At 61.5% G+C, this 922746-nt stretch carries 808 protein-coding genes, 5 tRNA genes, 8 pseudogenes and 3 riboswitches (2 of these 824 running past the window's edge); of the genes and pseudogenes, 310 read left to right on the top strand and 511 right to left on the bottom strand.

Translation table 11 applies throughout. The features are described 5' to 3' along the window. Window positions 1-1189, top strand: partial view of an ABC1 kinase family protein gene (locus BDB13_RS13845; RefSeq protein ID WP_094274903.1) — the 3' portion only. The gene continues 149 nt to the left of window position 1, outside the view; 1189 of the gene's 1338 nt are visible here — the last part of the coding sequence; its start codon lies beyond the left edge, outside the window; the stop codon is at window positions 1187-1189. An 8-nt stretch (window positions 1190-1197) separates the two neighbouring features. Here the strand turns inward: BDB13_RS13845 and BDB13_RS13840 are convergent, their stop codons facing one another. Then, window positions 1198-1503 (bottom strand): WhiB family transcriptional regulator, encoded by a 306-nt coding sequence (locus BDB13_RS13840; RefSeq protein WP_441347191.1) that lies wholly within the window; start codon window positions 1501-1503, stop codon window positions 1198-1200. 454 nt (window positions 1504-1957) lie between these two features. Further along, window positions 1958-4075: an ATP-dependent DNA helicase UvrD2 gene (locus BDB13_RS13835; RefSeq protein WP_094274901.1), complete on the bottom strand. Its 2118-nt coding sequence runs from the start codon at window positions 4073-4075 to the stop codon at window positions 1958-1960. 94 nt (window positions 4076-4169) lie between these two features. Here BDB13_RS13835 and BDB13_RS13830 point away from each other — a divergent pair, with 94 nt between their 5' ends. Further along, window positions 4170-4436, top strand: coding sequence for a mycoredoxin (locus BDB13_RS13830; protein ID WP_441347233.1), 267 nt, complete (start codon window positions 4170-4172; stop codon window positions 4434-4436). A gap of 3 nt (window positions 4437-4439) precedes the next feature. Here the strand turns inward: BDB13_RS13830 and nudC are convergent, their stop codons facing one another. Continuing rightward, window positions 4440-5336 (bottom strand): NAD(+) diphosphatase, encoded by an 897-nt coding sequence (nudC, locus tag BDB13_RS13825; protein ID WP_094274900.1) that lies wholly within the window; start codon window positions 5334-5336, stop codon window positions 4440-4442. 27 nt (window positions 5337-5363) lie between these two features. Then, entirely contained in the window at window positions 5364-6431 is a 1068-nt protein-coding gene (locus BDB13_RS13820; protein ID WP_094272149.1) for a potassium channel family protein, read from the bottom strand. Window positions 6432-6525: 94 nt separating this feature from the next. On the opposite strand from BDB13_RS13820, the gene BDB13_RS13815 reads away from it, so the two are divergent. Beyond that, window positions 6526-6927 (top strand): DoxX family protein, encoded by a 402-nt coding sequence (locus BDB13_RS13815; protein WP_094272148.1) that lies wholly within the window; start codon window positions 6526-6528, stop codon window positions 6925-6927. Here BDB13_RS13815 and BDB13_RS13810 read toward each other — a convergent pair. Then, the gene (locus BDB13_RS13810) at window positions 6924-10304 is read right to left on the bottom strand and encodes an ATP-dependent helicase (RefSeq protein WP_094272147.1); all 3381 of its coding nucleotides are present in this window, start codon (window positions 10302-10304) and stop codon (window positions 6924-6926) included. The two genes, BDB13_RS13815 and BDB13_RS13810, sit on opposite strands and share 4 nt — an antisense overlap. Beyond that, window positions 10305-13646, bottom strand: a complete 3342-nt coding sequence (locus BDB13_RS13805; RefSeq protein ID WP_094272146.1) for an ATP-dependent helicase — start codon at window positions 13644-13646, stop codon at window positions 10305-10307. It abuts the gene before it with no gap. Window positions 13647-13701: 55 nt separating this feature from the next. Here BDB13_RS13805 and BDB13_RS13800 point away from each other — a divergent pair, with 55 nt between their 5' ends. The 3 genes from BDB13_RS13800 to BDB13_RS13790 are packed head-to-tail and all read left to right on the top strand — an operon-like array spanning window position 13702 to window position 16546. Continuing rightward, window positions 13702-14487: an alpha/beta fold hydrolase gene (locus BDB13_RS13800; RefSeq protein ID WP_094274899.1), complete on the top strand. Its 786-nt coding sequence runs from the start codon at window positions 13702-13704 to the stop codon at window positions 14485-14487. An 11-nt stretch (window positions 14488-14498) separates the two neighbouring features. Then, window positions 14499-14798: an MGMT family protein gene (locus BDB13_RS13795; RefSeq protein WP_094272145.1), complete on the top strand. Its 300-nt coding sequence runs from the start codon at window positions 14499-14501 to the stop codon at window positions 14796-14798. Window positions 14799-14812: 14 nt separating this feature from the next. Next, entirely contained in the window at window positions 14813-16546 is a 1734-nt protein-coding gene (locus tag BDB13_RS13790; protein ID WP_254922814.1) for an NTP transferase domain-containing protein, read from the top strand. Between the two features lie 13 nt (window positions 16547-16559). Here BDB13_RS13790 and BDB13_RS13785 read toward each other — a convergent pair whose 3' ends face one another. The 9 genes from BDB13_RS13785 to BDB13_RS13745 form a co-directional block, all read right to left on the bottom strand. Next, the gene (locus BDB13_RS13785; RefSeq protein WP_094272143.1) at window positions 16560-17192 is read right to left on the bottom strand and encodes a maleylpyruvate isomerase family mycothiol-dependent enzyme; all 633 of its coding nucleotides are present in this window, start codon (window positions 17190-17192) and stop codon (window positions 16560-16562) included. Further along, window positions 17152-17928 (bottom strand): sirohydrochlorin chelatase, encoded by a 777-nt coding sequence (locus BDB13_RS13780; protein ID WP_254922813.1) that lies wholly within the window; start codon window positions 17926-17928, stop codon window positions 17152-17154. Before BDB13_RS13780 ends, BDB13_RS13785 begins: the two co-directional genes overlap by 41 nt. Further along, complete coding sequence (locus tag BDB13_RS13775; protein WP_094272141.1) at window positions 17894-19033, bottom strand: uroporphyrinogen-III synthase; 1140 nt, start codon at window positions 19031-19033, stop codon at window positions 17894-17896. Before BDB13_RS13775 ends, BDB13_RS13780 begins: the two co-directional genes overlap by 35 nt. After that, the gene (gene nirD, locus BDB13_RS13770) at window positions 19030-19425 is read right to left on the bottom strand and encodes a nitrite reductase small subunit NirD (protein WP_094272140.1); all 396 of its coding nucleotides are present in this window, start codon (window positions 19423-19425) and stop codon (window positions 19030-19032) included. The genes BDB13_RS13775 and nirD overlap by 4 nt, the downstream gene beginning before the upstream one ends. Window positions 19426-19490: 65 nt before the next feature. Then, a complete protein-coding gene (gene nirB, locus BDB13_RS13765) occupies window positions 19491-21992 on the bottom strand; it encodes a nitrite reductase large subunit NirB (RefSeq protein ID WP_094272139.1) in 2502 nt (833 codons plus the stop codon). Next, window positions 21989-23455, bottom strand: a complete 1467-nt coding sequence (locus BDB13_RS13760) for an FAD-dependent oxidoreductase (protein WP_094272138.1) — start codon at window positions 23453-23455, stop codon at window positions 21989-21991. Before BDB13_RS13760 ends, nirB begins: the two co-directional genes overlap by 4 nt. Beyond that, window positions 23452-25590: a molybdopterin oxidoreductase family protein gene (locus tag BDB13_RS13755; RefSeq protein ID WP_094272137.1), complete on the bottom strand. Its 2139-nt coding sequence runs from the start codon at window positions 25588-25590 to the stop codon at window positions 23452-23454. Before BDB13_RS13755 ends, BDB13_RS13760 begins: the two co-directional genes overlap by 4 nt. Next, window positions 25587-26987 carry an MFS transporter gene (locus BDB13_RS13750; protein WP_094274898.1) on the bottom strand — a complete coding sequence of 467 codons (1401 nt, stop codon included), beginning with the start codon at window positions 26985-26987 and terminating at the stop codon, window positions 25587-25589. The genes BDB13_RS13755 and BDB13_RS13750 overlap by 4 nt, the downstream gene beginning before the upstream one ends. A 131-nt stretch (window positions 26988-27118) precedes the next feature. Continuing rightward, window positions 27119-28351 carry an MFS transporter gene (locus BDB13_RS13745; protein ID WP_094272136.1) on the bottom strand — a complete coding sequence of 411 codons (1233 nt, stop codon included), beginning with the start codon at window positions 28349-28351 and terminating at the stop codon, window positions 27119-27121. A 95-nt stretch (window positions 28352-28446) separates the two neighbouring features. Between BDB13_RS13745 and BDB13_RS13740 the strand changes: the two genes are divergently transcribed. Further along, complete coding sequence (locus tag BDB13_RS13740; RefSeq protein ID WP_094272135.1) at window positions 28447-29112, top strand: FadR/GntR family transcriptional regulator; 666 nt, start codon at window positions 28447-28449, stop codon at window positions 29110-29112. Between the two features lie 19 nt (window positions 29113-29131). On the opposite strand, the gene BDB13_RS13735 is transcribed toward BDB13_RS13740, so the two are convergent. The 3 genes from BDB13_RS13735 to BDB13_RS13725 are packed head-to-tail and all read right to left on the bottom strand — an operon-like array spanning window position 29132 to window position 32279. Continuing rightward, on the bottom strand, window positions 29132-29983 hold the full coding sequence (locus BDB13_RS13735) for a TIGR02569 family protein (RefSeq protein ID WP_217902124.1): 852 nt from the start codon (window positions 29981-29983) through the stop codon (window positions 29132-29134). A 47-nt stretch (window positions 29984-30030) separates the two neighbouring features. Next, entirely contained in the window at window positions 30031-31218 is a 1188-nt protein-coding gene (gene moeZ, locus BDB13_RS13730; protein ID WP_094272133.1) for an adenylyltransferase/sulfurtransferase MoeZ, read from the bottom strand. A gap of 20 nt (window positions 31219-31238) precedes the next feature. After that, on the bottom strand, window positions 31239-32279 hold the full coding sequence (locus BDB13_RS13725; RefSeq protein ID WP_176459719.1) for a DUF3152 domain-containing protein: 1041 nt from the start codon (window positions 32277-32279) through the stop codon (window positions 31239-31241). Window positions 32280-32562: 283 nt separating this feature from the next. Between BDB13_RS13725 and BDB13_RS13720 the strand changes: the two genes are divergently transcribed. Continuing rightward, complete coding sequence (locus BDB13_RS13720) at window positions 32563-33225, top strand: TetR/AcrR family transcriptional regulator (protein ID WP_094272131.1); 663 nt, start codon at window positions 32563-32565, stop codon at window positions 33223-33225. An 81-nt stretch (window positions 33226-33306) separates the two neighbouring features. Here BDB13_RS13720 and BDB13_RS13715 read toward each other — a convergent pair whose 3' ends face one another. Beyond that, entirely contained in the window at window positions 33307-33537 is a 231-nt protein-coding gene (locus BDB13_RS13715) for a DUF3107 domain-containing protein (protein WP_094272130.1), read from the bottom strand. Window positions 33538-33654: 117 nt separating this feature from the next. Next, complete coding sequence (locus tag BDB13_RS13710; protein ID WP_094272129.1) at window positions 33655-34350, bottom strand: ferritin-like fold-containing protein; 696 nt, start codon at window positions 34348-34350, stop codon at window positions 33655-33657. A 426-nt stretch (window positions 34351-34776) separates the two neighbouring features. Between BDB13_RS13710 and BDB13_RS13705 the strand changes: the two genes are divergently transcribed. Beyond that, window positions 34777-36360, top strand: coding sequence for a DEAD/DEAH box helicase (locus BDB13_RS13705; RefSeq protein ID WP_094272128.1), 1584 nt, complete (start codon window positions 34777-34779; stop codon window positions 36358-36360). Between the two features lie 9 nt (window positions 36361-36369). Next, window positions 36370-37572 carry an Rv3212 family protein gene (locus tag BDB13_RS13700; RefSeq protein WP_094272127.1) on the top strand — a complete coding sequence of 401 codons (1203 nt, stop codon included), beginning with the start codon at window positions 36370-36372 and terminating at the stop codon, window positions 37570-37572. A 3-nt stretch (window positions 37573-37575) separates the two neighbouring features. Here the strand turns inward: BDB13_RS13700 and BDB13_RS13695 are convergent, their stop codons facing one another. Further along, window positions 37576-38373 carry a ParA family protein gene (locus tag BDB13_RS13695; protein WP_094272126.1) on the bottom strand — a complete coding sequence of 266 codons (798 nt, stop codon included), beginning with the start codon at window positions 38371-38373 and terminating at the stop codon, window positions 37576-37578. A gap of 71 nt (window positions 38374-38444) precedes the next feature. On the opposite strand from BDB13_RS13695, the gene BDB13_RS13690 reads away from it, so the two are divergent. Both BDB13_RS13690 and BDB13_RS13685 read left to right on the top strand, forming a co-directional pair. After that, a complete protein-coding gene (locus BDB13_RS13690; protein WP_441347190.1) occupies window positions 38445-39041 on the top strand; it encodes an acid phosphatase in 597 nt (198 codons plus the stop codon). Window positions 39042-39068: 27 nt separating this feature from the next. After that, the gene (locus BDB13_RS13685; protein ID WP_094272124.1) at window positions 39069-39548 is read left to right on the top strand and encodes a GNAT family N-acetyltransferase; all 480 of its coding nucleotides are present in this window, start codon (window positions 39069-39071) and stop codon (window positions 39546-39548) included. Window positions 39549-39573: 25 nt separating this feature from the next. On the opposite strand, the gene BDB13_RS13680 is transcribed toward BDB13_RS13685, so the two are convergent. Then, window positions 39574-40047, bottom strand: a complete 474-nt coding sequence (locus tag BDB13_RS13680; RefSeq protein ID WP_094272123.1) for a hypothetical protein — start codon at window positions 40045-40047, stop codon at window positions 39574-39576. A gap of 41 nt (window positions 40048-40088) precedes the next feature. Here BDB13_RS13680 and BDB13_RS13675 point away from each other — a divergent pair, with 41 nt between their 5' ends. Both BDB13_RS13675 and BDB13_RS13670 read left to right on the top strand, forming a co-directional pair. Continuing rightward, window positions 40089-41045, top strand: coding sequence for a diacylglycerol/lipid kinase family protein (locus BDB13_RS13675; RefSeq protein ID WP_094272122.1), 957 nt, complete (start codon window positions 40089-40091; stop codon window positions 41043-41045). A 253-nt stretch (window positions 41046-41298) separates the two neighbouring features. Further along, window positions 41299-41553, top strand: a complete 255-nt coding sequence (locus BDB13_RS13670) for a WhiB family transcriptional regulator (protein ID WP_003940950.1) — start codon at window positions 41299-41301, stop codon at window positions 41551-41553. A gap of 162 nt (window positions 41554-41715) precedes the next feature. Here BDB13_RS13670 and BDB13_RS13665 read toward each other — a convergent pair whose 3' ends face one another. Continuing rightward, window positions 41716-43218 carry a sensor histidine kinase gene (locus BDB13_RS13665; RefSeq protein WP_094272121.1) on the bottom strand — a complete coding sequence of 501 codons (1503 nt, stop codon included), beginning with the start codon at window positions 43216-43218 and terminating at the stop codon, window positions 41716-41718. Window positions 43219-43226: 8 nt separating this feature from the next. Further along, window positions 43227-43442: a biotin/lipoyl-binding carrier protein gene (locus BDB13_RS13660; RefSeq protein WP_007731208.1), complete on the bottom strand. Its 216-nt coding sequence runs from the start codon at window positions 43440-43442 to the stop codon at window positions 43227-43229. 127 nt (window positions 43443-43569) lie between these two features. Here BDB13_RS13660 and BDB13_RS33800 point away from each other — a divergent pair, with 127 nt between their 5' ends. After that, window positions 43570-43644 (top strand): 50S ribosomal protein bL37, encoded by a 75-nt coding sequence (locus BDB13_RS33800; protein ID WP_095413260.1) that lies wholly within the window; start codon window positions 43570-43572, stop codon window positions 43642-43644. Between the two features lie 89 nt (window positions 43645-43733). Here the strand turns inward: BDB13_RS33800 and rsrA are convergent, their stop codons facing one another. Both rsrA and BDB13_RS13650 read right to left on the bottom strand, forming a co-directional pair. Further along, complete coding sequence (gene rsrA, locus BDB13_RS13655; protein ID WP_094272120.1) at window positions 43734-44015, bottom strand: mycothiol system anti-sigma-R factor; 282 nt, start codon at window positions 44013-44015, stop codon at window positions 43734-43736. Further along, the gene (locus tag BDB13_RS13650; RefSeq protein ID WP_441347232.1) at window positions 44012-44755 is read right to left on the bottom strand and encodes a sigma-70 family RNA polymerase sigma factor; all 744 of its coding nucleotides are present in this window, start codon (window positions 44753-44755) and stop codon (window positions 44012-44014) included. Before BDB13_RS13650 ends, rsrA begins: the two co-directional genes overlap by 4 nt. A 142-nt stretch (window positions 44756-44897) precedes the next feature. Here BDB13_RS13650 and ybaK point away from each other — a divergent pair, with 142 nt between their 5' ends. Together ybaK and BDB13_RS13640 are read left to right on the top strand one after the other, a co-directional pair. After that, the gene (gene ybaK / locus BDB13_RS13645; protein ID WP_094272118.1) at window positions 44898-45392 is read left to right on the top strand and encodes a Cys-tRNA(Pro) deacylase; all 495 of its coding nucleotides are present in this window, start codon (window positions 44898-44900) and stop codon (window positions 45390-45392) included. A 59-nt stretch (window positions 45393-45451) separates the two neighbouring features. Further along, window positions 45452-46165, top strand: coding sequence for an SIMPL domain-containing protein (locus BDB13_RS13640; RefSeq protein WP_094272117.1), 714 nt, complete (start codon window positions 45452-45454; stop codon window positions 46163-46165). Here BDB13_RS13640 and BDB13_RS13635 read toward each other — a convergent pair. Further along, window positions 46162-46914, bottom strand: coding sequence for an SOS response-associated peptidase (locus tag BDB13_RS13635; protein ID WP_094272116.1), 753 nt, complete (start codon window positions 46912-46914; stop codon window positions 46162-46164). The two genes, BDB13_RS13640 and BDB13_RS13635, sit on opposite strands and share 4 nt — an antisense overlap. A gap of 49 nt (window positions 46915-46963) precedes the next feature. Between BDB13_RS13635 and aroA the strand changes: the two genes are divergently transcribed. Both aroA and rsgA read left to right on the top strand, forming a co-directional pair. Then, entirely contained in the window at window positions 46964-48271 is a 1308-nt protein-coding gene (aroA, locus tag BDB13_RS13630; protein ID WP_094272115.1) for a 3-phosphoshikimate 1-carboxyvinyltransferase, read from the top strand. Next, window positions 48268-49257, top strand: a complete 990-nt coding sequence (rsgA, locus tag BDB13_RS13625) for a ribosome small subunit-dependent GTPase A (protein ID WP_094272114.1) — start codon at window positions 48268-48270, stop codon at window positions 49255-49257. The genes aroA and rsgA overlap by 4 nt, the downstream gene beginning before the upstream one ends. A 61-nt stretch (window positions 49258-49318) precedes the next feature. Here the strand turns inward: rsgA and BDB13_RS13620 are convergent, their stop codons facing one another. From BDB13_RS13620 to BDB13_RS13595, 6 genes are all read right to left on the bottom strand, one after another. Beyond that, window positions 49319-50560 carry a fatty acid desaturase family protein gene (locus BDB13_RS13620; RefSeq protein ID WP_094272113.1) on the bottom strand — a complete coding sequence of 414 codons (1242 nt, stop codon included), beginning with the start codon at window positions 50558-50560 and terminating at the stop codon, window positions 49319-49321. 123 nt (window positions 50561-50683) lie between these two features. Next, window positions 50684-51946, bottom strand: a complete 1263-nt coding sequence (locus tag BDB13_RS13615; protein WP_094272112.1) for a fatty acid desaturase family protein — start codon at window positions 51944-51946, stop codon at window positions 50684-50686. 24 nt (window positions 51947-51970) lie between these two features. Continuing rightward, complete coding sequence (locus BDB13_RS13610; protein ID WP_094272111.1) at window positions 51971-53089, bottom strand: ferredoxin reductase; 1119 nt, start codon at window positions 53087-53089, stop codon at window positions 51971-51973. A gap of 102 nt (window positions 53090-53191) precedes the next feature. Then, window positions 53192-53686: a DUF6912 family protein gene (locus BDB13_RS13605; protein ID WP_094272110.1), complete on the bottom strand. Its 495-nt coding sequence runs from the start codon at window positions 53684-53686 to the stop codon at window positions 53192-53194. Window positions 53687-53726: 40 nt separating this feature from the next. Continuing rightward, the gene (locus BDB13_RS13600; RefSeq protein ID WP_094272109.1) at window positions 53727-55136 is read right to left on the bottom strand and encodes a WS/DGAT/MGAT family O-acyltransferase; all 1410 of its coding nucleotides are present in this window, start codon (window positions 55134-55136) and stop codon (window positions 53727-53729) included. Next, entirely contained in the window at window positions 55130-55540 is a 411-nt protein-coding gene (locus tag BDB13_RS13595; RefSeq protein ID WP_094272108.1) for an HAD-IA family hydrolase, read from the bottom strand. The genes BDB13_RS13600 and BDB13_RS13595 overlap by 7 nt, the downstream gene beginning before the upstream one ends. Before the next feature lie 108 nt (window positions 55541-55648). Here BDB13_RS13595 and BDB13_RS13590 point away from each other — a divergent pair, with 108 nt between their 5' ends. Beyond that, the gene (locus BDB13_RS13590) at window positions 55649-56200 is read left to right on the top strand and encodes an Rv3235 family protein (protein ID WP_254922812.1); all 552 of its coding nucleotides are present in this window, start codon (window positions 55649-55651) and stop codon (window positions 56198-56200) included. A 61-nt stretch (window positions 56201-56261) separates the two neighbouring features. On the opposite strand, the gene secA is transcribed toward BDB13_RS13590, so the two are convergent. The 18 genes from secA to BDB13_RS13500 all read right to left on the bottom strand — a co-directional run bounded on the left by secA (window position 56262) and on the right by BDB13_RS13500 (window position 76711). Further along, window positions 56262-59102: a preprotein translocase subunit SecA gene (gene secA, locus BDB13_RS13585; protein ID WP_094272106.1), complete on the bottom strand. Its 2841-nt coding sequence runs from the start codon at window positions 59100-59102 to the stop codon at window positions 56262-56264. 131 nt (window positions 59103-59233) lie between these two features. Beyond that, window positions 59234-59914 (bottom strand): ribosome hibernation-promoting factor, HPF/YfiA family, encoded by a 681-nt coding sequence (gene hpf, locus BDB13_RS13580; RefSeq protein ID WP_094272105.1) that lies wholly within the window; start codon window positions 59912-59914, stop codon window positions 59234-59236. 175 nt (window positions 59915-60089) lie between these two features. Further along, a complete protein-coding gene (locus tag BDB13_RS13575) occupies window positions 60090-60791 on the bottom strand; it encodes a ComF family protein (protein ID WP_176459576.1) in 702 nt (233 codons plus the stop codon). 46 nt (window positions 60792-60837) lie between these two features. Beyond that, a complete protein-coding gene (gene lpqB, locus BDB13_RS13570) occupies window positions 60838-62631 on the bottom strand; it encodes an MtrAB system accessory lipoprotein LpqB (protein ID WP_094272104.1) in 1794 nt (597 codons plus the stop codon). Beyond that, the gene (gene mtrB / locus BDB13_RS13565) at window positions 62628-64373 is read right to left on the bottom strand and encodes an MtrAB system histidine kinase MtrB (RefSeq protein WP_094272103.1); all 1746 of its coding nucleotides are present in this window, start codon (window positions 64371-64373) and stop codon (window positions 62628-62630) included. The genes lpqB and mtrB overlap by 4 nt, the downstream gene beginning before the upstream one ends. Then, a complete protein-coding gene (gene mtrA, locus BDB13_RS13560; protein WP_094272102.1) occupies window positions 64370-65047 on the bottom strand; it encodes an MtrAB system response regulator MtrA in 678 nt (225 codons plus the stop codon). The genes mtrB and mtrA overlap by 4 nt, the downstream gene beginning before the upstream one ends. Before the next feature lie 113 nt (window positions 65048-65160). Beyond that, the gene (locus BDB13_RS13555) at window positions 65161-65805 is read right to left on the bottom strand and encodes a dTMP kinase (protein WP_094272101.1); all 645 of its coding nucleotides are present in this window, start codon (window positions 65803-65805) and stop codon (window positions 65161-65163) included. Window positions 65806-65881: 76 nt separating this feature from the next. After that, window positions 65882-67360: an adenosylhomocysteinase gene (gene ahcY, locus BDB13_RS13550; RefSeq protein ID WP_094274896.1), complete on the bottom strand. Its 1479-nt coding sequence runs from the start codon at window positions 67358-67360 to the stop codon at window positions 65882-65884. Window positions 67361-67445: 85 nt separating this feature from the next. After that, on the bottom strand, window positions 67446-68066 hold the full coding sequence (locus BDB13_RS13545) for a TetR/AcrR family transcriptional regulator (protein WP_094274895.1): 621 nt from the start codon (window positions 68064-68066) through the stop codon (window positions 67446-67448). Window positions 68067-68099: 33 nt separating this feature from the next. Continuing rightward, the gene (locus tag BDB13_RS13540) at window positions 68100-68282 is read right to left on the bottom strand and encodes a rubredoxin (protein ID WP_094272100.1); all 183 of its coding nucleotides are present in this window, start codon (window positions 68280-68282) and stop codon (window positions 68100-68102) included. Continuing rightward, on the bottom strand, window positions 68279-68464 hold the full coding sequence (locus BDB13_RS13535) for a rubredoxin (protein WP_094272099.1): 186 nt from the start codon (window positions 68462-68464) through the stop codon (window positions 68279-68281). Before BDB13_RS13535 ends, BDB13_RS13540 begins: the two co-directional genes overlap by 4 nt. Next, the gene (locus tag BDB13_RS13530; protein ID WP_094272098.1) at window positions 68461-69702 is read right to left on the bottom strand and encodes an alkane 1-monooxygenase; all 1242 of its coding nucleotides are present in this window, start codon (window positions 69700-69702) and stop codon (window positions 68461-68463) included. The genes BDB13_RS13535 and BDB13_RS13530 overlap by 4 nt, the downstream gene beginning before the upstream one ends. Before the next feature lie 110 nt (window positions 69703-69812). Next, on the bottom strand, window positions 69813-71309 hold the full coding sequence (locus BDB13_RS13525; protein ID WP_094272097.1) for an amino acid permease: 1497 nt from the start codon (window positions 71307-71309) through the stop codon (window positions 69813-69815). Window positions 71310-71419: 110 nt separating this feature from the next. Further along, complete coding sequence (locus BDB13_RS13520; protein WP_094272096.1) at window positions 71420-72346, bottom strand: cation diffusion facilitator family transporter; 927 nt, start codon at window positions 72344-72346, stop codon at window positions 71420-71422. 29 nt (window positions 72347-72375) lie between these two features. Beyond that, entirely contained in the window at window positions 72376-73593 is a 1218-nt protein-coding gene (gene manA, locus BDB13_RS13515; RefSeq protein ID WP_094272095.1) for a mannose-6-phosphate isomerase, class I, read from the bottom strand. Then, window positions 73593-74687 carry a tobH protein gene (locus BDB13_RS13510; RefSeq protein ID WP_094272094.1) on the bottom strand — a complete coding sequence of 365 codons (1095 nt, stop codon included), beginning with the start codon at window positions 74685-74687 and terminating at the stop codon, window positions 73593-73595. Before BDB13_RS13510 ends, manA begins: the two co-directional genes overlap by 1 nt. 114 nt (window positions 74688-74801) lie before the next feature. Next, complete coding sequence (locus tag BDB13_RS13505; RefSeq protein ID WP_094274894.1) at window positions 74802-76175, bottom strand: phosphomannomutase/phosphoglucomutase; 1374 nt, start codon at window positions 76173-76175, stop codon at window positions 74802-74804. Window positions 76176-76312: 137 nt separating this feature from the next. Next, entirely contained in the window at window positions 76313-76711 is a 399-nt protein-coding gene (locus tag BDB13_RS13500) for a DUF3499 domain-containing protein (protein WP_169632734.1), read from the bottom strand. 80 nt (window positions 76712-76791) lie between these two features. Here BDB13_RS13500 and BDB13_RS13495 point away from each other — a divergent pair, with 80 nt between their 5' ends. Further along, window positions 76792-77280, top strand: a complete 489-nt coding sequence (locus tag BDB13_RS13495; protein ID WP_094272092.1) for a metallopeptidase family protein — start codon at window positions 76792-76794, stop codon at window positions 77278-77280. Between the two features lie 136 nt (window positions 77281-77416). Here the strand turns inward: BDB13_RS13495 and BDB13_RS13490 are convergent, their stop codons facing one another. After that, window positions 77417-77680, bottom strand: coding sequence for a WhiB family transcriptional regulator (locus BDB13_RS13490; RefSeq protein WP_165826358.1), 264 nt, complete (start codon window positions 77678-77680; stop codon window positions 77417-77419). Between the two features lie 395 nt (window positions 77681-78075). Here BDB13_RS13490 and cofD point away from each other — a divergent pair, with 395 nt between their 5' ends. The 3 genes from cofD to BDB13_RS13475 are packed head-to-tail and all read left to right on the top strand — an operon-like array spanning window position 78076 to window position 80968. Beyond that, the gene (gene cofD / locus BDB13_RS13485) at window positions 78076-79068 is read left to right on the top strand and encodes a 2-phospho-L-lactate transferase (protein ID WP_094272091.1); all 993 of its coding nucleotides are present in this window, start codon (window positions 78076-78078) and stop codon (window positions 79066-79068) included. Continuing rightward, on the top strand, window positions 79059-80411 hold the full coding sequence (locus BDB13_RS13480; protein ID WP_094272090.1) for a coenzyme F420-0:L-glutamate ligase: 1353 nt from the start codon (window positions 79059-79061) through the stop codon (window positions 80409-80411). The genes cofD and BDB13_RS13480 overlap by 10 nt, the downstream gene beginning before the upstream one ends. After that, window positions 80408-80968 (top strand): NUDIX hydrolase, encoded by a 561-nt coding sequence (locus BDB13_RS13475; protein ID WP_094272089.1) that lies wholly within the window; start codon window positions 80408-80410, stop codon window positions 80966-80968. Before BDB13_RS13480 ends, BDB13_RS13475 begins: the two co-directional genes overlap by 4 nt. On the opposite strand, the gene BDB13_RS13470 is transcribed toward BDB13_RS13475, so the two are convergent. Genes BDB13_RS13470 through rfbD form a run of 4 tightly spaced genes read right to left on the bottom strand, consistent with a single transcriptional unit; the run spans window position 80959 to window position 84656 of the window. Beyond that, entirely contained in the window at window positions 80959-81732 is a 774-nt protein-coding gene (locus BDB13_RS13470) for an SGNH/GDSL hydrolase family protein (RefSeq protein WP_094272088.1), read from the bottom strand. The genes BDB13_RS13475 and BDB13_RS13470 overlap by 10 nt on opposite strands. Before the next feature lie 32 nt (window positions 81733-81764). Continuing rightward, window positions 81765-82844 carry a sugar phosphate nucleotidyltransferase gene (locus tag BDB13_RS13465; RefSeq protein WP_094272087.1) on the bottom strand — a complete coding sequence of 360 codons (1080 nt, stop codon included), beginning with the start codon at window positions 82842-82844 and terminating at the stop codon, window positions 81765-81767. Continuing rightward, window positions 82841-83758, bottom strand: a complete 918-nt coding sequence (locus BDB13_RS13460) for a glycosyltransferase family 2 protein (RefSeq protein WP_094272086.1) — start codon at window positions 83756-83758, stop codon at window positions 82841-82843. Before BDB13_RS13460 ends, BDB13_RS13465 begins: the two co-directional genes overlap by 4 nt. Window positions 83759-83768: 10 nt before the next feature. Beyond that, a complete protein-coding gene (gene rfbD / locus BDB13_RS13455) occupies window positions 83769-84656 on the bottom strand; it encodes a dTDP-4-dehydrorhamnose reductase (RefSeq protein WP_094272085.1) in 888 nt (295 codons plus the stop codon). Between the two features lie 66 nt (window positions 84657-84722). On the opposite strand from rfbD, the gene BDB13_RS13450 reads away from it, so the two are divergent. Together BDB13_RS13450 and BDB13_RS13445 are read left to right on the top strand one after the other, a co-directional pair. Beyond that, window positions 84723-86255: an LCP family protein gene (locus BDB13_RS13450; RefSeq protein WP_094272084.1), complete on the top strand. Its 1533-nt coding sequence runs from the start codon at window positions 84723-84725 to the stop codon at window positions 86253-86255. A 20-nt stretch (window positions 86256-86275) separates the two neighbouring features. Continuing rightward, window positions 86276-86989, top strand: a complete 714-nt coding sequence (locus tag BDB13_RS13445) for a TIGR03089 family protein (protein WP_094272083.1) — start codon at window positions 86276-86278, stop codon at window positions 86987-86989. Window positions 86990-87004: 15 nt separating this feature from the next. Here the strand turns inward: BDB13_RS13445 and BDB13_RS13440 are convergent, their stop codons facing one another. The 7 genes from BDB13_RS13440 to BDB13_RS13410 form a co-directional block, all read right to left on the bottom strand. Then, on the bottom strand, window positions 87005-89452 hold the full coding sequence (locus BDB13_RS13440; RefSeq protein ID WP_094272082.1) for an ABC transporter permease: 2448 nt from the start codon (window positions 89450-89452) through the stop codon (window positions 87005-87007). Beyond that, on the bottom strand, window positions 89449-90252 hold the full coding sequence (locus BDB13_RS13435) for an ABC transporter ATP-binding protein (protein WP_094272081.1): 804 nt from the start codon (window positions 90250-90252) through the stop codon (window positions 89449-89451). Before BDB13_RS13435 ends, BDB13_RS13440 begins: the two co-directional genes overlap by 4 nt. Window positions 90253-90344: 92 nt before the next feature. Beyond that, window positions 90345-91037, bottom strand: a complete 693-nt coding sequence (locus BDB13_RS13430; protein WP_094272080.1) for a response regulator — start codon at window positions 91035-91037, stop codon at window positions 90345-90347. Window positions 91038-91058: 21 nt separating this feature from the next. Next, window positions 91059-92240 carry a sensor histidine kinase gene (locus tag BDB13_RS13425; protein WP_094272079.1) on the bottom strand — a complete coding sequence of 394 codons (1182 nt, stop codon included), beginning with the start codon at window positions 92238-92240 and terminating at the stop codon, window positions 91059-91061. An 18-nt stretch (window positions 92241-92258) separates the two neighbouring features. Then, the gene (locus BDB13_RS13420; protein ID WP_094272078.1) at window positions 92259-92636 is read right to left on the bottom strand and encodes a hypothetical protein; all 378 of its coding nucleotides are present in this window, start codon (window positions 92634-92636) and stop codon (window positions 92259-92261) included. An 8-nt stretch (window positions 92637-92644) separates the two neighbouring features. Next, window positions 92645-93163, bottom strand: coding sequence for a 5-(carboxyamino)imidazole ribonucleotide mutase (gene purE / locus BDB13_RS13415; protein WP_094272077.1), 519 nt, complete (start codon window positions 93161-93163; stop codon window positions 92645-92647). Next, window positions 93147-94412 carry a 5-(carboxyamino)imidazole ribonucleotide synthase gene (locus BDB13_RS13410; protein ID WP_094272076.1) on the bottom strand — a complete coding sequence of 422 codons (1266 nt, stop codon included), beginning with the start codon at window positions 94410-94412 and terminating at the stop codon, window positions 93147-93149. Before BDB13_RS13410 ends, purE begins: the two co-directional genes overlap by 17 nt. A gap of 121 nt (window positions 94413-94533) precedes the next feature. Between BDB13_RS13410 and BDB13_RS13405 the strand changes: the two genes are divergently transcribed. Continuing rightward, window positions 94534-95082: a GtrA family protein gene (locus BDB13_RS13405; protein WP_094272075.1), complete on the top strand. Its 549-nt coding sequence runs from the start codon at window positions 94534-94536 to the stop codon at window positions 95080-95082. Window positions 95083-95088: 6 nt separating this feature from the next. Here BDB13_RS13405 and BDB13_RS13400 read toward each other — a convergent pair whose 3' ends face one another. Genes BDB13_RS13400 through BDB13_RS13380 form a run of 5 tightly spaced genes read right to left on the bottom strand, consistent with a single transcriptional unit; the run spans window position 95089 to window position 99229 of the window. Further along, window positions 95089-96408 carry a sensor histidine kinase gene (locus BDB13_RS13400; protein WP_094272074.1) on the bottom strand — a complete coding sequence of 440 codons (1320 nt, stop codon included), beginning with the start codon at window positions 96406-96408 and terminating at the stop codon, window positions 95089-95091. A 15-nt stretch (window positions 96409-96423) separates the two neighbouring features. Continuing rightward, window positions 96424-97104 (bottom strand): response regulator transcription factor, encoded by a 681-nt coding sequence (locus tag BDB13_RS13395; RefSeq protein WP_094272073.1) that lies wholly within the window; start codon window positions 97102-97104, stop codon window positions 96424-96426. 37 nt (window positions 97105-97141) lie between these two features. After that, window positions 97142-97711 (bottom strand): PH domain-containing protein, encoded by a 570-nt coding sequence (locus BDB13_RS13390; RefSeq protein ID WP_094272072.1) that lies wholly within the window; start codon window positions 97709-97711, stop codon window positions 97142-97144. 35 nt (window positions 97712-97746) lie between these two features. Beyond that, entirely contained in the window at window positions 97747-98322 is a 576-nt protein-coding gene (locus BDB13_RS13385) for an HdeD family acid-resistance protein (protein ID WP_094272071.1), read from the bottom strand. A gap of 52 nt (window positions 98323-98374) precedes the next feature. Continuing rightward, entirely contained in the window at window positions 98375-99229 is an 855-nt protein-coding gene (locus BDB13_RS13380) for a biotin--[acetyl-CoA-carboxylase] ligase (RefSeq protein WP_094272070.1), read from the bottom strand. A 116-nt stretch (window positions 99230-99345) separates the two neighbouring features. On the opposite strand from BDB13_RS13380, the gene BDB13_RS13375 reads away from it, so the two are divergent. From BDB13_RS13375 to BDB13_RS13325, 10 genes are all read left to right on the top strand, one after another. Beyond that, window positions 99346-100986: an acyl-CoA carboxylase subunit beta gene (locus BDB13_RS13375; protein WP_094272069.1), complete on the top strand. Its 1641-nt coding sequence runs from the start codon at window positions 99346-99348 to the stop codon at window positions 100984-100986. Beyond that, entirely contained in the window at window positions 100983-101324 is a 342-nt protein-coding gene (locus tag BDB13_RS13370) for an acyl-CoA carboxylase epsilon subunit (protein ID WP_094272068.1), read from the top strand. Before BDB13_RS13375 ends, BDB13_RS13370 begins: the two co-directional genes overlap by 4 nt. Window positions 101325-101338: 14 nt before the next feature. After that, window positions 101339-101980 carry a Maf family protein gene (locus tag BDB13_RS13365; protein ID WP_094272067.1) on the top strand — a complete coding sequence of 214 codons (642 nt, stop codon included), beginning with the start codon at window positions 101339-101341 and terminating at the stop codon, window positions 101978-101980. A 254-nt stretch (window positions 101981-102234) separates the two neighbouring features. Beyond that, a complete protein-coding gene (locus BDB13_RS13355) occupies window positions 102235-103137 on the top strand; it encodes a sulfurtransferase (RefSeq protein WP_094272065.1) in 903 nt (300 codons plus the stop codon). Beyond that, complete coding sequence (locus BDB13_RS13350) at window positions 103134-103550, top strand: SufE family protein (RefSeq protein WP_094272064.1); 417 nt, start codon at window positions 103134-103136, stop codon at window positions 103548-103550. The genes BDB13_RS13355 and BDB13_RS13350 overlap by 4 nt, the downstream gene beginning before the upstream one ends. Before the next feature lie 7 nt (window positions 103551-103557). After that, window positions 103558-104970, top strand: a complete 1413-nt coding sequence (locus BDB13_RS13345) for a condensation domain-containing protein (RefSeq protein ID WP_094272063.1) — start codon at window positions 103558-103560, stop codon at window positions 104968-104970. A gap of 143 nt (window positions 104971-105113) precedes the next feature. Beyond that, window positions 105114-106910, top strand: a complete 1797-nt coding sequence (locus tag BDB13_RS13340; RefSeq protein ID WP_094272062.1) for an acetyl/propionyl/methylcrotonyl-CoA carboxylase subunit alpha — start codon at window positions 105114-105116, stop codon at window positions 106908-106910. An 83-nt stretch (window positions 106911-106993) separates the two neighbouring features. Continuing rightward, window positions 106994-107422, top strand: coding sequence for a DUF1707 SHOCT-like domain-containing protein (locus tag BDB13_RS13335; RefSeq protein ID WP_094272061.1), 429 nt, complete (start codon window positions 106994-106996; stop codon window positions 107420-107422). A gap of 3 nt (window positions 107423-107425) precedes the next feature. Beyond that, window positions 107426-107767, top strand: coding sequence for a hypothetical protein (locus BDB13_RS13330; protein ID WP_094272060.1), 342 nt, complete (start codon window positions 107426-107428; stop codon window positions 107765-107767). Beyond that, a complete protein-coding gene (locus BDB13_RS13325; protein ID WP_094272059.1) occupies window positions 107764-108114 on the top strand; it encodes a VanZ family protein in 351 nt (116 codons plus the stop codon). Before BDB13_RS13330 ends, BDB13_RS13325 begins: the two co-directional genes overlap by 4 nt. On the opposite strand, the gene BDB13_RS13320 is transcribed toward BDB13_RS13325, so the two are convergent. Next, complete coding sequence (locus BDB13_RS13320; RefSeq protein WP_094272058.1) at window positions 108111-108911, bottom strand: tyrosine-protein phosphatase; 801 nt, start codon at window positions 108909-108911, stop codon at window positions 108111-108113. The genes BDB13_RS13325 and BDB13_RS13320 overlap by 4 nt on opposite strands. 104 nt (window positions 108912-109015) lie before the next feature. Between BDB13_RS13320 and uraD the strand changes: the two genes are divergently transcribed. From uraD to BDB13_RS13290, 6 genes are read left to right on the top strand one after another with little or no spacing between them, the layout of a single operon-like run. Beyond that, window positions 109016-109534 (top strand): 2-oxo-4-hydroxy-4-carboxy-5-ureidoimidazoline decarboxylase, encoded by a 519-nt coding sequence (gene uraD, locus BDB13_RS13315; RefSeq protein ID WP_094272057.1) that lies wholly within the window; start codon window positions 109016-109018, stop codon window positions 109532-109534. Beyond that, window positions 109531-109860 carry a hydroxyisourate hydrolase gene (uraH, locus tag BDB13_RS13310; RefSeq protein WP_094272056.1) on the top strand — a complete coding sequence of 110 codons (330 nt, stop codon included), beginning with the start codon at window positions 109531-109533 and terminating at the stop codon, window positions 109858-109860. Before uraD ends, uraH begins: the two co-directional genes overlap by 4 nt. Window positions 109861-109868: 8 nt before the next feature. Beyond that, the gene (pucL, locus tag BDB13_RS13305; protein ID WP_254922810.1) at window positions 109869-110801 is read left to right on the top strand and encodes a factor-independent urate hydroxylase; all 933 of its coding nucleotides are present in this window, start codon (window positions 109869-109871) and stop codon (window positions 110799-110801) included. Next, a complete protein-coding gene (locus tag BDB13_RS13300; RefSeq protein WP_094274891.1) occupies window positions 110798-112153 on the top strand; it encodes an 8-oxoguanine deaminase in 1356 nt (451 codons plus the stop codon). The genes pucL and BDB13_RS13300 overlap by 4 nt, the downstream gene beginning before the upstream one ends. A gap of 7 nt (window positions 112154-112160) precedes the next feature. Further along, window positions 112161-112970, top strand: coding sequence for an FAD binding domain-containing protein (locus BDB13_RS13295; protein WP_094272055.1), 810 nt, complete (start codon window positions 112161-112163; stop codon window positions 112968-112970). Next, the gene (locus BDB13_RS13290) at window positions 112967-115657 is read left to right on the top strand and encodes a molybdopterin-dependent oxidoreductase (RefSeq protein WP_094272054.1); all 2691 of its coding nucleotides are present in this window, start codon (window positions 112967-112969) and stop codon (window positions 115655-115657) included. The genes BDB13_RS13295 and BDB13_RS13290 overlap by 4 nt, the downstream gene beginning before the upstream one ends. On the opposite strand, the gene lat is transcribed toward BDB13_RS13290, so the two are convergent. Then, window positions 115647-116978, bottom strand: coding sequence for an L-lysine 6-transaminase (gene lat, locus BDB13_RS13285; protein ID WP_094272053.1), 1332 nt, complete (start codon window positions 116976-116978; stop codon window positions 115647-115649). The two genes, BDB13_RS13290 and lat, sit on opposite strands and share 11 nt — an antisense overlap. Before the next feature lie 66 nt (window positions 116979-117044). Beyond that, window positions 117045-117500 (bottom strand): Lrp/AsnC family transcriptional regulator, encoded by a 456-nt coding sequence (locus BDB13_RS13280; RefSeq protein WP_094272052.1) that lies wholly within the window; start codon window positions 117498-117500, stop codon window positions 117045-117047. A 39-nt stretch (window positions 117501-117539) separates the two neighbouring features. Between BDB13_RS13280 and hglS the strand changes: the two genes are divergently transcribed. The 5 genes from hglS to BDB13_RS13255 all read left to right on the top strand — a co-directional run bounded on the left by hglS (window position 117540) and on the right by BDB13_RS13255 (window position 126734). Further along, window positions 117540-118802 carry a 2-oxoadipate dioxygenase/decarboxylase gene (gene hglS / locus BDB13_RS13275; protein ID WP_094272051.1) on the top strand — a complete coding sequence of 421 codons (1263 nt, stop codon included), beginning with the start codon at window positions 117540-117542 and terminating at the stop codon, window positions 118800-118802. Then, a complete protein-coding gene (gene amaB, locus BDB13_RS13270) occupies window positions 118799-120304 on the top strand; it encodes an L-piperidine-6-carboxylate dehydrogenase (RefSeq protein WP_094272050.1) in 1506 nt (501 codons plus the stop codon). Before hglS ends, amaB begins: the two co-directional genes overlap by 4 nt. A 64-nt stretch (window positions 120305-120368) precedes the next feature. Continuing rightward, a complete protein-coding gene (locus BDB13_RS13265; protein WP_094272049.1) occupies window positions 120369-121373 on the top strand; it encodes an acyl-CoA dehydrogenase family protein in 1005 nt (334 codons plus the stop codon). A gap of 15 nt (window positions 121374-121388) precedes the next feature. Further along, window positions 121389-125909 (top strand): ATP-dependent helicase, encoded by a 4521-nt coding sequence (locus tag BDB13_RS13260; RefSeq protein WP_176459575.1) that lies wholly within the window; start codon window positions 121389-121391, stop codon window positions 125907-125909. A 33-nt stretch (window positions 125910-125942) separates the two neighbouring features. After that, the gene (locus tag BDB13_RS13255) at window positions 125943-126734 is read left to right on the top strand and encodes a DNA-formamidopyrimidine glycosylase family protein (RefSeq protein ID WP_094272047.1); all 792 of its coding nucleotides are present in this window, start codon (window positions 125943-125945) and stop codon (window positions 126732-126734) included. On the opposite strand, the gene BDB13_RS13250 is transcribed toward BDB13_RS13255, so the two are convergent. Beyond that, complete coding sequence (locus tag BDB13_RS13250) at window positions 126721-127290, bottom strand: TetR/AcrR family transcriptional regulator (RefSeq protein WP_094272046.1); 570 nt, start codon at window positions 127288-127290, stop codon at window positions 126721-126723. The genes BDB13_RS13255 and BDB13_RS13250 overlap by 14 nt on opposite strands. A gap of 50 nt (window positions 127291-127340) precedes the next feature. On the opposite strand from BDB13_RS13250, the gene BDB13_RS13245 reads away from it, so the two are divergent. The 4 genes from BDB13_RS13245 to BDB13_RS13230 all read left to right on the top strand — a co-directional run bounded on the left by BDB13_RS13245 (window position 127341) and on the right by BDB13_RS13230 (window position 130410). Next, window positions 127341-128282, top strand: a complete 942-nt coding sequence (locus BDB13_RS13245; RefSeq protein WP_094272045.1) for an oxygenase MpaB family protein — start codon at window positions 127341-127343, stop codon at window positions 128280-128282. 17 nt (window positions 128283-128299) lie between these two features. Next, window positions 128300-128836 (top strand): hypothetical protein, encoded by a 537-nt coding sequence (locus BDB13_RS13240; RefSeq protein WP_094272044.1) that lies wholly within the window; start codon window positions 128300-128302, stop codon window positions 128834-128836. A gap of 79 nt (window positions 128837-128915) precedes the next feature. Continuing rightward, on the top strand, window positions 128916-129515 hold the full coding sequence (locus BDB13_RS13235; protein ID WP_254922809.1) for a serine/threonine protein kinase: 600 nt from the start codon (window positions 128916-128918) through the stop codon (window positions 129513-129515). Further along, window positions 129505-130410, top strand: a complete 906-nt coding sequence (locus tag BDB13_RS13230; RefSeq protein WP_094272043.1) for a hypothetical protein — start codon at window positions 129505-129507, stop codon at window positions 130408-130410. The genes BDB13_RS13235 and BDB13_RS13230 overlap by 11 nt, the downstream gene beginning before the upstream one ends. Window positions 130411-130415: 5 nt before the next feature. On the opposite strand, the gene BDB13_RS13225 is transcribed toward BDB13_RS13230, so the two are convergent. Together BDB13_RS13225 and BDB13_RS13220 are read right to left on the bottom strand one after the other, a co-directional pair. Next, on the bottom strand, window positions 130416-131159 hold the full coding sequence (locus tag BDB13_RS13225) for a 3-hydroxybutyrate dehydrogenase (RefSeq protein WP_094272042.1): 744 nt from the start codon (window positions 131157-131159) through the stop codon (window positions 130416-130418). Beyond that, the gene (locus BDB13_RS13220; RefSeq protein WP_094272041.1) at window positions 131156-132532 is read right to left on the bottom strand and encodes an MFS transporter; all 1377 of its coding nucleotides are present in this window, start codon (window positions 132530-132532) and stop codon (window positions 131156-131158) included. Before BDB13_RS13220 ends, BDB13_RS13225 begins: the two co-directional genes overlap by 4 nt. 139 nt (window positions 132533-132671) lie before the next feature. Here BDB13_RS13220 and BDB13_RS13215 point away from each other — a divergent pair, with 139 nt between their 5' ends. Then, window positions 132672-133628: a LysR family transcriptional regulator gene (locus tag BDB13_RS13215; RefSeq protein ID WP_094274889.1), complete on the top strand. Its 957-nt coding sequence runs from the start codon at window positions 132672-132674 to the stop codon at window positions 133626-133628. Here BDB13_RS13215 and BDB13_RS13210 read toward each other — a convergent pair. Beyond that, a complete protein-coding gene (locus BDB13_RS13210; protein WP_094272040.1) occupies window positions 133601-135208 on the bottom strand; it encodes an HNH endonuclease signature motif containing protein in 1608 nt (535 codons plus the stop codon). The two genes, BDB13_RS13215 and BDB13_RS13210, sit on opposite strands and share 28 nt — an antisense overlap. A gap of 87 nt (window positions 135209-135295) precedes the next feature. Beyond that, window positions 135296-136543 carry an MFS transporter gene (locus BDB13_RS13205; RefSeq protein ID WP_094272039.1) on the bottom strand — a complete coding sequence of 416 codons (1248 nt, stop codon included), beginning with the start codon at window positions 136541-136543 and terminating at the stop codon, window positions 135296-135298. Between the two features lie 113 nt (window positions 136544-136656). Between BDB13_RS13205 and BDB13_RS13200 the strand changes: the two genes are divergently transcribed. After that, window positions 136657-137607 carry a LysR family transcriptional regulator gene (locus tag BDB13_RS13200; protein WP_094272038.1) on the top strand — a complete coding sequence of 317 codons (951 nt, stop codon included), beginning with the start codon at window positions 136657-136659 and terminating at the stop codon, window positions 137605-137607. Here BDB13_RS13200 and BDB13_RS13195 read toward each other — a convergent pair. Beyond that, complete coding sequence (locus BDB13_RS13195) at window positions 137604-139346, bottom strand: glycerol-3-phosphate dehydrogenase/oxidase (RefSeq protein ID WP_094272037.1); 1743 nt, start codon at window positions 139344-139346, stop codon at window positions 137604-137606. The genes BDB13_RS13200 and BDB13_RS13195 overlap by 4 nt on opposite strands. A gap of 103 nt (window positions 139347-139449) precedes the next feature. Between BDB13_RS13195 and glpK the strand changes: the two genes are divergently transcribed. Beyond that, complete coding sequence (gene glpK / locus BDB13_RS13190) at window positions 139450-140940, top strand: glycerol kinase GlpK (protein WP_094272036.1); 1491 nt, start codon at window positions 139450-139452, stop codon at window positions 140938-140940. Here glpK and BDB13_RS13185 read toward each other — a convergent pair. Both BDB13_RS13185 and BDB13_RS13180 read right to left on the bottom strand, forming a co-directional pair. Then, entirely contained in the window at window positions 140937-142121 is a 1185-nt protein-coding gene (locus tag BDB13_RS13185; protein WP_094272035.1) for an aminotransferase-like domain-containing protein, read from the bottom strand. The genes glpK and BDB13_RS13185 overlap by 4 nt on opposite strands. Window positions 142122-142287: 166 nt before the next feature. Then, window positions 142288-143691, bottom strand: coding sequence for an NAD(P)H-quinone dehydrogenase (locus BDB13_RS13180; protein ID WP_094272034.1), 1404 nt, complete (start codon window positions 143689-143691; stop codon window positions 142288-142290). Window positions 143692-143868: 177 nt separating this feature from the next. Between BDB13_RS13180 and BDB13_RS13175 the strand changes: the two genes are divergently transcribed. Then, the gene (locus BDB13_RS13175; RefSeq protein WP_094272033.1) at window positions 143869-144339 is read left to right on the top strand and encodes a gamma-glutamylcyclotransferase; all 471 of its coding nucleotides are present in this window, start codon (window positions 143869-143871) and stop codon (window positions 144337-144339) included. On the opposite strand, the gene BDB13_RS13170 is transcribed toward BDB13_RS13175, so the two are convergent. The 4 genes from BDB13_RS13170 to BDB13_RS13155 form a co-directional block, all read right to left on the bottom strand. Beyond that, window positions 144336-145397 carry a hypothetical protein gene (locus BDB13_RS13170; RefSeq protein WP_176459574.1) on the bottom strand — a complete coding sequence of 354 codons (1062 nt, stop codon included), beginning with the start codon at window positions 145395-145397 and terminating at the stop codon, window positions 144336-144338. The two genes, BDB13_RS13175 and BDB13_RS13170, sit on opposite strands and share 4 nt — an antisense overlap. Window positions 145398-145475: 78 nt before the next feature. Further along, window positions 145476-146639 carry a M20 family metallopeptidase gene (locus BDB13_RS13165; protein ID WP_094272031.1) on the bottom strand — a complete coding sequence of 388 codons (1164 nt, stop codon included), beginning with the start codon at window positions 146637-146639 and terminating at the stop codon, window positions 145476-145478. Next, on the bottom strand, window positions 146636-147796 hold the full coding sequence (locus BDB13_RS13160; protein WP_094272030.1) for a M20 family metallopeptidase: 1161 nt from the start codon (window positions 147794-147796) through the stop codon (window positions 146636-146638). The genes BDB13_RS13165 and BDB13_RS13160 overlap by 4 nt, the downstream gene beginning before the upstream one ends. A 12-nt stretch (window positions 147797-147808) precedes the next feature. After that, window positions 147809-148507 (bottom strand): enoyl-CoA hydratase/isomerase family protein, encoded by a 699-nt coding sequence (locus BDB13_RS13155; RefSeq protein WP_094272029.1) that lies wholly within the window; start codon window positions 148505-148507, stop codon window positions 147809-147811. A 67-nt stretch (window positions 148508-148574) separates the two neighbouring features. Between BDB13_RS13155 and BDB13_RS13150 the strand changes: the two genes are divergently transcribed. Together BDB13_RS13150 and BDB13_RS13145 are read left to right on the top strand one after the other, a co-directional pair. Then, entirely contained in the window at window positions 148575-149360 is a 786-nt protein-coding gene (locus tag BDB13_RS13150) for a purine-nucleoside phosphorylase (protein ID WP_094272028.1), read from the top strand. Between the two features lie 158 nt (window positions 149361-149518). Then, entirely contained in the window at window positions 149519-150937 is a 1419-nt protein-coding gene (locus tag BDB13_RS13145) for a phospho-sugar mutase (protein WP_441347231.1), read from the top strand. A gap of 10 nt (window positions 150938-150947) precedes the next feature. On the opposite strand, the gene upp is transcribed toward BDB13_RS13145, so the two are convergent. Continuing rightward, on the bottom strand, window positions 150948-151571 hold the full coding sequence (gene upp / locus BDB13_RS13140) for a uracil phosphoribosyltransferase (RefSeq protein ID WP_094272026.1): 624 nt from the start codon (window positions 151569-151571) through the stop codon (window positions 150948-150950). Window positions 151572-151656: 85 nt separating this feature from the next. On the opposite strand from upp, the gene BDB13_RS13135 reads away from it, so the two are divergent. From BDB13_RS13135 to BDB13_RS13115, 5 genes are read left to right on the top strand one after another with little or no spacing between them, the layout of a single operon-like run. Then, window positions 151657-151971 carry a type VII secretion target gene (locus BDB13_RS13135; protein WP_254922808.1) on the top strand — a complete coding sequence of 105 codons (315 nt, stop codon included), beginning with the start codon at window positions 151657-151659 and terminating at the stop codon, window positions 151969-151971. After that, window positions 151968-152945 (top strand): C40 family peptidase, encoded by a 978-nt coding sequence (locus BDB13_RS13130; RefSeq protein ID WP_094272024.1) that lies wholly within the window; start codon window positions 151968-151970, stop codon window positions 152943-152945. The genes BDB13_RS13135 and BDB13_RS13130 overlap by 4 nt, the downstream gene beginning before the upstream one ends. Window positions 152946-152953: 8 nt before the next feature. Beyond that, window positions 152954-153301, top strand: coding sequence for a hypothetical protein (locus BDB13_RS13125; RefSeq protein WP_094272023.1), 348 nt, complete (start codon window positions 152954-152956; stop codon window positions 153299-153301). 17 nt (window positions 153302-153318) lie between these two features. Further along, window positions 153319-153597 (top strand): YbaB/EbfC family nucleoid-associated protein, encoded by a 279-nt coding sequence (locus tag BDB13_RS13120; protein WP_254922807.1) that lies wholly within the window; start codon window positions 153319-153321, stop codon window positions 153595-153597. Window positions 153598-153644: 47 nt separating this feature from the next. After that, window positions 153645-154880, top strand: coding sequence for a primosomal protein (locus BDB13_RS13115; RefSeq protein ID WP_094272021.1), 1236 nt, complete (start codon window positions 153645-153647; stop codon window positions 154878-154880). A 78-nt stretch (window positions 154881-154958) separates the two neighbouring features. On the opposite strand, the gene BDB13_RS13110 is transcribed toward BDB13_RS13115, so the two are convergent. The 3 genes from BDB13_RS13110 to BDB13_RS13100 are packed head-to-tail and all read right to left on the bottom strand — an operon-like array spanning window position 154959 to window position 157747. Beyond that, the gene (locus BDB13_RS13110) at window positions 154959-156044 is read right to left on the bottom strand and encodes an adenosine deaminase (protein ID WP_094272020.1); all 1086 of its coding nucleotides are present in this window, start codon (window positions 156042-156044) and stop codon (window positions 154959-154961) included. Window positions 156045-156054: 10 nt separating this feature from the next. After that, complete coding sequence (locus BDB13_RS13105) at window positions 156055-157350, bottom strand: thymidine phosphorylase (protein ID WP_094272019.1); 1296 nt, start codon at window positions 157348-157350, stop codon at window positions 156055-156057. Next, window positions 157343-157747 (bottom strand): cytidine deaminase, encoded by a 405-nt coding sequence (locus tag BDB13_RS13100; RefSeq protein WP_094272018.1) that lies wholly within the window; start codon window positions 157745-157747, stop codon window positions 157343-157345. The genes BDB13_RS13105 and BDB13_RS13100 overlap by 8 nt, the downstream gene beginning before the upstream one ends. A 254-nt stretch (window positions 157748-158001) precedes the next feature. Between BDB13_RS13100 and sdhC the strand changes: the two genes are divergently transcribed. From sdhC to BDB13_RS13080, 4 genes are read left to right on the top strand one after another with little or no spacing between them, the layout of a single operon-like run. After that, the gene (sdhC, locus tag BDB13_RS13095) at window positions 158002-158406 is read left to right on the top strand and encodes a succinate dehydrogenase, cytochrome b556 subunit (RefSeq protein WP_169637068.1); all 405 of its coding nucleotides are present in this window, start codon (window positions 158002-158004) and stop codon (window positions 158404-158406) included. Between the two features lies 1 nt (window position 158407). Then, the gene (locus BDB13_RS13090) at window positions 158408-158866 is read left to right on the top strand and encodes a succinate dehydrogenase hydrophobic membrane anchor subunit (RefSeq protein WP_094272016.1); all 459 of its coding nucleotides are present in this window, start codon (window positions 158408-158410) and stop codon (window positions 158864-158866) included. A 15-nt stretch (window positions 158867-158881) separates the two neighbouring features. Beyond that, the gene (gene sdhA, locus BDB13_RS13085) at window positions 158882-160633 is read left to right on the top strand and encodes a succinate dehydrogenase flavoprotein subunit (RefSeq protein ID WP_094272015.1); all 1752 of its coding nucleotides are present in this window, start codon (window positions 158882-158884) and stop codon (window positions 160631-160633) included. Further along, window positions 160633-161400 (top strand): succinate dehydrogenase iron-sulfur subunit, encoded by a 768-nt coding sequence (locus tag BDB13_RS13080; protein WP_094272014.1) that lies wholly within the window; start codon window positions 160633-160635, stop codon window positions 161398-161400. Before sdhA ends, BDB13_RS13080 begins: the two co-directional genes overlap by 1 nt. Window positions 161401-161458: 58 nt before the next feature. Here BDB13_RS13080 and BDB13_RS13075 read toward each other — a convergent pair whose 3' ends face one another. Next, on the bottom strand, window positions 161459-162031 hold the full coding sequence (locus BDB13_RS13075) for a dihydrofolate reductase family protein (protein ID WP_094272013.1): 573 nt from the start codon (window positions 162029-162031) through the stop codon (window positions 161459-161461). A 105-nt stretch (window positions 162032-162136) separates the two neighbouring features. On the opposite strand from BDB13_RS13075, the gene BDB13_RS13070 reads away from it, so the two are divergent. Next, window positions 162137-163429, top strand: coding sequence for a D-alanyl-D-alanine carboxypeptidase family protein (locus BDB13_RS13070; protein WP_094274888.1), 1293 nt, complete (start codon window positions 162137-162139; stop codon window positions 163427-163429). Window positions 163430-163432: 3 nt separating this feature from the next. Here the strand turns inward: BDB13_RS13070 and yhjD are convergent, their stop codons facing one another. The 7 genes from yhjD to BDB13_RS13035 form a co-directional block, all read right to left on the bottom strand. Then, window positions 163433-164488 carry an inner membrane protein YhjD gene (gene yhjD, locus BDB13_RS13065; protein ID WP_094272012.1) on the bottom strand — a complete coding sequence of 352 codons (1056 nt, stop codon included), beginning with the start codon at window positions 164486-164488 and terminating at the stop codon, window positions 163433-163435. A gap of 33 nt (window positions 164489-164521) precedes the next feature. Continuing rightward, window positions 164522-165556 (bottom strand): tryptophan--tRNA ligase, encoded by a 1035-nt coding sequence (gene trpS, locus BDB13_RS13060; RefSeq protein WP_094272011.1) that lies wholly within the window; start codon window positions 165554-165556, stop codon window positions 164522-164524. A gap of 26 nt (window positions 165557-165582) precedes the next feature. Further along, window positions 165583-166077 carry a barstar family protein gene (locus BDB13_RS13055; protein WP_094272010.1) on the bottom strand — a complete coding sequence of 165 codons (495 nt, stop codon included), beginning with the start codon at window positions 166075-166077 and terminating at the stop codon, window positions 165583-165585. After that, complete coding sequence (locus BDB13_RS13050) at window positions 166077-166595, bottom strand: ribonuclease domain-containing protein (RefSeq protein ID WP_094272009.1); 519 nt, start codon at window positions 166593-166595, stop codon at window positions 166077-166079. Before BDB13_RS13050 ends, BDB13_RS13055 begins: the two co-directional genes overlap by 1 nt. A gap of 9 nt (window positions 166596-166604) precedes the next feature. Continuing rightward, the gene (locus tag BDB13_RS13045) at window positions 166605-167450 is read right to left on the bottom strand and encodes an exodeoxyribonuclease III (RefSeq protein WP_094272008.1); all 846 of its coding nucleotides are present in this window, start codon (window positions 167448-167450) and stop codon (window positions 166605-166607) included. A 25-nt stretch (window positions 167451-167475) separates the two neighbouring features. After that, window positions 167476-168615: an MFS transporter gene (locus BDB13_RS13040; protein WP_094274887.1), complete on the bottom strand. Its 1140-nt coding sequence runs from the start codon at window positions 168613-168615 to the stop codon at window positions 167476-167478. A gap of 232 nt (window positions 168616-168847) precedes the next feature. Further along, the gene (locus BDB13_RS13035) at window positions 168848-170071 is read right to left on the bottom strand and encodes an NADP-dependent isocitrate dehydrogenase (RefSeq protein ID WP_094272007.1); all 1224 of its coding nucleotides are present in this window, start codon (window positions 170069-170071) and stop codon (window positions 168848-168850) included. A 305-nt stretch (window positions 170072-170376) separates the two neighbouring features. Continuing rightward, window positions 170377-170520, top strand: a riboswitch (SAM riboswitch). Window positions 170521-170660: 140 nt separating this feature from the next. Here BDB13_RS13035 and BDB13_RS13030 point away from each other — a divergent pair. Together BDB13_RS13030 and metX are read left to right on the top strand one after the other, a co-directional pair. Further along, on the top strand, window positions 170661-171956 hold the full coding sequence (locus BDB13_RS13030; RefSeq protein ID WP_094272006.1) for a bifunctional o-acetylhomoserine/o-acetylserine sulfhydrylase: 1296 nt from the start codon (window positions 170661-170663) through the stop codon (window positions 171954-171956). After that, window positions 171953-173089, top strand: coding sequence for a homoserine O-acetyltransferase (gene metX / locus BDB13_RS13025; RefSeq protein WP_441347189.1), 1137 nt, complete (start codon window positions 171953-171955; stop codon window positions 173087-173089). The genes BDB13_RS13030 and metX overlap by 4 nt, the downstream gene beginning before the upstream one ends. 4 nt (window positions 173090-173093) lie before the next feature. Here the strand turns inward: metX and BDB13_RS13020 are convergent, their stop codons facing one another. Beyond that, window positions 173094-174029 carry an RCC1 domain-containing protein gene (locus BDB13_RS13020; protein WP_176459573.1) on the bottom strand — a complete coding sequence of 312 codons (936 nt, stop codon included), beginning with the start codon at window positions 174027-174029 and terminating at the stop codon, window positions 173094-173096. Between the two features lie 265 nt (window positions 174030-174294). Here BDB13_RS13020 and BDB13_RS13015 point away from each other — a divergent pair, with 265 nt between their 5' ends. Together BDB13_RS13015 and BDB13_RS13010 are read left to right on the top strand one after the other, a co-directional pair. Continuing rightward, window positions 174295-176127 (top strand): DEAD/DEAH box helicase, encoded by a 1833-nt coding sequence (locus BDB13_RS13015; protein WP_254922806.1) that lies wholly within the window; start codon window positions 174295-174297, stop codon window positions 176125-176127. Next, window positions 176127-176702: an SWIM zinc finger family protein gene (locus tag BDB13_RS13010; protein WP_094272003.1), complete on the top strand. Its 576-nt coding sequence runs from the start codon at window positions 176127-176129 to the stop codon at window positions 176700-176702. The genes BDB13_RS13015 and BDB13_RS13010 overlap by 1 nt, the downstream gene beginning before the upstream one ends. Before the next feature lie 8 nt (window positions 176703-176710). Here the strand turns inward: BDB13_RS13010 and BDB13_RS13005 are convergent, their stop codons facing one another. From BDB13_RS13005 to BDB13_RS12995, 3 genes are all read right to left on the bottom strand, one after another. Next, complete coding sequence (locus tag BDB13_RS13005; RefSeq protein WP_094272002.1) at window positions 176711-176995, bottom strand: DUF3017 domain-containing protein; 285 nt, start codon at window positions 176993-176995, stop codon at window positions 176711-176713. Window positions 176996-177000: 5 nt separating this feature from the next. Further along, complete coding sequence (locus tag BDB13_RS13000; RefSeq protein ID WP_176459572.1) at window positions 177001-177858, bottom strand: bifunctional methylenetetrahydrofolate dehydrogenase/methenyltetrahydrofolate cyclohydrolase; 858 nt, start codon at window positions 177856-177858, stop codon at window positions 177001-177003. Between the two features lie 142 nt (window positions 177859-178000). Then, window positions 178001-180988: a helix-turn-helix domain-containing protein gene (locus BDB13_RS12995; protein ID WP_141210640.1), complete on the bottom strand. Its 2988-nt coding sequence runs from the start codon at window positions 180986-180988 to the stop codon at window positions 178001-178003. An 866-nt stretch (window positions 180989-181854) separates the two neighbouring features. On the opposite strand from BDB13_RS12995, the gene BDB13_RS12990 reads away from it, so the two are divergent. Further along, window positions 181855-186558, top strand: coding sequence for a DUF7507 domain-containing protein (locus tag BDB13_RS12990; protein ID WP_176459571.1), 4704 nt, complete (start codon window positions 181855-181857; stop codon window positions 186556-186558). An 85-nt stretch (window positions 186559-186643) separates the two neighbouring features. Here BDB13_RS12990 and BDB13_RS12985 read toward each other — a convergent pair whose 3' ends face one another. Continuing rightward, window positions 186644-187249: a pentapeptide repeat-containing protein gene (locus BDB13_RS12985; RefSeq protein ID WP_094271998.1), complete on the bottom strand. Its 606-nt coding sequence runs from the start codon at window positions 187247-187249 to the stop codon at window positions 186644-186646. A 42-nt stretch (window positions 187250-187291) separates the two neighbouring features. Beyond that, the gene (locus BDB13_RS12980; protein ID WP_094271997.1) at window positions 187292-187951 is read right to left on the bottom strand and encodes an excalibur calcium-binding domain-containing protein; all 660 of its coding nucleotides are present in this window, start codon (window positions 187949-187951) and stop codon (window positions 187292-187294) included. A 118-nt stretch (window positions 187952-188069) separates the two neighbouring features. Between BDB13_RS12980 and BDB13_RS12975 the strand changes: the two genes are divergently transcribed. Further along, a complete protein-coding gene (locus BDB13_RS12975; RefSeq protein ID WP_094274885.1) occupies window positions 188070-188534 on the top strand; it encodes a tRNA (cytidine(34)-2'-O)-methyltransferase in 465 nt (154 codons plus the stop codon). Window positions 188535-188538: 4 nt separating this feature from the next. On the opposite strand, the gene BDB13_RS12970 is transcribed toward BDB13_RS12975, so the two are convergent. Further along, window positions 188539-189447: a LysR family transcriptional regulator gene (locus tag BDB13_RS12970; protein WP_094271996.1), complete on the bottom strand. Its 909-nt coding sequence runs from the start codon at window positions 189445-189447 to the stop codon at window positions 188539-188541. A gap of 90 nt (window positions 189448-189537) precedes the next feature. Between BDB13_RS12970 and BDB13_RS12965 the strand changes: the two genes are divergently transcribed. Beyond that, a complete protein-coding gene (locus BDB13_RS12965) occupies window positions 189538-190623 on the top strand; it encodes a TDT family transporter (protein WP_254922805.1) in 1086 nt (361 codons plus the stop codon). Between the two features lie 13 nt (window positions 190624-190636). Here the strand turns inward: BDB13_RS12965 and BDB13_RS12960 are convergent, their stop codons facing one another. From BDB13_RS12960 to BDB13_RS12935, 6 genes are all read right to left on the bottom strand, one after another. Next, entirely contained in the window at window positions 190637-190948 is a 312-nt protein-coding gene (locus tag BDB13_RS12960; RefSeq protein WP_094271994.1) for a rhodanese-like domain-containing protein, read from the bottom strand. Between the two features lie 104 nt (window positions 190949-191052). Then, on the bottom strand, window positions 191053-194367 hold the full coding sequence (locus BDB13_RS12955; protein WP_094271993.1) for an error-prone DNA polymerase: 3315 nt from the start codon (window positions 194365-194367) through the stop codon (window positions 191053-191055). A 122-nt stretch (window positions 194368-194489) separates the two neighbouring features. After that, window positions 194490-195260 (bottom strand): (2Fe-2S)-binding protein, encoded by a 771-nt coding sequence (locus tag BDB13_RS12950; RefSeq protein WP_094271992.1) that lies wholly within the window; start codon window positions 195258-195260, stop codon window positions 194490-194492. Continuing rightward, window positions 195257-196027, bottom strand: a complete 771-nt coding sequence (locus BDB13_RS12945; protein ID WP_094271991.1) for an ABC transporter ATP-binding protein — start codon at window positions 196025-196027, stop codon at window positions 195257-195259. The genes BDB13_RS12950 and BDB13_RS12945 overlap by 4 nt, the downstream gene beginning before the upstream one ends. Before the next feature lie 17 nt (window positions 196028-196044). After that, window positions 196045-197085, bottom strand: coding sequence for a FecCD family ABC transporter permease (locus tag BDB13_RS12940; RefSeq protein WP_094271990.1), 1041 nt, complete (start codon window positions 197083-197085; stop codon window positions 196045-196047). Beyond that, window positions 197082-198092 (bottom strand): ABC transporter substrate-binding protein, encoded by a 1011-nt coding sequence (locus BDB13_RS12935; RefSeq protein WP_094274884.1) that lies wholly within the window; start codon window positions 198090-198092, stop codon window positions 197082-197084. The genes BDB13_RS12940 and BDB13_RS12935 overlap by 4 nt, the downstream gene beginning before the upstream one ends. A gap of 117 nt (window positions 198093-198209) precedes the next feature. Next, window positions 198210-198382: riboswitch (cobalamin riboswitch) on the bottom strand. Window positions 198383-198479: 97 nt separating this feature from the next. Here BDB13_RS12935 and BDB13_RS12930 point away from each other — a divergent pair. Genes BDB13_RS12930 through BDB13_RS12920 form a run of 3 tightly spaced genes read left to right on the top strand, consistent with a single transcriptional unit; the run spans window position 198480 to window position 202876 of the window. Continuing rightward, entirely contained in the window at window positions 198480-200600 is a 2121-nt protein-coding gene (locus tag BDB13_RS12930; protein WP_094271989.1) for an MMPL family transporter, read from the top strand. A gap of 50 nt (window positions 200601-200650) precedes the next feature. Further along, a complete protein-coding gene (locus BDB13_RS12925) occupies window positions 200651-202633 on the top strand; it encodes an SDR family oxidoreductase (protein ID WP_094271988.1) in 1983 nt (660 codons plus the stop codon). 15 nt (window positions 202634-202648) lie between these two features. Continuing rightward, complete coding sequence (locus BDB13_RS12920) at window positions 202649-202876, top strand: PLD nuclease N-terminal domain-containing protein (protein ID WP_094271987.1); 228 nt, start codon at window positions 202649-202651, stop codon at window positions 202874-202876. Here the strand turns inward: BDB13_RS12920 and BDB13_RS12915 are convergent. From BDB13_RS12915 to BDB13_RS12905, 3 genes are read right to left on the bottom strand one after another with little or no spacing between them, the layout of a single operon-like run. Continuing rightward, the gene (locus BDB13_RS12915; RefSeq protein WP_094271986.1) at window positions 202869-203756 is read right to left on the bottom strand and encodes a sucrase ferredoxin; all 888 of its coding nucleotides are present in this window, start codon (window positions 203754-203756) and stop codon (window positions 202869-202871) included. The genes BDB13_RS12920 and BDB13_RS12915 overlap by 8 nt on opposite strands. A gap of 24 nt (window positions 203757-203780) precedes the next feature. Continuing rightward, a complete protein-coding gene (locus BDB13_RS12910) occupies window positions 203781-204362 on the bottom strand; it encodes a YdeI/OmpD-associated family protein (RefSeq protein WP_094271985.1) in 582 nt (193 codons plus the stop codon). Between the two features lie 9 nt (window positions 204363-204371). Next, window positions 204372-204875 (bottom strand): hypothetical protein, encoded by a 504-nt coding sequence (locus BDB13_RS12905; RefSeq protein ID WP_094271984.1) that lies wholly within the window; start codon window positions 204873-204875, stop codon window positions 204372-204374. Window positions 204876-204963: 88 nt separating this feature from the next. Here BDB13_RS12905 and BDB13_RS32940 point away from each other — a divergent pair, with 88 nt between their 5' ends. Both BDB13_RS32940 and BDB13_RS32935 read left to right on the top strand, forming a co-directional pair. Further along, entirely contained in the window at window positions 204964-205281 is a 318-nt protein-coding gene (locus BDB13_RS32940; protein ID WP_254922803.1) for an alpha/beta hydrolase, read from the top strand. Beyond that, window positions 205263-205811 (top strand): hypothetical protein, encoded by a 549-nt coding sequence (locus tag BDB13_RS32935; RefSeq protein ID WP_254922802.1) that lies wholly within the window; start codon window positions 205263-205265, stop codon window positions 205809-205811. Before BDB13_RS32940 ends, BDB13_RS32935 begins: the two co-directional genes overlap by 19 nt. On the opposite strand, the gene BDB13_RS12895 is transcribed toward BDB13_RS32935, so the two are convergent. From BDB13_RS12895 to BDB13_RS12875, 5 genes are all read right to left on the bottom strand, one after another. Further along, window positions 205784-207361: an HNH endonuclease signature motif containing protein gene (locus BDB13_RS12895; RefSeq protein WP_094271983.1), complete on the bottom strand. Its 1578-nt coding sequence runs from the start codon at window positions 207359-207361 to the stop codon at window positions 205784-205786. The genes BDB13_RS32935 and BDB13_RS12895 overlap by 28 nt on opposite strands. 111 nt (window positions 207362-207472) lie before the next feature. Beyond that, window positions 207473-208429, bottom strand: coding sequence for a R2-like ligand-binding oxidase (locus BDB13_RS12890; RefSeq protein ID WP_094271982.1), 957 nt, complete (start codon window positions 208427-208429; stop codon window positions 207473-207475). Between the two features lie 66 nt (window positions 208430-208495). Continuing rightward, on the bottom strand, window positions 208496-210157 hold the full coding sequence (locus BDB13_RS12885) for a sulfatase-like hydrolase/transferase (RefSeq protein ID WP_254922801.1): 1662 nt from the start codon (window positions 210155-210157) through the stop codon (window positions 208496-208498). Between the two features lie 72 nt (window positions 210158-210229). Beyond that, window positions 210230-210985 carry an alpha/beta fold hydrolase gene (locus BDB13_RS12880; protein ID WP_094271980.1) on the bottom strand — a complete coding sequence of 252 codons (756 nt, stop codon included), beginning with the start codon at window positions 210983-210985 and terminating at the stop codon, window positions 210230-210232. A gap of 35 nt (window positions 210986-211020) precedes the next feature. Then, window positions 211021-211674: a maleylpyruvate isomerase family mycothiol-dependent enzyme gene (locus tag BDB13_RS12875; RefSeq protein ID WP_094271979.1), complete on the bottom strand. Its 654-nt coding sequence runs from the start codon at window positions 211672-211674 to the stop codon at window positions 211021-211023. A gap of 85 nt (window positions 211675-211759) precedes the next feature. Between BDB13_RS12875 and BDB13_RS12870 the strand changes: the two genes are divergently transcribed. Continuing rightward, window positions 211760-212212: a MarR family winged helix-turn-helix transcriptional regulator gene (locus tag BDB13_RS12870; RefSeq protein ID WP_094271978.1), complete on the top strand. Its 453-nt coding sequence runs from the start codon at window positions 211760-211762 to the stop codon at window positions 212210-212212. 14 nt (window positions 212213-212226) lie between these two features. On the opposite strand, the gene BDB13_RS12865 is transcribed toward BDB13_RS12870, so the two are convergent. Then, on the bottom strand, window positions 212227-213780 hold the full coding sequence (locus BDB13_RS12865) for a DNA polymerase Y family protein (RefSeq protein WP_094271977.1): 1554 nt from the start codon (window positions 213778-213780) through the stop codon (window positions 212227-212229). After that, window positions 213777-214562 carry a hypothetical protein gene (locus BDB13_RS12860; protein WP_094271976.1) on the bottom strand — a complete coding sequence of 262 codons (786 nt, stop codon included), beginning with the start codon at window positions 214560-214562 and terminating at the stop codon, window positions 213777-213779. The genes BDB13_RS12865 and BDB13_RS12860 overlap by 4 nt, the downstream gene beginning before the upstream one ends. Before the next feature lie 227 nt (window positions 214563-214789). Here BDB13_RS12860 and BDB13_RS12855 point away from each other — a divergent pair, with 227 nt between their 5' ends. Continuing rightward, window positions 214790-215989 (top strand): serine/threonine-protein kinase, encoded by a 1200-nt coding sequence (locus BDB13_RS12855; RefSeq protein WP_094271975.1) that lies wholly within the window; start codon window positions 214790-214792, stop codon window positions 215987-215989. On the opposite strand, the gene BDB13_RS12850 is transcribed toward BDB13_RS12855, so the two are convergent. After that, window positions 215979-217382 (bottom strand): FAD-binding oxidoreductase, encoded by a 1404-nt coding sequence (locus tag BDB13_RS12850; RefSeq protein ID WP_169637899.1) that lies wholly within the window; start codon window positions 217380-217382, stop codon window positions 215979-215981. The genes BDB13_RS12855 and BDB13_RS12850 overlap by 11 nt on opposite strands. Beyond that, window positions 217382-218221 (bottom strand): class I SAM-dependent methyltransferase, encoded by an 840-nt coding sequence (locus tag BDB13_RS12845; protein ID WP_094274883.1) that lies wholly within the window; start codon window positions 218219-218221, stop codon window positions 217382-217384. Before BDB13_RS12845 ends, BDB13_RS12850 begins: the two co-directional genes overlap by 1 nt. A 122-nt stretch (window positions 218222-218343) precedes the next feature. Here BDB13_RS12845 and BDB13_RS12840 point away from each other — a divergent pair, with 122 nt between their 5' ends. From BDB13_RS12840 to BDB13_RS12815, 6 genes are all read left to right on the top strand, one after another. After that, on the top strand, window positions 218344-219021 hold the full coding sequence (locus BDB13_RS12840; RefSeq protein WP_094271973.1) for a winged helix-turn-helix transcriptional regulator: 678 nt from the start codon (window positions 218344-218346) through the stop codon (window positions 219019-219021). 106 nt (window positions 219022-219127) lie between these two features. Next, entirely contained in the window at window positions 219128-219697 is a 570-nt protein-coding gene (locus BDB13_RS12835) for a M15 family metallopeptidase (protein WP_094271972.1), read from the top strand. Window positions 219698-219699: 2 nt separating this feature from the next. Further along, window positions 219700-220341, top strand: a complete 642-nt coding sequence (locus tag BDB13_RS12830) for a phosphatase PAP2 family protein (RefSeq protein ID WP_094271971.1) — start codon at window positions 219700-219702, stop codon at window positions 220339-220341. A 55-nt stretch (window positions 220342-220396) separates the two neighbouring features. Then, window positions 220397-221092, top strand: a complete 696-nt coding sequence (locus tag BDB13_RS12825) for a winged helix-turn-helix domain-containing protein (RefSeq protein WP_094271970.1) — start codon at window positions 220397-220399, stop codon at window positions 221090-221092. Further along, the gene (locus tag BDB13_RS12820) at window positions 221089-222483 is read left to right on the top strand and encodes a sensor histidine kinase (protein ID WP_094271969.1); all 1395 of its coding nucleotides are present in this window, start codon (window positions 221089-221091) and stop codon (window positions 222481-222483) included. The genes BDB13_RS12825 and BDB13_RS12820 overlap by 4 nt, the downstream gene beginning before the upstream one ends. A gap of 234 nt (window positions 222484-222717) precedes the next feature. Further along, window positions 222718-223920 carry an MFS transporter gene (locus BDB13_RS12815; RefSeq protein WP_094271968.1) on the top strand — a complete coding sequence of 401 codons (1203 nt, stop codon included), beginning with the start codon at window positions 222718-222720 and terminating at the stop codon, window positions 223918-223920. Here BDB13_RS12815 and BDB13_RS12810 read toward each other — a convergent pair. From BDB13_RS12810 to BDB13_RS12800, 3 genes are read right to left on the bottom strand one after another with little or no spacing between them, the layout of a single operon-like run. After that, entirely contained in the window at window positions 223917-225362 is a 1446-nt protein-coding gene (locus tag BDB13_RS12810) for an MFS transporter (RefSeq protein WP_094271967.1), read from the bottom strand. The genes BDB13_RS12815 and BDB13_RS12810 overlap by 4 nt on opposite strands. Window positions 225363-225419: 57 nt before the next feature. Next, complete coding sequence (locus BDB13_RS12805; protein ID WP_094271966.1) at window positions 225420-226079, bottom strand: LuxR C-terminal-related transcriptional regulator; 660 nt, start codon at window positions 226077-226079, stop codon at window positions 225420-225422. Next, window positions 226079-227401, bottom strand: a complete 1323-nt coding sequence (locus tag BDB13_RS12800) for an ATP-binding protein (protein WP_094271965.1) — start codon at window positions 227399-227401, stop codon at window positions 226079-226081. The genes BDB13_RS12805 and BDB13_RS12800 overlap by 1 nt, the downstream gene beginning before the upstream one ends. A 93-nt stretch (window positions 227402-227494) precedes the next feature. Here BDB13_RS12800 and BDB13_RS12795 point away from each other — a divergent pair, with 93 nt between their 5' ends. Together BDB13_RS12795 and BDB13_RS12790 are read left to right on the top strand one after the other, a co-directional pair. Beyond that, window positions 227495-228838 (top strand): PspC domain-containing protein, encoded by a 1344-nt coding sequence (locus BDB13_RS12795; RefSeq protein ID WP_094274882.1) that lies wholly within the window; start codon window positions 227495-227497, stop codon window positions 228836-228838. Beyond that, window positions 228835-229065 carry a hypothetical protein gene (locus tag BDB13_RS12790; RefSeq protein WP_094271964.1) on the top strand — a complete coding sequence of 77 codons (231 nt, stop codon included), beginning with the start codon at window positions 228835-228837 and terminating at the stop codon, window positions 229063-229065. The genes BDB13_RS12795 and BDB13_RS12790 overlap by 4 nt, the downstream gene beginning before the upstream one ends. Window positions 229066-229137: 72 nt before the next feature. Here the strand turns inward: BDB13_RS12790 and guaA are convergent, their stop codons facing one another. The 4 genes from guaA to guaB all read right to left on the bottom strand — a co-directional run bounded on the left by guaA (window position 229138) and on the right by guaB (window position 235427). Continuing rightward, complete coding sequence (gene guaA / locus BDB13_RS12785; protein ID WP_094271963.1) at window positions 229138-230709, bottom strand: glutamine-hydrolyzing GMP synthase; 1572 nt, start codon at window positions 230707-230709, stop codon at window positions 229138-229140. An 83-nt stretch (window positions 230710-230792) separates the two neighbouring features. Continuing rightward, window positions 230793-232535: a GMC oxidoreductase gene (locus BDB13_RS12780; protein ID WP_094271962.1), complete on the bottom strand. Its 1743-nt coding sequence runs from the start codon at window positions 232533-232535 to the stop codon at window positions 230793-230795. Between the two features lie 172 nt (window positions 232536-232707). Next, on the bottom strand, window positions 232708-233847 hold the full coding sequence (locus BDB13_RS12775; RefSeq protein ID WP_094271961.1) for a GuaB3 family IMP dehydrogenase-related protein: 1140 nt from the start codon (window positions 233845-233847) through the stop codon (window positions 232708-232710). A gap of 56 nt (window positions 233848-233903) precedes the next feature. Further along, on the bottom strand, window positions 233904-235427 hold the full coding sequence (gene guaB / locus BDB13_RS12770; RefSeq protein ID WP_094274881.1) for an IMP dehydrogenase: 1524 nt from the start codon (window positions 235425-235427) through the stop codon (window positions 233904-233906). Between the two features lie 245 nt (window positions 235428-235672). Here guaB and BDB13_RS12765 point away from each other — a divergent pair, with 245 nt between their 5' ends. Beyond that, window positions 235673-236077 carry a DUF5319 domain-containing protein gene (locus BDB13_RS12765; RefSeq protein WP_033231326.1) on the top strand — a complete coding sequence of 135 codons (405 nt, stop codon included), beginning with the start codon at window positions 235673-235675 and terminating at the stop codon, window positions 236075-236077. Between the two features lie 98 nt (window positions 236078-236175). On the opposite strand, the gene BDB13_RS12760 is transcribed toward BDB13_RS12765, so the two are convergent. From BDB13_RS12760 to BDB13_RS12750, 3 genes are all read right to left on the bottom strand, one after another. Then, window positions 236176-237102, bottom strand: a complete 927-nt coding sequence (locus BDB13_RS12760) for an anti-sigma-D factor RsdA (RefSeq protein WP_094271960.1) — start codon at window positions 237100-237102, stop codon at window positions 236176-236178. Next, window positions 237095-237673, bottom strand: a complete 579-nt coding sequence (locus tag BDB13_RS12755; RefSeq protein WP_094271959.1) for a sigma-70 family RNA polymerase sigma factor — start codon at window positions 237671-237673, stop codon at window positions 237095-237097. The genes BDB13_RS12760 and BDB13_RS12755 overlap by 8 nt, the downstream gene beginning before the upstream one ends. A gap of 170 nt (window positions 237674-237843) precedes the next feature. Then, the gene (locus tag BDB13_RS12750) at window positions 237844-238644 is read right to left on the bottom strand and encodes a hypothetical protein (protein ID WP_254922800.1); all 801 of its coding nucleotides are present in this window, start codon (window positions 238642-238644) and stop codon (window positions 237844-237846) included. Window positions 238645-239287: 643 nt separating this feature from the next. Between BDB13_RS12750 and BDB13_RS12745 the strand changes: the two genes are divergently transcribed. From BDB13_RS12745 to BDB13_RS12730, 4 genes are all read left to right on the top strand, one after another. Beyond that, the gene (locus BDB13_RS12745) at window positions 239288-239584 is read left to right on the top strand and encodes a WhiB family transcriptional regulator (RefSeq protein WP_094271958.1); all 297 of its coding nucleotides are present in this window, start codon (window positions 239288-239290) and stop codon (window positions 239582-239584) included. A gap of 191 nt (window positions 239585-239775) precedes the next feature. Beyond that, window positions 239776-240438, top strand: a complete 663-nt coding sequence (locus BDB13_RS12740; RefSeq protein WP_094271957.1) for a fasciclin domain-containing protein — start codon at window positions 239776-239778, stop codon at window positions 240436-240438. Between the two features lie 72 nt (window positions 240439-240510). Next, the gene (locus BDB13_RS12735) at window positions 240511-241134 is read left to right on the top strand and encodes a sigma-70 family RNA polymerase sigma factor (protein WP_094271956.1); all 624 of its coding nucleotides are present in this window, start codon (window positions 240511-240513) and stop codon (window positions 241132-241134) included. A gap of 1 nt (window position 241135) precedes the next feature. Then, window positions 241136-241867 carry an anti-sigma factor gene (locus BDB13_RS12730; RefSeq protein WP_094271955.1) on the top strand — a complete coding sequence of 244 codons (732 nt, stop codon included), beginning with the start codon at window positions 241136-241138 and terminating at the stop codon, window positions 241865-241867. A 68-nt stretch (window positions 241868-241935) separates the two neighbouring features. On the opposite strand, the gene groL (BDB13_RS12725) is transcribed toward BDB13_RS12730, so the two are convergent. Together groL (BDB13_RS12725) and groES are read right to left on the bottom strand one after the other, a co-directional pair. After that, on the bottom strand, window positions 241936-243546 hold the full coding sequence (groL, locus tag BDB13_RS12725; protein ID WP_094271954.1) for a chaperonin GroEL: 1611 nt from the start codon (window positions 243544-243546) through the stop codon (window positions 241936-241938). Window positions 243547-243639: 93 nt separating this feature from the next. After that, a complete protein-coding gene (gene groES / locus BDB13_RS12720; RefSeq protein WP_003940763.1) occupies window positions 243640-243939 on the bottom strand; it encodes a co-chaperone GroES in 300 nt (99 codons plus the stop codon). Between the two features lie 231 nt (window positions 243940-244170). Between groES and BDB13_RS12715 the strand changes: the two genes are divergently transcribed. Further along, complete coding sequence (locus BDB13_RS12715; RefSeq protein ID WP_094271953.1) at window positions 244171-245886, top strand: TIGR03767 family metallophosphoesterase; 1716 nt, start codon at window positions 244171-244173, stop codon at window positions 245884-245886. Here the strand turns inward: BDB13_RS12715 and BDB13_RS12710 are convergent. Next, on the bottom strand, window positions 245876-246442 hold the full coding sequence (locus BDB13_RS12710) for a potassium channel family protein (RefSeq protein ID WP_094271952.1): 567 nt from the start codon (window positions 246440-246442) through the stop codon (window positions 245876-245878). The two genes, BDB13_RS12715 and BDB13_RS12710, sit on opposite strands and share 11 nt — an antisense overlap. A 159-nt stretch (window positions 246443-246601) precedes the next feature. Here BDB13_RS12710 and BDB13_RS12705 point away from each other — a divergent pair, with 159 nt between their 5' ends. Further along, window positions 246602-248131, top strand: coding sequence for an Hsp70 family protein (locus tag BDB13_RS12705; RefSeq protein ID WP_094271951.1), 1530 nt, complete (start codon window positions 246602-246604; stop codon window positions 248129-248131). 2 nt (window positions 248132-248133) lie between these two features. On the opposite strand, the gene tsaD is transcribed toward BDB13_RS12705, so the two are convergent. The 7 genes from tsaD to BDB13_RS12670 are packed head-to-tail and all read right to left on the bottom strand — an operon-like array spanning window position 248134 to window position 254628. Then, window positions 248134-249171, bottom strand: a complete 1038-nt coding sequence (gene tsaD / locus BDB13_RS12700; protein WP_094271950.1) for a tRNA (adenosine(37)-N6)-threonylcarbamoyltransferase complex transferase subunit TsaD — start codon at window positions 249169-249171, stop codon at window positions 248134-248136. Further along, a complete protein-coding gene (gene rimI, locus BDB13_RS12695) occupies window positions 249168-249659 on the bottom strand; it encodes a ribosomal protein S18-alanine N-acetyltransferase (RefSeq protein ID WP_094271949.1) in 492 nt (163 codons plus the stop codon). Before rimI ends, tsaD begins: the two co-directional genes overlap by 4 nt. After that, window positions 249656-250351 (bottom strand): tRNA (adenosine(37)-N6)-threonylcarbamoyltransferase complex dimerization subunit type 1 TsaB, encoded by a 696-nt coding sequence (tsaB, locus tag BDB13_RS12690; protein ID WP_094271948.1) that lies wholly within the window; start codon window positions 250349-250351, stop codon window positions 249656-249658. Before tsaB ends, rimI begins: the two co-directional genes overlap by 4 nt. Before the next feature lie 52 nt (window positions 250352-250403). After that, on the bottom strand, window positions 250404-250886 hold the full coding sequence (gene tsaE / locus BDB13_RS12685; RefSeq protein WP_094271947.1) for a tRNA (adenosine(37)-N6)-threonylcarbamoyltransferase complex ATPase subunit type 1 TsaE: 483 nt from the start codon (window positions 250884-250886) through the stop codon (window positions 250404-250406). Continuing rightward, complete coding sequence (locus BDB13_RS12680; protein ID WP_094271946.1) at window positions 250876-251931, bottom strand: alpha/beta fold hydrolase; 1056 nt, start codon at window positions 251929-251931, stop codon at window positions 250876-250878. The genes tsaE and BDB13_RS12680 overlap by 11 nt, the downstream gene beginning before the upstream one ends. Further along, window positions 251928-253133: an alanine racemase gene (gene alr / locus BDB13_RS12675; protein ID WP_094271945.1), complete on the bottom strand. Its 1206-nt coding sequence runs from the start codon at window positions 253131-253133 to the stop codon at window positions 251928-251930. The genes BDB13_RS12680 and alr overlap by 4 nt, the downstream gene beginning before the upstream one ends. Before the next feature lie 55 nt (window positions 253134-253188). Continuing rightward, window positions 253189-254628: an NAD(P)H-hydrate dehydratase gene (locus BDB13_RS12670; protein ID WP_094271944.1), complete on the bottom strand. Its 1440-nt coding sequence runs from the start codon at window positions 254626-254628 to the stop codon at window positions 253189-253191. Window positions 254629-254668: 40 nt separating this feature from the next. Here BDB13_RS12670 and BDB13_RS12665 point away from each other — a divergent pair, with 40 nt between their 5' ends. Then, on the top strand, window positions 254669-255037 hold the full coding sequence (locus tag BDB13_RS12665) for a plastocyanin/azurin family copper-binding protein (protein WP_094274879.1): 369 nt from the start codon (window positions 254669-254671) through the stop codon (window positions 255035-255037). Between the two features lie 60 nt (window positions 255038-255097). Here BDB13_RS12665 and glmS read toward each other — a convergent pair. Continuing rightward, a pseudogene (gene glmS / locus BDB13_RS12660) lies at window positions 255098-256959 on the bottom strand (glutamine--fructose-6-phosphate transaminase (isomerizing)). Window positions 256960-257092: 133 nt separating this feature from the next. On the opposite strand from glmS, the gene BDB13_RS12655 reads away from it, so the two are divergent. Continuing rightward, window positions 257093-257932, top strand: coding sequence for a poly(ethylene terephthalate) hydrolase family protein (locus tag BDB13_RS12655; RefSeq protein WP_094271943.1), 840 nt, complete (start codon window positions 257093-257095; stop codon window positions 257930-257932). Window positions 257933-258197: 265 nt separating this feature from the next. Here BDB13_RS12655 and BDB13_RS12645 read toward each other — a convergent pair whose 3' ends face one another. From BDB13_RS12645 to eccCa, 9 genes are all read right to left on the bottom strand, one after another. Continuing rightward, a complete protein-coding gene (locus BDB13_RS12645) occupies window positions 258198-259553 on the bottom strand; it encodes a hypothetical protein (protein WP_176459570.1) in 1356 nt (451 codons plus the stop codon). Between the two features lie 35 nt (window positions 259554-259588). Next, entirely contained in the window at window positions 259589-259906 is a 318-nt protein-coding gene (locus tag BDB13_RS12640; protein ID WP_094271940.1) for a hypothetical protein, read from the bottom strand. Between the two features lie 134 nt (window positions 259907-260040). Continuing rightward, on the bottom strand, window positions 260041-261405 hold the full coding sequence (gene glmM / locus BDB13_RS12635; protein WP_094271939.1) for a phosphoglucosamine mutase: 1365 nt from the start codon (window positions 261403-261405) through the stop codon (window positions 260041-260043). A gap of 141 nt (window positions 261406-261546) precedes the next feature. After that, window positions 261547-262059: a 30S ribosomal protein S9 gene (rpsI, locus tag BDB13_RS12630; protein ID WP_094271938.1), complete on the bottom strand. Its 513-nt coding sequence runs from the start codon at window positions 262057-262059 to the stop codon at window positions 261547-261549. Next, a complete protein-coding gene (gene rplM / locus BDB13_RS12625) occupies window positions 262056-262499 on the bottom strand; it encodes a 50S ribosomal protein L13 (RefSeq protein ID WP_094271937.1) in 444 nt (147 codons plus the stop codon). The genes rpsI and rplM overlap by 4 nt, the downstream gene beginning before the upstream one ends. Before the next feature lie 346 nt (window positions 262500-262845). After that, window positions 262846-263142 carry a WXG100 family type VII secretion target gene (locus tag BDB13_RS12620; protein WP_094271936.1) on the bottom strand — a complete coding sequence of 99 codons (297 nt, stop codon included), beginning with the start codon at window positions 263140-263142 and terminating at the stop codon, window positions 262846-262848. Between the two features lie 120 nt (window positions 263143-263262). Beyond that, the gene (locus BDB13_RS12615) at window positions 263263-263568 is read right to left on the bottom strand and encodes a WXG100 family type VII secretion target (protein WP_094274878.1); all 306 of its coding nucleotides are present in this window, start codon (window positions 263566-263568) and stop codon (window positions 263263-263265) included. Between the two features lie 242 nt (window positions 263569-263810). After that, window positions 263811-265304: a type VII secretion-associated protein gene (locus tag BDB13_RS12610; RefSeq protein WP_141210638.1), complete on the bottom strand. Its 1494-nt coding sequence runs from the start codon at window positions 265302-265304 to the stop codon at window positions 263811-263813. Continuing rightward, entirely contained in the window at window positions 265301-269242 is a 3942-nt protein-coding gene (gene eccCa / locus BDB13_RS12605; RefSeq protein WP_254923020.1) for a type VII secretion protein EccCa, read from the bottom strand. The genes BDB13_RS12610 and eccCa overlap by 4 nt, the downstream gene beginning before the upstream one ends. Between eccCa and BDB13_RS32930 the strand changes: the two genes are divergently transcribed. The 4 genes from BDB13_RS32930 to mycP all read left to right on the top strand — a co-directional run bounded on the left by BDB13_RS32930 (window position 269160) and on the right by mycP (window position 272438). Further along, window positions 269160-269333: a hypothetical protein gene (locus tag BDB13_RS32930; RefSeq protein WP_254923069.1), complete on the top strand. Its 174-nt coding sequence runs from the start codon at window positions 269160-269162 to the stop codon at window positions 269331-269333. The two genes, eccCa and BDB13_RS32930, sit on opposite strands and share 83 nt — an antisense overlap. 239 nt (window positions 269334-269572) lie before the next feature. Then, window positions 269573-270529, top strand: coding sequence for a type VII secretion integral membrane protein EccD (eccD, locus tag BDB13_RS32925; protein ID WP_254923019.1), 957 nt, complete (start codon window positions 269573-269575; stop codon window positions 270527-270529). Next, on the top strand, window positions 270457-271029 hold the full coding sequence (gene eccD, locus BDB13_RS32920; protein WP_254922799.1) for a type VII secretion integral membrane protein EccD: 573 nt from the start codon (window positions 270457-270459) through the stop codon (window positions 271027-271029). The genes eccD (BDB13_RS32925) and eccD (BDB13_RS32920) overlap by 73 nt, the downstream gene beginning before the upstream one ends. A 17-nt stretch (window positions 271030-271046) precedes the next feature. Then, window positions 271047-272438, top strand: coding sequence for a type VII secretion-associated serine protease mycosin (gene mycP / locus BDB13_RS12595; RefSeq protein WP_094271933.1), 1392 nt, complete (start codon window positions 271047-271049; stop codon window positions 272436-272438). 30 nt (window positions 272439-272468) lie between these two features. Here mycP and eccB read toward each other — a convergent pair whose 3' ends face one another. Then, complete coding sequence (gene eccB, locus BDB13_RS12590; RefSeq protein ID WP_094271932.1) at window positions 272469-273932, bottom strand: type VII secretion protein EccB; 1464 nt, start codon at window positions 273930-273932, stop codon at window positions 272469-272471. Window positions 273933-274044: 112 nt separating this feature from the next. Here eccB and eccE point away from each other — a divergent pair, with 112 nt between their 5' ends. After that, a complete protein-coding gene (eccE, locus tag BDB13_RS12585) occupies window positions 274045-275724 on the top strand; it encodes a type VII secretion protein EccE (protein WP_094271931.1) in 1680 nt (559 codons plus the stop codon). Here the strand turns inward: eccE and BDB13_RS12580 are convergent. Both BDB13_RS12580 and BDB13_RS12575 read right to left on the bottom strand, forming a co-directional pair. Continuing rightward, window positions 275712-276268, bottom strand: a pseudogene (locus BDB13_RS12580) (NADPH-dependent FMN reductase). The gene eccE and the pseudogene BDB13_RS12580 overlap by 13 nt on opposite strands. A 10-nt stretch (window positions 276269-276278) precedes the next feature. Beyond that, window positions 276279-276857: a TetR/AcrR family transcriptional regulator gene (locus tag BDB13_RS12575; protein ID WP_094271930.1), complete on the bottom strand. Its 579-nt coding sequence runs from the start codon at window positions 276855-276857 to the stop codon at window positions 276279-276281. Between the two features lie 57 nt (window positions 276858-276914). Between BDB13_RS12575 and BDB13_RS12570 the strand changes: the two genes are divergently transcribed. Next, window positions 276915-278057, top strand: a complete 1143-nt coding sequence (locus tag BDB13_RS12570) for an acyl-CoA dehydrogenase family protein (protein ID WP_094271929.1) — start codon at window positions 276915-276917, stop codon at window positions 278055-278057. A 91-nt stretch (window positions 278058-278148) separates the two neighbouring features. Here BDB13_RS12570 and truA read toward each other — a convergent pair whose 3' ends face one another. The 32 genes from truA to rpsJ form a co-directional block, all read right to left on the bottom strand. Beyond that, complete coding sequence (gene truA / locus BDB13_RS12565; protein ID WP_094271928.1) at window positions 278149-279033, bottom strand: tRNA pseudouridine(38-40) synthase TruA; 885 nt, start codon at window positions 279031-279033, stop codon at window positions 278149-278151. A gap of 5 nt (window positions 279034-279038) precedes the next feature. Continuing rightward, window positions 279039-279557, bottom strand: a complete 519-nt coding sequence (gene rplQ / locus BDB13_RS12560) for a 50S ribosomal protein L17 (protein WP_094271927.1) — start codon at window positions 279555-279557, stop codon at window positions 279039-279041. Window positions 279558-279586: 29 nt separating this feature from the next. Then, complete coding sequence (locus BDB13_RS12555) at window positions 279587-280648, bottom strand: DNA-directed RNA polymerase subunit alpha (protein ID WP_094271926.1); 1062 nt, start codon at window positions 280646-280648, stop codon at window positions 279587-279589. Between the two features lie 123 nt (window positions 280649-280771). Next, window positions 280772-281377: a 30S ribosomal protein S4 gene (gene rpsD, locus BDB13_RS12550; RefSeq protein WP_094271925.1), complete on the bottom strand. Its 606-nt coding sequence runs from the start codon at window positions 281375-281377 to the stop codon at window positions 280772-280774. A 24-nt stretch (window positions 281378-281401) separates the two neighbouring features. Then, window positions 281402-281815 (bottom strand): 30S ribosomal protein S11, encoded by a 414-nt coding sequence (gene rpsK / locus BDB13_RS12545; RefSeq protein WP_094271924.1) that lies wholly within the window; start codon window positions 281813-281815, stop codon window positions 281402-281404. After that, window positions 281815-282189, bottom strand: coding sequence for a 30S ribosomal protein S13 (gene rpsM, locus BDB13_RS12540; RefSeq protein ID WP_033231363.1), 375 nt, complete (start codon window positions 282187-282189; stop codon window positions 281815-281817). Before rpsM ends, rpsK begins: the two co-directional genes overlap by 1 nt. A gap of 249 nt (window positions 282190-282438) precedes the next feature. Continuing rightward, on the bottom strand, window positions 282439-282552 hold the full coding sequence (rpmJ, locus tag BDB13_RS12535; protein ID WP_094271923.1) for a 50S ribosomal protein L36: 114 nt from the start codon (window positions 282550-282552) through the stop codon (window positions 282439-282441). A 90-nt stretch (window positions 282553-282642) separates the two neighbouring features. Next, on the bottom strand, window positions 282643-282864 hold the full coding sequence (gene infA / locus BDB13_RS12530) for a translation initiation factor IF-1 (RefSeq protein ID WP_003418601.1): 222 nt from the start codon (window positions 282862-282864) through the stop codon (window positions 282643-282645). A gap of 340 nt (window positions 282865-283204) precedes the next feature. Further along, window positions 283205-284002, bottom strand: coding sequence for a type I methionyl aminopeptidase (gene map / locus BDB13_RS12525; protein WP_094271922.1), 798 nt, complete (start codon window positions 284000-284002; stop codon window positions 283205-283207). Next, the gene (locus tag BDB13_RS12520; protein ID WP_094271921.1) at window positions 284002-284547 is read right to left on the bottom strand and encodes an adenylate kinase; all 546 of its coding nucleotides are present in this window, start codon (window positions 284545-284547) and stop codon (window positions 284002-284004) included. Before BDB13_RS12520 ends, map begins: the two co-directional genes overlap by 1 nt. Continuing rightward, window positions 284544-285863 carry a preprotein translocase subunit SecY gene (gene secY, locus BDB13_RS12515; RefSeq protein WP_094274877.1) on the bottom strand — a complete coding sequence of 440 codons (1320 nt, stop codon included), beginning with the start codon at window positions 285861-285863 and terminating at the stop codon, window positions 284544-284546. The genes BDB13_RS12520 and secY overlap by 4 nt, the downstream gene beginning before the upstream one ends. Window positions 285864-286103: 240 nt before the next feature. Beyond that, window positions 286104-286547, bottom strand: a complete 444-nt coding sequence (rplO, locus tag BDB13_RS12510; protein WP_094271920.1) for a 50S ribosomal protein L15 — start codon at window positions 286545-286547, stop codon at window positions 286104-286106. A 2-nt stretch (window positions 286548-286549) separates the two neighbouring features. Further along, window positions 286550-286729, bottom strand: a complete 180-nt coding sequence (gene rpmD / locus BDB13_RS12505; RefSeq protein ID WP_003940751.1) for a 50S ribosomal protein L30 — start codon at window positions 286727-286729, stop codon at window positions 286550-286552. Next, window positions 286729-287400, bottom strand: coding sequence for a 30S ribosomal protein S5 (gene rpsE, locus BDB13_RS12500; RefSeq protein WP_094271919.1), 672 nt, complete (start codon window positions 287398-287400; stop codon window positions 286729-286731). The genes rpmD and rpsE overlap by 1 nt, the downstream gene beginning before the upstream one ends. 31 nt (window positions 287401-287431) lie before the next feature. After that, complete coding sequence (gene rplR / locus BDB13_RS12495; RefSeq protein ID WP_094271918.1) at window positions 287432-287839, bottom strand: 50S ribosomal protein L18; 408 nt, start codon at window positions 287837-287839, stop codon at window positions 287432-287434. 1 nt (window position 287840) lies between these two features. Continuing rightward, the gene (gene rplF, locus BDB13_RS12490) at window positions 287841-288380 is read right to left on the bottom strand and encodes a 50S ribosomal protein L6 (RefSeq protein ID WP_094271917.1); all 540 of its coding nucleotides are present in this window, start codon (window positions 288378-288380) and stop codon (window positions 287841-287843) included. 14 nt (window positions 288381-288394) lie between these two features. Then, complete coding sequence (gene rpsH, locus BDB13_RS12485) at window positions 288395-288793, bottom strand: 30S ribosomal protein S8 (protein WP_094271916.1); 399 nt, start codon at window positions 288791-288793, stop codon at window positions 288395-288397. A gap of 350 nt (window positions 288794-289143) precedes the next feature. Continuing rightward, a complete protein-coding gene (locus BDB13_RS12480; RefSeq protein ID WP_033231372.1) occupies window positions 289144-289329 on the bottom strand; it encodes a type Z 30S ribosomal protein S14 in 186 nt (61 codons plus the stop codon). A 4-nt stretch (window positions 289330-289333) separates the two neighbouring features. After that, entirely contained in the window at window positions 289334-289900 is a 567-nt protein-coding gene (rplE, locus tag BDB13_RS12475; RefSeq protein ID WP_094271915.1) for a 50S ribosomal protein L5, read from the bottom strand. A 1-nt stretch (window position 289901) separates the two neighbouring features. Beyond that, window positions 289902-290219: a 50S ribosomal protein L24 gene (rplX, locus tag BDB13_RS12470; RefSeq protein ID WP_094271914.1), complete on the bottom strand. Its 318-nt coding sequence runs from the start codon at window positions 290217-290219 to the stop codon at window positions 289902-289904. After that, the gene (gene rplN, locus BDB13_RS12465) at window positions 290219-290587 is read right to left on the bottom strand and encodes a 50S ribosomal protein L14 (protein WP_003940951.1); all 369 of its coding nucleotides are present in this window, start codon (window positions 290585-290587) and stop codon (window positions 290219-290221) included. The genes rplX and rplN overlap by 1 nt, the downstream gene beginning before the upstream one ends. Window positions 290588-290928: 341 nt before the next feature. Beyond that, window positions 290929-291210 carry a 30S ribosomal protein S17 gene (rpsQ, locus tag BDB13_RS12460; RefSeq protein WP_094271913.1) on the bottom strand — a complete coding sequence of 94 codons (282 nt, stop codon included), beginning with the start codon at window positions 291208-291210 and terminating at the stop codon, window positions 290929-290931. Further along, complete coding sequence (gene rpmC, locus BDB13_RS12455; RefSeq protein ID WP_094271912.1) at window positions 291207-291443, bottom strand: 50S ribosomal protein L29; 237 nt, start codon at window positions 291441-291443, stop codon at window positions 291207-291209. Before rpmC ends, rpsQ begins: the two co-directional genes overlap by 4 nt. Beyond that, window positions 291443-291859 (bottom strand): 50S ribosomal protein L16, encoded by a 417-nt coding sequence (rplP, locus tag BDB13_RS12450; protein ID WP_094271911.1) that lies wholly within the window; start codon window positions 291857-291859, stop codon window positions 291443-291445. The genes rpmC and rplP overlap by 1 nt, the downstream gene beginning before the upstream one ends. 3 nt (window positions 291860-291862) lie before the next feature. After that, entirely contained in the window at window positions 291863-292669 is an 807-nt protein-coding gene (rpsC, locus tag BDB13_RS12445; protein WP_094271910.1) for a 30S ribosomal protein S3, read from the bottom strand. After that, on the bottom strand, window positions 292669-293073 hold the full coding sequence (rplV, locus tag BDB13_RS12440; protein ID WP_094271909.1) for a 50S ribosomal protein L22: 405 nt from the start codon (window positions 293071-293073) through the stop codon (window positions 292669-292671). Before rplV ends, rpsC begins: the two co-directional genes overlap by 1 nt. Beyond that, window positions 293070-293351 (bottom strand): 30S ribosomal protein S19, encoded by a 282-nt coding sequence (gene rpsS / locus BDB13_RS12435; RefSeq protein WP_003940820.1) that lies wholly within the window; start codon window positions 293349-293351, stop codon window positions 293070-293072. Before rpsS ends, rplV begins: the two co-directional genes overlap by 4 nt. Before the next feature lie 13 nt (window positions 293352-293364). Continuing rightward, window positions 293365-294201, bottom strand: a complete 837-nt coding sequence (gene rplB, locus BDB13_RS12430; protein WP_094271908.1) for a 50S ribosomal protein L2 — start codon at window positions 294199-294201, stop codon at window positions 293365-293367. A 39-nt stretch (window positions 294202-294240) separates the two neighbouring features. Then, entirely contained in the window at window positions 294241-294546 is a 306-nt protein-coding gene (rplW, locus tag BDB13_RS12425; protein WP_033231379.1) for a 50S ribosomal protein L23, read from the bottom strand. Next, on the bottom strand, window positions 294543-295223 hold the full coding sequence (rplD, locus tag BDB13_RS12420; RefSeq protein WP_094271907.1) for a 50S ribosomal protein L4: 681 nt from the start codon (window positions 295221-295223) through the stop codon (window positions 294543-294545). Before rplD ends, rplW begins: the two co-directional genes overlap by 4 nt. Further along, complete coding sequence (gene rplC / locus BDB13_RS12415; protein WP_094274876.1) at window positions 295220-295876, bottom strand: 50S ribosomal protein L3; 657 nt, start codon at window positions 295874-295876, stop codon at window positions 295220-295222. Before rplC ends, rplD begins: the two co-directional genes overlap by 4 nt. A gap of 17 nt (window positions 295877-295893) precedes the next feature. Next, window positions 295894-296199, bottom strand: coding sequence for a 30S ribosomal protein S10 (gene rpsJ / locus BDB13_RS12410; RefSeq protein WP_003938093.1), 306 nt, complete (start codon window positions 296197-296199; stop codon window positions 295894-295896). A 513-nt stretch (window positions 296200-296712) separates the two neighbouring features. Between rpsJ and BDB13_RS12405 the strand changes: the two genes are divergently transcribed. The 5 genes from BDB13_RS12405 to BDB13_RS12385 all read left to right on the top strand — a co-directional run bounded on the left by BDB13_RS12405 (window position 296713) and on the right by BDB13_RS12385 (window position 301769). Then, window positions 296713-297189, top strand: coding sequence for a hotdog fold domain-containing protein (locus BDB13_RS12405; protein ID WP_094271906.1), 477 nt, complete (start codon window positions 296713-296715; stop codon window positions 297187-297189). Between the two features lie 226 nt (window positions 297190-297415). Then, a complete protein-coding gene (locus tag BDB13_RS12400; protein WP_254922798.1) occupies window positions 297416-297817 on the top strand; it encodes a chorismate mutase family protein in 402 nt (133 codons plus the stop codon). Next, window positions 297814-299928, top strand: coding sequence for an aminodeoxychorismate synthase component I (gene pabB / locus BDB13_RS12395; protein ID WP_094271904.1), 2115 nt, complete (start codon window positions 297814-297816; stop codon window positions 299926-299928). The genes BDB13_RS12400 and pabB overlap by 4 nt, the downstream gene beginning before the upstream one ends. Before the next feature lie 5 nt (window positions 299929-299933). Further along, complete coding sequence (locus BDB13_RS12390; protein WP_094274875.1) at window positions 299934-300809, top strand: prephenate dehydrogenase; 876 nt, start codon at window positions 299934-299936, stop codon at window positions 300807-300809. Window positions 300810-300818: 9 nt separating this feature from the next. Next, window positions 300819-301769 (top strand): diiron oxygenase, encoded by a 951-nt coding sequence (locus tag BDB13_RS12385; RefSeq protein ID WP_094271903.1) that lies wholly within the window; start codon window positions 300819-300821, stop codon window positions 301767-301769. Window position 301770: 1 nt separating this feature from the next. Here BDB13_RS12385 and BDB13_RS12380 read toward each other — a convergent pair whose 3' ends face one another. Next, window positions 301771-302694, bottom strand: a complete 924-nt coding sequence (locus BDB13_RS12380) for a glycosyltransferase family 2 protein (protein ID WP_254922797.1) — start codon at window positions 302692-302694, stop codon at window positions 301771-301773. Window positions 302695-302976: 282 nt separating this feature from the next. On the opposite strand from BDB13_RS12380, the gene BDB13_RS12375 reads away from it, so the two are divergent. From BDB13_RS12375 to BDB13_RS12355, 5 genes are all read left to right on the top strand, one after another. After that, entirely contained in the window at window positions 302977-303966 is a 990-nt protein-coding gene (locus BDB13_RS12375; protein WP_094271901.1) for an ATP-binding cassette domain-containing protein, read from the top strand. After that, the gene (locus BDB13_RS12370; protein ID WP_094271900.1) at window positions 303963-304826 is read left to right on the top strand and encodes an ABC transporter permease; all 864 of its coding nucleotides are present in this window, start codon (window positions 303963-303965) and stop codon (window positions 304824-304826) included. Before BDB13_RS12375 ends, BDB13_RS12370 begins: the two co-directional genes overlap by 4 nt. Next, complete coding sequence (locus BDB13_RS12365; protein ID WP_094274874.1) at window positions 304826-305677, top strand: ABC transporter permease; 852 nt, start codon at window positions 304826-304828, stop codon at window positions 305675-305677. Before BDB13_RS12370 ends, BDB13_RS12365 begins: the two co-directional genes overlap by 1 nt. A 146-nt stretch (window positions 305678-305823) precedes the next feature. Next, a complete protein-coding gene (locus BDB13_RS12360) occupies window positions 305824-306876 on the top strand; it encodes an alpha/beta hydrolase (protein ID WP_441347188.1) in 1053 nt (350 codons plus the stop codon). Window positions 306877-307029: 153 nt separating this feature from the next. Beyond that, window positions 307030-308733, top strand: a complete 1704-nt coding sequence (locus BDB13_RS12355) for an amidase (protein ID WP_094271899.1) — start codon at window positions 307030-307032, stop codon at window positions 308731-308733. On the opposite strand, the gene BDB13_RS12350 is transcribed toward BDB13_RS12355, so the two are convergent. The 10 genes from BDB13_RS12350 to BDB13_RS12305 form a co-directional block, all read right to left on the bottom strand. Beyond that, window positions 308723-314545, bottom strand: coding sequence for a non-ribosomal peptide synthetase (locus BDB13_RS12350; protein WP_094271898.1), 5823 nt, complete (start codon window positions 314543-314545; stop codon window positions 308723-308725). The two genes, BDB13_RS12355 and BDB13_RS12350, sit on opposite strands and share 11 nt — an antisense overlap. A 213-nt stretch (window positions 314546-314758) precedes the next feature. Then, a complete protein-coding gene (locus BDB13_RS12345; protein WP_094271897.1) occupies window positions 314759-328438 on the bottom strand; it encodes a non-ribosomal peptide synthetase in 13680 nt (4559 codons plus the stop codon). Window positions 328439-328559: 121 nt separating this feature from the next. Then, window positions 328560-357197 carry a non-ribosomal peptide synthase/polyketide synthase gene (locus tag BDB13_RS12340; protein WP_141210637.1) on the bottom strand — a complete coding sequence of 9546 codons (28638 nt, stop codon included), beginning with the start codon at window positions 357195-357197 and terminating at the stop codon, window positions 328560-328562. Between the two features lie 488 nt (window positions 357198-357685). Beyond that, window positions 357686-358336: a 3-oxoacid CoA-transferase subunit B gene (locus BDB13_RS12335; protein WP_254922796.1), complete on the bottom strand. Its 651-nt coding sequence runs from the start codon at window positions 358334-358336 to the stop codon at window positions 357686-357688. Next, window positions 358333-359088: a CoA transferase subunit A gene (locus BDB13_RS12330; protein WP_094271895.1), complete on the bottom strand. Its 756-nt coding sequence runs from the start codon at window positions 359086-359088 to the stop codon at window positions 358333-358335. The genes BDB13_RS12335 and BDB13_RS12330 overlap by 4 nt, the downstream gene beginning before the upstream one ends. Further along, a complete protein-coding gene (locus BDB13_RS12325; RefSeq protein WP_094271894.1) occupies window positions 359085-359918 on the bottom strand; it encodes an HpcH/HpaI aldolase/citrate lyase family protein in 834 nt (277 codons plus the stop codon). Before BDB13_RS12325 ends, BDB13_RS12330 begins: the two co-directional genes overlap by 4 nt. Continuing rightward, window positions 359915-360400, bottom strand: coding sequence for a MaoC family dehydratase (locus BDB13_RS12320; protein WP_094271893.1), 486 nt, complete (start codon window positions 360398-360400; stop codon window positions 359915-359917). The genes BDB13_RS12325 and BDB13_RS12320 overlap by 4 nt, the downstream gene beginning before the upstream one ends. Then, window positions 360397-361560 carry an acyl-CoA dehydrogenase family protein gene (locus tag BDB13_RS12315; RefSeq protein WP_094271892.1) on the bottom strand — a complete coding sequence of 388 codons (1164 nt, stop codon included), beginning with the start codon at window positions 361558-361560 and terminating at the stop codon, window positions 360397-360399. The genes BDB13_RS12320 and BDB13_RS12315 overlap by 4 nt, the downstream gene beginning before the upstream one ends. Beyond that, complete coding sequence (locus tag BDB13_RS12310) at window positions 361560-363590, bottom strand: acetyl-CoA carboxylase biotin carboxylase subunit (RefSeq protein ID WP_094271891.1); 2031 nt, start codon at window positions 363588-363590, stop codon at window positions 361560-361562. Before BDB13_RS12310 ends, BDB13_RS12315 begins: the two co-directional genes overlap by 1 nt. 5 nt (window positions 363591-363595) lie before the next feature. Further along, window positions 363596-365215 carry a carboxyl transferase domain-containing protein gene (locus BDB13_RS12305; RefSeq protein WP_094271890.1) on the bottom strand — a complete coding sequence of 540 codons (1620 nt, stop codon included), beginning with the start codon at window positions 365213-365215 and terminating at the stop codon, window positions 363596-363598. Between the two features lie 98 nt (window positions 365216-365313). Between BDB13_RS12305 and BDB13_RS12300 the strand changes: the two genes are divergently transcribed. Continuing rightward, window positions 365314-365913 (top strand): SACE_7040 family transcriptional regulator, encoded by a 600-nt coding sequence (locus BDB13_RS12300; RefSeq protein WP_094271889.1) that lies wholly within the window; start codon window positions 365314-365316, stop codon window positions 365911-365913. A 53-nt stretch (window positions 365914-365966) separates the two neighbouring features. Further along, window positions 365967-366695 carry a GTP pyrophosphokinase gene (locus BDB13_RS12295; protein ID WP_094271888.1) on the top strand — a complete coding sequence of 243 codons (729 nt, stop codon included), beginning with the start codon at window positions 365967-365969 and terminating at the stop codon, window positions 366693-366695. Between the two features lie 155 nt (window positions 366696-366850). On the opposite strand, the gene BDB13_RS12290 is transcribed toward BDB13_RS12295, so the two are convergent. The 4 genes from BDB13_RS12290 to BDB13_RS12275 all read right to left on the bottom strand — a co-directional run bounded on the left by BDB13_RS12290 (window position 366851) and on the right by BDB13_RS12275 (window position 372385). After that, window positions 366851-367111 carry a GlsB/YeaQ/YmgE family stress response membrane protein gene (locus BDB13_RS12290; RefSeq protein WP_094271887.1) on the bottom strand — a complete coding sequence of 87 codons (261 nt, stop codon included), beginning with the start codon at window positions 367109-367111 and terminating at the stop codon, window positions 366851-366853. A 133-nt stretch (window positions 367112-367244) separates the two neighbouring features. Further along, window positions 367245-368606 carry an outer membrane protein assembly factor BamB family protein gene (locus BDB13_RS12285; RefSeq protein ID WP_094271886.1) on the bottom strand — a complete coding sequence of 454 codons (1362 nt, stop codon included), beginning with the start codon at window positions 368604-368606 and terminating at the stop codon, window positions 367245-367247. Next, window positions 368603-370036 (bottom strand): hypothetical protein, encoded by a 1434-nt coding sequence (locus BDB13_RS12280; RefSeq protein ID WP_094271885.1) that lies wholly within the window; start codon window positions 370034-370036, stop codon window positions 368603-368605. Before BDB13_RS12280 ends, BDB13_RS12285 begins: the two co-directional genes overlap by 4 nt. A 114-nt stretch (window positions 370037-370150) precedes the next feature. Continuing rightward, on the bottom strand, window positions 370151-372385 hold the full coding sequence (locus BDB13_RS12275; RefSeq protein WP_094271884.1) for an MMPL family transporter: 2235 nt from the start codon (window positions 372383-372385) through the stop codon (window positions 370151-370153). A gap of 200 nt (window positions 372386-372585) precedes the next feature. Between BDB13_RS12275 and BDB13_RS12270 the strand changes: the two genes are divergently transcribed. Then, window positions 372586-373971, top strand: coding sequence for a hypothetical protein (locus BDB13_RS12270; RefSeq protein ID WP_254922795.1), 1386 nt, complete (start codon window positions 372586-372588; stop codon window positions 373969-373971). Window positions 373972-374027: 56 nt separating this feature from the next. On the opposite strand, the gene BDB13_RS12265 is transcribed toward BDB13_RS12270, so the two are convergent. From BDB13_RS12265 to BDB13_RS12235, 7 genes are all read right to left on the bottom strand, one after another. Beyond that, a complete protein-coding gene (locus tag BDB13_RS12265; RefSeq protein WP_094271882.1) occupies window positions 374028-375140 on the bottom strand; it encodes an NDMA-dependent alcohol dehydrogenase in 1113 nt (370 codons plus the stop codon). Window positions 375141-375169: 29 nt separating this feature from the next. After that, entirely contained in the window at window positions 375170-376669 is a 1500-nt protein-coding gene (locus BDB13_RS12260; protein WP_094271881.1) for an aldehyde dehydrogenase family protein, read from the bottom strand. Between the two features lie 107 nt (window positions 376670-376776). Then, window positions 376777-378444, bottom strand: a complete 1668-nt coding sequence (locus tag BDB13_RS12255; protein ID WP_094271880.1) for a sigma-54-dependent Fis family transcriptional regulator — start codon at window positions 378442-378444, stop codon at window positions 376777-376779. 3 nt (window positions 378445-378447) lie between these two features. Then, the gene (locus BDB13_RS12250) at window positions 378448-380085 is read right to left on the bottom strand and encodes an AMP-binding protein (protein WP_094271879.1); all 1638 of its coding nucleotides are present in this window, start codon (window positions 380083-380085) and stop codon (window positions 378448-378450) included. Between the two features lie 306 nt (window positions 380086-380391). Next, window positions 380392-406671, bottom strand: a complete 26280-nt coding sequence (locus BDB13_RS12245) for a non-ribosomal peptide synthase/polyketide synthase (RefSeq protein ID WP_141210636.1) — start codon at window positions 406669-406671, stop codon at window positions 380392-380394. A 582-nt stretch (window positions 406672-407253) separates the two neighbouring features. After that, on the bottom strand, window positions 407254-408603 hold the full coding sequence (locus BDB13_RS12240) for an MFS transporter (RefSeq protein WP_441347187.1): 1350 nt from the start codon (window positions 408601-408603) through the stop codon (window positions 407254-407256). A 217-nt stretch (window positions 408604-408820) separates the two neighbouring features. Continuing rightward, window positions 408821-409366, bottom strand: coding sequence for a hypothetical protein (locus BDB13_RS12235; protein ID WP_094274870.1), 546 nt, complete (start codon window positions 409364-409366; stop codon window positions 408821-408823). A 205-nt stretch (window positions 409367-409571) separates the two neighbouring features. Between BDB13_RS12235 and BDB13_RS12230 the strand changes: the two genes are divergently transcribed. Beyond that, the gene (locus BDB13_RS12230) at window positions 409572-410450 is read left to right on the top strand and encodes a glycosyltransferase (RefSeq protein ID WP_094271877.1); all 879 of its coding nucleotides are present in this window, start codon (window positions 409572-409574) and stop codon (window positions 410448-410450) included. 3 nt (window positions 410451-410453) lie between these two features. Here the strand turns inward: BDB13_RS12230 and eutC are convergent, their stop codons facing one another. The 17 genes from eutC to mftA form a co-directional block, all read right to left on the bottom strand. After that, window positions 410454-411227 carry an ethanolamine ammonia-lyase subunit EutC gene (gene eutC, locus BDB13_RS12225; RefSeq protein WP_094271876.1) on the bottom strand — a complete coding sequence of 258 codons (774 nt, stop codon included), beginning with the start codon at window positions 411225-411227 and terminating at the stop codon, window positions 410454-410456. Beyond that, complete coding sequence (locus BDB13_RS12220) at window positions 411227-412636, bottom strand: ethanolamine ammonia-lyase subunit EutB (protein WP_094271875.1); 1410 nt, start codon at window positions 412634-412636, stop codon at window positions 411227-411229. The genes eutC and BDB13_RS12220 overlap by 1 nt, the downstream gene beginning before the upstream one ends. Continuing rightward, entirely contained in the window at window positions 412633-414126 is a 1494-nt protein-coding gene (gene eat / locus BDB13_RS12215) for an ethanolamine permease (RefSeq protein ID WP_441347230.1), read from the bottom strand. The genes BDB13_RS12220 and eat overlap by 4 nt, the downstream gene beginning before the upstream one ends. 111 nt (window positions 414127-414237) lie before the next feature. Continuing rightward, window positions 414238-414813, bottom strand: a complete 576-nt coding sequence (locus BDB13_RS12210) for a DUF779 domain-containing protein (protein ID WP_094271873.1) — start codon at window positions 414811-414813, stop codon at window positions 414238-414240. 49 nt (window positions 414814-414862) lie between these two features. After that, window positions 414863-416386, bottom strand: coding sequence for an aldehyde dehydrogenase (gene adh, locus BDB13_RS12205; protein ID WP_094271872.1), 1524 nt, complete (start codon window positions 416384-416386; stop codon window positions 414863-414865). Between the two features lie 119 nt (window positions 416387-416505). Further along, entirely contained in the window at window positions 416506-417819 is a 1314-nt protein-coding gene (locus BDB13_RS12200) for a transcriptional regulator (protein ID WP_094271871.1), read from the bottom strand. A gap of 77 nt (window positions 417820-417896) precedes the next feature. Next, a complete protein-coding gene (mftG, locus tag BDB13_RS12195; protein WP_094271870.1) occupies window positions 417897-419363 on the bottom strand; it encodes a mycofactocin dehydrogenase MftG in 1467 nt (488 codons plus the stop codon). Beyond that, a complete protein-coding gene (mftF, locus tag BDB13_RS12190) occupies window positions 419360-420757 on the bottom strand; it encodes a mycofactocin biosynthesis glycosyltransferase MftF (RefSeq protein ID WP_094274868.1) in 1398 nt (465 codons plus the stop codon). Before mftF ends, mftG begins: the two co-directional genes overlap by 4 nt. A 70-nt stretch (window positions 420758-420827) precedes the next feature. After that, window positions 420828-421520, bottom strand: a complete 693-nt coding sequence (gene mftE, locus BDB13_RS12185) for a mycofactocin biosynthesis peptidyl-dipeptidase MftE (protein ID WP_094274869.1) — start codon at window positions 421518-421520, stop codon at window positions 420828-420830. 121 nt (window positions 421521-421641) lie between these two features. Beyond that, window positions 421642-422880: an HNH endonuclease signature motif containing protein gene (locus tag BDB13_RS12180; protein ID WP_094271869.1), complete on the bottom strand. Its 1239-nt coding sequence runs from the start codon at window positions 422878-422880 to the stop codon at window positions 421642-421644. Window positions 422881-423034: 154 nt separating this feature from the next. Then, window positions 423035-424984: a mycofactocin system FadH/OYE family oxidoreductase 2 gene (locus BDB13_RS12175; protein ID WP_094271868.1), complete on the bottom strand. Its 1950-nt coding sequence runs from the start codon at window positions 424982-424984 to the stop codon at window positions 423035-423037. Next, complete coding sequence (locus tag BDB13_RS12170) at window positions 424984-425805, bottom strand: mycofactocin-coupled SDR family oxidoreductase (protein WP_094271867.1); 822 nt, start codon at window positions 425803-425805, stop codon at window positions 424984-424986. The genes BDB13_RS12175 and BDB13_RS12170 overlap by 1 nt, the downstream gene beginning before the upstream one ends. Then, window positions 425802-427727, bottom strand: a complete 1926-nt coding sequence (locus BDB13_RS12165; RefSeq protein WP_094271866.1) for a mycofactocin system FadH/OYE family oxidoreductase 1 — start codon at window positions 427725-427727, stop codon at window positions 425802-425804. Before BDB13_RS12165 ends, BDB13_RS12170 begins: the two co-directional genes overlap by 4 nt. Before the next feature lie 26 nt (window positions 427728-427753). Beyond that, window positions 427754-428929 (bottom strand): pre-mycofactocin synthase MftD, encoded by a 1176-nt coding sequence (mftD, locus tag BDB13_RS12160; RefSeq protein WP_094271865.1) that lies wholly within the window; start codon window positions 428927-428929, stop codon window positions 427754-427756. Between the two features lie 38 nt (window positions 428930-428967). Continuing rightward, window positions 428968-430182, bottom strand: coding sequence for a mycofactocin radical SAM maturase (mftC, locus tag BDB13_RS12155; protein ID WP_094271864.1), 1215 nt, complete (start codon window positions 430180-430182; stop codon window positions 428968-428970). 95 nt (window positions 430183-430277) lie between these two features. Continuing rightward, window positions 430278-430565 carry a mycofactocin biosynthesis chaperone MftB gene (gene mftB / locus BDB13_RS12150; RefSeq protein WP_094271863.1) on the bottom strand — a complete coding sequence of 96 codons (288 nt, stop codon included), beginning with the start codon at window positions 430563-430565 and terminating at the stop codon, window positions 430278-430280. After that, window positions 430550-430645 carry a mycofactocin precursor MftA gene (gene mftA / locus BDB13_RS12145; RefSeq protein WP_072782308.1) on the bottom strand — a complete coding sequence of 32 codons (96 nt, stop codon included), beginning with the start codon at window positions 430643-430645 and terminating at the stop codon, window positions 430550-430552. The genes mftB and mftA overlap by 16 nt, the downstream gene beginning before the upstream one ends. A 103-nt stretch (window positions 430646-430748) precedes the next feature. Between mftA and mftR the strand changes: the two genes are divergently transcribed. Beyond that, window positions 430749-431348: a mycofactocin system transcriptional regulator gene (gene mftR, locus BDB13_RS12140; protein WP_094271862.1), complete on the top strand. Its 600-nt coding sequence runs from the start codon at window positions 430749-430751 to the stop codon at window positions 431346-431348. Between the two features lie 12 nt (window positions 431349-431360). Then, window positions 431361-432185 carry a mycofactocin oligosaccharide methyltransferase MftM gene (gene mftM, locus BDB13_RS12135; protein WP_094271861.1) on the top strand — a complete coding sequence of 275 codons (825 nt, stop codon included), beginning with the start codon at window positions 431361-431363 and terminating at the stop codon, window positions 432183-432185. Between the two features lie 23 nt (window positions 432186-432208). Here the strand turns inward: mftM and BDB13_RS33565 are convergent. Next, window positions 432209-432277: pseudogene (locus BDB13_RS33565) on the bottom strand (DUF4287 domain-containing protein); the annotation flags it as partial. A gap of 38 nt (window positions 432278-432315) precedes the next feature. Next, window positions 432316-432741 (bottom strand): DUF6314 family protein, encoded by a 426-nt coding sequence (locus BDB13_RS12125; protein ID WP_094271860.1) that lies wholly within the window; start codon window positions 432739-432741, stop codon window positions 432316-432318. A gap of 87 nt (window positions 432742-432828) precedes the next feature. Between BDB13_RS12125 and BDB13_RS12120 the strand changes: the two genes are divergently transcribed. From BDB13_RS12120 to BDB13_RS12110, 3 genes are all read left to right on the top strand, one after another. Next, window positions 432829-433299, top strand: coding sequence for a MaoC/PaaZ C-terminal domain-containing protein (locus tag BDB13_RS12120; RefSeq protein WP_094271859.1), 471 nt, complete (start codon window positions 432829-432831; stop codon window positions 433297-433299). Further along, window positions 433296-433811 carry a hypothetical protein gene (locus tag BDB13_RS12115; protein ID WP_094271858.1) on the top strand — a complete coding sequence of 172 codons (516 nt, stop codon included), beginning with the start codon at window positions 433296-433298 and terminating at the stop codon, window positions 433809-433811. The genes BDB13_RS12120 and BDB13_RS12115 overlap by 4 nt, the downstream gene beginning before the upstream one ends. Before the next feature lie 341 nt (window positions 433812-434152). After that, entirely contained in the window at window positions 434153-435208 is a 1056-nt protein-coding gene (locus BDB13_RS12110) for a ferredoxin--NADP reductase (protein WP_094271857.1), read from the top strand. Here BDB13_RS12110 and BDB13_RS12105 read toward each other — a convergent pair. Both BDB13_RS12105 and BDB13_RS12100 read right to left on the bottom strand, forming a co-directional pair. Beyond that, a complete protein-coding gene (locus tag BDB13_RS12105; protein ID WP_094271856.1) occupies window positions 435192-436445 on the bottom strand; it encodes a glycosyltransferase family 87 protein in 1254 nt (417 codons plus the stop codon). The genes BDB13_RS12110 and BDB13_RS12105 overlap by 17 nt on opposite strands. 35 nt (window positions 436446-436480) lie before the next feature. Continuing rightward, on the bottom strand, window positions 436481-437224 hold the full coding sequence (locus BDB13_RS12100) for a DNA alkylation repair protein (protein ID WP_094271855.1): 744 nt from the start codon (window positions 437222-437224) through the stop codon (window positions 436481-436483). Window positions 437225-437573: 349 nt separating this feature from the next. On the opposite strand from BDB13_RS12100, the gene BDB13_RS12095 reads away from it, so the two are divergent. From BDB13_RS12095 to BDB13_RS12085, 3 genes are all read left to right on the top strand, one after another. Then, complete coding sequence (locus BDB13_RS12095) at window positions 437574-438344, top strand: SDR family oxidoreductase (protein ID WP_094274867.1); 771 nt, start codon at window positions 437574-437576, stop codon at window positions 438342-438344. Window positions 438345-438375: 31 nt separating this feature from the next. After that, window positions 438376-439407 carry a zinc-dependent alcohol dehydrogenase family protein gene (locus BDB13_RS12090; RefSeq protein WP_254922792.1) on the top strand — a complete coding sequence of 344 codons (1032 nt, stop codon included), beginning with the start codon at window positions 438376-438378 and terminating at the stop codon, window positions 439405-439407. 181 nt (window positions 439408-439588) lie between these two features. Next, window positions 439589-439954, top strand: a complete 366-nt coding sequence (locus BDB13_RS12085) for an SPW repeat protein (protein WP_094274866.1) — start codon at window positions 439589-439591, stop codon at window positions 439952-439954. An 11-nt stretch (window positions 439955-439965) separates the two neighbouring features. On the opposite strand, the gene BDB13_RS12080 is transcribed toward BDB13_RS12085, so the two are convergent. Beyond that, the gene (locus tag BDB13_RS12080) at window positions 439966-440733 is read right to left on the bottom strand and encodes a glutamate racemase (protein WP_094271853.1); all 768 of its coding nucleotides are present in this window, start codon (window positions 440731-440733) and stop codon (window positions 439966-439968) included. Window positions 440734-440775: 42 nt separating this feature from the next. Continuing rightward, window positions 440776-441954, bottom strand: a complete 1179-nt coding sequence (locus BDB13_RS12075; protein WP_254923017.1) for an NAD(P)/FAD-dependent oxidoreductase — start codon at window positions 441952-441954, stop codon at window positions 440776-440778. Window positions 441955-442138: 184 nt separating this feature from the next. Here BDB13_RS12075 and BDB13_RS12070 point away from each other — a divergent pair, with 184 nt between their 5' ends. Genes BDB13_RS12070 through BDB13_RS12050 form a run of 5 tightly spaced genes read left to right on the top strand, consistent with a single transcriptional unit; the run spans window position 442139 to window position 444643 of the window. Beyond that, window positions 442139-442603 carry an Asp23/Gls24 family envelope stress response protein gene (locus tag BDB13_RS12070; protein ID WP_094271852.1) on the top strand — a complete coding sequence of 155 codons (465 nt, stop codon included), beginning with the start codon at window positions 442139-442141 and terminating at the stop codon, window positions 442601-442603. After that, a complete protein-coding gene (locus tag BDB13_RS12065; RefSeq protein ID WP_094271851.1) occupies window positions 442600-442932 on the top strand; it encodes an Asp23/Gls24 family envelope stress response protein in 333 nt (110 codons plus the stop codon). The genes BDB13_RS12070 and BDB13_RS12065 overlap by 4 nt, the downstream gene beginning before the upstream one ends. A 1-nt stretch (window position 442933) precedes the next feature. After that, window positions 442934-443113, top strand: coding sequence for a DUF2273 domain-containing protein (locus BDB13_RS12060; RefSeq protein WP_094271850.1), 180 nt, complete (start codon window positions 442934-442936; stop codon window positions 443111-443113). After that, complete coding sequence (locus tag BDB13_RS12055) at window positions 443100-444083, top strand: DUF6286 domain-containing Asp23/Gls24 family envelope stress response protein (protein ID WP_094271849.1); 984 nt, start codon at window positions 443100-443102, stop codon at window positions 444081-444083. Before BDB13_RS12060 ends, BDB13_RS12055 begins: the two co-directional genes overlap by 14 nt. Further along, window positions 444080-444643, top strand: coding sequence for a hypothetical protein (locus BDB13_RS12050; RefSeq protein ID WP_094271848.1), 564 nt, complete (start codon window positions 444080-444082; stop codon window positions 444641-444643). The genes BDB13_RS12055 and BDB13_RS12050 overlap by 4 nt, the downstream gene beginning before the upstream one ends. A gap of 135 nt (window positions 444644-444778) precedes the next feature. On the opposite strand, the gene tuf is transcribed toward BDB13_RS12050, so the two are convergent. The 14 genes from tuf to BDB13_RS11980 all read right to left on the bottom strand — a co-directional run bounded on the left by tuf (window position 444779) and on the right by BDB13_RS11980 (window position 460630). Then, complete coding sequence (gene tuf / locus BDB13_RS12045; RefSeq protein WP_094271847.1) at window positions 444779-445969, bottom strand: elongation factor Tu; 1191 nt, start codon at window positions 445967-445969, stop codon at window positions 444779-444781. A gap of 133 nt (window positions 445970-446102) precedes the next feature. Next, the gene (gene fusA / locus BDB13_RS12040; protein ID WP_094271846.1) at window positions 446103-448205 is read right to left on the bottom strand and encodes an elongation factor G; all 2103 of its coding nucleotides are present in this window, start codon (window positions 448203-448205) and stop codon (window positions 446103-446105) included. Window positions 448206-448410: 205 nt separating this feature from the next. After that, entirely contained in the window at window positions 448411-448881 is a 471-nt protein-coding gene (gene rpsG, locus BDB13_RS12035) for a 30S ribosomal protein S7 (RefSeq protein ID WP_003941856.1), read from the bottom strand. Next, the gene (gene rpsL, locus BDB13_RS12030; RefSeq protein ID WP_094271845.1) at window positions 448881-449255 is read right to left on the bottom strand and encodes a 30S ribosomal protein S12; all 375 of its coding nucleotides are present in this window, start codon (window positions 449253-449255) and stop codon (window positions 448881-448883) included. Before rpsL ends, rpsG begins: the two co-directional genes overlap by 1 nt. 365 nt (window positions 449256-449620) lie before the next feature. Beyond that, window positions 449621-450145 (bottom strand): DUF3558 domain-containing protein, encoded by a 525-nt coding sequence (locus tag BDB13_RS12025; RefSeq protein ID WP_094271844.1) that lies wholly within the window; start codon window positions 450143-450145, stop codon window positions 449621-449623. After that, window positions 450145-450648: a DUF3558 domain-containing protein gene (locus BDB13_RS12020; protein WP_094274864.1), complete on the bottom strand. Its 504-nt coding sequence runs from the start codon at window positions 450646-450648 to the stop codon at window positions 450145-450147. Before BDB13_RS12020 ends, BDB13_RS12025 begins: the two co-directional genes overlap by 1 nt. 120 nt (window positions 450649-450768) lie before the next feature. After that, the gene (locus BDB13_RS12015; protein ID WP_094271843.1) at window positions 450769-451398 is read right to left on the bottom strand and encodes a TetR/AcrR family transcriptional regulator; all 630 of its coding nucleotides are present in this window, start codon (window positions 451396-451398) and stop codon (window positions 450769-450771) included. A gap of 29 nt (window positions 451399-451427) precedes the next feature. After that, a complete protein-coding gene (locus BDB13_RS12010) occupies window positions 451428-452213 on the bottom strand; it encodes an enoyl-CoA hydratase family protein (RefSeq protein ID WP_094271842.1) in 786 nt (261 codons plus the stop codon). Window positions 452214-452226: 13 nt separating this feature from the next. Beyond that, window positions 452227-453387 carry an acyl-CoA dehydrogenase family protein gene (locus BDB13_RS12005; protein WP_094271841.1) on the bottom strand — a complete coding sequence of 387 codons (1161 nt, stop codon included), beginning with the start codon at window positions 453385-453387 and terminating at the stop codon, window positions 452227-452229. After that, on the bottom strand, window positions 453384-455372 hold the full coding sequence (locus BDB13_RS12000; protein ID WP_094274863.1) for an acetyl/propionyl/methylcrotonyl-CoA carboxylase subunit alpha: 1989 nt from the start codon (window positions 455370-455372) through the stop codon (window positions 453384-453386). Before BDB13_RS12000 ends, BDB13_RS12005 begins: the two co-directional genes overlap by 4 nt. 8 nt (window positions 455373-455380) lie before the next feature. Next, window positions 455381-456979, bottom strand: coding sequence for an acyl-CoA carboxylase subunit beta (locus tag BDB13_RS11995; protein WP_094271840.1), 1599 nt, complete (start codon window positions 456977-456979; stop codon window positions 455381-455383). Then, complete coding sequence (locus tag BDB13_RS11990) at window positions 456976-458124, bottom strand: acyl-CoA dehydrogenase family protein (protein ID WP_094271839.1); 1149 nt, start codon at window positions 458122-458124, stop codon at window positions 456976-456978. The genes BDB13_RS11995 and BDB13_RS11990 overlap by 4 nt, the downstream gene beginning before the upstream one ends. Further along, entirely contained in the window at window positions 458121-459842 is a 1722-nt protein-coding gene (locus BDB13_RS11985; RefSeq protein WP_094271838.1) for an acyclic terpene utilization AtuA family protein, read from the bottom strand. The genes BDB13_RS11990 and BDB13_RS11985 overlap by 4 nt, the downstream gene beginning before the upstream one ends. After that, window positions 459839-460630, bottom strand: a complete 792-nt coding sequence (locus BDB13_RS11980) for a TIGR03084 family metal-binding protein (RefSeq protein ID WP_094271837.1) — start codon at window positions 460628-460630, stop codon at window positions 459839-459841. The genes BDB13_RS11985 and BDB13_RS11980 overlap by 4 nt, the downstream gene beginning before the upstream one ends. Window positions 460631-460741: 111 nt before the next feature. On the opposite strand from BDB13_RS11980, the pseudogene BDB13_RS11975 reads away from it, so the two are divergent. The 3 genes and pseudogenes from BDB13_RS11975 (at window position 460742) to BDB13_RS11965 (ending at window position 462974) form a co-directional block, all read left to right on the top strand. Beyond that, a pseudogene (locus BDB13_RS11975) lies at window positions 460742-461541 on the top strand (crotonase/enoyl-CoA hydratase family protein). Further along, window positions 461538-462413, top strand: a complete 876-nt coding sequence (locus BDB13_RS11970) for an EamA family transporter (RefSeq protein WP_254922791.1) — start codon at window positions 461538-461540, stop codon at window positions 462411-462413. Before BDB13_RS11975 ends, BDB13_RS11970 begins: the two are co-directional and overlap by 4 nt. A gap of 42 nt (window positions 462414-462455) precedes the next feature. Beyond that, window positions 462456-462974 (top strand): gamma carbonic anhydrase family protein, encoded by a 519-nt coding sequence (locus BDB13_RS11965; protein ID WP_094271836.1) that lies wholly within the window; start codon window positions 462456-462458, stop codon window positions 462972-462974. 49 nt (window positions 462975-463023) lie between these two features. On the opposite strand, the gene BDB13_RS11960 is transcribed toward BDB13_RS11965, so the two are convergent. From BDB13_RS11960 to BDB13_RS11940, 5 genes are all read right to left on the bottom strand, one after another. Then, window positions 463024-464010 carry a pirin family protein gene (locus BDB13_RS11960; RefSeq protein WP_094271835.1) on the bottom strand — a complete coding sequence of 329 codons (987 nt, stop codon included), beginning with the start codon at window positions 464008-464010 and terminating at the stop codon, window positions 463024-463026. A 41-nt stretch (window positions 464011-464051) separates the two neighbouring features. Continuing rightward, window positions 464052-465143, bottom strand: a complete 1092-nt coding sequence (locus BDB13_RS11955) for an LLM class flavin-dependent oxidoreductase (protein WP_094274861.1) — start codon at window positions 465141-465143, stop codon at window positions 464052-464054. A gap of 143 nt (window positions 465144-465286) precedes the next feature. Further along, complete coding sequence (locus BDB13_RS11950) at window positions 465287-466828, bottom strand: DHA2 family efflux MFS transporter permease subunit (RefSeq protein WP_094271834.1); 1542 nt, start codon at window positions 466826-466828, stop codon at window positions 465287-465289. Then, complete coding sequence (locus tag BDB13_RS11945; protein ID WP_094271833.1) at window positions 466825-467295, bottom strand: MarR family winged helix-turn-helix transcriptional regulator; 471 nt, start codon at window positions 467293-467295, stop codon at window positions 466825-466827. Before BDB13_RS11945 ends, BDB13_RS11950 begins: the two co-directional genes overlap by 4 nt. A gap of 89 nt (window positions 467296-467384) precedes the next feature. Next, window positions 467385-468350 carry an NADPH:quinone oxidoreductase family protein gene (locus BDB13_RS11940; RefSeq protein ID WP_094274860.1) on the bottom strand — a complete coding sequence of 322 codons (966 nt, stop codon included), beginning with the start codon at window positions 468348-468350 and terminating at the stop codon, window positions 467385-467387. 412 nt (window positions 468351-468762) lie between these two features. Between BDB13_RS11940 and BDB13_RS11935 the strand changes: the two genes are divergently transcribed. The 8 genes from BDB13_RS11935 (at window position 468763) to BDB13_RS11905 (ending at window position 478260) form a co-directional block, all read left to right on the top strand. Next, a complete protein-coding gene (locus tag BDB13_RS11935) occupies window positions 468763-469473 on the top strand; it encodes a GAF and ANTAR domain-containing protein (RefSeq protein WP_094271832.1) in 711 nt (236 codons plus the stop codon). 34 nt (window positions 469474-469507) lie between these two features. Further along, on the top strand, window positions 469508-470659 hold the full coding sequence (locus BDB13_RS11930; protein ID WP_094271831.1) for a glycosyltransferase family 4 protein: 1152 nt from the start codon (window positions 469508-469510) through the stop codon (window positions 470657-470659). A 121-nt stretch (window positions 470660-470780) separates the two neighbouring features. Next, on the top strand, window positions 470781-471635 hold the full coding sequence (locus BDB13_RS11925) for a glycosyltransferase family 2 protein (protein ID WP_094271830.1): 855 nt from the start codon (window positions 470781-470783) through the stop codon (window positions 471633-471635). Between the two features lie 2 nt (window positions 471636-471637). Next, the gene (locus BDB13_RS11920; protein WP_094271829.1) at window positions 471638-472813 is read left to right on the top strand and encodes a glycosyltransferase; all 1176 of its coding nucleotides are present in this window, start codon (window positions 471638-471640) and stop codon (window positions 472811-472813) included. Next, entirely contained in the window at window positions 472810-474741 is a 1932-nt protein-coding gene (locus BDB13_RS11915; RefSeq protein ID WP_094271828.1) for a hypothetical protein, read from the top strand. Before BDB13_RS11920 ends, BDB13_RS11915 begins: the two co-directional genes overlap by 4 nt. Next, the gene (locus BDB13_RS11910; protein WP_094271827.1) at window positions 474738-475697 is read left to right on the top strand and encodes a hypothetical protein; all 960 of its coding nucleotides are present in this window, start codon (window positions 474738-474740) and stop codon (window positions 475695-475697) included. Before BDB13_RS11915 ends, BDB13_RS11910 begins: the two co-directional genes overlap by 4 nt. Continuing rightward, window positions 475694-477004, top strand: a complete 1311-nt coding sequence (locus BDB13_RS32080) for a lipopolysaccharide biosynthesis protein (protein WP_176459569.1) — start codon at window positions 475694-475696, stop codon at window positions 477002-477004. The genes BDB13_RS11910 and BDB13_RS32080 overlap by 4 nt, the downstream gene beginning before the upstream one ends. Further along, window positions 476944-478260 (top strand): glycosyltransferase family 4 protein, encoded by a 1317-nt coding sequence (locus BDB13_RS11905; protein ID WP_176459568.1) that lies wholly within the window; start codon window positions 476944-476946, stop codon window positions 478258-478260. Before BDB13_RS32080 ends, BDB13_RS11905 begins: the two co-directional genes overlap by 61 nt. On the opposite strand, the gene BDB13_RS11900 is transcribed toward BDB13_RS11905, so the two are convergent. The 4 genes from BDB13_RS11900 to BDB13_RS11885 are packed head-to-tail and all read right to left on the bottom strand — an operon-like array spanning window position 478221 to window position 486527. Continuing rightward, window positions 478221-479228, bottom strand: a complete 1008-nt coding sequence (locus BDB13_RS11900) for a glycoside hydrolase family 6 protein (protein WP_094271825.1) — start codon at window positions 479226-479228, stop codon at window positions 478221-478223. The genes BDB13_RS11905 and BDB13_RS11900 overlap by 40 nt on opposite strands. Further along, window positions 479225-483406 carry a non-ribosomal peptide synthetase gene (locus BDB13_RS11895; RefSeq protein WP_176459567.1) on the bottom strand — a complete coding sequence of 1394 codons (4182 nt, stop codon included), beginning with the start codon at window positions 483404-483406 and terminating at the stop codon, window positions 479225-479227. The genes BDB13_RS11900 and BDB13_RS11895 overlap by 4 nt, the downstream gene beginning before the upstream one ends. Continuing rightward, on the bottom strand, window positions 483403-484626 hold the full coding sequence (locus tag BDB13_RS11890) for a cytochrome P450 (RefSeq protein ID WP_094271823.1): 1224 nt from the start codon (window positions 484624-484626) through the stop codon (window positions 483403-483405). The genes BDB13_RS11895 and BDB13_RS11890 overlap by 4 nt, the downstream gene beginning before the upstream one ends. Beyond that, window positions 484626-486527, bottom strand: a complete 1902-nt coding sequence (locus BDB13_RS11885) for a non-ribosomal peptide synthetase (RefSeq protein WP_094271822.1) — start codon at window positions 486525-486527, stop codon at window positions 484626-484628. Before BDB13_RS11885 ends, BDB13_RS11890 begins: the two co-directional genes overlap by 1 nt. A gap of 312 nt (window positions 486528-486839) precedes the next feature. Between BDB13_RS11885 and BDB13_RS11880 the strand changes: the two genes are divergently transcribed. Continuing rightward, on the top strand, window positions 486840-487535 hold the full coding sequence (locus BDB13_RS11880; RefSeq protein ID WP_094271821.1) for a GAF domain-containing protein: 696 nt from the start codon (window positions 486840-486842) through the stop codon (window positions 487533-487535). Here BDB13_RS11880 and BDB13_RS11875 read toward each other — a convergent pair. From BDB13_RS11875 to BDB13_RS11860, 4 genes are read right to left on the bottom strand one after another with little or no spacing between them, the layout of a single operon-like run. After that, a complete protein-coding gene (locus tag BDB13_RS11875) occupies window positions 487469-489361 on the bottom strand; it encodes a putative bifunctional diguanylate cyclase/phosphodiesterase (protein WP_094271820.1) in 1893 nt (630 codons plus the stop codon). The two genes, BDB13_RS11880 and BDB13_RS11875, sit on opposite strands and share 67 nt — an antisense overlap. A 30-nt stretch (window positions 489362-489391) precedes the next feature. Further along, window positions 489392-490303 carry a hypothetical protein gene (locus tag BDB13_RS11870; protein ID WP_094271819.1) on the bottom strand — a complete coding sequence of 304 codons (912 nt, stop codon included), beginning with the start codon at window positions 490301-490303 and terminating at the stop codon, window positions 489392-489394. Beyond that, the gene (locus tag BDB13_RS11865) at window positions 490303-491523 is read right to left on the bottom strand and encodes an Rv1355c family protein (protein ID WP_094271818.1); all 1221 of its coding nucleotides are present in this window, start codon (window positions 491521-491523) and stop codon (window positions 490303-490305) included. The genes BDB13_RS11870 and BDB13_RS11865 overlap by 1 nt, the downstream gene beginning before the upstream one ends. Then, window positions 491504-492130, bottom strand: a complete 627-nt coding sequence (locus BDB13_RS11860; protein ID WP_094271817.1) for a hypothetical protein — start codon at window positions 492128-492130, stop codon at window positions 491504-491506. Before BDB13_RS11860 ends, BDB13_RS11865 begins: the two co-directional genes overlap by 20 nt. 399 nt (window positions 492131-492529) lie before the next feature. On the opposite strand from BDB13_RS11860, the gene BDB13_RS11855 reads away from it, so the two are divergent. Next, on the top strand, window positions 492530-493288 hold the full coding sequence (locus tag BDB13_RS11855; RefSeq protein ID WP_094271816.1) for an acyl-[acyl-carrier-protein] thioesterase: 759 nt from the start codon (window positions 492530-492532) through the stop codon (window positions 493286-493288). Here BDB13_RS11855 and BDB13_RS11850 read toward each other — a convergent pair. Beyond that, entirely contained in the window at window positions 493285-493500 is a 216-nt protein-coding gene (locus BDB13_RS11850; protein ID WP_094271815.1) for a hypothetical protein, read from the bottom strand. The genes BDB13_RS11855 and BDB13_RS11850 overlap by 4 nt on opposite strands. Before the next feature lie 71 nt (window positions 493501-493571). Between BDB13_RS11850 and BDB13_RS11845 the strand changes: the two genes are divergently transcribed. After that, window positions 493572-494069, top strand: coding sequence for a SixA phosphatase family protein (locus BDB13_RS11845; protein ID WP_094271814.1), 498 nt, complete (start codon window positions 493572-493574; stop codon window positions 494067-494069). Between the two features lie 157 nt (window positions 494070-494226). Here BDB13_RS11845 and BDB13_RS11840 read toward each other — a convergent pair whose 3' ends face one another. From BDB13_RS11840 to rplJ, 15 genes are all read right to left on the bottom strand, one after another. Beyond that, window positions 494227-498183, bottom strand: coding sequence for a DNA-directed RNA polymerase subunit beta' (locus BDB13_RS11840; RefSeq protein WP_094271813.1), 3957 nt, complete (start codon window positions 498181-498183; stop codon window positions 494227-494229). A gap of 117 nt (window positions 498184-498300) precedes the next feature. After that, window positions 498301-501807: a DNA-directed RNA polymerase subunit beta gene (gene rpoB, locus BDB13_RS11835; RefSeq protein ID WP_094271812.1), complete on the bottom strand. Its 3507-nt coding sequence runs from the start codon at window positions 501805-501807 to the stop codon at window positions 498301-498303. Between the two features lie 439 nt (window positions 501808-502246). After that, window positions 502247-503086 carry a hypothetical protein gene (locus BDB13_RS11830; protein WP_094271811.1) on the bottom strand — a complete coding sequence of 280 codons (840 nt, stop codon included), beginning with the start codon at window positions 503084-503086 and terminating at the stop codon, window positions 502247-502249. Window positions 503087-503158: 72 nt separating this feature from the next. Beyond that, window positions 503159-503821 carry a hypothetical protein gene (locus tag BDB13_RS11825; RefSeq protein WP_094271810.1) on the bottom strand — a complete coding sequence of 221 codons (663 nt, stop codon included), beginning with the start codon at window positions 503819-503821 and terminating at the stop codon, window positions 503159-503161. A gap of 105 nt (window positions 503822-503926) precedes the next feature. Then, complete coding sequence (locus BDB13_RS11820) at window positions 503927-505174, bottom strand: MCE family protein (protein ID WP_094271809.1); 1248 nt, start codon at window positions 505172-505174, stop codon at window positions 503927-503929. Next, window positions 505171-506445: an MCE family protein gene (locus BDB13_RS11815; RefSeq protein ID WP_094271808.1), complete on the bottom strand. Its 1275-nt coding sequence runs from the start codon at window positions 506443-506445 to the stop codon at window positions 505171-505173. The genes BDB13_RS11820 and BDB13_RS11815 overlap by 4 nt, the downstream gene beginning before the upstream one ends. Further along, window positions 506442-507689 (bottom strand): MCE family protein, encoded by a 1248-nt coding sequence (locus BDB13_RS11810; RefSeq protein WP_094271807.1) that lies wholly within the window; start codon window positions 507687-507689, stop codon window positions 506442-506444. Before BDB13_RS11810 ends, BDB13_RS11815 begins: the two co-directional genes overlap by 4 nt. Further along, a complete protein-coding gene (locus BDB13_RS11805; protein ID WP_094271806.1) occupies window positions 507689-508684 on the bottom strand; it encodes an MCE family protein in 996 nt (331 codons plus the stop codon). Before BDB13_RS11805 ends, BDB13_RS11810 begins: the two co-directional genes overlap by 1 nt. Continuing rightward, window positions 508681-509760: an MCE family protein gene (locus tag BDB13_RS11800; RefSeq protein ID WP_094271805.1), complete on the bottom strand. Its 1080-nt coding sequence runs from the start codon at window positions 509758-509760 to the stop codon at window positions 508681-508683. The genes BDB13_RS11805 and BDB13_RS11800 overlap by 4 nt, the downstream gene beginning before the upstream one ends. Further along, a complete protein-coding gene (locus BDB13_RS11795; protein WP_094271804.1) occupies window positions 509757-511118 on the bottom strand; it encodes an MCE family protein in 1362 nt (453 codons plus the stop codon). The genes BDB13_RS11800 and BDB13_RS11795 overlap by 4 nt, the downstream gene beginning before the upstream one ends. Continuing rightward, window positions 511115-511975, bottom strand: a complete 861-nt coding sequence (locus tag BDB13_RS11790; protein WP_094271803.1) for an MlaE family ABC transporter permease — start codon at window positions 511973-511975, stop codon at window positions 511115-511117. Before BDB13_RS11790 ends, BDB13_RS11795 begins: the two co-directional genes overlap by 4 nt. 5 nt (window positions 511976-511980) lie before the next feature. Further along, entirely contained in the window at window positions 511981-512775 is a 795-nt protein-coding gene (locus BDB13_RS11785) for an MlaE family ABC transporter permease (protein WP_094271802.1), read from the bottom strand. A gap of 9 nt (window positions 512776-512784) precedes the next feature. Beyond that, window positions 512785-513906 carry an ABC transporter ATP-binding protein gene (locus BDB13_RS11780; RefSeq protein WP_094271801.1) on the bottom strand — a complete coding sequence of 374 codons (1122 nt, stop codon included), beginning with the start codon at window positions 513904-513906 and terminating at the stop codon, window positions 512785-512787. 254 nt (window positions 513907-514160) lie between these two features. Further along, window positions 514161-514541, bottom strand: coding sequence for a 50S ribosomal protein L7/L12 (rplL, locus tag BDB13_RS11775; protein ID WP_094271800.1), 381 nt, complete (start codon window positions 514539-514541; stop codon window positions 514161-514163). Window positions 514542-514619: 78 nt separating this feature from the next. Then, window positions 514620-515213 carry a 50S ribosomal protein L10 gene (rplJ, locus tag BDB13_RS11770; protein WP_094271799.1) on the bottom strand — a complete coding sequence of 198 codons (594 nt, stop codon included), beginning with the start codon at window positions 515211-515213 and terminating at the stop codon, window positions 514620-514622. A 474-nt stretch (window positions 515214-515687) separates the two neighbouring features. Here rplJ and BDB13_RS11765 point away from each other — a divergent pair, with 474 nt between their 5' ends. Beyond that, complete coding sequence (locus BDB13_RS11765; RefSeq protein WP_094271798.1) at window positions 515688-517298, top strand: MFS transporter; 1611 nt, start codon at window positions 515688-515690, stop codon at window positions 517296-517298. A gap of 62 nt (window positions 517299-517360) precedes the next feature. On the opposite strand, the gene rplA is transcribed toward BDB13_RS11765, so the two are convergent. The 11 genes from rplA to BDB13_RS11710 all read right to left on the bottom strand — a co-directional run bounded on the left by rplA (window position 517361) and on the right by BDB13_RS11710 (window position 522441). After that, window positions 517361-518080, bottom strand: a complete 720-nt coding sequence (gene rplA, locus BDB13_RS11760; protein WP_003941982.1) for a 50S ribosomal protein L1 — start codon at window positions 518078-518080, stop codon at window positions 517361-517363. A gap of 114 nt (window positions 518081-518194) precedes the next feature. After that, a complete protein-coding gene (gene rplK, locus BDB13_RS11755) occupies window positions 518195-518629 on the bottom strand; it encodes a 50S ribosomal protein L11 (protein WP_094271797.1) in 435 nt (144 codons plus the stop codon). A 63-nt stretch (window positions 518630-518692) separates the two neighbouring features. Then, window positions 518693-519556, bottom strand: coding sequence for a transcription termination/antitermination protein NusG (gene nusG, locus BDB13_RS11750; protein ID WP_094271796.1), 864 nt, complete (start codon window positions 519554-519556; stop codon window positions 518693-518695). Window positions 519557-519639: 83 nt separating this feature from the next. After that, window positions 519640-520131 (bottom strand): preprotein translocase subunit SecE, encoded by a 492-nt coding sequence (secE, locus tag BDB13_RS11745; RefSeq protein WP_169632636.1) that lies wholly within the window; start codon window positions 520129-520131, stop codon window positions 519640-519642. Between the two features lie 31 nt (window positions 520132-520162). After that, window positions 520163-520235 (bottom strand) — tRNA-Trp (locus BDB13_RS11740). 184 nt (window positions 520236-520419) lie between these two features. Beyond that, window positions 520420-520845 (bottom strand): (3R)-hydroxyacyl-ACP dehydratase subunit HadB, encoded by a 426-nt coding sequence (gene hadB / locus BDB13_RS11735; protein ID WP_094271794.1) that lies wholly within the window; start codon window positions 520843-520845, stop codon window positions 520420-520422. Beyond that, entirely contained in the window at window positions 520832-521317 is a 486-nt protein-coding gene (gene hadA, locus BDB13_RS11730; protein WP_254923016.1) for a (3R)-hydroxyacyl-ACP dehydratase subunit HadA, read from the bottom strand. Before hadA ends, hadB begins: the two co-directional genes overlap by 14 nt. 156 nt (window positions 521318-521473) lie before the next feature. Further along, complete coding sequence (rpmG, locus tag BDB13_RS11725; RefSeq protein ID WP_094271792.1) at window positions 521474-521641, bottom strand: 50S ribosomal protein L33; 168 nt, start codon at window positions 521639-521641, stop codon at window positions 521474-521476. Between the two features lie 61 nt (window positions 521642-521702). Then, window positions 521703-521775 (bottom strand) — tRNA-Met (locus BDB13_RS11720). Between the two features lie 44 nt (window positions 521776-521819). After that, a tRNA-Thr gene (locus tag BDB13_RS11715) sits at window positions 521820-521892 on the bottom strand. A gap of 466 nt (window positions 521893-522358) precedes the next feature. Further along, window positions 522359-522441 (bottom strand) — tRNA-Tyr (locus BDB13_RS11710). Between the two features lie 224 nt (window positions 522442-522665). On the opposite strand from BDB13_RS11710, the gene BDB13_RS11705 reads away from it, so the two are divergent. Continuing rightward, window positions 522666-523157 carry a YajQ family cyclic di-GMP-binding protein gene (locus BDB13_RS11705; protein ID WP_094271791.1) on the top strand — a complete coding sequence of 164 codons (492 nt, stop codon included), beginning with the start codon at window positions 522666-522668 and terminating at the stop codon, window positions 523155-523157. A gap of 68 nt (window positions 523158-523225) precedes the next feature. Here the strand turns inward: BDB13_RS11705 and htpX are convergent, their stop codons facing one another. Both htpX and BDB13_RS11695 read right to left on the bottom strand, forming a co-directional pair. Next, window positions 523226-524089, bottom strand: coding sequence for a zinc metalloprotease HtpX (htpX, locus tag BDB13_RS11700; RefSeq protein WP_094274859.1), 864 nt, complete (start codon window positions 524087-524089; stop codon window positions 523226-523228). A gap of 128 nt (window positions 524090-524217) precedes the next feature. Continuing rightward, the gene (locus BDB13_RS11695; protein WP_094274858.1) at window positions 524218-525267 is read right to left on the bottom strand and encodes a polyprenyl synthetase family protein; all 1050 of its coding nucleotides are present in this window, start codon (window positions 525265-525267) and stop codon (window positions 524218-524220) included. 104 nt (window positions 525268-525371) lie between these two features. Between BDB13_RS11695 and BDB13_RS11690 the strand changes: the two genes are divergently transcribed. Beyond that, a complete protein-coding gene (locus tag BDB13_RS11690) occupies window positions 525372-526634 on the top strand; it encodes a geranylgeranyl reductase family protein (protein ID WP_094274857.1) in 1263 nt (420 codons plus the stop codon). Here BDB13_RS11690 and BDB13_RS11685 read toward each other — a convergent pair whose 3' ends face one another. Genes BDB13_RS11685 through menD form a run of 4 tightly spaced genes read right to left on the bottom strand, consistent with a single transcriptional unit; the run spans window position 526635 to window position 530627 of the window. Continuing rightward, the gene (locus BDB13_RS11685) at window positions 526635-527333 is read right to left on the bottom strand and encodes a demethylmenaquinone methyltransferase (RefSeq protein WP_094271790.1); all 699 of its coding nucleotides are present in this window, start codon (window positions 527331-527333) and stop codon (window positions 526635-526637) included. It lies immediately after the preceding gene. Between the two features lie 37 nt (window positions 527334-527370). After that, window positions 527371-528516, bottom strand: a complete 1146-nt coding sequence (locus BDB13_RS11680; protein ID WP_094271789.1) for a glycosyltransferase family 4 protein — start codon at window positions 528514-528516, stop codon at window positions 527371-527373. 57 nt (window positions 528517-528573) lie between these two features. Beyond that, entirely contained in the window at window positions 528574-529017 is a 444-nt protein-coding gene (locus BDB13_RS11675; protein WP_094271788.1) for a DUF3592 domain-containing protein, read from the bottom strand. After that, window positions 529014-530627, bottom strand: coding sequence for a 2-succinyl-5-enolpyruvyl-6-hydroxy-3-cyclohexene-1-carboxylic-acid synthase (gene menD / locus BDB13_RS11670; protein ID WP_094271787.1), 1614 nt, complete (start codon window positions 530625-530627; stop codon window positions 529014-529016). The genes BDB13_RS11675 and menD overlap by 4 nt, the downstream gene beginning before the upstream one ends. 55 nt (window positions 530628-530682) lie before the next feature. Here menD and BDB13_RS11665 point away from each other — a divergent pair, with 55 nt between their 5' ends. Together BDB13_RS11665 and BDB13_RS11660 are read left to right on the top strand one after the other, a co-directional pair. After that, window positions 530683-531285 (top strand): flavin reductase family protein, encoded by a 603-nt coding sequence (locus BDB13_RS11665; RefSeq protein WP_094271786.1) that lies wholly within the window; start codon window positions 530683-530685, stop codon window positions 531283-531285. 49 nt (window positions 531286-531334) lie between these two features. Continuing rightward, window positions 531335-532186: a siderophore-interacting protein gene (locus BDB13_RS11660; RefSeq protein WP_094271785.1), complete on the top strand. Its 852-nt coding sequence runs from the start codon at window positions 531335-531337 to the stop codon at window positions 532184-532186. Window positions 532187-532236: 50 nt separating this feature from the next. On the opposite strand, the gene BDB13_RS11655 is transcribed toward BDB13_RS11660, so the two are convergent. From BDB13_RS11655 to BDB13_RS11645, 3 genes are read right to left on the bottom strand one after another with little or no spacing between them, the layout of a single operon-like run. Further along, window positions 532237-532683: a DUF6918 family protein gene (locus BDB13_RS11655; protein ID WP_169632687.1), complete on the bottom strand. Its 447-nt coding sequence runs from the start codon at window positions 532681-532683 to the stop codon at window positions 532237-532239. A gap of 48 nt (window positions 532684-532731) precedes the next feature. Next, window positions 532732-533727: an o-succinylbenzoate synthase gene (locus BDB13_RS11650; protein ID WP_094271783.1), complete on the bottom strand. Its 996-nt coding sequence runs from the start codon at window positions 533725-533727 to the stop codon at window positions 532732-532734. A gap of 1 nt (window position 533728) precedes the next feature. After that, on the bottom strand, window positions 533729-534373 hold the full coding sequence (locus BDB13_RS11645) for a PaaI family thioesterase (protein WP_094271782.1): 645 nt from the start codon (window positions 534371-534373) through the stop codon (window positions 533729-533731). An 83-nt stretch (window positions 534374-534456) separates the two neighbouring features. Here BDB13_RS11645 and BDB13_RS11640 point away from each other — a divergent pair, with 83 nt between their 5' ends. The 8 genes from BDB13_RS11640 to BDB13_RS11600 all read left to right on the top strand — a co-directional run bounded on the left by BDB13_RS11640 (window position 534457) and on the right by BDB13_RS11600 (window position 540437). Further along, window positions 534457-535350: a 1,4-dihydroxy-2-naphthoyl-CoA synthase gene (locus BDB13_RS11640; protein WP_094274856.1), complete on the top strand. Its 894-nt coding sequence runs from the start codon at window positions 534457-534459 to the stop codon at window positions 535348-535350. A 19-nt stretch (window positions 535351-535369) separates the two neighbouring features. Further along, the gene (locus BDB13_RS11635; protein ID WP_094271781.1) at window positions 535370-535759 is read left to right on the top strand and encodes a VOC family protein; all 390 of its coding nucleotides are present in this window, start codon (window positions 535370-535372) and stop codon (window positions 535757-535759) included. 258 nt (window positions 535760-536017) lie between these two features. After that, window positions 536018-537202, top strand: a complete 1185-nt coding sequence (locus tag BDB13_RS11630) for an inorganic phosphate transporter (RefSeq protein WP_094274855.1) — start codon at window positions 536018-536020, stop codon at window positions 537200-537202. Window positions 537203-537217: 15 nt separating this feature from the next. Next, window positions 537218-537481, top strand: coding sequence for a hypothetical protein (locus BDB13_RS11625; RefSeq protein ID WP_094271780.1), 264 nt, complete (start codon window positions 537218-537220; stop codon window positions 537479-537481). Between the two features lie 55 nt (window positions 537482-537536). Then, on the top strand, window positions 537537-537869 hold the full coding sequence (locus tag BDB13_RS11620; protein ID WP_094274854.1) for a DUF3349 domain-containing protein: 333 nt from the start codon (window positions 537537-537539) through the stop codon (window positions 537867-537869). A 4-nt stretch (window positions 537870-537873) separates the two neighbouring features. Further along, a complete protein-coding gene (locus BDB13_RS11615) occupies window positions 537874-538179 on the top strand; it encodes a DUF3349 domain-containing protein (protein ID WP_094271779.1) in 306 nt (101 codons plus the stop codon). Next, on the top strand, window positions 538176-539315 hold the full coding sequence (gene menE, locus BDB13_RS11610) for an o-succinylbenzoate--CoA ligase (protein WP_094271778.1): 1140 nt from the start codon (window positions 538176-538178) through the stop codon (window positions 539313-539315). The genes BDB13_RS11615 and menE overlap by 4 nt, the downstream gene beginning before the upstream one ends. Window positions 539316-540023: 708 nt before the next feature. Next, a complete protein-coding gene (locus BDB13_RS11600; protein ID WP_094271776.1) occupies window positions 540024-540437 on the top strand; it encodes a hypothetical protein in 414 nt (137 codons plus the stop codon). A gap of 85 nt (window positions 540438-540522) precedes the next feature. On the opposite strand, the gene BDB13_RS11595 is transcribed toward BDB13_RS11600, so the two are convergent. Genes BDB13_RS11595 through BDB13_RS11585 form a run of 3 tightly spaced genes read right to left on the bottom strand, consistent with a single transcriptional unit; the run spans window position 540523 to window position 545233 of the window. Then, window positions 540523-541263 carry an ABC transporter ATP-binding protein gene (locus tag BDB13_RS11595; protein WP_094271775.1) on the bottom strand — a complete coding sequence of 247 codons (741 nt, stop codon included), beginning with the start codon at window positions 541261-541263 and terminating at the stop codon, window positions 540523-540525. Beyond that, window positions 541260-543980 (bottom strand): branched-chain amino acid ABC transporter permease/ATP-binding protein, encoded by a 2721-nt coding sequence (locus BDB13_RS11590; RefSeq protein WP_094271774.1) that lies wholly within the window; start codon window positions 543978-543980, stop codon window positions 541260-541262. The genes BDB13_RS11595 and BDB13_RS11590 overlap by 4 nt, the downstream gene beginning before the upstream one ends. A 26-nt stretch (window positions 543981-544006) precedes the next feature. Then, window positions 544007-545233, bottom strand: a complete 1227-nt coding sequence (locus tag BDB13_RS11585; protein ID WP_141210635.1) for an ABC transporter substrate-binding protein — start codon at window positions 545231-545233, stop codon at window positions 544007-544009. Between the two features lie 336 nt (window positions 545234-545569). Between BDB13_RS11585 and BDB13_RS11580 the strand changes: the two genes are divergently transcribed. Together BDB13_RS11580 and BDB13_RS11575 are read left to right on the top strand one after the other, a co-directional pair. After that, window positions 545570-546577: an ATP-binding cassette domain-containing protein gene (locus BDB13_RS11580; protein ID WP_094271772.1), complete on the top strand. Its 1008-nt coding sequence runs from the start codon at window positions 545570-545572 to the stop codon at window positions 546575-546577. Beyond that, window positions 546574-547395, top strand: a complete 822-nt coding sequence (locus BDB13_RS11575) for an ABC transporter permease (RefSeq protein WP_094271771.1) — start codon at window positions 546574-546576, stop codon at window positions 547393-547395. Before BDB13_RS11580 ends, BDB13_RS11575 begins: the two co-directional genes overlap by 4 nt. A 7-nt stretch (window positions 547396-547402) precedes the next feature. Here BDB13_RS11575 and BDB13_RS11570 read toward each other — a convergent pair whose 3' ends face one another. Continuing rightward, window positions 547403-550627 (bottom strand): AfsR/SARP family transcriptional regulator, encoded by a 3225-nt coding sequence (locus tag BDB13_RS11570; RefSeq protein WP_254922790.1) that lies wholly within the window; start codon window positions 550625-550627, stop codon window positions 547403-547405. A gap of 37 nt (window positions 550628-550664) precedes the next feature. Between BDB13_RS11570 and BDB13_RS11565 the strand changes: the two genes are divergently transcribed. Then, window positions 550665-551534, top strand: a complete 870-nt coding sequence (locus tag BDB13_RS11565) for a 1,4-dihydroxy-2-naphthoate polyprenyltransferase (RefSeq protein WP_094271769.1) — start codon at window positions 550665-550667, stop codon at window positions 551532-551534. Here the strand turns inward: BDB13_RS11565 and BDB13_RS11560 are convergent, their stop codons facing one another. The 4 genes from BDB13_RS11560 to BDB13_RS11545 form a co-directional block, all read right to left on the bottom strand. Further along, window positions 551535-551915 (bottom strand): phage holin family protein, encoded by a 381-nt coding sequence (locus BDB13_RS11560; RefSeq protein WP_094271768.1) that lies wholly within the window; start codon window positions 551913-551915, stop codon window positions 551535-551537. Between the two features lie 32 nt (window positions 551916-551947). Continuing rightward, window positions 551948-552685 carry a lysophospholipid acyltransferase family protein gene (locus BDB13_RS11555; protein WP_094271767.1) on the bottom strand — a complete coding sequence of 246 codons (738 nt, stop codon included), beginning with the start codon at window positions 552683-552685 and terminating at the stop codon, window positions 551948-551950. A gap of 75 nt (window positions 552686-552760) precedes the next feature. Further along, window positions 552761-553861, bottom strand: a complete 1101-nt coding sequence (locus BDB13_RS11550; RefSeq protein ID WP_094274853.1) for a PLP-dependent cysteine synthase family protein — start codon at window positions 553859-553861, stop codon at window positions 552761-552763. Next, window positions 553861-554247 carry a DUF4229 domain-containing protein gene (locus BDB13_RS11545; RefSeq protein WP_094271766.1) on the bottom strand — a complete coding sequence of 129 codons (387 nt, stop codon included), beginning with the start codon at window positions 554245-554247 and terminating at the stop codon, window positions 553861-553863. The genes BDB13_RS11550 and BDB13_RS11545 overlap by 1 nt, the downstream gene beginning before the upstream one ends. A gap of 236 nt (window positions 554248-554483) precedes the next feature. On the opposite strand from BDB13_RS11545, the gene BDB13_RS11540 reads away from it, so the two are divergent. Then, entirely contained in the window at window positions 554484-554696 is a 213-nt protein-coding gene (locus BDB13_RS11540; protein ID WP_094274852.1) for a BldC family transcriptional regulator, read from the top strand. A 176-nt stretch (window positions 554697-554872) separates the two neighbouring features. Further along, on the top strand, window positions 554873-555079 hold the full coding sequence (locus BDB13_RS11535) for a hypothetical protein (RefSeq protein ID WP_094271765.1): 207 nt from the start codon (window positions 554873-554875) through the stop codon (window positions 555077-555079). 19 nt (window positions 555080-555098) lie between these two features. On the opposite strand, the gene BDB13_RS11530 is transcribed toward BDB13_RS11535, so the two are convergent. The 7 genes from BDB13_RS11530 to hemL form a co-directional block, all read right to left on the bottom strand. Then, entirely contained in the window at window positions 555099-556541 is a 1443-nt protein-coding gene (locus tag BDB13_RS11530; protein ID WP_441347229.1) for a nucleotide-binding protein, read from the bottom strand. Between the two features lie 420 nt (window positions 556542-556961). Then, window positions 556962-557927 (bottom strand): c-type cytochrome biogenesis protein CcsB, encoded by a 966-nt coding sequence (gene ccsB / locus BDB13_RS11525; protein WP_094271763.1) that lies wholly within the window; start codon window positions 557925-557927, stop codon window positions 556962-556964. After that, window positions 557924-559588 (bottom strand): cytochrome c biogenesis protein ResB, encoded by a 1665-nt coding sequence (resB, locus tag BDB13_RS11520; protein WP_094271762.1) that lies wholly within the window; start codon window positions 559586-559588, stop codon window positions 557924-557926. Before resB ends, ccsB begins: the two co-directional genes overlap by 4 nt. After that, window positions 559585-560418 carry a cytochrome c biogenesis CcdA family protein gene (locus BDB13_RS11515; RefSeq protein ID WP_094271761.1) on the bottom strand — a complete coding sequence of 278 codons (834 nt, stop codon included), beginning with the start codon at window positions 560416-560418 and terminating at the stop codon, window positions 559585-559587. The genes resB and BDB13_RS11515 overlap by 4 nt, the downstream gene beginning before the upstream one ends. Next, a complete protein-coding gene (locus BDB13_RS11510) occupies window positions 560415-561026 on the bottom strand; it encodes a TlpA disulfide reductase family protein (RefSeq protein ID WP_094271760.1) in 612 nt (203 codons plus the stop codon). Before BDB13_RS11510 ends, BDB13_RS11515 begins: the two co-directional genes overlap by 4 nt. Beyond that, window positions 561023-561682, bottom strand: coding sequence for a histidine phosphatase family protein (locus BDB13_RS11505; protein ID WP_094271759.1), 660 nt, complete (start codon window positions 561680-561682; stop codon window positions 561023-561025). Before BDB13_RS11505 ends, BDB13_RS11510 begins: the two co-directional genes overlap by 4 nt. Before the next feature lie 53 nt (window positions 561683-561735). Then, window positions 561736-563061 carry a glutamate-1-semialdehyde 2,1-aminomutase gene (gene hemL, locus BDB13_RS11500; RefSeq protein ID WP_094271758.1) on the bottom strand — a complete coding sequence of 442 codons (1326 nt, stop codon included), beginning with the start codon at window positions 563059-563061 and terminating at the stop codon, window positions 561736-561738. A 110-nt stretch (window positions 563062-563171) separates the two neighbouring features. On the opposite strand from hemL, the gene BDB13_RS11495 reads away from it, so the two are divergent. Together BDB13_RS11495 and BDB13_RS11490 are read left to right on the top strand one after the other, a co-directional pair. Continuing rightward, window positions 563172-563519, top strand: coding sequence for a hypothetical protein (locus BDB13_RS11495; protein WP_094271757.1), 348 nt, complete (start codon window positions 563172-563174; stop codon window positions 563517-563519). 33 nt (window positions 563520-563552) lie between these two features. Next, entirely contained in the window at window positions 563553-565514 is a 1962-nt protein-coding gene (locus BDB13_RS11490; protein ID WP_094271756.1) for an acyl-CoA dehydrogenase family protein, read from the top strand. Between the two features lie 39 nt (window positions 565515-565553). Here BDB13_RS11490 and BDB13_RS11485 read toward each other — a convergent pair whose 3' ends face one another. After that, a complete protein-coding gene (locus BDB13_RS11485; RefSeq protein ID WP_094271755.1) occupies window positions 565554-566579 on the bottom strand; it encodes an ABC transporter permease in 1026 nt (341 codons plus the stop codon). 109 nt (window positions 566580-566688) lie between these two features. On the opposite strand from BDB13_RS11485, the gene BDB13_RS11480 reads away from it, so the two are divergent. Then, window positions 566689-567276, top strand: coding sequence for a TetR/AcrR family transcriptional regulator (locus BDB13_RS11480; protein WP_303396282.1), 588 nt, complete (start codon window positions 566689-566691; stop codon window positions 567274-567276). Between the two features lie 108 nt (window positions 567277-567384). Here BDB13_RS11480 and BDB13_RS11475 read toward each other — a convergent pair whose 3' ends face one another. From BDB13_RS11475 to BDB13_RS11430, 10 genes are all read right to left on the bottom strand, one after another. After that, window positions 567385-570849, bottom strand: a complete 3465-nt coding sequence (locus BDB13_RS11475) for a beta strand repeat-containing protein (RefSeq protein ID WP_094271753.1) — start codon at window positions 570847-570849, stop codon at window positions 567385-567387. 333 nt (window positions 570850-571182) lie between these two features. Continuing rightward, a complete protein-coding gene (locus BDB13_RS11470) occupies window positions 571183-572058 on the bottom strand; it encodes a TIGR03619 family F420-dependent LLM class oxidoreductase (protein ID WP_094271752.1) in 876 nt (291 codons plus the stop codon). A 129-nt stretch (window positions 572059-572187) separates the two neighbouring features. Then, window positions 572188-573801, bottom strand: coding sequence for an ABC transporter substrate-binding protein (locus tag BDB13_RS11465; protein ID WP_094271751.1), 1614 nt, complete (start codon window positions 573799-573801; stop codon window positions 572188-572190). Between the two features lie 118 nt (window positions 573802-573919). Further along, on the bottom strand, window positions 573920-574981 hold the full coding sequence (locus BDB13_RS11460) for a DUF1214 domain-containing protein (protein WP_094271750.1): 1062 nt from the start codon (window positions 574979-574981) through the stop codon (window positions 573920-573922). Between the two features lie 35 nt (window positions 574982-575016). Then, window positions 575017-576162 (bottom strand): sulfotransferase family protein, encoded by a 1146-nt coding sequence (locus BDB13_RS11455; RefSeq protein ID WP_094271749.1) that lies wholly within the window; start codon window positions 576160-576162, stop codon window positions 575017-575019. A gap of 17 nt (window positions 576163-576179) precedes the next feature. Beyond that, window positions 576180-576971, bottom strand: coding sequence for an SDR family oxidoreductase (locus BDB13_RS11450; RefSeq protein ID WP_094271748.1), 792 nt, complete (start codon window positions 576969-576971; stop codon window positions 576180-576182). Continuing rightward, on the bottom strand, window positions 576965-577324 hold the full coding sequence (locus BDB13_RS11445; protein WP_094271747.1) for a nuclear transport factor 2 family protein: 360 nt from the start codon (window positions 577322-577324) through the stop codon (window positions 576965-576967). Before BDB13_RS11445 ends, BDB13_RS11450 begins: the two co-directional genes overlap by 7 nt. 25 nt (window positions 577325-577349) lie before the next feature. Then, a complete protein-coding gene (cysN, locus tag BDB13_RS11440) occupies window positions 577350-579251 on the bottom strand; it encodes a sulfate adenylyltransferase subunit CysN (RefSeq protein WP_094271746.1) in 1902 nt (633 codons plus the stop codon). Next, window positions 579251-580156, bottom strand: coding sequence for a sulfate adenylyltransferase subunit CysD (cysD, locus tag BDB13_RS11435; RefSeq protein WP_094271745.1), 906 nt, complete (start codon window positions 580154-580156; stop codon window positions 579251-579253). The genes cysN and cysD overlap by 1 nt, the downstream gene beginning before the upstream one ends. Then, the gene (locus BDB13_RS11430) at window positions 580153-580896 is read right to left on the bottom strand and encodes a 3'(2'),5'-bisphosphate nucleotidase CysQ (protein ID WP_094271744.1); all 744 of its coding nucleotides are present in this window, start codon (window positions 580894-580896) and stop codon (window positions 580153-580155) included. The genes cysD and BDB13_RS11430 overlap by 4 nt, the downstream gene beginning before the upstream one ends. Window positions 580897-581185: 289 nt before the next feature. On the opposite strand from BDB13_RS11430, the gene BDB13_RS11425 reads away from it, so the two are divergent. Beyond that, complete coding sequence (locus BDB13_RS11425) at window positions 581186-581797, top strand: TetR/AcrR family transcriptional regulator (RefSeq protein ID WP_094274851.1); 612 nt, start codon at window positions 581186-581188, stop codon at window positions 581795-581797. Window positions 581798-581810: 13 nt separating this feature from the next. On the opposite strand, the gene BDB13_RS11420 is transcribed toward BDB13_RS11425, so the two are convergent. The 11 genes from BDB13_RS11420 to BDB13_RS11370 form a co-directional block, all read right to left on the bottom strand. Then, window positions 581811-582092 (bottom strand): metal-sensitive transcriptional regulator, encoded by a 282-nt coding sequence (locus tag BDB13_RS11420; RefSeq protein ID WP_094271743.1) that lies wholly within the window; start codon window positions 582090-582092, stop codon window positions 581811-581813. A gap of 31 nt (window positions 582093-582123) precedes the next feature. Next, window positions 582124-582396: a hypothetical protein gene (locus BDB13_RS11415; protein ID WP_094271742.1), complete on the bottom strand. Its 273-nt coding sequence runs from the start codon at window positions 582394-582396 to the stop codon at window positions 582124-582126. Beyond that, window positions 582389-582886 carry a hypothetical protein gene (locus BDB13_RS11410; protein ID WP_094271741.1) on the bottom strand — a complete coding sequence of 166 codons (498 nt, stop codon included), beginning with the start codon at window positions 582884-582886 and terminating at the stop codon, window positions 582389-582391. Before BDB13_RS11410 ends, BDB13_RS11415 begins: the two co-directional genes overlap by 8 nt. After that, window positions 582879-583316: a hypothetical protein gene (locus tag BDB13_RS11405; protein WP_094271740.1), complete on the bottom strand. Its 438-nt coding sequence runs from the start codon at window positions 583314-583316 to the stop codon at window positions 582879-582881. Before BDB13_RS11405 ends, BDB13_RS11410 begins: the two co-directional genes overlap by 8 nt. A 31-nt stretch (window positions 583317-583347) precedes the next feature. Then, window positions 583348-583974 carry a hypothetical protein gene (locus BDB13_RS11400; protein ID WP_094271739.1) on the bottom strand — a complete coding sequence of 209 codons (627 nt, stop codon included), beginning with the start codon at window positions 583972-583974 and terminating at the stop codon, window positions 583348-583350. A gap of 51 nt (window positions 583975-584025) precedes the next feature. Continuing rightward, window positions 584026-585000: a porphobilinogen synthase gene (gene hemB, locus BDB13_RS11395; protein ID WP_094271738.1), complete on the bottom strand. Its 975-nt coding sequence runs from the start codon at window positions 584998-585000 to the stop codon at window positions 584026-584028. Window positions 585001-585081: 81 nt separating this feature from the next. After that, on the bottom strand, window positions 585082-586644 hold the full coding sequence (locus tag BDB13_RS11390; protein ID WP_094271737.1) for a uroporphyrinogen-III synthase: 1563 nt from the start codon (window positions 586642-586644) through the stop codon (window positions 585082-585084). 60 nt (window positions 586645-586704) lie between these two features. Then, complete coding sequence (gene hemC, locus BDB13_RS11385) at window positions 586705-587661, bottom strand: hydroxymethylbilane synthase (protein WP_094271736.1); 957 nt, start codon at window positions 587659-587661, stop codon at window positions 586705-586707. Continuing rightward, window positions 587658-589016, bottom strand: coding sequence for a glutamyl-tRNA reductase (locus BDB13_RS11380; protein ID WP_094271735.1), 1359 nt, complete (start codon window positions 589014-589016; stop codon window positions 587658-587660). The genes hemC and BDB13_RS11380 overlap by 4 nt, the downstream gene beginning before the upstream one ends. Next, a complete protein-coding gene (locus BDB13_RS11375; protein WP_094271734.1) occupies window positions 589013-589903 on the bottom strand; it encodes a redox-sensing transcriptional repressor Rex in 891 nt (296 codons plus the stop codon). Before BDB13_RS11375 ends, BDB13_RS11380 begins: the two co-directional genes overlap by 4 nt. A gap of 140 nt (window positions 589904-590043) precedes the next feature. Beyond that, complete coding sequence (locus BDB13_RS11370; RefSeq protein ID WP_094274850.1) at window positions 590044-590304, bottom strand: glutaredoxin family protein; 261 nt, start codon at window positions 590302-590304, stop codon at window positions 590044-590046. A gap of 201 nt (window positions 590305-590505) precedes the next feature. Here BDB13_RS11370 and BDB13_RS11365 point away from each other — a divergent pair, with 201 nt between their 5' ends. Next, a complete protein-coding gene (locus BDB13_RS11365; RefSeq protein ID WP_094274849.1) occupies window positions 590506-591501 on the top strand; it encodes an HAD family hydrolase in 996 nt (331 codons plus the stop codon). A 43-nt stretch (window positions 591502-591544) separates the two neighbouring features. Here BDB13_RS11365 and BDB13_RS11360 read toward each other — a convergent pair whose 3' ends face one another. From BDB13_RS11360 to BDB13_RS11330, 7 genes are all read right to left on the bottom strand, one after another. Next, window positions 591545-592579: a lysophospholipid acyltransferase family protein gene (locus tag BDB13_RS11360; protein ID WP_094271733.1), complete on the bottom strand. Its 1035-nt coding sequence runs from the start codon at window positions 592577-592579 to the stop codon at window positions 591545-591547. Then, window positions 592576-593724 (bottom strand): NAD-dependent epimerase/dehydratase family protein, encoded by a 1149-nt coding sequence (locus BDB13_RS11355; RefSeq protein ID WP_094271732.1) that lies wholly within the window; start codon window positions 593722-593724, stop codon window positions 592576-592578. The genes BDB13_RS11360 and BDB13_RS11355 overlap by 4 nt, the downstream gene beginning before the upstream one ends. A 257-nt stretch (window positions 593725-593981) precedes the next feature. Then, complete coding sequence (locus BDB13_RS11350) at window positions 593982-594083, bottom strand: 30S ribosomal protein bS22 (protein ID WP_003402602.1); 102 nt, start codon at window positions 594081-594083, stop codon at window positions 593982-593984. Window positions 594084-594327: 244 nt separating this feature from the next. Next, window positions 594328-594564, bottom strand: a complete 237-nt coding sequence (locus BDB13_RS11345; RefSeq protein ID WP_094271731.1) for a helix-turn-helix domain-containing protein — start codon at window positions 594562-594564, stop codon at window positions 594328-594330. A 126-nt stretch (window positions 594565-594690) separates the two neighbouring features. After that, entirely contained in the window at window positions 594691-595506 is an 816-nt protein-coding gene (gene proC, locus BDB13_RS11340) for a pyrroline-5-carboxylate reductase (protein ID WP_094271730.1), read from the bottom strand. A 35-nt stretch (window positions 595507-595541) separates the two neighbouring features. After that, complete coding sequence (locus BDB13_RS11335) at window positions 595542-596387, bottom strand: thioesterase family protein (RefSeq protein WP_094271729.1); 846 nt, start codon at window positions 596385-596387, stop codon at window positions 595542-595544. After that, complete coding sequence (locus BDB13_RS11330) at window positions 596387-597031, bottom strand: MerR family transcriptional regulator (RefSeq protein ID WP_094271728.1); 645 nt, start codon at window positions 597029-597031, stop codon at window positions 596387-596389. The genes BDB13_RS11335 and BDB13_RS11330 overlap by 1 nt, the downstream gene beginning before the upstream one ends. Window positions 597032-597167: 136 nt before the next feature. On the opposite strand from BDB13_RS11330, the gene BDB13_RS11325 reads away from it, so the two are divergent. The 4 genes from BDB13_RS11325 (at window position 597168) to BDB13_RS11310 (ending at window position 603143) form a co-directional block, all read left to right on the top strand. Beyond that, the gene (locus BDB13_RS11325) at window positions 597168-597785 is read left to right on the top strand and encodes a TetR/AcrR family transcriptional regulator (RefSeq protein WP_094271727.1); all 618 of its coding nucleotides are present in this window, start codon (window positions 597168-597170) and stop codon (window positions 597783-597785) included. A gap of 154 nt (window positions 597786-597939) precedes the next feature. Beyond that, on the top strand, window positions 597940-599406 hold the full coding sequence (locus BDB13_RS11320) for a wax ester/triacylglycerol synthase domain-containing protein (RefSeq protein ID WP_094271726.1): 1467 nt from the start codon (window positions 597940-597942) through the stop codon (window positions 599404-599406). A 3-nt stretch (window positions 599407-599409) separates the two neighbouring features. After that, window positions 599410-601713: a glycerol-3-phosphate 1-O-acyltransferase gene (locus BDB13_RS11315; protein WP_094271725.1), complete on the top strand. Its 2304-nt coding sequence runs from the start codon at window positions 599410-599412 to the stop codon at window positions 601711-601713. Next, the gene (locus BDB13_RS11310) at window positions 601710-603143 is read left to right on the top strand and encodes an HAD-IB family hydrolase (protein WP_094271724.1); all 1434 of its coding nucleotides are present in this window, start codon (window positions 601710-601712) and stop codon (window positions 603141-603143) included. Before BDB13_RS11315 ends, BDB13_RS11310 begins: the two co-directional genes overlap by 4 nt. Before the next feature lie 54 nt (window positions 603144-603197). On the opposite strand, the gene BDB13_RS11305 is transcribed toward BDB13_RS11310, so the two are convergent. From BDB13_RS11305 to BDB13_RS11295, 3 genes are read right to left on the bottom strand one after another with little or no spacing between them, the layout of a single operon-like run. Then, window positions 603198-604034: a sugar phosphate isomerase/epimerase family protein gene (locus BDB13_RS11305; protein ID WP_094271723.1), complete on the bottom strand. Its 837-nt coding sequence runs from the start codon at window positions 604032-604034 to the stop codon at window positions 603198-603200. A 7-nt stretch (window positions 604035-604041) separates the two neighbouring features. Continuing rightward, window positions 604042-605175 carry a hypothetical protein gene (locus BDB13_RS11300; RefSeq protein WP_094271722.1) on the bottom strand — a complete coding sequence of 378 codons (1134 nt, stop codon included), beginning with the start codon at window positions 605173-605175 and terminating at the stop codon, window positions 604042-604044. Further along, window positions 605175-606125, bottom strand: a complete 951-nt coding sequence (locus BDB13_RS11295; protein ID WP_094271721.1) for a Ppx/GppA phosphatase family protein — start codon at window positions 606123-606125, stop codon at window positions 605175-605177. Before BDB13_RS11295 ends, BDB13_RS11300 begins: the two co-directional genes overlap by 1 nt. 66 nt (window positions 606126-606191) lie before the next feature. Here BDB13_RS11295 and BDB13_RS11290 point away from each other — a divergent pair, with 66 nt between their 5' ends. Next, window positions 606192-606977, top strand: coding sequence for a hypothetical protein (locus BDB13_RS11290; protein ID WP_094271720.1), 786 nt, complete (start codon window positions 606192-606194; stop codon window positions 606975-606977). Between the two features lie 68 nt (window positions 606978-607045). Here the strand turns inward: BDB13_RS11290 and BDB13_RS11285 are convergent, their stop codons facing one another. The 7 genes from BDB13_RS11285 to BDB13_RS11255 form a co-directional block, all read right to left on the bottom strand. Further along, complete coding sequence (locus BDB13_RS11285) at window positions 607046-607735, bottom strand: response regulator transcription factor (RefSeq protein WP_094271719.1); 690 nt, start codon at window positions 607733-607735, stop codon at window positions 607046-607048. Next, window positions 607732-608964: a sensor histidine kinase gene (locus BDB13_RS11280; protein ID WP_094271718.1), complete on the bottom strand. Its 1233-nt coding sequence runs from the start codon at window positions 608962-608964 to the stop codon at window positions 607732-607734. Before BDB13_RS11280 ends, BDB13_RS11285 begins: the two co-directional genes overlap by 4 nt. 162 nt (window positions 608965-609126) lie before the next feature. Continuing rightward, complete coding sequence (locus BDB13_RS11275) at window positions 609127-609882, bottom strand: phosphoglyceromutase (protein ID WP_176459712.1); 756 nt, start codon at window positions 609880-609882, stop codon at window positions 609127-609129. 84 nt (window positions 609883-609966) lie between these two features. After that, window positions 609967-610473 carry a YbjN domain-containing protein gene (locus BDB13_RS11270; RefSeq protein ID WP_094271716.1) on the bottom strand — a complete coding sequence of 169 codons (507 nt, stop codon included), beginning with the start codon at window positions 610471-610473 and terminating at the stop codon, window positions 609967-609969. Further along, window positions 610470-611828, bottom strand: a complete 1359-nt coding sequence (gene mshA, locus BDB13_RS11265; protein WP_176459566.1) for a D-inositol-3-phosphate glycosyltransferase — start codon at window positions 611826-611828, stop codon at window positions 610470-610472. The genes BDB13_RS11270 and mshA overlap by 4 nt, the downstream gene beginning before the upstream one ends. A gap of 12 nt (window positions 611829-611840) precedes the next feature. Next, the gene (locus tag BDB13_RS11260) at window positions 611841-612668 is read right to left on the bottom strand and encodes an alpha/beta fold hydrolase (protein ID WP_094271714.1); all 828 of its coding nucleotides are present in this window, start codon (window positions 612666-612668) and stop codon (window positions 611841-611843) included. After that, window positions 612614-613840: an MFS transporter gene (locus BDB13_RS11255; protein WP_094274848.1), complete on the bottom strand. Its 1227-nt coding sequence runs from the start codon at window positions 613838-613840 to the stop codon at window positions 612614-612616. The genes BDB13_RS11260 and BDB13_RS11255 overlap by 55 nt, the downstream gene beginning before the upstream one ends. A gap of 111 nt (window positions 613841-613951) precedes the next feature. On the opposite strand from BDB13_RS11255, the gene BDB13_RS11250 reads away from it, so the two are divergent. Genes BDB13_RS11250 through BDB13_RS11240 form a run of 3 tightly spaced genes read left to right on the top strand, consistent with a single transcriptional unit; the run spans window position 613952 to window position 616202 of the window. Next, window positions 613952-614725, top strand: a complete 774-nt coding sequence (locus BDB13_RS11250) for a PIG-L family deacetylase (protein WP_094271713.1) — start codon at window positions 613952-613954, stop codon at window positions 614723-614725. A 56-nt stretch (window positions 614726-614781) separates the two neighbouring features. Next, complete coding sequence (locus tag BDB13_RS11245; protein WP_094271712.1) at window positions 614782-615174, top strand: PaaI family thioesterase; 393 nt, start codon at window positions 614782-614784, stop codon at window positions 615172-615174. Then, window positions 615171-616202 (top strand): tocopherol cyclase family protein, encoded by a 1032-nt coding sequence (locus BDB13_RS11240; protein ID WP_254922789.1) that lies wholly within the window; start codon window positions 615171-615173, stop codon window positions 616200-616202. The genes BDB13_RS11245 and BDB13_RS11240 overlap by 4 nt, the downstream gene beginning before the upstream one ends. Here the strand turns inward: BDB13_RS11240 and BDB13_RS11235 are convergent. Continuing rightward, window positions 616168-617037, bottom strand: a complete 870-nt coding sequence (locus BDB13_RS11235) for a LysR family transcriptional regulator (RefSeq protein ID WP_094271711.1) — start codon at window positions 617035-617037, stop codon at window positions 616168-616170. The two genes, BDB13_RS11240 and BDB13_RS11235, sit on opposite strands and share 35 nt — an antisense overlap. 70 nt (window positions 617038-617107) lie before the next feature. Here BDB13_RS11235 and BDB13_RS11230 point away from each other — a divergent pair, with 70 nt between their 5' ends. Then, window positions 617108-617449 (top strand): YybH family protein, encoded by a 342-nt coding sequence (locus tag BDB13_RS11230; RefSeq protein ID WP_094271710.1) that lies wholly within the window; start codon window positions 617108-617110, stop codon window positions 617447-617449. Between the two features lie 11 nt (window positions 617450-617460). Here the strand turns inward: BDB13_RS11230 and BDB13_RS11225 are convergent, their stop codons facing one another. Beyond that, window positions 617461-618723, bottom strand: a complete 1263-nt coding sequence (locus BDB13_RS11225) for an ROK family protein (RefSeq protein ID WP_094271709.1) — start codon at window positions 618721-618723, stop codon at window positions 617461-617463. 320 nt (window positions 618724-619043) lie between these two features. On the opposite strand from BDB13_RS11225, the gene BDB13_RS11220 reads away from it, so the two are divergent. After that, a complete protein-coding gene (locus BDB13_RS11220; protein WP_094271708.1) occupies window positions 619044-619361 on the top strand; it encodes a sulfatase-like hydrolase/transferase in 318 nt (105 codons plus the stop codon). Between the two features lie 48 nt (window positions 619362-619409). On the opposite strand, the gene BDB13_RS11215 is transcribed toward BDB13_RS11220, so the two are convergent. Beyond that, window positions 619410-620552: an RNA-guided endonuclease InsQ/TnpB family protein gene (locus BDB13_RS11215; RefSeq protein WP_094271707.1), complete on the bottom strand. Its 1143-nt coding sequence runs from the start codon at window positions 620550-620552 to the stop codon at window positions 619410-619412. Window positions 620553-620629: 77 nt separating this feature from the next. Between BDB13_RS11215 and BDB13_RS11210 the strand changes: the two are divergent. Both BDB13_RS11210 and BDB13_RS11205 read left to right on the top strand, forming a co-directional pair. Continuing rightward, window positions 620630-622294, top strand: a pseudogene (locus BDB13_RS11210) (sulfatase-like hydrolase/transferase); the annotation flags it as partial. A gap of 15 nt (window positions 622295-622309) precedes the next feature. Next, complete coding sequence (locus BDB13_RS11205) at window positions 622310-623059, top strand: SDR family NAD(P)-dependent oxidoreductase (protein ID WP_094271706.1); 750 nt, start codon at window positions 622310-622312, stop codon at window positions 623057-623059. Here BDB13_RS11205 and BDB13_RS11200 read toward each other — a convergent pair. The 4 genes from BDB13_RS11200 to BDB13_RS11185 all read right to left on the bottom strand — a co-directional run bounded on the left by BDB13_RS11200 (window position 623049) and on the right by BDB13_RS11185 (window position 627744). Continuing rightward, complete coding sequence (locus BDB13_RS11200) at window positions 623049-623795, bottom strand: ESX secretion-associated protein EspG (protein ID WP_254923013.1); 747 nt, start codon at window positions 623793-623795, stop codon at window positions 623049-623051. The two genes, BDB13_RS11205 and BDB13_RS11200, sit on opposite strands and share 11 nt — an antisense overlap. A 2-nt stretch (window positions 623796-623797) precedes the next feature. After that, window positions 623798-625336 carry a hypothetical protein gene (locus BDB13_RS11195; RefSeq protein WP_141210634.1) on the bottom strand — a complete coding sequence of 513 codons (1539 nt, stop codon included), beginning with the start codon at window positions 625334-625336 and terminating at the stop codon, window positions 623798-623800. Between the two features lie 134 nt (window positions 625337-625470). Next, window positions 625471-626667 carry a L,D-transpeptidase gene (locus BDB13_RS11190; protein ID WP_094271703.1) on the bottom strand — a complete coding sequence of 399 codons (1197 nt, stop codon included), beginning with the start codon at window positions 626665-626667 and terminating at the stop codon, window positions 625471-625473. A gap of 33 nt (window positions 626668-626700) precedes the next feature. Next, window positions 626701-627744 carry a UDP-N-acetylmuramate dehydrogenase gene (locus BDB13_RS11185; protein WP_094274846.1) on the bottom strand — a complete coding sequence of 348 codons (1044 nt, stop codon included), beginning with the start codon at window positions 627742-627744 and terminating at the stop codon, window positions 626701-626703. Between the two features lie 74 nt (window positions 627745-627818). On the opposite strand from BDB13_RS11185, the gene BDB13_RS11180 reads away from it, so the two are divergent. The 3 genes from BDB13_RS11180 to BDB13_RS11170 are packed head-to-tail and all read left to right on the top strand — an operon-like array spanning window position 627819 to window position 629672. Continuing rightward, the gene (locus BDB13_RS11180; RefSeq protein WP_094271702.1) at window positions 627819-628316 is read left to right on the top strand and encodes a DUF2505 domain-containing protein; all 498 of its coding nucleotides are present in this window, start codon (window positions 627819-627821) and stop codon (window positions 628314-628316) included. Between the two features lie 60 nt (window positions 628317-628376). Further along, window positions 628377-628877 (top strand): DUF2505 domain-containing protein, encoded by a 501-nt coding sequence (locus BDB13_RS11175; protein WP_094271701.1) that lies wholly within the window; start codon window positions 628377-628379, stop codon window positions 628875-628877. Window positions 628878-628883: 6 nt separating this feature from the next. Beyond that, on the top strand, window positions 628884-629672 hold the full coding sequence (locus BDB13_RS11170; RefSeq protein ID WP_094271700.1) for an SAM-dependent methyltransferase: 789 nt from the start codon (window positions 628884-628886) through the stop codon (window positions 629670-629672). Window positions 629673-629742: 70 nt separating this feature from the next. Here the strand turns inward: BDB13_RS11170 and BDB13_RS11165 are convergent, their stop codons facing one another. Continuing rightward, window positions 629743-631182 (bottom strand): Ig-like domain-containing protein, encoded by a 1440-nt coding sequence (locus BDB13_RS11165; RefSeq protein WP_094271699.1) that lies wholly within the window; start codon window positions 631180-631182, stop codon window positions 629743-629745. 170 nt (window positions 631183-631352) lie between these two features. Further along, the gene (locus BDB13_RS11160; protein WP_094271698.1) at window positions 631353-631937 is read right to left on the bottom strand and encodes a type IV toxin-antitoxin system AbiEi family antitoxin domain-containing protein; all 585 of its coding nucleotides are present in this window, start codon (window positions 631935-631937) and stop codon (window positions 631353-631355) included. Window positions 631938-632064: 127 nt separating this feature from the next. Here BDB13_RS11160 and BDB13_RS11155 point away from each other — a divergent pair, with 127 nt between their 5' ends. Next, a complete protein-coding gene (locus tag BDB13_RS11155) occupies window positions 632065-632832 on the top strand; it encodes an LmeA family phospholipid-binding protein (protein WP_094271697.1) in 768 nt (255 codons plus the stop codon). Here the strand turns inward: BDB13_RS11155 and deoC are convergent. Further along, window positions 632829-633494 carry a deoxyribose-phosphate aldolase gene (gene deoC, locus BDB13_RS11150; protein WP_094271696.1) on the bottom strand — a complete coding sequence of 222 codons (666 nt, stop codon included), beginning with the start codon at window positions 633492-633494 and terminating at the stop codon, window positions 632829-632831. The two genes, BDB13_RS11155 and deoC, sit on opposite strands and share 4 nt — an antisense overlap. Before the next feature lie 64 nt (window positions 633495-633558). Here deoC and purU point away from each other — a divergent pair, with 64 nt between their 5' ends. Then, window positions 633559-634446 (top strand): formyltetrahydrofolate deformylase, encoded by an 888-nt coding sequence (gene purU, locus BDB13_RS11145; RefSeq protein ID WP_094271695.1) that lies wholly within the window; start codon window positions 633559-633561, stop codon window positions 634444-634446. On the opposite strand, the gene BDB13_RS11140 is transcribed toward purU, so the two are convergent. The 6 genes from BDB13_RS11140 to BDB13_RS11115 all read right to left on the bottom strand — a co-directional run bounded on the left by BDB13_RS11140 (window position 634443) and on the right by BDB13_RS11115 (window position 639662). Continuing rightward, window positions 634443-635474, bottom strand: coding sequence for an alpha/beta fold hydrolase (locus BDB13_RS11140; RefSeq protein WP_094271694.1), 1032 nt, complete (start codon window positions 635472-635474; stop codon window positions 634443-634445). The two genes, purU and BDB13_RS11140, sit on opposite strands and share 4 nt — an antisense overlap. Window positions 635475-635523: 49 nt before the next feature. Continuing rightward, entirely contained in the window at window positions 635524-636438 is a 915-nt protein-coding gene (locus tag BDB13_RS11135) for an AurF N-oxygenase family protein (protein WP_094271693.1), read from the bottom strand. 106 nt (window positions 636439-636544) lie between these two features. Continuing rightward, complete coding sequence (locus BDB13_RS11130) at window positions 636545-636838, bottom strand: DUF2516 family protein (RefSeq protein ID WP_094271692.1); 294 nt, start codon at window positions 636836-636838, stop codon at window positions 636545-636547. 94 nt (window positions 636839-636932) lie between these two features. Beyond that, on the bottom strand, window positions 636933-637784 hold the full coding sequence (locus tag BDB13_RS11125) for a heparin-binding hemagglutinin (RefSeq protein ID WP_094271691.1): 852 nt from the start codon (window positions 637782-637784) through the stop codon (window positions 636933-636935). Window positions 637785-637807: 23 nt separating this feature from the next. Next, window positions 637808-638284, bottom strand: coding sequence for a helix-turn-helix domain-containing protein (locus tag BDB13_RS11120; protein WP_094271690.1), 477 nt, complete (start codon window positions 638282-638284; stop codon window positions 637808-637810). A gap of 106 nt (window positions 638285-638390) precedes the next feature. Beyond that, the gene (locus BDB13_RS11115; RefSeq protein WP_176459564.1) at window positions 638391-639662 is read right to left on the bottom strand and encodes a DUF445 domain-containing protein; all 1272 of its coding nucleotides are present in this window, start codon (window positions 639660-639662) and stop codon (window positions 638391-638393) included. Window positions 639663-639813: 151 nt separating this feature from the next. On the opposite strand from BDB13_RS11115, the gene BDB13_RS11110 reads away from it, so the two are divergent. Both BDB13_RS11110 and BDB13_RS11105 read left to right on the top strand, forming a co-directional pair. Continuing rightward, entirely contained in the window at window positions 639814-640548 is a 735-nt protein-coding gene (locus BDB13_RS11110; RefSeq protein WP_094271688.1) for a TetR/AcrR family transcriptional regulator, read from the top strand. Between the two features lie 34 nt (window positions 640549-640582). Further along, on the top strand, window positions 640583-641437 hold the full coding sequence (locus BDB13_RS11105; RefSeq protein WP_094271687.1) for a polyphosphate kinase 2 family protein: 855 nt from the start codon (window positions 640583-640585) through the stop codon (window positions 641435-641437). Between the two features lie 2 nt (window positions 641438-641439). Here BDB13_RS11105 and BDB13_RS11100 read toward each other — a convergent pair whose 3' ends face one another. Continuing rightward, window positions 641440-641661: a hypothetical protein gene (locus BDB13_RS11100; protein WP_141210633.1), complete on the bottom strand. Its 222-nt coding sequence runs from the start codon at window positions 641659-641661 to the stop codon at window positions 641440-641442. Window positions 641662-641828: 167 nt separating this feature from the next. Here BDB13_RS11100 and BDB13_RS11095 point away from each other — a divergent pair, with 167 nt between their 5' ends. Next, entirely contained in the window at window positions 641829-642362 is a 534-nt protein-coding gene (locus tag BDB13_RS11095) for a DUF2231 domain-containing protein (protein WP_094271686.1), read from the top strand. A 6-nt stretch (window positions 642363-642368) separates the two neighbouring features. Here BDB13_RS11095 and BDB13_RS11090 read toward each other — a convergent pair whose 3' ends face one another. Continuing rightward, a complete protein-coding gene (locus BDB13_RS11090; protein WP_094271685.1) occupies window positions 642369-642788 on the bottom strand; it encodes a DUF6292 family protein in 420 nt (139 codons plus the stop codon). 122 nt (window positions 642789-642910) lie between these two features. On the opposite strand from BDB13_RS11090, the gene BDB13_RS11085 reads away from it, so the two are divergent. Further along, window positions 642911-644179, top strand: a complete 1269-nt coding sequence (locus BDB13_RS11085) for a glycosyltransferase (RefSeq protein WP_094271684.1) — start codon at window positions 642911-642913, stop codon at window positions 644177-644179. Window positions 644180-644229: 50 nt separating this feature from the next. Here BDB13_RS11085 and BDB13_RS11080 read toward each other — a convergent pair whose 3' ends face one another. Beyond that, window positions 644230-644688, bottom strand: coding sequence for an STAS domain-containing protein (locus BDB13_RS11080; protein WP_094271683.1), 459 nt, complete (start codon window positions 644686-644688; stop codon window positions 644230-644232). A 393-nt stretch (window positions 644689-645081) separates the two neighbouring features. Here BDB13_RS11080 and BDB13_RS11075 point away from each other — a divergent pair, with 393 nt between their 5' ends. Together BDB13_RS11075 and BDB13_RS11070 are read left to right on the top strand one after the other, a co-directional pair. Continuing rightward, a complete protein-coding gene (locus BDB13_RS11075) occupies window positions 645082-645513 on the top strand; it encodes an ATP-binding protein (protein WP_094274845.1) in 432 nt (143 codons plus the stop codon). Continuing rightward, on the top strand, window positions 645510-646304 hold the full coding sequence (locus tag BDB13_RS11070; RefSeq protein WP_094271682.1) for an RNA polymerase sigma factor SigF: 795 nt from the start codon (window positions 645510-645512) through the stop codon (window positions 646302-646304). The genes BDB13_RS11075 and BDB13_RS11070 overlap by 4 nt, the downstream gene beginning before the upstream one ends. Window positions 646305-646318: 14 nt before the next feature. Here BDB13_RS11070 and BDB13_RS11065 read toward each other — a convergent pair whose 3' ends face one another. The 4 genes from BDB13_RS11065 to aceA all read right to left on the bottom strand — a co-directional run bounded on the left by BDB13_RS11065 (window position 646319) and on the right by aceA (window position 652183). Next, window positions 646319-647359 (bottom strand): NAD(P)-dependent alcohol dehydrogenase, encoded by a 1041-nt coding sequence (locus BDB13_RS11065; protein ID WP_094271681.1) that lies wholly within the window; start codon window positions 647357-647359, stop codon window positions 646319-646321. A gap of 69 nt (window positions 647360-647428) precedes the next feature. Next, window positions 647429-649735, bottom strand: a complete 2307-nt coding sequence (gene metE, locus BDB13_RS11060) for a 5-methyltetrahydropteroyltriglutamate--homocysteine S-methyltransferase (RefSeq protein WP_094271680.1) — start codon at window positions 649733-649735, stop codon at window positions 647429-647431. A 90-nt stretch (window positions 649736-649825) separates the two neighbouring features. Beyond that, window positions 649826-650722 carry a 3-hydroxybutyryl-CoA dehydrogenase gene (locus BDB13_RS11055; RefSeq protein ID WP_094271679.1) on the bottom strand — a complete coding sequence of 299 codons (897 nt, stop codon included), beginning with the start codon at window positions 650720-650722 and terminating at the stop codon, window positions 649826-649828. Window positions 650723-650893: 171 nt separating this feature from the next. Next, window positions 650894-652183: an isocitrate lyase gene (aceA, locus tag BDB13_RS11050; RefSeq protein ID WP_094271678.1), complete on the bottom strand. Its 1290-nt coding sequence runs from the start codon at window positions 652181-652183 to the stop codon at window positions 650894-650896. A 606-nt stretch (window positions 652184-652789) separates the two neighbouring features. Between aceA and BDB13_RS11040 the strand changes: the two genes are divergently transcribed. Genes BDB13_RS11040 through fmdA form a run of 3 tightly spaced genes read left to right on the top strand, consistent with a single transcriptional unit; the run spans window position 652790 to window position 655121 of the window. Further along, a complete protein-coding gene (locus BDB13_RS11040; RefSeq protein WP_254922788.1) occupies window positions 652790-653494 on the top strand; it encodes a hypothetical protein in 705 nt (234 codons plus the stop codon). 51 nt (window positions 653495-653545) lie between these two features. Then, a complete protein-coding gene (locus tag BDB13_RS11035; protein ID WP_094271676.1) occupies window positions 653546-653833 on the top strand; it encodes a zinc ribbon domain-containing protein in 288 nt (95 codons plus the stop codon). A 28-nt stretch (window positions 653834-653861) separates the two neighbouring features. Next, window positions 653862-655121: a formamidase gene (fmdA, locus tag BDB13_RS11030; RefSeq protein WP_094271675.1), complete on the top strand. Its 1260-nt coding sequence runs from the start codon at window positions 653862-653864 to the stop codon at window positions 655119-655121. A 26-nt stretch (window positions 655122-655147) separates the two neighbouring features. On the opposite strand, the gene BDB13_RS11025 is transcribed toward fmdA, so the two are convergent. Next, a complete protein-coding gene (locus BDB13_RS11025) occupies window positions 655148-655789 on the bottom strand; it encodes a vWA domain-containing protein (RefSeq protein WP_176459563.1) in 642 nt (213 codons plus the stop codon). A 137-nt stretch (window positions 655790-655926) separates the two neighbouring features. Between BDB13_RS11025 and ramB the strand changes: the two genes are divergently transcribed. After that, entirely contained in the window at window positions 655927-657339 is a 1413-nt protein-coding gene (gene ramB, locus BDB13_RS11020) for an acetate metabolism transcriptional regulator RamB (RefSeq protein WP_094271674.1), read from the top strand. Window positions 657340-657346: 7 nt separating this feature from the next. On the opposite strand, the gene BDB13_RS11015 is transcribed toward ramB, so the two are convergent. The 9 genes from BDB13_RS11015 to BDB13_RS10975 form a co-directional block, all read right to left on the bottom strand. After that, the gene (locus tag BDB13_RS11015; RefSeq protein WP_369597449.1) at window positions 657347-658369 is read right to left on the bottom strand and encodes an alpha/beta hydrolase; all 1023 of its coding nucleotides are present in this window, start codon (window positions 658367-658369) and stop codon (window positions 657347-657349) included. Window positions 658370-658502: 133 nt separating this feature from the next. Further along, the gene (locus tag BDB13_RS11010) at window positions 658503-659522 is read right to left on the bottom strand and encodes an alpha/beta hydrolase (RefSeq protein ID WP_094271672.1); all 1020 of its coding nucleotides are present in this window, start codon (window positions 659520-659522) and stop codon (window positions 658503-658505) included. 68 nt (window positions 659523-659590) lie between these two features. Next, window positions 659591-661219 (bottom strand): class I adenylate-forming enzyme family protein, encoded by a 1629-nt coding sequence (locus BDB13_RS11005; protein WP_254922787.1) that lies wholly within the window; start codon window positions 661217-661219, stop codon window positions 659591-659593. Window positions 661220-661243: 24 nt separating this feature from the next. Continuing rightward, on the bottom strand, window positions 661244-661948 hold the full coding sequence (locus BDB13_RS11000; RefSeq protein WP_094271670.1) for an ABC transporter ATP-binding protein: 705 nt from the start codon (window positions 661946-661948) through the stop codon (window positions 661244-661246). Then, the gene (locus tag BDB13_RS10995) at window positions 661932-662726 is read right to left on the bottom strand and encodes an ABC transporter ATP-binding protein (protein WP_094271669.1); all 795 of its coding nucleotides are present in this window, start codon (window positions 662724-662726) and stop codon (window positions 661932-661934) included. Before BDB13_RS10995 ends, BDB13_RS11000 begins: the two co-directional genes overlap by 17 nt. Next, entirely contained in the window at window positions 662723-663727 is a 1005-nt protein-coding gene (locus tag BDB13_RS10990; RefSeq protein ID WP_094271668.1) for a branched-chain amino acid ABC transporter permease, read from the bottom strand. The genes BDB13_RS10995 and BDB13_RS10990 overlap by 4 nt, the downstream gene beginning before the upstream one ends. Continuing rightward, window positions 663727-664602, bottom strand: a complete 876-nt coding sequence (locus BDB13_RS10985; protein WP_094271667.1) for a branched-chain amino acid ABC transporter permease — start codon at window positions 664600-664602, stop codon at window positions 663727-663729. The genes BDB13_RS10990 and BDB13_RS10985 overlap by 1 nt, the downstream gene beginning before the upstream one ends. A 15-nt stretch (window positions 664603-664617) precedes the next feature. Then, window positions 664618-665802 carry an ABC transporter substrate-binding protein gene (locus BDB13_RS10980; protein ID WP_094274842.1) on the bottom strand — a complete coding sequence of 395 codons (1185 nt, stop codon included), beginning with the start codon at window positions 665800-665802 and terminating at the stop codon, window positions 664618-664620. A gap of 117 nt (window positions 665803-665919) precedes the next feature. Continuing rightward, complete coding sequence (locus BDB13_RS10975; RefSeq protein ID WP_094271666.1) at window positions 665920-666663, bottom strand: TetR/AcrR family transcriptional regulator; 744 nt, start codon at window positions 666661-666663, stop codon at window positions 665920-665922. Window positions 666664-666938: 275 nt separating this feature from the next. On the opposite strand from BDB13_RS10975, the gene urtA reads away from it, so the two are divergent. From urtA to BDB13_RS10930, 9 genes are all read left to right on the top strand, one after another. Beyond that, window positions 666939-668204: an urea ABC transporter substrate-binding protein gene (gene urtA, locus BDB13_RS10970; RefSeq protein ID WP_094274841.1), complete on the top strand. Its 1266-nt coding sequence runs from the start codon at window positions 666939-666941 to the stop codon at window positions 668202-668204. Between the two features lie 49 nt (window positions 668205-668253). After that, on the top strand, window positions 668254-669138 hold the full coding sequence (urtB, locus tag BDB13_RS10965; protein ID WP_094271665.1) for an urea ABC transporter permease subunit UrtB: 885 nt from the start codon (window positions 668254-668256) through the stop codon (window positions 669136-669138). Beyond that, entirely contained in the window at window positions 669135-670244 is a 1110-nt protein-coding gene (gene urtC, locus BDB13_RS10960; protein ID WP_094271664.1) for an urea ABC transporter permease subunit UrtC, read from the top strand. Before urtB ends, urtC begins: the two co-directional genes overlap by 4 nt. Continuing rightward, entirely contained in the window at window positions 670241-671053 is an 813-nt protein-coding gene (gene urtD, locus BDB13_RS10955) for an urea ABC transporter ATP-binding protein UrtD (RefSeq protein ID WP_094271663.1), read from the top strand. The genes urtC and urtD overlap by 4 nt, the downstream gene beginning before the upstream one ends. A gap of 3 nt (window positions 671054-671056) precedes the next feature. Further along, a complete protein-coding gene (gene urtE / locus BDB13_RS10950; protein WP_094271662.1) occupies window positions 671057-671749 on the top strand; it encodes an urea ABC transporter ATP-binding subunit UrtE in 693 nt (230 codons plus the stop codon). A gap of 1 nt (window position 671750) precedes the next feature. Continuing rightward, window positions 671751-672461: a GntR family transcriptional regulator gene (locus BDB13_RS10945; protein ID WP_094271661.1), complete on the top strand. Its 711-nt coding sequence runs from the start codon at window positions 671751-671753 to the stop codon at window positions 672459-672461. 279 nt (window positions 672462-672740) lie between these two features. Further along, window positions 672741-673730, top strand: coding sequence for an LLM class flavin-dependent oxidoreductase (locus BDB13_RS10940; protein WP_094274840.1), 990 nt, complete (start codon window positions 672741-672743; stop codon window positions 673728-673730). A 10-nt stretch (window positions 673731-673740) separates the two neighbouring features. Continuing rightward, on the top strand, window positions 673741-674904 hold the full coding sequence (locus tag BDB13_RS10935) for an MFS transporter (RefSeq protein ID WP_094271660.1): 1164 nt from the start codon (window positions 673741-673743) through the stop codon (window positions 674902-674904). A gap of 36 nt (window positions 674905-674940) precedes the next feature. Further along, the gene (locus BDB13_RS10930; protein ID WP_094271659.1) at window positions 674941-675474 is read left to right on the top strand and encodes a carboxymuconolactone decarboxylase family protein; all 534 of its coding nucleotides are present in this window, start codon (window positions 674941-674943) and stop codon (window positions 675472-675474) included. Between the two features lie 117 nt (window positions 675475-675591). On the opposite strand, the gene BDB13_RS10925 is transcribed toward BDB13_RS10930, so the two are convergent. Both BDB13_RS10925 and BDB13_RS10920 read right to left on the bottom strand, forming a co-directional pair. Further along, window positions 675592-676830, bottom strand: coding sequence for an HNH endonuclease signature motif containing protein (locus tag BDB13_RS10925; protein WP_094271658.1), 1239 nt, complete (start codon window positions 676828-676830; stop codon window positions 675592-675594). Between the two features lie 112 nt (window positions 676831-676942). Then, window positions 676943-677518 carry a TetR family transcriptional regulator gene (locus BDB13_RS10920; protein WP_094271657.1) on the bottom strand — a complete coding sequence of 192 codons (576 nt, stop codon included), beginning with the start codon at window positions 677516-677518 and terminating at the stop codon, window positions 676943-676945. 70 nt (window positions 677519-677588) lie between these two features. Between BDB13_RS10920 and BDB13_RS10915 the strand changes: the two genes are divergently transcribed. After that, window positions 677589-679208, top strand: a complete 1620-nt coding sequence (locus BDB13_RS10915) for an MFS transporter (RefSeq protein ID WP_094271656.1) — start codon at window positions 677589-677591, stop codon at window positions 679206-679208. Here BDB13_RS10915 and BDB13_RS10910 read toward each other — a convergent pair. Both BDB13_RS10910 and BDB13_RS10905 read right to left on the bottom strand, forming a co-directional pair. After that, complete coding sequence (locus tag BDB13_RS10910) at window positions 679205-680710, bottom strand: MFS transporter (protein WP_254922786.1); 1506 nt, start codon at window positions 680708-680710, stop codon at window positions 679205-679207. The genes BDB13_RS10915 and BDB13_RS10910 overlap by 4 nt on opposite strands. Before the next feature lie 30 nt (window positions 680711-680740). Next, window positions 680741-681592 carry an SDR family oxidoreductase gene (locus tag BDB13_RS10905; RefSeq protein WP_094271655.1) on the bottom strand — a complete coding sequence of 284 codons (852 nt, stop codon included), beginning with the start codon at window positions 681590-681592 and terminating at the stop codon, window positions 680741-680743. Between the two features lie 116 nt (window positions 681593-681708). Between BDB13_RS10905 and BDB13_RS10900 the strand changes: the two genes are divergently transcribed. Next, a complete protein-coding gene (locus tag BDB13_RS10900; RefSeq protein WP_094271654.1) occupies window positions 681709-682119 on the top strand; it encodes a winged helix-turn-helix transcriptional regulator in 411 nt (136 codons plus the stop codon). 86 nt (window positions 682120-682205) lie between these two features. Here the strand turns inward: BDB13_RS10900 and lpdA are convergent. Further along, window positions 682206-683608: pseudogene (lpdA, locus tag BDB13_RS10895) on the bottom strand (dihydrolipoyl dehydrogenase). 49 nt (window positions 683609-683657) lie between these two features. Then, window positions 683658-684644 carry a dipeptidase gene (locus BDB13_RS10890; protein WP_094271653.1) on the bottom strand — a complete coding sequence of 329 codons (987 nt, stop codon included), beginning with the start codon at window positions 684642-684644 and terminating at the stop codon, window positions 683658-683660. A 237-nt stretch (window positions 684645-684881) separates the two neighbouring features. Here BDB13_RS10890 and BDB13_RS10885 point away from each other — a divergent pair, with 237 nt between their 5' ends. The 3 genes from BDB13_RS10885 (at window position 684882) to BDB13_RS10875 (ending at window position 689322) form a co-directional block, all read left to right on the top strand. Beyond that, entirely contained in the window at window positions 684882-685946 is a 1065-nt protein-coding gene (locus tag BDB13_RS10885; RefSeq protein WP_094271652.1) for an alpha/beta hydrolase, read from the top strand. A 181-nt stretch (window positions 685947-686127) separates the two neighbouring features. Continuing rightward, complete coding sequence (locus tag BDB13_RS10880) at window positions 686128-687192, top strand: alpha/beta hydrolase (protein ID WP_094271651.1); 1065 nt, start codon at window positions 686128-686130, stop codon at window positions 687190-687192. A gap of 81 nt (window positions 687193-687273) precedes the next feature. Further along, window positions 687274-689322 (top strand): prolyl oligopeptidase family serine peptidase, encoded by a 2049-nt coding sequence (locus tag BDB13_RS10875; RefSeq protein ID WP_094271650.1) that lies wholly within the window; start codon window positions 687274-687276, stop codon window positions 689320-689322. On the opposite strand, the gene BDB13_RS10870 is transcribed toward BDB13_RS10875, so the two are convergent. Beyond that, window positions 689300-690133 carry an alpha/beta hydrolase family protein gene (locus BDB13_RS10870; RefSeq protein ID WP_094274839.1) on the bottom strand — a complete coding sequence of 278 codons (834 nt, stop codon included), beginning with the start codon at window positions 690131-690133 and terminating at the stop codon, window positions 689300-689302. The two genes, BDB13_RS10875 and BDB13_RS10870, sit on opposite strands and share 23 nt — an antisense overlap. 45 nt (window positions 690134-690178) lie before the next feature. Further along, window positions 690179-691093, bottom strand: a complete 915-nt coding sequence (gene ppk2 / locus BDB13_RS10865) for a polyphosphate kinase 2 (RefSeq protein ID WP_176459562.1) — start codon at window positions 691091-691093, stop codon at window positions 690179-690181. Window positions 691094-691230: 137 nt separating this feature from the next. Between ppk2 and BDB13_RS10860 the strand changes: the two genes are divergently transcribed. Then, on the top strand, window positions 691231-691434 hold the full coding sequence (locus BDB13_RS10860) for a PspC domain-containing protein (RefSeq protein ID WP_094274837.1): 204 nt from the start codon (window positions 691231-691233) through the stop codon (window positions 691432-691434). Window positions 691435-691564: 130 nt separating this feature from the next. Here BDB13_RS10860 and BDB13_RS32075 read toward each other — a convergent pair whose 3' ends face one another. From BDB13_RS32075 to BDB13_RS10850, 3 genes are all read right to left on the bottom strand, one after another. Beyond that, window positions 691565-691708 carry a hypothetical protein gene (locus BDB13_RS32075; protein ID WP_169635181.1) on the bottom strand — a complete coding sequence of 48 codons (144 nt, stop codon included), beginning with the start codon at window positions 691706-691708 and terminating at the stop codon, window positions 691565-691567. 63 nt (window positions 691709-691771) lie between these two features. Then, the gene (locus BDB13_RS10855) at window positions 691772-691960 is read right to left on the bottom strand and encodes a hypothetical protein (RefSeq protein WP_094271649.1); all 189 of its coding nucleotides are present in this window, start codon (window positions 691958-691960) and stop codon (window positions 691772-691774) included. A gap of 341 nt (window positions 691961-692301) precedes the next feature. After that, window positions 692302-693747, bottom strand: a complete 1446-nt coding sequence (locus tag BDB13_RS10850) for a wax ester/triacylglycerol synthase domain-containing protein (protein ID WP_094271648.1) — start codon at window positions 693745-693747, stop codon at window positions 692302-692304. A gap of 462 nt (window positions 693748-694209) precedes the next feature. Between BDB13_RS10850 and BDB13_RS10845 the strand changes: the two genes are divergently transcribed. After that, a complete protein-coding gene (locus BDB13_RS10845) occupies window positions 694210-695007 on the top strand; it encodes an IclR family transcriptional regulator (protein WP_094274836.1) in 798 nt (265 codons plus the stop codon). Window positions 695008-695011: 4 nt separating this feature from the next. On the opposite strand, the gene BDB13_RS10840 is transcribed toward BDB13_RS10845, so the two are convergent. Beyond that, window positions 695012-695551 (bottom strand): VOC family protein, encoded by a 540-nt coding sequence (locus BDB13_RS10840; RefSeq protein WP_094271647.1) that lies wholly within the window; start codon window positions 695549-695551, stop codon window positions 695012-695014. A gap of 764 nt (window positions 695552-696315) precedes the next feature. On the opposite strand from BDB13_RS10840, the gene BDB13_RS10835 reads away from it, so the two are divergent. Further along, window positions 696316-697155 (top strand): DUF559 domain-containing protein, encoded by an 840-nt coding sequence (locus BDB13_RS10835; RefSeq protein WP_094271646.1) that lies wholly within the window; start codon window positions 696316-696318, stop codon window positions 697153-697155. Between the two features lie 289 nt (window positions 697156-697444). On the opposite strand, the gene groL (BDB13_RS10830) is transcribed toward BDB13_RS10835, so the two are convergent. From groL (BDB13_RS10830) to BDB13_RS10820, 3 genes are all read right to left on the bottom strand, one after another. Continuing rightward, window positions 697445-699067, bottom strand: coding sequence for a chaperonin GroEL (gene groL / locus BDB13_RS10830; RefSeq protein ID WP_094274835.1), 1623 nt, complete (start codon window positions 699065-699067; stop codon window positions 697445-697447). A gap of 245 nt (window positions 699068-699312) precedes the next feature. Further along, a complete protein-coding gene (locus BDB13_RS10825) occupies window positions 699313-699870 on the bottom strand; it encodes a DUF6764 family protein (protein WP_094271645.1) in 558 nt (185 codons plus the stop codon). Window positions 699871-699950: 80 nt separating this feature from the next. Continuing rightward, window positions 699951-700736 (bottom strand): HAD-IIA family hydrolase, encoded by a 786-nt coding sequence (locus BDB13_RS10820; RefSeq protein WP_094271644.1) that lies wholly within the window; start codon window positions 700734-700736, stop codon window positions 699951-699953. Between the two features lie 80 nt (window positions 700737-700816). Here BDB13_RS10820 and BDB13_RS10815 point away from each other — a divergent pair, with 80 nt between their 5' ends. Further along, on the top strand, window positions 700817-701965 hold the full coding sequence (locus BDB13_RS10815) for a PucR family transcriptional regulator (protein ID WP_094271643.1): 1149 nt from the start codon (window positions 700817-700819) through the stop codon (window positions 701963-701965). A 1379-nt stretch (window positions 701966-703344) separates the two neighbouring features. Further along, the gene (locus BDB13_RS10805) at window positions 703345-704844 is read left to right on the top strand and encodes a wax ester/triacylglycerol synthase domain-containing protein (protein ID WP_094271641.1); all 1500 of its coding nucleotides are present in this window, start codon (window positions 703345-703347) and stop codon (window positions 704842-704844) included. A gap of 1079 nt (window positions 704845-705923) precedes the next feature. On the opposite strand, the gene BDB13_RS10800 is transcribed toward BDB13_RS10805, so the two are convergent. Next, window positions 705924-706427: a hypothetical protein gene (locus BDB13_RS10800; RefSeq protein ID WP_141210632.1), complete on the bottom strand. Its 504-nt coding sequence runs from the start codon at window positions 706425-706427 to the stop codon at window positions 705924-705926. A 1462-nt stretch (window positions 706428-707889) separates the two neighbouring features. Here BDB13_RS10800 and BDB13_RS10795 point away from each other — a divergent pair. Beyond that, window positions 707890-709143 (top strand): NAD(P)/FAD-dependent oxidoreductase, encoded by a 1254-nt coding sequence (locus BDB13_RS10795; RefSeq protein ID WP_094271639.1) that lies wholly within the window; start codon window positions 707890-707892, stop codon window positions 709141-709143. 96 nt (window positions 709144-709239) lie between these two features. On the opposite strand, the gene BDB13_RS10790 is transcribed toward BDB13_RS10795, so the two are convergent. The 3 genes from BDB13_RS10790 to BDB13_RS10780 form a co-directional block, all read right to left on the bottom strand. Continuing rightward, window positions 709240-709941 carry a Fic/DOC family protein gene (locus tag BDB13_RS10790; protein ID WP_094271638.1) on the bottom strand — a complete coding sequence of 234 codons (702 nt, stop codon included), beginning with the start codon at window positions 709939-709941 and terminating at the stop codon, window positions 709240-709242. Continuing rightward, window positions 709938-710153, bottom strand: a complete 216-nt coding sequence (locus BDB13_RS10785) for an antitoxin VbhA family protein (protein ID WP_094271637.1) — start codon at window positions 710151-710153, stop codon at window positions 709938-709940. The genes BDB13_RS10790 and BDB13_RS10785 overlap by 4 nt, the downstream gene beginning before the upstream one ends. A gap of 111 nt (window positions 710154-710264) precedes the next feature. Continuing rightward, window positions 710265-711689, bottom strand: coding sequence for an amino acid permease (locus BDB13_RS10780; protein WP_441347186.1), 1425 nt, complete (start codon window positions 711687-711689; stop codon window positions 710265-710267). A 304-nt stretch (window positions 711690-711993) separates the two neighbouring features. On the opposite strand from BDB13_RS10780, the gene BDB13_RS10775 reads away from it, so the two are divergent. Then, window positions 711994-712461 carry an SRPBCC family protein gene (locus BDB13_RS10775; RefSeq protein ID WP_094271636.1) on the top strand — a complete coding sequence of 156 codons (468 nt, stop codon included), beginning with the start codon at window positions 711994-711996 and terminating at the stop codon, window positions 712459-712461. A gap of 51 nt (window positions 712462-712512) precedes the next feature. Here BDB13_RS10775 and BDB13_RS10770 read toward each other — a convergent pair whose 3' ends face one another. Continuing rightward, window positions 712513-713181 carry an NADPH-dependent F420 reductase gene (locus BDB13_RS10770; RefSeq protein WP_254923012.1) on the bottom strand — a complete coding sequence of 223 codons (669 nt, stop codon included), beginning with the start codon at window positions 713179-713181 and terminating at the stop codon, window positions 712513-712515. A gap of 57 nt (window positions 713182-713238) precedes the next feature. Here BDB13_RS10770 and BDB13_RS10765 point away from each other — a divergent pair, with 57 nt between their 5' ends. The 7 genes from BDB13_RS10765 (at window position 713239) to BDB13_RS10735 (ending at window position 720729) form a co-directional block, all read left to right on the top strand. Then, window positions 713239-713640 (top strand): winged helix-turn-helix transcriptional regulator, encoded by a 402-nt coding sequence (locus tag BDB13_RS10765; RefSeq protein ID WP_094271634.1) that lies wholly within the window; start codon window positions 713239-713241, stop codon window positions 713638-713640. Window positions 713641-713734: 94 nt separating this feature from the next. Further along, complete coding sequence (locus BDB13_RS10760) at window positions 713735-714124, top strand: winged helix-turn-helix transcriptional regulator (protein WP_094271633.1); 390 nt, start codon at window positions 713735-713737, stop codon at window positions 714122-714124. 123 nt (window positions 714125-714247) lie between these two features. Further along, window positions 714248-715180, top strand: coding sequence for an arabinofuranosidase (locus BDB13_RS10755; RefSeq protein WP_094271632.1), 933 nt, complete (start codon window positions 714248-714250; stop codon window positions 715178-715180). 128 nt (window positions 715181-715308) lie between these two features. Continuing rightward, window positions 715309-716022, top strand: coding sequence for a phosphatidylserine decarboxylase (locus BDB13_RS10750; RefSeq protein ID WP_094271631.1), 714 nt, complete (start codon window positions 715309-715311; stop codon window positions 716020-716022). Further along, complete coding sequence (locus tag BDB13_RS10745; protein ID WP_441347185.1) at window positions 716019-716918, top strand: CDP-alcohol phosphatidyltransferase family protein; 900 nt, start codon at window positions 716019-716021, stop codon at window positions 716916-716918. The genes BDB13_RS10750 and BDB13_RS10745 overlap by 4 nt, the downstream gene beginning before the upstream one ends. Before the next feature lie 21 nt (window positions 716919-716939). After that, window positions 716940-719096 (top strand): AAA family ATPase, encoded by a 2157-nt coding sequence (locus BDB13_RS10740; protein WP_094271630.1) that lies wholly within the window; start codon window positions 716940-716942, stop codon window positions 719094-719096. A 10-nt stretch (window positions 719097-719106) separates the two neighbouring features. After that, a complete protein-coding gene (locus BDB13_RS10735; RefSeq protein WP_094271629.1) occupies window positions 719107-720729 on the top strand; it encodes an amidohydrolase in 1623 nt (540 codons plus the stop codon). An 88-nt stretch (window positions 720730-720817) separates the two neighbouring features. Here the strand turns inward: BDB13_RS10735 and BDB13_RS10730 are convergent, their stop codons facing one another. From BDB13_RS10730 to BDB13_RS10715, 4 genes are all read right to left on the bottom strand, one after another. Then, entirely contained in the window at window positions 720818-721726 is a 909-nt protein-coding gene (locus BDB13_RS10730; RefSeq protein WP_094271628.1) for a hypothetical protein, read from the bottom strand. A 316-nt stretch (window positions 721727-722042) separates the two neighbouring features. Continuing rightward, window positions 722043-723065: a DUF2804 domain-containing protein gene (locus BDB13_RS10725; protein WP_094271627.1), complete on the bottom strand. Its 1023-nt coding sequence runs from the start codon at window positions 723063-723065 to the stop codon at window positions 722043-722045. Next, window positions 723062-723814, bottom strand: coding sequence for an isocitrate lyase/PEP mutase family protein (locus BDB13_RS10720; protein ID WP_094271626.1), 753 nt, complete (start codon window positions 723812-723814; stop codon window positions 723062-723064). The genes BDB13_RS10725 and BDB13_RS10720 overlap by 4 nt, the downstream gene beginning before the upstream one ends. 43 nt (window positions 723815-723857) lie before the next feature. After that, window positions 723858-725138 (bottom strand): cytochrome P450, encoded by a 1281-nt coding sequence (locus BDB13_RS10715; protein WP_094271625.1) that lies wholly within the window; start codon window positions 725136-725138, stop codon window positions 723858-723860. Between the two features lie 129 nt (window positions 725139-725267). On the opposite strand from BDB13_RS10715, the gene BDB13_RS10710 reads away from it, so the two are divergent. The 3 genes from BDB13_RS10710 to BDB13_RS10695 are packed head-to-tail and all read left to right on the top strand — an operon-like array spanning window position 725268 to window position 728663. Further along, on the top strand, window positions 725268-725882 hold the full coding sequence (locus BDB13_RS10710) for a TetR/AcrR family transcriptional regulator (protein WP_094271624.1): 615 nt from the start codon (window positions 725268-725270) through the stop codon (window positions 725880-725882). Window positions 725883-725908: 26 nt separating this feature from the next. Then, entirely contained in the window at window positions 725909-727294 is a 1386-nt protein-coding gene (locus tag BDB13_RS10705) for a hypothetical protein (protein ID WP_094271623.1), read from the top strand. 28 nt (window positions 727295-727322) lie between these two features. Then, window positions 727323-728663, top strand: coding sequence for a hypothetical protein (locus BDB13_RS10695; protein ID WP_254922784.1), 1341 nt, complete (start codon window positions 727323-727325; stop codon window positions 728661-728663). Here BDB13_RS10695 and BDB13_RS10690 read toward each other — a convergent pair. Next, the gene (locus tag BDB13_RS10690) at window positions 728620-729033 is read right to left on the bottom strand and encodes an NUDIX hydrolase (protein ID WP_176459561.1); all 414 of its coding nucleotides are present in this window, start codon (window positions 729031-729033) and stop codon (window positions 728620-728622) included. The two genes, BDB13_RS10695 and BDB13_RS10690, sit on opposite strands and share 44 nt — an antisense overlap. 180 nt (window positions 729034-729213) lie before the next feature. Between BDB13_RS10690 and BDB13_RS10685 the strand changes: the two genes are divergently transcribed. Genes BDB13_RS10685 through mnhG form a run of 6 tightly spaced genes read left to right on the top strand, consistent with a single transcriptional unit; the run spans window position 729214 to window position 735460 of the window. Beyond that, complete coding sequence (locus BDB13_RS10685) at window positions 729214-732048, top strand: Na+/H+ antiporter subunit A (RefSeq protein ID WP_094271621.1); 2835 nt, start codon at window positions 729214-729216, stop codon at window positions 732046-732048. Beyond that, window positions 732045-732650, top strand: a complete 606-nt coding sequence (locus BDB13_RS10680) for a Na(+)/H(+) antiporter subunit C (protein ID WP_094271620.1) — start codon at window positions 732045-732047, stop codon at window positions 732648-732650. Before BDB13_RS10685 ends, BDB13_RS10680 begins: the two co-directional genes overlap by 4 nt. After that, the gene (locus tag BDB13_RS10675) at window positions 732647-734284 is read left to right on the top strand and encodes a Na+/H+ antiporter subunit D (protein ID WP_094271619.1); all 1638 of its coding nucleotides are present in this window, start codon (window positions 732647-732649) and stop codon (window positions 734282-734284) included. The genes BDB13_RS10680 and BDB13_RS10675 overlap by 4 nt, the downstream gene beginning before the upstream one ends. Further along, window positions 734281-734850 carry a Na+/H+ antiporter subunit E gene (locus BDB13_RS10670; RefSeq protein WP_094271618.1) on the top strand — a complete coding sequence of 190 codons (570 nt, stop codon included), beginning with the start codon at window positions 734281-734283 and terminating at the stop codon, window positions 734848-734850. Before BDB13_RS10675 ends, BDB13_RS10670 begins: the two co-directional genes overlap by 4 nt. Then, a complete protein-coding gene (locus BDB13_RS10665; RefSeq protein WP_206042285.1) occupies window positions 734850-735119 on the top strand; it encodes a monovalent cation/H+ antiporter complex subunit F in 270 nt (89 codons plus the stop codon). Before BDB13_RS10670 ends, BDB13_RS10665 begins: the two co-directional genes overlap by 1 nt. Continuing rightward, window positions 735116-735460 carry a monovalent cation/H(+) antiporter subunit G gene (gene mnhG, locus BDB13_RS10660; RefSeq protein ID WP_094271617.1) on the top strand — a complete coding sequence of 115 codons (345 nt, stop codon included), beginning with the start codon at window positions 735116-735118 and terminating at the stop codon, window positions 735458-735460. The genes BDB13_RS10665 and mnhG overlap by 4 nt, the downstream gene beginning before the upstream one ends. On the opposite strand, the gene BDB13_RS10655 is transcribed toward mnhG, so the two are convergent. The 5 genes from BDB13_RS10655 to BDB13_RS10635 form a co-directional block, all read right to left on the bottom strand. Continuing rightward, a complete protein-coding gene (locus BDB13_RS10655) occupies window positions 735426-736715 on the bottom strand; it encodes a phosphatase PAP2 family protein (protein ID WP_254923011.1) in 1290 nt (429 codons plus the stop codon). The genes mnhG and BDB13_RS10655 overlap by 35 nt on opposite strands. A 185-nt stretch (window positions 736716-736900) precedes the next feature. Next, window positions 736901-738025: a glutamate--cysteine ligase gene (locus BDB13_RS10650; protein ID WP_094271615.1), complete on the bottom strand. Its 1125-nt coding sequence runs from the start codon at window positions 738023-738025 to the stop codon at window positions 736901-736903. Between the two features lie 88 nt (window positions 738026-738113). After that, on the bottom strand, window positions 738114-738818 hold the full coding sequence (gene sodC, locus BDB13_RS10645; protein ID WP_094271614.1) for a superoxide dismutase[Cu-Zn]: 705 nt from the start codon (window positions 738816-738818) through the stop codon (window positions 738114-738116). 143 nt (window positions 738819-738961) lie between these two features. Further along, on the bottom strand, window positions 738962-739540 hold the full coding sequence (locus tag BDB13_RS10640; RefSeq protein WP_094271613.1) for a LytR C-terminal domain-containing protein: 579 nt from the start codon (window positions 739538-739540) through the stop codon (window positions 738962-738964). 90 nt (window positions 739541-739630) lie between these two features. Continuing rightward, the gene (locus BDB13_RS10635) at window positions 739631-739978 is read right to left on the bottom strand and encodes a DUF3263 domain-containing protein (protein WP_094271612.1); all 348 of its coding nucleotides are present in this window, start codon (window positions 739976-739978) and stop codon (window positions 739631-739633) included. A 215-nt stretch (window positions 739979-740193) separates the two neighbouring features. Between BDB13_RS10635 and BDB13_RS10630 the strand changes: the two genes are divergently transcribed. The 3 genes from BDB13_RS10630 to BDB13_RS10620 are packed head-to-tail and all read left to right on the top strand — an operon-like array spanning window position 740194 to window position 742489. Continuing rightward, entirely contained in the window at window positions 740194-740796 is a 603-nt protein-coding gene (locus tag BDB13_RS10630) for a peptide deformylase (RefSeq protein ID WP_094271611.1), read from the top strand. Between the two features lie 3 nt (window positions 740797-740799). Beyond that, window positions 740800-741669, top strand: a complete 870-nt coding sequence (locus tag BDB13_RS10625; RefSeq protein ID WP_254922783.1) for a GNAT family N-acetyltransferase — start codon at window positions 740800-740802, stop codon at window positions 741667-741669. Window positions 741670-741685: 16 nt separating this feature from the next. Then, on the top strand, window positions 741686-742489 hold the full coding sequence (locus tag BDB13_RS10620; protein ID WP_094271610.1) for an exodeoxyribonuclease III: 804 nt from the start codon (window positions 741686-741688) through the stop codon (window positions 742487-742489). A gap of 5 nt (window positions 742490-742494) precedes the next feature. On the opposite strand, the gene BDB13_RS10615 is transcribed toward BDB13_RS10620, so the two are convergent. Beyond that, the gene (locus BDB13_RS10615) at window positions 742495-742848 is read right to left on the bottom strand and encodes a GNAT family N-acetyltransferase (protein WP_094274828.1); all 354 of its coding nucleotides are present in this window, start codon (window positions 742846-742848) and stop codon (window positions 742495-742497) included. Window positions 742849-743006: 158 nt separating this feature from the next. On the opposite strand from BDB13_RS10615, the gene thiD reads away from it, so the two are divergent. Continuing rightward, entirely contained in the window at window positions 743007-743849 is an 843-nt protein-coding gene (gene thiD, locus BDB13_RS10610) for a bifunctional hydroxymethylpyrimidine kinase/phosphomethylpyrimidine kinase (RefSeq protein WP_094271609.1), read from the top strand. On the opposite strand, the gene BDB13_RS10605 is transcribed toward thiD, so the two are convergent. From BDB13_RS10605 to BDB13_RS10590, 4 genes are all read right to left on the bottom strand, one after another. Next, window positions 743846-744622, bottom strand: coding sequence for an adenylate/guanylate cyclase domain-containing protein (locus tag BDB13_RS10605; RefSeq protein ID WP_094274827.1), 777 nt, complete (start codon window positions 744620-744622; stop codon window positions 743846-743848). The two genes, thiD and BDB13_RS10605, sit on opposite strands and share 4 nt — an antisense overlap. Window positions 744623-744764: 142 nt before the next feature. Further along, window positions 744765-746168, bottom strand: coding sequence for a M28 family metallopeptidase (locus tag BDB13_RS10600; RefSeq protein ID WP_094271608.1), 1404 nt, complete (start codon window positions 746166-746168; stop codon window positions 744765-744767). Between the two features lie 71 nt (window positions 746169-746239). After that, window positions 746240-747415, bottom strand: a complete 1176-nt coding sequence (locus BDB13_RS10595) for an MFS transporter (RefSeq protein ID WP_254922782.1) — start codon at window positions 747413-747415, stop codon at window positions 746240-746242. Beyond that, window positions 747412-747987: a Chromate resistance protein ChrB gene (locus BDB13_RS10590; RefSeq protein WP_254922781.1), complete on the bottom strand. Its 576-nt coding sequence runs from the start codon at window positions 747985-747987 to the stop codon at window positions 747412-747414. The genes BDB13_RS10595 and BDB13_RS10590 overlap by 4 nt, the downstream gene beginning before the upstream one ends. A 166-nt stretch (window positions 747988-748153) precedes the next feature. On the opposite strand from BDB13_RS10590, the gene BDB13_RS10585 reads away from it, so the two are divergent. From BDB13_RS10585 to BDB13_RS10575, 3 genes are read left to right on the top strand one after another with little or no spacing between them, the layout of a single operon-like run. Beyond that, window positions 748154-748483, top strand: coding sequence for an ArsR/SmtB family transcription factor (locus tag BDB13_RS10585; protein WP_094271606.1), 330 nt, complete (start codon window positions 748154-748156; stop codon window positions 748481-748483). A 25-nt stretch (window positions 748484-748508) separates the two neighbouring features. Then, window positions 748509-748901, top strand: a complete 393-nt coding sequence (locus tag BDB13_RS10580) for a DUF3703 domain-containing protein (RefSeq protein WP_094274825.1) — start codon at window positions 748509-748511, stop codon at window positions 748899-748901. Continuing rightward, window positions 748894-751065 carry a heavy metal translocating P-type ATPase gene (locus tag BDB13_RS10575; protein ID WP_094271605.1) on the top strand — a complete coding sequence of 724 codons (2172 nt, stop codon included), beginning with the start codon at window positions 748894-748896 and terminating at the stop codon, window positions 751063-751065. Before BDB13_RS10580 ends, BDB13_RS10575 begins: the two co-directional genes overlap by 8 nt. Before the next feature lie 171 nt (window positions 751066-751236). Here BDB13_RS10575 and BDB13_RS10570 read toward each other — a convergent pair whose 3' ends face one another. From BDB13_RS10570 to thiO, 5 genes are all read right to left on the bottom strand, one after another. After that, window positions 751237-752007 (bottom strand): ABC transporter permease, encoded by a 771-nt coding sequence (locus BDB13_RS10570; protein WP_094271604.1) that lies wholly within the window; start codon window positions 752005-752007, stop codon window positions 751237-751239. After that, window positions 752007-752957 carry an ABC transporter ATP-binding protein gene (locus BDB13_RS10565; protein ID WP_094271603.1) on the bottom strand — a complete coding sequence of 317 codons (951 nt, stop codon included), beginning with the start codon at window positions 752955-752957 and terminating at the stop codon, window positions 752007-752009. Before BDB13_RS10565 ends, BDB13_RS10570 begins: the two co-directional genes overlap by 1 nt. A 107-nt stretch (window positions 752958-753064) precedes the next feature. Beyond that, on the bottom strand, window positions 753065-753817 hold the full coding sequence (locus BDB13_RS10560) for a thiazole synthase (RefSeq protein ID WP_094271602.1): 753 nt from the start codon (window positions 753815-753817) through the stop codon (window positions 753065-753067). After that, complete coding sequence (gene thiS, locus BDB13_RS10555) at window positions 753810-754025, bottom strand: sulfur carrier protein ThiS (protein ID WP_094271601.1); 216 nt, start codon at window positions 754023-754025, stop codon at window positions 753810-753812. The genes BDB13_RS10560 and thiS overlap by 8 nt, the downstream gene beginning before the upstream one ends. After that, complete coding sequence (gene thiO, locus BDB13_RS10550) at window positions 754022-755101, bottom strand: glycine oxidase ThiO (RefSeq protein ID WP_094271600.1); 1080 nt, start codon at window positions 755099-755101, stop codon at window positions 754022-754024. The genes thiS and thiO overlap by 4 nt, the downstream gene beginning before the upstream one ends. 171 nt (window positions 755102-755272) lie before the next feature. Between thiO and thiE the strand changes: the two genes are divergently transcribed. Continuing rightward, window positions 755273-755965 carry a thiamine phosphate synthase gene (thiE, locus tag BDB13_RS10545; RefSeq protein WP_094271599.1) on the top strand — a complete coding sequence of 231 codons (693 nt, stop codon included), beginning with the start codon at window positions 755273-755275 and terminating at the stop codon, window positions 755963-755965. 195 nt (window positions 755966-756160) lie between these two features. Then, window positions 756161-756289: a hypothetical protein gene (locus tag BDB13_RS32910; RefSeq protein ID WP_254922780.1), complete on the top strand. Its 129-nt coding sequence runs from the start codon at window positions 756161-756163 to the stop codon at window positions 756287-756289. Window positions 756290-756543: 254 nt separating this feature from the next. Here BDB13_RS32910 and BDB13_RS10540 read toward each other — a convergent pair. Next, a pseudogene (locus BDB13_RS10540) lies at window positions 756544-756999 on the bottom strand (NUDIX hydrolase); the annotation flags it as partial. Window positions 757000-757153: 154 nt separating this feature from the next. Between BDB13_RS10540 and BDB13_RS10535 the strand changes: the two are divergent. The 3 genes from BDB13_RS10535 to BDB13_RS10525 are packed head-to-tail and all read left to right on the top strand — an operon-like array spanning window position 757154 to window position 761809. Then, window positions 757154-758518, top strand: a complete 1365-nt coding sequence (locus BDB13_RS10535) for a hypothetical protein (protein WP_094271597.1) — start codon at window positions 757154-757156, stop codon at window positions 758516-758518. Window positions 758519-758571: 53 nt separating this feature from the next. After that, window positions 758572-759507, top strand: coding sequence for a glutamate ABC transporter substrate-binding protein (locus BDB13_RS10530; RefSeq protein WP_254923010.1), 936 nt, complete (start codon window positions 758572-758574; stop codon window positions 759505-759507). A gap of 7 nt (window positions 759508-759514) precedes the next feature. Next, window positions 759515-761809, top strand: a complete 2295-nt coding sequence (locus BDB13_RS10525; RefSeq protein ID WP_094271595.1) for a serine/threonine-protein kinase — start codon at window positions 759515-759517, stop codon at window positions 761807-761809. Between the two features lie 4 nt (window positions 761810-761813). On the opposite strand, the gene BDB13_RS10520 is transcribed toward BDB13_RS10525, so the two are convergent. The 6 genes from BDB13_RS10520 to BDB13_RS10495 form a co-directional block, all read right to left on the bottom strand. Continuing rightward, window positions 761814-763007, bottom strand: coding sequence for an acetate/propionate family kinase (locus BDB13_RS10520; protein ID WP_094271594.1), 1194 nt, complete (start codon window positions 763005-763007; stop codon window positions 761814-761816). Further along, complete coding sequence (pta, locus tag BDB13_RS10515; RefSeq protein WP_094271593.1) at window positions 763004-765088, bottom strand: phosphate acetyltransferase; 2085 nt, start codon at window positions 765086-765088, stop codon at window positions 763004-763006. The genes BDB13_RS10520 and pta overlap by 4 nt, the downstream gene beginning before the upstream one ends. Window positions 765089-765205: 117 nt before the next feature. Continuing rightward, window positions 765206-766219, bottom strand: a complete 1014-nt coding sequence (gene fgd, locus BDB13_RS10510; protein ID WP_094271592.1) for a glucose-6-phosphate dehydrogenase (coenzyme-F420) — start codon at window positions 766217-766219, stop codon at window positions 765206-765208. Window positions 766220-766334: 115 nt separating this feature from the next. After that, window positions 766335-766682: a YidH family protein gene (locus BDB13_RS10505; RefSeq protein WP_094271591.1), complete on the bottom strand. Its 348-nt coding sequence runs from the start codon at window positions 766680-766682 to the stop codon at window positions 766335-766337. Next, entirely contained in the window at window positions 766679-767152 is a 474-nt protein-coding gene (locus BDB13_RS10500; RefSeq protein ID WP_094271590.1) for an RDD family protein, read from the bottom strand. Before BDB13_RS10500 ends, BDB13_RS10505 begins: the two co-directional genes overlap by 4 nt. Further along, window positions 767153-767866 carry a hypothetical protein gene (locus BDB13_RS10495; protein ID WP_094271589.1) on the bottom strand — a complete coding sequence of 238 codons (714 nt, stop codon included), beginning with the start codon at window positions 767864-767866 and terminating at the stop codon, window positions 767153-767155. Window positions 767867-767980: 114 nt separating this feature from the next. Between BDB13_RS10495 and BDB13_RS10490 the strand changes: the two genes are divergently transcribed. Then, window positions 767981-768934 (top strand): alpha/beta hydrolase, encoded by a 954-nt coding sequence (locus BDB13_RS10490; RefSeq protein ID WP_094274824.1) that lies wholly within the window; start codon window positions 767981-767983, stop codon window positions 768932-768934. A gap of 108 nt (window positions 768935-769042) precedes the next feature. Here BDB13_RS10490 and BDB13_RS10485 read toward each other — a convergent pair whose 3' ends face one another. The 9 genes from BDB13_RS10485 to BDB13_RS10445 are packed head-to-tail and all read right to left on the bottom strand — an operon-like array spanning window position 769043 to window position 778067. Then, on the bottom strand, window positions 769043-770185 hold the full coding sequence (locus BDB13_RS10485) for an LLM class flavin-dependent oxidoreductase (RefSeq protein ID WP_094271588.1): 1143 nt from the start codon (window positions 770183-770185) through the stop codon (window positions 769043-769045). Further along, a complete protein-coding gene (locus BDB13_RS10480; RefSeq protein ID WP_094271587.1) occupies window positions 770182-771006 on the bottom strand; it encodes a DUF1684 domain-containing protein in 825 nt (274 codons plus the stop codon). Before BDB13_RS10480 ends, BDB13_RS10485 begins: the two co-directional genes overlap by 4 nt. Beyond that, the gene (locus tag BDB13_RS10475; RefSeq protein WP_094271586.1) at window positions 771003-772373 is read right to left on the bottom strand and encodes an NtaA/DmoA family FMN-dependent monooxygenase; all 1371 of its coding nucleotides are present in this window, start codon (window positions 772371-772373) and stop codon (window positions 771003-771005) included. Before BDB13_RS10475 ends, BDB13_RS10480 begins: the two co-directional genes overlap by 4 nt. Before the next feature lie 19 nt (window positions 772374-772392). Continuing rightward, window positions 772393-773511, bottom strand: coding sequence for an LLM class flavin-dependent oxidoreductase (locus BDB13_RS10470; RefSeq protein WP_094271585.1), 1119 nt, complete (start codon window positions 773509-773511; stop codon window positions 772393-772395). Window positions 773512-773535: 24 nt separating this feature from the next. Continuing rightward, window positions 773536-774183 carry a GNAT family N-acetyltransferase gene (locus BDB13_RS10465; RefSeq protein WP_094271584.1) on the bottom strand — a complete coding sequence of 216 codons (648 nt, stop codon included), beginning with the start codon at window positions 774181-774183 and terminating at the stop codon, window positions 773536-773538. Continuing rightward, complete coding sequence (locus BDB13_RS10460; protein WP_094271583.1) at window positions 774180-775295, bottom strand: FAD-dependent oxidoreductase; 1116 nt, start codon at window positions 775293-775295, stop codon at window positions 774180-774182. The genes BDB13_RS10465 and BDB13_RS10460 overlap by 4 nt, the downstream gene beginning before the upstream one ends. A 9-nt stretch (window positions 775296-775304) precedes the next feature. After that, window positions 775305-776276: an ABC transporter substrate-binding protein gene (locus BDB13_RS10455; protein WP_094271582.1), complete on the bottom strand. Its 972-nt coding sequence runs from the start codon at window positions 776274-776276 to the stop codon at window positions 775305-775307. Window positions 776277-776310: 34 nt separating this feature from the next. Beyond that, window positions 776311-777096: an amino acid ABC transporter ATP-binding protein gene (locus tag BDB13_RS10450; protein WP_094271581.1), complete on the bottom strand. Its 786-nt coding sequence runs from the start codon at window positions 777094-777096 to the stop codon at window positions 776311-776313. Further along, a complete protein-coding gene (locus tag BDB13_RS10445) occupies window positions 777093-778067 on the bottom strand; it encodes an amino acid ABC transporter permease (protein WP_094271580.1) in 975 nt (324 codons plus the stop codon). Before BDB13_RS10445 ends, BDB13_RS10450 begins: the two co-directional genes overlap by 4 nt. A 172-nt stretch (window positions 778068-778239) precedes the next feature. Beyond that, window positions 778240-778334, bottom strand: a riboswitch (SAM riboswitch). Between the two features lie 201 nt (window positions 778335-778535). Between BDB13_RS10445 and BDB13_RS10440 the strand changes: the two genes are divergently transcribed. From BDB13_RS10440 to BDB13_RS10430, 3 genes are all read left to right on the top strand, one after another. Beyond that, window positions 778536-779303: a sulfite exporter TauE/SafE family protein gene (locus tag BDB13_RS10440; protein ID WP_094274823.1), complete on the top strand. Its 768-nt coding sequence runs from the start codon at window positions 778536-778538 to the stop codon at window positions 779301-779303. Window positions 779304-779340: 37 nt separating this feature from the next. Then, the gene (locus BDB13_RS10435; RefSeq protein ID WP_094271579.1) at window positions 779341-780159 is read left to right on the top strand and encodes an HAD-IIA family hydrolase; all 819 of its coding nucleotides are present in this window, start codon (window positions 779341-779343) and stop codon (window positions 780157-780159) included. A 105-nt stretch (window positions 780160-780264) separates the two neighbouring features. Beyond that, a complete protein-coding gene (locus BDB13_RS10430; protein WP_094271578.1) occupies window positions 780265-782016 on the top strand; it encodes an alkaline phosphatase D family protein in 1752 nt (583 codons plus the stop codon). A gap of 68 nt (window positions 782017-782084) precedes the next feature. Here the strand turns inward: BDB13_RS10430 and BDB13_RS10425 are convergent, their stop codons facing one another. The 3 genes from BDB13_RS10425 to BDB13_RS10415 form a co-directional block, all read right to left on the bottom strand. Further along, window positions 782085-783308, bottom strand: a complete 1224-nt coding sequence (locus BDB13_RS10425; RefSeq protein WP_176459560.1) for an O-succinylhomoserine sulfhydrylase — start codon at window positions 783306-783308, stop codon at window positions 782085-782087. Then, complete coding sequence (locus tag BDB13_RS10420; RefSeq protein WP_094274822.1) at window positions 783305-783724, bottom strand: rhodanese-like domain-containing protein; 420 nt, start codon at window positions 783722-783724, stop codon at window positions 783305-783307. Before BDB13_RS10420 ends, BDB13_RS10425 begins: the two co-directional genes overlap by 4 nt. Window positions 783725-783787: 63 nt before the next feature. Next, entirely contained in the window at window positions 783788-784213 is a 426-nt protein-coding gene (locus BDB13_RS10415; RefSeq protein ID WP_094271576.1) for an Rv0361 family membrane protein, read from the bottom strand. 229 nt (window positions 784214-784442) lie between these two features. Here BDB13_RS10415 and BDB13_RS10410 point away from each other — a divergent pair, with 229 nt between their 5' ends. Together BDB13_RS10410 and BDB13_RS10405 are read left to right on the top strand one after the other, a co-directional pair. Continuing rightward, complete coding sequence (locus BDB13_RS10410) at window positions 784443-785837, top strand: FAD-dependent oxidoreductase (protein WP_094271575.1); 1395 nt, start codon at window positions 784443-784445, stop codon at window positions 785835-785837. Between the two features lie 190 nt (window positions 785838-786027). After that, on the top strand, window positions 786028-786882 hold the full coding sequence (locus BDB13_RS10405; RefSeq protein WP_094274821.1) for an amidohydrolase family protein: 855 nt from the start codon (window positions 786028-786030) through the stop codon (window positions 786880-786882). Here BDB13_RS10405 and BDB13_RS10400 read toward each other — a convergent pair. The 4 genes from BDB13_RS10400 to BDB13_RS32070 form a co-directional block, all read right to left on the bottom strand. Continuing rightward, window positions 786786-787268: a DUF456 domain-containing protein gene (locus BDB13_RS10400; protein WP_094271574.1), complete on the bottom strand. Its 483-nt coding sequence runs from the start codon at window positions 787266-787268 to the stop codon at window positions 786786-786788. The genes BDB13_RS10405 and BDB13_RS10400 overlap by 97 nt on opposite strands. Next, window positions 787265-788500 (bottom strand): formate-dependent phosphoribosylglycinamide formyltransferase, encoded by a 1236-nt coding sequence (purT, locus tag BDB13_RS10395; RefSeq protein ID WP_094271573.1) that lies wholly within the window; start codon window positions 788498-788500, stop codon window positions 787265-787267. Before purT ends, BDB13_RS10400 begins: the two co-directional genes overlap by 4 nt. Before the next feature lie 89 nt (window positions 788501-788589). Further along, window positions 788590-790005: a GGDEF domain-containing protein gene (locus BDB13_RS10390; RefSeq protein WP_094271572.1), complete on the bottom strand. Its 1416-nt coding sequence runs from the start codon at window positions 790003-790005 to the stop codon at window positions 788590-788592. A 239-nt stretch (window positions 790006-790244) separates the two neighbouring features. Further along, complete coding sequence (locus tag BDB13_RS32070) at window positions 790245-790394, bottom strand: hypothetical protein (RefSeq protein ID WP_169636047.1); 150 nt, start codon at window positions 790392-790394, stop codon at window positions 790245-790247. 512 nt (window positions 790395-790906) lie between these two features. Between BDB13_RS32070 and BDB13_RS10385 the strand changes: the two genes are divergently transcribed. From BDB13_RS10385 to BDB13_RS10375, 3 genes are all read left to right on the top strand, one after another. After that, window positions 790907-792640, top strand: coding sequence for an ABC transporter ATP-binding protein (locus BDB13_RS10385; RefSeq protein ID WP_094271571.1), 1734 nt, complete (start codon window positions 790907-790909; stop codon window positions 792638-792640). Next, the gene (locus BDB13_RS10380) at window positions 792637-794751 is read left to right on the top strand and encodes an ABC transporter ATP-binding protein (RefSeq protein ID WP_094271570.1); all 2115 of its coding nucleotides are present in this window, start codon (window positions 792637-792639) and stop codon (window positions 794749-794751) included. The genes BDB13_RS10385 and BDB13_RS10380 overlap by 4 nt, the downstream gene beginning before the upstream one ends. Before the next feature lie 124 nt (window positions 794752-794875). Then, on the top strand, window positions 794876-795976 hold the full coding sequence (locus BDB13_RS10375; RefSeq protein ID WP_094271569.1) for a CaiB/BaiF CoA transferase family protein: 1101 nt from the start codon (window positions 794876-794878) through the stop codon (window positions 795974-795976). A 55-nt stretch (window positions 795977-796031) separates the two neighbouring features. Here the strand turns inward: BDB13_RS10375 and BDB13_RS10370 are convergent, their stop codons facing one another. Together BDB13_RS10370 and yczR are read right to left on the bottom strand one after the other, a co-directional pair. After that, entirely contained in the window at window positions 796032-797120 is a 1089-nt protein-coding gene (locus BDB13_RS10370) for a methyltransferase domain-containing protein (RefSeq protein WP_094271568.1), read from the bottom strand. 75 nt (window positions 797121-797195) lie between these two features. Beyond that, window positions 797196-798671: a MocR-like transcription factor YczR gene (gene yczR / locus BDB13_RS10365; RefSeq protein ID WP_094271567.1), complete on the bottom strand. Its 1476-nt coding sequence runs from the start codon at window positions 798669-798671 to the stop codon at window positions 797196-797198. A gap of 61 nt (window positions 798672-798732) precedes the next feature. Between yczR and BDB13_RS10360 the strand changes: the two genes are divergently transcribed. Then, window positions 798733-798963 carry a hypothetical protein gene (locus BDB13_RS10360; RefSeq protein WP_094274820.1) on the top strand — a complete coding sequence of 77 codons (231 nt, stop codon included), beginning with the start codon at window positions 798733-798735 and terminating at the stop codon, window positions 798961-798963. 33 nt (window positions 798964-798996) lie between these two features. Beyond that, window positions 798997-799470, top strand: a complete 474-nt coding sequence (locus tag BDB13_RS10355; RefSeq protein WP_094271566.1) for a 5' nucleotidase, NT5C type — start codon at window positions 798997-798999, stop codon at window positions 799468-799470. Window positions 799471-799522: 52 nt separating this feature from the next. Here the strand turns inward: BDB13_RS10355 and BDB13_RS10350 are convergent, their stop codons facing one another. Next, window positions 799523-800812, bottom strand: coding sequence for an adenylosuccinate synthase (locus BDB13_RS10350; protein ID WP_094271565.1), 1290 nt, complete (start codon window positions 800810-800812; stop codon window positions 799523-799525). A gap of 392 nt (window positions 800813-801204) precedes the next feature. On the opposite strand from BDB13_RS10350, the gene BDB13_RS10345 reads away from it, so the two are divergent. The 4 genes from BDB13_RS10345 to BDB13_RS10330 all read left to right on the top strand — a co-directional run bounded on the left by BDB13_RS10345 (window position 801205) and on the right by BDB13_RS10330 (window position 803491). Then, window positions 801205-801813, top strand: a complete 609-nt coding sequence (locus BDB13_RS10345; RefSeq protein WP_206042659.1) for a hypothetical protein — start codon at window positions 801205-801207, stop codon at window positions 801811-801813. Further along, a complete protein-coding gene (locus tag BDB13_RS10340; RefSeq protein ID WP_094271563.1) occupies window positions 801810-802580 on the top strand; it encodes a site-2 protease family protein in 771 nt (256 codons plus the stop codon). Before BDB13_RS10345 ends, BDB13_RS10340 begins: the two co-directional genes overlap by 4 nt. Before the next feature lie 86 nt (window positions 802581-802666). Further along, window positions 802667-803158, top strand: coding sequence for a GNAT family N-acetyltransferase (locus tag BDB13_RS10335; RefSeq protein ID WP_094271562.1), 492 nt, complete (start codon window positions 802667-802669; stop codon window positions 803156-803158). Between the two features lie 9 nt (window positions 803159-803167). Further along, window positions 803168-803491, top strand: a complete 324-nt coding sequence (locus BDB13_RS10330; RefSeq protein WP_094271561.1) for a cupin — start codon at window positions 803168-803170, stop codon at window positions 803489-803491. Between the two features lie 68 nt (window positions 803492-803559). Here the strand turns inward: BDB13_RS10330 and BDB13_RS10325 are convergent, their stop codons facing one another. Further along, on the bottom strand, window positions 803560-804798 hold the full coding sequence (locus BDB13_RS10325; RefSeq protein WP_094271560.1) for an HNH endonuclease signature motif containing protein: 1239 nt from the start codon (window positions 804796-804798) through the stop codon (window positions 803560-803562). 118 nt (window positions 804799-804916) lie between these two features. After that, on the bottom strand, window positions 804917-805408 hold the full coding sequence (locus BDB13_RS10320; RefSeq protein ID WP_094271559.1) for a winged helix-turn-helix transcriptional regulator: 492 nt from the start codon (window positions 805406-805408) through the stop codon (window positions 804917-804919). A 57-nt stretch (window positions 805409-805465) separates the two neighbouring features. Between BDB13_RS10320 and BDB13_RS10315 the strand changes: the two genes are divergently transcribed. Then, window positions 805466-806881 carry an MFS transporter gene (locus BDB13_RS10315; RefSeq protein WP_094271558.1) on the top strand — a complete coding sequence of 472 codons (1416 nt, stop codon included), beginning with the start codon at window positions 805466-805468 and terminating at the stop codon, window positions 806879-806881. On the opposite strand, the gene BDB13_RS10310 is transcribed toward BDB13_RS10315, so the two are convergent. Then, window positions 806878-807534: a class I SAM-dependent methyltransferase gene (locus tag BDB13_RS10310; RefSeq protein WP_094271557.1), complete on the bottom strand. Its 657-nt coding sequence runs from the start codon at window positions 807532-807534 to the stop codon at window positions 806878-806880. The two genes, BDB13_RS10315 and BDB13_RS10310, sit on opposite strands and share 4 nt — an antisense overlap. A gap of 249 nt (window positions 807535-807783) precedes the next feature. On the opposite strand from BDB13_RS10310, the gene BDB13_RS10305 reads away from it, so the two are divergent. Continuing rightward, entirely contained in the window at window positions 807784-808725 is a 942-nt protein-coding gene (locus BDB13_RS10305) for a DUF808 domain-containing protein (RefSeq protein WP_094271556.1), read from the top strand. On the opposite strand, the gene BDB13_RS10300 is transcribed toward BDB13_RS10305, so the two are convergent. Then, window positions 808711-809676, bottom strand: coding sequence for a helix-turn-helix transcriptional regulator (locus BDB13_RS10300; protein ID WP_094271555.1), 966 nt, complete (start codon window positions 809674-809676; stop codon window positions 808711-808713). The genes BDB13_RS10305 and BDB13_RS10300 overlap by 15 nt on opposite strands. A gap of 64 nt (window positions 809677-809740) precedes the next feature. Between BDB13_RS10300 and BDB13_RS10295 the strand changes: the two genes are divergently transcribed. After that, window positions 809741-810205, top strand: coding sequence for a pyridoxamine 5'-phosphate oxidase family protein (locus tag BDB13_RS10295; protein ID WP_176459559.1), 465 nt, complete (start codon window positions 809741-809743; stop codon window positions 810203-810205). On the opposite strand, the gene BDB13_RS10290 is transcribed toward BDB13_RS10295, so the two are convergent. The 3 genes from BDB13_RS10290 to BDB13_RS10280 form a co-directional block, all read right to left on the bottom strand. Then, window positions 810195-811124, bottom strand: a complete 930-nt coding sequence (locus tag BDB13_RS10290) for a cation diffusion facilitator family transporter (protein ID WP_094271553.1) — start codon at window positions 811122-811124, stop codon at window positions 810195-810197. The genes BDB13_RS10295 and BDB13_RS10290 overlap by 11 nt on opposite strands. 92 nt (window positions 811125-811216) lie before the next feature. After that, window positions 811217-812362 (bottom strand): FUSC family protein, encoded by a 1146-nt coding sequence (locus tag BDB13_RS10285; RefSeq protein ID WP_094271552.1) that lies wholly within the window; start codon window positions 812360-812362, stop codon window positions 811217-811219. Next, a complete protein-coding gene (locus BDB13_RS10280; RefSeq protein ID WP_094271551.1) occupies window positions 812349-812765 on the bottom strand; it encodes a DUF3151 domain-containing protein in 417 nt (138 codons plus the stop codon). The genes BDB13_RS10285 and BDB13_RS10280 overlap by 14 nt, the downstream gene beginning before the upstream one ends. A 129-nt stretch (window positions 812766-812894) precedes the next feature. Here BDB13_RS10280 and BDB13_RS10275 point away from each other — a divergent pair, with 129 nt between their 5' ends. Then, the gene (locus BDB13_RS10275; protein ID WP_254922779.1) at window positions 812895-813614 is read left to right on the top strand and encodes an Rv0361 family membrane protein; all 720 of its coding nucleotides are present in this window, start codon (window positions 812895-812897) and stop codon (window positions 813612-813614) included. Between the two features lie 79 nt (window positions 813615-813693). On the opposite strand, the gene fbaA is transcribed toward BDB13_RS10275, so the two are convergent. Beyond that, a complete protein-coding gene (fbaA, locus tag BDB13_RS10270) occupies window positions 813694-814731 on the bottom strand; it encodes a class II fructose-bisphosphate aldolase (RefSeq protein ID WP_094271550.1) in 1038 nt (345 codons plus the stop codon). Between the two features lie 231 nt (window positions 814732-814962). Here fbaA and BDB13_RS10265 point away from each other — a divergent pair, with 231 nt between their 5' ends. Both BDB13_RS10265 and BDB13_RS10260 read left to right on the top strand, forming a co-directional pair. Further along, window positions 814963-815724, top strand: coding sequence for a VTT domain-containing protein (locus tag BDB13_RS10265; RefSeq protein WP_094271549.1), 762 nt, complete (start codon window positions 814963-814965; stop codon window positions 815722-815724). A 31-nt stretch (window positions 815725-815755) separates the two neighbouring features. After that, window positions 815756-816418 carry a DedA family protein gene (locus BDB13_RS10260; protein WP_094271548.1) on the top strand — a complete coding sequence of 221 codons (663 nt, stop codon included), beginning with the start codon at window positions 815756-815758 and terminating at the stop codon, window positions 816416-816418. 17 nt (window positions 816419-816435) lie between these two features. On the opposite strand, the gene BDB13_RS10255 is transcribed toward BDB13_RS10260, so the two are convergent. The 6 genes from BDB13_RS10255 to BDB13_RS10230 form a co-directional block, all read right to left on the bottom strand. Further along, a complete protein-coding gene (locus BDB13_RS10255; RefSeq protein ID WP_094271547.1) occupies window positions 816436-817560 on the bottom strand; it encodes a glycoside hydrolase family 76 protein in 1125 nt (374 codons plus the stop codon). 64 nt (window positions 817561-817624) lie between these two features. Next, the gene (locus BDB13_RS10250) at window positions 817625-818305 is read right to left on the bottom strand and encodes a TrmH family RNA methyltransferase (protein WP_094271546.1); all 681 of its coding nucleotides are present in this window, start codon (window positions 818303-818305) and stop codon (window positions 817625-817627) included. Next, window positions 818305-818907 carry a DUF6636 domain-containing protein gene (locus tag BDB13_RS10245; protein WP_094274819.1) on the bottom strand — a complete coding sequence of 201 codons (603 nt, stop codon included), beginning with the start codon at window positions 818905-818907 and terminating at the stop codon, window positions 818305-818307. The genes BDB13_RS10250 and BDB13_RS10245 overlap by 1 nt, the downstream gene beginning before the upstream one ends. A 67-nt stretch (window positions 818908-818974) precedes the next feature. Beyond that, complete coding sequence (locus tag BDB13_RS10240; protein ID WP_094271545.1) at window positions 818975-819757, bottom strand: SDR family oxidoreductase; 783 nt, start codon at window positions 819755-819757, stop codon at window positions 818975-818977. 3 nt (window positions 819758-819760) lie between these two features. Next, a complete protein-coding gene (locus BDB13_RS10235) occupies window positions 819761-820471 on the bottom strand; it encodes a lysoplasmalogenase (RefSeq protein WP_094271544.1) in 711 nt (236 codons plus the stop codon). Between the two features lie 87 nt (window positions 820472-820558). Next, a complete protein-coding gene (locus BDB13_RS10230) occupies window positions 820559-821239 on the bottom strand; it encodes a lysophospholipid acyltransferase family protein (RefSeq protein WP_094274818.1) in 681 nt (226 codons plus the stop codon). A 114-nt stretch (window positions 821240-821353) separates the two neighbouring features. Here BDB13_RS10230 and BDB13_RS10225 point away from each other — a divergent pair, with 114 nt between their 5' ends. Further along, window positions 821354-821797 carry a MarR family winged helix-turn-helix transcriptional regulator gene (locus BDB13_RS10225; RefSeq protein WP_094271543.1) on the top strand — a complete coding sequence of 148 codons (444 nt, stop codon included), beginning with the start codon at window positions 821354-821356 and terminating at the stop codon, window positions 821795-821797. A 41-nt stretch (window positions 821798-821838) separates the two neighbouring features. On the opposite strand, the gene pyrE is transcribed toward BDB13_RS10225, so the two are convergent. The 5 genes from pyrE to clpB form a co-directional block, all read right to left on the bottom strand. Beyond that, a complete protein-coding gene (gene pyrE / locus BDB13_RS10220; RefSeq protein WP_094271542.1) occupies window positions 821839-822372 on the bottom strand; it encodes an orotate phosphoribosyltransferase in 534 nt (177 codons plus the stop codon). Window positions 822373-822426: 54 nt separating this feature from the next. Next, the gene (locus tag BDB13_RS10215; protein WP_094271541.1) at window positions 822427-823227 is read right to left on the bottom strand and encodes an SDR family NAD(P)-dependent oxidoreductase; all 801 of its coding nucleotides are present in this window, start codon (window positions 823225-823227) and stop codon (window positions 822427-822429) included. A 49-nt stretch (window positions 823228-823276) separates the two neighbouring features. Next, window positions 823277-824173: a hypothetical protein gene (locus BDB13_RS10210; protein WP_254923007.1), complete on the bottom strand. Its 897-nt coding sequence runs from the start codon at window positions 824171-824173 to the stop codon at window positions 823277-823279. 97 nt (window positions 824174-824270) lie between these two features. Beyond that, entirely contained in the window at window positions 824271-825146 is an 876-nt protein-coding gene (locus BDB13_RS10205) for a DUF3824 domain-containing protein (RefSeq protein WP_094271540.1), read from the bottom strand. A gap of 155 nt (window positions 825147-825301) precedes the next feature. Further along, on the bottom strand, window positions 825302-827854 hold the full coding sequence (gene clpB / locus BDB13_RS10200) for an ATP-dependent chaperone ClpB (RefSeq protein ID WP_094271539.1): 2553 nt from the start codon (window positions 827852-827854) through the stop codon (window positions 825302-825304). Window positions 827855-828081: 227 nt separating this feature from the next. On the opposite strand from clpB, the gene BDB13_RS10195 reads away from it, so the two are divergent. After that, complete coding sequence (locus BDB13_RS10195) at window positions 828082-829260, top strand: FAD-binding oxidoreductase (protein ID WP_217902123.1); 1179 nt, start codon at window positions 828082-828084, stop codon at window positions 829258-829260. A 19-nt stretch (window positions 829261-829279) separates the two neighbouring features. Continuing rightward, on the top strand, window positions 829280-830026 hold the full coding sequence (locus BDB13_RS10190; protein WP_094274817.1) for an FAD-binding oxidoreductase: 747 nt from the start codon (window positions 829280-829282) through the stop codon (window positions 830024-830026). Here the strand turns inward: BDB13_RS10190 and BDB13_RS10185 are convergent. Then, window positions 830020-831189, bottom strand: coding sequence for a globin domain-containing protein (locus BDB13_RS10185; protein ID WP_094271537.1), 1170 nt, complete (start codon window positions 831187-831189; stop codon window positions 830020-830022). The two genes, BDB13_RS10190 and BDB13_RS10185, sit on opposite strands and share 7 nt — an antisense overlap. 236 nt (window positions 831190-831425) lie before the next feature. Here BDB13_RS10185 and BDB13_RS10180 point away from each other — a divergent pair, with 236 nt between their 5' ends. Further along, window positions 831426-832601, top strand: a complete 1176-nt coding sequence (locus BDB13_RS10180) for a nitric oxide synthase oxygenase (protein ID WP_094271536.1) — start codon at window positions 831426-831428, stop codon at window positions 832599-832601. An 87-nt stretch (window positions 832602-832688) separates the two neighbouring features. On the opposite strand, the gene BDB13_RS10175 is transcribed toward BDB13_RS10180, so the two are convergent. After that, complete coding sequence (locus tag BDB13_RS10175) at window positions 832689-834263, bottom strand: AMP-binding protein (RefSeq protein ID WP_094274816.1); 1575 nt, start codon at window positions 834261-834263, stop codon at window positions 832689-832691. Between the two features lie 150 nt (window positions 834264-834413). Next, complete coding sequence (locus BDB13_RS10170) at window positions 834414-836627, bottom strand: arylsulfatase (RefSeq protein ID WP_094271535.1); 2214 nt, start codon at window positions 836625-836627, stop codon at window positions 834414-834416. A 347-nt stretch (window positions 836628-836974) separates the two neighbouring features. On the opposite strand from BDB13_RS10170, the gene BDB13_RS10165 reads away from it, so the two are divergent. From BDB13_RS10165 to BDB13_RS10140, 6 genes are all read left to right on the top strand, one after another. Further along, on the top strand, window positions 836975-837529 hold the full coding sequence (locus tag BDB13_RS10165; protein ID WP_094271534.1) for a hypothetical protein: 555 nt from the start codon (window positions 836975-836977) through the stop codon (window positions 837527-837529). A gap of 73 nt (window positions 837530-837602) precedes the next feature. Further along, the gene (locus tag BDB13_RS10160) at window positions 837603-838790 is read left to right on the top strand and encodes an alpha-hydroxy acid oxidase (RefSeq protein WP_094271533.1); all 1188 of its coding nucleotides are present in this window, start codon (window positions 837603-837605) and stop codon (window positions 838788-838790) included. A gap of 124 nt (window positions 838791-838914) precedes the next feature. After that, the gene (locus BDB13_RS10155) at window positions 838915-840090 is read left to right on the top strand and encodes a Rieske 2Fe-2S domain-containing protein (protein ID WP_094271532.1); all 1176 of its coding nucleotides are present in this window, start codon (window positions 838915-838917) and stop codon (window positions 840088-840090) included. A gap of 42 nt (window positions 840091-840132) precedes the next feature. Beyond that, on the top strand, window positions 840133-841314 hold the full coding sequence (locus BDB13_RS10150) for an acyl-CoA dehydrogenase family protein (protein WP_094271531.1): 1182 nt from the start codon (window positions 840133-840135) through the stop codon (window positions 841312-841314). A 16-nt stretch (window positions 841315-841330) separates the two neighbouring features. Further along, window positions 841331-842242 (top strand): biphenyl-2,3-diol 1,2-dioxygenase, encoded by a 912-nt coding sequence (gene bphC / locus BDB13_RS10145; RefSeq protein WP_094271530.1) that lies wholly within the window; start codon window positions 841331-841333, stop codon window positions 842240-842242. A gap of 179 nt (window positions 842243-842421) precedes the next feature. Beyond that, window positions 842422-843204 (top strand): IclR family transcriptional regulator, encoded by a 783-nt coding sequence (locus BDB13_RS10140; RefSeq protein ID WP_169636440.1) that lies wholly within the window; start codon window positions 842422-842424, stop codon window positions 843202-843204. A gap of 40 nt (window positions 843205-843244) precedes the next feature. On the opposite strand, the gene BDB13_RS10135 is transcribed toward BDB13_RS10140, so the two are convergent. Beyond that, window positions 843245-843931, bottom strand: a complete 687-nt coding sequence (locus tag BDB13_RS10135) for a PadR family transcriptional regulator (protein ID WP_094271529.1) — start codon at window positions 843929-843931, stop codon at window positions 843245-843247. A gap of 225 nt (window positions 843932-844156) precedes the next feature. Between BDB13_RS10135 and BDB13_RS10130 the strand changes: the two genes are divergently transcribed. From BDB13_RS10130 to BDB13_RS10120, 3 genes are all read left to right on the top strand, one after another. Then, entirely contained in the window at window positions 844157-844657 is a 501-nt protein-coding gene (locus BDB13_RS10130) for a flavin reductase family protein (RefSeq protein ID WP_094271528.1), read from the top strand. A 118-nt stretch (window positions 844658-844775) separates the two neighbouring features. Further along, entirely contained in the window at window positions 844776-845162 is a 387-nt protein-coding gene (locus BDB13_RS10125; RefSeq protein ID WP_094274814.1) for a nuclear transport factor 2 family protein, read from the top strand. Then, window positions 845162-845407, top strand: a complete 246-nt coding sequence (locus BDB13_RS10120) for a hypothetical protein (protein WP_094271527.1) — start codon at window positions 845162-845164, stop codon at window positions 845405-845407. The genes BDB13_RS10125 and BDB13_RS10120 overlap by 1 nt, the downstream gene beginning before the upstream one ends. A 141-nt stretch (window positions 845408-845548) precedes the next feature. On the opposite strand, the gene BDB13_RS10115 is transcribed toward BDB13_RS10120, so the two are convergent. From BDB13_RS10115 to BDB13_RS10100, 4 genes are all read right to left on the bottom strand, one after another. Then, a complete protein-coding gene (locus BDB13_RS10115; protein ID WP_094271526.1) occupies window positions 845549-846934 on the bottom strand; it encodes an HNH endonuclease signature motif containing protein in 1386 nt (461 codons plus the stop codon). A 113-nt stretch (window positions 846935-847047) separates the two neighbouring features. After that, entirely contained in the window at window positions 847048-848277 is a 1230-nt protein-coding gene (locus tag BDB13_RS10110; RefSeq protein ID WP_094271525.1) for an MFS transporter, read from the bottom strand. A 180-nt stretch (window positions 848278-848457) separates the two neighbouring features. Then, on the bottom strand, window positions 848458-850335 hold the full coding sequence (locus BDB13_RS10105; protein WP_094271524.1) for an Ig-like domain-containing protein: 1878 nt from the start codon (window positions 850333-850335) through the stop codon (window positions 848458-848460). Window positions 850336-850441: 106 nt separating this feature from the next. After that, window positions 850442-851896 carry an Ig-like domain-containing protein gene (locus BDB13_RS10100; RefSeq protein ID WP_094271523.1) on the bottom strand — a complete coding sequence of 485 codons (1455 nt, stop codon included), beginning with the start codon at window positions 851894-851896 and terminating at the stop codon, window positions 850442-850444. A gap of 385 nt (window positions 851897-852281) precedes the next feature. On the opposite strand from BDB13_RS10100, the gene BDB13_RS10095 reads away from it, so the two are divergent. Next, window positions 852282-853157 carry a LysR family transcriptional regulator gene (locus BDB13_RS10095; protein WP_094271522.1) on the top strand — a complete coding sequence of 292 codons (876 nt, stop codon included), beginning with the start codon at window positions 852282-852284 and terminating at the stop codon, window positions 853155-853157. On the opposite strand, the gene BDB13_RS10090 is transcribed toward BDB13_RS10095, so the two are convergent. The 3 genes from BDB13_RS10090 to cobF all read right to left on the bottom strand — a co-directional run bounded on the left by BDB13_RS10090 (window position 853150) and on the right by cobF (window position 856085). Continuing rightward, window positions 853150-854016 carry an Fpg/Nei family DNA glycosylase gene (locus BDB13_RS10090; protein ID WP_094271521.1) on the bottom strand — a complete coding sequence of 289 codons (867 nt, stop codon included), beginning with the start codon at window positions 854014-854016 and terminating at the stop codon, window positions 853150-853152. The genes BDB13_RS10095 and BDB13_RS10090 overlap by 8 nt on opposite strands. A gap of 67 nt (window positions 854017-854083) precedes the next feature. After that, a complete protein-coding gene (locus BDB13_RS10085) occupies window positions 854084-855265 on the bottom strand; it encodes a GGDEF domain-containing protein (protein ID WP_094271520.1) in 1182 nt (393 codons plus the stop codon). A 79-nt stretch (window positions 855266-855344) separates the two neighbouring features. After that, the gene (gene cobF, locus BDB13_RS10080) at window positions 855345-856085 is read right to left on the bottom strand and encodes a precorrin-6A synthase (deacetylating) (protein ID WP_094274813.1); all 741 of its coding nucleotides are present in this window, start codon (window positions 856083-856085) and stop codon (window positions 855345-855347) included. 37 nt (window positions 856086-856122) lie between these two features. Between cobF and BDB13_RS10075 the strand changes: the two genes are divergently transcribed. The 5 genes from BDB13_RS10075 to BDB13_RS10055 all read left to right on the top strand — a co-directional run bounded on the left by BDB13_RS10075 (window position 856123) and on the right by BDB13_RS10055 (window position 860266). After that, the gene (locus tag BDB13_RS10075; protein ID WP_254922777.1) at window positions 856123-856923 is read left to right on the top strand and encodes a thymidylate synthase; all 801 of its coding nucleotides are present in this window, start codon (window positions 856123-856125) and stop codon (window positions 856921-856923) included. Between the two features lie 2 nt (window positions 856924-856925). Continuing rightward, window positions 856926-857432 carry a dihydrofolate reductase gene (locus BDB13_RS10070; RefSeq protein ID WP_094271518.1) on the top strand — a complete coding sequence of 169 codons (507 nt, stop codon included), beginning with the start codon at window positions 856926-856928 and terminating at the stop codon, window positions 857430-857432. An 88-nt stretch (window positions 857433-857520) separates the two neighbouring features. Next, window positions 857521-857847 (top strand): cupin domain-containing protein, encoded by a 327-nt coding sequence (locus BDB13_RS10065; RefSeq protein ID WP_094271517.1) that lies wholly within the window; start codon window positions 857521-857523, stop codon window positions 857845-857847. A 25-nt stretch (window positions 857848-857872) separates the two neighbouring features. Continuing rightward, window positions 857873-858568 (top strand): hypothetical protein, encoded by a 696-nt coding sequence (locus BDB13_RS10060; protein ID WP_094271516.1) that lies wholly within the window; start codon window positions 857873-857875, stop codon window positions 858566-858568. A 27-nt stretch (window positions 858569-858595) separates the two neighbouring features. Then, a complete protein-coding gene (locus BDB13_RS10055) occupies window positions 858596-860266 on the top strand; it encodes a sensor histidine kinase (protein ID WP_094271515.1) in 1671 nt (556 codons plus the stop codon). A 1-nt stretch (window position 860267) separates the two neighbouring features. On the opposite strand, the gene BDB13_RS10050 is transcribed toward BDB13_RS10055, so the two are convergent. The 6 genes from BDB13_RS10050 to cycA form a co-directional block, all read right to left on the bottom strand. Beyond that, window positions 860268-860900, bottom strand: coding sequence for a response regulator (locus BDB13_RS10050; protein WP_094271514.1), 633 nt, complete (start codon window positions 860898-860900; stop codon window positions 860268-860270). Window positions 860901-860951: 51 nt separating this feature from the next. Beyond that, entirely contained in the window at window positions 860952-861839 is an 888-nt protein-coding gene (locus BDB13_RS10045; RefSeq protein ID WP_094271513.1) for a universal stress protein, read from the bottom strand. Window positions 861840-862228: 389 nt separating this feature from the next. Continuing rightward, window positions 862229-863269, bottom strand: a complete 1041-nt coding sequence (locus BDB13_RS10040; protein WP_094274812.1) for an LLM class F420-dependent oxidoreductase — start codon at window positions 863267-863269, stop codon at window positions 862229-862231. Window positions 863270-863422: 153 nt separating this feature from the next. Beyond that, a complete protein-coding gene (locus BDB13_RS10035; protein ID WP_094271512.1) occupies window positions 863423-864316 on the bottom strand; it encodes a universal stress protein in 894 nt (297 codons plus the stop codon). 262 nt (window positions 864317-864578) lie between these two features. Next, window positions 864579-865358 (bottom strand): M23 family metallopeptidase, encoded by a 780-nt coding sequence (locus BDB13_RS10030; RefSeq protein WP_094271511.1) that lies wholly within the window; start codon window positions 865356-865358, stop codon window positions 864579-864581. A 122-nt stretch (window positions 865359-865480) separates the two neighbouring features. Continuing rightward, window positions 865481-866944: a D-serine/D-alanine/glycine transporter gene (cycA, locus tag BDB13_RS10025; protein WP_094271510.1), complete on the bottom strand. Its 1464-nt coding sequence runs from the start codon at window positions 866942-866944 to the stop codon at window positions 865481-865483. Between the two features lie 142 nt (window positions 866945-867086). Between cycA and BDB13_RS10020 the strand changes: the two genes are divergently transcribed. Beyond that, window positions 867087-867803, top strand: a complete 717-nt coding sequence (locus tag BDB13_RS10020; protein WP_094271509.1) for an HAD family hydrolase — start codon at window positions 867087-867089, stop codon at window positions 867801-867803. Window positions 867804-867869: 66 nt separating this feature from the next. Here BDB13_RS10020 and BDB13_RS10015 read toward each other — a convergent pair whose 3' ends face one another. Continuing rightward, entirely contained in the window at window positions 867870-868187 is a 318-nt protein-coding gene (locus BDB13_RS10015; RefSeq protein ID WP_094271508.1) for a WhiB family transcriptional regulator, read from the bottom strand. Window positions 868188-868366: 179 nt separating this feature from the next. Between BDB13_RS10015 and BDB13_RS10010 the strand changes: the two genes are divergently transcribed. Then, window positions 868367-869551 carry an ROK family transcriptional regulator gene (locus BDB13_RS10010; protein WP_094271507.1) on the top strand — a complete coding sequence of 395 codons (1185 nt, stop codon included), beginning with the start codon at window positions 868367-868369 and terminating at the stop codon, window positions 869549-869551. On the opposite strand, the gene BDB13_RS10005 is transcribed toward BDB13_RS10010, so the two are convergent. Further along, the gene (locus BDB13_RS10005) at window positions 869548-870348 is read right to left on the bottom strand and encodes a crotonase/enoyl-CoA hydratase family protein (RefSeq protein ID WP_094271506.1); all 801 of its coding nucleotides are present in this window, start codon (window positions 870346-870348) and stop codon (window positions 869548-869550) included. The genes BDB13_RS10010 and BDB13_RS10005 overlap by 4 nt on opposite strands. A gap of 220 nt (window positions 870349-870568) precedes the next feature. Here BDB13_RS10005 and BDB13_RS10000 point away from each other — a divergent pair. Next, window positions 870569-870641, top strand: a tRNA-Arg gene (locus BDB13_RS10000). 172 nt (window positions 870642-870813) lie between these two features. Continuing rightward, entirely contained in the window at window positions 870814-871776 is a 963-nt protein-coding gene (locus BDB13_RS09995) for a formylglycine-generating enzyme family protein (protein ID WP_094274811.1), read from the top strand. A 7-nt stretch (window positions 871777-871783) separates the two neighbouring features. Here the strand turns inward: BDB13_RS09995 and BDB13_RS09990 are convergent, their stop codons facing one another. Then, window positions 871784-872701 carry a TauD/TfdA dioxygenase family protein gene (locus BDB13_RS09990; protein ID WP_094271505.1) on the bottom strand — a complete coding sequence of 306 codons (918 nt, stop codon included), beginning with the start codon at window positions 872699-872701 and terminating at the stop codon, window positions 871784-871786. A 45-nt stretch (window positions 872702-872746) separates the two neighbouring features. After that, window positions 872747-873391 (bottom strand): TetR/AcrR family transcriptional regulator, encoded by a 645-nt coding sequence (locus tag BDB13_RS09985; RefSeq protein WP_094271504.1) that lies wholly within the window; start codon window positions 873389-873391, stop codon window positions 872747-872749. Window positions 873392-873599: 208 nt separating this feature from the next. Between BDB13_RS09985 and BDB13_RS09980 the strand changes: the two genes are divergently transcribed. Continuing rightward, entirely contained in the window at window positions 873600-875936 is a 2337-nt protein-coding gene (locus BDB13_RS09980) for an arylsulfatase (protein WP_094271503.1), read from the top strand. 66 nt (window positions 875937-876002) lie between these two features. Here BDB13_RS09980 and BDB13_RS09975 read toward each other — a convergent pair whose 3' ends face one another. The 4 genes from BDB13_RS09975 to BDB13_RS09960 all read right to left on the bottom strand — a co-directional run bounded on the left by BDB13_RS09975 (window position 876003) and on the right by BDB13_RS09960 (window position 879865). Then, complete coding sequence (locus BDB13_RS09975) at window positions 876003-877469, bottom strand: DUF4153 domain-containing protein (RefSeq protein WP_254922776.1); 1467 nt, start codon at window positions 877467-877469, stop codon at window positions 876003-876005. 93 nt (window positions 877470-877562) lie between these two features. Continuing rightward, complete coding sequence (locus BDB13_RS09970) at window positions 877563-878558, bottom strand: sensor histidine kinase (RefSeq protein ID WP_094271502.1); 996 nt, start codon at window positions 878556-878558, stop codon at window positions 877563-877565. Further along, window positions 878555-879235: a response regulator transcription factor gene (locus BDB13_RS09965; RefSeq protein WP_094271501.1), complete on the bottom strand. Its 681-nt coding sequence runs from the start codon at window positions 879233-879235 to the stop codon at window positions 878555-878557. Before BDB13_RS09965 ends, BDB13_RS09970 begins: the two co-directional genes overlap by 4 nt. A 114-nt stretch (window positions 879236-879349) precedes the next feature. Next, on the bottom strand, window positions 879350-879865 hold the full coding sequence (locus BDB13_RS09960) for an NlpC/P60 family protein (protein ID WP_094271500.1): 516 nt from the start codon (window positions 879863-879865) through the stop codon (window positions 879350-879352). Window positions 879866-880119: 254 nt separating this feature from the next. Here BDB13_RS09960 and BDB13_RS09955 point away from each other — a divergent pair, with 254 nt between their 5' ends. Then, a complete protein-coding gene (locus BDB13_RS09955) occupies window positions 880120-881097 on the top strand; it encodes a serine hydrolase domain-containing protein (RefSeq protein ID WP_094271499.1) in 978 nt (325 codons plus the stop codon). Between the two features lie 34 nt (window positions 881098-881131). Here BDB13_RS09955 and BDB13_RS09950 read toward each other — a convergent pair whose 3' ends face one another. Further along, window positions 881132-883408, bottom strand: a complete 2277-nt coding sequence (locus BDB13_RS09950; protein WP_094271498.1) for an ATP-dependent DNA ligase — start codon at window positions 883406-883408, stop codon at window positions 881132-881134. Between the two features lie 95 nt (window positions 883409-883503). Between BDB13_RS09950 and BDB13_RS09945 the strand changes: the two genes are divergently transcribed. Beyond that, entirely contained in the window at window positions 883504-884412 is a 909-nt protein-coding gene (locus BDB13_RS09945) for an ABC transporter substrate-binding protein (protein WP_094271497.1), read from the top strand. Here BDB13_RS09945 and BDB13_RS09940 read toward each other — a convergent pair. From BDB13_RS09940 to BDB13_RS09890, 11 genes and pseudogenes are all read right to left on the bottom strand, one after another. After that, complete coding sequence (locus BDB13_RS09940; RefSeq protein WP_094271496.1) at window positions 884409-886064, bottom strand: substrate-binding domain-containing protein; 1656 nt, start codon at window positions 886062-886064, stop codon at window positions 884409-884411. The genes BDB13_RS09945 and BDB13_RS09940 overlap by 4 nt on opposite strands. 113 nt (window positions 886065-886177) lie before the next feature. Beyond that, window positions 886178-886608: pseudogene (locus BDB13_RS09935) on the bottom strand (type II toxin-antitoxin system Rv0910 family toxin). Between the two features lie 70 nt (window positions 886609-886678). Then, a complete protein-coding gene (locus tag BDB13_RS09930; protein ID WP_094271495.1) occupies window positions 886679-888316 on the bottom strand; it encodes a solute symporter family protein in 1638 nt (545 codons plus the stop codon). After that, entirely contained in the window at window positions 888313-888675 is a 363-nt protein-coding gene (locus BDB13_RS09925) for a DUF485 domain-containing protein (protein WP_094271494.1), read from the bottom strand. Before BDB13_RS09925 ends, BDB13_RS09930 begins: the two co-directional genes overlap by 4 nt. A 150-nt stretch (window positions 888676-888825) precedes the next feature. Further along, window positions 888826-890577 (bottom strand): sodium/solute symporter, encoded by a 1752-nt coding sequence (locus BDB13_RS09920; protein ID WP_094271493.1) that lies wholly within the window; start codon window positions 890575-890577, stop codon window positions 888826-888828. A 10-nt stretch (window positions 890578-890587) separates the two neighbouring features. After that, window positions 890588-890959: a hypothetical protein gene (locus tag BDB13_RS09915; protein ID WP_094271492.1), complete on the bottom strand. Its 372-nt coding sequence runs from the start codon at window positions 890957-890959 to the stop codon at window positions 890588-890590. Beyond that, window positions 890956-891732: a LytR/AlgR family response regulator transcription factor gene (locus tag BDB13_RS09910; RefSeq protein ID WP_094271491.1), complete on the bottom strand. Its 777-nt coding sequence runs from the start codon at window positions 891730-891732 to the stop codon at window positions 890956-890958. The genes BDB13_RS09915 and BDB13_RS09910 overlap by 4 nt, the downstream gene beginning before the upstream one ends. Before the next feature lie 78 nt (window positions 891733-891810). Beyond that, window positions 891811-893028: a sensor histidine kinase gene (locus BDB13_RS09905; RefSeq protein WP_094271490.1), complete on the bottom strand. Its 1218-nt coding sequence runs from the start codon at window positions 893026-893028 to the stop codon at window positions 891811-891813. Further along, window positions 893029-894267 carry a lipase family protein gene (locus BDB13_RS09900; protein WP_094271489.1) on the bottom strand — a complete coding sequence of 413 codons (1239 nt, stop codon included), beginning with the start codon at window positions 894265-894267 and terminating at the stop codon, window positions 893029-893031. Beyond that, window positions 894264-895925: a Na+/H+ antiporter gene (locus BDB13_RS09895; protein ID WP_094271488.1), complete on the bottom strand. Its 1662-nt coding sequence runs from the start codon at window positions 895923-895925 to the stop codon at window positions 894264-894266. Before BDB13_RS09895 ends, BDB13_RS09900 begins: the two co-directional genes overlap by 4 nt. A gap of 94 nt (window positions 895926-896019) precedes the next feature. Continuing rightward, entirely contained in the window at window positions 896020-896211 is a 192-nt protein-coding gene (locus BDB13_RS09890; RefSeq protein WP_094271487.1) for an antitoxin, read from the bottom strand. A 204-nt stretch (window positions 896212-896415) separates the two neighbouring features. On the opposite strand from BDB13_RS09890, the gene BDB13_RS09885 reads away from it, so the two are divergent. Continuing rightward, window positions 896416-897555 (top strand): diguanylate cyclase domain-containing protein, encoded by a 1140-nt coding sequence (locus tag BDB13_RS09885; protein WP_206042557.1) that lies wholly within the window; start codon window positions 896416-896418, stop codon window positions 897553-897555. A 14-nt stretch (window positions 897556-897569) separates the two neighbouring features. Here BDB13_RS09885 and BDB13_RS09880 read toward each other — a convergent pair whose 3' ends face one another. Genes BDB13_RS09880 through BDB13_RS09870 form a run of 3 tightly spaced genes read right to left on the bottom strand, consistent with a single transcriptional unit; the run spans window position 897570 to window position 902033 of the window. Beyond that, window positions 897570-900086, bottom strand: a complete 2517-nt coding sequence (locus BDB13_RS09880) for an HAD-IC family P-type ATPase (protein ID WP_094271485.1) — start codon at window positions 900084-900086, stop codon at window positions 897570-897572. A gap of 56 nt (window positions 900087-900142) precedes the next feature. Further along, a complete protein-coding gene (locus BDB13_RS09875; RefSeq protein ID WP_094271484.1) occupies window positions 900143-901258 on the bottom strand; it encodes an MBL fold metallo-hydrolase in 1116 nt (371 codons plus the stop codon). A gap of 43 nt (window positions 901259-901301) precedes the next feature. Continuing rightward, on the bottom strand, window positions 901302-902033 hold the full coding sequence (locus BDB13_RS09870) for an enoyl-CoA hydratase (RefSeq protein WP_094271483.1): 732 nt from the start codon (window positions 902031-902033) through the stop codon (window positions 901302-901304). Between the two features lie 113 nt (window positions 902034-902146). On the opposite strand from BDB13_RS09870, the gene BDB13_RS09865 reads away from it, so the two are divergent. From BDB13_RS09865 to BDB13_RS09840, 6 genes are all read left to right on the top strand, one after another. Further along, window positions 902147-903247, top strand: coding sequence for an NAD(P)-binding domain-containing protein (locus tag BDB13_RS09865; protein ID WP_094271482.1), 1101 nt, complete (start codon window positions 902147-902149; stop codon window positions 903245-903247). A gap of 224 nt (window positions 903248-903471) precedes the next feature. Further along, window positions 903472-906339, top strand: a complete 2868-nt coding sequence (locus BDB13_RS09860; RefSeq protein ID WP_094271481.1) for a HAMP domain-containing sensor histidine kinase — start codon at window positions 903472-903474, stop codon at window positions 906337-906339. Beyond that, entirely contained in the window at window positions 906336-906752 is a 417-nt protein-coding gene (locus BDB13_RS09855) for a roadblock/LC7 domain-containing protein (protein ID WP_094271480.1), read from the top strand. Before BDB13_RS09860 ends, BDB13_RS09855 begins: the two co-directional genes overlap by 4 nt. A gap of 5 nt (window positions 906753-906757) precedes the next feature. Next, window positions 906758-907132, top strand: coding sequence for a DUF742 domain-containing protein (locus tag BDB13_RS09850; RefSeq protein ID WP_094271479.1), 375 nt, complete (start codon window positions 906758-906760; stop codon window positions 907130-907132). Then, complete coding sequence (locus tag BDB13_RS09845; RefSeq protein WP_094271478.1) at window positions 907113-907700, top strand: GTP-binding protein; 588 nt, start codon at window positions 907113-907115, stop codon at window positions 907698-907700. Before BDB13_RS09850 ends, BDB13_RS09845 begins: the two co-directional genes overlap by 20 nt. 44 nt (window positions 907701-907744) lie before the next feature. Continuing rightward, entirely contained in the window at window positions 907745-908536 is a 792-nt protein-coding gene (locus BDB13_RS09840; protein WP_094271477.1) for an MHYT domain-containing protein, read from the top strand. On the opposite strand, the gene BDB13_RS09835 is transcribed toward BDB13_RS09840, so the two are convergent. Both BDB13_RS09835 and BDB13_RS09830 read right to left on the bottom strand, forming a co-directional pair. After that, a complete protein-coding gene (locus BDB13_RS09835) occupies window positions 908537-908917 on the bottom strand; it encodes a DUF5313 family protein (protein ID WP_176459558.1) in 381 nt (126 codons plus the stop codon). A gap of 11 nt (window positions 908918-908928) precedes the next feature. After that, window positions 908929-909393: a MarR family winged helix-turn-helix transcriptional regulator gene (locus BDB13_RS09830; protein WP_094271475.1), complete on the bottom strand. Its 465-nt coding sequence runs from the start codon at window positions 909391-909393 to the stop codon at window positions 908929-908931. 129 nt (window positions 909394-909522) lie between these two features. Here BDB13_RS09830 and BDB13_RS09825 point away from each other — a divergent pair, with 129 nt between their 5' ends. Continuing rightward, on the top strand, window positions 909523-910668 hold the full coding sequence (locus BDB13_RS09825) for an NADH:flavin oxidoreductase (RefSeq protein ID WP_094271474.1): 1146 nt from the start codon (window positions 909523-909525) through the stop codon (window positions 910666-910668). Window positions 910669-910736: 68 nt separating this feature from the next. Here the strand turns inward: BDB13_RS09825 and BDB13_RS09820 are convergent, their stop codons facing one another. After that, window positions 910737-911585, bottom strand: coding sequence for an aldo/keto reductase (locus BDB13_RS09820; protein WP_094271473.1), 849 nt, complete (start codon window positions 911583-911585; stop codon window positions 910737-910739). Window positions 911586-911701: 116 nt separating this feature from the next. Between BDB13_RS09820 and BDB13_RS09815 the strand changes: the two genes are divergently transcribed. From BDB13_RS09815 to BDB13_RS09805, 3 genes are all read left to right on the top strand, one after another. Next, window positions 911702-912298 carry a class I SAM-dependent methyltransferase gene (locus tag BDB13_RS09815; protein WP_094271472.1) on the top strand — a complete coding sequence of 199 codons (597 nt, stop codon included), beginning with the start codon at window positions 911702-911704 and terminating at the stop codon, window positions 912296-912298. Between the two features lie 65 nt (window positions 912299-912363). Next, on the top strand, window positions 912364-913995 hold the full coding sequence (locus tag BDB13_RS09810) for an ABC-F family ATP-binding cassette domain-containing protein (protein WP_094271471.1): 1632 nt from the start codon (window positions 912364-912366) through the stop codon (window positions 913993-913995). A gap of 148 nt (window positions 913996-914143) precedes the next feature. Beyond that, window positions 914144-914983 carry an aldo/keto reductase gene (locus BDB13_RS09805; RefSeq protein ID WP_094271470.1) on the top strand — a complete coding sequence of 280 codons (840 nt, stop codon included), beginning with the start codon at window positions 914144-914146 and terminating at the stop codon, window positions 914981-914983. On the opposite strand, the gene BDB13_RS09800 is transcribed toward BDB13_RS09805, so the two are convergent. The 3 genes from BDB13_RS09800 to BDB13_RS09790 form a co-directional block, all read right to left on the bottom strand. Next, window positions 914976-915548 carry a TetR/AcrR family transcriptional regulator gene (locus tag BDB13_RS09800; protein WP_094271469.1) on the bottom strand — a complete coding sequence of 191 codons (573 nt, stop codon included), beginning with the start codon at window positions 915546-915548 and terminating at the stop codon, window positions 914976-914978. The two genes, BDB13_RS09805 and BDB13_RS09800, sit on opposite strands and share 8 nt — an antisense overlap. Continuing rightward, window positions 915549-915962 carry a VOC family protein gene (locus BDB13_RS09795; protein WP_094271468.1) on the bottom strand — a complete coding sequence of 138 codons (414 nt, stop codon included), beginning with the start codon at window positions 915960-915962 and terminating at the stop codon, window positions 915549-915551. A 76-nt stretch (window positions 915963-916038) separates the two neighbouring features. Then, the gene (locus BDB13_RS09790) at window positions 916039-916473 is read right to left on the bottom strand and encodes a hypothetical protein (protein ID WP_254922775.1); all 435 of its coding nucleotides are present in this window, start codon (window positions 916471-916473) and stop codon (window positions 916039-916041) included. A 120-nt stretch (window positions 916474-916593) separates the two neighbouring features. On the opposite strand from BDB13_RS09790, the gene BDB13_RS09785 reads away from it, so the two are divergent. The 7 genes from BDB13_RS09785 to BDB13_RS09755 all read left to right on the top strand — a co-directional run. Next, on the top strand, window positions 916594-916890 hold the full coding sequence (locus BDB13_RS09785; protein WP_094271467.1) for a helix-turn-helix transcriptional regulator: 297 nt from the start codon (window positions 916594-916596) through the stop codon (window positions 916888-916890). Further along, entirely contained in the window at window positions 916883-917416 is a 534-nt protein-coding gene (locus BDB13_RS09780) for a hypothetical protein (RefSeq protein WP_094271466.1), read from the top strand. Before BDB13_RS09785 ends, BDB13_RS09780 begins: the two co-directional genes overlap by 8 nt. Before the next feature lie 54 nt (window positions 917417-917470). Continuing rightward, the gene (locus BDB13_RS09775; protein ID WP_094271465.1) at window positions 917471-918367 is read left to right on the top strand and encodes an ABC transporter ATP-binding protein; all 897 of its coding nucleotides are present in this window, start codon (window positions 917471-917473) and stop codon (window positions 918365-918367) included. Further along, a complete protein-coding gene (locus BDB13_RS09770; protein ID WP_094271464.1) occupies window positions 918364-919557 on the top strand; it encodes an ABC transporter permease in 1194 nt (397 codons plus the stop codon). Before BDB13_RS09775 ends, BDB13_RS09770 begins: the two co-directional genes overlap by 4 nt. Window positions 919558-919612: 55 nt before the next feature. After that, window positions 919613-921112, top strand: coding sequence for an acetyl-coenzyme A carboxylase carboxyl transferase subunits beta/alpha (locus tag BDB13_RS09765; protein ID WP_094271463.1), 1500 nt, complete (start codon window positions 919613-919615; stop codon window positions 921110-921112). Further along, complete coding sequence (locus BDB13_RS09760) at window positions 921109-922203, top strand: hypothetical protein (RefSeq protein WP_094271462.1); 1095 nt, start codon at window positions 921109-921111, stop codon at window positions 922201-922203. Before BDB13_RS09765 ends, BDB13_RS09760 begins: the two co-directional genes overlap by 4 nt. Window positions 922204-922310: 107 nt before the next feature. After that, window positions 922311-922746, top strand: the start of a protein-coding gene (locus tag BDB13_RS09755) for a propionyl-CoA synthetase (RefSeq protein WP_094271461.1). Its footprint extends 1499 nt past the window's final position; the window shows 436 of its 1935 coding nt (coding positions 1-436); it begins with the start codon at window positions 922311-922313; the stop codon falls past the right edge of the window.

The following is a 922746-nucleotide window of genomic DNA, read 5'->3' as shown; positions in this document are numbered from 1 at the left end:
CGCCGAGCAGTTGTTCGCAGTTCTCGGGGAACTCAAGGGCGGCGCCATGAAGCTCGGGCAGGCCCTCAGCGTCATGGAGGCGGCAATTCCGGAGGAATTCGCCGAGCCGTACCGCGAATCATTGAACAAGCTCCAGGCCGCCGCTCCGCCGCTCCCCGTCAAACAGGTTCACAAAATGTTGGACCAGCAGCTGGGAACGAAGTGGCGTGAGCGATTCCAGTCGTTCGACGACACCCCCACCGCATCGGCCAGTATCGGACAGGTCCACCGCGCCGTGTGGTCGGACGGCCGCGACGTAGCCGTCAAAGTGCAGTACCCCGGCGCAGATGAAGCTTTGCGAGCCGATCTCAAGACCCTCGGCAGATTTGCCGGCCTCTTCGGCTCGGTGATGCCGGGCGTCGACGTGCGACCGGTCATCGAAGAGTTCACGGCGCGAACGGAAGAAGAACTCGACTACCGGATCGAGGCCGACAACCAACGGGCCTTCGCGAAGGAGTTCGACGGGGATCCTCAATTCGTCGTTCCGCGTGTCGTGGCCAGTGCGCCGAAAGTTGTTGTCACCGAATGGATGACAGCCACACCTCTGACCAGGATTATCGAAAGCGGAACACCCGAGCAGCGCAATGCAGCAGGCGCGCTCCTCGCCGAATTCCACTTCGCCTCACCGGCGCGAGTCGGACTACTTCACTGCGATCCGCATCCCGGAAACTTCATGCTCCTCGACGACGGCCGCTTGGGCGTCATCGACTTCGGTGCTGCGGCGCCGTTCCCGCACGGCTTGCCCACAATTCTGGGAACCATGGTCCGTCTGGCCGTCGAGGAAAGATTCGACGAACTCACAGAACTGTTGCGCGCCAACGGGTTTGTCATTCCCGGACGCACGGTCACCGACCAGGAGATTGCCAATTACCTGCGTCCGTTCACCGATCCCATTCAGACCGAGTCGTTCCACTTCACACGATCATGGCTGCAGCGAGCCGCCGGAACTGCCACTGATCTCAGCAGCGCGCAGTTCCGTACGGCCCGAGCGCTCAACCTGCCGCCTGAATATCTGATGATCTTCCGGGTTCTTCTCGGCTCGGTGGGCATCTGCGCCCAGTTGGACGCGTATGCCCCGTACATGGAAATCCTGACTCGGTGGCTGCCGGGATTCGCGGATCCTGTTATCGAGGAACCGGCCGCCGAATAAGCGCCAATTCACGCACACACCAACTGCTTACGCGGTCGACCCCTCGGCCTCTTACGTGCGATGACGGACCCCTGCTCGAGAATTTCACCGCCCCAGACACCCCAGGGCTCAGCGCGGTCGATAGCTGCGCGTAGACAACGAGACCGGATGGGGCACTGCGCGCAGAGCGCCTTGGCTTGCTCGAGTTCTGTCGGGGACTCGGCGAACCAGAGGTCGGGGTTGGATGCCCGGCAGGGCAGGTCGCGGCGGGTGGAAGCGACCTCGATAAAAGTTACGGAATTTTCGGATGTCCCTGGGTTTGTCTGCGTAGACAACTCGGTCTCCTGGTGCTCGGATGCGAAACGTGTGTCGCAAAAAAATGGGTTCGATGGACGCGAACCTGAGCCGAGCCGGAAGCCCCGAAATGGGCGATCCAACAAAAAGGCCACGGTCCGCATAAGTGCGGGTCCGTGGCCGTAAGTGAACGGGTGGGTCCTTACCGAGAAAAACCTCGATAGCTTCGGACCACGGACGGTGCAGCTGCTAGGAAGCGCAGGCGCGACGCATGTTGCGCCTTGGCCGCTGCTTCGGGCCGCACGGGGGCGGCAACAGCGAACTTTGCGTGAGCGCACGCTTCATAGGAAATCAAGTTCGTCATTTTTGCCACCTCCATTTCTATTCGGTCCGGATAATTTCTGCGCACGAGTTTCCCCGTAACGCTGGAATCCAGACTAGAGAACTCCGTGAATCTGCACAACCTATTTTTGACCTGCGGTTATTCAGGGACAGCTACTGCTTTCCCTTGATGACCGCCAGGACGTCTTCACCGAAATTCTCGAGTTTCTTCGGCCCGATGCCCGGAATCGCAACCAACCCGCGGTTGTCCTGCGGTCGCTGTTCGGCAATCGCGGTCAGCGTGTTGTCGCTGAACACGACGTACGCCGGCACCTTCAGTTCCCGCGACTTGTCCAGACGCCAGGCTCGCAAGCTCTCGAGCAGTTCGACGTCGATGTCGGACGGGCACTTCTCGCATCGGCCCAGCATGGTCGACGACGTTCCGATCAGCGGTTTTCCGCAGATCCGGCAGCGCGGACGCTTCTTGTTCGACGCTGCCGGAGCAGCAACACGCGAAGCCGGCGAGTCTTCGGGGATCAAACCATTGAGGAAACGGGAGCGTCGACGCGATTTGCGGCCGCCCTCGTTCCGCGCCAATGCCCACGACAAGTGAAGGTGCTCACGGGCGCGCGTCACACCGACGTAGAGGAGTCGACGCTCTTCTTCCACCGCGACCTCGTCGGGGGCCGAATTGGAATCGCCGAGCACATGTTGGATCGGCAGGGTTCCGTCGTTGAGGCCGACCAGGAACACCGCGTCCCATTCGAGGCCCTTGGCCGCGTGCAGTGACGCCAGGGTGACACCTTGCACTGTCGGTGGGTGCCGCGATTCGGCACGCGCTGTGAGCTCCTGCAAGAGACCCGGCAGCGTGAGTTCAGGTTCGTGGACCAACTGCTCCTCGGTGAGTGCCACCAGAGCCGTCAGGGACGCCCAGCGTTCACGTGCCTGGGTGCCCGACGGTTCCTCGTTGGTGAGCCCGAGTGGCGCCAGCACAGCGCGGACCAACGCAAGAAGACCGGTGCCGCTGTCTGCCCCGTCGGGTAGATCGTCACGGTTACCCGCCTGCCGCAGGGCGGTTACCGCTTGGCGGACCTCGGTACGGGTGAAGAATCCCTCGCCGCCGCGCACCTGAAACGGTATGCCCAACTTGGTCAATGCTTGCTCGTGCACTTCGGATTGTGCGTTGATCCGGTACAGAATCGCGATCTCGGCTGCCGGCGTGCCCGCCGCGATCAGACGTTTGACCGCACGAGCGATACCGAGAGCCTCGGACGGCTCGTCGTTGAACTCCGCAAACTCCGGTTCCGGACCCGGCGCCCGCTGACCGATGAGTTGCAAACGGGTACCCGCGATACGCCCACTCGCGGCGCCGATGACGCGGTTGGCGAGTGAGACCACTTCGGGAGTCGATCGGTAGTCCCGCTCGAGCCGGACCACCGTCGCCTCGGGAAACTTCCGCGAGAAGTCGAGAAGGTAGTTCGGGGTGGCGCCGGTGAACGAGTAGATGGTCTGGTTGGCGTCGCCGACCACAGTGAGATCGTCACGGTCACCGAGCCACGCGTCGAGAACTCGCTGCTGCAACGGGGTGACGTCCTGGTACTCGTCCACTACGAAGCATCGGTACCGCTCGCGGAACTCGTCGGCTACCGACGAATGCTCTTCGAGCGCCGCCGCTGTGTGCAGCAGGAGATCGTCGAAGTCGAGCAGCATGCCGTCCTGGCCGCGCGCCTTCAACTCTTCGTAAGCCAAGTAGACCGCAGCGACCTTCTCGGGATCAACCGGAGCTTCACGGCGAATCTTGGCGATGGCGCGTGGATAGTCCTCCGGCGCGATCAACGAAGCCTTGGACCACTCAATCTCGCTCGCGAGGTCGCGAATACTTTCGGAACTGGTCGGCAATCCCACCCGAGCCGCGGCGCTGCTGACAACCGAGAACTTTCGGTCCAGCAGCCGCCACTCCGAGTCACCGACCACCTGTGGCCAGAAGTACTTGAGCTGCCGCAGTGCTGCAGCGTGGAAGGTGCGGGCCTGCACTTGCGGGCCACTGCCACCGACACCGAGTTCACGCAGACGACCACGCATCTCACCGGCCGCACGGGCCGTGAATGTCACGGCCAGCACCTGTCCGGCCGACACATGTCCGTCGGCAACCAGATGCGCGATCCGCCGGGTGATGGTGCGGGTCTTGCCTGTTCCGGCGCCCGCAAGAACACAAACCGGGCCGCGCGGAGCGAGCACGGCGGCTGATTGTTCGGGGTCCAGTCCGGTGTCCGCAGGCATGAGCACCATCATGGCAGGAAGGACCGACACGTCCGTCGGCCTGCCCACCACGATGTGGGGAAGAGAACACCCTCGATTGCGGAACAACAGCCGCAGTCATGGTGTTATAGGCGCCGTGACCACTACCGAAAATGCACCGGCCCTAACCATCTACTCGACGACGTGGTGCGGCTACTGCCGCCGCCTCAAGACTCAGCTCAACGCGTCGGGCATCGAGTACACCGAGATCGACATCGAGAACGATCCGGCTGCAGCCGAATTTGTCGGCAGCGTCAATGACGGCAACCACATCGTCCCGACCGTGAAGTACGCCGACGGAAGCGTCGAAACGAACCCGTCGCTCAATCAGGTGAAGGCTGCACTGGGGTTGTAGTGGTTATTTGACCCAGCTTTCGAGCATGCCTCGCGCAATCGAGATCGAGCCGGGCAGGAGCAACGGCGCATCGGCGTCGGACGCCCAATCGCCCAACTCGAGAGCCGCGCGCACCTCGTCTTTTGTGAACCAGTTTCCTTCGGCGATCTCGCCGTCCGCGAACACCAGCGGAGCGGCGGGGTCGCCGATTGCCGTGAACCCCAACATCACCGAGCGTGGGAACGGCCACGGCTGACTGCCCAGATAGCGCACGCTGTGGACGTCGACGCCCACTTCTTCCTTGATCTCACGGACCACACACGTCTCGAGCGACTCCCCGGCTTCGACGAAGCCGGCCAAGATCGAAAACCTGCGCGGTGGCCACGTCGGCTGCCGCGCCAGCAAAACGCGATCCGCGCCGTCATGCACCAGGCAGATCACTGCGGGGTCGGTGCGGGGAAACTCTTCATGTCCGGTAGTCGTGGAAATGCGCGACCACCCGGACATCGTCGGCTCGCTCGGAGCCCCGTCGATCGCGCTGAATCCGGCACTGTCGTGCCAGTTCAGAATGGCGATCGCGCCGGTCAACAAACCTGCGTCGGCGTCGTCGAGAGTTCCGCCCAACACCCGCAGATCCGACAACGCACCGGCAAGCAAGGACACCCGTACGGCCCAGACGTGGCGGTTGTCCCGAATGCCCAGGAACACCGCGCCGCGAACCGGTTCCGCGCCGAGTTCGGTGGCTTCGCCGAACACCAACTGTCCGTCCGACGCCTTGACCTGTCCGCGCGAAGTAACCCGCAGGAGCAGCGCGTCGCTCCAACCACCTGTCAGCGCAGCTTCGTCAGACCGCAATTCTTCGGCGCGGCCGACGCTCGAACGGGATAGCAACGGCGTTTCGGTCAGCTGGAAGTCGTTCACGCTCACGACATTACTGCGCGGTTCTCATCAGTTCGCGACGCGTCGGATGTAGAGCAGTCGATCTTCCGCTTCGATAGCGTCGACCTCGGGTGTACCCACGCGGACCAGTCGACCGTCGCGCACGACTCCGAGCACGATGTCCGAAAGGTGGCGCGGTGATCCGCCGACCTCGTCGCGTTCGACGGCTCGCTCGGCAATGGCGAACCCGGCCTCCGGCGTGAGCAGATCTTCGATCATTTCGACGACAGTGGGTGTGGTCGTAGCGATGCCGAGGAGTCGACCCGCCGTCTCCGAGGAGAGGACCACCGAATCCGCACCCGACTGACGCAGCAGGTGTGCGTTGTCGGCTTCTCGAATAGCCGCCGCGATCCTGGCCTTCGGGGCGAGCTCACGGGCAGTCAGTGTTACGAGTACGGCCGTATCGTCGCGGTTGGTCGCCACGATGATCGAGGCCGCGCGCTGGGCTCCGGCGAGGCGAAGCACGTCGGACTTGGTGGCAGAACCGAATACCGTCACCAGTCCCTTTGCCTCGGCAACGTCCAGTACTGCCCGATCGGTGTCCACGACCACGATCTCGGATGCGGAGACGCCGTCACCGATCATGGCTTCGATAGCCGTGCGACCCTTGGTGCCGTAACCGACGACGACGGTGTGATTACGCACTTGCTGCCTCCAACGCTGAATTTTGAACGCCTGACGCGAACTCTCGGTCAGAGCTGAAAGTGTGGTGCCGACCAACACGATCAAGAAGAAGATTCGAAGCGGCGTGATCAACAGGACGTTGACCAGGCGCGCCGACGGGGTGAACGGCGTGATGTCGCCATACCCCGTCGTCGAGAGTGAGACCGTTGCGTAGTAGATGCAATCGAGGAGCGACAGTTCGTTGTCCTGTGCGTCTCGATACCCGGCGCGATCGATGTACACGATCACAACGGCCGCAGCGAGCGCACCGAGCGCGATCAGCACTCGCTTGTAGATGGCTCGGAAGGGGCTGGTCTGTAGCTGCGGAATCCGCAGCACCCCGACAAGGGCGAAATCAGGCTGATCGGATAGGGCTTCCGACCTGGTCAAACGCGCCCGGATTTTACCGGCCATTCTTCGTCTCTCTCACTAATACTTACGCAATACCGATACGAACGTCGGGTTTACAGTAGTGGCACCGAAAGCTGCCGTGAGGCAGGGTGGAGAAATGTCATCCTCGAGTTCGACATCCTCAGTCAGCCAAGCTGCTGCACTTCGACTCTCCGCACTTCTCCTCGGTGCAGGAACAATGCATTTTGTTTCCCCCTCGTTCTTCGACAGCACCGTTCCCCGGCAACTGCCCGGGCAGGCGCGCACGTACACCCAGGTATCGGGCGTCGCGGAACTCGCGATCGGTGCGGCCCTGGCAATTCCGAAGACCCGCAAACTGGGAGCTGGTCTGGCCGCCGCACTTTTTGTGGCCGTATTTCCCGCCAATGTTCAAATGGCCGTCGACTGGAACCGGAGTAACAAGACCTCGACAATGCAGAAACTTGGCTCGATCGCGCGCTTACCGCTTCAGATCCCGCTGGTGACCGAAGCACTGAAAGCGCGCCGCAACGCCGGCTAGTCATCTCCCCCGGCTTCATCGCGGGCACCGGCTGTGCGGATGAGGTGCGCGAGCGCTTCGCCGTCCGGCAGGTTCTCGGGCGCAATGGTGCGTCCGGAGCGCACGTAGTGGAACGCCGCGCGCACCTTGTGCAGCGGGAAGACTTCCTTCCGTCCGGAGGCCCGGGCGCGTGCCGACATCAGTTCTCCCCACGCCACCCGATATGCGGCCAACTGCATGACCACGGCATCTTCGTTCGCGGCCGAGGGTTCTGCACCCGTCTTCCAGTCGATGACTGTCCAGCCGCCGTCTGCGTCTGCAAACACCGCGTCGATTCGGCCGCGCAAAACTGTTCCGGCGATGGATGTTTCGAAAGGAACTTCCACCTCGACGGGACTGCGATTTGCCCACGGAGAGCGCAAGAACGCGTCTTGCAGCTTGACCAGATCTGTCTCCGGTCCGGCACCGGTGTCGGCGGCACCGGGCAACTCATCCAGGTCGAGCAGTCTGGTCGCACCGAAACGTCGTTCAATCCAGGCGTGGAACGCTGTACCGCGCCGCGCCAGCGGGTTGGGTGGATACGGCAACGGTCGACGCAACCGCGCCGCAAGCTCATCCGGGTCGGCCTTGAGATCGACCAACTGGGTTACCGAAAGCTGGGCGGGGAGAATGACTTCGGCTCGCGCATTCGCTCGCGCCTCACGCTCTGCCAGAAGGACCTCGACGTCGGCCGCCCAGTTCTCGGGGTCGTACTCAGGCTCACTGTCGGGGTCGGTCTCAGTCTCCGCGGGCGCCTTGAGAGCCGCCAACACTGCCGCAGCACCGGCCTCCACCGCGCCGCGCCGGGAACCGAGTGGATCCGGTGGCCATTGCGCGGTTCGCGGCGTCGAAGCCAACGGATTCTCGGTGTCGGGCTCGGGATCTTCGGCCCACGTCTCCACAACACCGATGTCCGGGTTGTCGGTAACCATCTGGTGCAGTTCCGCCAAAAAGTCCGACGGCCCCTTGGGGTCGGATCCGGACTCGGCCCAGTGATGGGCCGAAATAAACAGTGCTCGTTCAGTTCTGGTCAATGCGACATAGAACAGTCGGCGATCCTCGTCGAGTCTGCGATCCCCGAGCGCCTGCTTGTGCGCACCGATCGCATTCTGGAGGTCCTTTCGGTTGTAGACATTCTCGAGATCGAGCACCGGCACGCCGTCAGCCGAATCGGCGTCGACGGCGCGGTCACCGCGCAATGACGGCGGCAATTCGGCGAGCGCGCCGAGCCAGGATCCGGAAGCCGTGGACGACGGGAATACTCCGTCACTGACGTGCGGGACGGCAACCACTTCCCATTCCAGGCCTTTGGCCGAGTGCACCGTCAGAATCTGCACACGATCCGGCGCGACCTCCACTTCGCCTGGTGTGAGCCCCTTTTCGATCTGTTCGGCGGCGGCAAAGAAGGACAACATTCCGGTGAGATTGGCCGTCGTCCGAGTGGCGTAGTTCGCGACTACGTCGGCAAATGCGTCGAGGTGCTCGCGGCCCGCGGTGCCCAGCACTCCCAGTCTGGTCCGAGCGCCGGCTTCGATTCCGATGCCCAGTACCCGCTCGACTTCTGCCACCAACTCGGTCAGTGGTTGCCCGATGCGCTCACGCAACGACGCCAACTCTCCGGCTACTGCGTTGATCCGTGCGTACCCGAGTGCCGAATAGTTTTCTGCAGCACCCGGATCCGAGATCGCGTCCACCAGTCCGGCTTGTTCGGCCTGCTCACCGGGAAGCGAATCCTGCACTGCCTCTGCCAGTGCAGCCGAATCCGTGACGGCACCCGCGGTGCCGTAGCCGGCCGAGATCGCAAGTTCCTGGGACCGCTTCGACAGTGCCGCTACATCTTTAGCGCCAATCTGCCAGCGAGCTCCGGTGAGCAACCGTACCGCGGCACTGCCGGCCAAAGGATCTGCGACTACCCGAAGCATGGCGATCACATCGGCAACTTCGGGGGTGTGCAGGAGTCCACCGAGTCCGACAACCTCCACCGGCAACCCGGCGGCGCGCAACGCTTCGGCCAGCGGCGCCGCGTCGGCGTTTCGGCGAATCAGAACCGCGGCCGTCGGCGGTGGCCTGTTATCTGCGCGCGCAGCCTCGTACTGCTGCGCAATTTTCTGCGCCACCCACAGTCGTTCCTGCTCCACGTCATCGAGCAATGCGAGTCGAACATCGCCGGCGACCGCCCCCGGCCTCGCGCGCAGTGTGCTCACGGCAACCCCACGTCGACGCAGCGGCGCGGACGAGCGATTGGCAAGCTCGAGTGCCTCGGGTGGATTTCGCCAACTCGTCAACAGTTCGAGAGTCGGGGCGGGGCTTCCGTTTGCGAGCGGGAAATCTGTGGCAAAGCGGGGCAGATTTGCCGCCGATGCACCGCGCCAACCGTAAATGGACTGCATGGGGTCGCCGACGGCTGTCAACGCCAACCCGGCGTCGGTTCCACCGCCGAACAGTGAGGACAGCAGTACTCGCTGAGCGTGTCCGGTGTCCTGATACTCGTCGAGCAGCACCACCCGGAAGCGTCCCCGCTCGGCTTCTCCGACCTCGCGGTGCTCGGACGCGACACGCGCTGACAACGACATCTGACTGCCGAAATCGAGTGCTCCCTCCCAGCGCAGTGTCTCGGACAACCGAGCAACGAGCGGCAGGAGTTCGATCCGCTTGTGCTGCACTTCCAGATATCCGAGTAGTTCCTGGCTGGGGCCACCGCGTTGTTTCGGCCCGGCCGGCAACGTGTGGATCAGCTTGTCGAGGTCTGCGTGCGCTCCGCGCAGTTGGTCCGGATCGACCAGATGTTCGGCAAGCTGACCGGCAAGTGCCAGAACGGTTTCCGTGATCGATCCCGGATTCTTGTCGGTATCGAGATCGCCGTCCCAACCACTGACGACGCGATGCGCAACCTGCCACAATTCGGTTTCGGACAGGAGCGTCGCGGAGGGTTCGATGGGCAGTAGGAGCCCGTGTTCGGATAACAACCGCCCGGCGTACGCGTGATAGGTGCTGACTTCAGGCTCACCAGCGAGGATGCGCGCGCGCACTCCCCCCGCTGGGTCGAGCGCCCGCAGAACATCCGATCCGGCAAGCCGCGCCAACCGCTTGCGAATACGGGCGGTGAGCTGCTGCGCCGCTTTTCGGGTGAACGTCAAACCCAGCACGGCTTCGGGATCGACAAAACCGTTGGCGACCAGCCAGACAACGCGAGCCGCCATCGTTTCGGTCTTGCCGGCACCCGCACCGGCAACGACGAGCGTAGGTCCGAGCGGCGCGGCAATGACCGCGGACTGCTCGGGCGTCGGTGGGTGCTGCCCCAGGGCAACCGCAAGATCGACGGGATTGATCTTGGGTCGACGCGGCTTCTGCGCTGCCATTTAGGAACTCACCTGTCGTCCTTCGTCGTGCGCCGGGCAACTGGAGCGGACCGGGCAGTGCCGGCATCCGTCATTGACCCGGGCCAGATACTGCGGCCCCTGCGTTGCGGCGGCGGCGTTGTGGATGACGTCACGCCACATCTCGACAGCTTCAGCGGTGAGCGGGGGTTGGACACGCTGCGACGCACCGTCCTTCTTATTGGACTTGGCAACGAACACCAGTCGAGCACCGCCCGGTTGCGCGGCGGGTTCGCCGTCGATCGCACCTTCGGCCGCTGCCACCTGATACGCCGCCAACTGCGCGTGCGACTGCGCGGCCTCGTTGGTGACGGGATTTCGTGCGGTCTTGACGTCGACGATCACCGGGCGCCCCTCGGTGTCCCGTTCGAGGCGATCTATCCGGCCACGCAGTTTGACGGCCGGTTGACCTTCTTCACGAGGTTCGAGGATTCCCTCGACCGCTACCTCCACCCCCACTTCGGTGAGCTCACCGCGCGTTGCGTTCATCCACGCGGTGAACGTGGACAACATTTCGCGGGTTCGATTGAGTTCGCGGCGGGAATACCACTGCGAACCGAGATCGATGGATTCCCAAGCATTTTCGAGGGCCTTCTCCACCTGGTCGGGCGGAATACGACCGGCGAGCGCCTGGACCAAAGTGTGCACCAGAGTGCCCGCAATGGCATGCGTGTTGTCCCCGTCGGAGCCGCCGTGACGCTCGAATACCCAGCGGAGCGGGCATGTTTCGAGTAGTTCGATGGTGGACGGCGAGAGTGCGACCGGGCCGTCCTCGGGCTGCCACAACGGTGCCACCGTGCTGGGCGGCGCCGTTCCGTACCACTGATCGGGGTGTGCGCCGCGTACTCCGGCCGCGGCGAGGCGCGCCAATTGACGCGCTGCGCGGGCATGCTTCTCGGGATCTCCGTCAGCGAGGTCCAGGTCGCACACCACACTGCGCAGTTGCGCCACCAGTGCCGGCAAGGACAACACCCGGGTATCGCCGGGTTCGGGCGCCACCACGGCAACCTCACCGAGACTGTCGTCGAACTGATCACCGCGCAGCAGTTCGTCGACAAAGCGTGACGGCACCAGATCGGTATCCCCCGAAGCGGATTCGACAGCCGTGACCAGTAGCCGACGACGAGCGCGGCTGCAGGCCACAAGAAACAGTCGACGCTCTTCGGCCAGCAGCGGTGCGGTTCTCGACAACCGTTCTTCGGCCGAGTCGCTGCCGTCGGAGACTCCGTTTATCAGGTCGATCAACGCCTCAGTCCGCAGGAGCGACCCGCGCGCCCGCAGGCTCGGCCAGAGACCTTCCTGAACACCCGCTACCGCGACCACAGCCCATTCACGTCCCGCCGCCGCATGGGCGCTGACCACGGTGACTGCGTCGGGAGCAATCACCGAACGACTTCGTGAATCCGTCGGGATCTCCTGGCTGGTGAGATAGTCGACAAACCCCGCCAGTTGCGAACGCGGTAGTCGATCCACGTAATTGGCCGCTGCATCGAAGAGTGCAACGACGGCGTCGAGGTCACGATCAGCTTGCGATCCGATCGGGCCACCGCGCGCCGACGCTGCTGCCCACCGGCGTTCGAGCCCTGTGGCCTGCCACGCCGCCCACAGGATTTCCTCGACGCCGAGATTGCGTTCGAGGGGCACGCGGGCTTTGCGGAGCACGGACATCACTCGTTTGAGTGCAGCCGATTCGACATCGGTGAGCTTTGCAGTCAACCGCTTGGACTGCGCGCGGTCCTCGTCGATAAGGATGAGCCGCAACAGTTCGGCAGAATCGCGATCGTTTCCGGCTGCCAGTTCGACGCGGCGCAGTCCTCGACGCAAACGTCGCAGGGTAACAGGCTCGGCCCCGCCGATGGGTCCGGACATGAGCGCCAAGGCGTCGTCTCCGGTGAAGCCGTCCCGGCCCAGGGCCCGCAGCAACAAGAGGAGTCCGGATACGCCATGCTGACGGGCCAGCGGCAGTTCGGTGGCTGCTGTCGTGACGGGCACACCGGCCGCGAGCAGCGCGCGTCGAAGCGGCGCCAAAGTGCGTGGTACCGAACGCACGATGACGGCCATGTCGGACCACGGGATTCCGTCGAGGAGATGCGCCCGCCGAAGGGTATCCGCGACGACTGCCGCTTCCTTTGCCGTGGTTCCCAGAACCCGGACGGAAGCGTGCGCCGGGTTTTCGTCGGACAGATCGGCCGGCACTGCAATTCTGTGGGCGAGGTTGCCGGGTAGCCGGGCTGCGATTTTTGCGACGATCGACGCGACGTCCGCGTTGTTTCGATATGTCGTCGGCAGAATGATCGCGCGCTCGCCTCCGCGATCAGCCAGATCGAGCAGGAACCGCGAATCTGCTCCTCGGAAACCGAACACCGATTGGTCGGGGTCGCCGGCGATCACCGTGGTGCCGGTACCCGTTCCGATCAGCCGAACCAGTTGCGCTGCTTGCGGATCCAGATGCTGCGCGTCGTCGACCAGAAGATGACGGATACGAGCACGCTCGGACCGCAGTAGCTCCGGATCGGTGGCGAAAGCCGTGAGCGCCGCGCCGATCAGCTCGGCCGCATCCAACGCCGGTGCCGTCGCCTCCGGCGCTTCGACGCCCACGGAACCGCGAAGCAGGACACCCTGCTCGTAGGCCTCGGCAAATTGTCCCGCCGCCACCCACTCCGGCCGGTGCCGCTTCTTGCCCAGTTTGATGAGATCTTCCGGACCAAGGCCACGTTCGTTGGCACGCAGCATCAAATCGCGCAGTTCGACTGCAAACCCGTTCATGCCGAGCGCAGGACGCAACCGCTCGGGCCAGTACTGCGCTCCGTCCTCGATATCGCCGCGCAGCATCTCGCGCAGCACCGAATCCTGCTCGGCTCCCGTGATCAGGCGCGGCGGAGCATTGCCGTGCGCGGCAGCCTGCAGGCGCAGCACTGCAAAGGCGTAGGAGTGGACAGTGCGCACCAGAGGTTCTCGGGTGGCCTGCGGACCCCGTTCCTGCTCGAACCCGAACAACCCAGCGGTGATCTGCTCCCGCACTGCCGTCGCGGCCCGACGCGACTGTGTGAGGACCAACACCGACTCGGGATCCTCTCCGCCGGAGATCTTCGCGACGGCCAGATCTACGAGCAGTGAAGACTTGCCGGTGCCCGGTCCACCCTGGACCTGCCACGGATTCCACGAAGTGCCACCGAAGGCCTGCATGAACGGGTCGTCGGCAGGTTCGACGAACAATCGCGCCGTGTCTTTGTCCCAGGTGCGCGGCGGTAGCGTCGGCGCCGCTCGATGCACCAACCGCGCCCGCGGGATGGTGGATTTGCTGCGCACCGACGTCTCACTCACTCAGGCATTCCATCAGAAGGCACCGACAAGTCATGCATCGTCGGCGTCGGGCAAGATTGATCGTGTGACTGCTCTCCATACCTATCTCTACGGCCCGTCCGGTGCGCCGGAGATCCTCGCGTTGCACGGCCTCACCGGCCATGGCCGACGCTGGCAGTCGATGGCCGAGAATCAACTTCCCGATGCCCGCTGGATCGCGCCGGATCTGCGTGGTCACGGCCGTTCCACCTGGGCGCCGCCGTGGAACATCGAAGCTCACGTGGCCGACCTCGTCGACACTCTCAACGAACACGCAGCGGGTCCGGTTCTGGTAGTTGCGCACTCGTTCGGCAGCGCCCTTGCGTTGCATCTGGCAGCGACAGCACCCGATCGGGTCCGTGGACTCGTACTGCTCGATCCAGCGATCGGCCTCGACCCCGATTTTATGGGTCGCATCGCCGAACTCACCATCGGATCACCCGATTACACCGACGCCGCGGAGGCCCGATCGGAGAAGATCCATGGCTCGTGGGGTGAGGTTCCCACCGAGGTATTGGACGAGGAGTTCATCGAGCATCTCGTCCACCTCGACAACGGCCGCGTCAACTGGCGACTGTCGACACCGGCCGTCGTCACTGCCTGGGGAGAACTCGCCCGCCCGTTGGTGCTACCGCCGAGTTCGATGCCGACGGTCATAGTCCAGGCCATGAAGGTGCAACCGCCCTACGTCACCGCCGAATTCCGCAGCGCCATGACCGATCGTCTCGGCCCCAATTTGACCGACGTCGCTTTCGACTGCGATCACATGGTCCCGCACGTGCGCGCCGACGAAGTGGCCGCGTTGATCCGCAAGTTGCTCTGAGGACTTCCGTCATGGCTGCCACTACCGACGAACAGATCGAGGAAGTTCGCAGACTCATCGCCTCGATACCGGCCGGACGCGTCGCCACGTACGGCGACATTGCCGACGCCGCCGGTCTGTCCAGCCCGCGGACGGTCGGGTGGATCATGCGGACCGACTCGTCCGACCTCCCGTGGCATCGGGTCCTGGGAGCATCGGGAAAACCCGCCGCACACTTGGCCCACCGACAAATCGCGAAGCTGGAACTCGAAGGCGTACCGATCAAAGACGGCCGAATCGACATGTCACGGGCGCGGCACAACTTCCGATGAGGCAGCATAGGTACATGCCTTCAACGTGTGCGATCGTTCTGGCCGGCGGCCGGGCGAGCAGGATGGGCGGTGTCGACAAACCCGGACTGGTGGTTCACGGTCGCAGACTTCTCGACATAGCTCTCGCTGCCACAGCACATCTCGACATGACCGTCGTGGTCGGACCCCATCGCGACGACCTCGACGCCTCGATCGTGCAAACCCAGGAGTCGCCGATCGGCAGCGGACCGGTCGCGGCTATCTGGGCCGGCATCACTGCCGCGGACATACCCGAAGACGCTGTTGTTCTGGTTCTGGCCGCCGATCTTCCGCATCTCCGCCGTGACACCGTCGATGCCCTGATTGCCGCAACGTCGCCATTGACCTCGGTGACCTGCGCGGTGGACGAGAACAATCGAACCCAATTCTTGTTGTCCGCCTGGGTGTTTTCCGAATTGCGTCAGCGAATCTCCACTCTCCGCGACGGTGCCGGACTGGACAATCAACCGATGAAAAGACTTGTTGCCGACGGTTTTTCGACGCTTCCGGTAGCCGGTACCGCAGATTGCGACACTCCCGAAGATCTCGAGCGTGCGCGCATGTTGCCTCGCTTGACCATCGCTGAGGCTCGCGCCGCGATCCTGGACTCCTTGACGCCACTGCTCCCCCGCCAAGCAAATCTGGCCGCCAGCCTCGGTGCAACTCTCGCCGAACCGCTTGTCGCCCAGAGCGATTTGCCGCGTTCTGCAGTCTCGGCGATGGACGGATACGCCGTCGCCGGTGAGGGCCCCTGGCGAATCCTCGAAGAAGTTCACATTGCCGGCGCGGAGGGCTCCCCCGAACTTGCCGACGGTGAAGCAATCCGCATCGCAACAGGGGCACACCTTCCCGTCGGCGCAAGCGCGGTCATTCGCGACGAACATGTTGTCTCCGAGAACAATCCACCGCTACTGACGCGTCTTCCCACTGCGCCGCTGCGCAACGACGCTCGTCCCCGCGGCGAGGATTGGAGCGTCGGATTCACCATCGCTCCCACCGGCACCTCGGTGACTCCGGCACTCGTCTCGGCAGCTACCAGCGGCGAAGTGTCCGAAGCACTGGTTCGCGGCCCGGTGCGAGTGTCTGTCGTAACTACCGGTGACGAGATCCGCAGATCTGGTCCGCTCCGCGAAGGCCAGACGCGCGATTCCATCGGCGCAATCATGCCGGAACTCTTGTCTCGGTGCGGGGTGCAGTGCCTCTCCGACACCCATTTACGCGACACCGCAGACGGTTTCGAAACAATTCTGACTGCAGAAGACAACGCCGATCTCATCGTGCTCGTGGGGGCGACCGGCGGCGGCGCTGCCGACGAAATGCGCTCCGCTCTGGATCGTCTGGGTGCTCGGATCGTGGTGGGCCGAGTCGCCTCGCGCCCCGGCGGTTCCCAGGTGACGGCCGTCCTCCCCAACGGAAAGGTGGTGCTCGGCCTCCCCGGTAATCCCTATGCCGCGGTAACCACTCTGTTGACAACGCTCCCCACTATCGTGAGTGCACTGACCGGGCGGACACCACTGCCACCACTGCTGGGAATCATCGCGAATGCGTCGGAGGTGAGTTCCGATGCTGTACGAATACTTCCGGTAACCCAATCCGCCGACGGCCGTTGGTTTGCCGACCCGTCGGTGCGCACCGCGCATCTAGCAGCACTGATCGGTAAGCGAGCGTTTGCGCTGGTGCCCGCGTCGTCGACCGACAATGCACTGGCCGAACTTGTACTTCTGGGCTGATGACGCTCCAGAGTCAATACGGCCAGGCCGGCAGTTTCGGCAGCCCGGGCCGTGGCGGTCGCCCGATCAACCACGCGAGGGTCTCGGCATCCGAGAGCGAGGGCACCGCCACGTTGGGTGCCGCCGCCTCGAGGGCTCCCAATTGCCGGGCCAACGTAAACTCGACGTACTCCGCCGGCCAGTCATGACAGGTGTATCCGACGTCGAGATCGGTCAGATGGATTTCGATCTCGTTCCAGCGCAGAATCGGTAGATCGTAAGCCGTCACAGGCTTGCGCCAATTGACGGGCGTGTCCAATCGATCTGCCGGCACTTTGGCCAGCGCCTCGACCAGCCTCGCGCCGGAGAATCGGTAGTCGGCGGCCAACAGTGATGCCGGGCGATCAGCACCCTCTTCGATAGCAGCGTTCCGCGCCGGCGGTCCACCCGGATACATCTCTGCGGGCTCACCACTGTGCACGCCGACGACAAATCTGTTGAGCGCGTCCGCATTCCGCGACAGATGGGTAACCACGTGCCCCCGGCTCCAGCCGGGAAGTGCAGAAGGCTCCCGTGCCCGCGAATCGGTCAGTTCGCCGATGAGAACCTGCGCCTTTGCGTCGGACTCACGAACCGCTGCGACCAGGTCTGCATACGTCTCCGTCATATCCGCGATCGTAGCGCGAAGTGTTCTGCAATGCCGGTTCTCGCGCCGCGACGTACCGGCTCACAACAAGGTCCACCACTCCGGAGTCCACTCCGAGCGGCCGGGTGACGCCGTCGGCGCCAGCAGCGGACAATCGCTCGTGAAAGAGCCCGTGCGCCAGCAGATACGACGCGATGAACACTCGCCGAGCGCCTCGAACCCGTGCCGCTGCAACAACATCGGCAACTTTCGGCACACCGGTCGCGATGTACCCGATATCTACCCGCGATCCTGCCGCCTCGGCCAGCATCAGCGAGGCTCGCTCGACATCACGTAGTGCACGCGAATCGGAAGAGCCTGCGGCAGCAAGGACTATCGCGTCACCGCGCTGCCATCCGGCTTCGTACAACCGGCGCAACATAACGCGCGCAAGCGCCGGATCCGGCCCCAGCGCGGGTGTCACCGTTACCGATCGGTGTCCGCTGGCATCGACTTCGCGTCGAACATCGGTGTGGACGTGGTAACCCGATGCCAGGAACGCCGGCACCAGGATGGCATGCCCCGCAATGTCGCGCAGCACCTCTGCCGGTGAGGGCCCGAGAACATCCACGAAAGCCACTCGGGTGAGACCGACCTGTGCGGTCACTGCATCGGCAAGCGCGGCAACCATATCCACTCCCCGTGCACTACGCGTGCCGTGAGCAACCAGTACCAGGACGTCGTTACTGCACGCCGTAATGCGCTGGATCGAGTGCAAGTCGATAACCTCGTTTCACAACAGTTTGAACAGCTTTGGGAGCGCCGAGACAGACGCGAAGGCGAGCGACCGCAGTTTCGACGGCGTGGGTGTCTCCACGACTGCGTGGAAGAGCCGCCAGAAGATCGTCACGTGAGACCACATGACCGGGCTTGGCACTGAGGGAACGCATCAGTGACATCGCGGCCGGAGACAGTGCGCGAATCTCACCGTCGACAACAACACAATTTCCACGAACACTGAGTTCGTGCTCACCGGCTTGAATTCGGTTGGCGCGCTGTGGAAGTTCGTCCACGATATGCCGCGCGAGGGCGCCCAGTCGAGCTCGCACCGGCGCCGTGGTCGGAACGTTCAGTGCATCCAACGGCGCCGACGTCACCGGCCCCACACACATGGCACTCACCCGTCCGCGCAATGCCTCGAGGACCTCTCCCCGTCGGCCGGTGTCGTCTGCCCGCATCAGCAACGACGCGACCGCCGGTGCACTGGTAAAGGTCACCGCGTCGATCCCGCCGACCACAATTGCGTCGATCATCCGGTCCAGGAGGGTTGAATCCTCCGGCGGTTCCCAGCGATAGACCGGTACCGCGATGACATCCGCCCCGGCGTCCCGCAGCGCCTGACAGAAATCGGGAACGGGCTCCCACTCGGTGGTAGCGCCGTGAAGTTGAACCGCCACAGTCTTTCCCGAGACACTTTCAGCCAGAAGATGTTCGAGGACCTCAGCCGAAGACTCGGACGCCGGAGACCATTCTTCACGCAGATCGGCAGCACGTATTGCGCCGGTCGCTTTCGGACCTCGAGCCAGCAGACGTGCCGAACGCAGTGCCGCGCTGAGATTTTCGGCCTCACCCCAGCCGTCAGCAGCCTCGAGCCAGCCCCGAAATCCAATTCCGGTGGTAGCAACAACGATCTCGGGCGGATTTGAGATGATCTGCTGCGTCACCCGTTCCAGCTCCCGATCATCCGCGAGCGGAATGATTCGAATAGCCGGCGCAAACATCACGTCTGCGCCGCGCCGGGTGAGCAGGGACGCAAACTCCTCGGCGCGACGCGAAGCCGTGATTCCGACGGTGAATCCCGCCAGTGGCAAGTCGTCACTCACGAGAGAGTTTCAGGAATGCGACCAGTGCTGTGCACTTGCACTACGCCGGCCCAGACACGAATCTCGTAGACCGGCAACGACACCGAATCGTCGTCCAACGACCGCCCGTCGATCAGTGAAAAGGCTTGCTTGAGTAAGGGTGACACCACAATTGGCTCACCGTCGCGGTCACCGACCAGTCCGCGCGACATCACTGCGGCCCGGCCGTACGGATCGAAGTTGCTCACGGCGCGCAAGGTGCCGTCTTCGAGTCGGAACAGTGCCACCTGCTCACCACCGCGAAGCAACACTGCAACTCCACGCCCCGGAATCAGGTGACTCAGCGGGCACGCCGACGTCCATTCGAGTCGCTCTGAATCCAGCTTGGCGATCTGCGCATCGATGACACTCATCAAACCCCTCCTTGTGTTCTGATTTCTTTCTACGGGTTCCGTGTTTCCCGCGGGTTACGCAGTTATTACCGGCGCGTGGGGATACTCGGCATGCCCATCAGCACGGGAACCTTGCGAACTCCGGTCTCGTCGAACACAACCGTCGGGTCTGCTTCATCGGGTGCATTGACAAACGAAACGAACCGCGACAGCTTCTCCGGATCACCCAACACACCGGCCCATTCGTCGTGATAACCCTCGACGTGCTTGGCCATCAGAGCCTCGAGTTCCTCGCCGATCCCGAGACTGTCCTCGCAGACAACCGCCTTGAGATGGTCGAGGCCGCCGTCGAGTGACTCGACCCAGGGCGCAGTGCGCTGCAGGCGGTCCGCCGTGCGGATATAGAACATGAGGTAACGGTCGATGTACTTGACCAGAGTGACGTCGTCGAGGCCACCAGCGAGAAGCTGAGCGTGCTTGGGTGACTGTCCGCCGTTGCCACCCACATAGAGGTTCCACCCGTTCTCCGTCGCGATGATGCCGACGTCCTTGCCCCTCGCTTCGGCGCATTCCCGAGCACAACCGGATACCCCGAACTTGATCTTGTGCGGCGAACGGAGGCCGCGATAACGGTTCTCCAGATCAACGGCCATTCCCACGGAGTCTTGTACTCCGTATCGGCACCAGCTCGAACCGACACAACTCTTGACGGTGCGCAGCGACTTTCCGTAAGCCTGACCGGATTCCATCCCGGCATCGACCAGCCGCTTCCAGATTGCCGGCAACTGCTCGACGCGGGCACCGAACAGATCGATACGCTGACCGCCGGTCACCTTGGTGTACAAGCCGAAATCGCGTGCCACCTCACCGATCACGATGAGCTGTTCCGCAGTGACCTCGCCGCCGGGCATGCGCGGCACCACCGAATAGGTACCGTTCTTCTGAATGTTGGCCAGGAAGTGATCATTGGTGTCCTGCAACGACGCCTGCTGGCGGTGCAGGATGTGATCAGAATCCGTGGATGCCAGAATCGACGCGACGACGGGCTTGCAGATGTCGCAACCGGCACCCTTGCCGTACTTGGCGATCAGGGCCGAGAACGTCCGTGTCTGCGTCGACTGAACGATCTGGAACAGCTCGGCCCGCGACTGCCCGAAGTGCTCGCACAGTGCCTTCGACATCACGACGCCGGAATCTGCCAGCAATTGCTTCACTGTCGGAAGGCAACCGCCACAGGTTGTTCCCGCCGTTGTGCATGCCTTCACCGACGCAATGTCGCACGCGCCGTCGGCAATTGCACTACAGATCGCGCCCTTGGTCACGCCGTTGCACGAGCACACCTCGGCATCGTCCGGCAATGAACCCGCACCGAGCTTTTCTCCGGCCGGCGAGATCAACGTTGCCGGATCACCGGGTAGCTCACGACCGACCAACGGGCGCAACGACGCATATGCCGACGCGTCACCCACCAGGATTCCACCGAGCAGAATCTTCGCGTCGTCCGAAACCACCAGCTTGGCATAGGTACCCTTGGCTGCGTCGCTGAGAACAACTTCGAGAGCGCCGGGTGACGTTGCCATCGCGTCACCGAAACTGGCGACGTCGACGCCCATGAGCTTGAGCTTGGTGGACATGTCGGCGCCGGGGAAATCTGCTGCGCCGCCGAGCAACCGGTCTGCCACAATCTCGGCCGTCGTGTACCCGGGAGCGACCAGCCCGTAGCAACGGCCCTCCACAGCAGCGCATTCACCGACCGCGAAGATATGGTCGTCGGACGTCTTGCAGCCCAGATCGGTCAGGATGCCGCCGCGCTCACCGACGCCGATGCCGGCGTCTCGGGCCAGCTGATCACGAGGGCGCACGCCGGCCGAGAACACGAGCAACGACGCATCGATCGTAGTTCCGTCGGACAGTTCGACCACGATTCCGTTGTCGGCCTGCGTAATTCCTGCGGTTCCGACTCCCGTGTGCACATTCAGCCCGAGTCGCGTAACGAGCCGAGCGAGCAATGCGCCGCCTCCCTCGTCCACCTGCATCGGCATCAGCCGAGGATTGTGTTCGACGACGTGCGCCGTCATTCCCATCAGCGAGAGTGCATGTGCCGCTTCGAGACCGAGAAGACCGCCACCGACCACCACGCCCACGGCGCCCTGGCCGGCTCGCTCGGATGCTGCGCGAATACCGTCGAGGTCGTCGAGAGTGCGGTAGACAAAACAACCCTCGCCGTCATGCCCCGGAACTGGTGGGACAAACGGGTAGGAGCCCGTAGCCATGACGAGGGCGTCGTACGCGAGCACGTTGCCGGCTGACGTCGTGACTGTGCGCGCATCCTTGTCGATCGACACGGCACCCTCACCGACACGAAGATCGACCAGAGCATCCCCCTCGTAATCGTTTCCGGCCAAAGCCAATTCCTTGGGATCCCACACTCCGACGTACGACGACAAACCGACGCGGTCGTAGGCTGCATACTTCTCGTCGCAGAGGACGGTCACCGACCAACTGTCGGCGTCGTCGCGCGAACGCAGAGCCTCGACAAAGCGGTGTCCGACCATACCGTGTCCGATGACAATGACGGATTTACTCATGCCGCACCTTCTTCCTGTGTTTCGCGAGAGTTGTCGGGGCTAACTGGGTCTGCGGCGCTCAGCCATTCGCAGATTCCCGCGACGGACGAACTGCAACCGCCACAGCCGGTGGTTGCCCGGGTCGCCGAGGCCAGCGCTGCTTCGGATCGAGCACCGGCCTTCCAGGCTCTGGTCAGATCCGTTTTGGTGACCGAGTTGCATCGGCAGATCACAGCCGAGCCCGGCATACCCGACGGACTGGCCAGTTCAATCGGGCCAGTGGCTCCGCGCCCGGTGAGGAGCGCGATCCGGTCCGGAGGGACGGGAAGTTGAGCGTCGAAAAGCTGTGTAAGAGTGCCTACTACATCGGGGACACCGAGCAGCAACGCTCCGACGATGCGCTCACCTTTGACCACGATCTTGGCGTAGCTCCCCCGGCTTGCATCCGCGAGCGTGGTGACTTCGACGTCGAGACTGTGCATCGTTGCACTGACGTCGCCCATCGAGGCGAGGTCGATATCGTGCGCCTTCAACCGGGTCAATGTCGGAGTACCGCTGTAGCTTGCCTTCGGATCGGCGCCGGTCAGCAGATCAGCCACTACTGCAGCCTGCTCCCAGCCGGGCTGAACCAGGCCGTACACCTCGCCGCGATGTTCGGCACACTCACCGATCGCGCGAATTCCGTCGACATCAGTGCGGAGTTCGTCGTCGACCAACACTCCGTAACCTACTGCCGCACCGGCCTGTTGCGCCAATTCGACGCACGGCCGAATTCCCGCCGACAACACCAGAAGATCTGCGCGAAGCTGACTTCCGTCGTCCAGAACCACGCTGTCACCGGAGAACTCCGAGACCCGCCGACCGAGTACCACCTCGATACCCACGCCTTCGAGGGTCCGGGTGAGTACTGCGCCGCCGTCAGAATCCATCTGGCGTTCCATCGGGAAGTCCTTGGGATGCACCACAGTTACGTCAACTCCGCGCATCCGAAGCCCGCGGGCGGCTTCGATTCCCAACAGCCCGGCGCCAAGTACCACTGCCCGACTTCCCGGCGTCGCGGCTTCGGTGATGCGAGCACAGTCGTCCAGGGTTCGGAAAGTTGCAACCCGGGAAGCACATTCGGCAAGACCGAGCACGGGAGGAATGAAGGGACTACTGCCGGTGGCCAAAATCAGCTCGTCGTAGCCGATTGCGGCGCCGTCGCTGCAGGTCACCGTCCGTAGGTCGGGATCGATTGCGGTAACCGCAGTACCGGCGCGAACGTCGATGCGTGCGCGCGCCCACCATTCATCGGTCTTCAACCGCGTATCCCGGGCAGTGATACTGCCCGCCAGGACATTCGAGAGGAGAATGCGGTTGTAGGGAGCGTGATCTTCTGCACCGATCAAGACGATGTCGAGAGCCTCGGCATCCATGCGACGACGCAACTCCTCCGCCACCCGCGACCCCGCCATGCCGTTGCCGACGATCACTACGCGCTTCATGGTTCACCGACCGGTTCGAGACGAACAGCGCATACCTTGAACTCTGGCATCCGACTCGTGGGATCGAGCGCGGGGTTGGTCAGCAGATTTGCACGCGAATCACCGGCGAAATGAAATGGCAAGAACACGGTGTCCAGGCGCATGCTGTCGATGCACCGAACTGTTGCTTCCATCCGTCCACGCCGACTGACCACGCCGGCCTGATCTCCGTCCGAAAGTCCCACCCGCCGAGCGGTATCCGGATGGATCTCGACGAACATGTCTCCCGCAGCCTTGACGAGTTCCGGGATCCGACGGGTCTGAGCACCCGACTGATAGTGCGCCAGAACTCGTCCCGTTGTGGCGACCAGCGGATATTCCGCATCCACTGTTTCGGCCGGTCCACGGTGTTCAACCGCGATGAACTGGGCCCGACCATCCTGTGTCGCAAAGGAATCCAGGAACAAGCGCGGAGTACCCGGATGATCCTCGCTCGGGCACGGCCAGTGCAGTGCTTCACCGGCGTCGAGGCGGCTGTAGCTGATTCCGGAGTAATCGGCGATGCCACCGGCCGACGCGCGGCGCAGTTCCTCGAAGACTACCGCCGGTGAGGTCGGGAACCGCTCCGTCGGCTGACCCAACCGCCGTGCGATCTCGGACCAGACGTGCAATTCACTGCGCGGCCCCTCAGGAGCGTCCACCGCGCGGCGCCGTCGCAACACGCGACCTTCGAGACTGGTGGTGGTTCCCTCCTCCTCGGCCCACTGCAACACGGGCAGAACAACATCAGCCATTGCTGCTGTCTCCGACAGAATGAAGTCCGAGACCACCAGCATGTCCAGGGCCTTCAACCGATCTACGACGTGCCCTGCTCGGGGCGCCGATACCGCCAGGTTCGCTCCGTGAACAAAAAGAACTTCGGGACCGCCCGGTTGGCCCAAGGAATCGAGCAGTTCGTAGGCGCTGCGACCCGGCCCCGGAAGATCATCGGCTTCGATTCCCCACACCTTCGCAATGTGTTCGCGGGCAGCAGGATCGGCGATCTTGCGGTAGCCGGGCAGTTGGTCTGCCTTTTGCCCGTGCTCACGGCCGCCCTGCCCGTTGCCCTGCCCCGTGATGCAGCCGTAGCCACTGCCGCGTCGGCCCGGTAGCCCGAGCGTCAAAGCCAGCCCGATGACGGCGGACACGGTGTCCGTGCCGCTGGCGTGCTGTTCGGTGCCGCGGGCCGTGAGGATGTACGAACCGGAATCGGATTGTTTTGCTTTCCACAGCAATTCGACGGCGCGCCGCATCTGACTCACCGGCACACCGGTAACCCGCTCGGTGCGCTCCGGCCACCACTGCGCAGCAGCAAGCCACGCGTCGTCGAACCCGGTTGTACGAGCATCGATGTACTGGCGGTCGACGCGGCCGTCGATCACCGCCAGATGCATCAGACCTAATGCGAGAGCCAAATCTGTTCCGGGACTGAGTTGCAGGTGCAAGCCTCCCCCACTCAAGGCTCGCTCCACGGTTGCCGTTCGGCGAGGATCTGCGACGATCAATCCTCCGGCAGCAATTGCCGAATTCAGATGCCCGACCAGAGGCGGCATGGTCTCGGCGACGTTGGCACCGAGAAGAAGTATCGCTTTTGCCGAGGTCAGATCACTCACCGGAAACGGCAATCCCCGGTCCAAGCCGAAACTCTTGATCCCGGCCGCCGCGGCCGAGGACATACAGAACCGGCCGTTGTAATCGATATTCGCGGTCTTCACTGCGACTCGGGCGAATTTGCCGAGCATGTAAGCCTTTTCGTTGGTCAGACCACCACCTCCGAAGATTCCGATCGCATCAAGACCACTACGTACCTGCGCTGCCTGGACGCCCGATACAACTCGATCGAACGCCTCCTCCCAACTGGCAGGGCGAAGTTCCCCGTCCGTGCGAATCAAGGGACTGGTCAGTCGATCCGGAGTCCGCAGCAATTCCACACTGGTCCAGCCCTTTTGGCACAACCCCCCACGATTGGTCGGGAAGGAGCGCCCGTCGACCGTAGTCGATCGAGCCGGAACGGACGCCGAATCATCACGCGTGAGCGTCATCGCACACTGAAGTCCGCAGTACGGGCAGTGTGTCGACGTCGCGACGAGTAGATCTCCGGAGATGGTGGTACTCATGCTGTGACCGAAACTTTCTGCTCGTCCACGTCGGTGGTCAGGCTGGACGGCTTGCGCAGGAATACGAACCAGGTCACGGCGATGCACGCAATGTAGAAGGCCAGGAATACCCAGAACGCCATAGTCGCGGACTTCGCGGGACTGCTGTACGACGCGCGGAGCACCAGGTTGATTCCGACGCCGCCCAAACCGCCTACGGCACCGGCAAATCCGATGAGAGCGCCGGAAATGCTGCGCGACCACATTGCTTTCTCAGCGCGATCCATGTCATCGAAGCTCTGAGCTTTTGCCTCGAAGATTGCCGGGATCATCTTGTAGACGGAACCGTTGCCGAGGCCGGAGAGCAGGAACAATGCGATGAATCCGAGTACAAACGTGACCATGATTCCAGCGCTGGCGACGCCGGCAGTGTTGTCGTCCATCGTTCCGGCCGTCACCAGGACCGATGCCGCGAAAGCCATGCCGACAAACGTCCACATCGTGATCTTGCCGCCACCGATACCGTCGGCCAGTTTGCCACCGATCGGACGGGCAATGGATCCGAGAAGCGGCCCGATGAAGGCGATCTGCGCGGCGTGCAGCGCTGCCTGCGCCGGGGTAGCTCCGCCGGCGAGGAAGTTGATCTGCAACACCTGACCGAACGCGAAGCTGAAACCGATGAAGGAACCGAACGTGCCGATGTACAGGAAGCTGATGACCCAGGATTCGGAGAACTTCAGCGCCTTGCCCATCGAGCGCAGATCGGATTTCTGATTGCCCAGGTTGTCCATGAACAGTGCGGCGCCGACTGCAGCGGCCGCGATGAACACGAGGTAGACGGCGCACACGATCCACGGCGCGCGGTTGCCGACGGTGGCGATCACCAGCAGGCCGATCAGCTGGATCATCGGAACACCGATGTTGCCGCCGCCCGCATTGAGGCCCAGCGCCCAACCCTTGAGTCGCTGCGGATAGAACGCGTTGATGTTGGTCATCGACGACGCGAAGTTGCCGCCGCCGATGCCCGCCGTAGCCGCCACCAACATGAAGGTGGTGTACGACGCACCCGGATTCATCATCAAGTAGAGCGTGAGAAGTGTTGGTACGAAAAGGAACAACGCGCTCATGACGGTCCAGTTGCGCCCGCCGAAACGTGCGGTGGCAACGGTGTACGGAATGCGGAGGATCGAACCCACCAAGGTGGGAACTGCGACCAGGAAGAATTTTCCGGCCGCGTCGATGCCGTAGATCTCGGTCGGCATGAACAACACCATTACGGACCAGATGGACCAGATCGAGAAGCCGACGTGTTCGGCGACGACCGACCAGATCAGGTTCCGCTTCGCGATGTCCTTGCCACCGGATTCCCAGGCTTCGACGTCCTCGGCATCCCAATGCTCGATGTAATGACTCACCAGGGCCTCCTGAATATGTGGGAGACCCAAAGGTAGAAAACTGTTATTGCGCCGGTGCTGCGCGGCGTCACCGCAACGTCAATTGATCCTCACCCGGCAACATGACGGGTTGTGAGAACAAATTGACACGCGAATTAGCCGGCAGCGTGCCACGAATCTTCGAGCATCCGCGGCTTGCACGCCTGGTAAGCGCCGATCAGCACGACAACAACAGCTATCAGGAGTAGTCCGAACGGCGCTGCGTATCCATCCGTTGCGTCGTGGAGAACGCCGAACAGCAACGGACCGAGGCAGGCCACGGTGTATCCGACACCCTGGGTGAATCCGGACAGTGCGGCGGATCCGATGTGTGAGCGGGTACGAAGGTTGATGAGGGTGAGCGCCATCGGGAAGGTACTCGGCCCCAGACCCAGGATGACGACCCAGACGATGGGCGCGCTCATCGGAGCGAAGTACAGTCCGGCAAATCCGATCAGGTAACACACGGCGCAGGCAACAACGACCGGGAACGGGTTCGACATACGCGCGCACAGCGTCGGAGCTCCGAAGGCCGCGATCAGACCCATAACCGAGAAGACTCCGACCATTGTTCCACCGAAGGCGTCACTAGCGCCGGCGTCGCCGAGGATCGAAGGAATCCACGTGAACATCGAGTAGGTGATCAGCGAGGTCATACCGAACATGCCGGCCATGCCCCACGCAACGGGCGAACGCCAGGCTTGCCCGCGGGCCGGCGCAACGGCGACGGCATCCACTGGCGTATCCAACGCTGCCCGACGCGAGCGCGCGAGAGTGATCAACCACGGCACCGCAGCGGCAAATCCGAAGGCCGCCCACCAGCCGATCGAGAATCGCCACCCGAAGGCTTCGGCAACGGGAACCGCCACGAATGCCGGCACGATGGTGCCGATCTGCACCGCCACGATGTACACCGAACTCATCGTCGCGAGACGATCCGAGAAATAACGCTTCACCAACGGCGGAATGACGACGTTGCCGATTCCCATACCCGCCAGGGCGAGCGCGGACAGTGCCAGCAAGGACCACGTCTGATTCATCATGGCGCGCAACAGCATTCCGGTGCCGGCCATCAGCATGGCCAGCAACGCAGTACGTTCGAGCCCGATTCGTTTCGCGATGGCCGGAGTAATCAGCCCGAAGATCGCGAACATCAATGTCGGTACCATGCCGAAGACTCCGACGACGGAAGCCGAGAACCCGATCTCCGCGCGGATCTGTTCCGCGAGCGGCGAGAATGAGGTGACTGCGAGTCGCAGGACCAGCGCTGACATCGCAATGGCCGCAAATACGAGCAGACGGCCATGTACGAGGGAGCGGGGTTCGGTTCTCGAAAGTTGAGCAGTCACCGACAAATCATAGGATGACCGGATGAACTCACACAAGGGAGGTAATGTAGACCACAGTCCACATCAGACGCACCGATAATCCGAGGAACCACCACGTGCAACCCGTTCGCCGCGCAAGCCTCATCTCGCAGGTCACCGAACAACTCCGCACCGAAATCAGAAGCGGAACCTGGCCGGTCGGATCGAAGATTCCCACCGAACCCGCGCTGTCCGAGCTGACGGGCACTGGCCGGAACACGGTCCGTGAAGCGGTTCAAGCCCTGGTTCACGCCGGAATGCTGGAACGTCGCCAGGGATCGGGCACGTACGTCGTCGCGACGTCGGATCTGGGCGGCACACTCGGCAATTACTTTGCGGGCGCCCACGAGCGTGACGTTCTCGAACTGCGACGCGCCCTCGACATCACGGCCGCATCGCTGGCAGCAGTACGTCGCAACGACGACGACATTGCCTCACTCACCAGCCTTCTTCGTGCCCGCGCGGCGACGTGGGAAGGAAACGACATAGCGGCAGCCACCGTGGCCGACGTGGCGTTGCACCGCGCCATCGTCGCAGCCAGCCACAACACAGTTTACCTGGAGTTTTACGACTCGCTGCTGCCGATCATCGAAACCACGATTCACCAGCACATCGATGCCACCGGCGAGGGCTTCCATTCACGTCACGAAAACCTGGTTGCCGCCGTCATCGCCGGCGATGCGAGTGCAGCCTCCGATGCTGCTCGCGATCTCTTCGAAGGTCTGGTCGCCGACTTCAGTTGAAGCTGAAGATATCGACTGACTAGAGCAGCAAACGCACGATGTCGGAGGTTCGGGCCAAGCCGGGAAAGGCATCCGATGTGGAACGCGGATGCAATACGTGAACAGCGAGTCTGAACATGACCGCACGCAGAAGCATCTGCGGCCACTCCGGCAGGTCTTCCCAACGCCCGACCAGTGCCTCGTCGGCTCCGCCCCAGGAAATTGCGTCGACAACAGCCACAGCGGCAGCCCAGGCCGCCGGTCGCCAATACGGCGTGATGTCCGTAATGCCCGGAGCCATGCTGCCTGAGAAGAGAACCGTGCCGAACAAATCGCCGTGCACCAATTGATCGGGGCTGTGAACGGGCTTGCGCAGTGTGGCCAGGCCCGCGATCAGTTCGAGGCTCTTGCGTCCGTCGGGCGACGGCGACTCGAGTTGCTCGACGCCCTTCGCGATACGCAACGGAACGGTTTCCCACGCCGCACGATCCGCGGCGACAAAGACGTCAACCTCGGCCCACGGCGGGACCGGCGGCTGAGCGAGGAATCTGGGACGCTCGAGCGAAGCTGTCGCAGCGTGCAACCGACAAGACATGGACACAACCTCGTCATGACGAGGTTCAGGCGTTCCGACGATGAAAGTATCTGCGCGCCAACCTGATACAACGTAGCGGCCATCAGTGGATCGAACAGGGCGAGCCAAGCGCACACCGTCGACTTCGAGGTTCTCGCGCACTTTTGCCGACCAGGCGGCGCGCGCATGGTCCGCAACGGCAGAGAGAACGACGTCTCCACACAACCAACCGCCGTCCCAATCCGCACCGAGTGGGATGGGCTCTACTTCGCGGAGGCCGAAGGTGGAGCACACGTGCTGGGGAGGTTGGCCTGTCACCGCTCCAACGCTACCGGTGCAAGTCCGTCAGATCCTGCAAGGCACGCCTAATACACCGGGAGAGAAGTATCGACCTGGTTTGCCCAGGCAATGGCACCACCCTGCAGATGGACGGCATCCGCGAACCCCGCACTCTTGAGAACAGCGAGCGCCTCGGCCGATCGAATGCCGGTTTTGCAATACACAACGATCTGCTTGTTCTGCGGCAACGACGCCAGCGCTTCACCGGAGATGATTCGATCCTTGGGAATCAGAACCGCACCGGGCAGATGCATGATGTCCCACTCGACGGGTTCCCGCACGTCGACGAGTTCCAACTCCTGACCACTGCTGATCAGCTGCTCGAGTTCCTTGGCGGTGATCGTGGAACCGGCAGCAGCGTCACTCGCCTCCTCCGACACGACGCCGCAGAACTCGTCGTAATCGATGAGTTCCGTGACCGGGATCCGCTTCGGATCACGCTGGAGCCGGATCGTGCGGAACGTCATGGCCAGAGCGTCGTACATCATCAGGCGTCCCAGCAACGGTTCACCGATACCCGTGATCAGCTTCACGGCTTCCGTGGCCATGATCGACCCGACAGTTGCGGGCAGAACACCGAGCACGCCGCCCTCCGCACACGACGGCACCATGCCCGGCGGCGGAGCTTCGGGATACAGATCCCGGTAATTGAGCCCGAGACCGCCGGGTGCGTCTTCCCAGAACACCGAGACCTGACCTTCGAAGCGGTAGATCGATCCCCACACATACGGCTTGCCGGCAAGCACCGCCGCGTCGTTGACCAGGTAGCGCGTCGCAAAGTTGTCGGTGCCGTCGAGGATCAGGTCGTACTGCGCGAACAATTCGACGGCATTGGTGTTGTCGAGTCGGAACTCGTGTAACCGCACATCGATGTGCTCGTTGATCTCGAGGATCGACTCGCGCGCACTGACGGCCTTGGACCGGCCGACGTCGGACCGCCCGTGAATGACCTGACGCTGCAGGTTCGACAGGTCGACCTCGTCGAAATCCACGATCCCGATCGTGCCGACACCCGCGGCCGCCAGATACAGCAGTGCCGGCGAGCCCAGACCACCGGCGCCGATAAACAACACACGAGCGTTCTTGAGTCGCTTCTGACCGGTCACGCCCACATTCGGAATGATCAGGTGCCGGCTGTACCGGGCAACTTCTTCCCGGCTCAACGCAGCGGCAGGTTCCACCAAAGGTGGCAATACGACGGGTGTTGCAGACACCGAAAAACTCCTGGATCTAGTTACGCTCGGGGATACGGCCACGGGTTGAACCGGCACGTCAGTCCGTTCATCGGCACTACGCCCTCCGGATCCAACTTCGCAATGTCGTTATTGGCCGTCCCGAAGGACTGCTGCATCATGATCGGCGCCAAACCACCTTCGGTCTCACAGGGCTGATGCGCTGCGTAACCGATGGCATGGCCGACCTCGTGGTTGATTTGATACTGACGGTACGAACCGATGTCGCCCTGGAATGCAATCGCGCCGCGGACCCATCGAGGCTCGTTGAGCAGGACACGATCCATGCTCGGGTTGTAGCAGGAGCCCTCGAGTTCGATCTCGTAACCGCAACCCTCCCGAATGGTCATCTGCGACGTCAACGAGATGCGGAAATCGGGTGATCCGGAATCGATTCGACGGAATGCAACCTTCGGATCATTAGTCCAACTCTTCGGATTGGCCAAAGTCTGATCGACCATCCGACCATAGGACTCGTCACCCCCGAATCCTGCAGTGTCGACGCCGTCCTCGATTTCGACGGTGTACGTGAATTCACGCTCGGTGCCCTGCCCGACCTTGCCGGTAATCCCCGGAACTAGGTGCCAGGTACCGCCACCGGTAACCGCAAACGGTCCACCGTCCGGAAGCGCACCCGACGGGACCGACGCCGCAAACTTTCCGTCAGCCGCCGGTGGTGCCCCGATGACGTTGGTCCCATCGGTGCTGTGCGCGAGGTCAGCCGTCGCCGAAGTTTTCGACGACGAATCATCGACGTCCGTACGCAAAGCGTCGACGGTCACGAAGATCGTCAGAATCGCGAGCACCGGGATCGCATACGCGCGCCATCCGTAGGTCGCGACGAACTTACCGAGTCGGCTCTGTTTCCGAGCGCCCCGATCCGGTCGCGGATTGCGCGGGGTCCGGCCCACTTCACGTTTGGTGGGATCCCATTGAGCACGGAGCGGTTGATGCGAAGCGATGCCGCGGTAGTCACGTTGGCCGTACATACGGCCGTCGCCTGAATCGGAATGTTCAGGGTTCTGCGTAGTTTGTCCACGCATGCGCGGTCCCCCTGGGTCAGTCACGCCTCCAGAATCTCACATTCCACGAGCGGCGGTCCCAGACCGACCGAAACGTGCTGGCAGGGGCGTGTCAGATGTGCCCTCCACCACAAGACTGCGACGCAAGTATCGCTGGTCGAGACAGAAAAAACGCATCAGCGCGACACACGGTATCGTTCATGCAGCTACGGCCGGTGTGACGGAGGATACTGGCGAGTACGCATACGCGACTCGACGGTCCGCGCGGCAGCCGAATTTTACTTTTGCTCAGATTGGAAGCGACATGACAGAACTCGCGGATCGGACCGACTCCGATCGCGGTACAACGGCGGGTAAGCCTGCTGGTACACGCCGCAGCACCCGCCTTCCGCGAGATGCGCGCCGCCTTCAACTCCTCGCTGCAGCCAGCGAAGTTTTTGTCGCCAGCGGCTACCACTCGGCCGGTATGGATGAAATCGCGGAATGCGCCGGCGTCAGCAAGCCCGTCCTGTACCAACATTTCCCCGGCAAGCTCGAACTGTATGTAGCAGTTCTGCAAAGCTACGTCGACAGCCTCATCTCCGGCGTCCGCCAAGCCTTGCGATCCACCACCGACAACAAGCAGCGTGTGCGGGCAGCCGTGCAGGCCTTCTTCGATTTTGTCGACAACGACTCCCAGGGCTTCCGCCTGGTCTTCGAGTCCGACATCATGGGCGAGCCGCAGGTACAGACCCGCGTCGAACAGGCCACCGAAGCATGCGTCGACGCAGTATTCGACCTGGTCAGCCATGATTCCGGCCTCGACCCCTACCGCGCGCGGATCCTGGCCGTCGGCCTGGTCGGCGCCAGCCAGTTCACCGCACGCTACTGGCTCGAAGCCGCTCGCCCGATCCCCAAGGAAGAAGCCGTCGAAATCACGGTTTCCTTGGCCTGGGGCGGCCTGTCGCGGGTACCGCTGCACTCCTGATCAGCTTCTGATCTGCTTCTGCAAAACAAGAATGGCGGGCAGTCTTCGCGACTGCCCGCCATTCTTGTCTTGCTTTGCGTGTCAGACGGTAGGTGCGAACCCGACCTTGCGGATATCGGAAGGACCGATCTCCACATACGCAACACGGCTCGCCTGCACCAGGAACTTGCGGCCCTTGTCGTCGACGAGTGAGAGAACCGGCTCGCTGCCACCGAGGACGCTCGAGACCAGCGCCTCGACCTCGTCGGGGGTCTGTTCGCTGTTGACGATGAGCTCACGCGGGCTGTCGATTACACCGATCTTGACCTCCACGGTCAACCTCCGAACTGTTCGTGAAATACATCAGCTGTCCTGGCCAGGCTAGTGCAGCATCACACCGACACGCTCGCTGCCGCGCTGTGCCCACAGCGAACAGGCGCGGAGACCGGCTCAGACCAGGCCGAGAGTGGCCATGCGCTCCGCGTGCTTAGCCTGCATGCCGTCGAACAATGCCACCACTCCGTTGAGGTCCCCGGATGCCGAGATCACCAGGTCGGTGAGGTCTTCACGCTGCGCGAGAACGAACTGCGCCTGCGTGATCGCCTCGCCGAGCAACCTGCGCCCCCACAACATGAGGCGGTCCTTGACCCGCGTGCTCCCCTCCACCGCTGCCCTCACTTCGAGGACCACGAATTCGGAGTGACCTGTCTGCGACAGCACGTCCTCGACGATCTCAGCCACGTCGGTCGGAAGTGAATGGCCGATCTCACGGTAGAAATCCGCGGCAATTCCGTCGCCGACGTATGCCTTCACCAACGATTCCAGCCACGTCGACGGCGTCGTCGACGCGTGGTAGTTGTCCAACGCCCGGACGAAAGGATCCATGACCTCGAAAATGTCGTGGCCACGCTCGGTCAGAGCAGCCGACAACGTTTCGAAGTGAGCCATCTCCGCCGCAGCCATACTGGCAATAGCGACCTTCCCGTGCAGCTCAGGAGCCATCTGAGCGTCTTCCGACAGCCGGTAGAATGCCGATATCTCGCCGTACGCGAGTACCGCGAACAAGTCGATGACACCCGGATGATCGGAAGCCACTCGGGCTTCCGTACCGGTGTCTGTCGAAGCATCAAGATCGTGTGCGCCCATGGTTACGAACTCTAATGCCACGACGGCCGACCGGCCGGGCAAGCTGCCCGGGACTGCAGCGTGATCTAGGCCATGCTTTGCCGAGAGTGTGCCGGGCGCCAGTTACAATGGGTTCGGGAGTTCGCTAGTTTCCCCCGCTCTTACGCTCTGACGTCGGCCGGGATGACCTTTTCGACGCGACCCCCACGGTTTCACGTAAACCACACGGTTCCACGTAAACCAACCAGATAATGTGCGCGCACCTGCATCGAAGGTTGTTGCCCGCTTCGCCGAGACTTCACGGACGGCATCAGAAAATTAAGTCCGCGAACTCTTCGAGCTGAGGCGTAGGCATGGCCGACGAACAAGAGGGCATCGACTTCGGCCGATTTACGGCCAGGCCCCTTACCTTGTGCGTGCGTACCGCCACAAGGAAAGGCCAGTCCGCTGAGCAAGATCACGATCGACCACGAAGACGAAGCAACCGAGAACACAGTTTCGGTCCAGCTCGACGACACCCATGTACCCCCGACGTTCGCCGAACTCGGCGTGCGCGACGAAATCGTCCGCGCCCTGAACGAGATCGGTATCGAACGCACCTTCGCCATCCAGGAACTCACTCTTCCGCTGGCTATGGCCGGCGATGACCTCATCGGTCAGGCCCGCACCGGAATGGGCAAGACCTTCGGTTTCGGCGTTCCGCTGCTGCATCGCATCGTCACTGCCGCCAACGGCACGGCTGCTCTCGACGGCACGCCGCGCGCCCTCATCATCGTCCCGACCCGTGAGCTGTGCATCCAGGTCGCCCGCGACCTCGAGAACGCCAGCAAGTACCTCCGCGTCGGCGATCGCGGCCTTCAGGTTCTGCCGATCTACGGTGGTCGCCCCTACGAAACTCAGATCGCGGCTCTCCAGAAGGGTGTCGACGTCGTTGTCGGCACACCCGGACGCCTGCTCGATCTCGCCAACCAGTCGCACCTGATCCTGGGCAAGGTCGGCGTACTCGTGCTCGACGAGGCCGACGAAATGCTCGATCTCGGATTCCTGCCCGATATCGAACGCCTCATGGGAATGGTCCCCGACAAGCGTCAGACGTTGCTGTTCTCAGCAACCATGCCGGGCCCGATCATCACGCTCGCTCGCACCTTCCTGACGCAGCCGACGCACATCCGCGCCGAGGAAGCCGAATCTTCGGCCGTCCACGACCGCACCAGCCAGCACATCTACCGTGCCCACGCCCTGGACAAGGCCGAAATGGTTGCGCGAGTACTGCAGGCCGAAGGCCGCGGTGCCACCATGATCTTCACGCGCACCAAGCGGACCGCCCAGAAAGTCGCCGACGATCTCGCGGAACGCGGTTTCTCGGTCGGAGCCGTTCACGGTGACCTCGGTCAGATCGCCCGCGAGAAGGCGTTGAAGTCCTTCCGCAACGGCAAGGTCGACGTGTTGGTCGCCACCGATGTCGCCGCGCGCGGTATCGACATCGACGACGTCACCCACGTCATCAACTACCAGTGCCCCGAAGACGAGAAGACCTACGTGCACCGCATCGGTCGTACCGGTCGCGCCGGACGCACCGGTATCGCCGTGACACTGGTCGACTGGGACGACATCCCCCGTTGGCAGCTCATCGACAAGGCCCTGAGCCTGGGCATTCCGGATCCGGTCGAGACGTACTCCAGCTCGCCGCACCTCTACGAAGAGATGGCCATCCCGGCTGACGCCAAGGGCACCGTCCGCAAGCCCAAGGCCGCCGAGCCTGCTGCCGAAAAGAAGAGCAAGCCTGCCGCGGCAGCAAGCTCCGACTCCGACAGCTCCGAGGAAAATGCTGCTCCGAAACGGACCCGTACTCGTCGTCGTACCCGCTCCGGCGGCGAAGGTGCCGACGCAGCACAGTCCGGAGCGACCGCAACGGCAACTGCAACTGCTCCCGCCGCTACCGGTGATGCAGCCGCCGACGACGCCTCCAAGCCGCGTCGCCGTCGCCGTCGTCGCCCCGTAGCAGCCGGTGCGGCGACCGCCGCAGAGTAAGCTCCCCATGTGCTGGCACCGGAACGGCGAACTCGCTCAGATGTAATCGTTGCTCTCGGTATCGCGCTGGCCGTGATCGTGGCGGTGACCGTGGTGTGGTTGCGCAGTGATGCGCGCGGAACCACCTCGGTCACCGCTGACACGACTCTCCCCCCGCTGGCAACGTCGGTGGTATTACCCGACGTACTCAGCGCGGTCTGGGAATTTCCGAGTGCAGATTCGTCCTCCCCCATCGCCGCCGGGAACGCAGCCGTCACGGCAGACGGCAACGATGTTGTGGGGCGTGACCCCGCAACCGGTGACGAAGTGTGGCGCTATTCGCGCAACATCCCGCTGTGCGGTGCAATCGAGACCTGGGATCGCGTTGTCGCTGTGTATCAGGACAGTCGCGGATGCTCACAGGTCACGTCACTGGTCGCCGATACCGGCGCACGCAAAGATCAACGCAACAGCGACGCCGATGCCGCGGTGACGCTGTCCGCCGACGGCACCTACCTCATCTCACGCGGTTCCACTCGTCTGGAACTGTGGCGCTCCGATCTGGTTCGGACACTCGAATACGGCCGCGTCGACGCCCCGGTCAACCCCAAGAAGCAACCACGGTCTGGCTGCGAATTGCTCGGCGCCGCTTCGAGTTCCAGCCGCCTGTCCGTTCTCGAAAAATGCCCGGATGACGCGTCGAACCGCCTGACGGTGATGAATCCCGCTCCCAAGGACGCCCAGGAACCCGAAGAATACGGGTCCGTTGTACTTCCTGATTCCACCGGCGCACGTATCCTGGCCGTCTCCGGCGAGAAGACCGCGGTCTACCTCCCAGCCGCCAACGGAACACCTTCTCGGATAAGCATTTTCGACGGAAACGGCGCGGGCGTGGTCGACTACCCTGTCGACGGCGTCATCCCCGAGAAATCCACCGTGAACGCCGACAAGAACGCCATCACCTGGTGGACCGGCACCCAGACGATCAATCTCCGCACGAGCGACCTGTCCCCCACCTGGATTGTCGCGGGCACCGCCGGCCCCGGAACAATGGTGTCCGGGCAACTACTCGTCCCGGTGCCGAACGGGATCGCGATGATCAATCCCGCCGACGGCACCGTCTCCCGCATGATCGGCGTCGACCGCGGTGACGTCACCATGCCCGTCGTCATCGCCGCCGCCGGCGACACCATCCTCGAACAGCGCGGCACAACCTTGGTCGCACTGCGCTAGCGACTAGAGCGCGAGATCAGGCACGAAGGTTTCGACTTCGCTTCCCGCCCAATGCTTCACGAGGTTGGCAGCAAGATCGCGATACGCGTCGGCACCCTTGTTCTTACGGCCCGCCAGCACCGTTGCACCGGACGCCGACGCCTCCGCAAACTTCACTGTCCGCGGGATAGGCGGCGCAAGAACCGGCAACGAGTAGCGGTCGCTGACATCTGCGAGAACGTCACGGCTGTGCGTAGTTCGTGCGTCGTAGAGCGTCGGCAAGGCACCGAGCAGAACCAGATCCGGATTGGTGATGGCCTGCACTTCACGAACCGTGCGCAGGAGTTGCCCGACGCCTCGATGTGCGAGCGTCTCGCATTGCAACGGAACCAGAACCGACTGCGCGGCCGTCAAACCGTTCAGTGTCAGGACACCCAACGACGGCGGGCAGTCGATGATGACGACGTCGTAGTTTCCGAGCAACGGCGACAGCGCACGCTTGAGTGCGAATTCTCGGCCGGGCCGCATCAGCAGCAGTGCTTCAGCCCCCGCCAGGTCGATGGTCGCGGGCAGAAGGTCCATACCGTCGGCCGTGGTCAAGACTGCGTCAGCAGCATCGATGTCACCGGCCAGAACTTCGTTGACCGAACGCTCGAGCCGATCAGGATTGTGGCCGAGAGAGAACGTCAGACACCCCTGGGGATCAAGATCCACCACGAGCACCCGTTGACCGAGCGCGGACAAAGCCGCACCCAAGGAGGCGACGGTCGTGGTCTTTGCCACGCCGCCCTTTTGATTCGCCACTGCGAGAACCGTCGTCACAAAGAAGATCCTTACGTATTTCGAGCGGAGAGGCGAACAGTACACGCGGTCGTCCTGCAATGATGGTCTACATGGACTTGAATGCACGAGTCGTTCTGATGCGTCATGGCGAGACGGAATGGGCACGCACCGGCAAGCACACCGGCCGCACCGAAGTCCCGCTCACAGCGCTCGGCGAGATCCAGGCCACAGCGACGGGCAACCGCATTCGCAGGCTCGATCTTCGTGATCCGATGATCCTGACCAGTCCCCGCCTACGTGCCCAACGCACCGGCGATCTCGCCGGCCTTCCCGAAGACCGGACGTGGGATGCGTTGTCGGAGTGGGACTACGGCGATTACGAAGGACTCACCACACCCGAAATTCGGCGAAGCGTTCCCGACTGGACCGTGTGGACGCATCCCTGCCCCGGCGGTGAGCACGCCGATGAGATCCATGCTCGGACTGACATGGTTCTTTCTCTCGCACAATCACAGTTGGCCGAGCGTGATGTCATCCTGATCGGACACGGACACTTCTCGCGGGCCCTGATCGCACGCTGGCTCGAACTTCCGGTCAGTGAAGGCCGGCGATTCGCGCTCTCCCCCGGCGCCTACTCGGTACTCGGATACGAACATGGTGCGACCCACCTACTTCACCACAATGTCCCGCCACTAGCCGAAGGTTGAAATCTCCCGGGTAATAGGATCCGTTCCATGATTCGACGCGCCACGCCCTCCGATGTCCAACCGATCACGGACATGATCTACGAGTTGGCCGACTACCAGAAGGCTCTCGACGAGTGCACCGTCAAGCCCGAGCAGATCGGCGAAGCCCTGTTCGGTGATGCGGCGTCAGCTTTTGCACACGTGGCGGTTTCCGACGACGGCGACGTCGTCGGCATGGCCCTGTGGTTCCGAAATTTCTCCACGTGGGACGGCGCACACGGCATCTACCTCGAAGACCTGTACGTCAAGCCGAGTCAGCGCGGATCCGGGCATGGGAAAGCGTTGCTCGCCGCATTGGCAAAAGAATGCACGGACAACAACTACACACGCTTGTCGTGGTCCGTTCTCAACTGGAATACGCCGTCGATCAAGTTCTACGAATCACTCGGCGCCGACGCGAAAACCGAGTGGACCACCTATCGCCTGACCGGCGAGCATCTGGGTGCACTGGCCGACGAAGCACTCTAAAGAAGCGCGGTAAAGCGCTACAGAGTCAGTCGTCGTTCTTGTTCTCGCGCTCAGCGGCATCGTCGACGGTGTCGGTTGCGGTCTCGTCCGCGAAATCCCCGTACTCTGCCGCCATCCACTGGGAGGTGGGCGGAGAGAACAGGAATACCAGCGTGGTCAGAACGACGCCGCCGAGGACAACACCGAGAAACACCTGATGCGAGTCGGTCAGCAGCGACCACGCCACAGGAAGTAGCAGAAGCTGAGCGACGACGCTGATGGAGCGTCCCCAGCGGCGACCGGTGAGCAAGGCAATGCCGGCAGCGAGCACAGCGCCGCCGAGAATGGCGACCCACGCGGCAAAACCGTAGCCGTTGGTCACGCTCTGGTCATGACCCATCAAGCCACGAATCACAGCTACGACGGCGAAGCCGACGGCAACCAGTCCTTGCAACGTCACGAGGGCACCCGCCCACTTGACTGTATTGGGAAGGGCAACGGGGCTGGCAGTATTCGGCACGAGACCAGCCTAGAACACGACACCGGATAGGCTCATGCCCCGTGCGCGCACTGCTGATCGTCAATCCCAATGCCACCTCGACCACTGCTGCCGGTCGAGACCTCCTGGCTCACGCCCTCGAAAGCCGGGTGCGACTCACTGTGGAGCACACGACTCACCGTGGGCATGCTGCCGAACTGGCTCGGCAAGCGCATGAAGACGGCTTCGGATGTGTGATCGTGCACGGCGGCGACGGCACCGTCAACGAAGTGGTCAACGGACTTCTCGGTTCTCCGAACCCCGCGTCGATGAAAGCTGTGCCCATCGGTCCCATCCCGACCGTCGCGGTTGTTCCGGGTGGATCCGCCAATGTTTTTGCCCGCTCGCTCGGCATCGCCGCCGACCCCGTCGATGCCACCAACCAACTCATCGACCTGCTCTCCGAACGGACGCATCGGCGCATCGGTCTCGCCCACGCCGACAACCGCTGGTTCACGTTCAATGCCGGAATGGGTCTCGACGCCGACGTCTGCGAGGCCGTCGACGCAAGTCGTAAGAACGGCGATCCGGCAACCCCGGCTCGATACGTACGAACTGCAATTGCCTCCTTCTTCCGCTCGAAGCGAGCGGAACCCGCACTGACCGTCCGGCTTCCGGATCAGGACCCGATTGCGGGCGTCCACTACGCATTTGTCTCCAACTCGAGCCCGTGGACCTATCTCGACTCCCGTCCCGTACACACCAATCCCGGAACAACTTTCGACTCCGGACTCGGCCTCTTTGCTATGACGAGCACCAAAGTCCTTCCGTCCCTACGGGTTGTCCGGCAGCTGCTCGCTCGTGGCGCGGAGCCCAAATCGAAAGTCCTTGTCCGCACCGACAACGTCCCGCATATCACCATCGAATCGTCGCGGCCGATCGGTTTACAGATGGACGGCGATTACATCGGACTTCGCCACACTGTCGAATTTACCGCCGTACCGGATGCGCTCGAGGTGTACGCACCACTCCCGGAGTGATTCACAGAACTCCACTGACCTGCAAGAACAGTCGATTTTTGTCGGCGCCCGCAGGTAAAATCCGGATGGCGGCAAGGTAGCCAGGCGGTACGTCAACAATTAGTGAGTTGGCACACGAACCTGTCCAAATCTATTGACATACCGTGAGTTCGTGAAAGCATTCACAAGTAACAGTGCGGAAACATTGAATACGCACACACAAACTCATTGGTACCAAACGGTGTATTCACACCCAGCTTAAGGAGCGAAAAGGATGGACTGGCGCCACAACGCAATCTGTCGCGACGAGGATCCCGAACTGTTTTTCCCCGTGGGAAACAGCGGACCGGCCCTCGCCCAGATTGCCGATGCCAAGGTTGTCTGCAACCGCTGCCCCGTCACCGCTGAATGCTTGTCCTGGGCTCTCGAGTCCGGTCAAGATGCAGGCGTGTGGGGCGGAATGAGCGAAGACGAGCGTCGCGCACTCAAGCGTCGCAACGCACGGACTCGTGCACGCACTTCTGTCTAGGTAAGAACCGAAACGTTCTTCACCCCGACGTTCGACGCGGTGCGTAGGCAGCCCCTGCCACCGCTCGAAGACGACAGCCCGGCACACCATGGTGCCGGGCTTTTTGTCTGCCCGAAAACTCTTTCGATCGATGAATCAGTAACGCGCACTCCGCTGACCACGTCAGTAACGCGCACTCCTCCGTCCGAGTGGTACGCGCAATACCGCGTCGGTACCCCCGCCACTGCCCGGATGCAATCCCAGGGAGCCACCCAACTCCGCTCCCAGCAGAGTTCGCACGATCTGCAGGCCCAGGCGGTCGGACTTCTCGAGATTGAATCCCGCCGGCAACCCCCGGCCGTTGTCGTGAATGATCACGTCGAGCCACCGCGCCGATCGCTCGGCACTGAGCGTCACCGTGCCCTCCATACCCGGATCGAAAGCGTGCTCGATTGCGTTCTGCACCAACTCCGTCAACACCATCACCAGTGGTGTCGCACGTTCGGCAGAAAAGACTCCGAAGCTCCCCTCACGCCGAATCGTCACGGGTGCACCGACTCCCGCCACGTCGGAAAGCATCGGAACCAACCGGTCGATTACCTCGTCGAGGTTGACTTCTTCGTCCACCGACATCGACAACGTGTCATGTACCAACGCAATGGAACTGACGCGTCGGACCGATTCGGTCAACGCCTGTCGTGCTTCGTCGTTGCTGGTGCGACGAGCCTGCAAACGCAGGAGTGCCGCAACGGTCTGCAGATTGTTCTTCACTCGATGGTGAATCTCGCGAATTGTTGCGTCCTTGCTGAGCAATGCCCGATCGCGACGCTTCACTTCGGTGACATCGCGAACAACGACAGCGGCACCCACATGTTGACCGCCCGGCTTGAGAACCAATGCACGCAGCAGCACCGTGGCACCGCGCGCTTCGATCTCCATCCGTCGACCAGGCTTGTCCGCCAACGTATCTCGAATGTATCCGGCTACTTCCTGAGATTCGAACGGGTCCGTAACCAACACTCGCGTCACCGCGGCGAGATCCTGACCGACCAGATCCGAACTCAAGCCCATCCGGTGATACGCGGACAACGCATTCGGGCTCGCGTACACAACCGTGCCCTCAGTGTCGAGCCTGATGAAACCGTCGCCGGCACGTGGACTGGAGTTGGTGTCCGAACGCGACTCACGAATCGGAAACGTACCGTCGCTGATCATCTGGCACAGGTCCGCCGCGCAATCGAGGTACGCCACTTCCAACGGACTCTGCGCACGCTGATTCGACAGGTTGGTATCGCGGCTGAGTGCGGCGATGACGCGACCGTCCAACCGCACCGGCACGGCTTCACGGCGCGGCGGCATACCCTCACGCCAGTCGACGTCTTCGGCTCGGACAACACGCCCTTCGATCAACGCACGTAGCACCTGAGGGTGCTCCGACTCCGACACGACAGTCCCGACGGCATCTTCCGGGAAAGCCGTCGACGCCGTCGTCGGGCGACAATGCGCAACACAGATGATCGAACCGGCCGACTCGGATTCCTCGGATTCGGTGGCGACCCACAACAGGACGTCCGCGAAGGACAGATCCGCCAGAAGTTGCCATTCGCCGACTATGCGCTGAAGGTGATCGACTGCCGCACCGGGCAGGTCGGTGTGTTCGGCCAGCAGGTCACTGAGTGTAGACATCGCTGCGCTTAGGAGATCACTGCGATCAGGTCACCCTGCTGAATGACGTCGCCTACCTTGACGCCCACGGTGGTGACTGTCCCCGGAACTTCTGCCAAGACCGGGATTTCCATCTTCATGGACTCGAGGATGACCAAGGTGTCACCGTCGGCCACCACGTCTCCTTCGCTCACGACCACCTGGTAGACCGTCGAAACCATCTCGGCGCGCACGTCTTCTGCCATCGTGAACCTCACTTCGTCTTAAAACCAGTGGTATCGCGTCGCCGGAACACCCGATCGACCTGCCAATGGAACCACACCCGCGAGGGCGTGAAAGAATGATGCGAAAGAAACAGAAGGGAGACCAATCATGGGTAAGCGCGGTCGTAAGAAGCGTAGCCGTAAGGGCAACAAAGCAAACCATGGCAAGCGTCCAAACGCCTGACATGTAATGCAGCAAACGACAAGGGTGGGGAAGCAATTACGCTTCCCCACCCTTTGTCGTTATGCCCTACTCAGACGCCCACTGACCGACTAATTGTCTGTTTCGGTAGTCGTTATGACGATGGTGCGCCGCAACTCGATGGTGAGCCGCTGACGCAGGCTTTCGGGTGCGTGGTCACCGCCGCACTTGCGGCTGATCAAGCTCTTGACCTTCTCCTCGATCCCGTAGGCCGCGAGGCAGGATCCGCAATCGTCGATGTGCCGCTGCAGACGCGCCCGACTGGCGTCGTCGCACTCACCGTCGAGCATCAACCACACGTCAGCGATAACTGCCGAGCAGTCGAGCCGTTCGAATTCGTCCTGCGTGCTCATCGAGTGACACCTTCCGCCTCGGCAGCGGCATCCGTGCTCGAGACACTGGTGCCGCCGCGGTTGAATCCGCGTTCCTTCGCGACATCGGCGAGCAATCCGCGCAACTGCTTCCGCCCACGATGCAGCCGTGACATCACTGTTCCGATCGGCGTGCCCATGATCTCTGCGATTTCCTTGTACGGGAATCCTTCGACATCGGCGTAGTACACCGCCATCCGGAATTCTTCGGGAAGTGCCTGCAGCGCCGCTTTGATGTCGTCGTCGGGAAGCGCGTCGAGAGCCTCGACCTCGGCCGAACGCAGACCGGCGGAGGTGTGCTCCGCCGTGGCAGCCAATTGCCAGTCGGTGATTTCGTCGGTCGGATACTGCGCCGGCTGGCGCTGCTTCTTCCGGTACGAGTTGATGTAGGTATTGGTGAGAATCCGGTACAGCCACGCCTTGAGGTTGGTTCCGTCACGGAACGAACGAAAAGCGGTGTACGCCTTGACGTATGTCTCCTGAACCAGATCCTCGGCATCAGCAGGATTGCGCGTCATGCGCAGCGCAGCACCGTACAACTGATCGAGCAGAGGCAACGCGTCGCGCTCGAAACGCGCGATCAACTCGTCCTGGCTTTCGGGCGTTTCGGATACCGCAGCGTCAGAAGGTTCGCTGACCTCTGGCTGTTCATCCTTGGGCCGGTCGTGTTCCAGCACTCTGATCCCTTCGCTCGCCGTAGGGATCAAGGTTACCGCCAACACAAGTTCCGACCTATGGGCCGGTAGTGGCTCCTGCACAGCCAGCACGGTCGCTCCTTCGATAGTCCAGGGTGATCAACCAGTACCAACACAGCTCGTCCCGACTCTGTTCCCGCGTGAGTCAGCGCCCACATAGAGTGTCCGAATGGCCGGAACCGCGACCCCTGCGACCACACTCCTCGAGAAGACGAAGACGCCACACCACATCCACAGCTACGACCACGATCCTCGCGCCGAATCGTTCGGCGACGAAGCCGTGGCAGCGCTCGCGTCGTCAACCGGCGTCGAAGCTGCGCAGATCTTCAAGACCCTGGTCATCAAACTCGATACCGGCAAACTTGCAGTCGCGGTGCTACCGGTCCCGGCCAAGTTGTCCCTGAAAGCCGCTGCCGGCGCACTCGGCGCGAGCAAAGCCGTCATGGCAGAACGCGCCGACGCCGAACGCTCGAGCGGCTACGTCTTCGGCGGCATTTCCCCCTTGGGTCAACGCAAGAAGCTGCCGACCGTCATCGATTCCTCCGCACTGAGCTGGGATCGAGTTCTGTGCAGCGCTGGTCGACGCGGACTCGAAATCGAGCTTGCTCCACACGATCTCGGCAATCTCAGCGAAGCAGTTTTCGCGGAGATCACCGCCGGCTGACACTCGAGATCCACTCGTTTTGCCCCATTCCCACTAAACGGGCAGTACGGTCTGAAATCATGCGGACAACACGACGAACAGCGTTTGCCCTCCTGACAGCGACTGCGGCACTGACCGTTTCACTGACTGCCTGCGGAAGTTCCGACACTTCGGCGAAGGAAGTCACCGTCGTCGGGACCGGCGAGGTTCGCGGGGCTCCGGACATCTTGACCGCCGTCATCGGTGTCGACGTCGGTGCGCCCGACGTCAGCGGCGCGGTGTCACAATCGAACGAGAAAGCGCGCGCGATGATCGACGCAATGGTCGCTGCGGGCGTGGCTACCGACGATATCCGGACGAGCGATCTGTCCATCCAACCGCAGTACGACGCAGGCGGCGTAAACCTGACGGGCTACCGCGCAATCAATTCGGTCCGGATTATCGTCCGTGATCTGGGCAAAGCATCGGGCGTACTGGACGCGGGAATTGCCGCCGGCGGCAATGCGGCCCGTCTGAATACCGTCGCCTTCGACATCGACGACGATTCCAAACTCCTTGCCGATGCTCGCACCCGCGCTTTCGAGGACGCGAAGACCCGAGCCGAGCAGTACGCGGACCTGTCCGGCACATCGCTGTCGAACGTCGTCACCATCACGGAAGCTCACAACACCACGGGTAACCAGAACATGGACACCAATTCCATGATGCGGAGCCCCAGCGCCTACGACATGGTTCTCGCTCCCGGCACCCAACAGGTGTCCTTCGAGGTCACTATTACCTGGGCGCTGAGCTAAAGCAGGCTGATCTGCTCTCCGGCACGGTCGACGTCCGGCTCGATCAACTCGCGTCCGTTGTTCTTGACGCTGTTGACCAGGGGCCGGACTCGATCGATCTCGATTCCGGAAAACAGATCGGGAATCGGTTCGAGTAGCGCCGGGTCTGCGCCGTGATCCGGGTCGAGCCACGCTGCCCAGCGATCACGCGGCAGGGCCAGCGGCATCCGGTCGTGGACCTGTTCGAGGTGGCCGAGCGAATCGACGGTGACAATCGAGCAGCTCAGGACCGGATCCGCATTCTCAGCGGCCGGATTCCGCCATGCCGACCACACCCCGGCCATGAACAGCCTCGATCCGTCCCCGGGGTGCATGTAGTACGGAATCTTTGCGACCTTCTTGCCGCCCTGCGGTTCGGTCTGCCACTCGTACCAGCCGTCCATCGGAACCAGGCATCGTTTGTATTTGAATGCCGTCCGAAAAGCCGGCTTCTCGGCCAGTGAATCGGCCCGCGCATTGAACAGCACCGGGCCCTTGCCGAGTTCCTTGGTCCAGGACGGCACCAAACCCCACCGCATCTGCCGTATCCGCTTGACTGCATCACTGTCGGGATTGTCCCGGTCATGACGCTCGACGACGGTCAGCACCGTGGTCGTGGGAGCGACATTGAAGTCCGCCGACGCCTCCGACGAATGGTCCGTCTCGTCGAGCGCATCAAGTTCGACAGCCAAGCTCGCCGGGTCCGCTGTGGTCGCATACCTTCCGCACATGACACCCAGAGTGGCACGGTTTCGACCATTCCCCCACTGATAAGAGAAGATGGACCCTGTGAGTCTGAGTCTGTGGAGCGCCCCTCTAGCCCAAACGCCGATCGACGCAGTGGTGACGCTGCCCGGATCGAAGTCCATCACCAATCGAGCCCTGATTCTGGCGGCTCTGGCGGACGGTCCGTCCACGCTCACCGGCGCTCTCCGCAGCCGTGATGCGGACCTCATGATCGCAGCGCTGCGTGATCTCGGTATCGGTATCGAAGAAGCGGGCAGCCCCAGCACCTTGCGCATCACTCCCGGACCGCTCCGCGGCGGAGACGTCGACTGCGGGCTCGCCGGCACGGTCATGCGTTTCCTCCCGCCCCTGGCCTCCATGGCCGACGGCGTCGTTCGCTTCGACGGCGACGAGCAGGCCCGGACGCGGCCGCTCGACACCATCCTCGAGGCACTGCGCGGATTGGGCGCACAGATCGAGGGCGACGCCCTCCCCTTCACCGTGACCGGCACCGGTTCTCTGCGCGGCGGAACCGTCACGATCGACGCTTCCGGTTCCTCACAGTTCGTCTCCGGACTACTGCTCTCCGCTGCCGCATTCGAGGAAGGCGTCACCGTTCAGCACAGCGGCAAGCCTGTCCCGTCGATGCCGCACATCGACATGACCACCTCGATGCTCCGCGAGGCGGGCGTGTCCGTCACGACCCCGGCCACCGGCGGCGAGGCTGACACCTGGCGTGTCGAACCCGGACCCGTGCGCGCAGTCGACTGGGCCATCGAACCCGACTTGTCCAATGCCACACCGTTCTTGGCGGCAGCAGCAGTTACCGGCGGAACCGTCAGTGTTCCACTGTGGCCGTCGTCGACCACTCAGCCCGGCGATGCGATCCGCGAGATCCTCATCTCGATGGGAGCCGACGTCACTCTTGCCGACGGCATCCTGACAGTGCGGGGCCCGGAAACGTTGCGCGGCATCGACATCGATCTGCACGACGTCGGCGAACTCACCCCGACGGTTGCGGCGCTCGCAGCACTCGCCGAGGGAACGTCTCACCTCCGCGGCATCGCCCACCTTCGCGGCCACGAGACGGATCGCCTGGCCGCACTCGCCGACGAGATCAACAAGTTGGGCGGTTCCGTCACCGAAACCGAGGACGGACTGACCATCGTTCCTGCGAAACTTCATGGTGGACAATGGCTCTCGTACGCAGACCACCGCATGGCCACGGCCGGCGCCATCATCGGCCTGGTGGTCGACGGCGTCGAAGTGGATGACGTCGCGACAACAGCAAAAACGCTGCCGGGCTTCGAGGGCATGTGGACCGACATGCTCGATCACTCCGCACGTAAGGCAAGCTTCTGAGTAAGCGGCAGTACGACGAGTCCGACGTCCGGGTCCGCCCCGGCCGCGGATCACGCCCCCGTACCAAGACTCGCCCCGAGCATCTGTCCGCCGAATCGGGGATGGTGGTCTCCAAGGATCGCGGCCGCTGGGGTTGTGTCCTGGGCGGTGACCCCAACCGACTGATCGTGACGATGCGTGCCCGCGAACTGGGCCGCACACCGATCGTCGTCGGCGATCAGGTTGACATCGTCGGCGATCTGTCCGGAAAAACCGATACCCTCGCTCGGATCATCCGAGTCTCCGAGCGCTCGACGGTACTCCGCCGCACCGCCGACGACACCGACCCCTTCGAACGGATCGTGGTCGCCAACGCACAGCAGCTGCTGATCGTGGTGGCCCTGGCTGATCCGCCGCCGCGCACCGGCTTTGTCGAACGCGCACTGGTCGCGGCGTACGTGGGCGGCCTGACGCCCATCGTGTGTCTGACCAAGAGCGACCTCGAACCACCGGAAGAATTTGCCAGTACGTTTTCCGATCTCGATATCCAGGTTGTTGTTGCCGGCCGCGACGATCCGCTCGACGAACTCACCGCAATCTTGAACAACAAGCTGACGGCACTGATCGGCCACTCGGGCGTCGGCAAATCGACGCTGGTGAATCGTCTTGTCCCCGATGCGAATCGAGCAGTCGGCATCGTCTCCGGCGTCGGCAAAGGTCGTCACACGTCGACGCAGTCGGTGGCACTCCCCCTGGCCGGTGGCGGTTGGGTGATCGACACACCGGGCATCCGCTCGTTCGGTCTCGCCCACATCTCCCCCGAGAATGTGGTGGCGGCGTTCTCCGACCTTGCAGCACAGATCGAAGACTGCCCCCGAGGGTGCACGCACCTCGGACCCCCGGCCGACCCCGAGTGCAAGCTCGATCTACTCGAGGGAAAATCCGCCCGGCGAGTTATCGCGGTGCGCCAACTCCTCGAGGCGATCAAGTCCAACGACCAATACTGAAAAAACAGCCCGACATCGCCTTGTGCGATGTCGGGCTGTTTTCTTCGGATTGTGAAGCGGATCAGCGCAGGCCGAGCAGGCTCCGCAGCTTTCCGCCCTTACGCTTACGGGCGATGGCACTCTTGAGGCCACTGGCGCGGCCGGTGACCGGATCGACCGTCAACGTGGCGTTGCCCTCGAACATCAACTCCGACGCCGTTTCCGGAGCGTTGTCGACGGTGTCCTTGAGGTACTTGTTGGGCAGTGAGAGCTTGGCGATGGTGCGCCACGACTTGCCGTACTGCACGAGGAAAGGCCCCGTGGTGTACGGCAGGTCGTACTTGTCCGTGAGCTCACGAACCTTGACCGCGATGTCCTTGTAGCGATTACTCGGCAGGTCCGGGAACAGGTGATGCTCGATCTGGTAGCTGAGGTTGCCGGACATGAAGTCCATGGCCTTGCCGCCGTCGATGTTTGCGCTGCCGAGCATCTGACGCAGGTACCACTGCGCCTGCGACTCGCCGTCGATGTCTGCCTTGGTGAACTTCTCGGCACCGTCCGGGAAGTGTCCACAGAAGATGATCGCGTTGGTCCACAGGTTACGAATGATGTTGGCGGTGAAGTTGGCACTGAGAGTGCTCTTCCATGCCGGGCCGGTCAGTGCCGGGTAGACGACGTAATCCTTGACCAGCTGCTTGCCGATCTTCTCGCCCACCTCACGCAACTTACGACGCGTGTCCTCCATGTCGGTGCGACCCTTGGCCGCCTTGCCGAGCTCGAGGTGCTGAGCCGCGATACCCCACTCGAAGAAAAGAGCCAGGAGCGTGTTGTAGGCGATGTTGCCGGCATTGAAGGGCTTCCACCGCTGGTCACGCGTGACACGGAGCAGTCCGTATCCGACGTCGTCGTCCATGCCCAACACGTTGGTGTACTTGTGGTGCAGGAAGTTGTGCGTCTGCTTCCAGTGCGCGGACGGGCCGTTGACGTCCCATTCCCACGAGCTGGAGTGGATCTCCGGATCGTTCATCCAGTCCCACTGACCGTGCATCACGTTGTGGCCGAGTTCCATGTTCTCGATGATCTTGGCAACGCCGAGAACGCCGGCACCGAGCAACCAGGCCGGCCGCTTGCGGCTGGCGAAGAGGATCGCGCGACCGCTGACCTCGAGGGAACGCTGCAACCGAATCACGTTGCGCACGTAGCGCGCATCCTTCTCGCCGCGCGAATCTTCTATGTCGCGGCGGATCGCATCGAGTTCACGACCGAGCGCTTCGACGTCAGCTTCGGTGAGATGCGCATATTCCTTGACATCGGCAATCGCCATCGGAAGGCCTCCTGGCAGTAAGTTCGGCTACAACGAGCAAGTTCATATCGAACGAAATCGACACGACCTACTGTAGCGTAAGTTACGGCACCGTAGGTTAGGTTTTTCCCGATGTAATCTATATCACTTTTTGCGCTTGGGCATGCGAGAACGCGCTTGCGACTTCAGAGCCGTCAGCAGTCCGACGCGCTTTCCCGTCACCGGGTCCGTGCGTAGATCTTCGACCATTGCCATTGCCGCGTCCTTGAATCCCGACTCGCGAAAGCGGAGCTCCGACGACGTCTCGGGCGCACGGTCCGACGTCGCGATCAACCACGTGTCCGGCAGGGCCAGCTTGTGAATGGTGCGCAAAGCCAGCAGGTACTGCTTGAACAACGAACCGGTTGTGTACGGGAGATCGAACTTCTCACACAGTGCCCGCATCTTCACGGCAATCTCCGGATAGCGATTGCTCGGCAGATCCGGGAAGACATGGTGTTCGATCTGGTAACTCAGATTGCCGCTCATCAATCCCATGAGCTTGCCGGAGTTGAAGTTCGCACTGCCGAGCATCTGACGCAGGTACCACTCGTGACGAGTTTCCTGTTCGAACTCGGCAACCGTGAACTTCTCGGCGCCGTCAGGGAAATGGCCGCAGAAGATCACGACATACGCCCACAGATTGCGGACCAGGTTGGCAGTCGCGTTGGCAGTGAGAGTCGACTTCCATGCCGGCCCCGTCAGCGCCGGAAACAGTACAAAATCCTTGCCGACCTGATGGAAGATCTTGCGCGCGAAGTCTTTGTTCGCCTGCGAGTTCAACTGCCCCTTCGCGGAGCCTTCCAACTTGGACGCCGCCGTGAGGTCATGCAGGGCGATGCCCCATTCGAACGTCGCCGCCAGAATCACGTTGGCAACGGGCTGCAGAAGGTTGATCGGCTTCCACGGCTCGTCCCGCGTCATCCGCAAGATTCCGAAACCCAGATCGTCGTCCATACCGACGACGTTGGTGTACGTGTGATGCTGATAGTTGTGAGCACGCTTCCAGTGCTCCGACGGCCCCGTCTGATCCCACTCCCACGAGCACGAGTGGATCTCCGGATCGTTCATCCAGTCCCACTGCCCGTGCATCACGTTGTGCCCGAGTTCCATGTTCTCGATGATCTTGGACAAGCTCAGCAAAGCTGTACCGGCCAACCACGCCGGTCGATACCTGCTCCCGAACAGCGCCATCCGGCCGCCCAGCTCCAACGCTCGCTGGACCCGGATGACCCGACGAATATAGCGAGCGTCCCGAATTCCTCGGGAGTCTTCGATATCGAGTCGAATCTGATCAAGTTCACGCCCGAGCGCTTCGACGTCAGCTGCAGTGAGGTGCGAAAACTCTTTGATGTCGGTGATTGCCACCGTGGTCCTCCGGGTGCCTAGAAGCTATGCGTCAAGCGTACAGTCGCCCGCGGCGGCTGAGATGCACGTTTGTATACGTTCACCTTCGACGTGCTGTTTTCCCGAACGCAGATCGATCGCATGGCCGGAAACGAGCGGCACGACGCACGTTTGGCAGATACCCATTCTGCAACCGAAAGGCATCAGGGCACCGGACTTCTCACCGGCCTCCAGGAGGGTCGTCGCACCGTCGACGGTGATGGTCTTGCCCGACTTCTCGAACGTGACCGTTCCACCGTCGGCTTCGGCGTCGATACGGGAGACCGCAAATCGCTCCATATGGAGGCGGTCGTCGATCCCCTCCGCCTTCCAGACGTCCTCGATCTCGTCGAGCAACGGCAACGGACCGCACGCCCACGTCTGGCGTTCACGCCAGTCCGGGCACACTTGATCGAGCGAACTCAGCTTGAACTTTCCGTCGCGGCGAGTGAGCTGAACCTTGCTGACAAAATCCTCGTGCTCGGCATGGAGGGCCGTCAGTTCATCGGCGAACATGACATCGGACTCCGTCGGAGCGGAGTGAATGTGCATGACGTCAGGCAACTGCCCACGACGGTTCATGGTGCGCAGCATGCCCATGACCGGCGTGATCCCACTGCCGGCGGTGATGAACAGAATCTTCTCCGGCGGCGGGTCCGGCAACGCGAAGTTGCCCGACGGCGTTGCGAGACGGACGATCGTGCCCGACGGGACAGCGCCACCGACGAGGTGACTCGACAGGAATCCCTCGGGCATCGCCTTGACCGCGATGGAGATCTTCTTGTTTTCCCAGTTGGGCGGGGACGTCAGGGAGTACGACCGCCAGTGCCAGCGGCCGTCGACATGCAAGCCGATACCGATGTACTGGCCCGGCTGGTAATTGAAGTCGAATCCCCAACCCGGCTTGATCACGATAGTGGCCGAATCCTGGGTTTCCGGGCGCACCTCGACGATGCGGCCGCGCAATTCCCGGGCCGACCACAGCGGATTTGCCAGGTGAAGGTAATCGTCGGGCAGGAGAGGCGTCGTCAACCGCGCCGCTGCACCGCGCAGCAGATTGAGCTTCGACCGCGCTGCCGGAACTACCGACGCTGCCGGTGCCTCGATCCAGTCCTTCAGACCCATCAGACCTGCCACCTCTCGCTTAGAGATCCCACCGAAATCACTGCCTACGGTACCGTAGGTTACCAGGTTACGGTACCGTAGGTTACTCCAAAGTAGTAAATTTCAGAGCAGGTCGAGCAAGAACGGCAATTCCTGCACCGCGTACCACGCCAATTCGTGGTCTTCCGCGTCACCGAGAGTGAACTCGGCATCGGCGTCGCCGAGATCCGCCGCATCGACAATTCCGGCAGCACGCTCGATGTCCGGTTCGGCCTGGGCGAGGTCAACGTGCACCGATGCCACCTGCGCCATTGTGACCGGACCAGCCAACCGCACCACCGCGTCGTCGAGATCCGGACGCAACTTCACGTCCTCGACGTCAGCCGCAACCACCGCTCGACGGAACGTCACGTCCCCCTCGGTGCCGGCGATCAAACGCAACGACGCCCGCGCTGCCTCACCCATCGCGACCTCGGCCAACTCGTCGTCGTCACCCGCCGCATAGGCCTCACGCAGCGCCGGAGTGACGGCAAACGCCGTTCGACTCATCGGGTCGAACTCCTGATCGGCCACCAACCGCTGCAAGATTTCCACGGTTGCCGGTACGTACACCCTCATGAGACCACCTTCATCGAAAGACGACGCCGAGAAATACCACTCACCGACTGGCGTCAGTCAACTCCTCGAGAGACTCGAAGATCAACGAACGCACCACGTCGACGTCCGACATCGCGTCACGGTCGGCATTCAAACCGTAGTAGACGTTGCCGTCATAGGACGTCAGGGCAATGCTGAGTGTCTGATTTTTCAGCAACGGCGACACCGGATACATATCCTCCATCCGCGCTCCACCGAGGTAGAGAGGGAACTGTGGACCCGGCGCATTCGTGATCATGAGGTTGAACATTCGCTGCGACAGATTGCCGGCCGCGCGTGAACTCATCGCGTGCAACGTTGCCGGCGCAAACCCGGACATCCGCACCAAGGTCTGAGCCGTCACCCGCCGGCCCTGACGAGCAAACGCCTCAGTCGCATGAGCAACATGCGACAACCGGACCACCGCATTGGGCTCACCGACCGGCAGGTCGACCAAGAACGACGACACATGACCCGGCGCCTGCGGATCCGGAGCGTCAGGATTGTTCGGTCCATCGGTGTACACCGACATCGGCACCATCGCGCGAACGATACTTGCCTCGGTAACCGGCTCACCGCGCGAGAGCAGCCAATTCCGAAGTGCACCAGCGATAACCGTCAAGATCACGTCGTTGATCTCGCACCCGTACTTCGCCCGGATCCGGCGATAGTCGTTGAGCGACGTCTTGGCCACGGCCAGTCGACGGTTACGGGAAATGGGCGCATTCAACGGACTGCTGGGGGCCACCTGGGCAGCCGTACGCACCACTGCCGCGACCTTCCCCAAGGCACTGACCGCCTCCGTCATCGACGTCGTCATGTCGCCCAACGCGGCCCGTGCCCGGGCCACCCCTTCGCCCGGACTGGTCACCAGGTCAGCGACCGCACCAACAAGCAACTTCAGATCACTCGGCGGCAGAGCGGGCATCCATAATTCCTCGGCGCCGGGCAGGCGGATCTCCTGTTGATCGAAGAGAACCTGGCTGATCTCGAGTGCGGACTCTCCGTCGACCAAAGCGGAATGCGACTTCGTGAAAATCGCGAATCTATCGTCGGACAAGCCCTCGACCAGGTACATCTCCCACAGTGGCCGAGTATTGTCCAACGGCCGAGAAATCAGCCGGGCAATCAGATCGTTCAACTGCTCCGCAGTTCCAGGCTTGGGTAGCGCTGACCGGCGTACGTGATAAGTGATGTCGAAATCGCGATCATCGACCCACACGGGGCGCGCCAATCCCAGCACTACCTCGCGTACCTTCTGCCGGTACCGCGGCACCAGGCTCAGTCGCTCCTCGACCAGTCGCAACAACTCGGAATGATCGATCCCGGTCCCCGACTGACGGAAAACACCCAGAGAACCCACGTGCATGGGTGTGCTCCCGGCTTCGAGAAAATAGAACGCCGCGTCCTGCGTCGTCAATCGATTCACCACGGCTGATCCAATCCAAGCAGTATCGACAATTCCTCGATCGTCGTCTCGGGATCGACATGATGGACCCCGACCATGCCGACGGCCACAGCGCCCCGGACGTTCACGGCCAGATCGTCGACGAACACGCACAGTTCGGGCGGAAGACCCAGCCGCCGCGCGGCCAGGTGGTAGATCGCGGCATCCGGCTTGGCCATCTCCACATCACCGGACAACACGACATCGTCCACGAGCACTCCGTCGCCGAGATCCCGCAACCACGCAGCACTCGATCCCCCCGGATCATTGCTCACAATCCCCGTCGCGATACCCGCGCTCCGGGCCCGGCGCACAAGCGCACTCAAGCCGTCCAAGTCCGACCCCGGACCGAACAGCACTCCACCCACGTCCAACAGAAGTCCCCGCACGCGATTCACATTAGGTGGCCAGGGTGATCCCTGCGACAACACCGGCCGATTAGTGTCATACTTCTCACCATCGCTCAGGGGAGCGACCATGTCTGGGGGGACAAACAGGTGAACAGCATCGAGATCGACTACAGCTCGCACGGGTTTCTTCGGCCTGCACCGCGCAGCGAACCAGCCGCTGATTCCGTCACGATCAGGCGTCCGTCGGCGCGAACCGAACGGGTACTGGGCAGCCCACGCAAGACGCCGCACAACGGCACTTCCGGCACCGACGCCGCACCGTCTCGCACCTCATCATCTCGGCCCGCAAGTACCGACACAGTCACTGCGGACCCCGTTGCACCCGGCGCCGACATCTTCTGGAACACGTCGTTGCGCCTCGTACTCGAAGTGCTCGATCAACGACGAAACCCCCGGCACCTCAAAGCTCTACTATCCCCCACCGTCCTGGAACTCGTACGGCGCCTTGCCATTTCAGATAATCCGACCCGCGACCTCGGCACCGCCCGAACCCACCGGACTCACGTGCACGCAGCCTCACCGAGCGCAGCCGAAGTGTGCGCCACCTATCAACGCGGCAACCGAACCTTTGCCATCGCGGCCAGAATCGAGAACACAAACGCAGAAGGCTGGATAGTCACCGCACTACACGTGGTGTGACTATCCAGCCTTCCGAAAATCGGTTTCCGGCAATCAGTTTCCGGCAATCAGTTTCCGGAAATCAGCGCTTCCGCTTGGACTTCGGCGCCTTGGTGCTCTTCGACTCGGTGCGTGCGGCCTCGCGACGCTCACGGCGCGAAACTCCATCACCGGAATCATCTGCCGCGTCCCGCGTGGCCTTTGCCTTACCGTCCTCGTCGGGACCGGAGTACGTCAGCCGCGACGGACCGGTGTCGTCGAGTCCCTTTGCGCGCAACGCCGACGGCGCTGCCGTGCCATTGGAACCCGCCGCATTTTCCTGCGTCGGCAAGGGCTTCGGTGCGGTCGCCGATGCCGCTGCAGCACTGCCGGCCGTGACTGAAATACCGGTGGACGGCTGCGCCGGAGCAGCTTCGACCTGCAAGTTGAAGAGGAATCCCACGGACTCCTCCTTCAAACCGTCGAGCATGCCGATGAACATGTCGTAACCCTCACGCTGGTACTCGACCAACGGGTCACGCTGCGCCATCGCACGCAGGCCGATGCCTTCCTTCAGGTAATCCATCTCGTAGAGGTGCTCACGCCACTTGCGGTCCAGCACGGACAGGAAGACCCGGCGCTCGAGCTCGCGCATACCGTTCTCGCCGGCGATCGCGTCGATATCGGCTTCGCGCTTCTTGTACGCCGCATGAGCGTCCTCGAGCAGCGCGGTTCGCAGGTCGTCACGGCTGAGATCACTGTTGATCCCGGCGCCGTCCTCCCCGGCCAGCTTCTTGTGGTCGATCCCGACCGGGTACAGCGTCTTGAGGGCCGTCCACAGCTGTTCGAGATCCCAGTCCTCGACGTAACCCTCGGCCGTGGCACCGTCGACGTACGCAGTGACCACGTCCGTGATCATCTGCTCGACCTGACCCTCCATGTCCTCACCTTCGAGGATCTGGCGACGTTCCTTGTAGATGACGGTGCGCTGCTGGTTCATGACCTCGTCGTACTTGAGGACATTTTTACGGATCTCGAAGTTCTGCTGCTCGACCTGAGTCTGCGCGCTCTTGATCGCCTTGGAGACCATCTTCGCTTCGATCGGAACGTCGTCGGGCAGGTTGAGACGCGTCATGATCGACTCGAGCGCAGAACCGTTGAAGCGGCGCATGAGCTCGTCACCGAGGGAGAGGTAGAACCGGGATTCGCCCGGGTCGCCCTGGCGACCGGAACGACCACGAAGCTGGTTGTCGATACGACGCGATTCATGGCGCTCGGTGCCCAGCACGTAGAGACCACCGGCAGCGCGCACCTTCTCCGCGTCTTCCTTGACGTCGGTCTTGACCTTGACCAAGATGTCGTCCCACGCCGCCTCGTATTCTTCCGGCGTGGTGACCGGGTCGAGGCCCTGGCTACGGAGCGCGATGTCGGCGATGATGTCCGGGTTACCGCCCAGCACAACGTCCGTACCGCGACCAGCCATGTTGGTGGCAACCGTCACCGCGCCGGATCGACCGGCCTCGGCGATGATGGTCGCTTCCTTCTCGTGGAACTTGGCGTTGAGAACGTTGTGCGCCACACCGCGCTTGGTGAACTGCTTGGACAGGTACTCCGAGCGCTCGACGCTGGTGGTACCGATCAGAACCGGCTGACCGTTCTCGTGCCGTTCCACGACGTCGTCGACAACTGCGTCGAACTTGGCTTCCTCGGTCTTGTAGATGAGGTCGCCGTTGTCGACACGAATCATCGGACGGTTGGTCGGAATGGGGATCACGCCGAGGGTGTACGTCTGGTGCAGCTCAGCTGCCTCGGTCTCGGCGGTACCGGTCATGCCGGACAGTTTTTCGTAGAGCCGGAAGTAGTTCTGCAGGGTGATCGTGGCGAGAGTCTGGTTCTCGGCCTTGATCTCGACCTTTTCCTTGGCCTCGATGGCCTGGTGCATGCCCTCGTTGTATCGACGACCGACCAACACGCGACCGGTGAACTCGTCGACGATGATGACCTCACCGTCGCGGACGATGTAGTCCTTGTCCTTGTTGTAGAGCTCTTTCGCCTTGATGGCGTTGTTGAGGTAACTCACCAGCGGCGAGTTGGCAGCCTCGTACAGATTGTCGATGCCGAGCTGATCCTCGACCAGTTCGACGCCGGCTTCGTGCACACCGATCGTGCGCTTGCGGATGTCCACCTCGTAGTGGACGTCCTTCTTCAGCAGCGGCGCGATACGCGCGAACTCGCTGTACCACTTGCTCGAACCGTCGGCGGGGCCGGAGATGATCAGCGGGGTACGGGCCTCGTCGATGAGAATCGAGTCGACCTCGTCGACGATGGCAAACGCGTGGCCACGCTGGACCAGATCGTCCAGCGAGTGTGTCATGTTGTCGCGGAGGTAGTCGAAACCGAACTCGTTGTTGGTGCCGTAGGTGATGTCGCAGGCGTACGCGACCCGACGTTCGGCCGGCGTCATGCCGGACAGGATCACGCTGGTCTCGAGTCCGAGTGAGCGGTGGACACGGCCCATCCACTCGGAGTCACGCTTGGCGAGGTAATCGTTGACTGTGACGACGTGGACGCCGTCACCGGCGATCGCGTTGAGATACGCGGGCAGCACACAGGTCAGGGTCTTGCCCTCACCGGTCTTCATTTCCGCGACGTTGCCGAAGTGCAGGGCCGCTCCACCCATGATCTGCACGTGGAAGTGCTTCTGATCGATCACGCGCCACGACGCTTCACGCGCCACGGCGAATGCCTCGGGGAGCAACTCGTCGAGGGTCTCGCCAGCGGCATAGCGCTCGCGGAATTCGACGGTCTTGGCCTTGAGTTGATCATCTGTCAGGCCCTCTACCTCGGGCGACAGCGATTCGACATGGTCAGCAATGTGCTTGAGTCGCTTGACCATGCGACCTTCACCAACACGGAGCAGCTTCGATAGCGACAGCGACGGCACAGTCTTGTTCGTCCTCAATCTTCGGCAACAAATGGGCTACACAGTGAAATCCGGCCGAAGTCCGAAAACCCCGGCCGGATTCCATGGTAGGCGCTAAGGCCGAGTTGCGAGGCAACCCACCTATAGATCGGTCATGTCAGGCGTATCAACCCGTAGTCGAACGCATGCCGACGGTAGACGACGGACGGTTTATCCGACTCCTTGTCGTGGAAGAGGAAGAAGTCGTGTCCGACCAATTCCATCTCGTACAACGCATCGTCGATCAGCATCGGTTCAGCCGGGTGGTCCTTCACTCGCACTACCTGGCCGGGACCGTCGTAGGCCTCGAGTTCCTGGCCGTTGAGCGAGATATCCGTCTCCATCGTCGGCGCGGTTTCGAGTGCGAGCGGCGCCGTCGCTTCGGAAACCGAAACCGGGCGCTTGTCGCCGTAGCTGACGCGCTTACGGCCCTTGGTGCGCCTTAGTCGATTCTCGAGTTTCGCGATGACAGCCTCGAACGCCGCGTAGAAGCTGTCGGCAGAGGCTTCTGCTCGCGCTACGGGACCTTTGCCTCGGGCCGTGATCTCGACGCGCTGAGCGGTCTTCGACTGCCGCGGGTTGCGCTCATGTTGGAGTTCGACGTTGAAACGAAAGATGGAGGGGTCGAAGTGTTCGAGTCGCGCCAGTTTGTCCGAGACATAAACTCGGAAGTGATCGGGTATCTCGACGTTGCGTCCGGTCAGGACGATGTCGGATTTCGGAACGGCGGATTTTTCGGAACGCTCGGTGGTGGCGTCCTCGATGAAAAACGAGGCTTGCGAAGGGGTCGTCACTCGTACCTCCCAATTACGGCTCCGCCCAAAGTTGGGCGGCAGCAGGTGTTTCAAGTACCGAGAGGGGATCCGCCCGGCACCAGGATTGAAGTACCACCTCCCACCTGTATTTTCGGGTGTGTCGCCGACGCTAGTACGTAATTCGCGCGAGTGCCACTGTTCGCCTGAAATTCATTCAAACGCCCGCAACAACGAGTGCGAAGGTTGTCCGGATTCCGTGTTGGCCGAGCACCCGAATCGACTCTGCCGCAGTCGCTCCCGTCGTCAGAACATCGTCGAGAAGGACCACGTCGACGTCTCTGCCCGCCAGCTCGTCCAATGCCACCGTGACCGAGATCCCTCCCGCCACATTGGTAGCTCGGTCCGCGGCCGACAGCCCTACCGAATCCCGGACGCCACGTGACATGACCAAACCCGACCGAACCTCGCCGCAGTCCGTCGGCAGGGCACCGACCGCTGCGCGCGCGATCTTTCGGACCGGATCTCCACCTCGAGAACGCGCGGCCCGCGAGCGCGACGGCGCCGGAATCAGAACCACGGGCCGCTCGGAATCGAAATCAAGCTCACCCCACCGGTTGAGACACGTCATCGCAGCCGCCACCGCAGCTCCCAGAGGCCCGACGAGGTCTCGTCGGCCACGTTCCTTCATCTCGATCACGCTGCGGCGCCTCGGGCCGCTGTAGCGCCCGAGCGCCCACGCCGGCACCCCGGGATCGACTCTCGGAGTCAGTCGGATCGGATGGTCCCGAAGCTCGCCGGCACACGTGTCGCACCACTGCTCGCCTGGCCTGCCGCACCCCCCACATTCTCGTGGCAGGACAAGATCGAGCGCCGCACCGCCCAGTTTTCCCAGATCACGAAACGCGAATTCCCCCATGGACGGGAAGTCTGAGGCACGGCACCGACAGATGCCCGCCGACCATTCAGCCGGGCAGTACCGGAATTGCCTTCTGCCCCGTCAAGCCCGGCACTTCACGCCACAACCGGTCGCCGGCCGGATCGTTGTTGTTCAACTGGAACACTGCCCGGGCGTCGGCAACGTACTCGGTGGTCGGTGAAGCATCCACGGATACCACCGGCGCTGTGAGATTGCCTCGGGGCAACGAGTCCATTCGGGAACCGTCGATCGCGACCTGTACAACGGGAACGTCAGAATTGTTGCGCGCAATCACAACGGTGTCACTGTTGCTCCAGTCCAATGCGAGCGCAGAACTGCCCAGACCCGGAGCCACTGCCCGCGGGCTGGTGAGTGCAAACACACCACTCGGCATCCTCACCACGACCGCTAGGTACACCTTGCCGTCGATGATCATCGCCGCCCGCACTCCGTCTCGTGAAAGCCTGAGTTCGGTGATGTTCGAACCCAACGGAATCAAGGCGCCCACATCCACATTCGTCACGGATGCGCGGCCGGTAGTGGGTTCGCGCACCACACGAACCACGGTATTGCCGTTGACTGCCACCCAGATCGCATTGTTGTCCAATTCCCACGTCGGCCGCGTAATGGCCGGCGCTTCGAGCACCGGCACCCCGCCCTCGGTGTAGGGCCCGAGCGCCAACGAGAACCGCGTCGCGGGATCGGGTTTTGCCGTATCGGCGACGGCGGCGACGGTCTTGCCGTCCCGGGACAAGGACGCCGACACCAGATTTCCGGCGTTCCCGGCGAACCCGGGTACGGGAATCACGCCTTGCTCGGTGACACTGACCAGAGACCCACCGAGCAGCGCGTGCAGCCCGACCGTGGCACCGGCAGTGGCGAGCGGGTTCGTGGACGCCACATCGGCCGTCGTCCATCCGTCCGGATGGGCCGCGTCGAGCGGCTGCCCGCCCACCAGCAGAACGTACGGACCGGAGATGTCGGCACCGGCCAACGTCCAGATGATCTGCGACGCAAACAATCCGCGGGTCGCATCATCCATCGAGCGATCGGCCGGATCCTCCGGATCGATCCGGAAATCGATCCGGACGCCGCCGAGACCGACACCGACCTGACCTGTTCTGCCGTCAGCCTTCGTTATCGGTCCGATCACGGACACCCCGGAACCGAGTTCGTTGCGGACTGCGGCGGCGAGCTCCAACTTGGGTCCGTCGATCAACAAGCCGACCAACTGGGACGCCATCTGATCCTGAGACCCCGAAACCCACCGCAGATCCGGAACCATGGTCTGCCCGCTCGGATCGGGGAAGTACAACGACTTTCGTTGATACGCACCGAGGAACGCCGGTTTCTCCATGATCACACCGGACGGGAGATCACTGATCCGCCACTGGCCGTCGACCAGTGTCAGCGTCATCTTGGATTCGTAACTTCCCTCTTCCGAAACGTACACACCGCCGGGTTCGAGGCGTCCGACCTTGTTCCCCCGAATCGTGTAGACGGCTTCCTTGTCGGTTCGCGATTCGGAGAGCGTGTCGACTCGGTCGACGATGGTCGCGCTGGCCGCGTCATCCCATTTTGCCGACATCGCGGGAGCCAGGTACTGCCGCGCCGCAAGATGCCGATTCGATGGATCGGTGCTGGCTTTCGCGAAGTCCCGCAACAACAAATCGGGCTCGCGGCCCTCGGCCGGAGGAGCGATCGACGTTCCCGGCGCCACTGTGGCAAGGGTCCCGATCGCCTGCGGTGACGACGAGTCAGGCAGGCTCGCACACGCCCCGGTCAACAGAACCGCGCTCAGCATCACTGCGAGCACACCGCGGCGAAGATGATTTTTCATGAACGCTCGCCGCCTTGCGAACCGCTTCGAGAGTCCTGCTCGTGGGGAGTGGGAACGGACGAGGTGACGTCGCCGACCTCTTCTGCGACGATCTCTTCTGCGACCATGTCCGCTGCAGAGGGTGACCTCACGAACTTGGTTGTGGTCGGCTTCAAGGGAAGTGGACTGGACACCAGTTTCTTTCCCCGCACCCGAGGCAACGTCAGACGGAAACACGCTCCGACGCCGGGCTCGCCCCACGCCTCCAGTTTGCCCTCGTGCAGATTCGCGTCCTCGACGCTGATTGCCAAGCCGAGTCCGGTACCGCCACTGCGGCGTACCCGCGACGGATCGGATCGCCAGAACCGGTTGAACACAAGTTTCTCTTCACCCGGACGCAATCCGACGCCGCTGTCTCGAACGATGAAGGCCACGGCATTGTCGTCGGCGCGCAAGCGGAGCAGGATGGGTTTCCCTTCACCGTGATCGATGGCGTTGGCCAGTAGATTCCGCAGCACTCGTTCCACTCGTCGCGGATCGACGTCGGCGATGACCGGCTCGTCCGGCATATCCACGATCAGCTCGGTGCCGGATTCACGGGCGAGATGGCGGACCGTGGACACCGCGGCACGCGCACACATTCTGACGTCGAGCTGTTCGGACGCAAGTTCCGCGACACCGGCGTCGTGACGGGAAATCTCGAGCAGATCGGCCAACAGCCCCTCGAACCGATCAAGTTCTGCAACAAGCAGTTCCGACGACCGACGAAGGATCGGATCGAGGCTTTCGCTGCCGTCGTGGATGAGGTCGGCGGCCATCCGAACCGTCGTCAGCGGAGTGCGCAGTTCGTGACTGACATCCGAAGTGAAGCGTTTCTGCAGATTGCCGAACTCCTCGAGTTGCGTGATCTGCTTCGAAAGAGACTCCGCCATTTCGTTGAAAGACATTGCGAGACGAGCCATGTCGTCTTCACCACGAACCGGCATCCGCTCCTTGAGTCGGCCGTCGGCAAACCGCACGGCAATCCGCGACGCCGATCGAATGGGCAACACAACCTGTCTGGCGACCAGTAGCGAAATCGCTGCCAGGAGGACCAGCAGAACTGCGCCACCGATCAACAGCGTGCTGCGCACCAGCGAGAGACTGCGGTCCTCACTTGCGAGCGGAAACACGAGATACAACTCGAGATTGGAGATCGACGACGCCGTCGGACTTCCGATGATCAACGCCGGGCCCGAGTAACCGCCAGGATTCGCGACTGTCGCGAATTGGTACGCGATCTGACCGTTCTGGACGAACTCACGTAGGTTCGCGGGAATCTGTTCGGCCGGGCCGGCAGAAGTCGGTTGCCGCGGCCCGCCACCTTGCACGATGAGAACCGGATCGAACGTACCCGCAGAACCAGATGCCTGACCGGCAGGTTGATTGCGACTGGTCAAACTCGACGCCGCGCTCTCGAGTTGCGCTTCGAGATTGCCGTCGGCACCGGCCACTTGATCTTCGACGATCCCCCGCGCGCGATCCATCTCCTCCGTCGCCGCAGTGATCTTCGCTTCGAGAAGCCTGTCGGTGATCTGGCTGGTGAGAACAACACCCAGAATGACGATGACGATCAACGACAACGACAGCGTCGAGACGACCACTCTCAACTGAAGCGAGCGTCGCCACGTGTGAGCGAGGGTGTTACTCAGCGAGTGACACCACCGCAGAAATGGCGTCAGCCACCGATTAAGGCGGCGACGCCATCGAGAGACACCGCTCACGGCGGTCCGGCCTTGTAGCCGACACCCCTCACCGTCAGAACCACTTCGGGATTCTCGGGATCAGTTTCGACCTTGGCGCGCAGACGCTGAACGTGGATGTTCACGAGCCGGGTGTCGGCAGCGTGGCGGTAACCCCACACCTGTTCCAGGAGGACCTCGCGGGTGAACACCTGACGCGGTTTCCGGGCGAGTGCGACCAACAGGTCGAATTCGAGTGGGGTGAGCGAGATCTGTTCACCGCCGCGGCTGACTTTGTGTGCCGGTACGTCGATGACGACGTCGGCAATGCTGAGCAGCTCGGCAGGCTCGTCCTCGGTGCGTCGTAGTCTCGCTCGAACGCGGGCGACCAGTTCCTTGGGCTTGAACGGCTTCATGATGTAGTCGTCGGCCCCGGACTCGAGGCCCAGCACGACGTCGACGGTGTCGGTCTTGGCGGTGAGCATCACGATCGGAACACCGGAATCCGCCCGCAGGACCCGACAGACGTCGATACCGTTCATGCCCGGAAGCATGAGGTCGAGCAGAACGAGGTCGGGGCGAGTCTCACGCACTGCTGCGAGCGCCAGGGTTCCATCGCCTACAACGTAGGGATCGAATCCCTCACCACGCAGCACAATCGTGAGCATCTCGGCGAGTGCCGTGTCGTCGTCGACAACCAGAATCCTTGGTTTCATGTCCCTATCGTTGCATCTTCGAGTGGTGAATCTGTCTGTTACGTGACTGTGCGGCGTGCCGCGCGTTTCCCTCTACTGTGCCGGAAACTTCCGATTCACGCTCTGATCGCGATTCATCGCGTGAAATCGGCCAGTTTTCGAGCGAGATCGGAGGGGTCCGTGTCGGGGCCGATGACCCACCACGGCGACACCCATTCGGTTGCGGCCAGCTGTGAGTAGAGCGCGCCCGTCCGGATTTGCAGCTCCCCGTCACGCTCGTAGGCATCGCGCTCGCGGGTGGCATCCTCAGCCTCACGGCCGCGGGCTCGCTCCTCCGCCAGCGCTACCGGAACATCGAGGTACAACTGAAGGTCAGGCGCCGGCAGTCCCAGCCGGTTCAGTTCCACATCACGTACCCACTCGACCATTTCACCGTCGACGCCCTGATGCATCCGGGCCGCGTTATACGCCGCGTTGGACGCCACGTAGCGGTCGAGCAGGACAATGTCGTTGGCGTTCAACAATTCCGAGATCTGCGATGAAGCACCGGCCCGGTCCAGAGCGAACAGCACTGCCATCGCATTCACCGAAGCAGCGAGGTCACCGTGGGCACCCTTGAGCGCCTCGGCAGCAAGGTCAGCATGGATGGATTGCCCGTAACGGGGAAAATCGAGGGTCGCTATCGAAGTGCCGGTCCGCCTGAGCTCGTCGACGACCTTGCCGATCAACGTCCGCTTGCCGGCTCCGTCGAGCCCTTCCAACGCCACAAGAATTCCCACGCCGAAAGCCTATCCCCCAGCCCGCAGACGCGGACCGGGGGACGGTGAGAGAACTACTGCGTTGGAACGGACCAGCTCAGTAGCGGTAGTGCTCCGGCTTGTACGGGCCTTCGACGTCGACGCCGATGTACTCCGCCTGCTCCTTCGAAAGCCTGGTCAACGTGCCACCGAGTGCCTCGACGTGGATCTTCGCGACCTTCTCGTCGAGGTGCTTGGGCAGACGGTAAACCTCGTTGTCGTACTCCTCCGGCTTGGTCCACAGCTCGATCTGAGCGATGACCTGGTTGGAGAAGCTGTTGCTCATCACGAACGACGGGTGCCCCGTCGCGTTTCCGAGGTTCAGCAAACGTCCCTCGGACAGCACGATGATCGAGTGACCGTCGGCGAAGGTGAACTCGTCGACCTGCGGCTTGATGTTGATCCGCGTGACCTCACCGGACTTCTCCAGGCCGGCCATGTCGATCTCGTTGTCGAAGTGACCGATGTTGCCCAGGATTGCCTGGTGCTTCATCGCCTTCATGTGATCGAACGTGATGATGTCCTTGTTGCCGGTGGACGTGATCACGATGTCGGCCCAGCCGATGGCCTGCTCGACGGTCTTGACCTCGAAGCCGTCCATCAGTGCCTGCAGAGCGTTGATCGGGTCGACCTCGGTGACCGCGACGCGAGCGCCCTGGCCACGAAGCGCCTCGGCGCAACCCTTGCCGACGTCGCCGTAACCACAGACGAGAGCAGCCTTGCCGCCGATGAGAACATCGGTGCCGCGGTTGATGCCGTCGAGCAGCGAGTGGCGGGTGCCGTACTTGTTGTCGAACTTGCTCTTGGTGACCGAGTCGTTGACGTTGATGGCCGGGAACGTGAGTTCGCCGGCAGCGGCAACCTGGTACAGACGCAGAACGCCCGTGGTGGTCTCCTCGGTGACACCCTGAACCGACTCGGCAATGGCAGTCCACTTGCCCTTGTCAGCCTCGAGCGACTGACGCAGCAGAGCCAGGAAGACCTTGTGCTCGTCGGAATCCTGATCGTCGTCCGTCGGCGGCACAACGCCGGCCTTCTCGAACTGCGCGCCCTTGAGCACCAGCATGGTGGCGTCGCCACCGTCGTCGAGAATCATGTTGGCGGGCTCGCCCGGCCAGGTCAGCATCTGCTCTGCTGCCCACCAGTATTCTTCGAGCGTTTCACCCTTCCAGGCGAAAACCGGAACGCCCTTGGGCTCCTCCGGCGTACCGTGCGCGCCGACAACGATGGCTGCCGCGGCATGATCCTGCGTCGAGAAGATGTTGCACGAGGCCCAACGAACCTCGGCGCCGAGCGCCGTGAGCGTCTCGATCAGAACTGCGGTCTGAATGGTCATGTGAAGCGATCCGGAAACGCGAGCGCCCTTGAGCGGCAACACATCTGCGTACTCACGACGCAGCGCCATGAGGCCCGGCATTTCGTGCTCGGCCAGACGGATTTCCTTGCGACCGAACTCGGCCAGCGAAAGGTCCGCTACTTTGAAGTCGATTCCGTTGCTGCTATCGGCCACGGGTGTTGCTGAAACTGAGGTCGTCATCTGCCTCTCCTGGTTGACGTGCATACTCCGCTCAAGGCTATCCGCTCAACACCCCGATAAGCACACCAGCGTGATCCGACGAACCTCACAACCCGCCGCGCGCACCACGTGCGACGTCGATGAACGGCCCCAGCAACGTACCCAGATCCTCCGCCACGGACGCCCCGGACTCCGGCGGCATCGAAATGTAGCTCAGCCCCAACCGCGCAACTGCCCTGGCCAGAATGCCTGCATCGGCTGCCGACGCCTGGATCCAGCCCCGTTGAAAGCTCTCCGCGAGCCGCGCCGACGCCCGATCGATAATGACCGCACTGTCGGTGGTGATCAGCCGGAGCAGATCGGGTTTCGCCTCCCCCGTCAGCAAAGATTGCACCAGAGGATCAGACGCGCTCGAGGCGAAGAAACTGCCGAAGCCTGCCATGAGTGCGGCAACGCTGCGGCCTTCATTGGCGACCATCGCCTCATCGACGGCGTCGACGAACCCATCGGCCAATCGCAGCGCGTAGGCCTCCGCCAATCCCTGCCGTGACCCGAACTCGTTGTAGAGCGTTTGCCGACTGACTCCGGCGCGCTTCGCCAGCACCGTCAGAGTGACCTCGGACCAGTCTTTCTCGGTGAGAAGCTCGCACATCGAGTCGAGTACCGAGTTGCGCAGCAGCAGACGCGACGCCTCTTTTTGGGGCAGGCGGACGTGCGTCGAAGTCATGACAGCGACTTTACCGATACGCACGCTACCGGTTCAGGCGCGCTCGACCTCCACCATGAAGAAGTCCACCTTTGCCGCCCCACAATCCGGGCAACTCCAGTCCTCCGGAATATCGTCCCAGCGAGTACCGGGCGCAATACCGTCCTCGGGCCAGCCTTCGGCTTCGTCGTACTCGAAACCGCACTGCGCACACTGATACAGCTTGTAGTCGTTCATGATTCACTTCCTGATTCAATCGACACTGCTTCGAAATCGATCTTCTCGCGCACACCACAATCCGGGCAGCACCAGTCGTCGGACACTGCCGTCCACGGCGTTCCGGCCGGAAAGCCTTCTCGCGGTGCACCGATCGCTTCGTCGTAGACGTACTCGCAGACGGGGCATCGATAGGCACTCATGCTTGTCCTCCTGATACTGCTCCGTACCGAGCGAGGATTCGCTCACGCTTCGACGGTTGAACATTGACGCGCGTGATGTCACCACCGTAGTGAGCGATCACCTTGGGGTCCATCACCTTTCGCCACAGCGGCGGAACGTAGGCCAGTATGATCATGCTGGCATAGCCACTGGGCAGATTGGGTGCACCGTCCATGCTCCGAAGCGTCTGGTAACGCCGAGTCGGATTGGCGTGGTGATCGCTGTGACGCTGTAGGTGATACAGGAAAATGTTCGTGCAGATGTGGTCCGAATTCCAGCTGTGCTGCGGAGCGGCGCGCTCGTACCGGCCACTATCGAGCCGACTGCGCTTGAGTCCGTAATGCTCGAGGTAGTTGACCGTTTCGAGGAGGCAGAAACCGAACACCGCCTGCAGCACCAGGAACGGCAAGATCGAAAGTCCGAACACGGCCGTCAGCACTCCGAACAGGACCACGGACATCAGCCACGAATGCAGGACGTCATTGCGAATTGTCCACGGCTTCTTACCCAGTCGATCCAATCGAGCCTTCTCGAGTTCCCATGAAGATCGCAGGGAACCCCACACGCTTCGCGGCAGGAAGACCCAGAAGCTCTCGCCGAACCGAGACGACGCCGGATCCTCCGGTGTCGCGACACGCACATGATGCCCGCGGTTGTGTTCGATGTAGAAGTGTCCGTAGAAGGACTGCGCCAGAGTGATTTTGGACAGCCAGCGCTCGAGGTCGTCTTTCTTGTGACCCAACTCGTGCGCTGTGTTGATTCCGATTCCGGCGACACAACCGATAGTGATGGCCAGACCGATCTTGGAGATCAGCCCCAGCCCGCCGTCCAGACCCAACCAGGACAAGTCGGTTGCCGACCACAGGTAGCACGCCACCACGAGGCTGACCAACTGGAACGGAATGTAGATGTACGTGCAGTACCGGTAGTACTTGTCATTCTCGAGTTGTTCCATGACCTCGTCGGGCGGATTCTCACCGTCGGGGCCGAAGAAGATGTCCAGAATCGGCAGCAGAACATACACAAGTAGCGGCCCGATCCACCACCACACGGGCGAGACGCCGGCCCACCCGATGCTGTTGAACAGTGCGACCATTCCGACGGCGATGAACACCGAAGTAGGCGGAACCAGGCCGAGCAGCCAGAGATACCGCTTCTTGTCGCGCCATTCCGCGGGCGGCGTTGCCGGCCCGGACTGCGCGCTCACGTGTGTCGACACGGTGTGCCTCCTCCATTCGAATCGACCCACCATTGTGAGTCAGTTCACCATGAAGTAGACAATACAATGCATTTTGTCCAAAGGATAGACAAACGAGTGATTTTGTAAATTTAGGGAACTTCCCCGCGTTCCCGCTTGCCGATCATCGAATGCTGTCGGCTGTACGCGAAGTAGATGACTACGCCGAGAGCCATCCACACGATGAACCGCAGCCAGGTCTCCACCGACAAGTTGAACATCAGCCACAGGCACGCCAGCACCGCCAGAATCGGCACGAACGGGACCAGCGGAACACGGAATCCACGGGGCAGATCCGGTCGCGTCCGACGCAGAACCAGCACACCGATCGAAACCAGAACAAACGCGAACAGCGTTCCGATGTTCACCATTTCTTCCAGGGTGCCGATCGGAAAAACACCGGCCAGCACTGCAACCACCACACCGACCAACACCGTGATCCGTACCGGAGTTCCGTGCTTCCCGGTCGGCGCAAGCCGGCGCGGCATCAAACCGTCGCGAGCCATCGCGAAGAGCACACGAGTCTGACCGAGCATCAACACCATCACCACCGTCGTCAGACCGGCGAGGGCTCCGAACGAGATGACGTTTTTCGCCCAAGTGATGTCATGAAACGCGAATGCGGTTGCAAGATTGGACGTATCACCTTCGAGGACGTGGTAGTTGACCATGCCTGTCAGCACGAGCGTCACGGCAACGTACAGGACAGTAACGATCAGCAGTGAACCGAGAATCCCCCGCGGCAACGCCTTCTGCGGATCCTTCGTCTCTTCCGCGGTAGTCGCGACCACGTCGAAACCGATGAACGCGAAGAACACCAAACTCGCCGCCGCCAACAATCCGTACCAGCCGAACGAGCTTCCGCCGGCTCCCGTCACGTAGGAGAACAGCGACTGGTGGATACCCTCACCCGTCGACGCCGGTTGGGACGGCGGGATGTACGGCGTGTAGTTGTCGGTGTTGATGTAGAACATGCCCACGATGATCACCAGCAGCACCACCGCCACTTTGATCGCCGTGATCACCAACGAGACCCGCGAGGACAGTTTGGTGCCCGTGGCAAGCAGCACTGTGATGACGGCGACAACCAGCACCGCTCCCCAGTCGAATTTGATCGGCCCCAATTCGACTATCGGACTGTGCGAACCCATCACCTCACCGAGATACAGGGACCAGCCTTTGGCCACCACCGAGGATGCCAACGCAAATTCGAGAATGAGATCCCAGCCGATGATCCACGCCACGAATTCACCAAATGTGGCGTAGGAGAACGTGTACGCACTACCGGCGACGGGCACCGTCGACGCAAATTCGGCGTAACACAGTGCTGCGAGTCCGCAGGCACATGCTGCGATGACAAACGCAAGAGACACTGACGGCCCGGCGACATTACCTGCCGTCCGGGCCGTAAGTGTAAAGATTCCTGCGCCGATGACCACCGCGACACCGAACACGGTGAGATCCCAGGAGTTCAGCTCTTTTCGGAGTTTGGTCTCCGGTTCGTCGGTGTCCTTGATCGACTGCTCAATCGATTTGGTTCGGAACAGTTTTGAACGTCGCGATCCGGCTTGCTCGTCCTTGATGGCCACAGCCGCCTCCTTGCAGACCGACTACATACCGCGGGCGGCAAGCTGGACCAGCCGGTCCCGTCAGTGGCAACAGAGATGCATTCAGCCTAAGCCTGTAGAGGAAAGATTGCTCACCTGGCGTCTTTCGCGAGCCTGTCCAGATCGGGTTCCAGGTAGATCACACGCGCGGCGGGAACCGCAGCGCGCACCCGCACCTCGGCGTCGTCGATAGCGGCGGCGACATCCGAGATCGTGGAACCGAACGGCACCGCGACCTTCGCGGCAACCAGAAGTTCTTCGGGACCCAGGTACTGCGTCTTGCAATGGATGACGCGTTCGATGCGGGTTCCGTCGACCAGCGCCGCCAGAATCCGATCGGTTTCCGCGCTGGTAGCGCCCTCACCGATCAGCAGGCTTTGCATCTCGACGATCAGAATAATCGCAATGATCCCGAGCAGAATTCCGATGCAGAGTGTGCCGATACCGTCGAAAACCGGATTGCCCGTGATCATCGTCAACGCGACGCCGCCAAGTGCCAGCGCCAGTCCGATCAATGCGCCGAAATCCTCGAGCAGGACGACGGGCAGTTCCGGGCTCCGTGAATTGCGGATGAAGCCCCACCACGTCGAGTCGCCTTTAATCAACCGTGATTCTTTGATGGCTGTCCAGAAACTGAAGCCTTCGAGTCCGATCGCAACGAGCAGAATAATGACTGCGACATACGCCGAGTTGAGGTCCTCGGGATGTTGAATCTTGTGTATTCCCTCGTAGATCGCGAACATCGAACCGAGAGTGAACAGGACCAGAGCGACAACAAACGAATAGAAGTATCGACTACGCCCGTACCCGAACGGGTGGAGCTGGTCTGCTTCACGTTCGGCTTTCTTCTGTCCCAGAAGCAGCAGTCCCTGATTGGACGTGTCAGCAACAGAGTGCACCGACTCTGCCAGCATCGACGACGAACCGGTGATCAGGAATCCCGCAAATTTAGCTACCGCTATTCCGGCATTAGCACCCAATGCCGCGAGAATTGCCTTTTTACTGCCACTAGCCGACACAAATTCTCCCTGTCTGACGACAAATGTAACTATCGGCCAACCGAAGCACTGAATACCTGCGCATGCATGCTTTTCGCCGATATCCGAACAGCCGGCTCGTCCGCAGAAATCCACGCGGACCGCCCCGCGCCGAGGTCGAGTTCACTGCTTCCACATCGAGCCGTCACCGCGCCGGCCGTGCAGATCAAAATTCTCGGACCACCCGCCGGTACGACGCTCTCCGTCGTTCCTTCGCCGAATTCGATCCGCGTCAACCGGAATTCCGGTGCCGGTGTCGGATAGATGAATTCCGCCGAACCCGGCCCCGGTTCCGGCTCGAGAACCGAGATGTCGGCACCGTTGAAATCCAGGACGCGAAGCAACTCGGGAACATCGACGTGTTTCGGGGTCAATCCACCGCGCAAGACATTGTCGGAATTCGCCATGATCTCGACCGCCAGTCCGTGCAGGTAGGCATGCAGGTTCCCGGCAGCCAGGAAGATCCCCTGACCAGGCTCGAGCGTGACTCGGTTGAGGAGCAGCGCAGCCAGCACTCCGGCGTCGCCGGGGTACGACTCACCGAGTTCGAGCGCCGTGCGTATCTCTGGCGCGAACTCGACGTCACGCTGCGAAACGTAACTGATGCATCCCGAAAGTACCGCCGGCAGCAACGTCCCGAGCGCAGCGGACGGCAGCGTTATCCACGTCGTGAACAGCGCGCGCAGTCCGTCGGAGTCCGGTTGTCCTTCGAGGAGGCCGATATACGGCTCGAGTTCGGCTACCGCCAACGCGCGCAGCATCTTGACCGTCCGCGTCGGTTCACGGAACCCCGCGAGAGCCTCGAACCGACTCAAAGCGACAACAAGTTCAGGCTTGTGACTACCGTCCTTGTAGTTGCGAATCGATGCGTCCATCGGCACGCCCAGCTCGTTTTCCCGGCGGAAACCCTCTGCAGCCTGCCGGGCGCTCGGATGGGCCTGCAACGACAACGGTTCTTCGGCCGCGAGCAATTTCAGCAGGAACGGCAGCCGCTCGCCGAATGCTTCGACATTGGCAGAACCCAACTGTCCTGCCGGGTCGCGGCGCAGCACCTCGAGCAATGATTCAGTGCCGTTCTCGTCGACGACGAGAGCCGGATCACCCGGATGCGCACCCAGCCACAATTCTGCCTCGGGATGCGCCGACGGTACGGGGCGCCCGCGAAGCTCCGCGATGGCCGTACGCGACCCCCACGCATACGACCTCAAAGCACCTTCGAGTTCTTGCACTACCGCGCACCACCCGTCAACTGCACGTACGCCGACGCCATGTCCAGACGCGACGCCAAAACAAAAAGTTGTTGCATTTCCGATACCCCCGTGTCGGCTGTGTCGTCGTGCGCGGCTACCACCAAATCTGCATCTGCCAGCGCATCGATCCTGCGTGTGGCCTCCCCGCGGCCCGCTTCCATGGCAAAAACGAAAACACGAACGGGGTCGACCGGGAGTGCCCCGTCGAACTCCGGATCATGGAAGAACGGATCGTGGAACACCGAATCACGTGCGCCACCAGCCGGGACGAACAGTGACCGAGCGGCGGCGATCACATCGGAGAGCTCCGCGCCGGCAGCAGAATGCCCGGATGCCAGAAGTGAAGCACTTGCATATTCAGCGAACGCAGTCGCGAGTGCGCCGCTGCCGCACAGCACGACGCGATGGTCACGCATGCGAGTGGCCAACGATTTTGCCGGGTTGTGGAAGACCTCGTTTGTCGGCCCGTCGCTGATTGCTTCCGCATCGACGGCATCCGCGATGCGATCGAGAAACGACGGTCCCGCCGCACTGTGATCACGGTTGTCGATCGCGGCGACAACGGCGGCGAAGACTGCAAGAAAACGCATCATCGTATGGCGTGGGGCGGTGAATACCCGTGGTGCCAGGGACATGGTTCGGCCGGCCGCGGCGGCACGCATCGGACCTTCTTCGGGAACCGCCACGACAACTTCTGCGCCGCGACGGACGCCGCCGTCGACGGATTCCACCAGCCTCGGATCGCCGGCGTCGTCACCCGCGACAACCACGACGTCGAGTGGACCTACCCATGACGGTGTCCGGTCCAACAGGACCAACGGACAACTGACCGAGTTACCGAGCAGAGCGACGGCGATCCGGGCAGCATGCCTGGCGCCCCCGGACCCGGCGACCAGCACGATGCTTCGTGGCCGTAATCCGGCCAGCCGATCGAGTACACCCTCGGCAACTGCCGAAGCTGTCGAGCGAATCTGTGCGCCCCCCATGGCTACCGAACGCAGTAGCCCCTCGAAATCGGCAGCAGACAAACCGTCACTGTCGTCGAGGTCGAGAAGCGGCGTCGGAGCTGTCATTTCACCGCACCCCCTTCTCCGTACCAAATTCTCTCGCAGTGTCCCGTGCGGGATAGTCCCCCAACTATCCCAGGTAAGTCGATGCGCCGACAAACCAATCGAGCAGATACCTTCTCAGCCGCGCACGATCGCCAAGATCTCGCCGACCAACGCGTCGACATCTGCTTGCGTCGGCGCTTCGACGTTGAGTCGGAGCAACGGTTCGGTGTTGGATGCGCGCAGGTTGAACCAGGCCTTACCGGACAGGTTGACCGTTACGCCGTCCAAGCGATCAACGGATTCGGTGCGATCGGCGAAGGCTGCAATAACGGCAGCGGTGCAATCGGCAGCGTCCGCGACGGTGGAGTTGATTTCACCGGAAGCGCTGTAGCGGGTGTACTCGGCCATAAGTTCCGACAGCGGTCGGTCCTGCTCGCCGAGTGCTGCGAGGACGTGCAGTGCGGCCAGCATGCCGGAGTCTGCACCCCAGAACTCGCGGAAGTAGTAGTGAGCGGAATGCTCGCCGCCGAAGATTGCGCCGGTGTCGGCCATCTCCTGCTTGATGAACGAATGGCCCACCCGAGTACGAATCGGCACTCCACCCAACTCGATGACCAGTTCGGGCACCGCCGCTGACGTGATGAGGTTGTGGATGATCGAGGCGCCGGGTTCCTTGGCCAACTCGCGCTTGGCGACAAGCGCGGTCACTGCGGACGGTGACACCGGGTCGCCCTTCTCGTCGACGACGAAGCATCGATCGGCGTCGCCGTCGAAAGCGAGACCGAGATCGGCTCCCGTCTCACGGACATACGCCTGCAGGTCCACGAGGTTGGCCGGATCGAGCGGGTTCGCCTCGTGGTTCGGGAACGTGCCGTCGAGTTCGAAGTACAGGGGTGCGACGTCGAGAGGCATCGGTCCGAATACAGCGGGGGCGGTGTGCCCACCCATACCGTTGCCCGCGTCGACGGCAACTTTCATCTCACGCATTTCGGAGAGGTCTACCAGTCCGCGCAGGTAACTCGCGTACTCCTCGAGCACATCCTGACTGCTGACCAGCCCTGCCGGACCGTCGAACTCGGGAACGCCGGAAACAACCTCGGCCGAGATGACTGCCAGACCGGTGTCCTGGCCGACAGGCTTGGCACCGGCGCGGCACAGCTTGATTCCGTTGTACTTGGCCGGGTTGTGGCTCGCAGTGAACATCGCACCCGGGCAGTTCAACAATCCGGAGGCAAAATACAGCTCGTCGGTGGACGCCAGTCCGATATGGACGACATCGAGTCCCTGCGCGACGACACCGTCCGCGAAAGCAGCAGACAAGGACGGCGAGGATGCACGCATGTCGTGACCGATCACGACGGTGGTAGCTGCGCCGGCTTCGTCGCGGACCAGACGTGCAAACGAAGCGCCGACATCGCGCACAAAATCTTCGTCGATCTGCTCGCCGACTACACCACGGACGTCGTACGCCTTGATGATTGCAGCAACCGACTCGGCTGTTCGCACCACTGAATTCATTCTCCTCGTATGCGCATCCCGACGGATCTGTCCGTGGGACGCTGAAAGTTGTGAGCAAGCCTAATGCTTCACGCAGGACAATTTCTTGTCATGCAGGCAGTCGCCTCGGGTCAGGCAGTCAACTCAGGTCAGGCAGACGGGTCCGGAAGGACGCGCAGGTGCCCTCGGCGCCCGGTGCGGGCTGCGGTGGGAACGATGGAACGGACGTCCTCGTTCGGCGAAGCGCCGGAATCCTCACGACCCTTGTTTCGGTCGCCGAAACCGGCCTCACGAACGGCTTCCGCCAGGGCGGTCAAGTCATCCTCATCCGGGGTACTCGAGGAGAATCCTCCCTCGTACCGGACCATTTCCCAGCCCTTGGGGACCGTGATACGCGACGCATGGTTGTCACACAGATCCCACGAGTGCGGTTCCGCGACAGTAGCCAGCGGACCTACGACAGCGGTGGAATCCGAGTAGACATACGTCAACGTCGCGACGGCGGGGTTCTTGCACCCGGGGCGGCAGCAGCGACGCAGAGATCTCACAGGTACGGAGCCTAGTCCTCCCCGCTGCCGGAACCTACTCGGACACACCGGGCGGGTTCGACTGTCGTAATCTCGACGGCATGCCACGCTCCCCCCGCAGACGCTCGGTGACCACCCGTTCGATCGAGCGGCGGGGACGAGGACTGCGCGGACCTTTGCTTCCACCGGAGGTTCCCGCTCGCCGAACCCGAGCGGAGAAGTTCGACCTACTGGTGATGGATGCCTTTGCACCGGTCGACAGCGCCTGGCACGACCGACTCAAGAAACTCGATATCGCAGTGGACGAGGTTCCGAAGATTTTCGCCCGCGATCCCGAGTCGGTGACCTGGCCGCCGGAAGTTGTCGCAGACGGACCGGTACCGCTCTCGCGATTGATTCCGGCCGGCATCGATCGCTACGGAAAAACGACGCGAGCGCGAATTGTATTGTTCCGTCGGCCGCTGGAGCAGCGTGCCAAGAATCCGGATGAACTCACGGATTTGGTCCACGACGTGTTAGTGCAGCAGGTCAGTACGTTTCTCGGAGTAGACCCACAGGTGATCGACCCGACACTGCCTGACGAAGATTAATTGAATACTGAACTTGATAAAAGCCGAGCATCATAAAAACAGAAAGTCTGTGTACGACCTGCAATTCCCCGTTGCAGGTCAGACTTCGCAGACCCTCCGTCAGCCCCGACGCTGACGGAACCGATTCAGCAGAAGATCAGATGATCCCCCGCTTTAGGCGTCGACGCTCGCGCTCCGACAACCCTCCCCAGATACCGAATCGTTCGTCATTGGCGAGTGCGTAATCGAGGCACTCGTCACGAACCTCACAGCCGAGGCAGATTCTCTTGGCTTCCCGAGTCGATCCACCCTTTTCGGGGAAGAACGCTTCGGGATCGGTTTGCGCACACAGTGCGCGCTCCTGCCACTGATCCTCGATGGTGTCGAACAGTTCCTCGAATCCAGTCACGAGACTCAGCACGGGCCGAGTACTCACTGCTTCGAAACCACTGCTGCAGGCACCATCTGCTGCGCCCGATCGGGAATCGGTCTGCGGTTCGTAGCTCACTGTCATTGCGAGAGAACTGATCTCGACATTTTCATTGGGCACCGTTCCGCCTCCTCACCTGTAATAGCGCAGAATTTCACTCCATTATTCAACCCCACCCCGTTGACCATTCGAAACTACGTTCGAATCTGGTCCCGCTGCAGGCGATCTCGGTAGCAACGGTGGAATGACACATTTGAGATTACACACGTCCAGCGTGTCGCGGTCAAGCTAATCGATATCAATCCATTAGTATTCCGGCCCGATATTTGCATCCGACCTACTGCCCAGCGGTCACGACAAACCGAGCACCGCCTAGTCTTTGTCAAGTGAACGTGACTGTGTTGGTTGGCGGTGTCGGTGGAGCTCGTTTCCTCCAAGGAGTGCAACATGCGCTCGGTATCTCTGGTGGCGAAACGCTCGATAAATATGAAGGCCCGCATCGGATCACGGCGGTTGTCAACGTCGGCGACGACGTCTGGATGCACGGGCTGCGCATCTGCCCCGACCTCGATACCTGCATGTACACCCTTGGCGGTGGTATCGACACCGAGCGCGGATGGGGTCATGCCGGTGAGAGTTGGAACGCAAAAGAAGAGCTTGCCGCCTACGGCGCAAAGCCCGATTGGTTCGGCCTCGGCGATCGAGATATTGCCACGCATTTGATTCGAAGCCAGATGTTGCGAACCGGATATCCACTTTCGGCAATCACGGAGGCACTGTGCAATCGCTGGAATCCGGGAGTCGATCTCATTCCCGTCAGCGACGACCGCAGTGAGACGCACGTCGTCATCACCGACCCCGAAGACGGTGAGCAGAAGGCAATCCACTTCCAGGAATGGTGGGTACGTCATCGTGCCCAGGTCCCCACACACAGTTTCGCGCACGTCGGCGCCGAGCAGGCCAAGCCGGCTCCAGGCGTGATCGAGGCGATCGAGAACGCGGACATCGTCTTGATCGCTCCCTCCAACCCGGTGGTGAGCGTCGGCGCGATTCTCGCCGTCCCCGGCATCCGCGGCGCACTACGTACAACGTCGGCAAAGGTGATCGGACTCTCCCCGGTGATCGCCGGAAAACCGTTGCGTGGCATGGCCGACGAATGCCTCGAGGTCATCGGCGTCGAAACCACGTCCGAAGCGATCGGTCGCCATTACGGCGCGCGGTCGATCAACGGCATTCTCGACGGCTGGTTGATCGACGAAGGTGACGCTGCCACCGTCGACGGAGTGGACGTGCGCAGCATCCCCCTGATCATGACGTCGCCCGCAGCGACCGCGGACATGGTCCGGACTGCCTTCGACATCGTCGGGGTATCACTGTGACTGTCGCTGATCACTCCCCCGGCGCAGCCATCGAAGTGATTCCGGTACCGGGACTTCCGGAATTTCGGCCGGGAGACGACTTGGCTGCCGCGCTCATTGCGGCTACACCCTGGCTCGAAGACGGTGACGTACTTGTCGTGACGAGCAAGGTGTTCTCGAAGGTCGAAGGTCGGATTGTCGCCTCTCCGACCGACCCCGAAGAACGCGACGCCGCCCGACGCATTCTCGTCGATCAGGAAGCCGTACGCGTCGTCGCACGCAAGGGCCGAACCCTCATCACCGAGAACAAGCTCGGGATCGTCCAAGCCGCGTCAGGCATCGACGGCTCCAATGTCGACGGTGCGGAATTGGCGCTACTGCCAGTGGATCCGGATGCCAGTGCCGCATCGCTGCGTGCGCGGATATTCACGAGCACCGGCAAGTCCGTGGCTGTCGTGATCACCGACACGATGGGTCGTGCGTGGCGCAACGGGCAGACCGACGCGGCCATCGGCTCCGCGGGTATTCCCGTTCTGCACGGGTACCTCGGTGCGCAGGACAGTCAGGGCAACGACCTTGTGGTCACCGAGATCGCCGTAGCCGACGAAATTGCGGCAGCCGGCGATCTGGTCAAGGGCAAACTCGGCGGAGTACCCGTGGCGGTCGTACGCGGCTTGCGCTTCGAGGACGACGGTTCCACCGGTCAAGACCTCATCCGCCGCGGGCCCGAGGATCTGTTCTGGCTCGGCACCGCGGAAGCCACGGCAATGGGCCGCGGCCAGGCGCTGCTTCTCCGACGTTCCGTTCGTCAGTTCACCGAGGAATCGGTCGACGCCGAACTCATTCGCGCGTCCATCGCCGAGGCACTCACGGCTCCGGCGCCGCACCACACCCGCCCGGTTCGATTTGTGTGGTTGCGCACCAAGGAAATTCGCGCGCAATTGCTCGATGCGTTGCGTGAACTCTGGGCTGCGGATCTGCGCGCCGACGGACGGAGCGAGGAATCGATCCGGGCCCGCGTCGCGCGCGGCAACATCCTTTTCGACGCCCCCGAAGTGGTCATCCCGTTCTGTGTCCCCGATGGTGCGCACAGTTATCCCGATGACCGTCGTAGCGCTGCCGAGTCCACGATGTTCACGGTTGCTGCGGGAGCGGCGGTGCAGGGATTGCTGGTTGCACTCGCGACTCGCGAGGTCGGGAGTTGCTGGATCGGTTCGACGATTTTCGCGGCCGATGCGGTACGAGAACTGTTGGGGCTTCCCGCGGATTGGCAGCCACTCGGCGCTGTTGCCATCGGCCATCCCCTCGAACCGCTCACGGTGCGTGAGGCTTCCGCACCGGGCGACGCCGTGGTTGAGCTGTGAGCTCCGAAACCCTGCACGCGTCCGCCACAAGTGTTCTGGAGAGCTGGATTACGCCCTCCGAGCACGATGAGTCCTTGCGGCACACCATGTTGGCGTTTCTCGATTCGGCACCTGACGGTTGCCTGCGTCGCCATGCACCCGGGCACATCACCGCGTCGTCGTTGATTCTCGACGAGAGTGGTCGGCACGTCTTGCTGACTCTGCATCCGCGAGTGGGTCGGTGGATCCAACTCGGCGGGCATTGTGAACCGGAAGACAACAGCGTGGTCGACTCGGCTTTGCGCGAGGCCCGCGAAGAATCCGGCATCCACGATCTCCGCATCGATCCTGAACTACTCTCGGCGCACACTCATCCGATCACCTGCTCGCTGGGTGTTCCGACGCGGCACCTCGACCTGAGATTTCTTGTTGTGGCACCGGACAATTCGCCGATCGTGCGCAGTGAAGAGTCGACGGACCTGAGGTGGTGGCCCGTCGACGCACTCCCGGAGTCAGCGGAACGCGAGACCATCGACCATTTGGTCGCACTGGCCCGCACTCGCCTGGGTCAGGCCTGAAAGGCTGGAGCAAGTTCCGGGCGCTTGGCGCTGACGCCGTCACCGGAAGAAGTTCCCTTGACGCGTCGAGCTACCCACGGCACCAAGAACTCTCGGGTCCACGCACGGTCTTCGGCCCGGGACTCCGCTTTGGACAGAACCGGTGCGGGACCGAGATCCGGCGGGGTGAGGTTGTGGTCGACACCGATCGCGTCCAAGACATGTGTGGCCATGTTCTGATGGCCGGCCGGCGACATATGTAGCCGGTCGAAGTCCCACATTCGCAAGTCTTGGTATTCGTCGAACCGCCAGAAGTCGACGATGGTCGCGCCGTGACGGTCTGCTACTTCACGAACCAATTCGTTGTAGATCGCCATGCGGCCACGAAGTTTGCCGAAGAACGCCGACCATCCCGTGTCGTAGGCGGTGAAGATCAGCACGCGTGCACCGGATTCCGTGAGCTGCGCTATCGCGGTGTCGTAGCGATCGACCAACGCGTCGAGATCCAACTTCGGACGCATCATGTCGTTTCCGCCGGCGTAGATCGACACCAGATCCGGCTTCAGTGCCAGCGCCGGCGCAAGCTGCTCTTCGATGATCGGACCGAGCAAACGGCCACGGACAGCGAGGTTGGCGTAGCGGAACTCGGGATTGCCACTTGCCAACTGCTCGGCGACGCGGTCAGCCCAACCTCGTAAGCCGTTGGGAAAGCGCTCGTCTGCATCGCCGACGCCCTCGGTGAACGAATCACCGAGAGCGACGTACCGGCTCGGAAATGAAGTCATCCCACCAGTATTCCAGTTGCGAAGCTCAACAATCACACATCTGTGCTGAAACGCACGCCGCCGTCCGGCAGTGTCACACCCGGCCATACTCGGGCACCGCGGAGCAGCTCACAACGAGCACCGACATCGGCGCCGTCACCGATCACAGCGTCACGGACCAGCGCGCGGGGCCCGATCCGGGCACCGAACCCGATGATGGAGCGTTCCACCGTCGCTCCTGCCTCGACCACGGCGCCGTCGAACAGAATGGCGCCGTCCAGGCGCGCACCGGCGCCTACTTCTGCGCCGCGGCCGACAACCGTGCCGCCGATCAGCACGGCACCGGGAGCAACGCCGGCGCCCGGATGCACGAGGGACTCACCGCGTGGGCCGTCGAGAGCGGGCGACGGTGCGATACCGCGCACCAGGTCCGCGGAACCACGAACGAAGTCTTCCGGGGTACCCATGTCACGCCAGTACGACGAGTCCACGTGGCCGAAGACGCGCTTGCCCTCGGACAACAGCGCGGGGAAAACCTCACGCTCGACGGATACGGGGCGTCCCGCGGGAATCTGTTCGATGATCTCGCGCTTGAAGACGTAGCAACCGGCATTGATCTGATCGGTGGGCGGATCCTGCGTCTTCTCCAAGAACGCGGATACCCGGCCGTTGTCGTCCGTGGGAACGCAACCGAATGCACGCGGATCGCCGACACGGACGAGGTGCAGAGTCACATCTGCTTCTGTCTTGGCGTGGGTGTCGAGAATCGCGTTCAAGTCTGTGCCGCCGAGCACGTCGCCGTTGAACACCATGATGTTGTCGCCGCGCAGTTTCGGGAGGACGTTACGAATGCCGCCGCCGGTTCCGAGCGGTTCGGTTTCGAAGACGTAGTCGATCTCGAGCCCCATTTTGGAACCGTCGCCGAAGTAGTCCTCGAACACCTCCGCTTTGAACGAGGTACCGAGCACGACATGCTTGATGCCGGCGGCTTCGATCCGTGCAAGAAGGTGCGTCAGAAACGGCAAGCCTGCAGTCGGCAGCATCGGTTTGGGCGCCGACAAGGTCAGCGGGCGCAGACGAGTGCCCTTGCCTCCTACCAGGATTACGGCGTCGGTCGGATTCGGCTCGGTCATCGTTGTCCCCCGTGATTCGAAACTGAAGTGTTGTCGGTCGAGTTTTCGGTGCGACTGCGCGCACGTACTGCGGATGCCACGGCGATCTTGGATCGCACGGCCAGTCCGCCGCGTAGGGCCAGACGCAGCGGCGCCTGCCACCAGTGTGGATGACGGTCCGCTTGGAAGCGGTAGGCGCTGCGGTGGTGCGCCGGCAACATCAACTCCGGATGGCGCCCGGCCGCATGCCCTTTCGCGTGAGTCACCTCAGCGGAGGGCACAAAAACGTTGAGCCACCCGGCTTTTCCGAGACGATCACCGAAATCGACATCTTCCATGTACATGAAGTAGCGGGAGTCGAATCCGGAGATGGCGTCGAACGCGTCCCGACGAACCAACAGGCACGAGCCGGACAGCCAGCCGACGGCCCGCTCGGTCAGAGCCTCGTTTTCCTGGCGGTATCGAGTGGTCCACGGATTCTTCGGCCACACAGTTCCCAGAATTGCGTGCCCCGCGCCGGAGGCGATGTCGGGAACCGCTCGCGCTGACGGATAGACACTGCCGTCGAGTTCGAGGACCTTGGGCCCGAGCGCACCGGCCCTTGGCCACCGATCTGCCGCGGCAACCAATTTGTCGAGTGAACCGGGTGCCCATTGGACGTCCGGATTGGAAATAACGAGGAATTCGATCGCAGGATCGATCTCCGCGACGGCCCGATTTATGGCACCGCCGTAACCGATATTTCCACCCGTACGGAGCAAACGGACGTGCTCGTACTTCGCGTCGGCTGCCTCGGGGGCACCGTCGGTCGACCCATTGTCGGCCATGATGACCTGGGGTTTTTCTGTCGTCGCCACAGCGAGTGTGCTCAAAAAGTTCTCGAGATGCTCGCCTGGCGAGTAGGTCACCGTTACCACGGCCAGCTTGGGACTCACGCCGGTCAGCCTAGCCGCCCGCAGCGCTCCGCCCGAACTGTGAGCGCTCCAGAGCGTCGTGAAGCGCCTCACGCCACGGACGCAACGGGCTCAGTCCGGCCGCCGCCCACGCGTGACCGGACAGGACCGAATACGCCGGGCGCGGGGCGGGGCGGACGAATTGCGCGCTGCTGCACGGGCGGACCCGGTTAGGGTCGGCACCGATCTCCTCGAACACCGCGCGAGCCAGGTCGAACCAACTCGCCTGCCCGGCATTGGTGGCATGCAGCGTCGTGCTGCCGGTGAAGGGTCGGGCGGCGAGTTCGAGCAGTCCGGCCGCAAGATCGAGGCTGTAGGTGGGTGAACCGATCTGGTCGTCGACGACGTCGACGAACTCACGCTCGGCTTCGAGCCTGCGCATAGTGCCGACAAAATCGCCGGGCTCTCCCGAGTACACCCAGGCGGTTCGAACAATCGCAGAATCGGCCCTGGACTCCCGCACTGCCTCCTCACCGGCCAGCTTGGTCCGGCCGTAGACAGTCGACGGGCCGGTCGGTGCGTCGCTCTCGTAGGGGGTGTGTGCGTCGCCGGGGAAGACGTAGTCGGTGGATACGTGGATGAGCCGTGCGCCGACGCGTGCACAGGCACCGGCAAGGTTGCCCGGTCCGACCGCATTGACTCGGGTAGCTGCCGCCTCGTCGGACTCCGCGGCATCTACCCCTGTGTAGGCGGCGCAGTTGATCACCACACTGTTCGGCGTCACGTCGTTCGAGCTCATGATCCGCTCGACCTCGCTGAGGTCTGCGATATCCCACTGCGCCGAATCGAATGCTGCAATGTCGAGACCCGCCGAACGAGCCAGCCTTTCGATGCGTGTTCCGAGTTGTCCGCGGGCGCCGGTGAGCAGGATGTTCGTCACACCGTTCAGTTTGGCACGCCGCGTCGAGGTACCGGCGACGCGCGAGGAGACCAGTAACCTGGGAGGGTGTCACACCAGCAACCACAACGCCGCGCACGTCCACGACCTGCGCCTGCTCGGCAGAAGACGAGCCCCGGACGGATAGCTGTCGCCGTGGTGTCCGTTCTGGTGTTGCTGGTGACCGGTTTCGCCTGGCGCGGAGTGGACTCCCTACGCAACAGTCTCGCCACCGCGAGCGGCCTCGGTTTGGGCGGCGGCAAGGACGGTGCCATCGACATCCTGATGGTGGGAACCGACAGTCGAACCGATGCGCATGGAAATCCGCTCACCCAGAAAGAGTTGGACTCGTTGCGTGCCGGCGAGGAAGTCGCGTCCAACACCGACACCATCATCTTGATTCGCGTTCCCAACGACGGCAGTTCCGCCACCGCGATCTCCATTCCGCGCGACGCCTACGTCAACGTCCCCGGCATCGGTATGTCGAAGATCAACGGCGCCTTCGGCGCAACCAAGGAGACCGAGCGACTGCGTCTGGTCAACAACGGTGCCAGCGATTCGGATGCCGATCGCAAATCCACCGAAGCGGGCCGCACCGCGCTGATCAAGTCCGTCTCGAACCTGACGGGCATCACTGTCGACCATTACGCCGAGATCGGCCTGCTCGGATTTGTCCTCCTGACCGATGCCGTCGGCGGCGTCAACGTCTGCCTCAACGCGGCGGTGGACGAACCGATGTCGGGCGCCAACTTTCCGGCCGGTGAACAAACTCTCGACGGATCCGATGCCCTCAGCTTCGTGCGGCAACGCCACGATCTCCCCCGCGGCGACCTCGATCGCATCGTCCGTCAGCAGGTCTTCATGGCCTCCCTCGTCAGCAAGGTCCTGAGCGCGAAAACACTGAGCGATCCCGGCAAACTCGGTTCGTTGACCAACGCCGTCGAACGCTCGGTTGTCATCGACGACGATTGGGACATCATCGAATTCGCCAAGCAACTACAGAATCTCGCGGGCGGCAAAGTTCAGTTCGAGACGATCCCCGTGCTCGACATCAACGGGATGACCGACTACGGCGAGTCCATCGTCAAGGTCGATCCGAAGGATGTGAAGAAGTACATCGCGAGCCTGGTCGGGGAGGACGCCCCGACCGAGGAAACCACGACGTCAGCACCGACTGTCAATGCTTCCAAGTTCACGGTCGACGTCGCCAATGCGAGTGACACCGCCGGACTTGCGAGCGGCGTCTCCGAGGCACTGAGCGCGCTCGGATACAAGGAGGGCAAGGTCGGTAACAACACCGGTGCAAGTGTCTCCGAATCCACGGTCTTCTCGAAGTCCGCCGACGACGACGCCGCACTCGCTGTCGCCGACGCCCTCGGCGGTCTGACGGTGAAAGCAGATTCCTCGTTGTCGTCGAACACAGTTCGCGTGGTTCTCGCCGCGGGTTACTCCGGACCGCAATCCGCAGACTCCGTGTCGCCGAGCGATTCCGACTCCTCCACCACGTCGAACTCTGCGAGTACGACCGAGACCAGTCCGACGCCCGCTCCCCCCGGCCCGCCGATCGACGCGGCATCCAGCGGGCCTCGGTGTGTCAACTGACCACTGCGTAAACTGACCGGATGCCTTCACCTGCCGACAACCTGACCGACGCGCTCCTCGGACCGATCCTGGCTGCCGACTCGGCGGGCCCGCGGATCACGTACTACGACGACGCGAACGGCGAACGCATCGAACTCTCGGCGAGCACCTTGATGAACTGGGCGGCCAAGACCGCGAACATGGTGGTTGACGAGTTCTCTCTCGATCCGGGCGCGAAGGTCGCCGTGCTGCTGCCCGCACACTGGCAGAGTGTTGCCGTGCTGCTCGGTGTGTGGTGGGCCGGGTGCGAGGTTGTCCTCTCCCCCGATTCTGATGCCGAACTCGCTTTTGTCACGGAGGACCGCCTCGACGACGTGGCTGATGTGCCCGAGGTTGCGGCTCTCTCGCTCGACGCTTTCGGAAAAGGATTGAGTGACCTGCCGATCGGAGTTGCGGACTACGCCACATCCATTCGCGTACACGGCGATCAATTCCGCAGCGCCGGAGCCGGATCGGCGCTGGAAGGCCGAACCGTTGCGGAAACACTGCTGGCGGCACAGGAATCTGCGATTGCTCGCGAGCTCACCTCCGCGGACCGAGTGCTGTCGAGTCAGGCGTGGGATTCAGCGCAAGAACTCATCGACGGACTACTGGCCGTCTTCGCCGCCGGTGCTTCCCTCGTGCAGGTGGCCCACCCGGACGCGGAAGCTACCGCGCGCCGAGTGGGCACCGAAAAGGTCACGAAGCTGTTCTGATTCAACGAGGGTCGATCAACCGGCAAGCGCCCTGACCGGCGAGACCATGCCGGCGCGGCGAGCCGGCAGCAGTGACGCGATCACTCCGCAGATCCCACCGATCAACGTAATTGCCACCAACTGCACCCAGGGAACCGCGCCCAGGGCGATGTCGTCGATCCCGAACACCGACGCTGTCCCCGCGACGCCGAACACCAGACCGAAGACAACTCCGATCACCGACGCGACTCCCGCTACGAGTAGAGCTTCCCAGATCAGCATTGCCCGAATTCCCTTCTTGGTCATGCCGAGTGCTCGCAGCAGCCCGGATTCGCGTCGTCGTTCGAGGACCGAGAGCGCCATCGTGTTTCCGACGCCGATGAGCGCGATCAGGACCGCGACCGACAGCAATCCCGCAACCACCATGAGCATCGTGTCGAGGATCGAATCGAGTGTCGAACGCATTTCGGTCATGCCTTGAACATCGCTGCCCGGCGCTTCCTGGCGAGCCAGTTCGATGATGCGATCGGTAGTTGCGAGAGCTTGATCGTCGGTCTCGGTATCGAGCCTGACCCAGTACGCATCAGTGGCCGGCAACGTGGCGGCCGCGGCGAGGTCCCCCCGATCCAGCAGGGCCGGTTGACCTTTCACACCCTCGACGACGCTGAGATTGATACTCCCACGATCGCCGCGCACCGTTGCAGTGTCGCCGGCGCCCAGTCCGAAGTCGGTCAGCGTGCTCGGCGAGAGAACCAATTGTCCCGGACCTGGTACCGAAATGTCGGTGCGCAAAACGTCTTTCACCTGTGCCGCATCAACTCCGTAACCTGGCAAATCTCCATGCCCGTCGAGAACCAGGTCGGCGTCTTCCAGTCCCGCCACCGCGCGCACACCGTCGACCTGACCGATGCCGGTACCGAGCGCGTCGGGCAGGGGCGCAGAACCCGAACCGCTCACCATCACGTCGACCGGGAACTGACTGTCCATGGCTCCGGGCGCAGCAGCTTTGACGGTGGCGATCCCGACAACCAGGGTGCTCGTCAGCGCGACACCGATCAGCAATGCCACTGCGGTAGCAGATGTTCGACGCGGATTGCGGCCGGCGTTACCAGCAGCAAGGCCACCGACCGGACCAATCGCACGCGCCAGCAATCCGCCGGCCTTGTTGACCAGCGCGGGAACGATCCGCCCTGCCAAAGCTGCGATCCCCAGGAACGAGAGCAACCCGCCGATCGTTGCCGGCAGCACCTGCTGCCCACTGACACCCAGGACAGTCATCGCAATTCCGGCGAGGAGCGCCGCAATTCCCAGCACACGGCGCACGACGGAATCTTGAACACGTTCCGGCTTCGACTCCAGGGGCGCAAGGGCAGCCATCGGCGAAAGCCTTGTAGCTGCGCGTCCCGGAGCCGAGGCAGCCACCATGGTCATCACGATTCCGACGGCGAGACCGACCAGTACCGTCACCGGCGTGACACTGAGTGTGGAGAGCGGCACAGGCACGTCAGCAGCGGTGGCAACGGCCCCGATCAACCATGCCAGACCGATGCCGAGTCCCACCCCGATGACCGAGGCGATCACGCCGACGACAGCAGCTTCGGCGCGGATGCTCCGGCGAACCTGTTTGGCCGTTGCTCCGATGCACCGCAGCAACGCAAGCTCCTGAGTGCGAGCGGCAAGCAGAACAGCAAATGTATTCGCAATGACGAGTGCCGCAACAACTACCGCGATGGCACCGAATGCAAGCAACACCGTGCTGAGTATGTCCGTGCCGCCCAGATACTGGGCAGCAGCTGCTTCGATAGCGGACTCCCCGGAGATCGCCGTCGATCCGGCCGGCAGAGCGCTCGACACACGATCGACGAGGTCCGCCGAAGTCCCCGAACCGTCACCCGCGATACGAAACTCACGGGTCGCGGATTCTCCGGCCCACAAGCTCACCTGCTCGGGTGTCGCAAATACCTTCATTCCACCGAGACGTTGCGCCGATCCCTCGAGGTCCACCAGTCCGACAACTCGCGCGGTCGAAGTAGCTGCATCGGTCGAGTTAGCCGCTGTCACCGTGACATCGGCGCCCACGGGAATCCCCGAGTCGGCACTCACCAGCGCCTGTCCCGGCCCGGTGGGCACAACACCCTCGGCGAGTTTCTCCCACCGCAGTTCCGCGCTGGGTGCAACCGAGAGGGCCTCACCGTACGCGGCACCCGTGGCTGCGGAAACCACGCGGACCGAGCCCGACACGTCCTCGGCGACTGCGCGCACCCCCGGAACCGACTCCAGGAGGGCAACGCTCACTCCCGGCCCGGAAGCAACTGCGTCCGTCGTTTCGTACTGGGAGGCAAGGGATTTACTGATACTCGCATCCACCGTGGAACTCAGTGTCAGGGTCGCGACGATATACCCGACCGCGATCACCACTGCCACGATCGATGCTACATAGCGGCCCGCGTGCGCCCTGGCCTGCGCAATTGCCAATCCCCTCATCGCAGCACGCTCGCGGTTTCCGGCATATCCGTCAGGTCGTCGGCACCGAGAGCACGCATCGCGCCGATCACGGAATCGACGGTGGGGCGCAAGATTTCACCGGCGATACGACCGTCGGCTATCAATACCACTCGATCGGCATACGATGCGGCCAAGGGATCGTGAGTCACCATCACGACGGTCTGCCCGCTCTCACGTACTGCGGTACGCAATAGTCCGAGAACCTCTGTCCCCGAGCGTGAATCAAGATTTCCGGTCGGCTCGTCCGCAAAGATTACGTCCGGCGCCGGCAGTAGTGCCCGCGCCACTGCGACGCGCTGCTGCTGGCCGCCCGAGAGTTCGTGCGGCAGATGATCGAGGCGATGGGTCAACCCGAGTCGGGTGACCACTTCGTCCATCCACTCCGGCGCAGGCTCACTCCCAGCCAACTTCATGGGCAGCAGCATGTTCTCCCGAGCCGAGATCACCGGCAGCAGATTGAAGGCCTGGAACACGAAACTTATACGCTCACGCCGCAATTCGGTCAGTTCGGTATCCCCGAGCTTTGTTACCTCGGTATCGCCGAGGAACACGCTTCCGCCGGAGACGGTGTCAAGACCGGCAAGACAATGCATGAGCGTCGATTTCCCGGACCCGGACGGACCCATGATCGCCGTGAACATTCCCCGCCCGAAATCGACGTCGATCCCACCCAGCGCGTGCACGGCTGTTTCGCCCGTGCCGTAAATCTTGCTGACACCACGCGCCGTGATCGCCGGTGGTACTGCTATTCCAGGCGTATTGCCCCTGTGCTGATTCATGGTGTCGACGCTATGGGAGCGCGGACGCTGTTCGCGTCGGAGCGCGGGGCCATCTTCAGCCGGAGGGTGTCATCCTCGGGGAGGATGCCGGGTCAGTCTGCAGTACCCAAGAGGTCTGCGCGCCGAACCAAACCTACTTGGAAGGCGAAGACAACTGCCTGCACACGGTCTCGAGATTTCGTTTTCGAAAGAACTCGTCCCACATGGGTTTTCACGGTCGTTTCGGAAACGTGAAATTTGGCAGCAATCTCCGAGTTGGACAATCCGTACGCCATGGCTTCGAGAACTTCCACTTCCCGGGGCGTTAACTCTTCCGGCAGCTTCGCTCCGGGCTCCGAACCTTCCAGAAGTGGTCCGACGTGCTGGAGCAACCGCCGCGTGGCCCGGGCCTCGATCACCGCATCACCGCGGTGCACTGTGCGAATGGCATCGAGCAACTGTTCCGGGGGCACGTCCTTGAGGAGGAATCCGCTGGCACCGGCTCGGATTGCCGACATGACGTACTCATCGTTGTCGAAAGTGGTGAGCACCACCACTTTCGGAGCGTTCGGGTTGGTCAGCAACCGCCGCGTTGCTTCGATTCCATCCAGGCGCGGCATCTGAACGTCCATGAGCACGACGTCGACGCGCCGGGTAGCCAGTTCCGTGAGAGCTTGCTGCCCATCCGACGCCTCGAGTACAACGTGGAGATCCGGTTGGGAGTCGATCACCATTCGGAAGCCGGCGCGGACCAGTTGCTGATCGTCGACCAGCGCCACTGCGATCGGATTCGCCTGTTCGTCCATGCCGTTCACCCTAAGGGCCATCTAGTCGGTCCGGTACGGCAGGACGCCGCGCACGCTGTATCCACCGCCGGGCCGCGGGCCCGCCGTGACCGTGCCGCCGTGCAGGCGTGCGCGCTCCGCCATGCCGATCAGGCCTTGCCCACCAGGTGAGGATTCGACCAATGCAGCACTGCCGCCGCGTCCGTCGTCGGTAATTCCGAGGACGAGTTCGGTTTCGGTCCAGGTCATCTCGACGGCGGCGTGGGCGCCCGGCCCGGCGTGCTTGAGAACATTGGTCAGCGATTCCTGCATGATGCGATACGCGGTCAACCCGGCGCCGGCCGAGAGTTCGCGCGGTTCTCCGGTGACAGTTACGTCGACGTCGAGCCCACTACGCGTCAATTCACCGAGCAGGGTATCGATGTCACCGACACCTGGAATCACCGCAAAGTCTCGTGGGCTGTCTTCGCGGAGCACGGACAAGAGTGCTCGCATGTCGGTCAGCGCCTGCCGACCCGTAGCCGCGATGGTTTCGAGCGCCTGGACCGCCGCCTGGGGATCTTGCGCGGCGCTGTAGCGTCCACCGTCCGCCTGGGCGATGACGACGGTCAACGAGTGGGCGACGATGTCGTGCATCTCGCGGGCGATTCGTGAGCGCTCGCTGATGGTGGCGATTTCAGCTTCCTGGGCTCGCTCGAGTTCGAGCAGATGCGCGCGTTCGGTGAGCCCCTCCAACTGCTTGGTACGGACGCGTCGTAAGTCGCCGAACGCCCACACAGCAAGAACGAAGACCATCACCGCCGCACACTGAAACAGCAACGCCGAGAGCGCTATATCTTGGTAGCGGAAATAGCGGATCGCCGCCGCGATCGCCCCGAGAAGCGCGAGACCCAACCCGGTGAGGCTGCTCCAGCGCGCACCGTACGCAGCCAGCGCATACAGTGAGATCGGCACTGCGATCGCACTGCCGAGCAGGGCATTCCCGATAAAGATCACGTGTAGGACAGCAAAAGCCGCAACTGTCATGCCGGAAAGTTCGGGCTTGGATCGCCGCCAGGCGAGCGGGACCGTCATGCCCAGGGTGATCGGTATCGCGAGTGGACCGTTTTCTACGGCCACCACCGAACTGATGAGTGTAACCAAGACTGCGATACCGATATCGATACCGCGTGCATGATCCGCGCTCCAACGGACGAAGCGTTCACTAGTCGGAAAGCGAGCCATGCCGCCAACAGTAGCGACTCAGCGCGTGTAGCCGCCGTCTGCCAGTCCTGCCTCGATCTCGAAGCGATTGCGCGGACCAGGCCGACGGAGTTCCTCGTAGAGGTATTTTGCCCCGAATACGATTCCGTGCCTTGCCCATTGGTCCGCGTGAACAGCTTCGTGCCGGAGCACGGCGCGGGAGATGTTGCGACGCGTGAGGTACACCCCACCGAGAGTTGTTCCGCCGCGGGCAAATCCGCGGTGCATGCCCGAGGCGACAAATATGCCGAATTCCGGGTCGAATGTGACGTCGGCACCCAGAAGTCGGGCGTAGAGCAGTGCCAGTCGCGTAACAAAAGCGGCCTGCGCGCTGCCCCGACTAGCTCGGATCAGCGGCAGGCCGCGATGTTCAGGCACAAAAATCTCTAGCCCAGCAGCTTGTCGCGCAGCGCCTTGTCCTTCTCCAGAACCATCGCTTCGAGGCTTTCCTGGAAAGCCACCATGGCAGCCTGCAGCGCCGGATCCGAAGATCCGAGAATGCGTGCCGCCAGCAGACCGGCGTTGCGAGCGCCGCCGATGGATACGGTCGCCACCGGCACACCGGCCGGCATCTGGACGATGGACAGCAGGGAGTCCATACCGTCGAGGTACTTCAGGGGAACCGGTACACCGATGACCGGCAACGGTGTCGCGGAGGCAACCATTCCGGGAAGGTGCGCCGCCCCGCCGGCTCCGGCGATGATGACTTTGATGCCGCGGCCCGCTGCATCCTTGGCGTAGTCGAGCATCCGCTGAGGTGTGCGGTGTGCGGAGACGACACCGACCTCGAAGCGGATTCCGAACTCGGCGAGCGCTTCGGCTGCAGCCTCCATGACCGGCCAATCCGAGTCACTGCCCATGATCAGGCCGACCTGTGCGCCCATACTTTCACTCACCGTGTACATCCCATCCGTCGGTCCAAACTGCATACGAAAGCCAATGCGCTGCCCGCTCAGCCCGTTCCCGAACTGCGGCAACATAGTTCGGATCGTCGATCGAACCGGCGCCGCCGACGATGTTGACGTGTCCGATCTTGCGATCCCTGCGCTCACTCTTGCCGTACAGGTGAATCTTGGCATCCGGCATCCGTGCGAAGAGGTGGTGGACGCGCTCGTCCATCGTCATCTCGGGAGCTTCGGGGGCACCCAACACATTTGCCATCACCGTGACCGGCGCGAGAGGTGTCGTGTCTCCGAGTGGGTAGTCGAGTACCGCGCGCAGGTGCTGCTCGAACTGCGAGGTGCGAGCACCGTCCATGGTCCAGTGACCGGAGTTGTGCGGACGCATCGCCAGTTCGTTGACAATCAGGCGGCCGTCGGTGGTCTCGAACAGTTCCATTGCCATCGCGCCGACAACACCGAGTTCCGACGCGATCCGCAGCGCCAACTGCTCGGCTTCTGCTGCCACTGCGTCGGAAAGATCGGGAGCCGGTGCGATGACCACGGCGCACTGGCCGTTTCGCTGCACGGTCTCCACGACGGGCCATGACGCGCCCTGCCCGAACGGTGACCGCGCCACCATTGCCGACAGTTCACGGCGCATCGAGACCATTTCCTCGACGATCAGCGGCACACCCTTGTCCAACTGCTCCGAGACGATCGCCTCGGCTTCGTCGGAGTCGTCGGTGATCCACACTCCGCGGCCGTCGTAGCCGCCGCGTGTTGCCTTGATGACTACCGGCCAGCCGTGCTCGGCCCCGAAACGTACGACGTCCTCGGCCCAGGTCACCTCCGCGTACGCGGGAATCGGTGCGCCCAACTCGGCCAGCTTGCGACGCATCAGCAATTTGTCCTGAGCGAAGATGAGTGCGTGCGGCGGCGGCTGCACGTTGACGCCCTCGGCGACCAGCACCTCGAGGTGCTCGGTCGGAACCTGCTCGTGATCGAACGTGAGCGCATTGGATCCGACGGCTGCGGCTCGCAGTGCGTCGAGATCGTCGTGGCTACCGAGGACGACATCAGGGCTGACCTGCGCCGCCGGCTCTCCCGGCGTGCCCGAGAGCACACGGAGCGTCTGGCCGAGAGCCACCGCTGCCTGGTGCGTCATTCGGGCCAGCTGTCCGCCACCGATCATGGTGACGACGGGCATCGAAGCGTTTGCCGGTCGCGCGCTCGTTGGGCGGGCGGGAGTCTGATCTGCGTTGTTGCCGGTCACGGCTCTCAATATTGTCACGTGCCGCGGCGGGTCGTTCAATCAGTGACCCCTATCTGTGATTCTGCTGATATTCCACGCGAAATCGGTGGCGACGCGGTTTCGTTTCGTAAACTCATCAGTTGTGCCATTTGTCGACGGGGTAATCGCCCGCATACCCCAGCCGTTCCGCGATATCGCTCTGCGTCACAGCGAGCTGATCAAGTTCGCGATTGTCGGCGGCACGACCTTCCTGATCGACTCGGGCATCTTCTACACGCTCAAGTTGTCGATCCTCGAATCCAAGCCGATCACCGCAAAGATCATCGCCGGCGTGATCGCAGTGATCGCGTCGTACATCCTCAACCGGGAGTGGTCGTTCAAGAACCGTGGCGGCCGTGAACCCGCACATGAGGCGGCGTTGTTCTTCGTCATCAGCGCTATCGGCGTGGTGATCAGCTTCATTCCGCTGTACATCTCGAGTTACGTGTTCAATCTCCGTGTGCCGGAGGTCAGTTTGGCGACGGAGAACATCGCCGACTTCGTCAGCGCCTACATCATCGGCAACCTTCTGCAGATGATTTTCCGGTTCTGGAGCTTCCGTAAGTTCGTGTTCCCGGACGAGAACGGCCCGATCATTACCGAAGAACATGCACGGACAGCCGAAGAAGAAGAGGAACTCGGCCACTCCTGATCGCGCTCAGCGCGGTTCCCGGAGCACACTCACGTCGGGCGGTCGTTCCTGTCCCCGTCCCGTTGCCACCGGCAAGAACACCGCGAACAGAGCCGGCTTGCGCCGTTGCAGTTCGAGTCTTCCGCCGTCCATTTCGATCAACGCCCGGGCAAGCGCCAATCCGACGCCGGTCGAGCCGGCTCCGGAGAATCCGCGATCGAAAATGTGCGGGGCAAGATTGTTGTCGACGCCTTCGCCCTCGTCCGTCACCTCGACACACACCATCGGTTCCCGTTGACCCGCTCCCTCGATCAACCGCACCGAGACTGCGGCGTTGCCGCCGCCGTGCGCATACGCGTTGTCGACCAAGACCGAGACTGCTTCCCGCAAACGTGAACCCGTGGTCGACGCGCGCACACCCCGGTCACCGCTGAGAAGGAGTTTCCGGCCGTCGTCCTCGAACTGTGGCCGCCAATCGCGCGTCACGCTCTCGAGTTCGCCGACCACAGACACACTCTTGGTCGCAGAACTGCTGCTTCGCGACGACCGGACCAACTCGTCGATTCCGTCCGTCAACCGGTCGACCTGAGCCATGGCTTCTTCGGCCTCGTTGACCACGTCGGGGTCCTCGTGCACCGACAACTCGTCCAGGCGCAACCGCACTGCAGTGAGTCGGCTGCGCAACTGGTGCGAAACGTCAGCGACCAACGTGCGCTCCCGTTGCAACCGACCCGCGATTTCGACGGTCGCAGCATCGAGAACATCGGAAACCCGGTCGAGTTCCGGGATGGCGTGGCGCCGGGGATCGGGCCGGAAGTCGCCTTCTGCCAATCGCGCCGCCCGGTCTGCGACGTCTTGCAGCGGGTCGGCGAGTCGGCGCGCGGTCACAACGGCAACAACAGCGCCGGTCGTCATTGCGAGGAGGACAAGAATTCCGACGGCTGCAACAGCCTGCTTCTGCTGAGTGCGCAATTTCTCCGACGGAACCTCGAGACGCAGTGATCCCGACGATCCCATCGCCAGCGATTCGACGAGCGGATTTTTCACCGTCGTTTCACCGATATCGACGCGAGTCGCTCCGTCCGACACCGTCGGATACACGATCACGAGACGGCCGTCGTTGGGGGTGAGCACCCGCAGTGCGTCAGTGTCGAGGGCACCGTCGACCACCCCACTCGCACCTTCTTGAGCGATCACCTCGGTTGCCATCCGGTCCAAGCGGACACGCAGGTCGCTCCGGCTCACATCCTCGACCCACAACCACGCGGTGTAGATCAGTGGAGCGCCGAGGAGCAGAGCCGTGAGGATCACGACACCGAGAATCGATTGAAGAATGCGACGACGCATCGACAGAGGCGCGTTCTAGTCGGTGTTGATGCGGAAACCGACTCCGCGAACCGTGGCGATTCGACGTTCGACAGCCGGTCCCTCGTCGCCGATCTTCCGGCGCAGCCAGGACATGTGCATGTCCAAAGTTTTTGATCCACGAAGTTCGACGTCGCCCCAGACCTCGCGCAGGATCGTATCTCGCGAGACAACTTCACCGGCGTGCTCGAGGAGCACCCGCAGGAGTTCGTATTCCTTGTTGGCCAAAGCGATCTCGGATCCGTTGACCAGAACGCGCCGAGCCGCCGGTTCGAGGCGGATGCCACCGACCTCGACGATGCTGTCTTCACGGCTGCCATGCCGACGGAGCAGTGCTCGAACACGAGCCATGAGTTCTGCAAGGCGAAACGGCTTTCCGACGTAGTCGTCGGCGCCCGCATCGAGACCGACGACAAAATCGACCTCGTCGGTTCGAGCGGTCAACATCAGTACCGCCAACCCCGTTCGATGTGCACGAATCTGGCGGCACACCTCGAGACCGTCCATTCCGGGCAGGCCGAGATCGAGAATCAACAGATCGAAATCACCCTCGAGCGCTTGTTGAAGTGCAGCGGGCCCGGTCTGTTCGACGGTTACCGTGTACCCCTCGCGCCCCAATGCTCGGGCAAGCGGTGCAGCGATGGCCTCGTCGTCTTCGGCTAGCAATACGGCAGTCACAGGAACAGCGTACGTACTGCGGCCCTTTACACGTTGATTACCAGCCGTTTTCGTCGTCCGCGTCGTGATCGGCCGGGTAGTGATCGTCGGGGCGATTGCGTTCCTGCGGTTGCAAGGTGGAGTCGAAAACCTGGTGATAGAGCATCGCGTGAACCTGCTCGACGTCCGGGATGTCATCGAATTCGAGCGGATCGTCACTGGCCGACGCGATCACGAGAGTGCCGGTCTTGAGCATTCGATCGATCAGGCCGTGCCGAAACTGGACGTTGCTGATCCGGCCCATCGGAATATCGATACCGGTGTGCGTCAGAACGCCGTGCCGTATGAGGACTCGTCGATCAGTGACGATGAAATGCGTGAACTTCCAGACCGTGAACGGTGCCACCGAACGCCAGAGAACAACTCCCAGCCAGATGACACCGATCGCGATCGACAGAACGGTTCGCGTCGTACCGTCCGCCCGATCCTGCGTCAGCCCGAGCAGAAACCCGGCCACCGCCGTCGCCAGGACAAAGGTGAGTGCCGGAAGCACCAACATCTTCCAATGCGGATGCCGATGCAGGATCAGTTCCTCGTCTTGTGCGAGAGCATCTTCCGGATATCCCATGAGTGGCAGTCTGCCACCTCAGCCGGACAGTGCTGTCAGGGCTTGCTGAGCTTGCGCAGCACCAACGGCGTGATGACGATGATAATGCCGTAGAGAACCATCCAGACACCGACGACGATGCGGAACACCTCGAGGGACAGTTCCGGCTGCAGCAGGACGATTGCACCGGCCACGATGCTGATCACGCCCAGCACGATCGACAGTCCACGATCCACTGTTCCGCCCTTGGCCGCGTCGACGATGTCGAGCACGCCGCGGAATACCCACCACGCGCCGATCACGAGGGCGATCAGCACCACGGTCTGTAGCGGGCTGCGCAGAACGAGGAAGCCGAGGAGCACTGCGAGTGCACCCGAAATTGCGACGAGAGTCCGAGTCCCACCCGTTGCTGTGACGTCGGCGAAGGACCGGATGATCTGAACGATGCCGAAGCCGAACAGTTGGATGGCGATCACTACCGCGACGACGAACAGTGTGGCGTTCGGCCACACCAGCACCGCGATACCTAGGCCGAGCGTCAGCAGGCCCAGCAGCACTGTCATCCCGGTCAGAACTCGGCGGGCACTCTCCGCCATCTCGGAATCGGTCGGAAGCACGATCGGTGTGGTCATAACCGAAAAATATCACCCGAACGGGCTGAAACCGGCAAGACTCGCTGTTCCTCTAGTCAGCGATCGGGGCAGCCCGCAAATGCGTGATGTCTCCGGCCGCGACGGCAAATGTTTCACCGCCGCCGTCCTCGATCTCGATGACAACACGACCGGAGGTGTCGATGTCGGTTGCGATACCGAAAAGCTCTTTGTCACCGGGCAACACTGCGCGCACGCGTTTGCCGAGCGTTCCGCAACGCTGGCGGTATTCAGCCGCCAGCACGGCGGTATCCCATCCTGATTTCTCCCAACCGCGGAACTGCGCCGCCAATTCGCGTGCGATTGCTCGAACCAATGTGTCGCGGTCGATCGTCTCCGCGTTCTCGAGGAGCAACGACGTAGCTGTCGGCACCGGCAGTTCATTCTCCCCGAGACTGACGTTCAAACCGACGCCCACCACGACGGCGGGGTCGGGGGTGGTCCGTGCCACCTCCGCAAGAATTCCGGCCACCTTCTTGTCCCCGATCAGGACGTCATTGGGCCACTTCAGTTCTGCCGGCACCTCGGCTACCGACCGCAACGCGTCGACGACGGCGATACCGGCGAGAAGCGGCAGCCACCCCATGTCCGCAAGGTTCAGGCCGGGCATGACCAACAGAACCGACATCGAGATCTGGGCCTGTGCCGGGCTGACCCAACTGCGTGAGTGTCGACCGCGCCCACTTTCCTGATATTCGGCAATCAGAACATGACGATCGGCGCCGAGATCCGAAGCGCGGACCAAGAGATCCGCATTGGTGGATCCGGTGCGCTCGACAACGTCGAGTCGGTTCCAGAAAGCACGTGCGTCGGTGTTGTCGTCACTGCGCACGAGGACGCGTCGCAACGCGGCATGATCGAGGGGCGGTCGGTTCAGGTCGGTCCACATAGTCCCAGCCTAAGACGACAAGCAAAATGTACTGGTCAGTAGCTTCGGTAGGTGAAACCTCCACAACCGGACCTGCCTTCGAGCCGGCCCAACTGCTCTCGTTAAGCTCACGACTCATGACCACTGTCCAAGAGCCGAACGCGCCGGAGGCGGCGACCGCACCCGATATCCACACGACCGCGGGAAAGCTCGCGGATCTGCGGATTCGGCAAGCGCAGGCGCAGGCACCGAGCGGCGAAGCCGCCATCGACAAAGTCCACGCCAAAGGCAAGCTGACCGCCCGTGAGCGCATCAACGCACTCCTCGACGAAGGATCCTTCGTCGAACTCGACGCCCTGGCCCGTCACCGCTCGGTGAACTTCGGCCTCGCCGAGAACCGTCCCGTCGGCGACGGCGTCGTCACCGGTTACGGCACCATCGACGGACGCGACATCTGCGTCTTCTCGCAGGACGCCACCGTCTTCGGTGGATCCCTCGGCGAAATCTACGGTGAGAAGATCGTCAAGGTCATGGACCTCGCGATCCGCACCGGCCGCCCGCTGGTCGGCATCAACGAAGGCGCCGGCGCCCGCATCCAGGAAGGCGTCGTCTCGCTCGGCCTGTACGGCGAGATCTTCCACCGCAACGTCCAGGCATCCGGCGTCATCCCGCAGATCTCCCTGATCATGGGCCCCGCAGCCGGCGGCCACGTCTACTCCCCCGCCCTCACCGACTTCGTCGTGATGGTCGACGAGACATCGCAGATGTTCGTCACCGGCCCCGACGTCATCAAGACCGTCACCGGCGAAGACGTCACCATGGAAGACCTGGGCGGCGCACGCACCCACATGGTCAAGTCCGGTGTCGCTCACTACGTCGCTTCCGGCGAGCAGGATGCCCTCGACTACGTCAAGGACCTCCTGAGCTACCTGCCCAGCAACAACCAGGCCGCAGCACCGCGCGGCGAGATCACCGATCCGATCGTCGGATCCATCGAGGAAAGCCTCACCGCCGAGGACCTCGAACTCGACACCCTGATCCCCGATTCGGCCAACCAGCCGTACGACATGCACGAGGTCATCCGTCGCATCCTCGATGACGACGAATTCCTCGAGGTCCAGGCCGAGCGCGCGATGAACATCATCGTCGGCTTCGGTCGCGTCGACGGCCGCAGCGTCGGCATCGTCGCGAACCAGCCCATGCAGTTCGCCGGTTGCCTCGATATCGATGCTTCCGAGAAGGCTGCGCGCTTCGTCCGTACCTGCGACGCGTTCAACGTCCCGATCATCACTCTCGTCGACGTCCCGGGCTTCCTGCCCGGTACCGAGCAGGAGTACAACGGCATCATCCGCCGCGGCGCGAAGTTGCTGTACGCATACGGCGAGGCCACGGTCGGCAAGATCACGGTCATCACCCGCAAGGCTTACGGCGGAGCGTACGACGTCATGGGCTCCAAGCACATGGGCGCCGATCTCAACCTGGCATGGCCGACCGCACAGATCGCCGTCATGGGCGCTTCGGGCGCTGTCGGATTCGTTTACCGCAAGCAGCTTCTCGAAGCCGCGAAGAACGGTGACGACGTCGACGCATTGCGTTTGAAGCTGCAGAACGAGTACGAGGACACCCTCGTCAACCCGTACGTCGCTGCCGAGCGCGGCTACGTCGACGCCGTCATCCCGCCGTCGCACACCCGTGGCCAGATCGTCGCTGCACTGCGACTGCTCGAGCGTAAGTCTGTTTCCCTTCCGCCCAAGAAGCATGGGAACATTCCCCTATGACCGCTATCACCGAAGACATCACGCGTGAAGATGTCGCAGTTGTAGAGGCTCAGTCCGCCAATGGTGTCGTCGTCGACGAATCTGCAGCTGACGGCGTCCTCGCTGAACTGACGGAGACCCCGGTTTCCGACGCGTCCGTGATCAAGATCGTCAAGGGTTCGCCCTCCGACGTCGAAATCGCGGCGCTGGTCAGTGTCCTTGCTGCTGCAGCCGGCGGCGGCTCCGCTCCGGCCGAGACCGTTCCCACGGAAACATGGGGCGATCCGACGCAGTTCCATCGCACACGTGCGCCGTACTCTCCGTACGCATACCTGAACCCGTCGATGCGGCGCGGCTGATCTAGCCTGCTCCTGTGACTCAACTAGTTCTGGCTTCGGCATCCCCGGCTCGCCTCGCAGTATTGCGGGCGGCCGGGGTTTTGCCTGTTGTACGTGTGTCCGGTGTCGACGAGGACAAGATCGCCGACGAACTCGGTCCGGGCGCCGCCCCCGAGAAGGTGGTCACGGTCCTGGCCGAGGCGAAGGCCGCCGAGATCGTTCCCGGTTTGGCTGCCGACGGTTTGACCGATGTTGTTGTCGTCGGCTGTGATTCGATGCTTTTGATCGACGGTGAGCTGCAGGGGAAGCCCGGCAGTGTCGATATCGCGCGTCGCCGCTGGGCCGCTATGGCCGGCCGAAGTGCCACATTGCTCACCGGCCATTGTGTGATGCGGGTGATCGACGGAAACATAGTCCGCGTGGCCTCCGATCACAGCGCCACCGTGGTGCATTTCGCCAATCCGTCGACGGCGGACCTCGAGGCTTATCTCGCCACCGGTGAACCACTGCAGGTTGCGGGCGCGTTCACCCTGGACAGCCTGGGCGGATGGTTCATCGAGAAAATCGAGGGCGACCCGTCGAGTGTCATCGGCATCGGATTACCTTTGGTCCGAACACTTTTGGAGCGCGTTGGTGTTTCCGTCTCCGAACTGTGGCGGACTCAGAGCGTTCTCTAGGTTACGGACGTCACTAAAAAGTGAATTTCCTCACCTGATCCGGCCGAGTTCTGCCGGAGATTTCCGAGCGCCGTGAACCGCCGATCGGAAGTCTCACCGAACAATTGAGCGATTCGGCGATCGCAACGGATCCGGCACTTCGGCAACGGGCGCCGGTTCACCGAACTTGTTACAAGCGCCACTGCCCCCGGGAGCGCCTAGAATCGATGAAGTCCGTCTTCGAACTGATCGATTCGCCTTACAGGAGCCAGCCCGTGCCCGTTGCCCCCGATCCTTCGCCCGCGTTTGCCGAGTTCAGCCATCCCGACCGGTTGGTCTCGAGCGAATGGCTGTCGGCAAACCTCGGTACGCCGGGACTGAAGGTGGTCGAGTCCGACGAGGATGTTCTGCTCTACGACATCGGGCACATTCCCGGCTCCGTGAAGATCGACTGGCACCTCGATCTCAACGATCCGGTCACGCGCGATTACATCGACGGCGAGGCCTTTGCAGACCTGATGAACCGCAAGGGCATCAACCGCGACGACACCGTCGTCATCTACGGCGACAAGAGCAACTGGTGGGCCGCGTACGCACTGTGGGTGTTCACCTTGTTCGGACATGAGGACGTTCGCCTGCTCGACGGCGGCCGCGACGCCTGGATCGCCGAAAACCGCGACACCTCGTTCGACGTCCCGTATGCCACGTCCACCGACTATCCCGTGGTGGAGCGCAACGACGCCTCGATCCGCGCGTTCAAGGACGACGTTCTCTCACACCTCGGGACCGGTCCACTGATCGACGTGCGGTCACCGCAGGAGTACACCGGCGAACGCACCCACATGCCTGACTACCCGGAGGAAGGCGCGTTGCGCGGCGGACACATTCCCAGCGCACGCAGCATTCCGTGGGCAAAGGCCGCAGCACCCGACAGTCGTTTCCGCACTCGCGCAGAACTCGACGAGATCTACGGCGATCTGTCCCGCGAGGACAAGATCGTGGCGTACTGCCGCATCGGTGAGCGTTCGAGCCACACATGGTTCGTCTTGACCCACTTGCTCGGATACCCCGACGTCCGCAACTACGACGGCTCGTGGACCGAGTGGGGCAACGCCGTTCGTGTCCCCATCGCTATCGGCGAAGAGCCCGGCGACGCTCCCCTCGAGGTTTCGGCATGAGTTCTCTACCACCGGCATTGGCCGAGATCGTCGAGGATTTCGCGGCCGTCGGCACGTCCGACAAGCTGACACTGCTCCTCGAATTCAGCCGCGAACTTCCGCCGTTGCCTCCCGAGCTCGAGCAGAGCGCGATGGAGCCGGTTCCGGAATGCCAGTCACCGCTGTTCCTTTCGGTCGACGATTCCGATCGTGCCAAGGTACGGCTGTATTTCAGCGCTCCGGCCGAGGCCCCGACCACTCGCGGTTTCGCGTCGATCCTGGCGCAGGGCCTCGACGGGCACAGTGCCGACGAGATCCTTGCTGTTCCCGACGACTTCTATTCGGAACTCGGCCTGGCTGCGGCAGTCAGCCCACTGCGACTGCGCGGCATGTCCGCAATGCTCGCTCGCATCAAGCGTCGCTTGCGGGGCTGAGAGAGACATGGAATTCACCGAACTTGCCGACTACGCGATTCCCAGCGGATCGCTGATCGAATGGTTACCGTGCGCAACCGGTCCGTGGACGCCTGATCCGCGGCCTGCGTCGTACATTCACGAGGCCCACCTGCAACGCTCTTCCGCCGGCTCGGGCGATAAGTCATGGCTGGGTACAGCTTTCGAGATTCCCGGACCGCTGGACGTCGACGCATTTCGAATTGCGTTGCGGCAGTGGATCGATCGCCATGAGGTTTTGCGCTCACATACGGCACTCGACACCTCGACCGGCGAGATCACCCGGCACACCGTGCCGGTCGGCGGCATCGACATCGGCGTTGTCAACCACGGTTACGACGCACCGAGCCAGGTCAACTTCGAGCACCTTCACCGGCTGTTCGACGATTTTGCCTCCCCTCACAGTTGGCCGTCGTACGTGTTCGCGACGCTCACACCTCGTGGCGGCGACGGCCCGTCCACAGTGTTTTTTGCAGCCGACCACTCGATCATCGACGGCTTCTCGATCGTTCTGATCGCGCATGAGATCACTTCGCTCTACCGTGAAGCGCTGACGGGCAATCCGGCCAACTTGTTCCCGGTCGGTAGTTACGTCGATTTCGGGACCCTCGAACGCGAACAGATGTCCGACCAGGAAACGGAAGACGCAGCTCTCGAGGTCTGGAGCAAGGCGCTCGCCGACGGCGGCCTACCGCAGTTTCCGCTGCCTATCGGAGATCGTGGCACCGAGTCCCAGAACGGACTGTCGATGTGGCTTCTCGACTCCGATCACTCCAAGCGGTTCAGTGCGCGCGCCGCCGAGGCCGGAGTCGGCTACTTCGCCGGTCTACTGGGCGCGCTTGCCGCCGTCGGCCATGACGTTGCCGGCGCCGACCGCTTCCAGATCGTGACTCCGGTCCACACTCGCTCCGCTCAGGAATGGGCCGGCGCTCTCGGCTGGTTCGTGGGCTTGTGTCCGATCGATTTCGAGGTCGGCGACGACACCTCGTTCGACACTCTCGCGCGGCGAGCCGCCGAGTCCCTCACCGCGATGAAGCCTGCTGCGGCCATCCCCTTCGATCGCATCGGCGAGAAACTCGGAACTCCGATCCGCCCACGATTCGTGGTGTCCTACATGGATGTTCGCTTTGTACCCGAGGCCGCCCAGTGGCCGGAGTGGAATGCACGCGCGTTGCGCAGCAAGGCATTTACCCACGACGTGTACATCTGGATCAATCGCACACCGACGGGCCTCAATCTTGCCGTGCGATACCCCAACAACGACACCGCCAACGCGTCGGTGCACACCTATGTCGCAGCGCTCCGTCGCGCGATCGAGGAAGCTGCGACCGAAACCGACGACAACCCGCCCACAACGGACGCTTCGAGCTACTCGCCAGTAGCTTTTCAGACCGTTTCATGAGTCGTACCGGGCTATTCCGATCCGGTTACAACCTGCATCACAGCCATGAATACACTCCGAAGCGATGCCAGTAATCCACCGATGGTGAAATCCCAGAGGAATACACCGCGGAGATAAAGACAATGCGAACCACAGGAGGCTCAGTGCCCAGTCATGCCAGCGCGCACATTACGAAGGTGCTTGTCGCGAACCGCGGTGAGATCGCGGTACGGGTCATTCGGGCAGCCAAGGACGCCGGCTACGGCAGCGTCGCTGTCTACGCCGAACCCGACGCCGACGCGCAGTTCGTAAAGCTCGCAGACGAGGCATTCGCCCTCGGTGGACAGACGTCCGCCGAGTCCTACCTCGTATTCGACAAGATCCTCGACGCCGCCCGTAAGTCCGGCGCCGACGCAATCCACCCCGGCTACGGCTTCCTCTCGGAGAACGCCGACTTCGCCCAGGCCGTCATCGACGCGAACCTGATCTGGATCGGCCCGTCGCCGCAGTCCATCCGCGACCTCGGCGACAAGGTCACGGCCCGCCACATCGCCGAGCGTGCAAAGGCTCCGATGGCAGCCGGCACCAAGGACCCCGTCAAGAACGCCGACGAGATCGTCGCGTTCGCCAAGGAGTTCGGCGTTCCGGTCGCCATCAAGGCAGCATTCGGCGGCGGTGGACGCGGCATGAAGGTCGCGCAGACCATCGAAGAAATCCCGGAGCTGTTCGAGTCCGCTACTCGTGAGGCCATCGCAGCGTTCGGTCGCGGCGAGTGCTTCGTCGAGCAGTACCTCGACAAGGCACGCCACGTCGAAGCTCAGGTCATCGCCGATCAGCACGGCAACGTCGTCGTCGCGGGTACCCGTGACTGCTCGCTGCAGCGTCGTTTCCAGAAGCTCGTCGAAGAAGCACCGGCACCGTTCCTGACGGACGACCAGCGCGCCCGTATCCATGCATCCGCGAAGGCCATCTGCAAGGAAGCCGGCTACTACGGCGCCGGCACGGTCGAGTACCTGGTTCAGGGCGACACCGTCTCCTTCCTCGAGGTCAACACGCGCCTGCAGGTCGAGCACCCCGTCACCGAGGAGACCGCCGGTATCGACCTGGTGCGTCAGCAGTTCCTCATCGCCAACGGCGAAGAGCTTTCCATCAAGGAAGATCCCACCCCGCGTGGACACTCCTTCGAGTTCCGCATCAACGGCGAAGACGCCGGCCGCGGTTTCATGCCGGCTCCGGGCCCCGTCACCGTTTACCGTGAGCCCTCGGGCCCCGGCGTGCGCGTCGACTCCGGTGTTGTCGCCGGCGACGTCATCGGCGGCCAGTTCGACTCCATGCTCGCCAAGCTCATCGTCACCGGTGCAACGCGTGAAGAAGCTCTCCAGCGTGCGTCGCGTGCATTGGCCGAGTTCGAGATCGACGGCCTCGCAACGGTTCTGCCGTTCCACCGCCACATTGTCGAGAACCCGGCATTCGTCGGCGACGGCACGTCGTTCGACATCTACACCAAGTGGATCGAAACGGACTGGGAAAACACCATCGAGCCGTGGGCCGGCGCCGGTGTCCCGGCCGACGACGAGGACGAGGCTCTGCCGCGTCAGAACGTCGTCGTCGAGGTCGGTGGACGTCGCGTCGAGGTTTCCCTGCCCGGTCAGTTCTCGCTCGGTAACGGCGGCGGCGCACCGTCCGGTGTCATCCGCAAGAAGCCGAAGGCACGCAAGCGCGGCGGCGCAGGTGCAGGCGCAGCATCCGGTGACGCCGTCACCGCTCCGATGCAGGGCACCGTCGTCAAGGTCGCTGTCATCGAGGGCCAGGAAGTTGCCGAAGGCGACCTCATCGCAGTCCTCGAGGCCATGAAGATGGAAAACCCGGTCAACGCACACAAGGCCGGTATCGTCACCGGTCTGACTGTCGAAGCCGGCGCTGCCATCACTCAGGGCACGGTTCTCGCAGAACTGAAGTAAAAAATTCGCACTGTGCGCCCTGTCGGTAGTCAATGAACTACCGGCAGGGCGCACAGTCGTTTCCGGCCAGTAGTCTGTAACTCATGGCTGACGTTCCCGACATTCGTATCGGTACCACCGAACGCGAGCAGGCACTGTCGCTACTGAGCGAGCACTTTGCCGCCGGTCGCCTCACCGTCTCGGAATTCGACGAGCGCAGCGGAATCGTCACGGCTGCAACAACTCGCAGCGAACTCGTACCGGTCTTCGCCGACCTACCCGGGAATTACCAGGCGCCGGGGACAGCTCCGATGTCGACGGTTCCTGCTACCTCGCCGCCGGCGCGAGAGTTCAGTCCCGACTGGTCCGGCCGCATCATGGCCGTCATCCCGATTCTGGCAGTCATCTTGTTCTTCGTGACCGGGACCTGGCTGTGGTTCCTGGCTATTCCGTTGGCCGGCGCGCTCCTGTTCGGAACCGACCGAGAACGTAAGAAGAACCGCCGCCGGTCTCGAGATGACGGGAACACGTAGCCAATGGATCCGATCGAGATCAACGCCGGGGGTTGGTACCTCCGTGCCCTGCGCGCAGACGAGCGTGTAGACGACCGGCCGGCCCTGGCCGACGGTGGGATCACCGACCCGGGTTACGTCGGGCTCCGGGCATCTCAGTGGGCTGAGAACAGCGTCTACTCGTGGGCAGTGTGCCAGCCGAATACCGGGGAACTCCTCGCGGAGGTACTTCTCACGCCTGAAGGCAGCACGGGCATTCTCAGCGGTTGGGCGAGAGCCGGCCACGACGAAGCCCTCGCCACCGCCTCCGCTGCCGTCACTCGGTTTGCCGAAGGCGCCCTCGAACTGACTGTGACTCACGCGTGAAAAATAACCGATACTGGCCACTCGCCATCGCCGTGGTCATTGCCTTGATCATGCTGTTCTCCCCCGGTTCCACGGTGCCGTCGGGACCGGAAAACAGCGACAAGGTCACGCACACCTTGATGTTCGTCGTCCTGGCGATGACATCACTGCACGCCCGAATCCCGTGGTGGCTCACGGCGCTCTGGCTGATCGCCTTTGCCGCGGTATCCGAAGTCCTGCAGGGCGTGCTGCCGATTTCACGTTCGGGTTCGATCTGGGACGGCGCCGCCGATCTGGTCGGTATCGCGATCGGAATCGGGATAGTTGCCCTGCTCAGTCGGCGGCGCGCTCGCACCCCGGTGAACTAGCCGATCAGGTTGTCCCGCAACCGAGTCTGCGTCTGTTCGTCGATCTTCAATCCGTCCGTGAAATAGGCGTCGATGGAGCCGTGCACCGATTCGAGTTCGGCGAGTGAAGCCTCGAGGTATTCCCGGCGCACACCCAGAACCCCTTCGAGGAGTGACGGATCGCCGCCCTGAGCGGCAAACCGCTCGAAGAGTGGCGCGAACATCGGGAGCAGGATCGTGTTGGTCAGCAGGTAGTCCTCGAACACCGCGTCTTCCGAGGCGCCGAGGAACAGTAGGAGTGCGGCGGCCGCCCACCCTGTCCGGTCTTTGCCGGTCGTGCAGTGGATCAGTGCCGGCGCGCTGGTAGGTTGCGCCAAATCCAGGAACAGTTGCCGGTACGACGAGACAGCGCTGGGTAGCGTCACGAAATCGCGGTAGCTGCCCTGAAAGTACTCGAGCGCCTGGCCGGTTCCCAGCAGTTCGGTAGCTGCTCGAGGGTTGGCGATCATCTCCTGCATCTGAGCGGGAATCGCCCGATATTCCTTGTCCGCCAATACGTCCAGACCGAGTTCGCGAATTCCGGCGGGAATCCGGTCGGGCGCAGTTTCACGCTCCGACGCTGTGCGCAGGTCGTAGATCGTGGTGATGGCCAGCTCCGCGAGCGTCTGCTCGCCCGCCTCTGTCAACGAAGCAAGGTCCGTCGAGCGGAACACCGCACCGGTTCGTACCGAACCGCCGAACCGCGACTCCGGTCCCCCGATATCGCGCAGGTTTGCCAGGGACGGCACGACGGATGGCAATTTCGGAGTATCAGTCATGTCTACGAAGATACCGACCGTCAATGAACAAGAAGATCCAGATGCTTCATCTTCCGTAATTGCTGCGCTACCGCTCCGAAACATGGTCAGGTAATGCTGTGGTCATGCCGGCATGGAATTCCAGTGGACTCGATGCATTCAACGCCCTCGCGGATCAGTCTGCGCTGAAGGCGCTGCTCGAATGCTGCCATTCCTCGGCTTGGGCGTCGGCTGTGGCAGCGGCCCGTCCCTACCCGAACATCGACGTCTTGTTCGATACTGCGGATTCCGTGCTGCGCGGCCTTCCCGAATCCGAGATCGACGAGGCACTGGCGGGGCATCCGCGCATCGGTGAGCGCACCGACAGTGCATCCTCCACCACGGAGCAGACGCTCGTGTCTACGGCATCCGAACAGGTGCTGGCCCAATTGCGCATCAAGAATGCGGAGTACGAGGACAAGTTCTCACACGTTTATCTGGTGTGCGCAAGTGGCCGGTCAGGGTCGGAACTCCTGAACATACTTCTCGAGCGTCTCGAAAACGACCCCGCCACGGAGCGTTCCGTGCTACGAACGGAGTTGGCTGCAATCAATCGCATCAGACTCACCCGTCTGATCGACGCGCTACCGGGAGAGACCCCATGAGCAAGGTATTGAGCACGCACGTTCTCGATTCCACCACCGGCACGCCGGCAGCGGGAGTCAGCGTCCAACTGTGCGGCGCAGACGGAGCGTCCATTTCACGTGCCCACACCGACTCCGACGGCCGGATCGCCGAACTTGCCCCCGACGGCCTGACAGCGGGCAACTATCACCTGATCTTCGACACCGGAGCGTATTTCGAGCAGACCGGACAGGAAAATTTCTACCCGGAAGTGACTGTCACCTTCCGGGTAGACGACGCGGTACGCACCTATCACGTCCCACTGTTGCTGTCCCCCTTTGCCTACTCCACCTATCGCGGGAGCTGAAAACTACAGTGAGCAACCAGAACCCGACCGCGGCGCCGCTCTCCGGATCGATCGAACTTACCGGGCATCAGTACGGCAAGGCCGAGAATCGTGTCGTCCGAATCTACCGCGACACACCCCGCCACGAGATTCACGATGTGAACGTCTCCACTTGTCTCCGAGGCGATTTCGCCGACGCGTACCTCACCGGCGACCAATCCGCGGTGCTCCCCACCGACTCCCAGAAGCAAACGGCGTACGCCTATGCCAAGGAGAAGGGCCTGATCTCGATCGAGTCGTACGGACTCGAACTTGCCGCCCATTTTGTCGACGACATCGAACCCGTCACGGGTGCCCGGATCGAGATCGAGGAATACGCCTGGGAGCGTGCGATTGTCGACGGCACCGGGCACGATCACACCTGGGTCCGCAAGGGTCAGGAAGTGCGGACCGCGTCGATCACCCAGGACAACACCGGAACCTGGGTGATCGGAGGCCTGAAGGACTTGGTGCTGCTCAAGTCGAGTGGCAGCGAGTTCACCGGGTTCCTTCAGGATCCGTACACGGTTCTCGAACCCACCGACGACCGTGTCCTGGCCACCGCTCTGGTCGCGCAGTGGCGGTTCGTCGGGACAGACGTCGACTGGGAGTCGGTCTACGTGGGCGTCAAGGCACAGATCGTCAAGCAGTTCGCGACAGTTCACTCACTTGCGTTGCAGCAGACGCTGTTCCAGATCGCTAAGGCAATCCTGGAGGAGTTCCCGATTATTGCCGAGGTCCGCCTCTCTGCACCCAACAAACACCATTTCGACTACGCTCTGGATCGTTTCGGGGTCGAGAACAACAACGAGGTCTTTGCGGCCGCAGATCGGCCGTACGGGCTGATCCAGGCAGCGGTCAGTCGCTCCGACGCACCCGATGCCGGTCCTTCGTGGACACCATTTTCAGGCTGGCTGTCATGACCGACTACGTCATCAAGGACGCCCACATCGCCACAATCGACGGCGCGGGTACCGAGTTCACCAACGGATACGTGGCAGTGGCCGGCAACACGATCACCGCGCTCGGCGCCGGACCGGCACCGGAGTTTCCCGGAGCTACAGTCATCGACGCCCGCGGATGCCTGATCACACCGGGACTGGTGAACACCCACCACCATCTGTACCAGTGGATCACTCGCGGTCTGGCTGCCGATTCGACGCTCTTCGAGTGGCTGACCACTCTGTATCCGGTCTGGGCGGGCATAGACGCCGACGCCGTACACACTGCCGCGACGGGCGGACTCGCCTGGTTGGCAAAGACGGGCTGCACCACCACCACGGATCACCACTACGTGGTCCCTCGCGACGCGGGAGACGTGTTCGAAGCGGAGATCACCGCCGCAGCACAAGTCGGCCTGCGGTTCCATCCGACGCGCGGATCGATGGACCTCGGGCAGAGTTCAGGCGGATTGCCACCCGATCACGTCGTGGAAGAACTCGACGACATCCTGACCGGAACCCAGGCCGTCATCGATCGCTGGCACGACCCGAGTCCCGGATCGATGCTGCAGATCGCTGTGGCGCCCTGCTCCCCGTTCTCGGTCACGGAGGCTCTACTCCGCGAGTCTGCGACATTGGCCCGTACTGCCGGGGTCCGGATGCACACTCACCTCGCGGAAACAGTTGACGAGTTGGAGTTCTGCCGCGAACAGTTCGGCGGCACTCCGATGGAATACATGGAACGCGTCGGCTGGCTGGGGCCGGATGTGTGGTTCGCGCACGCCGTTCATCTCGACGACGCCGCAATCGAGACCATGTCACGGACGGGAACCGCTGCGGCACACTGCCCGACGTCCAATGCCCGACTCGGCGCCGGCATTGCCCGCACGCAAGAGCTTCTCGGTGCCGGTGTCACGATCGGACTGGGGGTCGACGGCGCAGCCAGCAATGAGGCGTGCAGTCTCGTCGAGGAATCACGCCATGCCCTCCTCTTCGCCCGGTCACGCGGTGGTCCGCAGGCGATGACGGTCCGGAAAGCACTGGAACTCGGGACCATCGGCGGCGCACGGGTTCTCGGCCGCGAAAACGAGATCGGATCACTGGAGGTGGGTAAGTTGGCGGATCTCGCAGTGTGGAATCTGACTACGATCGCTCACGCCGGAATCACCGACCCGGTGGCCGCATTGGTACTGGGCTCCACCCCGCCCCTGACACTGTTGATGGTGAACGGCGAGGTTGTGGTGGCCGATGATCGGGTAACCACGGTTGACGAGGACGTCGTCGCATCGGACGTCGCTCGCGCTCACCTCGCGCTGGTGCGAAAGGCCGGGTGACCTCGCGGTGGACCTGCACACAATCGATCATGTCCTGGTTCCCCGGACTCGGGCGGACCTTCCGGCGCCCGCGCCGGGGATCGGATTCATCGGCGGCGGTACGTGGTTGTACTCCGAGCCACAACCTCAGCTGAGCGCACTCGTCGACCTTGCCGGGCTCGGCTGGGAGCCGATCACCGTCACCGATCGAGGCGTCGAGATTGCGGCCACATGCACCATCGAGGAATTGTGCCGAGCCCAACTGCCGGCCTCGTTCCGCGCGACTCCACTGTTCCAGAACTGCGCCGACGCGCTGCTCGCATCATGGAAAGTGTTGCGGTACGCCACAGTCGGCGGAAATATCGCGCTCGCCTTTCCCGCCGGCGCCATGACGACGATGGCCGCGACACTCGACGCCGACCTGACGATCTGGAGGCCCGACGGGAGCGAATATCGAATACCGATTACAGATTTCGTGATCGACAACGGCATCAACGCGCTCGGTGTCGGCGAGATCATTCGCAGTATCGCGCTTCCCACGCACGCATTATCCGCCCGTACTTCTATTCGCAAGCTCGCACCCACAGCGCTCGGGCGCTCGTCTGTTCTGATTGCCGGACGAAGGGGCACAGACGGTTTCACCCTCGCTGTCACGGCGTCAACCCGGAGGCCGTACGTGCTGCGGTTTACCGAACATCCGAACGAGACGGACATGGCTGACGCACTGGCTCGTCGGATTCCGGCCGACGCCTACTTCACGGACGTCCACGGCAGTGCATCCTGGCGCTGCGCGATGACGGCACTACTGGCGCAAGAGGTCCGGGAGGAGCTGTCATGAAGTACTCCGTCGACGGGGTAGCCCGCGACGACGAACCCCGACCGGGCCAGTGCCTACGAACGTTTCTGCGTGAACACGGCACCACTTCGGTCAAGAAGGGTTGCGACGCGGGCGATTGCGGCGCCTGTTCGGTGCTGGTGGACGGCCGTCCCACCCATTCCTGCATCTTCCCCGCACATCGCATCGGTGGGCTCGCGATTGTCACTGCGGCCGGTCTCGGCACCCCGGAGAATCTACATCCGATGCAACAAGCGTTTGTCGACGCCGGAGGATTCCAATGCGGTTTCTGCACGGCCGGAATGGTGGTGACCACGTCTGCGTTCACCACCGCGCAAAAGGAGAACTTACCGCAGTCGATGAAGGGTAATCTCTGCCGCTGCACGGGGTATCGCTCGATTCGCGACGCACTTGCCGCCACGAAGAACATCGAGTGCGTGGATAACCAGGCAGCACAGGGACGTTCCATTGCAGCACCGGCCTCAGCCCGACTTGTCACGGGAAATGAACCCTTCACCTTGGATTTGCGTGATATTCCCGACGGACTCCTCCACGCCGCGGTACTCGGCAGCCCGCATTCCCATGCCTACATCTCCGGAATCAACACGGCTGCAGCACGTTCCGCACCGGGCGTCGTAGCAGTATTGACCTACCTCGACAGCCCCGACATTCTGTTCTCGACAGCCCGGCATGAGAATCGGACCGACGATCCGGACGACACCCGCGTCTTCGACCGCACCGTACGATTCATCGGTCAGCGAGTTGCCGCGGTGATCGCCGAGACAGCCCGCGACGCAGAACGCGCCCTGGCGTTGATCGAAGTCGACTTCGAGATACGCGCTGCAGTTTTCGATCCGGCGGACGCACGCTCCCCCACTGCGCCGCTCCTGCACGCCGACAAAGACGCCGTGTCGCGGATCGCCGATGTGCAGCGCAATGTTGTTGCGGCAGTGCACGAGGGCGTCGGCGATGCCGAGGAAGCACTGGCCGGATCTGCAGCCGTCGTCGAAGGAACCTGGAAGACTGCGCGGGTCCAGCATGTAGCGATGGAAACCCACGGATCGGTGGGCTGGCTCGATTCGGACGGCCGCCTGGTCATCCGCAGCAGCACGCAGGTGCCCTTCCTGGTGCGCGACGAGCTGGCACACGTCTTCGATCTCGATCGGTTGAAGGTCCGGGTGTTTGCTACCCGGGTCGGCGGCGGATTCGGCGGTAAACAGGAAATGTTGACGGAGGACCTCGTTGCCCTGGCTGTACTCCGCACCGGGCGGCCCGTGCAGTACGAGTTCAGCCGGAGCGACCAGTTCACGATCGCGCCGTCACGGCACCCGATGCAGGTGTCGGTGCGAGTCGGCGCCGACACATCCGGGCAACTGAGCGCGCTGGCAATCGACGTCCTCTCCGACGCCGGAGCCTACGGAAATCACTCGGTCGGTGTGATGTTCCACGGCTGCACCGAATCGATTGCGGTGTATCGGTGTCCGGCCAAGCGTGTCGATGCCGAAGCCGTCTACACGAACAACGTGCCGTCGGGAGCGTTTCGCGGCTACGGCCTGGGGCAAGTCATCTTTGCCGTCGAATCGGCGATGGATCAACTCGCCCGAAAACTCGGTATCGATCCCTTCGAGTTCCGTCGTCGCAATGTCGTGGTTCCGGGAGACGATTTTGTGGACTGGCACGTCGAGGACGGTGATCTCGAATTCGGCAGCTACGGCCTCGATCAGTGCCTGGACCTGGTCGAGGCCGCTCTTTCGAGCGGGCGTGGAACGGAGCCCGAGCCAGGATCACCGTGGAAAACCGGTCGGGGCATGGCAATTGCCATGATCGCCACGATCCCGCCGCGCGGCCACGTCGCCGACACCACCGTGACACTCGAATCCGATGGCCGGTACGTGGTGCGAATCGGAACGGCCGAATTCGGGAACGGAACCACCACAGTTCATCATCAGATTGCCGCCACCGAACTTCGGACGAGCGTCGATCGCATCGTGATCGTTCAATCCGATACCGATACCGGAGGACACGACACCGGCGCATTCGGATCGACCGGTACCGTCGTCGCGGGCAAGGCACTGTTGATCGCGTGTGAACGCCTTCGCGACCGGATACTCACACGCGCACAAGCTATCTGCCCGGGTCCGGCAGCACTCGCCGCAGACGGTGTCGACGTCGGACACCGCCGCATCGATTTCTCGACGCTGCTCGAGAGTGGACCGCTCTCCGCCGACGGCCGTCACGACGGAACCCCCCGCTCGGTCTCGTTCAATGTCCACGGTTTTCGTGTCGCGGTCGATACCGCGACGGGCCGGGTGGTTATTCTGCACTCCGTCCAGGCCGCTGATGCCGGGACCGTGCTGAACCCTGCTCAATTGCGCGGGCAGGTGGAAGGTGGTGTGGGACAGGCTCTCGGCGCCGCGCTGTTCGAGGAGATCGTCCTGGACCATGGTGTGGTGGTCAATCCCACGCTGCGGAATTACCACATTCCACAGTTGGCGGATCTCCCGAACACCGAAGTCCTCTTTGCCGATACCTACGACAAGTTGGGACCATTCGGCGCCAAATCGATGAGTGAGGCTCCGTTCAATCCGGTAGCACCGGCGCTGGCCAATGCAATCGCGGATGCCTGCGGCGCAAGGATGTACGCCGTACCGATGACACCGGACCAGGTCTGGCGGAAACTCAGCCGGTGACTCGGCTCAGAACTCGTTCCAGGGCGTCCACTGCCGCGTCCAGCTCTCCGATCGTCACGGTCAACGGTGGACGAAATCTGATGCCTCGAACTCCGGTCGGGAGGATGATCACACGTTCGTCTTCCCACAATCGGGAAACAATATGGTCGCGTAATTCTTTGGTACTCAGGGTGATCGCGCACATAAGTCCGCGTCCACGAGGTTCGGTGACGTCGTCGAACCTCCCGCTCACATCCCTGAGCCGATCGAGCAGGTGCGCGCCGGTAAACCGTGCACGATCGATCAAACGATCCCGTTCGATGATTTCGAGGATTCGACGGGCTCTCACCATGTCCGTCAGGTTGCCGCCCCAGGTGGAGTTGATTCGCGAACTAACGTGAAACACGTTGTCCGGCACCTCGTCTACCCGGCCGCCGGCCATAATTCCACACACTTGAGTCTTCTTACCGAAGGCCACGACGTCCGGAGCTAACCCCAATTGTTGGTAAGCCCAGGCTGTTCCGGTGATCCCGCACCCGGTCTGGACCTCGTCGAGAACGAACAGCGCGTCGTTCTCCCGGCACAGTTGTTGCATCGCCTGCAGAAATTCCGGCCGAAGGTGATGGTCGCCGCCTTCGCCCTGGATCGGTTCGGCGATGAAACAGGCTATGTCACCGAAATTTTCGGCGAATGCTCGCCGCGCCTGCGTGAGGCTGGAGCTCTCCGCGGACACCACGTCATGACCCTCAGCGAGATACGGCGAAGCGATGCGCGGCCAGTCGAACTTGGGGAACCTCGCAACCTTGCCCGGTTCGGTATTGGTCAGCGACATCGTGTATCCACTGCGACCGTGGAACGCTTCGGTCAGATGCAGGACCTTGGTCCCCAGATCCGGTGACAGCCCGGCAGTTTCATTGAATCGACTCTTCCAGTCGAACGCCACCTTGAGCGCATTTTCGACGGCGAGTGCTCCGCCGTCCACAAAGAACAGGTGTGGGAGAGCAGGATCCCCCAGAACCCGAACGAAGGCGTCGACGAACCGGGCCATCGGCACACTGTAGACATCGGAGTTGCTCGGCTTGTTGGATGCGGTCACCGCCAACTCACGTTGAAACGCCTCGTCGGCAGCGATGCCCGGATGATTCATCCCGAGGGCCGACGAACCGAAGAAACCGAACATGTCCAGGTATTCGGTTCCGGTACGCAGATCCACCAGATACACACCGTGCGAGCGTTCGACGTCGAGCACAAGATCGAACCCGTCCGTGAGAATACTGGCATTCAACACGTCGAACACCGGAAACTCTGTACTGCCGCCCACGCCCTGCATCGCGGTACTCATACGCTCACAATATGTCCGCGTTCCGGCAAAGTCGATGATTGACAGGAAAAATTACTACGGCTGCGGCTATTCGTCGTAAAAAGTTTGTAGAATGATCGTACTTCGGGTTCCAACGTTTGCGACCGTCCGAATTTCCTGCAACAGAGATTCCAGTGCCCGCGGTGATGCGACTCGAACGAGGAGCACGTAACTGTTGTCGCCGGCCACCGAGTGGCACGCCACCACCGCCGGCAGGTGCCGCAGGCGTGCGGGCGCATCGTCGGGCTGAGACGGGTCGAGAGGGGTGATGGCCACAAATGCCGCCAAGTTCTGACCGACAGACTCGGGATCCACCTTCGCCGAGTAGCCGCGGATTACCTTGCGGGACTCGAGTCGACGCACCCTCGACTGCACCGCCGAGATCGAGAGACCGGCCTTCTCGGCCAGGGTCGACAAAGTGGCACGCCCGTCCGAAACCAGTTCTCGGATCAGCAGTCGGTCGGTGTCGTCGATCGGAACAGCAGAATTGTCACTTTGTTGCATTTCTCCCACCCGCGCAGATTAACGTAACAAGGGGTGCACATGGCTGATACAGGGCAGTTGCGTTCCCGATTTGCTGCCCAACTCGGGCACATGTACGGCAGTGAGGTTCCGGCGTACAACACTCTCGTCGACGTAACGAGGCAGGTCAATCGTGACTTCGTTGCCTCCCACCCGGGCCTGGAGAACGTGGGCAGCCTCGCCCGAGTCAGCGCAGAACGACACGGAGCGATCCGATTGGGGACTCTCGACGAACTACGGGACGCCGCCGTACTCTTCGGCGGATTCGGAATGTCGCCGGTCGGATACTACGACTTGCGGATCGCAGATCCTCCGGTCCCGGTGGTATCGACAGCTTTCCGTCCCATCCATCCGACTGAACTCGCGCACAACCCGTTTCGAGTTTTCACATCCGTACTGGCAATCGCGGACCAACGCTTCTTCGACACCGATCTCCAGCGCCGAATCACTGCCTACCTTCGCAGACGCACCCTCTTCTCCCCCGAACTACTTCGCCTGGCCCGGGCCGCACACACCGACGGAGGCTTGCCGGAGCCACAAGCCACACAGTTCGTCGACGCCGCGACACGTGCATTCAGACTCGGAACCGAACCGATCGACGCATCATGGTTCCGCGAACTCACCCGCGTCTCCCCCGTGGCCGCCGATATCGCCGGGCAGGGAACAACACACATCAACCATCTCACCCCGCGAGTACTCGATATCGATGAGTTGTACCGACGCATGACCGCACGCGGCATCACCATGATCGACCGAATCCAGGGACCACCCCGGTGGAATGGACCGCCACTTCTGCTGCGGCAAACGTCGTTTCGTGCCCTGGACGAGATCCGCCGCTTCCGGGCGGCGGACGGATCGATTACCGACGAGCCCGTCCGAGTGCGTTTCGGCGAGGTTGAAGCACGCGGCATCGCACTGACACGCAAGGGAAGAGACATCTACGACGCCCTGATCGGTTGCACTGAAATTGCGTTGTGGGAGAGCGCATTTCCCACTACGGAGGACGGACTTGCCGACGCCGATCTGGCGTACTTCACGTACCGCCGCGAGGGTTCGACGCTGATACGTGAGCCCATCGTCTACGAGGACTTCCTACCGGCTTCCGCGGCCGGGATCTTTGCATCCAACGTCGACTCGGCCTCGGAATTCATTTCCGATGCGCTCAGCGCCGATTACGGGCAGGATCAACTCGAAGGCGTAATCGAACGGTCGATACTCGATCCCTTCGAGTTGTACCGAAAGCAACAGGACGCCTCGCGTGCCGATCAAAGGAGTGACCCGTGATCCTTCCCGATCCGTCCGCCCTCGCCGAGCGTGCACAATCTGCGCTCTCCCGATGCGGAGTCGACTGGCCTACCGGCAATCTCAGTGCGCGCACCCCCATTACGGGAACCGAACTGCGTACCGTCGCCCAGCAATCCGTCAGTGACGTCGACGACGCGGTGTCCGCTGCACATCAGGCATTTCTGGTCTGGCGCACAGTTCCGTCCCCGACTCGGGGCGCAGTGGTACGGCAGCTCGGTCGACTCTTGAGTGAACACAAGGCCGACCTTGCCGAAATCGTCACGCTCGAAGCCGGCAAAGTCACGTCGGAAGCGCTCGGCGAAGTGCAGGAAATGATCGATATCTGCGAGTTCGCCGTTGGTCTCTCGCGCCAACTGTACGGACGGACAATGCCTTCGGAGCGGCCTGGCCACCGACTGATGGAGACCTGGCACCCTCTCGGCGTTGTCGGTGTCATCTCCGCCTTCAACTTCCCGGTGGCGGTGTGGTCCTGGAACACAGCTATCGCTCTGGTGTGCGGCGACACGGTTGTCTGGAAGCCTTCCGAGACGACTCCGCTCACGGCACTGGCATGCCACGCCCTCTTACGGCGTGCCCTCGCGGAATGCGGCGCTCCGGCGGACATCCACCAACTGGTCATCGGCGGGCGCGGGGTCGGCGAACGCCTGGTGGACAACGCGCAAGTCGCTCTCGTGAGCGCTACCGGATCCGTCCGGATGGGACGCGAGGTCGCGCCGCGGATTGCGGCGAGGTTCGGGCGCAGCCTCCTCGAATTGGGTGGAAACAACGGGGCGATCGTCACCCCGTCGGCGGATCTCGACCTCGCTGTCCGCGGGATCGTCTTCTCAGCCGCCGGAACTGCGGGCCAGCGGTGTACGTCGTTGCGCCGGTTGATCGTTCACGAGTCGATTGCGGACGGTCTGGTCGATCGAATTTCTGCCGCCTACGCGCAACTGCGGGTGGGCAACCCGTTCGATAACGGCGTCCTGGTCGGTCCGCTGATCAACGAGGCTGCATTCCACGCCATGGACAAGGCTCTGACGTCGGTGCGCGCCGAAGGTGGAACGGTTGTGTGTGGCGGTGAGCGCGTCGGAGATACGGGCTACTACGTGAGCCCGGCGGTGGTGCGGATGCCGGCCCAGAGCGAAGTGGTTCGAGCCGAGACCTTCGCCCCGATCCTGTATGTACTGACCTATCGCGAATTCGACGACGCCATCAGACTCCACAACGAAGTGCCACAGGGACTTTCATCATCGATCTTCACGCTTGATCTGCGTGAAGCCGAACGGTTTCTGGCCGCCGATGGTTCCGATTGCGGAATCGCCAACGTCAACATCGGGACTTCGGGAGCCGAAATCGGCGGTGCCTTCGGCGGTGAGAAAGAAACCGGCGGTGGGCGCGAGTCCGGATCCGATTCATGGAAGGCTTACATGCGCCGCGCCACCAATACCGTCAACTACTCGAATCAGCTACCACTGGCTCAAGGAGTCGAGTTCGGCTGACTCTCCAGGTTCGTGATCGTGAGTTCCCCAGCGCCGTTCGGATCGACCGCCTACGCTTTTCACTGTGACCCTGTGGCCCGAACTTGCGCGCGAGATTGCCGATAGCGTCCTATTCCCCGTTGCCGACAGCGTTGACGCGGACGGTGAAATCCCGAGCAGCCATTTCGACGCCCTGGCAGCCGAAGGTTTCTACGGACTCGCAACCCTCGGTGACGACGGTCCGTCGGCTGCAGAGTTGGTGGAGGTCGTCGAAACACTGTGCGGTGGTTGCCTCGCTACGGCATTCACGTGGATGCAGCATCATGGCGTCGTGGGGGCGTTGGCTTCGACCGCCAACGATGGACTGCGCAAGCAGTACTGGGACTCACTCATCACCGGAGCCGTCTCGGGTGGCGTTGCTTACGCCGGCGCGATTCCCAACCCACCGCTCCTCTGGGCGCGGCGGATCGACAACGGATACGTCCTCGACGGCACGGCGCCCTTCGTGACAGGCTGGGGAATCGTCGACATCCTGCTTGTATCGGCCAGGGACGAGTTCGACAATTCCATAGTCCACGCGGTCGTCCCGGCGACCCTCGCACCTGGTCTCACGGTTGAGGTGCTCCCACTGATCGCTGCCCGCGGAAGCAACACCGCGCGTATAGTTTTCGATGGTTTCGAGATCCCGGACACAGACATCGCAGCGGTAGTCGACGACGAACAGTTCCAGAGCACACAGTTGCCCGGTCTGTGGTTCAACGGAGCCATGGCGATGGGGGTTGCCCGTCGCGCGATCACCGAACTCCACGACCTCGGCGTCGATGTCGACACTTTCACCGAGCAGGCTGCTGCCACCCGTCGCCATCTCGATCTGGCGCTGGCGGACCGCGCCGACATGTCAGCTGCCCGCGCCGCCGCGTCCGAACTCGCAGTTCGCGTGGCAGCCGCACTGGTCACCGCGACCGGCAGCCGCTCGCTGGTGGGTAGCAACACGGCCGAACGTTTGATGCGTGAGGCCACATTCACCCTGGTGGCCGCAACCCGGCCCACGATCAAGACATCTCTGGTGGAGCGTCTTGTCGGTGGGTAGGTGCACTATGGACAGGTGACTGAAGTCCTCGAGAGGTTCTCGCGCGCGACACGAGAATGGTTCGACGGTGCCTTCACCGCCCCCACCAACGCTCAGCTGGGTGCGTGGGAATCCATTGCCAGTGGCGCGCACACACTTGTTGTCGCTCCCACCGGTTCCGGCAAGACACTGTCGGCATTTCTGTGGGCACTCGATCAGCTGGCCGGTCACGACGGCAGTGACCGCACCACCAAAGTCCTCTACATTTCGCCGCTCAAGGCCCTCGGTGTCGACGTCGAACGTAACCTCCGGGCCCCGTTGGTCGGCATCACTCAAACAGCCAAACGACTCGGACTCACGCCGCCGGAAATCACAGTCGGTGTTCGCTCGGGCGATACTTCTCCCGCTGATCGACGCTCACTGATCAAGCGGCCACCGGACATCCTGATCACGACCCCGGAATCCCTGTTCCTGATGTTGACGTCTGCTGCGCGAGAAACCTTGGTCGGCGTCGATACGGTCATTGTCGACGAGGTACACGCCGTCGCGGGCACCAAACGCGGTTCGCACCTCGCTCTCTCCCTCGAACGCCTCGACGCCCTGCTCGAGCGGCCGGCGCAGCGAATCGGCTTGTCCGCCACCGTGCGTCCCCACGAAGAGGTCGGACGATTCCTCTCCGGTTCCGCCCCCATCCGCATCGTCGCCCCGCCTGCCGCCAAGACTTTTGATCTCACGGTCCGAGTACCCGTCGAGGACATGACCGAACTGGGAATCGCCGCTCCGTCCGACGGTTCCGAATCCCCCACTCCCCAAGCCGGTTCCATCTGGCCGCATGTCGAAGAGCAGATCGTCGACCTCGTGCTGGAGCATCGTTCGTGCATCGTCTTCGCCAATTCACGACGGCTCGCCGAGCGGTTGACTGCGCGCCTCAACGAGATTCATGCCGAACGCACCGGCGTAGTGGTCGACAAGATGCCTCGCCCACCGGCACAGATCGGCACTCCCACCGAGGTCAGCTTCGGCGCCGAACCATTGCTTGCTCGTGCCCATCACGGTTCCGTGAGCAAAGATCAGCGCGCCCTCATCGAAGACGACCTCAAGTCCGGACGACTGCGCTGCGTCGTCGCGACCAGCAGCCTCGAACTCGGAATCGACATGGGCGCTGTTGATCTTGTCATTCAAGTGGAAGCTCCGCCGTCGGTAGCCAGCGGACTGCAACGCGTCGGCCGCGCCGGCCACCAGGTCGGCGAGATCTCACGCGGCGTGGTGTTCCCGAAACATCGCACCGATCTCATTCACTGCGCCGTCACCGTCGAGCGCATGGTCGAAGGCAAGATCGAAGCCCTTGCCGTCCCGGCCAATCCGCTCGATATTCTCGCCCAGCAGACAGTTGCCGCAACGGCGCTCGAACCCATCGACGTCGACGACTGGTTCGACATGGTCCGCCGAAGCGGTTCGTTTGCAACACTTCCCCGCTCCGCCTACGAATCCACCCTCGATCTGCTGGCCGGCCGCTACCCGTCGGACGAGTTCGCCGAACTACGCCCGCGCCTGGTCTGGGATCGCGAAGCCAATACCCTCACCGGGCGTCCCGGCGCCCAGCGTCTGGCCGTCACCTCGGGCGGCGCCATCCCCGACCGCGGCCTCTTCACCGTCTACATGGTGGGCGAGAAGTCTTCTCGTGTCGGTGAACTCGACGAAGAAATGGTCTACGAATCCCGTGTCGGAGACGTCTTCGCGTTGGGCGCGACCAGTTGGCGGATCGAAGAAATCACCTTCGATCGTGTCCTCGTCAGCCCTGCCTACGGAATGCCGGGACGTCTGCCGTTCTGGCACGGCGACGGTTTGGGTCGTCCCGCAGAACTCGGCCAGGCCTTGGGACAGTTCATCCGTGAAACCGCACTGGGCAACGAGGCCGATGTCGTCGAACGCTGCCGCGTCGGCGGCCTGGACCACAACGCCACCACCAACCTGATCCAACTGGTCAACGAACAGAAAAACGCGACCGGCCAGGTGCCGTCGGATCGCACGTTGGTGGTCGAGCGGTTCCGCGACGAACTCGGCGACTGGCGCCTCGTTCTCCACTCTCCCTACGGCCAACGGGTCCACGCCCCGTGGGCACTGGCGATCGGTGCACGGTTGCAGGAGCGGTACGGCGTCGACTCGAGTCCCACGGCGTCCGACGACGGCATCATCATCCGGCTACCCGATACCGAGAACGAGCCTCCCGGCGCCGAACTGTTTGCGTTCGACGTCGACGACATCGAGGATCTGGTGACGCAGGAAGTAGGCGGCTCCGCACTTTTTGCCTCCAGATTCCGTGAATGTGCCGCTCGCGCACTACTTCTCCCCCGCCGAAATCCCGGCAAACGCGCACCCCTGTGGCAGCAGCGTCAACGCAGCGCCCAACTCCTCGACGTGGCCCGCAAGTTCCCGACGTTCCCGATCCTGCTCGAGACAGTGCGTGAATGCCTCCAGGACGTCTACGACCTTCCGGCCCTCAAAGAACTCTTCGGCAAGATCGCGAAGCGGCAGATCCGGATCGTCGACGTCGAGACGGCGTCACCGTCACCGTTCGCCAGTGCATTGTTGTTCAACTACGTCGGCGCGTTCATGTACGAGGGCGACAGCCCCCTCGCCGAAAGGCGTGCTGCCGCACTTTCTCTCGACTCGACCTTGTTGGCCGAACTTCTCGGCCGCGTAGAACTCCGTGAACTACTCGACGGCGCCGTCATCGAGACAGCCGAACGTGAACTCCAAAGGCTTGTTCCGGAGCGGCAGGCAAAAGATCTCGAAGGTGTTGCCGACCTCCTGCGGATGCTCGGACCACTGACCACCGAAGAAGTTGCTGCCCGCAGCCTCGAAGATCCCGATGCCTGGCTCGCGAAGTTGGTCGCCGACAAACGCGCCCTTCAGGTTTCGTTTGCCGGACAGCACTGGTGGACGGCAATCGAGGATGCCGCCCGACTGCGCGACGGACTCGGCGTGCCACTCCCCATCGGAGTACCCGCCGCGTTCATCGAGCCCGCAGATCAACCGCTCGAAGACCTCCTGAGCCGATACGCCCGCACCCACGGTCCCTTCACACTCGCCGACGCGGCCGCAAGATTCGGCGTCGGAGTGTCCGTGGCACGCGATGTCCTCGGGCGACTGGCCCTGGAGAAGCGAGTGCTGGAGGGCGAGTTCCGACCTGGCTCCGCCGGCAGCGAATGGTGTGACGCCGAAGTTCTGCGGCGGTTGCGTCGTCGCTCCCTCGCAGCCGCCCGCCAAGAGGTCGAGCCGGTCAGTACCGCGACGTTGGGCCGCTTCCTGCCCAGCTGGCAGCATGTCGGCGGCACCCTCCGCGGCATCGACGGAGTCGCAACAGTGATCGATCAGCTTGCCGGCGTTCCCATTCCGGCGTCGGCACTCGAATCCTTGATCTTGCCCAGCCGTATCACCGACTACTCGCCGGCCATGCTCGACGAACTGACCTCGACGGGCGAGGTCCTGTGGTCAGGGTCGGGAGCCATCTCGAGCAAGGACGGGTGGATAGTTCTGCACCCGGCGGATCTTGCTCCCGTCACCCTCAATCCCCCGGCCGATACCGATGTCTCGGACCTGCAGCAACACGTACTCGATCTGCTCGCCGGCGGTGGCGCATACTTCTTCCGGCACATTGCCGACGCCCTCGAATCGACGGACGACGGCGCCCTCACCACAGCACTCTGGGAGTTGGTGTGGCTCGGACACATCGGCAACGACACGCTCGCGCCGCTGCGCGCACTGCTGTCCGACACCACTCGAACCACAACCAGCCACCGGATCCCCCGACGCGTTCCCCGCGCTCGTCCGTATCGCGGAATGATGCGTCCTGCCGTTCCCGCGCGTACCGGACCAGCCACCGCTGCGGGGCGCTGGTTCCTGTTGCCACCCGCAGAACCCGACCCCACTGTCCGCGCCCACGCCACTGCAGATCTCCTTCTCGAACGCTACGGCGTGGTGACTCGCGGCAGCGTGGTCAGCGAGAACGTCCCCGGCGGGTTCGCACTGATCTACAAGGTGCTCAGCACATTCGAGGACAACGGCCGGGCCCGACGCGGATATTTTGTCGACACTTTGGGCGGGGCCCAGTTCTCGACGCCCGCCGTCGTGGATCGGTTGCGGACGTTCGGAGATTCCATCGAAGGGCGCCACACATCCGCTGCAACGGTCACTCTCGCTGCCTGCGACCCCGCCAACCCGTACGGCGCAGCACTTCCCTGGCCTGGGTCGAGCGGTGAAGAATCACCGGGACACCGGCCGGGTCGTAAAGCCGGCGCTCTAGTCGTGCTCGTAGAAGGCGAACTGGTGCTCTTTGTCGAGCGCGGTGGCCGAACTATCCTTACGTTCACCGATGACAGCGGCGTACTCCGCACGGCAGCAACGTCTCTGGCACAGATGGTGAAGGATCGTGCCATCGAGAAACTGGTGGTCGAGAAGGTAGACGGAGCAACGATTCACGGCAACGATTTTGCGCCGATTCTGATAGAAGCAGGTTTTGCGGCAACCCCGCGCGGATACCGGCTGAGGTCTTGAAGATGCTGAGGTCCTGAAGATGCCGAGATCCTGATGCCCGAAGGCGATACCGTCTGGCAGACGGCACAGGCCCTGCGCGCGGCACTCGAAGGAAAGATCCTGACAGCGTGCGACGTTCGGGTGCCTCGATACGCCACTGTCGATCTGACGGGCACCCGCGTCGACTCCGTCGTCAGCCGAGGCAAGCACCTGTTGATTCGGGTCGACGACGCGTCCATCCACACACATCTGAAGATGGAAGGTGCGTGGCAGATCTACCGCACCGGCGAGCGGTGGCGTCGCCCCGCGCATCAAGCAAGGATCATCCTTGCCACTGAAGATGTCGTCGCAGTGGGTTTTTCGCTCGGAATCACCGAGATTCTCGACCGGAGCCAGGAGGATTCCGCGATCGGGCACCTCGGACCGGATCTGCTGGGACCGAACTGGAACCCCACCCAGGCACTGGCCAATCTGCACGCCGTCGGCATACAACCGATCGGAACAGCTTTACTCGATCAACGGATCCTGGCCGGACTGGGCAATATCTATCGGAACGAAATCTGTTTCCTCCGTGGACTTCACCCTCGGACACCGACGGCGGACGTCCACGACCTCGACGCTGTGGTCGATCTGTCGTTCCGCATCATCAATGCCAACAAGGCCCGTCGAGTTCGGGTTACCACCGGCGATACCCGCCGCGGACGAGAAACGTGGGTGTACGGCCGCGCCGGAAAACCCTGCCGCCGGTGCGGAACTCGCATCCTCCACGACCTACTCGGACCCGATCAACTCACCGAGCGACAGATCTTCTTCTGCCCGTCGTGCCAACCGTCTACGCGTGATTAGCCCTCGTAAGCAAGCGGACGCAGTGCGCGACAAAGCGTTCGCGGTCGATGTCGATACTGCCGTCGAGGTAGCCGATGAAGAGAGTGAACAGCGCACCCACCAATCCGACGGCAACCAGTTGTTTGTCCACCGGATCACTGATTTCGGAAAGTTGGGCGTACACCAGATCCACGAAGGCCGGCATCGACTGGATTCCGCGGCCATTGAGAACCGGCTCGGAAAGCGGCGCGATCAACAGCACTCGGCCCATCGCCGGATCGTCGACCATCAACTTCACGAACGCGTCCACCGCCGCCGTTGCCACTGCTTCGGTACCGGACTCTGTGGCCACGGCTGTCGCCAGTGCAGACTGCGCGCGTTCCGCGACAAACGAGTGGACCGACACAACGTACTGATCGCGGTCGGTAAAGCTCTCGTAAAAGTACCGCTCCGTGAGCCCAGCCGCTTTGCACACCGCTCGCACATTGACGGCTGATCCGTCGACTGCTCCGAGAAGCGTCACGCCCACGTCGAACAGCGTTGCCTTTCGTATTACACGCCGTTCTTCGATACCCACGCTTGCCCCGATTCCTTGACTACTGGTGTTGCCGATCCTAATCTGACAACATGCGTAGTCAAATAGGTGACGGTGCCGCACCCACACCACTGGGCCCCGATTCCTTGACGTGGAAGTACTTCGGCGACTGGCGGGGAATGCTGCAAGGCCCGTGGGCAGGCTCGATGCAGAACATGCATCCGGGCCTCGGCGCCGGCGTCGAAGAACATTCGAAGTTCTTCGACGAGCGCTGGGAGCGACTGTACCGCTCGCTCTATCCCATCGCCGGAGTTGTGTTCGACGGTGATCGCGCCGAGGAAACCGCACTTCAGGTACGGGGCTACCACACCAACATCAAGGGCGTCGACAAGTTCGGGCGCCGGTACCACGCGCTCGATCCCGACACTTTCTACTGGGCACACGCCACGTTCTTCATGGGCACCATCGTCACGGCCGAAAACTTTTCGGGCGGTCTCACCGACGCCCAGAAGCGACAACTCTTCACCGAGCATATCCAGTGGTATCGCCTCTACGGCATGAGCATGCGACCAGTCCCCGAAACCTGGGAAGCCTTCCAGGAATATTGGGATCACATGTGCCGCAACGTACTCGAAGACAACAAGGCCACTCGCGACGTCCTCGACCTGTCTGCGCTGGGCAAGCCGCCGTTCATGACGTGGCTACCCGACCCGATCTGGCGCGTCGTCCGTATCCCCATCGCCCGAGGATTCATCTGGCTGACCGTCGGGATGTACGACCAACCTGTGCGTGATCTTCTCGGTTATTCCTGGAGTGCCGGTGACGCGAAGATCCACAGGATCGTCGGGAAAGCCGTCAATGCGGCCTTCCGTCTTGTCCCCTGGCGTTACCACTATCAACCGCGTGCCCGCGCCGGCTGGGATCGTGCACACGGTAGGAAGCCCGCCGACGCTCCCCTGGTTCACACTCCCGCCCGCAATTTGCCACCACTCGATCAACGAGACAACCCCATGCATTACAGCCCGCGCGTCTGATCTGTCATGCTCGACAGATGGATTGGGATTTCCGGACTCTACTGAATCGTCCGATCACCTCGCGCGGCGAGCCGCTCGGGCAGGAGCGCATCGCCGCTCGGACCACCGCATACATCTACGGAAATATCCTGGCGCTGGCTGCACTGATTCCGGTGATGCGATCCGAAGAATCGCTCGGAGTTGCCATTGTCATCGGCACCGCACTCTCGACGTACATTGCCCACACCTTCGCCGAGGGTGTGGGCGAAAGTATTCGCAATGATCGACAACTATCCGGCCGGGAGCGGCTCGACGCACTCCGCGATTCCGTACCGATTCTCACGTCAGCCGTCGTTCCGACCGTAATCCTGGGAACTGCCTGGATCAATCTCTTCGAGCCCCGGACCGCTCAATTGATCGCCGAACTCGTACTGGTCCTGCGCATCGGATCGACCAGTTACGTGATCAGTCGTCTCCACGGCGAAAAGGTGAGCACCGAAACCCATATCGCGGCCTTCGGACTCGCCGCAGTCGCCACAATTATCGTGGCCCTCAAACTTATCCTGACCCACTAGTGGAAAATAATCCTGTCGCCCCGGTCCGATATACATAACGCAGACAAACGTCGCATTATCGGATCAGGAGTCCCACGAGATGACTACCCCGCAACCGCCGTATCCGTGGGATTCCGGATCCGAGCGCCCACAACCCGTTCCGCCACCACCGGGCAACGGCCCGCCTCCCGGTTACCGACCACCTGGCTATCCACAGGGCGGCTACCCACCAGTGCCGCCGCCACGAACACCGCTCTGGTTGTGGATGCTCCTCGCTGCCGGTGTTCTCGCGGTCGTGGTGGTAGTTGCGCTCGTGTGGATCCGCCCGCTGATTTTCGACAGAATTTCAGATACGTCCGCAGGCGCGACATCCTCGGCCAGGGCTACTTCGCAATCTCAGGCTCCTCGCACCACCACCACCGCTCCGAGTACCGGGGAGACACTCCCTCGCAACGCATCCCCGTGCAGCTCGGTTTTCTCCAACAGTGAATTCCCGAATTCTGCAGTCGGGAGCACGGTCACGTCGTGTGAATTCGCCGAAGCGGTGCGCTCCCAATATGTGAACCAGAACCAGCGCGGTACGACGGTCACGATCAGTGCCGTCAGCCCCGTCACCAACACCCGCTATTCCATGAGTTGCAGCGGCAAGAAGGTAGTTACCTGCACCGGCGGCAACAATGCGGTCGTCTATGTCTACTGATTCCAGGCTGATCCTCGGCCTTGTTCTGGGAGTGGCGGCAGCACTCTCGGCCTGCACTATTCCCACCGATGCCGACGTTCCGAAGAACGAGACCGTCACCGAAAGCGTCTCCGCTCCGTCAGAAGCAACACCGGCAGAACCGGTTCCGCTCGACGGCGCCGGGCCGCTCGCGGGCTTTGCTGCCCTGAGTAAAACACTCGACGGCACGGTGGGAATCACCCTCGTTCCGGTGGGCGGTGGTCAGTCCCTCGCCGCCGGCGACTGGCACAGTGGTGTTGCGTGGTCGACCATCAAAGTCCCCTTGTCGATCGCGGCTCTCGGCGAAGCCGGCAAGACCGGCGCGGTCGACGGCAATCAACTCACCGCCATCAGTCGAGCAATCACCATGTCGGACAACGAATCAGCCGAAGTCCTGTGGTCCGAACTCGGCGACCCAACCAGCGCGGCAGCAAAGGTCGAATCGGTCCTCGCCACGTCGGGCGATGTCTCGACGACTGTCGAATCACAAGTTCTCCGACCCGAATTCAGCGCTTTCGGACAAACACAGTGGTCGCTCAACGATCAAGCGCAATTCGCGGCGACCTTGCCGTGTCGCACCGACGCCGCCGAGGTTCTGGACTTCATGGGTGACGTCAGCCCCGATCAACACTGGGGCCTGGGAGTGATCCCGGAAGCCCGCTTCAAGGGCGGGTGGGGTCCGGACCAGGACGGCGGCTACCTCGTCCGTCAATTCGGGATCATCACCAGTGGCACAGGCCAACTCGCTGTGGCGATCGCTGCAAAGCCCAACTCCGGAACCTTTTCCGACGGTACGGCGATGCTCGACGACATCGGCACCTGGATAGGCACTCGGGCACAAGAATTACCGATCGGTGGCACGTGCGCACCCAGGTAGGGTTGTCATCGTGCGCTCCATCCGCCGTCCATCGTGTACGACGCACCGGTCACCATGGCTGCGTCGACCGAAGCCAGCCAACCGACCAGTGAGGCCACTTCCGACGGCTCCACCATCCGCTTGATCGCGCTCTCCGTGAGCATCACCTTCTCGATCACATCGGATTCACTGATGCCGTGAACCTTTGCCTGGTCCGCGATTTGACTCTGCACGAGTGGCGTCAACACATATCCCGGGTTGACGCAGTTACTGGTGACTCCGTGTGAAGCACCTTCGAGAGCAACAACTTTCGATAAACCTTCGAGACCGTGTTTTGCGGCGACGTACGCGCTCTTGTAAGGGGACGCCCGCAGACCGTGTACGGAGGAAATGTTGAGGATGCGCCCGAAACCGTTGCGGTACATGTAGGGAAGGGCAGCACGAATGAGAAGGAACGGCGCTTCCACCATGAGTCGCTGAATCCTGCGGAAATCTTCGACATCGAAGTCCTCGATCGGACTGACCCGTTGAATACCGGCACTGTTGACCAGGATGTCGGCCTCCAACGCAAGGGTCGTGAGCTGATCCGTATCGAGGAGATCGACTGCCCAAGCACTGCCGTCGATTTCGTCGGCCAGCGATTTCGCTGCGACATCGTCAACATCTGCAACTGTGACGTGGGCGCCGCGCGCGGCAAGCAGTCGGGCGCACGCCTCACCGATACCGCTTGCACCACCGGTGACCAGTGCTGACTTCCCGGCGAGCGTCATGCGGGAACACCGGCGCGCTCGTTCGCGAGTACCTGCGCATCTGCCTCGTCGACGGATTCGAGCGAAATGCCTTTGGTTTCACGGGCAAAGAAGACCGCGACGATGGTGATCAGTGAGGCAAGCAGCAAGTACACGGCAATGGGAACCGAAGAATCAAACTTGCGAAGAAGCGCCGTGGCGATGATCGGCGCCAACGATCCTGCCACGATCGCCGTCACCTGATATCCCAAAGACACTCCGGAGTAACGCATCCGGGTCGGGAACATCTCGGCCATGATCGCAGGTTGGCCGGCATACATGAATGCGTGAAACACGAGGCCGATGATGATCGCCGAGAGAATGACCGCGTTGTGTCCACTGTTCATCATCGGGAAGGCGAAGAAGCCCCAAGTTCCGGCGGTGACGGCACCGATCATGTACACCGGGCGCCGGCCGATGGTGTCGGACAGCTTGCCTACCAATGGAATTACCGCAAAGTGTACCGCGTGGGCAATGAGCATCCACCAGAGAATGTGCGAGGTATCTGCATGCACAACAAGCTTGAGGTAGGTGATCGAAAACGTCACGACGAGGTAGTACATGACATTCTCGGCAAAGCGCAGACCCATTGCAGTCAGAACGCCGCGTGGGTAACGCTTCACTACCTCGAAGACGCTGTACGACGTCTCCTTGACCAGCTCTGCTTCCTTTTGCGCGGCAAGGAAAATGGGGGCATCTGTAACTTTGGTGCGAATGTAATATCCGACCAGAACGATGACCGCCGAAAGCCAGAAGGCAACGCGCCAACCCCAACTCATGAACGATTCGTCCGACAGGGTCGACGTCAGAATCAGCAGAACCACGGTCGCAACGAGGTTGCCCATCGGAACGCCCGCTTGCGGCCAGGACGACCAGAATCCTCGCGACCGGTTCGGACTGTGCTCTGCGACAAGGAGTACCGCTCCACCCCATTCACCGCCTACTGCAAATCCTTGGATAAATCGGAGCGTCACGAGGAGCGCCGGCGCCCAATACCCGATCTGTCCGTAGGTGGGCAGGCAGCCCATCAGGAAAGTTGCCGCACCGACGAGCAGAAGACTGAACTGCAGCAGCTGCTTTCGGCCGAACTTGTCCCCGAAGTACCCGAAGACGATGCCACCCAACGGACGCGCCGCAAATCCGACGGCGTACGTGATGAAAGCCGCGATGACCGCGTCGAACTCGTTGCCACCGCCGGGGAAGAACACCTTGCTGAACACCAAGGTCGCAGCGGTGCCGTACAGAAAGAACTCGTACCACTCGACGACGGTCCCCGCCATCGATGCGCCGACAACCTTCTTCAACCCCGATGGAGGGGCTTCGGCTTCGGGTTTCGGCCTGTTGTCGACGCTCATCGTGGACTCCCTCGTCATAGTTCGCAGCGATTCTCAAATGTGACTGCTCACACACTTTTCTCTGGCTGGATGAGTATTGATGCAGATCGGTTTCACAACAATGACAAAAACCGCAGCCTGCAACTGCAAAGATGCAGATATGAATCCCGGACCGAATCCCGACGATCTTTTGGTTCTGCTCGCTGTAGGCCGCACGGGGCGTTTCAACACTGCAGCCGACGACCTCGGGCTTAACCACACCACCATCTCGAGGCGCATCGCCGGCCTCGAGAAGAGTCTGGGTGGTCGAGTGCTCGTCCGTGCGTCCGGTGGCTGGGAACTGACCGACCTGGGCAAACAGGCACTGATGGCGGCGGAACGGATCGAGGCAGCCGTCAACGACTTGGCACTGGACCCCAACGGACAGCACCTCCTCGACGGCGTTGTCCGAGTATCTGCAACCGACGGATTCAGCGCGTACATTGCTGCACCGGCTGGTGCAACAGTCCGCAAACGGCATCCACGAGTGAGCGTGGAGATCGTCGTCGCCACACGAAAAGCCTCGCAGATCCGCTCCGGACTCGATATCGAAGTGGTTGTCGGCAAGCCCCACGTCCACCGCGCCGAAGCTATTCACTTGGCCGACTACGCACTGGGGCTGTATGCGTCTCGCGAATACCTACGTCAACATACGGTTCCGGCGAGCCCAGCCGACCTTGCCGATCATTCCCTCGTGTACTTCATCGACTCGATGTTGCAGGTCGACGAACTGGATCTCGCTCGCAAGCTCACCGTCTCGATGAGGGAAGCTGTCACGTCCACCAACGTGTTCGTTCACATCGAGGCCACGCGCGCTGGAGCCGGAATCGGGCTTCTTCCGTGCTTCATGGCCGATCGACATGAGGATCTTGTGCGCGTCCTACGTACCGACATCGAGGTGAGGTTGGCCTACTGGCTGGTTGCCCGCGCAGAATCACTACGACGCCGTGAAGTCGCAGCCGTGGTCTCGGCAATTCGGGAGACTGTGGACCTGAAGCGAATGCAACTACTCGGTCATAATCCCGGAGCTGAGGCCGGAGATACTCAATTTCAGAACGGTGGCGGATCATCCCCGTAATCCACCGGCTTCCGCCCACGAACCACATACTTACGTCCCGACCCTGTTGCCCGCACCCGCATCAACCGCTGCAACAACTGAGTCCGCTTCCGAACTTTCAGCCTCCTCTCCCGCCGCGCCAACTTCTGCGCCCGAACATCCATCAGCGCACGCCGCCGCCGGCGTTCACCCCGAACCCGGGCAGCCTTGTTCTCCAACCTCGTCCGCCGCGCCGGCCCACCCTCCGGTGGGATCGGATCGGTTGATCCCGCCAGCAATCCGGCCGCCCGGGTTCGGTAACAATGCCCCGTCGGAGAAACCAGGCTGACCGTGCGATCCAGGTTCGGGGTATGCAACCAGCGTCCGGAATGCTTGAGCCGATGATGATTTCGGCAATACGCCGACAGATTCGATGCGATCGTCTTCCCGCCACGAGCCGGATCAGCGTGATCGAACGGCACCATATGATCGAGATCGCAATTCCACGCCGGAACGTCGCAGTGCAACCACTGACAACTCCCCGCCGCCGCCCGTAGCCACGTATCCAATGCCGCGCCGGGACGGTAAACCAACGCCGACGCCGGGAGAGCTTCGGGCTCGGACGGGGATTCCGGGGCAGGCTCAGGCACTACATCTGCCGGCACCCGCACCTCCCGCACAACCGCACCCTTCGCGATGTCCCGCGCCTGATCGGCACTGATCACCCCGTACCCGTCCAGATGCGCCGGCTCGTCACCACCATCGGCGCTGTTGCTGTACGTCGATTCCGACATCACCACAACCACCAACGGACGACGCACCACCGCCAACCCCGACCGATCCTGCACGCAATCCACCCGGCCACAATCACACGGCAACACCGCCGAACCATCCAACAGAGCGCCCAACGCATCCGCCCGACGCTGCTCATACGTCCGCGAATCATCCCGGCACACCGACAACGCCAACTCCCGCAACCGACCGTCGAACAGTCGGGCCTGCTCCGCCGGAATACTGCCCACGATCCGGGCCATCCCGTCCTCCATCGCACTGACCCCGACAAACCGGTCCGCCAACGCCCGGCGTCGGCGCTCCCGCATCCCTTCCGGATCCACCCGCGCCACAATCCGATCGATCACACCGGTCAACCGGCGACCCGTCAACCCCGTCCCACCATCCACGGCTGGAGCCAATACCTGTTCCAGGACAAGGCGTTCCACCTCGTCGATCAACTCGTCCGACACATTCGCAGTGGCCGATTCGATCAACCCGACCCGATAGACATCCAACTCCCCGCGCGCCATCGCCGCCCGCGTACGGTGCAGGCGGGTCTTCAACGCAAAGCCCAGTCCGATGAGCTTCCCGGCCGCTGAGCGGCCCATCGTCAACACCGCCCCGATCTCCGATTCCGCCAACTCGTGCGCCGTGGACGACCACGTCCCGGAGGCCATGTGCTCGGCACTACGGCGGGTGAAGAACTCGGCAATCGCAGCAAGTTTGCGCTCCACCAACCGAGCTTCACACGAATGCAGTTCGGAGATGAAATCGATGAGGGCGCAATCGGATTCGGCACCGGTCAGCGGCGCTGACGGACCGTAACTTCCCACCCCCGACTCCAACATCCCCCCACCGTATTCGAAACTATGTTCGGAGACAACAGTCACAGACAAATCAGTCGGAATAGTCCGAAAATGCCCACCTACGGCTTCTCAACGTGGCCCAACGGAGTGCGACATCTGCGCATCATCGACGTCGGGCATCTGAGTTCGCCTGGGCAGCAGAAGTGGAGTGGCAAGCAAGATAACGCCGGACAGTGTGATCGCGGCGAGCGGATCGGCGAGTGTTGCGAGGACGCCCCAGATCACCATGAGAACGGCCTGGACGAGTTTGCTGCTGACACTCCAGGCGGTGAGGACTCGAGCGGCATGATGGGCGGGGGTGCGCTGCAGACGCTCTGCCGCGTTGATGGGGTTGAAGATGCCCATACACGTGATCAGCAGGCCCTCGACGACGATCACCGTGAGGAGTCCGGCGATGCCGGGTTGAACGAATGCGAGGCCGAGCGGAAAGATCGAACGCAGCCAACCGGAGACGAGTATGACTCGGTGGCGACCGTAGCGGGCGACGAGGCGCGCACAGAGTCGAGCACCAGCGAAACCGCCTAGTGCCGGAATACCGAAGGCGAGACCGTATTGCCAAGGCGGAAAATGGTATTCGCCGAGAAGAAGAACCGCCAGGAGCGGGCTGGTGGCCATGATCAGACCACTGACTGTCACGGAGTTGAGGAACAGACGTCGTAGGACGGAGTCGTGGAGGATGAACCGCCAGCCGTTCAAAAGGTCGGTGGTGCGCAACCTGGTATCTGCGTCGCTGGGCGCCACAACGTCATCGCCGCGAATGCGGAGAACCCCAAGTGCGGACAGCAGAAAGCTGAGGGCGTCGGCGGCGACGGTGATGACCGGGCCGAGCAGTCCGATGAGCGCTCCGCCGAGGGGCGGTCCGGCTGCCGTCGCCACCCAGTTTGTGCCTTCAAATTTTCCGTTCGCGTCAAGCAGTTGATCGCTTCGAACGAGGTGCTTGAGGTATGCGCCGGAGGCTGCGGTGAACACAATGCCTGCTGTTCCGGAGATGACCGAAACAACCAGCAGTTGGCCGTAAGTCAGCAAACCGAGGAAGTACGCGATCGGAATGCTCGCCATCGCGAGAAACCGGACGAGATCCGTCGCGATCATCACCGGGCGTTTGGCCCGGTGTTCGACCCACGGCCCGAAAGGGACAGCAACGATCGCGGCAACGGCAAGGCCGGCAGCGCCCAGAAGTGAGACTGCGAACGCCGGCGAGTGGAGCACTTGCACTGCGATGAGTGGGAACGCCCCGAAGGCGATCCACGTGCCGTACGTGCTGACGGCGTAGGCCGACCACAGCCAGCCGAAGCTGCGTCCCAATGGCACTCCCATGCGACTCCTTCGACGACAACCGATGCGAATCACATCAGCTGTACGGGCGCAGATCAAACAACTCGTCCGTCGGCGAGCCACAACGATCGGTTGGGCACGCTTACGCTTGTCCGATGGATACCGAGGCAGTGCGATCGTTTGTCCGCGCGGCCGAGCTCGGGCAGCTGCAACACGCGGCCAACGAGCTGGGCGTGACGCAGCAGGCCGTCTCGAAGCGGATTGCCACCTTGGAGCGGGAGCTCGAAGTTCGTCTCTTCACTCGTACCGCCCGCGGTGTCGAGCTGACTCTCGACGGCCAGGCATTTCTTCCGCATGCGCGGAGCATTGTCACGAGTGTGGAGCGCGCCGTCACTGCGGTCAGACCGGGCTCGCGGGCCCTTCGGATCGACGTTCTCGGCCTACGAAGCGCGCAGGCGGTTGTCCTGCACGACTATTGGCGGTCGCATCCCGAAACCAACCTTGACGTGGTAACTCTCCGGGTCAATGACCCACGCCTGGCGGTTGCCGCTGTCGAAGCGGGCGAAATCGACGCCTCGTTCCGCACCGTCACCGACCGAGCCACACTGCCACGCGCGTTGCAGATGGTCCACGCGTTCGACTCGCCGCTCGAACTTCTTGTCGGCCCGAGACATCCTCTTGCCTCCGCACGAACACTGACGCCGCTGCAATTGCGCGGGCATCGGATCTGGGTGCCGGGTATCGCGCCCCGAAGCGAGTGGGCAGAGTTCTACGATCAACTCGCCACCGACTTCGATCTCCGAATCGATGCGGCCGGCCCGCACTTCGGCGACGAAGTACTCCTGGACACGCTCGCGGAGTCCGCAGACGTCGCCACCTTGGTCGGGTCACGTGACCGGTACATCTGGCCGACGAATCACGACCTGCGCCGCATCCCGATCGCGGCACCGACGCTCGCCTACCCGCTCTCGCTCATCCTCCCCCGGATGAATCCTCACCCCGGGCTACGAGCGATCATCGACCACTTCGATAGTCTCGCACCGCTTCCGGAGACGACTTGGCGCCCGTCCTGGGCGAGTCCCCGGCAGCGGTTCGAGACGCACTAGAGGCGGTCCGGTACCACCACGACCGGCTCGAGGATCTCGGCTCGCGATTCCGGCGCAGCTGCGCGCAATGCGTCTGCTGCTTCGTCATCAGGCTGAGCCTGCGATTCCACTTCGGCTTCGACACGCGCACGGTAGGTTTCGACTTCCCGAGCAACAGCCTCGGCGTCCCAACCCAGCACCGGCGCAACCAGTTCCGCGACCTGCTCAGCGCAGTTGACGCCGCGGTGCGCATACTCGATGGAAATTCGCAGGCGCCGGGCCAAGATGTCGTCGAGGTGCAATGCGCCCTCGGCTGCGGCGGCGTACACGGCCTCGACCTGGAGGTAATCCGGTGCATCCGTGATGGGCTGCAACAACTCCGGAGTTTCCCGCCCGAGTTCGAGCACCTCGGTGATCAGTGAGCCGTAGCGATCCAGCAGATGCTTGACCCGGTACGGATGCAGACCGTACTGCTCACCCAATTGCATAGTTTGGTTAACCAAGGCGAAGTAGCCGTCGGCACCGACGAGCGGCACCTTCTCGGTAATCGACGACGCAACCCTGGCCGGAATGTCCTCGGACGCAACATCAACGGCATCCTCAGCCATGACGCGGTACGTCGTGTACTTACCACCGGCGATGGCTACCAATCCGGGAGCAACTCGCGCCACGGCATGTTCGCGGGACAGCTTCGACGTCTCGTCACTCTCACCGGCGAGGAGGGGACGCAACCCCGCGTACACACCGTCGATGTCGGCATGGGTCAACGGCGTCACCAACACCGAATTGACGTGGCCGAGAATGTAATCGATGTCAGCCTTCGTTGCTGCCGGGTGAGCGAGATCGAGGTTCCAGTCCGTGTCCGTCGTACCGATGATCCAGTGGTTGCCCCACGGAATCACGAACAGCACAGACTTTTCGGTGCGCAGGATGATCGCAGCTTCGCTGACGATCCGGTCCCGCGGGACCACGATGTGAACACCCTTCGACGCGCGGACACGGAAACGACCGCGCTGGCGTGAGAGGGCTTGAATCTCGTCGGTCCAGACGCCAGTGGCATTGATGACCACGTGCCCCTTGATTTCAGCGGTGCGACCGTCCTCGCAGTCACGGACGCGGACGCCCGAAACGCGATCTGCCTCACGAAGGAAGCCGACAACCTGCGTCGAGGTGCGGACCACTGCGCCGTAGTGCGCCGCGGTACGAGCCACCATCATCGTGTGACGAGCGTCGTCGACAACGGTGTCGTAGTACTGAATGCCGCCGGTCAGCGAACTGCGCTTGAGACTCGGAGACATACGCAACGCGCCGGCGCGGGTGAGGTGCTTCTGCGAGGGCACCGATTTGGCACCGCCCATTCGGTCGTACAGGAAGATTCCGGCCGCCATGTAGGGACGTTCCCACACGCGGTGAGCCAACGGGAACAGGAACTTGAGGGGCTTGACCAGGTGGGGTGCAAGCGTCGTCAAGGACAGCTCACGTTCGCGTAGCGCCTCCCGGACCAGACCGAATTCAAGCTGCTCGAGGTATCGCAGACCGCCGTGGAACATCTTCGACGAACGAGAGGACGTTCCCGACGCGTAATCGCGGGCCTCAACTAACGCGACCTTGAGGCCACGTGTCGCTGCATCGAGCGCCGTGCCGACGCCGACCACGCCACCACCGACGACAATGACGTCGAACTGCTGGTTTTGAAGCTGTTCCCAGGCAGCTTCACGCTGCTGTGGGCCGAGAAACTGCGCACCCTGCTGCTTACTCAACCCGGTCTCCTGTGAGTCGACGACGAATTCGGATCCAGGCTAGTAGCTTCATCCACATACTGCGACAGCGTTGGACAAGACAGCGCTCGAACCGAGGAGACGTGTGAACCAGTACATCGCCGCCATCGATCAGGGCACGACGTCCAGCCGATGCATGATCTTCGATCACGACGGCTCAGTCGTCAGCGTTGCTCAGAAGGAGCATGAGCAGATCTTTCCGCAAGCCGGTTGGGTGGAACATGACCCGGTAGCGCTGTGGATCAACACCCGTGAGGTGGTGGCGGGTGCACTCGCGAAGGCCGACCTCACCCGCGCCGACATCGCTGCCGTCGGAATCACGAATCAACGTGAGACAACGGTGGTCTGGGAGCGCAAGACCGGCAAGCCGGTCTACAACGCCATCGTCTGGCAGGACACGCGTACCGATCAACTCTGTCAGGAACTCGGTGGAGAAGACGGACCGGACAAGTACCGCGCCAAGACCGGCTTGCCCCTGTCGACGTATTTCTCCGGGCCGAAGATCCGATGGATTCTCGACAACGTGGACGGTGCGAGAGAGAAGGCGGAGGCCGGCGAATTGTGCTTCGGCACCGTCGATACCTGGATCCTGTGGCACCTCACCGAGGGCACTCACGTGACAGATGTCACCAATGCGTCACGCACGATGCTCATGGATCTGGAGACGTTGCAGTGGGATGAGTCCATCTGCGCCGATTTCGGAATCCCGATGTCGATGCTGCCGGAGATTCGCAGTTCCTCCGAGATCTACGGCAAAGGCCGCCCGCGCGGAAACCTAGCCGGAGTACCCGTCGCCGGCATCCTCGGCGATCAGCAAGCCGCCACCTTCGGTCAGGCGTGCCTCGCCGAAGGTGAAGCCAAGAACACGTACGGCACCGGCAACTTCCTACTGCTCAACACCGGCACGACGCCGGTACACAGCAAGCATGGTTTGCTGACCACCCTCTGCTACAAACTGGGCGACGCCCCGGCCGTCTACGCACTCGAAGGTTCTGTCGCCGTCTCCGGCTCCCTCGTTCAGTGGCTGCGCGACAACCTCGGAATCATCCAGAGCGCCAAGGACATCGAGCCCCTGGCCTTGACCGTCGAAGACAACGGCGGCGCCTACATCGTTCCCGCGTTCTCCGGCCTGTTCGCCCCGCGCTGGCGCCCCGACGCTCGTGGTGTCATCGTCGGTCTCACCCGTTTCGTCAACAAGGGCCACCTGGCGCGGGCCGCCCTCGAAGCCACCGCCTACCAAACCCGCGAGGTCATCGACGCCATGCGCAACGATTCCGGCGTGACATTCTCCGCATTGAAGGTCGACGGCGGAATGGTGGTGAACGAAACCCTGATGCAGTTCCAATCCGACATCCTGGGCGTGCCCGTCATCCGTCCCGTGGTCAACGAGACAACTGCCTTGGGCGCGGCCTACGCCGCGGGCCTGGCCGTTGGTTACTGGGCCGATACCGACGACATCCGAAACAACTGGGCCGTCGGCAAGACCTGGGAGCCTTCGATGGCGGAGTCCGAACGTGCGCGTCTGTACGCCGAGTGGAACAAGGCCGTCGAGCGCACGTACAACTGGTCGGACTAGACGAGAACAGCGGCAGCGAAGGCGTCGCGCAGCTTCTGCGCGGCGTCTTGCAGCACCGTTTCGGGATACGTCGCAAAGCACAGGCGAGCCGATCGGCTCAGATCGGCGTCGACAGCGAACGCGTTGCCGGGGACAAATGCCACACCATGTTCGACGGCAATATCGAGTACGGATGCGGTATCGACCTCCGCCGTGGTGTCCATCCAGCAGAACATCCCACCGCGCACGGTCGAGAACCGCGCAGTGTCACCGAAGCCGTCTTCCAATGCACTGACCAGCGCCTTGGCCCGGCTTCCGTACGACGCACGCAACATGTCCAGATGCGCGTCAAGCCACTCGTGATCCGAGAACAAGTCGGCTGCGATCTGCTGCGTGAGCGAAGAACCACACAGGTCTGCGCCCTGCTTGATCAACTCGACCGCCTCGCACACCCGGCGATCACCGTGAAGCCAACCGACACGTAGTGCCGGCGCCAGCACCTTCGATGCACTGGAGAGCCGAATCACTCTTTCGGACAACGCTGCAACCGGAAGCGGCGGCGGGCCGTCGAAGTAGAGCTCCCCGTACGGATCGTCCTCGAGAACCCAGAAGCCGTATCTATCGGCAAGATGCGCAAGATGCGCACGGCGTTCCGCCGAGAGCACGGACCCACGCGGATTGTGGAAATTGCTTACTGTGTGAACAACTTTGGGTCGCAGGCCGGCGACCAGTTTCGCTTCGAGAGCTGCGGTATCCATGCCGTCTGCGTCGAGAGGCACTGGGACCAACGTTGCCTGCGCAGTCCGAAAGACCTGCAGCGCACCGGTATACGCAGGGTCCTCCACTACGACAACGTCACCGGCGTCGAGCAAGACCTGCGCGAGCAGACTCAAACCTTGCTGACTGCCGTGCGTGATGACGACGTCGGAAGAGTCGAGCGTGCGCCCGATTTTGACGGATTCACGTGCGGCAATCACTTCACGGAGGCGTCGTAACCCGGAAGTCTCGCCGTACTGAACCGACGAGGGATCCCCGAGCGCATTGTAGGCGGCCTTCGAAATGCGTTCTCGCGGAATGAAAAGTGGATCAGGTAATCCGCCGGCCAGGCTGATCACGTCAGGGCGAGCCGTCAGAGTCAACAGGTCTCGGATTGCGGAACTACGGAGTCCATCCATACGAGCAGACAGCGCGGCGTGTTTCATGTGAACTCCCAGGCACTCGAAGCAAATTCAGAGGAATAACACTCTGAGCCGCCGAAGGGGTTGCCGGGCGGGGAGAGCGCCGAGGTACCGATCCCTGATTCGACCGGTACCTCGACTATCCCACCATCACACCAATATGTGAAATCTAATTCTCAGATTCTAGGAATCAGTCGAGGTCGTCGTGGCGCATGAGCTGACGCGCGGCCTCGGTGATCGAACCTGTCAGTGAGGGGTACACGGAGAACGTCTGCGCCAGATCGTTGACGGTCAGGTTGTTCTGAACCGCCATCGCGAGCGGAAGAATCAACTCGGATCCGTTGGGCGCAACCACAACTCCACCGATAACCACGCCGGTGGCCGGACGGCAGAAGATCTTCACGAAGCCGCGACGCAGGCCGGACATCTTGGCACGCGGGTTGGTGTTGAGCGGCAACATGACGGTGCGCGCCGGAACCTCGCCGTCGTCGATCGCCGCCTGCGTGACACCCACCGTCGCGATTTCAGGGCGCGTGAACACTGCCGACGCCACCGTCTTCAGCTTGATGGGGCTGACGCCTTCACCGAGCGCGTGGTACATCGCAATGCGGCCCTGCATGGCAGCCACCGACGCGAGCGGCAGCAGACCCGTGCAGTCGCCCGCCGCGTAGATACCCGAGGCCGTGGTGCGCGAGACGCGGTCGACCCGAAGGTAGCCGCCCTTGTCCAGCTCGATGCCGACCTTGTCGAGGCCCAGGTTATTCGTGTTCGGGACCGAACCAACCGTCATCAGGGCATGGCTGCCCTCGACCGTACGACCGTCGGACAGCTTCACGATGATGCCGTCCTCGGTGCGCTCGACGGCGTCGGCGCGAGCATGCTTGACCAAGATCACACCGCGTTCGGCCAGTGCATCTTCGAGTACGAGGGCGGCGTCGGCGTCTTCTCCCGGGAGCACGCGGTCACGGCTGGACACGAGCGTGACCTTGACGCCCATCTCCGTGTACGCGGACACGAACTCTGCGCCGGTCACACCGGAACCGACAACAACGAGGTGCGACGGCAGCTCATCCAAGTCGTAGAGCTGACGCCACGTCATGATGCGCTCGCCGTCCGGCTCGGCACCCGGGATGATCCGGGGGCTGGCGCCGGTCGCGATGAGCACGACGTCGGCGGTGATGGTGCGCTGCTCACCGTCGGCGAGGGTCGCCCGCACCTGGTGAGTGGCCAAACCCAGTTCCTGGTCGATCAGTTCGGCGCTGCCGGAGAGGACCTCGACGCCGACCGTCTGCAGGCGAGCACGAATGTCCGAGGACTGGGACAACGCGAGCGCCTTGACTCGGGAGTGAATCTTGGGGAGCGAGACCGTAGCCTGCTCGGGATCGAGCGTGATGCCCAGATCGGATGCACGACGCATATCGGTACGGATGCCGGTCGATGCAATGAAGGTCTTGGACGGCACACAGTCGAAGAGGACACAGGCTCCACCGACTCCATCCGAATCGATCAGGGTGACGGTTGCGCCGTGCTGGGCAGCAACCAGCGCTGCCTCATATCCGGCAGGTCCGCCGCCGATGATCACGATCCGGGTCATGTGTCCTCCAAGTAATCAGGCGACCGACAGGGGTCTCCCGCCGATCTACTCACCTAAAACGAGCACGCGTGGGTCACGCTATTGCAGCGAACGACGTCGCGCAGTGCTTGCACCAGATTACTAGCGTGCAGTGGTCCGCTTCGCTTCACCCTTGCACCACCGTTTAGGCTTGCGCCCGTGTCGATTTATGCTGCATACGGTTCCAACATGCACCCCGAGCAGATGTTGTTACGCTGCCCACACTCCCCCATGTCGGGGACGGGATGGTTGCGTGGCTGGCGCCTGACGTTCAGCGGCGAGGACATGGGCTGGGAAGGTGCTCTCGCCACTGTGGTGGAGGACCCCGATTCCAGCGTCTTCGTCGTTCTGTACGACGTCCCGGAAGAGGACGTCGTAAGCCTCGACCGCTGGGAAGGCGCAGAGCTCGGCCTACACCGCAAGATCCGGGTGCGCGTCGACACGGGCGACGGCGCAGTACTCGCCTGGCTGTACGTCATGGACGCCTACGAGGGCGGCCTTCCGTCAGCTCGTTACATCGGAGTAATGGCCGACGCTGCCGAGATCGCCGGCGCTCCGGCCGACTACGTCCGTGAACTGCGGACGCGGAACAGCCGGAACGTGGGCCCCGGGAATGGTTTGACCGACTAGAGCAGCAGGAAGTACGCCAAGCCTGCCAGCACGATAAGCACCAACGCCGCGCTCACTCCGATCGCGACACGTGCGTAGCTGCGCTTGGCAGGCTCGATCACGGCGACTGCAGCTTCCGGTTCCACTGCGACGGCAGTCGCGGTGGCAACGCGAGGAACGTTCTCGAAAACTTCGGTGACGTCGTGTGACGGCGGCAGTCCGATGGGCACGATCTGGTGCGACGTCGAGGTGAAGCCTGCCGCAAGGATTGCCGCACCGAGCGCAGCGGACTGTTCCGGCCCGGGTCCGAGTTCACAACGCACACTGAGCTTTTCGGCAACACTGACGGCAATTGCCGTCATCGCAGCTTTATCGCCGGCCATATCGCCGTCGCCGGTCACAACTACGGCGTCGAGGTTCTCCGGCATCCAACCGAAGGCACCGAGAGCCGTCGCGATCCGCGAACTCGGAGAACTTCCGTCACCGGCAAAGCCGAAGGCACGGCCGGCCGCGACACCCGAGCGAACCAGCGTCACGGCCGCTCCTGTGTCGTCGACGTGATAGATCCCGATGAGTGTTCCGGCCAGTGCGGCAATCTCGGATTCGAACCACGCCGACACCGCCTCGGCATCCGAGACGAGAGTGATGCGCTCGAGGCCCGCGTACACAAGCGAATCCCGCAGAATCGCAGCTGTCGACGAATCCCAGCGCGACGGGTACGTCGCCACAATGTCGGGTGCGCCGCCGTCGCGACCGCCGCGATCAGGCAGCGGCTCACATTCTTGCAAGAGACACCGAATCGAGGTTGCCACCAGATCCTCAGCGCGATAACGGGTATCAGCGGTTCCCGCAACGCCGCTCGGATCTCCGACGCGGCCGACAAATCCACTCCAACTCTCGGCGAATTCGCGACCCGCGCCCAATTCCGGCTCACCGCCGAGCACGGTTCCGCCGTCCTTGCGCTTATTGAGAACGGTATCTCGCACAATCACCACCGGATCAGCAGAACCGGGGTCGTTCGACGCCACCACTGCCGTCGACACCACTGAGCCGATTCGCACTCCTACACCTATCGACATGCCCGTACCTTCACTCGAACCCAACGAAAAACGGTGCCCCCGACGGGAACCGGTAATAACCGAGAACTAGACCGAGAATCAGGCCCCAGAGCCAGGCCCCAGAACCAGTCCCGCGAGAACCTTCACACCGACACCGAGTGCACGCTCGTCCAAATCGAATGTGGGCTGGTGAATGTCAAGTTGATCCCCTTCACCCGACCACACGCCCAACCGCGCCATGGCACCGGGAACCGTCTCGAGATACCACGAGAAGTCTTCTCCACCACCGGATTGCGGGGTGTCCGCCAGGGCGTCCTGCCCGACTGTGCCGATGGCGTCCTCGAACATACGCGTCGAGACTTCGTCGTTGACTACCGGCGGGACACCACGTCGATAGTTCAAGTGATAGCGAACGCCGGTGGGGGCGAGCAGTCCGTGCACGATTTCCTCGACGAGAGGCTCGAGCAGTTCCCACGTTTCGTGATCACCGGTTCGGACCGTGCCGGTCATCATGCCGGTCTGCGGAATCGCATTGGGAGCCTGGCCGGCACTGACAGCGCCCCACACCATGACGGTGCCGGTGCGCGGATCGATACGTCGGCTGAGCATTCCGGGCAAGCCCGTGACCACTGTTCCGAGCGCGTAGATCAGATCGGTGGTCAGGTGTGGCCGAGACGTGTGCCCTCCCGGAGAGTCCAGAACCACCTCGACGGTATCGGCGGCTGATGTGATCGGTCCCAGTCGCATACCGACCTGTCCGGCCTCGAGTCGCGGATCGCAGTGCAGAGCAAAGATTCTCGACACACCGTCGAGCGCGCCGGAAGCAATGACGTCGAGCGCACCGCCCGGCATCACTTCCTCGGCGGGCTGGAAGATCAAGCGAACGCCGACCGGCAGTGCCGGCAGCGATGCCAAGGCCAGTCCGGCACCCAACAGAATCGTAGTGTGGGCGTCGTGCCCGCAGGCGTGGGAAACACCGGGAACGGTCGACGAATACGTCGCTCCCGTTGCTTCCTGCATCGGCAAGGCATCCATGTCAGCGCGCAACGCGATCCGCGGTCCGTCCGGACCGATGTCACACGTCAGACCGGTGCCGCCGGGAAGAATTTTCGGCGTGAGACCGGCCGCTGTGAGTCGTGTCGCGACGAATTCCGTTGTCGCGTACTCATGGCGGGCCAACTCGGGGTTGGCGTGAATGTGCCGTCGCCACGCGACAAGATCGTCGGTATGCGCGTGAATCCAAGTATCGATTGCCGCGTTCACCGGCGATCTACTCCTTCCAACAAGCGGGCGCGTTCCGATGGATCGGACGCTACCCGGACAGCAGTGCGGGCCAATGCGATTGCGCCGTCGATGACGGCGCGATCAGCAGATTCCGTGACACAGGCCGCGGCGAACTCCGGTTGATGCGTCACTGCCCCAGCAGAATCCAAACCGATAACCGGGTGAATTCCTGGAATCACGTTGGTGACATTACCCATGTCGGTACTGCCGAGCGGACGCGAGCGTTCCCATTCGAGCGCCAACGGCACCCGTCCCAGATCTGCGATCTGCTCGCGGTACACATCCGCCAGCCACGGGTCGGGTGTCAGTTCCGTGTATGTCGGGGATACCGTGCGGATTTCGTGTGTGCAGCCGGTACCCAAGGCCCCGGCAGCAAAACAGGCCTCCGCACGCTCGGACAGATTTTCCAGAGACTCCGCTGTCTCCGCGCGTAGGTAGTACAACAATTCCGAGCGCGCCGGAACAATGTTCGGAGCAGCGCCGCCGTCGCTGACGATGCCGTGAATCTGCTGCCCCGGCAGAAGGTGCTGACGCAGCAGGCCAACCGCCACCTGCGCGAGGGTCGCGGCGTCCGCTGCATTGAGTCCGAATTCCGGCGCTGCCGACGCATGGGCTTCGCGACCGAAATAGTTGACCGCAATATCCGAGAGCGCCAGGGACGTAGCGCCGACGATATCGATGGGCCCCGGATGCACCATCATCGCCGCACCCACTCCGTCGAATACACCACGCTCGAGCATCAGCACCTTGCCCCCACCGGTTTCCTCGGCCGGGGTTCCGATCACTCGGACGGTGATATCGAGTTGATCGGCAACAGACGCCAACGCGATACCGGCACCGACAGCGGCGGCCGCAATGATGTTGTGCCCACAGGCATGACCGATTTCCGGAAGAGCGTCGTACTCGGCACAAATCGCGATAACCAACTCGCCGCTGCCGTAGGTCGCGTCGAAAGCAGTCGGAAGATCGGCGATGCCCCGTGTGATCGCAAAGCCGTGCTGCCCCAATAGTTCGGAAACTTTGGCTGAGCTGCGGAATTCCTCGAACGCAAGCTCCGGATCGCTGTGAATCGAATGCGACAGCGCAATCAGATCGGTCTCCACAGACCTGACTGCACCGTCGACATTGTGATTCACCGGATCATTGTCTCACCCGAACGAGAAGTTGCTCTTGTCAGTCACCCGTCCAAGATCAGCCAACACGTCACGATGAATTCCGGCCTTGATTCCTGCCAGGTTCTTCCCGTGCGTCGCGGTCAGCGCAGCAGCCTTGGCAACAGCTGCCGCGAGCACCGCATCACCGTCCACGGTCTCCTGCACAATTCCGGCGGCGAGCGCGTCGACGCCTCCGAAACGACGGCCAGTCGTCATGGCCTCGACCGCGGTCTGCTTGGGTAGGCGGCCGTTGAGGAGCGCGGACATTCCCACGGTGAACGGCATGTTCAAGCTGACCTCGGGCAAGCAGTAGAAACCGCGATCGCTGCGCATGATCTGGAAATCGTGAGCCGTCGCGAACATTGCACCGGCACCGAAGGCATGACCCTGGACTGCGGCCACAGTTGCCATCGGGAAGGCCAGTAGACGGCTGTAGAGGGTGTGCACCTTGTCCAGGTACCCCGGCAGACCGTCGGCATTGGAGAAGATCCACGTCGTGTCCAGGCCGTTCGTGTAAAATTTGCCTGTTGCCGTGGTCACCAGCGCAGCCGGGCCCTCATGAGCCTCGACCTCGTCGAGTTTGCTGTGCACCGCGTCGATCCACTCGGGACTGAAGCGGTTCTCGTTGTCCGTTTCGCCCTCGTTGCCGAGGTACAGGATGAATACGTCGCCGTCGCGTTCGAGATAAGGCATGGATGGGAGACTAACGCCCCAGCGCACACTCTACGAACCGACCCGACTCGCCAGTAGGGTTGCTCACATGGGAACGATCGCCGAAGCCGCTGCCGCCGCTCTGTCCGCCATGACGGGAAGCCCGTCGCCGACCGTCGCCGTGGTCCTCGGATCCGGATGGACCGACGCGGCCGACCAGTTCGGTGAACCCACCGCCGAAGTGTCGATGGCCGATCTGCCCGGCTTTGCTCCGCCGTCCGCTCTGGGCCACGTCGGCACCATTCGCACGGTCACCGTCGGCAACACCAACGTGCTACTCCTCCTCGGGCGCGCGCACGCGTACGAGGGCCACGACCTCGGCGTCGTCGTTCACCCCGTCCGCACCGCAATTGCTGCCGGCGTCGACACGGTCATCTTGACCAATGCGGCCGGCGGAATCCGGGAGGACTACACCGTCGGACAGCCCGTTCTGATCAGTGACCACCTCAACCTGACCGCCCGATCACCGTTGGTCGGAGCGGAATTTGTCGACCTCGTCGACGCCTACTCCCCCGAACTTCGCGACTTGGCACGGTCCATCGATCCCGATCTTGCCGACGGTGTGTACGCCGGACTTCCCGGTCCGCACTACGAAACCCCGGCCGAAATCCGAATGCTGCGCACACTCGGCGCCGACCTTGTGGGCATGTCGACGGTTCACGAAACAATCGCGGCCCGCGCACTCGGGGCGCGGGTTCTCGGAATATCCATGGTTACCAACCTCGCCGCCGGAATCACCGGAGCTCCCCTCGACCATCAAGAAGTGCTGGCCGCCGGCAAGGCATCTGCCGCCCGAGTGGGAAAGCTGCTGCACCAATTGGTCAGTGAACTGTGAACCAGGCTGTACAGGACTGGATCAACTCGGATCCCGATCCGGCCAGCCGGGCAGAACTGGAAAGATTGTCGGAACCTGAACTAGCCGAACGTTTTTTGTCGCCGTTGACATTTGGCACGGCCGGATTACGTGGGCCGGTACGCGCCGGCCCCCACGGCATGAACCTTGCCGTCGTCATTCGCACCACCGCCGGACTCGGAGCGTGGCTGGGCGCGCACGGCCACGGCGGATCCCGCGTCGTCGTCGGCCGCGACGCCCGCCGCGGTTCCGAGGCATTCGCTACCGCTGCAGCCGAAGTCCTCACCGCAGCCGGATTCGAGGTGATACTCCTCCCCCGTCCGCTTCCCACTCCCGTTGTGGCATTTGCGGTCCGACGGCTCGGAGCCTCCGCCGGAATCCAGATCACCGCCTCGCACAACCCGGCGGCAGACAACGGTTACAAGGTGTATCTCGACGGCGGATCCCAGCTTGTTTCACCGGCCGACCGCGAGATCGAAAGTGCAATCGCTCGGATCGGCGGTGCGTCGGACGTGCCGAGAACTGCAGTATCACCCGTCGACAATTCCCTGGTAGAGCAGTACATCAGCCGCGTTGCGACGCTTCCCCACGGTCATGCCCGCAACATCCGCATCGCGATCACGCCCTTGCACGGCGTCGGCGGGGAAACTGCGCTTTCGGCACTTCACGCGGCCGGATTCACCGACATACACGTCGTAGCAGAACAATTCGATCCCGATCCGAATTTCCCGACCGTCGCATTTCCCAATCCCGAAGAACCCGGTGCAGCCGATGCTGTGTTGGCCCTCGCCGAACAGGTGAACGCCGACCTCGCGATCGCCCTCGATCCCGACGCCGACCGCTGCGCCGTCGGGATCCGAGACGGCGAGGGATGGCGGATGCTCAGCGGGGATGAAACCGGAATACTCCTCGCCGATCATGTCCTCGCCACAGCACCACCAAACTCCTTGGTAGCAACAACAATTGTGTCGTCGACACTCCTGTCGAAGCTCGCACCGACGCGCGGAGCGCGGTTCGCGAGCACCCTCACCGGATTCAAATGGCTGACCCGAGCCGGCGACGGCCTCGTCTACGCCTACGAAGAGGCCATCGGACACTGCGTCGACCCCGACGTCGTCCGAGACAAGGACGGCATTTCCGCGGCCGTTCTTGTCTCCGATCTGGTTGCCACGCTTGCCGAAACCAACAGAACATTGATCGATGTACTGGGCGATTACGCCCTCGAATTCGGCTATCACCACGGGGACCAGGTATCGCGCCGAGTGGCTGACATCAGCGCAAGGATGAGCCGGCTACGAGCCAACCCGCCGGTCGAACTTGCCGGCGAAAAGGTTGTCGCCGAAGACCTTTCCCTCGACGAATCGCCCCGCCACACCGACGCGATCGTGTTCACCGGAGCTACGACGCGCGTCGTCGTCCGCCCGTCCGGAACCGAGCCGAAACTCAAGGTTTATCTCGAAGTCGTGATTCCGGTGAACAATCGCAGCGAACTCGCCCAAGCCCAGGCAGCAGCAAAGGCCCGGGCTGACAAGCTCCGGGCCTTCGCAATGAATCTGTAGAACAAGTCGCTCAGCGCGGTCCGAACTGCCGATCGCCCGCATCACCAAGGCCCGGAACGATGAAGGCGTTCTCGTCCAGTCCGTCATCGATACTGGCCAAAACCAGACGCACAGGATGGCCCGACGCAGCCAGAGCGTCGACACCGCGCGGCGCCGCGACGACACACACCGCCGTCACGTCGGTAGCGCCGCGAGCGACGAGGAGGTCGATCGTGTGCACCATCGATCCGCCGGTCGCCAGCATCGGGTCGAGAACAAATACCGGGATGCCCGACAGGTCCGCAGGCAACGATTCCAAGTAGGGCACCGGCTCATGGGTGACTTCGTCTCGCGCCATACCGACAAAGCCGACACCAGCCGACGGAATCAACGAACTGGCCTGCTCGACCATGCCCAGACCCGCACGAAGGACCGGTACCAGCAGCGGAGGCTTCGCCAGACGGATACCCGTCGTCGCTGCGACCGGAGTGTCAACGGGGAATTCCTCGACCTCGGCGTCGCGCATTGCCTCGTAGACAAGCATGTGAGTGAGTCGACGCAGGGCCGACCGGAATGTCGAGTTGTCGCTGCGCGCATCACGCATTGTCGTCAGGAGGGCCGCTGCCAGCGGATGGTCGACCACGTGCGTTTGCATGACTAGAAGGATAGTTGCTCGGGAACCGACAGCGCTTGTGCGGCGTCCAAGAAAGGGAGACAAGCGCAACCGGGGGGAAGAGAAGTTGGACAATTTTGTAGCTCGTACCGAGGATATTTCAGAGTTCGGCTCACGACTGGGCGTCGTCGCCGACACCATTGCTCAGGCACGGGCCGACGCAGCCCGCAACAACCACAGCGGACTCAATGCAGTCCTGGGGTTGATCGCCGAAGACTTCGTTCGTGTCACGGGGGACGCGCAACGGACTCACGTCGACGACCTCGACCGGCTCGGTGTCGTCATTTCCAGCGTCTCGGCAGCCACATTCGACGCCCATGACCTCTACCGAGGAACCGACGAAACAGTCCGCCGGACCATCGCAGATGCGGCGCGAACATGATCCCCGTCGACGCTCTGGCCCGGCCGATCATCGACCTGTTGCAGACGCTCGGAAGTGGAGTTACGGATTCGAACGGCCCCGATGTCGGAATCCGCATCGCGTCGGACGTCCTGGAAATCGCCTACCAATTGGGCTCGGCTGCGCTCGGCGAACTTGCCGGCGGCGGAACATCCACTGCCGGAATGACTGCAGCGAGCACGATTACCGAGCAGACGCAGGCATCCACTCGCGCCCTGACCGATCGTGGGACTTCGATAGCCGGAATTGTCGACGAAGCAACAACAACGGTGTCGTCCGGTGTCAACGAACTGAACAACATCCTTCAGTCGTTTCTCACGCTCGCAGTGCAAGCCGGACCGTCCTTGATGACCCCGCCCGGCCAGTTGATGCTTGTTTCGGCCGCATTCGAACATCTCGGTCGAGCGATTTCGGTCGTCGAGAGGATGCGCGGCGACCTCGCCGGATCCACCGACAAGATGTCCGAGATGGTTCCGTCGGTAGCGATTCCCGACGCTGTACCGGGAACCGGACCAAGCGTGTCGACTTCAGACGCCGTCATGGCGTCGCGAAGTTCGGATGCCGGGCTCCAAATCGACCTTCCCGACGGAACCGTTGCCTCGGCCCCCAACGCCGAAGCTGCCGCCGCGGTACGCAATGCCCTCACTCAACAGGGCGTTCCGTACGCCTGGGGCGGCACGACACCGGGCGTCGGCCTGGATTGCAGCGGGCTGACGCAATGGGCGTACGGCCAAGCCGGAATCGACATTCCGAGGCTGGCGCAGGAACAGAGCATCGGCAGTCCAGTCGATCAGAACAATCTCCTGCCCGGTGACCTCGCAGTCTGGGACGGTCACGTCGCCATGGTGATCGGCAACGGCCAGATGGTCGAAGCAGGCGACCCCGTGAGCGTCAGTCCGGTTCGAACTTCCAACATCGGCATGGGCTTTCACGGCTTCTACCGACCGACCGAATAAGTAGGAACATGCAGAATCCACCGCAACATCAGCCAACCGCCATCACTGCCGTTGCCGCAAATCGCAGCGGCACCATTGCCCTTCGAGCTACCGAGCAAGCCGTTCCGATCGACCTCCGCATCCACCAGGACGAACTGCGGTACGGCGGGTCTCATCTGGCTCGGAACATCCTGGCTCTCGCGAATCGAGCCGGACTCGAGGCCGGTGCCCGTCACCGCATCGAGTTGGAAGGAAGCGGCGTTCCCGACGCCATATTGACCGCCCTCGGACTCGCTACCCGAGAGCAACTCGCCGAGGCCCAGGACGCCGCAGAACAAGCTGCCGATGCCCCGACAACATGGATGCGTGCGATATGAACGAGATGGACAGAATCATGGAACGCGCCAAAAGTCAGTGTGGGCTCATGCAAGACGCGGTGGGTGACGTCGACGCGATCCGAACAACCGCGTCCAGTGCCGACGGCACCGTCGTGGCCTGCGTGAACGGCACCGGAACGCTTGTTGGACTGACAATCACGGATGCGGTGACGACGATGGACTCCCGCGCAGTGGCCGCTCTGACGATTGCCACCATCCACCAAGCTGTTCACCGCAGCGGGATCGAACGCGAGCGCCTCATCAGTCGGCTCCACAGCTCACTCGGCGAGGTGTGAGCTACCCGCGCTATGCCTACGGCGGTTCGATGGATAGGCTTCCGCCCATGGCTGGAGACATCGTCCCTATCGAAATCGGGCTCACCAACGGAGACCTCGTCACTTTGTGGGCGCCACGGTGGCGTGAGGGAGACGAAGAGTGGGAGGCTTTCCTCGGCCACGAGGAAAACCTCTACGGGTTCGCGTCGGTCGCCGAACTCGCAGCATTCATCCGCACCGACACCGACAACGACTTGGTCGACCACCCCGCGTGGAGTGTCGTATCCGGCCTCTCTGCAGCGGAACTCGAACCGGAAGAGAACTTCACCTTCGATTTTGTCGGTGTGCCTGAGCTTGCTGCCGGTGACCCTGAATCGCTGGTCGTCGCAGAACTCGAAGAGACTCTGAACATGGCCCGCAACATCGGTGAGGTCTGCGACCTCGATCCGGTCATCCGATTCTTCAGCGGACACCCGATCCTGGGCGCACTCGCCACCGGTGCCAGCACATTCGACGGCCGCGAAGGTCTCGAAGTGTGGGATCAGGTCGGGGCTGCCATCGCCAAGGACTGGGACAAGGTGCTCGATGCCATCGACACCGTGGTCACGTCACCCGCTGTCGATGCTGCCGCCGTCGCTGTTGCCGAAGCCGAACTCCTCGCTGCTGCCGAGAACACCGTCGATGCCGACGACGTTGCCGAGGAAAGCGAAGACGAAGAGTTCGACGAGGAAGATGAAGGCGACGACGACTTCGAGGACTCTTTCTGGGAGTCCGTCGGCGTTGACCCGGTCCGCATCATCACGTCGGCCGACACGCTCTACACCCTGCGCTGCTACCTGAATGATCGCGCAGTCTTCCTCGGACAGAACGGACTGATCACGGTCTTCACGTCCGAGCGCAGCCTCGCCCGGTACCTGGCCGACAACCACGAACACGATCTGGCGCAGGTTGCCACCTACGGCGAGATCCAGAACGCTGCAGTGGACGGTTCCCTCGAAATCGAGGTCACCGACGAAAACGTCTACGTGCTGCCCGGCATTGCCGACGACCTGGCTGAGGGCCCCGAGGCCGTCGACGCCGAGCAACTCGAACTGGCCGTCGAATTGTTCACCGATGCAGCAGAATTCGCGAGCGACGACTCCGTCGACTCAGCGTTGGCTGGTTCCACGGAACTAGGCTGGTACGTCTCGTACCTCCTCAATCCCGACCCCTCACGGATGGCACCCAACCCGCCGTTCGTCATCGAATCCGAAGCCTGGCGCACTCTCGATCGCGAGTTCGAAGCCCGACTGCGCAAGGCCTGACCTGCAAGCAGTCGGCTGCGCAAGGCCTGATCTGCACGCAGTCAGGTGTGCAAGGCCTGATCTACCTATCAAGCCCGGTTACCCGACCAACACCGCGTAACCGGGCTTGATGACGTCGTCTATAAGAGCAAGCCGCTGATCGAACGGCAGGAATGCTGATTTCATGGCGTTGATCGTGAAACGCTCGAGGTCGACCCAGCCGTAGCCGAAGGTGTCCACCAACGCCGCCATTTCCCGACTCATGCTGGTATCGCTCATGAGTCGGTTGTCGGTGTTGACGGTGACGCGGAAGCGTAAGTCGGCCAACAGCCCGAACGGATGGTCGGCCAACGCTGCGACCACTCCGGTCTGAACATTGGACGTCGGGCACAATTCCAACGGAATCCGCATGTCGCGCACGTAGTTCGCGAGCCTACCGAGTTTGTGGTTTCCGTCGTCTGCCGCAGAAACATCGTCGACGATCCGCACCCCGTGCCCCAGTCTGTCGGCGCCACAAAATGCAATAGCCTCGTGAATCGACGGCAATCCGAAGGCTTCACCGGCATGGATCGTGAAGTGAGCGTTGGCATCACGCATGTACTCGAAGGCGTCGAGGTGGCGGCTCGGCGGATTCCCGGCTTCGGCGCCGGCAATGTCGAACCCCACCACACCGCGGTCCCGGAACCGCACGGCAAGTTCGGCAATTTCCCGGGAACGCGCCGCGTGACGCATCGCAGTCAGCAGACACCCGATCCGGATCTCCCGGCCCACCGCGCGGGCAGCGGACTCCCCGGCCCGAAATCCTTCGAGTACGTGCTCGACCACCTCGTCGAGAGTCAGACCTTGCTCGAGGTGTTGTTCGGGCGCGAACCGCACTTCTGCGTACACCACGTTGTCATCGGCCAGATCCTCCGCGCACTCGCGTGCCACCCGGGACAAACCTTCGGGCGTCTGCATGACAGCGACGGTGTGCGCGAAGGTTTCGAGGTACAACTCGAGAGATCCGCTGTCTGCTGCGGTCCTGAACCAGTGTGCGAGTTCCGGAGCAGTCTGAGCGGGAAGATCCTGATACCCACAGTGTTCCGCAAGTTCCAGAACCGTCTGCGGCCGTAAGCCACCGTCGAGGTGGTCGTGGAGTAGAACTTTGGGCGCCCTACGGATCGAGTCCAACACCGGTACGTTCATGCGTCATAAGCTAACCCGATTCGCCCGATATCCGCTCGATGAGCAAGGGCACCTCAACGAAGTCCTCGACACCGCCGATCGCCCAACTGCCGTCCAGGCTCCGACGGGCGGCGCCGAAGCGCTCGGGGGTGTCGGTGTGCAAAGTCAGCAATGGCTGCCCGGCACGTACCCGGTCCCCGGGTTTTGCGTGCATCTGCACTCCGGCGCCGGCTTGCACGACCTGGCCTTGGAACTCTCGTCCCGCGCCCAGTTTCCACGCTGCGACACCAACGCCCATCGCATCGAGTCGGTTGAGAACACCGTCACGATCGGCGGTAATCACCTCGGTGTGTCGGGCGACCGGCAACGTCGCGTCCGGATCGCCGCCCTGCGCGGCGATCATGGCGCGCCACCGATCCATCGCACTCCCGTCGGCCAATTTCTGCGCGGGGTCGACGTCGTCAATTCCGGCTGCAGACAACATTTCCCGGGCGAGTGCAAGCGTCAGTTCGACGACGTCCGACGGTCCACCGCCGGCCAGTACCTCCACCGACTCCCGAACTTCGAGTGCATTACCGGCAGTGAGTCCCAGCGGTGTGCCCATCTCGGTGATGAACGCCGTTGTCCGCACGCCGGCGTCGTTGCCCAGTTCGACCATGGTGCGGGCCAATTCTCGCGCGTCGCCGAGTTCCTTCATATACGCCCCGGACCCGACCTTCACGTCCAGCACCAGGGCGCCGGTACCTTCGGCGATCTTCTTGCTCATGATCGAACTCGCGATCAGCGGAATGGATTCCACCGATCCGGTCACGTCGCGGAGTGCGTAGAGCTTCTTGTCCGCGGGAGCAAGATTCGTACCGGCCGCACAGATAACGGCCCCGATCTTCGGATCCGACAGAATCTCGACCATCTCAGCCGTCGACAGGTCTGCGCGCCACCCCGGAATTGCTTCGAGTTTGTCGAGAGTTCCGCCCGCATGGCCCAGGCCTCGTCCGGACAGTTGCGGCACTGCCAACCCGCAGGCCGCAACGAGCGGCGCCAGAGGAAGCGTGATCTTGTCCCCCACACCACCGGTGGAATGTTTGTCGACGGTCGGGCAGGGCAAGTCCGAAAAGTCCATCGCGGAGCCGGATTCGATCATCGCGCGGGTCCACCGACTGGTCTCCGAACGAGTCATTCCGCGGAAATAGATCGCCATGGCGAGAGCGGACATCTGCTCGTCCGGGACAACCCCCGCGGTGAACGCTTGCACGACCCAGTCAATCTCCGTGCCCGAGAGTTCCAGCCCGTCACGCTTGGCTCTGATGATGGAGACGGCGTCAAACACGACGAAGCCCTTCTGCTTGTTCGGGTCCGAATGCTTCTGGCAGCAACTCTGCCAACTGTCTCGGCCCTCGAGATGTGTCGATGAGGAGTTCGCCCCCGCCGTGTTCGAGCAGGAGCTGCCGGCAGCGGCCGCACGGCATCAAGATCTTGCCGTCGGCATCACAGCAGGAGAAGGCAATCAACCGTCCACCGCCGGTCGCGGCTAAGTTACTCACCAGTCCACATTCCGCACACAGGCTCAAACCGTATGAGACATTTTCCACATTGCATCCGGAGACGATTCGACCATCGTCTACCAGTGCAGCGGCACCTACCCTAAATCCGGAGTAGGGGGCATAGGCCTGGCACATCACCTGTCTCGCGTTGTCGCGCAACAACTCCCAGTCAATTTCACCCATGGTTCGTAATACAATCACGCCGACTGAATGGATGCAGAAAGCGGACCGGAACCGCCAAAGCGACATTGGAAAGGCAAACCTTACAAAAGGTTTGGTGCGTGTACGAACCCCACGGCTGATTAGTTCCCCGTTTCACATAGGTTTAGAGTCTGAGTCAAGTCGGTTCAGGACCCCGTCGAGCCCCGGGCTGAGTACATCGAAAGCTCTCTGCAGGCTCGACGCGTCCACCAATGACGTTGGAGGCACAGCACTCGATGAGTACTACGACTGAAGCCGCTCCTCAGAAGGAGCGCACGAGGTCGCTTTACCGGGGCGACCCCGGAATGTGGTCCTGGGTTCTACACCGGATCACAGGCGTCGCAACTTTCTTCTTCCTATTCGTACACGTTCTCGATACGGCACTCGTGCGGGTCAATCCCGACACGTATGACGCCGTCATCGACACGTACAAGAACCCCCTTGTCGGTCTCATGGAGATCGGCCTCGTCGGTGTGGTCCTCTATCACGCCCTCAACGGCGTGCGTGTGATGCTCGTGGACTTCTGGTCGAAGGGCCCGAAGTACCAGCGCGTCATGCTCTGGACCATTCTGGCGATCTGGTTCCTGGTGATGATCCCGGGCGCCGGACGCATCCTCATCAACATGTTTGCGGAGCACTGACATGGCGACTTCTACTCACGGACCCGAAGCCAAGACACTGGGTACCTCTTACGACCGTCCGGCAAGCCTGGACAACCCGCGGTCCCCGCGGGCTAAGTCGCGGAGCAACTTCGAGCTGTACGCATGGCTGTTCATGCGCTTCTCCGGCGTTGCCCTGATCGTCCTGGTCCTGGGCCACATGTTCATCATGCTGATGCTCGACGGTGGCGTTCACCGTCTGAACTTCGCATTCGTTGCAGGCCGCTGGTCCAGCCCGTTCTGGCAGGTCTGGGACCTGTCGATGCTCTGGCTGGCACAGCTTCACGGCGGCAACGGCCTGCGCACGGTCATCGCGGACTACTCCCGCAAGGATTCGACGCGTTTCTGGCTGACCACGATCCTCGTCATCTCGATGATTCTGATCATGGCCCTGGGCACGTACGTCATCTTCACCTTCGACCCCAATATCTCGGCGAGCTAGGGGAGCACAGACTTCATGCAGGAACATCGTTATGACGTGGTCATCGTCGGTGCCGGCGGCGCCGGCATGCGTGCGGCCATCGAAGCAGGCCCCCGCGCCCGCACGGCCGTACTGACCAAGCTCTACCCCACCCGCAGCCACACCGGCGCGGCCCAGGGCGGCATGTGCGCCGCACTGGCGAACGTGGAGGAAGACAACTGGGAGTGGCACACCTTCGACACCGTCAAGGGCGGCGACTACCTCGCCGACCAGGACGCTGTCGAGATCATGGCCAAAGAGGCCATCGACGCGGTGCTCGACCTCGAGAAGATGGGTCTGCCGTTCAACCGCACACCCGAAGGCAAGATCGACCAGCGTCGATTCGGTGGCCACACCCGCGATCACGGTAAGGCCCCGGTTCGCCGTGCGTGCTACGCCGCCGACCGCACCGGCCACATGATTCTGCAGACTCTCTACCAGAACTGCGTCAAGCACGACGTCGAGTTCTTCAACGAGTTCTATGCACTCGACATCGCCATCACCGAGACCGAGGACGGCCCGGTTGCTACCGGCGTCATCGCCTACGAGCTCTCGACCGGCGAGCTGCACATCTTCCACGCCAAGTCGATCATCTTCGCGACCGGCGGCTCGGGACGCATGTACAAGACGACGTCCAACGCGCACACCCTCACCGGTGACGGCATGGGCATCATCTTCCGCAAGGGCCTCCCCCTCGAGGACATGGAGTTCCACCAGTTCCACCCGACAGGGTTGGCTGGTCTGGGCATCCTGATCTCGGAAGCCGTTCGTGGTGAAGGCGGCATTCTCCGTAATGCCGATGGTGAGCGCTTCATGGAGCGCTACGCCCCCACCATCAAGGACCTCGCTCCGCGTGACATCGTCGCGCGTTCGATGGTTCTCGAGGTCCTCGAAGGCCGCGGCGCCGGCCCCAACAAGGACTACGTCTACATCGACGTGACGCACATCCCCGAGGAAGTTCTCGACGAGAAGCTCCCCGACATCATGGAGTTCTCGCGCACCTACCTCGGCGTGGACCCCGTCAAGGAGCCCGTGCCCGTCTACCCGACGTGCCACTACGTCATGGGCGGTATCCCCACCAAGATCAACGGTGAGGTTCTGCGCAACAACACCGAGGTCGTCAAGGGCCTGTACGCCGCCGGCGAATGCGCCTGCGTCTCCGTGCACGGTGCAAACCGTCTCGGCACCAACTCGCTCCTCGACATCAACGTGTTCGGCCGTCGCGCCGGCATCGCTGCCGCCGAGTACGCGAACTCCACCGAGTTCGTCGACATGCCCGAAGCTCCGGCCACCATGGTCGAAGACTGGGTCGGCGTCATCCTGTCCGATCACGGCCACGAGCGCGTTGCGGACATCCGCACCGAACTCCAGCAGTCGATGGACAACAACGCATCTGTGTTCCGTACCGAAGAGCGCCTCACCCAGGCCCTCGCGGATGTGCGTGCTCTCAAGGAGCGTTACAACCACATCACGGTTCAGGACAAGGGCAAGCGCTACAACAGCGACCTGCTCGAGGCCATCGAACTGGGCTTCCTGCTCGAAATGGCAGAGGTCACCGTCGTCGGTGCGCTCAACCGTAAGGAATCACGCGGCGGACACGCTCGTGAGGACTTCCCGGATCGCAACGATGCCGAGTACATGAAGCACACGATGGCATACAAGGAGGGCGACGGCCTGCTCTCCGACATCCGTCTGGACTACAAGCCGGTGGTACAGACCCGCTACGAGCCGATGGAGCGTAAGTACTGATGTCTGCGCCTGCTGTAGAAGCGCCGAAGCTTCCCCCGGTCCCCGAGGGCGCCGTTATGGTGACTCTCAAGATCGCACGCATGGATCCAGAGTCGGGCGACGGCCAGCGTTGGGACAGTTTCCAGGTTCCGGCTCTGCCGACCGACCGCATGCTCAACCTGCTGATGTACGTGAAGGGCTACCTCGACGGCACCCTCACGTTCCGTCGTAGCTGCGCACACGGCGTCTGTGGTTCCGATGCCATGCGTATCAACGGTGTCAACCGCTTGGCGTGCAAGATCCTGATGAAGGACATGCTCCCCAAGGACGGCAAGCCGGTCACCATCACCATCGAGCCCATCCGCGGCTTGCCGGTCGAGAAGGACCTCATCGTTGACATGGAACCCTTCTTCGACGCATTCCGCGCCGTGAAGCCGTTCCTCATCACGACGGGCAACGCACCGACCAACGAGCGCATCCAGAGTGCTCACGACCGTGCGCGTTTCGACGACACCACCAAGTGCATCCTGTGCGCTTGCTGCACCACGTCGTGCCCCGTGTACTGGAGCGACGGTAGCTACTTCGGTCCTGCTGCCATCGTGAACGCACACCGCTTCATCTTCGACAGTCGTGACGAAGGCGCTGCCGAGCGTCTCGACATCCTGAACGACAAGGAAGGTGTGTGGCGTTGCCGCACCACCTTCAACTGCACCGACGCATGCCCTCGTGGCATCCAGGTGACCAAGGCGATTCAGGAAGTCAAGCGCGCACTCTTGTTCGCGCGCTAAACCTTTCGAATACAAAAAGTGCCCCTTCCGTCTTCGGGAGGGGCACTTTTGTTGTCGGCTAGGCGACCTTCGGGTGGTAGGTCAGGACCTGCACGCCGGATTCGTAGCGACGGTCCTCGACCAACTCGAGCACGATCTTGTCCGCGGATTCCGGGAACACTTTCCCACCGGACCCGAGAATCACGGGGAACACCATCAGTCGTAGTTCGTCGACCAACCCGGCGAGCAGCAGAGCATGGACAAGAGTCCGGCTTCCGGCCACCAGGATTTCGCCGTCGACCTCCTCCTTCAGTTTCGGAACGGACTCCTCGATCGGACCTTCCAGAACTGTGGAGTTGTTCCACTCGAGAGGCTCGGCCGAACTGGTGACGACGTACTTCGGCATCTCGTTCATCTTGTGCGCGAAGCCTTCGTCGTCTTCGCGATCAGGCCACGCTCCGGCAAAGCTCTCGTACGTACGACGCCCGAGCAGGAGTACGTCGGCGGCGAGGGTCTCGTCGAGTTTGAACTTCATTTGGTCCCCCTCCTGATACGGGACCACCCACCCTGTATGGGCATAGCCCGGTTCGCCTCCCGGCGCCTCCATGACCATGTCCAGAGACACGAACTCCGTCACTACAACCTTGCCCATACCGATCTCCTGCCGTGTGCGTCGATCGAACAGCTGACGGTTCCACTGTTGCAGACTGCGCGGCGATTCGGTGGTAGCGCACAATTCGCCTACCCTCGAATCGAGATGATGTGGCGTAGAGCGTGTGCAGTGGTTATTGCCGGAACCGTACTTTCCGGAATCGGAGGGGTGTCGGGAATCGCCGGGGCTCAGCCGGCTCCTCCACCACCACCTACGACGTCGGCACCGTTCACAACACCGAATACCGATAGTTGCCCGTTCACGAGCCGCCCGGCTCCCGCCGTCGACCTCTCCGAGGTGCCCGCACCCGGAACAACTGCGCCCGCGCCGATGCCAGTCCCTTCCGATCCCGTCGGCGGAGATCAGCTCGGCGGCTGTGGTGTCATCCTGCCTGCCGGCGCTCCTCCCTTACCCGCAGATATCGCCGCCTCCGGCTGGGTACTCGCCGACGCGAACACCGGTGAAGTACTCGCCGCAAAGGACCCCCACGGCCGTTACCGCCCGGCCAGCACCATCAAGATGCTCCTGGCTCTGGTCGCCCTGGACGAACTGAACCTCGACACCGTCATCACCGGGACCACTGAAGACGCCAATGCCGAAGGCAGCGCAGTCGGTATCGGCAAGGACGGGACCTACACCAACCGCCAACTGATGCAGGGTCTAGTCATGGCTTCGGGCAACGACGCAGCACATGCGCTGGCCCGCCAACTCGGCGGTGACGCTGCAGCTGTCAAGAAGATGAACGCACTCGCAGCCGACCTCGGCGCACTCGATACCCGCACCGCGACTCCCTCGGGGTTAGACGGGCCGGGAATGAGCAGCTCACCCTACGATCTTGCGGTGATCTTCCACGCTGCACTGCAAAATCCGACGTTCGCGGAACTCATCCATACCGAAACCGTCGAGTTTCCGGGATTCCCCAAGGACCCGACGATCCCCGAAGATCAGGACCGCCCCGGCTTCACTCTCGCCAACGACAACCAGTTGCTCTACAACTACGACGGAGCTCTGGGCGGCAAAACCGGGTTCACCGACGACGCCCGCCATACGTATGTCGGTGCAGCGCAGCGGAACGGTCGAACGCTTCTCGTCACGTTGATGGGCGGCGAAGCAAAACCGATCCGCCCGTGGGAGCAGGCCGCTCGTCTGCTCGACTTCGGATTCAGCCTCTCCCCCGCGATGACCGTCGGAACCTTGACCGATCTCGCATCCACCGACGACAAATCCGACGGAGCAACCACGACCACGCCAGTGCCCCTGGGTGAAGTGTCAGCTGCCGGAGCAACGCCCGGGCGTGACTTCAGCACGACTGCCCGCGCCGCGATTATCGGCTCCGGAGCTGCGGTTGTTCTCGGGTTGATTGTCGGTGCTGTCGTATTGAGCCGTCGACGCCGCTGACGCTCAGCGCGGACGCCGACGCAAGAACCCCGAAAGGCCGAGCCCGGCAACGGCGCCCGCCGCAATCAAGGCCGCTGTACGCGACGGGGAAGCGCCGTCTGCGACTACGATCCGCGGCGCGATAATTGCCGGATCCGGTGGCGGAATGTATGCCAGCGCAAGGCTTTCCTTCGTGGTTGCAGCCCACGCGGTGCAGAACAACAACATTCGCGAGGCCATGAACACGAATACCAGCAGACCGATGATCGGACCGAAAGCTACTCCGGCCGGACCGCTACTGACTGCCGAAAGATAGATCGCACCAACCTGTTTGAATACTTCGAACACGAGTGCTGCCATGAGCGCTGCCCGGGCGGCGCTACGCAGGGTGACCGGTTCACGAGGCAATCGGGCGATTACCCACAAGAAAACAGCCCACGTCGCCAGAATCGACAGCATTGTCGACACGATCCGAAGGCCGACGCCGACGCCAGTGATGTTCTCGAGATTGAGCCACGTGATGACTTGGTGCGCAACCGGTCCGCTGCTCAATGCAGACATACCGAGCGAAAGGATCAGTGCCAGGCCGAGACCGACAAGTGCTCCCGCATCCCCGAGCTTGGTACGCAGAAAACCCTTGGAATCACGCTTGCTCTCCCACATCGCGGTCAGCGCGTCCCGAACGTTGGCCATCCAACCGAGGCCCGCGTAGGCTGCGCCGAGAAAACCGAGCACACCCACACGGGCGCGGGCATCGATCGCCGACTGAATCAAGGAGTTGATGGTGTCGCCGAGGCTTCCCGGGATCGATTTGGTGATCTGTTCCTGAATCGAGTCCAGATATTCGGGATGACCGGCCAGGACAAAACCCGCGACTGCAAACGCGACCATGAGGATCGGTATCAGTGCCAGCACACTGAAATAAGTGATGCCGGCGGCGTAGTAGTCACCCTTCTGGTTCTGGAATCGCAGACCGGCTCGCACCAGATGATCCAGCCAGGGACGCGCTGCGCGCTGTTTATCGAGGAAACTCGGTTTCTCGACAACAACTGCATTTCCCGCGACACCTGCATCGGCCACTGCGCTCCCCCTCAAGTCGTGTGTGCGGTCCGATCAGCCCTTGGGTGTCAGGAACCCGACCTTCTCGTAGACGGTGGCGAGAGTGCTCGACGATACCTCGCGAGCGCGGTGCGAACCGGCAGCGATGATACGGTCCAATTCAGCTTCGTCGGCAAGGTATCCCTCCACCTTCGCTTTGAGCGGGGTGACGAACTCTGCCAGAACCTCAGCGGTATCGGACTTGAGATCGCCGTAGCCCTTACCTTCGTAGCCGACCACCAGCTTGTCGATCGGGACACCCGAGAGAGCCGACTGGATGGTCAGCAAGTTACTGACGCCGGGCTTGTTCTCCGGGTCGAAGCGGATCTCACGCTCGTTGTCCGTAACCGCGGACTTGATCTTCTTGGCGGAGACCTTGGGGTCGTCGAGCAGGTTGATCAGACCGGCGGGGCTGGCCGCAGACTTGCTCATCTTGGAGGTGGGATCCTGCAAGTCGTAGATCTTGGCTGTGCCCTTGATGATCTGCGGCTCAGGGATGACAAACGCCTTGCCGTAGCGCGAGTTGAAGCGCGCTGCCAGATCGCGTGCAAGCTCGAGGTGCTGACGCTGATCCTCGCCCACCGGTACGCGCTGCGGGCGGTACAGCAAGATATCGGCAGCCATCAGAACCGGATACGTGAACAACCCGACGCTGGCATTGTCGCTGCCCTGCTTGGACGACTTGTCCTTGAACTGCGTCATCCGGCTGGCCTCGCCGAAACCGGTGATGCAGTTCAGGACCCAGGCGAGCTGTGCGTGCTCGGGAACCTGACTCTGAACAAAAACCGTTGCGCGATCCGGATCGATACCGATCGCGAGAAGCTGAGCCACAGCAACTTTGGTGCGTCGACGCAGTTCCTTGGGATCCTGCGTCACCGTGATGGCATGCAGATCCGGGATGAAGTAGAAGGCGTCGAAATCGTCCTGCAACGGTACCCACTGCTGCAACGCGCCCAGGTAATTGCCGAGGTGGAAGGAATCCGACGTCGGCTGGATACCGGAAAGCACGCGAGGCTTGGTTGTGGGCGTCTGTTCTGCAGAGGTCGACATGGTTCCGATCTTTTCACGAGGTAGTTTCAGCGCGGCGCTGTGGTGTCCGGGTAGTCGAGTTCGACGAGTTCGGCGGCAAAGGAATCCGCGCAATCGGTACCGAACTGGTAGGCAGTCCGGAATGCTGTCGGCGCCCATTCTTCGGCATAGAAATCCATGGACTCCCGGAACCAGGCCACCTGATCCGGTTCGCCGCTCAGCAGCAATTCGGCGTCGCTGACCAGGACGACAAACCCCGCGCCCAGGCCGAGTACGTCGTCCAGATCGCGCATGACGTCGTCGAATGCGTCTTTGTTGCGCCCGAAATGGGACGGGAACTGGAAAGCCGCCGCAAACTCGTCGTACACCTGCGAGATGGTCTGCATGCGCGCACCGCGAACGATGCGGACGACATAGTCGGCAGTGCGTAGGTCGCGTGCCAACTTGTCGAGGACTGCCGGGTCGGCCGGAAGAGCCACCGATCTGACATCCGATACCGGATCGAGCCATCGGTCCACATCGACGCGTCGTTGATCAGACATCAGCGAATCCTCGTGAAGTTGTCGTAATGGTCCAATGTGTACCAGGCGGAACCGTCGTTGCCGGTCACGATGCGCTCGGCATCACGGCCCTGGCCATTCTTCTTCGGATTCACGTCCCACTCCTGATAGACGACGCGGCCGCCGCCCGCACCGACCGCCGGCAACCGGCCCTCACTGTTGCGGAAGGTGATGCCGCCCTTGGTTCCTACCGAGTTCGCGGAGTCCGGCCAACGACCCGCGTCGATCTCGACCAGGGTCGCGAGGACGCGCGCTGGTGCATCGCTGCTCGATGCTTTTGCGGTCGTCTGTTTCGCAGTTGTCGTCGGTCCCGCACCGGGTTTCGGTTTCGCACTCGAGGTGACCGCAGTCTTCGAGGTACCAGTCCCTTGCGACGCGGCAGTTGCGTTCGATGATGCTGAACTGTCGGAATCTCGGGATGAGAGCACCAGTCCCAGCACAATCGCCACCACCGCGACGACAACGGTAACTATCGCTTTGAGTGTCTTGGCACTCGGCATATCGCGCTCCTACCGGTACGAGATGGTGACGGGAGCGTGATCGGACCAGCGCAGATCGTAAGACTCGGCGCGTTCCACCTCACCGGCCTTGGCGCGCTCGGCAAATGCGCGAGTGGATACCTGGTAGTCGATACGCCAGCCGGAGTCGTTGTCGAAAGCCTTACCGCGATACGACCACCACGAGTACGGTCCCTCGACATCGGGATGCAACGTCCGGAAGACGTCGACCCAGGGCGATGCCTCGGAGAAGAGGACGTCCATCCACTCACGCTCGCTGGGCAGGAATCCGGAAGACTTCTTGTTGCCCTTCCAGTTCTTCAGGTCTGCTTCCTTGTGCGCGATGTTCCAGTCGCCGCTGACAACGACGTGCCGTCCGAGTGTCTCGGCTTCTGATGCCGTGGCTGACAGGTGAGCTGCGAACGAGTTCATGAATCGTTCCTTCGCCTCCTGCTTCGGAGTTTCAGCTTCCCCCGTCGGCAGGTACAGGCTCGAAACCGTCAGATCAGCGAAGTCCGCCTCGATGTAGCGACCGGCGTCCTGAAATTCGTCATCCCCGAAGCCGATGCGGACGGCGTCAGCTTCGACGCGGGAGAGGATTGCCACACCGTTGCGTCCCTTCGCCGACGGCTCAGCCGAGACGAGGAACCATCCGTTCGACAAGGCAGGTTCGAGAGTCTCGTGCAACTGCTTGTCCGACGCCCGAGTTTCCTGGAGGCAGATGAAATCCGCGTCTGTCTTCTCGAGCCACTCGAGCATTCCCTTGCGGGCAGCGGCGCGAACGCCGTTGACGTTCACAGAGGTGATCGTGTGTGGCGCGAGAATGTGGGAGTCAGCTTTTTGAGGCACGGCAAGCACCGTAGCCGATGGTGCCGACGATCTTTCAGTTTGCTGCTCTACGCGCCATGATTACAGCCGCTGCCAGCACGACAAGTCCGGCGACGGCGAGTAGAGATCCGACTGCGGCAGGCGCGGTGTATCCGTATCCGGCCGCGATGACGACACCACCGATCCAGGCTCCGAAGGCGTTGGCGATGTTGAGTGCGGCATGGTTGAGCGAAGCTGCGAGAGTCTGAGCGTCTTCGGCGACGTCCATCAAACGCGTCTGCAGACCGGGGACCATCGACGAACCGGCCAGCCCGATCAGGAACACGAACACGAGAGCCGTGTATGGGTTACGGACCGCGAGAACAAAGATCGCCAGCACGATTGCGAGCGACGCCATCGAGATGAACAAGCCCTTCATGAGGGCGCGGTCGGCCAGGTATCCGCCGACGAAGTTACCGGCCACCATGCCCAGGCCGTAGAGCATGAGTGCCAATGGAATGAAGGAGGTTCCCAGCCCGGAGACGTCGGTCAGCGTCGTACTGATGTACGTGTACACCGCAAACATTCCGCCGAATCCGACCATGCCCACGATCAATGTCATCCACACCTGCGGACGGCCCAACGCCCCGAGTTCGGTGATCGGATTACTGGCGGGCATCGCGTCGAGTTGCGGAATCCAGATGAGCAGCGACAACACAGTTGCGACACCGATAACCGCGACCAGAGCGAAGGCACTACGCCACCCCACAGTTTGGCCGAGCCACGCTGCAACCGGAACGCCGACGACGTTGGCCACCGAGAGTCCCATCATCACCATGGCTACGGCTTTGGCACGCTTACCCGGCTCGGCCAGGTGCGCCGCGACCAACGCCGCCACACCGAAGTACGCGCCGTGAGGCAAACCGGCAACAAATCGAGCCAGCATCAGCGTCTCGTACGACGGCGCAAACACGGAAGCCGCGTTGCCGACGGTGAAGGCGATCATGAGGGCAATCAGCAGTGTGCGCCGTGGAATGCGCGCAGTGAGCGCTGCGAGCAACGGAGCGCCCACAACCACCCCGAGCGCGTACGCGGAGATCACGTGGCCGGCTGTGGGCTCGGAGACGCCTAGACCCGCTGCCATCTCGGGCAGTAGACCCATCGCGACAAATTCGGTAGTACCGATGCCGAATCCACCCAGCGCCAGCGCGACCATCGCCGCGCGCCGGCCGGAACGAACACCGGGAGAAATGGCGGGTGCGGAGGCGGCAGGCGAAGTCACTGGTCAATTGTTGTCTCGAGGGTGGTTGAACTTCCAAGTGAGAGCGGGTGAGTTCACTCACGTGAGAGCGCGAACACCCCGTAAAACGCATGATGGGACGCCCGGAAATCCGGACGTCCCATGCGATGAAGCTGTAAAACTAGCGTGCAGCCACCAAGCGGTGAAACTAGCGTGCAGCCATTGCCTTCTGCAGGTTCACATCGAGCGCACCGAGGAATTCTTCGGTGGTCATGTAGCCCTGGTCTCCGCCGACGAGCATGGCGAGGTCCTTGGTCATCTGGCCGGACTCGACGCTCTTGATGACAACGTCCTCGAGGGCCTGGGCGAACCCGATGACCTCAGGAGTGTTGTCGAGCTTGCCACGGTGCTCGAGTCCACGGGTCCACGCGAAGATGGACGCGATGGGGTTGGTCGAGGTGGGCTTGCCCTGCTGGTGCTGACGATAGTGACGCGTCACGGTGCCGTGAGCAGCCTCTGCCTCACAGGTCCTTCCGTCCGGTGTGAGCAGAACCGACGTCATGAGGCCGAGCGAGCCGAAGCCCTGGGCCACAGTGTCGGACTGGACGTCGCCGTCGTAGTTCTTGCATGCCCAGACGTAGCCGCCCTCCCACTTGAGTGCGGAAGCGACCATGTCGTCGATGAGGCGGTGCTCGTAGGTCAGACCTGCGGCATCGAACTCAGCCTTGAACTCAGTCTCGTAGATGTGCTGGAAGATGTCCTTGAAGGCACCGTCGTACGCCTTGAGAATGGTGTTCTTGGTGGACAGGTACACCGGGTAGTTCTGCTGCAGACCATAGGTGAGCGACGCGCGAGCGAAGTCACGGATGGAATCGTTGAAGTTGTACTGTCCCTGAACGATGCCGCCGTTCTCGGGGAAGTTGACCAGTTCGTGCTCGATCGGTGCGCTTCCGTCCTCAGGCGTGTAGGTGATCATCACCTTGCCGGGGCCGGGGACCTTGAAGTCTGTGGCGCGGTACTGGTCACCGAAAGCGTGACGGCCGATGATGATCGGCTTGGTCCAGCCCGGGACGAGTCGCGGAACGTTCGAGATGATGATCGGTGCGCGGAAGATCGTGCCGCCGAGAATGTTGCGGATCGTTCCGTTCGGGGAACGCCACATCTTCTTGAGGCCGAATTCTTCGACACGAGCCTCGTCCGGCGTGATGGTGGCGCACTTGACGCCCACGCCGTGCTTCTGGATCGCGTGCGCGGCGTCGATGGTGACCTGGTCATCCGTCTCGTCGCGGTATTCGATCCCGAGGTCGTAGTACTCGAGGTTCACATCGAGGTACGGATGGATCAACTTGTCTTTGATGAACTGCCAGATGATGCGTGTCATCTCGTCGCCGTCGAGTTCGACGACGGTGCCCTCAACCTTAATTTTGGACATGGGTGTTTCGCGTCCTCCTAGGAAGTTTCCCTGGTTACACGGTTGCGGTCACACTTTGTGAGTGGGTCCGCGATCGGTTCGATTATCAAATCTAATCGGTGTGGACTGATCCCGGGAGATGAGTCCCAAACAAGACAAGCGTACTGCTAGCCAGGAAAGTCGCAACCGGCAGCCCCTTCCCTTTGTCTCTACTGACCGGTAACTTTTACCTGCTAGTGGGCTACATCGCTTCGAACCACCACACGTAACGGCACGCACTTCGACCCGCGTCGTGCGCCGCCTTCACTCCCGGTAGAATTCGACTCGGTCATGAGTACCAGCGTCAAGCCCCGGCTCGCTGGACGGCAACCCTCCAACCGCGGTGGGGTGCCCCGGGTGATGACCAGGTCTCCTGAGGTGGGTCTGCGCACGTGCGCATCCACTGCATTTTCAGGCGACAAGCGCGGGTCCGACAGGGACGGACCCCAGACCGGGCCGAGCCCTACGGAGGTTTTTCAGTATGTGTCGCACTTGTAGATAGGCCCCAGCACGGGGCGGCGATCATTCGCCCCCGTCCGACATCTATCCGTCTGACCACTGGAGTACAAAAATGACCGACAACACCGCTGACTGGTCCTTCGAAACCAAACAGGTCCACGCCGGCCAAACCGCAGACACCGCCACCAACGCGCGCGCACTGCCCATCTACCAAACCACCAGCTACGTCTTCGACAACACCGACCACGCAGCAGCCCTCTTCGGCCTCACCGAACCCGGCAACATCTACACCCGCATCATGAACCCCACCCAAGACGCCGTCGAACAACGCATCGCCGCCCTCGAAGGCGGAGTCGCCGCACTCCTCCTCTCCTCCGGCCAAGCCGCCGAAACCCTCGCCATCCTCAACGTCGCCGAAGCCGGCGACCACATCGTCGCCTCCCCCTACCTCTACGGCGGCACCTACAACCTCCTGCACTACACCCTGCGCAAACTCGGCATCGAAACCACCTTCGTCGAAAACCCCGACAACCTCGACCACTGGGCCGACGCCATCCGCCCCAACACCAAAGCATTCTTCGGCGAAACCATCGCCAACCCCAAAAACCACATCCTCGACATCCCCGGCATCAGCGCCGTAGCCCACAACCACGGCCTCCCCCTGATCGTCGACAACACCGTCGCCACCCCCTATCTGCTGCGGCCCTTCGAACACGGCGCCGACATCGTCGTCCACTCCGCCACCAAATACCTCGGCGGACACGGCACCGCCATCGCCGGCGTCATCGTCGACGGCGGCACCTTCGACTGGACCCAAGGCCGACACACCAACTTCACCACCCCCGACCCCAGCTACCACGGCGTCACATTCGCCGACCTCGGCGCACCCGCCTACGCCCTCAAAGCCCGCGTCCAACTACTCCGCGACCTCGGCACCGCCGTCGCCCCGTTCAACGCGTTCCTCATCGCCCAAGGCATCGAAACCCTGTCCCTGCGCATCGAACGCCACGTCGCCAACGCCCAACAAGTCGCCGGCTTCCTCGAAAACCACCCCACCGTCGCGTCCGTCTCCTACGCCGGACTGCCCTCCTCACCGTGGTACGAACGCGGAAAGACCTTGGCCCCCAAGGGCACCGGCGCCATCGTCACCTTCGAGCTGCCCGGCGGCGTCGACGCCGGCAAGAAGTTCGTCAACGCCCTCACCCTGCACAGTCACGTCGCCAACATCGGCGACGTCCGCTCCCTCGTCATCCACCCCGCGTCGACGACGCACTCGCAGCTCACCCCCGAAGAGCAGCTCGCCGCCGGCGTCACCCCCGGCCTGGTACGTCTCGCTGTCGGTATCGAAGGTATCGACGACATCCTCGCCGACCTCGAAACCGGCCTGGCAGCGGCGGCAACGTCGTGACGGTCAACGAAGTACAGCCCAGAATCGACCTCCTGCCGCCGTCCGGCGGCCAGATGGCGATCATCAACATCGGATCAGTTCAACTCGAGAGCGGCGAGGTACTGCCTTCTGTCTCGCTCGCCGTTCAACGGTGGGGGGAGCTGGCACCGAACCACGACAACGTCGTGCTGGTCGAGCATGCGCTGACCGGCGACTCGTATGTCACCGGCCCGGTAACGGACACTCAGCCCTCCCCCGGCTGGTGGAACGGGATGGTCGGCCCCGGCGAACCCATCGACACAGGCGAATGGTGTGCCATCGCGACCAATGTCCTGGGCGGTTGCCGAGGCACTACGGGTCCGAGTTCCCTTGCCGAGGACGGCAAACCGTGGGGCAGCCGATTCCCAGGAATCTCCATCCGCGATCAGGTCAATGCCGAGAAGCAGCTGTTCGATCTCCTCGGCATCGACCGGCTTGCATCGGTTGTCGGCGGATCGATGGGCGGAATGCGCGCTCTCGAATGGGCGGTGTCATACCCCGACAACCTGCTCTCCGCCTTGATTCTGGCAACGGGTTCACGCGCGACTGCTGATCAAATCGGTACGCAGACAACACAAATCGCAGCCATCATGTCCGATCCTGATTGGCAGGGCGGTGATTATCACGGGACCGGGCGATCACCTCGTGCGGGACTCCGCATCGCGAGGCGCATTGCGCACCTCACCTACCGTGCCGAAGCCGAACTCGATGCTCGTTTCGAGAACGCCGCCGAGGGAAACGAAAACCCTTGGAACGGTGGACGGTACGCCGTGCAGAGCTACCTGGAGCATCAGGCCGACAAGTTGGTGGAGCGTTTCGATCCCAGCACGTACATACTGCTGACCGACGCCGTGAATCGCCACGACATCGGCCGGGGACGCGGTGGCGTCGCTGCTGCCTTGGCATCGATCACCGTGCCGGTTGTTGTTGGCGGAGTCGATTCCGATCGTGCGTACCCGCTGCGCCTTCAGGAAGAAATGGCAGCGGGAATCCCGAAGTGCACCGGCCTCGAAGTTCTCAACTCCAAGGACGGTCACGACGGTTTTCTCACGGAAGCCGGCGCCGTAGCCGAACTGTTGCGTCGGACAATGGAATTAGCTCGCTCGTCGCGCTGAGCACTCAGCTTCCGGTCAGACTCCCCAGCGATCCGCTTCCCGTCGGTGCGGCCTCGGTTTGTGAGTCCAGGGCCACCGAATGGTACGCACCGGCGGCGATTGCGGTATAGCCGCCGCCGGTCGGGAGCGCGTCGAACTGCCCGTTCTCGTTGTTCCCCCACACGACGATGTGACCGTCGGCGGTCAACGCCACTGAATGCCGGAAGCCGACGGCGATCGCAGTGAAACCGCCCTCCTGCGGTATCTCGTTGAGCTGTCCGTAGTCGTTGTTCCCCCATCCGACTATGTGACCGTCACCGGTCAGCGCAAGAGTGTTGTCTTCACCGGCTGCGATCGCAGTAAAGCCACCACCGGCCGGAAGTCCGTCACGCTGACCTTCGTTCTCGCCACCCCACATGGTGACGTGACCGTCGGAAGTCAATGCCACCGAATGAAAGTTGCCGGCGGCAATCGCACGGAACCCGCCTGTAGTCGGGATACCGTCACGCTGCTTGAATTCCTTACTTCCCCAGGTCACGATCTTGCCTTCGGGGGTCAACGCCAGAGCGTGGTATGTACCGGCAGCGATTCTGGTGAAACCGCTGCGTACCGGCAGGTCCTCCTGCTGCCGGAATTCCGTGCTTCCCCACGCGGCGATGCGACCATCGGCGGTGAGCGCTACGGCATGATCCTCACCCGCCGCGATTGCGGTGAAGCCACCACCGGTCGGCACGTTCTCACGTTCCCCCCACGCGCTCTGTCCCCACGCGGCTATGCGACCGTCGGCCGTCAAGGCGACCGAATGATGGTCACCGGCAGCGATCGCGGTAAAACCGCCACGGGTCGGGAGTCCGTCACGCTGACTTTCGGTGGTTCCACCCCACATCGCGATGTGTCCGGTATTCCCGACCGGGACTCCGACCGGCGCAGCAACAGCAACGGTGGCCGTGGCGAGCGCCAAGACACCGACCGCGAAAACCGCAGCCAGACTTCGAAAGTGTGGACTTGAGAAAGCTTTCCGTCGTTTCATACTGTCCTCGTTCGTGAGCCCCCGCGCCCTCTGACGCTGCGGACAATGCTAACCAGTTACCCAGCCGAAACATCACAATACGGCCAGAGCGGATTTATCGCATCCCGTCAATGTCGGGAAAACCACACCTGATCAGCGTGTTTTCGCGGCGAATCCATTGGCGCCCGGTCACTGATCCCAGCTAACATCGGCGACCGTGACTCAACCGCGCCCTGATCGACTGCAGGCAACCTACCTGCCGGAACACATGGCGTTCGCATTCTGGGGTGTCGCTGATCCGGCTGGTGAACTCGCAACTCTGGGACTTCCGGTCGGAACTCCGGCCACCTACCGAATGGCAGTTCCGATCGACGATGTCATCGCGGCGACCGACGTCGCGGTTCAAGTGATCGAGTTCGCCGAAGCAGTGCAGTCGTTGCGGACGTTACGTGAAGATCAACCCGGAATCGGCGAGTCCGTGCTCGCCTGGAAGCGAGTGATCGACACCCGCGAACTGCAGTCCATGCCCACGGCGGCGCACGCCTCGCTCTACCGCGACCACACCGTCGTCAAGAGTGCGACGTCGACTGCGACGCACTTCATTCACTCGCTGACCGTCCGCGACAAACTCGATCACGCCCGGATACAGGCGACTCTGCGTCCCTATCAGATTCAGGGAGTGGCCTGGTTGACAGCGCTAACCGAGTCCGGCGGCGGCATCCTCGCCGACGAAATGGGACTGGGCAAGACTTTGCAAGCCATTTCGATGATCGCAATCAGGGCCGCCGACGGTTCCCACCTCGTCGTCTGTCCCACCTCGGTGATCGGAAACTGGCGACGCGAGATCAACCGATTTGCACCGCATCTCACCCTTGTGGTCCACCACGGGGCAAACCGGTGTCTTCCCTCAGATCTTGCTCCGGGTACCGTCGTCCTCACCAGCTACAGCGTCTTGCGTTCGGATTCAGAGCAATTGGAGCGATTCCGGTGGGCCTCGGCGATCTTCGACGAGGCTCAGCAAATCAAGAATCCGTCGTCGTTGGCAGCACAGGCTGCGGCCCGTTTGAGTGCTGACGTGAAAGTAGCGATGACCGGAACACCGGTCGAGAACCGTCTCGAAGAACTGTGGTCATTATTCCAGGTAGCCAATCCCGGCGTTCTGGGGACTCGAGCGCGATTCCGGCAGCGCTTTGCCGTCCCGATCGAAACGGGCCGCTCTGCATCTGCCGCAACACGATTGACGACGATCATCGAACCCTACGTACTGCGCCGAACCAAAGATGCTGTTGCCAAGGATCTTCCACCGAAACAGTTCTCCACCGTCGAATGCACCGTGACGTCGGAGCAAGCACGAATCTACCGAGCCGCGGTGGCGGATGCATTCGACACCGGACTGGGAACCGGAATCACGCGGCGCGGCAACGTCCTTGCCCTTCTGACCACTCTCAAGCAGGTGTGCAATCACCCCGCGCAGGTCACCGGCGATACCGACGATATGCACGGACGGTCCGGAAAGTTTGATCGTGCAACCGAAATGCTGGCCGAGATCGTCGACGACGGTGATCGCGCACTCGTGTTCACCCAGTACCGAACTATGGGTGAGCTGTTATCGAAGCACCTCGGATCAGAGTTGGGTATCAGCGACGTTCCGTTCCTGCACGGCGGCTTGAGCGTTGCGAAACGTGATGAGATGGTCGAAGCTTTCCAGACGGACGACGAGTCGTCGCCGGTACTCATCCTGAGTTTGCGCGCCGCCGGATTCGGCCTCAACCTCACCCGTGCAAACCATGTCGTCCACTACGACCGCTGGTGGAATCCGGCCGTCGAAGATCAAGCCACCGACCGCGCACACCGCATCGGTCAGCAGCGCACCGTCAACGTCCACACCCTGGTCACCGGAGGAACCGTCGAGGATCATATCGCCGCCATGCACGAGTCGAAACGGGCCGTAGCCGCATCGATTTCAGGCAACTCCGAAGCGGCACTCGCCGATCTTCCGGATTCCGAGTTGCGTGAACTCCTCGAACTCGACGGTGCGGTGATCATCTGATGGCCAACGAGTTCGGAGTGACAGCGTGGGGCCGGGTGTGGTTGCGAACCGTGGAACAAACAACGTCCTCGAAGCCGAACCCTTCGCTGCCGACCGCACGCACCCTGGCGCGCAATGGCGCGGTAACGCTGACGGACATCTCCGCCGGAAACGTCTCCGGCACGGTCACTGCCAAGGGCAAGACATCGACTGTTGTTGTCACCGTGCCACTCTGGGAGAAGAAGGAATCCGACGCCGCCCAGCGCCTGCTGAAGTCAGCCGGCGTGAAGAACCGGTCCGTGTCGACCGGGGAGCTGCCGGACAGCGTCGTCGCAGATCTTCGCGCTCTCGATATTGCTGTCGCCGTGAGCATTTCCGAATGCACAGCCACGTGCGATTGCTCCGGAAAACGCTCACCGTGTGTTCATCATCTTGCCGTGCTGTACGCATTGGCCGGCAGGATCGACGAGGAGCCTGCACTGGCCGTCACACTCCGCAGCAAACGTCGGACAGCGCGCCGATCTGCTGCCGCACAGACGCAGAGTGAGTGGATTCCTCTATACGAGATAGATGTATCGACGTTCTACGGAAGCTGACTGCTCACTCAGTCTGTCCCGAGCGGATCGATCGTCAACGCCAGCATGACGATCAATGCGCCCATGACACCCATCGCTGCGGTGTCGAACTTCTTGCCGCGCACGGCAAGAAGTCCGACGCGTTCCTCCGACACAAACCATCGCGCAATAGCACCGATGATGACCGCCACTCCCAAAACCAGAGAGCCACGGCGCCACCGATCGGCCAGGACAAGAACAAAAGCTGCTGCGATCACGGTGAGAACCACGATCATGGGCAGATTCTTCTTCACGAGGCCGACCGGTGAGGTCATGAGATTCAGGCTCCGGCCAGGACTCGCTCGGCACGCTCGACCACGTTGGTGATCAGGAACGCACGCGTCAACGGGCCCACGCCACCGGGATTGGGTGAGACGAAGCCGGCAACCTCGTTGACGTCGGCGGCAACGTCGCCACGCAATCCGTCGTCGGTGCGACTGACACCGACGTCGAGAATCGCGGCACCGGGCTTGACCATGTCAGCCGTGATCAGTCCGGGTACACCGGCCGCTGCGACGATGATGTCGGCGCGGCGAACTTCGGCAGCCAGATCACGAGTTCCGGTGTGGCAGAGCGTAACTGTGGCGTTTTCACTGCGGCGCGTCAGGAGCAGGCCGATGGGGCGGCCGACGGTGATTCCGCGTCCGACGACAACAACGTGGGCGCCGGCAATCGGGACCTCGTAGCGGCGCAGGAGGTGCAGGATTCCACGCGGAGTGCAGGGCAGTGGAGCTTCCTTACCCAGAACCAACCGTCCGAGGTTCACCGGGTGCAGACCGTCTGCATCCTTGTCGGGATCGATGCGCTCGAGGGCAGCGTTCTCGTCGAGGTGCTTGGGCAGCGGCAACTGCACGATGTAACCGGTGCACTCGGGGTTGGCGTTGAGCTCGTCAATAGTGGCGTTGAGTTCTTCCTGCGTGATGTCCGCAGGAAGGTCGCGTCGCAAGGAATTGATGCCGACCTTGGCGCAGTCGTTGTGCTTACCGCGCACGTAGGCAGCAGATCCTGGATCGTCGCCTACGAGAATGGTGCCCAAGCCGGGCGTGATGCCCGCTGCTTTCAGGGCGCTCACCCGCACCTTCAGGTCTTCGAAGATTTCGTCGCGGGTAGCTTTGCCGTCGAGGATCGTTGCAGTCACGGCGACCATTGTTCCAGGTTGAGGTCGGTGAGTGACAACGGCTCCGGAACTACGCGACCCACCGGTGCTTCTTCGCCCCGTCGCACCCGACGATTATTCCCGGTTGAGGGCCTTTCAGTCGACACTCCTGCAGAGTTTCGGGTCACACCAGCACACGAGAAGTGGAGAGTTCCCGCGAGAGGGCCGGCATCCGTAACTGGGAGGGATTGACGTTGTGCGTCTCCTTGATACCCATCCGCAGATACGCGACAGAAGGTGCCCCCGAGATCCGCGCGATCTCGGCGAGCGACAGGTCCGAGCGTCGAGGATCCTGCAGCAGGTCCACGGCGCAGTCGATCCTTCGCGATCGGATCATTTGCGCCACCGACCGGGAATGTGGCTCGAATGTCCGATGCAACGTGCGCACCGAGGTGCCCAGACGTCTCGCGAGCGATTTCACCGTCAATTCGGGGTCTGTGTAGTCCTTGGAAATAACTGCGAGCGCATCCCGGAATAGTCCGGCCGAGGGCTGAAGAACTACTCCCTCAGCCTCCATGAAAGAAACCGTCGGTGCATTGGCGACGCAGGATTCGACAAATAGATGCCCGGAATCACCGTGGGTCGGGGGCGCGAAATCTTCTGTATCCCCCACCAGCTCAACCCGATCCTGGGAAAGCCACCGATCGCCGACAACCCACCCGGCAGCACCGATCCGGGAGAATATCGATTCCGCTTTCCTCTGATGCCCCTCGCTTGATTGCGTGGAATCGTCCTCGAGCCAGCCGAATCGATGCGCGTAGATGGCGTGAGCGCGAGCCCGATCGAGAGGCGGAATCGAAAATTTCTCGTCGGCGCCAAGCGCCTGTGGCAGCGCCGCCCGGGCCTCGTGCAGCGTGCGGGCGGTGAGCAGTCGTCCACGCCCGATTGCCGCGTTAGTGGTGGCCGGCTGAGATCGCGACGCCGTCCTTGACTCCAGATACCGGAGCACCCGCTCCGCCTCCGCGGGGTTGTTGGCGACCATCTGAGCCTCGACCAGATCGACGTAGCGCTGGACCTGCCAGTGGTCCGTCGCGGCGCCGAGGAGGTCAATGCTCTGCTCCAACAGCGAAATCGCCGTGTTTGCATCGCCTTTCATGAGGGCAATCTGCCCCAGGGACCACAAAAGCCTGGATTCGAACCCCGGATTCGCCCGTCGATGCGGATGCGTCAGCCCGGCCTCCGCCAGATCGGCGGCGTCGGTGAAGCGTCCCGCCAGCCCCAGGAGCTGAACCCCCTGGCAGAGCCGCAGCATGTGCAGGAAGTTCCGCCGGGGCAGTACGCGCTGCGCCTCGTCCCACATTTGCTGCGCGGCGTCGACCGTCCCGGAGAACATCTCGTTGTCCACCTTCAGCGTGAGGGACACCACCTGCTCCAAGGGCGCGGACATGTGATGCAGGATGCGGTCGAAGAGGGTTTCCGCCTCCTGAAATCGGCCCACCTGAGACAGGAAAGTTGCCGTCTCCGACACCAGGCGAAACTCCAGCGGCTGACGCAGGTCGAGCTTGGGCAGCGGATGGAGCGAGCCGGAATCCGCCGCGTCCTGCGCCATACGATGGTCGACCATTGCGGACAACGCGACTCTACGAGTGCTCGGGACGCCCACCAAGGAGAGGACTCGGTGCGCTTCAACTTCCTCGTGGCGGAACAAGTGAAAAAGCGCGGTGGTATTCGATAGGTTGGCGGCGGCATCCGGGCATCGCTCGGAGAGTTCAGAGACGATGTGACACATCATCTCGCCGTCCAGCGGCTCGTCCAGCAGGAATCGAATCTGCATTCGGAGTGTGGCGACTGTGCCGGCCTCCGCCGGGGACAGCTCATGCCGTTCGGTCTGCTGCGCGAACCACTCGACGTCGTGGAAGTACCCGCCGGCCATCGCGATCTCGACCCCGCGGACCGCCAACCGTGCGGCGCTCGCGTCGGGCGAAGTCTTGATCAGCGTGCGCAGAATATGGAGGAGCTGTGACACGTCGCCCGCCCTCTCCAACTCCCCAATCAGGCCAAGCGCCACCTCTACTGGTTCGGTCGCCGGGCTGCTCGCCACCAACTGAACGGCCGCGCCGAAGACTGGCCGCCGCCGCAACACGGCGCACGCGTTCATCTGTTGGCGGCAGGTGGCCCGGAGCTTCGACGGGGCGATCTGATAGATCGCGGCACGGTCCAGGTTGTTGGCGATGCGCACTTCGTGGCCAATTGAGCTCAGGTATCCCGATTCGACGAGATCGGCCAACTGCTCCTCGGCGCCGCCTGGCTGATCTTGCGTCGCACCGATGATGTGCAGCAAATGCTCCGGTTCCAGGGTCTGAGCAACCGACATCGTCAGCAACGCCAGACGCTGCAACTCCGTGATCCGGGAGAACACCTCCCGCCAACGGTTCATCCGGCTCGGCGCCACGGCGACCGGCCAGGACAGGGCGGCAATGCCGCGCAGCTGTTCGACGCTCGCCTGCTCGCACAGCTCACGAAGGTCGACGGGGTTGCCGCGGCAGCTCCGGTGCAGCTCCGTCAGAGTGTCCAGCGGTGGGCGATGTCCGATGAAGGACTCGACGAGATCCCCCGACTCCTCCAGAGTCAACGTGTAAATCGGAAGCTGCGGGAGCGAGCGAAACTCGGTCTCCCCTTCGCCGCAGACGAGGATGCCGAATACCGGCAGATTCGCGAGGCGCCGCGCCACGTAGCCAAGAACCGATCGACATGAGGCGGAAAGCAGATCGGCATCGTCGACAACGATCAGCAGCGCATGGTTTTTGAAGTCATGGGAGGCGAGGGCGCGGAGGATGATGTCGCCGATTGCCGGCGCCCACTCATGTCCGGCCACGTCGATACCGACGTCCGACAATGCGGCGATCTCCGATGTGCTGACACCAAGGTGAGTAAAGAGCGGATGGAAGACGGTGGCCATCGCGAAGTCGGTATGGCGGGTCCCCGCGATGAACACGGTCGGCCCCACATGCGTCCATGTCACGTCATCCATGAAGCGGGAACGTCCGGTGCGCCGCGGCCCCGTCACGACGAGCGCGGATCCATAGCGCGCCCGAGCCTTGCCTATTCCATCGCTGACCTGCCGAAAGGCCTGAGCCCGCCCATAGGCGCGCTGACCAGATTCGATAAACAACCCGATTGCTCCTCAAGAACCACCTCTCCGGTTTTGCGTGTCAAAAGGTCACAACTAAGCGACCTCCGCATGCGACGACCCGATTCGTCGCTCCCGAAGATATTGCTGATATTGGCCGTCGGCTGCCACAAATGTCAAGCCTGTAATTGTAAAAAAACGACAATCATGTTTCAGAAGATCCTCTTAGGGGCGTCGATAAAACAGTGGAGTCCCTTTCAATCACAGAATTAGACAACACCCAGTTAATTCCGGCGCAACCACTGCCCGGTCAAGCGCCCGGCCGGCCGTCGCTGATCTTTGCAGCGACAGCCCCACCCCCGCATCTCGGCCACCTCCACGGAACAATTCATCCCGTCTCGCCCCTCGCCACCGGACCGTTGCGCTATGCCTTCCGCCCCGGGGACCCCACCATAAATTGACTGGTCAAAAGGCCCCGTAGCCCCGAATTTCGGTAGCCGTTGTCTGGAGTCCCGGCCGGCGGATCGGCTCGGGCAACGTGCAATTCGTGCCAAGATGGCGCATTTTCATCCTCCAAAATTGGCACGCTTGTGCAATTTTGTGCCTGCCGCCTGCAATCCTGCGCCAGAGCCCCCGAGTGATCAAGATGCGCCGATAGCCTCTTATCCACGCTGTGCCGCAAACCGCTACAGCACCTACATCAGAGCGTTCGATGTGGCTTCCGAATTTAATCCCCCACGTTGAATCGAATTTCCTACGAGTTCGATCCAGTCATATTTCGAACCAATCTAGACGCACCACACAACTTCTTGAAAGGAGTTGAATTGTCCAGTCACATACACAAAAGAGTGGGCGCCCTCCGGCGCGCTACCACGGCCGCGGCACTAACCGCCTCGATGCTGCTATCCATGACGGCATTCACCGCTGGAGTGTTCGCGCCGGCTGCCTCTGCGGCGCCGGCCCAGCCGACGTTCTCCTGCGACAACTTCGGGTACCTGTTCCAAACTGTCAAGAAAGACTCGACAGTGCACCAGGTAAACCTGACCAGCGGCGCCGCGACACTGGTGGGAAACACTCCACATTCGGTCAACGGCGTCGGCTACAACGTTCTCGACGAGTACATGTACGGCACGAACGGAGGCATTCTTTACCGCATCGGCTCTGACTTGTCCATGACTGCGCTACCGCCCATCCCCGAACTCGCGGGCCAGGGTTTTGCCGTTGGCGACATCGACACTGTGGGGCGTATGTGGATCGTCGGCAACAGCGGGAGCAGCGACAAATGGGCCTCGATTGATCTGGTACCGGGCTCACCGACCTACGGCACCGTCATCAACACTGGCCCGAACGCTCAGCTATCGGATATCACGGACTGGGCTGCCATCGGCAACGCGCTGTACGGAGTCAAAAGCGACGGCACCGGGGTGCTTCGCTTCGACATGACCACGCACGCCATCGATACCCTCCCGATCTCAGGGCTCACTGAAAGGGGGCGCTACGGCGCAGCGTATGCGGACTCCAAGGGCCGCCTTTGGGCCTCGCACAACGACTCGGGCGCGATCTGGCGAATCAACATCAAGAATCAAACCGCGGTCAAGATGTCCGACGGCCCCACATCGAGCGGGAACGACGGTGCGCGGTGCTCCACAGCCGAGATCCCCTCGCTGATTGTGGAAAAGCAGATCAACGGCGGCCGTGTCGACGCCACGGATCAGTTCACTGTCGCAATCCGAAGCGCCCAGGGGCAGCCTCTGACCGAGGCGACGACGGCCGGCAGCGGAAATAACGTGTCCACCACGGACTGGCCGGTGATGAATGGCTACTCGTACCAGATCACCGACACCATCGCCCCCGGCTCAGCGAGCCCGATGTCGAAATATAGGGCCGAGATCGCCTGCACCAACCTGCGGACAGGCAGTGCGGCGGCGACCACCGGTACCGGACCATGGACGCTGGCAGTCTCCACGAACGACAGTTTCTCGTGCGTGGTGACGAACACGAACGGTACCTCCAAACCCACGGTGTCGATCACGAAGTCCTCCGACACCACGGCGATCACGGCCGTCGGCCAGAAGGTCCCCTATAAGTTCGAGGTCAAGAACACCGGCAACGTTGCCGCCAAGGACATTACGGTCATCGACCGGCAGACCGCTCCCGCCGAGGACAAGAACCTCAGCCCGATCAGCTGCCCCGCGACCACCCTGGACCCGGGCAAGTCCATGACCTGCACCGCCGAATACACAGTCTCCCAAGCCGACTACAACCACGGCAAGATCAAGGACGTCGCCACCATGACGTCCAAGGATCCGGGCAACACCCCGATCGTCACGCCCCCGTCGGAGAAGGAGATCCCCGTCGTCGGCGGCAATGCCACGGTGTCGATCACGAAGTCTTCCGACACCACGGCGATCACGGCCGTCGGCCAGAAGGTCCCCTATAAGTTCGAGGTCAAGAACACCGGCAACGTTGCCGCCAAGGACATCACGGTCATCGACCGGCAGACCGCTCCCGCCGAGGACAAGAACCTCAGCGTGCTCAGCTGCCCCGCGACCACCCTGGACCCGGGCAAGTCCATGACCTGCACCGCGGAATACACAGTCTCCCAAGCCGACTACAACCACGGCAAGGTCAAGGACGTCGCCACCCTGACGTCCAAGGATCCCGGCGGCACCCCGATCACCACGCCCCCGTCGGAGAAGGAAATCCCCGTCGTCGGTGGCAAGGGTGACGTCTCCATCCTCAAGTCCACCGACACCAAGGAGATCACGGCCGTCGGACAGAAGGTCCCCTACAAGTTCGAGGTCACCAACAAGGGCACTGTGACCGCCAAGGACATCAAAGTCACCGACAAGCAGACCGCACCCGCCGAGGACAAAAACCTCAGCCCGATCAGCTGCCCCGCCACCACCCTGGACCCGGGCAAGTCCATGACCTGCACCGCGGAATACACAGTCTCCCAGGCCGACTTCGACCACGGCAAGATCAAGGACGTCGCCACCATGACGTCCAAGGATCCGAGTGACAAGCCGATCACCACGCCCCCGTCGGAGAAAGAAATCCCCGTCGTCGGCGGCAAGGCTGACGTCTCCATCCTCAAGTCCACCGACACCAAGGAAATCAAGAACGTCGGCCAGAAGGTCCCCTACAAGTTCGAGGTCAAGAACAACGGCACCTTGACCGCCAAGGACATCAAGGTCACCGACAAGCAGACCGCACCCGCCGAGGACAAGAACCTCAGCGCGATCAGCTGCCCCGCCACCACCCTGGACCCGGGCAAGTCCATGACCTGCGCCGCCGAATACACGGTCTCCCAGGCCGACTTCGACCACGGCAAGGTCAAGGACGTCGCCACCGTCACCAGTAACAACCCGGGCGGCACACCGATCGTCACGCCCCCGTCGGAGAAGGAAATCCCGGTCGTCGGCGCCGTGACATCGATGACGGTCGCCAAGTCCTCCACCGCCAAGGACATCACGTCCGTCGGCCAGAAGGTGCCTTACAAGTTCACGGTGAAGAACACCGGCAACGTCACGCTCAACAACGTGAACGTGCAGGACACACAGGTCACACCCGCCGACAATAAGAACCTGAGCAAGGTTGTCTGCCCGGCAACCTCCTTGGCTCCGGGCCAGTCCACGGACTGCTCGGCCGAGTACACCGTCTCGCAGGCCGATTTCGATCATGGCTCGGTCACGGACATAGCGGAGGCCACGGCGAAGGCGCCAATGAACATCGACGTCGTGAGCAACGAGTCGACTCTCAGCGTCGGCGTGACCGGTGCCGAAGGCGCGCTCAAGATCGTCAAGTCCTCGACCGCGACGGCGATCACCGGTGCCGGCCAGAAGGTGCCCTACACCTTCGACATCACCAACACCGGCAACGTGACCATGAAGAAAATCAAGGTCACCGACAAGCAGACCGCTCCCGCCGAGGACAAGAACCTCAGCCCGATCGTCTGCCCCGGAACCGAGCTGGCACCGGGCAAGTCGATGAAGTGCACCGCCGAGTACACGGTCTCCCAGGCCGACTTCGATCACGGCTCCATCAAGGACGTGGCGACGGCGACAGGCGAGGATCCGAAGGACACTCCGGTGACCACCCCGCCGGGCGAGAAGGAGATCGTCTCCTCGGGAGCCAATCCCTCACTGGCAGTAGTGAAGTCGTCGACTGCTACCGAGATCACGGGTCCGGGACAGAAGATTCCGTACGCCTTCCAGGTCACCAACAACGGCAACGTGACCATGAAGGACATCAAGGTCGAGGACACCCAGGTCGCACCCGCCGACAACAAAAACCTGAGTCCGGTCACCTGCAAGGAGACCACTCTGGCTCCCGGCATCTCCACCACGTGCAACGCGGAGTACACCGTCTCCCAGGCGGACTACGACCACGGCAAGCTCGCCGACACCGCTGTCGCCACCGGCAAGTCCCCCAAGGGCGAGCCTGCGACGAGCCCACCGGCGGAGAAGGAAATCACCGCGACGGGCACCAACCCTGATCTGGCAGTCGTGAAGTCGTCGAAGACGGCCGCGATCAGCGAGGTCGGCCAGGTTGTTCCCTACACGTTCTCGGTGACCAACACCGGTAACGTGACTATGAAGGATCTCAAGGTCACCGATGAGCAGATCGCTCCCGCCAACCCGGCGAACCTGACCGAGGTCAAGTGCCCAGAGTCCTCGCTGGCCCCCGGCAAGTCGATGGACTGCACGGCGGAGTACCGCGTGGCCCAGGCTGACTTCGACCACGGCAAGCTCGTCGACGCGGCAGTCGCGTCGGGCACCTCGCCCCAGGGCGATCCGGTGCTGACCCCCGCATCGGAGAAGGAGATCACCACCACCGGCGGCAAGGCTGAGCTCACCGTGGTGAAGTCCTCGACCGCGACCGAGCTTCCGCGCGTCGGCGAGAAGATCCCCTACGAGTTCCTGGTGATCAACACCGGAAACCTCACGGTGAATGACGTGAAGATCACCGATGAGCAGGTCGCCCCCGCCGAGGCTAAAAACCTCAGCGCGGTCAGCTGCCCCGAGCCCTCCCTGGCACCGGGCAAGTCCATGACCTGCACCGCCGAGTACACGACATCCTTCGTGGACAAGCTCTACGGCTCCGTCACCGACCGGGCAATCGCCACGGGCACGACCGTCCAGGGCGATCCCATCGAAAGCAAGCCTTCCGAGAAGATCATCAAGCGCAAGGGCTTGCCCAACATCCTGCCTCTGCCCATCCCGATCCCCATCCCGGGTGGCGACGGCGGACTGGGCTCCCTGAACCCGGGCGGATCGCTTGACGGCGGGTCGTCCAACGGCCAGCCGGCCAACGGCGGCGGTGGCGACAACGGCGGTAACACCGATGGCGGCAACGCCGGTGGCAACGGCAACGGCGGCAACACCGGTGGCGGTAACGATGTCGGTGGCAACACCAGTGGCGGCAACGTCGCCCAGTCCGGCAACGGCAACGGCAACGGATACGACGGCAACGGCGCACGGATTGACTCCGGCGGCGGCGCGGGCGAATCCGGCGTGAACACCGGTCTTCTCGTGGCGGGCGGTGTGGTCTTGCTGGCCGCACTGGCCCTCGGCGGAGTGCTCCTCCGTCGCCGAAACGCTAGTGAGTAATCACCACCTGAGTTAGTCAGCAGAACTAGGGCGGGTCGTAGCGGAAGCTACGACCCGCCTTATGCCGTCTGCTAGGGAATGCCTTCTAGATGTCCACAACCAGTCCGTGCGCCGACGCGTACGACACCGCCTGCATCAGTTCGATCTTGGCGTTTCCGACTGTGGCGGAAGTCCACAGACTCGCGTCGATACGTGCGCCCCGCAGGTCTGCACCCTCAAGCTTGAGACCGCCGGTCCGAGCACCGGTGAGATCTGCGGACGCAAGAATTGCGCCTCGCATATCCGTGCGGACGAGGTTCGCTTCGCGGAACCGGCAGGACGTGAAGTCGATCTTGCGCAGGTCGGCGCCGCCCAGAGCGGTGAGCGAGAAGTCGACCTCTTCGAGGGTCAGTGGCCGGATCCGGCACCCCTCGAAGGTTGAACCCATCAAACTGCAGTTGCGGAAAGTGCTGTGCCACAGGCTTGTCCGAGCAAAGTTGCATGACCGGAACGCCGTTCCGACGTGAACGGACTCCCCCAAATCGGTTCCGGTGAAATCACAATCGGTGAAGACCACGGACTCCGTCTTGATGCCCGTCAGGTCTGCATCGCGGAAATTGCAATTGGTGAATGTGCGCTGACTCCAGGTCTGGCCGGACAAACGCGCATCGGAATAGTCTTCGCCGACGATGTCGGTTTCTTCGGGGAGCATGACCTACATACTGCACCGAAGCACCGACACCGCCTCAAGCGACTACTTGTCGCAAGCTATTCCGTCGTTGTCGCGATCAAGCTTCGGCGCGTATCCGGGTTCACCCCGGTAGATCGGTGCCGCACCAGCCGCCTTCACTTCCGTGCAGTTCGCGTAGTACACGCTGGCATTCGGCGCTTTGGCAGGCGGCGGAACATACGCGGGTTCGGTCGTCGGCGGTGGCACATAGGCCGGTGCCGGCGGAACGTAAGGCGTCGTCGTAGTCGCTTGCACCTGTGGGACCAACGGCATCGGTGCGACGGTCGTTGTTGTCGGCGGGACTGTGGTGGTGGTCGGCGGAACCGTCGTCGTAGTCGTGACCTTCGTCGTTGTTGCAGTCGTAGTTTTCGTCGTAGTCGCGGCCACTGTCGTAGAAGAGGTCACTACGGGCTTCGTCGACCCTTCGGACTCCCCTGATCCGCCGGCAACTCCGATCGCCACGAACCCTGCCATTGCCACGCCCGCAGCACCGGCAATCCATGGCCACTTGCGCTTTCCGGCCGGCGCCTCCGGATCCGGAACCGGTGCACCCGGTGCGCCGGGAACCCTCGTCGACGCGCCGACGCCATTGGGTCGAGTCTCCCCTGTCCACCGCTGACCGTCCCAGTACCGGTCAATGCTGGGCTCGAAGGGATCGGGGTTCCAACCGGCGGGGGGATTCATAGGTGTCCATTCTGAGAGGAGTGCAGCCGATAGGTTCTCACAAACCGTCTGGTTTATTACCTAAATGGCAAAGGTCGGCTTCGTAGCCACGTCAGCCAGGCACGGTAGGGTTCCGGTGGTGTTCAGAGTGATGTTCCACGAGCCCCGAATCCCACCCAATACCGGAAACGCGATCCGCATGGTCGCGGGAACCGGTTGTGAACTGCACCTGGTGGGCCCGCTTGGGTTCGACCTGTCCGAACCGAAGCTCAAACGAGCAGGCTTGGATTACCACGATCTCGCATCGGTCACCGTTCACGAGAATCTTGCGGCCGCGTGGGATGCAGTCCTCCCGGCGCGGGTGTTCGCGTTCACCGCGTACGCAACTACGTCGTATGCCGACATTGCCTATCAACCCGGCGATGTCTTGCTGTTCGGTCCCGAGCCGACGGGTTTGTCCGAGGAAGTGTTGGCGGACGCTCACATCACCGAATGCCTGCGGATTCCGATGCTCCCCGGCCGACGGTCACTCAACCTGTCCAACGCAGCAGCACTCGTGACGTATGAGGCCTGGCGTCAGCACGGCTTCAAGGGTGCGGTCTAACCTGTCAGCGCGAGTGAACGGCAGCGTTGGATCCGAGCGCAATATCGAGGAAATCTCTTGCGGCGCCACGTAATCCACGCACCGGATCCCACACGGCCTGGAGGCGTCGGGGCATCCGAAGGCCTTCGACGTTGACGGCTACGAGCCTGCCGTCGGTCAGATCTGCGGCGACAGCAAGGGACGAGAGCACCGCCGGCGCATTGCCCGCGACCACGGCAGCTTTGACGGCGGTGCACGAGGTGAGCTCGAGCATCGGCGGCGCGCAGCCCGGCACTGCATTCTCGAGGGTCATACGGGTGCCTGATCCGGATTCCCGCTGAATAAGAGGAGTGCGCGCGAGTTCGGCGATCGGAACCGGTGCGCCGCGGGCCCACTCGTGTTCCGGCGGAACCACGACCACCAGATGATCTCGCGCCACTTCACACGACGCGAGCGCCGACGGCACGTCCGGTCCCTCGACAAAGCCGATGTCAGCTTTGCCGGCCTGGACCTGAGCTGACACGTCGGAAGAATTGTGGAGACTGACCGATGCGACGACGTTCGGGAACTTGTGACGCATCGCGACGGTCCAGCCGGGGACCAGATACTCGGCGATGGTCATGCTCGCGGCGACGGTGACTGCTGCGTCTCGTTCCCCGCGGAGCGCGGCGACACCGGAGGCCATCTCCTCGGCGGTGACGAGTATGTGGCTGGCCCATTCGAGGATCAGCCCACCTTCGGCCGTCGGACGCACACCAGTGGCGGCTCGATCGAACACCTTGATTCCGAGTTGCCGCTCGACGGACCGAACCCGTGCACTGACGGCTTGCTGGCTGAGTCCGTGCTCGCGACCGGCTGCCCCCATGCTTCCCAGTCGAGCTACCGACCGCAGCACGTCCAGCGCACTGAGTTCCGGCACCCGAGGAGACAACATAGGTTCAGATTAGACCCACAACCGCCAATTGTGGGTATTCAAGATCGAGCCGTCTACCGGCACGAATCGGCTCCGGTCAGACTCGAGTCTATGAACACCGCACCGCAGTCCGCCTTCGCACACATCACCCCGAATTGGTTCGCGGCTGCGATGGGAACCGGAATCGTGTCGGTGGCAGCGGCCTCCCTCGAACCCGAGATCGCGGCGTTGAAGGTAGTGGCAGAGGTCTTCTGGTTCCTGGCTGTTGCCATCTTGTTCGCGTTGGTGGGCGCTTTTGCCGCGCATTGGACATCGCATCGCGATCAAGCTCTGGCGTACCTGCGTAGCCCAGCAATGTTCCCGTTCTACGGGGCCGTGGCAATGGCCCTGCTGACCGTGGGTTCTGCGACCGGCACCACCGGTCAGATCTTTCTCGGCCATGGCGTCGCAATCGCCATCTCACTAACGCTGTGGGTTCTGGGCACCGCGCTGGGTCTCGGCACGTACGTCGTCATGATGGTTCGGTTGGCCCGCGACGGCGGCATGGCGCCGGCTATGCCGTTCTGGCTCATGCCCGTCGTACCGCCGATGGTCTCCGCCACGACAGGAGCGGCGGTCACGTCGCATCTCTCCGAAGGTGCGCTGCGCACGTCGGTTCTCGTGTTCTGTTACATCCTGTTCGCGATGGCACTGACGGCAGCGATCGTCATCATCGTCGCTGTCGCTCGCCAGTTCGCAGACAATCGTGCTCGCGGAGTTGATGCGATTCCGTTCAATGCCATTCCCTCACTGTGGATTCCACTGGGCGTGATCGGCCAGTCGATCGGTGCCTCCAACCTCCTGGCCGCAGCGTCGCAGGATGTTCTCGACGCACACACAGCCGCCGCTCTGCACACGTTCGGGCTTGCCTACGGCACCGTCGTCGGAGCGCTCGGTGTGGTCGCGTTCATCACCGTCACGACGATCACCGTTCAGGCACTCCGACGCGGCCTGTCCTTCTCGCTCGGGTGGTGGAGTTTCACCTTCCCGATCGGCGCCTGTGCCGTCGGCGCCAGCGCCTTCGGAGTCGCTACCGGTTCGCCGTTGGTTCTCGCTGTGGCCGTCACGTTGTTGGTTGCACTGATCCCCATCTGGGCGACGGTGGCAAGCCGCACCGTGGCTTCGATCCGCAGTGGCGTCCTGCCGGCCGCCGCCTAGCCCGACCGGAGAATCAGACCTCGCCGGTCTCGACCTTACGACCGGACTGGAACCACTCCATCGTTCCGCCCCGAACCGATACAGCGTTGATGTCGCGGCCCTGCAAGTACTCGGCGACCTGCAAACTACGTCCGCCGACCGCACAGATCACATAGACGGTTTCCGCTTCGGGAATCTCACCCAGACGCGCAACGAACTCGCTCATCGGGATCAGCACCGCGCCGGGAACACGCACCTGAGCGAACTCGTCGGCTTCCCGAACATCGATCAACGGCGCACCCGTCGCCAGTGCCGCTTCCAGTGCATTCAAGTCGACTTCCAACATTGCTCTTTGTCCTACCTTCTTGTGTGCCGTTGCCGGTATCAGGCATAACGGTACGCGGCGCGGTAGAGGCCGGACGGGACGACTGACCCGCGACAGAGTTCGATTCAACGAAAATCCCGAGAAGTGGCGGCGACTCGCAGATCCATCCGCTGCATCCGATCTGCCACAACCGTGACGGCACCTTCGGCGTTTTGAACTTTTCCCCGAATCAGGAGAGCCGGCGACGTGTTTGCGAGCTTTCGATACCTCGCCCACAGCCCCACCGAACACACCACGTTGACCATCCCGGTTTCGTCCTCGAGGTTGATGAACGTGACACCTCCCGCCGTCGCCGGCCGTTGGCGGTGCGTCACCGCTCCCCCGACCAGCACTCGATCGCCGTCCGGAACGTCGAGCAAACCGTTGGCCGGTACTACCCCCAAGGCATCGAGTTGCTTGCGAAGGAATTGTGTCGGGAAGGTGCCGGGAGAAACGCCGGTCGCCCACACATCCGCCGACGCCAATTCCACGTCGCTCATGCCGGGCAAGGTGGGAGCCGTAACCGAAGCGCCGATTCCCGGTAAACGATCCGGACGCTCCGCTGCCGCAGCGCCCGCAGCCCACAACGCTTCTCGACGCGAAATCCCGAAGCTGGCGAGCGCACCGGCTGTTGCCAGCGATTCTGCTTGCGCCGTAGTGAGTTCCACCCTTCCGGTCAGGTCCAGAAACGAGGTGAAGGGACCGTCCGAGATGCGCTTCTCGACGATTTTCGCCGCGAGCGCATCACCGATATTGCGTACCTCTCCCAGTCCCAACCGCACCTCGAGTCCTTCCGCTTCGACGGTGGCGTGGGCGAGACTGATGTTCACGTCGGCCCCCTGTACCGGCACCCCATGCCGACGCGCATCGGCAACGAGCGACTGCGGTGAGTAGAAACCCATCGGCTGCGCTCGCAGCAGTCCGGCACAGAAGGCTGCCGGATGATGCAATTTGAACCACGACGAGTAGAAGACCAACGCGGCAAAACTTTGTGAATGACTCTCCGGGAAGCCGAAATTGGCGAAGGCATGCAGCTTTTCGTAGATGCGATCGGCTACGGCGTCCTCAATTCCGTGGAGGTCACGCATTCCCTGATACAGCCTCGCCCGCAGTTGCTCCATCTTCTCACTGGACCGCTTCGATCCCATGGCCCGACGCAGTTGATCCGCCTCGGACGGCGTGAATCCCGCGACGTCGACGGCCATCTGCATCAACTGTTCCTGAAACAACGGAACACCCAGCGTCCGCTTCAGCGACTTCTCGAGCGACGGGTGGTCGTAGGTGACGGGTTCGCGTTTGTTGCGTCGACGGATGTACGGATGCACTGATCCACCCTGGATAGGACCGGGGCGGATGAGCGCAACCTCGACTACCAGATCGTAGAAATTGCGGGGCTTGAGACGCGGCAGTGTTGCCATTTGCGCCCGTGATTCCACTTGGAACACTCCCACCGAATCTGCCCGCTGCAGCATCTCGTACACGGCAGTCTCCGAGAGGTCGAGTTGCGCCAAATCGACTGTGACACCTTTGTGTTCGGCCACCAGATCCATCATGTAGTGCAGAGCTGAGAGCATTCCTAGCCCGAGGAGGTCGAACTTGACCAAACCTGCTGCGGCACAATCATCTTTATCCCACTGCAGGACACTGCGATTGGCCATTCGCGCCCATTCCACCGGGCAGACGTCAGCGATGGGTCTGTCGCAGATGACCATGCCGCCGGAGTGGATGCCCAGGTGGCGCGGAAACCCTTCGATCTGCGCCGCCAATTCCAGAACCGGTCGCGGGATATCCGTCTCGGCATTCTTGTCGATACCTCCCCACCGACCCACCTGCTTACTCCACGCATCCTGCTGCCCTTGCGAAAAGCCCAGTGCCCGAGCCATATCCCGCACCGACGACTTGCCGCGATAAGTGATGACGTTGGCAACCTGCGCGGCATAGCCGCGGCCGTACTTGGTGTACACGTGCTGGATAGCTTCTTCACGACGGTCGGATTCGATATCCACGTCGATGTCGGGCGGGCCGTCACGCTCGGGCGCCAGAAACCGCTCGAACAGCAATTCGTTGCGCACCGGGTCGACATTGGTAATGCCGATGGCGTAACACACGGCAGAGTTTGCCGCGGAACCTCTTCCCTGACAAAGAATGTCATTGTTCTTGCAGAACGAGACGATGTCGTGGACAACCAGAAAGTATCCGGGAAAGTTCAAGGTCGTTATGACAGCCAGTTCGTGTTCGAGTTGCTTGTAGGCCTTCGGCGCTACCTCGGGAGCGCCATAGCGCTTCAACGCACCTTCCATAGTCAATTCGCGTAGCCACGACGCCTCGGTGTGGCCCGACGGCACATCGAACGGCGGAAGTTTCGGAGCGATGAGCTTGAGATCGAAGGCGCACTCACGCGCCAACTCGGCTGCGCCACTGACAGCCTCGGGATAAAGCGAGAACAGTTCGGCCATCTCTTCACCCGAACGTAGGTGTGCCCCGCCCGTCGGAGCCAACCATCCGGCTGCGTCGTCCAGGCTCTGCCGGGATCGGACAGCGGCCATCGCCATCGCCAGTCTTCGCCGAGCGGGTGCCGCAAAATGTGCAGCGGTAGTTGCCACTGTGCGTAAGCCCTGCTCGCACGCCAGCTCGACAAGAACGGCATTACGCTCGTCGTCCTCGGCCAGCCCGTGATGGGTGAGCTCGACCGATACCCGTTCGGCGCCGAAACGCTCGACCAGATCCCGTAGCGCCTCTGCAGCAGCTTCTCGACCACCGAATGTGAGCGCTTGCCGCACATGACCTTTCCGGCAACCGGTCAAAATCTGCCAGTGCCCGCCGGCAGCTTCGGTCAAGGTATCGACGTTGTACTGCAACTTCCCCTTCTCACCGCCCGCCAAGTGCGCGGCGGCAATCTCACGGGAGAGTCGCCGGTACCCTTCCTGCCCCCGCGCCAGCACCAGCAGGTGAGTTCCGCCCGGATCAGGGGTTCCGGTACGAGGTACCGAATCCAAGGACAACTCGGCCCCGAATACCGTCCGCATCCCCCATTCACGGGCGGCCTCCGCAAACCGCACTACTCCGTAGAACCCGTCGTGATCGGTGACAGCGATAGCTTCGAGACCCAACCGCACCGCCTCTTCCACCAACTCTTCCGGAGGCGACGCCCCGTCGAGGAAACTGAAGGCCGAATGGGCGTGGAGTTCGGCATAGGGCACTGTGCTGCCACTTGCCGGGGCAAGCTCACCCGCGCGGTACTCCCCGCGCTTGCGTGACCAGGCCGGACTGTCACTTCCGTCACCCGGAAACAAATCCTCATGTTCAACCCGGCCGTGTTGAATTTGGCCGACCCGGCCGGCTCGCCCCGAGAGCACCCGCTCCATCTCGGACCACGTCGGCGGTCCATTACCCCAACCCATAACTTTGCCTCACGTATTACTCGATCCACATGCTCGATCTACGGAGATGCTGGGAGGGAAGGCGCATCATGTATCGAACTTATGTTCGATACGCTCAATTCTGGCAGGTTGCCTGCTGTCCGTCAAACAAGAGCGGTGAGGGCGCGCACTCGATCTGCGGGTGCACGCTTCGGGCAACTGGTGCACTTGCCCTCACCCGGCACCTCGTAGATCAGGCAACACGACGCCCGTTGCGTGAACCTCCGCTGCCCCGAAGGCACCAGCGTCAACGGATTCTCCACCGGTACAGAATTTCCGGACCGATCCACGTCGACGAATCGAGGCCGTGGAATAGGTGCTCCTTCGCTGCGTAGGACGTCGATCAATCCAGTGGCGCAAGCACTTCCGCGCTCCCGGCGCATTCCGGCCGCGTCAAGGCTGCGGTTGGCAATGGAGTCGGTGGTGATTGCCCACAGCGCATTCTCACGGACTCCGGACACCTCGGCCAACACCGTGATGACTGGGGCCAGAGCTCCGTACATCGCTCTACCCAACTCGCCGATACTTGCAGAGATGGGGATGACCGATCCTGCCGCAAATCCTCCAAGATATCCGTTGTCGCGCAAAAATATTCGACCATCGCGCAACGACGGATCAGCTGCGAACCCGGTGACCAACCCCGTCCCGAGAGGGATTCCGGCCAACGTGGAACTGGCCGAATACCACCACAGGGTTCCGTTGACGCGGTCGTCGTCGCTTCCCCAACGCCGAGCAGTATCAGCGACGCGTGCCGACATCCAGTCGGCATCCGTCATCAACTCTGCCGGAACGGTTTCCGGGTACGCGTCGAGGCCCTCGAAGAACGGTACAGCGGCCGCCATCCGCGCATAGATCTCAGCGATCTTCTCACTCATGCCAACCCCACAATCTCCATCCGCGGACGCACACCTTGTTCCACTCGAGCCTTGATCCCGAATACCTCGGCCAACAACGATTCTTCCAGTACCAGGGCGGTCGGCCCACACGCACGCACGTCACCATCGGCGAGGACTGCCAGTCTGTCGCAGTACTCGACAGCCAACCGTAGATCGTGCATCGTCACCACAATCGCCAAGCCTCGAGACGCCAATTCGGTGAGCAGTTCCATCACGATCAATTGATGCCGTAGATCGAGGTGGTTGGTCGGCTCGTCGAGCAACAGGATCTTGGGTTCCTGCGCCAGCGCACGGGCAATCGACACGCGTTGTCTTTCACCGCCCGAGAGACTGGCGACATCGCGCCCGGAAAGTGCCGCGAGGCCGACCTGTTCGATGCAGCGATCCACGATCTCGGCATCGCGGCTCGTGGTCCGATCCAACCAGTTCCGATGCGGTGTCCTACCGAGCGCTACGGATTCGCGAACCGAAAGCCCGCCGGACACAGCAGGTTCCTGGACACTCGCCGATACAGTTCGAGCAATGTCCCGGCGCGAGAGCGACGTTGCGTCCACCTGATCGATCAGCACCGCCCCGCCGCTGGGAGTCAGGGCGTTGTAACAACAGCGCAGTGCCGTGGTCTTGCCACTGCCGTTCGGTCCGACCAGACCGAGAACTTCACCCGCTGAAACCTCGAAGCTGATGCCGTGCAATACCTCCCGGTTACCCAGGCGGGCTCGGGTGTCCACGAGTTCCAGTAGCGTCACTGGCTCCAGCCCTAGCGTCACTGTTCCAACCTCCGATACTGACGAGAAAGCATCCAGACGAAGATGGGTGCACCCACCAAGGCGGTGATGACGCCCACGGGCACCTCCGTCGATTCCGATACCGAACGAGCCACTGTGTCTGCAGCGACCATCGCAACGGCCCCCAACAGTGCCGCTGCCGGGAGGAGACGAATTGCTCTGGTACCTACAACAAAGCCGGCAAGATGCGGGATCAACAATCCGATGAAGCCGATGCCGCCGGCGACGCTCACGGCGGCACCGGCAAGCACGGACACCGCGAGAAGCGACAACACGCGAAACCGTCGTACGTTCATACCGAGAGCAGCGGCGCCGTCGTCACCCGTCTGCAGGACGTCCATCCATTGCGCGCTGAGCATCAGCGCTATTCCGACGACAACGAGCGCAACTGTCGGGAAGATCAGCGTCGACCATCGTGCGTCACCGAATCCGCCGGCCAACCAGTGCATCACGGAGGTCACATGCTGATCGTCTGCCAAAACCAGAATGCAGAAAGTGATGAGCGCCGAGAATATTTGTGAGAGTGCAACACCCACCAGAATGATCGCCGTCGGCTGTGGGTATCGCCCACCGATCAACAAGGCCAGGAACAACGGCGCCATCGCCCCGATGAAGGCCGCTGCCGGGATCGTGAAAACCCCGAGTACGCCGGCTCCGATTCCGAGCACGGACACCAACACAACCATGAAACCGGCGCCGGACGACACTCCCAGCAGGTAGGGGTCCGCGAGCGGGTTACGCGTGACGGCTTGAGCCACTGCACCCGACATCGCCAACGATGCACCCACGACAGCTGCGGTGAGCGCGCGCGGGAGTCTGGAATCGATGACGATCGACTCCCTCGCTACCGACCACCAGGTCTCGAAAGTTCCTGGCGCCAAGCGTGCTCCAACTATCGCCCACACATCACCGACTGGGATACGGACCGATCCGAAGGACACCGCCAGCCCCAGCGCCACCGCCAGTGCGATCAGTAGGCCAACGAGCAGAGTGCCGTACCCGGCACGCGAACGAGTCACTGTGCCGCGTCAGAGCCTGCAGTTGAAGCGCCCGGATGGAATGCCGTGGCGATTGTCTGCGCTGAACGCACCAGGCGTGAACTCTCGAAGAGATCCGCCAGAGGTACCACGACAAATCGGTTCTGCTGCACTGCCGGTGTCGTTGCCATCAACGGCTGGGACCGCAGGAAGTCGATCTTCTGATCGGCTGTCTTGTCGCCGTAGTCGATGATGACGATGGCCTGGGGCGCGCGTTCGGCAACGGTCTCCCAGGTGGTCTTGAAATAGGGCTTGGGTCCTTCGGAGAAGATGTTCGTCACACCCGAGTACTCCGCTACCAATTCGCCGACGCCGACGCCGCCGACAGTTGTCGGGACGTCCTCGCCGCTGTCGTAGAAGAAGGAGGACACCGGCGCAGCATGATCGACCGAAGCGCGGACCTCGTCGAGGCCGGTACTGATCTGCTCGGCCACGGCGCGAGCGGAATCTTCGACGCCCAAGACGCGGCCGAGCTGGGTGTAGTCGTTCACCAGGAGTCCGATGTCGGGGAATCCGGTGCCGCAGTATTCGGAGAAGAGGAAGGTGTTGATGCCGTGCTCTGCGAAGGCATCCCGTGATCGACCCTGCTTCTCGTTGAAGGCACTAGTCATTCCGCCCACTACGAAGTCAGGATTCACGTCGAGGATCTGCTCCGCACTCGGGAAGGTGTCGGACAGACTGGGAATCTTGTTGAACTGTTCTGCAGTCTCCGCGGTGGGCGGGTTGTCGCTGTACGCCCGACCGACGATGCGGTCACCCGCACCGATCTCGATGAGAGCCTCGGTGACATGGCCGTTCAGGGACACGATGCGTTGCGGAGGCGAATCGAAGCTGACTTCTCGATCACAATTGGTGACGGTGATCGGTTGCGCAAAAGACTCGACCGAAGTGGAACCTTCTGCCGCTTCGCCTTTCGAACAGCCGGTAGATACCAGGGCAACCGCGATCAAGGCGGCGGCAACTCGGGAGGCGGAAATCTGCAGTGACACGGGGACCTCGTAAGGGCTCAGAGCCACGAATGAGAATCCGACAGCGAACTCTTCACCGCGTGGATCCGCGGGCCAGAACTCCTGCTGGACTTCCGTTTCGTAGACCACGACGAATGGGATGTCGCACACCGCACGGTGGGTAATCGGACTCGTCGACGCTCGGAAACTACCGAGACTTTCGACCTACCGTTGCGGGTCAGTGCCGGATTTGGACCGGCTTCCCCCACTCGTGTGGCTTACAAGTGCTTCACAGCAGTATGCACGATGCATCCGAACCGGGTCACGCGGATCCAGGAAGGCTCGCATCGACGAAACCTGAGGCAACAGGATTCCGGACCATTACAGTCGGTACGGCCATGTCCGAAAAATGTAAGTACCGGAGTTGAAATGACACGTTGGGCCCATACCGTCGTCTACCGAAAATGGTGGGTGCTCTCGCTCGCGATCCTCATCGTGCTCATCAGCGGCGTCTGGGGTCTCGGAGTGTTCGGCAAACTCAGCCAGGGCGGGTTCATCGATCCGGGAAGCGACTCCGCAAAAGTCGCGGATATCATCGAGGCGAATCTCGGGCCCCAAACACCCGACATCATCGCGATCTACACGCCGACGGACGGCCGGACCCTCGACGACATCGGACCGGCAGTGACGGCCGCCGTCGATCAGTTCAAGACGGAAGTATCGACGGCGTCGGTGAAGTCGTATTGGACCGCCGACGCCGCAACACGTCCGAACCTTCTGTCCCACGACGGGACGATGGGGGCTGTCGCCATCACGTTGGCACCGGACTCGGGGATCACGTCGGCAACCTTCACCGATCTCCTTCCGACACTCGAAGTTGAAGGTGCGCAGACACAATTCGCCGGTAATACCGTGGTCGGTGTCGCCTTCAACAACACGCTGGAGAAGGATCTGGTAGTCGCTGAGGCCATCGCCATCCCGATAACCCTGGTGTTGTTGGTCTTCATCTTCGGCGGCATCGTCGCTGCGGCTGTACCGGTTTTTGTCGGCGTCCTGAGCGTGATGAGCGCCTTGGCTGTTCTTCGGATTCTGACCTACTTCACCGATGTCAGTTCGTTCTCCATCAACGTGGCATCGCTCCTCGGACTGGGACTTGCCATCGACTACGGCCTGTTTGTTGTCGGCAGGTTCCGTGAAGAGCTCGAATCCGGGTCCGAACCCGGCGCAGCTGCCACCCGCACCGTTCTGACTGCGGGCCGTACCGTCATGTTCTCGGGTCTACTTCTCATCTGTGCGTTCAGCGGCATGCTGGTGTTCCCCCAATCCGTGATTCGTTCACTGGGATTCGGGGCCATTGCCGCGGTCCTGAGCGCCGCTGTCCTGTCATTGACCGCAGTGCCTGCGCTGCTTGCCATTCTGGGCCACCGCATCAATTCGTGGACCTGGCGCAAGGGTGCAGCCCAACGCGGAGAAGAACGTTCGCGTAAGTTCTGGGGACGCGTCGTCACCGGGGTGATGAAACGCCCAGTGGCCGTGTCGGTCACGATCGTCACCGTCCTGCTCGTTCTGGCATCGCCGCTACTGGGCGCGCGGTTGGGCGAACTCTCGTTCACCGCACTTCCTGCCGACGACCCAGCCCGCGTCGCCATGGAGACCTTGGTCAACGATTTTCCGCAAACCGGCAACGGTGCGACGCTGATCCTGCAAGCGCAGGGCGACACCGTTCTCACACCCGCAGAGGGCGCCGCAATCGCCGAAGCTGCGGGCCAGGTCGAGGGCATCGGGCAGGCAACCGTCGTCGCGACCACGAACAAGTTGGTCGCGGTCCAAGCGTTCTACAGCGAAGGTTCCACGTCGCAGTCTCAAAGCAGCGCTGTCACAGACCTGCGGGCGATCCCCGCACCGGACGGCACCGAACTGTTGGTAGGCGGCGGTCAAGCCATGGTCGACGACGGCAATAATGCTGTCCTGCACTGGTTGCCGGTCATGATGTTGATCATGGTCGGTTCAACCCTGGTCCTGTTGTTCCTGGCATTCGGATCAGTGGTGTTGCCGATCAAGGCGGTCCTCATGGCGGCTTTGAGTTTGGCCACCACCTTCGGTGTACTCACGTTCGTATTCCAGGATGGGCACGGCGTCGAACTGCTCGGGGTCAGCCAAACTCCACTCGAAGCTACCTTCGTCGTGTTGATCCTGGCCGTCGTCTTCGGATTGTCCACGGACTACGAGGTTTTCCTCATGTCCCGCATGGTCGAAGCCAAGAACGCGGGCGCGACGACGGAGGAGGCAGTCAAGTTCGGCACCGAGCGAACGGGACGGATCGTGACTGCCGCCGCACTACTTCTCATCGTCGTGACAGGTGCTTTCGCGATGTCCGGACTGGGCGTGATGAAGTTCCTCGGCGTCGGCATGATCGTGGCGTTGATCGTCGACGCGACCATCATCCGAATGTTGTTGGTGCCATCCCTGGTGAAGCTCATGGGCGATGCCAACTGGTGGGCACCGGCGTGGATGAAGAAAATTCACGCAAAAGTCGGTATCGGTCACTGATCGTGCTTCGCTCTAGCCGATTAACTTACTTTGGAGTAAGTTAGTCGGCTATGGCCACATACATCGTCACGGGCGGTACCGGATTCCTCGGTCGAGCGGTGCTGCCGCTCCTTCTCGAGCGTGATCCAATCGCCCAGATACATGTGCTGGTCAGAGCTGGTTCCGTGGCCAAACTTAGGGCGCAGATGTCTGATGTTGTCGGCCACGATCGGGTACATCCGATGATCGGCGATCTGACCGCACCCGGATTGGGCGTCGACTCACCGCCAGCCGCCGATCACATCCTGCACCTCGGCGCGGTGTACGACCTACGAGCCGGTGACGAGCAAGCCTCCACGAATGTCGAAGGCACCCGATCGGTGATCGACCTCGCCGTCCAACTCGACGCAACCCTCCATCACGTGTCGTCGGTCGCGGTTTCCGGCAGTTATCCCGGAACGTTCAGCGAAGCCGACTTCGACTGCGGCCAAGCCTTTCCGACGCCCTATCATCGCACCAAGTTCGAAGCCGAAAAGCTGGTTCGGGAGCGCGGCGGTCTCACCTGGCGTGTCTATCGCCCGTCTGCTGTGGTCGGCAATTCCGTCACCGGGGAAATGGACAAGATCGACGGTCCGTACTTCCTGTTTCCCGGATTGGCGCTGCTCGCGAAACTGCCGGCAGCGCTACCTGTTCCGATCCCCGATCTCGGGTCCACCAACGTGGTGCCGGTGGACTATGTTGCCGCTGCCCTGGTCGAGTTGATGCATCTCCCCGGTCGTGACGGCGAAGCTTTCCATCTGGTCAATCCGAAGCCTCAACCGGTTCGTGAAATCTACGCGGGACTGGCCAAAGCTGCCGGCGCCCCGCGCCCTTCCCTGAGTCTGCCTGGCGCCATTGCCAAACCGTTTGTCTCGGGACTCCCCATCGCTTCGGCGGAATCCGCGCGCAAGGTAGTTCTCGAGCGTCTGGGTCTGCCCGCGGCATTGCTCGACAATCTGACGATGGCCACAACTTTCACCTCCGAAAGGACGGTCGAAGCACTCGCCGGAACTGACTTGTCGGTTCCCGAGTTCGGCTCCTATTCAAAGGTTCTGTGGCGATACTGGCAGGAGAATCTTGACCCGAATCGGGCGCGTCACACGCACCCGGACGGCCCCCTCGTGGGCCGGATCGTCCTGATCACCGGCGGCTCGTCGGGCATCGGCCGCGCGTCGGCCATCGCTGCTGCAACCAAAGGTGCCACGGTACTCCTGATCGCCCGGCGTGCAGACGAACTCGACACTGTGGTCGGAGAAATCCGAGCGGCCGGCGGCACGGCCCACGGGTACCCGTGTGACATCACGGACGAGGAAGCCGTCGATCGCACAATGAAAAGCATTCTCGCCGAACATGATCACGTGGACATGCTGGTCAACAATGCGGGCCGATCCATCAGGCGCAGCGTCTACCGCTCCACCGACCGTTTCCACGATTACGAGCGGACAATGGCCGTCAACTACTTCGGCGCAGTCCGATTGGTATTGGCGCTCCTACCGACCATGCGTGCGCGACGCTTCGGCCACATCGTGAACATCAGCAGCGCCGGCGTGCAGGCCGCGTCACCCCGATTTTCGGCATATGTGGCCAGCAAAGCCGCCCTCGATGCATTCTCGGATGTTGTTGCTTCCGAAACACTGACGGATGGAATCACTTTCACCACAATTCACATGCCGTTGGTCGAAACCCCGATGATTGCGCCGTCCGGCGCTTCCAACAGCGGCCCGGTTACCAGCCCGGAAAAGGCCGCCGCCATGGTGATCCGCGCACTGATCGAGCGACCGAAACGCATCGATGTTCCACTAGGCACCCTGGGTGATCTGGGCACGATGTTCGCACCTCGCACCAAAGACCGAATCCTTCATCAGATGTACCGAGCATTCCCGGATTCGCCGGCGTCGAAGGGGCAGTCAGACGAAACACCGTCGGCGGCACCCGCACCCAGCCATCACTCTCGCTCACGATTGCGCAAACTCGGACGACGCGCCGCGCGCCTGGTCCCCGGAACACACTGGTGAAGTAGCGTTTCGACCATGGACGACAACACGAACCCGACGGTTCCCATCGGCTACGACATCGCCTGGGGCATTTCCGCGATCCTGTGGTTCGCACTCACTGCCACCGCGCTTTTGTCGGTTCTCCGGTCCACAACCCATCCGTGGGAATCGAAGATCGGCTGGTGCGCAATCATCGCCCTACTTCCGATCGTCGGAGCGACCGCCTGGTTCTTCCTCGGCAACCGTCCGGGCCGTTCTACGTAAGCAACAGTCCTGAACCCAATTCACGAACAGACTTAGCGGTAACGGGCCGAACAGGTTTGGGCACTGCCCCACAACTCGGTGGACGCGGAGGCAACTCCGAAGTTTCGGTCTCCACTTCCCATCGCCGACTGTCCACATGCTCAACGATGGATACCCCGGCACCCAGATCGATCACGCTCAGATCATCAACACCGCAGCTAATGTGCTGCCGTACAGCAATTTCCGACACCTGCCCTTGTGGAGTCCAGGTACTCCGGCCACGCAATCCCGGAAGGTAGACGCTGCCACTCATTGCTGATTCAACGGCTTCGAGGCTGTCAGCTTCGGACAGTCTGCCGTAGGTATAGCCGCTGGGAAGCAGGATCATCGACGGCGCAAAGCGATGCCCGCCGGTATGCGAACATTCCCACACATGCTCACCAAATGACCGAACCAGCTCTGCTGCAACGGGTCTACCGAAAACGGCGCAGCATTGATCGCGCTTACCGTGTGCGCACACCAGAACCATGGGTTCCTCGACGCGGTCGCCCAGACCGGGAGCCGGCCCGCCGAGCACTGCAAAGTCGATATCGAGGAGATCGAAGGGTGTATCGATCTTCACCCGCTCACACCAGGAATCGTCCGGATCGGTTCGAGCCAGCAACACCGTGTGGCCGGAAGTCAGCGGCTCACTACGACCCGGATGCCGGATGAACATGATGCGCACATCTGCCGCATCAGCCCGACGGCTCAACTCCGTGGCAAGTTCCTCACCCAACGCGGTGCCGTCGAGCACATCTCGGCCCCACGCGGCGGTGAACTCGAGGCACACCCAACCACGCACCTCCGCGGCTGTGCCTTCCAACGGCTCGTCGACGGCGGAGAGTGCTGAGCAGGTCATGGCTTCGATCACCACGCCATTGTGTCAGCTCCTGTCAGTGAAACTTTTACCCTCCGCGAGTTGGCTGATGAAGTTTGTGATCCGGCGCGCTCTGGTCTCCGGCCGCTTGGCCTCCTGCAACCGGTAGACGATTGTGAACCGGTTCGTAGAATTCAGAGTCTCGTAGAACGCCTGCGCCTGAGGATTCAAGGCGAGCGCGTCGAGGAAATCCTGCGGCACCTCGGCTTTTGCCGATCCTGCGTAAGCCTTTTCCCATCGACCGTCGGCCTTGGCCTTCTCGATCGCGGCAATGCCGGCTGGTTCCAACAGACCCGCATCAGCCAATCTCGCGACGATCTCCACGTTGCGTTTGGACCACGGACTACGCGTCGTACGTGGGGAGAACTTCTGTACGAAGAAGTTGTCGTCGACTCGCTTGGATTGACTGTCGATCCAACCGAAGCACAAAGCGACATCGAGGGCTTGGTCGTAGTCGATCGACGAATGAGATGAGGTCTTCTTGGCCATCTTCAGCCACACCCCCGGTACAGACTCGTGATTTTGCGACAGCCAGCGGCGAAACTCCTCGCCGTCCGCAAAGTATTCGGTGCCCAGTTCTACTGCCATCGTCGCTCCCTACAGTCTCGATGCCCATACTCTGACAAAGCCCTGCGACAGGTACCCCAGAGTTCCCAGCGCCAGCCCCCATTTTGCGATGCTGACAGCCGAGGTAACTCGCACCGCCCCGTCGCTGATCTGATCGCGGTGATCGAGAAGGTGCAATCCGACGACGTTCTCGATGTAGTCCCCGACAGCAGAAAGCACGGGTGCCACAGCCAGAGCTTTCTGCGTTGCCGGCGACAGTGGCACGTGCTCCCCCAGTCGCTGTGCACCCGCACGCAATGCCATTGCGTAGATCGCCGGATGTACAAAATCCGGGAAGTAGTGGCTACGGAAACGTGCAGTCTCGGCGTCATCCATTTTTGCCAGAACCTCGCGGTATCGACGAGCCGAGAATGCCGTCTGCACTTCCAGAACCCGCGGAGCCGCCGGACCCAGAAGTCTGACGATATTGGCCTGGGAGAGAACAAAAGCCGCGGACCACATGGCCATGGATCGCTGATTCGAGGTTCTGAACATGACCGCAATCTTGCCAGTTGCGAAATGAATGAGTCAGATGAATGCGGGTATCCCTACCGGTCAGGCCCGATCGATCACAGGAGAGCCCATGTCCACCACCGCCAAGCCGACGGTTCTTTTCATTCACGGACTGTGGATGCATCCGAGCACGTGGGAACCGTGGGCGCAGGCTTTCAACGAACTCGGCTACGCCACGATGGCACCCGGCTGGCCTGGAGACGCGTCTACCGTCGGAGAGTCCCGCGAACATCCTGAGGACATTGCCGATCACGGGATCGACGAAATCACCGACCATTACGCGCGGGTGATTGCCGACCTTGATTCACCGCCGATCGTGGTCGGCCATTCCTTCGGCGGCTTGATCGCCCAAAACTTCTGGGACAGAAATTGGCTTCTGCCGCAGTAGCTATCGATCCCGCACAACCCAAAGGCGTCCTGAAATTGCCTCTCGTGCAACTCAGCAGCGTGCTCCCGGTCCTATCCAATCCCACCAACTATCGGAAGGCGTATTCCCACACCAAGAAGTCCTTTCACAAGTCCTTCGCAAGCGCGATCACGAAAGACGAATCCGACGCACTGTACGAGAGATACGTCATTCCGGCGCCGGGGCGACCACTTTTCGAAGCTGCTCTCGCCAACTTCTCTCCCCACAGCCCTGCAAAAGTCGACTTCAATGCAGACCGCGGCCCGCTGCTGATGATCGGCGGCGGAAAAGATCGAACGGTCCCGAAAGCCAGCTCCGACAGTTCGTTCAAGATGTACCACAACGCACCAACAGTCAACGAGTACAAGATCTTTGACGACCGTGGGCATTCACTGACCATCGACCACGGGTGGCGCGAAATCGCAAACTACAGCTTGGCCTGGTTGGACCGCCAAGGCCTGAGCCCGACCAACGGACACGGCACTCAGAACGGTGGTGGGTCGTCGCCGTAATCCACCGGCTTCCGCGGACGAACCACGTACTTACGTCCCGACGCTGTTGCCCGCACCCGCATCAACCGCTGCAACAACTGAGTCCGCCGCCGAACTTTCAGCCGCCGCTCCCGCCGCTCCAACTTCTCAGCCCGAACATCCATCAGCGCACGCCGACGCCGGCGTTCACCCCGAACCCGGGCAGCCTTGTTCTCCAACCTCGTCCGCCTTCGTGGCCCGCCCTCCGGTGGGACCGGATCCGGCAATCCCGCCAGCAATCCCGCCGCCCGGGTTCGGTAGCAATGCCCCGTCGGAGAAACCACTGTGACTGTGCGATCCAGGTTCGGGGTGTGCAACCAACGCCCGGAATGCTTGAGCCGATGATGATTTCGGCAATACGCCGACAGATTCGACGCGATCGTTTTCCCACCATTGGCGGGATCGGCGTGATCGAACGGCACCAGATGGTCGAGATCGCAATTCCACGCCGGGACGTCGCAGTGCAACCACTGGCAACTCCCCGCCGCCGCCCGTAGCCACGTATCCAATGCCGCACCGGGGCGGTAGACCAACGCCGACGCCGGCAGTGATTCCGAGGCAGGCTCAGGCACTACATCTGCCGGCACCCGCACCTCCCGCACAATCCCATCCTTCGCGATGTCCCGCGCCTGATCGGCACTGATCACCCCGTACCCATCCAGATGCGCCGGCTCGTCAGAACCCTGAACCGTCGACTCCGACATCACCACAACCACCAACGGACGACGCACCACCGCCAACCCACCACGGTCCTGCGGACAATCCACCCGGCCACAATCACACGGCAACACCGCCGAACCATCCAACAGAGCGCCCAACGCATCCGCCCGACGCTGCTCATACGTCCGCGAATCATCCCGGCACACCGACAACGCCAACTCCCGCAACCGACCGTCGAACAGTCGGGCCTGCTCCGCCGGAATACTGCCCACGATCCGGGCCATCCCGTCCTCCATCGCACTGACCCCGACAAACCGGTCCGCCAACGCCCGGCGTCGGCGCTCCCGCATCCCTTCCGGATCCACCCGCGCCACAATCCGATCGATCACACCGGTCAACCGGCGACCCGTCAACCCCGTCCCACCATCCACGGCTGGAGCCAATACCTGTTCCAGGACAAGGCGTTCCACCTCGTCGATCAACTCGTCCGACACATTCGCAGTGGCCGATTCGATCAACCCGACCCGATAGACATCCAACTCCCCGCGCGCCATCGCCGCCCGCGTACGGTGCAGGCGGGTCTTCAACGCAAAGCCCAGTCCGATGAGTTTCCCGGCCGCTGAGCGGCCCATCGTCAACACCGCCCCGATCTCCGATTCCGCCAACTCGTGCGCCGTGGACGACCACGTCCCGGAGGCCATGTGCTCGGCGCTACGGCGGGTGAAGAACTCGGCAATCGCAGCAAGTTTGCGCTCCACCAACCGAGCTTCACACGAATGCAGTTCGGAGATGAAATCGATGAGGGCGCAATCGGATTCGGCACCGGTCAGCGGCGCTGACGGACCGTAACTTCCCACCCCCGACTCCAACATCCCTCCAACGTATTCGAAACTATGTTCGGAGACAACAGTCACAGACAAATCAGTCGGAATAGTCCGAATACCTGTAAAGGTAACTGCTGCTTACGGTTCGGAGACACAGCCTCAACCAGCAGCCTCACTCATCGCTGCTGCGTCTTCTTCGCCGAACTTCTCCTCGAGAGTCTCGGGCGAGTAGTCCAAGTCGATCTCGGCTACATCGCGTCCCCGTGCCGACTCGATTGCAGACAGGCGTCGTTGCGCACGATCTGCGGCGTACACGACGAACTCCTGCTTATCCAGACCAAAGGGTTGCACCTCGAATTGATCGTTGTTCCAGTTGATCAATCCGAGTGCCATCGGCATCAACTCCCCCATCCGTTGCTGCACAACATCCCAGTTGGAGTCGTCGGCCGCCACGTGCCGACGGCACGTGAACGTTCCCCACGCCATGTGGCGACGTTCGTCGTCGCCGATCTTTTTGATCAGTTGCTGCATGCCCGGCAGGATTCCCCAATTGGTGCATACCTTCTGCCACGCGTAATAGCCCGTCAATGCAAGGCTGCCTTCGATGACGTGGTTGTACGTGACGCTCGCACGCACTTGGTTGACGGGACTCGGATCGGTCTGAAGTATCTGCAACGACGACGGCAGTTCCTCGTAGAACAGTTGCCGATAGTCCGGGTTTTCGGCGACGTAGGAATGCAAATCGTCGGTAAGTCCGATCTCATCCATCCAGAGCCGGAAAACCTGAGTGTGCTTGGCTTCCTCGAAACAGAATTGAGTCAGGTACATCTCGTCGCCGAACCGACCTTCGGCGGTCATTGCCTGCATGAACGGCTGGATGTCCTCGGTAACGGCTTCTTCTCCGGCGATGAACTGCGCACACAATAACGTGGCGCTACGTTGCTGCTCGCTGGTCAATTCCTGCCAGTCCTGAGCGTCCTGGGAAAAATCCAAGTCGGCTGGATTCCAAAATTTGGCATTTCCTTTGGTGAACAAACGCAGCGGGAAGGAGTCCCAGTTGAGCCCTCCCGACCTGAGGGTGCTGAAACCTTCTCGCCCCGGCGAGGTGACGGTCATGACATTCCTTCTTCCCGAAACGAAGATATATGTCCCACCCGAATGCCCGCCGAACGACAACGTGAATCAGTTTTGCGGAACATTGCTCGATTCGGCCAGGGAAACACCCTTGGATTGCATCGCCGCGAAGAGTTTTGTGTTCATCTCCGTAGCTTTGGCGGGTTGGTAGAACGCAAAGTTGAGCGGGTTCGCAAGGTTGTTCAGCTCCAGCGGATCGGCCGCCATGTCGTACAACTCGTACTGGGGCGCAGCAACTCCCGCCGGATCGAAGTACATCGTGTACTTCCAGCGACTGTCCCGGATACAGCGAATATGGTTCGGCTGCGTAACAATGTTCTGACCGTCCGGTGTTGCACAGTTCTGATCGTCGTAGGTGAAAAGAATCGTGTCTTGAACCTGCATACTCGGCGCGTTCGGATACGCCGCCGCGTCGACAATCACCGGTGTCAGATCCGTTCCGAGAAAGTTCCACGCATCGCGGTCCGGCACCTGGGCGAGGGTTGCGAGCGTCGGCACCACGTCGATCAACGACGCCAAGGCGTCAGTTTGAACTGGATTGGGGAACAACAACGGGTTGCTGATCACAAGCGGAACGCGCAGTGTTTCCTCGTACGCGTTGAATACCTTCTGCCGGAGCCCTCCATGCGACATCCCCATCTCACCGTGATCGGACATGCGCACGATGACGGTCTGGTCGAGCATCTGCGGGGTGGCTTCCAACGCGTCGAGCACACTGCCGATGTGCTCGTCCACCACCTTGTGCATGTAGGCGTAGAAGTTGATGTAGTTCTTGGCCTGGTCTGGTCCGAGCAGTGGGCCGAGTCCCGCGGCAAGTAACAATTCGGATTGAACCTGCGCAGTCGGTTTGTGATTGAAAGCCAAGATTTCGTCGAAGGTCGGCGGCAGTTCAATGCCCTGCTCGAACGAACCGGGTGCGTCGGACCCGTAGTTGTCGCACGTGCCGTTCATGGCATTCCACGATTGCGGGTAGGCAAGCACGTCGTGTGGATTGACGAACGAGACGATGAGAGCAAAGGGCTTATCGCCCTTCGCATCCGGTCCGGTAAGAAATTCGACCGCTTCTTCGGCGGCGCGACGGTCATGGTCTGCGCATCCCCCACCGAAGTGATCGGGGTTGGTGTCCTGGCCGGCATCCGGAGGCACCCATCCCTCGAAGCCGAATGCCGCAACGTCATCGCTGGTGGGATCTCCGCCGTCGGAACCCTTACTCAAATGCCATTTCCCACGGTAATGAACGTTGTAACCAGCCGACGCCAACATCTTCGCCATGTTCTGCTCCGACGTCTGCAATTGCGGTTCCGTCGGAGATACCGTGCCTCCCTCGGTGAGGGTTCTGGTCACGCCATGCTGCGCCGGATACAGGCCGGTGAAAAATGTGCTGCGACTGGGCGAACACATCGCCGTATTGCACACGGCTTGATCGAATGTGAGCCCGTGAGCCGCAATCCGTTGTCGGTTAGGCAGATTCCGCTCGACCCATCCTTGCGGCCAGTACATCGGCCGCCGTTCCTGGTCGGTAATGATGACCACGATATTGGGCTGGGCCGGAAATGAATCGCTGGGCGCTTTCCTTGCCGGCGTGTCTGCGGCAGTCGCCGACCCGATATCCGTCATACCTGCGAGAACCACCGCGCCCACACCACCCAAGAACATCCGACGGGGAACTCCCTGACTGAGATGGTGGACGTTCGCAGTTTCTGGGCTCACGGAATGCGTCCTCTCGAGAGTGTGTCCTCAGAGTTGACCGTTTTGCCGCTTATTACACATATTCGTTTCCCTTCAGGAAATGAACGGCACTACTGCAGACTCGAATTCGCGGTAGCCGTCCCGATGAACACTGTGACCGGTGCGAAATGACACGACCTCGCAGCGTCTGAGCGTGGCCGCAACTTCGCTCAGGCGATCCGGATCGACCATTCCGCCGAGCCCACCGCGCAAGAACAAGGTATCTGCTTCGATCAACGGCAGTCTGTCCCACCATTGCTGATCCGGTCTGCGAAACTGCTCGAGCGCCGACCCTGTCATCGACCGATCGAATGAAAATGCGGCACGAGGATGGCGGACCAAACTTGTTGTGGCATGCCATAGTTCAGGGATGCTCGGCAACTTTTTTGTGAACACCTGTTCCGGATCGCCCGCGCGTAGCGGGATCGGAGCTTCCTCGATGACCAGTTTACGAACTCCGGCGGGTCGTTTCTGCGCAATCAGCGACGCTGCATGCCCGCCGAGAGAGTGCCCCACCACATCGACTTGATCGAATTCCAAGTGATCGCACACGTCCATGACGTCTTCGGCGAACTCCTCGAACAGGTACGACGACGCCCTGTCACTCCGCCCGTGTCCACGAAGATCCGCAGACACAACCCGCCGATCGCGAGACCGTAATGCCCGGGCGAACCTGTCCCAGGTTCCGCTGTCACCGCCCATCCCGTGAATCAGGACTACGGGCGGAAGTTCGGCAGTACTCGACTTGGCACCGGAATCGCGATAGCTGATTTCGACTCCACCGGCACTGCGTACGTTAGCGACACTCACGAGGTCTCAGAATAGACCTCTTCGATTGATTCCTCTCAGGCCGCAATCCGCTTCTGCAGATCGGCTGTTCCGGCTCCGCTCATCTGCGATAGTGCGGCAGGTCGGCCGGCCAGGAGCAACACTATCGACGCTATCGGCCCGTCGACCTCCTTGCCTGCACCGGTCGACCAGTCAATGTCGTCGGCGACGAGCCGAAACCCGTCGAGGTGAAGATTCTTGAATACTCGAGCCTTACCCCGACCTCGATAGGCCACGATACGGTCGGCTGCGGATACTGCTGCTGTCGTGGGCATTTCGAGATTTCGATTCAGTGGTATCGAAATGTCCTGCCCGTGAACGAGAATATCGATCAACGTCTCGAGGCTGGTGACGCCGATGTTGTGACGTCGAGATCCCACCATCCCTCGAATCTTGGCGATCAGCTCGTCCACCGGCAGTCGAGATCGGATCAGTGCTGTATCGCGGATGAGCATGTTGAGGTCGCGGAGATGGGTGGGGTGCTCGAGCGCCAGACGGGCGGCGGCACCGACGGCACCCTGCTGCATCGTCAGATGGGCAGCAACATCGCGCACCGTCCAGCCTTCACACAGCGATTCGTGCTTCCATTCGTCGTCTGACAGCGATTCGAGCAAGGTCGCCGTGCGCAGACGCGCACCGTCTATCGCCGCCCAGATCTCGCCTTCGTTCATGACTCCTCCGAACGATCATCTCAATTTAGTACGATAATGGTACTAATTTTAGGACGATCGATAAGCGAGGACAAGGAATCCCGAGATGCCGTCGAACCTCGAAGTCGGAGTGCTGATGTTCACTGCGTACCGATCAGCCGAAAATCGAATCTTCGAAGCGATTCGACATGCTGGGTACACGGACATCACGCTCGCCCAGGCACGCATCGCAGCCCGCATCGGCCCGAACGGAACAAGACTTACCGATCTGGCCGAGCAAGCTCAGGTGGCCAAGCAGACCGCAAAATTTCTTGTCGACCAACTCGAACGCGCAGGGTACGTCGAGAGAATTGTCGACCCGAATGACAAGCGCGCCCGACTGATTCGGATCGTAGGGCGCGGCATCGACATCCTTCCGATCGCTCGGGCAGAGGAAGCACGAATCCAGTCGGAGTGGACCGAACATCTGGGTAAGCCTCGGATGGATCAACTCCGAGAGTCTCTACTGCTGCTCCGCAGCATTACCGATCCGTATGCCGCAGAAGGCAAATCCGGATAGAAAGATCCAAGAGTTCACTCGTACACGCCTTCCACCGACCACCTTCCTCCTTCACAGATCACCAGCAGAGCCCGCGATTGTTCCAACAACACCTGCGCCCGCGCCGCCGTCCGCACCGCTGCCGTGTCCCACCATCTCTCGTCAACGGGCCACGGCCCTGCCCAGCCCTGCACCGCCCATTCCTTGCTTCCCCACGTCAGCCTCGCGGGCCTCGCACTGAACACCCCTCGTTCGGTGACGTACACCGCGGTGCCCGACGCATCCCGGAGCACTACCTTCGGGTTGTCGACGAAGATCGATCCCGGGGCAGGCTGCGGCAGTCGCCCCGGCCACGGCGACGTCGGGTCGTGCGCCGCCACACGTTCATCCCCTAATGGCAACAAGGTAATTCGCTCCAACGGACCTCTTCCTCCACTGAGAACACCTACCTGAACCGACTCACCGCCCAACAATCCCTGCACTCGAACCAACGCGCGCCTGGCACGCTCGTCCTCGTCGCCCACCCCACCCCACAACCCCAATTGCAAAGCGCCGGCGCTGACCACTTCCACCGGTTCCAGACGCAGTACCGCGATTCCGGCGGTGGGCTTGGCTTCGCTGCGCCCACTCAGCCATCCGTCGAGTTGCCACCGCACTCGATCTGCCGTTCCCTCCGGCGTCAGCGGTTCCGCGCAGCGCCACGTGCGAGAGAGATGCTCACCGTTCCCTGTGCTCGCCGAGATCAGCAACCGAGTGCAGGCCACTGCTGCTCCCGACAACTTGTCATGCAGGAGGCTCGCCAATGCTCGTCCGGCGAAGGCTGCGGCGTCCACGCGCTCGATGGACGGATCGTACTGCTGCTCCACCTCGAGATCCGGCGGGAGTGTCCGGGCCGACGGTGGCCGCTCAGGCTCACCGCGGGCTGCCCGGTGTGCCAGTACCGCGTCGGTACCGAACCGCGACGCCACATCGACGGCAGGCAAGTCGGCAAACGACCCGATGGTTCTGATCCCGAGGCGATGCAGCAGATCCACCAACTCGCCGCGATGCGGCGCAGACAAACTGGGCTCAGCTGCCAACTCCGACATCGGCAGTGGTGCCAGGAAACTCGCACCTCCACCGGGCGGAACCAACACAGCCCTGCGCGCGGCAATCACCGCAGTCGACAGCTGATCTGCCACCCCCACCTGACATTCGACGCCCACCGCCGCAACCTGATCCACCAACCGCTCCGCTGCAGCTTCCTCACTGCCGAAATACCGGCTGACACCACGCGCACTCAGTACCAACAGCCCGGGGCGGAGCACTTCGATACCAGGCGCTGCCGCATCGACCGCAGCCGCAACCGGCTCGAACAACCGAGCATCGCGCTCCGGATCTGCAACCGCCACATACAGTTCCGGGCACCGTGCCTGCGACTCGCGTCTGCGTAATCCACGCCGAACCCCTTCCGCCCGCGCCGTCGCACTGCACGCAATCACCCGGTTGCCGGAGGTGACAGCCACAGGATGCGTAGCCGGAAGATCAGCCAGCGCAGCCGCTGCCACTGCCGGCCAATCCGGGCACCACAGAGCCAAAACCCTGCTCACAGCGCCACCACCTGAGCTGCACTTACCTCGCGCGTCGGCCGCCATTCCACGCGTCCGGCCGCACTGCAGATATCCAGACGCGTGGTGCGCGGTTGGAACGAACGCCCGCGGGCACGCACTGCAAGACTGAGCGATTCGAGCCGCCCCCGCCCCAGCGCCCGACCCTGACCGAAGCCGCCGTACCCATCAACCCGTGCATCCAACCGGATCTCCGCGCCATCCCAATGTCCGTCCGTCACAACAAGAGTGGAGCCCTTACTTCGAGCGCGCGCCACCACTGCCCGCGCCCGCGACGGCGGCACCGACGCCCCTGCCAATCCCAAAATCACCAGATCCATACCGTCGAGCAGCACGGCGGCGACCTCGACCGGATCGGGGCCGGGAGCCGGTATGAAGGCCAGACGCTCCAACTTCGCGCCCATCTCGTAGGCAGCCAACACTCCCAACCGAGTCTGGCCGATGACGGCAACATGCCCACCCGAGGCGGTCACCGATGCCATCAGCCCCACAAGCAGCGACGACGCCCCTTCCACGGACACCACGGTGCCCCGCACCAATCCGCCCTGTGGCAGCAACTCGGCGATACCGGCGGGCACGGGCAAGATGCCCACTTTTGCCGCTCGATCTACCGGCACTCCCGCCGAAGCGCCGGCAGGAAACGACAAAACAGCTTTCCCGTCGCCACCGGCCGGAATGGATGCCATCCGATTGCGGAGTTGCGCCAACCGATCCTGACGGGACAAGTCCGACTCGCCGATCGCGGCCTCCACTACGTCGGTCACCTCTTTTTCATCCCCGTCCTGTAAAACTCGGCAAGCGATCCATAACCAGCCGGCAAACCACGGGGAAGTCGAGGTCTGACACGCGTCGAACAGACAACAAATCGAACATATTTTCGAATCGTTTTCCAGTAAAGCCTGTCACTTACGGCACGTCAAGGCGGGACAAAGGGCCCAGTTCACACCAACCTCGAGGGCCACAGGCGTATCAATCCACTAACCTTGAACTTGTGACAGTTCGAGAGCAGACCGGGAGGGGCATCGGCCCCGAATACCTGCTGGCGGGGCGGTACCGACTCCGCTCCAAAATCGGCGGCGGCGGCATGGGTGCCGTCTGGCTTGCCCGCGACACCCTCCTCAGCCGCGACGTCGCGGTGAAACAGGTCACTACTACGGCCGGACTCGACGACGAGAGCGCCGAAGAGATCCGCGAACGCACAATGCGCGAAGGCCGCAACGCCGCCAAACTCTCACATCCCCACTCCATCGGGATGTACGACGTCGCTCTCGAAGCCGGCGAACCATGGCTCGTCATGGAGTACTTCCCGTCTCGCAGCCTCGCCCAGGCCATGAATATCGCCGACGCTCTGCCGCCCTTCGAAGTCGCGCAGATCGGCGCACAGATCGCCGCCGCACTCACCGAGTCACACGCCGCCGGCATCGTGCATCGAGACATCAAACCCGGCAACATCCTCATCGCCGACCGTGGCGCATCTCTCGGCATCGTCAAGATCAGCGACTTCGGGATCGCACGCGCCAAAAGCGACGGTGCCGATCATCAGGACGAGGTCATCACCGGCACACCGGCGTACTTCGCCCCCGAAGTTGCGCGAGGCGACGACCCCACCGAAGCCAGTGACGTGTTTTCCCTCGGCTCGACGCTCTACACCGTCATCGAAGGTCAACCGCCATTCGGAATCGACTCCGATCCCATCGCCCTGTTGCACCGCGTCGCCAAGGCCGAGATCTACCGTCCCACCAAATCCGGACCGCTCACCGACGTCCTACTCCAATTGCTCGCACCGGATCCGACGCGTCGGCCCACCATGGCGCAGGCCCGCGACGCACTCGCCGCTGTCGCCACCAACGGTGATTCCATCGATCAACTGATCGGCACACCGCTGTACTCGACCGAGGGCGCCGTTCCGGCCTGGGCACACCGCACCACGCAACTCCCCGATCCGCACCGACGCAACCGGTTGGTCGGCCCGACTGTCACCGGGTTGCCTGCGGTCCAACAGAATACGCCGCTCGGCTCCGTACCCAGCCCACTGGATTTGTTCTCGTGGCCACCGCGGATGCCCACCGGGCCAGCAGATGCGAGCACTCGGGACAAGGTCGTCGCCTGGGCTCCTATCGCCATGACGGCAATGGTGGCGATCATCGTTCTCGCCACGATCATCGTCGTCATACTGGTGCTCACTGCCTGACTGCACCAGCCGGCTTGATGTTGGCATTGAGATGAAAGACGTTGCCCGGGTCGTACTCCGCCTTGATCCGAGCCAACCGTTCGTACTTGCCAGACCCGTACGAACTGCGGACTCGATCTTCGTCCGCATCGGTCATGAAATTGACGTACCCGCCCTGATTGGATGACAAGGGACGCAACGCTTCCCAGGTGTCTCGCACCCACTCGCGATCCAGATCCAACGTTCCCTCATCTGTTGCCGTGGCCGTCATGTTGCACACGTAGTGCGGAGTGCGCGTGCCACCGAACGCCGTCTCGTCCTCGCCGACGGAGGTGAAAGCACCCTGCATCGGGAAGATCGGCATGAACGACATCGGTGACAATTTCTTCCCCGCGTGTTCGGTCAGAACGTCGATCACCTCATCGGAGAAATCCTCGAGATCCAAGGCCTTCTCGTACGCGTATGCGCCCCACGGTTCGGACTCGTCGAGCATCGACTGCAGTCCGACGTACGGGAGTGGCGTGACAAACTCGAACAGCGGTTCCAACCCATCTCGAATCGGCGCAATCGCCTTCTCGTGCTCCGTCGCAGATCCGAAACCAGCTACCAGCAAGGCATATCCGGGACGCAGGTGAAACTGCTCCGGAACGAACGGCGCGGGCGGAGCAGACAAACTGACAGCCACCAACGCACCGGCATTGCCCGGCAGCGCAGGCACCACCTCACGGAACAGACGCAGCGCATCCGGTCCGTCGTCCATGCCCCAGAAAAACAATCCCAAATGTACCTCGGGGCCTACCTCACTCAACCGATACTCGAACTCCGTCACTACCCCGAAATTGCCGCCGCCACCGCGCAGCGCCCAGAACAAGTCGGGATGGTCGTCTTCGGAAGCGCGTACCACCCGACCGTCGGCAAGCACTACCTCCGCCGACGCCAGGTTGTCGATCGACAATCCGAGCGATCGCGTCAACCACCCCATCCCGCCGCCGAGGGTCAGCCCACCGATGCCGGTATCGCTGATCACTCCCCCTGTCACACCCAACCCGTGTTCCTGCGTCGCGGAATCGAGGTTCGCCATCGTCGCTCCGCCACCGGCCCGTGCTCGGCGCAGGTTCGGATCAACATTCACACTGTTGAGCGCACTGAGATCAATCATCAGACCGTCCTCGCACACCGAAGCGCCGCGGTAGGAATGCCCACCGCCCCGCACCGACACTTCCAGCGAGTTGTCGCGGGCAAATCTCAACGCTTGCGCCACGTCTGCTGATCCCCGACACCGCGCTATCACCCCTGGCCGATGATCGATCTGACCATTCCAGATCGATCGTGCATCGTCGTAGCCCTCATCATCACGACCGAACACCGGCCCTGTGATCGAGGATCTCAACACCTCGACATCAATCCTTGTCATCACACACCCCTCACACCGGTCACGAGTAAGTACTCCCAGTCCATGCCGAAGGAACTGTCGCCGATGTCGTACCTACGAGCCAACTCCACCAGTTCCCGATCCAGAGCCTCTGTTCTGTCGCGATCGTCGACGATGTTGCGGTAGACGGCGATAGTCGGACCGTAGTTGGCCTTGAAAAAGTCGCGGAATTCCTCCGGTCCACCAAACCTGTCCACGTGCAAGATCTTTCGACGCGCATCGACATCACCAACCAAATCGCCGAACAACCCCCGCACATGGTTCTCGTCACCCCACAGCGGCGCCGGTTGCACACCGGGCGGCGGAGCCGGCGCATACGGTTTCATCACTTTGAACATTTCTCCGATGAAACCCGTTGGAGTCCAACTCAGTACACCGATCCGGCCGCCGACGCGACACACTCGGAGTAGCTCGTCGGCTGCCCGTTGATGGTGCGGCGCGAACATGACCCCGACGCACGAGAGCACCACATCGAATTCACCATCGACAAAGGGCAGGTTCTCGGCGTCGGCTTCCTTCCACACCAGCTCGACACCAGCCAGTGCCGCAGCACGCTTTCCCGCCTCGAACAGTTCAGGCGCGAGATCGATTGCCACCACCTCCGCTCCACGCGCCGCTGCCGGAATAGCCGCGTTGCCCGCCCCCGCTGCAATATCAAGGACACGGTCACCTTCCCCGACCTCGCACGCTTGCACCAAGGCAGGCCCGAGGTCCGGGATAACCTGCGACGCCACCGCAGGATAATCACCCAACCCCCACATGACCCGGTGCTTGGACTTGAGCGCCCGATCCGACACCACCGTATCTACTGATTCAGTCATTGCATTCTCCTCCAACCAATTTCGCAGCAACATCCGTTCTGACAGTTGACGTTACGACGGGATTCCCAGCCCCTCCAGTACCAGATCTGTACCGCGGCAACTCATCGGCCTACGATCGATACATGGGGTCGTCGTATCACCAGTTCTGCCCCGTCGCCAAGGCGATGGAACTCTTGGACGAGCGCTGGACACTACTGCTGCTCCGCGAACTCATCATGGGAAGTGAACATTTCAACGACCTACGACGCGGGCTTCCACGAATGTCTCCCACACTGTTGTCCAGGCGCCTGCACCAACTCACCGTCGCCGGCATCGTGGAGCGAAACGACAGCGACGGAGCCATCGCCTACCGCCTCACCGACGCCGGCCGAGAACTCCGTCCCGTCGTCGAAGCTCTCGGAATCTGGGGCACCCGTTGGATCGGCGAACTCGGAGACGGAGATCTGGATCCGAAACTTCTGCTCTGGGACATGCATCGACGCGTAGACCATTCCGTAGTCCCCGGCGGAAAAGCTGTGGTCCACTTCGCGTTCTCCGGAGTACACGGGCATTCCCGGAACTGGTGGCTGGTCATCAACTCCGGCGAAGTCGACGTGTGCGACAACGATCCGGGCTTCGACGTCACGGTATCGATATCTGCGGGGTTGCGACCGATGACGGAAGTCTGGCGCGGCAATCTGACCTGGGCCGACGCCGTCAAATCCGGAGATATCACCATTTCCGGGCCCGCGCCACTGCGTCGCGGTCTCCCGGCGTGGTTCGAGCTGTCCACCTTCGCCACCATCCCGCGCCCGGTGTAGCTCTTACCAGCACCGTTCCAAGTTGTTACAGAGCTGTCGCAATCTGTGTCACGGTTGACTACGTGTCACCATCTCACCGTGACAGCGGCCGAGCACTCTCAATTGCATGCCCAGCCACCGCGGAATATTCTGCCTCCTCACGCTCGGAGTGCTCGGACTCACCGCATGCTCGTATACCGACGACGCCCAGCCGAAGAGCGGAAACTATCTTGCCACTCAACCTGATTCAGGACCCGCCGGCGGCGAGATCGAGGGCGGCATCAGCCCGAGCGACACACACTTGCCGGCGCTGGCACGCCTGGACACCGCACTACTCGCAGCACTTCACTCGGCCGTCGCCGATGCCCGGAAATCCGGCGTTGTCATGCATGTCACGTCAGGTTGGCGATCCGCGGCATTTCAACAACGCCTCTTCGACAACGCCGTCGTAAAGTACGGCAGCGCAAGCGAAGCCGCACAATGGGTGCACCCGCCGAACCTCTCGAAACACGTCAGCGGACAGGCCGTCGACATCGGACCGACAAATGCCGACGACTGGCTCATCCAGCACGGCAGCGACTACGGACTGTGTCAGACCTACGCCAATGAAATGTGGCATTTCGAATTGGCCACCACCCCCGGCGGCGAATGTCCCCCACAACTGAGCAACCCCTCGGACGAGAGAGCGGAAGGCTGACCATGTCACGCATCAAACTACCGAGACTGTTTGCCGCACTGGTACTTCTGGTCTTGGGAATCATCGAATTCGAGTTGGCGGTCAACACTGCCGGCGGTCAGATAGTCGACCAGCAGATCATGAGAGACGCGGCCTACTCGGAGGATCTCGACTCCCTGGCCGCGGCATTCATCGGTCTGGTCACCCCGATTCTGATAGTGGGAGGAGTACTCGTGGTACTCATGATCACGTTGCGTAACAACCCGATTGCACTGGCGCTCCGCGTTGCCGTCGTGACACTGGGACCGATCGCCACAGCCTGGGCGCTCAAACAGTCCCTTCAGCGACCAGATCTCAACGGTCTTGTCATGCACAATTCCTTCCCCAGTGGCACCCTGACCGCTGTTACAGCCCTGGTCTGCGCGATCGTGTTCGCAACTCCCCATCGATGGCGCTCCATAGTTGCAATCAACGGTGCCTTGATCGTCATCGGCACCGCAATCTCCGTGATCGTCCTTCAGTGGCACCGGCCGAGCGACGTGATCGGTGCGCTGCTTCTGGTGGGCTGCTACACCCTCGCCGTGTCCGCTTTCCCGTTGAACACCACGGTTCCACGGCAATCCGCGCTGGCCGACCCCGGGAACGAACGACTCTCGAGGGTGTAAGGCACCTGTACTGTGAGCTTACCGAGATTCCTCCGACTGCAGAAGGTACCGGACCATGGTGAACATTCTTTTCATAGAAGACGATCCGGCCGTCGCCGAAGCAATCATGTTGGGGCTGAACCGACTCGGGCACACCGTCAGCCATCGACCCGACGGCAACACCGATTTCGACGACGCTCTGCTCGCCGCAGACCTGGTACTTCTCGATCTCGGACTTCCGGGTGCCGACGGCTACGAAATCTGCCGACGCATCCGCACCCGTAGCGCCATCCCCATCATTATTCTGACCGCACGATCCGACGACATCGATACCGTCGCCGGACTGGAAGCCGGTGCCGACGACTACGTCGTCAAACCCGCCAGTCCGCGGGTACTCGACGCCCGGATCAAAGCCGTCGTACGCCGGTCAGCGCCCACCACTCCGCCTACTGAAACACTCCCTGCCGCCGAAACTTTCGGAGACTTGAAGATCGATCGAGCGTCACTCAAAATCCACAAAGCCGGAGCACAATTGACCCTCACCCCGACCGAGATTCGCTTGATTCTGGCGCTGACCCAGAATCCCGGGCTGGTCCTGAGCCGTCAACAACTGCTGTCCGCCGCCTGGGATCAGGAATACCTCGGAGATTCACGCATCGTCGACGCCGCCGTGCAACGCCTCCGAAGCAAGATCGAAGACGACCCGGCCGAACCGACGTTCATCGAAACGGTTCGCGGCTTCGGCTACCGATTCAACTCCCAACCCCGATGAAACCGACCTGGCTACGCGTCGACGGCCTCCGCACCCGGCTGGTTCTCGTCTTCATTGCCATCGTGGTGATCATCGCCGGAGCAACCGCGGGAGCGGTGTCTCTGATGGCACGATCCTGGATCTATTCCAACGCGCAAGACGTCGCGACTGCGCAGTTTCGCGACGAAGTACTCTCGCTCAACGGTGAACATGTCGACGGAATCACCCCGACAAGCATGGCAAGTGTATTTCCTGACGACATGACAGTGATCGTGGACGGTGATGTCGTTCAACTCGGATCCGCCAATCCGTCAGCGATACCGCCGAGCTTCTCGAACGGGCTGGTCAGCCCCAAACTGCTCCGTTTCGAGAGACTCGACTCCGAGCACATCATGCTGGGCTTGTCGATCAATCTCACCGACACTTCCTCCGCACCCGGCGGCAAAGATCAGACACTGGTCAGCGCCGTCGCCATCCGCCCGCTCGTCGGCGTGCAGGACAAATTCGACAATCTGCTCGGGGTCGTTGCGCTCACCCTCACCCTCGGTGTCCTCGTCAGCGGATTACTCGGCTTCTGGATCGCGTCGACACTGGTTCGTCCGCTCAAACGCCTCGACGACGCCGCATCGCGCGCCGCCGACGGCGACTTGAGCGTCCGCCTACCGGAAGACGGAGTGGCCGAATTAGCTCAGTTGACAACAACATTCAACAACATGGTCGCGCGCAACGAAGCTGTGATCAACGAACTCAAAGAATCCGAAGAACAGTCCCGGAGATTCGTCGCCGACGTCTCGCACGAGCTGCGCACTCCGCTGGCAGCACTCGTACCCGTCAGCGAGATCCTGTCCGAAGAAATACCGAACCTGCCACCCGACACCGCCACCGCTGCCCGGATCGTGAGCAGCGAAATCACCAAACTCACCCGACTCGTCGAAGACCTCATCGAAATGTCGCGCCACGACTCGCAACAAGCACGGCTGGTGCTCGACAACATCGACCTCGTCAGCCTGACCGAGCGCACGCTGGAGAGCCGCGGATGGTCCGACATCGTAGAACTCTCCGCACCCCAAAACATCAGTGCCCGAGTTGATTCACGCAGAATCGATATCGTCCTCGCCAACCTCGTCGGCAACGCCTTACGTCACGGATCGCCCCCCGTGCGCGTCGAACTGAGCACTGAACCCGGCTACGCCGTCATCCACGTCATCGACCACGGACCCGGCATTTCGCCTGAGTACCGCCAAGCGATCTTCCGCCGATTCTTCAAGGTAGACACTGCTCGTGGGCGTAGTGAGGGCAGCGGACTCGGCCTGTCACTGACCGTCGAGAACGTACGCCTGCACGGCGGCAGTATCGACGTCGATCAGGTAGATGGACGCACAGTCTTCACAGTTCGCTTGCCCCTCAACTGACCCCGCTAACCCGCCGCGCCCGATTTGCCGCTTCCCCTTCTGAGCGAACGTACCTTTCGGCGCATCTAAGGCGACGGGCATACCGTTCGCTCCATCCAGGGGTCACCGCCCGCAAACCCACAGACCACCATCCCCAGCACACATGCATCCCAACATGCGAGAAACATATATCAGCATCTGGAACGGTGGGAGTAGTCTCGAACCCGTCGAATCACGGCGAACTGGGAGGCAGAGATGACCGCACCGTCACGGCTGGAGAAATCAGCAGTCTCACCCCGGGCATGGTCGATGCTCGGCATCGGTGTTGCAGCCCAGGCGGCAGGCACCGTCTTCGTCAGCACCCCCGCCTTCCTGATTCCACTCCTGCACTCCGAGCACGGCCTCTCACTGGCCCAGGCCGGAACACTCGCTGCTGCACCCACTTTCGGCATGGTCCTGACGCTGGTTGCCTGGGGAGCCCTGGCCGACAGATTCGGCGAGAAGTGGGTCATCTCCATCGGATTGGCCTTGACCGCGCTGGCCGCCCTGGCAGCCACCACCACCGATAACTATGCGCTCCTGGGTATTACATTCCTGCTCGGCGGTATGGCGGCGGCCAGCACCAACGCCGCTAGTGGACGCGTAGTGGTCGGTTGGTTCCCGAAGGATCGACGCGGACTGGCCATGGGCATCCGGCAGATGTCCCAACCGTTGGGCGTGACCATCGCTTCGGTCACCATCCCGACGCTGGCAGCCCACACCGGAATCGGTTCGGCGGTCGCACTGTCAGTGGCTCTCAACGGCCTGCTCGCGCTGATCTGTGCAGTTGCGCTGGTCAATCCCCCACGTCCGGCCGTCACCGCAGCACCCGTCGCCTCCGTCAACCCCTACCGTTCCAACTGGTTCCTGTGGCGCATCCACATCGTGTCGGCGCTGCTGGTGTTCCCGCAGTTCACGTTGTCGACATTCGGCCTGGTGTGGCTGATCAGTGAGCAGCACTGGGACGCCGCTCCCGCCGGAATTCTGATCGGGGTTTCGCAGTTCGTGGGCGCTTTGGGACGCATCGTCGTGGGTATGTGGAGCGACCGCGCCGGGAGCAGAGTGGGCCCGCTGCGACTGGTTTCGATATCGGCCGCCGTGGTCATGTTGGCCATGGCAGCGGCCGACGCCACCCCCTGGGGAATCCCGGCACTGATACTCCTGCTGGCCACTACCGTCAGTGTTGCGGACAACGGCTTGGCCTTCACGTCTGTCGCCGAAGCTGCCGGACCTCAGTGGCAGGGAAAAGCCTTGGGCGCCCAGAACACCGGGCAGTTCATTGCCGCGTCGGCGGTCGGTCCGGTAGTGGGCGCACTGATCGGTATCGTCGGCTATCCCATCGCCTTTGCGATAGTCGCAGCGTTCCCCGCTGCGGCAATCCCATTGGTACCCAGCCGCGATCGCGATATCAGCACCTAGTCTGCAGACGGATTCGGTTGCACTGCAGGCCCTGTCAGATCACAGTGCGGTTTGCAGGCAACCGAATCCGCCGGCTCCACTTCCGGAGTGCGGATCAACACGGCAGCAATACCCGCGCCGAGCAGCAAGAGTCCGACACAGATGTACATCGCCACAGTGAATCCGTCCGAGAACAGTGCGGGGTCCACCAGGGCTTCGGTGTTGATTCCCGCAATTCCCGGCAATGCAGCAACCGCCAGCAGTTGGCTGGTTCGGGCAACCGCATTGTTCACACCGGACGCAATTCCCGACTGCTCCACCGGAACCGAACCCAGCACCGCCGCAGTCAACGGTGCCACCATCACGGACAAACCCAGACCGAAAACAAGCACCCCGGGCAGCACGTCCGTCAGATACGACGCATCAACACCGATGCGCGTCATCAATACCAACCCCGCGGCCGCCAACACCGGCCCGACAGTCATCGGCAAGCGAGGTCCGTGAGTCTGCGCGTATCTGCCTGCCCGCGACGAGAACAGCAACAACGCCAACGTAATCGGAATCGTTGCTACACCGGCCGCCACCGGTGAATAGCCGGCGACAAGTTGCAGTTGCAACACCAACAGGAAAAACACTCCGCCCAGCGCGGCGTACACGGCCAGCGTCACCAGGTTTGCCGCCACGAACATTCTCGAATGGAAAAGCGACGGCGGCACCAGCGCACTCGGCGAACGTCGTTCCACAACAACAAAAAGACACAGAGCCAGCCCGCCGACAACACCGGCAAGTAGGTTCATCTCGATCAGCCCGTACGTCAATGCACCGAGACCGACCACCGCACAGGCAGATCCGAGTACGTCGAGGCGCTCGGGCGGGTTCGGGTCACGACTCTCCGGAACATGACGCACGGAGGCCCACACCACCAGAGCAGCAAGTGGAAGGTTCAGGAAGAACACCGAACGCCACCCGGCAACCTCCACAAGCCAACCGCCGAACAGCGGGCCGACGGCACCCGCAACTCCCCCGAGACCCGACCACAATCCGATAGCCGCACCCCGGTCCTCCTCACGCAACGACGCCGAGATGATGGCCAAACTCCCGGGCGTCAGCAGTGCTGCCCCGACACCTTGAAGGATTCGTGCCACCACCAGAAACGTGATGTCCGGAGCAATTCCACACAGCAACGACGCCACCGCGAACCACACGGTGCCCCACACGAACACCCGGCGTCGGCCCCACCGATCCCCCAGCGCACCGCCGAGAAGGATCAACGACGCCAACGCCAAGGTGTACCCGCTGAGCGTCCATTGCAGGCCTGCCACACCAGACCCCAGGTCGGAGCCGATGTGCGGCAGCGCGATGTTGACAACAGTGCCGTCGAGGAGAGCCATACTCGAACCGAGAACCGTGGCGGCAACAACCCAGCGCCCTCGTCTCGACGCCAGCGCCAATGGTTCCGTCATTGGTCCATCGTGCGCCTTAGCCGAGCATCGTGAAAGACCTCAGTCGATCTGACGGTGCTAGTCGATCTGACGGCGATGAGCCCAACGCGTCAGCGCATTGCGATTGGACTGCTGAGTCTTTCGCAGAACATTCGACGCATGGGTCTCGACCGTCTTCACAGAAATCACCAGTTCCTCCGCGATTTCGCGGTAGGTGTAACCCCGGGCGAGCAACCGGAGGACTTCGAGTTCACGCGGAGTCAGAGAATCCAGTTCCGGATCGAGCTGCGGTTCCGGAGCTGCAGACCGACCGGTGAAGGAATCGAGCACGAACCCCGCCAACCGAGGTCCGAAGACGGCGTCGCCGCCGGCGACCCGACGCACACCATCGGCCAATTCGGACCCCGAAATCGTTTTGGTCACGTACCCCCGAGCTCCACCGCGAATTACTGCGATGACATCCTCGGCGGCGTCGGACACGCTGAGCGCCAAGCACACCGGGCCCGAATCTATCCCGCGAAGCACGGCCACTCCACCGCCGTCGGGCATGTGCACGTCGAGCAATACGACGTGCGGTTTGGTCTTGTTGATGCCGGCGATCGCCTCGGCCACACCACCGGCTTCACCGACTATCTCCATGTCACCCTCGCGAGACAATTCGGCGCGAACTCCGGAGCGGAACACCCCATGATCGTCGACGAGAAAAACACGATACGGGGGCACTGGCGGCAAGGTCACTAGAACTGTTCCTCAGGGTTCGGGGCATGGTCTACGGACTCGTCCCACTGTAGGTCAGCCTTGCCGCCGAGCGGCATGTGAACCCGGATCTCGGTCCCCTTGCCGGGACTCGACCGAACTACGACGCGACCCCCACGACGCTCGATGCGGCCCCGGATCGACTTGGCCAATCCCTGACGGTCCTCGGGCACCGCGTCGACGTCGAAACCCACACCGCGGTCGCGTACAAAAATGCTGACCTGATCGCCCTCGACTTCGGCGAACAAGTTGATCTCCTTCTCTCCGGAATGCTTGGCAGAGTTGACCAGAGCCTCGCGGGTCGCACCGAGAAGGGCGGTAAATGCTTCCTTCGGCAGGCCGTTCTCACCGCCGAGTGCCACGTCTCCGACAGTGACGGGACGAACCGTCACGCCGTGCTGATCCTCCACCTCACCCGCGATGATCTTGAGACCCTCGGTCAGGCTGGTGTGGTCGATCTCGCCGCCACTGAACAACCACTTCCGAAGCTCGCGTTCCTGCCCGCGGGCGAGCCGCGCGACTTCCGCTGGATTTTCGGACTGCTTCTGAATCAGCGCCAAGGTCTGCAACACCGAATCATGCAGGTGCGACGCGATCTCCTCACGCTCGTCGTTGCGGATTCGAGCAGCACGCTCGGCGCCCAGAGCTCGCCACATCCGCAGCCACAACGGAACCGTCAACAGTCCGGCACCGATCAAGGTCACGATCACCGCCAAGAAGGACGATCGCAAGGCATCGATGTCGACCTGCGCCAACACCACTACCGCCAGGCCCAGAACGATCAGCGTCGCACCGCCGACCACCCGCGTCCACGTCAGGACAGTGGGGCGTTGCGGCAGTCCGATGACGGTACGTGGACCTTCGGAATCGAACTCCCGCCACACCAGGGCCGCACCGATAGCGACGACGAAGAAAGGTGCCAGCACCGATCCGGCAGTGCCGCTGAACAGCCAGGACAATGCCGCCGCGCCGCCCAGACCGAGAGCGATCAAACCGTAAGCGCGCTGGCGCTCCGCAGCACTCGCCTTCTCGGTGTCGGTACCCACCGAAACGAACGCCCAGAGAATCCCGTACACCACGATTCCGGCGCCGGCCATCGCTGCCAGAATCGCAAACGCAACACGAACCTTCAGGACGTCGACGCCGAGATGATCCGCGATACCGCCGGCCACACCGCCGACGATGCGACCACCGGAGCGGCGCTCCAGCTTTCGCAGCGGCAGCGGCAGTGGCGCACTCACGATCGCGGGTTCAGACACAGATTGCACATAGTCGATACTGGCACGAACCTCCGGCGCACACATCAGGGTCCAACCCTGAGGTCGTCACTCGACTACGGCAAAGATCAGGGCCCAGCCCTGATGCGCCACCACCACCCCACCAACGACGATGGATTCATGAGTACTCCGACCTTCCAGGAACAGATCCAAGATCTGTGGCGGACCCGCCCCGTGCGTCTACCCGCCCAGGGCCACGTTGCCGGCGTGTGCGCCGGAATCGGATACCGCTACGGCGTCGACCCGATCCTCGTGCGCGTCGCCTTTGTCGTCTCGACCATCTTCGGAGGTTCGGGCATCCTGCTGTATCTCGCGGGATGGCTGGTTCTCGCCCGCGCTGATACCGGGCCCTCCTCGGCCGAGTCGATGTTCCATCGTCGACGGCGTTCCGAATCCGGCACCAAGACGATCGTCCTGTTGGTGGCACTCGCTATCGCCGCAACCACGATCGGGCCCATCGGGGCCGGAAAGGGCGGCGCTGGACTGATCGGGTTGATGCTGATGCTCGGCGGATTGTGGCTTCTCTACCAACGACAACCAGTCCCGCCGGTGTTGCCCCCGAGCACCTCTCAGTACATCGGTTCCGGAACGGTCTATCCCGGAACAGGATTCACACCCGGACCGTTCACACCCGGCTATTTCACACCCGGCCCGGTCACTCCGGACCAGCCGCCGATCTACACGCCGTACACCAAACTCCCGGACAGCTACATCGCCCCCGAGCCGGCTGTCGATCTTTCCAAGAGCCCGAGCGGTTCCGTCGACGAGCAAGAGCGAACCGTCACGCCGCCGTCCTGGGATCCCCTGGGAGTTGCACCCTTCGCCTGGGATCTTCCCGATCCGGCAGTCAAGAACACTCCCCTGCTGCCCCTTCCACCGAAGCGCCGACGCTCCCGCTGGACACTCACCGTCCTCGGACTCGCGATCATCGCCACATCCGTCACCGGCGCGGCCGGTGCGGCAACCGGCAACGACTGGTTCACGCCGGGCCGCGTCGGTGCCGTCGGACTCGCTGTCATCGCCGCCGGATTGATTCTCGGAGCGTTCTTCCGCAAGGGATACGGACTGCTGGTCGTGACAGCACCACTGGTCGGGTTCGTGATCCTCGCATCGCTGGTCTACCCGCTCCAGTTCGACGCGTCGGGTGAACAGAAGTGGACCCCGACCAACGTCTCCGAGATACAGCCGTCGTACTCCGGTGGCTTCGGCAGCTTCACATTGGATCTGCGCGGCGTCACGTTCACCGAGGACAAAACCGTCGACGTCTCGGCAGCCTTCGGCGAGTTCAAGGTTCTGCTGCCGGAGACCGTCAAGGTACAGAACGACTGCACCGTTGTGATGGGTGACGGATCCCGTTGCCTCGACGGCGGCGTTCACTCGGGAACGCAGGCTAACGCTGATTCTCCGGTCGTCACTGTCAACGCCAAGGCAACATTCGGCAGCTTGGAGGTAGCACAATCATGAGCGACTACGACGACACCATCACCGAACCCGAAGAAACCCGAAAGACCAAGCGCCCGTCCGTACTTCTGCTGATCGCGGGAATCCTGGCGATGCTGGTCAGCGTGTGGGCTCTGCTCGGCCCCTTCTCGCTGGCACCGGCGGCCGACGTTCAGTTCCGGTGGATCTTCGTCGGCGCAGCCGTCGTCGCGGGGCTACTGCTGGTAATCCTGCCGAATCGCAGGAAATAAAAAACTGCTGTGCGCCTTTGTTAACCGCGGAAGGTTAACAAAGGCGCACAGCAGTTTTTGTTCAGTTGGGGATCACTCCCACTCGATGGTTCCCGGCGGCTTGCTCGTCACGTCGAGAACAACGCGGTTGACGTCCGGAACCTCGTTGGTGATGCGCGTGGAAATGCGCTCGAGGGTTTCGTACGGCAAACGCGTCCAGTCTGCGGTCATCGCGTCTTCACTCGAGACGGGGCGCAGCACGATCGGGTGACCGTAGGTGCGGCCGTCGCCCTGGACACCCACGCTGCGCACGTCGGCGAGGAGGACAACGGGACACTGCCAGATCACACCGTCGAGACCAGCGGACGTAAGTTCTTCGCGCGCAATGGAATCTGCGTGACGGAGAATCTCGAGACGCTCCTGAGTAACCTCACCGATGATGCGGATACCCAGACCCGGTCCGGGGAACGGCTGGCGTCCGACGATCTCTTCCGGCAAGCCCAGTTCGCGGCCGACGGCGCGGACCTCGTCCTTGAACAGCAGACGCAGCGGCTCGACGAGCTTGAACTGCAGATCTTCCGGCAGTCCGCCGACGTTGTGGTGGCTCTTGATGTTTGCGGTTCCGGTGCCGCCGCCGGATTCCACGACGTCCGGGTACAGCGTGCCCTGAACGAGGAAGTCGACAGTCGCGCCGTGAGAAGCGTTCTCGCCCAGAACATCACTGACTGCGCCTTCGAAGCTGCGAATGAACTCGCGGCCGATGATCTTGCGCTTGGTCTCGGGGTCGGTGACGCCGGCCAGTTCACCGATGAAGGTGTCAGCAGCATCAACCGTGATGAGACGAGCACCCGTAGCAGCAACGAAGTCGTTCTCGACCTGCGTGCGCTCACCGGCACGCATCAAACCGTGGTCGACGAACACACACGTCAACCGGTCGCCGATCGCGCGCTGAACCAACGCAGCGGCAACAGCGGAGTCGACGCCACCGGACAGACCACAGATGGCATGGCCGTCGCCGACCTGCTCGCGAACCTGCTCGATGAGCGACTCGGCGATGTTGGACGCCGTCCACGCTGCCGGGATACCGGCGATCTCGTGCAGGAAGCGGCTCAGAACCTGCTGGCCGTGCGGGGAATGCAGAACCTCGGGGTGGTACTGGACGCCGGCCAACTTGCGAGCGCGGTCCTCGAAAGCAGCGACGGGAGCGCCTTCGCTGGTCGCGGTGACTTCGAAACCTGCCGGCGCTTCGGTGACAGCGTCACCGTGGCTCATCCAGACAGGCTGCGTCGCGGGAAGTCCGTCGTGAAGTAGTCCACCGGACACCGAGATGTCGGTGCGGCCGTACTCACGGGTTCCGGTCTCGGCGACGGTGCCACCGAGGGCGCCGGCCATGGCCTGGAATCCGTAGCAGATTCCGAATACCGGAATGTCGTGGTCGAAGAGTGCCGGATCAAGCTTCGGGGCGCCGTCGGCATACACGCTGGACGGGCCGCCGGAGAGCACCACAGCCAAGGGGTTCTTGGCCACGATTTCCTCGACGGTCATGGTATGTGGAATCACCTCCGAGTAGACCTTGGCCTCACGAACCCGCCGTGCGATCAGCTGCGCATACTGCGCACCGAAGTCGACGACAAGAACTGGTCTCTGCTGCTCGATATCCGCCACACGTGCAGTCTAATATGCCCAGCTAGTGAACCTGCCCTCCCCCGGACTCTACGCAGCATACGAGGGTCCGGGGGCGACGAAGATCACGCCACTTCAGGCGATACCGGCTTCTTTCCACCCGTGATCTTCACAATCGGAAGAACCAGAGCCGCCGGAGCCGACGCGGGAACGACGGGCGAGTTGGGCGCAATCGGCGACAACCGCTGGTAATCACCACCCTGGGCCGGACGGAGGTCCTGCTCCCCCTTGTTCGGCCACAACGACGCCGCGCGTTCAGCCTGCGCCGCAATGGTCAACGACGGGTTCACACCGAGATTGGCGGACACCGCAGCACCGTCGACGACGCTGAGCGTCGGGTATCCGTAGACGCGCTGATACGGATCGATCACACCGTGGTCCGGATCGGACGCGATTGCGCAGCCACCGAGGAAATGCGCGGTGAGTGGAACGTTGAAGATCTCTCCCCACGTGCCGCCGGCCACGCCGTCGATCTTTTCCGCTACGCGTCGAGTGGCGTCGTTGCCCTCGGGAATCCACGTGGGATTCGGCTCGCCGTGGCCCTGCTTGCTGGTGACCTTACGACGCCCGAAGAGCCCCTTCTTCGTGTACGTCGTGATGGAGTTGTCGAGATTCTGCATGACCAGCGCGATGATGGTCCGCTCGCTCCAGTCCTTGACGGTGAGCATGCGCAGCATCTGGAACGGATTCCTGGCGACGGTGCCCAAGAACGTCACCCACCGCGGCTTGGTTCCGCCGCCGTCGGTCATCAACGTCTGCAGCAGGCCCATCGCGTTGGAACCCTTGCCGTAGCGAACCGGCTCGATATGCGTGTCCTTGCTGGGATGGAACGACGACGTGATCGCCACACCTCGAGTGAGGTCGAGTGCGGGATCCACCTTGTACTTGCCGGCGCCGACGATGGACTCGGAGTTCGTACGCGTCAGCTCACCGAGTTTGTCGGACAGCTTGGGCAGCGCGCCCGTGTCCTTCATGTCGAACAACAGGTGCTGCGTCCCCCACGTACCGGCAGCGAGAATCACGTTGGCTGCGGTGTACGTACGACGATTCTTGCGCTTGAAAGCGCCGGTCCGCTCGGTGAACACGTCCCACGTACCGTCGCGCGACTCACGGAGCCCGGACACCGTTGTCATCGGGATGATGTCGGCACCAGCAGTCTCGGCGAGGCCGAGGTAGTTCTTGAGGAGGGTGTTCTTGGCACCGTGACGGCAGCCGGTCATGCACTCGCCACATTCGATGCAGCCGGTGCGTTCCGGTCCGACACCACCGAAGTACGGATCGGCAGCCTTCTTGCCCGGTTCTCCGAAATAGACTCCGACGGGAGTCTGAATGAACGTGTCGCCGACGCCCATGTCGTCTGCGACCGATTTCATGATCTCGTCGGCCGGCGTCATGTGCGGATTCCGGACGACACCGAGCATCTTCTGCGCCTGCTCGTAGAACGGCGTGAGCTCATCGCGCCAGTCGGTGATGTGCGCCCACTGTTTGTCGTTGAAAAACGGTTCCGGCGGCTGGTACAGCGTGTTCGCGTAGTTCAACGAACCGCCGCCGACGCCGGCACCCGCCAGAATCAGGCAGTCGCGCAGCAGGTGAACCCGCTGAATACCGAAGCATCCCAGCTTGGGTGCCCACAGGAACTTCTTCAGATCCCAGCTGTTCTTCGCAAAATCGGCATCGGCGAACCGTCGACCAGCTTCGATCACACCGACTTTGTAGCCTTTTTCCACGAGACGAAGCGCACTGACGCTTCCGCCGAACCCGGACCCGACGATCAGTACGTCGTAATCCGTCGCCCGTTGTTTGCCCATCAGGAACCTCCACCGTGAACCGTAGTTACTGGCCAGTATGCACCCACTTGCTGTGACTATCACCACAAGGGTGCCCCTAAGCGTAACCGCAGGTAGCAGAAACGGGTGAAAGTCCTGCACAACGAACCGTGGCCCCGGTTCCAGAGGAACCGGGGCCACAGAAACGTACAAACTACGCGCGGACTGTCAGTCCGACCTTCTGGAATTCCTTCAGATCGGAGTAACCCGCCTTCGCCATCGAACGACGCAGAGCGCCGACGAAGTTCAGCGAACCGTACGGATCATCAGAAGGACCGCTGAGAACCTGATCCAGGCTCGGACGATCGCCGTACGACACCGGCAGAAGCGCACCACGAGGCATCGACGGATGCGCCGCAGCCGACGGCCAGTACCAACCGCCGCCGGGAGCTTCCGCAGCCACAGCCAGCGGAGCACCGAGGACAGCAGCGTCCGCACCGCACGCGATGGCCTTCGCGAGGTGACCCGACGTCACGATGTCGCCGTCGGCGATGACGTGGACGTACCGTCCACCCGTCTCGTCCATGTAATCGCGACGAGCAGCAGCAGCGTCGGCAATAGCCGTCGCCATCGGCACTCCGATACCCAGAACCTCACCCGTCGTGGTTGCGCCCTCGGTGGAGCCGTAACCGACGATGACGCCGGCTGCACCGGTGCGCATCAGGTGAAGCGCCGTGCGGTGATCACTCACACCACCGGCGATCACCGGAACGTCGAGTTCCGAGATGAAGGTCTTGAGGTTGAGCGGTTCCTGCTCGTTGTGATCAACGTGCTCGGCCGAAATGATCGTGCCGTGAACGACCAACAGGTCGATTCCCGCCTTGACCAATGCCGGCGTCAATGCACGGGCGTTCTGCGGGCTCACTCGAACCGCCGTCGTCACACCCGAAGCATTGACCTGAGCAACCGCAGCAGCCAACAGTTCCGCCTGCAGCGGAGCCGCATGCAACTCCTGCAGGTAACGGATGGCCGCGTCGACGCCACCGTCTGCTTCCGCGATCTCGACAAGGCGAGCCAGCTTGGCCTCGACATCCGCGTGACGACCCCACAGGCCTTCACCGTTGATGACTCCGAGCCCGCCGCGCTTGCCCAATTCGATTGCGAAGGTCGGTGAGACCAAGGCATCGGTCGGATGAGCGAGGACTGGAATGTCGAACCTGTACGCGTCGATCTGCCAAGCAGTCGACACCTCCTTGGACGAACGGGTTCGCCGGGAGGGAACGATGTTCACATCGTCCAGTTCGTAGGTACGTCGGGCCGTACGGCCCATTCCGATTTCAACGAGGTCGCGCACGCGCGCCCCTTTCTCGTGACAGATGAACTAGCGAACTGAACTAGCGAGCGGCCGAATTACCGGGCAGCATAGTTGGGAGCTTCGACAGTCATGGTGATGTCGTGCGGGTGGCTTTCCTTCAACCCGGCAGCCGTGATCTGGACGAACTGAGCGCCCTGCAGATGCTCGATCGTGGCACTGCCCGTGTAACCCATGGCAGCACGCAGACCACCGGTGAGCTGATGCGTCACCTGTGACAACGGACCGCGGAACGGAACCCGTCCTTCGATGCCCTCCGGAACCAACTTGTCCTCGGAGAGGACGTCGTCCTGGAAGTAACGGTCCTTGGAGTACGACTTGGCCTCGCCGCGCGACTGCATCGCACCGAGCGAACCCATGCCGCGGTAGCTCTTGAACTGCTTGCCGCCGACCAGGATCAGCTCACCCGGCGACTCGGCAGTACCAGCCAGGAGCGAGCCGAGCATGGCCGTCGACGCACCGGCAGCAAGAGCCTTGGCGATGTCGCCGGAGAACTGCAGTCCGCCGTCGGCGATCACGGGAATGCCGAGAGGCTTGCATGCCGCGGCCGCTTCGAGGATGGCCGTGACCTGGGGAGCACCGACGCCGGCAATGACACGGGTCGTGCAGATGGAACCGGGACCGACGCCGACCTTGACGGCATCGACGCCTGCGTTGACAAGTGCCAATGCACCGGCGCGCGTAGCGACGTTGCCGCCGATGATCTGAACCCGCTCGCCCAATTCACGCTTGAGCTTGACGATCATGTCGAGAACGTTGGACGAATGACCGTGCGCACTGTCCACCACCAGTACGTCCACACCGGCGTCGGTAAGCGCCATAGCGCGCTGGAAGGCATCGTCGCCGGCACCGACTGCGGCACCGACGAGCAGACGACCGTCACGGTCCTTGGTGGCATACGGATGCTGCTCAGTCTTGACGAAGTCCTTGACCGTGATCAGGCCGGTGAGCTTGCCGTTGCCGTCGATGATCGGAAGCTTCTCGATCTTGTGACGACGAAGAAGACCCAGTGCAACGTCTGCAGTGACGCCTTCCTGAGCGGTGATCAGCGGCATCTTGGTCATGATCTCGACGACCGGACGGTTCTGGTCGACCTCGAAACGCATGTCACGGTTCGTGACGATGCCCACCAACTGGCCGGCGTCGTCTGTGACCGGGAGACCCGAGATGCGGAAGCGAGCGCACTTCGCGTCGACCTCGCCCATCGTGTCGGTCGGCTTACACGTGACGGGATCGGTGACCATGCCGGCCTCCGAGCGCTTGACGGTCTCGACCTGCCCGGCCTGGACCTCCACCGACGAGTTGCGGTGCAGAACACCCATACCGCCGGCGCGCGCCATGGCAATCGCCATGCGCGACTCGGTGACCGTGTCCATCGCGGAGCTGACCAACGGGATACGCAGACGAATATCGCGGGTCAGCTGACTCGACGTGTCGACCTGACTCGGAATGACATCGGACGCTGCAGGCAACAGCAGTACGTCGTCATAGGTCAGCCCGAGCATTGCGACCTTGTTGGGGTCGTCTCCTCCGGTGTGTACATGCCCTGCAGAACTAGTCATGCGGTCAGGACCCTCCATGGACCTAGATTCGCCTGGTCGGCAGCCGCTGTGGCAGCTACCTCGAAGCGGATTACGAAAGCTGGATATCGGATAGAAGGCACCTGCACAGAAAGATATTCCTGGCACCTTTTCCCGGCGTTGCACACCATGGTATCGGCTCCCGCATTGGTCCGAACCATCCCACCCACGCTGCGGGTACGCGTAACAAGTGGCGCCAACCCCCCTGACCTGCGTACCGTGGTGCTGTGCGTGATCAACTGCCCCCCGGTCTGCCGCCAGATCCTTTTGCCGGCGACCCCGCTGACCCTTCCGCGGCTCTCGATGCCATCGAGCCGGGTCAACCACTCGACCCTCAAGAACGGCAGGCCGTCGAGGAAGATCTCGCTGACCTCGCGGTTTACGAGGCCCTCCTCGCTCATCGTGGCATCCGCGGACTCGTGGTGTGCTGCGAAGACTGCCAACAAGACCACTACCACGACTGGGACATGTTGCGGGCAAACCTGCTCCAACTCCTCGTCGACGGAACCGTCCGCCCCCACGAACCCGCCTACGACCCCATGCCTGAGGCATATGTCACGTGGGATTACTGCCGTGGGTATGCCGACGCATCCATGAACGAAGCGATGCACGGCGACGGATTCGACGCCTGACCCCTAGCGCATACAAGAGTGGGCCGACAAGCTGATGCTTGTCGGCCCACTCTTTTGTGTCTGCTGAATCTATTGCTACTGAACAGGTTTCACTGTTATCAGGACGGAGTGTTCACATTCGGCGACGTGGTTGTCGTCTTCGACGACGGAGTCGTCGTTGAAGAGGACGGAGCGCTCGTGGATGTCGGCGTGCTCGTCGACGGACTCGGGTTGGTCGACGACGGCGGCGGAAGTTCCGGGTTGGACGTCGACGTCACCGGACCCGTGCCCGGAATCTCCACGTTGGTTGATGTACTCGGCTGCGTCGGAATCGACGTCACCGACGCGGCCGGCAGGCTCGTTTGCCCACCGGTGGTGCTGGAAATCGGCGGAGCGATCGGAGTTCCGGTTACCTGCGCCTGGGTCATCAACTTGCCCCATCGCTCGACGAGATCCGTCTTCTCCTGCGAATCCTTCACATCACCAGCGCGCTGCGCTGCGTTGTCGAGGACCTTCTTCGCTTCGGGAATGTCACCGGCGGCCAACAACCGCTCAGCCTTCTCGAGTTCGGACGTCGTATCGATCTTCGCCACGGTCGAATTTGCTTCGTCCGCGAAGACAACCTGCTTCACACCCCACAGTGCGTCGCCGGGCTGCGCATCGTAAGCAAGCATCGAACCGCCACCGAACACCACTGCCGCCACAGCTGCCGCAGCCGCTATCGGACGCACCAGCCGCAGCCGTGAACGTGAACGCTCTCGGTCGGCGATACTCGGCGGAGCCGATTCGATAGCCGCGATCACATCTTCGAGAAGAGGGCCTTCCGGCATCGGAGTCGACACGACGTCGTCTCGCCACTTCGACAGAATCAGTGCCAGCTCGTACTGCTCAGTGCTATCAGTCGTTACCGGCCCACCACTCGAAATCGCTTCGATCAACGCGTCGTCACGCCGAACCGCAGCTAGATCTACCGGTGCCCCGTCATCGGTGAGACCGGCTGCGAGGTCGTCGAGATCGGAAGGATCACGTTTCTCGTCTCTAGCCATAGCTCTCACCCGCTTTCGTTACTACTTTTTTCAGTTTCGCGATCGCCCGATGCTGGGCGACTCGTACAGCTCCGGCGGTACTCCCGACGGCGGCGGCCGTCTCTTCGGCCGACAGCCCGACAACCAACCGGAGAATCAAGATTTCTCGATGCTTCTCCGGCAATGTGCCGAGCAGTTCTTGCATTTGTCTACTGGATTCCGAATCGAGCGCTCGTTGCTCGGGTCCGTCGTCAAGTGCGATTACATCCGGTACTTCGGCTACGGGCTCCGACTTGTTACGTGCGGAGCTTCGATGCGCGTCAGCAACCTTGTGTGCAGCGATGCCGTACACAAAAGCCATGAAGGGTCGTCCCTGATCCTGATAACGCGGCAATGCGGTCATCACAGCCAGACACACCTCCTGCGCGACGTCATCGGCAGACAGGTGACCTCTCTCCGCCGCACCCACCCGACCACGGCAGTAACGAACCACCATCGGTCGAATGTTTTCCAAAACCAAAGCTAGAGCTGTACGGTCGCCCTGCGCTGCAGCGGCGACCGCGGAGTCCAACTCATCGCTCGTATTAGTCATCGTCAGCGAAAATCCTGGCGTTACAGTGGCACTTCCCGAGTGGGTGTGCTTCCACTCTCAGCGGAACCCTCTAAGAGTAACCATCCAGACCGACTGGTCCGCGCATCCCCGGCCCGCTGCGGCATCGTTTCTCTGTTCGAGACTCGTCCGCTATTTCGTGGCACACCTCACTACGACGGGCTACGGAAAACGCCCCCACGGAGTGCGATCACCGTGTCGAGGACGCTCGAATTCGGCGTCGTCGCGACGCCGCTCACACCCTCGATCAGCATCGAGGAAGCCCAGGCCAAGGGCAACAACCCGAACTCCATGCACTGATCGAACACCGCCCGTGCACGCTGCGCCGCCTCATTCGCGTCGAAACCCGTCATCGCGGCACAACGCAAGAGGTCCGATTTCACCTTGTGCCGGACAGAGCCGCAATCGCCGGACAGTTCGACGGCATTATCAGCGTGTCGAAGCGCGCGGGTGAAGTCTCCGGACGCCAGCGCAAGCTCCGCAGAGACCCATTCGAGCCTGATCGACTGGCGCCACAGTCCTTCACCGATGCGCTCTCCGCATTCCGCGAGAAGGCGCCAACCCAGCGGAAGTCGTCCGACGCCGAGTGCGTCGGCAGCCAGGCCGGTAAGCGCATCACAGGCAGCGGCGTCCACCGATGGCGATGGGTCGAGTCCGGCAACAATCGCGAGCGCCCGACCGTCGTCAAGCGCAGCCTGTGCGTGCCAGCCCGTTTGCCGCCGAAACGACGCCCGCGTACTCGCGGCCAACGACGCGAACGTCCGTTCGTGATCTGTGACCTGGCCGGCAGTTCTCCGGTCCACCACATCCAGTGCGGCGCGCGCCTGCGCATAGCGCCCTTGTCCGCCGAGTGCGACCGCGGTCAACCACCAACTCTCGACCGAAGCAGGGACTGGAAGCAGGACGAGTTGAGGTTCCGCACCAAAGGCCACGGACTGCACAGTTGTCGACACCGTCAGATCATTGCAGTCGCAGCCGGGCAGTCAGTTCCGGGCAGCCAGTTCACGGCAAGCAGCTCACGGCAAGCAGTTCAGTGCTGGCGCTACGCCAGCGCGTCCCAGATACCGGGATGGAAAAATGGACCATCTTCGTCGTCGTTCACCAAATATTCAGCCAAATGCAGAATTCTCGTTACTTCGATATTTAACAGAAACATAGCTGTTACGTTAACTACACATTACTTATCGGACGCTTGCCCAACTGTCAATATGCGACGTTAGTCCGAATAATGCCCGCTCAACATAGTCCTGTCCACCGAGCCCGTAGGGCTCAAAACGGTAGCCAGTCACGACCCGTCACAAATATTTGCCATTTGACCTGCTAGTTTCAATTTCAATTACATGAAACCTTTACACATCACACCGCACTGTAAGTTATTGCCGAAATACTCACTTACGCACGAAGTGGCCGAAATGTAAATATTTTCCTCGTTAACTCTTGCCTTGCGGAATATGCCGATTCCCACTCGCGAGCCTATTGACGCGATTTACTCAGCACCCTTACGGTTAGCGAGCGCGAACATGCAGAAGGCCCGGATAATCTTCGGGCAACTTGATCCGCTCGTTGAACAAGACGAGCTTGCAGTAAGGAGTCAATATGCCTGCACCGAATCATCTTCCCGGGCCGAACGCAGACATCTGGGACTGGCAGATGCACGGACTGTGCCGCGGAGTCGACTCCTCGATGTTCTTTCACCCGGATGGCGAACGTGGTCGAGCCCGAACTCAGCGAGAGACCCGTGCCAAGGAGATGTGCCGTCAGTGCCCGGTTCTCATTCAGTGCCGTAGTCACGCGTTGACCGTTTCCGAGCCGTACGGCATCTGGGGCGGGATGTCGGAGACCGAACGTGAACTTCTCGCGCGTCACCGCCGGAACGGGCGCCTCGCCTCCTGAAGACGCGGCGCGCCCAGCGGCACAGCAAGATCGGCTCACACAGCACGATCTGCACACCGAGACCAGAACGCCCCCGATGAACTCGGGGGCTTTCTCATTTTCTCGAGAACTCCACCCATCCATCGCGGCGCCGACTCCGAATGCCTTGTACAGACGTGCACACCAGCACTTCATTTACGGAAGGCAGACCCATGAACGCATCTACCTCGACTCGAGTTCTGGCAGTCACGGCAGCAGCATCATTTGCACTCGTCGGCGTCGTCGGTTGTTCCTCCGACAAGGAAGATTCATCGAGCGCCACGTCCAGCGCGGCAATGACAAGTTCGAACATGGCAATGACTCCGAGCAGCGCGATGGCACCCGCCTCGGATCTGGTCGGCGCGGGTTGCGCCGAATACGCGGCATCCGTACCCACCGGCGCCGGCTCGGTAAGCGGAATGGCTCAGGACCCCGTCGCGACAGCAGCATCGAACAACCCCTTGCTGACCACGCTGACTGCCGCGGTATCCGGCCAGCTCAATCCTGACGTCAACCTCGTCGACACCCTTAACGGCGGCCAGTTCACCGTCTTCGCTCCCATCGACTCGGCGTTCGCCAAGATCGACCCGGCCACCATCGACACCCTCAAGACCGATAGCGCGACGCTGACGAAGATCCTCACCTACCACGTAGTTCCCGGGCAGATCGCTCCCGACGCGATCGACGGAACACACCCGACTGCCGAGGGCGGAACCGTCACGGTGACCGGTTCGGGCGACAACATCAAAGTCAACGACGCAACGGTTGTCTGCGGCGGAGTCAAGACTGCCAATGCCACCGTTTACCTCATCGACTCGGTATTGATGCCGAAGTAATCCTCACTGCTGTGCGCCTTTATTACCCGCCCGCGGTTAACAAAGGCGCACAGCAGGCTACGGTTGTACTCGATGAAGTCAGACGAGGCACCGGATGAGGCTGATACCTGCCCGACGGAAAACTCTGCCGCACGCACCGCGCGAGTCACGGAATCTCGTGAACTCGCGCTCATTCTCGAGCAGGTAGCGCGCGGTGATCAATCGGCGTTCGCCGAGTTCTACGATCGGACCAGCTCGCGCGTCTACGGAATGGTTCTCCGTGTTCTTCGCGATCCGGGTTTCTCCGAGGAAGCGGTTCAAGAGGTATATCTCCAAGCGTGGAGCGCTGCAGAGCAATTCGACGCCGCTCGCGGGTCGGCGCTCGCGTGGCTACTCACCCTGGCGCACCGGCGAGCAGTCGACAGGGTTCGGTCCGAGCAGTCGAGTTCGGACCGCCAGACCCTCTACGACACAACAAACACGACACCGGAGTTCGATGTCGTCAGTGAAGAAGTCACCCGCAGAGACGAACATCGCGCCATCACGGCCTGTTTGGAAACGCTGACGCCGACGCAACGAGAATCTGTGACCCTCGCCTATTACGGCGGGCGAACGTACCGCGAGGTGGCCGAAGACCTCGGCGTGGCGATACCCACGATAAAGTCACGAATTCGCGACGGACTTATCCGGCTACGCGGATGCCTGGGGGTGAACTGAGATGGACGAAGAGCTGATCGCCTGGGCGTACACCTATGCGATAGACGCCCTCGATCCCGACGAGCGTCGGGCCGTCGACGTTCTCCTGGCCGGCACCGACGCGGCCACCCGCGCCGAATTCGAATCGCAGGTCCGGCTCACCGCCGAGACGATGGCGGAACTGAGCACGGTCGACGCGCTCGAACCGCCACCCGCACTTCGCAATCGGATTCTCGATACCGTCGCGCTGACGCCGCAAACACCCGAGCAGGCTCCCCCGGTATCACTGGCAGAGCGTCGTAAGCGCCGCAGTCCGTGGGTCATGGTACTCGCCGCAGCAGCAGCAGCGGTCATCGTCGTGGGCGGGATCGGCATCGGATTTCAGGTCAGCGACAACACCCCGTCCCCGAACACGGCGTCGGAGATCATGGCCGCGCCCGACGTACACTCCACCACTCTGGACGTCCCCGGCGGCGGAACAGCAACCACCGTCTACTCCCCGTCCGAAGACGCTGCGGTGTTGACGATGAACAACGTGACTCCCCCGAGTCCGGACACGGTTTACCAGATGTGGCTCGTCGAGGACGACACCATGACACCCGCCGGCACCATGTCTCCTTCCGACGTCAAACCCACCACTCAGGTTGTCCTCGACGGCATCGGCTCCAATACGAAATTGGCGTTCACGGTAGAACCGCCCGGCGGATCGCCGCAGCCGACAGGCCAACCGTTCGCGATGATCCCGCTCATCTAACGAAGACCGAAAGAAGGGATCCCCCACCGATATTCGGCGGGGGATCCCTTTTTCGTGAAGCTGTGAAACTAGTGGCTGTGACCGTGTCCGGTGTCAGCTACTGCGTCGACAGGCTTCTCGACGATTGCGCTCTCGGTGGTCAGGATCATCCGAGCGACGGAAGCGGCGTTGACCACTGCCGAACGGGTGACCTTGACGGGGTCGATGACGCCGTCGGCGAGGAGGTCGCCGTAGGTGAGGGTCGCAGCGTTGAAGCCGTGGCCCTTGGGCAGATCGGCAACCTTGTGGACGACGACGGAACCGTCGACGCCGGCGTTGGTGGCGATCCAGAACAACGGAGCGTTCAGAGCTGCGCGGACAACGGCAACGCCGGTGGCCTCGTCGCCGGTGAAGCCGAGGTTGCCGATGAGCTCGGTGCCGGCCTGAACCAGTGCCGATCCACCGCCGGGGACGATGCCCTCGGCGACAGCTGCCTTGGCTGCGTTGACCGCATCCTCGACGCGGAACTTACGTTCCTTGAGCTCGGTCTCGGTGGCTGCGCCGACCTTGATGACCGCGACGCCGCCGGACAGCTTCGCCAGACGCTCTTCGAGCTTCTCGCGATCCCAATCCGAATCGGTGTTCTCGATCTCGCGACGCAACTGTGCGACGCGGGTGGCGATGTCTTCTTCGGTGCCGGCACCGTCGACGATGATGGTCTCGTCCTTGGTGACGACGACGCGGCGTGCGCCACCGAGCAGTTCGAGCCCGGCTTCCTTGAGGGAGAGGCCCACGTCGGTGTTGATGACCGTGCCGGCGGTGACGACGGCGAGGTCGTCGAGGAACGCCTTGCGACGGTCACCGAAGAACGGCGCCTTGACGGCGACGGCCTTGATCGTCTTGCGGATGGAGTTCACCACGAGGGTGGAGAGAACTTCACCTTCGACGTCCTCGGCGATGATCAAGAGCGGCTTGCCGGATTCGGCAACCTTCTCGAGCAGCGGGAGGAAATCGGGAAGTGAGGCGATCTTCTCGCGGAACAGGAGGATGAGTACGTCTTCGTACACGGCCTTCTGTGAGTCCATGTCGGTGACGAAGTAGGGCGAGAGGTAGCCCTTGTCGAACTGCACACCTTCGGTGACAACGAGTTCGGTGGCGACGGTGGAGGATTCCTCGACCGTCACGACGCCGTCGGTGCCGACGCGGGTGAGTGCCTCGCCGACCATGTCGCCGATTTCTTCGTCACGCGAAGAAACGGTGGCAACCTGAGCGATCGACTTCTTGCCTTCGACGGGGGTCGCAGCGGCAATGAGTGCCTCGACGACCTTGTCTGCGGCAGCGTTGATTCCGACGCCGAGTGCCATCGGGTTTGCACCGGCGGCGATGTTCTTGAGGCCGCCGCGGACGATCGCCTGAGCGAGGACCGTAGCGGTGGTGGTGCCGTCGCCGGCAACATCGTTGGTCTTGGTGGCGACGCTCTTGACGAGCTGCGCACCGAGGTTCTCGAAGGGATCTTCGAGGTCGATCTCACGGGCGATGCTCACACCGTCGTTGGTGACGGTCGGTCCGCCGAAAGCCTTGGCGAGCACAACGTGGCGTCCACGCGGGCCCAAGGTGACCTTGACGGCGTCGGCGAGCTTGTCGACACCAGCTTCGAGAGCGCGCCGTGCGGTCTCGTTGAACGCAATTTGCTTTGCCATCTGTTCTGCCTGCTCCTGAATCTTAGGGACGCTGCGCGTGAACGCACTCCGCCCCGGGATCCTGTGTGGACTCCGGGGCGGATCACGTATGTCTTACTTGGAGACGACAGCCAGCACGTCGCGTGCCGACAGAATCAGGTACTCCTGGCCGGCGTACTTGATCTCGGTTCCGCCGTACTTGGAGTAGATGACCGTGTCACCCTCCTTGACGTCGACCGGGATGCGGTTGCCCTGCTCGTTGACGCGGCCTTCGCCGACTGCAACGACGGTGCCCTCCTGGGGCTTTTCCTTGGCTGTGTCAGGAATGACCAGGCCGGAAGCCGTCGTCGTTTCAGCCTCGTTGGCCTGGACGAGGATCTTGTCCTCGAGCGGCTTGATGTTGACGCTCGCCACGATGAGCCCTCCACTTTGGGGTATGTGCGTCCGAGGCAATCCTCGAACCGCTGTTTGGTTTACCGTTTACGGCACGTCCTGAGTTCCGTCGTCGCGGGAGCCGGAACTCGATCAGCGCCAATTGGCACTCTATACGTGAGAGTGCCAACCCTCAAGGACTGGGCACATATTTTCTGTTACGTCCTGGGCGAAATCGGACGCCCGCACTGTTCGTTCACCTATTGTTCATGCGTGACGAATATCAATCGCCGTAGTTTCCTGACCTTTGCCGGACTCGGTGCCGTAGGCGCCGTCGGACTGGGCAAGCCCTGGGGGCTGCAGTACGCCGGAGCCGCGCCACTCCCCACATCGGGCGCCGGCACCACTCTCGAAGCTGTGGCAACCCCGATCGGCAGCAGCGGCTACCGCAAGCTCGAAGCAGGCCCGGCCTGGGCGAACATCGTCCGCGGAGAACTTGCAGAACCCAAGTCCGGGCGTGAAGACCGTCGCACTCCCCTGGCCTCGATCGTGCAGCTGACGGACGTCCATATCGTCGACGCCCAGTCGCCGATGCGGTTCGAGTACGTGCACCAGTTCACGGGTTCGGCGTTCCGCCCGCAGGAGACACTGACCGCGCACGGTCTGATTTCCCTTGTCCGACGCGTCAATTCCCTCGCGTGTGGTCCGCATACGGCACGTCCGTTCGACGCTGTCGTCACCACGGGCGACAACACGGACAACAAGGAACATGCCGAACTCGACTGGTTCCTCACCGCGCTCAACGGCGGCACCGTGGTTGCGAACACCGGCGCCAAGGACCGTTACGAAGGCGTCCAGAACTCCGGGGCCAACCTGTACTGGAACCCCGAATCCCCGATGCTCGACATGTACAAGAAGGCCGGCTTTCCCGAGATTCCCGACTTCTTCGGCGCGGCATTCACCCCGGTGTCCAGCCCCGGCCTGAACACGCCCTGGTACTGCGTGTTCGGCAACCACGACGATTCGGTGTCCGGCACAGTGCCCAGCGGAATCCCGCCGCTCGAGGCGATGTACACCGGCTCCTTGAAGTTCGAGGTTCCCGGCACTCCGGAACAGGCGAAGCAGATCGATATCGCCACCAAATTCGATCCGAGCGCCATTCCGGGAATCCTGTCGGCATTCACGACGCCGCCGCGTCAGGTCACACCCGACCCGGCTCGTGCCCCGTTCACCCCGAAGCAGTTCATTGCGGCCCACCTCGAACCGCAACACGCCGGTCCCGGGCCGGTCGGGCATGGATTTGCACCCGATGCCGGCCACACCGGAATCGGCTACTACTCGTTCGAGATCGCTCCCGGTGTCGTCGGAATCAGCATGGATTCCACGAACCGCGCCGGACTCGTCGACGGTTCACTGGGCGCAGCCCAGTTCCGCTGGATCGAGGACACCCTCCGCGCCGGCAGCAGAACGTTCTACGACACGGCCGGTTCGCGCATCACCCAGGGCGGGGACGACACCTACTTCGTTCTGTTCAGCCACCACACGAGCGACACGATGGACAACCTCATCCCCGACCCCGAGAACATTCTCGAGCCGCGACTGCGTGGTTCGCAGCTTCTCGACCTACTGCACCGCTTCCCCAACGTGCTTGCCTGGGTCAACGGCCACACCCACGAGAACAAGATCACTCCGTGGCCCGGGGCAACCCCGGAGCAGGGGTTCTGGGAGATCAACACTGCCTCTCACATCGACTTCCCGCAGCTCGGCCGGATCATCGAGATCGCGGACAACCACGACGGCACGGTCTCACTCCTTGCGACCCTGTTCGAAGCCGAGAGCCCGTACTCCGTCGATCACAGCAACAAGTCGCCCGAGGGCCTGGCGTCGCTGTACCGCGAACTTTCCTTCAACGACATTCACCGCGATCCCGCACTGACCGGCGCGGGCGTCGATCAGAACGTCGAATTGCTCGTGCCCGTCATTCGCTAGCTTCATCCGTCACCTCCTGCTGTGTCCTGTGCTGCTTGGACCAGGACACAGCAGCGACGACAAACCGGACGCCGAAGCCGATCAGCACCAGATTGCACACGATCTGCAGGGACACCAATGCCCGGGCCAGATCAGTTTGTGCTGCGATGTCTCCGAAACCCACCGTCGAGAAGACCGTGAGCGAGAAGTACAGCGCCGCCATTCTCGACAGAGGCTCGGTGAAACTGGCCGGGTCGGCACGCTCGACCGCAAAGTAGGTCATCGCGACGACCAAAAGGTAAGTCGGAACTACGACCGACGCCATCTCGACGGCCTGCAACGCGGGAACGTCGGAGTCCAGGATTCGTTTGACCTGCCAGGCGGTGACCCCCAGCACCGCGATCCCGCCGAAGATCAAGAGGGCAAATGCCCCGCCGGTATGGGCATCGGGCCACGGCAGCAGAAAGTACGCACTTCCCAGAGCGAACACCGTCAACGTCGGACGTAGCAGGGCACCGGCGATCAACTTGCGCCGTCGACTCGCATCTATCGCACTGGTTCCGACTTTTTTTCGCATAGATCCATAATCGACAATCCTGCTGGTAAAACCACCCTTTCGGTCCGAAAATCTCACCTTCTTGCAAGAAAGTACTGAGCAATCGTCACGATCGTTCTGTAACGTTCATGTAACGGCGGCCGAAATGCTGTCACAGGAACACCAGCGAGGAGGTGCAAGATGAGTTGTTCACTGGGAATCTCCACCGGGTCGTCGGGCGTCTACTCCGCATTCGTCGATACCGATTCCGCTTCTGCCGTACCGGGCAGATTGACAGCTGAAGTACGGTTCGTCTCTGCTGATCAGGTTCACACCAATGTCGGCGACCTCGTGCGCGCATCGATCAAACTGATGACCACTCAGGTCTCGGATCGAGCCGGCGCGCCGCGGTCCATCGGAGTCACATTCCGCACGAACGAACAGCTCGCGAGCATCCGTTCCGCACTGTCTCGCTCGTCAGATCTTGTTCGGCTCATCCCCGAGCCTGCAGCAGTGCACGCCTATCTCTCCGAAACCGGAAAGGTCGAGCGGTACAGCACAACTGCCCATATCGATCTCGGCGATCACGGGCTGGCCGTCTCCATCGTGGACCACAGCGGTGAGGTTCTCGCTGCCGAACGTACCGACGTTCTGACCGGCGCCGGCATCGATCGCGCCCTCGTCGATTTTGTCACCGAAACAGCGGCTCAGCACCTCGGCCGGTACGCCGACGCCGCACTTCTCGTGTCCCGCTGCCACGTCGCCAAAGAACAGCTTTCCACGATGCGCAGCGTCACCGTCGACCTGCCACTGAAACCGATCATGGTCACTCGCACCCAGTTCGAGGACATCATCGCCCCGGACATCGCCCGCGCCGTCACCTTCATCCGCGGCGTGCTGGCCGACGCACCCCGAACCGTCGAGGCCGTAGTCCTCATCGGTGGCGGCGCGCACATCCCGGTCGTCACTTCGGCAATTGCCGACGCCGTGGATCTCCCCATTGTCGAACTCGACGAACCCGAAGCTGCTGCCGCCAAAGGTGCTGCGCTACTTGCCGATTCAGTGACCTCGTTGCGCTACGCATTGTCCGCACCCGACAGTACCGAACGGACGGGAACAGCAGTGCGGGCGTCCGGCGCTTTGATCGGCGCCCTGGTGGTCGGCGGCCTCGTCTTCGGTTACGGTGCCAAAGAATTGGTGCCGACGGACGATACTCCGATTTCACCCGCCGGTACCGGGTCCACCACGTCTCGCACGACCAGCGAAATCAGTCCGAGCGTCGGTTCGACATTGATTCCGTCCAACGATCCTTTGCCTTCGGCTGCGGTACAAGCCGACCCGACTTACCGCTACCCCCTGACACAGCGCTACCCCACGCACCAGTACACGTTGCCGCCGGCGCCGCTGCCCGATACTTCGCGTCCCACCGCTGCGCTACCCGAGACGTCGACGGCCACAACCGATCCGACCACTACGGCACCGCCCACTACCGTGCCCACGACAACACAGACAACACCGCCGACATGGCCGACGATCCCCGGCATCACGCTGCCCGATCCGCCGGCTTGGTGGCCGCAGCCCGGCGCGAATGCACCGATCGCGCCGCCCGAACAAAGCCCCGGAAACGACAAGACTCCGGCCGGCGAGGACACCACCGCACCGACTACAGCAACCACTCCCGCTGCTGCGCCGCCTTCCGGCACCGATCGGGAACTGACCCCGGCCGGCTGATCTCAGCGCAGGACTTGGCTGACCGAGACCGACAATCCCGGGTCGGTTGCCACGCTCAACTCGGACGGCCCAGCCCCGGCACCGATCAGGTGCGCTGCCAGGGAAGCAATCATCACGCCGTTGTCGGTGCAGAGTCGCGGCTTCGGGATTCGCAGCGTCAGACCAGCTTCGGCGCACCGCTCTTCGGCGAGGCTGCGAATCCGAGAGTTCGCGGTAGCGCCGCCGCCGAGAACGAGAGTGTCCACGCCTACGTCCTTGGCTGCACGAACCGCCTTCATCGTCAGGACGTCGGCGACAGCTTCCTGGAAGGACGCCGCGATGTCCGGAATCGAAATCGCTTCGTCTGCACGCTGTTTGGACTCGACATACCGCGCAACTGACGTCTTGAGCCCGGAGAACGAGAAGTCGTGCCGAGAGTCACGGGAGCCGGTCATGCCGCGAGGGAACGCAATTGCCTTCGGATCACCCTCCTGCGCAGCCGCATCCAACGCCGGGCCACCGGGGAATCCGAGACCGAGGAGCCGCGCGACCTTGTCGAACGCTTCACCGGCAGCATCGTCGACGGTTGTTCCGAGTTCGACGATCGGCTTACCCAGATCCTCGACGTGAAGTAGATGCGTATGCCCACCGGACACCAGCAGCGCCACGCACGACGGCAACGGTCCGTGTTCGAGCGTATCCACCGACACATGTCCACCGAGGTGATTAACCGCGTAGAACGGGATGTTCCACGCTGCCGCATACGCTTTGGCTGCGGCCACGCCCACCAACAGTGCTCCGGCCAAACCGGGTCCGATCGTCACAGCCAACGCGTCGGGCTTGTCGATACCCGCAACTGCCAGAGCGCGTCGCATGGTCGGGACAATGGCCTCGAGATGTGCGCGCGACGCCACCTCCGGCACCACACCGCCGAAGCGGGCGTGCTGATCCACACTCGACGCCACTTCGTCCGCCAACAACGTGCAGGTTCCGTCACCGTTCCACCGAACGATACCGACTCCCGTTTCGTCGCAAGAGCTTTCGACACCCATGACGATCATGCTTGCTGCTCCTCATTCTCGCGGACACCCGCGGCACGGCGCCGCATCGTGTACGCATCTGCCCCACTGGGCTGGTAGTACTTCTTTCGGGTTCCGACGATCTCGAATCCCTCTCGCCGGTACAGCGCGATTGCCGGTTCGTTGTCCGTGCGCACTTCCAGGAACACCGCTGCTCCGCGCTCGTCGGCCAGAGTCAAGAGTGCATCGAGAAGCGCGCCGCCGATACCGCGGCGCTGCGCCCCCGGATCCGTTCCGATGGTGTGCACTTCGGCCTCGATGTCAGGCGGAGCGCCCAGCAACGCGATTCCCGCATACCCGAGGACATGGCCACTTGGCTCACGGGCCACGAAGTAGTGATTGTGGGATCCTGCCAATTCGGAGACAAAAGCCTGAGCGCTCCACGGTCCGTCCCCCGCGAAGAGAGCACGTTCCAACTCCGCACACCGCTCGGCGTCGTCAACTGTCATCGACGCGATGGTGAAACTCATAGTCCGCGTTCCGCCAACGTTTTGGCGTCGGGGCGCCGTAGGTACAACGGCTCGAGCGGTTCCGGAATCGAACCAGCCAGAATCTCTACGGCCGCGGCCTTGACCAATCCTGCCGGTGACGGCGTCTCCGCCGGCACCACCCGCAAATCGAAAAGGTCTACGTGCGACGCAGATCCGGCGATGCGCGTCGACGGCGACGCCTCCACATCACCCGGGGAATTCACGTCAGGCCCCTCGACGCGCACGCCCTTGTCGTAACGCGCCCAATAGATTTCGCGTCGACGCGCATCGGTCACGACCAGGAGGTTTTCCGCAGTCTCGACGGCCGCGGCAATAGCGTCCAGGCTGCACACGCCGTAAACGGGGATACCCAAGGCGTCACCGAACGCGGCACCCGTCGCCATCCCGACCCGCAAACCCGTATACGGGCCCGGACCGACGCCCACCACAACTGCTCCGATGTCGGCCGGGGTGATCGAAGCCTCGGCCAGGCATTCGAGGACATGCGGGGTGAGCACCTCGGCATGAGCACGGGGGTTCACGGTCACTCGACCGGCAAGGGTCTCCACCTCGCCGGACACCGACAGTGACAATTTGTCGGACACCGACAGTGAAGATTCGTCGGACGCCGACAGCAAAACAACTCCAGCAGTCACAGCCGGAGTAGAAGTATCAATCGCGAGAACAAGCACGATATCTCAGAGTACTCGCACGTGAGCAACTACTTTCGGGCCGGGAGGAGTGTCACGACGTCCACGACCAACTGGCAGTCCTCACATCCGACTCGGGTTCGCGGTGAAGTTGCACCCGTAAGTGACGCTCGACCAGTCGCTCCACGACGTCGCCGCCCCATTCGACCACGACTACGGCGTCGGTGAGGTCGGTATCCAGGTCGAGAGCATCGAGCTCGTCGAGGGCATGCGGGCCACTGTCGCCGAGTCGGTAGGCGTCGACGTGAATCATCCCGACCGGCTGTGCGCCGCCGGGGCGGACCCCCGGGCGATGCTCACGCGCAATCACGAACGTCGGCGACGTCACCCGACCTTGGACGCCCAGTCCAGCCCCGATACCGCGGGTCAGAGCGGTCTTCCCGGCACCGAGCGGACCGTCGAGAACCACAAGATCACCGGCGACGAGTCCGGAGGCGATCAGACGTCCGAATGCCTCCGTGTCTTCCGTCGTCTCCAAGGTCACTGTTCCCGATTCAGGCAGAGTCTCAGCCGACATCGGACCTCACTTCGGTACGGGTACGCGCGACGAGATGCTCGATCGCGTCGGTGACGATGGCCGGGAACTCGAGCTGAACCAGGTGCCCCGCGCCGCGGACACGGACCAGTTCGGAGTCCGGGAGGTCGGCGGCCAATCGTTGGGAACTGGAAAACGGAATCATCATGTCCTGATCACCGCAGATCACCACAGCCGGCGTGTGCGCCAGGACGGGGAGCGAACTGCTCTCGTCGTGCAATTCCAATGTCCGCAGGAAGTTGACGATGGTCACGACCGACGTGCGATCAAGCATTCCGTCGGACAGTTCGTGCAGACGCGGACTGACATCGGTGCCGTACGACGCTGCCCGCAGGATCGGTGTGATGAGCACCCGAGCGGCGCCCCGCGCATGCTGTACGACGCCCGGGGACGTCCGGACAGCCAACCGGAAACCGTCGATGACCGGGTTCTGCAGATTGCGAGTAAGTCCGGTTTCCGCGAGACCTGCTGCCGTCGTGGATACCAATCCGACGCCGACCACACGGCCGCCTTCGAACCATTCCGGGCGTTGGCCGGCAAGAGCGAGGATGGTCATGCCGCCCATCGAATGCCCGACAAGCACAACCGGCCCCGTCGGCACCGTGGCTTCGACGACGGTGGCGAGGTCGCGACCGAGCTGCGAGACCGTACAGTTCGCAGCCTTCGACTTACCCGAATCGCCATGTCCACGCTGGTCGTAGAACACCATGCGGACGTCGTCGCCCCACCGCTCGGCAAGCTGTCGGCGCTGAAAATGCCACGACAAGGCACTGAGGCAATATCCGTGAACAAAGACGACCGTGAGTGGCGCGTCATCCGGACCGACCTCACGTACGGCCAGGTCAACCCCGTCCTCGGTGCGTACGACGCTCGAACGATCGCGGGTCATCAAATCGAAGTCTTCGTCGGCGTAAATCTCCCGACCGGGCCGCGTCGCTGTCTTGAGTGCATTGAGACCGGCCATCGAACCCAGCGCCACCGCGCTGAGGAGCCCGCCGAGAATGCTCATTCGCCCTGCAGTCTTCATGATGAACTCTCCCCACCGATGTAGGTACGCACAGTTCGCCCGCGTAGGCCGGTCACGACCTCGTAGTGAATGGTGTCCAAGGCTTCCGCCCACGCCTGTGCGTTGGGTTCACCCTGGTCTCCGTTTCCGAAGAAGATCGCGGTATCGCCTTCCCGAACGCCGTCTCCGTCGGGTCCGATGTCGACCATCACCTGATCCATGCAGATCCGTCCGACAGCGCGTCGACGCTTCCCACCGAGTTGCACTTCGAAACGCCCGCTCAACGAACGTGGAAGCCCGTCCGCGTATCCGACGGGCAGGAGCGCCAGCGTGGTGTCGTGCGGTGCCGTCCAGAGGTGTCCGTAGGAAACCCCCTCGCCGGCGGCCACCTTCTTCACCAAGATCACCTTCGCTCGCAACGTCATAGCCGGTCTGAGACCGAAATCGCCCAGCTCAGGCACTGGCGACAATCCATATATCGCAATTCCCGGCCGAACCATGTCAAATTGCAGGTCAGGGCGTGTAACCGTAGCTGCCGAGTTGGAAAGATGCACAACTTCGGGCTCAAATCCATGAGCCCGAACTTCTGCAACCGCGTCGATCAGACGTTGCTTCTGGTGGTCGATGACATCGTGGTGCGGCTCATCCGAATGCGCCAGATGCGAGAACACACCGCGCAACCGGATAGTGCCTTCGTCGCGGGCCGCGACCAGATCGGTGAGCATCTGCGGCCAATCCGTCTGCGACACACCATTGCGATTGAGGCCGGTATCGACCTTCAACGTCACCGTGGCAGTCCGTCCGAGGCCACGCGCGGCGCTCACAACCGCAGCAAGATGGCGCGGCGACGACACACCGATCTCCACATCCGCACCGATGGCGGCGGCAAAATCCGCGTCGACGCCATGCAACCACGCCAATATCGGCGCCGTGATTCCCGCTTCCCGGAGTACCAATGCCTCCGGAATTGTCGTGACACCGAGTTCGCGTGCACCGGCAGCAAGCGCAGTGCGCGCAACAGCGACCGCACCGTGGTTGTAGCCGTCCGCTTTGATGACTGCCATGAGCGCCGCATCGCCCGCGAACTCGCAGAGGACGCGCACGTTGTGGGCAATGGCGTCGAGGTCTACGACAGCTTCGGTCTGAGGGCTCACCGATGCTCCGGCGCTTGCCGATTCCCCTTCTGATGGGTCTTTCGGCGCTCTTCCCTCGGCAAGCTTCATGGCAGCAATCCTGCCACCCTCACAAATTCGGACGCCAATTCGGGTTTGAGATCACTCAGTCTCGGGCAAAACTGCGAAGCACCCTCACCGCGTCCCGCACCCTTCCGAGCAGCGGAGATGCAGAAATCGGGGCACCCGCGACGTCAACCATTCCGCCGGCTGCCGCCAGATTCGCGGCGAGAGCGTGAGCCCTCGCCCCCACGGCAGCAGCCTCGAGTGGCGTGAGCCCGGACGCAAGCAGCGCACCGATCACTCCGGACAAAACGTCACCCGATCCGGCCGTCGACGCCCACGAACCACCTGCATCGTTGACCAGAACCCTTCCGACTCGATCTGCGATCACCGTCGTGTGTCCCTTGAGCAGCACGCTCGCACCGAGATCCGACGCCAATTCCCTCGTGGCGCTCACCCGATCCGCGCCGACCTCTCTGCCGGCCAACCTCGCGAACTCACCCGCATGCGGAGTCAACAGAGTCGGCGCGGTGCGCCGGCGGACCAGATCCGGATCCTGGGCCAGCAGCGTCAGCCCGTCGGCATCGATCACGACCGGAACATCCGTCGCGAGCACCAACTCGAGCAAGGCCGCCGCCCCGGCGTCGATTCCCATCCCGGGTCCGACCACCCAGGCCTGCACCCGGCCCGCCTCCTCGAAGGTGCTACTCGCAACCACCTCGGGAAATCGTGACAACACCTCGGCAGCCCCAGGACCGGCAAAGCGCACCAAACCGGATGTCGACGTCACCGCGGCCCCCGTGCACAACACCCCAGCCCCCGGATACCTGTCGCTACCCGCGATCACGCCCACAACGCCTTGCGAATACTTGTCGTCGCCTGGCCCCGGCACCGGCCAGAGTGCCCCGACGTCCGAAGGCTCCAGAGACTGGAAATCCGGTTCTCCGAGATCCAGTCCGATATCGATCAACTCCACTCGCCCACACTGCGGCGACGCCAATACATGCACCGGTTTGAGAGCGCCGAACGTCACCGTCACCGCGGCCGTCACTGCCGGCCCGCAGACGGCACCGGTATTAGCGTCGACGCCGCTAGGCAGATCGACCGCCACGATCGGGCAACGGACCTGCGCCACCATCGCAGCAGCATCCGGTCGCAGTGCACCGCGGCCCGAGATGCCGACGATCCCGTCAACGACCAGATCCGGCTCACCGAGGTCCGCAGCCACGCGCCCACCGGCCCGAAGAAAAGCGTCGAGGCCTTTCTGGTGGGCTCGCGCCGGGTCCAACAGGATTGCTCGAACAACGACTCCTCGTTTACGCAGGAATGCGCCCGCCCAGAGTCCGTCACCCCCGTTGTCGCCACTACCGACCAGGAGCGCCACCGTGCGATGAACGACCCCGCCTGTCCGAGAACGTAATTCATCGACAATCACCTGCGCGAGGCCGTACGCGGCTCGGCGCATCAACGCCCCTTCGGGCAGCGATGAGAGAAGCGGAGCCTCGGCATCTCGCACTTGATCCGCCGTGAAGTACCCACGCATGTCGGAACCCTCCTTCTCACCTGTCGCTACCCTCGAAACCATGAAATCACGTTTACGCCCGATGATCGCAGGACTTGTCCTCGCCCTCGGTCTCGTCGGGTGCAGTTCCACCACGGATTCCACTCCGACCACCCCCCAACCCACGGTGAGCGGACCGGTAGTCACCGTCACCGGGATGGCCTACTCCCCCGCGTCCATCACCGTGAAAGTAGGCGACACCGTCACCTGGGTGTTCGACGACAACGGAATGGCTCACGACGTCCGCGGCCTCGGATCAGCCCGAAGCCTGCTCCGCAGCCCACTCAAGAAGTCCGGAACCTACACGGTCACCTTCACCGAACCCGGAACCTACGACTACACGTGTACCCCGCACCCCGACATGCGCGGGACCGTCGTCGTCCAAGCATGAAAAATGCAGTGAGACCCGCAACCGAGGTGGTTGCGGGTCTCACTGCGTCCAAGCCGAAAGTTATTCGACGGTAACCGATTTCGCCAGGTTACGCGGCTTGTCGACGTCGTAGCCGCGCGCTGCAGCCACCTCCGCCGCAAAGATCTGCAACGGAACCGTCGACAGCAACGGCTGCAACAGCGTCGGCGACGCCGGAATCTCGATCAGGTGATCGGCGTGCGCAGCAGCGACGGTGTCGCCTTCCTCCGCGATCACGATGGTTGTAGCGCCACGAGCCTTGATCTCCTGAATGTTGGAGACCAACTTCGAATGCAACACTGCACGACCCTGCGGCGACGGCATGACGATGATGACCGGAAGGCCCTCCTCGATCAACGCGATCGGCCCGTGCTTGAGCTCACCGGCCGCAAAACCTTCGGCGTGAATGTACGCAAGCTCCTTGAGCTTGAGCGCACCCTCGAGCGCAACGGGATAACCCACGTGGCGCCCCAGGAACAGAATCGTCGACGCTGTCGCGAACTTGCGCGCCAACTCACGTACCGGTTCTGCATTCTCGATGACCTTGCGCACCAACGCCGGCATCGCCTCGAGATCGGCGAACTCGCGTGCAACCTCGTCGGGATACTTGGTGCCACGGGCCTGCGCCAACGCCAAGCCAACGAGGTAGTTCGCCGTGACCTGCGCAAGGAAAGCCTTGGTCGACGCGACCGCAATTTCCGGTCCTGCCCGGGTGTAGAGAACAGCGTCGGCTTCACGGGGGATCTGCGCACCGTTGGTGTTGCAGATCGCGAGAACCCGAGCCTTCTGATCCTTGGCGTGCTTCACCGCTTCGAGTGTGTCCGCAGTTTCACCGGACTGCGAGATCGCGACGACGAGCGTCGAACGATCCAGAACCGGATCCCGATAACGGAATTCGCTGGCCAACTCGACCTCGACGGGAAGCCTCGTCCAATGCTCGATCGCGTACTTCGCCAACAGGCCGGAGTGATAGGCACTACCGCAAGCCACGACAAAACCTTGTCGACGTCCCGCAGTTCCTGATCGGACAACCGCTGCTCGTCGAGGACGATCTTGCCGTTCTCGAAGTGACCGATAAGCGTGTCCGCAACCGCGGTCGGCTGCTCCTCGATCTCCTTGAGCATGAAGTAGTCGTGACCGCCCTTTTCGGCAGCCGCAAGGTCCCAATCGATCCGGAACGGGCGACCCTGCGCCTCGTTGCCGGAGAAATCCGAGATCGTGTAACCGTCCGCCGTGATCACGACGGCCTGATCCTGTCCGAGTTCCACCGCATCGCGAGTGTGCTCGATGAACGCCGCCACATCGGAGCCGAGGAACATCTCGCCCTCACCGACACCGACCACCAACGGCGTCGACCGACGCGCGGCAACAATCGTGTCCGCATGATCGGAGTGAGTGAACACCAACGTGAACGCACCCTCGAGGCGGCGAACCACCGACAACGCACTCTCCACGAAATCACCCGACGACGGGCCCTCCGCGTACGCACGCGCCACCAGATGGACAGCTACCTCGGAGTCGGTGTCACTGAGCAACTCGACGCCCGCAGCTTCGAGTTCAGCGCGCAACGGCGCGAAGTTCTCGATGATGCCGTTGTGGACAACCGCAAGTTTCCCGCTCGCATCACGATGCGGGTGAGCATTGCGATCCGTCGGTCGACCGTGCGTCGCCCATCTCGTATGACCGATTCCCGCGGTGCCGACAAAACTGTCGGTACCGACCTCTTCCAACCGAGCTTCGAGGTTGGCCAGCTTCCCGGCCTTACGCTCGATCTCGACCCCACCGACTCCATCGAGAATCGCGATTCCCGCAGAGTCATAGCCGCGATACTCCATTCGCCGCAAAGCCTCCACCACAACACCCAGAGCCGGGCGGTGGCCGACGTATCCCACGATTCCGCACATGGTGACTCAGGGTACTTGGACGGCGACGGTCAGTGCATTCTGCGGTTACCCGACGCCGCCTCACGACGATCTCCGGCGACGTGGCGACCGTCCACGCGTCGAGCAGACGCCACATCGGATAACGTCTTGACCCGTGGCACCGAAACTGAAGACACTGACCCGCGAGCTGTCCAAGCGCGGACCGCACCGAGTACTGCGCGGCAACCTCGCCCTCGCCGGTCAGCCCGGAGTCGTATACACCCCGGAAGCTGGTTTCAACCTGCCCGCCGTTGCTTTCGCGCACGGGTGGATGGTGGGTGCACACAAGTACGAACAGACACTCCAACACCTTGCTTCCTGGGGAATCGTCGCCGCAGCACCCGAGAGTGAACGCGGACCCATCCCCTCACACCTCGGTTTGGCAGCCGATCTGCGCTCGACACTGGACATCTGCGTCGGAGTGCGATTGGGCCCCGGACAGATCAGTGTTCATCCCGACCACGTCGCGTTCGCCGGACACGGAATGGGCGCCGGAGCCGCGGTTCTCGCCGCCGCTCAGCGGGGCAATGTCGCTGCTGTGGCTGCGTTGTTCCCAGCACCGACCGCTCCCAAAGCCGAAAACTACGCGTCCAAGATCACAGCACCGGGTCTCATCCTCGCCGGAGAAGACGACGTCGATTCACTCACCAGCATTGCCCGGCCCCTCACCCGCGAATGGGGTGGCCCCGTCGTCGGACGAACCATCGACGACGCGCAGGACGCCGGTCTCATCGAAGGTCGTCGACTCCTCGGCGCATTGGGCCTCGGCGGGTCGGAGCGCAAAACTCAGCTCACTGCCCGCTGTGTCCTGACGGGATTCCTACTGTTCCACCTGACCGGAGACAAACGCTACGAAGCATTCGCTGATCAGGATTCCGAAATCCCGCACACGTCAGCGATGTTCGACGCCCACACTCAGTCGGACGCGCGCCGCAACCAAGCACTTCCGCGGTAGTCGACGCTCGATCCTGCTGGGTTGAGAATTGCGCTGCTCCGATCTCCCGGCAGAGGTTCCGACGCCGACCGAAGAAATCGGGACTGGTCCGGTTCCGCTACCGAAAGAGTTGGATCGTCACTTTCGTGGACCACTCGCGATCTGACGACCTCCCCGAATTCTCGGCACTGTTTTTCATAGCTTCGCTCGGCAACGGCCCGTCGTGCCCGAAACTCGGCGAGCTGCGAATCCATGACCCGGCTGATCGCATCGAACTGTGCCCCGCTCATATCGGCCCCGCTCCAGCCAACTCGGCTCCAGTCTCGACGGCGGCCGGTAACTCTTCCGGGGTGGGTGGCTCTGCCGGACTGGGTGGATCCGCCGGGCTGGGTCCGGAATCAATGGGTCCGGAATCAATGGGAACGGAATCCAGCGGTACAGGATCCGGTAGTTGATACTGAAATTCGTTCGATTCGTGAATTTCGACAGGATCTGAAACCGCGACTGGCTCGGCCTGTTGTTTCGGCGCTTCGGAGACTGTGGGCACCAATTCCACCTCTGGCTGTGGCTCTGACTCTGGGACTCGTCCAGTGTCTATGCCCATGTTCGTATCCGCATCGACAACGATTCGCGGCCAACCATTCTCATCCAATTCCACTGTCACAGTGAGCGACCTGCCAACAGAATCACGAACTTCGAGGCTCACACCACGGCCGTCCGGCGCGGCGGAGAATCCCCAAGTGTCAGTGCCCACGACCAAGTCCAACGACGACGCTTTCAGCAGTGCCGCCGATTCTTTCGACAAAACCGAAGGCTCCGACCACGAATCTTCGCCGCCGGATTCACTCCCGATCGGAAACAACTGAGTCGCCACCGCTGTGGCAACACCGAAGGCTTCGGTGAGCGCCACACGGCAGTCCTCGCACGCCCGATCGAACTCCTCTCGCGTATCCAGATACACTTTCCGGAAGACCCGATCGAACCACGGATGAACAAGATCGACTGCAGCTCTGCAAGTTTCAACCTGAACAAAGGGATGCGCGTTCCGCACACCACGAAACCGCATGTCCGACAACGGCGCAAACCATGTTGCCGCCTTCTCGACTGCGTCAACTCCGCCGCCTCGGCACACAGCCGCCAACTGGTCGACACCCTTCGCGTCGATACCACCGACCGTCTCCCGGTCCAACGACGAAACTTTGAATGCTTTGTCCACCACTGCAGTTCGAACTATTCGGGAAAATTCCTCGGACGCCGAGGCGAGAATCGGCATGGATTCGACATCAGCGTCCGCTCGCCGACCTTCTGCCCGCACTTGTGCGGACACATGGTCCACGCCCTCGACATTCCAGATGTCCGCCAACGAATTAGATAGCGTGACAAAAAATCTGGAGCCCGACGACACGATATCCACGGCAGCAGACATACGCGATATGTCATTCGACAAAGCCGTCAGATCGATTCCGGATTCCGCACGATACATCTCGTCATAGCTACTGCGCGTACGGTGATCCATTCCCATCTGCGCGGCAGCGCCGTGAAAGCGATCGAAGAACGACAGTCCCACCGCGCCGCTTTCGAGAACGTCTTCGGGATCGCAGAATGAGTTTCTTTGTGCAATAACCGATTCCGAGACGTTCATTTCAGAGCGCACACCGGCAATGTCTCGTATGAACATCACAACATTGAGTCCGGGCGTCCACTGCCTACCGAGCGCAGTCGACCTGCAGAATCCCGATCGACCTCGACAAACGTTCGGGACGAATCACCGATTCGGGTACCGAGATCTTCGAGGAACTGAGCACGTTCCGTTATCCGTATCTGGAGACCGGCCAGCGCTTCGGCGAGTGCGCGGCCCTGCTCGACATAATCGCGACCCGCGCACGAACCCGAGAACGCCGGAGACGCCAGCATGCTTGCCGCGACACTCAACTGATGTGCAGCAGCCGCGGTGCGACGCTCCAACTCGTCAGTGGCAACGTAATCGATCTCCATGCGGCACTCCGTTCGCCCGACCGCACAAGAATCCGACGGTCCATGACTACTTGGACGCACCGAGGCCGCCCGGGGTTCCCGCGAACTACTACGAGCCTGAACCGAGCATCCGCGGACGGGAAAACCTACCGCCGCTACACCGCAGCGACGGTCGCCGCCAGCTCGTCTGCGAGCTTGCGCGCCAAACTCAGGTCTTCAGCTTCGACCATGACACGGACCAATTGCTCGGTGCCCGACGGCCGGAGCAGCACCCGACCGGCTTCGCCGAGAAGACGCTCGGCATCGGCAACTGCCACCACCACCGACGTAGCTGCCGCAACCGCCGCTTTGTCGTCGACCTTCACGTTGATCAAGATCTGCGGAAGTGTTGTCATCGTAGCGGCCAGATCTGAGGAGAGCCTGCGCGTCTGCGCCATCCTGGCCAGCAGTCGCAGGCCTGTGAGAACGCCGTCACCGGTAGTTCCGAACCCGGGAAACACGACATGGCCGGACTGCTCGCCGCCCAGGCTGTATCCACCGGCGCGAAGCTCCTCGAGCACGTAGCGGTCACCGACTGCCGCAGTGACGACGTCGATACCAGCCGCTCGCATCGCCAGATGCAGACCCAAGTTGCTCATCACAGTCGCAACCAGCGTGTTGTCGACCAATTCTCCGGCTTCACTCATGGCTACGGCAAGTACAGCCATGATCACGTCACCGTCGATCACTGCACCCGTCTCGTCCACTGCCAGACACCGGTCTGCATCCCCATCGTGGGCAAGCCCAAGATCTGCGCCGTGTTCGACAACCGCGCGCTGAAGATTCTCGAGGTGGGTGGAACCGCAGCCGTCGTTGATATTGAGACCGTCAGGCTCGGCACTGATCGCGATCACCGTCGCTCCGGCCGCGCGATACGCTGCGGGCCCAACCTCCGACGCTGCCCCGTTGGCGCAGTCCACCACCACTGTCAGCCCTTCGAGCGACTCGTGGAGCGCAGTATCGAGATGCTTCAAGTAGAGCGTGGCCGCATCGTCGACGCTACGGACGCGCCCGATGCCCGAACCTGTCGGGAGGGTCGGACTTGCCCCGCCGCCCAGCACCGACTCGATCGCGGCCTCCGCGTCGTCACCAAGTTTGTGGCCGCCGGCGGCAAATATCTTGATTCCGTTGTCCGGCATAGGGTTATGTGAGGCGGAAATCATCACGCCGAGACTCGCGTCGAACAGACCGGTCAGATATGCAACCGCGGGAGTCGGTAGAACTCCGACGTCGAGAACGTCGACGCCGGCCGAACTCAGTCCAGCGGTGACAGCCGCCTGCAGCATCTCACCACTCGCGCGTGGATCACGTCCGACCACGGCAATCGGCCGGGTGCCCCCGCTCGTCTTTTTCGCGTCTGTTCTCTCGGAATCGAAGGCCAGCACGTGCGCGGCAGCGACCGACAAACGCAGGGCGAGATCCGCGGTCAGATCGGAATTGGCCAATCCACGCACACCATCAGTTCCGAACAACCGACCCATCGAACAACTCCCTGGATTTCATTGTGTTCTGTGAAAAGTCTTCCCTGACACCACAAGAGCGGGCGTCCGGTAACAATGGACGCCCGCTCTTGTGGTGAACAGGTGCCGAAGCGGACCAGTTCGGTCAACCTCGGCGAAGCATCAGCGCTTCGAGTACTGCGATGCCTTACGGGCCTTCTTCAGTCCGTACTTCTTACGCTCGACCTTACGCGCGTCGCGCGTCAGGAAGCCGGCCTTCTTGAGTGCCGGACGATCATCGGGGGTGACCTCGAGGAGTGCGCGCGCGATAGCCAGACGCAATGCGCCTGCCTGACCGGACGGGCCGCCACCGTGGAGCAGTGCAATGATGTCGAAAGACTCGGGACGCTCGACGAGAACCAGCGGAGCCTTGATCAGCTGCTGGTGCACCTTGTTGGGGAAGTAATCTTCCATGGTGCGGCCGTTGAGCTTGAACTCGCCGGTGCCGGGGACCATGCGGACGCGAACGACCGCTTCCTTACGACGACCAACGGTCTGGATCGGACGATCGAAGACGATCGGTGCCAGCGGTGCCGCTGCAACCTCTTCTACGACCTCGACTGCTTCAGCGGTGATGAATTCTTCCACTGCTTCAATGTTTTCTTCGGTCACGTTCTGCTCTTCCGGCGATGTCACTGTGAGACCTGCTTGATCTCGAACGGCACCGGCTGCTGCGCGGTGTGGGGGTGGTTCGGGCCCGCGTAGACCTTCAGCTTGCTGCTCATCGCGCGACCCAGCTTGGTCTTCGGGAGCATGCCGACGATGGCCTTTTCCACGAGACGGTCGGGGTTGCGGTCAAGGACCTCTCCGACGGTGCGGGACTTCAGGCCACCCGGGAATCCGGAGTGGTGGTAGAGCTTCTTGCCCTCGAGCTTGTTGCCGCTGATGGCAACCTTCTCGGCATTGATGACGACGACGAAGTCGCCACCATCGATGTGGGGTGCGTAGGTGGGCTTGTGCTTACCGCGCAGCAGGGTCGCTGCCTGAACGGCAAGACGGCCGAGCACCACGTCGGTGGCGTCGATGACGTGCCACGCGTGGGTCACATCTCCGGCCTTCGGGGTGTACGTAGACACAGAACTTCCTCGTCTTATTTCATTCCACTGCTGACCATGTGCGTATCGCAAAGACAATTCTCGGCGGCCAGTTGAGACCCGAGAACCGCTGGACCCTGCGCATCGTCATCTCGGAGATCACTCACCCGGGACGTCAATATGCGGAGGCCTACGGCACGCCACCGATAGACGATACCGGGCTTCCCCACCTCAGGTCAAAGAGCGCACCGGATCGCACGTTCTACCACCCGTCACAAATCCTGCAGGCGCAGGAACTGGTTGACGTAGGCAGCCGTCTACCCCAACGACCTATGTCCGTTGGGGTAGACGTGGAACCCAAGATTTTACGGCGCTTCGAGCGTCGTGATCAGCCTCCGAAGCCTCTCGCTGCAGCACTGTCAGCGTTGCGCATCGACTCCGAACCGTTTGCGGTGGCTCCGGCGATCTGGGCCAGCACGATGTTCAATTCCTCCGACGCCTGACCCCAACGACGCTGAGCGTCATTCCACGCCTCCGAACCCGCGCCTTCCCATCCGGCCTGCAAGTTGTCAACGACAACCTTGATGTCGCCCTGCTTGTCGTTGATCGACTGCGCTTGCCTCTTCATTTCGTCGGACAGCATGGCGAGTCCGCCGAAGTCGTACTTGATCATGTTCTCGCTCATAGTTACTCCCATTCCGATGGCCGTACCGTGTTAGATGACACTGCGGTTTGCGTGACTGCAAAAGCGGTCGAATACTCTTGTGCTGAAATCGATTACCGCTATCGCGGCGGTCCGATACGGTCAGCCCATATTGACGGTTGCACCGCGCAAGGCATTCACGTTGTCGCCTTCGGCGGTGTCGAATGTGCCTGCAGATTGCTTGATCTGGCCGCAGATGTCAGTGAGCGCTGCATCCAACTTCATTGCAGCATTGTTGTATCGCACCATGATGTCGGCATATTCGGTATGAGCGCTGCCCTTCCATGAACTGCTCGACGCCTCGGCTTCGGAACGAACTGCGTTCACCAAACCTTTGATATCCCCCAAATGACCATCGATGGTATTCGCCGAACTGATCAATTCTGCGGTTGTTGCGGTAAAGCCCATGTCTTCCCCCTGCTGGTGACGTGCACTGCTTGTGACATGCACTGCTTGTGATGTGCACCGGCCATTTGGCGTACACCGGTTTAGTGGCGGCGTTCGCTCACATCGGTTGGCCTCGTTTCGAGCTGGATCTGTCGATCAACTGCTCCCGAACAAAGGCCGAATGTTCGCTACACATACTTGGACGCCGCCCGTTCTCTGTCGGTTCCGGCACTTCGAAAGAAATTTTGCCGACAGCGCACCGGTCAGTTGACGTAAGTCAGACTCCCCGTAACTCGACCGCATTCCGACTCGAACATGTCCCACTCTCCGACCAGGTACTGACAACCGATACTCACCTGCAGTCCACGTTCGACGTACACCTTCCAGCGAACCTCCGAGTACCCATCCGGAAACTCCATGTACAACACGGTCTTTCGTCCTTCAACTGTCACGACGGACTCGAAGTCCTGAAACCGGGACGGGTCCTCGAGGGTCGTGAACTGCGCACGCAGAGCACCTTCGACCTCATCGAATTCCACTCCCTCGCGGAGTTCCTTCTCGACAATGACGATTTTCCTATCCGTTCCCGACGGCGGCACGATGTCCGTCCGACCCGTTGTCGAACGGCCCGGTTCGCGTGACCAGCCCGCCGGCAAGTCCAGTCGAACCCGCCCCAGTTCCAGGGGCACAGTGGTTGTGGTCGGCAATGCGTCCGACGTGCGCGAAAGCGTCGAAGTGGTTGCAGGCGAATCCACTGGGGATGCGTCGGCCGTCAGTCCGTGTACGACGGTGCCTTCGATACCTCCGGCGGTGTTTGCGTCTTCGGTACCGCCACGACCGCTCACGATCACCACACCCGCCGCAAGCGCGCAGATGACCACCGCGCAGGCCGTCACCACCGGCCACCAACGACGCGAGCGTCGCGTGGGATGTGTTGGTCCAACGATGTGCGACGGCGGCACCCACCGATCCCCGAAGGCCGAGTTGTCAACCGCCCGCCCGGCCGAATTCTCAGCGGTGACCGCATCCAGACGGACCCGTGGATCTACGATGGAACGGACGATACGGCTCTCGTCGAGAACACGAACGCTGGCATAACCATGGATGCTTCTCGAACCCCGCTCCAAGGATGATGCAACCGAATGTGACTGTCGCCCGACAACTACCACTGTGTCGCGGCCGGTCAACTCGTCGAATTCTGCGAACAGGTCAGGCAATTCTGCAAGACGCCCGCGGCGCGTACTCATGACCGTCACATCCCCGTCGAAGTCCCGCAAGCACGACACGACAGCGTCACCGGAGCGAATCTCGACCACGATGCACCTCGATCGCCAGACGCTACGCATCGAACGAGCGACAGCAATCGCAGACGGGACGAGAACGACGTCGTGGCCGACTTGCCGCGCGGCCACCAACAGTCGCCCCTTACGTGCATGACCCCACTCCGACGGGTAACTCAGGTACAGCACATCGGCGTCGGACAAACCGCAGCCTTGAACGGCATGCGAAATCAACGTCACCAATTCGAGAACGGTGGAGGTAATTCGTCCACCGAACTCGATGTAGTCGTCATCGATGTAGTCGAGCGGATTGACACCGCCGAAACGCGAGTGATCCCGAGAATCTCCTTCGATGTCTGCGCGACAACAAAATTCACGCTGGGCCGTGGCCGACCATGCATTGGACGTCCCGATATGGACGGACACCGACAAAGTCGCGCCCGGTATGACAGCAGTGGCGTTCGCCCCCGGTCTCACAGTGGTGGCATCCAGGGCAGTTGCACAAGTTGTGTCTGCGATCTCGACACATAGGTCCCCCGGCCTTCCGGCATGGCCGAACCGCGAATTGCTCCGACCAGGTTCCCTTCGTCACGATTACCACTCATCACCACACCTGCAGTACCCATGTCGCGGATCCGAGCGATCACCGGCTCGAACAGTGCGCGACCCGCACCGCCGGAACGCCGCGCAATCACCAAGTGCAACCCGATGTCTTTCGAATGTGGAATGTGTTCGAGAAGTGCTGCAACCGGGTTGCCGGTCGATGTCGCCACCAAGTCGTAGTCGTCGATAATCACGTAGATCTCCGGGCCTGACCACCACGAACGTTCCCGCAGTTGTTGCTGCGTCGTGTCCCCGCTCGGCAGCCTCGCTGCAATAATGCGAGAAAGGTCCACCATCAGTTCACCGAATGTCACCGCCGAGGCCGAATATCCACCGAGGTGATTGCCCTCGACAACCCCGAGCATCGAATGCCGATAGTCACCGATTATCAGTTTTGCCTGCGCCGGCGTGTTCGAAGCCATGATGCCTTCCGCGATTCCACGGAGCAATGACGTCTTTCCGCAGGCGGTGTCACCGAACACGAGGAGATGCGGATGCTCGGCAAAGTCCATGTAAACCGGCGCGAGATCGGTTTCGCCGAGTCCGATCGGTATACGCAGGCACCTACCGTCGGCCGCGGTTGCACTCGGCCAGTTTTCGCCGACGACGTTCAAAAGATCTGTCCGAGTGTACGAATCGGGAAGCATACGGAGGGCCGGCGCAGAGCGTCCGGTCGACATCGCCGTAATCCGTGCAACGGTCGCCGACACCGCGGCGCTCAACTCCACGCTGCTCGCAATTCCATCCATGCGAGGCAGCCCCGTCAGGAGGTGCAATCCCTCGCGGGTAATGCCTCGCCCTGCGTGACTCTCGGGGACCATGCTGGCCTTCTGCCGTCCGGCATCGGAATCACCCGGATCTCCCAGCCGCAGTTCGATGCGGGTTCCCAACTGATCCTTCAAAGCCGGTCTGATATCGGCCCACCTCGACGCGGTGACGATGACGTGAACACCGAAGGACAAACCCTGGGCGGCAAGCGTATTGATCGATGCTTCCAGCGGTTCGAAGTCCGAACGAACGCTCGGCCAACCATCGATCACCAGAAACACGTCACCGAATTGGTCGTGAGCGAAGCCGGCCGCGACGTTCTCACCAGTGGGATCACTGTTTCGTAGCCGACGAAATTCGACCATCGAATCGATACCGTGATCACGGAACAATCGCTCACGCTCCTGGACTACCCCCGACACTTCGGCGACGGTTCGCCGAACCCGGTCTCCGTCCAATCTATTTGCCACCGAACCGACGTGAGGGAGATCGCGCAACCCCAGCAGCGTGCCACCGCCGAAATCGAGGCAGTAGAACTGAACCTGCTCGGCCGTATGTGTCAGCGCGAACGACATGATCAGCGTGCGCAGTGCTGTCGATTTTCCCGACTGCGGGCCACCGACGATCGCGAGGTTGCCAGTCGAACCGTTGAGGTCGGCTACCAGCAGTTCTCGCCGCTGATCGAACGGTCTGTCCACAATCCCGAAGGGCGCAGTCAGGTTGCCGCGGAGAATATTCGAATCACCCGCGGCAGCGCGCGGCAACAACTGGTCGAGTGTCGGCGATGCATCGAGCGGCGGAAGCCACACTTCATGGGCGCGTGGACCGTGCCCTCTGATTCGGTCCACGAGAACTCCCATGAGAGTTCTCGATTCGTCTCCCGCCTCACCCATATCCACGAAGTCCGGTTCCACCACGGCATCGCCGCGTTGATCACCCAGGACCGCCGCAGCAGTGAAGAGCACCGGAGCGAGCGCAACAGACTGTTCCGTCGCGAGTCGCGCCGGAGCGATTCGAGCGCCTTCGTACGGCCCGGACACGTACGCGCCTTGAAAACGCACGATTTCTGCAGAATCCGCCTTCAAATATCCCGCGCCTGGAGTTCCTGGCAGGTAGTACGCGTCTGGAACTCCTAAGACAGTTCGGGACTCGTTGGCGGAGAATGTCTTCAAACCAATACGGTACGAGAGGTGACTGTCGAGGCCACGTAGTTTTCCTTCATCCAAGCGTTGGCTCGCCAGCAGAAGGTGGATGTGCAGCGATCGTCCCAGCCGACCGATCGCCACGAACAGGTCGGCAAACTCCGGTTGTTGACTGAGCAGTTCGGAGAACTCGTCGACCACCACGAACAATGCCGGCAGTGGGTCGAGAGCAGCCCCCGCAACTCGCGCCTTTTCGTAATCCGAGACATTTGCGAAGTTTCCGGCCGATCGGAGAAGTTCTTGACGCCGATTCATTTCTCCCGCAAGCGCATCCTTCATGCGATCGACCATCGCGAGTTCCTCGGCAAGGTTCGTGATCACTGCCGCAACATGGGGCGAATCCTCGAGACCGAGAAAAGTCGCACCGCCTTTGAAATCGACAAGTACCAGATTCAAGGCAGTCGGTGAGTGTGTCGCGATCAAGCCGAGAACAAGCGTCCGAAGAAACTCCGATTTGCCCGAACCTGTTGCACCGATACACAAACCATGGGGACCCATTCCATTCTCGGCAGATTCTTTGAGGTCCAGCTCGACAGGCTGCCCGTCGGCTCCGACACCGATCGGCACTCTCAATCGATCGCGTCCTTGGCGCGGCAGCCATGCATGATCCGGGTTGAACCGCGCTGCATTTCCGATTCCCAACATCTGACTCCACGAACGCGCCGTTTCATCGTCGTCGCCTGAATCGATCGCGTTCTGAGTAGACGCACGGTACGGCGCCATCCTCCTTCCGAATGACTGAGCAGTTATTGTCGTGCAAGCATCGGGACTCGCAAACTTCTCCACGCCGACGCTACTGACCGCACCCACCTGATCGTCGCTCACCACCAACCTGAGACCTCGACTGGCAGATAGTGCCGGGCAGAAACCGCACAGGTCGACCACTGTCACCGAATCCAATCCGGTTGCGGTCAAAAGCCCCGAATCGCCTTCCAGCAGTCCTCCGTCCACAACGACGATCACATGGGGCACACCCGCTGCCGCAGGCGCATTCCGCGCGAACCGACCCCTCATCGCCAGTTGGTCTCCCAGTGATCCTTCCAACTCGAGGTACGAGCCGTACACCATCCGCGCTGCACCGGCGCCGTCGGACGCATCCGGATGCTGCGTGTGCGGCAACCATTTGACCCATTCCCATTCCGATGCAGTGTCCGGCCCGCAGACCACTGCAACTTGGAGGACGTCCGGACCGTGAAAAGTACACAGTTGCATCACCATAGCCCGGACCAACGCCCGGGCGGATTCCCGATGACCCGCAACAGATACCGAGGGGAAGCCCCTCAGTGACACAGCCGTCGGAAGGTCCTCGACAACAGAATGAGAACGGACAAATCTCCGAAGCGACACGGATGCAACGGGTTCGAGATCCTCCACGGGACCGGTCTCCGGCGGGATCAACCGAGTCGCCAGTCGTTGACTCCCGAGGCCGACCCGAACGTGACAGTAATCTGCGTCTACGGCTTGACGTTCCCACATTCGCGACGTTCCCACCAAGGTCCACAGCAACGCCGGTTCCGGATTGCTCCACTCCAGAGCGCGGCGCTGCGCTTGGCCCGTGTCATCGACGTCGCGACGCAACTGATCGAGATACCGTAAGTAGTCCTTGCGGTCCTCGTTGACCTCGGATGCGCGCGCACCACCACTGCGTCCGCCACCTGCCAACATTCCGAGCATCGACACCATCATCATCACCGGAAACAACAGCGACATCGGATTTCGTGCCATCCCCGACGTGAACATCAATGCGACCATTCCGATCATGGCTACCACCATGACCACCGGTAACAACTTGGTTAGCAGATTCCCCGGCGTGGCACGCGGAATCTCGGGTGGCGCCTGCAGCGTCACCTCACCCCCCGGCGCCCGCGGCGCTTCACGTCGAGGTCGACGCGGAAACCTGACTGTGCTCAATTCACTCCACCCCCAACAGTGATATTGGCGCGCAATCCTATGATCGACCCGTCCATCATTTGCCGAACTGTCCCCCATGGCAAAGATCACGCAACGACAGACATTAGCTCATCCCGCCGACACAGTCAGTCTCGGCAACCGTTCGATTGCGTCCGCGGCAGCAGCATTTGTCAGCTCGATGTCGTAAGGTTCCGAAGAACAGGGGTGACGCGAATGGGGATTCGCGAATGAGGTGTCACTTCGGAGGGGTTGATCGTGAGCATGTCCACAACCGACGCAGGATCTATGGCGAGTGATCGCCGAACGGCGCCAGCGGCCGAACTGTGTCGCCTGACCATCTTGTCGGCACATACACAGGTGGATCTCGCAGTGCCACTACGCATTCCACTCACATTGGTCATTCCCGGCATTGTCGACACAATTCGCAACCACAGCGAGTCCAACGATTTCGACACCACCGCCGAACATTTCGAACCCAGCGACTGGTCCCTGGCCAAAGTCGGTCGCGAACCCCTCTCGCCCACACTCTCACTGCACGAGCACGGAATCCGCGACGGCGAGTTGCTCATCCTCGAAACCGCGGACACCGCCGCTCCATCACCACTGTTCGACGACATCATGTACACCGTCGCGGCCACTGACGCGCAGACATACCGTCGTTGGACTCCGGACACCGCACGCACCACCGGTTCTGTGGTTGCCATCGCCGCTACGCTCGTCGGCACCTCTGCTCTGGCTCTGGGATCAACCGGATTAACAGGGGCCGCTTGCGCTTTGACAGCTGCGGCACTGTTGACTATCGCCGCGATCGTGACGGCCCGCGTCTACGACGACGGCAGAAGCGCAATCGTCCTCGGATGCGCCTCGGTGCCGCCTGCGTTCACCGCCGGCATCCTCTTCGTTCCTGGCCCGATACACGCTCCGCATATCCTTCTGGGGTCGGTACTCGTCGCGTCGGTGACACTACTCTGCCTTCGCTTGTGCGGTGTCGGAATAGCCACATTCACAGCACTTTTCGGAATCTCGATCGCCGCAGCTATCGCAGCAGGCGTCGCAACTACGCTTCCCGACGTTCCGCTCGAGACGCTCAGCGCCGTGAGTATCGCAGCGTCACTGATCATTCTGGCGAACACGCACGCCTTTCCATGCTGTTCGCCAAGCTTCCGTTGCCGCCGGTTCCCGTTCCCGGGAATCCGCTCGATGAAGCGCGGGATCTGACAACCGAACCCGAACTGCCGGATTTCCAGGAACTTACCGAAAGAACCGGCCGCGCCCGCAGCTACCTGACCGGCCTGGTAGTGGCAACATCGCTTGTGACGTTGATCGGGGCAGTCAGTGTCGCAGCGGTCGATTCCAACGGCGGAATCGTCTGGTCCGGTACCGCGCTTGCCGGCGTGACCGCCGGCGTTCTGATGCTCCGCGGACGCACTTTCGCCGGTAGCAATCAGGCAGTTCCCCTCATCGCGTCCGGCGCCTCCATCGTCCTTGTCGTTCTCATCTCACTGATGTGGGCTCGTCGCGACGACAGCCTCGCCATTTTTGCCCTCTCCATGATTGTTCTCATCGTGGCGCTCGTCATGGGCATCATCGCCCCGGGTCGGGTCTTCAGCCCGGTCATGCGACGAGCTGCGGAGCTTGTCGACCTAGCCGCGATCGCTTTGATCGTGCCCCTGATCTGCTGGGTGACCGACTTGTTCTCCGTCATGCGCGGACTCTGAGCAGCGGACGCACTCGGATGACCCGACGGATTCGCGCTACCTCGATACTTGCCTCCATTGCGGCCGTGGCGCTCCTCGGAGGTCCGGGCGTAGCTTCCGGCGCGATTCCGTTGCCCATCGAACCGTCGATGCTTCCGGAAGACGCCGCCCCCGCGCCACCACAAGCTACTGAGCAGCGCACGCTGTGCATTCCCGCAGCACCTGGCGGAGAAGGTCCCGATATTCCGCTCGCCCAGCGCGACCTGGCGTTCGATGCTGTCTGGCCTCTCACCACGGGCATCGGTCAGCGAATTGCCGTCATCGACACCGGGGTGAACGCCCATCCCCGACTCCCCAATGTGGAGGCCGGTGGCGACTACGTCGGAATGTCGGACGGAACCGAGGACTGCGACGCCCACGGGACTGTCGTCGCCGGACTGATCGGCGCGCAGCCGCAAAACGGATCAGGCTTCTCCGGCGCAGCGCCGGGTGCGGTTGTCATCGCTATCCGACAGTCCAGTTCCGCCTACTCGGTCGCAGGGAGACAAGACGATCCGAATGTCGCCGAAAACTCGTCCGGATACGGAAACGTCGACACCATGGCCACGGCTGTCCGTCATGCTGCTGACCTGGGTGCCACGGTCATCAATATTTCGGAAGTTGCCTGCAAGTCCGCGTCCGACGGAATCAACGATCAACGACTCGGCGCAGCAATCCACTATGCCGCGGTCGACAAGGACGTCGTCATCGTCGCAGCCGCCGGAAATGTCGGATCAGGTGGCTGCAAGACGCAGAATCCACCCCCGAATCCACTGAGACCTGGTGCAGATCCTTGGAATTCGATCAGTACTATCGCCAGCCCGGCGTGGTATGACGACTATGTCCTCACTGTCGGATCTGTCGATCCCAACGGTGCAGCAAGCCCGTTCAGTCTCGGCGGGCCGTGGGTGGACGTGGCAGCGCCCGGTACCGGGATCGTCTCGTTGCACCCGTCCGAATCCGGCCTGACCAACGGAACGTTCGGCCCCGGCGGGGCATTTCAAGCGATCAACGGAACCAGCTTTGCGGCGCCGTACGTAGCGGCAACAGCTGCGCTCGTTCGATCTCGATATCCCGAGCTCACGGCAACGCAAGTAGTACACCGCATTGAGTCCACCGCTCATGCCCCTGCCGAAGGCTGGAATCCCTACGTCGGGCACGGGGTAATCGATCCGCTTGCCGCTGTCACCGCCATCCCCACTGACAGCGAAAACTATCCGCTCCCAGCCTATTCGACGGCAATTGCTCCACTTCCGATAATTCCCGCCGCAGACAATCGGGCACGTGACGCGGCACTTCTCGGCGTTGCCTGCGTCGGAATCTTGGGGATACTGGCTCTACTGGCGTCATTTCCGATACGACGAAAGTATTCCGAACGCGCGAGTAGCTGACACGGACCGGTCCGCATTGGATAGTTGTCGTCAGTTGGCCGGCGCTGCGGGATACGGGTCCGGTGTCATTCCGTCGTGCGCGACAAGGGCATTCGCTTTGTCCAGCGCCGGCCCTGATGCAAGCAATTCGAGCAGTTGCCAAGGAGCGCGGTCCGGAGTTCGCACGAGACCGAGGGCCTTGGCCGAATCTTCGTCCGGTACACCGAATTTCACGCCGGTATCGGCGATGTAGAACACTCCATCTCGTCGCGCGCTGTCAACATCGATACCGGTCGCTTGCACAAATCCTCCAGCACCCGGCGAGATGTAGGCGTAATCCAGCCGATCCCCCGGCCCGTCAGCCTGCGCCAGTGCAACCGCTTTGGCATCGGACGCAAGGGGAAGGTCGCTGCCGACAATCACACTCACCGTCGCGGAACTACGTTCGGCCGCAATCGAAGCCCGGTCCGGCTTCCAAGCTAGACAACTCACCGGCGCATCCCGCTCTGTCACCACGGAGGGCACGACCACGGGGAACGCGGTCAGCGCTAGCTGGTTTACCGAAGGAATACGATTGATCGCGTCGGGCGTCACGGAGGTCATTCCCGAATCTCCCTGCGAATCGGCGAAGTAGATCAGTTGTGCCACAGCCGAACTTACTCTCTGGATTCCGTTTTCCAGAACGACGTAGTAGATGATCTCCGAACCCGTCGAGACCTGAACGACAGATCCGACGGTCTTGCCCTGCAACGAGTATCGCGGAACTGTCCCCACACCGGGAATCGATGGAGCCGCGATTCTCGGAACTTCGGGAATTGCATTGAGCATTCCGGCGCTGATGGGCCGGGGTTCCACATCTTCCAACCCGAGCGCCCGGGCGATCGCCGGATCGCCGATATCGATCGATGCTCGTTTTCCGTCGTACACCAGGAAATGATCAGCGCCCGAGCGAACCAGCAGGGCCCGGTCATCGGACAGGTACGACGCGTCGAGTCCAAGTTTCGGCTCCCCGACCAGTATCGTCGTCGACAGAGACCGTTTTCCGTCTACTCCGACCGTGTCACAGACCGTCCATTGCGCGTGTGTCGGATCCGCCGCTTCCGGTAGCGCCGACGGCCCTCCGGGGATACCGACAAGCGCTCCTCGCGGCTTCCCGCTGATCTCCGAATCCTTCACCAGCGCAGGCTTGTCCGGCGATCCGATGATCAACCTCGCCGATGCCAGGTTGAGTACCGGGTGAAATGTCCCTTCCATCGCGACAAACATTGCACCGGAATCCTTTCCGACGACGATGTGTGCATCGGCAATCTTGTCTTGCGGCCGGAAGAGTGCAAGCACCCCACAACCTGCGAGCCCCAGAGAAGCCAGCACAATACCGACAATCAGTGCACGCGACTGTGATCGCATCGGATCGTGCAGCATCCGCACATCTCGGCGCACCAGTGCGTGTTCCATACGTCGGACCAAAAATCGGTATCCGTTGACCTGCCACTTCGTGGTCGGTGTCGCAGCCATGCTTCCCCCCGTGCCGTACGTCCCCTGAGATGACACAGTACAGTTCCCCCCGGGGTTGAAACTGTGGTCCACGTCCGGTCCACGACAAGGTCAGGTATTCGGGGGTGAAACCGTGGATCGATCGCGCCTGAAAAAATGGCCGTCGTCGCACAGGGTCTCGGCGCACGAGGTGGTGTTCGCACAGGCCTGTGGTGTCAGCGCAGCGTGCGTCGCCGCGTTCGCAGGGCTCAACCATTGGTGGGTGCTCGGAATCGCTTGTGGCGTAGCCGCTGTGCTACTCCTGCATGTCGGCGGATGGTCGATCATCACCTGGGCGAGAACCTGCTTTCGCTATCTGCGCGGCCGTTCGACCTCAGACGGAACAATCGTGAGTTTCCAGACTCCGACTGAACAATCCATCGGACTCCGCGTCGACGGTTCATCGTTGGTCACCGTCGTCGAAATCACTCCACCCCGAGACTATTTGACGAGAATCGGACGATTGTCGTTCCATGCTTCCCATGTGCTCCCGACGTCGGCGCTCGCAGATTGTCTCCACCAACACGACATTTCACTCACCGGTATCGATATTGTCAGCCATGGAAATCGCGTGGCTGCCGGCACTCCGGCGACCGAGGTATATGACCGTTTGATCGGCCCCTTACCGGCAACCGCAACCAGAACAGTCTGGCTCGCACTACGTTTCGACGGCGTCGAGGGCGCAGACGCCGTCGAGCGGCGCGGCGGTGGAGAACAAGGCGCAGCGCGGAGCATCTCCGTCGCGACGAGCCGGGTCGTTCGGGTACTCGAAGCTACCGGCGCCCGCGCCCGTATTTTGACCGCCCCCGAAGTTTCCTCTGCCACCGCCCAGGTAAGTCGCGGCATCGATATCGGTGAAGTAGCCCAAAACTGGCGGTCGACACCGCTTCCCGGAGTCTCGAACTTCGGATACGGCATCGAACCCACATCGATCACCACCGAAACCCTCGCGCAAGTGTGGGCAATACCGACCATGGGTACATCGGTGACTGTTCGATTACGCCCAAGACCGGAACCCGGGCTGACCACGGTCAGCGCAACGTGCCGTTTCACAACCAGGAATCCACCGGAGGCAGCTCCTGTCGCCGGACTGATCTCGATGCGCGGCCGTCAGCGGGATGCCCTGATCACCAACCTGCCGACGGTCCTCGCCGCACTCGACACCATCTCCCCCGCCAGCACAATGGATGCATCTCAGTTGGCGTCACTGGCACTCCCCCTCTCCGGTTGCGGACAACTCCTCGGCTCGGACGAGAGGGGTCAGGGCGTGACAGCCCCGGTGGCCGGCACCGGAGTAACCAGAGTCTTCGTGGCCGGGGAACTCTATGTGGCACAACAATTGATCTTTCGCGCCATCGCAACGGGAGCGCGCGTCCTGATTCACACCGACCGCCCCGAGACCTGGGCATCGCTGGTCGACTCGATGGGAGTTCCTGATCGTCTACGCGTGTCGGGGCAAGAACACGGCCAGGGGCACAGACACAGCCTGGAAGGAAACTTCAATGCCGTTGTCTTCGACGGCGTTCACGCACTACCACCACGGGCGGGCGTCACGGCGATCTACGTCTACAGCGACCCCCGCCAATGGCCGGACCTCGAACCTGATCTCACAATTATCCAGCCAGATGCGTTGGGCGACAAAATCATCGTTCGCACGAACAAGACTCGTGTTGCGCTCACACTGGTCACGATTGCAGCCGAAACGGCGTTCATCGGCCGTCCCCGGCCGGGCGAAGACTACCGGGTGTCTCCATCCACGAATCAGCAGGGATAGGGTTCGACGGCACGCCGATCGCGTAATCCTCGTCCCCACCAATCCAATTGATCGATCATCCGGCCGGCAGCATCCACCGCGGCAGCATCCACATTCCGGACTCCGTCACGAAACTGCTTGCGCACCTGGTGAATACTCACACTTTGTCGCACGGAAACCATGTGCAGTTCCGCAACTACTTGACGCAATTGTTCTGTTGCACGGAGCCCTCCCGACTGCCCGCCGTAAGAAACGAATCCGATCGGTTTTGCACGCCACTCATGCTTCACCGAATCGAGTGCCGTCTTCAGAGCGGCAGGGTATCCGTGGTTGTACTCGGAAGTGACAGCAACGACGGCGTCCGCGCCACCGATGCGTCGACGCAACGTCTCGGTCGCCGTTGACTGCGAAAATCAGATGGAAGCGACAAGTCTGCAAGATCGATGACCGAGACCTTCCAACCCGGCACTGCTCGCGCTTGCTCGGCAAACCATTCGGTCACTGCGGGAGCGATACGACCCACACGAACCGAACCGACAATTACCTCGACGTTCAGATCGGTCATGCCGTTGATGCTAACGGTGCACTGTTGCCGAGATCCCGGTGGTGATGAGTGCCGCTAGTTCTCGATATGCCTGCGCATCATCGAGGCCCGTAGCCAGATACACCTCACGCTGCTGAATCCGAACCATCGTCGTCGCTGCGGCATCGGCGACAAACGATGCATGCACCTCTCGAAATGCCCCGACTGCAACCCCTCGAACAATCAATTCACGAACCCGATCGGCAGCAATCGACGTGTTCTTCTCGTACACCTGCCGCCCCGGTGAGGACCCGGCCAGATCCTCCATGAACTGGTGCGATGCCCGGGAAAGCTGATCGCCCACGGCCTCGAGGTACGCGGTCACCTGCGCTAGTGGATCCGTCTGAACCGCGACCGCTTCTTCGACTGCATCGGTCGCAGCGCGAAAGAAATGAACAGTGACTGCGCGGACCAGATCGTCCTTACCGGCAGCAACCGTGTACAGCGTGCTCTTGGAGCAATGGAGGCGTGAGGCGATCTCATCGAGCGTCAGGTGCACAAATCCTTCGTCCAGAAAGAGCACCACCAACTGATCGAATAGTTGCGCCCTGCGTGCCGTCACCCTTGCCATACTCAAAAGAGTACTGCAGTATCGTCTTCAGTACTACTACAGAAACAGGAGTCGACAGTGCCGGTCGAACGTCTGATGCCCAGCCAAGAAGCACGCGATCTCATCGAATTGACCCGCGATGTAGCCGACAAGGTTCTTGCACCCAAGGTCAACGAGTACGAGAAGGCCGAAAAGTATCCGGAGGGGGTCTTTCCCGCCCTCGGACAAGCTGGACTCCTGAGCCTGCCCTACCCCGAAGAATTCGGCGGCGGAGATCAACCCTACGAGGTCTATCTTCAAGTTCTCGAAGAGATCGCCTCACGTTGGGCGGCAGTTGCTGTCGCAGTCAGCGTGCACAGCCTCTCCTGCTTCCCTCTGTTCACCTTCGGAACCGATGAACAGAAGAACCGATGGCTGCCGGACATGTTGGGCGGCAACACCATCGGCGCATACAGCCTCTCCGAAGCTCAAGCGGGGTCCGACGCCGCAGCACTCTCCTGCAAGGCCGCGCCCGTCGACGGCGGATACCTCGTCAACGGCAGTAAAGCGTGGATCACCAACGGCGGCAAGGCCGACTTCTACAACCTGTTCGCTCGAACCAGCGACGACGGATCACGCGGCATCTCGTGCCTGCTGGTCGACAGGGACACCCAAGGGCTCAGCTTCGGGAAACCTGAAGAAAAGATGGGACTGCGCGCCGTCCCGACAGCCTCCGCGAATTACGACGACGCCTTCATTACGGACGAGCGCCTCATCGGACAACGAGGCCAAGGCCTCCCCATAGCGTTCAGTGCCCTCGATTCCGGCCGGTTGGGAATCGCTGCCGTCGCTGTCGGCATCGCTCAGGGCGCACTTGACGACGCTGTCGCCTATGCCAAGGAACGCAAGGCTTTCGGCAAGCGGATTATCGATCATCAAGGCCTCGGATTTGTTCTTGCAGATATGGCTGCCGCCGTCGACTCTGCCCGCGCCACCTATCTCGATGCCGCACGCCGCCGCGACGCCGGAGTTCCGTACTCCCGCAACGCCAGCGTCGCCAAGCTCATTGCCACCGACGCCGCAATGAAGGTCACGACCGACGCGGTTCAGGTTTTCGGCGGGTACGGCTACACCCAGGACTTCCCGGTTGAACGCTACATGCGCGAAGCCAAGATCACGCAGATCTTCGAGGGCACCAATCAGATTCAGCGACTGGTGATTGCGCGCCAACTCGCAGGATAGATCTGGATACGACGATGCCCTCCCACTTCAGAGATGTGGGAGGGCATCGTCGTGAGCTATCGCTCCGCGCTGGGGCGTCGTACATCAGGATTCAGTCGCCGCAGCAACCGCCACCGGAGGGCAGCTCACGCGTCTCGCGCGTAATCGCATTGCGAGCAGCCAATTCCGAGTAGTCGGGATAATCGACCCGCACCAACGACAAACCATGAGCCGGCGCTACGAGAATCGAACTCGACCGCGAGGTTTCATCGAGCAGCCCGGCCAACCAATCAGAGGTTCGACGCCCTTCGCCGACGGACAGGACCGCGCCGACCAAGCTCCGAACCATCGACCAGCAGAACGCATCTGCGTTCACGTATGCCGTGAACACGGTGCCGTCCTGCGCCCAGTCGAAACGCTGAAGCTCGCGTACCGTAGTCGCACCTTCGCGCCGCTTACAGAACGCAGCAAAATTGTGGAGTCCCAAGAGTCGCTGCGACGCTTCCTGCATAGCAGCGAGATCCAACTGCTTCGGGTAGGAAACGATATCGCGGGACCGAAGTGGTTCGACGCCGAACGCAGCGTTGGACACCCGGTACTCGTAATAGCGTCGCATCGCGGAGAATCGAGCGTCGAAATCAGCGGGAACAACAGTAATCGATTTGACCCGAACGTCCTTCGGAAGGAATCGAGCCAGGCGGCGGACCAACCGGGACGGATCGTCGGGCAACAGATCTGCCGGTACATCGACGTGCGCGACCTGGCCGCTCGCATGTACTCCGGCGTCTGTCCGGCCCGCGACGGTCAACTGAACCGGAAGCCGCAGAACAGTTCCAAGCCGATCCTCGATCTCGCCGCACACTGTACGTAGATCGGTCTGTCTGGCCCAGCCGGAGAAATCGGTTCCGTCGTAGGAGATGTCGAGGCGCAATCGAACGAGCCCGCCGTCCCCGAGGGGGGCGGCGGGCTCATTCGATTCAGCGTGTGCTGAAACCAAGGGAACTAGTCCTTCTTGGCCTCTTCGGCTGCGGGGGCCTCGTCGGCCTCCACAACCTCGGTGACGTCAGCCTCTACAGCAGCAGACTCAGCTTCAACAGCTGCTTCTACCGGTGCGTCCTGCGAAGCCTGGACGCGACGTGCGCGGTCAGCCTCGGAGGTGACGGTCTTTTCCTTGACGAGCTCGATGATTGCCATCGGAGCGTTGTCGCCCTTGCGGGGGACCGTCTTGGTGATGCGGGTGTATCCACCGGGACGATCCGCGTAGAACGGGCCGATCTCGGCGAACAGGGTGTGAACGACATCCTTGTTACGGATGACCTTCAGAACCTCACGACGGTGAGCCAGCGTGCCGGCCTTAGCGTGCGTGACGAGCTTCTCGGCGTAGGGGCGCAGTGCCTTGGCCTTGGACTCGGTGGTGGTGATGCGACCGTGCTCGAAGAGCGCGGTAGCCAGATTGGCGAAAATCGCCTTCTGGTGCGAAGCCGACCCGCCGAAGCGGGCACCCTTCTTGGGCTTGGGCATGATGATCTCCTAGTAAAGGACCTGAGCTGCTACAGCTGTTCGGTCTCGGCGTAGTCCTCGGTACCCTCGGCATCGCCGAAGGAACCGGCATCGGTGTCACTCCACGTTCCGGTGGCGGCGTCGTAGCCGGCAACAGTGGTGGGATCGAAGGATGCGGGGCTGTCCTTGAGGGACAGGCCGAGCGAATGCAGCTTGACCTTGACCTCGTCGATGGACTTCTGTCCGAAGTTGCGGATGTCGAGCAGATCGGACTCGGTACGGCCGACAAGCTCACCGACGGTGTGAACACCTTCGCGCTTGAGGCAGTTGTAGGAACGGACGGTGAGGTCCAGATCCTCGATGGGGAGTCCGAAGGAAGCGATGTGATCGGCCTCGGCAGGCGAGGGTCCGATCTCAATGCCTTCTGCTTCGACGTTCAGCTCACGGGCCAGGCCGAAGAGCTCCACCAGGGTCTTGCCCGCAGAAGCGAGCGCGTCCCGTGCAGTGATGGAATTCTTCGTTTCCACGTCGAGAACGAGCCGATCGAAGTCGGTGCGCTGTTCGACGCGAGTGGCCTCCACCTTGTAGGTGACCTTGAGCACCGGCGAGTAAATCGAGTCGACCGGAATACGGCCGATCTCTGCGCCGGACGCCTTGTTCTGGACGGCGGGGACATAGCCGCGACCGCGCTCGACTACGAGCTCGATCTCCAGCTTTCCCTTGTCGTTCAGGGTGGCGATGTGCAGATCAGGGTTGTTCACGATGACGCCGGCCGGGGGCACGATGTCGCCTGCAGTAACAGCGCCGGGGCCCTGCTTGCGGACGTACATGGTGACCGGCTCGTCCTCTTCGGAGCTCACGACGAGGCCCTTGAGGTTCAGGATGATGTCAGTGACATCTTCCTTGACTCCGGGGACCGTGGTGAACTCGTGGAGAACTCCGTCGATACGGATGCTGGTTACAGCAGCGCCGGGAATCGACGAGAGCAGCGTGCGGCGCAGCGAATTGCCGAGCGTGTACCCGAAACCTGGCTCCAGGGGCTCGATGACGAACTTCGAGCGGTTATCAGCGATGACCTCTTCGGTCAGCGTGGGTCGCTGAGAAATGAGCATTGGTATTTCCTCCTGTACGGGCGTCCACTATTTGACGCCCACGATGGGGCAGAAAGGGCTTGCGCCCTGTGAGCGGTTGCGAAGTCCGAAGACTCCGCAACCACTCACAGAGAGCGAAACGCCTTACTTCGAGTAGTACTCGACGATGAGCTGTTCCTGCAGAGCAATATCGATCTGCGCGCGCTCGGGAAGCTGGTGAACCAGGATCCGCAGACGCGAGCCGACAACCTGCAACCATGCGGGAACCGGGCGGTCGCCGACGGTCTCACGTGCAACCTGGAACGGAAGCGTGGTGAGCGACTTTTCCTTGACATCGATGATGTCGTACTGCGAAACGCGGTAGCTAGGAATGTCGACCTTCTTGTTGTTCACGAGAAGGTGACCGTGCGTGACCAGCTGACGTGCCTGACGGCGCGTACGAGCGAGGCCTGCGCGGTACACGACGTTGTCGAGACGCGACTCGAGGATGCGAAGCAGGTTCTCGCCGGTCTTACCGGGGCGGTTGTTCGCCTCCTTGTAGTACAGACGGAACTGCTTCTCCATGACGCCGTAGGTGAAGCGAGCCTTCTGCTTCTCCTGCAGCTGGAGCAGGTATTCGCTCTCCTTGATACGCGCGCGGCCGTGCTGTCCGGGCGGGTACGGGCGACGCTCGAATGCCTGGTCGCCTCCAACGAGGTCGACGCGCAGACGACGCGACTTGCGGGTGATGGGTCCGGTATAACGTGCCATGATTTTCTACCTATTCCTTCCCGCTTATACCCGACGCCGCTTGGGCGGACGGCAGCCGTTGTGCGGCTGGGGAGTTACATCGGAAATGGTGCCGACCTCGAGGCCTGCGGCCTGGAGTGAACGAATCGCGGTCTCGCGACCCGAACCCGGTCCCTTGACGAAGACGTCAACCTTCTTGACACCGTGCTCCTGCGCCTTGCGGGCAGCGCTCTCAGCAGCGAGCTGAGCGGCGAAGGGAGTCGACTTACGCGAACCCTTGAAGCCGACGTGTCCCGAGGACGCCCAGGAAATGACATTTCCGGCGGGGTCCGTGATGGACACGATGGTGTTGTTGAAGGTGCTCTTGATGTGAGCAGCGCCGTGCGGGATGTTCTTCTTATCCCTGCGACGCGCCTTCTGGGTCTTCTTCGGACCGGTGCTACGTGACTTCGGGGGCATTACTTCGCCTTCTTCTTGCCGGCAATGGTGCGCTTCGGACCCTTACGGGTACGGGCGTTGGTCTTGGTGCGCTGACCACGCACGGGCAGACCACGACGGTGGCGCAGGCCCTGGTAGCAGCCGATCTCGATCTTGCGACGGATGTCGGCCTGAACCTCGCGGCGAAGGTCACCCTCAACCTTGAGCGACTCCTCGATGTACTCGCGGAGCTTTGCCAGGTCCTCGTCCGAGAGGTCCTTGCTCCGGAGATCCGGGTTGACGCCGGTGGCGTCAAGGATTTCCTTGGAGCGGGTACGGCCGATGCCGTAGATGTATGTCAGTGCGATCTCCATACGCTTTTCGCGAGGAAGATCAACACCAGAGAGACGTGCCATGTTGGCATTTCCTATCGGTGTGCGGAGGTCTGCTCCCAGCCCATCCCCTGTGCCTCTTGTCGAGTACCGCCGCCGTAAGGCGTAGATGATCTCATCAACTAACTCAGTGGGGCCCCGGCCTCCGTGCCGAGGGTGAACCATTGTCCGACCTTGTCGATCGGTGAACGATCGCGTGGGGTCTCGTCAACAATGGCTGGTACTGGAAGGTCTTCTTTGCTTGTTGCCAAGCAGATCTTCGAAAAGCTCGATCTAGCCCTGACGCTGCTTGTGACGCAGGTTCTCGCAGATCACCATGACCCGACCGTTACGGCGGATCACTTTGCACTTTTCGCAGATCTTCTTGACGCTCGGATGAACCTTCACGTCTTCTGATCTCCTGTTTTGTCGCAGCCTGCCAGGACGAACCACGGCAGACGTACTTCTCCCTGACCCAGGTCAGGTCCGGGAAGTTCGTTACTTGTAGCGGTAAACGATGCGTCCGCGCGACAAATCGTAGGGCGAAAGCTCTACGACAACGCGATCTTCCGGGAGGATGCGAATGTAGTGCTGACGCATCTTTCCGCTGATGTGGGCGAGGACCTTGTGGCCATTCTCGAGCTCAATGCGGAACATTGCATTGGGCAGCGGCTCGACTACTCGTCCTTCGACCTCGATGGCCCCGTCTTTCTTAGCCATATCCTCCGCGATCCGTTTGGTTTGGCATGCTTCGTGCATCGGCTTCCGTTACATTGGCACGCAATGGTTTCTTCATCGACATGATTTTTACATCGACTGGTGCGGTGATTCCCCGTAGCGGCAGTCCTACACACACAAGCTGTCGACACGCATGGCGCACCGCCTAGCTATGCTACGCGAGAAGAACGACCAGGCCAAATGCGCCTCCCCCAGACGTCTCCTCGCCGCCACCTCCTGGCCGACGCCGAGACCAAGAAAAAAGTCCCGACCCATTCAGGGCCGGGACTTTCTGCAAGCGAATCACTCTCGCCGCCAACACTTGTCGAGCATCAGCTCCGAATTACTCCGGTCGAAGTGTCAAGATTCTCGGACCGTCTTCGGTGACGGCAACCGTGTGCTCCCAATGAGCAGCACGTGAACCGTCAGCCGTAACCACAGTCCAGTCGTCGTCGAGAATCACCGTATCCGTTGTTCCCAACGTCAGCATCGGTTCGATCGCCAAGCAGGAACCGATCACCAACTCAGGCCCCTTACCTGGGGACCCTTCGTTGGCGAGGAACGGATCCATATGCATCTCGCGCCCGATACCGTGCCCGCCGTAGCCGTCGACAATTCCGTAGGAACGGCCGTGCAACTTCTCAGCTGCACGCGTGCCCAGTTCGATTGCGTGCGACACGTCCGTGAGTCGGTTGCCGGCGATCATCGCGGCAATACCGGCATCCATCGACAACCGCGTTGCTTCACTCAACTGTTCGTCAGCTTCGCTCAGCTTGCCGACGCCGAAGGTCCACGCCGAGTCACCATGCCAGCCGTCGAGAATTGCGCCACAGTCGATAGACACCAGATCGCCTTCGGCCAGGATGTCCCCGGCCGTCGGAATTCCGTGAACGACGCGATCGTTGACCGACGAACAAATCGAACCGGTAAAACCGTGGTACCCGAGGAACGACGGAACTGCGCCGGCGTCGCGAATCACAGATTCTGCTACCGCATCCAGTTCGAGGGTGCTGACACCGGGCTTTGCCGCAGCGCGTACCGCTACCAATGCCGAACCCACGATCGCGCCGGCCGCAGCCATTGCATCGAGTTCGCCCGCGGAGCGGAACGGAACAACCTTGCGTTTACGCCCGAAGACCATTACTTGGCCAACGCTGCCAGTGCGCGTGCATTGACTTCTTCGACCTCGCCGATGGCGTCAACGGAGACGACGCTGTCTTTGTAGTAGTCGAACAGCGGTGACGTCTCGTCGCGGTACACCCGAAGTCGGTTACGGATGACATCTTCGGTGTCGTCTGCACGACCGCGGGCGAGCATGCGCTCAACTACGACATCTTCGTCGACCACGAAGGACAGAACGCCGTCGAGCTTGGCGTCGAGATCCTTCAAGATGCCTTCGAGTGCCTCAGCCTGCTCGACCGAACGCGGGAATCCGTCGAGCAGGAAACCGTTTGCGGCGTCCGGTTCGGACACGCGAGCCTTCACCATGTCGTTCGTGATCGAGCTGGGAACGAGTTCGCCGGCATCGATGTACTTCTTTGCTTCCACGCCGAGAGCGGTGGCCTGGCCGATATTCGCGCGGAACAGATCACCCGTGGAGATGTGGGGAACTCCGAACTTCTCGGACAGGATCGCGGCCTGGGTGCCCTTGCCGGCACCGGGAGGACCAAGGAGGACAAGTCTCACTTGAGGAACCCTTCATAGTTACGCTGCATTAGCTGACTCTCGATCTGCTTGACCGTGTCGAGGCCGACGCTGACCATAATCAGCACCGCGGTGCCACCGAACGGCAGGTTCTGCGCGCCACCACCACTCCCCATATCGAGGAACAGGTTGGGCAGAACAGCAATGGTGCCAAGGTAAATCGCACCTGGCAGGGTGATGCGACTCAGCACGTAGTTGAGGTAGTCCGCAGTCGGCTGACCCGGACGAATACCTGGAATAAATCCGCCGAACTTCTTCATCTCGTCGGCACGCTCTTCAGGATTGAAGGTGATGGCGACGTAGAAGTAGGTGAAGAACACGATCAACCCGAAGTAGATCAGGATGTACACCGGGTTTGCCGGGTTGACCAGGTAGGTGTTGATAATCCGCTGCCACCAGCTGGGATCGACGGCCGTGCTCGCCGAGGTCAGCTGCGCGATCAGGTTCGGCAGATACAGCAGCGACGACGCGAAGATCACGGGGATGACGCCGGCCTGGTTGACCTTGAGAGGCAGGTAGGTCGAAGACCCGCCATACATCTTACGGCCGACCATGCGCTTTGCGTACTGCACCGGGATACGACGCTGACCCTGCTCGACGAAGACGACGCCGGCAATGATCAGGAGTGCCGCGAAGCAGACCAAGGCGAATACGAGACCGCCACGACTGCTGAGGATGGAACTACCCTCACCCGGAATTCGCGAAGCGATACCGGCGAAGATCAGGAGCGACATGCCGTTGCCGACGCCGCGTTCGGTGATGATTTCACCGAACCACATGACGAGGGCTGCACCGGCAGTCATGACCAGCACAATGATGATCAGACCGAAAATAGACTTGTCCGCGATGATGTCATCGCAACCCTGGAGTAGCTGGCCCCTAGCTGCGAGCGCAACGATGCCCGTCGACTGGAGCACTGCCAAGGCGATGGACAGATAACGCGTGTACTGCGTCATCTTGGCCTGGCCGGACTGACCCTCCTTGCGGAGTTCCTCGAACTTGGGAATGACCACGGTCAGCAACTGCACGATGATGCTCGCCGTGATGTACGGCATGATGCCGATGGCAAATACCGATAGCTGCAGTAGCGCGCCACCGGAGAACAGGTTGATCAGCGAGTAGATACCCGCTGAATCACCTGAATTGGCGATGTCGATGCAGGTTTGCACACGGGCGTAGTCCACACCAGGTGATGGCAGAACTGCGCCGACCCGATACAGGGCAACGAGGCCGAGGGTGAAAAGGATCTTCCGCCTCAGGTCGGGGGTCCTGAGGGCCGAAACGAAGGCGGAAAGCAAAGATCCTCCTGGCACGACGGTAGGGAGACAGACCGGTTGATCTGCCGAATTTCAGAACTCTAACAGCCACAAATGGGAACTAAGCGGGCAGACCACGAAAAATGGGTAAGCCGAAGATACAACCAACCGTTCGGACCCCTTCGGGAGGGGCACCTTCACAGGAAAATCCAGCATAGATGCCGATGGCCACAGCACAGCAAATGCTGCGCTGTGGCCATCGAACTAGCTATGCGCGATCACTTACAGCTCGGTGGTGGTACCACCGGCAGCAGCGATCTTTTCCTTGGCAGAGCCGGTGAACTTGTTGACGGTCACCTGAATGGCAACTGTCAGTTCGCCGTCGCCCAGAACCTTGACGAGCTGGTTCTTGCGGACTGCGCCCTTGGCAACGAGATCCTCGACCGTGATTGCTCCACCTTCGGGGAACAGCAGGGCGATGTCGCCGACATTGACGACCTGGTACTCGGTGCGGAAGGGGTTCTTGAAGCCCTTGAGCTTGGGCAGACGCATGTGAAGCGGCATCTGTCCACCCTCGAAGCCCACGCGCACGGTGTTACGTGCCTTGGTGCCCTTGGTGCCGCGGCCTGCGGTCTTACCGCGCTTGCCACCTTCACCACGACCAACACGAATCTTGTTGGACTTGGATCCGGGTGCGGGGCGCAGGTGATGCAGTTTGATGGTCATGGTTAGACCTCCTCAACTGTTACGAGGTGGCGCACCACGTTGATCAGACCGCGGTTCTGTGCGTTGTCCTCACGAACAACGGTCTGACGGATGCCTTTGAGACCGAGCGTGCGCAGAGAATCCTTCTGGTTCTGCTTGGTCCCGATGATGCTCTTGATCTGAGTGACCTTGAGATCTGCCATTACTTCACACTCCCAGCAGCCTGTGCGCGAGCGCGCAGCATGCCGGCGGGTGCAACCTCTTCGAGGGTCAAGCCACGGCGAGCCGCAACTTCCTCGGGACGCTGCAGACCCTTGAGCGCAGCAACGGTCGCGTGAACGACGTTGATGGCGTTGTCACTACCGAGCGACTTGGACAGGATGTCCGCGATTCCAGCGCACTCCAGTACGGCACGCACCGCGCCACCGGCGATAACGCCGGTACCGGGGCTTGCCGGGCGGAGCATGACGATACCGGCAGCAGCCTCACCCTGAACGGGGTGAGTAATGGTGTTGCCGATCATCGGGACGCGGAAGAAGCTCTTGCGAGCCTCCTCGACACCCTTCTGGATGGCCGCGGGAACTTCCTTGGCCTTTCCGTAGCCGACGCCGACGAGTCCGTTGCCGTCTCCGACGATCACGAGTGCGGTGAAGCTGAAGCGACGACCACCCTTGACGACCTTGGAGACGCGGTTGATCGTGACAACGCGCTCGATGAACTGCGACTTCTCCGCAGCGTTTCCGCCACGTCCACCGTCGCGACGGTCACGGCCGCCTCCGCGGTTGTCCCCACGAGCGTTGGCATTGTCACCGCTGTTGGGGCCATTCTGTCCGGCGGGTCCGCTTCCGCCGTCACGCCTTTGACGTCCCGGCATCAGGCTGTCCTTCCGTAGAAAATGTTAGTCATCAGAACTTCAACCCGCCTTCGCGAGCCGCGTCTGCCAAAGCCGCGATGCGACCGTGGTAGCCGTGTCCGCCGTGGTCGAAGACAACTGCTTCGACGCCGGCAGCCTTGGCGCGCTCGGCGATCAGCTGACCGACCTTCGCGCTCGCAGCCTTCTTGTCGCCTTCGGCCACTCGCACGTCGGCTTCGATCGTCGACGCGGAAGCCAACGTGTGGCCTGCCAGGTCGTCGATGAGCTGAACGTGGATGTGGCGCGAGGACCGGTTGACGACCAAACGGGGACGCTCGGGCGTGCCGGACACCTTCTTGCGGAGACGGAAGTGACGACGCGTCTTCGAGAGACGACGCTTGGTGGACGCATCCTTGCCCAGCGGAACCCGCTTGGCTTTCTGGTTTGCAGTCTGGCTCATATCACTTACCCGTCTTTCCGACCTTGCGGCGGATCTGCTCACCCTCGTAACGCACGCCCTTACCCTTGTACGGGTCCGGACGACGGAGACGACGGATGTTGGCCGAGATCTGCCCGACCTTCTGCTTGTCGATGCCGGACACCGAGAACCGGGTGGGCGACTCGACGACGAAGGTGATGCCTTCGGGAGCCTCGATCGGGACCGGGTGGCTGTAGCCGAGCGCGAACTCGAGGTCCTTGCCCTTCAGTGCCACACGGTAACCGACACCGTGGATCTCCATCTTCTTGGTGTAACCCTCGGTAACACCGGTGATGATGTTCGCAACAAGGGTCCGCGACAGGCCGTGCAGCGCACGGCTGCGACGCTCGTCGTCGGGGCGAGTGACGCTCAGGGAGCCGTCCTCAGCCTTGGCGATCTCGATGGGCTCGGCGATTGTCAGTGCCAGGGTGCCCTTGGGCCCCTTGACTGTGACGTCCTGGCCGGCGATCGTAACGTCGACGCCCGCGGGGACGTTGACCGGAATCTTTCCAATACGCGACATTGTGGTGGCCTCCCTTACCAGACGTAGGCGAGGACTTCCCCGCCTACTCCTTGATTGGCCGCCTGGCGATCGGTGAGCAGGCCGGTGGACGTGGAGATGATCGCCACGCCTAGGCCGCCCAGAACCTTGGGCAGGTTGGTGGACTTCGCGTAAACCCGGAGACCGGGCTTGGAGACGCGTCGCACGCCGGCAAGGCTGCGCTCACGGCTCGGGCCGTACTTCAGATCGACAATGAGGGTCTTGCCCACAGTTGCGTCTTCGGTACGGAAGTCGGAGATGTAGCCCTCGCGCTTGAGGATCTCGGCAATGTTCGCCTTGATCTTCGAGTGGGGAAGCTTCACCTCATCGTGGTACGCCGTATTGGCGTTGCGCAGACGCGTCAAAAAGTCTGCGATGGGGTCAGTCATGGTCATATCTCGACCTCGACACCTTTCTCGCTGTGGTTCCCATACAACACCGGACGAGTCCGGCCGTGGGCCTCCAGCAATTCGGCTGGGCCGCCCAACTTGTGTCGGACGACGTAAGTTACCGCACCGAGCTGATCGCAAGCATGCGACAGCCACGGCAACCGCTCTAGTGTACGGAACAAAGCTGTTCTATCCAAACCGGGGTCACAGTGTGTAGTGATCCGACGGCCGCTCGGGAGCTCGACAGCTCCAGCGGCAGGCAGTGCAGAACGCAATGAAACGCCGAATGGGCGTGGGTTCCAAAGGAACCCACGCCCATTCAGAAGCGTGACGAAACGAAACCCGAAGGTCTCAGATCACCAGGAGCTCTTGCGAACTCCGGGCAGCTCGCCTGCGTGCGCCATCTCGCGCAAGCAGATACGGCACAGGCCGAACTTGCGGAACACAGCGTGCGGGCGACCGCAACGCTGGCAGCGAGTGTAAGCGCGAACCGCGAACTTCGGCTTCTTGTTGGCCTTGTTGACCAATGCCTTCTTAGCCATGCGCTCAGTTCTCCTTGAACGGGAAGCCGAGGTGCTTGAGCAGTGCACGGCCTTCCTCGTTGTTGGTTGCGGTGGTCACTACGGTGATGTCCATGCCACGGGGGCGATCGATCTTGTCCACGTCGATCTCGTGGAACATCGACTGCTCGTTGAGGCCGAACGTGTAGTTGCCGTTGCCGTCGAACTGGTTGCCCGACAGGCCGCGGAAGTCGCGGATACGGGGCAGCGCCGCGGACACGAGGCGGTCCAGGAACTCCCACATGCGGTCGCCACGGAGGGTGACGCGAGCGCCGATCGGCATGCCTTCGCGGAGCTTGAACTGCGCGATGGACTTACGAGCCTTACGGATCTCAGGCTTCTGGCCTGTGATCAGCGACAGGTCGTGGACAGCGCCGTTGATCAGCTTGGCGTCACGGGCAGCGTCGCCGACGCCCATGTTGACGACAACCTTGACGACACCGGGGATCTGCATGACGTTGGCGTACTGGAACTCGCTGTTAAGCGCGTCCTTGATCTCAGCCCGGTAGCGTGCCTTGAGACGCGGCAGGGCCTTGTTTTCGGTGGAGGTCATGTCAGATGTCCTTCCCGTTCTTCCGGGAAACCCGAACGCGCTTGCCGGACTCTTCATCGGTGCGGTAGCCCACGCGAGTGGGGTTTCCGTCCGAGTCGACGACTGCAACGTTGGAAACGTGGATCGGGGCTTCCTGCGTAACGATGCCGCCGGAGGATGCTCCGCGCTCGTTCGCGGAAACCGCGGTGTGCTTCTTGATGCGGTTTACGCCTTCGACGAGGACCTTGCTGGTCGCGGGGTAGGCCTGAATGACCTTGCCCTTTGCGCCCTTGTCCTTGCCGGCGATGACCAGAACTGTGTCACCCTTGTGCACCTTCATTACAGCACCTCCGGGGCGAGCGAAACGATCTTCATGAACTTCTTCTCGCGCAGCTCACGGCCGACGGGTCCGAAGATACGAGTTCCACGGGGATCGCTGTCAGCCTTGATGAGCACTGCTGCGTTCTCGTCGAACTTGATGTAGGAACCGTCCGGACGACGGCGCTCCTTCGTGGTGCGAACGATGACGGCCTTGACGACCTCACCCTTCTTGATATTTCCGCCCGGGATGGCGTCTTTGACGGTGGCGACGATAACGTCGCCGATCCCGGCGTAGCGACGTGACGAACCGCCGAGAACGCGGATGCAAAGGATTTCCTTGGCACCCGTGTTATCAGCGACGCGAACTCGCGACTCCTGCTGAATCACTTGATCTCCCTAGACCTGGAATTTCGTACGCAACGGATTACCGACCCGATGCGCGCGGTCATTGTTGCTACCTGCGTCGTGTCTGAGCTGCAGTCCCACCGAAGTTCATCGGCAGGACGATCACTGCAAGCACCGGTCGAGCTGCGCACGTGAAGACACAACTCTGCCACAGGCAACCGTTCTATTGTAGGGAACACTCCCCCGATTACCAAATCAACGTGGGTAAACGCAAACCTGGCAGGTAACACCGGGATGTCCATTCGAAGCCGAATGGCCCACTCCCCCAAAGGGGAAGCGGGCCATTCGGTGGTTCTCGATCAGCTCGAGATCAACGATCAGGCTTACTTGGCCTTTTCGAGGACCTCGACCAGACGCCAGTGCTTCGTCGCAGACAGCGGACGGGTTTCCATCAGCTGAACGCGGTCGCCGACGCCGGCAACGCCGTTCTCGTCATGCGCCTTCACCTTGGATGTACGGCGGATGATCTTGCCGTACAGCTTGTGCTTGACGCGGTCCTCGAGCTCGACCACGATCGTCTTTTCCATCTTGTCGGAAACTACGTATCCGACACGGACCTTACGGCTCGCGCGCTCTTCTGTGCTCACTGCTTTTTCCTCACTCATGCCGCGTCACCTGCATCCGGACCCGTGGCGAGTCCGAGCTCACGCTCACGCAGGACGGTGTAGACGCGCGCAATCTCGTGACGAACGGTGCGCAGTCGTCGGTTGTTGTCCATCTGGCCGGTAGCCATCTGGAAACGAAGGTTGAAAAGCTCTTCCTTCGCCTCACGGAGCCGGGTGACCAGCTCGTCTTCACTGAGCTCGCGGAGCTCTGCTGCTGGGGTTCCAGTAGCCATCAGAACTGCTCCTCTCTGGACACGATCCGGCACTTGCACGGGAGCTTGTGCATCGCGCGAAGCAGAGCCTCGCGTGCAATCTCCTCGTTGGGGTATGTCATCTCGAACAGCACGCGTCCGGGCTTGACGTTGGCAATCCACCACTCGGGCGAACCCTTACCGGAACCCATGCGGGTTTCGGCCGGCTTCTTCGTGAGCGGGCGATCCGGGAAAATATTGATCCAGATCTTGCCACCACGCTTGATGTGCCGGGTCATTGCGATACGAGCGGACTCGATCTGACGGTTGGTGATGTATGCAGGCTCGAGAGCCTGGATACCCCACTCGCCGAAGGTGACCTTGGTGCCGCCCTTGGCCGCACCCGAACGGCTCGGGTGGTGCTGCTTGCGGTGCTTGACCCGCCTTGGGATCAACATGCGTCAGCCCTCCTGATTCTGTTCAGTTGCGGGAGCATCGGCGGTTGCGGTCGCTGCGCGACCGGCCTCGGTGCTCGTCGCAGTGGTGCCGGTGGCACCGGAACGACGGGGACGGCTCGGACGCTCACGACGCGGGCGATCCCCGGCCGGTGCGGCCGTGTTGGCGGCGAGCTCACGCTTGCCACCGACGATGTCGCCCTTGTAGATCCAAACCTTGACGCCAATGCGACCGAAGGTCGTCTTGGCCTCGTAGAGGCCGTAGTCGATGTCCGCACGAAGCGTGTGCAGCGGCACACGGCCTTCGCGGTAGAACTCCGACCGGGACATCTCGGCGCCGCCGAGACGTCCGGAGCACTGAACGCGGATTCCCTTGACGTTCGGCTGACGCATGGCCGACTGAATGGCCTTGCGCATTGCACGACGGAAAGCAACGCGGTTCGAGAGCTGCTCGGCCACACCCTGTGCGACGAGCTGCGCTTCGGCATCTGCGTTCTTGACCTCGAGGATGTTCAGCTGAACCTGCTTGCCGGTCATCTTTTCGAGCTCGGAACGAATGCGATCGGCTTCGGCGCCGCGGCGGCCGATGACGATTCCGGGACGTGCCGTGTGGATGTCCACGCGAACACGGTCACGGGTGCGCTCGATCTCGACCTTTGCGATACCCGCGCGCTCCATGCCGGTGGCGAGGAGCTTGCGGATTGCAACGTCTTCCTTGACGTATTCCGCGTACTGCTTATCTGCGTACCAGCGAGACTTCCAGTCGGTGGTGATGCCGAGGCGGAAGCCGTGCGGGTTGATTTTCTGGCCCACTACTGAGCACTTCCCTTCCGGCGATTACGGGTCGATGTTCCGGACTTCGGCAGGCTCTCCACGATCACGGTGATGTGACTGGTGCGCTTGCGAATACGGAACGCACGTCCCTGTGCACGCGGCTGGAACCGCTTGAGGGTCGCGCCCTCGTCCACGAACGCCGTAGCAACGACAAGCGTGCTCGGGTCGAGACCGAGGTTGTTCTGGGCGTTGGCTGCTGCGGAGGCGATCACCTTGGCGACCGGCTCGCTCGCTGCCTGCGGCGCGAACTTGAGGATGTTCAGGGCGTCTTCAACCGAGCGCCCGCGGACCAGGTCCACAACGCGACGTGCCTTCATCGGCGTAGCGCGCACGTGGCGTGCTACTGCCTTGGCAGTCGGGTTGGCGGTTTCGGTGTTGCTCATCGCCTCTTCGCCTTCCGATCATCCTTGATGTGACCCTTGAACGTACGGGTCGGTGCAAACTCTCCGAGCTTGTGTCCGACCATGGAGTCGGAAACGAACACGGGGACATGCTTACGGCCGTCATGAACCGCAAACGTGTGGCCGATGAAGTCCGGGATGATTGTCGAACGACGGGACCAGGTCTTGATGACCTGCTTGGTTCCCTTTTCGTTCTGTACATCCACCTTCGCGAGGAGGTGGTCATCGACGAACGGGCCCTTCTTAAGGCTGCGTGGCATCCTTCACTCCCTCCTAGCGCTTGTTCTTGCCGGTGCGGCGGCGACGGACGATCATCTTGTCGCTTGCCTTGTTCTTGCGGGTACGGCCTTCCGGCTTACCCCACGGGCTGACCGGGTGGCGTCCACCTGAGGTCTTGCCCTCGCCGCCACCATGCGGGTGGTCGACCGGGTTCATCACGACACCACGAACGGTCGGGCGCTTGCCCTTCCAACGCATACGGCCGGCCTTGCCCCAGTTGATGTTCGACTGCTCGGCATTGCCGACCTCGCCGACGGATGCGCGGCAGCGCACGTCGACGCGGCGGATTTCACCGGAAGGCATACGCAGCGTGGCGTAGGCGCCTTCCTTGCCCAGCAGCTGGATGCTGGCACCTGCGGAACGGGCCATCTTGGCACCGCCGCCGGGACGCAGTTCCACACCGTGGATGGTGGTACCTGTCGGGATGTTGCGCAGCGGCAGGTTGTTGCCCGGCTTGATGTCGGCGCCTGCACCGGACTCGATCGGTGAACCCTGCACCAGGCCCTTAGGGGCGATGATGTAGCGCTTCTCACCGTCTGCGTAATGCAGGAGTGCGATGTTTGCTGTGCGGTTGGGGTCGTACTCGATGTGAGCGACCTTGGCCGGGATTCCGTCCTTGTCGTTGCGACGGAAATCGATCAGTCGGTAGGCACGCTTGTGTCCGCCACCCTTGTGACGGGTGGTGATACGACCGTGTGCGTTACGTCCACCACGACCGTGCAGCGGGCGAACCAGCGACTTCTCGGGGGTCGACCGAGTGATCTCGGCGAAGTCCGAAACGCTCGAGCCACGACGGCCCGGTGTTGTCGGCTTGTACTTACGGATTGCCATGAGTCTTCTCGTCCTCTATGTCTCGTCAAGTCCCGGCGCTTACGCGACCGGTCCTCCGAAGATCTCGATGGGCTTGCTGTCGGCGGCGAGGGTCACGAGAGCGCGCTTGGTGTTCTTGCGCTTTCCGTAACCGAACTTCGTCCGCTTGCGCTTGCCCTGACGGTTGGCGGTGTTGACGCTGGTCACAGTGACACCGAAGACCTTTTCGACGGCAATCTTGATCTGCGTCTTGTTCGAGTCCGGGTGCACCAGGAAGGTGTAGGTGCCTTCCTCGATAAGTCCGTAGGACTTCTCGGAGATGACCGGTGCCAGCAGGATGTCGCGGGGGTCAGCGATGGTCGTCACTTGGCCTCCTCCTTGTTGTCTTCCTGGGCGGTCTCGGCGGGCCCGTGGATGAACGCGTTGAGCGCCTCGACGCTGAACACGACGTCATCCGCATTGAGCACGTCGTAGGTGTTGAGCTGGTCGGGTGCAATGGGATGCACGCCTTCCAGGTTCTGCACGCTCTTCCATGCTGCAATGTCCTGGCGACCCACGACGAGCAGCAGCTTCTTACGATCCGAGATCTCGCCGAGGAACGCCTGAGCGCCCTTGGTCGAAGGCGTCTGCCCTGCAACCAGTTCGGTGATCACGTGGATGCGCTCGTTGCGTGCGCGGTCAGAGAGAGCCCCGCGCAGAGCGGCGGCAATCATCTTCTTGGGGGTGCGCTGGCTGTAGTCACGCGGCTTCGGGCCGTGAACGACACCGCCGCCGACGAACTGAGGAGCGCGAGTCGAGCCCTGGCGTGCGCGGCCGGTGCCCTTCTGGCGGTACGGCTTCTTGCCACCACCGCGGACTTCACCGCGGGACTTGGTGGAGTGGGTTCCCTGACGTGCAGCTGCAAGCTGCGCGACAACAACCTGGTGAAGAAGCGCGATGTTGGCCGGCGCGTCGAACATCGCAGCGGGGAGATCAACGGTGCCGTTGGTCTTGCCGCCGGCAACCTTGACGTCCAGGGTCAACTTGGTCTCGGTGCTGGTCATGCCCGTGCACCACCCTTCACTGCGCTCTTGACGATCACGAGGCCACCCTTGCGGCCCGGGATCGCACCCTTGATCAGCAGCAGACCGTTCTCGACGTCCACCTTGTGGACCGAGAGGTTCTGCGTCGTGATGCGGTCGTTACCCATGCGTCCAGCCATCCGCGTGCCCCTGAAGACACGACCGGGGGTTGCACAGGCACCGATGGAGCCCGGGCGGCGGTGAACAGCCTGGGTACCGTGCGATGCACCCTGTCCTTTGAAGCCGTGACGCTTCATGACGCCGGCGTAGCCCTTGCCCTTGCTGGTTCCGGTGACGTCGACGAATGCGCCGTCCTCGAAAACCTCGGCGGTGAGCTCCTGGCCGACCTCGTAGCCGGAGGCATCCGCAATGCGGAGCTCGACGACGTGGCGACGCGGGGTCACACCTGCCTTGGCGAACTGACCGGAAACCGGCTTGTTCACCCTGCGCGGGTCGATTGCGCCGAACGCGAGCTGCACAGCGGTGTAGCCGTCACGCTCTTCGGTACGAATCTGGGTTACGACGTTCGGCCCAGCCTTCACGACGGTGACCGGGACAACCCGGTTGTTCTCGTCGAAGACCTGGGTCATGCCGAGCTTGGTGCCCAGGATTCCCTTGATCTTGGTATCAGTCATTGTTTTTGTCTCCGCCGTCACTGAATGTTCACGTCGACACTGGCCGGAAGGTCGATACGCATAAGCGCGTCAACCGTCTTCGGCGTCGGGTCGAGAATGTCGATCAGCCGCTTATGAGTACGCATCTCGAAGTGCTCGCGCGAGTCCTTGTACTTGTGCGGCGAGCGGATGACGCAATATACGTTCTTCTCGGTCGGCAACGGCACAGGTCCAACGACGCGGGCACCCGTACGGGTTACCGTCTCGACGATCTTGCGCGCTGACGCGTCGATCGCCTCGTGGTCGTAGGCCTTGAGCCTGATGCGGATCTTTTGTCCCGCCACGCTTAGTGTCCTTTTCTTGCCGCGTTTCGTAGCCCACCTGGTCAGGCTCGAGCTACCTCGTCTGCACAGTCCTTGCCTGGACGATGACACGACGAACACTTAAGCGATCGGGACGTATCCAGATCCGCTGCCGCTGTTCGTTTGTCATTGTTCTCCGGTACACGCGGTCGGGCGTGTCGCTCTCTCACTCATCCTGCGCCGGACGATCTTTCGATCATCTGGCGCTTGATGTGTACCGGACGTGTTCGAATTCGAACACAAAGTAGGTACTGCTTCCGTCGTGCTTTTACATCTCGTCTTACTTGGTCACGATCATCGGCCTGATTCCCTGAAGGTCTCACACCGACTACTCGTGACGTCTCACCCTTGACTGTCCTCGGCCGCAAGCGACCGTGTCCCAGACAAGGCAACCCGACCAGTATGCCGCAGCCGGCCGGATTACTCAACTCCTCAGGCCTAGTCGAGTTACGTGATGCGCGCGACAGCGAACTTACTCGGCAGTAAGATGTTTGCATGACGACATCAAGCCCTACCTATCGCGGCTGGCAGAGACTCCCGGACAACTCCGTGGGGCATGCGCTTTTCTCCCTGGCCATGTCGGTTCGAGTCCCGTACTTCGCGTCGATACTCCCCCGCGTGACCAAGCTCGAACCGGGATTGTGCGAGGTTCGGGCGCCGAAGTGGTGGGGTGTACACAACCATCTGGGAACGTTTCACGCGATCGCAGCCTGCAATCTCGCGGAGGTTGCCATGGGAATGCTCAGTGAAGCAACGGTCCCCGACACTCACCGATGGATTCCGAAGTCGATGTCCGTCGAATATCTCGCCAAGGCCGAGACGAGCCTTCGCGCAGTGGCGCAACTCGACGCCCTGCCTGATTTCGATGCCATCACGACCGGCGCCGAACTGGTCGTACCGATTTCGATTTTCGACCGGGCCGGCAAGGAAGTTGTACATGCCCAGATCACCACGTGGGTCACAAAAAAGTAAACAAGAACCAAAATTGCTGAATGGCAAGCTGATTCACGCAATCGATATCCGATCGGAACGCGGGAGGCACGCTACTTCGAGAAGAATGTTGATTGTTTCGCGGCGCCATATTGGTGGAACACCTTCTCGAACGGCGATGTCCGGTCGGGGTACCGGTGTCCGGTGTCTGAGCGTGGTTCGGGCATCGGTCGGCGTCGCCTCCGACCGAGCACCAGCAGGAGGCACCGTGGATGACTTCCAGCCCTCGACCCGCCCTACCCAAGAGCATGCAGCCGAGTCAGATGACGCTCGGATCGACGATCTCGAACAGTTTCGCCGCGAACTCGACGCCATCGACGCCTCGCTGCTCGAGACGGTCCGCGAACGACTGCTGCTCTGCCAGCAGATCGGAGAGTGGAAACGGGTCAGCAACGTTCCGATGATGCAACCCGGGCGTGTGCACCTCGTGCAGGAACGGGCTCGACAATTCGCCCTTCGGCACGATCTGTCACCCGAGTTCTTCGAATCGTTGTACAAACTCCTGATCTCCGAGACTTGCCGACTCGAAGACCTGGTGATCGACGGCCAAGCCACAGAGGAGGAGACTGTTCGGGAATCCGTCGGCCCGAGATCAGGATCATCGTCATGAGTTCCCGCACGCTCCTCGTGGACAATTACGACTCGTTCACATACAACCTCTTCACACTTCTCACCAAGGTCAACGGCGTCGTACCCACCGTTGTCACCAACGACGCGGACTGGGACTCCCTCGACCTTGCCTCGTTCGACAACGTCGTGATCTCGCCAGGCCCAGGCCGGCCCGATCGGGAGCGTGACTTCGGAATCAGCCGAAGATTCATCGAGGAAGGTTCACTCCCCCTACTCGGGGTCTGCCTCGGACATCAAGGACTCTGCCAACTGTTCGGTGCCGACGTCGTGCTCGCACCGACGCCCATGCACGGCAGAATTTCGCTCGTCGACCACGACGGCACGGGAGTCTTTTCCGGATTGCCCTCACCGTTTCGTGCAGTCCGCTATCACTCGCTGACCGTCGAGAACCTCCCCGACGCCTTTGTCCGGACCGCTTGGACGTCGGACGGCTTGGTCATGGGCGTGCGGCATCGGACAAAGCCGATGTGGGGAGTTCAGTTCCACCCCGAATCGATCAGTACCGAATTCGGAGTCGAACTGCTGGCCAATTTCCGCGATCTCTCGATCGGGCGAACTCTCGAGTCCGTCATGCACCAGGCTCCGCTTGTGCACGCATCGAGCCTGCGCCCCGCGTCGTCCTACCGAGTCGACAGGGTTCGTCTTGATTTCGCGGTGGATCCTTCGGCTGCATATGCTGCCTTGTTCGCCGACGGCCCCAACGCGTATTGGCTGGATCGAGCTGCGACGTCGGAACCCGACACTCGGTTCACGATCATGGGTGACGCTTCCGGACCACTGGCCGAGTTCATCACGTACGACGTGGGCCCCGGAGTTGTCACAGTTGCCCGAAAGGGATTGCCGGAAGAGAACATTCATGTTCCCTTCTTCGACTATCTGGATGGGCAACTGGCCACACGGTTCATTCCGGCGGATCCGGAACTCGACTTCAATCTCGGATACGTCGGATATCTCGGATACGAGTTGAAAGCGCAGACCGGTGGCGTTTCGGCGCACTCCGCAGATACTCCCGACGCTGCATTCGTCTTTGCCGACCGCGCTGTTGTCATCGACCACACTGCCGGTCGGACACACGTTCTGCGTCTACGCGAGAACTCGTCGGCGGAAGACTGGAACAGCGGTGATCGGGACAGCTCAGCCGAGGACGACTGGCTCGCGCATACCGTCGATGTTCTGGCCGACATCGGTGCTGCAACCGGGGAGCGAATCCCTGTTCCTCTGATCAGTGAAACCGTCTGGACACAAGCACGTCTGCGTCATGACCGGAATCGATACCTGGCCCTGATCGAGGATGCACTCGAACAGATTCGCGTCGGCGAATCGTACGAGGTGTGCCTGACAAACATGGCCAGTGTCACCGAGACGATCGATCCCCGACGCACTTTCGAGTTCTTGCGCGGCATCAATCCGACCCCCTACAGCGCACTGCTCGATTTCACCGGAATCGCGGTGATCTCCGCCTCCCCGGAACGGTTTCTGCGCGTCGACTCCGAAGGCAACGTCGAGTCCAAACCCATCAAGGGCACACGACCTCGAGGCGTCACCCGAGCACGGGATGCGGCACTGCGACAGGACCTACTCGACAGCGAGAAGGACCGCGCCGAAAACCTGATGATCGTTGACCTCACGCGAAATGATCTTGCAAAAGTTTGCGTTCCCGGCAGTGTGCACGTTCCACGACTGTTCGGGATCGAATCGTATTCGTCGGTCCATCAGATGGTGTCGACCGTCCGTGGCTCACTGCGCGCAGAGTCGTCTGCTGTCGATTGCGTTCGGGCCGCATTTCCTGGCGGATCCATGACGGGAGCGCCGAAAGTACGAACCATGGAGATCATCGACCGTCTCGAATCCGGTCCTCGCGGAGTGTATTCCGGATCCATCGGATATTTTGCCCTCGGCGGCGCTGCTGATTTGTCGATCGTCATCCGCTCGTTGGTCGCTACGTCCAAAGGAGTCAGTTTCGGCATCGGCGGCGCCATAACTGCTTTGTCCGATGCCGAGGAAGAGTTCGACGAAACGACGGTCAAAGCGTCGACTTTGCTTCGTGCGCTCGACGTCGTTGCCAGTCACACCGACGAACTCGGCAGGTAGTGGTGATGTCGTCGGTTCGGTGTGACGAGGTGATCGTGGTCGGAGGTGCCGGAGCGGTCGGATCCATGTTTGTCGATCTCATGCGCCGAGACGGACGGTCTGTCACAATTCTCGATCCGGCGGACTCGGACAGCCCTCTCCGCGGCGATATCACCGGTCCGGACAATATCCTGCTCCGGGCCCTCACCTCAGCAGACATCGTCATCCTGGCCGTGCCAGAAAGTGTCGCACTCGCAGCCTTACCCACGCTTGTGCGAGTCGTTCGCACCGATGCGCTGATCGTCGACACGTTGTCGGTCAAGTCTCAAATGTCGGTTGCCGTCGAGAATTCGGGCCGAACGGGCGAATTCCTGGGGGTCAATCCGATGTTTCGGCCCTCACTCGGCCCCTCGGGACGACCGATTATCGCCGTTCCGTACGTGGGCGGTCCACGAGGTGCAGATTTTGTCGAAAATCTGCGTGCGTGGGGAGCAACGGTTTCCGTGATGAACCCGGATCGTCACGACCGACTGGCCGCGGCAACTCAAGCCTTGACCCACGCATCGGTGCTGGCTTTCGGCCTTGCGCTGGGAGAACTCGACGTGACCGCCGAAGAAGTCGCCGACGTCGAGACTCCCCCACACCGGACGCTTTCGGCTTTGCTGGCGCGAATCGTGAACGGCGAACCCGAGGTGTATTGGGACGTTCAATCGGGAAACCCCTATGCGGAGACTGCCCGCAAAGCCTTGATCACGGCATGCGTCCGACTGGACTCCGCAACCGGGGATCTGGAGAACTTCTCGGACGTGGTGAAATCTGCCGCGGAGGGACTCGGGACCCGATCAGAGGAGTTGGACACCCTGTGCCGGCAGGTCTTCGAGGAGATCGGCTCACGGAAGTAGGACAGATCGATGCGACACGGAGTAGCTCCACCGACCCTTCCCGGTTTCGATGCCGAGGATCCTGCCGAAAGTGCAATCGTCCGTCGGCTCGCCGAGAACTGGTCGCGCCGAGCCGCCGTCAAGCGATCCGAGCTCGAACTCGAGGATCTCTTCGACACCACAAAGCTCGACTATCCGGACTCGCTACTTCCCTTCGCGCAGCACCCCACCTACCTGGCACTCACGCCCGAGCAACAAGTGCGACTTCGAGCCTGGGCATGGATCGCCTTCAACAAGAACGTGATGGATATCGAACGAGCGGTGGTTAACCCGGGGTTCGAATTACTTGCCGTGGACGCGTTCGACATCGGATTCGGCGATTCCGTCGAAGTAGCGGTGAATCAGGCGATGGTCGACGAGCAGTACCACACGTTGATGCACCTCAACGCAAGTTCTTTGACCCGTCGTGGACGCGGGTTGTCGCTGCCGACAAAACTTTTGCCGGAAGTACAGACGGTCCGGAGCCGGGCTCAGGCGCTCGCCGAGTGTCCGGATGCTCGCTCACGCGCAGTTGTCTCCCTGGCCTATATGACTGTCGCGGAAATCTCGATCAGTTCGTACCTCGACGTGATCATCGACGGTGAAGAAATTCAGCCGGTGAACCGTGCGACGGTCCGACTCCACAATCGGGACGAACTCTGCCACGCGTCCATTGCCGACGCTCTAGCCGTTTCCGTGTTCGAGGCTCTCGACGCCGATGCGCGTCGACGCTTCGCCGACGGTGCGGCCGAAGCGATGGCCGCTTTTGCCGGCAATGACTTCGGTGCTTGGCAAGCGATCATGGATGCTGAGGAAATCTCCGGCGGGAACCGGATGATCGAGGACATCAAGCATTCCCCCGGGTCCGAACTGCTGGTTCAGGATTTCAGTGGAATCCGAAAACTGTTCGACACACTGGGCGTCGACAAACACCTTCCCTAAGTCAGCGATCTCCCGAATCAACTGGCATCTGCCGCGCTGAAGGCCGAAAGAAAAGTCTCTTCAAAGACAGCTTGTCCGTATCTTTGTCATACATTCGGTAGACGGGCCATAACACCGCATGCAATATCGAACTGCGGAAAATCATCAGGCGCAGTCGACGCGTCATAGCGCCATGATGCTTCAACGTAAGGATGGAGGCTTTGTTGTAAGAAAGAAAATCTATCGGTCCGGTTTCTCCGCGACGACCGGAAACTTCCGCTCGCATCGAAAGATCCTGAACAAATTTCATTTCACGACCAAGAAGACAATACGAAAGATCGACATCTTCGTGAAAATCTGTTCGATCAGTGACAGAATCTTGAACGATTGACCACGCAGATTTCCGGATCGCCATGTTCGAACCGGTCAGAGAAGGCGCATCTTTCAGCCCCCGGAATGTGCCGAGTGCATCCTGCTTGGCGACCGCCGAACGTTGCACCGTCACAAAAGGCGAGTCATAAAACAACGAGAAACCGGTAACAGCGTCGAATTCATGCGCGGCAAAAAACTCGACGACCGCACTGGCCCAGCCTGCAGACACCCTCGTGTCCGCGTCTACTCGCCCGATCAAATCACCCTGAGCAGAATTGAACCCCAAGTTTCTTGAAAAAACGACGCCCTGTCGAGTTTCCAACAGATAGCGAACTTTTGGAGACCGGCGTTCGAAATCGCGAATTATCTCGGCGGTTCCGTCTGTCGAATTATTGTCGACAACCAATATTTCAGCAATATCATCACCCTGCTGCAACAAAGACTCGAGACAATCCGAAATATATTCTTCTTCGTTATAGACCGGAACGACAACTGAAAGCGAGGCACCCATGGACGGCAGGTTATCACTCGATACACCATCTCGGAACATCAATGTTCGGGTGACGTCAGTCATCGAACAGACAGTCACAAGTGTGCAATGCCACACAAAATGATTGGCGCCCAACTGCACACTTGCTGAGGGAACCAGGCAAAAGGTCCGACGGGGCCGTCTTCGCCCCGAGTTGCGTGGACCACCTCCGGTAACATGCTCAAGGCGTTCGGAGATACACAATCGAGGTTCCCGCAATCCGTGCGGGCCATCCACTCGGTGCCCATTTCGGCCTCACCATCGGCCGCATCGGCACACCAAGCCACCAGGTAGCCCCACCATCTTCATGTAGACAGCGGAGAATTAATGCCCTTTCCCACGGATGCGGCCGTAGTCGTGGAGGACGTTCACAAGTCCTTCAAAGATGTCCACGCCCTGCGCGGCATCAGCTTCCAGGCCCCCAAAGGATCGGTTCTCGGCATCCTCGGCCCCAACGGCGCAGGCAAGACCACAACCGTCAAAGTGCTCTCGACGCTCATTCGTCCGGACAGTGGCCGCGCCATGATCGCCGGATACGACGCCGTACGCAATGCTGCGGAGGTTCGACGCTCGATCATGATGACCGGCCAGTTCGCGGCCCTCGACAATGCTCTGACCGGCCGGGAGAACATCGAACTCTTCGCGCGTCTCATGGGACTCGATCGCGCCTCTGCCAAGCAGCGAGCAGCTGATCTCCTCGAAGAATTCGATCTGGTCGAAGCCGGCGCCCGAACCGTCGCCAACTATTCCGGCGGCATGCGTCGCCGTATCGACATCGCCTGTGGCCTCGTCGTTCGCCCCGAGGTCGTATTCCTGGACGAGCCGACGACGGGATTGGATCCCCGCAGCCGGCAGAGCGTGTGGAATCTCGTGCAGACTCTCAAGGATCAGGGCATCACTGTTCTGCTGACAACGCAGTACCTCGAGGAAGCTGATCTTCTCAGCGACAACATCATCGTGATCGACAAGGGTTCGGTCATCGCCGAGGGAACCGCAGACGAACTGAAGGCGCGCACCGGAGCAAGCTTCTGTGAGATCGTGCCGACGGATACCAACATGCTCGGCGCTGTCGCCAACGCTTTGGGAAACCTGCTCCCGCCGGATTTCCGATTCGATCTCGCCCGGGACAGCGGCAAGATCGCCATCCCCGCTCCGCGCGGTTCCGCGACGCTCGCCGAGGCGCTTCGGCGTTTGGACCATGCCAGAATCCCCCTCGCCGACATCGCCTTGAGGCGTCCGTCCCTCGACGATGTCTTCCTCTCGTTGACCGGTCATCAGTCAACCGCCGACGCCGGCAAAGCCGGTGATGTGTCGTGACCGCTACGACGAAATATCCGACTACGAACTTGTCCCTGCAAAAGGTGGCTCTTCGGGAGATTTCGGTTCCGGCCGCCACGCGCGTCGGGCGGCATCGACGCCCTAACCCCTCAGCAGTTATGCAGTGGTGGGTACTGACGGGCCGCACGTTGCGCTCGATGATCCGTCGCTACGAACTTGTCATCGCTGTGATTGCCCCACTGATTTTCACTGTCGGCTTCTACCTGCCATTGAAGTTTGTGATGCAACTACAAGGCATCGACTACGCCCAGTTCCTGATGCCGATCATCGTGTTGCAGGCTATGGCCTTCACCTCGATTTCAGCTGCTCAGATGGCCGCCAAGGAGCGGATCACAGGTTTCAGTTCCCGGATGCAGACAATGCCCGTCTACGGAGCAGTCCCCCTGCTCTCGCGTATGAGTAGTGGGTTCGTGCGATCAGTATTCTCACTGACCGCTGCTCTCATCTACGGGCACGCAATCGGATTCCGATTCGCCGAAGGCCTCAATCAGGCAATTCTGTTCTGCACTTTGGCACTGGTGTTCAGCACGTGTCTGTCATTCGGCGCCGATGCCATCGGTTCGCTGTCCAAGAGTCCTCAAGCTACGAGTCAGGCATTGACTCTTCCCCAGCTGATCCTCGGGATGCTCTCCTGTGGTTTCGTGCCGGAAACCGGTTTCCCCGAGTGGATCCGTCCCTTCGTACGTAATCAGCCGGTGTCGCAGTTCTCCTTCGCGATGCGTGACCTCGCCCAAGGCGGCGTCACCTGGAACACCATGTTCCCCGTGGTCATGTGGTCGATCGGATTGATCGCTGTGTGCGCTCCGCTCGCCTACTGGGCAAGCACGAGGCGGTCGTGATGACGGCAGTCGACAATTCGGCGCAGCCGACCAACGGACGCACCCTGAATTTTCCCGTACCTGATGCGGCACTTCCGGAAGGCTCCACGCAGGCGCTCTGGACGCACAGTCTGATCCAGGCGAAACGCCTTCTGATCAATTGGGCGCGTGACCCATCCACCGCGATCCAAGCACTGCTGTACCCAGCTCTGACACTCATCATGTTTCGTGTTGTTCTCGGAAACTCGATCAGCGCCGCAACCGGGCAGCCCAGTATTTACGGCACCGTTCCGTTGATCATTCTTGTCGGGGCGATGTTCGGGTCCATTGCGAGTGCCGTCGGTCTTCGAGGCGAAATGACCAGTGGGCTACTCAGTCGTTTCTGGACCCTTCCCGCCCATCGTGCCTCCGGGTTGGTGGGTCGAATGATTGCGGAAGCCGTGCGGGTTCTCCTCACGACCATCGTCATCATCGGAGTCGGATGCCTTGTCGGGTTCCGATTCAATCAAGGTCCGGTAGCTGCGATTGGCATGATTCTCCTGCCGATCGTTTTCGGAATCGGATTTGCCGTGATGGTGACGGCTCTTGCCACTGTGTCCGAGAATCTCCCGCTCGTAGAGATCGTCTCCATCGGATGCACCCTGCTCATGTTCTTCAACAGCGGTTTTGTTCCGACGATGGCATATCCGGTCTGGTTGCAGCCCGTCATTGCAGCACAGCCCATGTCCGTGGCGGTGGAAGCTATGCGTGGAATGTCTCTCGGAGGGCCAGTCCTCGAGCCTGTACTCAAGACATTTGCCTGGTCGTTCGGAATGATCGCAGTCTTCCTTTATCCAGCAATCCGGGGATACCGTCGGGCAGCTTCGAGGTAGAACCATTCCAAGGACGCCGATCGAAATCGCCCCCGCGAGACCGCAAAACGTCTCGGCGAAGTAACGAATACGACGATCGAATCGACTTATCCATTCGGGGTCATTGAATCGTCTTCCGAAAAGTTTCAAACGAGAGGTAAGAAGTCTTGACGCGAAACACGAGACCAGCCTGGCGTCGCGCCACACACGTCGGAGTACTGGCAATCGCCTGCTCACTGTTCACCGCCGGCATTGCGCAAGCCGCTCCGACAAATACGAGCGATTCCGCGTCCGACGTGGCTACGAGCGATTCGTACGTCAAGTCGGTGCAGAAGATCAATGATCGGCAGCTCGTCGTCAACGTCTATGCCGCGTCGATGGACAAGGTGGTGCCCATCCAGGTCATCACTCCTGCCGATAATTCCGAGCCTCGCCCCATTCTCTACCTTCTGAACGGCGCGGGCGGCGGAGAAGACTCGGCGACCTGGCAACGTCAGTCGGATGTCGTCGACTTCTTCAGCGATAAGAACGTCAATGTCGCGACCCCGGTGGGCGGACGCCTTTCCTATTACACCGACTGGGAAAAGGACGACCCGAAAGCCGGCCGAAACAAGTGGTCGACATTCCTCGGTGAGGAACTGCCCCCGATTCTGAACAAGGAACTGGGAAGCAACGGTAAGCAGGCACTGTCCGCAATCTCGATGTCCGGTACCTCGGTACTGAATCTCGCGATCGAACATCCCGGCCTGTACAGCTCAGTCGCTGCCTACAGCGGCTGCGCACAGACGAGCGATCCGATGGGCCAGCAGTTCGTCAGGATCACCACCGAGTGGATCGGTGGCGTCGACGACGTCACGAACATGTGGGGACCCCTCGACGGTCAGGGTTGGCGGGATCATGATCCGCTGCTCAACGCCGAGAAGCTGCGCGGGACGCCGATCTACATGAGCACCGGCAACGGACTCCCCGGCTTCCCGAACGACTCCATGCAGAATCCGCGCATGAACGATGGTCGTGCAAATCTCGAGAACCAGATCATCGTCGGCGGCGTGATCGAAGCTGCAACCAACCTGTGCACCTCGAATATGGCCAAGCGTCTGTTCGAGCTGAACATTCCGGCCGTGGTGGATTTCCGCCCGACGGGCACCCACTCGTGGGGCTACTGGCAGGACGATCTCCACAAGTCCTGGCCGTTCATCGCCAACTCTTTGGGTGTCTGACAGACACTCTGATTCTTCTCGAAGGCCACCGGCTTTCGACACTTCCGAAGGGGGTGTCGAGGGCAGGTGGCCTTCGTCGTCAGATGCAGTTCCAGTAACCTGACATCCGAATTATCCCGATCGTCCCAGGCGACACATTCGGAGGTATCTTTCGTGAACACTGGCATTTCCCGACGTGGTTTCCTCGGCGCCGCAACGGCACTCGGAGTGGCCAGTGCCACGACAGTAGGTGTTGCCGTTCAACCCGCAGCGGCCGCACCGAACCGCTCGATGCCTCGCCACAATCAATTGCCGGCACCGGGCACGATTGACGCGACCGACCCTGCCTTGCTCAGTGCTACCGAAGCCGCAAGTCTGCTCCAGAACGGCACCCTTCATCCGGGCGAACTGCTCGACGCATGCCTGACACGCAGTCACGAGTACGACGGCGGGATCGGCTCCTGGATCCGGATCTATCCCGAGGTTGCATACGCTGCCGCCGAGAAGGCAGCACAACGACTTTCGAGCGCCGGGCGAGCGAGTACCGGCGAAGCGCCACCATTGGTCTGTGGCCTGCCGATCGCGTTGAAAGACACGTTTGCCGTGTCAGGATTACCGGTCACCGCGTCGAGTCGCGTTCTCGAAGGGAACATTGCCGCGGGCGATTCGACGGTATGGCGCCGCCTGAGTGAAGCCGGCATGGTACTGATGGGCCACGCACACTGCGACGAATTCGCCATCGGTTTGGCGACGCCGCAAGTGGGCAACCCGTGGAATCCCGAGTACTCACCGGGCGGGTCGTCGGGCGGCAGCGCTGCAGTTCTGGCCGCACGCTTCAGTCCGCTGGCAACGGGAACCGATACCGGCGGGTCACTCCGCATTCCGGCAAGCGCCTCTGGAATTACCTCGGTCAAACCGACTTTCGGACGTTGCAGCACGTACGGAACGATCCCTCTCAACTGGACTCGTGACCATACCGGTCCGATGGCCCGGAGTGCGGCCGATGCGTCGTTGTTGCTCAGTTACATGGCGGGCGTCGACGCTCACGATCCCACCACGTCGGTCGGTCCGCCGGTTCCGGCTCAGGGATATCCCTTGGCTGCTCAGGGCGGAACGTCACCGTTGGCGGGGCACCGATTCGGTATCCCCCGCAAAGAAATCGACACATTGCCAGGATCGTTGGGGACACTGTTCTCCGAGTTCACGGACACTGTCGTCGCACTCGGTGGCACGCTTGTCGATGTGACAATGCCGACCTATCCGACGGGACTCCTGACCGGAGACATGGCCGAGGCCGGAAATTATCACCAGCAGTTCTCCGACCGGATCGGACTGTACAGGCCGGAGCGGGCACTGTTCGTCGGAGCCGCAATTGCATCGATGGCTGTTCCGGTCGCCGACTTCATGGTGTTGGCTCACAACAGACTTCGCTACCAACACGAATACAACCGCATGCTGTCCGAACACAACCTCGACGCCATTCTCGTACCCGGTGCCAGGGTGGACGGCAGCAAGCGTTCCGAGTCCGCGGGCATCTCGCTGTTCGAGAGTGTCACTGCCGATGTCTCGTGGGCCAACTACACCGGCGCGCCGGTTGTCACGACGCCGGCCGGAAGGTCGAAGGAGACCGGACTTCCCTTCGGTATCCAACTCGGTGGTCGTGTGTGGGACGAAGCCGGCCTCATTCAGATTGCGCTGGAACTGCAAGCTGCTCAGCCCTTTTGGCAGGATGCTCCCCCCTTGAGCCGAAACGCAAGGCAGATACCGACGTCCGTGGTTACCCAGCCCGGACTCGGACCTGACCCGACGAACACGAAGAACGTCGGCTTCTCGTTCAGATTTGTGCCGACGTCCTCCGACGTTCCGATCAACTCCTGAAATACGCCGCCAAGCGAGGTCCGATCAACTCGAGCTGATCGGGGTCCATCATCGAGTGATGCGAAGCGTCCACCGACACTTCCGTCAGGCTGCCACCGATGGCAGGCTGCCAAATCTCGGACAGTTCCGGACTACTTCCGACTCCCACGGTGGCGCTCAGAACCAACGCATCACCGTCGAAGACGCTGGGCTCGTAAGCTTCGATCATCGAGGCGGCAGAGGTTGCAAAATCATACAGAGATCCGAGTTGATCGCCGGTGAGGAACGACAGGGAATCGAGTGACCGACCGAGTCCGAGGATCTCGTCCCGGCCAAGCGCACCGAGGTCAATTGCGTCTCCGACATCGACTCCCCACCCTGCTGCCAGTTCAGCGACGTTGTCCCCGGCTTGAGTTTCCCCGACTTCGGCAGTGCCACGAGGGTCGATCATCGCCAACTTCACGTCGAATCCCTTGGAGCGCAGGAGGACTGCGCAGGCATGCCCGATGTACCCGCCGAGTGAGTATCCGACGATGCGGAACGGACCGCTCGGGTTCACGCTCAACATTTCCTGGACGTAGCGCTGAGCCAAGGCGTCAACCGACGTCGGAAGTTGCCATGCCTCCGCCATGACCGGCGCTTGCAATCCGTAAACGGGAGACTGGGCGTCGAGGTAGGGAACCAACCCTGATGCCTTCCAGGCCAAGCCGCTCATCGGGTGAATGAAGAACATCGGCGCCGCAGATCCAGTTTCTCTGATCGGCAACAGCACGTCGATTGCATGATTCGCCGGCGTGCTCGAACCATCTCGACGCGCAGCTTCTATTCGCGCAGAAAGGGATTCGACGTTGGACGCACCGAAGAGCATGCGCACGGGTACGGAGGTACCCAATGCTTCGGTCAGTTCGGACGCCAGCTTCATTGCGATCAGCGAGTTGCCGCCCAACGCAAAGAAATCATCATCCAACCCCACCCGATCAACACCCAACACACCCACAAACGCCGACGCCACCACCAACTCCACCACCGACACCGGAGCCCGAAACACCCGAGCCTCAAACACCGGCTCCGGCAACAACCCCCGATCCAACTTCCCCGACGAATTCAACGGAAAAGCATCCAACACCACCACAGCCGCCGGAACCATATAACCCGGCACCCGCTCCCCCACAAACCCCCGCAACACCGACACATCAACCGACGCACCCACAGCCGGCACCACATACCCCACCAACTGATCACCCGTCACACTGCCACGCACCAACACCGCAGCCGACAACACCGACCCATGCGCCGACAACGCAGCCTCAATCTCCCCCAACTCAATCCGCTGACCACGAAACTTCACCTGAAAATCAGTACGACCGATGTACTCGATGTCACCAGATGCGTTCCAGCGAACCAAATCACCCGTCCGATACATCCGCTCCCCCAACCCGAACGGAGACGCCACAAACCGATCCGCACTCAAATCCGGCCGACCCACATACCCCCGAGCCAACTGCACCCCCACCAAATACAACTCACCCGCAACACCCACCGGCACCGGCCGCAAACGCGAATCCAACACAAACACCCGGCAATTCCACTCCGGCACACCAATCGACACCACACTGCCCGACGACCCCACCGCCGTCACATCCGCAAACGTAAACGACACCGCCGCCTCCGTCGGACCATACAAATTATGAACCCGCGCCGACGACACCGCAGCAAACTCCCGCACCGCCTCCACCGGCAACGCCTCACCAATCACCAACACATCACGCAACGAACCCAACAACCCCGGATCCACCAACGACGAAAACGTCGACAACATCGTCGGAACGAAATCCGTCACCGACACACCCTGCTCATCAATCACCGACGCCAAATACCCCGGATCCCGATGACCATCAGCAGCAGCAACCACCAACGTCGCCCCCACCCGCAACGGCATGAAAAACCCCCACAACGACACATCGAACGTCGTCGCCGTCTTCTGCAAATACACATCCGCAGGCGTCAAAGCATATTCCGCCTGCATCCACTCCAACTGATTCACAATCGCCCCATGCGAAACAGCCACACCCTTCGGACGACCCGTCGACCCCGACGTGAAAATCACATACGCCGCATTCCCCGAACGCAACGGCCCCAACCGATCCACATCCAACACCCGCGCACCCGAAAAACCAGACACATCAACAACATCCACACACACAACCCGACGACCCGACGCCGCGAAACCATCACGCTCCGTCGACACCACACACACCGGATCAGCCGTCTCCAACACATACTCGTTACGAGCCGACGGCGCATCAGGATCCAGGGGCACCCACGCCCCACCCGCACGCACAATCGCATACAACCCCACCAACAAATCCGTCGACCGACGAACCGCCAACCCCACCAACGACTCCGGACCCACCCCCAACCCGATCAGATACCGGGCAAGCCTGTTCACCTTGACATCGAACTCCGCATACGACAGCACCTCACCGCCGAACACCACCGCCCGCGCACCCGGCGACACCGCCACCACCGAATCGAAACCATCCAACAACAACCCACCCACCGTCACCTGAGCAGTGTCGTTGAAATCCCGGACGATACTCTGGAAGTCATTGGTGGACAGCAGTTCCACGTCGCCGACAGCAGAGTTCGTGTCGGCTACCATCGCGCGGAGAATGCGAGTCAACCGATCGGCAAACGCCACCGCAGTTTCGGCATCGAAAAGGTCTGTCGCATACAACCAGGACATCGCGATACCGGTGCCAACGCCGGCCTCATCCTCGATCGGCGATGCTGTCAACTGAAGATCGAACTTCGCGATGTCGATTCCGGCATCAAATTCCGAGACCCGCAGCCCTGGCAGTTCCAAAGCCTCACCGGCCATATTCTGGAAAAACAGTGCCACCTGAAACAGCGGATGATGCGCCTGCGAACGCGCCGGGTCCAGAACCTCGACCAAACGCTCGAAAGGCAAGTCCGCGTTCGCGAATGCGCTGAGATCAGTCTCCCGAACCTGCTCGAGCAACGCCGCGAAAGACGTATCCGGAGTTATCGACGTACGCAACACCAACGTATTGACGAACATCCCGATCACATCGTCGAGCGCAGGCTCACCGCGACCGGAAATCGGCGAACCGATCACCACGTCATCCGTCGACGCCAGCCGTGCCAGCAACACCGCGAGCGCAGAATGCACAACCATGAACAGCGAAACATTGCGATCCAGCGCTAATTGCTCGAGCGAACGATGCAGTTCACCATCGATCTCGAACCGGTGCACGCCACCACGCGTCGACGCCACAGCCGGACGCGGCCAATCCGACGGCACGTCGATCTTCTCCGGCAGACCCGCGAGATTCTCACTCCAGTAACGCAATTGCTCGGACATCAGCGACGCCGGATCGGAATCGTCACCGAGAACCTGCTGCTGCCACAACGCGAAGTCCGCGTACTGAACAGCAAGCGGAGACCACGCCGGCGCCTCACCACTCACCCGGGCGAGATACGCCACCGCGACGTCACGCACCAACGGACCAACCGACACACCGTCCGCGGAGATGTGATGAACCACCATCGCCAGCACGAATTCGGTTGGGCTGGTACGGAAGAGTCGAACTCGTAGCGGAACGGCCGTCGCGACATCGAATCCTGTTGTGACCAATGGCAGCAACGTTGCGAGCAGTGCGGATTCGTCGAGATCCTGGGGCACCACGTCGATGTCGGCAGTCGACGCCTCGTGGATTTCCTGATAACCGATACCGTCGAAAGCCGGGTACAAGGTACGGAGCACCTCGTGCCGCGCAACGACGTCGTCCACCGCACTACGGAGTGCACTCACGTCGAGTTCGCCGGTCAGCCTCAGAACGATCGGAATATTATTGACCGCCGATTCCGCGTCGAACTGGCTGAGGAACCACATACGTTTCTGCGGCAACGAAAGCGGAACCCGCTCGGGACGTGTCATCGGTTGCAGCGCAACATGTCCGGCCGAGTCTGTCGAGGATTCGATACGTGCTGCCAGCGCTTCGACAGTCGATGCCTCGAACAGAGTCTTCACCTGCACGCGCGTCTCGAATGCTGCGCCGAGTCGACCTGCCAGTTTGGCTGCGATCAGGGAGTTGCCGCCCAACTCGAAGAAATCGTCGTCGGCTCCGACTTGCTCGAGCCCGAGCAGGTCAGCGATTGCGTCGGCGACCAGTATCTGCGCAGGCGTGGATGGTGCTCGGTACGAGCGGGATTCGAACTGCGGAGCGGGCAATGCGTCGACGTCGAGCTTGCCGACCGGGGTCAGCGGAATCTCCGCGATCATCACGATCGATGCCGGAACCATGTGCCGCGGCAGTGCAGCCCGTGCACTGACGAGCAACGCGTCGGGGTCGAGGCCGACTCCGGCTTTGGCCTTCGCATACGACACCAACGCGGGCTCGCCCGTCGGCCCGGTCCTGATCAGTGTCGCTACAAAATCCACGCCGGGCACTGCGGCGAGAACAGCGTCGATTTCGCCGAGCTCGATGCGGAAACCACGGATCTTGACCTGGGAGTCGGCTCGGCCGAGGTATTCGAGGTCACGCTCGCCGTCGTCGGTCCGAATCCAACGCACGGTATCTCCGGTGCGGTACAGGCGCTCACCGCCGGTTCCGAACGGGTTCGCGACAAAACATGCTGCGGTAGTCCCGGACAAGCCGTTGTACCCGCGTGCCAGGTGTGCTCCCGACACATATAGTTCACCGGCAGTGCCGGTGGCGACCGGCTGCAACCGGGCGTCCAGAACGTACAGTCCGACGCCGCGGACGGGGCCTCCGATAGTCACCGGGCCCTCGCCGGTGAGTTCGGCGATCGAGGTGGCAACAGTGGCTTCGGTCGGGCCGTACGCGTTGAAGAACTTGCGGCCGGGCGCCCAACGCGCCACCAGAGCGGGTGAACACGCTTCGCCGCCGACAACAACGACCTCGATATTCTCGAAACCGTCTTCTGCCGAAAGAGATCCGAGCGCGGCCGGAGTCATGAATGCATGTGTGACCTGTTCCCCCACAAGGAGTTCAGCCAGTTCGTCTCCGCCGTAGACATCGGGACGAGCGATCACCATCGTCGAACCGCCGCCGAAGGCGAGGAGCAATTCCAGCACGGAAGCGTCGAAGCTCGGAGACGCAAAGTGCAAAGTGCGAGAAGTGGCTGTCAGACCGTAGCGTTCAACTTGCTCGGCGCAGAGGTCTGCGAGACCGCCGTGTGTGACGATGACGCCCTTGGGCCGTCCCGTTGAGCCTGAGGTGTAGATCACGTACGCCGGGTGTTCTGGGCGCAAGGTTCCGACGCGTTCGGTGTACGACACGGGTTCAGCCGGGACATCAGATGCGAGAGCCACGTACTCCGCGCTGTCGAGTTCCCACCACGGCAAGCTCGACGGCAATTCGCCGGCGACGGCCGCCACCGTCAGACCGATCGAGGCACCCGAATCGGAAATCATGTGGAGGACTCGATCGGCCGGATAGTTCGGGTCCACGGGCACAAACGCCGCACCCGCCTTCGCGACGGCCCACACGGCGCACACCGACTCGACAGACCGTGGGATGGAAATCGCGACACGATCCTCCGGGCCCACCCCGTGCGTGATGAGCAGGCGAGCAAGCTGCGACGACGTCGCGTCCAGCTCGGCGTAGGTGACGGACCGTCCGTCGAAGCGGATGGCGACCGCAGCCGGATCGATGTCGACGGCAGCTGCCAGCAGTTGAGGTAGCAGCGGCACTCGCACCCGTCGTGTGCGGGCGGGACGAGGCTTGCGGCTTCCTCGTGCCTTCCCGGGTGTCATGTCGACTGCTGCTACGTCGTCGGCGCTCATGCGATCACGTCCTGTGATCGATCTGCAGATACGTCGACCCCTGGCGCCATCAGACAACTCACCTTCACGTAATTCTTGTTTCCACTTGCTTGCAGGCCTGTACCGGCTCCCCACAGCTCATCGGCAACCCGCAGTCATTGTTACAGCCGGGGGCCTCGCCGACAGTCGGCACTGCGAGTGTCTATGAGCTCTGCCACTCACAGTGCCGAGAGTTCACCAGCCCCGTGGGTCGTTCGCATCGAGGACATGCTCGAGGTCCGGAAGTTCGTTGCGGTCGATTCGCGCAACCGCCTCCTCGGACAGAATCGCGTGTGTCACCCAATCGTCGGCCAACGCGTCCTCGAGCGATTCGAGGTCAACCGGAGGATCTACCCACGCAGCGCCGGCTGATGCCGCCAGCAGTATCGGCAAGGCAATCCCATCGGCCAAGGCAACGCTGTCGGACGCTGCAGTCAGCACCCGCGACTCGACGTCGACGGCGTATTTCGCGCGCACTCTTGCCAACGTGTCCGAGAGTTCGCCGTATGTCAGCTCCCAACCGGAGGTTCGGTAGGCGATGTCGTCGGACGTCAACGGGCGCAGCCTGTCGGCGTAGCTGATCGGACGGGTGGGTTGCGAGCCCGCGCGAGCGACGGTCTCCGCTGTGACGGTCAGAATGGCTTCCGACGCCAAGACTGTGGCGGCTCCGGTCTTGACGATCGCCCATTGCGCGACGACTGCGTCGATTCCGGACAGCTTTTCCGGCGCAACGAGTTGTCCGGGCCCCGTGCCCTCCTCGATCAGCTGACGCGCCAGCTGCGAAGACCGTGAATCGACTGTCGCATAGTCGATTTCCTCGCCGGCCAGGACAACTGCCGGCGCTTCGGGATCACTCTCGACGATCGATGACAGCAATTGCGGCAGAAGCGCCGACGTCGGAGCTGTCGAGACACTGCGCTGAATTCCCGCGCCGAGAGCCTCGTCTTTCTCTGCAGCGGTGAGCAATTCGATATCACCGACCCGAATCGACGAATCGTCGGTGACCTGTTCGAGAATACGACCAAAACGCTCCGCAAATGATTCGACGGTCGCCTTGTCGAACAGGTCCGTCGCGTAGAGCCATACACCCGACAGTCCGTATCCGTCTGCCGAACTGTTCAAAGTCAGTTGCAGATCGAACTTCGTGGACACCACCGCGGCATCGACGGCGCTGATCGACAGCCCGGGCAGCGAGAACTCTGCTCCGGCAGCAGGTTCCAAGGACAAGATGATCTGGAAGAGACCAGCAGGCGCGCCGACGGCTTCGGACACTTCTTCGAACGGGATATCGGCCTTCGCGAAAGCCTCCAGGTCCACATCACGTACGGCGACAACAAGGTCGTCGAAACTTGCGGCACTGTCCACTTCGGTCCGCAGCGCGAGCGTGTTGACGAACATTCCGACCAGATCGTCGAGTGCACGCTCGCCTCGTCCGCCGACTGCCGTGCCGATCGCAAAGTCGGTAGTAGCGCCCACCCGGGCAATCAGTACGGCCAGCGCGGCGTGCAATGCCATGAAGGCTGTCGCATTCCGGTCCCGAGCAACCTCCACCAACCGGGCGTGGACCTGTTCGCTGATCTCGAACTCGACGGCCCCGGCCGCCGGGGACACGACACTCGGCCGTGGTCGGTCTGTCGGTAGCCCGGCCAGTGCCGGCATCCCGCGAAGCTTGGAACGCCAGAAATCGAGTTGTGCACTGGCAACACTGTCTTCGTCGTCAACCGTGCCCACAACGTCACGTTGCCAGAGTGCGAAGTCCGCGTACTGCACCGTCAACGGAGTCCATGCCGGAACACTGCCCCGGGTTCGGGCCTCGTAGGCGATCATCATGTCGCGCGCCAAGGGCGCCATCGATTCGCCGTCAGCGGCGATGTGGTGTGCAACAAGGGCAAAGACGTATTCGTCCGTACCGCAGCGCAGTAGTTCTATCCGTACCGGGACCTCGGTGGACACGTCGAATCCCGTCGACATCACATCGACGACCCGTGAATACATCTCGGCCATGTCGCCGACAATGACGGGTTCCGCAATTTTCGGAGCGTCGTCGACTCCGAGAATCCGTTGGCTGGGTCCACTGGCGTCGCCGGGATAGAACGTCCGGAGCGACTCATGACGGGCAATGACATCGCGGAACGCCAACTGCAAAGCCTCGACGTCGAGATCTCCCATCAATCGCAGCGCCAGCGGGATGTTGTACGTCGCTGCGGCAGTATCCATCTGATTGACAAGCCACATGCGTTGCTGCGCAAGCGACAACGGAAGTCGCGCCGGTCGCGGATGGGCCTCGAGTGCCTTCCTCCGGCCAGAACCCGCAGTTGCGCCGACTGCTTGCGCCAACGCTTCGACAGTTGTCGCGTCGAACAACGCACGAACCGGAACCGTCGTGTCAAGTGCCTGGCCGAGTCGAGCTGCGAGACGGGTCGCAATCAAAGAGTTGCCACCAAGTACGAAGAAATCGTCATCGAGGCCGACGCGTTCGAGGCCCAGCAGATCAGCAAACACCGCTGCCACTGCGTGTTCCACGTCAGACTGCGGCTCTCGATACTGTGCAACCTCGAACACCGGCGCCGGCAATGCCCGTCGATCGACCTTGCCGTTGGCATTGAGGGGGATCTCTTCGAGAACGACAAACGCGGACGGCACCATGTAATCCGGCAGACGCTGCGCCACAGCTTCTCTCAAGATCTCTGCTACAAGGTTCGGCTCGGCGCCAACGACGTAAGCCACGATGCGGTCGCCTACGACTCCGTCGCGGTGGACCACCACTACAGCCGATGCAACCGAATCCACTGCCACCAACGCCGACTCGATCTCTCCGAGTTCGATACGCAGACCACGAACCTTCACCTGAAAGTCTGTGCGACCCAAATACTCCAGCTCACCGACACTGTTCCAACGAACCAGGTCGCCCGTCCGATACAGACGAGAACCGCTGCCGAACGGATTCGCCACAAAACGCTCAGCCGTCAGATCGAACCGCGCGCCGTAACCACGGCCCACACCCACCCCACCGACATACAACTCGCCGACAATACCCGCAGGCACCACCTGCAACCGCGAATCCAACACGAACAAATCGATATTCGGAATCGGTGAACCAATCGGCACACCCGCTACATCACCGACAGACGCCTCACGGAACGACACCACATCCGATGCCTCCGTCGGACCGTAACTGTTGACGATCCGGACGCCCGAACCCATCACAGATTCAAGGCGACCCACCTGAATCGGCTCACCACCGAGGAACACCACATCCAGACTCGACAACACCCCGTCGACGTCCGCATCCACCACAGCTTCGAACGCACTCGGCGACATATTCGCCACCCTCACACCCGAACCCGCCACCACACTCAATATCTCCGACGGATCGAACCCTGCCGGCGCCACGAACACACAGCCGCCACCCGACAGCGGACCCCACACATTCTTCTGCGTCAGGTCGAAACTCGGCGACGACGCCACCAACACGCCGGCACCAGCCGGGATCTGCGACCGATACCACGCAACCGTGTTCGTGATACCCGCCATCGGGACAATCGTCGGCTTCGGACGACCCGTAGAACCCGACGTCGAAATCACATAACCAGCACGCAGGCCCGCACCCGACTGCGCCCAACGATCAACCCACCCCGGCACAACCGTCGAATCCACGACATCACCGACATCGCCGACCCGAACAACAGGCACCACCACTGCAACGTCGTCGATCGCCACCACACACCGTGCCGCAGTGTCGGAAAGAACGGCCTCGATACGCTCCGCCGGCAACGACGGATCGATCGGCAGATACGCCGCCCCCGCCTTCCACACCGCCACGAGAGCGACAACCCACTGCCACGACCGCGGAACAAGCACACCCACAACATCGTCAGCGCCGACTCCGGCAGCAACCAACTCCGCCGCCAACACCGACGACCGCACATCTAGATCCGTGTACGACAACGCGACATCACCGGCCACCACAGCAGGTGCATCTGGACTGCTCAGCACGTGCTCGGCGAACAAGGCCGGAATCGAAACACCCGCAGCCGGGATCCGCTCACCTCGCGACCACTGAAGAACCTGCGCGGACTCCGCTCCGTCAAGTATCTCCAACGCACCCACCGGACGAGACGAATCCTCCGTCACCGCCGACAACACCCGCACCAACCGCTCCGCGAACGACGCCACCATCGAATCGTCGAAAAGATCCGTCTCATAGGTGAACTCAGCGTTCAAGCCACCGTTGCCCGTTTCAGTCGCTTCCACGAGAGTCAGTTGCAGGTCGACTTTGGCCATCAGGTCCGCGAGGGGGAACTGGGATACCTCGAGCTCCGCCAACTGCACTTTCGCGCGCTGCAAGTTCTGAAAGGACAAACCAACCTGGAAGAGTGGATGCCGCGCCTGAGACCGCTCGGGATTGAGAATCTCGACCAGGCGCTCGAATGGAACGTCCGCGTGACTGAATGCACCGAGATCAGTTTCTCTCGTGCCCTTCACCAGTTCGGCAAATGACCCATGCGGATCTACCGTCGTGCGTAGTACCAGCGTGTTGACGAACATGCCGATCAGATCGTCGAGTGCACGCTCACCTCGACCAGCTGCCGGCGTTCCGATCACGATATCGAGGCTGCCCGACAGACGTGACAACACAACCGCAAACGCAGCGTGCAGCACCATGAACAGCGAGGCGTTGTTTTCCCGTGCCACGCGATCGAGAGCTGCGCGCAATTCGGAATCGATGGTGAAGGTATGCCCCGCACCCCGATTCGACAGAACTCGAGGTCGAGGGCGATCGGTCGGCAGATCCAACTGATTCGGAAGATCTGCCAGTGTCTCGCGCCAGTATCCGACCTGGGATGCGATCACCGATGTCGGATCGTCTTCACTGCCCAGAACTTGCCTCTGCCACAGGGCGAAATCGGCGTACTGCACCGGGAGTGGCGCAGTGTCGGGAACCGCACCCTGAGACCGAGCTGCATACGCTGCCACAACATCCCGCACCAGCGGACCCATCGAGAATCCGTCACCGCTGATGTGATGCACGACGAACACGAGTACGTATCGAGACTCCCCCAGATCGAACAGCCTTGCGCGAACCGAAGATTCACGCGTCACGTCAAATCCTGGCAACACAAAACTTGTCACGTGATCGAGAACCACGGACTCGTCGACGGATACCGGTGAAAGGTCGGGGACAAGTGAATCAGCATCAACGATCTTCTGGTACCCGACGCCGTCGACCTCGGGGTACACCGTACGCAGGATCTCGTGTCGATCGAACAGGTCGCGCAAAGCAGCCTGCATTGCGGGGATGTTGAGTTCGCCCGTCAACCGGATTGCCACCGGGATGTTGTCCACTCCGGACGCCGCATCGAAGCGGTTGAGGAACCACATCCGCTGCTGGGCAATCGACAACGGAACCCGAGAGGGTCGTTCCTGCGCTACCAGTGGGGGGCGAGCACCATTTCCGGCCGACGAATCGATCAGTGCAGCAAGAGACTCCACCGTCGACGCATCAAAGAGCGCACGCACCGGAACGGTCGCGTCGAGCGCTTCGCCGAGTCGTGCGACAACCTGCGTCGCGATGAGCGAGTTGCCGCCGAGCGCGAAGAAGTCGTCATCGAGTCCGACGTGCGCAACGTCCAGGAGATCACCGAAAACGCGTGCGACTGCTTCCTCGACAATTGTGCGCGGAGCCCGGAATGCTGCGATCGTAGCAATCGGATCGGGCAACTGCTTGCGATCCAGTTTTCCGGATGCATTGAGTGGGAAGGTCTCGAGCACCACGTGCGTCGTGGGCACCATGTAGCCAGGCAGCTTGGCAGCGAGTGAGGTTTCGACAAGCTGCCAGTCCACGACAGAGTCGTGTTTCGCAACCACGTACGCAACCAACTGGTCGTTGCGCACGGATACCACGGCAGTCGCGATCGACGACTGATCACGCAGCACTGCCTCGATCTCGCCCAGTTCGATCCGCAGTCCGCGCAGCTTGACCTGGAAGTCGGTTCGCCCGATGTACTCGAGTTCCCCAGTCGGGTTCCAACACACCAGGTCTCCCGTGCGGTACAGGCGATCACCGGTGGTTCCGTAGGGATCGGCAATAAACCGATCAGCTGTGAGATCCGGTCGACCGACATATCCTCGTGCAAGCTGGATACCTGCCAGATACAGCTCTCCCGCCACACCCACGGGCACCGGACGCAATCTCGAATCCAGCACGAGCACGCGCGTATTCCAGACCGGCGCACCAATCGGAACCGAGCTGGAATCTGCGTCGGTAACCTCGTGGAACGTCACGTCGACGGCAGCTTCGGTGGGTCCGTACAGATTGTGTAGTCGAGCCTCGGGAAGGAGTTGACGGAGTTCCTGCGCAACGTTCGGCGCCAACGCTTCACCGGAGGCAAATACCTGGCGAAGTGCGACTGCTTCTCGAACTGCAGGTTCTGCAACAAAGACTTCGAGCATCGACGGCACGAAATGCGCTGTGGTGACTCCTTGTTCCGCGATCACCGATGCCAGGTAAGCCGGCTCTCGGTGGCCGTCTACGGCAGCCACAACCAAGCGGGCACCAACCTGCAACGGCCAGAAGAACTCCCAGACCGACACGTCGAACGTGAACGGAGTCTTCTGCAACACGACGTCGGCACCGCAGAGTGCGTACTCTGCCTGCATCCACACCAAGCGGTTGACGATTGCCCGGTGAGTGACTGCGACACCCTTCGGCTTGCCTGTGGATCCCGACGTGAAAATCACGTACGCGGTGTTGTCCGGTCGGAGCGGTGTGTGCCGATCCCCGTCCGAAACCCGGGCATCCGAGTAGCCGGACAAGTCGATGGTGTCAACGGCGACAACAACTGTGCCATCAGATCGGAAGCCGTCTCGATCCGTGGTGAGCACGCACGTCGGATTGGCAGTCTCGAGTACGTACTCGTTGCGTTCGGTGGGCTGATCCGGATCGATCGGAACGTACGCACCACCTGCCTTGACGATCGCGTACAGAGCGACCAGCAGATCGATCGATCGTCGGATCGACAATCCCACGAGTACATCGGGGCCGACACCGATCGAGATCAAATGGCGAGCAAGGCGATTGACCCGCGAGTCGAATTCCGCGTAGGTCAGAGATGCGCCCTCGAACGTGAGCGCAACAGAATCCGGAGTAGCTGCTACCTGGCGGTCGAAGAGTTCGACCAGCGTTGCCGCGGGAACACCGTGGGCTGTCGAATTCCACTCCTCGAGCACTCTGCGACGTTCGTCAGCATTTGTTACCTCGATATCGCCGACCGCGGTTGAGCGGCTCTGAGCCACGGCTTCGAGGATCGCCACGTACCGGTTCGCGAACAGTTCTACTGTTGCAGCATCGAAAAGGTCTGTTGCATAGGTGAACTGTGCGAGAAGTCCGCCCGGCTCTCCTTCGGTCGATTCACTGACCGTCAGCTGGAGATCGAATTTGGCAACAGGCGATTCGATGTCCACGGCAGAGACGTCCACGTCGTTCATCGCGATCGAATCAAGACCGGCCGCACTGATGTTCTGCATGGTCAACATGACTTGGAACAGTGGGTTTCGGGCCTGCGAACGCTCCGGGTTGATGATCTCGACCAGGCTCTCGAATGGCACGTCGGCATGATCGAATGCACTGAGATCGGTCTCCCGAGCAAGTTCGATCAGATCCGCGACGGTCGAAGCAGGGTCGATATCGGTTCGCAATACCAGGGTGTTGACGAACATGCCGATGACGTCGTCGAGCATCTGCTCACCGCGTCCGGCAACCGGTGTGCCGATCACAATGTCAGTGGTACCCGACAGCTTGGACAGCAACAACGCCAAGGCGGAATGCAAGACCATGAACAGCGACGCCTGGCCCTCCCGGGCAACCGCGTTCAACCTTTCGAGCAGTGCCGCATCAACGGAGAAGTCGTGGTGCGCACCTTGATTGGTCGCAATTCGGGGTCGAGGCCGATCCGTCGGCAGGTCGAGCTGGTCCGGAATCCCGGCCAGTTGTGTTCCCCAGTAGTCGAACTGCCGGGAAATGACCGAACCCGGGTCGTTCTCACTGCCCAGAACCTCACGCTGCCACAACGCGAAGTCGGCAAACTGTACCGGCAACGGCGCCCAGAGCGGAGCAGTCCCGGCTGAACGAGCGCCATAGGCAGTGACGACGTCACGAATCAGCGGGACCATCGAGAATCCGTCGCCGCTGATGTGGTGGACGACAAAGACCAGCACGAACTCGGTATCTGTGACTCGAAGGAGCGAAACGCGCAGTGGCACTTCTGTGGTCACGTCGAATCCGGGGATCACGGCGTCGGTTACGCGGGCCACGACATCTGCCGGTTCCACGTCGATGGGCGTCACGTCGATCAGGCGCGCGGGTTCGAGGACCTGCTGATAGCCGACGCCGTCGATCTCCGGGTAGATCGTTCGCAAGCTTTCGTGGCGGCGCACCAGATCATCGAGGGCGTCCTGTAGTGCTCCGACGTCGAGCGGACCGGTCAATCGCAATGCGGCCGGGATGTTGTCGACGTTCGATCCTGGTTCGAAGCGGTTGAGGAACCACATCCGTTGCTGGGCCAGGGAGAGCGGCACCAGCTCCGGCCGAACCTGAGCGGTCAGCGGAGGCCTCGATACGGAACCGGTTCCCGAATCGATCCGCGTAGCCAATTCAGCGACGGTGGAGGCGTCGAACAACATCCTCACGGGGATGCTGGTGTCGAGCCTCTGACCCAGTCGGGCGACAATCTGGGTAGCCATGAGCGAGTTTCCGCCGAGGCCGAAGAAGTCGTCGTCCCGGCCGACCTGTTCGATACCCAACAGGTCGGAGAAGACCTGCGAGACAGTAATTTCGGTTTCGGTGCGGGGTTCACGGAACTCCGCGACGCGCAACACCGGATCGGGCAACTTCTTGCGATCGAGCTTGCCCGAGCTGTTCAGCGGAAATGACTCGAGCATTACGTGAGCATTCGGAATCATGTACGCGGGCAGCCGCACCGACAGAGCCGCAGAGATGTCGTCCCAGTCGAAGTGAGCGCCGTCAGCCGCGACGACATAGGCCACCAGCTGATCGCTCCGCACGGTGACCACCGCAGCCGACACCGCCGAGTGGTCGCGCAGTGCCATCTCGATTTCACCGAGCTCGATGCGCAGGCCACGCAGTTTAACCTGGAAATCCGTACGCCCGATGTACTCGAGTTCACCAACCGAACTCCAAGACACCAGGTCACCGGTTCGGTAAAGCCGCTCCCCCGTGTCCGAGAACGGGTCCGCCACAAATCGATCTGCTGTCAGTTCGGGCCGCGCGAGGTATCCACGAGCAAGCTGTACCCCGGCGAGGTACAGCTCGCCGGCAACTCCGACCGGAACCGGATGCAAACGGGCATCCAGTACCAGTGTTCGTGTATTCCAGACCGGCGCACCGATGGGCACACTCACGATGTCGGATTCCGTAACCTCGTGGAATGTCACGTCGACTGCAGCCTCGGTCGGACCGTACAGGTTGTGCAGAGCGGTGGTAGGCAGTACATCCCGTAGCCTCGACGCCACCTGCGGCGCCAAAGCCTCACCTGAGGCGAATACCCGGGTCAACGAACTGCACTGCGCCGCAGAAGGCTCGCCGACAAACACTTCCAGCATCGACGGAACGAAGTGCGCGGTAGTGACGCCGTACTCGGCAATTGCCGAAGCCAAGTACGCCGGATCACGATGCCCGTCGATGGCGGCAACAACAAGTTGCGCACCGATCTGCAACGGCCAGAAGAACTCCCACACCGACACGTCGAACGTGAACGGAGTCTTCTGCAAGACCACGTCGCTACCGGTCAGGGCGTACTCGGACTGCATCCACTCGAGCCTGTTGACAATCGCTCGATGCGATACCGCGACGCCCTTCGGCTTTCCGGTGGAACCGGAAGTGAAGATCACGTACGCCGTATTGTTGTCGCGCAACGGCGAGAGCCGATCGGTATCGACAATCGCGTCACCCGAGAAACCTGACGCATCAATCGAATCCAGCGAGACAACATAGTGCCCCGATGCCTCGAAGGCGTCGCGATCAGTCGTCAGAACGCAGACCGGTGCCGCTGTCGCGAGCACGTAGTCATTGCGGTCGGCCGGCTGATCAGGGTCGATCGGGAGGTACGCTCCGCCGGCTTTGAGAATGGCGTACATCGCCACGACCAAGTCCAGGGATCGTCGAATCGCCAGTCCCACCACGGCGTCGGGGCCGACGCCCAGAGTGACCAGCTTGCCGGAAAGTTGATTGACCCGAGAATCGAAGTCTGCGTAGGTAAGTGACTCACCGTCGAAGCGAAGGGCAACCGAGTCCGGAGTTCGCGAGACCTGTGCGTCGAACATGTCGACCAGCGTCCGCCGCTCGACGTCGTGCTGCGTCTCGTTCCCGGCACCCGTCGCCAACTGCCGTTCCGAGGCGCCGAGCAGGTCGACATCACCGACAATAACCGTCGGGTCTTGCGCGACAGCCGTGAGAATCATCGACAGCCGCGATGCAAACGAGTCGATGGTGGACGCGTCGAAAAGATCTGTGGCGTAGTCGATGACCAGCGACAGTCCACCGCGGTCGGCGTCTTCCCAGACGGTGAACTGAAGATCGAACTTGGCGATAGCCGACGGGAGATCCACACCCGCAACCGTCAGCCCACCCAGTTCGGCACTCCCCTGTTCACTTTGGCCGAGGTTCTGGAATGCCAGCATGACCTGGAAGAGAGGATTGTGTGCCTGCGAACGGGCAGGATCGAGCACCTCGACGAGGCGTTCGAAGGGAACGTCGGCGTTGCCGAAGGCATCAAGATCGGCGGTGCGGGCAGCGTTCAGCAGACTCTCGAAGGTGCCGGCCGCATCAACTTCGGTACGCAGCACCAAAGTGTTGACGAACATGCCGATGACGTCGTCGAGCGCTTTGTCGCCGCGTCCGGCAACCGGGGTACCGATCGCAATGTCGGACGTGCCGGACATGCGGGCCAGCAGCATCGCAATGGCGCTGTGCAGCACCATGAATACCGAAGCCTTGCTTGCTTGCGCGATCGATTCCAGCTGCGTCAGCAACTCGGGATCGATCGAAAACTTATGTGATGCACCGCGGTTGGTGGCGACGGGGGGACGTGGCCGGTCCACCGGAAGATCGAGCAGTTCCGGCAACCCTGCCAACTGCTGGCTCCAGTAGTCGATCTGGCGCGCGATCAGCGACTGCGGGTCGTTCTCGTCGCCGAGGACAGTTCGCTGCCACAAGGCGAAGTCGGCGTACTGAATCTCGAGAGGCCGGAACTCGGGTGCGACGCCGTTCGAACGTGCTGCGTACGCTCCCACTACGTCGCGGACCATCGGGCCCATCGAGAAGCCGTCACCGCTGATGTGGTGGACAACGAACACCAGCACAAATTCGGATTCCGCTACCTGGAAAAGCCTGACTCGCAACGGAACCTGCGTCGTCACTTCGAATCCCTCGGTCACCACGGCCGTAACCCGGTCCACCAGATCCGATTCGGCGACAGCTACCGCAGTCAGGTCGATCGCAACATCCGATGCTGCCAGAATCTGCTGATAGCCGACGCCGTCAACTTCGGGATAGACCGTTCGTAGGCTCTCGTGACGCTCGATCAGGTCCGCAATCGCGGTGCCCAAAGCATCGACGTCGAGGCCGCCGCTCAGACGCAGCGCCACGGGGATGTGGTCGACGGCCGAAGCCGAGTCGAAACGATTGAGGAACCACATCCGCTGTTGTGCAAGCGACAGCGGAATCTGCGTAGGGCGCTCCTGCGAAACGAGCGGTGCCCGGGACACGGAACCTGCGGAATCATCTACCCGAGAGGCCAACTCGGCAACAGTGGGCGCATCGAAGAAGGCTCGCATATCCAGTTCGACGCCGAGTTCGGCGTTGGCGCGGGCCACTACTCGGGTTGCGAGAAGCGAGTTGCCGCCGAGATCGAAGAAACCGTCGTCGACACCGAGATTATCCCGTCCGAGGAGGTCGGAGAAGATCGTGACCAGCACCTTTTCGACGGGGGTGCTCGGTGCACGGTATTCGACGACGTGTGCCGTGAACTGCGGCGCAGGCAGCGCTTTCCGGTCGAGTTTGCCGCTGGCGTTGAGAGGAAAAGCGTCGAGTTCGACGAACAACGACGGCACCATGTAATCGGGCAGTCGCCCGCCGAGCTGATCGGCAAGCTTCTCGGAGTCGAAAACTGTACCGGCAGAAGGAACCACATAGGCAACGAGGTTGTCACCCAGCGTCGCATCGGAGTGAACCAGCACTGCAGCTTGCGCCACCGCGTCATTGTCGAGCAGTGCGGATTCGATCTCGCCGAGTTCGATGCGCAGTCCACGCAGTTTCACCTGAAAGTCGGTGCGGCCGATGTACTCGAGCAGTCGCGCACTGCCGGCGCCGCGCCAGCGAACCAAGTCGCCGGTCCGGTACATCCGAGCACCGGCGGCGCTGGGGTGAGCGACAAACCGATCAGCCGACAAGTCCGGCCGCGAAACGTAGCCACGCGCCAATTGGATACCGGCAAGGTACAACTCACCAGGAACGCCGGGCGGAACCTGGCGCAAGGCGTCGTCGAGCACGAGCAGTTCGGTGTCAGCCACCGCACGCCCGATCGGAACCGACACCTCGTCCTGTGAGCCGGTTGCATAGTAGGTGACGTCGACTGCGGCCTCGGTGGGCCCGTAAAGGTTGTGCAGCCCAGCAGAACTGACGGCACGCAACCGTGCGGCAGTCTGAGCGGGAAGCGCCTCACCGGATGCGAAGACGTAACGGAGAGTGCTGATCTCTGCAACCGAAGGCTCCGCCACGAAGACAGCCAGCATCGACGGAACGAAGTGAACGACGGTAACGCCGTAGTCGATCATGGTGCGTGCGACATACGCCGGATCACGATGCCCGTCCGGCTCGGCAATAACCAGAGTGGCACCGATCTGCAACGGCCAGAAGAACTCCCACACCGACACGTCGAAGGTGAATGGCGTCTTCTGAAGGATTACGTCTTCTGCCGTGAAGGCGTACTCATCCTGACGCCACCGGAGATTAGCGACGATCGCCCCATGGGCAACGCCGACACCCTTGGGTCGTCCGGTGGATCCCGAGGTGAAGATGACGTAGGCGAGGTTGTCGGCGCGCAGTGGTGACAACCGGTCTGCGTCCACCAGCGCCGCGGCGGAGTGGGCGGACACATCGATCGTGTCCAGCTCGAGGACTGCAACGCCATCAGGCAGTGTCACGCCGTCGGTCGAGGTGGTGAGCACCAGGATCGGAGCTGCCACGTCCAGTACGTAGGCCACACGTTCGGCCGGGTGGTCCGGATCGAGTGGCACGTACGCGCCACCGGCTTTCACGATCGCGTACATCGCCACAAGCAGTTCCACGGACCGTCGGATCCCGAGGCCGACCAGGGTATCCGGTCCGACACCACGCGCAACGAGTTCACGTGCCAGGCGATTGACCCGGGCGTCGAATTGCGCATAGGTCAGCGAAATCTCATCGAACCGGAGCGCTGTCGCATCCGGAGTCCGGGCGACCTGGTCGTCGAACACACTCACAAGAGTGGGTTCGGCAACGACCGGGACCTCGAAGGCGACCACTGACATCGCGTCGGCGATGAGCGCGTCGACTATCGCACCCAGTCCACCGTCGTGCGATGCGATCAGTTCCGGCAGAACGGTGGAGATAACCACGGGGACAAGTGCATCAGCGCCCAAAGCGCCACCCATTGCAGTATCGAGAGTTGTCAGTTCGGTCTCGAGGCGGGCGTAACTGATCTCGGTGCCGGCATGCGCGAGCGCGCGCCGATCCGGGTCTACCTCGGCCACTGCCGCGATCAGTCTCGGAAGATCCTCGATGGTCAGCGACTTCGGTCCAGGTATACCAACGGACATCTAGACTTCCTCCAACTGACTGCGCACGAACTGAAACCGGACTAACTGACAACAGACGGAAGGCGTCGATCCGGCACCACGGGTGCCGTCTCGATGCTCTCCACTGGGCAAATGCTTCATATTACCCAATCGCGCCGGTGTCTTTCTCTGATGTGATCTGCGCATCAGTGATGAGAGAACTCACCAACGAGGCAATTCCGTCAGCGCCGAGCGCCGGCAGAATGCCCGGAGCCAGACCGTTCAGCGACACCGAAGCCTGTGCGTCGGCGCCCAGAACCGCACCCATCGTCGCCTTTGTCGCGGCTAGCTTTTCTGCCAGCTGCGTGAAGGTGACGGTGTGCTCACCGTGGGTGAATGCCACTGCGGTCGGGTCCGCCGCTGCGGCGGCAGCAGCCAGATCCGGGAGGTCCTCGACCGTCTTCGGCTCAGCAGCCTCGATCAGTGCCCGCTCCGTGTCCGTCACGATGTCGATGGTGCGCAGAACCACAGTCGGATCCGCCGCGACGGCGTCTACGACGGCCCGCAGCCTGGCCGCGAACACCTCCATCGTCGAGGCGTCGTACAGATCGGTTGCGTAGGTGAATCGCATCCGAATGTCCGACAGACGGCCGTCCTCGTCGAACTCCTCGATGCCGGTCAGTTGGAGATCGAACATGGCCGAATCGAATCCGTCGTCGACCGCCGAGAGTTCGAGGCCCGGTAGGGCGAACGTGCCCAGTGCCATGTTCTGGAACGTCAGCATCACCTGGAACAGCGGTGAGTAGGCGTGCGAGCGCTCCCGACCGACCTGCTCGACCAAACGCTCGAACGGGACGTCCGCATTGCCGAACGCCGCGAGGTCCTTCTCCTTCACCTGCTGCAGTAGGTCTACGAACGTGGTGGACGGTGCGACCTGAGTGCGTAGGACCAGCGTGTTGACGAACATGCCGACCAAGTCGTCCAGAACTCGCTCACCACGACCGGCTACCGGGGTACCGATTGCGATGTCGTTGGAGCCGCTGAGCTTGGACAACAACACCGAGAACGCCGCGTGCACGACCATGAAGACCGTCGAGTTCTGCTCGCGGGCGATCTCGGCGATACGACGCGTCGAATCGGTTCCGAGCGTGAACAGGAAGTCGGCACCCTTCATCGACTGGGTCGGCGGGCGTGGACGGTCCGTCGGCAGTTCCAGAAGTTCCGGAACGCCGGCGAGTTCCTGCGCCCAGTACGAAAGCTGCGTCGACAGTTCACTGTTCGGATCGTCTTCGGAACCGAGGACGTCACGCTGCCACAGTGTGTAGTCCGCGTATTGAACCTCGAGCGGTGCCCATTGCGGTGCGGCGCCGTCCGTGCGAGCGGTGTAGGCAACCATCGTGTCTCGGATCATCGGCGCCATCGAGAAAGCGTCGCCACTGATGTGGTGCACGACCACGATCAAGACATGTTCGGTGGGCGTGATCTGGAACAGACGTACTCGTAGCGGAACCTGCGTGGTCACGTCGAAGCCCTGGCCGACAGTCTTGGCGACCTCTGCCGCGATCGTGTCCTCACCGACGTAGAGCACAGCCATGTCGACGGTTGCCGCCGACTTCGACTGAATCGACTGCGTCGGACCGTCCCCCTGGTCCGGATAGAACGTTCGCAGAATCTCGTGGCGCGCAACAAGATCAGATACGGCCGACTCCAACGCTGCCACGTCGAGATCCCCGGACATCCGAATTGCCACCGGAATGTTGTAGGCAGCAGAACTGCTGTCGAGACGGTTGAGCACCCACATCCGCTGCTGAGCGAGCGACAACGGAATTTGCGACGGCCGATCCTGCGGCACCAACTGTGCACGCGAACCGGAGCCGGCATGTTCGAGCACCCTTGACGCCAGTGCGCCGACGGTGGATGACTCGAAGATGATCCGCACCGGGATCTGTGCATCGAGGGCCTGACCCAAACGCGCCACGACCTGTGTTGCAATCAAAGAGTTTCCGCCGAGTTCGAAGAAGTCGTCGTCCAACCCAACGCGCGGTGCACCGAGGACCTCGGCAAACACCGAAGCCACGATTTCTTCGACGGGGTTACTGGGAGCACGGAATTCCGTAGCCTCGAACTCAGGCTCCGGCAACGCCTTTCGATCGATCTTGCCGTTGATATTGAGCGGCAGTTCGCTCAGCACCATCAAGGCCGACGGAACCATGTAGCTCGGCAATTCACGAATCAGTTCCGACTTCACCGCATCGAGATCAATACTTGCATCTGTCGGCGGCACGAGGTAGCCGACCAGTCGATCACCCAGTCGCGGATCGGTTTTCGCCACTACGACAGCAGCTTCCACCGACGGCTGATTGCGGAGGACAGCTTCGATCTCACCGAGTTCGATGCGGTAGCCACGGATCTTGACCTGGAAGTCGGCACGATCGACGTACTCGAGTTCCCCGTCTTCGCGCCAGACGACGAGGTCGCCCGTGCGGTACAGACGGCTGCCGGGTTCACCGAAGGTGTTGGCGACAAAGCGTTCCGACGTGAGATCGACTCGGCCGTGATAGCCACGAGCCAACTGTGTTCCGGCCAGATACAACTCACCGGTCACACCGACGGGGACGGGGTGCAAACGCTCGTCGAGGACGTAGACCTGCGTATTCCATTCCGGCGCACCGATCGAGACCGACGTGATGTCGCGTCCGTCCACGTTGTGCGCGGTCACGGATACGGCTGCCTCGGTCGGTCCGTACAGGTTGACCAATGCCGCATCAGAGACCTTGCGGAACTCGCTCGCTGTTGCCGCCGGCAATGCCTCACCGATGGCCAACACACGCTTCAGAGACTGGGGAAGGCTTCCGTCGGCCGCAGAGTGAAGCATCGCCAACATCGACGGAACTGCGTGCAGCGTCGTCACCTTCTCCTGCGCCATGAGCGCAAGCATGTACTCGGCGTCCTTATGCCCGTCGGGATCTGCGATGACGAGGCGTGAACCGGAGGTCAACGCGGACCAGAACTCCCACACCGAGAGGTCGAACGTCGCCGCTGTCTTGAGTAGCATCGCATCGGTCTGATCGAGACCGTACTGATCGCGCTTCCACAGAAGCTGATTGACGATCGCGGCGTGCGAAACTGCTACACCCTTCGGCTTACCCGTCGAACCCGACGTGAAGATCACGTACGCAGTATTTCCCGCACGGAGTGGTGTGATGCGCTCGCCGACGCGCACCGGATCACCGGAGACATCGGACAGGTCGAGAGTGTCGATAGCGATGACGGAGTCGATATCCGCCAGCGACGGGGCATCACGCTCTGTGCTGAGCACACAAACCGGCGCTGCCATGTCGAGTACGTAGGCGGTGCGATCGGCCGGATGATCCGGATCGATCGGAACGTAACCGCCACCGGCCTTGACGACCGCGTACATGCCGATCACCAGGTCGATGGATCGTCGCATTCCCAACGCCACCAACGACTCCGGGCCGACGCCGAGGCCGATCAGATGACGTGCAAGGCGATTGACCTTGTCGTCGAACTCTGCATAGGTCAACGATGTATGTCCGTAGACCAGCGCAACGGAATCGCTGTGAGCCGCCACCTGCTCGTCGAACAGATCGACGAGTGTCGAAGCGGAATCAGTGTCGTGATCCGTTGCATTCCATTCATGCAGAACACGATTCGATTCGAGGGAGTCGAGCAGTCCGATGTCACCGACCACTACGGACGGGTCAGCAACGACCGACGCCAGTACGGCGATAAACCGATCGGCGAACGACTGGACTGTCGACTCGTCGAACAGATCGTGTGCGTAACTGAAGACCGCCGAAATGCCCTTTGCGACTCCACGTTCGTCGTAGTTGTCGCCGACGATCAACTGGAGATCGAACTGCGCGACACCGTTGTCGATATCGAGTCCCTTGACCGTGAGGCCGGGCAACTCCAGGCTGGCCTGTTCCATGTTCTGGAAGAGGAAGCCGACCTGGTACAGCGGATGACGAGCGGTCGAACGCGCCGGGTTGAGAACTTCGACCAATCGCTCGAACGGAATGTCGGCATGAGCGAACGCCTGCAGATCGTTCTCACGTACGCGGGCAAGCAGTTCTGTGAAAGTCTCGCCGCCGTCAACGTGTGTACGGAAGACCAGGGTGTTGACGAACATACCGATCAACTCGTCCAGCGCCCGCTCACCACGACCGGCGATCGGAGTACCGACAGCAATGTCGTCGGTACCGGACAACCGAGCCAGCAGGACTGCAAACGCCGCGTGCGTCACCATGAACAGCGTGGTTCCCTGCGCACGGGCCAACGCCGACAAGCCCTGGTGAATCTCCGCGTCGATCTCGAAGGGGAGGTAACCGCCGCGATACGTCTGCGCAGCCGGACGCAGCCGGTCGGTCGGCAGATCGAGCTGATCCGGCAGCCCAGCCAGGGCCTTACTCCAGTAACCGATCTGCTCGGCGGCAACCGATTCGGTGTCGTCTTCGCTGCCCAGAACCTCGCGCTGCCACAGGCTGTAATCGGCGTACTGGACATCGAGCGGAGTCCAACCCGGCGCCGTTCCCTGGGCCCTGGCCGCGTAAGCCATTACAAGGTCTCGGGCAAACGGGGTGGTCGACGAACCGTCGGCTGCAATGTGGTGCACAACTACAGCGAGGACGTACTCGTGTGCAGCAACCTGGAACAACCGAATCCGCAGCGGAATTTCAGCTGTCACGTCAAATCGGGTTGATGCCAATTCGACCAGCTTGCCGACGATCTCGGCTTCCGGCACATTCTCGATGTCGAGCTCGACCGGCGTATATCCCACGGGCTCGATGACCTGGACAGGTCCCGAATCCGTTTCCGGGTACACAGTACGCAAGGTTTCGTGACGTGCGACTACGTCGCGGATCGCGGCGCGCATTGCCTCGAGATCGAGGTCACCGCTCAACCGCAGCGCAAACGGCATGTTGTAGGCGCCGGCTGAACCGTCGAATCGGTTCAGGAACCACATACGCTGCTGCGCCAGGGAAAGCGGAATTTCTTCCGGCCGATCCTGCGGTGTCAACGCCAGGCGAGTTCCTTCACCGACATGCGTTTCGAGGCGAGCTGCCAGTTCCTGCACCGTCGACGCCTCGAACAGAAGACGCACGGGGACAGCGGAATCGAGTTCTTCGGCGATGCGCATGACAACTCGAGTTGCGATCAGCGAGTTGCCGCCCAACGCAAAGAAATCATCATCCAACCCCACCCGATCAACACCCAACACACCCACAAACGCCGACGCCACCACCAACTCCACCACCGACACCGGAGCCCGAAACACCCGAGCCTCAAACACCGGCTCCGGCAACAACCCCCGATCCAACTTCCCCGACGAATTCAACGGAAAAGCATCCAACACCACCACAGCCGCCGGAACCATATAACCCGGCACCCGCTCCCCCACAAACCCCCGCAACACCGACACATCAACCGACGCACCCACAGCCGGCACCACATACCCCACCAACTGATCACCCGTCACACTGCCACGCACCAACACCGCAGCCGACAACACCGACCCATGCGCCGACAACGCAGCCTCAATCTCCCCCAACTCAATCCGCTGACCACGAAACTTCACCTGAAAATCAGTACGACCGATGTACTCGATGTCACCAGATGCGTTCCAGCGAACCAGATCACCCGTCCGATACATCCGCTCCCCCAACCCGAACGGAGACGCCACAAACCGATCCGCACTCAAATCCGGCCGACCCACATACCCCCGAGCCAACTGCACCCCCACCAAATACAACTCACCCGCAACACCCACCGGCACCGGCCGCAAACGCGAATCCAACACAAACACCCGGCAATTCCACTCCGGCACACCAATCGACACCACACTGCCCGACGACCCCACCGCCGTCACATCCGCAAACGTAAACGACACCGCCGCCTCCGTCGGACCATACAAATTATGAACCCGCGCCGACGACACCGCAGCAAACTCCCGCACCGCCTCCACCGGCAACGCCTCACCAATCACCAACACATCACGCAACGAACCCAACAACCCCGGATCCACCAACGACGAAAACGTCGACAACATCGTCGGAACGAAATCCGTCACCGACACACCCTGCTCATCAATCACCGACGCCAAATACCCCGGATCCCGATGACCATCAGCAGAAGCAACCACCAACGTCGCCCCCACCCGCAACGGCATGAAAAACCCCCACAACGACACATCGAACGTCGTCGCCGTCTTCTGCAAATACACATCAGAAGAATCCAAACGATACTCCGCCTGCATCCACTCCAACTGATTCACAATCGCCCCATGCGAAACAGCCACACCCTTCGGACGACCCGTCGACCCCGACGTGAAAATCACATACGCCGCATTCCCCGAACGCAACGGCCCCAACCGATCCACATCCAACACCCGCGCACCCGAAAAACCAGACACATCAACAACATCCACACACACAACCCGACGACCCGACGCCGCGAAACCATCACGCTCCGTCGACACCACACACACCGGATCAGCCGTCTCCAACACATACTCGTTACGAGCCGACGGCGCATCAGGATCAAGGGGCACCCACGCCCCACCCGCACGCACAATCGCATACAACCCCACCAACAAATCCGTCGACCGACGAACCGCCAACCCCACCAACGACTCCGGACCCACCCCTAACCCGATCAGATACCGAGCAAGCCTGTTCACCTTGACGTCGAACTCCGCATACGACAGCACCTGCTCGCCGAACACCACCGCCCGCGAGGCGCCGCACTCACTGACCACCGAATCGAAACCATCCAACAACAACCCACCCACCGTCACCTGAGCAGTGTCGTTCCACGTGTCGAGCACCAGAGTGCGCTCGGCGGCGGTCATGATCTCGATGTCTCCGACTGCAACAGTGGGAGTTTCACCGATTTCGGTCAGCAACGTTTCGAGGCGGCCCAACAGAGCCTGAGCGTACGACTCGTCGAAGAAGTCCGGCAGGTACCGGAGCGTCACGTGCAATTGGTCGTCCAGACCCACCAGGAGAGTGAGCGGGTAGTTGGTCGAGTCGTCGGACGTGACATCGTCGATCATCATCCCGTCGAGGAACTCTGCCTGTGCCGCAAGACCTTCACGGTCCACTGGGTACGACTCGAAGATGACCAAGGTGTCGAACAATCCGCCGACACCGGCAGCGCTCTGTACGTCGGTCAGTCCGAGGTAGTGGTGATCGAGCAGTCCTGCCTGCTCGATCTGAATCCGCGAAAGCAAAGCCTCGACGGACTCGGCCAAGTCCAACTGCACTCGCACGGGAAGCGTGTTGATGAACAGGCCCACCATCTTCTCGACGCTGTCGAGCTGCGGCGGACGGCCGGAGACCGTGGCACCGAAGACAATGTCCTGGCGCCCGGTCAAGCGTCCCAACAGGATTGCCCAGGCAGCCTGAACGATCGTGTTGGCAGTGACGCCCAAACGGGAAGCCAAACCGGTGAGTGACGCGGTAACCGATTCGCTGAGCGAGAGCTGCAGCTTCTGCGACAGCGCACTGAACTCCTGGCCGGAGACGGTGGGAGCCAACAACGTCGGCTCTTCGACGCCACCGAGCGCCTGCGCCCAGGCGTCCATGGAAACACTACGATCCTGCTGAACCAGCCAGGCCAGGTAGTTCCGGTAGCTCAGTGCCCGCGTCTGCGCGGGAATATTCCCGCGCATCGCGTAATGACCCAGAAGCGACTGGAGCAGCAACGGCATTGACCAGCCGTCGAGGATGATGTGGTGGTTCGCCACAACCAGACGGTACTCACTTGCCGCGAGCTTGATCAGCGTGAACTTGATCAACGGCGGGGTGGACATGTCGAAGTGTGTTGCCTGGTCCTCGACGAGTAGTCGATCCAACTCGGCAGTGCGTTCAGTTACATCGGCGATCTCACTGAGATCGATCTCGCGCCACGGTACGTCAACTCCGCCGAGAACAACCTGCACAGGTGTGCCGGTTCCGTCGACGACAAAGGCGGTCCGGAGGTTCGGATGACGGTCGACGATGCTCTGCGCGGCAGCGTGCAGTCGATCTGCGTCGACACGGCCGGAGAGTGACAGCACCATCTGCACCGAGTACAGGTCGACGGTCGACTCGGCCATCACGGCATGGAAGAGCAGGCCTGACTGCAGCGGTGCGAGCGGCCACACGTCCTGCACAGCGGGGAAACGCTGCTCGAAGCCGTCGAGGTCCTGTTGGGTGAGCGTTACCAGCGGCACGTCCGACGGTGTGAGTCCGCCGGCGTCCGTGGTGCGTGCGTGCTTCGCCAAGGCCGTCAGGGCTTCGACCCACAGATCGGCCAGAGCCTGGACTTCTGCCTCGGTCAGAAGGCCGCTCGGGAACGCAAACGACGCTTCGAGCACTGCTCCGCCGGCTCCGTCGTTGACGATGGCATTGATGTCGACGACCTTGTTGGCGGGCATGTCCGGGTCTTCCGGCGCACTGACTTCGGAGAAGTCCCGAGCCGGAATCCATCCGAGCTCCTGGGCTGCAGCCGGAATATCCTCCGCCACAATGCGGCCCAGGTAGTTGAAGCTGATCTGACCGCTACTGCGTTTCGTGAGTTCCGCCCGAGTCTCGTCGTTCAGGTAACGCAGCAGTCCGTAGCCCACTCCCTTGTCCGGGATAGCGAGCAACTGTTCCTTGACTGCCTTGATCGACTGTCCTGCCGCGACTCCGGCGTTGAACGCATCGTCGACGTCGATACCGGCCAGATCGAGGCTAATCGGGAATGCAGCCGTGAACCAACCGACTGTGCGTGAGAGATCTGCTCCCGGAACTACGCCTTCTTCGCGGCCGTGGCCTTCGAGTTGGAGCAATGCTGCTTCGGTGCTGATACCTCGTTCACGACGCCAACGCACCAGCGCCAGAGCCAGTCCGGCCAATAGTCCGTCGTTGGCACCGCCGCGGAACACCTCCGGCAACGTGGTCAGGAGGGTTTCCGTGACGTCGGCGGGTACCTCGACGCGTACGCGCTCCACTGTTGCCGCAACATCGACGGACGGGTTGAATGCCCGCGAGCCGAGAACCGGGTCCGGCGTCGACAGCGTCGTACGCCAGCGCGCCAATTCTGCAAGACGCTTGTCGGACCGCGATTCCGCAGCCAACGAATGTGCCCAGGTACGCATGGACGTGCCCGTCGGTTCGAGCACGGGCGTTGTTCCGCCCGATCGCTGCGCCCACGCAGAGATCAAGTCCGGCACGATGATTCGCCAGGAGACGCCGTCGACGATCAGGTGGTGCGCCGCGACGATCAACCGCCCGGTGCGCTCGTCGCCGAAGTCGATCCAGACGAACTGCGCCATGACGCCCGCTGCGGGATTCAATCGACCGAGTGCATCGTCGAGTGCTCCCGACGCGATGGCAGTCAGTTCTGCTTCTGCCACTGCGGGATCCACCGACACCCGGCGTACCAGTGCGTCGGCATCGACCGTGCCGGGCTCGGACACCGACAGGCCGGGACCGCGCTGATCGTTCACGAGACGCGATCGGAACATGTCGTGGTGATCGATCACAGCGGTCAATGTTTCGACAACGCCGGTCCGGTCGATTCCCTGCGGAAGTTCCAGCGTCAACAACTGGTTGAATCGCTGGTAGCTACCGGGACGTTCGAACATGAATCGCTCGATCGGAGTCAGCGGCATCCAACCGGTGCCACCGCCCTCGATCTCCGCCAGAACAGTGGCTACGTCGGCATCGGAGCCGAATACAGCGACCTCCGCCAGTGCCGCAACAGTCTTGTTCTCGAACACATCCTTGGGAGAGAAGAGAATTCCACGTCCCTTGGCGCGCGAAACCAACTGAATCGACATGATCGAGTCGCCGCCCTGAGCGAAGAACGAATCGTCGGTGCCGATCTGGTCAAGTCCGAGTACGTCCGCGAAGACCTCGCTGAGGATTCGTTCCATCTCCGTGGTGGGAGCGCGGAACTCCTTGACCTCGAATACGGGCTCGGGCAGAGCCTTTCGATCCAGCTTGCCCGCCGGGGTCAACGGCATGTCGGACAAAACCATGATCGACGCCGGCACCATATGCGCGGGCAGAGTGCGCGAGACGAACTCACTCAGCTCTGCCGAACTCACAGCCGAATCCTTGCCGATGAATACGTACGAAACCAGCGCGGTCGCACCCGATGCCAGGGTCGTGCCCATCGTCGCTGCAAACTCGACGTCGGAATGTGCCGTAAGGGCCGCGTCGATCTCACCGAGCTCGATACGGAAACCACGGATCTTGACCTGGAAGTCGTTGCGACCCACATACTCCACCGCGAACTGATCAGTCCAGCGCACAATGTCACCCGTGCGGTACATGCGCTCACCGGGCAGACCGTGCGGGTTCGCGACAAAACGATCCGCACTCAAACCCGGACGGCGATGGTAACCGCGCGTAACCTGCGGGCCCGAAAGATACAGCTCACCGGCAACACCCACCGGAACGGGCTGCAAACGCGTATCAAGCACGAATGCCGCCATGTCGCCGATGGTTCCGCCGATGGTCATCCGGTCGCCCGGCATCAACGGCTCACTGACGTTGGTGACGATGGTGGTCTCGGTCGGTCCGTACACATTGAGGAAAGTCCGACGACGATTCGGCTGATCCGCCCACTTCGCCATCAACTCCGGCGAATACGCCTCGCCTCCCACCCCGACAACTGCGAGGTCGTCGAGACCGGACGGGTCCATCGACGCCAAAGCCGCCGGCGTAATGAACGCATGCGTGACACGTTCCGACGTGAACAGTTCAGTCAACTCGTCGCCGCCATAGATCGACGTCGGCACGATCACCATGGCTGCGCCGGTAGCTACAGCCAGGAACAGCTCGAGCATGGACGCATCGAAGCTCGGCGATGCGAAGTGCAGGGTGCGAGAGTTCGGAGTGACCTTGTAGTGCTGTGCCTGCGTCGCACTGAAGCTCGCGAGGCCGGCGCCGGTTGCCACGACGCCCTTGGGCAAGCCCGTAGTTCCCGAGGTGTAGATCACCCAGGCCGGATGTGCCGGCAGAACCGGGCGAACGCGCTCGTCGGCGCGCACTGGTGAACTGTCCTGCGCTGCCATCAGTTCGGCACAGTGCGCACTGTCGACGGCTAGCCACTCGACGGTATCCGTGAGACCCGCCACTTCGGCTTCCAGCGTCAGGCCTACTGCGACACCCGAGTCGGACACCATGTGTGCGATGCGGTCAGCCGGGTAATGCGGATCGATCGGTACCACGGCCGCACCGGTCTTGGACACCGCCCACACGAGCAGAACCGATTCGATGGAACGCGGAATCGATACCGCCACCAGATCTTCCGCACCCAAACCACGGGCGATCAGAACGCGGGCAAGCTGGGAGGACCACGCGTCGACCTCGGCATAGGTCATCGAACGATCCTCGAAGCGGAGTGCCTCGTTGCCCGGATACTGCAATGCGGTCTCGGCCAGGATGTCGGCCAAAGGCTTCGGTGAGATACCCGAAGATGCTCGACAACTGGTCAATTCGAGACGCTCAGGTATTTCGAGGATGTCGATGTCGCCGACGGGCTGGGCAGCATCCACGACAACCGCTTCGAGAATGCGAGTCAACCGGGCAGCGAAGGAGACAACTGTCCCCTCGTCGAACAGATCCGTCGCGTAAGTGAAGGTCGCCGTCATTCCTTGACCGTCAACAGCTTCGACCAACGTCAACTGCAGATCGAACTTGGCAACGGTTTCGGTGATGTCGAACTCTGCGATGTCGAGCCCCGGCAGAGTCAGTTGGCTCTGCCTCAGGTTCTGGAAGGCCAAGGCCACCTGGAACAACGGATTGTGAGCCTGCGAGCGAACGGGATCGAGAACATCGACCAACCGCTCGAACGGCACGTCTCCGTGCGCAAAGGCTGCAAGGTCGGTCTCGCGCGCGGACGCCAGTAGATCGCGGAAACGCATCCCCGGATCCACCTCGGTACGCAGCACCAAGGTGTTGACGAACATGCCGATCAGATCGTCGAGTTCCGCCTCACCGCGACCGGCGACGGGTGTACCGACGGCAATGTCAGCGGTACCGGACAACCGTGCGAGCAGGGTTGCCAATGCCGAGTGCATCACCATGAACAGCGACGCCTGGTTATCGCGTGCTACTGCGAGTAGCCCGCGATGTGTCTCGGCAGAGACGGGGAAACTCAGTGTTGCGCCGCGCCCTGTGAACACAGCCGGGCGAACTCGGTCGCTCGGCAGTGTGATCTGATCCGGGACACCATCGAGCGTGCGTGCCCAGTAGTCGATTTGCTGAGCCAGAACAGATTCGGCGTCGGCTTCCGATCCGAGAACCTCCCGCTGCCACAGCGCATAGTCTGCGTACTGAACCGGCAACGGCGCCCACGTCGGAGTGTTTCCCGCTGACCGCGCGTAGTACGCACTCATCACATCGCGAGTCAACGGTCCCATCGAGAAACCGTCGGTGGAGATGTGATGGATGACGATGGCCAGGACAAAACTGTTGTCGACAACCTGGAACAGTGTGGCCCGCAACGGAACCTCAGTGGTGACGTCGAAACCGGCCGAACAGAATTCGGTCACGGCCGACACGATGTCGGACGCATCGACCTGTACCGGAGCAAGATTTACCGGAACCGCCGCTGCCGGAAGAATCCGCTGGTATCCCGTGCCGTCAACCTCGGGGTAGACCGTACGCAGAACCTCATGGCGCTTGAGCACGTCCATGACGGCGTCGTACAAGGCTGCCTGATCCAGCTCACCGGTGAGCGTAATTGCCATCGGAATGTTGCTGGCAGCAGAAGTGGTATCCAACTGGTTGAGGAACCACATCCGCTGCTGCGCGAATGACAGCGGCACCTGCGCCGGTCGATTCTGCGCAGTCAGTGCGAGGCGTGAACCGCCGCCCATGTGCGAGCCCAAACGGGCCGCCAACTCTGCAACCGTCGACGCCTCGAACAACTCCCGCACACCCACAGAAGCATCCAAAGCCTGACCCAAACGAGACACAACCTGCGTCGCCACCAACGAGTTGCCACCCAGAGCAAAGAAATCATCATCCAAGCCCACACGCTCGATACCCAGAACATCCGCAAACGTCTGCGCAACAACCTCTTCCACCACCGACGTCGGCGCCCGGAACACCCGAGTCCGCAGCGACGGCACCGGCAACGCCCGACGATCCAACTTCCCGTTCACCGTCAACGGAATCGCATCCAACACCACAAACGCCGACGGCACCATGTACTCCGGCAACACACCGGCAACACCCGCCCGCAACTCGTCCACCGACACACTCGCACCGATCGCCGGCACCACATACGCCACCAGACGCTGATCCCCCGGCGAATCCTCACGCACGATCACAGCCGTCTGCGCCACCGACACATCCGCCAGCACAGCAGACTCGATCTCACCGATCTCGATCCGGAAACCACGGATCTTCACCTGATCATCCGCGCGACCCAGATACTCCAGATCACCGTCCGCGTTCCACGAGGCGACGTCACCCGTGCGATACAGCACCTCACCAGCAGAGAACGGACTCGCCACAAAACGAGTCGACGTCAACCCAGCCTGGCCGAGGTAACCCCGAGCCAACTGCACACCCGAGACATACATCTCACCCGCGACACCCACCGGCACCGGAGCCAAACGCCTATCCAACACGAACACCTGCAGACCCGAAATAGCCTGACCCACAACACTCGCCGACGCATCCGCCGCCATCACCACATCCAGCACGCGATGCGACACATGCACCGTCGTCTCCGTGATGCCGTACATGTTCACCAACGTCGGCGACACGTCACCGCGGCGGCCGTACCACTCCGACAACCGCCGAAGCTCGAGCGCCTCGCCGCCGAAAACAACCCAACGCAACGACAACTCCAGCGCCGCACCGGATTCGGATGCCAACCGATCAGCCTCAGCCAACTGATAGAACGCCGACGGCGTCTGATTCAGAACCGTCACCCGCTCCCGCGCCAGCAATTCCAGGAACTGCTCCGGCGAACGCGACGTCACGTAATCGACCACAACCAACGTGCCGCCGTACAGCAGCGGACCCCACAGCTCCCACACCGAAAAGTCGAACGCATAACTGTGGAACATCGTCCACACATCGGACTCGTCGAATCCGTACACACTCTCGGTATTCGCGAACAACTTCGCCACCGTCGAATGCGGAACCTGCACACCCTTCGGGCGACCCGTCGAACCCGACGTGTAAATCACATACGCAACATTCGAGGTCCGCAGCGGCGCAACACGATCCGAATCCGAGATCGGCGAACCATCCACACCCGACAGATCAACCTTGTCGATATCGACCACCGGCAGATCCACCGGCAACACCAACTCACGACCCGACCACGAAATCGCACACACCGGCGCAGCATCCGCCAACATGAACTCAATACGATCAACCGGATACGACGGATCCACCGGCAGATACCCCGCACCGGTCTGCACCACCGCCAACAACGCCACCACAAGATCAGCCGACCGCGGCAACGCCACAGCCACCAACGACTCCGGACCGCAACCCTGAGCAATCAACCGGCGCGCCAAACGATTCGCCCGATCCGACAACTCACCGTACGACAACGACACGTCACCGAACCGCACCGCAGTCCGATCACCGAACCGCGACACCGCAACGTCGAACCACGCCGGCAACGTCGACGAAACACCGGAATCAGCGGAACTTGCACTGAACGCCGACAGTAGGTTTCGTTCGCCCTCTACGAGCACATCGACATCACCGACAGCCACTGCGGAATCAGCTACCACTCCACGGAGAATCCGAAGGAATCGATCCGCGAATGTGGCTGCCGTCGATGCGTCGAACAGATCCGTGGCATACGTCAGAGTGACGGACATGCTGTTCGTGTCGGATTCCTCGAGCGTGAACTGGAGGTCGAACTTGGCAACTGCCGCATCGAATTCGACTGCGCCGACGGTGAGTCCGGGCAATTCGAGAGCACTCTGGCCGAGGTTCTGGAACGTCAGAGCAACCTGGAACAGCGGGTGGTGTGCCTGTGAGCGAACAGGATCGATGGCCTCGACGAGGCGCTCGAACGGAACATCCGCGTGCGCGAAGGCCTGCAGATCCACTTCACGTGCAGAGGCCAGCAATTCGGTGAACGACATCGACGGATCGACCTCGGTACGCAGCACCAGGGTGTTGACGAACATGCCGATCAGATCGTCGAGTTCCGCTTCGCCGCGGCCCGCGATCGGTGCACCGATCGCGATATCAGTGGTCGCGGACATCCGTGCGAGCAATACGGCCAATGCTGAATGGACAACCATGAACGGGGTCGCGTTGGCGCTCTGGCCTATTGCTTCGACATCGGCCCACAACTGCGGGTCGATCTCGAATGCGTGGTTCGATCCTCGACCCGAAGCGATCTCGGGACGCGTGCGATCACTCGGCAGGTCCAACAGTTCCGGCAAGTCCGCGAGAGTGTCATTCCAGTAGGAGATCTGCTGTGCGATGACGGACTGTGGGTCGTCCTCGGAACCGAGTACCTCACGCTGCCACAACGCGTAGTCGGCATACTGCACCGGCAACGGTGTCCACGCGGGGGCTTGTCCATTGCTACGTGCGAAGTACGCAGTCATCACATCGCGAGTCAACGGTCCCATCGAGAAACCGTCGGTGGAGATGTGGTGGATCACGAAGGAAAGCACGAACTCACTGTCGGCAACCTGGAACAGCTTGGCCCGCAACGGAACCTCGACGGTGACGTCGAAGTGCTCTCCGAAGAACGCATACAGTTCAGTGTTCAACTGCTCATTGTTGATCCGCGCCACATCGAGTGCAAGCGCGACAGCTTCAGGTTCGAGGATCTGCTGATAGCCGATGCCTTCGATTTCCGGGTACAGCGTGCGAAGTGCTTCGTGCCGTGTGATGACGTCCAGAATCGCGGTACGAAGAGCGTCGATGTCCAGGCTGCCTGTCAACCTCACAGCCACGGGGATGTTGTTGACAGTTGATGCTGTATCGAAGCGATTGAGGAACCACATCCGCTGCTGCGCGAACGACAACGGAATCTTGGCCGGACGTTCCTGCGGCATAAGGGCAGACTGTGCCCCGGCACCGACGTATCCGCCGATCCGTGCTGCCAACTCTGCAACCGTCGACGCCTCGAACAACTCCCGCACACCCACAGAAGCATCCAAAGCCTGACCCAAACGAGACACAACCTGCGTCGCCACCAACGAGTTGCCACCCAGAGCAAAGAAATCATCATCCAAGCCCACACGCTCGATACCCAGAACATCCGCAAACGTCTGCGCAACAACCTCTTCCACCACCGACGTCGGCGCCCGGAACACCCGAGTCCGCAGCGACGGCACCGGCAACGCCCGACGATCCAACTTCCCGTTCACCGTCAACGGAATCGCATCCAACACCACAAACGCCGACGGCACCATGTACTCCGGCAACACACCGGCAACACCCGCCCGCAACTCGTCCACCGACACACTCGCACCGATCGCCGGCACCACATACGCCACCAGACGCTGATCCCCCGGCGAATCCTCACGCACGATCACAGCCGTCTGCGCCACCGACACATCCGCCAGCACAGCAGACTCGATCTCACCGATCTCGATCCGGAAACCACGGATCTTCACCTGATCATCCGCGCGACCCAGATACTCCAGATCACCGTCCGCGTTCCACGAGGCGACGTCACCCGTGCGATACAGCACCTCACCAGCAGAGAACGGACTCGCCACAAAACGAGTCGACGTCAACCCAGCCTGGCCGAGGTAACCCCGAGCCAACTGCACACCCGAGACATACATCTCACCCGCGACACCCACCGGCACCGGAGCCAAACGCCTATCCAACACGAACACCTGCAGACCCGAAATAGCCTGACCCACAACACTCGCCGACGCATCCGCCGCCATCACCACATCCAGCACGCGATGCGACACATGCACCGTCGTCTCCGTGATGCCGTACATGTTCACCAACGTCGGCGACACGTCACCGCGGCGGCCGTACCACTCCGACAACCGCCGAAGCTCGAGCGCCTCGCCGCCGAAAACAACCCAACGCAACGACAACTCCAGCGCCGCACCGGATTCGGATGCCAACCGATCAGCCTCAGCCAACTGATAGAACGCCGACGGCGTCTGATTCAGAACCGTCACCCGCTCCCGCGCCAGCAATTCCAGGAACTGCTCCGGCGAACGCGACGTCACGTAATCGACCACAACCAACGTGCCGCCGTACAGCAGCGGACCCCACAGCTCCCACACCGAAAAGTCGAACGCATAACTGTGGAACATCGTCCACACATCGGACTCGTCGAACCCGTACACACTCTCGGTATTCGCGAACAACTTCGCCACCGTCGAATGCGGAACCTGCACACCCTTCGGGCGACCCGTCGAACCCGACGTGTAAATCACATACGCAACATTCGAGGTCCGCAGCGGCGCAACACGATCCGAATCCGAGATCGGCGAACCATCCACACCCGACAGATCAACCGTGTCGATATCGACCACCGGCAGATCCACCGGCAACACCAACTCACGACCCGACCACGAAATCGCACACACCGGCGCAGCATCCGCCAACATGAACTCAATACGATCAACCGGATACGACGGATCCACCGGCAGATACCCCGCACCGGTCTGCACCACCGCCAACAACGCCACCACAAGATCAGCCGACCGCGGCAACGCCACAGCCACCAACGACTCCGGACCGCAACCCTGAGCAATCAACCGGCGCGCCAAACGATTCGCCCGATCCGACAACTCACCGTACGACAACGACACGTCACCGAACCGCACCGCAGTCCGATCACCGAACCGCGACACCGCAACGTCGAACCACGCCGGCAACGTCGACGAAACACCGGAATCAACCCCGGTCTCGCTCCACGAGAGCACCCGATCCAACTCGCCCGCAGCCAGGACATCGACATCACCGACAACAACACTCGGATCAGCAGAAACCGCACGCAAGATCGAGGCGAACCGATCAGCGAACGACGTCACAGTGGATTCGTCGAACAGATCTGTCGCATATGTCAAGGACGCCGAAATACCGGCAGCAGAGCCGGATTCGTTTGTTCTTTCCGTGATGGTCAGCTGGAGGTCGAACTTGGCCAACGCCAAGTCTGCATTGTCGATAGTGATTGCGAGATCACTGAGTTGCAGCGTGGTGTGCTCCAGATTCTGGAAAGTCAACGCCACCTGGAACAGCGGGTGATGTGCGCGCGAGCGCACCGGATCGATAGCCTCGACGAGACGCTCGAACGGAACATCCGCGTGCGCGAAGGCCTGCAGATCCACTTCACGTGCAGAAGCCAGCAATTCGGTGAACGACATCGACGGATCGACCTCGGTACGCAGCACCAGGGTGTTGACGAACATGCCGATCAGATTGTCGAGCTGCGCGTCTCCGCGACCGGCAATCGGAGTTCCGATCGCGATATCCGTCGTCGCCGTCAATCGTGACAGCAAAACGGCCAACGCCGCGTGCACGACCATGAACGGTGTGGAGTTGGATTGCAGTGCCAGCTCATTGATTGCGTCGTGCAGGTCAACATCGAGGTCGAAGGACACAGTGGCACCCTGTCCTGATGCAACCTCGGGGCGGGTGCGATCACTCGGCAGATCCAACTGCGAGGGCAGATCGGCAAGTGCTGCAGACCAGTACGCGATCTGCTTCGCGATGATCGATTCGGAATCGTCCTCCGAACCGAGAACGCTGCGCTGCCACAGCGTGTAATCCGCGTACTGCACCGGCAACGGTGCCCACTCCGGAACGCGGTGACGGGTACGTGCCTCATACGCGACCATGACGTCGCGGGTAAGCGGTCCCATGGAGAAACCGTCGGTGGAGATGTGGTGGACCACGAACATCAGAATGTAATCCGCTGAATCCACTCGATACAACGCTGCCCGCAACGGAATCTCGGACGTCACGTCGAAGGGTGCCGTCGCCAAATTCGCGACTGCTTCGGGCAGTTCAGCAGCTGTCAGCGCCGTCGGAACCAGTTCGAGAGCTACATCTGCCGGCAGGATCTCCTGGTACCCGACACCGTCGATGTCCGGGTATACGGTGCGCAACACTTCGTGGCGCCCGATCACGTCGCGAATCGCCTGGCTCAGGGCATCCACGTCGAGCGCACCGGCGATCCGGATTGCAATCGGAATGTTGTTGACGGCAGATTCCGGTTCGAAGCGATTGAGGAACCACATCCGCTGCTGCGCCAACGACAACGGAATTCGTGCGGGACGCGTCTGCGGAACCAGCGCCGCCACGGCACCGGAACCTGAATGCACCTCGAGGCGAGCTGCCAAGGCCGCAACCGTTGAGTCCTCGAACAATGCTCTGACGGGGACGGTCGTGTCGAGAGCGTCGCCGAGCCTGGCCGCCACCCGAGTCGCGACCAACGAGTTTCCACCAAGTTCGAAGAAGTCGTCGTTGCGACCAACGTGGGCAACGCCGAGAACCTCGGAAAAGACCTGGGCAACAGCCTCTTCAGCAGAGGAGACCGGCGCCTGATAGGTCTTGGCCACAAACTCCGGGTCGGGAAGTGACTGTGTATCGGTCTTTCCTGCCGCGGTCAAGGGAATGGAGTCGAGGACAAGAATCGCGTCCGGAACCATGTATCCGGTCAAGAACTTCGAGACTGATGCCGTCACCGTTGCGGGTACTACGGTGGCTCCCGACTTCGGAACTACATACCCGACAAGACGATCCCCGAAATGCTCGTCAGTTCGCACAATGACCACGGCATGCGCAACACCGTCACAACGTGTAAGGGCTGCTTCGATTTCGCCAAGTTCGATGCGGAATCCGCGAATCTTCACCTGGAAGTCGCTGCGGCCCACGTATTCCACGATGCGACCGTCGATCCACCGGACAATGTCACCGGTGCGGTAGAGGCGATCGCCGGGGCCACCGAAGGGGTCTGCGACAAATCGGCCGGATGTCAGTCCCGGCTGCCCCAGGTATCCCCGAGCGACCTGGATGCCCGATACGTAAAGCTCGCCGGCAACCCCGACCGGTACCGGCTGCATACGGTCGTCGAGGATTCGCGCAGACATTCCACGGACAGGTCCGCCGATGTTCATGCGATCGAACGCGGTCAGCGTGTCACTGATATTGCTGGCAACAGTGGATTCGGTGGGTCCGTAGGCGTTGAAGAAGCCGCGTACCGAACCATCCGGCAGCGGCACAGCCCACTTGGACACCAGTCCCCGGGAACTGGCTTCACCGCCGACAACAACAACCCTCAGTGCGTCCAGGCCGGCAGGGTCCACGGAGGCCAATGCTGCCGGTGTGATGAATGCGTGAGTGACAGAGTGCAACTGCAGGATCTCAGCCAGTTCGGCCCCGCCGTAGACACTCGTCGGCGCGATCACCATGGTCGATGCGGCACCGAAAGCCATCAACAGTTCCAACACCGACGCGTCGAAGCTCGGAGACGCGAAGTGCAGAGTCCGGGCGTCGGCGCTCAACTCGTAGCGTTCGACCTGCTCGGCGCAGAAGTTCGCCACACCGGCGTTGTCTACGACTACGCCCTTGGGAAGTCCGGTGGTGCCTGAGGTGTAGATGACGTAGGCAGCATTCTGCTCGCGAATCGGCGCACGCAATTCCAGAACACCGATCGAAGCCGTGGGCTGCGCAGCGCGGGTTGCCTCGAACTCGGCTTCGTCGAGTGCCATCCAGGTTGTCGCGGTCGGAAGCGTCGACGCGAACTCACTTGTCGTAAGACCAAGCGCGGCACCGGAGTCGGAGATCATGTGTGCAACACGGTCTACCGGATACGTCGGGTCGACCGGTACAAATGCAGCACCCGTCTTGGCCACCGCCCACAGCGCGAGGACCGACTCGACAGATCTCGGAATGGCAATGGCCACTCGATCTTCGGGTCCGACGCCTTGAGCGATCAAGACGCGTGCCAACTGGGACGAACGTGCATCCAGGTCCTGATACGTGATCGTCACATCGCCGTAGCGGATGGCCTCCGCGGCAGGATTCACGGACGCGGCGTTCACGAGAATTTCCGCCAGAGTCCCCGAAATACCCTCGGGACCATGCACATCGGTCAGCGCCAGTCGTTCGTCGGAGTCGAGGATCTCGATGTCGCCGACAGTAATGGCCGGGTTTGCCACCACGGATTCCAGAATGCGAATCAAACGCTGAGCAAAGCCTTCGACGGTGTCGGCGTCGAACAAGTCGGCAGCGTAGGTAAACTCTGCCGAGATGCCCTGCAGTTCTCCGTGCACGCCGATCGACTCGGTAGCCGACAGTTCGAGATCGAACTTCGCTGTTGTCGTGTCGATTTCGACAGCCTTGACTGCCAGACCAGGCAGCTCCAACTCGGTCTGCGCCAGATTCTGCAAAGACAGAACAACTTGGAACAGGGGATGCCGGGCCTGCGAGCGTGTCGGCGACAGAACATCCACCAGTCGCTCGAACGGTACGTCGGCGTGGCCGAACGCGCTCAGCGCTACATCACTGGTGGCCTGGAGCAGATCCGTGAACGGCGCGGACGAATCGACATCCGTCCGCAATACGAGGGTATTCACGAACATCCCGACAAGATCGTCCAAAGCTTGGTCGCCTCGACCAGCCACCGGCGTTCCCACGGCGATATCGGACGTTCCACTCAGTCTCGCGAGCAGCACGGCGAGCGCAGCATGCAGCCCCATGAACAGAGTTGCATTGTTCTCGCGCGCAACGGCGTCGAGTCGGGCATGTACATCAGCCGAGATCTCGAAGGCGAATCGCTCACCACGCATCGACGCAACATCTGGACGAGGACGATCGAGGGGAAGCTCGATCTGATCGGGTAGGCCCGACAAGGTCTCGGTCCAGAACGAAATCTGCTGCGACATCAACGAAGCCGAATCATCTTCCGATCCGAGTACCTCACGCTGCCACAGCGAGTAGTCCGCATACTGGACCGGCAGTGGGTGCCACTGCGGCGCGATGCCGTCCTTGCGCGCGGAGTACGCGATCATGACGTCTCGACCCAACGGCGCCATAGACCAACCGTCGGCGGCGATGTGGTGAACCATGATCGCCAGAACGTGCGCGTTGTCATTGCGCGTCAACAATCGGACGCGGATCGGTGCGTCGACGGTGATGTCGAGCGTCGTGGAACCTACTGCGGCAATACTGTCTTCGAGATCCGATTCGTCGACGTCGACGACATCCAGACCTCGGAAAATCTGCGCGACATCGAGAACCGACTGGACCGGGCCGGAATCTGTATCGGGATAGACCGTACGAAGGACCTCGTGCCTGGCCAGTACGTCCTCGAGCGCCTGTTCCATTGCGACGACGTCAAGAGTTCCGGTCAGGTGCAATGCAAAGGTGATGTTGTACGCGGCGGAATCGGTGTCGAATCGGTTCAAGAACCACATGCGTTGCTGCGCGAGCGACAATGGAATGTGAGCTGGACGAGCCTGCGCGACAAGCGCTCTACGCCCGCCACTGCCCGCGTGAACCTCGAGGCGCGCAGCAAGTGCCTCGACGGTCGAGACGTCGAACAACATCCGAACCGGCACGGAGGTGTCGAGGGCCTTGCCCAGCCGGGAAGTGACCTGCGTGGCGATCAGCGAGTTTCCACCGAGTGCAAAGAAATCGTCGTCGAGACCGACACGTTCCGCACCGAGGACGTCCGCAATCACCTGCGCGACAATCTCTTCGACCGGGGTTGTCGGTGCACGGAAATTGCGAACCTCGAACACGGGAACCGGGAGCGCACGACGATCCAGTTTGCCGTTGGAGGTGAGCGGAATTTCATCCACGATCATGAATGACGACGGGATCATGTACTCGGGTAGCGTCGCTGCGATGGCCGGCGAAAGTGCGTCCGGGTCAATCACCGATTGACCGTCGCCAACGACATACGCAACGAGCTGATCGCCCAGTCGCTCGTCGCTGTGCATCAACACAACCGCTTGGACTACCGTGTCGAGGGCGACGAGGGCAGTCTCGATTTCGCCCAGTTCGATACGCAGACCACGCAACTTCACCTGGAAGTCGCTACGGCCGACGTAGTCCAATTGTCCCTGGTCATTCCATCGGACAAGGTCGCCGGTGCGGTACATCCTGGAACCGCCGGTCACGAATGGATTTGCGACGAATCGCTCAGCCGTCACGTCGAATCGACCACCGTAGCCACGCCCGACACCGACGCCGGACACGTAGAGTTCGCCGATCATTCCTGCCGGAACGGCATGCAACCGGGTGTCGAGAACAAACAGGTCGATGTTCGGAATCGGCGTTCCGATCGGGACACCACTGATGTGTTCGGAGGTCGCCGCAAGAGCCGAAACAACGTCGGAAGCCTCGGTCGGTCCGTAGCTGTTGACGATCCGGACGCCGTCGCGCATGAGATGCGCCAACCTGGAGATCTGGATGGGTTCACCACCGAGGAACGCAACATCCAATTGCGACAACACTCCGTCGAGGTCCGCATCCGAAAGCGCGATGAAAGCACTCGGCGACAGGTTCGCCACACGGACGCCACCCGCTTCGATGGTCGCCAGAATCTCCTGAGGATCGAAGCCGGCTCCGCTGAGATGGAGCGGCACTCCATTGGCCAGCGCTGCCCACACGTTTTTCTGTGTCAGGTCGAAACTCGGCGAAGACGCAACAAGAATCGGCCCGTCTTCCGGGAGCTCGGATCGGTACCACGTGACGGTGTTCTCGATGCCGCCCATCGGTACCATCGTCGGCTTCGGTCGACCCGTCGAACCGGAGGTCGAAATCACGTATCCGAGATGATCTTTCGCCCTCGCACCAACCCACGGGTCGATCGGACGGATCACGGCGACGTCCGTGGAATCCTCGGATTCCACAACGAGCACAGGGATGCTCAGATCGACGGCCTGCGCACTCACCACACACGACGCATCGGTGTCTTCGAGAATGGACTGAATACGCTCCTGCGGGAAGCTCGGATCGATGGGAGCGTACGCAGCCCCGACCTTCCAGACACCCAACATTGCCACGACCCACTGCCACGACCGCGTGACCGTCAAAGCAACCACGTCGCCGACGCCGACGCCGGCAGTCTCCAAACTCCGGGCGAGTACGGTCGACCGTCTGTCCAACTCTTCGTAGGTCAGCACTCGTGTCTGATCCGATACGGCGACGGCGGACGGGTCGGAATCGACGCTCCGATAGAACGCAGACAGAATGGACGAGCTGGGAGCTGCAGTTCGTGTACCGACCGACCAGTCGAGCACCTGCGACGCTTCGTCCTTGCCGAACACCGCGATATCTCCGACCTTGATGGCCGAATCTTCCACTACTGCATTCACGATGCGCACCAAGCGGTTCGCGAACTTCTCCATGCTCGACGCGTCGAACAAATCAGTCGCGTAGGTGAGAGTCGCCTCCAGACCGTCGAATCCGTCTGCCCCGTCGTTCCCCTCGGAGATCATCAACTCGATGTCGAACTTCGCGATCGGCACCTCGAGTTCTGCTGCCACCGCTTTCACACCCGAGAACTCGAGTTCGCGTTTGGCACTGATCTCGGCGGTCAATGCAACCTGGAACAACGGGTGGCGGGCACGAGAGCGTGGGGGGTTGAGCGCCTCGACGAGTCGCTCGAAAGGAACATCGGCGTGCGCATAGGCAGCTAGTCCCGAATCGCGAACTCGCTGAATGAGATCGACGAAGGGCTCGTCGAGATCGACCGTGGTGCGAAGTACCAGGGTGTTGACGAACATACCGATCACGTCGTTGAGCGCTTGATCACCGCGTCCGCCGATCGGGGCACCGATCGCAATGTCTGTTGTCCCACTGATACGGCTGAGCAACGCCGCATAGGCCGCCTGCAACACCATGAACAGTGATGCGTTATTCGAACGCGCCAACTCGTTGAGCTTGCGCGTCGTTCGCTCACTGATCCGGAAATGGTGCTTTGCACCATGATTCGACGCGACAGCCGGACGCACTCGGTCTGTCGGCAAATCCAGTTGGTCCGGCAGACCGGACAGTGCAGTCCGCCAGTAGCTGATTTGGCGAGCGGACTCGGAGCGTGGATCGTCCTCGGAACCCAACGCCTCGCGCTGCCACAACGCGTAGTCCGCGTACTGAATCGGCAACGGCATCCAGGCCGGCACGGAATTCTCGTTTCGCGCCGAATACGCGACAAGAAGGTCGCGTGCCAGGGGTCGGAATGACAATCCATCTGCTGCGATGTGATGCAGAACCATCACGAGCACGAAGTCCGTGGACGACACTTCGAACAACGCGACCCGCACCGGAATCTCCACTGTCACGTCGAAACCGCGCGCGGCGATGGCGACCAGTGCAGCATCGAGGTTCGAATTGCGTATCTTGGTCGGATTCAACTCCACGGCAGCGCGCTCGATCGGCAGAATCACCTGTTGCGCAGTGCCATCCACGTCGGGATAGACGGTACGCAATGACTCGTGGCGCGCAAGCAGATCCATGACAGCCGCGTGCAGCGCTACCGGATCGACGGATCCCGTCAACCGAACAGTGAAGGGAAGGTTGTAGGCAGGCGTCGACGGGTCCAGGCGATTGATGAACCACATGCGCTGCTGCGCCAACGACAGCGGGATCACGTCGGGGCGCGGTTTCGCAGTCAGCGGTGCAACCGATTTGGCACTCCCCGCCACCGATTCCGCCCGCGCAGCGAGAGCGGCCACCGTGGTCGATTCGAAGAGTTCGCGGACACCGAGCTGAACGCCCAGAGCCGAACCGACGCGGGTCACCAGTTGCGTCGCAACGAGTGAGTTTCCACCGAGCTCGAAGAAATCGTCGTCGATGCCGACTCGGTCGACGCCCAGAACCTCGGCGAAGACGTCGGCAACAACCCGCTCGGCCTCGGTCCGCGGTTCGCGGTACTGCTTGGCGCTTTCGAATACCGGGTCGGGCAACGCGGCTCGGTCCAGCTTTCCACTCGTATTGAGCGGCAATGCTTCCAGAATCATCAGGGCAGCCGGAACCATGTACGACGGTAGGCTTCGGCCGGCAAATTCACTGAGTACGGCAGATTCGATACTGCGTCGTGGACTGGGAACGATGTAGCCGACCAGCTGGTCGCCTGTCGGTGTCTGCGTCACCAGGACAACGGCTTGCGAGACGTCCGGATGCGCGAGCAGCACGGTCTCGATCTCGCCGAGTTCGATGCGCTGACCGCGGAATTTGACCTGGAAGTCGGTACGCCCGATGTAGTCGAGGTTGCCGTCCTCACGTCGCCGCACGAGGTCTCCGGTGCGGTACATACGTTCACCGGCCGGGCCGTAGGGGTTTGCCACGAAACGATCGGAACTGAGATCGGGTCGCCCGACGTATCCGCGAGCCAACTGAATACCGGCGAGATACAGTTCGCCCGGCTGCCCGATCGGGGTGGGACGTACGTGCGCATCGAGGACGTAGGCTTGAGTGTTCCACTGCGGCAACCCGATCGGGACCGACGTGGTATCTGCAGCACACGCTTCGTAGTACGTCACGGACACTGCAGCTTCGGTGGGTCCGTACAGGTTATGAAGACGCGCACCACACAGTTCGCGGAATGCGACGGCCGTTTCCGGCGGGAGCGCTTCACCGATGACAAAGACGTGACGCAGTGAATCACACGATCCGGCAGGGGCATTGGCAGTGAACAGTGTGAGCATCGACGGCACGAAGTCCGTAATGGTGACGCGATGTTCGGCAATCTTGCTCGCAACGTACATCGGGTCGCGATGGCCGTCCGGCGTGGCGATCACAAGGGTTGCACCAACCCGGAGCGGCATGAAGAATCCCCACAGGGAGACGTCGAATGTTGTGGCCGTCTTCTGCAGGTAGACGTCGGAAGCGGCGAGTTGGTACTCGGCATTCATCCACTGAAGTTGATTGTTGATTGCCGCGTGAGTGACGGCCACGCCCTTGGGGCGTCCCGTCGAACCTGACGTGTAGATGACGTACGCCGTATTCGAATACCGCAAGGGCGCAAGACGATCCGCATCAACGACTGGGCGGGTGTCGAGTTCGGCTTCGGCAAATCCGTCGATCTCGAGGACTCTGGTTCCGAGCGGGAAGTCGACCGCATCGCGGGCGGTGGTCAAGACACACACCGGACGAGCTGAATCAAGGATGTACGCGGTTCGATCTGCCGGGTGGTCGGGGTCGACCGGCACCCAGGCTCCGCCGGCCTTCGCGATGGCATACATACCCACCATAAGGTCCAACGAACGCCGAATTGCCAATCCCACAAGAGATTCCGGACCGACACCCATTGCGATGAGTTTGCGTGCCAGTCCGTTGGCCTGGGCGTCGAACTCGCCGTAGGTAAGTGAATTCCCCTCGAAGATCAGCGCAGTCGCGTCAGGAGTCTTGCCGACCTGACGTTCGAAGGGCTCGGTAATGGATTGGGAGAGAACGTGATAGCCGGTGCGATTCCAGAGGGCAACCCTCTTACGTTCCTCGTCGGACGCAACGGACAGGTCCCAGACTCGGCGGCTGGTTTCAGCGGAGATGAACTTTTCGAGAAACTCTACAAACCGCGAATGATTGCGTTCGGCTTCTGCAGCGGAGTAGAGATTCGGATTCGATTCGAAGTCGATATGTGTCCGCGACTCCCCCACACTCTGGTACAGGTTGACACCAAGGTCTTCGATCAAACCCGTTGACAGAATATGCAATTCGCCAACCAGAGGACCGAAGGCAAGTTCCGTGGAAAACATCATGATGTTGATCCACGGGCCGAAGAATCCGCCCTGACCGGGGCCGGAACCGTCGCGGACCATATCCTCGTGGCGGTACCGCTGGTGACGCAAGGCCCCCGACATCTCACTGCCGACACTGTCGAGGAGTTCTTGCACCGTCGTCTCGGCCGTGATCTTCAGTCGCAACGGCACGACGTTGGAGACCATTCCACCGGATCGACGAAGAACGGCCGTAGTTCGGCCCGAGACGGGCAGGGACAACGACACGTCCTCGCGCCCGGTCATCTGCGCCAGGTATGCCGCAAAAGCCGCAACAACAGCACCGGCGACCGTCGTATTCTCGACCCGCTCGAGGAACCGAGCGAGCAACGCCTCGACGTGATTGGACAACGCTGCACTGTCGATCCGACTGACCGGTTCCGGCGGAGCGCTGCGGCCGGCGAGGCTCGAGACCTCATCGAGGTCGGAAATCTTTTCAGCCCAGTACTGGCGGTCGGTGTCGAACCGGTTGGACTTTCGGTACTTGCTGTCGACCTCGTACACATCCCGCAGGTCGGAGGCTTCATTCGGCGTAGGTTCGCGGCCTTCGACGCGAGCGGAATACAACTCGGCTACCCGGGTGACAAACGTCGACGCTCCGAAACCGTCGAGAATCGTGTGATGAACCCGGGTGTACCAGTAGTAACGGTCCTGACCGAGCCGCAGAATGGTCGCCGAGATCAATCGGTCTTCGAGCATGTCGATCGGACGACTGCGGTCTGCGCGCATCCACCGCATCGCGGCGTCGTGCGGGTCGGCTTCACTGCGAACGTCGACGTAACCAACCGAGTCGTCGAGGGTGTTGTCGATGATCTGGAAGGGCTGCGCGTCAACCTCGAAGATCCGCACGAAGGCCGAACCGAGTTCACGGCCGGCGTCGGCGCATGATTCTCGAAGCACGTTCAGTTGCAGTGCGCCCCGCAATTCGACGTACTGAGCAATATTGACCGGGACCGAAGGATCGAGATGCTGCGCGAACCACATGCCGAGCTGGGCCGCTGAGAGTGGGAATGCGCCTGATCGCTGACCGTCTTCCGGCGAGCTGCCGACCTCCGACTTACCGCTCTCCAGTTTTCCGTTTCCCAGCGAATTCACGCCCACAGCCTCTCTTCCACACCATTACGTACACGCCCCCAACGCACTCTTCTGCGCTACAAGCCTGCACCGATCTCATCCACCCGCTATGAGCCAGAACGATCCATCATCTCTGATGTGTCCTGGGCATGACAAAGCCACACCCAGACATATCGAGTTCTCAGTCGATGTTCGTTACAGCAACGAACCGCTTCACGACCCCCACGCCGACACTTCGAGCAATGCAACGAACACCGCCGGCAACTCCCCCTTCACACGTGCCGACCCAACGGTCGGATTCGAGCAAGTTTCACACGGCGCCACGCACCCCCGCGTAGCCGCTCACCAAATGTACAGGCTTTCGAAACCTTGATGATTCATGCTGTTCAACAGCATATTGATGCCGACAATGCGGACAGCGATGGGCAGATGTGACATCCGTCGTGCACCCGAATACGACGAAACGCGTCGGCCAGTGGCCGACGCGTTTCGAGAGACGAACCGATGTCTCAGATCAGAGTTACGCCCGTCACACTCTGCAAATGCTCGGCATCGACGCCCGGAGCCAGTTCCACAAGTGCGATTCCGGCAGATGTGACATCGAGCACGGCAAGGTCGGTGATGATGCGATGAACGACTCCCTGCCCGGTCAACGGCAGCGTGCATCGCTCGACAATCTTGGGGTTTCCGTCCCGGTCGGTATGCTCCATTACCACGATGACCCGGCGCGCACCGTGGACAAGATCCATTGCGCCACCCATGCCCTTGACCATCTTTCCGGGCACCATCCAGTTGGCGAGATCACCGGTGCTCGACACCTGCATACCGCCGAGGACCGCAGTGTCGATGTGACCGCCGCGAATCATTCCGAAGGACAGTGCGGAGTCGAAGAACGCCGCGCCCGGGTTGACTGTGACAGTTTCCTTACCCGCATTGATGAGGTCGGCGTCAACCTTGTCGTCGGCCGGATACGGTCCGGTGCCGAGGATTCCGTTCTCGCTATGGAGAACAACGTTGACTCCGTCCGGCAGGTAGCTCGGGATCAGGGTCGGCAAACCGATCCCCAGATTGACGTACTCTCCCGGACGCATTTCCGCAGCCGCACGCGCCGCCATCTCGTGACGAGTCCACCCGATGCGAGTTTCTTCTGCACTACTCACTGTGCACCTCCTGAGATGGTCCGCTTCTCAATCCTCTTGTCCTGCATACCCGTATGCACAACTCGTTGCACGAAGACACCGGGCAGGTGAACATGCGCCGGGTCGATCTCGCCGGGCTCGACGAGCTTCTCCACCTGCGCGATGGTGATCCGTCCCGCCATTGCACACAGCGGGTTGAAGTTCATTGCAGTCTTGTTGAAGACGAGATTGCCTTCTGTGTCACCGATTTCGGCATGAACCAAGGCGAAGTCCGCTGTAATTGCTTCTTCCAACACGTATCGACGATCAGCGAAGACAGCGGTCGCCTTGGGCGGCGAAGCCACCGCGATCGAACCGTCCGCGTTGTAGCGCCACGGCAAGCCGCCTTCCTCGATGGGCGTGCCCACACCGGCCGGTGTGTAGAACGCCGGAATGCCCGTGCCGCCGGCACGTAGACGCTCGGCGAGTGTCCCCTGCGGCGTCAGCTCCACTTCCAGTTCACCCGAAAGGTACTGACGTGCAAACTCTTTGTTCTCGCCGACGTACGACGCCGTCACCCGCGCTATGCGGTGCGCACCCAGCAGGATTCCGAGCCCGTAGTCGTCGACACCACAGTTGTTGGAGAACACCTCCAGATCGGTGGCGTCCCCGTCTGCGATCGCAGCGATCAACGCGTCCGGAATTCCGCACAGTCCGAACCCTCCGACAGCGAGCCTGGCACCACTCGCGATATCGGCAACTGCCTCAGACGCAGTACTCACGACCTTGCTCATGCGTTGCTCTCCTTCGGTGAGAAGATTCCGGCGCGGTGAAGAAGCTTTTCGGCGTGACGCAGAACGGGGGCGTCCACCATTTTGCCTTCGAATGCGAATACTCCGCGTTCGGTGGCCACCGCCGCAAGAACTCTTGTGGCCCAGTCGATTTCTTGCTCCGAGGGCGCAAAGGCACCGCGAATGATCTCGACTTGGCTGGGATGAATGGCTACCTTGACGTCGAACCCGACAGCCACGGCATCGGCGGACTCGACGCCCAGACCGTCAAGGTCCTTGATATCGAGGTACACCGAATCCACCGCCAGTCGCCCGTAACTCTTTGCCGCCAGAAGGGTGTTCGAGCGAACATGCTTGGCTACATCCCGGTATGTACCGTCCGGATGACGACTGGAATTTCCGCCGAGCCCCGCCACCAGATCTTCGGCGCCCCACATGACACCGATCGTATTGGCGGCCAGGGCAATATCGGCGACAGCCAGGGCGCCGAGCGGTGATTCGACCAACGCAACTACCTCGGCCGGAGCCAACGACAGGACGTCGTCCGCCGACTCGCACTTGGACAGCATCAACCGCGAATAGTGAGTACCGTCGAGCGCGAGAAGGTCGAGTTCATGCTCGCGCGTGCCGACCGGATTGACCCGCACCACGGTACGTTCGGGATCCAGTGGTGTATCGATCAACGCGATGCGCGCAGCTTCCTTGTCGGCCGGCGCAACTCCGTCCTCGAGATCCAGAATCACGACGTCTGCTGCCGCGGCAGCCTTGGCGTAGCGCTCCGGTCGATCCGCCGGGCAGAACAACCACGAGGGACCGGGCACAGTCCAACTCATGACGACTCTCCTTCCGGGCGCAACTGCACCAACGTCTTTCGAGTAGCCAGAGCCACGACGTCACCGTGCTGGTTCCGGCCGGTATGGACCAATGTCACGATACCTTCGCCGGGGCGACTTTTCGACTCCCGCTTGTCCGCGATCAACGTCTCCGCGTACAGAGTGTCTCCGTGAAAAAGTGGCTTCGGGAAACTGATGTCGGAAAATCCGAGGTTGGCCACGATGGTTCCCTGGGTCAACTGCGCCACCGACAACCCGACGATTGTCGAGAGCGTGAACATCGAATTGACCAGGCGTACACCGAATTGTGTGCCCTCACTGTACGCAGCATCGAGGTGCAGAGCCTGCGTGTTCATCGTCAGCGTCGTGAACAGGACGTTGTCTGCTTCGGTGACCGTGCGACCGGGGCGATGTTCGTAGATCGCACCCAGTTCGAACTCCTCGAACCACAGTCCGCGCTGGATGATCCGCTGGGCGCTCACATTCCCAACTCACGGGCGATGAGCATCAACTGCACCTCGGTGGTGCCTTCACCGATTTCGAGGATCTTGCTGTCGCGGTAGTGACGAGCGACCGCGTATTCGTTCATGAAGCCGTATCCGCCGTGAATCTGCGTGGCATCCCGGGCATTGTCCATGGCCGCTTCGGAGGAAATCAGCTTGGCGATGGACGCCTGCTTCTTGAACGGCTTGCCCGACAACATGAGTGCGGCCGCGTCGTAGTACGCGGTACGAGCAACATGCGCCCGAGCTTCCATGCGTGCAATCTTGAACGAGATGGCCTGATTCTGCCCGATGGGGCGTCCGAAAGCCTCACGCTCCTTGGCGTACTTGACGGACTCGTCGACACAACCCTGCGCCGCGCCGACGCTCAGCGCGGCAATGGCGATACGGCCTTCGTCGAGAATGCGCAAGAAGTTCGCGTAGCCACGGCCACGCTCACCGAGCAGATTCTCCTCGGGGACACGAACATCCGCAAATGTGAGCGGATGGGTATCGGACGCGTTCCAGCCGACCTTGTTGTACGCGGGTTCGGCGGTGAAGCCCGGCGTCGTGGTCGGCACCAGGATGGTCGAGATCTCCTTCTTGCCACCGTCCTTGACGCCCGTCACCGCAGTGACCGTCACGAGCTTGGTGATGTCGGTGCCCGAGTTGGTGATGAACTGCTTGTTGCCGTTGATAATCCACTGTCCGCTGTCGAACTTGGCGGTGGTCTTGGTTCCACCGGCGTCGCTACCAGCGCCCGGTTCCGTCAATCCGAATGCAGCCAGCGCCTTGCCGCTGGTGAGCTGTGGCAGCCATTCTTCCTTCTGCGCGTCGTTACCGAAACGGTAGATCGGCATGGCGCCCAACGACACTCCCGCTTCGAGCGTGATCGCAACACTCTGGTCGACCTTGCCCAGTTCCTCGAGCGCGAGGCAGAGAGCGAAGTAGTCGCCGCCCATTCCGCCGTACTCCTCGGGGAACGGCAGACCGAACAGCCCCATCTCCGCCATCCCGGCCACAACCTCGTAAGGGAAGGTGTGATTGGCGTCGTGCTCCGCGGCAACCGGCGCGACAACCGTCTTCGCGAAGTCGGCCACAGTCTTGGCCAACTGCTGGTACTCGTCCGGAAGCGCTCCGGTGGCAAGGTAATCGGTCATCAGGCATCTTCCTTCGGAGTCGTGTTCTCGGTCTTTTCTTCGGCGCTGTCGTCCACCACAGGAACGACGCGTGCCAGCAGTTGGTCCACCATCACCTGATCACCTGATTTCACCAGTACTTCTACAATGCCGTCGATCGGTGAACTAAGTGAGTGCTCCATCTTCATGGCCTCGACCACGACGAGTGGCTGCCCGGCACTCACTGCGGAGCCGCTTTCAACATTCACCGCGATCACGGCTCCCGGCATCGGGCTGGTGATCTCGGCGTCACCGGCATGGGCGTCTTCGCCGCGCACACTCACCTCGGCAACCTCACGTACGTGCCAGGTACCGTCGCCGGCGAGCCACAGTCCACCGACGGTCTCGGCGACCACAAACGTGCGTCGGTGTCCGTCGATGACAACCGCCAAGGCGGAGCCCGCCAACGTTGCCGTGAAGGTGCGCGGCTGTGCCCCTTCGACCTCGACCTTCGCGTCGGATGGTTCACCGATGATCGCGACGTGCGCGATGCGTGTACCGGCCGAGAGCCGGATGCTGGTCGGAGCTGCCGTGCCGACGCGCCAGCCGCTCGGGACATCCCAGGGGTCCTTTGCCAGGGGCCAACGCTGCAACCAACGGTAAGCGGCTGCTGCGATCAGGACGTCGTCCGAAGCGTCCGCTGCTACAAAGTCTTCGACGCGGCGATCAAGCAAACCGGTATCGAGCTTTCCCGCGATCACATCAGGATCCGCCAAGAGGAATCGAGCAAATTCGATATTCGTGACCACGCCCAGTACTGCGGTCTCAGCCAATGCCCGGTCAAGCTTGCGCAAAGCACTGCCGCGATCGGGAGCGTGCGCGATGACCTTGCTGAGCATCGGGTCGTAGTCGCTGCCGACGACGGTGCCCGCGAGCAGACCCGAATCGACCCGGACGCCGGCTCCGCTCGGCTCGACCAGATCTACGACGCGGCCACCGGTCGGCAGGAAGCCACGACTCGGATCCTCGGCGTAGACGCGGGCCTCGATGGCGTGCCCGGTCATGGTGATGTCACTCTGTTCGAAGGCCAACTTCTCCCCCGTAGCAACACGAACCTGCCACTCCACGAGATCGAGTCCGGTGACCATTTCGGTGACGGGATGCTCGACCTGCAGTCGCGTGTTCATCTCCATGAAGAAGAACTCGTCAGGCTTGTCAGCGGAGACGATGAACTCAACAGTGCCGGCGCCCGTGTAATCGACGCTGCGAGCCGTGTTGCACGCTGCGGCACCGATACGGTCGCGTGTCACCTGATCGAGTAGGGGCGACGGAGCCTCTTCGATGACCTTCTGGTGACGGCGCTGCAGGCTGCATTCGCGCTCACCCAAATGAACGACGTTGCCGTGCTGATCTGCAAGCACCTGCACCTCGATGTGCCGGGGCCGCAGAACAAATCGCTCGAGAAACAGAGTGTCGTCGCCGAACGAGGAGGCTGCCTCGCGTCGTGCACTACGCAATGCCTCGGCGAGATTCGCGGGGTCTTCGACCAACCGCATTCCCTTGCCGCCGCCGCCCGCCGAAGGCTTGACCAACACCGGATATCCGATATCGTCGGCCGCTGCGATGAGGTCTTCGTCGGTCAGCCCGGGCCGGGCGATACCCGGCACTACGGGAACACCGAACGCCGCAACGGCATTCTTCGCCGTGATCTTGTCGCCCATTACTTCGATGGCGTGTTCGGACGGTCCGAGGAACGCGATACCCGCAGCCGCGCAGGCCGCCGAGAATGCCGAGTTCTCCGACAGGAAGCCATAACCCGGATGGATACCTTGGGCTCCGGCTGCTTTGGCAGCATCGATCACCTTGTCGATGACGAGGTAGCTCTCGCGGGCGGGTGCCGGTCCGATATTGACGGCAGTGTCTGCCTCACGGACGTGGCGAGCATTCGCGTCGGCGTCACTGTAGACGGCGACGCTGCGAATTCCCATCTCACGCAACGTGCGGATCACGCGAACCGCGATCTCGCCACGATTGGCGACGAGGACGGTATCAATCGTACGAATCTCAGTCATTACTCTCACATCCGGAAGACGCCGTAGGAGACCGGCTCGATCGGCGCGTTTGCACACACCGAGAGAGCCAGGCCGAGAACAGTTCTGGTATCGGCGGGGTCGATCACGCCGTCATCCCACAGCCGTGCGGTGGAGTAGTACGGATTGCCCTGCGCCTCGTACTGCTCACGGATCGGCGCCTTGAACGACTCTTCGTCGTCCGCCGACCACGGGTTGCCCGCACTGGGACCAACCCCCGTCGCTGCGCTCGCCCCGGCCACCTGGTCGCTTCGGACCGTCGCCAGTACTGATGCCGCCTGCTCGCCGCCCATCACCGAAATACGCGCATTGGGCCACATCCACAGGAAGCGAGGCGAATACGCCCGTCCACACATGGAGTAATTGCCGGCGCCGTAGGAACCACCGATGACGACGGTCAGCTTCGGAACGCGTGCGCAGGCGACGGCCGTGACCATCTTTGCGCCGTGCTTCGCGATTCCGCCGGCCTCGTAGTCCCGGCCAACCATGAAGCCCGCGATGTTCTGCAGGAACAGCAGCGGAACACTGCGCTTGTCGCACAGTTCGATGAAATGTGCACCCTTCATGGCGGATTCGCCGAAGAGCACACCGTTGTTGGCGATGATGCCAACCGGGTGGCCCTGAATGTGGGCGAATCCGGTGACCAAGGTCTTGCCGTACTCAGCCTTGAATTCCTGAAATTTGCCGCCGTCGACGAGGCGCGTGATCACTTCGTGCACGTCGTACGGCGTGCGTGAATCCGTGGGCACCACGTCATAGAGTTCGCTCTGATCGGCGATGGGCTCAACCGTCGAAATCACATCCCACGGACGCTCCGAGCGTGGCCCGAGAGTGGCAATGATGTTGCGCACGATACGAAGTGCGTCGCGGTCGTCCTCGGCCAGATGGTCGGTGACACCGGAAACCTTGGAGTGCAGGTCGCCGCCGCCGAGCTCTTCGGCCGTCACGATCTCACCCGTCGCAGCCTTCACCAGCGGCGGACCACCAAGAAAGATGGTGCCCTGGTTTCGGACGATCACGGCCTCGTCGCTCATCGCGGGAACGTACGCGCCGCCGGCGGTGCACGAACCGAGTACCGCCGCGATCTGGGGAATTCCCTTGGCGCTCATGGTCGCCTGGTTGTAGAAGATGCGCCCGAAGTGCTCGCGGTCCGGGAATACCTCGTCCTGGCGCGGCAGGAATGCTCCGCCCGAGTCGACCAGGTAGATGCACGGGAGGTTGTTCTGCAGCGCCACTTCCTGTGCGCGCAGATGCTTCTTCACCGTCATCGGGTAGTAGGTACCACCCTTGACCGTCGCATCGTTGGCAACGATGACGCATTCACGGCCGGAGACACGGCCGATTCCGGTGATGACACCGGCACCGGGGCACTCGTCGTCGTACAGACCGTTGGCCGCAAGCGGCGACAACTCGAGGAACGGACTGCCCGGATCGAGAAGGGAATCCACCCGATCTCGCGGTAGCAACTTCCCGCGACTGACGTGCCGATCTCGCGACTTCTGGTTGCCGCCGAGTGCAGCTTGTGCCAGTTTCTTCTTCAGTTCCTCCACCAGAACGGTGTGATCGGATCGGTATCCCGATCCTTGCGTGATTCCACTGGGAGTCATCCCGCCGCCTTCGCCATGAGTTAATGCTCGATAACTGAAACTAGATTAACTATGATTAACTGAGTTGTCCAGATCACAGCCGAGAAAGATCGAAGAAAATGACCTCTGAGCAGGTAGCCGCTCCGACGCGACGCGATCAGATGAAAGCCGACCGTCGTCGTCAACTCCTCGACTCCGCCGCACGGTTGATCGCCGAACGCGGATTCGTGAGCGTGCGACTGGAAGATCTCGGCGCTGCCGTGGGCATCAGCGGCCCGGCCGTCTACCGCCACTTCCCCAACAAGGACTCCGTTCTGGTCGAGCTCCTGGTCGGCATCAGCACCCGGTTGTACGAGGGCGGATCTGCGGCGGCAGACGCAGCAGACTCCCCCATCTCCGCACTCGATGCCCTCGTGGAGTTTCACCTCGACTTCGCACTCGGCGAACCCGATCTCATCCGCATCCAGGACCGCGACCTCGAAAGCCTCCCGGCCGACGCACGTCGACAAGTCCGCCAGACGCAACGCAAGTACGTCGAAGTGTGGGTAGATGTCCTCGAAAAACTTGATCCGACGCTCGATCAGGAAGACGCCCGCATCAAGGCTCACGCCACATTCGGCCTGATCAACTCCACTCCACACAGTGCAAATCCGGCGTCGCCGGCCCGCACTCGCCGCGTCCTGCGCGATATGACCCTCGCCGCACTGAACCGGACATGACGGCATCAGTGGCAGACTGGTTACACCAGCTAATAGATGAGGGTGTGCCGAACGTGGAAGACAGCAGCGCAATCAGTCGAACCGAGTTCGCCGAACTGCGCACCGAGTTCTCCCGATTCATGATGATGTACCAATTCGGCATTGCCGAGTTGATGACCAAGGTGAACATCCTCAAGGACGAGTTCACCCACATCAACCAGTACAGCCCCATCGAGCACGTGACCTCCCGGGTCAAATCACCCGAAAGCATCTTGCGTAAAGCCGAGCGGCTGGGAATCCCCCTGACCATCGACGACATCTCGAAGAACATCTTCGACATCGCCGGGGTGCGCATCACCTGCAGCTTCATCTCGGATACCTACCGCATCGCCGAGATGCTCACCAGCCAGTCCGACCTGCGGGTTATCGAGCGCGAAGACTACATCGCCGACCCCAAGCCGAACGGCTACAAGAGCCTGCACCTCATCGTCGAGGTTCCCGTCTTCATGAGTGACCGGGTGCAATACGTCCCGATCGAACTCCAGATCCGAACCATCGCAATGGACTTCTGGGCCAGCCTCGAACACAAGATCTACTACAAGTACAACCGTGCAGTCCCGATCGAACTGATCGACGAACTCACCGAGGCCGCCGCGGCAGCCCACCGTTTGGATGTGAAGATGGAGCGTCTCAACGACGAGTTCAATAAAATCAAGGCCCTGCCTCACCCGGACGACGAACTGCTCGATCAGACGGTTCCGGCGCACTTCCTCGAAGCACTGCGCCTACAACGCGGTCTCTGACTGGCGGCGACGTCCCCCTTTTCGGAGCGAACGTACCTTTCGGTCGATCCAATGCGACGGGCGTACCGTTCGCTCACTTGGAGGTTCGGTCAAACCAGCCAAAAGTGCGCCCTCCCGCGATCGGGAGGGCGCACTTTTCTGCTGGTGCGGTCGTTCTACTTCTTGCCGGTCACAGCTGCGTAACCAAGCGAGAGAACTGCCGCTGCCGCGATACTGATGATCCAGCGAATCCAGTCGATTCCATTCGTGTTCCCCTTGTCCAGGAGACCCTCCCAAACCCAGTACCCGATCAATGCACCGGCAATACCGAGCAGGACGGTGATGATCATCCCCATCTGCTGCTTACCGGGAAGTACGAGTCGAGCAAGAATTCCGATGACTGCGCCGAAAATGATGGTTCCGATAATTTGACCCATGACAGCCCCTCTCACATGTCGTGCACGCACGCGGACGGAAGATCACCGCTCGGTCGAACAATAACCCCAGTTACAGACAACCGGCGACCGTTGTCCGAATTATTGTCCGAGCTGCAACCTGACATCCACAGCATCAGTTGGCCCGCACGGCTATGATTCGGTCCTCACTCGAGCGCAAGAGCACCTGCTCGCCGGCCCACAACTCACGCGGCGTCGCCCACGTGTCGAACTGGCCCTCGCCATCAGGTTCGACTCGAACCTCCCAAGTGCGCTCCCCCGTCCGGAGATCCGCTCCGTAGACAATTCCCTCGTCCACGACGACGTCACCTTGCCAGAAGACGTCAGCGGCACGCTCAGCGCTCGAACTCCACAGAACCTCACCGGTGAACAGATCTACGAACTGGATCCCGGTCTCGGATCCGCTGACCGCGACCACGTCGCCGATCACCGAAAGTGACTGCGCCACACCGAATACTTCCCGGTTGGTCCACAGTTTCTCGCCGGTCTTCCGATCGAAGCCACTGTCCCCCAATATGATCGGTGCCGATTCTGTCGGATCGTCATGACTGTAGCGCCATTCGAAATAGGAGTTCGATCCAGTAGTGGCCGCATCTGCCTGGGCGAATTCATGCCCGTCCTCATCGAGTGCGTACTCTCTCGTCGCCTGCCCGTCGCCCTCGCAGTCACGTTCCGAAACCAAGGTAACCCCGTCGGAAGATGTGTGCGTGGTCGAGCAGGTGGTGTAGCCGCGCAACCACTTTTGTTCGCCGGTCTTCGGATCGAAGCCCAGCGTCTCGTCGAGAGAAATCAGACCCAGATTTCCGCGCACCGACAGTATGGGTTCGCTATAGCCGGATTCCCAGGAGCCTCCGACGTCGAATGCATTGGACCAGTTGGCGTCCGGGTCGTCGACGGTTCCGCTGTGGACACGAACATCGTTGCTCTCGATATCGCCTTCGAGGGCGAGTACATCATCGCCCGAGACGACGGCGATGATCGGTGACCATGGCATAGCAATGTCCTTGCGGTCGCCGCTCTCGATGTCGAAAAGCGAATAGCCGTCGACGGACACGTACGGCCCCGAGAAACAGAACACCGAACCGTCGAGCAGAGTCGGGGAACACCCACCGATATCGGCAGCAGATGTTCGCCACCGAACCGTGCCGTCCGCGGCGTCGAGTCCCACCAACTCCGCGTCGTCGAGCGAGTACGCCTGCCGATTCGGCATACCGACCATCGTCACGATCGTTGAATCCGCGTCGATGAATCCTCCCATCTCCATGTTGAAGTCAGTTCCGGTCAAAGGGCTTCGAAATACCGCGAACTCTCGCCCGAGAACCTCGGCAGCGTCCACGGACCACAAAGGCACTCCGTCGGCAACAGGCGTCGCGCGATTTCCGGCATCGATCACCGTGACGACTGCTGCGGTGACAGTGACTATTGCTGCGACTGCAGCGATCCGCAGACGTGCTTTCGGCGAAAACCTGTTGGTCATCGAATCTCCAGGCCGTCGATGTTCGCGAGAAACTCCAACTGCTCGAAGGTCATCGGCGAATTCGGAGACGATGCCGACGAATAAACCGAAACCTGCGCCCCACTTGGACGAGTCAGAGTGACGTATCGACTCTGTTCACTCGTTGATTGACTGGCGCCATCACCATTCCCCATCGGCATGACCGCGTAGTGGCGCTCGTCGCGTTCGACCACTGAACCGTCTGCGGTGGTGATCGACGAAATCGGATGCCCGTCGTACGACGGGTCATACTTGTTCGGCGCCTTGGGAAGTGGTTGTCCGCTGCTGATCGATATCCTCAGAGTCGCCTCATTGCTGCCCGATCGTGCAACAAGCTCCTGGCACGCGGTGCTGTTGTCACTCGCGGCCAGAACCAGTGCCCCGAGTGCCGGTTCGAGACTCGGCATTCCCGGAGGTGCAGCGCGCCATCCTGATTCGAGAGCTCTACCAAGCTCGTCTACAGTGCCGCGATCCAATTCCCGCCCTGTCGGTTCGATCGCGGATCCCTGACAGTCGGATTTCAATGGAGCAGTACCCACCGGAACGGGTGCAGTAGTCCGAAGTTGCGGAAGACTGACCAGAGCGATGAGTTCATCGACAGTCAACGGAACGCTGCCACTGATCTCAACCCCGGAGCCACCCTGGTAAACCGAATCTGTTGCATTCGCTTGGACCAAGGTTCCGTCCGAGCCGTAGAGAATCGCCGAACGAGAAAGAGTCCGAACACCATTGGTCTCACTCCACGTGTCCTGACCGTCGACGACGGAGCCGTCGGCCAAGGTGCGACGTTCGACGAGGGATCCGGCATAGCACGGTGGGATCGGAGCCGAACTCCGCTGGAGCCAGACATCAAGGCGGCCGAGCTTTCCGTCCCGGATCAGCGTTGTGGACGCACTGGTGGATGCCATATTTTCGATTGACATACCCTCGGGCAATTCATCTGAATCCGACGGCGCCGAGATCGGACCGAACTGGAGCGACTCACTCGGGCTGGCAAATTTCATCTGAACATGCTCGGGAAGTGCGCTCGCGAGTGCCGCCGACATCGCCGATGCCTTGGATTCGGAGAACCACGGAAACCGTGGATCGTCGTACGTCTCTGCGGTGTTCGACATGTAGGAGATCATGGACATCCCACCCTCTTCGAGGGCATCGACGCTCTCACAACCCGGAATGGTCGTCGGATACACCGCAGTCGGTGTGACGTAGGTGTATTCCGAATTCGGATCGGGTGACTCCTCCTGAGCCTGGGACGTCGTGCCGACAGAGGTCGACGCGACGAGGTCTGACTCCGAACCACTCCATCGATCGACCAGTCCGGCGAAGACAATCCCGCCGGCCATCAATGACACGACGGTAAGGCCGACGGTCCACTTCTCCGTCCGATCGAAACCGGATTTCTTCTCGGCCACTAGCCCTCGCAGTCCGTCATAGGCTTGCCGAATGGGCGTTGCCTCTCCCCGGACCTGTCGCGTCGAAACCCCATTTCGTTACCGACCGAATGGTTTCTATTGACGAGAGCGTTACTACACTCGGACAGGTACCAGATCCTCGTCCGGATCCTCCTCGATCGGAATCAAACGAATTGCTTCGCCCTCGATATCGACGTTGGGCAGGATCTTGTCGAGCCACGCCGGCAGTTTCCACGCAGAATCGCCGAGTATCGACATGACCGCGGGAATGACGATCATACGAATAATAAAGGCGTCGAAGAAGACTGCCGCGGCAAGTCCGAAGCCCATCATCTTGCTGGCGGTTTCGGAAGACAACATGAACGCGCCGAACACCGAGATCATGATGATCGCCGCCGACGCGACAACTCGTGCGCCATGGGTGTAACCCGAGATGATGGCTTCCTTGGCCGAGTGCCCGTGCACATACTCTTCGCGCATTCGGGTCACCAGGAATACCTGGTAGTCCATCGCCAAACCGAACACCACGCCGATCATGAAGATCGGTAGGAACGAGATGATCGGCGCGGTGTTCTGGATAAGCCCGAACGCGCCCTCCTGGAAGATCGCCACCGTTGCGCCGAAGGTAGCGCAGATGGAGAACAGGAAACCCAGGGTTGCGGTCAGCGGTACCAGTAGCGAGCGGAAGACAAGCATCAGAACGATGAAGGCAAGACCGACAACAACAATCAGGTAGGGCACCAGCGCGGAACTGAGTTTCGACGACATATCAGCCACGATTGCCGTTTGACCCGCAACACCGAGTTCCGCTCCACTCGCCGACACCGTCGACTGATAGTCACGGATCTGGTTCATCAATTCATGTGTTTCGGGCCCACTCGGGGACATCTTCGGAGTGACAGCTATCAACGCCGAATTGGCGCCGACATTCGGATTACTCGGATTGGTTCCATTGCCCTGCCACATCAGGACATCGGGCGTCGCCACGTTTGCCAGTCCCTTGATATGTGTGACGGTCTCGTCGGCGATCGGAGCGATGTCGGTTCCGGCCGGCGCATGGAGGACAACGAACAACTGACCGTTTACGCCTTCACCGAAGCCTCGTTGCAGCAGTGACAGTGCCGGTCGCTCTTCGTCCTGAGTAAAGGACAGTCCGAGTTCCATCTTGGTCATGGGAAGCGCTGCGATTACCAAGATCAGCAGGGAGATCAGCGCAATCGGCCACGGATACTTGGTCACGAACTTCACCCACCGGTGCCCGTTCGATTCCAACGAAGCGGGTTCGTCGCCGTGGCGAACACCAGGTATCCGCGGCGAGAAGGCAATACGGCCGAAGATTGCGAGGATCGCCGGAATCAGAGTGATTGCACCGAGCACGGCGATAATGACGGCCACTGCTGCCGACAACCCCATCTGAGTGATCAGCGGAACGCCGACCACGGTCAGTGCGGCCATCGCAATCACCACTGTCAAACCGGCAAAAACAACCGACGTACCCGCCGTGCCCACGGCTCGGCCCACCGCTGCTTCTCGACTGCCTCCGAGGTTGAGTTCACTTCGATATCGCGAGACGATGAACAACGCATAGTCGATCGACACCGCAATGCCGATCATCGACACGATCGCGATAACACCCTGATTGATGTCGAATACACCAGCCCCGAGTGTGACAGTCAAGATCGCCAACGAAATCCCGACGATGGCGGTTACCAACGGAATGAATGCCGCAATAAGTGCGCCGAAGGCAATGATCATGACGATGAAAGCCACGGCAAACCCGAGCATTTCGGAAAGCCCGCCGGCCGCCTGCACCTGCATCATCGAGCCGGTGCCTTCCACCTGCAGTCCACCAGTTCGGAATTCTTCCAGGAGAGCCAGAAATGCGGTCTTATTCGCCTGCGTCTGATCCTCGATCTTGATCGACTGTTTCAGCTGAATAAGTCCGACGTGGCCGTTGTCGCCGAGAACGAAGGAAGCAACCGACGGATCGGCCGCGGCAACGGTAACCGGGTTGACAACTAATTCGGGATTGACGACGTCCGGGAGCGTCTTCGCCTGTGCGACAAGCTTGTCGATCTGTTCGCTGTGAGCTGCGAGTCCGTCGTCGGCGGCCACAAGAATGCTGGTGGTGGCCTGGCTTTGTTGCTTCGAGGCGGCCGCGAAGTTCTCGTTCATCAACCCGGTCGCACGCTGCGAATCTGTGCCCGGGAGATTGAATTCCTTCGAGAACGTCGGCTGTGTTGCCGCTACGGTGCCGCCGATGACTGCGATCACGAGAATCCAGGCGGCCACCACCAAATACTTGTGGCGGAAAGAGAACTTGCCCAACCTGTACAGGTACGTAGCCACTGAGGACGCTCCCTACTATTCAAAACCGGCAAAACTCACATTGGAGAACAACGTACCGCGTTGCCACATCACTACTATTGCCATTGAGTATCAACGTCACAACTTCGTTAGCTCCACGAAATCCGAAAGGCACGCGCTTGCCGACTCCATCGCCGATAGACATAGATCGACTTCGAATTGCTCAACTCCACCTGGACGCGATGGGACCTCGTCTAACGGGTACCGAGTCGCACCGAATGCTCGTCGAGGAAGTCGCTGCCGACCTGAAAGATCTGGACCTCGAGGTTCGTCGTGACACCCAAACCTTCGAACGCTGGGATCTGCCGACCAGCGCCGACGGACTTCGAATCGACTTGACCGACGGATCAGTAGTTGTCTCCTCAGCCTTTCCGTATTCAGGGATCACCGGCCCTGCCGGCATCAGTGCACCACTCGTTCTCCTGAACACCAAGCGTCCGCGATGGTCGCGGGCCAAAGGCGCGATCGCAGTCATCGAAGTCCCCCACATCGACGTGCCGCGCAAGTTTCTGGTCAGTGAATGGGGCCCGATCACGACCGACGAAATGGTCCGGAACCCAGTACTTTCTGCAACTCTGTTGGGTCCGAAACTTGCCAAGGCCCGTAAAGCCGGCGTGCTCGGCGTCATCGCGGTGTGGCGTGACATCGCACCGGACAATGCTCGGGGCCAGTACCTTCCGTTCACTGAGCCCTACCATGACATCCCGGCCGTGTGGGTGGCCGGTGACGAAGCCTCGAAAGTTCTAGCTGCTGCCCGCGCCGGCCAGAGAGCGACGCTGGTGCTCGACGCGACTCTGCACCCCGGAACGACGACGGACACGGTGTGGGCGGTCTCGCCCGGCACCTCGCCCCACGAGACAATTCTGGTGATCACGCACAGCGACGGCACCAACGGCGCCGAGGAAAACGGCCATCTCGGATTACTGGAACTAGCGCGTCATGCTGTGGCACAACCCCATCGACGGTCGTATGTCTTTGTTCTGACCACAGGCCACCTACGTATCCCCGCGGTGTCGAAACACGGACAGGCGACGTCTACCTGGCTCGAAGCTCACCCCGAGATGTGGAAAGGCGGAGCGGGTCAAGCTCGCGCGGTCGCCGGAATTGCAGTTGAGCATCTCGGCGCACTCGGCGATACCGAGGACTTTGCAGCCGGCACTTACGCGTTGGACGCCACCCCGGAGCCTGAAGTGCTGTACGCGACCAGCCGCGAGGTTCACGATATCGTTGCGCCGCTGTGGCGTGACATCGGTTCCGGTGACCGGCGGATCGTGGCGCCTTCACCGGTTGTTCATTTCGGCGAAGGTGAACCGCTGTTCGAGCGGAAGATTCCGACCGTCGCTTTGGTGACGGCACCTCAGTATCTTCTGGCACTGCGCGATTCGGATGCACCGACGCATGTCGACGTCGATGCGATGACCAAGCAGATTCAGAGCTTCCGCGACGTGCTCGATGCATTCGACGGAGCAGATTCGGCGGCGTTCGGATCCGTGGTCAGTTGGTCGGCATTTGCCAAGTTCTCGACATTGCTGCAGATGATGCAGGTCTTGTCGAGGGCCAAGAAGTAACCACTGTGCGCCTTTATTGACCTCGGGCGGTCAATAAAGGCGCACAGCAGGTCTCGCTACTTGTCGTGAATGATCACGCCGCGGATGTTCTTTCCGTCGCGCAGATCCTGGTATCCCTCATTGACCTCTTCGAGGCTGTAGGTCTTGGTGATGAGCTCGTCGAGCTTGAGTTGGCCGGCATCGTACAGACGGAGCAGTCGTACGATGTCGTACTGCGGATTCATGGATCCGAACAAGCTGCCCTTGATCGTCTTCTGATTGAGCGTCAGATCGGTACCCGATACGTGAACGGTGAGCTTGTCCGGAGCTGCCAATCCGGTAATAACCACGGTGCCGCCCTTGCCGATCACTGCCGTTGCGGCGCTGACAACATCCTCGTCGACGGTTCCAACCAGAATCAGTGCTGCGTCGGCGCCCTGACCCCAGGTCAATTCGTTGACCTTGACGGCCGCACTCTCGGCATCGGCAAAGGCATGTGTGGCACCGAATTTCAGAGCGGTCTCACGCTTGAGCTCGATCGGATCGACTACCACGACGTACTTGCACCCCGCAGACACAGCACCCTGGACTGCATTGATACCCAGTCCACCGATTCCGTAGATCACTGCCGTGTCCCCGGCGCGAAGGTTGCCGGCGTTGACGGCGGTGCCCCAACCGGAGGGAACACCACAACCGACAACTACCGCCGTCTCCAACGGGAGCCAGTCGTCGATCTTCACTACCGAGTGCTGCGAGATCGTTGCCCGCTCGGAGAAGGTGCCGAGCATACACATTCCGCCGAAATCGAGTCCGTTGCCATGGAACCGGAAGGAACCATCCGTCATCGAACCTTCGAGGATTGTGGCACCCATGTCACAGAGATTCTGGCGACCGGTCGAGCAGTAGCGGCACGTACCGCAGTTGGGAATGAAGCTACACACGACGTGATCGCCCGGCTTGACCTTGGTGACACCGGGTCCGACCTCTTCGATGATTCCCGAACCTTCGTGCCCGCCGACGATGGGATAGCGCGGCGGGAGATCGCCGTCGGTGAGATGCAGATCCGAATGGCACAGTCCGGCAGCGGTGTACTTGATCAGTACCTCGCCGACCCCCGGACCATCGAGGTCGAGTTCCATGATCTCGAAAGGCTTTCCAGGCTCGAGCAGTACAGCAGCTTTAGTCTTCACTGGTGATCTCCTTGCTAGTCGGGTCGGTCTCAGAGAGCGATGTTGACGGCCTTGGTCTGGGTGTAGAGGTCGATGGCGGAAGCGCCGAGTTCTCGGCCCCAACCAGACTGTTTGTATCCACCGAACGGCATTGCGGTGTCGAATCCGTTGTACTGGTTGATCCACACCGAGCCGGCCTTCAGACGCTTTGCAGTGCGGTGGGCCTTGGAGATATCGCGGGTCCAGATGCCGGCGGCCAGGCCGTAGATGGAATCGTTTGCGGCACTGATCGGTCCGTCGTCTGCGTTGAACGGAAGCGCCGCGACAACTGGTCCGAAAATCTCCTCCTGGACAATCGAGAACTCCGGCTTGACGTCGACGAAGACGGTGGGCTCCACGAAGTAGCCCTGATCGCCCCAGCGCTTGCCACCGGTGAGCGCGCGGGCGCCATCGGCGATTCCCTCGCGGAGGTAGCCTGTGACCTTGTCGAACTGTTCCTGCGAAACCAGTGGTCCGAGTTGGGTGGTGGGATCGAGGCCCGGTCCGATCTTTACCTGGCTCGCAGCGTGAGCGACAGCTTCGGTGAACTTCTCGAAAATCGAATCTTCGACGTACAGACGAGTACCGGCAACACAGCACTGACCGTGGTTGAACAGCCACGCATTGAGCGAACCCTCTACCGCCGCATCAAAATCTGCGTCGGCGAACACGATGTTGGGGCTCTTGCCTCCGAGCTCGAGAGTCACCTTCTTGAGATTGCCCTTGGCCGCGTCGACGATCTTCTTGCCCACCTCGGTCGAACCCGTGAATGCGACTTTGTCGACATCGTCGTGACCGGACAGGGCTGCGCCGGCGTCACCGAAACCAGGAACGATATTGACGACGCCCGGCGGGAAGCCTGCCTCCTCGAAAACCTCGGCCAAAAGCAGTGCGGTCAAAGGTGTCTGCTCGGCAGGCTTGAGGATGACGGTGTTACCGGCCGCGAGTGCGGGTGCAAGCTTCCACGAGGACATCAGGAGGGGGAAGTTCCACGGCACGATCAATCCGCACACGCCGATCGCCTCACGCAGCGTGTAGGCGTGAAACTCTCCACCAGGCGAGAACGGCATGGACACGTTGACCGTGCTGCCCTCGATCTTGGTTGCCCAACCCGCGTAGTAGCGGAAAACGTCTGCAGCCCAAGCAACATCGACGGCGGTCGCAATCGCGACGGACTTTCCGTTGTCCAGCGCCTCGAGTTGGCCGAATTCCTCGGCGCGGGCGCCGAGGATGTCACCGACGCGCCAGATCATCCGCTCACGCTCGTTTGCCTTCATTCGCGACCAGGGCCCGTCCTCGAAAGCTGTGCGCGCGGCACGCACTGCCAGGTCGATGTCCTCGGCCTGCCCGTGAGCGACCTCGGCGAGCTTCTGACCGTCGGCCGGATTGTAGGTTGCGAAGGTCTTTCCTGTTGCTGCGTCGACAAATTCGCCGTTGATGTAGAGCTTCTTCGGTCCGTTCAGGAAACCCTGAACCGCGGGGCTGATGGTGTGTTCGGCTACAGCCGTCATCGAAAACTCCTCTGAAGTAGTCACGTGCAAATGTGATGCACGCCATACTTCCTCGGTTCCGAGGGCCCTAACTGTCCGAAGTTTGTACACACACTGTGCACACCGAACTAGGTGGTGATATCCAGCGCCCGCATGCGCGTATACAGCGTGCTGCGACTGATACCGAGTTGCGCCGAGGCGTGAACCTTGTTGCCGCCACAGTCTTTCAGTGCCCCGATGATCGCTTGCCGCTCCGCCTTCTCACGGCCCGCCAATCGGGAAACTTTGGCTGTCGTGCGATATTCCTCCGGCAGGTCGGCCACGTCGATGCGATTGCTCGAGCGTTCCTCCGCGGCGCGCGTCAGCACTACTCGCAATTCGGCGAGGTTGCCCGGCCAATCGGCTGCCGACAGCGCTTCGACGGCACTGGCCGTAAGTCGTAGATCCGGCTGGATTCCGTCGAGCATCGCCTGGGCGAGATCCGGCACCTCGGATCGTCGGTCACGCAGTGGCGCAATGCCTATCCTGAAGGCACAACGCGACATCAGGGCTGATGTTGTCGGCGGCAGTTCAGGCACAGGCCCACTGGTCAACAAGATCCGAAGACCGTCGACGCTCGAATCGATCAGTTCGGCAACCAAGGGCACCACTGAATCCGGCAACAACTGAACCTGTTCGATTACCACGACGCCGGTGCGCCGACGCGTAGCCTGCACCAGATTGCTGATCCATTGTTCACGCCCCTCGATTGCGGCGCTCGTGGCATCGAGCCATCTCACGTCGATATTTCCGGCTACGTCGGCAGCGGCGCAGGTGCGGCCGGAACCTGCCTCGCCCGAGATCGCAACTGCCGCCGACGACCCGCGCGCACGCAACAGATCTCGGCGCACCCTTTCACCGGGAGACGGCGCCCGTTCCTGCGTCCGCCGGATAGGCCTACGCTCGCGCGCAAGCGGTTCCACCAGGAAAACCGCTCCGCCGTCGGCGCCCGAAATCCTGTCGGCTTGGACACGCGCCAGCGCCCCGGAAGCCAATTCCACTGTGACCAATCGAGATTGATCCGGGCGCAGGTCGACAACCAAGGAACGCAACGACGCGTGATCCGCCGCCTCCAGCAGGTCCAGTGCAGTCCGGTTGCTCAGCAGAATGTCGTCACCAATTGCTGCAACTGCGACGTGCCGTTGATGGGATACACGCTGAAAGGCATCGACCAAGCGCTGTTCCGAGGCCTTGGAACCTTCCAACAATCGCTTCTCGATGTCTGCGGCTGCCCGGGCCAGAAAGGGCGCGAACAACGGATTCGCTTGGGAAACAACACCCGTCATGTCCAGGATGCCTTCTACCCGGCGGGTGACAGGATGCAGGATCGGCTGACCGTAGCAACTCAATCCCTTGAGACTGTCGAGGAAGTGCTCGTCTCCGTGGATGACGATGCTGCGACCCATTTCCAGCGGCGTACCGAGTGCATTGGTGCCGGCATGTTCCTCACCGAACCGTGATCCGTTGACCACACCCAATTCTTCGATCGTCCGCTGAACGGAACTGTTCGAGTACACCGAAGCAACAACGCGGCATTCCCGATCTGCCAGCAGGACGCAGAATCCGGTACCGGCGATCTGCTGTGACACCTCGTCGAGAACCGGGGTCGCTGCTCGCAGTAGTCGGCTCTCGCTGTCCTGATCTGCGGTATCCACGGCAATGGCTGCGGACGGGTCCACTCCGCTCAGTCTCGACCGCTTCCAGGAGAGCGCAATTTCGGGGCGAACCGGACCTCGCTCTCCTGAAATGTCGGGCACGACTCAGCCCTGCCCGATCAGTTCAATTGCCAACTCGCGCATCGCGATCTTGCGCACCTTTCCGGTGACAGTCATCGGGAACTCGTCGACCACGTGGACATAACGCGGAATTTTGTAGTGCGCCAACTTCCCGGTGCAGAATGCGCGTACGGAATCGGCGTCGAGTTCGGCGGCACCCTCGCGCATCTGAATCCACACCATCAGTTCTTCGCCGTATTTGGCGTCGGGCACACCGATCACTTGGGCGTCGAGGATGTCGGGATGGGTGTACAGGAATTCTTCGATCTCACGCGGGTACACGTTCTCACCGCCGCGGATAACCATGTCCTTGATCCGCCCGGTGATCGCGACGTACCCGGCATCGTCCATGACACCGATGTCTCCGGTATGCATCCAACGCGCGGAATCAATGGTCTCAGCCGTCTTCTCGGGGTTCTGCCAATACCCGAGCATGACCGAGTATCCACGGGTACACAATTCACCGGGTTCGCCGCGACGAACCGTCAATCCCGTTGCCGGATCAACGATCTTGATTTCGAGGTGCGGACCGACCCGGCCGACAGTGGCGGTGCGCTGATCGATGGTGTCGTCGGAACGAGTCTGTAGTGACACCGGCGACGTCTCGGTCATGCCGTAACAGATCGACACCTCGGCCATCCCCATCCGTTCGATGACCTGCTTCATGACCTCGACCGGGCACGGCGAGCCTGCCATGATGCCGGTTCGCAGACTCGACAGATCAAAGGACTCGAAGTCCGGCAGCGCCAGTTCCGCGATGAACATGGTGGGCACCCCGTACAACGATGTGCACTTTTCTGCCTGTACCGCTTCGAGTGCCGCGCGCGGATCGAATGCCGGACTTGGAATCACCATGGCTGCACCGTGACTGGTGCAGGCAAGGTTGCCCATCACCATCCCGAAGCAGTGATAGAACGGCACCGGGATCGCGACCCGATCATTCTCGGTGTAATGGCACAGCTCCCCGACGAAGTAGCCGTTGTTGAGGATGTTGTGGTGACTGAGCGTCGCACCCTTGGGGAAACCGGTAGTGCCCGAGGTGTATTGAATATTGATCGCGTCGTCGGCCGAGAGTGCAGCCTGAGCGGAGGCGAGCGGCCCCGGGTCCGCGGCTTGCGCTGCGGCGCCTTCGTCGAGCAGGTCAGTCCAATCCGAAGAGCCCAGCAGGATCACCGACGTCAGGTCCGGACACTGCGGCCTGACCGTGTCGATCATCGCCGCGTAATCGGAGGTCTTGAAACTGGGAGCGGATATCAGTACCGAGATCGCGGCCTGCTCGAGTACGTATTGCAACTCGTGTGAGCGGTAGGCGGGGTTGATGTTCACCAGGATCACACCCAGCTTGGCGGTGGCGTACTGCACGAACGTCCACTCCGGGCAATTCGGAGCCCAGATGCCCACCCGGTCGCCCTTCTGCACGCCTCGCCCGATCAACCCGGCTGCCAGCGCATCCACTGCGGCCCCGAATTCGGAATACGTCCAGCGTCGCCCGCTCGCGTGATCCACCAATGCATCACGGTCGCCGTGTGCAGCAACTGTGCGATCCAGATTGTCCCCGATGGTGTCACCCAACATCGGGCCATCCCAGACGCCTGAGGTGTAACTGGGTAGGGACGCGCTCATGTTTGTGTCCTCTCCAGGCGCCCATCCAGGCACCTCTGCAAGAGTCCACAGTGGGCGGACCCTCACACTGACGAATTTACCCGCTCCACTGTGACCTACGACATAGTGCACGCTGTGGAGCGGCCGTAACTGTGCAGAGTTCGGACACCGCCACCGAGTGCACCAACTGCAACGGGACAGACTGTAGTGATGTGGCCCACTGCCCCGTCACCCCCGCAAGGGGGTAGAAATCACCTTCTTCCGGGGCCCGAAGCGGGCCACCGAACATGGCGGCACACGGCCTCACAGCCGTGTACCGCCAGCTCGTCAATGCTTGGTGACCCGCACAGACCGGAGCATGTCGTTCACGATCGGTCCCACCATTTCCAGGGCTTCCGGCGAGGTCATGCGCCAGTGCGTCGTGGGCACACCGTGGTTGCGGACGTTCCCGGTCACGACCGACTCCCATCCGGACGCAGCCACCCGGCCGCTCGGATCATCGGACTCTGCGGTGAAGAACACCACGTCGCCGTCGAATGATTCAGGTTGGTACTCCCACATCAATCGGGAGTTTCGTGCAGCACCCTGCATCATCCGTTCGATTGTCGCGGCAGCCTCTTCCGCCGATTGTCCGGTCACCCCGGCAAGCAGTCCGGCCATGCTCCGCTCATCGAGCACTGTCTCGGCGTCAGTAGCGGTCTCCGACAGATCGAGTCCGAGTCCACCCAGCACATCATTCATCGTGACGGTAGGCGCGGCGTCCTCGACCGGGCGACTCGACGAGGTAAAGCTGTCCATCATCCCAAGCAGTTCCACTTCCTCGCCGGCACGCTGCAACTGAACCGCCATCGCGTGAGCAATGACGCCTCCCAACGACCACCCGAGCAGACGATACGGACCGGAGGCCTGCACCTTCCGGATCTCCGAAATGTAGCGAACGGCAACCGCTTCGATAGTTTCGGGAGCGAAGTCACTTTCGCGAATCGCTGGATTCTGCAGAGCGTAGATCGGGGTTTCCGAATCGAGGTGTCTGGCCAGTCCGGCATAAGACCAACCCAGTCCCACGATCGGGTGCACGCAGAACACCGGTGACGCCGTTCCGGATTCGCGAATCGGGAACACGACGCCGAGTCCGTTGTCATGGCTGCCCTCGACGTCGGTATCGAGGCGCTGCGCGAGTACCTCGACAGTGGAGTTCGAGAACATCAACGCAACAGGGACATCGCGGCCGAGCATCACCCTGAGCCGAGCTGACACCTGGACCGCGATCAGAGAGTTGCCGCCGAGGTCGAAGAAATCATCGTCGAGACCCACCTCTTCGACGCCCAGAACATCGGCAAAGACTGACGCAACCGCGCGCTCTGTCTCCGTCGCGGGAGCCCGGAACACCTTCGCCTCGAACACCGGCTCCGGCAACAACTTCCGATCCAACTTGCCCGACGCACCCAACGGCAACGCATCCAACACCAAAACAACACCCGGAACCATGTACCCCGGAACCCGCTGCGCCACTGCCGCCTTCACCGACTCGACATCAACCGACATACCGGCAGCCGGCACCACATAACCCACCAACTGCTGACCCAGCACACTCTCGCGAACCAACACCACCACCTGCGCCACAGACTCCTGCTCCAGCAATGCAGCCTCGATCTCCCCCAACTCGATCCGCAACCCACGCAACTTCACCTGGAAATCGGTACGACCGATGTACTCGATCTCCCCAACGCTGTTCCAGGAGACGACGTCGCCCGTGCGATACAACCGCGCTCCCGGGTCGAATGGGTTCGCCACAAACCGATCCGCCGTCAAATCAGCACGACCCACATAACCTCGCGCCAACTGGGTCCCCGCCAGGTACAACTCACCCGGAACACCCACCGGCACCGGCTGCAAACGCGCATCCAGCACGTACACCTGCGTATTCCACACCGGCGCACCGATCGGGACGCTCAGGGCGTCGGCAGTAGTGACCTCATGGAACGTCACATCCACCGCAGCTTCCGTCGGCCCGTACAAGTTGTGCAACCGCGCATCCGAAAGAGTCCGGAACGCTGCCGCCGAACGCGCCGGCAACGCCTCACCACTGCAGAACACCTGCCGCAACGACCCACACTGATCTGCCGGCGCCACCGCCGTGAACATCGCCAGCATCGACGGCACGAAGTGGGCAACCGTGACAGATTCCTCGAACATGAGCTGTGCCAAATACATCGGATCGCGATGCCCGTCCGGCTTCGCCACCACTAGCGACGCACCAACCTGCAACGGCCAGAAGAACTCCCACACCGACACGTCGAACGTCGCCGGCGTCTTCTGCACCACCACATCCGTCGCAGTCAACTCGTACTCCGCTTGCATCCACAACAACCGATTCACAATCGCGCTGTGCGCGACCGCAACACCCTTCGGCCGACCCGTCGAACCCGAGGTGTAGATGACATACGCCGTCGACGCCGGATCCAGCACTCGGATCCGATCCGCATCCGTAACCGGAGCGTCGTCGAAGCCCGACACATCCATCGCGTCCACCGTCAATACATGGACGTCGGCCGGCAACACAACGCGGTCTCGCTCGGTACTGAGCACGCACACCGGTACCGCAGACTCGAGCACATACTCGGTACGTGCCAAGGGATGATCAGGATCGATCGGCAGATACGCACCACCGGCCTTGACGATCGCATACATCCCGACCACCAGTTCCACACTGCGACGCATCGCCAACCCGACCAACGACTCCGGGCCCACACCCTCGGCGATCAACCTGCGCGCCAACCGGTTCGACCGGGCATCAAGTTCACGGTAGGTCAGTGATTCACCGTCGAACACCAACGCCACGGCGTCCGGGGTCCGCGCCACCTGCGCGTCGAACAAGGACACCAATGTCGCCGACTCCAGTTCGACCTCGGTGCTGTTCCATCCGGATACAACCAGTTCCCGCTCTGCCACACTGAGAACATCGATGTCGCCGAGCGCTCCCGACGGATTCGCGACCACCGCGACAAGAATCCGTTGCAACCGCTCTGCGAAACCACGCACCGTCGACTCGTCGAACAGATCCGTGGCATAGGTGAAGCGGGCAGACATCCCGTTGAACGCACCGTCCTCGGCGATCGACTCCGCGACGGTCAGTTGCAGATCCACCTTCGCAACTTCAGCATCGGTAGATACTGCCGACACCTGAAGCCCCGGCAGTTCGAAAGAACCACCCTCTAGGTTCTGAAACGTCAGCATGGTCTGGAACAACGGGTTCCGGGCCTGCGACCGCGCCGGATTGAGCACCTCCACCAGGCGCTCGAACGGCACATCCGCATGACCGAAAGCCTGCAGATCCACTTCCCGTGCCGCATCCAACAATTCGGCAAACGTCCACGCCGGATCGAGTTCGGTACGCAACACCAACGTGTTGACGAACATACCGACCAGATCATCGAGCGCCTGCTCACCGCGCCCGGCGATGGGCGTGCCGATCACGATGTCGGTGGTGCTGGACAGTCGTGCAAGCAGAGCGGCCAGCGCCGAATGCAACACCATGAACAGCGACGCATTATGTTCGCGCGCAATCCTATTCAAAGCCACGTGAAGGTCAGGATCGATGGTGAACGAATACCCTGCACCCTGATTCGATGCAACCAGTGGACGTGAACGATCTGTCGGCAGATCCAGCAGATCCGGGATGCCCGCCAACGCGCCGGTCCAGAAGCCGATCTGCTGCGAGATCAAGGACGCCTGGTCGCCTTCACTGCCGAGAACCTCACGCTGCCACAATGCGAAGTCCGCGAACTGTACTTGCAGCGGCGCCCAACCCGGAGTGTCTCCGTTCACCCGCGCCGAGTAGGCAACCATCACGTCTCGCAGAAGCGGTGCCACCGAGAATCCGTCAGCTGCAATGTGATGCACCACGAAGACCAGCACATGTTCGTCTTCGGTAACCTGGAACAACGTAGCCCGCACCGGCGGAGCAAGCGTGACATCAAATCCGTCCGCGACAAACGCCGCAACCCGCTCGACAACGTCAGAATCAGAAACCACCACAACGCCAAGTTCCACGCTGCCGGTGCTGACCGGCAACACAACCTGGCAACCGATGCCGTCGTGTTCTGGATAGGCGGTCCGCAGAATCTCGTGCCGTTCTACGACGTCCGAGATAGCGGACTGCAGCGCACCGACATTCAGATCTCCGGACAAGCGGACAGCCGCGGGAATGTTGTACGCCGCAGACTCAGGATCAAAACGATTCAAAAACCACATCCGCTGCTGCGCCAACGACAACGGCACCCGACCCGGACGCACCATCGGCACCAAAGCCAACCGACCACCCCCACCCACACCCGAACCCAACCGCGCCGCCAACAACTCCACCACAGAATCCTCGAACAACACCCGCACCGGCACCGACATATCCAACGCCGCACCCAAACGCGAAACCACCTGCGTCGCAACCAAAGAGTTACCACCAAGATCGAAGAAATCATCATCAAGCCCCACCCGAGGAACACCCAACACCTCAGCAAAGACCGCCGCCACCGTCTCCTCCACCGAAGACACCGGCGCCCGAAACACCCTCGCCTCGAACACCGGATCCGGCAACAACTTCCGATCCAACTTACCCGCACCCGTCAACGGCAACCGATCCAGAACAACCACCGCCGACGGCACCATATACCCCGGCAACACCCCCGCCACAAACTCCGTCAACTCAACAACGTCAACCGAAACATCCACAGCAGCAACCACATACGCCACCAACACCGTCACACCCGCAGCCGACTCCCGACCCACCACCACCGCAGAATCCACCGAACCATGCGCCAACAACGCCGACTCGACCTCACCGAGCTCGATCCGGAAACCACGAATCTTCACCTGAAAATCACCACGACCCACATACTCGATCGCCCCATCAAAGGTCCACCGCACCACATCACCCGTGCGATACATCCGCACACCATCAGATCCGTACGGATTCGCCACAAACCGCTCCGCCGTCAAACCGAAACGATCCCAATACCCCCGAGCCACCTGAACACCCGAAACATACAACTCACCAACAACACCCACCGGAACCGGACGCAAACGCTCATCGAGCACCAACGCCGACATCCCACGAACCGGACCACCGATCGTGACCACATCACCCGCCGACAACGCACCACTGATATTTGTCGCGACCGTCGCCTCCGTCGGCCCGTACGCATTGAAGAACCGGCGCCCACCCGAACTTGTTGCCGTCCACGCACTCACCAACTCCGGCGAACACGCCTCACCACCCACAATGACCACCCGCAGATCATCCAGACCCGCCGGATCCACCGAACCCAACGCCGCCGGCGTCACAAACGCATGCGACACCCGCTCACCGCGCAACAACCCCGCCAACTCACTACCGCCGTACACCGACGGCGACGCAATCACCATCGCCGACCCCGCCCCCACCGCCAACAACAACTCGAGCACCGACGCGTCGAAACTCGGCGACGCAAAATGCAGAGTCCGCGACGCACCCGTCAACGAATACCGATCCACCTGCTCCGCACAGAAATTCGACACACCCCGATGCGTCACCACCACACCCTTGGGCACACCCGTCGTCCCCGACGTGTAAATCACATACGCCGACGAATCCGGCCGCACCCGCCCCACCCGATCCACATCCGAGACCGCAGCCCCCGACACCCCCGCCACCAGACCCGCACACTCATCCGAGTCCAGCACAACCCAATCCACACCCGAGGGCAACACCGACGCGAACTCCGCCGACGTCAACCCCACCACCACACCCGAATCAGCGACCATATGCGCTACACGATCCGCCGGATACGCCGGATCCACCGGCACAAACGCCGCCCCCGACTTCACCACCGCCCACAACGCCACCACAGACTCGAACGACCGCGGCACCGCCACCGCCACCCGATCCTCAACCCCCACACCACGATCGATCAACACCCGCGCCAACCGCGACGACCACTCGTCAAGCTCCGCATACGACAACGACGCACCCTCGAACACCAACGCCACCGCCGACGGATCCACCGCCACCGCCGCCGCAAAAACATCCGACAACGTCCCCACCACCGACGCGCGGCCACCATCAACCTGCGTCAACGACACCCACTCCGCCGCCGACAACACCTCCACATCACCAACCACCACCAACGGATCCACCGCCGCAGCCTCGAGAATCCGCACCAACCGATCCGCGAAACCACGCACCGTCGCCTCATCGAACAGATCCGTGGCGTACGTGAAGTTTGCCGAGATTCCAGATTCTGTGCCGTCTTCACTGATTGATTCCGACAAGGTCAACTGCAAATCGAACTTTGCGACCGAACCATCCATGCCCAACGAACTCACAGTGACACCGGGCAACTCGAACGTCGACTCGACAAGGTTCTGGAATGACAATGCCACCTGGAACAACGGATTCCGGGCCTGCGACCGCGCCGGATTCAGCACCTCCACCAAACGCTCGAACGGCACATCCGCATGACCGAAAGCCTGCAGATCCACCTCCCGAGCCGCATCCAACAACTCGGCAAACGTCCACGCCGGATCGAGTTCGGTACGCAACACCAACGTGTTGACGAACATACCGACCAGATCATCGAGCGCCTGCTCACCGCGCCCCGCGATCGGGGTTCCGATCGCAATATCGGAAGTCGCCGACAAACGCGCCAACAAAACCGCCAACGCCGAATGCAACACCATGAACAACGACGCATTACGACTGCGCGCCAACACATTCAACGCCGAATGCAGATCCGCATCCAGAGTGAACGAATACGTGGCACCGCGGTTCGACGCCACCGCCGGACGCACCCGATCCGTGGGCAGGTCCAACTGCTCCGGAAGCCCGGCCAGGTTTTCTGCCCAGTAGGCGACTTGCTGAGAGATCAGCGAAACCGGATCGTCCTCGGTGCCGAGAATCTCACGCTGCCACAGTGTGTAGTCGGCGTACTGCACCGGCAACGGCTGCCAACGCGGGGCTTCGCCCACGGCTCGCATGACGTACGCCGCCATCAGATCCCGGGTCAATGGCCCCATCGAGAAACCGTCAGCCGAAATATGGTGGACCACCAATGCCAACACAAATTCGTCCGGCGCCACCTGGAACAGGCGCACTCGCAACGGAGCCTCGACAGTGACGTCGAACCCGACCGCGATAACTTCGACAACCTTCGTCAACACGTCGTTCTCTGCCACGACAATCGGTGCGATATCCAGTTCGAGATCCGAAACCGGTAGCACTACTTGGTATCCGACACCGTCGATCTCCGGATACATCGTGCGCAGAACCTCGTGGCGGACCAGGACGTCGCGCACAGCGGCCTGTAGCGCAACAACATCCAATGTGCCCGACAACCGGATCGCGGCAGGAATGTTGTTCACCGCGGAATCGGTATCGAAGCGGTTGAGGAACCACATCCGCTGCTGCGCCAAAGACAACGGCACATTGTCCGGACGCGACATCGGAACCAAAGCCAGTCGGCCACCCACACCCACCTGCGACGCCATCCTCGCAGCCAGATCCTCGACTGTCGGAGCCTCGAACAACTCCCGCACCGCAACCCGCATATCCAAGGCGACGCCCAGCCTCGACGCCACCTGCGTCGCGATCAACGAGTTGCCACCGAGTTCGAAGAAATCGTCGTCGAGGCCCACGCGAGGTACACCCAGCACCTCGGCGAACACCGTCGCCACGCTCTCCTCGATCGCAGTCACCGGAGCCCGGAACACTCGAGCCTCGAACATCGGCGCCGGCAACCCCTTACGATCCAACTTTCCACTGGAGTTGAGCGGGAACTCCGCGAGCACCATCACCGTCGACGGCACCATGTACGAAGGCAACGACTGCGCGGCATATGCCTTGAGTTCATCCTGGTCGATATCAGCAGACTGCGTCGGAACGACGTAGCCGACCAAGTGATCACCCGTCGGCGTCGGCACTACCAACACCGCTGCCTGCAGCACAGACTCGTGGGACAGGAGAGCTGTCTCGATCTCCCCCAGCTCGATCCGCTGACCGCGGAACTTCACCTGGAAATCGGTACGACCGATGTACTCCAACTCCCCCGTCGCCGTCCAGACAACCAGGTCACCGGTCCGATACATCCGCTCACCAATACTGCTGAATGGGTTCGCCACAAACCGATCCGACGTGATATCCACCCGGCCGTAGTAGCCCCGGGCCAACTGCACTCCTGCCAGATACAATTCGCCAGGCACACCCACCGGAACCGGCTGCAGACGCGAATCCAGTACGAACACCTGGGAATTCCACTCCGGACGCCCGATCGACACCGCACCACCTGCTCGCGCCGCCGTCACATCGGCAAAGGTGATCGATACCGCAGCCTCCGTCGGCCCGTACAGGTTGTGCACACCCGCATCCGAAACCGCAGCAAAATCCGCGATGGTCTCCGCCGGCAACGCCTCACCGATCACGAACACATTCCGCAGCGACACAAGGTCCCCGCGCTCGACCGCACCGGCGAACACCGTCAGCATCGACGGCACGAAGTCCGTCACCGTCACACCACGTTCGCGGATCGTCGACGCCACATACGCCGGATCGCGATGCCCGTCCGGTGTCGCCACCACCAACTGAGCGCCCGCCCGCAACGGCAGGAAGAAACCCCACAACGAGACATCGAACGTCGTTGCCGTCTTCTGCAAATACACGTCCGAGGAGTTGAGAACATATTCGGACTGCATCCACGCGATCTGGTTCGCGATCGCGGCATGGCTGATCGCCACACCCTTCGGCTTACCCGTCGAGCCCGAAGTGAAGATGACGTACGCCGGATGCTCCGGCAACAACATCGAGGTGCGCTCGGCATCGGTGACCGCCCCCGCCGAGAAGCCCGACATCTCGAGCAGGTCGATGCACAGCACCGGACGCGCACCCGCCGCCGTGAACCCGTCCCGCGACGTGCTCAATACACACACCGGTCTTGCGGTGTCGAGGATGTGCCCGATCCGCTCCGCCGGATGATCAGGATCGACCGGCACATACGCGCCACCGGCCCGCACCACCGCGTAGATCCCGACCACAAGATCCAAAGAACGTCGAACAGCCAACGCCACCAAAGATTCCGGACCCACGCCCTCGTCGATCAACAACCGCGCCAGGCGGTTGACCCGCGCATCGAGCTCCCGGTACGTCAACGACGCACCCTCGAACACCACCGCAGTGGCATCCGGGTTAGCCACTACCGCAACATCGAACGCGTCGAGCAGCAACTCCCCCGACTCAACCTCGTGATCGGTGTCGTTCCACCCCGCCAGCACCAGTTCGCGTTCAGCGGCACCGAGCAATTCGATATCCCCGATTACCGCCGAGGAGTCCGCGGCAACAGCAGTGAGGACGCGGACGAACCGGTCCCCGAAAGTGAGCATCGTCGACTGGTCGAACAAATCCGTCGCGTAGGTCAGGTTCACTGACAAACCGGTCGCAGCGTCAGCATCGCCGGACCGTTCGACAATTGTCATCTGCAGGTCGAACTTTGCGATCACGTCGTCGAATTCGACGCCGGAGACGGATAATCCGTCAAGTTCGAAGTGTGTGCGTTCCATGTTCTGGAAGAAGAGAGCAACCTGGAACAGGGGATGACGCGACTGGGAGCGGGCCGGGTTGAGTACCTCTACGAGTCGCTCGAACGGCACATCTGCATGTCCGAACGCCCCGAGGTCGGACTCGCGGACCACGCTCAGGAATTCGTCGAACTTCGCGGCAACCGGCACTTCGGTGCGCAAGACCAACGTATTGACGAACATACCGACAAGATCATCGAGTTCCGACTCGCCGCGTCCCGCGACGGGTGTACCGACAGCGATGTCCGAAGTCCCTGACAATCTGGCCAGAAGCACAGACAATGCAGCGTGGATGACCATAAACAGCGACGAGTTATGCTTTTGCGCAATGATATTCAGTGCCGACAGTAGTTCTGCGCCGATCACGAAGTCGACGCTCGCACCCCGGTTCGAGGCAACGGCCGGACGAGGGCGGTCGGCCGGCAGGTCGAGTTGGGTGGGCAATCCGCCGAGTGCCTCGGTCCAGTATCCGAGCTGACGCGAAATCAAAGACTCCGAATCATCCTCGGACCCCAACGCTTCGCGCTGCCACACTGCGTAATCCGCGTATTGAACGGTGAGCGGCGCCCATGACGGCGACACGCCAGTCGAACGCGCCGCGTATGCGATCATCACGTCCCGCGTCAGTGGCCCCAGAGAGAATCCGTCAGCCGAGATGTGATGTACCACGATCACCAGTACGAACTCGGTTGCGGACAGTGCGAACAACCCAGCCCGCAACGGAACCTCTACGGTGACGTCGAATCCCGTCATGGCCAATGCCGACGCGGCCGCCGGCAATTCGTCTTCCGCAACATGCACCGGAGTCAGATTTGGAACGGCTTGCGCCAGTGGCACAACCACCTGAACGCCTGCGCCTTCAATCTCCGGGTAGACCGTGCGCAGAATCTCATGGCGCGCAATCACGTCCGCCACTGCGAAGGCCAATGCTTCCGTGTCCAATGCACCGGTCAACCTGATCGCGACCGGAATGTTGTTGACTGCGGACGCGCTGTCGAATCTGCTGAGGAACCACATCCGCTGCTGAGCCAACGACAACGGCACTCGCTCCGGCCGCGGCAGTGATCCCAGTTTCGGCAGATCCGCGGAGCGTGAGCTGCTTTCAGCTGCCCGTGCAAGCGAAGCGGAATCCGGGTAGTCGAAGATGTCGCGAATGGCAATAGAAGTCCCCAGCGCACTGTTCACCCGCGCAACCAACCTGGTTGCAAGCAAAGAGTTTCCACCCAGCGCGAAGAAGCTGTCGTCGACCGACACCTGCTCGATCCCGAGGAGGTCGGCAAATACTCCCGCGACAGTCTCTTCAACCGGGTTCGACGGCGCACGGAATATGCTCTCGGACAAGAAATTCGGCACAGGCAGTGCGCGCCGATCCAGCTTGCCTGCTGTGGTAACCGGCAATTCTTCGAGCACCACCCATTGGGTCGGAACCATGTAGTTGGGCAACGAGAGGCCCAACTGCGTCTTCAGGTCTGCATCGACGAGTTCTACGTCCTGTTCCCCGACCACGTAGGCGATAAGGCGATCGCCGGTATGGGAATCACGGTGCAGTAGAACCGCACTCTGCGCCACACCATCGATCTGCGAGAGCGCAACCTCGATCTCCCCCAATTCGATGCGGAGGCCACGCAACTGAACCTGATCGTCGATGCGACCCACAAAGTCAAGAGTGCCGCGAGCGCTCCAGCGAACCAGGTCGCCGGTGCGGTACATCCGTTCTCCCGGCGCACCGTACGGATCGGCCAGGAATCGCTCCGACGTCAAGGCGGTGCGAGCGTGGTATCCACGAGCCAAGCCGGGTCCACTCAGGTAGAGTTCGCCGACGACACCGCGCGGGACGTGCCCCAAACGTGCGTCCAGCACCAAGGCCCCGGCCCCGGCGATCGGGCGTCCGATGTCGATGGACTCACCTGCGGCGAGATCGTCACTGACGGTGATGATGATGGTGGTCTCGGTCGGACCGTAACTATTGAAGAACCGCCGTCCCGGCGCCAGTCGCGCTGCCAGTTCGGGCGGGCACACGTCGCCGCCGACAATGACAGTCTCGACACCGGCAAACGCCTCGGTATCCACCGTGCCGAGCACGGCCGGCGCACTGAGGATGTGCGTGATGCGTTCCGCCTGGATGAGCGCACCCAGTTCCTCGCCGCCGATGATCGACGGATCGGCTACCACCAGGGTTGCACCGACGCTGAACGTCACCACCATTTCGATGACGGAAGCGTCGAAGCTGGATGAGGCAAAGCGCAGCACCCGCGAGGAATCCGTGACCGCCAACTCGGTGCGAGCGTCACCGGTGAACGACGCGAGGCCGCTGTGGGTGACAACAACGCCCTTGGGCAATCCGGTGGAGCCTGAGGTGTAAATCATGTAAGCCGGATTGGACAGCGCAGTCGGCAAGGTGCGATCCGACGCTGACAGATCCTGATCTGAGAATCCGCGGGATACGGCAGCATCAGCGGTTCCGTCGATCTCGAGCCAGTCCAGATCTCCCGGCAGCGTCGCGGACAAAATGGAGGTGGTCAGACCGAGGATTGCACCGCAGTCGCGCACCATGTGCTCGATCCGGTCAGCCGGCAGGGCCGGGTCCACCGGCACGAATGCGGCACCGGTTTTCGCCACTGCCCACAGTGCGACAATCGATTCCGCTGTACGGGTGAACGAGAGAACCACAAACTGTTCCGGTCCTGCGCCGCGAGCGATGAGCGCTCGGGCCAGGCGGTTCGATTCGGCGTCCAACGCTGCGTAGGTCAGGTTCCCGGTCTGGGAGACAACAGCAACGCGCGTGGGATCAATCGCAACGCCGGAAGTGAGGATCTCGGCCAGCAGGCGCGGTGCGGGTGCCGTCTCCCGGGTCGACAATGCCAAGTCGGATATTTCTTCGGCGTCGAGGATCGGTACTTCTCCGATGATCCGATCGGAGTCTTCGACTACGGCCGTCAGCACCTGACTGAAGCGCCGTGCGAATGTCCTGGCGCTACCGGCATCGTAGAGATCTGTGGCGTAGGCCAATGTCCCGGTGTATCCGCCATCGACATTTTCGCTCATCGTCAGTTCGAGGTCGAACTTCGCGATGCCAGCATCGGAATCGTCGAATTCCACGACTACACCGGGCAATTCGACGGAACCGACAGCGGATTCGTGCAGGGAAAGCGATACCTGGAACAGCGGGGCGTGAGCCTGCGAACGCACCGGATCCAGAGCTTCGACCACGCGATCGAACGGGACATCTGCATTCTCGTACGCGTCCAGATCTACCGCACGCGTATTGCCCAGCACTGCAGAGAAACTGGCCGCCGGATCGATATCGGTACGCAACACCAAGGTGTTGACGAACATGCCGACCATCGCATCGAGTGCGGCCTCGCCGCGGCCCGCAATCGGAGTTCCGACGGTAACATCCGAGTTGGCGCTGAGTCGCGACAGCAGAACGGCAAGCGCGGCATGAATGACCATGAAGACGCTGGCTTCATGCTCGCGTGCAACCACGTTCAGCTTCTCGCGCACTGCCGTGTCAATGGTGAATTCGACACTCGCACCGACCATCGAAGCGGTAGCAGGTCGACTGCGGTCTGTGGGGAGGTCGATGACTGCCGGTGCGGATGCGAGTTGACGCTTCCAGTAGGCAAGCTGAGTGCCGGCCGGAGAATCCGTCTCGGCTTCGCTACCCAAACGATCACGTTGCCACAGTGCGTAATCCGCGTACTGCACCTCGAGCGGAGCCCAACCCGGCTCTGCACCCGATACCCGAGCGGTGTACGCCACCATCACATCCCGGGCCAACGGGCGCATCGAGAAGCCGTCGGCACTGATGTGATGTACCACGAGGGCAAGGGTGTATTCATGCTCGCTGATCCGGAAAATTCCAACACGCAGCGGAACCTCGGTAGTGATGTCGAAGCCACCACCCACCACTGCGTAAACAGCGGACTTCAGGTCCTGCTCGCCCGCCACCGCAATCGGGTCGAGGTCCAATTCGACACTCGCCGCCGACAGCACCGACTGGTACGGGCCTTCCTCCGAATCCGGGAACACCGTACGAAGAGATTCGTGCCTGGCCAGCACGTCGCGAACAGCCAATGCCAGAGCATGCGCGTCCACGTTGCCGGTCAACCGAACCACAATCGGAATGTTGTACGCCGCAGAATCAGGATCAAAACGATTCAAAAACCACATCCGCTGCTGCGCCAACGACAACGGCACCCGACCCGGACGCACCATCGGCACCAAAGCCAACCGACCACCCCCACCCACACCCGAACCCAACCGCGCCGCCAACAACTCCACCACAGAATCCTCGAACAACACCCGCACCGGCACCGACATATCCAACGCCGCACCCAAACGCGAAACCACCTGCGTCGCAACCAAAGAGTTACCACCAAGATCGAAGAAATCATCATCAAGCCCCACCCGAGGAACACCCAACACCTCAGCAAAGACCGCCGCCACCGTCTCCTCCACCGAAGACACCGGCGCCCGAAACACCCTCGCCTCGAACACCGGATCCGGCAACAACTTCCGATCCAACTTACCCGCACCCGTCAACGGCAACCGATCCAGAACAACCACCGCCGACGGCACCATATACCCCGGCAACACCCCCGCCACAAACTCCGTCAACTCAACAACGTCAACCGAAACATCCACAGCAGCAACCACATACGCCACCAACACCGTCACACCCGCAGCCGACTCCCGACCCACCACCACCGCAGAATCCACCGAACCATGCGCCAACAACGCCGACTCGACCTCACCGAGCTCGATCCGGAAACCACGAATCTTCACCTGAAAATCACCACGACCCACATACTCGATCGCCCCATCAAAGGTCCACCGCACCACATCACCCGTGCGATACATCCGCACACCATCAGATCCGTACGGATTCGCCACAAACCGCTCCGCCGTCAAACCGAAACGATCCCAATACCCCCGAGCCACCTGAACACCCGAAACATACAACTCACCAACAACACCCACCGGAACCGGACGCAAACGCTCATCGAGCACCAACGCCGACATCCCACGAACCGGACCACCGATCGTGACCACATCACCCGCCGACAACGCACCACTGATATTTGTCGCGACCGTCGCCTCCGTCGGCCCGTACGCATTGAAGAACCGGCGCCCACCCGAACTTGTTGCCGTCCACGCACTCACCAACTCCGGCGAACACGCCTCACCACCCACAATGACCACCCGCAGATCATCCAGACCCGCCGGATCCACCGAACCCAACGCCGCCGGCGTCACAAACGCATGCGACACCCGCTCACCGCGCAACAACCCCGCCAACTCACTACCGCCGTACACCGACGGCGACGCAATCACCATCGCCGACCCCGCCCCCACCGCCAACAACAACTCGAGCACCGACGCGTCGAAACTCGGCGACGCAAAATGCAGAGTCCGCGACGCACCCGTCAACGAATACCGATCCACCTGCTCCGCACAGAAATTCGACACACCCCGATGCGTCACCACCACACCCTTGGGCACACCCGTCGTCCCCGACGTGTAAATCACATACGCCGACGAATCCGGCCGCACCCGCCCCACCCGATCCACATCCGAGACCGCAGCCCCCGACACCCCCGCCACCAGACCCGCACACTCATCCGAGTCCAGCACAACCCAATCCACACCCGAGGGCAACACCGACGCGAACTCCGCCGACGTCAACCCCACCACCACACCCGAATCAGCGACCATATGCGCTACACGATCCGCCGGATACGCCGGATCCACCGGCACAAACGCCGCCCCCGACTTCACCACCGCCCACAACGCCACCACAGACTCGAACGACCGCGGCACCGCCACCGCCACCCGATCCTCAACCCCCACACCACGATCGATCAACACCCGCGCCAACCGCGACGACCACTCGTCAAGCTCCGCATACGACAACGACGCACCCTCGAACACCAACGCCACCGCCGACGGATCCACCGCCACCGCCGCCGCAAAAACATCCGACAACGTCCCCACCACCGACGCGCGGCCACCATCAACCTGCGTCAACGACACCCACTCCGCCGCCGACAACACCTCCACATCACCAACCACCACCAACGGATCCACCGCCGCAGCCTCGAGAATCCGCACCAACCGATCCGCGAAACCACGCACCGTCGCCTCATCGAACAGATCCGTGGCGTACGAGAATTGCGCGGCCAGACCGCCCAGCTCACCCGCTTCGCCGATGGACTCCACCAAAGTGAGGGACAGGTCGAACTTTGCAGTGCCACTGTCAATCTCGACCATGTTCACTGACATTCCGGGCAGTTCCAGGCTGGTCTTCGCCAGGTTCTGGAATGACAATGCCACCTGGAACAACGGATTCCGGGCCTGCGACCGCACCGGATTCAACACCTCCACCAGGCGCTCGAACGGCACATCCGCATGACCGAAAGCCTGCAGATCCACTTCCCGTGCCGCATCCAACAATTCGGCAAACGTCCACGCCGGATCGAGTTCGGTACGCAACACCAACGTGTTGACGAACATACCGACCAGATCATCGAGCGCCTGCTCACCACGCCCCGCGATCGGGGTTCCGATCGCAATATCGGAAGTCGCCGACAAACGCGCCAACAAAACCACCAACGCCGAATGCAACACCATGAACAACGACGCATTACGACTGCGCGCCAACACATTCAACGCCGAATGCAGATCCGCATCCAGAGTGAACGAATACGTGGCACCGCGGTTCGAGGCCACCGCCGGACGCACCCGATCCGTGGGCAGGTCCAACTGCTCCGGCAACCCAGCCAACGCACTTGTCCAGAAGTTGATCTGCTGCGACATAACAGATTCGGTATCGTCTGCGACGCCGAGAATCTGGTGCTGCCACAGTGCAAAATCGGAGTACTGCACGGCAAGTGGCGCCCACCCCGGGGCCTCGCCGTGAGTGCGAGCGGAGTACGCGATCATCAGATCACGGATCAGCGGTGCGACCGAAAAGCCGTCTGCTGCAATGTGATGCACCACGAATACCAGTATCCACCCGTCGTCGGCGACCTGCAGCAGACGCACACGCAGGGGCACCGAAGAAGTGACGTCGAACCCCTGCGAGACAATCCTGGTAATGCGGTCGACGGTGTCCGACACAGCGATCGTTTGGACCGACAGATCTATGCCTTGCGCCACGGCAACGTCATTGGCGGGGAGCACGCACTGATAGCCCGTTCCGTCGTGTTCCGGGTAGATGGTGCGCAAGATTTCGTGACGTTCGATCACATCTGTGATCGCATCTTGCAGAGCCGAGTGGTCCAGCGCGCCGGAGAGCTGTATCGCTGCGGGGATATTGTTCACGCTCGACACCGAGTCGAAGCGGTTGAGGAACCACATCCGCTGCTGCGCCAAGGACAGCGGCACTCGCTCGGGACGCACCTGTGCCGTCAGCGCCGCCCGGCCGCCGACTCCCACCTGTGACTCGATCCGCGAAGCCAGCGATTCGACAGTCGGAGCTTCGAACAAGTCTCGCACCGGAATTCGGGTTTCGAGTGCGGCAGCCAATCGCGAGACGACCTGCGTCGCGATCAGCGAGTTGCCACCGAGGTCGAAGAAGTCGTCGTCGAGGCCTACTCGAGGGGCTCCGAGGATCTCGGCAAAAACTCCCGCCACAATTTCTTCGACCGGCGTGACCGGTGCCCGGAACTCGCGCACCTCGAACACCGGATCAGGCAACGCATTTCGGTCGAGCTTGCCAACCGGCGTCAACGGCACCTGATCGAGCACCATGATCGCCGACGGCACCATGTACGCGGGAAGACTTGCACCGACGTGTTTGGTCAGCGCTTCGACATCGAGGTCACCTTCGAATCCTGCAACGACGACGACGTAGGAAACTAATGTTGTAGCGCCTGAAGGTAACTCACGCCCCACCGTCACCGCGAACTCGACATCAGGATGGCCCGACAACACCGCATCGATCTCACCGAGCTCGATGCGGAACCCGCGCACCTTCACCTGGAAGTCACTGCGCCCCAGGTACTCGAGTTCACCCGCCGCACTTGACGTGCCGCCGATCCATCGCACCACATCACCCGTGCGATACATCCGCGAACCATCAGCCGAATACGGATTCGCCACGAAACGATCCGATGTCAACGACGGCCGATCGTGATAACCACGAGCCAACACTGCGCCCGCAAAATACAACTCACCCCTGGTTCCTATCGGCACCGGATGCAGACGCTCGTCGAGCACTAGCGCCGTCACGCCCTCGATCGGCGAACCGATCGTCACCGGACTACCGGCCGTCAGATGCGCGTACGTCGAAATGATCGTCGTTTCAGTCGGACCGTATGCATTGAAATAGGTCCGTCCTGGAGCCCACCGTGCCACCAAATCCGGCGCCGTCACATCGCCACCGATGGACACCATCTCGAGATCTACCAACACCGCCGGGTCCAAAGTTCCCAACACAGCCGGCGTGATCAACCCGTGTGTCACCCGCTCGACCCGCAACAACTCCGTCAACTCGTGACCACCGATGATCGAAGGCGGCACGATCACCGACGTCGCCCCCGCGTGGAACGCCACCATCCACTCGAGCACCGAAGGATCAAAACTCGGCGAACAGTTCTGCAGCACCCGCGATTCCGCACTCACCCGGTACCGCGCTGTCGCCGACTCCAACAACCCCCGCAAACCGGTATGCGTGACCGTCACGCCCTTCGGCTTACCCGTCGAACCGGATGTGTAGATGACGTACGCCGCATGCTCCGCACGCAGAACACTCACACGATGTTCATCCGTGACAGGAGCCGCAGACTGCGCCTCCAGAAGTACCTGCGTCGCCGGCGCGTCCAGCACCAACCACGAAGCCCCCACCGGAAGTTGACCCGCGAACGCCGACCCGGTCACACCCAACACCGCCCGCGAATCAGACAGCATGTGTGCAATACGATCCGCCGGATAATTCGGATCCACCGGCACGTACGCGGCGCCGGACTTCGCGGCCGCCCAGACCGCGACCACCATCTCGTAAGAACGCGGGAATGCCAGTGCCACGATATTTTCCGGACCGGCCCCGCGGGCAATCAGAACCCGAGCCAACCGCGAGGACGCCTCGTCCAGTTCACGGTAGGTCACCGAACGACCTTCCGAGCGCACCGCGACGGCGTCCAGATCGATCGCGCACCCGGCGGTCAGAATATCTACCAGGAGAGCCGAAGGCATCGCGTCGTCGCTCACAACCGTCGTCAGCTCTGCAATGTCACCGGGCGACATCCACTCCAGATCGCCTACGGCCACAGACGCATCCGCGACCACTGAGCGCAGTATCTGCGTCAGTGCCGTCGCAAACTCCGCCACGGTTGATTCGTCGAACAGATCTGTGGTGTAAGTGAAGGTTGCCGGCATTCCCGCAGACACGCCGTTCTCCGACAGGCCTTCCGACAGCGTCAGCTGCAGATCAAACTTGGATGAGGCCGTGTCGAACTCCATCGTGGACACGGTCAGCCCTGACAGTTCCAGCTCGGCCCGTTCGAGGTTTTCGAAGGACAGTGCCACCTGAAAGAGCGGATGACGAGCCTGCGAGCGGGCTGGGTTCAGTACCTCCACCAGACGCTCGAAAGGCACGTCAGCATATTCGAAGGCGTGCAAATCGGCTTGCTTCACCTGCTCGAGGAAGTCGGAGAAGGGAGCTGCGCCGTCGACCTGTGTCCGCAACACCAGCGTGTTGACGAACATGCCCACCAACGAGTCCAGTGACGCGTCTCCGCGACCCGCGACCGGTGTGCCCACTGCGATGTCGGACGTGGCGGACAGCCGGGCGAGGAGAACTGTCAGCGCCGCATGCACAACCATGAACAGTGACGCATTGTGCGCCCGGGCCAGCCGGTTCAACCCGTCATGGGTCTTGCTGTCGATGGTGAATGCAAAATCGGCGCCGTGGTTGGACGCGACCACCGGACGTGGACGGTCGGCGGGCAAGTCCAGCTGGTCCGGAAGGCCGTCGAGATTGCCCTTCCAATAGCCGATCTGCTGCGAGATCAACGATGCCGGATCCTCTTCCGATCCCAACACCTGACGCTGCCACAGTGCATAGTCCGCATACTGTGCCTCGAGTGCGTGCCAGCCGGGCGAATTGCCCTCGATCCGCGCCGCATAGGCCTGAACCAGATCCCGGGCCAGAACACGCATCGACCAACCGTCGACGCTGATGTGATGAACCACCATCAGCAGAACGTGCTCGTCTTCCGCCACACTCAACAAGGTCAATGCGGCAGGAACCTGCAAGGTCACGTCAAATCCGGTGGCCACGGCCTCACGGATCCGGGCTTCTAGTTCCGCTGCATCGACGTGCTGCGGTGTCAGGTCTCGCACTACCTCGGCCGCAGGCAATATCACCTGGTGCGGTCCCTGAGGAGACTCCGGATATATCGTCCGCAATGCTTCGTGGCGGGTGGTGATGTCCGACACCGACTCGGCCAGCGCGGCGCCGTTCAGTGATCCTGAAAGCTTCAGCGCCGCAATAACATTGTATGCGCCGGAAGTGGGGTCGAAGCGATTGAGGAACCACATCCTCGATTGCGCAGACGAGAGCGGAATGTGTTCAGGTCTCAGCGAAGCCGTCAGCGCCGGGCGACCGGAAGCCGTCAATTCCGCGCCGTCGACCAGTGCTGCCAATCCACCGATCGTGGGGGTCTCGAACAACTCTCGCACGCTCACGTGCACATTCAGTGCTTCGTTGATCCGCGCCAGAACTCGGGTTGCAACCAGCGAGTTGCCGCCGAGGTCGAAGAAGCTGTCGTAGACGCCGAATCTTCCCGTTGCATCGTCACCGGCCCCCAGGACCTCGGCGAAGATCTTCGCCACCATTGCCTCGGTGTCGGTGCGGGGTGCCACATAGTCGGCAAGCCGCTCGAATGTCGGCTTCGGCAACATCTTCCGGTCGAGCTTGCCGTTTGCGTTGAGCGGCAAGGCCTCGAGGATCGACAAAGCCGAGGGCACCATGTAGCGGGGTAGCGCCTTGCCGACGGATTCGAGTAGTGAACGCTCGTCGACTTCGGACCCGGCCTCCAGCACTACGTACGCGGCAAGATAGTCCCCCGCAGCGGAATCATTGCGGACGAGCGCCACTGACTGCGTCACCGCGGGGCAACCGAGCAGTGCGGCCTCGATCTCTCCCAGTTCGATCCGTTGACCCCGCAGTTTGACCTGGAAGTCGACTCGACCGACGTACACCAACTCGCCGCGCTCGGTCCACCGAACCAGGTCTCCGGTCCGATACAGGCGCGACGAATCCTCATCTGCTCCGAACGGATTGGCCACAAACCGGTCTGCGGTCAAATCCGGACGCCCCACATACCCACGGGCCAACTGATCGCCCGCGACGTACAGTTCGCCGACCAGGCCGACCGGTACCGGATTGAGTCGTGGATCCAGAACATAGACCTGGGTGTTGGAGACAGGTACACCCATCGGCACGAGCACCGAGTCCTCTTCGGTGACTGCGTGATAGGTCACGTCCACCGCTGTCTCGGCGGGACCGTACAGATTCTGCAAGCGTGCGTTCATCACCCCGCGAAAATGCACCGCAGTCGACGCTTTGAGCGCCTCACCGCCGGAGAACACCAATCGCAACGAATCACAGCGCTCGGCGACATCTTGCAACAAGAAGAGTTCCAACATAGCCGGAACGAAGTGCGTCACGGTGACACCTTCGCGCTCGATCAGCGACGCAAGGTAGTGCGGATCTCGGTGCCCGTCCGGCTCCGCGATCACAGCCCGTCCCCCAGACATGAAGGACCAGAACATCTCCCAGACCGAGACGTCGAACGTTGCCGGCGTCTTGACAAGAATTACGTCGGATTGGTCGAGTCCGTACACTTCCTGGCGCCACAGGAACTGGTTGACGATTGCCGAGTGCGGCACCGCAACGCCCTTGGGAACACCCGTCGAGCCTGACGTGAAGATGACGTAGGCCGTATTGGCAGGAACCAGACGAGCACGTCGATCTACATCGGTTACCGGCGCACTCTCCCAACCCGAGAGATCCACAACTGCAAGGTCGAGACTTGGAACTCCGTCAAATTCCGTCGCGAGTGTACCCTGCTCGGAAGAGGTGAGCACCAGCAGCGGTCGGGCCGACTTCACTATCGACACAATGCGTTCCGACGGATGCTCGGGGTCCAGCGGCACATACGCACCACCTGCTCGCAGGACTGCGTGCACAGCGACCAGCAACTCCGTCGACCTTGCCAGCAGCACACCGACGATCGAATCCGGCCCGACACCCTGCGATATCAATTCTCGAGCAAGTCTGCTGACCCGAGAGTCGAACTCCGCATAGGTGAGCGATTCGCCGTCGAATGTCACTGCTACGGCGTCCGGTGTCCGAGCCATCTGATCCGAAACCAGATCCGACAGAGTTACCGCTGAGAACTCGTGTGAGGTGTCGTTCCATCCGATGGTCATGAGCTCTCGCTCGGCGACCTCGAGTAGACCGATGTCGCCGACAGCCGCCGACGGATCTGCCGCTACCGTAGCGAGGATGCGCTGGAAACGCTGAGCAAACACCTCGACAGTGTTGATATCGAAAAGGTCTGTGGCAAAGACGAATCCTGCGGTCATTCCAGCCGGTGTGCCGTCGGCATCGTGAACTTCGGCAACGGTCAGTTGGAGGTCGAACTTCGACATCTCGAGGTCGAACCGCACCGGCTCGACTGTCATGTGCGGCAATTCCAAGCGGACCGCCGCGTTGTTCTGGAATTCCAAGAGCACCTGGAACAGCGGAGCATGCGCCGTCGAGCGGGCGGGCGCGAGCACTTCTACCAACTGTTCGAAGGGAACGTCGGCGTTGCCGAATGCACCCAGGTCGATCTCGCGGACCTGTTCGAGCAAATCGGAGAACGGTGTCTGCAAGTCCACCTGGGTGCGTAGCACCAGGGTGTTGACAAAAACACCGATCAAGTCGTCGAGCTCCGGCTCGCCGCGGCCGGCGACCGGGGTGCCCACCACGATGTCCGAGGTTCCGGACAACCGAGCCAGCAACACGGCCAACGCCGCGTGCATGACCATGAAGACGCTTGAATTATGTTGATGCGCAGTATTTACGACAGCGTCGTGGACGTCGGCATCGATGTGGAACTCGACGCGGGCACCACCACGGGACTGCTGATTCGGGCGAGGTCGATCGGTGGGCAGTTCCAGCAATTCGGGAAGTCCGGTCAGCGTGGACGACCAGTACCCGAGCTGCTCCGACGCCAGGCTCTCGGGATCCTGCTCGTCACCGAGCAGTTCGCGTTGCCACAAGGTGTAGTCGACGTACTGGATGTTCAGCGGGCTCCAGGTCGGTACGTGTCCGGCCAGATGCGCACTGTAGGCCACCATGACATCGCGCACCAACGGGGTGAGCGAAAATCCGTCGGTCGCGATGTGGTGGACCACGATCGCCAAGGCATAGTCACCGCGGTGAACTTCGAACAGTCTCGCCCGCAACGGCACTGCCGCGGTGACATCGAAACCGGCAAGTGAGAACTCACGTAGCTGCGTATGCAGGTCGACTTCGTCGGAAACGACAACCGGAGCCAGGTCGGTGTGCACTTCACCGGCCGCCAGCACAACCTGATGCGGGCCGCTCGGAGTGTCCGGGAACATCGTCCGCAACGACTCGTGCCGTTCGATGACGGCGAGAAGTGCGGCGCTCAGCGCAGGCACGTCGAGTTCACCGGTGAGCCGCACTATCATCGGCACGTTGTATGCCGCTGAGCTGGTGTCGAATTGGTTCACAAACCACATGCGCTGCTGCGCGGCCGAGAGCGGTATGTGCTCGGGTCGCACTCGGGCGATGAGCGCCGGGCGACTCGTAGCGATACCGCTGCGCGCCACTACCTTGGCGGCGATACCGGATACCGTCGGTTCGTCGAAGATATCGCGCACGCCGAGATGTGCGTCGAGAGCGGTATTGACCCGCGCGATCACCTTGGTCGCGATCAGGGAGTTGCCGCCGAGCGCAAAGAACGAAACGTCGACACTGATTCTGTCGATGCCCAGCAGTTCGGAGAACACTCCGGCGACGATTTCCTCGGCCTCGGTGGTGGGCGCTCGGTATTCGTCTTCGGGGGCGGTGAACACCGGTGCCGGCAGGGCGCGGCGGTCCAGCTTGCCGGTCGGTGTGAGCGGCACGTGTTCGAGCCGAATGACGGTGGTCGGGACCATGTGTGACGGCAGCTGCTCGGCTACGGCAGCGAGAATCGCCGCGGAGTCGAAGTCGAAACCCGGAGCCGGTCGAAGGTAGGAGACCAACACTGTGTTGTCGGCGGTTGCCTCGTGCGCGACGGTGACCGCAAAGTCAACCGAATCCTGTGCGGCCAGGACTGCGTCGATTTCGCCGAGTTCGATGCGGAATCCACGAATCTTGACTTGGAAGTCCGATCGACCGATGAACTCGAGTTGATGGTCAGGCGTCCATCGCACCTCGTCGCCCGAGCGGTACATCCGTGACCCTGGTTCACCGAAAGGGTTGGCAACAAAGCGTTCTGCTGTGGTATCCGGGCGTCCGTGATATGCGCGCGCAAGTCCGGGGCCACTCAGATACAGCTCCGCCACAACGCCTACCGGGACGGGTCGAAGCTTACGGTCGAGCACGACTGCGGACGCGCCTTGAATGGGGCGTCCGATCGTGGCGGGGACGCCCGGCGTGATCGGCTCACTCGTGGTGATGACGATCGTGGTTTCGGTGGGCCCGTAGCTGTTAGTGAAACGGCATGCGGGACCAAATCTTTCGACCAGATCCGGAGTACACACGTCGCCGCCGACCACGACTGCCTCGAGATCGGGCAAACCTTCGGGGTCGACCGTGTTCAAAAGCGTAGGGGCGGAAAGTATATGGGTCACCCGTTGCTCGCGCAAAAGGTCTACGAGCTCGTCGCCGCCGTAGACGTCGGGCGGGGTGACGATCATGGCTGCACCGGCACTGAAAGCCTGCAGCATCTCGAATACCGATGCATCAAAACTGGCAGAGGAGAAACGTAGGACACGAGAGGACGCGGTGATCCCGAGTTCCGGTCGAGCTGATGCCGCGAACTGAGAGAGTCCACGATGGGTGACGACGACGCCCTTCGGCAGTCCGGTGGATCCGGACGTATAGATCACGTAGGCCACGTTGTCGATCGAGGGTGCGGAGAGCTGCTCGGCAGCTGAAATTGCAGATACGGAACGGGAGTCGATATCCACCCGAGTCTGGTCGGAATCGAGGACCATCCAGCTGACGAGACTGGGAAGGGAGTCCATAGTTCGGACTGCGGTGATCCCGAACCGAACGCCGGAATCGCTGAGCAGATGAATGATTCGCGCCTGTGGAAGCTTGGGGTCGACCGGAACGAACCCGGCGCCGGTCTTGGCCACGGCCCAGAGTGCGACGAGAGCGTCGACCGAACGGTCGAGAGCGAGCGCGATCAGTGCTTCGGGGCCCGCACCGGCGTCGATCAGAACGCGCGCAAACTGATTCGATCGCTGATCGAGTTCGCGATAGGTGAGAGTGTGGCCGGCCGACCACACCGCGATTCCGTCAGGATTGGCCACTACCCCGTCCAGCAGGAAGTCCACGAACAGACGCGGCGATGTGGCCGGCTCTCCCATTGCCGGAACCAAGTCGCGGTATTCGTCTTCGTGCAGAACATCGATCGACGAAATCTGCTCTTCGTCACCACTTCTGGCGAAATCGCGAAGGAACTCACCGAATCGCGCGTGGTGCGCGGCGAGGTCGTCGCGCGTGTAGAGATTGGCGTTGGCCTCGAAGTCGATATGGGCATGACTGCCGACTACCGCGGGATAGATGTTGATCGACAGATCGTCCACGGGACCTGTCGAAAGCACGTTGAGCCGGCCGAGGGTCGAGCCGAGCCGAATCTCGCTGTGAAACATCATGATGTTGATCGCCGGACCGAAGAAACCGCGCTGCGTAGTTCCGACGTCGGCCTCGCGGCGGATGTCCTCGTGACGGAACTGCTGGTGCCGCAAGGCACCAGTCAATCCCAACTGGACTTCGCGCACCAAGGTGCCGGTGTCCTTGTGCCCGGCAGTCGAAAGCCTGATCGGTACGACGTTGGACATCATGCCGCCGGATCGCCGGAGCCTGGCTGTTGTTCGAGCCGAGACCGGCAGGCTGAGGACTATGTCGTCTTCTCCGGTCAACCGGGACAGGAATGCTGCGACTGCGGCGATCGCGACTGTCGCGAAGGACGCTCCCGGCGTCCTCGCCACCATCGCCAGCACCGCGTCCTCGGTGTCAACGGACATTTGATCGCTGACGACTACGGACTGCGAACCGACGGGCGCGGTGCGCCCGGCCAGAGAGATGGGATGCGGGAAATCTCGGGTGACGTCGGCCCAGTACGCGCGGTCGGTCTCGAAACGGCGCGATCCGCGGTACTTGTCCTCGTATTCGCGAATTTCCCGGAGGTCACTGAAATTTACGGGAGCTTCAGGGGTGCCCTCGATCGCCTCGGTATAGCGCTGCGCGATCAGATTCATGAACGTCATCGCACCGAAACCGTCGAGTGCGATGTGGTGCATTCTCGTGTACCAGAAGTAATGATTGTCGGCGAGGCGCAGTGTGACCGACCGAGTCAACCAGCCTGTGACCATGTCGACCGGAGCCCGGAAGTCGGCCTGCATCCATTCGGTGGCAGCTGCAACGGGATCGGGATGATCGCTGAAGTCCATCGAAGTGATTTCCGCGCGAAGTTCGGTGTCGATCATCTGGAACGGCTCGTTGTCGATCTCGATGATGCGAAGTAGTCCCGAGCCGAGTTCTGCAGCCGCCCGATAACCGCTATCAGACAGCAACTGCACATCGAGAGGTCCCAGGACCTCGACGTACTGGGCAATGTTGACCGGAACGTCGCCCAGCAGATGCTGAGCGAACCACATGCCACGTTGCGCAGTGGACAGCGGAAATATGCCTGAATTCGAACGTGTCGCCTCTAGATCCGACGACCCAGACATACCGTTCACAGCTTCGTTGCCCGTTGAATTCACCGAGCCACCTCATTCCTTTTGGAACCACCACAACAACTGCACCCTGCCGATGTGCAACCGACAGATTAGGCGACTCGAACGTCGAAAACATCAAAATGGAATCATGTGTCGGACGAGCGTCCAATCCGACCGGCCGACCGCAGCACATATTGGCTTCGACCAGCAATTTCATTGCGACGTCTCACCGCTACCGCCAAAGTGAACACGTGCCAATTCCAGCGCTACGGCCTTCCCCGCGGCGGGGTCGAGCGGTTCTACTTTCGGAAAGCTACAAGCAAGCACTGCCTACCGAACGAGCAAATCGCCGCACGAGGCGCACTTGCGCTTCGTACGGCGATCTTCTCAAACCAGCAGACCCGTGAATAGTGGCAAAGGTCCGAATTTGGCCAATGTACCGACCGACCGGGACGGATCCGAAAACTTTCAGCCCACAGCCACCCCCTGGACACCGACAAGAATCGAGGCGTGTAATCATCCAGCTAAGCTAAAGTTCCAGGAACTCAGCACCTCGAGTCGTCCCAACGCACGGGGCACCGGGCACCAATCCCGACACCACTCTCGTCGTGACACAGTTTGCCGTGACTACAGTGCGTGGTCCTTGGTTTCCACCAGAGCCCACGTGCAGACGAAACTCAGCACACCGAGGACGGCCAGCATGATGCCGATAGCCATGCTCCCGTATGCCGAAGCAAGCGGGGCTGCGATCAGCGGCGGTACAGCGCCGCCGAGGACGCCCGCGAGGTTGTAGCCGAGGCCGGCACCGGTGTAGCGGTAGCGCGTCTGGAACATCTCCGGAAGCAGGGCACCGCAGGGACCGTAGGCGATTCCGAAGATCATCAACGTTCCGAACATTCCGAGAACGAAGGCGATGGGCGATCCGGTGTCGAGAAGCGGGAAGAGCACCAGCGCCCACACGACGGCCATGCCACACGAGATCATGATGACCTTGCGACGCCCGATCCTGTCGGAGTACAGCGCCGAGACGATGATTGCGGCGCCGAAGACAAATGCGGAGGCGATGCCGACCGACAAGACGAACGGCCGTGAGAAGCCGAGCGTCTTGGTGCCGTAGCTCGTCAGGAAGGCAGTGCCCATGTAGAAGAAGGCGAACAGGCAAGCCAGAGCGCCTGCAGAGAGCAGGATTTCCTTGGACTGAAAACGCCAGGCATCCAGGAACGGTAGCGTGCGAGGAGCCTCGTTCTTCTGCGCCGCAACGCGATCGGCCTGCTCGGCCTTGAATACCGGAGTTTCTTCGATAGCAAGACGCATGTAAAGCCCGATGCCGACCAGAACGATGGAGAACAGGAACGGGATACGCCAGCCGTAGTCGAGGAACGCCTGATTGGTATCGCCGAGAACCGCGCCGGTAATGAGAAACGTGCTGCTGGAGAGAATGAATGCGATGGCCGGGCCCAACTGCGGGAACATCGCATACAAGCCGCGTTTACCCGGTGGGGCGTATTCGGCAGTCAGCAGGGTCGCGCCGGCCCACTCACCTCCGACCGCGAAACCTTGCCCGAATCGCAAGACCACCAAGATGATCGGTGCCGCGATACCGATAGTGGCAGCGCCCGGGAGCAGACCGATGAGGAGCGTCGAGATACCCATGAGCAGCAGCGTGGAAATCAGCGTCTTCTTGCGGCCGATGCGATCGCCGAAGTGCCCGAACAACATTGCACCCACAGGGCGTGCAATGAACGCAACGGCAAAGGTAGCGAACGATGCAACCGTGCCGGCCGTAGCACCCAAGGCAGGGAAGAACACCGTCGGAAACACAAGTGCCGCAGCAGTTCCGTAGATGAAGAAGTCGTAGAACTCGATAGTCGTGCCGATGCAACTGGCGATGGCAACTCGCCGTACGCTCGTCTTGTTGGCGGGGACTGTTGCAATGCCTGCGGCACTGGTTTCCCCTGATGGAGAGACTGTTGTCACTCGTTTCCTCCGTGGTCCGGTGGTGACGCCCTGTGGGTGTCACCGTCGATAGAAGGAAAGGTAGTGATGCGGCTCACCCCCGCACTACCCCCGAAAGAGGGTGATCGTGATGTGGATCACGATTCATATGCAAAAGTAACGGGTTTCACCCTACGTACAGACAAAAGAAGACCGCTCAACTCTCACCGAGTTGAGCGGCCGCTTTCGGATGCTGCCGTCAGTTCTGGGTCTTGCCGGCAGCCTCACACAACTCCTGGCGAATCTCCACCCACACGGTGGCGTACGAGTCGATACCCGTCTCCGACATCCACTTCAACTCTCCCGCTTGAACTTTCGTCAACGCACTGGAGAACAGATCCTGGTAGCGAGACAAACGCGGAACGAATGCCGACAGATCATCGAACACGTTGGACGCGCGACGGTCCAAGTCTGCGAGAGAGTCTGCGTCAGCACGTGCAACGAGGGCAGAGAATTCCTCGTCCAGCGGCAGGAATGCCTCGAGCACGTCGAGAATCGAATCCTCGTCGATCGAGACGCGCTCGGCGTCCAGTTGATCGTTCAGCTCGGTGAGACCCTTCTCGGTCAGGCTGATCGTGCCCTCACTCTCGAGCGCCTTCCCCTGCGCGATCAGGGCGTCGTACGCGGCCTGACCGGACGCGGCACTGACTCCCAAATGCTCGGCAAGGACAGAAGATCCAACCTGTCCCTTGAGCCGCACCGACTGAAGCAGCGCCAACTCGTCCACATTGCCGGCAAAGGCCATCGCATTCTCCTCATTACGTGCCGCCAGGGCGGCTCTGCATTCGACGCGAACTCCACCCGAGAGCTCGCTGCCCCACTGGGCAAGATCAATCTGCCCCGACGGGCAAACCAATCTCATCACAACGAGCCAGGCCGTAGCACTGCTGCCCGTCACCAGGAAACTCACCGACGGGTGTGACCTACCGGACATACGGTACCTTTGGCGCGTGAAACCCACCCTCGTGTCAGTGGTGATCCCGGCGTACAACGCTATGGATCACATCGACGAACAGCTGACAGCTCTCGCCTCGCAAGATTACGACGGCAAGTTCGAAGTCATCGTCAGCGACAACGGCTCAACGGACGGTCTTGCACAGTTCATCGAGAACCACCCCGCCATTGATGCCTTGTCCCTCCAGCTGGTGAATGCCTCCGAAGCTAGAGGAGGTGGCTACGCGCGCAACGTGGGAGTTGCAGCATCCCGCGGGGATTTCATCGCATTCTGCGATGCGGACGACCGCGTGCACCCGTCCTGGCTGACGGCCATCACACGTGCTGCCGAAAACTCCGACGCTGTCGGCGGTGTCGTGGAAACTACGTCGATCAACTCCCCCGAGGTCGCCACGTGGCGCCGGTTCACCACCGAAACGCAGTTCGGCAGCAGCGATTTCCTTCCCTACGGCATTACCTGCACCTTCGGGATCTGGCGCACAGCGTTTGACGCGATCGAGGGATTCGATCTCCGCTACGTCAGGTCCGGAGAAGACATCGACCTGAGTTGGCGACTGCAATTGGCCGGAATGACACTGGCGCACGCTCCGGATGCTGTAGTTGCGTACCGCTTACGCGGCACCTATCGCGGAACGTGGAATCAAACGCGCGCCTACGGAATTGCGACGGCACAACTGTACTCACGTTTCCGCGATCACGGCCAGAAAAGGACGGCTCCACGGGAGCTTGCAGCAACCGTACTTGCGTTAGTTATTTTCAACCCTCTAGTTCCCCAACGGATCTGCCCGATGCCGCGCGGCCGTTGGTTCGTTCACGCGGGCAACTTGGCTGGAAAGATCCAGGGCAGCATCAAACATCGCGTCCTGTACATCTGAGAGCTATTCGAGCGTCAGCACCTCACCCGCGGGCAGTTCGTCTGTGCGCGAGGTGTCCTTGAGATCTACACCCGAGCGACCCAATTTACGGGCGCCCGCAACCAGACTCGCAACGACGCGGGCAGCCTGCTCGTAGCCCAACCCTTCCGGCGGATGGATGTTGGAAATGCAGTTGCGATCGGCATCCGTACGTCCGACGCGCGGGAGGTGTGTCAGATAGATCCCGACGCTGTCCGCGACGGACAGGCCCGGGCGTTCGCCGATCAGAACGATAGCGGTCTGCACTCCCATCGCCGAAGCTATGTGATCACCGAGAGCAACCCGCGCATTGGTCGCAATCACCGGCGGCGCAAGGGAATAACGCTCCCCCAGTACCGCAACCAGCGCCGAAAGCAATTGCTCACCGTGATCCATCAGGGCACGTGGCGAAAGTCCGTCGGCCAGAATGAATCCGATCTCCTTGTCGGAGTGCTCGATCGAACGCAGATCTGCCGGTCGGCGCCCCAGATCCGGTCGACGCAAATACTCACTACGCGAGGACACCGCGCTGGTCACCAGTGCCGGTGCTCCGATGCCGACAGCTTCGACACGCTGAGCGAGAGTCTGCGAATCGAGTGGAACGTGAACGGCGTCGCGGGCCGCGGCGTGAGCAGCCTTGAACTCGAGAACTCGACTGGTGGGCAATGAATCACCGGTGCGGCCCAAACCGATTCGGGACTGGGTGGTCTTACGAAGCGGGCCCCAGAAATCGGAGACCAACGCGTTGTCGTCGATCATCACTTCACCGTCAACGATCGCAGTGGCGATGATCCGGCATCGATGGGGAGAACCCGACCGTGGTCGTCCGTCATCCCCAAACCGTGTAGCCACGCCTCGAACTCGGGGGCAGGTTGCAACCCGAGTACGCGGCGCACATACAGCGCATCGTGGAAGGCGAGACTCTGATAGCCCAGCATCACATCGTCTGCGCCGGGAACAGCAATCACAAAGGCTGCGCCGGCCACTCCGAGCAAGGTCAGCAGATTGTCCATGTCGTCCTGATCAGCCTCGGCATGGTTGGTGTAGCAGACGTCGACACCCATCGGCAGGCCCAGAAGCTTTCCGCAGAAATGATCTTCCAAACCGGCCCGAATGATCTGCTTGCCGTCGTACAGATACTCGGGCCCGATGAAGCCCACCACCGTATTGACGAGCAGTGGTTCGAGATCGCGGGCTACCGCGTAGGCCCGTGTCTCGAGTGTCTGTTGATCTACCGGCGCTCCCCCGGTACCGAAATGATGTCCAGAACTGAGTGCTGATCCCTGCCCGGTCTCGAGGTACATGACATTGTTTCCGACGGTCCCCCGGTTCAAGGATCGTCCGGCTTCGTTTCCTTCACGCAGCAACGGAATGTTCACTCCGAAACCCGAATTGGCGCCTTCGGTACCGGCGATCGACTGGAAGACCAAATCCACCGGGACACCGGATTCGATCAGTCCGATCGTGGTCGTCACATGTGAAAGCACACAGGATTGTGTCGGGATTTCGAACCGCTGCCGGATATCGTCGAGAAGATGCAGGAGATCCGACGTCGCCTGCGGAGAATCCGTCGCGGGGTTGATACCGATGACGGCGTCACCGCAACCCATCAGAAGACCGTCGAGTGTGGCTGCGGCGATTCCGCGTGGATCGTCGGTGGGATGGTTGGGCTGCAACCGGGTGCTGAGCCGCCCGGGCAGTCCGATGGTGGTCCGGAACCCGGCCGTCACGGTGACTGCCTTCGCGACGGCAATCAAATCTTGATTGCGCATGATCTTGCTGACAGCTGCCACCATCTCCGGAGTAAGGCCCGGGCTCACCGCCGCGAGCACCGCAGAGGCACCGGGCGCCGACGCAGTCTCGAGCAGCCAGTCGCGGAATCCTCCGACGGTCAGATGCGCGACCGGTTGGAACGCCAGTCGATCGTGGCTGTCGATAATGAGCCTGGTGACCTCGTCATCTTCGTACGGAACCAGGAGGTCTTCCAGAAAGACCTTCAGTGGCAGTTCTGCCAAAACCCATTGGGCAGCAGCACGTTCCGCATCGGAGTGCGCAGCGCATCCTGACAACTCGTCACCTGATCGCAGCGGTGTCGCCTTGGCCATGAGGTCGACGAGACCGTCGAACGTGTAGGTGGTTCCGGATATCTGTTGGTGATACGTGCTCATCCCAGTTCTTCTTCCGCCTGTGCAAGTACAGCAAACTCCTCATCAGGTGAGTTGGCAACAAGGTGATGACGGCTGTAGAGACCGAAGTATGCCATCAACACAGCGAATGCAACCAATGTAAGAAGTGCTGCAACAGGATCGACCAGGAACGTTGCGACCACCGATACAGCGGCGATGACGAGCGCAAACGAGGTTGTCACGATCCCGCCGGGAGTCCGGTACGGGCGAGGCATGTTCGGCTCGCGCTTACGAAGCACGATGTGGCTCACCATCATCAGCACGTAACTGACAGCCGCGCCGAATACCGCCATATTGAGCAGCATTGCACCTTCGCCGGTGAGCGAGAGTGCAAATCCGATGATGCCGGGAACGACGAGTGCGAGCGTCGGAGCCTTGCGCTTGTTGGTGATCGAGAGGTTTTTGGGAAGATATCCGGCGCGAGAGAGCGCAAACGTCTGGCGAGAGTACGCATACATGATGGAAAAGAAACTTGCGACCAGGCCGGCGAGTCCGATGTAGTTGACTGCCTTGGCAGCTCCGCTGTCGCCGAGTGCTTCGACCAACGGATTTCCCGAGGTAGCCAATGCGTCGGCGCCAACCGCTCCGGTTGCGAGGAACAGAACCGCTGCACCCGTGACGATCAGGATCAGCATGCTGATGATTATGCCGCGCGGAACGTTCTTTTCCGGCTCACGTGCTTCTTCGGCTGCAAGCGGAACGCCTTCCACTGCAAGGAAGAACCAGATCGCGAAGGGCACGGCAGCCCAGATTCCGAGTAGCCCGAAGGGAAGGAAAGATGACGACCCCACAGCGGTTGAATCAACGGCGATGTCGGTCAGATTGGACGAATCAAACAGTCCCACAGCCGAAACCGCGAAAACGATCAATCCCACCAGTGCGATGGCGGTGATGATGAACATCGCCTTGAGTGCCTCACCGGCGCCGGTCAGGTGAATTCCGATGAAGATTGCATACACCGCCAGATAGACCCACCAGCCATCTGTAATTCCGAACAGGTTCAAGGACTCGACGTACGCTCCGATGAACGTCGCAATCGCTGCCGGCGCAATGGAATACTCGATGAGAATTGCTGTGCCCGTGGCAAATCCACCCCACGGACCCAATGCGCGTCGCGCAAAGGTGTACCCACCGCCGGCCGCCGGAAGCGCGGATGACATCTCCGCCATTCCCAGCACCATGGCCAGGTACATCCCTGCGATCACAACGGCCGCAATGAGCAGACCACCGAACCCGCCCTCGGCTAATCCGTTGTTCCAGCCGGCGTAGTCACCGGAAATTACATAGCTGACGCCCAACCCGGCCAGCAGTACCCATCCGGCGGTACCTTTTCGCAGTGTTCGTTTCTCGAGATACGAGTTGTCTTCCGCATGAAAGTCCGCGCCGTCGTGATGGCTGCCGTCATGGCGGGCGCCGGATGCAGCGCGCTGATCAGCTTCGCCTGGCACTTGATCTGAAAGAGACATGTCTATCCCCCTGAATCGGTCAAAAATGAGACGCCGCAAACGAATGCGTCGTATGAGGTGAACCGTAGGACCATGAAGTCAAGAGCGTCCGCCGTGGGATGACGGCGATGTAACGGCTCAGTCTCGGCCGGCCGTTCCCGGAACGGGGCAAGCGTCAACGGCTTCGGCGACAACCTGTGGAACAGTGGGCGGGTTCGGCCGTACTCCGACCTCCCAGTCCGCACCGACCAGAATGGTCGACGAGTTGAGGGACGCATTTTCTTCGGGCGTGAAAGCCCTTGCTCGACTGAGGAATCGATATCCTTCAGGAGCTTCCAAGCTGAATCCGCCGCCGCGGCCCGGCACGACGTCCAGAACGAGTTGGGTGTGCTTCCAGGCTTCGAATTGGGAACCGGAGATCCACACCGCAACGGCGTCGATTCCCGTCGGCAGATCCACCGGAACCTCACCGACTCCGAGCCTGAGGTCGATGACACCGAGCAGTACATCGTGATCGCCGACAATGAATTCGCCTGCGGGATAACACATCGGCGCGCTGCCGTCACAGCATCCACCGGACTGATGCATCATGAGTTCACCGTGATTCCCACTGAGGCGGCGCAAGAGATCGGCCGCCCCAGCGGTGGTCACGAGACGAGGTGGAACGACGCCGGCAGAGCTGGCACCTGGCTCAGCAATATCTGGGGCGTTCATTCCAACCTCCGTGTGTTTGTTACTCGAGCTGACCTAGTGAATCAGCGGATCAGAAGAAGCCCTGAGCCTTCTGTGCGTAGCTGACCAGGAGGTTCTTGGTCTGCTGGTAGTGCGAGAGCATCATCAAGTGGTTCTCACGGCCGATACCGGACTGCTTGTATCCACCGAACGCAGCGTGTGCCGGGTACTGGTGGTACGTGTTGGTCCACACACGGCCCGCCTGGATATCGCGGCCCGCACGGTAGGCAGTTCCACCGTCTCGTGACCAGACACCGGCACCGAGGCCGTAGAGGGTGTCGTTGGCAATCTCGATGGCCTCGTCGTAATCCTTGAACGACGTGACGGAGACGACCGGTCCGAAGATCTCTTCCTGGAAGATGCGCATCTTGTTGTTACCCGTGAAGATCGTCGGCTGCACGTAGTAGCCGCCGGCGAGGTCGCCGCCCAACTGAGCGCGCTCACCACCGGTGATGACCTTGGCGCCCTCGGCCTTACCGATTTCGATGTACGAGAGAATCTTCTCGAGCTGGTCGTTGCTGGCCTGCGCACCGATCATCGTCTCGGTGTCGAGCGGATTGCCTTGGCGCACAGCCTTCGTGCGAATAGCTGCCATCGCGAGGAAGTCGTCGAAGATGTCCTCCTGGATCAGAGCACGGGACGGGCACGTGCAGACCTCACCCTGATTGAGGGCGAACATCGTGAAGCCTTCCAGGGCCTTGTCCTGGTAATCGTCATTGGATGCGAGGACATCGGAGAAGAACAGATTGGGGCTCTTGCCGCCGAGCTCGAGGGTGACCGGAATGAGGTTCTGCGACGCGTACTGCATGATCAAGCGTCCGGTGGTGGTCTCACCGGTGAAGGCGATCTTCTTGATGCGAGGGCTCGACGCCAACGGCTTGCCGGCTTCGACGCCGAATCCGTTGACGATGTTGAGAACGCCGGCCGGCAGCAAGTCGCCGATGATGCCGATGAGGTGCAGGATCGAGACGGGAGTCTGCTCTGCGGGCTTGAGGACTATTGCGTTACCGGCGGCAAGTGCAGGGGCAAGCTTCCACACCGCCATCAGGATCGGGAAGTTCCACGGAATGATCTGTCCGACCACACCGAGCGGCTCGTGGAAGTGGTAGGCAACGGTGTCCGAGTTGATCTCGGACAGCGAACCTTCCTGTGCGCGAATAGCTCCCGCAAAGTAGCGGAAGTGATCGATCGCAAGAGGAATGTCGGCGTTGAGGGTTTCGCGGATCGGTTTTCCGTTGTCCCAGGACTCGGCGAGTGCGATGGATTCGAGGTTCTCTTCCATCCGATCGGCGATCTTGTTCAAGACGATGGCGCGCTCGGCAACGGAGGTCTTACCCCAGGCCGGAGCGGCTGCATGTGCCGCGTCGAGTGCGAGCTCGATATCTTCTGCGGTGGAGCGAGCTACGTCGCAGAAGTTCTGCCCCGTTACCGGAGTCGGGTTCTCGAAGTACTGGCCCTTGACTGGTGCGACCCACTCGTTTCCGATCCAGTTGTCGTAACGAGACTGGAAGGACATGATCGCGTCGGCGGTACCGGGGCGGGCGTACACGGTCATTTGCAAGCTCCTCTGTGAACGGATCTTCGCCTGTGACCACCAACTTCATGACCACAGCCCCACCCCCGCGGGGTGTGATTCACAACACTAGGAGCGGCAACGTTGCAAGTACGTTGCGCTCAGAGACCCAACTGCCGGTCGAGGACGTCAATCTTGGCCTTGACCTGCGAATACAGTGCCGATTTTGGATCGAGCGTCGACAAGTACGCCTCCCAGACGACGGAATCTTCGCGTCCGTGGACGGAGGTAGTCCAGCGCGCCAACAGAGCGGCGTCACCGCCGCGAAGCAGGGCGGCCTGAACGCGCGTGCGGAGTTCATCTCGGATGGCGTCGATACCCGGAGAGGCAGATCCGCCCAGAACCGGACCCGTGTACAGACGCAGGGCGGTTGCCGCGTCACCGCGATCCAAAGCACTCCGAACGTCGTCGACATCGGTAGTGAACTCGGCAATGATGCGATACGGCCTCGACGCCAACCTGTCGGCACCGAAAACCTTACGTAGGCGCGACATTTCAGCGCGGATGGTGACACCGTCCAGCTCACCTTCGTCAAGGAGAACCGCAAGATGATCTGCACTCAGGCCCTCGGGATGCTCGGAGAGCAACAGCAAGATTTCGGCATGACGTTGCGAGATCGGAATCCGCTCGCCCCCACGGACGAGTGTGGGTCGTCCGCCGCCGAACGTCTCCAACCGGGGCGCGGAGGCCGTCAGCGGGATCGGCGAGTTGAGGAGGTGGAACCGCAGTTCCGATTCGGCGGCTGCCACGGTTGCACGGATCAACGACAACACTTCCGGGACGGCGACGCGTGGCCCGCCCGTGATGTCGATGGCACCCAGAATCTGCCCGGTCGTGGGGTCATGGACCGGCGCCGCCGAACAACTCCAATCGTGAACGGTCCGATTGAAGTGCTCCGAGCCGAAGATCTGCACCGAGTGATCGATTGCCAGTGCTGTGCCCGGCGCATTGGTACCGACGCGATCTTCGCTCCAGTCGGCACCTTCGACGAAATTCATCGACAACGCTTTGTCCTTGGCCGAGCTGTCACCCTCCACCCAGAGCAACCGGCCGTGCGCGTCACTGATCGCGATCAACAACCCGGTCTCGGCAGCATCTTCTACCAGCAGCTTTCGGATCACCGGACGAATGAGCGACATGGGATGCGTCGAACGATAGTTCTCGAGTTCGACGCCTTCGAGCATCTCGGGATTTCCGACGACATCGGGATCGACGCCTTTGTTCCGGCTGCGCATCCAGGATTCCAGCACGACGGAACGCACGTGGGAGTCGTCCGGAAGGCCATGCCCCGGCCCGTCCTGGGCATCGATGAACGACTGATGAGCGCTGGAGAGTCGACGCGCCAGCACCGCGACGTCATCTCCTGGCCGTACGGCCACCCACGGGTTGCCGTACACAGCCTGTTCACGTGCCATATTCTGCGTTCCTCCGCTCCCCTGCCACTGTAATGCCCATCACAGGTCGATGGTGAAGTCTGACCATGCGGTTTCCTTTATCCCGCCACAGCTCGGACCAACTCGCTCGCGCGCTCCGCCACCATGACCGCAGTTGCGTGCGGACCACGACTGGGGATTGCGGGAAAGATCGAGGTGTCGACGATACTGAGTGCGTCGACGCCGAAGACGCTGCACTGCTCGTCCACCACCACCCCCATTGCACAACTGCCGCTCAGATGCAGCGACGTTCCCAGCCTCGACTCGATCCACTCGTCCGAGTAATCGATGTCCGGTCGCTCGATCAGTCCGGTAGCGGCGATCGATTCCAGCAGGCTCTCGGCCAATCGCATGCCCCGACGAATCGTCGCGCGATCATGGCCCGATTCCAGATAGTTGTACCGAATCCGCGGAGCACCCGCCGGTGCCATCGCGTCAAGCTCGACGCTTCCGCGACTGTGCGGTGCCATGAGGACCACACCCAAACCGTGATCCATCGGCGCTACGCCGGGCACAAGATCCGCAAATGACGCGGTGTACGGACGGATTTCGAGATCCGGCTCATTGAGCGTCACTTCCAGAACCGGAGTTCGGTATCGAAGCAACTCAGGCGTCGAATATCGGTACGGGATCAGAACTTCCGGATGATCGACGAACCCCTGCCCGACTCCGGGAAGATCTACCACGACGGGAATTTCTTGGGCAGCAAGATGTTCGGCTGATCCGAGACCGGAATTGAGCAGCAGATGTGGTGTCGCTATCGCGCCCGCACACACCACGACATGGGCGGCACGAATACGTCGAAGTTGCGAGCCGTCGAGAACATCGACCCCAATAGCGCGGGTTCCCGAGAAGACAATACGAACGACCACAACACTGACGTCGACGCTCAGATTTGTGCGGCCCAGAGCCGGCATCAGATAGCCGAGCGCCGTGCTGATTCGGCGATGCTCGGAAATATTGAGCGGGACGGGACCGACGCCGACAGAGTCCGGAGCATTCTTGTCGAGGTCGTCGGGAAAACCTGCTTCGATCGCCGCTTGGTGGAACTGTCCACTCAGCGGATGCATGTCATCCAATTGCCGCCGACGAACCGGAATCGGTCCGCGCTCACCGTGATACGGCCCGTCGAAATCGTGATCGGTCTCCGACTGACGGAAGTACGGCAATACCTTCTCGTAGCTCCACGACTGTGGCCAGCTCGCGAAATCCGCGCGTGTGGCTCGGGCGAAATACGCGCCGTTGACAGCCCCCGAACCTCCCAACGTCCGCCCTCGCGAGATCGTGGAAAGGCGATCCGGCGTCAACTCGACCGGGTACGTCCACGTGTGCTCACTGGCCGGCCCCACCGGCAACAAGTATGGATCATGCAGTACCGCCGGGAGTTCGAGCGTCGATCGATAGCCGGGTCCCGCTTCGAGCAGCAACACCTTCGCTGCAGGATCTTCGCTGAGTCTCGCCGCGATCACACAACCGGTGGTGCCGCCGCCGACAACCACAAAATCTGCGTAATCCGGAACACTCACTTGGTGATTCGAGGCTTCAACGCAGCCAGGTCGTGCGCCTCGATTGCACCGCGCCACAGGCCGAATCCGTACGCCACGTCATCAGCCCGCTTGAACAACACGTACCGCACCGGCCCAAGTCCGCCGGGTTCACGGTGCCGGTACCAATCCACCAACCCCTCCCCGACTGCTGCAGCAAGCGCCAAGCGTCGGATCTTGCGTGAGCAGATGACCGCCAACAGAGTGACCGGCCAATAGTGACGGCACATCGCCGACGCGAGTTGCCAGAACCCACCCACAAATCCCTGGGCAGCCAGAATTGCCGCGATGCGCGTCGGCTGACGTAGCCCGGTGAACATCTTCCGCAAGCGGAACGTGGTGAACAGCAATGCCCCGATCGCGCCGGCCAGCCCGGAACGGGTGAGAGTGGCAGCCGCAATGCACGAGAACAACATCCAGAACGACATGGCCATCGGCGGCACCGAACCCGGATGACGCGCGGCCAGCGGTGCCGCGCCGGTTCCGTAGAAGGCGCGTCGGCTGAACCACTTGCCGAACTGCACCCGGTGATCGTGGGCGACATTCGCAACCGGTTCATAACGCAGGCGCCAACCAGCGGCCTGCAAACGCCAACAGAAATCGACGTCCTCGGCTACTTCGAGGCTTTCGTCGAAACCTTCGCATTCGAGGGCCACGTCGCGGCGCACGATCAGCGCGGCACTGGGCACGTAAGCCACCGGACTACCCGACTTGACCGCAGCTTCCTTGCGTCCCAGATCCAGGGAGGAGCGCATGTTCTCGTAACGAGCCAAAGCTGTCCCGTACGGATCGAGAGCCACAATCCTCGGCGCAACCAAGGCAACTCCGGGGTCACTGAAATGACCCAGCATCAGCTCGAGCCAACCCGCCCGCGGAATGACGTCGGAATCGAGGAATGCCACGAAACGTGTTTGGGCCGAACGCAACCCCGAGTTTCGAGCAGCCGACGGGCCACGCGCCTTCTCGTGCCGGACGACGGTGATCGAGCCCGTTCCCGGAGTATTCTGACGGGGTTCCAGAGGAACCTCGGATCCGTCGTCGACGACGATCACAGTCAGATCCTTGAGAGCGGGCAACAGTCGTTCGACACCCGCCCTATTGTCCTTCACCGGAATCACAACAGTGACGTCGACCGCTGACGGCGTCGACATGGGCCGAGGGTTTGCCACTCCCGAATCGAGCAGATGGCGCGCCACTGCCGCACTCTGCTGATCGACGACCTCGAGAAAACCGTCGCCGATCATCGCGGCCGCAGTCGGAGCGAGCTTGAGCATGCGTGTCGGCGAACCGCCGATGAGCACGCGGCCACCCGAGTACGTGCGAACTTTGGGATCCAACCGAATGCCGAAGCCATCGGGGAGTCGTGCGGGTCGCATCAGGCGATCGTCGCGGCAAGCACCGTGAATCGGTTCGGGTAGATCGCCCGCCCCCCATCGGTTGCAATCATCACCGAAGCCTCCCATCCGGACCCGGTTCCCACCGAGCCAGTCCATCCGTCACGCGTTGCACCAACCCGCCGAAAATCTGTGCGCCGTCCACGGCTGTTGCCTCGACTGGATCACCCAGAACTCCATTATCCGACACAGCGACCATACCGCCCGAACGCAATCCTGGCATCAGGTCTGCGATCGGAGAAATATTTCCGGCCACTGCACGGGCCATATCCACGCAATCCGGCGAAAGATGCAGTAAGAGGCTTGTTTCTGTCCTGCCCGCGTGAGCGTCTGCCCCCGGAACTGCGCAGGGCGCCCAGGCCGCATCACGGCCCTCGTAGCGCAGTAGCGCCACAGCCTTGGCCAAAGCCGGGCCGTTTCCACCGTGACCGTTCACGAACAACACCCGAGTTGCCCATCGAAACGCCGACCGCCCGTACTCGACTATCACCATTTCCATGGCCTCGGCACCGATTGAAATGGTCCCGGCAAATCCTTCATGCTCACCGCTCGCGCCGTACTCGAGTGCGGGCGCAACCACGACGCCGGGAAGCGCGCCGGCGACAGCTCTTGCGATTCGAGTATCGGTATCGAGAGGTAGGTGCGGACCGTGCTGCTCCAACGAACCGACCGGGACCACGACGGTGAGGGCCGTACCTTCGAGATCAGGACTCGGCATGGAGACAAGGTCGCGCGGAAAGCTCATCCCCCGATGATATTGGTACACAACCGCAGCAGTGGCACTCTGTCCCAACATGGGTCACTTCAAGCACCAGTAACACCGGGGCATGTCTCAGCCCCGGTGTACATGTTGCGTATTCGGATGTTCAAGCTGCTGTCGGTGGACTGTTCCCCGGTATCGGAACCTGATACGGATCCACCGACATCGGCGGATAGAACCGGGTTCTCCGATCATCCCCGATCTCGACACTCCACTCGGTATGGTGCAGCAACCGATGATGGTGACCGCACAAAAGTATGAGATTATCGAAATCCGTTGGGCCACTGTCTGCCCAATGAACAATATGGTGGGCATCGCACCATCCGGGCGGGGTGCCGCAGCCGGGAAACGCGCATCCACCATCCCTGACGGCTAAAGCTCGCCGCTGCGGGACTGTCGCTGTTCGCTCGTCGAGTCCATGATTGAGCGGAACACCGTTCTGGTCGAGCAGGATTCGGGTGACCATACAATCGCAGGCCAGCATGCGGGCGCTGTCGAGGCTGATAGGCCCGGCCCAGTTGGTGATCGCATACCCGAGTTCCTCATTGGACGGCAACAGATCTTTCAACGCTTGCAGGTCCGTGAGGTCTTTCGCGGTAGCAGTAATCGTCAGGTGCGGTTTGACGCCACCTTCAACGGGCCCGAGGCCGGCCATCTCGAAGCGGCGCAACAGTTCACAGAAACCGTCAGCCCGTCGAAGTGCCGGGGTACGAGCATCTTTCACGCCGTCAATTTCGGGTGTCGGCTTCGAGAGTCCGGACAGTAGGGCGATCAGCCGGGCACCGTTGACGGCATCGAGGTCACCTTTGACGCTGACGCGGCCGTACAAACCTTTGGAGGCGTAGAACTCGTTGCGCTCGGAATCCTCTCCAATGGGGATGCCGTCGTCGCGGTTGCCATACTTCTTTTCGATACGCCGGATGACCGCGCGGATGGCGTCGCAGTCGGAAACCTTTTTCGAGGCCAGGTCCAGCAGGATGTCGCGGGCCTTTTCGATGTCCGCGGTATGCATGTTCTTGGGTGGGTGCTGGCAGAACTGGGCTACCTGCCGGGCTTTGAGAGCGTCGATGTCACCGTCGTGAAAGGATTGTGCGACTACAGGTTCGAGCATGAACAACCGCGCGAGCGAGACCAGTTGGCTGCATTCGCCGATCTCGAGGTTGGTGGACCGATGCAGCCACTGCGCGATAGCGCGGAAGCCTGTATCAGGGAGAGCATCACGGGTGAACATTTCGACAACGAGGTGCACCAGGCGCGATTGCAGGCCGTGGCGGGCGCGGACCAGATCGAGAACCTCCGATTTCAGGCCCTCGCCGTCCAGCTGCCACGCTTCTCGATTCCCCATGCGCCAATTCTAATCGAACAGGATTTCGATTCCTAGAGACATTTCGGACAGATTTTGAGAAATCCCACTCGAGACCGACTGATATACAACAGCATTCGACAATTCCAGATCGCACACGCCACGCCACCTTGAGTGACACGACCAATCAAATCACCTAGATCGCCGATGCAACACGGTGGCCCTCGATTACCGCGGCATGTGAACGACGCGGCGACAACGCATCACCGATACGGTGAATCTCGAAGGAACTGCCTCGCAGCATGTTCCACAGATCATCTTCAGGTTCCTGCTGCATCGCGTACACAACCCAGTCGACAACGCTGGTCTCCGCCACACCAGTTGGGTGGTGCACCAAATCGACGGTCAACGGACCATTTCCGTGCACTGCCGTCACCATCAGATCCGTGCGCTGCGTGATCGACTTCTCGTGCGCCCGCTGGTTCCAGGTCTCAAAATCCAAGGTAATGCTCAAATCCTGAGCGACCACCATCCCGTTGGTCGCGATGGTGACCTCACAGCCGTGATCGGCCAGAAACTCCGCAACCGAGGGGCCTTGATGAAATCCCAGTTCGTCGAACACCAGCACCGAACCACCCGGAAGAATCTTGCCGTCCAGCACATCTCTGACCCCGACTACGCGCTCCGACTCCCCCGCCCACGCTGGGGGAACTGCCCGCGCTCCCGTTGCGATCACAACAACATCAACGGCCATGGCCGCCAGCATCTCGGCCGTCGCGTCGGTTCGTAAATTGATCTCGACACCGCTTCTGCGACATTCGGATTCAAGGTTGCGGATCAGGTCACCGAGCTCTCGACGAGCGGGCATCACCGACGCTGTGCAGATTTGCCCACCAAGAACACTGTCACGCTCGAACAGCGTTACCCGATGCCCCCGCTGGGCCGCTGTCGCCGCGGCCTGCAACCCTGCCGGGCCACCGCCGACCACCACGACGCGTCTTCCCCGCACATGTGGCACCGGCAACAAGACCGACTCACGACCAGCCGTCGGATTCTCCGTACACCCCAGCCAACGGTTGAGCCCCATCCGTCCGACGCATTCTTGGTTGCAGGACAAGCAGGTTCGTACCGTCGCCGATTCACCGGCGCGAGCCTTGTTCACAAAATCCGGGTCAGCGATCTGGCCGCGCACCACTCCCACCAGATCACACAGACCTTCATCGAGCGCCTGCTCAGCCTGCTCCGCAGACTTGAACCGTCCCACGCCGATCACCGGCAGTGAGACTACTTCTTTGATCGCCGACGGAATGAAGTTCGCGTAGCCGACCGGCACTGCCATCGACGCCTCGATCAGATGTAGTGTCTCCGTGGCCATCCCGATGGCAGTATTGATGTAGTCAACCTGACCGTCGGCCTCCACCAGCTGCGCCGTTTCGACGGCGTCGACCAGTTCGATGCCGCCGCGCGTACCTTCGTAGCCGCTGAGCCTGACCCCGAGAATCCGATCAGGACCGATCGCCTCGCGGAGAACACGCAAGACCTCCAGCAGAAACTGCGCCCGGTTTTCCGTCGTGCCGCCATACCGATCGGTGCGACGGTTTGTGGACGGTGCCAGAAATGCGCGGACTATCGACGACTGCGACGCCTGCAATTCGACGCCGTCGAAACCGCCGGTTATGCAGTTACGCGCTACCAGCGAGAAACCGTCGAGAATCTCGGCAATATCGGCGTCGTCAACCGCTTTGGGGACTTCACGAAACAGTGGATCCGCGATTGCACTGGGGGCCCAGAGCGGGCGCCTCGAGTATGTTCCGGCTCCCTGCCCGCCGTTGTGATTGATCTGCGCCAGGATCACCGAACCGTGCGCGTGCACAGATTCGGTGATCCTGCGATACCCCTCGACCACCTCGGCCCGATAGCCCTCGATCATCTTCTCGTAGGGTCGATCCGACGGATGAGTCGAATGTTCCTCACTGATGATCAGCCCGGCCCCGCCCTTTGCCCGCGCCCCGTAGTACGCGGCGTGCTGCGCTGTCGGCAACCCGTCCGCGGCGTAGTTGGTCAGGTGCGCTGAGAACACGACTCGGTTACGCAGAGTCAGGTTGCCCAGGCGCAGAGGTGTGAAGAGTCGAGGGTAGGGCGTCATCAGACCTTGGAGTTGCCCTGATCTAGCGCGAAATGACTTGCCGTCACGGTGCGTGATCCGTCGCCCGCCAACCATGCGACGGTATCGGAAATCTCCTCCGGCTCCGCAAACGCGGTGTCGGTGAGGATGGGTGCAAAGTTGGGCAGGTACTGCGGGTAGTTCTGGAAAATCGCGAGGGCGCCCTGATCGGTTCCCATCGGGGTGTTGACGCCGTACGGATGGATGGAGTTGACGCGGATCTTGTACTCCCCCAGTTCCTTTGCTGCAGCCTGTGTGAGTCCGACGAGACCGAACTTCGCGCTACCGTAGTGGGCCTGGCCGGGCATGGCCTTGAGGCCGGCGACGGAACTGATCACGACGATCGATCCACCGCGGCCACCCTCGATCATGGTGGGAACCGCAGCTTTGAGCGTCTTCCAGACACCGGTCAGGTTGATGTCGATGAGGGTTTCCCACTGCTCGTCCGACATCTCCCAGAAGCGGTTCCAGTTGCAGACACCGGCGTTCGCTACGACGACGTCGAGTCGACCGAACTGCTCGACGCCTTCCTTGACGACGGCTGCGAGTGCCGCGCTGTCTCGGACGTCGGCCTCACGGGCAAAGATCTTTGCGCCTTCTGCTTCCACCAGACGCACGGTCTCGGCGAAATCGTCGGCCGTCGATGCTTCATAGGTGTTGTCGGCCGCGACTGCCGCGCACACATCGACGGCAATGATCGACGCGCCTTCGCGAGCCAAGCGGATGGCATGCGAGCGGCCCTGACCGCGGGCTGCGCCGGTGATGAAGGCAACGCGGCCCTCGAGTGAACGTGTCTGTGTCATGTGCTGACCCTCTCATCGGAATTGAAACTTGTTCTAGTAGTAAACCCTGCCGAGCGCCCTTCGCGTATGGATTCGAGAACAGTTCTCGGAGCAATTGCATCGCCGACTCGCAAGACACTGGAATTTTGGTGGGTATCCGCAGGCAGACGCGGTGAGCAATCGATCAAGGTCGCACATGGACGTTGTGACTGCACGCCCGTGTAAACCTGCTCGATACACATGCTTCCGTCCACGACCTCGACGACTCGAGAAGAACAGACCCGCACAATTCCGGCCTGCTGGATTCGGGTGTTGGCGCCGACCAGATCCCCGCTCATTCCGAGCCTCGAACCGACGATCGTGTCGGGGGTGACGATCGAAACCTCCAGACCCCGGATGCGCAGTGCCTCGGCGATCGCAACCGCAATCGGCCCACCGAGTGGATCAACCAGAGCGACAGGGCCTTTCACGTCGGCTAACTCCAAAGCCTCCGACGCGTCCATCCAGCGAATCGACGAATCCACAGGGTACGTCGGGGGCCTGGCGACGCTACCCGTCGCAATCACTACCAACTCACCTCGTGCGCGCGCGTCCTCGATGTCCTGCGATCCCACCTCGGTCTCGGTGCGCAGAACCACCCCGAGCGCACGGCATTCGTCCTCGAGCCACTGCGACAGCAAGCCGAACCGGGTCCGCCCAGCCCCCTGTGCAAAATTTTCGATCATGCCACCCCACCGCGACGACTGTTCGTTGAGAGTCACCGAATAGCCCCGCCCCGCCAGGATTCTTGCTGCTTCCAACCCTGCCGGTCCGCCGCCCACCACTAGTGCGGCTCCCGACACCCGATCCTGCTCTCGCTCATCAGGATCCACCGTCTCGAAGCCTGCACTGGGATTGCCGACGCAGGTCACCACCGGATTCCGGGGGTCGAGCACCAGGCATGTTTGATTGCACAGCACGCATGGCCGCGGCTGATCGCCGCGGCCGGATTTGAGAACCAAGTCCGGGTCGGCGATCTGAGCTCGGGTCATTTCCACAAAATCTGCGACGTTCAGGGCCTCACGAGCCTCTGAGGCGTCCGCGATACTGCCCTGCGCAACAACAGGAATCGATACCGCACCCTTCACACCGCGGCACAGATCCAGATTGAAGTTCGGCGCTTCGTGAAAGTCCGGGCGATACTGCGAAACCGAGTAGAGACCACCGCGCACCACTACGAGCAGATCGAGGTACTGCTCCAGTTCGGCCGCATGCCCAGCCGCCAGCTCCGGCGTCACGCCCGCCCACGGAGCCAACTCGTCGCACGACAACCTCAGGGAGACAACCCCACCCGCCCCGACCGACTCACGAACTGCCTGAAGAACTTCCCGCAACAACGCCGGCCTATCAGTTCCGTATCGATCGGTGCGAGTATTGGTCAACCCGGAAAGAAACTGCCGCAGAATACTTCGCGGTCCGGCATCAATCTCGACTCCATCCATACCGGAAGCAATCGCAAGCGCCGCAGAGGAACAAAAAGCCGCGATCAACTCATCGATATCGGACTGCTCCATCACCATCGGCAACTCGCGTGTCACCGGATCAGCTACCCGCGACGGCCCCCACAGCACGGATTGTGAGTAAGCACTCGAACCTTGCATTCCGGTGTGCCCCAGCCCGGCAAGGACCAAGGCACCGTAGGCGGTGCAGGCCGCCGAGATCGACTGCCAACCCGGACCGCACAACGATGCCAGCGGCGCCCGCTCGTACGGCCAGTCATTTTCCAGAACCGAGGCAACCTCCGTGACGACAATCCCGGCGCCGCCTTCGGCCCGGCGCTGGTAGTACGCGCGGTGCCGATCCGAGAAGGCTCTCCCCGCACCGAGATTGGTCTCGTGCGGACCGAAAACAACCCTGGACCGGACTGTGCGTCCGGCCAGGGTTGTGTGTTCGTCGATACTCACTTCACAGTTCGATCACCAGGCGAGGGTCAGGCGCCCAACGTGCGGGTGAAACCTTCCGGGATCACCAAGTCAGCGGGGCTGAGTTCGCTGATGGAAGCATGTCCGAGACCCATCAGGCCCGAGTCGATACCCATACGCATGAGGTCGAGAACATTCTCGACACCGGCCTGGCCGTTTGCCGAAAGGCCCCACAGGTAAGCGCGACCCAGCATGACTGCCTTGGCGCCGAGAGCAAGTGCCTTCACTACGTCGCCGCCGCGTCGAATGCCGCCGTCGAGAACAACTTCCACCTGATCGCCCACCGCTGCAGCGATACCCGGGAGCACGCGGATCGGTGCCGGGGTGCCGTCGAGGTTGTTACCGCCGTGGTTGGAGACGGAGATCGCGGAGACTCCGGCGTCAACGGCACGCTTCGCGTCATCGATACGCATGATGCCCTTGAGCATGAACGGGCCACCCCACTGCTCGCGCAGCCACGCGATGTCTTCCCAAGTCGGGAGCGGGGTCTGCATCCATTCGCCGTAGGCACCGAAGAACGTCGGTGCCGGCTGGCCCGGTGCGGCGAGGTTCGGCGTCGTCAGGTCCGGGATCTTGCCGGTCTTGGCGAACTCGAACAGCCACTTCGGGCGCATGATGCCCTCGGGTGCGAACTGGAACATCGCCTTGAGGTCCATCTTTTCGGGGATGGACGGGCTGCCCCAGTCGCGGCCGTACGCGAAGGACCAGTCGGTGGTGATGATCAGGCCCTTGGCGCCGGCGGCGCGAGCGCGCTCCATGCGCTGCAGGAGCACGTCGCGGCTACCGACCCAGTACATCTGGAAGAACACCTGCGGGTTGGCCGCGGCGACCTCTTCGATGGACTTGCTGGCAAAGGAGCTCAGTCCGATGGCTGTTCCTCGTGCCGCAGCAGCCCGCGCAACAGCGACCTCACCGTCGGGATGCACAGCCTGCACACCCGTCGGCGAAATCATCACGGGGAGTGAAATATCCTGCCCCATAATGGTTGTGGACATGTCGCGCTCGTTCGGCAAACCCGCCGCGTGCGGTGAGAAACCCAATTCGCTGTAGGCCGCGACGTTATCGTCAACGGTCAGACCCTTTTCGGACCCGGCCACCAGCGCCGCATACACGGACTTGGGCAACCTCTTCTGGGCGCGTCGCTGAGCTTCAGCGACGGTCTCGAAGAAAGCATTCTTAGCCATCAAACAAACCTCTCGTAGCGCAAGTAGCGAAAAGCTACTTACATTCCCGCAAGCGGGTTTTCGTCACAGATCTTGGAAGGGGGACGCATCATCAGCGTCAAGGGAACGGACGCGCGCGGAGTCTTGCGCTGACCGGACCGTGAGTGGTCGACGCTGGACTTGGGAACCTCACCGGCACCCGCAAGGGCCATCTCGCCGTTACCGATGACGCACTCGGGATCGGGGCCGTCCATCGGCAGTCCCGTGAAGAACTTGGCTGCCATGCAGCCGCCGCGGCAGGAGTCGTAGTGGTCGCACTTTGCGCACGCGCCACCGGTCTGCGGTGAACGCAGTTCCTGGAACAGATCCGAATGCTGCCACACATGCTGGAAGCCACCGTCTTTCACGATGTTTCCAGCAAGGAACTGCTCATGAATTGCGAACGGGCAGGCGTAGACGTCACCGACCGGGTCGATCAAGCAGACAACGCGACCGGCGCCGCACAGGTTCAGGCCGGGCAGTGCATCTCCGAAAGCGGAGAGGTGAAAGAAGGAGTCACCGGTCAGGACACCTTCACCGTTGGCGACCAGCCAGTTGTAGAGCTCACGCTGCTGCTCCGGACGCGGGTGCAGGTCATCCCACACGTCCGCGCCGCGGCCCGAGGGGCGCAGACGGGTGATGCGCAGGGTCGCGTCGTACATGTCCGCGAGAGCCTTGAATTCGTCGAGCTGACTGACGTTGTGGCGGGTGACGACAACCGAAATCTTGGCGTCCTTGAAGCCGGCTTCTTTCAGGTTCTCGAGAGCGCGCACTGCCATGGCAAACGAACCCGGCCCGCGCACAGCATCATTGACCTCAGCGGTCGCGCCGTCGATGGAAATCTGCACGTCGACGTAGTCGCTGGCCGCAAGACGCTCGGCGACCTTCTTGTCGATCTTGACGCCGTTGGTGGAGAACTTCACTCCCACCTGGTGGTCCGTCGCGTAGTCGACGAGTTCCCAGAAGTCGGAGCGCACGGTGGGCTCGCCGCCGCCGATGTTGACGTAGAAGACCTGCATGCGCTGCAGCTCGTCGATGATCGCCTTGCACTGTTCGGTGCTGAGCTCGTTGGGGTCACGACGACCCGAAGACGAGAGGCAATGCACGCAGGAGAGGTTGCAGGCGTAGGTAAGTTCCCACGTCAGGCAGATGGGTGCGTCGAGTCCGAGCTCGAACTGATCGACAAGGCGACCCACCGGTGCCGGAGTGGAGGGATGTTCAAGAACTGAGGTCATGGCTGTGTCCTCGCGAAGAATGAAGCGGGCGAACGTGCAGAAGGGCTGTTCCGCACGGTGGAACGAGCAAACCGATCAGACAGAAATCGTCTGGATCAGACAGGCACAATCATGTGCGAATCGGCGAGAGTGCTCAGCGCACGGGCATATTGGGGAGCCGCGTCATCCGCGATGCCCTGCGCACGCAGCGCGGATCGGACATCAGGATGGTCTGGCAACGCCTTGACCACAGCAACGATGGTCGTGTTCTTCAGGAACGAGAGCTTGCGCGTTCCGAAGTGGTAGAGCAACGCCCCGAAAGGTTCGGGGCGAAGCGCTACCTGCGGGTGGAGTTTCCACCCCGCATCGAGATCAAGAGCAGGCACGGTCAGTACACGCCGCACATGCCGTCGATGGAGACCTCTTCAACGAGCGATTCTTCGATCAGGTCGTTGTCGAGTGCCTTATTGTCACGATCGGACATGGATTCCTCCTGAATCTGTGGTCACGAGTGGGATTTCACTGTGACTCGGTTCACCACTGTAATGGCATCCAGTGCAGAATGACACATATGGAGCGAAAAAAGAATGCGTAGCCGCAAGAACCCGTCCGCTCGGATAGGTCGTCGACCGTCGACGACCAGGGAGGGAATCAGCAAAGTCGGCATCGAACTTTTTTCCACACTCGGCTTCAACGACGTCAGCGTCGACCAGATCGCCGACGCCGCCGGCATCGCTCGACGGACGTTCTTCCGCTACTTCCCGTCCAAGAACGCCGTCCCCTGGGGCGACTTCGACGGCCATCTCGACCAGATGCGTCAGCACTTCGATTCACTACCCGACGACATTCCCCTTGTCGACGCTCTCGAATCCGCACTCCTGACCTTCAATACGTTTCCACCCGAAGAGACTGCCGTGCACCGTAAACGGATGGAACTCATCCTCACCGTGCCCACTCTTCAGGCATACTCGGTGGTGATGTACGAAGGTTGGCGACAGGTCATTGCCGAGTACGCATCGCAGAGAATGAACCTCGACCCGACCGATCACCGTCCCCGCACCGTCGGCTACCTCTTACTCGGCGTCGCAATGGCCGCCTACGAACAGTGGCTCACCGACGACGCCTTGGAACTGCCCGAACTTCTGCGAACCGGAACGCAGACCTTGCGCACCGGTATCAGCATCTAGCGAAAGACACTGATGGCTACCTCGACTCCCGAAGTCATGGATTCACTCGCACCGTCGACGCCGGGACGGTGGTCGTTCGGACACGTCACCGTCGAACACGTGGACTCGGGTCCGCTGACCCTCAGTCGCGACGACCACGGTTTGCTGGTGCAGCATTCACTGACACCGGCAGATCTCAGCGAACGTCTCGTCGCCGGCGTTACCGCGTCAATTCAGGACGCCGACTTCGGTCAGGACGAATTCGAACTCACCATGGTGGGCCTGGTTCGCTCCACCGTCGACGGCGCCCTCGAAGCCTGGACCACCTACTACCGAAACTCGCTGAACGAACTACTCGACGGCAGTGCCGATTTTGCACCGATCCACGAAAAGGCGCAGGAATTAGTTCGGGGCAGCGTTCTCGATCTCGGATCTTGCTTCGGTTTCTTTCCGTTGCGGCTCGCGAAAGCCGGAATGAACGTGACTGCCACCGACATTCACCCCGGAACCATGATTCTGCTCGACGCAGTAGCCCCCGAACTCGGCATCGACATCAAGACCCTGATCTGCGACGCCGGCGAGGTGCCGGCCCCGGACAAGAGCGTCGATACCGTCACTGCAATCCACCTTCTCGAACATGTCGACAACGAGGTGGGTGAAAAGGTGATCGCACAGGCACTGCGAATCGCCCGGCAACGCGTTGTGATCGCGGTGCCGTTCGAGGACGAGGCGACGGCCTGCCACGGTCACATCCGGACGTTCGATCTGGAATCGCTACGCGTTGTGGGCGAGAAAACTGGGGTCCCGTACGAAGTGTTCGAGCACCACGGCGGCTGGCTGGTACTCGACGCACAGTAGGCGCGAATTCTTACGCATCTTCCTTTCAAAGTATGCGCGACAAGCGCATTCGCATGGCCGTGACCCAGGCTGTGTTCCGACTTCAGCCGAGAATCTACCGCGATCCCACTCTGCGCCGAATAGGAATGCCTCAGGGCCGAGTGAGATGCGTTGTCATCGTGTAATCCTTGCTCGGACCTGACACGGTCCAGACGACGGACCACTCCGCATCCGCAGTTTCTGCGACATCGATGCGTCCCCGATAAGTGTCTGCGCCGCAGAGATGCTCGACGTCATGTCCCGGGTTCCAGTCATGAAACTCTCGGCCGTCCTCGAACGTCACGGCCCAATCACCATCGTGTTGCTCGACAAACAGCGTCCGGAAGACCGGCAGCTCGAGATCACCGTCGAACAACGTGCCGCTCTCGTACCAACGGAATCGGCCGTCGACTGCTTCTTCGATGATGGTCTGCCCGACGACGCGCTTCATAGCTCCTGCCACTCGATCGTCGATTGTTCGATCGAAATTCCACTCCCCGACCAGAGCAATGGGATCGACGCGCCCGTTGTTGACCATCCTGCAATTCTAAGTGCGAACAGTCACCTCGAGTGCCCGGAGTATGTTCCGAGTACACCGCCACACCCCGCAGGAGACTGACAGCACATGAACGATTCCGCCGCACCCCACCATCGAACCGTCTACGCCGAAGACCTCCGGATCGGTCAGACGTTGACGCTGGGTTCGTACACGGTGTCCGAGGACGAAATCCTCGACTTTGCAACGCAGTGGGATCCGCAGTGGTTTCACACCGACAAGAAAGCAGCTGAATCCGGCGTTTTCGGCGGGCTGATCGGCAGCGGAGTGCATACCTTGGCCATCTGTCAGAAACTTGTGGTTGCGAGCATCTTCGACAGATGGCACGTCATCGCCGGCAAGAGCATGCGCGACGTGCGGTTCCTCCGCCCGCTTCGCCCCGGTGACACGTTGACCGGGGAACTCACCGTCGACAACGTCGTACTCGACAATCGCTCACGCGGGTTGGTCACCACGACAGCCCAATTGGTCGACTCGCACGGCAACCGCATGTTCGAGGTCGTCACCGAGGCTTATCTTCACTGCCGACAGACTCCGTGACCCACAGGATCGGGTGGGCGGTACAGCGCGAAGCTGAGCCCGCTGTCTGGCTCGCTCCCTATCGATATCCCGACGCCAGTCCAGAGGCGAACTGGCTCGCAGATCGATACCCACACGTAGTTCAGATAACGCACCCACCCGAACCTGACGGATTGCCCGAGATGGGCTCGCTCCCGGAGGGCCTCCTCGACCCGCTGTTCGAGCACCTCCACGACGCGTATGCCGGACTGTTCTGGGCCGGATGGGGCGGATTTCTCGATGCAGATTTACTCGGCGCTGCTGCAGTTCACGACACAAATGACTGGAGATACTGCGTTGTCTCGGCTGTCCGGTCTCCCGGACCTTCTTCAGTCCGCGAACGGTCACCCAACTTCTGGTGGCCGCGAGATCATTCGTGGTGCACAGCAACCGGAATCGACGAAAATCGAACCCTGGTCGTGTCGGCCGACCGTGACCGACTCCGAGCCATCCACGAGGACCCCCGTTTCGACTCCGAGGTTTTCAGCCGTTGAGCAATGCCGGACCGTGAGGAAGGTGCGATCGACACCAAATGTGATCGGCATCTCATCTGCTTCCGACTGTGGACCGGCCGACAGTCGGCGCATAGACTTTGCTGCGATTACCGCCTGGATACCGCAGTCGGACCACCTTTTCGGGCAGGTGGCCACCACTTCGGGCCACCTGGACATCGGTTCTACGTCGGCCAGGTTCCCGCTGATCGGGAACGTATTGCCTGACCGCTAGGATCCCCAGTAGCTTTTCATCACTGCTAGCATTGAACTAGAACACGTTCTAGATGTAGCACTTCACTGACCTGCGCTTTACCCAGCTTCACGAGAGGACTTGCTTCGCGATGACGACAGTCGAGGTACCGCACAGCTCGCGATCGGCGGTACTCACCGTGTCCGGAGTCGTCGAAGAGACTTCAGACGCCCGGTCGCTGGTGTTCGAGATTCCCGCAGATCTGAAGGGCAAGTTCGACTACAAGCCCGGACAGTTCCTGACGCTCCGCATTCCGAGCGACCAGACCGGTTCGGTCGCACGGTGCTACTCCCTGGCCAGCTCACCGTTCACAGACGATGCACCCAAGGTCACCGTCAAACGAACCGTCGACGGCTACGGCTCCAACTGGCTGTGCGACAAGGTCCAGGTCGGCGACACCATCGAGGTCCTGCCTCCGTCCGGTGTCTTCACCCCCAAGTCGCTTGATCACGACTTCCTGCTCTTCGGCGCAGGCAGCGGAATCACGCCCGTGATCTCGATCCTCAAGTCCGCTCTCACCCAGGGCAGCGGCAACGTCGTCCTCGTGTACGCGAACCGCGACGAGAAGTCCGTCATCTTCGGCGCTGAGCTCCGCGAACTCGCGAAGCAGCACGCCGGCCGACTGACCATCGTCCACTGGATCGAATCGGTGCAGGGCCTGCCTGCTGTCTCCCAGCTGGCTACCCTCGCGAAGCCGTTTGTCGCCTACGAAGCATTCATGTGTGGCCCCGGCCCCTTCATGGACGCTGTGCACAAGGCACTCGCCGAAGCCGGAATGCCCCGCACGCAGGTCCACGCCGAGGTCTTCAACTCCCTCGCCGGTGACCCGTTCAAGGACGTCGAGCTTGCCGAGGTTACCGACGAAGAAGCAGCTGACGCTGCCACTGTCGAGGTCGAACTCGACGGCGAAACCCACACCCTCGTGTGGCCTCGCAAGCAGACCCTCGTCGACATCATGCTCGCCAAGGGCCTCGACGTGCCGTACTCCTGCCAGGAAGGCGAATGCGGGTCTTGCGCCTGCACCGTCCTCCAAGGCGAAGTGACGATGGACAACTGCGACGTCCTCGACGCCGAAGACATCGCCAACGGCTACATCCTCGGATGCCAGGCCAAGCCTGTCACCGACACCCTCAAGATCGAGTTCTGACCGAAGATTCTTCGGCACTGTTCGGCCCCTGATTTCCCACGGAATCAGGGGCCGAACTGTTTCTCGTCGCAAGATGCCATAGCGCGACTATTGCTGCCACGCTCACGAGGATGAAGCCCTCCCGAAGGATCCCGCCGATCGGGAACAGCAGCGGCGAACCTTCCATCAACTGTGCCCCCATGCTCGGTCCGCAGTAGACCACCGCAAGCGCCGCGACAAATGCTACGACGCCCCGACGCGACCGAATCCTGAACAAGATCGTGATCGCCGCCGGAATCAGATACACCCAGTGGTGAATCCAGCTGATCGGGGACAGTATCGGCGCGCTCAACCCGATCACCAAGGCTGCGTCGACGAGCCGGCCCTCGAGATAAATTTGCCGCGCGATCCACAGCGCCAGCACACCCACAATTGCAATGATCGGCATGACCAACGGGTCCGTCCACGAACCCATTGCCGCCAGAGTTCCTTGAAGTGAACCGTTACCCGAACTGGCGATCGCTTCACCGGTCAGGTCCACCCGATCGCTGAGATTCCACACGACATCGGTCCAAAATGTTCGGCTCAATGCCGGATCGACCAGCGCAGCAGCAAGAGTGACTACCGCTGCCCCCACCGAACTCCAGATCGCCAGACGCCATTGTTTCGTCACGACAAAATAGACGATGAACAGTCCGGGCGTCAGCTTGACGGCCGTCGCAATGCCGATCAGAAGGCCGCGCGGAAAGTGCCGGCCGAGCCACGAATTTTCGCGGCGAGTGATGTCGACCAACACGAGCGCCATCAACAATAGGTTGACCTGACCGAACGAAATGTGTGCGCTGACAGTCGGTGTCACCGATACACCGAACAGAATCAATGCCATCACCAACGGCCGCAACCTGATCCACGTCGGGGTGAACTTCCACACCGTCCACGCCACCACCAGAATGCACAACAGCGACCACAGAAGGTACGCCGTCCACCAGTCGAAAAGCACTGTGGGCCATAACAACAGCACTGCAAAAGGAGTGTAGGTGAAAGGCATTCCCTCCGGCGCGATCATCGGACCGAACAGGTTTCCCTCGTACACATCGCCGCCGCTCGCGAACATATCTGCGGCGTATCGGTAGACGAGAAAATCAACCGGCTCGACGGCGCGGACAACGTAGACCAGATACGCCAATGCCAGGAAACTCGCCGCAAGCAACGACACGATCGTGGTGACAGTCGTCAATCGAGCAGTAGAAGCGGGCATCGATCGATAGTGTCACAGTCCGTCACGGCAAAAGTTCACTCAGGACGGCGCGCCCGAAAATGAGTGCGCTCGACTGCGCTCAGATGCTCACACGCATAACTCAGGGCAGTGCGACCCATCTGGGCGGCATTGAGCTCCAGAAACCCTGTCAGCAAGCCCCGGTCGACGCGTTTGCCTACCTCCCGCAGCATCCAACCCATCGCCTTCTGCGTCAGATCGCGTCGATCACCGAGAACCGATTCTGCGAGTTCGAGCGTCGTCGTGGCGTCGCCTCTCGTGATGAACCCGTACGTGCTGAGCAGTGCCACGCGTCGACGCCACAGGTCACCCGACGCCGAGAGCTCAAATATCAGACTCCGATCACGATCGAACAACCATCCGCCCAGGATCTGACCGGCCGACGAGTCCACCAGGTCCCAATTGTTCACCCGGCCACGTTCAACCGCGTCGAGATAGAAATCTGCGATCTTCCGTCGGGTCGCGTCGTCGAAGGTTCGCGGTTTACTGGCCTTTTCGAACTGCGTCACGAGGATCAAGAGTCCGGCCAATCGATGCTCATGGACCTCACTGCCAAGCAGCAGAAGAACTTCCGGCAACTCGAGATCGGCAAACTTCTTCACGACAGTCCGCGTCTTGGGCACCCGAACGCCGATGAATACATCGCCCTCGCCGTACTCCCCTGGCCCGGTCTTGAAGAACCGCTGGAGGTGGACTGCGTCGTCACTGCTCGCAAGTTCAGTCAACGCGTCACAAACATCGCGTGCGCCCGGATCACCCATGACGCCACCATCTCACAACTCACAGGGTCCTCACACTGTGTACTCCGCGCCCGCACAGGATCTACGACGACACTGAAATATCAGTAGAGCGAAAGGATCTCTCGACATGCTCACCGAAGCCGTAACCTTCACAATCCTTGCCCTCATGGCACTGTCCGGGCACCTCGCGGCCACCGCACCACGCGGCCTGGTGTCGGGACGGCACTCATGATGTAGTCGGGTTTGTGCTCGATCTTTGTGCTCTAACGCCAACACCGTGAGAAAACTTCGTTCGCACAGACCGTAGGCGACAGCAAACCGCACCAATAGTGTTATGGGTCACATCCGTCGCGAGATCTGGAGAACCTTCATGACCGGTTTGCTCGAAAACAAGGTGGCCATCGTGACCGGCGCCGGCGCGGGGATCGGCGCCACCATCGCCCGCGCTTTCGGTGCAGAGGGCGCCCGAGTCGTCGTCGCCGACATCAACAGCGATGCTGCCAAGAGCGTCTCGTCGACCATCCCCGGTTCTATCGCCGTCACAGCCGACGTCTCCGACGAGCAACAGGTCAAGGACCTGGTGGCGCGAACAGTTTCCGAGTTCGGCGCACTGCACGTAGTGGTCCCGAACGCGGGCATCGCAATGACCGCTCCGCTCACGGAGACCTCGTTTGCCGACTGGCGCAAAGTAATGTCGGTCAACCTCGACGGAGTGTTCCTGACGATCCACCACGCACTACCGGCCATGCTTGCATCCGGCGGAGGATCAATCGTCACCATCTCATCGATTTCGTCGACCGCAGGTTCCGCTCTCATCGGCAGCTACGCGGCCGCCAAAGCTGCCGTGCGGAACCTGACCGAAACCATCTCTGCCGAATACCGATTCCACAACATCCGCGCCAACGCATTACTGCCCGGATTCATCCACACCGACATGGTCAAGTCCGCTCAGTCCAACTTCGAGGAAGCACTCGGACTCGAAGAAGGCGGTTTCGACGATCTGATCGCCGCCAAACAGACCCGGTACGGGCGCACCGAAGAAGTTGCCGCGGCGGCGGTATTCTTCGCGAGTGACCAGTCTTCGTGGTGCAACGGCAGCAGTCTGATCCTGGACGGCGGATTCCGCGCCTCACTTCTCTGAATCGGATCATCCAGTCGCACAACACTAATCAGTGCAATCGAAAGGCCAGGACACCGTGCTCTGCCCAGCGACCTACGTACTCCCACCCGGTGGATTCGAGAACGTGGTCACCCGGGATGTCGAGACACCCGAACCAGGTGCCGGTGAGGTCACGATCGAAGTCCGGGCGAACTCGGTCAACCACCACGACCTCCTCGTCGCCACCGGCGCGATCGCGACCTCCGGGCCGCGAATCCTTCTGTCCGACGCGGCCGGTGAGGTTGTCGCGGTCGGCGAGGGTGAATCACCATTTCGACTCGGCGACCGGGTAATGACTACCTACCTGCCACATTGGCAGGACGGGCGCCCCACGGTGGACGGGTTCGGAAACTCACCCGGCGACGGCGTCGACGGGTACGCCCGCACCCTCGTCACACTGCCTGCCCATACGTTGACCGATATCCCTCGCACCTATTCGTACGCCGAGGCAGCCACACTGCCGACTGCGGGACTGTCCGCGTGGCGGGCACTGTTCTCGTCTTCTCCACTCAAACCCGGTGAAAGTGTCTTGGTCCCCGGCACCAGCACGGTGGCACTCTTCGCCATCCAGATTGCCAAAGCCGCCGGCGCCTACGTCGTTGGAACATCCTCGTCACCGGAGAAGATCGCACGGCTTCTCGACCTCGGTGTCGACGTTGCCCTCAACTATCGAGAAAACTCCCGGTGGGGTCAGGAGGCATTCGGCACCAGTGGTCGCGGCATCGATCACGTACTCGACTTCGGAGGACCGAGCACGCTCGATCAGTCTCTCGCGGCGGTGAAAGTAGGCGGCAGGATCGCCGCATTGGGCATCCTGGCCGGGGCATCCGCGGCTCTCGACATCACACCGCTTCTGACAAAACAAGTCACCATCGAAGGCCTGCTCGTCGGGAGTCGAACGCATCAATGCGAGATGGTGGCGGGGCTCGATACCCTCGCAGTCAAGCCCGTCATCGACTCGACCTACCGGATGGACCAACTCGTCGAGGCTCTGCGCAGTCAGCAGTCAGGTCAGCGTTTCGGCAAGGTAGTTGTCGCTGCGTAGTTCGAACGTTTCCCGGGAAACTCGTGCATTCGACACGGTGATCCATGGTCACAAATCTTGATACAAAGCCTCCCGGCACCCGGATAACTGCAACCCGAATGCAATTGGCGCAGAGTTGATCTCGACCTCGGACAAGCGTGTACTCGAGAGTGACACAAACTTCGTTCGAGGAGGTTTCGCCATGAAGTCGTGGGATCGAATGCAGGACGCCGTAGCCGTCGTACTCGGTGTCTTTGCCGCACTGTCACCCCTGTGGCTTGTCACCACTGACAAGGCAATGTGGTCACTGGTCGTCCTGGGTGTACTCGTAGCACTCTCCGGCCTGGCACACATGGCACGACCGGACATGGCCGTGGCCGACTACGCGATGGGTGTCTTCGGGCTACTGATGTTCATCTCCCCCTGGGTCATGAACTTCCACGCCCTCTCAGGCGCATCTTGGACCGCTTGGATCGTCGGAGTGCTGACCGTCGTGGTGGCGGCGAGCGCGATGCCGGCAATGAGCGCAAGACTGCACCACGGCGATCACGGAGTGGCCGCCCATTAGAAATTGGAGAATCAGGCTCTGATCGCGCCCAGAATCCGTCCAGCGTCGAAAGCTTCGGCGCTGGGCGGCAGGCTGCCCGGCCGGCCGCTCACCAACACCTCGACCGTGCCTGAGCCTGCTGGAATATCGGCGTCGAGAGCATCGATACGACGCAGTGTCTGCCGCGCGACGGCCTCCGCGCTGTCGAACAGCTGCACTCCGGCGGGCAGAGCCGCAACGATCTCATCCCTGAGCAACGGATAGTGAGTGCATCCCAGCACTACGCCTTGCACCCCATCCGGCGTTCGTGCGGCGGCCGACGCGATTGCCGCCAAGGCAGCCGCCCGGTCACCACGGTCTATGGCGTCGGCCAAGCCGTGACAGGCCACCCCCACCACGTCGCTGCCGTTCGCGAACTCGGTAATCAGATCTGCCTGGTACCGACTTGCAGTTGTTGCCGCAGTCGCCCAGATCGCCACCGAATCACACGCAGCCGCTGCCGGTTTGATGGCCGGCACAGTGCCGATAACCGGAATTCCGGGTCCGACCAACTCACGGACGTGGTCGAGTGCTGTCACACTCGCCGTATTGCAGGGCAGGACGATAACCTGCGCACCGCGATCCAGGCTTCGCTGCACCGTGCCGAGAACCCGCTCGATCACCCACTCCGCCGGCTTGGGTCCCCACGGCGCACCGTCGGGATCCAAGGACAGCACGAGGTCCAGTTCGGGACGCAGGCGTCGTAGCCAGGCAGAAGTCGGGAGCAAACCAAGTCCCGAGTCGATGAGCGCAACGATCACCGGACAAATCTAGCGTCCCGAACCGGACGGAGCCTCATCAGCTCACGCCGGTGTTGACTCCAACACATCGGCGATGGGCGTACCCGCGGCGATCTTCATTCGCATCTTCATCACGGCCCCGGCACTGCCGCAACCGACCACGGCGGCCAGTACGCCGTCACGCTCGTAGTAGGCGACGAACTTCTTCCCGTCGTCCTTGATGATGTGGACCTGATCGGTAGGCGCGACAGTACCCAGCGCCTGAATCTTGACGTCGTACTGATCGCTCCAGAAGTACGGAACCTGCGCGGCCGCATTCGGGTCACCGGTCCCGGTCAGCGCGCCGGCGAGGACCTTCGCCTGATCGCCCGCATTGCTCCAGTGCTCGACGCGCTTACGCCGCTCCCCGATGGTCCAGGCCGCTACGTCGCCTACTGCCCACACGTGATCGGCGCTCGTGCGGCCAACCGCGTCACAGAGGACTCCGTTGTCGAGTTCGATACCCGAATCGACAAGCCAATCCGTCACCGGCAGCGAACCCACCCCGATGGCCACCACGTCGACGGCAATTTCGGAACCGTCGGCGAGAACCGCAGTATCGACGGCGCCATCACCGGAGAGCGTCTTCAGGCCGACGCCGACTCGAACATCAATTCCTTCGGCTCGATGCAGGCGCTCGACGAGAGCGCCCACCGTTGTACCCAGCACCGACGCGAGCGGAGTGGGCTGCGGCTCGAGCAGTGTCACCTCGACGCCGTGCGACTTCATGCTCGACGCCAATTCACAACCGATGAACCCGGCGCCGACGATCAACGCACGCTTGCCCGGTGCAAGATCAGCGCGCAACGCCAATGCTTCCTCGATCGAGCGGAGAACGTGGACACCCGACAAGTCAGGCAGACCGCTGATCCGACGCGGTGTCAGGCCGGTCGCGATGACCAACTCGTCGTACGGGAGTTCGGACCCGTCGGCAAAGGCAACCGTCTTCGCTGCCGTGTTCACGGACAGAGCCGGCGAACCCAACTTCAAGTCGATCTTGTTCTCCGTGAAGAACTCTGCCGGACGCAATGTGGTCTCGTCCTTGTCCCCACGAATCACTTCCTTCGACAGCGGCGGCCGGTCGTACGGAAGATGAGTCTCACCCCCGGCCAGCACGATCTCGCCGTCAAAACCTGCGCGGCGCAGCTCCTCCGCGGTCCGAAGCCCCGACAATCCCGCGCCCACGATCACAATCCGAGCCACCACACACCAACCTGTCTGTCCTACGTCACTTCCGACGCACACTATGAGCGTCGACACTTGTTACTCAACACTCTGTCATACCAAATACGGACGTAGGCGTGGTGCACCACGCGTCGATAACAGAAGTCACTACAGTTGACAGGAGACGAGACGCACACACTGAAACTCGAACAGGGAGCCCCGTATGACCAGCGATTCCAGTGAAAAGAACAGCGTCCAATTCGGCGCCCAGGGGCCTGCCGATCTCCACAGCACTCAAGGTAAGACGATCATCGCCGACGCCGTCGTCGCAAAGATTGCCGGCATCGCCACCCGTGAAATCAACGGCGTCTACGACGTCGGTGGTGGTACCGCCCGGGCCGTCGGCGCTCTTCGCGACCGAATCCCGGGAGCTCGGGTCAACCACGCCCAGGGTGTGGCCGTCGAGGTCGGCGAGAAGCAGGCCGCCATCGACATCGGGATCGTCGCCGAGTACGGAGTCGCCCTGCACGAGTTGGCGCTCGGTATCCGTCGCAACGTCATCGCAGCAGTAGAACGGATGACCGGTCTCGAAGTCACCGAGGTCAACATCACCGTCTTCGACGTCATGCTCTTCGGTGAAGCCGAGAACCCGACCATCGAGCCGGAAGCCAAGCCGAGGGTTCAATGACCGATACCGGCCCGGCCTCCATAGATAGTGCTGCCCAGACTGTCGCCGACACCGCGCTCTCCGTTCCCGGTGTCGCCGAACTGCACGGTGGCCAATTCGGCGAAGTCGGAACCTACCTACCGGGCAAACGCATCACCGGCGTCGTACTGGACGAAATATCCTGTGCCGTACACATTTCCGTGAAATACCCCGCCAACGTACTGACCGTCGCCGAGCAGGTCAGGCAGGCGGTCGGACAGGTAGTCGACGTACCGATCACCATCACTGTCGGCGACGTTGTCGTCGATGGTGATGGTGATTCTGCTGAAATTTTCGAAGAAAGGAACTGACGTGAACAGCACTACAGTCGGACTGCTGGTCGGTCTACTCCTCGCACTCGCCGGCATTTTGGGCGGATTCAGTGGATTCGTCTTCGCTGTACTGCTCGGCGCAGCGGGAATGGCCATCGGCGCACATCGCGACGGACACCTCGACCTGGGTGCCATCCTCCGAAGCCGTGGCCGTGGCTGAGCGCTCGAATTCGAGCACGGCACAACCGGATCCCGGCGAACGCGGCTCGCTTGTCATCAAGGATCGCGCGATGTCCAAGATCGCGACGGCAGCGGCGGTCAACGTTCCCGGCGTAGTTCGCCAGACGGGCGGACTCACCAGACTGACCGGACGGGACCTCCCCCGAGCCGACATCGCCATGGGTGCCGACGCCGTAGCCGTCAACCTCTTCATTGCCGTCACCTGGCCGTGCTCGGTTGTAGATCTCACCGGACGAGTCCGCGACGAAGTCGGCCGCAGCGTCGAATCCCTCACCGGATATCCGCTGACGGACATGAACGTCATGATCGCCGCCACTTGTCCGCCGGAAGAATCAACACCGGTCAGCATCGAAGATACTGATACCGAACATGTTTCACAGTGGATTCCACCTCGCGTGCCATCCGCAGCGCCGGCCGCAGCGATATCGGCAGTTGTTGTCGCCTTCGGACTACTCGCCCTAGCCTTCGTAGTTTCCCGTGAATGGTTCATCAACCGAGGCACTTTCGAATCTGCACCGTGGATCCAGAATTCTGTCGAATGGGCATCACGGCTGCACTGGGAACCGTGGCTACTGCCCACGGCAATCGCTGCCGTTGTCGCCGGGGTGGTTCTGATCGCCACAGCCGTCAAACCTCGCGCGAAAACCCATGTAGCACTGGGTAACCCAGCCGCATCGACGGTGTGGATGCGCCCCACCGACATCGCCCGCCTCTGTAGCGGTCACGCAGCCTCCGTCCCCGGAGTTCTACGCGCCCGCACTACCGTCGACCGAAAGCACGCAAAGATCCACGTCGACACTGCCGGCGGCGATCACGACGCCCTGATCACCGCCGTCGAAGCCGCTGTTCAACCGCACCTCGACATCCTGCAACGACCCGTGCAACTGACTGTTCTCGCCCGGGCCGTGCTCACCCGAGAAATGGTCGCTACCCCGAAGGTCGAATCGTGAACCGCTACATAGCAGGACTCGATCGAATAATCGTGCTCGTCATCGGCGTTGCCCTCCTCGCAGCAGGCGGCTACATCATCGCTTGGGACGCCGGCGTGAAATTGATCCGCACGTGGGTCTCTCGTCTGGACCGGCACAGACTCCTCGGAATTCCCGAAGAGGACTGGTGGCATTGGGTCCTCACCGGAACGTTTGTCGTCTGCGTTGTTGTCGGGCTCGGACTGCTGTCCCTGAATCTGCAAAGACGCCGCACCCGCGCCGTAGAGCTCCAACACAACGAATCCGGCACCGACGTCAGTGTCGATCTCGGGCCCGTCGCATCCGGAGTTGCCTCCGAACTCGGACAACTACCCGGCGTTCGAAACACCAAAAGTCGAGCCACCGTCGACCGTGGACTCCCGACACTGTCCATCGTCGTCACCGCGGACCCTGGCATCGACGTCGTGGACTTCACTGCCCGCGCCGAGCGCATCGCGGCTTCGGTACGCCGCAATCTCGACGGTTCAGACATTGCCGTGCAGGTTCTTCTCCACCTCGATCGCGTCGACGCTGTGCAGTAGGAAACACTGTGCAGTAGTGACGCTGTGCGGATTGATCTTCCGCTAGGTCGCCGACATACAAGAAAGGCGCTCACTCCCCGAAGGGAATGAGCGCCTTTCTTTGCGTGCTATGAATCAGCTAGCAAGACAAGAGTCTCACTTGATGATCTTGGCAACCTTGCCGGCGCCGACCGTACGGCCGCCTTCGCGAATTGCGAAGCGCAGGCCCTCGTCCATGGCGACAGGCTGGATGAGCTTGACGGACATCTCGGTGTTGTCACCGGGCATGACCATCTCGGTGCCCTCAGGCAGCGTCACGACGCCCGTAACGTCCGTGGTACGGAAGTAGAACTGCGGGCGGTAGTTGTTGAAGAACGGGGTGTGGCGGCCGCCCTCGTCCTTCGACAGGATGTATGCCTGGCCTTCGAACTCCGTGTGGGGAGTCGTGGTGCCCGGCTTGACAACAACCTGTCCACGCTCGACATCTTCGCGCTTGATGCCACGAACGAGCAGTCCGACGTTGTCGCCGGCCTGGCCCGAGTCGAGCAGCTTGCGGAACATTTCGATGCCCGTGACGGTGGTCTTGGTGGAGGTCTCCTTGATGCCGACGATCTCCACCTCCTCGTTCACGTTGACAACGCCACGCTCGATACGACCGGTGACAACGGTGCCACGGCCGGTGATCGTGAAGACATCCTCGACAGGCATGAGGAAGGGCTTCTCGGTCTCACGAACCGGAGTCGGGATGGACTCGTCGACAGCAGCCATGAGGTCGAGGATGGACTGGGTCCACTTCGGGTCGCCCTCGAGTGCCTTGAGTGCCGAGATCGGGATGACCGGGGCGTCCTCGTCGAATTCCTGAGCGGCCAGCAGTTCGCGGACCTCCATCTCGACGAGCTCGAGGATCTCTTCGTCGTCAACCATGTCGGCCTTGTTCAGGGCGACGAGGATGTACGGAACGCCAACCTGGCGAGCGAGCAGGACATGCTCGCGCGTCTGGGGCATCGGACCATCGGTGGCTGCAACGACGAGAATAGCGCCGTCCATCTGAGCCGCGCCGGTGATCATGTTCTTGATGTAGTCGGCGTGACCCGGTGCATCGACGTGCGCGTAGTGGCGCTTTTCCGTCTGGTACTCAACATGCGAGATGTTGATCGTGATGCCACGAGCCTTTTCCTCGGGAGCCTTGTCGATCTGATCGAAGGCCGAAGCCTCGTTCAGGTCGGGGTAAGCATCCGCAAGCACCTTGGTGATGGCCGCCGTCGTCGTGGTCTTGCCGTGGTCGACGTGACCGATGGTGCCGATGTTCACGTGCGGCTTCGTCCGCTCGAACTTCGCCTTCGCCACTTTGTGTCCTCCTGGACTGATAATTGCTTGCCGTATGCAGCAGTGCGGTTGGTTATTACTTGGTCGTGCTACGTGCCGGAAGAAACCGAAGTTACTTACCGGCGCGGGCTGGGGAGCTCGCAGTACTTACTACTTACTCGCCCGTCGCCTTGGCGATGATTTCCTTCGAGACGTTCGCGGGAACCTCTGCGTAGGAATCGAACACCATGGAGAAGTTCGCACGGCCCTGAGTCCTGGAACGCAGGTCACCGATGTAGCCGAACATCTCCGAGAGCGGAACCAGCGCCTTCACGACACGGGCACCACTGCGTTCCTCCATGGCCTGAATCTGGCCACGGCGGGAGTTAATATCGCCGATCACGTCGCCCATGTACTCCTCGGGCGTTGTGACCTCGACAGCCATGAGGGGCTCGAGAATGACGGGGCCGGCCTTGCGGGCGGCTTCCTTCAGTGCCTGCGAACCGGCAACCTTGAACGCCATTTCCGAGGAGTCGACGTCGTGGTAAGCACCATCGAGCAGCGACATCTTCAGGTTCACGAGCGGGTAGCCGGCGAGAACACCGTACTGCATCGCGTCCTGTGCGCCTGCATCCACGGAGGGGATGTACTCGCGCGGGATACGTCCGCCGGAGACCTTGTTCTCGAACGCGTAGGTAGCACCGTCTTCGCCCACGAAAGGCTCCAGGGCGATGATGACCTTAGCGAACTGGCCCGATCCACCCGTCTGCTTCTTGTGGGTGTAGTCGTGCTTCTCGACCTTCTTGGTGATGGTCTCACGGTAGGCGACCTGCGGCTTGCCCACGTTGGCCTCGACCTTGAACTCGCGACGCATACGGTCGACGAGGATGTCGAGGTGGAGCTCGCCCATGCCGCCGATGACGGTCTGACCGGTCTCGTCGTCGAGTTCGACCGAGAAGGTCGGATCCTCTTCGGCGAGCTTCTGGATCGCGATGCCCAGCTTTTCCTGGTCGGACTTGGTCTTGGGCTCGATGGAGACCTGGATGACCGGCGCCGGGAACGACATCGACTCGAGGACGATGGGGTTTGCCTGGTCGCACAAGGTGTCACCGGTGGTGGTGTCCTTGAGACCGATCATCGCGTAGATGTGGCCTGCGACGGCCTCTTCTACCGGGTTCTCCTTGTTGGCGTGCATCTGGAAGAGCTTTCCGATGCGCTCCTTCTTACCCTTGGTCGCGTTCAGGACCTGCTGGCCCGGATCGAGACGACCGGAGTAAACGCGAACGAAGGTCAGCTTGCCGAAGAACGGGTGCGACGCAATCTTGAAGGCGAGAGCCGAGAACGGCTCGTCCTTGCTCGGCTTACGCGTGATCTCGACTTCTTCGTCACCGAGCTTGTGTCCGATGACCTCGCCGATATCCAGCGGGTTCGGGAGGTAATCGATGACAGCGTCGAGCATGGGCTGAACGCCCTTGTTCTTGAACGCGGAGCCACAGATGACCGGGTACAGCTCGGAAGCGACCGTCATCTTGCGGATGGCGCCCTTGATTTCCTCGACCGTGAGCTCTTCGCCGCCGAAGTACTTCTCCATGAGAGCTTCGTCGGACTCGGCAACGGTTTCGAGCAGCTTCTCGCGGTACTCTGCAGCCTTCTCGACGAGGTCCGCGGGGATCTCTTCGATGGTCGGCAGTGCACCGGTCGGAACAACGCCACGCCAGGTGATGGCACGCATCTCGACGAGGTCTACGACGCCGTCGAAGTCGTCCTCAGCGCCGATGGGCAGCTGGAGAACGAGCGGCTTCGCGCCGAGACGGTCGATGATGGTCTGCACGGTGAAGTAGAAATCCGCGCCCATCTTGTCCATCTTGTTGACGAAGCAGATACGCGGGACGTCGTACTTGGCAGCCTGACGCCAAACCTGCTCGGACTGCGGCTCGACACCCTCTTTACCGTCGAACACAGCAACTGCGCCGTCGAGCACGCGCAGCGACCGCTCCACCTCGACCGTGAAGTCGACGTGGCCGGGGGTATCGATGATGTTGATCTGGTTGTTGTTCCAGAAGCAAGTCACGGCGGCAGACGTGATCGTGATGCCGCGTTCCTTCTCCTGCTCCATCCAGTCCGTCGTCGACGCACCGTCGTGCGTCTCACCGATCTTGTAATTGACACCGGTGTAGAACAGGATGCGCTCGGTGGTGGTGGTTTTGCCGGCATCGATGTGCGCCATGATGCCGATGTTGCGGACCTTGTTCAGGTCAGTCAGCACTTCCTGTGCCACAGGTTTCTTCCCCGCTCGTTGCTTGGTTTTTCGGGTGTCGGCCGTATCCGGTGTGTTCCACCGTCAGGGCCATGGTCTTTCAATTATGTCTCTGCCGAGGCGAACCTGGCCACCTGTATTCGAGAAAACCCGGAACAGGTGATCAGGTCGCCAACGGCGACAGCGTCGGAGCACCCGCCCGATGGCAGTTGCTCCGACGCTTATATCACCAGCGGTAGTGGGCGAATGCCTTGTTGGCTTCGGCCATCTTGTGAGTGTCTTCGCGACGCTTCACAGCTGCACCGAGGCCATTGCTGGCATCGAGGAGCTCGTTGGCGAGACGCTCGACCATGGTCTTCTCACGACGTGCACGCGAGAAGGTGACGAGCCAGCGGAGTGCCAGCGTGGTGGAACGACCGGGACGAACCTCGACCGGCACCTGGTACGTAGCGCCACCGACGCGGCGGCTACGAACCTCGAGTGCGGGCTTGACGTTGTCCAGGGCGCGCTTGAGCGTGACGACCGGATCGGTGCCGGTCTTCTCGCGTGCCTGCTCGAGAGCCTGGTACACGATTCGCTCTGCGGTGGACTTCTTGCCGTCCAGCAGGATCTTGTTGACGAGCTGCGTCACCAACGGGGAACCGTAAACCGGGTCGTTGATGAGGGGGCGCTTCGGAGCGGGGCCCTTACGTGGCATTAGCTCTTCTCCTTCTTGGCGCCGTAGCGGCTGCGTGCCTGCTTGCGACCCTTGACACCCTGGGTGTCGAGGGAGCCGCGGATGATCTTGTAACGGACACCCGGGAGGTCCTTCACACGACCGCCACGGACGAGCACCATGGAGTGCTCCTGAAGGTTGTGACCTTCACCGGGGATGTACGCGGTGACCTCGACCGAAGTCGTCAGGCGAACGCGAGCGACCTTACGGAGCGCGGAGTTCGGCTTCTTGGGAGTGGTGGTGTACACGCGAGTGCACACGCCACGACGCTGCGGGCTGCCCTTAAGAGCTGCCGTCTTGACCTTGCGGGTCTTGTCGCGGCGACCCTTGCGGACCAGCTGGTTGATGGTTGGCATTTACCGGCTTTCTACGTCGGAACAGACTGCTCGAAGCAACCTTGGCTGTTCTGAAATTAGGGATCTAGCAGTTGGAGCAAGAGAGCTGCTGCTCCTCACCCCACCTCTGATTCTGCTGCGCAGCGCCGAAGCACTTTGCACCGCACCCGAGGTCGGGCGTGTCGCATACCCCCACACAGGCAGCCGGATGCTCGTTCATAAGCAGAAACTGCTCGAACGTGCGCACGGCAATACCTCGCTAGGCACACAGGTCGGCCCGGGCATGCCGGACACGACCCATAACGATACCTGCCAGCTTGCTATGTGGTCAAAGTGAGACCGAAGTGATAATGCACTCACAGCAAGGCCGACGACCGCCGGCCGACTCAAATGCTGATGTTGAGGGTCAATTCTCCGAGTTTGGTGGCGGCGGCACATGCGTCCGTTCCACCCGCCGGCTCACGGACCCACCACCCGAACACCCCACCCGCCGGGGCGCCTGCGGTCAGCCCACAACTCTGCGGGTCGGCCGGCTGTCGGACGAGGTATGCCGCACTACCTTTGACGCTGATTTTCTCGACCGCGTATCCGAGGTACTCGAAGGCTGCCAGTTCGTGATCGGCGGTTCCGGTCTCGAACCAGTTGAACGTGACCTTGACCGGACCGGCCGGACTCACTCCGTCCCAACGGCAGATGGCGCCGAAAAATCCGCGCTCGACGGCGTCGGCCCCTACCGCGGATGCAATCTGTGGGTTGGTGACGGCTTCGCACTCCTTCAGGATGTCGGCGAACTGCTGGCTCCCACTCCCCCCGTAGGCACCCTCCGCTTGGGGTTTTCCCGTCACCACGGAACCGCAACCGGTGAGCAGTGCCAGTGAAGCAGCCAACGCCACTGCTACCCGCGCGCGCATCACTGTGCCCTCGAGACGGTGAGTTCCATCAGGTTTCGACCGACAGTGCACGGGTCGGTCGGAGGTGAGCCAAGACCGTAGTTGACCGACCAATGAACAAAATCGCCGCCGAAGGAAATACCCAACTCACAGAGAACACCTTCTCTCGACGCGATAAAGCCCGGATGACCGTCGATAGTGAGGTCGGCTGCGGGTCGCCCGATCAAATCGGAACCGGCACGCTCACGTCCGATGGGACTGCCGCGGTACCAGGAGAAGCTCACACTCGGCCCCAGCGGGCCGGTAACCGTCCACTCACACCCGACACCGTTTCTCGTGACATCGGTAAACGCGCCGACGCCGAAAGCTGCAACTACCTCTTCATCCGTCACCGATCCGCACTGCGCGAACATCGGGCCGGGATCTGTGGGGCTCAGAACGGCTGAAGAGCCTGCATCAGCCTGATCGTCCGAGTTGCCCTCGGTGCCACAGCCACTGACGAGCGCAAGTACTGCAGCTGACATCACCACCGAAGACCCGATCGTGAACACACGTGGCCGGAAGATCGCTCGCGGACTCGCTGTGTGTGTAACCATCGCTCGCGGACTCACTTTGCGGGTCACCATGGAGGTGACTGTACTTCTCTACCCGACTCCGGGCGCTGCGCCCGTGGTCAGCGACACCGGAACGAGTGCGGAGTCGAGTTGCGCCGCCCACGCCTTGACCACCTCGGAGCGTCGACGCGAGTCGTCGGTCAGCACATCGGCCAACCCAAGACCTCGGGCGAGGTCCAGCGTTGCCTGTACGAGCCGGTGCGTCGTCGGATCCGAGTCGTCGACACCGAGACTCGCCACAGCCATGCGATGTGCGATGCGGCCGAACCGTTCCTCGAGTGGCAATACGCGCGCTTTCAACTCCGAGTCCGATGCGGCCGCTGTCCATACCTGCAGCGCAGCTTTGAACAGCGTGCCGGTGTAGTACTCGACCAACCTGACAATGACAGCCTCTGTTCGACCGGCACCGGACGGAAGATCGGTGGATTCCTTGCGCGCCTGGTCCATTCGAGCGTCGAACATCATTTCGAGCGCTGCGGTGATCAGGTCTTCACGCGTCGGAAAATGGTGTTGCATGGCACCACGGGACACGCCGGCCCGTTGTGCAACAACGCTCATCGTCGTTGCACCCCAACCGAGTTCGGCCAGGCAGTCGACAGTCACTTCGAGCAGATGGGAGCGCGTGAACCGACTGCGATCCTGCTTGGGTTCTCGGGTCATCGCGCTACCGCATCCTTTCTCCGAAGAAGCTACTTCTGCTCGTGTGCCCACGCCGGTGGACGTTTCTGTAAGAACGCCATCATGCCCTCACGTGCCTCGTCGGAGGAAAACAGCCGAGCCGACTGAGCCACCATTTCTTCGCCGTCGCGGTCGAATCCGGCCAGCATCGATCGAGTCGTAATCCACTTGGATTCGGCCAATCCCTGTGGTGAGCAGTGACGCAACGACTCGAGCAGTTCCGCGACGGTGTCCCCCGGATCCTGCGAGGCAATAGTGACGAGGCCGATAGTTTCAGCTTCGCGCGGACCGAACTTCTCGCCCGTCAACAGGTATCGACTCGCGCTGCGCTGATCGAGTCGTGGCAAGAGAGTGACGGAGATGATCGACGCCGCCAACCCCAATCGCGATTCCGTCACGGCAAAGGTACTGTCCGGCCCGGCCACCACGATGTCGCAGGCACCGATCAAGCCCATCCCACCGGCACGGACGTGGCCGCCGATCAGACCGATTACCGGCTTGGGAAGCTCGAGGATGCTACGCATCAGCGTCAGCATTCCTCGGCCACGTTCCCGGACCGACTCTTCGGGCGAGGACGCAGATCCCGAAGCCTCACTGAGATCGGCACCCGCGCAGAAGGTTCCACCACTGTGTGTCAACACCACTGACCGCACAGTGGGGTCTTCCGCAGCAGCATTCAGCCCGGCCTGCAGTTCCGTGACCAACCGAGTGGAGATGGCGTTGCGGTTGTGTGGCGAGTCGAGAGTGATCGTGGCTGCTCCGCCGGATACCTCGTATCGAACGTAAGGCTCTGTCATGAAAGCACCTTCTCTAGTACGACCGGGGCAGGCCCAGTGAATGCTGAGAGACGAAGTTGAGAACCATCTCCCGGCTCACCGGCGCAACGCGTGCGATACGAGCCGCTCCGAGCATGGCGGCCAAGCCGTATTCCTTGGTCAGGCCCGCACCGCCGTGAGTCTGAATGGCCTGATCAAGCGCCTTGATACTTGCCTCTGCCGCAGCATATTTGGCCATGTTGGCGGCCTCGGCAGCACCGAAGTCGTCACCGCTGTCGTAGAGGAACGCGGCCTTCTGCATCATCAATTTCGCCAGCTCGAGTTCAATCTTGACCTGCGCGAGTGGATGCGAAATACCCTGATGTGCACCGATCGGCGTCTTCCACACCGTGCGCTCGTTTGCATACTTGACCGCTGCATTCAGCGCGTACCGGCCCATACCGATGGCCATCGCCGAACCTAGAATGCGCTCGGGATTCAGGCCGGCAAACAGCTGCATCAACGCTGCGTCGGCCTCGCCGACCAGAGCCTCGGCGGGCAGGCGCACGTCGTCGAGGAACAACATGAACTGGTGATCCGGTTCGATGATGTCCATCTCCATCGCCGTCTTCTCGAATCCCGGAGAATCGGTGGGAACAATGAAGAGTGCGGGCTTGAGCTTGCCGGTCTTGGAGTCTTCGGTGCGCGCGACGATCAGCACGGCATCGGCCTGATCGACACCCGAGATGAAGATCTTGTTTCCACGCAGGATCCAATCGCCGCCGTCCCGGCGCGCCGTGGTCGTGATCTGGTGCGAGTTGGAACCGGCGTCAGCCTCGGTGATTCCGAAAGCCATGATCTTGGAGCCGTCGGCCAATGCCGGTAGCCACGTCTGCTTCTGCTCCGCAGTGCCGTACTTGCCGATGATGGTGCCGCAAATGGCCGGCGAGACAACAACAAGCAGCAAGCCCGCGCCGTGAGCGGCCATCTCTTCCTGGACCAAAGCCAATTCGTAGATTCCGGCACCGCCGCCACCGTATTCCTCGGGAAGATTGACGCCGAGGAATCCGAGCTTGCCTGCCTCGTTCCACAATTCGGTCAGCGGCTCGCCCTTACGCGCCTTGGGCAGCACGTAGTCGACGTAGTTGAAACGCTCCCCCAACTTGGCGACAGAAGCCCGCAGTTCCTTCTGCTCTTCGGTTTCGATGAAACTCATGACACGACCTCTTCCGTAGCTTCGGGTGCTTCTACACGTGCGAGTACCGATCCGACCTCGACCTGCTGGCCGAGAACAACCGGAAGTTCTACCAGGACACCGGCCGTGGGCGCAGTGACCGTATGTTCCATCTTCATTGCTTCGAGCCATAGAATCGGCTGACCGGCCGTGACCGTATCGCCCTCTGCCGCTCCGATTCGGATCACCGAACCCGGCATCGGTGCGAGCAGGGATCCTGCCGCGACCTCGGTGGAGGGGTCGACGAACCTCGGTGTCACTGTCAACGACACGGGCCCGAGTGAGGAGTCGACGAAGACCTCACTGCCATAGGCTGCGACGTCGAAAGTACGTCGTATGCCGTCGTGGTCGAGGACCACCCGATCCAGGGTCGCGGAAACCAGACTTACTCCGTCGAAACCTTCCGCGGTCAGAACGCCACTGCGGCGCAGGAAATAGCGGATGTCGTACTCGCCTGATGCCGTGGTGTAGCTCTTGCTCTGAGGCTGCGAAGGTAAGTTGCGCCAGCCGCTGGGCAGGCGCCCGATGACCTTCGCCGACGCCCTGTTGTGAGCGGCATCCGCGAGGGCCGCCGCCAGTGCCGAGAGCTTCTCGACATCGGTGTCGGCCAGCGGCGTGGACAGCACAGCAAGGTCGTGGGTCTCGAAGAACGCTGTATCGGTGTCTCCGGCGATGAATGCCGGATGTCGCAGGACGTTGACGAGCAAGTCTCGATTGGTCCGGAGTCCGTGAATCTTGGTACGAGTCAAGGTTGACGCCAGCAACCGCGCGGCCGCGGTGCGGGTCGGTGCGTAGGAGATGACCTTGGCCAGCATCGGGTCGTAGTGAACGCCGACAACGCTGCCATCGACAACACCGGAATCAAGTCGCACACCCTGCTCTCGCAGGACACTGAATTCTTCCGTGCCGCCAGGCAGTTCGATGCGATGAACTGTTCCGCTCTGCGGCTGCCAGCCCTTGGCCGGATCCTCGGCGTACAGCCGCACTTCGATGGAGTGTCCACGAATCTCCGGCTGCTGATCGGGCAACGCCTCGCCCGCAGCGACGTGCAACTGCAGTTCCACCAGATCGAGTCCCGTGGTGCACTCGGTGACGGGATGCTCCACCTGCAGGCGAGTATTCATTTCGAGAAAGAAGAAGTCGCCCTTTTCGTCGGCAAGGAATTCAACCGTCCCGGCTCCTTCGTACCCGATCGCATTCGTAGCGAGACGCGACGCGTCGAAAAGCTTCTCCCGCATGGCCGGTATGCGTTGTACGAGCGGTGACGGCGCTTCTTCCACAACCTTCTGGTGCCGACGCTGGATGGAGCACTCACGCTCCCCCACTGCCCAGACGCCGCCGTCGCGGTCAGCCATGACCTGAACTTCGATGTGGCGGCCTGTCTCGAGGTACCGCTCGCAAAACACCATCGGGTCACCGAAAGCTGACAGCGCCTCGCGGCGTGCAGCTTCCAGTTCGCCTTCGAGAGCAGACAATTCACGGACAATGCGCATTCCACGTCCACCGCCGCCGGCTGATGCCTTGATCAGAACCGGGAGGTGCGCTTCGGTGACAGTTCCGGGATCGAGCTCCGCCATCACGGGAACGCCGGCAGCGTCCATGATCTTCTTGGACTCGACCTTGGAACCCATCAGTTCGATGGATTTCACGGGCGGACCGATCCAGGTCAGACCGGCGTCGATGACGGCACGCGCGAATTCCGCGTTCTCGGAGAGGAATCCGTAGCCGGGGTGAATGGCGTCGGCCCCGGAGGTCTTCGCTGCAGCGATGATCAGATCGCCGCGCAAATACGTCTCAGCGGGTGTGTTTCCCGGCAGACGAACAGCCACATCCGCCTCGGCGACGTGCGGGCTATCGGCATCCGCGTCGGAAAAGACTGCAACGGTTCCGATTCCGTTTCTGCGGCAGGTAGCGAAGACACGGCGGGCAATTTCGCCGCGGTTGGCGACTAGGACTGAAGTAATCACGGCGTGCCTCACATACGGAAGACGCCGAAGTTCTCGGTGCCTTCGATCGGGGCGGTAGCAATGGCCGAGAGGCACATTCCCACCACGGTGCGGGTGTCTCGGGGGTCGATGACGCCGTCGTCGTAGAGGCGCCCGGACAGGAACATCGGGAGCGACTCTGCTTCGATCTGGTTCTCGATCATGGCGCGGATGCCGGCGTCGGCCTCAGCATCGAAGGCCTGTCCACGGGCCTCCGCCGACGCGCGACCGACGATCGAAATGACCCCGGCCAGTTGAGCACCGCCCATGACAGCGGACTTCGAACTGGGCCACGCGAACAGAAAGCGTGGATCGAATGCTCGACCGCACATGCCGTAGTGACCGGCCCCGTACGACGCTCCGAGCAGGATCGAAATGTGCGGAACCTTGGAGTTGGCAACCGCATTGATCATCATCGAGCCGTGTTTGATCATGCCGCCCTCCTCGTATTCCTTACCCACCATGTATCCGGTGGTGTTGTGCAGGAACAGCAACGGCGTGTTGGAACGATTGGCAAGCTGGATGAACTGGGTGGCCTTCTGGGATTCCTCGCTGAAGAGAACTCCGCGAGCATTGGCCAGGATGCCGATCGGGTAACCGTTCAGCTCGGCCCACCCGGTCACGAGCGACGAACCGTAGAGCGGCTTGAACTCGTCGAAGTCGGATCCGTCGACGATGCGGGCAATGACCTCTCGGGGATCGAAGGGGATCTTGAGGTCGGCCGGAACGATGCCGAGCAATTCTTCGGGATCTTCGAGCGGCTCGATGACCTCAACGCGGGGTGCCGGACCCTTCTTGGTCCAGTTGAGGCGCTTGACGATCGATCGTCCGATACGAATCGCATCCTGCTCGTCGGCTGCGAAGTAGTCGGCCAGACCCGACTTGCGAGCGTGCATCTCGGCGCCGCCCAGAGCCTCGTCGTCGGACTCCTCCCCCGTGGCCATCTTGACCAGCGGCGGGCCGGCGAGGAACACCTTGGAGCGTTCCTTGATCATCACGACGTGATCGGACATGCCGGGGATGTACGCGCCGCCGGCGGTGGAGTTTCCGAATACCAGAGCGATAGTGGGGATTCCGGCTGCGGAGAGCTGAGTGAGATCGCGGAACATGCGACCGCCCGGGATGAACACTTCCTTCTGGGTCGGTAGATCGGCTCCGCCGGACTCGACCAGTGAAATCACCGGGAGGCGATTCTGCATCGCGATATCGTTGGCGCGGAAGCCCTTGCGCAGGGTCCACGGATTGCTGGTGCCGCCGCGCACGGTGGGATCGTTGGCGACGATGAGGCATTCGACGCCTTCTACAACGCCGATGCCGACAACTGTGCTGGCACCCACGGGGAAATCGCTCCCCCACGCGGCGAGCGGGCACAGTTCGAGGAACGGTGAATCCTGGTCGAGCAAGAGCTCGATTCGCTCACGCGCCAAGAGCTTTCCACGCTTGTGGTGACGCTCGGTGTACTTGTCACCGCCGCCCGCCAGAGCCTTGGCGTGCTCGACCTCGATCTCCGCAAGCTTGGTGTTCATGGTCTCGACCGCGGTGTTGTAGACCTCGGAGTTTGTGTCCAGTGCGGACCGGATGACACTCATGACTGATACCCCAATCGCTTGGCCGCGAGGCCGGTGAGGATTTCGGTGGTACCGCCACCGATTCCCAGAATTCGCATGTCGCGGTACTGCCTCTCCACTTCGCTTTCCTGCATGTACCCGAGGCCACCGAACAGCTGGACAGCCTGGTTCGCTACCCACTCACCCGTTTCGACAGCGGTGTTCTTGGCAAAGCACACCTCGGCGATCAGATCGCCGTCACCGGCCATGTGCCGCTCGATCACCGAATGCGTGTACACCTTGGCCACGTCGATCTTGCGGGCCATCTCGGTAACCGTGTTCTGCACCGCCTGTCGGCTGATGAGTGGCCGGCCGAAAGTCTCACGAGCACGGCACCATTCGAGAGTCAACTCGAGACACCGTTCTGCGCTCGAGTACGCCTGCGCTGCCAAGGCAACTCGTTCGCCGACAAATGCCTGTGCAATCTGTGCGAAACCACTGCCCTCTTCACCGACCAGGTTTTCGACCGGAACGCGGGCGTCGACAAACGAAAGTTCCGCGGTATCCGATGCGCGCCAACCCATCTTCTCGAGCTTGCGCGACACCGTGAATCCCGGTGTGCTCTTCTCGATCACGAGCAGTGAGACACCGCCCGCGCCGGGTCCACCCGTACGCACTGCGGTGACGACGTAGTCGGCCCGACAACCAGAGGTGATGAACGTCTTGGAACCGTTGACTATGTACTGGTCACCATCGAGCTTTGCCGTCGTCTGCAGGTGGCCGACGTCGCTGCCGCCGCCAGGCTCCGTGATGGCCAGTGAACCGATCTTGTCGCCGCGCAATGTCGGCTTGACCCACCGGTCGATCTGCTCTTTGTTTCCGGCGGCAATGAGATGCGGGACTGCGATGCCGCAGGTGAACAGCGAAGCAAACAGCCCACCCGAAGCGCCGGCCTGATGCATCTCCTCACAAATCACGATGGAGTCGACGGCGTCGCCGCCCTCACCACCGGCCGATTCGGGCGCGCTGGCACCGAGCAATCCCAGAGCACCTGCCTTACGATGCAATTCGCGCGGAATCTCCCCGTCACGTTCCCACTGCCTGAGATGCGGCAGGATCTCCTGGTTTACGAATCCGCGGACGGTTTCACGCAGGGCGCGCCGCTCCGGAGTGGTCCACACATTCACTGTGAATCTTCTTTCTGGTCAGTTGTGGGGAGGAGCGAAATCGGGATGTCGACGTAGCGTGAGCGCAGCCATTCACCAATTCCCTTGGCCTGCGGATCGAATCGCGCCTGCGACGCCACACCCTGGCCGAGGATTCCCTCGATCACGAAGTTCACGGCCAACAGGTGCGGAAGCAGGTGACGGGTCACGGTCAATCCGGCTGCCTCCGGGAGCAGTTCCTTGACCTTCGAGACAGTGAGAGTATGTGCCAGCCAACGCCACTCGTCGTCACTGCGGACCCAGACGCCGACATTGGCGTTGCCGCCCTTGTCGCCGCTACGCGCACCGGCAATGGCGCCCAAGGCAATTCGAGCGACCGACCCCGCAGGTAGGGGTACCGGAAGTTCCGGCTCGTCGACGGGTTCCAACTCCCGCGTCACCGCCGACGGCGCAATATCGACGCGCGTACCGTCAGGCAGAACTGCGATGTGAGGCACCGATCCCGCGTCGACGTAGCCGGGAGTGAAAACTCCGTACGGCTGACCGTTGCTCGGCGGAGCCGTCAACGAGAAGCCCGGATAGCTGGCCAGCGCCATCTCGACCGCAACGGACGAGAAGGGGCGCCCGATCACTGTGGGGTCCGAATCACGAACCACACAGCGCAGCAAAGCACTTGCAGTTTCCTCGGTATCGGAATCCGGATGATCCGTCCGCGCCAATGTCCAGACCAGCTCGGCAGGCTTCTTGCTCAACCAGGCCTCGAGCTGGTTCTTGGCCAACTCGGCCTTGGCCTCGATATCAAGTCCGGTGAGTATGAACGTAGCCTCGTTGCGAAACCCGGCCAGGGTATTGAGCGAGACCTTGTACTGCGGCGGCGGAGCCTCACCGGTGACGCCGCTGATCAGAACCCGATCGGGGCCCTCCGGCGTCAGCACTGCCGTGTCGATCCGCGTGGTCACGTCCGGACCCGCATAGCGGCCGCCTGTGATCTCGTACAGCAGCTGGGCTGTCACGGTTCCGACGCTCACCTCACCGTCGGTACCGGCATGCTTCGTGATGACAGACGAACCATCGGCGTTGATCTCGGCGATCGGGAAACCGGGGCGGCCGAGGTTGGGGATCTCCGTAAAGAATGCGTAGTTCCCGCCGGTGGCCTGCGTTCCGCACTCGATGACGTGACCCGCCGCGACGGCACCAGCCAGCTGATCGAAATCATCTCGCTTCCAACCGAAATGATGAGCCGCCGGACCCACGATCACCGACGCGTCGGTAACTCTGCCGGTGACTACGACGTCGGCGTCGGCCGCTAACGCCTCCACAATCCCCCAAGCGCCGAGATAAGCATTTGCGGTCAAAGGCGAGCCGAGCCCGAGTTCACCGGCGCGAGAGACCAAATCATCGCCCTCGACATGCGCGATCTTCGCATTCAAACCCAGCTTGGTATTGACTTCCCGCAATGCGGCAGCCAGTCCGGCTGGATTGAGACCGCCCGCATTGGCAACGATCTTCACTCCCTTGTCGAGGGCAAGTCCGAGCGTGTCCTCGACCTGCCGCAGGAATGTCTTTGCATAGCCCAGGGATTGGTCTTTCATCCGATCCCGGCCCAGAATCAGCATCGTCAGTTCCGCGAGATAGTCACCCGTCAGGTAGTCGAGTTCTCCACCCTCGAGCATCTCCCGCATCGCCGAGACACGGTCACCGTAGAATCCGGAACAATTGCCGATCCGTACCGAACTCACTTGTCCGCCTCCGCTTCTCGACCGCTCCCACTGGGTCCGGCAAAGGCCTGAGCAAACCCCAACCACTCCTCGGCGTCTGTGCCCACCGCTACGAGGTCGAGATCGGCCCGGTTGGCTCGCTGAGTCACCAGCAGACAGAAATCCAATGACGGCCCGGTAACCTTCTGCGCCGCATCCTCGGGACCCCAGATCCAGAGAGACCCGTCGGGCGCGGTCAGTTCCACGCGAAATTCTTCGGCGGGCGGAGTCTTCTCATTGACCGAGTACGCAAAGTTTCGTGTCCGAACACCCAAGTGCGCAATGTTCTTGATACGCGCGGTCGGTGTCCGCTCGACGCCCAGTGCATCGGCAACGTCCTGCCCGTGCGCCCAGGTCTCCATCAACCGTGCGGTTGCCATGGAGACTGCACCCATCGGGGGTCCGTACCACGGGAACTTGGTGCCGGCGGGAGCAGCGGCAAGTGCGTCGACCAATGCAGTTCGGCCGGCTCGCCAATCTGCCAGCAACTCGACGGGTGGTCGCGCAGCCTGCTCCGCCGCGCCGTCGTCGACAAACCCGGCGGGATTGAGGAAGGCCACCTTCAATTGCTCGGCGAAACCGTCGGGATCGGTGATTGCCAACAATGCAGCAGCATCGGTCCAATGCAGGTGCCCGATCTGATGCGCGATGGTCCACCCTGCTGCGGGCGTCATTGTCGCCCACTTCTCGGCGGGCAGATCCGTAACCAGAGCCTCGAGGCTGTCGCCCTCGGCCCGCAAGTCATCGATGAACGTCTGAAGTTCGGCCATGCGACCAGCATCACACTCACCCATAAAAAAATCAAGCACGAATGATTGTTATTACCCAAATCGAGTGGTGAGAGACTGAGCGCAACAATCATCGCCCGCAGAGGAGCACCCATGAGCGACGCCGTCCTGATTACCCGCACCGACGACGTGGTCACCTGGACCCTCAACCGGCCGGACACGCGCAACGCCATCTCCGAGATCGACATGATCGAAGCACTCGAAGACGCCGTCACCGCGGTCAACCGCGACCAGAGCGTCCGGGCTGTCATCCTGACCGGAGCCGGATCAGCATTCTCGTCCGGCGGAAACGTGAAGCACATGCGCGACAAGGAAGGCATGTTCGGCGGCGCACCCGGCGAGATCCGGCAGGGGTATCGACACGGAATCCAGCGCATCCCTCTCGCGCTCTACACGTGTGAAGTTCCGACCATCGCAGCCGTCAACGGCCCCGCGATCGGAGCCGGATGCGACCTCTCACTCATGTGCGATCTGCGCATCGCGTCGAGCGCCGCAATATTCGCCGAAAGTTTTGTCAAGGTCGGACTCATCCCCGGCGACGGTGGAGCCTGGCTCCTCCCCGCGCGATCGGCAATGCCCGCGCCGCCGAGATGGCGTTCACCGGAGAACCGATCGACGCTGCCAAGGCCCTCGACTGGGGACTGATCTCCCAGATCACCGAGCCCGACGAATTACTCCCCGCAGCACACGCTTTGGCCGCGCGAGTCGCCGCAAACCCGCCGCAGGTGCTCCGCATGACCAAGAAACTGCTCCGTGAGGGTCAGCACCAAAGCCTGGAGAGCCTGCTCGAGCTTTCGGCAGCGATGCAGGCCCTGGCCCACCACACCCGCGATCATCACGAGGCCGTCGCCGCGATGCTGGAGCGTCGAAGCCCGGATTTCACCGGCGTGTGAACACGTCAACACACGTGCCCGGACGGCAGTTTCTGCCGGTCGGCGCGGTTCTCACTTCGATACTTTCGCTGCAATTCGGCGCGGCTTTCGCAACAACCCTGTTTTCGCAGATCGGGCCGGCCGGCGCCACGACGCTTCGACTGACCATCGCCGCGATAATCCTGGCCGTCATTGTCCGACCACGGTGGAGTCGATGGTCGAACCGTCAACGCAAAGGCATTCTCGCGCTCGGAGTTTCCCTCGCAGTGATGAACGGGGCGTTCTACGAAGCCCTGGACACCATTCCGATCGGCACTGCCGTCACCATCGAGTTCCTGGGCCCGCTCACCCTGGCCGCAGTGCTGTCACGCCGCTGGGCCGACGGCGCCTGGGTGCTCCTGGCTTTCGGCGGGGTGCTGCTGCTCGGCTTGGGCGATCACGGGGAGTCCGGACTGGACCCCGTCGGAGTGGCGTTCGCACTCCTCGCAGCAGCCGCGTGGGCCGGTTACATCGTCACCGGATCGCACATCGCCGCAACACTTCCCAGCGCCGACGGTCTGGCTGGAGCCTGCATCGTCGCAGCGGTCCTGACGCTTCCCTTCGGCGTCGTCTCCGGGGGAACGGAACTACTGGATCCGAAGATTCTCCTGGCGGGCACCGCGGTTGCAATCCTGTCGTCCGTGATCCCGTACAGCCTCGAGATGTGGGCGCTGAGATCCCTTGCCAAGAAGGTCTTCGCGGTCTTGATTGCACTCGAACCGGCCGCTGCGGCATTGGCCGGCTTGGTCATCATCGGACAAGCCCTCGACTCGATGACGCTTGTGGCGATCGGGCTGGTCGTGAGTGCCGGAGTCGGTACCGTCGTCATGAACCGCAAACAGTCCCCGAAATAGTCACGGGTACCGTCAGATAACTTCACCCACCGTAGGAGAACCATGACCACGCCGATCATTGCCTCTGTTCTCGGACGCACGCCCCAGATCGACGAGAGCGCCTTCATTGCACCCAATGCCACAGTCGTCGGAGCAGTGACCATCGCTGCCGGTGCAAGCATCTGGTACGGCGCGGTACTTCGCGGTGACGCCGAGACAATCACCATCGGCGCCGACACCAATATTCAGGACAACTGCACCGTGCATGCAGACCCCACATTCCCAGCCGTCCTCGGTGAGCGCATCTCGGTGGGCCACAACGCAGTACTGCACGGTTGCACCGTCGAAGACGACGTACTGGTGGGCATGGGAGCGGTAGTCCTCAACGGTGCGCACATCGGATCGGGTTCACTGATCGCAGCGGGCGCCGTGGTGTCGCAAGGAATGCAGATTCCGCCCGGGTCGTTGGTCGCCGGTGTACCGGCCAAGGTCAAACGTGAACTCTCCGACAACGAAAAAGCCGGGATCAGCGCCAACGGAGCGGGTTACATGATGCTGGCGAAGGCGCACAAGGACATCTGATTCTGAAGGATTTCACTCGCTGAGCGAGTGAAATCCTTCACGATCGGAGCTAGCCTCGCGGCTTCAAAGTGCTGTTCGGCAATTCGGGGGCAGGCAACGCCGGACCGTCGTAACCCGGTACGACGCCGAAGCGTTGACCGGCGACACTGCCATCGAAGCCTGACGCGAGTTCCGCCTGCCACTTCTGGCGATACTCGACGATCTCCGCATGACTGCGCCCCATGAAGTTCCACCACATGATGACCTGCTCGCCCAACGGTTTCCCACCGAGTAGCAAAACGCGAGCAGGTTCGGTGCCCGGGTTTCGCAGCGTCAGTTTTCCGAAACCCGGTGCCTGGTAGCCCAGTTCGGCCCAATTGATCGTGGTGCCGCGAAGCACCACCGAGCCCTGATCGACAATCACACCGTGCTCGTGATCTCGATCCACATCCAGCGCAATCTCCGCACCCGGCTCGAGAACGATCTCGGCACCGACAAGTTCGGTAAACGTCTCGACCGGAGACTGCTCGCCTGCCAACGACCCGAGGAAAACGCTGACAGTAGCGTCTCCCAAGGTCACCGGTTGCGGGCGATAGTGGACAAACGCAGGCGCCGTCTCGCGTGCTGCATCCGGAAGCGCAACCCACAACTGCATGCCGTGCAAGATCTTCGTATCGGGCGTGGACACCTCCGAATGCGCGATCCCGCTCCCGGCCGTCATCAAATTCAGTTCACCCGGCCGGACCATCGCATGCGAGCCGATACTGTCGCGATGCTCGATCTCCCCGGTAAACAGCCAACTGACCGTTTGTAATCCGGTATGCGGATGCGGCGGCACGTGCATCCCGGACCCACTACCGACGTCATCGGGTCCGTAGTGATCGGCAAAACACCAGGCCCCGATCAACGAACGCTCACGCTGCGGCAAAGTGCGTCGCACCCGCATGGCTCGCGGCCCACCGAGCGGCACGTCCCGCGGCGTAAGAATCTGAATCTCACTCTCGGCCGGGTGGCCCTCGCATTCCTGCTCGACGGGCTGCGTTTCGAGGTTGCTCATCTCTTCATCCTGCCTCGGGTCGGTCCGAAATGCCTGCTCGACTAAGCCGAGATGCTCGCGTCGCGGGCCGCCTTCATCGACGCATGCGTCGGCGGGTTGTCCGGAACGTGTGCCGGACGACGCGCCGCGAACTCACGACGCAGCACCGGCACAACTTCTTCGCCGAGGAGATCGAGCTGCTCGAGCACCGTCTTGAGTGGAAGGCCGGCGTGGTCCATCAGGAACAGTTGGCGTTGGTAGTCGCCGAAGAAATCGGCGAAAGCCAAAGTCTTCTCGATGACCTGTTCGGGCGAGCCGACCGTCAGAGGCGTCTGCTCGGTGAACTCTTCGAGCGACGGTCCATGACCGTAAACGGGTGCATTATTGAAGTACGGGCGGAATTCCTTGACTGCGTCCTGACTGTTCTTACGCATGAACACCTGACCGCCGAGTCCGACGATCGCCTGATCCGCGGAGCCGTGACCGTAATGCTCGTAACGCTGACGGTAAAGATTGATCAACTCGATGTAGTGCTCCTTGGGCCAGAAGATGTTGTTCGCGAAGAAGCCGTCACCGTGATAGGCCGCAATCTCTGCGATCTCCGGGCTACGGATCGAGCCGTGCCACACGAACGGAGCGATGCCGTCCAGCGGGCGAGGCGTGGAGGTGAAGCCCTGCAGCGGAGTGCGGTACTCCCCTTGCCAATTCACCACTTCTTCGTCCCACAACCGGCGCAGAAGCTGGTAGTTCTCGAGAGCCAACGGGATGCCGGCGCGGATGTCCTTGCCGAACCACGGATACACCGGCGCAGTGTTGCCGCGGCCCATCATGAGGTCGACGCGGCCCTCGGCAAGGTGCTGCAGCATCGCGTAGTCCTCGGCGATCTTGACCGGATCGTTGGTGGTGATCAGCGTTGTGGACGTGGACAGCGTGATCTTCTCGGTCTGGGCTGCGATGTAGCCGAGCATGGTGGTCGGAGACGACGGCACAAACGGCTTGTTGTGATGCTCACCGGTCGCGAAGACGTCGAGTCCGACCTCCTCAGCGTGCTTGGCGATGGTCGTCATGGCCTTTATGCGCTCGTGCTCTGTCGGAGTGACCCCGGTTGTGGGGTCAGTCGTGACATCGCCGACCGTGAAGATTCCGAACTGCATGGTTACTCCTCGCGAGAATGCTGATCCATGCTTCTGCATGTAGTTAGTTCAACATTCAATCATTTATTGCTATTCCGCGCCACAAACGCCGAGGGCGGCAAGCACAGTGTGTGCTTGCCGCCCTCGATCGTTGAGAAAGTATGTCAGTGCATCATCATCGGCGCCGGGGTGTCACCCTCGGCCACGGTCTTCGTGATCTTCTTGCGAGGCAGGAAGTATGCCGGAATGAAGGTCAAGGCGATCAGCACGGTTGCCACCACGAATGTATTGCCGAACGAATCAGCCAACTGCGAGAATCCGTACGAGAGGACCTCGGGCGGAGTCTGTTCCGTGATCATCGCAGCTTCCGGGGTTGTGCCCCGCGAAGCAGCGGCCAACCCTGCGCCCTCGTGATTGAGAATCTGATTGGTCAGAACCACGGACATGACGGCGGTACCGATGGAACCGGCCGTCTGCTGAACAATGTTCATGAGCGACGAACCGCGGGCGATCTGATCATTGGACAGCGTCACGATTGCTGCGGTCATCAGCGGCATCATCGTGCAACCCATACCCATACCCATGACGAAGAGCGCAGCCATCAGCATCCAGGTCGGCGAATCGGCTGCCACCTGCGTGAAGACACCCATACCGATCAGGATCAGCGGAAGGCCCGTCAAAACGATCTTGCCGGGGCCGATCTTGTCCACAAGACGTCCCGCAATCGGCATCGTCAACATTGCGCCGAAACCCTGCGGAGCCATCAACAGTCCAGCAGCAAGGGTCGTGGACCCGGTCACCTGGATGAAATAACTCGGGAAGAGTAGACCAGCGCCCATGAACGCCACGATGAACAACGACGTCGTGATGACAGCAACCGTCAACTGCCGGTTCTTGAACAACCGCAAGTCGATCAGTGGATGGTCTTTGTTGAGGGCGTGGAACACGAACCCGATGATCAGGGCCAAACCGATGCCCGCGGTGACCAGAACCCTGGCCGACGCCACCGTGCCAACCTCGGGAATCGAGGAAACACCGAAGAGGAACAGAGCCAGACCGGGAGACAGCAAGATCATGCCGAGGAAGTCGAACGACTGCGACGGCTGCGGATTATCGGACGGCAGAAGCTTGAAAGCTGCAACGAGCGCAATAATTCCGACAGGCAAGTTGATCAGGAAGATCCAGTGCCAGCTGGCTACATCGATCAGCCAGCCGCCGAGAATCGGGCCGCCGATGGGACCGAGCAGCATGGGGATACCGAGCACAGCCATAACGCGGCCGATGCGCTCCGGGCCCGCTGCCCTGGTCATGATCGTCATACCGAGCGGCATCAACATACCGCCGCCGAGTCCCTGCAGAACGCGGAAACCGATGAGCGACGTGATGTCCCAGGCCATCGCACAAGCCACTGAACCAAGCACGAACAGGACCAGCGCAGTCATGTACAGACGTTTGGTACCGAAACGGTCGGCTGCCCACCCCGTCACCGGGATAACAGTTGCCAGGGCCAGCGTGTACGCCGTCATCGTCCACGCGACAGTGGCGTAGGACGTCTGGAATTCGGCAGCAAATGTCGGCAGCGCAACACTCACCACGGTCACGTCGAGAATGGACATGATGGCGCCGAGCACCACCACGGACGCGATCTTGAGGACCGTCCCGTCAAGTTTGTCGGACGCCGCTGTCGGCGCGTTCGGCGAAGTCATCGCGAAGTCTCCTGGGTAAATGCTCGCAGATATTCACCCGCGAGAATGGGCTCGAGCGCCTCTACTAGTCGAAGCGCGTCCGGCGTGGGCACACGCGAAGCGAACTCGCGAAGCTGACCACGCTTGCATTCGATGTGATTGGACGTGACCTTACGACCGGCCTCCGACAAGGAAACCCGCTTGACGCGTCGGTCACGTTCATCTTCACGCCGATCGATCAGACCCATGTTCACGAGCTGATCGATATTGCGCCCCGTCGCGGCCACCGAGAGCCGGAGCTCGTCTGCAACCTCGTTGATCGGGATCGGCGAGTCACGCTGTGTTAGCGCGAACAGCACACGCACCTGTGAGAACGAGAGATCCAGCTCGACCAATGCATCGATCGACTCCGTATCACTGATACTGATCAGGCGAGTGAACAACTCGTCGAGTGCTCCGAACAGGTCATCAGAAGTCGAATCAATCACCTGGCGAATAGTAGTGCGGATGCAACTATTGCCCAAATGAAACTAAGGTGCAACCCAGATTACGGTGAGCACCATCACCTTTTCTTCGCTCATTCCTGCACCAAGATGGCCTTTCCGAGCACTTTGCCGGTTTCCAGATCGGTCAGCGCCAAGGCCGCATCTTCCAAAACGTACCGAGCCTTGACGAGGGGTCGCAACCCATTTCGGACGTGCTCCACGAGCGACGCGTGCACCTCGGCAACCGCCTCCGGATTGGTCCGCGTGAACTCACCCCACGCCGCACCGACGATGCTGATGTTGCGGAACAGCACCCGGTTCACCTTCACCTGAGGAATCCCGCCGCCGGCAAATCCGATCACGACCAGACGGCCTTCGGGCGCCAGCACACGGATTGCGTCATCGAACGCGTCGCCGCCGACCGGATCCACGACGATCTGAGCGCCGACGCCGGCAGTGAGTTCCCGTACCTTCTCGCCCCAACCCGGAGCCAAGGCGACAACCTCGTCGGCACCGAGTTCGCGGAGGAATTTCTCGACACCCTCACGCCGAACGACTGCGATGACCCGCGCACCGTGCGCCTTCGCCAACTGAATGGTCGCAGTTCCCACGCCACCCGCAGCACCGAGAACGACCACGGTTTCTCCGGCCTGAATCTTGGCGCGACGAGCCAGCGCGAACTCCATCGTCTGATAATTGATGATCAGGGATGCCGCTTCGTCGAAAGCCAATTCGTCAGGAATCCGATGAACCTGCGCTGGATTGACTGCAATACGTTCCGCATATCCCCCGAGATACGTCGCAGCGAGAACCCGCTCGCCGGGAGCAAATCCGGACCCCTCCGGCGCTGATACCACCACACCCGATATCTCCGCGCCCGGAATGAACGGCGGCTCAGCTCGAATCTGATACTTGCCGTAGGTGATCAACAAGTCCGGGAAGCACACACCGCTCGCTTTGACATCAATGAGAACCATACCCTCGGCGCTGGGCTCCGGGACTTCCTGAACGTCGATACTTTGCGGACCGGACAATTCCGTAACCACCATTGCGCGCACAGGAAACTCCTCTTCGAGACCGTAGTCGGGAAACATGTTTTTCTGACCTTAACCCGCGACGCGGCACCAGTCAGGTGCGATTCCGCCCGGCAAGAAGCTTGCCGAAGCCTCCCTGATCGACAGAACCAACCAACCCTCCTACTTTGGTTAAACCGGTCGCAAGGTACGGAAATCAGGCTTCGGATGCGCCGCAACGGAATTCACGGATATTCACCCACCCATTTCTTCACAAACAAGGCGTGGGTATGTACTCTTGAGTCGTACCGGAATTTAAGTTTGTTTTACTGATTCACGGGACACTCTACAGTTCGACAGCACACAACAACTTCGAACCTGTTGTCTACAAACAGGATACGAATTGGAAAGCTCACGAGACTCCTGGGTTACTGCTGGCAGAGGAACCTCGGCACCGATGACGAGCAATGGCGGGATTCCCATGCATGACGACGCGCTGTTCCTTTCTGCCCTCACTCATTTCGCCGCCCCGACTGCCGAAAGCACGTCGGTATCGCGAACACTCGACGAACTCGTGCGTTACATTACCGAGATCTTCGGTGTCGCAGCAGCCGGAATCACACTGTTCCTTCCCGACCAAGAAGACATCACCTCGGTCAGTTCCCCCGATTTCGAACGGTGCCAACAGGAGTTTCGGTCGGGCCCCGGAAGGCTTCGTCGTCAGGAAATCCTTCAGATCGTCGACGTACCCGGCAACGCCCCGGCTTGGCCTGGCTTCGCCGCACAAGCAGGCCATGTGGGAGTCAAGGCGGTAGCCTCCATTCCGCTTCGACGTACGACGGAAACCGTCGGTGTCCTTACCGCCTTTTCACACGACCCCGTCCACTGGGACAACCAGGATCTGATGGCCGCTCAGACACTGGCCGCGGTCACGCTTCGATTCATACTCACGTCACTCGAACTCCAAGAACACGAACGGATTTCGACCCAGCTACAGCACGCCCTCGAGACCCGCATCACCGTGGAGCAGGCCAAGGGAATTGTCTCCCGGGATCGTGATACCACCCCCGACTCCGCATATCAGCTCATCCGCCGACGCGCCCGCAGCCACAACGCCACTGTGCTATCCGTTTCTCGCGCAATTATCGAGCTCGGCCTCAAAGTCTGATCGCCACCTCCTCTCATCATCACGGAGCACTCGGATGCGCATTGCACTGGTAACTCCCGCATTTCCACCGTCGACCGGTGGCGTCGAAATCCACGTCGCGCGGATCGCCTCCGGTCTGACAAGCCTCGGCGTCGAGGTGGAAGTCTTCACCGGAAGCCGAGACGGTTGCACCAGTCCAGGTTCCGTCGAGCACCGGGATGGACTCACAGTTCACCGTTTTCCAGCCTGGCGGACCGCGATCATTTCATGCTGCCCAAGGCTTCTGTTTCGAACCATGCACCTCGACAGCACTTTCGACGTCATTCATGTACACAGTTACCACTCTTCGGCCGCCCTCACTGCGTTGGTCGGTCGCACGCGCGCAGTGGTATTCACCCCACACTTCCACGGCAGCGGCCACACTCGGCTCGGCCGGCTCCTCCACACGGTGTACCGGCGATTCTCCAGTGCTCTCTTCACGTCGAGTTCAGCTGTGATCTGCGTGTCCGATGCTGAACGATCACTGGTACGCACCAGGTTTCCGCGCCTCACAACACCTATGACGGTAATTCCCAACGGGGTCGATGCTGCGGCCATCACTGCAGCGGCGCCCTACCCCGACGAGAGTTCCACACTCGTGTTCCACGGGCGACTCGAGCCGTACAAACACGTCGATCGTGTCATCGCGGCCATGACCGAACTCCCGCAGTCCGTTCAGCTCATCGTGATCGGCGACGGTTCCGCGCGAGGTGCCCTGGCCTCCGAATCGCTCCGACTCGGCCTCGGAGACCGCGTGCGATTCCTCGGACAGGTCGACACTCCGACACTGCATCGCTGGCTCCGAACTGCACAGGTGTGCGTTTCACTGTCCGAACATGAAGCATTCGGTATCGCGCCACTCGAGGCTGCCTGCGCCGGCTCGCGGATAGTCCTGAGCGACATACCCGCTCACCGTGAAATTGCCCAGCAATACATCGGCGGCGGAGTCGCACTCGTTCCGTCGGCCGCGGACGTCACAGCTCTGGCCCGCGCAATCACAAGTCAATTGAGCGCCGCCTACACCCGCCCGACGTCGATACCGGACTGGACGGATGTCGCTGAAGAAACTCTTCTGGTGTACCGACAAGCCGTGTATCGACATGCCACGCATTGCCACGCACTCGAGCACCCACCGAAGTATCTCGGGCGTGGCCATAGCTCGCGTTGAGGAGTAAGTTCAACTTAGTCGGTATGCCCTTGTTCCCCGGCACTTTCCGCATAGTTCTTCGGAGCTGCCCCTGATTCCCGGTAGCTCGTCCCTTCCCTACGGACGAGTCAGGCAGCGTGAGATGAATCAGCCATTGTTTCCTCGTAACGGGGTGTTGACCGAGACTTCGCCCTCAGACCGTCTACGCCGGGTCGAACGCGTCCGCCGCTCCGTCAGCCTCTCGATCCTGATGCCGGTGTTCAACGAGGAACGCACCCTGCGCGCAGCGATAGATCGTGTATTCGCCGTTCACTATCCCTGCCAGATGGAACTGATCGTCGTCGACGACGGAAGCACGGACAATACATCCCACATACTCGACACACTGTCATCGAAAGATGTTGTCGTAGTGACTCATCCGGTCAATCTCGGTAAGGGTGCCGCCGTACGGACCGGCTTGGAATACGCAGCAGGAAGCCACCTCGTCATCCTCGACGCCGATTTGGAGTACCTACCGAGTGACATTCCGTCGTTGCTCGGGCCGGTGCTCGAAGGATGCGCAGATCACGTGTTCGGCGCCCGAATCCGAGGCGTGAACGCGCGATTCCCCTCGTTCCGATTCGCTGTCGGCGGACGCATGACGACACTTGCGGCGAACCTGTTGTATGACGCCTGCCTCGCGGATATGCACACCTGCCTCAAACTCGTTCCGACCGATCACCTTCGCTCGTTTTCCCTGAAAGAAGGCGGATTCGGGCTCGACACAGAGGTAACGGCCCGACTGTTGCGCGGTGGTATCCGACCCTTCGAGGTACCGGTGACCTACCGCGGTCGATCTGTGGATGAAGGCAAGAAGATCACGTGGCACGACGGTTTCACCTGCCTTGCCATTCTGGTGAGGGTGCGAATGCAACGTCGGCCGGAAATCTTGCCGCTGGCGGAGAGATTCCCGGTCGCAGCGCACACACTTCATCGCCGGCCACGGGCGGTGGGTTAGGCATGTCGCGCAAGGCGAAGGTCGCTGTGGTGGGTCCGAGTTTTCACTTCCTGAGCGGAATTTCGGCATACACCTGCCGCCTGACCAACGAATTGAGCACACAATGCGACACATCGGTGCTGCTGCTCCGGCGCGTTATTCCCCGACGGCTGTACCCGACTGCTCACCGCTCGCGCACCGCCGACACCACACTTCGGTACAGAGATAACGTCACAGTTCTCGGCGAATTGGACTGGTACTGGTTTCCCGGAATCCTGTCCGCTCTACGCCACCTCCGAGCTGAGAAGCCCGATATCCTTCTACTTCAATGGTGGACTGCTGCAACACTTCACACCTACATCGTTCTGGCCCTCGCCGCGCGCATGATCGGCATTCGTGTGGCCCTCGAGTTTCACGAAACTCAGGACACCGACGAGTCGTCATTGTTCCTGGCTCAAGCCTATTGCAGACGACTCATGCCATTACTGCTGGCACTGGTTGGCGGCGCACTGATTCACAGCCGTTACGACCTACAGTTGCTCAGGCGTACATACGGGGCTGCCGCAATCGATCGGCTCGAGGTGGAATTGGCGCCGCACGGCCCGTACGACCACATCGCCTCTCCTACAGCCGAAACCGTGCCGGCGGCGCATGATGCGAGCCCGACGAGGTTGTTGTACTTCGGTCTCATCCGCCCGTACAAGGGTCTCGAAGACCTCGTGCTCGCGTTCAATCATCTCAGCGCAGATCAAGCCGCGCAGTTCCACCTGACGATTGTCGGCGAAACGTGGGAGCACTGGGACACGCCGGCGGAGCTCGTTTCCGCAAGCCCACATCGTCGGCACATCACCTTCGTCAACCGGTACGTCAGCGACACCGAAGCCGCCGAATTCTTCCGTGGTGCAGACGCATTGGTACTACCCTATCGACGTGGCTCAGCCAGTGGCCCCTTGCACATCGCCATGCATGCGGGACTCCACGTCGTGCTCTACGCGGTCGGTGGTCTGATCGAAGCCACACAGTCCTATGAAGGCGCTCACCTTGTCGCATCAAATGACGTCGAGGCACTCCGAACCGCGTTGATGTCGCTGCCTCCACACCGCACTCAACGCTTCATTGATCACACGTCATGGTCGTCGACGGTCCACTCAGTCGAAAGATTGGCTCGACCCCCGGCTACGAGCGGGGTGAGTCCATGATCGCCATGACTCCGTCATTGGCGAAAAGTTTGCAGCCCCGCCATCGTTCGACGGATATGCATCAACGGCCGGGAATGCTCCGATCCTGGATACCGATACTCGCTGCGGTGGCTCTGGGAACGGTCCTGATCGGTGTGTCGTATCGATGGTCATCACAAGGGCGCCCACCGAACGAGTACTACGCCGCCTTCTGGATCGGGATGTTGATCGGCCTTGTCCCAGTCGCGTCCAGACTCACGTCCAACACCACAGGTGACGGTCACGTCATGCCCACGAGTCAAAGAATGTGGGCGCTAGCCCTTCTCGGCGTCTTCACCGCAGTGCCGAAGTATCTGCGCAATCCCGCCGGCCCTTCGTATCACGACGAGTACGCACACTGGCGGGAATCCATCGATGTCATCTCCAGCGGACACCTGTTCCCACCCAATTCGATCATCCCGATTGTGGAGTACTTTCCGGGCACGTCGGCATTGTCTGCCTCAATCACAGAATTGACCGGGCTTTCCCCCTGGTCTGCCGGTGAATTGCTCATGGTGACAACCCACGTTCTCACGCTGTTCGGAGCTTTTGTTCTCGCTGCTTCACTGCTGCGTTCGAACCGGGCCGGGGCAGTCGCGGCGTTGATCTATGCACTCAATCCGTCGGCGATCTACTTCGACACACAATTCGCCTACGAGGGTGTCGCGATCGCTTTCTTCATGTGGGCGTTGGCACTCGGATCGGTTGCCGCGAATTCGAGTGATCGTCGTTCGCGGATCGGATTCCTCGCCGCGGCACTCCTGAGCGCGGCAGCGTGCGTGGTAACTCACCACCTCACAACTATTGCACTGATCTTTGTCACGGCAGTGATCGCGGTGACTGCCACCATCGTCCGGTGGCACCGCCGACACAGCATTGATCAAGCCAGTCAACGGGTTTCCGTGTGGTGGATCCTGTTCGTGGGTGCTTTCCTGACTGCGGCGGCATGGCTGATCTTCGTTGCTTCTCCCACTGTGAGCTACCTGTCTCCGTACCTCGGGAATTCGTTGGCACAGTTGGGTGATATCGCTACCGATCAGTCGAGTGGTCGGGAACTTCTTGCGGCAAACGTTCAACCGAGTTGGGAGCGTGCCTTCACTGCAGCAGCGCCCGTCGTCGTCGCCGCTGTATTTGCGATAGGTCTGCTCGTCGTCAGACGCACGAGAGGGAAGGTTCCGCCGGCAGCCTTCGCATTCATCGGTATCGGCCTGGTCTACTTCCCGTCAGTTCTATTCGTGCTGGCCCCGTCCGGCGCCGAGGGTGCGCGCCGATCGTGGGCATTCACCTATGTGGGGATCGCCGTCATGTTCGCGGTGATTGCGGCATTCCATGACCGATTGCCACGCTGGAGCGTTCGCTTCCGCGCGCCGATCTCACTCGCCATCTTGATCATCTTGCTGATCGGCAACGTTGGTGCCGGACTGAATGATCCGTACCGATTTCCCGGTCCCTTCTTGTGGGGTTCGGACACCCGATCCGCCAGTGCGGAGTCACGCACCATCGCTGAGCACCTACGTCTGAGAGAGGGGCGAGTGCGAGCCGTGACAGATCGGTACACCTCATTGGCTCTCGCCGCGTACGGAGAGCTGTACGTGTCCGATCCGTCGTCGGACTTCCCGGTCTGGGAGTTGACCCAAACCGATACCGATCCTGGTCCCAAGCTTGCGTCGGACATGACCGGCGATCAATACGACTATTTGGTTGTCGACACCCGAATGGCAGATGCTCCACCGTTCAATGGAGACAACTACGGAGCCGACGATCCCTTGGCTGGTCAAGCAACTCCGGCGCCAAACTTGGACCGACTCGATCAGGTTCCTTGGGCGAGCCTGATCATGTCCACCGAACACCTCCGGGTATATCGACTCGATCTGACGGAAATCGGTACTCCATTGACAGGACAGCCATGATCACCATCAAGCTCCCGACAGTGGATACCACCGACCCGCGTAGACGATTGGTCGTCATGGCCGCAATCACGATCATCTCGGCCGCTGCCGTACTCGCTGCGGTTCCGGTCGGGCTACGCACGGTCGCAATGACTGCGACAATACTGGTACCCGGTTGGGCCCTGTACACACTGGTATTCGGCGGAAGAGCAGATCAGGTAGGACGAGACAGCCGAGGCAGCGAATCTCCGGGTGGACCACTGCATCTGTTGCTGCCGATTCTGCTCGCAATGGCGACCCTCCTCGGAACCGCGCTGGCACTGGGACCTCTCGGCCTGCGATTCACCGCAGCGAGCATTACCCTCACTCTCACGATCTTCTCCCTGATCCTGCTGTCCTTGTTGGCATTTCGCGAGCACCGGGCGCCCCCGAGAAGTCGGGACCCTGTCCCCGAACAGTCCTGGCGGCGGCTCGGAAACCGGGTCTTCCTCGCACTCGTTGCCACCGTATTGTGTGTCGGAGCACTTGTCGGCGCACGGGCACTGCAGCCGGCCCAACAACAGCCTTACGTGAACACGATTCTCACCGAACCTGATTCAGTGATTGCCGGGCAACTCGACGCTGCGCCCGAAGCACCCGTCAACATCAAGTGGATCTCCTACAGCTACGGATTCATACTTCCTGCCGCGCCGCCCACTGTCACTGCAACTGTCGGTGGCAGTGCACCCACTGCAGCTCTCATCAACATGTCAACGCCAACAGCCCCTTTCGAAACCGATACCGATGCACGGAGCGCGCAGGTCGGCATTCTGTCGTTTCTCGCTCCGTCTACACCCGGCCGATATCGCGTCGCGATCGACGTCACTCTGGCTCTCTCACCGGCCACTGCCATTGTTGTCGACACTGCTGATGCCTTCAACCCTGCCGACGTCGGTCCGACGTCACTCGTGCTGTATCTAGCTGTGACGCCCCGATGAAAAACACACTAGGCACACTGCCTTCCATCGCGCGCAAACGAATATCCGAAGATTCCATGTTGCGCAACAGTTCCTACATGATGGTGAGCACGGTTCTCACGTCGATGATGGGGTACGTCTTCTGGCTCGTTGTCGCTCACACGTCCACCACCGAGGCCATCGGGCTAGGCGCTGCGACGACAAGTGCCATGCAGGCAACAGCGATACTTGCCAGCGTAGGTGTGGCCACAGCAATGGTGGAATGGCTTCCGCTGACCGTCACCAGCGAACAATGGCGTCGCATTCTCACTGCTGCGGTGTCAGTCGTGATCGTCACCGCCACCATCGGCTCCGCAGTCGTCGTCCTCCTATTCGGGCACGGACTCAATACCATTCCAGCGCTGAGCACATCAATCGGCGCTCTTACATTCGGGATCGGGGCAACGTTCTTCGCGCTCGGAACTCTCGCCGACTGCGTTGCCGTGGCACTGCGCCGGAGCGGACTACTCCTCGCCCGCAACATGTTGTTCACCGGAATTCGAATTCCGTTGCTGTTCCTACCGATTGTCGTTTCGGGAACCAACAACGAAATCCTCACAGCTTGGACGGCGTCGGCAGCGATCTCCGTTGCCTTCTCTGTGTTCGCCTTGCGGCGAGTGCGTGGCACTCACAGCATGCGACCACTGTTCGGGCATTTTGTCGCCGACGTCAAGCGCATGGCGAGTTCACTTCTCGGTCAGCATCTGGTGACTGTCGCTGCGAGTCTGACAACATTTGCATTGCCCATCCTCGTCGTGGCCCGACTCTCCGAGACCGACGGAGCGTATTTCTACGCCACCTGGATGGTCGGAGCTGTCTTCTTCATGATCAGTCCCTGCGTGGCGATGTCTCTGTTTGCCGAGACCGCAGCGGATCCCGAATCCATTCCGGTCCTCGTCCGACGCTGTATCCGCATCATCGCCTCCCTGCTCGGACCGCTGATCGTCCTCTATCTTGTTGCCGGCGGGCTCGTCCTAGAACTGTTCGGCGAGTCCTACAGTGAAAACGGGCGAGTCCTCTTGATCATGCTGACGCTCTCGGCCATCCCCGACGCCGTCACGAACATCGCCGTAGCTGTCCTGCGCGCGGTCGGCAACTTGCAAACGGCAGTGATCCTCAATGTGACGATGCTGCTGTCCTGCCTGGGATTGTCATGGGTCTTGTTGCCTTCTCTGGGAATTGTGGCGGTGGGGATCAGTTGGACTGTGAGCCAGAGTGGAGGTGCGCTGTGGGCGGCAATCCGGTGGCGGCACATAGCTACTCCCCGCGCACCGCGAGTACTCGAATGAAGGTGCTCCAGGTTTCCGACAGCTATCCTCCTGCCAAGGGAGGCCTCGAGCGTACCGTCCAGGCCCTGGCCACAGGTTTGAGCGCCGACGGAACCGAAGTCAGCGTCGCAACACTCGGCAGAAATGGTGCGGAACCGCCTAGCCTCGACGGTAGCGTCACCATCCACCGCCTCGACGGGTGGACCCGATTCCTGCGAAGGTTCACTGCGGATCCGTCACATCAGTTTCATCCCACCGCCCCCGACCCGGCACTTGTCCGGCGCCTACAGGAAATCATCGATCTGCAACGACCCGATATCGTGCATGCACACGGATGGATTCTGCATTCCTGTCTACGACTTCGCCTTCCACCGACCACGGCACTGGTGGCCACTCTTCACGACTATGGTCTCAACTGCGCGAAGAAGACACTCGTCCATCGAGAAACACTCGATACAGTGTGTCCTGGTCCATCGATCCGCCGCTGTCTCGCGTGCGCGAGTGCCTTCTACGGCGCACCCAAAGGTGTACCACTGGTGTTAGGTCTCACCGAATCCCGTCACCGATTGGGCCGAGTCACCATGTTTCTACCGATCAGCGCGGCCGTCGCCGACGCCTGTTTGAAAGGTGTCAGTCCGGAGCGATTCACTGTCGTGCCGTCGTTCGTACCAGATACAGTCTCCACCGAGGGGCAGTCCGTCGACACATCGGACTTTCTCCCGCACAAGGACTTTCTTCTCTTCGTCGGCGCCGTCGGGCCTCACAAGGGAATCGATACCCTTCTCCATGCCCACCGACTCATGCGTAACCCGATTCCTCTTGTTGTCATCGGGATGTTGCGCCCGGACTCCCCGCCCTTCCACACACCGGCCGGCGACTCTGCCGCACGCCCGGTCACCGTGCTCACCGACTTGTCTCACGAGCAGGTGATTGCCGCGATGAGACTTTCCCGAATCGTCTGTGTTCCATCGAGATGGGCTGAACCACAAGGACTTGTCGCCATCGAGGCAATGACCGTGGGAACTCCCGTCGTGGCCTCCGACGTCGGCGGGTTGCACGAGGTGGTACATCACGAACGGACCGGGCTTCTGGTCCGCCCCGGCAATACACAGAGTCTCGCGGCGGCGCTCGATCGCTTGCTCGAAGATCCCGGACTGCGCACACAACTTGTCGACGCGGGGAGGATTCGGGCCCACGACTACACAGAATCAACTGTGATTCCCGACGTTCGACGGGCCTATACGCAAGCCCTCGCGCGACGATCTGCGGGTCTTTGATTGCGACGCTCCGAATTACGGACGATTGCAACTGCATACGCATTCCACCACGTACTCGACGGCGGTTCACCACGGTTGCATGAACCGTCGGATTCTCCCGGATGCTTGACCCAGAGGTACGCATCTGCATGTGGGGCTTGCGTTCTCGTCGTAGGTGCGGACCCCAGTTTCCGATCCGGAGGATTGCACCAGTTCAACGGCCCGTCCGGTGGCGGACCCGCACCGTTGCGGGAAGTGTCTATCACGTAGGTCTTTCCACCGATCAACGCCGATACGGACTCCCCGTACGTCTCTTCTTCAGCAGTGGTGAAGAAGTTCGACACATTGAGACTGAAGCCGGTGGCACGGTTTACATCGACGGCTTCGAGCCTGCCGGCGAGTTCCGTGGCACCAAGCCATCTCGAGTGACCTCCGTCGATGTACACCGCCGTATTCACCTGAGCAGAAAGGACATTCACGGCATGACGGAGTAGACCGGTACGCTCGGCGTCCTGCTCCGGCGAGAGGCAGGACGTGTCGGTCAGCGCGTCCGGCTCAATGATCACGACGGCTTTGCGGCTACCGATTCCTGACGCAACGTGATCGACCCATGTTGTGTACTCCGCCGCGGTCCCGAACCCTCCGGCCGCAAAGGATCCACAATCCCGATACGGAATCGCGTAGGTGACAATGACCGGAATCGCGTTCTGCTCAGCAGCATCGTCGACATCGCTGCGCACCTCGGCGGCAATCGAACTGGGCGGATACGTGGGACTCAACCAGATTGCCTGCGGCGTACTTGCCAGCCGACCCAGCGTCGGCGCCTCTTCCGGATGATCGATAATCGCAAGAGCTGCACTGGACATCGGATCCACATAGAAGTTCCCGGACGTGATGATGCGATCATTCACCTGCGCATTCGCACATCCGGAACCGATGGTCAGAGGCACCACGATCGCGAGAAAGCACGCACGTAGTCCAATCATCATCGCGAAGCATCTTCTCTGGCGCCGTGAATTCCTGTCAGTATCAACGCTGCGAGCTCCTCGATCTGTGGACTGTCGAGAATCGAGTCGTGAGATCCCTCCAGGAATCGCGTTCGCAACGAGCCTCCATGAAATGCATCCCACCCCAGCAACGGTGTCCGCACTTCCGCAGCCGTAGTGGACGTGACAAAAAGCTCGAGCGGCGCAGCGTGACCACAACCGCGATAGCGTTGCATGATCTCCCAAGCACCACGCAAATCGAACTCCTCCGACGGATGTCTCTCCGCGAACCCGACGTCGATCAGCTTCTCCCGGATCGACCAACGCAGATTCCCGAGATAGTCGGCTACCAGCTTCACCCGTCCCGGTTCGCGGAGCCTGGCGATCCGCGCAGAGGACGACTTCCACCGCCTCATCAATTGCCGGGCCATTTCCGGCGTCGGAGTGTCCAGAACCCCCAGCCACTCGACTCGCTGATCAGCCTGATCCAGTTGCCGCGCAAGTTCGTAGGCCACGAGTCCACCGAACGAAAATCCGACAAGCGCGTACGGTCCGATTGGCTGAATCTCACGCACGGTCGACAGTAAGGGCTCAGCCAGTTGTTCGACGGTGTACGAACGATCAGGCTGAGACGGCGCAGCCAGAGGAAGCAACGGATACGCACTCTGTTCACTCCCCCACAATCTCCTCAGATGGCGGAGACTCATCGCGCTCGCGAGATCGGGGTAGACGAAGAAGACCGGCCTCCCATCCCCGGCAGCTTCACCGTCACGTGCAGACTGGCCCTTCGAAGAGGAGGCTCGAGCGACCAGTCGAGCAAGACCGGCGACAGTCGTCCCGTGATCGAGGAAGTCGACCAGAGAAACGGTCACGCCCATCCGATGTTCGATCTGCGCAACAAGATTCGCAGCCAACAGTGAATGTCCACCCAAATCGAAGAAGTTCCTGTCCACATCGACCACTTCGGCACCCAGCAACATCGACCACAGCGACGCAATCACGACCTCGGTCTCACTCATTCCGGGCGTCGCAGAAATAGTGACGGTTCCCGCAGTTTCGACTGCGCTGGATTCTACGGTGGTCAACGAGTTGGACTGCGCTACAGTCAGTTCTGCAAGAGCACGCCGATCGAGCTTGCCGCTCGGCGACGTCGGAAGTGACGTCACTCGAATGATCACAGCCGGCACCATATAGTCAGGCAACCTTCGCCTGGTCCACGCCCGGAGTTCGGCGTCGCACTCTGCCTCGGATTCGCACTCGTTGTAGTGCATCGCATCTTCGACGATGAATGCCGCCAGCCGAGGCCGTCCGGACTGATCCTGCTGAACATCGAGTGCCGCAGCGGCCACCCCGGGGTGTTCTCGCAGAACACATTCGATCTCGCCCAATTCGATCCGAAATCCACGGATCTTGACCTGGTTGTCGAATCGGCCGAGGTGCTGCAATCGTCCGTCCGAAAGTAGTCGTCCTCTGTCGCCGCTGCGATAGACGCGCTCTCCTTCCATGAACGGATCACGTCCGAATCGCTTCGCGGTCTCTTCCGGCCGACTGAGGTAGCCTCGCGAAACGCCCGGTCCCCCGATGACGATTTCTCCCGGCACACCCAGCGGAAGGAGACGCCCCTTCGTATCCGTCACGTAGACACGGGTTCCCGGCAATGGTCGGCCGACTGTAACCGGCTCATCCGAACGAACCAACCCTCCGCCTGCGAATACGGTGGTCTCTGTCGGCCCCCATCCGTTCCATACTCCGGCGCATACCTCCGTCAGCGATGCCGCGAGAGCATCGGGAAGCGGTTCACCTACCGACGCCGCGAGCAACCCCGGCCGGCCGGCCCACCCGGCAGCCAGGAGTGCTGCCCAACTGGTGGGTGTTGCACTCATCCGAGTTGCGCGCGAACTCTCGATCAGTTCAGCAAGCCTGCGTGGGTCATGCATCTGCTCGGTGGTCGCGACAACCAGGCTGGCGCCGAGTCCGAGAGTGACAAAATAGTCGCCGACCGACATGTCGAAGGTATACGAGGCAACCGAGAGCACGGTGTCGTCGACGCCGAGATCCGTTGCGGCCGGCAAGGTTGCCATCAGGTCTACGACATTGCGATGTTCAACCTGAACACCTTTGGGGATTCCGGTCGATCCCGAAGTGTAAAGGATGTAGGCGAGATCCGTCTCAGCGCAATAACTTGAATCAAGATTGACATCCGGACCGGACTCCACTCCATGCTCCGCCCCAGGCCCCACCCCATGCTCCGTCCCAGGCCCCACCCCATGCTCCGTCCCGTCGACCGGGAGGACCGCGACATCCACCCAATCCAATTCATCCACCAACGCCGTCGTGGTGAGCACGATCGACGCTCCGGCGTCTCCCATCATGAACCGACTGCGACGCACTGGGTGCCGCGGTTCGATCGGCAGGTAGGCGCTGCCGCACATCAGTACCGCGAGGATTGCGGGTACCAGGTCGATGGTGCGCGGCATAATCACGGCCACTACGGTTCCCGGACCGGCTCCGGATCGGGAAAGCCGAGTTGCTATCTGCTGAGCGCGCTGTACCAGGCCGCGGTAGGTGAGCCGGTTTTCGCCCACGGTTACTGCCGGCATATCCGGTATCCGTGCCGCCCGCGCCAGGATGTACTCGTGGATCGTCGCCGGAGCCTTCCCCGCGATCCCCGTCGGGTTGAACTCACGCAGCTGCCGGGCTGCGTCGTCCGCGTCGGCCACGGAGAGGTCACCGAGAACTGCAGTCGGCTCAGTCGCACACCGGCGCAGCAGCAACTCGAAGTGGCGCTTCATCGATTCGATAGTGGTGGAGTCGAAAATGTCTGTGTTGTAGCTCAATCGGCCCTCCAAGTGCCCGTCGGAGCGTTCGTCCAATTCGAGACTCAGATCGAACTTGGATTGCCCCACCGCACGGCTGACTGCGTTTTCCATTTGGTGCAGGGACCATTCGTCGTCAACGCTGACTGCGGGCGGTTCCAGGACCAGAACGGATTGGAAGACCGGGTTCAGTCGAGGATCTCGCGGAAGATCCAATCCACGGACGAGACGTTCGAACGGCACGACTCGACTAAGCGCATCAAGCACCTCACCTCGCATGTACCCGATCGCTTCGACAAAAGACCGTTCCGCATTGATCTGCGCCCGCAGCACTGTCGGAGTGAGGCAGTAGCCCACCATGGATTCGAGTTCGGGCCGTTGCCGCATATCAGTCGGAGTCGCAAAGGTGACGTCGTCATTTCCGGTGTAGCACTGAAGCCAGTAGGCATACGCTGCGGTCAAAGCGTGAAACAGTGTTGCCCCCTGCCCGGCAGCCGCATGTCGCAGTGCCGCCACGGTACGAGCGTCTACCGACAGCGACGCAACCGAACCGACAAATCGAGGCTTCGGCGGGCGGGGTCGATCGAGTGGAAGTTCCAACGGCGCTGAGCCTTCCAACCGTGCACGACACCGCTCGACTCTGCTCGCCATCTCTTCGCCCTCCGACCAGTTCCGCTCCCACACCGAGTAGTCCGAGTACTGGACGGGCGGCTCTGCCACCGGTGGAGGTTCGAGGGCGACGCGTGAGTTGTACAGCGAAACCAACTCCGGCAGGAAGATCCGATACAGACTGACCCCGTCGAAGATGAGGTGATGGATCCCAAGATACAAACGATGACTGGTCTCGGACAGCCGCACCAAGTGCGGCCGTATCAACGGTCCGGCGGCTAAATCGTAGGGGCGGCGTGTGTCTTCTGCGGCGAGGTCGGTCGCTGCCGATTCAGCTCGATCGGCAGATAGGCAACTCAGATCGATTACCGGCAATTCGAAAGTGACGGGTGGATGAATCACCTGCCGTGGCGCCGTGTCGCCCATCTCGAACGTCGTGCGCCAGGCCTCATGTCGGCGGATGAACTCGTTGAAAGCCCAACGGAAGGCTTCGGGGTCGAATGTACCCTCCTTTCGAACCGTGATGAGTTCGTTGTAGGCACGTGATTCCGGAGCCAGTCGGCTCAGATACCAGAGTTGCAGCTGTGAGGCCGAAAGTGGCGCGGTGTACTCGCCGTCTGTTCTGCCTACACGGCGCGGTATCAGTTCGGATTGTGTGTCACGAGACGTTCGGACACCTCGAAGTCGGCTCTCCAGGAGCGCCTTTCGAGCTGCCGCCAATGTTTCACTCTCGGCTCCACTATCGACAGCAGTCATTTCGACCACCGCACGTGCAGAGACTGCAACCCGCGTAACCCCAGGTTCGGCCTCCATCTGATCGGCCCGGGTTCCAACTCGAGTGCAGGCAGGCGGGCGAGCACTGTGCCGAAGGCCGCCTGCGCTTCCATGCGCGCAAGCGGAGCGCCGAAACAGAAGTGCCCAGCCCATCCGAATGCAAGATGCCGGTTGTCCTTTCGCCCCAGATCGAGTCGACCCGGATCCGGGAATCGAGCGGGATCACGGTTAGCGGCACCCATCACCGCGATTACTGCTTGACCGGCTGGTATCGGTTGCCCGGCGATCTCGACGTCGGCGGGCGCGATCCGCGCCGTATGTTGGCTCGGACTCTCGAATCGCAGTAGTTCCTCGATGGCTGCGGATAGTCCACGGGGGTCCGCTCTCAAAGCCGTGAACTCACGTGGATGACGCAGCAGCGTGAGCAGTCCGTTGCCGATCAGGTTGGTCGTGGTTTCCTGGCCACCCACCATGGTTACAACGACATTGGCAACAATCTCGTCTTCGCTGAGGCAGTCGCCGTCGATCTCGGCGGCACACAGCGCGCCGATCAACCCCTCAGTCGGGTCTGTCGCTTCTCGGCGCACGGCGGTCTGGAAGTAGTCCGTCATCTCTTCGACACTGCGCAGAACGCCGGCAACCCGCCCTGGATTGTGCTGGAAATTGCCGAGCATCTCGGCGAAGTCGCTAGACCACTTCTTCAGCAACTCGTGATCTTCTGTCGGTACGCCCAGCATCTCCGCCGTCACGATCGCCGGTAGCGGATTTGCCAGCATCTCCATCACTTCCATTTCACCGTCATCGATCACGGCGTCGATCAATGAGTCGGTGATCTCCTGAATGTGACTGCGCAAAGCCGCTATTCGACGAGGTGTGAATGCCGCCGCCGCAAGACCTCGCACTCGGCCGTGCTGAGGCGGGTCGAGAAAGAGCATCTGCCGCACCATGACCTGAGCGACCGGGGTCAACTGCTCCATACCGAGTTCGGCCAGTTTGGCGGGCGTCGGAGTCCGGTCGGCTTTGAAGCGGGTGAGTACGTCAGCCACATCTGCATATCTGGTGACCACCCACGCGTGGAGGTACGGATCCCACATCACCGGCGATTCGTCCCGCAGCGAGGCGTACAGGGAGTAAGGATCGGCAAGTACCTCTGGGTCAAGCAGCCGAATCAGACTGGGGTTCTTGATCGGTGTCGTGATCATTACTCACTCCGTTCCGCCGGCGCCAACTGCGCTTCGGCTTCGAGCAACTCATCGTCACTCATTCCCGATATCTCCTTGACCAGAAGCTCTTCCACCTTCGACGCCATATCGGCCACGGTCGGATTGTCGAACAGTTCCAACAACGACATTTCGACGCCATACACCTCGGCGATCCGGATGATCAACTGAGCACCCAGCATCGAGTGGCCACCGAGGGTGAAGAAGTTCTCGTCGATCCCGACCTCCGGCAGGTCCAGTCGCGTCGCTACGATCTGTGCGAGAGTCGCCTCGACGTCGTTACGTGGTCCGGCCAACGACCCCCGCTCGGACTGCTCGGCGGTCTGTGCCAACACCTCGAGCGCGGCTCGGTCCACCTTTCCGTTTGCCGTCGTGGGCAAAGATTCGAGCGCGATAATGTTGCGAGGCAACATATGCGCAGGAAGATGCTCGGCAAGATGCGTCTGAAGTTCGGAGCAGTCAAATCCCTGGCCATCGAGTACCACGAAGGCCACGAGTTTCGGATTCTCCCGCTCACCCAGCAGTATCACCGTGCTGGCGCGAACTGCGAGATGACGATCGAGTACTCCGACGACCTCACCGATCTCGACGCGATTTCCCCGAATCTGAATCTGATCGTCGCAGCGACCTGCGAACTCCACTTCACCGAACTCGTTCAAGCGCACCAGATCACCGGTTCGATACTCACGCTTCGTCAGATCATCGCTACTGCCGGAAAATTTTCGAGCAGTCAGTTCGGGCATGCCGACATATCCGCGAGCCACCGACACCCCACGTACAACCAACTCCCCCACCTCACCGCTCGGCAGCGGCAAACCGTCGTCACCGATCACCAAGAGTTCGACGCCGTCGATCGCGTGGCCGAGGCTCGGGGGAAGTTCGCCGACCGAAACCGCGGGCTCGACGATTCCCGAGGCGGAAACTACTGTGGCCTCGGACAATCCGTAGTTGTTCACCAATGTGAACGGCAACCCGATCGGCGGCCGGTGGTACAGCACGTCGCCACCGGTCAGGAGGAACCGCAGACGCGTTTCGCTCGGCCAGGTCATCGCGATCAAGGACTCCGCGAGCGGGGTGGGAACAAAGCACACCGTCACACGTTCAGCAACGATCCAATCACGCAGTCGCACAGGGTCGTTCTCCAATCCGACGGGGACAATATGGAGCGACGCGCCTGCAGTCAGGGCCGGCCACAGTTCCCACACCGCAGCATCGAACCCTGGACTGGCGATCATCGTGCACCGATCAGTTCCGGTGACCGAGAACGCGCGCTGGTGCCAGTCGATCAGATTGAGGAGTCCTCCGTGTTGGACAGCAACACCTTTCGGCTGACCTGTCGAACCCGACGTGTAAACGACGTAGGCAAGATCGCCGGACTCCGCTTCGATCGGCGCATCGCCAATATCGACTGTCGCGCGGTGGACATCCGTGCTCTCGGCCGTAACGCCGGTAGACGGCACGATCGGCGTCGGCCATCCCACCCTGGCAGCAACTTCGGGGTGCGCCACGAGCACCCCCGCAGAACTGTCTGCAAGCGCGAAACGCAGTCTCGCATCAGGCTGCCGGGGATCGAGAGCCACGTAGGCGGCACCGACTGAGATGACCGCCAACGCACTGACAACGCAGTCCGCCGAACGGGGCAGACACAGCGCCACCAGATCTCCGCGCGCAACGCCGGCCGTGCGAAGGTCGCCCGCCAATCTCTCTGCACGAAGCCATAGTTCACCGTAATCGAGGGTTCCGTCCCACGACGAGACAGCTAGGGCTCCCGGCAATACTTTCACGGTCTGCGCGATTCGCCGCACTACTGCGTCGTCGAACGGAGAACCTGCGGGTGTCGAATAAGTCCGAGGATCGGATGTGGGGCGCTGAATATGCTTCATGGTGGCCTGCCTGCTCGTCCGTGCCAATAGACGTGCCACCAGGAATCAGGGGTAGCTCCGAGAACTCCACAGCGCTGCCAGGGCTCAGGGGCAGAACTGCTACTAACTGAAAGTTACTCCTCTCACCTCGTGAAGACCACAGCCCCGAGGAAACCCGATCAAAAACGGTGATGGTCTTGGAGCGCGGATCGGTGTAACTTTCGACTAGGCGGTCCACTGCTCCTGATTTCCCGGCAGTGCTGCGATCTTCTTCGGAGCTACCCTTGATTCCCGGCAGCTCGTCCTCACCGCGCAGACGAGTAGGTTGCCCTCATGAATCTCGAATTTGCGAATGTTTTAGCACATTTCGTACGGACGCTCCCGACGGCATACCTTGTGGAAGATGCTCTGACCGAGTTGGTCGACAACAGCGTCGACGTGCTGGGTTTGACAGGTGGAAGCATCAGTCTGGTCAGTGACGGCGAACTGCGATGCGTCACCACCATCACCGATGTCAGTGCCGACATCGAGCGATGCCAGGAAAGCCTCCAGTCCGGGCCCGGACGCTCGAGCTACGACAACGGCGATGTCACCGCCGTTACCGACATCCGGCAACGCGCCGATCTCTGGCCCGACCTCGCGTCGCAGGCACGGCAACTCGAAATCGCTGCCGCGATAAGTGTTCCGATGATGATCAATGGAGAGACCATCGGTGTATTGAGTCTGTATTCGGATGGACCACGCATCTGGTCCACCGACGAGACCATGCTCGCACGCATTGTGGCGGACATGGCCACCGGCTATTGCGTCAACGCATCCAAACGCCATCAATTTCAGCAGATCCGCACACAACTGCAGGAATCGTTGAAGGTTCGAATCATTCTCGAACAGGCGAAGGGCATCATCGCGGATGCCAGAGCAACGGGAATCGATGAAGCGTACGTACTGATCGCGCGCCACGCTCAATCCTGCAATGCCTCCGTTTCCACCGTGGCACGTGCAATCGTGGAAGTAGGGCTACGCGTGTAAGGAGATATAGGCGTAGGCACACGTCCCTTCCTCAGCATCTCCAAGAGACGCTCGGCTTGCACCGGCCGACTGAACAGAAATCCTTGAGCGTACCGACAACCCAGGTCCATCAGAACTTCGGCCGCGAGGCTCGTATCCACTCCTTCGGCAACCACATTCAGCCCGAAGGACGCTGCAAGCCCCATGATGGACTGCACGATCGCCAAATCGTTGTGATCGACTCCCAATTCGTGAACGAAACCACGATCGATCTTCAGAGCGCTGACCGGCAAGACCTTCAATTGTCCGAGAGAACTGTGTCCGGTTCCGAAATCATCGATCGCGATGCGAACACCGAGTTCCTCGAGACCTCGCAGTGTAGCCAGCACATGCGGTAGATCGTGCATGACTGCGTGCTCGGTGATCTCGAGAGTCAACACGTCACCGGAGAGTCCGTGCGTTCGAAGTTCGCCGGCTACGGAATCTACGAAGTCAGACGTGATGAGTTGTGCCGGAGATACATTGACACACATCTGCAGACGCTGGTCGGGAACTTCTGCTCGCCATTGAGCGAGCTGCCGACAAGCTTCACGGAGCACTTTCCGGCCCAATTCGCCGGATAAATTTGCTGCCTCCGCAATCTCGATGAATGCATCCGGTTGGAGCAAACCACGTACGGGGTGATTCCACCGAACCAGCGCCTCGACTCCGACGATCACTCCCGACGCCAGATCGACCACGGGCTGGTAGAACACCTCGAGCTCGCCGTTACGAATCGCTGCCCGAAGGTGCATCTCGATCTCGGAGTGATCATCGTTGGCCGCACGCATCTCTTCGGTGCAAATGACCACGGCATTGCCCCCGTCAGCCTTCGCAGCCAACACTGCTTCGTCTGCCTGCCTGAGTAACTCGACTACGCTGCACTCTCCCGGATCGGCAACAGCCACCCCGACACTGACCGTTCGACCAACTTCTTCGGTTTCGAGAGAAATCGGTCTCGTAGCGACTGCTTGTGCATCCTTCGCTATCAATTCCGCCGTTGCCACATCCGTGGATTGCGAGATCAAGACTACAAATTCGTCACCACCGAGCCGAACCACGACGTCATTCGGAAATCTGTTCTGCAGGCGACTTCCGAGCTCGTGAATGAACACGTCACCGGCAGTGTGTCCCAGGAGGTCGTTGACGACCTTGAGCCTGTCCACGTCCAGAAACAGGAGAGCAACCGGACCCGGCTCGCCCACCTGGAGTCGCCGTTCGAGCTCGGTAAGGAGCATGCGACGGTTGGACAGCCCTGTCAATTCGTCGTGATTCGCCAGATATCGTAATTGCACCTCGGCTACGACGCGTGCCTGCAGTTGAGCGAACAGCGTTGCAATTGCTTTGAGCGCATTGATCTCCCGACTCAACCATGCCCTGTCGCCGAACTTGACAAACCCCAGGACGCCGGTAGTGACGGGCCCCGAAAGCAAGGGAACCGCAGCCATCGACGTCTCCGCCACTCCGGTCCCTTCCCGGACTCGGTCTTGAAAGTCGCTGGGTTCAGGACGAACGATCAGGACTTCGCGCGCATGCTCGGCCGAAGCAAAAACCGGATCCGCATCACGAAAGTAGACGACCCCCAGTGGATCCGGGACCGGAACATTCTCGCGTACAGGCCATTCGGCGACAAGCACCGTCGCTCCGATCGAATGATCGTTGCGGCGAAGAAAGCTGACGTCGACACCGAAATACTCGACCAGGTCACGAAGCACAGCCGTTGCGGCTTCCGCCGAGGTCACTGCATCCGCCGGCATCAACTGAGCCGCAACGTCAGTCACCAACTGTTCAAGGCTACGTTCGTCCATGTTCGCTCCTGCAGTTCGTCTTCGGAAAGCTCAGTGCCGAATACTGTTCGACGACAACCGGTTACTGCCACATCTCACCGGAGAATCGTGACTTATCCGTAGTACCAACACCAGTGACTCGTCGGCTGCGAGTTCCAGCAGTTCTCGCATTCTCGCGCGCAACGCGACAAGCTCAATTGCGTGCGCCCCCGACAGACGCGAACACTCCTCCAAATCGCGAGCGTACAAGAAGACCGGCGACATCGGTTGTACACCCAACCCGTACTCGTGCGCACGAACCCACACCGCTTCGGCGGCCGATCCACCACGTACAAAATCAATCGCCCGATGCCCTCTCACTGTGAGCACGCCGACCGCGGAACTCGACAGAAGGCGTTCACGCGAACTGTTTCCGAGTGCATGACCGGCGCCCCACAACGCTAAAGTTTCCATCACCTCGGAGCGAATGACGACGTCGAGCGACGCCAACTCCCCGGCATCAAGTCCGAGTGCCGCGACATCGATCCCGGTGTCCGGACGGCCGTGCCCCGGCCAGCGCAACTCGCCGATCATCTGCTCGTGCAAGGCGGCAGTCAGGTACCGAATGCGATCGGCCGCAGCCACGATCTCCGCAATATCGGCGATGCCTTCGGCTCCAGTGAACAGGTGCAGCCGACCTCCCTCCGCTCGGGCTGCATCCTCGAGGGTGTTCTTGATCATCGGTTCTATCGGCGCGGGCGCACCGAGCCGTCGGTTGGTCACACGTTCCATCACAGCCGGATACCTCTGCGCAAGAACAGGATCCGGCACATCTCCGAAGGACACTGTCGCGACATGATCCCCGCGATCACCATCGGGGAAGAGTTCGATCTTGCCGAGAATCCCGTAAGCAGCGGCGGCCACCTTCGCGTTGTAGACTGCGGCGCCGATCGCGACATAGGTTCCGCGAAACTCCATATCCATCAACGAGGTTCGGCTGAAATCCGCGTGAATGTGTATCCCGTCGTCGCGGACCCGAACGAACCATGGTTGTGCGTTACCCCCGACGGCGCCCACCGTACCGCTTCGACCACCGCGTCGATTCCGTCGCCCGGAGTCACGCGGGTGACGGAATCGTCGATTCCCGAGGCCGTGCCGGCGCGCTCCGGTGGTTCCCAGTTCAGCCGATTCAACTGCTCGTCCGGGTCGATTCGGATTCGCCCGGACGGGAGAGCGTGGCCGAGCCCGATCCTTCGCACCGCCGCCGCGACCGAAGCTGCTCCCGAGACCACCTCGCTGCCGAGTTGCGGCCAGGTGGACAGTGTCGATCCAACTTCCACCAACGACGCAGCCATCCTCGGCGACAGCTCGGGGGCCGAAAGAAGCCGCAGCGCATACGGAATCTTCTCCTTGATAGGCAACTCCGCCAACACAGCAACGTCCACCTCACCGAGACGGCCGTGAAACAACGGGCGGTCCGGTTCGAGATCGAATCGCTCCACATCCAGAAGTCCGCGGTCGGTGGTTCCCATCAAAACCGGAATCCGTTGTTCCCGCGCATATCGGCGCACTGAGAACTTGACGTCAAGCGAATCACATTCTTCGATCACGAGATCAAGTCCGTCGAAGAAGGCAGCACTGTTCGTGTCCGACAATCCGTCCGGGAACACGGAAACCGTCAGATACGGATCAAGTTCGGCAATACGCCGAGCTGCGACCACGGCCTTGTTGACGCCCAGATCGAGGATTCCAGCAGGAACACGATTCAGATTGGACAGTGCCATCGTATCGAAATCAGCTAATCTGATTTCGCCGCACAAACCTTCGATCACCAGGGCATGGGCGATGGCATGCCCCACACTCAAGCCGACAACACCGATTGTCATCCCACGTAGGCGCAACTGTTCGTCGCGGGTGATCTTGTTCCGATTCCGGTCGAGGCGAAGGATCGAAAATGATTCTGGACCAAGTATTCCCACAAGCATCCGCCGCCAGGGGTAGTACACCCATCTGCTGGGTTCGTTCATAAGTTCCCGACGCGGCAGACCCCGAATCCCGGAAAGTTCCTCACGCAGGCGGGACCGAAAATCGAGCGTCGTCGTTTCCTGTTGCCCTCGAAGCTCGTTCAATCCCACGACGTCATCGGCGAGAGATTCGTCGAACAGCCTCGCCCGCCACGATGTGTCACTCTCGACAGACACCATTCGCTTGTCTCACTTCCCGTCGCGGGGATCTACCGACATTCTCGGCCGAGCCACCGGCCGACAGTTGCGAGGCCTCCGACATGATGGCCGGCAGTTGAGTGCGATCAGTCGTATCGGCATAAGTGGCTTTGTCCCACCACATCATTCGAGTCAGATACCGGTCGTCCGGATAGGGAACTCCCGGAATATCGCTCGCCATCAACCCGCCGCAGGACGCCCACCTGTCAAGCACGTAACCCGCCGCAGTCGCCATCGCGAAACGGACGCCGAGCAGCATCATCGCGTGGGGAGCGATCCTCGACAGTGCCGAGGTGAGCTCTTCGCGACGATCTGCGCGAGGTGACGTCCATGCCGTCTTCAGTTCGATCACACCACTTGGGATACGCCCCTCGATCATCGTGTAAACCTCTGTAACTCCAGGATGCCCGGTCCACTCTTGCACCGCGTGAGCCTCATCGGCGTGCATGTACGGACCCTGGACCCGGAGACCCGCTACTACACGTCCCACTCCGTCCAGAGCACTGAAGAAAAGGGACGTCGTGCGACCATCCGCAATGTCGTCGTACTCCAGGACGTCCTCGACACCGTAATGTCGATAGTTCTCCACGGCCCCGGTAAGGTACTCCCCCCATAATCGAGGATACTTTCGCGGGGTTGTGACGATGAATCGGCATTGAGAGCGCGCATCGAAGTAGCTCTTTTCCGGCGCTTGGGTTGTTGCGAATTCACTCGCTAGTTGAGTCATGACAAGTCCCGTCCGCGCCCGACGACGCGTAGGCAAGGTATATATGCACGCAGTCGAACGACTCCCCGGCAGCACCGCCGTCGAAACGCGAGTCACCTGCGGACTGAACTCATTATCTCAAAGAAGAGGTAAATAGAGGTCATAGAGCAACACATCGGCATCCGGCCATCACCGCCGGTTCGGACTTGCAGTCCAGCAAGGTAACCGCTGCACAGACGACCTGACACAATCAGCCAACACCCAGCCGACAGGAATCGTCTCGTGAATCCCGATCTCGCACTCGCCCCGCAGCCGACCCGGGGTCCGACTTTCGTCAAATCGCGTCCCGTTCGCACCGGCGATATCGACGCAGCCAAACAGGTTCGACTCGATGCCGTTGCCCGCTATCTTCAAGACATCGGCAACGACAACATCGAAGCTGCTGGCGCCATCGAAACCCACCCACTGTGGATTGTGCGTCGTACCGTCATCGATGTCATTCGCCCGGCGATCTGGCCAGAACAGTTGACCCTGACCCGTTGGTGCTCCGGATTCTCGACACGATGGGCAAACATGCGCGTGCGCTTCGACGGAAGCAACGGTGCCCTCATGGAAACCGAGGGATTCTGGATCCACATCAGCCCCGAGTCCGGCATACCCACCCGCATGAGTGACGAGTTCATGAAACCTCTCGAAGAGTCGACCGACGAACACCGCCTGAAATGGAAGCGCGTCATCGCAGACAACGCCCCGCAGGCCGATGAACCGGACGTCCTCGACACTCCCTTCGCCCTGCGCGTGACCGATATCGATCCCTTCGACCACGTCAACAACGCTGTTTACTGGCAAGCCGTCGAGGAGATCATCAGCGCGCGTACGGAATTGCGATCAGTACCGCACCGGGCGCTGATCGAATACCTCTCGCCCATCGTCGCCGGCGACGAGGTCATCCTCCGAAACCGCATCGACAACGCCGGTCTCACTGTGTGGTTCCTGGTCGGCGACGCCCTACGTGCAGTTGCGCGAGTCAGCGCACTCTAACGGAGCTTCCGGGTCACGACCGCCCCGACGCCGAAGATCACCGCAAGAAGGATTGCGGCCCAGAAACCGAACAGCCACCACACAACTCCGAACACCACCACGGCAGGCGCGACGGTAATGAGCGCGATGGTCGGACTCTCGCGTACCACTTCAAGCGCAGTCCGGGCCTTGCTTCTATCAAAATTGCTTCGGTCAAGTTTCTTGCCCGCCATCGAAACCTCCTTCAAGGTCTGTTCTTCCAGAGTAACCGGACTTCTCACGCAACAGCGGATACCGTGAACCCATGGCCGACCACCGCACCCTCGTACTCATGCGACACGGAAAGTCCAGTTACCCCGAAGGCATTCGCGATCACGAACGCCCACTCGCCGATCGCGGGCTCAGAGAAGCGCGAATCGGCGGAGAATGGCTCCGGGAAAACGTCCCACCGATCGACGCCGTGTTGTGCTCTACCTCGCGCCGAACCGTGGAAACTTTGGCGGCCACAGCAATCGAGGCGCCGACGGGGTTCGAGAAATCCATCTACGGCGGCTCCCCCGCGGACGTGATCAACGCCGTCCGAACCACGTCCGAAAGCGTCAGGACCCTCCTCGTTGTCGGCCACGAACCCGGGATCCCTTGGACTGCACTCGATCTGGCATCCAATGAAAATTCCGAAGCGGCCGGGCGCATCAAGGACAAATTCCCGACATCAGCGATCGCTGTATTGTCCGTGCCCGTGCCGTGGGTAGAACTCGACGACGCCGTCGCAACGCTGCTCGAATTTCACGTTCCGCGCTGACCGTCTGCGTCGGAGCCGGAAAGTCGGCTATCCTCTCGTCACCTATGCGAAGGAAAGCTCGATGGACATGCGGTTCGTCCAACTGACCCCGGCTACTCCTGAAAAGCACGAAACCCCCTACCTCTTTCGAGGTAGGGGGTTTCTCACGAACTAACCGCTAGCGGTAGTCGTTGCTGAAGCCGTAGTCGTCCAGCGGAACTGCAGCGCCGGTGTTCTGGCCGAAGCCGTCCGGGCTGTAGTACTGGTCGTCGTACGCGGGCACTGCGTAGGCAGCGGCGCGAGCTTCTTCGGTGGGCTGAACCTGGATGTTGCGGTAACGGTTGATACCGGTACCGGCAGGGATCAGCTTTCCGATGATGACATTTTCCTTCAGACCGATCAGCTTGTCCGAGCGGCAGTTGATTGCCGCATCGGTCAAGACGCGAGTGGTCTCCTGGAACGATGCCGCGGACAGCCACGAATCCGTCGCGAGCGACGCCTTCGTGATACCCATGAGCACCGGACGGCCTGCTGCGGGCTCGCGGCCCTCAGCGACAACGCGGCGGTTGGCCGATTCGAACTCGGCGCGCTCAGTGAGCGAGCCGGGCAGGAACTCGGTGGCACCGGAATCGATGATCGTCACGCGACGAAGCATCTGGCGCACGATGACCTCGATGTGCTTGTCGTGGATCGACACACCCTGGCTCCGGTACACCTCCTGGACCTCGTTGACCAAGTGGATCTGAACCTGACGCGGACCCATGACTCGCAGGACCTCGTGGGGATCGGCAGCACCTTCCATGAGCTGCTGTCCAACCTCGACGTGGTCACCGTCTGTCAGAAGGCGGTCTTCGCCGTCGGCGTGCTTGAAGACACGCAGACGCTGACGCTTGCTGAGCTTGTCGTAGACAACCTCTTCGCCGCCGTCGTCCGGCACGATCGTGATCTTGTAGAAACGATCGCCGTCTTCGAGCTGTACCCGACCGGTGACGTCCGCGATCGGAGCCTTGCCCTTCGGCACACGTGCCTCGAACAGCTCCTGGACACGCGGCAGACCACCGGTGATGTCGGCTCCTGCCACACCACCCTGGTGGAAAGTACGCATGGTCAGCTGGGTACCGGGCTCACCGATCGACTGTGCGGCAACAATACCGACAGCCTCACCGATGTCGACCAGCTTGCCGGTGGCCATGGAACGGCCGTAGCAAGTGGCGCAAACGCCGGTGCCGGTGGTGCAGGTAAGGACCGAACGGACCTTGACCTGCGTGATGCCGGCCTCGAGCAGAGCGTCGATCGCGGGGTCACCGAGATCGTGTCCACGCTCGACGATGACGTTGCCGTTCTCGTCGATCGCGTCGGCAGCCAACGTACGTGCATACGTGCTGGTCTCGACGTGAGCATCGCGGATCATCGAGCCATTGGCCTGCTTCTCCGAGATGGTCGTGACGATGCCGCGCTCGGTGCCACAGTCGGTCTCGCGAACGATGACGTCCTGCGACACGTCCACCAGACGACGGGTCAGGTAACCCGAGTCGGCGGTACGCAGAGCGGTATCGGCCAGACCCTTACGAGCACCGTGAGTGTTAATGAAGTACTCGAGAACGGTCAGGCCTTCCTTGAAGGAAGACTTGATCGGACGCGGGATGAACTCACCCTTCGGGTTTGTCACCAGGCCCTTCATACCGGCGAGCGAACGAACCTGAGTCATGTTGCCGGCTGCGCCGGACTTCACGATCATCGGGATCGGGTTGTCGTCGGGGAAGTGAGCCTCCATGGCCTTGCCGACCTTTTCGGTCGCTTCCTGCCAAATGGTGACCAGAGCGCTGTTGCGCTCCTTCTTGTCCAAAGCACCACGCTGGTACTGCTTCTCGATCTTGTCGGCCTGAGCCTCGAAGTCCTCGATGATGGCAGGCTTCTCCGGCGGAACGAGAACGTCCGAGATGGAGATGGTGACACCGGAACGCGTGGCCCAGTAGAAGCCGACGTCCTTGAGCTTGTCGACGGTCTGAGCAACGACGATCATCGGGTAACGCTCGGCGAGATCGTTGATGATCGTTGCCTGACGCTTCTTCGGCATCTGCTCGTTGACGAACGGGTAGTCCGCCGGAAGCAGCTCGTTGAAGAGCACGCGACCCAAAGTGGTGACTGCAGTCCAGCTTTCGCCGTACTTCCAGCCCTCGGGGAAAACTTCGTTCTCCTGCTCACGCGACGGACGCTGGGTGGTCAGACGCACCTTGATGAGCGACTGAACCGTCAGCGCGCCACGATCGACGGCCATCTGTGCCTCGGCGGGGCTGGAGTACACGCCCTGCTCGGCACTGTCGTGACTCGGCGCAACGAGCTCGCCCACAACACCCTCGTCGAGACGAGTGAGGTGGAACAGACCCGTGACCATGTCCAGACGCGGCATGGCGAGCGGACGACCCGAAGCGGGCGACAGGATGTTGTTCGAGGACAGCATCAAGATGCGAGCCTCGGCCTGCGCCTCCGCGGACAGCGGAAGGTGCACAGCCATCTGGTCACCGTCGAAGTCGGCGTTGAAGGCCTCACACACCAGCGGGTGGAGCTGAATGGCCTTGCCCTCGACCAGCTGCGGCTCGAATGCCTGGATACCCAGACGGTGCAGCGTAGGTGCACGGTTGAGCAGCACGGGATGCTCGGCGATGACCTCTTCGAGGACATCCCACACCTGGACGCGCTTGCGCTCGACCATGCGCTTGGCCGACTTGATGTTCTGCGCGTGGTTCAGATCAACCAGACGCTTCATCACGAACGGCTTGAAGAGCTCCAGAGCCATCAGCTTGGGCAGACCACACTGGTGCAGCTTCAGCTGAGGACCGACGACGATAACCGAACGACCCGAGTAGTCGACACGCTTACCGAGGAGGTTCTGACGGAAACGACCCTGCTTGCCCTTGAGCAGATCGCTCAGGGACTTCAGCGGGCGGTTACCCGGTCCGGTGACCGGACGTCCACGACGACCGTTGTCGAACAGTGCGTCGACCGACTCCTGCAGCATCCGCTTCTCGTTGTTGACGATGATCTCGGGAGCACCGAGATCGATCAGTCGCTTGAGGCGGTTGTTGCGGTTGATGACGCGGCGGTACAGATCGTTGAGGTCGGACGTCGCGAAACGTCCACCGTCGAGCTGAACCATCGGGCGAAGCTCCGGCGGGATCACCGGAACAGCGTTGAGGACCATGCCCATCGGCGAGTTGCCGTTGGTCTGGAAAGCCGCAACCACCTTGAGGCGCTTGAGAGCACGCAGCTTCTTCTGGCCCTTGCCGCTGCGGATCGTCTCGCGAAGAGACTCTGCTTCGGCGTCGAGGTCGAAGTTCTGCATCAGGATCTGGATGGACTCTGCGCCCATCGCACCCGTGAAGTACTCGCCGTAACGGTCGACAAGCTCGCGGTACAGGAGCTCGTCGATGATGAGCTGCTTGACGCTCAGCTTGGTGAAGGTGGTCCAGATCTCGTCGAGACGATCCAGCTCACGCTGTGCGCGGTCACGGAGCTGACGCATTTCGCGCTCGCCGCCGTCCTTGACCTTGCGGCGGACATCGGACTTGGCGCCCTCTGCCTCGAGCTCGGCGATATCTGCTTCGAGCTTCTGTGCGCGTGCCTCGAGATCGGCGTCGCGCTGATCTGCGACAGCCTTCTTCTCGACCTGCATCTCGGCTTCGAGGGTGGACAGCTCGTTGTGACGGAGCTCCTCGTCGACACCGACGATAACGTAGGCAGCGAAGTAGATGATCTTTTCGAGATCCTTCGGAGCCAGGTCGAGCAGGTAACCGAGGCGGCTCGGCACACCCTTGAAGTACCAGATGTGCGTGACCGGTGCGGCCAGTTCGATGTGACCCATGCGCTCACGACGAACCTTGGCGCGAGTTACCTCGACGCCACAACGCTCACAGATGATGCCCTTGAAGCGGACACGCTTGTACTTACCGCAGTAGCACTCCCAGTCCCTGGTGGGGCCGAAGATCTTCTCGCAGAAGAGTCCGTCCTTCTCAGGCTTGAGCGTTCGGTAGTTGATGGTCTCCGGCTTCTTGACCTCGCCGTAGGACCAATTGCGGATGTCCTCTGCGCTGGCCAAGCCAATGCGGAGTTCATCGAAGAAGTTGACGTCGAGCACGTAACTTCCTTTCCCCGTTGGGGTTACGGTTGCCGGTTACCCGGCAACCTGACTGCCAATTCAAATGTGAACTACGCCCCCGGGCTGCTCTTGAAAGAGCAACCCGGGGACCGAAACCTAGTTCGCGAGGTCGTCGACCGTCGCTGCTTCGTTCCTGGACAGGTTGATGCCCAAGTTCGCTGCAGCTCGCTCCAAGTCCTCGTCGTCGCCGTCCGCCATCGTGATGGCAGCACCGTCCGAGGACAACACCTCCACGTTGAGGCAGAGCGACTGGAGCTCCTTGAGGAGCACCTTGAACGACTCGGGGATGCCGGGTTCCGGGATGTTCTCGCCCTTGACGATGGCTTCGTACACCTTGACTCGACCGACCACGTCGTCCGACTTGATGGTCAGCAGTTCCTGCAGCGTGTAAGCCGCGCCGTAGGCCTGCATCGCCCAGCACTCCATCTCACCGAAGCGCTGGCCACCGAACTGGGCCTTACCACCGAGAGGCTGCTGCGTGATCATCGAGTACGGACCGGTCGAACGAGCGTGGATCTTGTCGTCGACCAAGTGGTGCAGCTTGATGATGTACATGTAACCGACCGAGACCGGGTACGGGAACGGCTCGCCGGAGCGGCCGTCGAACAAGGTGGCCTTTCCGTCGGGTCCGACCATCTGCTCGCCGTCACGGTTCGGGATTGTGGAGGCAAGAAGACCAGTGAGCTCGTCTTCCTTCGCGCCGTCGAACACCGGGGTGGCGATGTTCGAGTCGGCGGGAGCGGACAGCATCTCTTCCGGCAGGGTCGCAGCCCAGTCCGGACGGGTGCCGTCAGCCGCGATCTGAATATTCCAGCCGGTCTTGCCGATCCACCCGAGGTGGGTCTCCAGGACCTGACCGATATTCATACGACGCGGGACGCCGTGCGTGTTCAGGATGATGTCGACAGGCGTGCCGTCCGAGAGGAACGGCATGTCTTCCTGCGGCAGGATCTTGCCGATGACGCCCTTGTTACCGTGGCGGCCGGCGAGCTTGTCGCCGTCCTGGATCTTGCGCTTCTGTGCCACGTACACGCGGACGAGCTCGTTGACACCGGGAGGCAGATCGTCGTCGTCATCACGCGAGAAGACGCGGATGCCGATGACCTTGCCGGTCTCACCGTGAGGAACCTTGAGGGACGTGTCACGAACCTCGCGAGCCTTCTCACCGAAGATGGCGCGAAGGAGGCGCTCTTCGGGGGTCAGCTCGGTCTCGCCCTTCGGCGTGACCTTTCCGACCAGCACGTCGCCGTCACGAACCTCGGCACCGATACGGATGATGCCGCGCTCGTCGAGGTCAGCGAGGACCTCGTCGGAGACGTTCGGGATGTCGCGAGTGATTTCCTCGGCACCGAGCTTGGTGTCGCGGGCATCGATCTCGTGCTCCTCGATGTGAATCGAGGTCAGGACGTCCTCTTCCACGAGGCGCTGCGACAGAATGATCGCGTCCTCGTAGTTGTGGCCTTCCCACGGCATGATTGCGACGAGCAAGTTCTTGCCCAGCGCCATCTCGCCGTTCTCCGTGCAAGGACCGTCGGCCAGAACCTGGCCGGCTTCGACGCGCTGTCCCTCGTCCACGATCGGACGCTGGTTGGCGCAGGTGCCCTGGTTGGAGCGAGCGAACTTACGCATCCGGTACGTCTTGCGACTTCCGTCGTCAGCCATAACCGTGACGAAGTCAGCGGAGATTTCCTCCACCACGCCCGTCTTCTCGGTGATGATGACGTCGCCGGCATCCACAGCTGCACGCAGCTCCATACCGGTACCTACGAGAGGAGCCTCGCTGCGAACCAGCGGGACAGCCTGACGCTGCATGTTCGCGCCCATCAGGGCACGGTTTGCATCGTCGTGCTCGAGGAACGGAATCATCGCGGTAGCGACGGACACCATCTGGCGCGGCGAAACGTCCATGTAGTCGATGTCGGTGGACGAGACGAACTCGACCTCGCCACCCTTACGACGGACAAGGATCTTCGCGTCGGTGAAGCGGCCTTCACGGTCGATGGCCGAGTTGGCCTGAGCGACGACGTGACGGTCCTCTTCGTCGGCAGTCAGGTAATCGACGACGTCGGTGACCTGTCCGTCGACAACCTGGCGGTACGGCGTCTCGATGAACCCGAACGGGTTGACTCGTGCGTACACCGACAGAGAACCGATCAGGCCGATGTTCGGGCCTTCCGGAGTCTCGATCGGGCACATGCGGCCGTAGTGCGACGGGTGAACGTCGCGAACCTCGAGGCCGGCGCGCTCACGGGACAGACCACCCGGGCCGAGGGCGGACAGACGACGCTTGTGCGTCAGCCCCGACAGCGGGTTGTTCTGGTCCATGAACTGCGACAGCTGGGACGTTCCGAAGAACTCCTTGATCGCAGCGACGACCGGGCGGATGTTGATCAGTGTCTGAGGCGTGATTGCCTCGACGTCCTGCGTGGTCATGCGCTCACGAACCACGCGCTCCATGCGGGACAGGCCCACGCGGATCTGGTTCTGGATGAGCTCGCCGACGGTACGCAGACGACGGTTGCCGAAGTGGTCGATGTCGTCGACCTCGACGGGAACCTCGACGCCGTCCGGAGCCGTCATCGACAGGTCGCCAGCGTGCAAACGCACGAGGTACTCGACTGTCGCGACGATGTCTTCTTCGGTGAGCGTCGATGCAACGATCGGCTGACCAGCGTTCAGGCCCAGCTTCTTGTTGATCTTGTAACGACCCACGCGAGCGAGGTCGTAACGCTTGTCCTTGAAGAACAAGTTCTCCAGCAGAGTCTGCGCGCTCTCCTTGGTGGGGGGCTCGCCCGGACGCAGCTTGCGGTAGATATCGAGCAACGCCTCATCGGTGCCGGCGGTGTTGTCCTTCTCCAGCGTGGCCATGAGGATCTCGGAGAAGCCGAAGCGCTCCGTGATCTGCTCCGTGGTCCAGCCGAGTGCCTTGAGCAGGACGGTAACGGGCTGGCGACGCTTACGGTCGATACGGACACCAACGGTGTCACGCTTGTCGACGTCGAATTCGAGCCATGCGCCACGACCCGGGATCACCTTGACGCTGTGCAGATCCTTCTCGGTGCTCTTGTCGACGCTCACGTCGAAGTACACACCGGGAGAACGCACGAGCTGCGAGACGACCACGCGCTCCGTGCCGTTGATGATGAAGGTGCCCTTAGGGGTCATCATCGGGAAATCACCCATGAAGACCGTCTGGCTCTTGATCTCACCAGTGTTGTTGTTGATGAACTCCGCGGTGACGAACAAAGGCGCCGCGTAGGTCATGTCCTTGTCTTTGCACTCGTCCGTCGAGGCCTTGACCTCGTCGAATCGAGGATCAGAGAAGGAGAGTGACATAGAGCCGGAGAAATCCTCGATCGGAGAAAGCTCCGCGAGGATGTCTTCGAGACCGCCGGACACTGCATTGTCGCCGAGAGCTGCTGCTCGTTCGCGCCAACTCTGCGCGCCGATCAACCACTCGAACGAATCGGTTTGAACATCAAGAAGCCCGGGAACATCGAGGGGTTCGCGAACTTTCGCGAACGAAACCCTCTTCGGGGCTCCGGGGATTCCGGAAACTGCCTTGGTCTGGCTAGAGACTGCCAAGATGCGTCCTTCCAGCACCTCACGCGGGCCGCTCCGTACTGTTGCGACCGCCGCTGTATCTGCTTCGAATTTCGCTGGTTACAACCCGAACGAAACCCGTCGCAGAAAGCAAGAAGTTCTTGACTTCGCAGCGGTTGAGACGAGGGGTGGACAGGAGGCAGCCAGCGCAACGTCCAAAAGTACACCCTTACTCAGGAAATGTCGAGTCGGGTGTACGGAGGGGTCAGATTCAGGTACTGGCGTAGGCCGTCGATCCAGGGTCTGCGCGTGTTCACCGATCAGACTGGACCTTGCGGCCCGTTGCGTCAAGAGCGCCAGGGCGTGTCGCGGTATTCGAACATCAGATTAACGAGGATTCGAACACATCCGGGACATTGTACCGAGACCTTAGCCTGGAAATGAAAAATCTGGACCGGAATTTCCACTCCGGTCCAGATTCTCGAACATCGCCAGGACTCTAGCGATCCTTGATCTCCGAGATCAGCCAGTTCCCGTCCTGCTTCTCCAAGCTGACGACAACCATCCCCGACCGCGAACCGGCTGCCACTCCACTCTGGGTCGAACTCACGTTCAACTGAGCGAGCAACTGCGCCCGGTCCTCTTCGAGCCGCGTAATGCCGATCTCCGTGACGTCCGCTGTAGTCGCCGTCTGCGTCTGTTCGACGCCGGCCTTCTGTGTGTCCTTGTACTGAGTCAACTGGTCGCGCATGGCTTGATTGAGCCCCTGTACGCCCTTGTCGAAATCAGCGTCGAAGGTATCGGGAGCAAATGTGAACACGGCTTCCAACGCCGGAGGCGTAATCCGCAGCACTTCCGCCGTTGCGCCCTCGTCCACCCAAGCAACGTCGTCCATCTGTACGCCCACTTTGAAGAACGCGAGGCCGGCGAACACCGCGACCACCACTGCGGCCGCCCCGACCCCCGCGACGAGACCCCACTGGCTTCGACTCGAATGCTCGGCCACGGAAGATTCAGTGGTTTCCGCCACGGCCTCCCCCGCCTGGGGCTCGGACGGAGCATCAGCCGAGACCTCGTCCTGGGTCGATTCAGCCGGCTGAGGCGCCTGGCTCTTCTTAAGGCTTGTTTTCGGAACCTCGACGGTCGGTGTTGCCTCGACGGTCGGTGTTACTTCAGCCGGCGTCTCGACTGAAGGTGATGTCTTCTCGATTGCCTCAGCCTCGACGGGTTCGGTACCCGACGTCCCTGTCGGGACGTTCAGCGAGCGGGCTGATCCGGCGATCTTCGGCCGTCGGTTCGGATTGACCGGCGGCATCCCGGCTTTGCGCTTGGGCGGCATTACGCGCTTCTCCTTCGAAGGACTGAACAGATCCGCGAATTCGGTCCTGACGCTGCAGACCGGGTCGGGTGACTACTGACCACCGGTATCGCCGCCTTCGCTCGGCGCCGGCGCTGGGGTCACGGCATCAGGAGATGTCGGCACACCGGGGACTGTCGGTGCACCAGAAGCCGGCGCGGAACCCGCGGAACCATCAGTGCCCGGCAGCGTTCCCGAATCCAGATCCACCCGGTTGCCGATCGGTTCAGCCGACTGGGCCTTCCAGACACCGTCCACCTCGACCATGCCCAGCCGCATGCCGAGCTGATTCTTCACATACTGGTTGCCCTGGGTGGTGGTCACCTTCACGACGACAAGCGCCGTTGCAGTCCGATCGTCCGTATTGAGTTCGGAGAGTGCGGCCTGCACGACCTCCGTGTCCGCTTTGGATCCGGAGTTCCGCAATTCATCCGTGATGGAGTCCTGAACGGTCTGCAGATACGTTGTCATCTCGTCTCCGGTTACCGATGACCGCATGTTCGCGATCGAGGCATCGAGATTGGCGGCGTCGGCATTGTTGAGATTGATCGCAACTTGCTGAGCCCCTACCAATGCCTCGTCGCGAATCTCGGCAACGTTGCGTGCCTTGAAATACCCGACACCGAACACACCGAGCGCAACAAGTGCCACCAGGAGGAGAACACCGACCGCAACAAGCGGAGCTGTCGACCCCTTCGAACTGTTTTTCTGAATCACGTCACAACCCTACTTAACTGTATTGCCCAGACTGTGGCCACGAACTCTCAACTGCCACAACTGAAGTTGCCTGAGCTGCACAGACTCCGATACCTCGCACGCGGATTACTTGGGCGTAACTCCGACCAACGGCGCCAACTGAGTCGCGATCGGATTGAGGTTCAGTTTGTCCGGGTCTACCTTCGGCTTGAAATCCCACGGCTGGATCGTGTCTGGATCGGCGTAGATTACCCGGTTGGCGCTTCGGACGCCGGTCTCGCTACCCAATGGAACCTCACACGACGCGGCCGTGTTCAACGGGAAGTCCTGCTGTGTGTCGTCGAAGTTCGGGTCCTTGCGCTTCATGTCGTTGATGATTGCCATCGTGCCTTCGTATCCGACTGTGCACGAGAGCGGATTGTTGGTCTCGAGCACCAACCCCTGATGCACGGTTCCGTCACCCGGAGCCACTGTCGGGGCCGCCGCTGCCAAGCCCGGCAGGAAGATCAAGAACGGTTGCAATGCAATCGCGCGTGGGGCCAAGGTTTTGGTGGTCGCCGCAAGATTGGTGAGGTCGGTGGTCAGCGACGGACCGCCCTCGTTGATGAGCGCCCCGATCTGATCGCTCGCGGGGATGCCGTTGTCGATCAAACGCCTGATGTCGGGGTCGCTCGTACGCAGTTGTGCGGCAACAATATCAAGATCAGCACTGAACTGCTTGATCGCCGACGACTGATCCGACTGCGTCGTGAGCACAGTCTCACTGTCTCGGATCAGTCCGAGAGTCTGTGGCAGCGTGTCCAATCCGGACTGAGAGAGACCGGACAGCGAATCTGCGAGGACCTGGATGTCTTCACCCTTACCGTTGAACGCTGCGCCCAACTCGACCGCGACGGTGTGGAGTGCGTCGACCGGAACGGAATGCACCAAACCGTTGGCGCTGCCCAGCACCTCTTCCACCGGAATCGGCGTCGTGGTGTCACCCACCGCGATCACGGATCCGTCCTCGAGGAACGGACCCTGATCGGTGTCAGGAATCAAATCCACGAACTGCTCGCCGATAGCCGAGCGGTTGGCCACCACTGCCTTCGTGGACGCCGGAATCTGTGGGGCACTGCTGTCGATCATCAGATCGACCTCGATACCGTTGGACGTCAACGACATATCGCCGACGCGTCCCACCGGCACACCTCGGTACGTGACCTCGGCGTTGGTGAAGATTCCGCCGGACGTCGCCAATTCCGTCTTGACCGTGTACTGACCGAAACCCATCAGATTGTCGAGACGTACGTACTTCGCGCCCACATAGACGAGACCGAAAAGCGCAACCAGCACGAAGCCGACGAGCTGCCATCTGACCAGAGCTGATCTCATTGTCCACCACCGATTCCGAACTGATCCAGCATTCCCTGGATGGGGTTGAGCGGGCCGTTCGCGGCAGGAGCAACCGCGTCACCTGTCGGCGCCACCGGCAATGCGGCGACCACCGGCAACTGCGGCAGGATCGGCGCGATCGGGAGGAGTGAGACCGTCGGCCAACCTGGCCGTGGACCATTCCCGTTGTAGTAGGGGTTGGACGGATCGACCACCGGTTTGGGGTCACCGAACTTCGGTTGGCGATACTCGGGATCTCCCTGTCCGACACCGAGTCCGGAAAGTGTGTTGCCGATCTGCAAGTCGACCACCAGGAAGAGGTTCACGGATCCACCCTGAGTGATCTTCTCGACGCCGTCGGGGAACGGGAAGGTCGGGAGGAACGGAAGTGCGCCCACAAAATCGTCACCCGAATCTGCTAACGCCTGCAGCGTCGGCCGCAATGCCTGCAGGTCCGCGATCAGGTCGTTCTTCGACGCAGTGAGGACATCAGTGCCTACAGTTCCGAGACGATCGACCTGCGTGAGCATCTGCGTCAACTGCGGACGCTGCTCGTTGAGAACCTGTGTCGCAACAGGCAATTCCTCGAGAATCTTGCTGATCTTCTCATTCTGATCGTTGACACGAGTGGACAGAATATCGAGCCCGTCCAGGGCCCGGGTAATGTCGTCGCGCTGCTCGTTCAATCCACCGATCAGCGTGTTTGCCTGTTCCAGAAGACTTCTCGTCTTTCCTTCACGCCCGTCGAAGGCAGCGCCGAGTTCCTGCACGATGGGCTGCAATTGACCGACGCCGCCGCCGTTTAGCAGCAATGACAATGCGCCGAGCACCTGTTCGATCTCGGTGGCATGACGCGTCCGATCCAGCGTGATCAGGTCACCATTAGCCAATTTCGCCGTTGTGTCCGCTCCACTGGGCGGAGCCGAAAGCTGAATGAACTTCTCGCCGAGCAGATTGGTCTGTTCCACTGCCGCAACGGCATTGGCCGGCAGGTCAACCGAAGAATCCAAGATGATTTTCACGTCGGCAGTCCAACCGTCCGGACCGACCGTCACCTTCTCGACCCGGCCGACCGGAACACCGTCAACCTTGACAGCAGACTGCGGAACAAGATCCAGGACGTCGTCGAACTGGATGGTCACGTTCATGGGATCCGATCCGACGTCGGGTCCACCCGGAAGCGGAACGGCGTAGATGCCTTCCGACGAGCAGGCCGTGGCGCCGAGCAACACCGCGCAGAGGCCCGCACCCACAATCAATGTGCGCTTCACTCGCCCTCCCCGCTGGTCAGTCGCGGTGACACAACACCGGGTACTGTGCCCGGAACTACCTGGGTCTGCCGCTCCGGACCGGCCAGAATCCCGAAGGGAAGATTCAGGTTCTTCGCCTTCTCTGCCGCATCCGACATCGCTGCAACGCCGGCGCACTGATCGATTGCCGGTTGCATCTGCCGTCCCAACTGCTCGAATCGCGGATCACCGGGAAGTAACTTGCCGACATCCATCAGCTTGCACAACACAGCGGCCGGATTCTCCAGGTCGGGGAATGCCAAACGTGAAGCCAGAACACCAGCTTCGGCGTCGTACGAGTTCACGAGGTTGGAGATCGCAAGCGGCAACATGGTCAAGGTATTTGCCAGCCCTTCCTTGTTGTTCGCCAACGTCTGAGTCGGTGCGACCAAACCGTCTACGGTGGTCACCAACTGATCTCGGTTGTCTGCCACGAACTTCGCGACGTCACCGAGAGCCAACGACAACTGGTTCAGAGCGGCGCCCAGATCCTCGTGCTCGCCGGCCAGAAAACCGGTGAGGTCGGACAACTGCGTATTGAACTGGCGCACTTGCTGGTCGTTGGTTGCCAACGCTCCGACAAAAGTATTGAGGTTCTTGATCGTGATCGAGATGTTGTCTCGCGAGTCGTTCAAGGTGCGGGCCGCGTCGGACAGCTGGGTGATGCTCTCTCCCAAGGCAAGTCCGTTTCCGTCCAGGTTGGCTGCGCCGGTCTCCACGAACTTCGAGAGCGCACCGTCCTTGTTCGCGCCTTCCGGACCGAGCGCCGACGAGAGGTCGTTGATGCTGGCATACAACTGGTCGACCTCGACCGGCGTCGCAGTTCGCTCGATCGGGATCTCCGAGCCGCTCGCCATCTTGTCGCCGCCGGTGAAGACGGGCGTCAACTGAATGTAGCGGTCGGCAACCACCGACGGCGTGATCTGTGCCGCGTTGGCATCCGCCGGGATATCGATCCCACGATCGACTCGCATTTCGACCTTGACCTGGTCACCCTGCGGTTCGACCGACGTGACGCTGCCGACCTTGACGCCGAGAACTCGAATGTCGGAACCGTCGTAAATTCCGATCGACTTGTCGAAGTATGCCGTAATCGTGGTTGTGCCGGCACGGGTCAACACCCACCACAGGCCCCCGACGATAACCAGCACACCGATTAACGCCGCAGCGACTATTGCAAAAAAACGCTTCCGGGAGCCGGTGCCGGCTTCTGCAGTGTCAGCCATCAGTTGCCTCCCAACGTACGCATCGGTTCGCGGTAACCCGGAATGTCCGGCAGACCCGGCGGGAGAAGGTTGACGACGACCTGATCGAACCAGCGACCGTTACCGACCACGTTGGCGTACAAGCGAATAAAGGGTTCGTAGAGCTTCAGCGCCTTGTCCAAGCTCTCATTGTTGGCTTCCAGAATGTCGATGACACCGTTGAGTTGCGTCAACGCCGGTCCGATTGCCGCCTCGTTGTCACGGACAAGACCGGTGAGCTGCTGCGACACTCGCTGAGTTCCGGTGAGCAGTTGCGAAATCGACTGCTGGCGATTGTTCAACTCCTGCACCAGCAATCCTCCGTCCCTGATCAGCTGAGTGAATTCGACGTTCCGGTCAGCCAGGATCTGCGAAGTCTTTCCGGTTGCCTCGAACAGCTTCTGCAAGTCCTGGTCGCGGCTCGCGATCGTCTGCGACAACCGACTCACACCGTCGAGCGAGGCCCGGACATCATCCGGGGTCTCGGAGAATGCCTCGGACAGCGTTTCCATGCTCTTGGCCAACTGGTCGGTGTCGATCTCACCGACCGTGTCGGACGCTGCCGAGAAAGCCTGCACGACGTCGTACGGAGACGTGGTGCGTGCCAGCGGAATCCGTTCCTTCGGATCCAGGTTCTCGGTGCCACGCGGATCGAGAGCAAGATACTTCTGACCCAAAATCGTCTTGATCTGAATGGACGCCGATGTCTGGTCCCCCACCCACGCGTCCTTCACCTTGAAGTCCACCAGCACACGATCGCCATCGAGGTCGACGGACGTTACCTTGCCGACCTTGACGCCGGCGATACGAACCTCGTTGCCGGGCTTGAGACCGGCGGCTTCTGTGAATTCGGCAGCGTACGACGAACCTGCACCGACGAATGGAAGCGAGTCAAGGAAGAACGCGGACAAAGTTGCCAGTAGCACCACGAAGATGCCGATGGCGCCGGCCATTGCCGGACTGCGACGTTTTTTCATCGGCCCTGCAACTCCTTGATTCCGTCTTGAGTGCATCGGGTGGCCGCGTTGGTGTAGATCGGCTGATTGACGGTAGGCAGCCCGGTCGGCAAGTTCAGCGACGTCGACTGCCCGGGACCGGCAATGATGTCGATTCCGCACAGATAGAACTGGAACCACGAGCCGTAGCTGGCCACGCGCGCCAACTTCTCGAGCTTGACCGGCAACGTCGACAGCACCGAATTCACATCGTCACTACGACGATTCAGAGTTGTCGCCAGCGTGTTGAGCGCGGTGATCGACCCCTGAATCGAGGGACGCGTCGGCTCCAACAGATCGGCGGTCGCGTCGGTCAGACCCGCGAGTGAGGTGACTGCGGAACCGACAACACCCCGCTCGTTGGCCAATCCGGTCACCAGTTGTTGAGTGTTGATGATGAGCGAATCCAGGTTCTTGTCATTCGCATTCACCGTCGCGAGTACATCGTTGAGGTTCTTGATGACTGCCCCGATGACTGCGTCCTTGTCTGCCACTGTATTGGTGAGACTCGCTGTGTTGCGGACTAGTTCACCGATCGTTCCCGACTCACCCTGGAAAACCTGGATGATCTGGTACGAGAGCTTGTTCACGTCCTCAGCACTGAGTGTGGTGAACAGCGGCTTGAAGCCGTTGAACAGCGTCGTGAGATTGACGGCGGGACGAGTCTGATCGAGTGGCAGCGTGTCGCCCGCGTTCAGCTTCTTGCCCTGACTTCCCTCCCCCTGCGCCAGAGAAATGTATCGCTGACCGACAAGGTTGCGGAAGCGGATCGTGGCAATGGAACTGGCCGGCAACCAGTCTCGATCGGAAACCGAGAACTCTACTTCGGCCTGATTGTCGTTGACGATCGCGATCTTCTCGACCTGACCGACACGAACGCCGGCGATACGAACCTCGTCGCCCTCGTTCAACGACGTGACATCGGAAAACACGGCATTGAACTTGGTTCCGCCGCCTCCGCCGAGGTTCGCGATACTCGCTGCAAGCAAGCCCGTAGCCAAGATGGTCACGACGATGAAGATGATGAGTTTTGTCAGCGGAGCTGCAAGACCTCTCATTGGAAGCTCACCTCCGCGCCGGCGAAGGCGGGAGCGCTGACCATGGTTGTCCACGACGGAACATTCTCCGGCGCAACACCATTAGCCTGTCCGTAAATCACCTTCAACGTATCCTCTTCGAGTTTCGAGCCGGCGTACCCGGCCTGCTGCACGGGACCGCTGTTGTTTGTCGAGAACATCTGGGGTCCGGAGCCTGCCGGCGCCGGCAGGAACTCCATGGTTTCCGGTCCACCGTTTCGCGAAGGAACCTGGTAGGAACCGTCACCGTACGAACCACCGGGGTACTGCGGGAAAGGCATGCCGGGTTCGGTCACGTTGTCGTAGCACACCGGTCCACGGTTATCCACGAGCCGAGGTTCGTCCTGGTTGGGCAGGTAGCGCCCCTTCGGATTCACGATCTGAATGTTTGCACGGACACCGGGATTGGGTGCGTCGACCGAAAGGATCTGCGCTGCGTCCGGTGCCGCGTCCGAGAATCCCTTGAAGGTGCACCCAAATGTCGGTGAGTACTGCGCCAACAACTGCAGTGCTTCCGTGGAGTCAGCGGCCAAGGTGATGATCGACGACGCGTTGGTTTCGAGGAAGGCTGCGGTGTTCGAGGACGTTACAGTCAACGATGCCAGCAGGGTGTTTACCTGATTCTTCTTCTCGACCACCGTTGTTCCGGTAGTCCGAAGACTATCGAGAGCATTCACCACATCGGGCGCGGCTTCGGAGTACGTCTGCGAGAAGTCTGCGAACTTGCGCAAGTCTTCTTGGACTGCAGGCAGTTCGGTGTTGACCTCTCGGAAGATCTCTTCGAGTCGATCGACGGTGAATCCGAGTTCGGTGCCACGCCCCGAAAGTCCTTGTGCAAGTGAACCGAGCGTGTTCGCGAGGTCCTGCGGCGGAATTGCCTGCAGCAGGGGAAGCAAACCGTCGAGGACTTCACCCACCTCGACGGCGTTGCCACTCTTGTCCTGATGAAGCACGGTTCCAGCCGAAATCGGTGGTGCCGTAGTCCCTTCCGGGACGATCAACGACACGTAGCGCTCGCCGAACAGCGTCTTCGGAAGTAGACGGGCAGTGACGTTGGACGGGATCAGATCCGCTTTATCCGGGTCGATCGCAAGAACGGAAGTTACCTGGCCGTCTGTGGTTGACGCCGAACGTACCTCGCCCACCAACAACCCACGAACCTTCACATCGGCGTTGGGTGGCAAGGCATTTCCCACGGAATCCGTGACGAGGTCAACTTTCACGACCTCCTTGAACGCCTTGTTGAATGTTCCGATCGTGAAGACGAGAAACAGTGCCAGCACAACGAAGAACACAAGTCCGAGCACACGGCGGCGCAGGACTGACGGAGCCTCGATCATCCGGCCACCCTCACTGTCGTCGTGGTTCCCCAGATTGCGAGGCTGAGGAAGAAGTCCAGTACCGCGATGGTCACGATGGCAGCGCGAACGGCGCGACCGACGGCCACGCCCACACCCGCGGGACCACCCGACGCGTGAAACCCGTAGTAGCAGTGGATCAGAATCAATACGAACGCGAAGACCAGGACCTTGGCAAACGAGTACAACACGTCTTGCGGTGGCAGGAACAAGTTGAAGTAGTGGTCGTACGAGCCCGTCGACTGCCCGTTGAACACGGTGCTGATCACGCGCGAAGCGAGATAGGCAGCCAGCAGGCCCACGATGTACAGCGGAATCACGGCAACAAAGCCGGCGATCATGCGCGTCGTGACCAGGAAAGGAACCGACGGCACTGCCATGACCTCAAGTGCGTCGATCTCCTCCGAGATTCGCATCGCTCCCAGTTGGGCGGTGAAACCACAACCCACTGTGGCCGAAAGCGCGAGAGCAGCAACGATGGGAGCGATCTCACGGGTATTGACGTACGCCGACAGGAAGCCGGTCAGAACCGAACTACCCAGCTGCTCGAGTGCGGCAAATCCCTGCAATCCGACCACGACGCCGGTGAATCCCGACATCATCGCGATTACGCCGATGGTTCCGCCGATGACAGCCAAAGCGCCACTGCCGAAGGTAACTTCGGCCAACAGTCGAAGCGTTTCCTTGCGGTAGCGGTGCAGTGTGCGCGGAGTCCAGGCAATGGCACGCGCATAGAACGACATTTGTTCGCCGGCGCGGTCGAGCACATTGAGTGGCATTCGGGCGAGCTTGCGACTTCTCAGTAGAAACTGGTCGCCGCGGCCTCGTGCGATGGTCATTTAGGTCAAGATCCCTTCGCCGGCACGATCTGGAGGTACACCATCGTCAGAATCAGATTGGCGAAGAACAGCAACAAGAACGTGATGACCACGGCCTGGTTGACGGCTTCACCGACGCCCTTGGGCCCACCCGACGGATGCAGTCCCTTGTACGACGAGATAACGCCCGCGATGACCCCGAACACCGCTGCTTTGATCTCGCCGCTCCACAGGTCGGGCAGCTGCGCAAAGGCCGAGAACGACGAGATGTACGCGCCCGGATTACCGCCCTGCAGAATCACATTGAAGAAGTAGCCACCCGCAATACCGACGACGGACACAAGTCCGTTGAGCAACACGGCGATAAGAATCATCGCGAGAACACGTGGAACCACCAGTCGCTGAATGGGATTGATGCCCAGAACTTCCATGGCATCGATCTCTTCACGAATAGTCCGCGATCCGAGGTCGGCGGTCACCGCCGAGCCGGCCGCACCAGCAACCAGCAGGGCTGTCACAAGCGGACTGCCCTGCTGAATCACCGCCAAGACACTGGCGGCGCCGGTGAACGACTCAGCACCGAGTTGCTTGATCAGTGAGCCTGTCTGCAGCGAGACGACGGCGCCGAACGGAATAGCGACTAGTGCAGTCGGCAAGATCGTCACGCTGGCGATGAACCACGCCTGCTCGATGAACTCGCGAAACTGGAATGGGCGTCTAAACGTGTTCTTGACGACCTCGACAAACAGCTCGACGATATTTCCGGCCTGAGTTAGCGCTCCGTTGACGGGACTCAGAACCGAGTTGCGGGTGACACCCATCCGATATGCCTACCCTTGCCCGTGCGTCGTGTTTCCGTATGGATCGCCCTCGTATGCAGGGATCACCTGCGTGTCCTGCGAATTTCCGTCCCACTCGCCTGCGTAACCGCTTGCGTCGGCGTATTGCGGATCGTACTGGCCACCTACGCCGGCTTCGTTCAGGCTGTCCTGAATTGCGGCCTGCGCGTTTGCCGGAAGGGTGTGCATGATCTGGCGGACACGTTCCTGACGTCGTCCGACGGCCTGACGCTCCGGATTACCGGGCGTTGCCTTCATCTGCGGAACGATGCCCTCGACATCCTCGACACCACCAGCGTGGTGACCGGCATCGACGAGCGCCTGCTCGTGAGCCATCTGTGCTTCGTCCTTCTCCTCCGACATACCGATCGGACCGATCATGGTGCCGTTGAGGAACTGCTTGACGACGGGCTCGTCCGACGTCAGGAGCACCTCACGCGGGCCGAACATGACGAGTTGGCGACGGAAAAGCATGCCGATGTTGTCCGGCACGGTTCGAGCGAGGTTGATGTTGTGCGACACGATCAGAATCGTGGCGTCGCTCTGCGCGTTGATGTCGATCAGTGTCTGGCTGATGTAGGTGGTGCGAACCGGGTCGAGGCCGGAGTCCGGCTCGTCGACGAGGATGATTTCGGGATCGAGAACGAGCGCCCGCGCCAAACCTGCACGTTTGCGCATACCGCCGGAGATCTCGCCGGGGAGCTTGTCCTCGGCGCCGACGAGACCCGTGAGATCGAGCTTCTCCATCACGATCTTGCGGATGTCCGACTCGGACTTCTTGGTGTGCTCACGCAATGGGAAAGCGATGTTGTCGTACAAGTTCATGGAACCGAACAGTGCGCCGTCCTGGAAGAGCACACCGAACAACTTGCGAATCTCGTAGAGCTCCTTGGAGGAGCACTGGAGGATGTCCGTGCCGTCGATCACGATAGAGCCCTGTTCGGGGCGGAGCAGTCCGATCAAGGACTTCAAAAATACCGACTTACCGGTGCCCGACGGTCCCAGAAGAGCACTGACCTCACCGGCAGGGAGCGTCAACGACACATCCTGCCAAATCCTTTGCGACCCGAAAGACTTTGTCAGTCCTTGTACCGCTACCTCGACTCCCACCATTACCTCCGCGACGTCCGATGCATGCACCCCATGTGGGTTGGGTCACTCTATCGCATGTATGTGTTACCCGTGACCGCGAATACTACTAACCGGTAGGGAAGGAACACAATTCACCAGGTAGGTCCGTTCTCACACAGTTCCGACCTGCTCAGATTCGGACAAATCTCGCGCAGAAAATTGATCAAAAAAGAGGGCCACTTCCCGTAGGAAGTGACCCTCTTCTACTACTCGTGAGAGCAGCGGGGAAAACCGTCTTACTTGATGACGATCTTCGCGCCGGCGCCTTCGAGCTTTTCCTTTGCAGCTTCTGCTGCTTCCTTCGAAACCTTCTCGAGGATTGCCTTCGGAGCGCTCTCGACGAGATCCTTGGCTTCCTTCAGGCCGAGGCCGGAAACGACCTCACGGACGACCTTGATGACCTGGATCTTCTTGTCGCCAGCCGACTCGAGGACGACGTCGAACTCGTCCTGCTCTTCAGCAGCCTCGGCAGCCGGTGCGCCTGCAACGGCGACGGCGACGGGAGCAGCAGCGGTGACCTCGAAGGTCTCCTCGAATGCCTTAACGAACTCCGAGAGCTCGAGGAGGGTGAGCTCCTTGAACTGGTCCAACAATTCTTCGGTGCTGAGCTTCGCCATTGTGGCGGTCCTTCCGGTAAGTCCCATGTCGCTGATCCGCGACCGGGCGGGGTTATAGCAGTGATGCGCGGGTGCGGATCAGCTTTCGGCTTCGGCCTCGGCCGGAGCCTCGGTAGCAGCCTCTTCGGCAGCTTCGACGGGAGCCGAAGCTCCGCCTTCTGCGGCCAGCTTCTCCTGCAGTGCAGCAGCCAAACGGGCCATCTGCGAAGCGGGAGCATTGAACAGGCCTGCGGCCTTTGCCAAGTTGCCCTTCATCGCGCCGGCAAGCTTAGCCAACAGGATTTCGCGGGATTCGAGATCCGCGATCTTGTTGACCTCGTCCACGGACAGCGCAGCGCCGTCCATGTAGCCGCCCTTGATGATGAGCGCCTTGTTGTCCTTTGCGAAGTTTTTCAGTGCCTTCGCAGCGTCGACCGGTTCGCCCTTGATGAATGCAATGGCGGTCGGTCCGACGAACAGGTCATCAAGGCCCTCGATGCCAGCCTCTTTGGCGGCACGCTTAACCAGGGTGTTCTTGGCGACGGAGTAGGTGGCACCTTCTCCGAGAGCGCGTCGCAGTGTCGTGATGTTGCCCACTGACAGACCACGGTATTCCGTGACCACAGCAGCGGTCGAACCCTTGAACTGCTCGGTGATTTCTGCAACTGCAGAAATCTTCTCAGGCTTTGCCATACTTCGCCTCCTCTCGTGACAGTCGTTATCCCACTTCGGAACCGCTGCGCCTCGCCGGGAAACCCGACTCGACACAAGGCGAAGGACCTAAGACATGCAAAACGCCCCGGCGCAGGGCGCACGGGGCGTACAGAGGAGACAAACAGGAACGGATTGAACCGCTTCCGAAAGTTTTCCCCCTACCTCGTCCTCCTGCGTGGGCGCCGGGCAATCCCGGACTTTCAACCACACTCATTTCTGAGTGCAATAACCAACGGTCTTGGGTAGAACATGATTTTGGGGTGAAGTTCATATCCAGCACTGAACTCCGTGTCGAAGACTACCGCACCCGGGGGTGCATCTCCAACTCGCCGGCGATCCACACATGCGATCGGTGATGTGCAACACAAAGCGGTCCTGAATGTGACGCGCCGGTCATGGAGTATCCCAATTTACACGTAACTCCAAGTAACGGTTACGGGTTAGCGTTGCTCCATGACGCACACCACAGAAATTCCACCGGAAGCCCGAAGGTCGCCGATCGGCTCCCGCTCCGGACGATGCATCGCACTCGCCGTCATCTGCCTTGCCGAATTGCTGGTCGTCCTCGACAACACGATAGTGAACGTGGCTTTGCCCTCCATCGGCGTCGAACTTCGTACGAATGTCAGCGGACTTCAGTGGGTTGTCGACGCCTACACACTCACGTTTGCCGGACTACTACTCGCCTTCGGCAACCTCGGCGACAGGCATGGTCGTCGAAAGATAATGATCGTCGGACTGATCGGCGTCGGTGTCATGTCTGTCGCGGGCGCGATGTCGGGTTCGTTGGAGCAGGTCATCGCTGCCCGGGCCGCGATGGGAATCTTTGCCGCAGCGGTCTTTCCGGCAACTCTTGCCCTCATCATCAACATCTTCGACGATTCACGTGAACGGGCACTTGCCATTGCCGCCTGGACTGCGATGGCCGGATTCGCGATCGCGATCGGTCCGATGTCCGGCGGCTGGCTTCTCGAACACTTCTCCTGGCATTCCGTGTTCTGGATCAACGTTCCGGTCGCCGCCGTCGCAGTCCTGGCAGTCCTGCGTTGGGTTCCGGAGTCGAAGTCGTCGAAAGTTTCCGGCGTAGACACACTCGGGATCGTCTTGTCGATCACCGGCATCACGCTTCTCGTCTGGGCAATCATCGAGGCCCCTCGCTACGGCTGGCTGAGTTCGACAACCCTGGGCGTCGGCATCGGCGCCGTAGCTATCCTCATCGGGTTCGTAGCGTGGGAACTGCACACTGCCTCGCCGATTCTCGATATGCGCCTGTTCCGCAACCGCCGTTTTGCTCTACCCGCGCTCGCCATCGCCATCGCGTACTTCTCGATGTTCGGCTTCCTGTTTCTGATCACCCAGTACTTCCAGGGTGTTCGCGAGTACACGCCATTCGAATTCGGAGTGGCATCGCTGCCGTTTGCCGTGTCGGTGGCCGTCGGCGCACCGGTCGCGACGCTCCTGGCCCAAAGAATCGGATCCACTGCTGTCATCGTGACCGGCCTGCTCCTCACCGGTCTCGGGCTGTTCCTCGGCGGACTCGTCGACGTGAACAGTAGTTACGTGATCGACGTTCTGCCGTCCATGGTGTTCATGGCACTCGGACTCGGGATTGTCCAGGGTCCCGCGACCGAATCGATCATGTCTTCACTCCCACTCGACGAGGCCGGCGCAGGCTCGGCAGTCAACGACACGACGCGCGAAATTGGCGGCACCCTCGGCGTCGCGGTTCTCGGATCGATCGTCGCGTCGTACTACTCGAGCAAAGTCAGTCCCCTCATCGACCAGGTGCCCGCCGCGATGATGTCCGACGACGAGAAGGGATTCGCGAAAGCCTCGGTACTCAGCGTCCTCGAGATGCGTGAACGGGAAGTGCCGCAGATCCTCGACGCATCCCGCGAGACGCTGATCATCTCGATGAAGTCCGCGGTCCTCGAAGGCTCACACACTGCCTCACTGGTCGCGACCGGATCCGTCTTGATCTGCGCAGTTGTCGTCGCGGTTTTCCTACCCTGGGCACCCGCGGACCACGACTCGGTATTGCTCGCTTGGCGCAAGAAGGACTGACAAACAGCAAGAAGGCCGGCAGGGAGTGATCCCTGCCGGCCTTCTAGTGTTCAGCGAACTGCTTACGCGTCTGCAGCATCCTCGAGGAGGTTGCGCGTACGGTTCGGATCCACCGGGATGCCCGGACCGGTGGTGGTCGAAACCGTGATCTTCTTCACGTAGCGGCCCTTGGCCGACGAGGGCTTCGCACGCAGGATCTCGTCCAGCGCTGCGCCGTAGTTCTCCACCAGCTTCTCATCGTCGAACGATGCCTTGCCGATGACGAAGTGCAGGTTGGCCTGCTTGTCGACGCGGAAGTTGATCTTTCCGCCCTTGATGTCGTTGACAGCCTTCGTGACATCCGCCGTAACGGTGCCCGTCTTCGGGTTCGGCATCAGGCCACGGGGTCCGAGGACTCGGGCGATGCGGCCGACCTTGGCCATCTGATCAGGGGTCGCGATTGCGGCGTCGAAATCGACCCATCCACCCTGGATGCGCTCGATCAGGTCTTCTGCACCGACTACGTCAGCGCCTGCAGCCTCAGCTTCTGCTGCCTTCTCGCCAACAGCGAACACGATGACGCGAGCGGTCTTACCGGTGCCGTGGGGCAGGTTAACCGTTCCGCGGACCATCTGGTCAGCCTTACGGGGGTCGACGCCCAGACGAACTGCAACCTCAACGGTTGCATCCATCTTGGTGGACGACGTCTCCTTGGCGAGCTTTGCAGCCTGAAGCGGGCTGTAGAGCTTGTCTGCGTCGATCTTCTCAGCGGCGGCGAGATACGCCTTGCTGCGCTTTGCCATTTGTTCTGTCCTTACTTCTCACCGCAGTGCGGTACTACCTGCAGCGGGTGAATGGTTCAGTTGTGGTCAGGGCCTGGCCGGCCCTCCCACGCGATGCTGTGGAGCGGAGAGCTTTTAGCCCTCGACCGTGATGCCCATGGAACGAGCGGTGCCGGCGATGATCTTCGCGGCCTGCTCGATGTCATTGGCGTTGAGGTCTTCTGCCTTGGTCTTTGCGATTTCGCGCACCTGATCCATGGTCACTGTGGCGACCTTGGTCTTGTGCGGCTCGCCGGAGCCCTTGGCAACGCCGGCAGCCTTGAGCAGCAGACGCGATGCGGGAGGGGTCTTCAGCTTGAAATCGAAGGTCCGGTCTTCGTAGACCGAGATCTCGACAGGCACAATGTTGCCGCGCTGGGACTCAGTCGCCGCGTTGTATGCCTTGCAGAATTCCATGATGTTCACGCCGTGCTGACCGAGCGCGGGACCCACGGGAGGTGCAGGGTTAGCCTGACCTGCGGGGATCTGCAGCTTGATGAGCCCGGCGAGCTTCTTCTTCTTTGGGGGCATCTCTAGTTCCTAGTTTCTAGCTTGGGTGTGTGTCTTGCGTCTTACAGTGCAAGTGTGGGGGGGTCAGATCTTTGCGACCTGGTTGAAGTTGAGTTCAACCGGGGTTTCACGACCGAAGATCGATACGAGAACCTTGAGCTTCTGCTGCTCGCCGTTGACCTCGCTGATGCTGGCCGGCAGAGTCGCGAACGGACCGTCCATGACAGTGACGGATTCGCCGATCTCGAAGTCGACCTCGATGAGGGGCTTGCCGAAGGACTCGGACGGTGCCTCGCCTGCTGCGACAGCAGCCGCTGCTGCCTGCTGCTTCTTCTGCTCCTGCTGGGGAAGCAGGAACTTCACGACGTCGTTGAGAGACAACGGAGACGGGCGCGATGTGGCGCCGACAAATCCGGTGACGCCCGGCGTGTTGCGCACTGCGCCCCACGACTCGTCGTTGAGTTCCATGCGGACCAGGATGTAGCCGGGCAAAACCTTGCGGTTGACCTGCTTACGCTGACCGTTCTTGATCTCGGTGACCTCTTCGGTGGGAACTTCCACCTGGAAGATGTAGTCACCGACGTCGAGGTTCTGAACGCGGGTCTCGAGGTTGGTCTTGACCTTGTTTTCGTAACCTGCGTACGAATGAATGACGTACCAGTCGCCCGGTGCGCGGCGCAGAGCAGCCTTCAATTCCGCAACCGGATCCTCGACCTCGAGGTCGGCTTCGGGAGCAGCTTCGTCGGAGTTCTCGGCGTCCTCGGAGATGACGTCTTCTGTTGCTTCGGTCTCGACAGCGTCTTCGGTCTCGACAGCGTCGGCTTCGGTGCCATCGGCACTGTCAGCATCGGTGCCTTCGGCAACCACGACGTCTACTTCGGCTGCCGCCTCGGCAGAAACACGCTCTTCGGCCAAGGCCTCATTCGTGTCGTTCTCGGGGGTGCTCACTGGGGCACTCGCTTCCTCTCGTTACTCGGACCCGGGTCGGGTCGTGTCGCGCTCGCAGGCAAAGACGCCCGGTTGTACGGCGATCAGCCGAACAGCCAGGTGACACCCTTGATCACAGCGATATCGACGCCGCTGATGAAAGCGACCATGAAGACCACGAACGTCAGCACGACGCTGGTGTAGGTGACCATCTGCTTACGGTTCGGCCAGATGACCTTGCGGAGTTCTGAGATGACCTCGCGGAAGAACTTCCGAAGGCGCTTGAAGAGGTTGTCCTTCTTCGCCTTGGGCTTCTTACCGGGGTTCTTTGCATTCGGCTGTGCCGATGCCGTCCGGGCCGGAGTCTTCACGGTGGACGCGCTGACCGAGGCGCCGCGTGCAGCGCGCTTTCCGGTCGGCTTGTTGGAAACCCCACTAGACGTGGAAGGTGACTCTTGGTCACTGTCCTTGTCCAGCGAAAGATCGGAACGCGTGACCGCGTCAGCTGCAGTGTCGTCAACACCGGTCGAATCGGCAGACGGTAACGTCTCCGCGTTCGAAGTGTCGGCGTCGCGCTTGTCGCGCTCCTCGCTCACGTCGTTCCTCTCAGTCGCTGGCATCCGGGGGCAGGGGCGACAGGACTTGAACCTGCAACCTGCGGTTTTGGAGACCGCTGCTCTGCCAGTTGAGCTACGCCCCTTTGGTTGACGTCTACCGCCGACATTTTCATGCCTGCTGTTTCGATCAACCGCTCTGCGATCACACAACACACGCGCTACCCAAGATGAATATCTTGCGACATTCAGGGCAGCGCGCAGCGCTGAGGAATCCCAGAAATCTCAGTGTACTTCAAAGCCCCGGAACAAACACAATCTACCCGGCTATCAGGCCAGACGGACCGTGGCAGTGGCGCGACCGAAAATTTTCTTGCCTTCGGACTTCGCCACAATTGCCAGTACTGCAGTCTTACTTTCTTCGTCGATCGACTTCACCTTACCGGTGAACTCGATCTCGGCAGCCTTGTCGGCCGCCACGATGACCGGGCTAGTGAACCGTACATTGTACTCGGTCACAGCGCCCGGGTCCCCCAGCCATTCGGTGACGTAACCGGCACCGATGCCCATGGAGAGCATGCCGTGCGCCACCACATCGGGCAGGCCGGCAAGTCGAGCAACCTCGTCACTGAAGTGAATCGGGTTGGGATCACCCGCGACACCAGAATAATTGGCGAGGTTTCCACGCGTCAGCGTGACGGCCTTCTCCGGAAGGAGATCGCCGACGCTCACGTCGGAAAATTTACGAAGCGACATGCATCATCACATCCTTGACTGCGTGGGCGATATTCTCGTCCACCTCGCCGCCGGTGCGGGCAACCAGAGTTGTCCACATCGTGACGACCTCGTCGTCGTTCTGATCGGTGATGATGTTCTTGGTTACGATGATGTCGCTACCTGCTGCCTGCCTGAACGAATCCAGGTAGACGTCGCAGAAGAGTCGATCCCCAACCTGAATTGGCTTATGCAGCACAACCCGTTGGTCGGTATGGAGAATCTGACTCAGGTCGTAGCCGGTGACGATTTCATCGAACAGACGTCGCTGAGCGATACTGCCCACGATCGCAACAAACGTCACCGGAGCGATCAGGCCGTCGTATCCGAGGCCCTTAGCTGCGGTTTCGTCATAATGCGCGGGGTGCGCGTCCTGGACAGCGCGAGCAAACTCGCGCACCTTCTCGCGCCCGACCTCGTAGAAGTCTTCGACACGATAGTGGTGACCAACCATCTGGACGGCATGAGCGGCCGGGTCCAGGGGGACCTCGGCCGCTGCCTCGTTCACTTGCAAATCTGTCACGCGGAAAAACTCTCTTCTAGCTTGGACCCGAAGACGCAGGCCCGGAGAGGGTTTTCCGCGAAAATCGCTGTCCGGTTAAGGACTGTGCTACTTCGACTCGCGATGCGACTGGTGGGTTCCGCAGTTGGAGCAGAACTTCTTGAGCTCCAGGCGATCGGGGTCGTTGCGCCGATTCTTCTTGGTGATGTAGTTACGGTGCTTGCATACCTCGCAGGCCAAGGTGATCTTGGGCCGAACGTCGGTCGAGGAGGCCACGGGATGCCTTCTTTCGGGTGTATCTGATTACGAGCAATCAGGGTGGATCATGCATATTGTGTAGCGGTGACCGGACTTGAACCGGCGACGCAACGATTATGAGTCGTTTGCTCTACCAACTGAGCTACACCGCCTCGGTGTCGAGTGTCGCGCGTAAGCACGACACCCCAATCCAGCGAGCCCCCTAACGGAATCGAACCGTTGACCTTTTCCTTACCATGGAAACGCTCTACCGACTGAGCTAAGGGGGCGTGGCCTCTGGAGTGCGTTTCCGCTCTCTTGAAGCCTCCGAAAGATTACACAGAAACAGTCGTCAGCACCAAATCGGCTGGTCAACGCGGCAAAATTGGTACCGGAGCCCATTGTTGCACCGATTGGCGCGCATGGCGAGGCCTATCTGCGAACTGGGATGACGCCAGAACCCCGCAGATGGACCCGTAATTCAGCCTCGGAAGGTCCCACTCCTGCCAAAAGGCCCTTCTGGCAGGAACCCGAATGGTTCCGGGGCCGAAACCCACCGCAGTGAGTTTCCCGGGCTGCATCTGCACCTCCTCTCTAACCACGGGGAGAGTGCAGACGGAGAGAGTGCAGAGGGAGAGAGTGCAACGCGCCGGCTGCAGACACAGGTCGGTAGACCAACCCTTTGCGCGAACCAACCTGCAGATACAAAAAAGTCAGCCCCGATCTTCTGATTCGAAGATCGGGGCTGACTCTGTGTGGCAGATGTAGGATTCGAACCTACGTAGGCATACGCCGACGGATTTACAGTCCGCTCCCATTGGCCGCTCGGGCAATCTGCCATGCTGCACCAGGGTCCTGATCCGATGCTCTCGCAAGTATATCGCGACGCGCAGCGGCCAAGAACGACTTCCTTGGTGCGGTGAGAAGAATACAACGAACCCACCCCCATTTAGCAAACCGGGTGGTAACAGGCGGTGCCGAACCGATACCGTCGAGGTATCCACCGGTATGGAAGGTGGATGCAACACGATGTTCGTGAATGACTGGGAAGCGGGAGTGTGAAGTGGCTGATTCGTCCTTCGACGTGGTGAGCAAAGTAGACCGTCAAGAGGTAGACAACGCCTTACATCAAGCTGCCAAGGAGTTGACCACGCGTTTCGACTTCCGGAACACCGGTGCGTCGATCGATTGGTCGGGTGAAGAGACGATCACGTTGAACGCCGATACCGAGGAGCGTCTGCTGGCCGCACTCGAGGTGTTCAAGGAAAAGTTGATTCGCCGTGACATCTCTCTGAAGGCGTTCGATGCCGGCGAGCCGGCCCAGTCCGGAAAGATCTACAAGCTGTCCGGGACATTGGTCCAGGGCATCACCAGCGAGAATGCCAAGAAGATCACCAAGAAGATCCGTGACGAGGGCCCTAAGGGCGTCAAAGCGCAGATCCAGGGTGAAGAGCTCCGCGTGAGCAGCAAGAAGCGTGACGACCTCCAGGCCGTCATGGCTCTCCTCCGCGGTGACGACTTCGGAATCGCACTGCAGTTCGTGAACTACAGGTAGGGGCTGCGCCCCTGTGCGCCTTTTTGGTAGTGCGAACCACCAAAAAGGCGCACAGGGGCCGGAGGCCCCTACATCCCTGCCATCTTCTCCAGACGTTCGATCCGATCGGCCATCGGCGGATGCGTCGAGAACAGCTTGCTCATCTTCTCCCCCGCCCGAAACGGGTTTGCGATCATGAGATGCGACTGAGCTGCCAATTGCGGCTCCGGAGGCAATGGAGCGGCCGCAACGCCCGCCTCCAGCTTCCTCAATGCCGAAGCGAGCGCCAACGGGTCTCCGGTGAGCTCAGCTCCCGATTGATCGGCCTGATACTCCCGTGAGCGGGAGACCGCGAGTTTTACCACCGTCGCCGCTATCGGCCCCAGCAGAGCGACGAGTAGCAGCGCGATCGGGTTGGATCCCTGCCCGTTTCCCCGACCGCCGAACATGCTGGCGTACATCGCGAAGTTGGCGAGACCGGAAATCACGGCGGCCATCGCGCCGGCCACGGACGAGATCAGAATGTCCCGGTTGTAGACGTGTGACAGTTCGTGACCGAGTACGGCTCGCAGCTCACGCTCGTTCAACAGCGCCATGATTCCACTGGTCACGCACACAGCGGCATGTCGCGGATTGCGGCCCGTAGCGAAGGCGTTGGGCGCGTTTGTGGGGCTGACGTAGAGGCTCGGCATCGGCTGATGTGCCGTCGTCGCCAACTCGCGCACGATGCGATAGATCGCCGGCGCTTCTACTTCGGTAATGGGCACAGCACGCATCGCGCGCAGTGCCAGCTTGGCGCTGTTGAAGTAGACGTAGGCATTCATTCCCACGGCAAAGACGATTGACCCCAACAAGATGGTCGAGTTGCCGAACAACGATCCGACGAACACGATCAGGGCGGACATTCCGACCAATAGCCCGAAAGTCTTGGCTCCGTTTGCGTAGCCGTGCACAGCGCTCACCTCTTACCCGTCCGAGCTCACAGCTCGCCTGAAACCTATCGGTGTTTCAACCGACTTGCTCAGTCAACGAAGGGCAGTGGTGTGCAGGTTCCCCAGGCAACAGCAGGATCCGCTATGCGTCAGCCAACTCGTTCCACGGTGTAGTCGATAAGCCGTACGAGTGCCTCGTTTGCGGGACCCTGCGGCAACTCCGCGAGCTGTGCCCGCGCTGCAACCACGTATTCGCCCAACTTTGCCTTTGCCTTGGCCATACCGGGGGAACGATCGAGCAATGCGAGAGCCTCTTCAACGTCGGCATCCTCGGTGACGGGCCCGGCGAGCAGTTCACGTAGGCGATCGGCGTCAGCGCCTTCCTCCTGGAATGCGTAGAGCACGGGGAGCGTGTGGACACCCTCTCGAAGGTCCGTACCTGGCGTTTTACCCGACTGCTCAGCGACGGAGGAAATGTCGATGATGTCATCCGCGATCTGGAATGCAACGCCGACCGCGTCACCCAAACGCTCGAGTCGTTCGATGTGGGCCGCGTCGAAACCGGAGAACGTGCCACCGAATCGACCAGCTGCGGCGATCAGCGAACCGGTCTTCTCCCACACGACCTTGAGGTAGTGCTCGATCGAATCTTGTTCTTGACGGGCACCGATCGTTTCACGCATCTGGCCTGTGACCAGCTCCGCGAATGTCTCGGCGATGATGCGGACGGCTTCGGGGCCGAGAGTCGAGACCAACCGTGACGCGTGAGCGAACAAGTAGTCACCGGCCAGGATGGCGACGCTGTTACCCCAGCGTGCGTTGGCACTCGGAGCGCCGCGTCGCATGGACGCCTCGTCCATGACGTCGTCGTGATAGAGCGTCGCGAGGTGCACGAGTTCTGTGACGGTGGCTGCGGTGATGATGGACGGATCAGTCGGATTGGGTCCGAGCTGTGCCGTCAGGATCGTGAACATCGGACGGAAACGCTTCCCGCCGGCGCGCGCGAGATGCAGCGCGGCTTCGGTGAGGAAGTCCTCCCCGTCGGACAGCTCGCTGACCAACAATTCTTCGACATCGGAGAGTCCACTACGAACTACTGCAGCAAGCTCGTCGTTGCCCAAGTCGATTCCTGCAACGACGGTGCTCACTGCTGTTGCGTCGGCAGCAGTCTTTTCGGTGCTCACGATGTCAGTACCCATTCCTGTCGTCAGTGACGGCTCGGTTCCCACGGTAGTGAACCTAGCGCCTCGCTCACCGGACGGCCTCGCCACGGTCGTGAACATGAGCCTGGGAAGATGTGAGTGTGTCCGGAGAAGAGCAGTCCCCCGCCGTGAATCCGCAGCCGACCGAAACCGACATTGTGATCATCGGTGCTGGTCCAGCGGGTTCTTCGGCCGCAGCCTGGGCCGCACGCAGTGGCCGCGACGTAGTTCTCGTCGACGCTGCCGTGTTCCCCCGAGACAAGACATGTGGTGATGGACTCACTCCGCGCGCCGTCGCCGAACTCGATCAACTAGGCCTGGGTGAGTGGGTTAGATCACATACGACCAACCGTGGACTCCGTCTGTCGGGTTTCGGTCAGGAACTGGAATTGGAATGGCCGGGGACATCGTTCCCGTCGATCGGGAGCGCTGTCCCCCGCACCGAAATGGATGACAGGATCCGCCGGTGCGCGATCGAATCAGGTGCGGTGATGATCGAGGGCACCAAGGCCGTCGACGTCGAACTCAGCGGCGATCGGGTGACCGGGGTCGTCCTGTCAGGCCCCTCGGGCAACAGCACTCTGCGCTGCCGAACCTTGATCGTCGCCGACGGCGTTCGCTCGACCCTCGGCAAGAAGCTGGGGCGCGAATGGCATCGGGAGACCGCGTACGGCGTTGCGGCCCGTGCGTACGTCGGAACGCCCCGTAGCGCGGACCCGTGGATCACCTCGCATCTGGAACTCCGCGACGGAGCCGGCACGATCCAAGCGGGTTACGGCTGGATTTTCCCGCTGGGGACAGGCGAGGTGAACATCGGCGTCGGCACCTTGGCGACAGCCAAGCGACCGGCCTCCGGAGCGCTCCGTCCACTCCTCGATCTGTATACGGAACAGCGCCGCAGCGAATGGTCCTGGAACAGTGAAATCCATTCCGTCGCTTCAGCTTTACTGCCCATGGGCGGTGCGGTTTCGAACATCGCCGGACGCAACTGGGCGATCATCGGCGACGCCGCGGCCTGTGTGAATCCACTCAACGGTGAGGGCATCGACTACGCCCTCGAAGGCGGACGGTTGATAGTCGAACACCTCGGCGCCGACGATCTGACCGAGCTGTGGCCGAGCGTCCTTCGAGAGCATTACGGGCAGGCATTCTCGGTGGCGCGTCGCCTTGCCGGACTGCTCACCGTCCCGCAGTTCCTACCGGCGTCCGGACCCATCGCGATGCGCTCGAAGGCTCTGATGACCATCGCGGTGCGGGTGATGGGAAACCTCGTCACCGATGCCGACGCCGACCTGACGGCGCGGGCATGGCGGGCGTCGGGAGCCGCGTCCCGAAGGATCGACTCCCGACCACTCTTCGGCTGACTACCGCGTTGCGTAATGCAGCGCTACGACGCCACCGGTGAGGTTGCGCCATTTGACGTTCTTCCAGCCGGCAGCCTCGATCTTGCGGGCCAGTTCTTCCTGCGTCGGCCAGGCCCGAATGGATTCGGCGAGGTAGACGTAGGCGTCCGGGTTGCTGCTCACGGCGCGGGCGACCTGCGGGAGCGCCTTCATCAGGTATTCCATGTAGACCGTGCGGAACGGGCTGAACACGGGGGTCGAGAACTCGCTGACAACGAGGCGTCCGCCTGGTTTGGTGACGCGGGCGATCTCGCGCAGGCCGGCCTCGAAGTCGGAGACGTTGCGCAGGCCGAAGGAAATAGTCGCGGCGTCGAACACGTCGTCGGCGTAAGGAAGGTTCATGGCGTCGCCCGCCACCATCGGCACGTTGCGTGCGCGTCCGGCCTTCAGCATGCCCTTGGAGAAGTCGGTGGCGACACACCAAGCTCCGGATCGTCCCAGTTCGACTGTCGAGACTCCGGTACCGGCCGCGAGGTCGAGTACCTTTTCGCCCGGCTTCAGGTCCAGAGCCTCGCGGGTGGCTTTGCGCCACCCTTTGTCCTGGCCGAAGGACAGCACGGTGTTGGTGAGGTCGTATCGCTCCGCGACGTCATCGAACATCGACGCGACTTCGCGCGGCTGTTTGTCGAGAGTTGCCCGGGTTCCGTGTGTAGTGGCCACACCGGAAACGCTACCAACCCTCAGGTTGCGAAGGTGTTCAGGCTGCTCGGGCACTCGTGCGCCACCCCTGACCCGCCACATCTTCGTAGTGGCGCAGCAGCTCGTCACAGATGGCGGGCCAGGTTCGGTGCAACACCGAACGCCGGGCAGCGGTGCCGAGTGCTGCTCGTAGATCCTGCTGACGCAACGCGTCGACCGCGCCTGGAAGCAGGTCGGTAAACCTCCCGACCGGGAGCAGATAGCCGTTGCGGCAATGCGAGATCAGATCCCGTGGGCCACCGGCATCAGGCCCGATGACGGGCACGCCGCTCGCGAGGGCTTCCTGCACCGCTTGGCAGAAGGTCTCGTGTTCGCCGGGATGCACAAATACGTCCAGGCTCGCATAGGCGTCGGCCAAGGCAGTCCCGTCGAGCTGCCCGGTGAAGATCGCGTCTGGCATCAACGTGCGCAAGCGGTCTCGGTCCGGCCCGTCGCCGACAACAACGAGTTGCAAACTCCGATCTCCGGCCAACGCAGCCAGCCGTTCGACGTGCTTCTCGGGCGCCAGCCGTCCGACAAATCCGATAACCAGACGGTCTGCGTCGCCGATCCAGGTCCGGCGCAGTTCCGCGCTACGACGCGACGGTACAAATCGTTGGGCGTCGACGCCCCGGGCCCACTTGTGGACGCGAGGAATGCCGTGTTTTGCGAGGGCGTCGACAGCCGCGGTCGACGGCGCCAGGGTCCGGTTGCAGCTCTTGTGTATTCGCCGGGTCCACGCCCACGCGGCCCGACTGGCGATGCCGAGTCCGTAGCTTTCTGCGAAGCCCGCGACGTCGGTCTGGTAGACCGCGACGGTGGACACCTGGAGACGTTGGGCAATGCCCACTCCCCCGGCTCCCAGCAGGAAGGGCGACGCGAGGTGTATGACGTCCGGCGCAAATTCACGGACCGCCGAAACCAGCCGTGGCCCCGGCAATCCGACCGGCAGCGAACTGACTTTGGGCACCATGACGGCAGGCACTCGAATAACCTGTACGCCTTCGTGTTCGGTTGGCGCGGATGGTTCTGAGCCAACGGTGTCGGGCGCGATGACCAGGGCGTCGTGGCCGGCCCGGTCGAGGTGTTCGAGCACGCGCAGTACCGAGTTGGTGACGCCGTTCATGTTGGGCAGGAAGGACTCCGCAACGATGGCTACTCTCACACCGATTACGGTGACAGGACCGGGAAAAGTCCACGCCGTGTTCGTGTGAAGAGCAAGCTAATTCGAGGTGTCGGGCTTCGGAATACGGGTCGCGCTTTCTCGTTTGCGGAGGTACCAGATCATCGGTCCCACCAGCAGCCACGTCACGACGATGACCGATCCGGCGGGGATCAGGGCGACGGAAGCATTACGTCCGGCTACTCGCACCAGGTCGGGGTCACTCTTCGCGTACTCGACCTCGATGCGCTGTCCCACAGTCAGATTGGTGGGATAGAGAACTCCGAGTGGCGGGTTTCGGTTTGCACCGTCGGGGGTGACGAAGCTGATTGCGGAACGTAGAGAACCGGCCGAGAGCACCTCGGCAGTTGCCGTACCCATGTCGGCTTCGATGGTCCGGTCGTTGCGCCACGCGCCGAGGACAAGTACGACCGCGAGAACCGAGATACCGATCGCAACAACCAGAATTCCGATGCGGAAACGACGGAGAACAGCTTCTGTCACAGCTGCGCTCGCACGGATGCATGAAGCTCGCGCAGGCCACTGCGGTCGGTCGGCACTTCGAGAACTCGGATACCGCCGGCGGGTTGCGCCAACGCCGCCGCAAGTCCGTCGACGCCCACGGCTGTATGCGGAACCCGGTAGGCCGCACACAGTGCCGCCAGATCCATACCGTGAGGCGTTCCGAAAACTCGCTCGAAAACGCCGGCGTACTGCGGGTCACCCTGTTCGAGCAGTTCGAAGATGCCGCCGCCGTCATCGTTGGCGACCACGATCGTGAGGTCCCGCGGCCTCGGCTCGCCCGTACCGATCAGGAGGCCGGATGCATCGTGGAGGAACGTGAGGTCGCCCATCAGCGCGACGGTGCGTCCCTCGTCGTACGCCAGCGCAGCTCCGACGGCCGCGGAGACTGTGCCGTCGATGCCGGCGACACCGCGGTTGGAGAGGACACGAACCGTCGGCTTGGGGTAACTCACGAGAGCTGCGTCCCGAACCGGGTTGGAGGCGCCGAGCAACAACTGGTCACCGTCCGTGAGCACGCCCATCACCGCAGCGGCAACGTGCAGCCCCGTCGCCTTGGGATGTGCGTCGAGTTGCTTACGAACAGCGGCGTCGGCGTGATCGGTCAACGAAACGCATCGCTTGATCCACGCGGGGTCGGGGGTTCCGCTGACAACCGCTCGAGTTCCGGTCGCGAGCACGTTGCCGGAGACGTCGGGCCAGCGCGGGCCGGTGGTCAGTGCGTACACGTCGACGCTCGGATCTGCCAGCACTTTGGACACCTGACGGTGCAGGGTGGGGCGGCCGGTGATGATGGCCTGCCTCGGCTTGAGCTGGGACAGCGCGAGCGGGTGGAGAGGAATTCCGTGCATCGGCGCGGTGGGTTCGGCGACGGTCGGCAGTCCCGCAAGTTCCGGGCGCAGCGCGCTTCCGTGTCCGGAGATGACGACGGTATCGGCGGTGAGATCCAGGTCGACGGGAACGTCGAGCGTCGCGTTCTGCGTGGTAGTCCAGGCTGCTCCGCCGGGGCGGCCTTCCGGAACGGGGCCTTGCCGGTGAACGTCCGGGACCAGCGGCTCGCGCAGCGGTATGTCGAAGTGAACGGGTCCGGCGTTGCCGGAGCGAGTGCCACGCGCAGCAGCGAGGACCCGGCATACTGCCGAGCGCCACTGGCTGTTCTGTGTTGAATCGTCTTCTGCCAAACCGAGACTGATTGTCGCGCGCACCTGGCTGCCGAACAATCCGAGCTGCTCGACGGTCTGGTTGGCTCCGGTTCCGAGCATTTCGTACGGCCGATTGGCGCTCAGGACCACCACGGGGACTCGGGCGTAGTTCGCTTCGAGCACCGCCGGTCCGAGGTTGGCAACAGCTGTACCGGAGGTCATGACAATGGGCACCGGACGCTTGCCGGCGATCGCCAAGCCGAGCGCCAGGAAGCCTGCCGTCCGCTCGTCGATCCGCATATGCAGACGCAGCCGTCCCTCGAGGTCTGCGGCCTGCAGAGCAAATGCAAGAGGTGCGTTGCGAGAGCCTGGACAGAGCACGACTTCACGCACGCCACCGCGGACCAGTTCGTCGACGACGGCTGTGGCTTGTGCTGTGGACGGATTCACGCTTCAAGAGTGTCAGATGTGGGAGCGTGCGCGTCTGAGGGGGCACGATGTGTGAGTGCGCACACTCTTCGATCCTGCCGATACCGAACCCCGCCGGTTCTACCAGCTACTCACGGCATCGGTTGTCCCGCGGCCCATCGCGTGGGTGTCGACGCTCTCGTCGGACGGCGTCGGCAATCTGGCTCCCTACAGCTTCTTCACTGTGGCGAGCTCTACCCCGCCGATCGTGCAGTTCACCTCGGTGGGCCGTAAGGACAGTCTGCGCAATATCGAGGCGACCGGCGAATTCGTGATCAATCTGGCGACGGCGTCGCTGCAGGATGCCGTCAACGACAGTTCGGCGTTCTACGACGCTGATGCCGATGAATTTCTCGAACTCGACATCAAGAATGAACCGAGTGAGCGGGTACGTCCGGTTCGGGTAGCAGATTCCCCGATTGCGATCGAATGCACGCTTCACCAGGTGATCGAGGTGGGCAATTCGTTTGTGGTGATGGGGAATGTCGTCGCGGTTGTGGTGAAATCGGAAGCGCTCGGCGACGATGGTCTGCCCGATTTCGGCGCGTTGGCGCCGATGAGCCGTTTGGGTCGGGCCGAGTGGGGTCTACCGCCCGAGGTGATCGTCAAGGAGCGCCCCCGGACTCCCCGAACCACCTAACGTAAGTTAGGGTTGCCTGACCTATTGTCTTTGATCGGGGTACCCAGCCATGGCCAAGCGCTCGAAATTCGTGAAACCTGCGACCCGCAGTGTCGCGACTGCAGAAGTCGTGGCAAACAAACGAATCAGCCCCAGCTTCATCCGAATCACGATCGCCGGCGACGAACTCTCCACCATCACGCCCATGGGTGCCGATCAGTGGTTCCGCATCTTCATCCCCCAGGCCGGTCACGGCGAGATTCCTCAGTCCCGTCACGGCGAACTGCGACTACCGAGTGCGGCAAGTGCTCTTTGGTACGCCCAGTACCTCCGCATCCCCAAGGACGTCCGGCCAATTCTTCGCGCCTATACGGTCCGCGCCTATCGAGCCGCCGGCGCGGGACTTTTCGGAGAAACTCCCGAAATCGACATCGATTTTGCATTCCACGGCGATATCGGGCCGGCCTCGGCCTGGGCTGAGAATGCCGCGTCCGGCGACAAGGTCGGTGTCCTGGACGAGGGACTCATCTACAACCCCGGGCCCGACGCCACCTGGCAACTGCTGGTCGGCGATGAGAGCGCACTGCCCGCGATCCTCGGAATCCTCGATTCCGCCCCCACCGATCTGCGCGCCGAGGTCTTCATCGAGATTCCGCACGTCGACGACAAGCAAGAACATCCTGAACTAGCAGGCGTCAACGTCCACTGGCTCGTCCGCGAAAACCCACAGGCCAAGCCTGGCACGCTCGCGCTCGAGACAGTCCGAGCAGCCGAGCTGCCAACGGGGCCGTCGTACACCTTCGTAGGTGGCGAGCAGGCCCTGACAACCGGACTACGACGCCACCTCGTCAACGACCGTAACTTTGCGAAACAAGACATCTCATTCACGGGCTTCTGGCGCGTCGGCCACGCGGCCAACTGAGAACGGCCGGGGAGTCGAAACTCCCCGGCCGCTCTTGTCTTGCGAAAAACTTAGGCAGCGTGCTTCTGGATCAGATCACCCAGACGCGGCAGAGCTGCCGTCACGTGCTTCTTGGCCGAGCCACGCAGCTTGGAGTACGTCGACTTGATGACTGCCTTGTCGCTGCCGTCGATACGCTCGTCCGTCACCTCGAGGAGGGAGTCGGCAACGGCGTCTCCGCGAGCGGTGATGAACTCGGCGAAGCTGGCGTCGCCCGAAGCGGAGAATTCCTGCCAGTACGGCTCGAGCTTTGCCACGAAGGCCGGCAGAAGCGCGGTGACGGCGTCCGGCACGATGGATGCCTTCACCTTCTTGACTGCGCCGTAGCCACCCTTGAGAACTAGCCCTGAGGCCCCCGACTTATCCGAAACCTCTGCGTCGATCAAGGTCTGCACGTCCGCGACGACCGCGGGAACCCGTGATTCCTGGAGCAGTGTTTCGTTCAGAGCTACAACCACTTTCGATCCCTTCATTCTGCACTGATGTTCATCAGGTCGGGCCCGAGACTATACGAAATCGAACTCGCCGCGATTACCGAGTATCCGATGGCACCGGCGAACTCTGTCGAGCCACCAACTGCGGCGATCCGGTGTCGCGGCCAACGCCTCGAGCAGTGCCGGATCAGGCTCGACCACACCTACAGGCAAAGCACCCTCGATTGCTTTTCCGGTAACCGCGACATCCCGGACGAACAAACCGCCGGTGCCGAGTCCACACGCAAAAGGCAAGTCCGACAAAGCCGCCGCCGCAGCCAACCCTGCAGACATCCCGACAGCCGTGTCGAGTGCACTGGAAACCACTACCGGCACTCCGTACTCAGCTAACTGCGCCGAGAGCGCCACCACGGCCCGCATACCGCCCAGCGGGGGCACCTTCACCACTGCCACGTCGGCTCCCCCGGCGCGCACCACCCGCAGCGGATCTTCGGCGCGCCTGATGCTCTCGTCCGCAGCGATCCGCACGCCGGTTCCCGCAGCACGGACCCGAACCAACTCTTCGACGCTCGCGCACGGCTGCTCCGCATATTCGAGGTCACCGTCTTCGGTCAACGCTCGCAGAGCCGCGACAGCCTCGTCGACGTTCCAGCCACCGTTGGCGTCGACGCGCACGTTCGGGATGTGACGACGAACCGCATTGACTCGCGCCACGTCGTCGGCCAAGGACTGCCCTTTTTCCGCGACCTTGATCTTGGCCGTGAGAGAGCCGGGAAAACGTTCCAGAAGTTCCGGCACCGCCGACGCGTCGATCGCGGGAACCGTCGCATTGACCGGAACCGCTGTGCGGAGCGACGGCGGCGGACCCAGCCACGCCGCCTCGATCCCCGCGCGAAGCCACTGCGACGCCTCTTCGTCGTTGTACTCGACAAACGGCGCAAACTCGCCCCACCCGGCCGGACCACGAAGAAGCAACGCCTCACGCGTCGTAATTCCCCGGAAGCGCACGCGCAGGGGCAGAGAAACTACGAGGGCATCAGCGATCAGATCGTCGTACGACGGAAACACGTCAGGGTTGCCCGGGAAGCAGAGCGATCATGAGCGCCTCACCGTCAGCGAGGAGCTTTCCGTCGAGGTCGGTCAGGCGCGCGCTGACAAAGGTCTTGCGACCCTCGAACCGATCCACTTTTCCTTCGATCACCAGTTCCGTGTTCAGCGGCGTGATGGCCCGGTAGTTGATGTGGAGATAGCCGGTACGGGACATCGGACGGCCGCCCGCGTGAACGACCATTCCGAAGATGTCGTCGAACAGCAGCGGCAAGGTTCCGCCGTGAGCGGCACCATTGCCTCCCAGGTGGTAGCGACGGAACATACCGGTGCTGCGCACAACTCCGTCGTCGAATTTCTCGACCATCCACGGAAGCATGAGGAGGCTTCCGCGGCCCGGAAGATGAATGTTCGATCCGGCGGGCGATCGACCTTCCGGTACCTCGAACGGCGCCAGACGATCTGCCAATTCCTCGGCCTTGACGACGATCTCGCTGAGAACGTCGTCGGGCACGTTCGTGGACACTGCAAGGTCCTGCAACCGGCGCATCGCTTCGACGAAACGACCGAAGTCCGGACCTGCCGGAGTCTGACGAAACACGGGAAACCCGCCGCGCGTTTCCTCGTCTGCCACGATCTCCGTACCGTCTGCGGTGTGTTCGCTCATGACCTGCACGTTAGCGCGCCCGAGAACATGTTCTACTCCAGGTATCCGTTTGAGTCAGCGTGTCTACATCTATGGTTGCTGAAGTGACCTTCAACCCGCAGCTCTGGCGCCCCGTTCCCGGATTCGAGAATCTCACCGACATCACGTACCACCGGCACGTCAGTCAAGGCACAGTTCGTGTCGCCTTCGACCGTCCGGAGGTACGAAATGCCTTCCGTCCGCACACCGTCGACGAGCTGTACCGAGCACTCGATCACGCCCGCATGACGTCCGACGTCGGCGCAGTGCTGCTCACCGGCAACGGCCCCAGTGAGAAGGACGGCGGCTGGGCCTTCTGCTCCGGCGGCGACCAGCGCATCCGTGGCCGCAGCGGCTACCAGTATGCGGAAGGTGACACGGCGGATACCGTTGACAAGGCTCGCGCCGGTCGCCTCCATATCCTCGAGGTCCAGCGTCTGATCCGCTTCATGCCGAAGGTCGTCATCTGCCTCGTCAACGGTTGGGCCGCCGGCGGTGGCCACAGCCTCCACGTCGTCTGCGATCTCACTCTCGCGAGCCGTGAACACGCACGCTTCAAGCAGACCGACGCCGACGTCGGAAGCTTCGACGGCGGCTACGGCAGCGCCTACCTCGCGAAGATGACCGGACAGAAGTTCGCTCGCGAGATCTTCTTCCTCGGCGAGACGTACACCGCTGAAGAGATGCATCGGATGGGCGCCGTCAACAAGGTCGTCGACCACGCTGAACTCGAGAACGTCGCCATCGAGTGGGCCGGCAAGATCAACGGCAAGTCGCCGCAGGCCCAGCGCATGCTCAAGTACGCCTTCAACCTGCAGGACGACGGCCTGGTCGGTCAGCAGCTGTTTGCCGGTGAGGCAACACGTTTGGCGTACATGACGGACGAAGCTGTGGAGGGCCGCGATTCGTTCCTCGAAAAGCGTGATCCCGACTGGACCCCCTACCCCTGGTATTTCTGAGAATTACAGGAGACTCTTCATGGAGATTCTGAGCAGCCGGACGATACTGCGCCCCGCGGACTACGAGCTGACCCTGAGCTTCTACCGCGACACTCTCGGCTTGGCGATTGCCCGCGAATACCCTGGTGGCACGGTCTTTTTCGTCGGGCAAGGTTTGGTCGAGGTCGCGGCGCACGGCGGCACCGGCAGCGGCGGGTTCCGCGGCGCGATCTGGATGCAGGTCCGCGACCTCACTGCAGCCCAGGCCGAATTGGTCCTCGCCGGCGTCAAGATTGCCCGCGAGGCCCGCCAGGAACCATGGGGTCTGCATGAGATGTGGATCGCCGACCCCGACGGAACACCGATCGTCATGGTTCAGATTCCGGAGGATCATCCGATCCGCCGCGATTCTCGACCGCCGGCTCAGTAGCTCTGGCTTCACAGATGTCCGAATGCCCGCCACGGATCCCGTGGCGGGCATTCGCATGCCCAGTGTCCGAACCGCCGAATGTGCCTTTCCGACATGCGCGATGGCAACGTGAGACGCGCCACAGCAATTGCCGTCGGTGCGTCTGAACACGCCCTCAACTGCAGTGCTGCAGCGCAAGTGCCCTGCGTCGACTGTGATGCTGTCCGGATGCCGGTTGTTCGCTGTACTTTTACGCGTTCGATACGCACAATTCACGTTGTGACCGCAGAGCTCGTAATCCTCCTGGTGGTAGTTGTCACCGCCCTCGCGTTCGATTTCACGAACGGTTTTCACGACACAGGCAATGCAATGGCCACATCCATTGCCACCGGCGCACTCAAACCGAAGGTCGCGGTCACACTCTCCGCCATTCTCAATTTGGTCGGCGCCTTCCTCTCCGTCGAGGTTGCAGCGACTGTCGCGAAAGGCGTCGTCAATCTCAACACCGTCAGTGGGCAAGACCTACTGCTGATCGTTTTTGCCGGCCTCGTGGGCGGCATCATCTGGAACCTCGCGACGTGGCTGCTCGGCTTGCCGTCGAGCTCCTCACACGCTCTGTTCGGCGGATTGATCGGTGCGGCAATCGCTTCCATCGGCATGGGTGGAGTCGAATGGGGTGGCGTCGCCACCAAGGTCATCTTCCCGGCACTCCTCGCGCCTGTTGTCGCAGCGCTGGTCGCCGGTGTCGGCACCAAACTCGTGTACCGCATCACGGCCTCCGTCAAAGAAGACGAGCGTGAGCGCGGATTCCGTTTCGGCCAGGTCGGCACCGCCTCACTGATCTCACTTGCGCACGGCACCAATGACGCCCAGAAGACGATGGGCGTCATTTTCTTGGCCCTGGTCGCCCACGGGTCCATCACCGCAGATGCGGAGATGCCTTTCTGGGTGAAGTTCACCTGCGCCGTAGCCATTGCACTGGGCACCTATCTCGGCGGCTGGCGCATCATCCGCACACTGGGCAAGGGCCTGGTCGAGATCGCGGCGCCGCAGGGACTCGCAGCTGAAGCGTCGTCCGCTGCCATCATTTTGACGTCCAGCCACCTCGGACTCCCCCTCTCCACGACCCACGTCGCCACCGGTTCCATCCTCGGCACCGGATTGGGCCGCAAGGGCGCCGAAGTCCGTTGGGGCGTCGCGGGCCGGATGGGCGCAGCTTGGTTGATCACGCTCCCGTCGGCGGCCATCGTCGGCGCAATCTGCTGGGCACTCGCGCACTACATCGGCGGCCTTACCGGCGTGCTGATCGTCTTCGCCGCGTTGATCGCCTTCGCCGTGTTCATGTACCTGCGTTCGCGTAAAGAACCCGTAGACGCCGCCAACGTGACGGCGGAATGGGACGAGAATCAGTCCGTCACCGTCGCAGATCCCGAACCGTCCCCCGAGACCACCCACAACTCCTGAAAGGGGTAGACGAGAATGCACCTCATCACCGATACCCTCAGTTCGCTCTGGCAGGTAGTTGCCGTCGGACTACTCTTCGGAGCCGGATTGCCCGCGATCTTCGCGTTCGGCCTCAAATCCCTGAGCTTGCAGAACGCCGACGGCACCGACGGACCGAGCCCACTCGGCCGAGTTGGCGCTTACCTGTGCTTCGCTGTTGTTCTCATCACGATCTTCGCTGGAATCCTGCTGCTGATGAAAAACTTCTTGGCCAGTACGTTCGGGATCAACGTCTTCTGAGTTGGGCATCGCTGTATACCCACTCCACTACCGAAACGAAAATGAGGCCGAGGATTTGAGCAAGTATTCATTGCGCACCGTGCTCGACTGGCTGCGGGCGGGATACCCCGAAGGAATCCCGGACAAAGATCATTTTGCGCTGCTCGCCGTCTTGCGTCGACGCCTGACCGACGAAGAAATCGAACAGGTCGTCTCCCTGTCCATCGAGTCCGCGCACGAAGTTCCGAACCGGCACGTCGACTACGACAGCATCCGGGCGATCATTGCGGGAATCCTGAACGAGGAGTCGTCCGAAGAGGACGTCGACCGTGTGACCGCGCGTCTTCGCGCAGGCGGGTGGCCCGTCACCGAGGACAACGTCAGCAGCGAAGTTCGAGATGTGAGCTGACACCATGGCCCTTCCGCCCTTCCTCACCTCGATAGTCGGTTGGTTGCGGGCCGGTTATCCCAATGGTGTTCCCGAACAGGACTACATTCCGCTGTTCGCTTTGCTGACGCGTCGACTCTCCGAAATCGAGGTCGACGCCGTCGCCGACGCGTTGATCGAGGATGGCGATCTCCCGATCGAGAAAACCGATATCCAGGTGCTGATCACCAAGATCACCAACGAGATGCCTCTGGAAACCGATGTCGACCGGGTTCGGAGCCATCTCGCGGTGGGCGGTTGGCCGTTGGCCGAACCGGACGACCGACGGTGAATACCCTTCGGACGCTGCCGGTTCCGCAGGGCGAAGCTGTCCTCGGACTGATGCCGCGGATCGCGCAAATTCTCGATGGCAACTACGATGCCGTACTCCCCGTCCCGGCCGCGGATATCCGCGAAACCGCCAGGCTCACCGATGCGTTGCATCCGAACGAGGCCATCGAAGATGGTATCTCGTTGGTAGTAGCGACTTCTGGCACCACGGGCACTCCGAAGGGCGCAATGCTGCGCGCCGACGCGTTGCGAGCCAGCGGCGAGGCCACCCACGAACGCCTGGGCGGCCCCGGATCCTGGCTGCTGGTCTTGCCCCCTCATCACATAGCCGGGATGCAGGTGTTGCTCCGCAGCGCGCTTGCCGAAACCGAACCTGTGATTGTCGACGTCAGTGAAGGCTTTTCTCCCGCAACACTTTCCGTCGCCATTGCGTCGATGAGCGGACCGCGCCGGTACACGTCGTTGGTACCCACCCAGTTGGTCAAGGCACTCGGCAATCCCGGCGCCGTCGAAGCCCTCGCTTCTCTCGACGCAGTCCTGTTGGGCGGCGCCGCAACTCCGGCACCGGTTCTCGAGCAGGCTACTGCTGCGGGCATCACCGTCGTGCGCACCTACGGCATGAGCGAGACCGCCGGGGGTTGTGTGTACGACGGAATCCCGTTGGCCGGAGCAAGAATCCGCATCGACGACGGCCGGGTGTTGCTCGGCGGACCAATGCTGGCGTCGGGATACCGCGGGCTTCCCGACCATCCCGCTTTTACCGAGCCTGGCTGGTTCCGCACCGACGACGCCGGATCGGTAATCGACGGTATCCTGCGCATCAGCGGGCGCCTCGACGAAGCGATCTCGACCGGTGGCCTGACCGTCGTACCGCAGGTGGTCGAGGCTGCACTGATCGACCATCCTTCAGTACGGGAGTGCGCTGTCATCGGTGTCAGCGATCCCCGTCTCGGGCAGCGGGTTGTGGCCGTCGTCGTGCCCGAGGGAGCACTGCCCACGCTCGACGAACTGCGGTCACATGCTCAGCGCACTGTCGATGCGACGGCCGCGCCCCGCGAACTCTTCATCGTGGATGCACTCCCCCTGCGCGGGCCCGGCAAGGTAGACCGCGCGGCATTGGTGGCTCGCTTCAGTTAGACGGAATTGTGCGAACCGAGACTTCCACTACGGATCGCACTGTCATTCATACAGAGGACTGTTCAGCACTACACCCCTGCGTTAATCTTCAAATCGTAAAGACCCTCCGGAAAACATGAGCCTGTCCATATCCGAGAAGGCCTGGTAGTAATCTTTTTCTACACTCAATAAAGATACTTCAGCTAACTATCTTCTCATTGGAACTGTCGGACGAAATCTTGGACAAAGACGCATCGCCGTACTTCGAATAGGTGAAACGATCATGAGCGCACTCCTCGAACTGCACAATCTCGCAACCCAACATCTCTCTACTGTGAACGTTTCGGAATCGACCGAATTCCTTGCCAAACGGGGCCCCAAGGTTTCCGGAAAATCAGGGTTCGGCGGGTGGATCCTCGTGATCGCGATCGTCGGCGGCATTGTCGGTGCCGTTCGGTGGGCACGAGATCGCAGTAGATGGGAGCAAGTCAAGAAAAATCTTTTGAATCGCTCGGGATCGACGCCTCCCCCGATCGCTCCTCCACCAGGTGCGCAGCAGTACCCGAATAGCCAGCAGTACCCCAGTGGCCAGCTGTTCCCAGGCTCACCACCACCGCCACCGCCGGCACCCTATCCAACTGAGTATCCCGACAAACCTCACTATCCCAATAACCCCAACGGACCTTACTGATACACGACATCCACCCAATTCCAGGAGGCAGAGTTCCGATGGTCGCCACTCACAAACTCTCGAATTCGCACATCACCGTCAGCGGCCGACTCAGCGCTGACCGCTTGGCCGAGTTGGCGCATTACGTCGCCGAGAATGCCGGAAGCACCGCAAAAATCAGGTTCGAAGGAAGCCAAGCCGGCACCATCAGCTACTCAATTCGGTCATGGGTGGGCGCTAGCATGATGACCTTCGACGTCCACATAACAAATCAAGGCGACTGTTCAAGCGCAAAAAGCAAGATCGACATGTTCAAGACAACCCAGCAAACAATGTTCTTCATTCCGGTCACCCCGAAACAATTGCTGGGCTACAGCATGTACAAAAGGTTTATGGAAGGTCTCGCTCTCGCGGTCCGCGCCGAGGATCCCAACGCCGATGTGCAGATCATCGAGCAACCTCAATTTGTATGAGCTCGTGAAACAGCGGTGGGTCGGACGTGCGGAACAGCAGTCCACACGTCCGACCCACCGGCGCAGAAGTTGATCGATCTACCCGTTACTCTTCTTCGGAAAGGTCCGGGCCTTGTGCCAGGTAGGCGCGTTGCACAGCATCGATGTCGGCGCCGATTTCCGCCGCGGTGCCTTCCAGCATCACCTTGCCGCGGCGCATGACGTACACCCGGTCCGCGACCTCGAGTACCTGCCGCACGTGCTGTTCCACCAGAAGCACTCCGAGATTGCGGCTGTCCGCTGCTTCCCGGACCACGGCGAGCAGTCGTTGCACGATCTGCGGCGCGAGGCCCAAGGACAGCTCGTCGGCCAACAGGAGCCTCGGCTCCCGGGCCAGAGCCCGGGCCAGCGTCAACATCTGCTGTTCACCACCCGACAGCAAGCCTGCCGGCCGCTTGAGCAGTGCCCGTAGCTCGGGGAAGATCTCACACGCGGCGTCGGCGGAAACGCCTGCGAGACGCAGATTTTCGGCCCCGGTCAGGCCCATGATCACGGACCGTTCCTCGGTGACGTAGCTCAGGCCGCGCCGTGCCAGAGTCGCCAGTGAAGAACGCTTCCCGGAACCGAGCACGGACAACTCGCCCGATATCGGGGCGAGTTCGCCCGAGACCGTGAGCATGGTGGTGGACTTGCCGGCGCCGTTCGCGCCGATGAGTGCCACCACCTCCCCGGCCTTCACTGTGATGTCGAGGTCGCGGCAGACCACCGCTCCGTCGTAACCTGCACTCAGGCCCCGACATTCGAGGACTACGTCGGACGCCACCGTCTTCTCGCTCGTGATGGTCATTGCGCTGCCTCCGTCGTCGTCTCTTTTTCGCTACCCAGATACGCTTCGCGAACGGCCTCGCTGGCAGTGATCTCTGCCGGCGTGCCGGCCGCGATCACGCGCCCGGCCTGGAGTACCACGATCTGATCGCAGGTGGACATGACCAGGCCCATGTCGTGTTCGATGAGGAGCACGCCGGCTCCTCGTTGCACGGCCAAGTGCCGGATGGCGACGGCTAGTTCGCGGCTTTCGGCGTCGTCCAGTCCGGCTGCCGGCTCGTCGAGCAGGATGACGGACGGAGCGGACGCGACTGCCCGGGCGATACCCACGAGTCGACGCCGGCCGTAGGACAGTTCGCCCGGCAATACATCGAGGTCGTTTTCCAGTTCGAAGTCTCGCACCACCCGTGAAGCGCTCGGGGAGAGCGGGTGACGGCCCGGACGGATCAGGTCGACAAGCCAGGTGCGCCAAGTGGATTCGTCGGCTCCGGCATGGATGTTTTCGCCGACCGTGATGTCCTCGAACAGTTCGAGCGACTGGAAGGACCGGCGCAGCCCGCCCTGGGACCGCCGTGCGGTTGACCAGCCGGTGATGTCGTTGTCCCCCAGCGTGAGCGCTCCCGCCGCCGGGCTGACAAATCCGGTGATCGCGTCGATCAGGGTGGTCTTACCGGCACCGTTGGGTCCGATCAAGCCCACTACCTGGCCGGGCGCGACATCAAGGTCGACGCCGTCGACAGCGGTGACGCCGCCGAATCGCACTGTCAATCCGCGCACCGTCAGCGGCACGGGGGTGACCGTACCGGTCGGCAATTCGTCGGAAAGCTCATAGCCACGCCCTGTGGAGCGCTTCCCCAGCTTGGCCAGCCCCGGAATCCGCCGGAGGCCTTGGGAGATCATGTCGGCGATGCCGTTCTGGTTCGTGAGCAGTGTGACGATGAGGATCACACCGCCGAGCAGAGCTGCCAGAGCAAAACCTGACAACACTCGGCTGAAGAGAGCCCCCGGCGCCATGAATGAGCCGATGACGCTACCCAATACGAACCCGAGACCACCGGTTACCGTCTGAACCACGGCGTTGATCGACGCGAACACGTTGAACTCGACATAGGTCACTGCGGTGTTGCGCAGACCGAGGAGAATGCCCGCCACCGCGGCCAATCCGGAGGCCAGCGCGAAAGCGTAAATCTTGACCGCAAAAACACTGATGCCGAGAGACGCTGCGGCCCGCTCGTTGGTGCGCACAGCAATGAGTCGTCGGCCGGTGCGCGAGCGCCGCAGATTCGCGACCATGAGACCGCAGACGACCAGCGCAATGAGGCACAGCAGTGCCCAGCGCTCGGGATACTTACTGGGTGTCACGTCCAGCCCGAGCAAGCTCAGGTGGCTGATCTTTACCGAACCCTCGAGCTTGTCGCCGGTGAAGGTCGGGTTGTTGAACACCATCTCCTGGATCGTGAATCCGAGCCCCAGGGTGACCACGGCAAGGTTCACCCCTCGTGTGCGCAATGCGGGTAGCGCGAACACCACACCGATCGCGATCACGGCAATCACGCTCACCACTGCTGCGGGTACCAGCGGCCAGCCGGCCTGGCCGACGAGGCGCGCGGCAAACAGCGCACCCAGACCGCCGACGGTGTACTGGGCGAGCGAGAGTTGGCCGGCAAAACCTGTCAGGACCACGATGGACAGCAGGAATACGGCAGCGGCCAGCGTCAGGGTCAGCGACCGCAGCCAGTCTCCGCCGGCCAGGATGATGCCGACGGCCACCAGAACTGCGAGTCCGACACCCGCCCAACGGATTTCGCCGGATCCGAGCTTGGGTAGCCGCTCGGATACATGGCTGCGCAACGGCAGCCCCTTGCCTCGTACGACCAGCACGACCAGGATCACCGCGAACGGCACGGCGCGGTTGACGCCGGTGAGCGTCTCCATTCCGAGCAGCTCGCGCAGATTGTCCTGGTACAGGACAACCAGGCTCTCGCCCACGCCGAGCAGCAATCCGCCGAGCAGGGTGAGCGGGAAGGAACGGAATCCGCCCAGAAGAGCTGCGGCAAGTGCCGAGACCGTCACGATCACGACAAAGGCCGACGGGGTGAGCCCGGTCAAGGGCGCCACCAGGATTCCGGCCGCACCGGCGAGCGCGCCGCCGATGGTCCAGGTGAGCGCAGCCAGGCGCTGCGGCGACCAGCCGAGCGCGGCTGCTGCTCGCTCGTTCTCGGCAGATGCGGTGATGGCCAAGCCCACCCGGGTGAACTTGGTCCAGGCCCAGAGCGCGGCAGTCGACGCCACCGCGATACCCAGCAGGATCATCCGATCCTGTTGCACCACAATGTCTCCCCAGTGGTACGCAGCGTCCGGCAGGAAGGTCTTCACACGGATCGCCGTGCTGCCGTAGTACTGCTGCACCCCGGCCTGCAAGATCACCATCAGGCCGAGAGTGGCGGCAAGCCGGACGATCGGCGCGGCATTTGTGAGCCACCGCAACACCAGCATCTGAAATGCCAGTCCGATCAGTCCGGCCACCACGACGGCTGCGATGGCAGCCGGAAGCAGACCCCAACCTTGGTCGTGCCGAAGAGTTTCCAGGCAGATATAGGCGCCGACCATGGCGATCGCACCTTGAGCGAAGTTCACCACCCCGGAGCCTCGATAAACCAGCACGATGCCCTGCGCCAGGAGCGCGTAGGCAGAGCCCGCTCCCAGGCCGAGAATCGCAAACTGTAAGAACTCAGTCATTCGTCAAAACTCCAGGGTGGGTCGGGTCAGTTGGCGCGAAGGTCGTACTGCGTCGGATCGGTGACAAATACGTCACCGTCGAACGTCATGCGGTACATCATCGAGTTCGAGACCCGCTGGAAGATTCCGAACGGCTCGACAGCACTCGGGGTCCAAGGCTTGATCAGACCGGCCATATCGAGATCCTTGGCGGACTCCAGTCCCTGAATGACGGTGTTTTTGTTGATGTCCTTCAGACTCGACGCAACCTCGCCGAACGCACGCACCGACAACCACGGGTACGTGGCGTCGCCATTGAGGTTTGCGCGCTCGAGCTCTTCCTTGCCGGACTTGTCCATGTCGGCCAGGAAGTCCTTGAGTCCGGGGAAGTCATCGGTGCTCGAGGACGGCGCCGGAGTCGGGCTGGTGAACGTCGAGGTCGTAGCGAAACTACCGAGGTCCTGCAGGTCTGCCTGCGAGAATCCTGCTGTACCCAGCGCGAAGACCAACTTCGATCCGAGCTGCTCGAACGCCTGAGAGATCGGGTTGGCGTCGGATGCGCCCAGCGCCAGGATCACTCCCTGTGCGCCGTTGCGCTCGGCTGCAGCGATGAACTGCGTGTAATCGGTCGCGCCCGCACCGACGGCGACGTCGTTGACGATCTCGGCGCCCTTCGCCTGCACGGCCGGCGTCAACAGTCCTACCAGCTGCGCGGTGACCGGCAGGTCGGGGCGCATCAGGGTGAGCTTGGTCTGGCCCTTGGCTACGAGCATGTCGATCATCCCGTAGAGGTTGAGCAGCGAGCCCGAGAACGGCGTGTACACGTTCGTGGAATAGAAGTCGGACATATTCACCGGGTTCAACCCGATGCGCGCGATACCGGCGTCCTGCAGGATCTTCGATACCGCTTCGGACGAGATCGGGGTGAAGTCCGCGAGCGTTGCGACGGCCCCCTCGGAGACCATCTTGTTGGCGCAGTCGACTTCGGTGTTCGGGTCGCCCTTGGAGTCACACTGGATCAGCTGGAGTGGGCGTCCGTTCACGCCGCCGCGCTCGTTGAATGCGTCGACCGACGCGACAGTGCCTGCGGCATAGGCGACGGAGCCGACTCCGGCTGCCTCGATGGGAATGATCTGACCGACCTTGATGGGAGCGCCGGTCGCGGCGTTCGGATTGTCGCCACCGGTGTCCCCGCTGCTGTCGCTGCAGCCTGATACAAGCAGGCCGAATGCTGCGAGGGCGGCTATTGCGGGTGTCATTCTCTTCAACTTCACGAACGCGTCCTTTGCGTGTTGATTGCTACGTCTCGGACGCCATGCCCTGGCCTGCTCCGACCGAGTTGCGATTTATCCACTCGCGTTCGGTCGCGGAACCGCCATGCCGTCCAACTTGGCAGCAGCGTATTTGAGCGCACGTCGGTTTGTGGCAGGTTTCACAAAATTTCCATTACGGGGCATAACGCAATGTTACGATTCGTCCTGATCAAGGCCACAAAACTGGCCCTTTCGGCCCATCCAACTGAATGGGATGCTCCTCACTGAAATTTCCGTGCAAGAGCCCGCAAGTTCCGTGCAAGGCATATGCAAGCGCACTCTGTCAGGCTTTACACCATGAACCACACAGCTTCGCCTTTTGCCATCGAAGCCGAGGGCCTGGTCAAGAAGTTCGGCGAGCACCGCGCCGTCGACGGCGTCAGCCTCACCGTTCCCACCGGCACGGTATTCGGAGTTCTCGGTCCCAACGGAGCAGGCAAGACCACCACGGTCCGCATGCTCGCCACACTCCTGCGCCCCGACGGCGGGGAGGCCCGAATCTTCGGCCACGACGTTAGCCGCGAGCCGACTGCTGTTCGGTCGCTGATCGGAGTGACCGGGCAGTACGCCTCAGTGGACGAAGACCTGACCGCCACCGAGAATCTGGTGATCTTCTCGCGGTTGCTCGGCTTGAGCCGCAAAGATTCTCGCAAGAAGTCGCTCGAACTTCTCGAGGAGTTCGACCTGACCGACGCTGCCACGAAGCCGCTCAAGAACTTCTCCGGCGGTATGCGTCGACGCCTCGATCTGGCCGCCAGCCTGATTGCCCGCCCGCCGTTGCTGTTCCTCGACGAGCCCACCACCGGCCTCGATCCGCGAACTCGCGCTCAGATGTGGGAGACGATCCGCCGTCTGGTCGCCGAGGGGTCGACGGTCATGCTCACCACCCAGTACCTCGACGAAGCGGACCAGCTCGCCGATCGGATCGCGGTGATCGATCGCGGTCGTGTGATCGCGAACGGCACAGCCGACGAACTCAAGGCTTCGGTCGGCATCTCCTCCTTGCACCTCAAGTTGGTGGAGCGGGATCGCACCGAGGAAGCCCGGTCGATCATCGCGTCGATGCTGGGCGTCGAGGTTGCCGTCACTCCCGAGGTCGGCCGGGTCACCGCTCCGATGAGCGATCCGTCCGTCACCGCTGACCTGCTGATTCGCCTGCGGGAACGCGGCATCGCCGTGGACGAGATCAACGTACAAAAGCCCAGTTTGGACGAAGTGTTCCTGACCATCACCGGGCATCAGCCCGAAGACGGTAGCCGTAACGACGCCGATTCCGACAACGACTCCGATCGGATTCCCGCATGACCACTACGCTGACCACTCCCCAATCTCCGGTCACCGACCAGGTTCCGAGGCGAATCAGTCTCGAGCAGAGCTTCGCGAATACCTTCACCATGGCGTATCGCGGAATTCTCAAGATCAAGCACAATCCGGAGCAGTTGTTCGACGTCGTCATTCAGCCCATCATCTTCACGCTGATGTTCACGTACATCTTCGGCGGTGCCATCGCCGGCGATGTCACGGCCTACTTGCCGACGATCATCCCCGGTATCCTGGTTCAGACAGTGATCACCGGTTCCATCGTCACCGGCACTCAGCTACGTGAAGACATGGACAAGGGTGTGTTCGACCGCTTCAAGTCTCTGCCGATTGCGCGCATCGCTCCCCTGTCCGGTGCTTTGCTTGCCGACGTCGTGCGGTACGGCATCGCGACAACCATCACGTTCATCGTCGGTTTTGCGATGGGCTACCGCCCCGCCGGTGGAGCTGTGGGCATTCTGTCGGCCGCGATCCTGGTGATGGTCTGCGCGTTCTCGATCAGTTGGATCTTCGCGCTGATGGGAGTGATGATGAACAAAGCTTCTACGGTGCAGGGTGTTTCGATGCTCGTACTGTTCCCGCTCACGTTCCTGTCCAACGCGTTTGTCGATCCTGCCACCATGCCGAGCTGGCTTCAGAAGTTCGTGAACGCCAACCCCGTCTCACACCTGGTGACCGCAGTCCGCGAACTGGCCAATGACGGTCACTTCGGCATTCACGTCGTGTGGTCCCTGGTGGGCGCCGCCGTGATCGTGGCGGTGATGGCACCGCTCACCGTGCGGATGTACATGCGCAAGACGTAAAAGAAAACTAGTTTTCCAGCGGTCCGCGAAGCGCAGCCAGAACTGCTTCGCGGACCGCTCGTCGTGAGAGGCCGGAGACCTTATCGGTTTCTACGAGCCACCGGTCTTCCCCGACGATTCCGACGGCAAAGGCCGCCAGACGTCCGTGGTGCAGCGAGACGAAGTCTTGTCGCCCCGGCATTTTGACGGCCAGTGCCAACAATTCCGTTCCGCGGCTCACGTGTCCGGTACACAAATCGTAGGCACCGACAGCCGCTGCGACCGAACCGGCGAGCGGTAGATCCACATATCCGTGGGGGTTCAACGTGATCACGCTGGATTCGCTCATCCGGCGCACCCGATCAGCCATCGACGCAGACTCTCCGTGCACCGCGTGTGCGCACACCGCTGCCGCGCTGAGCAGAACGACAAACGGATCTCCGTACACATTCTCGACCTCACTGCCGAGCAGTTCCAGAGCCTCCCGATAGTGACCTAGTCCGAGTTCGACGTGCCCTTCCGCCAGATCAGCCTCGGCAACACTGGCGAACAGCGCAGCACGCCGCGGAGCGTTCTCGATACCGGCACTCCCACCCGGCAATGCCAATGCCGGCCGAATTCGATCCAGCAACGCACGTCCGCCGACGGTATCGCCGCCCGCAATCAGTGCGCCGGCTTGAAAGCTGATGAGCTGCAATGCCTCTTCGTGAGCGCCGAGCCGTTCTGTGGACGCTGCTGCCATCGAGTAGAACGCGACGGCTTCGATGTACCGCGCGGATTGACTGTGCACCGAACCCACCTGCTGAGCGGCCATGGCGACACCCCACTCGTCCCCGATTTCGCGGGCGTACCGCAAAAGTTCCTCGGAGTCACCGAGTGCGCCGCGCAGATCGCCGAGGTTCTCGCGCAGGTTCGCCCGGATCGCGAGTGCTGCCATCCGTGTCTCGATATCCGGACTACGCATGCCCTCGGCCACCAACCGCGCCACCCGATATCCGGATTGCGGGCCGACAATCAACCGGATCAGGAACACGAACGTCGGCGCCAGATCGTCCCTCTCGCGCAGGATCTTTCGCAGACGCAGACGGGCACGGGCATGATCCCTCGTGATTGCCCCGAAGAGCAGGTGCATGGCCACCATCATGAATGTCATCGCGACCAGTTCGGCATTGACGTCGGCCAAATCATCGTTGTTCGTAGCCTCGACTACCTTGGGTGCCCAGTTCGCGACTTCCGAATGTGAACCTCGGATCGCCCACAGTAATCCCAGTACCGGAAAGACATTCGCCACGATCGCGGCGTCGCCGCGTTCAACTGCCCACCGCAGAACTGCCAGGAGATTGTCATGTTCCTCGTCGATCTCGGCGGCAAGCCGAACCTGGTCGGACCGTGAACGCTTCCGCGCGTCCGCAGCGATATCGACGGCCCATTGGTTCAGTCGCCGAAGAACTTCCGCTCCCTCACCCAGCGCCGCCAGTTGCTCCTCGCCGTATTCCCGAACCGTCTCGAGCATGTGATAGCGCAGCCCGTTCGACGTGTCGACTACCGAGAGCAATGATTGATTGACCAGCGCTTCGACTGCGTCGGCGACGTCAGCCAACTGTCCCCATTCGGCAACCGCCTCAGCCGACGCCAAGGTGAAACCTGCGGGGAATCGGCATAGTCGAGCGAGCGCCACTCGATGCTCGGCCCCCAGCAAATTCCAACTCCAGTCGATGACGGCGTGCAGTGTGCGATGCCGATCCGGGGACGTCGGGTCTGCGGATCGAAGCAACTCGAAACGATCACTCAAGCGCGCGGAGATTTCCTCGACACTCATCGTGCGGGCTCGCGCCGCCGCCAATTCAATGGCCAACGGCAAGCCGTCGAGTGTCGTACACAGCTTTCCGACGGTTTCCGCGTCCAGGCGTACGGAGGGTCGCACGGCACGGGCGCGGGCCGAGAACAACTCCACTGCCGATCCGGCATTGCCGTCGATAACCAACGGCGGCAACGGATACACGGCTTCGGCACTGATCATCAGGGGCGATCGACTGGTCGCCAGGACGGTCAACTGACCACCGGCCGCAATCAGTTCTGCGACGATGTCCGAACAAGCACCGATCACATGCTCGCAGTTGTCGAGAATGAGCGTCATCGGCCCGGCCGACAGTGCTTCGGCAAGGCGCTCACGTGCCGAATGCGTTCGCCCGACTGTCAATCGGCCTGGCGCCAAGTCGGATTCACTGATACCGAGTGTCGCGCCGATGGCTGCGATGACGTCGTCACTGCTGCGCAGCGCTGCCAGTTCGACCAACGCCACCGAGGTGCGAGTGGACGCACGCAACCCCAATTCCTGTGCCAGACGGGTCTTTCCCGCTCCACCCGGACCGAGAACTGTCACCACACGCGAACGCGAGAGCAACTCCTCGACGTTGTCGATATCGCTGTCACGACCGAGCAATGCGTTGGGTGCTGCACGTAGACCGATGGCCCGTCTGCTCCGCACCGGAGCAGACGTCGCACCCGGAAGCGGCGTACTCAGAAGCGCCGCATTCAGCTCGACCAATCCGGGGGACGGATCGCCCCCCAAGCGATCGGCCAGGTGCGCCTTGAACGCCGCGAACACCTCGAGCGCCTCGTTGGTGCGACCCAAGCCGGCCAACGCCCGCATCAGATCCCCAGCGGCCGCGTCGTCAAAAGGGTTGCCGGAGTGACGGATTTGCGCAACCGGAAGTGCATCGGAGAAGTCACCGAGATTCAGGAGCGCCTGCAGTCTCACTGCGGAAAGCTCGTCGTGCAGGCGCGATGCGGTCGAAGCCAGCTGCTCCCCCGGCACTCCGACGACGTCATCTCCGGCGCTCCCCCGCCACAAACTCAGGGCCGCGGTGACTATCCTCAACGACTCTCGGGAATCTGTGTCGACGCGAACGCCGTGAAGCGCGTCCTGCGCCCGGGCGAGGTCCACTCGATCTCGCGGCCCTGTGAGCCGATAGCCCGCAGCCGTAACCTCCACCGAGCCTTCCGGCAACGCGGACCGCAAGCGCGAAACCTGCGTGTGCAAAGCATTCATCGGTGAACGCGGCGGGTCGGAGCCCCAGATGTCCTCGATGAGGTTCTGCGCCGGACACGGCCGACCGGGAACGAGAGCCAAGGCAGTGAGCAGCGCCCGCGCCCGTGGCCCGGGCAACGCAACCAAACGGTCGCCGGTTCTGGTCGAGACAGCGCCGAGCAACCCTATGTCCACCACGTCTCGAGCCTTGTCCTGATCCACCGCATTCAATCGTATTGCACAGTGCAAAGATCGTTACATGGCTACAGCTGCTCAATGGATCGAAGGCGCGAGGCCGCGCACCCTCCCGAATGCGATTGCACCCGTGCTGGTCGGCACCGGCGCTGCCGCATCGCTGGACCTCGCGGTGTGGTGGAAGGCACTCCTGGCGTTGGTCGTCTCCTTGGCCTTGATCGTCGGCGTGAACTTCGCCAACGACTACTCCGACGGAATCCGCGGCACCGACGACGATCGTGTCGGCCCGTTGCGATTGGTGGGATCGAAGCTGGTGAGCCCCGGATCGGTGAAAGCGGCCGCGATCGGTTGTTTCGCGATCGCCGCAGTGGCGGGCTTCGCTTTGGCAGCGACGACAGCCTGGTGGCTGGTCGCTGTCGGCGTGTTCTGCATCATCGGCGCCTGGTTCTACACGGGCGGCAAGAAGCCTTACGGTTACAGCGGTTTCGGTGAGATCGCCGTGTTCATCTTCTTCGGTCTGATCGCTGTGCTGGGAACCCAGTTCGTGCAAGCCGAGCGCGTGGATCTGGCCGGATTGGCCGGTGCCGTGGCCATCGGTTCCTTCTCGAGTGCCGTGCTGGTTGCCAACAACCTGCGCGACATTCCGACGGACACGGAGTCGGGCAAGATCACCCTCGCAGTTCGTCTCGGCGACGCCAGAACTCGTGTGCTGCACATCATTCTGCTGGCAGTGCCGTTCATCGCGACGCTACTACTCATTCTTCGAACCCCGTGGGCGTTGCTCGGACTGCTCGCGTTGCCGCTGGCAATCCGAGCTAACGCACCACTACGCACCGGTGGTCAGGGAATGGCCCTGATTCCGGCGCTGCGCGACACCGGACTGGCCATGCTTGTCTGGGGTGCCGCGACGGCGGTTGCGCTCAGCGTGTCTTGATCAGTCCCGGTCGGGCACCAATGCGCCGAGAACGAAGTTCACGATCGAGATGATCAGAGCGCCCCAAACAGCGGTCCAGAAACCGTCGATGTGCAATCCTGCGTCCAGTGACGTCGACAGCCACGCGGTCAGCAGGAGCATCAGCGCGTTGATTACCAGGGTGAACAAGCCGAGCGTCAGAATCAACAGCGGCAACGACAGTAACTTCAAGGCCGGCTTGATCAGAGCGTTGACGATCGTGAAAATCAACGCGATAACGGCAATGACCAGGACGGTTCCCCAGGTGTCGTCCTGCTTGGTTTCGATAGTGATGCCGGTGACCCACAGGGACGCGAGCCAGATAGCAATTCCGTTGACGATGAGACGTGCCAGAAATGTCATGTCTGAATGCTGACACATTTCGACCGATCGGATCAGTAGCTCGCCACTGCTCCGTCAACTGCGTGCTGCAGATCGCCCTGTACGACGCGAGCGATATCCATCGGCTTCCCACCCAGATCGACCACCGGCGTTCCGACGAAAACACTTGCACGCTTGACGTTTCCGACGACCGAACCGTAGCTGATTCCGATCGACACGAGAGCCGGAGAGCACCCCAGCTTCTCGGCCCGCGAGACGATATGGCCGATTCCACTGTTGACGTGTTGAAGCGTTTTCGGGTCCTCGACGTTGCACGTTCCTTCGGGGAAGATCGCGAGACAATCCCCGCGATTCAAACGTTCGGCGGCAACATCCATCATCACGCGGCCCGCTTCCGACACCGCGCGGAGGCCGTGGTTCTTGCTGCGAAAAACCGGGATACTGCCCATCATGTCGACCTTCTTGCGCTGCGCCGGATCGACAAAGAGTTCGTCCTTGGCCAGAACCCGCGTGCGCCCGATCATCCGACGCAGCGGTGTACGCCACGCCGTCGCCGCAAGCGTGAATTGGTCACTCTCCGTAAGGTGATTGACCGCGACGACCAGTTGCGTCCGACGCTCCAGCAGTGCCGCCAACGCCGCTTCGGCACCGGGCGCGTAGGTGATCCGCGGCCGATACTTCAGCGCCAGTGCGGCATAGGCAAGTTTGGCCGCCCACCGATTCTGTTGATGCGCCCGGTAGTACTCGTACACGGCTTCGTAGTTGCCGAGTGAAACCTCTGGACTGTCCATGATCCGCCCGTCGTTCGAGAATGCCCTTCGAACAAGACGATACACAAACCTACGGTTGCGTAGGTTTGTGTGAGATCAGGCGTTGGGCGCCCAGATTCCCGAACGTATGAACTCGTCCAGCACAGCCGTCGGACCCTCGAGATCGATCCCTTCGGACGCAACCCACTCGTCGTTGTAGTACGTGCCCGAATAACGCTCGCCGCCGTCGCAGAGCAGCGTGACGACGCTTCCGCTACGACCGGCCGCCATCATCTCCGCAATCAACGCAAAGGAGCCCCAGAGGTTAGTTCCCGTCGAACCGCCCACTTTGCGCCCCAATGCCGCGCTGGCGTGTCGTGCGGCGGCAACGGAACCTGCGTCCGGCACCTTGATCATCCGATCAACGACCTGACCGACAAAAGACGGTTCGACGCGCGGACGGCCGATGCCTTCGATCCGAGATCCACGGGTTCCGACGATCGACGGGTCACCCGCGCTCCACGCGTCGAAGAACACCGAATGTTCCGGATCGACCACACACAGACCTGTGTCGAACTTGCGATAGCGCAGGAAGCGACCGATCGTGGCCCCGGTTCCACCCGTGCCCGCTCCCACGACAACCCAATCCGGCACCGGATGTTCCTCGTGCTCGAGCTGAGTGAAGATCGATTCCGCGATGTTGTTGTTTCCGCGCCAATCCGTTGCACGCTCGGCGTGCGTGAACTGATCCATGTAGTGCCCACCCAACTCACGGGCGAGACGATGAGATTCCGAATAGATCGACGAAGGGTCCGTGACGAAGTGACAACGGCCGCCCTGCGCTTCGATCAACGCAACCTTGGCCGGACTGGTACTCGCCGGCATCACAGCGACAAAATCGAGACCCAGCAACTTCGCGAAGTACGCCTCGCTGACTGCTGTCGATCCCGACGAAGCTTCGATAACAGGCGTGTTTTCGGTAACCCAACCGTTGCAGATCGCGTAGAGGAAAAGTGACCGTGCAAGACGATGCTTGAGACTGCCGGTGATGTGTGTCGACTCGTCTTTGAGATAGAGCTGGACGCTCCAACTACTCGGTAGCGGGTACCGCAAGAGGTGGGTGTCCGCGCTCCGCTGGGCATCGGCCTCGATCAGCCGGACCGCGTTGTCTACCCAACCCCGAGGGACCCGACGGGAGACGTCGAGGGTTCCCGACATCACCGCTGGTCACCACGCAATTTGGCCCGCAAATCGTCGCGATCTGCGCGTCGCTGAGCGTCCACTGCGGCGATGCCGAGGTTCACTCGCTTGCGCAACTTCGCGAAAAGGGCGAGCGATAGAGGAAGTGCGATCAGCACGGCAAACAGGGCCGCTACGAGAAGCGGAACTTCCGTGCCGGCGAGCTTGCCGCCACCGATGATAATGCCGCCGATAACTACCACTAGCAGGAGTCGGGCGACCGAATAGAGGACGACATCTCGCACCAGTTGCCCCTTCGTCACAACCCCGGCAGACGCAATTGCTTGCTCAGAGTTTGCGGACTGACTCTTGGTCAGGTCCGGGCTGGAAGGCTGGTTTTCGGGGTGTTCAGGCAACTTACTCACACTCCAAGGTTACCTACTCGAGGCGATCAAAAAATTCGGCCCGCTTTATCCGCTTTGTCCATTACTTATTCTTTACCTAAATTTTAAGTTTCGACTACCTAGCCATATCTGTGCAAACATTGCGCTACCAATCGAAAAATGGTCGAATGTGAGCAGCGGCCGCCGAAACAAACTCGGCGTAGGTTTTGAGCAACTGTTCGACACCAATGTTCGACGCTAAGACGGAGGAACATCAGATGAGCGCACCAACATTCCATGTAGCCGCAGACGCACTCATGACACCCGGACAGGTCGCGGCTCTGTTTCATGTCGACCCGAAGACCGTGACGCGCTGGGCGCACGCCGGGCGACTGGGATCACTGCGTACCCCCGGCGGACACCGTCGGTTCCGCGAGACCGAGGTCATGCAGCTTCTCCGCTCGCTGACAACAGAAGCTGCTCACAACTGAACGGGCAGTGTCGCAGGTAAATCGGCTACACCAGCTACACCCGTTCCACCATTTACACCCAGATACAGCTACACCAGATACAGCACGGCGCACCAAGCCCGACACATGTCCCCGGAGATTCTGGCAAACCAGACCGGAGACTGAGTAGGCTCTTCCTTGTACTGAGGAGGTGCGCCGTGCTGTATCTGTTGGCGTTAGTGGGTTTAGTGACTTTGGCCGTCTTGATGTGGAAAGCATTCGGGCCGTCGCCGTCTACCCGAACGCCTGTTGGTGGCGTTCGTGGACCCGACGACGACCCCGAATTTCTCTGGAACGTCAATCAGCAAACTCGACGCAAGCAAAACGAAGGGCCGGACACCACGCCGACGGATCCGTCGGCGTAAGTCCGGCCCCGCAACTGTTTCAGCGCTGCTGAGGGAATCCGTTCGGCGAGCGCGGGAAGTCCTGTGCCACTGCGGCAGCCAGTTCGAACAGCGCATCACGAGTACTAGGCCGAAGTCGGTCCAGATCCACTTCGGCGCCTTCCTCGAGGTGCGGATCGAACGGAACCAGCTGCACACTGCGGCAGCGTTGCTCGAAGTGCTCGATAACGCGCGATAGATCGACCTTCCCGGAACCGGGTCGTACTGCGTTGATCACGGCAACGGAATTGGCGACAAGCCTGCTGTGCCCGTGCGCGTCGAGCCAGTCGAGAGTCGCGGAGGCGCTGCGTGCTCCGTCGACCGAACCCGAACTGATCACGATCAGGGAATTCGATCCGTCGAGAATCGCTTTCATCGCCGAATGCATCAATCCGGTTCCACAGTCGGTGAGTACGATGCTGTAGAACTTTTCGAGCATGTCGACGGTACGCATGTAGTCTTCACCGCTGAATGCTTCGGACACTGCCGGATCACTGTCCGAGGCAAGCACTTCGAGGCGGTGGCGGCTCTGCGAGGTGTACCCACGAACATCGCTGTACTTCTCGATGGTCGCTTCGTCGCGGAGTAGGTTACGCACCGTGGCCGGTGTTTCGAGAGGAACTTTCTGACTCAGTGTGCCGCGATCCGGATTTGCGTCGAGAGCGATGACGCGGTCTCCGCGAACCGACGCGAACGTGGAACCGAGTGTGACCGTTGTCGTCGTCTTGCCGACGCCACCTTTGAGGCTGAGCACTGCAACCTTGTAACACCCTTGCAGCGGTTGATTGATCTGGCGGGTCAGTTCGAGCATCCGCTGATCCTTTGTGCCGTTCCCGAGGTTGAGATGACGCCCGGACATTGCGTAGAGAGCCTTGCGCCATCCGCCGACCGGTGGGGCTTTTACTTGCTTGAGTAGTAATGCGCTGGAGAGGTCTTGTGCGGACATCGGCAGTGCGGACGCAGGTTGTTGCGATTCCGGCCTACTTGGTGCGGCCTGCAGTCCACCGGCCACCTGTTGACCGGGCGCCCCGGGAGCTGAAATCTGCGGAGCAGAAATCTGCGGTCCCGACGGCGTCGAGACCGAAGGTTGCGTACCCGTCAATGTAGACGGCGCGGACATTGAGGGTGCCACCACCAACCGCCGCGGAGTGCCACCAGAATCGGGTTGCGGCACTACAGAATTCGCAGCCACTGGATTTACCGGAGCAGGATTCGCAACCGCAGCAGGCGGGGCGCCGCGATGCGCGGGTTCGTAAGTCTGCGGCGGCTGCGTGGTCGAGAATTGGGCGGCAGTGAACCCCGGCGGACCGGCGGGGTACTGGATGACAGGCTGACGTGGACCGCTGGGCTCCACTATCGGCGCCGCGGCGGGTACCGAGCTTGCAGCCGTTGCCACCGGAGCCTGGGTTGCCGCCGGCCTCGGATTCTGCGGTGGCGCATACATGGGTCCGGAGTCCGGGCTGGTCGTACGCGGCACCTGACGGGGATCGGTTGAATCCGTCGGCGCGACAAACAGACTTCGTGTCCCGGCATCGATACCGACAGCTGGGTCGATACCCCTCACCTGGTCAACCCTGGCAACCGGAACAGGCGCTGCCACCGGCGTAACCGCACTTTGTTCGTGCGGACTTGCCGCAGGACGCACCGGCTCCCAGATCCCCGCCCCCGCGTCGTCCTTGCTGTCGGCCATGCCGCCCCCTGTCGAAATCTTGGTCGCGCATACCTGCGCGACGCAGAACGACCATACAGCTATCTCGCAGCTAGTTCGATTGGGACATTGCGGTCAAACGCTCTGTCACCACTCGTACAGGATGCCGAGAGTGCAGTCCGTACGGTCGGCGACTACCCACCGTACCGGAAGAAATCAGGTCAGTCCTGCGTAGGAATGCAGGCCCGATACCACCATGTTGACGATGAACAGGTTGAAAAGCATCGCCACGAAGCCTGCGATGTTGATCCACGCAGCCTTGGTTTCACGCCATCCGGACGTTGCTCGGGCATGCAGATATGCGGCGTAGATCACCCAGGCGATGAACGACATCGTCTCCTTGGGATCCCACCCCCAGAACCTGCCCCACGCCGCTTCCGCCCAGATCGCGCCGAGAATGACGCCGGCTCCGAACAGCGGGAACGCGATGATAGTGCTCTTGTACGCCAATCGGTCGAGAGTCTGTGCGTCGGGAAGTCGCTCGGCGATCCGGCCACCGATGCCGGTGCCCTCTTCGCCGGGCGGAAACTTCAGGCGCAGCAGGAACAGCAGGCTGGCAATGCCACCGATCATGAAGATGCCGGATCCGACGCTCACGATCGTGACGTGAATCGGAAGCCAGTAGGAACGCAGTGCCGGAACTACCGGCGCTGCGTCGGCGTAGAGGATGGTTCCGGCAAGGAACATCAGGATCAGTACCGGCGCCAACAGGAAGACCCACATCGGACGGTACGTCGCCTTGGCCAGCAAAACGTGGCCGACCAGCAAAGCTGCCGCACACGCCATCGCGACAAATTCATACATATTGCCCAGCGGGAATCGCTCGGTGGCGAATCCGCGCAACACGATCGACGCGAAGAGCAGAACGGTGCCGACCACGAGGACTGCCCGGCCCATTCCGCCGAACCGCTCGGCCAACGGTTTTGCCGGTCGTTCCGTCACGCGGCCGGGCACCGAAGCGTCCACGGCAGCACCGGCAGCGACCAGTTCTTTGTCTTGAACGGCTCGGGCCTGGGCGGACGCATACTGGATGATCAGCAGTACAAACGCCAGGACCAGCACAGTGAACGCGGACTTGAAGGCCCAGTCGCTGTATTGAGCGAGAGTCTCGTTGGTTGTCATCGGGCATTCTCCTGCGCATGCGGCCTGGTGGCCGTGTTGGTGGGATTGCTGTCAAGTAGGCGATCTGCAAGGCGATCGAACTCGTCGCCCCAACCGGCATGGTCGGTGCGGGCAAGTCCGCCAAGCTCTACTACAGTACGTCGTTCTTCGTCGAGATAGATACGCGCCCAGATCCGGCGACGCTTGATCACCAGCGAGACCAGTAGTCCCGCCATCATGGTCAATGCCGAAATGAGCACCCATTGCTGTGCTGGATCGTGAGAAACCTGCAGGTTGACGAAGTCGACGGCGCCGTCGAACCGCACCTGAGTTCCGTCGGCGAGCGTTGCGCTCTCACCGGGGAACAGGTTGACACGATCCTGCTTGAGCAGTCGCCCCTGGTTGATGAGTTCGGTGTTGAGCTCGAACAGCGACTGCGGGTTACCGGTGTCGAGTCCGGTGTCTCCCTTGTAGATGTCGATGGCGACGGCCGGATCGTTCATGGCCGGGAAGCTCGACGACAGCAGGTTTCCGTGGAACAGCGCCGTCGGCGCGAACAGGCCCTCGATGGCGATCTGGTTCTTGCGTCGTTCGTCTGCGTCGGGGTACATGCCCCCGGGCGGATCGAAACGCATTGCGCCACTGCTCAGGAAGGTGGTCGCGTCGTCCGGTCGCCACTGCAGTGTCTCCGTGCGGGTTTCCCCGTTCGGGAACGTGACCGTGAAAGTCGGTGCGTAGCCGTGGCCCTGGAGGTACACCCGGTCGCCGGCAACGCGCAGCGGGTGGTTCACCTGGATCGTCGTATCGCGCCAGGTATCGGTCTCGAGGTCGTCACCGGATTGGTAGGAGATGTCCGAAGTGAACATCTCGGCCTGGCCGGTCTCGAGGTAATCGGCCTGGAAATTCTTGACTCGCACGCACAACGGCGTCATGTCGGTGCCGTCGAGACTGAGACCGGCGATGAAGGAGTCGAATACAGCCGGAGACGTGGTGCAGAATCCGGGACCGTCATTGGCGATCACGATCCTGTTGCCCTCGTACCCGAACATCTTTCCGGCTGCGATCGCGATCAGGAGTCCGACGAGTGAGAGGTGGAAGACGAGGTTGCCGGCTTCACGCAGGTACCCCTTCTCCGCGGAGATCGTGATTTCACCGTCGCGACCCGAGCGCTTGTCGTCGGTGCGCGTTTCGACGCGCCACCCTTTGAGTTCCTTCGACAGACGCGAAGCCAACTCTTCCGGAGTCTCGTCTGGTGCGACGCTCTTCGTGTGGTGCGGCAGGCGAGCGAGGTTGCGCGGCGCCTGTACGGGGCGCGTCCGCAGCGCCTTCGCGTGTTCGACGCAGCGGGGCAGGATGCAGCCGATGAGTGAGATGAACAGCAGAGCGTAGATCGCGGTGAACCAGAAGCTGCTGAATACGTCGAACAGTTCCAGCTTGTCCAGCCACGGCCCGAGTGTGGGCCGCGCAGCGATGTAATCGGCAACCTTGCCCTCGTTGAGGGATCGCTGCGGCAGCAGTGCACCGGGAATGGCTGCGATAGCGAGCAGGAAGAGCAACACGAGTGCGGTCTTCATCGAGGTGAGACCACGCCAGGTATTGCGTCCGAGCGCGATGACGCGACCGATCATCGACTGCCGAGGCAGTGAGGGAGTCGGGTTGTCGTGTTTATCGTCAACTGTCATATCGGCAGCGTCACCTCCGAGATAAATGCGTCACGGACCCAGCCGACGAACTGGTCCCACGCGCCCGTGACGAGGGCAATACCCACCGCCACCAACATGATTCCGCCGAAAATTTGAATGGTTCGTGCATTGCGACGTAGCCAACCGACGCCCGTCAATGCGCGTGCCGACCCGAGGGCCAGGAAGATGAACGGCAACCCGAGCCCGATGCAGTAGGCCACGATCAAGATGACGCCGCGAGCCGCGGTCATGCCTTCGGTGCCGGCGGCAACGGACATCACGCCGGCCAGCGTCGGGCCCAGGCACGGCGTCCAGCCGAGTGCAAATACGCCGCCGAGTAGCGGAGCGCCCACCAACGAGGACACTCGACGCGGCTCGAAACGAACGTCCTTCTGCAGCGCAGGGACCAATCCGATGAACACGAGGCCCATCGCGATGGTGACAACTCCGCCGACCCGCATCAGGACTTCGCGGTTGATCAGCAAGGTGGAGATCACACCGAACACCGAGGCGGTGGCCAACACGAAGACGACGGTGAAACCGGCGACAAACAGTCCGGCAGCGCCGGCGACGCGCAAGCGCGAACTACGGGCGATCGTTCGGACTTTTGCCTCGTCCGCGGTGATCGCCGGAGCGTCGGCGCCAACGACCCCGGCCAGGTAGGACAGATAGCCGGGAACCAACGGCACAACACACGGCGACGCGAAGGAAACGAGACCGGCGAGCAGGCAAGCACCCAGCGCCAGCAGCAACGGACCGGACGAGGCTGCATTCTGGAACGCTTCGCCCACGCCGGCGCCGAGAGTTTCAGTCACAGAAGTATTTGTCATTGCTGCGCAGGCTCTTCCGCTGCCACTCGTTGGACCACGGGCAGGAGATCCTCGGCGAGGAGTTCCTGCAGGAACACTGCGGCGACGCGATGCTGACGGTCCAGAACGATGGTGGTCGGAATGACCGACGTCGGGTAGCCCTTGCCCAAGGCGATCAGAGAACGCATCGACGGGTCGTAAATCGACGGGTACGAGACCTTGTTGTCGACGACGAAGTCCTGCGCCTTGTTCTTGGTGTCGTCGCGGACGTTGATTCCGAGGAACTGCACTCCGGAGTCACGCGTCTGCTCGGCAACCTGCTCGAGATCGTCGGCTTCCGCGCGGCACGGGCCACACCACTGACCCCAGACGTTGAGAACAACTACTTGGCCTTCGAAGTCGGCGACGCCGACAGTCTTGCCCTCGTTCATCAGATCAGGTCCGGAGAGCTTGCCGATGGTTCCGCGCGTGGACGGCGGGTCGTAGAAGATCTTCGTCTTGCCGCCCGGCGAGACGAAGTCGAACGTGCCACCCGTTGCGACGGCGTCGGTGCCGGTAGCGCAGGACGAAAGTACGAGCATCGCTGCAGCAGTCGTAGCGACTGCGGCAGCGACCTTGCGGAAAATCATGCTCCAGTCACTCTCGGGTCGGAGGCACCAGCAGGTTCGGAGTAGATGATGTCGACGAGAGTGTCACCTTCGTAGACGAGTGACGTCAGAGAAGCGAGGCCGCACTGGCGGTGACGCGGGTCGTGCCAGAGGCGTTCGCCCTGCAGGAATCGGCGCAGCGTCCACACCGGCAACTGATGGCTGACGACGACGGCTTCGTGACCGACGGCAGCGACGCGAGCGGCATTGACGGCGGCAAGCATGCGGTGCGCGATCTGCAGGTACGGCTCGCCCCATGACGGTGTGAACGGGTCGCGCAGCTTCCACCAGTGGCGCGGACGCGAGAGTGCGCCGTCGCCGACGGCAACCTTGAGTCCCTCGAATTCGTTGCCGGCTTCGATGACGTTGTCGTCGGTCGTGATGTCGAGACCATGTGCCTCGGCAATAGGCGTGGCAGTTTCCTGAGCGCGCTGCAACGGCGATGCGACGACGTGGGTGATGTCGTGATCTGCGAGAACAGCCGCAACTGCCCGTGCCTGTGCCTCACCGGCCACCGACAACCGGAAACCCGGAAGCCGTCCGTACAGAATCCCGCGGGGATTGTGCACTTCACCGTGGCGAAGGACATGCACGATCGTGCGGGTGGACGTGTGGTCTGGGTGATCGACGTCGGTCACAGTCGAGAGTCCTCGCTGAAGAAGGTGTGTGGTGTGGGGAGCGTGTGCTTGTTTTAAGACTTGACGGCGGCTGCGGCAGCCCTGGCTGCGTGAGGCATCGCGTCGGCGATGATCGAGAACGCCCGATCGTCGAGCGCGGCCGAGACGAACCACGCTTCGAACGCGCTCGGCGGCGGGTACACACCGCGCGAGAGCAGTGCGTGGAAGAAAGCGGGGAACCGCCAGGTCTGCGCGGCCTTGGCTTCGTCGTAGTTGGTGACGGCATTCTCGGAGAAGAACACGCTGACCAATGTGCCTGCATATTGCACGCGGTGCACGACGCCTTCGGCGGTGAGCGCCTCGGACATGAGGTCGCCCAAGGCTGTGGCGTTGTTGGCGAGCTTGGCGTACACGTCGGCGTCGGCGGCACGGAGGTTTGCCAGTCCCGCGGCAACGGCGACAGGGTTTCCGGAGAGTGTGCCGGCCTGGTAGACGGGGCCGTCGGGGGCAAGGTGACCCATGATGTCGGCGCGGCCACCGAATGCTGCAGCCGGAAGCCCGCCGCTCATGACCTTGCCGAATGTGTAGAGATCGCCGGCGACATTGTCGATGCCGTACCAACCCGACGCGCTGACGCGGAATCCCGTCATCACCTCGTCCATGATCAGCAGTGCGCCGTGCTCAGTGGTGAGTCGACGCAGGCCCTCGTTGAAACCGGGCAGGGGCGCGACGGCACCCATATTTCCGGCGGCCGCTTCGGTGATGACGCAGGCAATGGCGCCCGGGTTCGCGGCAAAAGCTGCGGCGACGGCCTCGACATCGTTGTAGGGAACAACGATGGTGTCCTCGGCCTGAGCTCCGGTCACGCCCGGCGAGGTGGGCAAACCGAAGGTTGCGAGTCCGGATCCTGCGTCGGCAAGCAGAGCGTCGACGTGGCCGTGATAGCAACCGGAGAACTTGATGATCTTGGTGCGGCCGGTGAATCCGCGGGCCAGACGTACTGCGCTCATCGTGGCTTCAGTGCCCGAGTTGACCAGGCGCACCTTCTCCACGGGCGCGACGCGGGCGACGATCTCCTCGGCCAGCGCGATTTCACCTTCGGTGGGAGCGCCGAAGGACAGACCGCCGAGCGCGGCTTCGCGAACAGCTTCTACGACGGCGGGGTGTGCGTGTCCGAGGATCATGGGACCCCACGACGACACAAGATCGACGTAGTTGTTGCCGTCGACATCGGTCAGTGTGTAGCCGGAAGCTTCGCGGATGAATCGGGGTGTTCCGCCGACCGAACCGAACGCCCGGACCGGCGAGTTGACGCCGCCGGGGATCACTTTGCCGGCACGCTCGAAGAGGCGAGCCGAGTTCGTTGCATGCAGGTCGAAATCACCGGAAGACACAGTCACGACCTCCAGTGTCCCAGTTCTGTCGAATCTGACAACGACAGGGTGTAGGACTTCGGCACCATGACAGCGTTTTCAGGTCGGAACTGACCAATTATGAGACCATTTCGACCATGAAGCGACTGTTGACCACGCTGTTGATTCCAGTTGCGATTCTTGTCACATCCTGTAGTTCAGACGCCTCGAACGACGTTCCAGCGACAACAACAGCGTCGGCGACCAGTTCATCTGCAATTGTGGCTCCCCCCGCGACGCCTCGCACCGAGCCCGCATTTCTGGGTGGTTGTTCCGCGGTCTCGGTCTACGTCGCGCAGCGAACGCAGACCGGCGGCGCCCCCACCGATACAGCGGTGGCCTTCCTGAAAATCGTCGAGAACGACCCGTCGTACCTAGCCATGCCCGAGACCGACAAACAACTGTTCAGAGAAGGAATCGAAGCCGGCGCCGCCGGAAACTGCTGACGTCTCTCGCCGCTCACCGCTAGGGTCGGGTCCATGGCCACTACAGCGGACCACCTCAGGATTACTCTCGACGGACGCTGGCGGGAGGTGCGCGAGCGGGTACGCGGCGAGTTGGACGATCCTCGTTTCGCTCCGCATTACACGCCGAACCTCGCCATTGCTCGCACCAAGACGCTCGAGCAAATGCGCATTCTTGCCGATCTCGGTTATGCCGCAAACGGTTTCGCAGTAGAACACGGCGGAACGGGAGATGCCGGCGGCGCCGTCACCAGCATCGAGATGCTCGCAATGTCCGACCTGTCGTTGATGGTCAAAGCCGGGGTCCAGTGGGGGCTGTTCGGCGGAGCCATCGAAAATCTGGGCACGGAACGCCACCACCAGACCTACGTCAAACCACTCATCGACCTGGAACTTCTCGGGTGTTTTGCCATGACCGAGACCGGTCACGGCAGTGACGTGCAGGAACTCGAGACAACCGCCACGTACGACGCCACCACCGGCGAATTTGTTGTCCACTCCCCCACTCCGTCGTCGCGCAAGGACTACATCGGCGGCGCCGCGGAGCACGCGAGCGTCGCCGCGGTATTCGCGCAGCTCATGACAGGTGGTGAAAGCCAGGGAGTGCACTGCTTTGTGGTGCCGATCCGCGACGACGCCGGAAACGACTTGCCCGGCGTCACGACGTCGGACTGCGGACTCAAGGGCGGACTGCCCGGAGTCGACAACGGTCGCATCATGTTCGATCAGGTTCGGATCCCCCGCGAGAACCTCCTCAACCGCTATGCCGAAGTTGCCGAGGACGGGACCTACAGCTCCGAGATCGAGAACCCGAACCGTCGTTTCTTCACGATGGTCGGCACCTTGGTTCGGGGACGGGTCACTGTCGGCGGGTCTGCCGCAGCGGCGGCGCGGGTAGGTCTGGCTATCGCGGGTCGATACGCGTTGCAGCGCAGGCAGTTCAGCGCCCCACTGAGTAAATCCCCCGTCGCTTCGCTCGCCCCGCGCGATGACGAAGTCCTCATCATGGATTATCTCGTTCATCAGAGGCGCCTACTGCCGCTGATCGCCCGTTCCTACGCCCTGCAATTCGCCCAGAACGAACTTGTATCGGCAATGCACGATGTCCAGAGCAGTAAAGATCCCGATCCGCAGGAGCAGCGCGAACTCGAAGGCCGCGCCGCCGGCCTCAAAGCCGCCAACACGTGGCACGCCACTCGCGCCATCCAGGAAGCGCGCGAAGCCTGTGGCGGCGCAGGCTATCTCGCGGAGAATCGCCTCACCTCATTGAAGGCGGATACCGATGTCTTCACCACGTTCGAGGGCGACAATCACGTTCTGACGCAGTTGGTCGCGAAGGAACTCCTCACGTCGTACGCAGATGAAGTACGCGGCATGAGCCCGGTCGACTGGATGCGTTTCGCCGCCACAACGGTCTCCGATGTAGTTAAGAAACGTACTGCGGCGCAACAGATTCTGCAGACCATCGTCGATACCCGCCAGGACAACGAGGAGGACGGCAGCCTCTTCAACCGCGGCACTCAGATGAAAATGTTCGAGGATCGCGAGGAGTACTTACTCTCTACTGCGGCAAGGAGATTGCAGGCGGCGCAGAAGCGCGAGGAGAATCCGTTCGACGCCTTCAACTTCGTTCAGGATCATGTTTTGAAGGCTGCGCAAGCCCACATCGAGCGTGTAATCCTGGAAGCCTTTGTCGCCGGTATCGATTCGTGTGAGGACGACACTGCGAAGGAACTCTTCGGCGAGGTGTGCGACCTCTACGCGCTCTCCGTCATCGAGGAGGACAAAGCCTGGTTCATGGAGCACCGCCACCTCTCGGTCGAGCGTTCCAAGGCTGTCACTCGCGGAATCAACGAGCGTTGCCGCACCCTGCGCCCGCATGTCGCGACTCTGATCGACGGTTTCGGCATCCCCGAATCGTTGTTGGGTTCGGCGATGCTCGACGGGGACGGCACGGATGCAGTACGACTGAAGTAAAAAGTTGGTGAGGTCGGATGATTTCCGACCTCACCAAACTTATTGCGCTACTGCCTTCTTCGACTGGCGAGCGGCAACCAACCAAGTCAGTCCGAGCGCGGCTACCAACCAGATACCCAGAACGATCAGGTGGGGGCCGGCGCCGTTGCCACCGAAGTAGATGACGGAGCGGATGGGCTCCATGGCAGACGATCCCAGCCAGAACGAGTGGATGTGCTGCCAGAACCCCGGCAGGAATGACACCGGAATGGCGCCGCCCGAACTCGGGAAGTTGATGAAGACCAGCACCGTCAACACCGCAAAGATCGCGGCCTGGCCGAGCAATCGGTTCAACAGAATGCTCACCGCGCCGACGGTGAAGGTGTAGAACATCGCGATACCGAGCAGTTGCAGGATCTCGCCGAACGAAGCACCGAAAGCGTGCATGAAGATACTCGTAATTCCGAAAGCGAGGAGCGGGGTGAGGATTGCTGCACCGGCAAGGACCGAATACTGCTCTTTCAGGCGCATTCTCGGCGCGACCTGACTGAGCACTGTGATGGTCAGGTATCCGCCAAGCGTGCAAACGATCAGGAAGTAGAACAGTCCGACGGTCGAGGAATCACGCGCTGTGACGGGCGCGGAGTCGATCACTGTGACCTGTTGCCCGGTCTCGTCTGCGATGGAATGCGCCAGCCCGGTCACGACGGATACCGTCGACGCCCCGGCTCCGGTCGCGATGTGCGCTGTGACGGTGTCACTGATTTCGATGGCGCCGATAGCGTCACGATTATCGATCCGGGAGATGGCGTCGGCTGCACTGTCAGTGGCGACGATGTCGAACTTGTCGCCCGACGTTGCTTCGATTCCGTCGATCAAGGGCGCCGTCACGGATGGAGAGCCGACCACCACGATCGGCGCCTGGTTGGGCACCGGTGAGTGGAAGGCGCTGACATAACACAGGCAGAACATGATGACGAAGAACAACGGGAACGCCAGCCCACCACCCACTGCCTTCCAGTTCGTGGGTGGATCAACTGGTCGAGCCGCTGGGCTGATCGGGATCTTGACGTCGATATCTGTCATTACATGTGCTCTTTTCCGCTAACGAAATCTAGGTGTCAACACCGTTGACAACTTCTTTAGTCAACACCGTTGACACGATAGAGTCAACAGTGTTGACAATGAGGTCGACGTGAGAGCGAGCACAGGGGTCTACGGCGTGAGCAAGAACGGACAGATTTCAGAGCAAGAGCAACCCTCGACGCCGGAAGCGATTCGCGCCGCAGCATTCCAGTTGTTCGGCCAGCACGGCTTCGGCGGTACTTCGGTGCGCGCCATCGCCAAAGTGGCCGGAATCGACCCGGCACTGGTCATCCGTCACTTCGGATCGAAGGAAGCACTGTTCCTCGAGACCACACCGGTCGAGGACTACTTCGAAGGACAATTCGACGGCCCACTCGACACACTCGGCCTACAGATCGCAACGTTTGTCCTCGGCAAGGCCGACGCCCGGATGCTGTCAGTACACACTGCACTCATGCGGGCATCCGACAGTCCCCGCATCCGCGAACGACTGCGCGAAATGGCGGGCACGTTTGCCACTAATCTCGCCACCCGATTGCCTGGCGTCGACGCTCACACTCGCGCACTTTTGATTTCTGCCCAGGTAACGGGACTATTGAGCACGCTCGGCACGGAGAGCATCCCGCCCGACGCGGATCGAGAACAGTTGGCGGCGCTCTATGGCCGATCAATTCAGGCCTTGGTCGATCAGTACTGAGCGATGACTCGTTAGCCGTGGCGTGAAATCGGTGCCGCCACAAGGCGAACGCCCCTCACCGTTCAGGCGAGGGGCGTTCGTCATGGTGTTGTCACTGTGCGAGTGGGACTAGGAACCGAAGATGTTCCCGAGCCAGCTCAGCGAGCCTGTGCCGCCGGGGTTGGTGCTGCCGGCGGAGACGGTGACTGTGGAGGCGACTGAGGTCGACTCCTTCAGACCCGAGGCTCCGCTGTAGACGGCGGTGATGTGGCGGTCGCCGGTCAGAGCAAACGGGTAGGACAGCGTCGCCTGGCCATTGACCACGTTGACGGCGGTGCCGATCGCGGTGGTGCCGTCCATGAAGGTGACGGTGCCCGAGGTGACCGGGTCACCGGCCTCGGTCTTGACGGACGCGGACAGATTCACCGCGGCACCCTTCGTGGCCGTAGCCGGTGCGGTCAGCGTGGTGACCGTGGTGAGCTCGACCGGTGCCGGATCGGTGACGACGATGGACGCAGCCGTCGCGGTCGAACCGTTGAACGTCGTGGTACCGCTGTACACGGCTCCGACGGAGTGCGAACCAGCCGCGAAGACGTGGTCGAGCTTGGCACTGCCGCCGGTGACTGCGATGGCGCCGCCGACGTTGCTGCCGTCGATCGAGAACTGGACGGTGCCACCCTCGGCCGGGGTGCTGTCATTGCCCGCGACCAGTGCGAAGAGCTCGACACTGTCACCGGTGGTGGCTGCACCCGGAACGTTCAACGTGGTGGTGGTATCGGCAACCACGACGTCCGTGGAAACCTCGACAGTCGAAGCTGCCGACGTCGACGTACGGTTCGTCGCATCACCCGAGTACACAGCCGTGATCGAATGGCTGCCATTGCTGGTGAACGTATGGTTCAGCGTCGCAACACCAGCATTAACCGGTGCGGTACCCAAAACTGTTGCGCCGTCCTTGAAATCGACAGTGCCGGAAGCACCCGCCGGAGCGACGGTAGCCGTGAGATCCACAGCAGCACCCGTCTTCGCTGTCGCCGGAACGTTCAACGTGGTCGTGGTATCAACGATGACCGGGTCCGTGGAAACCTCGACCGTCGAAGCAGCCGACGTCGACGTACGGTTCGTGGCATCACCCGAGTACACAGCCGTGATCGAATGGCTGCCGTTTGTGGTGAACGTATGGTTCAGCGTCGCAACACCAGCATTAACCGGTGCGGTACCCAAAACTGTTGCGCCGTCCTTGAAATCGACAGTGCCGGAAGCACCCGCCGGAGCGACGGTGGCCGTGAGATCAACAGCAGTACCCGTCTTAGCAGTCGCCGGAGCATTCAACGTGGTCGTGGAATCGACGATGACCGGATCCGTGGAAACCTCGACCGTCGAAGCAGCCGACGTCGACGTACGGTTCGTGGCATCACCCGAGTACACAGCCGTGATCGAATGGCTGCCGTTTGTGGTGAAAGTGTGGTTCAGCGTCGCAACACCAGCATTAACCGGTGCGGTACCCAAAACTGTTGCGCCGTCCTTGAAATCGACAGTGCCGGTAGCGCCCGCCGGAGCGACGGTAGCCGTGAGATCCACAGCCGTACCGGTCTTAGCGGTCGCCGGAACGTTCAACGTGGTCGTGGAATCGACAATCACCGGATCCGTGGAAACCTCGACGTTCGAAGCAGCCGACGTCGACGTACGGTTCGTCGCGTCACCCGAGTACACAGCAGTGATCGAATGGCTGCCATTGCTGGTGAAGGTGTGACTCAACGTCGCAACACCAGCATTGACCGGTGCGGTGCCCAAAACTGTTGCGCCGTCCTTGAAATCGACAGTGCCGGTAGCGCCCGCCGGAGCGACGGTAGCCGTGAGATCCACAGCCGTACCGGTCTTAGCGGTCGCCGGAACGTTCAACGTGGTCGTGGAATCGACAATCACCGGATCCGTGGAAACCTCGACGTTCGAAGCAGCCGACGTCGACGTACGGTTCGTCGCGTCACCCGAGTACACAGCAGTGATCGAATGGCTGCCATTGCTGGTGAAGGTGTGACTCAACGTCGCAACACCAGCATTGACCGGTGCGGTGCCCAAAACTGTTGCGCCGTCCTTGAAATCGACAGTGCCGGTAGCGCCCGCCGGAGCGACGGTAGCCGTGAGATCCACAGCCGTACCGGTCTTAGCGGTCGCCGGAACGTTCAACGTGGTCGTGGAATCGACAATCACCGGATCCGTGGAAACCTCGACGTTCGAAGCAGCCGACGTCGACGTACGGTTCGTGGCATCACCCGAGTACACAGCGGTGATGGAATGGCTGCCGTTTGTGGTGAAGGTGTGGTTCAGCGTCGCAACACCAGCATTAACCGGTGCGGTGCCCAAAACTGTTGCGCCGTCCTTGAAATCGACGGTGCCGGTAGCGCCCGCCGGAGCGACGGTAGCCGTGAGATCCACAGCAGTACCCGTCTTAGCTGTCGCCGGAGCACTCAACGTGGTCGTGGAATCGACGATGACCGGATCCGTGGAAACCTCGACCGTCGAAGCAGCCGACGTCGACGTACGGTTCGTGGCATCACCCGAGTACACAGCGGTGATGGAATGGCTGCCGTTTGTGGTGAAGGTGTGGTTCAGCGTCGCAACACCAGCATTAACCGGTGCGGTGCCCAAAACTGTTGCGCCGTCCTTGAAATCGACGGTGCCGGTAGCACCCGCCGGAGCGACAGTCGCCGTGAGATCCACAGCAGTACCCGTCTTAGCTGTCGCCGGAGCACTCAACGTGGTGGTGGAATCGACGATGACCGGGCCCGGGGTTGTGACTGTGATCGTGGCCAGGGCGCCGGCGCCGGCATTGAGAGCACTGCCCTGGGCGTCGCGCGGGGTGCATTTGGTGGGTGCCCACTGCGTGGATCCCCAGAAGGTCGCCCTCGGCAGGAAGGTGTAGTAGTTCGCGTCATTGTTGTAGCTAGCGGCACTTCCGACGGTGCGAACTTTGGGGGTGATCACACCGGGTGCGCCAGCCACTACCGTCACGTCGACAGCAGGCAGCCGGAACCAGCTGTCACCGCCGGTGCCATTGCCATTGAGGTCCTTCTTCAGCTTGGGCGCCCGGATACCTCCCTCGCTATTGGCGCTCGACGACGGGCCGTTTGCGATCGTCTGGTTGCCACCGGACAGTCGGATGATGTTGCCGGAGCCGCTGACGTTGCCGCTGTCGTCCACTCGGAGCACGCTCGGTGCGACATTGTCCAGGTTGATCCCGGTTCCCACGACTGCGGCGCTGACGAAGGTGGCGTTGGCAGGAATCTCGTAGTCGACCTTCAGTCGCGAGACGTTGGTAGTACTAGCGCCGGACTCACTGTCTGGGTAGGACGCTCCGCCGGGCTGGATGCGGTAGGTGAACGTCTCGCCGGGTGCCACCGTGGCGGGGGCGTCAACCGTCATCGAGGTGTCGGCCACCTTATGGACGGTGAGCACGGCCGAGGCCTGACACGAGTTCTTGTACGTGGTGGTCGCGGGAGCAGCGCCGGCCGGACTACCGATCAGCATCATTCCAGCGACAACCGCAACGCTGGTGATCGGTACAGCAACGCGCTGTACTGAGGATTTCGACATTGAAACTCCTTGCGCCCGACCAGGTGGTAACCGTCACAGGCATCGTGGTTGAGTGAAATCCAACACACTGTCTCACTGAAAACGGGAACTCGTTACAGTTTTGTGCAAGTTACTGGACGGTAAATAAATAACGACAATAACCCCAGGTCAACTCTCAAGTTGAGGTTCAGAGTTAGGGGGTCGGTGCGGTGGAAACCGGCAACCGGCAACCCTGTGTCGGGCCCTAGATCTTGACTACCTTCGCGGTCGGGATCGAGCCTCATGCTCCATCAAGTCCCCGACCGACCGTGGGTCGTCCGAGCACTCACAAACGGCAGTCCAGACTTTGATCGTTCAGTACCGAGCGATGACCTCGTCGGCAAAACGACGAATTGAATCGAGGCGTCCCCGGTGATCGTCGGCAGCAACACCGTACCGATGCCACGGAGACACCCTGATCTCCGTGACGCCGAGAGCCTCGAGTTCGCGATACCCGTCGATGTCACGGACATCGGTCGGCGAAACATTGATCTCGAACGGAATGTCGGATCGACCGTATTCCGCCCGCAACTGTGCGAGACGCTCGATAGCAGAGGCCAATTCCTCTTTGGTCACGTTCACCGAGATCCAACCGTCGGCCAACCTGGCGGCGCGTCGCAGACCGGGTTCGCTGTGTCCACCGATGAAGATCGGCACGGGCGCATCGGGTGCCGGACTGATCATCAATGCATCAAAATCGTAGTGTTTGCCGTGGTATTCGACCCATTCCGGGCCGCGACCCGCACACACAGCCTTCAAAATTTCGATCGCCTCATCGGTGCGGGCACCTCGCGTCCGCATTTCGGTGCGCGTGTAAGTGAATTCCTCCGGAATCCACGACAGTCCAATGCCGATAGCCACCCGATTTCGGGACATCACGGCCATGGTCGACACCTGCTTGGCCGTCAACAGCGGATCTCGCAACGGGAGCTTGAGTACGTTGGTATAGAACCGAATTCGCTGTGTCACGGCGGCCATCGCTGCCATGGCGATGAAGGGATCCGGCATCGGAGTCTCCGGTGCCCACATCCGCTTACCGTCAGGCGAGTACGGGTAAGGCGCCGAGACATGCTCCGGATAGAACACCGAATCGGACATCGACAGACCGTCGAATCCTGCTTCTTCTGCAACCTGAGCCAACTCGCACAAATCCAGGGCATCAATCATCGCGCCCGCCAACGACCACTTCATCGCTCCACCATTTCATCGCTCTTCGACCGGTATTACATCCACGACCGTATTGTCTTGCAGTACAGAACAAAACACCTCGTCCTGATGGCCGGGACGAAGGGATTCCGCCCCGGCCGTCCCCGCGGCAGATCAGTTCGGCGAGATCCAAGCCTCGTCGAAGAACATGATGTCCGTGATATTGCGCTTGACGCCGTGAATGTTTTCATCCCACGCGGTCAATACCGAAGCCGGACCCCAGATCGCATAAGGCACAGTCACATTGGCATATTTCTGCACTTTGCTGATTGCGTCACTGACAGCATCGTCAGTCGGTGCGGTCTGGACCGCTGTGATCAGGGTGTCCATCTCCGGGTCAGCGAACCCGGAAGGATTGTTCTTCGAATCGCTGGCCATGCTGTTGTACAAATTCATGTAGGGCGCTTCTTCCCCGACCGGCGCGCCACCGCGGGTCATATCGAAATCATGATCTTTGTACACCCGCCGGACCAGGTCCGTCACGTCGGTTGCGTAGTCGATAGCCACGTCGAAGCCGATTGCGTTCAGCGACGCTTGCACGGCCAACGCGGTGGCCTGTTGGTTGGGTTCGGACGTTGCGAGGTAGCGGAGTTTGCCGTCGTACCCCTCGGCTTTCGCTTGATCGAGCAGAGTTTTCGCCTTCTCCGGATCGAAGGGAATGCCTTCGGTGTTGCTGTACCAACGCGACGACTCCGGGACCAGTTCGGAACTGGCGGTACCTAACCCGTTGTTCGCACGAGTATTGATCGCTTCCGGGTCTACCCCGTAGGCGATCGCCTGTCGAACGCGAACATCAGCACCCGGCCTGCCGGCTCGGTTGTTGATCGTGCCGATTCCGTTCTGACCGGTAGGACTGAGGTAGCCGGAGTATCCGTCGGCGAGAACCTGCTTGATGACGCCTTCGTCACGGAGGATGTATGTCATGTCGATCTGGCCGCTCTCGAGCGACTCGTATTGGGACTGGGCACCCGAGGTGGGAACGAACCGCACTGTGTCCAACGGAGGCTTACCACCCTGATAGTCCTTGCGCGCAGCGAGTACCAACTCCTCGTGCGGCGCGAACTTGGCCAAGGTGAACGGACCCGCCCCGATCGGGGTGAACGTTCCGCCCGCCTCTGAACTTCGTGCGACGATCATTCCGGGGCCCATCGACAACAACGCCGGGAACTGCTTCCACGGCCGTTTGAGCACGAAGTCGACAGTGGTTGCGTTCGGAGTATCGACTCGCTCGACGATATTCAGCCAGGACTGCGACACGTCGCCCTTGCCGGCCACGAATCTGTCGATGCTCCACTTCACGGCTTCAGCATCGAGATTGCTGCCATCGCTGAAGGTCAGACCTTCCGGCAACGTCACCGTAAATACCGTGAAGTCGTCATTGCTCGTCAGCGTCTTCACAAGCTGGGGCACGAAGCTCTCGGTTGCCGAGTTGCTGCGTATGAGCGTGTCGTAGATTGCAGCCATTTCGGTTCCGCCAGTTGAGCCGGCGGTTTGAGTTTTGGTTGGATCCAGCACTGCCGGGAATGAATACGACCCGAAGGTGAGACTGCCTCCGTCGATCGGTGCTCCGGCATCCGGTGCGCCCACGAAGCCCGCCACGCTACTACCGGCGAGGGAGTCTGCGGCTGGGGCGTCACCACTACTCGAGGCACAGCCTGTCAACAACATTGCACCGGAAATTGCGAGTGCCATCAGGCTGGTGCCGGATCGAATTATCTTGGTGTGCATGCGATTCCCCTGCTGAGACGGGCCGGTGAACTTTTCCGCCCAACAAGGCGACGTACTACGCGGCCGATACGACCGCGTAGTACGACTGTTCACACAAGACCGGGTGAGACTGCCGGCTTTAGAGCTTGACTACCTTCGCGGTCGGGATCGGGTGCGAGTCCGCCTTGATCCAGCGCATCGCCCAAGTCCCCTCCGCGTGGGAATCGGTGTTGATCCAGTTTCCGTAGCCCGGATCCTTCGCCGCCACAACGATTGTCATGGTTCCGTCGTCGTTCAGCTTCGCGGTGTGGTTGTTGATGTAGATGTTCGTCCGGTTGTAGTCGAGCGACTCCACCCAGAAGTTCTGCAGCACGAAGTTGAAGTACTCGCAGTTCGGAATCTCGGTCTCGATGACCCACGCCTCGTCCTCGGCGAGCTTCCAATACCCGTGGAAGTAGAAGATCGTCGGGTCGCCGCCCGCGTTCTGGAAGTAATCCTGTCCCCAGTCGAAGATCTCGTTGGTGTGCGGCTGGAACTTGCGGGACCACTCGAGGAACGTCTCCGCCATACCCTTCACGATCCCGACCGACTTGCTCAGACGCTCGCCGATCTCCTCCGGGCTAAGCGGTACGAACTCCCCCTCGGGGTTCAGGCACTCGATAGTCAGCTCACCGATAACCTCGTTGCGACGGTCCTTGTGAGTCTTCCGGACGGAGATGAGGTTGCTGTCGGGTGCCAACGGCAGCCAGGCACCCTCCGCGGGCTTGTCCACGCTCGCAATGAATTCGAAACGGCCGTTCTCGTCGACCTCGAGGTCGTGAATATGCAGGTCACCGGTCTGCAGCATGGTGCCGTCGATGTGGTACCGATTGACACGCGAACCGAAGGTGATCAGCGGGACAGTGCCCCGAGTTCCGATGATCCGGTAGCTGAACTTGCCGGAGATGTTGGCGCGCATGTAGACGTTGTCCGGGTTGTCGGCACCGATCTTCGTCATCATGTTGGGGTTGGGTGCCGACGAGAACTGCGGCCACCGCGGATCGGTGTACTCGACGCAGTTGATCGTTCCGTACCGGAGCAACCGACTCAAGTAGCGGACGCCCTCGGCCTGGGTCAGCGGATCCTGAGGGACGATCTCGTCCTCCAGGACCTTTCCGACGTCGAGCAACTCTGCGCAGAACTTTTCCCAAGTAGCGTTCATCTGAATCTCCTTGTTCTAGTTGATATTTCGAGCATCTAGATGGTGGCGGCGAACTTTGCTTCAACGTCGGCGGCCGTTACACCGAAGTCCTCGAGCGAATACTGGTGCGACGGACGACGATGGTCGGCGAGGCTGGCCTGATGCGACACCTCCACGGCGGCGCGAGCCTCGTCTGTGAACGGCAGTGAGAACTGCGAATAGATCTTCGAGGTCGTACCGACCGCGTCGGCGAGGAAGTCTTTGAAGTCAACGTCGATGAACTGTTCGGGGTTGTATCGGGCACGCGCACTGTTGAAGTTCGCGTTACCGCGCGCCCACAGGTCGAGTTGGGTGCGTCCGATGGTCGGGCGGTCGAACGCCTTCGACATATCGTGCCCACCCTGCTCCGCAAGGCTGAAGGTGGACGCCATCGACGTCTGCGGATCGCGGAAGGTGCGAACGAACAACGCATCCGGGTAGACGTTCATGATTTCGTCGATCGCGAAGACATGGCTAGGACTCTTGAGGACCCACCGCCGATCCTGGTCATTCAGCCCGATCAGCTGCAGGTTCTTCTTGTGCCGCGCGTACGTTTCGGTCCAGTCCTGCTTCTCCAGCCACTGCGAGTAACTCGGTACGTAGGCGACGGTTTCGAATGCGGTCGAGAGCATCGTCTGCTGCAGCAGACGCCAACATTCCTCAACCTCCTCGGCACCCATGAAATGCACCTTCATCAAGTCGGCCTCGTTGCGCTGGCGGGCTCGGTAGAAGGCATCGGAGCGAACGTAGTCTTCATTCTCCGACCACTTGTCGCGATCGGGGCGTGGCTGCGGCGTCTCGGCGAGCCACATCTCGGCGCCCTGATGCGCCGGGTCCGCACCGAGCAACCGGTGGAGCGCAGTGCTGCCGGTCCGCGTCAACCCGACCACGAAGATCGGACGCTCGATCGGAACGTCGACGTGCTCGGGGTATTTCGCGAAGCCGGCTTCGCTGGTCAGGCGCCCCGCGAGCGCTCCGGTGATCATCTTGCGAGCGATCACCTTCCCCTGGGGCGTGAGGTCGGCCTCCTGCTCGAACGACTCGAGCAGGACCCCAAGCCCTTCGAGGTAGCCGTCACTGCCGAAGTCGTCGTACCCGGCCGCCTCGCGCGCGGCCTGGTGCAGGTCCTCAATGGAACCAATCCCGTCGTAATCGTGTGTCATCGATCAGTCCTTCTAGTTCAGTGGTGGGTGTGGCCGCAGTTGACGTCGAGACACTGCCCGGCGATGGCTCTGGCCGAGTCGGACAGGAGAAAAACGACAGCATTGGCGATGTCGTCCGGCTCCGGTAACCGGCGTAGATCGGTGCCGGCTGCGATCTCGTCGTAGATGACCTTGGGGTCGACTCCGTCGGCCGCCGCCTTCTTGTCGAAGAAGTTCTTGACCGAATCCGCCCAGATATAGCCGGGGGCAACCGAGTTGACTCGAATCCCCTTGGGACCGAGATCGATCGACAGACTGCGCGCCATTGCCAGAAGTCCGGCTTTCATAATCCGGTACGCCCCGAACCCGGGAAGCTGATTGCGCAGCACCATGGACGTGACCATCACGATGGACCCCTGTGACGCAGTCAGTGCCGGCACCAATGCGCGGGTGACGTTGAGCGCCGCAAGCAGGTTGATGTCGATCCCCGACTGGATGGACGCCAAGTCCGCATCCAGGAGCGGGACCTGTGCCGGTTGAACAAAGGCATTGTTCACCAGGCAGTCCACGGCCCCGAACTCGTCGAGTGCCGTCTGCGCCAACGCCTCAATCGAATCGACGTCGGTGAGATCGGTGGGAACTGCCAGCGCGATTCCGCCGCGATCACGGATCTCCGTTGCCACTGATTCCAAGCGCTCCCGCGTGCGGGCAGCCAGGACGACGCTCGCCCCGGCCGCCGCGCTCTGCAGGGCAATCGAACGCCCCAGCGCCGGCCCCACTCCCGAGACCACAACAACCTTGCCGGCCAGCAGGCCCGAAGTGCTCAACACAGGGCCTGCGGATCGAGAACCACACTCAGAGAAACGATCTTGCAGTTCTCGTCGAACTCGAAGAGATCCGTGGTCGCAAAATCCGCCATACCCGCGCGTTGCACCCGCAACTGCATCGCTGCATACTTTCCCGTCACCGTGATCGGACCGAGGAGACTCACAGTGAAGTCGACCTGAGCGTTCGCCGTATCGAAGGCTCGAATTTCGTCGATCCCGCTGTATGTCTTGACGCCCAGAGGTTCGTGTTGAAGAGCCTCGTCCGCAAACAACGCAACCAGTTTGTCGACGTCATGGTTTCCGAGGTGATTGACGTAATCTTCGACAGCAGAGACGATTTCAGATCGATTTGGCACAGCTACTCCTCATGTTTCTTTCGTGTCAGGAAATGATTCCGCGGGTGCGGAGGTGTTCGATGACAGCAGCACCGGCGACGGCCGGAGACGTTGTTGCCGTCTCGATCCGAAGGTCCGGGTTCTGCGGCGGCTCGTAAGGCGAATCGATGCCGGTGAAGTTGCTGAGCTCACCGCGTCGGGCCTTCTTGTACAAGCCCTTCGGGTCACGCTGCTCTGCGACGGAAATGTCGGTGTCGACGTAGATCTCGGAGAACTGTTCCGGACCGATCAATTCTCGCGCAGCCTGCCGTTCAGCGTCGAACGGCGAGATGAAGGAGACGAGAACGATCAGGCCGGCGTCGGCCATCAACCGGGCGACTTCGGTGACGCGGCGGATGTTCTCGACACGATCAGCCTCGGTGAACCCGAGATCCCGATTGAGACGATGACGAACGTTGTCGCCGTCAAGGAGATAAGTATGGGCACCGAGGGCGTGCAGTCGACGCTCCACATCGTTTGCGATCGTCGACTTTCCCGATCCCGAGAGTCCGGTGAACCACAGAACCGCCGGCTTGTGTCCCTTGAGTCGGGTGTGGGCATTGGCATCCACATCGACTGCCTGCCAATGGATGTTGTCCGACCGACGCAAGGAATGCTTGATCAGCCCGGCACCGACCGTGCCGTTGGTGAGGCGGTCGATGAGGATGAAGCCACCCATGTCACGGTTGTCCGTGTACGGGTCGAACGGCACGGCGCGGTCGAAACTGATGTTGCAGACACCGATTTCGTTGAGCGCCAGTGTGGTGGTGGCGTTCTTGTCGAGTGTGTTGACGTTGATCTTGTACTTCGGCTTGGTGATACGTGCCTGAACGGTGATGCTGCCGATCTGGCAGAGATACGGCCGTTCGGGCAGCATCTCGTCTTCACCCATCCAGACGATGTGCGCTTCGAACTGATCGGAGACTGCCGGCGGAACGTCCGCGACTGCGAGAACGTCACCTCGGCTGATGTCGATCTCGTCGTTGAGGGTGATCGTGACGGATTGCCCGGCACCCGCCTCGGCGAGGTCACCGCCCATGGTGACGATGCGAGCCACTGTCGACGATTTCCCACTGGGCAGTACCCGTACCGAGTCGCCGGGTTGCACTGTCCCGGAGACGATCTGGCCGGAGAATCCGCGGAAGTCGAGATCCGGTCGGTTGACCCACTGCACCGGCATCCGGAACGGACTCCGCTGGGTGGAGTCGTCGATATCGACGCTCTCGAGGTGCTCGATCAGACTGGGACCCGTGTACCAGGGCGTGAGAGCACTGCGTTCCGTGAGATTGTCACCCTTGTACGCCGACATCGGAATGGCAACGAACCCGTCGAGTCCGATCTCGGAAGCGAAGGACGTGTAGTCCGCCACGATAGTGTCGAACACCTCCTGCGAGTAGTCGACGAGATCGAGCTTGTTGACCGCGAGCACTACGTGCTTGATGCCGAGCAACGACACGAGATAAGAGTGTCGGCGGGTCTGCGTCAGGATTCCCTTGCGCGAGTCGACAAGGATCACGGCGAGATCAGCTGTCGAAGCACCGGTCACCATATTGCGGGTGTACTGCTCGTGCCCCGGTGTGTCCGCGACAACGAACTTACGACGTTCGGTCGTGAAGTAGCGATAGGCGACATCGATGGTGATGCCCTGCTCACGTTCGGCTGCGAGACCGTCGACAAGGAGCGCGAAATCGAGCCCTTCGCCCTGTGTGCCACTCTTGCGCGAATCCGCTTCGAGAGCCGAAAGTTGGTCGTCGAAAACAAGTTTCGACTCGTAGAGCAAGCGGCCAATCAGGGTGCTCTTGCCGTCGTCGACGCTGCCACAGGTAATGAAGCGCAGCATGCTCTTGTTGGCGTGCCGTTCGAGGTAAGCCTCGATGTCGTCGGCGATCAGATCCGAGGAAACGGTCATCAGAAGTACCCCTCTTGCTTCTTCTTCTCCATCGACGCGCTGGAATCGTGGTCGATGACCCGTCCCTGGCGTTCGGAAGTGGTGGTGAGCAACATTTCCGAGATGATCTCGGTCAAGCTGGTGGCAGTCGATTCGACGGCACCGGTCAGCGGGTAGCACCCGAGGGTTCGGAAACGAACGCTCTTGAGTTCCGGTGTTTCTCCGGGCAGCAACGGCATCCGGTCGTCGTCGACCATGATCAGCGCGCCGTCACGTTCGACGACGGGACGCTTGGCGGCAAAGTACAGCGGGACGATCGGAATCTGTTCCTGGCGAATGTATTCCCACACATCCAACTCGGTCCAGTTCGACAGCGGGAACACGCGCAGGCTCTCCCCCGGCGATTTGCGGACGTTGTACATCCGCCACAGTTCCGGTCGCTGCTGCTTCGGATCCCAGCGGTGCGCGGCCGACCGGATCGAGAAGATCCGTTCCTTGGCCCGGGATTTTTCCTCGTCGCGGCGGGCGCCGCCGAATGCGGCGTCGAACTTGTAGTGATCGAGAGCCTGCTTGAGGCCCTCGGTCTTCCACATGTCGGTGTGGACGGCACTGCCGTGGGTGAAGGGGTTGATTCCCTTCTCCACACATTCCGGATTGGTGTGCACGAGGAGATCGAGGTCCGCTGAGGCTGCGGTCTCGTCGCGAAGGTCGTACATTTCGCGGAACTTCCACGTCGTGTCGACGTGGAGCAACGGAAACGGGAGCTTCGACGGGTAGAAGGCCTTACGCGCCAGATGCAGCATCACGGCGGAGTCCTTACCCACCGAATACAGCATTACCGGGTTCTCACTCTGCGCCACAGCTTCACGCATGATGTGAATACTCTCGGCTTCGAGCCGTTCGAGATGGGTCAGTGTAACGGTCATCGTCCCAATTCCTCCAGTGCTGTGGCGGCGAGTTCGGGCCGGCAGATCAGCAGATCAGGCAACCACGGATTCTCTTGGTTGTAGCGCAGCTCGCTGCCGTCGATACGTGAAACATGCAGTCCGGCAGCGCGTGCGACAGCAACAGGTGCCGCCGAATCCCACTCGTACTGACCGCCGGCGTGAGCGTAGACATCTGCGTCCCCGCACACCACCGCCATGGCCTTGGCTCCGGCGGAGCCCATCTCGATCAACTGAGCATCCATCGACTCGGCCATCCGCATGACCGGTTCCGGACGCCGCGTCCGCGACACCACGACTCGAACCGGCGATGCCGAGCTGTGTCCACCGCCGTCGTCGGCACTCGAGTAGGTGATCCCGAGAGCCGGCATCGCGACGGCTCCTACTGTGAGAGAACCTTTTTCGACCAGTGCGACATGGACAGCCCAATCGGTTCGGCCGGCTTCGCCGTACTCGCGGGTGCCGTCGAGCGGGTCGACGATCCACACGCGGTCGGCACTCAGACGTGCAGTGTCGTCGGCGCCCTCTTCGGAGAGGACCGCATCATCAGGAAAGCGTCGGGCAAGTTCGGCGACGATGAACTCGTGGCTGAGCTGATCCGCAGCGTCTTTGAACTCCGCGGGGTTCGTGTCAGCGCCGAGAGCTTTCCGATGTTCGAGCAAGAGCACACCGGCCGCAGTCGCGACGTCGCTGGCCGCCTGCTCGTCCGTGGTTCGTGTCATTCGTACTCCACAACTGTGTAGACCTCCCACGCTTTTCGCGCCGGGGAGGAACTAAATGTCTGCGATCGGGCCGGTAGCCCGAATCTGTAGACCAGCGAGGGGTTCGGTCTGCCGAAGCACCTCGACTGTGGCCTGAACCACACAGTAGCAGGAGAATGAACGATGTTCATTCTATTTCGAACAATGTTCTTTCTGTGATGTGTATTACTTTATGAATCCTTGCCTACTCGAGAACGAACAGCGTTCATCCCCAATTGAGGTTGGGAGCAGTCCCGGCTACGGTGATCGAATGAGCAGTACCAGCAGTAACTCGATCTACGGCGACGCCGAAGTACGTCGACGCCGAACACTGGACGCGGCGATCTCACTCCTGGACGAAGGCGGGTACTCGGCACTGACCATCCGCGCCGTCGCGAAACGCGCCGGGACAAGCACCGGATTGATCTATCAGTACTTCGTCGACAAGCAGGACATTTTTGCGGCGCTGCTCAGCGAAAGCCAACTCGAGATGGCCGATTTCGTGAACTCGCTCCCCCGCGACCAAGGGCTGACGGCGCTACTGGCTTCGATGATTCCGGAATTTGCACGGCACTGGGCCAGGGTGGGTCGACTCACCACCACCTGGCGCGATATCGAGGGCATGGCCGGATCCGAGAGGGAGAGCATGCTCGAACTTCATGCCTCCGTGGCGGTCTACAACGCGGCGCTGATTCGCGCCCTCACCGAAGCTGCCGCAGCCGAGGGACGTTCCCTGCTGGACGACCCCGCGCTGATCCACGTCGTACTCTCCGGGCTCAAAGGCCTGGCGGACACCATCGTCAACAACATCGCCAAGGAACTCTCCCCGGAGCACCTGGTGAACGTCTCGGCCCGCGCACTCGCGCGGGCCATCACAGCATAAATCGAACCATTGCTCAGGATTTTACGAGACGCGCGATTGCGGCCTGAGCTTCCTTGATCTTGACGTCCGCTTCGGGACCGCCCTGCTTGGCAGCTTCGACGACGCATCCAGCCAGGTGGGCGTCGAGAAGTTTCAGGGACACGGACTGCAATGCACTGGTGGCGGCAGATACCTGGGTGAGGACATCGATGCAGTACCGGTCGTCTGCGACCATGCGCGAGATACCGGCAACCTGACCTTCGATACGACGAAGACGTTTGAGCAGGTCTTCCTGCTCCGGGCTGTAACTACTCATACCGCAAGCATACCCCCTACCCGTATCCGGGTTATGAAGTTGCGACGGATGCCATACGTAGCCGTCGAATCACATCGATCATCATCAGGCCCGCCAGCAGAACCGACAATCCTGCACCCGAAATCCACAGACCGTCGTAGTGGGTTCCCTCGAACGGCGGCGCACCCTCGATCAGCGGAGCGAAGGTCGAGGTGGTTCGGCCGGCATTCCAGCACATCACCGCCAGAGCCAGAGCTGCCACAGCGCCGACGACACCTAGCCATGTCTTCGCTCCCGCGTTGACCCCACCGCGTCGCTCACTCATCGTTCGCGCTTTCCTTTTCAGCGCCCATCACCTGATTCAAGGCCTCACGCAATGCCTCGTCATCCTTGGCCCAGGCCCGAACCAAACCACCCGTTGTCAGGCGTAGGCCGATGCCGTGTCGCCGCCGCGGTACACCCGACAATTCGCCGAGTGCCCGCGCGGTCTCCCACGGTTCCATGTCTTCTTCGTAGGCGGCGTCATCCGATTCGGGAAACACCTCGGCGATTTCGCGGAGCGGTACCTCCTCGGTGCCTTGGCGCAGCGTCGTGGTGGTCAATTGGACGCTGGCATGCCGACGCGCTGCAATCACCTGCACGTACACCAACCCCGTCAGGATCACCGCGAACATCGCCAACCCGAACCAGTGCACAACAGGACCGGTGAACAGTTCGATGATCAGCGCAATCACGCAGAAAATCGGGCCGAATGCGATGGCAACCATCCGTGAACCCGGCTCGTAGAAGAGGACCTCCGGCGAATCTTCAACCATGGGCAAACCAACTCCGAGTCGAATCACGATAGATCGACACACCGGCACCGACCAGCATGACGGGAACGACGAGCGCCAGCAGCGTACTGATGCCGGCAACCACCAAAGCGATCTGCAGTACCGCGAACACACCTGAGTAAATGACAAGAATTCGGCGACACAGACTCCGGCCCATCCGCGTCGGAGCGGCCAGACCGCCGATAATCAGTCCGCTGAGCAGCAGCACCACACCGAAGACGCGCACAAAAGTGACATAGGTATCGATATTGCCGGGAGAAATGCCCTGACCGGAGAACTGTTCTCGCAGTGAGTACGAGGCGCTCGACAGATTGATCAAGCCGAACAGGATCAGCAGGAATGCACTCGCGATCCACAACCAGAAGGCCGCGTCGACCGTAGTCGGCGGCCGGACTTTGCTCGACGCTCTCACAGCACCACGCCTGCGCTATCCGCCACCGTGGTCACCGCGCTTGCGGGGGAAATCTGAGGAAATACGGATTCGAGTCCTTGCGATGCATCATCACAATCGCAAAAACCGCGGCAACTGCTTGCAGGATCTGTGCGCCACCGAGCAGAAGCGTCGTACCGCCGCCCACGCCGAGCCCCAAAATCACCGGAACTGCGGAGACCACCATGAAGACTCCGCCGAACGTCAACAGCATGCGTGCCCAGTTCTTGCCACGACTCATCGATCGCACGACCAGCAGGAACAAGGCCGTGAATATCAGGATCATGACTGCTGCCATCACAACGGCCATCGGAAAGACGTTCTCGATGTCGGCACGCGTCAGGCCCGCGTCAACTGCAGCGGGGTTGCGGATCATCTCGTCGACAAACGTGGACTTCTGACCGAGCATCATCGCGATCATCGCGCCGCCCTGCACCACACCCAGCACGGTCACCGCCCACCACAACTGAATCGCAGTCACCACGTCGGTCGGCGGTTCGGCCTTTTTTCCCGACGAATACGGCGACGGATTGGTCGGCATCGGACCCAGGGGGTGGAACTGGTTTTGGTACTGCTGGTTTTGGTACTGCTCGTTGTCGTACGGGGGTTCCTGGCGAGGAGGCGGCCACTGCTCGGTCATGAAGACAGCGTATCCGTCGGAGCAGCCATACTCACCAATGCTCGCGTCACTTCACAACCAGCCGGCAACTTCAGCAGCCCAATAGGTGAGCACAACATCTGCTCCGGCCCGCCTGATACTGGTCAACGATTCGAGAATTGCCGCGTCCCGGTCGATCCAGCCGTTCTGCGCTGCCGCCGTGATCATCGAGTACTCCCCCGAGATCTGGTACGCAGAGACCGGAACCGGCGAGCGGTCGGCAGTCTCACGCAGGATGTCGAGGTAGGACATGGCAGGCTTCACCATCACCATGTCAGCGCCTTCGGCGATATCGAGATCGACTTCGCGCATCGACTCACGACGGTTGGCCGCGTCCTGCTGGTACGTACGCCGGTCACCTTCCAACGAGGATCCGACAGCTTCACGGAAGGGTCCGTAGAACGCCGACGCGTACTTCGCCGCGTAGGCCAACTGTCCGACCTCGGAGTAGCCGGAGGCATCGAGCGCCCCGCGGATGGCTGCTACCTGGCCGTCCATCATTCCACTCGGACCGAGGAGGTGAGCCCCTGAATCTGCTTGCGCGAGAGCCATTTCGATGTATCGAATCAGAGTCGCATCATTGTCGACGACACCGCTGGGCGTCAGAACTCCGCAGTGACCGTGATCGGTGAACTCGTCCAGGCACGTGTCGGCCATGATGACCGTCGAATCACCGAGTTCGTCTGCGAGAGCGCGTAATCCGAGGTTAAGAATGCCGTCGGGGTCGGAGGCTCCGGACCCCTGCGGATCCTTGTCTTCAGGTTTGGGAACACCGAACAACATCAATCCGCCGACGCCGGCTGCAACGGCCTCGGTAGCCGCGACGCGTAGTGAATCGAGCGTGTGCTGATAAACGCCTGGCATGGAACTGATCTCGTGGGGGGCGCTGATCCCGTCCGCGACGAACATCGGCAACACGAGATGCCGGGGCTCGAGCGTGGTCTCCGCTACCAATCGCCGAAGCGCCGGAGTGCGCCGGAGTCGGCGAGGACGATGGGTCGGAAACACGGGAGGCCCTCCTACGTCGGAACTGCTGTGCGCCTTTATCAACCGCGGGCGGGTGATAAAGGCGCACAGCAGAGGGAAAAACTAGCGCCTACGAGACTTCTTACGCGGGGGCGGCAATGCACCCTCGGCGCGAAGTCGAGCAGCGTGCTCCGCAAGTGCCTCGACCAGCGGGCCGACCTGCGAGGTTTCGGGCTGCACGTCGACGCGCAGCCCGAACTCGATGGCAGTCTCGGCAGTCTTCGGTCCGATGCACGCAACCAGAGTGCGAGCGTGCGGCTTTCCTGCAATGCCGACGAGGTTACGAACCGTCGAGGACGAGGTGAAGCAGACGGCGTCGAATCCGCCGGTCTTGATCATCTCGCGGGTCTCGGCGGCCGGCGGCGCTGCGCGCACGGTGCGGTAGGCGGTGACGTCGTCGATTTCCCAACCGCGTTCGCGCAGGCCCTCGGCGAGGGTTTCGGTCGCGATGTCGGCACGGGGCAACAGAACTCGGTTGACCGGGTCGAAAACGTCGTCGTAAGGCGCGAATTCGGCCAGCAGACCTTCGCTGGACTGATCACCCTTGGGCACCAGTTCGGGGTTGATGCCGAACGAGCGAACCTTGGCTGCGGTGGCCTCACCGATGCAGGCGATCTTCACACCCGAGAATGCGCGGGCATCGAGACCGAATTCTTCGAACTTCTCCCACACTGCGCGAACAGCATTGGTGGAAGTGAAGACGACCCACTGGTAGCGACCGTCGACGAGGCCCTTGACGGAGCGCTCCATCTGAGCGGGGCTACGCGGCGGTTCGACGGCGATGGTCGGAACCTCGATCGGGATGGCGCCGTGGGTGACCAGACGCTCACTCATTTCGCCGGCCTGATCCTTGGTACGCGGCACGAGGACGGTCCAGCCGTACAGTGCGCGCGATTCCCACCAGGACATCTTGTTGCGCTGGCTGACTACCTTGCCGACGGTCACGATGAGCGAGCCGACGAGTTCGGAGCCGGCTTCGTTGAGCGTCGCCAACGTTGCTTCGACGGTGCGCTGCTGACGCGTGGTGCCGCGCACGGTGATAGCGGCGGGCGTCTGCGGTGCCATGCCGTTTTCCACCAGAGCACTTGCCGTCTCGGCGAGGTGTCCGGAGGTAGCGTGCAGAACCAACGGTCCCGGCGCTGCGGCCAGGGCAGCCCAGTCGACCTCGCCGCGGACGTCGGCTTCGGTGTGACCCGAACCCAGTGCCATACCGGCGTAGCTCGGCACCGCAGAACCGGAAGGCAGTCCGGGTAGGACCTCGAACTGGACCTGGGTGCGGGCTACGGCGGTGACCTCGGCGATCACGGAATCCGTGGTGAGCGGATCACCCGAAACGAGACGGACCACGTCGTGGCCGTTCTTCGCTTCGTGCACAAGAGTTTTGGCAACCTCGGCCGGCTCCCCGAGAGCGGGGCGCACGTCGGCGATCAGTTCACCGGTTTCTTCGTCCCGACCCATGTCGATGCCCACAAGAGCGACAACGCCCTTGTCCACATCAGGATCGGTGAACGCCAAAGCTGCGCCGGTGAGGACGTCGCGGGCGCGAACGGTGAGCAGGGCGGGGTCGCCCGGTCCCGATCCCACGAACAGGATCCGTCCGGGAGTGTTCTTTCGGACTCGGGTCATCGGTGATTCTCCAGTGCGCTGTATCGAAATGGGAACTTGGTGCAAGTGCAATTGGTTGTGTCAAACATCGGCGGCCTCGCCTGTGGTCACGATCATCAACTCTCGGGCGCCGAGTTCGAGTAACTCACGCGCCACCGCTCGGCCGAGTTCCTCGGCCTTGTCCGGTGCACCGACGGCACCGGTACGGATGACGTCCGAACCGTCGAGTGCGGCTGCGCAGCCGCGGATCGACAGTTCGTCGAAAATGTTGCCGTCTTCGTCGATCGATTCGACGATTTCGGCGATTGCCCCGACGGGCGCTGTGCATCCCGCTTCGAGTTCTGCGAGCAGTGACCGCTCGGCGGTCACCGCAGCCCGAGTACTCGCGTCGTCGAGCTGCGCGAGTATCGCCACCAATTCTTCATTGGCGGAGAGGCATTCGACTGCCAGCGCGCCCTGCGCGGGCGCGGGCAGCATCTGAACCGGTTCGATGTTCTCGGTGATGAGATCGAGCAGACCGATCCGGGACAGTCCGGCGCGCGCGAGAATCACGGCGTCGAGTTCACCGGATTCGACCTTGCCCAACCGGCGCTGCAGGTTTCCACGCAACGGCACGATGTCGAGTCCGAGGCCGAGTGCACGCAACTGCGAAACTCGTCGCGGCGCAGACGTTCCGACCTTGGAGCCGACAGGCAATTCACCGAGGACCAGTCCGTCACGGGCCACCAGCGCGTCACGAGGATCTTCGCGAACCGGGATCGCCGCGATCACGAAGCGGGAATCCTGAGCGGTCGGAAGGTCCTTGTACGAATGCACGGCAACGTCGACGCGATTGTCCGCCAAAGCTTCTCGGAGCTCGGCGGTGAAGACACCGACGCCGATGGTCTGCACCGGATCGGTGGACTGATCACCCTTGGTCTTGATGATGACAAGCTCTGCCGGATGCCCGGCCGCGATCAGTGCGTCGCGCACGGTTCCGGCCTGGGTGGTGGCGAGAAGACTTCCGCGAGTACCGATCCGCAAGATATTACTGCTCATGCCTGCGGTTCCTTTCCGAAGCGTTCGTCCACCAGATCGGTGGGCGTGGCAACTGCAGCCGGCGATCCGGGGCTGAGCTCGAAGAGCTCGCGGAGCGCTGCTGCATACGAGTCGCCGCCTGGCGCGGACGCCAGTTGTTTGACGCGCACTGTGGGCGCGTGCAGCAGTTTGTCCACGACGCGGCGCACGGTGCGTGCTACCTCGTCTCGTTGCGGATCGTCGAGGCCGGGCAGACGCGAGTCGAGTCGCATCAGTTCGGCTTCGACGACGTCGGCGGCGCGCTGTCGCAGCGCGGTGACAGTCGGGGTGACCTCGGCGAGTCGCTGACCGGTCAGGTAGGTGGCCAGTTCACCGGCAACGATGGTGCGGGCGGCCTCGGCGTCGGATGCTGCGGCACCGGCGGCCGGATCACGTTGCAGCGCTTCCATATCGAGCACCGTGACGCCGGGAAGACCGGCGACGGCCGGGTCGATGTCACGGGGCAGGCCCAGGTCGCAGATCACGAGATGCTTGGTGGTGTCGCGGCCCGGATGAGCAAGCGCCCGGTGAGCGTCGGCGAGAGTGATGACGGCTCCGACTGCCCCGGTACAGGTCACCAGAACGTCGGCCTGCGCCATTGCGGACGAAAGCTCTTCGAAGGCAACACCTTCTGCGACGACGCCGTTTGATCGCGCCGTGTCTGCAAGATGCTCGGCACGCTCGCGGGTGCGGTTGACGACGATGATGCGGTCGATACCGGCGCGGGTCAGATGAGCGACCGAAAGTCCGCCCATTGCTCCGGCACCGACGACTACCGCGGTGCGTCCCGCCAACCCGCCGTCACCGATGATTCCGGCGGCACGGTCGAGCGCCACCGACACCACTGATGCTCCGGCAGAGTCGATTCCGGTTTCGGTGTGGACTCGCTTGCCGACGCGCAGTGCCTGCTGCGCCAACTCGTGAATGACCCGCCCGGCGGCGTGCTGTGCGTCGGAAGACGCGTAAGCAGTGCGGATCTGACCGATGATCTGCTGCTCGCCGATCACCATCGAGTCGAGTCCACTGGCGACGGCGAAGAGATGCTCGACGGCCGCTTCGCTGTAGCGCACGTAGGCATGCATGTGCAGAGCCGTGAGATCCAAGCCCGAGTGGTCGGACAGAATTTCGCCAACCTCTGCGAGTGCACCGTGGAACGCGTCCACAACTGCGTAGACCTCCACCCGGTTGCAGGTGGAGACGATCATCGCCTCGGTGATGTGTGACGACGCCAGAAGCTTGTCGATCAGCTTCGGACGATCGGTGTCGGTTACAGCCACTCGCTCGAGAACCGGCACGGGTGCGGTTTGATGCGAGACCCCGACAAGCAGAACACTCACGGCGCGATCACTGATCCGTTTCTGGTCGAACCTGCCCCGACGGGAGCGGGTGAACTTGTGGATGGGATAGACGAAGCGGATGCCGCATGTGCGACGCGTACTCGGGGCCCGTTGGACGCCTGATCTGCGTTGCGGGCGCTGTTGAAGGATAGGACCTGCATTTCGACGGCCAGGTCGACGCGGCGAAGTTCCACGTGGTCCGGTACGTCGAGGGCGATGGGCGAAAAGCTCATGATGCACCGAAGGCCGGCCTGGACGAACTGATCACAGACGTCTTGAGCGGCTTCGTCGGGAGTGGAGATGACACCGATGGTGGCTTTCAGTTCCCGGCACGCGGATTCGAGTTCGGTGGTGTCGCGAACGGTCAGCTCCCCCACCTGGGTTCCGACCCGGCCGGAGTCACTGTCGAACAATCCGACCATCTCGAAGCCGCGTCGACTGAATCCGCCGTATCCGACCAGGGCTTTGCCGAGGTTACCGACGCCCACGAGGACAACTTTGTGCCCGCGATCGAGCCCGAGAGCCCGCTCGATGCGGATGCGCAGCTTGGTGACGTCGTATCCGACTCCGCGAACACCGTTGGGACCGAGGAACGACAGATCCTTGCGCAACTTCGCTGATCCGACGCCTGATGCCTGCGCGAGTTCTTCACTGGAGACGATGGAGGTGCCGCGGTCTGACATCACTCCGAGGACCCGCAGGTACGCGGCCAACCGGGTCACCGTAGCCTGGGGGATGACGCGATCCTGTGTAGTAGCCGCGGAATCCGCACTGGCGGCACCGGCAGTAGTGACAGAAGTGCCCGCAGCGCCGGTGACGCGCTGAGCCAGCGGCTCATGCGTCTGGTGCGGTTCGGTCACGTCGTTGGCTCCTCGTCCGACCGACACAACTGTCGACCTCCACGATGCTCCGGGGGAATGTTCACACCACGGTAACCGCTTGTGAACCCATGCACAAAGTTGCTTGGAACGGGTTCGATGTGCCTTTAACCTGCAAAGCCATCGATTTCTTCCGATTGAGGGTTGCCTTACTTGCGTAAATCGTCTCGAAGGCGCTCTTCGTCGACTTCCCAGTAACCGTGCTCACGTCCGTCGAGAAGAATGACCGGCAATCGGTCGCCGTACTCGGCCCGCAATTCAGGGTCGCTCGCAGCAGCTTCGTCCACGTCGATGCACGTCACTTCAAGCTCGAACTCACTGCAGACCCTTCGCGCCGCCTCCGCCGCGCCGACGCAGGAGGCACATCCTGCGCGTGTCAACAGGGTCACAACATGTCTCTCGGCAGTCATCGAGTAAGTACCTTTCCGGGGCTGGATGCTCATCTACTTCTCCCCCGAGTCTGCCGTCTGCCTCCCCCTCGATACCAAATCGACGGAGAGGAAGGTCACACACTCGCCGCGCTCATCGCCATCCAACCCTTGGCGCCGCGATGTGGAGGATAGGCTGACTCGAAGAGTTTTCTGCTCAACGGTGCAACACAGGAGGTGCGGGTGCCTGCGCGATCACTACCGAACGGCTCCGGATTCGGATCGGGGCTGGCCGGGGTCATTCTCCCCGGGCGTCGCCGCGTCAAGAATCCGCTGGGCCCGAGCGAATCGGAAGTTCGAGCCAACCTCGCCGGCGAGGCCAGTGTGGATGCAGCGCTTGCGCTCACCGCGGCTGCCACCCCGGTCGAGCCCACCGCGGACGACGAGTCACCAGCGGTTCCCCGCGACCTCACCGCCGCAGCGTTCTTCGACGTCGACAACACCATGGTTCAGGGTGCGTCGATTGTTCACTTTGCGCGTGGCCTTCATGCCCGCAAGTACCTCAAGACGTCTGATCTCATGGATTTCGCCTGGAAACAGGTCAAATTCCGAGTCACCGGACGCGAAAGCAGTGACGACGTCGCCGAGGGCCGCGAGAAAGCTCTCTCGTTTGTCGCCGGTCGGTCCACTGCCGAACTCGCTCTCCTCGGTGAGGAGATCTACGACGAAGTAATCGCGGACAAGATCTGGCCGGGCACCCGGGCGCTGGCGCAGATGCATTTGGACGCCGGCCAGCAGGTCTGGCTGGTAACAGCTACCCCCGTCGAACTAGCGCAGGTCATTGCCGAGCGGTTGGGCCTGACCGGCGCTCTGGGCACCGTCGCCGAGAGCGAGGACGGTGTGTTCACCGGCCGTCTCGTCGGCGACATCCTGCACGGCATGGGTAAGGCGCACGCCGTCCGCACGCTGGCGGTTCGTGAGGGTCTCAATCTCAAACGATGCTCGGCGTATTCCGACAGCCACAACGACGTTCCGATGCTGTCTTTGGTCGGCACGCCTGTCGCGATCAATCCCGACGCCGATCTTCGCGAACTCGCGAAGAACCGTGGCTGGGAAGTGCGTGATTTCCGCACCGCTCGCAAAGCTGCCAAGATCGGCGTTCCCACAGCCCTGATTCTCGGGGCGATCGGCGGGGCACTCGCCGTCATCCTGGCGCGACGAAAAGAACAGAGCGCGTAAGTAGTCGAAGTCCGGATCGGCGACCGCCGATCCGGACTTCGCTTTAGCCGAGGAAGATGTTGCGCCGCTTGGCCAACAACCGGTAGAGCGTCTGCTGGATCGTCTCGCGTACGTGGTCGGTCACTTCGAAGAGAACCATCGGATCCTCTTCTGCTCCAGGGCCGTACGTGTCGGTGACGATCGGGGTTCCGAACTCGATGTGCCACTTCGACGGCAGCGGAACCAGGCCGAGCGGTCCCAGATGCGGGAACAACGGGGTGACCGGAAAATACGGTAATCCCAGCACCCTCGCGAGGGTCGTCAGGTCACCGATCTTGGGATAGATCTCTTCGGATCCGACAATCGAGCACGGAATGATCGGCGCTCCGGAGCGCATGGCAGCCGAGACGAAGCCGCCGCGTCCGAACCTCTGCAACTTGTACCGCTCACTGAACGGTTTACCGATCCCCTTGAATCCTTCGGGGAATACTGCCGCCACTTCGCCTTCGCTCAGTAGCCGCTCGGCATCCGGGTTACAGGCCAGGGTGTGCCCGGCCTTGCGTGCCAGACCACCGATCACCGGCATCTCGAATGCCATGTCCGCAGCCAACATTCGCAGCGGCCGGTGCGCCGGATGATGATCGTGCACGGCAACGGACGTCATCAATCCGTCGAGCGGGATCACACCCGCATGATTTGCAACCACCAGGGCGCCACCGGTGAGTGGGATGTTCTCGATGCCGCTCACCTCGACGCGGAACCACTTCTCGAACAGCGGCCTCAGCATCGGCATCACGATATTGTCCGCAAAATGCGGATCGAACCCGAACTCGTCGACCTCGTAGTCGCCGGCTACTCGACGCCGTAAGAACTCTGCCGCAGAAGCGATCTGATCGACCAAACCCGATCGTGCGGAATCTATGAAGGAGCCCTCGTCAGAAGGATTCGGAGGCAATGACGAACTGGACGGATGGCGACGCTCACTCTGCTCCCGCACCATTCGTTCGGTGCCGGTGACGGATTCACGTGATCGCGTACGCCCTGAATCGCTTCGACCGCCGTGCGGTCGCAGCGGAATTACCTTGGCCACGTCGCTCATCGCTCCACCACACCACTGCCGGCGTCCGGCATAGACAGGATGTCGGCGTTCTGCGATCCCGGGGAAGATACCGCGTTGCCGCCGACGATTGAAGTCAACGTCTGCTCGGCGCGATCGATCCAGCTGGAACCGATGATCCGCCGCGTCTGCGCGGCCCGGACGAAGTCGTCCAACGCCTGCATCGTCGTCCATCTGGGCGAGAAACCCATCTCGGTCCTCATTCGCGTGGTGTCGAGACCACAGCCGAATCGGAAGTATTCGAGTTGTTCGTCGGTATACAACCGCATCGACGAACCCACCAGCGCGCTGCCGACGCTACGGAACAGTGCCAGCGGCATGGGGACTTGGATGCGTCCGGCACGCCTGATCGCCTGCGACATCATCACGACGCCGTCAGCCGCAATGTTGTACGTCCCGGCGACCGACGAGACGGTAGCGCATTCGAGTGCGGCCAACGCGTCTTCCACGTGCAGTAACTGCAGTCTGGCGTCGCGCCCGACGATCGTCGGCACCACCGGCGCGCTCACGTAGTGTCCGACAGTCGCCGTGAGTTGGGGGCCGATCAGCGGAGCGAGCCGCAAAATTCCCACGTCGATGTCGGGCCGACGGCGTCCCATGCCTCGCAGATATCCCTCGATCTCGAGGCTGTCGCGTGCATATCCACCGGGCGGGCGACGACGCGCGCTCATCTCCTCGGTGAATTTGACCGGGTCTTTGGCGCTGCAGCCGTACACCACCGATGCGGATCGGAGCACGACCTTGCGGACGGTGGGAGCTTTCTGGCAGACCGCGAACAGCTGCATCGCTCCGATGACGTTCATGTCTTTCATCGCGGCGCGAGAGCCCGATTTGGGGGCCTTCTGGAGCGTCGACGCATGCACGACAGTGTCGACTTCGGCGCCGCGGACGACCTTGCCGATGAGGGGGTTGCGGATGTCGGCGCGCACAAATTCGGCGCGGCCCATGCGGCGGAGCATGTCCTTGCTCGGGCTAACCGAGTCGACGGCGATCACACGCTCGATTTCGGGATTCTGCGCCAGCCGTCGTACCAGGTAGCCGCCGAGGAATCGGCTTGCGCCCGTCACGAGAACAACCCGGGGAACAGCGCTGTTCGACTTCGTCCCATCGGCCGTTTTTTCGGCCATTTTGTCGCTTGTTGTTATGTCACGATCTACCACCAAGTACCCCCATATCCAGGACAAACACGCATTCCCGAAACACTTTCGCGACAAGTTGTCCTCACTTTACGGGCAGTCGAGGACTTGCGCTGATTACCCGCATCTCGCGCATTCAAGACATACCGTCCACCTAGTGAGACGGTTCCCGAAAAATCCCCCCAATACATCGATGCCCGCCACCCCGGAATGGGGTGACGGGCATCGATGCGTACTGCAAATACTGCTTATTTACCGAGTTTCCTGCGCTGCACTCGGGTACGACGAAGCAACTTGCGGTGCTTCTTCTTGGACATGCGCTTGCGACGCTTCTTGATCACTGAACCCATAGCGGGTGTCCCTCACGTTCTTCTATAGCGTTCCTGCGCACGCCGGTCACGTACGCCTGCGCCAAGCAACTGGCGCCTGGCCCTCGTTTTAACTAGCTCAGCGCCTTACGACACCAGCTTGCTGGTACGACAGTTGCTCATCGTACCGGTGTGGGGTCACCCGACATAAACCGAGCCTCCAGCACAGCTAGCGCTGTGCCCGTGACTCGGCCTACGCCGAGGTCATCCTCTTCGAACCGCCTGGTCAGCCGGCATCGAAGTACGAGGTTTCGAGATAGTCGTGTACCGCTTTCGCATGCACACGGAACGAGCGGCCCACTCGAACAGCAGGCAACTCGCCACTGTGCACCAATCGGTACACGGTCATTTTCGACACCCTCATCAAAGTTGCCACTTCGGCAACAGTGAGGAATTGTGTGCCGGCCACAGCCGACTTTCCGTCGTGGGACGAACCCATGGACGGCTTGTTTGCAGACACCATAAATCCACATACCTCCAGTACGACTCGCGCCGCCGGCTTCCCCTCCGGCGGAACAGACACGTACGTACTAACCCGAGCTTAGCTGTACTAGTGGGGTTAAAGCGACGGGTGTGGCGTAACGGGCGACTATTCGGTAGTCACACCCATAGCTGCGGAACGTGTCTTCGCGGCGTCGAGTGCCTCGAAGAACGCGGTTCGGAGACCCCCGGCCTCCAACTGCCGGACAGCAGCAGCCGTCGTACCACCGGGCGATGTGACGGCAGCGCGAAGCTCTGCGGCACTGTCCCCGGTGCGATCGAGCATCGCGGCCGAGCCGACCATGGTCTGGACAACCAATTCCGTCGCCACCGCGCGCGTCAGCCCGAGGCCGACACCGGCGTCGATCATCGCTTCGGCAACGAGGAAGAAGTAGGCGGGGCCGGAGCCCGACACTGCCGTCACAGCATCGATCTGAGATTCGGGAACCGTGACGACCTTGCCGACGCTACCCAGAATTCCGCGCACCAATTCCAGGTGCTCGGCTTTGACGTGGCGACCCGGCGCCAAGACGCTCACGCCCTCACCGACCAGCATCGGAGTGTTCGGCATGACACGAACCACGGGGAAACCTGCGGGCAGACGCGTTTCGTAGAATCCGGTCGAGATTCCCGCCGCGAGCGAAACGATCAACTGCTCGAGGTCACCGTCGAGATCGACCTTGGCGAGCTCGGTCAGTGCCGACTCGACGTCGTTCGGCTTGACCGCGACGACGATGACGTCGGCGCCTTCCGCGGCATCAGCGATGGTGCTGACCCGGACGGAGTACTCGGCAATCAATTCTTCTACACGCGGCTGATACTGCTCGGCGACAACCAGATCCCTGATCGCGTGGCCGGCCTGCAAGAGCCCGGAGATCAGCGCCTCGCCGATCTTGCCACCACCGATAATCGCAATTCTTGTCATGGTCGACAAGCCTGCCACGCCTGAAACGGACGTCCCTACCGGGGCATCATGGCGAGTTGCCGACTCTGGACGACGACTGCGCCGGTGCAATCGAGTACGTCGTGATCCTCTTCGAACCACGTGCTTCCCAGAACGTCCGAACTCGCGCGCACACGCAGCCAACCGGGTGCGGGAAGTCGCCGCAGGTAGGTGGTCAACTGCACTGTCGGTGCCCACCCGAACAGTCCGCGGTTCATCGTCACCGGGGCGCTGATGTCTCCGGTCATGATCGCGAACAACACGGCGGTGTCGATGTCGGCTTCGTCCTCGGGCCGCGGCCGCACCCAGGTCCGCACCTCGGGCTCACCTTGACGGCCGGTGAGGAAGTGAGCGGATGTCGTATCGATACGCATGTCACAGCCCTGACCGACGTGCACGATCTGTGCCATCGGGTGATCGCCGACGACGGAAACAGCGTGCTCCGACGGTTCCGCAGGCATGTCGTCGATCGACGACGCTGTCACGAAGGTCGGATCGTTGCCGTCGGGAAATCCGAGTGTGACCGAGGCGCGGACAGCAACCCGACCCACTTGACTCAATTCGACGTCCACCAAGGCAACTTGGCGCCCCTGCTTCTGGATTGTCACAACCAGGTCGACATCGCCGGGATCGGGAGCGGAGAGGTAGTTCGCACTGACTGCGAGGGGTTGCATCGCGAACACGCCCTCGTTCTCCCCCGCAGCGTCTCGCAAGGCCTGCCGGGCCGCGGCTGCACAGACGGCCATCATCGACCCACCGTGAACCTTCGGACCGATAGTCCAGATCGGATCGATGGTGGCGACGAACCGGCCGTCGCCGAGTGATGTCAGACGGTTCAGGTCACGAAAAGGGCTGGTGCTCATCAATTTTCCTCATTCAGTGTTTGGCCGCATTCAGCGTTGTCCGAGTGTTTCGCTGCTGCAAGGTCTTGGTGAGCCAGCCGCCGCAGGGCGGTCAGGACCGGCTCGTACATCGCGGTGCCGAGAACGGCATATCGAATTGCTTCTTCGGTCGATGCGGTCGGCATCAACTCGATTTCCGCTTCGGCGATCGCCCGGATGTGGTCGCCGTAGGCCCGCAAGCGAGTTTCCGACAGAGTCAGACCCGCATCCTCGAGTCCGATCAGCGCTTGTTCCAGGTGCGCGACCGCGACGTACCTCGGCTCGTATACCTGACCCAGAAATTCCAGAACCTTCTTCGCTCGGGGGAATTCGGCGTCCGGAGCAACGTCGACGTACGGAGGCAGTTGCGCAATCGCCCGGCCGAACGTCTCGAACTCCGGGTACTCGGTCGCTTCGATCAGTCGCAATACGGCCCGAATCCGCGGAATGGTCAGTCCGGCCCCGGAGAGTGCCCTGATCAATCCGAGTCGACGGATGTGGTCGCCGTCGTACCGAGCACCAGTTGCGCTGGTGGGCTCGCCGGGCATCAACAGGCCCTCACGCAGGTAGTACTTCACGGTGGGCAGTGCGACGCCGGATCGTGCCGACAGTTCGGAAATCTTCATCGCTCTCCCGTCCACAAGATTAGATACCAATACTATCCAACTGCTGCACCGTGCCGGATCCAGACCCCGGCGTGCACTACGCTCGGACGTTCTAGCGAACACTATGAAGAGAAGTCGAGCGGAGCTCACGCGCAACATGGCAACAGAAATCAATACACCGTCGGACACCTGGCGCACCGTCGATCCACTGACGTTGACGCCCCTGCTCAGCGCAGCCCTCGAGGTCTTCCACGAGTTCGGGTACCACGGCGCCTCAGTCCGCGACATTGCCAAACGTGCCGGTGTCACCGTCCCCACGTTGTACTACCACCACGGAAACAAGCAGGGCATCCTCGTGGCACTGATGATGACCGGAATCGAAGAAGTCACCACCCGCGCCCGAACAGCGGTCGACGCCGCAGGCTCCTCCCCGACCGATCAGTTCGGCAACCTCGTCGAAGCGTGCGTCCTCCACATGACCAGCCGCGCAGACATCGCATTCTTGGATTCCGAACTGCGCTACCTCGAGGACGAGGAACGAAAGGTCTACGCTGCCAAGAGAAAACATCTCGAGAACCTACTCGCCGACGTGTTGACTGCAGGTGTAACCCGAGGCGAGTTCGTTGCGGCCGATATCGCCGGCACCGTCCGAGCACTCTTGGGCATGTGCCAGTCAGTAGTCCTTTGGTTCCGACCCGACGGTCCCCAGACGCCCACAGAAGTGAGCGTTCTGTATCGAGAAATCGCATTGAAGGCCGTCGCAGTTTCCAATTAGCACCTCGATGTAACGGCAACCATCCCATTTGACCGTTTAGGCGAAGGTCACAGCGCGTCGCTGACACCGAAACCGGGACGCACCCTGGGTCGCGGGTCCACACTTAGACACAGAACGACGGGGTGGACCCGAAGACCGAGGGAGTTCTTGAAGTATGGCCGACAACAATCCATTTGTTCCTCCTAGTGCGGTCGACGTCGACCTATCCGCGGTCGCGTGGGGCGCGAACCGGACGATGTCCGATTTCGAGACCGGGATGTGGCGGATGGAAGAAGCGCAGCCGCAGTTGCGTTCGCCGATCGTCGCAGTTGAAGTTCTCGACCACGCTCCCGACTGGGACCGCCTGACCGAAGCACTCGAATGGGCGTCGCACATCGTCCCGCGCATTCGCATGCGCGCTGTCGAACCGGCTCTGCAGCTCGGCAATCCGGTCTGGTCTGTCGATCCCGAGTTCGACATCGGGTACCACCTGCGACGCGTGCGCCTGCCCGCTCCCGCAGATTTCGATCACGCTCTGCGGATGTGCCGGCACCTGGCCACCGAGCCTTTCGACAAGGCTCGTCCGCCGTGGAGCGCGCTACTCATCGAAGGTCTCGACGACGGTCGCGCGGTCTTCGTCGTCAAGACCCACCACTCCATCACCGACGGCATGGGCGGCATCCAGATGATGACGCTTCTGCACAGTCGACGCCCCGACCACACCCCCGACAAGCCGGATCGCACTCCGCCGCCCGCGGAGCGTTTGTCCTCGTTGGGCGCTTTCGGTGAGGAGGTGGCAGGCGATATCCGACGCGCCCCGTCCCGGGTGGCCAAGCTCGTTCGCGGTGCCGCGAGCATCGCGGCCACCGCGATCACTCAACCGATCGACACCGCCACCGAGGTCCTGGGTTACGCCAATTCGCTCCGCAGAATTGTCACACCACCGGCCCGGTCCGGCTCTCCACTGCTCCGCGAACGCGGACTCGGCCGCTGGTTCGGAACACTGGAAGTTGGTGTGCCCGAACTCAAGGCGGGCGCCAAGATGGCCGGCGGTTCCCTCAACGACGCCTATGTCGCTGCGCTACTCGGCGGATTCCGTCGGTACCACGACGCATTCGGGCAGTCGGTGAACAGCATCCCGATGGGTATGCCGGTAAGTATGCGCAGCGGTTCGGATCCGTCCGGCGGCAACAGGTTTGCCGCTGTGCGCTTCAGCGGGCCGATCTCCGAAACCGACCCGGCCAAGCGGATCCGGCAAGTCCGCGAAATCGTCCTGAACCTTCGTGAAGAACCTGCCCTCGACGCCCTCGATGTTGCGGCGCCGATCCTTTCACGCCTCCCGAATCAACTCCTCGCCAGCTGGTACTTATCCCAGTCGACCGGACTCGACCTGCAGGCGAGCAACGTTGCCGGCGTTCCTGTTCCGGTATATCTGGCCGGAGCGAAGATCGAGCGAATGTTCCCGTTCGGACCCGCTCCGGGCTGCGCCGTCATGGCGACGCTCGTCTCCCACGTCGGAGTGTGCTGCATCGGAATCAACCTCGACACCGCAGCCGTCACGAAACCTGCACTGTTCATGGACTGCGTGCAGGAAAGCCTCGACGAGATAGTGGCGCTCGGAACTGTTACGGAAGGTGCGTGAGCCATGCCTACCAGCGCAACCCGCCCGCAGGTCTACCTGACGGAGACCATGACCGAAGCGGAAGCCGGTGTCCTCCGAAAATGGCTCGCTGTCAAGGCACAGGGAACCACGAAGCCCGCGACAACCGTCGCCATCACGGACCGCACCCTCGCCGATCTCGCCCGACGAACCGACGATCCAATGCTCACGCCGCTCCGAGTCGTGTGGTTGCCGGACACACAGACCGAACAGAACGTCGTCCGACGCGTTCGGAATGCACTGGCACCGCGTGACCCACTGCACCCCGGCCGCAGTGCGCAACGCCGCACGCTGCGCACCGATCCCTCTCGATGCCAGGTCATCGAAGGAGAACCGGCACCGCTCAGCGACTTGGCGCGACGCCTCGACGAGAGCGGCAGTGGTTCGCTGCCCGAGTTCATTCGCCGTCAGGCGGCGTTGACTCTCGAGCGAACCGAACTCGGATTGATCGGCAACCAGTACAAGGTGTCGCGGTTCGTCGTCGACGAAATCACCGATACCCGCCGTTTCGCCACTGAGACAATGGCTTTGGCCGACCGTCTCGGCATCGCCGTCTCCGAGGTGGATCGGCGCGCCCGCGAATCGCTCCACGAGATGGTCGCGACTCAGACGCGTGAGGCCATCGCAGTGTGGGATCGCTTGGGTCGCTACTTCTCTCGCGCCTACACCATCGATGTCGACACCAGCAGATTCGAAGAACTGCGAGAGCTCAACAAGGAACATTCACTCGTGTTCCTCCCCAGCCACCGCTCCTACCTCGATCCACTGGTGCTGCGCCCCGCACTCATCAAGAACGGGCTTCCGCTCAACCATGTCCTGGGTGGGCTCAACATCAGCTTCTGGCCGATGGGTTCGATCCTCAAACGCAGCGGCACAGTCTTCATCCGTCGCACCATCGGCGACGACGAGGTCTACAAGTGGTCGATGCACGAGTACATGCGCTACCTACTCACCAAGCGCTTCAACCTCGAGTGGTACATCGAAGGTGGCCGCGGGCGCACCGGGAAACTACGTCCACCGCGCTTCGGACTGATGACCTACCTGGCCAAGGCATTTCAGGTCAGTGGCGCATCCGACGTCTACCTGGTACCCGTCGCACTGACCTACGACCAACTCTACGAAGTCGGAGCAATGGCTGCCGAAGCTCTCGGGGCCGAGAAGAAGCCCGAAGGTTTGCGCTGGATGATCGGCTACGTGCGCGCGCAGGGCAAAAGAAACGGCGTCGCACACGTGTCGATCGGGCGCCCGCTCTCCCTCGCCGACGCCCTCAGTCAGGAACCCGACCAGCGCCTGGCAATTCAGAAGGCCGCCATCGAGGTGTGCCACCGCATCAACGAGGTGACTCCGGTGACGGTCTCCTCCCTGGCAATGCTCGCATTCCTCGGCATCGAGGATCGCGCACTCACCGTCGCCGAACTCACCGCAATCCTCGAACCACTCTTCCGCTACATCACTGCGCGCAAACTTCCGCTTGCGGGCGACGTCGAACTCGACGATCCGCACGTCATCGAGAAGGCACTGCAGACGCACGTCGACTCCGGTGTGCTGATGCACTTCGACAAGGGCGGCGAGAAGGTCTTCTACCTGGGCAAAGATCAAGGTCTGGTCGCAGCGTTCTACCGCAACAACACCATTCACTTCCTTGTTGTCCGGGCAATCGCAGAACTGGTCCTGCAGGCGATGTCAGAAAAGAAGCCCACCGACCCCATCCTCGACGGCTGGAACGAGGCCAAACGCATTCGCGACTTGATGAAGTTCGAGTTCTTCTTCAGCGACCGCGATACCTTCGAAGAAGAGATGCGCACCGAACTGCACCTGATCGACCCCAATTGGGATTCGGTCACCGCAGACCCGGAACGTACCTCGCAGATCGTGCAAGAGATTCGGCCGTACCTCGCGCCGCGGGTACTCCAACCGTTCCTCGAGGCATACCAGGTGGTGGCCGATCAGTTGGTCCTGGCACCGGTCTCGAAATCTTTCGACGAAAAAACCTTCACCCGAACCTGTATCGACGTCGCCCACGAACGACGGTTGCGCCAACAAATCGCCAGTAGCGAATCCGTATCCGGTGAATTATTCGCCACTGCACTGAATTTGGCACGCAATCGCAATCTCGTCGAAGCCGATGACAACGACGTGACGGCGCGCCGGGAAGCGTTTGCCGAGGAAATTCGTGTACAGGTCGAGCGATTGCGCCACATCCGACGCCTCGCCCACGCTCGACTCGACGCATTCGAAAAACCCGATGCAGCCGAGAACACCACCCTTGACGAGGAAGCAGGACTGTGACCGGACTCGAACGTCTGCATGCCGCGATTGCCGCGGCACCTCCCGGACCCGACACCATAGCGGCATTCGACCTGGACGGCACCCTCATCAGCGGATACTCCGCCAGCGTTGTCTACCGGGATCGACTGCGCCGCTTGGATATCAGTGTCGGCGAACTGCTGCGCACCACCGGTGCCGCCATCGACACCCAGTTCCGGGGCGCCGACGTCGGTGCCCTGATGGACATCGGCGTCCGTGCACTGGCGGGCCGCACCGAAGAAGAGTTGAACGACTGGGGAAATCGGCTCTTCAAGCAGGAAATTGCGGCGATGATCTACCCCGATGCGCGCGGACTACTCGCAGCGCACCGCAAGGCTGGTCACACCATCGTGATGGCAACGTCTGCCACTCCGTTCCAGGCACGCAACGTCGCCGAAGATCTCGATATCGAAGACGTCCTGTGCACCCAACCCGAAGTGGTGGACGGCATGCTCACCGGCGAACTGACGACGCCGGCGCTCTGGGGTCCGGCCAAGGCAAACGCGCTCACCGAGTATGCCGAAAAACGTGGCGCAGCCATGAGAGATGCTTTTGCCTATTCCAATGGCGCCGAAGATGTTCCGATGCTCGAAGCCGTCGGCCGGCCGGTTGCACTCAATCCGGATCGCGCACTGGCCAAAACTGCCAGACTCAACGGTTGGCCCAGCGTCACGTTGCGTAAACCGCAGCGCGGCGCGACCCCGATCTCCACGATCCGTACCGCCACCGCGATGGGCGCCCTTGCCGCGACCGCCGTGGTGGGAGCGTCGGCCGGATTGGTCATGGGCAACCGGCAACTGGGAGCCAACCTCGTCGGCACCTACGGCCCGGACATCTCGCTGTCGCTGCTCGGCATCGACGTCGAAATCGACGGTGAGCACAACGTGTGGGATCAGCGTCCCGCAGTCTTCATGTTCAACCATCAAAGCTCACTGGACATGCTGGTTCTGGGCACCGTCATCAAACGCGACGTGACCGGAGTAGCCAAGAAGGAAGCCGCCAACGACCCCCGGTTCATACCGATCGGGGCCTTGCTGGACGTGGCGTACATCGATCGCAGTAACACCGACAAGGCAAAGGCCGCACTACAACCCGTCGTCGACAAGCTCAAGAGCGGCGTCTCCATTGTCATTGCGCCGGAGGGAACCCGTTCCCCCACACCGAAACTCGGAGCCTTCAAGAAGGGCGCCTTCCATATGGCAATGCAGGCGGGCGTTCCGATTGTGCCGGTCGTGATTCACAATGCCGGAGAGCGCATGTGGCGCAATTCTCTTGTCGCGCATCCGGGTCCGGTCTACGTCTCGGTTCTCGACCCCATCCCTACCGCGGACTGGGAACTCGAGGATCTCGATACTCGTATCGAGGAAGTCCGAGCGAAGTTCGAGGCTACGTTAGCCGCCGGACACCGCTGAGTCGGTGGTTTCCCCACAACTGCACGGTTGTGGGGAAACCATTCATGCGTGCGCTTAGTCAGCTGCAAGGTGCTCGCGGGCAAACGCGAGGGCCTGCGCCAGCATCGACGACCTCTCGCGTCGGGTCCGAGCATTTTGTGTATTGATTTCGATGACCGCCTGGCCGGTAAACCCGGTGGCGACAAGATGTTGGCACAGTTCGGCGCACGGCTGCGAACCGTGCCCCGGAATCAAGTGCTCGTCCATCGAGGCTCCCCGACCGTCCGCCAGGTGCAGGTGCTGAAGTCCGGAACCCATTCGTGCCGCAAGCGCGAAAGCATCCATTCCCGCCGTTGCAGTGTGGGACAGGTCAAGTGTGTAGTGCGCGTGGTCGGAATCGGTGGGATCGTACGACGGGCTGAAAGCCGACAACGCGGCACCCGGACCTCCACGCTTACGAAGCCGCTCCGCTGATTTGTCCTTGCCGCCGAAGAAGCTGTCGGCGCGCATCGGAAACATATTCTCGACTGCCACGACGATGCTGCTTCGTGATTCGAGTTCTGCCACCTGATCCGGAAAGCCGTCGGCGTACTTTCGCTGCCAACGGAACGGCGGATGCACGACCACCGTGGCAGCGCCCAACGTTTCCGCAGTGCGTACCGAACGCTCGAGCTTCTCGATCGGATCGGCGCCCCACACCCGCTGCGAAATCAGCAGGCACGGTGCGTGAACCGCCTGCACCGGAATCTGGTACTTGCGCACCAATGCTGCAACGGCACCGATGTCCTGGCTGACGGACTCCGCCCACACCATCAACTCGATACCGTCGTAACCCAGTTCAGCCGCATAGCGAAACGCAGCTTCGGTGTTCTCGGGATACACCGAAGCCGTCGACAAGCCCACAGCAATCATCGGCAAATCAACCTGAAGTCAACAAGAACGCCAGCGGACCCAACGTCACGATCATGCCGACAACCACCGCGATCACAAAGCTGGTGATGTCATCGGTTTTCCGCAGAACTCGAACAACCGCAACCAGGCCGACGATCACGATCAGCGCAAGCACCAACGCCACCCACGGGAGCATGTCCCACAGTTTCTCGAAGCCCTTGAACATCGCACCGCCGATGATGAGAGCAACAACAACCTGCCCGGCCAGCATCGCCCATTCGCGGATGGAACTGCGATTGTCGGATTCTGCTGTTTCCGCGTCCTCGGTTGCTACTTCCACCGGGGCAACCGCCGCATCCGCCACCGGATTCTCCGTCGGAGAACCCAGTGCATCCGTCATGTCTACGACGGCAGTCTCTGCGGGATCCGCGTCGACCTTGTCGGTCACCCTGTCCATCAACTCCGTGCTGACATCCACGGATGGGGCAGGCGGGGCAGTCGGAGCGACTCGGGGAGGCAGGACAGGCGCCCGCATAGCCGGGCTCTGCGCGTTCTGAGCGACCTCACGCTCTTGGCGCATAAGGTCACCGGCCAACGTCTGGCCCGACAGCAATGCGGGCTCCTGCGTCACCCGGGCAGGAGCGACCGGCATCGACTTGGCCGGCGCGGCCGGTACCGACTTGGCCGGCGCGGCCGGTACCGACTTGGCCGGCGCGGCCGGTTGCTTCGACGGCGTCCGGCTCACCCACTGACCCGGCACGCTCTTGGAGACCGGCTTGTGGAGATCGATCTGAGTCTCGTCGACGGGCCTCGTCGCAACCGGCTTCGTCTCGACAGGCTTGGCCACATCAGGCTTTGCCTCGACCGGCTTCGTCTCGACAACCTTGGCCACATCAGGCTTCGCCACATCAGGCTTCGCCTCGACGGGCTTCGTCGCGACGGCGGCTTTCGGTTCCGTGACTGCTTCTGGTTCCGTGACTACGTCGGGCTCAGCGGCCGAACGGGAACCGGCAGGCCGAACGATCGGAATCTCACCGGTCAGTTCTGCTACGGAGATGCCACCGGCAACACCGCGGCGCCGACGCCCACCTCGGGATTCGACGCTCTGACCGTTCCGCTTGAGCAGTTCCGCTACCGAAATCTGCTGACTGTCCTCGGTCATCAAGCACTCACCACCAATTCACCGCCCATTTCTGTGTCGAGCTTTCGCAGAATCAGACCTTCGCGCAGTGCCCACGGACAAATTTCCAATTCGTCCACTCCGAGCGCCCGCATGGTTGCTTCCGCGATGAGCGCGCCGGCCACAATCTGCTGTGACCGATCCGCACTCACTCCTTCCAATTCTGCACGGTCTGACGCCGTCATCCTGGATATGAAGGCTATGAGTTGCCTGAGTCCGCTGGCCGTCAGGGTCCGCTTAGCGCGCGGCCCGGCTGCCGACGGCGCTGCTCCGGTGAGCCGCGCGAGTGAGCGGAAAGTCTTCGAGGTACCGACGGTCCGGTCCCAATCCCCCGCTGCGCGGAGCTCCTTTGCTGGTCCGAGGAGTTCTGCGTCCAGCCAGTCGCGCAGTACAGCGACGCGGCGCTTGCCGGGAGGGTCGGCTTGGAGCCAGTCACGGGTCAACCGTCCGGCACCGAGCTGCAGTGAGAACGCGACATCCGGATCTTCGTCGCCGCCGGCTGTGAGTTCGAGAGAACCGCCACCGATGTCCAGATTGAGGATGCGTCCGGCGCTCCAGCCGTACCAACGGCGAACCGCGAGGAAGGTCAATCGGGCTTCGTCGACGCCGGAGAGAACCTCGAGCCGGACGCCGGTTTCTTCGCGGACCCGGGCGAGGACGGCTTCCGAGTTGTTGGCGTCACGCACTGCGGAGGTGGCAAACGCCATCATCTCCTCGCACCCGGACGTCTTGGCGATTCCGGCGAATTCCGCCACCGTCGAGACGAGGCGATCAGCTCCGGAAACCGTGATGTCTCCGCGGTCGTCCGTGTTCTCCGCCAGCCGCAAGGTGGACTTGGTGGAGCTCATGGGTGTGGGGTGGCCGCCACGATGGGCGTCCACAACCAATAGATGGACGGTATTGCTTCCGACGTCGAGTACCCCTAGTCGCACATCGCCACGGTACTGGGTCTACGGTCTGCCCTTGTGACAGCAGGTAACCCAGACCGGTCCCACAAGATGACTCCTAGCCCCGAGGTCGACCTCGACTTCCCTCGCGAGTGGGTCGAATTTGTCGACCCCGACAACTCCGAGCACCTCATTTCCGCAGATATGACCTGGCTTCTCTCGCATTGGACCTGCGTGTTCGGCACGCCGGCGTGCCAGGGCATTCTCAGCGACCGCCCGGACGACGGATGCTGCTCGCACGGCGCCTTCCTCTCCGATCAGGAGGATCAGGACAAGCTCGATGCGTCAGTGAAAATGCTCACAGCTGACGACTGGCAGTTCATGGAGAAGGGTCTCGGCAAGAAGGGATACGTCGAGGAAGACGATCTCGAGGACGAGCCGGCGCTCCGAACTCGCCGCTACAAGGGTGCGTGCATTTTCCTGAACCGACCGGATTTTGCGGGCGGTCCCGGTTGCGCGTTGCACTCGATGGCTCTCAAGAAGGGCATCGAGCCCCTCGAAGTGAAGCCGGACGTGTGCTGGCAACTCCCGATCCGTCGTACCCAGGACTGGGTGGACCGCGCGGACGGAGTCCAGATCCTCAAAACCACCATCACCGAATACGACCGTCGAGGTTGGGGCGAGGGCGGCGACGAGCTTTCCTGGTACTGCTCAGGTTCACCTGACGCCCATGTGGGCCAGAAGCAGGTGTGGCAGTCGTACGGTCCCGAGTTGACGGAGATGCTCGGCAAGGCCGTTTACGACGAGCTGTCGCGCCTCTGTAGGCGTCGTGCGGGGTTGGGGCTTATCGCAGTCCATCCGGCGACGACAATCGCTCAGAACAACGCTCAGCGCTGATCTACAAGCTCAGAAAATAATTCGGCCGCCCACGCAGTTGCGTGGGCGGCCGAATTTTGTGATGCGGGTCAGCCTTCGAGCTTGTATCCCAAGCCGCGAACGGTGACGAGGTGTTCCGGCTTGGCCGGGTCGGATTCGATCTTCGATCGCAACCGCTTCACGTGTACGTCAAGGGTTTTCGTGTCGCCGACGTAGTCGGCTCCCCAGACTCGGTCGATCAACTGACCACGGGTGAGCACTCGACCGGAATTGCGGAGCAGGTATTCGAGCAGATCGAATTCCTTGAGCGGCAACGTGACCGGATTTCCACTCACCTGGACCACATGACGCTCGACGTCCATCCGGACCGGTCCGGCTTCGAGCACACCGTTGTCGGACGCCAGATCAGCCTCGTTCTCGGCGCCGCGTCGCAGCACGGCGCGGATGCGGGCGATCAGTTCGCGAGCCGAATACGGTTTGGTCACATAGTCGTCCGCGCCGAGTTCCAGGCCGACAACCTTGTCGATCTCACTGTCGCGTGCAGTCACCATGATGACCGGGACACCCGAACGGGTGCGCAGAGCCTTGCACACGTCGGTGCCGCTCATGCCGGGCAGCATGAGGTCCAGCAGGACGATATCCGCGCCACTGCGGTCGAATTCCGCCAGCGCCGACGGCCCGTCGGTGACGATGGTCGTCTCGAAGCCTTCCTTGCGGAGCAGGAACGCCAGCGGATCCGCCAACGACTCCTCGTCTTCCACGATCAGCACACTCGTCATCGTTTGGCCTCCATGCCTTGATCTTTACTGCCTGGGTCTCGTCTGCCGATCCGCGCGGAACCGGTGGTTCCCGAATCGTCAGAGTCGATGTCGTCTTCTTCCACATGCGCTGGAATCTGCATCGTGAAGGTAGATCCGGTTCCTGGTTTGCTCCATAAATCGATGGAGCCGTTGTGGTTGGCTGCAACGTGTTTGACGATCGCGAGCCCGAGACCGGTACCGCCGGTCTGACGTGAACGCGCTTTGTCGACGCGAAAGAATCGCTCGAATACGCGTTCCTGGTCGGCTTTCGCGATTCCTTCCCCGCGGTCGGTGACGGCGACTGCGATATTGCCTCCGCGCACCGACCTACTCACCGAGACGGGAGAACCCTTGGGCGAGTATGCAATCGCATTCTCGATGAGGTTGGACAATGCTGTCACAAGCAGCGTCTGATCGCCGAGCACTTCGAGCCCACTGGGGTGATCGGTGGTGACGGTAATTCCGGCCGCCTCAGCGGAGAGTCTCGATCGCGACAGCGCTTCGGACACAACAGTATCCACATCGACGACATCGAGATCGGGAAGCTTTTCTGCACCCTGCAAACGTGAGAGCGCGATCAGCTCCGTGACCATCTTGCCCAGTCGAATCGATTCACTGTGCACTCGTTCGCCGAAGTGCCGCACCGATTCCGGATCGTCAGCCGATTCCAGCAACGCCTCGGCCAGCAGGCTCATGGCGCCGACCGGAGTCTTGAGTTCGTGACTGACGTTGGCGACAAAATCGCGTCGGGTCGCTTCCATCCGGACCTGCTCGGAATCGTCGTCGGCAAAAAGAACCACAAAATTGCGGTCGTCCTTGCTGAGCAAACGCGCTGTGCCACGTACCGCGATCCTTTCGCGGCCACGTTGAACGGTTTTTGCCGTCAGATCCAACTCGACGGGTTGACCGGTCTCGAGCACCTTCTGCGCGGCCTGCCAGGCCCGCTCCTCGACCAGTCGATTCTTGACGAGGCCGAGTTCTTCGGCGCGGGGGTTGAACAGCACCACGTCGTGGAAACCGTCGACAACGGCGATGCCGCTCTCCGAAGCCAACACGATCAAGTCCAGGACCTGCGACATGGTCAGCCCGGTTTGCTCGGCAACTCGTTGTTTGTGGCGTGAGTTCAACCGCGGAATCAGCACACCCCCGACGAGGTAACCGACCAAGCCGCCGATCACGACCAGCAGCACTCCCGTTGCGACACTCACGGCGCAATCGTACGTTCGAGTGACGAGTTCGTTACGGCGGGTTCGGGCATTTCCACCCACGTAATCCGCCCGGTGGACTGCGTTGGCGTGCTGTTCATCTTCTGTTGGCCGAAACCCCCCGAACTCACTGTTCGAGGGGTTTCGGAGGTCACCATGTCAGGACTACTTCGCGCCCTGATTCGCGACTGCGGCAGCGCCTGCTGCGGCGGCGGCAGGATCGAGGTACGTGCCACCGCGGTTGAGCGGCTTCAGGTTCTCGTCCAGGTCGTATCGCAGCGGAATACCCGTCGGGATGTTGAGGCCCGCAATGTCCTCGTCGGAAATTCCGTCGAGGTGCTTGACCAAAGCACGCAGCGAGTTACCGTGCGCGGTGACGAGCACGTTCTTGCCGGCGAGCAGGTCCTTCGAGATCGTGTCCTCCCAGTACGGGATGAGTCGCTTGACGACGTCGAGCAGGCATTCGGTCAGCGGGACCTCACCGATGTCCGCGTAACGCGGATCTGCGTCCTGGCTGTATTCGCTGCCGGCTTCGATGGCGGGCGGCGGGGTGTCGTAGCTACGACGCCACAGCATGAACTGCTCGTTGCCGTATTCCTCTTTGGTCTGTGCCTTGTCCTTGCCCTGCAGGGCGCCGTAGTGGCGCTCGTTGAGGCGCCAGTCGCGGACGACGGGGATCCAGTGGCGATCGGCGGCGTCGAGCGCGATGTTGGCGGTGCTGATCGCACGGCGCAGCAGTGAGGTGTAGAGAACGTCGGGAAGGAGGTCGTGCTCGGCGAGCAGTTCGCCGGCGCGCTTACCTTCGGCCATGCCCTTGTCGGTCAGGTGGACGTCCACCCAGCCGGTGAACAGATTGAGTGCATTCCATTCGCTCTCGCCGTGGCGGAGCAGGACCAGGGTTCCGATAGTCATGCCGTCAATCCTGGCACGAGCGCATCCGCGAGCGCCGACCACCTTGGCTCTGCGGTACGCACGTGGGTATTTCTGCACTCAGGCTCGGGTGATCTATTCGGCCGTCGACCCCGACGCTGATTCTTCGATGAGGTGCTTGAACGGTTGCAGGTTCGCCAACGACTCGCCTCGCGAGACACGCCACGCCCACTCACGCTTGATGGACGAGAAGAAACCGAGTTCGAGAATGACGTTGAAATCGCCGTCGGCTGCCTCGAGTACCTGGCCCAGGACCCGGTCCAGTTCGTCGGCGGTCACGGCATGCTCGGAGATCTTGCCGACAAGATAGATGTCCCCGACTTTGTCGAGGGTGTACGCCACCCCGTACAAGCGACGGTTCCGCTTGAGCAGGAACTTGTAGACGCCCTCGAAATTCTCGTCGGCCTTGCGGCAGACAAACGCCTCGACGCGGACACCGTGGTTGCCGACGGTCAGCAGCGTCGACGTCTTGAGCTTGTGCTCACCGGGTAGTTCGACGATGAAATGGGCGTCGTCGCGCTTGGTGAATTCGAGTTCGCGCTCGGTGAGTGCTTGCTCGATAGTGTCCGAAATGCTGCTCATGTACGCACTCCCCCGGTCCGTCGCAAGCGCCACAGGCCCCGCGCGCGGCGAGGCGAGAAGTCACTGGGACCGGTTCCGTTGTTGTAGTTGATGCCGGCTTTGCGGTAGCTCTCGAGCAATCCGTCGGCGGTGTGTTCCCACGAGAAATCCTCGGCGTGACGGGGTGCTTGCTCTGCCAATGCCGCGAGTCGAGCCGGCTCGGTGACCAAGGATTCGAGAGCACCGGCCCAGTCCTCGGTCTTGTGGCCCTGCACCAACAACCCAGTTTCACCGTTGCGCACGGCAACGCCCAAACCTCCGACGTCGGCGGCGATCACCGGCGTTCCACACGCTTGTGCCTCGATGGCCACCAGACCGAAGGACTCCGAATAGCTCGGCACTGCAACAAGATCCGATGCCCGGTACACGTCGACCAGCCGCTCCGGCGCCTGCGGCGGCATGAAGGTCACCTGCGCCGTGATGCCGAGGCTGCGCGCGAGTTCGATCAACACGTCCGGCCGAGCCAGCCCGGTTCCGGAGGGTCCGCCCACCACCAGGATGCGCAGCGGCAATCCCGGCTGACGCGAGATGACCTCGGCAGCGGCACGCAAAAGCACGTCGGGCGCCTTGAGCGGTTGGATGCGCCCGACAAACGTCACGATCACTTCGTTCGGGTTCAAACCCAACGACGCACGAGCCTGATCGCGGTTACCCGGTCGATAGCGAGTGAGGTCCGCCCCCGGGGCGACGACGTCGATACGCGTCGGATCGGCTCCGTAGAACTCGTGGAGCGCCTTGGCCTCGTCGGTGGTGTTCGCGACCAGTCGATCGGACTCGGCAACCACCTGTTGCTCACCGATCTGACGAGCCGCCGGTTCGGGAGTATCACCCTCGGCCATCGACAGGTTCTTGACGGCTGCCAGTGTGTGCGCGGTGTGGACGAGTGGCACACCCCAGCGGTCGCGGGCCAACCAGCCGACCTGACCGGACAACCAGTAATGCGAATGGATCAGGCTGTAGTAGCCGGGTTCATGACGCGCTTCCTCACGCAGAACTCCGGCGACGAATGCGCAGAGTTGCGTCGGCAGATCCGCTTTGTCGAGGCCTTCGAACGGCCCGGCAGCGATATTGCGCACCCGGACCCCCGGTGCAGCCTCGACGACAGGGGCATCTGCAGACGACGTCGCACGAGTGAAAATCTCCACCTCGACGCCACGTTTTGCGAGCTGAATCGCGGATTGCAGGACGTAGACGTTCATCCCACCTGCATCACCGGTGCCGGGTTGCGCCAAGGGCGAGGTGTGGACCGAGAGAACGGCCACCCGGCGAGGGCGCGAAAAGTGCGTGGGAGTCACGGTTCCATAGTGCCCCCTCACCGGGTTCGAGTTCTAACCGAGGCCGGAGATGAAGTCGCTCACTTCCGACACGAATCGACTGGGATCTTCGACGAACGGCCCGTGATTGCACCCTTCCCAGTACGACGCCTGGGCCTTCGGAATGAGTTCTTCGGCGTGCTTACCTGCGCTCACGTCGACGACGGAGTCCTCGGTGCCGTGCAGAACGAGTACCGGGATGTCGAGGGAGCGGAGCAGGTCGTCGTGACCGACGGCACGGTTGAACAGCGCTGCGCGCACGCGTGGGCGGGTCTCCAGGCTCGCGCCGAACAGCGCCTGCGACTGCGCGCCTTTGCCTTCCGGCGGTCCGGTGAGGGCGTTGCCGAAAGCGCCGAGTGCGCGGATCGCCTCGCGGGGATCTTCGGACATCGCGCCGGGGACTGCGGTGCGCATCGCCGATCCGACCTTGCCGCCCTTCTCGCCGCGTCCGATGCTGGTGATCGCTCCCACCAGAACGGCTCCGGCAACCGCGCCGGTGCCATGCGCGGCCAGGTAATCGCAGATCACCAGTCCGCCGTACGACCAACCGAGCAGCACCGCGTTCTCGGTGATGCCCTCGGCCGCCAGGATCGCGGCAACGTCGCCGGCCCAGTTCGCGGACTCGTCGTAACCGGCTTCCGGGGCGTCGGAGTAGCCGTGTCCACGGAGATCGACGGCGATCAGCCGGTACCGCGACGCCAGATCGCTCAGGACCTGTTCGCCCCAGCACTGCGAGGACTGCGCCCAGCCGTGCAGCAACACGAGAGGCGTCGCATCAGGATTTCCGGTTACTCGATAGACGATGGACGTGCCGTCGACGCTGACGGCTTCACGAATAGACATGCCGTCACGATAGAGGCTGTGACAGCGGCACCGACGGCAAGCATGTAAGCGGAATGCACGTCGTACCGGTCGATCAACTGCCCGGCCAGGGCCGATCCGAATGCCACGCCCACGCCGAGTCCGGTGACAGTGAGCGTCATACCTTCGGTGAGTTTCTCGGGTGGAACGATCTGCTCGACGAGGGCCGTGGCGATGATCAGCGTCGGCGCGATGGTTGCGCCGGCCAAGACGTAGGCACCCGCCAGGGCCGCAACATTGCCGACGAGCAAGAGTGGGACGCTCAGAATCGTGACAGCCGCCGAGGCGATCATCAGTTGTCCGCGCAGCGATCTCCGCGGATGCATGGAGCCGAATATCAGGCCCACGAGTCCCGATGCACCGGCAAACAACGCAAGAAGGACCGTCGCGGAACCCGGTGAGTTCTGCTCTTTCGTGAATGCGATGGCACCCACGTCGATGACGCCGAAGATGGTCCCCAGCATCACCATCACGACGATGAGAATCCACATTGCCGGGTTCGCTAGTACCGAACGGCCACGGCCCGGTCGACGCGGATGAATCTTGGGTTCCGTCGATCGTTGCGCCACCAGCAGGAGCGTGCCGACGACCAGCAGGATCAGCCCCACCAATGGTCCGGCTTCGGGAAAGAGACTGATACTCAACCCGACCGAGACGACGGGGCCGACCACGAAGCAGAGTTCGTCGACCACGGATTCGAAGGCAAAGGCCGTGCGCATCTGAGGCTGTCCGGCGTAGATCGCCACCCACCTGGCTCGGACCATGGCACCGATGGTCGGGGTCGCGCCGGCAGGGACCACCAGCGCGAACAGCAGCCACACCGGTCCCTCGAACCGGACCGCGAGCAACAGCGTGCCGATCGAAATGGCACTGACCCCGGCGGCCAACGGCAGTACTGCACGCTGACCGAAGCGGTCGACGGCACGGGAGACAGCGGGCGCGATCACGGCGCACGAGAGCGCGAACACCGCAGCCAGTGCGCCGGCAAGGGCGTAGTCGCCACGTAATTGCGAGATCATCGTCACGATCCCGATGCCGATCATCGCAATCGGCAGTCGCGCGATGAATCCGGCGGCCGAGAAGGCCACCGATCCGGGAGCGGCAAAGATCTCTCGATAGGCGCCCATCAGGCCTTTGTCAGCGGATTCGGTCATGATTGCTTCTCGTACACCGATCAAGGTTCACAGAGCCGAGGCCGTCTCGACAAATCGATTTTCGTGTGCGCTCAGGTTGAACTGTCGGTAACTTGCCTTACGATTGCGCGAATGAGTGTCCTGGTGTTGTTCCACGCCCATCCCGATGACGAAGTATTCATTACCGGTGGCGTTATGAGAATGGCTGCCGACGCAGGCCATCGCGTCGTAGTTGTCACTGCCACCGACGGCGCCTTGGGTGAATACCCCGACGGCCTGCTCGATGATCACGAAACGCTGGCTCAGCGTCGTAGCCGCGAGCTCGAGGCGTCCACCGACGTCTTGGGCGCCAGCCGCGTCGTATCGCTGCACTACCCGGATTCGGGAATGGTCGGAACCCCGGAGAACGAGAATCCCGACGCCTTCTGCAATGCCGACGTCGACGAGGCCGCCGAGCGTCTGGCCGACGTACTTCGTGAAGAAAATGCCGACATCCTGACGATTTACGACTCCAACGGCGGTTACGGTCACCCCGACCACATTCAGGTCCACTACGTCGGCATCCGGGCTGCGGAACTCGCGGGCACCCCGTACGTCTACGAAGCGTCCACCAACCGCGATCACATGAAGATGCTGATGCAGGCCAACCCGGAGTGGACGGACGAGGCGCAACCGCCGGACATCGAATCCTTCGGACTACCGGCCGAACAGATCACCACCGCCGTCGACGTCAGTTCGGTGATCGGCTCCAAACGAGCCGCCATGTACGCGCACGCAACGCAGATCGGCGATTTCGGGCCGTTCCTCGAAATGCCCACCGAAATGCTCACCGCAGCATTCGGCACCGAGTGGTTCCGACGACGCAATGCGCCGGCCGGGCTGGCGGAGTCTGCACTGCCTTTGTAAGACGTTGCCGTTGTAAACCTCACATCGGCTTCGACATCTGGTTAGCATCGGTTGGTATGGATCTCGAACAGCTTGTAGCAACAATGCCGTTTGCAGTACATACCGGAATCGAACTGGACAGCGCGGCTCCCGAACAGGTTGTCGGGCATCTGGATTGGGATAGCCACCGCACTACCGCAGGCAATGGAATGCACGGCGGCGCCTTGATGACGCTGGCAGACAGCGTCGGCGCCGTCTGTGCATTTCTGAACTTGCCGGCCGGCGCCAGTACGTCCACCACCAGTTCATCAACTGTCTTCACCCGCGGCGTCCGCAAGGGCACTGTCACCGCGACTGCCCGGCCACTACATGCGGGCCGCAGCACCATTGCCGTGGTGACGGAACTGCGCGACGACGAAGGCCGTCTGGTCGCCCAGGTCACGGCGTCGCAGGCTGTGTTGGGGCAGTGAACATTCCCGGGTACCGATCCTCCGGGGCCACCGTGCCGTACGGCAATCTCCTTGCTTCGCACGACGTTGCGATGGAAGGCTATTTCTGGCGGTTCACGATGCCCGAGAGCAACCGAGTCGTGATCGCGCTGGCCGGTATCAATCGGGCCTCCGACGGCCACTGGTCGACACTCGGCGTCGGCGCGCATCCCGGCGGATTCCTGTGCGCCGTCGAGCATCCCAGCGGAGAAGCGGATCCCGACACGCTGGGCGCCTACGCGGACAACGCTTTTCGCGGCAGCGCAGATCATGTCGCTTTCCGCGGCAACGCGGATCATGTCCACGCAGACTTCGGGAACGCGCAATTGGACGTGCGGATCACCGAGCAGCGATTCTGGCCGCGTCGACGCTTCGGCGGTTCGAGCTACTTCCAGTCCGTTCCCGCCCTCAATCAGTATTGGCACCCGTGGCTTCTCGGTGGCCGCGCCGAGGGCAGTGCCGTCTTGGACGGTCAGGAGTGGGACCTCACCGGAGCGCAGGTGTACGGCGAGAAGAACTGGGGCAAAGGCGGTTTCCCCGAATCCTGGTGGTGGGGTCAGGCTCAGGGATTCACGGATCCCACTGCCTGCGTCGCGTTTGCCGGTGGCCAGATCAGTGCCGGACCATTCCATACCGAAGTCACGGCAGTTGTTGTGGCACTACCGGACGGGACTGTGTTTCGGCTCGGCAACCCGGTTACGTCACCGGTGGATACTGTTGTCTCCGAAGACCGTTGGTCATTGCGTGGGCGCAACCGCACCTGGAGCGTCGAGATCGACGGCAGCGCCCCGCTCTCAGACGCCCATATCCTTCCGGTTCCACTACCCGCGGAACGCCGAAATGTTCCCGGAGCACTGGAGCATCTCGGCGGAACCATGACGGTGACGGTGCGTAAGCATGGCAGCCTGGTCTGGACCGATACTTCCCACCTGGCTGCGCTCGAGCACGGCGGTCTCGACCGCGCTCAGGCCGAAGTCACTCGGCGGAAGCAACTCGCGCCAGATCGATAAGTGCCGACGCCGCGGGGTTCTTACCGCCGACGACACGCCACACCAACTCCAGTCGTGAGCGCGCCTCGGGCTCCAGATCTATTCGATGCAGTTGCCCCACCGCAGATTCGGGAAGAACAGCCATCCCCAAACCCTGTGCGGCGAGCGAGACGATAATCCCCAGATTACTGGCCTCGAGCGCAACAGTCGGTGTTACATCAACTGCGGCGCAGGCAGCGTCGAAGCACGTTCGTATTCCAGTCCCCTTCGGCAGACAGATCACAGACCGGGTTTCGAGTTCCACGAACGGAAGGCTGGATACCTGTGCCAGTTCATGATTCGCGGCAACACCGGCAACCAGTCGTTCATCCGTGATCACGCGAGATTCAAGACCTTCGGGCAGATCTCCGGCAACACCGACTACCGCGATGTCGAAGGTTCCGTCCAAGACACCGGCCAGAAGGTTGTGCGAATCATCTTCCGACAGAGAGATATCCAAGCCGGGATGCTTCTTGTGCAATCGACTCAGCAATTCTGTCAGGTCAGCCGAGGCACAGGCGGTCACCATTCCGACGGAAACCGATCCCCGAACCAACCCGGTCAAGGCGTCCACGACGTCGCGGGCGCTTTGCACGGAAGTGAGGGCAGCGAGGGCATGAGGCAACACCGCACGTCCAGCCTCGGTCAGGGAGACTGTCCGACCACTGCGATCGAGTAGTTCCTGGCCGAGTTCACGCTCCAGTCGCTTGATCTGGGCACTCACACCGGGTTGAGCAACATGAAGGCGCTCGGCAGCACGGGTGAAATTCGCTTCTTCGACCACTGCCACGAAGTACTCGAGTTGCCTCAGTTCCATAACCGATAATTCTAGCTGCTAGATAAACTAGATCTTGGACTTATCGCTGTGAGACCAGCACGATAGAGCTATGACTACAGCAAAGACCCCCGAAGACCTTGCCCGACTGTTCGTCGAGTACGCCAACGCCGGTGACGCCGACGCAGTAGCCGGACTCTACGAAGAGGGCGCCGTAATGGCATTTCCGCCCGGGTCACTTACCGTCGGCCGTTCGGCCATCCGCGACGTGATCGCGCAGATGCTCGCCGCCGCACCGCTATTCACCGTCGAAAAGGCGCTGCCCACCGTCACCAGCAGTGATCTCGCGATGACGTCCACTGCACCGGCCGACGGTACCGGCGGACGCACTCAGGTGGCGCGCCGCCAGCCCGACGGAACCTGGTTGAGGGTCCTCGATCGACCGGAACTCTGAACGTCGTTTGCTCAGACAACCGCCGCCCGGCGCATAGCCGCCGCCGGATCTGCGAACAGTGAACTCAACGACACCACCGTCGACGCATATTCCTGTACCCGATTACCGAAACCGGTGATGCGAATATCCTTGCGCTCCAATGACGATGCCGCCGAAAACGCTTCGGCGACGTACGGCGCTCCGGCCGCGTAATCGGTAAAGGCCTGGCCGCCCAGGATCACACGATCCGGATTGAACAGGTCACGCAGGAGTGCCACGGTCCGTCCGAGCACACGGGCGCGTTCGACCAACAACTCATGCGCCGGAGCCGAACCGGCTGATGCTGCCGCGTACACGTCCGCGATGGTGATCCGTTCACTACCTTGGATAACCACGCCCCGCGACAGTGCCTCGGTGACAATGGCTCGATCACTGATGGTGGCTTCCAAGCAGCCCACCGAACCGCAGATGCACTGAGCCGACGAACCCGTCGGGAGGTGGGCTATCGAACCGGGTCCGCTGGACGGTGTGTGTACGCGCCCTTCGAAAGTGATAGCAATGCCAGTTGTTTCGCGTGCATAGAAGTACAGGGCTGTGGTGCCGGTGGCGGGAACCTCGGCACGGTCGGCGCTCAGCAGCAACTCTGATGCGGCCATAGCCTCGACATGCGCTGCAACGGAAACCGGTAGGCCCAAGCCGGCGCCGATGACCGAGCCGACCTTCGCGCCCTTCCACCCCAACCTGGGGTGATCGACCACTCCGGTGGCCGAGTCCACTCGTCCACCGATCGCGACACCCACCGCGAGCGGCCGACGCTTGTGCCACCGCGAAATGAACGACTTTGCCGATCGAGCGATAGTGGCAAGCGCAACAGAAGAATTGGTGGTCGGCGTGGGGATCTCGACCGCACCGAGCACCCGGCCGCGAATGTCACTCGCGATGATGCTGGTGACCGCAGCACCGATATGGATGCCGATGGTCAGATACGGCTCGTGGTTCACCTCGAAGGGAACTTTGGGACGTCCGATCGCGCCCGCAGTGGTCAAGTCGGCGCGTTCCCGAACCACTCCCAGTTCGAGCAGGCTGGTGACCTGCCGATTGACTGTCGCAATGCTCAACCCCGAGGCCTTGGTTGCGATGTCCCGTGAGATCGGCCCGCGGAGCCGAGCAATACGCAGGACCGTTGCCGCCGGTCCGTCGGCTATGCGCAGTTCAGGCGCAACAACCTGAGGCCGGGGACCGGAAAGAACGGTTCGTGGTCGAAGGTGAACGGCGGAAAGTGTGGGGGTCGACATGGCTGTCCCTTGCAGAAGGTGGAAGAAGCGCACATCTCGGCCGCCGGGAAGCCAGCATTCATGCTGGTCACAGGAAAATGACGGAGAGAACGACGCAGAAATTAGCTGCAGAAAGAACGGCGGCAACAACACAGTTCGCGTGCCAGCGGCAGACGCGACCCCAACGCAGCGGTCACATAGGTGACCCGCAAAGCGGCAGGCTTGTCGGTCGACATAGGTCCAAAAATAGCAGGTTCCTCTAGTTCCACAAATCGGGCGCGGTAACGATCACCCTGACCGGAACTCTGGCCGCGCCGATTTTTGCGTGTTTGAGTGCATCTATGACCGGCACAGATCCCACTCCCCCACCACATTCACGCGGCTACGAAGGGTTCGGCGGCCGGGTAGGCCGAACCGCCGCGGACTCGACGCCATCCTGGCCACAAACGCCGACACCACATCCGACGTCCCCCAACATCGTTGTCATCTTGATCGACGACATGGGTTACAGCGATATCGGCCCCTTCGGTTCCGAGATCGAAACTCCGACCCTGGACCGGCTTGCAGCACAAGGAGTTCGGCTCACCAACTTTGACTTCCTCTCGGCAGTAAACAGACCGAGATTCCCCACAGGGCTCACACCCCGTAGTTGCCCCTGAAACTCACATTCCAGGGTTCCTGCTTCACAGACAGTCGCCTCCCCTCGCTTACGAGAGAAGAGGACTCACACCATCTCCACAGGCTGACACCGCCAGTCCGACGGCCAAAATATTGATCGCAGCATTGACATCCCGATCGTGAACGGCTCCGCACCGGCACGTCCACTCCCGAACATCCAACGGCAACGACTCGACCACGACACCACATACCGAGCAGGTTTTCGACGACGGATAAAACCGGTCGATCGCGATTACCTGCCGTCCGTACCAATCGGCTTTGTAGTCGAGCATCGACCGGAACTCCGACCACGCCGCATCCGAAATCGCCCGCGACAAATTACGGTTCTTCAGCATGTTCGGCACAGCCAAATCCTCGATGGCGATCACTTGGTTTTCGCGCACCAATCGAGTGGAAAGTTTGTGCAGATGATCGCGTCGCCGATCAGCAACGCGGCCATAGATTTTCGCGACCTTCAACCGGGCCTTCGCCCGGTTAGCCGATCCCTTCTGTTTTTTCGCCAGCGCCCGTTGCGCTTTCGCCAACCGGACGCGATCCTTCGCCTCATGACGCGGGTTGTCGATCTTCTCCCCCGTCGAGAGTGTGAACAGGCTCGTGATTCCGGCATCGACGCCCACCGTCTGTTCCGTCGGCGGTAGTGCGGCGATCTCGGTCTCGACGAGAATCGAAATATGGTACTGGCCACGAGAATTACGGGACACCGTCACCTGAGAAGGCACCACACCGTCTGGCAACGGACGCGACCATCGGATGTCCAACGGCTCCGACTGCTTCGCCAACCGAATGACACCGCACCGGTAGGTGAAGCAGTTCGAAAAATACGTTGCCGAATCCTTCGAAACACCCTTTTTCTTGAACGTCGGATACCGGGTCTGCTTCCGCCAGAACTTGTCGAACGCACCCTGCAACTGTCGCAAGGCTTCCTGCAGTGGACCTTTCGACGGCTCCGCCAACCACGTCGTGTCCGGCTCGCGTTTCCAGCCGGTGAGCATTTTCGACGTGTCCGCGTACGAGACGCGTCGTTTCTCCTGCTGCCACGCCTGCGAGCGCTCCGCGAGCGCCCGGTTGTAGACATACCGAGTGCACCCGAACGTGCGGGCAAGCTGCTCAGCTTGCCCGTCCGTCGGATAGAAGCGGTACTTGTAGGCCCGCTTCACCACCCCCGTAGCCATACCCGAGACACTAACGGCAGCCACCGACAGGTTCGGCTATCCCGGCCCTGAACGACCGGGTTTGCACCGAAAGATCATTGATCAAAGACCTCCGAGCGCACGACGCCGAGAAACCGTTCTTCCGCTACTTCGCTCACGTCGCCATGCACGGACCGTTGCAGGCCAAACCCGAAGACCAAGCCAAGTACCGTGGGCGCTATAACGAGGGCTGGGACCGAATTCGCGAGTCCCGCTTTGCCGCTCAACTGGCGGCCGGGCTTTTCCCGGAAGAAACCAAGCAAGCGCCGCGCAATTCCGAACCCGGTTTCGATGTGCCCGAATGGGATTCACTGACGCCCGAGCACCAGTCACGATTCGCCCGCTACATGGAGGTATACGCCGGGATGGTGGATTCGGTCGACCAGAGCGTCGGCCGCATCGTCGAGACTCTCGAAGAACTCGGCGAGTTGGATAACACCATCATCGTCTTCACTTCCGACAACGGCGGCACCGCTGAGGGCGGATCCGACGGAACTCGAAGCTACTTCGCTCAATTCGCGCACGTACAAGATCCAGACTGGGTCGGCGACGTCCCCCACGACGAGTCGTTGATCGGTGGCCCGCAATTGGGTGTCCACTATCCGCGTGGGTGGGGTCAGACGTCCAACACCCCGTTCCGGTTCTACAAAGGCCAGTCGTTTGCCGGTGGAGTTCGAGTGCCCTTCGTCTTGTCCTGGCCGGCCGGACTCGATACAACTTCCGACGGCAACGGTATTCGAAACCAGTTCGCCTACGTCACCGACCTTGCCCCAACCCTCCTCGACCTCGCCGGGATCGAGGTTCCGACCGTGCGTAACGGGTTGCCCGCCAAAGAGTTCGACGGCGTCTCGGCCGCCGATATTCTGCGTTCGCCGGTCGCAGCGAGCACGCACACGGAGCAGTACACCGAAATGACCGGCAACCGTGGGTATTACAAGGACGGTTGGAAGCTTCTGGCGCTCGCTCCCGAAAACATCGACGAGCCGAACTGGCAGCTTTTCAACGTCACCACCGACCCTACCGAGCTCGACGATCTCGCCTCGCAATTCCCCGGCAAGGTCCGCGAACTCGCCGACGCCTGGGACAACTCGGCCTGGGCCAATACCGTCTTTCCGTTGTTGGGCAATGGCGTCGGAGCCGTCCGCAGACCGGAAGAAGCAGCACTCTCGCATACGGTACGAATCCTGGCGGGCACACCGACCCTCGAGCGCTATCGCTCGTCCCGCCTCATCAGCTTCCGAGACTTCGACATCACCGTCGAACTCGACGGATATCAAGACGGCGACGCCGGAGTCGTGGTCGCTCACGGCGATCCTCAAGGCGGATACATCCTGTACGTGGAACACGGCCACCTCCATCTCGGTTACAACGCATTCGGCGTCTACCAGAGCGTCGACACCGGCCCCCTCGCCGTCGGAAGTACTCGTATCGACGTCGCGGTGACCGTCGCACCGCGATTGCGCTGGAATCTTGCCGTGAGTGTCGACGGCACCTTTGCCGGTCAACTCAGCGAGCAGGTACAACTCGTCGGTATGGCTCCGTGGACCGGAATCTCGGTTGGCGTCGATGCTCGTGGCCCGGTGTCCTGGGACCTGCGAACCCGCCGTGGCGCCTTCCGATACAGCGGTGCACTCCGGGCCGTCACCTACACGCCCGGTGCCGTCCGAGTTCCGGCACGTCACATCGAATCCATCGAACGAGAGGCAGAGTATGCGGCCGACTAGCTCTACGATTGAGTCATGACCCTTTCTTCCGATGCCCGCGTCGCTGTTGTCACCGGAGCTAGTTCCGGTATCGGTGAGGCGACGGCCCGCACGCTCGCTGCTGCTGGATTTCATGTCGTGATCGGGGCTCGTCGCCTCGATCGGCTGGAAAAGATCGCCGAAGAGATCGGCGGCACCGCCCTCGAACTCGACGTCACCGACGAGGATTCCGTCGACGCTTTTGCCGCAGTCCTGCCGAGGGTGGACGTCCTGGTCAACAATGCGGGCGGCGCCAAGGGACTCGCGACGGTCATGGACGCAGATCTCGACGACTGGCGCTGGATGTGGGAAACCAATGTGCTGGGCACACTGCGCGTCACAAAAGCGTTGCTGCCCAAGCTGATCGAATCCGGAGACGGACTGATCGTCACCATCACGTCGATCGCTGCACTGGAGGCGTACGACAACGGTTCGGGATACACCACCGCCAAGCACGCTCAGGCAGTACTGCATCGGACCTTGCGCGGCGAACTGCTGGGCAAGCCGGTTCGTTTGACCGAAATCGCTCCCGGCGCCGTCGAAACCGAATTCTCCCTGGTCCGGTTCGAAGGCGACCAGGAGAAGGCCGACAAGGTGTACGAGGGCATCACGCCCCTGCTCGCGCAGGACATCGCCGACATCATCGGCTTTGTCGCGGCGCGTCCGTCACACGTGAACTTGGATCAAATTGTGGTTCGGCCCCGCGACCAAGCAGGTGCCGGACGCTTCCACCGCACTACCACCTGACCGGCACGACTCTCCTCGCCACCTCAGCGATGCCGCTCGATATCTGCTCCACAATATCTGCGCCCGAAGCTGCTCGGGCACTGATCGTTTCACCGTTCTCCACGATGTACCTGCCGTCCGAGGCGTAGTCACACCAGTGAAAAGCAATCCCGTCGTCGACTGGACGAGTGTCGACGGCAATCCCCGGATAGGTAGCAATTTCGCCGACCGAGGTTCGCGGGCGGCCGAAGAATCGCTTCAGTTCTTCGGCCACCCGCGGATCACCCGCACTATTCATTACCCGGTGGCCAGGAACGTTGCTCAGTTGTCTCACCGAGATCCCACGACCGGTTCCCGCTGCGCACTGAGGGATTGCGTCCACGATCATCCGTGGTAATTCGGACGCCCGCCCCACCGACAAGATCACGTCCGAACCGATATCAATCTGTCGGCCCGGCAATTGGACTGCCAGCACGCCGATACCTCCGAACACAACGCCATGACCTCGCGTCACGTCCTGCCCGATCAGTCCGCACACCTCCACTCGCACAGTCGGTTCCGCGAGGGCTTCGAGAGCTCGGTGCAAACGCTCGTCCAACACGGCGGCGAGACGTTCACTTGCGTGTTGTCGCTGTTGCACAAGGTCCGTCATAGTCTCTGCGTGTGGACGAAACCTCAGCGGATACGGAAGCCTGTCCCGACCCACTGCGTCCCAGAGCAGTTGAAACTCGAGTCCACTGAATTGCCACTGCGACATACTCATTGGCCGAGGACTGACGGCGTGACCATGGGCAGTTCACCGATCAACGTGTTTCCATTGTCGATGTTGATCAAGTAGCCGGGCGTCTGGTGGGTGTCGTCGTCATCTTTGCCTTGACCTCGCGCCCCGGCCATTCCGCCCATGCCACCCATCGCCGGACTGCGTCCGTTGGCGCCGCCGCCGGTTCCGCTACCGCCAACTCCACCGCCGCCGGGTCCGATTCCGCTGCTGCCTATTCCGCCGACAGCGCCGCGTCCACCGCCCGCGAGAGCACCCCCACCGCCTCCGGATCCGAAAGCGCCGCCGCCGGCGCCCAACCCGGAACCACCCGGTGAACCTGACCCAGCACCGCCCGATGGAGATGCGCCGGCACCGGCACCGAAGGCATTCGAATGTGGTGTACCGCCTACGCCCGCGGCATTTGCGCCGGCGAGCAGGTTCGACCCCCCGGCAGACGCGGCTGTTGTGCCTGCCGCACCATCCGAGTTGGCGCCACCAGCGCGATCAGCATCGCCAGAGGTTCCACCGGCATTCGAATCACCTTGCGACGCACCGTCGAATGCATTGCCATCCGCAGTTGACGGACCACCGGCGAACGCTCCGCCTGAACGTCCCTGCGCTGCAGCACCTTCCCCCGCACCGCTCTGCCCCGACCCGCCATCACCCTGCCCCGACCCACCCTGATCGCGGAAGTCTCCGTTTTCTGCCTTTCCGGTGGGTAACGAGTACGCATTCGATCCCCCACCCGAGCCTCCGGATCCGCTACCCGGATATCCGTTGACTCCCCCGTCGCCGGTGATCGGATTGAACGCCGCTGGGAGAATCGGCACTTGGTCGTCGGCTCGCCTCATGTTCGGCAGGTAAACGTCCTTCATCACCTGCCTGGCTCGCCGTTCTGCTTCCTCGGCTTCGTACTGAGCTTGATTCCGCGTTGCACCGGGAATTGCACTGATGAATCTCTCGGTAATACTGGCGCCATCGGGTTCAGGTATCGACCGTTTAACCTCGTCCAAGACAATTCGAGCTTCGCTGACCTTGTTCGAAATCAGCTGAACCCGCGTTTTCAGTTGATTTCCATTCTCGGCATACGCAAGAACAGCCGCCAAAGCAGCCGAGCCGCCCTGCCCTTGCCAACCGTCACCGATTGCCGTGCTGATTGCATGTTGAAACTGGTTGACCCCGGCTTCGGTTCTCCCCGCAATTGCAGTCCACGAACCTCCGATGGCGTCCAGAGTGCCCGGATCCATACGGCTGACGCGTTCAAATATCTCCGCGTGGGACATCGCGTCGAATGGATCATCGTCGATGATCGAGTGCTCGCTGTATTCCAAAGCAGACACCTGAGGTGTCAACGCATCACGGACACGCCAGGCTTCATCGCGTTCATCTTGACCGAGCTTGGCTGCTTCGGTCACTTCGGGCGTGAAGCGCTCACTATCGTCGGTAGCCGATTGCAACGTCACAGTGGTCGATACAAACGAATTCGCCGCCCCCACAACAAGGTTCTGGAATACCTCAGTGATATCTGGAAACCCCACGACAATCCCCGTTTTCGCCTATTTGTCCACACCGGCCATGCGACGTGTATTTCTACCGATTCCATCGGCATCTACCTTCAGTAGACGCATGGAAGACTGCGACGGTTCCGTCAGGAAAGAATTGGACGCACGCTTCAGGCGAGCGCGGACATCGACTTCCAGGTGGGGAGATCGATCGCCCAGTCGTAGATATCGCCGTCGGCGGCCGAGAGCGCGATCGACGTTCCCGTCACCTCGACTGGATCGCCATACAGGGCGGTTCCGAAGTACTCCTGGGCGTCGGACATGGAGAGGTTGATGCAGCCGTTGGTGACGTTCGACGAGCCCTGAACTCCGGTTGTTTCGGGGTTCGCATGGATGAACTCACCGTTGTTGGAGATACGGACTGCCCAGCGTTCGCGAACGTTCTCGTAGAACGGCGGGTTGGACATGAGGAAGTCTTCGTACTTCTCGGTGACCATGTGAATGCCACTGCGCGTGACGTTTCGGGGTTCGTTTCCCTCGCCGTAGCTGACCGGAATGTCCATGATTGTCTGGCCGTCGCGGACCACCTGCATACGGTGGCTGGGCGCGTTGGCCTTCACGATCTGGCTTCGACCGATCGTGAAGTCGAGTGTGAGGTCTTGGTCTCCGTAAGCGCCGCCGCCGTAGTTCAATCCGTAGAGCTTGGCGTCGAGATGCACGGCAGTTCCGGGTACCCAGTAGGTGGCCGGACGCCAATGCGCCCGCGATCCGCCGTTGTCGTCGGGCAGCCAGGCCCACGAACCGGGGGTGGGCGGAACAGTGGTGACGACCAGAGCCTTTTCCACCGCAGCTTGGTCGACAACGGTGTCGTCGAACTGCAAGGTGATCGGCGCGGCGATGCCAACTTCCTGGCCGTCGGCGATGTTGAGAGTGCCACCGGTCCGAGATGCTGGAGTGAGTGTCGTGAAACTGCCGTCGACTCGAACGGTTTTTCCGTCGGTGCCCGTTGCCGAACCCGACCACGAATACGTCGCCCCGTAGCCGAGAGCCTCGCTGACGGTGAACGACGTCTTGTCCGGGGACAGTTGCCCGGCGACGGGTTTGCCCGCCGAGGAACTCAGAGACACCTCGTCCAGGGTCCCGCCGGTGACTGCAACCGATACCGGCGCGATCGGGCTGACGTCTTGGGTGCCGACGGCGGGTGTCGACGTAATGTGCGCGACCGGAGGTTTTTCTGTCGGTTCGGCATTGCCGGCAGTAGTGGCTCCGCCGATAGTGCAGCCCGCAATACCCAGCATTGCGACAAGCAAGAGCGCTACCCAGGCAGCGAGACGCGGACGGTTTCTCCTACTACCTGGCTGATGCACCTCAACAGGCTACCTTCGCTTTTCCGGCTCAGCTCAGATCCGGCAACCCACGGTTACCGGTTCCGGCTCCAGAAGCACGCCGAATGCAGCCTCGACCCCGTCCCGGACAGTTCGGGCGAGAGCAACGATGTCAGCGCACTTCGCATCGCCCCGGTTTGTCAGGGCCAGGGTGTGACGCGTCGACAATCGAGCGGGCGCATCCTCCCCCGGATATCCCTTCGAGAATCCGGCGCGCTCGATCAGCCAACCTGCCGACAACTTGGTTCCACCGACGCCCGGATACTGCGGAACTGCGACGTTCCCGAGCTTGCTGCTGATCGCGGCCAACACCGGCGGAAGTTGATCGTCGGAGACAACCGGATTGGTGAAGAAGGAACCAGCACTCCACGTGTCGTGATCGTAGGCGTCGAGAACCATCGCCTTACCCGAACGCAAGCCCAGAACAGCCGCACGGACCAGCGACGCAGGCACACGGTCACCTTCTTGCGCATCCAGAGCGGTGAACAGTTCCCGGTACGCCAGCGGCGCACTCAGCCCGTCCGGGGTCGTGTCGAATTCGACGGCCAGGACCAGCGCGGCATCCGAATGTTTCAGGACACTCGAGCGGTATCCCAGTTGAAGTGCAGCAGGTTCGACCCAGGACACCTCACCGCTGCGACGATCGAGCAACTGGACCCGGCGCAACTGCGATCCCACCTCGACGCCGTAAGCGCCGACATTCTGTACCGGCGTCGCCCCCGTCGAACCGGGGATTCCGGACAGAGCCTCGAGGCCACCCAATTCTGCGGCTACGGATTGACCGACAACCTCGTCCCACACCGCACCTGCCTCGGCAATCACGCGGTCGGTGTCGAGGGTCACCGTGGTGTTCGCCACACGGACCACGACGCCGTCGAATCCGTCGTCGGAAATCACCAGATTCGAGCCGCCCGCCAAGATCAGCGAAGGCACCCGCTCACGATCGAGCAGACGCACGACGTCGACGAGCGACTGCGTCGTCGGGCATTCCGCCAGCAGCCTCGCAGGTCCGCCGACTCGAAGCGTCGTCAATCCCGACAGGTCAATGTTCTCGGACACGAAAGCGCCGGAATCTACGACGCGTTGGCCAATGGTTACGTCCCACACATCGGTAAACGGTAGCCTCCACAATCGTGAGCCGTCGCATCGAGCATTCATCGAAGTACACCGTCCCTGCCGCCAAGGTCCATGAGGCGGTGACGTCCGAGCAGTACTGGCGTGACCGTGTCGCCGCTGTAGGAGGCCCCGGAGCAACCATTGACGAACTGACTGTCCGCGACGAAACCGTCGCCGTGACCATGTCTCAGGTCATTCCTGCCGAGCACTTGCCTTCCATGGTTTCCAACTTCATCAAGGGTGACGTCGTCATCAAGCGGAGCGAGACCCTCGCCCCGCTCAACGGAGACACCGCGACGGGAACCTTCTCGGCGCACATCGACGGCGTTCCCGTACGCGTCGAGGGCACTCAGGTGCTTACCAACGACGCCACCGGTTGCACGTTGACCGCCGACGGTGAGGTCGAGGTCAAGATCCCGATCATCGGCGGCAAGATCGAAAGCGCGATCGTCGAAGAAATTCTCCGTCTGATCGAGGGCGAGCAGAACTTCACCCGGGGGTGGATCACCGAATAGCAGGTTGCGGGCGGGGTACGTTTTTTCTGTAACAGCAGGTAGCCGGTATCGTTTTCGATCATGGCTCGCCGCATCGACTACTCCGCCCGCTACCAGCACTCCCCGGAACAGGTCTACGAAGCACTGACCGACCGCGGATACTGGGACGCTCGGGTCGAGGAGATGCGCAAGCATTCCGAAAATCGTGTGGAACATTTCGAGGTCACCGATTCCGGAATCGATCTCGTCCTGCACCATGTCCTGCCCCGCGCGGATCTGCCTGATCTCGCGCAGACCGTGATGCGAAACGATCTGGTCATCACTCGCCGAGAGTCGTACGGCGTGTTCGGTGAGATCGTCACCGGAACCTACGAGGCGTCCATTCCCGCCGGGCCGGGAAGCCTCACCGGAACCATGGAACTGTTCGGCACCGACACCGGCTGCACCTTGCGAACCTCCTCGGAAGCCAAGGTGTACATCCCGTTTCTCGGCGGCAAGTTGGAAGAGCTGATGCTCAACAATCTCGTCGATCTGTTCCGTACGGAAGCTCAGGTCACCGCGACCTGGCTCGCCGCCCGCTGACCCGCGGTGAAGACTGCTCCACCCTCGAAGCCCGAGGGTGTCATCACACGTGGAACTACCGGCATCAACCGTCTGCGCCGCAGCGACCGCTGGATCGTGCACAACACATCCGTGGGTCGTGCGCTGCGCCATGCTGCTGATCCACTGATCGTCGACCTCGGCTACGGCGCCCGCCCGGATACGACATTCGAGATGGCGGACCGCCTTACCGCAGTACGACGCGACCGCCGCGTGATCGGCCTCGAAATCGATCCGGCCCGCGTAGTGGCCGGCCGCGACGGTGTCAGCTTCGCGCGAGGTGGATTCGAATTGGCCGGGCTCTCACCGGTTTTTGTCCGCGCCTTCAACGTATTGCGTCAATACCCCGAAGACGCAGTGGAATCGGCATGGTCGCACATTCAATCCGGTCTGGCGCCCGGTGGCCTGATCCTCGACGGGACGTGCGACGAACTCGGGCGTCGCTGCGCCTGGGTACTTCTCGACGCTCATCGACCACTCACTCTGACCTTGGCGTGGGATCCTTTCGACATCGAGAAGCCCTCGGACATTGCAGAACGCTTGCCCAAGGCCCTTATTCACCGCAACGTACCGGGTGAGCCGATCCACGCACTCCTCACCGCGGCTGATCGCGCGTGGGCGACAGCTGCCCCCCACGCGTCTTTCGGCCCACGACACCGATGGGCTGCAGCTTTGGAAATTCTTCGTGCGCAAGGTATTCCGGTTCAGCCGGCCCGTCGGCGCCTCCGAGACTGCATCTTGACGGTGCCCTGGCATGTAGTGGCGCCCACCTCCTGACAGATAGACAGAGCGCCCCGCCTCCGGAGAATTTCCGGAGGTGGGGCGCTCATGTCAGTACTGCTTCGGGCTAGGACCCGAAGATGTTGCCCAGACTGCCGAGCGAGCCGGTCGAGCTACCGGCGCTGCCGGTGCCGCCGCCATTTGCTGCCGGGGCAACCTGCACGGAGATCGACTCGGTGGAGGCTGCAACGTTTCCGTTGCCGGAGAACTCAGCCTTGACGGTGCGCTGTCCCGCTACCGTGGGGGTCCAGTTCCGACTTGCCTTGCCGTTGGCCTCGACTTTTGCCGTACCGATGACCGTGTCGCCGTCCTTGAACGTGACTGTGCCACCGGCGTTGGCGGGATTGATCTGAGCCGAAATGGACTGTGCGACACCAACCTGGCCGTCGACTGCCGAAACGCTTGTCTTCGATTCGGTGATGTCCGCGGGCTTATCTGCCACAGTTGTGGCTGTACTGGTGCTCGAAGGCTTGACTCCGTCGCGGCCCGAGAACGAAGCGTCGATCGTCGGGCTTCCTGCCACCGCCGGAACCCAAGCGTAGGTGGCTTCGCCGTTTCCATTGACCGGCACGTCGGCAAGGGTCGTGCTGCCGATCTTGAAGGTGACCGTTCCGCCGGCAGCCTTCGGTGAAACCGTTGCCTTCAGTGTGGTCGACTTACCGACCTGAGCTCCAGAAATTCCGGCGAGGGTCGTGGTGGACGACGCATCAGCCTGCGTCACATTCATGTTCTGGGCTGCGGACTGTGAGCCCACCGCCTTTGTGGTGTCGGCAAACTTCGCGGAGATGGACGCGGCGCCCTGAGTCGTCGGTGTCCAGGCGTAGGTTGCAACACCGCTGTTGAGCGTGCCGCTACCAATCTTGTTGCCGGCGTCGAAGAAATCGACCGGATCACCGTTGGCGCCGCCGGTAACCGTCGCGCTCAATGTGGTCGGTTCGCCAACCTGCGCGCCACCGATCGGAGCGAGAGTCGTCGATGACACGTTCTTCGCAACAGTGATCGACGGACCGCGGTTACTTGTGGCGTCGTTTACCCCGCCCGAACCGTTGAAATGCACCGTCGACGCCAACGCAGTCTCACGCGCACAATTCGCAGCTACCTCAAACGCGAACTCCACTGTTACTGACTGGTTGTCATACAGTCCCCACCCACCGACCGGCGACTTCACCTTGGCGAAGCCCGGCCCCTTGTCATTCAGCGCATAAGGCTTTCCATTCACCTTCGCGGAATCGTCGACGTACACCAGACACGGATCCTGAACGTCCTTCACCTCGTAGAGGTAGTTGACAACCCACGACGTCCGCGTCAGCGTCGTCGTCGAAACAATCCGCTCGCCTTCAGACGGCGTTCCGTTGCTGATGGTGCGAGCGATCTTGTAACCATTCGAATCGAACTCGGAGACCACCGGAGCCGCATTCGCAACACCCAGACCAACCACCGCAAACCCGGCAGCAACTGCAAAAGCACTCACACCACTGACAACACGACGTACAGAACTAGCCGACATAAAAAGACGTTCCCTCTCGACAACACACAAGACAACACACAAATGGACGCCCACAACGGACGTCCATTCTTCCGATTTGTAAATATTGTCCCATGCCTGAAAGTTAGCTGGACCTCACCCATCCTGATCGTGAAGGATTTCGATCGCTGAGCGAACAAAATCCTTCAGGATCAGAGCGACCGATTGGCTACCAGCGCCAACTCGACCCTCACAGCGACGTCGATGGCCGCGTTCTCGCAGGACAGATAGAGCTCGCGGGCATCCAGTCGACCGATGGCAAGACCGTCGGAGACCACCTCGTCGAGCAACTCTTGAGAGATCCCACCCGCAGCGAGATCGAGAACGGTGCGCACGGGTGTCGTAATACGAATGGGTCCAATCTGCTCGCACTCGGATTCAGTGAGAATGCACCGGTGCAGGGCCAATTGCCGTACCGGAGCCGTGATTGGCATTTCTGTCGAGAAATGGAGGAATCGCGGCTGTAAATGGCCAAGTCCGTGGAGTTCTGCTGCGCTGTAATGCGAGACGGTTGCCCGGCCGGCAAACCAGGTACACCATTTTGCAAACTCGTCGAGTGCTGTATGCCTGACCGAATCCAAGCGGAAGAGGCCCGGGCAATCCGAAATCCAAGTACCCGATTCCAGGAGAGAATTCACGTCGCCCGCTGTCAGCCCCAAGGCCGATGCCTGATCTGTCGCGACAAATCCGCATTGCCGCAGCGCTAACTGCTCGAGTGCTTCGTAATCGGGAGCCATGACTACCTCCGAAGACCGTCGACGACGCTTCCCGCCAGACTACGTCAGCGTGTGTTCCGGATCACAGCATTGAACAAATGCGTGTATTCACAGAGTTCATTCAGACTCGTCGGGAAGAATCCCTGAGATGACTGTCGCAGCGAACAACGCACCCCCGCGCAATCGTGTGCTCATCGTCCTGCTCGTCGTGATCGCTGTGCTCGTGGCAGCGCTCGTCGGCGGCGAACTGTACGTGCGCAATCAAGTCAAGACCTGCATGGCGGACCAGTTTCAGAGCGAACTCGGCTCTCAGGTCGACGTCGGGCTGAGCTGGAAGCCGGTACTTCTTCAGGCCGTCGACAAGAAGGTCCCGTACATCAGTATCGACAGCGACGATTCGTCGTTCGGGCCGGCGTCCGGAATGCAGGTTCACGCCAAGGTCAACGACATCGACCTACAACCGTCGGCCGGGAACAGCGGAACGATCGGCAGTTCCACCGCCGACGTCACGTGGTCCACTGCCGGGATCCTGACCACGTTGCAGCAGCAGGCCTTCGGCGGTCTGGTCACCGGCGTGACGACGGATTCTGCCGCCGGAACCTTGTCCTTCGACGTCGGCCCGGCCGGCCTCGCCAAGCTGACGGTCAAGCCGACGGTCACCGACGGAGTTGTCGACGTCAAAACCGTGGGCGCCGAAGTCCTGGGCTTCGGACTTCCCACCGATCTGGTCGACGGCGTTGTCCAGACATTGACCGACAGCCTGCAGACCTACCCGCTGGGAATGCAGCCCACCAAGCTCACCGTCACGGACAGTGCGATCCAGATTTCACTGGAGGGCGGCGCCTACGCAATGCCCGTCGCCAACGGAACGCAGAATGCATCGGCCGTCCCCGACAGCTGTGGAATCCTGACTTAGTCAGTCAGACCGTCGAGCACAGCGCGGGTTCCCGAAAGCCCGAGTCGGGTGGCTCCCGCAGCAATCATGTCGAGTGCAGCCTGCGTCGTACGGATTCCGCCGCTGGCTTTGACTCCCACGGCGGGTCCGACGGTCTTGGCCATCAACGCCACGGCTTCCACCGTTGCACCACCGGCGGGGTGGAAGCCGGTGGAAGTTTTTACGAAGTTGGCACCCGCATGCACTGCGGCACGGCAGCATTCGACGATCGCTTCATCGGACAATGCTGCGGTTTCGAGAATCACCTTCAGCACGGCAGTCTCGCCCATGGCTTCGCGCACAGTCAGAATATCGGCCAGCACCGCGTTGTAGTCGCCGGCGATTGCCGCTCCGATGTCGATGACCATGTCGATTTCGCGAGCACCTTGATCAACGGCCAAACGAGCTTCGGCGCCCTTCACCAACGAATGATGTTTGCCGGACGGAAATCCCACCACAGCGGCGGTCACCAAACCTTCGGCGCGGATGGGGAGCATCGACGGCGAAACACACACCGCGAGCACGCCCAGTTCCTGTGCCTCGGAGATCAGGGCGTTCACGTCGGCAGCTGTGGCTTCGGGTTTGAGCAGGGTGTGGTCGACCATCGCGGCAACCTGGGAACGAGTGAGCGCAGCTTGAGCCATGAAAGAAAGCTTGGCACATGACCACGCGTCGGGCGCCACCGCGACACCTGAGAGACTAAGCCTCATGACCGCTGCCTCGTTGACAGATGATCGACGCTACGTTCTCTCCCTCGGCTGCCCCGATACGACTGGCATCGTCGCGCGCATCTCGACCTTCCTCACCGAGGTTGGCGGGTGGATCGTCGAAGCGGCGTATCACGCTGACGCAGACACCGGATGGTTCTTCACACGTCAGGCGGTTCGTGCGTCGTCGATCAGCATCAGCATCGAGGAACTGCGTGAGCGTTTCGCCGCTGTTGCAGCCGAGATCGGCCCCGAAACCGAGTGGACACTGCACGATTCCGCGGCACCCAAGAAGATCGTGCTCCTGGTGAGCAAGGAAGGCCATTGCCTCCACGATCTGCTCGGTCGCGCTGCGGGCGGAGAACTTCCCGCTGAAATCAGCGCGGTCATCGGCAATCACGAGGACCTCCGTAGCGTCACCGAACGCCACGGAATCGACTTCCACTACGTGCCGTTTCCCAAGGATCCGGCGCAGCGTGGACCGGCATTCGAGCAGGTTCGCAGCCTTGTCGACGCCCATGATCCCGACGCTGTTGTCCTGGCCCGCTTCATGCAGGTGCTGCCGGAGTCACTGTGCGAGCACTGGTCGGGCCGCGCAATCAACATTCATCACAGCTTCTTGCCGTCGTTCATCGGTGCGCGTCCGTACCACCAGGCGTTTGCCCGGGGTGTGAAGTTGATCGGCGCTACCTGCCACTACGTGACTGCAGAACTGGATGCCGGTCCGATCATCGAGCAGGACGTGATCCGAGTGGACCATGCCGACGTCGCCGCCGACATGGTCCGACAGGGTCGCGATATCGAAAAGCTGGTTCTCTCACGCGGTTTGCGGTGGCACCTCGAGGATCGTGTGCTGGTACACGGACGCAAAACCGTCGTCTTCAGCTAGAGATTGCGCAACCGCACTATCTCCCGGTTAAATTCGTCGAGGCTCTCGATGGACGTCATGTGCCCGACGCCCGGCAACACGATCAACTGTTCGAGGTTGCCGGCGTCTTCGAGAACCTGAGCGAGCTTGCGCGCGTGCACCGGTGGGGTGAGTCGGTCCAGTGATCCGACCATCACTGTGGTCGGTACATCGAGGTTATCGAGCCCCTCATGGATGTCGAGACCGCTGAGCGCAGCTCCCCAGCCGCCGCGGACGCGGGGCTTGCATTCACGAACGATGTTCTCGCAGAACGCAACTTCAGCTCTGGTGGCGTTGGGTGACATCGAGATGTACTGGAACGCCTTGGTCATCGCGCCCGAGGACACCAGTGGTATCGGTGTGCTGAGAATTGCACGGCCTACCGGAACCGGTACCCGCGGAAAGCGATTCGGCAGTGGGATGACGGTGGTTTCGGCGATGAGGCGATCACTGGCCGTGCTGGCGAGCATGACGGCCGAAGCGTATTTCTTGACTTCGTCAGGATGCTTGCCGGCCCACGCGATGATGCTCATGCCGCCCATACTGTGCCCGACGATGACGGCCTTCTTGCCCTCTCGGACGGTGGCCGCCAAGACTGCGGAGAGATCGTCTGCAAGTACGTCTGATCCCAGGGGAAGGGTGCCGACGGTGCTGCGTCCGTGACCGCGCTGATCGTAGGTGATGACGCGGTACTCGCCGGCGAGGGCGTTGACCTGCGGGTACCAGAATCCGGTGGAGCAGGTCAAGCCGTGGCTCAGAACTATCGGGTCACCGTCGGCGGGGCCGTACTCGCGAATGTTGATGATCGCACCGTCGTCGGTGGTCAGTTCGCTGATGTCGGCCTTGAACGTCGGGGTCTGCAGGAGCGCATTGGGTTCGACGTCGGCGACAAGCGTCAGCCCCCGGGTGGAACGCCGATGGCGAAGACCGGCAACTGCCGCTACAGCGGCACCCACTCCGACTGCTCCGGCCAATACCCGGAGGGTGGTAGTACGCGAACTGCTGGACATGCATTTACCCCTGACTGCTTCTGGAAGAGTTAGATACGGATGTTGCGTGTCAGATGATGTGCGCGCGGCGCAACAATATCTTGGACGGGCCGCCGATGAGGCCGACCTCGGTGAGAAATTCGACCGTATTCCCGCATCCTCGACGCACCATGTCGTGGTAGTGGACATTGTTCTTTGCGGCTTTTTCAGCCGCGTCGGCGTCGAGTCCGGCTGCGGCGTACACGTTTTTGTTCACGAGGCTGGTGACCACGAAGTACGCCGTGATGGCGAGCACGAGGCGGATACGTGCTCGCTGGAACCTTGTGGCGTGAGCTACGCGTCGGACGGTTTCTTCGCGCGCAAACCTGATGTGGCGGGCTTCTTCGACTACGTGAATTTTGCTGACGGTTCGGGTGAGTGGCTGAACTCGCTTGTCTCGCATGAAGTCGCGTTGCATCATGTCGAGGATTTCTTCGGCGAAGAGTGTTCCGCCGTACGCCAATGATCCTGTGGCCGTTGCTTTGAAGGGTCGTGATGCGGTGCGGATCCAGGCCTTGGGTCGGTAGGACGGGACACCGAATTTTGCGGCTGAGCGGGCGAACATCGTGGAGTGGCGGCATTCGTCGGCAATTTCGGTGAGCGCGAATTGCACATGTGGCGTGGACGGATCGTGAAAGTAGATGTCGCGGATTAGCATCTGTATGAGGATCATCTCGAACCAGATGCCCGTGCCGGCGATGCTCGCTGCTTCGTGGATTGTGAGGGTGATGCGTTGTTGCTGCGTCATCTCGTCCCACATCGGTGTGCCGTAGAGGCTGCACCATTCGGGGGTCATTCCGTAGAGGTCGTCCGGGATGGGAGCTTCCCAGTCGATTTCGATCAGCGGGTCATAGGATGTGCGGGCTGCCGAGGCGAGAAGCCGCGACGCTGTTTCCTGGCGGTCACCAGCCCGTGTCAAACGGGACTTCTCTTGTTCTACAGACATCGCAGTTCACTCCCCACGAAGGCTGGCAATCTATATGTGACTGCCGTTAACCCACAATAGCACCGCACACATCACCACGGTCAGGGTTGAACGAAGAAAACGTGCGCTACCAGCGCGATCCGCGCTGGATGTCGTCCACGCGCGGACGAACGTCAACGAGGTACACGCACACTGCGACTACCGCGATGATGCCCAGCATCTGCACCGGACCGAATGCCAGCAGAACCAACCCCGACACAACAAGAATTCCCAGCCAGATCGGCTTGGTCAGCTTGTTGACCGCGGTAAATGCGTCCGGACGCTGCCGAACGGCATGCACGATCGCGAAGACAGCACCGGCTAACGCCAGTACTCTCAGTACAAGAAAGATCAGGCCGATAATGCCATCCACAGCTATCACAACTACATCCTAGTTTCAGTTCCGCACGTCTACGACCAGAAGGCTCCCACGCCCGAGAGCGCAGGAGCCTTCACGCTGACCAACTCAGCTGAAATTAAGCCTTCTTGGTCGGTGCAGCAGCCTTGGCCGGTGCGGCCTTGGTCGGTGCAGCAGCCTTGGCCGGAGCGGCCTTGGCCGGAGCAGCAGCAGCCTTGGCGGGCGCGGCAGCCGGAGCAGCAGCGGCAGCCGGAGCAGCCTTCTTGGCGGCAGCGGTAGCGCGTTCCTGAACGTCGGCCGCAGCAGCGGTTACGCGGGCAGCAGCTTCCTTGGAAGCCTCGTCTGCCTGCTCACCGAGGTCGAGAACCTTGAGTGCAGCTTCGTCGCCGGCGTCGGCAATCTTCTCGCCGACCTCTTCTGCGGTGTCGGAGATGCGTCCGGCGGTGCGGCCGGCCAGCTTGGCAGCCTGCTCGCCCACGGCGCGGGTCTGACGCGCAACGGTGCCGAGTGCATCTTCGGTCAGTTCGACGACGTCACCGAGTGCGGATTCTGCAGCGGCGATGCCTTCTTCGACGGCCGGCTGCTTGCGGATGCGCTCGACTGCATCTTCGCCGCGCTCGGCGAGGGAGTTGTACAGATCGCCGGCAACCTTGAGGTATGCCTCGGCGACCTTGCGGAGCTCTTCGGGTGCAAACTTCTCGCGCAGCTCGGCGAGCTCCTCGGGCAGCTCGGCCGGCAGGCCGGCGAGACGCTCACGAAGTGCCTCAACGCTTTCCGCGACGTCACCCTGTACTGCAGCGAACTTTTCGCGGGCACCGTCGACGCGGCCGGTGACCTCGTCCTGACGGGTCTCGGCGCGCTCACGAACCTGTGCGACGACGTCGGCAACAGCCTGGACGACGAGGTCGCCGGCGCCGACTGCGGCGAAGAGCGAGGTCTTGACGTTGTCGATGGTGGTCTTGTCAGTCATGGTGTTCTCCTTGTGAAAGTTCTTTAGTCCGGAGTTGTGGTCTGGGCTGCTGCTGCTGCATCGGCGGCGGGCCGCGTCGAATCGTTCTCCCGACAGAACGAGTCGTAAATCTCGAGCAGTACTTGCTTCTGTCGCTCGTTGATGGCGGTATCGGCAATGACCGCGTCACGGATCGGACTGTGTGGCCGTTGCTCGAGGTACCCGGCTTGGACGTAGAGGACTTCCGAAGACACTCGGAGTCCTTTTGCGATTTGCGCGAGTACGTCGGCGGACGGTTTCCGTAGTCCTCGTTCGATCTGACTGAGGTACGGATTGCTTACACCGGCGAGCTGCGCGAGTTGGCGCATCGATACTTGCGCGGCTTCTCGTTGTGCACGAATAAACCCCCCGATATCGTGTGCCGCAGAGCTGACGACGCGTGCTGCCAAGTCGCTGGCTCCGGCTGCGGCACCGGATGATTCACGTTCTCCGTCATCGGAGTTCGTCGACTTCGCTGGCATTGCGTCCTCCCTTTCCAGTGGACATTTCCCACCATAGGAGAGGGTGCTAACTATTGCAAGCACTACTGCTAGCACTCGTGGTGGACATCACACGCGCGCCCAGAACTCAGCCGAAAATGAGCGTCGAGAACGTATAGATGAACAGACCCGCAATCGATCCGACGACAGTGCCGTTGATGCGAATGAACTGGAGATCACGGCCGACCTGCAGTTCGATCTTCTCGCTGGCCTCCTCCGCATCCCACCGTTCGACGGTGTCACTGATGACGCCGGTGATCTCGTCGGTGTAGTTCTCCGCGATGTACGTCGTTCCGGCAGCAAGCCAGCCGTCGACCTTGCTCCGCATCGAATCGTCGTCGCGCAGACGCACACCCAGTCCGGCGACGTTCTCGGCGACCTTGGTTCGCAAGGTGCTGTTGGGGTCGTCCACCGATTCCATGATCAAACGCTTGGCCACCTGCCACGTCGCCGACGCCAGACCGGTGACTTCCTCGCGGCCCATGATCTCGGCCTTGATTCCCTCGGCCTTCTTGATCGTCTCGGGATCGTTCTGCAGATCGTCCGCAAAATCGATCAGGAACCGGTTGGCCGCAAGCCGCACCTCATGCTCCGGGTTGGCCCGCACCTTCCACGTGAACTCGACCAATTCCTTGTAGATCTTCTCGCCGAGCATCGCGTCGACGAACTTCGGCGACCACGCCGGCGAGTCACGCAGGATCACCCGGTCGATCGTTTCCTGACTACCGAGCGCCCATTGGTGTGCGCGCTCGGCCAGCAATTCGATGATCGGCAACTGCTTGTTGTCCTTGAGAAGCTCGCCGAGAACCCGCCCGATAGGCGGTCCCCACATCGGTTCGGCCAGCCGTTTGACGATGGTGTTGTCGATGACCTGCGCAATATCCTCGTCGCGCAGTACCTCCACCAGGCCGCGCAGGATCGTCGACGTCTCCGCCGCAATCCGGGCGGCATTCTCCGGCTCGGCCATCCACGTGCCCAAGCGCAGCGGAATCTGAGCCTGCTTCACTTTCGCGGACACGACGTCCGGCGCCAGGAAATTCTGGCCGACAAATGAACTCAAACTGGCCCCGAGCTGGTCCTTCTTACGTTTGATGATCGCGGTATGTGGGATCGGGATGCCCATCGGATGGCGGAACAGCGCCGTGACGGCAAACCAGTCGGCCAACGCGCCGACCATGCCGGCCTCCGACGCGGACCGCACGTATCCGACCCACGCTCCGGCCCCGCGAGATTCCTGCCAACGACAGAACAGATAGACCACCGTCGCGAAAACGAGGAGCCCGGTGGCAAAAAATTTCATCTTCCGAAGGTCTCGACGCTTGGCTTGATCGTCGAAGGCGGAGAGGCTCAGTTGCTGCACCCTTGCCATTGTGCCGAAAGATTGTGGCGAGAGGCGTACGTGAGCCCGATCCAACCGCACAGGTGCGTGCCCGGGGAAAACATGCGGACACTAAGCTGAAAGGGAATGTAGACCGCTCGGACGTGGTATCACCACAGATATGAGAAGACTCGTGGCCAAGAACACTGTGCAGGACAATGAGCAGGTAGACGGCACAGTCGTTGCTGATGCAAAGCCCGAGAAGTCCGACGGTCGTAAGCGGCGCTGGCGTGAGCACAAGATCGCGCGTCGCGAAGAGCTTGTCGACGGCACCATCGCCGCGATCCGGGCACGCGGCCGCGATATCGGCATGGACGAGATCGCGTCCGAAATCGGCGTCTCCAAGACCGTTCTCTACCGCTACTTCGCAGACAAGAGTGACCTGACGACGGCCACGATGATGCGGTACGTCGAGACCATTCTCGCGCCGCGCATCTACCAGGCCATCAGCGACGAACTCGACGATTTCGAACTCACCCACGCCACAATTACTGCGTACGTCGAGACCGTGGCGTCGGATCCGTCGATTTATCTCTACGTGATGGCCAGCGGCGCCGGCGCCAATCGCGACGTGGTTGCCGAGTCGGAGCGGATGATCGCCGAACTGCTGTCCACCGTGCTGGGCAATCGCCTCCGCGAGATGGAAATGGATTCCGGCGGGTCGCTTCCGTGGGCCTACGGCATTGTCGGTGGCATCCAGTTGGCGACGCACTGGTGGATTTCCAACAAGTCGATGTCCGCTGAATCGTTGATCGACTACCTGACGATGATGACGTGGGGCGGCATTACCGGCATCGCGGCGGTCAAGGGTTCCCCGGTCAAGTTCAAGTCGATGCCACATCCGTTGACGGTTCCCGAGAACGACTGACCAAACCGGGTTTGCTGTGGCACAGTTCCCAGTTATGGCAAACGACTCGCTGTGGGAAACATCGGCCGTCAAGATCCTTCGGGCGCAGCCTGGCTTCGAACTGGCGCAACTCGACCGAAACAGCACTCCCGGATTCACCGGAAACAAAGCTGACGGTCAGCGGTTACTCGAAGAGCGCGGCGGCGTCCTGTCGGATCTGCAGGAGTTGTTGTACGCCAACGGTCGCTCGGGCGACACTCGATCCGTCTTGCTCGTACTGCAAGGGATGGACACCGCAGGCAAGGGCGGAATGATGCGCCACGTCATCGGTCACGTCGATCCGCAAGGTGTCGATCATGCGTCGTTCGGAGTCCCGACGGACGAAGAGAAGAAGCACCACTTCTTGTGGCGCATCCGGAAGGAACTCCCCCGCAACGGATACCTCGGTGTCTTCGACCGCTCTCACTACGAGGACGTCCTTGTCGTGCGCGTCCACGATCTGGTTCCGCCGACTGTGTGGGGTGCGCGGTACGACGAGATTAATCAGTTTGAAAAGGAACTGGTCGACGCCGGCACCACGATAATCAAGGTCGCGATGTTCGTGTCCTTGGACGAGCAGAAGAAGCGACTGCAGGAACGCCTCGACCGCCCGGAGAAGTACTGGAAGTACAACCCGAGCGACGTATCGGAACGCAAGTTGTGGCCCGCCTACCAAGACGCATATCAGGCAATGCTCGACAAGACATCCACCGAACACGCACCGTGGTACATCGTTCCGTGTGATCGCAAGTGGTACAGCCGAATTGCCGTCACCGAACTGCTCATCGACGCATTCGAGAAGATGAACCTGTCCTGGCCGCCGGCCGATTTCGACGTCGAGATCGAGAAGGCGCGACTCGCAGATTCGTAAGGTCAGAACAGGTGCGGCGACTCGCGGTGCACCTTGTGATCGTGCCGCACGGTTCCGCCGTACAGCGCAACAGCAGCGACAACACAGGCAACGCCGGTCAGTCCGGCGACCAGCGCCCAGCCTCCGTTGCCCGATCCGGCGGCGACAAGAAATCCGCCCAGACACACAACGGTGACAAGAACCAGGAAGTACGACGCCCACGCCGCAAAGAGATTGAGCTTCATGATGGCTCCTCCGGTCAGGTCCCCGTTACTGTCGGGGCCCTAGTGGCTTCGACCGTACGCCGGGGCCTGGCTCTCGACAAGATGCCGGGGTCTGGCTCTCGACAAGATGCCGGGGCCCGGCGGGCGACAAGAGGTTTCCTAGCTTCTTCTCTGGGTAGCCGAATTACATGGATATCGGAAACCTTTACCGCAGAGCCGAATCCGCACACCAACTGGACGGTCCATCTATAGGAATCCAGCGGCGAATCCTCGGCGCCGTCGACAGCACGCCCACCACCCGGAAGATTGCCGACGCACTTCGCGGCAGCCTTGTCGGTCACCCGTTGCATCCAGCTCTGGTGACCGTTCCCGCCGGAGCGTGGACCGCGTCGGTCATCTTCGATTTCTTTGTGCGAGAACCGGAAACGGCACGACGGTTGATTGCCCTCGGCTTGATCACCACTCCCCCGGTCCTCATGACGGGTTGGCTCGACTGGTCCGAGCGCAGCGACACCGCGCGGCGAGTGGGATTGGTTCACGCAGCGGCGAACGGTGTCGGGATCATGTCCTTCATCGCGTCGTACCGATTACGTGCCTGCGAAACCGGCGGACTGCGCTCTGCCCGCCTGCTCTCCCTGATCGGACTGACCGCAGTCAGTGTCGGCGGAGCGCTGGGCGGGCATATCGTTTTTCGGCTGATGGATGCGTCCACCAGTGTGTAGCTCCAATTACGTGGCAGCGAGTCCGTATCCGCGGAGCATCCGAGCAGTCCGGTCGGAATCCGCCAGCGGCCGGTCCGTCGCCCACCGCAGCCGCCGGGGTCCCGAGCTGTCTACGCTCACACCGAATTTCGCGACAAGCTCCGGCGACGCCACGGCTTCTTCACCGAGATACCCCAGGACGATCAGATCCTCACCGGACCTCGTTTCCACCGCCAGCGCCCAACCACACGTCTCCTCCCACAAGAGGGCAACTTCCCGCCCCGGGAACCTCGGCAATTTTCGATCGAGGGCGATGTACGCCTCCATCGGGTGATCGCCTCGACAACACCACTGCTCAATTCCAGCACCGACGCGGTCCGCCACACTTTGCACGTAGCGCTGAAACCCGAGTCCCACCGTCGCGTCGACAAGTACCTGTTCGGTCATCGATTCTCACTCCTCAACCTCACGTCATTGCAATGTGCCCAGACCGGCGCGGAGCGAAACACCGGTTCAGATCACCGGCTTCGGGTATCCCCAGATCACACAGTCAACCGAGAGGTGTCCAGATGACATATTCGCCCGCAATCGCACCCGGACGAATGCTGAAGATATCCATGGTGTCGGTGAATGCCGATCCGCTCGCACCCGTCGGAAACTCTGTGGCTGGACGCCAGAATCTCCACGTCGACGAGCTTTCCGCGGCGCTGGCCCGAGCCGGCCATGAAGTTACTGTTTACACCAGGAAGCAAAGTTCCGGTCCGAGCCGTGTTCAGACGGACAGCGGCTATACCGTCGTCTACGCGGAAGCCGGCCCGCAGCGCGTACTCACCGACAAAGAACTGCTGCGTCATCTCGGCACGTTCGGCGGCGAGCTACGCAATATGTGGATGCTCGACCGACCCGATGTCGTGCACGCTCACTACTGGATGTCAGGCATTGCAACGGAACTCGCCACTCGAATCCTGGGTATCCCGGTTCTGCAGACTTTTCATTCGCTGGGCGTCACCGAGCGCCGTCACCTCGGAGCCGCCGACGAAAGCCCCTCGGAACGCTCACATCTGGAGCAACTTGTCGCCCGAGGTGCGACGCATGTGATCGCTACCAGTTCCGACGAAGTGTTCGATCTTGTTCGACTCGGATCGCCACGCTCACGCACCACGATCGTGCCGTCCGGCGTCGACATCGATCAATTCACTCCCGAAGGACCCCGGGCAAAGAGAACAGCCGAACACCGATTGCTGTGTGTCGGAAGGCTTGTCGAGCAAAAGGGGTTCGACGTGGCGATTGCCGCGCTTGCGTCGCTACCTGACGCCGAACTAGTGGTGGCCGGTGGCCCGCCACCATCGGGCCTGCACACAGATGACGTTGCCATCGGATTGATGAAACTCGCGGAACGGTTGGGCGTCGAGGATCGAGTCAAACTTCTCGGACGCGTCCCGCACCATGCACTGCCCAAGCTGATGCGTTCCGCGGACGCCGTGCTCTGCACTCCACGGTACGAACCATTCGGTATCGTTGCGCTGGAAGCCATGGCGTGTGGAGTTCCCGTCGTCGCAACGCCAGTCGGCGGATTACGTGACACCGTCGTCGACGGCCTGACCGGACACCGTGTTCCGATCGACAACCCCATTCAGACAGCGCGAGTCGTGCGGCATCTTTTCGACAACGCCGAGGAAGGCGCGTCATTTTCACGTGAGGGCAGATCGCGTGCGTGCGAATCGTATTCGTGGGAGCACGTTGCCGGTGAAGTTGTGCGAACCTACGGTCGGTGCGTCACCGCGCCGCCGCGTTCCCGCGCGCACAAAGTCGCTCACCCGAGCCAAGCTGCTCGGTGAGCGGCTTGGTAGGTGAGCGACTTGCCCTCGAGTAATACGTTGGCAGCAACTCAGGCCAGGTGGCGCTTGGCGTTCCCCATACCGACTGCGCTGTCCAACGTTGTGTAGCAATCGAACATGGATTCTTGACCAGCAGCTTTGAGTAGACGCTGAACCGGTCGACCGCAGATCAACGCCAGACTTCCGCCGGCATCACGTGTCAACGTGGAAAGGAGAGAGAGTGAAGACAACCCGCACATTCCCATGAATGCAAGGTCCGACATATCCACGACCAGCGCACGGTCGGTTGCAACATGATGCGAGAGGTAGTCACGAAAAGCATTGGAGCTCAACAGATCAATCTCACCGCGAACCTGAATGACCACGGTATCGGCACTGACCTTGTGCGCACGGAAGGACGCAGTGGACGTCGCTGAGGGAGGCGGCCCGTAGTCGACGGATCCTCTACCGGCGCCCGACAAGCCTGAGTTTGTCAAGCCAGAAACAGATGTCCTAGGAACAACAGTCATGGTTCTCCCATCCCGCAACGGTTTACACTCTGCATGAAAACGGGGGATATCCAAGGGCGCACTCGATATTCGGGCCAATGCTCGATATTCGGTCAAAGTACGAATGAAGAACGACTGGATATTCCCTCATCGGCTGTGTGCTCAACCTCGGTTACGAACAGTACCCCGAGATGATGAAGGTCACAACCGCGTTGCGAGCGTCCGGTTCGCTATCTGTAAACATTTGGTACTCGAGAGTGGTTTGACGGCACGCGAAATGCGGTAATCCCGTTGTAGAGTCTGCGCACCGGCGCAGTCATTTTCCGTATTGGGGTGTCCGTGATTGCATCGGTGGGTATCGTTCACCGCACCAGAGGCCGCGGCCAACTCCTGGTACGACGATCCGGAGAACTAATGGCACATCTCAGCGCAATCGAGCCCGAGCAGGATCAAACCCAGCCAGTTGTCGAGTTGAGAATCCGGGCAACCCCGGACCAACTGTCGATACTGCGCGCACTCGCTGCGACGGTTGCAATTCAAGAAAACTTCGACCTCGACACCATCGCCGACATCCGGCTGGCGATGGACGAAATTTGCACACACCTCATCGTTCGCGCTCTCCCCGATTCGGTACTGGTCTGCCGGTTCGTGTACACCGCGCCGCAGCTGCACGTCTCGGTATCGACCACAACAGCCGACTATGACAGTGGCGACCAGCGTTCATTCGGCTGGCACATCCTCACTGCGCTCACCGATTCGATTTCCCTCGACCAAGAAGCGGATCCCCACGGTTCCGGCTACATCACCACCATGAAATTTGCCAAGGCCGACGGTAGGCGCCCGTGACACCTCCCGCGGACGGCTCACCGCGGCCGCGTCGACGATCAACGGACGAATACCGAGACGTCATAGCAGTTTTCGAGAATCTCGGGACACTCGATCACGAAGGTGTCGAGTACCAACGGGTGCGGGCGGCGCTCATCACGCGATGCCTGCCGCTGGCGGAGCACATCGCTCGGAGGTTCGACGGCCGCGGGGAAGCACACGACGACCTCGTCCAGGTCGCCAGACTCGGCTTGGTCAACGCGGTAGACCGCTTCGACGTCACTCGCGGGTCGGATTTTGTGTCGTTTGCCGTCCCCACGGTGATGGGCGAAGTCCGTCGGCACTTCCGCGATACCGGATGGGCGGTCCGAGTACCGCGTCGAATGAAGGAATTACACTTCCAACTCGGTCAAGCCATCAGCGAACTGTCACAACAGTTGGGCCATGCTCCGACCGTCGACGAGTTGGCGGCAACGCTGGGCGTCGAGCGTGAAGAAGTCGCCCAGGCACTCATCGCCGGCAATGCGTACCAAACGGTTTCGGTGGATGGTGCGGCGTCCAACCACACTGACGACCTCCCCCTCGTCGAAACGCTCGGTGATTACGACGCGGCACTCGAGAACGTCGAAAATCACGAAGCATTACGCCCGCTGCTCGAAAAACTCCCGGAGCGCGAACGAACTGTGCTGATGCTGCGGTTCTTCGGCAACATGACGCAGACGCAGATCGCCGAGAAGGTCGGGGTGTCTCAGATGCATGTGTCGAGGTTGCTCGCGAAGACTCTCAGTAACCTCCGCGAGCAACTCGACTAGCTGCGACTGTGTTGTCAGATCGTGGCCGTGTCGATGACGAACCGATATCTGACGTCACTCTTGATCACGCGTTCGTAAGCAGCGTTGATGTCACTCGCGGGGATCACTTCGATCTCGGCGCCGATCCCGTGCTCAGCACAAAAGTCCAGCATTTCCTGCGTCTGCGGAATCCCGCCGACCATGCTGCCCGCCAGGCTGCGACGGTTCGCCGCCAGCGAGAATGCGCGAACTTCGATGGGCTTCTCGGGTAGTCCCAGTTCAACGAGCGTTCCGTTGAGTGCCAGCAGGGACATGTACGCGTCGATGTCGAGGTTGACCGAGACAGTGTTGAGAATCAGGTCGAACTGACCGCGCAACGTCTTGAAGGTTTCGGTGTCCTTCGTGGCGTAGTAGTGATCGGCACCGAGCCGGAAGCCGTCTTCCTGCTTGCTCAGTGACTGACTCAGGACAGTGACCTCGGCGCCCATGGCCTTGGCAATCTTCACCCCGACGTGACCGAGCCCGCCGAATCCGATGATCGCGACCTTCGTGCCCGGCCCGGCGTTCCAATGTCGAAGCGGCGAGTACAACGTGATGCCGGCGCACAAGAGCGGTGCCGCCACGTCGAGTTCGATGCCGTCGGGGATCGAGAGCACAAAGTGTTCCGTGACCACGATGTTGGTGGAATAGCCGCCCTGGGTGCGCTCACCGTCGCGGCCCTTGGCGTTGTAGGTTGCGGTCACTCCGGTACGGCAGTACTGCTCTTCACCGGCGAGGCACATATCGCACTCACCACACGAGTCCACAAAGCAGCCGACTCCGACGCGATCGCCGACCTTGTGCTTGCTTACTTCGGAACCGACCGCGGCAACGACGCCGGCAATTTCGTGACCGGGGACGAGCGGGTATCTTGCTCCGCCCCACTCGTTTCGGGCGCTGTGGATGTCGGAGTGGCAGATGCCGGCGAACTTGATGTCGATGAGAATGTCCAGTGGACCGAGCTCGCGGCGATCGATGGTGGTCTTCTCGAGCGGACCATCAGCGGACGTCGCGGCGTAAGCGGCAGCAGTAACCATGGGTACATGCCTACTCGCGACCGAAGGGGCCTGCAAATTGCAGGCCCCTTCGGGTGTCGAATCTAATACTTACTCTGCTGCGCTCTCCGCTTGTTCCGCTCGGCGACGCAACCTCCGCGCTGCGGCAACAAGGTTGCGCAGTGCCGGTTCGAGCTGCCACGGGTGGCGGGTCTTGAGTCCACCGTCCGGGTTAGCCCACAAGCGATCGAGAGAAATCGATTCACTTGCCTCCGTGAGCAATTCGTCGAGTTCGTCGATGTCAGGGATCCGAGCCGAACGAGATTCGTACACACCGGGGCCGACGCCGTGAGTAAGCGCGCCTTCCTTCAGTGCGTCGAGCACCCACGTGATGGAGCGGGTCGCGACGATAGCCGTCACATCGGCATCCAACCGTTCGATGGCGTCGACCACCGACGACCGAGCGGAGTACGTCAGATGTGTGTGGATCTGTGTTTCCGGCTTCGCCCCACCTGTTGCCAGACGGAACGCGTCGACGGCCCACTCCAGGTAGGCCTCCCGGCCGTCCTCACGCAGTGGCAGCAGTTCACGAATTGCAGGCTCGTCCACCTGAATGATGGCGATACCGGCGGCTTCGAGATCCGCGATTTCGTCTCGAATGACAAGGGCCACTTGCTCTGCCGTTTCGTAGAGCGGCTGGTCCTGACGAACGAACGAACGGGCGATCATGGTGACCGGCCCGGTGAGCATGCCCTTGACGGGCTTGTCGGTCAGCGACTGCGCGTAGGCAATCCACTCGACCGTCATCGGCTTCGGACGTGCAACGTCGCCGTAGAGAATCGGCGGACGTGTAGCCCGAGATCCGTAGGCCTGCACCCAACCGTTGTGCGTGAAGGCATAGCCCTCGAGCAGTTCGGCGAAGTACTGAACCATGTCGTTACGCTCATGCTCACCGTGCACGAGGACATCGAGTCCGATGTCTTCCTGCAGGCGGATGGTGCGTTCGATTTCTTCCTGGATGCGCTTGTAGTAGTCGTCCCACGCCAACCGGCCCTCGCCGAGTTCGTAACGCGCCTGGCGGATTTCGTCCGTCTGCGGGAACGAGCCCAAGGTCTGCGCCGGCACCAGCGGCAGGTTCAACCGTTCCTGCTGAGCCTTACGACGCTCCTCGTACGGTGCCCGAACCCGATCTTCCGGCTTGATGGCATTGACCCGGGCACGCACCGCATGCTTGAGCTTGAAGTGCACCTTCGTCGGACGCTTCTTCCACCGGTCCGAAGGACCTTCCGTGAGCGCCTTCGCCAGTGAAACGACCTCGCCGACCTTCTGCTTGGCAAAGGCCAAACGGTCTGCGACGTCACCGGGGATGTCGTACTCCGAGAGCACGTCGTACGGCACATGCAGCAGCGAAGACGACGTGGAGACAACAAGATCCGGGACGACGTCCTTGAGCTCGTTGAGGTACGTCAAAGTGTTGAAACGGTCGACACGCCAGACGTTTCGACCGTCGACGACACCGGCGTAGATGCGCTTGCGCTTGATGTGCGGAACCGCAGCCAACTCTTCGGCTGTGATCTTGCCGTGCACCAGATCGAGACCGAATGCCTCGACCTTGGTCGCGGCCAGAATGTTCAGTGCCTCACCGAATTTGCCGTACGGTCCGGTGACCAGGAGACGCGGACGCAACGGTGCGTGTGACAGCTTGTCGTACGCACGCCCCAGCGCAGCGAGTTCCGCCGCGGTGCGATCTTCCGTCACCGAAGGCTCGTCCAACTGGACACACGTCGCGCCGGCCTTGGCGAGCTGCTCGAACAGCTGCTCGTAGACGGGCAGAAGATCGTCGAGACGGTCGAGCGGCGTGAAATCGGGGTCAACCGCTTCCGTTGCCGGCCCCACCTTGGAAAGCAGGAGCAACGAAACCGGTCCCATGATTACGGGACGCAGTTCGATTCCGCGAGCCTTGGCGCGTTCGAACTCGTCGAGCAGCGTCTCCGAATGGAGCGAGAACGCCGTGTTTGCGTCGATCTCGGGCTGACGGTAGTGGTAGTTGGTTCCGAAGAACCGCACCAGCTCGAGCGGCGGGAAGTCAGGACGTCCGCGTGCCATCGTGAAGTAGAAATCGAGTGGGTCCAAAGAACTTTCGAGCGGCTTGAACCGCTCGGGGACGGCACCGAACATCAACGCGTTGTCAAGAACGTGGTCGTAGAACGAGAAGGTATTACCCGGAACCTGACTCAATCCCGTCGCAGCCAATTCGCTCCAGGTAGATTCCTGAAGTTCCTTGGCGACCGCTACGAGTGTGTCCTTGTCGGAGTTGCCGTGCCAGTAGGACTCGAGGGCGCGCTTGAGCTCGCGGCGCGGCCCGATACGCGGATACCCCAGGACGCTGGATCCGAATGCTGCGGTGCTGCTGGACATGCGGTCGACCTTTCTTACCTCGGGGCGCAAGCACCCCGTGCGCCTTTCTGGTAGTCGCAACTACCACAAAGGCGCACGGGGCCGTGGGCCTTAGCTTGCTTGCTTGGCGCCGCGACCGTTGTCGGGGTATTCGTAGAAGCCCGCGCCGGACTTCTTACCGGTCAAGCCGGCTTCGACCATGCGCAGAAGCAGCGGCGGAGCGGAGTACAGCGGCTCCTTGAACTCTTCGTACATGGAGTCGGCGATGGACTTGACGGTGTCGAGTCCGACCAGGTCCGTCAGAGCCAGCGGACCCATGGGGTGCGCGAGGCCCAAAACCGTTGCCTTGTCGATGTCTTCCTTCGTCGCGAAGCCCGACTCGACCATGCGGATGGCCGAAAGCAGGTACGGAACCAGAAGAGCGTTGACGACGAAGCCGGAGCGGTCGGCACTGCGGACGACCTGCTTGCCCAGGATGTCACTGGCAAAAGCTTCGGCGCGCTCGGACACTGCGGCACTGGTCTTGAGCGTCGTCACCAATTCGACGAGAGGCAGAACCGGAACCGGGTTGAAGAAGTGCATTCCGATGACACGCTCGGGACGCTTGGTCGTGATACCCAGCTTCATGATGGGGATCGACGACGTGTTGGACGCCAACACCGCGTTGGGGTCGGTGACGATGGAGTCGAGTTCTGCGAAGATTTCGCTCTTGATTTTCTCGTCTTCGACGACGGCCTCCACAACGAGCTGGCGGTCCGCGAAATCACCCAGATCGGAGGTGAAACGCAGACGCCATGCAGCCTGCTCACGCTCACGTTCTGTGATCTTTCCGCTGCTCACGCCGCGGTCGAGCGAACGCAGAATGCGTGAACGCCCGGCTGCTGCAAGCTCGCGAGTCTGCTCGAAGACCAGAACATCGACATGTGCGCGGGCGCACACCTCGGCGATTCCGGCACCCATGATCCCGGCGCCGATAACGCCGACGCGCTGAATTTTTTCGCTGGTCACGTCAGCTCCTTGTTTGTCTGGTGGAGGTGTTGTTGCGGGAAGCACTTCGAACCGCGTCGACGCTGATGGCCGACGCAATCGGAACTGCCTTGAAGACAAGAGAAAATCGAGCGGTGATACAGGCAGGGGAGAGACCCGAAGTTGAGCCTCTCCCCCGCCACGCGTCAGTTCTTAGTGGAACTGGCCCTCTTCGGTGGAGCCCTTGAGGGCTGCCGTCGAGGTGTTGGGGTCAACGGTGGTGGCGATGGTGTCGAAGTAGCCGGCGCCAACCTCACGCTGGTGCTTGATGGCCGTGAAGCCACGCTCTTCAGCAGCCTTGAACTCGCGCTCCTGCAGGTCGACGAATGCCGTCATGCCTTCGCGGGCGTAACCGTAGGCCAGGTCGAACATGCCGTAGTTGAGCGAGTGGAAGCCTGCGAGGGTGATGAACTGGAACTTGAAGCCCATCGCGCCGAGCTCCTTCTGGAACTTCGCGATGGTCGCGTCGTCCAGGTGCGCCTTCCAGTTGAAGGAAGGGGAGCAGTTGTAGGCCAGCATCTGGTCCGGGAATTCGCTGCGAACGGACTCGGAGAACTTCTTTGCAACCTCGAGGTCCGGCACGCCGGTCTCCATCCAGATGAGGTCTGCGTACGGTGCGTAAGCCTTGGCGCGAGCGATGCACGGCTCGATACCGTTCTTGACGCCGTAGAAGCCTTCAGCCGTGCGGGTTCCGTCGAGGAACGGGCGGTCGCGCTCGTCCACGTCGGAGGTGATGAGGGTTGCGGCCTCAGCGTCGGTGCGGGCGATGATGACGGACGGAACGTCCGCGACATCGGAAGCCAGACGAGCCGACGTCAGGGTGCGGATGTGCTGCTGCGTCGGGATGAGCACCTTGCCACCGAGGTGGCCGCACTTCTTCTCCGAAGCGAGCTGATCTTCCCAGTGCACGCCTGCTGCGCCGGCGGCGATCATGGCCTTCTGCAGCTCGTAAGCGTTGAGTGCGCCACCGAAGCCGGCTTCGGCGTCAGCGACGATCGGAGCGAGCCAGTTGCTGACGGAGGTGTCGCCCTCGTTCTTGGCGATTTCGTCGGCGCGAAGCAGTGCGTTGTTGATGCGGCGAACGACGGTCGGAACCGAGTTGACCGGGTACAGGCTCTGGTCCGGGTACGTGTGGCCCGAGAGGTTAGCGTCGCCGGCAACCTGCCAACCGGAGAGGTAGATGGCCTTCAGGCCGGCGCGAACCTGCTGCACAGCCATGTTGCCGGTCAGTGCACCGAGGGAGTTGATGTAGTCCTCGTTGTTCACGAGATCCCAGAGGATCTCGGAGCCGCGGCGAGCGAGGGTGTGCTCCTCGACGACGGTGCCCTGGAGCTTGACGACCTGATCGGCCGTGTAGTTGCGAGTAACGCCCTTCCAGCGAGGGTTGGTGTCCCAATCCTGCTGGAGCTCTGCTGCGGTCTTCGGGGTGCCGGTGGTCGACATCAAGACTCCATCTCTTTGATCTACTGGTCCGGCCCGTTGTGAGCGGTACATCCGTACTGCTTCACATCATTGCCAGGCCCTTTTCGTGTACTCATCGAGAATGGCACATGAAAAAAGTGCCGTCTACCTGTAGCTAATGCCAATCTTCGCTATCTTTTCAATACGCTTTGCTAAGTTTGCAAAGAAAGTGAGGCGGGCAAAGTGCGCCAATCGGACACGTTTCCTACTGGCCAGTAGCAAGGAACGTGCAGGCTGTGAACGAAATGCACACAACGCCGACGGCCCAGATTTTCACCGCCCCGTCCGAGGCCGAAACCACCGTTTCGGGCAACAATTCACGCTCCGGAGTGACGGCAATCACGCGTCCATTCCTCGCCGCAACCGTGCCTGAGTCCACAGAACTTGCCCTCAGATGCGGATTCCCGCAGAAATTGCAGACTTGTGTGCCCAGAGGACCGGCACATTGGCGAATTTCGCGCCATTCGACAGAAAAGTCGGTTACGGCAAATTAGTGTGAAGATTCCCGGTTCATCCCGCTTGTCCTTGGCAGGCACGAAGGTAAGGCACCTATGTCCCACACTTCCCTGCATTGTGGGCGGTAACCGAGTGACCCAGCCACAGTCGCCGACACCCGACAACCAGGCATGGTCACAGGCCGGCCCGACGCCACCTCAACTCGGCTACGGGGGTGAGCCTGTCTATCGGGCGACGCCACAGTTGTATCCCGCCGGCCCGGACGGACCACCGCCGAGCAAGCCGGGCTGGACGATCGTGGTGATCACCCTGTGCGTTGTCGCGGCGATCGCCCTGTTCGGCGGACTGGCAGTCATTCTCTGGCCTAAGCAGGCCCCGAGTTCCGCGGCGGCCGGAATCCCGTCCACCACACGGACACTCGAAAGCTCCTCTCCCCCTTCGCCTTCAGCGCATGCCACCACACGTCCCAGCACTACGCGTCCGACAACGACAAGCCCCACCACGACCAGTCCCACCACAACGAAGCCCACTACTACCACCGCCGCTCCCACGACCACGCCGAATGCAGTGAGTTTCCCGGCCGGAGCGTCTGCCTGCCCCGGCTCCGGTGCCGTCAGCGGCGGATACCGAGAGTCGGCAATCGGTTCGACCAACACGTCGTGCGGCTTTGCCGAGGCAGTTCGCAGTGCCTACGGAAATGCCGGCGTCCAGGGCCAAGCAAAGACGGTGGATGCCCGTAGTCCGGTGACCGGCAAGGAATATCGCATGACGTGCTCCAGCGCCGGCGGAATCGTCACCTGCTCCGGAGGCGACGGCGCAGTGGTACTTCTGCGTTAACAGGTCTCCGTTCCGGTATCGCAATCCGGGAACCTCCGCTAGCGTGACCGCATGCCCCTGTACGAGTTTCGGTGTACCGGCTGCGGGCCGGTCGAGCGGTCATTCGCGATGGCCGAGGTTCCTACGTCCATCCTGTGCCCTCGGTGCGACAGCGAATCCCGACGCATGGTTTCCTCACCACGATTGAGCCATGCCTCGTCGACGGCAATGGGCCTTCTCGACAGCACAGCCCGTTCCGCGCATGAACCGGCAGTGGTCAGCGGTTCGGTACCGGGCGCGCGGCGTTCTCCCACCCCGATGACCTCCAATCCGTTGCACCGCAAGCTACCTCGCCCCTAATTGTCTTTTCCGAGAATGAGGAGTCCGTATGCCAGAGCTGCTGTTCCCTCTCGATTCCGCCAAGAAATTCACCGAGCAGGCCATCGTCGGGCACAACCGCTGGCACCCCGACATCCCGGCCGCCGTGACGGTGAAACCTGGTGACTCCTTTCGCGTTCACTGCCGCGAATGGTTCGACGGCGCAATACACAACGACGATTCGGCCGACGATATTCTCAACGCCCCGCTCACCACGGTGCACACGCTCTCCGGTCCGTTTGCCGTCGAAGGCGCGAAGCCCGGCGACCTCTTGATAGTCGACATTCTCGATATCGGCCCTATCCCCCAAGAGGATTCGGGCCCGCTGGCCGGGCAGGGCTGGGGATATACCGGCATCTTTCCACGTAACAATGGCGGCGGCTTCCTCACCGAGCAATTTCCCGACGCCTACAAGGCCGTGTGGGATTTCTCCGGGCAGACGGCAACCTCGCGCCACATTCCGCACGTATCGTTCACTGGCATTGTGCACCCCGGTTTGATGGGCACTGCCCCGTCGGCGGCGTTGCTGGCCAAGTGGAACGCCCGCGAAGGTGCCTTGATCGCCACCGATCCCAATCGCGTTCCTCCACTGGCACTTCCGCCGGAGCCTCGCGACGCCGTACTCGGCTCGCTCATTGGCGACGAGTTCACCCGTGTGGCCGGTGAGGCCGCACGCACTGCACCGCCCCGCGAAAACGGCGGCAATCAGGACATCAAAAACCTGACCAAGGGCAGCCGAATCTTCTATCCCGTGTTTGTCGACGGTGCGAATCTGTCTGTGGGAGATCTACATTTCTCCCAGGGCGACGGTGAGATCACTTTCTGCGGTGCCATCGAGATGGGCGGCTTCATCGACATTCGCGTCGACATCATCAAAGGTGGCATGGATACCTACGGGGTGTCCGAGAATGCGATCTTCATGCCCGGCAACACAGATCCGCAGTATTCCGAGTGGTTGGCGTTCTCGGGCACGTCGGTAACTTTGGACGGCGAGCAGAAGTATCTGGACTCGCATCTCTCCTACCAGCGCGCTTGCCTGCACGCGATCGAATACCTCACGAAGTTCGGCTACGCCCCCGAGCAGGCGTATCTCCTGCTGGGAGCGGCGCCGATCGAAGGCCGTCTTTCCGGCGTCGTGGACATCCCCAACTCCTGTTCGACGGTGTACCTCCCGACCGCGATCTTCGACTTCCCGCTCGCTCCATCGTCGAGCGGTCCATTCCAGATCAATCCGGGGATGGGCGCACCGCGATCGGAAAACCGCGTGTAATCAGAGAAGCCGGAGAATTTAGGCCGCTATTCCTTTGTCGCGGAGCGATCCGAATCCGAGAATCCTGCCGGCTTGGGCGCACCGAGCGGGGTACCACGCTTGCGGCTGACGTAGTCGGCAGTCACCGCATACGCAGCGCCGACGTACTGGCTGGATGCGTCGTAGGTGATCGACTTTTCGGGCTTGAAACCCATCCGTCTGCCGACGGATACCGCATCGATGTTTGCACCGAGGAAAAGGTAGTCCCAGGAATAGACGTCCTCTTGGCGCGTGATCGCCGTCTTGACCGCGTCGAGAGTCCACTCCTCACTACGATTCTCATGTCCGTCTGTGATCACGACAACGATCACATTGCCGGGCCGCTCCGCCTCCGGTTGCGCGGCGAGTTGTTCGCCGATTTCGGTGGTGATGCGGCCGATGCCGTCGAGCAATGCTGTGCCACCTCGCGGACGTAGATCCAGCGCCGGGACATCTGCGATCGGGATTTTCGTGTACACCCGCTCGTAGGTGTTGTCGAACTGTGCGAGCGTCACAATTGCTTCGCCAGGCTGGGCGCGCTGCTCGGCTATGAATGCGTCGAATCCGCCCTCGGTATCGGACTTGATCGAATTCATTGAGCCCGAACGATCGAGCAAGACAGCGATGAGTGTGAGATTCGGATTGGTCAATTCTGCTCCTGATGACGAGGCGAAGAACACCGACCTGTTGGTCTTCTACCAGAGTGCCAGCAGCCACCGACAAGAAAAGTAGTTAAGCCTGCAAACCCAATATTGCGAACCGTCGCAACCCCTCGTATCCTGGCAAAATGTCGAAAACCTTTGTCGGTGTCCGGCTGCGCCAGCTACGTACCGAGCGCGGCCTGAGCCAAGCGTCGTTGGCGAAGACCCTGGAGATATCGGCAAGCTATCTCAACCAGATCGAGCATGACGTCAGACCGCTGACTGTGCCTGTCCTGCTACGCATCAGCGAAGTCTTCGGCGTCGACACAACCTTCTTCTCATCCCAGGACGACACACGGCTGATCGCCGAAATGCGCGAGGTGGCGCTCGACCAGGAAATGGGTATCGACGCCGATGCCCACGAGATCGCCGAAATGGTGTCAACGCATCCGGGCCTGGCCAAGGCGATGGTCAACATGCATCGCCGCTTCCGCAACACCACCGCGCAGCTGGCGGCAGCCACCGAGGATCGGTTTTCCGACGGCAGCGGCAGCGGATCCATCACCATGCCGCACGAAGAGGTACGCGACTACTTCTACCAACGACAGAACTACATTCACGACTTGGATGTTGCGGCGGAAGAATTGACTGCTCGGCTGCGATTCCATCGCGGCGATGTTGCCGGCGAAATTGCCCGTCGACTCGAAAGTGTTCACGACGTGCAGATTGTTCGCCGCATCGACCTCGGTGAGAACATTTTGCACCGCTACGACCCCACCACTCGGGTCCTCGAAATCTCGTCGCACCTCTCCGGCGGGCAGCAGGTCTTCAAGTTCGCGACCGAACTCGCGTACCTCGAACACGGCGACCTACTCGATTCGTTGGTGGCGGGAGGCAACTTCACCAGCGACGAATCGGTATCGCTGGCCCGACTCGGCCTGGCCAACTACTTTGCCGCGGCGACGGTACTCCCCTACAGCCAGTTCCACGACGTGGCCGAGGACTTCCGCTACGACATCGAACGAATGTCGGCGTTCTACTCCGCAAGTTACGAAACGATCTGCCATCGACTTTCGACTTTGCAGCGACCGAAACTGCGCGGCGTACCGTTCATGTTCGTGCGCGTCGACCGCGCCGGAAACATGTCGAAACGTCAGTCCGCCACGGGCTTTCATTTCTCCACCAGCGGCGGTACGTGCCCGCTGTGGAACGTATACGAAACCTTCTCCTACCCGGGCAAGATCATGCCGCAGATCGCCCAGATGCCTGACGGTCGACGGTACCTCTGGATCGCGCGCACAGTGGAACGTCGGGCCGCTCGCTACGGTCAGCCTCAAAAGATCTTTGCCATCGGGTTGGGCTGCGAAATCCGGCACGCACATCGCCTTGTCTACAGCGACGGCCTGGATCTCGACGAGTCCAACCCCGGCACCCCCATCGGCTCGGGTTGCCGCGTCTGCGAACGCCTGAACTGCCCGCAGCGCGCCTTCCCTCCCCTGGGTAAGGACTTGGACATCAGCGAACATCGAAGTTCTATCTCGCCGTACGTGATTCGCTAATCGAATTCTACTGAGAATGCTCGTCTAGGAACGCAGCGGTGCGATCGAATGCCACCTGACCGTCCGGAGTATCCAGATCGAATTGGTACTCGTGATCGAGTTCCGGCTGGTAGTCGTCGGGATAGAAGAGAGCGTCGACGTCGACGCCGAGGCGGGTGAGCTTGTCCGCAAACGGTTTCGACTGGCCCGCGGTCAGTACGTCGACGTTGCCGCCGGTGATGAATGTCGGCGGAAACTTTGCTGTCACGAAATTGAGCGTCGACATCTGCTGGACTGCAACAGAACTCTCGAAGTCCTTGGTTCCCGTGTACGCCCAGACGGATTCGCGGTCTGCCGTCCAGCCGAATTTGCCTTCCCGCGCCAGGAATTCGTTCATGTCGTAGACACCGCAGTCGAGAACGACGCCGCGTAGCTGATCGGGTGAGATGCTAGGTTTCACGCCGACCTGTGCGGCGTAGCTCGGATCGGTGACCATGGCCGATATCTGGCTGGAAATCTGCGCGCCGGCGGAATCGCCGCCGAGAAACAGTTGACCGGAATCGACGTGCAAAGTGGCCGCGTTGTCAGTGATGTAGCGGTAGGCATCGTTGAGTTGACTCAGCACCGTCGGATACATGGCGTCCGGGCCCAGCGAATAGTCCAACGAGATGACGGTGAATCCTTCACCGGCCAAGCTCTCGTAATACCCTGAATAGTCTGTTTTGTCGCCGTAGATCCAACTGCCGCCGTGCGCCCAGATCAGCGTAGGCAACCCCATTGGCGTCGCCGCCGGATAATAAACGTCGAGCAGTGCGTCCGGGTCTCCCTCGCGATATTGCACATCCGACACTGTCGTGATGCCGGAAGGCGCCAATTCGTCGAGCGTCGAGCTGACCGAATCGGCGCTGCCGGCAGCCATCCATCGGATCGCCAGCGTGCCTGGCCACGGGCTGAAGTACGCCGATGCGCCACCGAGAACCGCCAGAACTACAACCACACCGAGGAGACCGAGCATGCGCCGACGCCATCTGGGGACTGGCGGTTTAGGCACAACAAACTCCTGAGCGTCGGAAACAACAACGCACACCAGGCTAGCGGAAAATAGGTACCTGGGAATTCGCTGGCAATCTCATTCGATCACTTGTCTGATATCGGAAATTCCTCAGCGAAACAAGGAAATACGCCTAATCCACTCGCGCGGACAAGAAATCGACTGTGCGCTCGAAGGCTGTCATCCCGTCCGCATTATCGAGATTGAACTGATACTCATGCGGGAGCGCGGGTTCATGATCGGCCGGATAGAACAATGCGTCCACTTTGACGCCGAACCCAGTCAACTTGTCGGCCAACGGCTTCGACTGCTTGTTGGTGAGAGGGTCACCGTTTCCGCCACTGATGTAGACGGGCGGAAAGTCCTCGTTCACGTAATTCAGCGTCGACATCTGTTTCGCTGCTTCGGTATTGAGAAAATCGCGCTCGCCCGTGTAGGCCCACAGCGATCTGTCCACACCCCACCCGATGATGCCCGGGCCACCGACCATGTTCGCGACGTCGTAAATTCCGCAGTTCAACACAACACCGCGCAGTTGTTCCGGACGCAGTGCAGGCTCCACACCGACGATCTCGGCGTACTCGGGACTGGTGATGAGCGTCGCCAACTGGCTCGACAACTGTGCACCGGCCGAATCGCCGGCCAGGAAGATCTTCGACGGATCGATATGCAATCTCTCGGCGTTCTCCACGATGTACGCATGGGCGTCGTTGAGTTGGCCGACAGCCGTCGGATAGTAGTGCTCGGGTCCGAGAGAGTAATCGAGCGCCACCACCGTGAACCCGCGGGACGCGAGTAATTCGTAGTACGTCGCGTAGTTGGACTTGTTTCCGGAAATCCACGCGCCACCATGCGTCCAGACGACGGTCGGCAATGCCGCCTGTGTGCCACTGGGAACGTAGACGTCCAGATACGCATCCGCGTCATCTACGCGATACTGCTGATCCCGGATGACGTCGACGCCGCCCGGAGCAAATTTCTGCATCGCTGCAGTTTCCTTGTCAGCACCCCGCTCGAAAACCCAGCGCACAGTCAGTGCGCCGGGTTTCGGACTGACAACAAATGCGAGGACGACACCGCCCACCACGATGGACACGGAACCTACGGTCCACAAAAGTCTCTTGCGCCACCGGGAGGGTGATTGTTGTGTCATCGAAGTCCTGACCGCTCGGCAAAATGTCCGAATCAGACTAACCCGTCCGGTTCAGCAGCACCGACTCTTCACACGGTTTGAGCCAATTCACTTCGCACGAGTTCCTTGACAGCGCCCTTGGCTACCTTGCCGCCCGCAGCCATCGGCAGTTCCGGCACCGTCATCACATATTCCGGAATGTACTCACGAGTGACGCCCTGCTCACGCATCCACGTCGTGAGTTCCTCCGCAGTCAGTTCGCACTCGTCCTTGGTTACCACAACGGCGCACACCTTCTCGCCGAACAACGCGTCGTCGACGCCCACTGCCGCAACCAAGTCCACCGCCGGATGAGCGCGAACGTACTCCTCGACCTCGACGGCAGAAATGTTCTTGCCACCACGAATGATGATGTCGGCCTTACGGCCGACCACTCGAACACGTCCGGCTTCGTCGATCTCGACGATGTCTCCGAGAAGCATCCAGCCATCGTCGGTGTACAGCTCGTTGTTGGCCTCGACGTCGCCCCAGTAACCCTGACACATCAACGGACCGTTGACGGCAGGCTGCCCACGTCGGTGCGATCCTGTGACTTCTGTTGCAGCGTCGTCGAATACACGAACCTGCATCCGGTCGATGACATGTCCGCACGTACGCAATCGGGTATCGGAGTCATCCCCGACGGTGGTCACGGACACTGCACCGGTCTCGTTCGAGCCGTAGAACTGCAGTACCGCTGCGCCGGTTCGTTCCTCGAAAGCCAGTGCCTCCGAGTACGGGACGGCCTCGCCGCCGGTGAACATGACACGCAACGAGCTGAGATCGGCCTTCTCGGCAGCTTCCGACCGCAGAAGCATCTTGAATTGTGTACTCACACAGTTCAACACCGTCACACGCTCGCGCTCGATGAGGTCGATCATCACGGCAACGTCAAACCGTTCCATCACTACGTTAGGCGCGCCCAGCAATGCCGGAAGGAAATGCGAAGTCCACAGCCCGAAACCGAAAGGTGCGGGCACGGCGCCGAGGAATACTTCCTCGTACCCGATTCCTGCTGCGTCGGCCCCGATCTCGGAGAACGCAACCCACCGATCCTCCGTCTGAGTCACCAGCTTGGGCAAGCCGGTAGTACCTGACGTCGAATTGAGCATGGACACTGCGGCCGTCGTGAAACACGGACTGGTCGGAGCAAATTCGCGGATCTCAACGGGCAGTGACACTACGCCGCCGGCGGGAGCGGAACGTTCGAACTCGACCGATCCATTCTCGTCGGCAAACACGATGTCCAGTGCCGGATGTAGTTCACGCAACTGCGCGATCAGTTCAGCGGTATCCACCCCACGCAACGATCGGGCGGTCACCAGAACACCGGCGTCGGAGCGCGAAATCAGGTGCGAGATTTCACGAAGACCAGAGCGCGACCCGATTCCCACGGCCACCCGGCCGGTACGGTACGCAGCGCAGAGTGCCGCGTGAAAGACCATCGTGTCCGGGAGGAGAACGGCCACATGACCGTAGCCCTCACCCGAAAGCTCGAGCGCCGACGCGATGGCGTCGGCCGCAGCGTCGTACTGCGCCCACGAAATTCTCGACGTCGGAGTGATGAACGCAGTTCGGTCGGGAATGGTCTCCGACCAGTGACGAACGATCTCACTGATGCTGATTCCGGCGAAACGAGCCGGATCCGTCGCAAATTCGCCGACTGCTACGTCAATCATCTTCAGTTCCTGCATGATCGTCGATCATCTCCCGTCGGCGCTGAGGACGCCCATCGATTGTTTGTAAGCAGCGTCGAGCGAAGCGGCAGAATCACATTCGCGCATGATCTCGCCGCGTTGCATGACATATCCACGGTCCACGATCGCCATCAATGCAGCCAATGCCGGTTCAGTCACAATCACCGTAACGCCTTCGGCTGCCAGTTGTCCTACAAGCGTGCGTAATTCAGCCACAATTTTCGGAGCCAACCCGGTCATCATCTCGTCGAGGAGCAGAAGAGACGGTTTAGCGAGCAATGCGCGGCCCAGAACGAGCATCTGCTGCTCGCCACCACTGAGAACGCCCGCGAAACTATCCGCGCGGTCACGCAGAATCGGAAAGCGATCGAAAGCGCTGTCCACAGCGTCGGCCTTCAAGCCCAGGAGATCGGCACCTACCCGCAGATTTTCGCGTACGGACATGCGCATGAACAGCTGCCGCCCCTGCGGGACATAGGCAAATCCGCTGCGTGCGCGCTGCAACGCCGACATCTTCTCGACGCGTCGGCCGTCCACACTGATGCTTCCGCTGGACGGCACCGAACCGTAGATTGCGCCCATCAAGCTGGTCTTGCCGGCCCCGTTCGGACCCACCAGTGCGGTGACCTGACCCGGGTTGGCCACGAAGCTGACTTCGCGTACAGCGACGGCCGATCCGTAACGCACCGTAACTTTATCGACCTCGAGCATCGCGCGCTCCTTCTTCGTCGTCGGAACCGAAATACACCTCACGCATTGCGTCGCTGGAGAGGCACTCACGCGGCGGGCCGTTGAAGGCAACGCCACCGAAATTGAGCAGGACCACAGTGGTTGCCAACTCTGCGATGAGGTCGACGTTGTGATCGACCAGTACGACGCCCTTGCCCTGCGCGGCAATGGAACGCACCGCGCCGGAGATTGCCTCGATACCGTCGTGGTCTGCGCCGGCAAAGGGCTCGTCCAGCAGCAACACCTCCGGCTCGGTCGCCATGGCGCGGGCTACTTCCACCAACCGCTGCGCGCCCAGACTCAGATCACCACAGGCACTTTCGGTGTCGGTGATCGAGTACTCGTGGGCGACATCGCGAGCGCGCGACGCAGATCGATCCCAGTTCTCGAAAGGTCCTTTGAGTGCCCACCACAGAGAATGCAGCGGCGAGGTGATTCGATGTCCGTACAGGCCGGGGATGATGTTGTCGACGGCGTTGAGCTCGAGGGCCAACTGCGGATGCTGAAAGGTCCGCGAAAGGCCGTGCCGGGCGCGACGTTCCGAAGGCCCGGTCAGTGCCTTGCCGGACAGGCTGACAGTTCCCGAGTCGGATTGCTGCGTACCGAAGATGCAGTCCACCAGCGTCGTCTTGCCGGCGCCGTTGGGGCCGACGAGACCGATAACCTCGCCGGGGCCGACTGTGAACGACACGTCGTTGACTGCGCGCACGCCGCCATAGGATTTGTGCAGCCCGCGAACCTCGAGTAGTGGATTGCTCATCGCGCAACACGCTCCTGGTAGATACGATTCGTTCGGTCGAGAAGTGCGCGAGACCACCCGATCACACCGCCGGGTGCCACGATCAGAATGACCAGAACTGCACCGGCAAGCAGAAGCTCACCACTGCCCTGGTAACCGGGCATGTTGAGTGTCACGATCACCACGATCAGCGCGCCCAACGGTGCGCCCCAGGCAGAGCCGCGGCCACCGATGATCGGCATGAAAATCGCCAGGAAGACGATACTGAGAGTGAAGGTTTCGGGCGTCACGGCTTGAACGGAGACGGTGAACAGCGAACCGCCGGTCGACGCGATAGCCGCACCGATCGCCAATGCCACAACCGTCAAGTGGGTCGGATTGACTCCGGAGGACCGGGCGACATTCCGATTGTCCCGCGACGCCTGCAACATCAGGCCCCACACGGACTTCCGCAGTCGATCGACCGCGACAGCGATCAGGCAGACAAACAGAATCGCGAAGACGACCAACGCGTAGCGCGGCGGTTCCCAGCCGAACATCGTGAGTGCCGCGACACCGGAGATTCCGGCCGAGCCACCGGTGAAGCTGGGTCCGTCGATCAGCCAGTGCTCGAATGCCATTCCGAACAGGAGTGTCACGGCTGCGAGGTAGAAGCCGGAAAGTTTCTGGGTCGCAAGGCTGAGGAGTACTGCCACTACGGCAGCGACCAGTGCGCCGAGGATCCAGCCCCACCACATCGACATGCCGGTCTTCACCGATATCAGGGCAACCGCGTAGGCACCGATCGCAGCGTAGGCGCTGTAGGCCATGGACAGTGACCCGGCAAGAACGAAGGGCACGTACATCCCCAGAGCTATCAACGAGTACGTGGCGGCGAGGAAAATGAGGTCCTGCCGGTAGAGGCTCGGTCCCATCCAGAGAAGCACTGCCGCAACCACAGTCACGGTAATCAAGGCTTCACGCGAGACGTTTCCCAGGCTCATTCGCGACCGAGGCACGCGACCTGTAGTAATCGCACCCATCAGACGCGCACCTTTCTCGAGAGCAGACCTTCCGGGCGGAAGGCGAAGAAGACCAGGGCGATCAGCAGGATCGCCGTTTGAGCTGCGCTGGCACCGAAGTAGTACGGCGCAAATACCTGGACGATTCCCAGGAGCATGCCGCCGATCAGCGGTGCCCAGCTACGTCCGGTACCACCGATGACCAGCGCGATGAAAGCCGTCAGCGTCCACGACAATCCGCTGGTGAACTGCACACCCGCTTTGGGTGCAAACAACAATCCGGCGATAGCGGCGATGACGCCGGCCAGGGTGAATGCGATGAGCCGAACACGGTCCACCGGCAATCCGAGTACCCGAGCGGCATCCGGATTGTCGCCCACGGCGCGCAGAAGTCGACCTGCCGTGGACCGGTTCAGCCAGATTCCGACGCCGAGGAAAACCAGTGCGGTACCGGCGATCAGAACGATCGTTGCACTGTCGACGGTGGCGCCGAGGACGGTGACCGGAGCAAAGTCGAAGATCTTCTGCCCGGGCAGCGGAGTGCGTCCGAAGACGGTTCCCGCAAGCTGCTGAATTCCGAACAGCACCGCGGTCACGGCCACGAGCGCGGGCAGTTCACCTCGCCCGGAACGCTTTTGAACCTGCTTGACCACCAGTTTTTCGGTGAGGACCGAAAGCCCCACCGCAACAGCGATTCCCAACGGCATCGCCAACCAGAGTGGGTACCCCTGGTTCACGACAACCCAGCTGGTCGCCATTGCTGCGGCCATGGCGTACGGGCCCATGGCAAAGTTGAAGAAATCCGCGCCGACCACCACGAGGTACATCCCCAAGGCGATCAGTGAGAAGAAGGCACCGATCTCGATGGCTGCGAGCCAGAGTTGTGCGTCTGTCATGTCTAGGCTCCTCGATTATCCGCACGGGGGCTGATAGGAAGCCCACGGCCCGGCAGGTTTGTTGTCGTCGCCGAACTCGATGAGCACCAATCCGCACAGGCTGTCCGGCGCGAGATGATCGCCGGGGCTGAAGGACAGCGTCAAATCTTCCTGTCCGAAGGTGGCCGGAAGTCCTGAGACCTGTTGGAGTGCATCACGAACCGCGGTTCGATCCTTGTGATCACCGGCGATCCCGATTGCCTGCGCCAGCATCATCATTGCGTCGTAGGCCTGAGCGTCGTACGCCGTGAGTTGGTAGTTGGCCCCCTTGAAGGCCTTGACCTTGTCGGCGAGTTCCGCAGTTCGCTTGTTACCGGCACTGAGAGATCCCATGTACACCATGCCGGAGAGCGCCTTCGGATCAGCCAAAGCCCATGAAGCCGGCTGGTTTCCGATCGAAGCGAGCGAGAAACGCTGCGTTTCGGGTGCGATCTTCGAGAGTGTGTTGTGCGCGAGAATCTCGAAGTGCCCACCGATACTGGCGACAAGGATTGCGTCAGGCTTGGTTTCGACGAGACGGGATACCTGCGCCGTGAGGTCAGCGGCGTCGACGGGGGCCTTTTCGACGGCCGTCACCTTCGCACACTTCTCCAGATCCGGGCGCAGCGTCTTGATGATTCCGTCGATAGATGCGCTTGCATCACCGAGGATTCCGAGCGACTTGTAGCCCAGCTTCTCGAATGCTCCGCAGTACACCTGCGCATACTGCTTCAGCGAATTCGGGATCATGAACGAATAGTCGTTGCCCGGCGGAGACGCAAATGCATCACTGAGCACAACCGGTGCGATAGCCGGAATCTCCGACTGCTCGAGAATCGACTTCGCCTGCAGAACCGAACCACTACCGGTCGCGAGGATGACCGCGCTGGCACCCTGATCCACCAGTTTCCGAATGATCGACGGAGTCTTGGTGGGACTGCTCTCGTCATTCTCGACGACGAGGCGCACGGGCTTGCCGTTGATCCCGCCGGCGTCGTTGATCAGATCGACCGTCATTCGAACCGTCTGACCTGCAATGGTGCTGTACGACGCTCCCGGACCTGTTGAATCCTCGTCCAGGCCGATCACGATCTCGTCTTCCGGAATGACCCCGGCAGACGCGCACGCACCCGTTCCGAGGACGACCACCGCAAGTACGGCTATTGCCTTCCCGAGTCTCACATCCCGCTCCTGTCCAAACAGCATTTGGTAAATCAAACAAGCGCTTGATTTACGGCTCTGGGCAGAAGTATGCACTGGGTCACAAAAATAGTCAAAACCGCCGGAAAACGGCAGTGATCAGCTAGGTCGCTGGGCTTGAAGTTCGCGAATAACGGAGCCGAGGTCGCGGATCGCCGACTTCAGTTCGTCCACGTCCGAACGAAGTTCGGCCACCTCGCTGACCTCCGACGGCACGTCCACCTGGGCAGACACCACCGGCACCCGAGGCGCCGGCGCACTGCCGTCACCTCGTGCTGCAAAGCCGTCCAAGAACACGGTGATCAGATTGCGCTCGAGCTCGTCGGAACGTTCCGCCAACTGTGGACGGTACTGCGCAACGGTCGACCACACCGACTCTCGCAAGAGCCTGTGAAACTGTTCCGGATCGATGTCGGCGCGAAACTCCCCGTCCGCCAGTCCACGAGCAATAGCCGTGCGCCAGTAGTCGTGAGCCTTCCGCACAGCAATCGTGATGGGAGCGTCGTCCGGTTGAGACGAGAGAATGGCCTCACCCTGGTAAACCTCCGTCGCATACGGATGATCCACCGCTGTTGCAAACGAGACGGAAACCATCGACGCCAACCGCTCGCGCGCCGATCCCCCGGATTCGATGGACGATTCGTAGCGAATATTGAGGTCGTCGAGAAAGCGGACGACTATCTCGTTCGCGATGGCGTCCTTCGAGTCGAAGTAGTGATAGAGGCTGCCCGACAAGATTCCGACCTCGTCCGCGATATCTCGGACCGTGGTTGCCGAAATCCCTCGCTCACTGAACAACTTGGCCGCGTGAGCGAGTATCTCTTCTCGTCGGGTCGATCGCACTGACTAGTCCCCTCCAACATGTAGATCTTCAAGCGAATGCTTGATCGAATACCGAGGATGCTAACACCGCGGCACCTCTGACCTGCACGGTGAGAATCCCGAAATCAAATCGACATATCGGACACACGATGGTGACTGACGGTCATTCTTTCCGAAACAAGTTCTACTTACGCTCTGCAATCGACGAATACAACGGCGTATACGACATCTGGATACACAGCACGTCACACAGTGTCTTTGAAACACCGAGCCCTCGACTACGAAAGGCCACGTATATGCGAACTTTCTCGAAGCGCACCCTTGCCGCACCGGCCGCACTTGCCGCACTCGGATTGGTACTCACCGGTTGTGGAAGCAAAGCGAGCGACACCGCGACTGGTGAGACAACAACAACGTCGTGTGTCGACACCGCGGGTGACACGATCAAAGTTGGTTCCCTCAATTCATTGTCCGGCACGATGGCCATCAGTGAAGTGACAGTGCGTGATTCGATCGCCTTGGCAGTTCAAGAGATCAACAACTCCGGCGGTGTGCTGGGCAAGAAGGTTCAGATCGTCGCCGAAGACGGTGCATCCGAGCCGACCGTATTTGCCGAGAAGGCCGAGAAGCTCATCAGCAGTGACTGCGTCGCAGCAGTTTTCGGCGGTTGGACGTCGTCGAGCCGCAAGGCGATGCTTCCCGTATTCGAGGACAACAACTCACTCCTCTACTACCCCGTGCAGTACGAAGGTCTGGAAGATTCCAAGAACATCTTCTACACCGGCGCCACCACAAATCAGCAGATCATTCCGGCACTGGACTATCTCAAGGAGAAGGGCGCCAAGTCGCTGTATCTCGTTGGTAGCGACTACGTCTTCCCCCAGACAGCCAACCGCATCATCAAAGCATACGCAGCAGCCAACGGCATGGAGATCAAGGGTGAGGACTACACCCCTCTTGGATCAACAGACTTCTCGACCATCGTCAACAAGGTACGCACGGCTGACGCCGACGCCGTATTCAACACTCTCAACGGCGATTCCAACGTCGCGTTCTTCCGCGAGTACACCAACGTCGGATTGAAGCCGGCCGATATGCCCGTAGTCTCCGTCTCCATCGCGGAAGAAGAAGTGGGCGGCATCGGCGTGCAGAACGTCGAAGGTCAACTGACAGCATGGAATTACTACCAGACCATCGACAGCCCGGAGAACAACAAGTTCGTCGCGGCCTACAAGGCCAAGTACGGCCAGGACAAGCCCACGTCGGACCCGATGGAGGCCGCCTACACCTCGGTCTACCTGTGGAAGAACACAGTCGAGAAGGCTAAATCCTTTGCCGTCAAGGATATTCAGGACAACGCCGACGGAGTCACCTTCGACGCCCCCGAAGGCCTGGTCACCATCGACGGCGACAACCACCACATCACCAAAACCGCACGTATCGGCGAGATCCGCAGCGACGGACTGATTTACACCGTCTGGGATTCCGGACAGCCGATCGAACCCGATCCGTACCTGAAGAACTACCCCTGGGCCGCAGGTCTGGGTAGCAGCAGCAAGTAGAGGGTCCGACTGCAATGAAACCGACTGGTAGAGAGGCGGAACGTCTGTCATGGATGTAATGATCGGACAGCTGTTCACGGGTTTGAGTATCGGATCGATCCTGTTGTTGGCCGCACTGGGACTGTCACTGACGTTCGGGCAGATGGGCGTCATCAACATGGCGCACGGCGAGTTCATCATGGCCGGTTCGTACACCGCTTACGTAGTGCAGCAGGTTATTTCCAACGCCACCGGATCTTTGATCGTCTCTCTGCTGGTCGGTTTTGTCGTCGGCGGGCTGATGGGAGTCCTCCTGGAAGTGGTTCTGGTGTCGCGGATGTACCACCGACCACTCGATACGCTGCTGGTGACGTTCGGCGTCGGCCTGATCCTTCAACAACTGGCACGCGACATCTTCGGCGCACCCGCTGTCAATGTCATAGCGCCGACCTGGCTTTCAGGCGGAGTCGAAATCTTCGGCGCCATAGTTCCCCGTACCCGAATCTTCATTCTTGTACTCTCCATCGCCGCCGTCATCGCGGTGTCGCTGGCACTCAAGCAGTCATCCATGGGCCGCCGGATCCGTGCCGTGGTACAGAACCGCGACCTGGCGGAAACAAGCGGAATCTCTTCCCGCCGTACCGATATCACCACGTTCTTCATCGGGTCCGGCTTGGCCGGCGTGGCGGGTGTGGCATTGACGCTGATCGGCTCGACCAGTCCGACTATCGGGCAGTCCTATCTGATCGACGCATTCTTGGTAGTTGTCGTCGGCGGGCTCGGGCAGATGAAGGGCGCGGTCATTGCCGCCTTCGCCCTGGGCATCCTGAACTCGTTCATCGAATATTCGACTACCGCATCGATCGCGAAGGTGATCGTCTTCGTCATCATCGTCGTGTTCCTCCAACTGCGTCCGCAGGGACTGTTTGCAGTCAAGACAAGGAGTCTCGTATGAGCATCCTCAGCAATTCACGTATCCGGGTCTGGGGCGGATTCGCAGTTGCCGCGGTCATCTTGTTCGCGGTCGCCCCGGCAGTGCTCTCCGACTTCCGGCTGTCGTTGCTGGCCAAGTTCCTGTGCTTCGCAATCGTCGCAGTCGGAATCGGATTAGCCTGGGGCCGAGGAGGAATGCTCACCCTCGGGCAGGGTGTCTTCTTCGGAATCGGCGCCTATGTGATGGCAATGCATCTCAAGATCGCCGACGCCGAACTCAAAGGCGACGCGGTCCCCGACTTCATGACAATCGCCGGCAAGACCGAGCTACCCGGCTACTGGCAACCTTTCGCCTCTCCGTTCGTCGCGATCTTCGCGGTACTGTTCCTACCCGCTGCCGTGGCTTTTCTTCTCGGACTGGGCGTCTTCAAAAGGCGCGTCAAGGGCGCGTACTTCGCTATCCTCTCCCAGGCGCTGGCCGCGGCCTTCGCGATCCTGCTGATCGGTCAGCAATCCATCGGCGGCAGCAACGGACTGAACCGCTTCCGCACGTTCTTCGGCTTCAACCTCAACGACCCGGCAAACAAGCAGATGCTGTTCTTCATCGCCGCCGCAATCCTTCTCGCATCGGTGGCGCTGATCCGGCAGCTGATGAACTCCCGGTACGGCGAACTGCTTGTCGCCGTACGAGATCAGGAAGAGCGGGTCCGATTCCTCGGATACGATCCCGCCAACATCAAGCTGGTGGCCTACGTGACGGCCGCCTTCCTCGCCGGCATCGCCGGGGCACTGTTCGTTCCGATCGTGGGCATCATCTCCCCCGCCGACGTCGGGATCGTTCCGTCCATCGCCTTCCTCATCGGCGTCGCAATCGGTGGCCGCGCAACCCTACTCGGACCCGTACTCGGAGCCATCGGTGTCGCCTGGGCGCAGTCGGCCTTCTCCGAGAAGCTTCCGTCCGGCTGGATCTACGCCCAAGGCCTCATGTTCATCATCGTGGTCGGCTTCTTCCCCGCCGGAGTCGCCGGACTCTTTGCCCTACTACGACACCGCAAGAAGCGAAACAAGTCTGTTCCCCCGACAATCACGAAGGTCACCGAACCGGAAGCCGTGGAGGTGTCCGTATGACCAACACAACCGTCACCAGTCAACCCGCCCCCGTCCTCGGCGGCAACGCCGGAATGTCCTCCGAATACCTCGAGGTACGCAACCTCTCGGTCAGCTTCGACGGATTCAAAGCCGTCGACGGCGTCGACCTGACGCTGATGCAGGGCGACCTCCGATTCCTGATCGGTCCCAACGGCGCCGGCAAGACCACACTCGTCGACGCCATCACCGGGCTGGTACCCGCCACCGGTTCTATCACCAAATCCGGTGAACAGTTGCTGGGCAAGAAGGTTCACAAGATCGCCCGGCTCGGTGTCGGACGCACGTTCCAGACTGCCAGCGTGTTCGAAGAACTCACCGTCCTGCAAAACCTCGACATCGCGGCGGGCGCCGGCCGCTCGGCCTGGGAACTGTTGCGCACCCGCAAGTCCGTACTCCCCGAAATCGAAGAAGCCCTCGAGACGATCGGCCTCGAAGCGCTGCGTGACACGCCGGCCGGCATCTTGGCTCACGGACAAAAGCAGTGGCTCGAGATCGGAATGCTTCTGGTGCAAAACTGTTCGGTGCTGCTGCTCGACGAACCCGTTGCCGGAATGAGCCTCGAAGAACGCGAGGAGACCGGGAACCTCCTGCGTCGTATCGGCGGCGCTCGCACCGTCGTCGTGGTCGAGCACGATATGGATTTCATGCGAGCATTTGCCACCTCGGTCACCGTTCTCGCCGCCGGCAAGGTCCTCGCCGAAGGAACTGTCGCGCAGGTACAAGCAGATCCCAATGTCCAAGCGGTCTACCTCGGCACGGCAGCAGCTGCGCCGGCAGGTCAGGAGTGAATCATGCTGGAAATAAGGGATATCCGAGCCGGATACGGTCGGACCGAAGTCATTCACGGGATCTCACTGACCGTCCCACGTGACGGGGTCGCCGCGGTTATGGGCCACAACGGAGCCGGCAAGACGACGCTCCTGCGATCTGTTGTCGGGCTGATCAAGCCGACCAGCGGAACCATCCTCCTGGGCGGCGAGGACATCACCGCAATGCGCCCCAGCGCTCGCGTGGCCCGCGGCCTTGCCTACGTCCCGCAGGGACAACAGTCATTCGGGCAGCTGACCACCGCTGAGAATCTTCAAGTGGTGGCCGATGGCCGCAAACGCGGAAAGGCACTCATCGCAGAAGCATTGGACATGTTTCCTGCGCTGACCACATTGCTCGAGCGCCGCGCCGGACTCCTCTCCGGCGGACAACGCCAACAACTAGCCATCGCCCGCGCCCTCATCACCGAACCGAAGATCCTCATCCTCGACGAACCCACCGAAGGCATTCAGCCCAACGTCGTCGCCGAGATCGAACGCACCATCATGGATCTGACGCGTCGGGGCGATCTCGGTGTTCTCCTCGTCGAACAACACATCGGATTTGCGCTCCAGTCTGCGCAGCACTACAGCGTCCTCGCTGCCGGACACGTCACTTCCACCGGAACCGGCGGCACCGAGTCCACCGACGCCGTCCGACGAGCAATGGCCATCTGACATGTCCGCCACCGGAATCGGCGATCCGTCCGGGGAATCCCTACGAGACCAGGTGTACGTATCGATCCGGGCGGACCTGCTGTCCGGGAAGATCGCGCCCAACCAACGACTCGGCGAAGAGCGTCTGGCTCACGCGTACGGCGTATCGAGAACCCCGGTACGAGAAGCCCTCGCACGATTGCAGTCCGACGGGCTGGTCCAACGCGGAGATCACGGTTTGTATCCGTACCGGCCACGCGTCGACGAACTCGGCGGACTGTACGAACTGCGAATACTGCTCGAATTACAGGGCCTTCGGCGGATACTCGAAGACGACACGTTGCGCCATGACCGGGATATTCTCGAACCCGAACTCGACCGGTGGTACGCGTTGCGGGCGCACATCTTCGAGCCACACTCCGACTTCGTCACGCTCGACGAGGGATTTCATATCGCAGTGCTCGCGTCGGCCGGAAATCCGGCTCTGGTCGACGCTTTGGTGACCGTCAACGCAAAGATACGGCCCGTGCGGATGTTCGACCACCTGACACCGGGCCGGCTGGAAATCTCTGTCGAGGAACACATTCTGATTGCCGAGTTGATTCTCGACAACCAACTGACGGCGGCGTGCGACAAACTGCGTGCGCATATCGACGAATCGAAGGTGCTCGTAGTCGAACGCGCTCATCAGGCCCTGGCAATGGCGGGCCTGGCGAGCGCGGTCAGAAACTGATTCCGAGAATCAGTGACGTGCAAGCACCGAGCCTTCTGCCATCTTGTTCGCGGCAGGAACAGTGCGCATCATCACGTTGGGCGGTAAGTATCAGGCACATATCCCCCGCACTGTGACGCGGTGCATAGCAGAGGGCTGAACCTGCGACATCTCGGTAAAAAGAAGCGCTTCTACCGAGCGGGGCGACCCAGTGTGAAGCCGGGAGGAAATAGGAATGCACCACCCGTGGTTGCACTTCACAACAACTGCTTTTGCCCGCTTCAGAAAGGCACCATCTCCATGTCAGTCCCCCTCTCCATCCTCGATCTCGCGCACATCGGCGCGAACGAGACCGCCAAAGACAGCTTCGACGCCAGTGTGACGTTGGCCCAGCGAGCCGAGGAGTGGGGTTACAAGCGTATTTGGTACGCCGAGCACCACAACATGGGCTCCATCGCGTCGTCGGCCACGAGCGTCCTGATCAGCCACGTTGCTGCTCACACGTCCAAGATTCGCCTCGGTGCGGGCGGCATCATGCTCCCCAACCACGCACCGCTCACCATCGCCGAACAGTTCGGCACCCTCGAAACCCTGCATCCCGGACGCATCGACCTCGGACTGGGCCGCGCACCGGGCAGCGACCAGAAGACGATGCAAGCCTTGCGCCGCGATCCGAGTTCCTCGGACAGCTTCCCGCAGGACGTCCTCGAACTTCAGGGCTACCTGGGCGACACATCACGAGTCCCCGGCATCAACGCCATCCCCGGCAAGGGCACCCACGTTCCCCTCTACATCCTGGGTTCGTCCCTGTTCGGCGCCAAGCTCGCGGCAATGCTGGGCCTCCCCTACGCCTTCGCTTCGCACTTCGCGCCCAATGCGCTTCGCGACGCGGTATCGATCTACCGCCGCGAGTTCAAACCGTCGGCGCAATTGGCCGAGCCGTATGTGATCGCCGGCGTCAATGTCATTGCCGCCGACACCACCGAGCAGGCGCAACAGGATTTCCTCGCCTCGAAGCGCACCCGCGTCAGCCTGCTCCTCGGGCGCGGCCGCACCTTCACCGACGACGAAGCCGACATGCTGCTGGACTCTCCCGCCGGCCAGCAGGTTCTGCAGATGGCCCGGTACAGCGCCGTCGGAACGCCATCCGAAGTTCGGGCCTACCTCGACGAATTCACCGAGCACGCCCAGGCCGACGAACTGATCACCGTATCCACCGGCACCAACCGCGAAGCCTGGCTGCGCACCTTCGAACTACTCGCCGACGTCAGCAATCTGGTGCCCGCCTAAGCTGCGGGGCATGGGCGATCCATCCCGTCGCGGGTTCATCTCGGTACTGTCCGTACTTCTCGCGACGGGTTGGGCCGCCAACCACTTTGCCTCCCTCATTCCCGTACTACGGGCACACGAGGGACTTTCACACGCAGTACTCGACGGCGTATTCGGTATCTACGCGCTTGGTCTGCTCCCCGGTTTGTTGACCGGCGGGGCACTCTCCGACTGTGTCGGCCGAGCCGCTGTCGTATTACCCGGAGCTCTGGTTGCATCTCTGGGCACCGTCATTCTTCTGCTGTGGCACAACGCTTCCGGGCTGATGGCCGGTCGATTGGTCGTCGGCATCGGCGCCGGATTGGCGATCGGTGCCGGTACCGCGTGGGCCGCCGATCTGCGAGGTAAAGCCGGAACCGTCATGGCCGGAGTGGTTCTCACCTCGGGATTTGCCTTGGGTCCCTTGTTCTCCGGTCTGATGGCGCAGTACTTCTCCTTCCCGTTGGCGACGCCGTTTGTCGTATCGGCAGTCCTGTCGGTCTGCTCAGTTGCCGCCGCTGCGACGTGGAGCCGAACCACAACTTCCGCCGTAGCCCTTCCCCCACCGCCCGATGGTGAACGCTCGGCGCGATCAGCGTTGATCTGGGCATTACCCTTGGCGCCCTGGGTTTTTGCGAGCGCAACCGTGTCATTTGTGACGATGTCCGCTCGCCTCGGTGACCGCTACTCCGGCCCCCTGCTTCCCGGATTTGCCGCAGCACTCACCCTGGGTGCCGGCATCGTCGTTCAAACTGTTGCGCGTCATCGCAATTGGGGCCGGCAAGCCGGAACCGTCGGCGCCGCACTCGCCGCTACCGGGTATTGCCTTGTCGCAGTCGGCGGCGCCCACCCGTCGCTGCTCCTGTTCATCGTCTGCGCAATAACTCTCGGAACCGCCTACGGACTGTGCCTGCGTTCCGGACTCCTGGACCTCGAAACTTTGGCGCCTCCCGCTGCCCGGGGAGCATTGACGGGCATCTTCTACGTCGGCACCTACCTCGGCTTCGGCCTACCGGTATTGCTGGTCGTCCTAGACCCCACGATGGGTCCGTCACTGCCCATGCTGATCCTCGCGGCAGTGGCAGCAGCCGTTGCCGTGGTCCGATTTCGCGCACTCTCGGTGGAGTCTCCCACCGAAGCCGCGGCACGGTGTTAGCGTCGTAGCTGCCCGTCGACATCAAGGAGTTGCACCATGAATCCCCGTATCCAGCCTGGCCGATTCAAACAACTGGGCCCGATCAACTGGGGAATCTGGCGGGTCCTCTCCAAAGCGGCCGGCGCACCCGACGCTCATTTGTTCAGCACACTCGGTCTCGCAGGCGGACTGTTCCGTGGCTGGCTGCACTATTCCGGATCACTGATGCCCGGCGGCAAGATCTCACGCCACGACACCGAATTGATCATCCTGCGCGTCGCCCATCTACGCGAGTGCCAGTACGAGATGGATCATCACATCAGGCTCGGCCGCAAGGCTGGAATCGACGCCCCGGAACTTGCCCGAATCTTGGAGGGACCGAACGCTTCCGAGTTGAGTTCTCGTCACCGTGCAATCTTGACTGCGGTAGACGAGTTGGTCGCCTCCAAGGACATTACCGACACAACGTGGAATGCGTTGTCCCAGCATTTCGACGACCGTCGACTCATCGAATTCACCTTGCTGGTAACACAATACGACGGACTGGCGACCACCATTGGAACCTTGCGGGTTCAGAGAGACTTTTCGTAGTCCGATGTAAATACCTGTGCACACCGGGCCATAGAAACACTGGGCCATAGAAACACCGGGCCATAGAAACACCGGGGCATGTTTCTGCCCCGGTGTGCACGTCGCGTATTCGGTTGTTCAAGCTGCTGTCGGTGGACTGTTCCCCGGTATCGGAACCTGATACGGATCCACCGACATCGGTGGATAGAACCGGGTTCTCCGATCGCCCCCGATCTCGACACTCCACTCGGTATCGTGCAGCAACCGATGATGATGACCGCACAAAAGTATGAGGTTGTCGAAATCCGTTGGACCACTGTCCATCCAATGAAAAATATGGTGGGCATCGCACCATCCGGGCGGGGTTCCGCAGCCAGGAAACGCGCATCCCCCATCCCTGACCGCCAAGGCTCGCCGCTGCGGGACCGTCGCGGTTCGCTCGTCGAGCCCGTGATTGATCGGAACACCGTTCTGGTCGAGCAGGATTCGGGTGACCATACAATCGCAGGCAAGCATGCGGGCACTGTCGAGGCTGATAGGCCCGGCCCAGTTGCTGCTCGCATGACCGAGTTCCTCAGTGGACGGCAACAGGTCTTTCAATGCCTTCAGGTCCGTGAGGTCTTTCGCGGTAGCGGTGATCGTCAGGTGCGGTTTGACGCCACCTTCGACGGGCCCGAGGCCGGCCATCTCAAAGCGGCGCAACATCTCGCAGAAACCGTCGGCACGTCGAAGTGCCGGAGTACGAAGATCTTTCACACCGTCAATTTCGGGTGTCGGCTTGGAAAGTCCGGACAGCAGGGCGATCAACCGGGCGCCGTTGACGGCATCGAGGTCACCCTTGACGCTGACACGGCCGTACAAACCTTTCGAGGCATAGAACTCGTTGCGCTCGGAATCCTCCCCGACAGGGACGCCGTCGTCACGGTTACCGTACTGCTTTTCGATGCGCCGGATCGCCGCCCGGACGGCGTCGCAGTCGGAAACCTTCTTCGAGGCCAGGTCCAGCAGGATTTCCCGCGCCTTCTCGACGTCCGCGATATGCATGTTCTTGGGTGGGTGCTGGCAGAACTGTGCCACCTGACGGGCCTTCTGCATATCGATGTCACCATCGTGAAAGGACTGTGCGACTACAGGTTCGAGCATGAATAACCGTGCAAGCGAGACCAGTTGACTGCATTCACCGATCTCGAGATTGGTGGACCGGTGCAACCACTGGGTGATAGCCCGAAAGCCCGTATCCGGGAGAGCATCACGAGTGAACATCTCGACAACGAGGTGCACCAGGCGCGATTGCAGGCCGTGGCGGGCGCGAACGAGGTCGAGGACCTCCGTTTTGAGTCCTTCACCGTCCAACTGCCACGTTTCCCGACTGTCCATGCACTAATTCTAATCGAACAGGATTTCGATTCCTAGAGACATTTCGGACAGGTTTTCGAAAGAATCTTGCTCGAAAATTGTTGACATGCACCAATATTCGATAATTCAGACACTACGGTTTGCAGATGCGAGTGACAGCCCCGCGCACCACTTCCCGACGGCGCGCGAGCTCTGCTGCGTCGACCGACTGATTGTCGGCAGAACCCGGCGCAACCGCCCAGGCGAAGACCAGTCCGAAGAGCATCGTGATCAGGTCTTGAGGCTCCCAACCGTCGTTGAGAATTCCGGCTTCCTGCGCCTCACGGATTGATACGTTTCGCTGCGTGCAAATCGGGTCCACCTCCGCCAGTTCCCGCATACGCGTCGACTCCCCCTGCATCTGACCCCAGATCATCATTCGTTCAATGTCTGGTTTAGCGACCATGTCATCGAAGAGAGCCACCGCATATCCGGGCAGGTCTGCGCCGTCAAACGGTATGTCTTCCATCGCCGCATGAAAGTTTGCGTCGAGAACCGCATGAAAGAGCGCGACCTTGTCCCCAAAGTACGCGTAGAGCCGCTCCTTGCTCGCCTTGCCGTTCTTGGCGATGCGGTCGATGCGCGCGCCGGCAAGTCCGTAAGTGCCGAACTCTTCTTGCGCAGCATCGAGGATTCGCTGCTTCGTCGCAGTGACATCAGTGGGAGCCATAGTGATTATCGTAACCGAACGAACTATTTCGTTTGACTCTGCATCGAAGGCTCCACTAGCTTTTACACTTATGACCACCACCACCTCCGACGTGGGAAGCGGCGCCCAGCCGCCGTCCCCGGTCACCTCCGAGAACCCGAACCATCAACGCCGTTGGCTGGTGCTCTGCATCGTCGCGTTTGCGCAACTCATGGTGGTGCTCGACGGCACCATCGTCTCCATCGCCCTTCCCGCCGCGCAGGAAGAACTCGGCATCAGCGACCTTGATCGCGCCTGGGTGGTCACCTCGTATGCCTTGGCATTCGGCGCACTCCTTCTACTCGGTGGTCGCATCGCCGATTACTGGGGCCGCAAACGTTCCTTCATCGTCGGTATGGCCGGCTTCGCCATCGCCTCCGGCATCGGCGGAATCGCACAGACCGGCATGGAACTTTTCATCGCCCGCGCCGGCCAGGGCGTCTTTGCCGCCCTCCTCGCACCCGCCGCACTCGCGATGCTCACCACCACCTTCATCGGAGAGAAGGAGCGCGCCAAGGCTTTTGCCGTCTACGGCGCAATCTCCGGCGGTGGCGCTGCCATCGGCCTGCTGCTCGGCGGCGTTCTGACGCAGTACGTCGACTGGCGCTGGTGCCTGCTCGTGAACATCCCCATCGCACTCATCGCCATCGCCGCAGCCGTCCCCGTCATCAAGGAGACCAAGGCTCACGGCGATACCAGCTACGACCTCCCCGGCGCCGTCCTCATCGCACTGGGCCTCGGATCCCTGGTCTACGGATTCACGCGCGCCGAGCATGGTTGGGGTCAGACCGACACACTTCTGTTCATCGGCTTGGGCCTCGTCTTCCTCGCACTCTTCGTCTTTGTCGAGAGCCGCACCAAGAATCCGCTTCTGCCACTGAGCGTTCCGTGGCATCGTGACCGCGGCGCCGCACTGATCGGCTCCATGCTCGTGGGCGCAGCACTCCTCGGCGGCACCCTGTACCTGACGTTCTACCTGCAGATCGTGCTCGGATTCAGCCCCGTCATGGCCGGCGTCGGATCTCTGGCCATGACCTTCTTCATCGTGATCGCGACCGCCATCGCAGCACAACTGTCCACCCAGATCGGGCCCAAGCCACTGATGCTTGCCGGGCCACTGTTTGCGGCCGTAGGCCTGTTGCTGCTCACCCAGATCGAGGTTGACAGCTCGTACTGGACCCATGTGTTCCCCGGTCTTGCATTCTTCGGCTTTGGTTTGGGCCTTCTGTTGGTCCCGATGCAGAACCTCGCACTGATCGGCGTCCCCGACCATGACGCCGGCGCAGCCAGCGCCCTCGTCAACGCCACCCTACAGATCGGTGGCGCACTGGGAACCGCGCTGTTCACGACGATCTACGCGTCCGCCAAGTCCGCCTTCAGCGCAGACAACGCGATGCCGGCGCCTCCCGAAGGCCTTCCCGCAGAGATGATTCCCACCGATATGGCTAACGCAGCCTTGCCGAGCGCCGACCAACTGTCGCTTCTCCCGCAGCCGGTTCAGGACTTCATTTCTTCGCTCACCGACTACTTCTTCGGCGCCGAGGTTGCGGGCTACTCCGCCGTATTCGGCTGGGCGGCACTCCTTATCGCCGTCATCACTCCGGTGGTGTTTGTGCTCGTCCGCGCCAAGAAGGGTGACTTGCCCGCCGAGGGCGCAGTCCACATGGGCTAACCCCCTACTTCGACGACGGAATCACTCGCCATGCAATGGCAGCCGCTACTGCCAGCAGTACTGCTGACGTCACGGATGTCCATTGCATGGCGTGCACAAACGCAACTTTTGCTTCGTGAAGTAACTCGGATTCCGGCGGTAGTACGTTCACCGCAGATGCAAGTGAATCCGTGACCTTGTCGGCCACTGCCGGCGGTAACGAGTCTGTGTTCAGCCCAGCCCGGTAGAGCGTCGCAAGCAAACTGCCCAACAGTGCGAATTCCCAGTGCAACGCCGAGTTCGTAGGCCGTCTCGGATACTGCCGATGCCGACCCAGCTTTGTCCGGCGGAACTGCCGTCATGACGGCATCTGTGGTCAATGTAAAGGCAAGCCCCACACCCAGTCCCACCAGGACCAGGGCAAGTGCCAGCCAGAAGTACTGCGCAGCGTCACTGGCAATCGCGATGCCGCCCATTCCGAGCGCGGCAAGTGCCAGCCCACCGCCGATGACGTAGCCTCGCCCGAACCGTAGGACCAGGCTGCCCGCAATTCCCACGACGGCGACCGACGCGAGAGTCACCGGAAGTTCCCGAATGCCCGCTTGCAGTGGTCCATTCCCTCGCACGAGTTGCAGGTACTGCGAGAAGAAGAACAACAATCCACTGAAAGCCAGCACAGAAACAAATGTTGCGGTGACAGCACCCGCGAATGCCGGATGACGGAACAGCGATACGTCGATCAGCGGGGACGACGAATACTGCTGTCTCCGAATAAAGATCCACCCCGCCGCGACCCCCACGACGAGTGCCCCCATCGGCACCCACAGGTTCCCGCCACTGACTGCTGCCTTGACGGCGTACACCAGGGCAACGATCGCGATCATGGACAGAGCTGCACTGAACAGGTCGAATTTTCCCGGGTTGGGATCACGCGATTCTGGTATCAGTACGTACCCGAAGACGATCAAGATGATGATCACGGGAACGTTGATGATGAATACCGAGCCCCACCAGAAGTGTTCCAGCAGAGCGCCACCCACGAGCGGACCGATGGCGGCACCGCCAGATGCCGCCGCCGCCCAGATCGCGATCGCGGTAGTCCGCTGACGTGCGTTCTCGAACATGTTTCGGATGATGGACAACGTCGACGGCATCAATGTCGCGCCGGCAACGCCGAGAAGGAAACGTGCGGCGATCAACCACCCGGCGGTGGGTGCGAATGCCGCCAGTAGAGAGGCCAAGCCGAATCCTGCTGCACCGATGAGCAGTAGACGTTTCCGACCGACGCGATCGGCGAGCGTACCCATCGTGACCAACAGTCCGGCCAGGGCGAGAGAATAGATATCGCCGATCCAGAGAAGCTGATTCGACGTGGGCGCCAGATCTGCACTCAACGCGGGAACAGCCAGCGACAGGACGGTGCCGTCTACCGCGAGCATCACCACCGCGAGAACAAGAACCGACAACGCCGCCCACTCGCGGCGTCCCGCCAAACTGACATCTTCGCGATCGTCATGGGACATAGCGACACGCTACCGCCTGAGCGGTCGAATTTATGCCTGACGCAAGACCTCGATCACCGGCGTGCTGCTGCGGCCGATCAACTTCTGTAGGTCACCGGATTCGGTATCCAACGCGCCCTTGGCAATTGCCGCATCGGAGTCTGCGAGAATCTGCGCCACCGGGGCAGGCAGGCCGACGCTCTCCAGAATTCCCCGGTAAGCATCCTCCGGCACAAACTGGTACTCGACGGGCTTGCCCGCGAATTCACTGATCTTCGCAGCCAATTCGGTGTATGTGAGCCTTTCGTCGCCGCCCAGTTCGTAGACCGCGCCGTCATGTCCGTCGGTGGTGACTACTACTGCGGCAGCGTCGGCGTAGTCCGCACGCGCAGCAGCGGCGATCTTTCCGTCTGCTCCCGCGCCGACCAGTGCGCCGCGTTCGACGACGCCGGCCAGGTCATTGGTGAAGTTTTCCCAGTACCAACCGTTGCGTAGGAGCGCGAAGGGAACGCCGCTCTTGGCAAGAACATCCTCCGTTGCCTTGTGCTCGGCGGCCAACTTCATCGGAGTGTCCTGGGCACCCAGGATGCTGGTGTAAGCAATGAATCCGACGCCTGCAGCCTTGGCTGCGTCAATGATGTTGGTGTGCTGAGGAAGCCGTGAACCCACTTCGCTGCCCGAGATCAGAATCAACTTGTCGACGCCGATCAGAGCTGCTTCCAATGCCGCGGCGTCGGAGTAGTCCGCCTTCCGAACCACGACGCCACTCGCGGACAGATCTGCGGCCTTCTCCGGATTGCGAACCACTGCGATGATGTCCGACGCGGGTGTCCCCCGCCCGATCAGTGCCTCGACAACAAGTTGTCCGAGGTTTCCCGTTGCGCCGGTGACTGCGATGCTCATGCGATCTCCCAATTTAGGTTGAAGCGTAAAGTTCCTACAACCATCATGCACTAATTTTTCGTAAGTGCAACATGAACAGATAGCACTATCGCTTGGTGCAGTAGTAGCCTGAATCCATGACCAGCACCGATACCCCGCACAGTGCTGCCGAAACAGCTGATCCCACCCTCGAAGCCGACGTCTTCGCTCGTGGTTGCCACTCTCGGATGGCCCTGCAGAACGCCACCGGACGCTGGGGAGCACTTGCGCTCGCAGCATTGAACGAAGGCCCGTACCGGTTCAGCGCACTGCGTCGCCGCGTCGACGGCGTCAGCGAACGCATGCTCTCGCAGACCCTGCAAACACTCGAGCGGGACGGCCTCGTGCACCGCGAGGTGCTTGAAACCATCCCGCCCAAAGTGGAATACAGCTTGACCGAACTCGGCGCCGACGTCGCCGAGAAGATCACAGCACTGATCGAATTACTCGAATCCCAGGTACCGAAAATCGTTGCGTCCCAGACAGAGTACGACGCCCGAGGTCAGTGAGCCCCGACCGAAAACTGGGCAGGAACGGAAAAAGCCCCGTTCGTCGTTCCTGATCGGAAAGACGAACGGGGCTTGCCCGGAAAAGATCAGAAGTTGATCATGTGGCCCGCGAGGCCATGGATCGCTTCCTGCAGCGCCTCACTGAGCGTGGGGTGCGTGTGGACATTGCGTGCCAACTCGTTGACCGTGAGGTCCCACTTCTGGGCCAAGGTCAGCTCGGGCAGCAGTTCCGAAACATCGGGTCCGATGAGGTGGCCGCCGAGCAGTTCGCCGTGTGTCTTGTCGGCGATCAGCTTGACGAAGCCCGTCGGGTCGCCCAGGCCGTGGGCCTTGCCGTTGGCAGCGAACGGGAAGTTCGCGACCTTGATGTCGTAACCCTCGGCGATGGCCTGCTCTTCGGTCAGACCGAAGGATGCGACCTGCGGCTGGCAGAAGGTGGCGCGCGGCATCATGCGGTAATCGCCGAGCGTCTGGGTCTCGGCGCCGCCGATGGTCTCGGCTGCAACCACTGCCTGTGCTTCGGCGACGTGTGCCAGCTGCAGCTTGGCGGTGACGTCACCGATGGCGAAGATGTTGGGAACGTTGGTGCGCATGTAATCGTCGATCGCGATCGCGCCGCGGTCAGTGAGTGCAACACCGGTGTTCTCGAGACCGAAGCCCTCGACGCGAGGGGCGAAGCCGACGGACTGCAGAACCTTGTCCACGACCATGGTTTCGATGTTGCCGGACTTGTTGTCCTTGATCGTGACGGTGACCTTGCTGCCGTCGTCACTGATGGACTGGACGCCGGCACCGGTCTTGACGGTGACGCCGAGCTTCTTGTACTGCTTGGCGATTTCCTTGGAGATGTCTGCGTCTTCGTTGGGCAGCGCACGGTCGAGGAATTCCACGATCGTCACGTCGACGCCGTAGTTCTTGAGGACGTAGCCGAACTCCATGCCGATGGCGCCGGCGCCGACGATGAGGATGGACCCGGGCAGTTCCCGCGTCATGATCTGCTCTTCGTAGGTCACGACGTTCTCGCTCAGCGAGGTGCCTGGCAGCAGCTTGGTGTAGGAACCGGTGGCGATGATCGCATTGTCGAATGTGATCGTCTCGGTGCCTCCCTTGCTGAGTTCCACGTTGATGGTGTTGGCGTTGACGAAGGTTCCCTTACCGTCGTGCTCAGGGATCTTGTTCTTCTTCATCAGGAAGTGAATGCCCTTGACTCGCCCGTCCGCGACCTTGCGGCTGCGGTCGAAGGCGGAGCCGAAATCGAAGGACACGTCTCCGGACATGCCGAACGTCTTCGCTTCTTTGTGAAGATGTGCGCGAGTTCGGCGTTACGGAGAAGTGCCTTGGACGGGATGCAGCCGACATTCAGGCATACACCGCCCCAGTACTTCTGCTCGATGATGGCGGTGCTCAGGCCCAGTTGTGCCGCGCGGATAGCAGCGACGTACCCACCGGGGCCGGCTCCAAGGACAACGACGTCATAGTGTGAGGTCACGGTTAATCAGGGTAGTCCTGCGTTGTTTCCTTGTCCCCGGATGGTCGCATTACTCGTCGGTAGACCAGACTTGCGCGGCAACTCGGGCGAAGTTTCCGCCGTATACGGCCTCGATGGCTGGTTCGTCGAAGCCGCGCCGACGCAGTACGACGTCCAAGGTGAGAGTGTCTTCCGGCGGCACCCACTGCAGCGGACCCCACTTTGTGTACATGTCCGAGAACGACGACGCGTGGTGGTCGATCTCCTCGAGAAAATCTTCGGCGTCGAAGGAATAGTCCGAGCCGATTCCGACGTGATCGACGCCGACGAGGTTGACGGCTTCCTCGATGTGGTCTGCCATCGCCTCGAGACGAGCCTGTGTGTCGGTCGGTCCGTTGACACCCAGGAAGATTCCGACTCCGTTGATCCCGATAACTCCACCGGTGCCGGCGCAGGCCTTGGCTTGGTCGTCGGTGATGTTGCGAGGGTGGTCCCACAATCTGCGGAGGTTGGAATGGCTGTAGATCATCGGCTGCGCGGTAGCTGTCGCCAGATCCAGTCCGGTTTGCACCGAGCAGTGTGATCCGTCCACCATCATTCCGACGCGATTCATCTCGGCCACGAGGTCGCGTCCGTAGGCGGTCAAGCCCGTGTCGTCGGCGTCGAGGCACCCACAACCCGCAGCGTTGACGTGGTTATACGTCGGCAACATGGACCGCACGCCGAGATCGTAGAAGTACGCGATGTTGTCGGGATCGCCGTCCAGCGGATTGGAATCTTCGAGGTCGAACCCCAAAGCGATTCCACCCGACTGTTGAATCTCGACAACGTCGCCGATTGTCTGAACCGGGGTGATTTCCGGATATTCGACACGGGCCTGCCAGGCGAAGCTCTTGACTAACGCTGTCGAATCAGCCCGAGACTGCGGCGCGTAACCAACGTTGACCGAAACGTAACTGCCTTCGGGCCGCTTGTACCGCAATAGGTCCGCTATGGAGGCATTGGACTGCAACGGCAGGCAGCAGTGCTGTTCCCAGATTGGATATGTCCGGTTCACCCAATAATCATATCGGTAAACATCAATATTCCACCGATACTGGTCATTCGTTCAGCAAATCCTTGGTTCACTAGCAAATAGCGCGCTGATCCTGTAGAAAGATCAAGACTTACACGCTCTCTATGCGCCGGAATTTGCAACTCGTACAGAGCAGTGTCGAAGGATGCAGTGTCGAAGAAGGACCGTTCCACCCGGGGCGGATCTGTAGGGGCAATTTAGGTGGAGGGTTCTGAGCGTATGCGTGCTCGTACATTCAAGCGTGGCCGTTTGGTCGCCGCTATAGCAGCAGTGTCCGTACTGCCGATGCTGATCAGCCCGGCTATGTCCTCTGCTGACAGCGGAGCAACTGACGCGGCGACAGCCACGGCAGCGGCAGCCAAGGTCAACACCACGGGTTCCAAGCTCACGAGCAAGACCACCGCCGGCGGCAAGACCACCATCAAGGTGTTCTCCCCGTCCATGGGCCGCGATATCCCGGTCGAGGTCCTCACGCCCACGGACACCACCCAGCAGTACCCCACGCTCTACCTTCTCAACGGTGCCGGCGGCGGCGAAGATCGCGCGACCTGGCAGCGCAACACCGACATCATGAACTTCTTCCAGGACAAGAACGTCAACGTCGTCACCCCGATCGAAGGCGCCTTCAGCTACTACACCGACTGGGAAAAGGCCGATCCGGCTCTCGGTGTTCAGAAGTGGCAGACGTTCCTCAATGAGGAACTTCCGCCCGTCATCAATGACACGTTCAACACCAACGGCGTCCAGTCGATCTCCGCGATCTCCATGACCGCCACGTCGGTTCTGAACCTCGCCATCGCAAAGCCCGGCTTCTACAAGAGCGTTGGCGCGTACAGCGGTTGCGCCGAGACCAGCACTCCCGTCGGCCAGGCTTCGATCGAACTGGTTGTCGGCATGCGCGGCGACGCAGACGTCACCAACATGTGGGGCCCCGTCGGCGGCCCGGGTTGGGTTGCCAACGACCCGGTTGTCAACGCCGAGAAGCTGCGCGGCACCGAGCTGTACGTCTCTACCGGATCCGGCCTGCCCGGCCCGCATGACACCCTCGCCAACCCGGCAATCAACGGTCAGGTCGGCACCTTGGCCAACCAGGTCATCGTCGGCGGCATCATCGAGGCTGCAGTCAACTACTGCACGCACAACCTCGCGTACCGCCTCAAGGACCTGAACATCCCGGCGACGTTCGACTTCAAGCCCACCGGCACCCACTCGTGGGGCTACTGGCAGGACGATCTCCACAACTCCTGGAACATGATTGCCAACTCCATGGACGTCAAGAACTAGAGAAACCGGTTTAACCATTCGGCCCCGCTCCCACAGCTTCTCGGGAGCGGGGCCGAATGCTGTATTACCGGGCACCGAAACGGTCAAAAAGACCACCTGACCATGATGTTTCTGGTTTACTGACCGAAGACATTGATCCCGAACGTCTTTCGGGGCAAAAGTAGTGGAGGTTTCAGAGAGTATGGGCGCTCGTACATTCAAGCGTGGCCGTATGGTCGCCGCGATAGCAGCCGTTTCCGTATTGCCGATGCTGATCAGTCCGGCCGTGTCCTCCGCGGGTGGAGATACAGCAGCCAGCGGAAATACAACTGCCACCGCGGCAGTGGCCAAGGTCAACGCAACGGGTTCCAAGCTCTCGAGCCGCGCCGACAACGGACGCAAGACCACCATCAAGGTGTTCTCCCCGTCCATGGGCCGCGATATCCCACTCGAGGTCATCACCCCCGCAGATACCAGCGAGCAGCGCCCGACGCTCTACCTCCTCAACGGAGCGGGCGGCGGCGAGGACACTGCGACCTGGCAGGTCAAGACCGACATCATGAACTTTTTCCAGGAAAAGAACGTCAACGTCGTCACCCCACTCGAAGGCGCATTCAGCTACTACACCGACTGGGTGAACGACGATCCGGCTCTCGGACGTCAGAAGTGGCAGACGTTCCTCACCGAGGAACTCCCGCCCGTCATCGACAAGGAATTCAACACCAACGGCGTCCAGTCGATCTCCGCGATCTCGATGACCGCCACGTCGGTCCTGAACCTCGCCATCGCGAAGCCCGGCTTCTACAAGAGCGTCGGTGCGTACAGCGGTTGCGCCGAGACCAGCACTCCCATCGGCCAGAACTCGATTCAGCTGGTCACCGGCGGCAGAGGCGGCGCAGACATCACCAACATGTGGGGCCCGCTCGACGGCCCGGGCTGGGTTGCCAACGACCCGGTTGTCAACGCCGAGAAGCTGCGCGGCACCGAGCTGTACGTCTCCACCGGATCCGGTCTGCCCGGCCCGCATGACAACCTCGCCAACGAAGCAGTCAACGGTCAGGCCGTAGCCCTGGCCAACCAGATCATCGTCGGCGGCGTCATCGAGGCAGCAGTCAACCACTGCACACACAACCTCGCCTACCGCCTCCACGACCTGAACATCCCGGCCACGTTCGACTTCAAGCCCGTCGGTACCCACTCGTGGGGTTACTGGCAGGACGATCTCCACAACTCCTGGCCGATGATCGCGCGTTCGCTCGACATCTGAGTTCAACAATTCGACCCCGCTCCCACAGCTTCTCGGGAGCGGGGTCGAATACTGTCATCGGGTAGCAGTAAGAATGAACCCATGACTTCCGACAATGATCCGTACCTCTGGCTCGAAGATGTCACGGGCGAGGCCGCTCTCGATTGGGTGCGGGCGCACAATGCCGTCACCGAAGCACAACTCGCCTCCGGTGAGCGGTTCGAGGAAATGCAGTCGGATATCCGCGAGGTCCTCGATACCGACGCGCGCATACCGTACGTCCGACGACGCGGCGAGTACCTGTACAACTTCTGGCGAGACGGCGTCAATATTCGTGGCCTGTGGCGACGCACCACCCTCGAGCAGTATCAAAGCGAGAATCCCGAGTGGGACGTGCTCGTCGATCTCGATGCGTTGGCCGAAGCCGAGGGCGAAAACTGGGTCTGGAAGGGCACGCAGTTGCTTCGCCCCCTTCGGAATCGCGCACTGATCAGCCTGTCCCGCGGCGGAGCGGATGCTGCAGTGGTTCGCGAATTCGACATCGAGACAAGACAATTCCTCGATGCCGACGGCCCACAATCAGGCTTCTACCTTCCTGAAGCCAAGACCGATATCGACTGGATCGACATCGATACCGTCTATGTCGGAACGGATACCGGCGAAGGTTCTCTCACCGATTCGGGTTACCCGCGCCTGGCGATGCGGTGGAAGCGCGGCACTCCCCTTTCCAGCGCCGAGACGATCTACGCGGGCGAGAGCACCGACGTCGCAATCTCAGCTTCCCATGATCCGACGCCCGGCTTCGAGCGCGACTTCGTCACTCGCTCAGTCGATTTCTACAATTCGCGACGGTTCCAATTCACGACGGACGGCGAGTTGGTTCTGATCGATACGCCCGAGGACGCGGGAATCTCGATTCATCGCGAGTGGTTGCTGATTCGCACCAAGTCACCCTGGACCGTTGAGGGCACCGAGTACGCGACGGGCACCCTGCTGGCCGCTCGATACGACGATTACCTCGCAGGCTCCCGCGACCTGACAGTCGTCTTCGAACCCGACGAGCATTCTTCACTCGACCAATACAGTTGGACCCGGGACCATCTGATTCTGGTCATCCTGACCGATGTCCGCACCACTCTGCGACTTCTGACGCCGGTTGAAAATGGTTGGGAAAACCAGCCTTTCGAGGGTCTACCCGAACTGACCACCATCGAGATCCTTGATACCGATCCCGATGTAAGCAACGAGTACTTCCTCAATTCCAGCGGATATACCTCTCCCGCAACACTTCTGCACGGAGTCATCGGCGAATCCGAGCCCAGCGTCGTCAAATCTGCCCCGGCATTCTTCGACGCCGAAAATATTGTGACGCAACAGTTTTTTGCCACTTCCGTCGACGGAACCCAGATCCCCTACTTCGTGGTCCGAACCGAAGGCACCCAACCCGGCCCGACGCTTCTGTACGGCTACGGCGGATTCGAAGTTTCGATGACGCCGTCGTACAGCGGTTCCATCGGACGGGCGTGGCTCACGCGCGGTGGTACGTACGTCGTCGCCAATATTCGCGGCGGTGGCGAGTACGGGCCAGGGTGGCACACCCAGGTTGTGAAGGCCGGCCGTCACAAGGTCCACGAAGACTTCGCGGCTGTCGCGCGTGATCTGGTCGACCGCAAAATCGCCACGCCGGAGTTGTTGTCCGCTCAGGGCGGCAGCAACGGCGGATTGTTGATGGGCATCATGCTCACGAAGTACCCAGAGTTGTTCGGCGCCATCGTCTGTCAGGTTCCCCTGCTGGATATGCGACGGTTCCATCTCCTCCTGGCCGGCGCATCCTGGATGGCGGAGTACGGCGACCCCGACAACGCGGACGAGTGGTCCTTCATCTCGGAGTACTCGCCGTACCAGAACATCAGCGCGGACGCGTCGTACCCGCCGATTCTGATTGCAACGTCAACTCGCGACGACCGCGTGCATCCCGCGCATGCTCGCAAGATGGCAGCGCGGTTGGAGGAACTCGGCAAACCGGTTCTGTACTTCGAGAACATCGAGGGTGGGCACGGCGGCGCCGCCGACAATGCGCAGCTGGCCTACAAGAGTGCGCTGACCTACGAATTCTTGTGGCAGAAGCTCAGCGGTCACGCAGCCACGTGACGACGCGCTCGGTCACAGCCTCGGGTTTCCGGATCCAACCGTTGTGACCGAGTGGTTCGTCGATGTGCGCCATCGTCACTTGCGAGCCGGCTAGCTTGTCCACCAGGTTCTTTGCGGATCGGCGCGGAGCAAGATCGTCGTCGCCGATTGTCAGGGATAAGACCGGCAAGCTCAGCCGGGCGATCCGCTCCTCGTAGTCGATATCTGCGCCCACGGGTTCAATCTTGCCGGTGCGGGCAAACCTGGCCCAATCCGTGATCAGCACCTTCGATTGCCGTCCGAAGCCGCCCACATTCAGGCGATCACCGGGCCAGAAGCCCGCAATGTTGGCCGTCATCGACATCGCCGACGAACCCAGATACAGCCCCGGAGCCCGGATCCCCGGAAAGCCTCGGTGGTACGGCGAACCGGAAGCCACCAGGATCACCCCGCCGAGGTGGCCGCGAATCCGCGACGCGTACATCACGCCCAACTGTCCGCCCATGCTGTGGCCGAGCAGGAACGGTGTGCTGGCCGGGAATCTTTCGCGCACAACCTCGAACGTCGCCGGGAAATCGACCGACACCACGTCCTGATACCCGAAGGTGCTCGACGCGCTGGGACGTGGCCGGCTGTCGCCTTGGCCGCGCAGCTCCCCGATAGCGACATTGAAGCCTGCTGCCACCAGAGCTTCCGCCACCGGATCGTAAAACCCCGCCGGTACACCGAGACCGGGAAACATCACAACAACGGGGGCGTCGTCCTTCGGCCCGGGAAACAGCCGGATCGGAGTCAGGGTTCCGTCGGGCAGCTGGATCGGCACGGTCTCCATGCCTCTCACACTATCCACACCGGCGGCGCAGGTCAGCACATCCGGTTATTCGAGGCTGCCGACGATCAGCGGGTCGGGAGTGCCCACGATCTCGTGGTCCTTGTTGTCGTAGTCGAACTGGCTCAGGACATGTCGCATCGCGTTGATGCGGGCACGCTTCTTGTCATTGCTCTTGATGACGGTCCACGGCGCGGCTGCCGTATCAGTGAACCCAATCATCTCTTCCTTCGCCGCGGTGTACGCATCCCACTTGTCCAGGGAGGCAATATCCATCGGCGAGAGCTTCCACTGCCGCACCGGATCCACCTGGCGAATCGCGAAACGCGTCCGCTGCTCCAGAGATGACACGGAGAACCAGAACTTGATGAGGCTGATGCCGTCGTCGACAAGCATCTGCTCAAACAGCGGAACTTGCCGCAGAAAACGATCGTGCTCTTCGTCGGAACAGAAGCCCATCACGCGCTCCACCCCCGCCCGGTTGTACCAGGAGCGATCAAACATCACGAGCTCGCCGGCCGCCGGAAGATGCTGCACATAGCGTTGGAAATACCACTGCGTCGACTCTCGCGTCGACGGCTTTTCCAGCGCGACGACGCGAGCACCACGCGGATTGAGGTGTTCCATGAACCGCTTGATGGTGCCGCCCTTACCGGCAGCGTCGCGACCCTCGAACACTATCGCGTGACGGGCACCGGTCTCTTTCGACCAATTCTGCAGCTTCAACAGTTCGATCTGCAGTAGCCGCTTGACCTGCTCGTACTCGTCGCGAGGCATCCGTGAGTCGTACGGATATCCCTCACGCCAGGTGTCGACCTCGAAACCTTCCGGCGCAGTGAGCAATACGGGATCGTCGTCGTCACTGTCGTCGACGGTGAAGCCCGTCGTATCGGTCAGATCCACAGCGGTTGAGAGATCCGCGAAGGCACTCAGGAAGGGACGTCGTTCTGCTATGTCGGTCACTCGTGACAGGTTAGCCGCCGACAGCAACCATTCGGTGACACGGCGGTGAACAGGCGAGTCCGAGCGACTCGAAGATCAGGGAAATATCAGGGAGATTCCCGATGGTGTGCATGACCAGCGGGATCGAGAATTGGGATATGACATTCGAAAACCACACACCGAGACCATTCACCCGGTCCGCTGAAAACAAAATCCTTGCCGGAGTTTGCGGAGGAATAGCCACATACTTCAGTGTCGACGTCAATTTTGTTCGCGTTCTCACTGTTATTGCAGCTATATGCACTGGTGGAACTGCGGCATTAATTTATCTTGCGGCTTGGATGTTGATGCCATTGGACTAGTACTTTAGTACTAAATATTGTCTATTTCAGTGACAATTCGGCTATCAAATAGAACAATCAATTCGATCGATAACAGCATTTCGGGGCCATGCGGCATACGCATGGCCCCGAAACGGAAAGTATTTAGCCCTTACTTAGCGGCCTTGAGCGTTCCGCCGCTCAGTGCAGCGAGGGCGGTGAGGCCCTTGACTCCGAGCGCGGTCACGCTACCCATACCGGTACCGACGATCGTGCCGACAGATCCTGCAGCATCCATAATGGAACCTTCAATCATGACACTCTCCTTCGAAGTTGGTTTGTTGTCCAGGTTCTCTCAAAGCAGTTCAGAGCCGAAGAATCAGGGAGCGGGAGTAATAACTTCGGGACTGAAACTGATGGAATCGAACGATCCGAAGATCCCACCGGCGGCATCACTCAACGAACCGAAGAGGTTCGCTCCCAAGTTGTCCACCCCCAACAGCATTGCAATGAGATCCATCACGCCCTGGCCATTGTTTACGGCCAGGATATCCATCATTGAACCCATGTCTGAACTCCCTACATAGAAGATTCCCCCGCCGGGAAAGGCGTCTGTCGCGACGCCTCCTGCGGTCAACACGTGATGTGTTGTCCGCCACTGTAAGCCGTTCCATTGCCATTCGTCAGCGAAACGGACAAAAAAGTCGAATTAGTAATTCGCATCAATCCCTAATGCCGAATTGCGCTGCCGGTTCAATATTCGACCGACATAACTGGACAATGGTCCATATAAACAAATTGAACAATTGTCCAGATAAACATTGACCCTTACGCAGCACAGACTTTCCACTGACGCGCCCAACCCGGCAGGCCCGTCTTGGCGGCCGCCTACCGAACTTGCGCACGATGCTATTGCGCAGGGATGCGAACATCGCCTTCGACTGCAGCCAATAACGCGTCGAAGCTCTCGCGCAGTAGCACCACGTAATGCTCCGGGTCTGGCATCGCCCCACGAGCCACGATGACATTGAGCGTCAAGGCACCTCCTGCTGCGGCAATCAGAAAGTGGCGTAATACATCTCCGTCGACAGGTGCTTGTCCACCGAGAACGGCAACCGCCGGAGCGCCTTCGAAGACATTGCCGTCGATGGTCACCGGAACATTGCTTATCGTGGTGTGTTGCGTGACGTCGCGTTCCGTATTCATCTTGTTGAGGCGCCTTGCCAACCCGGTCAAGCGAAGCAATGCCGCGGGTGACGATTCGATCCGGGTGCTAAATTTCCGCACTGCCAGGTTGGAACTACGCGCCTTCGCCACCAGCGCGGAATCCCGGATGCGCGTGAGCTTCTCCACCGGATCGGCTACGTCGGAATGCAGATCCACCGTCAAGAGTGCGAGCTGGTTCGCGGATTCCCACTCGGCAATCTGCCGCATCGAGCGCGGAACCATCGCTGCCAGTGGACGTTCCGGTCGCTCACCCTTTTCGTCGAGATACTTGTTTAGCGCTCCGGCCACCACAGTCAGGAAGATATCGTTTACCGTGACACCCGGCACTGCCGCTCTGATCGCCTTGATGTCTGCGCCGTCGAGCGTGACAAAATCGAGGGCGAGATCTCCTTCCAACACATGGTTAAACCGCGTCGGCGGACGATCTGCGACATACTTCGCCAACTCGCCGGATTCCTCAGCCTGAGCAATCTCCTCGGCCGCAACCTTCGTGGCCGAGAGCCCCTTCCCGAATCGGATCAGTTGCCCGGGCATACCGAAGGCTGTGCGCCCCACCATCTCTACGAGCGGCAGCCCCGACTCTCGGGTGGATTCCTTGGGCTTCGCCGGCCCGGAGAACAACCGATTGGTGAGATTCCGGATCTCCAGACCATCGCCGGCACTGTGATGCGTCTTCAACATAATCAACGTCAGGTCGCCCGGTAGGTCGTCGATGCCGTGAATCCCGGTCATGACCTCCAGCTCCCAGGGAGGCCGCGTCAATTCCATCGGCGCGCTCAGCGACTTGCCCAAGAGCGCCTGAACCGGCGCCCACCCGGATCCCGACGCCTTGTGCACCCGAACATGATCGTCGACGTTGAACTCCGTTGCCGGTACCCAATACGGATAGTCCAGATCGAGGGGAACTCGCTGTACTCGACTCGTAAACAATGGCCAGTAGCCGAATCGTTCCGTAATCCACCGAACTGCGTCGGCGTGCGTCATGTCCGCGAGCGGATGACCCGTGGTGTCGAAGAAGTACGCGCAGACCATGTGACTGAGGTGGCCTTCGGACTCGTTGTAGATGAATTCCGCGTCGCGGGGACCTAGTTGAGATACCCCTGCTGCCAACGAACTTCGAAAGATCATATGCGCCCCTCAAATTCGACTATGGAAAGTTGGTCCGGATTCTAGCGACCCGAAGTCCGAGATTTCGGGTTCTGAGGAGATTCAGGGCGACTCGTTCACTCCCCGATCTCGAACCGAATTGGCGCCGACGATTCCCTGCCACCTTGCGTGCCAGTGCACGCAACTACGTGCACGGAGGCCCATCCAGCCATCTGGAGTCGAGTTGCGCGCATTCGCAAACGCGGCCGCCAACAACTAACTGAGCAATCTTGGCAAACTTCCAGACATGCGTGAACTGTTTCACTTATCGTGACTTTTCGACAGAAATTGCCCTATACTGGACATGAATCCAACCAACAGCAATGCTGAGGCTATCTATGCCGTCGGCAATACGTCCGCCTGGGCGGGCTATCCGTTTGCTAACCCCATTCCAGCGCAACTATGGTGACCGTGATCACGGAATTGCGGCTAGGTCAGGAGTTCATGGTGAGAACCACTCGCAAGGTGGACGATCCGGTATCGGTAGTGGATCGAATTTCGGCCATCCTCGAAACATTCGAAGGCACCGGGCCCCTCACGCTGTCGCAGGTAACGCAACGAACAGGCATCCCTCGTTCAACAGCGCACCGCCTACTCGAACAACTCCTCGCAAAACGCTGGCTCACCCGGCTTGATCATCGATACGAACTTGGCAGCAAGTCGTATGAACTCGGCCAGTGGGCGCTCAACCAGAACCGACTGCGCCTCGGCGCCGTACCTGTCCTGAACCAACTAGCTCGCTCGACCGGCCTGACGGTGCATCTCGCCGCGGTGAATAGTGGGGACACACTCTATTTAGGCCGCGTCCCGGGGCGCATACCGCTGACACTGCCCAGCCGAGTCGGTTCCCGAATGCCCGCGCACCTCACCGCCGTCGGCAAGGTAATTCTTGCCAACCTCGACGAAGACAAGGTTCGCGGTTCCATACCCACGCCGCTCCGCAAATCGACTCAGTACAGCATCGACTCGCAGGACCACCTTCACCAGGAGTTCGAACGCATCCGCGACCGCGGCTTCGCGACGGACCGCGAAGAATCTGTCCTCGGAATCGCTTGCATAGCAACATCTATCGGACCACGAGATCATCTCTACGGAAACCGGTCTGCGATCTCGGTCTGCGGGCCGATCGACGACATGAAGATGAACAAACTCGTCTCGACGGTCAGAATCGCAGCCCGCGATATCTGGGACACCTGCGTCGCCAACGATCTGCGATCACAGGATCGTTCCGAAGCTTCGTGACGGCCTATTCGTTCTGCTCGGCAACGCGTGCCATGAGCTGCGCGTAAATTGCACGATCAGTACGTGGCCCGCCCGGGGTCGAAGCGCCGTAGTGCTCGATCTCGGCCGCGATGTCCAGTGGCCGTGTGTACGCGACGCCCGGGGTGAGTTCACCGTCGAGCTGACCATCCGGCACGAGCCACGTGACTTCGAATTCGATTCCGTCGGGGTCCCGGCCGTAAAGGGCCTTTGTAGCAGCATGATTGGACGCTCCGGTGAGAGCGTTCGATGCCAGCATCCGATCATGACAGAGCGCGAGCTCGCCCAGAGTCTCCACCTCCCACGCCAGGTGATAGAGGCCTACGGCACCGTCGCGTGCACGTGGCGCTCTCGCCTGAAAAAGCCCCAAGTCGTGGTCATTCGCCGAATTCGCTCCCCGTAGGAATGCTCCGCCGGGAAAGTTGACCGGCAGCCGCTCGAACCCCAGTACATCGCAGTAGAACGCTGCACTCCCCTCGACGTCGGAAACGAACAACACCGCATGGTTCAGACTTCGGACAGCCATTGCATTCCTACCTTCAGCTCGGGTACTCAACGAGCACATTACTTTTGCTCGTGCCGCACCGCAGCACCGCCACAGCCGGCGCAGATCGTTGCGGGCAACCATGAAGTGCCGCAGTCACATTCACTGCGAAGGTGTGGGACGTCAGTACCAGCGACTCAGCTCAACGACCAAACTCGCCAAACACCAGGCTGGATGACTCCAGCGCACGTGTTTGACGAGATAGCCGTTGCATCGATCAGTCGAACCGCCCTGCTGTCAAAGAATTTCGGGAAACCCAAGTACTTCTATTGACCCCAGGGTAGATCTGACCCTGTCCAGAAGTTGTCGAACATCCCGGATAAAACTGCTGCCGCTGTAACCAGAACCGAATTAATCACGCTGATTTTTTCCCCTTCGGTAGATCATGAGTCAATTCATCACACATCCGCACAAGCCTGCCTGTGACATCTCACAAGGAGTGAAATCTGGTAGTACATAAAGGAATCCAGAGTTTCTGACATTCAGATTTCCGCCGAACCAACCGCCTCCGTGGCGATGTCCGGCATCACGCTAACGCAATTTTGCTCGCGTTGGTGAGCTTTCGGCTTACTACTTTAGGACTAGTTTGTAACCTGTTCTATTTTTGCTGGTCATGCACCCAGACGCCCGAAAAATAATGGTTCAGACAACACTTCTCGAGCCCACAACCATTCACAGGTACGTCATTTATCCACAGGAAAGTTTCGGAGCAAGCACGCCGACCCCGGTGCCGCCACAGTGTTCACATGGACGTGATCACCCGAAAGCAACTGCTCGATCGCGGGCTCGACAGCAGTGCGATTACTCGTGCCATACGTTCAGGAAAGCTTCACCGCATCCTGCCGTCGGTATATTCCACCGAAGAACCCGAGTACCTCGAGCGCTGCATCGCAGTCACCCTGTGGAAACCCGACGCGGTTCTCAGCCACACGACGGCCGCCTGGCTCTGGGGCCTGCTCGACGAGGAACCGCACCTCGTAGAAGCCACCGTGCCGGCGTCCACACAGGCGCGCAGCCCGTCGTGGATACGCCTGCACCGTCGAGCTCTAGCGTCCACGGACCTATGCGAGGGCCTACCAGTAGTGTCGATCGAGCAGTGCTTCATCGATGTCGCAACGGCACTGCCTCTCCCCCAATTGGAAGCGTTCTTCGACGCCGCGGTTTCAACTAAAGTGCCCTGGAAGTCGATCGCATTGCAGTGCGAGAATATGAAACGCATGCACGGAATACCTGCTGTGCGGAAACAACTTCGAACGTGCTGTCCGGGGACGCTATCCGAACCGGAACGTGTTGTCGCCCGAGCACTATCCGCACGCGACTTTCCTCTCGAGCTCAACGGCCGCGTCGGCAAGTACTACGGCGATCTCATGTGCCGGCGAGGTCGGGTGATCGTGGAGATCGACGGTCGCGAATTCCACACCGAGCCTGAGGTATTCAACAACGATCGGCGCCGACAGAACGTACTGATACTCGACGACTGGCTCGTGCTGCGCTACTCAGCCGCAACCGCGATGGCGCACCTGGACGAGGTGGTGGACGAAATCATCACGGTGGTGCGCAAACGTCGGCGGAGCCGGCGCACCTGAGTGCACATAACCACGCCCACACAAGCACATCCAGCCATCTGACCACGAGTTGCGTGCAACCACGAACACCGCGCCCACCACAACCACGCACCAGTGCACACAACCGCGCCCGCGCAGGCACATCCAGCCATCTGACCACGAGTTGCGTGCAACCACGAACACCGCGCCCACACAAGCACATCCAGCCATCTCACAACAAGTTGCGCGCAACCACACACACCGCGCCCATAAAGAAAGCCGGCCCACTCCCGAAGGAGTGGGCCGGCTCAGTGGAGCTAAGGGGATGGACTCAGAAGTCCATGCCGCCCATGCCGCCGGTGGGATCGCCTGCGGGAGCAGACTTCTCCGGCTTGTCAGCGACAACAGCTTCGGTCGTCAGGAACAGAGCCGCGATGGACGCTGCGTTCTGCAGTGCCGAGCGGGTGACCTTGACCGGGTCGTTGATGCCTGCAGCGAGCAGGTCTTCGTACTCGTTGGTCGCAGCGTTGAGGCCGTGACCTGCGGGCAGGTTAGCGACCTTGTCTGCAACAACGCCGGGCTCGAGGCCAGCGTTGAATGCGATCTGCTTGAGCGGTGCGGACAGTGCAACGCGAACGATGTTCGCGCCGGTTGCCTCGTCACCTTCGAGCTTGAGAGCGTCCAGGGCGGGAGCTGCCTGGATGAGTGCTACGCCGCCACCGGCGACGATGCCCTCTTCAACAGCTGCCTTAGCGTTACGCACTGCATCTTCGATGCGGTGCTTGCGCTCCTTGAGCTCAACCTCGGTAGCTGCTCCGGCCTTGATGACTGCAACGCCGCCGGCCAGCTTGGCCAGACGTTCCTGCAGCTTCTCGCGGTCATAATCCGAGTCGCTGTTCTCGATCTCAGCGCGGATCTGGTTGACGCGACCTGCGATGGCGTCGGCGTCGCCGGCACCTTCGACGATGGTGGTCTCGTCCTTGGTGATGACAACCTTGCGTGCCTGGCCGAGGAGCTCGAGGCCTGCGGTCTCCAAGGAGAGTCCGACCTCTTCGCTGATGACCTCTCCACCCGTGAGGATGGCGATGTCGGCGAGCTGAGCCTTACGACGGTCACCGAAGCCGGGAGCCTTGACGGCAACAGACTTGAAGGTGCCACGGATCTTGTTGACGACGAGGGTGGAGAGAGCTTCGCCCTCAACGTCCTCGGCGATGATCAGGAGCGGCTTGCCGGACTGGATGACCTTCTCCAGCAGGGGCAGCAGGTCCTTGACCGTGGAGATCTTGGAGCTGACGAGCAGGATGTAGACGTCTTCGAGGACGGCTTCCTGGCGCTCTGCATCGGTGGCGAAGTACGCCGAGATGTAGCCCTTGTCGAAGCGCATGCCCTCGGTGAGCTCGAGCTGCAGGCCGAAGGTGTTGGACTCCTCGACCGTGATGACGCCTTCCTTGCCGACCTTGTCCATTGCCTCGGCGATGAGCTCGCCGATGGACGGGTCGCCAGCGGAGATGCCAGCGGTAGCAGCGATCTGCTCCTTGGTGTCGATCTCCTTGGCGGTCTCGAGCAGGCGAGCTGTGACAGCCTCGACAGCCTTCTCGATGCCGCGCTTGAGGCCGAGCGGGTTCGCGCCGGCTGCGACGTTACGCAGGCCTTCGCGGACCAGTGCCTGAGCGAGAACGGTAGCGGTGGTGGTGCCGTCGCCAGCGACGTCGTCAGTCTTCTTGGCGACCTCCTTGACGAGCTCGGCACCGATCTTCTCGTACGGGTCGTCGAGCTCGATCTCCTTGGCGATGGAAACACCATCGTTGGTGATCGTGGGGGCGCCCCACTTCTTTTCGAGAACAACGTTGCGACCCTTGGGGCCCAACGTCACCTTGACAGCGTCGGCGAGGGCATTGAGGCCTCGCTCGAGGCCGCGACGTGCCTCTTCGTCGAACGCGATGATCTTTGCCATTGCGAAGTGATCCTCCGGATAGGGGGTGACACACAAGGTGACCGCTCGTCGGGTCACCTCATCGGCACAGGGCGACCGAATTTTGCCTGGTCACCCATCTAGCCTGTGGTCTGAGTCAGTGCCCGCGACGGACGACCGGGGGTGTCGATGGTTCCCGATCTCACTGCCTCGACCTGGCACTCACACCTCGTGAGTGCCAACTGCATTTTTAGCACTCGAGCGTGCCGAGTGCAAGGTAAAGGAACTCAGCCTGCGATGCAGAACTGTCCGTTGGTGAAGTTCACTGCAAAGGAAAGGGCGCCCATGCAGTTGACTCCGTTGGCATCGGACGTTGCCCCGGCGCCCCAGCCGGCGATGGCGAGCGTGACGTTTCCGTCTGCTGCACCGGAGCGGGCGATGCCGCCGCCGAGTGCGTAGGCGTGCGCCTGACCGTTGCCGCGCGAAGCACCGAGTGCCGTACCGAAGCCGTTGGCGTAGGAATTGGAGTAACCGTTGTCAGCCGAGACACTGACAGCCGTTCCGCTTTCCATGGCACCAGCCTGCGAACGTCCGGCGCCGACGGACTGCGCGCCGCAGCTCGCGGTCTCGGATACCTGAATGTCATTTGTTGCCGGCGGCGAAGCACACGTGACGGGAGCGGCGGATGCGGCTCCGGCTCCGGTCAGTGCCAGCCCGGCAGCCAAGCCCATTCCTACAGTCAATACAGCCCCTGTTCGCGCCAGGCGGCCCCCCAACCGATTACTGGCACTTCCGTTACCTCGCGAAAACGAGCGACGGGACCAGACTGACGAGATCAAGGGCATAGAAAACTCCTTCGTGGAACACGTTCATGGATTCGGGCGCGACAGTACCCGCTCTGCTGAACCCCGTCACGCTTTGAAGGTCACGACTTGAGCAAGGTTTCCAACAACGCTGGAAGATCCGCTACGGAGTCGATGACGTAGTCCGGCTGTTGCGTCGCCAATTCGAGCACCGCCTGCCGAAACTTGCCGGTACGCACCAGAACTCCGATCAAACCGACGCGCTGCGACGAGAGGATGTCGCCGATCAGATCGTCGCCCACCATGACTGTTGTCTCGGGGTCCACGTCCATCAATTCGGTTGCCGCGAGAAACCCCGTCAGCGACGGTTTGCCGACGGCGGCGATATTGACGCCCGCCACTTCTTCCAATCCTGGCAAGTAGGTTCCGGTATCGACGCGCAGGCCCGTGGCGGTCTCCCACATCATCCCGCGGTGCATCGCGACGACGGGCACACCGTCGAGCAGATATTCGAGGACGCGACTCAGCGCCTCGTGGGTGAATTCGGGGCCGGCGCCACCGAGGATGACAACATCCGGGTTCTTGTCGACGAGTTCGATTCCCTCGAGATCACTCGATACGTCGCCGTTGCTGAGCAGCCACGCCTTTGCCCCCGGATACGTCGTGCGCACGTACTCCGCTGTGAGCCTGGCGGCAGTGACGATCTGATCGGCCTCGACGGCAATTCCGGCGTCGCACAGGCCTTGCGCGATCAACTCCGAGCTGCGCGACGTGGTGTTGGTGAGAAAACCGCAGGCCAACCCCCGCTCGCGGACATCGCGAACTGCAGCACCTGCTCCCTCGATCGGTTGCCAGGATGTGAGCAGGACCCCGTCGATGTCGAATAGAACCCCTTCGATGTCGGCCATCGCACCAGCCTATAGTCGCAATCGCAGAGTCGCCGAGCATCGGAAGACACTGGCAGTAACGGCTCAGTAGGCTCACCGTCATGGAACTGCGCGACGACGACCTCTTCTCCGTTGCGGGTTCACTGGCGGAATTGCTCGGAGCTCCCGTCACGATCGAAGACGAGAACTCGACGGTTCTTGCGTACTCGGGTGGCGAGCAGGCTGTGGACGAAGCCCGGATCGGAACCATCCTCGGCCGGCAAGTTCCAAGCAGAATTCGTGAATTACTCTCCAATGCCGGAGTTTTCGACCGGTTGCATCGCGAAACGGATACCATTTACGTCGACCTCGCCGACCCGGCGATCACTCCCCGACTCGTTATCGCCGTGCGGGACAACAACATTGCCGTCGGTTCCATCTGGGTAGCACTTGGCGGCCCACCGACGCCGACGCAGGAATCGACATTGCGGGCAGCGGTGCCTGTGGTCGCCGAGCACATTGCATCCGAACGCGACCGAATCAACAGCACCCGGCGTCGCCAAACCGAACGAGTAAAGGCACTGATCAGCGGCGGCGAGCAAGCATTTCGAGCCGCTGAGGATTTGCGCCTGATGGGGCCTCTGACTGTCGTTGCCGTCGGCACTGTCTCAGGTTCGATGCCGGGCGGTGTGGTTGCGTCGCTGGGACTGTATCTGGACACCCTGTCCGTCGACGCCGTAATTGCGCAGTTGATCGACTCGACTTACCTCGTTGTTGCTGCCGATGAAGCAAACACGCGCCGACTACTCGAGGACTTTCTGGGCCGTGCCCGCGAGCGCGGAATTCTGGCAGTCGCCGTGGGCCGTACGGTGAAATCGGCGAGTGAATCGCACCTGTCCCGCTCCGATGCCGATCACGTTCTGGGGGCGCTGCGCCACGGCAAGTCCGGTGGCGTTGTTGCCGGCATGAAGGACACTTTGGCGTCGGTGCTCGCATTGCATGTGGCGGATATCTTCGACGGACTGGGCGAATCAACTCCCCTGGGTGCCCTGGAAAGACACGACCGGCAGCACGGGAGCGAACTGGTTGCCACCGCCCGCACATTCCTCGACAAGGGCGGCGACGTCGCAAACTCGTCTGCGGCGCTGCACGTCCACCCGAATACCCTGCGCAACCGTCTGCGCCGGTGCAAAGACATGTGCGGAGTCGACCTGACGGACGCCGACACTCGGCTGATCCTGATGCTTCAGTTAAAGCTGCGAAACTCCTGAACAACCCCGGAAGGCCCGGGACGATATCGGACCGCTTCCGACTCCGCATAGTTTTGGTCGCTTTTCCATCATAGTTCCCCCAAAAGTACTAGAACACTTCCACCTAAAGTACTAATACTTGGACATTTGTCCAGCCGAAACCAGCAATTCAGCAATGCAAATGTTTCAATCTAGTTAGCCTTCCGCAAGATCTTCTTAAAGTGGCCAGGAAATGCACTTTTGAACGCCTGACCTGCGGAAATAGAACCAGTTTCAGTTTCTTTTACAATTCCCTAGTCAAAGTAGACTTGCTCGAGCTAACCTCATCTCGTCACGCCACATAAGGCCCCCTAAGGGACAATGGAAAATCTCAGCGGCACGATTGCAGGGACTCCATGTTCCGACTAGAACCGCTCTTGTGGAATGCACCTGCCAAGCATGTGCAGATGTAAAAATGGGTTCTTCCAAGATCTGCCGAAAGGGCGGAAAACTGTATGAGCATTATGTTACTGGAGACGACGGCGGCGCTGTTCAGCACGCTACTGAATCAGGTATGGTCCGGGTCAATGATGCCCGGAACGGAAAGCCTAGCAGGTTCATTGGTTTCATCGATTGAACTCAGCTGATGACTAGAAAGACTTATTTCCGAGTATTTTTTACAGTAGGAGTGAATGATGGGTAGTTTGGGGTCGGTAGCTACTGCTCTTAATGGCGATATGGGCGGACTCATAAAGGGGGTAATTACCGCTATAGTGTACTCTCCGATAGTTTATTCTATCGAGTTCGACTGGACCGCCCCCATGCCTCTTGCATAATACAACAATCGTAAGGATGTGAAAGATAGTGGATACAGCAAGTTTGATGGACTCGCTCGCAAGCATTGACGCCAACTCGGTCCAACTCCCAGTGACAGCTATGCTTGCCATCATCGATGGCGTGTTCGACACGATCTCTGGCTTTATCAATCTGGTCGTTACAGGATCCGCGGCTTCAGCCGGACTCATCCAAGCGGGCCTCGGCTCCATCGCCGGCTCGTAGTCGAGAGAGGAAACAATGCTCAATACACTTCTGACCTACCTATCTGCATTGGTCGATTTCGGCTCAGTTGATCTGGTGGGTACGTTTGGTAATTACCTAAATACACTGTCATCCTACCCAGTCTAAAGAAAGGAAATTCCTGATGTTCCAGAGGTATCTGGCCGCAATGCTGAACATAATCGCAGGAACTGCAGGGTTGACTGCCATGGGAAGTACGATGATGCAGAACAAGTAGTCCGCTTCCGCCGAAGCTGTATCCCTACACCACTGAACTCGCATCCCCGAGGCCGATTTCGGCCTCGGGGATTTGCGGTCTTACATGCCCGTACACGATTCCTACACTGCTCACACGAGGAGCACCCATGAGATTTACCAACCCGTTGACTCTGGGAGTGGATCAATTAGCCCCACGCGACGCCGACTTCATCTACAACGAATCCGACGGTCACCTAAGCCACCTCATCGGCGTGTACTTCTTCGAAACCTCGCAGCACCCGGAGTCGGAGTTCTCACAGGAACAGGCCGTCGAGTGGGTCACCGCGCGCCTCGGACACAACCGCATGTTTACGCAACGCATTCAGCGAACATCACTAGGGCTTGAGCATCCGCATTGGGTCCCCGCCCCTGAATTCGATGTCCGCGACCACGTGCAAGTCACCAATATCACCGAACTCGGATGGGCCGCGCTACAAAAGCCTGTCAGCAAGCTGATGACCTCGCGGATGGATCTAACGCGTCCGCCCTGGGAACTGCACTTCTTCAACGGGGTAGAAGGGCTCGATGACCTGCCCGGTCGTTTAACGGCGGTAGTGCTCAAGACACATCACAGCGGCGCTGATGGAATTGCCATCCAATTGTTGGGTGAAGCCATCTTCTCGGATAGGTTGCGGCCAGCTGAGATCGAGCCCTCGGTGCCGCTCGTGAAGGGGCGCCTGCTCCTCAAATCGGTGCTGGGATTTCCGCGGCAGGTTCTGCTGTTCGCTAGACATATCCCCGGTAATCGGGCCGCCCAACAAGCGGTAGCCGAAGCAAAGTTGGCCGGCGAATGGATGGAGAGTTTCAATGAGCGTCCGGCTACTCGCTTCAACGGCAAGGTAAGTGGGTCCGGGACTCTGGAGAAGATCATTCTCCCCGTGGCCGGTGTTCGACAGGTCAAAGATGCGGTGTCCAGGGCGACGATCAACGATGTCCTGTTGGCTGTCGTCGGTGGCGCCCTGACGCGGTATCTCAGCGAGAAGGGCGAAAAGCCCGAGGGCTCCCTAGTCGCGATGGTGCCACGGTCCATGCGCAAGGTAGAGGAATGGGAGTCAGCGAATCAGTTGGTGACGTTGGCCATCGATATGCACACCGATATCGAGGATCCGCTGGAACGGCTGGCGCTCATTGCAGAATCCGCACGCTCGGAAAAGACCCGCACCTCCCACATCGCAGTCCGCCGTGTGAACGCTGTGGCTGAGACCGCGCCGGCACCGCTTCTGCGGTTGATCGCCCATATGCGTGGGAAGAGCACCTACGACATGAATCGCCCGCGCGCCCAGCACACAATGGTGAGCAATTTTCCGCTCTCCGTTGACAGGCTGGCCCTGAACGGAGCACCGGGAGCAGCCGTGATCGGTGCCCAACCGCCAGTCGACGGAGATGGTCTGCGGCACTTCATGGGTGTCGCAGCGGGCGGCGGGTTGCCACTGAATGTTTGTGCCGACACGGCGTCAATGCCGGACCTCCATCACTACATTGGGCTACTTCGCGCAAGTTTCGAGGAACTCAAGGAAGCAGCGAACGCTAGACCACTGCATAGCGGATCCGCCGAATCGGATCCTGAGGATATTTCCGCCTGTCGCCTTCTCGACAATTCGCCATAAACACGCGTTACAAATAAAAATATTTCTTCCAGTAGGTAATTCGAGTTACGGCAGTTGAGAAACTCCAGAAATCAAGAATTTCCGAAATTACTTGTGCGGGGTCCAATGAACAGTGCTTTCCTTCGGGCAGCAGCCGACAAGCAAACGGAGCATCTGAATCCGTTGTCCGGAGTCCTACAGATTGATCATGCCCTCGTCTGCATCCATTCGACTGATCGCTGATAAGATGCCGTGCCAATGAATACATCAGTCGAGCACTCACCATTTGGTGCCACTAACGTCGGCTCTTCCCCAGCTTTCAAGTTCCTGAGAATGCAGACAGATTTGAAGAACTTCTGAGAAAAATGAGCGAGCACAGCACTGACTGCAGCAAAGTTGCTATCGGCATTTTGCACGTAACGGACTCGGCGTCACCGCTCTACCCGGCTAGGGATTTCTCGTGTACGCAATCAGCCAGATGCCAGCCGTCAAGTGCCGTACGAGGGATCCCTAACCTCGATCTTGTATGAGGGACTGCTGCCTACCTGATCGGTTCATCGATCAGGTAGGCAGCACCCGAATCAATATCCAGTCGTGGCAGATCGACCCGTATGCAGCCGGTCTCCTATCTGATTCCACATTCCGAAGCCGTGCTCTTTCTGCTCGTGCCAACGAGATTCGCCATGAATTAGGTCAGTGCCGCTAACGCCTCGAGCTTGGCCAACCGTCGAAGCAAACAGCCCTGACGACGGTGCCCACCGAAATAGTCGCAGTCGAGGTTTCCTGACTTGTCGGGCGATGCTGCCCGTCAAGCAAAAACATTTGCAAGCTGAGCTGTTTCTACTCTTACCTACGCGCATTACTGCTGGTCAGCGTCAATATTCGTACTGCGACACCGCCGTCGAACTCTGGCAAAGAGGCATCCGCACAACCAACGACGCGGGTCCGCCGTACCCGCCTCCGCACGGTGCCACACATCAGATCCCGGAGACTCGCAACAATGCAGCCTGTGCGGGTATCGCACAGGCTGCATTGTGTTTGAGAACCATCCCCTCGCCCTCCCCCAGTGGGAAGGGGTCAGGATGACCTAGAAACCGAACCTAGTGGAGCGTGCCCGCACCGGTGTTCAGGGTCGGGTAGCTCGGTACCGTGCCGATAGCATCCGCCGGAATGCACGAGGTATTCGCGGTAGCGGGGAAGAGTCCGCCGATAATCCGTCCATTCGACTTGAAGCTGAAGTAGTTGTTCGCGAAATTACCGAACTCCGCCGCAGTTCCCGCAGTAGAAAGTTTGACGTCGAAGACCGGAGACGACGTCACAACTGTAATCTGTGGCGCATTGAAGGTAGTACTCGGATCAACCTTGAACTTGCCGAGTGTGATGATTCCACCCGACGCGGTCACCGTCGGGACCGGACTACTCGAAGAAAGGCCACTGCCAAGACTCGTCTTGGACGCGCTCGTAAATGTTGCAGCATCGTACGAGAGCTTGTACTGAATTTCGCTCAGATTGTCGAATGTCCAGCCCGAAACACCTGAAACACTTGGTGTCACCTGAGGCCCGAACTGAATCGTGTAGGTGTTAGGCGAACCCGCTGGAGCCACGCCTGTATGGTTAACAGTAACCGACATGTTCTCCAGCTGTCCGATATTTCCAGGTGAGCCGGCCCAACATGAATTCTTATAGCTGGTAGTCGTCGATCCCGCAGTGGCCGATACCGGAGCTACAGCTGCAAAAACCAAGCCAGCGGATGCAGCTACAGCCGCGATTCCAATCGTCGTGCGTCGCGCCAGTGATACAGTCATGTTCTTCAATCCTACTTTCTAGTTAAGGTAGTTGATCGAACTTCCTGCCCGACGCGGTTACGCTTGAAGCGATCCGTGCCGTCAGTCCCCCAGAGTCAGCGCTTGCGCAGACTGCGGGAAGTCTCAGGATGGGGTGATTCTCGGAACTATAATGAGGGAGTCCACGATTATCGATCCTGTAACCCAACAGATGAACGTAGCAATACTTCCATCCGCCAATCCAAGATTTACATCTCTTCAATTTCTTTGCACTGACTAAATTCAGCCTCGTCGCTAATTGAGCATCCTCAAGCGCCGGACAGCTAAATACGTCAATTCAATCAAACCTTCCGGAACACGATATAAGATGGGATCAGAGATTTATACGAGCATAGCTAAACTACTAAACCAACTCACTCACTGCGATTCGGCAATCTAAACTGTCGTATCGATAGCGAGCGGACAAATCAGTCCAGTGATGCCACTCCCTGCGATTCATTGCTGCTGCTCCTCTCAACATCTCGCTTCATTCGTTCGAGACGTCTCGCTCAAACCCGATGCTCAAGAACTAGATCAGAACTCACTGTCGCTATGTGATGGTTGTCACCATAGCCCGTTTCATTGGAACTTGTAACAGTTTTTTGAAGAAAGTTTTTTTCAGGCGATTTGAAGGGATCATTTACCTTCACCCAAGAGATTTCTCTATCTCATCCTAAAGTTGTAGGCCGGCCACCTATTTTCGGGAAATTATGGGTACTAAAGTAGTAGAAACGGGCAACTTTCCGAGCGCGCTTAATACTTTAGTACTAACCCTAAAGTACCTACCGTAAGATCAGTCACACATGGAAAATTCCTTCATTTCCTTAGTTGAACGAACGAAATCGCGTCAAATTTCAGCCTCCTGCGAGCGGAAGTCAGCAATTTCGAGCCCCAACATGAGACCGGTTCTACATCGGACGCAATGGCGCACTCAGAGGCTGGGCACGAGCCTCAACCCCGCGCCGCTGAGACCTCGGTCGTTCGCCCGTCTCAACCCGTCGCTTCTCCGACGAACGCACGCATGTCTGCACGCAACTCACCTCCGCGCGGCGGGATGCGCCTCGTCACCCACTGTTGCGTGCATCCACGAATATGTCGAACTCGGACCGCCTGTGCGAATGCACAACAACGACGTGCGGACAGTGGCCGAACGGCCACTCCTTTTCCCATCTCCCCAGCCCATGATTGAAAGCGAGCCGGTGTGACCGGCGTCTCGGATTTCAGCAGAGCTAAAGGAGTAGTCATGGGAACTCGTCAGAGCCCCGATCGTGTAGTCGTGGTCGGCGCAGGCATGGTCGGATTGTCGACGGCCTGGTTCCTCCAGGAACGCGGAGTCGACGTCACCGTCGTCGATCGAGACGGCGTCGCAGCCGACGCCAGCTGGGGAAATGCCGGCTGGTTGGCGCCCGCCCTCACGCTTCCACTCCCCGAGCCTGCTGTGCTGCAGTACGGCCTGCGCGCGATGCTCAGCCCGTCGTCACCCGTGTATGTCCCGCTGACGACGGATCTGAAACTGATCCGCTTCCTCGTCGGATTCGCTCGCCACTGCACGCCCTCGAAGTGGCAGGAAGCGATGTCCGTCTACACCGAGGTGAACCGGACTGCGCTGGGCGCATTCGACGAACTCGCCGACGGCGGGGTCAAGGAACACACTCGCCTGGCTGATCCGTTCCTCGCGGCATTCGCGTCGGAAAAGGACCGCCAAACTTTGGTGGACGAGTTCCACCACGTCGAAGCATCGGGCGGCGAGGTCGATTTCGATCTCCTCGACTACGACACGATTCACTCACTCGAACCCTCCCTCGGGCAAGGTGTGAAAGCTGGAATCCGGCTGCGGGGTCAGCGTTTCATCGATCCCCCGCAGTTCGTGAATTCGTTGGCCGACGCCGTCCGTGAACGTGGCGCCGAGATCGTCACCGGCTTCGACGTCGCATCAATCGATGATCGCGCCGACAGCGTGACTGTTCGCTCCGCCAATGGTGATTCACGCACAGCAGATGCCGTCGTCATTTCCAGTGGCGCTCGCTTGAACAAGCTGGCAGCACCGTTCGGCGTTCGCAAACTGGTGCAGGCCGGCCGCGGCTACAGCTTCAGCGTCAAACCCGATCACCTGCCCAAGAACCCGGTGTACTTCCCCACCCAGCGCGTCGCCTGCACGCCGTTGCACGACCGCTTCCGAGTGGCCGGCATGATGGAATTCCGCAGCCCCGACGCACCGTTGGATCCGCGTCGAGTGCAGGCAATCATCGATGCTGCCAAGCCCATGCTCAGCGGTATTGATTGGACTGCCCGCGAAGAGGAATGGGTCGGTTCACGCCCCTGCACCACTGACGGTTTGCCGCTGATCGGCGCTACCAAATCACCGCGCGTCCACGTCGCCGGTGGTCACGGAATGTGGGGAATCGCGCTCGGCCCGCTCACCGGAAAGATGATGGCCCAGTCGATGACTGAAGGCACGATGCCGACGGTTATGCGCCACTTCGATCCGCTGCGTTAAGCGCCGGCTTGACCCACAGGTAGTAGGCGCCGGTAAGCAGAACCAGCCACATCAACAGCCGGACCACCATATCGACCGAAAAGCAGTCGTCGACGCTTAATCTCCTGACCTGTCACTGGTTTCGCTGCGGAGTTGTTCGAGCATCGCTTTGTGGTAGTCGGCGACCTCGAGGTGCACAACGGCCCCTTGAGAAGCTGCGAGCGTGGGCAACTCCGCGTTGTTACGGTGTACGCCGGGCATAAGTACGTCACGCAGGGGCGTGTGGGTAGCTTCCATCGCGACATAGCGCGCCGCTTGGACTGCAGAGGCATCGACTTTCCGCCAGTCGATCGTCCAGCCGGAAGATTTGAGCAATTGGTCAAAGAAGACGCGCTGAGACCTCGAGTTCCCGTCCCTGAATGGATGCAGAACCGTGGCTTTTCCCCAGTGATAGGCAAGGCGGTCGACCGCTTGATCCTTCGGGAGCCCTTCCGAGAACCTGTCTTTCGCGATGTTGCGAAAGATGAATGTTGCCTGGTCTTCGATATGTTCGGGGCGACAATGTGGGAGGTTCATCCCGACTGCGCCGGTGTCAGTACGGCGCAGGGCACCGGCCCAGGCATAGACGTCTTGCAGGATAAATTGGTGGATCTTTCGAAGATGCGCGAAGTCGAATTTCCCTGATATCGGCAGCAATTCGAGCTGCAGTATGCGCTGGTATGCCGCTTCGGATTCGTCCTCATGGAGAGCTTGCGGATCGGTGTGCCCGAGTTTGTTGATCAGGACCCCGGTATCGGGGTTGCTGTACGGGTCTTTCAACTGCGGGCAGCTCGGCGGCGCCGGTTCTCCGCGAGCACCAATGCCACGGCTTGGTCGCCGGTGATTTCGCCGCGTAGTTGCCTACGACCGATCTCGATGCCGTACTCGCTAGGTTCCATACCTGCCATACGATGACCCGCTGTGGCGGCAGCAATTGCTCGGTCGATTTGGGGTTCTGCCATGTGTGACTGTGCGTCGCGTGCTGCGGTCATCTCCGTGGCTCCTCCGTCGAGTCGAGAACATCGATTGTGCGGACACACCCGCAACACAGTTCATTCTATCTGGTCGTCGACAGTTTTCTGGGGCGGTTCCGTGACCGACGGTTATGCGCCACTACGATCCGCGGCACTAAGCGCCGGCTTGACCCACAGGTAGTAGGCGCCGGTAAGCAGAACCAGCCACACGGCCCCGGCCGCCAGCGCAACGCGGGTCTCGGACATGACGCCCAGCAAAATGACGACGAAGGTCAGGAACACGATCGCGAAGATCTGACCGTACGGCCACAGCGGCACTGGAAACTTCAGTGCCGCTGTTTCGTCGGCGCTCAACTGGCTGCGCGAGCGGTACTGCGACAGCAGGATCATGACCCACACGAAGATCGTTGCGAAGGTGGCGAGCGACGCGATCACGAGGAACACCTGGTCCGGGATCAGGTAGTTGAGCACAACGCCGACAAGTAGAGCGATAGACATGATGACAACGGTCATCCACGGAACACCGTTGCGCGAGACCTTCTTCATCACATGCGGCGCCTGACCGGCATGCGCCATTCCGAACATCATGCGGCCGGCACCGAACACGTCGCTGTTGATAGCCGAGAGCGCCGCAGTGATGACCACAATGTTGAGAATCGACGCCGCTGTACCCAATCCGAGGTTCTCGAAGATCTGAACGAACGGACTGTTGTCACTGTTGATGCTCTGCCACGGAATGATGATCATGATGACGGCCAGCGTGCAGATGTAGAAGAGAATGATGCGTACCGGAACGGTATTGACCGCTTTCCGGATGGTGCGCGCCGGATCTTCGGCCTCACCGGCAGTGATTCCGATGATCTCGGTACCGCCGAATGCAAACATCACGATGGCGAAGCACGCGAGGAAGCCGCCGAAGCCGGTGGCAAAGAATCCGCCGTCAGACCACAGGTTGCTGAGGCCCGTATCGGTCTCGTGGACACCGAAGCCGAACACGATGATAGCGATACCACCCGCGATCATGGCAATAATCGCGGTGATCTTGACCAGGGTGAACCAGAACTCGAGCTCACCGAAGACCTTGACGCTCAACAAGTTCAATGCACCGATGAAGAAGACGACAGCCAGAACCCAAATCCAGCGCGGCACGTCCGGGAACCAGAACTGCATGTACAGACCGAATGCAGTGACGTCGGCAAGGCACACGATCACCATCTCGAAGGTGTACGTCCAACCCGTCATGAATCCGGCAAGCGGACCCAGATGCTGGTTGGCGTATTCACTGAACGAACCGGAGACGGGGTTGCGTACGGCCATCTCACCGAGTGCGCGCAGCACCAGGTACACCGCGATGCCACCGATCAGGTAGGCCAGCAACACGGACGGCCCGGCGCGCTTGATCGCCTCGGCACTGCCGTAGAAGAGCCCCGTTCCGATTGCCGATCCCAGAGCGATGAAACGAATATGCCGCGCCGTCAGCCCCCTCTTGAGACCGTCCTGGTTGGCGGTCTTGGCTTCGGTGTTCACTCGGTACTCCAGTCGGCTGTCAGGCATACGTGCGCCGTCTATTGTCCGCTACCAGTCGGCAGACTCCCGACCACCCCTTCAACTGTCGCCACAAATCCCCCCTGGTGAGCCGTGCCTGAGTGCACATTAGTTCGCTATTTCGACGGGATCCCGCACCTCACATCGATATGTGGACGGAAATACCCGGACTTCCAGCCGACTTTTGTCGAGGCGGCTACCAGATCAACCCGGGACGTAAGGTGACGCGAGGCACATCAACTCTTGACGGATCGCGTACCGTCGGCAAAAGTGTTTGTAACTCTTCGTATCACCAAATTGACTGGAGAAACTGTTGTCCAACACCCTCGAAGCCAGCATCGACATCAACGCATCCCCGCAGGATGTGTGGGCAATCGTCGCCGACCTCCAGCGCATGGGTGAATGGAGCCCCCAGTGCAAGAAGATGAAGGTCATCGGCGGAACCGTCCGTGAAGGCGCCAAAACCTTCAACATCAACCGCAGCGGATTCCTGATCTGGCCCACCTCCGCCAAGGTTGTGCGTTTCGAGCCCAACAAGTCGATCGCATTCCGCATTGCCGAGAACGGCACCATCTGGTCCTACGAACTCGAGCCCACCGCAACAGGCACCAAGGTGACCGAGCGTCGCGAAGCTCCCCACGGAACATCCAAAGTCTCGCAGTTCCTGGTCAAAACCGTCTTCGGTGGCAACGACAAATTTGAGGTCGACCTCGTCAAGGGCATGAATGCCACCCTCAAGCGCGTGAAGAACGAAGCAGAAGCCGCCAGCGTTCTCGCTTAACCAACGGCAGCGAGCTCCGACGAAGACCGTCGGAGCTCGCCTTTGTCAGCTTTACGTCATCGACGGCACCGCTGATGCCGGATTATTGCCCGACGCGACAACCGCCATGACAAAACCGGCCACGTCTTCCAGCTGACGTGCGTGGTCGAGTCCACCGATCACAGCCGTCGACGCACCCAAATCACGAATCAACCCGGCAGTGATGTCCAACGAATCGTTGTCATCGCCGCAGATCGCCACCGTCTTCGACTCGCCCTCGTCCGCCGCAAGCCAACTCTGCCCCGCGAATAGATGAAGTGCCTTGACGACGTGTGCGCCTGTCGCGACGTCGGCAATGTGCTGGGCAGCCGAGGTAGCCGGCTTCAACATTCCGGTACTGAAATCAACCGCATTGGTGCAGTCGATAACCGTCTTGCCCGCAAACGCACCCGTCGGCGCATTCGCCAGAGTAAGAGCGTCGTCGAGGCCCTCCCACAGCACAGCGATCACGACAACATCCGATTCTGCAGCAAGTCTGTCGGCAGCCACCGCCCGCGCGGAACCGCCAATCTCCTTGGCCACCAACCCAGCTCGGGGCGTCGACCGCCCGGCAATGACCAGTTCGTGCCCCGCGCGTGCCCACGCCTGACCGAGCACCGTCGCCATGTTGCCTGTGCCCAAGATTCCGATACGCATGGTGGTTGTCTCCTTCGATCGCCTGAGTAAATGACGTGCAGCAATTACGGTAGAAACGTGGCGCCTACCAAAAGGTAGGAAGAATCAGAGGACGGTGGAACCGTGAACTCGCACTGCGAACCCTTTGTTGCCGACTGCCAGCTTCGACTCGCGACAGATCTAGTCGCTCATGCCTGGGATCCTGTAGTGCTGTCAGCTCTACGGGCAGGTCCGAGACGGCGTCGAGAACTGCTGGCCGGTATCGGCGGCATCAGCGACAAGGTATTCAGCCAAGCTCTCACGCGACTGCGCGCAAGCGGCCTGATCGATCGAGCGGACGACAACGCACGCGGTGTCATCTACCAACTCACTGACCTCGGAGCCTCCCTCGCGAACGGCCCACTGGCCGCACTCGCCCAATGGGCAGCGGAAAACGGAAACGCAGTCCGAACGGCTCAGGAGCACTATTCATCGCGAGCAGCTGCGTCGGGTGAACGGCTCGTGGCGTCGACCGCCCGAAAATGACCAGCGTAGTGCCTTCGTCATGTTTCATTGACCAACTACGGTAGAAACCTGATGCATACCAAAAGGTACGAAAAAATCAGGGGACAATGAGACCGTGGACACATACTCCGAACGCCTTGCTGCCGACACCCGGCTTCGACTCGCGACGGACCTAGTCGCACATTCCTGGGATCCGGGTGTGCTCGCTGCGCTACGGCGAGGTCCGAAACGACGCCAAGAACTACTCGCAGTCATCGGGGGCATTAACGACAAGGCGCTCAGCCAAGCCGTAGCGCGACTAGTGAGAAGTGGTCTGATCAGTCGAGTTGAGGACCGTGTACGCGCTGCCACGTACCAACTCACAGACCTCGGAACCTCCTTCGTCAACGGCCCACTGGCCGCCCTCACCCAATGGGGAGTGGAAAACGAAAACGCTGTCTTGGAGGCACAGGAACAGCACTCATCGCGGGCGACTGCAACAGCTGCGGCCCGTTCGGTTCAATAACGATCCGCTGAACTGTCGGTAACGATCCGCTTGGCTGCGGCCAAAGTGACTCCTGGTGCGCCTGCGGCCGTAGATACTTCACCGGTGATGCTGACAAAACGAACATGCTTTTCAGCAATATCAATGGTGATGCTCGCTGTCGCGGGCATGCTGGTCGCGGCCCCGGGAACCAGCGGCGCCGCACCACCGGCCTGGCAATACACAATGGTGGCATTCAGCAACACCAGCAGCCTCGACATGGATGTCTACGAGTCAGAGGACGCCACCAACTTCCAACCGGCCCGACTCGCCGCGTATCGGCCCCCGTCGGGGCTTGTGCGTGACCCGAGCATCTTCCGGAACACCGACGGGATGTACTACGTCACCTACACAACGGGCGGCGGGGCGAATATCGGCTTTGCACGCAGCAGTGACCGCATCAACTGGACTCCCCTGGGAAACTATCCGGTCCCGTTCTGCTGCGCCTTCCTGCCCGGCACCGGCGACGGCACAGGTTCTGCGAGCCCGCCAGGCTCCTCGGGCTCGGCCGGGTTCAGCGACGGACCGTCTCTGTCACCCTTCACCACCAAAGCGTGGGCGCCCGAATGGTTCGTGGACGGCGGCCGCGTCAACGTCATCCTGTCGATGTCGACCGGTGGAGGATTTGTGCCGTACCTGATGACGGCGCTGGAGCCATCGATGCGATTGTGGAGCCTGCCAGTTCCGCTCGCCGGAATCGGCGCGGACCACATCGACACCACCGTGGTCAAGGTCGGATCGACCTACCATGCGTTCACCAAGAACGAAACGAAGAAGATCATCGAACATGCCGTCGCGCCATCGCTGACGGGACCCTATTCATTCGTCCCGTCCGGGGATTGGGGCTCGATGCTGGAAGGCCCCGCTCTGGTTCAGCTGCCGAACGATACCTGGCGGATATATCTCGACGCCTATACCGAAGGAAAGTATCTCTATTCCGACAGTACGGATGGGCTGAGTACGTGGTCTCCGTTGGAAGTGCTTCCCGACCTTTCCGGGACGGTTCGCCATATCGGTGTGATGAGAGAGCCTGCATAACGACGACTGTGTCGGGTACTACTCGGTGCTAATACCGCTGCAACCCGTGAGCGAGACCACGCTCACGTAATCTAGGGGTGCACTACCCCGCACTGTCAGTGCGGACCACCGAGTAGTTAGAGGAGCCTGTGGCACGCCGACCCACACCCCCCGGAACCCCGCAACCCACCGGGATCGGACATCTTGTCGATCTGGTTCGCCATGCGATTCCGCCGCTACATCCCGCCGGCCTGCCATTTGTGCTGGCACCGTTGGGGGTTGCAGCCTTGGGCCGCAACCGCAAATGGGTGCGCCGCGCGGGCCTGTTCTCCGCTGCCGCCTGTGCCACATTCTTCCGTCACCCGCACCGGGTGCCGCCCAATCGCATCGGCGTCGTCGTAGCACCGGCTGACGGCGAGGTCGCATTGGTCGACAACGCAGTTCCGCCGGCCGAGCTCAACTTGGGCAGCGAACCCCGCCCCCGCGTGAGCATCTTCCTGTCGGTTCTGGACGTCCACGTCCAGCGCGCCCCCGTCGGCGGAACCGTCAAAACAGTTGTTCACCAGCCCGGCAAGTTCCTCTCCGCAGATCTCGCGGACGCCAGCGAGGTCAACGAGCGCAACAGCATGCTCATCGAAACCGCATCCGGCCACGACATTGCCGTCGTCCAGATCGCGGGCCTGCTGGCTCGTCGTATCGTCTGCTACGCGGGCGTCGGCGACGTCCTCCCCATCGGCGACACCTACGGATTGATCCGATTCGGCTCCCGCGTCGACACGTACTTCCCGGCCGGAACGACCTTGCTGGTCGAGCCCGGTCAGCGCACAATCGGTGCTGAAACCGTCATCGCGCAACTGCAGTGAAGACACCGAGGATGAAGCCAGCCGTGAAGAAACCGGCGGTAGCCGCAAAACAACCCGGCATCAAGGTGCCCAAACGCACCCAAGCCGTGCGGTTGCTGCCGTCTGTCATCACCATCCTCGCGCTGTGTGCCGGGCTGTCTGCCGTCAAGTTCGCGCTTGACGGTGAGCCCGGCATCTCACTCGCGATGATCGGTGCTGCCGCTGTCCTCGATTCACTCGACGGCCGGATCGCACGACTTCTCGACGCCACCAGCAAGATCGGTGCCGAACTCGACTCGCTGTCCGACTCCATCTCCTTCGGCGTCGCCCCCGCGTTGGTTCTGTACGTGACCTTGTTGGACGGCACCGGTTTCGGCTGGATCATCGCCCTGGTATTTGCCGTCAGCATCGTTCTGCGCCTGGCGCGGTTCAATACTTTGCTCGACGACGACGACGTTCCCGCTTACGCCCGCGAGTACTTCGTGGGTGTTCCGGCGCCGGCCGGCGCATTGATCGCCCTCACTCCCCTGGCTGCGACCGCGCAGTGGGGAGATGGATGGTGGTCGTCGCCGGTTGTTGTTGTTGTGTGGATGCTCTTCTCCGCTGCACTGATCGTCAGTCGCATCCCGACGCTGGCCATGAAATCGGTATCGGTACCTCCGCATATGGCAGCCGCACTGCTGGTGCTGGTTGCATTGATCGCGGCCGCATTGATCACCTTCCCGTACGTGCTGCTGATCGTTCTCGTCGCGATCTACCTCATCCACATCCCGTTTGCGGTTCACTCCAAGCGCTGGGTTGCGGCACGTCCGGAAACCTGGGACATCAAGCCGTCGGAGCGTCGCGCAATACGGCGTCAGCCCACCGCCGGCGGACGACGATCGATGGTGCGCCTCGGGTTACGACGCCCTCGTTAATTGACGACGTAGTCTCGGGGAGTGACTTCGCCGGAACTCGCCCTGACCGTCCGCCTCAACACCTCCGCCGCTGATTTACGACGCGGGGTTGTGCGCTTGCATCCCGAAGCGTTGGCGGCGTTGGGCATCCGTGAATGGGATGCCATTGCCTTGATGGGTGCCCGCGGAAGCGCTGCTGTGGCGGGGCGGGCACCCACAGGCACTCCGGCCGGCACGATTCTGCTTGACGACGTCACGATGTCCAACGTCGGGCTCACCGAAAACTCTTCCGTCGTGGTGGGCCCGGTAACGGTGTACGGGGCACGCTCCGTCTCCGTTACCGGATCCACCATGGCGACACAATCGATCAGCCCCACCGTTCTGCGCCAAGCCCTCCTCGGCAAGGTTGTGAGCGTCGGCGACACCGTCTCGCTGCTCCCCCGCGACCTGGGCCCGGGCACCAGCACTTCCGAAGCCACTCAAGCTCTTTCCCGTACCTTCGGCGTTGCCTGGACATCGGAACTGCTCACTGTCACGGGCGTTGACCCGGCCGGCGGCCCGGTGAGTGTGCAGCCCAATTCGGCGGTGGACTGGGGAAGATCATCTGCCGCTCCAGTTCCCGCTCCGGCTGTGGTGGTCGCTGATGTTGCTGCTGTTCCCCTCGACCATCTTGTGGGCGCACAGGCTCAGGCCGCCAAGCTCACCGAATGGCTCGGCCTCGCGCTCGACGAACCTGAACTGCTGCGCACTCTCGGAGCCTCCCCACACCTCGGCGTTCTGATCACCGGCCCGGCCGGAGTCGGCAAAGCGACACTCGCCCGATCGGTGCTGTCGTCCCGCAACGTCGTCGAACTCGACGGCCCCGGAGTTGGTGCCACCGAACCGAATACACGCCTTGCGCGCATCGTCGACGCCGTAGCCGCAGTGCGCGGCGGCGGAGTCTTGTTGATCAGCGACATCGACGCACTACTGCCCTCGACGCCAGAACCTGTGTCCGCGTTGATCCTCGAACAACTGCGTAGCGCCGTATCCACCCCGGGAGTGGCATTTGTCGCCACGTCCGCACATCCCGAGAGCGTCGACGCACGCCTGCGCGGCCAAGATCTGTGCGACCGCGAACTGTCCCTGACACTGCCCGACGGCGCAACACGCCGGGCCCTCCTCGAACTGCTCCTTCGCAGAGTCCCCACCGGCACACTCGAACTGGACGCAATCGCCTCCCGTGCCCCCGGATTTGTGGTCGCAGACCTCGCGGCATTGTGCCGAGAAGCCGCACTGCGCGCCGCAACCCGCGCATCCAAGTCGGGTGAGGCCCCCGAAATCACGCAAGACGATCTTGTAGGTGCACTCGAAGTGATTCGGCCACTGTCCCGTTCGAGTACCGAAGAACTCTCCATCGGCAGTGTCACCCTCGACGACGTCGGCGACATGGTCGAAACCAAACAGGCACTCACCGAGGCCGTGCTGTGGCCGCTGCAGCACCCCGATTCCTTTGCCCGCCTGGGCGTCGACCCGCCCCGCGGCGTCCTCCTCTACGGCCCGCCCGGCTGCGGAAAAACGTATCTTGTTCGCGCCCTTGCCAGCTCGGGACACCTCAGCGTCCACGCCGTCAAAGGCGCAGAGCTCATGGACAAATGGGTCGGTGCTTCGGAAAAAGCGGTGCGCGAATTGTTCCAGCGCGCCCGCGACTCCGCGCCCTCCCTCATCTTCCTCGACGAAATCGACGCCCTCGCCCCGCGTCGCGGGCAGAGCTCCGACTCCGGCGTATCGGATCGCGTCGTCGCAGCGTTGCTGACCGAAATGGACGGCGTCGAACCGCTGCGTGATGTTGTGGTGCTGGGCGCCACCAACCGCCCCGATCTGATCGACCCCGCACTCCTGCGTCCGGGCAGACTGGAACGCCTCGTGTTCGTGCCGCCGCCGGATGCCGAGGCCCGCAAGGCAATTCTGCGAGCATCCGGTAAATCCGTACCGCTCGCTGACGACGTCGATTTGGATGCATTGGCGGTCGACCTCGAGGGCTACTCGGCGGCAGACTGCTCGGCACTGCTGCGCGAAGCCGCGCTCACTGCCATGCGCCGGGACATGGAAGCTGCCGACGTGAGCGCAGCGGACGTAGCGACAGCACGCAAAACCGTAAGGCCCTCACTCGATCCCGAGCAGGTGGCACATCTCCAGGCATATGCGGACAACCGGTAAGGACTGAAATATGAATGCGGATCTGGTGCTGTTCGGCGACGTTGTCACGATGGACGACGCGCTCCCCCGCGCGGAAGGCCTGGCCGTCACGGGCGGGCGCATCACGACGGTGGGATCACGAGCCGAACTCGACGTGTTGATCGGGGCCGGAACCCAGGTAGTGGACGTCGGAAGTGCTTGCATCCTGCCAGGATTCATCGAACCGCACGGGCATCCATTGGAAGAAGCAATCGTCCTGGGCCCAGCCGTCGTGGACATCCGGCCGGTCACGATCGCCGACGCCGACACTGTTGTTGCCACCATTGCCGAGACCATTTCTGATCGTGGCGCTGCCGGCGCTTTTCTGAACGGCTGGGATCCGTTGCTACAGAAGGGCCTACCCGAGCCCACACTGAAGTGGCTCGACACCACCGCGCCTGATTACCCGCTCGTGATCCTGCACAACTCCGGCCACGTCGCCTACTTCAATACCGCTGCCGCAGAGCAGGCCGGAATTACCCGGGACACACCAGATCCCTTCGGCGGATCGTACGGCCACGACGCGTCGGGTGCTCTGGACGGCGCAGCCTACGAAACTCCCGCAGTGTTCACTGTTGCCGGCCACGCCATGACCATCGGAGATGACTTCCCGGCACTGTTGGCCGCTGAGTGCGCGCGTCTGAATGCTGCCGGTATCACCACCATCGCGGAAATGTCGTTCGATCCGCGAATGCGACCGGCGCTCAACGCAATCGCCGACGCCGGACTACTCACCACCCGGTTTCGCCTCTACGAAATGTCGACACCCGCCCGCACAACCGACGCCGCACCCGGCGACGGCAACGATCTGGTCCGGCAAATCGGAATCAAGGTGTGGTCCGACGGTTCACCATGGGTAGGCAACATCGCCACCAGCTTCCCGTACCTGGACACCGAGGCAACCCGTGGCCTCGGAATCGCCTGCACCCATGGCCATGCCAACTACACCGGTGAGCAAATCCACGACATCAGCGCCGCCTACTTCGACAAGGGCTGGCAGATCGCCTGCCACGCTCATGGCGACGACGCAATCACGATGGTCCTCGACGCGTGGGAACAACTGCTGCGAGAGTACCCACGCGACGACCACCGCCTGCGACTTGAACACGTCGGAGCAATGCGTGCGGACCAGTTCCAACGGGCCGCAGACCTGGGAGTCACCGTCAGCATCTTCATCGACCACCTGCACTACTGGGGTGACGTACTGGTCGACGACCTCTTCGGGCCCGAGCACGGCAGTGTCTGGGCCGCAGCAGGTTCCGCACTTGCCGCCGGTCAACGCTTCACCTTCCACAACGACGGTCCGGTCACTCCCGCCAACCCCTTGCGGAACATGCAGGACGCCGTCACCAGACTCGCGCCCAGCGGCCGCGTCGTAGCACCGGAGGAACGAATCCCGGTGGATGCTGCGCTGCGCGCTCATACCGTCAACGCTGCCTGGCAACTCTTCAGCGAGGAGAACATCGGCGCGATCTTCCCCGGCGCCTACGCGGATCTGGTTGTCCTGTCTGCAAATCCCCTCGACACGGAACCCACCTCGTTGTCCGACCTGAAGATCCTTGCCACGGTGCTGGAAGGGCGGACTGTGTACGGAGAATTGAGCGCCATCGGCTAGCTGGCACCGTTTGTGCACAGTGAGCACCCCTTTCAGCAGGCTGGAAACGGTGCTCACTGCACAAAACCGTTGCCCGCTTCGGGGGCTGTCAGGCGCCGCGGCCACGCCCGAACGCCGCCGTGATCCGGCCCGCCACCAACGACGGCGTCGACAAGTCCGCCCACGTCCACCGCGCAACCTGCCAGCCCGCTTCGCGCAGACGGTCTTCGCGGAGCTTCTCCTCCCACAGAACATCCTCGGCGGAGCGGCCCGCAGGCACCAGACGGCCGTACTTGACGCGACCGTCGAACTCGCCGATGGTGCGGTGCTCGCGCCACAGAAAGTCCACACGAGCATTGCCGAGTTGTACTTGCAGCTGCGGGATCGGAAGTCGCTCGCGCACAAAGAGCGCCAGGCTCCGAGACTCGCCGACGCTTTCGATACGTGCATCCATCGAGCTCACCGCCTGGAATGCGTGGCGGTGCGATGGGTGCTGCGGCACGCGGGACAAAGTGCCCTTGATTTCGTCGATCCCCAACAGCGTGCGGTGCAGCGCAGAATTGCCCGCTACCAGCGCCTGCTCGAAGGGCAGCGAACGCGCAAGATCCACCACTGTGCGCGCTGGCGTCGTGACTGCAAGGCCGTCGACAGTAGTCACTTCGTAGTCTGTGAACTGCGCCGAATGCACGTGCCTGTCCGTGGACTGCCGGCTGCCCCCACGGCGGTTCCGGCTGAGATGCACACGATCGAGCGGCGTGTTCCAGAGCTCGAATCCGTGAATCACCGCAGCCGACGTGTGGCTGACGACGGCGCCGACGTGGGCAGCATTCGCCACGGCACGAATACGTACACGATGCCGCTCATGCGCTGCCAGATCGGACAGTTGAGCCGTCGATACGTAGGCGCCGCGATGGATTCGGGTCCACTCGCCGTTTGAGCAGGTCCTGCGGATCCCGGCGTCGGTGCCCCCGGTAGCGAGGTGCTCAGGTCTGCGGATTATGTGCGGTTGTTCCCCCATGACCAGTGATCCTCGCGCATCCCGGCAGTGGAAAGCGGACACGATTCGGATCTGTGGATAACTCTTGAAGTGAGCACCGCTTATGCACAGTGAGCACCGGTTTTAGCAGGCGGGAAAGGGTGCCCACTAGACAGAAACGGTGCCAGCTTCCGAACAGCCGCGCAGCACACCACCGCCAACAACACAGCGCCGAAAACCACAGCGCCCATTCGACGACGCTGAAGTGAGCACCCCCTGTGCACAGTGAGCACCCCTTTCAGCGTGCTGGAAAGGGTGCCCACTACACAGAAACGGTGCCAACTTCAGCAAAGCACCCTTACCATCGGTTCCGAACTTCCTCCGCGAACCCGAGGAGATCATGAACCGTGACAGTGCTTCCGTCATCGAGAACAACAGTGCCGGAGAACTTTCCGAAGACCTGGTGCTGGATCGAGCGCAGTACGCCGACATTGAACGTCGCAGCTCGGTCGATGATCGGCTCGAACTTCATCTCGAAGCGGCCGTCGTTACTCGTGAACTTCCACGGTGCGCCGTCGTAGGTTCCGTGCGGAAGCTCGAACTCGAGCCGATCGAGTTTGTGCGCAACACCATTCACAAAAACGATGTTCTCACTGGCCGCTGAGGTATCACCGAATCCGTAACCGATGTTAAAGCCAAACCGCTCGCCGTTCACCAACCCCGAGGCCGAACCCCAGTACCAAGTGTTGTCATACGTCCAGACGCCTCGGCCCCAATCCAGCACTCCGAAAGCATCTTCCGGAGCAAATGCAAATTCCTGCTCACCAATCCGAACAGTCCCGGCAGCGGGTAGGCAGTTGATCTTCTGGTTGTAGTAAAACGACCGGGGAGCCTTCGGGAACGGCGTCGCGATCACCATGCGATCGTCAGCCGGACTCTGCAGAAACAGGTCGGCCGAGAATCCCTTCCCGCCGTCAAATGCCGGATAGTCGACGACCAACCGGCGCCCACCATCCACATGCCGAAACTCGAAGCGCACCTTGCCCTTCGATATCACAACATCGCCGGAATCAGCACTTCCCGGCAGCCCGAGCCTGCCCATCGGAAACGGCAGCATCAGGCTTTCCGTGACCTCGTGCGGCGTCGTGAAGTCCAGCCACGAAACACCGAGCAAGCCCATGTAACCGTTGTCCGCGACAGTCAACGCGATGCCGTAATCCGGCGTGAGCACGCAGTAGTAGTCCCACTCCTTGAGGCGAAACTTGGGCGCCTTCACGGCGGAACGCTGATACGTCCGAACCTCCGACGACGACCAGCCCGCTTCGACGAGATGCCCGTGAGCATCAAGAAGCGGGCCGGGCGTCAGAACCCGATTACTCAAGCCCAGCGTCCCAGAATCTCGGTGGCGCGATTCGACAGCGCCATCTGGAAGAACGGGCCGAAACTCACACGTGCTACTCCGAGCGGCCCGAAACTGGCCGGGTCATCCTGATCCGGGATACCGATTGCGTTGACCGGCAACGGAAGTTCCGACGTCAGACGAATTTGAGTAGCGTCGTCGTGCCGTCCGACGGGATACAGAACATCAGCGCCCGCATCGGCAGCCAGCTTGAGGCGTGCAATTGCGCGGTCCACCCGATCGGACTCGTCGCCCACTTGCTTCACAAACAGATCGGTACGCGCATTGACCACGACGTGGACGCCCGCTGCGTCGGCGGCCTGGCGAAGCCCACCCACAAAATCGGCATGCTCCTGCGCCTCACGCAGCCGTCCGCCCTCACTGTGCACGGTGTCCTCGATATTGAGGCCGACAGCACCGGCGTCGAGCAAGCCTTCGATCAGAACAGCGGGCTCGAGCCCGTAGCCACTCTCGATGTCCACGGAGACGGGAGCGTCGACGGCGCCGGTGATCTGCTTGATTCGACGCACCAACTCGCCGAACGTGATGCCCTCGTTGTCGGGCTTACCAATGGAATCGGAAACCGGGTGGCTGCCGACGGTCAGGGCGGCAAACCCGCCAGCCACCGCAAGATTCGCCGACCACGCGTCCCACACCGTGGGGAGGATTACTGGATTGCCAGGCTGATGCAATGCCAGCAGAGCAATTGCTTTCTCATTGATCGACGTCATGCGGTGGCTCCTCGAGTTCGTAGGAAATACCTCTCAACCCACCCTAGTGAGCTACCGGGCAACCTGTCCCCTCTGAACCACCCTTGTAATCCACCTGAAATTCCTTGATGCCGTTGATCCAGCCGGAACGCAGGCGGCGCGGGTCACCGAGCTTGGTGATGTCCGGCATGTTGTCGGCAATCGCGTTGAACATGAGGTCGATTTCCATGCGCGCAAGGTTGGCGCCGATGCAGAAGTGTGCGCCCGTGCCACCGAAACCCAAGTGCGGATTGGGGTTACGAGTGATGTCGAAGGTCATCGGGTTCTCGAAGACCTCTTCGTCGAAGTTGGCCGAGCTGTAAAGCATGACAACGCGCTGGCCCTTCTTGATCGAGACGCCGGCCAGTTCGGTGTCTTCGAGGGCGGTGCGCTGGAACGCGGTGACCGGAGTTGCCCAACGGACGATCTCGTCGGCCGTCGTCTTGGGACGCTCCTTCTTGTACAGCTCCCACTGCTCGGGGTTTTCGAGGAAAGCGATCATGCCGTGTGTGATGGCATTACGCGTCGTCTCGTTGCCGGCAACGGCGAGGGTCAGTACGAAGAATCCGAAGTCTTCGGGGAGAAGAGCGTCGCCGTCGATGTCAGCCTGAACGAGAGTGGTGACGATGTCGTCGGCCGGGCAGTTACGACGCGCATCTGCCATTTGGTACGCGTATCCGAGCACCTCGATGGACGAGGCGGCCGGATCACCCACATACTCCGGGTCGTCGTAGCCCATCATCTCGTTGGACCACTTGAAGAGCTTCTCGCGATCCTCCTGCGGGACGCCGAGCAAGTCGGCAATCGCCTGCAGCGGCAGCTCACTGGCCACCTGCTTCACAAAATCGCCGGGGCCTTCAGCGATGGCGGTTTCGACGATGTTGCGTGCCCGACGGTCCAATTCGTCGCGCATGCCGTTGATCGAGCGCGGCGTGAACAGCTTGGAGATCAGCTTGCGCTGTTGGGTGTGCTCGGGTGCATCCTTGTTGATCAGGCTGGCGCGCTGCATCTCGACAGCTTCACGCGGCATGTCATCGGTGAAGCGCGGAATTGCAGTGTTCTCCCAGCTCGAGAAGACGTCACTGCGCTGGCTGACCTCTTTGACATCGGCGTGACGCGACACAACCCAGTAGCCCTCGTCCTGGAATCCGCCGACGGTGGGCGGCTGCTCACACCACCAGATGGGTGCGCTACGACGCAGTTCCGCAAATTCTTCGAACGGAACGCGGTCGGCCAGGATGTCGGGATCGGTGACGTCGAATCCGACCGGCAGATTGGGTGTGCGAGTTGTGTCCGAGATGGTCATGGCGTCCTCTGATCGGTCGGTTTGTGCCCTGCACCACAGAGTAGCTTTCACTGACGCCCTGTCAAGTAAAAGACGGTAAGTCTCGCCCAACTACCCCAACCGGCACCTCATCGCCGTAAGATTCCGTTAATGACCAACACTGCGGCCAAGCCGACTCTGCGCGAAAAGCAGAAGCAGCAAACACGCGCAGACCTCGTAGAAGCTGCCGACGCACTCTTCACCGAACGCGGCTACGCGGCCGTCACAGTGGAGGACATCGTCGGCCGTGTCGGATGCAGCCGAGCCACCTTCTACCTGCACTTCCCCGGCAAACTCGACATCCTCAAAGCCCTCGGATCGAATACCGTCATGTCCAGCACGCTCGCGATTTTCACCGACCTGGACCGCGTTCTCGAATCCGGTTCACGCGACGAATTTGCCGGATGGATCAACCGAGCGCTCGACTGGTGCCGCGATCACCACCACCTGATGCGCGCCTGGGACGAGGCCATGGTTCTCGAACCCGAATTCCGCGCCCTCGCCCGCGCCGGCATCTCCGCCCTGCCCAATGCGATGACGTCGTACCTCGCTCGCTGGCCGGAAGAACGACGCGACGAAGCAAAACTTCGAGTTGAACTGCTACTCACCCAGATCGAGCGCTTCTTCATCCGCTGGGCCGAGCAGGGCGCAATCACGGCCGGCGCCGACGCGGCCGCCGACGTCCTGACCGACATCTGGTTCCCTGCACTGACACCCCCAGCCTGAGCCAGAACCCGAGATAGGTTGGTCCGATGCCAGTCGACCTACGAGCGATACTCACCACCCTTGCTGCACTAGCGTCCGGGACCCTTGCCGCGCTAGCCCTGACCAATCCGCCGCTACAAGAGTGGGCAATCGAAGCCTCTCAGTCCGAAATCGACCGGTGGGTCAGCAGCGGACCGACCTCCGTCGCGTTGGGCGCCGTCGTTGCAGTCCTGGCTTGCGCACTGGCTCAGCGACGCGGGTCTCGCGGAGCAGCGTGGATCGCCGTCGCAGTCGCCACCGGCATCATGGCCTTAATACGGTTGGCCGTCCCCGAAGTCGCGTCACTCGATCTGCTGATCGCCTTCCTCATGATCAAAAGCATTGCGGCAGGCGTCATTCTAGGTTGCGCCACCGCTGCGAGCTGGGACCGAATCGCGTCGAAGAATGCCCTGTTGCTGGGTGTGATCGCCGGCTTTCTGTCCGCGAGAGCCTTTGCCTCCACGACCGGACGGATGAGCACCTCCGCCGTCGGCGAGCCTGCCTGGCTGCTTCTCGGGGCAACACTCATTGCCGCAATCGCTTGTGCCGCAACGGCGCAAGCCGAGTTCCGGATCAGGCGTCCCGACGTCGGCGAGATCCGAATCGCACTTGTTGTCATCACTGCTCTGGCTATCGGACACCGCGTACTCGGATCCGTCATCGACCGCCAGCAATACGCAAGCGAAGGCACCGCATGGGTCGTCATGGTCCTGTGCCCCGCAGCAGCGTTGTGGCTCACGTCGGTGGCGGCCAATAGACTCGGAAACCAGTCTGGTGCCGGCGGCACATTCCTCTGGGCTGCAACGGCAGTCGCGGCCGCATCGGCTCCGACCTTGGTGACATTCACCTACCGGTCCGACGATTCGGTGCAGTTGGAATCCCCGTGGTCGATCGTGCTTGTTGCCGGTGTGGCCGTCGCCGTGGGGCTGCGGTTGAGCACCCACATTCCGCGCCTAGTCTCTCTCGTCATCCTTGCAGCAGTACCGCTGTCAGAGCTCCTGCCCTTCGACGCAGCACACGGCACGATCGGAATAGCCGTGAGAATCGCCGCCCTCGGATTTGGCGGAGCCTTGTTGCTGGGCGCCCTCGCACCCGGCAGCCTCGTCGACGCGACCTTGGGCCTGACGATTCCCTTTGCCGCGATGACCTTCTCCTCGATCGCGATCCTCACCTCCCAACTTTCCTCGGTCACGATCTACAGCGGGAGCTACCTACGATCCGATACAGAGGCGATCTATGTAGGGGGCGATACGGGCATGACCCCAGAACCGTTCACCTCAATCCCCGTCGACTACTTGACCGCCCAGACAATCGCCACAGCACTCCTTTTCACTGCAATTGTCACGGTGTGCGCAATTCCCGTCACCCGACTGAGACCTTCAAATCCGGCGTAACCGGTGCCCGATTGACTACCGTGGAGCAGTGCACGCCGACATGAGGACGCTTCGCATCGCGCTCAGCGGTGTCACGGCGTTTATTGTCACCGTCGTCGTACTCGCACCGTTTGTGAGCAGTTCGCGCACGTCGATGTCGTCCGGGGACAGATTCTGGTCGATCGGCACGATTGCCACGGGAGTTCTGGCAGTAGTCGCGGTCGGTGCAGCGTCGGCGCTGGTTCGCTCACGGACCCGGACTGCTGCATTGGTGGCTCTCGGCGGGATGCTCCTCGAACTGCCCGGGTTACACAACCAATCATTCGAAGCGTTTGCTCCCGTCGCGGCTGGCATCACGCTGGGCGCAATTACCTCGACGCTACCGAGACCTCTACTGGCCAGCAGTGTCGCAGGAGTTGTTGTTGCCGTCTATGTTTCGACGGCAATCCTGGACCCCAACGCTGTTCCCCGGCGGTATGCCGACTACCTGGCGCAAGATGTTTCACAGTTTCAACCACCGATCATGGTGGCCACGCTGACGGCCCTGGTCCTGATTGCACTGTCGATTCTGGCCTTCTGGAACCACAACTCGGACAGCCGCCACGACCCGGATGCAGACCCGGAGCAGCGGCGAGAACAGATGGCACTGCGGCCGGTAGCCATCGCGGGAGTACTGACGCTCACCGGACTCATTGTGAACTGGTCGTTCAACGTCACCACGGTGTGGGCTGCACTGCCGGTTCTCGCGGGAGCGCTGGCCGTCACGGTGACTGCGGCTGTGGTGTTGGGAAGCGGGAATCACATCTTACTCGTCGCGACTGCCTCGGCAGCAGCCCTTGCGGTGGTGGTCGCGAATCGTCCACCGGAATCGGTGACATTGGCCCAGGAACTCACCGCCGCCCGGGTGGCGACACTCAGCGCGCTCATCGTGGTGGCTGCCGCAATCGCTGCGTTCCGCCCGTCGATGATCGTCAGCTACGGACTGCTGTTCACGCTGACGCTGGCCGGTTTCGTCAACTACGCGGCAAGAACCACCGCGTTGAGTGAGTTCATCGTCGACATCGCGGGTGCGGCCGTGGCCTACTCGATAGTGAGTGCGCTGAAGTCGGAACCGCACCGGACCGGAGGCTCGCGCCTTCTGGTGGGGCTGGGCGTCATTTTCGGTCCGACTGCCTACGCGCTACTGGTGTATCCACGATTCTCGTACGGTTCGACCGACTTCACACCGATCGAGGGCGGCACCGTCGTCTCCCGGTTCGAGCCTTCGGGAGATCTTGTCGTTCTCGGATGTGCCGCCCTGGTGATCGTGACTGTGTGCGCGTACACGAGCTACCGCATCCGCAAGATCAGTCGATCAGATCCATCGACACCAGTCGCTGGAACACTTTGAGAGAACCGGGCGCTACGTCGTCCATGGCCTCGTATTCGGCCAAAGTGAAGTACCGGAATTCTGCGATCTCGCTCGTGGGCCTCGGCTCACCATCCATCTCGGCACGGTAGCAACTCATATGCAGTCCGGTATCAATCGAATGCCCGAACGCATGGGCTTCGAAGACGTCCAGGAACGCAACAGTGCCTGGCACCAGTCCCACATCCAGTTCTTCGCGGATCTCACGATGCAGGGCCTGTTCCGGCGTCTCACCGGGATCGATTTTTCCGCCGGCCATGTAGAACGCAGTCTTTCCGACCGACCGGGTCTGGATCAGTCGACGGTCCCGAATATGGGCGAGTGCAGCGGTCCGAATGATCTGCGTTTTCACCTCGCCCAACTTACGTGTAGCAGCCGCTGTGGTTGTAGCTCGAACCGACTCGCTGCGCAACGAAACCGCTCCGCCCGGTAATATGTGCACGTGGACGAAGTAATTTCGTCTCGAAATACTCGATAGGTTCGATTAGTTCGGACACCCCGCCGCACCAATGACAACACGACGGAGTGCCTTTTGCTCGCTATTCTGCTTGCCCATGCCGTTGCCGCCCTCTTGGCTCCGCTTGTGGTGCGCAGGTTCGGGCGAAACGGTTTCTTTCCACTCGCACTGGTACCGCTGGCCAGCCTCGGCTGGGTCATCGACAAATGGGGCAGCGTCCAAACGCTGCACATCACCTGGGCTCCGGGCCTGTCGATGGACATCGACTTCAGATTCGACGCGCTCTCCGCGATCATGGCTGTCCTGGTCTTGGGCGTCGGCACCCTGATCCTGGTTTACTGCGCACGATATTTCAACGACGACGAACCCCGTCTGGGGATTTTCGCGGCCGAGATGGTTGCCTTCGCCGGCGCGATGTTCGGCCTCGTGACCAGTGACAACATGTTGCTGCTGTACATGTTCTGGGAACTGACCACAGTGCTGTCGTTCCTGTTGGTCGGCCATTACGCCGAGCGTGCCACCAGTCGCCGCGCCGCCACCCAGGCTTTGCTGGTGACCACTGCGGGTGGTCTCGCCATGTTGGTCGGCATGATCATTCTCGGCCAGGCCGGCGGCAGCTACAACCTCTCCGACCTCGTCGCGTCGCCGCCCACCGGTTGGCTGACGTCCGTCGCGATCGTGCTGATCCTGATCGGTGCATTGTCCAAATCCGCGATCGTGCCCCTGCACTTCTGGCTCCCCGGAGCTATGGCTGCGCCCACCCCCGTCAGCGGTTACCTCCACGCTGCGGCCATGGTCAAAGCCGGTATCTACCTGGTCGCGCGCCTCGCTCCGGGCTATGCCGATTCACCACCGTGGCGGGTCACCATCATCAGCCTCGGGTTGCTGTCGATGATCCTCGCCGGTTGGCGAGCCATGCGGGCCTACGACCTCAAACTCGTACTCGCCTTCGGAACCGTCAGCCAACTCGGATTCATGATGGTGCTGGTCGGAATCGGTACGCGCGACGCAGCCCTCGCCGGTATGACGATGGTCGTTGCGCATGCCATGTTCAAGGCGGCACTCTTCATGGTCGTCGGCATCATCGACCACACCACCGGCACCCGCGACCTGCGCAAACTCGCCCATCTGGGCAAGACGGCCCCGGCTCTGGCGATTATCGCCGGACTGGCCGCCGCAAGTATGGCCGGACTACCGCCACTCCTCGGATTTGTCGGTAAGGAAGCCGCACTCGAGTCGGTACTCGAAACCGACGTGCTCGGACACTGGTCGTCGATCGCCGTCATCACCGTCATCGTGATGGGCTCGATCCTCACCGTCGGCTACAGCATCCGCTTCATCTGGGGCGCTTTCGGACGCAAGACACTCAAGAATCCCAGCCCCGCCGTCAGCAAGATGCATGCCCCGAGCTGGCTGTTCCTGTTCGCGCCGGGCTTGCTCGCAGTCCTCGGTTTGGCCGCCGGAATCCTGTCGCCGCAGTTCGAGAAGCTGCTGACGCCCTACACACAAACCCTCGCAGCCGGCCCGCACGCCGATTACCACCTGGCTCTGTGGCACGGATTCAACACTCCGCTGCTACTAACCTGCATCGTCATCGCCGGCGGTTTTGCGCTCTACATCGCGCAACGCCAGATCAGCCGCCTGCACTTCGAGCATCCCCCACTCGGCAACGCCGACCGTATCTACGACGCCACCCTGCGCGGCATGGACACCATCTCCATGCGTCTGACCGGCGCCACGCAGCGTGGTTCGCTCCCCCGGACGCAGTCGACCATCCTCGCGACGCTTGTCATCGTTCCGCTGGTCCTGTTGATCATCGACACTCGCACGGGTGTGGATATGCGGTTGTGGGATTCCCCCATCCAGTTCACGATCGCGCTGATGATGATCGCCGCGGCACTTGCTGCCATCGTCATGCGCAACCGTCTGGCCGCCGTCATTCTCGTCGGCCTCACGGGTTACGGCTGCGGTGTCCTGTTCGCCTTGCACGGTGCCCCGGACCTGGCGCTCACCCAATTCCTGGTCGAGACTCTGACTCTCGTGATCTTCGTGCTGGTACTTCGAAAGTTCCCGGCCGAAGTCGACGAGAGCAAGGCCATCGGGTTCAAACTGCCGCGCGCGATCCTGGCCGTCGCCGTCGGCGCCACCGTCACCACGATTGCCGCGTACGCCGTCAACGCACGCAACACCCGTCCGATCTACGAACTCCTGCCCGACGCCGCGTACACCATCGGTAACGGCAAGAACGTCGTCAACGTTCTCCTCGTGGACATCCGTGCGTGGGACACCCTCGGCGAGATTTCGGTGCTGCTCGTTGCCGCGACCGGCGTTGCCAGCCTCGTGTTCCGCAACCGCCGCTTCGGTATCGCGCCCCGCGTCGCCGACGCACCGTCGGTGATCGTCGACAAAGCTGCCGCCAACTCCGATACGACGTGGCTGCGCGGCGGCGATCTCATCGACCCGCGCTACCGCTCCCTCGTCCTGGAAGTCACCACCCGTTTGGTCTTCCCCGCGATCATGGTGCTGTCGATCTACTTCTTCTTCTCCGGCCACAATGCACCCGGCGGCGGTTTTGCCGGCGGCCTGACGGCCGGTCTCGCGCTCGTTCTGCGCTACCTCGCCGGTGGCCGCTACGAACTCGGTGAAGCCGTGCCCATCGACGCCGGAAAGATCCTCGGATTGGGCCTCGCGCTCTCGGCCGGTACCGCCATCATCTCGCTGTTCCTCGGCGCCCCGGCTCTCTCGTCGGCGGTCTTCGAGTTCACCCTCCCACTCATCGGCCACGTCAAACTGGTCACCGCGCTGTTCTTCGACCTCGGTGTCTACCTCATCGTCGTCGGCCTGGTGCTGGACGTACTCCGAAGTCTCGGCGCCCGCCTCGACGCAGAAATCGAGGTGAAGGCATCGTGAGTGCCAATTTCATAATGCTGGTCTTGGTCGGTGTGCTGATCTCGACGGGCGTCTACCTACTGATCGAACGCAGCATCACCCGAATGTTGTTGGGCCTGCTCCTGTTCGGCAACGGCATCAATCTCCTGATCCTCACCGTCGGCGGTGGTGACGGAAATCCGCCGATCGTGGGCCGTGAATCGGTGCACGAGAAAATCGCGGATCCCCTGGCTCAGGGCATGATCCTGACGGCCATCGTCATCACGATGGGCATCGCCGCCTTCGTTCTGGCACTGGCGTACCGATCTTTCAAGATCAACACCGCCGACGCCGTCGAAGACGATCCCGAGGACACCAAGGTCATCAAGCGTCGACTCCCCGCCGACGCCCCCGACCACGACCGTTCCGACGACCCCGTCACGGGCGCCCCCAGCATCGGCGGCGACGCATTCGACAAGGACGGCAACCCCATTCCCCTCGAACAGTTGGTCAACCTCGAGGACATCGAGTGCTACGACGACCTTCACGACGGCGACTTCGAGGACGAACCGGTGCCCGACTGGGCTACCGACCTTGCACGTAAACAGGAATCCGACAAGCGCAAGGGAGGTGCTCGCTCATGACCATTTCGCACAACCTCATGGGAACGCTCGCACCCTTGCCTGTCTTGATTCCGATGCTGGCCGCCGCCGCCACCCTCGTCGTCGGCCGACGCCCACGATTCCAGCGCGTCATCACCCTCATCGCGCTGGTCGCCGTAGTCGCGGTCTCCGGAATGCTGCTCTACCTGGCGGATCGTGACGGCACCACCGCCATCCAGGTGGGCGGCTGGGATTCCCCGATCGGCATCACTCTCGTCGTGGACCGCCTCTCGGCGATGATGCTGGTGGTGTCCTCGATTGTCCTGCTGGCCGTCATGGTCTACGCGATCGGTCAGGGTATCCGCGACGGCAGCGAAGCTCAGCCCGTCTCGATCTTCCTACCCACATATCTGGCGTTGACCGCCGGTATTTCCAACGCCTTCCTCGCCGGCGACCTCTTCAATCTGTACGTCGGTTTCGAAGTTCTGCTCTCGGCAAGCTTCGTGCTGCTCACCTTGGGCGGGAGTGCCGATCGCGTTCGAGCGGGCGTCTCGTACGTCATGGTCTCGATGGTGTCGTCGCTGATCTTCCTGGCCGGCATCGCCTTTGCGTACGCCGCGACGGGCACTCTCAACATGGCCGACATGGCCCTGCGTTTCGACGACATTCCGCCCGGCACCCGGACTGCGATCTTCGGTGTTCTGCTCGTCGCCTTCGGCATCAAGGCCGCAGTTTTCCCACTCTCGGCCTGGCTCCCGGACTCCTATCCGACAGCACCGGCACCGATCACCGCCGTCTTCGCCGGCCTCCTCACCAAAGTCGGTGTGTATGCGATCATTCGCGCGCACACTCTCCTGTTCCCGCAAGGTGAACTCGACAACGTCCTGATGATCTGTGGTTTGTTGACGATGGTGGTCGGCATCATGGGTGCCATAGCCCAGAGCGATATCAAACGACTCCTGTCGTTCACCCTGGTCAGCCACATCGGCTACATGATCTTCGGCATCGCTCTGTCGACATCCGCCGGCCTCTCCGGAGCCATCTACTACGTCGCGCACCACATCATCGTGCAGACGACGCTCTTCCTCGTTGTCGGACTGATCGAACGTCAAGCCGGCAGTTCGTCGCTACGACGCCTCGGCGGCTTGGCTGCGGCCAGCCCGATCCTGGCAATCGTGTTCCTGGTTCCCGCCCTCAATCTCGGTGGTATTCCGCCGTTCTCGGGCTTCATCGGCAAGGTCGCGCTCCTGCAAGCGGGCACCGCCGACGCCAGTGCACTCGCCTGGGTGCTTGTTGCCGGCGGCACCGTCACCAGCTTGCTGACGCTCTACGCCGTCGCCCGAGTCTGGACCAAAGCGTTCTGGCGCGCCCGCGCCGACGCCCCCGAAGGTGACCTCGCGGATGTCAGCCCGTCGGCGCTGATCGACGAATCCGAAGAAGACATCGCCTTCGTCGATCGTGAAGACGTCGGCAAGATTCCCGCGTTCATGCTGATCCCGACGGTCGGATTGGTAGCGGTCGGACTCGCGCTGACGGTATTCGCAGGCCAGATCATCGACATCAGTGACCGCGCCGCGAAGGATCTACAGGATCGGTCCATCTACATCGAAGCCGTCCTCGGGGACCACCGCCCGATACCGCATTCGGATATCACCGCAGAGGAGCCGCCGCGATGAAACGTGAACTGGTACTCCGCGTCGGAATCTTGGTGTGGCTGACATTCGTGTGGGTTCTGTTGTGGGGCAACGTCAGCTACGGCAACATCTTCGGCGGGCTCGTCGTGGGCATCGTCATCATGGTCCTGCTGCCGCTCCCCCGGGTACCCGTCGAAGGCCGCGTGCATATTCTCTCGATCCTGCGTCTGGCCTGGGTGATCGTCTACTACGCAGTGCTGTCGAGCATCCAGGTTGCGTGGCTGGCGATCAGGCCGTCACCGCCTCCCGTCACCGGGGTCCTGCGATACCAGCTCGGCATCAAATCCGATCTGGTGCTCACCCTCTGCATCGACGTCCTGAATCTCATCCCCGGAACCATGGTTCTCGAGATCGACCAGAACCGTCGGATCGTCTACGTCCACGTACTCGATGTCGGCTCGCAGAAATCCGTCAGCGCGTTCTATCGGTCCGTCGAAGATCTCGAGCGCCTGTTCATCGCATCCTTCGAGCGTGATTCCGACTGGCAACCCAGCCCGTGGCACCAACGCGACTACGAATTCGATGCACCCCGAGCGGAGGACCAGTAATGAGCGGGTTCATCACCACCACCCTGATCGTCTCCGGGGTAATTCTCGTGATTGCAGCGCTACTGACAACATTTCGGCTGATCGATGGGCCCAGCTCACTGGACCGGTTGGTCGCGCTGGATACCATCGTCGCCGTCGCGATCTGTGGACTCGCGGTGTGGGCTGCCTACAGCGCCGACACCACCATCATTCCCGCGATCGTGGCCTTGGCCCTCGTCGGATTCATCGGCTCCGTCTCCGTCGCACGATTCCGGGTGAGTGACCGATGATCGGCAACATTCTCGACGTCATCGGGGCAGTCTCGATCTTCCTCGGCGCGCTCCTCGCACTCACCGCAGCGATCGGAATCGTACGATTCCCCGACACCCTGCGTCGTATGCACGCAGCGACCAAACCGCAGGTCGTCGGACTCATCCTCGTCCTGATGGGCGCAGTGTTCCTGCTTCGCGGAAGCGTCGACATCTGGATGCTGATCCTGGTCGGTGTCTTCACGTTGCTGACAGCACCCGTGATTGCCCACAGCGTGGGCCGTGTCGCCTACCGCGAACAGCGCGAGCAGGACGCCGTCATGAAAATCAACGAACTGGAAGACCCGCCGGAGCTTCGGTAGGTGGCAGGACGTCGTCTGCTCGCTCGCCCCACTGCGCCAACGCAGTACCCGGGCGGGCGAAGAACGTCGCGTAGTACGCCACCGACATCAGTACCAGAACAGCGATCAGCAACGGCCCGAACAACTCTGGATACGCTGCCATCTGGACCGGCGCAAAGCGGTAGGACAGCAGAAGTCCGACGAGAATCGCACTGCCGCCGACGATCAACCGGACGCGGAACCAGCCCCAGCCGCGTTCCGGATCATGCAGCGCCGCATCGAGTGTCAGGCACAGAATTGCTCCGGCAATGAGGTCGACGCCGTAGTGGAATCCGAAGCCCAGCGTTGCCGTCAGCGTCGCGAGAAGCCAGAACGTACCCAGGCTTCGCAACCACCACGGACCACGCCGCGAATGGATGAACAGGGCAACTGCCCACGCCGTGTGCAGACTCGGCATGCAGTTACGGGGAGCCTGGTCGTCGAACGGCAACGACGCGGGAGCTGAAAAATCAATGTTCGGAACGATATTCGGCCAGAAATCACCGATCTGGAATCCGAGCCCTCGCGGGCCGAATGCGAACACCGGGCCTACAACGGGAAACAGTATGTAGAAGACCGGGCCTATCAATCCGATGAGCAGGAAAGTGCGCAGCAGATGATGTGACGGCCAGCCTTTACGTGCCTGGTAGAGCGCGACCACGATCACGGCGACCGGAAGCTCGACATAGATCCAGTCGAGAGCCGCCGCGCCGACCGGTCCCATCGCGTCGACGATCTGACCCATCACCCACGACGGGTTGCCCAATGCCTGATCAGCGAGGAACACGTACTCGTCCCACACGTCGGTACCGAGCAGGATCGTGATCGAAAGCCACGTTTCGGCGACCTTCGCGGCAATGATCAACAGCGCGCCCAGAGCAACTCCGTGCAGGACGGCGCTACGACGCTCGCCGCTCAACTTCCAGAACGCATAGACCGCAATTGCCGTGAGCACCCAGGTGCCGCCCGTACCCATGGTGAGCGGTCCGCCCGAAAACCAACGGATGCCGCCGACGACCACATCAATGGCGACTGCAGCAGAGACTGCGTAGATACGTTCGCGGTTATTGAGGCCGACCAAGGCGAGAGCCAATCCCACCCACGGCATCGTGGCCGAACGCGGAACCAGGAAGTAATCACCGAACAGGCTTTCCACCGGACCGAGATAGCCCTTGTACGACGCAAACGCCTGCACACCCAGAACCAGCGCAACAACCCCGGCACTGCCGAGAATCAGTAACTTATGCGAATTGACCCACGTCTTGTCTGGTCCCCCTGCATTACCTGGTCCCCCTGCATTACCTGGTCCCTCTGAAGCCCCCACCTGGGACCCGCGCTCTGTCAACACCGACCAATAGTAAACGGCGAGTGAACCGAACCTGGACAGATGGTCGGATTGCCCGACTCGGTCCTACAAGAAAATCAGGTACCGAGCTCTGCGACCAACGCATCGACGACGGCAACCAGATCGCCGCCCGTGGCCTCCGCAACGCGGCGTTGACGCTGGTACGACGCCCCACGGCGAGGAATGTCCGCGACCGACGCCAACTCGTCGGCGCACCCCAGAGCCACAGCCACCGGCGTGAGATCCTCGAGCAGCCGTTCCAGATCGTCGGTGACCAAGCACTCGTTTGCATCGGAGTCGAGGATGATCTCGGCGTCGAGACCGTACCGGGCCGCCCGCCACTTGTTTTCCTTCACATGCCACGGCTGCATGTTCGGCAACGTCTCACCCGCACTGAGACGACGATCGAGATCCACGATCAGGCAATGCACCAATGCCACCAACGCACCCAGTTCCGCACGCGTCGAAACCCCGTCGAACACACGGACTTCGATGGTTCCCCACTTGGGTGCCGGACGAATATCCCAGTGCATCCCACCGATCTTGGTGATCACACCCGTCTTCATCTGGTCATCGATGAACGACTCGTACTCACTCCAGGTTTCGAACTGGTACGGCAACCCGGCCGTCGGCAACTGCTGGAACATCAAGGCCCGATTGGACGCATAGCCGGTATCGACGCCCGCCCACATCGGCGACGACGCCGACAGTGCCAACAAATGCGGATACCGCTGCAACAAGGCATTGATGATGGGGAAAACACGATCCGCCGAGGACACGCCGACATGGACGTGGACACCCCAGATCAACATCTGACGGCCCCACCACTGTGTGCGCTCGATCAGTTCGTCGTAATCGGGGGTGCGGGTGACCAACTGCGTCGACCACTGAGCGAAGGGATGCGTTCCGGCACAGATCAGCTCGACGCCCAACGGATGGGCGGCCCGGCGAAGTAGGTGCAGCGAGCTGTCGAGATCGCTCATCGCCTCTCCGACAGTGTCGTGAATACCCGTCACCAACTCGACAGTGTTGCGCAGTAGCTCCTTGGTGATATGCGGCGTCTCGGAGCCTGCAAGCTCCTCGACAGCCGAGAACACCTCAGCTGCTGTATTGGAGAGATCTCTGGTCACACGATCGACCAGAGCGATCTCCCACTCCACGCCCAGTGTCGGACGCGGCGAACCCGGAAATGGAACTACCACGCAGAGAATCCAATCACAGTGTCCGTGAGAACACAGTGCTGGCTACTGCGTGGTAGTGGCCGAAGTGATGCAGAACTCAGAAGTGGCGTCAGCTCTTGCTGATGACACCGCAGGCAACGCGTCCACCGGCGTCACCGGTGTCGAGGGTCTGCTGATCCGGCGCCGCCGCGTAACGCGTCGGGATGTTGCCGAAATTGTCCGGGCCTGCGTGGATCATGACGGACGTACCGCCATTGGCCACCAGCTCATCGACAGTGAACGCATCGGTGGTCGTGACGAGGGTGGCGGTGCCGTCCTCGAGAACCTGCACCGACGTCAAGTCGCCGCTGGCCGGATGGCCGGTGTGGCCGGCTGCCTGGAAGTGTCCGCCGGCCGAGAGGAAGTTACCCGGCTCGCCGCCACTGGGAGCAACCGAATTGGTCTCGCACTTGGCGATCTGGTGAACGTGGAAGCCGTGGAAGCCCGGGGTCAGACCCTTGGCATCCAGCGAAACCTTGACGTCGCTACCGTCCTGAGTGAACGTGACCGTGCCGACCTTGGCACCGTCGGTTCCGCTCAGGCTGGCGGTGACCGTTTCGACGGAAGTACCGGCGTGGGCGGTCGACGTCGGAGTACCGTGACCGGCGCTCTCGTGCGCACCGGGATCAGCGGCACCCGTCCACACAGGAGGAGTCGTGCCGGGGACGCTGCTGGGCTCTTCGTTGTTGCTGCAGGCAGTCAAGCCGAAAGCGGCGAGTGCGACTACGGGGGCAACGACGCGCCAAGACATACGCCGGGTGCTGCTGGGGGCCATCGAACCGCTCCTTTGAGGTGGCGAGGAAGTGCATCTGACTATAACGGCGTGAGTAGTACACGAATCCGATGGGTCGCGCAGCGACACCTGTGTCGCCTGGTCGCGCAGCGACATTTGTGTCACCGGCGGCGCCTTCCGACGAGTCAGTTTGTCGTCACGATGACGATCACGCCGGGGGAAGCATTGGCGATACCCGCGAATCGAGGCTCAGCCGTGACACCGAGCTCAGCGGCGATCTGCTGCGCAGCTGCCTTCTCCGTTGCGGAAGTCCCGTAGAACACCGTGGTAGTGCTCACCGTGCCTTCGCTGTAGTTACCCGTCTCCTGGACGTTCCAACCAGCGGCAGTCAGCTCTTCGGCAGTCCCGGCGGCCAGACCGGACACGGTGCTGTTGTTGAGTACCCGAACATTCACCGTCGACGGATCGATGCTTGTCGACGCGCTTGCCGACGTACTTGTCGCGGTAGCGGACGGGCGTGTCGTGGTGGTTTTCTCGGAGTCCGTGCCGGTTGCTGCGGCCGGAGCCGTGGTCACGGGGGCAGCTGCGGTTGTCTTCACTGCGGCAGTGGACGTCGCGGTCTGCTCGGTCGCGGTGGTCTCGTCGGAATCGGATCCGCCGAGTGAAGCAGCACCGAGCCCGACGAACACGATCGCCAGAGCGATCAGCACCATGGCAATAGCGCGTAGTGGTGGTCCGGACGGCTGCTCTTTCGGGGTACTCACGATGTCGACCTTATCGCCAGTGGGCGACAGCGCGGCTCACCGACAAGTTTTACGGCCAGGTTTTGCCACCCGCGAAGAGGCATAAAGTCTTCAGGTGACGTCGAAACCGAGTCGACGAGCCGCCCGGGCCTTCTGACGGCTGGCCCTGAGCCTGCGCAGGCGCTTGACCAGCATCGGATCGGCCGCCAATGATTCGGGGCGATCAACGAGCGCATTCAGGACCTGGTAATACCGAGTTGCCGACATGTCGAACAACTCCTTGATGGCCTCTTCCTTTGCGCCGGCGTACTTCCACCATTGGCGCTCGAAGGAGAGGATGTCGTGTTCCCGGCGGGTCAGACCGTCGTCGCCGATCTCGTGAATTCCCGCTGCATTGTCCGCACTGTCGACTCCAGCGCCTTCGGACTGGTCCTGACTATGCGCAATTGCGCTGTCCATGTCACTCCTCGACTTCTGTCCTCGCATGGTGTTCACCCGCTTGGCATTCAAACCCAACGTCGAGACGACGAGTCCCCCCGACATCCACTTTTCCCCGGGGCCGCACGGGCCCGTCGAGCAACGAATCACACCGTTGTTCTTCACCGACCATTGAACCACGACCTACAGGACGGGCCGCGAAAACCGCGAAGGCGCGCCGCACTATCCTTGTACCCATGGCTATCCTCCCCATCCGAATCGTCGGCGACCCTGTACTGCACGAGCCGACTAAACCTGTCACTCAATCTCCGGCGGAAATCGCCGAACTGATTGCGGACATGTACGAAACGATGGACGTCGCTAACGGTGTCGGTCTGGCAGCGAATCAGGTCGGTGTTTCGCTTCGCATCTTCGTCTACGACTGCCCCGGTGATGATCGTACCGACACCCGCCGACAAGGCGTTGTTGTCAACCCGGTGCTCGAAACGTCGGAAATTCCGCAGACGATGCCGGATCCGGAAGACGATTTCGAAGGCTGCCTTTCCGTCCCGGGTGAGCAGTTCCCGACGGGCCGCGCCGACTGGGCCAAGGTCACCGGAACTGACGCCGACGGCAATCCTGTCGAAATCGAAGGCACCGGGTTCTTTGCCCGCATGCTTCAGCACGAGGTCGGCCACCTCGACGGCTTCCTCTATACCGATGTCCTGATCGGCCGAAATGCGCGCGCCGCCAAGAAGGCCATCAAGCAGTCCGGCTGGGGCAAGCCCGGTCAGACCTGGACCCCGGGCTCAGTCGACGACCCGTTCGGTCACGACGATGACGACGAGTACGAAGACTAGAGATTGACCATCTCGATCGGTAGCCGGGTGGTGCTGCGATACAAGCTCCCACCCGGCTATTCGCATCCGATGACGGATGTGATCGGCGTCCTCGAATCCACGGAACCGATCACGGTGCGCCGCAGCGACGGGCGCGTCGTCACTGTTTCACCCGATCAGGTGATTGCGCTCAAAGTGCTTGCTGCGCGGCCCATTCGAATTGGCGACATCCGCAACCTCGAAGTCGCGGCAGCCGCCGGTTCGCGGGGCGTCGAGCAGGCCCGGATCGACGGTTGGTTGCTGCGGGTGGGGCACTCCCCCGGTTCCACGGACTCGGCGATTCCTCTCGGCGAGCCCGGTAGCACCGCGTCGAGAACCGCCGAGACACTCGCCGGTATCTGCACCTGGTTCGCTGATCGGGGACGTCCGACAACGCTGCTGCTACCCGACCGCCTCGGAACTGCTCCCCCCACTTGGCTTTCCGGCGGCGAAGGCATCATGTTCGCCGCGGACCTCGACACACTCGTACCGTCGCCGAGTTCTCCGACAACCACCCTCGACGTGACATCCGATCCGGTAGCTGCCGTCGCCCACGGGATTGTCGGGAGCGTCGACACGTTGGTTCTGGCAACCGGGCGAGCGTCGGTCACCGATGCGCCGGACAACCGTCGCTGGGTCGGACTGACTGACATCGACGTAACCGGCGAGCACCGCCGCCACGGAATCGGAGCTCTGATCTGCACGGATCTGATCGCGTGGGGACGCACGCTGGGCGCGACCCACGCCTATGTCGCTGTTCCGGAGAACAACGTCGCCGGCCTTGCGACGGCCCAGGCCCTCGGCTTCGTCGAACATCATCGCTACCGGTATGCCAGCGCGTCTGTCGGTAGCTGACGCTAGGCTTGCCCGCGTGCGCATAGCTACCTGGAACGTCAACTCAGTCCGTGCCCGTACCGACCGGATCATCGATTGGCTCGAACGATCCGACGTCGATGTCCTGGCAATGCAGGAAACCAAGTGCAAGGACGCACAGTTTCCGTTCGAGCGTTTCCAGGAAATCGGTTACGAGGTCGCCCACGTCGGACTCAGTCAGTGGAACGGCGTGGCCATCGCGTCACGCGTCGGCCTCGAAGACGTGCAGATCGGCTTCGAGGATCAGCCGGGCTTCACCAAGGATCCCGAGGCGGAGCAGGTACGCGAGGCTCGCGCTATCGGCGCGACGTGCGGCGGAGTTCGGGTGTGGAGCCTGTACGTCCCCAACGGACGTGAACTCGACGATCCGCACTACGAGTACAAGTTGAATTGGCTCGCGAAACTTCGTGACGACGCCGAAGGCTGGCTGAAGGAGAACCCGGACCAGCAGATCGCTCTCGTCGGCGACTGGAACGTCGCGCCCACCGACGAGGACATCTGGGATCCCGCCGTCTTCGAAGGCAAGACGCACACCTCGCCGGCCGAGCGCGCGGCGTTCGACGCATTCATCACGTCCGGTTTTGCCGACGTCGTCCGACCCCACACACCGGGTCCCGGCGTGTACACGTACTGGGACTACACGCAGCTCCGCTTCCCCAAGAAGCAGGGAATGCGTATCGATTTCATTCTCGGTTCGCCGGCCTTCGCGGCGCGAGTCGAATCGGCTGAGATTGATCGAGAAGAGCGAAAAGGCAAGGGTGCCAGCGATCACGCTCCCGTGATCGTCACCCTCGGAGCTTAAGCAGCTCAGTCCTCGGCGAGCAGGTCCAAATATTCGGGATGCTCGCCGAGGTACCGCTGCACGTAGGTGCAGACGGGACGTACAGACCATTCACGCTCACGGGCGCAGTCCATCGCGAACTGAACCAGCACCCCGGCCATGCCCTGGCCGCCGTATTCTTCCTTGACGACGGTGTGCATGTACGCAACCACGTCACCGGCGGCAGCGCCGCAACCCATGATCTCGTCTTCGTCGCGGTAGCCGAGGATGCCGACGAGTTCGTCGCCCACGAGCAGTTCGAACCGTTCGTGTGAATCGTTGTCGACCAGCGTGAAGTCGGACGCCTGCTCGGTGCTGTTGTTCTGCACGGTGTCGTTCATGGCGGGAACCTCCACTGCTGTACAAACGGTACTCAAACTGTGATCCATGCCACTCATAGAAACAGTTACCGACGACGCTGTCCTGGCTTCACCCAATTTTTGCACCGACAGTGACACGACCGCAATCGGAGCGAGACCTGATCGGTAGGCTCAGCACTGTGAAACTGCTGCCTCTGACACCCTCCGGCCAGACTCCGATTCGTGCCCTCACCATTGCCGGAACCGATTCCGGTGGAGGCGCAGGAATTCAAGCCGACTCCCGGACCATGGCAATGTGCGGAGTTCACGCCTGCGTCGCCGTCGCGGCCGTCACCGTGCAGAATTCGGTGGGCGTGAGCGGATTCCACGAGATCCCCCCGCAAATCGTCGCCGACCAGGTACGGACCGTTGTCTCCGACATCGGTATCGGTGCCGCCAAAACCGGCATGCTCGCGTCCACGGCAATCATCGAAGCCGTCGCCGCCGTCGCCGCCGAGGTCGGAATCGGGCGAGATCGGGCCATTCCCCTGGTTGTCGATCCGGTCTGCGCCTCGATGCACGGCGATCCGCTCCTCCACGAGGAAGCGCTGGACGCCGTCCGAAACATCCTCATTCCGGCAGCAACGGTCGTGACACCGAACCTCGACGAAATTCGCTTGATCACGGGCATCGAAGTGATCGACGACGCGACAGCCCGCCGGGCTGCCGAAGCCCTCCATGCTTTGGGCGCCCAGTGGTCAATCGTCAAGGGCGGACATCTGCGTACTTCCGAAGCCAGTACCGACTTGCTGTTCGACGGAGATACCTTCCTCGAATTCAGCAGCGCACGCATCAAGACCGGCAACGATCACGGCGGCGGCGACACCCTCGCTGCAGCCATCACTTGCGCACTGGCACACGGTTATTCGGTTCCCGATGCCGTTGCCTTCGGCAAGGAATGGGTCACCAAATGCCTCGAGGCTTCCTACGATCTCGGCGCCGGACACGGTCCCGTGTCACCGCTGTGGAGATTGCAGGTCTAGTCGCGCCACACTCGCCAGATCCCCAGATCCTGGGGAACACCGTTGGGCGTCGTCGCAAAGAATCCGCGGCGCCACGGCCGGATCGCCAGGTCCAGTTCGTCGAGAGTTCCCGGTTCGAGTTCTTCCAGGGTGGCGGCGGACATCATGACGTTGCCGTCGCCTCCCAGACCCATCATCCGGGCGGCGATGGTCACGTCCACGCCCAGCCAGTCGTCACCCATCTGCCGCGGCGTGCCGGTGTGCAGGCCGACACGCATCCGCGGACGGTAACCGTCGAGGTTGACCTCGGCAAGCGCGTCCTGCGCTGCGAACACGGCAGCCAGAGCCGCATCGGGCCTGGTGAACACTGCCATCAGCCCGTCGCCCATTCGTTTGACGACCTGACCGTAATTCTCGACGATCGGGGTTTCGACGGCCTTCGCAACGGCCCGCAGAAGGACGAGGGTCGCTTCGTCACCCGCCTCGAGCGACCAGGTGGAAAAGCCGACGAGGTCGGTGAAGACGATGGTCAATTCCTGATCACCACGTCCACGGCCCATCTTTTCGAGGGCGGCCTGCCAGACTTGCAGGGCGCCCAAGCTCACTTCCCTGGTCGCGGCCGGTTTGTGATCGAGAAATCGGTCTGCGACGCGGGCGACCGCGCGTGCACCGCCGGGGCCGGACAACGAGAGCGGATCACCGAAGCCCGGATCGCCCGGGAGCGCCCGCCGAAGCCGTCGTAATGCCTCGATGATCTGCTGATGTCCGTTCAGATCCGACGCCGTCGCCAGCATCGTTCCGATCACCGAACTGACGCCGGCAGAAGCGGTATTCACCACTTCGCCTGGGGCCTCACTCGGGTTCCGGTCACTCATTACTCGAGAGTAACCCAGAGTTACAGGCAGCGCGTTGCAGCAGAATGAACATCACTCGACGCTAGTTCAGACTGTTCTGCGCATATGTCGCTGTTCCGAACGCGACTGCTGCGGAATTCACGGCGAGGGCGTCTCGATCGATATTGCCGAGCGTATCGAGGGTGGTGTGATAGTTCGGGTCGAACATCGCCTCGGCCACCCCTCCCCATTGCTGTGCTTGCGCAACGGTTTTCCGCTCCTCGGCGCCACTGAAGATGCCGCCGGCCGGTATTCCGGCGTCGATGAAGGCCCCGTAGTCGGACCGGCCGTCGAAATCGGTTCCCTCGGCGGCAATTCCTCGGCTGGAAAAGAATTCGGCGAAGGTGCGTTCGATACCGGCGGAGCCTTCGGGACCGGGACCTTCGCCCACGTTGTCGGAGTTGTCACCGTCGTAAACCAGGTATCCGGGGTTGGGTGAGCCGATCATGTCGAAGTTCAGGTACAGCGCGATGGCTGCGCGTTCCTGATCACTGAGCCCTTCGACGTAGTCGGTCGATCCGATGAGCCCGAGTTCCTCGGCGCCCCAGAACGTGAACCGCACCGCGTTGGCAATATTCGGCGAACTACCCAGTTGCAGAGCAGTTTCCAAGACAGCGGCACTGCCACTGCCGTTGTCGTTGATTCCGGGCCCTTCCGGAACGCTGTCGAGGTGCGCTCCCACCACCACGACGTTATCGGCGGAACCGGTGGACGTTTGCGCAACGATGTTGCGCGAGGTGACCGTCGACATGAACGTATCGAGAGTCAGATTCACGGCGCCGGCGCTCGCAGCCAGCGCGTCGCCGGCAGACTTGCTGATGCCGGCTGTCGGGATGCGAACCGTTTTCGGATCCCCCAGGGTGCCGCCGCCGAGCATGCCGTCCTCGTTGTTGACGATCAGCAGGGCCGCCGCACCGCGATCCGCGGCCACATTCTGCTTCTCTCCGAATTGGCAGACGCCACGAGAAACAAGCACGATAGCACCGGCGACATCGAGTCCGTCATAGTCGGAGGGTTCACAACCCGGGGTCTCGTCGGCCGGAATGCTCACTACCCGCGAGGCAACGCCGGTGGGCCCGGTCGAGGCGGAATACGTCAGCGCTCGGACATCGATACTGCCCCCACCAGGAAGGGTCAGTGATCCCAACCCCGGGTCGAAGGAGGTGTATTCGAACTCCGGGGTCTCAACCTCGAAGCCCTTGCCTTCGAGCAGGTTGACCACATAATCGACACTGGCGTCGTAGCCGGATGTGCCGGCGGCCCGGTTTCCGTTGTTGGCGTCGGCGATCTTCTCGAGTTGTTCGAGATGGCCCGTCACGGCGTCGATAGTGACGGTGTTCGAGAACGCCGCTGGGTCGATCAGTGGAGTCTGCGCGCCGCCGGACGAGCATCCGCTGAGCATCAAGATCCCGGTCAGACCGATGGTCAACGCGGCGCGGTGTCTCATACTCGGAGGATAGCCGGGAGGAAGCGACCGGAAACAAGTTTCGATTCACTGATGGTATTCGGTCTCCGCCGTCATTCGCGGAGGGTGCGTTGGCGCGCGGAATCGGCACCGATCAACAGCGTTATCACTGCCAGGACACCGAAGCCGGCTGTCAGTGTCGCGACAGCTGCCACGCCCGCCACGATCAGCGGTCCACCCGCGTCGCCGAGTTCGCGGCCCAGTTCGGCTGCGCCCATCGTCTGACCCATGCGCTCCTCGGGCGTTGATGCAGCCAGTGCGGCGAAACCGAGCGGGGTGATGATGCCGGTGCCGACGCCGACAGCAACGGCGGCGACGAGAATCCCGACCAGTCCCGGAATCATGGCAAGCGCCAAACCTGCAGCGGTGATAACCAATCCCCATGCCACGCCTCGCTCGACGGTTATCTTCCCGGCATCAAGCGCTCGCCCTACTCGCGGTTGTGCAAATGCCGCACACAGCGCCAGTACCGATACGGCCGCGCCAGTTGCTATCGGTCCAAGTCCGGCATCAACTCCGGCGACAGGGAGAAACCCGACACCGACCGACAATGCGGCGGTCGAGGCAGCAAGAGCTGCGGTGGGGCCGAGGAACTGACGATCACTCAGGCGCCGAGCCAGATCGACGACGGTTTGCCGCGCCCGAGGTAGCGGCGGAAGTGCAGGTACGACGACCTTGGCCCAGATCGCGACAACCAGCGCGAGAACGGCCATGACTGTAAACAGGAGTGGGAGACCGCCGATCCACACGATCACACCGCCCAGCAACGGGCCGAGCGTATAGCCGAGACTCTTGTAAAACCCATAGGTTCCGAATGCACTGCCATGCTTGCCTTTTCGGGTCAGCCGGGCGACCGAAGAACTAGCTGCCGGCGAGAATGCCGATGCTGCCGCACCTTGGCCGAGCCGCGCCAACCACAACCAATCCGTATCGGCGACAACAACAAACAGAAACGATGCTGCGGCAAATGCGACGAGCCCACCGAGCAGAACCGGCTTGGCTCCGATCCGGTCTGCCAGCGTGCCGAACACAGGTTTGAGCAGGACTTCGGCGCCGTCGTACAGGGCCAGCAGTAGACCGAGGTAGAGCAGCGAATTCGCCAGATCGTCGAGATCGAAAACGAGGTTTGCCGCAACGGCATGAGCTCCGAAAGCAGTCGTAAATCCGGCCGCATACAGCGGCCACATCTGCCATTGCGCGCCTTCACCTTGCGCCTTGTCCTCACTCATGGCCGATCACCGTAGTCATTGCCTTCGGGTGAGTGCAGTGCGTTGATCACTCGTTCCGAGTAGTCCTCGAACCGTTCGGCGCAGTGCTGGAGTGCCGCGGTTGCGCTTTCGGCGTTGCTCGCGCCGAATACGTCGCGTGCCTTCAAGTCTCGATGCCAGCGGCGAAGCCTGTCCAGGCTCTGCTCTTCTTCCTCGAGTTCGGCAAGGGTGAACTTCTCGATCCGGATTTCTTTGTCGAGCTCGGCCTCGTATTTCGCGCAGTCCGACAGGAATTCGGTCCAGTCCTCCTCGCGGGCCGCGGTGAACATTGCGGCGAATCGCACGTTGTCCTCCTCGCTCGCACCGGTGGCGGTAAGGAAGACGATCTCCCCATTTGCACGTTCGACGAGCTCTTTCGCACGGTCGACTCCGGCGTTGAAGGCTGGAACGTTCGGCACTGCCCATGTCCCCTGACCGATCGACAGTGCGCCCACTTTGCGCAGTTCTCGCCATACGGCCACGCGGTGACGCGAGGGCTCGGCGGCAATCTTGATCAGGACTATTCGCCAGCTCACAGATGACTCGGATTTCACAGCTCAGAATGTATCACTGGTTACATCAGGAAATGTGCCACAGTCGTCGCACCACCACAAGCCCGCGCGACTACTCCGAGAATGCACCAATCCGTCGCCCATCTCAGTCTCGACATTTATGTATTCACCCTTTTCTGTATCCAGAAATATCTGTACTATTACCAGCATGGAAACTCTGATGCATCGCGACGCACTGTCGAGGTTCGGCTACGCACTTTCGGACTCGACGAGGACACAGGTACTGCTGAGCTTGCGGAAGGCTCCGGGCTATCCGTCCGACCTCGCCGACCAGATCGGCGTCTCGCGACAGATCCTGTCGAATCACCTCGCCTGCCTGCGCGGGTGCGGGCTGGTCGTCGCCATTCCGGAAGGACGCCGTACCCGTTACGAACTCGCCGATCCCCGGATCGGGGACGCCCTCGGCCAACTGATGGACCTCGTACTCGCCGTCGACCCCACCCTGTGCCCGAAATCGGATGACGAAGGCTGCTGCTGACCGCAGCGCGAAAGCGAGAACCCCCATGTCGACACCGACCACCGCAGTTCGCGCACTGTACGAGCGTGAAATGTCCTCCGCGCACACCGCTTCCGACGACGCGATCCGCTGGAGTCACCTCGAACGCGCCCATATCCTCTCGCAACCACACCCCTGGCTGCACACCCGTAACCACCTCTCGATGCTCACCCTGGCGCTGCGGCAACACGATCGCCGCGAGGCTCTCGGACAGGTCCTGCGCATCGTGGTCGCCGCCCCCGGATCCCTGACCGGGCGGTATCCGGTCGGTAACACCGGACGCACTGCTGTCGGGCTGATGACACCGATGCCGATCCCGGAGGACCTGCAGAAAGTGCTGGCCCGCAGCCGCACCGAAGACATCGACTCTGCAGCCGAACCGGAGAGCACCCATGGCTGACGCGTGCTGCGGCCCAGACCTCGCCCCTCCCGCGCCCGATGCCCACGAGAGTGAGCAACGACTCTGGCATGTCCGCGACCTGCAAGTAGCCGCCGCAGCAGCGCTTTTACTGGCGATCTCCTGGCTGATCGGACTCACCGACGCCAATACCGCCGGCACAGCGGTAGCCCTGGTCGCCGCTGTGGTCGCGGCGTCGACCTTCGTGCCGAACACCGCGAGGAACCTACGACACGGCCGCATCGGCGTCGGAACGTTGATGACGATCGCCGCCATCGGCGCGATCGCACTCGGACAGATCACCGAAGCTGCGATGCTCGGGATCTTGTTCTCGATCGCCGAAGGCCTCGAACACTATGCCGTGACCAAAACCCGCCACGGCCTGCGAGCACTCCTCGCACTGGTGCCCCCGACCGTCTCCGTCCTACGCGGCGGCCGCGAAGTCACGATCACACCGGACGAATTGGCCGTCGGCGACCGGATGCTCGTGCGCCCCGGTGAACGCGCCGCCACCGACGGCACCATCGCCGCCGGCACCACGAGCCTGGACCTGTCCTCGATCACCGGCGAATCAGTCCCGGTCGAAGCCGGACCGGGCGATCAACTCCATGCGGGCGCGATCAACGGCGGCGGAGCCATCGAAGTCGACGTCACCGCGCGCGCCTCCGACAGCTCACTCGCTCGGATCGTGCACATCGTCGAAGAAGCCCAGGACCGCAAGGGATCCGGCCAACGGCTCGCCGACCGCATCGCCCGCCCCCTGGTACCGGCGATCATGGTCCTCGCCGCACTGGTCGCCGGAATCGGCGCACTCCTCGGCGATCCGATGCTGTGGATCGAACGCGCCCTGGTAGTGCTCGTCGCCGCATCGCCCTGCGCACTCGCGATCTCCGTGCCACTGTCGGTGGTGGCGGCAATCGGTGCCGCAAGCCGAAACGGCGCCCTCGTCAAAGGTGGAGCTGCACTCGAAGAACTCGGCCGCATCACGGTGGCCGCCCTCGACAAGACCGGCACTCTCACCGCCGGAGCACCCGAAGTCATCGCCGTCGTCACCACACCCGGAACCACCCGCGAACAAGCACTTTCGGCCGCAGCAGCACTCGAAGCGCGCAGTGAACACCCCCTCGCCCGAGCGATCCTCGCCGCCGCCGCGACCGTCGAACCGGCCGACGACGTCACTGCCGTCGCCGGCCACGGACTACATGGCACCCACCGCGGCGTAGCACTGCGGCTGGGCAAACCGGGCTGGGTCGAACCCGGCGCCCTCGCAGCCGATGTCGACCGCCTACAGCGAGAGGGCGCCACCGTCGTCCTCGTCGAAGCCGGCGGTGCGGTGATCGCGGCGATCGCCGTGCGTGACCAACTGCGACCCGAGGCGCCGGAAGCGATCCGCCAGCTCACCGCGCTCGGCATCGAAACAGCCATGCTCACCGGTGACAATCACCGCACCGCACAGGCATTGGCAGAGCAAGCCGGGATCAGCACCGTCCACGCCGAACTGCTCCCCGAGGACAAAGCTCGCCTCCTCCCGGAGATCGCGCGAGGGCGCCACATCGCCATGGTCGGCGACGGTGTCAACGACGCCCCCGCCCTGGCCACCGCGAATGTCGGAATAGCCATGGGCGCGATGGGTACCGACGTCGCCATCGAAACCGCCGACATCGCACTTATGGGTGAAGATCTGCGGCACCTGCCGCAGGTCCTCGCTCACGCGCGCCATGCCCGGGCTGTGATGCTCCAAAACATCGGGCTCTCCTTGGCCATCATCGGCATCCTCATCCCACTGGCCGCCACGGGTGTCCTGGGCCTGGCCACGGTCGTGTTCGTCCACGAATTCGCCGAAGTCCTGGTCATCGCCAACGCGATTCGCGCCGCCCGGACCACACCACTGCCCGGTCAACCCGAGATTCCGCGCACAACAGGCCCGTTGAACGTGAGTATCGCGCCGCCCCGTCACGACCTCGGTGACGCTTGCTGCGCACCCGCACCACTACCCGTATCTACGCCGGATCGACCGTCAGTGACGTTGCTAACCCTCGGTTCGTCATCGACTCATGACGACTGCTGTGCACCCGAAAGTCGTGACAAGGCAACTACACCGGAGAGTTGCGACTGCTGCCCGCCAACCATCAACAAAGGCGTAAGCAAGAAGGATGCTCAATTCTGATGTCTCACGAAGCTATTTTGTGGAGACAAACTGACAAGACGCTCAGCGGGCGTATCCCAACTGAGCACCTTCGGCTGATCAATGATGATGATCATGGCCGAATGCACAACGGCCGTTGCAACTCCCTGACGTTCGGGGTGTTGCAACGACCGTTGGAACCTGAGAGAAATGTCAGGCGTCGCGCTTGTTCACCAAGACAACGCTGACTCCGAAGACCACCAGAGTGAAAGCCGCGAAGTAGAGCAGGCTTCCCCACGGTCCCCAGTGGAAGTCGATACTCGACGATCCGGAACTCATGAAGTGGTTCGCATTCACGAACGGCAGGAACGGGGTGATCTTTTCGCCGAAACTGCCGAACAGACCGAACAGGCTCTCGATGAGCAGCGGCCACAGCAGCAGCAGTGCGATGGCGCCCGCCGACTGGCGAATGATCGCACCGACAGCCACAGACAGAATCACGCTGAAGAACGAGATGATTGCGAGACCGTAAATGGCACGCCAGTCGTCACCGCTCGACAGGGTCAGTCCGACGCTGGCATCCGGGCCCGCGAAGACCTTGGCCATTGCGTAAGCGCCGAACGACAGGACGAAGGTCAGGAGAGCACCGAAGACACCGATCAAACCGGCTTTGGCAATGAGAACGGAAGCCCGGTTCGGAACCGCTTGGAATGTGGTGCGAATGGTCCCGAAACGATACTCACTGGTGATCGCGAGAGCGGCCATGATCATCAGAACCATCATGCCGAAACCCGAGATACCGGCGGTTGCGAGAGATACGTCGAGGTCGGGGTGACTCTGCATATCCGACGAGTTCAGGGCCGACTTCGCGACCGTACCCATGATGGCCGCGAATCCGAGTCCGAGGATGATGATGATGATCGTGCACCACAGCGGCGATTTGGTCGTGGTGATCTTGATTCGTTCAGCACTGAGAACAGCCATTACAGTGCACCTCCCATAACCTTCTGAGCGCCGTCGGCAACGGTCGCATGATATTGGACATCGTCACCGGTCAACTTCATGAACGCTTCCTCCAACGATCCGCGCTGAGCAGCCAACTCGTGCAGCACAATTCCCTGTGCACCGGCCAAGCTGCCCACGATTTCGGTGGTGGAATCGACAACGACCAACGCCGGAACAACGCTCGAACCGTCTTCGCGCACAGTCAAACCCTGCGATGTCAGCACGCTGCGCAACGCGTCGAGCTGAGGACTACGCACGCGCACAGTCGACTCGGACGAGCGATCCACGAACTCTGCGACAGTAGAATCCGAGATCAACCGGCCACGGCCGATGACAACCAATTGTTCTGCGGTCAAAGCCATTTCCGACAGCAGGTGGCTCGACACCAGAACCGTACGTCCCTCGGCAGCCAAACTCTGCATGAACTTACGAATCCAGACGATGCCCTCCGGATCGAGACCATTGACCGGCTCGTCGAACAACAGCACCTTCGGGTCACCCAACAACGCACCGGCCAGGCCGAGTCGCTGAGACATACCGAGCGAGAATCCGCCGGCCTTCTTTCCCGCTACCTCGGACAGTCCCACCAGGGCGAGAACCTCGTCGACGCGGGACTTCGGGATCCCGTTCGATGCGGCCATCCACTGCAGGTGCGCACGGGCACTGCGATTGGGATGAACCCACTTCGCGTCGAGCAAAGCTCCGACGGTACGCAGCGGCGCCTTCAGATCGCGGTACTTCTTTCCGTCGATCAGAGCCTGCCCCGACGTCGGCTGATCCAATCCCAGGATCATCCGCATCGTGGTGGACTTGCCGGCGCCGTTGGGTCCGAGGAACCCCGTGACGATGCCGGGACGGACGGTGAACGTCAGATCGTCCACCGCTTTTGTCGGACCGTAAACCTTGGTCAATCCCCTCAGTTCAATCATGGGGTGAACTATGCCCGATCCGATGCCGCCCGCGCATCGTCCACAGGTCTAGTCCGCAGTGGTACCCAGGTACGACACCGACCCTGGGGACCACCCTGACAAAACCCTCAGGAAGATGCCTGCGCCCAGAACCGTTTCGGGATACGCCCAGCGTGACGGGCCTCGAACCCGGCAACAACCGCGTGCCGCATCGCCGACGCCATCAGCGCGGGATTCTTGGCGCGGGTGACGGCGGTTGCCAGCAATACGGCGTCGCAACCCAGTTCCATCGCGAGTGTGGCGTCGCTGGCCGTTCCGATTCCGGCGTCGAGAATGACGGGTACGCCGGCACCTTCGACGATCATCTCGATGTTGTGGGGATTCGCGATACCGAGCCCGGTGCCGATGGGTGAGCCTAGTGGCATCACGGCCGCGCACCCGATGTCTTCGAGCCGACGAGCCAACACTGGATCATCCGTGGTGTACGGCAGGACGATAAATCCGTCGTCCACCAATTGTTCTGCGGCAGAGACCAGTTCGATCGCATCGGGGAGCAGCGTTCGCTCGTCGGCGATGACTTCGAGCTTCACCCAGTTAGTCTCGAGCGCTTCACGCGCCAACTGCGCCGTCAGCACTGCTTCTGCCGCTCCGCGACATCCGGCAGTATTGGGTAGCGGTTCGATACCGAGCCGGCGCAAAAGATCCAGCACACCGGTACCGCCGGCGGCGTCGACGCGTCGCATCGCCACGGTCGTCAGTTCGGTGCCGGACGCAACCAAGGCTTCTTCGAGAACCGCGAGGTTGGCCGCGCCACCCGTGCCGGTGATGAGCCGCGAACCGAAGGTTCGGCCGGCAATTGTGAGAAGTTCCTGCTCAGCCACCCTGCACCGCCGTGAGGATCTCGATTTCCCAACCACGCTCGACGGATTCGTCCCAGCGTCCGCGCGGGAACAGTGCACCGTCGACGGCGACGGCAATTCCCTTACTCGGTAACCCTCGATGCGCCAGAAGTTCAGTCACCGTGACGGCTCGATCGAACTCGAGATCTTCGCCGTTGACGGTGATCCCGATCGGGATCTGCTCACTCATGAAATTTCCTTACCGGTTCCGAACCGTTGCGGTTCGGTTCCTTTTACCTCGACCAAAGATGTGCCGTTCAGCAATGCGAGTGTTGCGTCTGCCGTGACCGGCGTCAGGAGTATTCCGTTGCGGCCGTGTCCGGTGGAGACAACGACGCGCTCGGATACGCGTCCGATCAACGGCAGGTTGTCCGGCGTCATAGGACGCAGGCCTGCAGCGCATTCGTACAGTTCGTATTCGCCGATCGCCGGCATCAGCGCCTCGGCGTCGTTGATCAGATCGCGCACGCCCGCCATCGTGACCTGCGTGTCGTCACCGGATTCGTATTGTGTTGCGCCGACCACGATTCCGTCGCCGCGGGGCACCAGGTACGCGGGCCGCCCGTGGACACTTCCGCGGATGGTCCGGCTGGGCGCCGGCGTCACTCCGGGCCTGCCGCGTAGACGCAGAATTTCGCCTTTGACCGGCCGAACCGGCAGTCCGGGCCAGAGCTTGGGCGAGGCGATCCCCGCCGTCAGAACGATCTGATCCGTGTCGAGTTCGGCGAGGTCGTGCACTGTCCGCTCGATGAGTTCGACGCCGGATGCGATACAGGCCGCCTGCAATGCCGTCAGCAACGCTCGGTTGTCGACGGCGGATTCACCGACAGCCATGAGCCCCGATCTGATTCCCCGGCCGAGCATCGGTTCGAGGTCGCGGACCTCGCTGCGACTCAAGACCTGGAGTTCATGCCCTTGTGCGCTGACCCATTCGGCGATGGTGTTCAAGTCCTGGGCGTCGGCGCTGTCCAATGCAACAGTGAGTGAAGTGTCGCCCGTGAACACCGACGGTCCGAACGTCTCGAGCCTCGCTGCGAACTCCGGCCACCGCGCCAGCGAAGCCGCCCCGATGGTCAGCGCGGTCTCTTCTCCAGGCCACCCTTCGGACAGCGGTGCCAGCATTCCACCAGCTACCCAGGAGGCGCCGGTTCCGACTGCTGGGTCGTACAGCTGCACTGCCCATCCGTCGCGCGCTGCTTGCCAGGCAATGGATAGTCCGATGACTCCGCCGCCGACCACCGCGACCGAGCGTGTCTGAGTACTCATGTAACTCCACCTCCGCTTCCTGCGCCGGCATGATCCGGGTCAGGTCTGACGGTCGGGATCTTCCGCGATCCCCTCTCAACCCCACGAACTTCGCCCTTCGCATCAAATGCGACAGCGCAGTTTCGGGACTCCCGTGTCGAACCTTGCTCCCTAGAGGCTACCGTTTGCTCCGTGCACCCCACACATCCCAGTAACGTCACCGACCGGCGCGAACGCCTGGCAGCAGCACGGCTGTACCTGTGCACCGATGCGCGCCGCGACAAAGGCGACCTCGCACAGTTCGCGGAGGCCGCATTGTCGGGTGGCGTCGACATCATCCAACTTCGAGACAAAGGTTCCGCGGGTGAGCGCGAATTCGGTCCGCTCGAAGCCAAAGACGAGCTGGTAGCGCTGGGGATTCTTGCCGCTGCCGCGAAGCGTCACGGCGCACTCCTGGCCGTCAACGACCGTGCTGACCTGGCTTTGGCCTCCGGCGCCGACGTCTTGCACCTCGGCCAGAACGATATCCCCGTTCCCTATGCGCGCACGGTGGTCGGCGACGACGTGATCATCGGCCGCTCCACCAGCTCGCGCGCGCAAGCCAGCTTGGCCGCGATCGAAGAGGGCGTCGACTACTTCTGCACGGGCCCGGTGTGGGCGACACCGACCAAGCCGAATCGCAGCGCGGCCGGGTTGGATCTTGTTCGATCCACTGCCGACGCGAACCCGTCACGTCCGTGGTTCGCGATCGGCGGTATCGACGAAGAGCGAGTCTCCGAGGTTCTGGCTGCGGGGGCGAGAAAGATCGTCGTTGTTCGGGCAATCACGGAAGCCGCTGATCCGCAGGCTGCTGCGCGTCGGCTCTCCGACATGATGTCGGGCTAGTTACCTTTCAGCTCTCAAACCGTTACCATCTGTTCACCTTGTGGACAAACACAAGGAAACAACCGTAAATTTGTCCGATTCACGGTCCAAATAGTCCAAATATGTGATTTTTGCCACAGAATTGTTATTCGGGTTACGGTCGGATAACATCCTGATGTAGCTTATTCCTAGCTAACCATCTACCAAGGAGTTTCCATGGGATCCGAATCCTTCACCGGCTCACTCGGCTCGATCGACCCCACCGACATCAAGACCCTCAATGACCTCTTCAAGCTCGGCGTCACCGCGATTTCCTTCTTCACGGCGGCCAGCGCGCTCAGCTGAGCATCATTTTGGCTTCCCAGCCAAAGCTTTCACAGGAAAGGGTCGGACTCCACGAGTCCGACCCTTCTTGTCTGTGTCGGGCAATTGCACCCTCGCCTGTGTCAGGCAAATGCACCTCGCCTGTGTCAGGCAAAGTCCACCCGGGAGAACTCCTAAGCCGGTGACACCTTCTGCTCACCGGTGCCCCAGCCGAACCCACCACCAGGCAACACGACGGTGCAACCAGCACCTTCACCCGCGTCCGGTGAAACGGCCGTAGTGCGCAGCGCCGGCCAGGCCGACTGAAAGCCCGGATGCAGCGGCAACAAATCGACGTCTTCCTCTCGCACCCACCGCAATTCGGTGCTCTCACCATTCGCAACCGTGTCCAGCGGACGTTCGACGTCGGCGACCACCGTCGTGTACGTCCACCCGCTCTCGGCGCGCATGGTCACGACCTCACCGCGCACCCGGACCGCAGCCTCGTCGATTCCGGCTTCTTCATGGGCCTCACGAACAGCGGCATGGGTAGTGCTCTCGTGTGAATCGCGTGCGCCACCGGGCAACGCCCAGGTTCCGCCCTGATGACTCCACGCCGCACGGTGCTGAAGCAGCACCATCGGCATTCCGTCCGCATCAGGGGCACGCAACAACAATCCGGCGGCGCCGTGACGCCCCCAATGCCGAGTACCGTCCGCTCCGATCGACCAACCGTCACCGTCACCGTGCATCGACTGCCCTCGCCCTACCTACTCGGATAACTCTGCCTTCGACCCACACTAACCGGTTCAATCAGCCGCAGGTGTGGACCATACTTATATGCTCGCGAAGACGCCGAAATTGGCCGGTCCTTCACCAGTGAGCGCAGAGATAGAGAGGTGTTCGATGGTCAACCGAGTGACCCCGTCCCTCGAGCCTCGAACCACCGGCCCGACCCCCGACGTCGACGCGTCTGATCCCCGCACCTCACGACCGGTGTTGCGAACCGAACTTCGCGCGTTCATGGCGTCGACGCCCGGACGCCTCACATCGTTGGGTGTGGTCCTGATCCTCCTCACCTTGGCCGCGGGATTGCTGGCCGCCGCCACCGTCGGGAACCGCCAAACACACCTCGGCAACGTGCTGGAGGAAACCGAACCCCTCGCCAACTCGGCGCAGAACCTGTACAGCGCACTCTCGCTGGCCGACGCCGCAGCATCTACCGCCTTCATCTGGGGCGGGCTCGAGCCGTCGGCGGTCCGCAACCGGTATACCCAGTCGATCGGTGAAGCGTCAGCTGAGATCGTGACCGCATCGGCCGGACTCGACAGCGCGGACGAGGTCGGCCACAACACCCTCACCACCATCTCGGCCGATCTGAGCGTCTACACAGGGTTGGTGGAAACAGCCCGTACCAACAATCGGGTGGGCAATCCGGTGGGGGCCGCTTATCTCAGCGAAGCGTCACATCTGATGCAGACGTCGTTGCTTCCGATGGCTCAGCAACTGCACTCGGCCCAGGAATCACAGGTAACCGGGGTCCAGAACGACTTTGCGCGGCCACCCTGGTGGCCTGTCGCAGCATTTGCGCTCGTACTGTCCGCGTTGATCGCCACGCAGATTCGGCTTGCACAACACAGCCGACGACGGTTCAACCTCGGGTTGATCCTGGCCACGCTTTCCGTGGCTGCAGCCCTGCTCTGGATCCTGACCGTCGGTCTTATCTCGGCGTCGACCACGTCGCGGGCCCTCGATGCCGGCGCCGGACCGTTGCATGAATTGACCGGCGCGCGCATTATGGCGCAACAGGCTCGGACCGTCGAAACACTGAGTCTGGCTCGGCGCGATTCCACCGAAGCCGAAAGCGCCGCATTCATCGAGAAGGTGAACAACGTCGACACCATCCTCCAAGCCCTACAGCGCGACGAAAACGCCGGAGTCGACACCGACGTTCTCGCCCGAGCGCTCGATGCGCGCAATCAGTGGGTGGCAGCGCATCAGCGAATGACCGACAGTCTCGGAACCGGCGACTTCACCGGGGCCGCGAAGATCACGGTCGGTGACGGAGAACAAGATTCCGCCGCCGAATACGGAGTGCTCGACAACGCTCTCTGGCAGGCAATTGTCGATGCCCGCGAGAACCTCCGTGCCGACATCTCCCATGCTTCGCGCGTCCTCTCGGCCTCCGCTCCCGGTGTGACGGCGTTGGCTGTTGTCGCCATCGCCGGCATCTGTATCGGCTTCTGGCCCAGATTGCGGGAGTACCAGTGAACCGCCGTCGCCTGATTCATCGCCCCCTGGTCGGAGCATTGTGCGCCGTGGCAATTCTGCTCACCTCGTGCGGCGTCGACCACGCCCCGGACGTCACCGCGCAGCCGACAACCGCATACACGGAACCTCCACTGCCGGCCGACGTGACCATCGCGCCCAGTCCCACGCCCACAACCCCGTCCAACTGCGGGGACCCGACTGCCAGCCTTCGACCGGTACCCGCAAACGCCGTACCACGTCCGCCGACGCCCAACGTCGACGCGATCCGCGAACGCGGCCGCCTGATCGTCGGACTCGACACCGGCAGCAACCTCATGAGCTTCCGAGCTCCCTCAACGGGACAACTCGAAGGATTCGACGTCGATATCGCCCGTGAAGTGGCGCGCGACCTCTTCGGCGACCCTGACAAGATCGAGTACCGAATCCTGGCGGCCGACGAGCGGATTACGGCGCTACAGGAGTCCACCGTGGACATCGTCGTCAAAACCTTGACCATCAACTGTGAACGCCGCGAGAAAATCGAATTCTCGAGTCAGTACTTCGAGGCTCAGCAGCGGATCCAGGTTCTGAAAGGTTCTCCGATTCGCAACCTCGACGACCTCGACGGCAGACGAGTCTGTGCCGTCCGCGGAACCACGTCGCTGATGCGTCTGCAACAAGTGCAACCAGCCGCCATCGCCGTCACCGTCCCGATGTGGTCGGACTGCCTTGTCCTCCTGCAACAAGGTCAGGTGGACGCAATCAGCACCGACGACACGCTCCTTGCCGGGCTCGCCACTCAGGATCCGTACCTGGACGTGGTGGGAACACCGATGGGCAGTGAACCGTACGGAATCGGCATCCATCTCGGCAACACCGATCTGGTGCGTTTCGTGAACGGGACCCTCGATCGCATCCGCGCCGACGGCACGTGGAACTCGCTCTACGATCGCTGGCTCTCCACTCTCGGACCGACACCTGGTCCCCCACCCGCCGTGTATCGGGATTGAGGCGACGATGACGGACAAAGACGGACCGGAATACGAGTCGACACAAGCGGCTTCGCGCGTCGAACCCGAGTTCACCCAGGCCTCGGAACGCCTCGAGCAGACGTCCGCGCAGATTCGGGAATCCAACCCCTCCACAATTTCCACACCGACGGGTCGGTCCAACCGTTCCCGTCGTTCCCGTTCGACGCGCAAACTCCGTTTGGGCGGCGGACTGGTCGAGGTTCCGCCCGTTCCGCCGGTAGATCCGGCCTCGGCGGTCATGAGCGACCCGATGGTCCCCGAACGCAAACGGTTCTGTTGGAAATGCGGAGAACCTGTGGGCCGCAAAGCCGCTGGAACTGCCGCGCGGCAAAGCGGCGTCTGTCCCAAGTGTGGTTCGACCTTCGATTTTCGGCCGGTACTGGAAGTAGGCGACCTGGTTTCGGCCCAGTACGAAGTGCAGGGGCCGATAGCGTACGGCGGCCTCGGATGGATCTACCTTGCAATCGACCGCAATGTCAGTGATCGGTGGGTAGTTCTCAAAGGCCTCTTGCATTTCGGCGATTCCGAAGCACAAGCTGTTGCGGTGGCCGAACGGCAGTTTCTGGCCGAGGTAGGGCACCCGAGCATCGTCAAGATCTTCAACTTCGTCGAGCATCCGCGCCCCGACGGCACCCTCATGGGCTACATCGTCATGGAATACGTCGGTGGCCGATCATTGCGCGAGGTGCTGGCCGCCTTCCCGGATGCCAGTCACATGCCGATCGAGCAGGCAATCGGGTACGTACTGGAAATCCTTCCCGCCCTGAGCTATCTACATTCCATCGGATTGGCGTACAACGATCTCAAACCTGAAAACGTCATGGTCACCGAAGATCAGTTGAAGCTGATCGACCTGGGCGCAGTCTCGGGGATCGAAGATTACGGATTCCTTTACGGCACAGCCGGTTACCAGGCTCCCGAGATCATCGAAACCGGGCCGACCGTCGCATCCGACATCTTCACGGTGGGTCGCACCCTGGCCGTACTCACCCTCGACATGCCCTCCAAACACGGCCGCTACCTGGACGGTATCCCTGATCCCGCAGACGAACCCGCGCTCCGCGAATTCGAGTTTTTTCATCGCTTGCTTCTGCGCGCAACCGATCCCGATCCCAAAAAGCGTTTCCAGTCTGCGGAGGAGATCAGTGGCCAACTGATCGGCGTTCTCCGCGAAGTCCTCGCCCAGCAGAGCGGCCAGGAAAATCCGGGACTGTCGAATGTATTCAGCAGACAGAGAACATCTTTCGGCACCGACAACCTGGTGGCGCAAACGGACGTGTATGTCGACGGCGTGCCCCGCGAGAGCGGTCTTGATCCACTCGAAGTTGCGCACGCACTGCCCCTCCCGTTGGTCGACCCGGCTGATCCGAGCGCGCTCCTGCTTGCCGCCGCAGTGCACAGCGAGCCACTGCAAACTCTGGACGCCCTCCAGCGAGCCCGCGAAGGCGGAATCGATCGGGTTGTCGGAACCGCTGAAGTCGCGTTTTCCGGCGAATTCCGTTTGGCCGAGGCCAAGGCTCGTCTGGACTTGGGTGATCCCGTTTCTGCGCAGGCAATCTTGGACGACCTACACGCTGCGATCGGAGACCACTGGAAGATCGAGTGGTACCGCGGGCTTGCTGCGTTGCATCACAACGAGTTCGAGTCCGCCTTCAGTCAGTTCGAGTCGGTCCTGAACGCCCTCCCCGGCGAAATTGCACCCAAGCTCGCTCTAGCCGCAACAGCCGAATTGATACTGCAACAGTGGGATTCCGAAGACCCCGACCAATGGCGCCGCTATTCCGAAAAGTACTACCTCACAGTCTGGCGGACCGACCGCAACTACGTCAGCGCCGCATTCGGATTGGCACGCCAACTCGCCGACCGCGGCAACAAGGCCGATGCCATCGCCGCACTCGACGAAGTTCCCACCAGTTCACGTCACTACAACGTTGCCCGCATGTCCAGCGTGCTGACCATGCTCTCCTGCGTGCCCATCGCAGAACTCGACGAAGCAACCCTGCGCGAAGCTGCCCGACGCGTCCACGCCTTGCCCGCCGACGAGAGCCGGAGCCTTCAGTTGCGAACCCTGGTGCTGGGCACCGCACTAGATTGGATCAAAGCCGGCAACCGTTCGCGCGACCCGAACGAACCCATCCTCGACCTGCCGTTCACCCAGCGAGGACTGCGCACGGGCGCCGAAGCCTGCCTACGGGCGCTGGCTCGCACGACGACGTCGCGAACGCACCGGTACGCCCTGGTCGACCTCGCGAACAACTTCAGGCCGTACAGCACGTTCTAGGGAGCTATCCAAACACCAATGCTTGTGCTGCGCGCGCTATCGCCAACTCCTCGTTGGTGGGAACAACCAGTACCGCGGTGGCCGACGACGCCGCCGAGATCCGTCGCTCGTCGCGACTCTTCGTCGTATTGAGCGCGTCGTCGACCTCGATGCCCAGACGCCCGAGGCCCGCGAGGCTGTCACGCCGCACGCCGATGTTGTTCTCCCCGACCCCACCGGTGAAGGTGATGACGTCGACGCCGCCCAACGCGACGATGTAGGCGCCGATGTACTTTCGCAGCCTGTGCACGTAGACGTCGTAGGCCAGCTTCGCGTCCTGATCCCCGGCGTCCACCAACTCGAGAAGCGCCCGGAAGTCGTTGACTCCGGACAGCCCTTTGAGCCCGGAACGGCGATTGAGCAGGTCGTCGATCTGGTCGACCGTCATTCCGGAGTTTCGATTGAGATGCAGAATGATGCCGGGATCGATGTCACCGCTGCGGGTTCCCATGACCAGACCTTCGAGCGGTGTGAGGCCCATCGACGTGTCGATTGCCTTACCGCCCTTGATCGCCGAGGCCGAAGCACCGTTTCCGAGGTGGAGAACTATCTGGTTCAGTTCGGCCGGATCTTTGCCGAGGAATGCGGCAGCGCGTCCGGACACGTATTCGTGTGACGTGCCGTGAAATCCGTAACGCCGAATCTGGTTGGCTGTCGCGACATCCCGGTCGATCGCGTAAGTCGACGCGGCCGCCGGCAAGGTGTGGAAGAACGCGGTGTCGAAGACGGCGACGTGGGGAACGTCGGGCAGTTCTTCGCGAGCGACCTCGATGCCGATCACATTAGCCGGATTATGAAGCGGCGCAAGGGCGGACAGATCGGCAATTTCGGCGACGACGGCGTCGTCGATCAACGTCGGCGCCGAGAAGACATTTCCGCCGTGCACTACCCGGTGGCCGACGGCGATCACGCCGGCTTCCCGCAGTGGCCGCCCCACCTCCGCGACTATGTCGAGAACCAACTTCAGGCCGTCGCGGTGATCGGCAATGGGCAGGTTGCGATCCACTAACCCGGTGCTGTGGTTGTAGACGATATGCCCGTCCGGTTCACCGATACGTTCAATGAGCCCGTGCGCGACCAGTTCTGCTGTATCAGGATGTACCAGTTGAAATTTGATGGACGACGATCCGGAATTGATGACCAATACGGTGCCGCTCACGCCTGTGCTCCCTGTGCCTGAATAGCCGTGATGGCCACGGTGTTGACGATGTCCTGGACCAGCGCACCACGCGAAAGGTCGTTGACCGGCTTGTTCAAACCCTGCAGTACCGGGCCGACAGCCACGGCGCCGGCGCTACGCTGCACAGCCTTGTACGTGTTGTTGCCGGTATTGAGGTCGGGGAACACGAACACCGTCGCCTTGCCGGCGACCAGCGAATCCGGCAGTTTCTTGTCCGCCACACTCTGCTCGACAGCGGCGTCGTACTGAATCGGGCCTTCCACCAACAGATCCGGTCGACGCTCACGCACCAACGCGGTTGCCGCACGCACTTTGTCCACGTCTGCGCCGGACCCCGAGTCTCCGGTGGAGTACGACAACATCGCGATCAGTGGGTCGATCCCGAACTGACCGGCCGTCTGCGCGGACGAAATGGCGATGTCCGCCAACTGCTCCGCACTGGGGTCCGGGACCACAGCGCAGTCGCCGTAGGCCAGCACCCGGTCGGCCAGGCACATCAGAAAGATGCTGGACACCGTCGACACACCCGGTGCGGTCTTGATGATCTCGAACGACGGCCGGATCGTATGCGCGGTGGTGTGCGCCGCACCCGAGACCATACCGTCGGCAATTCCCAAGTGCACCATCATGGTTCCGAAATACGAGATGTCTGCGATCACTTCGCGGGCACGTTCGATCGTCATGCCCTTGTGCGCACGAATCGCGGTGTACTCCTGCGCAAATCGCTCCGTGTACTCGGACTGCGCGGGCGCCAGGATCCGGGCATCGCTGATATCGACGCCCAATTCCGCGGCACGGCGCCGAATGCTCGCCTCGTCTCCGAGAATTGTCAGATCCGCGACCTGACGCTGCAGCACTCGGCCGGCAGCGCGCAGGATGCGGTCGTCTTCGCCTTCGGGAAGAACGATGTGTTTACGGTCTGCTCGTGCGCGGTCGATCAACTTGTACTCGAACATCTGCGGTGTCATCACCGACGGAATCGGCAGTGCCATGCGATCGAGAAGAGCCTCGGCATCAACGTGCTGCTCCATCAAACTCAGCGCGGTATCGACCTTGCGCTGTGAGCCGACTGCGACGCGTCCACGCGTTTGCGCTGCGGCACTGGCAGTGTCGAAGGTGCCGAGTGTCGTCGTCAGGATGGGGAGGCGTTGCTTGAGCCCCGCCATCAGTGCGGCGATCGCGGGATGCGGAGTGATCCCGCCGTTCATGATGATCCCGGCCAACGACGGAAAACCTTCTGCTTCATGCGCATTCATCAACGCCAGCAGAACGTCCGAGCGATCACCCGGAGCGATCACGACCATGCCCTCGGTCAGTCGCTCGAGAATATGTTCGGCGGTCATTCCGCCCACCATCACCTTCAACGCTTCACGATGCAGCAATTCGGCGTCACCCGAATAGAATTCGCCTCCCGTTGCTTCCATCAACTCGGCCATGGTCGGCGAAACGAGGAGTGGGATCTCGGGCAGGCTCCACGTCGGAACCCCCAGCCCGGACAAAGCTTCGGTGACCTCGTCGAGCTTGTCGGGATCACAACGGTTCGCCACCACCGCCAAAAGGTGTGCATGGTTGGCCGACAGTTCCCCGGCACACAACTGAGCAAGCTGCGCCAGTTCCTGGACACTGCGACGTGCCCCGCGGACGGCCAGCAATACCGGGGAGCCCAGGTTGGCTGCGATCCGGGCGTTGAAGCTCAATTCACTCGGACTTGCCACGTCCGTGTAGTCACTGCCGACGATCACGACGGCATCGCAGTTCGCGGCCACGTTGTGATACTTCGCAACAATATCCGCCAGAGCCGCTTCGGGATCCGCATGCACCTGCTCGTACGTGACGCCGAGTGCGTCGTCGTAGGAGAGATCAGCCGTCGAACGTTCGAGCAGCAGTTCGAGGATGTAGTCGGGTGTCTCGGTGGACCGGGCGATGGGGCGGAAGACACCGACACGGGCGACGCTCGCACACAGCATCCGCATCACGCCCAATGCGATGGTGGACTTCCCGGTATCACCTTCGGGGGAAGCGATGTAGACACTCGACACGGCTGCGGGCGCTGACGACATGCCCAACAGCCTAGTGGGGGCGCCTCGTCCGATCCGTCAGGGACAGATGCAGGACCGACGGGAAAAGACGAACGGCGCCTGCCACGCGTTCAGTGGCAGACGCCGTTACGGGGCAATTTAACCCAGCGCGCGCAACCGCGGAGCCAGGTCACGCTCGAACAGATCGAGGAACTGTCGCTGATCGTGGCCCGGCGCATGGAACACCAGGTGATTCAATCCCGCGTCGACGTACGCCTTGACCTGCTCGACGGCGTCATCGGGATCGGATGCGACGATCCAGCGCTTCGCGACCTGCTCGATGGGCAACGCGTCGGCTGCAGCTTCCATCTCGATGGGGTCTTCGATGCTGTGCTTCTGCTCCGGTGTGAGTGAAAGCGGCGCCCAGAAACGCGTGTTCTCGAGAGCTGCTTCGGGATCGGTGTCGTAACTGATCTTGATCTCGATCATCTTGTCGATCTCGGCGACATCGCGCTCTGCCTTGGCGGCGCCCTCGGCAACTGCCGGCAGCAACTTCTCGGTGTAGAGATCCATGCCCTTGCCGGAGGTGCAGATGAAGCCGTCACCGGCGCGGCCGGCGTAACGAGCGACAACCGGCCCACCCGCTGCGATGTACACGGGGATACCGCCCTCGGGAACGTCGTAGATCGACGCGCCACGCGTGGTGAAGTACTCGCCCTCGAAATCGACGCGATCGCCGAGCCACAGCTCGCGCATCAGCCGAACCGACTCCCGCAGACGCGCAAAGCGTTCCTTGAACTCCGGCCATTCGCCCTGGAAGCCCGTCGCGATCTCGTTGAGCGCCTCACCGCTGCCGACGCCGAGCATGATGCGTCCCGGGTAGAGGCAGCCCATAGTTGCGAACGCCTGCGCGATAACCGCCGGGTTGTACCGGAATGTCGGTGTCATCACGGAGGTTCCGATCTGCACGCGCTCGGTACGCTCGCCCACCGCCGTCATCCACGCCAGTGAGAACGGTGCGTGGCCACCGTTGTGGCGCCACGGCTGGAAATGGTCACTGACCGCAACCGAATCCATGCCGTGCTGTTCTGCGAGAACCGCCAGCTCCACCAGTTCACGAGGCCCGAACTGTTCTGCCGAAGCCTTGTATCCGAGCTTGAGTTCCTGCGCCACTATCTGCTCCTCATCGTCTTTACATCAGTTGTTACCGGGTCGAGTCCCCTGCCTGCGCACGCGCAGGTCCTTCTTTGCAGACTATCCAGCCCCGCCGCGGACTTCTACGCGAACCTCACCGCCCGAGGCTCGTGACAATAGTCGCCACACCGGCGGCGACGGCCACCCCGGCCAGTACCAGGGCAAACAGCCACAGCGCGTGGGGTTCCGGCATCGGAGCTCCGTCTTCGAGAGCCTTCTTCACCTGCAACCACCGACGCATACCCACCAACGCCGACGCGGCCGCCATCGTGATCAAAATCAGCCCGAGGGTGGTGCGTACCCAACCCGTACTCCACTCCGGGACCAACTGAACTACCGCGATCCCACCGGCCAACAGTGCCAACGAACTTCGCATCCACGCCAGGAACGTGCGCTCACTGGCAAGTGTGAATCGTTCGTCGGGGCGATTGGGCTCGGTCACGATTCCTCGACTCCGTGGGTGACGACAATGTCAGGATCCTGACTCCAGTCGTACACCACTGCCGTCCGAAGCACTATGTCCTGCAACGACCGTCGACGCTTGTCTACCGCCGCCCACAAAAGCCCGAAGGCGAACAGAGTGCACAGAACTGCGCGAATCAAAGCCAGCGGCCACCGAATCAGACGATGGCGGGACTTGACGACGCGTAATCCCATCACCAATGCGCCGACTGTCCGCCCGGTGGTGGCCCAGCACACCGTCAGGTAGCCGATCGATACCACAAGAAAAGCTGTGGTGGACAAGAAGATTCCCGGCTGGGTGAAAGTGAAGGTCTGCGGCGAGAACAGTAGCCTTACAAACGCAACCCCGGCATAACCTGAACCCATCAGAGCCAGTACGACGCCCAGGTCGATCGCTCCGGCGATGCCACGGGTAACAATTCCGGCGGGACCGGAGTTCTGACTCGCCACCTACTTCCCGCCTTCTTCGGTTGTGGAGTTCTCGTCGGCTTGGGCGTTGTCTCGGTCGGTGTCTCGCCCGAACAACCGGCCGACAAAACCGGCGACAGCGTCGTCGGCCTGCATGCCTTGAACCCGCGCTCCCCGAACAGCTTCGGTGGACAGCGAACCGGTGGATTCGCGAATGATCTGCGGCAAGTCCACATCTTCGATGATCTCGTCGGCAAGCTTCACCAGATCGATGCGACTGATCTGCCGTTCCAGATCCACCGAATCCACGATGCCGTCGAGGTCGAGACGTTTGATCACAGCTTCGATGTCCAGGCGTCCGGCAATGTCGTCCACGTCGATGCGGTCGATGATCGGTTCCAGAGAAACTCGTTCGGCAATCTTGTCGACGTCGATGGTTTCGGCAATCGTGTCGAGGTCGACGTTGTCGATGACGATCTTGGTGATGTCGACTTCGGCCAAGGCTGCTGCCACCACTGCCTTGATCACCGCGCGCAGCGCGGTGTCCGCAAACTCGGCGGTCGACGCAATCGCATCGCTACCCAGTGCGCTCACCGACGCGAGCGCGTGATCCAACGGTTCACCGATGATCGGGAGCCGCGTCACCGATCCCAACGCGGCACCCGCAGTTCTGCGTGCCATGCCCAGCGTGACCGATGCCAGACCGAAGCCCAGACGGACCAGATCGGTCTCGGGTCGATCCGACAGCCCACTCATCAGTCCGCCTCCATCACTCACCAAACCACGTATCGGACATTCACCGCTCTGATTCGCATTGTGCCACTGTTGGTATACACAATTCACCGAGACGAGTACCTGCTGCAGGGAGATATGCCAGTGAGAAGACGTGGGAAGCAATTCGGTATCCATCTGACGATGGCAGCGGTCATGGTTGCGGGATTCCTCAGTCTGACCGCGCCGGCAGCATCTGCGCAGTCCACAGTCAGTCGGTTCGACGTCTATTCGCCGTCGATGGACCGCTGGATCAGCAACGACGTCATCTCCCCGGCCGGCGGCGGACCCGCTCCGACCTTCTACCTGTTGACCGGAGTCGGCGGCGGCGAAGACGGAATCTCGTGGTTCAACAACACCGGTGTCCGCGACTTCTTCGACGACAAACACGTCAACGTGGTGATGCCGGTCGGCGGCAAGTTCAGCATGTACACCGATTGGAATGCCGACGACCCTGCACTGGGCCGCAACAAATGGCAGACATATCTAACGAAGGAACTACCGGCCGCAGTGAACTCTCGGTACAACACCACCGGCGTGAATGCGCTCGGTGGGGTATCGATGGCGGGCGGGCCGGTATTGGATCTTGCCATCCAAGCACCAGGGGTCTATCGCGCTGTCGGTTCATACAGTGGCTGTGCCCGAACATTCGACTTCATGGGGCAGACCGCAGTGCGATCCATGGTCGAGGTTCTCGGCCGCGGAAATGTCACCAATATGTGGGGTCCGCCAGGAAGTCCGCAGTGGGCGGCTCACGATCCGATAATCAACGCCGAAAAACTGCGCGGCACACAACTGTTCATCGCCACGGGCAACGGGATCCCCGGGCCGGTTGACGGAATCAATTCACTTGTCGGCGCGCTGGGAGCCATTCCGGGAAGTGCACTCGAATCCATCACGCAGATGTGTACCGCCGGATTGCAAGGGCGGTTCAATGAGCTCGGCATCCCGGCGACGTTCAACTTCCGCCCCGAAGGCACCCACACCTGGGGGCTCTTCGAAGCAGACATGCGCGCGTCCTGGCCGATGATCGCCGGCGCTATCGGTGCGTGATCACGGCCAAGGCTAGTGGGAAGCAGGCACCGCTTCTGCATAGTGAGCACCCCTTTCAGCGTGCAGAAAGGGGTGCTCACTTCACATAGGGGGTGCTCACTCGACCGATCATGCGGCCAGCAATGCCGTCAGCCCCCACTCCCGGGCCAGCAACTCGTACGAGCGCACACGATCTTCGTGCCGATGGGTCACACCGGAGATCACCAATTCGTCAGCACCGGTCAGTTTCTGCAGACTGTCGAGCCGATCCGCAACAGTGCTGGGAGAGCCGACGAACTGGGTGATCAGCCGATCCTCGACTACCGCATGCTGCTGCGGAGTCAACGGCAACGCCGTCGCGGGGTCCGGATACGGGATCGCCCCGTGTCCACTGCGAATGCTGTGCGCCCAGTGCCCGAAGGTGGACGCCAATTCCCGCGCAGTGGCGTCGTCCTCCGCCGCAACTACGTCAGCCGAGACCACCACATAGGGTTTCGACAACGTCGACGACGGACGGAACGCGCTGCGGTATGCCTCCACCGCCTCGACGGTGCTGGACGGGGCGACGTGGTAGTTCGCGCCGAAGGGCAGGCCGAGCCGCCCGGCAAGTTCCGCGCTGGGCCCGGCGCTGCTTCCGAATACCCACAACTCGAGGTCCGCTCCTTCGCCCGGGCTCGCATGCAGTTCGACGCCGTCACGACTGCGGTAGGTTCCGTTGAGCAGCGACAGGATGTCATCGACTTGCTCGTCGAAATCGGGAACCTGAGCACCCGAAAAGGCAAGAGCTTCGAACGACGCCCGAAGAAGCGGTGATGCCAGCAGCCCCGTCGGATCAAAGGGCGCCGGGATGACGACGCCCTCACGCACCACCGTATCCCGACGCACTCTTTCCGATGTGAACTTCTCGGATGCAACAGCTTTCAGCGCCTCGACGCGACGCTGCCCCGAGCGGCCGATTCCCAAATCGATACGTCCGGGGTACAACGCTTCCACGGTCCCGAATGCCTCTACTACCTCGGCAGCGGTGTTGTTGCCCAGCAGCACCGCAGCCGATCCGACACGAATTGTGTTGGTAGCAGCCGCGATAAGCCCCACCAGAACAGCCGGCGACGAACTTGCCACACCGGCAAAGTGATGCTCGGCCACCCAATACCGTCGGTAACCCGAGGCTTCGGCAGAGCGGGCAAGGTCCAACGAATTCCGCAGCGCTTGACGGGCTGTGCCGCCCTCACTGATCGGTGCCAGATCCAGAATTGACAGTGGAGTGGTCATATCAGTGCCCTTCCTGTGGGGCCTTCCGGGGTTTTCTCACCGGAATCAACCGCGAACGGCAGACGATTCTCGGCCGGCGCTACGGGGCAGGTTGCGTAGTCGGTGAAGGCGCACGGCAGATTCGACGCCCGGTTGAAATCGAGAACCACGCCGCCTCCCGGTGTCGGTGTGCTGACGTGCAACGAGCGAACGGCCGGGTAGGTGGAAACACCACTCGTCGCATCCGTGAACAAGACGTGAAAACCCTCGTCTCGACCCGCAAAGGCGATCAGTTCGTACGCTGTGCCGTCGTGCTCGAAGCTGATTTTCCCCCGAGCGTCGTGGTGATGCTCGAGTCCGGGCACCACGGCCCCTGTCGTCACTGTTCGAACCTGCGGGAAGGCTGTGAACACGCCCTCGACGACCCACTCCGGTCGCGGGGTGAACGTCGGGATGCCGCTGAACTGCGCCAAGGCCGGCGCCGACGAATCATGAATCCGCAGAGCAACATTGCCGGTACGACGAATCACCTCGATGAGTCGAGGTCCGTGCTTCACGATAATTCCCGGCGCACCTTCGACTGGTGTGATGGTCGCGGAACCATCCACCGCGGCCCCGTCGACCGAAAGGTCATCCGACAGTTCGGCAGTGATGACCACGATGTCCGGGTCTGCTCGCCACGCCCCCGGTAGGTCCGGAAACGTCGAATAGGCGTCGACCAGCCAGTGCAGTGCAGTCAGACTCAGCCAGCCCAGCGGTTCACGGAATGTGTTATCGCGCAGTGCATGCCATGTATTCCAGTCGTCGACAAACGTGTCGGCGGAAATATCGGTTTCGGTCATGATGCGCGGACTCCTTCAGCCTGCTCGTGGGGATGGCGCAAACCCAGGTGGCTGCGCAGTGTGGTTCCGGCGTATTCGGTGCGGAAACTGCCGCGGTCCTGCAGTTCCGGCACCACGGTGTCGATGAACTCGTCGAGGCCAGCCGGCGTGAGGTGAGGAACGAGGATGAAGCCGTCACTGGCATCGCTCTGAACGTAGCTGTCGATCTCAGCTGCCACCTCCGCAGCGCTACCCACAAACTGTTGGCGGGCAGTCACTTCGATGATGAGTTCGCGGATGCTCAGGTTCTCCGCCTCCGATTTTGCGCGCCACTGATCCGCCACAGCACGGGGATCCTTGACATGGCGGACGCGTCCACGCGTGATGTTGACGTCGTCCGTCGGATCTTCCTTCGGAAGCGGACCGTCGGCGTCGTACTGCGAAAGGTCTCTGCCCCACACCTGTTCGAGGAAGGCGATGGCGGTCTGGGGGCCGACCTGCTGCCTCCGGATCTGATACGCCTTCTCCTGTGCGTCGGCAGCGTTGTCACCGAGGACGAAGGTGGCGGCGGGGAGAATTTTGAGGTCGGCGTGCGTTCGTCCGTACTTGGCGAGACGCCCCTTCACGTCTGCGTAGAAGGCTTTGCCGGCGTCGAGGGTTCCGTGACCGGTGAAGATGGCGTCGGCCTTGGCGGCACCGAACTCTCGACCTTCGTCGGAATCGCCTGCTTGCAACAAAACTGGATGCCCTTGCGGACTGCGCGGCAGTTCGAAACGCCCCGAGATGTCGAACTGTTCTCCGGTATGCGAGAACTGGCCGACCTGCTGATCTGTTGCGAAAATCCCGCGTTCACGATCGACCAGTGGTCGATCGGTGCTCCAACTGTCCCACAGGGTCCGTACCGCATCTACCAATTCATTGGCACGGGCATAACGCTGGGAGTGCTCCAGATACCCACCGCGACGGAAGTTCTCTCCGGTGAAGGCGTCGGAGGACGTGACCAGGTTCCAGGCAGCGCGACCGTCGGAGAGATGATCGAGGCTGGAGAACTGTTTGGCCAGCTCGTAGGGTTCATTGAAGGTGGTGTTGATCGTTCCGGCCACACCGAGGTGTGTGGTCACGCCCGCTACTGCGTTGAGGATGCTGAAGGTGTCGGGCCGCCCGACAACATCGAGGTCGTGAACCTTGCCTTGATGTTCGCGAAGCCGCAATCCTTCTGCAAGAAAGAAGAAGTCGAACAATCCGCGCTCAGCGCTGCGCGCAAGGTGCTCGAACGAGCTGAAATCGATTTGACTCTTCGAAGCCGGGTCGGTCCACACCGTGGTGTTGTTCACTCCGGGAAAGTGCGCGCCCAGGTGAACTTGCTTGCGAATCCTGTTCTGCGTCATCAATTTTCCTTAATATTTGTTACGCAAACTGATTGACGGGAAGTTCGAATCCCAGCCGCTCGCGTAGGGTCGGGCCGGTTCTCGGTCGCAGATTCAGTTCTGGCAGCACGTCGGCGGCGATCTTTTCCACTCCGGATGCCAAGGCCAGCGGTCGCAGGACCACACCGTCGAGACCAGAATTTCCACGAATCTCGCGAAGCAGAGCGATGAGCCCGGCGGAATCACCGCGGTAGAACAGAGATTTCGGTACATAGGGCGCGGCGGCCCATTCTTCGAGTTCGGCCAACGCGTCGTCCGCCGCTCCCCGATCGGCCCCGAGCAGGACGTCGACGTCAAGCAGAACTCGCACGCACCGGTCGATCTTCGCAGCGTGGTCGTGGACCAGCCGAGCGGTAGCACTGGCCTCGTTGACGTCGGAGGCAGAGATTCGGATGAGATCGCCGCGCTGTACGGCCAACTCGCGTGCCTCGAGGCGGCTCGCATCCACGGTGATCAGCGGCTGTCCCTGCGGCGAACGCGGGGTAATGGACGGCCCCTTGACCGAGAAGTTCTTTCCTTCGAAGTCGATGTAGTGGAGCTTGTCCCGATCGATGAATCGGCCGGTCGCGGCGTCACGGATCTCGGCATCGTCCTCCCAGCTGTCCCACAGCCGGCTGACCACCTCGATGGCTTCTGACGCTTCCTCCCACAAAGATTCGTTGCTCTGCAGAGTCTTCCGGCCGAACAGGGACACCTCCACGTCGGTATCCGACACCTCGACCTGCCACCCGGCCCTACCGGAGGAAGAGAAGTCGATGCTCGCGATTGCCTTGGAGATGTGGAACGGTTCGGTGTGTGTGACAGTTGCGGTGGGAATCAATCCGATCCGCGATGTCACTGCGCTCAGCCGAGCAGCGGTCGCGACCGCTTCGAGCCGTCCACGCGTCGCCTGCCGGCCCTCTGCCTGCAGGGCAAACGAATCCGGAAAAAAGGCGAGGTCTACTCCGCCGCGATCAGCGGCCGTCACAAGGTCCACCCAGTACGACGCTGTGAAGAGTTCTTCGGCCCGCGAATCCTCGCGGCGCCAAGAATGGGGATGCACTCCGGTGCCCTCGAATTCGAGGCCGACCAGAAATGCTTCGGAATTACGCTCGGACATGTTCAGCCTTTCGTGTTGAGTGACTCACCCGATTACTCGCAAGCTTGCTGCGACTTCGTGGAGCCAGGCGTCTCGATCCCTCGAGACGGTCTTGGGCAGGGCTGCCGGCACCCTTCTGTCATAGTCGTGCCGGATCCGCAGTTCCTTCTCGAACGGGTGAATACCCACTTCGAGGGGTGACAGCGTCGCGTCATACAACGGTGTGTATCCGCAAGACAGATACAGCGCCACCGCTTCGGGTTGCCGTGGACCCGTCGTCAGGTACACCTTGCGGTAGCCACGACGCGCGATCTCCAGTTCCAGTTCTCGGACGACAATCTTTCCGAGGCCTCGCCTCCGGTGGTCCGACGACGTCCAGATCCTCTTCAATTCCGCAGTAACGGAATCGAATTGACGAAATGCTCCACCGGCAATCGGCTGACCATCGTGAACCAGAACCAGCAGCGCTCCGCACGGCGTCGCAAATTCTTCCGCCGGGTACGTTGTCAGATCCTCGAACACGGCTTCACGAGTTCCGCCGTATCTCGAACTGTATTCGTCGGCAAGTTCCGCGATGAGCGGCGCGGCCAACGGATCCGTTTGTGACACCGAACGAACCTCGACACCGCCGATTCCCGCGAGTTCCAGAGTCACGGCGTTTCCTCCATTTCTCGAATCAAGTCTTTCGGTCATTTTCCTCGCTCGCCCAGTCGAAACAGGTCCGGAGGCAATGTATTTCCGTCTACCAGATCCGATACGAGTTCGCCCAGCGCCGGCCCGAATTTGAATCCGTGGCCCGAGAAGCCTGCGGCGACGGTGACGGCGCCGACGCGGTCGATGACGAAATTACTGTCCGGAGTGCTGGTGTACAGGCAGGTGACCGATTCCACCGATGCCGAATCCACACCGGGCAACCATGATTCGGCGTACTCCACCAGCCGATGCTGACCGGCAGCATCAGCGATGTAGTCTCGCGTTTCCGGAGTCACGACCGGGCCGGTCGCATGCTCGCCGATCTTGATGCCATCATCGGATCCGAGTCCGTAGATCCCGGCAGTGGTCAACTCAGCCCCGGCGTGATGAACGAAGCTGGGCCAATGAACACCCGGATCAAGAGGAGCAAAATGTGCCGGCTGTTCCTGCGTCGTAACCAATGTCGGCAACTCGATCGCAGAACGGAATCCGCTCCGATCGATCAACTCTCCAGTCCACGCGCCGGCTGCAATCACGACATGCCGAGCCCGTAGCGCCTCGCCGTCAGTGATGACGTCGACACCGTACGACGCTTCCACGACCGACAGCACGCGCGTGTTGTGGCGAACCTCGGCTCCCGCGAATGCCGCTCCCGCCTTCAGCGCGGTCACCGCCCGGTCGGCGTGCAATCGTCCCGCATCGGGGTGATGCAGCACGGTGGTGTCGAATCGCAGTCCCGGCCAACGAGCGGATGCCTCGGCCGGAGTCAGGATCTCACCCTTGATTCCGGCCTCCACCAGAATGCGCGCCTTACTCAGAACCGCTTCGGGTAATCCATGGTCGACGGCCCCGGTCAACTCGAGGAAACCGATATCGGTTGTGGTCTCCAGTTCCCGCCACAGCGGCAAAGCCGCAGCAGCCAAGCCGGTGTACAGGTGATTGTCGTAGGCCTGCCGGTAGATGCGTGAGGTGCCGTGCGATGCACCATGTTTGTGCTTCGGACCGTACTGCTCGAGCTGAACGACGCTTCGGTCTCGCTTGGCGAGTTGCCAGGCGGCGGAGGACCCGACGAGCCCTCCACCGATGACAATCACATCGACGATGTCACTCATTGTCTCGGCTCACTTGGTCTTCGGGAGACCGGGCGGATTGATCAGCGAGGTGTCCACAGCTTCGCTGGTGATATTCCAGCGTTCGAGGATCTGCTGGTACGTGCCGTTTTCGATCGTGAGGTTGATGGCGTCGTTGATTGCCTTGATCAGTCCGGTGTCCTTCTTCACCAACACTGCAATCTGACCTTGCAGAGTGTCACCGGCGCCGGAGAACTCCCCCACCACCTCGGTTTCACCCGACTGCTTGGCATGGAACTGTGAAGACGGGTTCGGACCGAAGTACGCGTCAATACGACCGGACTGCAAAGGCAGGTAGTAGTCAGTGGTGTTCTGGTAGTAGGAAATGTCGGTGGGCGCCAAGCCGGCCGCGACGTTCTGCTCACTCCATTTGACCAGCAGCGCTTCCTGATTGGTTCCGGATCCGACGGCTATCTTGAGTCCCGCGACGTCCTGGGGGTCCTTGATGGAGATTCCCGATCCCTTCTTCGCTTCGAAGGCCAAAGTGTCGAGGCGATAGGTCGCGAAGTCATACTTTTCCTTACGTTCTTCTGTGACAGTCACATTGGACAGGAATGCGTCCGCCTCACCGGAATCGATGCGAACAAAATTCTGCGCCCAGTCGGCTGTCTGCAGGTCTACCTTCAACCCGAGAACGTCACCGATCAGGTAGGCGAAGTCGGTTTCGGATCCGATCAATGTCTTGTCGTCGTCGGCGTAGAACCTCAGAGGCGGAGCAGATCCGGCACTACCGGTGACACGCAGAGTGCCACGGTCGCGAATAGCTTGGGGCACCTCGGCTGCGATCACGTCCACTCGATCGGCGGTAATGCGATTCTGATCCACAGTGAGGTTGTAACCCGCAGCAGCAGTGGTGTTTCCGCCATCAGGTTCGGCATCGGCACTGCTGCACGCAGCACTCAGGAGTCCGACAACTGCAAGACCCGAGATAAGAAAGGTAGCGCGACGGGATGAGGAGAACATCAAGAATTCCTTTCGGGAAACGACTATGAGCGCGTCAGAGGACGCGAGAGAGAAAAGCTTTGGTGCGTTCGTGGACCGGATTGTCGATAACCTGTGATGGAGGACCCTGCTCGACGATCACCCCGCCGTCCATGAACACGGCGGTATCGGCGACTTCGCGGGCAAACCCGACCTCGTGGGTGACGATGACCAGAGTGGCTCCGTCACGGGCCAATTGGGCCAGTACCTCGAGAACTTCGCCGACCAGTTCGGGGTCGAGCGCCGACGTCGGTTCGTCGAAGAGAATCACTGCGGGCCGCAGTGCCAAGGCTCGGGCGATAGCAACACGCTGCTGCTGGCCACCGGAAAGCTGCCGCGGATATTGGTCGGCCTTGTCGGCTACGCCCACCCTTTCGAGCAAAGCCCTCGCTTCTCGGTATACCTCGTCACGGTCGCGCTTCTGCGCCGACAGTGGTGCTTCCACGACGTTCTCGAGTGCGGTCAGATGTGGGAACAAGTTGAAGTTCTGGAACACGAACCCGATGCGCGAGCGCTGCTTCAGAATCTCGCGGTCGCGGAGTTCGTGGAGCCGATTTCCCTTGCGCCGGTATCCGATCAGTTCTCCGTCGATGCGCACGGTGCCACGATCGACCTTCTCGAGATGATTGAGAGTGCGCAGCAGTGTGGACTTGCCGGAACCGGACGGCCCGAGGATGACCGTCACCTCGCCCTTGCGGACCAGGAGGTCAACTCCGGCAAGCACTTCCAAGGCGCCGAATGACTTATGGATCCCACGCGCTTCAACGGCATACGCCGCATTGTCGATCAGTTCTGCAGTCATCGCGTAGCACCTCTCGGAATGTCGAGACGCGCATCGCGAATCTCTTCGAACTTGTTGCGCACCTTCTGCAAAGGGGTCAACGGGAGAGCACGTGCCGACCCACGGGCGTAGTGCCTCTCGACGTAGTACTGGCCGATGGACAGCAGTGTGGTGAGAATGATGTACCAGATGGTTGCGACCATCAGCAGTGGAACCACTCGGCCGTTGCGCCCGAAGATGACCTGCACCTGATAGAACAGCTCGGCGATCGCCATGGTCGAGACGATGGACGTGCCCTTGAAAAGTCCGATCACTTCATTGGCAGCGTTGGGAAGTATCGCCCGCATCGCCTGCGGCAGAATGATTTTGAAGAACTGTCGACTGCGAGGTATACCGAGAGAATGGGCCGCTTCGATCTGTCCGTGATCTACCGAGATGATGCCGGATCGGATGATCTCCGCCGAGTACGCAGCCTGGTGTAGTGCCAAACCTATTACTGCTGCAGTGAATCCACCGATTACACCACTGACCTGGAACGTGAAGAACTCCGGGCCGAACGGTATTCCGAGAGAAAGCGTCTGGTAGAGGTACGTGATGTTGAACCAGAAGAGCAACTGCACGATCAGCGGAATCGAGCGGAACGCCCAGATGTAGGTCCAGGCGATCACCTGCAGTACAGGATTCTTCGACAGTCGGCCGAGCGCCAGGAAGACACCGAGGCCGAACCCGAGGAACGTTCCCCACAACGTCAGCTTGATCGTCATCCACAGCGCAGCCAGCACCGATTTCGCGGTGAAGTACTGGGCGAATGTCGGCCAGTCCCAGCCCGGATTGACAACAAGTCCGTGAATGAACTGGGCAAGAAGAACGAGCACGATCGCGCTGATCACCCACCGAAACGGATGCCAGGTTCGAGCGACTACAAGCTCCGAATCCGGGAGTTTCTGTTCGGCTACCGACTCGTCGGGACGGACATCAGTGGGTGCGCTCACTGCGCGCTACCTGGCGGTATGGACATCACAAATAGGCCTTTCGGGAAGGGGGAACGCAACTGCGCGGGGGCGGAAGGTGATCGAGAGTCAGAGACAGTGGCACGAAGCCGTGCGGCACAGGTCGATATGACGCCGACTGTGTGGCGCGTGCGAAGTGGAACCCATGTGATGCCTTCCATCGGTCCTGGCGGTAGCACCCGCTCCCGAAGGTTCGGTGGGTTGCTGCGACGTCGACGAGCCAGGTCTCTCGGTCGCTCTGGATGGTGAGCAAAGACTAGACGCAGAATTCGCCGTCGTCAAATGTTGTATTTCCCTGCGTTGCAAGGGAAATGCAATCGGCCGGGGGTTGAATTCGCACTGATTTCAACACTGTCCGAAGATCAAAACACGGTGTTGACTGGAAGAGCCGAAACTGCGGTACCGAGCCACCGAGCGGTCCCCGATCAGCCCTGCCGTACCGTCTGCAACGTGAGTGGACTCGACGCATTTATCATCCTGCTGGCCGGCGTAGGTGCGGGCGCAATCAACGCCGTCGTGGGAAGCGGAACCCTGATTACCTTCCCGACGCTCGTTGCATTCGGCATGCCTCCGGTAACCGCGACGATGTCCAATGCCGTCGGACTGGTTGCCGGCGGGGTGTCGGGAACCTGGGGATATCGACGCGAACTGTCGGGGCAATGGGATCGACTGCGCTGGCAGATTCCGGCGTCATTTGCGGGCGCTGTTCTGGGATCCTGGCTGCTACTGCATCTCCCCGAGAAACTGTTCGAAACAATCGTTCCGATTTTGCTGATCCTCGCTCTGGCACTGGTTGTTCTGCAGCCACGTATCCAGGCCTGGGCGAAGAAGCGCTCCACTGCCGAAATGGAACTCTCGCCCACACGGCTGATGCTTCTGACCGGCGGAACGTTTGCGGTCGGCATCTACGGCGGGTATTTCACCGCCGCGCAAGGCATTCTTCTGATAGGCGTGATGGGTGCCATCCTGCCCGAAACCTTGCAGCGAATGAACGGCGCCAAAAACCTACTCGCACTGATCGTCAATATCGTCGCAGCCGTCATGTACACGACCCTACGATTCGATCAAATCAACTGGGCTGCTGCGGGATTGATTGCCGTGGGGTCACTCGCCGGAGGAGTGCTCGGAGCCCGCTACGGTCGCCGACTCTCACCGACCGCGTTGCGCGGCACTATCGTCGTCGTCGGCTTGATCGGTCTGTGGCGTTTGCTCGCTTAACTGCCCACTTCAGTCGCCGTTCCCACATACTGGAGATATGACCAAGACCGCGGATCAAACCCAGTGGACCTACCTGATGGACATGGACGGAGTTCTTGTCCACGAAGAGCACTTGGTGCCCGGTGCGGACGTCTTCCTCGCGGAGTTGGCATCAAACGAGATTCCGTACATGGTGCTCACCAACAATTCCATCAGGACACCGCGAGACCTGCGCGCCCGCTTGCTCAATTCCGGCCTCGACATCCCCGAGAAATCGATCTGGACATCTGCACTTGCGACGGCCACATTCCTCGGCAACCAGCGACCTCACGGCAGTGCGTATGTCGTCGGCGAATCCGGTTTGACGACAGCCCTCCACGACATCGGATATGTCCTGACCGACAGCGATCCCGATTACGTCGTGTTGGGTGAGACGCGCACCTATTCGTTCGAGGCGATCACGACGGCCATCAGGCTCGTCGAGCGAGGTTCACGATTTATCGCCACCAATCCGGACGCCACCGGACCCTCACGCGACGGTTCCCTCCCGGCCACAGGTTCCGTCGCGGCCCTCATCACCAAGGCCACGGGGCGCGAACCGTACTACGTCGGTAAGCCGAACGCCCTCATGATGCGGTCGGCGCTGCGGGCGATCGGGGCTCATTCCGCCAATACCTTGATGATCGGTGATCGGATGGACACCGACATCGTGTGCGGTCTGGAAGCCGGACTGCAGACGATTCTTGTGATGACCGGAATTTCCACACGGGCTTCCGTGGAACTTTTCCCGTACCGGCCCACCATCGTGCTGGAATCTGTGGCCGACCTCGTCGGGACTACGACGGATCCGTTCCGTGAGGCCGCGAACAATTCCTGATCCTGGGGATCATTGCCACCTCGGCTAGATGAACATTTGTCCAACAAATCGGATTTCAGCGTCTAGGGTCTTGAGTGTCAATCCCCTACGCATCCGAGGTGGCTCGTGTCAGTTCGTCCCCGCAATGTCTCCCGTCGCGCCGTCCTGACCGGCCTGGCCGCACTCGGTGGCGCCAGCTTGCTGCCCGCCACGGCGGGCGCGTCCCCCCTTCTGCGCCAGGCGCCGGACACTGTGGCGGGGTTGATCCGCAACCCTGAATTCGGCAACGGCGTCATGGCCGGCGTGCCCCGTACCGACGGCGCGACGCTGTGGACACGGGTCGGCGGTGCATCCGGCACCGGCAGCGCGGGAAGCAGTTCCGGCAGCTTGGGCAGCAGCACGGGCAGCCTGGGCAGCAGTTCCGGCAGCTTGGGGAGCTTAGGCAGCAGCACCGGCAGCTTGGGCAGTGCCGGGAGCAGCAGCGCAGCCGGCGGCGAACTGGCATTGATCGTGTCCACGCGTGAGGACCTGTCCAGCCCGGTACTCGCCGAGCGCGTGCAGGTTCGCGAAGATGCCGACGGCACAGTGCATTTCGACGCCAACGGGCTGACCCCGGGCGAGACCTACTACTACCAGTTCCGCGGCGACGGAAACGAGTCGCCGGTCGGTCGCTTCCGGACGCTGCGGCCCGCCGATTCCAACGAGCCGGTCCGCATCGGCTGGTTCACCTGTCAGGGCTATGAGACGGGCTACTACAGTGCGCATCGGCACCTCGCCGCGGAGGATCTCGACTTCGTCGTGTGCCTCGGCGACTACGTATACGAGTTCACCGGGGCGGGTGTTCGGGGCCTTGACACCAACCCGTTCCCGCAGAACCTCGAGGGCATGCGCGAGAAGTACCGCATGTACCGCACGGACGCGGACCTGCAGCTGATGCACAGCCAGCACGCCTTCATCCCGATCTGGGACGACCACGAGTTCCGAAACAACTACAGCCAGGACGGCTGGACCTTCCCGGTGATCGCGCCGATCGATACCGCGCTCGGATTCCAGCAGAAGAAGCAGTGGGCGTGGCAGTCGTGGTTCGAGCACATGCCGGTGCCGCGCTTCTCCGACGACCCACTGCGGACGTACCGCTCGCTGCGGGTAGGCAAGACAGTGGAACTGTTTGCCCCGGACAGCCGGCAGTACCGCGACGTGCAACCGGGCGGCGACGTCGACCACACCGTTTGCGCAGACGCCGACGCTCCGGGCCGGACCATGTTGGGTGCGACGCAGAAGAGTTGGCTGCTGGGCGGCCTGACCCAGTCCGACGCGCAGTGGAAGGTCATTGCGAACGCCAGCATGATGATGGGCATGGTGACCCAGGACGACGGCGCCCGCGGTTACTACGACACTTGGGACGGGTACGGCGCCGAGCGAACCGAGATCCTGTCCACCGCGGCCCAGTCGGTCGAGAACCTGGTCCTGGTCACCGGCGACGACCACGACGGGTGGGCCGGCGAGCTCTGGGACACCGGGTTCGCGCCGGGCACGCTCAGCGGTGAGCAGGGAAACACGCCGGGAACCCAGCGTGCAGGCGTCGAGTTCGTCGTTCCGTCAGTCACTTCCCCGAATACCGGGGACGGCGGCGCGACCGGCAGTAGCAGCGGCGGCAACATCCCGGGTGCACGCGCCGAGGAGATCAGCCGGCGGGCCAAGAACCCGCACGTCAAGCATGTCGACATGGTCAGCCACGGCTACGGCGTCCTCTCGTGCGACCAGAACGAGGCGCGCATGCAGTTCCGCTCCGTCGACAAATCAGACCCTAATGCGGGCGTGACGACGACGAAAACCGTCCGGACGCCGAGTGGGCAGTCGGTAATCGAAGCCGTGTGATCCGTGAAAGAACTCCGCCCGCCCGAGAAAACTTCTCGGGCGGGCGGAGTTGTAAGACGTCGAAATATCTAGCCTAAAGCTCGCTTCAGATCTGCCAGCAGATCCACCGTATCTTCGAGGCCCACGGACAGTCGCACAACACCGTCTGTAATGCCCACTGCTGCACGGCCTTCCGGACCCATGGCCCGATGCGTCGTGGTGGCAGGGTGAGTGATCAGCGACTTGGAGTCACCCAGGTTGTTGGAGATGTCGATGACCCGCAAACCGTTGAGCACCTCGAACGCACGCTTCTTGCCGTCGCCATCCGGAGCATTGAGCTCGAAAGTGACAACCGTTCCGCCGCCACTCATTTGAGACTGCGCGAGCTCGTACTGCGGATGGGACTTCAAGTACGGGTACTTGACCCACTTGACGCCGGGGTGCGCTTCGAGCATTTCTGCGATCTCGAGGGCCGAGGCCACGGAGTGCCGCAGACGTACCGGCATGGTCTCGAGGCCCTTGAGCAAGGTCCACGCATTGAACGGACTTAGCGCAGGTCCGGTGTGCCGCATCAATTCTCGGACCGGACCGCTGATGTATTCCTCGGTACCGAGGATCGCGCCGCCGAGCACGCGGCCCTGGCCGTCGATGTGCTTGGTGCCGGAGTACACAACGACGTCGGCCCCCAATTCGAGGCTGCGCTGCAGGAGCGGTGTCGCGAAGACGTTGTCCAGCACCACCTTTGCGCCGGCAGCATGCGCAAGTTCGGATACGCGTCGTACGTCCACCAAAGATTGCATGGGGTTGGACGGCGTTTCGAAGAACACCGCAGTGGTCGGCACAGACAGTGCTTCTTCCCACTGTGCGTTGTCTTCACCGTCGACAAAGACGACGTCGACGCCCCAACGCGGCAGGATTTCGTTGCACACCACGAAGCACGAACCGAAGAGGCTGCGCGCGGCAACCAAACGGTCGCCGTTGGCCAGCAACGCGCCCAAAGCCGTGAATACGGCGGACATTCCACTGGCCGTCGCAAAGCACGCTTCGGCACCTTCGATGAGGCGCAGACGCTCTTCGAACATCTTGACCGTCGGATTGCCGTAGCGGGAGTAGACAAAATGGTCTACCTCACCGGTGAAGGCCTGTTCGGCGGCTTCTGCACTCTCGTAAACGAATCCGGAGTTGAGGAACAATGCTTCGGAGGTTTCCTCGAAGCCCGTTCGCATCAGTCCGCCGCGAACACCGAGCGTGCCGAGGCCTACATCGTCCGGCAACGCCCGTTGAAATGCGCCACCCTGAGGAATTCCGCTCACTGCTGCCTCCACGGCAAGCCGATGGCCCGCCAACCTACAACTCCGCGGTGTCCGTCGGCATCCAAGGCGCCTTCGAATCCGTCGAGCACGTTGTACGACGGACCGATGCCCGCCGCAGTCGCGATTTCTGCCGCGCCGATGGACCGTTGTCCGGATCGGCACAGGAAGATCACGGGATTGTCGGAACCGGAAACCATGCCGGATTCCTTCAACTGGTCGACAAAATTGTCATTGCGCGTGCCGTTCGGGTAGCTCACCCATTCGATCATCACGGCCGACTTGCCGAGGGACGTGACATCGGGGATACCGACGTACTTCCACTCCGCGTCGGTCCGCACGTCGACAAGCACTGCGTCGGGGTTTTCGCGGAGCAGCGCCCAGGCTTGCTCCGGCGTCAGATCGCCTGCGTAACTCACGTCGTCCATGTTTTCACAGCACCGGCATTTTCACCGCACCGCCCCGACCGCTGCAATGAGCGCTCAGTTGCAGACATCCCAACTCTCACCGTCACGGGTGAGATTCCAGACCTCGACGCGGCTGCCGGGTCCTCCGCCGGAAAGATTGACGTCGGCTCGGGCACGGTCGCCGGTCACCTCGATGTTGTCGACGCCTTTGACTTCGACACCACTTTTCGCGTCGGCCAACGGTCCTGTCTTCGGATCGAAGTTCGCGCAGGTCAAGCCCTGCAACGTCTTGATGTCATTCTCGTTGTGCGCGGCGGTGTAGTCCGCGACGGAACGAGACACGAGATCGTCTTCGGTGACGTTTTCCTCTGCCGGGGACATCCACGATGCAACGAAGATTCCACCGAGGATCAGCGCAACGATTGCCACTGCCAGGAGAAACGGTCCGGCCGAGGCTGTCTTGTTTTCGGAATTGTCGGAATCGCGTAGCTGGTCACTCATGGAACCAATACTCCCCCACAATCACAGCTTGTGACCTGCCAAGGAGCGGACCCCTACCCTTCTGTTCCCTCACCGCGGAAGAATGGGAAGAAAGAAAAGGTTTACCCACGCCGCTTCGAGTGGGAGTGTGAACCCGTCGAGCCGCAATCACGACACCGCGCTTAGGTTCGGCTAAATTGATTTATTGTCGATACGTTGTCCGAACTTCGAAGAAGGTAGCTGTCTACAGATGACTGACTCCAATCGCCCACTCCGGGTCGCGATCGTCGGCGCCGGCCCCGCCGGCATCTACGCAGCCGACGCACTCATGAAGTCCGACACCGCAGTCTCCGGCCGCGGCGTCAGCATCGACCTCTTCGAGCGCATGCCCGCACCCTTCGGACTCATCCGCTACGGCGTCGCACCGGACCACCCGCGCATCAAGGGCATCATCACCGCCCTGCACAAGGTTCTCGACAAGCCGCAGGTCCGCCTGCTCGGCAACATCGACTACGGCACCGACATCACCCTCGACGACCTGCAGTCGTTCTACGACGCCGTCATCTTCTCCACCGGCGCCAACGCTGACCGCGCCCTCGGCATCCCCGGCATCGATCTCGACGGCAGCTACGGCGCCGCCGACTTCGTCTCCTGGTACGACGGCCACCCCGACGTCCCGCGTGAATGGCCGCTCGAAGCCGAGAAGGTCGCCGTCCTCGGCGTCGGCAACGTCGCCCTCGACATCGCCCGTGTCCTCGCCAAGACCGGCGACGAACTTCTCCCCACCGAGATCCCCGCCAACGTCTACGAGGGCCTCAAGAACAACAAGGCCGTCGAGGTCCACGTCTTCGGACGACGCGGCCCCGCTCAGGCCAAGTTCACGCCCCTCGAACTGCGTGAGCTCGATCATTCCCCCACCATCGAGGTCATCGTCGACCCCGAGGACATCGATTACGACGAAGGTTCCGAGCAGGCTCGCCGCAACTCCAAGCAGGTCGACATGGTTGCGAACACCTTGCAGGACTGGGCAATTCGCGACGTCGGAAACCGCCCGCACAAGCTGTTCCTGCACTTCTTCGAATCTCCCACCGAGGTTCTCGGCGAAGACGGCAAGGTTGTCGGCCTTCGCACCGAGCGCACTGCGCTCGACGGCACCGGAAACGTCAAGGGCACCGGCACTTACAAGGACTGGGATGTCCAGGCTGTCTACCGCGCCGTCGGTTACCTCTCGCAGAACGTCACGCAACTGCCGTTCGACGATCAGGCCGGCACCGTCCCCAACGACGCCGGACGTGTTGTCGCCGACGAAACCGCCGAGGGCGAGGCCCGGTTCATGCCGGCCACCTACGTCACCGGTTGGATCAAGCGCGGACCCGTCGGCCTCATCGGCCACACCAAGGGTGACGCCAACGAGACCGTCGCCAACCTCCTCGAGGATTCGGCCAAGTTCACCCCCGCCGCAAACCCCGACGAGAATGCAGTCGTCGAATTCCTCGAAGGCAAGCAGGTTCCGTACACGACGTGGCAGGGCTGGTACCGCCTCGATGCGCACGAGCGCAGCCTCGGCGAGCCCGAAGGCCGTGAGCGCATCAAGGTCGTCGAGCGTCACGACATGTTGAAGGCATCCGAGCCCGACAGGGCCTAATAGCCGGACCCCGACTGGGCCTAATAGTCGGACCCCGACAGCGCTTGATTGTCGGACCCTGACACTGCATAACAGCAGGTCAAACAGACCGATCGGCCCGATATGACGAATATTCGCTCCAGAGCGACTCACGTCACATCGGGCCGATCTTCTGTGCAAGGTCATATCGACAGCGTGCAAAATGGATGATGTGTTTGATGCCCACGTTCACATCATCGATCCGCGCTTCCCGCTGGTCGAGAATCACGGGTACCTACCCCAGCCTTTCACCGTCGCCGATTACCGATCCAAAGTCGCTTCTCTCGACGGTCTTCAGGTGGACGGCGGAGCAGTTGTCACCGCGTCCTATCAGGGCACCGATCAGGAGTATCTGAAAGCCGCGCTCGCTGAACTCGGCCCGGGATGGGTGGGCGTCACCGCACTCGGACACGACGCCACCGACGAGGAGATCGTTGCGCTCGACGCTGTCGGCGTTCGCGCAGTCCGATTCAATCTTCGGCGCGGAGCAACAGACCTGAGGGAACTCTCGGACCTGGCCAACCGAGCCTTCGATCTGGTCGGCTGGCACGCCGAGTTCTACGTCGACGCCACCCTCTTACTCTCTCTCGAACCTGTTTTCGCGAAACTGCCCGCCGTGGCCATCGACCATCTGGGCATGTCGACGCGGGGGCTCCCCTACCTGCTCAACCTTGTCGATCGCGGCGTGAAGGTCAAAGCCACCGGCTTCGGCCGCACCACCATCTCCGATGTCGGTGACGTGCTCCGTCAAATCCATCGGGCCAATCCGCAAGCCTTGATGTTCGGGACGGATCTACCGGGAACCCGCGCCCGCCGGGCATTCGAGAGCCACGACCTCGACGTGATCGCCGAGGCCGTCGGCGACGACCTCCCGGCAGTGATGGGCGGCAATGCCCGGGCCTGGTATCGGTGCGAATCTCGAGCCTCTGTTCACACCAAAACGACTGCGCCCAGCCAGAGTCCGGCCGCAACCAACGCGCCGAACAGTTCCACCACCATGGACAACCCGACGGCTTTCACCGCGTGAAGCGTCGACGCCCACGCAATGTTGAAATTGCGTAGCCGTACCCATTCCGCGACATAGGTTCCCAGGACAAATCCGAGGAACAACCCCACGACGGGTACCACGAAGAATCCGACGATGCCGACAACACCGCCGATCATCACGGACAGGTTGGGAACTCCCCCGGCACGCATCCGCTGGCCCGGCCACGTGTACTTGACGACGCCCGTGATCACCAAGGCCAGCGCCGCCAGCGCGAATACCGTCCACGCGGTAGCGCCACCGGTCATCAAGGCCCACACCAGTATTGCCGCCAATATCAGCAGGGTTCCCGGAATGATCGGCACCACAACGCCGACCAGTCCGACCAGAATGACTAGTCCTACAACAACTTCGGCCGCTGGACTCATCCGACGGGGCGAACCTTCGACGCGGCCTCACGGGCGCGAGCGCGGGCAGTATCGACATCAGCGGCCGTCGACACGGCGACACCCATTCGTCGACGCAGGAAGCTTTCCGGCTTTCCGAAGAGTCGGAGTTCGGTTTCGGGAACCGCGAGAGCCTCTGCAACACCGTCGAATCCGATACCCTTCGCCTCCACACCTCCGTAGATGACGGCTGACGCACCCGGCGAGGTGAGCGTTGTGTCGACCGGCAATCCGAGGATCGCACGCGCATGAAGTTCGAATTCCGAGAGTCGCTGGGTGCGCAGCGTCACCAAGCCGGTGTCATGCGGACGCGGGCTGACTTCGGAGAAGTACACGTCGTCGCCCTTGACAAACAATTCGACGCCGAAGATTCCACGGCCGCCGAGCGCGGTGGTGACCTTTTCGGAAACCTCACGCGCCGCAGCGAGCGCAGCCTCGGACATACGCTGCGGTTGCCAAGACTCGATATAGTCACCAGCCTGCTGCAGGTGCCCGATCGGTTCGCAGAACGACGTAGCCACACTGCCGTCAGCGGATACGGCACGCACCGTCAATTGTGTTATCTCGTAATCGAAATCGACGAAACCTTCGACAATGACGCGGCCGTGATTGACGCGCCCGCCGGCCATCGCGTAATCCCAGGCGGCACCGAGTTCGTCGGCGGAACGTACCGTCGACTGCCCCTTACCCGAGGACGACATGACGGGCTTGATGACGCACGGGAATCCGATGCGCTCCGTCGCAGCCTGTACTTCTTCGAGTGAATCCGCAAAAGCGTACGGCGACGTGGGCAGCCCCAATTCTTCGGCGGCAAGGCGGCGGATGCCTTCACGATTCATGGTCAACTGTGTTGCCCTCGCCGTGGGGATCACCACGGTCTCACCACGTTCTTCGACAACGGCCAACGCATCGGTGGCGATCGCCTCGATCTCGGGAATCACAAAATGCGGCTTTTCCAGTTCGATCACGGCAAGCAATGCCTCGGGATCGCTCATGTCGACAGTGCGCGCGCGATGCGCAACTTGGTGCCCCGGAGCGTCGGAGTACCGATCTACCGCAATCACTTCGACGCCCAACCGCTGCAACGCAATGATGACTTCCTTGCCCAGTTCACCGGAGCCCAGCATCATCACTCGAATCGCATTCTCGGTGAGTGGTGTACCGAAACGGAGGGGCAAAACGGACGGACTTGTGGGTGTCGAATCAAGCTGCATGGGTGCGACTATATGCCAATCCCGATGCAGGTCAGAGCTAGTGCGGATCAGCGGACTGCGCGCGTATGGGCCAGGTGACGGGTTCAGGTCTACCCGGAGATATGGCGCTTCGGCACCACACCGCTGACATCTCGCGCTTTGACGAGGTTTCGGCCACTCTCCTTGGCGTCGTACATCGCCTCGTCGGCCGCGATCATCAATGCAGCCAGTCGCAACGTCGGGTGATCTACCCACGCAAGTCCGATGCTGACTGTGCTTGCAACTCCGGAGGCTGTCGATTCCTCGACCTGCGCTGACCGGATCGCCTCCGCGACTTCCGAGGCGCGGGCGAAACTGGAACCGGTGAGCAGGACTGCGAATTCCTCGCCGCCCAGCCTTCCGATCAGATCGGCGCCGGACACCCGATCGGCCGCGCGGGCAGCGAAGTCCGCGAGCACGGTATCGCCGGTCATGTGCCCGTGGGTGTCGTTGATGTTCTTGAAGTGGTCGAGATCGAGCATCAGCAAGCCGACGGGCGATTGTGTTTCCGATTCACGCTTAAGTTGTTCCTCGGCTTGCCTGAGGAAGGCTCCCCTCGAGAGCACTCCTGTGAGGTTGTCGTATTCGACGGCTCGGAACAGCTCACGCTCAGCTGCTCGACGCTCCTGCGTGGCACACGCCACCGCAATCGGACCCAGCGCGATCAGCGTGACTGCGATCGACGTGATGACATCCTCCGACCAGTTTGTGTGGCCCTGTTCGCCGACATCCAGACGTCCCGTGTCGGCCATCATGAGCGACCACACCGACCAGACCACTGAGACAAAGGCTGTACTCGGAACCGAAATACGGGTGGCGCACCACAGCAACGCCGGAATGGGGAGGACAAGAGCGATCGGCCCCTCGATCCTGAGCGCGATCGGAACGCAGGCTGCGGTCGCAAGCAGCGGAACCATCATCGTTCCGATGGTCCTCCATGTCAGTTTTCTGCGAAGGTCCGCAAATCCGGAGGGAATAGTCACGGACAGAATCAGCGGCAGCACCAAGAGATACGCCATGAACTCCGTACTGCCCCAGTGAACGAGTGTGTCGGTGAACGATTCTTCTCGAATCACCCGATCCAGTAGTCCTGCGGTCGAAGCAGTCGCGATGGCACTCCCCGCGCCGAGAATGACCATCCACACCAACGCATTCGAATCGACAAGCCGAAACGGTATGCGCTTCGTGCAGCGAAGCAGGAGCACACCGAATGTGACACCGACCAGATTGGCGCTGTTCAGTTGCACTGCCATCGACAGGGAGCTTCCTGTCAGCAGATCAGCGCTCAAATAGCCGACCATCGCGGCTAGCCAGGTAGGCCACTCGATCAAGACAGGCCACCGCATCATCATTCCCAGCAACAGCGCGTTGGCGCACCAGAAGGTCGCCAGAAGCCCGGGTGCCCGGGTGAGAATTCCGACGAGGGCCGCGGCCAGGACAACAACGAAGACAATGAGTAACCGCACTGTGCGACTCGTTCTTGTCATCGTTTACCTCACCCCGGAATCGGTACCCCGGCGCATTGGAGGGGAGCCTCGAACTGCCCGATAGACCGATCCAGTTACATAACAGTTAACAGCCACCGGTCCATCGTACGCAACCCGCTCGACCGAACAACAGGCTAAAGCGAAAAAACGTATTGCCCCCCACCCGGATAAACGGACAGAGGGCAATACGAAGCTTTCAAACTACCGCGGTACCGAGCGCTCGGTACGTGAGTCGAAGCTTATTCGGAGGATCCGCCGAGGAGTCCGGCGAGGGAGCCGGCTCCACCGGTTTCGCTGGATCCGTCGGCCAGCGAAGAGGTGTCGACCGACTTGAGGAAAACGCCGAGTGCAGCGAGCAGGGGTCCGAGTGTGCTGAGCGATCCGAACATAGGAATTTCTCCTGTTATGTGAGGTGGTGTGATTGTTCAGCGCCGCTTCGGTCGCAGGCGGTGACCGAAGCAGTCCGGGAACCTTTGGCACAGAGGGGCAGAAATTCCGTCGCCCCCCTGCGACATCCCGAGCTGTGATGCAGCGCACGAAACTGCGCTGATTGCATTTATAGACGGCCCAATCTCGATTGTCTAGCTATTGAACCGCTAATTAGCGTTACCGGGATTAACATTTTCCGATAAATGCACTGGTAGCAGCGATTATTTTCAGTAACGGAACAATAACAATGTGTTGTAGATCACACCAATTTGTGGGCAAACTGGACTACTAGACAACTTTCAGACACATTTTGTCACATTCCGGTCGTAACCCCACATCTGCCGTCGCGGCTCCACGTTCAATTGGGAATAACCTCAGCAATCGCACGAGTCGGTGCCCGTAAGGATGTGCATCTGTCATAACGTGTGCATGTGATCAATCCGGAACGCGTGGCAGCCCGAACGGGATCGCCGTGCTAGCAAAACTGCTCAAGGCGTACCTGCCCCCGTACCGTTGGCTCCTCGCCGGAGTGCTGGCACTACAACTGTTCGGCGCAATCGCGGCACTCATCCTGCCCACCTTGAATGCCCGAATCATCGACGACGGCGTCGCTCGCGGTGACACCGGATTCATCATGTCGACCGGCGGAATCATGCTGCTGGTCTCCTTGGCAACGATCCTTGCCTCGGTAGCGTCGACGTTCCTCGCCGCCAAGTCCTCGATGGGCTTCGGCCACGACGTCCGAGCCGCGGTCTACAAGGCCGTCGGCAGTTTCTCCGATCGCGAGTTCTCCGGTTTCGGAGCACCCACGTTGATCACCAGAAATACCAACGACGTACTGCAGATCCAAACCCTCGTGATGCTGACGTCGTCGATGCTCGTCAGTGCCCCGCTCATGTGCATCGGCGGGATCGTCATGGCACTGCGGGAGAATCTGCAGATGTCATGGCTCCTGACTATTTCGGTGCCGCTTCTCGGTATTACCGTCGCGATTGTCATCGCCCGGCTGATCCCGCACTTCCGCACCATGCAGACCCGGATCGACAACATCAACCGCTCACTTCGTGAGCAACTCACGGGTATGCGCGTCATCCGCGCGTTCGTCCGCGAACCCGACGAGACGATGCGTTTCGACAAAGCCAACAAGGAACTGACCGACACGGCCATGCTCATCGGCCGGTATCAAGCAGTACTCATGCCGACGATCATGCTGATCGCCAACATGTCCAGCGTCGCAGTCCTGTGGTTCGGTGCGCACCTCGTCGACACCGGCGACATGCAGATCGGACAGATCAGCGCATTCCTCGCCTACGTCATGCAGATCCTGATGTCCGTCCTGATGGCAACGATGCTGGCCGTCGTCATTCCTCGTGCCGCTGTCTGCGCCGACCGCATCACCGAAGTGATCGACACCGAGCCGTCGGTGCCGGCACCGACGCAGCCCCTACGCCCGACAAACCCGTACGGCGTCGTCGAGTTCGGTGGAGCCGGATTCAGCTACCCCGGTGCCGAAACTCCCGTCCTGAGCGGTGTGACGATGCGTTGCCTACCCGGAACGGTCACAGCCATCGTCGGTAGCACCGGCAGCGGCAAGTCCACTCTCGTTTCACTCATCCCACGCCTCGTCGACGTCACGGCAGGAGCTGTCCTGATCGACGGCCTGGACGTCCGAGGCTGGGATCAGGACGAACTGTTCACCAACTTCGGTTACGTGCCGCAGAAGGCCTATCTGTTCGCCGGGACCATCGCCACCAACATCAGGTACGGAAACCCGGCAGCGACCGACGCGGAAATCTGGGATGCGCTCACCATCGCGCAAGCCGACGGCTTCGTCCGTGAGCTTTCGCAGGGCCTCGACTCACCGATCTCCCAAGGCGGAACGAACCTCTCCGGCGGTCAGCGTCAACGACTGGCCATCGCCCGCGCCGTAGTCCGCAAGCCGCGGATCCTTGTGTTCGACGATTCTTTCTCGGCACTCGACATGCACACCGATGTAGCCGTCCGCGCCGCGCTACGCGCAGTCACGACCTCGACAACAGTCATCGTCGTCGCTCAACGTATTTCTTCCGTCGTCGACGCCGACCAGATCATGGTCCTCGACGACGGGTCGCCCGTCGGACTCGGTGACCACAACTTCCTCCTGGCCAACTGCCCCACGTACCAAGAGATCGTGGCGTCCCAGATTCCCGCGGAGCTGAGCGCATGACCAATCCGCAGGATCCCGCCTTCGGCGCGGCCAATCGCCAGTATCTCGACGACACCCCGACCGTCGTCTTCGCGAAGATCCCGGCAGAACCTGACGCCTCCGACAACACCACGGCGCCGGCCGATCCCCCACCGACCGGTCCCCCACCCGGCGACGGCCCCGCGCCCAAGCCCGCGGGCGACGCCGAACCCAAACCGCCCCAGGCGTCGACCACGCCGGCCACCAAACCCAAGCAGTTCAAAGCCACGATGAAACGGCTTCTGGCACTGCTGAAGCCGCACAAGCTTGCCGTGTTCGTCGTACTTGTTGCGACCATCAGCAGTATCGCCCTCTCGGTTGCGGTTCCCAAGATCCTGGGCCACGTCACCAACCTCATCTTCGCCGGATTCATCGGCAAGAGCCTGCCTGCCGGCCTCACTCGCGAGCAGGCCGCGGAAGCCATTCGCGCATCGGGCAATTCGACGTTCGCGGATCTCGTCGCCAACTCGTCCGATGTCGTTCCGGGGGTCGGACTGGACTTCGACGCCATCGGCAAGGTCATCATGCTCGCCATCGGCGTCTACGTACTGTCATCGTTGCTGGCCTGGGTCGAAGCGTTCCTGCTCAACATCATCGTGCAGCGAACGATCTACAAGTTGCGTGCCGAAGTCGAAGCGAAGATTCACCGACTTCCGTTGCCCTACTTCGACAAAACACCGCGCGGCGAAGTCCTCAGCCGTGTCACCAACGACATCGACAACGTGGCGTCGACCTTGTCTCAGACGTTGACCTCGCTGCTGACATCCGTGTTGACGGTCATCGGTGTCCTCGTGATGATGTTCGTCATTTCGCCGATGCTCTCGCTGATCGCGCTGATTGCCGTGCCCGTATCGGTACTGCTGGTAGCCCGCGTCGCAAAGCGCGCCCAGGTTCTCTTCAAAGCGCAGTGGGAAGAAACCGGCAAGATCAACGCGCAGATCGAGGAAACCTACAGTGGCCGCGACCTGGTCCGCGTCTACGGACACCAGGCTGAGGCCGAGCGCGAGTTCGCGGTACAGAACAAGAAACTGCTCGACGCGTCGTTCGGTGCCCAGTTCCTGTCGAGCCTGATCATGCCTGTGATGAACTTCGTCGGAAACATCACTTACGTGCTACTCGCTGTGGTGGGCGCGCTCAAAGTTGCCAGCGGCAACATGTCACTCGGCGACGTCCAGGCCTTCATCGTCTACTCACGCCAGTTCAGCTCACCGCTCACCCAGATCGCATCGATGTCGTCCAGCCTGCAGTCCGGGGCGGCGTCGGCGGAACGCGTCTTCGAACTGCTCGACGAGCCCGAACAGTCCCCCGACATCGACGTTCCGCTCCTGCCCGAGCAGGCCGGCCGTCATCGCAGCGTCGGCACTGTCGTATTCGACAACGTCTCGTTCCGTTACGACAAGGACAAGCCGCTCATCGAGAACGTCAGCCTCACCGCCGGATCCGGTCAGACCGTCGCCATCGTCGGTCCCACCGGCGCCGGCAAGACAACCCTCGTCAACCTCCTCATGCGGTTCTACGAAGTTGATTCCGGCCGAATCACCATCGACGACATCGACATCGCGCACATGCGTCGCGCGGACCTCCGCAAGCATGTCGGCATGGTCCTGCAGGACACCTGGCTGTTCGGCGGCACCATTCGCGAGAACATCGCCTACGGCCGCATCGGTGCCAGCGAACACGACATCCAAGAAGCAGCCCGAGCAGCGTTCGTGGACCGTTTCATCCACACCTTGCCCGACGGCTACGACACCATGCTCGACGAGGAAGCGTCCAACATCAGTTCGGGCGAGAAGCAGCTCATCACGATCGCCCGAGCATTCCTCTCCGAGCCTTCACTTCTGATCCTCGACGAGGCAACCAGCTCCGTCGACACCCGCACGGAACAGCTTGTGCAGCACGCCATGTCCGCCCTACGGACCGGGCGCACCAGCTTCATCATCGCGCACCGACTCTCCACCATCCGTACTGCAGATCTGATCGTGGTGATGGAAGCCGGCCAAATCGTCGAACAAGGCACACACGATCAACTCATCGCCCACGCCGGCGCGTACTTCCGCCTCTACAACGCACAATTCGAGGGCGCTGCGGTCTGATTCACCGACCCGGGAGTGTGATCGCAGACTCCTGATACCGACATAGTGCCCCGAGGCACACCCTTCTGGCCCGACAGGTTACCGTCGGGCCAGAAGCAATTTCACCGTCGGAAATGGAGTTCGTGTGTCTGCAGAAACCGTGGAGAAAAAGGGCCCGCTCGCGGGTATTCGAATCGTCGAATTCGCCGGACTGGGACCAGGTCCGCACGCGGCGACACTGCTGGCCGACATGGGTGCCGACATCGTCATCGTGCAGCGCGCCGCCCCGATCCCGCAGGACGCCGGCTCAACCGATCAGATCAAGCGTGGACGCCGCATCGTCGAAGCCAACCTCAAGGATCCGGCCGACGTCGCAAAGGTCCTGGACCTGATCGAGCGCGCCGACGTCGTCATCGAGGGCTTCCGTCCCGGCGTAATGGAACGCATGGGCCTGGGCCCCGACGTTGCCCTCGAGCGCAATCCTCGTCTGGTCTACGGCCGTATGACGGGCTGGGGCCAGGAAGGCCCGCTGGCCAGCGCAGCCGGTCACGACATCAACTACATCTCCCTCACCGGTGTCCTCAACGCCATCGGTCGCAAGGGTGAACGTCCCGTTCCGCCGCTCAACATGGTCGGCGATTTCGGCGGCGGTTCCATGTTCCTGATCTTCGGCATCCTGTCCGCCCTCGTCGAACGCTCCGTCTCCGGCAAGGGACAGGTCGTCGACGCTGCCATGGTCGACGGCACCCTCGCTCTCTCACACATGATGTGGGCGTTCCGCGGCCGTGGCGTCTGGTCCGACGAGCGTGGAGTCAACCTCCTCGACACAGGCGCACCGTTCTACGACACCTACGAGACCTCCGACGGCAAGTACATGGCCGTCGGATCCATCGAACCGCAGTTCTACGCGCTGCTGCTCGAGGGCCTCGAGATCGATCCCGCGACGCTCCCCCATCAGATGGACTCGAGCAAGTGGGACGAGCTGAAGGTGCTCTTCACCGAGAAGTTCCTCTCGAAGACCCGCGACGAGTGGGCCAAGATCTTCCTCGGCACCGACGCGTGCGTCTCGCCGGTCCTGACCTTCGCCGAAGCACCGTCCAACGAGCACATCGCCGCCCGCGGTTCGCTCATCGAAATCGACGGCGTCACCCAGCACGCTCCGGCCCCGCGCTTCTCGCGCACACCGGCTGCCGTCCCGTCCGCGCCGGCTCGTGAGGCGACGGATATCGAGACGGTCTGGAAGTAGGCTCCGCCTGTGCGCCTTTTCGGTAGTGCCCACTACCGAAAAGGCGCACAGGGCGCTAGCCCAATCGGTAGAACCGCAGGAACTCGTGCTCGATCGGCAGCACATCAACCCTCTCGAAACCTGCTGCCAAAGCGTAACTTTCGAGAGTCGACTTCCGCATCACCGTTCCCGTTCCGACGCTCCCCGGATGCGCGAGACTGTCCGGCAGGCAGCACGTCAACGAAAATCCGTAGAGCAGTTGCTCCACCTTCCCGGCCTCAGGATCAAAAGTATCCGCAGTCCGTTCGTCGACGACGATCACCGGCGCACCCGGCTGCGCAATCGACCGCGCGGTCGAGAGGAAACCCACCGGATCCGGCACGTCGTGCACACACTCGAAAGCAAAAACAGCGTCGTAGGTGCCCGTGTCCGCGCGCCCCGGTTCGTGAGCCTGGCCCGCCACGTCAACCAACGAGAAATGAACGCGGTCGTCGACGCCGTTGTCCCGGGCGTGACGCCGCGCCGCTGCCACCGAGGCCGCGTCCACGTCGAACCCGTGAACCTCGACCTTCGGGTAGCCGAGCGCAAGCGCCACCGACGACCAGCCCTCGCCCATACCGAGATCGGCGACTTTGGCGCCGCCGGTCAACGTCGCATGCAAATCCGCAATGGTCGGCAGAAATTCCTGACACAACTGCCGTAGGTACATCGGCCGATTCATCAACGCCTGGCCTTCACGGGCGTCCGGACCCATCGATTCCCACGTGACCCCGCCGCCGTGGCGATACACGTCGAGCAACCGCGGCATCGACGTCGTCGTCGCAACGAACATGCGCGCCAACGGCGTAAGATACAGCAGGCTGTCACAATCGAGCAACACAGCTGCATGCTCGGCAGACAGGCTGTATCGACGGTCGGAATCGGCATTGACGTCGAGATACCCCGACACCGCCTGATGTTCCAACCATTCTCGGGCATACCGCTCGACCGTTGCGGTCCGGTCCGCTAGTTCCGTCGACGTGAGCGGTCCATGATCGGCGAGTGCCCGGTACCAGCCCAGCCGATCACCGAGATACACCGCTTGGAGCTCGGCCGCACCGAGCGTGGCCTCGAACAGTCGTTCCGCCAAAGTCTCCGATGCGTTGGTTGCCTCAGTCGCTGTCATCGATGTCTCCTCAGGTCACCCCTCATTGCCAGTGTGTACCCATATGGCCGAATCAAAGCGAAGAACCGAGAAATGTCAGACGACAACCATCCTCTGGTCGGCAGCGTCCCGATCGGTGGCAAGGGTGTCGTAGGCAGCGGCGATGGAGGCAACTCCGCGAACAAGATCCTCCGACGATCGTGCATACGGCACCCGGATGAACCGCTCGAAAGCACCTTCGACGCCAAATCTGGGGCCGGCTGCGAGCAGTACCCCGAAGTTGGGTGCCACCGCCGCCAACGCCGTGGACACGGGCGCCGACATGCGCATCCACACCGACATTCCACCCGAGCCGAGAGTGGGGGTCCAGTCCGGAAGTCGCTCGGCTACCGCGTCGAGCAGCACGGCTCGCTGCTGACGAAGTACTTCGCGACGCTCTTCGAGTATCAGCCTGTCATCGGCCAGAAGGTACGCCGCGGCAAGCTGATCCATGATCGGTGTACCAAGGTCGACGGCGGCTCGTGCCCCCACCAACTGCGTGATCAACGCGGAATCCGCTCGAATCCAGCCCACTCGCAGCCCGCCCCACAGCGATTTCGCGGTGGATCCAAGCGTCACCACATCCGTTTTCGCAGACCCTCGACAGTGAGCGGCCACCGGCGCCGGCGGAGGACCGTCCAGCCACAGATCCACCATCGTCTCGTCGACAACAAGCGTCATTCGGGTTTCGTGGGCGATCTTCGCGAGTTCCGCGCGTCCGGCTGCGTCCATGCAGAGACCCGTCGGGTTGTGAAAATCAGGAATGAGATAGGCCATGCGGGCTGCGGTTTGCCTTGCCGCACTACGAATTCCGTCAAGATCCCACGCTCCCGCCGCAGCAAACTCGGGACGTACCGGAACCGGAACCGGGCGCGCACCGTTTCTCCGAATCGCTTCCAGCGCATTGGGATACGTCGGGTGATCCACCAGCACTCGCTCGCCGGGCGAGGTAAGCACCGACAACAACAGCCGCAGGGCGTGCTGCGCGCCGGACGTCACCATGATCTGCTCGGGAGTGGTGGGCAACCCTCGGGCGGTGTAGCGCCGAGCGATGACGTCACGTAGATCACCGATACCGATCGGCTCCATACCGTGAGTGGGCAGAAACTCCGGAAGTGCCGCCAGCGCAGACGCATACGCGAGTTCTACTTGCGCCGCGGGCGCCGCCATCGCGGCGTAACTGAGGTCGACGACGGGACCACTGGGACCCGGCTGGTGAGAGCGGAACATCAACCCGTTGGGCCGCGCACCGGCCGGCAATGCGACAGTACTGCGCGAACCTTGCTTGCTGATCAGATAACCCTCGTCCCGCAGAACCGAGTACGACGACGTGATCGTGGTCCGGCTGAGTTCGAGCACCGTTGCCAGTTCGCGCTCACTCGGCAGCGCCACTCCCAGCGGGATGCGGCCGTCGTGCACGAGCAGGCGGATACCGTCGGCCAATGCACGATAGGCGGGGCGCCGACCCGATTCTTCCTGCCACGACCCAAGATCACGTGCAAGTGAGCGGGCACCGAGAACTCGAGTCATCATGCGGTCCAGTATCGACAACTTGGCTATATATTTCAATACCAGTCGGCTCGATTATGAGTGCATGACTACCTTCGCGACCCTCATCGGCTTCGGACTCTTCGTGGCTGCCGTGTACTTTTTTGCGCCAGCCGACGGCGAGGGAACATTCATCCGCGCGGAGCAGTTTCGCCTGGCTGCACCCCTTGGCGGGGCCTTCCACACCAGGCCGGAAGCCGGCGCTGACAAACCTGTCGGTGCCCTGTGCGATTGTGATGAAGGGGAAGAAATCATCAATCTCAGTCCAGTTCCATAAAACTGGACTCTTTCTGCTTGACGAAAGGCTCCAATGCCCAATTCTGTGAAGAAGATCCTCTATATCGACCTAGACAACACTCTCGTCAACTTCCAGTCCGGTATCGATCGTCTCACCGACAACGTTCGCGAGAAGTTCAAGGACGACCTCGACGAAGCGCCGCACATCTTCTCGCGGATGGATCCCGTCGACGGCGCAATCGAGGCGTACCACCAGCTCGCAGAGCAGTTCGACACCTACATTCTGTCGACAGCACCCTGGAAAAACGCAACAGCGTGGCACGACAAGGTTCTGTGGGTTCAGGAACACCTCGGAATGGAGGAGGGCAGCGTCGCGTACAAGCGGTTGATTCTCTCGCACCACAAACACCTCAACCGCGGCGATTTCCTGGTCGACGACCGCGGCGCCAACGGAGCCGACAAGTTCGACGGCGACTGGATCAAGTTCGGCACCACCAAGTTTCCCAACTGGAAGACAGTCACCGACTACCTGGCGAAGCGCGCCTGAAACACGAAATCCCCGCTCCTGCAGCAGGAACGGGGATTTCGAAACACAAACTCTAGCGAATGATCTCGCGTCGGACGATCGTCTCGTCACGGCCCGGACCGACACCGATGCAGGACATGAATGCACCCGACAGTTCTTCGAGTCGAAGTACGTAGTTCTGCGCAGCCTGCGGAAGCTCCTCGAACGTACGAGCCGCCGTGATGTCCTCGGACCAACCCGGCATCTCTTCGTAGATCGGCTTGGCGTGGTGAATATCGCTCTGCGACATCGGCATTTCCTCGTGACGCACACCGTCGACGTCGTAAGCGACGCAAATCGGGATGGTCTCGAGGCTGCTGAGCACGTCGAGCTTGGTCAGGAAGTAGTCGGTGATGCCGTTGACGCGCGTTGCGTAGCGGGCGATCACGGCGTCGAACCAGCCGGTACGACGGCCACGACCGGTGGTGACACCGACCTCGCCGCCCTTGTCAGCCAGGTACACGCCGAACTCGTCGAACAGTTCTGTCGGGAACGGGCCCGAACCGACACGGGTGGTGTAGGCCTTCAGAATGCCGAGCACCGTGGTGATCTTGGTGGGTCCGATGCCCGAACCAACCGCTGCGCCACCGGAAGTGGGGTTGGACGACGTCACATACGGGTACGTGCCGTGGTCGACGTCGAGAAGCGTTCCCTGCGAGCCTTCGAGGAGAACGGTCTCGCCGCGCTCGAGTGCCCGGTTGAGCTCCAGGCGGGTGTCGGCGATGCGGTGCTTGAAGCCTTCAGCCTGCTCCAGAACCTCGTCGACAACCTGCTGCGGATCCAGCGCCTTACGGTTGTAGATCTTGACCAGCACCTGGTTCTTGAATTCCAGTGCAGCCTCGACCTTCTGGGTGAGGATCTTCTCGTCCAGGACATCAGCGGCGCGGACGCCGACACGTGCGATCTTGTCCTGGTAGCACGGGCCGATACCGCGACCCGTGGTGCCGATCTTCTTGGCACCGAGGAAACGCTCGGTGACCTTGTCGATGGCCACGTGGTACGGCATGATCAGGTGCGCATCAGCCGAAAGCAGCAATCGAGTGGTGTCCACTCCGCGCGCTTCCAAGCCTGCAAGTTCTGTCAGCAACACTCCCGGATCAACCACGACACCGTTACCGATGACGTTGGTGACGGCCGGAGTAAGGATTCCGGACGGGATGAGGTGCAGTGCGAATTTTTCACCGTTGGGCAGAACCACGGTGTGTCCGGCATTGTTGCCGCCCTGGTATCGCACGACCCACTGAAGCTGCTCGCCCAGTAGATCTGTAGCTTTGCCCTTACCTTCGTCGCCCCATTGGGCGCCGATCAGGACGATTGCCGGCATGACGTTGTCTCCTACGGTCGACGTGCAGCAGTTGTCCCGCCGCATTGGTACTGCAGGATTCCGCGCACATTGTGTGCAGCCGAGTTGTTGCAGTGACCGATGGAGAAGTCTAGCCCAGAGCGCGAGACCAGACCTTTCGGTACAGAACTAGCCTGGTCAGCATCTCGATTGACAGCCTCCGCAGGCTCCCGCACTAGCTCGATTGCCTGCGTCCGCAGGCTCCCGCACTAGGATCGTGGGCGGCGATTCCGACCGCTTGTTCCCAGTCCGTTTCGCTGGGTAGGTGGCGGATTCCCACTTTCCGAGAAGTCTTGTTCGAGCTAGGAGCGGCGTTGACCCCAGTGGTACTCAGATGTGGCGATTCACCAGTGCCTCTCCCACTGGGTGAAGTCATGTCGTTCACGCTCCCGGATATTCCGGAGAAGAACGACTTCAACGACCTCATGTCGCAGCTGCAGGTCGTCTCCGATCCTCGTCTGATCGTCGTCGGGACGGACGCGGCGTTTGCTGCGACGCTGACACGATTGATGCGACTCGAGCGGTTGGACATCGAACTCGCCTACGTCACCGAGAACCGATCTGATGCGACCGAGGCATACAGACTGTCCACCGGCGCAAAAGCTGCCCGTGCTGCGCTCAAGGGCGCCGTCCACGTGGTGCCACTGATCCGCGACGACGCTGGAATCGCACTCGTCGGCGCTGCCACCATGACGGGGCCCGGCGGAACAGAGGAACTGGTCGGCGAAGCCTACGTCGACGACAACAAGTTGTTCGCCGGAACCGTGCCGGGCATCCGTATCGTTCCCAGCCCCAAGCTGCCGGGCATCAGGGCTTCGGTCGATCGCCGTAGCCGCTGGGGTGGCCGTCGATGGTTGGAAGGCCGAGCGATCCAATTGGGAGCGCCGGCAGCTCACCTGGTGCGGGACGGTGTCCCGAATCCTCGAGACCTCAAGCGCTCGACGTTCTATCGCCACGACCAGACTTGGCTGTTGGTCCGATGAGAACCAGCGCAGCCCGGTCAGCGGTGCGGCCAAGCCCGGTCTTCATCGGGGTTGTGGCCATCGCTGTTCTCGGCGGCGCGCTGGCGTGGCGATCCGAGTGGGGTTCGGTCTCGGGCCGTATCGGTGTCTTCGTTCTCGTCGTCGCTGGTTGGGTAGTCACCCTCTGTCTGCACGAGTTCGCGCACGCCTACTTGGCGTGGCGTCACGGCGATACGGATGTCGCTGCCCGCGGGTACTTGACACTCAATCCTGTGAAGTACAGCCATCCGCTGCTCTCGATCGGGCTACCGGTTCTGTTCATCGCACTGGGCGGCATCGGTTTACCCGGCGGCGCGGTGTACCTGCGCACGGGAATGTTCTCCCCCAAAGTTCAAGCCCGGATCTCCCTCGCCGGTCCACTGACAAACGCACTGGTCGCGGTAATCCTCCTGACCGCCATACGTATGTATGGCGTTGGGAGCGGACACGAAACCTTCTGGACCGGTCTGAGTTTCCTCGCGTTTCTGCAGGTAATGGCGACCGTACTCAATCTGCTCCCAGTCCCCGGACTGGACGGGTACGGCGCGCTCGAGCCGTACCTGAAACCTACGACGCGTGCGCAACTCGATCAGTTCAAGCCCTATGGATTACTACTCCTGGTCGCGCTTCTCTTTGTCCCTCAGATCAACGTCGTGTTCTTCGACGCGATCTATTGGATCTTCCAACTCAGCGGTGTGCCCGAGACATACGCGATGTACGGAAATGCCCTCATGCGTTTCTGGACGTAACCATTTCGCCCCCTTCCTGTGAATGCCGAGCCCAGACGTGAGAACCTGACATTTCGGCTATTTAACTCTTTCCAGGAGTACCACTGATGATTTCGGCGTCGATTGACTGCGGCAACTCGGTTTACAGCATCCGAAGGGCTGAGCTTCGCGATGTCGGCATTCTGGTCGACCTCCTCGCCGACGACCCGATCGGTTCCACTCGGGAGACCACCAACCCCGACGCCCGGACGATCTACGACAACGCTTTCGCGAAAATCGACGCCGACGAGGCACAGCTACTCGTGGTTGTCACCACTACCGACGACGACGTGATCGGCACGATGCAACTCACTTTCATCCCCGGACTGAGCCGGATGGGGGCAACACGGATGCAAATCGAAGCGGTCCGAGTGCACGAGGACTTTCGAAGCAAAGGCATCGGCAGTGCAATGCTTCGATGGGCATGCGAAGAAGGTGCACGCCGCGGAGCCTTTCTCGCGCAACTAACGTCGGATCAAACTCGGACCGAAGCCCACGAGTTCTACGAGCGCCTCGGATTTGTCGCGTCCCACATCGGATTCAAAAAGTCGCTGAGCTAGCGTCATCCCATGGACAAGGTTCCCGGATTGACCGTCATCGACGGACTGAATTCCACCAACTACCAAGAGGGTGAAACACCGAGGATCGAAAAGCTCACCGCCGCCACCGGATCCACCGTCATCCGTATCAGCTTCACTGCGGGCCAAGAGATGAAGGATCACCGGTCGCCGTTCCCGATTCTCGTTCACGGGGCCGTCGGTGAAGTCGAGTTCACCGTCGCCGACCACACCGTCTCGCTGGTTCCCGGGACGGCTGTACACGTAGAAGGCGGAGTGACACATCGACTATGTGCGAAGCAGAACTCCGTTGTCACGCTGGTAATTCTGCGCTGAACTGGTGAACGCCGCACGCACACCGGGGCATCGTTCTTCCCCGGTGTGCACCTCGCGTAGTCGGTTGTTCAAGCTGCTGTCGGTGGACTGTTCCCCGGTATCGGAACCTGATACGGATCCACCGACATCGGTGGATAGAACCGGGTTCTCCGATCGCCCCCGATCTCGACACTCCACTCGGTATGGTGCAGCAACCGATGATGATGACCGCACAAAAGTATGAGATTATCGAAATCCGTTGGACCACTGTCCATCCAATGAACAATATGGTGGGCATCGCACCATCCCGGCGGGGTTCCGCAGCCAGGAAACGCGCATCCCCCATCCCTGACCGCCAAAGCTCGCCGCTGCGGGACCGTCGCGGTTCGCTCGTCGATTCCATGATTGAGCGGAACACCGTTCTGGTCGAGCAGGATTCGGGTGACCATACAATCGCAGGCCAGCATGCGGGCGCTGTCGAGGCTGATAGGCCCGGCCCAGTTGGTGATCGCATACCCGAGTTCCTCAGCGGACGGCAAAAGGTCTTTCAATGCCTTCAGGTCCGCGAGGTCTTTCGCGGTAGCGGTGATCGTCAGGTGCGGTTTGACGCCACCTTCAACGGGCCCGAGGCCGGCCATCTCGAAGCGGCGCAACAGTTCACAGAAACCGTCAGCCCGTCGAAGTGCCGGGGTACGAAGATCTTTCACGCCGTCAATTTCGGGTGTCGGCTTGGAAAGTCCGGACAGCAGGGCGATCAACCGGACGCCGTTGACGGCATCGAGGTCACCTTTGACGCTGACGCGGCCGTACAAACCTTTCGAGGCATAGAACTCGTTGCGCTCGGAATCCTCGCCGACGGGGACGCCGTCGTCGCGATTGCCGTACTGCTTTTCGATGCGCCGGATGGCTGCCCGGATGGCGTCGCAGTCGGAAACCTTCTTCGCGGCGAGGTCCAGAAGGATTTCCCGAGCCTTCTCGATGTCCGCGATATGCATGTTCTTGGGTGGGCGCTGGCAGAACTGTGCCACCTGACGGGCCTTCTGCATATCGATGTCACCATCGTGAAAGGACTGTGCGACTACAGGTTCAAGCATGAACAACCGCGCGAGGCTGACCAGTTGGCTGCATTCGCCGATCTCGAGGTTGGTGGATCGGTGCAGCCACTGCGCTATAGCCCGAAAGCCGGTGCCAGGGAGAGCGTCACGAGTGAACATCTCGACAACGAGGTGCACCATGCACGATTGCATATCGTGCCGGGCGCGGACCAGGTAGAGAACCTCCGCCTTGAGACCCTCACCGTCCAGTTGCCACGCTTCCCGATTTCCCATACTCCAATTCTAATCGAACAGGATTTCGATTCCTAGGGACATTTCGGACAGGATTTCGCGAACTTGTGCTCGAGAGTCATTGACAGACAGCACATTAGACTTCTCGGGCGATACACCGCTAGGCGCGCGCACGTGCGCCGTTCACCGACACTCGCAACTCCCCCAGCGGAACTTCGCGCCCCGATTCGCTTCGCACTTCAACGTGCACCGGCTCGCCTGTGGCATCATCTGCCACCGTCAGCGGGCCACCCCTTCCATCGTGCAGATACTTGTCACCCCACTGCATGAGCGCGAGAACCGCCGGCAGTAGATCCCGACCCATCTCAGTCAGCACATACTCATGCCGAGTCCGCTTTCCCGGCTCCTTGTACGGCTGGCGCTCGAAGATGCCGGCCTCGGTCAGTTCTTTCAAGCGCGCCGACGCCACCGCCTCGGTAATTCCGACACGCGCCGCAAAATCGTCGAAACGAGTTGTGCCGTAGTAAGCCTCACGAAGGATGAGCATCGCGGACCGAGTGCCGACCACTTCCATTGCCCGGCCGATCGAGCAGTGCGTGGCCTGCCATGCATTTCGATCTTCGAGCACTCCGGCCAGTCGCACTGCGTCCATACACCAAGAATACGCCCTGACTTGCGATAGCCATAGTCAGGGTTTAGGTTGCTGACTATGGAACTCAATAGTCAGCCCGTGCGTACGGGCCCACTTCTCGCGATACTGTCGGGCGCACCGTTTGTCGCCAGCCTGGACTTGTTTGTGGTCAACGTGGCTTTCGGCGATATCGCCAAGAGCTTTCCGGGTCATTCGCTCGGAGAATTCAGTTGGATCCTCAACGGCTACGCCATTGTGTACGCAGCACTGCTCATCCCCCTCGGACGCTGGGCCGATCGCATCGGGCCCAAACGCGCCTTCATCGCCGGTCTTGCACTGTTTACGTTGGCCAGTGCCGCCTGCGCGTTCAGCCCGTCACTCTGGATGCTCGTGGCTTTCCGAATCGTGCAGGCAATCGGTGCCGCAGCACTGACGCCGGCCAGTCTCGGACTCCTGATCAACGCCCTCCCGGCAGCCAAACGTCAATCCGGTGTTCGCATCTGGGCTGCAGCCGGTGCTGCCGCCGCGGCATTCGGCCCTGTTGTCGGCGGCATTCTTGTCGAGGCATCGTGGCATTGGGTGTTCCTGATCAACCTTCCCATCGGAATTGCACTGCTCTACTTCGCTGTTCGCCTGGTACCCGACGTTGCGGAAAAGGATCCGGATGCCGGCATAGACCTGGTCGGCGCCGCATTGCTCATCTTCGGCATCGGCGCCCTCGCTCTGGCCCTCGTCCAAGGACCGGACTGGGGATGGACGGATCCGCGCATCATTGTCGCGTTCGCTCTCGCCGCAATCACCCTGATTACGTTCTGGTGGAGCAACTCCCGGCACGCCGCACCCCTGATTGCCCCGGACCTGCTGAAGGTTCGCACGTTCACCTGGTCCAACATCACCGCAATTCTGTTCAGCGCCACATTCGCCGCCGGACTACTCGCGAATATTATGTGGTTACAAGAAGTTTGGGGCTATTCAGCCCTGCGAACCGGCCTCGCGGTTGCTCCCGGACCGATGATGGTCCCGTTGTTCGCCATTGCGGGTGGAGCACTGACTCGGAAGTACTCAGCCGGCCGTGTCGCTGCGCTCGGCAGCGCGTTCTGGGCTGTTGGCACGCTTCTCGTATTACTCTCTGTCGGAACAACTCCGAACTACGCCGTCGAACTTCTTCCCGGATGGATCATCGCGGGCATCGGCGTCGGCCTGGCACTACCCACCATCCTGTCGCAGGCAACCGCTGACCTACCGGCAGCCCGATCGGCTACCGGTAGCGCGGTTGTCAGCATGAGCCGTCAGATCGGAACCGTGCTCGGCGTCAGTGTTTTGATCGCCGTTCTGGGCGCAGCAGTCGATTACGAGACATTCCGCCAGGCCTGGTGGATCATCTTCGCGATAGCGCTTGTCTCCGCCGTCGCATCTCTGGGTATGACTCCTGCCCCGCCGAGCTTGACTCCCGGCGATACTCCGTCCGGCGTGATCGTGTCCGAAAAGCGCTAGTGGCCTAGAGCTGTCCATTCGGGATCCGGTTTACGTGCCACTACACGAAACACGACCCCGCCCCGTCCACTGCGGTGTACCTCGTCGATCAAGAAGCCCTCGCCTTCGAGGTATCCCACGGGATCGCGAGTGAGATGGTCGGCGCCGAAACGCACGAATAACGGTTCGACAATCTTCATCACGGCACGCGCAACGACGTTGGTACTGGGTCCATGTTCGGCGAGGACAAATCGCCCACCGGGTACCAAGACCCGGAAGGCCTCGGCCGCAGCTCGGCCGGGGTCCGGGATCGTGCAGAACGAATAGGTGGACACGAGCGTATCGACGCATTCGTCTGGAAGGTCAAGTTCCTGCGCGTCACCGTGACGAAGATCGACGCTGATGTCCACACCCTCGGCAACCTTGATGCGAGCACGCTCGAGCATCGCATTCGAGATATCGACGCCGATGACGTAGTCGACGTCTTTCCCGTAGAGCGGCAAGTTCAGCCCGGTGCCCACCGCAATCTCGACAACGCGTCCACGCGCCTTGTCGACTGCCCAACTACGTGCGTCACCGAGCACAAAACGTTCGAAGCGCCCGATCTGCCTGTCGTAATGAGTCGCCATTGCGTCGAAGCTCTTGGCGACCTGCGCTGTGTCTGGTTCGCGCATGATGCCCCGTTCGGTCGGTCTCTTTATGCAGTCTTTCATGCGAGAAGCAGCCCGGGAAGGTTTTGCGGTAACGATCCTCAGCGAACGTGGTCGGGTGTCCACTACTCGCGGGAACGGCACGCCGGTATCGTTCGAGGTGGCTTACCGCCACCTTCGACGTTCAGGGGACAGCAACTTCGTGCGATCACGCAACTGTGTTACCGGATCCATCCGGCCATACTCTTCCACTGATTCCATCGGAGGTCTGTGATGGCCGGCGGACTATTCGCATTGTTCGACGACGTCGCTGCGCTGGCTCGGATGGCCGCTGCGTCGATCGACGATATTGCTGCCGCGACCGGTAAGGCGACGGCCAAGGCAGCCGGCGTGGTCATCGACGATGCCGCGGTAACGCCGCAATACGTTCGTGGGCTGGCGGCCGAACGCGAACTGCCCATCATCAAGCGCATCGCCGTCGGATCGTTGCGTAACAAGCTGCTGATCATTCTGCCGATCGCTCTGTTGCTCAGCCAATTCCTCCCCGGACTGTTGACTCCCCTGCTGATGGTGGGTGGCTGTTACCTCAGCTACGAGGCAGTGCACAAAATCTGGGGCGCAATTTTCGGCCACGGTGACCACCACGACACTGCTGACGAGAATCTTCGCGACGAGGAGGAAGTTGTCTCCGGCGCCGTGCGTACCGATCTGATTCTGTCGGCCGAGATCATGGTGATCGCACTCAACACCGTCGCCGACGAGAGTTTCTGGAATCGACTGATAATTCTTGCCGTCGTGGCTGTGGTCATCACAGTCATCGTCTACGGCGTCGTCGGACTGATCGTGAAGATGGACGACATCGGTTTGCGGATCGCGGAGTCTTCGTCAGGCCTTGCCAAGACCGTCGGTACCGGACTCGTTCGCGGCATGCCGCACGTTATGTCAGTGCTCTCCGTAGTCGGCACTGCCGCGATGTTGTGGGTGGGTGGCCACATTCTTCTGGTCGGCATCGACGAACTGGGCTTCCATCCCCTCTACGACGCCGTTCACCACGGTGAAGAAGCTGTCAAGGACGTCGCCGGCATCGGTGGGGTACTGGCGTGGATCGTCAACACTCTCGCGTCCGCTGCGCTGGGTTTGGTGGTAGGTGTCGTGATCGTCGCTGGGCAGTTGGGTATCAACCGCCTGCTGGCGAAGCGATCAGCCACCGCCTGACACCTGTCGCCTGTGGCGGAGCACCATCTGTTCCGCCACGGCGTGCATGGCACCGCGCAACAACAACGGTTCGAGGACTTCGACGTCCGAGCCCAGACCGATCAACTGCGAGAGCGCGACGTCGAAACTTTCCAACCTCAGATCGACGTCCATCCAACCGTCGACATCGGCCTGGCCGGGCTCGACTCGAGACGCTTCGACGCCCACAACGTCAGGAAGCCTGCGCCAGCCCTCTGCTGACAATCGCACCCGGCAACCGAATCGCAGCAGCGATCGATCGAACTCCGCCATCGACGACGCCCACCACGTCGCCAACTCGAAATCCGCCGGCCGATCGAATGATTCGTCGCCCATCACCGGATCTTCGACGCGACCCACTCGGAACGACAGCGTTCGATCATTCAAGTTCGCGACCAGATACCAAACACCGGCCTTGATCACCAGTCCGAGTGGATCGACGGTACGTTCGCGGTCGCGATACACGAACTGCAGTCGCCGAGAATCCAATACAGCCGACGCGATAATCGGCAATCCAGAAATATCGTCGCTGCCACCGAACCATCCGGGCACGTCCACCAGAATGCGGTCCTGCCACAACCGCGCGCCAGCCCGAAGAGGCGCGGGCATTGTGTTCAGCAGCTTTGCGGCCGCAGATTCGGCAAAGTCCGTTCGGCCCAGATCAGCCGCGATAGACGGCACTCCCAACAGCATGAGCGCCGAGGTCTCGTCGTCGGTCATGCCCGACAGCTTGGACTGCCAACCGTCGAGCAACCTGATGCCGCCACCCGGGCCGCTTTCCGTCCAGATCGGCACGCCGCCGCCGGACAGCGAGGCCACATCGCGATAGACGGTGCGCACGGAAACTCCGAACTCATCGGCCAGCTGCTGAGCGGTGGCGCCGCGACTGCCTTGTAGTCGGAGCATCAGTTGGAGGAGCCGTCCGGAGCGCACATCGGAAACTCTATCCAGTATCACTGACAGAAGTTGTCAGGGTTACGGGTGCAGAATGGCTGGCATGGTTACTTGGAAGCAGTTCTCCGAAGAAGCACCCGCCCTCGCCGAAGCTGTCGAAGCGCGATTGAAGGCCCACAAGCATCACGTCCTCGCGACGCTACGCAAGGACGGATCACCGCGGGTCAGCGGAACCGAGGTCGAATTGTTGAACGGACTTATGGTGCTCGGATCCATGGTCGGGGCCCTCAAAGCCAAGGACCTGCAGCGCGACGGACGGTACGCGCTACACAGCAATCCGGGGCATCACACGATGGAGGGTGGCGACGCAAAAATCGCGGGATCTGCGCGAGAGGTATTCGACGAAGAAATGGACGCGATACTGGCGAGCTATTCGTATGAGGTGCCAAAACCCTTGCACCTCTTTGTTCTCGATCTCAACGAGGTAGTTCACACAACCATCGACGGCGACCACATGCATGTCGATCTGTGGAAGCCGGGCAAGGAGATAGTCCGCTTCACCAAGTGACGTTCTTCTCGCAGTGCTCGCCGTTGGCGGACGTTTCGACCTGCACTGTCGCGTGCGACAGACCATGACTTTCGAGAACGGTTCGTGCTGATTCGAGAACGTGTGAAGAATCTGCGTCACTGGTCAGATGCACTGTCGCAACATCCATTCCGGTGGTCAAGGTCCAGATGTGGAGGTCGTGCACGCCTACCACGTTGGGCAGTGCGGCAAGGTCCGACTGCACTGCCTCGACGTCGACATCGGCCGGAGATGCCTGGGTCAGAATGCGCAACGACGCGGCCGCCAACTTGAGTGCGCGCGGCACCACCCACAGGGAGATGAGCACACCGACCACTACGTCAGCCCAGGTCCAATTGAACAGGAGGACAACGGCACCCGCGATGAGGACGCCGACGCTGCCGACCGCGTCGGCAAGCACTTCGAGGTAGGCGCCGCGCACTGCAAGGCTGTCCTTGGAATCACCGCGCAGCATGAGCATGACAACGATGTTTGCCACGAGACCTGCTGCCGCAGTGATGATGAGTGCGCCACCGGGAATTTCGGGTTCGTCGCCGATCCGGCCGATCGCCTCGTACATCACCCAGGCGGCAACGGCCAGGAGCATCGCCGCATTGGCCATCGCGGTCAAGACCTCGGCGCGATGCCAACCGAAAGTCCGTGCAGCAGTAGTGCTCCCCTTTTTAGCCAGCAGGAGAGCGGTCAATCCCATGGCCATGCCGACAACATCGGTGAGCATATGGCCGGCGTCGGCAAGCAGGGCGAGTGATCCGATGAGGAAGCCGACAGTCGCTTCCAGAACAAGAAACGCAACCAGGATCGCGAGGGCGATCACCATCTTCTTGATGCGCTTCGGTGAGGGGCCTACCCCGACCGAGCCTGCTGCTGAATGACCGTGTGAATGACCGTGCCCTGAAGCCATGATGCCGCTTACCTCCTGAGTTCAACCGATCATATGCATACATTCGCATATATACAATCGGTTCGATCCGCAGCAGGACGAAAGTCTGTGACTCAGTGCTCTGGTTCGTACGCGGGGTGCGGGACCGTCGGCGGCAATGTCGCGATCGCCGAAATCCTCTTCATGCCCGCCACCTGCAGCAAATCGACCACGAGCGACCTGATCTGAGCAAACACGACCGTCGACGAAATTCCGGCATTCTCCACGATCGACGGCTTCAGTTCCTTGGCCACCGACCGCAGCACTCGCGCCGCTTCAGCCTGGTCCGGCTGCTCCCCCGGCTCCGCCAGGATCATTTCCTTCAGGACGTCGACGGCCTTCCCCAACCGTTCCACCTGAGTCACCAACCGTGGATCCAGAATTTCGTCGTCCCGCACCAAGGTCAGGGATCGACGCGAGAGAACCCGGATATTTCGCATCGCATTGTCAATGGGATCGGCAGTGGCCATCAACCGTTCGAGCCGCGGCCGACTGTTCCAGTACAGCGGCGAGATCCGACTGATCTCTTGCCCACCTTGAAGATTGGTGCGCATACCGTCGATGGCGGCCTGGGTGGCGCGCGCTTTGCGCAGTGCTTTCACGATCGGCTCCGGATCGTTGGCGATCAGTCCGTCGGCAACCAACTCCAGCACGTCCGACGCCGTCGCAAGAATTGCGCCCGCATCCTTGCGGGCCCGACGCACCGGATGCGTCGGAATGATCGCGACCACAGCGATACCCACGAGACCACCGACAAGGGCGTCGATCATCCGATCAGGACCACCATTGCCGCCCGGTGGAATCAACGTCGCCACCAACACCGCAGAACTGCCGGCCTGCATCGAGAAAATCGGTCCACTGTTCAATAGAACCGCCACCGACATCGCCAATGCAACGACCAGGGTTATCTGCCACGGGCCACTCCCGATGCCGGAAATGATCAGATCCCCGATACCGATTCCGACGGTGACGCCTGCAACCAACTCGAACGAGCGACGCAACCGGGCACCCAGAGACAACCCGAGTGACACCACTGCGGCAATAGGCGCAAAAAACGGCGCCTGGTGCCCGATCAGCGTGGTGGCAACCCACCACGCCAACCCGGCAGCCAGTGCGCATTGAAGAATCGGCAGCGCCGACGTTTGAAGTCGTCGAACCGACTTACGAACGCGTTCCTTGATGCTGGACGCGCTCGGACGGAAACTGCTAACCGACGCCAAGCGCTTCGGCAGCGTTGGGATCGCAATCCTCGAGCAGGTCAAGGCAGCGTGCGTACTCGTCGGCCTCGCCGATCGCCTTGGCCGACTTGGCCAAAACCGCTACACAACGAAGGAAACCGCGGTTGGGCTCATGGCTGTACGGCACAGGTCCGAAGCCCTTCCAGCCGTTGCGACGAAGCTGATCGAGCCCGCGGTGGTAGCCGGTACGGGCGTAGGCATAGGCCGTGATGGTCTCGCCCTTGTCGAAAGAAGCCTCGGCGAGGTACGCCCACGCGATAGAAGCGGTCGGATGATCCGCCGCTACCTGGGCGGGATCAGCGTGATTGAGCAGTGCCGATTCCGCGTCGTCGTCACCGGGAAGCAAAGTGGGCTTGGGTCCGAGCAGGTCACCGAATTGGGTCATGAGGTTATTGTGCCCGCTTCGATCCTCCAGCACCCGGCCGCCTCACCCGTGGTCGCGGTTACGCCCGAAATACGTCGGTCGCTACGCTGGCTGTGACCAACGATATTGCCTCAAACTGAAGGATTCCCGGTGCCGGACCCGAAAGACGACAACTCGAACAAGATTGAACAGGGTAAGAACTCGATCCCAACCGAACCGGCAACAGTCGTCATCCCCACAGTTGCTAACCCTCTCGCCAAACCTCCGGTCGCCAAACCTCCGGTCGCCAAACCTGAGCGCGCCAAGCCGCAACGAGTGGGAGCCGCTGCCGCAATCCCGCCGGCGCAGCCCGGTCCCATCAGGATCGAACCGGCCAAAATTGAACCGGCCCGGGTTGGACCGACTGCACCCGAGCCGACCAAGCGCAGCGGCAAGGCCTGGTACATCGCTGCCGCAACGGCCACTGTTGCCATCGTCGCTGCGGTCGGTGCGGCGATCTATGTCTCGTCAGGCGACGACGCGGGCGACAGTTCACCGCAAGGACAGGTCCAAACCGCTATCAGCACGTACGTCGACGCACTCAACTCCGGCGATCTGGCGACTCTGCGTACCGCGACGTGCGGATCCCTCGCCGACTACTACCGCACCATCCCGGACGACGCATTTGCGCAGGTCCATCTGAACGCAGTCGCACAGAAGTCGATTCCCCAGGTCAGCGCTGTCGATGCCGTCCGAATCACCGACAACACTGCAATCGCACAGGTACAGGCCAGCATTCCGGCGACGGGCGAACAATCCTGGCGAACGTTCGACCTCGAGCGCGCGGACGGAACCTGGAAGGTCTGCGACCCGAGCCAGACCACCGGGTAAGAACCCGAGAAAACGAAACAGTGCGCTTGCGGAGTCCTTCGGACTCTGCAAGCGCACTGTCGATCGAGCGATTGAGCGATTAGCTTCCGGACACCGAGCGGCCGGCCGACTTCAGATCGTTGCACGCCTCGATGACACGAGCAGTCATGCCTGCTTCGGCCTTCTTGAGGTAGCTACGCGGGTCGTAAGCCTTCTTGTTTCCGACCTCGCCGTCGACCTTGAGGACGCCGTCGTAGTTGGTGAAGAAGTGACCGGCGATCGGACGCGAGAATGCGTACTGAGTGTCGGTGTCGACGTTCATCTTGATGACGCCGTACCGCAGCGACTCTTCGATGTCTTCGACCGAAGAACCCGAACCGCCGTGGAAGACGAAGTCGAACGGGTTCGATCCGTCGGCAAGACCGAGCTTCTTTTCCGCAATACGCTGGCCCTCGGCCAGGACGGCCGGCTTGAGCGTGACGTTGCCCGGCTTGTAGACGCCGTGGACATTGCCGAAGGTGGCAGCAAGAAGGTACTTGCCCTGCTCGCCGAGGCCCAGAGCGTCGACAGTCTTCTCGAAGTCCTCAGCACTGGTGTACAGCTTGTCGTTGATTTCGGCTTCGACGCCGTCTTCTTCGCCGCCGACAACACCGATCTCAACCTCGAGGATGATGCGCGCGGCCTTCGACAGTGCAAGCAGTTCCTTGGCGATGATCAGGTTCTCGTCGATCGGCACAGCCGAGCCGTCCCACATGTGCGACTGGAACAGCGGGTTCTGACCGTTGTTCACACGCTCCTGCGAGATTGCGAGCAGCGGCCGAACGAAGGTGTCCAGCTTGTCCTTGGGGCAGTGGTCAGTGTGCAGCGCGACGGTGATGTCGTACTTGGCAGCGATCACGTGAGCGAACTCGGCGAGTGCCACCGCGCCGGTGACCATGTCCTTGACACCCAGGCCGGAACCGAACTCGGCGCCACCGGTCGAGAACTGGATGATGCCGTCACTGCCGGCGTCGGCGAAGCCCTTGATGGCTGCGTTGATGGATTCGGAGCCGACACAGTTGATGGCGGGAAAGGCAAAGGAATGCTCCTTGGCCCGACCAAGCATCTCGGCATAGACCTCGGGAGTTGCGATAGGCACGGCGGGAGTCCTCCATTTACGTGTCGTTCGGAGCGCTCGGTGATGAGAAAGCGCTTCGTGTGGTCTTAGCAGTATGGCAAGTCCTGATCGCTGCGTCTCTTTGCGGTCTCAGCGCGCGCTGACAACACTGCACCACCATGCGTCGGCGACGCGGCATCAACATGCGTCGGCGACCCTGCATCAACATGCGTCGGCGACGCGGTGACCTGCGCTGGTGGGAAACACTCAGTTATGGCCGGTACTCTGGCCTCCGTGAATGTGCAGGCAGCAACTGAATCCGTGACGAACCTGGCCTTGCTGCCGGACTTCCTCGATCCCGTCCACCTCCTGAACTCGTTCGGCACATGGTTCCTGTTGGGCCTGCTCCTGGTCGTCTTCATCGAATCCGGCTTGCTGTTCCCGTTGCTTCCCGGCGATTCGCTGCTCTTCACGGCCGGCCTCGTGGCTGCTGCCGGTGCCGGTGCCAACGGCGTCGAAGGGTTTGCGCCGCTGTGGCTGCTGCTCCTCACCATCCCGATCGCCGCAATTCTGGGTGACCAGGTGGGGTACTTCATCGGGGCCAAGGGCGGTACGGCGCTGTTCAAGGACAACGACGCACGCATCTTCAAGAAGAAGTACATCGACGAATCGCATGCGTTCTTCGAAAAGCACGGCCCTGTCACCATCTTCCTGGCACGCTTCGTACCCATCGTGCGCACCTATGCGCCGTTGGTAGCCGGCGCCGCGAAGATGAAGTACTCGACATTCCTCATGTACAACGTCATCGGCGGCATCGTCTGGGGTGCCGGCGTGACACTTCTGGGCTACTGGCTGGGTCAGATCTCGTTCATCCGCGACAACATCGACATCATCTTCATCGGCATCGTGTTCGTATCCGTCCTGCCGATCATCTTCGAAATCGGCAAACGTCTTCTGGCCTCACGAAGCGGCAAAACGGCGGATACTTCGATTGCAGACAATTCCGTGCCTGTGACCGAGGAACCCAAGCTCTGATCACCAGAACAGAGGCGAGAAACTGACCACCATGACGACCGCGTCCGGCAGTTTCTCGGCACTCGAAACTGCCGGTCCCCTGCTGGTCTGGATCATCGTCATCACATTCGTCTTCGTCGAATGTGCAATCATCCTGGGTTTGTTCCTTCCCGGCGATTCCCTGCTGATCACTGCGGGAATCGTGCTGGCCGGCCACGACTCCGGTGCGGGTCACGTGTGGGCGCTGTCAGTGGGTGCGATGATCGCTGCGATCGCCGGCAACCAAGTCGGCTACGCCATCGGCCACCGCACCGGTAACCACATCAAAGCCCGCAAGGGCGGCAAGTACTTCACCGAGAAGAACTTGCACCGCGTCAACATCCTCTTGGAGCGGCACGGGTTCTGGGCTGTCCTCATCGCCCGCTGGATCCCGTGGGTGCGCACACTGTGCCCGATGGTCGCGGGCGCAGCGAAGATGAACCACACTCGCTACACGATCGCGAGCACCATCGGCGCAATCATCTGGGCACCTGTGCTGCTGCTCATCGGGTACTACGGCGGCTCATTTCTCGAACGAGTGCCGTGGCTCTTGCCTGGTGTCCTGATCGTGATGACCATCAGCTTGGTGGTCGGCACCGGTCTCGGAATCTGGCAGTACCGCAAGGAGATGGCACGTCCCGCCGAGGACGTGGAGGTCGAGGAAGTTCTCGACTGACAGGTCAGGGGTGCAGGTCAGGAATTCTTGCGCGGATACCCTGCTGCCGAGACGACGTAGGCCGCCTCCATCAGCATCCAACCGCCCACCTGAACCGATAGATCCCGCTCGGGGACGCTCGACGAGCGAACGGTGCCGCCGGCAAATGTGGCGAGCGAACCGGAGAGACTGGGCAAGGTCGCATCCGTCGTCCAATTGTGACCGAACAGCGGCAATCCCTCGATCTGCAGGCGGTTCTTCCACGCTGCTTCCGCCGACGCCAAAACGATCTGGGCCGCGATCTCCTTCGCCCGAATATCCTCGTTGGTCTCCCACGACAGGTTGACGACGACGAAGGCCAGATACCGCGCCAGGATCGCGTTGAACAGGCCACCGTCACCCCCGCCGCCACCGGTGATCACACCGCGATCGGTCAGACCGTCGTAGACAGCGTCGACCAGCGCATGGACACGCTCCCGATGCCTCGGCTCACCCAGCCTCGTCGACAATTCGGTTTCGAGACCGAGGGTCACACCTTGGCAGTACGAGTAGACGGCACGCTCGAGGGTGCCGTCGCGGCGGATACCGTCGAAGATCAATCCGGACTCGGGATCACGCAGAGTTTCGTCGATCCAATCGGCTGTTGCCTGCGCTCGCCACAGTTTTCCGGTGCGAGCGAGCATGATTCCGGCTGGGCCATTGGCGGGTGTGTTGTAGAAATCAGAACCCTTGCACCACGGAATCCCTCCGCCGTCTTCCGGCGCCCAGGAATCGAAGAGTTGAGATTCGAGTGCCTGGACAGCGGTGCGGTGATCGACCGAGAAGAGTCGTTGAGCGCGTTCGAGCGACAAGCCGAGCCACGCCATGTCGTCGTAGTAGTTGTTGGTCCACGCGCTGACATTCCGGACCCGGACGGCACGCGCGACCTTCGCGACACGGCGCCGACGCCGGGGCGTCGGGTCGCGTTCGAGTGCGTCGACGGCAGTGTCGAGCAAGTGTGCCTGCCACCAGTAATGCCATGGCCGGAACATGCGCTCACGCCGCACAGCAGGCCAGGCAACGACGCCCAACGCTGTTCTGGGCATCCCCCACAACCGTCGCAGATGCCGACTGACTATTGCCCCTTCGGCCGCGTCTGCGCGCTCTGCCCACACTTCCTGCATAGGACACATCCTGGTCGCTCGGAGCCGCGTGCGCTAGCCGGTAACTGCTGCCGCGGCACTCAGGTCAACGAGAGTCGCGAAGATCTGCGTGCTCGCGCACCCACGCGTGCATCGCGATACCCGCTGCCACACCGGCGTTGATGCTGCGTGTCGAGCCGAACTGCGCGATCGATACCGTCATGGACGCAACCTCTTTCGCGAGTTCCGTCACTCCGGGGCCTTCCTGCCCGAACAACAGGATGCAGTCTTTCGGAAGGCTTGCCGTTTCGAGCGGAACCGATCCGGGAGTGTTGTCGACGGCAACGATCGTGAGCGAATTCTCACGCGCGTATTCGACGAGTTCACCGATGTCGGCGTGGTGAACAATGTGTTGGTACCGGTCAGTGACCATCGCTCCACGGCGGTTCCACCGACGTCGGCCCACGATGTGTACTGCTGCCGCGGCAAAGGCGTTGGCCGTGCGCACCACCGTGCCGATGTTGGCGTCATGCGCAAAGTTTTCGATCGCGACATGCATGGGATGACGCCGGGAATCGATGTCGGCGACTATCGCTTCGCGTGTCCAATACCGATACTCGTCCAACACATTTCGCCGGTCACCCTCCGCCAGGAGTTCCCGGTCGTACCGCTCGTCCGACGGGAGTTCCGTTCCATGAAACACGGCCCACGGTCCGACGCCGTTGGGGTTCTCGCCCCATTCTGTCGGGCCGACCTCGTCGGCCGGATCAACGCTCACGTCGGACATCAGAACACCTCGTTGGAATCGGCAGCCACGGTGAAGCCGTGGGTTGTCTGCTCATTGACACACGAGACATCCGTCGCCGTGGTAGTACATGTGAAGCCCAGCTTAGCCAGTGGTGTTCCGGCCGGAAGCACCGGATCGGCGTCGGGTCCGCCAGAGGTGTACAGCTGACCACCCGAGCACATGAATGCGCCCTCACCCTCATTTTCCACCCGAATTCCGTTGCCCCAGTTGACCATACAATTTTCTGGGCGCGGCGGAATCGGAGTGGTCGTTCCCTCACACCCCGCCTCGGTGCGTGTGGGCAGTTTGATGATGCCGCACTGGAAATTTCCGTCCGGACTGGTGAAGTAGTACGACTCGTTGCGCTCGAAGTGCACGTCGGTGAGGGTTGTCGTCGGGGCCACGGTGGTCGTGACGGGCACCGTCGTGGTGGTTGTTGTCGTGGTAATCGGAACCGTCGTTGCCGTCGGGGTGGCCGTCGGAACTGTCGAACTGGGCAGTGCCGCCACAGTCGGTTCCGATTCCGCCTCTCCGCCGCACCCGGTCAGCAGCAGTACCGAACTCACGCCGACACACAGCAATCCCCAGCGAACACGAACCACTCGAACAACCTCCACGCACGTCTTTTCTCGACCGACGAGTCGAACATGAACTATATCGCGAGACCGACTACGTGCTGGTCACACGCTTGTTGGTCAATCTCGACAGCCAGGCCGGCGAGAATCCGGACACCGCAAGAAACAGTTTTGCCTGCACGCCCACGGGATAGTGAACCTTGGGGATACGCCCGACGCCGCGGGTGGCATCCCACAGTTCCGCAGCGACATCGCTTGCGGTGAGCTTGATCCCGAGCGAACGAGTGGCACCGGTATCCATTCCGGTGACCATCGCCGTTTGAACGAACAAGGGCCACAATGCAATTACCCGAATGTCATGGGCAGCCCATTCAAGGTCGAGCGCCTCCGTAAGCCCTCTGATTGCAAACTTGGTGGCGCCGTAAGTTGCCAGTTCCGGTTGTCCGTAGATGGCCGATGCCGAGCACAGGTTCACCACCTGAGCCCCCTCGGTGTCGCGCAGATACGGAAACGCCGAATACGTGCCGTTGAGGGTTCCAGTGACATTGATGTCCACCATTCTCCGATGCGCGGCAAGGGAAATATCCTCGAATCGTCCGGAAGACAGTACGCCCGCATTGTTGACCAGGATGTCGAGACGACCCGATGCCCCGGTGAAATCGGCCAACTGTTTCGACCACTGATCCGAGTCGGTCACATCCAACGCGCCGGTCACGACCGTGCCACCGAATACTCCGATCTCGGCAGCCAACGTCGCCAGGCCAACCTCGTCGATGTCGTACGCACCCACGCGATACCCGTTGCGCGCGAACAACAACGCGCTCTCCCGTCCGATTCCCGCTGCCGCGCCGGTAATGAGGACACTCCGCTCGGCCATCCGTCAGACCTTCTTACGCCCGAGCGCGAGCATGCCCTCGACCAGCATCAACTGCGCAGCCGCATACGACGCCAGAATTACGCCCTCGGCGGCTGCTCGGCCCGCATTGCCGCGAATGAACAAGCGTCGCACCACGATCAGTCCGTCCGAAGCGGTGAACAGGACGCCACCCAGACCGAGCCACGATCGTCGGTCGCCGTTCGGCACCACCACGTCGAGCACCGACTTCGATTGCGGTGACAAACCGGGATCCGCCGACAGCGTCGAGGTTGTACCCAACATAAACCCGTAGCCGGTCAACGGCGTCGACACCGACGGCGCCTTCGCGCGCAGCAGGCCAGAAGCTGTGGACCATCCACTGATTCGCGGTTTGAGCGCAGCCTTCGTCGGCCTCGCGCCCCGACGCAGCAACAGCGCCGAATAGCTTGCCTGCATCACCGCGAACGACGACGCACCCTTCACCAGTCGACCGTCGTTGTCGGGGTCGATCATGAACACATCGCCGATGGTTGCCGCAGCAAGGCCGGCCAGAAGCAGAGCGGTGTCCGCAGTTTCCGTCTCGGATCGCTTGCGCAACACCCGCGCTGCGAGCGACGGTGCGATCAGCGGCTTGGCGATCTGCTGAACACGCTCGTTACCGAGCACTGCTCCCGCTACGGTTGCCGCCGTCGCTGCCGCAAAAACTGCGTGCTCGATGCCCCACTTACCTGCCATGCCAGTCCTCCTCGCTTTGCGGCACCTGAGTGAAAGACCGTCCGAGACGGAGGTGGTACCGCGTCAGAGTCGACCGTACTGGGTAATTCAGGCAGCATCGCGGGATTTGACGTCCGCGCCGTATTCGTCGACGTAGTCCTGACCGGAGAGGTCGCACAGAGTCGCCATCAGTTCGTCTGTCGCGGCGCGCACCACAGCCTGGTTGGCCCGCAGTTCGCGATACCGCGAGAAATCGATCGGCGCCCCCACAACGATTCGAACCTTGCTGAATCGCCACATCCGGGTACCGGGAGGATTCACCGCGTCACCACCGTGAACGACAACGGGAATGACCGGGACTCCGGTTTCCAACGCAACACGTACGACGCCCGTCTTACCCTTGTGCAAGCGGCCGTCCGGCGACCGTGTTCCCTCGGGATAGATCCCCCACACTCCACCCGTATCGAGGATTCCGATCGCGGTGTCCAGCGCAGCACGCGACGCGTCGGCCCCCGTGCGATCGATCGGAACCTGACCCGCGCCGCCGAAGAACCAACGTTGCAACGCACCCTTGATGCCGCTGCCCGTGAAGTACTCGCTCTTGGCGACAAACGTAATTCGCCGACGCACCTTCAGCACAAGAAAAAACGAGTCCACGACGGCTCGATGGTTGCCCGCGAGAATCACCGGGCCATGTTTCGGAATGTTCTCGCGGCCTTCTATTGTCGGCCGCCCGAACACCCAGAGAACCGGGCCGATCAATACATACTTGAATAGCCGATAGAGCACGCCGACATCCCCGTCCAGTTGCACAGCATCTACATCACCGATACTAGACACTGTGCGTCCGGCGTCACCGACGAGAAGTTTTACACATTCATTACCCTATGAAATGATACCGGCGTGCCAGATCAAGAACAGCGACTGCACGACCTACTGGTCGAGCTGGTGAGCAACACTCACCGCTTCACAAAAATGGCGACTTCACTTGCCCCGGAACGCTATCCCCGAACGTGGCTGCGTGCGCTGGCCCTGCTCGAAGAACACGGCGAAATGCGTATCAGCGACTTCGCCCGTCTGAACCATTGCTCGCAGCCGTCCGCCACCGCGGTACTACGCACCCTCAGCGAACGCGGACTCGTCGTACGCAGCCCCGACCCTGACGATGCCCGAGCAGTCAGAGTCGCAACAACCGACGTCGGACAAAAGACCCTCGCCGACGGTCGGAACGCAATCGCCGACGCGCTGGTCCCACACTTCAGCCATCTCGAACCCGAACAAATCGAGCGGCTGACACAAGGACTCGCCGAGCTGCGATCCATGATCAACGGGCGTTCCGCCCTGTGAGCCTTTTCGGTAGCGTCCGCTACCGAAAAGGCTCACAAGCGCTAGCCTAAATTCAGGTCTTCCAAGCCCAGCAGTGAGCGGTACTCGACGCCTTCGGCCCCGATGACGGCGTCTGCGCCCGTCGCCCGGTCCACCACGGTTGCCACACCGACCACGATGGCGCCGGCGTCGCGAAGAGCCTTGACTGCCGTCAGCGGAGAGTTACCCGTCGTCGTGGTGTCCTCGACAACAAGAACACGCTTGCCGACCACATCGGGGCCCTCGATCTGACGTTGCATTCCATGCGCCTTGGCAGCCTTACGAACGACAAACGCGTCGATCGGACGACCGGGCGCATGCATGATGGCCATCGCGACGGGGTCTGCGCCCATCGTCAAACCGCCGACGGCGTCAAAATCCCAATCTGCAACCAGGTCACGCAGCAACGAACCGATCAACGGTCCCGCCTTGTGATGAAGCGTCGCACGACGAAGGTCGACGTAGTAGTCGGCTTCCTTGCCCGAAGACAACGTCACCTTTCCATGTACAACAGCCAATTCGCGCACCAGCGCAGCCAAATCTTCACGATCGCTCATGAGTGCTCAGCCTACCGACCGCGGCGCCGTGGCAATAATCATCGGGCTCGACATTTACGTGCGACCCTGACCTCGAGCGACTAGTTTGGTCAGCTTGCGAACCAGCCCCTTGGGAATGAGACGCCCGGCAGTAGTGAGCACCTTGTACTGGATTCCGGGAATGCTGATGACCTTGTTGTCTGCCAAGTCTTTCATCGATGCCGCGACCACCTGATCGACGCTCAACCACATCGCCTTCGGCATCGCGGACATCTCCAGCCCGGCCCGCTCGTGAAACTCCGTATGGATGAAACCCGGGCAGAGAGCTTGGACCTGAACACCAGTTCCGGCCAATCTTCCGGCCAACCCTTCGGTGAACGAAATCACGTACGCCTTGCTTGCCGAGTACGCCGAACTGGTCCCGGGCAGCAATCCGGCCACACTCGCAACGTTGAGGATCGTTCCGTGCGCGGACGCGATCATGCTGGGCAATGCGGCGCGGGTCAGACGCATCACGGCGGTGACATTGACATCGAGTTGAGATTGCAGGAGCGCAGGATCAGAGGTCCAAAATTCACCCGAAGTACCGAACCCGGCGTTGTTGACCAGAACTTCGACGCCCTTGTCCAAGCGATCGGCAACCGCGTCACGCCCCGGTTCCGTCGCGAGGTCTGCAACAAGAATTTCGGATTCGGTGCCGAACATGGTGGACAGTTCCGACGCAAGATCGTGCAGTCTCACTTCGTCGCGAGCGACAAGTACCAGGTCGTAACCGAGCGATGCATATTTTTTGGCGAATCCTGCACCGAGACCTGAAGTGGGTCCGGTGATCAGGGCTACAGGACGCACAGGGCGATCCGAGTTCGATGACGACATACCGGCCACGCTAGTGCGTCACGCCACGAAAAGTGCGGCTTACCGCTGCTCAATCGACGGGGCGGACGGTTCCCGAACGTTGCGGGCCGGAACCTGGTTTCGGTGTGTTCGTGGGGGCGGGTGCCGGCGCGTTTCGACGCTGCGACTCCGGAGCCTCTCGACGCTGCGACTCCGGAGCCTCGCGACGGGGTGCGTCTGGAGCTTCTCGGCGGGGCACATCTCGAACGGCTGACGGTAGGTCGCGCGCTACGGGTGCATCGGAATCACTGACGGCCGGTGCGTCGGAAACATCCGGTCGGGGGCGCGGTCGCGTCGGGTCGTGATCAACTTCGAGTTCGCTCGGATCGGTGACCGGAGGAAGTACGTGCAGGATGCCGGACAACCGGGCAACAGCTTCGATAGCGGCGTCCCAATCGCGGCCGCTGCTCGATACCGGCAACGAACCCAGGGTCCAACGACCCTCACTCCACAGCATGCTCAGAGCCGGGGGAACTGATTCGGTGAACGCGACCATCCGCTGGTCACAGACTCGGCGGGCAATCTCGAGGTCCGTGGCAAATACAACACGCGGACCGATTGCGCCCAGCAGATTGAGGTCGCCGTCCTTGGGCGGTGCCGTCGACTTCAAACGGAGATCGATATCGACGTCGGATCCGATCTCGCGTCGAACAGCCACGATGGTGGCGGTTTCCTCGAGGTCGAAGAGTACGAACTGCTCACCTCGACGTGTTCCGCGCACGACGTCCGTCGCAGTCAGGTAGTCCTGCTTGGCCATTGCTGCGCGATGCCACTCGCCCGCAAGCTGGTCGTCGCTGCCCGTGTACGTATAGCCCTGCGCTTTTGCCCAGATCTGACGTACTCGGCCGGATTGATCGCGCCTCGTTCTGTCGACGTACAGAAGCGCACCCGCTCCGGCGAGTGCTATTGCTGCGAGTCCGAACCACATTCCAGTCATCACTGCTCAGAGTAGCGACTTAAGACGACAACCTCCCGCGACACCCTGACGAATGTGTCCGGTGTGTCCTGGCCGACGTCGGCAGGCGCTAGTTACCGAACGACGGTAGAGACGCGTCGAGGATCGTTTTGGCGGTCATCGTGCCGTTTTCCAGCGGAGTGCCGTCGACGACGATGTTGTCCCCCGGTTGCAGATCTGCGACGGACGAGCGGTTGAAAGCGATCAATGTTGTTTCCGGCGTGGTGAGGATCGTGGTCTGAGATCCGCCGATCGAATTGATGACCAGGGTGGTCCCGTCATTGGAGACGACAGTGCCGACGGCTCCGCCGGCTTTGCCGATCACGTCGCCGAGTCCACCGGGCAGCTTGTCGAGGGGGGATGTCGTCGTGGGCGACGGCGCCGGTGTCGTGGTCTTGGGTTTTGGTGTTGTGGGCGCCGGTGCAGTGGTTGTCGGCGGAACAAATGCCGTCTGAGTTCCGGAATCATTCGACGAGCCGAATACTGACATGCCGATGATCGCGATGACGGCAACAAGAACTCCGACGACGCCGGCTGCGATCCAGGTACCGAATTTGCGACGCTTTCCGCCGTCCGGCGATCCGTTGTCGATGAACGGTTGTTCAGGCGGAACCCCACCACCAGCTCCCCCACCGGCCACCGGATATTGCTCCGAGTACGGCGGGTAGGCCTGCGTCGCGCCTGGTGGCGGCGCCTCCGGATCGAGCTGCGGGTTGTAAGGCGGAAACGCCTGCGTCGGATTCGGCTGGTTCGGCGGGTATTGCTGACCCAGGTACTCGGTGTTCTGATCCGGCCCACCATAGGGGTATTGCTGTTGCCCCTGATACTGCTGTTGACCTTGGTATTGCTGTTGACCTTGGTATTGCTGCGGAATCTCGAAGTGCTCGGTCGGCTGATCCGGGTTCGGGGTGCCGCCGGGGTTTCGCGGATCGTTCTGATCAGTCATGGCTAGCCCACCTCTAGTTCGGACACGGGAGTGCGGATGTACATCCGCCGGTCGAGCATTCAGCCATCCAGCGTAGAACAAAAATCGAAAGCCCCGCCGATCCGAAGTGGATCGGCGGGGCATTTCAGTTCACCCGATCAGGCGCATTCACATGATCAGGACAGAACCAACTGATCTGCATCCTCGCTGACACCGACATGCACGGTGTCGCCGTCCTGGACCTTGCCGGCCAGGAGCAGCTTGGCGAGCTGGTCGCCGATGGCCTGCTGGACCAACCGGCGCAGTGGCCGAGCGCCGTACAACGGGTCGTAACCGCGTACCGCGAGCCACATCCGGGCGCTGCCGTTGACGTCGAGGGTGAGTCGACGCATCGCCAGACGCTTCTGCAACTGCTCGAGCTGGATGTCGACGATGTGCTCCAACTGCTCTTCCGACAGGGCATCGAAGATGACCACGTCGTCGAGACGGTTGATGAACTCGGGCTTGAACGCGCGGCGTACTGCGTCCATGACCTGTTCCTTGTTGCCACCCGATCCCAGGTTCGAGGTCAGGATCAAGATGGTGTTGCGGAAGTCCACCGTGCGGCCTTGACCGTCGGTGAGCCGTCCTTCGTCGAGCACTGCGAGCAATACGTCGAAGACGTCGGGGTGAGCCTTCTCGACCTCGTCGAAGAGAACCACCGAGTACGGGCGTCGACGGACTGCTTCGGTGAGCTGACCGCCGGATTCGTACCCGACGTATCCCGGAGGGGCACCGACGAGTCGGGCCACCGAGTGCTTCTCGCCGTATTCGCTCATGTCGATGCGAATCATTGCGCGCTCGTCGTCGAAGAGGAAGTCCGCCAAGCCTTTGGCGAGCTCCGTCTTACCGACGCCGGTCGGGCCGAGGAACAGGAACGAACCGGTGGGCCGATTGGGGTCGGCGACACCTGCACGTGCGCGTCGAACCGCGTCGGACACCGCTGTGACTGCATCCACCTGGCCGACTACACGCTTGGCGAGTTCGGATTCCATGCGAAGCAGCTTCTCTGTTTCGCCTTCCATCATCCGGCCGGCCGGAATACCGGTCCAGGCTGCGACTACGTCTGCGACGTCGTCGGGCCCGACCTCTTCCTTGAGCATGACATCACCGTCGGAAGCTGCGCCGGAAATCCGGGCTGCCTCTTCCAGTTCCTTCTCCAAAGCCGGGATGCGGCCGTATCGGAGTTCTGCTGCCTTGCCCAGATCGCCGTCACGCTCAGCGCGTTCGGACTCGCCTCGCAAGGTTTCGAGCTGTTCCTTGAGCCCGCGCACCGAGTCGATGGCCTGCTTCTCGTTCTGCCAGCGAGTGCTGAGCTGATTGAGCTTTTCGCGGTCGTCGGCAAGTTCCTGACGCAGCTTGTCCAGCCGCGCCTTGGATGCGTCGTCGGTTTCTTTCTCGAGTGCGACCTCTTCGATCTCGAGACGTCGAACAATGCGTTCGACCTCGTCGATCTCGACGGGGCGCGAGTCGATCTCCATGCGCAGACGGGACGCGGCCTCGTCGACGAGGTCGATGGCCTTGTCGGGAAGGAAACGCGACGTGATGTAGCGATCCGACAGTGAAGCCGCTGCTACCAGCGCGGAGTCCGTGATCCGGACACCGTGGTGCACCTCGTACCGTTCCTTGAGTCCACGCAGGATGCCGACGGTGTCCTCGACCGAGGGTTCACCGACGAGTACCTGCTGGAAACGACGCTCGAGTGCGGCGTCCTTCTCGATGTACTTGCGGTATTCCTCGAGCGTGGTGGCACCGACCAATCGCAGCTCACCGCGGGCGAGCATCGGCTTGATCATGTTGCCGGCGTCCATGGCGGATTCACCGGTGGCACCCGCGCCGACGATGGTGTGGAGTTCGTCGATGAAGGTGATGACCTGTCCGGCACTGTTCTTGATGTCGTCGAGGACAGCCTTGAGGCGTTCCTCGAATTCACCGCGGAACTTGGCACCGGCGATCATGGACCCGAGGTCCAGGGATACGACGGTCTTTCCGCGCAGCGATTCGGGGACGTCGCCCGCGATGATGCGTTGGGCCAGGCCCTCCACGATCGCGGTCTTACCGACGCCGGGCTCACCGATGAGTACCGGGTTGTTCTTGGTACGACGCGACAGCACCTGCACGACACGACGAATCTCGGTGTCGCGGCCGATCACCGGGTCGAGCTTGCCACTGCGGGCGAGTTCGGTGAGATCGGTGGAGTACTTCTCCAGCGCTTGGTAGGTGCCTTCCGGCTCCGGGCTGGTCACTCGTGCGCTACCGCGAACGGTCGTGAAGGCATCACGCAGTGCGACGGGTGTTGCACCGTGGTTTTTCAACAACGTTGCGACGTCGGAATCACTGTCGGCGAGGCCGTACAGAACGTGTTCGGTGGAGACGTACTCGTCGTCCATCTCGGTGGCGAGGTGCTGAGCCGACGTCAGCGCTGCGAGAGCTTCACGTCCCAGTTGCGGAGTGGAGCTTGCGCCGGTGGTCTTGGGCAGACGATCCACCAGGTTCTGAGCTTCGCGATGTACGACGGTGGGGTCGACGCCGACTGCCTTGAGCAGCGGGGCGGCGATACCGTCGGTTTGATCGAGGAGTGCGACCAGCAGGTGTGCCGGTCGAATGTCGGGGTTACCGGCCGACGACGCCGACTGCAGTGCAGCCGTCATCGCAGCCTGGGTCTTGGTTGTTGGTGTGAACGAGTCCACTTGTCACCTTTCTGGCCGGGCTCCGGTCGCCTCAAGCGCGTCGAAGTCGAAGATTTTTGAGCCGCTCCGGGTTGGTACTGCGGCTGTGTCACTATCGTCAACGCGTACAAACTTGAGTCTATTCCGCTCAAGTTTGTTTTCGCTAGGCGCCCTCGTGCTGATTCGTCACTTTCCGCGCCGTACTAGAATTGAAACGAGAGTTGCTGCTGGGACGAAAGGGGTGCGGATTGGATCCGAAGGTGATCGCCCGCCTGCAATCCAGCCTCGATGCACTGACCGACGACGACGAGTCTCGCGCGCATTTTTCGGCACTGTTCTATACGGCTCTCTTTGCTGAACATCCTCTGTATCGCTCATTGTTCCCCGCAGCAATGGAATCACAAGGTCACAGGTTCTTCACCGCGATCCAATTCACGGTGAACAATCTTGCCCAGCATCGGCGTATTCGAAAATTTTTGACGCAGTTGGGCCTCGACCACCGTCGCTACGGTGTCGAGCGTGAGCACTACGAGGCTGCCGGTACGGCACTGAAGCGGGCTGTACGTTCCCTGTACGGGACCAGTTCGCACAGTCGCTACAAGTGGACGCCCGAACTCGACGAAGCCTGGACTGCGTTCGCCGATTTTGTCGTACAGACGATGTCCGAGGGCGCCGAGTCCGATACGACGCCGGCGCTGTGGGGCGGCACCGTCGTCAGTCATGAGCGGGTGCTCGACGATCTTGCGATCGTGCGCCTCGAAACCGACCCTCCCATTCCGTACGGCGCCGGTCAGTACGTCGGAGTTCAGATTCCGCAGCGCCCGCGGATGTGGCGGTACTACTCCCCCGCTATCCCGGCCAATCCGTTCGGCCAACTCGAATTCCACATCCGCAAGGTGTCGGGCGGTTGGGTGAGTCCGGCGATCGTCAACGAGACCCATGTCGGTGATCGTTGGGTCATGTCCACCCCACTCGGTGGTCTGGAGGTCGACTTCACCTCCGACCATGACGTTTTGATGATCGGCAGTGGGACGGGCATCGCACCGTTGCGCGCCCAGGTGATGGAAATGGCGCAGCGCTCGAACAATCCCCGGGTCCACCTCTTTGTGGGTGGACGCTATCCGTGTGACCTCTACGATCTCGAGACGCTGTGGCACATTTCGCTCAGCAATCCGTGGCTGACCGTGGTTCCGGTGTCGGAGGAACCTGAAAATCCGTGGTGGCACAACGGCCCGGTACTCGAACCACCATTCGGAATGCACTCTCGATTGACAGGACCCATCGGCAGGGTCGTGGCACAGTTCGGGTCGTGGGCGGACCGCCAGATCCAGATTTCGGGTTCACCGTCCATGATCAAGACCACGATCTATGCACTACGCGCCGGCGGCACTCCGATCGACCAGATCCGGCACGATCCGCTCTACTGACAAGCAGGAGAACACTCTCATGGCCCAGCGAACCTGGTCGAGCACCGTCGTCGAACATCACCGCCTCCGTGAGGATTTGGCTGTCGTTCGACTGATCGGCGATGTCGTACCGTTCCGGCCGGGCCAATATGTCGACGTCAGTGTGCCGCAGAATTCACGACTGCTTCGCCGGCTGTCCCCCGCGCTGCCGCCGTCACAAGACGGGAAGATGGAGTTCCACGTCAAAACTGTTCCCGGCGGCTGGGTGAGCGGCAAGATCGTGAAGGACACGCAACCCGGTGACACGTGGCAGATTCTCGATCCCCGCGGAGATCTGTCGGTCGACGTGAACGGCCCTCCGGTCGTGATGATCGCCGGCGGAACAGGTTTGGCACCGATGCGCTCGATCATCCTCGATCTTGCACAGTCACCGAACCCGCCCCTGGTGTACCTGTTCTTCGGTGGCCGTACCCTTCGCGACCTGTACGCCGCAGACATGCTGTGGTTGCTCGCTCACCAATTTCCTTGGCTCCAACCAATTCCCGTGGTCGAAGACCTCACCGACGCCGGCCCACCCGACGAGTGGTTCGAAAGACTCGGTGTAGATATCGGTTTCGGCGAGGACCATCTGGTGGAAGGAACCTTGGCCGACGTCGTCGCGTCGTACGGGGCCTTCACCGAGCATCAGGTGTTGCTATGCGGATCGGCCGCAATGGTGCGTTCGACGCGAGATCGTCTGATTGCGACGGGAACCCCCGCCGAGATCATCGCCTTCGATCCCTACTGAACGCCGTAGGTCGGGTCACTGCGGACAGTTGCCACGTCGATCCCGGCCGCCCGAAGTCGAAACTTGGTGCTGTTCACCATCGATTCGTTCCCGACCAACTGAATGTCGTGACCCGACCACGTGCCGTAGGACGTGACGACCTTGCCGACCTTGCCGGTGATGCGTTCGGGAAATCCCAGTGGAGGTAACGGTTCGGGTTCGGTATGCCACCACGGGTTGGAGCCTTCTTCCGACACCGGAATGACTGTGAGCCAGGAGTGCTTTTCGGCGAGCGTCCACAGAAACGGAAGGTCGTACAGGTCGCACGGGTACTGACCGGAGTAAAACAGGTGAACCCTGCGGGTGTTGCCGCGACGAATCAGTTCGAGGATCTGCGCGCGAAGCGGCGCGAGACCGGTACCCGACCCGATCATCAGCAGGTCACGGATGTTCTCCGGCAGACCGAGCGCACCGATCGGCGAACCGATCACCCACGTATCGCCGACGGCGGTCTGGTTGACCATAGGCGGGCTGACCCAGCCGCCGGACACATGCCGGATGTGGAATTCGACGATCCCCGATCCGTCCGACGGATTGGCCGGCGAGAGATACCGCCACATCCGTGGTCTTGCAGCTACCTGGACGCTGACGTACTGGCCTGGCCGATAGTCCATCGGCTGATCGAGCTGCAGGCGCACTATCGCAACTCCCTTGATGACGGCTCGACTTTCGATCACCGTGGCCGTCCACGCGCGTGGCCCGTCCGCGGCGTTGGCGGCATCTGTCATCGCTGCACCGATCACGGACAGAGTGTTGCGCCAGGCACTGTCGACTTCCTCGGTCCACATCTCGGCGCCGCCGAACAATTCGAACGCCTCGATCATCGAGTTTGCGACATCGTTGTAGTGCTCGTCGGTCACACCGTATTTGCGATGATCCCGGCCCAACTGAGCGAGGTACTCGAGCATCTCGCCGGACTCGTCGAGGTTTTCGACGACGTAACCGATGGCCGTGAACAGACGGTCGCGCTGCACATCCATCGCGGCCGGAAAGAACTCTCGAGTTTCGGGTGATCGGGCGAAAAGAAGCGAGTAGAAGGTCCGGGCAAGCCGCTCCGGACCGCCCTCTTCGGCGACGATGGATTTGAAGCTCGACCGGACCAGAGAAATTGCTCGCGAATCCACAGCTCGTCCTCGTCCCGATTTTTCGCGGCAGACCAGCCGCAATATTCCGAGTGCAGCTTATGCCACAAGTGTCCAACTCGTAAATAATTGGCCGGATATGTCACACGTCACTACCAATTTTTCGGTACGACCGTCCCTTTTTCGATCCGGCGTGCAAAATAAGCATGGGTTTCGACACGCTCGACCGTTGAGCTACCGTCCAGCGAAATCCCAACCAGTCAAACAGGAGTCGTGCCGTGGATTTTGTTCGACAGGACGAGTTGCCAATAGGTAGCACGCCCGCTTCGCCACTCGTTTCATCTCCACCGGTGCTGACCGACCTGCAACGACGAGAGCTCGAATGTGTGGAGTTCTTCGATTCACCGGAGCTGAGTCACCTTCCGACATCGCGTCGGCGTGACGTGCTGCGCGAGCTACATCGAACCGGAACGTACCGACAGACCGCCGAGGAGATTCTTATCGGCGCAAAACTTGCGTGGCGGAATCATGCGCGATGCGTCGGACGCGCACATTGGCGCACCCTCAAGCTGCTCGACGCCCGGGGCGCTGTGACGGCAGCTGCTCTGGCCGAAGCATGCTGGGAGCACCTGCGTGTCTCGACGAACGGGGGCGCTCTGCAGTCGGTGGTCACCGTCGGCCCACTGCCGCGCGAAGACGGCCAGGAGTACCGCATTCTCAGTCCGCAACTGATCCGCTATGCCGGATACCTTCGTGACGACGGCACAATTCTGGGTGATCCGTGGCATGTCGATCTGACTGCTCAGGTTACCGCCATGGGTTGGAAGGGTGCCGGAACTCCGTTCGACGTTCTCCCAGTTCTGATTTCGGTTCCCGACGAGCCGCTCCAGTACTTCGACGTACCCACCGATGTGGTTCTCGAAGTCGATATCGAGCATCCCGACTATCCGTGGTTCGCTGACCTGGGCCTCAAATGGCACGCCGTTCCCGCTGTAGCGGACATGGACCTCGATATCGGCGGAATCCGCTACCCGTGTACCCCGTTCAGCGGCTGGTACGTCAGTACCGAAGTGGGCGCCCGCAACTTCAGCGATACTGATCGCTACAACATGCTGCCTACCGTCGCACAGCATTTGGGGCTCGACATGAGCACCGATCGCACCCTGTGGAAGGACCGCGCGCTGGTCGAATTGAACCGCGCAGTTATCCACAGCTACCGCAAGGCCGGCGTCATCATGGTCGACCATCACACTGTCGCAAAACAATTCATCGATCACATCGCCCGCGAGGACAAAGCCGGCCGCACCTGCCCGACGGACTGGTCGTGGGTCAATCCACCGATGTCCAGCTCACTTACTCCGACGTTCCATCGCCTGTACGACGAGCCCGATCTCGACATCCGCCCCAACTTCGTAACCAAAGCGAAGAAGGGCGTGTGCCCGATCACCGGCTGAAGTGAGCACCCCCACTACGCAGTGAGCACCCCTTGCCGCAGGCTGCAAGGGGTGCTCACTGTCAGGAAAGGGTGCTAGCTCGAACCCTTAGACCGCGCGGGCCTGGGCCTCCCAGTAATGCGCGCGCAGTGCCTTCTTGTCGAGTTTGCCCAGCGGAGTGAGCGGCAGGCTGTCCACGAAGTCGATGCTCTTGGGTGCGTGAACGGAACCCTTTGCTGCCTTGACCCGTTCCACCAACTCTTCGGTCTCCACGGTCAGACCAGCGCGAAGGACGACGCACGCTTTGACGGCTTCGCCCCACTTCTCGTCGGGCACGCCGACTACGGCCACGGAAGCGACGGACGGGTGCGCCGAGATGACGTCCTCGATCTCGCGGGGGAAGACGTTGAATCCGCCGGTGACGATCATGTCCTTCTTGCGGTCGACGATGGACATGAAGCCGTCCTTGTCCTTCCGCGCAATATCGCCCGTGTGCAACCAACCGCCACGGAAGGCTTCGGCTGTCTCGGCGGGCTTCTTCCAGTACCCCTTCATGACGAGGGGACCACGAACGCAGATCTCACCGAGTTCACCCTGCGGCACCTCGTTGAGGTCGTCGTCGAGGAGTCGCACGTCGAGCCACGGCACCGCACGGCCACAGGTGGCGAGGCGCTCCGGATCGTCGACGAGGTGCTCTTCCTTGCGCAGCACCGAGATGGTCATGCCGCACTCACTCTGGCCGTAGAACTGGAAGAAGATCTGACCGAACTTCTTGATGCCTTCCTGCAAGCGCGCCGGCGACATCGCAGATGCACCGTAGAACATCGTCTGCAGGCTGGAGACGTCACGCTTTTCGAGATCCGGGTGATCCATGAGCATGTAGATCATGGTGGGCACCAACATGGTTGCGGTGATCTTGTACTTCTCGATCGCTTCCAGAACTGCACCGGGCTCGAAGGCCGGGAGGACGATCAGTGCGCCGCCGCGCAGGAGGGTGGGCGTGAAGAACGCTGCACCGGCATGCGAAAGCGGGGTGCAGATGAGGAAACGATTTTCCTCAGGCCACTGCCATTCCGACATCTGGATCTGGTTGAGCGCCGCGCCGGAACGGAACGTTCCCATGACGCCTTTGGGCTTGCCCGTGGTGCCGCCGGTGTAGACCATGCTGCTGGGGCCTTCGGCGTCGACATGCGCAGCCTTGAGCGGTGCGGGCTCGAAAGTCGCTGCCAGAGCGAGAATATCGATGCCTACTTCGGACGGGCCCATCGACAGGAATCGGGTGATCGAAGGCGACGACGCCTTCAGTTCGGCCGCCCGAGCCTCGAAATTGTTGGAGTCGAAGATGAGCGTTTCGATCTCGGCGTCGTCGACGATGTACGTGTGGTCGTCGAGCGAGCCCATCGGGTTGAGGGCAGTCGCTCGGCAACCGGTGATCATCGTGGCACCCATGCTGATGAGAACCTCGGGGCGGTTCTTGGACAACATCGCGGTGCTGGTGCCCTGGGTGATTCCGAGCGATGCGAGCGCCTGCGCGAAGCAACTGATCTGATCTCGCATCTCGCCGCCTGTCAGCACGACATCGCCGATGTAGAGCGCAGGCTTGTCGTGGTTCATTTCCAGGGCAGTGATAAGCAGGTCCGGACCGTAGACCGGTCGGTGCAGGTCAGCGTACTCGTCTGTCATCTGGATTCCTTCGGCTCGGCGCGGTGAGATGTGGTGCCAGTCACGCATTTGGTAATCAGAATTGCACACAACTGGAACAGGTTCCACAGGGGGCTTCGCCCCCTGTGCGCCTTTTCGGTAGGTCCAACTACCAAAAAGGCGCACAGGTCCCTACTGCACAGCGAATGCGACGCGGGCGAGGTCCGCCTCAGTTTCCCGCGCCGGCACATCGTCGAGATCGACGCGTACGGATCGCACCGTGCCGACAAATCGATCCGCATCCGTGTAGTCGGAACTGATCGAGATGCCGTGGCATCGTCCGATCGTCAGTAGACCGGTGCCTCCGATGTAGAACGGCGTCGTTCGTTCGATTCGATCCGACCCGACAACATCGCCGTCCACCAGCAGCACGATCCGCGCGCCCATTCCCAACTCGTCGCCGTCGTAATGCAGCTCCATTCGAAGTTCACGGGTACCTGGCTCGATCACCCGACTGCTGCGAACATGCTGCACGTACAGGTCGGAAACGTTGTTGCAATAGGTCAGACAACCGTCGTGCAGGTACAGACTCCACCCGCCGTCCGCACGCGCACCCTGCGCGACGACGACGCCGGTTCGCCCGGACTCCGTCAAGTCGACATCGGCCGTGATCGCGTGCGAACGGTTGAACAACTTTGGCGACGCGTCCGGCAGTAGCGGTGGCATCGTCCCGGGATAGGTGACCGAGCTCCGCACCTTGGCGTCGACGCCTTTTCGCAACCTCTTCATCCGGGTGTTGTCGAGTAGCACCTGATTGCGAGTTGCTTCCCGCTCGAACTCTGCCTGCAGTTCGGCAAGCTTCTCCGGACGCGACCGAGCCAGATCGGCGGCTTCCGTCCAGTCCGTGTTCGTGTCGTACAGCTCCCACATATCGTCCTCGAACGGCCGGTCGCCGGTCGCCGGCTGCATCGGGACGCGGTGAGCCGTGCACGCCACCCAACCTTCGTGATAGATACCGCGGTTGCCGAATATCTCGAAGTACTGTGTGGTCCGACGGTCCGGTTCGGCGGCATCGTCGAAGCTGTAGCGCATCGACACGCCGTCCATCGGCTGCTGCGTCACCCCGCCCACGATCTCGGGTTCGGGGATCCCGGCTGCATCCAGAACAGTTGGCACGATGTCGGACACGAAGTGCCACTGTTCACGGATCTCGCCGCCCGATTCGATTCCCGACGGCCAGTGGACGATCAACGGGTTGCGGGTACCGCCGTAGTGCGACGCGACCTGCTTCACCCACTGATACGGCGTATCCATCGCGAGCGCCCAACCGATCGGATACTGCGGGGCGGTAGTCGGTCCGCCCAATTCTGCACGCTTTTCGATGATGCGCGCAGATGTGTCCTGAAGGCCGTTGAAGAGGATTCCCTCGTTGGCGGTGCCGAGCATTCCGCCTTCACCGGCGGCACCGTTGTCGCCGAGTATGTAGAACACCAGGGTGTCGTCGAGTGCGCCCATGTCCCCGAGAGCGTCGATCACCCGGCCGACCTGAGCGTCGGTGTGCTCGGCGAAACCGGCGTACAACTCCATGAGAAGTTCGGCAGCGAGGCGATCTTCTTCACTCATCGAGTCCCATTCCGGGATGAAGTCGAGCCAGGCTGTCATCTCCCCGTCTGTCGGGACGACGCCCAGTTCGTGCTGACGCGCCAAGGTGATGTCGCGCTGACGATTCCAGCCGTGCGCGAACTTCCCGGCATATTTGTCACGCCACTGCTGAGGAACTTGGAGCGGTGAATGAGTAGCTCCGAGAGCAAGATACGTGAAGAACGGCTTCTCCGGCGCCACAGCCTGTTGGTGCCGCACCCAGTCGACGAGGCGATCTGCCAAGTCTTCGGAGAGGTGATAACCGTCGTCAGGCGTACCGGGAGCATCGACGGGCGTGATGCCGTCGTAGAGGGCCGGATAGTACTGATCCGTCGAACCGCCGAGAAATCCGTAGAAGTGCTCGAATCCTTCGCCCGTCGGCCAGCGATCGAACGGCCCCGCCGGCCCGGTCTCGACGCCAGGTGTCTGGTGCCATTTGCCGAAAGCGGCTGTGTTGTAACCATTCGCGCGCAGCGTCATCGCAAGTGTTGCGGCGCTGTCGGGACGCACGCAGTTGTAGCCCGGATCGGTGCTCTCGAAGTTGGTGACCGTACCAAATCCCACAGCGTGAGGATTGCGACCTGTCAGCAATGAGGCCCGGGTCGGCGAACACAGTGCTGTTGTGTGAAATCTGTTGTACTTCAACCCATTATCGGCCAGCCGCTGCGCCGTGGGCATGTCGATCGGACCTCCGAACGGAGAACTGGCTCCGAACCCCATGTCGTCAACCAATACGATCAGCACGTTGGGGGATTTACTCGTCATAGGAATACCTTTCAGTTCCGACCGTTGAATACTGTGTCGGGGCTCAGCAGTACATCCGCTCTATTTCCAGGCGACATTATTCGGTGTGCGCGCCTTGTCGACAGATAAGCTCCCGTGTGGTGGAACACCGGATCCCACCGAACAACCGTCGTCGGCGCCGATGGCAACCTGGTCCCGCCTACTGAAACCGGCACGTCGTTCGATGCCTGGTCAGCGCGGCATCCGAGCAGACTCCCCCCGCGAACTCCCAATCAGCGGGAGCGGCGGATGCTACTGACGCCAGCCTCGTTAGCGTTGCCCTTACCCACTCGAACGGCCGACTCCGGCCGTGGGAAACGGAGGTTATCGTGACTGCAATGCTTGTCGACGAGAATCCCTTGGCGCACGCGGTGCTGCCGACATTTTCGGCCCTCTACGACGCATCCGCCGGATTGAACGACGCGTCGATAGACGAACAGGACGTCGTGTTCTTCGGCCCGCCCAACCCCGCGGACACCGTTGTCGGCAATATTCGCGTCCTCGAACAACTCCCGGTGGCCGACAGCAGTACTTCGCGGATCGCCCGTACAACCGAGTACCGCGACATGTACGGACACCTGGTTGCCGAAGTATTCGTATCGGGAATCGTCGACGGCTCCGCGCCCAGTTCCGTCTCCGACAAAAACTCGTCCGCTCTGGCCGCCTACGCCGCAACCGAATTCGGCGTGGAGAGCATCAGACGATTCCGGACCCGGATCTTCGTGTCGGAAGCCGACAGCACAAGCCTCACCTATACCTGCACCCCGATCGCCCAGTATCAGAAGGACGCCGAGCGCGTTTCCGACGTCATTGTGACGGCAACCGATTCCAACGGGACTGTCGCCGCTCGGGCCTGGGCAACAGTGACGGAGGCTGCAGCGTAGTCTGCCTCGGCCGGCATTCCATCAGACGGGAAGATGCCTTCACCAGCCGATACCTCGATGATTAAGTGTCACCATGTCTGCGATCAAGTTCAGCATGTCCTCACAGTCGTCACCGATCACCGTCGCCGACTACCGAGAACGTGCGCGTCGTGCGCTTCCCGGAATGATCTGGGCATACGTCGACGGCGGCGCCGAAGACCACGTGACGATGCGAGCCAACGTCGACGATTTCGACAAGTGGTCACTTCGTTCACGGGTACTGACGGGAAATGACGGCCGGGGGCTCGCTATCAAGGTCGGGAACACGGCGCTGGACCTACCAGTCTTCCTGTCCCCCACCGGAATGACCGGTCTCGTCCATTGGACCGGGGAGCGCGCTGCAGCTCGGGCAGCGGAACGTGTGGGCACTCGCGCAGTGATCTCCACCGCGTCGAGTTACACCGTCGAGGAGATCGCGGACGCCACATCCGAAGACCATTTCTTCCAGCTCTACCCGTGGACCAATGCCGGCACCGGAGAATCGTTGGCCAAGAAGTTCGTCGACCGCGCCGCCGCAGCCGGGTACAGCGCACTGTTTGTCACCGTGGACGTACCCGTACCCGGGAATCGGGAAGGGGAACGTAAGCGCGGCATGGGAATTCCGCCCACACTCTCACCGTCGCGAATGCTCGATGCGGCCCGCAAACCGCAGTGGGCCTACAACTTCCTGAAGCACCAGCGGATCTCGTCTCGCATGCTCGTCGACGAACGGGGCGCAGCCGCCGCAGTGCGGTCGGCGAAAAAACAGGTGAGCCTTCTCCGTCCGGAACTCTGCTGGAGTGATCTAGAGAAAATCCGCGACCTCTGGGACGGTCCGATGTACGTCAAAGGCATTCTCGATCCCGACGACGCCGCAACGGCGGTTCGATTGGGCGCCGACGGCATCGTGGTGTCGAATCACGGTGGGCGACAACTTGACGGCGCGCTGTCGAGCATCGAAGCGCTGCCGGCGGTGGTCGATCGGGTGGGCGGCGCCAACGGAGTTCCGGTATACCTCGACGGCGGAATTCGACGTGGCAGCGACGTAGTGAAAGCGCTTGCCCTGGGAGCGAGCGCCGTCGGCATCGGCCGCCCGTACGTCTACGGATTGGCAGCCGGCGGCGAAGACGGTGTCGCGCATGTTCTCGAGATCTTCCGGGAGGAGATCTCCCGGACTTTGACCCTCATGGGGCTGAGTGGCATCGCCGAACTCGACCGCTCACATGTTCTCCGACGCACCTGAAATACCGCACCAGAGCACCATCGTTCCATCCAGCGGGAGAACCCGTATCCGCAGCTACGCCCTGACGCTTCTATGTGATGGATCACATTACTGAAGCGTCGTCAGGCGCGGCTCGGAGGAAGACATGTCACTCGGCACGGACTCACCCACGACAGCGGACGAAGAAATTCGAGAAATCGAAGCGGCCGCCGCCCCAGAACGATTCGCGCGGGGGTGGCATTGCCTCGGGCTCAGTAGGACGTACCGCGACGGTAAGCCGCATCAGATCGACATTTTCGGCACCAGCTTGGTCGTGTTCGCCGATTCGAAGGGCGATATCAAGATCCTCGACGCCTATTGCCGCCATATGGGTGGCAATCTCGCGCAGGGCACGGTCAAGGGCAATTCGATTGCGTGTCCGTTCCACGACTGGCGTTGGGGCGGCAACGGAAAGTGCACGGACATTCCGTACGCACGACGTGTTCCGCCACTGGCGAAGACCCGCGCCTGGACGACGCTCGAGAAGAACGGCCAGTTGTTCGTCTGGAACGATCCGCAGGGAAATCCCCCACCCGCTGAGGTCACGATCCCCGATATCGAGGGTTTCGGGGATGGCGAATGGTCCGACTGGAGTTGGAACACCCTCTCCATCGAGGGATCGCATTGCCGCGAGATCGTCGACAACGTGGTGGACATGGCCCACTTCTTCTACGTCCACTTCTCCTTCCCGAGATACTTCAAGAACATCTTCGAAGGCCACATCGCCAGCCAGTACATGGAATCGGTGGGACGCGAGGACGTCCAGGACATGGGTACCAGCTACGCCGATCCCAATGCTGTACTTCGTTCGGACGCCTCCTATTTCGGTCCGTCGTACATGATCGACTGGATCAAGCAGGAAGTCGACGGAGGGGTCGTGGAGACGGTCTTGATCAACTGCCACTACCCGATCTCGAACAATGCGTTTGTGCTGCAGTACGGCGCGATGGTCAAGAAGATGCCAGGCATGAGCGACGAGGAAGCCGCCGACATGGCTGCGCAGTTCACCGACGGAATCGAAGGCGGATTCCTTCAGGACGTGGAGATCTGGAAGAACAAGGCCCCCATCGACAATCCGCTGCTCTCCGAGGAGGACGGCCCCGTTTATCAGATGCGTCGCTGGTACAGCCAGTTCTACACCGACATCGAAGACGTCACCGACGACATGACGAAGCGTTTCGAGTTCGAGATCGACACCACCCGGGCAGTTGCGAATTGGCGGAAGCAGGTCGAGGAGAACGTCGCGGCACGCGAAGCTCTGGCGCTCGAGTCGAATTCCTGATCCAACCACTCTCTTGATCCAGCGAAAGACACAGGGACACAGATGACGTACGAAGTACTCGAACAGGTCAACTTGATGGCCGACGACCTCTTCGCGGAGGGCGTCGAAGCCGAGAAGCTGGGCCGCTTGGCGGACGACACTGCCAAGAAGATGAAGGCAGCCGGATCCATCCGGATGCTGCAGCCCAAGGAATACGGCGGAATGGAAGCGCATCCGCGTGAGTTCGCCGAAACGGTGATGCGGACGGCATCACTGAATCCGTCGGCAGGATGGGTCCACGGAATCGTCGGAGTTCACCCGTGGCAGTTGGCATTTGCCGATCCGAAGGTGCAGCAGGAAATCTGGGGATCCGACCCGGATACCTGGATGGCGTCGCCCTACATGCCCGGCGGATTGTGCATCCCCACCGATGGTGGCTACAAGTTCTCCGGCCGCTGGCAGTTCTCGTCCGGCACCGATCACTGTGATTGGGCATTCCTGGGCGCCATGGCCGCCGACAAGGACGGCAACATGGAGATGCCGCCCCGCATGCTGCACGTGATCATTCCGCGCACCGACTACCAGATCATCGAAGACTCGTGGGATGTCATGGGTCTGCGCGGCACGGGCTCGAAAGACCTTGTGGTCAAGGATGCTTACGTCCCCGACTACCGCGTGATGGATTGTGACGAGGTCATCGACGGTACGGCCGTCCGCAAGTACGGACGCACCGAAACGCTGTACCTGATGCCGTGGTCGAACATGTTCCCCCTCGGCATCACCGCCGCGACCATCGGCATCTGCGAGGGAATGCTGTTCCACGCCAACGAATATCAGGCTGATCGCATCAATGCCCAGGGCACCGCAATCAAGGATGACCCGTACACGCTGTTCGCCATCGGCCAGGCCACTGCCGATATCCGCGCTGCGCGAGACACCTTGCTGGCCAACGTGGACCGCATGTGGGATCGCGTGGACGCCGGCAAGGAAGTGACGTTCGAGCAGCGCGCCGAAGGACGCCAGACTCAGGTTCAGGCCGCCTGGCGCGCCATCAATGCCATCGATCAGGTCTACCCCCGTTGCGGCGGAAACGCGCTGCGCATGGACAAGCCACTGCAGCGCTTCTGGCGCGACGCCCATGCCGGCCAGCACCACGCAATTCACGTCCCCGGCACCGTATTTCACGCTGCCTCACTGAGCCGCCTCGGCGCCGACCCGCAGGGTCCGCTGCGGGCCATGATCTGACCAGGAGACACACACGATGACACACACCGATATCAAGGGACTTGGCTACGTCAAGATCTCGACCAATGACATGGCACGCTGGCGCACTTTCGCTTTCGACGTCCTGGGCTTCGCCAAGGGCAGTGGACCGGACGAGAACGCACTGTACTTGCGCCTCGACGAGCGCGCTGCCCGCATCGTCATCGTCGAGGGTGAGCGCGACGAGATCGTCAGCATCGGCTGGGAGGTCGCCGACCACGCGGCGCTGCGACGCGTACAGGCTGCTCTGGAGAAGTTCGGCACTGCCGTCGAACAGCTTTCCCTCGCAGAAGCCGATGCACGACGAGTCGAAGAGGTAGTCACCTTCACCGATCCCGGCGGCGCCACCATCGAGATCTTCCACGGTGCAGTTCTCGACCACAGCCCCGTCGTGACACCGTTCGGTGCTCGATTTGTCACCGGCGCACAGGGTCTCGGCCATGTGGTGCTTCCGGTCATGGACAGCGCCGCAAGCTTCGACTTCTACACCGAGGTTCTCGGCTTCTATCCGCGCGGCGCCTTCCGCATTCCCGCGCCGCCGGAATACGGTCCGATGCGTGTTCGTTTCATGGGCGTCAACGAGCGTCACCACAGTTTGGCGCTGTGCCCCGCCCCGCACGGCGGCGCACCGGGTCTGGTTCACATCATGGTCGAGGTCGATACCCTCGATGCCGTCGGCCAGGCCCTGGACCGAGTAGTCAAGGACGGTTTCTCGGTGTCCTCCACTCTGGGCCGACACACCAACGACAAGATGGTCTCGTTCTACGTCCGCGCTCCCGGCGGCTGGGACATCGAGTTCGGCACCGACGGTATGACGGTCGATCAGGATTCGTACTCCGCCGAGGAGATCACGGCAGACAGCTACTGGGGCCATGACTGGTCGGGCAGCGAACCGCTAGCTGCCATGTAGGCGTTCCGCAGTACAGAAAGGGCTTGCGCGAGAAATTCGCGCAAGCCCTTTCTGCGTTCGGCAGCCACCACATCTGAGGATCTTCGGTGATTCACTTCACAAACCGCGAACTCTATGACACTATTCCTAATTGAAATAGCCAGTTCGCTGGATTCAATCCACGAGGAGTGAGGCACACGATGACGATGACACTGCAGTCCGTGGACACGCTGGAGAGCGACTCTGCACCAACGGCCGTTCTCGATCGCGTCTCGGTCGTCCTCGACGCCTTCGAGGGACCCGGCCGGTTGACCCTCGCCCAGATTGTTCGACGCACCGGACTACCTCGATCTTCCGCGCATCGCCTACTGGAGCGTCTTGTGTCGATGCGCTGGCTGCGACGCGAGGGCCGCGACTACGAACTCGGGATGCGCTTGGTCGAACTGGGATCACTCGCCGTTCACCAGGATCGTCTGCACAGCGCCGCCATGCCCCTCCTCCACGAGCTGTATCGCGTCACAGGATTTGTAGTTCATCTCGGCATCCTCGACGGGCCTGATGTGGTGTACCTCGAGAAGATCGGTGGACGACTCGGTGCCGCAGTCCCGACCCGCGTCGGCGAACGTCGTCCCGCAGCTCTGACCGCACTCGGGCAGGCACTGCTTGCATTCGAGTCCTCGCATCCCGCACCCCAGAGCCACCGCGCCCGGATCCGGGATGCCGGCGTCGCCTTCGAAAGCGGAAGCGGGCTTGCCGGATTCAGCTGTTTGGCAGTGCCGATCGGGCCCGTCGGCCGCGCCGTCGCAGCTGTCTCGATCTGCGGCCCGTCGAAGGCTCTTCGCAATGATCACATCAGCGCCGCTCCGGTCCGCATGGCTGCCGCTGCCATCTGGCGTGCAATCGACGGCGGAGCCCTCACTGTCACACCGACTTTGCAGCGTCGTCAGATGCTGCGCAACCTGCCCACGGCAGCCGGAGCGTGAAATGACCGGCTACCGCGAGTAATTGGATGCCGTGGCGGTTTCAGATATCGCTATTGTCCTGAGCGAGTGAGTGAACGTGTGCCTCGACGTTCTTCCATCGGCCGGGCGAGATCGGCAACGGCGACCCGAACTGGTCGTGATCGGCCACTTTCGCAAACTCCGCCGACGCATTGTCGATCTCGTCGAATAGTTCACGGGCAAGCTCGATTTCGGCACGGAAGTATCGCACCGACCACCGCAACGTCATGCGCGGAAACGACCACGCCGGTTCATCGTCCGTGTGATCGGCGTGAAGTTCGGCCCGCCGGAGCTGCAGTTCGACGTTGGCGATGTGAGCAGCGACGAGCGCCTTGAGCCGTTCCGGGTCATTGAGGTGCCCCATCCACAGACGCAGCATGACTCCGTGCTTGAGCACGGGAACCTCGACGGGCGCATCTCGCGACCACGTTCGAAGCGCGTCTGTTCCACGTTCGGTGATCGCGTAGAGGCGTCGGCCCCGCACCCCGGGTTCGGATACGACCCGCGACTCCACGAAGCCGATGGCCTCGAGTTTCTTGAGCTCGGCGTACACCTGGCTGATCGACGGACTCCAGTAGAAGAAGCCGACGCTCCAGTCGGCCCATTTCTTCAGGTCGTTGCCTGTCAGCTCTTCTCCGAACGTGAGCATCCCGAGGACCGCCCAGCTGGTTGCCGGTAGTCCTCTGGACACATCTTCGGGTTCGGACATGAGAGGAAGTCTAACAATCCCTGTGCATTTGCCGAGGTCACGGATACGAAAGTGCCCACTGAGCGGGAGCTTCGAACAGGAACAACAGGTATGGGGCCCCGAGCGCACCCGATCGGCGAGTAGACGTTCATCACTGCCAGTGAGTGGGACTGTCGCTGGATTACAACGATTACGCCCCACATCGTAGTGATCAACCGTTTGTAGAGCTTTGATCGAGGAGACAACATGTCCGTAGAAAATGCCGCACCCCCGGCGCTGGACGGGCGCACCATGCGCGACGTGATGAGCAACTTCTGCACCGGCGTCACGGTTATCACCGCCCATGACGGTCAGTCCCCGCTCGGGTTCACATGCCAGTCCCTGGTCTCCGTTTCACTTGATCCCCCGCTGCTGTCCTTCTGCCCGGCCAAGACGTCGACGAGTTGGCCGAAACTCCGCGAAGCCGGAACCATCTGCATCAACGTTCTCGCTCACGATCAGCAGGACATGTGCGCAGCCTTCGCCCGCGGCGGCAGTGACAAGTTCAGCGGCATCGAGTGGGAAGCCGGCATCAACGGTGCACCGGCGCTGGCCGGCGCACTGGCCCGCATCGAGGCCACCATCGAAAACGAGCACGACGCCGGCGATCACACCATCGTCGTCGCGCGCGTCACCGATCTCACCGTCATTCGACACGACGGACCGCTGCTCTTCTACCGCGGCGGATTCGGTCGCTTCGACGCGTAGTCCTCGCGTGTCCCGCTGCGTGGGAGATCAGGGTAATCGATCAGGTCGATAGCGATAGCGTGCGGTGAAGTCGGTGCGAAACCGACTTCACCGGTACACAACTGATCGGATTACGTCGATGACCACTCTCGAACCTGACACCACTGCTGCGATCACCGCGACCGTGACCGCGTACCTCGACGCAGTTTCCCGCGGAGCCACTGCGGACATCGCTGCTCTGTACGCCGAGAACGGGACGCTCGAGGATCCGGTGGGCAGCGAACCTCGCAGCGGCAAGGCAGCGATTACCGAGTTCTACGGCGCACTCGAAGGCCGGACCCAGGAGATCGAACTGCTGACCCTGCGAGTCAGTGGTTCCAGCGCGGCCTTCCATTTCCGCGTGGTCACCCCGGTGGGCGACAAGATCTACGAAATCGCACCGATCGACGTGATGACGTTCGACGAGGACGCGAAGATCACCAGCATGCGTGCATTCTGGGCGCCGTCCGACATGATCTCACGCTGATGCGCCAGGTCAGTTGCCGCAATTGCGGAAATCGGGTGCTTGTCGAGAAGTACAGCAATGAGCACACGAGCGTGCAGTGGCTCGAGGAGTCCGCGCAGGTCTGCCCGGAACTCGCCCGCGCGTCGGATCAGCCCTTCTCCCAGCGGTCGTGCTCGGCATTGCGTGACACCATCAACGATCTTGCCGACGCCGGCGCCGTTGAAATGAGCGAGCGCAGCTACCCGGTGCCCGGCATATTGTCCTGAACTACGTATCGTCCTGGACTAGGTATCGTCCTGGACTACGCACCAGCAGCCACACGTCAAGCTTCGCGGCGGAGCATCTCCGACGCGAGGCTTGACACTGTCTGCAGTTTTGGCAAGCATATGATTCTGCCGCAACACAATTCACGTGCGCAGCACCGGGCCCGGTCGCAGGGTTGACCGCCGCGGCCGCCGATCCGGATCGATCCCCGCCGGCGGAATAAACCACGGCCTACGATCCGATCCCATCTTGATTTCCCACTGCCCCGCAAAACCGGCCTTGCGGTGAATCAAGGTGTGATGGGACCGGCACAGCAAGGTGAGGTTGCCCATCACCGTCAACCCGCCCTTCGACCACGGCTCGATATGGTGCGCGTCGCACCACGCCGGCACCGCATCACACGAGGGGAACGCACATCCTTTGTCTCGGGCGATCAACGCCGTCCGCTGCGCCGCCGACACCAACCGTTTCAGTGGACTCACGTCGAGCGGGGCGCCGTGTTCGTCGAGGAGCACCGTCGAGAGCATGCAATCGCACGCCAACATCCGGGTGCGGGTGATACTCAATGGGCCCATCCACGGCATGTGCCCGACATCAAGATCGTCGAAGTCATCGAGATTATCGAAACCCCACACCGGCGCATCCTCGACATCATTGTCTTGGGCCGCACGATCTTTGATATCAGAAGCAGGCTCACGGGTAGACGCGCAGTCCCGATGCTCTGCAAGATCTTTCGCAGACACATGCACATTCACATGCGGACGCTGACCACCGTCCACCCCCGTCGCAGCATTGTCGAGATACCGGCGAATCAACTCCGTCAACGCATCCGCCGTTCGCTTGGCAGCGGACCGCGCATCCGGAGTCCCATCCGCGGCAGGGGTAGGCATCGACAACCCCGACAACGCCGAAAGCAGCATTTCGCCGGTCAACGCATCGAAGTCACCTTTGATGACCACTCGACCGTTCAACGTCGGCGCGATGCGTAGTTCGTTGCGGTCGTCGTCTTCTCCGGGCGGGATGTCTTCGGATTCGAAGATCCGCTCGAGGACCGCGATGGCGTACCGCAGTTTCGTGGTGGTCGCCTCCACCCCGGAGGCCGCGGCGAGCAGGGTTTTGATGCAGTGCGGTAGGGCGCGGTCCGGCATCCCTTTCGGTGGGGACTCGCAGAATGCGGTGATCAGCGCGGCATGGTCGACGGTGAGGTCACCGGCATCGAACTGCGCCGCAATATCCGGGAATGCCCGTAAGGCCACCCCGAGGGCGGCGATCTTGTTTCCGGCCGCATTCTGCAGCATCGTATTGGCGGCCAGCCAGCGGCCGACACCGCGGTAACACAGCACCGACTCGTCCGGATGAAGCGCCAACTCGTCGACCGCGGCAACCCGAATGGCTTCCAGCCGAAGAATTTCCGCCGATGCGGTGACCGCAACGTCCCGCACGTCACACGGCCGCAACCGCCACAGCATGCCGCGCACATTCACAGCAGAACCAGTCACAACATCGGCAACTACGGTATCGACGCTCATCGGATCCCCCCATCCTTGCCCCCAATTATACTCGAACATCTATTCGAGTCAAGGGCAAGTTTCAGATAGGGAAATTTCCACGGCACATCGAGTACTGTTGCAGCACAGAACTTTCAAGCCTGTTGTGCTGATATGGCCGGAGGGTAAGCCTCACAAGCGGTAGTGTCTTCCAACCGCCGATCAAGCAACCACACCAGTGCCGTGGCTCCCGAGAAAGTCAACCCGGCCACACACACGCCGGACCACCCGTAGGCATTCCAAACAACTGATCCCACCGCCGATCCCAGAGCAGCACCGATGAAGTAGGTGGTCATGTACACAGAATTGACGCGTGATCGCGCCGCGGGGATGAGTGCGTAGACAATGTTCTGGTTGCTGACATGAACCCCTTGCAGTGCCAAATCCGCAAGCACAAAGGCAACAAGGAACCATGCCAAGTGCGTCCCACCGACAGCAAAAGGCAACCAGCACAACAATAGAATGGCCAAGGCACCACCAGTAGCGAGTTGCGTCTTTCCTCGATCAGCCAACCGGCCTGCGACAGTCGCCATCAATGCTCCCGCCACACCGAGCAATCCGACCAGGCCGATCTGAGTATCGCTGTACCCGTATTCCCCGGCCAACAGAAATGCCATGGTGGTGAAGACGGTACTGACCGCGGCGAATGCGAGACCACCCATGGCAGCTCGAGTTCGTAAACGCGGCAACGTTTTCGCCAGATGCCCGAGCGAGCGGAGTGTCGCCGCGTAGCTTGCCTTTTCGCGAGGGCCTGCGTCTGATGGCAGCACCCGCCAGAGCGCCACAGCCATTACCACCATCAGCACTGCAGCAACCTTGTATACCGTCGACCAGCCCCCCAGACCGGAAAGCAGGCCGGCAACACTGCGCGCCAAGAGAATTCCGATCAGCAGCCCACTCATGATTGTGCCGACCACCTGCCCCGAACGCTCTGGCTCAGCGAGGGCTGCAGCAAAGGGAACCAACACCTGAGCTGCCACGGAAAACACGCCGGCGACAGCAATACCCACCGCCAGCGTCGCAAAGTTGGGTGCGAATCCACTCACTGCCTGGCCGACTGCGGCCAGCATCATGAGTCCCACCGTGAGCTTGCGACGGTCGACAATATCTCCGACCGGAACGAGGAGCACCAACCCGAGGGCGTACGCCACCTGAGCGATGGTCACCGTCACTGCCGCTGTCGACGCGGACACATTCAGATGGTCCGCGATGGATTCCAGCAGCGGCTGGTTGAAATAGTTTCCACCGGCACAAAGCCCGGTAGCCGCCGCCATCAGCAGGACTACCGGCATCCCGAGCCGCGGTTGTGTATCGCCTGAAATCATCGTTCAAGCATGGACGGCTAGCAGCTCTGCGTCCAATAGATAGATCCGCATAATCAATCGACCAAACCGATCAATCTGCCGCGCAGTGCTGACCATAGAAAACGCGGCGCTCTACCCCGGCAAATACCGAAGTAGGGCGCCGCGCAGAACTATCGCGGAGCGCGCACGAACTACTGGCAATCAGTAGGAAGAGGCGATGTACCCGCTGTTCGATCCTGTGGAGCTAGCCCCATTACCGGAACTACCCAAGCTTCCGGAACCGCCCACGCTGCCCAGACTTCCGGAGCCACCCAAACTACCCAGAATGCCGGAACCGCCGAGGCTACCCAGAATGCCCGAGCCGCCCAAGCTTCCGGACCCTCCGTTGCCACTGCCACTCTCGGAAACAACGACGGTAGCAACCGGTGCCGTCGAAGTCTGGTGACCCGTGAACCCACTGAAGACTGCAGTGATCTTATGATCACCGGTCTGGGTGAAGGTATGCGGTAGCTTGGCCTTGCCGTCCACCACCGGGACCGGGTTGCCGATCGGGGTGGTGCCGTCGAAGAACTGCACTGTGCCACCACCCGGTGCCGGTGAGACCGTTGCCAACAGGTCAGTCGACACACCCTTCACCGCTGTTGCGGGCACGGTCAGGACCGTAGTCGTGGCCTCGTCACCCGGCAGAACCGGAGCCGTCACCGTCAACGAATGCGCCACAGCAGTCGACGTACCGAACCCGGCAGAACCGGAGAACACAGCCGTAATGCTGTGCGTGCCTTCAGCAAACGCCTGCGTCAACACAGCCTTACCCGAAGCATCTACATCCACCGGAGCACCAAGATTACCGTTCGCGTCCTTGAACTGCACCGTGCCACCACCCGGATTCGGACCAACCGTCGCCGTCAACGACACCACATCACCCGTCGTCGCAGTACCGACACCCGTGATCGCCGTCGTGGTCTCCTCATTCGGAACCACCGGAGCCGACACCGTCAACGAATGCGCCACAGCAGTCGACGTACCGAACCCGGCAGAACCGGAGAACACAGCCGTAATGCTGTGCGTGCCTTCAGCAAACGCCTGCGTCAACACAGCCTTACCCGAAGCATCTACATCCACCGGAGCACCAAGATTGCCGTTCGCGTCCTTGAACTGCACCGTGCCGCCACCCGGATTCGGACCAACCGTCGCCGTCAACGACACCACATCACTCGTCGTCGCAGTACCGACACCCGTGATCGCCGTTGTCGTCTGGGCAACGGCCGCCGACACCGTCACGTTCTGCGGCACAGAGGTGGACTCTGAGGCTTTCGTAGTTGCCAAAAATTTGGCAGTAAGGCTGTAACTACCGGTGGTCGCGGGCGTCCACGAGTAGGTGGCCACACCCGCGGCATTGAGCACACCACTACCGAGTTTGTTTGTACCGTCATAGAATTCGACAGTGTCACCGACAACGCCACCGGTCACCGTTGCACTCAGATTCACCGGCGTACCGACCTGTGCTGCCGCGATCGGAGCCAGCGCCGTGGTCGACACGTTCTTGGCCACCGTGACAGCCGGGCCCTGTCCCGGATAGTTACCGGCACCCAAGTCTCCGTTGTACGTCATCCCTGTTGGCAACGCAACGCCGCGATCGCAGCCCGCGCCAACCTTGTAGTCGAACGAGAACGTCCGCGACTTCGGTTCGATGAGCGGGTATACCGGCCATTCTATGACGCTTCCCTTGACCTGTACGAAATCTGCGCCAAAGCTGTCGATAGCCCGCGGGCTACCATCCACCTTCGCTGAATTGTCTACGTACGTCAGGCAAGTCGGGTGCTTGTCCGTGACGCGGTAGATGTATTCCACGACGCCGGGGACCGTTCGCCTGAACGTCGTCGAGACGGTGATTACCTCACCCTCACTCGGCGTGACATTGCTGACAGTCCGAGAGAAGGACGAGTTTCCCTCCGACCAGTTCACAGTCTGCGGGACTACTGCGTCGGCAACACCAGTTCCGAAGCTCACGGCAAGGCCGGCGGCGACAGCAAATGCGCTCACAGCACCGATGCCGCGGCGAATGTTTTTCTGGGACATACGTTTCCCCTTTGAAAAAGTGCATGGATAGGAACGGCGCCCCGCCCCGGTACTAAGACTGGGACGGGGCGCCGTCAAAAGATGCTGAGTTACAGCCGATCAGTTACTACGAGCCGAAGGAACCTGTGAAACCACCCAGGCTGCCCAAACTGCCTGAGCCGCCACCATTTCCGCCGTCTCCGCCACCGGGAGTTCCAGCTTCGGCAACCTGAACGGTGTAGCTGTCTGCCGAACCGTTGACCGTGCCGGCGCCACTGAATTCAGCGGTGATGGTGCGCTGCCCTGCTGTAGAGGGAGTCCAGTTGATGCTCGCCACTCCGGAACCGTCGACCGTCGCAGTTCCGATAACCGTGTCGCCGTCCTTGAACGTGACGGTGCCACCGGCGTTGGCCGGGGTAATCTGCGCCGAGACTGTCGTCGACTTTCCGACCTGTGCATCATTGACTGTGAGAAGAGTTGTCGACGCTGTGTTGCTGACCGGCGCATCTGCGACGGTCACAGTTTGAGTGGTTGTGGAACCGCTAACACCGGAGCGACCGGAGAAGTCTGCAGTGATCGTCTGACTTCCCGACGTTGCCGGAGTCCAGGTATAGGTGGCCTGACCATTGCCGTCGACAGCTACCTGGGTGGGCTTACCCGCAATCGTGAACGTCACGGTCCCACCGGCACCAGCGGGGGAAACCGTTGCCTTCAATGTGGTGGACGTCCCGACCTGCGCGCCCGCAATGGGATCAAGTGTGGTCGCGGACAGAGCATCGGCCTGCGCGACTCCCACAGACTGAGTAGCCGAAGTTGCTGCATTTGCCTTCGTCGTGGCAACAAACTTCACGGACAGGTTGTGCGTGCCCTTGGAATTCGGTATCCAGTTGAAGGTCGCGAGTCCTGCACTGTCGAGCGCACCCTGACCGATCTTGCCTGCACCGTCGTAGAACTCAACGATATTTCCGGCCACGCCACCCGTGACGGTCGCCTTGAGCGGTACCGTCTGGCCCACCTGCACACCCGGCGCCACTGTGTCGAGTGCCGCTGTGGTGTTGTTCTTCTGCACCGTGATCGTGGTTCCATGATCCGGGTAACTTCCACTGCCAAGCGACCCTGAGTAGTCCGTCCACGTGTTCATCGCGACGTCACGATCGCAGTCCGCACCGACCTTGTAGGAGAACGAGAACGTCCGCGACTTCGGGTTGATGTTCGGGTAGACGTCCCAGTTGCCGGTGACCCGGACGAAATCCGCACCCGAGCTCTGGAGGCCCAACGCACTCCCGTTGACGTTCGCCGAACCGTCCACATACGTCAAACACGCTGGGTGAAAATCCTTCACCGCTTGGAGCCACTCCACAGGAGTTTTGTTGCGCATGAACTTCATCGAGGTGGTGACAATGTCACCCTCACTCGGAGTCACATTGCTGACGGTTCGTTCGAAATCGCTGCCGCCATCCGTCCAGCTCACCGAAACGGGAGCCGCGCCGGCAACACCGGTTCCGAAGCTCACGGCCAGTCCGGCTGCAATCGCAAAAGCGCTGACACCACCGACAACACGACGGATGTTTCTCTCAGACATCTATTCCCTCTCGACTACCCGACGAAGACCCGCAAACCAAGACGTACGTCCGACTCGGACCAATGCGACCCAGATTAGCGTGTTTACTGGGAAAAAACCAGACAATTGACTATGCAATTTTCTGGGACGGAAACACCATCAAAACTGCACGATAATCGCAGGTGAACTGCACAATCTGATTCAACTCCATCTAATCTTTAGTCATGCAAAGCATTAGCTGGATATCGTCTGAGAGGGTATCTGCGCGTCTCGACGCCAGAATTGACACCCACACAAAGGGTGCGCTCGGCAATTGCCAAATCCATTAAACGCAATACCTTCCGTTTCTGCCAGGTCACAAGATCGATGCAAGCAACCAATCGATTGAACCGATAGATTCGACCGCATGGATTTGCGCCACATCCGCTATGCACTGGCCGTCGCCGAGGATCGTCATTTCAGTCGAGCCGCAAGCCGCCTGCACATCTCACAATCAGCACTCAGTGCGCAGATCCGGGATCTCGAACGCGAACTCGGCGTTGAACTTTTTCATCGAAACAGTCGCAATGTCGGACTGACGTCCGCAGGCGAGGTCTTTGTGGCCCGCGCCCGCGATGTGCTCGGTGCGGTGTCGCGGTTGGTGAGCGATGTTTCCGAGGAAGGTGGCGAGCAGGTACGGCTTACCGTCGGCACGATTACCTCTGCGGGTCGCGTCGATATCGGGCGGGCACTTGCTGCTTTAACGCACAGACATCCGACCATCAATGCAACGGTGCGCCCGTACGGGAGTGAAGTCGTCATCGAAGGTGTCCGATCCGGCGCGATCGACGTCGGGATAGTGGGGTTGGCACCTGGCCGACTACCCAAGACATTCTCTGCGGTTCCGCTGTGGAGTGAGTCGACAGCAGCGTTTGTTCCCGTCAGTCACCGTTTCAGTGCGGTGGCATCCATCCGACTCGAAGATCTCCGAGGCGTACCGCTTGTGGATTTTGCGTCGGGAAGCGAAGCGCGGGTACAGACAGATCAGGCTTTTGCCGAATCTCAGGTTCTACGTGGACGTACTTACGAAGCGAATTCCGTCGATCTCATCTGCTCGTTGACTGCTAACGGACTAGGCGTCGGACTACTTCCACAGTCGATGAGCGTCGAACATCCCGAATTGGTCTGCATTCCTATCGCTGACGCACCGCACCGGGTAGTCCACGCAATTACCGATCCAGCGCATTCCTCTTCATTGGCAAGGGAATTCGTAGCACTGCTGGCAGACCAGTTCGTTACTTGAGAAGGCGAGACATTCGCCGATCCGCCAGGGGCTTTCCACCTGTCTGGCACGTTGCGCAGTATTGAAAGGAACGCTCGGCAAACGACACCTCGCGAACTACGTCGCCGCAGACCGGGCAGGGCAGACCAGTGCGGGCATGTACCCGCATTCCAGATCGCTTCTCCCCCTTGAGCCTTGCGGCATCCTGTCCGACGGACCGCGCAATCGCATCGGTCAGCACTGATCGCATTGTGTTGTAGAGCGTCGTAATCTGTTCTGCCGTAAGACGAGACGAGTTCGCGAAGGGAGAGAGTTTCGCCGTATGGAGGATCTCGTCAGAATAGGCGTTGCCGATGCCGGCCAGGAGAGACTGGTCGACTAGTGCGTTCTTTATCCGCGCAGATGTGCCGGCGAGAACTTCCGCAAACTCGGGTTCCGTCACAACCATCGCGTCCGGCCCCAGACGCGCAATCCCGGGAACCTCCGACGGGTCGGCCACCACCCACACTGCGAGGCGTTTTTTCGTGCCGGCTTCGGTGAGATCAAAGGCGGGAGTGAGACCTTCGGGTGTGAAGAAATGAACCCGCAACGCCAGCGGCCCCTTGCCGGGCTTCGGCGGTGTCGACGACGGATTGTCTTGCCAGCGCATCCATCCCGCTCGCGATAGGTGCGAAATGAGCCATAACCCGTCGCAATCCACACCGAGGTGCTTCCCGAATCTTGCTGCTCCGGTTACGTCGCGGCCCGACAAGGCTGTTATCGGCGGATCAAAAGTCTTGAGAACACTCAACGCCGCGATGTCGACCCGACCGACCACTGCACCCTTTGCGTGTTCGCGCAGGAAATCCGCGAGCGCTTCCACCTCGGGCAGTTCCGGCATACGGCCAGTCTAAGAGAATTGGACCGTGCCCGGCCCGGCTTCGGAAAACTCCGGTACCGAGTCGACGCTAGTCTGTCGCCGCCTGGCCGAAGCTGTGGCACAGAAGTACCTGGTCGCCGCCCGACGACTTCGCGCGGTACATGGCTTCGTCTGCGATCCGAAATAGCTCTGCCAGTACTCCTTCTGCATCGAGAGTCAGTCGAGCTGTCGATGCAATTGCGATACCGACGCTGGTTGTGACAATTGGATCGCGATTGTCGAGACGTAACTTCCGCGCGAATTCCTCCTCGAGTCGTTGCTCAGAGCCTGCCAAGACCGTATCGACCAGGACGAATTCGTCCCCTCCGAATCGAGAGACCAGTGCGTGGCTGCCACCGCACTCTCGCAGTCGCTCTGCCAACTCACGAAGAACTTGATCACCCGCCTCATGACCCAACGTGTCGTTGACGCGTTTGAAATTGTCGACATCGACGATCGCGACCACGTACGACGCCTCACGCGGTGGAGTAGTTGCCACTCCTCGCTCGTCGACGGCTCTTTGCAATCCTCGCCGATTAAGCAATCCGGTGAGGGGATCGAGTTCGGAATTCTCCGCGTCGGTACCCAATAACGAGAGCATGAACTGACAGGTGAAGGGAACCACCGTGATGCTCGAGAAGATGAGGAAACCGAGTGATACGGCTAGCGCCGGATCCGTGTACTCCGCAACCTGGTACCCGATCACCAGGAGGACTATGACAGCAAAAATCATATGTGCGGTCTGCACCCGCGAACTGTGAAAGAACGCGATATACGCGCCGAAAAGCCCGAACACGCTGCATTGAAGCAATCCGACCAGCGGATTCTTGTTGAGAAATATGCCTGCCGGCACACCGATTTCTGCATACACGAGAAAGACATACGACCATCGTCGAGTGAAAGTCGGGATACACACGAACGGGATGATCATCAAGAGTGTGGCAACAATAATCATCGCGTTGATGACACTGGTTACCTCGTTGTGGATACCTTGGTCACTGAATCGAAGTAGCGCCATGGTGACTGCGACGGACAGCAACGAACAGATAAGCAGCAAGCGCCCCCACAGTTCGAGGCCTTTCGACGCGATGTAGCGCGTGAAAGTGTCGAACGGGTCCGGACGGTTGAACCACTGAACAAGCAGTCCCAGTGCAGTTCGCCAGTCTGCCTGCGGCGTTCTACGCCGAACCGGCACGATCACTTGCCGACCGCCCGGTCCGAACCACGTCATGCGCAAAGCATAGGTGTGCTACTCCATTGCTGTGACACAACGGACAAGTAGAACGAACTTCGGCCCAACCGAACGTGCGTCAGCGACGCACTAGATAGGTGTCCATGATCCAGCCGTGCCGCTGACGCAACTCGGCCCGCACTCGCACGATCTCATCTTCCACGTCGCGCAACTTCCCGGCGATCAATACTTCGTGGGGGGTGCCAAGGTAGGCGCCCCACCAGATTTCGACGTCCTCGCCGGCAACTTCGGTGAAGGTGCAGTTCGCGTCGAGCATCACGACGGCGTTGTCGACACCGTCGGGCAACCCGTCGGCAAGATTGCGGCCGGTGGTGATGTGGATCGGTTCGCCGATGCGGTTGAGCACGATTCGGTGCTGCGCTGCCAAGGATTGGACGCTGGTGATTCCCGGAATCACGGAGTAGTCGAAGGTGACATTGCCGCGAGCAAGAACCCGTTCGACGATGCGCAGGGTGCTGTCGTAGAGCGACGGGTCGCCCCAGACGAGGATCGCACCGACACCGGGTTCGGCCGCAAATTTTTCTTCGAAAATCGATGCGCGACGGTCGTGCCAGTCGTCCACAACACCTTCGTAGTCCGAAGGTGTCCGATCTCTCGGCGGATCGGTGATCTCGATTATCCGGTATTCGCCGGTCACATGCTCGTGCAGAATCCCGGTTCGCAGGTCCACCAGATCCTGCTTTTCACTCCCCTTGCCGATCACAAAAAACGTATCGGCCCTGTTCATGGCCTTGATAGCTTGGATCGTCACTTGATCGGGATCACCAGCGCCGACGCCGATCACAATGAGTTCATGCATTGAAGGAGGTTATCGCGCGTGCCCTAGACTGTTGACCGTGACTGTCTCCACCGCTTATGAAGACCTGCTGAAACTCGTGATGGAGACCGGCACTCCCAAAGCCGATCGCACCGGCACCGGCACCCGCAGCATCTTCGGTCACCAGATGCGCTTCGATCTTGCCGACGGTTTCCCCTTGGTCACCACCAAGAAGGTGCACCTCAAGTCGATAGTCAACGAACTGCTGTGGTTCCTGCGCGGCGATTCCAACATTGCCTGGCTGCACGAGCACGGCGTCAAAATCTGGGATGAGTGGGCCGACGAGAACGGCGAACTCGGCCCCGTCTACGGCGTCCAGTGGCGCAGCTGGCCCACTCCGTCCGGTGAGCACATCGACCAGATCACGCAGACCGTCGAAACCCTGCGGTCCAATCCCGATTCCCGACGCATCATCGTCTCCGCCTGGAATGTGGCCGATATTCCGCAGATGGCGCTCGCTCCGTGCCACGCGTTCTTTCAGTTCTATGTCGCCGACGGCAAACTCTCGTGCCAGCTGTACCAGCGCAGCGCCGACATGTTCCTCGGTGTCCCGTTCAACATCGCCAGCTACGCACTCCTCACGCACATGATGGCGCAACAAGCCGGTCTCGACGTGGGTGAGTTCATCTGGACCGGCGGCGATTGCCACGTCTACGACAACCACATCGACCAGGTCACCGAGCAGCTCAGCCGCACGCCACTCGACCTCCCGACATTGAAATTGAACAAGCGCGATTCCATCTTCGACTACACCTTCGAGGACGTCGAAATCCTTGGATACCAACATCATCCGGCTATCAAGGCACCGGTCGCAGTCTGATCATGAGCGACCGCGCAGTCACGCTCGTCTGGGCTCAGGCGAACAATCGTGTCATCGGCCAAGGCAACACCATTCCGTGGCGCCTCTCCGAGGACATGACGTATTTCAAAAATGTCACCATGGGCCATCCGGTGATCATGGGCCGGTTGACGTGGGATTCCATACCGCCCAAGTTCCGGCCGTTCAGTGGTCGCCGAAATATTGTTGTCACCCGCGACGCCACGTGGGCTGCCGACGGCGCCGAAGCTGCTCACAGTCTCGATGACGCACTGGCATTATCGGACGCCGACGTCTGCGTCATTGGCGGCGGTCAAATCTATTCGGCAGCAATGCCATTCGCAACCAAGCTACTCGTCACCGAAATTGACCTCGACATAGCCGGCGACGCGTACGCTCCCGTCGTCGGACCCGAGTGGACACTGCGTTCCGACGAGCCGTGGCAGACGTCGGAAAAAAGCGGGCTCCGGTTCCGCTGGCTGGAATACTCACGCCACGAATCGACTAGCTGATCACTTAGTCCGTTCGTCAGGCACGCCGGACGCGCGTCGGTCATACTCGGGGAACCGAGATGATCGCAGCAACCCCGAGAGGTCTTCGATGGACAAGAAGTCACTGACAGCCCTCGCTCGCCAACAGTTGAAGCTGGCGGCAACTGCCAGCAGCGGCCGCAGTTCCCAAACCGTCTACGGTGGCCATCAGCGCAGCCTGCGGCAAACAGTAATCGCGCTCAGTGCCGGCAAGAGTCTCGCCGAGCATGACAGCCCCGGCGAAGCAACGTTGCTGGTGCTCAGCGGCAAACTCAACCTCATCTGCGGCGACGATCAGTGGAAGGGTTCCACCGGAGATTTCCTCTCCGTCCCGGCCCAGCGCCACAGTGTCGAGGCACTCGAAGACGTCGCATTCCTGCTGACCGTCGCAATGTAATTCCGCTACCGGTACCGTTCGTTCCGTGACCGAAACGGTAATCGAAGTGTCCGTCGTATCACCGCGCGCTGCCCTGTGGCCTGCGCTCATCGATCCCGCATTGATTCGGCGTTGGCACGGCTGGGATTGCGACGAACTCGACGACGAGATCGAGTACATCTACTCCACGGCTGAAGCCGATCCCGATGCGTTCACCCTGACACTCGGCAACGGCGATCAATTCTCCCTCATCGAAAATAACGGCACTACGATCGTCCGTATCACTCGCCCACCTCGACGCCCCGACGACGAGTGGTTCGCGGACGTCACCGAGGGTTGGACAACCTTCCTGCATTTCTTGAAGTTCGGCGTCGAGCACCACGGATTGGCCGAGCGCAGAACGATTTACTTCGACGGCCCACTCCGCCCCGGCGAAACAGCTGCTTCTGTTCTCGGACTCGACTCCGTCGCAGCGGTGCCCGGCACTCGCTACAACGCCACCCTGGCACCCGGGGATTACGCCGAAGGCGTCGTCGACTACGTGAGCGACCTGCAAACAGGAGTGACAATCGAAGACCTTGGTCCCGGATTATTGGTCTGCGCAACGCAGCCCACCGGCCCGCACCGCCCCCAGACAGGACTCCAAATCCTTCTGGCCACCTACGATCTCAGCGACGACGAGTTCACGGAGATCGAACATCATTGGAAACAGTGGTGGGACGAGCGAACTCGGGCAATCTGAGCACTCTCGAACCGATATGCTTCGCTAATGATCGATTCTTCGGGCCACAGTCCGACACGAACTTTCGGTGAGGTACTGGAGCGACTTGCTCAGACCGACGCCGATATCCCGACGCTCCACCGGCTTCTCGAAGCCGTTCTCGTTGTCGGTTCCGGTCTCGATCTCGATCTGACTTTGCAGCGCATCATCACGGCAGCAACCACCGTATTGGATTGCCGGTACGGAGCATTGGGCGTGCGTGCGTGCGGCGGCGGCCTGGCCGAGTTCGTGTACGAGGGCATCGATGAACCCCTGCGGCAAACGATGGGACACTTCCCGGAGGGCCACGGTGTGCTCGGTGTCCTCATGAACGATCCTAAGACGCTGCGAGTCCCACATTTGGGTGCGCATCCGGAATCTGTCGGCTTTCCTGCCAATCACCCTCCGATGGACAGCTTCCTGGGTGCACCGATCATGATGCGCGGCGAGGTATTCGGCAGTATCTACCTCACCGAGAAGCGCGGCGCTGCAGAGTTCACCGAAGAAGACGAGGTCATTCTCGAGGCCCTCGCCATCGCAGCCGGAATGGCGGCCGAGAACGCTCGCCTGTTCGAACAGTCTCGGACCCGCGAAAGATGGCTCACCGCAATGTCAGCCGTACGGACGAGATTGCTGGCCGGCGACTCCCTCGAAGACGGCCTGCAACTTCTCGCCACTCGCGTCCGCGACCTGACGGGCGCCGACGACGTCATCGTGGTCATCTGTGAAGACGGCTACGCTCAGGTCCACACTGCCGCCAGTGCTCGACCCACTTCGCGGGGAGTGCGAATTCCGGCAGGCACATACCCTTTCAACATTATTCGGCAAACGCACAAGGTGCAGGTCTTCACGGACCTCGGAGCTGTAGCGGAATTGGTCCCCACGGCCGTCAGCGCCGTCCTTGCACCGATGACCATTGCGTCAGGCGTGGTGGGCGCACTTCTGATCGCCTCTGATTCCACAAACACGATGTGGGAGCCGGACGAGCTCACTCGAATCGAATCGATGGCCGAGCTAGGCTCCGTGGCAATTGAATTCGATCGCAAACAACGCGGACAACGCCTACTGTCGGTGCTCGCAGACCGCGATCGCATTGCCCGCGATCTGCACGACAACGTCATTCAGCGCCTGTTTGCCAGTGGGATGAGCCTGCAGAGCACCCTGCCGGATTCGAGCCTCCCGGCCTCCGCACGCGCCATCGTCACCAGGTCGCTCGAGCAACTGGACCAGACGGTCCGTGAAATCCGCACCACCATCTTCGATCTCCAGACACCGGCCACCGCCGACTCGACAAGCTTGCGTCGACGCCTCCTCGACGTAATCGCCGACGCCACAGCACAATCGGCTGTCACGCCGAGTGTGCAGTTCTCCGGTGCTATCGACACGCTGGTCAAGGCCGGCATCCATCCGCATGCCGAAGCAGTGCTCCGCGAGGGTCTGAGCAACGTGCTGCGTCATGCGCAGGCCGACACCATCACCATCTCGGTGACTGCCAATCTCGAATTCGCGATCACCATCGACGACGACGGCAACGGCATCCCCGAGGGCGTACATAAAAGCGGGCTGCACAATCTGGAACGACGTGCCGAACACTGTGGTGGCACTTGCACAATCGGCAACCGCGAACCGCAGGGCACCCGCTTGGTGTGGCGGGTGCCGCTGCGACGCGAGAGACCTTGAGCTACTTGCTTCGCAGCTCGGTAGCCAGTACTGCGGCCTGAGTTCTGCGCTGCATACCCAACTTCGAGAGCAGTCGCGTCACATAGTTCTTGACTGTCTTCTCCGCCAAGAAGAGTCGGGCGCCGATCTCGCGGTTGGTCAGCCCCTCCCCGATGAGGTCGAACACCGCACGTTCCTGATCGGAGAGTTCGGCCAAGGGGTCAGCCGTGCGCTCGCTACGGATGCGCTGCATCAATGCCTCGGTGGCCCGGCTGTCCAGCAAGGAACCACCCAGACCCACAGTGCGCACTGCCGCAACAAGATCCGTGCCCAGTATCTGCTTCAGCACAAACCCCGAAGCGCCGGCCATGATGGCGTCGAGCAGGGCTTCGTCGTCGGCATACGACGTCAGCATCAGGCACCGCAGATCCGGCAGCATCGACCGGAGGTCACGGCACAACTCGACGCCGTTGCCGTCGGCCAGTCGCACATCGAGGACCGCGACGTCGACGTTGCGCTGTGGGATCACAGCCATGGCTTCCCGTACCGACGACGCTTCACCGACCACCTCGAAATCCTCGACGCCGCCGAGTAGATCGAACAGTCCACGCCGGACGATCTCGTGATCGTCGACCAGGAACACGCGCGTAGTCATTGAAGCCCTTCTTGGAATTTTGAATCGATCGGAAACAACGCGTAATGCGTATTACTTGTGCCGCACAATCAGTACCGGGCAGTCGGCGGTGTGGAGAAGCGCCCGACTGGTCGAGCCGAGGAGCATTCCCACGAAACCACCGCGCCCGCGACTGCCGACAACGATCAACTGTGCCGTCTCGGCATATTCGCTGAGCACTCGCACCGGGCGATCCCGGGCCACCACACGCTCGACCACAACGTCCGGGTACCGGTCGGTGAACCCGGCCAACTGCTCGGCCAGAACCACCTCTTCTCCGGTCTGAATGCTGCTCCACAGCGGATCGTCCGGAGTTGCGCCCAGCGAAGGCTGCACGCTGACATCGCTCCACACGTTGACTGCAATGAGTGTGGCTCCACGCGCCGAGGCCTGCTCGAAAGCATGCTCGATAGCTTCGATGCTGTTCTCGGAACCGTCCACGCCAACCACGACGGGCCCCTCGGTGGGCGGGTGGCCGTCCAACGTCCGTCCCCGAACCACCGCTACCGGCGATTCACCGTGCGAGACAAGCGAAACCGTCACCGAACCGACGACCAATCCGGTGAACTCACCGTGCCCACGCGGACCCAACGCCACCAGGTAGGCGCGCTTCGACAGTTCGATCAGCGAATCGGAGACGCTACCGGTGAGTTGCTCGGTCACAACCTCGAGATCGCCGTCGACGCTCTGATGAGCCAGAATTTTGGCGCTGTCGAGACGCGCGCGTGCCGTGCGGTGCAGTTCCTCCTTGAAACTCTCGGCCAGATACGGCTCGGAGTAGTAGAACGCCGGGATATGCACCACCGTCACGATGTGAAGGGGACGGCCCAATGTCGCGGCCGTGTGAGCAGCCCACACAACTGCCGACGACGCGGACTCGGAACCGTCCACTGCTACGACGACGGGTTGGTTTGCACTCATGTTCGTCCCTTCACGATCAGACTGTTCGACACTGCGCAGCGCGCGGTGTTGCGGAGTTCGTCTACGGAGTTCTCCGCCACGACACTATTGCCACCACACTATTGCCTTCACACTATTGCTCGAGTACCGCAAATAGGGTCATCAACACCAGAGGGTCCCGAATCGGACATGACGGTCCTGTTCGTAAGTTGACGGCGCAACCCGAACACGGCGACGGCCCCGCCAACATCCCTGACGGGCGTCAACGAGGCCGGTTGTGGCGGGTTCGCGAACAAACCTTGGCCACACACCTCACGATAGGGGGACAAGCAATTGCCTCATAAGTGCACAAAGTCCCCCTTGCTGTGCGCCTTTATTAACCGCGGGCGGTTAGGAAAGGCACACAGCAGTTAGTCACAAATCTTCCGGAACTTCTCGATCAGCGCGACACGGCCCGCTCGATCAGCCGCCAACGGGGTGACGTTGAGGGTGGTGACGCCGGCTTCCGCGAATGCTGCGACGCGTTCCTTGACGTAGCTTTCGGGTCCGATGAGGGAGATAGCACGTACCAACTCGTCCGGGACGGCCGCTGCTGCTTCCTCTTTCTTGCCGGCGAGGTAGAGATCCTGAATCTTCGCGGCAGCTTCCTCGTAGCCGTAGCGGATGGCAAGGTCGTTGTAGAAGTTCTTGCCCTTGGCACCCATGCCGCCGATGTAGAGGGCGAGGCTGGGTCGCACCCAGTCGAGCATGTGGTCGACGTCGTCGCCGATGGCCAACGCCGGGGATGCGTAGACCTGGAGTTCACCGAGACTGGGATCGCGCTTGGCCTTACCCTTGGCGATCGGTTCGCCCCACACACTTGCCGCCTTCTCCGGGTGGAAGAAGATCGGTTCCCAGCCTTCGGCGATTTCCGCGGTGAGTTCCACGTTCTTGGGACCGAGCGATGCGATCAGAATCGGGATGCGCTCGCGCACAGGATGATTGATCAGCTTGAGCGGCTTGCCCAGCCCGGTGCCCTTTTCGGCCGGCAGCGGCACCTGGTAATACTTGCCCTGGTACTCGACCTTCTCGCGGCGCCACACCTTGCGGCAGATTTCGACTACCTCGCGGGTGCGCCCCAGCGGAGCGTCGTACTTGACGCCGTGAAAGCCTTCGATCACCTGCGGGCCGGAAGCACCGATGCCCATGACAAAACGTCCGTTGGACACGAAGTCGAGGCCGGCGGCAGTCATCGCGGTCAGCGACGGCGTGCGGGTGTAGATCTGGAAGATGCCGGAGGCAAGCTCGATGGTCGACGTCTTGGCCGCCAGGTAACCGAGCTGGCTGACAGCGTCGAACGAGTAAGCCTCGGGGACAAAGGCAATGTCCAAACCTGCCTTTTCGAGGTCACCGACCTCTTCTACTGTTTCAGCGAACCCGCCGCTGTAGTTCAATCCCATACCGATACGCACGTTGTAACCCCAATCCTGACGATTGCCGAGTGTGCTGCAGGCACACCTCACGCCGAACATTACTCACCCGAACACTACGGAACATGAGTCCAAATTCATGTGACTGGCCCGTTCGTATTCGATGACCGAAATGAACGGGCCAGGCCACAAACTTCAGGAATCCTCGGGACGAACCACCATCACCGGGCATTGTGCGTTGGCGATCAGCGTGTTGCTGGTCGATCCGAGAAGCATTCCGCGGAAACCGCCACGACCACGGCTACCGACAACAACCAGCTGCGCTCGGGCGGACCACTCGAGGAGGCGTCCACGCGGATTGTCGAGGTAGATCTCGCGTCGTACGACAACCTCGGGATACTTCTCACACCATCCGGCCAGGCTTTCGCTCAATACCGCGTGCTCTTCTTCCTCGAACGACTGCGGAGCAAGCGCGGCGGCGCGAGGATCCTCGAACGCTGCAGTTCCGAGGTCACTCCACACGTGAACGGCCACCAGCTCTGCGCCGCGGAACGACGCTTCCTCATACGCCGCGCCCACTGCCTGAGCACTCAGAGCACTGCCGTCGACACCCACCACGACAGGACCGTCGGTCGGTACGACGCCGTCGCGTTCGCGAACGACGATCACAGGGCACTTACCGTGGCTCGCCACACCGACTGCGGTATTGCCGAGTACGGCCGTGGCAGCTTTACCGGACGACGACGGTCCGACGACTGCGAGCCTCGCCTTTGCGGAACTCTCCAACAGCCACTGCGTCGGACTGCCGATCGCGATCTCACTGTGAATGGTCACTGTGGGTGCGACCTCACGGGCAAACTTCTCGGCTTCGGCCAGGACTTCTTTGCCTGCTTCTTCGATCCATTCGTAAACGCCACCCGCATCGATGTACGGTCCGCCGAATCCGTACGGTGCAAAGTCGAGTGCATGCAGGATATCGAGACGCAATTCGCGCTGCGCGGCAATCTTTGCAGCTTCGCGTAGCGCGCTGGACGACGTGTCCGACCCGTCTACTCCGACGACAACATTGTTGTGTTCGCGTGAACTCATGTGCCCACCTTCCGTAAGAAGTTATCGAGCCACTTTCTACTGTAACCATCACAAATACCGCATGTCTTCTGGGTCGACTATGCAGATCCGGAGGATACGTCCCTCAAAACTGTTGACGGATAACCGAAGTGGCATCTGCGCGTGGAACTTCCACTATTTCATCGGAAGGCACGAACTGCGGCAAACAAAAAACTGCGGTGGTACCCGGAGCAAGTCCGGGTACCACCGCAGTGGAAAAGAGCGTTTTTCAGGCCAGCGTTTTTCAGGCCCAGGTAGGCGATACTCCGCGGGCGCGCAGCCACGCGGCGGGATCAACCTTTGCACCGTTCTCGGCTACTTCGAAGTGCAGGTGCGGGCCGGTGGACTGGCCACGGTTGCCGACTGTCGCGATCTGCTGCCCGGCGTTGACACGCTCGCCGACGTTGACCTGGTAGTCATTGACATGTCCGTAGGTGGTGACGGCACCGTCGTCATGCTGCACGCGCACCCACAAGCCGAAGCCCGAGGCGGGACCGGCGTCGATGACCTGGCCGGATGCTGCAGCGCGGATCGGGGTGCCGATCGGAGCGGCGATGTCCAGGCCGCCATGATGTGCGCCCCAGCGGGAGCCGAAATCGGAAGTGAGTGTTCCGGAAACCGGCTGCACTGTCTCACTGGTCGACGAGAGTGGATTGGCCGAGCCCGTAAACTGCTGCACCTGCTCGTTGACCTGCGCCAAGACGTCCGGGAGCGGGGGAAGTTCGATGCTGGACAATGCCGGCAGTTGCATGCTCGACAGTCCAGCCGGAATCTCGAGCCCGACGGGAAGCAGTCCCTGCGGAATCTCGAATCCGGCAATGTTTTGGGTGGCCGGCGCTGCCGCAGCAGTACCGGCACCCATCTGTCCTGCGCCGACAAGAAGTGCACCGGTAGCCGCAGCTACGACACCCGCCTTGACGCCGGCGCCCGGCCCAGCCGACGGAACGCGGTGGCGTCCGTTTGCTGCATCAGGATCGATCTCGAATGCAACATTGGAATTGCCCGTGCGGTGGTGGTTGCCCACAGTGTGTACTCCGTCAGTCGTCGGCCTGCAGCGATCTTCAAGTGAAGACCGCTCCTCTGTCTGCCGACGAATGTAACAGTTTGATCAAGGTGACCGCTACCGTTACACGTTCTTGACCAAACTTATTTTTCGTCCGACTGCCGACTGGCGTCGAGTTCTGCACGGAATGCGTCGTATCGAGCCCGGTGAGCGGGCCGACGACGGATAATCGCCCAGGCGATACCCAGTGCGACAAACCAGACCGGTGTCACGATGAGCGCTTGCAGCGTGTCGTCCTTCGTGGTCAGAGCCCACAAAATGAAGACGAAGAACGCAAGTACGACCCAGCACATCACGACTCCGCCGGGCATCTTGAACTTCGACGCAGCGTGCAGATGCGGGCGACGCTTCCGGTACACCATGTAACTGGCCAGGATGATGGTCCAGACGAACATGAAAAGCAGCGCTGAAATAGTCGTCACGACAGTGAACGCCTCGATCACCGAGTCGCCCGAGAACAGCAGAATCAACGACGCGAGCAGGAAGATGCAGGAGAACATCAAGGCATTCGCCGGAACCTTGCGGGAGTTCAGCTTGCCCAACGCCTTCGGTGCGTCGCCCTCCTGCGCGAGGCCGTACACCATCCGCGAGGTGGAGTAGATGCCCGAGTTGGCCGACGATGCCGCCGACGTCAGCACCACGAAGTTGATGACCGAAGCCGCCATCCCCAGTCCCGCGAGGGTGAACATTGCAACGAACGGACTCTTGCCCGCCTCGATCTCCCGCCACGGCGTCACCGCGATGATGACGGTCAGTGCGACGACGTAGAACAGCAGCACACGAATCGGGATGGAGTTGATTGCCTTGGGCAGGTTCTTCTCCGGGTCCTTTGCCTCAGCCGCCGTCGTACCCACCAATTCGATACCCACGAACGCGAACACCGCGATCTGGAATCCGGCTACGAAGCCCATGAATCCGGTCGGGAACATGCCGCCGTCGTTCCACAGATTGTCGATGCCTGATGTGGCTCCGTTGGGTGCGGTGAAGCCGGAGACGACCATGACGATGCCGACGATGATGAGCGCGACAATGGCAACGATCTTGATCAGCGCGAACCAGAACTCGGCCTCACCGAAGGCCCTGACCGTCGGCAGGTTCAACAGCAATAGCGCGGCGATCGTGAGCAACGCGGGAATCCACGCGGCCAACCCGGGCCACCAGTACTTGAAGTAACCCGAGATCGCGATCACGTCCGCGATGCCGGTGACAATCCAACAGAACCAATAAGTCCAACCGGTGAAGAAGCCGGCCCACGGGCCGAGTAGATCGGCCGCGAAGTCGGAGAACGACTTGTACGACATGTTGGAGAGCAGCAACTCCCCCATCGCCCGCATGACGAAGAAGAGCATGAAGCCGATGATCATGTAAACGAAGATCACGGACGGTCCGGCCAGCGAGATCGTCTTGCCCGAACCCATGAACAGGCCGGTGCCGATAGCGCCGCCGATGGCGATCAGCTGAATATGGCGGTTGGAAAGTTGCCGCGACAAGTGGGGATCGTCACCTGCAGGTTTTGACAGTTCAACACGGTTCACGTCGTCGGACACGGAGGATCCCCCTGGTCATTCGGCTCGCGCACAGGCATCGAATGCTGCCCGCCACACCAACCTCGGAAAAATGTGCCCTCCTAAAGTACGCGCGCAATGGCTCAGAGCGCGCATCGAAAGCTCACGCCGATAGCCTGTACCGATGAGCATCGACAGCACTAGCGATCAATACGGGCAAATAACCGCAACGCTGTTCGACTTCTCGGGAACACTCTTTCGTCTCGAAGAAAATTCCGACTGGGACGAACATTTTGTCGATCACGCCGGTGAGCCGATGGATGTACACGCGCAAGCCGAATTGATGCGGCGGATGACCGCGCCCGTCGGTCCGACCGTCGACATGGACGAAGCCGGGCTGCACGCCTGGAACAACCGTGACCGCGATCCCACACTTCATCGCCAGGCGTATCTCGATGTTCTTGCCAAGTCAGGGGTGCCCGACCGTGCTCGCGCCGAGGCTCTGTACAGCTTGTTGATCGACCCCGCCCGATGGGTGCCCTACCCCGATGCCGGCGAAGTTTTGAAGTCATTGTCGGAGAAGGGGATCCGAACCGCAGTTCTGAGCAACATCGCCTTCGACATCCGACCGGCTTTTGTCGCCCGCGGGTGGGACATCTGGGTGGACGAGTTCGTGCTGTCCTTCGAAATTGGTGCCGTCAAGCCCGAACTCGAGATCTTCGAGTACGCGCTGTCGCAACTCGACGTCGACGCCGAACGCGCATTGATGGTGGGCGACAGTGAAATCGCCGACGGCGCAGCCCGGGAACTCGGTTGCGCATTCGCCTTGGTCGATCCTCTACCTACAGCCCAGCGTCCGCGCGCATTGCTGGAGGCTGTCGCGAAGCTCGGACTCCTCTGACCTGACGACATCCCCTCACTCCGCTCGACCTGACGACATCCCCCTCACTCCGCTCGACCTGAGAGGTCAGACTGCGTGCGCTACTTCGCGAATTCGGTTGCTGCGCTTACGCAGTGATCGCACATATTCTGCGCGCTCGGTTTCCGTCATGCCGCCCCAGATTCCGTAGGGCTCGTGAACGGACAGCGCGTGCTCTCGGCACTGCTGCAGCACCGGGCATCCCGCGCACACCTTCTTGGCGTTGAGCTCACGGTTCTCGCGAGCATGTCCACGCTCGCCGTCCGGGTGGAAGTACACAGCTGAATCGTGCCCACGGCACGAACCCCGCAACTGCCAGTCCCAGGTCTCGGCAGTCGGAACGGGCATCGGAAGGTGCTTATGCATGATGGCGACCTCATTCTGTTGAACTGCGACTCACCGGTTGGACCTAGCTCGTCGTGAGTCAAAACACAGACTAGGCCGACTTCTGCTTTTTCACAATACCCACTTACGTACTTCAAGTGCTAAAGTAATCAACCTTTTGTATCCTGAAGTAACGCCAAGAGAATGCTTGAATAGAACTCATGACCCGACCGTTCACGACTCCCGCCACAGCCGGCGAGGTGTTCTCGCTGATCCGCACAGGATCCGCGACCACTCGCAGCGAAATCGGGAAGCTCACCGGGCTGTCTCGGACGGCGGTATCGGCGCGAGTGAGCGCACTACAGTCGCTCGGACTCATCGCGGACGACGACGAAGGCCCCTCGACCGGTGGCCGTCCACCCTCCACTCTGACTTTCGCCAAATCTGCGGGACTGGTACTTGTTGTCGCGATCGGCCGCTCGCGTGCACAGTTGGCCGTCACCGACCTCTCCGGTGCAATCCTCACCGCCGAGGACATCGACAAGTCAGTGGGCGTCGGACCGGCCGAATTGATGCCCGAAATCGCCGAGCATCTGAAATCGATCCTCGAGCGCATCGGGAGGCCCTCCACCGACGTCATCGGCGTCGGGCTCAGCATCCCGGGCACAGTCGACGTGGCAGCCGGGGCGAGCCTCGACTCACCGATGATGTCCGGCTGGGACGGCGTCGCGCTGGCGCCGTACCTCGCATCGGTAACCAACGCCCCACTGTTTGCCGACAACGATGCCAATGTCATGGCTTTGGCCGAACTCAGCGAAAGACGTGAGAGCGCACCGAATCTGCTGATGATCAAGGCCTCCACCGGGTTAGGCGCAGGAATCGTTCTCGGCGGCGCTCTCCAGCGTGGTTCACTCGGCGCGGCCGGCGAGATCGGGCATACCAAAACTGCGGCTGCCCGAGACATGAAGTGTCACTGCGGCGACGTGGGTTGTGTTGAAACCGTCGCCAGCGGCTGGGCTCTCGTCGACGCGCTGCAAGCCCAAGGGCGCAACGTCGGGCACGTTCGAGACGTCGTTCGCCTCGCACTCGACGGCGACAGCGAAGCGCGCCGATTGATCCGATCCAGCGGCCGTCTCGTCGGCGATGTCATTTCCGGCGCGGTCAATCTCCTCAACCCGGAAGTGCTCGTCATCGGCGGCGACATGGCCGAAGCCGACGAACTTTTCCTCGCCGGCCTTCGAGAGTCCGTCTACGGCAATGCAACTGCCCTTGCCACCCGTTCCCTACACATCGTTTCCGTCAGCCACGGCGTGCAATCGGGAATTCTCGGCTGCGCCGTCCTCGTGCTGGACAATCTCCTCAGCGTGCGGGAGATCGACCGTCGGGTCGCCGAGTCGGTCCGCTAGCCGAACTTGCGAAGGACGAACTCCGGCAACTTCTTTGCCGAGTTCGCGGCGCGGGCAATCTGGTAGTTCTTCCCGCGCATCAACGCCAACTGCACGCGGGACTCCACCCAGAACGCCCCGCGCGGAGATTTGTTCCACGACTTGTGCAGCAGTGTCTTGGTTGCCGCTACCGCGTCCGGTGATCGAGTCATGATCTGCGCCAGCAGTTCCCGGGCCGGAGCGAGCGGGTCCTCGTCGACGCCGGTGACCAGTCCCCACCCGAGAGCCTGCTTGCCGTCGAAGATTTCAGCCGTCATCGCCAGACGTTTCACAACGTCCATCGCTGCGAGCTCACGCAAAGTCACGGTGCCCGTCATATCGGGAATCAATCCCCACTTGGCTTCCATCACCGAAAAAGTGCAGTCCGGTGTGCTGAACCGGAAGTCGGCAGCGAGCGCAAGCTGCAAACCTCCGCCGAAACAATGCCCGTGCACCACCGCGATCACCGGCACCGGCAATTCTCGCCACACCCAGCACGCCCGCTGAAAGAGATTGGTCTTCTGCCCGGGCAGCTTCGCAAATGCCTTGGCCATCCGCTTCGGCTGCTTTCCGGCCGACGCAAAATCCAGACCGGCGGAAAATGCCTTGCCGGAACCCTGCAGAATCACACCGCGGATCGAGCGGTCGGATTTGATGCGCCGAGCCGCATCCACCAACTCTTCGAGTGTGTCGAGGTCGAGTCCATTGAGCTTCTCCGGCCGATTCAGGCTGACAAAGGCAACCGTCTCGACTATCTCGACACGAACACGATCGCTCACTGAGACTCCTTTTGCCGCCGCGGAACAGAATGCTCGAACCCTACCGACCGAGCGCGGCAGCCTGTCGACTTCGCGCGGTTATCACCGTGCCGCTACACTGACTACCGCAGCTGTGAAGCCCAAGGCCCCGTGCCCGTCGGCAAAGCAACCGCACAAGCTCAACCGTCAAGCGGAAACCGCAGTACAACATGCGTTTCTAAGCATTTCGGATGCGCTCCCCGCCCTCGTAGCTCAGGGGATAGAGCATTCCTCTCCTAAAGGAAGGGTCGCAGGTTCGAATCCTGCCGAGGGCACAGCAGATCAGACCTGGCCGCTGGAAGCTAACACCCCTTCCCTCTAGTGAGCACCGTTTCCTGCCCGCTACAAAGGGTGCCAACTGTGCACAAACGGTGCCAGGTTCGTTCAAGACAGGCACCAAGTGGGATTGTGTTTCATCTCGACGCCAGTGCATGCGATGCTGATTTCATGACGTCATCACCCGCCATGAGCACTCCCCCGAAAAATATGTCTTTGATTCCGGGTGGCACGTTCTGGATGGGCTCCGAGGATTTTTATCCCGAAGAACGCCCAGTTCACCAGGTGAGTGTCGACAGTTTCTGGATGGATACGACGGCCGTGACCGTCGCCGAGTTCCGACGTTTCGTCAAAGCCACTGGGCATGTCACGACGGCAGAGATCGCGCCATCGGCTGAGGACTACCCCGATGCCGATCCGGCGCTGTTGGTACCCGGCTCGTTGGTGTTCAATTCCCCGCCCGGGCCGGTATCACTCGACGATTACACGCAGTGGTGGTCTTTCACTGCGGGAGCCGACTGGCGACATCCGGAAGGTTCCGACAGCAATGTCGGCGGACGCGAGAAGCATCCCGTCACCCATATCTCGTACTTCGACGCTCAGGCGTATGCCGAGTGGGCCGGCAAGGAACTGCCCAGCGAAGCTGAGTGGGAGTTCGCTGCCCGCGGCGGTCTCGACCGCCAGGCTTATGTCTGGGGCAACGAGGACTCACCGGGCGGAAAGCCCGGCGGAAATGTGTGGCAGGGCCAGTTCCCGTGGGAGAACCTGCTCGAGGACGGGTACGAGCGCACTGCGCCCGTCGGCAAGTTCCGTCCCAACGGATATGGATTGCTGGATATGGCCGGCAATGTGTGGGAGTGGACGGTCGATCACTTCACGTCCGACCACGCCCACAGTTCCAAAAATGTTGCGCCCGCGACCTCCTGCTGCATTCCACGCAACCCTCGTGCCGAGTTCGCGACGGAAACCGTTGCGGGAGAACCATATGCGCGACGCGTCATCAAGGGCGGTTCACACCTGTGCGCGCCCAACTATTGCTTGCGGTACCGGCCCGCCGCGCGGCAGAGCGAGTCCGAAGAGTCCTCGACCTGCCACGTCGGCTTCCGGTGCATCGTGCGGATTCCGCAGGACTGAGAACCGATCAGAAGGGTGCGTCGCCCAGAATCGCGACGCGCTCCATGACGCGGCGATGCGGGAAATAATCGCTGGCCGCGTAGTGCTGCGTTGCTCGGTTGTCCCAGAACGCAATTGAATTGGCGGCCCACTTGAAGCGGCACTGAAAATCGGGAACTTTGACCTGCGCGAACAGCAGGTTGAGCAGATCACGGCTCTCGACGGGATCCATGTCCGGGATGTGAGTGGTGAAGAGGCTGTTCACAAACAGTGTCTTGCGGCCCGTTTCGGGATGCTTGCGCACCATCGGATGCAGCACCGGCGGGAACTGCTCCTTCATCTGTGCGAGCTTCTCGGGAGTCATTCCGCGGCCGAACGACGGCTCGAAGTCATGGATTGCGTCGCGGCCGTCGATCAGTTCCTTGACCTCGTCGGGAAGGCAATCGAAGGCATTGCCCATATCTGCCCAGAGTGTGTCGCCGCCGGCCGGCGGAACATCGATCGCACGCAGGACTGAGCCCAGCGGCGGGGTCTTGGTCCACGTGACGTCGACGTGCCAGATGTTTTCGGTACCCGGACTGTCCTCGCCACGCTCGAATCGGACCACGGCCGGGACCTCACCCTGCGGAAGCAACGGGTGAACTTCGAGTTCGCCCCAATTACTGGCGAAGTCACGGTGATTGAGGCTGGAGATGTTCTGGTCGCGGAAGAATACGACCTTCCATTCGAGCAGGGCCCGACGGACGTCCTCGATCTGCTCCGCTGAGGGATCCCGTAGATCGATGTTGCTGATCTCGGCACCGATGAACGGAGTGACCGGCGTCAGCGTGAAACGCTCGTAGGGCATCGACTCCACACCCTCGGGATTGCGGCGCATCCCGCGAGGTCCGAATTCGATTGTGTGATTACCGATTTGAACGGTACGGGAGGACGTGAGTGCTGCCATCGAAAGGCTCCGATCAGTTGTTTGCGGGGTCGCGAGTCAATCGACTCATGTGGTTCGTGTTCGTGTGTGTCCACTCTGCGGAGCAAGAAGTCCCGCCACCATGAGGTCCACCAAATGGTCGACGGTAGCGTCGAAGTCAGCCTTTACCACCGGAATTCCCTCTTCGCGTCGCTGTTCGAAGACTGCCAGCGCAGAGACCGTCATGTTGGACATCAGGTCGATCCGTTCGATCGCAACGCGACGCGGCAGATGCGAGAGTGCCCGCGCCAGTCGGGAGACGACCTCGTTGCTTGCTTCACTGACTTCGCGAAATTCCGGGCTCAAGGTGTCTACCGAGGGCGAAACCCTGGCAATGAAGCGAGCGTAGTTGGATCCATCTGCAGTGGCGAGAAAATCTGCCAGGGGATAGAGGAACGCTTCGACCAAGGCCCGAACCGTATCAGTTCGACCACTTGCATCGATATCGTCGAGGTATGCCAAACGCGCAAGGTTGATCTGACCCATCCGGAACCGGAAAACCGCTTGCACCAAACCATCTCGCCCACCGAAGTGATACTGGACGGCAGAGTTGTTGCGCTGCCCAGCTGCTGCCGCAACGTCACGCATCGACACCTCGTGAATGCCGCGCTCGGCAAACATACGTTCGGCGACGGCGATCATTGCGCTTTTGGGATCTAACGAACTGGACATGAACAGATCCTATAAGTCACTGACTTAATTGTGCAACCCCGACTTACTGTGCGCCTTTATTGCCCTCCCCGGATTAACAAAGGCGCACAGCGGGGGTCGCATCTCACTCAGCGAGACCCCGCCTTCGGACAGGCAAACGGACGCTACGCTCCAATTTAAGTCAGCCCCTTAAATTGCCGGTACCGGTTACACAGCCAGGAGTCCGCTTGTGAATCGTCATTCCATCCCGATCATCGCCGAAACACCGAACGTCGCCGCGTCCGTCGACTACCGTGACCAGCAGGTTCCGTTCACGAGGCCGGAACCGGTCCGCCCTCCCGCCGGCGCTCCCAACGTTCTGCTGATCATGATCGACGATGTCGGATTCGGCGCAGCCTCGTCTTTCGGCGGTCCTTGCCGCACACCGACGGCCGAGCGCCTGGCAGACAACGGCATCAAGTACAGCCGGTTCCACACTGCTGCACTGTGCTCACCGACCCGCGCAGCTACTCTGACGGGCCGAAATCACCACAGCGTCGGCATGGGCGTCATCTCCGAAATGGCCAACGCCGCACCCGGATACAACGGCACTCGCCCCGCATCCGCAGCAACCGTCGCCCGCGTTCTGCAGGGCAACGGCTACGCCACCGGTGCATTCGGCAAAATGCATCAGACCCCGACGTGGGAGACCACCGCAGCAGGCCCGTTCGACCGTTGGCCTGTGCGTGAAGGCTTCGACAAGTTCTACGGTTTCCTCGGCGCCGAGTCCGACCAGTTCACCCCGGTTCTCTACGAGGACTTCACGATGGTCGACCTGCCCAAGACTCCGCAAGAGGGCTACCACCTCTCGGAGGATCTGGTCGATCACGCGATCGAATGGATCGAGGGTGTCAACACCATGGACCCCGACAAGCCGTTCTTCTGCTACCTCCCCTTCGGCGCTTGCCATGCACCGCTTCAGATTCCGGACAGCTACCTGAACAAGTACGTCGGCGAGTTCGATCACGGCTGGGATCGCCAGCGGGAGATCACCCTCGAGAAGCAGAAGGAAATGGGCGTCGTCGGGCCCGATACGGAATTGGCTCCGTGGGCACCGGGCGCACCGCACTGGGATGAACTCGACGACGACCAGAAGAAGGTCTCGGCTCGGCTCATGGAGCTGTATGCAGCGTTCCTCGAGCACACCGACGACGAGGTCGGACGACTCGTAGATCGCTTGCAGGACATGGGTGTTCTGGACAACACCCTGGTCCTGTACATGCTCGGCGACAACGGCGCCTCCGCGGAAGGTGGCATGGAGGGTTCCTTCAACTACCTCGCCGGCCTCAACGGCTACAAGACCGCGACGGCCGACGTCCTCGCGCGTTACGACGAACTGGGTACTGAAACCAGCTACCCGCATTACCCGGCGTCGTGGGCCTTGGCACTCGATACCCCGTACCAGTGGGCAAAGCAGGTTGCGTCGCACTACGGCGGAACTCGCAACGGCCTGATCGCACACTGGCCCAAGGGAATCGACAATCCAGGCATCCGCGAGCAGTGGCATCACTGCGTCGACATCACCCCGACAATTCTCGAAGCCGCGGGCATTCCCGCACCCACGAGCGTCGACGGCGTCACACAGAAGCCGATGGAGGGTGTCGCGATGAACTACACCTTCGACGAACCCAAGGCCGAAGAGCGCCACACCACACAGTATTTCGAGATTTTCGGCAACCGCGGCATCTACGATCACGGCTGGACTGCAGTGACCGCGCACCGCGCACCGTGGCTGATGGCAACTCACGGACTCGAGCTGACCTCACTCAGCGACGACAAGTGGGAGTTGTACGACACCACTGTCGACTGGTCTCAGGCCCGCGACCTCGCGGACGAGCATCCCGAGATCCTCGCTCGCCTCAAGGAAAAGTTCCTGGTCGAGGCAGCCAAGTATCAGGTACTCCCCCTTGATGATCGAACCGTCGGCCGGCACTCCACTCCGGAATCGCGTCCGCCTCATCCCATGATGGGCCGCAAGTCCCTCACGCTCTACCCACACATGAACGGACTGGTCGAGAAGGCCGCACCCAATTTCTTCAACCGCTCCTATTCGCTGACCGCAGATCTGGGCAGCGTCGCCGACGGCATGCTGGTCAGCCTGGGCGGCCGGTTCGGTGGATTCGCCTTGTACATCATCGATTCCGTTCCTGTCTTCTGCTACAACTTCAGCGGTGGCGGTCGGACGTTCGTGCGCGCTGAGAACCCCTTGAACAGCGACGCCAAGGAAGTATCGGTCAACTTCCAGTACGACGGCGGGGGGATCGGCAAGGGCGGTGTGGCGACTCTGAGCGTCGACGGCGTCGTTGTTGCCGAAGGCCGGATCGAGAAGACCACACGGGCGATCTTCAGCATGAACGAGCAGCTGGATATCGGCATCAACCGCGGTAGCCCGGTCGCCGAAGAGTTCGCTGAGCAGGGCACCTTCCGCTACGGCGGCAAGCTGAACAGCGTACGAATCGACCTGCTCCCGACGCGTGACGTCGTCTCGACAGAAGAGCGCGACAAGATCGCACTAGCAGTGCACTAGCCACATCGTATGAGGGATCTACGGCCACGCGGGCACTCGCTCGCGTGGCCGTAGATCTTCGAGCGGCTACCCAGCCAGAATCTCCCGTGCCCGCTCGCGAGAACTGTTGAACTCCCACCACGAATCCTCGGATCCGAGCAGTTCCTGCTTCAAGTACATCAGGGCGTCGCTGCGCTGCGGCTCGGGCAGCCGGTCCAGTGCCGGAACGGCATCCGCTGAGAGTGTGCTCAGGTAGAACGTGTCGATAGTTTTTCCGTTCTCGAAACGTTGGACATTCTTCTCCGCGATGTAGGCATCCGGGTTGAACACGGCAAATGCCAGCAGCCCCACCACGGCCGTTGCCAGAACACCGATCGGCAGCCACTTGCCCGACATCCGCACGCCTGCCGCGATGAGCAGAATGAACACCACCCCGAGCAGGATTTCTGCAGCGAAGACGCTCACCCGCAGCCTGGTGAAGCCGTACTGGTTCTCGTACAGCCACATTCGATGAACCGCGGATGCCACGATGACCAAGCTGAAAGCGCAGAGCACTCCGAGAAGTCCTCGAGCCAAGTTTCGCGATCGTCGATCTCCGCGATCTACGCGGCGCACGGCGACAGCGATAACCACCAGCGTCAGTACCGTCACAGCCATCAACTGCCAGAAGCCTTGGCGCGCATAGTTCGCGTACGTCAGACCATCGGTAACCTGAACGTGCTTGTCGCCGCCGAACAGTGTCTTCAGCTGTACTGCAACAAATCCCAGGAACAGGATATTGAGTACCGCCAGTGGTACTGCCCACTCCCAGAGAGGCAGCGGCACGGCCGGTTTCGGCGCAAGCGCGTCAACGCTCGGACTTCGGCGTCGAAGATACACTGCACTCAGCGTGACAAATGCTACGAGCGCACCGATGACCAGACGCGCGATCGGTTCGTCCACTCGTACAGCGGGTGCATCGCCGAAGATCTTCGCGAACTCCGGATCTGCACTGACAAAAAGAGAACCGAAAATCAGGAGCAACGTCACGCTCACGGCAGTCACCGCGACTACACGCATAGTGGGTACACGTGGGCTAGTCCCCACCCTGAGTTTCCGTCGCCGGACGAATCCCACTACGCGAAGTGCTGCACGCCAAGGCATTACCGTTCCCGCAACAATTCCCGTCCACGTGCGGCCACCGACCAACACCCAGGTGAACACCACCCAGGCTGCCACGATACAGACGAAGGCAAGCCACCCGGCCCCGCGAATTGCGGCCACCCCCAACAGTGCGAGTGCGCCCACGCACGCTGCCCATTGAACAGCCGTCAGCGGTGGCGGCGTCAGGATTCCGATCACGGCGAGCACGCCGACCCCGACTATCAAGTATGCCGCGCCGACCACTCCGATATCGAGGATCGTGGCTGCGAGCAGACCGACGACAACCGATCCGACGAGCATCGACCGCGTTGCCATCGATGTCCGATCGGGCCGACGCCACAACCTGCCAGGCTTCTTCGGAGCGGGCACCGTCGTCATCGGCTTCTGCGGGACTGTGAGCGGAGCAGTCATGTTCTTTCCCACTTTCGGGGTCGACAAAGTTCAATTGGGGTCAACAAGGAGCGACGCGGCCCAATACAGGCCGGCGCCGTAGATCAAGCTAATTCAGTTCTGCGGCAGCACCACTCGGATACAACAACCCGATCGGGCGTCGACAACTGCGATGGTTCCACCGTGCAGTTCGACCGCCCATTTTGCGATAGCAAGCCCAAGCCCGGTCCCGCCATCCGTGGACCCGCCCCGAGTGAACCGATCGAAAACCAGTGCGCGCGAGTCAGGTTCGATTCCGGGACCGTTGTCGTTGACCTCGATCACCACCTCGCCGTCCACCCGGTTGTACGCACGAATGACGATCCCCACCTCCGTCGAACCGTGCCGCACCGCGTTGTCCACCAAATTTGTCACCACCTGGTGGAGTCGATCCGGATCGGCGAGCACTGCCAATCCCGGTGGCCGCACATCGATCGCCACGTCAGTTCCCCTCTCCGCGGCCACATCACGAAGGAATGGTTCGAGATCGAAACTGTTGAGCTTCAGCGGTATTGCGCCGCCTTCCAGTTTCGAGAGATCGAGTAGATCGGCTACCAAAGCTCCGAGTCGTTCGGTCTGAGCGAGCGCCGAGCGCATCGTTTCCGGATTCGGCTCCTGCACACCGTCGACGACGTTCTCGAGAAGCGCCTGCAAAACCGTGATCGGTGTGCGCAATTCGTGTGAAACGTTGCCGATCAGTTCGCGCCGATACTGGTCGTCGGCGCCGAGGTCCTCCGCCATCCGATTGAACGCCACCGCAAGTTCACCCACTTCGTCGCGTGAGGTTGCCCGGACTCGGCGTGAGTAATCACCGCGTGCCATGGCCTGTGCTGCCGCTGTCATCTCACGGAGCGGTGACGTCATGCCGTGGGCGAGCACCTGCGTAACTCCCAGTGCCACTACCAAAGCCGTCAACAGTGCAAAGCGGAACGGTTGCTGCGCGGTCAACCAGAATCCGCCCGACGCAAAGAACAACGCCGCAACGACGAGTAGACCAACTTTGACCTTGAAGGAGCGCATCGGATCCAGCGGGCGTGGCCACCTCGCGAAAACCCGGTCAGTGAAACTCATTTCGGCGCATCCCAAGCGTACCCGACGCCATGAACAGTTCGGATCACCGAGGGACCCAACTTGCGCCGCAAGGCCTTGACATGGCTGTCCACCGTGCGGCTTCCACCACCCTCACCCCAACCCCAGATCTCCTCGAACAACGACTCACGAGGAATAGCGGCGCGAGGCCTCTCGGCGAGGTAGGCAATGAGTTCGAACTCGGTTCGTGTCAGATGCACTTCCTGATCGTCGCGGCGCACTCGACGCTCCGTCAGATCTATGACGACATCGCCGAATTCGAGGAGCACCGGCCGTGCCGCGCTCTCGGCGCGATCAGCACGTCGAAGCAACGCCTGCACCCGTGCCACCAGCACACGCATGCTGAACGGCTTACTGAGATAGTCGTCGGCGCCCACACCCAGGCCGATCACCATGTCCGTCTCGTCGGCACGCGCAGTGAGCATCAATACCGGCACGGGCCGCACCGCCTGGATCCGACGGCATACCTCGAGGCCGTCGAATCCAGGCATCATCACGTCCAGAACCACCAGGTCCGGATCGATCTCGGCGCAACGCGAGACAGCACTGGGGCCGTCGAACGCCAACTCCACGTCAAATCCCTCGGCACGTAACCGTGCCGCGATCGATTCGCAGATACCGACCTCGTCGTCGACCACGAGCACTTTTCGCTGACTCATGGAACTGACTGTATTAGGCCGCCGTGGACGAACCCGGGAGGACTTGTGAAGGTTCTGTGCAGATTGGAACCAAAGGTTCGGTACAGATTGGAATCAAAGGTTCGGTGCAGAAAACTAGAAGCGGCGAATGTTGTTGATCGGCAGATCCGCCAACGGTGTCAGCCCGGTCGGAACGCCGGTGCCGTAGGCGTTGAACACCATTCCGCCGCCCGCGTAGATACCGACGTGCGTCGCGCCGGGATAGAAGGTGATGATGTCACCGATGGCCAGAGCCCACAGCGGGACCGCCTGGCCCGCATTCGCCTGCTCCTGGCTCGTGCGTGGAATCCAGACACCGGCCTGCCGGAAGGCCCACTGCGTCAGGCCCGAGCAATCCCACGAGTTCGGTCCGTTGCCACCCCACTGGTACGGCTTGCCGGTTTGCGTTGTTGCCGCTGCCAGTGCGACGAGGCCGGCGGGGCTCGGGATAGGCAGGACCGCAGAACCACTGCTGATGCTTCCCATGCTCCCCAGGCTGCCGGAGCTCCCGCTACTTCCCGGCTCGGCAAGAGCCGGTACGGCGGATAAGAGCAACACACTTCCGGTCAGCAGTGCGGCAACAGTTCCCTTGCGTAGCGTCGACTTCCTCATACAACCGTCCTTTGGTGGGAGTGCTTCGGCCACGCACACCGCGCACCGAAAATGTCATTGAACTGGCCTAACGGTGAAATTCAATCGCTGCCTTCGGATGCTAACGGCTATTACGGGCAATTCGGACAAGAACCGACGATCCGGCTTGTGGGAAATGCACAAAGGGGCCTTATGTCCCTTTGATCAGTAAAGATCAGGGAAAGATCCGGGATTTCCTGGATTACCAGCGCGTGAAGATTCCCTAGATTCGACCCATGCGCTCACACCTTGCCGCCGCAGTCGTAGCTGCGACCGCGCTGGCACTCGTCGGCTGCTCGACGATCAAACAAGCTGTCGACGTTCAATCGGATCTGGATTCACTCACCAGATCGGGTGCCGTCGGCGCCATCGCGACTCTCGATGGCGGAAACACAACTATGGTCCTGACCAGCGGCGTCCCGGATCTTACCGGTGATTCGATCGGCGACGACGATCGTGTTCGGATCGGCAGCGTGACAAAAACCTTCACAGCAGCTCTCGTCTTGCAACTCGTCGTGGAACAGAAGATAACTCTCGACGCGCCCGTCCAGCGGTATCTTCCGAACCAATTCACCGGCAACGCCGACGCAGATCTGGTCACCGTCAGACAACTATTGCAACCTCGCAGCGGACTCCCCGAAATTGAAGGTGAGACTCCGTTTGCCGACTCCAACTACCTAGCCCTCGGGACGCTCATCGAGGCAGTCAGCGGACGGACCTACGCCGACGAACTGTCGGCCCGGATACTCGAGCCACTCGATCTCGAAGACACCTACCTCCCGCCTGCCGGTGAACAGGATATTCGGGGTGACCACCTGACCGGATACGAAAATCTGCCCACTGGTCGCACCGATGTCTCGCGGATCGAACCGTCCATCGCGTGGTCCGCCGGTGCGCTGGTCTCCACCGGTAAGGACCTCAACACTTTCTGGCGGGCATTGTTGAGCGGAAGAGTCCTGCCGGACAAAGAGCTTGCTGAAATGACCACGCCACAAACAGATTCCACCGAAGCCGACGCACTCGACTACGGCCTGGGTCTTTCTGTATCAAATCTTCCGTGCGGAGTGACCTACGTCGGGTACAGCGGCGGAATCCGCGGCTACTCCACGTTGTCCGGTGCAACGCCGGATCGGGCATTCACCGTGACTATGACCTCGACGCCGAAGAATCCGCCGAACACGATGGAAATTCTGTCGCATGCGTTATGCCCTTGAATAGTGAACCTGGTTTTCGCACAATGCGAATCGACTATGACACCTCTTCCTTCTTCACATCCGCCGGCATCTTGTCGTCTCGCAGCCCCCGCCAACTCGGATGCCGCAGTCGACTGCTCTCCGTCCAGTCCATGAATCGCACCTCCCCGACCAGTTCCGGACTAATCCACACAGCCCCCTTTCTGTCGTCGGCCGGAAGCTCCTCCGCGAAGGGACTTCCGTTCTGCTGCAAGGGTTCCAATACCGCCAACAATTTCTCGAGATCACGATCGGTGAACCCAGTGCCCACCCGGCCGACATAGTTCAACCCGTTCTCTCCTGGGATACCCATGAGAAGGGCACCGATCCCGTGGGCGCGATTGCCTTGCCCCGTTCGCCATCCGCCGATCACGACTTCTTGGGTGCGCCAGTTCTTGACCTTGATCCAGCTCGAACCTCGCCGTCCCGGAAGGTACACCGACGCACGGCGTTTGGCGACGATCCCTTCCCACCCGGATTCCCGACTCACTTCCAGCGCATTTTCGGCAGTCCCCTCGATCTGCGGCGGAACGTTGAGTCCGCCGACCTTCGCTGCCAACGCATTCAGCACTGTCCGCCTGTCGGTATACGACTTCCGAAGCAAAGACACACCATCGAGATACAGGAGATCGAATGCCAGGAACTCGGGCGTACCACCACGTTGCAGTAATCCGAAGTCGGTGACACCTTGCGGGTCGTAAGCCACCACTTCACCGTCGATAACAACCTCGTGGCCCTCGAGAATGTCACCCAGATACGCCAGCGCCGGATAATCTGCCGTCTTGTCATTTCCTGCCCGACTACGCAATGACAGTGCGCCCGAATGATACTCGAGAATCACTCGTATTCCGTCCCACTTTCCTTCGAAAGCCCATTCTTCTGTGTCCAAATCTTCGACTGATCCGGCAGTGGCGAGCATCGGCTCGAGGTTCTTCGGAAGCTCCGTTCCGAAACTCGCATTCTGATCCTTCATCAGATGCATCAACCACTGATCACCCTTGGTTCGGATAAGCGCGAAGCGGCCCTGCACTCTCTCCCCCGCCAACCACACGATCACCTCGTCGTCCCGCCATTTCTCGGTCTCGTACGTCCCGGAATCCCAGATCGTCATGGACCCACCGCCGTACTCGCCCTTCGGGATTACTCCGGAAAAGGTGGCGTACTCCATCGGATGGTCCTCGGTGTGTACTGCCAGTCGATTCTCACCGGCAGCTGTCGGCACGCCTTTCGGTACCGCCCAGGACACCAGCACTCCGTTGCGTTCGAGCCGAACGTCATAGTGCAGTCTACGAGCGTGATGTTCTTGAATGACAAAGGAATTGCCCGCAGTGGGTGCAGGCTCGTCGCGGGGTACGGGCTCCGGCGTCCTAGCAGCCGACCGCTTGCTGCGGTACCGACTCAACGAATCTGACACTGCCACTGCTGGATCCAAGCCGGATAATAGATCGCCTCCGGATTCGACGCGCTCGAGAACCTCGTCGAACAGTAATTGCTGCAACGTGGGGTCGTCGAGTTCTTCCCAACTGCGCGGCGCGGCAACGTAAGGCTGAGCGCGCCCGCGCATCGAATATGGAGCGATGGTGGTCTTTGCAGCATTATTCTGACTCCAGTCGACAAAAACCTTGCCGGCCCGAATATTCCGCGCCATCGTTGCCGTCACGAGTTCCGGATGAATCTTCTCGAGTCCTGTCGCGACCTGCTTGGCGACGGTGGACGCCCCATTCCCCTCCAACGGCCGATCAAGAGGAACGTACAGGTGAATGCCCTTGCTGCCACTGGTAACCGGATAGGCCGTCCACCCCAAAGTTCCGACCAGATCACGGATCCAACGAGCGACTTCGGCACATTCTGCCAACCCGACGCCCTCACCCGGGTCCAGATCGAACACCAACCGGGTTGCCGGTCCCCGGCCGGAACCATCGAATCGCCATTGCGGAACATGCAATTCGAGTGCAGCTTGCTGACCGAGCCAGGCGAGCGAGGCTACTGAGTCGAAAATCGGATAGGTGACCACCCGATCGGAGTGTTGCAGCGACGCGCGGGTCAACCATGCCGGAGCAGATGATGCGAGATTCTTCTCGAAGAACGATTGACCGTCCACCCCGTTCGGCCACCGTTTGCGCGTACCCGGACGGGCAACGACGTGCGCAATCATCACCGCCGAAATCCGGGTGTAGTAGTCGATCACTTCAGCTTTGGTTGTCCCGCTCTCGGGATAGAGGACCTTCCCGAGGTTGGTCACGGGCACGGTGATGCCGCCGAGTGTGATCTGGCCCCGATCGGTCGTCGCCATGTCCTCATTGTGCGCGAAAATGTGGCAACTGGTCGCAAAATTCGCAGCCCGATCACGGACGCAGCGGACATAGCAGGCAAGATGGCGAGGTGCCTATGCCACGACGTTGCGCTGCCGTAACCGCGATCTTCGCCTCCTCGATCCTGTTGGGATCCTGCTCGTCCGAACCGGCGGGCACTACCGCAGGCGCAGATACGACGACAACAATCACCGAGGCATTCACCAAACTGCCCTCGACCGCGGCAATCGGCACTTGTGGTCCGCTCAGCGGCACCACCGCACGCGACGGGGTTCTCACCGTCGCTACGGATTCACCGGCGTACGAACCGTGGTTTCACGACAACGATCCGTCGAACGGTCAAGGGTTCGAAGGCGCGGTAGCTCGCGCCGTGATCGAGAAGCTCGGATACAACTCCGACCAGGTCACCTTCACCAGCGTCGGCTGGGGCGACGCATTGAAACCCGGCAGCAAGGACTTCGACTTCGCGCTCGACCAGTTCACGATTTCCGGAGACCGCCGCGACGCCGTCGATTTCAGCTCGCCCTATTACGCGGTGGCGCAGTCTGTCATAGCGTTGCAGAGTAATAGCGCGTCACAGGCCACTGATCTCGCTTCGCTCGCAACCTATCGACTGGGCGCACAGGCTGGTTCGACCAGCCTGCTTGCCATCACCGACACCATCACCCCGAAGACACCGCCGCGGACTTACGCAAACAACACCGACGCGAAGGCTGCCCTGGTGGCCGGTGAAATCGACGCACTGGTTGTCGACATTCCCACCGGTTTCCACATCACCGAAACCGAGCTACCCCAGTCTGTGATCGTCGGACAGTTCCCCAGGCCGAACGCCGTCACGGAATTCTTCGGCTTGGTTCTCGAGAAGAACAGTCCTCTCACAGCTTGTGTTTCTGCTGCAGTCGACTCTCTCTACGCCGACGGAACTCTCGAAGCAATGGCCACCGAGTGGATCACCGACACAGCGGATGCACCGATCCTCGACTAGCCGGCACGGCCGCTGATCGCTCCGATGAACACCTTGGGAATATCCGCGGGAGTGGGTGCGAAGTGGCTGTTTCCGCCGGTGACCGCGGAAATCTGTTTCAGCACTTCGGTATCCGCGTCGTCGGTGACACCGATGGTGATGATGGGTACGGGCCGAGCGGAATCCTGTTCACGCGCAAGGGTATCGAGCAAGTCCTTGAGGTTGATCCCCGACGGATCGTCGTTAGCCCCGTCCGTCACCAGGATTACCGAATTGATCGAGGCCGGATCGTAAGTGCTTTGAATCTGACGGAATGCGGCAAGGACGCTGTCGTACAGTCCCGTTCCACCACCGACGAGCGACGGCAAGGTGCCGACGTGTGAGAGAAGCTGCGTGCGATGATCGGCATCGCCCTCGGCCGCGTCCATACGTCGAACCGGTTCGAGTTCTCGGTAGTCGGTTTCGCCGCCGAGTTTGATGGAGAACGCCCACAAACCCAATTGTGCGTTGCCCGGGAACATTCGGATCGCGATGTCGCCGGCCTGGGCCGTCGCGGCCATCCGGGTCACACCGTCCTGCACGTAATCCATCGAACCCGAGACGTCGACAACCGCCAGGGCGCGCGACGGACGGGAGAGGAGTTCGTACCGTGCCAGAGCTTTGGTCACCATCGACAGATCATTCGGCACCAGCGACGTGCTCACACCGATGCCGCCACTTCCGAGCGGTTCGTTGCCCGGACCACGGAAACCTAGTCCGGACAAGACCGTTCGGCCGGTCTCGGACGAGAGCGCGTCGATGAGGACCTGTGCCTGAGCGCTCGCGTCGACGGTTCCGGTGAGCGCTACGGGGTAGTTCATGAAGACTGTGCCTGTTGCCGGCACCACTGCGGTCAATTGAGCATCGGCGTGCGCGGCGAGGTAGGCGGTCAAGGTCTGTTCTGTAGTGACCGCTGTTCCGCCGGCAGCTGCAACCTTTTCGATGCGTCCGGTTGAACCAGCTTCCTTCACATTTCCCATCTGCGCCTGCGCGACCGGAACCAATGCGGATGAGATCGATGCCGGATTGCCGTTCTGTGCCTGGGTTTCGGCAAAAGCCGCCACGATGGGGGCGCTGGAAACAGCACTCGACAGCGGATCGCCGATGTGTAACCCCGGTACTGCAAGAACGTCGAGCCAATTTCCGGGCCGCGTCCCTTCTCCGCTTTTCGTGACCGTGACGACCGGCGTGGAGGCTACGGAGGCACTGACCTTGCGGAAACTGCTACGCCCGACCCCGGTTACCTTGTCCAGCCATTCCGACGAATCGGGGATCCACACTGCCGGGCCGGTTCCACCACCGGCGAGATCGCCGAATGTGCGGGCAGAATCCTGGGAAACCACAGTGAACGATGCGCAACCGAGCTTTTCCGGAACGATGGTAGCGACAACAGCTTCGACACCGGTAGCGATGGACGGATCGACTGCGATGACAAGCTTGGCTTTCTCCCCACAAGCAGGTTCAGGGGGGACGGAAGAAGCTACCGCCGGGACGCTCGCCTCCACGCTACTGAAGGTAACTACAAATGCTGCAGTACCAGCGACAGCAACCACCGCGAGCACCCCGACCAGCACCTTTACCGATCGCGGCATCGACGCTGCGGGCACCCCGGACGGTTCGTGACGACCAGACATTGACGGAATCCTCTCCGGCAGAACCAACCGGTCAATAACAAACTATTGCCCTGTTTATCTTGCCGGAAAGAATCCTAACTCATGTTTGCCACAAAGTAGCTCTTGTTCGAATTTCAGGCGTAAATTTGCACGAACTGTGCCAACGACTTTTCGATGTCACCTTTGAGGGCCCGGGCAACTCCGGACCCGATGGGTCCGAACAGTGGTGCGCCACCGAGTTCGATGGTCAGCGCCAACTCGGAACCTGCTCCCTTGGGCTTGACGTCCAACTCGAGACCCAGTTTGACGCCCCCTTGCCGTCGCCCTTGAGCGAGAGAGCTTTGGGGACGTCGTACTTCTTGATGGTCCAGCGCACGCGATTGCGCAGGCCTTTCACTGTCACGACGGAGCTGATTTCAGTGCCGACACCCAAATTCTCGGGCAGATCACTGCGCCACCCGTCGTGGACTACCAGCCAGTTCTCGTAACCGCTGAGGTCGGAGGCCTTGTCCCACACTTCCTGCGGCGGGAGCGGAACGTCAATTTTCACCGTGAGCTTTGCCATGGGGCGACAATAGCCCTGTGCGCCTTTCTGGTAGTTGGGGCTACCCAAAAGGCGCACAGGGGCGGAGACCCTAGTGGTCGACAGCCTTTTCGACGCCGACGCCGGTCAGGGAACGAACTTCCATCTCAGCCTGCTTGGCCGGATCTTCGAGCTTGTTGCGTCCGACGTACGTACCGATGATGCCGAGAGCGAAAGCCAACGGGATCGAGACGATGCCGGGGTTGGAGAGCGGGAACCAGGCGAAGTCAGAGTTCGGGAGCATCGACGACGGCTTGCCGGAGACAGCCGGGGAGAACACGATCAGCGTCAAGGCACTGATCAGACCGCCGTAAATACTGAACAGCGCTCCGGTGGTGTTGAACTTCTTCCAGAACAACGAGTACAGCAGAGTCGGCAGGTTCGCCGAGGCTGCGACAGCAAAAGCGAGCGCCACCAGGAAGGCGATGTTCTGCCCCATCGCGCCGATACCGAGAACGATCGACACGAGGCCGATCACGACGACGGTGATGCGTGAGACTCGGACCTGCTGCTCTTCGGTTGCGTTGCCGCGCTTGATGACACTGGCGTAGATGTCGTGAGCGAAGGACGCCGAAGCCGTGATCGCGAGGCCCGCGACCACAGCGAGAATGGTTGCGAACGCCACGGCGGAAATGATGCCGAGGAAGATGGTGCCGCCCAACTCGAACGCCAGCAGCGGTGCCGCCGAGTTCTCCTTACCGGGAGCAGCCAAAATCTTGTCGGGGCCGACCATGCTGGCGGCGCCGTAGCCCAGGACCAATGTGAACAGGTAGAAGGCGCCGATCAGGGAGATCGCCCATGTGACGGAGCGCCGAGCTTCCTTGGCGGTGGGGACCGTGTAGAAGCGCATGAGAACGTGCGGCAGACCAGCGGTGCCGAGCACCAAAGCAAGTCCGAGAGAGATGAAGTCGAGCTTGCTCATCGAGGAGATTCCGTACTTGGCGCCGGGTCCGAGAACATCGCGCCCCGCGACGCCCTTGGTTGTGGAACCGTTGACCATGTCCTGCGCATTGGCGAGCAGTTGCGAGAAGTTGCCACGCACGGCCCAGAGGACCAGCACGAACATGATTCCCGCGCCGGCTACCAGCAGAACGGCCTTGACCATCTGCACGTAGGTGGTGCCCTTCATGCCGCCGACCAAAACGTAGACGATCATCAAGACGCCGACGATTGCGACAACAACGCCCTGACCGAACTTGCCGTCGATGTTGAGCAGAAGCGCGACAAGTCCACCGGCACCGGCCATCTGGGCCAACAGGTAGAAGAGTGAGACGGTGAGGGTCGACAGTGCCGCAGCCATGCGCACCGGACGCTGTTTGAGACGGAAGCTCAACACGTCGGCCATCGTGAATCTGCCGGTGTTCCGGAGCAATTCGGCCACCAGGAGCAGTGCGACCAGCCAAGCGACGAGGAAGCCGATGGAGTAGAGGAAGCCGTCGTAACCGTAGACGGCAATTGCGCCGGCAATTCCGAGGAACGACGCGGCCGAGAGGTAGTCGCCGGCGATAGCGAAACCGTTCTGCGGCCCGGTGAATTGTCCACCGCCGGTGTAGAAGTCGGAAGCCTTCTTGGTGGTACGGCTGGCGCGGATGACCAGTGTCATCGTCACGACGACAAACGCGAGGAAGATCGCAATGTTGAAGGCGGGGTTTCCTACGTCCGTCCCGGACGCGGCGAGAGTGGTAATCACGATGCGGGACCTTCCAGTTCTTCACGGATAGCGGCGGAACGCGGGTCCAGCTCGCGGCTGGCGAACTTCACGTACCAGGCGGTGATCGCGAACGTGGTCACGAACTGACCGAGTCCGAGGATGATGCCGAGATTGATGTTGCCGAGGACCTTGGTGGCCATGAAGTCATGGGCGTAGGTCGCGAGCAAGACATACACCGCATACCAGAGCAGGAAGAATGCAGTGATGGGGAAAACGAACTTGCGCAGTCGAGTTCGGAGTTCCTGAAACTCCGGACTTGCTTGCATGTCTATGAATGCCTGGGCATCCGGGGTAGGTCGCTCTTGCGACGCTCCCTCACTGATTTCCGCTGTGGACACTGCCGGCTCCTCGCCTCGCGTGTGAAGTGAACTACGTGCAGACGTTAGTGAGATCGGAGTCACATAATGTGGATGTGGTGACGCTCACACGGTGAGCTGTCGGGCCGTGCGCCGAACGGTCGTCGCTACGCGACAAACGGCACCGAAAATCTAAGGCTGACGCAGATCTTCTTCGCGATCGGACCCCATACCCAAACGCTCGGGTGCATGCATTCGGGTAAAGATCCGTGCGATATCCGCAGGTACTTGCTTACTCGACGCCTTGCTCACCACAATCATCGTCACAAACGCGAGAGGCACACTCACTGCCGCCGGAAACGCGAAGATCGCGGCGGGCCAACCGCTGAGCACGGTCTCCGACAATCCGCCGAGGATCGCAATCGTTGCGGCAGACCCGGCCACGAATCCACCCACCACCATCCCGGCGCCGGCACCCACCGCGGTCAATCCGCGCCACCAGACGCCCAGGAGCAGCAGAGGACAGAGCGTCGACGCCGCGACGGCAAACACCAACCCGACAGTGCGTGAGAGGTCGACTGACACCACCGCAAGGGACATGAGGAGCGGAATCACACCGGCCAGCAGTGCAGCGATCCTGAAATCTCGCACCCGCCCGCGTAGGACATCAGTACTGATCACTCCGGCAATACTGACCAGCAAACCTGAGGACGTCGACAGGAATGCCGCGATAGCACCCGACGCCACCAGCGCGGCCAACAACTGCCCACCCCAACCGGAAAACACCGAACCGGGGAGCAGCAGCACCGCAGCATCCGATGTTCCGGTTATCAGCAACTGCGGAACGTATAACCGTGCAAACACTCCGAGCAGCATCGGAAACAGATAGAAGACACTGACCAACCCGACCACCGCCAACGACGTCAACCGTGCGGCCCGCCCATCCGGGTTGGTGTAGAAACGCACGAGAACGTGTGGCAGACCCAGAGTTCCGAGGAACGTCGCGAGCATCAGCGAGTACACCTGATACATCGGATGGGGGCCGCCGAATCCCCACCCGGGCGAAATCCAATCCGAATTCTGGGCGGGAGCACCGGCAACGACCGGAACGGCAGCGCCGGCGTCGAGAACCATGGACATACCCTCGCCGAGTGTGTGCGCACCGGGCTGGAGGACGACGGTCCCCGCGATCGGACTGCCGTCGACGTCTCCGCCGCGCACGGTCACCGGTTCCGAAACCTGCACTACGACATCGGTAGTGATGTCGACGGTGGTCTGTTCGCTGACCGTCGGGGGCGCCGGCGCACCCACGTCATGCTCGTCGGCAAAGAAATAGAAGGTCAGTGCGACGGCGGGAATCGCCACCGCTGTCAGCTTGAGCCAGTACTGAAACGCCTGGACGAACGTGATGGAGCGCATCCCGCCGCCGACGACATTGGCGATGACGATCAGTCCGACAACAACTCCGCCAATCCAACTGGGAACGCCCAGAAGGATATTGAGCGTGAGGCCGGCGCCTTGAAACTGCGGGATCAGATACAGGATGCAAATCATCGCGACCACCAGCATTGCCAGTTTGCGCAAACGCGGTGAGCCCAAACGGAATTCTGCAAAGTCGGGAACCGTGTAAGCACCGGACCTGCGCAGCGGCGCTGCAACAAAAAGAAGCAAGGCCAGGTACCCGGCCGTGAATCCGATCGGATACCACAATGCGTCGGCCCCGTACTTTGCCACCAACCCGGCAACACCGAGAAAGGAAGCTGCCGAGAGGTACTCGCCTGAAATTGCCGTGGCGTTCCACCGCGGACCCACGCTGCGCGAGGCGACCAGAAAATCCGAGGTGGTTCGAGAAAGTCGCACCCCGTAAATACCGATCGCCACCGTCGCCACTGCCGCAGCGACGATGCCCAACACGGTCAACACCGGAATCGAATGCCCACCCACAGCGACGCGCTCAGTCGTCCACGAGGTCGGTGAAATCCTGCTCGTTGCGCTCCGCCCGACGCACGAACACCCAGCCGGTGATCAGCAGCAGCGGATAGACGGCGCCACCCATCACCAACCACGGAAGCCTGATCCCCCACACCGAATAGGCCGACAATGCAGGAAAGAGCGTGGTCAACAGCGGTATGGCACACAACAACCCGGCGGCAACCACTGCCAACCGAATCGCCAGACCCAACTGCGCACGCACCAGACCGCGGATCATGGCGTCACCGACCTCGGTCTGTTCCTGCACCTCAACCCGGGTTCGGACGATGCGAGCGCCGTGACGATGCGCCAAAACCACTCGTTGGCGTGCAGACGGATCCGACTGCGCGCTCACCGCGACAACCAACTCTGTTTGGGCGCGCGGACCAAACGATCCTTCAGTTCACGGGTATGCCGACGGCTCACCGGCAACTCCACCGGCGGCTTCCCGGCGTGCGGACGCAGTGTCACCACCAAACCGCTACCGACGGTACGAATTCCGGTAACCAGCGCCAGCGATACCAGATAGGAACGGTGCACCCGCAGGAAACCCGCTTCGGCCCAACGCGATTCGAGGGTCGAGATGGGTATCCGGACGAGATGCGACTTGCCGGCGGTATGCAAGCGCGCATAGTCACCGTCGGCTTCCACCCACTCCACCGACGAACGCTGCACCAGCGTGGTGACCCCGCCGAGTTCTACCGGAATCACCTCGTCTCCAGGCGCCGGATCAGGCTTGACCGCACCCTGACTACGCCCCGCCAAACCGACGATGCGAAGCACGGCCTGCGCCAACCGCTCTTCGCGCAGCGGTTTGAGGAGGTAGTCGACCGCGCCCAGATCAAATGCTGCCACCGCACGGTCATCGTGCGCAGTAACAAACACGACGGGCGGTGGAGTCGCAAAATTGGAGAGGATCCCGGCCAGTTCCAAACCGTCGAGGCCTGGCATGTTGATGTCGAGAAAGACCGCGTCGATGCCGCCGTCGCGAAGGATCCGCAGTGCCGTCGTCGCGTCGGACGCCGTATGAACCTGCGTTACCGGCGCTTGTGCGCGCAGCAGAAAAGCCAACTCGTCGAGCGCCGGCTTTTCGTCGTCGACGGCCAGGACGGTCAATTGGGCACCCATGTCAGTCTCATTCACAGCAGACCTATGTTCCCACGACACTTCACCCCGGGGAGATAACGGCATCGATAAAGGCCCTGTTCACACATGTATGCCCTGCTTGAACTTGGGTACGCGCATGCTGACCTTCGTTCCGGCACCCGGCGCGGTTTCCACCACCAGGCCGTAATCGTTGCCGAATGCCGCACGCAAACGGTCGTCCACATTGGCCAATCCGACGTGCGCGGCTTCCCGTGCACTGGGCCGACCGGGACCGGATTCGATGGCATCGAGGGACCCGAACCGCAACAGATCCGGGTCCATTCCGACGCCGTCGTCCTCGACGCTGATGACGCAATCAGGGCCTTCGTCCGCCGCCACGATACTGATGGTGCCGCCGTCCGGCTTGCCGGAAATACCGTGGCGAACGGCGTTCTCGACCAGAGGTTGAAGAGCCAGAAACGGGAGAACCACATTGAGCACTTCCGGCGCCACCTGCAGTTTCACGCCGAGTGCATCACCGAACCTGGCCCGCTCGAGCGTCAGGTATCGATCGATGTTTCGCAATTCGTCTGCCAGCAGGGTGAATTCACCGGCCGAGCGGAACGAGTAGCGAGTGAAATCGGCGAACTCGAGAATGAGCTCACGCGCGCGGTTCGGATCAGTGCGCACAAACGACGCGACAGTATTGAGTGCGTTGTAGATGAAGTGTGGACTGATCTGTGCCCGCAGAGCGCGAACCTCCGCACGATCGAGTCGTGCACGCGAAGCATCCAGATCTGCCAATTCGATTTGGCTGCAAGCATATCGAGCTACATCCGTGATGGCGCCCAGCATTCCCGGCCACGGATCCTCGGTGGTGACAACTCCCAGTACCCCGACGACGCCGATGTCCTCGATGACCATGGGCTGCACGATCAATGCGCGAACATTGTGATCCCCGCTGCCCCGCACTAGGTCTGCGTAGGTCACCAGGACTCGGCGCTCCCCCTCGACAGCGCGTATAGCGGCATCACGAAACTGATCGGCCAACGACCCGTGCGGTCCGTTCCACGCCAGCACGGCTCCGGTAGCGTCGGCAATTCCCAAACCTCGAGCGCCGGTCAACTCACGCAAGTGAGGTGCGGCTTCGACTGCTGATTCACTGTCGAGACCGCGCCGAAGTGGCCGCGCTGCAAGCGAAGCCGTGTGCAAGGCCGCATGAACGGCACGTTCCGACGGCGAAGTGACTTCGCGTCGGGTACGCATCCAGACCGCCGTCAAACCCACCACCAGTACGACGACTATCCCGATGAACAGCGCGGCTACCGTCGGGCTCATCTACGCGCCGCAGTTGTTCGGGGCCGGAACTCCGGCAAAGCGATCTTGAATCCAGGCGACGGCGCCGGGAACCGCTTTGCCATCTGCGTGCCCCTCCCCGGGCCGGGACACGAATTCGATCACGTCACCGTCAGCACAGGCGCGGCCCACGGCAGCTTCGGTCCACTCGGGTCGAATCAGATTGTCGTTTCCACCGACCACCACATACAGAGGGCCACTCGCCCGTTGCCGCGGCAATGCAATGTCGCTCAGCCAGCCGTGAATTCGATCGGCGTCGGCATCTGTGCTCGGCCGGGTGTCCGCCGCAGTGACCTTACCGGCCAGCCCGAACTTCTCGCTCGCGCGGGCGGTGAGGCACGACGACAGCAGTTCGTAATTTTCCGCGAAAACGCCGTGCACGTAGTCACCCCGATCGAGTTCGGGATGCGTCTGTGACAGCCCTTCCAAAACGTAGGGAAGCAATAGTTGCTGGGGCAGCGATAGATTCACGTCTGCTCCACTGGTGATGATCGGCGAGATGTCGGCTGCGGGTGAAAGGTTTGCCGCACCGACAAATTCGAGTCCGTCGCCGTAGGCACCGGCCTTCTCCGCGGCCGCCCACGATGCCTGCCCACCTTGCGAAAGCCCCAAGGTCGCCCACCGAGTCGAGGTATCCGGGACTACGTTGCGGGCAGCACGAACCGCGTCGATAACGTTGTAGGCGGCGGTATCCGGTTGCAGGTACGGGTGTGGACCGTCGGTACCGAGCCCTTCGAAATCCGTCGCGGCAACAACGTATCCGGACTTCAGCAGCGGCGCCACCAAACCGATTGCGCCGAAGAGCGTCGGTGAGGCAGACGGAGCACAGTCATCGGAAATGCCGGTGGTGCCGTGCCCGACGGAGACGACGGGCCAGCCTCCTTCGGGAGGAGTTCCCGGCGGGGTGAATACCGTTCCCGAGACTCGGGTTTCGTGGCCGTCGATGCCGGACGTCGAACCGTAGAGAATTTTCCGGGCGGTTGCACCGGTGCCAGTCACTTCTGCTGTTGTCGTGAACGGTTCGTTCTCGAAGAGAACGCCGCGCTGAGCACTCGACTGTTGATCTATCGATACAGAGGCCGACGGAGCAGCCGACGGAGCAGCCGACGGTGTGGCCGGCGCCTCGGGACCCGTCGATCCACACGCCGCACTCACCACCAAGGTGCCCACCGCGAGCGCGCCCCAGACCGAACGCCGAACCCTCGAACTACCTTCGCTCATGAACTACCTTCTCCTCGTGCCGCCACTCGCGCACGACGGCGTCGTACCCGCTCCTCGGCAGCGGCCTCCTCGAGATCAAGACCTTCCAACACGGTACGCAAGACGTCGTCGTCCAGATCGCCACTGTCACGCGCAGCAATCAATGCCACACGCTGCGAGCGCAACGACTGATGCCGGAACTTGTCGAACAACGCTCCCGCATGCCACATCGCCGCCTCGCGGTCGTTGTCCTCGTCAGTCTCCTGAACTTGAAGACGGGCCTGCATCGACCTTCGCACCCGCTCGACGATCGCCTGCAATTCCTTGCTGTCGATTTCCGGCGGCGGATGAACGGCTACATCTGCCAGCGCCTTCTCGCCGGCTTGACGAGAGATGTTGCGCGCCAACTCCATCTGTTCCTGGGTACGCAACGTCTCGTACGGATCGGCTACATCGAGCCGGCGAATCAGGAACGGGAGGGTCGATCCCTGCACGAGCAGAGTCCCGACGGCGACGATGAAGGCGATGGCCTGAATGACACCGCGGCCGGGAAACGGCTCACCGGTCGAAAGAGCAAAGGGAATACCGCCGGCTGCTGCGAGTGTGACCACTCCGCGCATTCCGGCCCAGGAGACCACAAGATTCTGTTTCCACGACAGCTGTTTCTGACGAAGCCCACGGCGGATCGTCACACCGAACCGTATCCGCGAATAGGTCAGGAACAACCACACCGGCCGGATCACGATCACCACGGCCAACACCGCAAGCCCGTAGAGGAACACGTGGACAACCGGAAGCCCGTCCGCCACAACGTCGTCGATCACGAAACTCAACTGCAGACCCATGTACGCGAATACGAACATCTCGAGTAGCGTCTCCAGGCTCGACCAGACCGATCGCTCCTGCAACCTCGTCATGATCGACGCATCCGTCGAATAGTGCCCGATTACCAAGCCTGCGACCACAACTGCCAGAACACCCGACGCGTGAAGTTCTTCGGCAGCCAGATACGCGGCAAACGGAAGGACCAGTCCCAGGCCGGTTTCGAGCGGTGAATCGTACATCCGAGAGCGCACGAACTTCACGATGAACGCGAGTACCAAGCCGATCACGATGCCGCCCACAACTTCGTAAGCGAAGAACAACAGCGGTGAGTCCGTCGCGATCCGTGTGCCCGTCACGGCAGCTACGGCGACGGTGAACAACGTCAGCGCCGTGGCGTCGTTGACCAGGCCCTCACCGGTGAGAATTGCTATGACACGCTTCGGAAGTCCCAGTTTTTGTCCAACCGCCACGGCACTGACCGCGTCGGTGGGCGCGATGACCGCACCGAGAACCAAGGCCGCACCGATCGTAAGTTCCGGTACCAGCCATTCGGCGAAGAAAGCAACGACGCCGGCGGTGACCAGAACCATGCCTACGCCCAGACGCAGGATTGGCGCAAGGTTCCGTTTGAATGTCGCCACCGAAAATTTGAGGGCCGCCGAATACAGCAGTGGCGGCAGCACCACACCGAGAATGACGTGTGGATCCAGTTCTGGCCGAGGCATTCCCGGAATGAACGACGCAGCCGAACCGACCGCAACCAGGACGAGGGGCGCCTGTAGGTTTCGGCGATTCGCCAGCCCGGTGACTGCGATGGCGGCGATGACAACCAGCAGAATCCAGGTGAAGTTCACCCGCCTATTGTGCCTGCCCACCCTGGGAATTCACCCAGTGGACGCGCAGGAGCCCGCAACCTCGACGGGTCGCGGGCTCCTGAGCATTCGGTGACTACTCCTTTTCGGGAACAGCCTTCTTGGCAGCCTCAGCTGCCTTGTCGATCTGGTCGCCGTACTTGCCGCCGGTTTTGCTGTCGGCGATGTCAGCTACTTTGTCGATCGCGTCGTGAACCTTGTCGGAATTCTCCGATGCCAGTTCCTGACCCTTCTCGACGAGACCTTTGACGTTGTCCAGGAAACCCATGTCCGTGTCCTCTCCCAGTGCTGACGCACATCTATCGCGGAATGCGAACCTCCGCGCACCCTTGATTCTCACAGGTACAGACGAAGTATGCCAAGAATGACGGCCACCTGATTGTCACTTCTTCCAATCCAAGGTACCGTTAACCGATTATTAACTGAATGGCAGACCGAAGTTCATCGTAAGTGATTTCGACAGGTGACCAGATTGAGTGCAGATTCGCGAGGGCCGGGAATCATTCCGCGGCCCGCCCGTGGCCTGCTGTCGCGAACCTGGCTTGCCACCACCGATTACACCTGGCTACCCCGTTTTCTCGATACCCGTGGACTGACCAGACCTGGGCGCGTGATCATCGCCTGCTGGTGTTTTGTCTTCGCCTTGATGGCCGCGACCATGCAACTGAGCAATCTAGGAGCCGACAGCGGGTTAGCCAGATCGGTACTGACTGTGTCAGCTCTCAGCGGCCTGTACGGCGGGTGGGGTTGGAGTCACCACGCTACCTGGCCCACTTGGGCACAGTCCATGACCTTTGTCGTCTGGAGTGATGTGTGGCTGGCGCTCGCTCTACTGATCGGCGTCCGGTCCGCATTTGTCGGAACCATCGGCTGCATTCTCTTCATCATGATCGGCTTCTACGTCGCCGTAGTTCACAGCCCGCGCGTCGCTGCCGCTCACATCGGCTGGGCTCTCGTCATCTGCTCGCTGCTGGCGCGCAGTGCCCTCACAGACCCGTCGAACGACGACTGGATCGTGTTCGACATGTACGTGATCATCTGCGGAGTCATCATCACCACAGCCTGGGCATTGCAAGTCGTCTGGCTGCGACTGACCGACGACGCCCGCCGCGCAGGTCGCGACTACCTCACCGCCACGCTCAATCGCCGCGGCCTACAAGACGAGGCCCAGCAGCTACTTCGCGGAGATCCTTCGCATTCGAAAGCCCTGGTCGCCATGCTGATCGACGTCGACTCGTTCAAAAGACTCAACGACACTCACGGGCACGGAGCCGGCGACGACGCGTTGACGGCCATCGCCGAACGGCTGGTCCGAGCGGCGGGCCCCGAAGGTGTGGTGGCGCGCATCGGCGGCGACGAATTTGTTGTGCTCCGCAGCGTCGACGCTATCGACATCGAAACTGTTGCCGCACAGATTCACTCCGCGATCAGCTCCACGTCCGATCTTTTTCCGGTATCCGCCAGCACCGGCGTCAGCGTGTATCTCACGACGGAAGCAGACCTACCCGGCAGCGCGGTCAACGTGCTGATCGAGCACGCAGACAATGCGATGTACCGCGCGAAGAAGCGTGGCGGCAACCGCATTGCCTGGGTCCACATGTCACAACACTGAACGTGCCGAACCGGCTAGGACGTGTGCGCGTGAGGATGCTCGCCCGGAAGATCTTCCGGTGTGGTGAACAACTTTCGCTTCTCACCGTGCAACCTGGCGCTGACCCACCATGACACCTCCACCAGCACGACGCCCACCGCACCCATCGTGATTGCGAGCGTCGTCGCAGCCACGTTGCTCGGATCCAACTTGAAGAACTCGCGAGTGAACGGCAAAGCGAACAGGATCAGATAACCGACCACCGAACCGCCGATCAGCACCAACTTCCACCACGTGTACGGCCGTGCAACGACCGCCAGTACCCACAGGGCGATCATGATCAACGTGATCAACGCAGTGGTGCTTTCCTGCTCGCGCGTCACATCGTAACTATTGTGAACAATTACGTACGTGGCAAAAGTGATGACACCGATGATGATTCCCGACGGCAAAGCCAACCGCATTACGCGGGGAACAAAGCCTGATCGAGCCCGTTCGTTGTTGGGTGCCAACGAAAGAATGAACGCCGGGATACCGATCGTGAACCAGGCCGCGATGGTGACGTGCCGGGGCAGGAACGGATAGGACAGCGGTTCGAAGTCGAGCATCTTCGACAGCACACCGGTAATGCCGACCAGGAACGCCAGCACCACCGAGTAGACGGTCTTGGTGAGAAACAGATTGGAGACGCGTTCGATGTTGCCAATGACGCGTCGGCCCTCCGCCACCACGTACGGCAGCGTCGCGAACTTGTTGTCCAACAACACGATCTGCGCTACAGCGCGCGTCGCCGGGCTTCCCGAGCCCATCGAGACTCCGATATCGGCGTCCTTGAGTGCCAGCACGTCATTGACGCCGTCACCCGTCATCGCGACGGTGTGGCCACGAGACTGCAAGGCCGCGACCATCTCCCGCTTCTGATCGGGACGCACGCGCCCGAAAGTGGTGGCGCCTTCGAGGACGTCGGCCAGTTGCTCCTGATCGCCCGGAAGCTCACGCGCATCGATCGGGCGATTGCCACCTTCGAGGCCGAGAGAACCTGCAACAGCACCGACAGAAACGGCGTTGTCACCGGAGATGACCTTGACTGCAACCTTCTGACTTGCGAAGTACTCCAACGTTTCCTGTGCGTCGGGACGAACCTTCTGCTCGAGAACGATCAACGCCTCCGGTGTCACGATTCCCGGCGCATCGGCGTCGTCGACTGCAAGATTGCTGCTGCCCAACATGAGTACGCGCAGTCCGGTGGACCCCACAGACTCTGCTTCCCGAGCCATGTCGGAGGCGGGATCGAGCAGCATGTCCGGAGCACCCAGCACCCAGTTGCCGTGAGCACCGTAAGACTGTCCGCTCCACTTCTTCGCGGACGAGAACGGCGCCACCGCAGTAGCTTCGCCCCAACCAGCGTCTTCGGGCATCGACTCGCGGATGGCAAGAACACTCGCGTTGGGCCTCGGATCCGAAGCGGCCATCGCGCTCAATGCCGCCTTGATCACCGCCTCGTCGGCAGAGCCTTCTGCGAGCTTCAACTCGGATAGCCGCATACCGTTCTCGGTGAGCGTTCCCGTCTTGTCTGCGCACACGACGTCGACGCGGGCCAAGCCCTCGATCGCCGGCAATTCCTGAACGAGGCACTGCCGCTTGCCCAGTCGAATGACACCCACGGCAAACGCGATGGACGTCATCAGCACCAGGCCCTCGGGGACCATGGGAACCAGAGCTGCGACCATGCCGTTGAGCGCTTGGCCGAGGGACTCCTCCCCGCTCGAGAACAACTGGTTGTAGATGATCAACGCACCCGCCGGGATCATCAAGTACGTGATGAACTTGAGGATACTGTCGATACCGCTGCGCAGTTCCGAATGCACCAAGGTGAACTTGCTGGCCTCTTCGGCCAACTTCGCTGCATACGCGTCGCCGCCGACCTTGGTGGCCCGATAGGCACCGCTGCCGGCTGCCACAAAACTTCCCGAAAGTACCTGCGCCCCAGCAGTCTTGTGCACGGGGTCCGCTTCACCCGTGAGCAGCGACTCGTCGATCTCGAGGGCCGCAGAACTGACTACTTCGCCGTCGACCACGATCTGGTCACCGGAACCCAATTCGATGATGTCGTCGAGAACAACGTCTTTGGGAGCGAGCGCAACCGCGACACCGTCGCGTCGGACCATCGGCTTGGCCTGAGAGACGATAGCCAACGCATCCAAAGTTCGCTTGGCGCGGATCTCCTGAATGATGCCGATAGCGCTGTTCGCGACGATCAGGAATCCGAACATGCCGTCGATCACGGACCCCGTGGACAACACGATCACCAACAACACCATCAAGATCGCATTGATCCGGGTGAAGATATTGCCGCGAACGATGTCCTTGACCGACCGTGAAGCCCGATCCGGAACGTCGTTGGTCTGACCCGACGCTCTGCGGGCGGCAACCTGCTCGGCCGTCAACCCACGTGAGATGTCGATGCCGTCGTTAGAGTCCGCCGTCGCAGTCGCGACTGCAGTGTCTGGTGGACCGCCCGTGTCTTCTGAATCTGAGTGCTCGTGAGCCATGGTCAAAGGTTACGCACTTGCCGCGGCATTTCCCGGCCCGACGACGAATCAGACGATCACCCCAGCGGAATCCACCACGTCGATGGTTGTGCGTTGGAGAACGCGTCGATTCGACCACCCGGCATCGGCACCGCCACCGTGATACCCGCGGCAGCCGCAGATTCGGTCAACCGCACGATCGGCTCGGACCACGAATGGAACGCAAGATTGAAGGTCGCCCAGTGAATCGGCACGAATACTCCACGTTCCGCGTCCCCGAGGTTCAGATCGGCGTGCGTCTGAACTGCTTCTTCGGGGTTCATGTGGATGTCGGGCCACCGCACGTCGTAGGCGCCGACCGGGAGGAGGGTCAAGTCGAAAGGTCCGTACTTCTTTCCGAGTTCGACAAACCGTGGCGTGTATCCGCTGTCTCCGCCGAAGAACACGCGATGGTTCGGACCGGCAAAGACCCACGACGCCCATTGCGTCGTATTGCGGACGAGGCCACGCCCCGAGAAGTGACGGGCCTCGGTGCACGTGAGGACCAAGTCGCCGATTGTCGTCGACTCGTCCCAGTCGAGCTCGATAATGCGATTCTCCGGCACCTTCCAGTGACGAAGGTGCGCACCGATACCTACCGGCACCACGAACGGTGCCTTCTGCGAGTGCATCAGAATTTTGACCGTCGCCATATCGAGATGGTCGTAGTGATCGTGGGAGATGACTATCGCGTCCACCGCGGGCAGATCTTCCAGAGATACGGGTACCGCATGCATGCGTGCGGGACCGACTGCAGCAGAAGGCGATACGCGCTCACTCCACACGGGGTCCGCGAGCACGCGGTATCCGTCGACCTCGACCAACACGCTCGAATGTCCGTACCAGGTAACTGCCGCAGCGCCTGCCTGCGCCGGCGCCAGCGGAGTGGCCAACGGGATGGGTGCGCGTGGCCGTCCCATCGACCCGCGGGTGAGCATCGACTTCGCCATCCCGGCATCGGTACCCGGAACAAGAGCGCTGCTGGGTTCCGAATTATGAAACTGGCGATCTCGATATCGCGGTGAAGCCGCCGCATAGGGTTGCACCGCACTCCGCGATGCCCCGATCTGCGTCGGGATTCCCCAGGCGGCTCGCGCCACCCATCCTGTTGCCGCAGCTACCGTGGCAAGACCGAGAAGCGTCGTCTTCTTCATTCGGACCAGGGTAGCTACTATTTGCCGCCGGAGCGGTCCGCGACTATTTCCCCTTGAAGACGGGTGGGCGATTCTCGATGCGGGCAGCGCGGGCCTCTTGGACGTCCTCGCTGAGCCACGCCGCGTGAAGTGCGTCGAGTTGTTCGGGTGACTGCTCGTCCATCGTTCCGTCGTCGTTGAGAACCATCTTCATGTGACGCAGCGACAGCGGTGCGAGGTTGGCGATGCGCTGCGCCCATTCCTGCGCGTCTTCGAGTGTGCCGATCTTGTTGGCCAGGCCGCGGTTGAATGCTTCCTCGGCGCCGATCTGTTCGATGCCGAGCAGAATCGTGCGGGCCGGGCCGCCTCCGACAAGAGATGCCAGACGATGCATCGTCCACTTGTCCACCGAGACACCGAGAGTCGCAGCCGGAATACCGAACCGGGCGGCGGGAGCTACGACGCGCAGATCGGAAGCGATGGCGATTTGCGTGCCGGCGCCGATGGCCGGACCGTTGACGGCTGCGATCACCGGGATGGGCGCGGTGTCGATGGAGCGGAGCATTTCGAAGAGCCGGTCGGTGAAGCCTTCCATGTACACGTCGCCGGAGAGGTCGGCGCCGGCGCAGAATGCCGATCCCTGTCCCGTGATCACGATGACGTGAGCGCGATCTGCGACGGCGGCGTTCACCGCGTCCTTGATTGCGATGCAGAGTTCCGCGCTGAGGGCGTTACGACGCTCATGACGCTGCAACTCGATAGTCACGACATTGCCGTCACGGGAAGTCCCGATCATGTCCGCTCGCTTTCATTTCTGGAAGGCTCGGCACACGGGATGTTCCGAATGCCGTTACCGTCCGCAATAGTTCTCTGCAGCAGAGTTCTGTGCATCAGGAGGTTAGATTACCGATGAGTACGAACGACGGTTCCGACGGACAAGCCCACGACGTCGATGTGGTGGTGATCGGCGCCGGCCAGGCCGGCCTCTCGGCCGCGTACTACCTCCGTAAGTTCGGCGTACCACCAGAGTCGGGGTTCGTCGTGCTCGATCACGCTGCCGGTCCCGGCGGGGCGTGGCAATTCCGTTGGCCGAGCCTGACTTTGAGTACCGTCAATGGCGTACACGATCTACCGGGCATGTCTTTCGCGGAAACGACGGGCACCGATTCCGAACAGGTACCGGCCTCGGCCGCGGTCCCCCACTATTTCGAGTTGTACGAGAAGAAGTTCGACCTTCCCGTCCACCGACCGGTACACACTCGCGTCGTATGCCCCCGCGAAGAGCGTCTGCGTATCGAGACCGACCGCGGCGTATTCAACGCACGCGGGTTGATCAATGCGACGGGAACGTGGGAGCGCCCGTTCATTCCGCATTACCGCGGCGCCGAGACTTTTCACGGACGCCAGTTACACACCCGGGACTACCGCTCCGCCCACGAGTTCGATGGCAAACACGTGGTGGTCGTCGGCGGGGGAATCTCCGCGGTTCAGTTACTCGACGAGATCTCCCAGGTCACGACCACGACCTGGGTGACCCGACGCGAACCGCAATTCCGCGACGAGCCCTTCACCCCGGATATCGGGAGAGAAGCCGTCGCCATGGTCGAAGATCGAGTACGACGCGGACTCCCACCCGGTTCGGTGGTCTCGGTCACGGGTCTGCCGGTGACACCCGCGATCCGCGCGGCCCGCAAACGAGGGGCGCTGACGAGGAGGCCGATGTTCTCGGAGATCCTTCCGTACGGCGTCAGATGGGAAGACGGAACGTCGATCGATGCCGATGCCATCCTGTGGTGCACCGGTTTTCGGAGCTCCCTCGATCACCTTGCACCGCTTCATCTGCGGGGCCCCGGCGGCGGAATCGAGATGACCGGACGCCTCGCCACCCAAGTCGCGTCCGACCCGCGTGTACATCTGGTCGGCTACGGCCCGTCATCCTCCACGATCGGCGCGAACCGGGCGGGCCAGGCTGCGGTAGCGGAACTGACCTCGTTCCTGGAACTTCACTGAGCTTCTAGCGACCATTTGGTTACGGTTGTCCGTTTGAGTTTCCACCAGCACAAACAGGAGATACCGAGAACTCACCCCAAACCTCGGCAGGCATGTGGCCAGACAAAGAACCTTCTGTTACCGTTCAGCTAACTTCTTTCGATCGCGCACAATTCGGAGGAACTCGGGCAACAACCCAATCGGGGGTTGACGTGAGGGACAGTCATGAAGGGGCAGCGGTCCGCATGAAAAACGATGCACACACAAAAACCGCGTGGTGGTCGATCAGCGAATGGCGACTCGGATGGAAGGTTGTCGCAGTCCTCACCGTTCCCATGCTCATTGCCGTCATGCTCGGCGCATTCCGGATCCAGGCAGAACTCGCCGAGGCCGCAAAACTCAGTTCGTCTTCCGAACGTGCCCTCGCAGTCCCCGCTGCGCTTCACCTGGAGGACGCACTCTACGACCTCGCCGTCGCGTCGTCCTCCGGCACCGAAACCACGACTGCCACTGCGGCAGTAACGAATTCGATGCAAGAACTTGCCACCGCCGGTCGAACCTTCCAGACTGACGACGCGCTCAACGGTCAGGTCACCCGCGCCCTGCAAAATAGTCGATCGATCGTCGAAGAGGTTGCTTCCGGCGCAGTCGCACCGGCCCGACTCGTCGCCCGGGTCAACGAAGTCTCGACCGACATCTCGAGCGCATTCACCGACATCATCAAGGCCTCCCAGCGGCCGATTCTGCGTGAGCGCGGCGGGGAATTCGCAACGCTGTGGGCAGCGCGACGCGCCCTGGCCGACCAGCGAATCCTGTTCGGTTCCGGCCGCCTCGATCAGCAAGCTCGGACCGCCCTGGCTACCACCGCCGGAGCAGAACTCGCGGCCCTGGGCGGCGTGCTTCCCGCTAACGAAGCAGACAGCAATCCCACAGCCGTCAATGCTGTCAAGGCTCTGACAGCGTCAGCGCAGAATCGCGTCGACGAGATCGGTGCGACGGCCTCCACAGCACCGCTGAGCAGTCAGATCGACATCGGCCTGCAGACCAGCAGCGACCAGTACAACGCCCTCACCGACGCCGCCGTGGGCCAGTTCGGCAGCACGGTTACCGCTGAGGCCAACACCGCTCGATCGGCGGCCCTTCGAGACACCGCACTCGTCCTCGGCTCCGTCCTCGCTGCACTCGTCATCGCACTGATCATCAGCCGATCACTCGTCGACCCCATCCGACGCTTGCGCTTCGCGGCCCTCCAAGCTGCACGCCGTGGACTACCCGAGGCCATCGAACGCATCCGGGCCGGCGAGAAGACAACCGATCTGGAATTCCCCCGCGTACCCATTCGCACCCACGAGGAAATCGGTCAACTCGCACGCGCCGTCGACGACATGCATGGGCAGGCCATCGTGCTCGCCGGCGAGCAGGCAACACTGCGGCGCCAGGTCAACGACATGTTCGAGACCCTCTCGCGCCGCAATAAGTCTCTCGTCGAGCAGCAACTCGGCCTGATCGAGCAACTCGAGCAGGACGAAGACGATCCGCGGCGACTCGAGAACCTCTTCCGTATCGACCACATCGCCGCCCAGATGCGACGCAACAGCGACAACCTCCTCATCCTCTCCGGCACCGAGGGCCGCCGCGGACGATCCGCACCAATGACACTCGCGGACGCTCTACGCGCCTCCGTATCCGGCGTCGAGGACTACCTGCGCGTCGAACTGGGACAGATTCCGGCCGGCGTCCTCACCGGACTGTCCAGCGCCGACGTCGTGCATCTCATCGCCGAACTTCTCGACAATGCGCTGCGATACTCACCGCCGGAAACAACAGTGACCATCAACGCGGGGCCGACGTCCGAAGGTTCCATGCTGGTGGAGGTCGCTGACCTCGGCATCGGAATGTCCACGACAGATCTACTCGACGCCAACGGCCGTTTGGCTTCTGGCGGCGAGATGAGTCCCGACACCGCACGCCACATGGGCTTGTTCGTCATCAGCCGCATCAGCCGCCGCTACAACATTTCGGTTCGCCTGCGCCCCACCGGAGTTGCGCAGGACCGCAACGGAGTCACTGCCTCAGTTCTCCTCCCGGCAGCACTCCTCGAAGCGGCTGATCAAGGCACAGCTCGGACGCCGTCCGCGCCGTTTATCGCCCCAAGTCGCACCGGTGCTCCTGCTGCAACCCCGGCCCCAGTCCTAGCCCCTGTCCCAGTCCCGGCTGTGACTGCGCAGGTCACGCCAGTTCAGGTTTCGGCACCACTGCCCCCGAAAACCGACGCAGCGCCGCTGTCCGCGACCGGACTTCCGCAGCGACAACCGGGTAACACCATTCGGGTGACACTGCCGCCCCCCGTTGCCGGCGCACCCACGTTGGCAGCTGCCGCTCTCCCCGAAGAGGCTGCACTTCCGCGTCGCACCCCCGGGACAAGTGGAGCGCCAGGCATCGGTGACACAATCGTGGACGCACAGACTTCGGTAGCTCCTGTTGTCGAAAGCGTTGCTTCCCCAGCAGATAACAATGAACTGAACAGCGGGGAACGCAATAGCAGGGAACCGGAACCTCGGCACCGGCTGAGCTCCCCGACCCCGACCAACACCGCAGCCTTCTTCTCCTCCCGCGCGCGTGACGGGTTCCCGCCACGCGCAGCTGTCCGCACCACCGAGCTTCCGAATCCGGTCCCCGGCACTACACCGATCGCATCGCCGATCTTTGCCCGGATGGTCTCAGAATGGCTGGTCGATCCGACGGATCAAACCTCCACTGCTGCAAGCGGAACCGCCTGGACTACCGATGCCGATCAGGGCTGGGTCGCTGCCCGCGCATCGTTCGAACTGCCGGTCACCAAGATCTCCGATTCCGGTCTCCCGATCCGCGATCGCGGCGCACGGCTGGTTCCCGGCACCGCCGGAACCACCATCACTCCGCTGCGCTCCGGCACTCACCGCCAGACCGCCGATCCGGAAAACATCCGACAGGGATGGAGTGACTATCAGTCCGGCGTCATCCGAGGACGACGCCATGTCGGCGAGAGCCCTGCCGATTTGTCCACCGCGCGACATGGCGCCACACACCCGCACTCGGCTACGACCGGGCAGAACTATGAAGGAGAACAGTGAATTCTGTTGGAGCCCAAGAGACTCCTCGCTCGCTCGATTGGCTGGTGTCGGGCTTCGCGCGCGACGTTCCAGGAGTAAGCCACGCGATCATCGTCTCGGCCGACGGACTGTTGAGCGCAGCGAGCACCCACCTTCCGCTCGATCGTGCCGACCAATTGGCCGCCGTGACATCGGGACTGGCCAGCCTCTCGGCCGGTGCATCACGATTGTTCGACGGCGGTGCCGTCATGCAATCGGTGGTCGAAATGGAGAACGGCTACCTGCTGCTCATGGGCGTCGGTAGCGGTGCGTACCTTGCCGCGCTTGCCGTTGCGGGTTGCGACATCGGCCAGATAGGTTACGAAATGGCAACTCTCGTGGACCGGGTCGGAACCACCATGGATATCGCACCGCGATCAGGTCGGGATATCTGATCTCGATGCCACATCATCACCCCGAGCACGTTGGTATCGAACCGAATCTGGTTCGCCCCTACGCACTCACCGAAGGTCGGACAATACCGTCCATCGATCTTCCGCTCGAAGCAATAGTTGCGACGGTCGAAGACGCCGTCACGAAACGCCTTGCACCGGAGGACATCCGTGCGTCGATCGTCAGCCTGTGTGAGCAGCGAATCTCCATCGCGGAAATCGCTGCGCACCTTGCCGTTCCGATCGGGGTGGCACGGGTTCTGGTGGCGGATCTCGTCGTCGCCGGGGCATTGGAAGTACAAGCCACTCTGCGAAGCGATGCGACCAGCGTCGAGCGCCGCGAATTGATCGAAAGGACCCTCAGTGGACTTCGGGCACTCTGACGCACCGTCTCGCGTCAAATCGACAAAAATCGTGATCGCCGGAGGATTCGGCGTCGGAAAGACGACCCTGGTGGGAACGGTTTCCGAGATCGTCCCGCTGCGGACTGAAGCCATGGTCACCGATGCCAGTGACGGTATCGATCACCTCGGCGCGACTCCGAACAAGGACACCACAACGGTGGCAATGGATTTCGGACGCATCACGCTGGCCGACGACCTCGTCCTGTACCTGTTCGGAACACCTGGTCAGCGGCGCTTCTGGTTCATGTGGGACGACCTCATCACCGGCGCTATCGGGGCAGTCGTCCTCGTCGACACGCGGCGGCTCGAAGACAGTTTTGCGGCCGTCGACTTCTTCGAAGCCCGCGGACTTCCATTCATTGTGGCAGTCAACCGCTTTGACGGTGCGCCTATCCACTCGGCCAGCGATCTTCGTCAGGCTCTGGCGCTGCCCAATCGAATTCCGATGATCGAGATCGATGCGCGAAACCGCGAGTCCGCGAAACAGGCGCTCATCGCGGTTACCGAATACTCCCTCGAATTTCTTGCGGCCGCTGCTCTCGCCTGACCCAGCTTGACCAATCAACAGCATTGACACTGAAAGGAACTGGCATGTCGGATGAAATGCATCATTTCTCGATGGGACTCTGGCTGCTCGGACTCGCCTTCGTCGTTTCCGTCACCGGATCGGTTGTCGGCTTGGCATGTACGCGTCATTCCGCAGCGGCAACCCACACCGCGGCGCGGATGCGCTGGTTGTTCATGGGGGCTCTGTCAATCGGCGGCGTAGCGATCTGGCTGATGCACTTCATTGCAATGCTCGGATTTGCGGTGCCCGGCAGCCCCATTCGCTACAGCCTGACCTGGACGATCGTCTCTGCCGTGATTTCCGTGACCGCTGTATTTGTCGGTCTCTTGATCCTCGGAACCACGTTCCGCTTGAGTAGACTTCTCGCCGGTGGTCTCGTGGTGGGTGTCGCGGTCAACATCATGCACTATCTGGGTATGCGCGCCTTGCATTTTCAAGGCGAGATTCACTACAACATGTACTTTGTCGCACTGTCAGTCTTGATCGCCGTTGTCGCCGGAACCGCCGCGTTGTGGTTCACGATGGTTCTGGAATCCACGGTCCTGCGGTTCTTTGCCGGTGTGATCATGGGAATCGCCGTCGTTGGAATGCACTACACAGGAATGGCCGCTGTCGAAGTTACTCACGATCCGTCGGCGCCGGCACCCCAAGGCCTCGAAGTGTTCGCGTTCCTGTTTCCCGTCTTCGTGCTCGGACTCCTGGCATTGGCTGTGCCGATCGTCGGGGTGCTTACTGCTCCCGACCGGGCAACCGCCCAAATGGAATCTGCCGCCGACGATCTCGCATTCGAAGCACGAGAGTTCGCTGACCGGTAATCAGGACGAGATCGGGCCGTGCAGCTTTTCGTAGGCAGCTTTCTCGGCGTCCTGGCGCGAAATCTTCTTCGGGTTCTCGAGGTCTGCCGGCAATCCGTGACGCTCGAGACGACGAGACCGGTTTTGCGCCATATAGGAAACCGAATAGAAGAGCGCCAGCAACACTCCGAGAAGGACCATCGACGCACGTAGTGCCCACGGGCCCGGAAACAGCATGAAGATGACGAAGACCGGCAGGAACGGCACCATACTGCGCACCAGGTGCCGGGGTACGGCCCAGTCACCGATCAGGTCGTTGCGTACCCATTCCCGCATGGAATCGGGTAACTTGCGACCAAACGAATAACCAAGCCACTGAATAGGATTCGGTGCTGCAGTCATAGTCTTCTCTTTCATTGTTCCAATGCCCCAGCGCGCAACGCGGCTTCGTTGACCCGCGTCAACACCGAGTGCAACTCTTCGAGTTCAGCCATCCCGACACCGAGTTTCTGCACCACGGCCGGCGGAATCTTTTCCGCCTCGACGCGCAGGGCAGCACCGGCTTCGGTCAGATCGACGTCCAACTGACGCTCGTCGGCACGGCTACGCGTGCGCGTGATCAAACCGGACGCTTCGAGCCGCTTCAGGAGAGGCGAGAGCGTCGGCGAATCCAGCTGCAACGCCTGCCCGATTTCCTTGACAGCCATCGGTGCCTTTCCCCACAACGCCAACATGACCAGATACTGCGGGTGCGTGAGCCCCATCGGCTCGAGCAGTGGCCGATATACCGACAACACCGCCCGGTTTGCGACGGCAAGTGCAAAACACACCTGGCGGTCGAGTGCCAGCGGGTCGTATGCCTGCTCCTGGGTGGTCATGGTCCTCAGGCTAACAGATTAGTTAGTGCGATAACTAGTCTTGCACTAACTAATCTGCGCGACTGTGGGCGACGCAACTGTGGGCAGAAATGTGGAATAGGCAGCGAATCCCCCCGGTTGAACAGCTCCGTGACTCTTTCCCACGCTTCGACCACGTCCTCCGCGCTGCGCGGCCTGTTCGAGCCATTCGAGGTGAAATCGCTCTCGTTGCGTAACCGCTTCGCCATGGCCCCGATGACCCGCGCATTCTCTCCGGACGGAATCCCCGGCGCCGATGTTGCCGAGTACTACAGGCGCCGCGCAGCCGGCGGCGTCGGCCTGATCATCACCGAAGGTACGTATATCCCGGACCCGGCCGCCGGACCCCACACACGAGTACCGCGGATCTACGGCGACGAGAGCCTCGACGGCTGGAAGGCAGTTGTCGACGCCGTCCACGCCGAAGGCGGATCGATCATTCCGCAGCTCTGGCATCTGGGCGTCGAACGTGGCGACAAGCCGCAGCTCAATCCGGACGTCCAGACGGTCAGTCCGTCCGGACTGGCATTGGACGGCACTCCGTCGGGACGGGAGTTCACCTCCGCGGACCTCGAAGACTTGAAGCAAGCCTGGGTCGACGCCGCACTCAACGCGAAGAACACCGGCTTCGACGGCCTGGAACTGCACGGAGCGCACGGCTATCTGCTGGACGAATTCCTCTGGGCCGGAACCAATGTCCGCACCGATTCCTACGGCGGATCACTCGAAGCCCGTACCCGCTTCCCCGCCGAGGTTGTTGCTGCCATTCGCGAGGCCGTCGGAAACGAGTTCGCGATCGTCTACCGATTCTCACAGTGGAAGTCGGGCCAGTACGACGCTCGAATCGCGCAGAGCCCCAGTGAACTCGGTCGCATCCTCACTCCTCTCGTCGACGCGGGAGTCGATGTGTTCCACCCGTCGACGCGGCGTCACTGGGAACCCGCTTTTGCAGAACTCGACGGCGACGACGGCAAGCTCGGATTGGCCGGCTGGACGAAGAAGCTGACGGGCCTGCCCACCATCACCGTCGGCTCGGTCGGACTCGATTCGGTGTTCACCACGGCATTCACCGCCGACGCGGCATCCTCGGTCACCGGACTGGAACGTCTCGAATCTCAGTACGAGGACGGCGAATTCGACATGGTTGCCGTCGGTCGTGCACTCCTCGCCGATCCCGAGTGGGTGGAGAAGCTCCGTACGGGACGCACTGATGAGCACATCGCGTTCACGGCAGAGCATCGCTCGCATCTGAACTAGTTCGTATCTGAAACCAACGGCGCTCCCACACTGATGTGGGAGCGCCGTTGGCGTTGAAATACTTGGTTCTAGCTTCCGAACACCGCCGGATCCGGACCGATGCGACCGGACGGGTCAGTGAGCGCACCGACGGCGTTGATCTCGTCCGGTGTCAACGCAAATCCGAAGACGTCGATGTTCGCCTTGATCCGCGCGGGCGTCACCGACTTGGGGATGACGACATTCCCGATCTGCAGATGCCAGCGAATGATCACCTGGGCTGTGGTGACGCTGTGGGCGTCGGCAATCTTCTTCAGGACGGGATCCGTCAACACCGTGCCCTGTCCGAGTGGACTCCACGCCTCTGTAGCGATTCCCTTGCCCGTATGGAAGGCACGCAGTTCCGACTGGTTGAACTTGGGATGAAGCTCGATCTGGTTGAGGACCGGCACCTCTCCGCTCTCACCGATGACGCGTTCAAGATTCTCGATGGTGAAGTTGGAGACGCCGATGGAGCGAACCCGGCCGTCGGCCTTGAGTTTCTGGAACGCCTTGAACGTCTCCACGTACAGATTCGCGGACGGGACCGGCCAGTGAATCAAGTACAGATCGAGGTAATCGAGGCCCAATTTGTCGAGGCTGGCGTCGAAGGCCTCGAGCGTCGAGTCGTAGCCCTGATCGCTGTTCCACAACTTCGTGGTGATGTAGAGGTCGCCGCGGTTAATGCCGGATTCGGCTATCGCACGCCCGACTCCTACCTCGTTGCCGTAGATCTTGGCGGTATCGATGCTGCGGTATCCGGCCTTCAGTGCGGTTGAGACGGCTTCCTGTGTTTCGTCGTCCGGAACCTGGAAGACACCGAATCCCAACGCAGGAATCGTCTTGCCGTCGGCCAGCACAATGTTCGGAACAGAGGTCACGTCTTGTGATTCGGTCATACCTAGGCAACGCAGCACTCCGGTGGAGTGTTCCCTCACCTGCCCCTTGTCCTGCCCGAAATGGCCGTCTACCTTGGAAGACAAGCCTTGGAATCGCCTCGAGAAAAGAGACGGCGATGAATGTTCCGTACCATCTCGCCTACAAAGTCGGAGTCACTCCGTGGGAGCACACGGGCCGCGGTTTCGACGCACAACTATCAGCACTCCTCGACAAAGTTCCCATCCCCGAGAACGGGCGTGCGCTCGATATCGGCTGCGGAACCGGCCGACATTCCATCGAAATGGCCGAGCGCGGTTGGCACGTCACAGGCGTCGACTCCGAGCAGGAACCCCTGGACAAAGCCCGGATCCACGCTCGCGAAGCTGGTACCACCATCCGATTTCTCCATGAGGATGCCGCCGATCTGCATATCGCCGTCGACCCGGGCAACATGCTGGTCCTGGACATCGGCTGCTTTCACGGGCTCAACGAGCACGAGCGTCACGCCTACGCGCAGTCGGTGAATGCCGTCACGGCGCCCGGCGCCTCGATGATCATGTTCGCCTTCAGCCACGGGCATCGCTGGCCGATGCCACATGGCGTTTCGCGTGACGACGTCGTGCGCCACTTCGACGGTTGGACCATGGAGTCCAGTGATCCAGCCGACGTGAGCGACGCCGGGCTTCCGGTTCGCGCGGCACATCCCTGCTGGTACCACCTGGTTCGACACTAACCCTGTGCGCCTTTATCACCCGCCCGCGGTTAATAAAGGCGCACAGCACAGGGGATACTTGACGGGTGACTGCAACACTGCGCATCAGCGGACTCTCAGCTTCCCGGGGAGAACGCACCCTGTTCTCCGATCTTGATCTCACCATCGCTCCCGGCGATGTCATCGGCCTCGTCGGTGCCAACGGCGCGGGCAAGTCGACGCTCTTGACCGCGCTCGCCGGAACCGGGACTGCGGATGTGGAGGGTTCGATCACCCTGAGCCCACCCGACGCTGCTGTCGGCTATCTCGCCCAGGAACCGGACCGCATCGAAGGCGAAACCGTCCTCGAGTTCCTGGGTCGACGCACTGGGGTCGCGCATGCCGAAGAGGTCATGAATGCGGCTGCCGAAACCCTGGCCGATTCCGAAGAAGATCTGTATTCCCCCGCACTCGAGCGGTGGCTGACGTTCGGCGGCGCCGATCTGCTCGAGCGCGCCGAAAAGGTTGTCGACGAACTGGGCCTGGGTGTTCCCCTCGACGCCCACATGACTGCGCTCTCCGGTGGCCAGGCTGCTCGCGCCGGACTCGCCTCACTGTTGCTCTCGCGCTACGACATCCTGCTGCTCGACGAGCCCACCAACGATCTCGATCTGCGGGGACTCGAACAACTCGAGCGCTTTGTCGACGAAACCCGTGCCGCACTCGTGGTGGTCAGCCACGACCGTGAATTTCTCTCGCGCACCGTCACCGGAATCGTGGAACTCGATCTGGCGCAACAGAACATCGCGGTGTACGACGGCGGCTACGAGTCATACCTCGCCGAGCGTGAGATTGCTCGCCAGCACGCCCGTGAAGCGTTCGAGGAGTACGCGGGCACCCGCTCCGATCTCGAAGATCGCGCGCAGATGCAGCGCAACTGGATGGAACACGGCGTCCGCAATGCGCGTCGTAAAGCGAAGGACAACGACAAGATCGGCCGCGGACTGCGTACCGAATCGACGGAAAAGCAAGCGGCCAAGGCCCGTCAGACGCAGCGTCGTATCGAGCGGCTCGAAGTTGTGGAAGAGCCCCGCAAGGAATGGGATCTGCGAATGGAGATCGCGGCGGCCCCGCGTTCCGGCTCGGTGGTGGCAACCACCAACGGCGCCAAGGTAACCCGCGGATCCTTCACTTTCGGACCCGTCACCACACAAATCGATTGGGGCGATCGCATCCTGATTACCGGCGCAAACGGCGCCGGCAAGACGACACTGCTGAATGTACTTCTGGGAAAGCTCGCTCCGGACGAGGGCATCGCATCCCTCGGATCTGGTGTGGCGATCGGCGAAATCGACCAGGCCCGTGGCCTTTTCGAGGGCGATCAGCCGGTGGTCGAGGCTTTCGGCGCTCAGGTTCCGGAGTGGCCGGATGCTGATGTCCGGACGTTGCTCGCAAAATTCGGCCTGCGCGGGCACCACGTACTGCGGTCGGCGCAGTCTTTGTCTCCCGGCGAAAGAACCAGAGCAGCACTGGCTTTGCTTCAGGCGCGCGGCGTGAACCTTCTGGTCCTCGACGAACCCACCAATCACCTCGATCTACCGGCAATCGAACAACTCGAGCAGGCGATGGAATCGTTCGAGGGCACCCTTCTGCTTGTCACCCACGATCGCCGCATGCTCAGTTCCACGCGCAGCACCCGTCGTTGGCGCATGGATGGCGGGCAACTGTTCGAGGAGTGACCAACCGGGTCGAATAATTCGCGCGCTTGCGCAGACATCACGCGTGTGCAACTATTTATGAGGCGCACGCAATAGTTGCATGCGCGCCATAGGTGGTCGGTTGCACACAAAGCCGTCGGCCCGCCTCTCCGAGAAAGGCACCCCAGAAATGTTGTCGATCCCCGAAAACACGCTCACGCACGGAACAACCGGCGAGCCGATCACCATCCCTCAACTCGGGTACGGCGTCTTCCAGGTTCCGGACTCACAGACCGAGGACGTAACCGGCGAAGCCCTCGACATCGGCTACCGCCACATCGACACCGCCGCAATCTACGGAAACGAATCCGGCGTCGGCCGCGCCATCGCGGCTTCGACTATCCCGCGGCAGGAACTGTTTGTCACCACAAAATTGTGGAACGACGACCAAGGCCATGACAGCTCACTTGCAGCTTTCGACGCCAGCCTGGGCAAGCTCGGCCTGGACTACGTGGACCTGTACCTGATCCATTGGCCCGCCCCGAAAAAGGGCCTCTTTGTCGAGACCTGGGCGGCATTCGAGAAGATCCTCGCCTCCGGCCGTGCCCGTGCGATCGGTGTCTCCAACTTCTTGCCGGAACACCTCGACCTGCTGGCCCAGCACAGTTCGATCACGCCGGCCGTCAATCAGATCGAGCTACACCCAAGGCTCCAGCAGCACACGTCACGCGAGTACGGCCGCTCTCGCGGCATCGAGATCGAAGCCTGGAGCCCGCTGGGCCAGGGAACCATCCTCGACGATCCGACAATCGCCAAGATCGCTGCGGCACACGGCAAGTCCGTGGCTCAGATCATCCTCCGCTGGCACATCGAGCAGGGACACACCGTCCTGTCGAAATCAGTGACCCCGACGCGCATGCGCGACAACGCCGACATCTTCGACTTCGCGCTCACCGCAGAAGATTCGGCCGCGATCGCCGGCCTCAACACAGACTCTCGCGTCGGACCGAACCCGCTCGAACTCAACTGACCGGGCGAGCCAGCGTCAGCAGTACCGAGTCGACCGATTGCTCGGCGAGTAGTTCGTCCAACGGCAGATGGCGGAACAGGGCCCGGTAATAGATGGGCGCCGCCAATGCATCGAGAACAAAATCCAGGTCGAAGTCGTCGCGTATCTCACCGCGAGCGCGAGCCGATTCCAACACTGCTGCAGTCGAATTGCGTCGCGGCTGAAAAAAGTTCGCCTGGAAATCGCGGGCCAATTCCGGATCTGACGCCAGGTCTGCAACCAACGCCGGCAGAACGGCACCCACGACAGTATCGCGCAGGCCGACAACCAACGTCGAGATACCGGCGACCAGATCCGCTCTGAGATCGCCGGTATTGGGCGTCGGCTGCGTACCGACCTGTGCGACAACCACATCCACAACCAAATGCCGCTTCGACGGCCAACGTCGGTAGATCGCCGGGCGATGCACCCCGGCCCTCGTTGCTACCGACCCGATGGAAAGCTCGCCATACCCCTTCTCCCCCAACAACTCCAGAGTCGCAGAAAGAACGGCGTCGTCAATTCGCTCGTCGCGATTGCGAACCATCTACAGCACCGGCCTCGGCATGAGCACCAGTCGCCATCCGTCGGGATCTTCGAAAGTCATTCCCGCATTCTCCGCCCAGTAAGGATTCTCGGATTCGACGGGCTCATGTCCAGCCTCGCCAAGTCGCTGCACAACCTCGTACATTGCAGTCTCCCCGGCGAAGTACAGAACCAGGAGATTGTCGGCACTAGGTGCGGGGCACGGACTTCCGTCGACGTGAGCAGTGAACTCGAGATGGTAGGTCGCGTCGGGTAGCCCGAGCATGATGCCGTCGAAGCCGGCGTGCCCGGAAAATCGATACAGCTCGCGAAGTCCGAGGCAATCACGATAGAACGCAATCACTTCTTCCAGCTTGTCGGTGGGGCGGGCGACTCGCACTTGTACGACCGCCAGATTGTCAGGCCACGCTGTCATACCAAAACGGTACAGTACGTACCGTAACAAATCTAGGATGGGTTTGATCGCCCAAAAAATCAGACGACCACGCCGACTACAAACGATCATTCTCGGGAAACGGCGCCTTGGGCATGAATCGCGGACGCGCAAACAGTACCGACAGATTGGTCGGCTGAGATTCCACCGGACGATCCGATCGATACAGCAACGCCCGTTGCGGCAGACTCACCCACTCACTGACAAAGATGTCGCCGATCCGCTGGACCTGGACATGCGAGCCGTCTTCGAGCCGAACCGTCACATCAGCTCCGGCGTCGGACTGTCCGTAGACAACCCACCAGGATTCGCCCTCGACGTCACCGGGAGTGTGTTCGCCGATGCCGATGACGGCACCCTTTTCCAGGCGGTCGTGCCAGATTTCGGCGCGCGACGCAGGCGCCACGCTGTAACTACCGTCGCTGCGAATGGATACGGCAACACGGGACTTCTCGAGCACCAACTTCTCGACAACCAACTTTTCGGCAACCACCGGCTTGCCCCTTTCGGTTTGGCGAAGCCTAACGCGGTCGACCCCTCCAGGATGGAAACCGGACACGCTGCACAGTGACGAACATTGACAAACTGTTGTGTTTTTACAACACTTTGATAGATGAGCCCAGTCCGCCGGGGAGACTCACTCCCCATCTTCAATCGAATCGCGGTGCTTCGCGCCGAGCGAAAGATGAGTCGGATCCAGCTCGCACAACTTGTCGACGTCAATCCACAGACAGTCGGTGTACTCGAACGCGGCGACCACTATCCCAGCCTGGACCTCGCATTTCGGATCTCCGATGTTTTCGATCTCCCGGTCGAAGCAGTGTTCTCTCGTACAGAGTTCAGCCCTCTGTCCACAGAGGTCTACCGACCCGACCACTATCCCGAGGGGAGTGAAAAGCCAGGTGTCTGAAACAAATCTGATCGATCGCTACCAGGCTCACCGCACTCGACGGTTCATGCAGAACGAGGAAGTGTTCAAACGCTGGTTGCCCACCTGGAGAACTCGCCGCCGACGACGCGTTCTGGTGCGGGCGCTCAGCCTCGTGTTCATCGTGATGATCGCAGTGGCCGTCGCATGCCTGTTCAACACCATGGTCGCGCTGGTATGGCCCGTGATCACCATTGTGTTCATGGCACTGTTCACGTCGTTGCAAGTAGTTTCGGGACGCCAAGGTGACGCTCCGAGGCAAGCCCTGGACGAATGGGAAATCCAGCAACGCAACAATGCTCGCTCCATTGCATTGACCGTGACCCAATCGTTGGTGTTCTTTGTCGCGATATTCCTGATTTTTACCTCGTCGGTGGGTTGGAATGTAGAGAAACTTCCGTATACAGGAGGACTGCTTGCAATCACCGCGATGCTGATCGGCGCATGCACACCGGCAATGATCCTCGCCTGGACCCAGCCGGATCCGGAACCTGGCGACACCGACTAGCCGTACCCCCGCCTGCACCACGTAAGAGCAACACCCGACCGATGAGAAGGAATCATGGCCTCAACCCTGACAATCGACGGAATCTCGAAGCGCTACGGCGACGTCGTAGCGCTCGACAATCTCAGCTTCGAAGTGCGCCCCGGCGAGATCTTCGGGTTTGTCGGCAGTAACGGCGCCGGCAAGACCACGACGATGCGCATCGCCCTCGGTGTCCTCGCAGCAGATTCGGGGGAAGTACGTCTCGGCGGCAATCCCGTGGACCTCGACGTACGACGCACTATCGGATATATGCCCGAGGAGCGTGGCCTCTATCCCAAGATGAAGGTGGGCGCCCAGCTCGCCTATCTTGCCGAGCTGCACGGCCTTTCGAAGGCAGATGCCCGAACGGCAACCACCTTCTGGACCGAGCGCCTCGGTATCGCCGACAGAGCCAAGGACACTGTCGATTCGCTCTCGCTAGGCAACCAGCAGCGAGTTCAGCTCGCCGCTGCTCTGGTGCACGATCCAGCGGTACTTGTTCTCGACGAACCGTTCTCGGGTCTCGACCCGGTTGCCGTCGATGTCATGAGCGACGTACTGGTGGAGAAGGCCCGCACCGGCGTACCGGTCATTTTCTCGAGTCACCAACTCGAACTCGTGGAGCGCCTCAGCGACCGCGTCGGCATCATCAGCCGTGGCAGTATGCGCGAGGTCGGAACAGTCGACGAACTTCGAGGCAAAGGCAACACGCAACTCGAGATCCTTGCACCCGACGCCCCACCCGGCTGGGCTGATCATCTCATCGGTGTCAGCACGGTCAGCCACCGCGACGGACGCACAATTCTGAGTGTCGACAATGCCGCCGACGACCAGCAGATTCTGCACGCCGCCCTGAAAACCGGTCCGGTGCATGAATTCACCCGTCATCGGCCCTCCCTGACCGACTTGTTCCGAGAGGTGGTTTCAGCGTGAGCACTCCGCTAAGCGGTACCCGCGCCATAGGTTTGGTCGCCAAGCGCGAATTCACCACCCAGATTGCCAAGAAGAGCTTTCTGATCAGCAACATCATCATTTTGATCGCTATTGTCGGCGGCATCATCGCCTTCTCCTTGTTCTCCGGGGGCGACGAGGATAAGTCGAAGATCGGTCTGGTTGGCAGCCAGTCGCTTTCAGCCACTCTTGTCAGCAATGGCGAAGCCATCGGCACCGGCGTCGAGGTCACGGAAGTCAGCGACGAAGCGACCGCCCGCACCCGTGTGCAGGACGGTGACCTCGATGTTGCCGTCATCCCTTCCGCCAACGGCGGCGCGACCGTCATCACCAACAAGGAGATCACCACCAACCTCCGAGCCATCATCGAAGGTTCCGTGGCCGGGCAAGCGCAGTCGGAGGCACTGACCGCTGCGGGAGTCGACCCCGCGCAACTCGCAGCGACCACTGCGGCCGCGAAGGTCACCCTGGAAACGCTGGATCCGCCGGATCCCGAACAGGGACAACGCATTGCGCTCTCGATCGCCGCTGTCGCCCTGCTGTACATGCAGATCATGTTGTTCGGAACGTACGTTGCGATGGGTGTTGTCGAGGAGAAGTCCAGCCGCGTCGTCGAACTCCTCCTCTCGACTCTTCGCCCGCTGCAGCTGTTGTGGGGCAAGGTCATCGGGATCGGCGCAGTCGGCTTGCTCCAGCTCGCCGCCTATGCCATCGCCGGGGTGGGCACCGGCCTGGCCACCGGAATGTTGACAGTGACCGGTACCGCGATCGGTGTTCTGATCGGCACAGTCGGCTGGTTCATCCTGGGTTTCGCATTCTTCGCTGTCCTTTATGCCGCAGCAGGTTCCATGGTTTCGCGGCAGGAGGATGTCAACGCAACAGCCGCGCCGCTGGTCATTCTCATCGTCGCAATGTTCGGTATTGCCAGCATGTCGATAGGAAATCCGGAAGGAACGTTGAGCAACGTACTGAGTTGGATCCCCCCCTTCTCGGCCATCCTCATGCCCCTGCGCATCGCCGCCGGAGTTGCGACGCCGTTCCAGATTGTCGGAACGATTGTCCTCATGCTCACGGTCACCGTGATTTTCTCGATCATCGCGGCAAAGATCTACCAGCGCTCCATCCTTCGTGTCGGCAAGGTTGTCTCCTGGAAGGAGGCCTTCGGGCGCTGATCGCGCTGCCCGTCGAAGGCCGGTAGGTTCGTCCGGGACGAAGTAATCGCCGAAAATGGAGGGTGCTGTGCGTATCTCGGCCCAGGAACTACTGACTCACGTGCTTGATCCCGGGAGCTTCGACTCCTGGGATACCGAGCCACTCGATGTCCATCCGGGGCCCGAATATGCAGCAGACCTCGCCAGCGCCCGAGCGAAGAGCGGTGCCGACGAGTCGGTCATGACCGGCGTCGGCACCGTTCGGGGGCGTCGGGTAGCGGTAATCGCCTGCGATTTCAGCTTTCTCGCCGGTTCCATCGGTGTCGCGGCTGCAGAACGAATCGTCTCGGCTGTCGAACGTGCCACGGCGCAGCAACTTCCGCTCCTCGCCTCGCCCACATCCGGCGGAACCCGAATGCAGGAAGGCACAGTCGCCTTCGTGCAGATGGTCAAGATCGCGGCGGCAGTCGCCGTCCACAAGGGCGCTCATCTCCCCTATCTCGTGTACCTACGCAACCCCACTACCGGCGGAGTCTTTGCGTCCTGGGGTTCATTGGGCCACATCACCATTGCGGAACCCGGTGCGCTCGTGGGCTTTCTCGGGCCACGCGTGTACGAGGCTCTTTACGGCGAGAAGTTTCCCGACGGCATCCAGACATCCGAGAACCTGTATCGCAACGGTGTCATCGACGGTGTCGTTCCCGTCGATCGCTTGCGCCTGTTGGTCAATCGAGCACTGTGCGTACTCACCGATCCCCCAGCGCCGCACCTCGCCGATCCGGCCGTAGTCCCCGAAATCCCGGACGTACCGGCCTGGCAATCGGTGATGCTCTCGCGGCGTTCGGACCGTCCCGGAATCCGGCAACTGCTGCGTCATGCCGCCACCGAACAGGTGCCGCTCAGCGGCACCGGACAAGGCGAGACCGACAAGACGATCCTGCTCTCGCTTGCCCGTTTTCGCGGCTACCCCTGCATCCTGCTCGGGCAGGATCGAAGTGGTCAATCTGCGCTCAACACCATGGGCCCGGCAGCCCTGCGCGAGGCCAGGCGCGGCATGAAACTGGCGGAAGAACTTCAACTTCCGCTCGTTCTTGTCATCGACACACTCGGGGCTTCCTTGTCCAAGGAAGCCGAAGAGCGCGGGCTGGCTCCTGAAATCGCCCGCTGCATCGCGGATCTCGTGATGTTGAAAACCTCGACCGTGTCGGTAATTCTCGGCCAAGGCACCGGCGGTGGCGCGCTGGCGCTGCTGCCGGCCGATCGCGTTCTCGCCGCGCAGAACGGTTGGCTCGCACCGCTCCCTCCCGAGGGTGCCAGCGCCATCGTGCACCGCGACATCACGCATGCCCCCGAAATGGCCGCGGCTCAAGGAATTCGATCGTCGGATCTTCTCCGCGACGGCATCGTCGACGCTATTATTCCCGAAATGCCCGATGCAGCCGATGAGCCTGTCGAGTTCTCCAAACGCGTCGGAGCAGCTATCGCGCACGAACTCGCATGCCTGACCGAAGAAACCACCGTCGACAGGACCACTGCGCGGATCGCTCGCTATCGAAATTTGGGAGTACCCCGATGACGCCGAGACCGACGACCCCGCAGGCAACGGACCAGAAGACGAGCGCTGTGAAGACACTGCCGCACAACTACGACCGCGCAGCGCTCGCACGATTCGAAGTGTTTCTTTTTGCTTCGGTAGCAACGGTACTCGTCACCCGCGGATACCTCGCTGCCATGGGATACCCCCAGATCGGCGGCGGCGGACTGCACGTCGCGCATGTCCTCTGGGGTGGACTGCTGATGGCTGTCGCCATTGTCATGACTGCCATCACGGAAGGGAGCCGGATCCGTGCTCGCGCCTCACTGATCGGCGGCATCGGATTCGGCCTGTTTATCGACGAGGTGGGAAAGTTTGTCACCTCCGACGTCAACTACTTCTACCAACCTGCAATCGCAATCATGTACGTCGTCTTCGTTCTGTTTTACCTGATAGCACGCGAAATCGTGATCCGGCGGGGGATGAACGACCGACATCGACTTGCCATCGGTGCACGAGCGTTGTCAGACCTGGCGCTCGGGCAGTTGGACAAAGTTCATTACCACCACGCTTTGCGCGTTCTCGACGGAATACAAGATCCCGAACTCGCGGATCTGGCCGGGTCGATCAAGACCGGACTGCACTCGCACACCCCGACCGGTGACGGCGTCGAATCGCGGCTCACCAATTGGCGAAATTCCGTCTCCACTCGCCTCGACGCAGTCCTCGGACATCGCATTGTCCGTCGAATCGTGTTGGCGCTTTTTATCGTGGAAGCACTGGGTTCGATAGCCACCGCCGTGATCGCACTGTTCACAAAAGTGGAAATCGTAGCCGAGGACGTCTCGGATCTTGTTGTTCTCCTATCGACCGCTACATCGACGATCCTGGTGATTCTGGGCGTGTGGTTCCTGTTCCGCAACCGCTACCTGCGAGCCCTGCGACTGCTCCGGGCATCGATCGTCATCAGCCTCCTTGTGACTCAGGTGTATCTGTTCACGCAAGATCAATTCGGAGCGCTCACCGGCTTTGTACTGTCGCTCTTCATGCTGGCCGTTCTGCGTGTCACCATCCGAACCGAGGAGGCAGCAGCAGAAGCTGCGACTGATCGCAGCCTCGAAGTGCGTCACTGACCGACAGATCCGGTCCGCCCAGCGCACAAGAGTGGGCTGCCGGCTTCTGGCGTCCTAATTTCGCGGCCCTCGAGTAAAGTGCAACAAGTCAGCCGTACCAGAAGGTCATGAGAGGACCCACGTCGATGAGCGAGCGCGAGCAGACGGCCCACACCACCTATGCCGACGCGTATCGCGAGAGTATGGAGCAGCCGGAGCAATTCTGGCTCGATGCGGCTCGCGCTGTGGATTGGGATGTTGCCCCCACCAAAGCTCTCGACGACTCCGCAGCGCCCGTCTACCGCTGGTTCCCGGATGCTTCGCTGAACACGAGCTTCAATGCTCTTGATCGCCACGTACGCGACGGACGCGGAGACCAGACAGCGCTCATCTTCGATTCGGCGATGGTTCCGACCAAGACCTCGTACACGTACTCCGAACTGCTCGAGCAAGTTTCACTGTTCGCCGGCGTTCTGCGCGATCAGGGCGTCGTTGCCGGAGACCGCGTCATCATCTACATGCCGATGATCCCCGAGGCTGCGATTGCCATGCTGGCCTGCGCGC

Origin of the sequence: Rhodococcus sp. OK302 (genome assembly GCF_002245895.1) — a bacterium.
Taxonomy (GTDB): Bacteria; Actinomycetota; Actinomycetes; order Mycobacteriales; family Mycobacteriaceae; genus Rhodococcus_F.
This window is presented reverse-complemented; position numbering and strand designations above follow the sequence as displayed.

Coding starts and splice junctions, on each gene's coding strand:
- BDB13_RS13835 (WP_094274901.1), bottom strand. CDS start 4,075: ATGATGGTGCTCATGCCTGCGGACACCGGACTGGACCCCGAACAATCA.
- BDB13_RS13820 (WP_094272149.1), bottom strand. CDS start 6,431: ATGGCCGGTAAAATCCGGGCGCGTTTGACCAGGTCGGAAGCCCTATCC.
- BDB13_RS13815 (WP_094272148.1), top strand. CDS start 6,526: ATGTCATCCTCGAGTTCGACATCCTCAGTCAGCCAAGCTGCTGCACTT.
- BDB13_RS13810 (WP_094272147.1), bottom strand. CDS start 10,304: ATGGCAGCGCAGAAGCCGCGTCGACCCAAGATCAATCCCGTCGATCTT.
- BDB13_RS13795 (WP_094272145.1), top strand. CDS start 14,499: ATGGCTGCCACTACCGACGAACAGATCGAGGAAGTTCGCAGACTCATC.
- BDB13_RS13790 (WP_254922814.1), top strand. CDS start 14,813: ATGCCTTCAACGTGTGCGATCGTTCTGGCCGGCGGCCGGGCGAGCAGG.
- BDB13_RS13785 (WP_094272143.1), bottom strand. CDS start 17,192: ATGACGGAGACGTATGCAGACCTGGTCGCAGCGGTTCGTGAGTCCGAC.
- nirD (WP_094272140.1), bottom strand. CDS start 19,425: ATGAGTGTCATCGATGCGCAGATCGCCAAGCTGGATTCAGAGCGACTC.
- nirB (WP_094272139.1), bottom strand. CDS start 21,992: ATGAGTAAATCCGTCATTGTCATCGGACACGGTATGGTCGGACACCGC.
- BDB13_RS13760 (WP_094272138.1), bottom strand. CDS start 23,455: ATGAAGCGCGTAGTGATCGTCGGCAACGGCATGGCGGGGTCGCGGGTG.
- BDB13_RS13755 (WP_094272137.1), bottom strand. CDS start 25,590: ATGAGTACCACCATCTCCGGAGATCTACTCGTCGCGACGTCGACACAC.
- BDB13_RS13725 (WP_176459719.1), bottom strand. CDS start 32,279: ATGCGTGGACAAACTACGCAGAACCCTGAACATTCCGATTCAGGCGAC.
- BDB13_RS13720 (WP_094272131.1), top strand. CDS start 32,563: ATGACAGAACTCGCGGATCGGACCGACTCCGATCGCGGTACAACGGCG.
- BDB13_RS13710 (WP_094272129.1), bottom strand. CDS start 34,350: ATGGGCGCACACGATCTTGATGCTTCGACAGACACCGGTACGGAAGCC.
- BDB13_RS13690 (WP_441347190.1), top strand. CDS start 38,445: ATGGACTTGAATGCACGAGTCGTTCTGATGCGTCATGGCGAGACGGAA.
- BDB13_RS13685 (WP_094272124.1), top strand. CDS start 39,069: ATGATTCGACGCGCCACGCCCTCCGATGTCCAACCGATCACGGACATG.
- BDB13_RS13670 (WP_003940950.1), top strand. CDS start 41,299: ATGGACTGGCGCCACAACGCAATCTGTCGCGACGAGGATCCCGAACTG.
- BDB13_RS13665 (WP_094272121.1), bottom strand. CDS start 43,218: ATGTCTACACTCAGTGACCTGCTGGCCGAACACACCGACCTGCCCGGT.
- BDB13_RS13660 (WP_007731208.1), bottom strand. CDS start 43,442: ATGGCAGAAGACGTGCGCGCCGAGATGGTTTCGACGGTCTACCAGGTG.
- rsrA (WP_094272120.1), bottom strand. CDS start 44,015: ATGAGCACGCAGGACGAATTCGAACGGCTCGACTGCTCGGCAGTTATC.
- ybaK (WP_094272118.1), top strand. CDS start 44,898: ATGGCCGGAACCGCGACCCCTGCGACCACACTCCTCGAGAAGACGAAG.
- BDB13_RS13640 (WP_094272117.1), top strand. CDS start 45,452: ATGCGGACAACACGACGAACAGCGTTTGCCCTCCTGACAGCGACTGCG.
- BDB13_RS13635 (WP_094272116.1), bottom strand. CDS start 46,914: ATGTGCGGAAGGTATGCGACCACAGCGGACCCGGCGAGCTTGGCTGTC.
- aroA (WP_094272115.1), top strand. CDS start 46,964: ATGGACCCTGTGAGTCTGAGTCTGTGGAGCGCCCCTCTAGCCCAAACG.
- BDB13_RS13620 (WP_094272113.1), bottom strand. CDS start 50,560: ATGGCGATTGCCGATGTCAAGGAATATGCGCATCTCACCGAAGCTGAC.
- BDB13_RS13610 (WP_094272111.1), bottom strand. CDS start 53,089: ATGGGTCTGAAGGACTGGATCGAGGCACCGGCAGCGTCGGTAGTTCCG.
- BDB13_RS13605 (WP_094272110.1), bottom strand. CDS start 53,686: ATGAGGGTGTACGTACCGGCAACCGTGGAAATCTTGCAGCGGTTGGTG.
- BDB13_RS13575 (WP_176459576.1), bottom strand. CDS start 60,791: ATGGGGGAATTCGCGTTTCGTGATCTGGGAAAACTGGGCGGTGCGGCG.
- lpqB (WP_094272104.1), bottom strand. CDS start 62,631: ATGAAAAATCATCTTCGCCGCGGTGTGCTCGCAGTGATGCTGAGCGCG.
- mtrA (WP_094272102.1), bottom strand. CDS start 65,047: ATGAAACCAAGGATTCTGGTTGTCGACGACGACACGGCACTCGCCGAG.
- ahcY (WP_094274896.1), bottom strand. CDS start 67,360: ATGACGACCTCAGTTTCAGCAACACCCGTGGCCGATAGCAGCAACGGA.
- BDB13_RS13545 (WP_094274895.1), bottom strand. CDS start 68,066: ATGACTTCGACGCACGTCCGCCTGCCCCAAAAAGAGGCGTCGCGTCTG.
- BDB13_RS13540 (WP_094272100.1), bottom strand. CDS start 68,282: ATGAACGACTACAAGCTGTATCAGTGTGCGCAGTGCGGTTTCGAGTAC.
- BDB13_RS13535 (WP_094272099.1), bottom strand. CDS start 68,464: ATGAGTGCCTATCGATGCCCCGTCTGCGAGTACGTCTACGACGAAGCG.
- BDB13_RS13510 (WP_094272094.1), bottom strand. CDS start 74,687: ATGACAGCTCCGACGCCGCTTCTCGACCTCGACGACAGTGACGGTTTG.
- BDB13_RS13495 (WP_094272092.1), top strand. CDS start 76,792: ATGCCACGCTCCCCCCGCAGACGCTCGGTGACCACCCGTTCGATCGAG.
- BDB13_RS13470 (WP_094272088.1), bottom strand. CDS start 81,732: ATGACTTCATTTCCGAGCCGGTACGTCGCTCTCGGTGATTCGTTCACC.
- BDB13_RS13465 (WP_094272087.1), bottom strand. CDS start 82,844: ATGACCGAGCCGAATCCGACCGACGCCGTAATCCTGGTAGGAGGCAAG.
- BDB13_RS13445 (WP_094272083.1), top strand. CDS start 86,276: ATGCCTTCACCTGCCGACAACCTGACCGACGCGCTCCTCGGACCGATC.
- BDB13_RS13440 (WP_094272082.1), bottom strand. CDS start 89,452: ATGAGGGGATTGGCAATTGCGCAGGCCAGGGCGCACGCGGGCCGCTAT.
- BDB13_RS13435 (WP_094272081.1), bottom strand. CDS start 90,252: ATGAATCAGCACAGGGGCAATACGCCTGGAATAGCAGTACCACCGGCG.
- BDB13_RS13430 (WP_094272080.1), bottom strand. CDS start 91,037: ATGGACGAACAGGCGAATCCGATCGCAGTGGCGCTGGTCGACGATCAG.
- BDB13_RS13425 (WP_094272079.1), bottom strand. CDS start 92,240: ATGGCTCGCTTTCCGACTAGTGAACGCTTCGTCCGTTGGAGCGCGGAT.
- purE (WP_094272077.1), bottom strand. CDS start 93,163: ATGTACACGGTGAGTGAAAGTATGGGCGCACAGGTCGGCCTGATCATG.
- BDB13_RS13400 (WP_094272074.1), bottom strand. CDS start 96,408: ATGCGTCGTCGCATTCTTCAATCGATTCTCGGTGTCGTGATCCTCACG.
- BDB13_RS13390 (WP_094272072.1), bottom strand. CDS start 97,711: ATGGGATATCCGGAAGATGCTCTCGCACAAGACGAGGAACTGATCCTG.
- BDB13_RS13385 (WP_094272071.1), bottom strand. CDS start 98,322: ATGACCACACCGATCGTGCTTCCGACCGATTCCGAGATGGCGGAGAGT.
- BDB13_RS13380 (WP_094272070.1), bottom strand. CDS start 99,229: ATGTGGACCGACCTGAACCGACCGCCCCTCGATCATGCCGCGTTGCGA.
- BDB13_RS13375 (WP_094272069.1), top strand. CDS start 99,346: ATGACCACTGTCCAAGAGCCGAACGCGCCGGAGGCGGCGACCGCACCC.
- BDB13_RS13370 (WP_094272068.1), top strand. CDS start 100,983: ATGACCGCTATCACCGAAGACATCACGCGTGAAGATGTCGCAGTTGTA.
- BDB13_RS13350 (WP_094272064.1), top strand. CDS start 103,134: ATGAGTTCTCTACCACCGGCATTGGCCGAGATCGTCGAGGATTTCGCG.
- BDB13_RS13345 (WP_094272063.1), top strand. CDS start 103,558: ATGGAATTCACCGAACTTGCCGACTACGCGATTCCCAGCGGATCGCTG.
- BDB13_RS13335 (WP_094272061.1), top strand. CDS start 106,994: ATGGCTGACGTTCCCGACATTCGTATCGGTACCACCGAACGCGAGCAG.
- BDB13_RS13330 (WP_094272060.1), top strand. CDS start 107,426: ATGGATCCGATCGAGATCAACGCCGGGGGTTGGTACCTCCGTGCCCTG.
- BDB13_RS13320 (WP_094272058.1), bottom strand. CDS start 108,911: ATGACTGATACTCCGAAATTGCCATCCGTCGTGCCGTCCCTGGCAAAC.
- uraD (WP_094272057.1), top strand. CDS start 109,016: ATGCCGGCATGGAATTCCAGTGGACTCGATGCATTCAACGCCCTCGCG.
- uraH (WP_094272056.1), top strand. CDS start 109,531: ATGAGCAAGGTATTGAGCACGCACGTTCTCGATTCCACCACCGGCACG.
- BDB13_RS13300 (WP_094274891.1), top strand. CDS start 110,798: ATGACCGACTACGTCATCAAGGACGCCCACATCGCCACAATCGACGGC.
- BDB13_RS13290 (WP_094272054.1), top strand. CDS start 112,967: ATGAAGTACTCCGTCGACGGGGTAGCCCGCGACGACGAACCCCGACCG.
- lat (WP_094272053.1), bottom strand. CDS start 116,978: ATGAGTACCGCGATGCAGGGCGTGGGCGGCAGTACAGAGTTTCCGGTG.
- BDB13_RS13280 (WP_094272052.1), bottom strand. CDS start 117,500: ATGCAACAAAGTGACAATTCTGCTGTTCCGATCGACGACACCGACCGA.
- hglS (WP_094272051.1), top strand. CDS start 117,540: ATGGCTGATACAGGGCAGTTGCGTTCCCGATTTGCTGCCCAACTCGGG.
- BDB13_RS13255 (WP_094272047.1), top strand. CDS start 125,943: ATGCCCGAAGGCGATACCGTCTGGCAGACGGCACAGGCCCTGCGCGCG.
- BDB13_RS13245 (WP_094272045.1), top strand. CDS start 127,341: ATGCGTAGTCAAATAGGTGACGGTGCCGCACCCACACCACTGGGCCCC.
- BDB13_RS13240 (WP_094272044.1), top strand. CDS start 128,300: ATGGATTGGGATTTCCGGACTCTACTGAATCGTCCGATCACCTCGCGC.
- BDB13_RS13235 (WP_254922809.1), top strand. CDS start 128,916: ATGACTACCCCGCAACCGCCGTATCCGTGGGATTCCGGATCCGAGCGC.
- BDB13_RS13230 (WP_094272043.1), top strand. CDS start 129,505: ATGTCTACTGATTCCAGGCTGATCCTCGGCCTTGTTCTGGGAGTGGCG.
- BDB13_RS13225 (WP_094272042.1), bottom strand. CDS start 131,159: ATGACGCTCGCCGGGAAGTCAGCACTGGTCACCGGTGGTGCAAGCGGT.
- BDB13_RS13220 (WP_094272041.1), bottom strand. CDS start 132,532: ATGAGCGTCGACAACAGGCCGAAACCCGAAGCCGAAGCCCCTCCATCG.
- BDB13_RS13215 (WP_094274889.1), top strand. CDS start 132,672: ATGAATCCCGGACCGAATCCCGACGATCTTTTGGTTCTGCTCGCTGTA.
- BDB13_RS13210 (WP_094272040.1), bottom strand. CDS start 135,208: ATGTTGGAGTCGGGGGTGGGAAGTTACGGTCCGTCAGCGCCGCTGACC.
- BDB13_RS13205 (WP_094272039.1), bottom strand. CDS start 136,543: ATGGGAGTGCCATTGGGACGCAGCTTCGGCTGGCTGTGGTCGGCCTAC.
- BDB13_RS13200 (WP_094272038.1), top strand. CDS start 136,657: ATGGATACCGAGGCAGTGCGATCGTTTGTCCGCGCGGCCGAGCTCGGG.
- BDB13_RS13185 (WP_094272035.1), bottom strand. CDS start 142,121: ATGAAACACGCCGCGCTGTCTGCTCGTATGGATGGACTCCGTAGTTCC.
- BDB13_RS13180 (WP_094272034.1), bottom strand. CDS start 143,691: ATGACCCGGATCGTGATCATCGGCGGCGGACCTGCCGGATATGAGGCA.
- BDB13_RS13170 (WP_176459574.1), bottom strand. CDS start 145,397: ATGTCGATAGGTGTAGGAGTGCGAATCGGCTCAGTGGTGTCGACGGCA.
- BDB13_RS13155 (WP_094272029.1), bottom strand. CDS start 148,507: ATGCCTTATCTCGAACGCGACGGCGACGTATTCATCCTGTACCTCGGC.
- BDB13_RS13150 (WP_094272028.1), top strand. CDS start 148,575: ATGGGAACGATCGCCGAAGCCGCTGCCGCCGCTCTGTCCGCCATGACG.
- BDB13_RS13145 (WP_441347231.1), top strand. CDS start 149,519: ATGAACCTTGCCGTCGTCATTCGCACCACCGCCGGACTCGGAGCGTGG.
- upp (WP_094272026.1), bottom strand. CDS start 151,571: ATGCAAACGCACGTGGTCGACCATCCGCTGGCAGCGGCCCTCCTGACG.
- BDB13_RS13130 (WP_094272024.1), top strand. CDS start 151,968: ATGATCCCCGTCGACGCTCTGGCCCGGCCGATCATCGACCTGTTGCAG.
- BDB13_RS13125 (WP_094272023.1), top strand. CDS start 152,954: ATGCAGAATCCACCGCAACATCAGCCAACCGCCATCACTGCCGTTGCC.
- BDB13_RS13120 (WP_254922807.1), top strand. CDS start 153,319: ATGGAACGCGCCAAAAGTCAGTGTGGGCTCATGCAAGACGCGGTGGGT.
- BDB13_RS13115 (WP_094272021.1), top strand. CDS start 153,645: ATGGCTGGAGACATCGTCCCTATCGAAATCGGGCTCACCAACGGAGAC.
- BDB13_RS13110 (WP_094272020.1), bottom strand. CDS start 156,044: ATGAACGTACCGGTGTTGGACTCGATCCGTAGGGCGCCCAAAGTTCTA.
- BDB13_RS13100 (WP_094272018.1), bottom strand. CDS start 157,747: ATGGGTGAAATTGACTGGGAGTTGTTGCGCGACAACGCGAGACAGGTG.
- sdhC (WP_169637068.1), top strand. CDS start 158,002: ATGAGTACTACGACTGAAGCCGCTCCTCAGAAGGAGCGCACGAGGTCG.
- BDB13_RS13090 (WP_094272016.1), top strand. CDS start 158,408: ATGGCGACTTCTACTCACGGACCCGAAGCCAAGACACTGGGTACCTCT.
- sdhA (WP_094272015.1), top strand. CDS start 158,882: ATGCAGGAACATCGTTATGACGTGGTCATCGTCGGTGCCGGCGGCGCC.
- BDB13_RS13080 (WP_094272014.1), top strand. CDS start 160,633: ATGTCTGCGCCTGCTGTAGAAGCGCCGAAGCTTCCCCCGGTCCCCGAG.
- BDB13_RS13075 (WP_094272013.1), bottom strand. CDS start 162,031: ATGGGCAAGGTTGTAGTGACGGAGTTCGTGTCTCTGGACATGGTCATG.
- BDB13_RS13070 (WP_094274888.1), top strand. CDS start 162,137: ATGATGTGGCGTAGAGCGTGTGCAGTGGTTATTGCCGGAACCGTACTT.
- trpS (WP_094272011.1), bottom strand. CDS start 165,556: ATGTCGACCTCTGCAGAACAGACGCCCACAACCAAGCCTCGCGTGCTT.
- BDB13_RS13055 (WP_094272010.1), bottom strand. CDS start 166,077: ATGTCTGATCAACGACGCGTCGATGTGGACCGATGGCTCGATCCGGTA.
- BDB13_RS13050 (WP_094272009.1), bottom strand. CDS start 166,595: ATGCCGAGTGCCAAGACACTCAAAGCGATAGTTACCGTTGTCGTCGCG.
- BDB13_RS13040 (WP_094274887.1), bottom strand. CDS start 168,615: ATGGTCGCGCTGGCGCTGGGTGGATTCGGCATCGGTACTACCGAATTT.
- BDB13_RS13035 (WP_094272007.1), bottom strand. CDS start 170,071: ATGTCCAAAATTAAGGTTGAGGGCACCGTCGTCGAACTCGACGGCGAC.
- BDB13_RS13030 (WP_094272006.1), top strand. CDS start 170,661: ATGACCGACAACACCGCTGACTGGTCCTTCGAAACCAAACAGGTCCAC.
- BDB13_RS13010 (WP_094272003.1), top strand. CDS start 176,127: ATGGCCAACGAGTTCGGAGTGACAGCGTGGGGCCGGGTGTGGTTGCGA.
- BDB13_RS13005 (WP_094272002.1), bottom strand. CDS start 176,995: ATGACCTCACCGGTCGGCCTCGTGAAGAAGAATCTGCCCATGATCGTG.
- BDB13_RS12990 (WP_176459571.1), top strand. CDS start 181,855: ATGACGGCATTCACCGCTGGAGTGTTCGCGCCGGCTGCCTCTGCGGCG.
- BDB13_RS12985 (WP_094271998.1), bottom strand. CDS start 187,249: ATGCTCCCCGAAGAAACCGACATCGTCGGCGAAGACTATTCCGATGCG.
- BDB13_RS12980 (WP_094271997.1), bottom strand. CDS start 187,951: ATGAATCCCCCCGCCGGTTGGAACCCCGATCCCTTCGAGCCCAGCATT.
- BDB13_RS12970 (WP_094271996.1), bottom strand. CDS start 189,447: ATGTTGTCTCCTCGGGTGCCGGAACTCAGTGCGCTGGACGTGCTGCGG.
- BDB13_RS12965 (WP_254922805.1), top strand. CDS start 189,538: ATGAACACCGCACCGCAGTCCGCCTTCGCACACATCACCCCGAATTGG.
- BDB13_RS12960 (WP_094271994.1), bottom strand. CDS start 190,948: ATGTTGGAAGTCGACTTGAATGCACTGGAAGCGGCACTGGCGACGGGT.
- BDB13_RS12955 (WP_094271993.1), bottom strand. CDS start 194,367: ATGGGTTGGGGTAATGGACCGCCGACGTGGTCCGAGATGGAGCGGGTG.
- BDB13_RS12950 (WP_094271992.1), bottom strand. CDS start 195,260: ATGAGTGAGAAGATCGCTGAGATCTATGCGCGGATGGCGGCCGCTGTA.
- BDB13_RS12930 (WP_094271989.1), top strand. CDS start 198,480: ATGACACGTTGGGCCCATACCGTCGTCTACCGAAAATGGTGGGTGCTC.
- BDB13_RS12925 (WP_094271988.1), top strand. CDS start 200,651: ATGGCCACATACATCGTCACGGGCGGTACCGGATTCCTCGGTCGAGCG.
- BDB13_RS12920 (WP_094271987.1), top strand. CDS start 202,649: ATGGACGACAACACGAACCCGACGGTTCCCATCGGCTACGACATCGCC.
- BDB13_RS12915 (WP_094271986.1), bottom strand. CDS start 203,756: ATGACCTGCTCAGCACTCTCCGCCGTCGACGAGCCGTTGGAAGGCACA.
- BDB13_RS12910 (WP_094271985.1), bottom strand. CDS start 204,362: ATGGCAGTAGAACTGGGCACCGAATACTTTGCGGACGGCGAGGAGTTT.
- BDB13_RS12905 (WP_094271984.1), bottom strand. CDS start 204,875: ATGTTCAGAACCTCGAATCAGCGATCCATGGCCATGTGGTCCGCGGCT.
- BDB13_RS32940 (WP_254922803.1), top strand. CDS start 204,964: ATGTCCACCACCGCCAAGCCGACGGTTCTTTTCATTCACGGACTGTGG.
- BDB13_RS12895 (WP_094271983.1), bottom strand. CDS start 207,361: ATGTTGGAGTCGGGGGTGGGAAGTTACGGTCCGTCAGCGCCGCTGACC.
- BDB13_RS12890 (WP_094271982.1), bottom strand. CDS start 208,429: ATGACCGTCACCTCGCCGGGGCGAGAAGGTTTCAGCACCCTCAGGTCG.
- BDB13_RS12875 (WP_094271979.1), bottom strand. CDS start 211,674: ATGAACGAAGGCGAGATCTGGGCGGCGATAGACGGTGCGCGTCTGCGC.
- BDB13_RS12870 (WP_094271978.1), top strand. CDS start 211,760: ATGCCGTCGAACCTCGAAGTCGGAGTGCTGATGTTCACTGCGTACCGA.
- BDB13_RS12850 (WP_169637899.1), bottom strand. CDS start 217,382: ATGACAAGGATTGATGTCGAGGTGTTGAGATCCTCGATCACAGGGCCG.
- BDB13_RS12845 (WP_094274883.1), bottom strand. CDS start 218,221: ATGACTGAATCAGTAGATACGGTGGTGTCGGATCGGGCGCTCAAGTCC.
- BDB13_RS12840 (WP_094271973.1), top strand. CDS start 218,344: ATGGGGTCGTCGTATCACCAGTTCTGCCCCGTCGCCAAGGCGATGGAA.
- BDB13_RS12835 (WP_094271972.1), top strand. CDS start 219,128: ATGCCCAGCCACCGCGGAATATTCTGCCTCCTCACGCTCGGAGTGCTC.
- BDB13_RS12830 (WP_094271971.1), top strand. CDS start 219,700: ATGTCACGCATCAAACTACCGAGACTGTTTGCCGCACTGGTACTTCTG.
- BDB13_RS12825 (WP_094271970.1), top strand. CDS start 220,397: ATGGTGAACATTCTTTTCATAGAAGACGATCCGGCCGTCGCCGAAGCA.
- BDB13_RS12820 (WP_094271969.1), top strand. CDS start 221,089: ATGAAACCGACCTGGCTACGCGTCGACGGCCTCCGCACCCGGCTGGTT.
- BDB13_RS12815 (WP_094271968.1), top strand. CDS start 222,718: ATGACCGCACCGTCACGGCTGGAGAAATCAGCAGTCTCACCCCGGGCA.
- BDB13_RS12810 (WP_094271967.1), bottom strand. CDS start 225,362: ATGACGGAACCATTGGCGCTGGCGTCGAGACGAGGGCGCTGGGTTGTT.
- BDB13_RS12800 (WP_094271965.1), bottom strand. CDS start 227,401: ATGTGTGCGCCGGAGGTTCGTGCCAGTATCGACTATGTGCAATCTGTG.
- BDB13_RS12795 (WP_094274882.1), top strand. CDS start 227,495: ATGAGTACTCCGACCTTCCAGGAACAGATCCAAGATCTGTGGCGGACC.
- BDB13_RS12790 (WP_094271964.1), top strand. CDS start 228,835: ATGAGCGACTACGACGACACCATCACCGAACCCGAAGAAACCCGAAAG.
- BDB13_RS12780 (WP_094271962.1), bottom strand. CDS start 232,535: ATGGGCAAACAACGGGCGACGGATTACGACGTACTGATCGTCGGGTCC.
- guaB (WP_094274881.1), bottom strand. CDS start 235,427: ATGACTAGTTCTGCAGGGCATGTACACACCGGAGGAGACGACCCCAAC.
- BDB13_RS12760 (WP_094271960.1), bottom strand. CDS start 237,102: ATGGCTAGAGACGAGAAACGTGATCCTTCCGATCTCGACGACCTCGCA.
- BDB13_RS12755 (WP_094271959.1), bottom strand. CDS start 237,673: ATGACTAATACGAGCGATGAGTTGGACTCCGCGGTCGCCGCTGCAGCG.
- BDB13_RS12745 (WP_094271958.1), top strand. CDS start 239,288: ATGCCTGCACCGAATCATCTTCCCGGGCCGAACGCAGACATCTGGGAC.
- BDB13_RS12740 (WP_094271957.1), top strand. CDS start 239,776: ATGAACGCATCTACCTCGACTCGAGTTCTGGCAGTCACGGCAGCAGCA.
- BDB13_RS12735 (WP_094271956.1), top strand. CDS start 240,511: ATGAAGTCAGACGAGGCACCGGATGAGGCTGATACCTGCCCGACGGAA.
- BDB13_RS12730 (WP_094271955.1), top strand. CDS start 241,136: ATGGACGAAGAGCTGATCGCCTGGGCGTACACCTATGCGATAGACGCC.
- groL (WP_094271954.1), bottom strand. CDS start 243,546: ATGGCAAAGCAAATTGCGTTCAACGAGACCGCACGGCGCGCTCTCGAA.
- BDB13_RS12710 (WP_094271952.1), bottom strand. CDS start 246,442: ATGCGAAAAAAAGTCGGAACCAGTGCGATAGATGCGAGTCGACGGCGC.
- BDB13_RS12705 (WP_094271951.1), top strand. CDS start 246,602: ATGAGTTGTTCACTGGGAATCTCCACCGGGTCGTCGGGCGTCTACTCC.
- tsaD (WP_094271950.1), bottom strand. CDS start 249,171: ATGATCGTCATGGGTGTCGAAAGCTCTTGCGACGAAACGGGAGTCGGT.
- rimI (WP_094271949.1), bottom strand. CDS start 249,659: ATGAGTTTCACCATCGCGTCGATGACAGTTGACGACGCCGAGCGGTGT.
- tsaE (WP_094271947.1), bottom strand. CDS start 250,886: ATGTCGGCTGAGACTCTGCCTGAATCGGGAACAGTGACCTTGGAGACG.
- BDB13_RS12680 (WP_094271946.1), bottom strand. CDS start 251,931: ATGAAGACTGCAGGGCGAATGAGCATTCTCGGCGGGCTCCTCAGCGCG.
- alr (WP_094271945.1), bottom strand. CDS start 253,133: ATGAAGCTTGCCGAGGGAAGAGCGCCGAAAGACCCATCAGAAGGGGAA.
- BDB13_RS12670 (WP_094271944.1), bottom strand. CDS start 254,628: ATGCGTGGGTACTTCACGGCGGATCAAGTGCGAGATGCCGAGGCTCCG.
- BDB13_RS12665 (WP_094274879.1), top strand. CDS start 254,669: ATGAAATCACGTTTACGCCCGATGATCGCAGGACTTGTCCTCGCCCTC.
- BDB13_RS12645 (WP_176459570.1), bottom strand. CDS start 259,553: ATGAACGTCTCGGAATCGGTTATTGCACAAAGAAACTCATTCTGCGAT.
- BDB13_RS12640 (WP_094271940.1), bottom strand. CDS start 259,906: ATGGAGATCGATTACGTTGCCACTGACGAGTTGGAGCGTCGCACCGCG.
- glmM (WP_094271939.1), bottom strand. CDS start 261,405: ATGGGTCGGTTGTTCGGAACTGATGGTGTGCGTGGATTGGCCAATTCC.
- BDB13_RS12620 (WP_094271936.1), bottom strand. CDS start 263,142: ATGAGCGAGAACATGATCAAGTACGACTTCGGCGGACTCGCCATGCTG.
- BDB13_RS12615 (WP_094274878.1), bottom strand. CDS start 263,568: ATGGGCTTTACCGCAACAACCGCAGAATTGATCAGTTCGGCGAATACC.
- BDB13_RS32930 (WP_254923069.1), top strand. CDS start 269,160: ATGGCTACCACCATGACCACCGGTAACAACTTGGTTAGCAGATTCCCC.
- eccD (WP_254923019.1), top strand. CDS start 269,573: ATGTCCACAACCGACGCAGGATCTATGGCGAGTGATCGCCGAACGGCG.
- eccD (WP_254922799.1), top strand. CDS start 270,457: ATGCTGTTCGCCAAGCTTCCGTTGCCGCCGGTTCCCGTTCCCGGGAAT.
- mycP (WP_094271933.1), top strand. CDS start 271,047: ATGACCCGACGGATTCGCGCTACCTCGATACTTGCCTCCATTGCGGCC.
- eccB (WP_094271932.1), bottom strand. CDS start 273,932: ATGGCTGCGACACCGACCACGAAGTGGCAGGTCAACGGATACCGATTT.
- BDB13_RS12575 (WP_094271930.1), bottom strand. CDS start 276,857: ATGGCAAGGGTGACGGCACGCAGGGCGCAACTATTCGATCAGTTGGTG.
- rplQ (WP_094271927.1), bottom strand. CDS start 279,557: ATGCCCAAGCCCAAGAAGGGTGCCCGCTTCGGCGGGTCGGCTTCGCAC.
- BDB13_RS12555 (WP_094271926.1), bottom strand. CDS start 280,648: ATGCTCATTTCTCAGCGACCCACGCTGACCGAAGAGGTCATCGCTGAT.
- rpsD (WP_094271925.1), bottom strand. CDS start 281,377: ATGGCACGTTATACCGGACCCATCACCCGCAAGTCGCGTCGTCTGCGC.
- rpsK (WP_094271924.1), bottom strand. CDS start 281,815: ATGCCCCCGAAGTCACGTAGCACCGGTCCGAAGAAGACCCAGAAGGCG.
- rpsM (WP_033231363.1), bottom strand. CDS start 282,189: ATGGCACGTCTCTCTGGTGTTGATCTTCCTCGCGAAAAGCGTATGGAG.
- infA (WP_003418601.1), bottom strand. CDS start 282,864: ATGGCTAAGAAAGACGGGGCCATCGAGGTCGAAGGACGAGTAGTCGAG.
- map (WP_094271922.1), bottom strand. CDS start 284,002: ATGGTCTTCGGGCGTAAACGCAAGGTTGTTCCGTTCCGCTCCGCGGGC.
- rplO (WP_094271920.1), bottom strand. CDS start 286,547: ATGACCATCAAACTGCATCACCTGCGCCCCGCACCCGGATCCAAGTCC.
- rpmD (WP_003940751.1), bottom strand. CDS start 286,729: ATGGCAGATCTCAAGGTCACTCAGATCAAGAGCATCATCGGGACCAAG.
- rpsE (WP_094271919.1), bottom strand. CDS start 287,400: ATGCCGGGACGTCAAAGGCGTGACGGCGGAAGCGGACCCGCCGGACAG.
- rplR (WP_094271918.1), bottom strand. CDS start 287,839: ATGAGCCAGACTGCAAACCAGAAAGCCAAGCGGGTTCCGCTGGGCAAG.
- rplF (WP_094271917.1), bottom strand. CDS start 288,380: ATGTCGCGTATTGGAAAGATTCCGGTCAACGTCCCCGCGGGCGTCGAC.
- rpsH (WP_094271916.1), bottom strand. CDS start 288,793: ATGACCATGACTGACCCCATCGCAGACTTTTTGACGCGTCTGCGCAAC.
- BDB13_RS12480 (WP_033231372.1), bottom strand. CDS start 289,329: ATGGCTAAGAAGGCATTGGTCAACAAGGCCAACAAGAAGCCGAAGTTC.
- rplE (WP_094271915.1), bottom strand. CDS start 289,900: ATGACCTCCACCGAAAACAAGGCCCTGCCGCGTCTCAAGGCACGCTAC.
- rplX (WP_094271914.1), bottom strand. CDS start 290,219: ATGAAGGTGCACAAGGGTGACACAGTTCTGGTCATCGCCGGCAAGGAC.
- rpsQ (WP_094271913.1), bottom strand. CDS start 291,210: ATGAGTGAGGAAAAAGCAGTGAGCACAGAAGAGCGCGCGAGCCGTAAG.
- rpmC (WP_094271912.1), bottom strand. CDS start 291,443: ATGGCTACTGGAACCCCAGCAGCAGAGCTCCGCGAGCTCAGTGAAGAC.
- rplP (WP_094271911.1), bottom strand. CDS start 291,859: ATGTTGATCCCAAGGCGGGTCAAGCACCGCAAGCAGCACCACCCGAGC.
- rplV (WP_094271909.1), bottom strand. CDS start 293,073: ATGAGCAACACCGAAACCGCCAACCCGACTGCCAAGGCAGTAGCACGC.
- rpsS (WP_003940820.1), bottom strand. CDS start 293,351: ATGCCACGCAGCCTTAAGAAGGGCCCGTTCGTCGATGACCACCTCCTC.
- rplB (WP_094271908.1), bottom strand. CDS start 294,201: ATGGCAATCCGTAAGTACAAGCCGACAACACCGGGCCGTCGTGGCTCG.
- rplD (WP_094271907.1), bottom strand. CDS start 295,223: ATGACCAGCACCGAGACCAAGTTGACCCTGGACGTCAAGGTTGCCGGC.
- rplC (WP_094274876.1), bottom strand. CDS start 295,876: ATGACTGATACCAAGATCAAGGGAATCCTGGGCACCAAGCTCGGCATG.
- BDB13_RS12405 (WP_094271906.1), top strand. CDS start 296,713: ATGACGACATCAAGCCCTACCTATCGCGGCTGGCAGAGACTCCCGGAC.
- pabB (WP_094271904.1), top strand. CDS start 297,814: ATGAGTTCCCGCACGCTCCTCGTGGACAATTACGACTCGTTCACATAC.
- BDB13_RS12390 (WP_094274875.1), top strand. CDS start 299,934: ATGTCGTCGGTTCGGTGTGACGAGGTGATCGTGGTCGGAGGTGCCGGA.
- BDB13_RS12385 (WP_094271903.1), top strand. CDS start 300,819: ATGCGACACGGAGTAGCTCCACCGACCCTTCCCGGTTTCGATGCCGAG.
- BDB13_RS12380 (WP_254922797.1), bottom strand. CDS start 302,694: ATGACTGACGTCACCCGAACATTGATGTTCCGAGATGGTGTATCGAGT.
- BDB13_RS12375 (WP_094271901.1), top strand. CDS start 302,977: ATGCCCTTTCCCACGGATGCGGCCGTAGTCGTGGAGGACGTTCACAAG.
- BDB13_RS12365 (WP_094274874.1), top strand. CDS start 304,826: ATGACGGCAGTCGACAATTCGGCGCAGCCGACCAACGGACGCACCCTG.
- BDB13_RS12350 (WP_094271898.1), bottom strand. CDS start 314,545: ATGAGCGCCGACGACGTAGCAGCAGTCGACATGACACCCGGGAAGGCA.
- BDB13_RS12345 (WP_094271897.1), bottom strand. CDS start 328,438: ATGTCCGTTGGTATACCTGGACCGAAGTCGCTGACCATCGAGGATCTT.
- BDB13_RS12330 (WP_094271895.1), bottom strand. CDS start 359,088: ATGAGCAAGGTCGTGAGTACTGCGTCTGAGGCAGTTGCCGATATCGCG.
- BDB13_RS12325 (WP_094271894.1), bottom strand. CDS start 359,918: ATGAGTTGGACTGTGCCCGGTCCCTCGTGGTTGTTCTGCCCGGCGGAT.
- BDB13_RS12315 (WP_094271892.1), bottom strand. CDS start 361,560: ATGACCGATTACCTTGCCACCGGAGCGCTTCCGGACGAGTACCAGCAG.
- BDB13_RS12310 (WP_094271891.1), bottom strand. CDS start 363,590: ATGACTGAGATTCGTACGATTGATACCGTCCTCGTCGCCAATCGTGGC.
- BDB13_RS12305 (WP_094271890.1), bottom strand. CDS start 365,215: ATGACTCCCAGTGGAATCACGCAAGGATCGGGATACCGATCCGATCAC.
- BDB13_RS12300 (WP_094271889.1), top strand. CDS start 365,314: ATGACCTCTGAGCAGGTAGCCGCTCCGACGCGACGCGATCAGATGAAA.
- BDB13_RS12290 (WP_094271887.1), bottom strand. CDS start 367,111: ATGGGTCAAATTATCGGAACCATCATTTTCGGCGCAGTCATCGGAATT.
- BDB13_RS12285 (WP_094271886.1), bottom strand. CDS start 368,606: ATGACCAACAGGTTTTCGCCGAAAGCACGTCTGCGGATCGCTGCAGTC.
- BDB13_RS12270 (WP_254922795.1), top strand. CDS start 372,586: ATGGGACCTCGTCTAACGGGTACCGAGTCGCACCGAATGCTCGTCGAG.
- BDB13_RS12260 (WP_094271881.1), bottom strand. CDS start 376,669: ATGACGGCTGTAGCCGAACACACCATCAGCCCCGCGGTTCAGGGTTTC.
- BDB13_RS12250 (WP_094271879.1), bottom strand. CDS start 380,085: ATGAGCGCGTCCCTACCCAGTTACACCTCAGGCGTCTGGGATGGCCCG.
- BDB13_RS12235 (WP_094274870.1), bottom strand. CDS start 409,366: ATGGCCTTTGCCGGCAATGTGGACGAGTTGGCGCTGCTTCAGTCGGTG.
- eutC (WP_094271876.1), bottom strand. CDS start 411,227: ATGATCGACGACAACGCGTTGGTCTCCGATTTCTGGGGCCCGCTTCGT.
- BDB13_RS12220 (WP_094271875.1), bottom strand. CDS start 412,636: ATGAGCACGTATCACCAACAGATATCCGGAACCACCTACACGTTCGAC.
- BDB13_RS12210 (WP_094271873.1), bottom strand. CDS start 414,813: ATGAACGCCCCAGATATTGCTGAGCCAGGTGCCAGCTCTGCCGGCGTC.
- adh (WP_094271872.1), bottom strand. CDS start 416,386: ATGACCGTGTACGCCCGCCCCGGTACCGCCGACGCGATCATGTCCTTC.
- BDB13_RS12200 (WP_094271871.1), bottom strand. CDS start 417,819: ATGGCACGTGAACAGGCTGTGTACGGCAACCCGTGGGTGGCCGTACGG.
- mftF (WP_094274868.1), bottom strand. CDS start 420,757: ATGCGACCCGCACGACTCCCCGATGGCTTCGGCATTCGGTTGGATCCC.
- mftE (WP_094274869.1), bottom strand. CDS start 421,520: ATGAGCTTTCCGCGCGACCTTGTCTCCATGCCGAGTCCTGATCTCGAA.
- BDB13_RS12180 (WP_094271869.1), bottom strand. CDS start 422,880: ATGGGGAATCGAGAAGCGTGGCAGCTGGACGGCGAGGGCCTGAAATCG.
- BDB13_RS12175 (WP_094271868.1), bottom strand. CDS start 424,984: ATGACGCCCTACCCTCGACTCTTCACACCTCTGCGCCTGGGCAACCTG.
- BDB13_RS12170 (WP_094271867.1), bottom strand. CDS start 425,805: ATGACACAGACACGTTCACTCGAGGGCCGCGTTGCCTTCATCACCGGC.
- mftD (WP_094271865.1), bottom strand. CDS start 428,929: ATGGCTAAGAATGCTTTCTTCGAGACCGTCGCTGAAGCTCAGCGACGC.
- mftC (WP_094271864.1), bottom strand. CDS start 430,182: ATGACCTCAGTTCTTGAACATCCCTCCACTCCGGCACCGGTGGGTCGC.
- mftA (WP_072782308.1), bottom strand. CDS start 430,645: ATGTCCGATCGTGACAATAAGGCACTCGACAACGACCTGATCGAAGAA.
- mftR (WP_094271862.1), top strand. CDS start 430,749: ATGCGTAGCCGCAAGAACCCGTCCGCTCGGATAGGTCGTCGACCGTCG.
- mftM (WP_094271861.1), top strand. CDS start 431,361: ATGGCTACCTCGACTCCCGAAGTCATGGATTCACTCGCACCGTCGACG.
- BDB13_RS12125 (WP_094271860.1), bottom strand. CDS start 432,741: ATGGTCAACAACGGGCGCGTCGATCCCATTGCTCTGGTCGGGGAGTGG.
- BDB13_RS12120 (WP_094271859.1), top strand. CDS start 432,829: ATGAACGATTCCGCCGCACCCCACCATCGAACCGTCTACGCCGAAGAC.
- BDB13_RS12110 (WP_094271857.1), top strand. CDS start 434,153: ATGACGACAGTCGAGGTACCGCACAGCTCGCGATCGGCGGTACTCACC.
- BDB13_RS12105 (WP_094271856.1), bottom strand. CDS start 436,445: ATGCCCGCTTCTACTGCTCGATTGACGACTGTCACCACGATCGTGTCG.
- BDB13_RS12100 (WP_094271855.1), bottom strand. CDS start 437,224: ATGGGTGATCCGGGCGCACGCGATGTTTGTGACGCGTTGACTGAACTT.
- BDB13_RS12095 (WP_094274867.1), top strand. CDS start 437,574: ATGACCGGTTTGCTCGAAAACAAGGTGGCCATCGTGACCGGCGCCGGC.
- BDB13_RS12085 (WP_094274866.1), top strand. CDS start 439,589: ATGAAGTCGTGGGATCGAATGCAGGACGCCGTAGCCGTCGTACTCGGT.
- BDB13_RS12070 (WP_094271852.1), top strand. CDS start 442,139: ATGACCAGCGATTCCAGTGAAAAGAACAGCGTCCAATTCGGCGCCCAG.
- BDB13_RS12065 (WP_094271851.1), top strand. CDS start 442,600: ATGACCGATACCGGCCCGGCCTCCATAGATAGTGCTGCCCAGACTGTC.
- rpsG (WP_003941856.1), bottom strand. CDS start 448,881: ATGCCACGTAAGGGCCCCGCTCCGAAGCGCCCCCTCATCAACGACCCG.
- rpsL (WP_094271845.1), bottom strand. CDS start 449,255: ATGCCAACCATCAACCAGCTGGTCCGCAAGGGTCGCCGCGACAAGACC.
- BDB13_RS12025 (WP_094271844.1), bottom strand. CDS start 450,145: ATGCGCGCGCGGGTAGCAGTGGCGTTGGCTGCTTCACTGGCACTGCTC.
- BDB13_RS12020 (WP_094274864.1), bottom strand. CDS start 450,648: ATGTCAGCTGCAGTACTTGCGCTCGTCAGTGGCTGTGGCACCGAGGGC.
- BDB13_RS12015 (WP_094271843.1), bottom strand. CDS start 451,398: ATGACCCGAGAACCCAAGCAGGATCGCAGTCGGTTCACGCGCTCCCAT.
- BDB13_RS12010 (WP_094271842.1), bottom strand. CDS start 452,213: ATGACAGAGCCTTACGTTCGATACGAGGTATCCGGCGGAGCAGCCACG.
- BDB13_RS12005 (WP_094271841.1), bottom strand. CDS start 453,387: ATGAGTTTCATCGAAACCGAAGAGCAGAAGGAACTGCGGGCTTCTGTC.
- BDB13_RS11995 (WP_094271840.1), bottom strand. CDS start 456,979: ATGAGTGTCATCCGGTCCGCACTGGACACAAACTCCGAGGTCTACAAC.
- BDB13_RS11980 (WP_094271837.1), bottom strand. CDS start 460,630: ATGGCCGAACTTCAGACGTTCATCGATGACTTGCGGGCCGAGGGCGAC.
- BDB13_RS11965 (WP_094271836.1), top strand. CDS start 462,456: ATGACCACGCCGATCATTGCCTCTGTTCTCGGACGCACGCCCCAGATC.
- BDB13_RS11960 (WP_094271835.1), bottom strand. CDS start 464,010: ATGAGCAACCTCGAAACGCAGCCCGTCGAGCAGGAATGCGAGGGCCAC.
- BDB13_RS11955 (WP_094274861.1), bottom strand. CDS start 465,143: ATGCAGTTCGGAATCTTCACGGTCGGCGATGTCACGACTGACCCCACA.
- BDB13_RS11950 (WP_094271834.1), bottom strand. CDS start 466,828: ATGACTTCGCCGAACGCGCCGACAGCGGCGTCCGACAAACTTGACGGG.
- BDB13_RS11935 (WP_094271832.1), top strand. CDS start 468,763: ATGACGAGCAATGGCGGGATTCCCATGCATGACGACGCGCTGTTCCTT.
- BDB13_RS11930 (WP_094271831.1), top strand. CDS start 469,508: ATGCGCATTGCACTGGTAACTCCCGCATTTCCACCGTCGACCGGTGGC.
- BDB13_RS11925 (WP_094271830.1), top strand. CDS start 470,781: ATGAATCAGCCATTGTTTCCTCGTAACGGGGTGTTGACCGAGACTTCG.
- BDB13_RS11920 (WP_094271829.1), top strand. CDS start 471,638: ATGTCGCGCAAGGCGAAGGTCGCTGTGGTGGGTCCGAGTTTTCACTTC.
- BDB13_RS11915 (WP_094271828.1), top strand. CDS start 472,810: ATGATCGCCATGACTCCGTCATTGGCGAAAAGTTTGCAGCCCCGCCAT.
- BDB13_RS11910 (WP_094271827.1), top strand. CDS start 474,738: ATGATCACCATCAAGCTCCCGACAGTGGATACCACCGACCCGCGTAGA.
- BDB13_RS32080 (WP_176459569.1), top strand. CDS start 475,694: ATGAAAAACACACTAGGCACACTGCCTTCCATCGCGCGCAAACGAATA.
- BDB13_RS11900 (WP_094271825.1), bottom strand. CDS start 479,228: ATGATGATTGGACTACGTGCGTGCTTTCTCGCGATCGTGGTGCCTCTG.
- BDB13_RS11895 (WP_176459567.1), bottom strand. CDS start 483,406: ATGACTGCTGTCGATAGTGGAGCCGAGAGTGAAACATTGGCGGCAGCT.
- BDB13_RS11890 (WP_094271823.1), bottom strand. CDS start 484,626: ATGATCACGACACCGATCAAGAACCCCAGTCTGATTCGGCTGCTTGAC.
- BDB13_RS11885 (WP_094271822.1), bottom strand. CDS start 486,527: ATGAAGCATATTCAGCGCCCCACATCCGATCCTCGGACTTATTCGACA.
- BDB13_RS11880 (WP_094271821.1), top strand. CDS start 486,840: ATGAATCTCGAATTTGCGAATGTTTTAGCACATTTCGTACGGACGCTC.
- BDB13_RS11875 (WP_094271820.1), bottom strand. CDS start 489,361: ATGGACGAACGTAGCCTTGAACAGTTGGTGACTGACGTTGCGGCTCAG.
- BDB13_RS11870 (WP_094271819.1), bottom strand. CDS start 490,303: ATGGATATGGAGTTTCGCGGAACCTATGTCGCGATCGGCGCCGCAGTC.
- BDB13_RS11865 (WP_094271818.1), bottom strand. CDS start 491,523: ATGGTGTCTGTCGAGAGTGACACATCGTGGCGGGCGAGGCTGTTCGAC.
- BDB13_RS11850 (WP_094271815.1), bottom strand. CDS start 493,500: ATGGCGGGCAAGAAACTTGACCGAAGCAATTTTGATAGAAGCAAGGCC.
- BDB13_RS11845 (WP_094271814.1), top strand. CDS start 493,572: ATGGCCGACCACCGCACCCTCGTACTCATGCGACACGGAAAGTCCAGT.
- BDB13_RS11830 (WP_094271811.1), bottom strand. CDS start 503,086: ATGCCGCCCAAGCGCAAAGCCGGGATGCCGCCGGTCAATCCGAACCGA.
- BDB13_RS11820 (WP_094271809.1), bottom strand. CDS start 505,174: ATGAGATCAGCTCTGGTCAGATGGCAGCTCGTCGGCTTCGTGCTGGTT.
- BDB13_RS11810 (WP_094271807.1), bottom strand. CDS start 507,689: ATGGCTGACACTGCAGAAGCCGGCACCGGCTCCCGGAAGCGTTTTTTT.
- BDB13_RS11805 (WP_094271806.1), bottom strand. CDS start 508,684: ATGAAAAAACGTCGCAGTCCGGCAATGGCCGGCGCCATCGGCATCTTC.
- BDB13_RS11800 (WP_094271805.1), bottom strand. CDS start 509,760: ATGAGAGGTCTTGCAGCTCCGCTGACAAAACTCATCATCTTCATCGTC.
- BDB13_RS11795 (WP_094271804.1), bottom strand. CDS start 511,118: ATGATCGAGGCTCCGTCAGTCCTGCGCCGCCGTGTGCTCGGACTTGTG.
- BDB13_RS11790 (WP_094271803.1), bottom strand. CDS start 511,975: ATGACCATCGCACGAGGCCGCGGCGACCAGTTTCTACTGAGAAGTCGC.
- BDB13_RS11785 (WP_094271802.1), bottom strand. CDS start 512,775: ATGGGTGTCACCCGCAACTCGGTTCTGAGTCCCGTCAACGGAGCGCTA.
- BDB13_RS11780 (WP_094271801.1), bottom strand. CDS start 513,906: ATGGTGGGAGTCGAGGTAGCGGTACAAGGACTGACAAAGTCTTTCGGG.
- rplL (WP_094271800.1), bottom strand. CDS start 514,541: ATGGCGAAGCTCAGCACCGAAGAATTGTTGGACCAGTTCAAGGAGCTC.
- rplJ (WP_094271799.1), bottom strand. CDS start 515,213: ATGGCAAAGCCTGAGAAGATTTCTGCAGTTGCAGAAATCACCGAGCAG.
- BDB13_RS11765 (WP_094271798.1), top strand. CDS start 515,688: ATGACGCACACCACAGAAATTCCACCGGAAGCCCGAAGGTCGCCGATC.
- rplA (WP_003941982.1), bottom strand. CDS start 518,080: ATGGCAAAGCGCAGCAAGGCGTATCTCGCCGCCGCTGAGAAGATCGAC.
- rplK (WP_094271797.1), bottom strand. CDS start 518,629: ATGCCCCCAAAGAAGAAGAAGCTCGCCGGGCTCATCAAGCTGCAGATC.
- hadB (WP_094271794.1), bottom strand. CDS start 520,845: ATGTCGCTTCGTAAATTTTCCGACGTGAGCGTCGGCGATCTCCTTCCG.
- hadA (WP_254923016.1), bottom strand. CDS start 521,317: ATGGTTGGTCACCACTATCGTGTCGAAGACTTCTACGAGGTCGGGCGC.
- BDB13_RS11695 (WP_094274858.1), bottom strand. CDS start 525,267: ATGGGTACTGACATCGTGAGCACCGAAAAGACTGCTGCCGACGCAACA.
- BDB13_RS11660 (WP_094271785.1), top strand. CDS start 531,335: ATGGCCAAGCGCTCGAAATTCGTGAAACCTGCGACCCGCAGTGTCGCG.
- BDB13_RS11645 (WP_094271782.1), bottom strand. CDS start 534,373: ATGAGCGAACACACCGCAGACGGTACGGAGATCGTGGCAGACGAGGAA.
- BDB13_RS11635 (WP_094271781.1), top strand. CDS start 535,370: ATGGAGATTCTGAGCAGCCGGACGATACTGCGCCCCGCGGACTACGAG.
- BDB13_RS11625 (WP_094271780.1), top strand. CDS start 537,218: ATGCACCTCATCACCGATACCCTCAGTTCGCTCTGGCAGGTAGTTGCC.
- BDB13_RS11615 (WP_094271779.1), top strand. CDS start 537,874: ATGGCCCTTCCGCCCTTCCTCACCTCGATAGTCGGTTGGTTGCGGGCC.
- BDB13_RS11600 (WP_094271776.1), top strand. CDS start 540,024: ATGGTCGCCACTCACAAACTCTCGAATTCGCACATCACCGTCAGCGGC.
- BDB13_RS11595 (WP_094271775.1), bottom strand. CDS start 541,263: ATGACCATCACGAGCGAGAAGACGGTGGCGTCCGACGTAGTCCTCGAA.
- BDB13_RS11590 (WP_094271774.1), bottom strand. CDS start 543,980: ATGACTGAGTTCTTACAGTTTGCGATTCTCGGCCTGGGAGCGGGCTCT.
- BDB13_RS11580 (WP_094271772.1), top strand. CDS start 545,570: ATGAACCACACAGCTTCGCCTTTTGCCATCGAAGCCGAGGGCCTGGTC.
- BDB13_RS11575 (WP_094271771.1), top strand. CDS start 546,574: ATGACCACTACGCTGACCACTCCCCAATCTCCGGTCACCGACCAGGTT.
- BDB13_RS11565 (WP_094271769.1), top strand. CDS start 550,665: ATGGCTACAGCTGCTCAATGGATCGAAGGCGCGAGGCCGCGCACCCTC.
- BDB13_RS11560 (WP_094271768.1), bottom strand. CDS start 551,915: ATGACATTTCTGGCACGTCTCATCGTCAACGGAATTGCTATCTGGCTC.
- BDB13_RS11555 (WP_094271767.1), bottom strand. CDS start 552,685: ATGGACAGTCCAGAGGTTTCACTCGGCAACTACGAAGCCGTGTACGAG.
- BDB13_RS11550 (WP_094274853.1), bottom strand. CDS start 553,861: ATGTCGGGAACCCTCGACGTCTCCCGTCGGGTCCCTCGGGGTTGGGTA.
- BDB13_RS11540 (WP_094274852.1), top strand. CDS start 554,484: ATGAGCGCACCAACATTCCATGTAGCCGCAGACGCACTCATGACACCC.
- BDB13_RS11530 (WP_441347229.1), bottom strand. CDS start 556,541: ATGTATGCGCCACCGCAGAATCCGAGGCCGGCGGCAACCCAGGCTCCG.
- ccsB (WP_094271763.1), bottom strand. CDS start 557,927: ATGACAACCAACGAGACTCTCGCTCAATACAGCGACTGGGCCTTCAAG.
- resB (WP_094271762.1), bottom strand. CDS start 559,588: ATGACAGTTGACGATAAACACGACAACCCGACTCCCTCACTGCCTCGG.
- BDB13_RS11515 (WP_094271761.1), bottom strand. CDS start 560,418: ATGACAAATACTTCTGTGACTGAAACTCTCGGCGCCGGCGTGGGCGAA.
- BDB13_RS11510 (WP_094271760.1), bottom strand. CDS start 561,026: ATGATTTTCCGCAAGGTCGCTGCCGCAGTCGCTACGACTGCTGCAGCG.
- BDB13_RS11495 (WP_094271757.1), top strand. CDS start 563,172: ATGAAGCGACTGTTGACCACGCTGTTGATTCCAGTTGCGATTCTTGTC.
- BDB13_RS11490 (WP_094271756.1), top strand. CDS start 563,553: ATGGCCACTACAGCGGACCACCTCAGGATTACTCTCGACGGACGCTGG.
- BDB13_RS11485 (WP_094271755.1), bottom strand. CDS start 566,579: ATGACAGATATCGACGTCAAGATCCCGATCAGCCCAGCGGCTCGACCA.
- BDB13_RS11475 (WP_094271753.1), bottom strand. CDS start 570,849: ATGTCGAAATCCTCAGTACAGCGCGTTGCTGTACCGATCACCAGCGTT.
- BDB13_RS11470 (WP_094271752.1), bottom strand. CDS start 572,058: ATGAAGTGGTCGTTGGCGGGCGCGATGATTGATGCCCTGGATTTGTGC.
- BDB13_RS11465 (WP_094271751.1), bottom strand. CDS start 573,801: ATGCACACCAAGATAATTCGATCCGGCACCAGCCTGATGGCACTCGCA.
- BDB13_RS11460 (WP_094271750.1), bottom strand. CDS start 574,981: ATGAACGCTACTTGGGAAAAGTTCTGCGCAGAGTTGCTCGACGTCGGA.
- BDB13_RS11455 (WP_094271749.1), bottom strand. CDS start 576,162: ATGACACACGATTACGACGGGATTGGTTCCATTGAGGACCTGCACCAG.
- cysN (WP_094271746.1), bottom strand. CDS start 579,251: ATGACCGTTTCCTCGGATCTGATCGCCGACGACATCGAGGCTTACCTC.
- cysD (WP_094271745.1), bottom strand. CDS start 580,156: ATGACCGTTACACTGACCCATCTCGAACGGCTCGAAGCCGAGAGTATT.
- BDB13_RS11430 (WP_094271744.1), bottom strand. CDS start 580,896: ATGACACGAACCACGGACGAGCAGGCGGCCAGCGACGTCGCGACTGCG.
- BDB13_RS11425 (WP_094274851.1), top strand. CDS start 581,186: ATGAGCAGTACCAGCAGTAACTCGATCTACGGCGACGCCGAAGTACGT.
- BDB13_RS11420 (WP_094271743.1), bottom strand. CDS start 582,092: ATGAGTAGTTACAGCCCGGAGCAGGAAGACCTGCTCAAACGTCTTCGT.
- BDB13_RS11415 (WP_094271742.1), bottom strand. CDS start 582,396: ATGAGTGAGCGACGCGGTGGGGTCAACGCGGGAGCGAAGACATGGCTA.
- BDB13_RS11410 (WP_094271741.1), bottom strand. CDS start 582,886: ATGGTTGAAGATTCGCCGGAGGTCCTCTTCTACGAGCCGGGTTCACGG.
- BDB13_RS11400 (WP_094271739.1), bottom strand. CDS start 583,974: ATGACCGAGCAGTGGCCGCCTCCTCGCCAGGAACCCCCGTACGACAAC.
- BDB13_RS11390 (WP_094271737.1), bottom strand. CDS start 586,644: ATGACCCGAGTCCGAAAGAACACTCCCGGACGGATCCTGTTCGTGGGA.
- hemC (WP_094271736.1), bottom strand. CDS start 587,661: ATGAGCAGTAATATCTTGCGGATCGGTACTCGCGGAAGTCTTCTCGCC.
- BDB13_RS11370 (WP_094274850.1), bottom strand. CDS start 590,304: ATGACTGCCGAGAGACATGTTGTGACCCTGTTGACACGCGCAGGATGT.
- BDB13_RS11360 (WP_094271733.1), bottom strand. CDS start 592,579: ATGAGCGACGTGGCCAAGGTAATTCCGCTGCGACCGCACGGCGGTCGA.
- BDB13_RS11355 (WP_094271732.1), bottom strand. CDS start 593,724: ATGGCCGAAAAAACGGCCGATGGGACGAAGTCGAACAGCGCTGTTCCC.
- BDB13_RS11350 (WP_003402602.1), bottom strand. CDS start 594,083: ATGGGTTCAGTGATCAAGAAGCGTCGCAAGCGCATGTCCAAGAAGAAG.
- BDB13_RS11345 (WP_094271731.1), bottom strand. CDS start 594,564: ATGGTGTCTGCAAACAAGCCGTCCATGGGTTCGTCCCACGACGGAAAG.
- proC (WP_094271730.1), bottom strand. CDS start 595,506: ATGACAAGAATTGCGATTATCGGTGGTGGCAAGATCGGCGAGGCGCTG.
- BDB13_RS11335 (WP_094271729.1), bottom strand. CDS start 596,387: ATGAGCACCAGCCCTTTTCGTGACCTGAACCGTCTGACATCACTCGGC.
- BDB13_RS11330 (WP_094271728.1), bottom strand. CDS start 597,031: ATGAAGATTTCCGAACTGTCGGCACGATCCGGCGTCGCACTGCCCACC.
- BDB13_RS11325 (WP_094271727.1), top strand. CDS start 597,168: ATGGCAACAGAAATCAATACACCGTCGGACACCTGGCGCACCGTCGAT.
- BDB13_RS11320 (WP_094271726.1), top strand. CDS start 597,940: ATGGCCGACAACAATCCATTTGTTCCTCCTAGTGCGGTCGACGTCGAC.
- BDB13_RS11315 (WP_094271725.1), top strand. CDS start 599,410: ATGCCTACCAGCGCAACCCGCCCGCAGGTCTACCTGACGGAGACCATG.
- BDB13_RS11305 (WP_094271723.1), bottom strand. CDS start 604,034: ATGATTGCTGTGGGCTTGTCGACGGCTTCGGTGTATCCCGAGAACACC.
- BDB13_RS11300 (WP_094271722.1), bottom strand. CDS start 605,175: ATGACCGAGGACAGTCAGCAGATTTCGGTAGCGGAACTGCTCAAGCGG.
- BDB13_RS11290 (WP_094271720.1), top strand. CDS start 606,192: ATGACTCCTAGCCCCGAGGTCGACCTCGACTTCCCTCGCGAGTGGGTC.
- BDB13_RS11285 (WP_094271719.1), bottom strand. CDS start 607,735: ATGACGAGTGTGCTGATCGTGGAAGACGAGGAGTCGTTGGCGGATCCG.
- BDB13_RS11270 (WP_094271716.1), bottom strand. CDS start 610,473: ATGAGCAGCATTTCGGACACTATCGAGCAAGCACTCACCGAGCGCGAA.
- BDB13_RS11260 (WP_094271714.1), bottom strand. CDS start 612,668: ATGTCTATTCGTGAAGCCGTCAGCGTCGACGGCACGTCCATCGTCTAT.
- BDB13_RS11255 (WP_094274848.1), bottom strand. CDS start 613,840: ATGACCGAATCCGCTGACAAAGGCCTGATGGGCGCCTATCGAGAGATC.
- BDB13_RS11250 (WP_094271713.1), top strand. CDS start 613,952: ATGAGTGTCCTGGTGTTGTTCCACGCCCATCCCGATGACGAAGTATTC.
- BDB13_RS11245 (WP_094271712.1), top strand. CDS start 614,782: ATGGATCTCGAACAGCTTGTAGCAACAATGCCGTTTGCAGTACATACC.
- BDB13_RS11235 (WP_094271711.1), bottom strand. CDS start 617,037: ATGGAACTGAGGCAACTCGAGTACTTCGTGGCAGTGGTCGAAGAAGCG.
- BDB13_RS11230 (WP_094271710.1), top strand. CDS start 617,108: ATGACTACAGCAAAGACCCCCGAAGACCTTGCCCGACTGTTCGTCGAG.
- BDB13_RS11225 (WP_094271709.1), bottom strand. CDS start 618,723: ATGTCGACCCCCACACTTTCCGCCGTTCACCTTCGACCACGAACCGTT.
- BDB13_RS11220 (WP_094271708.1), top strand. CDS start 619,044: ATGACCGGCACAGATCCCACTCCCCCACCACATTCACGCGGCTACGAA.
- BDB13_RS11215 (WP_094271707.1), bottom strand. CDS start 620,552: ATGGCTACGGGGGTGGTGAAGCGGGCCTACAAGTACCGCTTCTATCCG.
- BDB13_RS11205 (WP_094271706.1), top strand. CDS start 622,310: ATGACCCTTTCTTCCGATGCCCGCGTCGCTGTTGTCACCGGAGCTAGT.
- BDB13_RS11200 (WP_254923013.1), bottom strand. CDS start 623,795: ATGTCGCAGTGGCAATTCAGTGGACTCGAGTTTCAACTGCTCTGGGAC.
- BDB13_RS11175 (WP_094271701.1), top strand. CDS start 628,377: ATGGCTCGCCGCATCGACTACTCCGCCCGCTACCAGCACTCCCCGGAA.
- BDB13_RS11165 (WP_094271699.1), bottom strand. CDS start 631,182: ATGTCGGCTAGTTCTGTACGTCGTGTTGTCAGTGGTGTGAGTGCTTTT.
- BDB13_RS11160 (WP_094271698.1), bottom strand. CDS start 631,937: ATGGCTCCCGATTACGAAGCACTCGAGCAGTTAGCGCTGCGGCAATGC.
- BDB13_RS11155 (WP_094271697.1), top strand. CDS start 632,065: ATGACTGTCGCAGCGAACAACGCACCCCCGCGCAATCGTGTGCTCATC.
- deoC (WP_094271696.1), bottom strand. CDS start 633,494: ATGGCTCAAGCTGCGCTCACTCGTTCCCAGGTTGCCGCGATGGTCGAC.
- purU (WP_094271695.1), top strand. CDS start 633,559: ATGACCGCTGCCTCGTTGACAGATGATCGACGCTACGTTCTCTCCCTC.
- BDB13_RS11140 (WP_094271694.1), bottom strand. CDS start 635,474: ATGTCCAGCAGTTCGCGTACTACCACCCTCCGGGTATTGGCCGGAGCA.
- BDB13_RS11135 (WP_094271693.1), bottom strand. CDS start 636,438: ATGTCTGTAGAACAAGAGAAGTCCCGTTTGACACGGGCTGGTGACCGC.
- BDB13_RS11125 (WP_094271691.1), bottom strand. CDS start 637,784: ATGACTGACAAGACCACCATCGACAACGTCAAGACCTCGCTCTTCGCC.
- BDB13_RS11120 (WP_094271690.1), bottom strand. CDS start 638,284: ATGCCAGCGAAGTCGACGAACTCCGATGACGGAGAACGTGAATCATCC.
- BDB13_RS11105 (WP_094271687.1), top strand. CDS start 640,583: ATGGCAAACGACTCGCTGTGGGAAACATCGGCCGTCAAGATCCTTCGG.
- BDB13_RS11100 (WP_141210633.1), bottom strand. CDS start 641,661: ATGAAGCTCAATCTCTTTGCGGCGTGGGCGTCGTACTTCCTGGTTCTT.
- BDB13_RS11095 (WP_094271686.1), top strand. CDS start 641,829: ATGGATATCGGAAACCTTTACCGCAGAGCCGAATCCGCACACCAACTG.
- BDB13_RS11090 (WP_094271685.1), bottom strand. CDS start 642,788: ATGACCGAACAGGTACTTGTCGACGCGACGGTGGGACTCGGGTTTCAG.
- BDB13_RS11085 (WP_094271684.1), top strand. CDS start 642,911: ATGACATATTCGCCCGCAATCGCACCCGGACGAATGCTGAAGATATCC.
- BDB13_RS11080 (WP_094271683.1), bottom strand. CDS start 644,688: ATGACTGTTGTTCCTAGGACATCTGTTTCTGGCTTGACAAACTCAGGC.
- BDB13_RS11075 (WP_094274845.1), top strand. CDS start 645,082: ATGGCACATCTCAGCGCAATCGAGCCCGAGCAGGATCAAACCCAGCCA.
- BDB13_RS11065 (WP_094271681.1), bottom strand. CDS start 647,359: ATGGTTACTGCTGCCGCTTACGCCGCGACGTCCGCTGATGGTCCGCTC.
- metE (WP_094271680.1), bottom strand. CDS start 649,735: ATGTCCAGCAGCACCGCAGCATTCGGATCCAGCGTCCTGGGGTATCCG.
- aceA (WP_094271678.1), bottom strand. CDS start 652,183: ATGTCGACCACCGGCACCCCGAAGACCGCAGCAGAGCTCCAGCAGGAT.
- BDB13_RS11035 (WP_094271676.1), top strand. CDS start 653,546: ATGCCCCTGTACGAGTTTCGGTGTACCGGCTGCGGGCCGGTCGAGCGG.
- fmdA (WP_094271675.1), top strand. CDS start 653,862: ATGCCAGAGCTGCTGTTCCCTCTCGATTCCGCCAAGAAATTCACCGAG.
- ramB (WP_094271674.1), top strand. CDS start 655,927: ATGTCGAAAACCTTTGTCGGTGTCCGGCTGCGCCAGCTACGTACCGAG.
- BDB13_RS11010 (WP_094271672.1), bottom strand. CDS start 659,522: ATGACACAACAATCACCCTCCCGGTGGCGCAAGAGACTTTTGTGGACC.
- BDB13_RS11005 (WP_254922787.1), bottom strand. CDS start 661,219: ATGATTGACGTAGCAGTCGGCGAATTTGCGACGGATCCGGCTCGTTTC.
- BDB13_RS11000 (WP_094271670.1), bottom strand. CDS start 661,948: ATGCTCGAGGTCGATAAAGTTACGGTGCGTTACGGATCGGCCGTCGCT.
- BDB13_RS10995 (WP_094271669.1), bottom strand. CDS start 662,726: ATGAGCAATCCACTACTCGAGGTTCGCGGGCTGCACAAATCCTATGGC.
- BDB13_RS10990 (WP_094271668.1), bottom strand. CDS start 663,727: ATGGGTGCGATTACTACAGGTCGCGTGCCTCGGTCGCGAATGAGCCTG.
- BDB13_RS10985 (WP_094271667.1), bottom strand. CDS start 664,602: ATGACAGACGCACAACTCTGGCTCGCAGCCATCGAGATCGGTGCCTTC.
- urtA (WP_094274841.1), top strand. CDS start 666,939: ATGCGAACTTTCTCGAAGCGCACCCTTGCCGCACCGGCCGCACTTGCC.
- urtB (WP_094271665.1), top strand. CDS start 668,254: ATGGATGTAATGATCGGACAGCTGTTCACGGGTTTGAGTATCGGATCG.
- urtC (WP_094271664.1), top strand. CDS start 669,135: ATGAGCATCCTCAGCAATTCACGTATCCGGGTCTGGGGCGGATTCGCA.
- urtD (WP_094271663.1), top strand. CDS start 670,241: ATGACCAACACAACCGTCACCAGTCAACCCGCCCCCGTCCTCGGCGGC.
- urtE (WP_094271662.1), top strand. CDS start 671,057: ATGCTGGAAATAAGGGATATCCGAGCCGGATACGGTCGGACCGAAGTC.
- BDB13_RS10945 (WP_094271661.1), top strand. CDS start 671,751: ATGTCCGCCACCGGAATCGGCGATCCGTCCGGGGAATCCCTACGAGAC.
- BDB13_RS10940 (WP_094274840.1), top strand. CDS start 672,741: ATGTCAGTCCCCCTCTCCATCCTCGATCTCGCGCACATCGGCGCGAAC.
- BDB13_RS10935 (WP_094271660.1), top strand. CDS start 673,741: ATGGGCGATCCATCCCGTCGCGGGTTCATCTCGGTACTGTCCGTACTT.
- BDB13_RS10930 (WP_094271659.1), top strand. CDS start 674,941: ATGAATCCCCGTATCCAGCCTGGCCGATTCAAACAACTGGGCCCGATC.
- BDB13_RS10925 (WP_094271658.1), bottom strand. CDS start 676,830: ATGGACAGTCGGGAAACGTGGCAGTTGGACGGTGAAGGACTCAAAACG.
- BDB13_RS10920 (WP_094271657.1), bottom strand. CDS start 677,518: ATGGCTCCCACTGATGTCACTGCGACGAAGCAGCGAATCCTCGATGCT.
- BDB13_RS10915 (WP_094271656.1), top strand. CDS start 677,589: ATGACCACCACCACCTCCGACGTGGGAAGCGGCGCCCAGCCGCCGTCC.
- BDB13_RS10910 (WP_254922786.1), bottom strand. CDS start 680,710: ATGTCCCATGACGATCGCGAAGATGTCAGTTTGGCGGGACGCCGCGAG.
- BDB13_RS10905 (WP_094271655.1), bottom strand. CDS start 681,592: ATGAGCATCGCAGTCACCGGCGCAACGGGAAACCTCGGACAACTTGTT.
- BDB13_RS10900 (WP_094271654.1), top strand. CDS start 681,709: ATGACCAGCACCGATACCCCGCACAGTGCTGCCGAAACAGCTGATCCC.
- BDB13_RS10885 (WP_094271652.1), top strand. CDS start 684,882: ATGCGTGCTCGTACATTCAAGCGTGGCCGTTTGGTCGCCGCTATAGCA.
- BDB13_RS10880 (WP_094271651.1), top strand. CDS start 686,128: ATGGGCGCTCGTACATTCAAGCGTGGCCGTATGGTCGCCGCGATAGCA.
- BDB13_RS10875 (WP_094271650.1), top strand. CDS start 687,274: ATGACTTCCGACAATGATCCGTACCTCTGGCTCGAAGATGTCACGGGC.
- BDB13_RS10870 (WP_094274839.1), bottom strand. CDS start 690,133: ATGGAGACCGTGCCGATCCAGCTGCCCGACGGAACCCTGACTCCGATC.
- BDB13_RS10860 (WP_094274837.1), top strand. CDS start 691,231: ATGACATTCGAAAACCACACACCGAGACCATTCACCCGGTCCGCTGAA.
- BDB13_RS32075 (WP_169635181.1), bottom strand. CDS start 691,708: ATGATTGAAGGTTCCATTATGGATGCTGCAGGATCTGTCGGCACGATC.
- BDB13_RS10855 (WP_094271649.1), bottom strand. CDS start 691,960: ATGGGTTCAATGATGGATATCCTGGCCGTAAACAATGGCCAGGGCGTG.
- BDB13_RS10850 (WP_094271648.1), bottom strand. CDS start 693,747: ATGATCTTTCGAAGTTCGTTGGCAGCAGGGGTATCTCAACTAGGTCCC.
- BDB13_RS10845 (WP_094274836.1), top strand. CDS start 694,210: ATGGTGAGAACCACTCGCAAGGTGGACGATCCGGTATCGGTAGTGGAT.
- BDB13_RS10840 (WP_094271647.1), bottom strand. CDS start 695,551: ATGGCTGTCCGAAGTCTGAACCATGCGGTGTTGTTCGTTTCCGACGTC.
- BDB13_RS10835 (WP_094271646.1), top strand. CDS start 696,316: ATGGACGTGATCACCCGAAAGCAACTGCTCGATCGCGGGCTCGACAGC.
- groL (WP_094274835.1), bottom strand. CDS start 699,067: ATGGCAAAGATCATCGCGTTCGACGAAGAGGCACGTCGCGGCCTCGAG.
- BDB13_RS10825 (WP_094271645.1), bottom strand. CDS start 699,870: ATGCCCTTGATCTCGTCAGTCTGGTCCCGTCGCTCGTTTTCGCGAGGT.
- BDB13_RS10820 (WP_094271644.1), bottom strand. CDS start 700,736: ATGGCCGACATCGAAGGGGTTCTATTCGACATCGACGGGGTCCTGCTC.
- BDB13_RS10815 (WP_094271643.1), top strand. CDS start 700,817: ATGGAACTGCGCGACGACGACCTCTTCTCCGTTGCGGGTTCACTGGCG.
- BDB13_RS10805 (WP_094271641.1), top strand. CDS start 703,345: ATGAGATTTACCAACCCGTTGACTCTGGGAGTGGATCAATTAGCCCCA.
- BDB13_RS10795 (WP_094271639.1), top strand. CDS start 707,890: ATGGGAACTCGTCAGAGCCCCGATCGTGTAGTCGTGGTCGGCGCAGGC.
- BDB13_RS10785 (WP_094271637.1), bottom strand. CDS start 710,153: ATGACCGCAGCACGCGACGCACAGTCACACATGGCAGAACCCCAAATC.
- BDB13_RS10780 (WP_441347186.1), bottom strand. CDS start 711,689: ATGCCTGACAGCCGACTGGAGTACCGAGTGAACACCGAAGCCAAGACC.
- BDB13_RS10755 (WP_094271632.1), top strand. CDS start 714,248: ATGGTGATGCTCGCTGTCGCGGGCATGCTGGTCGCGGCCCCGGGAACC.
- BDB13_RS10735 (WP_094271629.1), top strand. CDS start 719,107: ATGAATGCGGATCTGGTGCTGTTCGGCGACGTTGTCACGATGGACGAC.
- BDB13_RS10730 (WP_094271628.1), bottom strand. CDS start 721,726: ATGGGGGAACAACCGCACATAATCCGCAGACCTGAGCACCTCGCTACC.
- BDB13_RS10720 (WP_094271626.1), bottom strand. CDS start 723,814: ATGACGTCGATCAATGAGAAAGCAATTGCTCTGCTGGCATTGCATCAG.
- BDB13_RS10715 (WP_094271625.1), bottom strand. CDS start 725,138: ATGACCATCTCGGACACAACTCGCACACCCAATCTGCCGGTCGGATTC.
- BDB13_RS10710 (WP_094271624.1), top strand. CDS start 725,268: ATGACCAACACTGCGGCCAAGCCGACTCTGCGCGAAAAGCAGAAGCAG.
- BDB13_RS10705 (WP_094271623.1), top strand. CDS start 725,909: ATGCCAGTCGACCTACGAGCGATACTCACCACCCTTGCTGCACTAGCG.
- BDB13_RS10675 (WP_094271619.1), top strand. CDS start 732,647: ATGACCATTTCGCACAACCTCATGGGAACGCTCGCACCCTTGCCTGTC.
- BDB13_RS10670 (WP_094271618.1), top strand. CDS start 734,281: ATGAAACGTGAACTGGTACTCCGCGTCGGAATCTTGGTGTGGCTGACA.
- BDB13_RS10665 (WP_206042285.1), top strand. CDS start 734,850: ATGAGCGGGTTCATCACCACCACCCTGATCGTCTCCGGGGTAATTCTC.
- mnhG (WP_094271617.1), top strand. CDS start 735,116: ATGATCGGCAACATTCTCGACGTCATCGGGGCAGTCTCGATCTTCCTC.
- sodC (WP_094271614.1), bottom strand. CDS start 738,818: ATGGCCCCCAGCAGCACCCGGCGTATGTCTTGGCGCGTCGTTGCCCCC.
- BDB13_RS10635 (WP_094271612.1), bottom strand. CDS start 739,978: ATGGACAGCGCAATTGCGCATAGTCAGGACCAGTCCGAAGGCGCTGGA.
- BDB13_RS10630 (WP_094271611.1), top strand. CDS start 740,194: ATGGCTATCCTCCCCATCCGAATCGTCGGCGACCCTGTACTGCACGAG.
- BDB13_RS10615 (WP_094274828.1), bottom strand. CDS start 742,848: ATGAACGACACCGTGCAGAACAACAGCACCGAGCAGGCGTCCGACTTC.
- BDB13_RS10605 (WP_094274827.1), bottom strand. CDS start 744,622: ATGCTGGCGACGGCGTCGGATCTGAACGGACATCAGCAGATCATCGAG.
- BDB13_RS10600 (WP_094271608.1), bottom strand. CDS start 746,168: ATGAGACACCGCGCCGCGTTGACCATCGGTCTGACCGGGATCTTGATG.
- BDB13_RS10595 (WP_254922782.1), bottom strand. CDS start 747,415: ATGAGTGAGGACAAGGCGCAAGGTGAAGGCGCGCAATGGCAGATGTGG.
- BDB13_RS10585 (WP_094271606.1), top strand. CDS start 748,154: ATGGAAACTCTGATGCATCGCGACGCACTGTCGAGGTTCGGCTACGCA.
- BDB13_RS10580 (WP_094274825.1), top strand. CDS start 748,509: ATGTCGACACCGACCACCGCAGTTCGCGCACTGTACGAGCGTGAAATG.
- BDB13_RS10575 (WP_094271605.1), top strand. CDS start 748,894: ATGGCTGACGCGTGCTGCGGCCCAGACCTCGCCCCTCCCGCGCCCGAT.
- BDB13_RS10570 (WP_094271604.1), bottom strand. CDS start 752,007: ATGGCTGTTCTCAGTGCTGAACGAATCAAGATCACCACGACCAAATCG.
- BDB13_RS10565 (WP_094271603.1), bottom strand. CDS start 752,957: ATGATTGAACTGAGGGGATTGACCAAGGTTTACGGTCCGACAAAAGCG.
- thiS (WP_094271601.1), bottom strand. CDS start 754,025: ATGAGTGAGCAGATCCCGATCGGGATCACCGTCAACGGCGAAGATCTC.
- thiO (WP_094271600.1), bottom strand. CDS start 755,101: ATGAGTACTCAGACACGCTCGGTCGCGGTGGTCGGCGGCGGAGTCATC.
- BDB13_RS32910 (WP_254922780.1), top strand. CDS start 756,161: ATGGGATCCGAATCCTTCACCGGCTCACTCGGCTCGATCGACCCCACC.
- BDB13_RS10535 (WP_094271597.1), top strand. CDS start 757,154: ATGGTCAACCGAGTGACCCCGTCCCTCGAGCCTCGAACCACCGGCCCG.
- BDB13_RS10525 (WP_094271595.1), top strand. CDS start 759,515: ATGACGGACAAAGACGGACCGGAATACGAGTCGACACAAGCGGCTTCG.
- pta (WP_094271593.1), bottom strand. CDS start 765,088: ATGTCGTCAGCGCCCGCAGCCGTGTCGAGTGTCTACATCGCTTCCCCC.
- BDB13_RS10495 (WP_094271589.1), bottom strand. CDS start 767,866: ATGAGTGGGCTGTCGGATCGACCCGAGACCGATCTGGTCCGTCTGGGC.
- BDB13_RS10490 (WP_094274824.1), top strand. CDS start 767,981: ATGCCAGTGAGAAGACGTGGGAAGCAATTCGGTATCCATCTGACGATG.
- BDB13_RS10485 (WP_094271588.1), bottom strand. CDS start 770,185: ATGACCACTCCACTGTCAATTCTGGATCTGGCACCGATCAGTGAGGGC.
- BDB13_RS10480 (WP_094271587.1), bottom strand. CDS start 771,006: ATGACCGAAACCGATATTTCCGCCGACACGTTTGTCGACGACTGGAAT.
- BDB13_RS10475 (WP_094271586.1), bottom strand. CDS start 772,373: ATGACGCAGAACAGGATTCGCAAGCAAGTTCACCTGGGCGCGCACTTT.
- BDB13_RS10470 (WP_094271585.1), bottom strand. CDS start 773,511: ATGTCCGAGCGTAATTCCGAAGCATTTCTGGTCGGCCTCGAATTCGAG.
- BDB13_RS10465 (WP_094271584.1), bottom strand. CDS start 774,183: ATGACCGAAAGACTTGATTCGAGAAATGGAGGAAACGCCGTGACTCTG.
- BDB13_RS10460 (WP_094271583.1), bottom strand. CDS start 775,295: ATGAGTGACATCGTCGATGTGATTGTCATCGGTGGAGGGCTCGTCGGG.
- BDB13_RS10455 (WP_094271582.1), bottom strand. CDS start 776,276: ATGTTCTCCTCATCCCGTCGCGCTACCTTTCTTATCTCGGGTCTTGCA.
- BDB13_RS10450 (WP_094271581.1), bottom strand. CDS start 777,096: ATGACTGCAGAACTGATCGACAATGCGGCGTATGCCGTTGAAGCGCGT.
- BDB13_RS10435 (WP_094271579.1), top strand. CDS start 779,341: ATGACCAAGACCGCGGATCAAACCCAGTGGACCTACCTGATGGACATG.
- BDB13_RS10415 (WP_094271576.1), bottom strand. CDS start 784,213: ATGAGTGACCAGCTACGCGATTCCGACAATTCCGAAAACAAGACAGCC.
- BDB13_RS10410 (WP_094271575.1), top strand. CDS start 784,443: ATGACTGACTCCAATCGCCCACTCCGGGTCGCGATCGTCGGCGCCGGC.
- BDB13_RS10400 (WP_094271574.1), bottom strand. CDS start 787,268: ATGAGTCCAGCGGCCGAAGTTGTTGTAGGACTAGTCATTCTGGTCGGA.
- purT (WP_094271573.1), bottom strand. CDS start 788,500: ATGCAGCTTGATTCGACACCCACAAGTCCGTCCGTTTTGCCCCTCCGT.
- BDB13_RS10390 (WP_094271572.1), bottom strand. CDS start 790,005: ATGACAAGAACGAGTCGCACAGTGCGGTTACTCATTGTCTTCGTTGTT.
- BDB13_RS32070 (WP_169636047.1), bottom strand. CDS start 790,394: ATGTTCGGATCGCTCAGCACACTCGGACCCCTGCTCGCTGCACTCGGC.
- BDB13_RS10380 (WP_094271570.1), top strand. CDS start 792,637: ATGACCAATCCGCAGGATCCCGCCTTCGGCGCGGCCAATCGCCAGTAT.
- BDB13_RS10370 (WP_094271568.1), bottom strand. CDS start 797,120: ATGACAGCGACTGAGGCAACCAACGCATCGGAGACTTTGGCGGAACGA.
- yczR (WP_094271567.1), bottom strand. CDS start 798,671: ATGATGACTCGAGTTCTCGGTGCCCGCTCACTTGCACGTGATCTTGGG.
- BDB13_RS10360 (WP_094274820.1), top strand. CDS start 798,733: ATGACTACCTTCGCGACCCTCATCGGCTTCGGACTCTTCGTGGCTGCC.
- BDB13_RS10355 (WP_094271566.1), top strand. CDS start 798,997: ATGCCCAATTCTGTGAAGAAGATCCTCTATATCGACCTAGACAACACT.
- BDB13_RS10350 (WP_094271565.1), bottom strand. CDS start 800,812: ATGCCGGCAATCGTCCTGATCGGCGCCCAATGGGGCGACGAAGGTAAG.
- BDB13_RS10345 (WP_206042659.1), top strand. CDS start 801,205: ATGTCGTTCACGCTCCCGGATATTCCGGAGAAGAACGACTTCAACGAC.
- BDB13_RS10340 (WP_094271563.1), top strand. CDS start 801,810: ATGAGAACCAGCGCAGCCCGGTCAGCGGTGCGGCCAAGCCCGGTCTTC.
- BDB13_RS10335 (WP_094271562.1), top strand. CDS start 802,667: ATGATTTCGGCGTCGATTGACTGCGGCAACTCGGTTTACAGCATCCGA.
- BDB13_RS10330 (WP_094271561.1), top strand. CDS start 803,168: ATGGACAAGGTTCCCGGATTGACCGTCATCGACGGACTGAATTCCACC.
- BDB13_RS10325 (WP_094271560.1), bottom strand. CDS start 804,798: ATGGGAAATCGGGAAGCGTGGCAACTGGACGGTGAGGGTCTCAAGGCG.
- BDB13_RS10320 (WP_094271559.1), bottom strand. CDS start 805,408: ATGGACGCAGTGCGACTGGCCGGAGTGCTCGAAGATCGAAATGCATGG.
- BDB13_RS10315 (WP_094271558.1), top strand. CDS start 805,466: ATGGAACTCAATAGTCAGCCCGTGCGTACGGGCCCACTTCTCGCGATA.
- BDB13_RS10310 (WP_094271557.1), bottom strand. CDS start 807,534: ATGCGCGAACCAGACACAGCGCAGGTCGCCAAGAGCTTCGACGCAATG.
- BDB13_RS10305 (WP_094271556.1), top strand. CDS start 807,784: ATGGCCGGCGGACTATTCGCATTGTTCGACGACGTCGCTGCGCTGGCT.
- BDB13_RS10295 (WP_176459559.1), top strand. CDS start 809,741: ATGGTTACTTGGAAGCAGTTCTCCGAAGAAGCACCCGCCCTCGCCGAA.
- BDB13_RS10290 (WP_094271553.1), bottom strand. CDS start 811,124: ATGGCTTCAGGGCACGGTCATTCACACGGTCATTCAGCAGCAGGCTCG.
- BDB13_RS10280 (WP_094271551.1), bottom strand. CDS start 812,765: ATGACCCAATTCGGTGACCTGCTCGGACCCAAGCCCACTTTGCTTCCC.
- BDB13_RS10265 (WP_094271549.1), top strand. CDS start 814,963: ATGGCCGGTACTCTGGCCTCCGTGAATGTGCAGGCAGCAACTGAATCC.
- BDB13_RS10260 (WP_094271548.1), top strand. CDS start 815,756: ATGACGACCGCGTCCGGCAGTTTCTCGGCACTCGAAACTGCCGGTCCC.
- BDB13_RS10255 (WP_094271547.1), bottom strand. CDS start 817,560: ATGCAGGAAGTGTGGGCAGAGCGCGCAGACGCGGCCGAAGGGGCAATA.
- BDB13_RS10250 (WP_094271546.1), bottom strand. CDS start 818,305: ATGTCCGACGTGAGCGTTGATCCGGCCGACGAGGTCGGCCCGACAGAA.
- BDB13_RS10240 (WP_094271545.1), bottom strand. CDS start 819,757: ATGGCCGAGCGGAGTGTCCTCATTACCGGCGCGGCAGCGGGAATCGGA.
- BDB13_RS10235 (WP_094271544.1), bottom strand. CDS start 820,471: ATGGCAGGTAAGTGGGGCATCGAGCACGCAGTTTTTGCGGCAGCGACG.
- pyrE (WP_094271542.1), bottom strand. CDS start 822,372: ATGAGCGATCGTGAAGATTTGGCTGCGCTGGTGCGCGAATTGGCTGTT.
- BDB13_RS10215 (WP_094271541.1), bottom strand. CDS start 823,227: ATGTCGTCATCGAACTCGGATCGCCCTGTGCGTCCTGTAGCCCTGATC.
- BDB13_RS10210 (WP_254923007.1), bottom strand. CDS start 824,173: ATGTGGTTCGGACTCGCAGCAATAGCACTCGCCGGAGCGGGTGCGCTT.
- BDB13_RS10205 (WP_094271540.1), bottom strand. CDS start 825,146: ATGACTGATCAGAACGATCCGCGAAACCCCGGCGGCACCCCGAACCCG.
- BDB13_RS10190 (WP_094274817.1), top strand. CDS start 829,280: ATGGCCCAGCGAACCTGGTCGAGCACCGTCGTCGAACATCACCGCCTC.
- BDB13_RS10175 (WP_094274816.1), bottom strand. CDS start 834,263: ATGACAGACGAGTACGCTGACCTGCACCGACCGGTCTACGGTCCGGAC.
- BDB13_RS10170 (WP_094271535.1), bottom strand. CDS start 836,627: ATGACGAGTAAATCCCCCAACGTGCTGATCGTATTGGTTGACGACATG.
- BDB13_RS10160 (WP_094271533.1), top strand. CDS start 837,603: ATGTCTGCGATCAAGTTCAGCATGTCCTCACAGTCGTCACCGATCACC.
- BDB13_RS10155 (WP_094271532.1), top strand. CDS start 838,915: ATGTCACTCGGCACGGACTCACCCACGACAGCGGACGAAGAAATTCGA.
- BDB13_RS10150 (WP_094271531.1), top strand. CDS start 840,133: ATGACGTACGAAGTACTCGAACAGGTCAACTTGATGGCCGACGACCTC.
- bphC (WP_094271530.1), top strand. CDS start 841,331: ATGACACACACCGATATCAAGGGACTTGGCTACGTCAAGATCTCGACC.
- BDB13_RS10140 (WP_169636440.1), top strand. CDS start 842,422: ATGACGATGACACTGCAGTCCGTGGACACGCTGGAGAGCGACTCTGCA.
- BDB13_RS10135 (WP_094271529.1), bottom strand. CDS start 843,931: ATGTCCGAACCCGAAGATGTGTCCAGAGGACTACCGGCAACCAGCTGG.
- BDB13_RS10130 (WP_094271528.1), top strand. CDS start 844,157: ATGTCCGTAGAAAATGCCGCACCCCCGGCGCTGGACGGGCGCACCATG.
- BDB13_RS10125 (WP_094274814.1), top strand. CDS start 844,776: ATGACCACTCTCGAACCTGACACCACTGCTGCGATCACCGCGACCGTG.
- BDB13_RS10120 (WP_094271527.1), top strand. CDS start 845,162: ATGCGCCAGGTCAGTTGCCGCAATTGCGGAAATCGGGTGCTTGTCGAG.
- BDB13_RS10115 (WP_094271526.1), bottom strand. CDS start 846,934: ATGAGCGTCGATACCGTAGTTGCCGATGTTGTGACTGGTTCTGCTGTG.
- BDB13_RS10110 (WP_094271525.1), bottom strand. CDS start 848,277: ATGATTTCAGGCGATACACAACCGCGGCTCGGGATGCCGGTAGTCCTG.
- BDB13_RS10105 (WP_094271524.1), bottom strand. CDS start 850,335: ATGTCCCAGAAAAACATTCGCCGCGGCATCGGTGCTGTGAGCGCATTT.
- BDB13_RS10100 (WP_094271523.1), bottom strand. CDS start 851,896: ATGTCTGAGAGAAACATCCGTCGTGTTGTCGGTGGTGTCAGCGCTTTT.
- BDB13_RS10095 (WP_094271522.1), top strand. CDS start 852,282: ATGGATTTGCGCCACATCCGCTATGCACTGGCCGTCGCCGAGGATCGT.
- BDB13_RS10090 (WP_094271521.1), bottom strand. CDS start 854,016: ATGCCGGAACTGCCCGAGGTGGAAGCGCTCGCGGATTTCCTGCGCGAA.
- BDB13_RS10085 (WP_094271520.1), bottom strand. CDS start 855,265: ATGACGTGGTTCGGACCGGGCGGTCGGCAAGTGATCGTGCCGGTTCGG.
- cobF (WP_094274813.1), bottom strand. CDS start 856,085: ATGCATGAACTCATTGTGATCGGCGTCGGCGCTGGTGATCCCGATCAA.
- BDB13_RS10070 (WP_094271518.1), top strand. CDS start 856,926: ATGAGCGACCGCGCAGTCACGCTCGTCTGGGCTCAGGCGAACAATCGT.
- BDB13_RS10065 (WP_094271517.1), top strand. CDS start 857,521: ATGGACAAGAAGTCACTGACAGCCCTCGCTCGCCAACAGTTGAAGCTG.
- BDB13_RS10055 (WP_094271515.1), top strand. CDS start 858,596: ATGATCGATTCTTCGGGCCACAGTCCGACACGAACTTTCGGTGAGGTA.
- BDB13_RS10050 (WP_094271514.1), bottom strand. CDS start 860,900: ATGACTACGCGCGTGTTCCTGGTCGACGATCACGAGATCGTCCGGCGT.
- BDB13_RS10045 (WP_094271513.1), bottom strand. CDS start 861,839: ATGAGTGCAAACCAACCCGTCGTCGTAGCAGTGGACGGTTCCGAGTCC.
- BDB13_RS10035 (WP_094271512.1), bottom strand. CDS start 864,316: ATGAGTTCACGCGAACACAACAATGTTGTCGTCGGAGTAGACGGGTCG.
- BDB13_RS10020 (WP_094271509.1), top strand. CDS start 867,087: ATGAGCATCGACAGCACTAGCGATCAATACGGGCAAATAACCGCAACG.
- BDB13_RS10015 (WP_094271508.1), bottom strand. CDS start 868,187: ATGCATAAGCACCTTCCGATGCCCGTTCCGACTGCCGAGACCTGGGAC.
- BDB13_RS10010 (WP_094271507.1), top strand. CDS start 868,367: ATGACCCGACCGTTCACGACTCCCGCCACAGCCGGCGAGGTGTTCTCG.
- BDB13_RS09995 (WP_094274811.1), top strand. CDS start 870,814: ATGACGTCATCACCCGCCATGAGCACTCCCCCGAAAAATATGTCTTTG.
- BDB13_RS09990 (WP_094271505.1), bottom strand. CDS start 872,701: ATGGCAGCACTCACGTCCTCCCGTACCGTTCAAATCGGTAATCACACA.
- BDB13_RS09985 (WP_094271504.1), bottom strand. CDS start 873,391: ATGTCCAGTTCGTTAGATCCCAAAAGCGCAATGATCGCCGTCGCCGAA.
- BDB13_RS09975 (WP_254922776.1), bottom strand. CDS start 877,469: ATGACTGCTCCGCTCACAGTCCCGCAGAAGCCGATGACGACGGTGCCC.
- BDB13_RS09970 (WP_094271502.1), bottom strand. CDS start 878,558: ATGAGTTTCACTGACCGGGTTTTCGCGAGGTGGCCACGCCCGCTGGAT.
- BDB13_RS09965 (WP_094271501.1), bottom strand. CDS start 879,235: ATGAGTCAGCGAAAAGTGCTCGTGGTCGACGACGAGGTCGGTATCTGC.
- BDB13_RS09960 (WP_094271500.1), bottom strand. CDS start 879,865: ATGAGGAAGTCGACGCTACGCAAGGGAACTGTTGCCGCACTGCTGACC.
- BDB13_RS09955 (WP_094271499.1), top strand. CDS start 880,120: ATGCGCTCACACCTTGCCGCCGCAGTCGTAGCTGCGACCGCGCTGGCA.
- BDB13_RS09950 (WP_094271498.1), bottom strand. CDS start 883,408: ATGGCGACGACCGATCGGGGCCAGATCACACTCGGCGGCATCACCGTG.
- BDB13_RS09945 (WP_094271497.1), top strand. CDS start 883,504: ATGCCACGACGTTGCGCTGCCGTAACCGCGATCTTCGCCTCCTCGATC.
- BDB13_RS09940 (WP_094271496.1), bottom strand. CDS start 886,064: ATGTCTGGTCGTCACGAACCGTCCGGGGTGCCCGCAGCGTCGATGCCG.
- BDB13_RS09910 (WP_094271491.1), bottom strand. CDS start 891,732: ATGGGTGCCCAATTGACCGTCCTGGCCGTCGACGACGAAAAGCCGGCG.
- BDB13_RS09905 (WP_094271490.1), bottom strand. CDS start 893,028: ATGAGCCCGACGGTAGCCGCGCTGTTCATCGGGATAGTCGTCGTACTG.
- BDB13_RS09900 (WP_094271489.1), bottom strand. CDS start 894,267: ATGAGCGAAGGTAGTTCGAGGGTTCGGCGTTCGGTCTGGGGCGCGCTC.
- BDB13_RS09890 (WP_094271487.1), bottom strand. CDS start 896,211: ATGGGTTTCCTGGACAACGTCAAAGGTCTCGTCGAGAAGGGTCAGGAA.
- BDB13_RS09880 (WP_094271485.1), bottom strand. CDS start 900,086: ATGGCTCACGAGCACTCAGATTCAGAAGACACGGGCGGTCCACCAGAC.
- BDB13_RS09875 (WP_094271484.1), bottom strand. CDS start 901,258: ATGAAGAAGACGACGCTTCTCGGTCTTGCCACGGTAGCTGCGGCAACA.
- BDB13_RS09870 (WP_094271483.1), bottom strand. CDS start 902,033: ATGATCGGGACTTCCCGTGACGGCAATGTCGTGACTATCGAGTTGCAG.
- BDB13_RS09865 (WP_094271482.1), top strand. CDS start 902,147: ATGAGTACGAACGACGGTTCCGACGGACAAGCCCACGACGTCGATGTG.
- BDB13_RS09860 (WP_094271481.1), top strand. CDS start 903,472: ATGAAAAACGATGCACACACAAAAACCGCGTGGTGGTCGATCAGCGAA.
- BDB13_RS09850 (WP_094271479.1), top strand. CDS start 906,758: ATGCCACATCATCACCCCGAGCACGTTGGTATCGAACCGAATCTGGTT.
- BDB13_RS09840 (WP_094271477.1), top strand. CDS start 907,745: ATGTCGGATGAAATGCATCATTTCTCGATGGGACTCTGGCTGCTCGGA.
- BDB13_RS09835 (WP_176459558.1), bottom strand. CDS start 908,917: ATGACTGCAGCACCGAATCCTATTCAGTGGCTTGGTTATTCGTTTGGT.
- BDB13_RS09830 (WP_094271475.1), bottom strand. CDS start 909,393: ATGACCACCCAGGAGCAGGCATACGACCCGCTGGCACTCGACCGCCAG.
- BDB13_RS09820 (WP_094271473.1), bottom strand. CDS start 911,585: ATGACCGAATCACAAGACGTGACCTCTGTTCCGAACATTGTGCTGGCC.
- BDB13_RS09815 (WP_094271472.1), top strand. CDS start 911,702: ATGAATGTTCCGTACCATCTCGCCTACAAAGTCGGAGTCACTCCGTGG.
- BDB13_RS09805 (WP_094271470.1), top strand. CDS start 914,144: ATGTTGTCGATCCCCGAAAACACGCTCACGCACGGAACAACCGGCGAG.
- BDB13_RS09800 (WP_094271469.1), bottom strand. CDS start 915,548: ATGGTTCGCAATCGCGACGAGCGAATTGACGACGCCGTTCTTTCTGCG.
- BDB13_RS09795 (WP_094271468.1), bottom strand. CDS start 915,962: ATGACAGCGTGGCCTGACAATCTGGCGGTCGTACAAGTGCGAGTCGCC.
- BDB13_RS09785 (WP_094271467.1), top strand. CDS start 916,594: ATGAGCCCAGTCCGCCGGGGAGACTCACTCCCCATCTTCAATCGAATC.
- BDB13_RS09775 (WP_094271465.1), top strand. CDS start 917,471: ATGGCCTCAACCCTGACAATCGACGGAATCTCGAAGCGCTACGGCGAC.
- BDB13_RS09765 (WP_094271463.1), top strand. CDS start 919,613: ATGGAGGGTGCTGTGCGTATCTCGGCCCAGGAACTACTGACTCACGTG.
- BDB13_RS09760 (WP_094271462.1), top strand. CDS start 921,109: ATGACGCCGAGACCGACGACCCCGCAGGCAACGGACCAGAAGACGAGC.